General features: G+C 72.1%; 837 protein-coding genes, 1 tRNA gene, 3 rRNA genes, 6 pseudogenes and 6 riboswitches (2 of these 853 only partly in view). Of the genes and pseudogenes, 451 read left to right on the top strand and 396 right to left on the bottom strand.

Annotation, left to right across the window (positions count from 1 at the left end):
• Window positions 1-11, top strand: the 3' end of a protein-coding gene (locus OG406_RS32595) for an ROK family transcriptional regulator (RefSeq protein WP_266612041.1). The gene continues 1225 nt to the left of window position 1, outside the view; 11 of the gene's 1236 nt are visible here — the last part of the coding sequence; the start codon falls outside the window, past its left edge; the stop codon is at window positions 9-11.
• Window positions 12-32: 21 nt separating this feature from the next.
• Here the strand turns inward: OG406_RS32595 and OG406_RS32600 are convergent, their stop codons facing one another.
• Together OG406_RS32600 and sigJ (OG406_RS32605) are read right to left on the bottom strand one after the other, a co-directional pair.
• Window positions 33-782: an SDR family oxidoreductase gene (locus tag OG406_RS32600; protein ID WP_329189148.1), complete on the bottom strand. Its 750-nt coding sequence runs from the start codon at window positions 780-782 to the stop codon at window positions 33-35.
• A 191-nt stretch (window positions 783-973) separates the two neighbouring features.
• Window positions 974-1915, bottom strand: coding sequence for an RNA polymerase sigma factor SigJ (gene sigJ, locus OG406_RS32605; protein WP_329189150.1), 942 nt, complete (start codon window positions 1913-1915; stop codon window positions 974-976).
• Between the two features lie 406 nt (window positions 1916-2321).
• Window positions 2322-2452: riboswitch (FMN riboswitch) on the top strand.
• A 155-nt stretch (window positions 2453-2607) separates the two neighbouring features.
• Here sigJ (OG406_RS32605) and OG406_RS32610 point away from each other — a divergent pair.
• The 9 genes from OG406_RS32610 (at window position 2608) to OG406_RS32650 (ending at window position 10142) form a co-directional block, all read left to right on the top strand.
• Entirely contained in the window at window positions 2608-3243 is a 636-nt protein-coding gene (locus tag OG406_RS32610; protein WP_329189152.1) for a riboflavin synthase, read from the top strand.
• Window positions 3240-3878 (top strand): nicotinamide mononucleotide transporter family protein, encoded by a 639-nt coding sequence (locus tag OG406_RS32615; RefSeq protein ID WP_164370013.1) that lies wholly within the window; start codon window positions 3240-3242, stop codon window positions 3876-3878. Before OG406_RS32610 ends, OG406_RS32615 begins: the two co-directional genes overlap by 4 nt.
• The gene (locus OG406_RS32620; RefSeq protein ID WP_329189154.1) at window positions 3875-5212 is read left to right on the top strand and encodes a bifunctional 3,4-dihydroxy-2-butanone-4-phosphate synthase/GTP cyclohydrolase II; all 1338 of its coding nucleotides are present in this window, start codon (window positions 3875-3877) and stop codon (window positions 5210-5212) included. The genes OG406_RS32615 and OG406_RS32620 overlap by 4 nt, the downstream gene beginning before the upstream one ends.
• A gap of 82 nt (window positions 5213-5294) precedes the next feature.
• On the top strand, window positions 5295-5780 hold the full coding sequence (gene ribH / locus OG406_RS32625) for a 6,7-dimethyl-8-ribityllumazine synthase (RefSeq protein ID WP_081223299.1): 486 nt from the start codon (window positions 5295-5297) through the stop codon (window positions 5778-5780).
• 34 nt (window positions 5781-5814) lie between these two features.
• Window positions 5815-6087, top strand: a complete 273-nt coding sequence (locus OG406_RS32630) for a phosphoribosyl-ATP diphosphatase (protein WP_081223298.1) — start codon at window positions 5815-5817, stop codon at window positions 6085-6087.
• Between the two features lie 86 nt (window positions 6088-6173).
• On the top strand, window positions 6174-7031 hold the full coding sequence (gene hisG / locus OG406_RS32635; protein ID WP_081223297.1) for an ATP phosphoribosyltransferase: 858 nt from the start codon (window positions 6174-6176) through the stop codon (window positions 7029-7031).
• A gap of 14 nt (window positions 7032-7045) precedes the next feature.
• Entirely contained in the window at window positions 7046-7513 is a 468-nt protein-coding gene (locus OG406_RS32640; RefSeq protein ID WP_164370015.1) for a PH domain-containing protein, read from the top strand.
• 197 nt (window positions 7514-7710) lie between these two features.
• Window positions 7711-9042 carry a hemolysin family protein gene (locus OG406_RS32645; protein WP_081223295.1) on the top strand — a complete coding sequence of 444 codons (1332 nt, stop codon included), beginning with the start codon at window positions 7711-7713 and terminating at the stop codon, window positions 9040-9042.
• Window positions 9039-10142 carry a hemolysin family protein gene (locus OG406_RS32650; RefSeq protein WP_329189159.1) on the top strand — a complete coding sequence of 368 codons (1104 nt, stop codon included), beginning with the start codon at window positions 9039-9041 and terminating at the stop codon, window positions 10140-10142. Before OG406_RS32645 ends, OG406_RS32650 begins: the two co-directional genes overlap by 4 nt.
• A 79-nt stretch (window positions 10143-10221) precedes the next feature.
• Here OG406_RS32650 and OG406_RS32655 read toward each other — a convergent pair whose 3' ends face one another.
• Window positions 10222-12084: an AAA family ATPase gene (locus tag OG406_RS32655; RefSeq protein ID WP_081223293.1), complete on the bottom strand. Its 1863-nt coding sequence runs from the start codon at window positions 12082-12084 to the stop codon at window positions 10222-10224.
• A 469-nt stretch (window positions 12085-12553) separates the two neighbouring features.
• The gene (locus OG406_RS32660; protein ID WP_267050240.1) at window positions 12554-13123 is read right to left on the bottom strand and encodes a uridine kinase family protein; all 570 of its coding nucleotides are present in this window, start codon (window positions 13121-13123) and stop codon (window positions 12554-12556) included.
• A gap of 350 nt (window positions 13124-13473) precedes the next feature.
• Here OG406_RS32660 and OG406_RS32665 point away from each other — a divergent pair, with 350 nt between their 5' ends.
• The 3 genes from OG406_RS32665 (at window position 13474) to OG406_RS32675 (ending at window position 17631) form a co-directional block, all read left to right on the top strand.
• Window positions 13474-14430 carry a hypothetical protein gene (locus OG406_RS32665; protein WP_179165488.1) on the top strand — a complete coding sequence of 319 codons (957 nt, stop codon included), beginning with the start codon at window positions 13474-13476 and terminating at the stop codon, window positions 14428-14430.
• A 115-nt stretch (window positions 14431-14545) separates the two neighbouring features.
• The gene (locus OG406_RS32670) at window positions 14546-16087 is read left to right on the top strand and encodes an amino acid permease (protein WP_267050239.1); all 1542 of its coding nucleotides are present in this window, start codon (window positions 14546-14548) and stop codon (window positions 16085-16087) included.
• A 188-nt stretch (window positions 16088-16275) separates the two neighbouring features.
• Window positions 16276-17631 carry a peptidase C39 family protein gene (locus OG406_RS32675; protein ID WP_267050238.1) on the top strand — a complete coding sequence of 452 codons (1356 nt, stop codon included), beginning with the start codon at window positions 16276-16278 and terminating at the stop codon, window positions 17629-17631.
• Window positions 17632-17674: 43 nt separating this feature from the next.
• Here OG406_RS32675 and OG406_RS32680 read toward each other — a convergent pair whose 3' ends face one another.
• Entirely contained in the window at window positions 17675-19165 is a 1491-nt protein-coding gene (locus OG406_RS32680; RefSeq protein WP_329189164.1) for a M1 family metallopeptidase, read from the bottom strand.
• 213 nt (window positions 19166-19378) lie between these two features.
• On the opposite strand from OG406_RS32680, the gene OG406_RS32685 reads away from it, so the two are divergent.
• Both OG406_RS32685 and OG406_RS32690 read left to right on the top strand, forming a co-directional pair.
• On the top strand, window positions 19379-19525 hold the full coding sequence (locus OG406_RS32685; protein ID WP_164370020.1) for an SCO1431 family membrane protein: 147 nt from the start codon (window positions 19379-19381) through the stop codon (window positions 19523-19525).
• 218 nt (window positions 19526-19743) lie between these two features.
• A complete protein-coding gene (locus OG406_RS32690; protein WP_329189165.1) occupies window positions 19744-20403 on the top strand; it encodes a TetR/AcrR family transcriptional regulator in 660 nt (219 codons plus the stop codon).
• A 92-nt stretch (window positions 20404-20495) separates the two neighbouring features.
• On the opposite strand, the gene OG406_RS32695 is transcribed toward OG406_RS32690, so the two are convergent.
• Together OG406_RS32695 and OG406_RS39485 are read right to left on the bottom strand one after the other, a co-directional pair.
• A complete protein-coding gene (locus OG406_RS32695) occupies window positions 20496-21806 on the bottom strand; it encodes a glycoside hydrolase family 18 protein (RefSeq protein ID WP_266612012.1) in 1311 nt (436 codons plus the stop codon).
• Window positions 21807-22349: 543 nt separating this feature from the next.
• Entirely contained in the window at window positions 22350-22715 is a 366-nt protein-coding gene (locus OG406_RS39485; RefSeq protein WP_443067121.1) for a hypothetical protein, read from the bottom strand.
• 298 nt (window positions 22716-23013) lie between these two features.
• Between OG406_RS39485 and OG406_RS32705 the strand changes: the two genes are divergently transcribed.
• Complete coding sequence (locus tag OG406_RS32705; RefSeq protein WP_329189166.1) at window positions 23014-24126, top strand: hypothetical protein; 1113 nt, start codon at window positions 23014-23016, stop codon at window positions 24124-24126.
• Window positions 24127-24139: 13 nt separating this feature from the next.
• Complete coding sequence (locus tag OG406_RS32710) at window positions 24140-25252, top strand: phosphotransferase family protein (protein WP_329189167.1); 1113 nt, start codon at window positions 24140-24142, stop codon at window positions 25250-25252.
• 13 nt (window positions 25253-25265) lie between these two features.
• Here OG406_RS32710 and OG406_RS32715 read toward each other — a convergent pair whose 3' ends face one another.
• A complete protein-coding gene (locus OG406_RS32715) occupies window positions 25266-25706 on the bottom strand; it encodes a hypothetical protein (protein ID WP_329189170.1) in 441 nt (146 codons plus the stop codon).
• A 265-nt stretch (window positions 25707-25971) separates the two neighbouring features.
• Between OG406_RS32715 and OG406_RS32720 the strand changes: the two genes are divergently transcribed.
• The 4 genes from OG406_RS32720 to fxsA all read left to right on the top strand — a co-directional run bounded on the left by OG406_RS32720 (window position 25972) and on the right by fxsA (window position 30324).
• A complete protein-coding gene (locus OG406_RS32720; RefSeq protein WP_081223282.1) occupies window positions 25972-26412 on the top strand; it encodes an Lrp/AsnC family transcriptional regulator in 441 nt (146 codons plus the stop codon).
• Between the two features lie 319 nt (window positions 26413-26731).
• Window positions 26732-28348 carry an amidohydrolase gene (locus OG406_RS32725; protein ID WP_329189173.1) on the top strand — a complete coding sequence of 539 codons (1617 nt, stop codon included), beginning with the start codon at window positions 26732-26734 and terminating at the stop codon, window positions 28346-28348.
• 536 nt (window positions 28349-28884) lie between these two features.
• Window positions 28885-29676, top strand: coding sequence for a polyprenol monophosphomannose synthase (locus OG406_RS32730; RefSeq protein ID WP_164370027.1), 792 nt, complete (start codon window positions 28885-28887; stop codon window positions 29674-29676).
• Window positions 29677-29754: 78 nt separating this feature from the next.
• A complete protein-coding gene (gene fxsA, locus OG406_RS32735; protein ID WP_329189175.1) occupies window positions 29755-30324 on the top strand; it encodes an FxsA family membrane protein in 570 nt (189 codons plus the stop codon).
• 248 nt (window positions 30325-30572) lie between these two features.
• On the opposite strand, the gene OG406_RS32740 is transcribed toward fxsA, so the two are convergent.
• The 4 genes from OG406_RS32740 to yczE form a co-directional block, all read right to left on the bottom strand.
• The gene (locus OG406_RS32740; RefSeq protein WP_081223278.1) at window positions 30573-30947 is read right to left on the bottom strand and encodes an RNA polymerase-binding protein RbpA; all 375 of its coding nucleotides are present in this window, start codon (window positions 30945-30947) and stop codon (window positions 30573-30575) included.
• 255 nt (window positions 30948-31202) lie between these two features.
• Window positions 31203-32558: an MFS transporter gene (locus OG406_RS32745; RefSeq protein WP_329189176.1), complete on the bottom strand. Its 1356-nt coding sequence runs from the start codon at window positions 32556-32558 to the stop codon at window positions 31203-31205.
• A gap of 41 nt (window positions 32559-32599) precedes the next feature.
• On the bottom strand, window positions 32600-33367 hold the full coding sequence (locus OG406_RS32750; protein WP_329189177.1) for a glycerophosphodiester phosphodiesterase: 768 nt from the start codon (window positions 33365-33367) through the stop codon (window positions 32600-32602).
• Window positions 33364-34074 carry a membrane protein YczE gene (yczE, locus tag OG406_RS32755; protein WP_443067122.1) on the bottom strand — a complete coding sequence of 237 codons (711 nt, stop codon included), beginning with the start codon at window positions 34072-34074 and terminating at the stop codon, window positions 33364-33366. Before yczE ends, OG406_RS32750 begins: the two co-directional genes overlap by 4 nt.
• A 99-nt stretch (window positions 34075-34173) precedes the next feature.
• On the opposite strand from yczE, the gene OG406_RS32760 reads away from it, so the two are divergent.
• Complete coding sequence (locus tag OG406_RS32760) at window positions 34174-35673, top strand: SCO1417 family MocR-like transcription factor (RefSeq protein WP_164370031.1); 1500 nt, start codon at window positions 34174-34176, stop codon at window positions 35671-35673.
• A gap of 179 nt (window positions 35674-35852) precedes the next feature.
• On the opposite strand, the gene OG406_RS32765 is transcribed toward OG406_RS32760, so the two are convergent.
• A complete protein-coding gene (locus OG406_RS32765) occupies window positions 35853-37421 on the bottom strand; it encodes an ATP-binding protein (RefSeq protein ID WP_329189181.1) in 1569 nt (522 codons plus the stop codon).
• Between the two features lie 40 nt (window positions 37422-37461).
• Window positions 37462-37656, bottom strand: a complete 195-nt coding sequence (locus tag OG406_RS32770) for a hypothetical protein (protein ID WP_037621052.1) — start codon at window positions 37654-37656, stop codon at window positions 37462-37464.
• 261 nt (window positions 37657-37917) lie between these two features.
• Between OG406_RS32770 and OG406_RS32775 the strand changes: the two genes are divergently transcribed.
• From OG406_RS32775 to OG406_RS32795, 5 genes are all read left to right on the top strand, one after another.
• On the top strand, window positions 37918-38310 hold the full coding sequence (locus OG406_RS32775) for an ankyrin repeat domain-containing protein (protein WP_164370033.1): 393 nt from the start codon (window positions 37918-37920) through the stop codon (window positions 38308-38310).
• A 300-nt stretch (window positions 38311-38610) separates the two neighbouring features.
• Window positions 38611-40029 carry a HEAT repeat domain-containing protein gene (locus OG406_RS32780; RefSeq protein WP_329189186.1) on the top strand — a complete coding sequence of 473 codons (1419 nt, stop codon included), beginning with the start codon at window positions 38611-38613 and terminating at the stop codon, window positions 40027-40029.
• A gap of 139 nt (window positions 40030-40168) precedes the next feature.
• Window positions 40169-41293 (top strand): glycosyltransferase family 4 protein, encoded by a 1125-nt coding sequence (locus tag OG406_RS32785; protein WP_329189188.1) that lies wholly within the window; start codon window positions 40169-40171, stop codon window positions 41291-41293.
• Window positions 41290-42450, top strand: a complete 1161-nt coding sequence (locus OG406_RS32790) for a glycosyltransferase (protein WP_329189189.1) — start codon at window positions 41290-41292, stop codon at window positions 42448-42450. The genes OG406_RS32785 and OG406_RS32790 overlap by 4 nt, the downstream gene beginning before the upstream one ends.
• Window positions 42447-43301 carry an SGNH/GDSL hydrolase family protein gene (locus OG406_RS32795; protein WP_329189192.1) on the top strand — a complete coding sequence of 285 codons (855 nt, stop codon included), beginning with the start codon at window positions 42447-42449 and terminating at the stop codon, window positions 43299-43301. The genes OG406_RS32790 and OG406_RS32795 overlap by 4 nt, the downstream gene beginning before the upstream one ends.
• Window positions 43302-43380: 79 nt before the next feature.
• Here the strand turns inward: OG406_RS32795 and OG406_RS32800 are convergent, their stop codons facing one another.
• The 5 genes from OG406_RS32800 to OG406_RS32820 form a co-directional block, all read right to left on the bottom strand.
• The gene (locus OG406_RS32800; protein WP_327410275.1) at window positions 43381-44250 is read right to left on the bottom strand and encodes a biotin-dependent carboxyltransferase family protein; all 870 of its coding nucleotides are present in this window, start codon (window positions 44248-44250) and stop codon (window positions 43381-43383) included.
• Window positions 44247-45008, bottom strand: a complete 762-nt coding sequence (locus tag OG406_RS32805; protein WP_329189194.1) for a 5-oxoprolinase subunit B family protein — start codon at window positions 45006-45008, stop codon at window positions 44247-44249. The genes OG406_RS32800 and OG406_RS32805 overlap by 4 nt, the downstream gene beginning before the upstream one ends.
• A complete protein-coding gene (locus tag OG406_RS32810) occupies window positions 45005-45763 on the bottom strand; it encodes a LamB/YcsF family protein (protein WP_326843616.1) in 759 nt (252 codons plus the stop codon). The genes OG406_RS32805 and OG406_RS32810 overlap by 4 nt, the downstream gene beginning before the upstream one ends.
• Window positions 45764-45792: 29 nt before the next feature.
• On the bottom strand, window positions 45793-46590 hold the full coding sequence (locus OG406_RS32815; RefSeq protein WP_329191053.1) for a putative hydro-lyase: 798 nt from the start codon (window positions 46588-46590) through the stop codon (window positions 45793-45795).
• Between the two features lie 71 nt (window positions 46591-46661).
• Window positions 46662-47981, bottom strand: a complete 1320-nt coding sequence (locus OG406_RS32820) for an MFS transporter (RefSeq protein WP_164370042.1) — start codon at window positions 47979-47981, stop codon at window positions 46662-46664.
• Window positions 47982-48178: 197 nt separating this feature from the next.
• Between OG406_RS32820 and OG406_RS32825 the strand changes: the two genes are divergently transcribed.
• The 4 genes from OG406_RS32825 to OG406_RS32840 all read left to right on the top strand — a co-directional run bounded on the left by OG406_RS32825 (window position 48179) and on the right by OG406_RS32840 (window position 56633).
• A complete protein-coding gene (locus OG406_RS32825) occupies window positions 48179-48883 on the top strand; it encodes a GntR family transcriptional regulator (protein ID WP_329189196.1) in 705 nt (234 codons plus the stop codon).
• 510 nt (window positions 48884-49393) lie between these two features.
• A complete protein-coding gene (locus OG406_RS32830) occupies window positions 49394-50911 on the top strand; it encodes a hypothetical protein (RefSeq protein ID WP_164370044.1) in 1518 nt (505 codons plus the stop codon).
• Between the two features lie 142 nt (window positions 50912-51053).
• Window positions 51054-51932: a hypothetical protein gene (locus tag OG406_RS32835; RefSeq protein ID WP_164370045.1), complete on the top strand. Its 879-nt coding sequence runs from the start codon at window positions 51054-51056 to the stop codon at window positions 51930-51932.
• Between the two features lie 63 nt (window positions 51933-51995).
• Window positions 51996-56633, top strand: coding sequence for a hypothetical protein (locus tag OG406_RS32840; RefSeq protein WP_329189198.1), 4638 nt, complete (start codon window positions 51996-51998; stop codon window positions 56631-56633).
• Window positions 56634-56707: 74 nt separating this feature from the next.
• Here the strand turns inward: OG406_RS32840 and OG406_RS32845 are convergent, their stop codons facing one another.
• From OG406_RS32845 to OG406_RS32880, 8 genes are all read right to left on the bottom strand, one after another.
• Window positions 56708-58270 carry a GMC family oxidoreductase gene (locus OG406_RS32845; protein WP_329189199.1) on the bottom strand — a complete coding sequence of 521 codons (1563 nt, stop codon included), beginning with the start codon at window positions 58268-58270 and terminating at the stop codon, window positions 56708-56710.
• A 16-nt stretch (window positions 58271-58286) separates the two neighbouring features.
• A complete protein-coding gene (locus OG406_RS32850) occupies window positions 58287-59846 on the bottom strand; it encodes an APC family permease (RefSeq protein WP_329189201.1) in 1560 nt (519 codons plus the stop codon).
• 138 nt (window positions 59847-59984) lie between these two features.
• Window positions 59985-61451, bottom strand: coding sequence for an aldehyde dehydrogenase family protein (locus OG406_RS32855; protein ID WP_329189203.1), 1467 nt, complete (start codon window positions 61449-61451; stop codon window positions 59985-59987).
• Window positions 61444-62589 (bottom strand): aromatic ring-hydroxylating oxygenase subunit alpha, encoded by a 1146-nt coding sequence (locus OG406_RS32860; protein WP_329189204.1) that lies wholly within the window; start codon window positions 62587-62589, stop codon window positions 61444-61446. Before OG406_RS32860 ends, OG406_RS32855 begins: the two co-directional genes overlap by 8 nt.
• 9 nt (window positions 62590-62598) lie before the next feature.
• Window positions 62599-63756, bottom strand: coding sequence for an N-methyl-L-tryptophan oxidase (gene solA / locus OG406_RS32865; protein ID WP_164369463.1), 1158 nt, complete (start codon window positions 63754-63756; stop codon window positions 62599-62601).
• A gap of 46 nt (window positions 63757-63802) precedes the next feature.
• Window positions 63803-66259 carry a GcvT family protein gene (locus OG406_RS32870; protein WP_329189206.1) on the bottom strand — a complete coding sequence of 819 codons (2457 nt, stop codon included), beginning with the start codon at window positions 66257-66259 and terminating at the stop codon, window positions 63803-63805.
• A gap of 115 nt (window positions 66260-66374) precedes the next feature.
• Entirely contained in the window at window positions 66375-67460 is a 1086-nt protein-coding gene (locus tag OG406_RS32875) for an S-(hydroxymethyl)mycothiol dehydrogenase (RefSeq protein ID WP_329189208.1), read from the bottom strand.
• Between the two features lie 318 nt (window positions 67461-67778).
• Entirely contained in the window at window positions 67779-68600 is an 822-nt protein-coding gene (locus OG406_RS32880) for an IclR family transcriptional regulator (RefSeq protein WP_266611941.1), read from the bottom strand.
• Window positions 68601-68814: 214 nt separating this feature from the next.
• Between OG406_RS32880 and OG406_RS32885 the strand changes: the two genes are divergently transcribed.
• Window positions 68815-69135, top strand: a complete 321-nt coding sequence (locus OG406_RS32885; protein ID WP_164369460.1) for a bifunctional 3-phenylpropionate/cinnamic acid dioxygenase ferredoxin subunit — start codon at window positions 68815-68817, stop codon at window positions 69133-69135.
• Window positions 69136-69277: 142 nt separating this feature from the next.
• Window positions 69278-70474 carry an NAD(P)/FAD-dependent oxidoreductase gene (locus tag OG406_RS32890; protein WP_329189210.1) on the top strand — a complete coding sequence of 399 codons (1197 nt, stop codon included), beginning with the start codon at window positions 69278-69280 and terminating at the stop codon, window positions 70472-70474.
• Window positions 70475-70492: 18 nt separating this feature from the next.
• Here the strand turns inward: OG406_RS32890 and OG406_RS32895 are convergent, their stop codons facing one another.
• A complete protein-coding gene (locus OG406_RS32895; protein WP_329189212.1) occupies window positions 70493-71137 on the bottom strand; it encodes a hypothetical protein in 645 nt (214 codons plus the stop codon).
• A 424-nt stretch (window positions 71138-71561) separates the two neighbouring features.
• Between OG406_RS32895 and OG406_RS32900 the strand changes: the two genes are divergently transcribed.
• From OG406_RS32900 to OG406_RS32920, 5 genes are read left to right on the top strand one after another with little or no spacing between them, the layout of a single operon-like run.
• A complete protein-coding gene (locus OG406_RS32900) occupies window positions 71562-74513 on the top strand; it encodes a nitrate- and nitrite sensing domain-containing protein (RefSeq protein ID WP_329189213.1) in 2952 nt (983 codons plus the stop codon).
• Window positions 74510-74950 carry a roadblock/LC7 domain-containing protein gene (locus OG406_RS32905; RefSeq protein ID WP_081223250.1) on the top strand — a complete coding sequence of 147 codons (441 nt, stop codon included), beginning with the start codon at window positions 74510-74512 and terminating at the stop codon, window positions 74948-74950. Before OG406_RS32900 ends, OG406_RS32905 begins: the two co-directional genes overlap by 4 nt.
• A 9-nt stretch (window positions 74951-74959) precedes the next feature.
• The gene (locus OG406_RS32910) at window positions 74960-75367 is read left to right on the top strand and encodes a DUF742 domain-containing protein (protein WP_081223249.1); all 408 of its coding nucleotides are present in this window, start codon (window positions 74960-74962) and stop codon (window positions 75365-75367) included.
• A gap of 24 nt (window positions 75368-75391) precedes the next feature.
• Window positions 75392-79048, top strand: a complete 3657-nt coding sequence (locus OG406_RS32915) for a hydantoinase B/oxoprolinase family protein (protein ID WP_329189216.1) — start codon at window positions 75392-75394, stop codon at window positions 79046-79048.
• A complete protein-coding gene (locus OG406_RS32920; RefSeq protein ID WP_266611929.1) occupies window positions 79029-79634 on the top strand; it encodes a GTP-binding protein in 606 nt (201 codons plus the stop codon). The genes OG406_RS32915 and OG406_RS32920 overlap by 20 nt, the downstream gene beginning before the upstream one ends.
• 154 nt (window positions 79635-79788) lie before the next feature.
• Here OG406_RS32920 and glpK (OG406_RS32925) read toward each other — a convergent pair whose 3' ends face one another.
• The 5 genes from glpK (OG406_RS32925) to OG406_RS32945 all read right to left on the bottom strand — a co-directional run bounded on the left by glpK (OG406_RS32925) (window position 79789) and on the right by OG406_RS32945 (window position 86082).
• Entirely contained in the window at window positions 79789-81309 is a 1521-nt protein-coding gene (gene glpK / locus OG406_RS32925; protein ID WP_329189217.1) for a glycerol kinase GlpK, read from the bottom strand.
• 41 nt (window positions 81310-81350) lie between these two features.
• The gene (locus tag OG406_RS32930) at window positions 81351-82091 is read right to left on the bottom strand and encodes an MIP/aquaporin family protein (RefSeq protein WP_329189218.1); all 741 of its coding nucleotides are present in this window, start codon (window positions 82089-82091) and stop codon (window positions 81351-81353) included.
• 516 nt (window positions 82092-82607) lie between these two features.
• Window positions 82608-84251 carry a GGDEF domain-containing protein gene (locus OG406_RS32935; protein WP_329189220.1) on the bottom strand — a complete coding sequence of 548 codons (1644 nt, stop codon included), beginning with the start codon at window positions 84249-84251 and terminating at the stop codon, window positions 82608-82610.
• 186 nt (window positions 84252-84437) lie between these two features.
• Entirely contained in the window at window positions 84438-85628 is a 1191-nt protein-coding gene (locus OG406_RS32940; RefSeq protein ID WP_329189222.1) for a lipid-transfer protein, read from the bottom strand.
• Between the two features lie 28 nt (window positions 85629-85656).
• On the bottom strand, window positions 85657-86082 hold the full coding sequence (locus OG406_RS32945) for a Zn-ribbon domain-containing OB-fold protein (RefSeq protein ID WP_329191056.1): 426 nt from the start codon (window positions 86080-86082) through the stop codon (window positions 85657-85659).
• Window positions 86083-86313: 231 nt separating this feature from the next.
• Between OG406_RS32945 and OG406_RS32950 the strand changes: the two genes are divergently transcribed.
• Window positions 86314-86850, top strand: a complete 537-nt coding sequence (locus OG406_RS32950) for an NUDIX domain-containing protein (RefSeq protein WP_329189224.1) — start codon at window positions 86314-86316, stop codon at window positions 86848-86850.
• 3 nt (window positions 86851-86853) lie between these two features.
• On the opposite strand, the gene OG406_RS32955 is transcribed toward OG406_RS32950, so the two are convergent.
• Window positions 86854-89223 (bottom strand): glycoside hydrolase family 31 protein, encoded by a 2370-nt coding sequence (locus OG406_RS32955; RefSeq protein WP_329189225.1) that lies wholly within the window; start codon window positions 89221-89223, stop codon window positions 86854-86856.
• Between the two features lie 213 nt (window positions 89224-89436).
• Between OG406_RS32955 and OG406_RS32960 the strand changes: the two genes are divergently transcribed.
• A complete protein-coding gene (locus OG406_RS32960) occupies window positions 89437-91404 on the top strand; it encodes an acetoacetate--CoA ligase (protein WP_266854307.1) in 1968 nt (655 codons plus the stop codon).
• A gap of 266 nt (window positions 91405-91670) precedes the next feature.
• Window positions 91671-92564, top strand: coding sequence for a hypothetical protein (locus OG406_RS32965; protein WP_329189228.1), 894 nt, complete (start codon window positions 91671-91673; stop codon window positions 92562-92564).
• A gap of 81 nt (window positions 92565-92645) precedes the next feature.
• On the opposite strand, the gene ptsP is transcribed toward OG406_RS32965, so the two are convergent.
• Both ptsP and OG406_RS32975 read right to left on the bottom strand, forming a co-directional pair.
• The gene (gene ptsP / locus OG406_RS32970) at window positions 92646-94316 is read right to left on the bottom strand and encodes a phosphoenolpyruvate--protein phosphotransferase (protein WP_329189230.1); all 1671 of its coding nucleotides are present in this window, start codon (window positions 94314-94316) and stop codon (window positions 92646-92648) included.
• 78 nt (window positions 94317-94394) lie between these two features.
• A complete protein-coding gene (locus tag OG406_RS32975) occupies window positions 94395-94844 on the bottom strand; it encodes a PTS sugar transporter subunit IIA (protein WP_164369446.1) in 450 nt (149 codons plus the stop codon).
• A gap of 666 nt (window positions 94845-95510) precedes the next feature.
• Between OG406_RS32975 and OG406_RS32980 the strand changes: the two genes are divergently transcribed.
• The 13 genes from OG406_RS32980 (at window position 95511) to OG406_RS33040 (ending at window position 111147) form a co-directional block, all read left to right on the top strand.
• Window positions 95511-97036 (top strand): 16S ribosomal RNA (locus OG406_RS32980).
• A 311-nt stretch (window positions 97037-97347) separates the two neighbouring features.
• Window positions 97348-100468, top strand: a 23S ribosomal RNA gene (locus OG406_RS32985).
• An 86-nt stretch (window positions 100469-100554) separates the two neighbouring features.
• Window positions 100555-100671, top strand: a 5S ribosomal RNA gene (gene rrf / locus OG406_RS32990).
• The 16S, 23S and 5S rRNA genes sit together here, the layout of an rRNA operon.
• 164 nt (window positions 100672-100835) lie before the next feature.
• Window positions 100836-101444: a CDP-alcohol phosphatidyltransferase family protein gene (locus tag OG406_RS32995; RefSeq protein ID WP_164374838.1), complete on the top strand. Its 609-nt coding sequence runs from the start codon at window positions 100836-100838 to the stop codon at window positions 101442-101444.
• A gap of 121 nt (window positions 101445-101565) precedes the next feature.
• On the top strand, window positions 101566-104061 hold the full coding sequence (locus OG406_RS33000; RefSeq protein WP_329189234.1) for a mannose-1-phosphate guanyltransferase: 2496 nt from the start codon (window positions 101566-101568) through the stop codon (window positions 104059-104061).
• 98 nt (window positions 104062-104159) lie between these two features.
• A complete protein-coding gene (locus OG406_RS33005; protein ID WP_203661379.1) occupies window positions 104160-105065 on the top strand; it encodes a DUF881 domain-containing protein in 906 nt (301 codons plus the stop codon).
• On the top strand, window positions 105062-105394 hold the full coding sequence (locus OG406_RS33010; protein WP_003988855.1) for a small basic family protein: 333 nt from the start codon (window positions 105062-105064) through the stop codon (window positions 105392-105394). The genes OG406_RS33005 and OG406_RS33010 overlap by 4 nt, the downstream gene beginning before the upstream one ends.
• A gap of 5 nt (window positions 105395-105399) precedes the next feature.
• Window positions 105400-106239, top strand: a complete 840-nt coding sequence (locus OG406_RS33015) for a DUF881 domain-containing protein (RefSeq protein WP_081223234.1) — start codon at window positions 105400-105402, stop codon at window positions 106237-106239.
• Window positions 106240-106299: 60 nt separating this feature from the next.
• Complete coding sequence (locus OG406_RS33020) at window positions 106300-107259, top strand: FHA domain-containing protein (protein WP_164374837.1); 960 nt, start codon at window positions 106300-106302, stop codon at window positions 107257-107259.
• Between the two features lie 42 nt (window positions 107260-107301).
• Window positions 107302-108054 carry a transcriptional regulator FtsR gene (ftsR, locus tag OG406_RS33025; RefSeq protein ID WP_329189236.1) on the top strand — a complete coding sequence of 251 codons (753 nt, stop codon included), beginning with the start codon at window positions 107302-107304 and terminating at the stop codon, window positions 108052-108054.
• 85 nt (window positions 108055-108139) lie between these two features.
• A complete protein-coding gene (locus OG406_RS33030; protein WP_006123076.1) occupies window positions 108140-108613 on the top strand; it encodes a bifunctional nuclease family protein in 474 nt (157 codons plus the stop codon).
• A gap of 217 nt (window positions 108614-108830) precedes the next feature.
• Window positions 108831-109499 (top strand): MerR family transcriptional regulator, encoded by a 669-nt coding sequence (locus OG406_RS33035; RefSeq protein ID WP_267050208.1) that lies wholly within the window; start codon window positions 108831-108833, stop codon window positions 109497-109499.
• A 76-nt stretch (window positions 109500-109575) separates the two neighbouring features.
• Window positions 109576-111147: a DNA polymerase IV gene (locus OG406_RS33040; RefSeq protein ID WP_329189238.1), complete on the top strand. Its 1572-nt coding sequence runs from the start codon at window positions 109576-109578 to the stop codon at window positions 111145-111147.
• Here the strand turns inward: OG406_RS33040 and OG406_RS33045 are convergent.
• On the bottom strand, window positions 111069-111440 hold the full coding sequence (locus OG406_RS33045; RefSeq protein WP_081223231.1) for a PRC-barrel domain-containing protein: 372 nt from the start codon (window positions 111438-111440) through the stop codon (window positions 111069-111071). The genes OG406_RS33040 and OG406_RS33045 overlap by 79 nt on opposite strands.
• A gap of 130 nt (window positions 111441-111570) precedes the next feature.
• Window positions 111571-111666: riboswitch (glycine riboswitch) on the top strand.
• 177 nt (window positions 111667-111843) lie between these two features.
• Here OG406_RS33045 and gcvP point away from each other — a divergent pair.
• Window positions 111844-114729 carry an aminomethyl-transferring glycine dehydrogenase gene (gene gcvP / locus OG406_RS33050; RefSeq protein ID WP_329189241.1) on the top strand — a complete coding sequence of 962 codons (2886 nt, stop codon included), beginning with the start codon at window positions 111844-111846 and terminating at the stop codon, window positions 114727-114729.
• 135 nt (window positions 114730-114864) lie between these two features.
• On the opposite strand, the gene OG406_RS33055 is transcribed toward gcvP, so the two are convergent.
• Both OG406_RS33055 and OG406_RS33060 read right to left on the bottom strand, forming a co-directional pair.
• Window positions 114865-115071, bottom strand: coding sequence for a DUF5999 family protein (locus tag OG406_RS33055; protein WP_081223229.1), 207 nt, complete (start codon window positions 115069-115071; stop codon window positions 114865-114867).
• A 377-nt stretch (window positions 115072-115448) separates the two neighbouring features.
• Complete coding sequence (locus OG406_RS33060; protein ID WP_164374832.1) at window positions 115449-116042, bottom strand: hypothetical protein; 594 nt, start codon at window positions 116040-116042, stop codon at window positions 115449-115451.
• Between the two features lie 544 nt (window positions 116043-116586).
• Between OG406_RS33060 and OG406_RS33065 the strand changes: the two genes are divergently transcribed.
• The gene (locus tag OG406_RS33065; protein WP_329189245.1) at window positions 116587-118104 is read left to right on the top strand and encodes a glutamate-cysteine ligase family protein; all 1518 of its coding nucleotides are present in this window, start codon (window positions 116587-116589) and stop codon (window positions 118102-118104) included.
• 38 nt (window positions 118105-118142) lie between these two features.
• Here the strand turns inward: OG406_RS33065 and OG406_RS33070 are convergent, their stop codons facing one another.
• Window positions 118143-119912, bottom strand: coding sequence for a substrate-binding and VWA domain-containing protein (locus OG406_RS33070; RefSeq protein WP_329189247.1), 1770 nt, complete (start codon window positions 119910-119912; stop codon window positions 118143-118145).
• A 187-nt stretch (window positions 119913-120099) separates the two neighbouring features.
• Here OG406_RS33070 and OG406_RS33075 point away from each other — a divergent pair, with 187 nt between their 5' ends.
• Window positions 120100-120900 carry a CPBP family intramembrane glutamic endopeptidase gene (locus OG406_RS33075; protein WP_164374829.1) on the top strand — a complete coding sequence of 267 codons (801 nt, stop codon included), beginning with the start codon at window positions 120100-120102 and terminating at the stop codon, window positions 120898-120900.
• A gap of 97 nt (window positions 120901-120997) precedes the next feature.
• On the opposite strand, the gene OG406_RS33080 is transcribed toward OG406_RS33075, so the two are convergent.
• The 4 genes from OG406_RS33080 to OG406_RS33095 form a co-directional block, all read right to left on the bottom strand.
• On the bottom strand, window positions 120998-121807 hold the full coding sequence (locus OG406_RS33080; protein ID WP_329189249.1) for a PhzF family phenazine biosynthesis protein: 810 nt from the start codon (window positions 121805-121807) through the stop codon (window positions 120998-121000).
• A gap of 326 nt (window positions 121808-122133) precedes the next feature.
• On the bottom strand, window positions 122134-122553 hold the full coding sequence (locus OG406_RS33085) for a hypothetical protein (protein ID WP_329189251.1): 420 nt from the start codon (window positions 122551-122553) through the stop codon (window positions 122134-122136).
• Between the two features lie 146 nt (window positions 122554-122699).
• Window positions 122700-122924, bottom strand: coding sequence for a hypothetical protein (locus tag OG406_RS33090; RefSeq protein WP_329189253.1), 225 nt, complete (start codon window positions 122922-122924; stop codon window positions 122700-122702).
• Between the two features lie 117 nt (window positions 122925-123041).
• On the bottom strand, window positions 123042-123296 hold the full coding sequence (locus OG406_RS33095; RefSeq protein WP_329189254.1) for a hypothetical protein: 255 nt from the start codon (window positions 123294-123296) through the stop codon (window positions 123042-123044).
• Between the two features lie 209 nt (window positions 123297-123505).
• Here OG406_RS33095 and OG406_RS33100 point away from each other — a divergent pair, with 209 nt between their 5' ends.
• Window positions 123506-124159 carry a PadR family transcriptional regulator gene (locus tag OG406_RS33100; protein ID WP_329189256.1) on the top strand — a complete coding sequence of 218 codons (654 nt, stop codon included), beginning with the start codon at window positions 123506-123508 and terminating at the stop codon, window positions 124157-124159.
• A 108-nt stretch (window positions 124160-124267) separates the two neighbouring features.
• On the opposite strand, the gene OG406_RS33105 is transcribed toward OG406_RS33100, so the two are convergent.
• The gene (locus tag OG406_RS33105; RefSeq protein ID WP_164374826.1) at window positions 124268-124696 is read right to left on the bottom strand and encodes a type II toxin-antitoxin system Rv0910 family toxin; all 429 of its coding nucleotides are present in this window, start codon (window positions 124694-124696) and stop codon (window positions 124268-124270) included.
• Between the two features lie 248 nt (window positions 124697-124944).
• On the opposite strand from OG406_RS33105, the gene OG406_RS33110 reads away from it, so the two are divergent.
• From OG406_RS33110 to OG406_RS33120, 3 genes are all read left to right on the top strand, one after another.
• Window positions 124945-125502 (top strand): Clp protease N-terminal domain-containing protein, encoded by a 558-nt coding sequence (locus tag OG406_RS33110; protein WP_443067123.1) that lies wholly within the window; start codon window positions 124945-124947, stop codon window positions 125500-125502.
• 46 nt (window positions 125503-125548) lie between these two features.
• Window positions 125549-126559 (top strand): EamA family transporter, encoded by a 1011-nt coding sequence (locus OG406_RS33115; RefSeq protein WP_329189260.1) that lies wholly within the window; start codon window positions 125549-125551, stop codon window positions 126557-126559.
• A 202-nt stretch (window positions 126560-126761) separates the two neighbouring features.
• Window positions 126762-127739: a DMT family transporter gene (locus OG406_RS33120; RefSeq protein ID WP_329189261.1), complete on the top strand. Its 978-nt coding sequence runs from the start codon at window positions 126762-126764 to the stop codon at window positions 127737-127739.
• 101 nt (window positions 127740-127840) lie between these two features.
• Here OG406_RS33120 and OG406_RS33125 read toward each other — a convergent pair whose 3' ends face one another.
• Window positions 127841-128527 carry a pyridoxamine 5'-phosphate oxidase family protein gene (locus OG406_RS33125; protein ID WP_329189262.1) on the bottom strand — a complete coding sequence of 229 codons (687 nt, stop codon included), beginning with the start codon at window positions 128525-128527 and terminating at the stop codon, window positions 127841-127843.
• Between the two features lie 35 nt (window positions 128528-128562).
• Between OG406_RS33125 and OG406_RS33130 the strand changes: the two genes are divergently transcribed.
• Window positions 128563-129894, top strand: a complete 1332-nt coding sequence (locus OG406_RS33130; RefSeq protein WP_329189263.1) for an aminotransferase class I/II-fold pyridoxal phosphate-dependent enzyme — start codon at window positions 128563-128565, stop codon at window positions 129892-129894.
• Between the two features lie 60 nt (window positions 129895-129954).
• Here OG406_RS33130 and OG406_RS33135 read toward each other — a convergent pair whose 3' ends face one another.
• Complete coding sequence (locus OG406_RS33135; RefSeq protein ID WP_329189265.1) at window positions 129955-130890, bottom strand: DMT family transporter; 936 nt, start codon at window positions 130888-130890, stop codon at window positions 129955-129957.
• A gap of 74 nt (window positions 130891-130964) precedes the next feature.
• Here OG406_RS33135 and OG406_RS33140 point away from each other — a divergent pair, with 74 nt between their 5' ends.
• Window positions 130965-131867, top strand: coding sequence for a LysR family transcriptional regulator (locus OG406_RS33140; protein ID WP_164374820.1), 903 nt, complete (start codon window positions 130965-130967; stop codon window positions 131865-131867).
• A gap of 22 nt (window positions 131868-131889) precedes the next feature.
• Here OG406_RS33140 and OG406_RS33145 read toward each other — a convergent pair whose 3' ends face one another.
• Window positions 131890-132357, bottom strand: a complete 468-nt coding sequence (locus OG406_RS33145) for a pyridoxamine 5'-phosphate oxidase family protein (protein WP_081223215.1) — start codon at window positions 132355-132357, stop codon at window positions 131890-131892.
• A 145-nt stretch (window positions 132358-132502) separates the two neighbouring features.
• On the opposite strand from OG406_RS33145, the gene OG406_RS33150 reads away from it, so the two are divergent.
• A complete protein-coding gene (locus OG406_RS33150) occupies window positions 132503-133141 on the top strand; it encodes a cysteine hydrolase (protein WP_164374819.1) in 639 nt (212 codons plus the stop codon).
• 12 nt (window positions 133142-133153) lie between these two features.
• Here OG406_RS33150 and OG406_RS33155 read toward each other — a convergent pair whose 3' ends face one another.
• Window positions 133154-133624: a Rieske (2Fe-2S) protein gene (locus tag OG406_RS33155; protein WP_267050195.1), complete on the bottom strand. Its 471-nt coding sequence runs from the start codon at window positions 133622-133624 to the stop codon at window positions 133154-133156.
• 211 nt (window positions 133625-133835) lie between these two features.
• Here OG406_RS33155 and OG406_RS33160 point away from each other — a divergent pair, with 211 nt between their 5' ends.
• The 7 genes from OG406_RS33160 (at window position 133836) to OG406_RS33190 (ending at window position 140151) form a co-directional block, all read left to right on the top strand.
• Window positions 133836-134618 carry a HipA family kinase gene (locus OG406_RS33160; protein ID WP_329189270.1) on the top strand — a complete coding sequence of 261 codons (783 nt, stop codon included), beginning with the start codon at window positions 133836-133838 and terminating at the stop codon, window positions 134616-134618.
• Window positions 134615-134998, top strand: coding sequence for a DUF3037 domain-containing protein (locus OG406_RS33165; RefSeq protein WP_081223211.1), 384 nt, complete (start codon window positions 134615-134617; stop codon window positions 134996-134998). Before OG406_RS33160 ends, OG406_RS33165 begins: the two co-directional genes overlap by 4 nt.
• Window positions 134999-135202: 204 nt before the next feature.
• Window positions 135203-135964, top strand: a complete 762-nt coding sequence (gene fabG / locus OG406_RS33170) for a 3-oxoacyl-ACP reductase FabG (RefSeq protein WP_081223210.1) — start codon at window positions 135203-135205, stop codon at window positions 135962-135964.
• 17 nt (window positions 135965-135981) lie between these two features.
• Window positions 135982-136743: an SDR family oxidoreductase gene (locus tag OG406_RS33175; RefSeq protein WP_266854274.1), complete on the top strand. Its 762-nt coding sequence runs from the start codon at window positions 135982-135984 to the stop codon at window positions 136741-136743.
• 265 nt (window positions 136744-137008) lie between these two features.
• Window positions 137009-138595: an ABC transporter substrate-binding protein gene (locus OG406_RS33180; RefSeq protein WP_266611846.1), complete on the top strand. Its 1587-nt coding sequence runs from the start codon at window positions 137009-137011 to the stop codon at window positions 138593-138595.
• Window positions 138596-138762: 167 nt separating this feature from the next.
• Window positions 138763-139446, top strand: coding sequence for a uracil-DNA glycosylase (ung, locus tag OG406_RS33185; protein WP_329189276.1), 684 nt, complete (start codon window positions 138763-138765; stop codon window positions 139444-139446).
• 147 nt (window positions 139447-139593) lie between these two features.
• Window positions 139594-140151 (top strand): hypothetical protein, encoded by a 558-nt coding sequence (locus OG406_RS33190; RefSeq protein WP_329191059.1) that lies wholly within the window; start codon window positions 139594-139596, stop codon window positions 140149-140151.
• Window positions 140152-140178: 27 nt separating this feature from the next.
• Here the strand turns inward: OG406_RS33190 and OG406_RS33195 are convergent, their stop codons facing one another.
• Window positions 140179-140649 (bottom strand): hypothetical protein, encoded by a 471-nt coding sequence (locus tag OG406_RS33195; protein WP_329189278.1) that lies wholly within the window; start codon window positions 140647-140649, stop codon window positions 140179-140181.
• Window positions 140650-141093: 444 nt separating this feature from the next.
• Between OG406_RS33195 and OG406_RS33200 the strand changes: the two genes are divergently transcribed.
• Window positions 141094-142005 (top strand): Gfo/Idh/MocA family protein, encoded by a 912-nt coding sequence (locus OG406_RS33200; protein ID WP_329189280.1) that lies wholly within the window; start codon window positions 141094-141096, stop codon window positions 142003-142005.
• On the opposite strand, the gene lnt (OG406_RS33205) is transcribed toward OG406_RS33200, so the two are convergent.
• Complete coding sequence (gene lnt, locus OG406_RS33205) at window positions 141923-143509, bottom strand: apolipoprotein N-acyltransferase (protein WP_329189281.1); 1587 nt, start codon at window positions 143507-143509, stop codon at window positions 141923-141925. The two genes, OG406_RS33200 and lnt (OG406_RS33205), sit on opposite strands and share 83 nt — an antisense overlap.
• A 310-nt stretch (window positions 143510-143819) precedes the next feature.
• Entirely contained in the window at window positions 143820-144308 is a 489-nt protein-coding gene (locus OG406_RS33210) for a nuclear transport factor 2 family protein (protein ID WP_267050191.1), read from the bottom strand.
• A 228-nt stretch (window positions 144309-144536) separates the two neighbouring features.
• On the opposite strand from OG406_RS33210, the gene OG406_RS33215 reads away from it, so the two are divergent.
• Window positions 144537-145277: an SDR family NAD(P)-dependent oxidoreductase gene (locus OG406_RS33215; RefSeq protein ID WP_329189283.1), complete on the top strand. Its 741-nt coding sequence runs from the start codon at window positions 144537-144539 to the stop codon at window positions 145275-145277.
• Between the two features lie 105 nt (window positions 145278-145382).
• Here the strand turns inward: OG406_RS33215 and OG406_RS33220 are convergent, their stop codons facing one another.
• From OG406_RS33220 to OG406_RS33230, 3 genes are all read right to left on the bottom strand, one after another.
• Window positions 145383-145562 (bottom strand): hypothetical protein, encoded by a 180-nt coding sequence (locus OG406_RS33220; RefSeq protein WP_081224017.1) that lies wholly within the window; start codon window positions 145560-145562, stop codon window positions 145383-145385.
• Between the two features lie 168 nt (window positions 145563-145730).
• Window positions 145731-146606: an undecaprenyl-diphosphate phosphatase gene (locus OG406_RS33225; RefSeq protein WP_164374809.1), complete on the bottom strand. Its 876-nt coding sequence runs from the start codon at window positions 146604-146606 to the stop codon at window positions 145731-145733.
• Window positions 146607-146833: 227 nt separating this feature from the next.
• A complete protein-coding gene (locus OG406_RS33230) occupies window positions 146834-147295 on the bottom strand; it encodes a winged helix-turn-helix transcriptional regulator (RefSeq protein ID WP_164374808.1) in 462 nt (153 codons plus the stop codon).
• A gap of 210 nt (window positions 147296-147505) precedes the next feature.
• On the opposite strand from OG406_RS33230, the gene OG406_RS33235 reads away from it, so the two are divergent.
• The gene (locus OG406_RS33235) at window positions 147506-148681 is read left to right on the top strand and encodes a thiolase family protein (RefSeq protein WP_329189285.1); all 1176 of its coding nucleotides are present in this window, start codon (window positions 147506-147508) and stop codon (window positions 148679-148681) included.
• On the opposite strand, the gene OG406_RS33240 is transcribed toward OG406_RS33235, so the two are convergent.
• Window positions 148678-149502, bottom strand: coding sequence for a TVP38/TMEM64 family protein (locus OG406_RS33240; RefSeq protein WP_267050188.1), 825 nt, complete (start codon window positions 149500-149502; stop codon window positions 148678-148680). The two genes, OG406_RS33235 and OG406_RS33240, sit on opposite strands and share 4 nt — an antisense overlap.
• 49 nt (window positions 149503-149551) lie before the next feature.
• Here OG406_RS33240 and OG406_RS33245 point away from each other — a divergent pair, with 49 nt between their 5' ends.
• The 3 genes from OG406_RS33245 to OG406_RS33255 all read left to right on the top strand — a co-directional run bounded on the left by OG406_RS33245 (window position 149552) and on the right by OG406_RS33255 (window position 152904).
• Window positions 149552-150286, top strand: a complete 735-nt coding sequence (locus tag OG406_RS33245) for a DNA alkylation repair protein (protein ID WP_329189287.1) — start codon at window positions 149552-149554, stop codon at window positions 150284-150286.
• Between the two features lie 353 nt (window positions 150287-150639).
• Window positions 150640-151809: an elongation factor Tu gene (gene tuf / locus OG406_RS33250; protein ID WP_164374804.1), complete on the top strand. Its 1170-nt coding sequence runs from the start codon at window positions 150640-150642 to the stop codon at window positions 151807-151809.
• A 249-nt stretch (window positions 151810-152058) separates the two neighbouring features.
• Complete coding sequence (locus tag OG406_RS33255; RefSeq protein ID WP_266854256.1) at window positions 152059-152904, top strand: spermidine synthase; 846 nt, start codon at window positions 152059-152061, stop codon at window positions 152902-152904.
• Here the strand turns inward: OG406_RS33255 and OG406_RS33260 are convergent.
• Together OG406_RS33260 and OG406_RS33265 are read right to left on the bottom strand one after the other, a co-directional pair.
• A complete protein-coding gene (locus tag OG406_RS33260; protein ID WP_266611829.1) occupies window positions 152866-154230 on the bottom strand; it encodes an MFS transporter in 1365 nt (454 codons plus the stop codon). The two genes, OG406_RS33255 and OG406_RS33260, sit on opposite strands and share 39 nt — an antisense overlap.
• A gap of 129 nt (window positions 154231-154359) precedes the next feature.
• On the bottom strand, window positions 154360-155424 hold the full coding sequence (locus OG406_RS33265; protein ID WP_329189289.1) for a hypothetical protein: 1065 nt from the start codon (window positions 155422-155424) through the stop codon (window positions 154360-154362).
• 217 nt (window positions 155425-155641) lie between these two features.
• On the opposite strand from OG406_RS33265, the gene OG406_RS33270 reads away from it, so the two are divergent.
• On the top strand, window positions 155642-156079 hold the full coding sequence (locus OG406_RS33270; RefSeq protein ID WP_164374881.1) for a DUF4442 domain-containing protein: 438 nt from the start codon (window positions 155642-155644) through the stop codon (window positions 156077-156079).
• A gap of 109 nt (window positions 156080-156188) precedes the next feature.
• On the opposite strand, the gene OG406_RS33275 is transcribed toward OG406_RS33270, so the two are convergent.
• On the bottom strand, window positions 156189-157133 hold the full coding sequence (locus OG406_RS33275; protein WP_329189292.1) for an SDR family oxidoreductase: 945 nt from the start codon (window positions 157131-157133) through the stop codon (window positions 156189-156191).
• Window positions 157134-157239: 106 nt separating this feature from the next.
• On the opposite strand from OG406_RS33275, the gene OG406_RS33280 reads away from it, so the two are divergent.
• The 3 genes from OG406_RS33280 (at window position 157240) to OG406_RS33290 (ending at window position 161556) form a co-directional block, all read left to right on the top strand.
• A complete protein-coding gene (locus OG406_RS33280) occupies window positions 157240-157947 on the top strand; it encodes a TetR/AcrR family transcriptional regulator (RefSeq protein WP_329189294.1) in 708 nt (235 codons plus the stop codon).
• 261 nt (window positions 157948-158208) lie between these two features.
• A complete protein-coding gene (locus OG406_RS33285) occupies window positions 158209-160677 on the top strand; it encodes a beta-glucosidase family protein (protein ID WP_329189295.1) in 2469 nt (822 codons plus the stop codon).
• Between the two features lie 231 nt (window positions 160678-160908).
• Window positions 160909-161556 (top strand): DedA family protein, encoded by a 648-nt coding sequence (locus OG406_RS33290; RefSeq protein WP_164374797.1) that lies wholly within the window; start codon window positions 160909-160911, stop codon window positions 161554-161556.
• Between the two features lie 25 nt (window positions 161557-161581).
• Here OG406_RS33290 and OG406_RS33295 read toward each other — a convergent pair whose 3' ends face one another.
• Entirely contained in the window at window positions 161582-162088 is a 507-nt protein-coding gene (locus OG406_RS33295; protein WP_329191061.1) for a gamma carbonic anhydrase family protein, read from the bottom strand.
• A gap of 177 nt (window positions 162089-162265) precedes the next feature.
• Between OG406_RS33295 and OG406_RS33300 the strand changes: the two genes are divergently transcribed.
• Window positions 162266-163084, top strand: coding sequence for an acyltransferase (locus tag OG406_RS33300; RefSeq protein WP_329189298.1), 819 nt, complete (start codon window positions 162266-162268; stop codon window positions 163082-163084).
• Window positions 163085-163112: 28 nt separating this feature from the next.
• Here OG406_RS33300 and OG406_RS33305 read toward each other — a convergent pair whose 3' ends face one another.
• A complete protein-coding gene (locus OG406_RS33305; protein ID WP_329189300.1) occupies window positions 163113-163970 on the bottom strand; it encodes a DMT family transporter in 858 nt (285 codons plus the stop codon).
• Window positions 163971-164062: 92 nt separating this feature from the next.
• On the opposite strand from OG406_RS33305, the gene OG406_RS33310 reads away from it, so the two are divergent.
• Together OG406_RS33310 and OG406_RS33315 are read left to right on the top strand one after the other, a co-directional pair.
• Complete coding sequence (locus tag OG406_RS33310) at window positions 164063-164635, top strand: helix-turn-helix domain-containing protein (protein WP_081223185.1); 573 nt, start codon at window positions 164063-164065, stop codon at window positions 164633-164635.
• A 110-nt stretch (window positions 164636-164745) separates the two neighbouring features.
• Complete coding sequence (locus tag OG406_RS33315; protein ID WP_164374794.1) at window positions 164746-165303, top strand: YbaK/EbsC family protein; 558 nt, start codon at window positions 164746-164748, stop codon at window positions 165301-165303.
• Window positions 165304-165360: 57 nt separating this feature from the next.
• Here the strand turns inward: OG406_RS33315 and OG406_RS33320 are convergent, their stop codons facing one another.
• Window positions 165361-166659, bottom strand: coding sequence for a cation diffusion facilitator family transporter (locus OG406_RS33320; protein ID WP_443067124.1), 1299 nt, complete (start codon window positions 166657-166659; stop codon window positions 165361-165363).
• Window positions 166660-166676: 17 nt separating this feature from the next.
• On the opposite strand from OG406_RS33320, the gene OG406_RS33325 reads away from it, so the two are divergent.
• Complete coding sequence (locus OG406_RS33325) at window positions 166677-167036, top strand: ArsR/SmtB family transcription factor (protein ID WP_266611813.1); 360 nt, start codon at window positions 166677-166679, stop codon at window positions 167034-167036.
• Window positions 167037-167118: 82 nt separating this feature from the next.
• On the opposite strand, the gene ppk2 is transcribed toward OG406_RS33325, so the two are convergent.
• Genes ppk2 through OG406_RS33340 form a run of 3 tightly spaced genes read right to left on the bottom strand, consistent with a single transcriptional unit; the run spans window position 167119 to window position 169504 of the window.
• Window positions 167119-168024, bottom strand: a complete 906-nt coding sequence (gene ppk2 / locus OG406_RS33330) for a polyphosphate kinase 2 (protein ID WP_329189304.1) — start codon at window positions 168022-168024, stop codon at window positions 167119-167121.
• A 57-nt stretch (window positions 168025-168081) separates the two neighbouring features.
• A complete protein-coding gene (locus OG406_RS33335) occupies window positions 168082-168330 on the bottom strand; it encodes a hypothetical protein (protein WP_164374791.1) in 249 nt (82 codons plus the stop codon).
• Between the two features lie 19 nt (window positions 168331-168349).
• The gene (locus OG406_RS33340) at window positions 168350-169504 is read right to left on the bottom strand and encodes an inorganic phosphate transporter (RefSeq protein ID WP_164374790.1); all 1155 of its coding nucleotides are present in this window, start codon (window positions 169502-169504) and stop codon (window positions 168350-168352) included.
• A 179-nt stretch (window positions 169505-169683) separates the two neighbouring features.
• Here OG406_RS33340 and OG406_RS33345 point away from each other — a divergent pair, with 179 nt between their 5' ends.
• Entirely contained in the window at window positions 169684-170532 is an 849-nt protein-coding gene (locus tag OG406_RS33345) for an alpha/beta fold hydrolase (protein WP_329189307.1), read from the top strand.
• Between the two features lie 15 nt (window positions 170533-170547).
• Here the strand turns inward: OG406_RS33345 and OG406_RS33350 are convergent, their stop codons facing one another.
• Together OG406_RS33350 and OG406_RS33355 are read right to left on the bottom strand one after the other, a co-directional pair.
• Window positions 170548-171057 (bottom strand): GNAT family N-acetyltransferase, encoded by a 510-nt coding sequence (locus tag OG406_RS33350; protein WP_329189309.1) that lies wholly within the window; start codon window positions 171055-171057, stop codon window positions 170548-170550.
• Window positions 171058-171148: 91 nt separating this feature from the next.
• On the bottom strand, window positions 171149-171556 hold the full coding sequence (locus OG406_RS33355; RefSeq protein WP_179165483.1) for a CoA-binding protein: 408 nt from the start codon (window positions 171554-171556) through the stop codon (window positions 171149-171151).
• Between the two features lie 245 nt (window positions 171557-171801).
• Here OG406_RS33355 and OG406_RS33360 point away from each other — a divergent pair, with 245 nt between their 5' ends.
• The 5 genes from OG406_RS33360 (at window position 171802) to OG406_RS33380 (ending at window position 178128) form a co-directional block, all read left to right on the top strand.
• On the top strand, window positions 171802-172533 hold the full coding sequence (locus OG406_RS33360; RefSeq protein ID WP_267050177.1) for a hypothetical protein: 732 nt from the start codon (window positions 171802-171804) through the stop codon (window positions 172531-172533).
• A complete protein-coding gene (locus OG406_RS33365; RefSeq protein WP_267050176.1) occupies window positions 172530-173072 on the top strand; it encodes a SixA phosphatase family protein in 543 nt (180 codons plus the stop codon). The genes OG406_RS33360 and OG406_RS33365 overlap by 4 nt, the downstream gene beginning before the upstream one ends.
• A 100-nt stretch (window positions 173073-173172) precedes the next feature.
• On the top strand, window positions 173173-173799 hold the full coding sequence (locus OG406_RS33370) for a YigZ family protein (RefSeq protein ID WP_329189312.1): 627 nt from the start codon (window positions 173173-173175) through the stop codon (window positions 173797-173799).
• Between the two features lie 107 nt (window positions 173800-173906).
• Complete coding sequence (locus tag OG406_RS33375) at window positions 173907-175070, top strand: exonuclease SbcCD subunit D (protein WP_329189314.1); 1164 nt, start codon at window positions 173907-173909, stop codon at window positions 175068-175070.
• Window positions 175071-175125: 55 nt separating this feature from the next.
• Window positions 175126-178128, top strand: a complete 3003-nt coding sequence (locus OG406_RS33380) for an SMC family ATPase (RefSeq protein ID WP_329189316.1) — start codon at window positions 175126-175128, stop codon at window positions 178126-178128.
• Window positions 178129-178287: 159 nt separating this feature from the next.
• Here the strand turns inward: OG406_RS33380 and OG406_RS33385 are convergent, their stop codons facing one another.
• Window positions 178288-178734 (bottom strand): Lrp/AsnC family transcriptional regulator, encoded by a 447-nt coding sequence (locus OG406_RS33385; RefSeq protein ID WP_164374783.1) that lies wholly within the window; start codon window positions 178732-178734, stop codon window positions 178288-178290.
• Window positions 178735-178915: 181 nt separating this feature from the next.
• On the opposite strand from OG406_RS33385, the gene OG406_RS33390 reads away from it, so the two are divergent.
• Complete coding sequence (locus tag OG406_RS33390) at window positions 178916-179437, top strand: rhodanese-like domain-containing protein (RefSeq protein ID WP_267050173.1); 522 nt, start codon at window positions 178916-178918, stop codon at window positions 179435-179437.
• 120 nt (window positions 179438-179557) lie between these two features.
• Complete coding sequence (locus tag OG406_RS33395; RefSeq protein WP_164374781.1) at window positions 179558-180073, top strand: immunity 21 family protein; 516 nt, start codon at window positions 179558-179560, stop codon at window positions 180071-180073.
• Window positions 180074-180123: 50 nt separating this feature from the next.
• Here OG406_RS33395 and OG406_RS33400 read toward each other — a convergent pair whose 3' ends face one another.
• Window positions 180124-181815: a DUF885 domain-containing protein gene (locus OG406_RS33400; RefSeq protein WP_267050172.1), complete on the bottom strand. Its 1692-nt coding sequence runs from the start codon at window positions 181813-181815 to the stop codon at window positions 180124-180126.
• 63 nt (window positions 181816-181878) lie between these two features.
• Complete coding sequence (locus tag OG406_RS33405; protein ID WP_081223168.1) at window positions 181879-182385, bottom strand: Lrp/AsnC family transcriptional regulator; 507 nt, start codon at window positions 182383-182385, stop codon at window positions 181879-181881.
• A 60-nt stretch (window positions 182386-182445) separates the two neighbouring features.
• Here OG406_RS33405 and OG406_RS33410 point away from each other — a divergent pair, with 60 nt between their 5' ends.
• On the top strand, window positions 182446-183663 hold the full coding sequence (locus tag OG406_RS33410; protein WP_266854234.1) for a trans-sulfuration enzyme family protein: 1218 nt from the start codon (window positions 182446-182448) through the stop codon (window positions 183661-183663).
• A 143-nt stretch (window positions 183664-183806) separates the two neighbouring features.
• On the opposite strand, the gene OG406_RS33415 is transcribed toward OG406_RS33410, so the two are convergent.
• The 5 genes from OG406_RS33415 to pdxR form a co-directional block, all read right to left on the bottom strand.
• Window positions 183807-185273, bottom strand: coding sequence for a GNAT family N-acetyltransferase (locus tag OG406_RS33415; RefSeq protein WP_329189321.1), 1467 nt, complete (start codon window positions 185271-185273; stop codon window positions 183807-183809).
• A 199-nt stretch (window positions 185274-185472) separates the two neighbouring features.
• A complete protein-coding gene (locus tag OG406_RS33420; protein ID WP_329189324.1) occupies window positions 185473-188127 on the bottom strand; it encodes a DUF7825 domain-containing protein in 2655 nt (884 codons plus the stop codon).
• A complete protein-coding gene (locus OG406_RS33425) occupies window positions 188124-189572 on the bottom strand; it encodes an SWIM zinc finger family protein (RefSeq protein WP_329189326.1) in 1449 nt (482 codons plus the stop codon). The genes OG406_RS33420 and OG406_RS33425 overlap by 4 nt, the downstream gene beginning before the upstream one ends.
• A gap of 217 nt (window positions 189573-189789) precedes the next feature.
• Complete coding sequence (locus tag OG406_RS33430; protein ID WP_329189328.1) at window positions 189790-191385, bottom strand: alkaline phosphatase D family protein; 1596 nt, start codon at window positions 191383-191385, stop codon at window positions 189790-189792.
• Window positions 191386-191568: 183 nt separating this feature from the next.
• Window positions 191569-193044, bottom strand: coding sequence for a MocR-like pyridoxine biosynthesis transcription factor PdxR (gene pdxR / locus OG406_RS33435; RefSeq protein WP_329189330.1), 1476 nt, complete (start codon window positions 193042-193044; stop codon window positions 191569-191571).
• A 47-nt stretch (window positions 193045-193091) separates the two neighbouring features.
• On the opposite strand from pdxR, the pseudogene OG406_RS33440 reads away from it, so the two are divergent.
• Window positions 193092-193928: pseudogene (locus OG406_RS33440) on the top strand (EamA family transporter); the annotation flags it as partial.
• Between the two features lie 159 nt (window positions 193929-194087).
• On the opposite strand, the gene OG406_RS33445 reads toward OG406_RS33440, so the two are convergent.
• Window positions 194088-194918 (bottom strand): alpha/beta fold hydrolase, encoded by an 831-nt coding sequence (locus OG406_RS33445; protein WP_164374775.1) that lies wholly within the window; start codon window positions 194916-194918, stop codon window positions 194088-194090.
• A 183-nt stretch (window positions 194919-195101) separates the two neighbouring features.
• On the opposite strand from OG406_RS33445, the gene sigJ (OG406_RS33450) reads away from it, so the two are divergent.
• On the top strand, window positions 195102-196046 hold the full coding sequence (gene sigJ, locus OG406_RS33450) for an RNA polymerase sigma factor SigJ (RefSeq protein WP_326843664.1): 945 nt from the start codon (window positions 195102-195104) through the stop codon (window positions 196044-196046).
• A gap of 243 nt (window positions 196047-196289) precedes the next feature.
• Window positions 196290-197051: a GntR family transcriptional regulator gene (locus tag OG406_RS33455; RefSeq protein ID WP_267050166.1), complete on the top strand. Its 762-nt coding sequence runs from the start codon at window positions 196290-196292 to the stop codon at window positions 197049-197051.
• Window positions 197052-197174: 123 nt separating this feature from the next.
• On the opposite strand, the gene OG406_RS33460 is transcribed toward OG406_RS33455, so the two are convergent.
• From OG406_RS33460 to OG406_RS33470, 3 genes are all read right to left on the bottom strand, one after another.
• Complete coding sequence (locus OG406_RS33460) at window positions 197175-198332, bottom strand: ROK family protein (protein WP_081223159.1); 1158 nt, start codon at window positions 198330-198332, stop codon at window positions 197175-197177.
• A 98-nt stretch (window positions 198333-198430) separates the two neighbouring features.
• A complete protein-coding gene (locus OG406_RS33465; RefSeq protein ID WP_329189336.1) occupies window positions 198431-199093 on the bottom strand; it encodes a response regulator transcription factor in 663 nt (220 codons plus the stop codon).
• A 14-nt stretch (window positions 199094-199107) separates the two neighbouring features.
• Window positions 199108-200271, bottom strand: a complete 1164-nt coding sequence (locus OG406_RS33470) for a sensor histidine kinase (RefSeq protein WP_266854215.1) — start codon at window positions 200269-200271, stop codon at window positions 199108-199110.
• Window positions 200272-200379: 108 nt separating this feature from the next.
• Here OG406_RS33470 and OG406_RS33475 point away from each other — a divergent pair, with 108 nt between their 5' ends.
• Genes OG406_RS33475 through OG406_RS33485 form a run of 3 tightly spaced genes read left to right on the top strand, consistent with a single transcriptional unit; the run spans window position 200380 to window position 202603 of the window.
• Window positions 200380-201309, top strand: a complete 930-nt coding sequence (locus OG406_RS33475) for an ABC transporter ATP-binding protein (RefSeq protein WP_266854213.1) — start codon at window positions 200380-200382, stop codon at window positions 201307-201309.
• A 23-nt stretch (window positions 201310-201332) separates the two neighbouring features.
• Entirely contained in the window at window positions 201333-202100 is a 768-nt protein-coding gene (locus tag OG406_RS33480) for an ABC transporter permease subunit (RefSeq protein ID WP_329191062.1), read from the top strand.
• Between the two features lie 59 nt (window positions 202101-202159).
• Window positions 202160-202603, top strand: a complete 444-nt coding sequence (locus tag OG406_RS33485) for a hypothetical protein (protein ID WP_326843670.1) — start codon at window positions 202160-202162, stop codon at window positions 202601-202603.
• A gap of 1 nt (window position 202604) precedes the next feature.
• On the opposite strand, the gene mug is transcribed toward OG406_RS33485, so the two are convergent.
• The 4 genes from mug to OG406_RS33505 form a co-directional block, all read right to left on the bottom strand.
• Window positions 202605-203153 (bottom strand): G/U mismatch-specific DNA glycosylase, encoded by a 549-nt coding sequence (mug, locus tag OG406_RS33490; RefSeq protein ID WP_329191063.1) that lies wholly within the window; start codon window positions 203151-203153, stop codon window positions 202605-202607.
• Window positions 203150-204592, bottom strand: coding sequence for an adenylosuccinate lyase (purB, locus tag OG406_RS33495; RefSeq protein WP_329189340.1), 1443 nt, complete (start codon window positions 204590-204592; stop codon window positions 203150-203152). Before purB ends, mug begins: the two co-directional genes overlap by 4 nt.
• A gap of 82 nt (window positions 204593-204674) precedes the next feature.
• Window positions 204675-205250 carry a hypothetical protein gene (locus OG406_RS33500; protein WP_164374766.1) on the bottom strand — a complete coding sequence of 192 codons (576 nt, stop codon included), beginning with the start codon at window positions 205248-205250 and terminating at the stop codon, window positions 204675-204677.
• A 6-nt stretch (window positions 205251-205256) separates the two neighbouring features.
• The gene (locus OG406_RS33505; RefSeq protein ID WP_164374765.1) at window positions 205257-205733 is read right to left on the bottom strand and encodes a transcriptional regulator; all 477 of its coding nucleotides are present in this window, start codon (window positions 205731-205733) and stop codon (window positions 205257-205259) included.
• Between the two features lie 451 nt (window positions 205734-206184).
• On the opposite strand from OG406_RS33505, the gene OG406_RS33510 reads away from it, so the two are divergent.
• Both OG406_RS33510 and OG406_RS33515 read left to right on the top strand, forming a co-directional pair.
• Complete coding sequence (locus tag OG406_RS33510) at window positions 206185-206766, top strand: RNA polymerase sigma factor (protein WP_329189343.1); 582 nt, start codon at window positions 206185-206187, stop codon at window positions 206764-206766.
• Window positions 206763-208133, top strand: a complete 1371-nt coding sequence (locus OG406_RS33515; RefSeq protein ID WP_329189345.1) for a BN159_2729 family protein — start codon at window positions 206763-206765, stop codon at window positions 208131-208133. The genes OG406_RS33510 and OG406_RS33515 overlap by 4 nt, the downstream gene beginning before the upstream one ends.
• Window positions 208134-208939: 806 nt before the next feature.
• Here OG406_RS33515 and OG406_RS33520 read toward each other — a convergent pair.
• The 6 genes from OG406_RS33520 to OG406_RS33545 form a co-directional block, all read right to left on the bottom strand.
• Complete coding sequence (locus OG406_RS33520) at window positions 208940-209755, bottom strand: SGNH/GDSL hydrolase family protein (RefSeq protein WP_266611756.1); 816 nt, start codon at window positions 209753-209755, stop codon at window positions 208940-208942.
• A gap of 198 nt (window positions 209756-209953) precedes the next feature.
• Window positions 209954-210967 (bottom strand): hemolysin family protein, encoded by a 1014-nt coding sequence (locus tag OG406_RS33525; RefSeq protein WP_164374761.1) that lies wholly within the window; start codon window positions 210965-210967, stop codon window positions 209954-209956.
• Window positions 210964-212289 carry a hemolysin family protein gene (locus OG406_RS33530; protein ID WP_164374760.1) on the bottom strand — a complete coding sequence of 442 codons (1326 nt, stop codon included), beginning with the start codon at window positions 212287-212289 and terminating at the stop codon, window positions 210964-210966. Before OG406_RS33530 ends, OG406_RS33525 begins: the two co-directional genes overlap by 4 nt.
• A 257-nt stretch (window positions 212290-212546) precedes the next feature.
• Window positions 212547-212972 carry a GNAT family N-acetyltransferase gene (locus tag OG406_RS33535; RefSeq protein WP_164374759.1) on the bottom strand — a complete coding sequence of 142 codons (426 nt, stop codon included), beginning with the start codon at window positions 212970-212972 and terminating at the stop codon, window positions 212547-212549.
• Window positions 212973-213094: 122 nt separating this feature from the next.
• Window positions 213095-215662, bottom strand: coding sequence for an ABC transporter permease (locus OG406_RS33540; RefSeq protein ID WP_329189349.1), 2568 nt, complete (start codon window positions 215660-215662; stop codon window positions 213095-213097).
• A 7-nt stretch (window positions 215663-215669) separates the two neighbouring features.
• Window positions 215670-216632 (bottom strand): ABC transporter ATP-binding protein, encoded by a 963-nt coding sequence (locus tag OG406_RS33545; protein WP_329189351.1) that lies wholly within the window; start codon window positions 216630-216632, stop codon window positions 215670-215672.
• A 247-nt stretch (window positions 216633-216879) separates the two neighbouring features.
• Between OG406_RS33545 and OG406_RS33550 the strand changes: the two genes are divergently transcribed.
• Window positions 216880-217119, top strand: coding sequence for a toxin-antitoxin system, antitoxin component (locus OG406_RS33550; RefSeq protein ID WP_081223142.1), 240 nt, complete (start codon window positions 216880-216882; stop codon window positions 217117-217119).
• Window positions 217120-217123: 4 nt separating this feature from the next.
• Complete coding sequence (locus tag OG406_RS33555; protein ID WP_081224010.1) at window positions 217124-217498, top strand: fic family toxin-antitoxin system, toxin component; 375 nt, start codon at window positions 217124-217126, stop codon at window positions 217496-217498.
• Between the two features lie 23 nt (window positions 217499-217521).
• Here OG406_RS33555 and OG406_RS33560 read toward each other — a convergent pair whose 3' ends face one another.
• The 4 genes from OG406_RS33560 to bioB all read right to left on the bottom strand — a co-directional run bounded on the left by OG406_RS33560 (window position 217522) and on the right by bioB (window position 221688).
• A complete protein-coding gene (locus OG406_RS33560; RefSeq protein ID WP_266611746.1) occupies window positions 217522-218211 on the bottom strand; it encodes a class I SAM-dependent methyltransferase in 690 nt (229 codons plus the stop codon).
• Window positions 218212-218386: 175 nt separating this feature from the next.
• A complete protein-coding gene (gene bioD / locus OG406_RS33565) occupies window positions 218387-219103 on the bottom strand; it encodes a dethiobiotin synthase (RefSeq protein WP_329189357.1) in 717 nt (238 codons plus the stop codon).
• Window position 219104: 1 nt separating this feature from the next.
• Entirely contained in the window at window positions 219105-220385 is a 1281-nt protein-coding gene (locus tag OG406_RS33570; RefSeq protein ID WP_164374755.1) for an adenosylmethionine--8-amino-7-oxononanoate transaminase, read from the bottom strand.
• The gene (gene bioB, locus OG406_RS33575) at window positions 220378-221688 is read right to left on the bottom strand and encodes a biotin synthase BioB (protein WP_329189360.1); all 1311 of its coding nucleotides are present in this window, start codon (window positions 221686-221688) and stop codon (window positions 220378-220380) included. The genes OG406_RS33570 and bioB overlap by 8 nt, the downstream gene beginning before the upstream one ends.
• Window positions 221689-221848: 160 nt before the next feature.
• On the opposite strand from bioB, the gene OG406_RS33580 reads away from it, so the two are divergent.
• Window positions 221849-222973 carry an 8-amino-7-oxononanoate synthase gene (locus OG406_RS33580; protein ID WP_329189362.1) on the top strand — a complete coding sequence of 375 codons (1125 nt, stop codon included), beginning with the start codon at window positions 221849-221851 and terminating at the stop codon, window positions 222971-222973.
• A gap of 12 nt (window positions 222974-222985) precedes the next feature.
• Here OG406_RS33580 and OG406_RS33585 read toward each other — a convergent pair whose 3' ends face one another.
• Both OG406_RS33585 and OG406_RS33590 read right to left on the bottom strand, forming a co-directional pair.
• Window positions 222986-223210, bottom strand: coding sequence for a DUF397 domain-containing protein (locus OG406_RS33585; protein WP_081223136.1), 225 nt, complete (start codon window positions 223208-223210; stop codon window positions 222986-222988).
• A gap of 13 nt (window positions 223211-223223) precedes the next feature.
• The gene (locus tag OG406_RS33590; protein WP_164374752.1) at window positions 223224-224081 is read right to left on the bottom strand and encodes a helix-turn-helix domain-containing protein; all 858 of its coding nucleotides are present in this window, start codon (window positions 224079-224081) and stop codon (window positions 223224-223226) included.
• Between the two features lie 211 nt (window positions 224082-224292).
• Between OG406_RS33590 and OG406_RS33595 the strand changes: the two genes are divergently transcribed.
• A complete protein-coding gene (locus OG406_RS33595; protein WP_266611735.1) occupies window positions 224293-224751 on the top strand; it encodes an ATP-binding protein in 459 nt (152 codons plus the stop codon).
• 119 nt (window positions 224752-224870) lie between these two features.
• On the opposite strand, the gene OG406_RS33600 is transcribed toward OG406_RS33595, so the two are convergent.
• Complete coding sequence (locus OG406_RS33600; RefSeq protein WP_267050152.1) at window positions 224871-225812, bottom strand: LysR family transcriptional regulator; 942 nt, start codon at window positions 225810-225812, stop codon at window positions 224871-224873.
• A 162-nt stretch (window positions 225813-225974) separates the two neighbouring features.
• Here OG406_RS33600 and OG406_RS33605 point away from each other — a divergent pair, with 162 nt between their 5' ends.
• The gene (locus OG406_RS33605; protein WP_329189368.1) at window positions 225975-226670 is read left to right on the top strand and encodes a LysE family translocator; all 696 of its coding nucleotides are present in this window, start codon (window positions 225975-225977) and stop codon (window positions 226668-226670) included.
• Between the two features lie 136 nt (window positions 226671-226806).
• On the opposite strand, the gene OG406_RS33610 is transcribed toward OG406_RS33605, so the two are convergent.
• The 3 genes from OG406_RS33610 to OG406_RS33620 all read right to left on the bottom strand — a co-directional run bounded on the left by OG406_RS33610 (window position 226807) and on the right by OG406_RS33620 (window position 228371).
• Complete coding sequence (locus OG406_RS33610) at window positions 226807-227280, bottom strand: C40 family peptidase (protein ID WP_081223131.1); 474 nt, start codon at window positions 227278-227280, stop codon at window positions 226807-226809.
• A gap of 3 nt (window positions 227281-227283) precedes the next feature.
• Window positions 227284-227458, bottom strand: a riboswitch (cyclic di-AMP (ydaO/yuaA leader).
• Between the two features lie 360 nt (window positions 227459-227818).
• Entirely contained in the window at window positions 227819-228124 is a 306-nt protein-coding gene (locus OG406_RS33615) for a hypothetical protein (protein ID WP_329189371.1), read from the bottom strand.
• A 7-nt stretch (window positions 228125-228131) separates the two neighbouring features.
• Window positions 228132-228371, bottom strand: a complete 240-nt coding sequence (locus OG406_RS33620) for an ATP-dependent Clp protease proteolytic subunit (RefSeq protein ID WP_329189372.1) — start codon at window positions 228369-228371, stop codon at window positions 228132-228134.
• Window positions 228372-228568: 197 nt separating this feature from the next.
• Between OG406_RS33620 and OG406_RS33625 the strand changes: the two genes are divergently transcribed.
• The 8 genes from OG406_RS33625 (at window position 228569) to OG406_RS33660 (ending at window position 235802) form a co-directional block, all read left to right on the top strand.
• A complete protein-coding gene (locus OG406_RS33625) occupies window positions 228569-228847 on the top strand; it encodes a type II toxin-antitoxin system Phd/YefM family antitoxin (RefSeq protein WP_329189374.1) in 279 nt (92 codons plus the stop codon).
• 458 nt (window positions 228848-229305) lie between these two features.
• The gene (locus tag OG406_RS33630) at window positions 229306-229608 is read left to right on the top strand and encodes an urease subunit gamma (protein WP_081223127.1); all 303 of its coding nucleotides are present in this window, start codon (window positions 229306-229308) and stop codon (window positions 229606-229608) included.
• Between the two features lie 16 nt (window positions 229609-229624).
• Window positions 229625-229936: an urease subunit beta gene (locus tag OG406_RS33635; protein WP_329189376.1), complete on the top strand. Its 312-nt coding sequence runs from the start codon at window positions 229625-229627 to the stop codon at window positions 229934-229936.
• Window positions 229929-231650 (top strand): urease subunit alpha, encoded by a 1722-nt coding sequence (locus tag OG406_RS33640; RefSeq protein WP_326843677.1) that lies wholly within the window; start codon window positions 229929-229931, stop codon window positions 231648-231650. Before OG406_RS33635 ends, OG406_RS33640 begins: the two co-directional genes overlap by 8 nt.
• The gene (locus OG406_RS33645; protein ID WP_164374745.1) at window positions 231650-232324 is read left to right on the top strand and encodes an urease accessory protein UreF; all 675 of its coding nucleotides are present in this window, start codon (window positions 231650-231652) and stop codon (window positions 232322-232324) included. The genes OG406_RS33640 and OG406_RS33645 overlap by 1 nt, the downstream gene beginning before the upstream one ends.
• A gap of 266 nt (window positions 232325-232590) precedes the next feature.
• Window positions 232591-233268 carry an urease accessory protein UreG gene (gene ureG, locus OG406_RS33650; RefSeq protein WP_164374744.1) on the top strand — a complete coding sequence of 226 codons (678 nt, stop codon included), beginning with the start codon at window positions 232591-232593 and terminating at the stop codon, window positions 233266-233268.
• A complete protein-coding gene (locus tag OG406_RS33655) occupies window positions 233265-234023 on the top strand; it encodes an urease accessory protein UreD (RefSeq protein WP_326843678.1) in 759 nt (252 codons plus the stop codon). Before ureG ends, OG406_RS33655 begins: the two co-directional genes overlap by 4 nt.
• Before the next feature lie 168 nt (window positions 234024-234191).
• Entirely contained in the window at window positions 234192-235802 is a 1611-nt protein-coding gene (locus tag OG406_RS33660; protein ID WP_329189378.1) for an alpha/beta hydrolase, read from the top strand.
• A 78-nt stretch (window positions 235803-235880) separates the two neighbouring features.
• Here OG406_RS33660 and OG406_RS33665 read toward each other — a convergent pair whose 3' ends face one another.
• The 4 genes from OG406_RS33665 to OG406_RS33680 form a co-directional block, all read right to left on the bottom strand.
• Complete coding sequence (locus OG406_RS33665) at window positions 235881-236603, bottom strand: lysophospholipid acyltransferase family protein (protein WP_164374742.1); 723 nt, start codon at window positions 236601-236603, stop codon at window positions 235881-235883.
• 100 nt (window positions 236604-236703) lie between these two features.
• Window positions 236704-237954, bottom strand: coding sequence for an ornithine--oxo-acid transaminase (rocD, locus tag OG406_RS33670; protein ID WP_329189380.1), 1251 nt, complete (start codon window positions 237952-237954; stop codon window positions 236704-236706).
• On the bottom strand, window positions 237951-238763 hold the full coding sequence (gene ddaH / locus OG406_RS33675; RefSeq protein ID WP_164374740.1) for a dimethylargininase: 813 nt from the start codon (window positions 238761-238763) through the stop codon (window positions 237951-237953). The genes rocD and ddaH overlap by 4 nt, the downstream gene beginning before the upstream one ends.
• Window positions 238764-238888: 125 nt before the next feature.
• On the bottom strand, window positions 238889-239392 hold the full coding sequence (locus OG406_RS33680) for an Lrp/AsnC family transcriptional regulator (RefSeq protein WP_164374739.1): 504 nt from the start codon (window positions 239390-239392) through the stop codon (window positions 238889-238891).
• A 98-nt stretch (window positions 239393-239490) separates the two neighbouring features.
• On the opposite strand from OG406_RS33680, the gene OG406_RS33685 reads away from it, so the two are divergent.
• From OG406_RS33685 to OG406_RS33700, 4 genes are read left to right on the top strand one after another with little or no spacing between them, the layout of a single operon-like run.
• On the top strand, window positions 239491-240246 hold the full coding sequence (locus OG406_RS33685; RefSeq protein WP_164374738.1) for a LytR/AlgR family response regulator transcription factor: 756 nt from the start codon (window positions 239491-239493) through the stop codon (window positions 240244-240246).
• Between the two features lie 10 nt (window positions 240247-240256).
• The gene (locus OG406_RS33690; RefSeq protein ID WP_164374737.1) at window positions 240257-240616 is read left to right on the top strand and encodes a hypothetical protein; all 360 of its coding nucleotides are present in this window, start codon (window positions 240257-240259) and stop codon (window positions 240614-240616) included.
• Window positions 240617-240619: 3 nt separating this feature from the next.
• Entirely contained in the window at window positions 240620-242332 is a 1713-nt protein-coding gene (locus OG406_RS33695) for a sodium/solute symporter (protein ID WP_266611707.1), read from the top strand.
• Complete coding sequence (locus tag OG406_RS33700) at window positions 242329-243534, top strand: sensor histidine kinase (protein ID WP_081223114.1); 1206 nt, start codon at window positions 242329-242331, stop codon at window positions 243532-243534. The genes OG406_RS33695 and OG406_RS33700 overlap by 4 nt, the downstream gene beginning before the upstream one ends.
• A gap of 36 nt (window positions 243535-243570) precedes the next feature.
• Here the strand turns inward: OG406_RS33700 and OG406_RS33705 are convergent, their stop codons facing one another.
• The 5 genes from OG406_RS33705 to OG406_RS33725 form a co-directional block, all read right to left on the bottom strand.
• Entirely contained in the window at window positions 243571-243726 is a 156-nt protein-coding gene (locus tag OG406_RS33705) for a hypothetical protein (RefSeq protein WP_107482888.1), read from the bottom strand.
• A gap of 114 nt (window positions 243727-243840) precedes the next feature.
• Window positions 243841-244794 carry a cytochrome c oxidase assembly protein gene (locus tag OG406_RS33710; RefSeq protein WP_164374735.1) on the bottom strand — a complete coding sequence of 318 codons (954 nt, stop codon included), beginning with the start codon at window positions 244792-244794 and terminating at the stop codon, window positions 243841-243843.
• 139 nt (window positions 244795-244933) lie between these two features.
• Window positions 244934-245959, bottom strand: a complete 1026-nt coding sequence (locus tag OG406_RS33715; RefSeq protein WP_081223112.1) for a 6-phosphofructokinase — start codon at window positions 245957-245959, stop codon at window positions 244934-244936.
• 256 nt (window positions 245960-246215) lie between these two features.
• Window positions 246216-246944: a type 1 glutamine amidotransferase gene (locus OG406_RS33720; protein ID WP_081223111.1), complete on the bottom strand. Its 729-nt coding sequence runs from the start codon at window positions 246942-246944 to the stop codon at window positions 246216-246218.
• Between the two features lie 19 nt (window positions 246945-246963).
• Window positions 246964-248202 (bottom strand): MurT ligase domain-containing protein, encoded by a 1239-nt coding sequence (locus tag OG406_RS33725; protein WP_081223110.1) that lies wholly within the window; start codon window positions 248200-248202, stop codon window positions 246964-246966.
• A gap of 154 nt (window positions 248203-248356) precedes the next feature.
• Between OG406_RS33725 and def the strand changes: the two genes are divergently transcribed.
• The gene (def, locus tag OG406_RS33730; RefSeq protein WP_329189385.1) at window positions 248357-248896 is read left to right on the top strand and encodes a peptide deformylase; all 540 of its coding nucleotides are present in this window, start codon (window positions 248357-248359) and stop codon (window positions 248894-248896) included.
• A 7-nt stretch (window positions 248897-248903) separates the two neighbouring features.
• Here def and OG406_RS33735 read toward each other — a convergent pair whose 3' ends face one another.
• Window positions 248904-249548 carry a TetR family transcriptional regulator gene (locus OG406_RS33735; RefSeq protein ID WP_081223108.1) on the bottom strand — a complete coding sequence of 215 codons (645 nt, stop codon included), beginning with the start codon at window positions 249546-249548 and terminating at the stop codon, window positions 248904-248906.
• A 170-nt stretch (window positions 249549-249718) separates the two neighbouring features.
• Between OG406_RS33735 and OG406_RS33740 the strand changes: the two genes are divergently transcribed.
• Entirely contained in the window at window positions 249719-250945 is a 1227-nt protein-coding gene (locus tag OG406_RS33740; RefSeq protein WP_164374732.1) for an acyl-CoA dehydrogenase family protein, read from the top strand.
• 96 nt (window positions 250946-251041) lie between these two features.
• Here the strand turns inward: OG406_RS33740 and OG406_RS33745 are convergent, their stop codons facing one another.
• The 5 genes from OG406_RS33745 to OG406_RS33765 form a co-directional block, all read right to left on the bottom strand.
• Window positions 251042-251281, bottom strand: coding sequence for a DUF6213 family protein (locus OG406_RS33745; RefSeq protein WP_081223106.1), 240 nt, complete (start codon window positions 251279-251281; stop codon window positions 251042-251044).
• 25 nt (window positions 251282-251306) lie between these two features.
• Window positions 251307-252698 (bottom strand): NADP-dependent succinic semialdehyde dehydrogenase, encoded by a 1392-nt coding sequence (locus OG406_RS33750; RefSeq protein WP_266611689.1) that lies wholly within the window; start codon window positions 252696-252698, stop codon window positions 251307-251309.
• A 109-nt stretch (window positions 252699-252807) separates the two neighbouring features.
• Window positions 252808-253281 (bottom strand): NUDIX domain-containing protein, encoded by a 474-nt coding sequence (locus OG406_RS33755; protein ID WP_164374730.1) that lies wholly within the window; start codon window positions 253279-253281, stop codon window positions 252808-252810.
• On the bottom strand, window positions 253278-254816 hold the full coding sequence (locus tag OG406_RS33760) for an ATP-dependent DNA ligase (protein WP_329189390.1): 1539 nt from the start codon (window positions 254814-254816) through the stop codon (window positions 253278-253280). Before OG406_RS33760 ends, OG406_RS33755 begins: the two co-directional genes overlap by 4 nt.
• A 101-nt stretch (window positions 254817-254917) precedes the next feature.
• A complete protein-coding gene (locus OG406_RS33765) occupies window positions 254918-255859 on the bottom strand; it encodes an NAD(P)/FAD-dependent oxidoreductase (protein ID WP_329189391.1) in 942 nt (313 codons plus the stop codon).
• A gap of 76 nt (window positions 255860-255935) precedes the next feature.
• Between OG406_RS33765 and OG406_RS33770 the strand changes: the two genes are divergently transcribed.
• The 6 genes from OG406_RS33770 (at window position 255936) to OG406_RS33795 (ending at window position 261456) form a co-directional block, all read left to right on the top strand.
• Window positions 255936-256580 (top strand): helix-turn-helix domain-containing protein, encoded by a 645-nt coding sequence (locus OG406_RS33770; RefSeq protein WP_329189393.1) that lies wholly within the window; start codon window positions 255936-255938, stop codon window positions 256578-256580.
• Between the two features lie 124 nt (window positions 256581-256704).
• Window positions 256705-257682, top strand: coding sequence for an NADPH:quinone oxidoreductase family protein (locus tag OG406_RS33775; RefSeq protein ID WP_081223102.1), 978 nt, complete (start codon window positions 256705-256707; stop codon window positions 257680-257682).
• Window positions 257679-258881, top strand: a complete 1203-nt coding sequence (locus tag OG406_RS33780) for an acyl-CoA dehydrogenase family protein (protein ID WP_164374727.1) — start codon at window positions 257679-257681, stop codon at window positions 258879-258881. The genes OG406_RS33775 and OG406_RS33780 overlap by 4 nt, the downstream gene beginning before the upstream one ends.
• Window positions 258878-259984, top strand: coding sequence for an acyl-CoA dehydrogenase family protein (locus OG406_RS33785; RefSeq protein ID WP_329189396.1), 1107 nt, complete (start codon window positions 258878-258880; stop codon window positions 259982-259984). The genes OG406_RS33780 and OG406_RS33785 overlap by 4 nt, the downstream gene beginning before the upstream one ends.
• Window positions 259985-260296: 312 nt before the next feature.
• Window positions 260297-261160, top strand: a complete 864-nt coding sequence (locus OG406_RS33790) for a phosphatidylinositol-specific phospholipase C/glycerophosphodiester phosphodiesterase family protein (protein WP_327410341.1) — start codon at window positions 260297-260299, stop codon at window positions 261158-261160.
• 104 nt (window positions 261161-261264) lie between these two features.
• Window positions 261265-261456 (top strand): hypothetical protein, encoded by a 192-nt coding sequence (locus OG406_RS33795; protein ID WP_081223099.1) that lies wholly within the window; start codon window positions 261265-261267, stop codon window positions 261454-261456.
• Between the two features lie 54 nt (window positions 261457-261510).
• On the opposite strand, the gene OG406_RS33800 is transcribed toward OG406_RS33795, so the two are convergent.
• From OG406_RS33800 to OG406_RS33835, 8 genes are all read right to left on the bottom strand, one after another.
• A complete protein-coding gene (locus OG406_RS33800; protein ID WP_329189398.1) occupies window positions 261511-262740 on the bottom strand; it encodes a phosphodiester glycosidase family protein in 1230 nt (409 codons plus the stop codon).
• A gap of 75 nt (window positions 262741-262815) precedes the next feature.
• The gene (locus OG406_RS33805; RefSeq protein ID WP_081223097.1) at window positions 262816-263187 is read right to left on the bottom strand and encodes a DUF779 domain-containing protein; all 372 of its coding nucleotides are present in this window, start codon (window positions 263185-263187) and stop codon (window positions 262816-262818) included.
• Window positions 263188-263444: 257 nt separating this feature from the next.
• Window positions 263445-264434: a hydrogenase expression/formation protein HypE gene (gene hypE / locus OG406_RS33810; RefSeq protein ID WP_266854838.1), complete on the bottom strand. Its 990-nt coding sequence runs from the start codon at window positions 264432-264434 to the stop codon at window positions 263445-263447.
• Window positions 264435-264507: 73 nt separating this feature from the next.
• Complete coding sequence (gene hypD / locus OG406_RS33815; protein WP_164374723.1) at window positions 264508-265626, bottom strand: hydrogenase formation protein HypD; 1119 nt, start codon at window positions 265624-265626, stop codon at window positions 264508-264510.
• Entirely contained in the window at window positions 265623-265961 is a 339-nt protein-coding gene (locus tag OG406_RS33820; protein WP_267050138.1) for a HypC/HybG/HupF family hydrogenase formation chaperone, read from the bottom strand. The genes hypD and OG406_RS33820 overlap by 4 nt, the downstream gene beginning before the upstream one ends.
• Before the next feature lie 13 nt (window positions 265962-265974).
• Complete coding sequence (gene hypF / locus OG406_RS33825) at window positions 265975-268335, bottom strand: carbamoyltransferase HypF (protein ID WP_329189403.1); 2361 nt, start codon at window positions 268333-268335, stop codon at window positions 265975-265977.
• On the bottom strand, window positions 268332-269192 hold the full coding sequence (hypB, locus tag OG406_RS33830) for a hydrogenase nickel incorporation protein HypB (protein WP_329189405.1): 861 nt from the start codon (window positions 269190-269192) through the stop codon (window positions 268332-268334). The genes hypF and hypB overlap by 4 nt, the downstream gene beginning before the upstream one ends.
• Entirely contained in the window at window positions 269176-269613 is a 438-nt protein-coding gene (locus OG406_RS33835) for a hydrogenase maturation nickel metallochaperone HypA/HybF (protein WP_329189407.1), read from the bottom strand. Before OG406_RS33835 ends, hypB begins: the two co-directional genes overlap by 17 nt.
• Window positions 269614-269698: 85 nt before the next feature.
• Between OG406_RS33835 and OG406_RS33840 the strand changes: the two genes are divergently transcribed.
• Window positions 269699-270139 (top strand): helix-turn-helix transcriptional regulator, encoded by a 441-nt coding sequence (locus tag OG406_RS33840; protein WP_266853956.1) that lies wholly within the window; start codon window positions 269699-269701, stop codon window positions 270137-270139.
• Here OG406_RS33840 and OG406_RS39490 read toward each other — a convergent pair.
• The 9 genes from OG406_RS39490 to OG406_RS33880 form a co-directional block, all read right to left on the bottom strand.
• Window positions 270115-270219, bottom strand: a complete 105-nt coding sequence (locus tag OG406_RS39490; protein ID WP_382751870.1) for a DUF6893 family small protein — start codon at window positions 270217-270219, stop codon at window positions 270115-270117. The genes OG406_RS33840 and OG406_RS39490 overlap by 25 nt on opposite strands.
• A 17-nt stretch (window positions 270220-270236) precedes the next feature.
• The gene (locus OG406_RS33845) at window positions 270237-270797 is read right to left on the bottom strand and encodes a hydrogenase maturation protease (protein ID WP_266853954.1); all 561 of its coding nucleotides are present in this window, start codon (window positions 270795-270797) and stop codon (window positions 270237-270239) included.
• A complete protein-coding gene (locus OG406_RS33850) occupies window positions 270794-272242 on the bottom strand; it encodes a hypothetical protein (RefSeq protein ID WP_329189410.1) in 1449 nt (482 codons plus the stop codon). Before OG406_RS33850 ends, OG406_RS33845 begins: the two co-directional genes overlap by 4 nt.
• A 1-nt stretch (window position 272243) precedes the next feature.
• Window positions 272244-272885 (bottom strand): DUF6084 family protein, encoded by a 642-nt coding sequence (locus OG406_RS33855; protein ID WP_164374715.1) that lies wholly within the window; start codon window positions 272883-272885, stop codon window positions 272244-272246.
• Complete coding sequence (locus OG406_RS33860) at window positions 272882-273577, bottom strand: DUF5947 family protein (protein WP_266853949.1); 696 nt, start codon at window positions 273575-273577, stop codon at window positions 272882-272884. The genes OG406_RS33855 and OG406_RS33860 overlap by 4 nt, the downstream gene beginning before the upstream one ends.
• Window positions 273574-274485, bottom strand: coding sequence for a NifU family protein (locus OG406_RS33865; protein ID WP_327410351.1), 912 nt, complete (start codon window positions 274483-274485; stop codon window positions 273574-273576). Before OG406_RS33865 ends, OG406_RS33860 begins: the two co-directional genes overlap by 4 nt.
• Before the next feature lie 25 nt (window positions 274486-274510).
• Window positions 274511-276292 carry a nickel-dependent hydrogenase large subunit gene (locus OG406_RS33870; RefSeq protein WP_329189414.1) on the bottom strand — a complete coding sequence of 594 codons (1782 nt, stop codon included), beginning with the start codon at window positions 276290-276292 and terminating at the stop codon, window positions 274511-274513.
• Between the two features lie 50 nt (window positions 276293-276342).
• Window positions 276343-277431 (bottom strand): hydrogenase expression protein HypE, encoded by a 1089-nt coding sequence (locus tag OG406_RS33875; protein WP_081223086.1) that lies wholly within the window; start codon window positions 277429-277431, stop codon window positions 276343-276345.
• A gap of 330 nt (window positions 277432-277761) precedes the next feature.
• The gene (locus tag OG406_RS33880) at window positions 277762-278652 is read right to left on the bottom strand and encodes a TIGR03620 family F420-dependent LLM class oxidoreductase (protein ID WP_329189416.1); all 891 of its coding nucleotides are present in this window, start codon (window positions 278650-278652) and stop codon (window positions 277762-277764) included.
• 138 nt (window positions 278653-278790) lie between these two features.
• Here OG406_RS33880 and OG406_RS33885 point away from each other — a divergent pair, with 138 nt between their 5' ends.
• Entirely contained in the window at window positions 278791-279348 is a 558-nt protein-coding gene (locus OG406_RS33885; protein ID WP_329189417.1) for a hypothetical protein, read from the top strand.
• Window positions 279349-279415: 67 nt separating this feature from the next.
• Here the strand turns inward: OG406_RS33885 and OG406_RS33890 are convergent, their stop codons facing one another.
• On the bottom strand, window positions 279416-280108 hold the full coding sequence (locus OG406_RS33890) for a CoA transferase subunit B (protein ID WP_327410354.1): 693 nt from the start codon (window positions 280106-280108) through the stop codon (window positions 279416-279418).
• A gap of 176 nt (window positions 280109-280284) precedes the next feature.
• A pseudogene (locus OG406_RS33895) lies at window positions 280285-281043 on the bottom strand (CoA transferase subunit A); the annotation flags it as partial.
• Window positions 281044-281333: 290 nt separating this feature from the next.
• Here OG406_RS33895 and OG406_RS33900 point away from each other — a divergent pair.
• From OG406_RS33900 to OG406_RS33925, 6 genes and pseudogenes are all read left to right on the top strand, one after another.
• Window positions 281334-282569: a substrate-binding domain-containing protein gene (locus OG406_RS33900; protein WP_329189419.1), complete on the top strand. Its 1236-nt coding sequence runs from the start codon at window positions 281334-281336 to the stop codon at window positions 282567-282569.
• 4 nt (window positions 282570-282573) lie between these two features.
• On the top strand, window positions 282574-283410 hold the full coding sequence (locus OG406_RS33905; RefSeq protein WP_329189421.1) for an ABC transporter ATP-binding protein: 837 nt from the start codon (window positions 282574-282576) through the stop codon (window positions 283408-283410).
• Window positions 283407-284108, top strand: a pseudogene (locus OG406_RS33910) (ABC transporter ATP-binding protein); the annotation flags it as partial. The gene OG406_RS33905 and the pseudogene OG406_RS33910, both read left to right, overlap by 4 nt.
• Before the next feature lie 185 nt (window positions 284109-284293).
• Window positions 284294-285181 carry a branched-chain amino acid ABC transporter permease gene (locus OG406_RS33915; protein WP_267050128.1) on the top strand — a complete coding sequence of 296 codons (888 nt, stop codon included), beginning with the start codon at window positions 284294-284296 and terminating at the stop codon, window positions 285179-285181.
• On the top strand, window positions 285178-286314 hold the full coding sequence (locus OG406_RS33920) for a branched-chain amino acid ABC transporter permease (RefSeq protein ID WP_329189423.1): 1137 nt from the start codon (window positions 285178-285180) through the stop codon (window positions 286312-286314). The genes OG406_RS33915 and OG406_RS33920 overlap by 4 nt, the downstream gene beginning before the upstream one ends.
• Window positions 286311-287279: an alpha/beta hydrolase gene (locus tag OG406_RS33925; RefSeq protein WP_329189426.1), complete on the top strand. Its 969-nt coding sequence runs from the start codon at window positions 286311-286313 to the stop codon at window positions 287277-287279. Before OG406_RS33920 ends, OG406_RS33925 begins: the two co-directional genes overlap by 4 nt.
• Window positions 287280-287358: 79 nt before the next feature.
• Here the strand turns inward: OG406_RS33925 and OG406_RS33930 are convergent, their stop codons facing one another.
• From OG406_RS33930 to OG406_RS33940, 3 genes are all read right to left on the bottom strand, one after another.
• Complete coding sequence (locus OG406_RS33930; protein WP_329189427.1) at window positions 287359-289332, bottom strand: helix-turn-helix domain-containing protein; 1974 nt, start codon at window positions 289330-289332, stop codon at window positions 287359-287361.
• Between the two features lie 172 nt (window positions 289333-289504).
• Window positions 289505-290902 (bottom strand): MFS transporter, encoded by a 1398-nt coding sequence (locus OG406_RS33935; RefSeq protein WP_329189429.1) that lies wholly within the window; start codon window positions 290900-290902, stop codon window positions 289505-289507.
• A gap of 182 nt (window positions 290903-291084) precedes the next feature.
• The gene (locus tag OG406_RS33940) at window positions 291085-291912 is read right to left on the bottom strand and encodes a 3-hydroxybutyrate dehydrogenase (protein ID WP_266611645.1); all 828 of its coding nucleotides are present in this window, start codon (window positions 291910-291912) and stop codon (window positions 291085-291087) included.
• Window positions 291913-292412: 500 nt separating this feature from the next.
• On the opposite strand from OG406_RS33940, the gene OG406_RS33945 reads away from it, so the two are divergent.
• On the top strand, window positions 292413-293879 hold the full coding sequence (locus tag OG406_RS33945) for an extracellular catalytic domain type 1 short-chain-length polyhydroxyalkanoate depolymerase (RefSeq protein ID WP_329189432.1): 1467 nt from the start codon (window positions 292413-292415) through the stop codon (window positions 293877-293879).
• Window positions 293880-294012: 133 nt separating this feature from the next.
• Here the strand turns inward: OG406_RS33945 and OG406_RS33950 are convergent, their stop codons facing one another.
• Entirely contained in the window at window positions 294013-295008 is a 996-nt protein-coding gene (locus tag OG406_RS33950; RefSeq protein ID WP_329191065.1) for an SDR family NAD(P)-dependent oxidoreductase, read from the bottom strand.
• Window positions 295009-295140: 132 nt separating this feature from the next.
• Window positions 295141-295719 (bottom strand): DUF2231 domain-containing protein, encoded by a 579-nt coding sequence (locus OG406_RS33955; protein ID WP_329189434.1) that lies wholly within the window; start codon window positions 295717-295719, stop codon window positions 295141-295143.
• Between the two features lie 234 nt (window positions 295720-295953).
• Here OG406_RS33955 and OG406_RS33960 point away from each other — a divergent pair, with 234 nt between their 5' ends.
• The 10 genes from OG406_RS33960 (at window position 295954) to OG406_RS34005 (ending at window position 301649) form a co-directional block, all read left to right on the top strand.
• Window positions 295954-296274, top strand: a complete 321-nt coding sequence (locus OG406_RS33960) for a gas vesicle protein GvpO (protein ID WP_081223070.1) — start codon at window positions 295954-295956, stop codon at window positions 296272-296274.
• A gap of 31 nt (window positions 296275-296305) precedes the next feature.
• Window positions 296306-296788 carry a gas vesicle protein GvpJ gene (gene gvpJ / locus OG406_RS33965; RefSeq protein WP_164374696.1) on the top strand — a complete coding sequence of 161 codons (483 nt, stop codon included), beginning with the start codon at window positions 296306-296308 and terminating at the stop codon, window positions 296786-296788.
• 3 nt (window positions 296789-296791) lie between these two features.
• Complete coding sequence (locus tag OG406_RS33970) at window positions 296792-297544, top strand: GvpL/GvpF family gas vesicle protein (RefSeq protein WP_164374695.1); 753 nt, start codon at window positions 296792-296794, stop codon at window positions 297542-297544.
• A gap of 1 nt (window position 297545) precedes the next feature.
• Window positions 297546-297800 carry a gas vesicle protein GvpG gene (locus OG406_RS33975; protein WP_164374694.1) on the top strand — a complete coding sequence of 85 codons (255 nt, stop codon included), beginning with the start codon at window positions 297546-297548 and terminating at the stop codon, window positions 297798-297800.
• A gap of 7 nt (window positions 297801-297807) precedes the next feature.
• On the top strand, window positions 297808-298767 hold the full coding sequence (locus tag OG406_RS33980) for a histone protein (protein WP_329189438.1): 960 nt from the start codon (window positions 297808-297810) through the stop codon (window positions 298765-298767).
• Window positions 298768-298773: 6 nt separating this feature from the next.
• Window positions 298774-299880, top strand: a complete 1107-nt coding sequence (locus OG406_RS33985) for an SRPBCC family protein (RefSeq protein WP_329189440.1) — start codon at window positions 298774-298776, stop codon at window positions 299878-299880.
• Window positions 299877-300200: a gas vesicle protein gene (locus tag OG406_RS33990; RefSeq protein ID WP_329189442.1), complete on the top strand. Its 324-nt coding sequence runs from the start codon at window positions 299877-299879 to the stop codon at window positions 300198-300200. Before OG406_RS33985 ends, OG406_RS33990 begins: the two co-directional genes overlap by 4 nt.
• A 67-nt stretch (window positions 300201-300267) precedes the next feature.
• Window positions 300268-301143, top strand: a complete 876-nt coding sequence (locus tag OG406_RS33995) for a GvpL/GvpF family gas vesicle protein (RefSeq protein ID WP_329189444.1) — start codon at window positions 300268-300270, stop codon at window positions 301141-301143.
• Between the two features lie 3 nt (window positions 301144-301146).
• The gene (locus OG406_RS34000; protein WP_329189446.1) at window positions 301147-301374 is read left to right on the top strand and encodes a gas vesicle protein; all 228 of its coding nucleotides are present in this window, start codon (window positions 301147-301149) and stop codon (window positions 301372-301374) included.
• Entirely contained in the window at window positions 301371-301649 is a 279-nt protein-coding gene (locus tag OG406_RS34005) for a gas vesicle protein K (protein WP_164374688.1), read from the top strand. Before OG406_RS34000 ends, OG406_RS34005 begins: the two co-directional genes overlap by 4 nt.
• 65 nt (window positions 301650-301714) lie before the next feature.
• On the opposite strand, the gene OG406_RS34010 is transcribed toward OG406_RS34005, so the two are convergent.
• Window positions 301715-302389, bottom strand: coding sequence for a GvpL/GvpF family gas vesicle protein (locus tag OG406_RS34010; protein WP_329189449.1), 675 nt, complete (start codon window positions 302387-302389; stop codon window positions 301715-301717).
• 850 nt (window positions 302390-303239) lie between these two features.
• Here OG406_RS34010 and OG406_RS34015 point away from each other — a divergent pair.
• The gene (locus OG406_RS34015; RefSeq protein ID WP_329189450.1) at window positions 303240-304484 is read left to right on the top strand and encodes a PP2C family protein-serine/threonine phosphatase; all 1245 of its coding nucleotides are present in this window, start codon (window positions 303240-303242) and stop codon (window positions 304482-304484) included.
• 366 nt (window positions 304485-304850) lie between these two features.
• Here OG406_RS34015 and adh read toward each other — a convergent pair whose 3' ends face one another.
• The 5 genes from adh to xylB all read right to left on the bottom strand — a co-directional run bounded on the left by adh (window position 304851) and on the right by xylB (window position 311991).
• Window positions 304851-306374 carry an aldehyde dehydrogenase gene (gene adh / locus OG406_RS34020; RefSeq protein ID WP_329189451.1) on the bottom strand — a complete coding sequence of 508 codons (1524 nt, stop codon included), beginning with the start codon at window positions 306372-306374 and terminating at the stop codon, window positions 304851-304853.
• A gap of 148 nt (window positions 306375-306522) precedes the next feature.
• The gene (locus OG406_RS34025) at window positions 306523-307827 is read right to left on the bottom strand and encodes a GAF domain-containing protein (RefSeq protein WP_329189453.1); all 1305 of its coding nucleotides are present in this window, start codon (window positions 307825-307827) and stop codon (window positions 306523-306525) included.
• Between the two features lie 131 nt (window positions 307828-307958).
• Window positions 307959-308558, bottom strand: coding sequence for an N-acetylmuramoyl-L-alanine amidase (locus OG406_RS34030; protein WP_329189455.1), 600 nt, complete (start codon window positions 308556-308558; stop codon window positions 307959-307961).
• 575 nt (window positions 308559-309133) lie between these two features.
• Window positions 309134-310342, bottom strand: a complete 1209-nt coding sequence (locus tag OG406_RS34035) for an ROK family transcriptional regulator (RefSeq protein ID WP_329189456.1) — start codon at window positions 310340-310342, stop codon at window positions 309134-309136.
• 197 nt (window positions 310343-310539) lie between these two features.
• Window positions 310540-311991, bottom strand: coding sequence for a xylulokinase (gene xylB / locus OG406_RS34040; protein WP_329189457.1), 1452 nt, complete (start codon window positions 311989-311991; stop codon window positions 310540-310542).
• A gap of 196 nt (window positions 311992-312187) precedes the next feature.
• On the opposite strand from xylB, the gene xylA reads away from it, so the two are divergent.
• A complete protein-coding gene (gene xylA, locus OG406_RS34045; protein ID WP_329189459.1) occupies window positions 312188-313354 on the top strand; it encodes a xylose isomerase in 1167 nt (388 codons plus the stop codon).
• Between the two features lie 519 nt (window positions 313355-313873).
• Complete coding sequence (locus OG406_RS34050; RefSeq protein ID WP_329189461.1) at window positions 313874-314497, top strand: hypothetical protein; 624 nt, start codon at window positions 313874-313876, stop codon at window positions 314495-314497.
• A gap of 91 nt (window positions 314498-314588) precedes the next feature.
• Here OG406_RS34050 and OG406_RS34055 read toward each other — a convergent pair whose 3' ends face one another.
• The 3 genes from OG406_RS34055 to OG406_RS34065 form a co-directional block, all read right to left on the bottom strand.
• Entirely contained in the window at window positions 314589-315932 is a 1344-nt protein-coding gene (locus OG406_RS34055) for an esterase-like activity of phytase family protein (protein ID WP_329189462.1), read from the bottom strand.
• Between the two features lie 88 nt (window positions 315933-316020).
• The gene (locus OG406_RS34060) at window positions 316021-317283 is read right to left on the bottom strand and encodes an SWF or SNF family helicase (protein ID WP_267052255.1); all 1263 of its coding nucleotides are present in this window, start codon (window positions 317281-317283) and stop codon (window positions 316021-316023) included.
• A complete protein-coding gene (locus OG406_RS34065) occupies window positions 317280-320231 on the bottom strand; it encodes a DEAD/DEAH box helicase (RefSeq protein WP_329189464.1) in 2952 nt (983 codons plus the stop codon). Before OG406_RS34065 ends, OG406_RS34060 begins: the two co-directional genes overlap by 4 nt.
• A gap of 298 nt (window positions 320232-320529) precedes the next feature.
• On the opposite strand from OG406_RS34065, the gene OG406_RS34070 reads away from it, so the two are divergent.
• Both OG406_RS34070 and OG406_RS34075 read left to right on the top strand, forming a co-directional pair.
• Window positions 320530-321585 (top strand): fatty acid desaturase family protein, encoded by a 1056-nt coding sequence (locus OG406_RS34070; protein WP_329189465.1) that lies wholly within the window; start codon window positions 320530-320532, stop codon window positions 321583-321585.
• Window positions 321586-321690: 105 nt separating this feature from the next.
• Window positions 321691-321873: a hypothetical protein gene (locus OG406_RS34075; protein ID WP_081223009.1), complete on the top strand. Its 183-nt coding sequence runs from the start codon at window positions 321691-321693 to the stop codon at window positions 321871-321873.
• 104 nt (window positions 321874-321977) lie between these two features.
• Here OG406_RS34075 and OG406_RS34080 read toward each other — a convergent pair whose 3' ends face one another.
• From OG406_RS34080 to OG406_RS34090, 3 genes are all read right to left on the bottom strand, one after another.
• Window positions 321978-322886, bottom strand: coding sequence for a hypothetical protein (locus OG406_RS34080; RefSeq protein ID WP_164374534.1), 909 nt, complete (start codon window positions 322884-322886; stop codon window positions 321978-321980).
• Window positions 322887-323022: 136 nt separating this feature from the next.
• A complete protein-coding gene (locus OG406_RS34085) occupies window positions 323023-323331 on the bottom strand; it encodes a hypothetical protein (RefSeq protein ID WP_164374533.1) in 309 nt (102 codons plus the stop codon).
• A 153-nt stretch (window positions 323332-323484) separates the two neighbouring features.
• Complete coding sequence (locus OG406_RS34090) at window positions 323485-324018, bottom strand: PadR family transcriptional regulator (protein WP_164374532.1); 534 nt, start codon at window positions 324016-324018, stop codon at window positions 323485-323487.
• Between the two features lie 103 nt (window positions 324019-324121).
• Here OG406_RS34090 and OG406_RS34095 point away from each other — a divergent pair, with 103 nt between their 5' ends.
• The gene (locus OG406_RS34095) at window positions 324122-324880 is read left to right on the top strand and encodes an alpha/beta fold hydrolase (RefSeq protein ID WP_329189470.1); all 759 of its coding nucleotides are present in this window, start codon (window positions 324122-324124) and stop codon (window positions 324878-324880) included.
• A gap of 27 nt (window positions 324881-324907) precedes the next feature.
• On the opposite strand, the gene OG406_RS34100 is transcribed toward OG406_RS34095, so the two are convergent.
• On the bottom strand, window positions 324908-325507 hold the full coding sequence (locus OG406_RS34100) for a class I SAM-dependent methyltransferase (RefSeq protein ID WP_329189472.1): 600 nt from the start codon (window positions 325505-325507) through the stop codon (window positions 324908-324910).
• 152 nt (window positions 325508-325659) lie between these two features.
• Here OG406_RS34100 and OG406_RS34105 point away from each other — a divergent pair, with 152 nt between their 5' ends.
• The 5 genes from OG406_RS34105 to OG406_RS34125 are packed head-to-tail and all read left to right on the top strand — an operon-like array spanning window position 325660 to window position 330541.
• Complete coding sequence (locus OG406_RS34105) at window positions 325660-326433, top strand: MHYT domain-containing protein (RefSeq protein WP_329189474.1); 774 nt, start codon at window positions 325660-325662, stop codon at window positions 326431-326433.
• A gap of 60 nt (window positions 326434-326493) precedes the next feature.
• Window positions 326494-329016 carry a sensor histidine kinase gene (locus OG406_RS34110; RefSeq protein ID WP_329189476.1) on the top strand — a complete coding sequence of 841 codons (2523 nt, stop codon included), beginning with the start codon at window positions 326494-326496 and terminating at the stop codon, window positions 329014-329016.
• Window positions 329013-329450 carry a roadblock/LC7 domain-containing protein gene (locus OG406_RS34115; protein WP_164374527.1) on the top strand — a complete coding sequence of 146 codons (438 nt, stop codon included), beginning with the start codon at window positions 329013-329015 and terminating at the stop codon, window positions 329448-329450. Before OG406_RS34110 ends, OG406_RS34115 begins: the two co-directional genes overlap by 4 nt.
• A 16-nt stretch (window positions 329451-329466) precedes the next feature.
• Window positions 329467-329880, top strand: coding sequence for a DUF742 domain-containing protein (locus OG406_RS34120; protein WP_164374526.1), 414 nt, complete (start codon window positions 329467-329469; stop codon window positions 329878-329880).
• A 55-nt stretch (window positions 329881-329935) separates the two neighbouring features.
• Window positions 329936-330541, top strand: coding sequence for a GTP-binding protein (locus OG406_RS34125; RefSeq protein WP_081222999.1), 606 nt, complete (start codon window positions 329936-329938; stop codon window positions 330539-330541).
• A 34-nt stretch (window positions 330542-330575) separates the two neighbouring features.
• Here the strand turns inward: OG406_RS34125 and OG406_RS34130 are convergent, their stop codons facing one another.
• A complete protein-coding gene (locus OG406_RS34130; RefSeq protein ID WP_081222998.1) occupies window positions 330576-331004 on the bottom strand; it encodes a PPOX class F420-dependent oxidoreductase in 429 nt (142 codons plus the stop codon).
• A gap of 95 nt (window positions 331005-331099) precedes the next feature.
• Between OG406_RS34130 and OG406_RS34135 the strand changes: the two genes are divergently transcribed.
• Both OG406_RS34135 and OG406_RS34140 read left to right on the top strand, forming a co-directional pair.
• A complete protein-coding gene (locus tag OG406_RS34135) occupies window positions 331100-331513 on the top strand; it encodes a roadblock/LC7 domain-containing protein (protein WP_081222997.1) in 414 nt (137 codons plus the stop codon).
• A gap of 127 nt (window positions 331514-331640) precedes the next feature.
• Window positions 331641-332582 carry a DUF6397 family protein gene (locus OG406_RS34140; RefSeq protein WP_329189482.1) on the top strand — a complete coding sequence of 314 codons (942 nt, stop codon included), beginning with the start codon at window positions 331641-331643 and terminating at the stop codon, window positions 332580-332582.
• Here OG406_RS34140 and OG406_RS34145 read toward each other — a convergent pair.
• Together OG406_RS34145 and OG406_RS34150 are read right to left on the bottom strand one after the other, a co-directional pair.
• Complete coding sequence (locus OG406_RS34145) at window positions 332569-333435, bottom strand: acyl-CoA thioesterase (RefSeq protein WP_329189483.1); 867 nt, start codon at window positions 333433-333435, stop codon at window positions 332569-332571. The genes OG406_RS34140 and OG406_RS34145 overlap by 14 nt on opposite strands.
• Before the next feature lie 19 nt (window positions 333436-333454).
• Window positions 333455-335968, bottom strand: a complete 2514-nt coding sequence (locus OG406_RS34150; protein ID WP_164374523.1) for a DEAD/DEAH box helicase — start codon at window positions 335966-335968, stop codon at window positions 333455-333457.
• 145 nt (window positions 335969-336113) lie between these two features.
• On the opposite strand from OG406_RS34150, the gene OG406_RS34155 reads away from it, so the two are divergent.
• Window positions 336114-336908, top strand: a complete 795-nt coding sequence (locus tag OG406_RS34155; protein WP_164374522.1) for a metal-dependent hydrolase — start codon at window positions 336114-336116, stop codon at window positions 336906-336908.
• Window positions 336909-336937: 29 nt separating this feature from the next.
• Here the strand turns inward: OG406_RS34155 and OG406_RS34160 are convergent, their stop codons facing one another.
• From OG406_RS34160 to OG406_RS34175, 4 genes are all read right to left on the bottom strand, one after another.
• Window positions 336938-337213, bottom strand: coding sequence for a type B 50S ribosomal protein L31 (locus OG406_RS34160; protein WP_081222992.1), 276 nt, complete (start codon window positions 337211-337213; stop codon window positions 336938-336940).
• A 39-nt stretch (window positions 337214-337252) separates the two neighbouring features.
• A complete protein-coding gene (locus OG406_RS34165) occupies window positions 337253-337723 on the bottom strand; it encodes a DUF5709 domain-containing protein (protein ID WP_164374521.1) in 471 nt (156 codons plus the stop codon).
• Window positions 337724-338260: 537 nt separating this feature from the next.
• Window positions 338261-340108 (bottom strand): ABC transporter ATP-binding protein, encoded by a 1848-nt coding sequence (locus tag OG406_RS34170; RefSeq protein ID WP_329189488.1) that lies wholly within the window; start codon window positions 340106-340108, stop codon window positions 338261-338263.
• The gene (locus tag OG406_RS34175) at window positions 340105-341973 is read right to left on the bottom strand and encodes an ABC transporter ATP-binding protein (RefSeq protein WP_329189490.1); all 1869 of its coding nucleotides are present in this window, start codon (window positions 341971-341973) and stop codon (window positions 340105-340107) included. The genes OG406_RS34170 and OG406_RS34175 overlap by 4 nt, the downstream gene beginning before the upstream one ends.
• A 268-nt stretch (window positions 341974-342241) precedes the next feature.
• Between OG406_RS34175 and OG406_RS34180 the strand changes: the two genes are divergently transcribed.
• A complete protein-coding gene (locus tag OG406_RS34180; RefSeq protein WP_239155744.1) occupies window positions 342242-342991 on the top strand; it encodes a L,D-transpeptidase family protein in 750 nt (249 codons plus the stop codon).
• On the opposite strand, the gene OG406_RS34185 is transcribed toward OG406_RS34180, so the two are convergent.
• Window positions 342988-345933 carry an FAD-binding and (Fe-S)-binding domain-containing protein gene (locus tag OG406_RS34185; protein ID WP_329189493.1) on the bottom strand — a complete coding sequence of 982 codons (2946 nt, stop codon included), beginning with the start codon at window positions 345931-345933 and terminating at the stop codon, window positions 342988-342990. The two genes, OG406_RS34180 and OG406_RS34185, sit on opposite strands and share 4 nt — an antisense overlap.
• 192 nt (window positions 345934-346125) lie before the next feature.
• On the bottom strand, window positions 346126-346581 hold the full coding sequence (locus OG406_RS34190) for a MarR family winged helix-turn-helix transcriptional regulator (RefSeq protein ID WP_081222987.1): 456 nt from the start codon (window positions 346579-346581) through the stop codon (window positions 346126-346128).
• Window positions 346582-346737: 156 nt separating this feature from the next.
• Here OG406_RS34190 and OG406_RS34195 point away from each other — a divergent pair, with 156 nt between their 5' ends.
• Both OG406_RS34195 and mltG read left to right on the top strand, forming a co-directional pair.
• On the top strand, window positions 346738-348537 hold the full coding sequence (locus OG406_RS34195; RefSeq protein ID WP_267052241.1) for an ABC transporter ATP-binding protein: 1800 nt from the start codon (window positions 346738-346740) through the stop codon (window positions 348535-348537).
• Between the two features lie 44 nt (window positions 348538-348581).
• Window positions 348582-349469 carry an endolytic transglycosylase MltG gene (gene mltG / locus OG406_RS34200; RefSeq protein WP_329189497.1) on the top strand — a complete coding sequence of 296 codons (888 nt, stop codon included), beginning with the start codon at window positions 348582-348584 and terminating at the stop codon, window positions 349467-349469.
• Between the two features lie 66 nt (window positions 349470-349535).
• On the opposite strand, the gene OG406_RS34205 is transcribed toward mltG, so the two are convergent.
• From OG406_RS34205 to OG406_RS39495, 6 genes are all read right to left on the bottom strand, one after another.
• Window positions 349536-350624 carry an NAD(P)-binding domain-containing protein gene (locus OG406_RS34205; protein ID WP_329189499.1) on the bottom strand — a complete coding sequence of 363 codons (1089 nt, stop codon included), beginning with the start codon at window positions 350622-350624 and terminating at the stop codon, window positions 349536-349538.
• A 75-nt stretch (window positions 350625-350699) separates the two neighbouring features.
• The gene (locus tag OG406_RS34210; protein WP_267052238.1) at window positions 350700-351863 is read right to left on the bottom strand and encodes an LLM class flavin-dependent oxidoreductase; all 1164 of its coding nucleotides are present in this window, start codon (window positions 351861-351863) and stop codon (window positions 350700-350702) included.
• Window positions 351863-352894, bottom strand: coding sequence for an ABC transporter substrate-binding protein (locus OG406_RS34215; RefSeq protein ID WP_164374513.1), 1032 nt, complete (start codon window positions 352892-352894; stop codon window positions 351863-351865). Before OG406_RS34215 ends, OG406_RS34210 begins: the two co-directional genes overlap by 1 nt.
• Before the next feature lie 138 nt (window positions 352895-353032).
• A complete protein-coding gene (locus tag OG406_RS34220) occupies window positions 353033-353779 on the bottom strand; it encodes an ABC transporter ATP-binding protein (RefSeq protein WP_329189502.1) in 747 nt (248 codons plus the stop codon).
• Window positions 353752-354660, bottom strand: coding sequence for an ABC transporter permease (locus OG406_RS34225; protein ID WP_329189504.1), 909 nt, complete (start codon window positions 354658-354660; stop codon window positions 353752-353754). Before OG406_RS34225 ends, OG406_RS34220 begins: the two co-directional genes overlap by 28 nt.
• A gap of 146 nt (window positions 354661-354806) precedes the next feature.
• Window positions 354807-354890, bottom strand: a complete 84-nt coding sequence (locus tag OG406_RS39495; protein WP_349817350.1) for a putative leader peptide — start codon at window positions 354888-354890, stop codon at window positions 354807-354809.
• Between the two features lie 122 nt (window positions 354891-355012).
• Between OG406_RS39495 and OG406_RS34230 the strand changes: the two genes are divergently transcribed.
• A complete protein-coding gene (locus OG406_RS34230) occupies window positions 355013-355435 on the top strand; it encodes a secondary thiamine-phosphate synthase enzyme YjbQ (protein ID WP_081222979.1) in 423 nt (140 codons plus the stop codon).
• Window positions 355436-355557: 122 nt separating this feature from the next.
• Here the strand turns inward: OG406_RS34230 and OG406_RS34235 are convergent, their stop codons facing one another.
• From OG406_RS34235 to OG406_RS34250, 4 genes are all read right to left on the bottom strand, one after another.
• Complete coding sequence (locus OG406_RS34235) at window positions 355558-356718, bottom strand: MFS transporter (protein WP_384807537.1); 1161 nt, start codon at window positions 356716-356718, stop codon at window positions 355558-355560.
• 244 nt (window positions 356719-356962) lie between these two features.
• Window positions 356963-357445: a carboxymuconolactone decarboxylase family protein gene (locus OG406_RS34240; RefSeq protein WP_266853681.1), complete on the bottom strand. Its 483-nt coding sequence runs from the start codon at window positions 357443-357445 to the stop codon at window positions 356963-356965.
• A gap of 232 nt (window positions 357446-357677) precedes the next feature.
• Window positions 357678-359546, bottom strand: a complete 1869-nt coding sequence (locus OG406_RS34245) for a SpoIIE family protein phosphatase (RefSeq protein ID WP_443067125.1) — start codon at window positions 359544-359546, stop codon at window positions 357678-357680.
• 51 nt (window positions 359547-359597) lie between these two features.
• Window positions 359598-360242: a class I SAM-dependent DNA methyltransferase gene (locus OG406_RS34250; RefSeq protein ID WP_164374852.1), complete on the bottom strand. Its 645-nt coding sequence runs from the start codon at window positions 360240-360242 to the stop codon at window positions 359598-359600.
• 358 nt (window positions 360243-360600) lie between these two features.
• Here OG406_RS34250 and OG406_RS34255 point away from each other — a divergent pair, with 358 nt between their 5' ends.
• Both OG406_RS34255 and OG406_RS34260 read left to right on the top strand, forming a co-directional pair.
• Complete coding sequence (locus tag OG406_RS34255) at window positions 360601-361665, top strand: NAD(+)/NADH kinase (protein ID WP_267052232.1); 1065 nt, start codon at window positions 360601-360603, stop codon at window positions 361663-361665.
• A 157-nt stretch (window positions 361666-361822) separates the two neighbouring features.
• Window positions 361823-362452, top strand: a complete 630-nt coding sequence (locus OG406_RS34260; protein WP_164374508.1) for a dihydrofolate reductase family protein — start codon at window positions 361823-361825, stop codon at window positions 362450-362452.
• 345 nt (window positions 362453-362797) lie between these two features.
• Here OG406_RS34260 and OG406_RS34265 read toward each other — a convergent pair whose 3' ends face one another.
• Window positions 362798-363493 carry an HAD family hydrolase gene (locus tag OG406_RS34265; protein ID WP_329189513.1) on the bottom strand — a complete coding sequence of 232 codons (696 nt, stop codon included), beginning with the start codon at window positions 363491-363493 and terminating at the stop codon, window positions 362798-362800.
• A 50-nt stretch (window positions 363494-363543) separates the two neighbouring features.
• Window positions 363544-364020, bottom strand: a complete 477-nt coding sequence (locus tag OG406_RS34270) for an Lrp/AsnC family transcriptional regulator (RefSeq protein WP_266853673.1) — start codon at window positions 364018-364020, stop codon at window positions 363544-363546.
• A 242-nt stretch (window positions 364021-364262) separates the two neighbouring features.
• Here OG406_RS34270 and OG406_RS34275 point away from each other — a divergent pair, with 242 nt between their 5' ends.
• The 3 genes from OG406_RS34275 to OG406_RS34285 all read left to right on the top strand — a co-directional run bounded on the left by OG406_RS34275 (window position 364263) and on the right by OG406_RS34285 (window position 368893).
• A complete protein-coding gene (locus OG406_RS34275; protein ID WP_329189514.1) occupies window positions 364263-365750 on the top strand; it encodes an FUSC family protein in 1488 nt (495 codons plus the stop codon).
• Window positions 365751-366525: 775 nt separating this feature from the next.
• Window positions 366526-367623, top strand: a complete 1098-nt coding sequence (locus OG406_RS34280) for a nitric oxide synthase oxygenase (protein WP_267052324.1) — start codon at window positions 366526-366528, stop codon at window positions 367621-367623.
• 223 nt (window positions 367624-367846) lie between these two features.
• Complete coding sequence (locus OG406_RS34285; RefSeq protein WP_267052229.1) at window positions 367847-368893, top strand: lactonase family protein; 1047 nt, start codon at window positions 367847-367849, stop codon at window positions 368891-368893.
• A 260-nt stretch (window positions 368894-369153) separates the two neighbouring features.
• On the opposite strand, the gene OG406_RS34290 is transcribed toward OG406_RS34285, so the two are convergent.
• The 4 genes from OG406_RS34290 to OG406_RS34305 all read right to left on the bottom strand — a co-directional run bounded on the left by OG406_RS34290 (window position 369154) and on the right by OG406_RS34305 (window position 373214).
• Entirely contained in the window at window positions 369154-370074 is a 921-nt protein-coding gene (locus tag OG406_RS34290) for a sirohydrochlorin chelatase (RefSeq protein ID WP_203661323.1), read from the bottom strand.
• Window positions 370075-370203: 129 nt separating this feature from the next.
• Entirely contained in the window at window positions 370204-371301 is a 1098-nt protein-coding gene (locus OG406_RS34295; protein WP_329189518.1) for an N-acetylglucosamine kinase, read from the bottom strand.
• Window positions 371298-371975, bottom strand: a complete 678-nt coding sequence (locus tag OG406_RS34300; protein WP_164374503.1) for a uracil-DNA glycosylase — start codon at window positions 371973-371975, stop codon at window positions 371298-371300. The genes OG406_RS34295 and OG406_RS34300 overlap by 4 nt, the downstream gene beginning before the upstream one ends.
• Window positions 371976-372128: 153 nt before the next feature.
• Window positions 372129-373214, bottom strand: a complete 1086-nt coding sequence (locus OG406_RS34305; RefSeq protein ID WP_266853665.1) for a WD40/YVTN/BNR-like repeat-containing protein — start codon at window positions 373212-373214, stop codon at window positions 372129-372131.
• A 274-nt stretch (window positions 373215-373488) separates the two neighbouring features.
• Here OG406_RS34305 and OG406_RS34310 point away from each other — a divergent pair, with 274 nt between their 5' ends.
• Window positions 373489-374067 (top strand): Rv1733c family protein, encoded by a 579-nt coding sequence (locus OG406_RS34310; RefSeq protein ID WP_329189522.1) that lies wholly within the window; start codon window positions 373489-373491, stop codon window positions 374065-374067.
• A 524-nt stretch (window positions 374068-374591) separates the two neighbouring features.
• Here the strand turns inward: OG406_RS34310 and OG406_RS34315 are convergent.
• The 4 genes from OG406_RS34315 to OG406_RS34330 form a co-directional block, all read right to left on the bottom strand.
• The gene (locus tag OG406_RS34315) at window positions 374592-376667 is read right to left on the bottom strand and encodes a HEAT repeat domain-containing protein (RefSeq protein ID WP_329189523.1); all 2076 of its coding nucleotides are present in this window, start codon (window positions 376665-376667) and stop codon (window positions 374592-374594) included.
• 120 nt (window positions 376668-376787) lie between these two features.
• Window positions 376788-378593 (bottom strand): phosphatidylglycerol lysyltransferase domain-containing protein, encoded by a 1806-nt coding sequence (locus OG406_RS34320; protein ID WP_443067126.1) that lies wholly within the window; start codon window positions 378591-378593, stop codon window positions 376788-376790.
• Window positions 378594-378742: 149 nt separating this feature from the next.
• The gene (locus OG406_RS34325) at window positions 378743-379048 is read right to left on the bottom strand and encodes a hypothetical protein (protein WP_164374498.1); all 306 of its coding nucleotides are present in this window, start codon (window positions 379046-379048) and stop codon (window positions 378743-378745) included.
• A gap of 179 nt (window positions 379049-379227) precedes the next feature.
• On the bottom strand, window positions 379228-380307 hold the full coding sequence (locus OG406_RS34330) for an NADH:flavin oxidoreductase/NADH oxidase (protein WP_329189526.1): 1080 nt from the start codon (window positions 380305-380307) through the stop codon (window positions 379228-379230).
• A 150-nt stretch (window positions 380308-380457) separates the two neighbouring features.
• On the opposite strand from OG406_RS34330, the gene OG406_RS34335 reads away from it, so the two are divergent.
• A complete protein-coding gene (locus OG406_RS34335) occupies window positions 380458-380817 on the top strand; it encodes an ArsR/SmtB family transcription factor (RefSeq protein ID WP_266611283.1) in 360 nt (119 codons plus the stop codon).
• On the opposite strand, the gene OG406_RS34340 is transcribed toward OG406_RS34335, so the two are convergent.
• Together OG406_RS34340 and OG406_RS34345 are read right to left on the bottom strand one after the other, a co-directional pair.
• Window positions 380803-382158 carry a nucleobase:cation symporter-2 family protein gene (locus tag OG406_RS34340; RefSeq protein WP_267052224.1) on the bottom strand — a complete coding sequence of 452 codons (1356 nt, stop codon included), beginning with the start codon at window positions 382156-382158 and terminating at the stop codon, window positions 380803-380805. The two genes, OG406_RS34335 and OG406_RS34340, sit on opposite strands and share 15 nt — an antisense overlap.
• 198 nt (window positions 382159-382356) lie before the next feature.
• The gene (locus tag OG406_RS34345) at window positions 382357-383706 is read right to left on the bottom strand and encodes an FAD-dependent oxidoreductase (RefSeq protein ID WP_266853656.1); all 1350 of its coding nucleotides are present in this window, start codon (window positions 383704-383706) and stop codon (window positions 382357-382359) included.
• A gap of 213 nt (window positions 383707-383919) precedes the next feature.
• Between OG406_RS34345 and OG406_RS34350 the strand changes: the two genes are divergently transcribed.
• Window positions 383920-384387 carry a DUF6214 family protein gene (locus OG406_RS34350; RefSeq protein WP_266854805.1) on the top strand — a complete coding sequence of 156 codons (468 nt, stop codon included), beginning with the start codon at window positions 383920-383922 and terminating at the stop codon, window positions 384385-384387.
• A gap of 27 nt (window positions 384388-384414) precedes the next feature.
• On the opposite strand, the gene OG406_RS34355 is transcribed toward OG406_RS34350, so the two are convergent.
• A complete protein-coding gene (locus tag OG406_RS34355) occupies window positions 384415-385065 on the bottom strand; it encodes a DUF305 domain-containing protein (protein ID WP_326843790.1) in 651 nt (216 codons plus the stop codon).
• A gap of 193 nt (window positions 385066-385258) precedes the next feature.
• Between OG406_RS34355 and OG406_RS34360 the strand changes: the two genes are divergently transcribed.
• On the top strand, window positions 385259-386761 hold the full coding sequence (locus tag OG406_RS34360; RefSeq protein ID WP_329189533.1) for an LVIVD repeat-containing protein: 1503 nt from the start codon (window positions 385259-385261) through the stop codon (window positions 386759-386761).
• Here OG406_RS34360 and OG406_RS34365 read toward each other — a convergent pair.
• Together OG406_RS34365 and OG406_RS34370 are read right to left on the bottom strand one after the other, a co-directional pair.
• Complete coding sequence (locus OG406_RS34365; RefSeq protein WP_327410453.1) at window positions 386749-387426, bottom strand: TetR/AcrR family transcriptional regulator; 678 nt, start codon at window positions 387424-387426, stop codon at window positions 386749-386751. The two genes, OG406_RS34360 and OG406_RS34365, sit on opposite strands and share 13 nt — an antisense overlap.
• A 160-nt stretch (window positions 387427-387586) precedes the next feature.
• Window positions 387587-387841, bottom strand: coding sequence for a hypothetical protein (locus tag OG406_RS34370; RefSeq protein WP_329189535.1), 255 nt, complete (start codon window positions 387839-387841; stop codon window positions 387587-387589).
• Between the two features lie 249 nt (window positions 387842-388090).
• Here OG406_RS34370 and OG406_RS34375 point away from each other — a divergent pair, with 249 nt between their 5' ends.
• On the top strand, window positions 388091-388336 hold the full coding sequence (locus tag OG406_RS34375) for a DUF2630 family protein (protein WP_164374490.1): 246 nt from the start codon (window positions 388091-388093) through the stop codon (window positions 388334-388336).
• A 22-nt stretch (window positions 388337-388358) separates the two neighbouring features.
• Here the strand turns inward: OG406_RS34375 and OG406_RS34380 are convergent, their stop codons facing one another.
• From OG406_RS34380 to OG406_RS34395, 4 genes are all read right to left on the bottom strand, one after another.
• Window positions 388359-389057 (bottom strand): HAD family hydrolase, encoded by a 699-nt coding sequence (locus tag OG406_RS34380; RefSeq protein WP_267052218.1) that lies wholly within the window; start codon window positions 389055-389057, stop codon window positions 388359-388361.
• Complete coding sequence (locus tag OG406_RS34385) at window positions 389054-389755, bottom strand: phosphatase PAP2 family protein (protein WP_329189539.1); 702 nt, start codon at window positions 389753-389755, stop codon at window positions 389054-389056. The genes OG406_RS34380 and OG406_RS34385 overlap by 4 nt, the downstream gene beginning before the upstream one ends.
• A 218-nt stretch (window positions 389756-389973) precedes the next feature.
• Window positions 389974-390909 carry a M56 family metallopeptidase gene (locus OG406_RS34390; RefSeq protein ID WP_329189541.1) on the bottom strand — a complete coding sequence of 312 codons (936 nt, stop codon included), beginning with the start codon at window positions 390907-390909 and terminating at the stop codon, window positions 389974-389976.
• A gap of 106 nt (window positions 390910-391015) precedes the next feature.
• On the bottom strand, window positions 391016-391627 hold the full coding sequence (locus OG406_RS34395; protein ID WP_329189543.1) for a DUF5134 domain-containing protein: 612 nt from the start codon (window positions 391625-391627) through the stop codon (window positions 391016-391018).
• Window positions 391628-391992: 365 nt separating this feature from the next.
• Between OG406_RS34395 and OG406_RS34400 the strand changes: the two genes are divergently transcribed.
• Window positions 391993-393636 (top strand): FUSC family protein, encoded by a 1644-nt coding sequence (locus tag OG406_RS34400; protein WP_326843792.1) that lies wholly within the window; start codon window positions 391993-391995, stop codon window positions 393634-393636.
• Complete coding sequence (locus tag OG406_RS34405; RefSeq protein ID WP_382753490.1) at window positions 393519-394199, top strand: MarR family winged helix-turn-helix transcriptional regulator; 681 nt, start codon at window positions 393519-393521, stop codon at window positions 394197-394199. Before OG406_RS34400 ends, OG406_RS34405 begins: the two co-directional genes overlap by 118 nt.
• 34 nt (window positions 394200-394233) lie before the next feature.
• On the opposite strand, the gene OG406_RS34410 is transcribed toward OG406_RS34405, so the two are convergent.
• The gene (locus tag OG406_RS34410; protein WP_329189545.1) at window positions 394234-394620 is read right to left on the bottom strand and encodes a VOC family protein; all 387 of its coding nucleotides are present in this window, start codon (window positions 394618-394620) and stop codon (window positions 394234-394236) included.
• A gap of 70 nt (window positions 394621-394690) precedes the next feature.
• Between OG406_RS34410 and OG406_RS34415 the strand changes: the two genes are divergently transcribed.
• Window positions 394691-395230, top strand: coding sequence for a GNAT family N-acetyltransferase (locus OG406_RS34415; RefSeq protein WP_266611254.1), 540 nt, complete (start codon window positions 394691-394693; stop codon window positions 395228-395230).
• Between the two features lie 64 nt (window positions 395231-395294).
• On the opposite strand, the gene OG406_RS34420 is transcribed toward OG406_RS34415, so the two are convergent.
• Window positions 395295-395978, bottom strand: coding sequence for a glycerophosphodiester phosphodiesterase (locus OG406_RS34420; RefSeq protein ID WP_326843794.1), 684 nt, complete (start codon window positions 395976-395978; stop codon window positions 395295-395297).
• A 465-nt stretch (window positions 395979-396443) separates the two neighbouring features.
• Here OG406_RS34420 and OG406_RS34425 point away from each other — a divergent pair, with 465 nt between their 5' ends.
• The 5 genes from OG406_RS34425 (at window position 396444) to OG406_RS34445 (ending at window position 401082) form a co-directional block, all read left to right on the top strand.
• Window positions 396444-397841, top strand: a complete 1398-nt coding sequence (locus OG406_RS34425; protein WP_329189549.1) for a DUF6421 family protein — start codon at window positions 396444-396446, stop codon at window positions 397839-397841.
• A gap of 41 nt (window positions 397842-397882) precedes the next feature.
• On the top strand, window positions 397883-398638 hold the full coding sequence (locus OG406_RS34430) for an SDR family NAD(P)-dependent oxidoreductase (protein WP_164374846.1): 756 nt from the start codon (window positions 397883-397885) through the stop codon (window positions 398636-398638).
• The gene (locus OG406_RS34435; RefSeq protein ID WP_164374479.1) at window positions 398635-399708 is read left to right on the top strand and encodes a threonine aldolase family protein; all 1074 of its coding nucleotides are present in this window, start codon (window positions 398635-398637) and stop codon (window positions 399706-399708) included. Before OG406_RS34430 ends, OG406_RS34435 begins: the two co-directional genes overlap by 4 nt.
• Window positions 399709-399803: 95 nt before the next feature.
• Complete coding sequence (locus OG406_RS34440) at window positions 399804-400376, top strand: transglutaminase domain-containing protein (protein ID WP_329189552.1); 573 nt, start codon at window positions 399804-399806, stop codon at window positions 400374-400376.
• 13 nt (window positions 400377-400389) lie between these two features.
• Complete coding sequence (locus tag OG406_RS34445) at window positions 400390-401082, top strand: B3/B4 domain-containing protein (RefSeq protein WP_329189555.1); 693 nt, start codon at window positions 400390-400392, stop codon at window positions 401080-401082.
• A gap of 39 nt (window positions 401083-401121) precedes the next feature.
• Here OG406_RS34445 and OG406_RS34450 read toward each other — a convergent pair whose 3' ends face one another.
• On the bottom strand, window positions 401122-401850 hold the full coding sequence (locus OG406_RS34450) for a lysophospholipid acyltransferase family protein (RefSeq protein WP_081222940.1): 729 nt from the start codon (window positions 401848-401850) through the stop codon (window positions 401122-401124).
• A gap of 186 nt (window positions 401851-402036) precedes the next feature.
• Window positions 402037-402453, bottom strand: coding sequence for a DUF4395 domain-containing protein (locus OG406_RS34455; protein WP_329189558.1), 417 nt, complete (start codon window positions 402451-402453; stop codon window positions 402037-402039).
• Window positions 402454-402528: 75 nt separating this feature from the next.
• Here OG406_RS34455 and OG406_RS34460 point away from each other — a divergent pair, with 75 nt between their 5' ends.
• The 5 genes from OG406_RS34460 (at window position 402529) to OG406_RS34480 (ending at window position 407257) form a co-directional block, all read left to right on the top strand.
• Entirely contained in the window at window positions 402529-402942 is a 414-nt protein-coding gene (locus tag OG406_RS34460) for a TlpA family protein disulfide reductase (protein ID WP_266619817.1), read from the top strand.
• 242 nt (window positions 402943-403184) lie between these two features.
• On the top strand, window positions 403185-403694 hold the full coding sequence (locus tag OG406_RS34465; protein WP_164374474.1) for a flavin reductase family protein: 510 nt from the start codon (window positions 403185-403187) through the stop codon (window positions 403692-403694).
• Between the two features lie 217 nt (window positions 403695-403911).
• Window positions 403912-404697 carry an electron transfer flavoprotein subunit beta/FixA family protein gene (locus tag OG406_RS34470; RefSeq protein ID WP_266611240.1) on the top strand — a complete coding sequence of 262 codons (786 nt, stop codon included), beginning with the start codon at window positions 403912-403914 and terminating at the stop codon, window positions 404695-404697.
• 99 nt (window positions 404698-404796) lie between these two features.
• Window positions 404797-405759, top strand: coding sequence for an electron transfer flavoprotein subunit alpha/FixB family protein (locus tag OG406_RS34475; RefSeq protein WP_081222935.1), 963 nt, complete (start codon window positions 404797-404799; stop codon window positions 405757-405759).
• 193 nt (window positions 405760-405952) lie between these two features.
• The gene (locus tag OG406_RS34480; protein ID WP_329189566.1) at window positions 405953-407257 is read left to right on the top strand and encodes a DUF6986 family protein; all 1305 of its coding nucleotides are present in this window, start codon (window positions 405953-405955) and stop codon (window positions 407255-407257) included.
• Window positions 407258-407373: 116 nt separating this feature from the next.
• Here the strand turns inward: OG406_RS34480 and OG406_RS34485 are convergent, their stop codons facing one another.
• Window positions 407374-408456, bottom strand: coding sequence for a LacI family DNA-binding transcriptional regulator (locus tag OG406_RS34485; protein WP_203661319.1), 1083 nt, complete (start codon window positions 408454-408456; stop codon window positions 407374-407376).
• A gap of 243 nt (window positions 408457-408699) precedes the next feature.
• Between OG406_RS34485 and OG406_RS34490 the strand changes: the two genes are divergently transcribed.
• Window positions 408700-409653: an ROK family protein gene (locus OG406_RS34490; protein WP_266619816.1), complete on the top strand. Its 954-nt coding sequence runs from the start codon at window positions 408700-408702 to the stop codon at window positions 409651-409653.
• A gap of 73 nt (window positions 409654-409726) precedes the next feature.
• Here the strand turns inward: OG406_RS34490 and OG406_RS34495 are convergent, their stop codons facing one another.
• Window positions 409727-411826 (bottom strand): NPCBM/NEW2 domain-containing protein, encoded by a 2100-nt coding sequence (locus OG406_RS34495; RefSeq protein ID WP_443067127.1) that lies wholly within the window; start codon window positions 411824-411826, stop codon window positions 409727-409729.
• Window positions 411827-412034: 208 nt separating this feature from the next.
• Here OG406_RS34495 and OG406_RS34500 point away from each other — a divergent pair, with 208 nt between their 5' ends.
• Together OG406_RS34500 and OG406_RS34505 are read left to right on the top strand one after the other, a co-directional pair.
• Complete coding sequence (locus OG406_RS34500; RefSeq protein WP_081222930.1) at window positions 412035-412232, top strand: hypothetical protein; 198 nt, start codon at window positions 412035-412037, stop codon at window positions 412230-412232.
• A 134-nt stretch (window positions 412233-412366) separates the two neighbouring features.
• Entirely contained in the window at window positions 412367-413404 is a 1038-nt protein-coding gene (locus OG406_RS34505; RefSeq protein WP_266619812.1) for an NUDIX hydrolase, read from the top strand.
• 288 nt (window positions 413405-413692) lie between these two features.
• On the opposite strand, the gene OG406_RS34510 is transcribed toward OG406_RS34505, so the two are convergent.
• Window positions 413693-415048 (bottom strand): dipeptidase, encoded by a 1356-nt coding sequence (locus tag OG406_RS34510; RefSeq protein ID WP_329189570.1) that lies wholly within the window; start codon window positions 415046-415048, stop codon window positions 413693-413695.
• A gap of 183 nt (window positions 415049-415231) precedes the next feature.
• Between OG406_RS34510 and OG406_RS34515 the strand changes: the two genes are divergently transcribed.
• On the top strand, window positions 415232-416554 hold the full coding sequence (locus tag OG406_RS34515; RefSeq protein WP_266853624.1) for a geranylgeranyl reductase family protein: 1323 nt from the start codon (window positions 415232-415234) through the stop codon (window positions 416552-416554).
• A gap of 15 nt (window positions 416555-416569) precedes the next feature.
• On the opposite strand, the gene OG406_RS34520 is transcribed toward OG406_RS34515, so the two are convergent.
• Window positions 416570-417019 carry a nitroreductase family deazaflavin-dependent oxidoreductase gene (locus OG406_RS34520; RefSeq protein ID WP_164374470.1) on the bottom strand — a complete coding sequence of 150 codons (450 nt, stop codon included), beginning with the start codon at window positions 417017-417019 and terminating at the stop codon, window positions 416570-416572.
• A gap of 227 nt (window positions 417020-417246) precedes the next feature.
• Between OG406_RS34520 and OG406_RS34525 the strand changes: the two genes are divergently transcribed.
• From OG406_RS34525 to OG406_RS34535, 3 genes are all read left to right on the top strand, one after another.
• Window positions 417247-417957, top strand: coding sequence for a TetR/AcrR family transcriptional regulator (locus OG406_RS34525; protein ID WP_329189573.1), 711 nt, complete (start codon window positions 417247-417249; stop codon window positions 417955-417957).
• A gap of 177 nt (window positions 417958-418134) precedes the next feature.
• A complete protein-coding gene (locus OG406_RS34530; RefSeq protein WP_329189575.1) occupies window positions 418135-419370 on the top strand; it encodes a sensor histidine kinase in 1236 nt (411 codons plus the stop codon).
• Entirely contained in the window at window positions 419367-420032 is a 666-nt protein-coding gene (locus OG406_RS34535) for a response regulator (RefSeq protein ID WP_164374467.1), read from the top strand. Before OG406_RS34530 ends, OG406_RS34535 begins: the two co-directional genes overlap by 4 nt.
• On the opposite strand, the gene OG406_RS34540 is transcribed toward OG406_RS34535, so the two are convergent.
• A complete protein-coding gene (locus tag OG406_RS34540) occupies window positions 419993-420328 on the bottom strand; it encodes a DUF6332 family protein (RefSeq protein WP_267052205.1) in 336 nt (111 codons plus the stop codon). The genes OG406_RS34535 and OG406_RS34540 overlap by 40 nt on opposite strands.
• Before the next feature lie 75 nt (window positions 420329-420403).
• Window positions 420404-421885 carry an MFS transporter gene (locus OG406_RS34545; protein ID WP_266853614.1) on the bottom strand — a complete coding sequence of 494 codons (1482 nt, stop codon included), beginning with the start codon at window positions 421883-421885 and terminating at the stop codon, window positions 420404-420406.
• A gap of 86 nt (window positions 421886-421971) precedes the next feature.
• On the opposite strand from OG406_RS34545, the gene OG406_RS34550 reads away from it, so the two are divergent.
• The gene (locus OG406_RS34550; RefSeq protein WP_329189579.1) at window positions 421972-422409 is read left to right on the top strand and encodes a MarR family winged helix-turn-helix transcriptional regulator; all 438 of its coding nucleotides are present in this window, start codon (window positions 421972-421974) and stop codon (window positions 422407-422409) included.
• A gap of 132 nt (window positions 422410-422541) precedes the next feature.
• On the opposite strand, the gene OG406_RS34555 is transcribed toward OG406_RS34550, so the two are convergent.
• The 3 genes from OG406_RS34555 to OG406_RS34565 form a co-directional block, all read right to left on the bottom strand.
• A complete protein-coding gene (locus tag OG406_RS34555; protein WP_266853610.1) occupies window positions 422542-423294 on the bottom strand; it encodes a maleylpyruvate isomerase family mycothiol-dependent enzyme in 753 nt (250 codons plus the stop codon).
• Window positions 423295-423386: 92 nt separating this feature from the next.
• A complete protein-coding gene (locus OG406_RS34560; RefSeq protein ID WP_266853608.1) occupies window positions 423387-424553 on the bottom strand; it encodes an MFS transporter in 1167 nt (388 codons plus the stop codon).
• A 242-nt stretch (window positions 424554-424795) separates the two neighbouring features.
• Window positions 424796-426241, bottom strand: a complete 1446-nt coding sequence (locus OG406_RS34565) for a glyceraldehyde-3-phosphate dehydrogenase (protein WP_164374461.1) — start codon at window positions 426239-426241, stop codon at window positions 424796-424798.
• A gap of 472 nt (window positions 426242-426713) precedes the next feature.
• On the opposite strand from OG406_RS34565, the gene OG406_RS34570 reads away from it, so the two are divergent.
• Window positions 426714-427826 carry a GNAT family N-acetyltransferase gene (locus OG406_RS34570; protein WP_329189582.1) on the top strand — a complete coding sequence of 371 codons (1113 nt, stop codon included), beginning with the start codon at window positions 426714-426716 and terminating at the stop codon, window positions 427824-427826.
• Between the two features lie 170 nt (window positions 427827-427996).
• On the opposite strand, the gene OG406_RS34575 is transcribed toward OG406_RS34570, so the two are convergent.
• On the bottom strand, window positions 427997-428776 hold the full coding sequence (locus OG406_RS34575) for a DeoR/GlpR family DNA-binding transcription regulator (RefSeq protein WP_164374459.1): 780 nt from the start codon (window positions 428774-428776) through the stop codon (window positions 427997-427999).
• A 121-nt stretch (window positions 428777-428897) separates the two neighbouring features.
• Here OG406_RS34575 and OG406_RS34580 point away from each other — a divergent pair, with 121 nt between their 5' ends.
• The 3 genes from OG406_RS34580 (at window position 428898) to OG406_RS34590 (ending at window position 432383) form a co-directional block, all read left to right on the top strand.
• Window positions 428898-429779, top strand: a complete 882-nt coding sequence (locus OG406_RS34580) for an SIS domain-containing protein (RefSeq protein ID WP_267052388.1) — start codon at window positions 428898-428900, stop codon at window positions 429777-429779.
• Between the two features lie 34 nt (window positions 429780-429813).
• The gene (locus OG406_RS34585) at window positions 429814-430677 is read left to right on the top strand and encodes a class II fructose-bisphosphate aldolase (protein ID WP_329189584.1); all 864 of its coding nucleotides are present in this window, start codon (window positions 429814-429816) and stop codon (window positions 430675-430677) included.
• Between the two features lie 476 nt (window positions 430678-431153).
• Window positions 431154-432383 (top strand): MAB_1171c family putative transporter, encoded by a 1230-nt coding sequence (locus OG406_RS34590; RefSeq protein WP_329189586.1) that lies wholly within the window; start codon window positions 431154-431156, stop codon window positions 432381-432383.
• Window positions 432384-432462: 79 nt separating this feature from the next.
• Here the strand turns inward: OG406_RS34590 and OG406_RS34595 are convergent, their stop codons facing one another.
• Complete coding sequence (locus OG406_RS34595; protein WP_329189588.1) at window positions 432463-433860, bottom strand: FAD-dependent oxidoreductase; 1398 nt, start codon at window positions 433858-433860, stop codon at window positions 432463-432465.
• 244 nt (window positions 433861-434104) lie between these two features.
• On the opposite strand from OG406_RS34595, the gene OG406_RS34600 reads away from it, so the two are divergent.
• Entirely contained in the window at window positions 434105-434878 is a 774-nt protein-coding gene (locus tag OG406_RS34600) for an AraC family transcriptional regulator (RefSeq protein WP_267052391.1), read from the top strand.
• Here the strand turns inward: OG406_RS34600 and OG406_RS34605 are convergent.
• Window positions 434868-436022: a methyltransferase gene (locus OG406_RS34605; RefSeq protein ID WP_329189591.1), complete on the bottom strand. Its 1155-nt coding sequence runs from the start codon at window positions 436020-436022 to the stop codon at window positions 434868-434870. The genes OG406_RS34600 and OG406_RS34605 overlap by 11 nt on opposite strands.
• A gap of 59 nt (window positions 436023-436081) precedes the next feature.
• Between OG406_RS34605 and OG406_RS34610 the strand changes: the two genes are divergently transcribed.
• Together OG406_RS34610 and OG406_RS34615 are read left to right on the top strand one after the other, a co-directional pair.
• Window positions 436082-436735, top strand: coding sequence for an alpha-ketoglutarate-dependent dioxygenase AlkB family protein (locus tag OG406_RS34610; protein ID WP_329191072.1), 654 nt, complete (start codon window positions 436082-436084; stop codon window positions 436733-436735).
• A 152-nt stretch (window positions 436736-436887) separates the two neighbouring features.
• The gene (locus OG406_RS34615; protein WP_266611199.1) at window positions 436888-438126 is read left to right on the top strand and encodes an ROK family protein; all 1239 of its coding nucleotides are present in this window, start codon (window positions 436888-436890) and stop codon (window positions 438124-438126) included.
• A 47-nt stretch (window positions 438127-438173) separates the two neighbouring features.
• On the opposite strand, the gene OG406_RS34620 is transcribed toward OG406_RS34615, so the two are convergent.
• The 3 genes from OG406_RS34620 to OG406_RS34630 are packed head-to-tail and all read right to left on the bottom strand — an operon-like array spanning window position 438174 to window position 440282.
• Window positions 438174-439094, bottom strand: a complete 921-nt coding sequence (locus tag OG406_RS34620) for a phosphotriesterase family protein (RefSeq protein ID WP_329191074.1) — start codon at window positions 439092-439094, stop codon at window positions 438174-438176.
• Window positions 439091-439678, bottom strand: coding sequence for a DUF4865 family protein (locus OG406_RS34625; protein ID WP_329189594.1), 588 nt, complete (start codon window positions 439676-439678; stop codon window positions 439091-439093). The genes OG406_RS34620 and OG406_RS34625 overlap by 4 nt, the downstream gene beginning before the upstream one ends.
• A gap of 10 nt (window positions 439679-439688) precedes the next feature.
• Entirely contained in the window at window positions 439689-440282 is a 594-nt protein-coding gene (locus tag OG406_RS34630) for a TetR/AcrR family transcriptional regulator (protein WP_329189596.1), read from the bottom strand.
• A gap of 215 nt (window positions 440283-440497) precedes the next feature.
• Here OG406_RS34630 and OG406_RS34635 point away from each other — a divergent pair, with 215 nt between their 5' ends.
• Genes OG406_RS34635 through OG406_RS34645 form a run of 3 tightly spaced genes read left to right on the top strand, consistent with a single transcriptional unit; the run spans window position 440498 to window position 444116 of the window.
• Complete coding sequence (locus tag OG406_RS34635) at window positions 440498-440803, top strand: SHOCT domain-containing protein (RefSeq protein WP_267052395.1); 306 nt, start codon at window positions 440498-440500, stop codon at window positions 440801-440803.
• Window positions 440800-441558: an ABC transporter ATP-binding protein gene (locus tag OG406_RS34640; protein WP_329189598.1), complete on the top strand. Its 759-nt coding sequence runs from the start codon at window positions 440800-440802 to the stop codon at window positions 441556-441558. Before OG406_RS34635 ends, OG406_RS34640 begins: the two co-directional genes overlap by 4 nt.
• A complete protein-coding gene (locus tag OG406_RS34645; RefSeq protein ID WP_329189600.1) occupies window positions 441555-444116 on the top strand; it encodes an ABC transporter permease in 2562 nt (853 codons plus the stop codon). Before OG406_RS34640 ends, OG406_RS34645 begins: the two co-directional genes overlap by 4 nt.
• A 62-nt stretch (window positions 444117-444178) precedes the next feature.
• Here the strand turns inward: OG406_RS34645 and OG406_RS34650 are convergent, their stop codons facing one another.
• Entirely contained in the window at window positions 444179-444694 is a 516-nt protein-coding gene (locus OG406_RS34650; protein ID WP_164373332.1) for an ATP-binding protein, read from the bottom strand.
• A gap of 207 nt (window positions 444695-444901) precedes the next feature.
• The gene (locus tag OG406_RS34655; protein WP_081222905.1) at window positions 444902-445225 is read right to left on the bottom strand and encodes a hypothetical protein; all 324 of its coding nucleotides are present in this window, start codon (window positions 445223-445225) and stop codon (window positions 444902-444904) included.
• Window positions 445226-445539: 314 nt separating this feature from the next.
• Here OG406_RS34655 and OG406_RS34660 point away from each other — a divergent pair, with 314 nt between their 5' ends.
• Window positions 445540-446664, top strand: a complete 1125-nt coding sequence (locus OG406_RS34660) for a PLP-dependent cysteine synthase family protein (RefSeq protein WP_329189604.1) — start codon at window positions 445540-445542, stop codon at window positions 446662-446664.
• Between the two features lie 18 nt (window positions 446665-446682).
• On the opposite strand, the gene OG406_RS34665 is transcribed toward OG406_RS34660, so the two are convergent.
• Both OG406_RS34665 and OG406_RS34670 read right to left on the bottom strand, forming a co-directional pair.
• A complete protein-coding gene (locus OG406_RS34665; RefSeq protein ID WP_266610986.1) occupies window positions 446683-447162 on the bottom strand; it encodes an SRPBCC family protein in 480 nt (159 codons plus the stop codon).
• A gap of 111 nt (window positions 447163-447273) precedes the next feature.
• Entirely contained in the window at window positions 447274-448104 is an 831-nt protein-coding gene (locus OG406_RS34670) for a DeoR/GlpR family DNA-binding transcription regulator (protein ID WP_164373337.1), read from the bottom strand.
• Window positions 448105-448385: 281 nt separating this feature from the next.
• Here OG406_RS34670 and OG406_RS34675 point away from each other — a divergent pair, with 281 nt between their 5' ends.
• Complete coding sequence (locus OG406_RS34675) at window positions 448386-450785, top strand: hypothetical protein (RefSeq protein ID WP_443067128.1); 2400 nt, start codon at window positions 448386-448388, stop codon at window positions 450783-450785.
• Here the strand turns inward: OG406_RS34675 and OG406_RS34680 are convergent.
• The 4 genes from OG406_RS34680 to OG406_RS34695 all read right to left on the bottom strand — a co-directional run bounded on the left by OG406_RS34680 (window position 450755) and on the right by OG406_RS34695 (window position 455450).
• Window positions 450755-453181 carry a right-handed parallel beta-helix repeat-containing protein gene (locus OG406_RS34680; protein WP_267052398.1) on the bottom strand — a complete coding sequence of 809 codons (2427 nt, stop codon included), beginning with the start codon at window positions 453179-453181 and terminating at the stop codon, window positions 450755-450757. The two genes, OG406_RS34675 and OG406_RS34680, sit on opposite strands and share 31 nt — an antisense overlap.
• Before the next feature lie 172 nt (window positions 453182-453353).
• Window positions 453354-453959 (bottom strand): Rv1733c family protein, encoded by a 606-nt coding sequence (locus OG406_RS34685; protein ID WP_266853574.1) that lies wholly within the window; start codon window positions 453957-453959, stop codon window positions 453354-453356.
• A 186-nt stretch (window positions 453960-454145) separates the two neighbouring features.
• Window positions 454146-454970, bottom strand: coding sequence for an MOSC domain-containing protein (locus tag OG406_RS34690; protein ID WP_164373343.1), 825 nt, complete (start codon window positions 454968-454970; stop codon window positions 454146-454148).
• A gap of 45 nt (window positions 454971-455015) precedes the next feature.
• Complete coding sequence (locus OG406_RS34695) at window positions 455016-455450, bottom strand: DUF6643 family protein (RefSeq protein ID WP_081222899.1); 435 nt, start codon at window positions 455448-455450, stop codon at window positions 455016-455018.
• Between the two features lie 294 nt (window positions 455451-455744).
• Between OG406_RS34695 and OG406_RS34700 the strand changes: the two genes are divergently transcribed.
• Window positions 455745-457082, top strand: coding sequence for a TerD family protein (locus OG406_RS34700; protein WP_329189609.1), 1338 nt, complete (start codon window positions 455745-455747; stop codon window positions 457080-457082).
• Between the two features lie 27 nt (window positions 457083-457109).
• On the opposite strand, the gene OG406_RS34705 is transcribed toward OG406_RS34700, so the two are convergent.
• Window positions 457110-458273, bottom strand: a complete 1164-nt coding sequence (locus OG406_RS34705) for a glycosyltransferase (RefSeq protein WP_404125570.1) — start codon at window positions 458271-458273, stop codon at window positions 457110-457112.
• 70 nt (window positions 458274-458343) lie between these two features.
• Between OG406_RS34705 and OG406_RS34710 the strand changes: the two genes are divergently transcribed.
• The gene (locus tag OG406_RS34710) at window positions 458344-459129 is read left to right on the top strand and encodes a glutamate racemase (RefSeq protein WP_329189613.1); all 786 of its coding nucleotides are present in this window, start codon (window positions 458344-458346) and stop codon (window positions 459127-459129) included.
• Window positions 459130-459340: 211 nt separating this feature from the next.
• Window positions 459341-459886 (top strand): hypothetical protein, encoded by a 546-nt coding sequence (locus OG406_RS34715; RefSeq protein ID WP_329189615.1) that lies wholly within the window; start codon window positions 459341-459343, stop codon window positions 459884-459886.
• Between the two features lie 16 nt (window positions 459887-459902).
• Here the strand turns inward: OG406_RS34715 and OG406_RS34720 are convergent, their stop codons facing one another.
• The gene (locus OG406_RS34720; protein WP_329189617.1) at window positions 459903-460898 is read right to left on the bottom strand and encodes an O-antigen ligase family protein; all 996 of its coding nucleotides are present in this window, start codon (window positions 460896-460898) and stop codon (window positions 459903-459905) included.
• A 302-nt stretch (window positions 460899-461200) separates the two neighbouring features.
• Here OG406_RS34720 and lnt (OG406_RS34725) point away from each other — a divergent pair, with 302 nt between their 5' ends.
• From lnt (OG406_RS34725) to OG406_RS34735, 3 genes are read left to right on the top strand one after another with little or no spacing between them, the layout of a single operon-like run.
• Window positions 461201-462820: an apolipoprotein N-acyltransferase gene (lnt, locus tag OG406_RS34725; protein WP_329189618.1), complete on the top strand. Its 1620-nt coding sequence runs from the start codon at window positions 461201-461203 to the stop codon at window positions 462818-462820.
• A 48-nt stretch (window positions 462821-462868) separates the two neighbouring features.
• The gene (locus OG406_RS34730) at window positions 462869-463342 is read left to right on the top strand and encodes an NUDIX hydrolase (RefSeq protein ID WP_164373352.1); all 474 of its coding nucleotides are present in this window, start codon (window positions 462869-462871) and stop codon (window positions 463340-463342) included.
• 56 nt (window positions 463343-463398) lie between these two features.
• Entirely contained in the window at window positions 463399-463599 is a 201-nt protein-coding gene (locus OG406_RS34735) for a hypothetical protein (protein WP_329189620.1), read from the top strand.
• 86 nt (window positions 463600-463685) lie between these two features.
• Here OG406_RS34735 and OG406_RS34740 read toward each other — a convergent pair whose 3' ends face one another.
• Both OG406_RS34740 and OG406_RS34745 read right to left on the bottom strand, forming a co-directional pair.
• Entirely contained in the window at window positions 463686-464798 is a 1113-nt protein-coding gene (locus OG406_RS34740) for an aminotransferase class V-fold PLP-dependent enzyme (protein WP_329189621.1), read from the bottom strand.
• A gap of 457 nt (window positions 464799-465255) precedes the next feature.
• The gene (locus OG406_RS34745) at window positions 465256-466968 is read right to left on the bottom strand and encodes an MFS transporter (RefSeq protein ID WP_164373356.1); all 1713 of its coding nucleotides are present in this window, start codon (window positions 466966-466968) and stop codon (window positions 465256-465258) included.
• Window positions 466969-467239: 271 nt separating this feature from the next.
• On the opposite strand from OG406_RS34745, the gene OG406_RS34750 reads away from it, so the two are divergent.
• Window positions 467240-468013: a TetR/AcrR family transcriptional regulator gene (locus OG406_RS34750; protein WP_164373358.1), complete on the top strand. Its 774-nt coding sequence runs from the start codon at window positions 467240-467242 to the stop codon at window positions 468011-468013.
• A 22-nt stretch (window positions 468014-468035) separates the two neighbouring features.
• Here OG406_RS34750 and OG406_RS34755 read toward each other — a convergent pair whose 3' ends face one another.
• The 3 genes from OG406_RS34755 to OG406_RS34765 form a co-directional block, all read right to left on the bottom strand.
• A complete protein-coding gene (locus tag OG406_RS34755) occupies window positions 468036-468779 on the bottom strand; it encodes a TIGR03943 family putative permease subunit (RefSeq protein ID WP_266853553.1) in 744 nt (247 codons plus the stop codon).
• On the bottom strand, window positions 468776-469795 hold the full coding sequence (locus OG406_RS34760; protein WP_382755531.1) for a permease: 1020 nt from the start codon (window positions 469793-469795) through the stop codon (window positions 468776-468778). Before OG406_RS34760 ends, OG406_RS34755 begins: the two co-directional genes overlap by 4 nt.
• 174 nt (window positions 469796-469969) lie before the next feature.
• Window positions 469970-471235 (bottom strand): alpha-L-fucosidase, encoded by a 1266-nt coding sequence (locus OG406_RS34765; RefSeq protein ID WP_329189624.1) that lies wholly within the window; start codon window positions 471233-471235, stop codon window positions 469970-469972.
• A gap of 207 nt (window positions 471236-471442) precedes the next feature.
• On the opposite strand from OG406_RS34765, the gene OG406_RS34770 reads away from it, so the two are divergent.
• Window positions 471443-474412, top strand: a complete 2970-nt coding sequence (locus tag OG406_RS34770) for a carbohydrate binding domain-containing protein (RefSeq protein WP_329189626.1) — start codon at window positions 471443-471445, stop codon at window positions 474410-474412.
• Between the two features lie 228 nt (window positions 474413-474640).
• Window positions 474641-475063, top strand: coding sequence for an SseB family protein (locus tag OG406_RS34775; protein WP_081222885.1), 423 nt, complete (start codon window positions 474641-474643; stop codon window positions 475061-475063).
• A 45-nt stretch (window positions 475064-475108) separates the two neighbouring features.
• Here the strand turns inward: OG406_RS34775 and OG406_RS34780 are convergent, their stop codons facing one another.
• From OG406_RS34780 to OG406_RS34805, 6 genes are all read right to left on the bottom strand, one after another.
• Entirely contained in the window at window positions 475109-475501 is a 393-nt protein-coding gene (locus tag OG406_RS34780; protein ID WP_164373366.1) for a MarR family winged helix-turn-helix transcriptional regulator, read from the bottom strand.
• A gap of 143 nt (window positions 475502-475644) precedes the next feature.
• Window positions 475645-475995 (bottom strand): VOC family protein, encoded by a 351-nt coding sequence (locus tag OG406_RS34785; RefSeq protein WP_081222883.1) that lies wholly within the window; start codon window positions 475993-475995, stop codon window positions 475645-475647.
• 234 nt (window positions 475996-476229) lie between these two features.
• Window positions 476230-477261, bottom strand: coding sequence for a LacI family DNA-binding transcriptional regulator (locus OG406_RS34790; protein WP_329189630.1), 1032 nt, complete (start codon window positions 477259-477261; stop codon window positions 476230-476232).
• A complete protein-coding gene (locus OG406_RS34795; protein ID WP_329189632.1) occupies window positions 477258-478163 on the bottom strand; it encodes a carbohydrate ABC transporter permease in 906 nt (301 codons plus the stop codon). Before OG406_RS34795 ends, OG406_RS34790 begins: the two co-directional genes overlap by 4 nt.
• A complete protein-coding gene (locus OG406_RS34800; protein WP_266610948.1) occupies window positions 478160-479083 on the bottom strand; it encodes a carbohydrate ABC transporter permease in 924 nt (307 codons plus the stop codon). Before OG406_RS34800 ends, OG406_RS34795 begins: the two co-directional genes overlap by 4 nt.
• Window positions 479080-480402, bottom strand: a complete 1323-nt coding sequence (locus OG406_RS34805; RefSeq protein ID WP_164373374.1) for an extracellular solute-binding protein — start codon at window positions 480400-480402, stop codon at window positions 479080-479082. Before OG406_RS34805 ends, OG406_RS34800 begins: the two co-directional genes overlap by 4 nt.
• Window positions 480403-480611: 209 nt before the next feature.
• Here OG406_RS34805 and OG406_RS34810 point away from each other — a divergent pair, with 209 nt between their 5' ends.
• From OG406_RS34810 to OG406_RS34870, 13 genes are all read left to right on the top strand, one after another.
• Complete coding sequence (locus OG406_RS34810) at window positions 480612-482633, top strand: beta-galactosidase (RefSeq protein WP_329189636.1); 2022 nt, start codon at window positions 480612-480614, stop codon at window positions 482631-482633.
• 259 nt (window positions 482634-482892) lie between these two features.
• Window positions 482893-484452 carry a glycoside hydrolase family 53 protein gene (locus OG406_RS34815; RefSeq protein ID WP_329191078.1) on the top strand — a complete coding sequence of 520 codons (1560 nt, stop codon included), beginning with the start codon at window positions 482893-482895 and terminating at the stop codon, window positions 484450-484452.
• A gap of 141 nt (window positions 484453-484593) precedes the next feature.
• Window positions 484594-484881 carry a winged helix-turn-helix domain-containing protein gene (locus OG406_RS34820; RefSeq protein WP_081222882.1) on the top strand — a complete coding sequence of 96 codons (288 nt, stop codon included), beginning with the start codon at window positions 484594-484596 and terminating at the stop codon, window positions 484879-484881.
• Window positions 484882-484885: 4 nt separating this feature from the next.
• On the top strand, window positions 484886-485866 hold the full coding sequence (locus OG406_RS34825) for an SMP-30/gluconolactonase/LRE family protein (RefSeq protein WP_164373377.1): 981 nt from the start codon (window positions 484886-484888) through the stop codon (window positions 485864-485866).
• Between the two features lie 238 nt (window positions 485867-486104).
• Window positions 486105-486581 (top strand): fluoride efflux transporter CrcB, encoded by a 477-nt coding sequence (crcB, locus tag OG406_RS34830; protein WP_164373379.1) that lies wholly within the window; start codon window positions 486105-486107, stop codon window positions 486579-486581.
• On the top strand, window positions 486578-486982 hold the full coding sequence (locus OG406_RS34835; protein ID WP_164373381.1) for a DUF190 domain-containing protein: 405 nt from the start codon (window positions 486578-486580) through the stop codon (window positions 486980-486982). The genes crcB (OG406_RS34830) and OG406_RS34835 overlap by 4 nt, the downstream gene beginning before the upstream one ends.
• Window positions 486979-487353: a fluoride efflux transporter CrcB gene (crcB, locus tag OG406_RS34840; protein ID WP_164373383.1), complete on the top strand. Its 375-nt coding sequence runs from the start codon at window positions 486979-486981 to the stop codon at window positions 487351-487353. The genes OG406_RS34835 and crcB (OG406_RS34840) overlap by 4 nt, the downstream gene beginning before the upstream one ends.
• 83 nt (window positions 487354-487436) lie before the next feature.
• Window positions 487437-488273, top strand: coding sequence for an undecaprenyl-diphosphate phosphatase (locus OG406_RS34845; protein WP_164373385.1), 837 nt, complete (start codon window positions 487437-487439; stop codon window positions 488271-488273).
• A 151-nt stretch (window positions 488274-488424) separates the two neighbouring features.
• Window positions 488425-489156: a FadR/GntR family transcriptional regulator gene (locus OG406_RS34850; RefSeq protein ID WP_164373387.1), complete on the top strand. Its 732-nt coding sequence runs from the start codon at window positions 488425-488427 to the stop codon at window positions 489154-489156.
• A gap of 70 nt (window positions 489157-489226) precedes the next feature.
• Window positions 489227-490261, top strand: a complete 1035-nt coding sequence (locus tag OG406_RS34855) for an asparaginase (protein WP_164373388.1) — start codon at window positions 489227-489229, stop codon at window positions 490259-490261.
• Between the two features lie 108 nt (window positions 490262-490369).
• Window positions 490370-491320, top strand: coding sequence for a glutaminase (locus tag OG406_RS34860; RefSeq protein ID WP_164373390.1), 951 nt, complete (start codon window positions 490370-490372; stop codon window positions 491318-491320).
• A 151-nt stretch (window positions 491321-491471) separates the two neighbouring features.
• Window positions 491472-492878 carry a polyprenol phosphomannose-dependent alpha 1,6 mannosyltransferase MptB gene (gene mptB / locus OG406_RS34865; RefSeq protein WP_329191080.1) on the top strand — a complete coding sequence of 469 codons (1407 nt, stop codon included), beginning with the start codon at window positions 491472-491474 and terminating at the stop codon, window positions 492876-492878.
• Entirely contained in the window at window positions 492875-494302 is a 1428-nt protein-coding gene (locus tag OG406_RS34870) for a glycosyltransferase 87 family protein (protein ID WP_329189639.1), read from the top strand. The genes mptB and OG406_RS34870 overlap by 4 nt, the downstream gene beginning before the upstream one ends.
• On the opposite strand, the gene OG406_RS34875 is transcribed toward OG406_RS34870, so the two are convergent.
• Together OG406_RS34875 and rho are read right to left on the bottom strand one after the other, a co-directional pair.
• A complete protein-coding gene (locus OG406_RS34875) occupies window positions 494274-495467 on the bottom strand; it encodes a D-alanyl-D-alanine carboxypeptidase family protein (protein WP_164373394.1) in 1194 nt (397 codons plus the stop codon). The genes OG406_RS34870 and OG406_RS34875 overlap by 29 nt on opposite strands.
• A gap of 88 nt (window positions 495468-495555) precedes the next feature.
• Entirely contained in the window at window positions 495556-496695 is a 1140-nt protein-coding gene (gene rho, locus OG406_RS34880) for a transcription termination factor Rho (RefSeq protein ID WP_329189642.1), read from the bottom strand.
• A gap of 441 nt (window positions 496696-497136) precedes the next feature.
• Between rho and OG406_RS34885 the strand changes: the two genes are divergently transcribed.
• From OG406_RS34885 to OG406_RS34910, 6 genes are all read left to right on the top strand, one after another.
• Window positions 497137-497802, top strand: a complete 666-nt coding sequence (locus tag OG406_RS34885; RefSeq protein WP_329189643.1) for an SDR family NAD(P)-dependent oxidoreductase — start codon at window positions 497137-497139, stop codon at window positions 497800-497802.
• Between the two features lie 155 nt (window positions 497803-497957).
• Window positions 497958-499211, top strand: a complete 1254-nt coding sequence (locus OG406_RS34890) for a cytochrome P450 family protein (protein WP_329189645.1) — start codon at window positions 497958-497960, stop codon at window positions 499209-499211.
• Window positions 499212-499327: 116 nt separating this feature from the next.
• On the top strand, window positions 499328-500071 hold the full coding sequence (locus tag OG406_RS34895; RefSeq protein WP_164373401.1) for a nuclear transport factor 2 family protein: 744 nt from the start codon (window positions 499328-499330) through the stop codon (window positions 500069-500071).
• Window positions 500068-500409 (top strand): YciI family protein, encoded by a 342-nt coding sequence (locus tag OG406_RS34900; RefSeq protein ID WP_164373403.1) that lies wholly within the window; start codon window positions 500068-500070, stop codon window positions 500407-500409. Before OG406_RS34895 ends, OG406_RS34900 begins: the two co-directional genes overlap by 4 nt.
• Window positions 500406-501656, top strand: coding sequence for an RNA polymerase sigma factor (locus tag OG406_RS34905; protein ID WP_329189649.1), 1251 nt, complete (start codon window positions 500406-500408; stop codon window positions 501654-501656). The genes OG406_RS34900 and OG406_RS34905 overlap by 4 nt, the downstream gene beginning before the upstream one ends.
• Window positions 501657-501991: 335 nt before the next feature.
• Window positions 501992-502810 carry a class I SAM-dependent methyltransferase gene (locus OG406_RS34910; RefSeq protein ID WP_329189651.1) on the top strand — a complete coding sequence of 273 codons (819 nt, stop codon included), beginning with the start codon at window positions 501992-501994 and terminating at the stop codon, window positions 502808-502810.
• Here OG406_RS34910 and OG406_RS34915 read toward each other — a convergent pair.
• The 4 genes from OG406_RS34915 to OG406_RS34930 form a co-directional block, all read right to left on the bottom strand.
• Entirely contained in the window at window positions 502791-503513 is a 723-nt protein-coding gene (locus tag OG406_RS34915; RefSeq protein ID WP_329189653.1) for a GntR family transcriptional regulator, read from the bottom strand. The two genes, OG406_RS34910 and OG406_RS34915, sit on opposite strands and share 20 nt — an antisense overlap.
• 111 nt (window positions 503514-503624) lie before the next feature.
• Window positions 503625-504824 carry a serine hydrolase domain-containing protein gene (locus tag OG406_RS34920; RefSeq protein WP_329189655.1) on the bottom strand — a complete coding sequence of 400 codons (1200 nt, stop codon included), beginning with the start codon at window positions 504822-504824 and terminating at the stop codon, window positions 503625-503627.
• 136 nt (window positions 504825-504960) lie between these two features.
• Entirely contained in the window at window positions 504961-505926 is a 966-nt protein-coding gene (locus OG406_RS34925) for an acetylxylan esterase (RefSeq protein WP_164373415.1), read from the bottom strand.
• 133 nt (window positions 505927-506059) lie between these two features.
• Window positions 506060-506644 carry an Rv1733c family protein gene (locus tag OG406_RS34930; RefSeq protein ID WP_329189657.1) on the bottom strand — a complete coding sequence of 195 codons (585 nt, stop codon included), beginning with the start codon at window positions 506642-506644 and terminating at the stop codon, window positions 506060-506062.
• Between the two features lie 353 nt (window positions 506645-506997).
• On the opposite strand from OG406_RS34930, the gene OG406_RS34935 reads away from it, so the two are divergent.
• The 3 genes from OG406_RS34935 to OG406_RS34945 all read left to right on the top strand — a co-directional run bounded on the left by OG406_RS34935 (window position 506998) and on the right by OG406_RS34945 (window position 509756).
• A complete protein-coding gene (locus OG406_RS34935) occupies window positions 506998-507897 on the top strand; it encodes a universal stress protein (protein ID WP_329189659.1) in 900 nt (299 codons plus the stop codon).
• Window positions 507898-508125: 228 nt separating this feature from the next.
• On the top strand, window positions 508126-509046 hold the full coding sequence (locus OG406_RS34940; RefSeq protein WP_266854787.1) for an NADP-dependent oxidoreductase: 921 nt from the start codon (window positions 508126-508128) through the stop codon (window positions 509044-509046).
• Window positions 509043-509756 carry a GNAT family N-acetyltransferase gene (locus OG406_RS34945; RefSeq protein ID WP_266610895.1) on the top strand — a complete coding sequence of 238 codons (714 nt, stop codon included), beginning with the start codon at window positions 509043-509045 and terminating at the stop codon, window positions 509754-509756. Before OG406_RS34940 ends, OG406_RS34945 begins: the two co-directional genes overlap by 4 nt.
• 41 nt (window positions 509757-509797) lie before the next feature.
• Here OG406_RS34945 and OG406_RS34950 read toward each other — a convergent pair whose 3' ends face one another.
• Complete coding sequence (locus tag OG406_RS34950; RefSeq protein ID WP_081223975.1) at window positions 509798-510226, bottom strand: MarR family winged helix-turn-helix transcriptional regulator; 429 nt, start codon at window positions 510224-510226, stop codon at window positions 509798-509800.
• Between the two features lie 222 nt (window positions 510227-510448).
• On the opposite strand from OG406_RS34950, the gene OG406_RS34955 reads away from it, so the two are divergent.
• The 6 genes from OG406_RS34955 to OG406_RS34980 all read left to right on the top strand — a co-directional run bounded on the left by OG406_RS34955 (window position 510449) and on the right by OG406_RS34980 (window position 516913).
• A complete protein-coding gene (locus tag OG406_RS34955; protein ID WP_267052510.1) occupies window positions 510449-511528 on the top strand; it encodes a hypothetical protein in 1080 nt (359 codons plus the stop codon).
• A 191-nt stretch (window positions 511529-511719) separates the two neighbouring features.
• Window positions 511720-512529, top strand: coding sequence for a putative protein N(5)-glutamine methyltransferase (locus OG406_RS34960; RefSeq protein ID WP_267052421.1), 810 nt, complete (start codon window positions 511720-511722; stop codon window positions 512527-512529).
• Window positions 512530-512660: 131 nt separating this feature from the next.
• Entirely contained in the window at window positions 512661-513464 is an 804-nt protein-coding gene (locus OG406_RS34965; protein ID WP_267052422.1) for an alpha/beta fold hydrolase, read from the top strand.
• 136 nt (window positions 513465-513600) lie between these two features.
• Window positions 513601-515616 (top strand): NADPH-dependent 2,4-dienoyl-CoA reductase, encoded by a 2016-nt coding sequence (locus OG406_RS34970; protein ID WP_329189662.1) that lies wholly within the window; start codon window positions 513601-513603, stop codon window positions 515614-515616.
• A 137-nt stretch (window positions 515617-515753) separates the two neighbouring features.
• On the top strand, window positions 515754-516203 hold the full coding sequence (locus tag OG406_RS34975) for a spore-associated protein (RefSeq protein WP_164373433.1): 450 nt from the start codon (window positions 515754-515756) through the stop codon (window positions 516201-516203).
• A gap of 167 nt (window positions 516204-516370) precedes the next feature.
• Window positions 516371-516913 carry a PadR family transcriptional regulator gene (locus tag OG406_RS34980; protein ID WP_164373435.1) on the top strand — a complete coding sequence of 181 codons (543 nt, stop codon included), beginning with the start codon at window positions 516371-516373 and terminating at the stop codon, window positions 516911-516913.
• Between the two features lie 92 nt (window positions 516914-517005).
• Here the strand turns inward: OG406_RS34980 and OG406_RS34985 are convergent, their stop codons facing one another.
• Window positions 517006-517551, bottom strand: a complete 546-nt coding sequence (locus tag OG406_RS34985) for a hypothetical protein (RefSeq protein ID WP_164373437.1) — start codon at window positions 517549-517551, stop codon at window positions 517006-517008.
• 221 nt (window positions 517552-517772) lie between these two features.
• A complete protein-coding gene (locus OG406_RS34990; RefSeq protein ID WP_267052423.1) occupies window positions 517773-518756 on the bottom strand; it encodes a fibronectin type III domain-containing protein in 984 nt (327 codons plus the stop codon).
• Between the two features lie 408 nt (window positions 518757-519164).
• On the opposite strand from OG406_RS34990, the gene OG406_RS34995 reads away from it, so the two are divergent.
• On the top strand, window positions 519165-519872 hold the full coding sequence (locus OG406_RS34995) for a glycoside hydrolase family 75 protein (RefSeq protein ID WP_329189667.1): 708 nt from the start codon (window positions 519165-519167) through the stop codon (window positions 519870-519872).
• A gap of 114 nt (window positions 519873-519986) precedes the next feature.
• Here the strand turns inward: OG406_RS34995 and OG406_RS35000 are convergent, their stop codons facing one another.
• Window positions 519987-520751 (bottom strand): SDR family NAD(P)-dependent oxidoreductase, encoded by a 765-nt coding sequence (locus OG406_RS35000; protein ID WP_267052425.1) that lies wholly within the window; start codon window positions 520749-520751, stop codon window positions 519987-519989.
• A 166-nt stretch (window positions 520752-520917) separates the two neighbouring features.
• Between OG406_RS35000 and OG406_RS35005 the strand changes: the two genes are divergently transcribed.
• Window positions 520918-521580, top strand: coding sequence for a TetR/AcrR family transcriptional regulator (locus OG406_RS35005; protein WP_266610881.1), 663 nt, complete (start codon window positions 520918-520920; stop codon window positions 521578-521580).
• Between the two features lie 95 nt (window positions 521581-521675).
• On the opposite strand, the gene OG406_RS35010 is transcribed toward OG406_RS35005, so the two are convergent.
• The 4 genes from OG406_RS35010 to OG406_RS35025 all read right to left on the bottom strand — a co-directional run bounded on the left by OG406_RS35010 (window position 521676) and on the right by OG406_RS35025 (window position 525323).
• The gene (locus tag OG406_RS35010; protein WP_164373447.1) at window positions 521676-522110 is read right to left on the bottom strand and encodes a PTS-dependent dihydroxyacetone kinase phosphotransferase subunit DhaM; all 435 of its coding nucleotides are present in this window, start codon (window positions 522108-522110) and stop codon (window positions 521676-521678) included.
• Window positions 522103-522702, bottom strand: coding sequence for a dihydroxyacetone kinase subunit DhaL (gene dhaL, locus OG406_RS35015; RefSeq protein ID WP_267052427.1), 600 nt, complete (start codon window positions 522700-522702; stop codon window positions 522103-522105). The genes OG406_RS35010 and dhaL overlap by 8 nt, the downstream gene beginning before the upstream one ends.
• Window positions 522703-522784: 82 nt before the next feature.
• Window positions 522785-523777 carry a dihydroxyacetone kinase subunit DhaK gene (gene dhaK / locus OG406_RS35020; protein WP_164373450.1) on the bottom strand — a complete coding sequence of 331 codons (993 nt, stop codon included), beginning with the start codon at window positions 523775-523777 and terminating at the stop codon, window positions 522785-522787.
• A gap of 364 nt (window positions 523778-524141) precedes the next feature.
• Window positions 524142-525323 (bottom strand): acyl-CoA dehydrogenase family protein, encoded by a 1182-nt coding sequence (locus tag OG406_RS35025; RefSeq protein ID WP_326843837.1) that lies wholly within the window; start codon window positions 525321-525323, stop codon window positions 524142-524144.
• A gap of 330 nt (window positions 525324-525653) precedes the next feature.
• On the opposite strand from OG406_RS35025, the gene OG406_RS35030 reads away from it, so the two are divergent.
• Window positions 525654-526226 (top strand): TetR/AcrR family transcriptional regulator, encoded by a 573-nt coding sequence (locus OG406_RS35030; protein ID WP_164373453.1) that lies wholly within the window; start codon window positions 525654-525656, stop codon window positions 526224-526226.
• A 49-nt stretch (window positions 526227-526275) separates the two neighbouring features.
• On the opposite strand, the gene OG406_RS35035 is transcribed toward OG406_RS35030, so the two are convergent.
• From OG406_RS35035 to OG406_RS35045, 3 genes are read right to left on the bottom strand one after another with little or no spacing between them, the layout of a single operon-like run.
• Window positions 526276-527187, bottom strand: a complete 912-nt coding sequence (locus OG406_RS35035) for an ATP-binding cassette domain-containing protein (RefSeq protein WP_329189674.1) — start codon at window positions 527185-527187, stop codon at window positions 526276-526278.
• A gap of 8 nt (window positions 527188-527195) precedes the next feature.
• Window positions 527196-528269: an ABC transporter permease gene (locus OG406_RS35040; RefSeq protein WP_266610870.1), complete on the bottom strand. Its 1074-nt coding sequence runs from the start codon at window positions 528267-528269 to the stop codon at window positions 527196-527198.
• Window positions 528269-529288 carry a sugar ABC transporter substrate-binding protein gene (locus OG406_RS35045; protein ID WP_267052430.1) on the bottom strand — a complete coding sequence of 340 codons (1020 nt, stop codon included), beginning with the start codon at window positions 529286-529288 and terminating at the stop codon, window positions 528269-528271. The genes OG406_RS35040 and OG406_RS35045 overlap by 1 nt, the downstream gene beginning before the upstream one ends.
• Before the next feature lie 372 nt (window positions 529289-529660).
• On the opposite strand from OG406_RS35045, the gene OG406_RS35050 reads away from it, so the two are divergent.
• Window positions 529661-530539, top strand: coding sequence for a Cgl0159 family (beta/alpha)8-fold protein (locus OG406_RS35050; RefSeq protein WP_267052431.1), 879 nt, complete (start codon window positions 529661-529663; stop codon window positions 530537-530539).
• A 234-nt stretch (window positions 530540-530773) separates the two neighbouring features.
• Window positions 530774-531658 carry a 5-deoxy-glucuronate isomerase gene (gene iolB, locus OG406_RS35055; RefSeq protein WP_266853484.1) on the top strand — a complete coding sequence of 295 codons (885 nt, stop codon included), beginning with the start codon at window positions 530774-530776 and terminating at the stop codon, window positions 531656-531658.
• Between the two features lie 58 nt (window positions 531659-531716).
• On the opposite strand, the gene OG406_RS35060 is transcribed toward iolB, so the two are convergent.
• The 3 genes from OG406_RS35060 to OG406_RS35070 form a co-directional block, all read right to left on the bottom strand.
• Window positions 531717-532874: a Gfo/Idh/MocA family protein gene (locus tag OG406_RS35060; protein ID WP_329189680.1), complete on the bottom strand. Its 1158-nt coding sequence runs from the start codon at window positions 532872-532874 to the stop codon at window positions 531717-531719.
• 108 nt (window positions 532875-532982) lie between these two features.
• A complete protein-coding gene (locus OG406_RS35065) occupies window positions 532983-533678 on the bottom strand; it encodes a type 1 glutamine amidotransferase domain-containing protein (RefSeq protein WP_164373465.1) in 696 nt (231 codons plus the stop codon).
• Between the two features lie 177 nt (window positions 533679-533855).
• Window positions 533856-534419 carry a PadR family transcriptional regulator gene (locus OG406_RS35070; RefSeq protein WP_329189682.1) on the bottom strand — a complete coding sequence of 188 codons (564 nt, stop codon included), beginning with the start codon at window positions 534417-534419 and terminating at the stop codon, window positions 533856-533858.
• Window positions 534420-534501: 82 nt separating this feature from the next.
• On the opposite strand from OG406_RS35070, the gene OG406_RS35075 reads away from it, so the two are divergent.
• Together OG406_RS35075 and OG406_RS35080 are read left to right on the top strand one after the other, a co-directional pair.
• A complete protein-coding gene (locus OG406_RS35075; protein WP_164373469.1) occupies window positions 534502-534894 on the top strand; it encodes a nuclear transport factor 2 family protein in 393 nt (130 codons plus the stop codon).
• A 51-nt stretch (window positions 534895-534945) separates the two neighbouring features.
• Window positions 534946-535320, top strand: a complete 375-nt coding sequence (locus tag OG406_RS35080; RefSeq protein ID WP_266610860.1) for a four-helix bundle copper-binding protein — start codon at window positions 534946-534948, stop codon at window positions 535318-535320.
• 18 nt (window positions 535321-535338) lie between these two features.
• Here the strand turns inward: OG406_RS35080 and OG406_RS35085 are convergent, their stop codons facing one another.
• A complete protein-coding gene (locus OG406_RS35085; RefSeq protein ID WP_329189686.1) occupies window positions 535339-535923 on the bottom strand; it encodes a histidine phosphatase family protein in 585 nt (194 codons plus the stop codon).
• 247 nt (window positions 535924-536170) lie between these two features.
• On the opposite strand from OG406_RS35085, the gene OG406_RS35090 reads away from it, so the two are divergent.
• From OG406_RS35090 to OG406_RS35130, 9 genes are all read left to right on the top strand, one after another.
• Window positions 536171-537361, top strand: coding sequence for an acyl-CoA dehydrogenase family protein (locus OG406_RS35090; RefSeq protein ID WP_266610857.1), 1191 nt, complete (start codon window positions 536171-536173; stop codon window positions 537359-537361).
• 292 nt (window positions 537362-537653) lie between these two features.
• Window positions 537654-538493 carry a SigB/SigF/SigG family RNA polymerase sigma factor gene (locus tag OG406_RS35095; RefSeq protein WP_329189689.1) on the top strand — a complete coding sequence of 280 codons (840 nt, stop codon included), beginning with the start codon at window positions 537654-537656 and terminating at the stop codon, window positions 538491-538493.
• A gap of 35 nt (window positions 538494-538528) precedes the next feature.
• Complete coding sequence (locus OG406_RS35100; protein ID WP_329189691.1) at window positions 538529-538930, top strand: ANTAR domain-containing protein; 402 nt, start codon at window positions 538529-538531, stop codon at window positions 538928-538930.
• Complete coding sequence (locus tag OG406_RS35105) at window positions 538911-539255, top strand: hypothetical protein (RefSeq protein ID WP_329189694.1); 345 nt, start codon at window positions 538911-538913, stop codon at window positions 539253-539255. Before OG406_RS35100 ends, OG406_RS35105 begins: the two co-directional genes overlap by 20 nt.
• Window positions 539256-539769: 514 nt before the next feature.
• The gene (locus tag OG406_RS35110) at window positions 539770-540831 is read left to right on the top strand and encodes a PucR family transcriptional regulator (RefSeq protein ID WP_266853469.1); all 1062 of its coding nucleotides are present in this window, start codon (window positions 539770-539772) and stop codon (window positions 540829-540831) included.
• Between the two features lie 258 nt (window positions 540832-541089).
• Window positions 541090-542433 carry a chloride channel protein gene (locus tag OG406_RS35115; protein ID WP_329189696.1) on the top strand — a complete coding sequence of 448 codons (1344 nt, stop codon included), beginning with the start codon at window positions 541090-541092 and terminating at the stop codon, window positions 542431-542433.
• A 75-nt stretch (window positions 542434-542508) separates the two neighbouring features.
• Window positions 542509-543363 carry an oxygenase MpaB family protein gene (locus tag OG406_RS35120; protein ID WP_329189698.1) on the top strand — a complete coding sequence of 285 codons (855 nt, stop codon included), beginning with the start codon at window positions 542509-542511 and terminating at the stop codon, window positions 543361-543363.
• 86 nt (window positions 543364-543449) lie between these two features.
• The gene (locus tag OG406_RS35125) at window positions 543450-545741 is read left to right on the top strand and encodes a serine/threonine-protein kinase (RefSeq protein ID WP_329189700.1); all 2292 of its coding nucleotides are present in this window, start codon (window positions 543450-543452) and stop codon (window positions 545739-545741) included.
• A 162-nt stretch (window positions 545742-545903) separates the two neighbouring features.
• Window positions 545904-547469, top strand: coding sequence for a phytoene desaturase family protein (locus OG406_RS35130; protein WP_081222823.1), 1566 nt, complete (start codon window positions 545904-545906; stop codon window positions 547467-547469).
• Window positions 547470-547549: 80 nt separating this feature from the next.
• Here the strand turns inward: OG406_RS35130 and OG406_RS35135 are convergent, their stop codons facing one another.
• Window positions 547550-549355, bottom strand: a complete 1806-nt coding sequence (locus OG406_RS35135; protein ID WP_329189703.1) for a serine hydrolase — start codon at window positions 549353-549355, stop codon at window positions 547550-547552.
• Window positions 549356-549536: 181 nt separating this feature from the next.
• On the opposite strand from OG406_RS35135, the gene OG406_RS35140 reads away from it, so the two are divergent.
• The 3 genes from OG406_RS35140 to OG406_RS35150 all read left to right on the top strand — a co-directional run bounded on the left by OG406_RS35140 (window position 549537) and on the right by OG406_RS35150 (window position 553784).
• Window positions 549537-550649: an NAD(P)H-dependent flavin oxidoreductase gene (locus OG406_RS35140; RefSeq protein ID WP_266853457.1), complete on the top strand. Its 1113-nt coding sequence runs from the start codon at window positions 549537-549539 to the stop codon at window positions 550647-550649.
• On the top strand, window positions 550646-552196 hold the full coding sequence (locus tag OG406_RS35145; protein WP_329189706.1) for an acyl-CoA synthetase: 1551 nt from the start codon (window positions 550646-550648) through the stop codon (window positions 552194-552196). Before OG406_RS35140 ends, OG406_RS35145 begins: the two co-directional genes overlap by 4 nt.
• A gap of 91 nt (window positions 552197-552287) precedes the next feature.
• Window positions 552288-553784 carry an acyl-CoA synthetase gene (locus OG406_RS35150; RefSeq protein WP_164373505.1) on the top strand — a complete coding sequence of 499 codons (1497 nt, stop codon included), beginning with the start codon at window positions 552288-552290 and terminating at the stop codon, window positions 553782-553784.
• 38 nt (window positions 553785-553822) lie between these two features.
• On the opposite strand, the gene OG406_RS35155 is transcribed toward OG406_RS35150, so the two are convergent.
• Window positions 553823-554845: an NADP-dependent oxidoreductase gene (locus OG406_RS35155; protein ID WP_329189708.1), complete on the bottom strand. Its 1023-nt coding sequence runs from the start codon at window positions 554843-554845 to the stop codon at window positions 553823-553825.
• 99 nt (window positions 554846-554944) lie between these two features.
• Between OG406_RS35155 and OG406_RS35160 the strand changes: the two genes are divergently transcribed.
• The 4 genes from OG406_RS35160 to OG406_RS35175 all read left to right on the top strand — a co-directional run bounded on the left by OG406_RS35160 (window position 554945) and on the right by OG406_RS35175 (window position 558944).
• Window positions 554945-555904, top strand: a complete 960-nt coding sequence (locus OG406_RS35160) for a LysR family transcriptional regulator (RefSeq protein WP_329189710.1) — start codon at window positions 554945-554947, stop codon at window positions 555902-555904.
• Window positions 555905-556064: 160 nt separating this feature from the next.
• Window positions 556065-557084 carry an ArsR/SmtB family transcription factor gene (locus tag OG406_RS35165; protein WP_267052511.1) on the top strand — a complete coding sequence of 340 codons (1020 nt, stop codon included), beginning with the start codon at window positions 556065-556067 and terminating at the stop codon, window positions 557082-557084.
• Between the two features lie 256 nt (window positions 557085-557340).
• Entirely contained in the window at window positions 557341-557754 is a 414-nt protein-coding gene (locus OG406_RS35170) for a hypothetical protein (protein ID WP_164373514.1), read from the top strand.
• A 101-nt stretch (window positions 557755-557855) separates the two neighbouring features.
• The gene (locus tag OG406_RS35175; protein WP_329189713.1) at window positions 557856-558944 is read left to right on the top strand and encodes a hypothetical protein; all 1089 of its coding nucleotides are present in this window, start codon (window positions 557856-557858) and stop codon (window positions 558942-558944) included.
• A gap of 100 nt (window positions 558945-559044) precedes the next feature.
• Here the strand turns inward: OG406_RS35175 and paaK are convergent, their stop codons facing one another.
• The 3 genes from paaK to OG406_RS35190 form a co-directional block, all read right to left on the bottom strand.
• Window positions 559045-560352, bottom strand: coding sequence for a phenylacetate--CoA ligase PaaK (gene paaK, locus OG406_RS35180; RefSeq protein WP_266610832.1), 1308 nt, complete (start codon window positions 560350-560352; stop codon window positions 559045-559047).
• 143 nt (window positions 560353-560495) lie between these two features.
• Window positions 560496-561830 carry an enolase C-terminal domain-like protein gene (locus OG406_RS35185; RefSeq protein WP_164373517.1) on the bottom strand — a complete coding sequence of 445 codons (1335 nt, stop codon included), beginning with the start codon at window positions 561828-561830 and terminating at the stop codon, window positions 560496-560498.
• 99 nt (window positions 561831-561929) lie between these two features.
• Entirely contained in the window at window positions 561930-562889 is a 960-nt protein-coding gene (locus tag OG406_RS35190) for a 5-dehydro-4-deoxyglucarate dehydratase (protein ID WP_329189717.1), read from the bottom strand.
• Between the two features lie 106 nt (window positions 562890-562995).
• Between OG406_RS35190 and OG406_RS35195 the strand changes: the two genes are divergently transcribed.
• Complete coding sequence (locus OG406_RS35195; RefSeq protein ID WP_329189718.1) at window positions 562996-563784, top strand: IclR family transcriptional regulator; 789 nt, start codon at window positions 562996-562998, stop codon at window positions 563782-563784.
• Window positions 563785-563847: 63 nt separating this feature from the next.
• Here OG406_RS35195 and OG406_RS35200 read toward each other — a convergent pair whose 3' ends face one another.
• Window positions 563848-566040 (bottom strand): sulfatase, encoded by a 2193-nt coding sequence (locus OG406_RS35200; protein ID WP_329189720.1) that lies wholly within the window; start codon window positions 566038-566040, stop codon window positions 563848-563850.
• Between the two features lie 156 nt (window positions 566041-566196).
• Window positions 566197-567825 carry an acyl-CoA synthetase gene (locus OG406_RS35205; RefSeq protein ID WP_329189722.1) on the bottom strand — a complete coding sequence of 543 codons (1629 nt, stop codon included), beginning with the start codon at window positions 567823-567825 and terminating at the stop codon, window positions 566197-566199.
• A gap of 185 nt (window positions 567826-568010) precedes the next feature.
• Between OG406_RS35205 and OG406_RS35210 the strand changes: the two genes are divergently transcribed.
• The 7 genes from OG406_RS35210 (at window position 568011) to OG406_RS35240 (ending at window position 576241) form a co-directional block, all read left to right on the top strand.
• The gene (locus OG406_RS35210; protein ID WP_266853440.1) at window positions 568011-568811 is read left to right on the top strand and encodes a crotonase/enoyl-CoA hydratase family protein; all 801 of its coding nucleotides are present in this window, start codon (window positions 568011-568013) and stop codon (window positions 568809-568811) included.
• A 116-nt stretch (window positions 568812-568927) separates the two neighbouring features.
• Window positions 568928-569869, top strand: a complete 942-nt coding sequence (locus OG406_RS35215; RefSeq protein ID WP_164373527.1) for a Zn-ribbon domain-containing OB-fold protein — start codon at window positions 568928-568930, stop codon at window positions 569867-569869.
• Entirely contained in the window at window positions 569870-570925 is a 1056-nt protein-coding gene (locus tag OG406_RS35220) for a thiolase domain-containing protein (RefSeq protein WP_327410512.1), read from the top strand. It abuts the gene before it with no gap.
• Window positions 570922-572088: a thiolase domain-containing protein gene (locus OG406_RS35225; RefSeq protein ID WP_329189727.1), complete on the top strand. Its 1167-nt coding sequence runs from the start codon at window positions 570922-570924 to the stop codon at window positions 572086-572088. Before OG406_RS35220 ends, OG406_RS35225 begins: the two co-directional genes overlap by 4 nt.
• An 83-nt stretch (window positions 572089-572171) precedes the next feature.
• Complete coding sequence (locus OG406_RS35230) at window positions 572172-572414, top strand: DUF397 domain-containing protein (protein ID WP_081222806.1); 243 nt, start codon at window positions 572172-572174, stop codon at window positions 572412-572414.
• 251 nt (window positions 572415-572665) lie between these two features.
• Window positions 572666-575557: an ATP-binding protein gene (locus OG406_RS35235; RefSeq protein ID WP_329189730.1), complete on the top strand. Its 2892-nt coding sequence runs from the start codon at window positions 572666-572668 to the stop codon at window positions 575555-575557.
• 186 nt (window positions 575558-575743) lie between these two features.
• Window positions 575744-576241: a hypothetical protein gene (locus OG406_RS35240; RefSeq protein WP_164373534.1), complete on the top strand. Its 498-nt coding sequence runs from the start codon at window positions 575744-575746 to the stop codon at window positions 576239-576241.
• 21 nt (window positions 576242-576262) lie between these two features.
• Here OG406_RS35240 and OG406_RS35245 read toward each other — a convergent pair whose 3' ends face one another.
• From OG406_RS35245 to OG406_RS35255, 3 genes are all read right to left on the bottom strand, one after another.
• A complete protein-coding gene (locus tag OG406_RS35245; RefSeq protein WP_443067129.1) occupies window positions 576263-578491 on the bottom strand; it encodes a SpoIIE family protein phosphatase in 2229 nt (742 codons plus the stop codon).
• A 311-nt stretch (window positions 578492-578802) separates the two neighbouring features.
• A complete protein-coding gene (locus tag OG406_RS35250) occupies window positions 578803-580770 on the bottom strand; it encodes an N-acetylmuramoyl-L-alanine amidase (protein ID WP_329189734.1) in 1968 nt (655 codons plus the stop codon).
• A gap of 265 nt (window positions 580771-581035) precedes the next feature.
• Window positions 581036-582175 carry an aminoglycoside phosphotransferase family protein gene (locus OG406_RS35255; protein ID WP_329189736.1) on the bottom strand — a complete coding sequence of 380 codons (1140 nt, stop codon included), beginning with the start codon at window positions 582173-582175 and terminating at the stop codon, window positions 581036-581038.
• Window positions 582176-582411: 236 nt separating this feature from the next.
• On the opposite strand from OG406_RS35255, the gene OG406_RS35260 reads away from it, so the two are divergent.
• Window positions 582412-583911: a DNA-binding protein NsdB gene (locus OG406_RS35260; protein ID WP_164373542.1), complete on the top strand. Its 1500-nt coding sequence runs from the start codon at window positions 582412-582414 to the stop codon at window positions 583909-583911.
• A 118-nt stretch (window positions 583912-584029) separates the two neighbouring features.
• Here OG406_RS35260 and OG406_RS35265 read toward each other — a convergent pair whose 3' ends face one another.
• Both OG406_RS35265 and OG406_RS35270 read right to left on the bottom strand, forming a co-directional pair.
• Window positions 584030-585517, bottom strand: a complete 1488-nt coding sequence (locus OG406_RS35265) for a PP2C family protein-serine/threonine phosphatase (protein WP_329189739.1) — start codon at window positions 585515-585517, stop codon at window positions 584030-584032.
• Window positions 585518-585879: 362 nt separating this feature from the next.
• Window positions 585880-586560 carry a TetR/AcrR family transcriptional regulator gene (locus OG406_RS35270; protein ID WP_329189741.1) on the bottom strand — a complete coding sequence of 227 codons (681 nt, stop codon included), beginning with the start codon at window positions 586558-586560 and terminating at the stop codon, window positions 585880-585882.
• A gap of 219 nt (window positions 586561-586779) precedes the next feature.
• On the opposite strand from OG406_RS35270, the gene OG406_RS35275 reads away from it, so the two are divergent.
• Window positions 586780-588810 (top strand): phosphocholine-specific phospholipase C, encoded by a 2031-nt coding sequence (locus OG406_RS35275; protein WP_329189744.1) that lies wholly within the window; start codon window positions 586780-586782, stop codon window positions 588808-588810.
• 8 nt (window positions 588811-588818) lie between these two features.
• Here the strand turns inward: OG406_RS35275 and OG406_RS35280 are convergent, their stop codons facing one another.
• From OG406_RS35280 to OG406_RS35300, 5 genes are all read right to left on the bottom strand, one after another.
• A complete protein-coding gene (locus OG406_RS35280; RefSeq protein ID WP_329189746.1) occupies window positions 588819-589832 on the bottom strand; it encodes a Gfo/Idh/MocA family protein in 1014 nt (337 codons plus the stop codon).
• Between the two features lie 68 nt (window positions 589833-589900).
• Window positions 589901-590995: a baeRF3 domain-containing protein gene (locus tag OG406_RS35285; protein WP_329189748.1), complete on the bottom strand. Its 1095-nt coding sequence runs from the start codon at window positions 590993-590995 to the stop codon at window positions 589901-589903.
• Window positions 590996-591138: 143 nt separating this feature from the next.
• A complete protein-coding gene (locus OG406_RS35290) occupies window positions 591139-592707 on the bottom strand; it encodes an FMN-binding glutamate synthase family protein (protein WP_329189750.1) in 1569 nt (522 codons plus the stop codon).
• A 146-nt stretch (window positions 592708-592853) separates the two neighbouring features.
• A complete protein-coding gene (locus tag OG406_RS35295) occupies window positions 592854-593399 on the bottom strand; it encodes a DUF4232 domain-containing protein (protein WP_266853414.1) in 546 nt (181 codons plus the stop codon).
• A 308-nt stretch (window positions 593400-593707) separates the two neighbouring features.
• Window positions 593708-595348: an alpha/beta hydrolase gene (locus OG406_RS35300; RefSeq protein WP_329189752.1), complete on the bottom strand. Its 1641-nt coding sequence runs from the start codon at window positions 595346-595348 to the stop codon at window positions 593708-593710.
• Between the two features lie 289 nt (window positions 595349-595637).
• Here OG406_RS35300 and OG406_RS35305 point away from each other — a divergent pair, with 289 nt between their 5' ends.
• Both OG406_RS35305 and OG406_RS35310 read left to right on the top strand, forming a co-directional pair.
• The gene (locus tag OG406_RS35305) at window positions 595638-596387 is read left to right on the top strand and encodes a chaplin (RefSeq protein ID WP_164373559.1); all 750 of its coding nucleotides are present in this window, start codon (window positions 595638-595640) and stop codon (window positions 596385-596387) included.
• A gap of 297 nt (window positions 596388-596684) precedes the next feature.
• On the top strand, window positions 596685-597542 hold the full coding sequence (locus OG406_RS35310) for a GNAT family N-acetyltransferase (RefSeq protein ID WP_329189754.1): 858 nt from the start codon (window positions 596685-596687) through the stop codon (window positions 597540-597542).
• 53 nt (window positions 597543-597595) lie between these two features.
• Here the strand turns inward: OG406_RS35310 and OG406_RS35315 are convergent, their stop codons facing one another.
• Window positions 597596-598345: an MBL fold metallo-hydrolase gene (locus OG406_RS35315; protein WP_266610800.1), complete on the bottom strand. Its 750-nt coding sequence runs from the start codon at window positions 598343-598345 to the stop codon at window positions 597596-597598.
• A 580-nt stretch (window positions 598346-598925) separates the two neighbouring features.
• On the opposite strand from OG406_RS35315, the gene fusA reads away from it, so the two are divergent.
• Complete coding sequence (gene fusA, locus OG406_RS35320; protein ID WP_329189758.1) at window positions 598926-601031, top strand: elongation factor G; 2106 nt, start codon at window positions 598926-598928, stop codon at window positions 601029-601031.
• Window positions 601032-601166: 135 nt separating this feature from the next.
• Here fusA and OG406_RS35325 read toward each other — a convergent pair whose 3' ends face one another.
• The gene (locus OG406_RS35325) at window positions 601167-601601 is read right to left on the bottom strand and encodes a (2Fe-2S) ferredoxin domain-containing protein (protein WP_164373568.1); all 435 of its coding nucleotides are present in this window, start codon (window positions 601599-601601) and stop codon (window positions 601167-601169) included.
• Window positions 601602-602049: 448 nt separating this feature from the next.
• On the opposite strand from OG406_RS35325, the gene OG406_RS35330 reads away from it, so the two are divergent.
• The 8 genes from OG406_RS35330 to OG406_RS35365 all read left to right on the top strand — a co-directional run bounded on the left by OG406_RS35330 (window position 602050) and on the right by OG406_RS35365 (window position 610024).
• Entirely contained in the window at window positions 602050-602700 is a 651-nt protein-coding gene (locus OG406_RS35330; RefSeq protein WP_081222789.1) for a GntR family transcriptional regulator, read from the top strand.
• 76 nt (window positions 602701-602776) lie between these two features.
• Entirely contained in the window at window positions 602777-603565 is a 789-nt protein-coding gene (locus tag OG406_RS35335) for a PIG-L deacetylase family protein (protein WP_267052467.1), read from the top strand.
• On the top strand, window positions 603562-604272 hold the full coding sequence (locus OG406_RS35340) for a 4-carboxy-4-hydroxy-2-oxoadipate aldolase/oxaloacetate decarboxylase (protein ID WP_267052468.1): 711 nt from the start codon (window positions 603562-603564) through the stop codon (window positions 604270-604272). Before OG406_RS35335 ends, OG406_RS35340 begins: the two co-directional genes overlap by 4 nt.
• Window positions 604269-605354, top strand: a complete 1086-nt coding sequence (locus OG406_RS35345) for a 4-oxalomesaconate tautomerase (protein ID WP_329189761.1) — start codon at window positions 604269-604271, stop codon at window positions 605352-605354. The genes OG406_RS35340 and OG406_RS35345 overlap by 4 nt, the downstream gene beginning before the upstream one ends.
• 9 nt (window positions 605355-605363) lie before the next feature.
• Complete coding sequence (locus OG406_RS35350; RefSeq protein ID WP_267052470.1) at window positions 605364-606314, top strand: catechol 2,3-dioxygenase; 951 nt, start codon at window positions 605364-605366, stop codon at window positions 606312-606314.
• A 426-nt stretch (window positions 606315-606740) separates the two neighbouring features.
• Complete coding sequence (locus tag OG406_RS35355) at window positions 606741-608069, top strand: MFS transporter (protein WP_329189763.1); 1329 nt, start codon at window positions 606741-606743, stop codon at window positions 608067-608069.
• Window positions 608070-608263: 194 nt separating this feature from the next.
• Window positions 608264-609040 (top strand): GNAT family N-acetyltransferase, encoded by a 777-nt coding sequence (locus tag OG406_RS35360; RefSeq protein WP_326843872.1) that lies wholly within the window; start codon window positions 608264-608266, stop codon window positions 609038-609040.
• A gap of 72 nt (window positions 609041-609112) precedes the next feature.
• Window positions 609113-610024 (top strand): NAD-dependent epimerase/dehydratase family protein, encoded by a 912-nt coding sequence (locus OG406_RS35365; protein ID WP_329189766.1) that lies wholly within the window; start codon window positions 609113-609115, stop codon window positions 610022-610024.
• 86 nt (window positions 610025-610110) lie between these two features.
• On the opposite strand, the gene OG406_RS35370 is transcribed toward OG406_RS35365, so the two are convergent.
• On the bottom strand, window positions 610111-610992 hold the full coding sequence (locus OG406_RS35370) for a GNAT family N-acetyltransferase (protein ID WP_329189769.1): 882 nt from the start codon (window positions 610990-610992) through the stop codon (window positions 610111-610113).
• A gap of 162 nt (window positions 610993-611154) precedes the next feature.
• Window positions 611155-611418, bottom strand: a complete 264-nt coding sequence (locus OG406_RS35375; protein ID WP_164373584.1) for a GlsB/YeaQ/YmgE family stress response membrane protein — start codon at window positions 611416-611418, stop codon at window positions 611155-611157.
• 230 nt (window positions 611419-611648) lie between these two features.
• Between OG406_RS35375 and OG406_RS35380 the strand changes: the two genes are divergently transcribed.
• On the top strand, window positions 611649-613091 hold the full coding sequence (locus tag OG406_RS35380) for a hydrolase (RefSeq protein WP_329189770.1): 1443 nt from the start codon (window positions 611649-611651) through the stop codon (window positions 613089-613091).
• Window positions 613092-613179: 88 nt separating this feature from the next.
• On the opposite strand, the pseudogene OG406_RS35385 reads toward OG406_RS35380, so the two are convergent.
• Window positions 613180-613329: pseudogene (locus OG406_RS35385) on the bottom strand (sugar kinase); the annotation flags it as partial.
• On the opposite strand from OG406_RS35385, the pseudogene OG406_RS35390 reads away from it, so the two are divergent.
• Window positions 613323-613484 (top strand): annotated as a pseudogene (locus tag OG406_RS35390) (amino acid permease); the annotation flags it as partial. The pseudogenes OG406_RS35385 and OG406_RS35390 overlap by 7 nt on opposite strands.
• Before the next feature lie 80 nt (window positions 613485-613564).
• Here the strand turns inward: OG406_RS35390 and OG406_RS35395 are convergent.
• On the bottom strand, window positions 613565-614137 hold the full coding sequence (locus tag OG406_RS35395) for a GNAT family N-acetyltransferase (protein WP_164373588.1): 573 nt from the start codon (window positions 614135-614137) through the stop codon (window positions 613565-613567).
• Window positions 614138-614284: 147 nt separating this feature from the next.
• Here OG406_RS35395 and OG406_RS35400 point away from each other — a divergent pair, with 147 nt between their 5' ends.
• Window positions 614285-615820 (top strand): AMP-binding protein, encoded by a 1536-nt coding sequence (locus tag OG406_RS35400; protein ID WP_327410532.1) that lies wholly within the window; start codon window positions 614285-614287, stop codon window positions 615818-615820.
• A 133-nt stretch (window positions 615821-615953) separates the two neighbouring features.
• Here the strand turns inward: OG406_RS35400 and OG406_RS35405 are convergent, their stop codons facing one another.
• Window positions 615954-616391: an SPW repeat protein gene (locus OG406_RS35405; RefSeq protein WP_164373592.1), complete on the bottom strand. Its 438-nt coding sequence runs from the start codon at window positions 616389-616391 to the stop codon at window positions 615954-615956.
• A gap of 227 nt (window positions 616392-616618) precedes the next feature.
• Window positions 616619-617221, bottom strand: a complete 603-nt coding sequence (locus tag OG406_RS35410; RefSeq protein WP_267052478.1) for a TetR/AcrR family transcriptional regulator — start codon at window positions 617219-617221, stop codon at window positions 616619-616621.
• A gap of 166 nt (window positions 617222-617387) precedes the next feature.
• On the opposite strand from OG406_RS35410, the gene OG406_RS35415 reads away from it, so the two are divergent.
• The 6 genes from OG406_RS35415 to OG406_RS35440 all read left to right on the top strand — a co-directional run bounded on the left by OG406_RS35415 (window position 617388) and on the right by OG406_RS35440 (window position 623861).
• Window positions 617388-618200, top strand: coding sequence for an MBL fold metallo-hydrolase (locus tag OG406_RS35415; RefSeq protein WP_329189774.1), 813 nt, complete (start codon window positions 617388-617390; stop codon window positions 618198-618200).
• Between the two features lie 226 nt (window positions 618201-618426).
• Window positions 618427-619749: an NAD(P)/FAD-dependent oxidoreductase gene (locus tag OG406_RS35420; RefSeq protein ID WP_267052480.1), complete on the top strand. Its 1323-nt coding sequence runs from the start codon at window positions 618427-618429 to the stop codon at window positions 619747-619749.
• Window positions 619746-620477, top strand: a complete 732-nt coding sequence (locus OG406_RS35425; protein ID WP_327410535.1) for a DUF1365 domain-containing protein — start codon at window positions 619746-619748, stop codon at window positions 620475-620477. The genes OG406_RS35420 and OG406_RS35425 overlap by 4 nt, the downstream gene beginning before the upstream one ends.
• Window positions 620474-621742 carry an SAM-dependent methyltransferase gene (locus OG406_RS35430; protein ID WP_266610776.1) on the top strand — a complete coding sequence of 423 codons (1269 nt, stop codon included), beginning with the start codon at window positions 620474-620476 and terminating at the stop codon, window positions 621740-621742. The genes OG406_RS35425 and OG406_RS35430 overlap by 4 nt, the downstream gene beginning before the upstream one ends.
• Window positions 621739-623058, top strand: a complete 1320-nt coding sequence (locus tag OG406_RS35435; RefSeq protein WP_329189778.1) for a cyclopropane-fatty-acyl-phospholipid synthase family protein — start codon at window positions 621739-621741, stop codon at window positions 623056-623058. Before OG406_RS35430 ends, OG406_RS35435 begins: the two co-directional genes overlap by 4 nt.
• On the top strand, window positions 623055-623861 hold the full coding sequence (locus tag OG406_RS35440; RefSeq protein WP_266853374.1) for a DUF1295 domain-containing protein: 807 nt from the start codon (window positions 623055-623057) through the stop codon (window positions 623859-623861). The genes OG406_RS35435 and OG406_RS35440 overlap by 4 nt, the downstream gene beginning before the upstream one ends.
• Before the next feature lie 114 nt (window positions 623862-623975).
• Here the strand turns inward: OG406_RS35440 and OG406_RS35445 are convergent, their stop codons facing one another.
• From OG406_RS35445 to OG406_RS35455, 3 genes are all read right to left on the bottom strand, one after another.
• Window positions 623976-624728 carry an anti-sigma factor gene (locus OG406_RS35445; RefSeq protein WP_164373608.1) on the bottom strand — a complete coding sequence of 251 codons (753 nt, stop codon included), beginning with the start codon at window positions 624726-624728 and terminating at the stop codon, window positions 623976-623978.
• A complete protein-coding gene (locus OG406_RS35450) occupies window positions 624725-625309 on the bottom strand; it encodes a sigma-70 family RNA polymerase sigma factor (RefSeq protein WP_081222772.1) in 585 nt (194 codons plus the stop codon). The genes OG406_RS35445 and OG406_RS35450 overlap by 4 nt, the downstream gene beginning before the upstream one ends.
• A 168-nt stretch (window positions 625310-625477) precedes the next feature.
• Entirely contained in the window at window positions 625478-626080 is a 603-nt protein-coding gene (locus OG406_RS35455) for a sigma-70 family RNA polymerase sigma factor (protein ID WP_266610771.1), read from the bottom strand.
• Window positions 626081-626191: 111 nt separating this feature from the next.
• Here OG406_RS35455 and OG406_RS35460 point away from each other — a divergent pair, with 111 nt between their 5' ends.
• Window positions 626192-627202 (top strand): MerR family transcriptional regulator, encoded by a 1011-nt coding sequence (locus OG406_RS35460; protein WP_266853369.1) that lies wholly within the window; start codon window positions 626192-626194, stop codon window positions 627200-627202.
• A gap of 56 nt (window positions 627203-627258) precedes the next feature.
• On the opposite strand, the gene OG406_RS35465 is transcribed toward OG406_RS35460, so the two are convergent.
• From OG406_RS35465 to OG406_RS35475, 3 genes are all read right to left on the bottom strand, one after another.
• Window positions 627259-627996: a DUF4142 domain-containing protein gene (locus tag OG406_RS35465; RefSeq protein WP_267052484.1), complete on the bottom strand. Its 738-nt coding sequence runs from the start codon at window positions 627994-627996 to the stop codon at window positions 627259-627261.
• 301 nt (window positions 627997-628297) lie between these two features.
• The gene (locus OG406_RS35470; RefSeq protein WP_267052485.1) at window positions 628298-629674 is read right to left on the bottom strand and encodes a cryptochrome/photolyase family protein; all 1377 of its coding nucleotides are present in this window, start codon (window positions 629672-629674) and stop codon (window positions 628298-628300) included.
• Between the two features lie 76 nt (window positions 629675-629750).
• On the bottom strand, window positions 629751-631280 hold the full coding sequence (locus OG406_RS35475) for an SDR family oxidoreductase (RefSeq protein WP_267052486.1): 1530 nt from the start codon (window positions 631278-631280) through the stop codon (window positions 629751-629753).
• Window positions 631281-631429: 149 nt separating this feature from the next.
• Here OG406_RS35475 and OG406_RS35480 point away from each other — a divergent pair, with 149 nt between their 5' ends.
• From OG406_RS35480 to OG406_RS35490, 3 genes are all read left to right on the top strand, one after another.
• Window positions 631430-631951, top strand: a complete 522-nt coding sequence (locus tag OG406_RS35480) for a MarR family winged helix-turn-helix transcriptional regulator (protein ID WP_267052487.1) — start codon at window positions 631430-631432, stop codon at window positions 631949-631951.
• Between the two features lie 194 nt (window positions 631952-632145).
• Window positions 632146-634263 carry an MMPL family transporter gene (locus OG406_RS35485; RefSeq protein ID WP_267052488.1) on the top strand — a complete coding sequence of 706 codons (2118 nt, stop codon included), beginning with the start codon at window positions 632146-632148 and terminating at the stop codon, window positions 634261-634263.
• 180 nt (window positions 634264-634443) lie between these two features.
• A complete protein-coding gene (locus OG406_RS35490) occupies window positions 634444-634611 on the top strand; it encodes a hypothetical protein (protein WP_203660872.1) in 168 nt (55 codons plus the stop codon).
• A gap of 26 nt (window positions 634612-634637) precedes the next feature.
• Here OG406_RS35490 and OG406_RS35495 read toward each other — a convergent pair whose 3' ends face one another.
• The gene (locus OG406_RS35495; protein WP_329189788.1) at window positions 634638-636620 is read right to left on the bottom strand and encodes a hypothetical protein; all 1983 of its coding nucleotides are present in this window, start codon (window positions 636618-636620) and stop codon (window positions 634638-634640) included.
• Window positions 636621-637022: 402 nt separating this feature from the next.
• Here OG406_RS35495 and OG406_RS39500 point away from each other — a divergent pair, with 402 nt between their 5' ends.
• The 4 genes from OG406_RS39500 to OG406_RS35510 all read left to right on the top strand — a co-directional run bounded on the left by OG406_RS39500 (window position 637023) and on the right by OG406_RS35510 (window position 640340).
• Window positions 637023-637100, top strand: a complete 78-nt coding sequence (locus tag OG406_RS39500) for a putative leader peptide (RefSeq protein ID WP_351486924.1) — start codon at window positions 637023-637025, stop codon at window positions 637098-637100.
• Window positions 637101-637389: 289 nt separating this feature from the next.
• A complete protein-coding gene (gene ssuE / locus OG406_RS35500; RefSeq protein ID WP_164373621.1) occupies window positions 637390-637944 on the top strand; it encodes an NADPH-dependent FMN reductase in 555 nt (184 codons plus the stop codon).
• Window positions 637941-639134, top strand: a complete 1194-nt coding sequence (locus tag OG406_RS35505) for an SfnB family sulfur acquisition oxidoreductase (RefSeq protein WP_329189791.1) — start codon at window positions 637941-637943, stop codon at window positions 639132-639134. The genes ssuE and OG406_RS35505 overlap by 4 nt, the downstream gene beginning before the upstream one ends.
• A 63-nt stretch (window positions 639135-639197) precedes the next feature.
• Window positions 639198-640340, top strand: coding sequence for an LLM class flavin-dependent oxidoreductase (locus tag OG406_RS35510; protein WP_267052491.1), 1143 nt, complete (start codon window positions 639198-639200; stop codon window positions 640338-640340).
• 75 nt (window positions 640341-640415) lie between these two features.
• Here OG406_RS35510 and OG406_RS35515 read toward each other — a convergent pair whose 3' ends face one another.
• On the bottom strand, window positions 640416-641471 hold the full coding sequence (locus OG406_RS35515; RefSeq protein WP_267052492.1) for an acyl-CoA dehydrogenase family protein: 1056 nt from the start codon (window positions 641469-641471) through the stop codon (window positions 640416-640418).
• 103 nt (window positions 641472-641574) lie between these two features.
• Here OG406_RS35515 and OG406_RS35520 point away from each other — a divergent pair, with 103 nt between their 5' ends.
• A complete protein-coding gene (locus OG406_RS35520) occupies window positions 641575-641931 on the top strand; it encodes a YciI family protein (RefSeq protein ID WP_329189794.1) in 357 nt (118 codons plus the stop codon).
• The gene (locus OG406_RS35525; RefSeq protein WP_329189795.1) at window positions 641928-643127 is read left to right on the top strand and encodes an RNA polymerase sigma factor; all 1200 of its coding nucleotides are present in this window, start codon (window positions 641928-641930) and stop codon (window positions 643125-643127) included. The genes OG406_RS35520 and OG406_RS35525 overlap by 4 nt, the downstream gene beginning before the upstream one ends.
• A gap of 65 nt (window positions 643128-643192) precedes the next feature.
• Here OG406_RS35525 and urtE read toward each other — a convergent pair whose 3' ends face one another.
• The 6 genes from urtE to OG406_RS35555 all read right to left on the bottom strand — a co-directional run bounded on the left by urtE (window position 643193) and on the right by OG406_RS35555 (window position 649392).
• On the bottom strand, window positions 643193-643885 hold the full coding sequence (urtE, locus tag OG406_RS35530) for an urea ABC transporter ATP-binding subunit UrtE (protein WP_081222759.1): 693 nt from the start codon (window positions 643883-643885) through the stop codon (window positions 643193-643195).
• A complete protein-coding gene (gene urtD / locus OG406_RS35535) occupies window positions 643885-644706 on the bottom strand; it encodes an urea ABC transporter ATP-binding protein UrtD (RefSeq protein ID WP_266853346.1) in 822 nt (273 codons plus the stop codon). Before urtD ends, urtE begins: the two co-directional genes overlap by 1 nt.
• Window positions 644703-645818 carry an urea ABC transporter permease subunit UrtC gene (urtC, locus tag OG406_RS35540; protein WP_267052495.1) on the bottom strand — a complete coding sequence of 372 codons (1116 nt, stop codon included), beginning with the start codon at window positions 645816-645818 and terminating at the stop codon, window positions 644703-644705. The genes urtD and urtC overlap by 4 nt, the downstream gene beginning before the upstream one ends.
• Window positions 645815-646711: an urea ABC transporter permease subunit UrtB gene (gene urtB, locus OG406_RS35545; RefSeq protein WP_081222756.1), complete on the bottom strand. Its 897-nt coding sequence runs from the start codon at window positions 646709-646711 to the stop codon at window positions 645815-645817. The genes urtC and urtB overlap by 4 nt, the downstream gene beginning before the upstream one ends.
• A gap of 63 nt (window positions 646712-646774) precedes the next feature.
• Window positions 646775-647998: an urea ABC transporter substrate-binding protein gene (urtA, locus tag OG406_RS35550; protein ID WP_267052496.1), complete on the bottom strand. Its 1224-nt coding sequence runs from the start codon at window positions 647996-647998 to the stop codon at window positions 646775-646777.
• A gap of 281 nt (window positions 647999-648279) precedes the next feature.
• On the bottom strand, window positions 648280-649392 hold the full coding sequence (locus OG406_RS35555) for a substrate-binding domain-containing protein (protein ID WP_329189798.1): 1113 nt from the start codon (window positions 649390-649392) through the stop codon (window positions 648280-648282).
• A gap of 78 nt (window positions 649393-649470) precedes the next feature.
• Between OG406_RS35555 and OG406_RS35560 the strand changes: the two genes are divergently transcribed.
• The 4 genes from OG406_RS35560 to OG406_RS35575 all read left to right on the top strand — a co-directional run bounded on the left by OG406_RS35560 (window position 649471) and on the right by OG406_RS35575 (window position 654595).
• On the top strand, window positions 649471-649917 hold the full coding sequence (locus tag OG406_RS35560; protein WP_267052498.1) for a MarR family winged helix-turn-helix transcriptional regulator: 447 nt from the start codon (window positions 649471-649473) through the stop codon (window positions 649915-649917).
• Window positions 649918-650070: 153 nt separating this feature from the next.
• Window positions 650071-651393, top strand: a complete 1323-nt coding sequence (locus tag OG406_RS35565) for an aldehyde dehydrogenase family protein (RefSeq protein ID WP_267052499.1) — start codon at window positions 650071-650073, stop codon at window positions 651391-651393.
• A 131-nt stretch (window positions 651394-651524) separates the two neighbouring features.
• Window positions 651525-652196 (top strand): hypothetical protein, encoded by a 672-nt coding sequence (locus OG406_RS35570; RefSeq protein ID WP_267052500.1) that lies wholly within the window; start codon window positions 651525-651527, stop codon window positions 652194-652196.
• Between the two features lie 14 nt (window positions 652197-652210).
• Window positions 652211-654595, top strand: a complete 2385-nt coding sequence (locus OG406_RS35575) for a phosphoketolase family protein (protein WP_329189799.1) — start codon at window positions 652211-652213, stop codon at window positions 654593-654595.
• Between the two features lie 142 nt (window positions 654596-654737).
• On the opposite strand, the gene OG406_RS35580 is transcribed toward OG406_RS35575, so the two are convergent.
• From OG406_RS35580 to OG406_RS35600, 5 genes are all read right to left on the bottom strand, one after another.
• Window positions 654738-655331, bottom strand: coding sequence for an Rv1733c family protein (locus OG406_RS35580; protein WP_081222750.1), 594 nt, complete (start codon window positions 655329-655331; stop codon window positions 654738-654740).
• A 125-nt stretch (window positions 655332-655456) separates the two neighbouring features.
• Window positions 655457-656284 (bottom strand): CPBP family intramembrane glutamic endopeptidase, encoded by an 828-nt coding sequence (locus OG406_RS35585; RefSeq protein WP_329189802.1) that lies wholly within the window; start codon window positions 656282-656284, stop codon window positions 655457-655459.
• Window positions 656285-656582: 298 nt separating this feature from the next.
• On the bottom strand, window positions 656583-658025 hold the full coding sequence (gene gndA, locus OG406_RS35590) for an NADP-dependent phosphogluconate dehydrogenase (RefSeq protein WP_266610732.1): 1443 nt from the start codon (window positions 658023-658025) through the stop codon (window positions 656583-656585).
• A gap of 369 nt (window positions 658026-658394) precedes the next feature.
• Window positions 658395-659192 carry a bifunctional hydroxymethylpyrimidine kinase/phosphomethylpyrimidine kinase gene (gene thiD / locus OG406_RS35595; protein WP_329189805.1) on the bottom strand — a complete coding sequence of 266 codons (798 nt, stop codon included), beginning with the start codon at window positions 659190-659192 and terminating at the stop codon, window positions 658395-658397.
• Between the two features lie 84 nt (window positions 659193-659276).
• A complete protein-coding gene (locus OG406_RS35600; protein ID WP_164373656.1) occupies window positions 659277-660677 on the bottom strand; it encodes a purine-cytosine permease family protein in 1401 nt (466 codons plus the stop codon).
• Window positions 660669-660763: riboswitch (TPP riboswitch) on the bottom strand. It overlaps the preceding gene by 9 nt.
• A 329-nt stretch (window positions 660764-661092) precedes the next feature.
• Between OG406_RS35600 and OG406_RS35605 the strand changes: the two genes are divergently transcribed.
• Both OG406_RS35605 and OG406_RS35610 read left to right on the top strand, forming a co-directional pair.
• Window positions 661093-661914: an alpha/beta fold hydrolase gene (locus OG406_RS35605; RefSeq protein WP_266853326.1), complete on the top strand. Its 822-nt coding sequence runs from the start codon at window positions 661093-661095 to the stop codon at window positions 661912-661914.
• A 222-nt stretch (window positions 661915-662136) separates the two neighbouring features.
• Complete coding sequence (locus OG406_RS35610; protein WP_327410551.1) at window positions 662137-663042, top strand: aldo/keto reductase; 906 nt, start codon at window positions 662137-662139, stop codon at window positions 663040-663042.
• Window positions 663043-663128: 86 nt separating this feature from the next.
• Here the strand turns inward: OG406_RS35610 and sph are convergent, their stop codons facing one another.
• Together sph and OG406_RS35620 are read right to left on the bottom strand one after the other, a co-directional pair.
• Window positions 663129-664115, bottom strand: a complete 987-nt coding sequence (gene sph / locus OG406_RS35615; RefSeq protein WP_329189807.1) for a sphingomyelin phosphodiesterase — start codon at window positions 664113-664115, stop codon at window positions 663129-663131.
• 179 nt (window positions 664116-664294) lie between these two features.
• Window positions 664295-665002, bottom strand: a complete 708-nt coding sequence (locus tag OG406_RS35620; RefSeq protein ID WP_329189810.1) for a dienelactone hydrolase family protein — start codon at window positions 665000-665002, stop codon at window positions 664295-664297.
• A gap of 231 nt (window positions 665003-665233) precedes the next feature.
• Here OG406_RS35620 and OG406_RS35625 point away from each other — a divergent pair, with 231 nt between their 5' ends.
• Both OG406_RS35625 and OG406_RS35630 read left to right on the top strand, forming a co-directional pair.
• Complete coding sequence (locus OG406_RS35625) at window positions 665234-665626, top strand: VOC family protein (RefSeq protein ID WP_326843902.1); 393 nt, start codon at window positions 665234-665236, stop codon at window positions 665624-665626.
• A 79-nt stretch (window positions 665627-665705) separates the two neighbouring features.
• Window positions 665706-666770, top strand: coding sequence for an adenosine deaminase (locus tag OG406_RS35630; protein WP_164373710.1), 1065 nt, complete (start codon window positions 665706-665708; stop codon window positions 666768-666770).
• Here the strand turns inward: OG406_RS35630 and OG406_RS35635 are convergent.
• On the bottom strand, window positions 666758-667267 hold the full coding sequence (locus tag OG406_RS35635; RefSeq protein WP_164373711.1) for a mycothiol transferase: 510 nt from the start codon (window positions 667265-667267) through the stop codon (window positions 666758-666760). The genes OG406_RS35630 and OG406_RS35635 overlap by 13 nt on opposite strands.
• A gap of 487 nt (window positions 667268-667754) precedes the next feature.
• Window positions 667755-668648: a LysR family transcriptional regulator gene (locus OG406_RS35640; RefSeq protein WP_329189814.1), complete on the bottom strand. Its 894-nt coding sequence runs from the start codon at window positions 668646-668648 to the stop codon at window positions 667755-667757.
• A 193-nt stretch (window positions 668649-668841) separates the two neighbouring features.
• Here OG406_RS35640 and mgrA point away from each other — a divergent pair, with 193 nt between their 5' ends.
• On the top strand, window positions 668842-669834 hold the full coding sequence (mgrA, locus tag OG406_RS35645) for an L-glyceraldehyde 3-phosphate reductase (protein WP_323179436.1): 993 nt from the start codon (window positions 668842-668844) through the stop codon (window positions 669832-669834).
• Between the two features lie 75 nt (window positions 669835-669909).
• Here mgrA and OG406_RS35650 read toward each other — a convergent pair whose 3' ends face one another.
• Window positions 669910-670899 carry an oxidoreductase gene (locus tag OG406_RS35650; protein WP_329189816.1) on the bottom strand — a complete coding sequence of 330 codons (990 nt, stop codon included), beginning with the start codon at window positions 670897-670899 and terminating at the stop codon, window positions 669910-669912.
• Window positions 670900-671008: 109 nt separating this feature from the next.
• Between OG406_RS35650 and OG406_RS35655 the strand changes: the two genes are divergently transcribed.
• Complete coding sequence (locus OG406_RS35655) at window positions 671009-671968, top strand: AraC family transcriptional regulator (RefSeq protein ID WP_266610711.1); 960 nt, start codon at window positions 671009-671011, stop codon at window positions 671966-671968.
• Here the strand turns inward: OG406_RS35655 and OG406_RS35660 are convergent.
• On the bottom strand, window positions 671958-672245 hold the full coding sequence (locus OG406_RS35660) for a DUF1905 domain-containing protein (RefSeq protein WP_164373721.1): 288 nt from the start codon (window positions 672243-672245) through the stop codon (window positions 671958-671960). The genes OG406_RS35655 and OG406_RS35660 overlap by 11 nt on opposite strands.
• Window positions 672246-672360: 115 nt before the next feature.
• Window positions 672361-672738 carry a nuclear transport factor 2 family protein gene (locus tag OG406_RS35665; protein ID WP_164373723.1) on the bottom strand — a complete coding sequence of 126 codons (378 nt, stop codon included), beginning with the start codon at window positions 672736-672738 and terminating at the stop codon, window positions 672361-672363.
• 367 nt (window positions 672739-673105) lie between these two features.
• Here OG406_RS35665 and OG406_RS35670 point away from each other — a divergent pair, with 367 nt between their 5' ends.
• From OG406_RS35670 to OG406_RS35685, 4 genes are all read left to right on the top strand, one after another.
• Window positions 673106-673516, top strand: coding sequence for a hypothetical protein (locus OG406_RS35670; protein WP_329191083.1), 411 nt, complete (start codon window positions 673106-673108; stop codon window positions 673514-673516).
• 68 nt (window positions 673517-673584) lie between these two features.
• Window positions 673585-675927, top strand: a complete 2343-nt coding sequence (locus tag OG406_RS35675; RefSeq protein WP_326843905.1) for an ABC transporter ATP-binding protein/permease — start codon at window positions 673585-673587, stop codon at window positions 675925-675927.
• 6 nt (window positions 675928-675933) lie between these two features.
• On the top strand, window positions 675934-677454 hold the full coding sequence (locus tag OG406_RS39505; protein WP_443067130.1) for a hypothetical protein: 1521 nt from the start codon (window positions 675934-675936) through the stop codon (window positions 677452-677454).
• 34 nt (window positions 677455-677488) lie between these two features.
• Entirely contained in the window at window positions 677489-678496 is a 1008-nt protein-coding gene (locus OG406_RS35685; RefSeq protein ID WP_266610697.1) for a serine/threonine-protein kinase, read from the top strand.
• A gap of 92 nt (window positions 678497-678588) precedes the next feature.
• Here OG406_RS35685 and OG406_RS35690 read toward each other — a convergent pair whose 3' ends face one another.
• A complete protein-coding gene (locus tag OG406_RS35690) occupies window positions 678589-679881 on the bottom strand; it encodes a streptophobe family protein (RefSeq protein WP_164373729.1) in 1293 nt (430 codons plus the stop codon).
• Window positions 679882-680055: 174 nt separating this feature from the next.
• Between OG406_RS35690 and OG406_RS35695 the strand changes: the two genes are divergently transcribed.
• Both OG406_RS35695 and OG406_RS35700 read left to right on the top strand, forming a co-directional pair.
• Complete coding sequence (locus tag OG406_RS35695; RefSeq protein ID WP_329189824.1) at window positions 680056-681438, top strand: DUF6777 domain-containing protein; 1383 nt, start codon at window positions 680056-680058, stop codon at window positions 681436-681438.
• A 125-nt stretch (window positions 681439-681563) separates the two neighbouring features.
• Window positions 681564-682061, top strand: a complete 498-nt coding sequence (locus tag OG406_RS35700; RefSeq protein ID WP_266610693.1) for a helix-turn-helix domain-containing protein — start codon at window positions 681564-681566, stop codon at window positions 682059-682061.
• 33 nt (window positions 682062-682094) lie between these two features.
• Here OG406_RS35700 and OG406_RS35705 read toward each other — a convergent pair whose 3' ends face one another.
• From OG406_RS35705 to OG406_RS35715, 3 genes are all read right to left on the bottom strand, one after another.
• The gene (locus tag OG406_RS35705; protein WP_266610692.1) at window positions 682095-682697 is read right to left on the bottom strand and encodes a ClpP family protease; all 603 of its coding nucleotides are present in this window, start codon (window positions 682695-682697) and stop codon (window positions 682095-682097) included.
• A 1-nt stretch (window position 682698) separates the two neighbouring features.
• Complete coding sequence (locus OG406_RS35710; RefSeq protein WP_266853298.1) at window positions 682699-683352, bottom strand: ATP-dependent Clp protease proteolytic subunit; 654 nt, start codon at window positions 683350-683352, stop codon at window positions 682699-682701.
• 182 nt (window positions 683353-683534) lie between these two features.
• Entirely contained in the window at window positions 683535-684758 is a 1224-nt protein-coding gene (locus tag OG406_RS35715) for an epoxide hydrolase family protein (RefSeq protein ID WP_267051705.1), read from the bottom strand.
• 218 nt (window positions 684759-684976) lie between these two features.
• On the opposite strand from OG406_RS35715, the gene OG406_RS35720 reads away from it, so the two are divergent.
• Complete coding sequence (locus OG406_RS35720) at window positions 684977-685459, top strand: VOC family protein (protein ID WP_266610687.1); 483 nt, start codon at window positions 684977-684979, stop codon at window positions 685457-685459.
• A gap of 75 nt (window positions 685460-685534) precedes the next feature.
• Here the strand turns inward: OG406_RS35720 and OG406_RS35725 are convergent, their stop codons facing one another.
• Window positions 685535-687322, bottom strand: a complete 1788-nt coding sequence (locus OG406_RS35725) for an ABC transporter ATP-binding protein (protein WP_329189832.1) — start codon at window positions 687320-687322, stop codon at window positions 685535-685537.
• Window positions 687323-687583: 261 nt separating this feature from the next.
• On the opposite strand from OG406_RS35725, the gene OG406_RS35730 reads away from it, so the two are divergent.
• The 3 genes from OG406_RS35730 (at window position 687584) to OG406_RS35740 (ending at window position 690238) form a co-directional block, all read left to right on the top strand.
• Window positions 687584-688381: a VOC family protein gene (locus OG406_RS35730; protein WP_164375687.1), complete on the top strand. Its 798-nt coding sequence runs from the start codon at window positions 687584-687586 to the stop codon at window positions 688379-688381.
• A gap of 111 nt (window positions 688382-688492) precedes the next feature.
• Window positions 688493-689491 carry an ArsR/SmtB family transcription factor gene (locus OG406_RS35735; RefSeq protein WP_329189834.1) on the top strand — a complete coding sequence of 333 codons (999 nt, stop codon included), beginning with the start codon at window positions 688493-688495 and terminating at the stop codon, window positions 689489-689491.
• A 39-nt stretch (window positions 689492-689530) separates the two neighbouring features.
• A complete protein-coding gene (locus tag OG406_RS35740; RefSeq protein WP_326843908.1) occupies window positions 689531-690238 on the top strand; it encodes a ribonuclease H family protein in 708 nt (235 codons plus the stop codon).
• A 13-nt stretch (window positions 690239-690251) separates the two neighbouring features.
• Here the strand turns inward: OG406_RS35740 and melC2 are convergent, their stop codons facing one another.
• The gene (gene melC2, locus OG406_RS35745; protein WP_326843909.1) at window positions 690252-691076 is read right to left on the bottom strand and encodes a tyrosinase MelC2; all 825 of its coding nucleotides are present in this window, start codon (window positions 691074-691076) and stop codon (window positions 690252-690254) included.
• Between the two features lie 33 nt (window positions 691077-691109).
• On the bottom strand, window positions 691110-691499 hold the full coding sequence (gene melC1 / locus OG406_RS35750) for an apotyrosinase chaperone MelC1 (RefSeq protein ID WP_326843910.1): 390 nt from the start codon (window positions 691497-691499) through the stop codon (window positions 691110-691112).
• A 337-nt stretch (window positions 691500-691836) separates the two neighbouring features.
• Between melC1 and OG406_RS35755 the strand changes: the two genes are divergently transcribed.
• The 3 genes from OG406_RS35755 to OG406_RS35765 all read left to right on the top strand — a co-directional run bounded on the left by OG406_RS35755 (window position 691837) and on the right by OG406_RS35765 (window position 695309).
• The gene (locus OG406_RS35755; protein ID WP_329189837.1) at window positions 691837-693039 is read left to right on the top strand and encodes an FAD-dependent monooxygenase; all 1203 of its coding nucleotides are present in this window, start codon (window positions 691837-691839) and stop codon (window positions 693037-693039) included.
• Window positions 693040-693180: 141 nt separating this feature from the next.
• The gene (locus tag OG406_RS35760; RefSeq protein ID WP_266853285.1) at window positions 693181-694647 is read left to right on the top strand and encodes an MFS transporter; all 1467 of its coding nucleotides are present in this window, start codon (window positions 693181-693183) and stop codon (window positions 694645-694647) included.
• The gene (locus tag OG406_RS35765; RefSeq protein WP_382749633.1) at window positions 694644-695309 is read left to right on the top strand and encodes a TetR/AcrR family transcriptional regulator; all 666 of its coding nucleotides are present in this window, start codon (window positions 694644-694646) and stop codon (window positions 695307-695309) included. Before OG406_RS35760 ends, OG406_RS35765 begins: the two co-directional genes overlap by 4 nt.
• A gap of 25 nt (window positions 695310-695334) precedes the next feature.
• Here the strand turns inward: OG406_RS35765 and OG406_RS35770 are convergent, their stop codons facing one another.
• The gene (locus tag OG406_RS35770) at window positions 695335-695961 is read right to left on the bottom strand and encodes an alpha-ketoglutarate-dependent dioxygenase AlkB (protein ID WP_164370466.1); all 627 of its coding nucleotides are present in this window, start codon (window positions 695959-695961) and stop codon (window positions 695335-695337) included.
• A 164-nt stretch (window positions 695962-696125) separates the two neighbouring features.
• Window positions 696126-696833 carry an SDR family NAD(P)-dependent oxidoreductase gene (locus tag OG406_RS35775; protein ID WP_266610673.1) on the bottom strand — a complete coding sequence of 236 codons (708 nt, stop codon included), beginning with the start codon at window positions 696831-696833 and terminating at the stop codon, window positions 696126-696128.
• A 102-nt stretch (window positions 696834-696935) separates the two neighbouring features.
• Between OG406_RS35775 and OG406_RS35780 the strand changes: the two genes are divergently transcribed.
• Window positions 696936-697775 (top strand): helix-turn-helix transcriptional regulator, encoded by an 840-nt coding sequence (locus OG406_RS35780; protein WP_267051712.1) that lies wholly within the window; start codon window positions 696936-696938, stop codon window positions 697773-697775.
• A gap of 21 nt (window positions 697776-697796) precedes the next feature.
• Here OG406_RS35780 and OG406_RS35785 read toward each other — a convergent pair whose 3' ends face one another.
• Complete coding sequence (locus OG406_RS35785; protein ID WP_266853282.1) at window positions 697797-698693, bottom strand: aminoglycoside phosphotransferase family protein; 897 nt, start codon at window positions 698691-698693, stop codon at window positions 697797-697799.
• Between the two features lie 322 nt (window positions 698694-699015).
• On the opposite strand from OG406_RS35785, the gene OG406_RS35790 reads away from it, so the two are divergent.
• From OG406_RS35790 to OG406_RS35800, 3 genes are all read left to right on the top strand, one after another.
• The gene (locus OG406_RS35790; RefSeq protein WP_326844129.1) at window positions 699016-700071 is read left to right on the top strand and encodes a tetratricopeptide repeat protein; all 1056 of its coding nucleotides are present in this window, start codon (window positions 699016-699018) and stop codon (window positions 700069-700071) included.
• 101 nt (window positions 700072-700172) lie between these two features.
• Complete coding sequence (locus OG406_RS35795) at window positions 700173-701243, top strand: polyprenyl synthetase family protein (RefSeq protein ID WP_443067131.1); 1071 nt, start codon at window positions 700173-700175, stop codon at window positions 701241-701243.
• A gap of 304 nt (window positions 701244-701547) precedes the next feature.
• A complete protein-coding gene (locus OG406_RS35800; RefSeq protein ID WP_164370471.1) occupies window positions 701548-703323 on the top strand; it encodes a M4 family metallopeptidase in 1776 nt (591 codons plus the stop codon).
• A gap of 79 nt (window positions 703324-703402) precedes the next feature.
• On the opposite strand, the gene OG406_RS35805 is transcribed toward OG406_RS35800, so the two are convergent.
• Entirely contained in the window at window positions 703403-704080 is a 678-nt protein-coding gene (locus OG406_RS35805) for an AIM24 family protein (RefSeq protein ID WP_164370472.1), read from the bottom strand.
• A 125-nt stretch (window positions 704081-704205) separates the two neighbouring features.
• A complete protein-coding gene (locus OG406_RS35810; RefSeq protein ID WP_164370473.1) occupies window positions 704206-704769 on the bottom strand; it encodes an NADPH-dependent FMN reductase in 564 nt (187 codons plus the stop codon).
• A 125-nt stretch (window positions 704770-704894) separates the two neighbouring features.
• Here OG406_RS35810 and OG406_RS35815 point away from each other — a divergent pair, with 125 nt between their 5' ends.
• Window positions 704895-705566 carry a TetR/AcrR family transcriptional regulator gene (locus tag OG406_RS35815; protein ID WP_164370474.1) on the top strand — a complete coding sequence of 224 codons (672 nt, stop codon included), beginning with the start codon at window positions 704895-704897 and terminating at the stop codon, window positions 705564-705566.
• Between the two features lie 68 nt (window positions 705567-705634).
• Here OG406_RS35815 and OG406_RS35820 read toward each other — a convergent pair whose 3' ends face one another.
• Complete coding sequence (locus tag OG406_RS35820) at window positions 705635-706798, bottom strand: glycoside hydrolase family 64 protein (protein ID WP_266854778.1); 1164 nt, start codon at window positions 706796-706798, stop codon at window positions 705635-705637.
• A 299-nt stretch (window positions 706799-707097) separates the two neighbouring features.
• Here OG406_RS35820 and OG406_RS35825 point away from each other — a divergent pair, with 299 nt between their 5' ends.
• The 4 genes from OG406_RS35825 to OG406_RS35840 all read left to right on the top strand — a co-directional run bounded on the left by OG406_RS35825 (window position 707098) and on the right by OG406_RS35840 (window position 711771).
• Window positions 707098-707784 (top strand): FadR/GntR family transcriptional regulator, encoded by a 687-nt coding sequence (locus OG406_RS35825; protein WP_329189845.1) that lies wholly within the window; start codon window positions 707098-707100, stop codon window positions 707782-707784.
• The gene (locus OG406_RS35830) at window positions 707781-709163 is read left to right on the top strand and encodes a hypothetical protein (RefSeq protein ID WP_329189847.1); all 1383 of its coding nucleotides are present in this window, start codon (window positions 707781-707783) and stop codon (window positions 709161-709163) included. The genes OG406_RS35825 and OG406_RS35830 overlap by 4 nt, the downstream gene beginning before the upstream one ends.
• On the top strand, window positions 709160-711010 hold the full coding sequence (locus OG406_RS35835) for a GMC family oxidoreductase (RefSeq protein WP_329189849.1): 1851 nt from the start codon (window positions 709160-709162) through the stop codon (window positions 711008-711010). The genes OG406_RS35830 and OG406_RS35835 overlap by 4 nt, the downstream gene beginning before the upstream one ends.
• Window positions 711011-711147: 137 nt before the next feature.
• Window positions 711148-711771: a hypothetical protein gene (locus OG406_RS35840; RefSeq protein WP_266610657.1), complete on the top strand. Its 624-nt coding sequence runs from the start codon at window positions 711148-711150 to the stop codon at window positions 711769-711771.
• A 97-nt stretch (window positions 711772-711868) separates the two neighbouring features.
• Here OG406_RS35840 and OG406_RS35845 read toward each other — a convergent pair whose 3' ends face one another.
• Window positions 711869-713668 carry a coagulation factor 5/8 type domain-containing protein gene (locus OG406_RS35845; RefSeq protein ID WP_081222702.1) on the bottom strand — a complete coding sequence of 600 codons (1800 nt, stop codon included), beginning with the start codon at window positions 713666-713668 and terminating at the stop codon, window positions 711869-711871.
• Between the two features lie 421 nt (window positions 713669-714089).
• On the opposite strand from OG406_RS35845, the gene OG406_RS35850 reads away from it, so the two are divergent.
• The 5 genes from OG406_RS35850 (at window position 714090) to OG406_RS35870 (ending at window position 722034) form a co-directional block, all read left to right on the top strand.
• The gene (locus tag OG406_RS35850) at window positions 714090-715184 is read left to right on the top strand and encodes a DUF1996 domain-containing protein (RefSeq protein WP_267051720.1); all 1095 of its coding nucleotides are present in this window, start codon (window positions 714090-714092) and stop codon (window positions 715182-715184) included.
• Between the two features lie 100 nt (window positions 715185-715284).
• Window positions 715285-717036, top strand: coding sequence for a discoidin domain-containing protein (locus OG406_RS35855; protein ID WP_081222700.1), 1752 nt, complete (start codon window positions 715285-715287; stop codon window positions 717034-717036).
• Between the two features lie 53 nt (window positions 717037-717089).
• On the top strand, window positions 717090-719915 hold the full coding sequence (locus OG406_RS35860) for a glycoside hydrolase family 3 C-terminal domain-containing protein (RefSeq protein ID WP_329191089.1): 2826 nt from the start codon (window positions 717090-717092) through the stop codon (window positions 719913-719915).
• 62 nt (window positions 719916-719977) lie between these two features.
• Window positions 719978-721018 carry a LacI family DNA-binding transcriptional regulator gene (locus OG406_RS35865; RefSeq protein ID WP_266610652.1) on the top strand — a complete coding sequence of 347 codons (1041 nt, stop codon included), beginning with the start codon at window positions 719978-719980 and terminating at the stop codon, window positions 721016-721018.
• Window positions 721019-721161: 143 nt separating this feature from the next.
• Window positions 721162-722034, top strand: a complete 873-nt coding sequence (locus tag OG406_RS35870) for a universal stress protein (RefSeq protein WP_164370483.1) — start codon at window positions 721162-721164, stop codon at window positions 722032-722034.
• Between the two features lie 200 nt (window positions 722035-722234).
• Here OG406_RS35870 and OG406_RS35875 read toward each other — a convergent pair whose 3' ends face one another.
• A complete protein-coding gene (locus OG406_RS35875; protein WP_164370484.1) occupies window positions 722235-722588 on the bottom strand; it encodes a hypothetical protein in 354 nt (117 codons plus the stop codon).
• A gap of 107 nt (window positions 722589-722695) precedes the next feature.
• Between OG406_RS35875 and OG406_RS35880 the strand changes: the two genes are divergently transcribed.
• Both OG406_RS35880 and OG406_RS35885 read left to right on the top strand, forming a co-directional pair.
• Window positions 722696-723361 (top strand): NUDIX domain-containing protein, encoded by a 666-nt coding sequence (locus OG406_RS35880; RefSeq protein WP_266619788.1) that lies wholly within the window; start codon window positions 722696-722698, stop codon window positions 723359-723361.
• Window positions 723362-723433: 72 nt separating this feature from the next.
• The gene (locus OG406_RS35885) at window positions 723434-724420 is read left to right on the top strand and encodes an aldo/keto reductase (protein ID WP_266610647.1); all 987 of its coding nucleotides are present in this window, start codon (window positions 723434-723436) and stop codon (window positions 724418-724420) included.
• 25 nt (window positions 724421-724445) lie between these two features.
• Here the strand turns inward: OG406_RS35885 and OG406_RS35890 are convergent, their stop codons facing one another.
• Complete coding sequence (locus tag OG406_RS35890) at window positions 724446-727007, bottom strand: SpoIIE family protein phosphatase (RefSeq protein WP_329189859.1); 2562 nt, start codon at window positions 727005-727007, stop codon at window positions 724446-724448.
• Between the two features lie 189 nt (window positions 727008-727196).
• Complete coding sequence (locus OG406_RS35895) at window positions 727197-728114, bottom strand: LysR family transcriptional regulator ArgP (RefSeq protein ID WP_329189861.1); 918 nt, start codon at window positions 728112-728114, stop codon at window positions 727197-727199.
• A 66-nt stretch (window positions 728115-728180) separates the two neighbouring features.
• Here OG406_RS35895 and OG406_RS35900 point away from each other — a divergent pair, with 66 nt between their 5' ends.
• The 4 genes from OG406_RS35900 to OG406_RS35915 all read left to right on the top strand — a co-directional run bounded on the left by OG406_RS35900 (window position 728181) and on the right by OG406_RS35915 (window position 731589).
• Entirely contained in the window at window positions 728181-728792 is a 612-nt protein-coding gene (locus OG406_RS35900; protein ID WP_329189863.1) for a LysE/ArgO family amino acid transporter, read from the top strand.
• A gap of 134 nt (window positions 728793-728926) precedes the next feature.
• Window positions 728927-730264 (top strand): MFS transporter, encoded by a 1338-nt coding sequence (locus OG406_RS35905; protein WP_329189865.1) that lies wholly within the window; start codon window positions 728927-728929, stop codon window positions 730262-730264.
• A 37-nt stretch (window positions 730265-730301) separates the two neighbouring features.
• Complete coding sequence (locus tag OG406_RS35910) at window positions 730302-731120, top strand: methyltransferase domain-containing protein (RefSeq protein WP_266853263.1); 819 nt, start codon at window positions 730302-730304, stop codon at window positions 731118-731120.
• Between the two features lie 100 nt (window positions 731121-731220).
• Window positions 731221-731589 (top strand): DUF6479 family protein, encoded by a 369-nt coding sequence (locus OG406_RS35915; RefSeq protein WP_267051727.1) that lies wholly within the window; start codon window positions 731221-731223, stop codon window positions 731587-731589.
• A gap of 80 nt (window positions 731590-731669) precedes the next feature.
• On the opposite strand, the gene OG406_RS35920 is transcribed toward OG406_RS35915, so the two are convergent.
• Together OG406_RS35920 and OG406_RS35925 are read right to left on the bottom strand one after the other, a co-directional pair.
• On the bottom strand, window positions 731670-732635 hold the full coding sequence (locus OG406_RS35920; RefSeq protein ID WP_266610636.1) for an ATP-dependent DNA ligase: 966 nt from the start codon (window positions 732633-732635) through the stop codon (window positions 731670-731672).
• A gap of 92 nt (window positions 732636-732727) precedes the next feature.
• The gene (locus OG406_RS35925; protein ID WP_329189868.1) at window positions 732728-733621 is read right to left on the bottom strand and encodes a Gfo/Idh/MocA family protein; all 894 of its coding nucleotides are present in this window, start codon (window positions 733619-733621) and stop codon (window positions 732728-732730) included.
• A gap of 261 nt (window positions 733622-733882) precedes the next feature.
• Between OG406_RS35925 and OG406_RS35930 the strand changes: the two genes are divergently transcribed.
• The gene (locus OG406_RS35930; RefSeq protein ID WP_164370492.1) at window positions 733883-735310 is read left to right on the top strand and encodes a M1 family metallopeptidase; all 1428 of its coding nucleotides are present in this window, start codon (window positions 733883-733885) and stop codon (window positions 735308-735310) included.
• Window positions 735311-735344: 34 nt separating this feature from the next.
• Here the strand turns inward: OG406_RS35930 and glgB are convergent, their stop codons facing one another.
• The 5 genes and pseudogenes from glgB to OG406_RS35955 all read right to left on the bottom strand — a co-directional run.
• Window positions 735345-737582: a 1,4-alpha-glucan branching enzyme gene (gene glgB / locus OG406_RS35935; RefSeq protein ID WP_329189870.1), complete on the bottom strand. Its 2238-nt coding sequence runs from the start codon at window positions 737580-737582 to the stop codon at window positions 735345-735347.
• A 66-nt stretch (window positions 737583-737648) separates the two neighbouring features.
• The gene (locus OG406_RS35940; RefSeq protein WP_164370494.1) at window positions 737649-739025 is read right to left on the bottom strand and encodes a maltokinase N-terminal cap-like domain-containing protein; all 1377 of its coding nucleotides are present in this window, start codon (window positions 739023-739025) and stop codon (window positions 737649-737651) included.
• Window positions 739026-739071: 46 nt separating this feature from the next.
• Window positions 739072-740811, bottom strand: a complete 1740-nt coding sequence (gene treS, locus OG406_RS35945) for a maltose alpha-D-glucosyltransferase (protein ID WP_266610629.1) — start codon at window positions 740809-740811, stop codon at window positions 739072-739074.
• Complete coding sequence (locus OG406_RS35950; protein ID WP_329189873.1) at window positions 740808-742793, bottom strand: alpha-1,4-glucan--maltose-1-phosphate maltosyltransferase; 1986 nt, start codon at window positions 742791-742793, stop codon at window positions 740808-740810. Before OG406_RS35950 ends, treS begins: the two co-directional genes overlap by 4 nt.
• Before the next feature lie 106 nt (window positions 742794-742899).
• Window positions 742900-743091 (bottom strand): annotated as a pseudogene (locus OG406_RS35955) (DUF5133 domain-containing protein); the annotation flags it as partial.
• A 324-nt stretch (window positions 743092-743415) separates the two neighbouring features.
• Here OG406_RS35955 and OG406_RS35960 point away from each other — a divergent pair.
• The 5 genes from OG406_RS35960 to OG406_RS35980 all read left to right on the top strand — a co-directional run bounded on the left by OG406_RS35960 (window position 743416) and on the right by OG406_RS35980 (window position 749249).
• Window positions 743416-743931 (top strand): pep a2, encoded by a 516-nt coding sequence (locus OG406_RS35960; protein WP_081222681.1) that lies wholly within the window; start codon window positions 743416-743418, stop codon window positions 743929-743931.
• A 42-nt stretch (window positions 743932-743973) separates the two neighbouring features.
• Window positions 743974-746100, top strand: a complete 2127-nt coding sequence (gene glgX / locus OG406_RS35965; RefSeq protein WP_267051734.1) for a glycogen debranching protein GlgX — start codon at window positions 743974-743976, stop codon at window positions 746098-746100.
• A 112-nt stretch (window positions 746101-746212) separates the two neighbouring features.
• Complete coding sequence (locus tag OG406_RS35970; RefSeq protein ID WP_329189874.1) at window positions 746213-747601, top strand: FAD-binding oxidoreductase; 1389 nt, start codon at window positions 746213-746215, stop codon at window positions 747599-747601.
• Between the two features lie 188 nt (window positions 747602-747789).
• Window positions 747790-748305: a hypothetical protein gene (locus OG406_RS35975; protein WP_164370211.1), complete on the top strand. Its 516-nt coding sequence runs from the start codon at window positions 747790-747792 to the stop codon at window positions 748303-748305.
• A gap of 107 nt (window positions 748306-748412) precedes the next feature.
• Complete coding sequence (locus OG406_RS35980; protein WP_164370210.1) at window positions 748413-749249, top strand: hypothetical protein; 837 nt, start codon at window positions 748413-748415, stop codon at window positions 749247-749249.
• 27 nt (window positions 749250-749276) lie between these two features.
• Here the strand turns inward: OG406_RS35980 and OG406_RS35985 are convergent, their stop codons facing one another.
• Window positions 749277-749819 carry a hypothetical protein gene (locus tag OG406_RS35985; RefSeq protein ID WP_329189878.1) on the bottom strand — a complete coding sequence of 181 codons (543 nt, stop codon included), beginning with the start codon at window positions 749817-749819 and terminating at the stop codon, window positions 749277-749279.
• A gap of 362 nt (window positions 749820-750181) precedes the next feature.
• Here OG406_RS35985 and OG406_RS35990 point away from each other — a divergent pair, with 362 nt between their 5' ends.
• Window positions 750182-750832, top strand: a complete 651-nt coding sequence (locus tag OG406_RS35990; RefSeq protein ID WP_266610622.1) for a DUF4360 domain-containing protein — start codon at window positions 750182-750184, stop codon at window positions 750830-750832.
• 95 nt (window positions 750833-750927) lie between these two features.
• Here OG406_RS35990 and OG406_RS35995 read toward each other — a convergent pair whose 3' ends face one another.
• On the bottom strand, window positions 750928-751134 hold the full coding sequence (locus OG406_RS35995) for a hypothetical protein (protein WP_164370207.1): 207 nt from the start codon (window positions 751132-751134) through the stop codon (window positions 750928-750930).
• 196 nt (window positions 751135-751330) lie between these two features.
• Here OG406_RS35995 and OG406_RS36000 point away from each other — a divergent pair, with 196 nt between their 5' ends.
• The 5 genes from OG406_RS36000 to OG406_RS36020 all read left to right on the top strand — a co-directional run bounded on the left by OG406_RS36000 (window position 751331) and on the right by OG406_RS36020 (window position 756031).
• Window positions 751331-751570: a chaplin gene (locus OG406_RS36000; RefSeq protein WP_081222673.1), complete on the top strand. Its 240-nt coding sequence runs from the start codon at window positions 751331-751333 to the stop codon at window positions 751568-751570.
• A 208-nt stretch (window positions 751571-751778) separates the two neighbouring features.
• Entirely contained in the window at window positions 751779-752660 is an 882-nt protein-coding gene (locus OG406_RS36005; RefSeq protein ID WP_266610619.1) for a hypothetical protein, read from the top strand.
• A gap of 132 nt (window positions 752661-752792) precedes the next feature.
• Window positions 752793-753044, top strand: coding sequence for a hypothetical protein (locus tag OG406_RS36010; RefSeq protein WP_081222671.1), 252 nt, complete (start codon window positions 752793-752795; stop codon window positions 753042-753044).
• Between the two features lie 11 nt (window positions 753045-753055).
• Entirely contained in the window at window positions 753056-754234 is a 1179-nt protein-coding gene (locus OG406_RS36015) for an SPFH domain-containing protein (protein WP_329189881.1), read from the top strand.
• Window positions 754235-754567: 333 nt separating this feature from the next.
• Window positions 754568-756031 (top strand): FAD-binding protein, encoded by a 1464-nt coding sequence (locus OG406_RS36020; protein ID WP_329189883.1) that lies wholly within the window; start codon window positions 754568-754570, stop codon window positions 756029-756031.
• A 28-nt stretch (window positions 756032-756059) separates the two neighbouring features.
• On the opposite strand, the gene OG406_RS36025 is transcribed toward OG406_RS36020, so the two are convergent.
• The 3 genes from OG406_RS36025 to OG406_RS36035 all read right to left on the bottom strand — a co-directional run bounded on the left by OG406_RS36025 (window position 756060) and on the right by OG406_RS36035 (window position 758155).
• Entirely contained in the window at window positions 756060-757007 is a 948-nt protein-coding gene (locus OG406_RS36025; protein WP_329189885.1) for a TauD/TfdA dioxygenase family protein, read from the bottom strand.
• A 303-nt stretch (window positions 757008-757310) separates the two neighbouring features.
• The gene (locus OG406_RS36030) at window positions 757311-757778 is read right to left on the bottom strand and encodes a peroxiredoxin (protein ID WP_081222666.1); all 468 of its coding nucleotides are present in this window, start codon (window positions 757776-757778) and stop codon (window positions 757311-757313) included.
• A complete protein-coding gene (locus OG406_RS36035) occupies window positions 757775-758155 on the bottom strand; it encodes a DoxX family protein (protein ID WP_164370202.1) in 381 nt (126 codons plus the stop codon). The genes OG406_RS36030 and OG406_RS36035 overlap by 4 nt, the downstream gene beginning before the upstream one ends.
• 278 nt (window positions 758156-758433) lie before the next feature.
• Here OG406_RS36035 and OG406_RS36040 point away from each other — a divergent pair, with 278 nt between their 5' ends.
• Together OG406_RS36040 and OG406_RS36045 are read left to right on the top strand one after the other, a co-directional pair.
• Window positions 758434-758607 (top strand): CsbD family protein, encoded by a 174-nt coding sequence (locus OG406_RS36040; RefSeq protein ID WP_327410583.1) that lies wholly within the window; start codon window positions 758434-758436, stop codon window positions 758605-758607.
• Between the two features lie 135 nt (window positions 758608-758742).
• A complete protein-coding gene (locus tag OG406_RS36045; RefSeq protein ID WP_327411149.1) occupies window positions 758743-759147 on the top strand; it encodes an ATP-binding protein in 405 nt (134 codons plus the stop codon).
• 73 nt (window positions 759148-759220) lie between these two features.
• Here the strand turns inward: OG406_RS36045 and OG406_RS36050 are convergent, their stop codons facing one another.
• From OG406_RS36050 to OG406_RS36065, 4 genes are all read right to left on the bottom strand, one after another.
• Window positions 759221-759574 (bottom strand): hypothetical protein, encoded by a 354-nt coding sequence (locus OG406_RS36050; protein ID WP_266610608.1) that lies wholly within the window; start codon window positions 759572-759574, stop codon window positions 759221-759223.
• Between the two features lie 169 nt (window positions 759575-759743).
• Window positions 759744-760049, bottom strand: a complete 306-nt coding sequence (locus tag OG406_RS36055; protein ID WP_266610606.1) for a hypothetical protein — start codon at window positions 760047-760049, stop codon at window positions 759744-759746.
• 109 nt (window positions 760050-760158) lie between these two features.
• Window positions 760159-760593, bottom strand: a complete 435-nt coding sequence (locus OG406_RS36060) for an ATP-binding protein (RefSeq protein WP_081222661.1) — start codon at window positions 760591-760593, stop codon at window positions 760159-760161.
• Between the two features lie 114 nt (window positions 760594-760707).
• Complete coding sequence (locus OG406_RS36065) at window positions 760708-760968, bottom strand: WhiB family transcriptional regulator (RefSeq protein WP_081222660.1); 261 nt, start codon at window positions 760966-760968, stop codon at window positions 760708-760710.
• Window positions 760969-761221: 253 nt separating this feature from the next.
• Between OG406_RS36065 and OG406_RS36070 the strand changes: the two genes are divergently transcribed.
• On the top strand, window positions 761222-761941 hold the full coding sequence (locus tag OG406_RS36070) for a GAF and ANTAR domain-containing protein (protein ID WP_267051743.1): 720 nt from the start codon (window positions 761222-761224) through the stop codon (window positions 761939-761941).
• 106 nt (window positions 761942-762047) lie between these two features.
• Here the strand turns inward: OG406_RS36070 and OG406_RS36075 are convergent, their stop codons facing one another.
• Entirely contained in the window at window positions 762048-763262 is a 1215-nt protein-coding gene (locus tag OG406_RS36075; protein ID WP_329189892.1) for a phospholipase D-like domain-containing protein, read from the bottom strand.
• A gap of 450 nt (window positions 763263-763712) precedes the next feature.
• On the opposite strand from OG406_RS36075, the gene OG406_RS36080 reads away from it, so the two are divergent.
• Both OG406_RS36080 and OG406_RS36085 read left to right on the top strand, forming a co-directional pair.
• Window positions 763713-764123 (top strand): ATP-binding protein, encoded by a 411-nt coding sequence (locus tag OG406_RS36080; protein ID WP_081222657.1) that lies wholly within the window; start codon window positions 763713-763715, stop codon window positions 764121-764123.
• A 180-nt stretch (window positions 764124-764303) separates the two neighbouring features.
• Entirely contained in the window at window positions 764304-764798 is a 495-nt protein-coding gene (locus OG406_RS36085; RefSeq protein ID WP_267051745.1) for a MarR family winged helix-turn-helix transcriptional regulator, read from the top strand.
• Between the two features lie 53 nt (window positions 764799-764851).
• Here OG406_RS36085 and OG406_RS36090 read toward each other — a convergent pair whose 3' ends face one another.
• The 6 genes from OG406_RS36090 to OG406_RS36115 all read right to left on the bottom strand — a co-directional run bounded on the left by OG406_RS36090 (window position 764852) and on the right by OG406_RS36115 (window position 770769).
• Window positions 764852-766600 carry a PP2C family protein-serine/threonine phosphatase gene (locus OG406_RS36090; protein WP_329189894.1) on the bottom strand — a complete coding sequence of 583 codons (1749 nt, stop codon included), beginning with the start codon at window positions 766598-766600 and terminating at the stop codon, window positions 764852-764854.
• Complete coding sequence (locus OG406_RS36095; RefSeq protein ID WP_329189896.1) at window positions 766597-767670, bottom strand: ATP-binding SpoIIE family protein phosphatase; 1074 nt, start codon at window positions 767668-767670, stop codon at window positions 766597-766599. The genes OG406_RS36090 and OG406_RS36095 overlap by 4 nt, the downstream gene beginning before the upstream one ends.
• Window positions 767667-768062, bottom strand: a complete 396-nt coding sequence (locus OG406_RS36100) for an anti-sigma regulatory factor (RefSeq protein ID WP_329191090.1) — start codon at window positions 768060-768062, stop codon at window positions 767667-767669. The genes OG406_RS36095 and OG406_RS36100 overlap by 4 nt, the downstream gene beginning before the upstream one ends.
• A 47-nt stretch (window positions 768063-768109) precedes the next feature.
• Complete coding sequence (locus OG406_RS36105) at window positions 768110-768529, bottom strand: STAS domain-containing protein (protein WP_266610593.1); 420 nt, start codon at window positions 768527-768529, stop codon at window positions 768110-768112.
• Complete coding sequence (locus tag OG406_RS36110; protein WP_266610591.1) at window positions 768526-769425, bottom strand: STAS domain-containing protein; 900 nt, start codon at window positions 769423-769425, stop codon at window positions 768526-768528. Before OG406_RS36110 ends, OG406_RS36105 begins: the two co-directional genes overlap by 4 nt.
• Window positions 769426-769596: 171 nt before the next feature.
• Window positions 769597-770769 carry a PP2C family protein-serine/threonine phosphatase gene (locus tag OG406_RS36115; protein WP_164370191.1) on the bottom strand — a complete coding sequence of 391 codons (1173 nt, stop codon included), beginning with the start codon at window positions 770767-770769 and terminating at the stop codon, window positions 769597-769599.
• 228 nt (window positions 770770-770997) lie between these two features.
• Here OG406_RS36115 and OG406_RS36120 point away from each other — a divergent pair, with 228 nt between their 5' ends.
• Window positions 770998-771429, top strand: a complete 432-nt coding sequence (locus OG406_RS36120) for a MarR family winged helix-turn-helix transcriptional regulator (RefSeq protein ID WP_081222650.1) — start codon at window positions 770998-771000, stop codon at window positions 771427-771429.
• Window positions 771430-771700: 271 nt separating this feature from the next.
• Here OG406_RS36120 and OG406_RS36125 read toward each other — a convergent pair whose 3' ends face one another.
• Window positions 771701-772078, bottom strand: a complete 378-nt coding sequence (locus OG406_RS36125) for an STAS domain-containing protein (protein WP_107482874.1) — start codon at window positions 772076-772078, stop codon at window positions 771701-771703.
• Between the two features lie 268 nt (window positions 772079-772346).
• Between OG406_RS36125 and OG406_RS36130 the strand changes: the two genes are divergently transcribed.
• The 4 genes from OG406_RS36130 (at window position 772347) to OG406_RS36145 (ending at window position 776330) form a co-directional block, all read left to right on the top strand.
• Window positions 772347-772808 carry a MarR family winged helix-turn-helix transcriptional regulator gene (locus OG406_RS36130; protein WP_267051748.1) on the top strand — a complete coding sequence of 154 codons (462 nt, stop codon included), beginning with the start codon at window positions 772347-772349 and terminating at the stop codon, window positions 772806-772808.
• A complete protein-coding gene (locus OG406_RS36135; RefSeq protein WP_329189901.1) occupies window positions 772805-773767 on the top strand; it encodes an ABC transporter ATP-binding protein in 963 nt (320 codons plus the stop codon). Before OG406_RS36130 ends, OG406_RS36135 begins: the two co-directional genes overlap by 4 nt.
• The gene (locus OG406_RS36140) at window positions 773727-774587 is read left to right on the top strand and encodes an ABC transporter permease (protein WP_329189903.1); all 861 of its coding nucleotides are present in this window, start codon (window positions 773727-773729) and stop codon (window positions 774585-774587) included. Before OG406_RS36135 ends, OG406_RS36140 begins: the two co-directional genes overlap by 41 nt.
• 114 nt (window positions 774588-774701) lie before the next feature.
• On the top strand, window positions 774702-776330 hold the full coding sequence (locus OG406_RS36145; RefSeq protein ID WP_164370185.1) for an MFS transporter: 1629 nt from the start codon (window positions 774702-774704) through the stop codon (window positions 776328-776330).
• Between the two features lie 127 nt (window positions 776331-776457).
• Here OG406_RS36145 and OG406_RS36150 read toward each other — a convergent pair whose 3' ends face one another.
• Complete coding sequence (locus OG406_RS36150) at window positions 776458-779190, bottom strand: SpoIIE family protein phosphatase/ATP-binding protein (RefSeq protein ID WP_164370184.1); 2733 nt, start codon at window positions 779188-779190, stop codon at window positions 776458-776460.
• A gap of 188 nt (window positions 779191-779378) precedes the next feature.
• Here OG406_RS36150 and OG406_RS36155 point away from each other — a divergent pair, with 188 nt between their 5' ends.
• Window positions 779379-779615, top strand: a complete 237-nt coding sequence (locus OG406_RS36155; RefSeq protein WP_267051750.1) for a DUF6296 family protein — start codon at window positions 779379-779381, stop codon at window positions 779613-779615.
• On the opposite strand, the gene OG406_RS36160 is transcribed toward OG406_RS36155, so the two are convergent.
• From OG406_RS36160 to OG406_RS36170, 3 genes are all read right to left on the bottom strand, one after another.
• The gene (locus OG406_RS36160) at window positions 779587-780129 is read right to left on the bottom strand and encodes a GNAT family N-acetyltransferase (protein WP_267051751.1); all 543 of its coding nucleotides are present in this window, start codon (window positions 780127-780129) and stop codon (window positions 779587-779589) included. The genes OG406_RS36155 and OG406_RS36160 overlap by 29 nt on opposite strands.
• A 152-nt stretch (window positions 780130-780281) precedes the next feature.
• The gene (locus tag OG406_RS36165) at window positions 780282-781013 is read right to left on the bottom strand and encodes an AAA family ATPase (RefSeq protein ID WP_267051752.1); all 732 of its coding nucleotides are present in this window, start codon (window positions 781011-781013) and stop codon (window positions 780282-780284) included.
• A 10-nt stretch (window positions 781014-781023) separates the two neighbouring features.
• Entirely contained in the window at window positions 781024-783303 is a 2280-nt protein-coding gene (locus OG406_RS36170; protein WP_164370180.1) for an MMPL family transporter, read from the bottom strand.
• Window positions 783304-783648: 345 nt separating this feature from the next.
• On the opposite strand from OG406_RS36170, the gene OG406_RS36175 reads away from it, so the two are divergent.
• On the top strand, window positions 783649-786042 hold the full coding sequence (locus OG406_RS36175) for a M4 family metallopeptidase (RefSeq protein WP_266853206.1): 2394 nt from the start codon (window positions 783649-783651) through the stop codon (window positions 786040-786042).
• Window positions 786043-786129: 87 nt separating this feature from the next.
• Here the strand turns inward: OG406_RS36175 and OG406_RS36180 are convergent, their stop codons facing one another.
• Entirely contained in the window at window positions 786130-786750 is a 621-nt protein-coding gene (locus tag OG406_RS36180; protein WP_164370179.1) for an L-threonylcarbamoyladenylate synthase, read from the bottom strand.
• A 134-nt stretch (window positions 786751-786884) separates the two neighbouring features.
• Between OG406_RS36180 and OG406_RS36185 the strand changes: the two genes are divergently transcribed.
• Window positions 786885-787958 carry an NAD(P)H-dependent amine dehydrogenase family protein gene (locus tag OG406_RS36185; RefSeq protein WP_267051753.1) on the top strand — a complete coding sequence of 358 codons (1074 nt, stop codon included), beginning with the start codon at window positions 786885-786887 and terminating at the stop codon, window positions 787956-787958.
• Window positions 787959-787969: 11 nt separating this feature from the next.
• Window positions 787970-788449, top strand: a complete 480-nt coding sequence (locus OG406_RS36190) for a carboxymuconolactone decarboxylase family protein (protein WP_266619777.1) — start codon at window positions 787970-787972, stop codon at window positions 788447-788449.
• Between the two features lie 88 nt (window positions 788450-788537).
• On the opposite strand, the gene OG406_RS36195 is transcribed toward OG406_RS36190, so the two are convergent.
• Entirely contained in the window at window positions 788538-790181 is a 1644-nt protein-coding gene (locus tag OG406_RS36195) for a GMC oxidoreductase (RefSeq protein ID WP_164370177.1), read from the bottom strand.
• 320 nt (window positions 790182-790501) lie between these two features.
• Between OG406_RS36195 and kstD the strand changes: the two genes are divergently transcribed.
• Complete coding sequence (gene kstD, locus OG406_RS36200; RefSeq protein ID WP_329191092.1) at window positions 790502-792241, top strand: 3-oxosteroid 1-dehydrogenase; 1740 nt, start codon at window positions 790502-790504, stop codon at window positions 792239-792241.
• Between the two features lie 72 nt (window positions 792242-792313).
• On the opposite strand, the gene OG406_RS36205 is transcribed toward kstD, so the two are convergent.
• Window positions 792314-793420: a PP2C family protein-serine/threonine phosphatase gene (locus tag OG406_RS36205; protein WP_329189914.1), complete on the bottom strand. Its 1107-nt coding sequence runs from the start codon at window positions 793418-793420 to the stop codon at window positions 792314-792316.
• 374 nt (window positions 793421-793794) lie between these two features.
• On the opposite strand from OG406_RS36205, the gene OG406_RS36210 reads away from it, so the two are divergent.
• From OG406_RS36210 to OG406_RS36225, 4 genes are all read left to right on the top strand, one after another.
• A complete protein-coding gene (locus tag OG406_RS36210) occupies window positions 793795-794532 on the top strand; it encodes an anti-sigma factor (protein ID WP_329189916.1) in 738 nt (245 codons plus the stop codon).
• 135 nt (window positions 794533-794667) lie between these two features.
• Complete coding sequence (locus OG406_RS36215) at window positions 794668-796323, top strand: sulfite oxidase (RefSeq protein WP_164370173.1); 1656 nt, start codon at window positions 794668-794670, stop codon at window positions 796321-796323.
• 111 nt (window positions 796324-796434) lie between these two features.
• Window positions 796435-797145, top strand: a complete 711-nt coding sequence (locus tag OG406_RS36220) for a helix-turn-helix domain-containing protein (protein ID WP_329189918.1) — start codon at window positions 796435-796437, stop codon at window positions 797143-797145.
• 571 nt (window positions 797146-797716) lie between these two features.
• Complete coding sequence (locus tag OG406_RS36225) at window positions 797717-798574, top strand: DMT family transporter (protein ID WP_164370171.1); 858 nt, start codon at window positions 797717-797719, stop codon at window positions 798572-798574.
• Window positions 798575-798667: 93 nt separating this feature from the next.
• Here OG406_RS36225 and OG406_RS36230 read toward each other — a convergent pair whose 3' ends face one another.
• The 4 genes from OG406_RS36230 to OG406_RS36245 form a co-directional block, all read right to left on the bottom strand.
• Window positions 798668-799063, bottom strand: coding sequence for an SsgA family sporulation/cell division regulator (locus tag OG406_RS36230; RefSeq protein WP_382751670.1), 396 nt, complete (start codon window positions 799061-799063; stop codon window positions 798668-798670).
• A 282-nt stretch (window positions 799064-799345) separates the two neighbouring features.
• Window positions 799346-801790, bottom strand: coding sequence for a SpoIIE family protein phosphatase (locus OG406_RS36235; RefSeq protein WP_329191093.1), 2445 nt, complete (start codon window positions 801788-801790; stop codon window positions 799346-799348).
• A gap of 144 nt (window positions 801791-801934) precedes the next feature.
• The gene (locus OG406_RS36240) at window positions 801935-806206 is read right to left on the bottom strand and encodes a HAMP domain-containing protein (RefSeq protein WP_267051758.1); all 4272 of its coding nucleotides are present in this window, start codon (window positions 806204-806206) and stop codon (window positions 801935-801937) included.
• Between the two features lie 357 nt (window positions 806207-806563).
• Complete coding sequence (locus OG406_RS36245) at window positions 806564-807445, bottom strand: RNA polymerase sigma factor SigF (RefSeq protein ID WP_164370168.1); 882 nt, start codon at window positions 807443-807445, stop codon at window positions 806564-806566.
• A gap of 425 nt (window positions 807446-807870) precedes the next feature.
• On the opposite strand from OG406_RS36245, the gene OG406_RS36250 reads away from it, so the two are divergent.
• Window positions 807871-808806 (top strand): sensor histidine kinase, encoded by a 936-nt coding sequence (locus tag OG406_RS36250; protein WP_329189921.1) that lies wholly within the window; start codon window positions 807871-807873, stop codon window positions 808804-808806.
• A 131-nt stretch (window positions 808807-808937) separates the two neighbouring features.
• Here the strand turns inward: OG406_RS36250 and OG406_RS36255 are convergent, their stop codons facing one another.
• Window positions 808938-809495, bottom strand: a complete 558-nt coding sequence (locus OG406_RS36255; RefSeq protein ID WP_081222626.1) for a Dps family protein — start codon at window positions 809493-809495, stop codon at window positions 808938-808940.
• Window positions 809496-809802: 307 nt separating this feature from the next.
• Between OG406_RS36255 and OG406_RS36260 the strand changes: the two genes are divergently transcribed.
• Window positions 809803-810162 carry a DUF5133 domain-containing protein gene (locus tag OG406_RS36260; RefSeq protein ID WP_323179440.1) on the top strand — a complete coding sequence of 120 codons (360 nt, stop codon included), beginning with the start codon at window positions 809803-809805 and terminating at the stop codon, window positions 810160-810162.
• Between the two features lie 106 nt (window positions 810163-810268).
• On the opposite strand, the gene OG406_RS36265 is transcribed toward OG406_RS36260, so the two are convergent.
• Entirely contained in the window at window positions 810269-810670 is a 402-nt protein-coding gene (locus OG406_RS36265) for an STAS domain-containing protein (RefSeq protein ID WP_329189925.1), read from the bottom strand.
• Between the two features lie 121 nt (window positions 810671-810791).
• Complete coding sequence (locus OG406_RS36270; protein WP_266610552.1) at window positions 810792-810938, bottom strand: hypothetical protein; 147 nt, start codon at window positions 810936-810938, stop codon at window positions 810792-810794.
• Window positions 810939-811193: 255 nt separating this feature from the next.
• Here OG406_RS36270 and OG406_RS36275 point away from each other — a divergent pair, with 255 nt between their 5' ends.
• A complete protein-coding gene (locus OG406_RS36275) occupies window positions 811194-811553 on the top strand; it encodes a hypothetical protein (RefSeq protein WP_203659036.1) in 360 nt (119 codons plus the stop codon).
• A gap of 84 nt (window positions 811554-811637) precedes the next feature.
• Here OG406_RS36275 and OG406_RS36280 read toward each other — a convergent pair whose 3' ends face one another.
• Together OG406_RS36280 and OG406_RS36285 are read right to left on the bottom strand one after the other, a co-directional pair.
• Window positions 811638-812222 (bottom strand): DUF4383 domain-containing protein, encoded by a 585-nt coding sequence (locus OG406_RS36280; protein WP_164370165.1) that lies wholly within the window; start codon window positions 812220-812222, stop codon window positions 811638-811640.
• Between the two features lie 127 nt (window positions 812223-812349).
• Window positions 812350-812811: an SRPBCC family protein gene (locus OG406_RS36285; protein ID WP_164370164.1), complete on the bottom strand. Its 462-nt coding sequence runs from the start codon at window positions 812809-812811 to the stop codon at window positions 812350-812352.
• Window positions 812812-812980: 169 nt separating this feature from the next.
• Here OG406_RS36285 and OG406_RS36290 point away from each other — a divergent pair, with 169 nt between their 5' ends.
• From OG406_RS36290 to OG406_RS36325, 8 genes are all read left to right on the top strand, one after another.
• Window positions 812981-813157, top strand: a complete 177-nt coding sequence (locus OG406_RS36290) for a hypothetical protein (RefSeq protein WP_203659033.1) — start codon at window positions 812981-812983, stop codon at window positions 813155-813157.
• A gap of 179 nt (window positions 813158-813336) precedes the next feature.
• Complete coding sequence (locus OG406_RS36295; protein ID WP_329189929.1) at window positions 813337-815004, top strand: SpoIIE family protein phosphatase; 1668 nt, start codon at window positions 813337-813339, stop codon at window positions 815002-815004.
• Between the two features lie 227 nt (window positions 815005-815231).
• The gene (locus OG406_RS36300; RefSeq protein ID WP_329189932.1) at window positions 815232-815453 is read left to right on the top strand and encodes a hypothetical protein; all 222 of its coding nucleotides are present in this window, start codon (window positions 815232-815234) and stop codon (window positions 815451-815453) included.
• Window positions 815450-815833 carry an STAS domain-containing protein gene (locus OG406_RS36305; RefSeq protein ID WP_329189933.1) on the top strand — a complete coding sequence of 128 codons (384 nt, stop codon included), beginning with the start codon at window positions 815450-815452 and terminating at the stop codon, window positions 815831-815833. The genes OG406_RS36300 and OG406_RS36305 overlap by 4 nt, the downstream gene beginning before the upstream one ends.
• A 209-nt stretch (window positions 815834-816042) precedes the next feature.
• Window positions 816043-816408 carry a PRC-barrel domain-containing protein gene (locus OG406_RS36310; protein WP_266610538.1) on the top strand — a complete coding sequence of 122 codons (366 nt, stop codon included), beginning with the start codon at window positions 816043-816045 and terminating at the stop codon, window positions 816406-816408.
• Between the two features lie 156 nt (window positions 816409-816564).
• Complete coding sequence (locus OG406_RS36315; protein WP_329189935.1) at window positions 816565-816936, top strand: STAS domain-containing protein; 372 nt, start codon at window positions 816565-816567, stop codon at window positions 816934-816936.
• A complete protein-coding gene (locus OG406_RS36320; protein WP_329189936.1) occupies window positions 816933-817472 on the top strand; it encodes an ATP-binding protein in 540 nt (179 codons plus the stop codon). Before OG406_RS36315 ends, OG406_RS36320 begins: the two co-directional genes overlap by 4 nt.
• 361 nt (window positions 817473-817833) lie before the next feature.
• Complete coding sequence (locus OG406_RS36325) at window positions 817834-818493, top strand: fasciclin domain-containing protein (protein ID WP_081222615.1); 660 nt, start codon at window positions 817834-817836, stop codon at window positions 818491-818493.
• A gap of 219 nt (window positions 818494-818712) precedes the next feature.
• Here the strand turns inward: OG406_RS36325 and OG406_RS36330 are convergent, their stop codons facing one another.
• From OG406_RS36330 to OG406_RS36340, 3 genes are read right to left on the bottom strand one after another with little or no spacing between them, the layout of a single operon-like run.
• Window positions 818713-819051 (bottom strand): Asp23/Gls24 family envelope stress response protein, encoded by a 339-nt coding sequence (locus OG406_RS36330; RefSeq protein ID WP_329189939.1) that lies wholly within the window; start codon window positions 819049-819051, stop codon window positions 818713-818715.
• Entirely contained in the window at window positions 819048-819683 is a 636-nt protein-coding gene (locus OG406_RS36335) for an Asp23/Gls24 family envelope stress response protein (RefSeq protein WP_329189940.1), read from the bottom strand. Before OG406_RS36335 ends, OG406_RS36330 begins: the two co-directional genes overlap by 4 nt.
• Window positions 819680-820261, bottom strand: a complete 582-nt coding sequence (locus tag OG406_RS36340) for an RNA polymerase sigma factor (RefSeq protein WP_329189942.1) — start codon at window positions 820259-820261, stop codon at window positions 819680-819682. The genes OG406_RS36335 and OG406_RS36340 overlap by 4 nt, the downstream gene beginning before the upstream one ends.
• A gap of 217 nt (window positions 820262-820478) precedes the next feature.
• Here OG406_RS36340 and OG406_RS36345 point away from each other — a divergent pair, with 217 nt between their 5' ends.
• The 8 genes from OG406_RS36345 (at window position 820479) to OG406_RS36380 (ending at window position 826321) form a co-directional block, all read left to right on the top strand.
• Entirely contained in the window at window positions 820479-821018 is a 540-nt protein-coding gene (locus OG406_RS36345; protein WP_329189944.1) for an Asp23/Gls24 family envelope stress response protein, read from the top strand.
• A gap of 69 nt (window positions 821019-821087) precedes the next feature.
• Window positions 821088-821273, top strand: coding sequence for a hypothetical protein (locus OG406_RS36350; RefSeq protein WP_081222611.1), 186 nt, complete (start codon window positions 821088-821090; stop codon window positions 821271-821273).
• A complete protein-coding gene (locus tag OG406_RS36355) occupies window positions 821270-822388 on the top strand; it encodes a DUF6286 domain-containing Asp23/Gls24 family envelope stress response protein (RefSeq protein WP_329189947.1) in 1119 nt (372 codons plus the stop codon). Before OG406_RS36350 ends, OG406_RS36355 begins: the two co-directional genes overlap by 4 nt.
• Window positions 822388-822969 (top strand): hypothetical protein, encoded by a 582-nt coding sequence (locus tag OG406_RS36360; protein WP_329189949.1) that lies wholly within the window; start codon window positions 822388-822390, stop codon window positions 822967-822969. The genes OG406_RS36355 and OG406_RS36360 overlap by 1 nt, the downstream gene beginning before the upstream one ends.
• Window positions 822959-823873, top strand: a complete 915-nt coding sequence (locus OG406_RS36365) for a YihY/virulence factor BrkB family protein (protein WP_164370152.1) — start codon at window positions 822959-822961, stop codon at window positions 823871-823873. The genes OG406_RS36360 and OG406_RS36365 overlap by 11 nt, the downstream gene beginning before the upstream one ends.
• A gap of 77 nt (window positions 823874-823950) precedes the next feature.
• The gene (locus OG406_RS36370; RefSeq protein WP_081222608.1) at window positions 823951-824229 is read left to right on the top strand and encodes a GlsB/YeaQ/YmgE family stress response membrane protein; all 279 of its coding nucleotides are present in this window, start codon (window positions 823951-823953) and stop codon (window positions 824227-824229) included.
• Between the two features lie 229 nt (window positions 824230-824458).
• A complete protein-coding gene (locus OG406_RS36375) occupies window positions 824459-824944 on the top strand; it encodes a DUF427 domain-containing protein (RefSeq protein WP_266853160.1) in 486 nt (161 codons plus the stop codon).
• Window positions 824945-825112: 168 nt separating this feature from the next.
• The gene (locus OG406_RS36380; RefSeq protein ID WP_329189952.1) at window positions 825113-826321 is read left to right on the top strand and encodes a cysteine desulfurase-like protein; all 1209 of its coding nucleotides are present in this window, start codon (window positions 825113-825115) and stop codon (window positions 826319-826321) included.
• A gap of 68 nt (window positions 826322-826389) precedes the next feature.
• Here the strand turns inward: OG406_RS36380 and OG406_RS36385 are convergent, their stop codons facing one another.
• The 4 genes from OG406_RS36385 to OG406_RS36400 all read right to left on the bottom strand — a co-directional run bounded on the left by OG406_RS36385 (window position 826390) and on the right by OG406_RS36400 (window position 831186).
• The gene (locus OG406_RS36385; protein WP_329189954.1) at window positions 826390-827442 is read right to left on the bottom strand and encodes a MerR family transcriptional regulator; all 1053 of its coding nucleotides are present in this window, start codon (window positions 827440-827442) and stop codon (window positions 826390-826392) included.
• 392 nt (window positions 827443-827834) lie between these two features.
• Entirely contained in the window at window positions 827835-828098 is a 264-nt protein-coding gene (locus OG406_RS36390) for a DUF6480 family protein (RefSeq protein ID WP_327410609.1), read from the bottom strand.
• Between the two features lie 51 nt (window positions 828099-828149).
• Window positions 828150-830177 carry an ATP-binding protein gene (locus OG406_RS36395; protein ID WP_329189957.1) on the bottom strand — a complete coding sequence of 676 codons (2028 nt, stop codon included), beginning with the start codon at window positions 830175-830177 and terminating at the stop codon, window positions 828150-828152.
• 115 nt (window positions 830178-830292) lie between these two features.
• Window positions 830293-831186, bottom strand: coding sequence for an oxygenase MpaB family protein (locus OG406_RS36400; RefSeq protein ID WP_329189959.1), 894 nt, complete (start codon window positions 831184-831186; stop codon window positions 830293-830295).
• 278 nt (window positions 831187-831464) lie between these two features.
• Here OG406_RS36400 and OG406_RS36405 point away from each other — a divergent pair, with 278 nt between their 5' ends.
• From OG406_RS36405 to OG406_RS36425, 5 genes are all read left to right on the top strand, one after another.
• Complete coding sequence (locus OG406_RS36405) at window positions 831465-831713, top strand: WhiB family transcriptional regulator (protein WP_164370146.1); 249 nt, start codon at window positions 831465-831467, stop codon at window positions 831711-831713.
• 168 nt (window positions 831714-831881) lie between these two features.
• Window positions 831882-832016, top strand: a complete 135-nt coding sequence (locus OG406_RS36410; protein WP_329189963.1) for a hypothetical protein — start codon at window positions 831882-831884, stop codon at window positions 832014-832016.
• A 21-nt stretch (window positions 832017-832037) separates the two neighbouring features.
• Window positions 832038-832814, top strand: coding sequence for a DUF2071 domain-containing protein (locus tag OG406_RS36415; RefSeq protein WP_329189965.1), 777 nt, complete (start codon window positions 832038-832040; stop codon window positions 832812-832814).
• Between the two features lie 222 nt (window positions 832815-833036).
• Window positions 833037-833663 carry a sigma-70 family RNA polymerase sigma factor gene (locus tag OG406_RS36420; RefSeq protein WP_329189967.1) on the top strand — a complete coding sequence of 209 codons (627 nt, stop codon included), beginning with the start codon at window positions 833037-833039 and terminating at the stop codon, window positions 833661-833663.
• Between the two features lie 252 nt (window positions 833664-833915).
• Complete coding sequence (locus tag OG406_RS36425) at window positions 833916-834206, top strand: hypothetical protein (protein ID WP_329189969.1); 291 nt, start codon at window positions 833916-833918, stop codon at window positions 834204-834206.
• Window positions 834207-834297: 91 nt separating this feature from the next.
• On the opposite strand, the gene OG406_RS36430 is transcribed toward OG406_RS36425, so the two are convergent.
• Both OG406_RS36430 and OG406_RS36435 read right to left on the bottom strand, forming a co-directional pair.
• On the bottom strand, window positions 834298-835248 hold the full coding sequence (locus OG406_RS36430) for an ornithine cyclodeaminase family protein (RefSeq protein ID WP_329189971.1): 951 nt from the start codon (window positions 835246-835248) through the stop codon (window positions 834298-834300).
• Window positions 835245-836186, bottom strand: a complete 942-nt coding sequence (locus OG406_RS36435; protein WP_329189972.1) for an IclR family transcriptional regulator — start codon at window positions 836184-836186, stop codon at window positions 835245-835247. The genes OG406_RS36430 and OG406_RS36435 overlap by 4 nt, the downstream gene beginning before the upstream one ends.
• A gap of 166 nt (window positions 836187-836352) precedes the next feature.
• Here OG406_RS36435 and OG406_RS36440 point away from each other — a divergent pair, with 166 nt between their 5' ends.
• From OG406_RS36440 to OG406_RS36460, 5 genes are all read left to right on the top strand, one after another.
• Window positions 836353-837744, top strand: coding sequence for an amidohydrolase family protein (locus tag OG406_RS36440; RefSeq protein ID WP_329189973.1), 1392 nt, complete (start codon window positions 836353-836355; stop codon window positions 837742-837744).
• Entirely contained in the window at window positions 837741-838820 is a 1080-nt protein-coding gene (locus tag OG406_RS36445) for a dipeptidase (protein WP_329189975.1), read from the top strand. Before OG406_RS36440 ends, OG406_RS36445 begins: the two co-directional genes overlap by 4 nt.
• An 80-nt stretch (window positions 838821-838900) precedes the next feature.
• Window positions 838901-839896, top strand: a complete 996-nt coding sequence (locus tag OG406_RS36450; RefSeq protein ID WP_329189976.1) for an LLM class F420-dependent oxidoreductase — start codon at window positions 838901-838903, stop codon at window positions 839894-839896.
• Window positions 839897-840134: 238 nt separating this feature from the next.
• Complete coding sequence (locus tag OG406_RS36455) at window positions 840135-841484, top strand: transaminase (protein WP_267051775.1); 1350 nt, start codon at window positions 840135-840137, stop codon at window positions 841482-841484.
• A gap of 43 nt (window positions 841485-841527) precedes the next feature.
• The gene (locus tag OG406_RS36460) at window positions 841528-841968 is read left to right on the top strand and encodes an Lrp/AsnC family transcriptional regulator (protein WP_164370138.1); all 441 of its coding nucleotides are present in this window, start codon (window positions 841528-841530) and stop codon (window positions 841966-841968) included.
• An 18-nt stretch (window positions 841969-841986) separates the two neighbouring features.
• Here the strand turns inward: OG406_RS36460 and OG406_RS36465 are convergent, their stop codons facing one another.
• Window positions 841987-844185, bottom strand: a complete 2199-nt coding sequence (locus tag OG406_RS36465) for an FUSC family protein (RefSeq protein WP_329191094.1) — start codon at window positions 844183-844185, stop codon at window positions 841987-841989.
• A 271-nt stretch (window positions 844186-844456) separates the two neighbouring features.
• Window positions 844457-844792: a UBP-type zinc finger domain-containing protein gene (locus tag OG406_RS36470; RefSeq protein WP_329189980.1), complete on the bottom strand. Its 336-nt coding sequence runs from the start codon at window positions 844790-844792 to the stop codon at window positions 844457-844459.
• A gap of 484 nt (window positions 844793-845276) precedes the next feature.
• Between OG406_RS36470 and proP the strand changes: the two genes are divergently transcribed.
• Both proP and OG406_RS36480 read left to right on the top strand, forming a co-directional pair.
• On the top strand, window positions 845277-846773 hold the full coding sequence (gene proP / locus OG406_RS36475; RefSeq protein WP_329189982.1) for a glycine betaine/L-proline transporter ProP: 1497 nt from the start codon (window positions 845277-845279) through the stop codon (window positions 846771-846773).
• Between the two features lie 213 nt (window positions 846774-846986).
• Window positions 846987-847610, top strand: a complete 624-nt coding sequence (locus OG406_RS36480) for a GNAT family N-acetyltransferase (protein ID WP_203659026.1) — start codon at window positions 846987-846989, stop codon at window positions 847608-847610.
• A gap of 165 nt (window positions 847611-847775) precedes the next feature.
• On the opposite strand, the gene OG406_RS36485 is transcribed toward OG406_RS36480, so the two are convergent.
• On the bottom strand, window positions 847776-849230 hold the full coding sequence (locus OG406_RS36485) for an MFS transporter (protein WP_329189986.1): 1455 nt from the start codon (window positions 849228-849230) through the stop codon (window positions 847776-847778).
• Window positions 849231-849417: 187 nt separating this feature from the next.
• Here OG406_RS36485 and OG406_RS36490 point away from each other — a divergent pair, with 187 nt between their 5' ends.
• The 5 genes from OG406_RS36490 (at window position 849418) to OG406_RS36510 (ending at window position 852787) form a co-directional block, all read left to right on the top strand.
• Window positions 849418-849873 carry a MarR family winged helix-turn-helix transcriptional regulator gene (locus tag OG406_RS36490; RefSeq protein WP_329189988.1) on the top strand — a complete coding sequence of 152 codons (456 nt, stop codon included), beginning with the start codon at window positions 849418-849420 and terminating at the stop codon, window positions 849871-849873.
• 74 nt (window positions 849874-849947) lie between these two features.
• Window positions 849948-850514 carry a 3'-5' exonuclease gene (locus OG406_RS36495; RefSeq protein ID WP_267051779.1) on the top strand — a complete coding sequence of 189 codons (567 nt, stop codon included), beginning with the start codon at window positions 849948-849950 and terminating at the stop codon, window positions 850512-850514.
• 142 nt (window positions 850515-850656) lie between these two features.
• Window positions 850657-851355, top strand: coding sequence for a beta-glucanase (locus tag OG406_RS36500; RefSeq protein WP_329189991.1), 699 nt, complete (start codon window positions 850657-850659; stop codon window positions 851353-851355).
• A 145-nt stretch (window positions 851356-851500) separates the two neighbouring features.
• Complete coding sequence (locus tag OG406_RS36505) at window positions 851501-851674, top strand: hypothetical protein (RefSeq protein ID WP_164370131.1); 174 nt, start codon at window positions 851501-851503, stop codon at window positions 851672-851674.
• Between the two features lie 366 nt (window positions 851675-852040).
• Window positions 852041-852787 (top strand): alpha/beta hydrolase, encoded by a 747-nt coding sequence (locus OG406_RS36510; RefSeq protein WP_329189993.1) that lies wholly within the window; start codon window positions 852041-852043, stop codon window positions 852785-852787.
• Window positions 852788-852831: 44 nt separating this feature from the next.
• Here OG406_RS36510 and OG406_RS36515 read toward each other — a convergent pair whose 3' ends face one another.
• A complete protein-coding gene (locus tag OG406_RS36515) occupies window positions 852832-853056 on the bottom strand; it encodes a hypothetical protein (RefSeq protein ID WP_164370056.1) in 225 nt (74 codons plus the stop codon).
• Between the two features lie 464 nt (window positions 853057-853520).
• Window positions 853521-853691: riboswitch (cyclic di-AMP (ydaO/yuaA leader) on the top strand.
• Between the two features lie 9 nt (window positions 853692-853700).
• On the opposite strand from OG406_RS36515, the gene OG406_RS36520 reads away from it, so the two are divergent.
• Entirely contained in the window at window positions 853701-855278 is a 1578-nt protein-coding gene (locus OG406_RS36520; RefSeq protein WP_329189994.1) for a C40 family peptidase, read from the top strand.
• Window positions 855279-855359: 81 nt separating this feature from the next.
• Here the strand turns inward: OG406_RS36520 and OG406_RS36525 are convergent, their stop codons facing one another.
• Window positions 855360-855677, bottom strand: a complete 318-nt coding sequence (locus OG406_RS36525) for a hypothetical protein (protein ID WP_164370130.1) — start codon at window positions 855675-855677, stop codon at window positions 855360-855362.
• 167 nt (window positions 855678-855844) lie between these two features.
• Here OG406_RS36525 and OG406_RS36530 point away from each other — a divergent pair, with 167 nt between their 5' ends.
• The 4 genes from OG406_RS36530 (at window position 855845) to OG406_RS36545 (ending at window position 860769) form a co-directional block, all read left to right on the top strand.
• Window positions 855845-856375, top strand: coding sequence for a PadR family transcriptional regulator (locus tag OG406_RS36530; RefSeq protein WP_164370129.1), 531 nt, complete (start codon window positions 855845-855847; stop codon window positions 856373-856375).
• Window positions 856376-856460: 85 nt separating this feature from the next.
• Window positions 856461-857636 carry a DUF2306 domain-containing protein gene (locus OG406_RS36535; protein WP_329189998.1) on the top strand — a complete coding sequence of 392 codons (1176 nt, stop codon included), beginning with the start codon at window positions 856461-856463 and terminating at the stop codon, window positions 857634-857636.
• Between the two features lie 147 nt (window positions 857637-857783).
• Window positions 857784-858818, top strand: a complete 1035-nt coding sequence (locus OG406_RS36540) for a hypothetical protein (RefSeq protein WP_329190000.1) — start codon at window positions 857784-857786, stop codon at window positions 858816-858818.
• A 448-nt stretch (window positions 858819-859266) separates the two neighbouring features.
• On the top strand, window positions 859267-860769 hold the full coding sequence (locus tag OG406_RS36545; protein WP_329190002.1) for a SulP family inorganic anion transporter: 1503 nt from the start codon (window positions 859267-859269) through the stop codon (window positions 860767-860769).
• Window positions 860770-860800: 31 nt separating this feature from the next.
• On the opposite strand, the gene OG406_RS36550 is transcribed toward OG406_RS36545, so the two are convergent.
• Complete coding sequence (locus OG406_RS36550) at window positions 860801-861979, bottom strand: PP2C family protein-serine/threonine phosphatase (RefSeq protein ID WP_239154856.1); 1179 nt, start codon at window positions 861977-861979, stop codon at window positions 860801-860803.
• 416 nt (window positions 861980-862395) lie between these two features.
• Between OG406_RS36550 and OG406_RS36555 the strand changes: the two genes are divergently transcribed.
• From OG406_RS36555 to OG406_RS36570, 4 genes are all read left to right on the top strand, one after another.
• On the top strand, window positions 862396-864468 hold the full coding sequence (locus tag OG406_RS36555) for a DUF1996 domain-containing protein (RefSeq protein WP_326844403.1): 2073 nt from the start codon (window positions 862396-862398) through the stop codon (window positions 864466-864468).
• A gap of 230 nt (window positions 864469-864698) precedes the next feature.
• On the top strand, window positions 864699-865130 hold the full coding sequence (locus OG406_RS36560; RefSeq protein ID WP_081222575.1) for a hypothetical protein: 432 nt from the start codon (window positions 864699-864701) through the stop codon (window positions 865128-865130).
• A gap of 143 nt (window positions 865131-865273) precedes the next feature.
• Window positions 865274-865831, top strand: coding sequence for an AAA family ATPase (locus tag OG406_RS36565; RefSeq protein ID WP_329190008.1), 558 nt, complete (start codon window positions 865274-865276; stop codon window positions 865829-865831).
• Between the two features lie 53 nt (window positions 865832-865884).
• Window positions 865885-865958, top strand: a tRNA-Met gene (locus OG406_RS36570).
• Here the strand turns inward: OG406_RS36570 and OG406_RS36575 are convergent.
• Window positions 865956-866477 (bottom strand): hypothetical protein, encoded by a 522-nt coding sequence (locus tag OG406_RS36575; protein WP_329190009.1) that lies wholly within the window; start codon window positions 866475-866477, stop codon window positions 865956-865958. The two genes, OG406_RS36570 and OG406_RS36575, sit on opposite strands and share 3 nt — an antisense overlap.
• Before the next feature lie 318 nt (window positions 866478-866795).
• On the opposite strand from OG406_RS36575, the gene OG406_RS36580 reads away from it, so the two are divergent.
• Complete coding sequence (locus OG406_RS36580) at window positions 866796-867248, top strand: flavodoxin family protein (RefSeq protein WP_329190010.1); 453 nt, start codon at window positions 866796-866798, stop codon at window positions 867246-867248.
• Window positions 867249-867325: 77 nt separating this feature from the next.
• Here the strand turns inward: OG406_RS36580 and OG406_RS36585 are convergent, their stop codons facing one another.
• The 3 genes from OG406_RS36585 to OG406_RS36595 form a co-directional block, all read right to left on the bottom strand.
• Entirely contained in the window at window positions 867326-869023 is a 1698-nt protein-coding gene (locus OG406_RS36585; protein ID WP_329190012.1) for an FAD-dependent monooxygenase, read from the bottom strand.
• Window positions 869024-869079: 56 nt separating this feature from the next.
• Window positions 869080-870261, bottom strand: a complete 1182-nt coding sequence (locus tag OG406_RS36590) for a PP2C family protein-serine/threonine phosphatase (RefSeq protein WP_329190014.1) — start codon at window positions 870259-870261, stop codon at window positions 869080-869082.
• A gap of 168 nt (window positions 870262-870429) precedes the next feature.
• A complete protein-coding gene (locus OG406_RS36595; protein WP_329190017.1) occupies window positions 870430-870894 on the bottom strand; it encodes a hypothetical protein in 465 nt (154 codons plus the stop codon).
• 215 nt (window positions 870895-871109) lie between these two features.
• On the opposite strand from OG406_RS36595, the gene OG406_RS36600 reads away from it, so the two are divergent.
• Entirely contained in the window at window positions 871110-871760 is a 651-nt protein-coding gene (locus tag OG406_RS36600) for a TetR/AcrR family transcriptional regulator (protein ID WP_329190019.1), read from the top strand.
• 181 nt (window positions 871761-871941) lie between these two features.
• Here OG406_RS36600 and OG406_RS36605 read toward each other — a convergent pair whose 3' ends face one another.
• Window positions 871942-873516 carry an MFS transporter gene (locus tag OG406_RS36605; RefSeq protein WP_266610466.1) on the bottom strand — a complete coding sequence of 525 codons (1575 nt, stop codon included), beginning with the start codon at window positions 873514-873516 and terminating at the stop codon, window positions 871942-871944.
• 341 nt (window positions 873517-873857) lie between these two features.
• Window positions 873858-874475, bottom strand: coding sequence for a GNAT family N-acetyltransferase (locus OG406_RS36610; protein WP_329190022.1), 618 nt, complete (start codon window positions 874473-874475; stop codon window positions 873858-873860).
• Between the two features lie 103 nt (window positions 874476-874578).
• Here OG406_RS36610 and OG406_RS36615 point away from each other — a divergent pair, with 103 nt between their 5' ends.
• Window positions 874579-875337 carry a siderophore-interacting protein gene (locus OG406_RS36615; protein WP_329190023.1) on the top strand — a complete coding sequence of 253 codons (759 nt, stop codon included), beginning with the start codon at window positions 874579-874581 and terminating at the stop codon, window positions 875335-875337.
• A 73-nt stretch (window positions 875338-875410) separates the two neighbouring features.
• On the opposite strand, the gene OG406_RS36620 is transcribed toward OG406_RS36615, so the two are convergent.
• From OG406_RS36620 to katG, 4 genes are all read right to left on the bottom strand, one after another.
• On the bottom strand, window positions 875411-876130 hold the full coding sequence (locus tag OG406_RS36620) for an FAD binding domain-containing protein (protein ID WP_329190024.1): 720 nt from the start codon (window positions 876128-876130) through the stop codon (window positions 875411-875413).
• Window positions 876131-876384: 254 nt separating this feature from the next.
• The gene (locus OG406_RS36625; protein ID WP_329190025.1) at window positions 876385-877218 is read right to left on the bottom strand and encodes an ABC transporter ATP-binding protein; all 834 of its coding nucleotides are present in this window, start codon (window positions 877216-877218) and stop codon (window positions 876385-876387) included.
• A gap of 130 nt (window positions 877219-877348) precedes the next feature.
• Window positions 877349-878749: a dihydrolipoyl dehydrogenase gene (lpdA, locus tag OG406_RS36630; RefSeq protein WP_267051794.1), complete on the bottom strand. Its 1401-nt coding sequence runs from the start codon at window positions 878747-878749 to the stop codon at window positions 877349-877351.
• A gap of 212 nt (window positions 878750-878961) precedes the next feature.
• Window positions 878962-881184 carry a catalase/peroxidase HPI gene (gene katG, locus OG406_RS36635; RefSeq protein ID WP_266853087.1) on the bottom strand — a complete coding sequence of 741 codons (2223 nt, stop codon included), beginning with the start codon at window positions 881182-881184 and terminating at the stop codon, window positions 878962-878964.
• A gap of 523 nt (window positions 881185-881707) precedes the next feature.
• On the opposite strand from katG, the gene OG406_RS36640 reads away from it, so the two are divergent.
• Both OG406_RS36640 and OG406_RS36645 read left to right on the top strand, forming a co-directional pair.
• Entirely contained in the window at window positions 881708-882118 is a 411-nt protein-coding gene (locus OG406_RS36640) for a Fur family transcriptional regulator (RefSeq protein WP_164370113.1), read from the top strand.
• A 46-nt stretch (window positions 882119-882164) separates the two neighbouring features.
• Window positions 882165-882698: a GNAT family N-acetyltransferase gene (locus OG406_RS36645; protein WP_267051796.1), complete on the top strand. Its 534-nt coding sequence runs from the start codon at window positions 882165-882167 to the stop codon at window positions 882696-882698.
• A 6-nt stretch (window positions 882699-882704) separates the two neighbouring features.
• Here OG406_RS36645 and ligA read toward each other — a convergent pair whose 3' ends face one another.
• Window positions 882705-884801 (bottom strand): NAD-dependent DNA ligase LigA, encoded by a 2097-nt coding sequence (gene ligA / locus OG406_RS36650; protein ID WP_267051797.1) that lies wholly within the window; start codon window positions 884799-884801, stop codon window positions 882705-882707.
• A gap of 189 nt (window positions 884802-884990) precedes the next feature.
• Between ligA and OG406_RS36655 the strand changes: the two genes are divergently transcribed.
• Window positions 884991-885227 carry a hypothetical protein gene (locus tag OG406_RS36655; protein WP_164370110.1) on the top strand — a complete coding sequence of 79 codons (237 nt, stop codon included), beginning with the start codon at window positions 884991-884993 and terminating at the stop codon, window positions 885225-885227.
• Window positions 885227-885604 (top strand): toxin Doc, encoded by a 378-nt coding sequence (locus OG406_RS36660; protein ID WP_164370109.1) that lies wholly within the window; start codon window positions 885227-885229, stop codon window positions 885602-885604. Before OG406_RS36655 ends, OG406_RS36660 begins: the two co-directional genes overlap by 1 nt.
• Window positions 885605-885648: 44 nt before the next feature.
• On the opposite strand, the gene OG406_RS36665 is transcribed toward OG406_RS36660, so the two are convergent.
• Both OG406_RS36665 and OG406_RS36670 read right to left on the bottom strand, forming a co-directional pair.
• A complete protein-coding gene (locus OG406_RS36665; protein ID WP_266853079.1) occupies window positions 885649-886071 on the bottom strand; it encodes an ArsR/SmtB family transcription factor in 423 nt (140 codons plus the stop codon).
• A gap of 200 nt (window positions 886072-886271) precedes the next feature.
• The gene (locus OG406_RS36670) at window positions 886272-886646 is read right to left on the bottom strand and encodes a hypothetical protein (RefSeq protein WP_266610444.1); all 375 of its coding nucleotides are present in this window, start codon (window positions 886644-886646) and stop codon (window positions 886272-886274) included.
• A 308-nt stretch (window positions 886647-886954) separates the two neighbouring features.
• Here OG406_RS36670 and OG406_RS36675 point away from each other — a divergent pair, with 308 nt between their 5' ends.
• Together OG406_RS36675 and OG406_RS36680 are read left to right on the top strand one after the other, a co-directional pair.
• Window positions 886955-887266, top strand: coding sequence for a helix-turn-helix transcriptional regulator (locus tag OG406_RS36675; RefSeq protein WP_164370107.1), 312 nt, complete (start codon window positions 886955-886957; stop codon window positions 887264-887266).
• Window positions 887263-888912: a helix-turn-helix domain-containing protein gene (locus OG406_RS36680; protein WP_329190034.1), complete on the top strand. Its 1650-nt coding sequence runs from the start codon at window positions 887263-887265 to the stop codon at window positions 888910-888912. Before OG406_RS36675 ends, OG406_RS36680 begins: the two co-directional genes overlap by 4 nt.
• A gap of 36 nt (window positions 888913-888948) precedes the next feature.
• Here OG406_RS36680 and OG406_RS36685 read toward each other — a convergent pair whose 3' ends face one another.
• The 8 genes from OG406_RS36685 to sigK form a co-directional block, all read right to left on the bottom strand.
• Window positions 888949-890580, bottom strand: coding sequence for a sodium/solute symporter (locus tag OG406_RS36685; RefSeq protein WP_267051799.1), 1632 nt, complete (start codon window positions 890578-890580; stop codon window positions 888949-888951).
• Window positions 890577-891023 carry a DUF485 domain-containing protein gene (locus tag OG406_RS36690; protein ID WP_164370104.1) on the bottom strand — a complete coding sequence of 149 codons (447 nt, stop codon included), beginning with the start codon at window positions 891021-891023 and terminating at the stop codon, window positions 890577-890579. The genes OG406_RS36685 and OG406_RS36690 overlap by 4 nt, the downstream gene beginning before the upstream one ends.
• A 288-nt stretch (window positions 891024-891311) precedes the next feature.
• Entirely contained in the window at window positions 891312-891992 is a 681-nt protein-coding gene (locus tag OG406_RS36695; protein WP_267051800.1) for a hypothetical protein, read from the bottom strand.
• A gap of 278 nt (window positions 891993-892270) precedes the next feature.
• Window positions 892271-892762 (bottom strand): peptidylprolyl isomerase, encoded by a 492-nt coding sequence (locus OG406_RS36700; RefSeq protein WP_329190038.1) that lies wholly within the window; start codon window positions 892760-892762, stop codon window positions 892271-892273.
• Window positions 892763-893015: 253 nt separating this feature from the next.
• Complete coding sequence (glpK, locus tag OG406_RS36705) at window positions 893016-894533, bottom strand: glycerol kinase GlpK (protein ID WP_329190040.1); 1518 nt, start codon at window positions 894531-894533, stop codon at window positions 893016-893018.
• A gap of 24 nt (window positions 894534-894557) precedes the next feature.
• Window positions 894558-895412 (bottom strand): MIP/aquaporin family protein, encoded by an 855-nt coding sequence (locus OG406_RS36710; RefSeq protein ID WP_267051802.1) that lies wholly within the window; start codon window positions 895410-895412, stop codon window positions 894558-894560.
• Window positions 895413-895616: 204 nt separating this feature from the next.
• Entirely contained in the window at window positions 895617-896354 is a 738-nt protein-coding gene (locus OG406_RS36715; RefSeq protein ID WP_327410644.1) for an anti-sigma factor, read from the bottom strand.
• Window positions 896351-896947, bottom strand: a complete 597-nt coding sequence (sigK, locus tag OG406_RS36720; RefSeq protein ID WP_327410645.1) for an ECF RNA polymerase sigma factor SigK — start codon at window positions 896945-896947, stop codon at window positions 896351-896353. The genes OG406_RS36715 and sigK overlap by 4 nt, the downstream gene beginning before the upstream one ends.
• A gap of 366 nt (window positions 896948-897313) precedes the next feature.
• Here sigK and OG406_RS36725 point away from each other — a divergent pair, with 366 nt between their 5' ends.
• The 6 genes from OG406_RS36725 (at window position 897314) to OG406_RS36750 (ending at window position 902242) form a co-directional block, all read left to right on the top strand.
• Window positions 897314-897697, top strand: coding sequence for a hypothetical protein (locus OG406_RS36725; RefSeq protein ID WP_164370099.1), 384 nt, complete (start codon window positions 897314-897316; stop codon window positions 897695-897697).
• A gap of 137 nt (window positions 897698-897834) precedes the next feature.
• Window positions 897835-898197: a DUF6204 family protein gene (locus OG406_RS36730; protein WP_164370098.1), complete on the top strand. Its 363-nt coding sequence runs from the start codon at window positions 897835-897837 to the stop codon at window positions 898195-898197.
• Window positions 898198-898257: 60 nt separating this feature from the next.
• Entirely contained in the window at window positions 898258-898716 is a 459-nt protein-coding gene (locus tag OG406_RS36735) for a MarR family winged helix-turn-helix transcriptional regulator (RefSeq protein WP_164370097.1), read from the top strand.
• Between the two features lie 75 nt (window positions 898717-898791).
• Window positions 898792-899550 carry an IclR family transcriptional regulator gene (locus OG406_RS36740; protein WP_164370096.1) on the top strand — a complete coding sequence of 253 codons (759 nt, stop codon included), beginning with the start codon at window positions 898792-898794 and terminating at the stop codon, window positions 899548-899550.
• A 90-nt stretch (window positions 899551-899640) separates the two neighbouring features.
• Window positions 899641-900900 carry a PP2C family protein-serine/threonine phosphatase gene (locus OG406_RS36745; RefSeq protein ID WP_266853063.1) on the top strand — a complete coding sequence of 420 codons (1260 nt, stop codon included), beginning with the start codon at window positions 899641-899643 and terminating at the stop codon, window positions 900898-900900.
• 55 nt (window positions 900901-900955) lie between these two features.
• On the top strand, window positions 900956-902242 hold the full coding sequence (locus tag OG406_RS36750) for an MFS transporter (protein WP_329190046.1): 1287 nt from the start codon (window positions 900956-900958) through the stop codon (window positions 902240-902242).
• Window positions 902243-902371: 129 nt separating this feature from the next.
• Here the strand turns inward: OG406_RS36750 and OG406_RS36755 are convergent, their stop codons facing one another.
• Together OG406_RS36755 and OG406_RS36760 are read right to left on the bottom strand one after the other, a co-directional pair.
• On the bottom strand, window positions 902372-903208 hold the full coding sequence (locus tag OG406_RS36755; RefSeq protein ID WP_329190048.1) for a glutathione S-transferase C-terminal domain-containing protein: 837 nt from the start codon (window positions 903206-903208) through the stop codon (window positions 902372-902374).
• Window positions 903209-903328: 120 nt separating this feature from the next.
• Complete coding sequence (locus tag OG406_RS36760; RefSeq protein ID WP_323178258.1) at window positions 903329-903394, bottom strand: putative leader peptide; 66 nt, start codon at window positions 903392-903394, stop codon at window positions 903329-903331.
• Window positions 903395-903430: 36 nt separating this feature from the next.
• Window positions 903431-903575, bottom strand: a riboswitch (SAM riboswitch).
• A 156-nt stretch (window positions 903576-903731) separates the two neighbouring features.
• On the opposite strand from OG406_RS36760, the gene OG406_RS36765 reads away from it, so the two are divergent.
• The 10 genes from OG406_RS36765 to OG406_RS36805 form a co-directional block, all read left to right on the top strand.
• The gene (locus tag OG406_RS36765; protein ID WP_266610415.1) at window positions 903732-903866 is read left to right on the top strand and encodes a hypothetical protein; all 135 of its coding nucleotides are present in this window, start codon (window positions 903732-903734) and stop codon (window positions 903864-903866) included.
• A gap of 168 nt (window positions 903867-904034) precedes the next feature.
• A complete protein-coding gene (locus OG406_RS36770; protein ID WP_329190049.1) occupies window positions 904035-905039 on the top strand; it encodes an amino acid ABC transporter permease in 1005 nt (334 codons plus the stop codon).
• Between the two features lie 98 nt (window positions 905040-905137).
• Window positions 905138-905902, top strand: coding sequence for an amino acid ABC transporter ATP-binding protein (locus OG406_RS36775; RefSeq protein WP_267052147.1), 765 nt, complete (start codon window positions 905138-905140; stop codon window positions 905900-905902).
• 168 nt (window positions 905903-906070) lie between these two features.
• Window positions 906071-907096 carry an ABC transporter substrate-binding protein gene (locus tag OG406_RS36780; RefSeq protein ID WP_164370093.1) on the top strand — a complete coding sequence of 342 codons (1026 nt, stop codon included), beginning with the start codon at window positions 906071-906073 and terminating at the stop codon, window positions 907094-907096.
• Window positions 907097-907186: 90 nt separating this feature from the next.
• A complete protein-coding gene (locus OG406_RS36785) occupies window positions 907187-907960 on the top strand; it encodes a GNAT family N-acetyltransferase (protein ID WP_267051809.1) in 774 nt (257 codons plus the stop codon).
• Window positions 907961-908070: 110 nt separating this feature from the next.
• Window positions 908071-908187, top strand: a complete 117-nt coding sequence (locus OG406_RS39510; RefSeq protein WP_351487036.1) for a putative leader peptide — start codon at window positions 908071-908073, stop codon at window positions 908185-908187.
• A gap of 73 nt (window positions 908188-908260) precedes the next feature.
• Window positions 908261-909472, top strand: a complete 1212-nt coding sequence (locus OG406_RS36790) for an LLM class flavin-dependent oxidoreductase (protein ID WP_164370091.1) — start codon at window positions 908261-908263, stop codon at window positions 909470-909472.
• 20 nt (window positions 909473-909492) lie between these two features.
• Complete coding sequence (locus OG406_RS36795) at window positions 909493-910869, top strand: NtaA/DmoA family FMN-dependent monooxygenase (protein ID WP_329190051.1); 1377 nt, start codon at window positions 909493-909495, stop codon at window positions 910867-910869.
• Complete coding sequence (locus tag OG406_RS36800; RefSeq protein ID WP_329190053.1) at window positions 910866-911957, top strand: LLM class flavin-dependent oxidoreductase; 1092 nt, start codon at window positions 910866-910868, stop codon at window positions 911955-911957. Before OG406_RS36795 ends, OG406_RS36800 begins: the two co-directional genes overlap by 4 nt.
• A 15-nt stretch (window positions 911958-911972) precedes the next feature.
• Window positions 911973-912959, top strand: the 5' portion of a protein-coding gene (locus tag OG406_RS36805) for an LLM class flavin-dependent oxidoreductase (protein ID WP_267051813.1). It continues 138 nt past the right edge of the window; only the first 987 of its 1125 coding nucleotides appear in the window; the start codon lies at window positions 911973-911975; its stop codon lies off the right edge, out of view.

Consider the following 912959-nt stretch of genomic DNA (forward strand, 5'->3'; position numbering starts at 1 on the left):
CGGGGCGGTAGGCCCCTCCCGGACCTCCGGGTTCACCGGGCCGTCGGGTACCGCACCTTCAGGTAGTCCTCGAACGTTCCCTTGCCCACGGCGTGTTCCGGGGTGAGGTGGTGGCCGTCCCGGAAGGCGCGGTAGGCGCCGCCCCAGAGGCGTACGTCGATGACGGGACGCCGTTTTCCAGTGGCGCGGAGGTGGGCGGCGGCCAGCGAAGGGAACGTCCGCACCTCGGGCCCGCCCAGGTCCGCGACACGCCCGGCGGGCGCTCCGGCCGCCAGTTCCGCCAGCCGGTCGGCGACCTCGGTGACCTCGATCGGCTGGTCGGACGCGCCGGCCGGAAGGAACAGCAGCGGCGGCTTGGCGAGTCCGGTGAGGACCTGGTCGACCAGCTCGTGGAACTGCGTGGCGCGCAGGATCGTCCACCCGAGCCCCGACTCCTCGATCTGCCGCTCGACCGCCAGCTTGGCCTTGTAGTAACCCATCGGCACGGCGTCGACGCCGACGATCGAGATGTAGAGCAGATGAGGGACGGCGGCCCGTCGCGCCGCCGCGACGAGATGCCCGGCCGCCCGTTCGTCGCCGCCCCGCGGGCTCGACGCGCAGTGCACGATCGCGTCCACCCCGGAGACGGCGGCGTCCAGCGCGCCGCCTCCCTCCCGCAGATCGACGGCGTACGGCTGCGTGTGCCGGCTGAGCACCCGCACCGCGTGGCCGTCCGCCCGCAGCCGCTCGCAGACGTGCCGGCCCAGGGTTCCGGTCCCGCCGGTCACCAGGATCGTGGTCATGCCGTTCAGCCCCTTTCGACGCGGGACGCTCCGGTGCGGAGCCTCCTCGTCAGTTGAGACCGGACAGCCCGCCCGAATGTGACACCGAGCCGTCCCCGGTCGTCTCCGGGCACCGGCCCACGAGCACCCGTCGCGCCGACCGACACGCCCGGGCGTCAGGACGGTGACGGTGGCGGTGAGGGCCGCAGCGCTCAGGAGCCGTCCCGGACCGTTGCCAGCTGGCGCCCCACGAACTCCAGTTTGTCGGGGTTCAGGACCGCCCGCACCCCCGTGAACACGCCGTCGCGCATCTCGAACGCCACCACCCCGATGAGTGGGCCGGCCGCGGAGCCGGCCGGGGAGCCTTCGTCCGCGCCTCCGGGGCCGCGCGCGACCAGACCGGCGCCGCCGTTGACCTCGACGACCGACAGCCGGACGCCGTCCGCCGCGGACCGGCCGAGGAGACCCGCCAGGAGACGCAGCACCTTGTCGCGTCCCTCGACGGGCCGCCGCGCGGCGGAGACCTTGCCGCCGCCGTCGGACCACCAGACGACCTCGGCGGCGAACAGCCGCTCCAGACCCGCGAGGTCGCCCTCACGGGCGGCGGTGAGGAACGAGGCGACGAGCTTCGCCTGCTGATCCGGAGGCGGCTGGAAGCGGGCCTCGGGCGCGGCGATCCGCTGGACCGCCCGCCGGTACAGCTGGCGGCAGTTGGTCTCGCTCAGCTCCAGGACCCCCGCGATCTCCCGGTGGCCGTACGCGAACGCCTCACGCAGGACGTAGACGGCCCGTTCGGTGGGGGTGAGCCGTTCCAGGAGGACCAGCAGGGCCAGCGACACGGCGTCCCGCTGCTCCGCCGACTCCAGCGGCCCGAGCGTGCCGTCCGCGGTGACCACCGGCTCCGGCAGCCAGGATCCCGGGTACCGCTCCCGTCGGGCACGGGCGGAGGTGAGCCGGTTGAGACAGAGATTGGTGACGACCTTGGCGAGCCAGGCACCCGGCCGGGCGATCCCCGGCCGGTCGGCCTCGCTGAAGCGCAGATAGGCGTCCTGCACGGCGTCCTCCGCGTCGGCTGCGGACCCGAGCAGGCGGTAGGCGAGCCCGAACAGCCGGGGGCGGTGGACCTCGAACTCGTCGGCGGGGCTGGTCGTCACGCCGTCAGCCTCCCAGAGGCCGGACCGCGGCAGCGGGGGAGGTGCGGCCAGGAGTGGTGGGAAGGGGCGGTCGCGCCCGAGCCCACCGTGCCGGTTGGGGAGACCCGGCGGCGGGGCAAGGGCCTTCGTCACCGCCGCCGGGTCGATCGTGGGGGACCGGCGCTGGTTGATCACGCAGTCTTGGTCGAGGACACTAAGAGGACTAGACCATAGCGTCAATAGGTATGGACCAATACCGTGACTGCGCGCTATGCGTCCAAGGTCCGTCGCCCCGGCGGGCGTTGACCGGAGGCCGACCGGAGAAACGGTCGAGCAGAAGTCCATGGCGGCCTGCTGTGAGCCACCCCACAGAGGATCGCCCGCATGGTCGCCGAGCGGGCGTGGCACACTGGCCGTGTACCAGAAGCAGCGCACTCCGGGGTCGGTGAAATTCCGAACCGGCGGTTACAGTCCGCGACCCGGTCGCTTCCAGCGGCCGGTTGACCAGGTGAAATTCCTGGACCGACGGTTAAAGTCCGGATGGGAGGCAGTGCGCGGCGGGCGGGCCTTCGTGCGCGCTGCCGTTTGTAGTCGTTCGTCCCGCGGGACGAGTGTCCCTTTCGGCGTCGCTTCCGATGTGCCGTCGTCCGTTCGTTCTGTCGTCATCGACAGGCCCCGGAGTCCGTGCCCCATGAGGCAGGAGGACCCGGGAAGTGTTCACCGGAATCGTCGAAGAGCTGGGTGAAGTCACCGCCGTCGAGACCCTCGACGACGCCTCGCGTTTCCGTCTGCGTGGCCCCGTCGTCACGCAGGGCGCACAGCACGGGGACTCCATCGCCGTCAACGGCGTCTGTCTCACCGTCGTCGAGCACGAGGGCGACGAGTTCACCGCCGACGTCATGGCGGAAACCCTCAGCCGTTCCAGCCTCGGCGCCCTCGCCGTCGGCTCGCGCGTCAACCTCGAACGGCCCATGGCCGTGGGCGACCGCCTCGGCGGCCACATCGTGCAGGGCCACGTGGACGGCACCGGCACCGTTCTCGAACGCAAGCCGTCCGAGAACTGGGAGATCGTGAAGGTCTCGCTGCCCGCGGACCTCTCGCGCTACGTGGTCGAGAAGGGCTCCATCACGGTCGACGGCATCAGCCTGACCGTCGTGGACGCGGGCCCGGACTTCTTCACCGTCAGCCTCATCCCCACCACCCTCGACCTGACCACGCTCGGCCACAAGCAGCCCGGCGACCCGGTCAACCTCGAGGTCGACGTCATCGCCAAGTACGTCGAGCGGCTGCTCGGCGCACGCGGCGAGCAGCCCGCCGGTCTGCCCGGCGTCCAGGGGGCCGGACAGTGAACTGGCTCAACTCCGAGGCCTTCGTCCTGCTCGACCAGCACATCAAGTGGTCGGACATGATCGGCAACGTGATCGGCCTGCTCGCCCTCGCGCTCGGCTGGCGCCGCTCCCTGTGGAGCTGGCCCGCCCAGTTCGTCTCCGGCGTCATCCTCTTCGCCGCCTTCGCCACCGCCCACCTCTCCGGCAGCGCCGGCAAGCAGGTCGTCGTGATGGTCGTCGCGGTGTACGGCTGGTGGCAGTGGAACCGCGGCAAGGAGCGCGACGGATCCGTCGCCGTACGGTTCGCCACCTGGCGGGAGCGCGCCGTGATGGCCGCCGCCGCCGGACTCGGCACCGTCGCCGTCGCGGGTCTCTTCACCGCGTACCCGTCGCTGTCCTGGGACCCCTGGCCCGACGCCTACATCTTCGTCGGCACGATCGTCGCCATGTACGCCCAGGCCCGCGGCATGGTCGAGTTCTGGATCGCCTGGCTGCTCGTCGACCTGGTGGGCGTCCCGCTGAACTTCGCCAACGGATTCGCCTTCTCCGGTTTCGTCTACGTCCTGTACGGCGCGCTCGTCCTCTGGGGCCTGCGCGACTGGTGGCTGCGTTCCCGCAAGGCCGGGCAGCCCGTCCTGGAAGGAGCCCCGGCATGACAACGACGCCGGTTTGGTACAGCACCGGGCACGATCAAGACGCCTCGGACTTCGCGCTCGACCCCGTCGAGCAGGCCGTCGCCGACATCGCCGCGGGCCGCCCCGTCGTGGTCGTCGACGACGAGGACCGGGAGAACGAGGGCGACCTCGTCATCGCCGCCGAGAAGGCCACCCCCGAGATCGTCGCCTTCATGATGAGCGAGTGCCGCGGGCTGATCTGCGCCCCCATGGAGGGTGACGAACTCGACCGGCTGCGGCTGCCGCAGATGGTCGACGACAACACCGAGTCCATGAAGACGGCGTTCACGGTGTCGGTGGACGCCTCCGCCGCGCACGGCGTGACCACCGGGATCTCCGCGTCCGACCGCGCCGCCACCCTGCGGCTCCTCGCGGACGGTACGTCCGCAGCCGACGACTTCGTGCGCCCCGGCCACATCTTCCCGCTGCGCGCACGGCCCGGCGGCGTCCTGGCCCGCAACGGCCACACCGAGGCGGCCGTCGACCTGGCCCGGCTCGCCGGACTGCGCCCGGCCGGGGCGATCGTCGAGATCGCCGGCGAGGACGGCCGGATGCTCCGGCTGCCCGAGCTGATCCCCTTCGCCCGCAAGCACGGCCTGACGATCATCTCCATCGAGGACCTGATCGCCTACCGCCGTGCCGCCGAGAGCACGCCGTCCGCCGCCCACGGGGCGCCGCTCGCGGCGCCCTCCGTCCGCCGCGAGGCCGAGGTCCACCTGCCCACGGCATTCGGCGAGTTCACCGCGTACGGCTACCGCTCCACCGCCGACGGCGTCGAGCACGTCGCCCTCGTGCACGGTGAGATCGGCGACGGCGAGGACGTCCTGGTCCGCGTCCACTCCGAGTGCCTCACCGGCGACGTCTTCCACTCGCAGCGCTGCGACTGCGGCCCCCAGCTCCAGACGTCCATGGAGCGCATCCAGGCCGAGGGCCGCGGCATCGTCGTCTACCTGCGCGGCCACGAGGGGCGCGGCATCGGACTGCTCTCCAAGCTCCGCGCCTACGAACTCCAGGAGCGCGGCCGGGACACCCTGGACGCCAACCTGGAACTGGGCCTGCCCGCCGACGCCCGGGACTACGGGGCGAGCGCGCAGATCCTGGAAAACCTCGGCGTGCGCAGCCTGCGCCTGATGACCAACAACCCCGACAAGACCGACGCGCTCGTCGGACACGGCCTGCGGGTCTCCGCCCGCGAGCCGATGCCCGTCCAGGCCGGCGAGCACAACCTGCGCTACCTGCGCACCAAGCGGGACCGGATGGGACACGACCTGCCCTGGCTGGACGCGGCGACCGTGTCCGCCTGCGGGAGCCAGTGACACCGCCCGACCGGGCACCACGGCACCACCGGCAACACACCAGCACTATCGGCAACGCAGCACAGTGGGACTGAGGAGAGACGTGAGCGGCAAGGGTGCACCTGAACTGTCCGTACGCAACTGCGGCGACCTGCGGGTCGCGGTCATCGCGGCGCAGTGGCACGACAAGGTGATGGACGGACTCGTCGACGGCGCCCTGCGCGCCCTGCACGAGCTGGGGATCGACGAGCCGACCCTGCTGCGGGTCCCCGGCAGCTTCGAGCTGCCGGTCGTCGCCAAGGTCCTCGCGGGCCGCGGCTACGACGCGATCGTCGCGCTCGGCGTCGTCATCCGCGGCGGAACCCCCCACTTCGAGTACGTGTGCCAGGGCGTCACCCAGGGCCTCACGCAGGTCTCCATCGACACCGGAGTCCCCATCGGCTTCGGCGTCCTGACCTGCGACACCGAGGAGCAGGCACTGGACCGCGCCGGTCTGGAGGGCTCCAACGAGGACAAGGGGCACGAGGCGGTCACCGCCGCCGTCGCGACCGCGGCCACCCTGCGCTCAGTATCCGAACCCTGGCGCTGAGGTACGGCGGCGACCGCGTAGGCTGAGGACCACCATGTCCAAGAAGACGTTCGAGGAGCTGTTCACCGAGCTCCAGCAGAAGGCCGCCACCGGCGACCCCGCCACTTCGCGCACCGCCGAGCTGGTCGGCAAGGGCGTCCATGCCATCGGCAAGAAGGTCGTCGAAGAGGCCGCAGAGGTCTGGATGGCCGCCGAGTACGAGGGCAAGGACGCCGCCGCCGAGGAGATCTCGCAGCTGCTCTACCACGTCCAGGTGATGATGGTCGCGCGCGGGATCTCCCTCGACGACGTGTACGCGCATCTGTAGGGGCCGACCCCCGTATCGCCCCGCAGTGCCCGTCCACCCGTCCCGCCCCCAGCCCCGCACCACCTCACGCAAAGGAAGCCGACCTCATGCTGCGCATCGCCGTCCCCAACAAGGGTTCCCTCTCAGGACCTGCGGCGGACATGCTGCATGAGGCCGGCTACCAGCAGCGGCGCGAGTCCAAGGAACTGCGGATCGTCGACCCGGTCAACGAGGTCGAGTTCTTCTACCTCCGCCCCCGCGACATCGCGATCTACGTCTCCTCCGGCCGCCTCGACATCGGCGTCACCGGCCGCGACCTGCTGATCGACTCCGGGGCCAGCGCGGAGGAGATCCTCCCGCTCGGCTTCGCCCGCTCCACCTTCCGCTTCGCCTCCAAGCCCGGCACCGCGAGCGGCGTCGCCGACCTGAACGGCAAGACGGTCGCCACCTCCTACGAGGGCATCGTCGCCAAGTACCTCGCCGACAGCGGCATCGACGCCTCCGTCGTGCACCTCGACGGCGCCGTCGAGACGGCCATCGAACTCGGTGTCGCCGAGGTCATCGCGGATGTCGTCGAGACCGGCACCTCGCTGCGCAACGCGGGCCTGGAGGTGTTCGGCGACCCCATCATGAAGTCCGAGGCCGTCGTCATCCGCCGTGTCGGGGCCGACCTCACCGAGGACGCCGAGCCCAAGGTCCAGCAGTTCCTGCGCCGGCTCCAGGGCGTCCTCGTCGCACGGACGTACGTGATGATGGACTACGACTGCCGCGCCGAGCACCTGGAGAAGGCCATCGCCCTCACCCCGGGTCTGGAGTCGCCGACCATCTCCCCGCTGCACAACGAGGGCTGGGTCGCCGTCCGCGCCATGGTCCCCTCCAAGGAGGCCCAGCGGATCATGGACGACCTGTACGCCGTCGGCGCGCGGGCCATCCTGACCACGGCCATCCACGCCTGCCGGCTCTGACGGGACCCCTGGACATGTCGGACCTTCCCGCCCTTCCGGTCACCTTCCGCCCGGCCCGCACCCGCGCCGTGCTGCTCGGCGCGGGCGCCGCGATCCTGGTGGTCATCACCACGGTCGCGATGCTCCTGGAGCAGCTCGGACCGGGGGAGCGGCTCAGCTTCATCCTCACCGCCGCCCTGCTCTTCGGCGTCCTGCTGCTGCTCTCGCGGCCCAAGGTCGTCGCCGACGAGACCGGCGTCACCGTGGTCAACATCGCGGGCCGGCGCCGCCTGGACTGGGCGGAGATCCTGCGGGTCAACCTGCGCCCCGGCGACCCGTGGGTGTTCCTCGACCTCAGTGACGGCACCAGCCTGCCGGTGCTCGGCATCCAGCCGGGCATCGCCAGACGGCGTGCCATCGAGGACGCGCGGACCCTGCGTGCCCTCGTCGAAGCCCGCTCCGTCCGTGAACCGGGCGGGCGACGTGACGAACATCAGGGCTGACTCTCGCCCTTCCACCCTGCCCTGAGGGCCCATGTCTTGATTAATCTGGTGGCGGAGGCGTTTCATCGCGCCTCCGCCTCCGATGTGGCCCCCGCCCTCAGAGGCTCCCTGCTACCCGAGGAGTGACTCCCTCCAGCGATGGACGGATCGTCCTGTAGTACCTGCGCCGCCCCCTGTCGACATAGCGAGGCGGCGGCATGACCATCCCCCTGTTGCTCCTTGGCGCGGCGTTCCTGCTGATTCTCGCCAACGGATTCTTCGTGGCCGCCGAGTTCGGTCTCGTGACCGTCGAGCGCCCCGAGGCCGAGAAGGCCGCGGCCGACGGCGACAAGCGCGCCGCCACGGTCGTCGAGTCGCTCAAGGAGCTCTCGTTCCAGCTCTCCGGAACACAGCTCGGCATCACCATCACCTCCCTCGTCGTCGGCATGCTCGCCGAACCGGCGCTCGCCCGGCTGCTGCACGGCCCGTTCACCGCGATCGGCCTGCCCGAAGGGGCGGTGCCCGGCATCGCCGTGGTGGTCGGCATGCTGCTGGCCTCCGCCGTGCAGATGGTGATCGGTGAACTCGTGCCGAAGAACTGGGCGGTCTCCAAGCCGCTCCAGGTCGCCCGGTTCGTGGCCGGCCCGCAGCACGTCTTCTCCCGCCTGTTCCGGCCGGTGATCGCCGCGCTCAACACGGTCGCCAACCGGCTCGTCCGGGCCCTCGGTGTCGAACCCGCCGAGGAACTGGCCTCCGCCCGCACCCCCGGCGAACTCGTCTCCCTGGCTCGTCACTCGGCCCAGGCCGGCGCCCTGGAACAGGACACCGCGGACCTCTTCGTCCGCACCATGTCCCTCGCCGATCTCACCGCGCAGCACGTCATGACGCCGCGCGTCCGGGTCAGCGCCCTGCAGTCCTCGGCGACCGCCGAGGACGTGGTCAACCTCACCCGTGCCACCGGCCTCTCCCGCTTCCCGGTCTACCGGGAGCGGATCGACGAGATCGTGGGCATGGTGCACCTCAAGGACGCCCTCGCGATCCCCTCCCACGACCGGCTGCGCACCCCCGTCGGCCGGATCGCGCAGGCTCCGCTGCTCGTCCCGGAGACGCTGCCCGTGCAGCCGCTCCTGGAGCAGTTGCGCAGCGAGCAGCCGATCGCCGTGGTCGTCGACGAGTACGGCGGCACCGCCGGGGTGGTCACCCTGGAGGACATCGTCGAGGAACTCGTCGGCGAGGTCCGTGACGAGCACGACGACGTGCTCGGCGAACCGCCCGAGCTCGCCGCCGCCCCGCCGGAGGACGGCAGGCCCGCCTGGGACGCCGACGGCAGCTGCCGGGTGGACGTCCTGCAGCGCATAGGCCTGGACGTGCCCGAGGGACCGTACGAGACCGTGGCGGGCCTCGTCGCCGACCTTCTCGGCAGGATCCCGGCACCCGGCGACAAGGCCGAACTCCCCGGCTGGCGTCTGTCGGTCCGGCAGGTCGGCCACTACCGCGCCGAACGGGTCCGCCTGGTGCGGACCGCGCTCGCCCCGGAGGCCGTCCGATGAGCGTGCTCCAACTTCTTCTCGCCGGTCTGCTGGTCCTCGCCAACGGCTTCTTCGTCGGTGCCGAGTTCGCCCTCGTCTCGGTGCGGCGCAGCCAGATCGAGCCACTGGGCACCACCCGCTCCCGGCAGGTCCTGTACGGCCTGGAGCGGCTTCCGCAGATGATGGCGGCGGCCCAGTTCGGCATCACCGTCTGTTCGCTGACGCTCGGCGCGGTCGCCGAACCGACGGTCGCCCATCTGCTGGAACCCCTCTTCGAGGCCGTCCACCTGCCCGACGGGGTGATCCACCCCCTCGGCTACGTGATCGCGCTCGCCCTCGTCGTCTTCTTCCACCTCGTGATCGGCGAGATGGTCCCGAAGAACCTCGCGATGGCGGCGCCGGAGAAGACGGCTCTGTGGCTCAGCCCCGGTCTCGTCGCCTTCGCCCGCCTGTGCCGGCCGGTCACCCTTGCCCTCGGTGCCTGCGCCCGGCTCATCCTCAAGCTGTTCGGGGTGGAGCCCCGGGACGAGGTCGAGGCGGTCTTCACCAGCGAGCAGCTCAACCGCCTGGTGGAGGACTCGGGGCAGGCCGGCCTGCTCGACCCCGAGGAGCAGGAGCGGCTGGAGGACGCGCTGGAACTGGGCTCCCGCCCGGTCACCGACGTCCTGCTCGGCAGCGACTCGCTGATCACCGTGGACCCCTCGGTGACGCCGGGCCAGGTCGTGGCGCTCACCGCGCGCACGGGCTACTCCCGGTTCCCCGTGGTCGCGGAGAACGGCGCCTTCATGGGCTGCTACCTCCATGTGAAGGACGTCCTCGACCTGGAGGAGTCCGAGCGCGCGGTCCCGCAGCAGATGTGGCGCCCGATGACCACGCTGCGGGCCGAACTCCCGCTGGACGACGCCCTCACCGTGATGCGGCGTGCCGCCACCCACCTCGCCCAGGTCGCCGACGCGGCCGGCAAGGTCCTCGGCCTGGTGGCGCTGGAGGACGTGCTGGAGCTGCTCGTCGGCGAGGTGCGTGACCCGGCGCACCGCGACGTCACCCCGGTGCGGGTCACGGAGGTCCGCCCGAGTCAGAGTCCGGCCCCGGCCGCTTCGGAGGAGGCGCTGGCGAGCTGACCGTGCGCGTGGGCCCCGGTTCTCCACGGGCCGTGCGACCGCTCCGGCGATCGCACGGCCGACGGAGGCCGGGGCCTTCTCACATCCCCGAGGGATCGTGCGGGCCCCGGCCCGACAGAACTTCCCCGTAGGCCTGCATGAGGTCGGGCAGCCGCAGCGTCGAGAGGTCGTCGCGGGACGGCGTGGAGGTGTAGCCGGTCAGCCGCAGATCGCGATAGGCGCAGCTCTTCTCGTACAGCGTGCGGAGGAAGCGGCCGTTGCCCAGCTCGTCGATCCAGCCCTGGTCGACGACATGGCCGGCGATGGAGCGCAGTTCGTCGAGCGCCTCCTCGTCCCAGACGTCGCCGTTCTCGGCGGCCAGCACCTCGCCTATCGAGGTCAGTTCGAGGGGACGGTAGGAGGGGAAGTCCACCCGGCTGGTGAAGCGGGAGGAGAGGCCGGGGTTGGCGGCCAGCAGGCGGTCCATGCCCTCGGGATAGCCCGCCAGGATGACGACGAGATGGTCGCGGTTGTCCTCGGCCCGCTTCAGCAGGACCTGGAGTGCCTCGTCGCCGTACGCGTCGCCCTTGCCGTAGCCGGAGTTGGACAGGGAGTACGCCTCGTCCACGAAGAGGACGCCGCCGATCGCCGAGTCGATCAGCTCGTTGGCCTTGACGGCGGTCTGGCCCAGGTACTCGCCGACCAGGTCGGCCCGCTGCGCCTCCACCAGATGGTCGCCGCCGAGCAGCCCGAGCGCGTAGAAGACCCGGCCGAGGATGCGGGCCACCGTGGTCTTGCCGGTTCCGGAGGGGCCGGAGAAGACGAAGTGACGTTTGGGCGGCTGTACCGGGAGGCCCTGCCCGGCGCGCAGCCGAGCCATGTTCAACTGCGCCGACAGCGCCTTGACCTGGCGTTTCACAGGCTCCAGGCCGACCATGCGTTCCAGTTCGGCGAGCGCCTCCTCGAGTAAGGCCGGGTCGGTCGGGCCGGTCGGCAGCGGCTGCACCGGCACCATCGCCTTCTCCCGGAAGACGTCGGTGTCCGGCTGGAGGCCACCCGACGGCGGATCGGGCTCCGAGAGCTTCAGGTCCCGCCCTTCGGAGCCGAAGAGCGGATCCACGCCGTCCGGGCCCTCCAGGACGTCCTGGCCCACTCCGGCGAGGGTGATCGCCGCGAGGTCGGCCGCGGCGTCGTCGTACCCGTCGCCCTCGGAGATGGCGGCGAGGCGGGCCGAGGTGTCCATGAACGACGGGTCGACCCGGTGCACCGCCCGGTACAGCGGGAGGGCCGCCGCGGAACGGCCGGTGCCCTCGTGGGCGCGGGCCAGCCAGTAGCGCAGTTCCTTGCGCTGCGGCTGCTCGCTGCGGCAGCGCATCAGCGCCGACGACAGCAGCGGCTCGGCGTGCCCGAACATCTCCAGCCTGACCCGTGCCATGCCGCCGAACAGGCCGGCCTCTATGCCGAGCATCGGATCGTCGATCAGCGGGTCGGTGTGCCGGACCAACTGCTCCCAGTCCTTGACCAGATAGGCGCGGCACGCGTGCAGGAACCGCACCTGGTGGTCCGCGTCGACCGGCGGCAGACCGGCCAACGCCCGGTCCAGCTCCGGGACATGGCGTCCGTCGAGCCAGTGCGAGGCGTGCGCGAGCAGCAGGTCCCGCGGGCTCTCCAGCACGGGCTGCACCCACCAGCCCAGCCAGTACCAGGAGTTGATGGTGCGCCGGTGGCGGGCGCGTTGTTCGCCGAAGCGGTCCCGGTGCCGGAACATCCGCAACAGCGCGGTCGTCGTGTCCACCCGTAGCGCGTGCAGTCCGAGCCAGCCGTCCGCCATACCGGGGTCCATCCGGACCGCGGCGCGGAACTCCTCCTCCGCCTGCGGGTAGGCGCCCATCGTGTAGGCGTCCACACCTCGCAGCCAGGCGAGGTCGGCCGGGGCCTCGGGGCCCTGCGTGCCGAAGTCCATCACGTCCCCCACAAACCGTGCCCCCGATGGTCGGGAAGTGTCTCGTGGATGCGGGACACCTCCCTTGCCGCCGGGCAGGTGCCCGCCGGCATCTCTGGTCGAACGACTGTGCCGCGGACGGGAGTTGCAATGGTGCGCAAGGCAGCCGTCCGAAGGTCGCACCGAGAGGCATCGTACCTGCGGTTCATGGGCGTGCCGAAGGGTGCCGCACAGCCCGTTCCACGAGGTGGGAGCAGACGGGGCGCACAACGGATGGTGACCCTGGGTGAGCGGAACGCGGCGCAGGGCGTCCGGAAAAGGGGGGTGTGGGCAGAACGAAGCCCCCGATCACGGGGGAACAACCGGGGGCTTCGCGACTGCGGGGGCGGCTCCCGAAGGCCGCTCATTCAGAACGTAAGACCTGTACGGCCCCTCGGTCAAGGAGAGTTGAGGCACTGGGAGAACTTCTCCGGCGCCGCTCTTCACAAGTTCAGCACACTGCGGATGGTCCGTCACCGTGCGTGATGAACCCGCCCTGTCCGGGCGCCCCAGCAGGCCCCGGCAGTACCTCGTACCCCTCGGAACTCTGCCGCACCACATGCTGCGCGAAGGGCCGTGAGGGGTCCTCCGTGAAGTGCCGGCGCTCCGCGTGGACCCAGCCGGCCCAGAACTCGCTCTGCGCCGCACCGTCCCGTCGCATCCCGCGCGCCCAGGCCTCGTCGTGCGGCAACTCCATCCACAGCAGCCGCGCGAGCCACGGACGCACCGCCCGGCGCCCGGCTCCGACGCCCTCCAGAATCACCACGGGCGCGGCGGGCAGTTCACGGACCGGCCCGAACTCCCGGGCCGTCCAGTCGTACGGGGTGTACCGGCCGCTCTCGCCCCGCCGCAGCGGCTCGATCACCTGGCTCAGCAGGCGCCCGGTCCAGCCGAAGAGTTCCTCGTGGGTGGCGACGTCGTCGAGGTGCAGGACGGGTGCGCCGCCGAGGGCCGCCGCCAACTCCCCGGCGAACGTGGTCTTTCCGGAGCCCGCGTGGCCGTCGACGCCGATGAGGCGCACGGGCCCGCAGGAGGGCGGCAGCCGGCGGAGCCGGGCGGCGAGGGCGTCGATGGGGCATCCCGGGGTGAGAGGAGGGGGAGGGGGAAGGGGCGAGCTGGGGTGGGGCCGGAGCGGAGCATATTCCTGAGGAACATTCTATCGAGGGAGTGCGGGCGACGGATCCATGGGTGCTGAATGGTGTTGTGTTGAACTAGTGATTGAACTTTCCTCAAGAAATCCCGTCGCCCGCTCCAAAGGTCCAGGTCCATGCGGAAGCAGGTATTTCGGATACGGCGTTCCGGTTCTCCGGGAAGCTGAGTAGGGTGCCTGGTGCGCAAGGTGGGATGTCGCACGGGGATGGACAGGGGAAGATGGCCGCGGGGTTATTCGAGGGGCAGTACGTGTGGCATCCGGCGGCCGACGACCGCAGACTCGCGAGCGTCTGCATGGATGTCCGGGCCGGCCGTTATCTGAGCGCGCACGAGGCGCTGACCGAGACCCGCGCGGACTTCCCGCTCCGCGCCCACCGTTCCCTGGTTCTCGCCTCCGAGGCGGCCGACTCCGACCTCGCCGAGCGCTGGCTGGCCGAGGAGGGGTCGCCCGAGTCCGCGCTCCTGTGGGCCCGCGTCGCCGTCCTGCGGGCGCTGCGCGCGGCCGACGCGAAGGACGACCGGGCCGAGGCGCTGGAGCGGATAGCGCTGACCGCCTGCGACCGGGCCGCCGTCATGGACCGCGCCGATCCGACGCCCTGGGTGGCCCGGCTGTCCATGGCCCGGCTGCACGACCTGCGTGACGCCGCGCCGCACGGACTGCTCACCCAGCCGCCCGGCCCCTGGCAGCTGTTCTCGCACATCCTGCGCCTCGACCCCTGGCACCGCGAGGGCCACCACCGGTTTCTGGCCTTCTTCTTCACGCGGTACGGCGGATCGGTGAACGCGGCCTGGGACGTCGCCGCCTTCCTGAGCCAGCGCGCCCCCGCCACCTCGCCGCTGCGGCTGCTGCCCCTGGTCGCCCTGGTGGAGAGCTACGACCCCTCGCAACTGCTGGTCGACCGCACCTGGGAGCAGCCGCAGTGGCGCTCGACGGCACTCGCGATCTACCGGCACTGGCTGCCGGAGGCGTCCGGATACCGCTTCACGCCGGTGCTCGACCTGGCGTACCTGGCGCACGCGCTCTTCATGGCGCAGTGCGAGTTCGAGGCGCGCGCGGTCCTCACGGCCATGGGGCCGTACGCCAGCCGCATGCCGTGGAGCGTGTTCGGCGAACCCGAGGAGCAGCTCTCCCGGGCCCGCCGCGCCTGCGGCCTGGCCGTACCCGGAGGACCCTGACCGCCGGCGCCCCGCCGGGTGTTCCGGACGGCCCCGCGAGACCGTCCGAGCGCACCGGGGCGCCGTCCGGACCACCCCGAGAGACCCCACGACACCTCCGAGAGAAAGGTCAGTTGTGTCAGAACGGATATCGGCCCCCCACGCGCGAGCCCGTGCCGGACAGGATTCCGCCACGCTCGACGACGACGCGACCCTGCACGCGATGGGATATCCGCGAAAACTCACCCGCCGATTCAAGGCGTTCGACAATTTCGCGATCTCCTTCACGATCATCAATATCGTCTCGGGAATCTTCTCGTCCTTCGGGTTCGGGATGAACGCGGGCGGGCCCCGCATTCTCGTGTTCGGCTGGATCGGCGTCTCCGTGATGGTTCTCTTCATCGGCGCCGCCATGGGTGAGGTGGCGTCCGCCTATCCGACCAGCGGGGCCCTCTATTTCTCGGCCGGAAAGCTCGCCAAGCGGCACAAGGGTGCCTGGTCCTGGTACACGGGCTGGCTGAATTTCGTGGGTCAGGTGGGCGGCACGGCCGCGACCGGATACGCGGCCGCCACCTTCATCCAGGCCTTCGTGGCCCTGCAGTGGCACACCTACGAGCCGACCGCGCAGCAGACCGTCCTGATCACGGCGCTGATCATCGTGCTCCAGGGTCTGGCCAATACCTACACGGTCCAGCTGGTCGCCCTGCTCAACCGGATCTCCGTCTGGTGGCTGCTGATCGGGCTCGTCGTGATCGTGAGCACCCTCGTCGTCATGCCCGACGACCACCAGTCGCCCTCGTTCGTCGCGCATTTCGCGAACAACACCGGTTTCGCGAACGGGCTTTACGGCGGGATGCTCGGCCTGCTCGTCACCAGCTGGACCTTCACGGGCTTCGACGGCAGCTTCCACATGTCCGAGGAAACGGTCCGCGCGACGGTCAACGCGCCCAAGGGGATCATGCGGGCCATCGGCTATTCCGCGATCACCGGTCTCGTCCTGATGCTGGCCCTCGTCTACAGCATTCACGACTACGACAAGGTGGCCGCGTCCTCGGCGCCGCCCGTCCGGATTCTCATCGACGGGCTTGGCATGGGCATGGCTAAGATCATCCTGCTCATCGTGATCGGGGCCATGCTGTTCTGCGGACTGGCCAACCTGACCAGCAACACCCGCCAGATCTTCGCCTTCTCCCGGGACGGGGCGATGCCGGGCTCGCGCTGGTGGCACTCCGTCTCGCCCCGCACCCGGACGCCCGTCAAGGCCGTGTGGCTGGCCGTCGGCTGCTCGCTGGTGCTCGTCCTGCCCGGCTGGTGGTCGCACACCGCCTTCACCGCGATCGTCAGCGTCAACGTCGTCGGCCTCTTCCTCGCCTACGCCGTGCCGATCTTCCTGCGGCTGCGGCTCGGGGACGAGTTCCGTCCCGGCCCCTGGAACCTGGGCCGCTGGAGCAGGCCGGTCGGCTGGGTGGCCGTGATCTGGATCCTCGCCAGCAGCGTGCTGTTCATGCTGCCGCAGGGCTCGCCCATCACCGGCGCCACCTTCAACTACGCCTCGATCGCGCTCGCCGCGGTCCTGATCGTGGCCACGGTGTGGTGGTTCGCCACCGCGCGCCGCCGCTTCCAGGGGCCCGTGAGCTACGGCCGCCCCGACGAGGTCGCGGCCATGGACCTCGTCTGATCGGCCCGCGCCCCGGCCCCGGCACCCCGCCGGGGCCGGGGCGCCGCAGGTCATGCCAGTGGTCCCGACCAATATTGGTGGGCGTGGCATGGCCGAAAGTGCTGGCAGAAGTCGGCCCCCGGCGTCCATAGTTGGCCCACGACCGAGCTTGGGCCCGCCCGTTCCGGACACCTGGGGGTCAACCACCCATGAGCAGAGCCGAACAGCCGTCCCGCAGAACAGTCCTCGCCGCCGCGGTAGCCGCGGCGGCGGCGGTGGGGGCCACCGGCCCCGCGGCCGCCGCCGTCCCGGACCGCCCGGCCAGGACTCGCGGCGCACTCGTGGACAACCGCGCCTGGACCTCGTACACCGACTGGCGCAGCGGTGCCGCACGGGGTACGCGCGCCGTGCCGGGCGTGCGCCCCGGTCTGGTGATCGTCGCCCGGGCCGGCACCACGGACTACACCGACCCGCACACCGGCAGGACGGCCACCTGGGAGTACGCGACCTGGACCAGCCCGGTCCACCGGCTCGGCGTGCCCGCCACGGAGGTCATCGCCTCCTGGAACGCGCACACCCCGGCCGGCACCTGGCTCCAGGTGGAGCTGACCGGCACGTACTCCGACGGCACGGCCACCCCCTGGTACGTGATGGGCCGCTGGGCCTCCGGCGAGGAGGACATCCGGCGGACCTCCGTCGACGACCAGAGCGACGGCCGCAGCAGCATCTGGACGGACACCTTCGCCATCGACGACGCGGCCTCCGGACTGCGCCTCGTCTCGTACCGGCTGCGCCTCACCCTGTACCGCACCCCCGGCTCCCGGCTCACGCCGACCGTGTGGCGGCTCGGCGCGATGGGCTCGGACATCCCGGACCGCTTCACCGTCCCCGCCTCCACCCCGGGGCTCGCGCAGGAACTGCGGGTGCCGCGCTACTCGCAGGAGATCCACGCCGGGCAGTACCCCGAGTACGACAACGGCGGCGAGGCCTGGTGCAGTCCGACCTCCTCGCAGATGATCATCGAGTACTGGGGCCGGAAGCCCACGGCGGAGCAGCTCGCCTGGGTCGACCCGTCCTACGCCGACCCGCAGGTGTGCCTCGCGGCCCGCTCCACCTTCGACTACCAGTACGACGGATGCGGCAACTGGCCCTTCAACGCGGCCTACGCGGCCACGTACAAGGACCTCCAGGGTGTGGTGACCCGGCTCGGTTCGCTCACCGACCTGGAGACGCTGATCGCCGCCGGCATCCCGGCCATAACGTCCCAGTCGTTCCTCAAGACCGAGCTGACGGGCGCCGGGTACGGCACCTCGGGGCACCTCATGACGGTCATAGGGTTCACCGCCGACGGCGACGTGATCGCCAACGACCCGGCGTCCCCGGGCGACGACGCGGTGCGCCGGGTCTACAAGCGCGCCGAGTGGGAAAACATCTGGCTCCGGACCAAGCGCTACAACGCCTCCGGCGGTGTCTCCTCCGGGACCGGCGGGGTCTGCTACCTGTACTTCCCGGCCCACCCCTCCCCGCGCCAGCTCAAGGCGCTCGCGGCGGTGGGCATCCGCTGAGCCGACCGGCGGCCCCCGCACACCGGGGGCCGCCCCTCGGGCCTCAGCCCTGGACCGGATCGACCGTCCAGTCCGGGTGGTTCGGCATCGGCGGCGTCTTCGCGCCGTACAGCCACGGGTGCAGGAAACCGCCGAGGTCCTGGCCGGCCGTCTTCGAGGCCAGGTCGACGTAGTCGCGCGTCCGCGCGCTCCGGCCGCGGTAGGTGCTGACCCAGGCCCGTTCGATCTTCCGGAACGTGGCGTCGCCGACCTTCTCCCGCAGCGCGTACAGCACGAGCGCCGACCCGTCGTAGCGCATGCGCTTGAAGAGGTTGGGTTCGGTCGGCTCGGCCGGTGCCCCGTAGTCGTGCCGCCACTGGTCGTGGCTCGCGTACGCCGTCCTCATGGCCTCCTCGAAGCCCGCCCCGCCGTGCTCCTCGGAGTACAGGCGCTCGTAGAACCGCGCGTGGCCCTCGCTCAGCCACAGGTCGGACCAGGTGCTGATGCCGACGCTGTCGCCGGTCCACTGGTGGGCGAGTTCGTGCACCTGGTTCCGTTCGGCGCTCACCCGGTCGCCCAGCAGGTCGGCCTTCGGGACCAGCGACAGCGTCTGCGTCTCGAGCGCCACCCCGAGATCGGTGTCGCCGACGAGCAGTCCGTACCGGTCGAACGGGTACGGACCGAGCCGGTCCTCCAGCCACGCGAGGTGCTCGGCGGTGAGAGCCCGGTACGGCGCGGTCGGGGCGACCAGGTCGTCCGGGACGACGTCACGGATCGGCAGTCCGTGCGGTCCGGTGCTCTCGACGGACGTGAACCGGCCGATCGCCAGCTGGACGAGCTGGGTGGCGACGGGCTGTTCGGAGTCGTACGTCCACTTCACGCGGCCGCCGGGCAGTTCGGCGCGGTCGGTGAGCCTGCCGTTCGCCACGGCCGTGAGCCCGGCCGGGGTGGTGACGTGGAAGGTGACCGGAGCCCGCCGGCTCGGATGGTCGTTCGACGGGAAGATCATCTTGGCGCCGTCGGGCTGCGGGTAGAGCACCGTGCCGTCCGGCGTCGGGATCCACCCGTAGTCCTCGATCGCGTCGTCGCGGTGGCGTATGCCCGTCGGGTCCGCGGTGTAGGTGACCTTGACGGTGAAGGCCTTGCCGCGGGGCAGGGGAGTGCGCGGGGTGATCACCAGCTCGTCGCCCTCGCGCACGGCGGCGGCCGTCGTGCCGTTCACGGTCACGGTGTGCAGGGCGTTGCCGGCGAAATCCAGGTCGAAGCGGGAGAGGGCCTGGGTGGCGGTCGCCCTGATCGTGGTCGACGCCTCGAAGGGCGTGGAGGGAGCCTGCCAGTCGAAGTCGAGGGTGTACCGGCTCACCTCGTAGCCGCCGTTGCCGTCGAGCGGGAACACCGGGTCGCCGAGCCCCGCCGCACCGGGGGACGGGACGTCGGCACGGGGAGAGGGGGCCGGGGCCGCCTGCGAGACCGGACCCGTGAAGGCGGCCGTCGCGGCGACCGCCACGGCCAGGGCGAGACGGGCGCGGCGGCGGGGCGTCCGGAACGTGCTCATCGAGGACCTTTCGGTTGACCGAGCGCGGATGGGTGACGAGACCCACACCCTTCGCTTCCCGTCGCGGCATTCCCAGGCTTTCGACGCTGGTCGAAGCGTCGGCGTGAGCAAGCTCTCTACCGCCGGGGCCGGTTCCGGTGGCAAGGTGGTCGGGCCGGTGGGGAGCCGGCGGGGGCGGGCGATTCGACCGCACCACTACGTCAGCGAGATGCCATGACCGCGAACTCCGCCACCGCCTCCCGTCTCCGTGCCCGCACCGGCGGCCCCCGGGAGGACGGCCCGAAGATCCTCGAACACGTGCTGGGCTGGACCCTGGTGATGGTCGTGGCGATGCTGGTGACCCAGCTCGGACTGTTCTGAGCCCAGGGCGGAGGCCGCCCAGGGCGGAGGCTGCCGAGCGCGGAGGCCGTCGATGCCACCCGCGCCCCAACCGCGCCCGCGCCCGCAACCGCCCCCGCACTGTCGGCCGAGCGCCGGTCCGGGCGCCGCACGCATCGTTGATCGCGTGCGACTGAACGGTCGCCACGGTTCTGCCATACTGCGGATGTTCCGTCGGCAGTCGGAGACCAGGGCCGGAATTGAATAATAGTCAACAGCATGAGGTCGAGCGCCCCCGTGCGCGCGGCACCGACCGCTCACTGGCGCGTCGCGCCGAACTCATCGCCATCGGGCGGAGGTTGTTCGCCGACACGTCCTACGACGCACTCTCCATGGACGACATCGCACGGCAGGCACACGTCGCCAAGGGGCTGATCTACTACTACTTCAAGTCCAAGCGCGGCTACTACCTCGCCATCGTCGAGGACTCCGTCGCGGACCTCGTGTCACGCGCCGCGAGCGGCCTCGAACTCCCCCCGGTGGAGCGGGTCCACCGCACCATCGACGGCTACCTCCGCTACGCCGAGCACAACCAGGCCGCCTACCGCACCATCATCGCGGGCGGTGTCGGCTTCGATGCCGAGGTGCAGTCGATCCGGGAGGGCGTCCGCGAGGTGATCGTCGAGACGATCGCCGAAGGGGCGTACGGCCGGGGCGGGATCGGGCCGTTGCCGCGCATCGCGCTCCTCGGCTGGCTGCACGGTGTCGAGGGGGCCACCCTCGACTGGATCGGCCACCAGACGGTGTCGCGCGACATCATGCGGGAGCTGCTGGTCAAGATGCTCGGCGGCACGATGCGCGCGATCGAGGAGATCGACCCCTCGTACGCCGCGCCGCCGGACGCCCGCAGGGACGGCTGAAGCGCGCGCGACGCCCCGCGCGGCCCACGCGGTTCATGCGGAAGGGGCGGGCACCGTGACCGGCGTCCGCCCCGACTCGCTTGCTGTGAAGGCTAGTTGATCGACTTGATCAGCTCGCCGTTCGAGGTGTCACCGCTCAGCTCCCAGAAGAACGTGCCTCCCAGACCCTGCGCGTTCTTGTAGCTCATCTTGCCCGCGATGGTCGACGGGGTGTCGTAGCTCCACCAGTTGGTGCCGCACTTGGCGTACGCGGTGCCCGCCACCGTGCCGGTCGCCGGGCACTTCGTCTTGAGCACCTTGTAGTCGTCGATGCCCTGCTCGTAGGTGCCCGCCGCCGGGCCGGTCGCCGTGCCGCCCGGTGCCGCCTGGGTGACGCCGGTCCAGCCGCGTCCGTAGAAGCCGATGCCGAGCAGCAGCTTCGAGGCCGGGATGCCGAGGCCCTTGAGCTTCGCGATGGTCGCCGAGGTGTAGTAGTTCGCCTTCGGAATGCCGGTGTACGAGTTCAGCGGCGAGTGCGGGGCCGTCGGGCCGGCCGCGTCCCAGGCGCCGAAGAAGTCGTACGTCATCGGGTTGTACCAGTCGACGTACTGGGCCGCGCCCGCGTAGTCCGTGGCGTCGATCTTGCCGCCGGTGGTGGCGTCGGCCGTGATCGCCGCGGTGACCAGGTTGCCGCTGCCGAACTTCGCGCGCAGCGCGGCCATCACGTTCTTGAACGCCGCCTTGCCGCTGGTGTCGCAGGACAGGCCGCAGGAGTTGGGGTACTCCCAGTCGATGTCGATGCCGTCGAAGACGTCCGCCCACTTGGAGTTCTCGACCAGGTCGTAGCAGGACTGGGCGAACGCGGCCGGGTTCTTGGCCGCCTCCGTGAAGCCGCCCGACCAGGTCCAGCCGCCGAAGGACCAGAGGACCTTGAGGTTCGGGTGCTTCTTCTTCAGTTCGCGCAGCTGGTTGAAGTTGCCGCGCAGCGGCTGGTCCCAGGTGTCGGCGGTGCCGTCGACCGACTGGTCGGCGGTGTAGGCCTTGTCGGTCGCCGCGTAGGAGTCGCCCATGGCGCACTTGCCGCCGGTGACGTTGCCGAACGCGTAGTTGATGTGGGTCAGCTTGGCGGCCGAGCCGGACGTCTCGACGTTCTTGACGTGGTAGTTCCGGTCGTAGACGCCCCACTCGGTGAAGTAGCCGACGACCTTGGAGCCCGCTGCCGCGGCGCTCGCGGACCCTACGGTGCTCGTGGTGGTCCTGCCGGATGCGCCGGCGTCGGCCGTCGCGGTGCCGGCGCCGGCCAGCAGTCCCGCGCCGAGGACGGCGCAACACGCGGCGGAGACGAGGGCGCGGACCGATGTGCTTCTGGCGCGGAGAGAACGCCTGACGGGGGAGAGGGTGCGGGGGAGGTGCGGTCGGAGCATCGGTTCTCCTCGTGGGGGAGGGGAGCGTGGGGTGTTCGTGCCGGGACCTGCCGACGGCCGTGAGGGGCCGTCCCATGCCGATGGGCATGAACGCGGTGAGGCGTTGGGGGAACCCTAGGAGGACTAGACCACTGCGTCAATGGTTCGGACCAATTCCCCGTCGTGCAGGTCGAGGCCGCCAACTCCCCCTGTCGGACTACGGAATTGCATGCGTCGCTGCCCCAACAGGGCCGGCCCGAGGCGCGGAAGGGGAGGCCGTCCGTGGTGCCGAGCGGGTCCGTCGGGGATCGGTGGCAGGCACCGGGACGGGTTCTTGGGCGGGCGTCACGGGTGCCCCCGCTGTCGCCGCCCGGGCGGGGTCCTCCCCGTGCGCTCGGGCCGGGGAGAAGGGCTCTCGCGCGAGCTCCGGTGAGGGGATGGTCGCCCGTGATGCCGAACGGGCCGGCCTGATCCGCTCCGCGTGGTCGGCGGTCCAGCGAGCGGCGACGTCACCGACGTGCGGTCCGTGGCCCGCGGTCCATGGTCCGCGGTTCGGGCGCTCGGTCAGCGAGCGGCGCCCTGCGGGTCCCGGCCCGCGCCCGCGCCGAGATCCCCGCGCGGGCCCCGATGCGCTCCGAAACCGCCCTGCGGGTCCGGCCCCACGCCGAACTCGCCGCGCCGGTCCGGGGTCACACCGAACTCGTTGCGCGGATCCCTGGATGCGTTGAACTGCCCCTCGTTCCGCCCCTCGCGGACCGGGACGAAACGCGGTTCACCGCGCGGGTCCTGGCCTGCGCCGAAGGCGCTGTACCCGTACATCGCCGACGGTGCCGACAGGCGCACCCACTCCGGGTCGTGGCGCCCCGGGAGCGTGCGGCCGCGGTCGGCCCACGCCCGCATCAGGGCGCGGTAGATGGGCGGATCCGGCACGGGCGGAGCCTGCGGCGGGGGTGCACGGTGAACCGATTCTGCCGGAACCGGGACGAGGATCCGGCGTCGACGCCCGGTCGCAGCCTGGGTGGGGTTCATACCGGGGCAACGGTGCGGCGGGCGGACAGGTCACCCGCCCGCGGATTCGGGTGTGCGTTCGCGACGGACCCCGTGCGGGGTGCCGGCCGCGCACACGGTGTCTGGCCCCCGACCCTCATCTGACGTACCGTCAACTCTGCCGCCGGGGGCCGTACCCCTCCGGGCGACGTCAACTGCCGCGCGCCCAGGGAGGCATGCCGTGACCGACGACCGCCCCGTTCCCCTCGACGAATACCCCGTGCACCAGGTCCCGCTGTCCATGAAGCACGTGGCCGGCGGCGACCGGAACGCCTACGACCGCTGCATCTTCCACGTCCTCGACCACGCGGGCCGCGCCCTGCTCATCCTCGGCCTCGGCGTCTACCCGAACGTCGGGGTGATCGACGCCTACGCCACCCTGCGGCTCGGCGACCGCCTGCACGCCGTCCGTGCCTCGGACGCGCTCGGCGACGACCGTATGGACCTCGCCGTCGGCCCCTTCCGGATCACCGTCGAGGAGCCGCTGCGCCGGTTCCGGCTGCGGTCCGACGACGAGTCCCTCGCGTACGACCTCACCTGGACGGCCGACTTCCCCGCCCTGTGGGAGCCGCACCACGTCCAGCGCCGCGGCGGCCGGCTCACCCTGGAGGGCCGCCGCTTCGTCCAGGCGGGCGGCGTCGAGGGCGTCATCCGGGTCGACGGCGACGAGATCCCGGTCGCCGCGGGGGAGTGGACCGGCACCCGGGACCGCAGTTGGGGAGTGCGGCCGATCCCGGGCGAGGAGGGCGGCCGGCTCGCCGCCGAGAACCCGGCCGAGGGGTTCCACTGGATCTGGTGCCCGGTGCGGTTCGAGGACCGCTTCCTGATGGTCGTCGTCCAGGAGGACGCCGACGGGTACCGCACCCTAAACGACGCGACCCTCGTGCGCGACGGTCACCGGGACCGCCAACTCGGCTGGCCGCAGGCCGACATCACCTACACCTCAGGCACGCGTCGGCCCACCTCCGCGGTCCTCCACCTCACCGACCCGCGGGACCGCGAACCGCTGGAGCTGGGCGTCGAGGTGCTCTGCTCGTCGCCGCTCGCGATCGGCGCGGGATATCCGCCCGCCGACGACTGGCAGCACGGCACCTGGCGGGGCCGCGGGTGGACCGACCGGCGCGTCCACGACCTCGCCGACCCGGCCGCCCACCCCCTCGCCGGCTACGGGGTGACCGACCACGCCGCCCGCTTCACCCTCGACGGGCAGGTCGGACACGGGATCTTCGAACACGGCTCGTTCGGCCGCCACGACCCGAGCGGCTTCACCGGGTTCGACTCGGTCGCCCCCTGAGAGGAGTGGCGCGATGGCCACGGCACCCCGCCCGCGCACGACCACCCGCGACCCCGGAGAACTCGCCCGGCGCCTGACGACCTGGCTCGACGCCCGCCTCCCGGGCGCCAGAGCGGTGGACGTGCGGGTCCCCGAGTCCAACGGCATGTCCAGCGAGACCCTGCTCTTCGACATCGACCACCCCGAACCGCCCCTGAGGGCCTGCGTGTTGAGGGCCGCCGCCGACCCCGCCGCCTACAGCGTGTTCCCGGTGTACGACATGGCCCGGCAGTACCGCACGATGCGCCTGGTCGCCGAACACAGCGACCTGCCGGTCCCTCGGGTGCGCTGGCTGGAGGAGGACCCCGGCCCGCTCGGGGTGCCCTTCTTCGTGATGGAGCGCGTCCCCGGACGCGTCCCTCCGGACGTCATGCCCTACACGTACGAAGGCAACTGGCTGCACGCGGCGAGCGAGCCCGAACGCGAGCACCTGGAGGCGGCGTCCGTCGCGCTGATCGCCCGACTGCACGACCACGTCCCCGTGCGGGGAGCGGACTTCCTGAACCTGCCGGGTGACGGAAGCCCGCTGCGCCGCCATGTGACAGCCCAACGCGCCTACTACGCCTGGGTGATCCACGGACTGGCACCCTCACCGCTCGTCGAGAGCGCCTTCGATCGGATCGAGGAACTGTGGCCGCGCGACGAGGGCGAGGCGGTGCTCAACTGGGGCGACGCACGCATCGGCAACGTCATCTACGACGGGTTCGACCCGGTCGCGGTGCTGGACTGGGAGATGGCGGCGCCCGCCCCGCGCGAGGTCGACCTCGGCTGGACCGTCTACCTGCACCGCTTCTTCCAGGACCTGACCGAGGGCTTCGGGCAGCCGGGGCTGCCCGCGTTCCTGCGCCGCGACCGCGTCGAGGCCCGCTACGCCCGGCTCACCGGACACACGCCACGCGACATGGACTTCTACACGCTCTACGCCGCGCTGCGGCACGCGATCGTCATGCTGCGCATCGCCTACCGCCAGGCGCACTTCGGTGAGGTGGCCGTCCCGCGGGACCCGGACACGCTGATCCTGCACCACGACAGCCTGCGGGCCATGGTGCAGGGCAGCTACTGGAACGGGCCGGGCGTCGACCGGTGAACGAGCCTGCCGTTCAGGCGGCCTGATCCCGCATCAGCGGGACGACACGGACCGGGCGTGAGCCGGGTCCACCCACGTGGGAGAACGGCTGCGTCCGCCAGTCGAGGCCCTGAGGGAGCGTCAACAGCAGGGCCGTGTCCTGCTCCTGGGGCTCCACGGACTCGTCGGCCGGCCTCGCGTCGGCGGCCGTGCGGCCCGTGCCCGAGCAGACCGTGAGCCCGAACGGGTTCCACGGAGAGGCACACAGCGCGTGCTCCGGCAGGACCTCCTCGTCCGCCAGGAGCGCGATCGGCTGCGCGCAGTCCGGGCAGATCACCCGGTACATCTCGAAAGTGTCGTACGCGTCGAACTCGTCACCGTCCAGAGCGTCGGATTCGACACCCTCCGGCTCGGGTTCGAGTGCGGGCTCCTGCCGCTTGGGCGCGGTACGACCAGGGCGCTTAAGACTCTGCATGGGATTCTCCCCCTCGGGTGGGCCGACAAGGCGCTGCGACCTCGACCACAGCAAGCACTTCCCGTCCCGTCTCTGCGGTAATCACGAGAACATCACGGACCCGGTTGCATCCATGTGGCGTTCGTCACATGTCGCCCGCAGGTGCCTGGCCGGGCGGATCTGTCCGCCCGGTGGCGCAGACGTGACTCTAAGCCACATCACAAACCGGCTATGACCTGCGCCGCCGAGTACCCCGGGGATCAAGGGCCCTGTAGGTTCTTGCGCCATGGAGGAGCTGGACCGACAGATCGTGCAGCTGCTCGTCGCAGACGGGCGGATGAGTTACACCGACTTGGGCAAGGCCACGGGCCTGTCCACGTCCGCCGTGCACCAGCGGGTGCGCCGGCTGGAGCAGCGTGGCGTCATCCGCGGCTACGCCGCCGTCGTCGACCCGGAGTCCGTCGGGCTGCCCCTGACCGCCTTCATCTCGGTGAAGCCGTTCGACCCGAGCGCGCCGGACGACATCGCCGAACGCCTCGCGGGCGTACCGGAGATCGAGGCCTGCCACAGCGTGGCGGGCGACGAGAACTACATCCTCAAGGTGCGTGTCTCCACCCCGCACGAGCTGGAGGAACTCCTGGCGCGGCTGCGCAGCCTCGCCGGCGTGTCGACCCGCACGACGGTCGTCCTGTCGACCCCGTACGAAGCGCGCCCCCCGCGCATCTGACCCCTCACGACGGACCGGGCGTGAGCCCGGGCCGGGAGTGAGCGCCGGTATCGGTCGGCCGCGACCCTCACCCGTTCCTTTGTTTCCGCGCCTGCCCGCGTCGTGCGCCCGTGCGCGCCTGTACGCGCGCGTGCGCGTGCGGGCGCACCGCGGACCGGGCGGGGCCCCTCCCGGGCCCCTCCAGGGCCTCCGCGGGCCCCATGGGACGCACGGCGGCCCTGTGTCACCGCCGCGGCGTGACAGGCCATGAAGGGGCCGGACCGCCCGCGGGCGACCACCCGGGCGAGAGCCGGTGCCGGGGAGGCGGGAGACTGGTCCCATGAGTGAGAGCACCGCCCCGTCGGTCACCGTGCTGCTGCGCGGTGGAGAAGTCCACAGTCCCGCAGACCCCTTCGCCACCGCCATGGTCGTCGAGCGCGGCCAAGTCGCCTGGGTCGGCTCGGAGGGAGCCGCCGACGCCTTCGCCGCCGGGGTCGACGAGGTCGTGGACCTGGAAGGCGCCCTGGTGACCCCGGCGTTCACGGACGCCCACGTGCACACGACCGCCACCGGTCTCGCGCTCACCGGCCTCGACCTGTCGGACGCGCCGTCCCTCGACGCCGCGCTCGCCCGGGTCCGCGAGTTCGCCGCGGCACGTCCCGCCGACCGGGTGCTGCTCGGCCACGGCTGGGACGCGGCCCGCTGGCCCGGCGGCCGGCCCCCGACCCGCGCCGAACTCGACGAGGCCGCCGGCGGACGACCGCTCTACCTCTCCCGCATCGACGTGCACTCCGCCGTCGCCACCACCGCGCTCCTGGACCTGGTCGGCGGCGTCACGGCGAGCACCGGACACACGCCGGACGGCCCGCTGACCGGCGACGCCCACCACGTGGTGCGTGCCGCAGCCCTCGGCGCGATCGGCGGCGTCCAGCGCGCCGAGGCCCAGCGGGCCGCCCTCGCCCACGCCGCCTCGCTCGGCATCGGTTCCGTGCACGAGTGCGGCGGCCCCGAGATCTCCTCCGAGGACGACTTCACCGGCCTGCTGCGGCTCGCCGCCGAGGCGCCCGGCCCGCGCGTCGTCGGCTACTGGGCCGAGCGCGACGTCGACAAGGTGCGGGCCCTCGGCGCGGCCGGCGCGGCCGGCGACCTCTTCGTGGACGGCTCCCTCGGATCGCACACCGCCTGTCTGCACCAGCCCTACCTCGACGGGAACCACACCGGCGTCGCCCACCTCGACACGGACGCCGTCGCCGCGCACGTCGTGGCCTGCACCGAGGCGGGCCTCCAGGCGGGCTTCCACGCCATCGGGGACGCCGCCGTGGCCTCCGTGGTCGACGGCGTCCGCGCCGCCGCGGAGAAGGTCGGCCTGGCCCGCGTCCGCGCCGCACGGCACCGGATCGAACACGCCGAGATGCTCACCCCGGAGACCGTCGCGGGCTTCGCCGAACTGGGCCTCACCGCCTCCGTCCAGCCCGCCTTCGACGCGCTCTGGGGCGGCGAGGACGGCATGTACGCCCAGCGACTCGGCGCCGAACGCGCCCGCACACTCAACCCCTTCGCCTCCCTGCTCCGCGCCGGCGTACCGCTGGCCTTCGGCTCCGACAGCCCCGTCACCCCGCTCGACCCGTGGGGCACCGTCCGGGCCGCGGCCTTCCACCGCACCCCCGAGCACCGGGTTTCGGTCCGCGCCGCCTTCACGGCCCACACCCGGGGCGGCTGGCGGGCCGTCGGACGTGACGACGCCGGCGTGCTGGTGCCGGGCGCGCCCGCCGACTACGCCGTGTGGCGCACCGCCGAGCTGGTCGTGCAGGCCCCCGACGACCGGGTCGCGCGCTGGTCCACCGACCCGCGTTCGGGCACCCCGGGACTGCCCGATCTGACCCCCGGGAACGACCTGCCCGTCTGTCTGCGCACCGTGGTCGGCGGACGGACGGTATTCGTACGGCCTAACGAGTGATGTCCCGGGGCCCCGCGGTCGCGACCACCGGCCGTCACGCCGTCGCGCGACCTGCGCATCCTCCGGGCCCACCAGGGGTGCTACGGAGAACGCGCAGCTCACAGGGCGGTTGACAGCCGCCCGCAGCGTGCCGGTAGGTTCGGCCGCGTCCACCACCGGACGTCCGACCGGGGAGCTTCCGCGCTGCCTCGCAGTGCCGCTGGGTCAGGGGTGGTGCGCCGCACCGGCGCACGGCCACTGGCAGCCAGGCCCAGCGCCCGCGCAGCGAGGCGAGGGAACGTTCCGACAAGTCGGCAGGTGCGACCCGGGTGGGGCCCGGACGTTCAGTAGACAACGGCTTTCGGTCGACCCGCAGCCAGCGGGTCCCTGGTCGGCCCGAAGGGCGCCGGGCCCCGATCCGCAGACGCGATGTCGCCTCCGCGCGACCCCTCTCCTCCGGCTCACCCGGATTCGACACCCCCGGCCGAACGCTGCGTCACAGCAGTGCAGGCCGGGCGCATTATGGTGGTCCCCTGCGTACGGACGAAGGGGCAGCAGTGAACGACGGCGACGGGACCCTCGCGGCGGAAGCCCAGGGGAGGCGGTTCGGCCCGCTCGGCACGGCCTTGGTGATCATTCCGACCTACAACGAGGCGGAGAACATCAAGAAGATCGTCAGCCGGGTGCGAGCGGCCGTGCCCGAGGCGCACGTGCTGGTGGCGGACGACAACAGCCCCGACGGCACCGGCAAACTGGCCGACGAACTGGCCGCCGGGGACGAGAACGTCCAGGTGCTGCACCGCAAGGGCAAGGAGGGCCTCGGCGCCGCCTACCTCGCGGGCTTCCGCTGGGGCATCGAGCACGACTACGGCGTGCTCATCGAGATGGACGCCGACGGCTCCCACCAGCCCGAGGAGCTTCCCCGCCTGCTGACCGCCCTCAAGGGTGCCGACCTGGTGCTCGGCTCGCGCTGGGTGCCGGGCGGGCGCGTCGTGAACTGGCCGAAGTCCCGTGAGTTCATCTCGCGCGGCGGCAGCCTCTACTCCCGCGTCCTGCTCGACGTACCGATCCGCGACGTGACGGGCGGCTACCGAGCCTTCCGCCGGGAGACGCTCGAAGGACTCGGCCTCGGTGAGGTCGCCTCCCAGGGCTACTGCTTCCAGGTCGACCTGGCCCGCCGGGCGGTGAAGGCCGGCTATCACGTCGTCGAGGTCCCCATCACCTTCGTGGAGCGGGAACTCGGGGACTCCAAGATGAGCCGCGACATCCTGGTGGAGGCGTTGTGGCGCGTCACCACGTGGGGTGTGGGCGAGCGCGTCGGACGGATCACGGGCCGCAAGCAGCCCTGAGGGATCCGAACGGGTCGCACAGCCGGGATTGATCATCCGCTTATCCCGTACTGAGCCCGGCCCAGGCACACTGGGAGCATGACGACTGGCGCTCCGACCCCCACCCGCTCCGCACGACCGCGGCGCTCGCGGCTGCGTACGTTCCTGCCGCTCGGCGTCGCGGTGTGGCTGGTGCTGGAGATCTGGCTGCTGGTGATGGTCGCCCGGGCGACCAGCGGCTTCCTCGTGTTCCTGCTGCTGGTCGGCGGCATCGTGCTCGGATCCGTGGTGATCAAGCGGGCCGGCCGCCGCGCCTTCCGGAACCTCAGCCAGACCCTGCAACAGCAGCAGAGCGGTGTCGCGCCCACGACCGAGGGCGGCGGGGGCAACGGCATGATGATGCTCGGCGGCCTGCTCCTGATGATCCCGGGGCTGATCTCCGACGCGTTCGGCCTCCTCGTGCTGATCCCGCCGGTCCAGAAGCTCCTCAGCCGGTACGCGCAGCGCGCTCTCGACCGCACGATGGGCGCGGCCCCGGCCGGCACGGTGGGTGACGCCTTCCAGCAGGCCCGGATGCACCGCCCCGACGGCAAGGTGGTCCAGGGCGAGGTCATCCACCACGACGAGCCGCGCGAGCCCGGCGAGCAGTACCCGCCGCTGAACCGCTAGCGCCACCACAGAACCGCCGCTGAACCACCACCGGATGCCACTGCTGACCGGCCAGGGAGCCGTCCGCTCTCCGGCGGAGGCAGGCCCGACCCTGCGCCCGCACCGGCTCGCGGACGCGCGAGCCGCCGAGTGGGCCGTCTTCGCGGGCCGTCATCGTGCGGGCACAACGCACGAGGCCGCGGACCCCGTACATGACGTACGGTGTCCGCGGCCTCGGCGTGTGCGGTATGCCGCTCGACCCCGGGGGGTCAGGCGGACTTGCGGCTGTCGCGCGGATGCACCGCGATGTTCATCGCGCCGGAACGCAGAACGGCCAGGCGCTCCTCGAGGACCTCTTCGAGCTCCTCGCGAGTGCGCCGCTCCATCAGCATGTCCCAGTGCGTACGCGCGGGCTTGGCCTTCTTTTCCTCAGGGCCGTCGCCGTCGACCAGGAGTGCCTGGGCCCCGCAGACCTTGCACTCCCACTCCGCCGGAATTTCGGCCTCCACCGAGAAGGGCATCTCAAAACGATGTCCCTTCTCGCATGCGTACTCCACGGCCTGGCGCGGAGCCAGGTCGATGCCGCGGTCCGTCTCATAGCTGGTCACTACGAGGCGTGTGCCGCGAAGAGCTCGCTCACTCATGAATCGTGCCTCCCGGGCTTGTCGCCCACAGGACAGGTGTCGCTGTCGTCGTCATCCGGTCAACGTCCGGTCGGCGGTAAAGATTCCCGTTAAGGGTCATGCGTCGCCGTCGTAGCCGCCCCTTGTTGTACCCACCGTCGCCCGGTTTGTCACATCTGGCATCAGATGTCACCCAACGCTTCAGTATCATTGACGCGCAGTAACGGTACGCCAGGCAGGCCAAACGCGTACACTACCGCTCTTTGGGCCCGGACGCTAAATCCTCTCGGGTACGGGATTGCCCGCGTCGCGGACCGCCTGCCGCACCTGAACCCTCGCGAGCAGCACGAAGCCGATGACGAAGAAGGCCACGAGCGAGATGATCGCGTCCCGGTAGCTCCCCGTCAGCTGGTACGTCAACCCGAACAGCAGCGGGCCGAGCCAGCTCATTCCGCGGTCGCTCATCTCGTACGCGGAGAAGTACTCGGCCTCCTTGCCCCGCGGCACCAGGTGCGAGAACAGGGAGCGGGAGAGGGCCTGGCTGCCGCCCAGGACGAGACCGATGGCGGACGCGAGGACGAAGAACCACACGGGCGCGCCGGCGGGCAGGAAGTATCCGGCGCCGAGCGTGAGCGTCCAGGCGACGAGCGAGCCGAGGATGGTGCGTTTCGCGCCGTACGTGCGGGCGAGCCGGCCCATGCCCAGGGCGCCTCCCACGGCGAGCACCTGCACCAGCAGGACGGCCACGATCAGCGTCGACTGGCTGAGGCCGAGTTCCTCGGAGCCGTAGACCGAGGCCTGCGAGATGACCGTCTGGATGCCGTCGTTGTAGATGAGATAGGCGAGCAGGAACGACAGGGTCAGCGGCTTGCCGCGCATGTCGCGCACCGTGGCCGCCAGCTGCCGCCATCCGTGCGCGGACGGCTGTCCGGTCGACGCGGCCGGCGCTCGGCGGTCCCGCAGCCGTTTCAGCGGGACGAGGGTGAAGGCGCCCCACCAGACGCCGGCCGAGGCCAGGCAGATGCGGACGGCCGTCGACTCGGAGACGCCGAAGCTGTCGTGGGCCGTGAACAGGACGAGGTTCGCGATCAGGACCAGTGAGCCCGCCGCGTACCCGAAGGCCCAGCCGCGGGACGAGACGGCGTCGCGCTCCTCCGGCGGGGCGATCTGCGGCAGGTAGGAGTTGTAGAGGACCATCGACACGGCCAGCGAGGCGTTCGCGACGATCAGCAGCAGGCCGCCCAGCAGGTAGCGGTCGCCGTCCAGGAAGAACATGCCCGTGGTGGCCGCGGCGCCCAGGTAGGCCGCCGCCGCGAGCAGGGGCTTCTTGCGGCCGCTGCGGTCGGCGGCCGCCCCCGCGAGCGGCATCACGAAGATCGACACGATGACGGACGCGGAGACCGCGTAGGCGAAGAAGGAACCGGCGCGGACCGGGATCCCCAGGGGATGCACGAATCCGTCCGCGTCCGCCGCGTGCTTGGCCACCGCTGTCAGATAGGGGCCGAGGAACACGGTCAGCACGCTCGTCGAGTAGACGGAGCACGCCCAGTCGTAGAAGTACCAGCCGTGTTGTTCGCGTCGGCGTTCGACGGCCTCCCCGGCCGCCCCCGCCCGCACGGTGTCCGTGCTCACCCGTGCCCTCGTTTCCCCGTGAACGGACCGCGCGAACAGGCTCAGAACCAGCTGCCCCGGTCTTCCAGGACCTTGCGCAGTGTGTCGATGTGATCGGTCATGATGCCATCGACCCCCAGGTCCAGGAGCCGGTGCATGCGTTGCGGTTCGTTCACGGTCCAGACGTGCACCTGGAGCCCGCGCGCGTGGGCGGCGCGCACGAAGCGGCGGTCGACGACGGGCACACCGGACTGGGCCTCGGGTACCTGTGCCGCGATCGCCGAGCGGCGGACCGCGGCCGGGACGCCCCATGAGCGCAGCCGCAGGTTCAGTACCCCCCGGGTGCCGAAGGAGGTCGCGAGCCGGGGGCCCGCCAGGTGCTGGGCGCGGACGACGCGGGCCTCGGAGAACGAGCCGACGCAGACCCGGTCCCAGGCGTCCGCGCGGCCGATCAGGTCCAGCAGCGGCAGGAGGGCCGGTTCGGCCTTCACGTCGACGTTCCAGCGCACCTCGGGGAACGTCTCGAGCAGTTCCTCGAAGAGGGGCACCGGTTCGCTGCCCGCCACGCGCGCGTGGCGCACGTCCTCCCAGGGGAGGTCGGAGATCCGGCCCGCGCCGTCCGTGACCCGGTCGAGGGTCACGTCGTGGAAGGCGACCAGCCTGCCGTCCGCCGTCGCGTGCACGTCGGTCTCGATGTAGCGGTACCCGGCGTCCACCGCCCGCCGGAACTGGGTCAGCGTGTTCTCCAGACCGTCCGCCGAACCTCCCCGGTGGGCGAAGGGGATCGGGCCGGGGTGGTCGAGGTACGGGTGGCGTATGCGCGTGCTCACCCGGGCAGTATGGCGCCCTCCGGTTGACCGGTGGCAACGGAGGCGCTGCCGGCCGGTGCCGGACGGGCGGCGAACACCCGCAGGAAGAGCTGCGCGAGCGGGCCGATGGCGACGGCGTACAGGACCGTGCCGACGCCCACCGTGCCGCCCAGTGCGAAGCCGGTCGCGACGACGGCCACTTCGAGGACCGTACGGACGAGGCGCACCGAGCGGCCGGTGCGCCGGTGCAGTCCCGTCATCAGACCGTCCCGGGGCCCCGGACCGAAGGCCGCCGTGATGTAGAGGCCGGTCGCCATGCCGTTCAGCACCACACCCGCCAGCAGCAACGGGACGCGTACGGCCAGGGAGTGCGTGTCGGGGAGGAGGGCGAGTGTGCCGTCCATGGCGATGCCGACCACGAAGACGTTGGACACCGTGCCGAGCCCGGGGCGTTGGCGCAACGGGATCCACAGCAGCAGCACGGCCGCGCCCACGATGATCGACACCAGGCCGATCGTCAGACCGGTCAGCTCGGCCAGCCCCTGGTGCAGCACGTTCCACGGCTCCAGGCCCAGCCCCGCCTCCACGAGCAGGGCCGAACTCCCGCCGTACAGGGCCAGGCCGGCGTAGAGCTGGACGAGACGGCGGGGGAGTCGCCGGGGGCCGGAGGACACGGCGGGGCCGGGTGCCGAGTCCGGGACGGGTGCGGACTCGGAACGTGCGGTCATGGGATGCCCCCCGGTGGTGATAGTGGCCTGACCCATGACACTCTGTGGCGTGGGAAGTGGCCGTAACCATGGCCAATTCGGGGAAGGTGGACTGGAATCATGGCGCAGTGGACTTCGGCGGTGGGGGCCGCGCAGCTCGCCCGGCTCCTCAACTCCCAGCAGGAGCGCCCCGCGGGGCCCGGAACCCGGCGCCCGCCCGCGTACCGCGCGCTCGCCGACGGCGTCCGCCTGCTCGTGCTCGAAGGACGCGTTCCGGTCGCCGCGCGGCTGCCCGCCGAGCGTGAACTGGCGCTGGCCCTGTCCGTCAGCCGTACGACCGTCGCCGCCGCCTACGAGGCGCTGCGCGCGGAGGGCTTCCTGGAGTCCCGGCGCGGAGCCGGCAGCTGGACCGCCGTGCCCGCCGGGAACCCGCTGCCCGCCCGCGGGCTGGAACCCCTGCCGCCCGAGACTCTCGGATCGATGATCGACCTGGGCTGCGCCGCGCTGCCCGCCCCCGAGCCGTGGCTGACGCGGGCCGTGCAGGGCGCGCTGGAGGAGCTGCCGCCGTACGCGCACACGCATGGCGACTACCCCGCCGGGCTGCCCGCGCTGCGCGCCATGCTGGCCGAGCGGTACACCGCGCGCGGGATCCCGACCATGCCCGAGCAGATCATGGTGACCACCGGCGCGATGGGCGCGATGGACGCGATCTGTCATCTGTTCGCGGGCCGCGGCGAGCGCATCGCCGTCGAGTCCCCCTCCTACGCCAACATCCTCCAGCTGATGCGCGAGGCCGGGGCCCGGCTGGTGCCCGTCGCGATGGCCGAGGGGCTCTCCGGTTGGGACATGGACCGCTGGCGCCAGGTCCTGCGTGACGCGGCGCCCCGGCTCGCCTACGTGGTGGCCGACTTCCACAACCCGACCGGGGCGCTCGCGAGCGAGGAGCAGCGGCGCGGACTGGTGGACGCGGCCCGTTCGGCGGGGACCGTGCTGGTCGTCGACGAGACGATGAGCGAACTCCACCTGGACGACGATGTCGAGATGCCCCGGCCGGTGTGCGGCTTCGATCCGGCCGGTTCGACCGTGATCACCGTCGGTTCGGCGAGCAAGGCCTTCTGGGCGGGCATGCGGATCGGCTGGGTGCGGGCCGCTCCGGACGTCATCCGCTCCCTGGTCGCCGCGCGCGCGTACGCCGACCTCGGCACGCCCGTGCTGGAACAGCTGGCCGTGAACTGGCTGCTCAGCACCGGGGGCTGGGAGGAGGCGGTGGGCATTCGCCGGTCCCAGGCCCGGGAGAACCGCGACGCTCTCGTCACCGCGGTCCGCAGGGAACTGCCCGGGTGGGAGTTCTCGGTTCCGCGCGGCGGTCTGACGTTGTGGGTGCGGACGGGCGGGCTGTCCGGCTCGCGGCTCGCCGAGGTCGGCGAGCGGGTGGGCGTCCGGGTCCCCTCCGGGCCCCGCTTCGGGGTGGACGGTGCCTTCGAAGGCTATGTGCGGCTGCCCTTCACCGTGGGCGGCGCGGTCGCGGACGAGGCGGCGATGCGGCTCGCCGCGGCGGCCCGCCTCGTGGAGACGGGTGTCAGCGGGGGCGACGACAGCCCGCGCACGTTCGTCGCCTAGAAGCGTTCGTGACCCCGAAGGGGGCAAGCGGCGTGCGGCCGCCCGTTCCGGTCGGTGACAGGACGGCATGACACAGGGGCGGAGACCCGGCTCGGGTCTCCGCCCCTGTGTCATACACGGGAAGCTCTCCGGCGAGTCGTCCGCCGTGGGACGCGGCGGACGACTCGCCCGGGCAGGCTCTATCCCTCCGCGACCGCGACCCCGGCGACCTCCGAGGGGACCGGCTCCGCATCCACCGGAGTGGTCCGCTCCGGGAGGAGGTCGAGCACCGCTCGCCGTTGCGTCTCGCTCGTCGCGTCGTCGTACGGGTCGGGCGTGGCCGGCACCTGGAGGCGCAGGACGGGTCCCGTGCCCAGTCGGGCGTAGCCGCGCCCGGGCGGCACGTCGCGGGTCGGCGTGGTGTGCGGCGGCGCCCCCAGGATCATCTCCAGCTGGCCCGCGGACGCCGGTCCGAGCACCACGCGCGCGCGGGTGTGCTGCCGTACCGCGTCGCTGAGGAAGTCGAGGTGCTCGAAGTGTTCGGCCACCACGACCGTGACACCGGCCGCCCGGCCGTGCCGCAGGGGCACCTGGAGCAGCGACTGCGGGTCCGTGCGGCCGTCGGCGGTGGCCAGGTGGGCCAGCGCGGTCGGCCGGTCGACCAGGATCCACAGCGGGTTCTTGATGTCGTCCGGAGCGGGATGCCCCGACTGGAGAGCGCGGTTCGCGGCGATCAGCCGCCGCTCCGTCTCGTGCGCGGCCCACTCCAGGCTGCCGAGCGCTCCGGCCGTTCCGCACTCGACGGCCAGGACGCCGTCCCGCCCGGTCAGGCACGCGTACTCGCCGGTGCCTCCGCCGTCGACGATGACGACATCGCCGTACTGAAGCGCCTGGAGAGCGATGGAACGCAGAAGCGTGGTCGTGCCGGTGCCCGGTTCGCCCGCGACGAGCAGGTGGGGTTCCGTCGAGCGGACGCCGGTGCGCCAGACGACCGGCGGGACGTCCCGCTGCTCCTCGCCGTAGCTGAGGGGGAGCGTGCGCTGGACGTCGGTGGGATCGGTGAAGCCGAGGACCGTCTCACCGGGCGCGGTGACGAAGCGCTGGGCGGTGATGTCGGTGGGCAGCGGCGGCAGGACGGTGACCGTGAGTTCGTTGCCCTCCTCGTCCCACTCGAAGTGGTACTCGCGGCCGCGGCCCGACTTGGCGTGCAGCAGCTGTTCGATCCGCGCGCGGGCGTCCGGCTCGCCGTCGGTGAAGTACGCCGGGTAGCGGACGAGGAGACGGGAGACCCGGCCGTCGTCGTCGAAGTCGTACGAGGCGAAGGCCTTCTCCCAGTCGCCGCCGTGGGCGTAGAGGGGAGCGGGGTCCTCGGCCGCGGAGAAGTACGGCACGAGGGCCTCGTAGAGCGACTGGAGGCGTCCGGTCTGCGCCTCGTCGGGACCGGTCGGGGGCGGCGGGGTGCGTTCCCGGCCGGTCCAGGCTGCCGCCGCCATCAGGCTGATGACGGCGAGCAGCGGTCCGTACGGCACCAGAGCCACCACCAGGATCACGGAGGCCACCAGGAACAGCAGTGGTCCGCGCCGGTCCTTGGGCGTGGCGGCCCACTTGCGCCGTCCGGCGGCTGCCAGCCGGCGCAGTCCACGAGTGACCGTGATCAGTGGATGGAGGACGTCGGTGGCGCTGTCGGCTGCCGTCCGGGCCAGCTCCCGGCTCTTGGCGATCTGTGCGTTGCCGTTGACGAGGATGCGGGGGAGAGGGCGCCGAGCCACTGCTGTCTCCTGAAGGTGCGTACGAAGTGGGGGGACGTCGTCAGAACTTGATCCCGCCGAGGAGGCCCGCCAGGCTCTCCCCGCCGGCCTTGATGCTCGGTGCGATGGCCGTGCTCGCGAGGTAGAAGCCGAAGAGTGCGGCCACCAGAGCGTGCGACGCCTTCAGTCCGTCCTTCTTGAAGAACAGGAAGACGATGATGCCGAGAAGGACGACGCCTGACATGGACAGAATCATTTGAGCTCTCCTGGTTCGTGGGGACAGTCACCATGAGTTGTTCCAGGATCACAGCATGTATCCATACGATAAAAGGTGCAACTGGGTGAATTTCGGCTGTTTTCACTCGTGCGATGGAGCTCTCTTGGGCCGCCTGAGCTGGTCCGTTGCGCCTTGCGCGCCTTTTGTGATCTTTGCCGCGGGCGATGCCGGTCATGTGCCCGTGGAGCCAGTACCCTGTCGATTCACCCGAACGGTTGCACTGAGAGGCGGTCCGCCCCGATGAGTGAAGTCCCCGACCCCGAGGTCGTGGAGCTCGCGACGAAGATCTTCGATCTGGCGCGGCGCGGCGAGACGGAGACGCTCGTGGCGTACGTGGACGCGGGCGTTCCGGCGAATCTCACCAACGACCGGGGCGACTCGCTCGTGATGCTCGCGGCCTACCACGGCCACGCGGAGGCGGTCCGTGCCCTGCTGGACCGCGGTGCCGAGGCCGACCGGGTCAACGACCGCGGCCAGACCCCGCTCGCGGGGGCCGTCTTCAAGGGCGAGGACGCGGTGATCCGGGTTCTCCTGGCCGCCGGTGCCGATCCGGCCGCGGGCACGCCCTCGGCCGTCGACACGGCCCGCATGTTCGCCAAGACCGACGTGCTCGAACTGTTCGGCGCGCACTGACGTCGACGCTCTGACCAGGCGCGACGCAAGAAAAAAGGGAGGCGGAACGGGGCCGCCGGAAATACGGTCGCGGCAGGAAGAACTGCCGAGTCATCATGACGACGTGATTCACGGACGTGATGGCCGGGCAGATGTTGCCGCACCGCGCGGGCCGTGACGCGGCCCGCATGGGCCACCGACGAGAGGCAGAGGAAGATGGTCTACAGCAAGCAAGAGACGGCGGGCGCCCCGACGTGTTGTCACGCGGCCAGGTAATGCAGGATCCCGGTTGCGTCGACGCTTGATGTGAGGCTGTTTCCCATGTTCGATCCGGTCATAGCGCCCAGCGGTACGCTGCTCGGCCTGCTCCAGAGGGGCCGCGGCGACGGCACGCTGCACGCGCTCACCGCACCGCGCGCCGAAGCGCTCGCGGCGCTGAACCACTGTGTGCTGCGGGATCCCCGCCACGACTGGCAGGTGGAGAACCGCTCCCTGTACTACGCCCGTCTCTACCTCGATCTGGCCGGTGAGCTGGACGAGATCGAGCGGCACCTCTTCGACGCCGAGGACGTCCTCGACGACTGCGAGTCCCGCACGGGGCTCTCCCTCGCGGTCCTCGGACACCTCGCCTCCTACGGCCGGCAGGACGCCCTCGCGCTGCTGCGCAGGTACGCCGCCACCGGCACCAGCTGGGCCTGGGCCCTCGACGAACTCGCCCTGCGGGACGACGACGCCGGTCTGCGGGCGCTCGCCGTCCCGACCCTCGCCCGGTTCCCGGCCGACCCCGAGGGCGAGGCCGCCCTCACCGCCGCCGTGCGCGACGCGTTCGAACCACGGCCCTGGCGGCTGTGGGCCGACGACCCGCGCCCCTCCGTCGCGGCCCGCGTGCGTGCCGCCCAGGAAGCCGGGTCCTTCGACCGCTGGCAGCGCCAGATGCGCCCGTCCGGACCTCGCCCCGGCTGGAGCGTCCAGGCCGTCTTCGACTGGGCCCAGCAGGGCATCGACCGCGGAGCCGCGCTGTATGTGCCGGCCGCCCGCTGCCTGACCGCCGTCGCCGGCCCCGAGGACCGGCCCGAGATCGTCGAGGCGGCGCGCGACGGCGCCGAGGGCGCGCGCTGCACGGCATTGCGCTACCTCGCCGACGGCAACGACCCCGACGCCCTCGACCTGATCGAGGCGGCCGTGGCGAACGGCTCGACCGGTGTCACCGAGGCCGCCGTCGACGCCTTCGAGCGGATGCGCGGCGTCGCCGCGGTCGACCGGGCCCGCGGCTGGGCGCACCGGCCCGACGCCCTCGGCGCCGCCGCCGGACGCGTCCTCGCCTGCCGCGGCGGAGCACAGGACCGCGACCTCGTGCTGGGCGCCCTGCGCGAGGCCGTACGGGGCGAAGGGCCCGACGCGCCGACGCTGTGGACCCTCGTCGACGGCAGCGGACGGCTCGGCATCGCCTGCGCCGCCCCCGTGCTGCGCCACATCTACCGGGAGACCGCCTCCTCGCACCTGCGCCAGCGGGCCGCGCGGGCCCTGGCCGTCACCGATCCCTCCTTCCCCGCCGGTTTCGCCGTCGAGTGCCTGTGGGACTGCGAGGAGACCACCCGGGAGACCGCCGCACGGCACGCCGAGACCGGCGACGCGCGCGTGGTGGACCAACTGCGCCGACTGGCGGCGGATCCGGCCGAGGAGGCCGAGGTCCAGACAGCGGTCAGGAGCCGGATCGGGCCCGACATGCCCGCCGTGTGAACGGGCGGTGGCCCGTGAGCCGGAGTCGCGTGGACAGGGGCTGACCTGGACGGGTGCGGTGCGCAACGCTCACGGGACGTTCACCGTTCGCAAAGATCGACGTTGACGCGGGCACGTCCAGTACGGCGAGAACACCCGTATGCGTGTCGTCATCGTGACCGAATCCTTTCCCCCCGATGTGAACGGCGTGGCCCACTGCGCGCTCCAGACCGCCCGGCACCTCGTCGATCGCGGTCACGCTCCCCTCGTCGTCGCCCCGGCCACCTCCGCCGGGAACGGACCCGACGCCCTCGCGCCGTGTCCCGTCGTCCGTGTCCCCTCCCTCCCGCTCCCGGGCTACCCCCAGGTCCGCGTCGCCCTCCCCAGCCGACGCGTCGCCGCGGCCATCACCGAACACCGCGCGGACATCGTCCACCTGGCCAGCCCCTTCATCCTCGGCGTCCGCGGCATGGCGGCCGCCTCCCGGCTCGGCATCCCCGCCGTCGCCGTCTACCAGACCGACCTGGCCGGATACGCCCGTACGTACATCAGCGCCGGTGAGGCGACCGCGTGGCGGCGCATCCGCTCCGTGCACGCCGCCGCCGACCTGACACTCGCTCCGTCCACCGCGGCCCTGTCCGACCTGGAGACCCACGGCGTGCCCCGTGTCCGGCTCTGGGCGCGCGGCGTCGACACGGCGCGCTTCCGGCCCGCTCTCCGGGACGAGGCGCTCCGCCGCGAGCTGGCCCCGAACGGCGAGCTGATCGTCGGCTACGTCGGCCGGCTCGCCCCGGAGAAGCACGTCGAACTGCTCTCCGGGGTCTGCGGACTCGACGGCGTCCGCGTCGTCGTGGTCGGCGACGGACCCAGCGAGACCACCCTGCGGGCCACCCTCCCCGGCGCGGCCCTCCTCGGCCGACGCACCGGTGACGACCTCGCGCGGATCTTCGCCTCCCTGGACGTCTTCGCGCACACCGGCCCCTTCGAGACCTTCTGCCAGACCGTCCAGGAGGCCATGGCCAGCGGGGTGCCCGTCGTGGCGCCCGCCGCCGGCGGACCGCTCGACCTCGTGGACCACGGCCGCACCGGGCTCCTCGTCCCGCCCCGCGACCCCGACGCCGTACGGGACGCGGTGCTGACCCTGGCCGCCGACCCCGCCGCGCGGGCTGCCTACGGAGCCGCCGGTCACGCCATGGTCGAGGGCCGCACGTGGGCCGCGGTGGGCGACCAGCTCATCGGCCACTACGACGACGTCCTGTCCGCACGGAAGCTGGTGGCGGCATGAGCCTCAGGATCGTACGGCTGGCCAACTTCGTCGCCCCCGCCTCCGGCGGTCTGCGCACCGCCCTGCGGGAACTGGGCGCCGGCTACCTCGCGGCAGGCCACGACCCGGTGCTGGTCGTTCCCGGCGAGCGCGCGAGCGACCACGAGACCGAGCAGGGGCGCGTGATCACCCTGCCCGGCCCGCTGCTGCCCGGGACCGGTGGCTACCGCGTGCTGACCGACCGACGGAGAGTGGCCCGGCTCCTGGAATCGCTCGCCCCCGACCGCCTGGAGGTCTCGGACCGCACCACCCTGCGCTGGACCGGAGTCTGGGCCCGGCGCGCCCGGGTCCCCGCCGTGATGGTCTCCCACGAGACCGCCGACGGTGTCCTGCGCACCTGGGGACTGCCGGAGGCGATGGCCCGGCGGACCGCCGACGCCCTCAACGTCCGTACCGCCCACTCCTACGCGCGTGTGGTGTGCACCACCGAGTTCGCCGAGCGCGAGTTCGTCCGCATCGGCGCCCGCAACGTCGTACGCGCCCCGCTCGGCGTCGACCTGGAGAGCCGCCACCCCACCCTGCGCGACCCGGCGCTGCGGTCCCGCCACGCGCGCGCCGACCAGATCCTGCTCGTCCTGTGCTCACGGCTCTCGGTGGAGAAGCGGCCCGGCACGGCGCTCGACGCCCTGGAAGCGCTGCTGCGGCGCGGGCGGCCCGCCGTGCTCGTCGTCGCCGGGGACGGGCCGCTCAGGGCCCGGCTCGAACAGCGGGCGCGGGAACGGAGGCTGCCCGTCACCTTCCTCGGGCATGTCGCCGACCGCGCCCTGCTCGGCTCGCTCCAGGCCTCGGCCGACGTGTGCCTGGCCCCGGGGCCGGCCGAGACGTTCGGGCTCGCCGCGCTGGAGGCCATGGCCTGCGGCACCCCGGTCGTCGCCAGTTCGCTCTCCGCCCTGCCCGAGGTCCTCGGTTCCGCCGGAGCCACCGCCGCCGACAACGGGGACTCCTTCGCGGACGCGGTCGGGCTGGTGCTCGGCCGTCCCGAGAGCGAGCGTCGCGGGGCGGCACGCGCGCGTGCCGAGTGCTTCGGCTGGGACGCCGCCGTCGCGGGCTTCCTCGCCGCGCACGACGCGGTCCCGGTCCCGCCCCGGATCCAGGAAGTCCAGGAGGGCGTGGCATGAGACCGCTTCGCTTCGTGGCCCTCGGGGACTCGCTCACGGAAGGCGTGGGCGACCCCGTGGGGGACCGGTGGCGGGGATGGGCGGAACTGCTCGCCCACGGCCTCGCCCCGGTGGACGCGGCCGTGGAGTTCACCAACCTCGCGGTCAGCGGGGCGCAGACCCGGGACGTCCTGGAGCGGCAGACCCCCGAGGCGCTGGCGCTGCGGCCCGACGTCGTGTCCGTCGTCATCGGCGTCAACGACACCCTCCGGTGCACGTTCGACATCCGCTCCGTCGCCGAACGGCTGGACACCGTCTACGCCGCGTTCCGCGCGGGGGACACGCTGCTGATGACGGCCTGCCTGCCGGATCCGGGCTCGATGCTCGGACTGCCGGGGACCCTCGCCCGGCCGCTGGCCCGCAGGCAGCGCGCGGTCAACACCATCGTGCACGCGCTCTCCGAACGGCACGGGGCGCTGCATCTGCACGCCGCCGAGGAGGAGTGGCTGACCGACCGCGCCCTGTGGAGCGCCGACCGGCTGCACCCGGGGGAGCGCGGGCACCGTCAACTCGCCCTGCGTTTCCACGCCCTGCTCGCCGAACGGGGCATCGCCACCGGGGCCGCCCCGTCCGGGGAACCCGAGTGCGCCGTCCCCACCCGCTCGGCGAGCCTCTGGTGGCTCGCCACCGCGGGAACGGGCTGGGTCGCCCGCCGGTGCACGGACCTGCTGCCCCAGCTGCTCACCCTCGCCGCGTCCGAGGTGCGCCACCGGGCGCGGGGCACCAGCTCCCGCCTCGACATCGGCGCGGCGCACGCCGTCTCGGCCGCGCTCGCAGCCCTGTCCGTGGCCGAACAGCCCGACGCGGCATGACGGTCCGACGGCCGGATGCGGGACGCGCGGGCCGCCACGGTCCCGCTTCCCGCCCCGGGCCCACGGCCCGAGACGGGGCTCAGCGGCGACGGACCGCCACGAAACGGACGGGAATGCCCGGCACGGCCTGAGCGGCCGCGGGGAGGTCCGTCTCCCGGACGACCGCGATCACCGGATAGCCGCCGGTCGTCGGATGGTCGGCGAGGAACACCACCGGCCGTCCGTCGGGCGGCACCTGCACCGCGCCCAGCACCATTCCCTCACTGGGCAGTTCACCGGAAACGGCCCTCTCCAGGGCGGGTCCCTCCGTGCGCAGCCCGATCCGGTTGCTCGCCGATGACACCCGGTAGGAGCGGGTCGTCAGCGTCCGGACCGCCGATCCCGTGAACCAGTCCTCGCGCGGGCCGGGCGTCACCCGCAGGACGAGTTCGGCGGGCGGGGCGGGGTGCGGAACGACGTCCACACGCGCGTGCCCGGCACCCGGGCACCCCAGCGGAAGCACCGTTCCGTCCGCCAGCGGCGCGGGGCCCAGCCCCGACAGCAGGTCGGTGGACCGGCTGCCGAGCACCGGATCGACCGCCACACCACCGGCCACGGCCACATAGGAACGCACGCCCGCGCGAGCGGGGCCGATGTCCAGAAGAGCGCCCGCGGGCACCCGGACGGGCGCTCCCCAGGCCGCGGGCCGCCCGTCGACCGTGACCGGACAGGGCGCTCCCGTCACGACCGCGACGACCGCCGAACGAGGGCGCAGGGAACAGCCGTTGAGGGTCGTCTCCAGCACGGCCGCCCCGGTGGCGTTGCCGACGAGCCGGTTGGCCAGCGCCGCCGCGGGGGCGTCGAGCGCCCCGGAGCGCGGCACGCCCAGGTGCGCGTGGCCGGGGCGCCCCTGGTCCTGGACGGTGGTCAGGGCGCCCGCCCGCACCACCGACAGGGCCCGGTCACTCATGAGCCGCCCACCGGGACGAAGCGGACCCGTGTGCCCGGCGCCAACAGTGCGGCCGGCACGCGCGTGTGGTCCCACAGCACCGCGTCCGTGCTGCCGATCAGCTGCCAGCCGCCGGGCGAACTGCGCGGATACACCCCCGTGTACGGGCCTGCCAGTGCCACGGAGCCCGCCGGAACCGCGGTCCGGGGAGTCGCCCGGCGTGGCACGTCGTACCGTTCCGGCAGCCCGGTCAGATATCCGAAGCCGGGCGCGAACCCGCAGAACGCCACCCGGAACTCGGCCGCCGCGTGGATCGCCCGCACCTCGTGCACCGGCACTCCCCACAGGGCCGCCACGTCCGCCAGATCGGGACCGTCGTAGCGGACGGGGATCTCGACGGCCTCGTCCGCGCGCGTGCCCAGTGGAGGGATCTCCCAGCCGGGCAGCCGTTCCGCGACCCGCGCCGGGTCGTCCAGGCCGTCCAGCAGCACCGTGCGCGCCGCCGGGACGATCTCCCGCACCGTCAGTGAGCCCTCCGCGCGGCGCCGCAGCAGTACGGCGTGCAGCGCCTGGGCCGCCTCGACGGAGAAGACCTCGACGAGCAGCGCCCGGTCGCCGACGGGAAGCACCCTCGTACGGGTCGGCGTGGTCGCTGGTGTCGTGCGGTGACCCGTGGGGGTGTCGTCCCCCGAGGGCGTCCGGGCCGCCCCGTGGTCGGCCCGGACGCCGGTACCGGGGGACACCGCCGGTGTCGCGTCGCCCGTCGTGCGAGCCGTCATACGAACGCCTCCACACGCACGCCCGAGGACTCCAGCCGCTCGCGGACCCGACGGGCGAGGCCGACCGCGCCGGGAGTGTCCCCGTGTAGGCACAGGGAGCGGGCGCGGACCGGGACGCGCTCCCCGGAGCGGGCTGTGACCGTCCCGGACCGGGCCAGCCCCAGCGAGCGTTCGACGACCGCCTCGGCGTCCGTGATCACCGCGCCCTCCTCGGTGCGCGGCACGAGCGTGCCCTCCTGCGTGTAGGCGCGGTCCGCGAACGCCTCGGTGACGACGGGCAGTCCGGCCCGCTCGGCCACCTTCAGGAACCGCGAGGAGGGCAGCCCGAGGACCGGCAGACCGGCACCCGCGAGCACGACACCCTCCACGACGGCCGCGGCCTGCTCCTCGTCGTGCACGACCCGGTTGTAGAGCGCGCCGTGCGGCTTCACGTAGGCGACACGCGAGCCCGCCGCGCGCGCGAAGACCTCCAGGGCGCCGATCTGGTAGGCGACTTCGGCCGCCAGCTCGTCGGACGGCACGTCCATCGCGCGCCGCCCGAACCCCGCCAGGTCCCGGTAGGAGACCTGGGCGCCGATCCGTACCCCGCGCTCCGCGGCCAGCTCGCACACCCGCCGCATGGTGGCCGCGTCCCCGGCGTGGAAGCCGCAGGCCACGTTGGCGCTGGTGACGACGGACAGCAGCTGCTCGTCGTCCGTCAGCCGCCAGCGGCCGAAGCCTTCGCCGAGATCGGCGTTGAGATCGATCCGGGTCATGGGGTGCCGTGTCTCCTCTTCCGGCCTCTTCAGGCCACTCGGTACTGCTCGTCGCGGGCGTCCGTGAGGAACATCCGCCCCGGCGCGTGGGTGATCGCGAACGGCGGCCGGGACGCCATCACGGCCGCCTGGGGCGTCACCCCGCACGCCCAGAACACCGGGATGTCGTCCGGCGCCGCGAGCACCGGATCCCCGAAGTCCGGGCGCGAGAGGTCCTCGATGCCCAGTCCCGACGGCTCACCGCAGTGCACCGGGCTGCCGTGCACGGCCGGCAGCAGACTGCTCTCCCGGATCGCCGCCGCCAGGTGCTGCGGCGGCACCGGGCGCATGGACACCACCATCGGCCCGTGCAGCCGTCCGGCCGGACGGCACTGCCGCGCCGTCACGTACATCGAGACGTTCCGGCCCTGCTCGATGTGGCGCATCGGCACGCCCGCCGCTCCCAGCGCCCACTCGAAGGTGAAGCTGCAGCCGATCAGGAAGGACACCAGATCGGGGCGCCAGTGCTCCACCACGTCCGTGGGTTCGGCCACCAACTCGCCGTGCTCCCACACCCGGTAGCGCGGCAGGTCGGTGCGCAGGTCCGCGCCCGCGGCGAGCGGCGTGGTCCAGGAACCGGCGTCGGTCACGTCGAGGACCGGGCACGGCTTCGGGTTGCGCTGGCAGAACAGCAGCATCTCGTACGCCCAGTCGGCGGGGACCGAGACGAGGTTCGCCTGGGTGTGGCCCGCGGCGATCCCGGCTGTGGGCAGCGACAGTCCCGCGCGGAAGCGGCGGCGTGCCTCGCCGGGGCTCCACGCGTGCGCGTGAAGGTCGGCTTCCCGCACACCGTGGGAGGGGACGTGGGCTGGGGCGCTGGTCTCGGCGGGGTTCCGCGGGAGGATCCGGACGGTGTCGTTCACAGCAGCTCCTTGCCGCGCGTCTCGGGCAGTCCGAGCAGGGCCACGGCGGCGAGGGCGTAGCCGATCGCGCCGAAGACCAGCGCGCCGCCCACGCCCCAGCTGTCGGCCAGGAAGCCGACCGTGGTGGGGAAGACGGCGCCGACGGCCCGCCCCGTGTTGTACGTGAAGCCCTGTCCGGTGCCGCGTACCGCCGCCGGGTACAGCTCGCTGAGGAAGGAGCCGAAGCCGCTGAAGATGGCCGACATGCAGAAGCCGAGCGGGAAACCGAGCACCAGGAGAAGGGTGTTGGCCCCGCTCGGGATGTTCGCGTACGTGAGGATGCAGGCGGCGGAGAGGACCGCGAACAGCAGGATGTTGCGCTTGCGGCCCAGCCGGTCGGTGAGGTATCCGCCGGTCAGGTAGCCCAGGAAGGCACCCGAGATCAGGAAGGTCAGGTAGCCGCCGGTGCCGACGACGGACAGTCCGCGCTCCGACTTCAGATAGGTGGGCACCCAGGTGGCCAGCGTGTAGTAGCCGCCCTGGACACCGGTGGAGAGCAGGACCGCGAAGAAGGTGGTGCGCAGCAGACCTGGTGCCCCCGCCGTGCCGGGCTTGAAGATGGCGGTGAACGACCCCTTGTCCGCGCTCTTCTCGCGTACCGCGGTCGCCCCGGGCGCGTCCTGCACCCGCCGCCGCACCCACACCACGAGCAGCGCCGGCAGCGCCCCGGTCCAGAACATCACGCGCCAGGCGAGATCGTCGCCGAGGAACTGGAAGACCAGCGTGTAGACCACCACCGCGAGACCCCAGCCGACGGCCCACGCACTCTGGACCGCGCCGAGCGTCCGTCCCCGGTGCCGGGGGCTCGCGTACTCCGCGACGAGGATGGCGCCGACGGCCCACTCGCCGCCGAACCCGAGGCCCTGGAGGGCGCGGAACACCAGCAGCGTCTCGTAGTTGGGTGCGAAGCCGCAGGCGACCGTGAACACCGCGTACGTGACGACGGTGATCATCAGCGCTCTCACGCGGCCGATCCGGTCCGCGACCACGCCGGCGACGGCGCCGCCGATCGCGGAGACGACCAGGGTGACAGTGGTGAACAGGCCCGTCTGGCCGCTGTCGAGGCCGAAGTAGGCGGCCAGGGCGACCATGCTGAGCGGCAGGGTGAAGTAGTCGTACGAGTCGAGGCCGTAGCCGCCGAACGCGCCGCCGAAGGCACGTCGGCCGCGCGGGCCGAGGGCGCGCAGCCAGCCGAACGCGCCTTCCTGGACGGTGGGTTCACCCGCGACGGGTGGAGTGTCGGCGGTCAGGGACGGGGGCGGAGGGGTCGTGCTCATGGGCACCTCGCAGGGAGGGACGGAGGGTGCTTGAGGACTGAGCCGTGCCGTGCGGAAGCGGTGGGCGCCGGGGCGGTGCGAACGGGGCGGTCCGTGGGTCGTGTCTGCCGGCGCCTGTTCGACAAGGTAGAGGATCGTTGAACGATCCTTCAATACCCCTGTTGTTTCGTTCCCGGGTCTGCGGTTGAATTCCGGGCATGGCAGAGCTGACGGAACTGGCCGACGACCGAGCCCTGTTGGGCCGCACCAGCACCGCCGAGCGGGTCTCGGACATCCTCAGGTCCCGCATCGCCGAGGGCTTCTTCCCGCCCGGGACGCGGTTGTCCGAGGACAGCATCGGCGGCGCGCTCGGCGTCTCGCGGAACACGCTGCGGGAGGCGTTCCGGCTGCTCACGCACGAACGGCTGCTGGTGCACGAGCTCAATCGCGGGGTCTTCGTGCGGGTGCTCACCGTCGAGGACGTCGAGGACATCTACCGCACCCGGGCCCTCGTCGAGTGCGCCGTCGTCCACGGGCTCGGGGACCCCCCGTACGCCGTGGAGGGGCTCGCGGCGGCCGTCGCGGAGGGGCGGCGGGCAGCCGCTGAAAGTGACTGGAAAGGGGTGTCCACGGCCAACATCCACTTCCACCGCGCACTGGTCGCCCTGGCCGGCAGCGCCCGCACCGACGAGGTGATGCGCAGCGTCTTCGCCGAACTCCGCCTCGCCTTCCACGTCGTGGACGACCCGCGCCGGCTCCACGAGCCCTATCTGGCCCGCAACCACGAGATCCTCCGAACCCTCCAGGAGGGCGCACGAGACACCGCCGAGCACCTCCTCGCGGCCTACCTCGCCGACTCCCTGAAGGGCCTCGTCGAGGTGTACGCACGTCGGGTGGCGGACGGGGGACAGGGGACCGGCTGACCGGCGGTCCCGGGTGAGGAGCCCGGGAGCCTGCAAGCGGCTCTGCCGGGCGGGCGCCCGGAGGGCCCCTGACCTGTCGCGAGCGGCGAGGCCGCGGGCGAGCCGCGCACGGCCCTGGGAGCGCCGTCGGCCCTGGGAGGCGCGTCCGGCCCTGGGCGCGCCCCCGGCCCTGGGAGCGGCCGAGCTCGCACCGCCGTGCTCCATGGCCGGGGAGGCCGATCCGGACGAAACCGGAACCGGGGGCTCGATCCGGCAGTTCCACCGGGGCGGTCGGCCTCGATCCGGCACTCCCGCCGGGACGGTCGGACGGGCATGCCGTCCCGGTCGGGCCAGCCGGCCCTGCCGCGCCGATCAGGCCTGCCGGATCGGGCGGCCTGAGGGCGGGGGCGAACGCCGGGGTCGACGAGAACGCGGGGCGACAGGGAGGGCGAGGACAGGGGCAGGCCGGGGGCGCCGGTCGCTTCTGCGTCGTTTCGACCGTTGTCGGACCGAGGACCTAGTCTGTGCACCGTGACTTCGCCTGCAACGACGGACAGCGTTCCGCCCCAGCTCAGCGCGGGGCCGCGCCCGGCTCCGGGTCCGGCCGCCGACGAGGGCCTGGCGCGGCGGCTGCGCGCGCTCGCCTGCACCGCGCCGCTGCACGACCTGGACGTGCGCAAGGCGAACCTCGCGGGCGAGTACACGGTGTACGGCATGGCCGAGGTCGCCCTCGCCGCCATCGACCTCGTCACACTGAACATGGACTTCGACACGGGTGCCGACCACGACCAGATAGTGGCCAGGCTCATCCCGCGCATCGCCGCCCAGGCCCCCCGCCGCCCCGTCGTCGAGCACGAGCGCGTGGCCCGCTGGGTCCTGGAGAACCTGATCAACGTCGGCAGCGTCGACCGGGGCTTCCGCGCCGTGTACGGCACCTTCGCCCCGGACGGCTCGTACGTCCGGCGTGACTACGACTTCAAGCTGATCGAGGAGGTCCCCGGCTACGGGGGCAGCGTCTACCTCCGGACGACCGACGAAGCGGTCAACGTCCTGGTCGGCGCCCTCGACACGGACGTCACGAGCGCGCAGATCGCCGCCGAGGTCAAGCTGGAGGTCCTGATCAGCCGCGGCCGGCTCGCCGACGCGCAGCTCGCCGCCGAGCAGGCCCGCTACCGCACCGTGCAGTACGCGGAGACCCTCCGCAAAGCCCTCGACGCGACCCGGCGCAACGTACGGGCCGTCGACTGGCTCCAGGCCGTCCCCGACATGATCGCCGAGGCCCTGGACCACGTCGCCGACCGGTACCGCCACGAGAACGCGATCCTCACCAACATCCGCAAGGCCCGCGACGAGTCCGAGGACCCCGAGCAGAAGCGGCGCGCCGCCGAGCTGGTCGACATCGTCAAGGACTGCATCCGCCGGCACACCCAGCTCCAGTCCCGCCTCCTGGAGGCGGGACCGCTGTTCCGCGCCGAGCAGGACCGGCAGGCCTTCGGCACGCCCATGACCACCTCGGGCATCGACCTGTACGGACACCTCGTCGCGCCCGTGCTGCCCCTCCCGGTCGAGAGCGCGCTGCGCGTCACCGACGCCTTCTTCGCCCGGGGCACGGGCCTGCGCACCCCTGTCGCCGTCCGCGTCGGAGATCTCGTCGACATCCTGCTGACCCCGCCGCAGGAGCGCGAGCACCTCGGCGCGGAGATGCCCGAGCCCGACCTGATCGCCACACCGGACGACAGCCGTTTCAGCGAGCAGCAGCTGGCCTCCGCCATGGACCTGCTGAACCTCCCCGCCGACGCCCCCCGCCGGTTGTCCGGTCTGCTGGCCGACGCCCGCCGCCGCGACCCCGAACTTCCTTATCTGGTCGCCCTGTTGGCGGTGCACGCCGCGAGCCCGCCGGTCGGCACCGCCTACCGCCAGGGCGAGGAGCGCCTGCTGTTCGCCGTGGACGACGGGACCGAGCTGGACGACCCGGAGTTCGGCGGCGCCGACCTGATCGTGGGCATGGCGCTCCTCGACGCGGCAGGGATGAAGGCGGACCGCGCGTGAACGCCCCGCCGTACCACCCGGCCCCTCCCGGCCGACGAGCACTGCCGGGCGCCACGGCCCACGCCCCCGTAGCTGCCCATGGCCGGCCGAACCCCGTACCTCGCCGTCCCGACCCCGTACGTCCGAACAAGGAGTCCCAGCCGTGACCGAGCACGTCGAGTGGAGTGAACCGGAGGCCGTCGCCGCTCCGGCGAACGCCCCCGTCACCCCTGCCGACGCCGCCGACGCGGCGCGGCTCGTCGCCTTCGGACTCCAGCCCAAGCTGCAGCCCGCACGCGACCAGGAGTACGCCGAACTGCTGCGCCGCTACCGCGAGGACCCGCCGTTCGCGCGGCTCGCCGACGCGGTCGCGGCGGGCCTCGGACTCATCGTCCTGGAGGTGTCCCCGCGCGCGGGGATGGCGGTGACCGCCGCCGAGGACTCGGTCTTCGCCGTCCGCATGGGCGACTACGCGCGCCGCGCCTCGGCGGACTCCGGAGACCGCTTCCTGCACGGCCTCGCCCACCTCGCCGTCGCCGCCATGGCCTTCCCGCGCCCCGAGGACCTCGCGGACGACGGCTACATCGGGCGCGTCTCGGTCAACGGCGTCGACGCGTTCGTCCGGCAGGCCTGCCGCCGCCTGGAGGAACGGGCCGAGGAGACGGGTGAGAACACCGACCCGGCGACGGACGCGCCGGGCCTGGAGGCGGCCTGGCGGATCTGGGCCCGGCGCAGTTCCACCGGCGCCACCAAGGACGCCCGAAGACTGGCCGGCTCGACGACCGGCATCATCGCGAAGGCCGTCGCGTTCCTCACCGAATCCGGCTTCCTCCAGCGCACCGGGGACGACGCCGGCGGCACCTACCGGACGACGGCGCGCTACCAGCTCCAGGTCCGCGACATGGCGGGCACCGCCGCGATGGGCGAACTGCTGGAGCTGGGCGTCGTCCCGGTGACCGACGGCACCGCGACCCTGCTGCCCGCCGAGGACACCGACGACCTGGAGCTGGCGGCCGGCGCCGGACTGCCCTTCCACTCCTGACGCGGCCCGCCCCGGCCCCCGACCACGCCCCACCTCCCCTCACGACGACGAGAGTCCGCCGCCATGTACGAGCTGTCCCGGGTCCGCCTCTACTCCATCGGGCCTGCCGGTGCGCGCTACGCCGACACCGTGCTGGACCTGCGCGGAGTCGGCGAGCCCGTGCCCGACCCCGCGCCCACCCAGGCGGAGTTCTTCGCGGAGGAGCCGGTCGGCCCGCCGCGCCGCCCCGCCCCCGCCGGCGTGCTCTTCCTGGAGAACGGCGGCGGCAAGTCGGTCCTGCTCAAGCTGATCTTCTCGGTGATGCTGCCCGGCCACCGCAACACCCTGGGCGGCGCCAGTTCCGGTGTGCTGCGCAAGTTCCTCCTCGCCGACGACTGCGGACACGTCGCCCTGGAGTGGCAGCACACCATCACCGGCGAGTGCGTGGTCGTCGGCAAGGCGAGCGAATGGCGCGGACGCCAGGTCTCCAACGACCCGAGGAAGTTCGCCGAGGCCTGGTACTCGTTCCGGCCCGGTCCCGGACTCAGCCTCGACAACCTGCCCGTCGCCGAGGCCACCGCCGTACGGCCCCTCGCCGAGGGAGCCTCCGGCGCGCAGGGCAGGCGCCGCACCATGAAGGGCTTCCGGGACGCGATCACCGAGGCGGGCAAGGCGTACCCCCACCTGGAAGTCCACTGGGAGGAGATCCACGACCGCTGGAACGAACACCTCGGCGACCTCGGACTGGACCCCGAACTCTTCCGCTACCAGCGGGAGATGAACGCCGACGAAGGTGAGGCCGCCGGTCTCTTCGCGGTCAAGAAGGACTCCGACTTCACCGACCTGCTGCTGCGCGCCGTCACCGACACCCGCGACACCGACGGACTCGCCGACCTGGTCGGCGGCTTCGGCAACAAGCTCGGACGGCGCGCCGAACTCATCGCCGAGCGCGACTTCACCGCCGGGTCCGTCGACCTGCTGGGACGCATCGTCGACGCCGGCGAAGCACGGGCCCGCGCACGGGACATCCACTCCGGCGCGGAGCGACGGACCCGGACCCTCGCCCGCAGACTGTCGGCACGCGCCGTACAGGAACGGGTGCGCGCGGGAGAGCTCGCCCAGCGGGTCACCGCCGCCGCGTACGCCGTCACCCATGCCGAGGGCGCCCGTGAGCGCAGCGCGCTGATCGCCGCCGAACTCGCCTACCGGCACGCCTCCCTGGCCCTCGCCGGAGCGGAGAAGTCGGCCGCCGCGCAGAAGCGGGAGCTGGCCGACGCGCGCACCCTCCACTCCGCCTGGCAGGCCGCCGAAGCCGTGCTGCGGCACCGCGCCGCCGCCGACCGCTCCACCCGCGTGGCCGCCGCGATCCGCGAGGCCGAGCGGGACGCCGCACCCGCCCTCGCGGCTCGCGCCCGGGCCGCCGTCGACCTCGTACGCGCCCTGCACCGGGCCGCCGACGGCGCCGAGTCCCTGGCCAACGAGCAGGAGGAGCGGTCCGCGGGCCTCCAGGAGATCGGTGAGCGCTCGCACGCCGACGCGACGGCCGCCGCCACCGCGGCCCAGCGCGCCCGCAGCGAGGTCGGCCACCTGAAGCAACGCCTGGCCGAGGTCGAGCAGGAGACCGCCGAGGCGGTCCGCGCCGGCTGGCTGGACGACACCGCCCCCGACGCCGACCCGGCCCGCGCCGCCCTCGCCGCCAGCGACGCCGAGAAGACCGCCGTCGCCGGCTGGGGCACCGCCCGCGAGGCCTCCCGGCGCGCCGCCGACCACGCGCGCGAGGCGGCGTCCACCGAGTCCCGTGCCGAACTGACGGCCGCCCGCGCGGCGGACGCGGCGACCGCCGCCGAGGGCTCGTACGCCGCGGAGCGCCGCACGGCCGAGGCCCTCGCGGAGGAGGAGCGGCTCGTGGAGCTGCTCGGCCTGCCGGGCGCCGACACCCGCGGCGCCGGCGCCGTGCCCCGGCCCCGCCGCGACGAGGAGACCGACGGCACCGCCGCCCTCACCGACGGCGCGCCCCTGACACCCGAACAGCTCGACCGGTACGCCGACGACCTGCGCTCACTCCTCGACGACGGCGTCGCCTCCGCCGAACGCCACCTCTTCGAACTGCGCACCGCCGCGGCCGACGACGCGCGCATCCTCGGAGCACTCGGCGACGGCGGCCTGCTGCCCCCCGGCCCGGACGTCCTCGCCACCGTCGAGTACCTCGGCGAACACGGCATCCCCGCGCTCCCCGGCTGGCGCTACCTCGCCCAGGCCGTCGACCCCGTCGACCACGCGCGCGTGCTCGCCGCCCGCCCCGAACTCGTCGACGGCGTGATCATCACCGACCCGGACACCCACGCCCGGGCCCGCGAGACGCTCGGCGACGCCGCCCTGCTGCCGCGCTCGGCGGTCGCCGTCGGTACGGCCGCCGCCCTGCTCGCCCCGACCCCGGCCGACGACGCGGGAGACGCCGGCGTCTTCCTCGTACCGCCGAACCCGGCCATGCACGACGAGCACGCGGCCGACGAGGAGCGCCAGGCGCTGCGGGCCCGCGCGGGTCTGCGGGACGAGGAGATCCGGACGCTCGCCGCCCGCCTCGGCAAGGACCGGGAACTGGCGGCACGGCTCGCGTCCTGGCGCACCGGCTGTCCGGCCGGACGGCTCGTCGAACTCGCCGCGACCGCCCGGGACGCGCGGGCCTTCGCCGAGGAGGCCGAGGCCGAGCTGACGGAGGCACGCACCGTCCGGGCCGAAGCCGATGAAACCGCGGCCGACGCCGCCCACGTACGCGACGAGCGACAGGAGGCCGCGCAGAAGGCCCGGCGCGCCGCCGACGCACTCGCCGGACTCGCCTTCCGGCTCCGTGAACGCGCCGGATGGCAGGTCCGGCTCCGTGAACTCGCCGACGAGGCCGCCGAGTCCGAGGCCCGCGCCCAGGAGTGCCTGGAGCGCGCCCGCGCCGCCGACGAGGACCGCCGCGCCACCCAGCGCGCCGCCGACGACGCCCGCCGCACGGCCCGCGCCCTGCGGGCGGAGCGTGCGGAGATCGCCGGCGCACCGGACGACGTGGCGCAGGACGACACGGCCGCGCAGTCCTCGCTGCCCGCCCTGCGGGAGGCCTACCGGGCCGCGTCCCAGCTCTACGAGAAGGTCGGCGTCGGCGCCGACCTGCGGGCCGAGCAGGCACGCGCCGAGAGCGACGAGAGCGCGGCCCTCGCCGATCTCGACCGCCTCAGCAACAAGGTCCGCACCCGGGCTGCCCAGCTCCTGGAGTCGCCCGACGGATCCGACGGCCCCTCCCGGCAGGCCGCCGTCGCGCGCGCCGACGAGCTGGTGCAGCTCCTGGAGACCCGGATGTCCACCGCGAGCGAGCAGCTCGGGCGGCTGCGCGGTGAGGCGGAGCGGCACGCGCCCGAGGAGGGCGGCGCGCACACCGAGCTGGCCGATGATCTCGTGCCGCGCGACGCCGAGCACGCCCAGGCCCTGCTCCGCACCGCCACCACCGAACTCGCCACCCGGGCCGAGGCGTTGGAGCGGGCGCGGGAGTCGCACGGCGAGTTCCTCGGCGCCCACCGGTCCGCCGAGGACGCGGCCGGCGGCTTCGACGAGACGTCCGCCCTGCTCAGGGACCTGCTCCGCGAGCACTCCGACGAGGAGCAGGAGGAGCCCGAGCCGTACCCCGGGAGCCTCGAGGAGGCACGGCACTCCGCCGCCGAGAGCCGCCGCTCGCTGCGCGGCTGCGCCGCCGACCTCAGTGCGGCCGAGGGTGCCGTCCGTGAGGCCTGCGACATCCTCGTACGGCACGCCAACTCCACCCGCTACGAGCAGGTGCGGACCCCCGCGCGGCAGCAGATCCGTGAGCTGCCCGCCTCCTCGCTGCCGGAGCACGCGCACAAGTGGGCGGACGCGTTCGCGCCCCGACTGCGCGTGCTGACCGACGAGTTGGAGCAGCTGGAGCGCAACCGCGACTCGATCGTGGACCGGCTGCGGGGACTCGTGGAGTCCTCCCTCGCCACCCTGCGGTCGGCGCAGCGCCTGTCCCGGCTCCCGGAAGGCCTCGGCGAGTGGTCCGGGCAGGAGTTCCTGCGCATCCGCTTCGAGGAGCCCGACCAGGCCACCCTCACCGAGCGGCTCGGAGAGGTCGTCGACGAGGCGACCCGCGCCGCCGTCAAGAAGAACTCCGACATGCGGCGCGACGGCATGTCCCTGCTGCTGCGCGGCGTCGGCGCCGCACTCCAGCCCCGGGGCGTCGCCGTCGAGATCCTCAAGCCGGACGCCGTCCTGCGCGCCGAACGCGTCCCCGTCGGACAGATGGGCGACGTGTTCTCCGGCGGTCAGCTGCTCACCGCCGCCATCGCGCTGTACTGCACGATGGCGGCCCTGCGGAGCAACGACCGCGGCCGGGACAAGCACCGGCACGCGGGCACCCTCTTCCTCGACAACCCCATCGGCCGCGCCAACGCGACCTACCTGCTGGAGCTCCAGCGGGCCGTGTCGGACGCGCTCGGCGTCCAACTCCTCTACACCACCGGCCTGTTCGACACGACCGCGCTCGCCGAGTTCCCGCTCGTCATCCGCCTGCGCAACGACGCGGACCTGCGCGCAGGGCTGAAGTACATCAGCGTGGAGGAACACCTCCGGCCGGGACTCCCGAAGGAGGCCCCGGCCGGCGAGGCCGCGCACACCGAGATCACCGCGACACGCATGTACAAGCGCCCGGCGCCGGTCACCCCCTAGGGACCCGGCCAGGGAGCCGCGCACCGGTCACGGTCTTGCGCGCGGCTCCTCGGGCGCCCGGCGGGGCCGGGGCTTCAGGGGCCCGTCCGCGCGTCCTCCTTCACCAGGTCGGCGCACTTCTCGCCGATCATCATCGTCGTGATGCACGGGTTCACGGAGATCAGATCCGGCATCGCCGAGCCGTCCGCGACCCGCAGGCCCCCGACCCCCTTGACCCGCAGCCGGGCGTCGAGCGGGGCCGACGGGTCGTCGTCCGCGCCCATCTTCACGGTGCAGGACGGGTGGTAGACGGTGTTGTGCGTCTTGTGGATGTAGTCCAGCAGTTCGTCGTCGGAACGGACCTCGGGGCCGGGCGCCAGCTCCGCCCCCGCCCAGCCGCTCAGCGCCGGCTGCGCGGCGATCCGCCGGGCCAGCTTCAGCCCGTACGTCATGACCCGCACGTCGTGCTCGTGCGTGAAGTAGCGCGGGTCGACCATCGGCTTGTCCCGGTAGTCCCGGGTGCGCAGCCGCACCGTGCCGCGCGACTTCGCGCGCGTCACGTTCGGAGTGAGGCAGAACGCGTTCTCCGACGTGGGGAAGCCGTGCCGCGCGGTGTTCATGTCGAACGGCACCGAGCCGTAGTGGAACATCAGGTCCGGCCGGTCCAGGCCCGGCTCGGTGTCGTAAAAGATCCCCGCCTCCCACCACTGGCTGGACGTGGTGGGCATGGGCTGCCGGGCCTCCCACATGATGACGCCCTCGGGATGGTCCTGGAGGTTCTCGCCGACCCCCGCCGCGTCGACGACCACCTCCACACCGACCTCGCGGAGATGCGCCGCCGGGCCGATCCCCGACAGCATCAGCAGCTTCGGGGTGTCGACGGAACCGCAGGAGACGATCACCTCGCGACGGGCGCGGACCGTCCGGGTGTGGACGAGATCCGGGTCCAGATACTGCGCGCCCACGCACCTCCGCCCCTCCAGGACCAGCTTCTTCGCCCGCACTCCCGTCCGCACCGCAAGGTTCGGCCGCTTGCCCATGACCGGGTGGAGGTACGCCACCGATGAGGACTGCCGGATGTTGTTCTCGTCGGAGTTGATCTGGAACCAGTTGGCTCCCCGGACCACCGTCGTCCCGCTGTTGAACGGGGTCGTCGGGATGCCTTCCTGGGCGCACGCCTCCAACAGGGCCGCGCCGCACGGGTCCTCGCCCTTGAGCGTGCGCAGCTTCACCGGCCCGGTGCGGCCGTGGTGATCGCCGGGAGCGTCGTTCGACTCCAGCCTCCGGTACAGCGGGAAAAGGTCTGCGGAGCCCCAGCCCGTACAGCCGGCGGCGGCCCAGTCGTCCAGGTCCTCCGCCGGTGCCCAGAAGGCGATGCACGAGTTGTGCGACGAACAGCCGCCGAGCACCTTGGCCCGGGCGTGCCGCATGAAGCTGTTGCCGCTGGCCTGCGGCTCGACCGGATAGTCCCAGTCGTAACCGGATTCCAGCAGACCCATCCAGCGGTCCAGTCTGAGGACGTCCTCGTCACCGACGTCGCTGGGACCGGCCTCCAGGACGCACACGGTGACGGACGGATCCTCGGAGAGCCGGGCGGCGACCACGTTGCCCGCGGTGCCACCGCCCACCACGACATAGTCGAACTCATCGATGCTCATGCGCTGTTGCCCTCCATCAGTCGGCTGCCGGGGCGGTGAGCGGGGCCGTCGGGGCGGGATCCGGCCGGTGCGAGTCGAGCACACCGGTGCGGTGCCGCTGGACGAACCAGTAGTAGGCGAAGCCGCCTCCTGCGATGACCGCGACGAACAGCACCGCGCCCCAGCGCAGGTACCAGTGGAACGGCGCCGCCGCGTTGTACACCTCGGCGCGCGGCCAGATCAGGTTGACCGTCATGGCCGCGCCCCACACCACGGCCACGAGGTTCACCGGCAGACCCCACCGGCCCAGCGAGAACCTGCCCTCACCCGCCGGCTGCCACCGGCCGCGCAGCCGGGCCACCAGCATCGGCGCCGTCACCCCCAGGTAGGCGAGGTAGATCATGATGATGCCGATGCTCGTCACCACGGTGAAGATCTGCGGCTGGCGGATGTTCACGACGAGGATCGCCACCGCCAGGATCCCGATGACCACCGCGGGCAGCACCGGGGTCCGGAAGCGCGGACTGACCCGGGCCATCAGGGACGACGCGGGCAGATTGTTGTCCCGGGACATCGCGAAGGCCAGCCGGATCGCCGCCGTGTGCACCGCCAGGGCGCACACCGTGACCGCGATCAGCACGCACCACAGCATCGCCTTGCCGGCCGTCGGACCGAGCACGTCCAGCACCACGAACTGCAGCCCGTCCGTGGACAGTTTCCCGCCGTTCAGGCTGGACACGCTCATCAGCGCCAGCAGCAGGACCAGACCGCCGAGGACGAACGACGCCACGATGGCGCGGATGATGGCCCGCGGCGCGTTGCGCGAGGGATCGAGCGACTCCTCGCCGAGCGAGGCAGCCGTGTCGAACCCGTACATGACGTACGCCGAGGCCAGCGAGGCCACCAGGAACGCGCCCAGGTACCCCGTCGAATGACCGGATCCCGTGCCCGCCGTCTCCGTGACCACCTGCGGGCCCCGGGTGATGTGGACGGCGAACAGCACGATGAGGACGACGGTGGCGATCAGCTCGATGAACACGCCCGCGCTGTTGATGGTGGCCATCAGCTTCACGCCGAAGGCGTTCACCAGGGTCGTGAACAGGATGAGCACCGTGGCCAGCACCACCGCGTTGGTCGCGACGTCGTACTTGCCCGTCCCGTCCCCGACGAACTGGAAGACGTCCGAGATCTGCGGGAGCGTCAGCTGGTAGGCCAGCGCCACCGCCGAGATCGACACGATGGAGGCGACGAGCATCATCCAGCCGGCCAGCCAGCCGAGATGCGGATTGCCTATCTTCTTCGACCAGTTGTAGACGGAACCGGCGACGGGATAGCGCGCGGCCAGCTCCGCGAAGCAGAGCGCGACCATGAACTGGCCGACGAAGACCATCGGCCAGGACCACCAGTAGGCGGGACCGCCACTGCCGTAGCCGAAGTAGAAGAGCTGGAAGGTGCCGGTGAGGATGGAGATGTAGCTGATGCCGGCGGCGAAGGTGTGGAAGCTGCCGAGGGTGCGCTTCAGTTCGGGCCTGTACCCGAACTCGGCGAGTTCGGCGTCGTCGTGCTGTGGTCCTGTCGGGTGCTCGGTGGTGGACATGAGCGGACTCCAGGTGGTCCTGGGGGCGGGGTGAGGGAGCGGCCTGAGCGGGTGCCGGGTTCCTTGAGGGGCTGGTTCGCGCGGGCGCCGTGTCCGCGGGGTGCGCCGGGGCCGGCCGGGCCCGCCCCGGCGGTCGGGTCAGCCGAACCAGCCTTGCGGGGAGGGATCGGTGTTGCGCCAGATGTGCTTCGTCTCGCGGTACTCGGCCAGACCCGACGGGCCGAGTTCGCGCCCGGATCCGGACTGCTTGAACCCTCCCCATTCGGCCTGCGGGACATACGGGTGGAAGTCGTTGATCCACACCGTGCCGATCCGCAGCCGGGCCGCGACCCGCTGCGCCTTGGCCTCATCGGTGCTGAACACCGCGCCGGCGAGACCGTAGATCGTGTCGTTGGCGAGGCGTACCGCCTCGGCCTCGCCGCTGAAGCGCTCCACGGTGAGCACGGGCCCGAACGACTCCTCCCGCACCACGGACATGTCGCCGCTGCATTCGTCCAGTACCGTCGGCGGATAGTAGAAGCCGTCGTCCAGGCCGGGACCCGTCGGACGCTCGCCTCCGCAGCGCAGCACCGCTCCCTCGGCCAGCCCCCGGGCGACGTACGCCTCGACCTTCTCGCGGTGCGCCGCCGAGATCAGCGGCCCCGTCTGCGCCCGCTCGTCGAACGGCCCGCCCAGTCTGATCCGGGAGGCACGCCGGACGATCTCGTCGACGAACCGGTCGTGCAGCCCGTCCTCGACCAGCAGCCGCGCGCCGGCCGAGCACACCTGACCCGAGTGCAGGAAGACCGCCGTCAGTGCCATGTCGACGGCCGTCTCGAAGTCGGCGTCGGCGAAGACGATGTTGGGGTTCTTCCCGCCGAGTTCGAGCGCGACCTTCTTGACCGTCCCGGCCGCCGCGGCCATCAGCGCCCTCCCGGTCGCGAGGCCCCCGGTGAAGGAGACGAGGTCGACGTCCGGGTGGTCGGCGAGCGGGGCGCCCGCCTCGGGGCCCGCGCCCAGCACCAGATTGGCGACGCCCGGAGGCACCCCCGCCTCCTCCAGGAGCCGCATCAGATGGATCGCCGTGTGCGGGGTCAGTTCGCTCGGCTTGAGCACGAAGGTGTTGCCCGCGGCGAGCGCCGGAGCGACCTTCCAGGCCGTCTGCAGGAGTGGGTAGTTCCAGGGCGTGATCAGTGCGCAGACCCCGACCGGTTCGTACACAACACGGCTGTCGACACTCGGCGTGCCCGTCTCGACGACCCGGCCGGTCTCGGCGGTCGCCTGCCGGCCGAAGTAGCGGAAGCAGTTGGCGATGTCGTCGATGTCGTACTCGCTCTCGACGAGTCGCTTGCCGGTGTCCAGCGACTCGGCACGGGCGAGCGCGTCCTTGTCCCGGACGAGGAGGTCGGCCACGCGCAGCAGCAGATCCCCGCGGTCGGCCGCCGGAGTCGTCGGCCAGGGTCCCTCGTCGAAGGCGCGGCGCGCGGCGGCGATCGCCTCCACCGTGTCCTTGCCGCCCGCCTCGTCGACGACGCCGACCCGGGAGCCGTCGGCGGGGCAGCGGATCTCCCGGGTGCGCTCGTCGAGTGCGCCGCGCCAGCTTCCGTCGATGTACAGGTCAGGCACGTGGGCCTCCCAGTCGTGCGATCAACCACGCGTGGAAGATCCCGATGTGATGCTCGGTCGGGACCAGCACACCACCGTTGCGATAGGCCCGCGACGCCATCGCCGGCTGGGTCCGCTCGCACGCCGCGAAATCCTGCTCGTTCACCCGGTGGAACAGCTCCACCGACTTGGACAGGTCCGCGCCGGACGCGACGACCTCGGGGGCGTAGAGCCAGTCGCACTCGACGACCGTACGGTCCTCGGCCAGCGGGAACATGCGGTGCAGGATGACATGGTCCGGGACCAGATTGACGAAGACCGTCGGTTTCACCGTGATCGCGTAGTAGCGGCGGTCCTGCTCGTCCGCGACAGCGGGAAGTCTGGCGAACCCCTCGCTGCCGTCGACGGTGAACCCCCTGATCTCCTCCCCGAACGCGGCGCCGTGTCCCACGTAGTACTGGGCGGCGTACCCCTCGGCGAACTCCGGGAGCACCTCGGTCAGTTCCGGATGGATCGTCGCGCAGTGGTAGCACTCCATGAAGTTCTCGACGATCAGCTTCCAGTTCGCCCGCACGTCGTAGCTGACCCGCCAGCCGAGCGCGAGGTGCTCGGTGCCGTAGTGCTCGATGGCCGCCGCGGTGCCGAGGCGCTCCACGGCCGCGCCCATCACCGTCTCCTCGAAGGAGGGCGGTTCGGCGGCCAGACACACCCAGGCGTACCCCAGCCACTCGCGCAGCGCGACGCTGACCAGGCCGTACGCGACGCGGTCGACGTCCGGCATCTTCACCAGGTTCGGAGCGGCCACCAGCCGGCCGTCGAGGTCGTACGTCCAGGCGTGGTACGGACATTGGAGGTTGCGCCGCACCTCGCCCGACTCCTCGGTGCACAACCGGGCGCCGCGGTGCCGGCAGACGTTGAGGAACGCGCGCAGTTCTCCCGTGCGGGAGCGGGTCACGAGCACGCTCTCCCGGCCGATCTGCACGGTGCGGAAGGCTCCCGGCCGGGCGAGGTCCCCGGAGCGGACCGCGCAGAACCACATCGACTCGAAGAGCCGCTCCTGCTCCTGGCGGAAGATCTCCGGGTCCGTGTAGTACCGCCCGGGGAGGGTCGCGATGAGGCTGGGGGAGAGCGGGGACGGGGAGGCGGGGATCGTCGTCACGGGGGCTCCTCAGGCGGTCGCGGCGGCGAGGCGGTGGGGGTCGAACAGGCCGATGGGGTGCTCGGTCGAGCCGTCCAGGGCGAGGTCGGCGAGGATCTCGCCGACGACCGGCACGAACTTGAATCCGTGTCCGGAGAAGCCGCAGGCCACGGTGACCGACTCCGGATGCGCGGGATGACGCGCCATGACGAAGTGCTCGTCGGGGGTGTTGGAGTACATGCAGGTCGAGGCCTTGAGGAAAGTGCCGGGCAGATCGGGGATGCAGCGCGCCATCTGGTCCGCCATGGCCCGGATCTCGTCCTCGTGCACCGTCCGGTCGATGTCCTCGGGGGTGCATTCGACACCGCCCCTGCGGAAGAAGGCGACCTTGGCGCCCAGGTCCGGTCCATCGATGGCGGGGAAGCCGTACACCTGGACGCCGGCCGCGTCCTCCCAGATGTAGATCGGATGCCGCTCGGGCACGAACGGGGCGGTTCCGCCGCGCGGCTGGAACCAGTACATGATCTGCCGCTCGATCCTGAACGGCACCCCGAGATCGGTGAGCAGCTCCGGAGCCCACGCGCCGGGGCAGATGACGAGTTGCCCGGCCGTGTAGGTGTTCTCCGCCGTATGGACGCGCACGCCGTCCCGGTACGGCTCCCAGCGGGTCATCGGCTCTTCGAAGTGCAGGTCGGCGCCCTGCCGGGTGGCGAGCTGGAGGTGTGCGGCGACGGTGTTCTCGGGGCGGATCAGTCCGGCCCGGGCCTCGAACAGCGCCACCTCGTCGTCGCGTGGGTTGAGGGTGGGGAAGCGGCGCCTGATCTCCGCCGCGTCCAGCATGTCGTGGGGCAGGTCCCACTGCCGGGCCGAGAGGACGGATCCCGCGACGGTCCGCGAATCGGGCGGCCCCACCATGACGCCGCCGCAGAGGGTGGCGATGTCACGGCCGGTGGCCCGCTCCAGGTCGTCGTACAGCTCGTAGGCGCGCAGCAGCAGCGGGACGTACGCCGGGTCCTCGAAGTAGGACTGGCGGGTGACGCGCGAACCGCCGTGGCTGGAGCCCCGGTTGTGCACGGGGCCGAACTTCTCCAGCCCGAGCACGCGGGAACCGCGCGCGGAGAGGTGGTGGGCGGCGGCGCTGCCCATACCGCCGAGACCGATCACGATCACGTCGTACGTGGGGGACACGGGGCCTCCTCGATCCTTTTGTCCGGCTCTTGCCTCTTCATCGGATTCAACGGCGGATTCGGTTCATCTCCGGATCGAAGAGCGGTTCGTCGCAGACGGTGGCGGGGATCTTCTCGCCGAAGTAGTCGACGTGGACGCCCGTTCCGGCGGGGAGCACGGGCAGCCACGCGTAGGCCACGCAGCGGCCGAGCGTGTAGCCGTACGCGGCGCTGGTGACGTAGCCGGCGGGGGTGCCGTCGACGTGGACCGGTTCCTTGCCGAGGACGACGGCGGCCGGATCGTCGAGAAGGAGCGCGGTGAGCCGGCGCGCCGGTGTCCGCGCGGCCGGTCCCTGGAGGGCGTCCTGGCCGACGAAGCCGTCCTTGTCCATGCGGACGGCGAAACCGAGTCCCGCCTCGTAGGGATCGTGTTCGTCGGTCATGTCGGTGCCCCAGGACCGGTACCCCTTCTCCAGGCGGAGCGAGTTGAAGGCGGACCGTCCGGCGGCGATCACACCGTGGGCCCGGCCCGCCTCCCAGAGGGTGTCCCAGAGCCGGAGTCCCAGGTCCGCCGTGGTGTACAGCTCCCAGCCCAGCTCTCCGACATAGCTCAACCGCATGGCGGTGACGGGGACATGGCCGATGTAGGTCTCCTTCGCGCGGAAGTAGCCGAAGCCCTCGTGCGAGAAGTCGTCCCGGGTCAGCGGCTGGACGAGATCGCGGGCGAGCGGTCCCCAGAGCCCGATGCAGCAGGTGCCAGACGTGATGTCCCTGATGTGCACGTCGCGCGGGGCGTACCGCAGGAACCGGTCGAGGTCGGCGGGGGAGTTGGCGCCGACCTGGAACCGGTCGGGGGCCAGCCGCGCGACGGTGAGGTCGGAGCGCACCCCGCCCGACTCGTCGAGGAGCAGGGTGTAGGTCACCGAGCCCGGCTTCTTGCGGAGGTTGTTGGAGGTCATGCGCTGGAGGAAGGAGAGGGCACCGGCGCCGGTGACCTCGAGACGGCGCAGCGGGGTCATGTCGTAGAGGGCGACTCTCTCCCGGGTCGCCCTCGCCTCCGCCGCGACGACGGGTGACCAGTGGCGGGCCGACCAGGCGTCACGCTCGGGCAGCGGACCGAGGGAGTCGACGAGCGGGGCGTTCGCCTCGTACCAGTGCGGGCGTTCCCAGCCGCCGCCCTCCAGGAAGTAGGCGCCGAGCCGCTCCTGCCGGGCGTGGAACGGACTGACGCGCAGCGGGCGCGGGTGTTCCATCGGCTGGAGGGGATGCAGCACGTCGTACACCTCGACGAACTGCTGTGAACCGCGTTCACGGACGTACGCCGGTGAACGCTGCGCGTCCTCGAATCGCGTGAGGTCGCACTCGTGCAGGTCGACGGAGGCACGCCCGTCGACCATCCACTCGGCGACCGCCTTGGCCACCCCCGCCGAATGCGTGACCCACACGGCCTCCGCCAGCCAGAATCCGCGGAGTTGCCGTGACTCCCCGAGGACGGGCATGCCGTCCGGCGTGAAGGAGAAGACGCCGTTGAACCCTTCCTCGATCTCCGTCGCGCGCAGCGTGGGCAGCAGCCGGCGGCAGTCCTCCCAGCTCGGTGCCCAGTCCTCCTCGGTGAACGGGTACGAGGACGGCATCTCCATCCCGCGCGCGCGTGCCGCGTCGTACGGGAGCACCGCGAACGGGTCGACCGGCAGCGGCCGGTGGGCGTAGCTGCCGATGCCGATGCGGTCGTGGTGCTCGCGGAAGTAGAGGTCGCGGTCCTGGAACCGGAGGATGGGCTTCGAGGCCTCCGCGTCCGCTCCCGCCAGATCGGGGAGCGGCCGCGTCCTGGCGTACTGGTGCGCGAGCGGCTGCAGGGGCACGTCGATGCCGGCCATGCGGCCGATGACGGGGCCCCAGAAGCCGGCCGCGGACACTACGTGGTCGGCGGGGAACGTGCCCCGGTCGGTGACGACCGCGGTGACCCTGCCCTCCGCCTGCTCGATTCCGGTGACCGTGTGGCGTTCGAGGAAGCGGGCTCCTCTTCCGGTGGCGCGGTCCAGTTGGGCGCGGGCCGCGAGGACGGCTCGGGCGAGTCCGTCGTCCGGGGTGTGGAAACCGCCGAGGACGACCGACCGGTCGATGAGCGGCCAGAGTTCCTTGCACCGGTCGGCGCCGACGATCTCGCCGCGGATGCCCCAGGCGGTGGCGTAGCCGGCCCTGCGGTGCAGTTCGGCCAGGCGCTCGGGGGTCGTGGCGAGTTCGAGGCCGCCCACCTGGTCGAAGCAGGAGCCGCCGTCGACCTGGAGCGAGGAGAACTTCTCGACCGTGTACCGCGCGAACGCGGCGAGAGTCCTGGAGGGGCTGGTCTGGAACACCAGGCCCGGTGCGTGCGAGGTGGAGCCGCCCGGGGCGGGCAGCGGGCCCTGTTCGAGAACGGTGACGTCGGTCCAGCCGCGGGCGGTCAGCTCGTCCGCGAGGGAGCAGCCGACGATACCGGCGCCGATGACGACGACACGGGGACGGAGTGCGGGAGTGCTGGACATGCCCCTCCTTGCGGGGTGGGGGAGTGAGAGCGCTCAGTGGCAGGGGAGCCGAACCGCTCAGGAGCGGGGTCGGGTTCGCCGTCCACGGGCGTCGAGGGCGACCGCTCCGATCCCGTCACAGGACCACGACGGAACGGAGCACCTCACCCCGGCGCATCTTCGTGAAGGCCTCCTCGACCTGGTCGAGGGCGATCGTCTCGCTCACGAACGCGTTCAGGTCGAGCAACCCGTACAGGTACTGGTCGATGAGGAACGGGAAGTCCCGGCTCGGCAGACAGTCCCCGTACCAGGAGGACTTCAGGGCGCCGCCGCGCGAGAACAGGTCGATCAGCGGGAGGTCGACCGTCATCTCGGGGTCGGGGACGCCGACCTGGACGAGAACACCGGCGTGGTCGCGCATATAGAAGGCCTGTTTGTACGTCTCCGATCGGCCCACCGCGTCGATGGCGACGTCGACCCCGAAACCGCCGGTCAGTGCCCGGACCGCCTCGACGGGGTCGGTTCCGCGCGAGTTGACCGTGTGGGTGGCGCCGAACCGCTCCGCCAGGTCGAGCTTCCTGTCGTCGATGTCCACCGCGATGACCTTCATCGCGCCGTTCAGGCAGGCGCCGGCGATGGCCGCGTTGCCCACGCCACCGCAGCCGATGACGGCGACCGTGTCACCGCGCCCGACGTTCCCGGTGTTGACCGCGGCGCCGTATCCGGCCATCACCCCGCAGCCGATCAGCCCCGCCGCCTCGGGCCGTGCGGCCGGATCGACCTTCACCGCCTGTCCTGCGGCGACCAGCGTCTTCTCGGCGAAGGCCCCGATCCCGAGGGCGCTGCTCAGCGGGGTGCCGTCGAGGAGGGTCATCGGCTGGGTGGCGTTGCGCGAGTCGAAGCAGTACCAGGGGCGGCCGCGGCGACAGGAACGGCACGTGCCGCAGGGCGCGCGCCACGCGAGGATCACGTAGTCGCCCGGTGCGAGGTCGACGACACCCGGGCCGACCGCCGCGACGGTTCCCGCGGCCTCATGGCCCAGCAGGAACGGGAACTCGTCGTTGATCGCGCCCTCCCGGTAGTGCAGATCCGTATGGCAGACCCCGCACGCCTGGACATCGACGAGCACCTCGCCCGGCCCCGGGTCCGGAACGACGATCGTATGCACCTCGACCGGTGCGCCCTTCTTCACAGCGACTACGGCACGGACCTCGTGGGGCACGACAAGCTCCTCTGCTGTTGCGCATTGCACGATGGGTTGCGCGATGAGGAACATCTTGAGAATGCCGTCAGGGAGCCGTCAAGGGGTGGGAGTTAACCCTTGGCAAAAGGAACGGGAGCCCCGAAACGCGGTGGACACACAGCGACGCGGGGCCGGATCACCCGGCCCCGCGTCACCGACGAACGGGCCTGCTCGCGCGGGGGAGCGGACCTCGACTCCCTTGGGTGGCAGTCCTGTCGGCCGGCCGGCCGACAGGACTGCCGACGCGCACCGCACCCCACCGCACCGCCCGGCAGCGCCGGGCGGCCACTCATCGCCTCAGAAGCCGTAACCCATCCGCCGGGACAACTCGGCTCCCGCCGCCACCGTCCGCTTCGCCAGCTCCGGCAGCCGGTCCGCGTTCATCCGGTACACCGGCCCGGACACGCTGATGGCGGCGATCACCTTGCCGTCGTGCGCCCGCACCGGTGCCGCGACGGCGGCGAGCCCCAACTCCAGCTCCTCCAGAGTGAGCCCGTACCCCTGCTCGATCACGGCCTCCAACTCCCCGCGCAGCGTGGACGGCCCGGTGATCGTGCGCTCCGTGAAGCGTGGCAGGGTCCGCGCCAGCAGACCTTCCCGCAGGGTGGGCGGCATGTGCGCGAGCAGGACCTTCCCGCTGGACGTCGCGTGCAGCGGGGTGCGTCTTCCCAGCCAGTTCTGCGCGGTGACGGATGCGGTGCCGCGGGCCTGCATGATGTTGACCGCCGCGTCGTCGTCGAGCACCGCGATGTTGACGGTCTCCCCCAGCTCGTCGGCGAGTTCGCGGCAGACCGGTACCCCCTCCTGGGAGATGTCGAGGCGCACCGCCGCCGCCCCCGCGAGCCGCAGCACGGCGGCTCCCAGGTAGTACTTGCCCCGGTCCTTGGCCTGCGCGACCAGGCCGCGGTTCTCCAGGACCCCGAGCAGGCGGAAGGCCGTGGACTTGTGCACGTCCAGTTCCTCGGCGATCTCGGTGACGCCCGCCTCGCCGACCCGGGCCAGGATCTCCAGAACGCTCACGGCGCGGTCCACCGACTGGACGGCGCTGCCCGCGCCCCGGCCGCTCTGCTTCTCGGGGGTGTCCTCGGTGCGTTCAGCCTGCTTCTGCGTGCGGGTCATAGGTCAACTCTCACCACCTGACGGCCCGGTTTGGGCCGCATCTGCGGGAAGCCCTTGACGTGACGGGACACCCGCGCGGATTCTGTTGCGCATAGCGCTCCCTCGTGCGCCATGCGAAACATCATGTTACCGAAGCGTCCGGAACCGGGAAGGTTCCCGACGCCCCTGGACCTGAGAGGTCGCGGACGAACCGTCCGGACCGAGAGGGGGGCCCATGATTCCCGTCTGCCGCCTTGAAGACCTCCCCGTCGGCGAATCCGTCCGCGTCGGGACGACACCACCGGTCGCCGTGTTCAACGCCGACGGTGAGCTCTACGCCATCGACGACACCTGCACCCACCAGGACGCCTCCCTCTCGGAGGGCTGGCTGGAGGGCTGCCTCATCGAATGCCCGCTGCACGCGGCCTCGTTCGACCTCCGCACCGGTTCCCCGACGTGCCTCCCCGCGCGCCGCCCCGTCCGTACGCACCGCGTCACCGTCGACGACGGGATCATCCACGTCCACCTCGCCGCGGAGGAGGGCACCGCCGCATGAAGGCCGTATCTCCCGCCCGCGCCTGCCGCGCCCGGCCCGGGAGCGGTGCCGAAGCCGGCACTCTCCCTCCTGAGCTCCCCGGACGTGTACGGCCCGAGCATGCATCGTGCGAAGTCGAAGCACTCGAGGACAGGCGGCCCGGATGAGGACCGTGACCGTCGTGGGCGCCTCCCTCTCCGGCCTGTACGCCGCCCGAGAGCTGCGCGCTCAGGGCTTCGACGGCCGACTGGTGATCGTCGGCGCCGAACCCCACCTCCCCTACGACAGACCTCCCCTTTCCAAGGACTTCCTCACCGGCCACGCCGGCGAGGACCAACTCGCCCTCACCGACGCCGAAGAGAGCGCGCAGCTCGACGTCGCATGGCTCCTCGGCGTCGGCGCCCGCGGCCTCGACACCCGGGGCCGCGCCGTCGTCCTCGGCGACGGCCGTACTGTCCCCACGGACGGTGTGGTCGTCGCCACGGGAGCCTCCGCCCGACGCCTCCCCGGCGACGGTCTCCCCGGCGTGCACACCCTGCGGACCCTCGACGACGCCCGCGCCCTGCGTGCCGAACTCACCGCGGGGCCACGCCGTGTGGTGGTCGTCGGCGGAGGCTTCGTCGGAGCCGAGACCGCGTCCTCCTGCACAGCCCTCGGCCACGACGTCACCATCGTCGAGGTCGCCCCGCTGCCCCTCGTGCCTCAACTCGGCCCGGAGATGGCCGCCGTGTGCGCGGCACTCCACCGTCGCGCAGGCACCCGTCTCGTGACGGGAGCGGCGGTCGCCGGGTTCCGGGCGGGCGGAGCAGCCCACGGCGCCGTCACCGGAGTCGAACTCCGCGACGGACGCGTGCTGCCCGCCGACGTCGTGATCGTCGGGATCGGGGCGGTCCCGAACACCGGCTGGCTGGCCGACTCGGGGCTCCACCTCCAGGACGGAGTGGTCTGCGACGCCGGCTGTGCGACCGCTCTGCCGAACGTGGTCGCCGTGGGCGACGTCGCGCGCGTGGGCGGCATCCGTGCGGAGCACTGGACCTCCGCCACCGAACAACCCCGCGCCGCCGTCGCCAGCCTGCTCGCCGGACGCACGGTCGAGTCCGCTCGGCCACTGCCCTACTTCTGGTCCGACCAGTACGGGGCGCGCATCCAGTTCGCCGGGCGACGTCATCCGGCGGACACGGTGCGGATCGTCGAGGGCTATCTCGACGACGGCGCACCGACGGCGGACGGTGTCCTCGCCCTGTACGAGCGAGGAGACCGCACGACCGCAGTGCTCTCCGTGAACCGGCCCCGCCCTTTCCTGCGTGTCCGGCGTGAACTGGCGCGCACCGCCGACCCGGTGGAGCCGGCGCCTCTGTGAGGACCGGCCTCAGGGCCGCTACGAGTGCGACAGCTGTCCGGCCGCGCCCCGCCTGCGTATCCGCTCCTGCGCCCGCGCCGATACCCGGGCGTGACGTCGGGCCTTGCGACGCTCGCGCCGCAGCGCCCGCGCGGTGCTGCTCGGTTCCGACACCACACCGTGCCGCTGGTTCCACACCTGCCGGGTCACCCAGACGTCCAGTGCCGCCCAGGTGGCCACGACCGTGCTCGCCACACTGCTCAGAACCATCGGGAAGGCCAGCCACGACCCCGTCACCGTGCACAGGAAGGCGACGACCGCCTGGGTCAGCGTCACCGAGATGATGACCACCGCCCGCACCGCCGACGTACGCACCGGATCGGGCAACCGCCGCTTGCGCGCGGGCTCCTCGATCCACAGCGGCCGGTAGTACGCCCGTGCCTCGTCCTCTTCGTATGCGTCCGCGTCCGTGACGGTGCCCTTCTCGTCGGCCCGGCCCCGGCCTTCCCGGGCCGACCGCCGGGCTCCCGCCCGGTCGCGCTCTTCCGTTGCCGCTCGCGGCCGGTCACGCGGATCGCGCCCAGCTGCCGGTATGTCGCGATCCGGTGCCTGCGGGGCCTGTTGTGCCGCCTCGCGCGTCGCAACCCGTGCCTCGAGTGTCCCGCTCCGCTCCGCCGTGCCCATCAACTCGTCACTCCCCACCGCCCAGCAGCCATCTCGCACGAGTGTCTTGCAACACCCGCTCCCCAGTGGCTGCCCGGCTTGCGCTCTTTTACGCCGCCTGAGTGCGTCATGCGGCGCCTGTGGCCGATTCCGCCCTCAACTCCCGTACATAAAGACGAACGACCAGCGTCGAAGATTCCCGGCGAGCGAAGAATTCCGGCCAACTGACCAAGTTTATTCCTTCGTTGGGATCCGGCCCCGGAAGGCGGATTCAGGGAGGCAATCTCCCCCAATGAACGGACAACTCCCCATGTCTTGTTCCCCGTCGGGGCCGGAGTGGGTGCGGACAGGCCTTCGAGTTACCTGTGTGTCAGTAGTAGGCTCACGCCGTTTGTTGACGCACAGGTGTACCCCCCGAACCGGAGGGGTCGAGCTGGGGGAGGCCATGCGCTTTCGCGGGAAGTCCATCCGCCGGAAGATCGTGGCGCTGCTCCTCGTGCCTCTGGTGTCCTTGACCGCGATCTGGGCCTTCGCCACCGTGCTCACGGGGCGTGAGGCCAGCCGGTTGTTCAGCGTGTCCGACATCGTGAAGAAGATCGGATATCCGACCGAGGACACCGTCAGGGTCCTCCAGCAGGAACGCCGCCAGACCCTCGTCTACCTGGCCGACCCGCGAGCCTCCGACGGCCTCGCCGCGCTCAAGCGGAGCCGCGCCGCCACGGACCGCATCGTGGCCAAGGTGCGGGAGAACTCCCGCGACAAGGACGTGCGCGAGGAGATGAACGAGGGCACCACCGAGCGGCTCACGTCCATCCTCGACGCCGTCGACGGGATCGACTCGCTGCGCCGCAGCGTCGAAGAGGGCACGGTGAACCGGTCCCAGGCCCTCGACCTGTACGACCGGCTGATCGACCCCTGCTACGTCCTGATGGCCAACCTTCACGTGGTCGACGACGTGGAGGTGGACAAGGAGGGCCGTGCCCTGGTCAACGTGGCCCGGGCACGTGAACTGCTCTCCCGCGAGGACGCGCTCCTCGGCTCCGCGCTGGTCGCCGGGCGCACCACCCGCGACGAACTGCGCGACATCTCCGACCTCATCGCCCAGCGCACCCTCCTCTACGACATCAGCCTGCCGCTCCTGCCCTCCTCGGAGCGCGAACGCTACGAGCGCTACTGGAAGAACGCCGACACGGCACCCCTGCGAGTGGCCGAGCAGGCCGTCGTCACCTCCCCCGCAGGCTCCCCGCGCGGCGTCACCGCGAGGAGCTGGGACACCGCCGCGGGTCATGTGCTCGACGACCTGGGCACGCTCGACGACCGGGCCGGCGACCGCTACCAGGACCGCGTCAGGCCCGTGGCCATGACCGTCATCCTCAAGGCGGTCGTCGCCGGCGTGATCGGTCTCATCGCCCTGCTCGTCTCCCTGGTCATGTCCGTACGCATCGGCCGCAGCCTCATCCGCGACCTGCGGCGACTGCGCCTGGAGGCCCACGAGGCGTCCGGCGTCCGGCTGCCCAGCGTCATGCGCCGCCTCTCCGCGGGTGAACAGGTCGACGTCGAGACCGAAGTGCCACGACTGGAGTACGACCGCAACGAGATCGGTGACGTGGGCCAGGCCCTCAACACCCTTCAGCGCGCCGCCGTCGAGGCCGCCGTCAAACAGTCCGAACTGCGCGAGGGCGTCTCCGAGGTCTTCGTCAACCTCGCACGCCGCAGCCAGGTGCTCCTCCACAAGCAGCTCACCCTGCTCGACACCATGGAGCGCAGGACCGAGGACACCGACGAGCTGGCCGACCTGTTCCGGCTCGACCACCTGACCACCCGTATGCGCCGGCACGCCGAGGGCCTGGTCATCCTCTCCGGCGCCGCGCCTTCCCGGCAGTGGCGCAAGCCGGTCCAGCTCATGGACATCGTCCGGGCCGCCGTCGCCGAGGTGGAGGACTACGAGCGCATCGAGGTGCGCCGGCTGCCACGCGTCGCCGTCACGGGACCCGCCGTCGCCGACCTCACCCATCTCGTCGCCGAGCTGCTGGAGAACGCCACGGTGTTCTCGCCCCCGCACACGGCCGTCCAGGTCGTCGGCGAGCGCGTCGCCAACGGCTTCACCCTGGAGATCCACGACCGCGGCCTCGGTATGGCCGCCGAAGCGCTGCTCGACGCGAACCTGCGCCTCGCCGAGACCCCCGAGTTCGAGCTCTCCGACACCGACCGGCTCGGACTCTTCGTGGTGAGCCGGCTCGCCCAGCGGCAGAACGTCCGCGTCTCCCTCCAGCCGTCCCCGTACGGCGGGACCACCGCGGTCGTCTTCATCGCCGACGCCCTGCTCACCGACGACGTGCCGGACACCAACGGCATCGGATTCCGTCTCGACCGCACCCTGCCCACCAAGGAAGGCGCGACGGAGGAGAGTCGCACCGCGGCACTCTCCCAGACGCCGGTGCGACTGCCGGGACTGCCGCCCTCGATCCTGGACGGCCCGGTCGAGCTGGAGGCACCCGTCGAACTCGACGCGATCACCGGGTTCCCCGGCGCGCTCGGCGACGACGACAGCGAACGCGGCGGCCTCTTCCGCCCGCGCACCTCCATCGCCGGAGTCCCGGCCGAGCACCACCAGCAGGCCCGGGACGGCAGTGACGAGCCCGCCCGGTCCGCGGACGCCGACCGCCCGGGCGCCGGGCCGGTCCCCCTGCCGCGGCGCCGCACGCCCAAGCTCGTCAGCTCCCACGGCCGTCCCGTCTCCCCGACGCGATCGCGACGGGGCGAGACGCAGGACGAGGTGTCCGACGACATCGAGTCGGCGCAGCACCTGGAGCCCGTGCGGGGCCGCGGCACGCCCTCCGGCCAGGGAACCGGGGAGGGCGCGGATCGCCCGGAGCGCCGTACGGCGCAGTTCGAGGGAGCCAAGCCGCTGCCCCAGCGACGCGGTGAGCGTTCCGCGGGTTCCGCCCGGCGCGGCGACGACCGCTCCGGCGCCCCCGGGCTGCGCACGGCCCCCGGCTCGGGTGAGGCCTTCGAACGCGGTGCGGCCGCTTTCCGCGATGCGCCCGCACTGCCCCAGCGCACCCGCGGCGCCGCCGCGCCGACAGGCCCGGACGACACCCTCCCGCGCTCCGACAGGGACACGGGGGAGTCGGAAACGAACGCGACTCCACTGCCCCGACGGGTCCGACAGGCCAGCCTGGCACCGCAATTGAAGGACGGACCCGCGCGCCTCGCCGAACGGGACACGACCCGCGACGGTGCGGGCCCCGACCCCGCCGAACGGGACGCGGACGAAGTACGCAGCCGGATGGCCTCGCTCCAGCGCGGCTGGCAGCGCGGCCGCGAGGAGAACGCCGTGGGCGACCAGGCCCAGGACGGCTCAGCACCACGAACGACAGAGGGGGACGGTCGATGACCGCACCGAAGGCCGCAGAACCCACCGCGACCGGCAGCCGGACCGGTGATCTGAACTGGCTGCTCGACGAACTCGTCGACCGCGTCGCCAGCATCCGCAAAGCCATCGTGCTCTCCGGCGACGGCCTTCCCACCGGGGCCTCCAAGGACCTCACCCGGGAGGACAGCGAGCACCTCGCCGCCGTCGCGTCCGGCTTCCACAGCCTCGCCAAGGGGGTGGGCCGGCACTTCGAGGCGGGCAGCGTCCGGCAGACCGTCGTGGAACTCGACGAGGCGTTCCTCTTCGTCACGGCCGCCGGCGACGGCAGTTGCCTCGCCGTCCTCGCCGACGCCGACTCGGACGTGGGCCAGGTTGCCTACGAGATGACGCTCCTCGTCAAGCGGGTCGGCGCGCATCTGGCCGCCGCTCCGCGCACCGATCTGCCCGCCGGTGGGTAGTGGGATGACATGAGCGGAGACGGTCAGGGAAACGGCCAGGACGCACGCCACTGGTTCGACGACGACGCCGGACCGGTGGTCCGTCCGTACGCCATGACACGCGGCCGCACCACCAGTGCGGGCCAGCACCGCCTCGACCTGATCGCGGTGGTGGTCACCGAACAGCACGCCGACGATCCCGAGGCGGACCACTCGCTGTCCCCGGAACACGTGGACATCGTCGAACTCTGCCGCGACGCGCCCCAGTCCGTCGCCGAACTCGCCGCCGAGCTCGACCTGCCCGTCGGCGTGGTGAGGGTGCTCATCGGGGACCTCGTCGCCGACGACATGGTGCATGTGACACGCCCCGTACCCCCGGCCGAGCTGCCCGACGAGAGTATTCTGCGCGACGTGATCAGCGGCCTCCGGGCGCTCTGAGCTGGGCGGAAGCGGGGAACAGACGTGACAGGCTGGCAGTTCTGGGTCGACCGTGGAGGCACCTTCACCGACATCGTCGCGCGGCGCCCCGACGGTCGACTGCTCACCCACAAGCTCCTGTCGGACAACCCCACCCGCTACGCCGACGCGGCCGTCGCGGGCGTCCGTGAACTCCTCGGTGCCGACGGTGCCGACGGTGGCGTCGGGGTCGAGAGTGCCTCGGTCGACGCCGTCCGCATGGGTACCACCGTCGCCACCAACGCCCTGCTCGAACGCAAAGGCGAGCGCACGCTCCTCGTCACGACCAGGGGATTCCGCGACGCCCTGCGCATCGCCTACCAGAACCGGCCCCACATCTTCGCGCGGGCCATCGACCTTCCCGAACTCCTCCACGAAAGGGTCGTCGAGGTCGACGAACGGATCGCCGCCGACGGCACCGTCCTGCGCGCCCCCGACCTGGACGCGCTCGCCGGACCTCTCCAAGAGGCCTACGACGACGGGATCCGCGCCGTCGCCGTCGTCTGCATGCACAGCCACCTCCACCCGGCCCACGAAGAGGCCGTGGGCGCGCTGGCGAGCACGATCGGATTCCCACAGATCTCGCTCTCCAGTGAGGTCAGCCCCCTGATGAAGCTGGTACCGCGCGGGGACACAGCGGTCGTCGACGCCTACCTCTCGCCCGTACTCCGCCGCTACGTCCAGCAGGTCGCCGACGAACTGCGCGACGTGCGGCTGATGTTCATGCAGTCCAACGGCGGCCTCACCGAGGCTGGTCAGTTTCGTGGCAAGGACGCCATCCTGTCCGGGCCCGCCGGTGGCATCGTCGGTATGGCGCGGATGTCGCAGCTGGCCGGCTTCGACCGCGTCATCGGATTCGACATGGGCGGCACCTCCACGGACGTCTCCCACTTCGCCGGCGAGTACGAGCGGGTCTTCACCACCCGGATCGCCGGGGTCCGGCTGCGCGCTCCCATGCTGGACATCCACACCGTGGCCGCCGGCGGAGGCTCCGTGCTCCACTTCGACGGCTCCCGCTACCGCGTGGGTCCGGACTCGGCGGGCGCCGACCCGGGTCCCGCCTGCTACCGGAACGGCGGGCCACTGACCGTCACCGACGCCAACGTCGCACTCGGCCGCATCCAACCCGGCCATTTCCCCCGTGTGTTCGGCCCCGAGGGGAACCAGCCCCTGGACGCCGGAGTCGTCCGGGACCGCTTCGCCACGCTCGCGCGGGAGATCCGCGAGGCGACCGGCGACGAACGCACCCCGGAGCAGGTGGCCGAGGGCTTCCTCCGGATCGCCGTCGCCAACATCGCCAACGCCGTCAAGCGGATCTCCGTACAGAAGGGCCACGACGTCACCCGCTACACGCTGACCACCTTCGGCGGCGCCGGTGGCCAGCACGCGTGCCGGGTGGCCGACTCCCTCGGTATCCGTACGGTCCTCGTCCCGCCCCTGTCCGGCGTGCTCTCCGCCCTCGGCATCGGACTCGCCGACACGACCGCCATGCGGGAACAGTCCGTGGAAGCACCCCTGGAAGCCGCCTCCATGCCCGGCATCCTCAAGACCGCCGACGACCTGGAGAGCGCCGCCCGCGCCGAACTTCTGGCCGAGGACATCCCCGAGGACACCGTCCGGATCACCCGCAGGGCCCAGCTCCGCTACGACGGCACCGACACCGCACTGACCGTCGAGCTCACCGAGCCCGACACCATGACCCGCGCCTTCGAAGAACGTCATCGCGCCACCTACTCCTTCACCCTCGACCGTCCGGTCGTCGTCGAAGCCCTCTCCGTGGAAGCCACCGGTCTCACCGAAGCCCCCGATCTCTCCGCCCTCGCTCCCCACGAGGCCGCACCCGACTCCGGCCCGGCAGGACCGGCCACCGTCCGCCTGCACACGGACGGTGCCTGGCGTGACGTACCGCTGCACCGCCGCGAACACCTCCCGCCCGGGGAGGGCGTGACCGGACCCGCCCTGATCACCGAAGCGGGGGCGACAACCGTCGTCGACGACGGCTGGCGGGCCGCGACGACCGACGACGGGCATCTGATCATGGAACGCGCGGCGGTCACGGAGAGTTCCGACGCGAGCACGGAAGCGGACCCCGTCCTCCTCGAGGTCTTCAACAACCTCTTCATGTCCATCGCGGAACAGATGGGCGCCCGGCTGGAGTCGACCGCCCAGTCCGTCAACATCAAGGAGCGGCTGGACTTCTCCTGCGCCCTCTTCGACCCGGACGGCAACCTGGTCGCCAACGCCCCCCACATCCCCGTCCACCTGGGCTCGATGGGGACGAGCGTTCAGGAGGTCGTCCGGCGGCGCGGCGACACCATGCGCCCCGGGGACACCTACGCCGTGAACGATCCGTACCACGGTGGCACCCATCTCCCCGACGTCACCGTGATCACCCCGGTGTTCGACACGGAGGGTGACCGCATCCTGTTCTACGTCGCCTCGCGCGGCCACCACGCCGAGATCGGAGGCATCGCCCCCGGCTCCATGCCCGCCGACAGCCGGACCATCGATGAGGAGGGCATCCTCTTCGACAACTGGCTCCTCGCCGAGAACGGCCGCTTCCGTGAGGCGGAGACCCTCGCCCTGCTGACCGCTCCACCGCACCCCTCACGGAACCCGGGCACGAACCTCGCCGACCTGCGGGCCCAGATCGCCGCCAACCGGAAGGGTGTCGACGAGGTCGCCCGCATGATCGAGGACTTCGGACTCGACGTCGTCCAGGCGTACATGAAGCACGTCCAGGACAACGCCGAAGAAGCGGTGCGCCGCGTCATCGACACCCTCCAGGACGGCGAGTTCGCCTACGAGACCGACTCCGGAGCGGTCATCCGCGTCCGCGTCACCGTGGACCGCGAGGAGCGAGCCGCCACGGTCGACTTCACCGGCACCGCAGCGCAGCTCGCCACCAACTTCAACGCGCCCTTCGCCGTGGTCAACGCCGCCGTCCTGTACGTCTTCCGGACGCTGGTGGACGACGACATCCCGCTCAACGAAGGATGCCTGCGCCCGCTGCGCATCGTGGTGCCACCCGGGTCGATGCTCGCCCCCGAGCCACCTGCCGCCGTCGTCGCCGGCAACGTCGAGACCTCGCAGGCGATCACCGGAGCCCTGTACGCGGCCCTGGGAGTGCAGGCCGAGGGATCCGGCACGATGAACAACGTCACCTTCGGCAACGAGCGGAACCAGTACTACGAGACCGTGGCGTCCGGATCGGGCGCGGGGAACGGCTTCCCGGGCGCCCCCGTCGTACAGACCCACATGACCAACTCGCGGCTCACCGACCCCGAGGTCCTGGAGTGGCGACTGCCCGTCCGACTGGACGAGTTCGCGCTCAGGCACGGCAGCGGCGGAGCCGGACAGTGGCAGGGTGGCGACGGCGCCGTCCGTCGCATCCGCTTCCTCGAGACGATGACCGTCTCCACGCTCTCCCAGCACCGCAGGGTCACGCCCTACGGCATGGCGGGCGGCGAGCCGGGCGCCCTCGGCACCAACCGCGTGGAGCACGCCGACGGCACCGTCACCGACCTCGGCGGAAGCGGTTCGGCCGAGGTCGGCCCGGACGACGTCCTCGTCATCGAAACCCCCGGCGGCGGAGGCTACGGGCCACCGCCGCGCGACCACCACCAAGCAGGAGAAGAGAACGATGATCTTCGGGCGCACTGAGCGCGGCAAGCCCCCGGTCGAGCCCGTCACGCTCAAGATCCTGGTGGCCGGCGGCTTCGGCGTCGGCAAGACGACCCTCGTCGGCGCGGTCAGCGAGATCAAGCCGCTGCGTACGGAGGAGCTCCTCACCGAGGCAGGCCGGCCCGTCGACGACATCAGCGGCGTGGAGGGCAAGAACACCACCACCGTGGCCATGGACTTCGGCCGCATCACCCTCCGCGAAGACCTGGTCCTCTACCTGTTCGGGACGCCGGGTCAGGACCGCTTCTGGTTCCTCTGGGACGAGCTCGCCACCGGGGCCCTGGGAGCCGTCGTCCTGGCGGACACCCGCCGCTTGGAGGACTGCTTCGCCGCGGTCGACTACTTCGAGAGGCGCTCCATCCCCTTCGTGGTGGGGGTCAACTGCTTCGACGAAGCGGCCCGTTACCCCACCGACGCGGTCCGGCAGGCACTCGACCTCGACCCCGGCGTTCCCGTCGTCCTGTGCGACGCGCGGGACCGCGAGACCGTCAAGGAGGTCCTCATCCGGGTCGTCCAGCACGCCATGGCCCGTGCCGCCGACCGCCGCGAGGCCCTGACCACCTGACGCGTACGGCAAGGCCGCCGCACGCAGGTACGGCCCGTACCCCCGCCGACAGGGGTACGGGCCGCAGTCGTGCACGCGCGCGTGGTTCATTCGAACCGCACGCACGCGTGGAGCCCTGTTTCGCGCCGACGTCACGGAGCGGCGGGCGCCGTCCTCAGTCGATCGCGTCGTCGTGCCAGCCGAAGCTCTTCTCCACCGCCTTGCGCCAGTTCTGGTACTCGCGGTCACGCACCGACGCCTCCATGGACGGCGTCCACTCGACGTCCTTCTGCCAGTGCGACTTCAGCTCGTCGAGGTCGCCCCACACACCGGTGGCGAGTCCGGCCGCGTACGCGGCTCCCAGACAGGTCGTCTCGGACACCTTCGGGCGGATCACCGGCACCCCGAGAACGTCCGCCTGGTGCTGCATCAGCAGATTGTTCTTCGTCATGCCTCCGTCCACCTTCAGGGTGGTGATCTGCACACCGGAGTCCTGGTACATGGCGTCCACGACCTCGCGCGTCTGCCAGCTGGTGGCCTCCAGCACCGCCCGCGCGAGGTGGGCCTTCGTGACGTACCGCGTCAGCCCGGTGACCACACCCCGCGCGTCCGACCGCCAGTAGGGCGCGAACAGGCCTGAGAAGGCCGGCACGATGTACGCGCCGCCGTTGTCCTCGACGCTCGCCGCCAGAGTCTCGATCTCGTCCGCGTTGCGGATGATGCCGAGCTGGTCACGGAACCACTGGACCAGAGCGCCCGTGATCGCGATCGACCCCTCCAGGCAGTAGACCGGCGGCTCGGAGCCGATCTTGTACCCCATGGTCGTCAGCAGCCCGTTCTTCGAGGGGACGGGCCGGTTGCCGGTGTTCAGCAGCAGGAAGCTGCCCGTGCCGTACGTGTTCTTGGCCGTACCGACGTCGTAGCAGGCCTGGCCGAAGATCGCGGCCTGCTGGTCACCGAGGGCCGATGCCACGGGGACACCCGAGAGCTGGCCCACGGCTGTGCCGTACACCTCGGCGGAGGACCGGATCTCCGGGAGCACCGCTTCGGGGATGTTCATCGCGGAGAGGATCGACGGATCCCACTGGAGGGTCTCCAGATTCATCAGCATGGTCCGGCCCGCGTTGGTCACGTCGGTGACGTGCTGCCCGCCGTCGGTGCCACCCGTCAGGTTCCAGATGAGCCACGAGTCGATGGTGCCGAAGGCGATCTCACCGCGCTCGGCCCGCGTGCGCAGGCCGGGGACGTTGTCCAGCAGCCAGGCCGCCTTGGGCCCGGAGAAGTAGCTGGCCAGTGGCAGGCCGGTCTGTTCACGGAAGCGGTCCTGACCGTCCGTGCCACCCAACTCCGTGCAGAGCGCCGACGTACGGGTGTCCTGCCAGACGATCGCGTTGTGGACGGGCTTTCCGGTGGCGCGATCCCAAAGGACGGTCGTCTCGCGCTGGTTGGTGATCCCGAGAGCGCTCAACTGGTCGGCGCGCAGTCCGGCCTTGGCGATCGCTCCCGCGACCACGGCCTGGACCTTGGACCAGATCTCGGTGGCGTCGTGCTCCACCCAGCCCGGCTTCGGGAAGATCTGGCGGTGTTCCCGCTGGTCGACGGCGACGATCGCGCCGTTCCGGTCGAAGATGATGCAGCGGCTCGACGTGGTGCCCTGGTCGATTGCGGCGACGTATTTCTCGGCGTTGTCCGTCATGGCGTCCCCTTACGTGTTCTTCGTCAGGAGCTGCGTGCGGGTCAGAAGGCTGCGTTGTAGATCAGGGCACCGATCGCGGCACCGGCGATCGGGCCCACGACCGGGATCCAGGAGTAACTCCACTCCGATGTGCCCTTGTTGGGTATCGGCAGCAGTGCGTGCGTGAGGCGCGGCCCCAGGTCTCGGGCGGGGTTGATCGCGTATCCGGTCGGCCCGCCGAGCGAGAGGCCGATACCGACGACGAGGAACGAGATGAGCAGGACCGGCAGCCCCGCGTCACCGATGCCCGCGACGTGCTTGCCTCCGCCGGCCAGCGCGAGGATGGGCAGCATCAGCGCGGCGGTGCCGATGACCTCGGTGATCAGGTTCTGCACCGGATTGTTGATCTCGGGGCGTGTCGAGAAGATGCCCAGCGTCTCGATGGCCGTGTCCTCCTCGGCGTTGAGGTTGAACTGTCCGAGGTAGAGAAGCCAGCACAGGACCGCCCCGATGATCGCTCCGGCGAACTGCCCGAGGATGTAGTAGGGCACGTCCCCCCACTTCGTGGAGCCCTCGATCGCGAATCCGATCGTGACTGCCGGGTTGATCTGCCCGCCCGACAGCGGTGCCGCGGTGTACGCCCCGGCGAGCACGCCGAAGCCCCATCCGAAGGCGATGACGATCCAGCCCGCCCCCTGGGCCTTGGACTTGTTGAGGGTGACAGCGGCGCACACACCCGCGCCGAACAGAATCAGAATCGCGGTGCCGATCAACTCGCCGACAAAGATGTCCCCGTTGGTCATGGCGGCTCCTAGGCCCTCGCCCGGGGCGAACCGCTCCGGGCCACCGATCAGGGTGCGTTTCCCATGGCTACTTCAGCCGAAGGCAGGGAGGTCCCGAGCCCCGCCCGGCGTCCGTGACGAGCGTGCCGTCGTGGCGGAATCGCCCGTGGGGGACGGCCCTGGGTGCAGGTCGGAGACTCGAGCGGTGCGGTGCCCGAACGCGCTCGAATGCGGCGATGCCGACTGACACCCGGAAGTGTTCACCGGTGCCCAGGGGGCGTCAAGGTCGTGGACCGCAACGGTTCGAGGGTGCAAAGAGGACGTGGCGTGGGACCGGGGGCGGGCCAGCCGACATGCCCGAGCTGTCCGGCCTATGGTCGAACGGCGCCCTGTCGACACTCGGTCCACACGCCGCGCGGTCGAACACCGGCGACGTCGCGCGCCCGTCGACCACGGCGCCTGCCGGCGCAGTCCCCTGGCGGGTGCACCATCGCCGGTCAGCCGGTCAGCCGGTCAGCCGGTCAGCCGGTCAGCCGGTCAGCCGGTGAGTGTCTGCCCGTATGGCTCCCACGGCGTCGCCCCTGTGCCGCGGCGGATCTCGTGGCCCGGGCGCCCGGCGCGTCCCAGGATCCAGCTCGCTCCCCTCAGCGCCTTCGCGGCCTCCTTGAGAGGCGCCAGGCAGGCGGCGGCCTGGCGGTGGTCGCTGACGCTCCCGGGGGCGCACAGCACCGTGGCCAGCGACAGGGTGACGGCACGGCCGCCGACCGTCCACGGCGCGTCGAGTGCGGAGGCGGCCAGCGGGTCGAGTCCGTCCGGATCGGTGAGGACCAGGAAGTCGTCCCCGCCGATGTGTCCGACACGCGTGGCCTCGGACGCCACGACCTGCAACGCCCGTCCCACCGCCCGGATCAGCTCGTTGCCCGCCGCGAACCCGGCACTGTCGTTGACCTGCTTGAAGTGATCGATGTCCAGCCAACTCAGTGCGAACGTCCGTCCGGCCGCGATCCGGCGGTCCACCTCTCCGGTGATCGCGTCCGAACCGGGAAGCCTGGTCAACGGGTTGAGACCTGCCGCCTCCTCGACCCGGCTCTCGGACAGCGCGCGTACGAGATCCGCGAGGCGTACGACGCCCACGCACCGGCCGTACCGGTCGACGACCGCGACGTCGTCGGACGTACGGTCCCGGTCCCCGTCCGCGACGACATCGAGAACCTCCCAGGCCGTCGCGTCCCCACCGACCGTGCGCGGCGGATCACCGAGTCGGGCGGCCGGCCGGTCGGCGTACAGCGCGTGCCCGTACCGCCCGGACATCGACAGCAGGAACCGTGAGCGGTGGACCGAGCGGAGCGGAATCCCGGACGGGTCGACCAGCAGCACCCCGGACACTTCGGGCGACCCCGTGAGCAAGGCCCGTACCTGACTCGCCGACGCGGTGGCGGGGAGCAACGCGGCCGGACGTACGAACTGCCGTACGGGCGGCCCTGTCCGCGGGGCGGCACCAGCGCTCCGGGACAGCGCCGGAACGTATACGTCCGCCGAAGGAAGCCGGGAGGGCGGCGCGAACAGTTCGCCCTGCGCGAGTTGGGCCCCCGCGGACACCGCGGCGGCGCACTGCAGTTCCGTCTCGACACCCTCCACGGACAGGAGCGCGCCCAGTTGCTCGCAGAGGGTCCGCATGGCGCGCACCGCGGCGGGCCGCGACAGCAGAGACACGTCGAGCTTCATCAGTTCCGGCGCCAGGTCCGTCAGCAGGCGCAGGGGGACGTCGCCATCGCCCACACCGTCGGCGCAGATGCGGAAGCCCTCGGCGCGCACGGCGGCCACGGCGTCCAGGAGGGCGCGCTGCGGCACGTGCGTGTACGGCGGGCCGACGTCGACCATGACCTCCCAGGGGAGCCGTCCGGCCTCGCGCACCTCGCGCAGCAGCGCGGAGAGCCGTCCGAGATCCGCGAGGGTCCCGGCGAAGACGTTGACGTGCAGGGGGAGCAGCGTCTCTCTGCGCGCCGCGGCTCGGATCGCCAACGCGGCCAGCCGCCCGTCGAGTTCCGGATCGCGACGGGCCTGCGCCAGGATGTCGCCGGACTCCGGGCGGGCGAGGATCTCCAGCGCCGCGACCCCTCCGGTCGTCAGGTTGACGACCGGCTGGAAGGCGAAGCGGACAGTGTCCGTCCAGGAGGGCACAGCAGCATGATGTCGTCGGCGGCGTGCGCCGGTGGGTGATTCATGAGGTGTTCACGCAGGATTCCGGGCTCGTCACCGTGCGTGCGTGACGGCGCTCCGGAACAGACGTTCGCAGGTGGCAGGTGGCAGGTGGCCGCGGACCCGGCGCTCCGTCTCGCCTTCGTGGACCACTCGTGCCAGGCCTGGCTACCGGATCGCCACCACCGACGAGCCGTGCCCGAACAGCCCCTGGTTCGCGGTGATGCCGACGCGCGCTCCGGCGACCTGCCGGTCACCCGCGGTGCCTCGCAACTGCCACGTCAGTTCACAGACCTGAGCGATGGCCTGCGCCGGAACGGCCTCGCCGAAGGAGGCGAGCCCGCCGCTCACGTTCACGGGTATGCGTCCGCCGAGCGTCGTGGCACCTTCCCTCAGCAGCTTCGCGGCCTCGCCCTGAGCGCAGAGACCCAGGTCCTCGTACCACTGCAACTCCAGTGCGGTGGACAGGTCGTAGACCTCGGCGAGGGAGAGGTCCTCGGGTCCGATGCCCGCTTCCTCGTAGGCCGCGCGGGTGATCGACGCACGGAAGGTGTCGGCCGGCGGCTCCACGGCGACGGAGGAGTCCGTAGCGATGTCCGGCAGATCCAGCACGGTGTTGGGAAAGCGGGGCGTGACCGTGGACACCGCGCGGATACGCACCGGCGTCGACGCGCCGTGCCGGCGGGCGAACTCCATGCTGGACAGCACCACGGCCGCTCCGCCGTCCGAGGTCGCGCAGATGTCGAGCAGCCGCAGCGGATCGGCCACCACGGCGGACCCGGCGACCTCCTCGGCGGAGACGCGCTTGCGGTAGCGCGCGTTGGGATTGAGCGCCCCCACGGCCGCGTTCTTCACCTTGACCTGGGCGAAGTCGTCCAGTGTGTCGCCGTGCAGGAACATCCGGCGCCGCGCGTACAGCCCGAAGTACGTCGGGTTGGTCGCCCCGAGGGCACGGAACCGCAGCCAGTCCGGATCGTCGGGCCGGTCCCCGCCCGCGGGGCGGAAGAACCCCTTGGGTGCCGCGTCCGCGCCCACCACCAGCACCACGTCCGCCAGACCCGAGAGGATCTGGGCCCGTGCCGCGGCGAGAGCCTGCGCGCCGGACGCGCACGCCGCGTACACGCTCGCCACGCGGGCCCCCTGCCACCCGAGAGCCCTCGCGAAGGTCGCGCCCGCGACATACCCGGGATAGCCGCCGCGGACGGTGTCGGCTCCCACGATCGACCCGACGTCACGCCAGTCGATGCCCGCGTCCGCCAACGCCGCGCGCGCGGCCGCGACCCCGTACTCGACGAACCTGCGCCCCCACTTGCCCCACGGGTGCATCCCGGCGCCGAGCACCGCCACCTCGCCCGTCATGCCGCCACCTCCGTCCGCCTCTTGTTCCTCACGACGTCGCCTCCGTCGGCCGCCAGTGCCATGTCGTCCAGGTCGTCTCCGCATCCTCGTTCAGCACACCGGGGACGACCTCCACCTCCATGCCCACCGCCAGGTCGGCGACGGTGATCCCGGGAGCCGCCTGACCGAGGACCACGATGCGCTCGGATTCCAGCTCCACAGCGATCAACGCGTAGGGGCTCCAAGGGAGTTCCGGATCGCTCACATAGGGTGACGGAGGACGGTACCGACTGTCGGTGTACGACCAGACGCGGCCACGGTGGGACAACGGAACCTCGGCCAGCTCGCCTCCCGGGCAGTCCGGGTTGCGGCAGAAGGCGTCCTCGCGGGGAAAGAACACCGAGGCGCACACCGAGCAGCGGGTGCCCAGCAGACGGAAGTCGCTCCCCTCCCCGGCGAACCACCCGGCGACCACAGGTGTGCGTGTGCGCGTCAAAGTCCCTCCCGGCGCCGAAGCTGAATCTGACGGAACGTCAGAAGTGTGGCACGGGCCGCCGGAATTGGGCAGGGCGAGGGGTGAACCAGGGGGGCGCCCCGGGCGTCGGAGTACCTGTGGGGGCGGCCGGGGCCCACGGGGGTGGTTCCGGCCGCTCCCTCGCGAACCACGATGAAGACGTGTGTTCGGTGATCCGCTACAGTCCGCGTCGTGTCCGAGACCCCTCACCCGCCCGCCGATTTCGCGCCGGGCTCCCACTGTTCGAGCTGTGGTGCCCCCTACGGAGACGGCGTCTCCGACTGGCCCCGCACCTGTCCCTCCTGCGGCACGGTGGCCTACCGCAACCCGCTGCCGGTCGCCGTCGCCCTGCAGCCTGCCTACGACGACAAGGGCGCCGCGCTTGTCGTCATCACCCGGACCATCACTCCCGCGCGCGGGGGGATCGCGCTGCCCGGAGGGTTCATCGACCACCGGGAGGAATGGCGGCACGCCGTCGTGCGCGAACTCAAGGAGGAGACGGGCATCGACGCCGCGGTGAGAGACGTCCGGCTCGCCGACGTCCTGAGCTCACCGGCAGGCCATCTGCTGCTCTTCGGGCTCCTCCCGGAACGCCCCGCCGCCGAACTGCCTCCGTCCGCCCCTACGGACGAGACCGAAGGGTGGCATCTGCTGCGCCGACCGACCGAACTGGCCTTCCCGCTGCACACGCTGGTGGTCCGGGCCTGGTTCGAGGGACGGTACATCTGAGGGTCAGCTCGTTCCGAGCCCTCGTATCCGCACCGGATACGAGGGCTCGCTGAGACCCCCCTTGCCGTCGGCGCCGCGCACCACCACCTCGCCCCCGTCCCAGCGGGTCACGAAGCGTTCGATCTCCGGTTCCGCCCACCCGTCACCCGCGTCCGGCACGACGAGCCCGCTGCCACCACGCCCGCGCGCGGGCGCCCACGCCTCCAGCTCCAGCCCACCGTCGACACCCCGCACGGGAACGACCGAGCCGGCCCTCGCCAGCACCGGAATGCGCGACAAGGGAGCGTCGATCAGAACCTGCCCGGGCCCCTCGTACACCTCCTCGGTCACCGTGTCGTACCAGCGCCCGCGCGGCAGCTGCACCGCCCGCCGATCCGCCCCGTGATCGAGGACCGGGGCCACGAGCAGGCAGTCGCCGAGCAGGAAGGCGTCCTCGCAGTCGCGCAGCGCCCGGTCCTCCGGCGCGTCCCACCACACCGGCCGGACGTACGGCGCACCCGTACGGCGTGCCAGATGCGCCAGCGTCATGAAGTACGGGAGCAGGCGCCGCCGTTCGACGAGCGCCACGCGCGCGTGCTCCAGCACCTCGTCACCGAACGCCCAGGGCTCCCTGCGGCCCGCGCGCAGACTCGCATGGGTGCGGAACAGCGGGAGATAGGCGCCCAGCTGGAACCAGCGCAGGTAGAGCTCCCCTGACGGGCTGCCGTCGAATCCGCCCACGTCGGGCCCCGAGTAAGGCACCCCGCACAGCCCGAGCCCCATCACCAGGGACAGTGACGCCCGCAACCCCGGCCAGCCGGTGGCCACGTCCCCGGACCAGGTCCCTCCGTAGCGCTGCATGCCGGCCCAGCCCGAGCGCGAGATCAGGAACGGCCGCTCCTGGGGGAGGAGTTCACGAACGCCCTCGTAGCCTGCCCGTGCCATGCCCAGCGCGTACACGTTGTGCGCCTCGCGGTGGTCGCCGCCGCGTCCCTCCAGGGAGTGCCGCGCCGAGCGCGGCAGCGTCGACTCCCCGAAGGCCGTGAACGAGGTCGGCTCGTTCATGCCGTGCCAGAAGCCGGCGAACCCCTGCTCCAGCCTCTCCTCGTAGAGCCCGCCCCACCAGGCACGCGTACGGGCGCGCGTGAAGTCCGGATAGACGGACTCGCCGGGCCACACGACCCCCGGTACCAGGTGCCCCGCGGCGTCACGGACGAAGGCGTCCTCCGCGAGCCCGCTGTCGAACACCCCGTCGCCCGCCTCGTCCTTGACCGCGGCGTGGACGACCGACACCAGCCGGATCCCGTCCCGGCGCAGTTCCTCGGCCAGCACGGGAAGCTTCGGGAACCGCTCGCGGTCCACCGTGAACACGCGGTGCCCGTCGTGGTGGTCGATGTCCAGATGGACGGCGTCCAGGGGGAGACCGCGCTCCCGGTACCCCGCGACGATCCGGCGCACCTCCTGCTCGCTGCCGAGACCCCACCGCGCGTGATGGTGTCCCAGCGCCCACGCCGGCGGCAGCGCGGCGGCCCCGGTCAGTGATGCCCAGGCGGTCAGCACGCGCGCGGGGGAGCCGACGATCACCCAGCAGCGCAGCGGACCGCCGTCCATCCGCAGCTCGCACGAACCGGTCCGGTCATGCCCGGAGCCGGCGCCCTCCTCACCCTCACGAAAGGACACTGTTCCGTCCCAGGTGGTGTCGTGGAACACCAGGTGCGTGGCCGCGTCCGCGACGACCATCTGCACCGGCATGGTGATGTACAGCGGGTCGTCACCCGGCCCGAAGGGGCGCCCGGGGTCCGTGTTCCACAGCCGGTACCTGCCGTTCCGCAGCCGCGGTCCACCCGCCCGCCCGCCCAGACCGAAGAACCGGGCGTCGGCCGTCACTTCGGAGCGCTGCATCCAACGGGCCGTGCCACCGTCGACCGGCTCCCACCAGCGGGGCGGCAGATCGCGCCGCAGCATCACCCCACCAGGGGTACGCACCTCGACCGCTCCGTGCCGTGAGACGACGACCGTGACCCGCTCGGCGACGACCCGCCACCCCCCGTCCTTGTCCGGCTCCAGGACAGCCCGCGGGTCCGGCTCGGGACAGGGGCCCGCGAGCGCGTAGGACGGCTCGGGGGCCGCCCCGTCCCAACCCCAGAACACGGCGCCGCTCACCGCGACGGTGATCCGCAGCTCGGAGCGCGTGAAACGGACGACCCCGCCGCCGGGCTCCGGCTCCACGCCGAGCACGGGTCCGGGCACCCGGGCCCGCTCGGCGCCCCGCTGCGGCAGACCGATGGCGTCGGCCCGCCTCCTGCGCCACGCGGCCCGCACCGTGCGCAACCCCTGAGTGGCACCCCCCGAGCCGACCGCCTTCACCGAACGCACCAGGTCACGACCGTCCATGCTGCTCACCCTGCCACTACCGGCGCCATGCGAGTGAGTCGTTCAACTGCCGTTCACCCGCGGCGACGCCACTTCTTCACGTCGCCGACCATGTGTGGCGCGCCCTGGTGCAGAAGTCGATCACATGGCATCGTCCGTGTCAGCCGCGTGCCGCGCACACCCCTGCCCGTGCGCGACCGACGCCCACGAAGCGCACAGTCCGGGAGCCGCCCCATGTCCACCGCGAACCCCTCACCGCTCTGGCAGCCCACCGACGAGGTGGTGGCCCAGGCACAGGTCACGAAGTTCCAGGCCTGGGCGGCCGAGGAGCACGGAGCCCCGTCCGACGGCGGCTACGCGGCCCTCCACCGCTGGTCGGTCGACGAGCTGGACACCTTTTGGAGAGCCGTCACCGAATGGTTCGACGTACGGTTCCCGACCCCCTACGCGCGCGTGCTCGGCGACCGGTCGATGCCCGGTGCGCAGTGGTTCCCCGGAGCGACCGTCAACTACGCGGAGCACGCGCTGCGCGCCGCCGAGACCCGAGCGGACGAACCGGCCCTCCTGTATGTGGACGAGACGCACGAGGCCGTCCCGGTGACGTGGTCCGACCTGCGCCGACAGGTCGGTTCCCTGGCCGCGGAACTGCGAACCCTCGGCGTACGACCGGGAGACCGCGTCAGCGGCTATCTCCCGAACATCCCCCAGGCCGTCGTGGCCCTCCTGGCCACCGCCGCGGTGGGCGGGGTCTGGACGTCCTGCGCCCCCGACTTCGGAGCCCGTAGCGTCCTCGACCGGTTCCAGCAGGTCGAACCGGTCGTCCTGTTCACCGTCGACGGGTACCGCTACGGCGGCAAGGAACACGACCGCCGAGACGTCGTCGCCGAACTGCGCCGGGAACTGCCCACACTGCGTGCCGTCGTCCACATCCCCCTGCTGGGCACCGACGCTCCCGAGGGTGCCCTGGACTGGTCCTCCCTCACCTCCGCCGACGTCGAGCCCGTCTTCGAGGAGGTCCCCTTCGACCACCCTCTGTGGGTGCTCTACTCCTCCGGCACGACCGGCCTCCCCAAGGCCATCGTCCAGTCCCAGGGCGGCATCCTCGTCGAGCACCTCAAACAGCTCGGCCTGCACTGCGACCTCGGCCCCGAGGACCGCTTCTTCTGGTACACGTCCACCGGCTGGATGATGTGGAACTTCCTCGTCTCGGGCCTCCTCACGGGAACCACGATCGTCCTCTACGACGGCAGCCCCGGGTACCCCGACACGGGCGCCCAGTGGCGTATCGCCGAACGCACCGGAGCGACGCTCTACGGCACGTCCGCCGCATACGTCATGGCGTGCCGAAAGGCGGGCGTCCACCCCTCCCGCGACTTCGATCTCGCGCGCGTGCGGTGCGTCGCCACCACCGGCTCGCCCCTGCCGCCCGACGGATTCCGCTGGCTGCACGACGAGGTCCGCGACGACCTCTGGATCGCCTCCGTCAGCGGAGGCACCGACGTCTGCTCCTGCTTCGCGGGAGCCGTCCCGACACTCCCCGTGTACATCGGCGAACTCCAGGCCCCGGGCCTCGGCACCGACCTGCAGTCCTGGGACCCCAGCGGAAAGCCCCTCGTCGACGAGGTCGGCGAGCTCGTCGTCACCAACCCGATGCCCTCGATGCCGATCCGCTTCTGGAACGACCCCGACGGCAGCCGCTACCACGACAGCTACTTCGACACGTACCCCGGAGTGTGGCGACACGGCGACTGGATCACCGTCACGTCCCGGGGCTCGGTCGTCATCCACGGCCGCTCCGACTCGACGCTCAACCGACAGGGCGTCCGCATGGGTTCGGCCGACATCTACGAAGCCGTCGAGCGGCTCCCCGAGATCAGGGAATCCCTCGTCATCGGCGTCGAACAGCCCGACGGCGGCTACTGGATGCCCCTGTTCGTCCACCTCGCCCCGGGAGCCGTCCTCGACGAGGCGCTCCTGGGCCGCATCAAGCGGACGATCCGTGAGCAGCTCTCCCCTCGCCACGTCCCCGACGAGGTCATCGAGGTGCCCGGCGTCCCCCACACCCTGACCGGCAAGCGCATCGAGGTACCGGTCAAGCGCCTTCTCCAAGGCACCCCCATGGACAAGGCGGTCAACATCGGCTCCGTGGACAACGTCGAACTCCTGCGCTTCTACGAGGAGCTGGCCCGCGAACGCGGATGACCGGAACGCGTAGGCAGCCCCGGACCTCGTCGAACACGGCGCCGAGGTCCAGGGCTGCCCGCACCGCGTCGACCCGCGCGCCGAGCCACTGACCGTCACCGCACCCTCCGTCACGGCCGTGCCCGGTTGGATGCCTTCCCCTCAGAGAAGCCACCTGAACTGCAGCTTCCGCCACGAGGGCGGGCGTGAGCGGCTCTCCCCGCCAGCATTGTCAGTGCCCACGATTACTGTGAGTGAGCATTGTTCGACTGTGCACTGGGGGAGAAATGGCAGACATCCAGCACCACACCCTGCGCCGTGTCCTGCGGCGTGAGATCGCGGGCACCATCGGCCTGCTGACCGATGAACAGGACTTCCGCACGATGCGGAGCTACCGCAGCTTCGCCTTCGACGACCACACCACCTATCTCCAGCAGGTGGAATCCCTGCTGCGAAGCCTCGCGGCGCAGGGCAGCCACACCACGGTGGCCCTCTTCGACCCCGTGGAGTACGCCGAGTACTGCGCCGAGAGCGGCCTGGAACCCGACACCCCGTCCAGCCGGACCCGCTTCACCGCGCACCTGGCCGCGACCGGCCCCACCGTCCCCTACGACGGGCAGCCGCTGGCCGAACTCGTCCCGGATCTCGTCGACGAGGCCGTCCGCCAGGCCACCTGGGAGTACGCGACGACACTCCTGGCCCGCATCGGCACCTGCGCGACCTGCGGCGAGGACATCGGCCGCGCCTCCTTCATCCGGGCAGCCCACCTGCTCACCCGCGTCGTCGACACCGCCGGCCCCGGAAGCCTCCATCTGGTCTGCAGCGTCTCGACGGCACCCGACACACTCGTCGCCGTCCTCCGGGTGGAAGAGCGCACCGACGACGCGATTCGCCTGGACGAATCCGAAGCCCTCGAATTCACCACCGTGCTCGCCCTCGGCCTCGCCACCCGGAGCGCCGGCGGACTCGTCATGCGCACCACCACCCCCGACACCACCGACCGCGTCTACGGATGGCGACTGCGCGGCGAGAACCTCGACCCCCTCACCGCCTCCGAAGTGTTCGACGCCTACTGCACCGACATCGAGTCCGGCGACCTGGTCTCCCCGGAATCAGGCGTCGACTACGGCACACCCCCCGACCTCGGCGACACCGGAAAGGGGACGCACCACACGCACTGAACGCGGAAGGGGCGCCCCATCCGCCGATGGAGCGCCCCTCATCCCGCTTCTTCCGCCGCCCGGTCGGCGCCGGTGCCACGGCTACTCGCCGGACAGCACCGCCTGCGCGGCGCTGCGCGCCTCTTCCGCCGTGTCCGCCGCACGTGCGGCCGCGGCCGCACGCTCGCACTGGGCCAGCGTGTACTTCGCCAGAGTCGACCGCACGTAGGGGATCGACGCGGCACCCATCGACAAGGAGGTGACACCCAGACCGGTCAGCACACACGCGAGCAGCGGATCCGACGCGGCCTCGCCGCAGACGCCACAGCTCTTGCCCTCGGCCCTGGCCGCATCCGCGGAGAGCGCGACCAGGTCGAGGAGCGCGGGCTGCCACGGATCCTGCAGACGGGACACAGCGCCCACCTGCCGGTCGGCCGCGAACGTGTACTGCGCGAGGTCATTGGTGCCGAGCGACAGGAACTCGACCTCCTGCAGGACCGAACGGGCCCGCAGCGCGGCGGATGGAATCTCCACCATCGCGCCGAACTTCGCGTGCAGTCCGGCGGCCCGGCACGCGTCCGCGAACGCCTTGGCGTCCGTACGGTCCGCGACCATGGGGGCCATGACCTCGAGATAGACCGGCAGACCCTCCGAAGCCTTCGCGAGGGCGGTGAGCTGCGTGCGCAGCACATCGGGGTGATCGAGCAGCGAACGAAGCCCGCGCACACCGAGGGCGGGGTTCGGTTCGTCGGCCGGAGTCAGGAACTCCAGCGGCTTGTCCGCACCGGCGTCCAGCACGCGCACCACGACCCGGCCCTCCGGGAAGGCCTCCAGGACCTGCCGGTAGGCCTCGACCTGCTTTTCCTCGGACGGCGCGTTCTTGCTGTCGTCGAGGAAGAGGAACTCGGTGCGGAACAGGCCGACGCCCTCGGCACCGGCCTCCAGCGCCGCCGGTACGTCCGCGGGACCGCCGACGTTGGCCAGGAGCGGCACCTTGTGGCCGTCGGAGGTGGCACCCGGACCCGTCGAAGCGGACAGCGCGGCCTTGCGCTCGGCCGCAGAGGACTCCAGCTGCGCCTTCTTCTCGGCCGTCGGCTCCACGAAGATCTCGCCGGTGCTGCCGTCGACGGCCACCACCGTGCCTTCGGCGAGCTCGCCGGCGCCGGGAAGAGCGACGACCGCCGGCACACCCAGCGCACGCGCGAGGATGGCGCTGTGGCTGGTCGGCCCGCCTTCCTCGGTGACGAATCCGAGGACGAGCGTCGGGTCCAGCAGCGCCGTGTCGGCGGGCGCGAGGTCACGTGCGATGAGGACGTAGGGCTCGTCACTGTCGGGGACGCCGGGCATCGGCACGCCGAGGAGGCGCGCGACGATGCGGTTCCGTACGTCATCGAGGTCGGCCACGCGTCCGGCAAGATACTCACCGGCGCCCGCGAGCAGCGCCCGGTACGCGGCGAACGCGTCGTAGACCGCACGCTCGGCCGTGCTGCCGACGGCGATGCGCCGTTCCACGTCGGCCATCAGCTCGGGGTCCTGGGCCATCATGGCCTGAGCCTCGAGCACTCCTTGGGCTTCGCCTCCCGCCAGATTGCCGCGCGCAATCAGGTCGGCTGCCACAGCCTCCACGGCCTTGCGGGCACGCCCCTGTTCGCGCTCCGCGTCCTCCGCAGGGATCTGCTTGGCCGGCGGTTCGAGAACCGCCGTTCCCATGTGCCGAACCTCGCCGATCGCCACACCGTGGCTCACGCCGACGCCTCGCAGCGTTGTCTCCATCTCACCCGTCTCCGATAGTGCGGCGGGTCCCGCCGCCGCGATGGTTTGTCGAACGTGCCGTCCAGGACAGCGTTGATCTCACTGCCAGCCGAAGAGCGCGTCGCCCGCCTTCACATCGCCGTCCTCGCGGACGTCGGAGAGGGAGTCCGCCGTGGCCTCGAGAGCCACGATCGGGCACACCGGGGACTTGCCGGCGGCCTCTACGGCGGCCGGGTTCCATCGGACGACGGCCTGGCCGCGCGTCACGGTGTCCCCCTTGTTGACGAGCAGCTCGAAGCCCTCGCCGTTGAGCTGCACGGTGTCGATGCCCAGGTGGGTAAGGACGCCGTGGCCCTCGCCGTCGACGACGACGAACGCGTGCGGGTGGAGCGAGACGATCACTCCGTCCACGGGGGCGACAGCCTCCGAGGGCTCACGCACGGGGTCGATCGCCGTGCCGGGGCCGACCATGGCCCCGGAGAACACGGGGTCCGGTACTGCTGCGAGCCCGATGGCGCGTCCTGCAAGAGGGGACGTCACGGTGGTCATGGGAAGCCTCCCAGGGGTGGAGATGTATATGGGCCGTCACTGCCTGTCCCGGACGGCGCACTGTTTCAGCAGGGTATGTCATATGAAGTGCCGGTTCCGCATGAGAGGTCCCGGTTGGAGGCCGTAGAGCACGGGCGAAACGATTTGCGCCCGCTCCCGGCCCCCGTGTACTGTCGTACCCCTGCTTGAGGCTGAGCGGCGTCACCAAGCGTCGTTGCCTGGCAGCACCCAACTTGTCAGATCCTATCTCGGGGTCTCGTTCTGCATGTTTGCGGGACGGTGGTCAGAGAGACAGGAAATCGCTGATAGAGTCGGACTCGCCGGAAAGGGAAACGCGAAAGCGAAAACCTGGAAAGCGCCGAGGAAATCGGATACGGAAACGGTCTGGTAGAGTCGGAAACGCAAGACCGAAGGGAAGCGCCCGGAGGAAAGCCCGAGAGGGTGAGTACAAAGGAAGCGTCCGTTCCTTGAGAACTCAACAGCGTGCCAAAAATCAACGCCAGATTTGTTGATACCCCGTCTCCGGCCGATCGGCCGGGACGAGGTTCCTTTGAAAAAAAGTCCTGCCCCCTTGGGGTAGGCGCACAGCGAGGACGCTGTGAACGACCGGTCCTATTCCGACCGGTTGTTCCGCTCTCGTGGTGTCGTCCCGATTACGGGAAAACATTCACGGAGAGTTTGATCCTGGCTCAGGACGAACGCTGGCGGCGTGCTTAACACATGCAAGTCGAACGATGAAGCCCTTCGGGGTGGATTAGTGGCGAACGGGTGAGTAACACGTGGGCAATCTGCCCTTCACTCTGGGACAAGCCCTGGAAACGGGGTCTAATACCGGATAACACTCCTGCCTGCATGGGTGGGGGTTAAAAGCTCCGGCGGTGAAGGATGAGCCCGCGGCCTATCAGCTTGTTGGTGAGGTAGTGGCTCACCAAGGCGACGACGGGTAGCCGGCCTGAGAGGGCGACCGGCCACACTGGGACTGAGACACGGCCCAGACTCCTACGGGAGGCAGCAGTGGGGAATATTGCACAATGGGCGAAAGCCTGATGCAGCGACGCCGCGTGAGGGATGACGGCCTTCGGGTTGTAAACCTCTTTCAGCAGGGAAGAAGCGAAAGTGACGGTACCTGCAGAAGAAGCGCCGGCTAACTACGTGCCAGCAGCCGCGGTAATACGTAGGGCGCAAGCGTTGTCCGGAATTATTGGGCGTAAAGAGCTCGTAGGCGGCTTGTCACGTCGGTTGTGAAAGCCCGGGGCTTAACCCCGGGTCTGCAGTCGATACGGGCAGGCTAGAGTGTGGTAGGGGAGATCGGAATTCCTGGTGTAGCGGTGAAATGCGCAGATATCAGGAGGAACACCGGTGGCGAAGGCGGATCTCTGGGCCATTACTGACGCTGAGGAGCGAAAGCGTGGGGAGCGAACAGGATTAGATACCCTGGTAGTCCACGCCGTAAACGGTGGGAACTAGGTGTTGGCGACATTCCACGTCGTCGGTGCCGCAGCTAACGCATTAAGTTCCCCGCCTGGGGAGTACGGCCGCAAGGCTAAAACTCAAAGGAATTGACGGGGGCCCGCACAAGCAGCGGAGCATGTGGCTTAATTCGACGCAACGCGAAGAACCTTACCAAGGCTTGACATACACCGGAAAGCATTAGAGATAGTGCCCCCCTTGTGGTCGGTGTACAGGTGGTGCATGGCTGTCGTCAGCTCGTGTCGTGAGATGTTGGGTTAAGTCCCGCAACGAGCGCAACCCTTGTTCTGTGTTGCCAGCATGCCCTTCGGGGTGATGGGGACTCACAGGAGACTGCCGGGGTCAACTCGGAGGAAGGTGGGGACGACGTCAAGTCATCATGCCCCTTATGTCTTGGGCTGCACACGTGCTACAATGGCAGGTACAAAGAGCTGCGAAGCCGTGAGGCGGAGCGAATCTCAAAAAGCCTGTCTCAGTTCGGATTGGGGTCTGCAACTCGACCCCATGAAGTCGGAGTTGCTAGTAATCGCAGATCAGCATTGCTGCGGTGAATACGTTCCCGGGCCTTGTACACACCGCCCGTCACGTCACGAAAGTCGGTAACACCCGAAGCCGGTGGCCCAACCCCTTGTGGGAGGGAGCTGTCGAAGGTGGGACTGGCGATTGGGACGAAGTCGTAACAAGGTAGCCGTACCGGAAGGTGCGGCTGGATCACCTCCTTTCTAAGGAGCATCTAGGCCGCCAAGCTTGCTTGGTGGTCCAGGGCCATTACGTCGGCATACGTTCGACGGTGGTTGCTCATGGGTGGAACGTTGATTATTCGACACTCAAGTCATTTCGGGCTGCAAGTACTGTTCTTCGGAGCGTGGAAAGCTGATCACGAGTGGTGAGGGTGTCGGGCACGCTGTTGGGTGTCTGAAGGTACGGCCGAAAGGCTGCCTTCAGTGCCGGCCCCAGTGAACTCCGGTGGTAACCGGGGGTGATGGGTGGTTGGTCGTTGTTTGAGAACTGCACAGTGGACGCGAGCATCTGTGGCCAAGTTTTTAAGGGCGCACGGTGGATGCCTTGGCACCAGGAACCGATGAAGGACGTGGGAGGCCACGATAGTCCCCGGGGAGCCGTCAACCAGGCTTTGATCCGGGGGTTTCCGAATGGGGAAACCCGGCAGTCGTCATGGGCTGTCACCCACTGCTGAACACATAGGCAGTGTGGAGGGAACGCGGGGAAGTGAAACATCTCAGTACCCGCAGGAAGAGAAAACAACCGTGATTCCGGGAGTAGTGGCGAGCGAAACCGGATGAGGCCAAACCTTGTATGTGTGAGACCCGGCAGGGGTTGCATGCAAGGGGTTGTGGGATCTCTCTTTCACAGTCTGCCGGCTGTGAGGCGAGTCAGAAACCGTTGATGTAGACGAAGGACATGCGAAAGGTCCGGCGTAGAGGGTAAGACCCCCGTAGTCGAAACATCAACGGCTCGTTTGAGAGACACCCAAGTAGCACGGGGCCCGAGAAATCCCGTGTGAATCTGGCGGGACCACCCGCTAAGCCTAAATATTCCCTGGTGACCGATAGCGGATAGTACCGTGAGGGAATGGTGAAAAGTACCGCGGGAGCGGAGTGAAATAGTACCTGAAACCGTGTGCCTACAAGCCGTGGGAGCGTCGGATATGTGCTTGCACATATCTCGTGACTGCGTGCCTTTTGAAGAATGAGCCTGCGAGTTTGCGGTGTGTTGCGAGGTTAACCCGTGTGGGGAAGCCGTAGCGAAAGCGAGTCCGAATAGGGCGATTTAGTAGCGCGCTCAAGACCCGAAGCGGAGTGATCTAGCCATGGGCAGGTTGAAGCGGCTGTAAGAGGTCGTGGAGGACCGAACCCACCAGGGTTGAAAACCTGGGGGATGACCTGTGGTTAGGGGTGAAAGGCCAATCAAACTCCGTGATAGCTGGTTCTCCCCGAAATGCATTTAGGTGCAGCGTCGTGTGTTTCTTGCCGGAGGTAGAGCACTGGATAGGCGATGGGCCCTACCGGGTTACTGACCTTAGCCAAACTCCGAATGCCGGTAAGTGAGAGCACGGCAGTGAGACTGTGGGGGATAAGCTCCATGGTCGAGAGGGAAACAGCCCAGAGCATCGACTAAGGCCCCTAAGCGTACGCTAAGTGGGAAAGGATGTGGAGTCGCACAGACAACCAGGAGGTTGGCTTAGAAGCAGCCACCCTTGAAAGAGTGCGTAATAGCTCACTGGTCTAGTGATTCCGCGCCGACAATGTAGCGGGGCTCAAGCGTACCGCCGAAGTCGTGTCATTGCAGCAATAGGGCCAACGCCCGCTGTGATGGGTAGGGGAGCGTCGTGTGCCGGGTGAAGCCGCGCCGGAAGGCAGTGGTGGACGGTTCACGAGTGAGAATGCAGGCATGAGTAGCGATACACACGTGAGAAACGTGTGCGCCGATTGACTAAGGGTTCCTGGGTCAAGCTGATCTGCCCAGGGTAAGTCGGGACCTAAGGCGAGGCCGACAGGCGTAGTCGATGGATAACCGGTTGATATTCCGGTACCCGCTGTGAAGCGTCAAACATCGAGCCCATTAATGCTAAGGCCGTGAAGCCGCCCTGATCTCTTCGGAGTTGAGGGGAGTGGTGGAGCCGCCGGCCCAAGGTGGTAGTAGGTGAGTGATGGGGTGACGCAGGAAGGTAGTCCATCCCGGGCGGTGGTTGTCCCGGGGTAAGGGTGTAGGCCGTGTGATAGGTAAATCCGTCACACATTAAGGCTGAGACCTGATGCCGAGCCGATTGTGGTGAAGTGGATGATCCTATGCTGTCGAGAAAAGCCTCTAGCGAGTTTCATGGCGGCCCGTACCCTAAACCGACTCAGGTGGTCAGGTAGAGAATACCGAGGCGTTCGGGTGAACTATGGTTAAGGAACTCGGCAAAATGCCCCCGTAACTTCGGGAGAAGGGGGCCATCACTGGTGATCCGATTTACTCGGTGAGCTGGGGGTGGCCGCAGAGACCAGCGAGAAGCGACTGTTTACTAAAAACACAGGTCCGTGCGAAGCCGTAAGGCGATGTATACGGACTGACGCCTGCCCGGTGCTGGAACGTTAAGGGGACCGGTTAGTCACTCTTCGGGGTGGCGAAGCTGAGAACTTAAGCGCCAGTAAACGGCGGTGGTAACTATAACCATCCTAAGGTAGCGAAATTCCTTGTCGGGTAAGTTCCGACCTGCACGAATGGCGTAACGACTTCTCGACTGTCTCAACCATAGGCCCGGTGAAATTGCACTACGAGTAAAGATGCTCGTTTCGCGCAGCAGGACGGAAAGACCCCGGGACCTTTACTACAGTTTGATATTGGTGTTCGGTTCGGCTTGTGTAGGATAGCTGGGAGACTTTGAAGTCATGGCGCCAGCCATGGTGGAGTCGTCGTTGAAATACCAGTCTGGTCGTGCTGGATGTCTAACCTGGGTCCGTGATCCGGATCAGGGACAGTGTCTGATGGGTAGTTTAACTGGGGCGGTTGCCTCCTAAAGAGTAACGGAGGCGCCCAAAGGTTCCCTCAGCCTGGTTGGTAATCAGGTGTTGAGTGTAAGTGCACAAGGGAGCTTGACTGTGAGACCGACGGGTCGAGCAGGGACGAAAGTCGGGACTAGTGATCCGGCGGTGGCTTGTGGAAGCGCCGTCGCTCAACGGATAAAAGGTACCCCGGGGATAACAGGCTGATCTTCCCCAAGAGTCCATATCGACGGGATGGTTTGGCACCTCGATGTCGGCTCGTCGCATCCTGGGGCTGGAGTCGGTCCCAAGGGTTGGGCTGTTCGCCCATTAAAGCGGTACGCGAGCTGGGTTTAGAACGTCGTGAGACAGTTCGGTCCCTATCCGCTGTGCGCGTAGGAATATTGAGAAGGGCTGTCCCTAGTACGAGAGGACCGGGACGGACGAACCTCTGGTGTGCCAGTTGTCCTGCCAAGGGCATGGCTGGTTGGCTACGTTCGGGAGGGATAACCGCTGAAAGCATCTAAGCGGGAAGCCTGCTTCGAGATGAGTATTCCCACCCCCTTGAGGGGTTAAGGCTCCCAGTAGACGACTGGGTTGATAGGCCAGATCTGGAAGGCGGGTAACCGCTGGAGGTGACTGGTACTAATAGGCCGAGGGCTTGTCCTCAGTTGCTCGCGTCCACTGTGTTGGTTCTGAAACCACGAACAACCGTCGTAGCTATGCCACGGCTCCGGTTGACAGTTTCATAGTGTTTCGGTGGTCATAGCGTGAGGGAAACGCCCGGTTACATTCCGAACCCGGAAGCTAAGCCTCACAGCGCCGATGGTACTGCAGGGGGGACCCTGTGGGAGAGTAGGACGCCGCCGAACTAATATTAGAGCTCCGGCTTTCAGGATTTCGATCCTGAGAGCCGGAGCTTTTTTGTTTTCCGGAGGATTTATCCCTGATGCCGCGACCCCTCTGCGCCGGTGCGAGGAGCCTGCGGGTAAGGTCAGGGGGCATCGTTGGCTCGTTTCCCACAGGAGGCCCCCGGGTGGAGGTCCAGGAGACCCGCGTTCAGACGGACCGGGTCCTCACCATCCCGAACATCCTCAGCATGGCGCGTCTCGCCGGCGTCCCCATCTTCCTGTGGTTGATCCTCAGGCCGGAGTTCGGTGGCCCCAAGAGCGACGGCTGGGCCCTGCTCGTCCTCATGCTCAGCGGTATCAGCGACTACCTGGACGGAAAGCTCGCCCGGCGCTGGAACCAGATCAGCAGCCTCGGCCGGCTGTTGGACCCCGCGGCCGACCGGCTGTACATCCTGTCGACGCTCGTCGGTCTCACCTGGCGCGAGATTCTCCCGCTCTGGCTGACGGCCGCCCTGCTGGCACGTGAGCTGGTCCTGCTCGTCATGGTGGGCATCCTCCGACGCCACGGCTATCCGCCGCCGCAGGTGAACTTCCTCGGCAAGGCAGCCACCTTCAACCTGATGTACGCCTTCCCGTTGTTGCTGCTCAGCGACGCGGGCGGCTGGATCGGGACAGTCGGCGCTATTTTCGGATGGGCGTTCACCGGATGGGGTACAACCCTCTATTGGTGGGCAGGAGTCCTCTACGTGGTGCAGGTCCGCCGGCTGATCCGAGCGGACACCTTGACCGATTGAGCTCGGCCCCCGTTGGGGCGGCTTCTGAAGTGCCCCGATGGCCCCCGCTCGAGAACTGCGGGACAATCAGGACGGGTGAAGTCGGCTGTACCGTCGTCTCTTAGAGGAGGACGCTTCCGACATGAAGGCCGTCGTGATGGCCGGCGGCGAAGGCACACGCCTTCGCCCTATGACCTCAAGCATGCCCAAGCCGCTCCTGCCCGTGGTGAACCGCCCGATCATGGAGCACGTGCTCAGGCTGCTCAAAAGGCATGGGCTCAACGAGACCGTCGTCACCGTGCAGTTCCTGGCCTCTCTGGTCAAGAACTACTTCGGTGACGGTGAAGAGCTCGGCATGGAGCTGACCTATGCCAATGAGGAGAAGCCACTCGGTACTGCCGGGAGCGTCAAGAACGCCGAAGAGGCGTTGAAGGACGACGCCTTCCTCGTCATTTCCGGTGATGCACTCACCGACTTCGACCTCACCGAACTCATCGCTTTCCACAAGGAAAAGGGCGCGCTCGTCACCGTCTGTCTGACGCGCGTTCCCAATCCGCTGGAATTCGGCATCACCATCGTGGACGAGGAAGGCAAGGTCGAGCGCTTCCTGGAGAAGCCGACCTGGGGCCAGGTCTTCTCGGACACGGTCAACACCGGTATCTACGTCATGGAACCCGAAGTCTTCGACTACGTCGAGGCCGACGTGTCCGTCGACTGGTCCGGCGACGTCTTCCCCCAGCTGATGAAGGAAGGCAAGCCGATCTACGGCTATGTCGCCGAGGGCTACTGGGAGGACGTGGGCACCCACGAGAGCTATGTGAAGGCCCAGGCCGACGTCCTCGAAGGCAAGGTCGACGTCGAGATCGACGGATTCGAGATATCGCCGGGCGTCTGGGTGGCCGAGGGTGCGGACGTGCACCCCGACGCCGAGTTCCGTGGACCGCTGTACATCGGTGACTACGCCAAGGTCGAGGCCAACGCCGAGATCCGCGAGCACACGGTCATCGGCTCCAACGTCGTCGTCAAGAGCGGCGCGTTCGTGCACCGTGCCGTCGTGCACGACAACGTGTACATCGGACAGCAGAGCAATCTGCGTGGCTGCGTGATCGGCAAGAACACCGACATCATGCGTGCCGCCCGGATCGAGGACGGCGCGGTGATCGGCGACGAGTGCCTCGTCGGCGAAGAGTCGATCATCCAGGGCAACGTCCGTGTCTATCCGTTCAAGACCATCGAGGCCGGCGCGTTCGTCAACACCTCGGTGATCTGGGAGTCCCGCAGCCAGGCGAACCTGTTCGGCGCCCGCGGTGTCTCCGGCATCCTGAACGTCGAGATCACGCCCGAGCTCGCCGTGCGCCTTGCCGGCGCCTACGCCACGACCCTGAAGAAGGGGTCCACGGTCACCACGGCCCGCGACCACTCCAGAGGTGCCCGCGCCCTGAAGAGGGCGGTCATCTCCGCGCTCCAGGCCAGCGCCATCGACGTACGCGACCTGGAGAACGTACCGCTGCCGGTGGCACGGCAGCAGACGGCCCGGGGCAGTGCGGGCGGCATCATGATCAGGACGACACCTGGAGTGCCCGACTCCGTCGACATCATGTTCTTCGACGAACAGGGCGCCGACCTCTCCCAGGGCGGGCAGCGGAAGCTGGACCGGGTGTTCTCGCGCCAGGAGTACCGGCGTGCGTTCCCCGGCGAGATCGGCGACCTGCACTTCCCGGCGAGTGTCTTCGACTCGTACACGGGGTCGCTGCTGCGCAACGTCGACACCACCGGTATCCGGGAGTCCGGCCTCAAGGTCGTTGTGGACGCCTCCAACGGCAGCGCGGGACTCGTGCTGCCGAGCCTGCTGGGCAAGCTCGGTGTCGACTCGCTCACCATCAACCCCGGCCTGGACGAGTCCAGGCCGACGGAGACGGCGGAGTCGCGGCGGGCCGGTCTCGTGCGGCTCGGCGAGATCGTCGCGTCCGCGCGGGCGGCGTTCGGCATCCGCTTCGACCCGGTCGGTGAGCGGCTGTCGCTCGTCGACGAGAAGGGGCGGATCGTCGAGGACGACCGTGCCCTGCTGGTCATGCTCGACCTGGTGGCGGCGGAGCGGCGTAGTGGCCGGGTCGCGCTGCCGGTGACGACCACACGGATCGCCGAGCAGGTGGCGGCGTACCACGGCACGCAGGTCGAGTGGACGACGACGTCCCCCGACGACCTGACCCGGGTCGGTCGTGAGGAAGCCACGATCTTCGGCGGCGACGGGCGCGGCGGGTTCATCATTCCCGAGTTCAGCGGCGTCTTCGACGGCGCGGCCGCGTTCGTACGGCTCATCGGTCTCGTGGCGCGGACCCAGCTCACGCTCAGCCAGATCGACGCCCGGATTCCGCGGGCGCACGTCCTCAAGCGGGACCTCGCGACACCGTGGGCCGTCAAGGGTCTGGTCATGCGGCGGGTCGTCGAGGAGGCGGGCGACCGCTCCGTGGACACGACGGACGGCGTGCGGGTCGTGGAGGCCGACGGACGCTGGGTCATGGTGCTGCCCGACCCCGCGGAGGCGGTCACGCACCTGTGGGCCGAGGGCCCGGACGACGCCTCCGCCGAGGCTCTGCTCGACGAGTGGGCGGCCGTGGTGGACAGCGCCGGCCGCTGAAACATCCTTCACCCGTGCGTGTCGGACAAGTGCCCCCAAGGGGGCCTGTCCGGCACGCCGGTGGGGCCATTCGGAGGTAGCACCCGCGACGTGCGACGATGTGCGGCATGCCGCAGCAGCCCCCCGTTCGGAGCAGCGCTCCGCGCCCCTCGCGCCCGGACGCCTCCATGTCGCTGCTCACCAATGTCATGGACCACAGCCTCGACGACGGATACGCCGAGGCGGCCGCCCGCAAGCAGGCCGAGGGCGATGGTGGTCTGCCGAAGACGCTGCGGGCGAAGCTCGGACTCGCGGCGGGCCTGGTGCTCGCGGCGCTGGTGGTCACGGTGGGAGCGGCGAACGCGCGGATAGCGGCCCCGGTCGTCGCCAAGGAGCGTCAGGAACTCATCGACCGCATCGAGCGTGAGTCCTCGACCGCGGACAAGCTGGAGAAGAACGTCGACACGCTGCGCTCCGACGTGAGCGCGCGCCAGCGCGAGGCCCTCAAGAAGACCGGTGGCGGACAGGCCGACCTGGTCAGCATCCTGTCGGGCGCCACCGACGTCCACGGGCCGGGTGTGAAGCTCGTCGTGAACGACGCCAAGGAAGCCAGTACCGGCGGCGACGGGACCAATCCGCGCGAGACGTCGGGGTTCTCCGACACCGGACGTGTGCGGGACCGTGACATGCAGCGCGTGGTCAACGGGCTCTGGGAGTCGGGCGCCGAGGCCATCTCCGTCAACGGACAGCGGCTGACCGCCCTGTCGGCCATCCGGGCCGCCGGTGACGCGATACTGGTCGACAACAAGCCGCTCGTGCCGCCGTACACGGTGCTCGCGGTGGGGGACGGCCAGCGACTCAGCACCAGGTTCCAGGACAGCGCCGACGGGCTGTACCTGCACGCCCTGCAGGAGAACTACGGCATCCGGACCAGCATTTCCGCCGAGGACGACGTCCGGTTGTCCGCGGCACCGAGCGTGATCGTACGTACAGCAGAGCCGAGCACAGAGAAGGGCACATCGTGATCGCCGTACTGGGCCTCGTCGTGGGAGTCGTGGCTGGATTGTTGGTCCGGCCCGAGGTTCCGGCGGTTGTCGAGCCGTACCTTCCGATCGCCGTCGTCGCGGCGCTCGACGCCGTGTTCGGCGGCCTGCGCGCGATGCTCGACGGCATCTTCGACGACAAGGTCTTCGTGGTCTCGTTCCTGTCGAACGTGGTCGTCGCCGCACTGATCGTCTTCCTGGGCGACAAGTTGGGCGTGGGCGCCCAGCTCTCCACGGGTGTCGTCGTCGTCCTCGGCATCCGCATCTTCTCCAACGCCGCCGCGATCCGCCGGCACGTGTTCCGGGCGTGAGGCCGATGAGCAACGAAGACGAGACCCCCGAGAACCCGCTCCGCAGAGAGCTGCCGGACGAGGTCCCCGCCGCCGCGGAGGGCCCCGGTCCCGTGCAGCCGGAGCCGGTCGCCCGTCCGTCGTCCGCCGGTCGGCAGCGGCTGGTCAGCGGACTGTGGCCGCCGCGCGTCTCGCGCGCCCAACTCATCGTCGCCGTGCTGCTGTTCGGCCTCGGCTTCGGCCTGGCCGTCCAGGTGGCCTCCAACAGCGACGGGGACAGTGCCCTGCGTGGGGCCCGCCAGGAGGATCTCGTACGCATCCTCGATGAACTCGACAACCGCACTCAGCGTCTTGAAGACGAGAAGCAGGGACTCGAGGACCAGCGCACCGAGCTGGAGAACAGCTCGGACCAGGCCGAGGAGGCCCGCAAGCAGACGGTCGAGAAGGAGAAGCAACTCGGCATCCTCGCGGGCACCGTGGCCGCCCAGGGCCCCGGCATCACGCTGACGATCGACGACACCAAGGGGACGGTCAAGGCGGACATGCTGCTCGACGCGATCCAGGAGCTGCGCGCCGCGGGCGCGGAGGCGATCCAGGTGAACGGAGTGCGTGTGGTCGCCGGTACCTATCTGGCCGACTCCGGGAGCGGAGTGAAGGTCGACGGGAACAAGATCACCCAGCCGTATCGTTTCAAGGTCATCGGCAAGCCGCAGGATCTGGAGCCGGCGCTGAACATTCCGGGGGGTGTGGTGCAGACGCTGGAGAAGGAGCAGGCCACCGTCACGGTGGAGCGTTCGACGAAGATCGTCGTGGATGCCTTGCGACCGGCGGAGCGGCCTGACTACGCTCGGTCGTCCTCCCCGTGAGGTGGGTCGCATGAGGTCCGCCGGGCGAGGGCATGAGGTTGCGGGGGGTCGGCGCACCGAATGGGTGGTGCGTGGTGGAAACTGTCTGGTGGATACGGACGTTGTGAGGATGTCCGGGTCGACCGGTGTGTTCATTCAGTGTTCGTCCTGCCCCACGGGCGGGTCTGTTTCGGTCAAGGGGAATCGCCCGTGAAGTTGTTTGCGAAGTTGTTCGGCAAGAGCACGCGAGAGGGCAGCGGTGACAACGCGACGGCCCGCCACCGTGCACCGCGCCAGGGAGACGCGGCGGACGCCCAGAGCGGCGACCGCCCGCTGTTCCGTGACCAGGTCGGCGGTGCCGGTGGTCCCGGCGCGCCGTCTGTTGACCCTGCCCAGTCCGGCCGCATAGGTTTCGGGGAACCGTCAGCCTCAAGCTCGGGTGGAGGGTTCGCCTCCGATCCGTATGCGTCCCAAGCCCCTGGTGGGCAGCCGCGGCAGGAGGATCCGTCCATGTCGGCCCTGGTGTGTACGAGGTGCGGGAACCGGAACGCGGAGAACAGCCGGTTCTGCTCCAACTGCGGTGCCCCGCTGCGGGGCGGCGCGGAGCGCCCCTCCGAGACGACGTCCACGATCTCCATCTCGGGGATCGAGGCCTACGACGCAGAGGTGACGGGCCAGACGCCCTCGCCGATGCTCTCCCCGGAGGCGCAGGCGGCGGTCGACGCGCTGCCGCTCGGCTCGGCGCTCCTGGTGGTGCGCCGCGGCCCGAACTCGGGCAGTCGCTTCCTGCTGGACAGCGACCTGACCACGGCCGGTCGTCATCCGCAGAGCGACATTTTCCTCGACGACGTGACCGTGTCGCGCCGCCATGTGGAATTCCGTCGCGTGGCGGACGGGTCGTTCACCGTCGCCGATGTCGGCAGCCTGAACGGGACGTACGTCAACCGGGAGCGGATCGACCAGGTCGCCCTGTCGAACGGTGACGAGGTGCAGATCGGCAAGTACCGGCTGGTGTTCTACGCGAGCCAGCGGGGCGTCTGACCCTCCCCCAACTCCGTCCGGGGGGACACCGAGGGAATGTCCATGCTTCAAACACCGAGCGGCGGTGCCGGCAGCGGCACCGCCGCGGACAGTGGTCTGATGAGCATCGGCGCGGTGCTGAGCCAGCTGCGCGACGAGTTTCCCGAAGTAACCATCTCCAAGATCAGATTTCTGGAGTCGGAGGGGCTCGTCGAGCCGCGGCGGACCCCTTCGGGGTATCGCAAGTTCAGTGCGAACGACGTCGAGCGCCTCGGTCACGTCCTGCGCATGCAGCGCGACCACTATCTCCCGCTCAAGGTGATCCGCGAGCACCTGGACGCCCTGGAGCGCGGTGAGCAGGTACGTCTGCCCGCGGTGGGACGCCAGCGCGACTCCGGTGACGGAGAACCCCTCGGAGGGCTCTATGGCGAGCCCGAGGGGCCGACGGCGGCCCGAGTGGGCCGTGCGGAGCTGCTGGCCGCCGCGGAGATCGGTGAGCAGGAACTCGAGGAGTGGGAGTCGTACGGCCTGATCGGCCCCCTTCCGGGCGGTGTGTACGACGCCGAGGCGGTGACCGTCGCCGCACTCGTCGTGGAGCTGGGCCGCTTCGGGATCGAACCGCGGCATCTCCGGGCGATGAAGGCGGCGGCGGAGCGCGACGCGGGCCTGGTGGACCAGGTGGTGGCCCCGCTGCGGCGCCACCGCAACCCGCAGACCCGGGCGCACGCGGAGGCCCGGGCGAAGGAGCTGGCGGGGCTCACGGTGAAGCTCCACGCGGCCCTCGTGCAGACCGCGCTGGGCGTGCGACTTCCCTGATCGGGGCACCGGCGCCGCCGGTGGATCGGCCACCCGTTCTGTGCCCGACTACCCAAACGTCCCGAGCACGGCCTAGGGTTGCTGTGTGAACGAGCTCGATGTCGTAGGTGTCCGGGTGGAAATGCCCTCCAACCAACCGATCGTGCTTCTGCGTGAAGTGGGAGGCGACCGCTACCTCCCCATCTGGATCGGACCGGGGGAGGCGACGGCGATCGCCTTCGCCCAGCAGGGCATGGCCCCCGCACGACCGCTGACCCACGACCTGTTCAAGGACGTGCTGGAGGCTGTCGGCCAGGAGCTCACCGAAGTACGGATCACGGACCTTCGTGAGGGTGTGTTCTACGCGGAGCTCGTCTTCGCCAGCGGGGTCGAGGTCAGCGCGCGTCCCTCGGACGCCATAGCGCTCGCCCTGCGCACCGGCACGCCGATCTACGGCAGTGACGGGGTGCTGGACGACGCGGGTATCGCCATCCCGGACGAGCAGGAGGACGAGGTGGAGAAGTTCCGCGAGTTCCTCGACCAGATCTCACCCGAGGACTTCGGCACCAACAGCCAGTGAGGCCGGCGGCGCGGGAGTCACTTCGGCGGCATTTGCCCCTGGCGAGTGTGGTGTGCCGCGGCCCGCGCCGAGCGCATTCGGCTAGCCTTTCCCCGCGGTAGGACACGGCAAACCACTCCTTGGGTGATTATCACTCGGCGTGCCGAGTGTGGCGATCGTTGACGAGCCCCTGGTGACTGCCTACCGTCGTGAAGGCAGGTCTAGGACGGAGGTCGGCGTGAGAAGCAGCGGCGACGGTACGGCTGGGGGTGCTCCCGGACGCGGTCTGGGAGAGAGCGGCCCGTACCCTCCCCCAAGCTCTCGGCTCGACTCGAGCAGGGGGCAGCATGGCGGCGCGGCCGATCACGTTCCGCGGCGGCCGGCGGCAGTGTCCGACGAGGGAGGGACAGTTCCCGAGGAGGTCGGCTACCGGGGACCCACGGCGTGTGCCGCCGCGGGCATCACCTACCGCCAACTGGACTACTGGGCGCGGACCGGTCTGGTCGAGCCCAGCGTGCGTCCGGCCTACGGGTCGGGGACACAGCGGCTCTACAGCTTCCGTGACGTGGTGGTTCTGAAGATCGTCAAGCGATTCCTGGACACCGGGGTGTCGCTGCAGAACATCCGCACCACGGTTCAGCACCTGAGGGAGCGCGGTTTCCAGGACCTGGAGCGCATGACGCTGATGAGCGACGGTGCGACGGTCTACGAGTGCACCTCCCCGGACGAGGTCCACGCCCTGCTGCAGGGCGGCCAGGGCGTCTTCGGCATCGCCGTGGGCGTGGTGTGGCGGGACGTCGAGAGCGCCCTGTCGCAGCTGCACGGGGAGCGGGTGGACACCGGGGAGACGCTCCTCGCCAACAATCCCGCCGACGAGCTGGCTCGCAGACGGAACCGGGCCGTGTGACCGAAGCGCGCTTCCGATGACCTGATGCCCCGGCGTTGCCGGGGCATTGTCAGTGGCGTAGGGCAGCATCGGACATGTGAGAACCGCGCCCACGATCCTGCATCTCGACATGGATGCCTTCTTCGCCTCGGCGGAGCAGGCGTCCAAGCCGAGTCTGCGCGGGAAGGCCGTCGTCGTGGGCGGCCTCGGGCCCCGCGGGGTCGTCTCCACCGCTTCGTACGAGGCCCGGGTCTTCGGGGTGAACTCGGCGATGCCGATGGCACAGGCGCGCCGCCGGGCGCCGAACGCCGCGTATCTGGTGCCGCGCTTCGCTCTCTACAAAGAGGTCAGCGAGCAGGTGATGGGCCTGCTGCGGGCCCTGTCGCCGCTGGTGGAGCCGCTGAGCCTGGACGAGGCGTTCGTGGACCTGGAAGCGGGCGGAACGGCGTGGGACGAGCGCTCGGCACGGCTGGCCGGGGTGAAGCTGCGGGCGGACATCAGAGCTGTCACGGGGCTCACGGGATCGGTGGGGCTCGCCGCCTCCAAGATGCTGGCCAAGATCGCCTCGGAGCAGGCGAAACCCGACGGTCTGGTGCTGATCGATCCGGGCACCGAGCGCGAGCTGCTGGGGCCGATGTCCGTGCGGACCCTGCCGGGCGTCGGACCGGCGACGGGGGACCACCTGCGGCGGGCCGGGATCACCACGGTCGAGGAGATCGCCGAGGCGGGCGAGGACGAGCTCGTACGGCTGCTGGGGAAGGCCCATGGGCACGCGCTGTTCGCGATGGCGCTGGCGCGCGACGACCGGCCCGTGGTGTCCGACCGGGAGACGAAGTCGGTGTCGGTGGAGGACACGTACGACGTGGACATCCACGACCGGGTCCGGGTGGGCCTCGAGGTGGCGCGGCTCGCGGACCGCTGTGTGCGGCGGCTGCGCGGGGCGGGCCTGTCGGGCCGGACCATCGTGCTGAAGGTGCGCCGGTACGACTTCTCGACGCTGACCCGGTCCGAGACGCTGCGCGGGCCCACGGACGACCCCGGGGTCGTCCAGGAGGCCGCCGCGCGGCTGCTGGAGGGTGTGGACACGACCGGGGGCGTGCGGCTGCTCGGGGTGGGTGTCTCCGGGCTCGCCGACTACACGCAGGAGGACCTGTTCGCACAGGCGCAGGCACAGGCGCACGCGGAGGCCGTTGCCGCGGCGGAGCCGTCGGCGCAGGAGTTCGCGGAGGCGGAGCCGGACGGTCCCGAGGGCGGGAAGGAGCCGGCCGCGGAGCGACGGTGGTCCGCGGGGCACGACGTCCGGCATGCCGAGTTCGGGCACGGGTGGGTGCAGGGGAGCGGTCTGGGGCGGGTCACGGTGCGGTTCGAGACGCCGTACTCGGAGCCGGGCCGGGTGCGGACCTTCCGGACGGACGATCCTCGGCTGGAGCCGGCGGATCCGCTTCCGCTGGTGGAGCGGAGACCGGAGGAGCCGGGGCGGACGCCCGCGGACGTGGAGCCGGGGGCGTCGGGAGCCGGGGTACCGGAGGCCGACCCGACGGCCCCTGTGGTCTCAAGCCCAGGGGGCCAGGTGCCCTCGGGCTCCGTGGATCAGGTGTCCTCGGATCCCGCGAGCCGGCCGAAGTCACGGTCCGGCGGCGGCGGAGGGGCCGCCACGTCGAGTCCGTAGTGGTGGTAGAGCTGCAGTTCCTGCTCGGGGGAGAGGTGCCGGCCGACGCCGAAGTCGGGGGCGTCCTTGATCAGGGCCCGGTCGAAGGGGATGCGCAAGGTCCCCTCGACGACCTCACTGGGCTCCAGGGGGACGAACGCGTCCCGGCTGAACAGGCCGGTGCGTATGGCCGCCCATTCCGGTACCCCGGTCGCGTCGTCGAGGTAGACCTCGTCGATGGTGCCGATCTTGGTGCCCTTGCGGTCGAACGCCTTGCGGCCGATCAGGTTGCGCGGATCGATGTCGGTCTGCACGGTCCCTCCACGTGGTCGCAAACTCATCCGTAAGCAGTACATCCGTAAGCACTACAAAAGAGCACTTTCGGGCGGGCGGCCACTCGAAGGCAGGTGTCTTGTCCCCGCTGGTAGGCTGGCCAACGGCTGCTGATCCCGTGCGGGAGAGTCCTCCAGACTTCACCGGAGGCGCCGAAGGAGCAAATCCTCCCCGGAATCTCTCAGGCTCACGTACCGCACGGACGAGGTCACTCTGGAAAGCAGGGCGGGTGCCGATGGCCTCCGCCCTCACCGACGGTGAAAGCCGGGACGTCAGCGGACGGACCGGTGAAGCTCTCAGGTTGAGATGACAGAGGGGGAGGCCGTCGGGGTACCCGTGCCGGGGTACCCCTCGAAGGTCGCGTCAGACCAGGAGGCCTCCGCAATGACCGCCCCTCGCATTCCGCTCTCCGAGCTCGAACAGGGAATCCCCTTCGAGCAGCGCCACATCGGGCCCGACTCCGAAGCCCGGGCCAAGATGCTCGCGCAGGTCGGATACGGCTCGCTCGACGAGCTGACGGCCGCCGCGGTGCCGGACGTGATCAAGAACGCCGAGGCCCTGAAGCTGCCGGCCGCGCGCACCGAGGCCGACGTGCTGGCCGAGCTGCGTTCGCTCGCGGACCGCAACCAGGTGCTCGGCTCGATGATCGGCCTCGGTTACTACGGCACGTTCACGCCGCCGGTGATCCTGCGCAACGTCATGGAGAACCCGGCCTGGTACACGGCGTACACGCCGTACCAGCCGGAGATCTCGCAGGGCCGGCTCGAGGCGCTGCTGAACTTCCAGACCGTCGTCGCCGAGCTGACCGGTCTGCCCACCTCGGGCGCCTCGCTGCTCGACGAGGGCACCGCCGCCGCCGAGGCGATGGCGCTGTCCCGCCGCATGGGCAAGAACAAGAAGGGCCTCTTCCTGGTCGACGCGGACGCGCTGCCGCAGACCATCGCGGTCATCCAGACCCGCGCCGAGCCGACCGGCGTCGAGGTCGTCGTCGCCGACCTCGCCGAGGGCATCCCGGCCGACCTGGCCGGGCGCGAGATCAACGGCGTGCTCGTCCAGTACCCGGGTGCCTCCGGTGCCGTACGTGACATCAAGCCGCTCATCGAGCAGGCGCACGCGCTGGGCGCGGTCGTCACCGTCGCCGCCGACCTGCTCGCCCTCACGCTGCTCACCTCGCCCGGCGAGCTCGACGCGGACATCGCCGTCGGCACGACGCAGCGCTTCGGTGTCCCGATGGGCTTCGGCGGACCGCACGCCGGCTACATGGCGGTACGCGAGAAGTTCGCCCGCAGCCTCCCCGGCCGCCTCGTCGGTGTGTCCGTGGACGCCGACGGGCACAAGGCGTACCGCCTCGCCCTCCAGACGCGTGAGCAGCACATCCGTCGCGAGAAGGCGACCAGCAACATCTGCACGGCCCAGGTGCTCCTCGCCGTGATGGCCGGCATGTACGCCGTGTACCACGGCCCCGACGGGCTGCGGACCATCGCGCGCCGCACGCACCGCTACGCCACGGTGCTCGCCGCCGGGCTCACCGCCGGCGGAGTCGAGGTCGTGCACGGCGCGTACTTCGACACGCTCACCGTGCGGGTCCCGGGCCGCGCCGCCGCCGTCGTGGAGCGCGCCCGCGACCTCGGCGTCAACGTCCACGGGGCGGACGCCGACCATGTGTCGATCTCCTGCGACGAGACGACCACGCGCGCGCAGCTCGCCGCCGTGTGGACCGCGTTCGGCGTCGAGGGCGATGTCGAGGCGCTGGACGCGAGCGCGCAGGACACGTTGCCAGCCGCGCTGCTGCGCACCGACGACTACCTCACGCACCCGGTGTTCCACCAGCACCGCTCCGAGACCGCGATGCTGCGCTACCTGCGGAAGCTCTCCGACCGCGACTACGCGCTCGACCGCGGCATGATCCCGCTGGGCTCCTGCACGATGAAGCTCAACGCGACCACGGAGATGGAGCCGGTCACCTGGCCCGAGTTCGGGCAGATGCACCCCTTCGCGCCCGCCGAGCAGGCCCAGGGCTACCTCACGCTCATCCACGAGCTGGAGGACCAGCTCGCCGAGGTCACCGGGTACGACAAGGTGTCGCTGCAGCCCAACGCCGGTTCGCAGGGCGAGCTGGCCGGTCTGCTGGCCGTCCGCGGCTACCACCGCGCCAACGGCGACGACCAGCGCACCATCTGTCTCATCCCGTCCTCCGCCCACGGCACCAACGCCGCGAGCGCCGTGATGGCCGGAATGAAGGTCGTCGTCGTGAAGACGGCCGACGACGGCGAAATCGACGTCGAGGACCTGCGCGCCAAGATCGAGCAGTACCGCGACGAGCTGTCGGTGCTGATGATCACCTACCCCTCGACGCACGGTGTGTTCGAGGAGCACGTCGCCGACATCTGCGCCCAGGTGCACGAGGCCGGCGGCCAGGTCTACGTCGACGGCGCCAACCTGAACGCCCTGGTGGGTCTCGCCAAGCCGGGCCACTTCGGCGGCGACGTCTCGCACCTCAACCTGCACAAGACGTTCTGCATCCCGCACGGCGGCGGCGGTCCCGGCGTCGGCCCGGTCGGCGTGCGCGCGCACCTGGCGCCGTACCTGCCGAACCACCCGCTGCAGCCCGAGGCCGGCCCCGAGACGGGCGTCGGTCCGATCTCCGCCGCGCCGTGGGGTTCCGCGGGCATCCTGCCCATCTCCTGGTCGTACGTCCGGCTGATGGGCGGCGAGGGTCTCAAGCGCGCCACACAGGTGGCCGTGCTGTCCGCGAACTACGTGGCCAAGCGCCTGGAGCCGCACTACCCGGTGCTGTACACCGGCCCCGGCGGACTGGTCGCGCACGAGTGCATCATCGACCTGCGCCCGCTGACCAAGGCGACCGGCGTCAGCGTGGACGACATCGCCAAGCGCCTGATCGACTACGGCTTCCACGCGCCGACGATGTCGTTCCCGGTGGCCGGCACTCTGATGATCGAGCCGACCGAGTCCGAGGACCTCGGCGAGCTGGACCGGTTCTGCGACGCGATGATCGCGATCCGCGCGGAGATCGAGAAGGTCGGCTCCGGCGAGTGGGCCGTCGACGACAACCCGCTGCGGGGGGCGCCGCACACGGCCGCCGCGCTCGGCGGTGACTGGGAGCACGCGTACAGCCGCGAGGAGGCCGTGTTCCCCGCCGGTGTCTCGGCAGCGGACAAGTACTGGCCGCCGGTCCGCCGGATCGACCAGGCCTACGGCGACCGGAACCTCGTCTGCTCCTGCCCGCCGCTGGACGCCTACGAGGACTGATCGGCACACCGAACGCGGGTGGTCACCCGCAGTGACCACCCGCGGAGATGCGTCGGGGCCGGTTCGGAGAGTACGTCTCCGGGCCGGCCCCTCGTCTGTCTGGGCGGCCCTGTCGGGGCCGCCCGGGTGTGCGGGTCAGGCAGCGGTCATTACCGCGGCGCCGCCCAGCGGGCGGTGCGGGGCGATGATCCGGCCGTCCGGCAGGAGCTCACCGGTGTCCTCGAAGAGGAGAACGCCGTTGCACAGCAGGCTCCATCCCTGTTCCGGGTGATGCGCCACGAGACGGGCGGACTCCCGGTCGGCGGACGCGGCTGACGGGCACGGTGGCTGGTGCTGGCACATGGGTGGGATCTTTCGCTGGGTCGAGAGGTCAGTGATGGATGTGGTGTCTGTCCCGCGGCTCGAAGTACTCATGGCCGCCCCCCGTTGGTGTGTGGTCTGGAACCCAGTGTTGCCCCACGGGCGTCGATCCGCAGGGATTTGACGGCACCGCTTCTCACAGGTTGATGACGCATCACCCGTGCGGACGGTTCATCCCAACTGCAGTACCTCTTCGGGTGGTTCGAGGTGACCGAATAGGGCTAGTCCGGTCGGGTCGGGAGGGCGTCCTCCCTCGTACGAGCGTTGTGGAGCCCCGATGAGCGGGCCGGTGGTCCGGGGTCGTGACAGCGCTGTGCCCCGCGGCCGGCCGTCGGCCGCGGGGCACGGTGGTCGTCGGGTCAGGCGGGTGAGCCGAGCAGCGGTCCGGGAGTGACGGGGGTGACCCGGTGGGTGAGCACCGGGAGGAGTTCGGCGACGCGGTGCGGGCGGTGCGCGGCGATGCCGGGAGGGGCGGGGGCCAGGGGGACGAGGAGGTCGGTGGCGGCCGGATGGCCGTCGGCGCCGTCGGCCGTGATGTCGCCGTGCAGCCAGAGGGTCAGCATGTACAGCTCGGGTACGGACAACAGACGTGCCTGGTAGGGCTGGTGCATGGCTTCGGCCTGTCGCAGGGCGTGTTCCGTGGCGGCGATGTAAGGCCCCTCGAAGAAGCGCGAGAAGGCCCAGCCGTCCGGCGTCAGCATGGTGTCGGCGGCTGCCACCGCGCGGTCCCCGCTGCGGAGCAGGAACCGCCACCCCGCGAGCCGGGTGGTGGACGCGCCCGCGGGCGTGATGCGGTCCAGGACATGGACGGGCAGCGGGAGTTCGGGCGTGATCGGTCCCTGCGCCAGGCGCAGGGAGGGCGTTCGGGCTTCGCGGACGGCGGTGGGAGAACCGAGTGCCGTGAGGACGGTGCGCAGGGCGGGCGCGGGAGCCGGAGGTACGTGCAGCGGCATGGTGGGTCGCCTCTCGTTCGACAGGCACAGTGGCGCGAGGGAGGGGGCGGACGGCGCTGTCAGCTCTCGGGTCAGAGGGGCGTGGGGTCTGGATCCGCCGGCAGGAATGCCGCCTGTCGTCGTCACCGTGACGACAGGACCTAGGACCGCGAGCGCAAACTCTCTGCCTCGGTAGCGGAGTTTATACGACACGTGTTCATACAGTGTTTCGGCTAGTCGTCCCGAATATGAAGAACAAGGCACTATTCGGTCGCGAAAACGCGCGCTTCATCCCGGTTCTGCGTGGCCGCATGGCGGTGACCTCGGAATATTTCACCGGAGCGGTCGGCCGATACTCGTCGGCGTTTTTCACGAGATCTTGGCGCCGGTAAACTTGCTTATTGCCGCATGCCTCGTGAATGTGCCCGGGGAATCGGACCCCAGCGTAGCGGCCGAAGGGCGCGCGCGGGACGTTATGGATCGCGTTGCCGGGGCATCATCCTCCGTACCCGGGACACCAAGGCCGCCGGATCGTCGGCCTGCCCAGTCGAGGAAGGACATCGCGATGGGGGAGAAGGTCGTTGCAGGGCCGTTCGACCTGAGCGACCGACAGCGCCACCGCGACAAGCTCCGGCAGTGTCTGACGGTGCTGGAGAGGCTGCTGGAGGAGAAGAGGTTCGACCGGCCGAAGAACCTGATGGGCCTGGAGATCGAATTGAATCTCGCGGGGCCCGACGGCATGCCGCGCATGATGAATGCCGAAGTACTGGAGCGGATTGCGAGCAAGGATTTCCAGACAGAACTCGCCATGTTCAACCTGGAAGTCAACATAGCCCCACACCGCTTGGACGGCCGGGTATTCGACCGGCTCGCCGAGGAGTTGCGCACCTCGCTCGCGTACGCCCATCGAAAGGCGAGCGAGGTCGACGCGGGAATCGTGATGATCGGCATCCTGCCGACGCTCGGACAGGACGACCTGGTCTCCGCGAACCTGTCGGACGTCGACCGGTACGCGCTGCTCAACGACCAGATCGTCGCGGCGCGCGGCGAGGACTTCGTGCTCGACATCGACGGGGTGGAACGCCTCGTGTGCCGCTCGGGATCCATCGCGCCCGAAGCCGCCTGCACCTCCGTGCAGTTGCACCTCCAGGTCACCCCGGGCCGCTTCGCGGACGTGTGGAACGCGGCACAGGTCGTCGCCGCCCCGCAGGTCGCCGTCGGCGCCAACTCGCCCTTCCTGTTCGGTCACGAGCTGTGGCGTGAGTCGCGGCCCCCGCTCTTCCAGCAGTCCACCGACACCCGTCCGCCCGAACTGATGGAGCAGGGGGTCCGGCCCCGGACGTGGTTCGGTGAACGCTGGGTCACCTCCGCGTACGACCTCTTCGAGGAGAACCTGCGGTTCTTCCCGCCGCTGCTGCCCATCTGCGACGACGAGGACCCGCTGGAGGTGCTCAACGCCGGCGGCGTGCCGAAGCTCGCCGAACTCGTGCTGCACAACGGCACGGTGTACCGGTGGAACCGGCCCGTGTACGACATCGCCGACGGCGTTCCGCATCTGCGGGTCGAGAACCGGGTGCTGCCCGCCGGTCCGACCGTCACCGACGTCGTCGCCAACGCCGCGTTCTACTACGGGCTGGTGCGCGCGCTGGCCGAGGAGTCCCGGCCGGTGTGGACGCGGCTTCCCTTCGAGGCCGCCGCCGCCAACTTCGACGCGGCCTGCAAGCACGGCATCGAGGCGCGCCTGGAGTGGCCGCGGCGCGGACGCCACAGCGGCACCACCCAGGTGGACGCCGCGCACCTGATCCGCGACGAGCTGCTCCCGCTGGCAGCCGCCGGCCTGGACGCGTGGGGCATCGAACCCGCCGACCGGGACCTGTACCTGGGCGTGATCGAGGACCGTTGCAGGCTGCGTACGAACGGCGCGACCTGGCAGGCCGCCACCTTCCACCGGGCACTGGAGAAGGGCCTCGGGCGGGACGCCGCCCTGGCCGCGACGACCAGGCGCTACGGCGAACTCATGCACCTCGGGGACCCGGTGCACACCTGGCCGGTCGGGCTGCCGAAGCCGGCTCCGCTGGCGTGAGGTGACGGGGGCGGTGGTCGGCCCGTGCTGCCGGCGTCTCAGCCGGTGATGCCGGAGCCGGCCGCCACGATCGCCTTGAGCATGACGGCGTGGATCTGTGCCGGGTCGTTGACCTGCTGACCCGAACCACCGGTCGCCTTGGCGATCTGGTCGACCTCCTCCTTGTCGGCGTCGGGACCCACCGCGATCGCGATCAGCGGCACCGGGCGCTCCGGGTCGGTCAGCTTCTGCAGCTCGGCGACGAGACTGGAGCGGGAGATGCTGCCCGGGTCCTGGTTGGCGCCGTCCGTCAGGACGACGAGCGCGTTGAACTTGCCCTTCGCGTAGGACGCGACGGCCGCCTTGTACGCGGCGAGCGTGGTGTCGTACAGGCCGGTGGCCCCGTCGGGGACCGGCTTCAGGGAGCTGAACGCCGCCGACAGCTTCTCGCGCTGGGTTCCGGCGCCCTTCGAGTCGCCGAGCCGGGCGGTGGGCACGAGCACGCGGTAGTCCTTGTCGCCGTCGAGCTTCGTGGAGAACTTCCACAGCCCGATCTCGTCCTCGGGCGTGAAGGTGGCGAGGGCCTGGAGCAGGGACGACTTGGTGACGTCCATGCGGGACTGGTCGGTCCCGGCCACGGGTTCGCTCATGGACGCGGAGGCGTCGACGACCGTGGTGATCCGGGCGCTCTGCACCGTGATCGTCCACATGCCGAGGGCTTCCTTGACCGCGGTGGGCGACTCGGGTTCCGTGGCGGTCCGGGTGTACGGCTGCGGGGAGCTGCCGCCGGCCGCGGTGACCAGCGCCCTGGACGGGCTCTGCGCGTCCGTTCGGAAGCCGTACTTCCGCAGGATCCTCTGCGGTGCGGGCTCTCCCAGCAGGGTCATGAACCGCAGGGCGGCGCGGCTCTCGTCGGTGTTCTGCCCTGCCTCGTCGACCAGGGTGTAGGGGTAGTCGAGGAGCGGAGTGCCGTCCTTCGGGTAGAACAGGTCGAGGTCCTGCCCGCCCTCGTCCGAGGCGTTGTGCGCGAACGCCGCCTGCTCGGAGAGGATCAGCGCCTGGTTCCGCTTCGGGTTGCCCCGCTCGGTGCCGGAGTCGTCGCGGGGGAGTGTGTCGAGGACCTGGGTGTCGCTGTCCGAGGTGCGCTGTGAGAGGGCCTTGGCCATGGCGGCGGCCTGGGTGTCACCGCCCTTGACGCGGGACGCGGCCGCGCTGATCCGGGTGAGGGCGAGCAGACCCGTCGAGCTGCGCGTCGGGTCGGCCGCGCCCAGCTTGAGCTTGTCGTCCTGCATCGTCGCGCCGACCAGTTCGGTCCATGCGTAGGTCTTCTCGGGCCAGCCGAGCGTTTTCGCGGCCGCCGGGACCATGGCGACGCCGACGGGGGTGGAGGCGACGTTGCCGGCACCGGTGACCTGTGTCGCGGTGGTGGACCCGGTGACTCGCTCCACCCACAGCCCCGAGTCGGGCACCCACACCTGTATGCCGGTCGGCTTGCCGGTCTGGAGCGAGTCGGTGACCTTGTAGGACTCGCGAGCGGTCACCCGGACGTCGAGGCAGCGGCCGTCCGAGGTGATGTTCTTCTCGCGTGCGTACGCCGCGGTGGCCGTGAGGGCGGGCGTGATGTCCGGCGACGCGGCCACCGTGAGGTGCACGGCGTCGTCCTTGCAGGAGCCGCCGAAGGAGAACAGACCGCCGCGGACCGCCACGGCCGTGCCGCCGGCGACGGTGAGGACGAGCACGGTCGCGACGGCCACCGTGCGGCGGCGCGCGCGGATCCGGGGGTCGGCGGTGCCCGCCCGGCGCTCGTCGGGCAAGCTGTGACGTCCCATGACGGTGTGGTCCCTCCGCGGTGAGCCTGAGCCGTGGGACAGCCGTAAAACAGGCAAAGGGGGAAGTACACCCCGTACGGAGCCCGTGTCCCCCAACGGCCTGTCGCGCACGATCTTCGTAACTTCTTTCGAGACCCTAGCGGGGCGAAGATGGGGATGAGGCGCGATTACTCAACTGGAGGCGGGAGTGCAGGTGGAGGCGGGGTCGGTGGCCGATTCTTTTCCCGAAGCGGGGCTGACACGACGGATTTTCCGGGATGAGACGCTGCTCGTCCTGGCGCTGTCGCTCGGTGCGAGCGGAGTGTCCGCCCTGATCAGCTTTGTCGGATCGGTCACCAAACCAGGGGGCTTGAAGGATCAGGCGGCCACGCTCAACGCCTCGGCCGCACCGGGGCGTCCGTGGCTCGATCTGGCCTGGCAGCTCTTCGGTATCGCGTCCGCTCTGGTGCCGGTCGCGCTCGTCGCGCACCTGCTGATGCGCGAGGGCAAGGGCATGCGCGTGATCGGCTTCGACCGCACGCGGCCGTGGCCGGACCTCGGGCGGGGTGCCCTCGTCGCGGCCGTGATCGGCAGTACGGGGATCGCCTTCTATCTCGGGGCCCGCGCGTTCGGCGCCAACCTCACGGTGGTGCCCGAGGCGTTGCCCGACGTCTGGTGGAAGTTCCCGGTACTGATCCTCTCGGCGGTGCAGAACGCCGTACTGGAGGAGGTCATCGTCGTCGGGTACCTGCTGCGCAGGCTCGGACAGTTGGGCTGGACGCCGGGGACTGCCCTGGTGGCGAGCGCGGTGCTGCGCGGCTCGTACCACCTCTATCAGGGCATCGGCGGGTTCGTCGGCAACATGGCGATGGGCATTGTCTTCGTCTACCTGTACCGGCGTTGGGGCCGGGTCGGGCCACTCGTGGTGGCGCACTCGCTGCTCGACATCGGCGCGTTCGTCGGGTACGCCCTGCTCGCCGGCAAGGTGGGGTGGCTCCCGACGGCATGAGCACGGGGAGCGGACCGCGAAGGGGCGTACGACACCGTCGTACGCCCCTTCGCGTGCCGGGACGCGGGGTGGGGACGGCCCCGCGGCCCGGGCGGCGTCACGCCAGCAGTTCGCCGTCGACGACGGTGACCGCGTGCCCGGTGAGGAGGGTGCGCTCACCGCGCAGTTCCGTGCGGACCAGGCCGGAACGGGGTGAGGCCTGCAGCCCCGTCAGAGTCGTCCGGCCGAGGCGCTCGGACCAGAAGGGGGCGAGGGCGGTGTGCGCGCTGCCGGTGACCGGGTCCTCGTCGATGCCCACGTTGGGGAAGAAGCAGCGCGAGACGAAGTCGTAGCCACGGGAGGGGTCCTCGGCGCGAGCGGTCGTGATGATGCCGCGCTTCGAGTAGCGGGCCAGCGCGTTGTGGTCCGGGGTGAGACCGAGCACCGTCCTCTCGTCGGCGACCTCGATGAGCAGGTCCCCGGTGTTGGGGCCGGTGTCGAAGGTGGCCAGCGGTTCGGCGCCGAGGGCCTCGGCGACGCCGTTCGGGGCTGCCACCGGGGTGAGCGGAGCGGTCGGGAAGTCCAGCGTGATCGAGCCGTCGTCGCCGGGGGTCGCGACGAGAACGCCGCTGCGCGTGGTGAACCGCACCGGACCCCGATGAGCGCCCGTCGTGTGCAGGACGTGCGCGGCGGCGAGCGTCGCGTGCCCGCACAGGGCGACCTCGGTGGTGGGGGTGAACCAGCGCAGCGCCCAGTCGGCCTCACCGCCGGCGGGGAGCGGGTGGGTGAACGCCGTCTCCGCGTGGTTCACCTCCACGGCCACGTTCTGGAGCCAGGCGTCGTCCGGGAACGAGTCGAGGAGGAGGACCCCGGCCGGGTTGCCGGCGAAGGGGCGGTCGGTGAAGGCGTCGACGATACGAATGCGCATGGTCCGAAGCTAGCCGCCGGACGAAGCGGCGGGCCAAGGCCAATCCGGTGCGGCTGGACTCAAGACGGCGTCGCGGCGAACGCGCGGCGTGAACACCCGCCCGGCAGAAGGGAGATGGGGAAGCTCGCGCGAGCCGCGAGCCGCGAGCCGCGAGCCGCGAGCCGCGAGCCGCGAGCCGCGAGCCGCGAGCCGCGAGCCGCGAGCCGCGAGCCGCGAGCCGGGGCTGGGCCGCCGTCGCGCCGGAGGGGAGACCGCGCGGTCGCGGCGGGCCGGTGGCCGCGCGGCCGGCCGGTGCGAGCAACGACGGTATGGCCGAGCGGGTCCCGCTAGGACTCCGAGCCCGCGGTGCCGGCGTCCCGTGCCCGCGCCGCGGCCGCCGCGTCCAGCAGCGTCCAGCCGTCGATCTCCACCGGCCGCCGCTCCTCGGGGCGCCACCCCCGGGCCAGAGCCACGTCCAACAGGGCCCGGACCGCGCCCGGCTCGTGCAGGTTCAGGTCGGCGCCCCGGGTGAAGCCGACGTCCCCGGAGCCCAGCGGTGCCCCTCCGGGGATGTACCGGCCGGGCGCCTCGGTGAACACGACACGCAGCACGCCGCCGGTGCCGGACGGCTGCGGGGTCAAGGTGAGGGTCTGGCGGCAGTCGACCGCACGTCTGCCGGGATCCCGCCGGTGGCTGTGGCGCAGCCTCCACAGGTACACGCGCCCGTCGGCGACGAGCCGACGGGACTGGTTCGCACGGCGTGGCATGCGAGCGAGGCTACGGGGTCCCACCGACACGCCGGACGACGAACCTTCATCGCCCGCCGCCCGCCGCCCGCCGCCCGCCGCCCGCCAAGTGGTCGAGACCCGGGCCATGGCCACCTGGTCTACCGCTGCCCGGGCCGGGACGGGGGTCAGGGGCAGTCAGGTGCGGGCCCGAACAGGGGGTCAAGCGGATCGCCCTCGTATCCGATGACACGGCAGGCCTCGGCGACCGGGCCCCGGGAGAGTTCCACGAGCCGGGCCAAGGCCGTCGCCTCGGACGGCAGTCCGGCCGGAACGAGCCCGAGGGTCCGGGCCGCGTGGTCGCGTCGACGGTCGAGGTCCGGCACGTCCTCCCGGTACTGCTCGGCGACCACCTGGAGTTCTTCGGCCGTACGTCCCGGAGCATCACGCCACCACGGCGCCACCAGACACAGCCGCACCAACTCGGGCAGACCGAGCGCGAGCGGTCCGGACGCGCCGTCGAGGCTGACCTACACCACGGGGCGTTCCTCGCCGCCTGCGCCGACGAAGCAGTACGCGTCCCCCGAGCCCGCCCGCGCGAACTGCTCCAGCCGGGCCCCGGAGGCGAGCCGGATCCCGTCCTCCAACAGGTGGTCGGCCGGGTTCGTCGCGTCGAGGTCCGCGACTGCGGCGAAGAAGGCGCCGACCTCCGCGTCGGAACTCAGCAGGGGCAGCAGGGCGCCGGGGTGGGCGACCGGGTCGGTTGGTGCGTCACATCCGTTCACCCCGCCCACCGTATGCGGAGCCTCCGACAGGGCCCGAGGTGGACGTCCGGGGCCGGGGCGAAGTGCGGCGGGCCGGGGTCAAGAGCCGACGGTCGGTCGTGGGGCGGAGCCGGGACGCGGGCCTGCTCGGTGCGAGGGTTGTCTTCCGAGCGGTTCCGATATATCGTTGACGCATCGCGACCGATCAACGATGGAATGGAGTGATTGCGATGCGTTCCCGTGGAGAAGACTTCGGATACGAGCACGAACACGGACATGGACACCACGGCGGACCCGGCCATCGAGGTCGGGGCGGCCTCGAGGGGCGACGCGGGGCTTTCGGGCCCTTCGGACCGGGTGGACCCGGTGGCCCCGGCTTCGGTGGACCGGGCTTCGGCCCCGGCCCCTGGGGTGGGCGTGGCGGTCGGGGCGGACCGCGGGGGAGGGCGCGGCGCGGCGACGTGCGCGCGTCGATCCTCGCGCTGCTCAAGGACCGGCCCATGCACGGTTACGAGATGATCCAGGAGATCGCCGAGCGCAGCGGCGGGGCGTGGAAGCCCAGCCCGGGTTCGGTGTACCCGACCCTCCAGCTGCTGGAGGACGAGGGCCTGATCACCAGTGAGGCGGAGGGCGGCAAGAAGCTGTTCTCGCTCACCGAGTCCGGCCGCACCGCGGCCGACGAGGGACCCGACGCGCCCTGGGAAGAGGCCGGGCGCGGGGTCGACTGGGAGACGCTGCACGAGATCCGGCAGGCCGGATTCGGCCTCATGGAGGCCTTCGGCCAGGTCTGGAAGACCGGCAGCAAGGATCAGCGCGACAAGGCGCTGAAGGTCATCAACGAAGCCCGCAAGAAGCTGTACCTGATCCTCGCCGACGAGGACTGACGGCATGCTGTGGTACCTGCCGGCGCCCCGTGGAAGTGTTTCCGCGGGGCGCCTTTCCGCATACGGGGTGCCGGGTCCCGCCGTGCGCGATGCGGAACCGCGCGGGACTCAGGCCACCAGTCCGGACAGCTTGCGCAACGACTCGTCGAGCGCGGCCGTCGCCGAGTCCTTGAGTTTGCCGGCCATGAGGGAGACCGCGGCACCCGTGAACTCGCCGTCGATCCGTACCGACGTGGCGTCCCCGTCGGGGGTGAGCGTGTAGCGCGTGGTGACGTTCACCGCCATCGGGCCCTTGCCGCGGATGGCCAGGACGTGGCCGGGCTCCAGTTCCTCGATCGTCCAGGTGACCTCGGCCGGGAAGCCCATGAGCTTCATGTTCTCCGCGAAGGTGCCGCCGACTTGGAACTTCTCGGGTCCGCCGTTCGGGAAGTTCGTGTGCGTCGCGTTCCACTCCCCGTATCCCGACCAGTCCGTGAGCCGGTCCCAGATCTTCTCGGCGGGCGCCTCGATGCGTGCTTCCGCGCTGACTTCGGCCATGCGACCACCCCTTTGTGTCGGCGGCTGCGCCCGGCGCAGCTCCGGTGTCGCGGAACGTAGCCGCAGGCCCGGCAACATTCAATACTGATGAACCGTCAGAATTGCGGGAGGCGGCTGAGGGGCTCGGAGAGAGGGGGCAAGGCGGCGCGCCCCCCTCGGGAAGAATCGGCGCGAAGTCATCCGCAGGGAGGAGAATCCGCACAGGGTTGCCCACCCTGTGTCGGACGCCAAGATGCTGCCCGCCGGGGATGCCCCGGCTCCGCGGGGCTGATGAGGTGGGAGATGTGTCATCCCGTATCCCCCAGCAGTCCGCCGCCGCGAGCGGCCCGAATCCTCCTGACAACGATGCCGGTCTCAGCGCGGAGCTGGCCTCGGTGGTCTCCGGTGCGCGAAGACGGGCGCTGCGGGACGGCGACCGGCAGATCGACACGGCTCATCTGCTGCACTCGCTGCTGGAGTCCGACCCCGAGGTGCGCGCCGCTGTCGACGGGGGAGCGCAGCTCGCCCGGCTCCTCGGCTACCTCGTGCAGCGCAGCATCGGCTACGGACTGCGCTGGCAGGGCACCGTCGAGGATTCCGGCGCCGTCCCGGTCGTGACCGAGGCGGGCTGGTCGCCCGCGGCGGCCGGCGCGATGGAGCGGGCGCAGGAGAGCGCCCTGGTGCGCGGGGACGAACGCGCCCGAGGCCTCGACCTGCTCGCCGCGCTCGTCGCCGATCCCCGGTCGAGAGCGGTCGAGGTCCTCGCGCATGCCGGGGTCGACGTCCCGGTGCCGCCGGAAGGGGCGGCGACGGAGTCCAGTCGTTGAGACAGGTGTCATCGGGGATGACGGTCATGTCATCGCCTGTCATCATGTGCCCGTGCATACGTCTCAGGGGAGTCAGGGCAGTGGTGGCAGAGGGGTGGGCCTGGGGCTCGCGCTCGTGTCGGCGGTCGCCTTCGGCGGATCGGGTGTCGCGGCCAAGCCGCTGATCGAGGCGGGGCTCGACCCGCTCCACGTGGTGTGGCTGAGGGTCGCGGGCGCGGCGCTGATCATGCTGCCGTGGGCCGTCTGGCACCGGGCGCTGGTCAGGCGCCGCCCCGCGCTGCTCGCCGGGTTCGGGCTCCTCGGCGTGGCCGGTGTCCAGGCCTGCTACTTCGCCGCCATCTCCCGTATCCCCGTGGGTGTCGCCCTGCTCGTGGAGTACCTCGCTCCGGCGCTTGTCCTCGGCTGGGTGCGGTTCGTGCAGCGCAGGCCCGTCACCCGTGCCGCCGCGCTCGGCGTCGTCCTCGCCGCCGGCGGACTCGCCTGCGTGGTCGAGGTGTGGTCGGGGCTGAGCTTCGACCTCCTGGGGCTCCTGCTCGCGCTCGGCGCCGCCTGCTGCCAGGTCGGCTACTTCGTGCTGTCCGACCAGGGCGGCGACGCCGGGGACGAGGCACCCGAACCGCTGGGTGTCATCGCGTACGGGCTGCTCGTCGGCACGGTCGTGCTGACCGCCGTCGCCCGCCCGTGGACGATGGACTGGGCCGTCCTCGGCGGCAGCGCGGACATGAACGGCACGTCCGTCCTCGCCTCGCTGCTCCTCGGCTGGATCGTGCTGATCGCCACCGTCGTGGCCTACGTCACCGGGGTGCTCTCGGTACGCAGGCTCTCCCCGCAGGTCGCGGGCGTGGTCGCCTGTCTCGAAGCGGTGATCGCCACCGTCCTCGCCTGGGTGCTGCTCGGCGAGCATCTCTCGGCTCCGCAGATCATCGGCGGAGCGGTCGTCCTGCTCGGCGCCTTCATCGCGCAGTCGTCGGCTCCGGCGAAGCCCTCCGACGGACCGGTGGCCGGTGGGCCGGGCGACGCCGAAAGGGAGTTGTCGGCCCACGGAACCGCCGTCTAGGCTGCGGATCATGCCAGCGACGCTCGTTCTTCCGCCTCCGGCCGCCTGAGGCGGGCGTTCCGAAGACCCGCCCGGCCCGCGCCGGGCGGAACGGCGCTGCCCGCAGAAGAAGCCCGAGGACCTTTCCGTACGTCCCCGCCGCCACGGCCGGGACGACGACGTGGTCCCTTCCCGAACTTCTGCGGAACTGCGGAGAGAACACGTGTCGAACGCGAACACTTCTTCCGGCCTGCCCATCGGGCGAGGCCTGCTCTATCTGATCGTCGCCGGTGCCGCCTGGGGCACCGCGGGCGCGGCCGCGTCACTGGTCTACCGGGCCGGTGACATGGGGCCGGTCGCCCTCTCCTTCTGGCGCTGCGCGGGCGGGCTCGCCCTGCTGCTCGCCGTGCGGGTGCGTCCGGGGCGGCGCCCGGTCCGTCCCGCCCTCCGGGAGCCGCTCGGCGGCAGGGCACTGCGGATCGGTCTCACGGGGATCGGCCTCGCGGTCTTCCAGACCGCCTACTTCGCCGCTGTCGAGGCGACCGGGCTCGCGGTGGCGACCGTCGTCACGCTGGGCGCGGGGCCGGTGCTCATCGCGCTCGGCGCGCGGCTCACCCTGGGGGAGCGGCTCGGGCGCGGCGGGAGCACGGCCGTCGTCGGAGCGCTCGCCGGGCTCGGAGTGCTGGTCCTGGGTGGTGAGGGCGCGACCGTACGGCCCTGGGGCGTCCTGCTCGCCCTGCTCTCGGCGGCCGGATACTCGGCGATGACCCTGCTCACCCGCTGGTGGGGTCGCGACGGCCGGGCCGACGGGTCCGCCACGACGGTGGGGGCGTTCGCCGTCACCACCGTGTGCCTGCTGCCCCTCGCGCTCGCCGAGGGGATGACGCCGCACACCGCGCACCCGGTCCAGACGCTGGCCCTGCTCGCGTACATCGCCGCGGTTCCCACGGCGCTGGCCTACGCCCGCTTCTTCGCGGGTGCCGCCGTCGTCCGCTCGGCGACGGTGTCCGTGATCATGCTGCTGGAACCGGTCAGCGCGGCGGTACTCGCCGTCTGCCTGCTCGGCGAGCGGCTGACCCTGCCGACCGTCGTCGGCACCCTCCTCATGCTCGGCTCCGTCGGGGGACTCGCGGTGGCCGAGGCGCGCGCCGCGGGGGCCGACCGCCGTTCGACGGCGGAGCGGGAGGCGGCGCTCGTGTGAGGACGGCGGGGTCGCGGGTGCGGGCCGACCGGACCGCACCCGCAACCCCGGCTCCATGCGCCGGCCGCGCCGGCCGCAGGTCCCGCGCGACCGGCGGGCCGTCAGCCGGCCAGGTAGTCCGGAAGCTCGATGCCCGGGGCCAGGTCGTCCGCCGGGACCGGGGTGCCGTGTCCCCTGGTCACGGGGACCACACCGGTCCAGTACGGAAGACCGAGGTCCTCTTCGTCGTCGTTCGGACCGCCGGTGCGCAGCTTGGCGGAGACCTCGTTCAGGTCGAGGCTGATCACGGCGGTGGCCGCGAGTTCCTTGGCATTGGCGGGCCGGGAGTCGGCCGAACGTCCGGCGACGACGTGGTCGACCAGCGCGTCCAGGGCCAGGCGCTTCTCCTCGGGGTCCGTCACCTGGTGGGCGATGCCGTGCACCACCACGGAGCGGTAGTTGATCGAGTGGTGGAAGGCCGAGCGGGCGAGGACGAGTCCGTCCACGTGCGTCACGGTGAGGCACACGGCCAGACCGGGATCGGCCTGGCCGGTCATCCGCAGGGGGCGGGACCCGGTGGAACCGTGGACATAGAGCCGCTCACCGGCCCGCGCGTACAGCGTCGGCAGCACGACCGGGGCGCCGTCGCGGACGAAGCCGAGGTGGCAGACGTATCCCTCGTCGAGTATCGCGTGCACCATCTCGTGGTCGTACGCGGCACGCTCCCTGGAGCGGGTCGGGACGGTGCGGTCGGTCGGGGTGTAGGCAGCGGACTGCGTCGTCCTCGGCTGGGTGCTCGTCTCCGGCATTGCCTTCTCCATTGCACTAGTGCATAATCTTGTTTGTGCTAGGAGAGTATCGGATCGAAGGGCGCCGCGCAGCCGACATCGCTGCCAGTGTCGAGCGCGCGGTGGGGTCGGGGGAGCTGGAGCCGGGACAACTGCTCCCGCCGATGAGGGAGTTGGCGGAGCGGCTCGGGGTCAATCCGAACACGGTCGCGGCCGCCTATCGCACGCTGCGGGAACGCGGGGTGATCGAGACCGCGGGCCGGCGGGGCAGCCGGGTGCGGTCGAAGCCGGTCACCACGGGACGGGAGTACCTCCGGGTGGAGGTCCCCGAGGGCGTCCGGGACCTCGCCCACGGCAACCCCGACCGGACGCTGCTGCCCGGCCTCGCCGAAGCCTTCGCCGTGGCGGGCCGGGAGTCCGACCTGCACCCCGTGCAGTACGGGGAGGACCCCGTGGAGCCGGAGTTGGGGCGCGTCGCCCGCGCCGACCTCGACGCGGACGGAGTGCCCGAGGGGCCCGTGGTCGTGACCTCCGGATCGCTCGACGCCATCGAGCGGGTCCTGGCCGCGCACCTCAAGCCCGGCGACGCGGTGGCGGTCGAGGACCCCGGCTGGGGCAGTGTGTTCGACCTCGCTCCGGTCCTCGGCCTGCGGACGGTCGGGGTCGGTGTCGACGACGAGGGCCCGCTGCCCGACGACGTACGGCGCGCGCTGGCCGGCGGGGCACGGGCCCTGATCGTCACCGACCGGGCGCAGAACCCCACCGGCGCCGCGGTGACCGCCGCACGCGCGCGTGCCCTGCGCTCCGTGCTCGCCGAGTACCCCGAGACCCTGCTCGTCGAGGACGACCACGGTCACCGGATCGTCGACGTGCCCCTGCATCCACTCGCCGGGGTCACCCGCCACTGGGCGTTCGTGCGCTCCGCCGCGAAGGCCTACGGACCCGACCTGCGGCTCGCCGTGCTCACCGGGGACGCCGTCACGGTCGACCGCGTGCACGGCCGGCAGCGGCTCGGCCCCGGCTGGGTGAGCCGGCTGCTGCAGAAGGCCGTGGTCCATCTGTGGACCTCCGGCGCGGTCGACGTGGTCGCCGTGTCCGACGCCTACGGAAGGCGCCGCGACGCCCTGATCTCCGCCCTGGAAGCGCGTGGCGTCGCGGCGCACGGGCGGAGCGGCATGAACGTCTGGATCCCCGTCCCGGACGAGACCGGGGCCGTCGCCCGTCTGCTGCACGCCGGCTGGGCGGTCGCCCCCGGCGCCCGGTTCCGGATGAGCGCGCCGCCCGGCATCCGGATCACCGTCTCGCCCCTCGGGCTCGACGACATGGAACCGCTCGCGGACGCCGTGGCCGCGGCCGTGGGTCCCGGTCCCGCCCGCCGCTACGTCTGAGGTGCGCGTGGTGGCCGAGGGCGGCTCCGGTGACGCGCCGGACGCCGGTCGCCCCGCGGGTCAGCGGCGCGGCTTCGCCTGGGTCAGGGCCGCGCCCGCCAGGACGATCACCGCGCCGACCGGGGTCGACCAGGCCAGCGACTCGCCGAGGATCGCGACACCGGCGGCGGTGGCGATGACCGGGATGAAGTACGTGACCATCTGTGCCGTCGTCGGGCCGACCTCGGCGACGATGCCGTACTGCAGGAAGATCGCGAGGCCGGTGCCGAGCGCGCCCAGAGCGACGATCGCGAGCAGGGGAACCACCGGGAATCGGCTCGGCAGCGTGGTGAACAGCGGCGTGACGAAGGCGAGTTGTACGGTCGCCAGGAGCAACTGGACGCCGGTCATGGACAGGTGCGAGGCGCCGGTGCCGGCCAGGGTGCGGCGGACGTAGATCCAGCCGACCGGGTAGCTGAGCGAGGCGAGCAGGGCCATCGCGGTGCCGGTGGCGTCGAGACCGTGGAAGCCCTGCCAGACGCCGAGGACGGTCAGGACACCGAGGAAACCGATACCGAGGCCGGCGACCCTGCGCCGGGTGGGCCGGTCCTCGGAGAGGGCGACCAGGGAGAGCGCCATGCCCCACAGCGGTGACGTCGCGTTGCAGATGCCGGCGAGCGTGGACGGGATGGTCAGCTCGGAGTAGGCGAACAGGGAGAACGGCAGCGCGTTCAGCAGCAGGGCGGCGACCGCGAGATGACCCCAGGTGCGCGCCCCGCGCGGCAGCCGCTCCCGCTTCACCGCCATCGCGGCCACCAGCACCGCCGTCCCGAACAGCAGCCGGCCGAAGGTGACCTGGAAGGGCGCGTAGCCGTCCGTGCCGACCTTGATGAGCAGGAAGCTGAACCCCCAGATCAGGGACAGGACACCGAACCGGATCCGCCAGTCCAGGGCGGTACGGGGGCGGGCCGGGGTGCCGGTCGGCGATGCGGTGCGGGGTGTGGCGACGGTGGTCATGAGGCCACGATGGGGCACCGCGATGTCGTAGCACAAGCGAGAAGTTTCGAGCGGTATCTCGTAGCATCGCTTACATGTTGAATCTGGAGCGCCTGCGCACTCTCGACGCCCTCGCGCGGCACGGCTCGGTGAGCGCGGCGGCCGAGGGGCTGCACGTGACGACGTCGGCCGTCTCGCAGCAGATGTCCAAGCTGGAGCGCGAGGTGGGCCAGCAACTGCTCGCCAAGAACGGCCGGGGTGTGCGGCTCACCGACGCCGGGCGGCTGCTCGCCGAGCACGCGGCGCGCATCCTGTCCCAGGTCGAGCTGGCGCGGTCGGACCTGGAGGCGCACCGCGGGCAGGTGGTGGGCGAGCTGAGGCTGTCGGCGTTCCCGACCGCGGCGCGCGGGCTGTTCCCGGCCGCGCTCGCCGCGCTGCGCACCGAGCACCCCGGACTGCGGGTGCGCTCCAGTGAGTTGGAGCCGGAGGCCGGGGTCGCGGGAGTGGTCCGCGGCGACCTCGACCTCGCGGTGGTGCTCGACTGGTACAACAAGCCGATGCCGCTGCCCGACGGCCTGGTGAAGGCGTCGATCCTCGACGACCCCGCCGATGTGGCGATGCCCGCCGGGCACCGGCTCGCGGGCAGGGACGAGGTGGACCTCGGGGAGTTCGCGGACGACGAGTGGATCACCTGGAACGAGGGCGAGTTCTGCCACGAGTGGCTGATGTTCACCCTGCGCTCCAAGGGTGTCGAACCGCACGTCGGACATCGTGCCGCGGAGACGCACACCCAGCTCGGGCTGGTCGCCGCCGGCCTCGGCGTGTGCGTGGCCCCCCTCCTCGGACGCCATCCGATGCCCGAGGGTGTCGTCACGGTCCCCGTCCGCCAGCGGGTGCGTCGGCACGTCTACGTGGTGTGGCGGGCCGACGCCGACCGGAGGCCGTCGATCAGGGCGGCGGTGGACGCCCTGCGCAGAGCGGGAGAGGCGGTCAAGTGAGCCGCCCGGTGCGGCGGTTCGGCTACATCGGGGGCAGCTTGCGGAAGTCCCAGGAGGCGATGGCGTCCGGGGTCAGCCGCATCCAGGCGTGCCGGCCGTCGTGCGGCATCTCCTCCAGCCCGAAGTTCTTCCGCGCGAACAGGGTCTCGGGGACGTCGAGTTCGGCGCACAGCTCTCCGGTCCGAGGGAACTCGCCCACGAACTCGACGGTGCCGGACAGCTCGACACCGCGCAACTCCCCGTACTCCTCACCCGAGTCGATCACGACGGCGACGCGCGGATCGTTGCGCAGCTGCACCCAGCGCTTGCTGCGCACCACCGAGTAGAGCCACAGCGAGGTGCCGTCCCAGGTGAACCAGAGCGCGCTGACGTGCGGGACGCCGTCCTTCGACACGGACGCGACGCGGCAGGTGCGCTGGGTCGTGAGGAACTCGTCCAGTTCACCGGGAGTCATCATGATCTTCCGGCCTCGGCGCTGAGTGACGGCCATACGGTCCCCTCGTCCTGTGTCTGTGGGCCCCGCTCCCTGCGGACCGGGGTCTCTGACGTTCCGTCAGAAAAGCATGAGGTGTCTTCCGTCCTCACGCAATGGTCGTTACGCTCGCCCGCCCCGACCCACGACGACAAGGAGAGCCATGCCGTCGTCCGAGCACCTCAGTGAACTCCTCGACCCCGCCGGCACGGTCCTGCTCACCATCGAGTGCCAACAGGGTGTCGTGGGCCAGGACAGCGCGCTACCCGAACTCGCCAAGGAGGCACGCTCCTCCGGAGTGCTGGCCCGGGTGGCCCGCCTGGTCGACGCGGCGCACGAGAGCGGTGTGCAGGTCGTGCACGCCGTCGCCGAACGACGCCCGGACGGCCGCGGCGCGAACCGCAACGCCCGGCTGTTCCGCGCGGCCGAACGCCTGCCCGTGCAGCAGCTGACCGGCACCACGGCGGTGCGGGTCGCGCCGCCCATCGAGGTCGCCGAGGAGGACTTCGTCGTGCGCCGCCTGCACGGACTGTCGCCGATCGCAGGCACCGACGTCGATCCACTGCTGCGCAATCTCGGCTGCCGCACCCTCGTCGTGACGGGCGTCTCGGCCAACATCGCTGTCCCCAACGCCGTGTTCGACGCCGTGAACCGCGGCTACACCGTCGTCGTGCCGTCGGACGCCATCGCGGGGGTACCCGCCGAGTACACCCCCGCGATGATCCGGAACACCCTCGCACTGGTCGCCACCATCACGACGACCGACGACGTGCTCGCGTGCCTCAAGGGGCCACGGCGATGACGCCCGGCACGCTCACGCGAGTTTGATCGAGTCGCCCTCGACGGTGATGGTCGCGGCGGCCAGGGCGCTGGTCGCGGGCCCCTTCTTCACACTGCCGTCGGTGGCCGAGAACTGGCTGCCGTGGCAGGGGCAGGTGATCACGCCGTTGGCGATCCCCTTGACCGCGCAGCCCTGGTGGGTGCACTTCGACGAGAAGGCCTTGAAGGTACCGGCCGCGGGCTGGGTCACGACGACTCCCTGGTCGGCGAAGACCTTGCCGCCGCCCTCCGGAATGTCCGTGGTCTTCGCCAGCTCCGTGCCGCCGCCTGCCCCGCCGCCCGAACTCTTGCCGCCGCTCCCGCCGTCGCCGGAGCCCACACTGTCGGACGCCTTGTCGTCCGCACCGCACGCGGTCAGCGCCACGGCGAGTCCCGCCGCGCCGACCGCCGCCACGACGGTGCGCCGTGCCGGACCCGGCACGGGGTGAAGCGATTCGCTGGTCATGCTGACGTTCCCTTCGACGGACGGAGGTGGTTCTGATCAGAAGTACGGTCGGGCCGTCCGCCCTGTTCAGGGCATGAGGACTTCTTGACCGGATCGACAGCCGGTCGACAGGAACGGCCGCCCCGAGGGGGCGCTCCCGTCCGGCCAACCGGTTCCGGCGCGGCCCGCGGGCTGCGTCCGCCGGACGTGAACGCCCCAGTAACCTGGGGCGATGCTCAAGGAAGTCAACGCCACCCGGTACATCACGCCGTTGCGTGAGGGCGGATCGCTGCCGGGACTCGTCGAGGCCGACGACCTCGGGACGTACGTCATGAAGTTCACCGGCGCCGGCCAGGGGCGCAAGACACTCGTCGCGGAGGTCGTCTGCGGTGAGCTGGCGCGCCGGCTCGGACTGCGGGTGCCCGGCCTCGTGACCATCGGCCTCGACCCGGTCCTCGGCCTCGGCGAACCCGACCAGGAGGTCCAGGAACTGTTGAAGTCGAGCGGCGGACCGAACCTCGGGATGGACTTCCTCTCCCGCGCCCTCGGCTTCGACCCGCTGGCCTTCGAGGTCGGACCCGAGGAGGCCGGCCGGATCGTCTGGTTCGACGCCCTGGTCAACAACGTCGACCGGTCCTGGCGCAACCCCAACCTGCTGATGTGGCACGGCGAACTGTGGCTCATCGACCACGGCGCCACGATGATCTGGCACCACCACTGGCCCGGAGCCGAGACCTCCGCGGCCAAGCCGTACGACATCGCCGACCACGCTCTCGCGCCCTTCCGCCCGGACATCGCCGCCGCGGCCGCCGAGCTGGCCCCGCTGATCACCGAGGACCTGCTCGCCGAGGTCACCGCCCAGATCCCCGACGCCTGGCTGGCGGACGAACCGGGATTCGAGTCGGCCGACGCGCTGCGCCGCGCCTACGCGCGACCGCTGCTGGCCCGGGCGGGCGTCATCCACCGGCGGATCAAGGGCGCCGACGGCATCCACGGCACCGAGGGGGACATGTGAGCGAACGGGACGTCTTCGAGTACGCGCTGCTGCGGGTGGTGCCGCGCGTCGAACGCGGCGAGTGCTTCAACGCGGGTGTGCTGGTGTACTGCCGCGCCCGGACCTTCGTCGCCGCCCGGACCCATCTGGACGAGGGCAAACTGCTCGCGCTCGACCCGGGCGCGGACGTCGCGGGTGTGCGGGCCGCGCTGCGCGCCGTCGAAGGGGTCTGCGCCGGAGGGAAAGCCGCCGGTCAGGCGGCGGGGGACGATGCCGGGCGGCGTTTTCGCTGGCTGATCGCACCCCGCTCCACGGTCGTCCAGCCGGGCCCCGTGCACACCGGCCTGACCGCCGATCCGGAGGCCGAGACCGAGCGGTTGCTCCAGCTGCTGGTCAGGTAATGGATCACATGCGCGCGGTGTGCCGTTGACACCGGGTGCCAGGGCTTCTAGCGTCACGTCTGCTGAAGGTACTAAGCGGTCGCTCACCGGACGGGCGTACCGTGTGAGCCGCAGGTCCTTCGGGGCTCCCGAAGGCGCCGCAAGGTTGTCGAGACAGCTTGGCCGGGCTTGGGCCGGCTTTTCCAAGGGCGAGGAGAACCAGCAATGTCCACCACTGAGCAGCGCGTCGCCGTAGTCACCGGTGCCGCGCGCGGCATCGGCGCCGCGACCGCCGTACGTCTGGCCGCCGAGGGCCGCGCCGTCGCGGTGATCGACCTCGACGAGGCCGCGTGCAAGGACACCGTGGAGAAGATCACCGCCGCCGGCGGCAAGGCCCTCGCGGTCGGCTGCGACGTCTCCGACGAGGCCCAGGTCGAGGCCGCCGTCGCCCGCATCGCCGAGGAGCTCGGCGCGCCGACCATCCTGGTCAACAACGCGGGCGTCCTGCGCGACAACCTGCTGTTCAAGATGAGCGCGACCGACTGGGACACCGTCATGAACGTGCACCTGCGCGGTGCCTTCCTGATGGCGAAGGCCGTGCAGAAGTACATGGTGGAGGCCAAGTTCGGCCGGATCGTGAACCTGTCGTCCTCGTCGGCGTTGGGCAACCGCGGCCAGGCCAACTACTCCACGGCCAAGGCCGGTCTGCAGGGCTTCACCAAGACCCTCGCCATCGAGCTCGGCAAGTTCGGCGTCACCGCGAACGCCGTCGCGCCCGGCTTCATCGTCACCGACATGACCGCCGCCACCGCCGCCCGCGTCGGCATGGACTTCGACGACTTCCAGGCCGCGGCCGCCACCCAGATCCCCGTGCAGCGCGTCGGCAACCCCGACGACATCGCCAACAGCATCGCGTTCTTCACCGGCGAAGCCGCCGGATTCGTCTCCGGCCAGGTGCTGTACGTGGCCGGCGGACCGCTCAACTGAGGCCGGGGGAAACCGACATGACCACTCTTCCCGAACTGTCGGGCAAGGTCGCGCTCATCACGGGCGCGAGCCGCGGTATCGGCTACGGCGTCGCGGAGGCCCTGGTCGCCCGCGGTGACCGGGTCTGCATCACCGGCCGCAACGAGGACGCCCTCAAGGAGGCCGTCGAGGCACTCGGCGCCGACCGTGTCATCGGCGTCGCCGGCAAGGCGCACGACGAGGCCCACCAGGCCGTCGCCGTCGAACGCACCATGGAGGCCTTCGGCCGCGTCGACTACCTGGTCAACAACGCCGGTACGAACCCGGTGTTCGGCCCGATCGCCGAGCTCGACCTCAACGTGGCGCGCAAGGTCTTCGAGACCAACGTCGTCTCCGCGCTCGGCTTCGCCCAGCAGACCTGGAAGGCGTGGCAGAGCGAGAACGGCGGCGCCATCGTCAACATCGCCTCCGTCGCAGGCCTCGCGCCCTCGCCCTTCATCGGCGCGTACGGCATCAGCAAGGCCGCGATGATCAACCTCACCGTGCAGCTGGCGCACGAGTTCGCGCCGAAGGTACGCGTCAACGCGATCGCGCCCGCCGTCGTGAAGACGAAGTTTGCGGCCGCACTGTACGAGGGCCGTGAGGCGGAGGCCGCCGCGGCCTACCCGCTCAACCGGCTCGGCGTGCCCACCGACATCGGCGGGGCAGCCGCGTTCCTCACCTCGCAGCAGTCGGACTGGGTCACCGGTCAGACGCTCGTGGTCGACGGCGGTCTCTTCCTGAACGCCGGCGTCGCCTGAGACACCGTCGGGGAACATTCCCCGAGCCCAGGGCCGGTGGCCTCCCGCACGCGGGGGACCACCGGCCCTCGTGTTGTGGGGAGTCGACAACGCGGGTGCCCGCGCCGAGCGACGCGGAGTCCGATATCCGGAGTGCCGGACGGTCCACAGGATCCTGACAACGTAGTCACAAACATGCTGATCAAGTGCCCTGCCGCGAACACGGTTCCGATACCGGAATGCTGCGGTATGGTCTGCCGACCCTTGGTACGGCAGATCGAGGAGCGTGCGCGTGTTCAACCGGAACAGATGCCTGAGACAGCTGGCTGCGATCACGTCCATAACCCTGGTGGCCGGATGCGGCGTCTTCTCCTCGGGCTCGTCCGAAGACAAGGGGCCGATCGTGGTGGGCACCACGAGTGCCCCGAGCACGCTGGATCCCGCGGCCTCCTGGGACGGGTCCTGGGAGCTGTTCCGCAACATCTACCAGACCCTGCTGGGCTACCCGAACGGTTCGGTGAGCCCGCAGCCGGACGCGGCCGAGAAGTGCGCGTTCACAGACGGAACCAACCGCACCTACCGCTGTGAACTGCGGGCGGACCTGACGTTCTCCGACGGAGACCCGCTGGACGCCCGGGCGGTCAAGTACTCCATCGACCGCATCAGGAAGATCAACGTCCGGGGCGGCCCCGCCGGTCTGCTCGGCAGCCTCGAACGCGTCCAGGTGCTCGGCAAGCGCGAGATCGTCTTCCACCTCAACCAGCCGGACGCCACCTTCCCGTTCGTGCTGGCCACCCCGGCGATGTCGATCGTCGACCCCGAGGAGTACCCGGCCGGCTCCCTGCGCAAGGGCGACCGGATCTTCGGCTCCGGGCCCTACAGCCTGGAGTCCTACCAGGAGGGCAAGCAGGCCGAACTCGTCAGGAACAGTCACTACGAGGGCTTCGCCGAGCGCCGGAACGACGCGGTCACCATCCGCTACTTCCCGGACTCGGCCCAGATGGTGGGGGCCCTGAAGGACCGGAAGATCGACCTCACCTACCGCGGTCTCGCCGCCTCCGACATCGTCGACCTGCAGGGCGGCGGCACCGACAAGGACCTCCAGCTCGTCGAGGGCGCGGGCACCGAGATCAGCTACCTGGTCTTCAACCCCAAGGACCCCTGGGCCGGCAAGGCCGCCGTCCGCAGGGCGATCGCGCAGATCGTCGACCGGCCGGCCATCGCGCACAAGGTCTACCGGGACACCGTCGACCCGCTGTACTCCATGGTCCCGGCCGGCCTGGTCGGTCACACCACCGGCTACTTCGACGCCTACGGCAGCCCCAGCGCGTCCAAGGCCCGCAAGATCCTCCTGGACTCCGGGATCGACCGCCGTGTCCCGCTCACCCTCTGGTACACGACCGACCGCTACGGCTCCGAGACCGCTCCGGAGTTCCGCGAGCTCAAGCGGCAGCTCGACGCCTCCGGCCTGTTCACCGTCACCCTCAAGAGCCGCCCCTGGAAGACCTACGAAGCCGGCTACCGCGACGGCGAGTACCCGGTGTTCGGGCGCGGCTGGTTCCCCGACTTCCCGGACGCCGAGAACTTCATCGCCCCCTTCGTGGGCGAGCAGAACGCGCTCGGAACGCCGTACCCGGCGCCGCGCATCACCGAGCACCTGCTGCCCGACTCCCGCGGGGTGAGCAACCGCGCCGCCGTGGTCAAGGAGTTCGAGGAGGCGCAGCAGATCCTCGTCGACGACGCCCGGCTGCTGCCCCTGTGGCAGGGCAAGCAGTACGTGGCCGCGAGCGGGGAGATCTCCGGCGGCGAACGGGCCCTGGACCCGTCGACGATCATGACGATGTGGGAGCTGGACCGCAAGACCAGCTGGTAGCGGGCCCGGACCGGCGGCGGTGACGTCCGCGTGCGGTCGGGCGGCCGGGGCCTGTCGCCCGGCCGGGCTCCGCCGGACGGTGGGCGGTACGGGGCACGGAACCCGTTGTCAGTGGGCGACGGTAGGTTCTGTGGTCTGGAAGTGACCGCACATCGGAGGAAGTTGACGTGACCGATATCGCCATGCTGCCCGAGTCCTGGCGCGGAGTACTGGGCGAGGAGCTGCAGCAGCCCTACTTCAAGGAACTCGCCGAGTTCGTCGAGGAGGAGCGTGCGAAGGGCCCCGTCTACCCTCCGCGGGAGGAGGTCTTCGCCGCGCTCGACGCCACGCCGTACGAGCGCGTGAAGGTCCTCGTCCTCGGTCAGGACCCGTACCACGGCGAGGGCCAGGGACACGGCCTGTGCTTCTCGGTCCGCCCGGGAGTGAAGACCCCGCCGTCGCTGCGGAACATCTACAAGGAGATGAAGGAGGAGCTAGGCACCCCGATCCCGGACAACGGCTATCTCATGCCGTGGGCCGAACAGGGCGTCCTGCTGCTCAACGCGGTGCTGACGGTGCGTGCCGGTGAGGCCAACTCGCACAAGGGCAAGGGCTGGGAGAAGTTCACCGACGCGGTCATCCGCGCGGTGGCCGAGCGTCCCGATCCCGCGGTCTTCGTGCTCTGGGGCAACTACGCGCAGAAGAAGCTCCCGCTCATCGACGAGACACGGCACGTGGTGGTGAAGGGGGCGCACCCCTCCCCGCTGTCGGCGAAGAAGTGGTTCGGCTCACGTCCGTTCACGCAGATCGACGCGGCCGTGGCGGCGCAGGGTCACGACCCGATCGACTGGACCGTTCCGGACCTCGGCTGAGACCGGCGTCCGCCGGCGTCCGTCGGCGCCCTCCGATGGGTCAGGACCGTCACCGGCCTGGCCCATCGGTGCACGGGGGCGCCTGAGCGGGATTGTCCGTGGCTCGGGCTAGCGTCGGCGGAGACAGTGACGAGCCTGGAGGACGCGGTGGCGGAGCAACAGGAGCAGGCGGCGCCGGACGCCATGATGACCAGGATCGGACAGGCCGTCATGCTGCACCACGCCGGTGACCGCGAGGAGGCCAGGACTCGTTTCCTGGACCTGTGGGAGGAGATCGGCGAGGGCGGCGACGCCCTCCACCGCTGCACCCTGGCGCACTACATGGCCGACACCCAGGACGATCCCGCGGACGAACTCGCGTGGGACCTGCGAGCCCTGTCGGCCGCCGACGAGCTGTCGGACGGCAGGGTCGCCGAGCACCACCAGTCCCTCGCCGTACGCGCGTTCTACCCCTCGCTCCATCTGAACCTCGCGGCCGACTACGTGAAGCTCGGACGGTCCGAGGCGGCGCGCACCCATCTGGGCCACGCGCGCGGAGCGACCGGCGCGCTCGCGGACGATCGCTACGGGGACGGCGTCCGGGCCGCGATCGGCCGCCTCGAACTGCGCATCAAGGGTCCCGGCAGCTCGGTGGAGACGGACCGACCCGACCGTTTCGGCGGTCCCGGGGGAGAGACCCTGGGACCGCCGAGACAGCGTCCGTGAGAGCGGGCGGAGTGCCGAGGGCCGGGATCAGTGTCCGTAGGTCCCGGAACAGATGACCGCCTCCGGACTGTCCGCCTTCCAGCCGCCGTAGGCCCTTCCCAGGGCGCACACATCCGCGTTCTTCGGCACGTCGGGGGAGACACGCGGGGCGGCGGCGCGGGGCTCGGAGTGGTGCGGCGCGGCAGGAGGGGCCGGGCGCGGGTGACGCTGGTGGGGACGCGCGGGCGCCGCCGGTGCCGCCGCCTGCGGGGGAGCGGCCCGCTGCCGGTGTGGCGCGGCGGGCTTCGGCTTCCTGGAAGGGGCGACGCGTTCCAGGGCTTCGCGGGCCGGTGCCTGCACGATCTGCGGTTCCGCCCTGCCGCCCGGCTGCGGCACGGCGGATCCGGACGGGGCGGTCGGCGGGCCGGAGGCGGGGGGCCGCTGGACCGTCATACAGCCGGAGAGGGCGGTGACCGCCACGGTGACCAGGAGCGTCGCGGTCGTCGTCGTTCGATGCACCCCGGCAACTCTGCTGGTTCGCAACGGCTTTGGGGAGCGGGGAGACGCAGGTTGCCCCGCACGAGTGATCCTTCCGCTCCTCCGGCGGGTGTGGGACGCGGCGGGCTGACGACGGAGAAGGTCATGAGCCGGGGCGCCACGGTGACTGCGAGCCAGGTCCATCGAGGGCGTTCGCGGTCTCTGGGTCGTCGGCCCGGGAGGTGTGGCCCGGGCGGTCCGCGATCGCGACGAGCGAGTGCCACCGAACTGCCCCACACAGGGCGGCGATCGGTGCCGACCACGGCGGACCTGCGCTTTTCCCGCGCCGCGCGGACGACATCGCCGACGGACGCCCGACGCTGCGGCCGTATGCTTCCGACGGAGCACGGTCTCCGGCCCCGCCCTCGGACGGTCGCGCCGGGACAGGCGCGCGCGGACAGGCCCGGACGAACGAAGGAGATCGCTGTGAAGGTCGGCTGCATCGGACTCGGCGACATCGCGCAGAAGGCGTATCTGCCGGTGCTCGGCGTGCAGCCGGGGATCGAGCTGCACCTCCAGACACGGAACCCCGAGACGCTCACCCGGGTCGCCGACACCCTCCACCTGCCGGCGCCGCAGCGCCACACCGACCTGGACGACCTCCTGGCGCAGGGCCTCGACGCGGCGTTCGTGCACGCGGCCACGGTCGCCCACCCGGAGATCGTCACGCGCCTGCTGGAAGCGGGCGTCCCGACGTACGTCGACAAGCCGCTCGCCTACGAACTCGCCGAGTCCGAGCGGCTCGTGCGGCTCGCGGAGGAGCGGAACGTCAGCCTCGCCGTCGGCTTCAACCGCCGTCTGGCCCCCGGCTACGCGCAGTGCGTCGAGCACCCGCGCGAGCTGATCCTGATGCAGAAGAACCGCACCGGGCTGCCCGAGGCCCCTCGGACGATGGTCCTCGACGACTTCATCCATGTCGTCGACACCCTGCGGTTCCTGGTACCCGGCCCGGTCGACGACGTGACCGTCCGTGCCCGCACGGAGGGCGGCCTGCTGCACCACATCGTGCTCCAGCTCGCCGGAGACGGCTTCACCGCTCTCGGTGTGATGAACCGGATGAGCGGCTCGAACGAGGAGATCCTCGAGGTGTCGGGCCAGGACACCAAGCGGCAGGTCGTCAACCTCGCCGAGGTCGTGGACCACAAGGGACAGCCGACCGTGCGGCGGCGCGGGGACTGGGTGTCGGTGGCCCGGCAGCGGGGCATCGAGCAGGTGGTCCTGGCGTTCCTCGACGCCGTCCGCGCGGGAAAGGTGCTCAGCGCCCGGGACGCGCTGGCGACTCATGAGCTGTGCGAGCGGGTGGTCCTGGCGGTTCAGGAACGCTCCGTCGCACTCTGAGCGCCCGGGCGCCCTCCGTCAGACACAGCGCTGCCAGGACGAGCAGGGCACCGTGCACCGGCCAGTCCCCGAACCGGACGTACGGGGTGACGCCGGTGGCCAGCGGCACCTCGTACACCGCGGCCTCGCTCGCGTCCGTGCCGAGCCAGGAACCGATCCGCTCGCCGCTCGGGCCGTACACCGCGGAGACTCCGGTGAGCGTGGCGTGCACCATGGGGCGGCCGGTCTCGGCGGCCCGCAGCGCGGCGAGCGAGGCGTGCTGCTCCGGCGCCCAGCTGTGCTGGAAGCTCGACGTGGACGACTGGGCGAGCAGCACCTCGGCACCGTCCTCGGCGAGATGGCGGCTCATGTCGGGGAACGCGGACTCGAAGCACACCATGGGACCGATGCGCAGCCCGTGCCCCACGTCCATCACCACCTGCCCGGTGCCCCGCATCCGGTCCTCGCCGGCCGCCTTGCCGACGGAGGTCGCCCAGCCCAGCAGGGAACGCGCCGGCACGTACTCGCCGAACGGGACCAGCCGCATCTTGTCGTAGCGGTCGCCGGTCGGGCCCTGCGGACCCACCAGCACCGAACTCTTGTAGATCCCGGGCCGGTCGGTGCGGCGCGCGTCGACGTTCACCAGGATGTCGGCACCCACCTCGCGTGACAGTGTCGCGATGCGGTTCGCCAGGTCGGGCCGTCCGGCGAGGTCGTGCCCGACGCTGCTCTCGCCCCAGACGACCAGATCGGCTCCCCGGCCCGCGAGTTGCCGGGTGAGGACCTCCTCCCGGTCGAACCGCCTGTCACCGCCGGCGCCGCCGTCCACGACGCCGGGCTGCACGACGGCGATCCGTATGCGGCCGTCGACGTCCGGGCGCGGCGACCACATCCAGGCGGCCGAGGTCGCGGCGGCCGTCGCGACCAGTCCGGCCACGGCGGGCAGCCGGGACTCGCGCACCGCGACCAGGACGGCGATCGCGACATTGACCGCGACGAGCAGGAAGCTGAGCAGCCACACCCCGCCGACCGAGGCCAGCCGCAGCGCGGGTTCGACCTGCCACTGGCTCGAACCGAGCAGACCCCAGGGACCGCCCAGTCCCTGCCAGGAACGGACGAGTTCGACCGCCAGCCACCCCGAGGGCAGGACGAGGAGGGCGGCGCCGATCCGGCCCGCCGAGGGCACTCCTGCCAGGAACCGGCGGACGAGCCAGCCCCAAGGGGCCCACAGCGCGCCGAGCAGGGCCGCTATGAGGACCGTGAAGACATGCAGGCTCGGCAGCAGCCAGTGGTGCACGGCCAGCATGAAACCGAGCCCGCCGAGCCAGCCGTCGTACGCGGCACGCCTGCCTGTGGGCGCCGCGCGGGCCAGCAGGATCCAGGGCACCAGCGCGACGTACGCGAACCACCACCAGGACGGGGCCGGGAAGGCGAGCATGGGCAGCGCGCCGGCCAGCGCCGCCACGATGTTCCGCCTCCAGGGGGAGACGAGCCATCGGTCGAGCGGACGATCGGGCCTCTTCACAACGTGCCTCCCTCCCCGGTGGTCCCTCCAGTGTGCGCGTCCCCGACGATCTACGACAGGGGGCACGGAGAGCGGGGCGGGGCGCGCACCGGGGAAAGCGACCCAGGTCGTGACACCTGGCACGTTGGCGGGGAGGAGGGAGGGGGTAGTGCGGGCCGGTGGTGCGGTGGTGCGGTGGTGCGGTGGTGCGGTGGTGCGGTGGTGCGGTGGTGCGGTGGTGCGGTGGTGCGGTGGTGCTGAGGGGCCCAGGGGGCCGGGATGCGGAGGTGACCGGGAGATGCGGGCGCCGGGGTCGTGGGGGTCCGGTGGATCAGGATGTCGCCGGGGCGTGCCGGCGGGGTTGCGGCATCCGGCGCCACTTCTCCTCGACGACCACCTGACGCAGCCGCCAGCCGTCGTCCGTACGCAGCAGGCCGAAGGCGTAGCGTCCGCCGCACACGAAGTCGGGGGCGGTGGAGGCTCCGTCCTGGCCGGCCAGCCTCATCGGGTTGATGTAGTCCGCCTGGAGCAGGGCGGTGTCGCCCGCGTTCTGGTCCAGGAGGTCGAAGCGCACGCGCCGGTTGACGATCAGGTGCTGGCGCATCGAGAACAGCTCCAGGCTGGTGGCGAGCCACTCCGCGACCTGACCGGCGTCGCCCTCGATGCCGCCGGCCGTGCGGTAGTCGGCGCGTCCGTCCTTCGTGAACAGCCTTCGGTAGGCGTCCCAGTCGCCGTCGTCCACCGCCACCGCGTACTCGGTCACGAGTCCGTCCACGGCCAACCGGTCCATCACGGTCGCGAGTTCCACGCGCTGCGTCATCGGCTCAGTGTTGGCCACCGGGCGTGCCACGCCAAGGGGGTGGGCGGGGTTATTCGGTGTCCGGCCGCTTCGGGTTCCGTTTCCGCCCGAGTCGCCGGGACCGGGGACGGCGGGCAGGGACCGGCGACCACGGCCGGTGAGGCGTCCGCGGAACCGGTCTGCCATCGTGGGTGATCCACTTCGACCGCGGACCCGGGGTGCCGCGGTCGGCCGAACCAGGAGGTTGTCATGACACGTCCCGTCACGATCGTCACGGGCGGCAGCCGGGGCATCGGGGCCGCGACCTGTGTGCGGCTCGCGGCGGACGGGCACGACGTGGTGGTCGGCTACGTCAGCGATGCCGACGCCGCCGAGCGGACGGCGTCCGCCGTGCGTGAGACCGGTGCGCGCTGTGTCACGGTGCGTGTGGACACCTCCGACGAGACCGATGTGGAGCGGCTGTTCGCCACGGCGGAGGAGCTGCTCGGACCGGTGACGGGACTGGTGAACAACGCCGGGGTGACCGGGCCGCTCGGCCGTCTCGCGGACGCCGATCCCGCAGATCTGCGGCGGGTGCTGGAGGTCAACGTGCTGGGCACGCTGCTGTGTTCGCGTCGTGCCGCCCGCTCGATGGCGGCCCTGGGCGGTGGTGTCATCGTCAACGTGTCCTCGGCCGCGGCCACCCTGGGGAGTCCCGGCGAGTTCGTGCACTACGCGGCGAGCAAGGCGGCCGTCGACGCGCTGACCACGGGACTCGCCAAGGAACTGGGTGCCGACGGCATCCGCGTCAACGCGGTCGCTCCCGGGATGATCGACACCGAGATGCACGCGGCCATGGGCGCCCCGGACCGAGCCGAGCGCGCTGCCCCGTCGGTTCCGCTGGGCCGGGTCGGCCGGGCGGAGGAGATCGCCGCCGCCATCGCGTGGTTGATGTCAGACGACGCGTCGTACGCGACGGGAGCGGTGCTGCGGGTGTCCGGCGGGCGCTGATCCGGGAGAACAACGGGCTTTCGGCCGGCGCTGAGCCGGGGAAACCGACGTGCCTCCGGCGGACGATGACCCCGGAGGCACCTGCGGGCTTCCGGTGGGCGGACTTCAGGCCGCCTCGATGATCTCCCCGCGGATCGCCTCGGCCCACCGCACGACCAACAGCTCGTACTCCGCCCGCTCCTGCGCGGACAGGGATCCGCCCGCCCGCATCCACAGGGCACGGATCTGTTCGTTTAACGCGGCGGCCGAACGCACGGAACCAGAGGGATCGAAGTCGGGGGACATGCGCACCAGCCTAGGGGCAAGGACTGACACTGCGCTACCGGACGGCTACGCAACCCGTATGCCCTTCGTCACGACGAAACGGAACGACGTCACGCGGTGTGCCGAACTTCCTCTGTGGAGAAGCCGGTTGACCTGGCCCTCTGCGCCGTCGCGGGGTCGTATGGGAGGTCAGCCCGCCGACTCGGCCGCGTGCGGGCTCAGTGTGCCCATCGTGACCAGCGCGATGATGACGATGCCGAGGACGATCCGGTACCAGACGAACGGCATGAAGCTCTTGTGCGAGATGAACTTCATGAACCAGGCGATGACCGCGTACCCGACGCCGAAGGCGATGAGCGTGGCGAACATCGTGGGGCCCCAGGCGACATGGCCCTCCGCCGCCGCGTCCTTCAGCTCGAAGGTGCCGGAGGCGAGGACGGCCGGCATGGCGAGGAGGAAGGAGTAACGGGCCGCCGCCGCACGGGTGTACCCCATGAACAGGCCACCGCTGATCGTCGCGCCCGAGCGGGAGACGCCGGGGACCAGGGCCATCGCCTGGCAGAGGCCGTAGATCAGGCCGTCCTTGGTGTTCAGGTCCTCAAGTGCCTTGCGCTGCTTGGCCGCCCGGTGTCGGCCGCCCGTCTCGTCGCGGGCCGCCAGCCGGTCGGCGACGCCTATGACGATGCCCACCACGATCAACATGGTCGCGGTGACCCGCAGATCGCGGAAGGGCCCTTCGATCTGGTCCTTGAGCGTGACGCCGAGCACGCCGATCGGGATCGAGCCGACGATCACCAGCCAGCCCATCTGGGCGTCGTGGTCGCTGCGCATCGCCTTGTCGGTGAGCGAGCGGAACCACGCCGACAGAATGCGTCCCACGTCCTTGCGGAAGTAGATCAGCACGGCCGCCTCGGTGCCCAGTTGGGTGATCGCGGTGAAGGCCGCACCGGGGTCCTCCCAGCCCGCGAACGCGGCGGTCAGCCGCAGATGCGCGCTGGAGGAGACGGGAAGGAATTCGGTCAGCCCCTGGACGAGTCCGAGGATGAGGGATTCAAACCAAGACATGAAGTTACGTGGTCCAAGCGCTGATCGAGGGAGGGCGACGGGCACGCCGTATCGCGGTGCGAGGTGATCACGGGTGTTGAGGGCAGCGTAGCGCCCGCGTCCGAACATCCCGCCACAGGGGTTTCACCGGCTCCCCACGCGAGGTTCGCCCGGGGACACCGGTACGCCTGTGGGCCGGCCCGGCGGAACCCGGTCGTCCGACCGCCCCTGTGCCACCGCGGGCAGCCCTACGCCACCGCCGGCCCGGTCACCGTCCACCCCGGGCTCTGGGGGTGCGGCGTCAGGGTGTGGTGGTCGACCTGCTCGCCGCATTCGCGGCAGACCACCTGGGGGACCAGCTCGTGACCGCAGGTGTGCTCCAGCACCATGGGCCGCGCACCGTCCTCCTGGAGGTGGCGGTCGCCCCACGCCATGAGGGTCAGCAGGACGGGCTCCAGCTCCAGCCCGGCGGCCGTCGCCCGGTACTCGTAGCGCCTGGGCCGCTCGCTGTACTGCACCTTCTCCAGGACGCCCGCGTCGACGAGGCGCTTCAGCCGGGTGGTCAGCACATCGCGCGGGGCGCCGGTGTTGCGGACCAGCTGGTCGAAGCGGGTGGCGCCGAGCGACACCTCGCGCAGGACCAGCAGGGAGTACTTCTCGCCGACGAGGGCGAGGGTGGCGGCGATGGAACAGGGGCGCGCGTCCTTCATGGGCCCAGTCTACGGGGAGGGTTGGATGTTCCAACTCACTCGGTTACTCTTGGGTCACTTAGTGGGTTGGAAAATCAAACGCACTGAGTCGCGGTGCGTCGCCCCGGCGCATCCCGACGTGGCGCGCCGAGCGCGGCCCGTCGAACCCGCCCGGCCGCCGGTCCCCGACCTCGGAGACCTCGGAGACCTCAGAGACCTGAGAGGCATCCCATGCGTGACGCCGTGATCGTCGAAGCCGTACGCACGCCCGTGGGTAAGGGCAGGCCGAGCGGCTCGCTCGCCCACGTCCACCCCGTCGAACTCCTCGCCCACACCCTCCGCACACTGGTCGAGCGCGCCGGGATCGACCCGGCGCTGATCGACGACGTCGTCGGCGGCACGGTCGACCAGGTCGGCGAGCAGGCCATGAACACCACGCGGTACGCCGTGCTCTCCGCGGGCTTCCCGGAGAGCGTGCCCGCCACCACCGTGGACCGCCAGTGCGGTTCGTCCCAGCAGGCCGTCCACTTCGCCGCGCAGGGCGTCATGTCGGGGGCGTACGACATCGTCGTGGCCTGCGGTGTGGAGTCGATGAGCCGGGTCCCCATGTGGTCGAACGTGCCCGCGGGCACGGACCCGTTCGGGCCCGGGGTCGCCGAGCGCTACCCCGAGGGGCTGGTGCCCCAGGGCATCAGCGCCGAACTCATCGCCGCCAAGTGGGGCATCTCCCGCGAGCGGATGGACTCCTACGCCGTGCAATCGCACCGCAGGGCGGCCGAGGCATGGGACAGCGGCCTCTTCGATGCCGAGGTGGCACCGCTGGAAGGCGTCACCCGTGACGAGAGCGTCCGCCCGGGCAGTACACCCGAGACACTCGCCGGTCTGAAGCCCGCCTACTACGACGCCGGGTTCGGCGACCGCTTCCCGCAGATCGACTGGTCGGTCACGGCGGGCAACGCGAGCCCGATCAACGACGGCGCGTCGGCCGTGCTCATCATGTCCGGCGAGACCGCCGACCGTCTCGGCCTGCGGCCCCTCGCCCGGCTGCACAGCTTCGCCGTCACCGGGTCCGACCCGCTGCTCATGCTCACCGGCGTCATCCCGGCCACCGAGAAGGTGCTGCGCAGGGCCGGCCTCGACCTCGGCGACATCGACCTCTTCGAGGTGAACGAGGCCTTCGCGGCCGTCGTCCTCGCCTGGCAGCAGGAGACGGGCGCCGACCTGTCCAAGGTCAACGTGCACGGTGGCGCGATCGCGATCGGTCACCCGCTCGGCGCGAGCGGCACCCGGCTCACCACGACCCTCGTGCACGCCATGCGCGTCCGCGGAGCCCGCTACGCGCTGCAGACGATGTGCGAGGCGGGCGGCCTGGCCAACGCGATGATCCTCGAGGCCGTCCGCCCCTAGGACGCCGTGCCGCGCAGGTGGTGGCGCTTGCGCCAGGCCACCACGGCGCCGACCAGGGCCGGAACCGCGATGAACCCCATCGCGATGAGGAAGGCCGGAGAGGTCGGCGACGACGCGCGGGCGCCGGCGACCGCGTACGCGGCGGTGTTCGGGATCGAGCCGAGCGCCGTCGCGAGCAGGAAGGGCAGCCAGCCCATGCGGGAGACGGCGGCGCAGTAGTTGGCGGCCCAGAACGGCACGCCCGGGAAGAGCCGGGCCACCATCATCGAGCGGAAGCCGTGCCGGCTGAGCTGTCCGTCCGCCGCCTTCAGCCAGCGGGCCCGCAGCAGGGGGCGCAGCGCGTCCTGCCCGAGGATGCGGCCCAGCCCGAAGGAGACGCCCGCGCCGAGCACGGTGCCCGCCAGCGCCGTGGCGAGGCCCAGCTGGGAGCCGAACAGGGCGCCGGCCGCCAGGTTGAGCAGCGGTCGCGGCACGAACGCGACGGTGCACAGACCGTACGCGACGCCGAACGCGAGCGCCGCCGCCGCGCCGCCGAGCTGGGGCGGCCAGCCGTCCGCGAGCAGCCGCTGCGGTTCGAAGAGCAGCACGCTCGACGCGGCGCCGGCCAGCAGGACGAGCAACAGGGACAGGCGTGACCAGGGCGAGAGGAGCACTCTCAGGCAGCGGGCGGCGGTGCCGGTGCGTGCGCTGTCGAGGGCTGCGGGCGCTGCGCCGACGAGCTCGGCGGCGACGACCAGATCGGTGGTGACGCCGAGCTTGTCTGCGATGGCCTGGGGACTGGCCGTGGCGGTGCCCCCAGAGCGGTTGGTGGCATCGAGCATCCGGTGACACTAACCGACGCATGTGTGTGATCGCCGTATGGTTCGTCTCATGGGCGTCACAGCTTCCGGAACGTCAGGTGCTCCGTTCGAGGCGCCGAACAGCCCGCTCGCGGACACTCTGATGGAGCGGCTCACGGTCGTCTACCCGGCTGCCGCGGATCCCGAGCGTGCCGCGTCCATGCGCGCGTACATGAAGGACATCGCCCCTTTCCTCGGGCTGAGCACGCCCGATCGCCGAGCCCTCTCGCGGACCGTGCTCCTGGACACCGCCCGCCCCGACGAGAGGGACTGCACCGCCCTCGCGCTGCGCTGTTGGGAGCTGCCGGAACGCGAGTACCAGTACTTCGCCGTCGACTACCTGCGCCGTCATGTGACGCGTCTGTCCTCGGAGTTCCTGCCGGTGGCCCGGCACCTCGTCGCCACCGTCTCCTGGTGGGACACGGTCGACGCGCTCGCCGCGCACGTCGTGGGCGGTCTCGTGACCGCCGACCCCGGCCTGCGCTCCGAGATGGACGCCTGGATCGAGGACGACGACCTGTGGGTCGCCCGGACGGCGCTGCTCCATCAGCTCCGTCACAAGGAGGCCACCGACGTCGAGCGGCTGTTCGCGTACTGCGTCCGCCGGGCCGGGGACACGGACTTCTTCATCCGGAAGGCGATCGGGTGGTGTCTGCGCGAGTACGCGAAGACGGACCCGCAGGCGGTACGGGACTTCGTGGCCGCGGAACGCGAGCGGCTCGCACCGCTCTCCTTGCGTGAGGCCCTCAAGAACGTCGGCCCCTGAACCACGGGGGCGCCTTTCCGCGAACCCTCGCCTCCTGAACCCGCGTTCACGGTGCGAGGCCCCGGTGCGCGCGGAGGGAAAACCATTCGACGGGGGACGACGCGTGGGCGAGTATCAGCTCATGTTCCGGTACGCCTTCCTCTTCGCAGCATCCGCAGTCGCGGATGCGCCGAAGGCTGCCGTCCCGTTCATTGCGGCAGCCGTCGACGGCGCCCGAAGCTGACCCTTCCCGGATCGTCCGGCGGACCCCGCAGGGGGAGGGTCGGCAACTCCTGGGGGTCCCCGCTCCGGCCCGTTCGCGCCGGGGCCATCACTCGGCTTCGCCGACACCGAAGAGGCTTCGAGGTACAGCCATGCCCAAGACGGCTTACGTGCGCACCAAACCGCACCTGAACATCGGCACCATGGGTCACGTCGACCACGGCAAGACCACCCTGACCGCCGCCATCACCAAGGTTCTCGCCGAGCGCGGCTCCGGCACCTTCGTCCCGTTCGACCGCATCGACCGGGCTCCGGAGGAGGCCGCCCGCGGCATCACGATCAACATCGCGCACGTCGAGTACGAGACCGACACCCGGCACTACGCGCACGTGGACATGCCGGGCCACGCCGACTACGTCAAGAACATGGTCACGGGCGCGGCCCAGCTCGACGGGGCGATCCTCGTCGTGTCCGCGCTCGACGGGATCATGCCGCAGACCGCCGAACACGTGCTGCTCGCCCGGCAGGTGGGCGTCGACCACATCGTCGTGGCCCTCAACAAGGCCGACGCCGGGGACGAGGAGCTCACCGACCTCGTGGAGCTGGAGGTCCGCGAACTGCTCTCCGCGCAGGGGTACGGCGGCGACGCGGTACCCGTCGTACGGGTGTCCGGCCTCAAGGCCCTCGAGGGGGACCCGCGTTGGACCGCGTCGATCGACGCGCTGCTCGACGCGGTGGACACCTACGTGCCGATGCCCGAGCGCTATCTCGACGCGCCGTTCCTCATGCCCGTCGAGAACGTGCTCACCATCACCGGACGCGGAACGGTCGTCACCGGTGCCGTGGAGCGCGGCACGATCCGCGTCGGTGACCGCGTCGAGGTGCTGGGCGCCGGCGTCGACACGGTCGTCACCGGCGTGGAGACCTTCGGCAGGCCGATGGAGGAGGCGCAGGCCGGTGACAACGTGGCGCTGCTGCTGCGCGGGGTGCCCCGTGACGCGGTCCGCCGCGGGCACATCGCCGCCGCGCCCGGCAGTGTCGTCCCGAGCCGTCGCTTCACGGCGCAGGTGTACGTCCTGTCCGCCCGCGAGGGCGGCCGGACGACCGCCGTCTCCACCGGATACCGGCCGCAGTTCTACATCCGCACCGCGGACGTGGTCGGCGACGTCGACCTCGGCGAGCGGGCGGTGGCCCGGCCCGGCGACACCGTCACCATGACGGTCGAGCTCGGGCGGGACGTCCCGCTGGAGCCGGGGCTCGGCTTCGCGATCCGCGAGGGCGGCCGGACGGTCGGCGCCGGGACGGTCACGTCGATCGCCTGACCGGCTCGGCCGCCCGGCCGGGCCACCTTCGCTCCACCCGTGTCGCCGCCCGGCGGGGCGACGACACGGGTGCCCGCCTGCACGGGTGCCCCCATGCCCGTGCACGCGGGCCGCGGGCGTGTGCCGGAAGGGGGAGACCGCGGTCGGCGATCGGGCCGCGCGGCACAGGCGGGCACCGGTCCTGCTGTCCGGATCCGGCCGCCGGGCTCCCCGGGCGGCGGGACCGGCGGCAGGCCGCACAATGGAGCCGTGGACGAGCCGATACCCGTGACGCGGGCCGTGGATCACGGCACCGCGAAGCTGATGCCCGACGTGGACCGGAAGCGGGCGTGGCTGCTGACCGTGGACGGCGCACCCCAGTCGTACGTGGACCTGGATGAGCCGGCGCACCTGGAGTTCGAGTACACGCGTCGCCTCGGGCACGTCCTGGACACGGTGGCGGAGCCGGGGCGGCCACTGGACGTCCTGCACCTCGGCGGCGGGGCGCTCACCCTGCCCCGGTACGTCGCGGCCACCCGGCCCGGTTCACGGCAGGACGTGGTGGAGGCGGACCGGGGCCTGCTCGCGCTGATCGGCGAGCACCTGCCGCTGCCCCCGGGCACGGGCGTCACCCTGCACGGCGCCGACGCCCGGCACTGGCTCGAAGCCGCGGCCCCCGACTCCGCGGACATCCTGATCGCCGACGTCTTCGGCGGCTCGCGCATCCCGGCCCATCTGACGTCCACCGCCTACGCGCAGGCGGCCGAACGGGCCCTGCGTCCGGACGGCGTCTACCTCGCCAACCTCGCGGACGCGGCTCCCTTCGCCTTCCTCCGGTCCCAACTCGCCACATTCTCGACCGTGTTCGAGGAACTCGCCCTCATCGCCGAACCCGGGGTACTGCGCGGCCGGCGCTTCGGGAACGCCGTGCTCGTGGCCTCCCACCAGCCCCTCGACACGGCGGCCCTGGCCCGCCGCACCGCCGCCGACGCCTTCCCGGCGCGCGTCGAACACGGCGCCGCGCTCAGGCGTTTCGTCGCCGGGGCCGCGCCCGTCGGGGACGAGGACGCGGTCCCGTCACCCGAACCGCCCGGCGGATCCTTCGGCATCGGCTGACGCGAGCGTCCCGCCGGACACCTGGGCACCCTCCGCGCCGAGCAGCGGGACACCGTCGGCGGGGGACACCGGCGTCCGCTGCGCCACCTGCCGGGTGCGGCGCGTCAGGTTCCGTACGTCCGGCACGCACAGCACCGCCGCCGTGACCACCACGACCAGCACCGAGCAGCCCCAGAGCGCGGACGTGCGGCCGAAGGCCTGCTCGGCGGGGCCCGCGAGAGCGGTGGCCAGCGGGACCATGGCGACCGAGCCGAACCAGTCGTAGGCCGACACCCGGGAGAGCTTCTCCTCCGGGATCTCCTGGTGCAGCGCGGTCATCCACGAGACACCGAACACCTCTATCGCCAGACCACTGACGAACATCACCGCGTACAGCGGGCCCACCGGGACGGGGACCGCGAGTGCCGCGGCGGGCGCCGCGAGCGGGAAGACGCAGAGGGTGCCGGCGAGCAGCAGCCGCCGGGGCTTCCACCGGGTCATGAGCAGGGCGCCGCCGACGGTTCCGGCGCCGAACGCGCCGAGGGCCAGCCCCCAGGGCCCCGGCCCGCCGAGGCTGTCGCGGGCGACCAGCGGACCGTAGACCGCGTCCGCGGCGCCGACCACCGCGACGACGACGGAGAACTGCGCGACGATCGTCCACAGCCAGGGGCGGCCGACGAACTCGTGCCAGCCGTCGCGGAGATCGGCGAGCAGACCGCCGCCGGGTGCGCGTGGCGGTATGTGGCCGACGTCCAGGAAGGACCGCAGCCCGCCGGCGACGGCGAACGCCACCGCGTCCACGGCGAGCACCCAGCCCGGTCCGATCACGGCCACCAGCGCTCCGCCGAGGGCCGCTCCGCCGAGGCCCGCGCCCTGCATCGCCATCCGGAACACCGCGAACGCGCGGCCGGCCTGTTCACCCTCCACGGAGGACATCAGCATGCCCTCGGCGGCGGGCCCGAAGAACGCCTGTCCGGTGCCGCCGAGCGCGGACAGCAGCATCATCTGCCACAACTGCGCGTGACCGCCGAGGACCAGGAGCGCGAAGGCGCCCTGCGAGACGCAGTTGAGGACGTTGGCGGCGACCATCACCCGGTGCCGCGGCAGCCGGTCCGCGACCGCACCGCCGATGAGCAGGAACAGGACCAGCGGCACCGTCCGCGCCGCAGCGACCAGACCGACGTCGCCACCGTCGCCACCGGCGGCGAGCACCGCGAACGCCGCCGCGATGAGCGCGCCCTGGCTCCCCAGGTTGGTGACGACCGCGGCGGCGGTCAGCAGGGTGTAGTTCCGTCCCGCCCAGGAAGGGCGTCGGGTGCGGCGGGGGAGGGCGGCGGCTGAGGTCACCCCGTGACTATCGCCGCCCGCCGCTCGACTTGCCAAACCGATTGCATTCGCGTCGAGCGAACGCCCCGCCGGGCCGGCCTCCGACCCCGAGGAGCCGGACTCCGGGCCCAGGGAGCCGGACCCCGGCCCTCAGGAGCCGGTTGGCGTCCCGTGCAGCCGGACCGTGCTGAGGATCTTCCGCACGGTCGCGTCGGGGACCTCTTCCTTGACACCCTTGGCGCCGTAGAACGTCCACGAGACGAAGTCGCCCGCCGAGTTCTTGAAGGCGAACGTGGTCGCCTTGCCGTCGGAGTCGCACTTGCCCTTCTTGGGGACTCCCGTGGAGTACGTGGTCGCGACGCTGCCCTTGACGCCCGACGCCGTGGTGTACGTCTCCGACTTGCCGACCTTCAGCAGCTTCTTCGACGACTCCTTCTGGTCGGTGTACCCGCCGAAGACCCATACGGCGGCGTCGTTGCGCGCCACGTCGGCCGTGTCCTTGGCGCCGCTCTGGCCCTTGGTGCCCGCGGCGGCCAGTGACGTGTCACTGTCGTGACCGTCCTTGTCGTCGTCGGACGTGCACCACTTCTCCTTGAGGAACGCGGGCGCGGACATGCCGATGAACGGGGAGCCGTCGCCCTTCTTTTCGTCCTCGAAGCCGATGAAGGTGCCGGGCGTCTCGACCTTCCAGTCCGCCGGAACGTCGAAGGCGGTGCCCCACTTCGGGTTCACCACGACCTTCCAGCCGGCGACCGTCGCCTTCTCCTCGTCGCCGCCGCGCGGATTGTCGTCGCTTCCGCCGGCGCTCGCGCTCGGCGACGTCGAGGCGGACGCCTTGGGCGACTTGGACGCGTCACCGCCCGCGTTGTCGTCCTTGTCGCCGCCGCCCAGGACGAGGAACGCGGTGACCCCGGCGGCGATCACCACGGCGGAGGCCGCGACGATCGCGGTGACCTTGGTCTTGTTTCCGCCGCCCCCGCCCCCGCTGCCGCCGGACGGCAGGGGTCCGCCGAGCGGCTCGGTCGGAGCCCCCCACTGCGGTCCGCCCTGCGGCTGCCCGTACGGCGCGCCGGGCTGCTGGTACCCCGGCTGCTGTCCCGGCTGCTGGTAGCCGGGCTGCTGGTAGGGATTCGGCTGCTGGTACCCCGGCTGCTGGTACGGGTTCTGGTCCTGCGGGTTCTGCTCGCCCCCGGGCGGCTGCTGTCCTGGCCACATGGCCGGTAACGATAGAGGGGCCGGAGACCCGAGTGCCATGGCGGTCCCCGAAAGGAGCGGGTCGCCACCGTACTTGCCCCCTTTGGTCCCGGCTTGCGACCGGCGGCGACGTCTCCGGGGCCGGCGCACCCGGCAGGCCCGCCGGAACCGGTGACGGGCGGCGGGCTGGTCAATGTTTGCTACCCATGGGTAACATCGAGTCATGAGCGCAGACCAGATGACGATCGGCGAGATGCTCGCCGCGACCGTGCCGATGGCCCGGACCCTGAACCTCGAGTTCGTCGAGACCTCTCCGGAGAAGGCCGTCGTGGCGCTCCCGGACCAGGGCGACTTCCACAACCACGTCGGCGGCCCGCACGCGGGTGCCATGTTCACGCTGGGGGAGTCGGCCAGCGGGGCGATCGTCCTGGCCGCCTTCGGTGACCAGCTCGCGCGCGCCGTGCCGCTCGCCGTGCGCGCCGAGATCGCGTACAAGAAGCTCGCGATGGGCCCCGTCACCGCCACCGCGACGCTCGGCCGGCCCGCCGCCGAGGTCGTGGCCGAACTCGACGCCGGTCAGCGCCCCGAGTTCCCGGTCGCCATCGCGATCCAGCGCGCCGACGGCGCGGTGACCGGCGAGATGACCGTGGTGTGGACGCTCCGCCCCAACGGCTGAGCCGCACGGTGCACGCCGGGCCCTGATCGGGACGTACGAGCCGATAGGGGCCCGCGGTCGTTCCGGGCCCCCCTGCGGCTCAGGCCGTCGGCCCGGGCCCCACTGCGGCTCAGACCGCCGGCCCGGATCCGGCCGTGGCGACCGGCAGGGCGACCCCGGTGAGCCGTTCGGCCTCGCTCCACAGGCGGGTGTTGGTCCCGGGGTCGAGGGCCCGGCGGGTGACGCGTGCCGTGGCCGTCGGACCGACCAGCCCGAACCGGCCGCCCGGACCGTAGTAGCCGCCGGCCACCGCGTCGGGGCTGGTGGCGGCGTACAGGAGCGGCTCGGTGCCCTGTTCGACCTGCTGCTTCGGCAGGAAGTCCAGTGCGTTGAGCAGGGACCGCTTCGGCTTGTCCCGCCCGAGGCTCGCGCCGGCCGTCTGGAGGTTGGTGACCGTGTAGCCGGGGTGGGCGCCGGTGCTCAGCAGGTTCCAGCCGCGCTCGGCGGCGATCGCCGCGAGCTGCCGGGTCAGGATGAGGTCGGCCAGTTTCGACTGGGCGTAGGACAGGTTGGCGCTGTAGCGACGGCTCTCCCACTGGAGGTCCGCGAAGTCGATCCGGCCGTAGTTGGCGGTCCCGCTGCTCATCGTGGCGACGCGCGGGGCGCCCGCGGCGAGCAGGGCCGGCAGCAGTCGCACGGTGAGCGCGAACGGGCCGAGGAAGTTGCTGCCCATCTGGAGCTCGAACCCGTCCGCCGTGGTCATCCGGGTCGGGGGTGCCATCACGCCCGCGTTGTTGACCAGCAGGTCCAGCGGGGTGCCGTCGGCCAGGATCCCGTCCGCGAACGCCTCGACCGTCGCGAGGTCGGCGAGATCGACGTGGCGCACGTCGAGCCGGGCCTGCGGATGGCGGGCGAGGATCTCGGCGCGGGCCCGCTCGCCCTTGGCGACCGTACGGACGGCCATGATCACGTGTGCTCCGGCGGCGGCGAGCCGTCGGGTGGCCTCCTTGCCGGTGCCGCTGTTGGCTCCGGTGACCACGACGAGCTTCCCGGTCCGGTCCGGCACGGTGTACATGAGAACTCCTTCGGCAGATTCAAAAGACCAGTGGTCTCTTCTCTTCTCCGAACGTAGCAGACCGCCGGTCTGATAACAACAGACCGGGGGTCTGTAGTCTGGGGCCATGAGTACGTCCTTCCAGCGCGCCCGCAGCGAGGAACAGCGCGCCGTGCGCAAGCAGGCCATCCTGGACACCGCTGCCGCGATGCTGGCCGAGATGCCGGTCGCCCGGCTGAGCCTCAACGAGCTGAGCCGTCGCGTCGGGCTCGCGAAGTCGAACGTGCTGCGCTACTTCGAGTCCCGCGAGGCCGTGCTGCTCGAACTCCTCGACGCCGCCGAACGCGAATGGCTGGCGGGGCTGGAGGGGGAGCTCGGCGCGGCCGTCGACGACGGCGCGCCCGTGGCCGAGCGCGGCGACCGGGTGGCCGGGGTGCTCGCGGCGTCCCTCGCGGCGCGACCCGTCCTGTGCGACCTGATCAGCGCGCAGGCGGCCGTCCTCGAACGGAACGTCTCGCCCGTCGCCGCCGCCGAGTACAAGCACACCGCGATCGCCAACGTCGGACTGCTCGCCCGGCTGGTGCAGGCGCGCGTGCCCGAACTGGGCGACCGTGACGCCGGACGGTTCGCCGCCGCGACGATCATGGTCGCCGGGGCGGCCTGGACGCACTCGCAGCCCTCCGCCGCGATGCTCGCCGCCTACGAGGCCGATCCCCGACTGGCCGCTCTGCGGCTCGACTTCACGGATGTCCTGCGCGAGATGCTCGCGGTCGTCGTCGCGGGTCTGCTCGCTCGTGCGGCACGCGACGACGCCGCATCCGCGCCTGGAGCCTGAGGGTCCGGCCCCTGTCCCGCCGGGGCCGGGTGCTCTCGACGGACCGCACTCCTTCGGTACTTGTCCGACTCCGCGCTGTTTCTGTTCACTTCATTGACACGAGTCACCCCGGGTCATAGTTTTCGCGCCGTACCCACGGTGCCTGACGGACGGTCAAGTCGACTTCTACGCAACCGCGTTCAAGGAACGAACGCGAGGGTCGCCGGCACCGGTACACGCGGACCACGACGACGTGCCCGCGCACCGAAGGAGTGACGGCTCATGTCCCACACCTTTTCCCGGCGATCGGCCCTGCGACTGGTCGGCGGCGCCGTCGCGGTCGCCGCGGCCACCACCGCTCCCGGCTTCGTCCCCGGCGCCCACGCGGCACCCGGAACGGCTGCGGGCCCGCGCGTCGAGGGCCTGATCCGCAGACTCACGCTCGACGAGAAGATCTCCCTCCTGCACGGCGCGGCCGACCCGGACTCCCTCGGCCAGGCCGGCTTCGTCCCCGGCGTCCCCCGGCTCGGCATCCCCTCCCTGCGGCTCGCCGACGGCCCGGCCGGCGTCCGGGTCACCCGGCACGCGACGGCCCTGCCCGCCCCCGTGCTGCTGGCCTCCGCCTTCGATCCCGGACTGGCCCACCGCTACGGCCGGGTCATCGGACACGAAGGACGCGCACTCGGCCAGGACGTCCTGCTCTCCCCGATGGTCAACCTCATCCGGACCCCGTACGCGGGCCGCAACTTCGAGACGTTCAGCGAGGACCCGCTGCTCGCCGCGGACCTGGTCGCCGCCGAGATCCGCGGCATCCAGGGCGAGGGCCTCATCGCCACCGTCAAGCACTTCGCCCTGAACAACCAGGAGAAGGACCGCCAGTCCGTCGACGTCGTCGTGGACGAGCAGACCCTGCACGAGGTCGAGCTCCGCGGCTTCGAAGCCGCCGTCGACGCGGGCACCGGCGCCGTCATGGGCGCCTACAACAAGGTCGACGGCATCTACGCCTGCGAGAACCGGGCGCTCCTGACCGGCGTCCTGCGCGATCAGTGGGGCTTCGACGGCTGGGTGATGACCGACTGGTTCGCCGCCCACAGCACCGTCGCCGCGATCACCGCGGGCCTCGACATGGAGATGCCCGACGGCACCTACTTCGGGGCGGCTCTGCGGTCGGCGGTCCGGAACGGCACTGTCTCCGAGGCGTACGTGGACCGCGCCGTGCGCCGGATCCTCAGGGTGATGGACCGCTTCGGGCTGCTCGACGGGAGCGCTCCGGCCCGCCCCGCCCGCGACGCGAAGGCGGGCGCGGCCGTGGCCCTGGAGGTCGCGAAGGCGGGAGCCACCCTGCTCCGCAACGAGCACCACGTACTGCCCCTCACCGGCGCCGCGGCACGCGACATCGCCGTCGTCGGACCCACCGGCATGCTGCCCTTCGTCAGCGGCGGCGGCAGCGCGCACGTGGTGCCCGACCACGCCGACAGCCCCCTCGACGCCATCCGGGCCCGCGCGGGACACGGTGCCCGCGTCACCTACTCCCCGGGCGAGGACCTGTTCGGCAAGGCCGTCCCCGCGAGCGCGCTGAGCCCGGCGCTCACCACGGAGGCCCAGCAGGTCCCCGCGGGACAGGCATGGTCGTACGAGGGGACCCTCACCGTCGCCGAGCCCGACGAGTGGACCCTGGTCATCCACTATTCGGGCGAACGGCCCAAGGTCCTGCTCGACGGGCAGGACCTCTTCCCCGTGGCGCCCGGCTACGGGGAGTACTTCTCCGGCGGCCTGGTCTCCGCCGCCCCCGACGGGCTGGCGGTGCGGCGCGCGACTCTGAACCTCTCGAAGGGGGCGCACACGCTGAAGATCACCGCCAACGGCGGAAGCGCCGGACAGGTCTTCCGGCTGCGGCGCAGCACCGGCGCGACCCGCGCCCAGGACGTCACCGAGGCGGTCCGCGCGGCCCGGGCCGCGCACAGCGTCGTCCTGTTCGCCTACGAGGACGCCACCGAGGGCCTGGACCGTACGACCATCGCCCTCCCCGGGCACCAGGAACACCTCATCGAGGCGGTGTCCGCGGCGAACCCGCACACCACCGTCGTCCTCAACACCTCGTCCTCCACCTCCATGCCATGGCTGCGCCGCACCGCCGCCGTGCTCCAGATGTACTACCCGGGCCAGCAGGGCGCCGCCGCCACCACCGCCGTCCTGTTCGGCGACTGCGACCCCGGAGGCCGGCTCACCCAGTCCTTCGCCGTCGACGACGACCACCACCCCGTGGCCGGGGACCCGCGCCGCTACCCGGGCGTCGACGGCACCGAGGAGTACTCCGAAGGCATCCACGCCGGATACCGCTGGTACGACGCGGAGGGCGTGCGCCCGCTCTTCCCGTTCGGCCACGGACTCTCGTACACCTCCTTCGCCTACGACGACGTCCGCGTCCGGCAGGACCGGCGGGGGCTGCGGGTCGAGTTCACCGTGCGCAACACCGGGCGGCGCGACGGCGTCGAGGTCGCGCAGGTCTACGTCGGACCCTCGCCCCGGCTCGAACTCGACCAGGCGGTCCGGGTGCTGGGCGGCTACCAGCGGCTCGTCCTGCGCGCGGGGGAGCGGCGACGGGTCACCGTGCGGGTGTCCGCACGCACCCTCTCCTCCTGGGACACCAAGAAGCACGGCTGGGTGCTCGGAACCGGGCGCCGGACCGTCTGGGTCGGGGCCTCCTCGCGCGACCTGCGGCTCAGGACCAGCGCGGAGGTCCGTGCCTGATCCGGAGCGGGTGCGCCACGCGCCGGCCCCGCGGTCACCGCATGCCCCTCCCGTGCCGCCCCTGCCCCCGCGCCGACGGGCCGGGGGCGGCTGCCGGGCCCGCGCGACCGGACCCCGGTCCGGAGCGACCAGGTAGGCTTCCGGGCGTGCGCTCCGGGGGAAGCGCGCGCCGGGTGACCGAGCGAGACGCAGCCGCCCGGGTCAGGCACAGCTCAACGGGAGGAACCGGCGTTGCACGTCCAGGAGTGGCTAGAGACGGTGCCCGCGGTCAGTATCTACGCGCTGGTGGCCCTGGTCATCGGCGTGGAGAGCCTGGGCATCCCGTTGCCCGGGGAGATCGTGCTCGTCTCGGCGGCCCTGCTCTCCTCGCAGCACACCGGCATCAACCCCGTCATCCTCGGAGCCTGCGCCAGCCTCGGCGCGATCGTGGGCGACTCCATCGGGTACGCGATCGGCCGGAAGGGCGGCCGCCCGCTGCTCGCCTGGCTCGGCGCGAAGTTCCCCCGGCACTTCAGCGAAGGCCATGTGGCCACCGCCGAGCGGTCGTTCCAGAAGTGGGGCATGTGGGCCGTGTTCTTCGGCCGGTTCATCGCCCTGCTGCGGATCTTCGCCGGCCCGCTCGCGGGCGTCCTGCACATGCCGTACTGGAAGTTCCTGATCGCCAACGTCCTCGGCGGCATCGTCTGGGCGGGCGGCACCACCGCCGTCATCTACTACGTGGGCGTCGTCGCCGAGGCCTGGCTGAAGCGCTTCTCGTGGCTCGGCCTGGTCCTGGCGGTACTCATCGGTCTCGGCTCGATGCTGATCGTCCGCCGCCGGGCGCAGAAGTCGGCGGCGGAGCACGAGACGGCGGAGCCGGAGCCCGTCCCCGCCGACTAGCCCTCCGCCTCCCGGGTGGGACCGCTCACGCGTGGATCCCGCGGTGTGCCTTGGCCAGTTCCACGTACAGCGTGCCGTTCAGGGTGATGCCCTCGCGCTCCTCGTCGGTCAGCGAACGCCTGATCTTGGCGGGCACGCCCGCGACGAGCGACCCCGGCGGGACCTGCATGCCCTGCGGTACCAGCGCCTGCGCGGCGACCAGCGAACCGGCCCCGATCACCGCGCCGTTGAGTACCGTGGCGCCCATCCCGATCAGACAGTCGTCCTCGACGGTCGCCCCGTGCAGCACGGCGTTGTGGCCGATGGAGACCCGCTCCCCGACGGTGATGGGGAAACCGGGGTCCACGTGGAGGCTGCAGTTGTCCTGCACGTTGCTGTCCGCGCCGATGACGATCGGCCCGCAGTCGGCCCGCAGCACCGCGCCGTACCAGGCGCTCGAGCCCGCGTGCAGCGTGACGTCCCCGATGACCACCGAGGTGGGCGACACGAACGCCTCCTCGTCGACCTGCGGGTCCTTGCCGCCGATTCCCATGATCAGCGCCTGCTGAGTCGTCACCGCGTCACCGTCTCGTCGTCTCGTCGGTCGTCGTCGTGCGGCCGGTGGTACCGGCCGCACCGGCACCGTATGCCATCGCCGGCGCCCCCGGTGGGGTGAAGATCACAGCGGTACGACGGCGTCCGCGTATCCCGCGCTGAGTACCGTGAGCGGGTGCCCACGAGCAGGAACACGTTCTCATCATGGCGGCGACGTCTCGCGCAGCGCGCCGTCCATGCGGGCTGGGCCTGGGTGCAGCGCACGGGCGCGGTCACGGCCGACCATCCGGGACGGTTCCGCTTCGGCGCCATCGGGCCGAGCACCCGCCTGGCCTTCCCGCTCGGCACGGTCTTCGGGGAGCCCTGGATCCACCTCGGCTCGCACTGCATCGTCGCCGAACAGGTCACGCTGACCGCGGGTCTGATGCCCGACCTCGACCTCGGCCCCGATCCGATCCTGCGCGTCGGCGACGGCGTCGTGCTCGGCCGCGGCAGCCATGTCATCGCCGACACGACCGTCACGATCGGCAGCGACTGCTACTTCGGGCCCTACGTGTACGTCACGTCCACGAACCACTCGTACGACGATCCGCACCAGCCCATCGGCCGGCAGTGGCCCCGGATGGAGCCCGTGGAGATCGGCGCCGGCTGCTGGATCGGGACCGGGGCGGTGATCCTGCCCGGTGCGCGGATCGGCCGGAACGTCGTGGTGGCCGCCGGCGCGGTCGTACGGGGCACGGTGCCCGACCGCTGTGTGGTGGCCGGAGCCCCCGCGCGCGTCGTCCGGCGCTGGGACCCCGTGGACGGGTGGCAGCCGCCGCTGCGGACCCCGCCGCCGGTGCCGATCCCCGACGGGGTGACCCCGGACCAGTTGTCGGCGCTCTCGGGGCTCGACGAGGAGACGGCCGCGCGCCTCGCCGCACTGGACCCCGACACGCCGGACGCCTCCGCGGACGTACCGGTGCAGACCGGGGACGTCCGCGCCGAGTCCTGAACCGTTCGGTCCCCGCCCGGCCCGGCGGTCATCCCGTCGCCAGCAGCACCGTGCCGACCAGGGCGAGTCCGGCTCCGGCGGCCTGCACGGAACGCAGCCGTTCACGCAGGAGGCCGCGCGCGGCCAGGGCCGTGACCACCGGATAGAGCGAGGCGAGGACGGCGGCCACGGTGACCGGGCCGTGCTGGGCGGCCACCGAGTACGTGCCGTTGGCCGCGACGTCGGCGAGGCCGACGAAGGCGAGCGCGGGCAGGGAGGCCCAGGGGAAGCCGCCCTCGGGAAGCGCGGACGCCCCACGCCGCACGGAGACGGCCAGCGCCGCGCCGCCGGTGGCGACGTTCGTCACGCGCTGCACGAACAGGGCCAGGAACAGTCCGGTGACCGACGAGGACGCCTCCGCGATGAGCGCGAACACCGTGCCGAACCCGGCGGCCGCGATCAGCGTGAGGAGGATCGCCTGCCGCTGCACGGGCGCTCCGCGCAACTGGGGCCCGCCCGCGAGCACGACGCCGGACACGGCGACCGCGATGCCCGCGACCTGCAGCAGCCCGGGGCGCTCGCCGAGGAAGAGGCCCACGCCGATCGGGACGGCGACGGCCAGTGAGCCCAGCGGGGAGACCACGCCCATCGGGCCGAGCGCGAGCGCCTTGTAGAAGGAGAGCAGCGCGACCGGACCGACGAGGCCCGCCGCGAACGCGAACCACAGCTGCGGGCCCGCCGCGCTCCAGGCGCCGGTGACGAGCACGATCGCGCCGAGCACCACCGCGGCGATCGACTGGGAGACGACCACCACCGTGAGGGCGGGCGTGCGGCGGGTCAGCAGTCCTCCTCCGAAGTCCGCCAGACCCCACAGGAGGCTGGTGGCCAGGGCGAAGAGTGCTGTCACGGGGGCCTCGCAGTACAGTTCGGTGGACGGTCAGGTGCACCACACGATAGTTCACCTGATTGAACTCTGTCATTCACAATATTGGACGGAATGTGTCGGATCTCGACCTGCTGACTCAGTCCCTGGGGCGCAACGTCAAGCGCTGGCGCGCCGAGCGCGGCTTCACCCTGGAAGCGCTCGCCGCCCGCGCCGGAGTCAGTCGCGGCATGCTTATCCAGATCGAGCAGGCCCGCACCAACCCCAGCCTCGGCACCGTCGTCAAGATCGGCGACGCGCTCGGCGTCAGCATCACCACCCTGCTGGACTACGAACAGGGGCCCCGCGTCAGGATCGTCCCCGCCGACCAGGCCGTACGCCTGTGGCACACCGACGCGGGCAGCTACAACCGGCTGCTGGCCGGGACCGAGGCGCCCGGCCCGCTGGAGATGTGGGACTGGCGGCTCATGCCGGGCGACGGCAGCCCCTCCGACCCGCACCCCGCGGGCACCGTCGAGCTCGTGCACGTCCTCGCGGGCGAGATGACGCTGACCGTGGACGGCGTCGAACACCGCGTCCCCGAGGGCGCGAGCGCGTCCTTCGAGGCCAACACGCCGCACACCTACGCCAACAAGGGCGAGGTCCCGGTCGACATGGTGATGGCCGTGTCCGTACCGCTGGTCCACTGAGCCGCGTCCGGGCTCCCGTCCGCCCGTTGGTGCGAGGGCTCCCGGCGCCCCCCTGCTCGCGTGGCGGACGCCCCCGCCGGGCCGGTGGGCACCGCTGTTAGCGTGCGGTCATGCGCGCACCGATCGGACACTTCGACCACGCCGTCCCCGCCCCCGACTGCCTGGACGAACTCACCCGCCCCGTCGCCGACGCCGTACGCGGCTGGCGCGGGGCCACCCCCGCCGAGCAGATCGTCCACGTCGACACGAACCCCGAATGGGCCGACACCGCCACCTTCGTCGAGCACTACGGCAAGGAACTGCTCGACCGGTCCGCGAACTGCGTGGTCGTCGCCGGAAAGCGCGGCGGTGAGACGACGCTGGCCGCCTGTGTCGTCCTGTCCGCCACCCGCGTCGACGTCAACGGCGTGGTGCGCCGCCAACTCGGGGCGCGCAAGGCCTCGTTCGCCCCGATGGACACGGCGACCGGCGAGACCGGCATGGAGTACGGCGGCATCACGCCCGTCGGACTCCCCGCCGACTGGCCGGTGTTGGTGGACGCGGCCGTCGTCGCGCTGCCGTACGTGCTCGTGGGAAGCGGCCGCCGACGCGGCAAACTCCTGGTGCCGGGAGCGGCGTTCGCCGAACTGCCGAACGCGGTCGTACTGGAGGGGCTGGGCCTCGCCTGACCCCTGCGGCGGGGGAGTGGCGGCCGAGGTCGGCCCACCGCCCCCACCGGGCCTCGTTCAGACGGTGACGTGATGGGCCAGCCGCCCGTGCGGGTCCGCCTCGCCGGGCAGCGGCGCCGGGTCGGCGTGCACGAGCGCGGCGGTCAGCTTCGGGACCGCGTGCAGCAGGGCGTGCTCGGCCTCGACGGCGATGGCATGGGCCCGGCGTACGGTCACCTCGCCGTCCACCACCACGGCGACCTCCCCGCGCAGCCGGTGGCCGATCCAGCGCAACCGCAGCTCGCCCACGTCCCGCACACCCGCGACGTCCCGCAGTGCCTGCTCGGCGCGGTCCACCAACTCCGGCTCCACGGCGTCCATCACGCGCCGGAACACCTCGCGGGCCGCGTCCCGCAGCACCACCAGGATGGCCACCGTGATGGCCAACCCCACCAGCGGGTCCGCGAGTTGCCAGCCCAGGGCCGAGCCGCCCGCGCCCACGAGCACCGCGAGCGAGGTGAACGCGTCGGTGCGGGCGTGGAGTCCGTCCGCCACCAGCGCGGCGGAGCCGATCGCGCGGCCCACCCGGATCCGGTGCCGGGCGACCCACTCGTTCCCGGCGAAGCCGATGAGCGCGGCGACCGCCACCACCGGAAGATGCCGGACGGGGTGCGGATCGAGCAGGCGGCCGACCGCCGCCCAGGCCGCGAAACCGGCGGACGCGGCGATCGTCAGTACGATCACGACGCCCGCGAGATCCTCCGCCCGCCCGTAGCCGTAGGTGAAACGCCGGGTCGCCGCGCGACGGCCCAGCACGAACGCGATCCCGAGCGGTACGGCCGTCAGCGCGTCGGCCGCGTTGTGCACGGTGTCGCCGAGCAGGGCGACCGACCCCGACAGTGCCACGACGACCGCCTGGGCCAAGGCCGTTGTCCCGAGGACGGCCAGGGACACCCACAACGCGCGCATGCCCCGGGCCGACGACTCCAGCGCGGCGTCGACACGGTCGGCCGTGTCGTGGGAGTGCGGGGCGAGCCGATGGCGGAGCCGGCGGATCAGGCCGGGATGCGGGTCGCCGGCCGGGTGATGGTGGCCGGCGTGCTCGTGATCGCCGTGCGGGTGCGGGTGCGGGTGCGGGTGGGAGTGCGCGTGCGATTGGGCGGGCGGGTCGGCGTGCTCGGTCCGGCCGTGCTCACCGTGCGGAGGCCGGTGCTCGGCCCGGTCGGGCTCGCCCGGCGCGGGGCGGTGAGGGCCGGAGTTGTGCTCGTGGTGGCGATGGCCGGCGCCGTGCTCGTCGCGGTGGCCGTCCTCGTGATGGTGCCGGTCGTGCACGGGCGTCCCCTTCCGGTGCGCGGGAGTGGACGCACGGGCGCCCACGACGCCATTATGTGCGTATGAGCGCACGCATGCACCTGTCACCTGCGCACGATGCGCACCCGCGCAGCCCCGGCGAGGAACAGTTCGCGCTCGCGGCCGAACTCCTCGCCCTGCTCGGCGACCGCACCCGGCTGGCGCTGCTGCACGCGCTGACCGACGGCGAGGCGGACGTCAGCACACTGACCGAGGGCTGCGGGGCGGCCCGCCCCGCCGTCAGCCAGCACCTGGCCCGGCTCCGTCTCGCCGGGCTGGTGAACACCAGGAAGGACGGCCGCAGGGTGATCTACTCGCTCGGCGACGGCCATCTGCGCCGGGTGGTCGACGAAGCGCTGAGCCTGGCCGACCACCGGCTGTCCGACCGTCCCGCGCACGACTGAGTCCACGCGCCGGCCCGGGACTCCGGACCCCGCGGGACCTGCCGGCCGGGACTCGGCACCCGCGGAACCTGCCGAGCGGGACTCAGGACCCCGCGGGACCAGCCGGGGGCACCGTGTCGTCCTCGCCCTCCTCCATCAGGTTCGCCGCCGCGCCCACGATGCTCGGGTCGGGCAGCCCGACGACCTCCTCGTCCTTGTCCGCGTAGGCGAAGCGGGCCAGCACACTGCGCATGGCGTCGACGCGGGCCCGCTTCTTGTCGTTGCTCTTCACCACCGTCCACGGCGCCTGTTCGGTGTCCGTCTCGCGGAACATGGCGACCTTGGCCGCCGTGTAGTCGTCCCAGCGGTCCAGCGAGGCCAGGTCCATCGGGCTGAGCTTCCACTGCCGCACCGGGTCGACCTGGCGGATCGTGAAACGGGTGCGCTGCTCGCCCTGCGAGACCGAGAACCAGAACTTGATCAGGTCCACCCCGTCGTCGACGAGCATCCGCTCGAACGCGGGCGCCTGCCGCATGAAGCGCCGGTACTCGTCGTCGCCGCAGAAGCCCATCACCCTCTCCACACCGGCCCGGTTGTACCAGGACCGGTCGAACATCACGATCTCGCCCGCCGTCGGCAGATGCTCGACGTACCGCTGGAAGTACCACTGACCGCGTTCCCGCTCGGTGGGCTTCTCCAGGGCCACGACGCGGGCGCCGCGCGGATTGAGGTGCTCGGTGAAGCGTTTGATCGTGCCGCCCTTGCCGGCCGCGTCACGCCCCTCGAAGACGATGACGAGCCGCCGTCCCGTCTCCTTGATCCAGCTCTGCAGCTTCAGCAGTTCTATCTGCTGGAGCCGCTTGTGCCACTCGTACTCCTTGCGCTCCATCCGCTGTTCGTACGGGTAGTTCTCCCGCCAGGTGTCGACCGTGCTTCCGTCCGGCCGGATCAGTACCGGGTCGTCGTGGTCGGTGTAGTCGACCCGCATGCCTGCCAGCAGTTCCGTCATCCGGCCCTCCCCTTCTCGTACCGCGCGTTCCCCGTCGACCGAGTTCTTCCCGCCGAGTCAGTGGAACTGCGGCACGATCAGATAGATCCCGTACGCCACCACGGCCGCGCAGGCCAGGAAGCAGAGCCCTGCCTGGGTGATCCCCAGGACGCCGCCGCCGGAGGAGCCCGTGTCGGCGGCGCCTTCACGAGCCGCCTCGACCCGGGCGAGCCCGAGCACACCGAGGGCGAAGACGACGACCACGGCCACGGTGACTCCCGTGCTCACCGCGGCGACCTCGCCGAGTGCGGTCCAGTCGAGATGCATGTCCGGAACTCTCCCTGACTCAGGCGGCCGAGCCGACGCCGGCCGGCGCGGCCGTACGGACGGTGACCTGGTGGTCGTCGTTGACGTTCGATGCGTGCACCGGGTTGCGGCGTGAGGCGGCGACGATGAACGACGCGACGGCCACCGCGACGAGCGCGATCACCACGGTGCCGAACGTTCCGCCGTGCTTCACCACGCTCGCCGACACACCGCCGACCAGCGCGGCGGCCGGCAGGGTCACCAGCCAGGCGACGGCCATCCGGCCCGCGGTGCCCCAGCGCACCTCGGCCAGCCGCCTGCCCAGTCCGGCGCCGAGGATGCCCCCCGAGCAGACCTGTGTGGTGGACAGCGCGAAACCGAGGTGGGCCGAGGTCAGGATCACGGTCGTGGAGGCCGCCTCGGCCGCGAAGCCCTGGGGTGACTGGATGTCCGTGAGTCCCTTGCCCATCGTCCGGATGATCCGCCAGCCGCCGATGTAGGTGCCCAGACCGATCGCCAGGCCCGCCGACGCGATGACCCAGACCGGCGGGCCGGCGTCGTGGCCGAGCGCGCCCGCCGAGATCAGTGTCAGCGTGATGACGCCCATCGTCTTCTGCGCGTCGTTCGTCCCGTGCGCCAGGGACACCAGCGAGGCGGAGGCGATCTGGCCGAGCCGGAAGCCCTTCGTCACCGACTTCTCGCGGGCCCGGGCGGTGATCCGGTACGCGAGGTAGGTGGCCAGGAGCGCGGCGACGCCCGCGACGACCGGCGAGGCCACCGCCGGGATCAGGATCTTCTCCAGCACCTTGTCGAAGTGGACGCCCTTCGCGCCCGCGCCGACCCACACCGCGCCGATGAGCCCGCCGAACAGGGCGTGCGAGGAGCTGGACGGAAGCCCGAGCAGCCACGTCAGCAGGTTCCAGAGGATCGCGCCGACCAGGCCCGCGAAGATCATGCCGGGGGTCACGAGGGTGTCGTCGACGATCCCACCGGAGATCGTCTTGGCGACCTCGGTGGACAGGAACGCGCCGCCCACGTTCAGAACTCCACTGATGAGGACGGCGGTTCTGGGCTTGAGGGCGCCGGTGGCGATGGACGTGGCCATCGCGTTCGCCGTGTCATGGAACCCGTTGGTGAAATCGAAGGCCAGAGCCGTGACGATGACGACCGCCACGAGGAACGTGATGTGGTCCATCCCTCGATGAAAGCAATCGGAGGCGTACGCCGGGCGAACCGGAGGCAAAGCGCACGCATGGCCGAGTCGAGATGGACGTGTGTTCACGACGTATCGGACGGCGCCCGGCCACGCGGACATCGCTGATGATCCGTCAAACCGCTTGCCCGGCAGCGGACGCCCTGTTCAGGATGACGGCCATGCCGACCTTCGCCGCATCCGACGGAACCCGACTCGCCCACCACGGCAGGGGCGAGGTCCCGCCGCTGCTCTGTCTGCCCGGTGGGCCGATGCGCGCCTCCGCCTACCTCGGCGACCTCGGAGGGCTGGCCCGTCACCGCCGGCTGTGCCTGCTCGACCTGCGGGGCACCGGCGCCTCGGACCGTCCGGCCGACCCGGCGACGTACCGCTGCGACCGCCAGGTCGACGACGTGGAGGCGTTCCGGGCGCACCTCGGACTCGACCGGGTCGATCTGCTCGCGCACTCGGCGGGCGGCGACCTGGCCCTGCTGTACGCCGTCCGGCACCCCGAGCGCGTCCGCTCCCTCACGCTCGTCGCCGCTCGGGCGCGGGCCCTCGGTGTCGACTTCACGCCGGAGCACCGGGCGGAGGGGGCGGCGCTCCGCGCGCGGGAACCGTGGTTCGAGGGTGCGCACGCGGCGTACGGGCGGATCTGGGCCGGCACCGCGAGCGATGCCGACTTCGACGCGGCCACCCCGTTCTTCTACGGCCGTTGGGACGCGGCCGCACGCGCCCACGCGGCGACCGACCTCGACCAGACGAACGAGGAGGCCGCCGACCGCTACGCGACACCGGACGCCTTCCGGCCCGCGGCGGCCCGGGCCGTGGTGGCCGCCTGGGACGTGCGGGTGCTGCTCGTCCCGGGCGCGCTGGACAGCGGCCCGCTGCCACGCGTCGCCGCGACCGTCGCGGACCTCTTCGCGCGGGCCGAGACGGCCGTCCTGCCGGGGGCCGGGCACTTCCCGTGGCTCGACGAACCGCGACTTTTCACGGACACGGTCGAGGGTTTCCTCGGCCGTCAGGAGTGAGCGGATGGGGTCTCCTCAGGACGCTCCGGACCTGCCGGACCTGTCTGCGTGAGGAAGGGGTGGAGTGAAGGCGGGGAACGGGCCCTGGGCCAGGCGGAGATCGACCCACTCCGCCGACTCGCCAGGCAGGACGTACCGGTCGGACTCCACGAACCCGTGGTGTCGGGCGAAGCGCAGGCCCGCCTCGTTGGCCGCGAGCACCACCGTCTCGATCGTCTCGGCACCCAGCGCCCGGGCCTCGGCCAGGCCGCGGGCGTACAGCTCCTCGCCGAAGCCCTGTCCGCGGTGCTCGGCCAGCACGCGCGCGATGACGGTCGCGGTCCCGCCGTCCCCGGCCGGCGGGCGCACGGTCGTGCAGCCCACCAGGACGTCACCCACGTACGCGACCTCCAGACGGTAGCGCCGGACCCGCTCGCGCACCTCGTCGAGCGACAGGGCGGCGGGCGGCACGATCACGTTGTGGACGTGCTGCCAGTCCCTGAGACGGGCGTCGTCGGCAGGCTTCTCGATACGCAGTGTGGGCACCGGAACAGGAGACCGCCCGGGCGGCCCGCCGTCAACGGCGTTTGCGCGCAAGGCCGTCCGGACGGTGCCCGGGCGGTCGTGCTCCGCCGGTTCAGCCGAGACGCGGGATCTCGATCGCGGGGCAGCGGTCCATCACCATGTCGAGCCCGGCGGCGCGCGTCCGTTCGTAGGCGCCCTCGTCGATCACGTCCAGCTGGAACCACACGCCCTTGGCCCCGATGGTGACGGCCTCGTCCGCGACCGGACCGGCCAGCCCGCTGTTGACGAAGACGTCGACGACATCGACCTCGAAGGGGATGTCCGCCAGCGACGCGTACCCCTTCTCCCCGTGGACCGTCTCGGCCTTGGGGTGCACCGGCACGATCCGCTTGCCGAAGCGCTGGAGGACGTCGGCCACGCCGTAGGCCGCGCGGTGCTGGTTCGAGGAGAGCCCGACGATCGCCCAGGTGTCGCCCAGCTCGGTGAGGATCTTGCGGATCGTTGCCTGGTCGCCGTACACGCTCGGCCTCCTCGTGGTCCCTGACATGGATGCTCGGCCCTCCGGCCGCTCACCAGGCACAACGGCTCGCGTCACGCGGTGATTCCCGTCGGTTCCCGGCGGTTCGCCGACGTCGCCGCCGGGCGGGCGGAGAACCGGCGAAGGCGGCGCGACCCGGGCACCCTTGGGTCGCGCGGGCGGGAGTGCCCGTCCGGAATGGCGCCGACCTCCCCGCGCCCGGCCGCCCACCGGCCTAGGCTCAGCCCGTGCTCCGTATCCTCGACGCCCGTACGGGCGAACTCATCGACGCCGCCCGCGCCCGCCGCGGCCTGGTCCGGGTCCACGCGCGCGTGGACGCGTTCGACACCACGGCGCTGCGGGTGCTGGTCTGCGCCGACGTCCTGGTACGGGCCCTGGAGGTCGGCAGCAACCCCGTGTGGTCGACCCTGACGTCGGCCGAGGATCCTGCCGACGCGGACAGGCTGAGGGAGAGCGCTGCCGGACTCGGCATCCGGCCCTTCGAGGAGCATCACGACACCGGAACGGGACCGGCGGCATCCCAGACGGTCGAGGTGTGCGCCGCGGGCGGAACGGCGACGGACGCCGTCCGGTTCGAGGTGGCGCCCGTCGACACCGACGGCGGCCCGGTTCCCGCACCCGCCGACCCCACCGTCCTGCGCCTGGCGCTGCTCACACCCCCCAGGGACCGGCCCCTCCGTCTCGACGCGGCGGCCCTGGCGGACGCCGAGAGCACCCTCAAGCGCCGGCGCGCCGCCGTCGCAGCCTGGGCCACCCGGCCGTCCAAGGCCGTCCCCGACGCCGTACGCCTGCGGCTGCGCACCGCCTGGGAGGACGACCTGGACGTCCCCGCCGTCCTGGACGTGCTGGGGTGGATCGAGACGTCGGACCTCGCGGAGGGAGCGCGCTTCGAGTCCTACGCCTACGCCGACCGGCTGCTCGGCCTGGAACTCACCCGCGAGATCGGTTCGGCGTGGTGAACCGGCGCGCCCAGGCGGGCCCGCGGCGCAGACTCGTCGTGCTGCGGCACGCGAAGTCCGCCTACCCGGCCGGAGTCCCCGACCATGAGCGCCCTCTCGCGCCGCGCGGACTGCGGGACGCGCCCGCGGCCGGACGCGCGCTGGCCGAAGCCGACTGGATCCCCGACCTCGCGCTCTGCTCCACCGCCGTACGCGCCCGGCGGACCTGGGAACTCGCGGCCGACCAGTGGGGCACGCCGCCGCCGGTACGGGTCGACGAACGGCTGTACGCGGCGGACGTACCCGAGCTGCTCGAAGCGGTACGCGAAGTCCCCGAACGGGTGAGGACGTTGCTGCTGATCGGACACAACCCCGGGCTCGAGGAACTGATCCTCACACTCGCCGGTGACGGATTCGACGACACACTGGACCAGGTCAGGACGAAGTACCCGACGTCGGCCGTCGCGGTCCTCGTCTGGCACGCCGCGGGCTGGCACGAACTGGCGCCCGGCACGGCACTGCTGACGGACGTCGCCGTGCCACGCGGCAAGAAAGCCTGATCCGCGGGGCCGGCCGGTCGCCGGCCGGCCCCGACCCTCCGGTGCCGGTCGGGCGGCACCGCCGTCGGGCACGCGCGCGTACAGCGCATACGCTGGGACGATGCAGGACGAGTACCGCACCGTGGCCCGCGCGGGTGTGCACGAGACCGAGATCAACCGCTCCCGCTTCCTGTGCGCCCTCGCCCCGGCCGCCACCGAGCAGGAGGCCCAGGACTTCATCGCCGCCGTCCGCAAGCGGCACGCCGACGCGAGCCACAACTGCTCCGCCTACGTCATCGGGGCCGACGCGGCCGTGCAGAAGGCGAGCGACGACGGCGAACCGGGCGGCACCGCGGGCGTCCCCATGCTCCAGATGCTGCTGCGCCGCGACATGCGGTACGTCGTCGCCGTCGTCACCCGCTACTACGGCGGGATCAAGCTCGGCGCCGGTGGACTGATCAGGGCGTACGGCGGCTCGGTGGGCGAAGCGCTGGACGAACTGGGCACCATCACCCGGCGCCGGTTCCGGCTGGCGACCGTCACCGTCGACCACCAGCGGGCCGGCAAGGTGGAGAACGATCTCCGCTCCACCGGGCGCGAGGTGCGTGATGTTCGTTACGGCGAGGCGGTCACCATCGAGATCGGGCTGCCGGACGCCGACGTGGACGCGTTCCGCGCCTGGCTGGCCGACGCGACCGCGGGGGCGGCCGGGTTCGAGCTGGGCGGAGAGGCCTACGGAGACGTGTGACAGGCAGGGCGAACCGGACGAAACGGTCAACTCCCTTGCGTTCATGACGGGCTGATACGGGAGTAACCGCCCGTGATGTCAGACCCGGCCGTTACCCTTCGGGGATCATGAGGCTCCTGCACACTTCCGACTGGCATCTGGGCCGGGCGTTCCACCGGGTGAACATGCTCGACGCCCAGGCCGGGTTCATCGGCCATCTCGTCGGCACCGCCCGCGAGCGCGAGGCGGACGCCGTGGTCGTCTCGGGAGACGTGTACGACCGTGCCGTCCCGCCGCTCGCCGCCGTCCAGCTCTTCGACGACGCCCTGCACCGGCTGGCCGACCTCGGCGTGCCCACGATCATGATCTCCGGCAACCACGACTCCGCGCGACGCCTCGGCGTCGGTGCCGGGCTCATCGACCGGGCGGGCATCCACCTGCGGACCGACGCCACGGCCTGCGGCACGCCCGTGGTGCTCACCGACGGCCACGGCGACGTCGCCTTCTACGGCCTGCCCTACCTCGAACCGGCCCTCGTGAAGGACGAGTTCGGCGTGGACAAGCCGGGCCACGAAGCCGTGCTGGCCGCCGCCATGGACCGGGTCCGCGCCGACCTCGCCATGCGCGCGCCGGGTACCCGCTCCGTCGTCCTCGCCCACGCCTTCGTCACCGGCGGCGCGGTGAGCGACAGCGAGCGGGACATCACCGTCGGCGGGGTCGCCTCCGTGCCCGCCGGGGTCTTCGACGGCGTCGACTACACCGCCCTCGGCCATCTGCACGGCAGCCAGACCATCAGCGAGCGCGTGCGCTACTCGGGCTCCCCCCTCCCGTACTCCTTCTCGGAGGCCGACCACCGCAAGACCATGTGGCTGGTGGACCTCGGGCCCGACGGCTCCCTGGACGCGGAGCGGATCGACTGCCCCGTGCCACGCGGCCTCGCCCGCGTCCGCGGCCACCTGGAGGACCTGCTCGCCGACCCGGCCCTGGCGCGTCACGAGGACGCCTGGGTCGAGGCCACCCTCACCGACCCGGTGCGGCCCGCCGATCCCATGGCCCGGCTGACCGAGCGCTTCCCGCACACGCTCAGCCTCGTCTTCGACCCCGAGCGCGCTCCTCAGGACCCCGACGTCTCGTACGCGCGGCGCCTCGCCGGCCGCAGCGAGCAGGAGATCGCCGAGGACTTCGTCGCGCACGTGCGCGGGGCGGGCCCCGACCCGAGCGAACAGGCCGTGCTGCGGGACGCGTTCGACGCCGTCCGCGCCGACGAGACCGTACGGGAGACCGCCCGGTGACACCCCGCCCGCCGCACCCCCCTGGGACCGCACGCCCGGACATCGAGAGGACCCGATGAGGCTGCACCGCCTGGACATCACCGCCTTCGGCCCCTTCGGCGGCACCCAGCGGGTCGACTTCGACGAGCTGTCCGCCGCCGGACTCTTCCTGCTGCACGGCCCGACGGGCGCCGGCAAGACCTCCGTCCTCGACGCCGTCTGCTTCGCGCTGTACGGCGCGGTCCCCGGCGCCCGGCAGAGCGGTCAGGGCCTCGGCCTGCGCAGCGACCACGCGGCCCCCGCCACCCGCACCGAGGTCCGCCTCGAACTCACCGTCGCCGGAAGGCGCCTGGAGGTCACCCGGCAACCGCCCTGGGCGCGCCCCAAGAAGCGCGGCACCGGCACCACGACCGAGAAGGCGCAGAGCTGGCTGCGCGCCTACGACTCCGCCGCCGGCGCGTGGACGGACCTCAGCCGCTCCCACCAGGAGATCGGCGAGGAGATCACCCAACTGCTCGGCATGAGCCGTGAGCAGTTCTGCCAGGTCGTGCTGCTGCCCCAGGGAGACTTCGCGCGTTTCCTGCGCGCCGACGCCGAGGCCCGCGGCAAGCTGCTCGGCCGGCTCTTCGACACCCACCGGTTCGCGGAGGTGGAGAAGCGCCTCGCCGAGCGGCGCCGGGCCACCGAGGCCGAGGTGCGGTCCGGAGACGCCGCGCTGCTCGCCGACGCGCACCGCATGCACCAGGAGGCGGGGGACATCACCGAGGTTCCGTTCCCCGACCTGGACCCGGGGGATCCGGGTCTCGCCGAGTCCGTGCTCGCCTGGGCGGCGGTGGCCCGCAGCACCGCGCGCGAGCGGTCGACCATCGCCCACTGCGCGCGCCGGGCCGCCGAGTCGGCGCAGGCGGAGGCGGACCGTGCACTGGACGAGGTACGTGAAGTGGACCGGCTGCAGCGCCGGTTCACCGAAGCACGGGAGCGGGCCGCGCGCCTGGAGGACCGCGCCGACGCCCACCGCGACGCCCGGACGCGGATGGAGCGCGCCCGCAAGGCAGAGGCCGTCGCTCCCGCGCTCGACCTGCGCGAGGCGGCCGAGGCCGAGCACCGGCGGGCGGCCGACGCGGAGACCCGCGCGCGGGCGGAGCTGCCGGAGACGTTCGCCGGGGCCGGAGCCCCGGGGCTGGCCGCCGCCGCACGCAAGGCCGCCGAGGAGCTCGGCGGCCTCGCGTCGGCACGCCGCGCCGAGCGCCGCCTCACCGAGCTCGGCACGGAGCGCGCCGCTCTGGACCGCCAGGAGCGGGCCGACGAGGACGTCCTCCAGGACACCGAGAGCTGGCTGGCCGACTGGGAGAACCTGCGCGCGGACATCGAGGCGCGGATCGAGGCCGCGCAGGACGCCGCCTCCCGCGCGGAACAGCTCGGCGTGCAGCGCGACCCCGCGATCAAGCGGCTCGGTGCGGCCCGCGAGCGCGACGCGTTCGCCCGGGACACCGAGGACGCCCACGAGCGGACCCTCACCGCGCGCGAGACGGCCACCGAGGCCCGCACCCGGTGGCTCGACCTGAAGGAGCAGCGCCTCCAGGGCATCGCCGCCGAACTTGCGGCCGGCCTCGTCGACGGAGAGGCCTGCGCCGTCTGCGGCGCCACCGAACACCCCGCCCCCGCGCGGAAGATCGCCGGACACGTCGACCGCGAGACGGAGGAGCGTGCCCTCGCCGCCTACCAGCGCGCCGACGAGGAGCGGGCCGAGGCGGAGCGGCGCCTCGGTGTCGTCCGCGAGGCCCTGGCCGCCGCCACGGCCGAGGCCGGAGACGCACCGACCGGGCAACTCGCCGAAGAGGCAGAGGAACTGGAGCGGCTCCTCGACCAGGCACGCGGAGCGGCCTCCGGGCTGCACGCGGCTCGCGAGGCGCGCGAACAGGCCGAGCGGGAACACCGGCAGCGGCTGGCCTCCCAGCAGGAAGCCTCCCGCCGGGTCGCCTCACGCGCCTCGCTCAGGGACGCCCTCGACCGCGAGAAGGCCGCACTGGAAGAGGAGTTGGAGCAGGCGCGCGCTGCCGCCGTGAGCGTGACCGTGCGGGCCGCCCAGCTGGAGCGGCAGGCCGCGCTCCTCACCGAGGCGGCGGACTGCGCCCGCGCGTTCGAGGACACCGCGCAGCGCCTGAAGGACGCCGACGCGCGACTCGCCGACGCCGCCTTCCGCGCCGGGTTCGAGACCCCCCGGGCCGCAGCCGACGCGCTGCTCGACGACGAGGCCCACCGCGATCTCCAACGGCGGCTCGACGCGTGGCAGTTCGAGGAGTCCGCGGTCCGTGCCGTGCTCGCCGAGGCCGACACGGCGGACGCCGCCCGCCGCCCGCCGGCGGAGCTGCCCGCCGCCGAGCGGGCCGCCGAAGCCGCCGACCGGCGCCTGCGGGAGGCCGCCTCGACGCAGGACGCGGCGGCTCGCCGCTGCACGGAGCTGGACGGCCTCTCCGCCCGGGCCGTCAGGGGAGTGGTCCGGCTCGCCCCGCTGCGCGCGGAGTACGACCGGGTGGCCGGGCTGGCCGGTCTCGCCGCGGGCACGTCGGCGGACAACGAACGCAGGATGCGCCTGGAGTCGTACGTCCTCGCCGCCCGCCTGGAGCAGGTCGCCGCCGCCGCGACCGTACGGCTGCAGCGCATGTCCTCCGGGCGCTACACCCTGGTGCACTCCGACGACCGCGCCGGCCGGGGCCGCAGCGGGCTCGGGCTGCACGTCGTGGACGCGTGGACCGGACGCGAGCGCGACACGGCGACCCTGTCGGGCGGCGAGACGTTCTTCGCCTCCCTCGCCCTCGCCCTCGGTCTCGCGGACGTCGTGACCGACGAGGCCGGCGGGGTCCGGCTCGACACGCTCTTCATCGACGAGGGCTTCGGCAGCCTCGACGACCAGACCCTCGACGAGGTCCTCGACGTCCTCGACTCGCTGCGCGAGCGCGACCGCAGCGTCGGCATCGTCAGCCATGTCGCCGACCTGCGCCGTCGCATCCACGCCCAGCTGGAAGTGGTGAAGGGGAGGACGGGGTCGGTCGTGCGGCAGCGGGGCGGCGAGGGGTGAGCGGGGCGCTCACCGGGCCGTGAGGCCGGCGACGCCGGGCGGGACCTCCAGCGGGCGGCGCCGAGGCTGACACCTGCCTGCCGTCCCGGCGCCTTTCCACGCCCGTTCGCGTCAGCGGCCGACCCGGCCGACCCGGCCGTCGCGTCCACCGCGTCGGCGTCAGTGGCCCAGCGGGCGGCGGGGCAGCGGCGAGGAGTAGACGACGCTCGTCGTCACCGAGCCCAGCGTGCCGATCTTGCCCGCCACCGTCTCCAGGTGGGTCATCGAACGCGCCGCGACCTTGATGACGAAGCAGTCGTCGCCGGTCACGTGATGGGCCTCGAGAATCTCGGGCGTCGCCTCGACGAGGTCGTGGAACGGCTTGTAGTTGCCGTTCGGATACCGGAGCCGCACGAAGGCGAGGATCGGCATCCCCAGACTCTCCGGCGCGACGACGGCCGCGTACCCCTGGATGACGCCCGCCTCCTCCAGGCGCCGCACCCGCTCGGTGACGGCGCTCGCGGACATGGAGACGGCACGGGCCAGGTCGGCGAAGCTGGCTCGGCCCTCCCGCTGGAGGACGTCGAGGATGCGCCAGTCGGTGGCGTCCGGGGAATACGCGGTCACTGTTGATGCATACCAGCCGAATCCCCGGCGGATCAAGAGCGATGCCGTGGATCGTCGCTTCAGGACGGCGATCGACGACCGTAGATTTCTGGTCAGGAAGTCCCGCGGGACCGGTGCGGCACACGTACCGGGGTGGCGACGGCGGCACCGGGCCGGCGGGACACGGGTGGAAGGCCAGACCATGACTGTCACCACTGCCGGCACGGCAACCGAGACCGCTGCGACTCCGGAGGCCACACCGGCGAACCCCGTTCTGCGGGTCGCGCCCGCCTCGCCGGCCGTCGCGGCGGCCTACTTCGGGGCGAGCCTCGCCTTCCACGCGGACGTGTCCGACGTGGCGGCGGCCCTCTCCGCCGGCGGGGACCCCGGATTCGTCGTTCTCGACTCCCGCTCCACCGCGTCCTGGGACCAGGGACACGTTCCCGGCGCGGTCCACCTGCCGACCGCTCTCATCCCCGAGCAGGCCGGGCACCTGCTCGACCGGTCGGTGCCCGTCGTCACGTACTGCTGGGGCCCCGGCTGCAACGGCGGAACCCGTGCGGCGCTCGCCCTCGCCGAACTGGGCTACCAGGTCAAGGAGATGCTCGGTGGCTTCGAGTACTGGGCGCGCGAGGGCTTCGAGTTCGAGACCTGGCAGGGGCGGGAGCGCCGCGCCGCCGACCCGTTGACATCACCCGTGGACACGGACGACTGCGGTTGCTGAGTGTCCCAACAAGGGCCTGAGGGGCGCCAATTGGACGTTCAAGGCATCACCGGCGCGGTACCGGGCGGCTTCGGGGCGCCTGCCGAACGGATGCCGGCGGGCGCCGTGTAGCTTCTGCCCATGGTCAGATACGCGGAGCCCGGTGCGGTCGAGTGGGTGGAGTCGGGCGGCGGGCCGCTCATAGCGATCCCGGAAGCGGTCCTGCCGTTCTGGTCGGGGGCGGACGGCGACGAGATGTCCTCCGACTACGACCGGGCCTGCGATGTCGAGGGCTTCATCGGGCTCGTACCCGTCGGCGACTCCAGAGCCCTGGTCCTCGGCGACGAACCCGCCTCGACCTCCTACCTCCCCGAGCACGGCGTCTTCGTACGGTGGAGCGCCGCCGAGTCCGAGGACGAACTCCTCGCCGTCGTCCCGGCGGCCCTCGCGACGGCCGTGTGGGATCCGGAGGTGCAGTGGAACGTGCCCGGCCCCGTCGTCCTCTTCGACGCCGCGTGGCCCGGCCCGGCCTCCGAGCGCACCGACCACCTGAAGGTGGCCCTCGCGCCGGGCCGGTACGGGGTCCGCGCGGCCCATGTCGAGCCGGGCCCCGAGACATGGGTGGGGCTCGTCCAGCTGCGTCGGCTCGCGCACTGACGCGTGGTGCGGAGCGGCCCTCGCCGGCAGGGCCGCCCCGCACGCCGCGGTCAGAGCCGGGACAGCTCCTCCACCAGATCGTCCAGTCCGAGCGACCCCAGCGACAGGGCGGCCATGTGCCACGCCTTGGCGTCGAAGGCGTCACCGTGGCGCCGCTTCGCGTTCTCGCGGCCCAACAGCCAGGCGCGCTCGCCGATCTTGTAGCCGATGGCCTGCCCGGGCATCGTGAGGTAGCGGGTCAGCTCGCTCTCCACGAAGTCCGAGGGACGACTGCTGTGCGCACCGAAGAACTCCTGCGCCAGGTCCGGCGTCCAGCGCTCGCCCGGGTGGAACGGCGCGTCGGCCGGGATCTCCAGCCCCAGGTGCATCCCGATGTCGATGATCACGCGGGCGGCCCGCATCATCTGCGCGTCGAGGTAGCCGAGCCGCTGCTCCGCGTCCGTGAGGAACCCCAGTTCGTCCATCAGGCGCTCCGCGTACAGCGCCCAGCCCTCGCAGTTGGCGCTGACCCGGCCGACGCCGGACTGGTAGCGGGACAGGTCATCGACCACGTGCACCCACTGGGCGAGCTGCAGGTGATGGCCGGGCACGCCCTCGTGGTACCAGGTCGACACGAGATCGTAGACCGGGAAGCGGGTCGCGCCCATCGTGGGCAGCCAGGTGCGGCCCGGGCGCGAGAAGTCCTGCGAGGGGGCCGTGTAGTAGGGGGCGGCGGCGCTGCCGGGCGGGGCGATGCGCGACTCCACCCGCTTGACCTGCTCGGCCAGTTCGAAGTGGGTGCCGTCCAGGGCCGTGATCGCCTCGTCCATCAGCCCCTGGAGCCAGGCCTGGACCTCGTCGACGCCCTCGATGTGCCGGCCGTGCTCGTCGAGGTGCGCGAGCGCCACCCACGGGGTCGACGCGCCGGGCAGGATCTTCTCGGCCTCCGTCCTCATCTCGGCGAGCAGCCGGTGGTACTCGGCCCAGCCGTACGCGTACGCCTCGTCCAGGTCGAGATCCGTGCCGTTGAAGTAGCGCGCGAGCCGCGCGTACCGTTCGCGGCCCACCGTCTCGGACCCGCCCTCGATCGTCGGCGCGTACACGTCGCGCATCCAGTCCCGCAGGGAGAGCAGCGCCTCCGTCGCGGTCCGCGCCGCCGTGTCCAGCTCCTCGCGCAGCGACGCCGGGCCCGCCGAGACGAAGTCCTCGAACCAGCCGCGCCCCTGCCCGTCCGTGTCCGACCACTCGGTGAGCTGCTCGATGAACGTGGCGGCCGGGCGCGGGGCGGCGTACAGCTTGCGGTCCAGGCCGAGGGCGAGCGACTCGCGGTAGCCGGTGAGCGCGGCCGGTACCGCCCGCAGCCGCTGGGCGACGGTGGCCCAGTCCTCGTCCGTCCCGGTCGGCGTCAGCGTGAAGACCTGCCGCACCGAATGCACCGGGGTGTGCAGGTTGCCGACCGCCCGCAGGCCCTCGCCGGCGTCGTGGACCGCGAGTTCGGCGGTGAGCCGCTCCCGCAGGAGTCGGCCGCAGCGGCGCTCGATGTCACGCTCCGCTCCGGGCTGCCGCTCGGCCTCGTCGAGCCGGGCGAGCGTGACGCGCGCCAGTTCGGCGACGGCCTCCTGGCCGGCGGGCGAGGTGTCGGGGAGCCTGCCGTAGCTCTCCGGAACCCCGAGATAGGTACCGAGGACCGGATCGAGGGCGGTGAGCTCGTCGACGTACGCGTCGGCGACCTCGCGGGGCAGCGGCTTCTTCGTCTGTGACATGCGGCCATCCTCGTACGGGGACGGCCGCCGCGTCAGCCCCGGTCCGCCGGTCCGGTCACCGCATCAACCGGATTTCGCCGCCGGTGACGACCCTGCCGGGGCCGGGGGCAGCAGCGGTCCGCAGTCCCACTGCTGGAAGATCAACCGCGTCTCGACGCGAGCCACTTCGCGTTGGGAGGTGAACTCGTCGAGCACCAGCCGCTGAAGATCCGCCATGTCCGCGACCGCGACGTGGATGAGGTAGTCGTCCGGGCCGGTGAGGTGGAAGACGGTCCGGGACTCCGGCAGCAGCCTGATCCGGTCCACGAACGGGCCCACCAACTCCCGCCGGTGCGGCCGGACCTGCACGGACAGCAGGGCTTCGAGACCCCGCCCCAGCTTCGCCGGGTCCAGCCGCAGCTGATGGCCGAGAATGACCCCCGCCCGCCGCAGCCGCGTCACGCGGTCCAGACAGGTCGAGGGCGCGACACCCACCTGTGCCGCGAGATCCCGGTACGTCGTCCGGGCGTCGTTCTGCAACAGCCGCAGCAGATGAAGATCGACCGGATCGAGTACGACGGAATCGGCCATGGCGCGAACGTAACACGGGATGCGGCGCCCGAACCCCGTCGGGTGTTCAGGCTTCCTCCCATGGACTCCGTTGTGTACGACACCGCAGACGCGTACGACGCCGACGCCCGCGACGACCGGCGGGGAACCGGCGCCGCTTCCGTCGCCCGCCCCCGGGCCCTCGCCACCGAGGCCGTGCACGCCGGCCGGGAGGATCTGGCCGCCCTCGGGCTGCACGCGGCCCCGATCGACCTGTCCACCACCTATCCCTCGTACGACAGCCGCGGGGAGGCGGCCCGCATCGACGCGTTCGCCGCCGAGGGCGCCGAACCCGAGGGCCCGCCCGTCTACGGGCGCCTCGGCAACCCGACCGTGGCCCGCTTCGAGACGGCCCTCGCGCGCCTCGAAGGCACCGAGAGCGCGGTCGCCTTCGCGAGCGGCATGGCCGCACTCAGCGCCGTGCTGCTGGTACGGAACGCGATGGGCCTGCGCCATGTCGTCGCCGTCCGGCCCCTGTACGGGTGCAGCGACCACCTGCTCACGGCGGGGCTCCTCGGCTCCGAGGTCACCTGGGTCGACCCGGCCGGCATCGCCGACGCGCTGCGTCCGGACACGGGCCTCGTGATGGTCGAGTCGCCCGCCAACCCGACGCTCGCCGAACTCGACCTCCGGGCCGTCGCGCACGCCTGCGGGTCCGTCCCGCTCCTCGCCGACAACACCTTCGCCACCCCCGTGCTCCAACGCCCCGTCGAACAGGGCGCGCGGCTGGTCCTGCACAGCGCCACCAAGTACCTCGGCGGACACGGCGACGTCATGGCCGGCGTGGTGGCGTGCGACGAGGAGTTCGCGCGCGGGCTGCGCCAGGTGCGGTTCGCGACGGGCGGTGTCCTGCACCCGCTGGCCGGCTATCTGCTGCTCCGCGGCCTGTCGACCCTGCCGGTACGGGTCCGGGCCGCCTCCTCGAACGCCGCCGAACTCGCCCGCCGACTGGCCGACGACCCGCGCGTGGCCCGCGTCCACTACCCGCGCATCGGCGGCGCCATGATCGCGTTCGAGGTGCACGGCGACCCGCACGACGTCATCGCCGGGGTCCGGCTCATCACCCCGGCGGTGAGCCTCGGCAGTGTGGACAGCCTCATCCAGCACCCGGCATCCATCAGCCACCGCATCGTGCCCACCGAGGACCGCCATGACGCGGGCGTCAGCGACCGGCTGTTGCGCCTGTCGGTGGGCCTGGAGGACGTCGACGACCTGTGGTCCGACCTGGACGGCGCGCTGGGGTTCACGAGCGGCGGCTGAGGGGGGCGGGGAGCGGGTGCGGGGGAGCGCCGGGGCTCGGGTGCGGGGGACGGGCGAGGCGGTGGCGAGCCCCCCGGTGGGTGGTGCCGCCCGCCGCCTTCGCCCCGCCGGTGAACGGGCACGCCCGTTCACCGGCTCGCGGGTCAGTCCCGGACCGCTCGCGTCCCGTGCTGCTCCTGGCCCTCGCCGACACCCTGCTCGTACGGCAGCAGCGAGGTGGTCACCGGCGTCGTCTCCAGACGGGCGGTGATGACGAGGGTGCCCTCCTCGATCTGGTAGTCGAGAGGGAGTCCCAGACTGCGCATCGCGGCGACCATGCCGGTGTTGGAGGCCTGCGTGACGGCGTACACGCTCTCGCAGCCGGCCTCCACCGCCATCGTCACCAGGCGGCCGATCAGTTCGGTCCCGATGCCGCGTCGCTGCCACTCGTCCTCGACGAGGAGGGCGACCTCCGTCTCGTCGCCGTCCCAGAGGAGGTGGCCGAGTCCGACGATCCGGCCCGACGCCGTCTGCACGGCGAGGGTGCGGCCGAAGCTGGGGCTGAGCAGGTGGTTGAGATAGCGGTCGGCGTCACCGACCGGGCCGTGATACCGCATGCCCAGCGTGCGCGGCGAGCAGCGCTCGTGCATCGCCTTGGCCGCCTCGACGTCGGAGAGGTCGGCGCGCCGCACGGTGATCGCGTTGCCCTGCGGAAGCGTCAGCAGGTCCCTGCCGCCGGGGATCCGCGGACCGAGCCGCGCGTCCAGTTCCACCAGCGCCCGCGCCCGCGCGAACTCGGTGGGGGTGAAGGGCAGGTACGGCCGCTCCACCGTGATGACTCCGCCCTCGGGCGCCCGCAGCCGCATCACCGTGCCCTCCAGCGCCCCCTCGACGGGAGCTCCCTCCGCCGCCCGTCCCGAGAGGGGCGACTTGGCGGGCAGCGAGCGGATGGTGCACCGGCCGAGCAACTGCCGGAGCGCGAGGGGAAGTTCGGAGGCGTCGAGGGCGGTACGGGTGGCCAGTCCCAGCACCCGGGTCGGTGCGTCCACGAGGTCGTGGGCGTCCGCCCGCTCGATCCAGGTGGCGCTGCCGCCGGCCCGTGCCACGTCACGGGTGATCTCGGACGCGGCCAGCTCGGCGGGCGCGCGCAGCAGGAGTTCGTCCACCGTGCCGTCCGCCAGGGGGTGCGTCTGCAGGCTCAGGATGTCGACCTGCCGGTGGGCGAGGGCGGCGCACAGCCTGGCCAGCGAACCCGGGGCGTCCTCGACCGTCGTGCGCATGCGCCACAGCACGGTCTCCCCGGCCGCGGCCTCCGGCCTGCCGGGACCCGCGTGCTGCTCCTGTTCGTCGGACGGCCCGGCCGCTCGCCGTTCGGCGAGGGGCCGGGTGCCGGTATCGCCCGTCGGCGGTGCGTGACCGTGGCGGCGTGCCCACCATGTGTGGAATCCGGCCGTGGCGACCAGGAGCACCGCCGAGATCGCCAGCAGGGCGGGGCCGTCCGGCCCGTGCCCGATCAGGTTGGCCACACCGTCGGCGACCGCCACGGCCGTGAAGAGCGCGGCGAGTTCGACGACATCGCGTCGCCAGTGGTGGACGGGGCGTCCGTGCTTCGCACGCGTCACATCAGACATGTCTGGAGTCATACCGACACTGTGAAGGAACGGTGTTGCGTGATCACGAACGCTTTGTGACTGATCGGTTAAGTGTCACTCTGTCCCTTTTGTAGTTCTTTTTTGAGGATCTTTACCTCGAACGTGCGCGCGGCTGTGCGTGCCCGATCAGGGCACGCACACGGTGCGGGTGCGGATTCCGGCTCCGGGCGCCCCTCCGTCAGGCCGCGGTCTCCTGCGCCAGCGCCGTCCGCAGACGGCGCGCCTGCACGACCACTCGGGACGAGCCGCGCCGCTCGGCGGCCCGCGACAGATGGTCGAGAGCGCCGCGCGCCCCGGACCTCTCGGCGCAGTCGGCGGCGACGGCCAGCAGGTCGCCGAGCCCGCGCACCGGACCGGCGCCCGACGACGGGTCCACCGCGAGCGCGGACAGCAGGCGCGGCAGCAGGACGCGCAGCACGGACCACACGGTGGAGTACGCACCCGTGGCCGCCGCCGTCCGTATCGACTCCGCCAGCCGGGACGGCTTCACGGCCCCTCGCTCCACCAGCTCCCCGAGATCCGAGCCGAGCCGCCCCGCGTCCAGGTGTCCCCGCGCGGCGAGGACCAGTAGCGCGTCCACGGCGGCGAGCCGGTCCTCCGGATGACGCGCCGCCAGGCCGTACGCGACGGCCAGGTGCAGCGCCTCGCCGGCCGTGCCGTCGGCCTCGGCGAGGAGCGGCAGGACCGCGGCCTCACCACGGCTCTCGTCCACGGCGACGGTGCTGATGTCGTGCAGCAGGCGCGCCGCCAGAAGCTCCCGCCGCCCCGGGACGACGGCCAGCCAGTGCTGCCGGTCTCCGGTGTCCCAGTGGCGGCAGTACCAACGGTGCTTGAACAGGGCGAAGGGACGGCCCAGCAACCGGAACTCCGGAGGGAACAGGCCCTGGATCTCCTCCAGTTCACCGATCTCGACGAGGACGCGGGTGCCCGAAGTCCGCCGCCGGATCGCGGGCGGCGGGGGTGCCTCGGAAGTGAGCCACTGGGCCAGCCGGTATCCCTCCGGACTGCCGAGGGCCCGCGCCCGCGCCGCGGCTGCCGCCGTCGTCGCCGGGTCGTCGCGCCGGACGCGCAGCAGGGCCTGGGCGAAGTCGGCCGCTCCCGGCCGGGTGTCGAGCCTGCGGTACTCGGCGAGGCGGGCGACCAGCTCGTCGGCCTCCAGGAGTCCGGTGCCCCAGGTGGGAGTGGCCAGCAGGAACGGCAGGGGCTCGGTGCGGATGCGGTACGCCACCTCCCACAGGCGGGCCTCGAAGGCCGTGGCAGGGCCGCTGTGCCGGCAGTTCGCCTCCGTGCTGCCCTGCTGGACGGCGGCGTGCAGCGTGTGCATCCCGACCGCCTCGAACACCGCCGCGACGACGACGTCCAGGCCGTGCGGCGACAGGCCGAACGGTCCGTTCCCCGTGGAGTGCCACGATGCGGCGTCCTTCCACCAGCGGTGCGCGACCACCGGGTCGAGTGCCGCTTTCAGACCCTCCCGGTCGCGATGGGCGTGACGGACCAGTCCGTCCAGGGCACGCTCGAACGCGGCCACGTCGCCACCGGAGACGAGCAGCGCGCCGACCTCCTCGGCCAGTTCGGCCGCCGATTCCGGCGCCGCCGCCAGCCGTAGCCGCTCGGGAACGGCCGGCAGGATCTCGTCCTCGACAACGGACACGGAGTCCAGCGCCTCGTCGCCCAGGAGCCGCCGGGCCCGAAGGCGCAGCCCCGGGCTCAGATCGGCCGCGAGCTCGCTGAGCTGCTCGCGGGCGCCGCCTGCCGGGGGCAGGGCGGGGAGGTGGCGCTCCACCAGCTTCAGGGCGCGCTCCTGCAGGTCCGTGTCCTCGTGCCCGAACGCCTGCGCCACCGCGGGCAGCAGCACCTCCGGCGCGGTGGGATCGCGCCTGAGGACCTTTCCGAGGAGGACGAGCTGCGCCCGGACCAGCTTCTTCTCGGTCCTGAAGAGCACGCCCGAGGACAGCTCCGCCAGCTGACCGGACGTCAACTCGCCGTCCAGGGCGAGCGAGGCGAGGACCGACTGGGCGTGCCCGGCTACGGCCGAGGTGGCCCCGCAGGCCAGCGCCGTCCAGTCGGCGGTTCGCTCCCGCTCCTCGTCCCGGGTGGGAGCCAGGCACGTCAACAGGCGCAGGAACACGCGATGGTCGGCGACCGGGCCACCCCGCAGCAACCGCGCCACACAGGCGTCCACCATGACCTTCCGGTCGAGGACGCCCTCCCGCGTCACCGTCGCCAGCGCGTTGTACCAACTGCCCGGGCCGTCGCCGAACCGCCAGGCGATCTCCCCCGCCGCCTGCGGCGACTCGAAGAAGGCCGTGACCATCCTCGCCGTGTCCGGGTCCTGCCGCAGCCGCTCGGCCACGGAGCCGGTGCCCTGCCACGCGGCGCCGATGTTCTCGAACCAGCCCCGGACGTAGGCGTCGGTCGTCGGGGTCGCGCTGCCGGACAGCCTCACCAGCCCCGAGAGCAGCGCGAACGGGATCCCGGACGCCACCGGCCGGTCGGCCAGCCGCTGGGTGACGTCGGCGAGCCAGTCCGACTCCCGGTCGCCCAGCACATGCAGGAGGACACCGGGGGAGGCCTGGGACCAGCGCATGTCCGCTCCGGCGATCCAGGCGGCCGCCGCCGCTGCACCCGTGTGACAGGCCGCCCCCGCCGCGTGCAGCGCGGGATACGCCGTCCGGGATTCGGCGTTCCACGGCGCCGCCCGCAACTCCTTGCGCAGATCCTTCAAGGCGGGCAGAGCGGCCCGGCGTTCACCGTCCGTCATCCCGTCCAGAAGACCGACGGCCTGCACCGTCGCCCCCGCCCGTACCGCCTTCAGCAGTGCCTCGCCGCTCATCGTCCCTCGCCCCCGTCGACCTGGATTCCCGCGAACCCCTCGCTTCGCGCACCGGCCGGAGCCGACTCCTCCGTGCGGCCGCCCCGTGCGCCCCGCCGTACCATCCGTACGGCCAGCGCGTGCTTGCAGGGGCCGCGTCCCCCGCGATACTTCGCCCACCAGAGGCAGGAGCAGCTCAATGTCCCGGCGGTGTCGCGGACGCGGTGCACGTGCCCGTCGTCGGCGGTCACCGTGCCGAGGCCGCCGTCCAGGGCGACCGCGCCCGCGGCGACCAGCGCCCGTGCCGAGCGCAGCCGCGGGTTGTGCCGCTCCACCCGCCCCGCGTCGTACGGCAGTTCGCGGTGGAAGTAGGCCGCTTCCGCGGTGTCGTACCCGACGCGGCCCGACGTGCCCAGCCGGACCAGCGCGGCCCGCACCCGCTCGGCGGTCAGACCGGACGAGGCGGCCAGGTCGCCCACGTCGACCCGTGGCTCCCAGGCCAGCAGGACAGCGATCAACTCGGCGTCCTCGGCGGCTTCGTCGGTGGCCAGCGCGTCCAGCACCCCGCCCTCCCCGGAGAAACCGCGTGAGGCGTCCGGCGAGAGCGTGAGGGTGAGCCGCATGCCCGGCAGCACCGCTTCCCAGGCGCCCGCCGCGACGGCGTCCCCGGTGACCGGCGGGCCGTACACCCGCAGGGCCGTGGCATGGCGCAGCACCCGCTGGAGGGCGATCAGCCGCTCCGGGCCGGGCAGGCAGACGGCGCCGGGGACCGGACGGGTCGTCGGACGCAGACTCCGGCCGGCCGGCACCACCCATCGAGGTCCGCCGGAGGCCCCGCGTGCGGTGCCGCGCGGCAGGGAACGCAGGAACCGCACCGCCTCCGCGGCGGGCAGCTCGGCGCGCAGATCGAAGCCCGCCGCGATCACCTGGGCCTCGGCGAACCCCCGCAGCCAGCGGTCGGGCAGCGGCACCTTCTTCTCGACGACCGGGCCGTCCAACGTGGTCACGGCCATCTCGTCGGGGCCGACCCGGAGATGCAGCGGGTCGTCCCCGCCGATCCGGGACAGTGCCTCACGCAGCGGGTTGTTGACGTCGACGTTGGTCGTCCCGTGCCCGACCTCGCCGCCGTCCAGGCCCGTGTCCAGCACGTCCAGCCGGGCGTACACCCCGCCGCAGCCGGAGAAGGACTCGAAGCGGAGCCGGTCCCCGTTCCCCGTCACCACCGGGTCCAGTGACGCGCGCAGCTCCCGCTGGTAGTACCGGGCGGACGCGACGTCCGCCACCGACAGCAGGCCCGCGGCCGCTACCTGAGGCGACGTCAGGAAGCCGGTGAAGAACCGTGGATGGTCCTCGATCCCCGCGGGCGTCGCACCCCGCGAGGTCTCAAGTCCCAGGCGCCGCCCGCCCGGTGCGGATTCCAGCGCGGAGGGTCGGGTGTAGGCCACGGCCTGCAAAGATCGCGTCATGGAAAAACCGTAGAGGCGACCACTGACAACCGGTGCTGACCTGCGAGGACTTGACCGGTCGCGGCAGTTTCGGGGGCCTCGGGGAGCCGCGCACCGGGGGATGACTCCGGTGCGCGGCGGACCCTTCGAGGGTACGGGATCCGAACGCCCGGCGCGGTCACGGCGGGCGCGTACCGCTCGGCCCCGCGCCGTCCGGTCCCGGCGGCCTCTTGGTTCCCTACTGCCCCACGCGACCCGGCTGGAGTCGCTGCGTGAACAGCGCGGTCCCGTCCTGCTCGCGCAACCTCACCGTCAGCTCACCGCTTCCGCCGTCGATGTCCACCTCGCCGAAGAACTGGTAGCCGCCGGCGGGCGAGACGTTCGAGGCGGTCGGCGCCTTCACGAACACCCGCTCCGGTCCGAACGTGCCGTCCAGGGCGCTCGCCGGGAAGGCGCCGGCGTTGAGCGGGCCGGAGACGAACTCCCAGAACGGCTCGAAGTCGGTGAACGCGGCCCGTGAGGGCTGGTAGTGCTGGGCGGAGGTGTGGTGCACGTCGGCGGTCAGCCAGACCGTGCCCGTGATCCGCATGTGCTTGACGAACCGCAGCAGTTCCGCGATCTGCAGTTCACGCCCCAGCGGCAGGCCCGGGTCGCCCTGCGCCACGGCCTCGATGTTCGGCTTCCCCTCCGTGGTGTCGGGCACGACGAGACCGATCGGCATGTCCGCGGCGATCACCTTCCACACCGCGCGGGAACGGGACAGTTCGCGCTTCAGCCACTCCAGCTGTTCGGCGCCGAGGATGCCCTGCGGGTCCGTGGTCTGGTCGTCGGGCGAGTTCGCGTTGCGGTAGGTACGCATGTCGAGCACGAACACGTCCAGCAGCGGGCCGTGCCGCATGACCCGGTACACGCGGCCGTCACGGCGGCCCGGCGGCAGCGTCGAGACGGGGAAGTACTCGCTGAACGCCCGACGCGCCCGGCCGGCCAGCACGTCGACGCTCTTCTCGGTGTACCGCGTGTCGGTGCTCGCGATCACCTCTCCCGGGTACCAGTTGTTGCGCACCTCGTGGTCGTCCCACTGGACGATCGACGGCACCTGGGCGTTGAATCGCCGGAGGTTGTCATCCAGCAGGTTGTAGCGGAAGTTGCCGCGGAACTCCGCCAGCGACTCCGCGACCTTGGACTTCTCCTCGGTCGTGATGTTCCGCCAGGTGCTGCCGTCGGGGAGCGCGGCCGTGGCGGTGAGGGGGCCGTCCGCGTAGATGTTGTCGCCGCTGCAGAGGAAGAAGTCCGGGTCAAGTCGGGCCATCGCGTCGTAGATGCGGTAGCCGCCGATGTCGGGGTTGATGCCCCAGCCCTGCCCCGCCAGGTCCCCCGACCACAGGAAGCGGACCCCGCCGCGCCGGCCGCGCGGGGTGGTACGGAACGTTCCGGCCACCGGTTCGCCGGTGCGTCGCGGGTCGTCGGGGTCGGCGAGCAGGACGCGGTAGTGGATCTGCTCGCCGGAGGGCAGTCCCCGCAGCCGCGTGGTCCCGGTGAAGTCCGTGTCCGGCCCGAGCAACGGCCCGTGCCAACGGTGCGGGCTGCGGAACGACTCGGTGGCCGAGGTCTCGACGATCATCCGGGCCGGCCGGTCGGAGCGGACCCAGACGAGCCCGGAGTCGGCGGTCACGTCACCGGCCTGGACACCCCAGCCCGCTCTCGGCCGGCCCGACCGGGCGAAGGCCGGTGCCGAGCCGAGGGCGGTGGGCAGAGCCAGGGCCGCCGACGCGGCGAGCGAGCCGCGCAGCACGCTGCGTCGGGCGGGAAGGGAACTGAGCGGGCGGTGCGACATGAAGGCGCCTCCGGGGGACGGATTCGGCCGGTGTGGACTGCCACACCTACTGGTGCGCCGCAGCGCACACGGAAACCAGAGGTGAACAACTCTCCCTGAGAGGACGGGAAAGGGCGCGGAGGCGGACCGGCCGGCCGACCCGTACGACAGACACCTCGGGGCCCTCGGCGACGGCGCCGGTGCTCACCGCTCCGTCCCACCGCCACCCGCGTCGCCCTGGGCCTCGGCCATCAGACGGACGCCGTCGCGTATCCGCGCGGGCGGCAGATGCGCGTACCCCAGGACCAGTCGCACACCGTCGCGGACGGCCTCTCCGTAGTGGGCCGCCGGGCGGACCACCACGCCCGCCGTCGCCGCCCGCTCCAGGAAACGTTCCTGTGGTCCGTACCGGTCCGGGAGCGCGGCGACGGCGTGCAGGCCCGCCGCGATGCCGGACACCCGCGTTCCGGGGAAGTGCTCGTCCAAGGCCGTCACCAGCGCGTCCCGCCGTTCCCGGTAGGCGCGTTGGCAGCGGCGCAGCTGCCGGTCGTAGTCGCCCCGCTCGACGAACCGGGCCAGGAGCGCCTGGTCGAGGACGGGGTTGCCGAGGTCCATGGTCCGTTTCCGCTCGACGACCTCCTCCACGTGGGACGCGGGGACCAGCAGCCAGCCGAGCCGCAGCCCCGGAGCGAGCGACTTGCTGACCGAACCGGTGTACGCGACGTGCTCGGGGTCGAGTCCCTGGAGCGCGCCCACCGGGGCGCGGTCGTAGCGGAAGTCGCCGTCGTAGTCGTCCTCGATCACCAGCCCGTCCACCTGGCGGGCCCAGTCGAGGAGTTCGGCGCGGCGCCGCGCCGAGTACGCGATGCCGGTGGGGAACTGATGCGCCGGCGTCGTCACCACGGCGCGTACCCCCGAGATCCGGAGCGGATCCACGGCGAGCCCCTCGCCGTCCAGGGGCAGCGGTACGGTGTCGAGGCCGGCCGAGGCGAACAGTGCTCCGTGCTCCGGACTTCCGGGGTTCTCGACGCCGACACGACGTCCCCCGCGCGCGTGCAGGACGAATCCGAGCAGCGTCATCGCCTGCGCCACGCCGGAGACCACGACGACGCGGTCGGGATCGGCGACCACGCCCCGGCGGCGGCCGAGCAGCGCGGCGAGAGCGGTCCGCAGCGCGGGCAGGCCACGCGGATCCGGATATCCCAGTGCCTCGTGGGACAGTTCGGCCAGCACACCGCGGTGCGCGGCGGCCCACGCGGCACGCGGGAAGAGCGACAGGTCGGGCGTGCCCGCCACGAAGTCGGCCCGCACGCCCGTCGGCCGCGGGGAGTGGTCCCGCGCGCGCGGGGCGACCGCCCGCGCCGCGCCGCCGACCCAGGTGCCCGCTCCCCGGCCGCTCCGCAGATACCCCTCCGAGCCCAGCTGCTCGTACGCCTCCGTGACCAGGCCCCGGGACACCCCGAGGTCACCGGCCAGTTCACGGCTGGACGGCAGCCGGGTGTCCGGGGCGAGCCGCCCGGAGCGGACGGCCTCGCGCAGCGCTTCCTGGAGCGCGCGTCCCCGCGCGCGTGCCGGTGCGGCCGCGGCGGGCAGGAGCAGCTCCCAGGCCGCCGCCCACGGTGCCGCACCGGACGGAGCGGGTTCCGGCGGCCCGCCGTGATTGGTCCCCGATGACGTCATGGAAGTGGACCTTAAACCGGACCACGTCCCCTCATAGCGTCACCGTCATGAACGCCACCACCACCCGCGGCACCCTGCTCGTCGCCCTGGCCTGTGTCCTCGTCGGCGGTTCCTTCACCGCCAACAGCCTCCTCGGCGACTACCCGTACGCGGGCGGCCAGTTCCTCCGCTACGGCCTCGCCTGCCTCCTGCTGCTGCCCCTGCTCGGCGGGCGCGGAACCGCCCCGCTGCGCCTGCTCGGCGCCCGCCAGTGGACGCGTCTCGCGCTGGTCGCGGCCGTCGGCATGGTCGGCTTCAACCTCGCCGTGCTCGCCGCCGAGCGCACGGCGGAGCCCGCGGTCCCGGGCGTCCTCGTGGGCTGCGCCCCGGTCGTCGTGGCCGTTCTCGTGCCCCTCCAGGAGGGGCGCCGTCCGCGGCGGCGCGTGCTGTACGGAGCCTCGCTCGTCGCCCTCGGGGCCTTCGCGGTCCAGGGCTGGGGACGCACCGACGCCGCCGGGATCGCCTACTCGGCCGGCGCGCTGGCCGGTGAGGTCGGCTTCGCCGTGCTCGCCGTGCCGGTGCTGCGCCCGCTCGGGCCACGACTGCTGTCGGCCACCGTGTGCGGGGTCGCCGCCGTCGAGTCGGCGGCGGCCGGGCTGATCGCCGACGGCCGGGACTGGCTGCGGCTGCCGGACGCCACGGAGGCGACCGCGCTGGTCTGGCAGGCGGTGGTGGTCACCGTCGTCGGCTTCGTCTGCTGGTACATGGGCGTGCAGCGGATCGGTGCCGAGCGCGCCACGCTCTTCTCCGGTCTCATCCCCGTCGCGGCGGCCGCCACCGCCCCCCTCGTCGGAACCGGCTCCTACGGGTCGGCCCAGGCCGTCGGCAGCGCGCTGGTCGCCGCCGGAGTGGCCCTCGGGTCAGGGGCGTTGGGGCCACTCGCCGCCCGGCGCGTCGCACCCGCCGCCGCGCGGCGGGGCGGAGGTCCGGGGGCCAGGACGGTCGTGCGGGGCGGTGGCGGCGGGCGGCGTCAGGGTGACGGCAGGGGAGAGGAGCCGAGCACGTCAGCGGCTGCCGTCGAGCAGGACGCGGGCGACGAGCGCCGGGTCGTCGTTCATGGGGACGTGGCCGCAGCCGGGCAGCCGCACCAGCCGCGCGCGCGGAATGATCTGCTTGGCCCGGACACCCTGGCGGCGCACCAGCAGCCGGTCACGGGTGCCCCAGGCCACGGTGACGGGCAGCGCGGGGATGTCGTCGGTGAACTGGACGGTCGTCCCCGCCCGCAGGGTCTCGGTGAACGCCTCCGCATGGGCCAGCGCGAGGGTCTCGGCGACGACCGCCTCGGGTGAACGGCGGGCGGGGTGGGCGTAGATGCTGCTGGTCAGCACCGTCCGTCCGGCGGCCGAACGGGAGAGTCGCTCGATGACCGGAAGGGGCATGCGCCGTGCCGCCTGGCGCATGGCGAGCAGCACTCCGAACGCGTACCTCCGCTCGACCGGCGACCAGAAGCCTGCCGGCGAGAAGGTCGTGACAGACCGTACGAGTTTCTCGCGGCCCAGTTCCAGGGCCAGCAGCCCGCCCAGCGAGTTGCCGGCGACGTGCGGGCGCTCGATCCCCAGTGCCTCACACAGTGCGCCGAGCACCGGCACCACCGTCGACAGGTCGTGCGTGAGCCCGTCGGGAAGTGCCGGGGACGCGCCGAAACCGGGAAGGTCGACGGCGATGACGTCCCGTTCGGCCGCGATCAGCGGAATGACCGGGTCCCAGGCCTGCCGGTGGTGTCCGATCCCGTGCAGCAGGAGCAGCGGTTCACCGGTGCCCACGCGCGCGTAGGACAGCGTGACCGTCCTCGGGCCGTGCGGGGAGGGGACGCTGAAGGAGACCGTGTCGGACATGGTGCTGCTCCTCGTCTGGGACGCGGGGAAGGACTGACTCATAGACAGCTTGTCAGCAACTGCTACCGACGGGTAGCCCCCACTCGTCATCAACCGCACGAGGCCGCCACACGACCCCGCCCGGGCCGATCACGGCGGCGGTTCCGCCTGGACAGGAAGAGGAGCGTCGGGTGGGATGGACCGGTGGCAACCGACATCGCGACCGACGTGTTCGAAGAGCACCGGCCCGTCCTGACCGGCGTGGCGTACCGCATGCTCGGGCGGGTGGCCGACGCCGAGGACGTGGTCCAGGAGGCCTGGCTGCGCTGGTCCGCCGCCGACCGGTCCGACGTGCGCGAACCACGTGGCTACCTCGTCCGCGTCACCACCCGCCTCGCCATCGACCGGCTCCGCCAGATCCAGTCGCGCCACGAGGCCTACGTCGGACCGTGGCTCCCCGAGCCGTACGTCACCGACTTCGCGGCCACCGTGGAGGACAGCGCCGAACGCGCCGTCCTCGCCGACACCGTCTCGCTGGCCGTCCTCGTCGTCCTGGAGTCCCTCTCGCCCCTGGAACGCGCGGTGTTCGTCCTCCGGGAGGCGTTCGGTTACCCCTACGCCGACATCGCGGCCGTCCTCGACCGCGGTGAACCGGCGGTGCGCCAACTCGCCGGGCGGGCCCGCAAGCACGTCGAGGAGCGTCGGCCGCGCTACGAGGTCGACCCGGCCGAACGCAGGGATCTCACCGAACGGTTCCTCGCGGCGGCCGTGGAAGGCGACCTGGAGGGCCTGATGTCCCTGCTGGCGCCGGACGCGCGTCTGATCGGCGACAGCGGAGGCCTCTCCAAGGCGCCGCTGCGCGTGCTCGACACCGCCGACAAGATCAGCCGGTTCATCGTCGGCGCCGGCCGCAAGGGTGTGCCCGACCTCTCGTTCCGCTTCCTCGAACTCAACGGCGGTGTCGCGGCGATCGCGCTGTCCGCCGGGAAACCGGACACCGTCTTCCAACTGGACGTCGCCGACGGGCGCATCAGGTGCGTCTACGTCATCCGCAACCCGGAGAAACTCGTGTCGCTCCCCGGCGGACAGCCCGCCGCGAGCCCGGCCCCGTCCGCCCGCGACACCGGTTCCGCATCGCCCTCCGCTTGACCGCAGTACAGCGAAAGCCCCCGCCCACCTGGCCGGGGGCTTTCGGCGTTGTGTCGCGAACGTCGCCCAGCGCGAACGCCCCGTGAACGCTGTGCTGCAACGCGCCTGTGGGTTCCCCAAGGATCGAGGATTGGTCTTGACCAAGGGTGGGGGCGGCCCTATGGTCGCAGGGATAGTGCAGGAACCTTTAATAAACAAGGGCGCTAAAACGCCGCCGGGACACGGCGATTGCGGAGGCACAGGGTGGGGACCACGCAGTTGGAATCGGTGCCGGAACCGAAGTACTGGCATCTCAAGACCGTGCTCAGCGAGGCGCTGGACTCCGAGTTCACCGTGGGCGAGATCCTGCCCAACGAACGTGACCTCGCGGCCCGGTTCGGCGTCGCCCGGGCCACGCTGCGCCAGGCGCTCGAACAGCTCGAACTCGAAGGCCGACTGCAGCGCCGCCGGGGCGTGGGCACCACGGTCGCCCCGCCGCGCGTGGGCGTGGCCGTCGGCAACGAACAGCACGTGTGGCCGGGGGCGGCGGGGGACGCCTGGCAGGCCGCCGACTGTGTCGTCGCCGCACCGCCCGCGCCGGTGGCCGGCTTCCTGGAGGCCGCCGAGGGCGAGCTCGTGCACACGGTGCGCCGGTCCCGCGTGACGCACGGTCAGCCCGTCGCCGCCGAACTCCTCTACGTCCCGGCGTCCTCGGTGCCGGACCTGTCCGCCATCGACGCGCCCTCCGGTGCCGCCCGCGCGCGTGCGGTGCTGCGCGAACTGCAGCGTCTGGAGCTGGAGGGCCAGGACCGCGCCGTGGAGCTGGGCTCGGCCCGCGCGGACGACGCCCGCGAACTCGACCGCCTGCCCGGCGCGCCGGTCCTCGTCGTCACGACCCGCTTCTTCGCCGGCGGACGCACCGCGGCGGTCTCCGTGGCCACCTACCGTGCGGACACCTGCCGGCTCACCTTCGGCGTCTCCGGCGGCGTGGAGATCCACCACGACCCGGAACGCCGCGCCTCCTGAGCCGCCCGGCCGGGGCCTCGTGCCCCGTCGAGCCGCACCGTGTCACCCGCTCCGCGCCCCGGACTCCTCCGGGGCGCGAGCCGTTTCCCCGCCGCCGTCCGCACGAGGTGCGCGGACCCCGGGTCAGCGGCGGGCCGTCACCGTTCCCTCCACGGCGAAGAGCTGCTCCTCGACGTGGTCCAGGGCCAGGCGCAGGGCGCCGGTCGCGACGGCCGCCTCGCCCAGCAGGGAGAGGGCGACCTTGGGCGGGCGCAGACAGTAGCGCGCCAACTCGCGCCGCAGCGGCTCCAGTACGCCGTCCAGGCCCGCCGCCCAGCCGCCGATGACGACCAGCTCCGGGTCGAGGGCGAGGGCGAGCGCGGCCACGTCGTGCACGAGCCGCTGGATGAACCGTTCCATCGCGGCGCGTGCCCGCTGGTCGCCGTCCTTGGCCAGCGCGAAGACCTTGGCGACCGCCTGCTCGTCGAGCGGGTGCAGCGGCTCGTCCGTCGTCGACAGCAGGGTCTCGGGCGTGACGTCGCGGCCCAGCAGATGCAGCGCGCCGATCTCACCGGCCGCCCCGCCGTACCCCCGGTGCAGCCGCCCGCCGATCAGCGAGCCGGCGCCCGGGCTCAGCCCCGCGAGGACGAACACGACGTCGTCGGTCTCGGTCGCCACACCCTTCCAGTGCTCGGCCACCGCCGCCGCGTTGGCGTCGTTCTCCACCAGTACCGGGCATTTGAAGGAACGGCTCAGCCGTTCGCCCAGCGGCAGGCCCGTCCACTCCGGCAGCGCGGTGCCGAGCCGCACGGTGCCGTCGGCCTCCACGATGCCGGGGCTGCCCACCCCCACCGCCCGCAGGGAACTGCGGGCCACACCGGCCCGGCGCAGCAGCTCGGCGACCGCGATCCGCAGCCGTTCCAGCCGCTCGTCGGCGGACGCCGTCTCGTCCACGTCCTTGGCCATCGCGCCCATGACACGGCCGTCCAGGTCCGCGAGGAGCGCGGCGACACGGTGCGGGCCGATCTCCAGGCCCAGCAGGTGCCCCGCCTCGGCCCGGAACCGGTACCGACGCGCCGGGCGCCCCTGACGGCGCGTGGCACCTTCCTCGGCCGCCTGCTCGACGACGAGTCCGTTCTCGATGAGTCCCTCGACGACGCCCTCGACCGTGGGCCGCGACAGCCCCGTCACCCGGGTGACCTCGGTGAGGGTCGCGCAGTCCGTGGCACGCAGGGCGTGCAGCACCACCGCGGAATTGATCCGTCGCAGCAGAGAGGGATCCCCGCCGGTCAACTGCCCCAACGTCCATCCTCCCAGCTTGTGCGCGTGTTGGCCGGATCGTACTCGGCGCGGGGGACCCCGGCGAGTGCCGGGGACCATTTCGTCCTCACGAGTCCTCCTCAGCCCGGTGCCACGAAGCCCGACTCGTACGCCGCGATGACCGCCTGCGTACGGTCCCGGGCGCCCAGCTTCGCCAGTACGGCGCTGACGTGGGACTTGACCGTCTCCGTGCCCACGACGAGCCGCGCGGCGATCTCCGCGTTCGACAGACCTCCGGCCATCAGCCGCAGCACCTGGGCCTCCCGCTCGGTGAGCGCGGCCCGCTCCATGACCGCCCGCGCCGCCGGATTCCCCGCGGCGTCCCCGTAGGCGGCCGCCAACTGCCGCACGGAGGAGGGGAACAGCAGGGACTCGCCCTCGGCGACCAGCCGCACGGCGTGCACGATCTCCGCCGGGCACGCCCGCTTCAGGAGGAACCCGTCGGCGCCCGCGCGCAGCGCCTCGTAGACGTACTCGTCGTTCTCGAACGTCGTCACCACGAGGATCTTCGGCGGATCGGCGACGGTCCGCAGCACCGCGCGCGTGGCCTCGATGCCGTCGAGCAGCGGCATCCGGACGTCCATGGCGACCACGTCGGGCCGTAACCGCCGGACCAGCGGGATCACCGCGGCACCGTCGGCCGCCTCACCGACGACCTCGATGTCGGACTCCGCCTCCAGCACGGCACGCAGGCCCGCGCGTACGAGGGGTTCGTCGTCGACGAGGAGAACGGTGACCGGCATCGGGCCAGCGTAGATCAACTCACCGGCAGCTCGGCGTGCACCTGCCAGTCACCCCCGTGCGGGCCCGTTCTCGCGCGGCCGCCCAGCAGCGCGGCCCGCTCGCGCATGCCCCGCAGGCCGCTGCCCCGCGCGGGCCCGGACAGGCCGGCCGGCAGCGGGTTGCGGACCTCCAGGGCGAGCGTGCCGTCACGCACCTCTATACGGACCCGCACCGGGACACTCCCCGCGTGCCGCAGCACGTTCGTGAGCGACTCCTGGAGGATGCGGTAGCCCTCCCTCGACACCGGACCGGGCACGGTCCCCAGCGGGCCGCTCACCTCGGCGTCCACCGTCGCTCCCGAGGCCCGGGCCGACTCCAGCAGCCGGTCGGCGTCGGCCAGCGTCGGGCGACCGCTCGCCGGACGCTCCGCCTCGCGCAGCACGCCGAGGACCCGCTCCAGGTCCTCCAGGGCCGCGCGTCCCGTCTCCTCGATGGCCACCAGGGCCCGGTCGGTGAACGCGGGGTCCTTCGCCGCCCGGGCCGCGCCGGCCTGGACGACCGCGACGGTCAGGGCGTGGCCGATGGAGTCGTGGAGTTCGCGGGCGATGCGATTGCGCTCCAGGAGCTGCTCGGTGCGCTCCTCCAGGGCGGCGAGGCGCTCGGCGGGGGAGGGCCCCAGGAGTCCGCGCGCGAGGACCGTGACCAGCTCACCGAGTCCGACGACCGCGCCGTACAGCGCGAGCAGGGGCAGCGGGACCAGCAGGGCGCAGCTCCAGTGCGGGTCCAGCAGCGACACCACGGGGTCGCCGGACGGCCGGTGACCGGCCGCCGCTCTGCAGAGGTCGAACGCGAGGACGGGCAGCCAGACGGTGGCGGCGCAGGTCGACCAGCCCAGCAGGAGCCGCGCCTCCAGCCACAGCACCGTCCGCCACCGGTCCCGCGGACCGGCCGAGGGAGCCACCGAGAACGCCGGGTCCTCGCCGCCCCGCCGGCCCGGCGCCAGCATGTACCGCGCCTGCACGCCCTCGCCCCGCCGGACGGCCGGGACAAGGCCCAGCGGCACGATCAGAACCGCGGGCACCCAGGGCTTCGACACGTCGATGAAAAGCCACACGCTGACGAACAGCATCGGCACCCACAGGTGCAGCAAGCGCGTGTACGTCGTCCCCCACAGCAGCGGGCGCAGAAAGCGGGCCATGCGCACATCGTGTCAGCGGGCACCGACGACGAACCTCCCCCGCCCGGGGGAGACCGTCCCCGCCGACGGGGGAGGCGGCGGCCCGCGGGTCACCGCCACGCTGAACCCATGACCAGCATCGACGTCCACGAACTGACCAAGGAGTACGGCGGCAGGCGCGCCGTGGACCATCTGACCTTCAGCGTCCTCCCGGGGCGTGTCACCGGATTCCTCGGCCCCAACGGCGCCGGGAAGTCCACCACCATGCGGCTCGTGCTGGGCCTGGACCGGCCGACCTCCGGCACCGCCACCGTCGGCGGCCGCGTCTACGCGTCCCTCGACGAACCGCTCCGGCAGGTGGGCGCCCTGCTCGACGCAGGGGCCGCGCACGGATCGCGGACCGCCCGGGACCACCTGCGGGCGCTCGCCGCCACCAACCGCATCCCCGAACGCCGGGTGGACGACGTGCTGGAGGAGGCCGGGATCGCGTCCGTCGCCCGGCGCCGGGTGAGGACGTACTCCCTGGGGATGCGTCAGCGTCTGGGCATCGCGGCGGCGCTCCTCGGTGACCCGCCGGTGGTACTCCTCGACGAGCCGTCGAACGGTCTCGACCCGGAAGGGATCATCTGGATCCGGGAGTTGCTGCGCCGCCTGGCCGGGGAGGGGCGCACCGTCCTCGTCTCCAGCCACCTCATGAACGAGACCGCCTCCTTCGCCGACCAGTTGGTCGTCCTCGGCCGGGGACGGCTCCTCGCCCACCTGCCCATGCGGGAGTTCATCCACGCGCGCGTGCGGCCCCGGGTGCGCGTGCGCAGCACGGACGCCGCCGCCCTCGGAGACCTGCTCGCCCGGCACGGCATCGAGGCCGCCGAGGGCGAGGACGGGCTGTGGACCGCCCTGGACGTGCGGGTGGACGACATCGGACACCTCGCCTCGGCCTCCGGCCTCCCGATCCTGGAACTCGCCGCGCAGGAAGGCACCCTGGAACAGGCCTACCTCGATCTGACCGCCGCCGAGACCGAGTTCGGCACCACTCCGACGCAGCACCAGGAGGCCTGACCATGACGGACACCGCCGCGACCATGGGCCTGACCGAACCGGACGCCACCCCCGCGCGCCGTCCCGGGGGCTTCGCGCCCGCCCTCCGCGCCGAGTGGATCAAGATCCGCACCCTGCGTCCGCTCGTCCTCGCCCTGCTCGCCGTCCTCCTCACCACCGTGGCCTTCTCCGCGCTCGCCGGACTCGACGACTCCAGGGGCCCGGACTTCGACCCGCTGTTCTCGGCTCTCTTCGGAGTGAGCTTCGGACAGATCGCCGCCATCACCTTCGGCACGCAGGCGATGGCGGCCGAATACCGGGACGGAGCACTGCGGTTGTCGCTGGCTGCGGTTCCCGACCGAGGGCGCTGGTATCGCGCGAAAGCGGTGGCGATCGCCACCCCCGTCCTCGTCGTCGGCCTGGTCACCGGAGTCACCGGACTGCTCGTGGGGACGTCCGTGCTCGGTGCCCGGGCGGACGGCCTCGGTCTTGCGGAGAAGGTCCGCGCGGTCGTCGGCTGCGCGCTCTACCTGACCCTGATGGCGCTGCTCGCGGCGGGCCTGACGGCCGTACTGCGCAGCGGAGTCGCCACGTTGAGCATGCTGATCCCGTTCCTGCTGATCGTGTCCTTCGTCGTCGGCGGAGCGTCGGGAAGCGTGGCGGGCCTCCTCCCGGACAAGGCCGGCCAACTGGTCCTGCACCGGACGCAGGACGGCACGCTCGGTCCCTGGACCGGTCTCGGGGTGACCGCTCTGTGGACCGCCGCCGCGCTCGGCGCCGGAGCCCGGAGCGTCCGGCGCCGGGACGCCTGACCCCCGACGGTCCTCTGACGCCCCGCCAATTGTCAGTGCCGGGCGCTTTACTGGAGGCCATGACCATCGCACAGCATCTCGCCACGATCGACCGGCTGTGCTCCGAGGAGTTCCCCGCGGAGCACGGCCGCTCCGCCGACGGAACCGCCGGACCCGGGTACCACGTGGCCGAGTTAGTGACGAGCGAGGACTTCTGGGACACGGACGGCGCGACGCGCGCGGAGACGGAGGAGCAGTTCGAGGCCGAGCGGGACGGACTGTCGCAGCTGCTCACCGGGCGGTGGGGCCCTCCGCAATGCGTCAGCCTGGCGAGTGTCCTCGAGCGGTCGACGAGCGGTGAGGACATACCGGAGCCCTGGGGTGACCTGAGCTCTCGCGTGCCGGACCTGCACCTCTGGAGACCGGACGGCTGCGAGCGCTGGATCGCCCTCGGCATAGGGCGGTGGGGCCGCGAACTGCCGTTCCAGCTCCTGGCCCTGGTCACCGTGACGGACCCGCCGTGACTCAGGAGGCCTCGGCGGCCGACCGCAGACGGCCGTACTCCTCGGCCATCGTCGCGGCGGTCCAGTGCGCGTTGAGCCCGCTGGGGTTGGGCAGCACCCACACCCGGCTCGACCCGATGGTCCGCTCCTGAGGGCCGATGCGCGCCTTCCGGTCGTCGAAGGCCGCCCGGTACGCGGTCACACCGACCACCGCCAGCCACGTGGGGCGCAGCCGTGCCACCCGCTCGGCGAGCAGCCGGCCGCCCTCGCGGTACTCCTCGGCGCTCAGTTCGTCGGCCCGGGCGGTCGCCCGCGCCACCACATTGGTGATGCCCAGCCCGTAGGAGAGCAGTTCTTCCTGCTCGGCGGGCTTCATGAGCCGCGGTGTGAACCCGGACAGGTGCAGCACGGGCCAGAACCGGTTGCCCGGCCGGGCGAAGTGATGGCCCGTGGCAGCCGTCATCAGGCCCGGGTTGATGCCGCAGAAAAGCACCGAGAGGCCGTCCGCGACGACATCCGGCACGAGCCGGTCGCGGGCGGCCTCCAGGTCCGCGGGGGTGAGCCGCGTCAGAGGATCGCCCCCGGCGTGTAGCCGGCGGCCTCCGGGTGCTGCTTCAGGATCTCGTCGACGCGGGCCACCACGGCGGCGACCTGGTCGGCGGCGGCGCCGGTGAACGACAGCTTGTCGGCCATCAGCTCGTCCAGCTGCGCACGGTCCAGCGGGATGCGCTCGTCCGCGGCGAGCTTGTCGAGCAGTTCGTTGCGCTCCGTGCCCTGCTCGCGCATCGCGAGGGCGGAGGCGACCGCGTTCTCCTTGATCGCCTCGTGGGCGACCTCGCGGCCGACGCCGGCGCGCACCGCGCCCATCAGGACCTTGGTCGTCGCGAGGAACGGGAGGTAGCGGTCCAGCTCACGGGCGACGACGGCCGGGAACGCGCCGAACTCGTCGAGGACGGTCAGGAAGGTCTCCAGCAGACCGTCCAGCGCGAAGAACGCGTCCGGCAGCGCGACGCGGCGCACCACCGAGCACGACACGTCGCCCTCGTTCCACTGGTCGCCCGCCAGCTCGCCCGTCATCGACGCGTACCCGCGCAGGATGACCATGAGGCCGTTGACACGCTCGCAGGAGCGGGTGTTCATCTTGTGCGGCATCGCCGAGGAGCCGACCTGGCCGGGCTTGAAGCCCTCGGTGACCAGCTCGTGCCCGGCCATCAGCCGGATCGTCTTGGCGGTCGAGGACGGGGCGGCGGCCAGCTGCACCAGCGCGGTCACGACCTCGTAGTCCAGGGAGCGCGGGTAGACCTGGCCGACGGAGGTGAAGGCCTGCGAGAAGCCCAGGTGCCCGGCGATCCGCTGCTCCAGGTCCGCGAGCTTGGCCGCGTCGCCGCCGAGCAGGTCCAGCATGTCCTGCGCCGTGCCGACGGGACCCTTGATGCCGCGCAGCGGGTAGTGGCCGAGCAGCTCCTCGAGGCGGCCGTACGCGACGAGCAGCTCGTCGGCGGCCGTCGCGAAACGCTTGCCCAGGGTGGTGGCCTGCGCGGCCACGTTGTGCGAGCGGCCCGCCATGACCAGCTCGGCGTACTCGCCGGAGAGCCTGCCCAGCCGGGCGAGGACGGCGACCGTGCGGTCGCGCATCAGCTCCAGCGAGAGGCGGATCTGCAGCTGCTCGACGTTCTCCGTGAGGTCGCGGGACGTCATGCCCTTGTGGACGTGCTCGTGCCCGGCGAGGTCGTTGAACTCCTCGATGCGGGCCTTCACGTCGTGCCGGGTGACCTTCTCGCGCTCGGCGATGGAGGCGAGGTCGACCTGGTCGAGGACGCGCTCGTAGTCGGCGACGGCGGCGTCCGGCACCTCGATCCCGAGGTCCTTCTGTGCGCGCAGCACGGCGAGCCAGAGCTGACGCTCCAGCTTCACCTTCTGCTCGGGGGACCAGAGCGTGGCGAGCTCGGCGGAGGCGTAGCGTCCGGCGAGGACGTTGGGGATACGGGGCTTTGCAGGCGCGGCAGTCACGTGTACGGAGCATACCGGCTGAACAGAGCCGCTCCCGTACCGCGGGTCGGGCCTCATGATCCCTGGACGGCAACCTCCGGACTCATGATCCCGAGCGCGGTGGTCGGGTCTCGTAACCCGCTCGCGCGTGCGGGTCCGGATGGGGCTGATCACTGCCGACCACCGCGCGCAGACCCCCGTACGTCTTGGTGGTGAAACGGTCGCGGGCCAGGCTGAGTTCGGTGGTGATCAGCTGGTTCCGCTCGTCGTTGACCTCCTCGATCTCCTCCATCAGCTGCGCGTTCCTGGCGCGCAGCGCCGCGTTCTCGTTGCGCGACTGGTCGACCGCCCTGGCGTGACTCGCGAGCCGCATCGCCGTGATGGTGGTGCTGCGGGCCAGGGCCCGCTCGCGCCGGGACAGGTCCGTTTCGCGCATCTGCATGTCCAGCTCAAGACGCCTCCGGTGCTCCGCCAGCACGCCGAGGTCGCGCCGTGTGCGGGCCTCGACCTGGCTGAGCGTGTGGCGCAGCAGGGCGGCCAGCAGCCCCGCGACGCCCACGGTCAGGAGCGTGCCCCCGACGGCCGCCAGTTCCCACGTACGCTGCCAGACGCCCTCGCCCACGAATGTCCCGCCGGCTGTGCAGCTGGCGGTGGACGCGATTGCCAGTCTGTACGCCACGTTTCGTTACCCCCTTGCCGTGGCCCCCCGGTCGTCGCCTGCGTCGAGGTCTTTCTGGAGCTCGATCGCCTGGACGATGTTCCCGTTGAGCATCGTGCGGATTCTGTAATCGGTGATTCCCCACGCGTCCATGGCCTCCTCCGGCGTGAGTGACGCCGAGGCCACCCTCCGGATCGTCGGCTGAGGCCCGTGTTCCGGGGAAAGCATGCCGCTGTTGACCAACATCTCCCGTTGGTCGAGACCGAGCACCGACGCCCATGTCGTCAGTTGTGAGGGGAGGGGAAGCGTCTTCCCCTCCAGTGTTCTGCTGATCGTCGTCAGGCTCACTCCGATCGAGACGGCCAGTTGGGCCCGGCCGCCGGCTCGTGGGCGGACGTCGTACCCGGCCGCGGTCGCGGCTTTCGTGAGGTACTCGCCAACCCTCCTTGCGAGAGCTTGTCGCTCACCGCGGGACTCGTGGGGGGACTCTTCCATGCTCCGCATGCCCGGAGAGTAGCGCGCACGTATGCAACTTGCACACGACTTGCACGCGCTTATCGTCGCAGGTCAGTTGGAGCGATCTCGTCGCGACAGGCCAAGGGGCGCTGTTCGTACGCCAGTTCAGGCCAAAAAGTCGTGCGGCTGTACCGCGAAGCAACTTGCGTACGTGTACGCAAGTTGCATATGTTGCATGACTGTGAGTTAGTCGCACGTATGCAAGTCCTGGTCGTGGGGACCTCTGCGCCCCGCCTCGGCGTCCGCTCGATCACGGTGCGGACCTGCGAGGCGGCGGCGGGGGCACCGCGCGACCGCACGAACCTCGCTCACGAGGCCCGGGCCGCACACGCGCCCGGAGCCGGCCACGGCCGGAACACACCGTCACACCATCCGCCGCCCGGCAGACCGTCAGCGCACCCGCCCACCACAGTTCATCCACTCATGAACGGAGTAGGCCTTGATCGCCGAGGCTAAGGCCGCCACACCGCGGTCCAACACCAGAGAACCGGCCCTGATCGCCCGCGCCCTCGCGGGCGACCGGGACGCGTTCGGGGAGCTCTACGCACTGCACCACCCCGCGGTGCTCGCCTATGTACAGCGTCGCGTGCGCAACCGGCAGGTCGCCGAGGACATCACGGGCGAGACCTTCCTCAACGCCTGGATGAAACGAGGCACGTTCACCTACCGCGGTGTCGGGTTCGTGGGCTGGCTGATCACCATCGCGCGCAACAAGGTCATCGACCACTGCAAGAGCGCACAGCGGCGGGAGTTCGTCGTCGAGGACATGCTCGGCTTCGACGAGGATCTCACCGTCAGCACCGAGGACACCGTGCTGATCGGCCTGGACGAGGAGCTGTTGCGCCAGGCGCTCGGCCAACTCCGGCCGCCCCAGCGCGAAGTCCTCACCCGGCGCTTCCTCATGGAGCTGTCGGTCCTGGAGACCGCCCGGCACATGGCGCGGACCGAGGGCGCGGTGAAGACCCTGCAGTTCCGGGCCCTGGCCAAGCTGCGCAGCGAGTTCCTGGGTGTGGCGGCATGACCCCCGCGCCCGGGGGCCGGACGGCGGTGGAAGCGGATCTCGCCGATCAACTCGGCGCTTTCGCGCGGGAGTTCGTCGCCGAACTGGAGGCGCAGGGACGGCTCGTGGAGGTCGGGGGCGCCGGAGTCCTCGAACGGCTGCGGACCCAGGTCGAGGCCTGGCGCAACGGCCCGGAGCCCTATCGGGTGGCCGTGGACACGATCGTCGAGGACTGCGGATACCCCAGCGAGGTCGCGATGCGGATCGCCACCGCGTTGAACCGCCGGGGGCTGCTGCCGGGCGGCGAGGAACCCGAACCCCGGCACGACCGCGGCCCGGCGGCGCTGCCCCTCGTCCCGGGTGCGCGTGGCGCCATCGTCCTGCACCTCGCCGACCGCGGTGCGGGGCGTCCCTCCGCCGAGGGCGAGGCCGAGGGCGAAGGCGGGCGGGAAGGCGAACACGATCACGAGCACCGACACCGGCGCGAGTACGGCCATGAATCCGGTGTCGCGGGGGTGCCCGAGATCGGCTACGGCGGCGGGCACCGGAAGGGCCGCGAGAAATGGATCGAGAACGGGACCCGAAACGGGGTCGGCCAGGGAAGCCCCGGCGAGGACGGGGCCGAGGGCTCCGCCGGACACGAGGCCGCGCACGGATACGCGGTGGCCGCCGCACCCGAGGCGCTGCGCGGACACGAGATCGCGGCCGGCCGCGAAGAGGCCGCCGCGCTGGAGACCGCGTCCCGAGCCGACCGTGTGCACGGACTCGCTGTCGCACCGGTGCCCGAACCGGTGCCCGAACCGGTGGACGGACAGGTGCCCCGGGTGCGCCCGGCGGCAGCGCGGTCCCGCACCGCCGGATGGGACACCGCCTCCGCCCGCGCGGTCTCCGTCGCCGCGACCCTCCAGTCGGACCACCTCGCCCGCCTGGAGGCCATGCGGATCACCGCGGACGGCGAGCGCGTCACCGTGGCCATCAAGGCGACCTGTCTGGCCGACTGGGAGTACTGGCTCGACGCGATCGGCGCGGCCCGCAACGTACGCACCAGGACGGCCGGACACGCGCAGGTGGCCGCCGGGACCCTCGACGGCGTCGCGGTCCACCTCACCGCCCACGGTGTCCCCGAACTTCTCCAGGAGGCCAGCGACGCCGCAGCCGACCCCTTCTACCTCTGGGGGCGGATCTACGACCTCGGCGTGGGGCAGACCGACCGGTCCGACCGCGTCTGGCTCTCGCTCGGACGGCGACAGGACGAACGCGGCATGCCGCTGCTGGTCCTGCGCGGCACCGCCGGTCCGCCGTACCCGCTGGCCGCCATCGTCATGGCCCACGGACCGCTGGCTCCCGCCGCCCCGCCCACCGCGGGCACCGACGGGGGAGACGGGTAGCCGAGCGGCGTAAACCAGCCAGCCCAGCCGCGAGGTCTCCGCTTGGGGTGACTGTTTCTCACCTGTGCCCACCGGCACCGCTGCACCAGAGGAAGCACGGTCACGTGTCCACCTGGTCGTCGGAACGCCGTACTGCACCTGGCCCAGAACCTCCCCCGAGGGCTGTAGGCGAACGCCTTCGTCATGGCCGGTTCTCTCCCTCGGCCGCGCGGTGACGGGGTGGCGTCGGTGGGGCACATCGGCCCTGATCCGTCCACGAATGGTGCGACAGGGTGAAAAGGTACGAGTCCGTCGCTCCGCCGTTCGCCCGGGCGACCCCGCTGCGGCCCGTCGGCCCCGTGGCGCCGGGGGGCGTACTTCTCAGGTCCCCGCATGAGTGCTTGGATGCTGAACCCGGCCGGGTTCCCGGCCGGCCCGTTGCTCGCCATCCGATCCGGGTGGTGGGACGGCTCCTTTCCATGCTCCGCAAAGCTGAAGGGGTCGTCGGCTGGGCCCGGTGCTCACGCCGGGCCCAGCCGTAGTGCCCGGGAGCGCTTCCCCACGCGCCGTCGGAGGGCGTCGCGCCGTCGAGCGCCCCCCCGTGCGCCCTGTGGAGGCCACGGCGCGAGGCGGTAGCTTGCCTGTCATGCGGAGCATGGCCGCCGTGCCGCTCGACGGAGAGGCACGGCGGAAGCCGTCCGCGAACCGCGCGTGACAGGACCGGCCGTACCGTGGATGCCCCGGCAGCGGCGCCCTTCGTTCACGCGCCCGCCCGTGCCGTTCCTCCGGCCCGGTGTCCCGTGGAGCGATCCCCGGGGGGTACGGATTCAGCTCCCGTGCACGGACTCCGTGCCATGGCTTCCCGTGACAGGACCCTCGTACGGCAGCAGGTCCGGGCGCTTCGCCGGGAGGCCGTCGCCGGACGAGCGGCCCGTCAGGCGCCGGCCGATCCACGGCAGCAGATGCTGCCGGGCGAAGCGGGCGTCCGCGGTGCGGCGGGAGACGAAGCCGGGCAGGGTCGTCGGCCCCATGGGGGTGCGCCACTCCTGGTCCTCGCCGTCGTATCCGAGCGTCTGCCACACGGCCTCGGCGACCCTGCGGTGTCCCTCGGCGGTCAGGTGCAGCCGGTCCACGTCCCACATGCGCGGGTCCGCGAGCGAGGGCGCCCCGTAGAGGTCGACCACCAGCGCTCCGTGCCGCTTCGCAAGGTCGTCGACGACGACGAACAACTCCTCCATGCGCGGACGGAAGCGTTCGAGCACCGGGCCGTTGCGCGCCGGGCTGCGCATCAGGACGAGTTGTTCGCAGGCAGGGGCGAGCCGTTCCACGGCCTCCTCCAGGAGACCCCGGACGCGTCCCATGTCGACCTTGGGCCGCAGGGTGTCGTTCAGGCCGCCGACGAGCGTGATCACGTCGGGACGCATGGCGGCGGCGACATCGACCTGCTCGGCGACGATCTGCCCGATCAGCTTGCCGCGCACCGCGAGGTTGGCGTAGCGGAAACCGGGGGCGCGGGCCGCCATCCGGGCCGCGAGGAGGTCGGCCCAGCCCCGGTAGGAACCGTCGGGCAACAGGTCCGACATGCCCTCGGTGAAGGAGTCGCCGACCGCGACAAGACTGGTGTAGGTGGCATTCGTCTGCATGGCGGGAAAGATGGTAACCCGAACACATACTCAACGGTCGGTCGGGTCCACCACCGCGGGAGCCGACCCCTTGGGCCGGCCCGCCGCACACCGGTGCCCGGCGGACGACAGCCGTCCGCCGGGCACCGGCATCCGCTCCGAGACCGGAAGCGCGACTCCGAGACCGGGAGTCCGACTCCTGGACCGGAAGCGCGACTCCTAGACCGGCTGTCCGAACAGCTCCCGCAGGACGTCCTCCATGGTCACCAGGCCCGCGAGGCGTCCGTCGCTGCCCATCACCGCCGCGAGGTGCGTCCGGCTGCGGCGCATGGCCGTCAGGACGTCGTCCAGGGGAGTGCTCTCCCGGACCCGGGCGATGAGCCGCATGTCCTCCACCCGGAACGGCACGTCGCGCGGGGTGGCGTCCAGCGCGTCCTTGACGTGCAGATACCCGAGGATGCGACGGCCGTCGTCGACGACCGGGAAACGGGAGAAGCCCGATTCGGCGGACAGCCGCTCCAGCTCCTCGGGCGTGATGCCCGCATGCGCGTAGACGACCCGTTCCACCGGGAGCACGACGTCGTGCACGGGCCGACGACCCAGCTCCAGAGCGTCGTGCAGGCGCTCCTGGGCCCGGTCGTCGATGAGCCCGGCGGCGCCGGAGTCCTTCACGAGGCGGGCCAGCTCGTCGTCCGAGAAGGTCGCCACGACCTCGTCCTTGGTCTCCACCCGCAACAGCTTCAGCAGTCCGTTCGCGAAGGCGTTGACGGTGAAGATCACCGGACGCAGGGCGCGTGAGAGGGCGACCAGCGGCGGTCCGAGCAGCAGCGCCGTCCGCACCGGTTCGGCGAGCGCCACGTTCTTCGGCACCATCTCACCGAGCAGCATGTGCAGATACGTCGCCAGGCTGAGCGCGATGACGAAGGAGACGGCGTGGCCGGCGCCGGAGGGCACGCCCACTGCGTGGAACACCGGCTCCAGCAGATGCGCGATCGCGGGTTCGGCCACGATGCCGAGCACCAGGGTGCACAGCGTGATACCCAGCTGGGCCGTGGCGAGGAGCGCGGAGACGTGCTCGAGACCCCACAGCACGCTGCGTGCGCGTCGGTCGCCCTGCTCCGCGTGCGGCTCGATCTGGCTGCGGCGCACCGAGATCAGCGCGAACTCGCCGCCCACGAAGAAGCCGTTCACGACGAGCGTCGCGAGCCCGATCAGCAGTTGTACGGCGGTCATCGCGCGGTCTCCTCGGCGTCGTGCGGCGCGTGCAGCAGCACGCGGGCGGCCCGTCGTCCCGAGGCGTCCACCACGTCGAGCCGCCAGCCGGTGGCCTCGACGGCGTCCCCCTCGGCGGGGATGCGGCCCAGCTCGGCCGCGACGAAACCGGCCAGGGTCTCGTACGGACCGTCGGGCACCCGCAGTCCGACCCGGGCGAGCTGGTCCGTACGGGCGGACCCGTCGGCCGAGTACAGCGTCCGGCCGGAGTCGTCCGTGCCGACCGGCGCGATGTCGGGCGTCTCGTGCGGATCGTGCTCGTCACGGACCTCGCCGACGACCTCCTCGACGATGTCCTCCAGCGTGGCGACACCGGCGGTACCGCCGTACTCGTCGATGACCACGGCCATCGTGCGCTTGCCGGCCAGCCGGTCCAGCAGGCGGTCGACGGTCAGCGACTCCGGCACGAGCAGCGTCTCCCGCATGATCCGGGCGACGGGAGTCTGGGTCCGCTCCTCGGCGGGGACCGTGAGGACGTCCTTGATGTGGGCCACACCGACGACCTCGTCGAGGCTGTCCTGGTAGACGGGGAAGCGGGACAGGCCGGTCGCCCGGGTCGCGTTCGCCACGTCCTCGCAGGTCGCCTGCATGTCCAGGGCGATGACCTGGACGCGCGGCGTCATCACGTTCTCCGCGGTCAGGTCGGCGAGGTTCAGGGTGCGCACGAACAGCTCGGCGGTGTCCGCCTCCAGCGCGCCCTCCTTCGCGGAGTGCCGGGCGAGCGCCACCAGCTCCTGCGGCCCGCGCGCGGAGGCCAGCTCCTCGGCGGGTTCGAGGCCGAAACGCCGCACGACGTGGTTGGCCGTGTTGTTGAGGTGCGCGATGAACGGACGGAAGGCCGCGCTGAACCAGCGCTGCGGCGTCGCCACGCGCTTGGCCACGGCCAGCGGCGTGGAGATCGCCCAGTTCTTCGGCACCAGCTCGCCCACGACCATCAGGAAGAGGGTCGAGAGCGCCGTACCGATGACCAGGGCCACCGAACGCGACGCGGAGGCCGGAACGCCGATCGACTCCAGGGGGCCCGCGATCAGCTTGGCGATCGAGGACTCGGAGAGCATGCCGACGACCAGGTTGGTCACGGTGATGCCGAGCTGGGCGCCGGACAGCTGGAAGGTGAGGTTGCGTACGGCCTTGAGGGCACCCGAGGCGCCCCGCTCGCCGCGCTCCACGGCACGTTCGAGTTCGCTGCGCTCGACCGTGGTCAGCGAGAACTCCGCCGCCACGAAGGCGCCGCAGGCCAGCGAGAGCAGAACGGCCACCAGCAGCAGGAGAACTTCGGTCATCGGGTCACCTCCGTCCCATGATCGGCCAGGGTCGGGGGGATCGCGCGATGTCCGCGGCCACCGTGACGAGCACGGCGCCGGGTACTGGGAGGTTCGCCCATGGGCGGACGCTCACACCTTTCGTAGGAGGACGGAGTGTCCACCAAGGGTAAAGGAAGAGCAAAGCGTTCTCCTTGGTGGCCCCCGTACCTGACAAGGAACCAGGGGAGTGTCGCTGGGACCAGTCCGGTTCCCCCGACCGGTCCGGACGACACCCGCTACGCGCCGAGCGGCTTCACCCAGCGCCGCCAGTGCTCCTCGGGCGCGTACCCGGCGGCGCGCCAGGCGTGGTGGGCCGACTCGTTCCGCCGCAGCACCATCGCGTCCCCGCGCCGCCCGCCGAGCCGTACGAAACGTTCCTCCGCGGCGGCGAGCAGCGCCGAGCCGATGCCGAGCCGTCGCCGGTCCGGATGCACCGCCAGCCGGTACAGATGGCAGCGCCAGCCGTCGAAGCCGGCGATCACCGTGCCGGCCAGTTCCCCGTCCCGTTCCGCGAGGAGCAGGGCCCCGGGGTCCCGGGCGAGCAGCCGCTCTACGCCGTCGCGGTCGTCGCTGATGCTCGTGCCCTCGGCGGCCGTCCTCCAGAAGGCGAGCACCGTGTCCAGGTCCTCGGGCGCGGCGGCCCGTATCCGCAGGTCGGTCATGGGCCGATCCCATCACGCGGGCCGTGCCGTGGCACCGGATTCCACCATCCGGACGGCTGTCGGCCACCGGTGGGCGGCCGACCGGTGCGCGAGGAGACCCCGGTCGGCCGTCGGCACGGCGGTCACTCGTGGGCGATGGCCGCGAGGACGTTCATTCGGGACGCCCGCAGCGCCGGGAGCAGTGCGGCGACGACGCCGACGAGCGCCGAGCCGACCACGACCGCCACGATCGTCGTCCAGGGGACGGCCAGTTCCTCCATCCCCTGGAGAGCGAGCACCCGCTGGACGCACACGCCCCAGACGAGCCCCAGCGCCAGACCGAGCACGGCCCCGAACACGGCGATGACCACCGATTCCAGCCGGATCATCCGGCGCAGCTGACGGCGGCCGAGCCCGATGGCCCGCAGCAGCCCGATCTCGCGGGTCCGCTCGACCACCGACAGGGCGAGGGTGTTCACGACACCGAGCACCGCGATGACGATGGCGAGCCCGAGCAGGGCGTACACGAGGTAGAGCAGCACGGCGATCTGGTCGTGCACCAGCTTCTTGTAGTCGGCCTGGTCGCGGACCTGTACCTGGGGGTACGGGTCGAGGGTCTTCTCCAGACGTGGGCGCAACCGGTCCGCGTCGGTGCCCGGGCTCGCGTTCACGTACAGCGCGGAGTCCTGCCCGCCGGGCACGTACTTCTCGACCGTGCCGAAGCCGACGACGAGCCCGCCCTGCATACCGAACCCGCCGCTGCCCGCCTGGTCGGTGAGCGCGCCCACCGTCAGGTCGGCCCTGCGGCCGGCCGGGAACTCGACGGGAATCGTGCTGCCCACCCGGACGCCGTGGTCCTCGGCGAACGTCGCGTCCATGGCGATGCGTCCGTCCGCGAGTGCCGCCGCGGTGTCGCCCCGCGCGTACGTGATGTGGGCGACGTCGTCGAGCCGCTGGTCGTAGGCCGCAGCGGACGTCTCGATGCGCCTGCCGTCCGGCAACCGGACCGCGATCGGCGTGAACCGCTGCCGGACGACGAGCCCCACGCCCTCGGTGGCGCGCACCTTGTCCGTCAACTCCTTGGAGAACGGAACGAAGTTGTCGTTCTGCAGCACGAAGTCGGAGCCGAGCGTCTTGTCGATCTGGCTGTCGAAGGACTTGCTCATGGAGGCGCTGGCCACCGACATCCCGCCCACCAGGGCGAGCCCCACCATGAGCGCGGCGGCGGTGGCGCCGGTGCGGCGCGGATTGCGCAGGGCGTTGCGCTGGCTCATCCGGCCGACCGAGCCGAAGAGCGCCGGGAAGGCGCCTCCGAGGACCCGGATCACCGGCCGGACCAGCAGCGGCCCGGCGATCACCGTGGCGATCAGCGTCAGGACGACACCGAGTCCCAGCAGCGAGGCGGACGTCGACGTCTTCGACGCGGCCGCGCATCCGGCGAGCGCCGCCGCTCCGGCCGCCCCGACGACCAGGCCCACGACGGCCCGCGTCCGCAACGGCTTCCCGACCCCGGCGACCTCGGCGTCGGCGAGGGCCGCCATCGGCGAGACGGTCGCCGCGCGCCGGGCGGGCAGATACGCGGCGACGAACGTGACACCCACCCCGACGACGTACGCCGCCACGGGTGTCGGCCAGCCGATCACCATCTCCGTGGACTTCAGGTTCATGCCGAACGCGGTCATCAGCTTGATCAGACCGACCGCGAGCCCGATCCCCGCGGCGAGGCCGAGGGTCGAACCGACCAGGCCGAGGAGCAGCGCCTCGGTGAGCACCGACCGGCGCACCTGGCGGCGGTCCGCGCCGAGCGCCCTCAACAGGCCCAGTTCGCGGGTGCGTTGGGCGATCAGCATGGAGAACGTGTTGACGATCAGGAAGATGCCGACGAGCACGGCTATCCCGGCGAAGCCGAGCATCACGTACTTGATGATGTCCAGGAAACCGCCGAGCTGCTCGGCCGACGACTCGGCCTGCTCGTCGGCCGTCTTCACGTCGTACCTGCCGGCGCCCAGCTCGGCGGCGATCCGCTGCTTGACCGTCGCGTCGCCGACGCCCTTCGTCGCGTCCACGGAGATGCTCGTGGCGACGCCGGTGGATCCGAGGAGCTTCGTCTGCGCGGTCGCGGTGTCGAGGAAGACCAGTGCGGCACCGGGGTTCGTGGTGGTGAAGGTCGCGATCCCGACGATCCGCACCTCGAACGACCCGGGCTGCGCCTGCACGGTGAGCGTGTCCCCGATGCCGAGATGCTTCTTGTCGGCGGTGTCCGCGTCGAGCAGCGCCTCGCCGTCGCCCTGGGGCGCGTGTCCGGAGGTCAGCTTCACCGGACTGCGGTCGGTGACCTGCCAGTCCGTGACGATGGTGGGGGCGCCGGTCGTCGGGCCGACGGACCGGTGCGCGCTGTCCACGACCGGGGCGTTCTCGACCGAGGCGTCGATCCGGGCCGCGGCGACTCCCTCGACCTTCGCGATCCGGTCCGCGAGCGATGCCGGCACGGTCTCGGTGGCGCCGGTCGGCAGCTGCGCGTTCAGGTCGTTCCTCGGCTCCACGGTCACATCCGCGGAGGTGGAGGCGAAGAGCCGGTCGAACGTGCGGGTCACCGTGTCCGAGAAGATGAGGCTGCCCGCGACGAACGCCACCGACAGCACGATGGCGAGCGCAGACAGGAGCAGCCGGCCCTTGTGCGCGAGAAAGCTCCGCAGGGTCGCCTTGAGCACAGCCGCCTCAGTCCTTGTCGAGGGTCACGTCGGCGGAGCCGGCCGTGGCGGAGCCGCTGCCCGAGGCGGTCGGGGGAGGGCCCTCGGTGGTGCCGCCCGCGCGAGGCGTCCCACCGGGCCCGCCCGGGGCCGGGATGCCGCCGGACCCGCCGGCGTCCGCCGGGGTGCCCCCGGGTTCGCGGCCGTCGTAGGTCACGCGGACCGTGTCGAAGCGCTTCATCCGCTCCAGCACCGCCTCCGCGGTCGGCCGCTGCGTCTCGTCCACGATCCGCCCGTCCGCGAGGAAGAGCACCAGGTCGGAGTGGGCGGCCGCGCCCGGGTCGTGCGTGACCATGACGACGGTCTGGCCCAGTTCGTCGACGGCCTCGCGCAGGAAGCCGAGGACCTCGAGCCCGGCGCGGGAGTCCAGGTTGCCGGTCGGCTCGTCGGCGAAGATCAGCTCCGGCCGGGAGGCGAGCGCCCGCGCACAGGCCACGCGCTGCTGCTGGCCGCCGGACAGCTGGGCGGGCCGGTGCTTCAGCCGGTCCCGCAGTCCCAGCGTGTCGATGACCTGGTCCAGCCACTGCCGGTCGGGCTTCTGGCCCGCGATGTCCATGGGCAGCGTGATGTTCTCCGCCGCGTTCAGTGTCGGGATCAGGTTGAACGACTGGAACATGAAGCCGATCCGGTCCCGGCGCAGCCGTGTCAGTTCACGGTCCTTCAGCCCGGTGATCTCCGTGTCGCCCAGCCAGACCTGTCCGGCCGAGACGGTGTCGAGCCCGGCCAGGCAGTGCATGAGGGTGGACTTCCCGGAGCCCGAGGGGCCCATCACGGCGGTGAACCGGCCCCGCGCGATGTCCACGTCGACCGAGTCGAGGGCGAGCACCGCGGTCTCGCCCGAGCCGTACGCCTTCGTCAGACCGCGGGCGCGGGCGGCGATCCCGTCCCCCTCCGCGCGGCCGGGTGCCTGCTCCGCAGCAGCTGTGGACAAGGCCGCCTCCTCCGTGTTCGACGTCCCGAATCCCTCGTCGCGCCCGAGCGTAGTGTGACGGAGGGCACACCCGGTATCCCCCTGGAGTGCCGGGTGGTCTCCGCCCCAGGTCGCGTCCCGGGCACGGATGTAAGGGGCACTCTCCACCCGCGTTCGCCGGGCCGGTGGCGGCGACGGCAGCCGTCCCGGGCTTCTGGAGGGGCAGGCCCCCTTGCCGGTGCTAGCGGTTCCGCGCTAGCTTCGAAGGATGGCGAAGACTCAGCTGAACGTCCGGGTGGACGAGGGCACGGCCCGAGCCGCCCGTGAGCGAGCCCTGGAACGGGGGATGAGCGTGAACCGCTACATCGAGGAGCTGGTCCGGCAGGACACCGGGGAGGTCGGCCACACGTTCGTGGACGCCGCCGCCGATTTCATGAAGCAGTACGAGTCCGTGTTCGCCGAGGAGTTCGGCTCGGACCGTGAAGGCACCCGCGAAGGTCGTCGTTGATCCCTTGAGCAGTCTCAGAGTCGATCTTGCCTGGCTCCTCATGATCGCCGAACAGAAAACCCCCGGAGATCCCCAGGTCACCGACTGGGGAGCCCTCGTCGCCGCCGTCAGCCGGCACGAGGCGGAGATCTTCGGCATCCCCGTCTACGACAGTCCGCACACCCGCGCCGCCGCGCTCCTCCAGCTCCTGCTGCATGTCCCGGCGCTCGAGCGTTCCAACGCGATGTTCGCCTCGGCCGTCGCGTACGCCTATCTCGTCGCCAGCGGCCTGAAGGTCGTCACCTCGCCCGAACAGGTGCGGGAGCTGGCCCGCCTGGTGAAGAGCGGTGACGCCACCGTGCACGAGATCGCGCACGAGCTGCGCCGCTGGAGCCTGTAGTCGGGATACGCGTCCCCGGCCCCCTAGTCCATGGGCCGGTAGGCGGTGCCCAGGACGCAGTACGAGGTGGGCAGCCTCATCCCCTTCTCGGGCATGAACAGCCTGCGGTACGGCCCCAGCTCGAAGCCGGCGTCGCGCAGTGCGGAGACCGTGTCGCGGGACAGGTGGCAACCGCCGGCCAGCCGGGGCCACACCGTGCGGTCCAGGCCTCGCTGCGTCGACCGCATCACCGGTCCGCCGCCGCTGCCGTGCTCGAAGAACCGCACCGTGCCGCCGGGGCGCAGCACCCGCCGCACCTCGGCGAGGGTCCTCGGCACGTCCCGCACGCTGCACAGCACCAGCGACAGCACCGCCGCGTCGTACGCCTCGCTCTTCACCGGCAGGGCCTCCGCCGCACCCGGCGCCACATCGACGGGCACCTCGCAGCGCAGCGCCGCCTCCACCGCCAACTGCCGCAGCAGCCGCTCGGGTTCGATGGCCACGACCTCCGACACGGTGCCCGGATAGTGCGCGAAGTTCAGCCCGTTGCCCGCGCCGATCTCGATGACCCGGCCGGACAGCCCGGCGAGCAGCCGGTCGCGCATCCGGCCCATGCCCATCCGCGTCTCGGCGCCGACGCTGAGGCGGGCGTAGGAACGGGCGAACACCGGATGGTGCACGGCGTCCGCCGTCACCTTGCCGGAGCCGGCCGGACGCAACGGCTTGAACGGCATGACGGACCTCCCGGGAGGACGGGTCTTACCGGGATTGTCCCCCCGCAGGGTCCGCCGCACGCGCCGGACGGCCCGCCCGCTCCCACCGCGCCCGCGCGCCGGGACGCCGGCCAGGCCGGTGTCCCGGCGGAGGCGATCGCCGTGGGTGCCCGCGCGTCCCCCCGGCCGGGACGGCTCAGGCGCCGTTGGCCGCGGCGAAGACGTCCGCGTTCCACCGTCCGCCCAGTCGCGGATCCAGCCAACCCGGCGCGCCTGTACGGAAGTCGGCGGGCGCCAGGCCCCCCGCTCCCGCCGGGACCGCGCCCAGCAGCGGCGCACCGCACACCGCCGGCAGGTCGGCGAGGTTGCAGCGCATCGCCAGATCCGGCGCGTCCGGCCAGCTGCCGATGACGACACCGGCGAACTCCAGCTCGCGGCCTCGCAGTTCACGGGCCGTCAGTTCCGTCGTGTTGAGCGTGCCGAGCCCGGCCGGCGTCACGACCAGCACGGGCGCGTCGAGCATCCGGGCCGCGTCCGCCAGCGTGCCGTCCTCGTCGTCGAAGCGGACGAGGAGGCCGCCCGCGCCCTCGACGAGCACCAGGTCGTGCTCGGTGGCCAGTTTGGCGGCGGCCTCGGCGACATCCCGCGGCGGCACCGGCGTGAGGCCGGCCCGCCGGGCGGCGGTCGCCGGCGCCAACGGCTCCGGGTAGCGGCCGAGTTCGAGCGTCGTGACCGCGCCCGCGAGCCGCGCCGCCTCGTCGGCGTCGCCCCGCTCCTGCGGTGCCACACCGGTCTGTGCCGGCTTGAGCACGGCCACCGACCGTCCGGCCGTGAGCGCCGTGGCGGCGACGGCGGCCGTGACGACCGTCTTGCCGACCTCCGTGCCCGTTCCCGTGATCACCAGTACCGGCATCTCAACCCTCCCGCGCCGCCGCGCACACGGCGCGCGCGATCCGTTCGACGTCCCTGTCACCCGTGACGTACGGCGGCATCGTGTAGACGAGGTCGCGGAACGGCCGCAGCCACACGCCCTCGCGCACTGCGGCCGCCGTCGCCGCCTTCATGTCCACCTCGTGATCGAGCTGGACGACTCCGATCGCGCCGAGCACCCGCACGTCCCGCACGCCCGGCAGGGCCGCGGCCTCCGCGAGCCCGTCCCGCAGTCCCGTCCCGATCCGCTTCACCTCGGTCCGCCAGTCCTGGCCGAGCAGCAGGTCGACCGACGCGCACGCCACCGCCGCCGCCAGCGGGTTGCCCATGAACGTCGGGCCGTGGGCGAGTACCGGGACCTCGCCGCGCGAGATGCCCTCGGCCACCCGCGCGGTGCACAGCGTCGCGGCCATCGTCAGATAACCGCCGGTCAGCGCTTTGCCGACGCACATCACGTCCGGTGTCACCCCCGCGTGGTCCGCCGCGAACAGCTCGCCCGTCCGGCCGAAGCCGGTGGCGATCTCGTCGAAGACCAGCAGCACGTCGTGCGCGTCGCACGCCTCTCGCAGCACCCGCAGATACGCGGGGGAGTGGAACCGCATGCCGCCCGCGCCCTGCACCACCGGCTCGACGATCACCGCGGCCAGCTCGTCGGCGTGCGCGCCGATCAGCTCGCGCAGCCGCTCGGCGTACGACGCGTCGTACTCGGCGGGAGGCGCGTCGGCGAAGACCTGGCGGTGGAGCACGCCCTGCCACAGCTCGTGCATCCCGCCCTCGGGGTCGCACACCGACATGGGCTGCCAGGTGTCCCCGTGGTAGCCGCCGCGCCAGGTCAGCAGGCGCTGCTTGGCCGGGCGGCCGAGCGAACGCCAGTACTGGAGGCACATCTTGACGGCGACCTCGACGGACACGGAGCCGGAGTCGGCCAGGAAGACGTGTTCCAGGCCGTCCGGAGAGATGTCGACCAGCCGCTTAGCGAGCCGTACGGCGGGCTCGTGGGTGAGTCCGCCGAACATCACGTGGCTCATCCGGTCCAGCTGGCCGCGCGCCGCCTCGTCGAGGACCGGATGGCCGTAGCCGTGGATCGCCGACCACCAGGACGACATCCCGTCGATCAGCTCACCCGCACCGCCGGCCAGTCGCAGCCGGACCCCGCTCGCCGACTCCACGACCAGCGGCTCCTGGCGGCCGGGCATCGGCCCGTACGGATGCCAGACGTGCCGCCGGTCGAGGTCGAGCAGCTCCCGCACGGACAGGTCAGGCATTGGGCGCGAGGTCCGTTCCGGCACCACGGCGGCGGACGGCGACGAGGTCGGTCCTGGCACCCGCGGGCACCGCTTCCGCGCCCGGCGTCCGCGAGCCCGCCTCCTGCGCACCCGCGGCCTCCGCGCCTGCCGCCTCGACGGAGGGCGCAGGGACCGAGCCGCACGCGCCCCCGCCCTCGTGGGACCCGCAGCCGCCACCCGCGTGCGATCCACAGCCGGCCTCGGCGTGCGACCCGCACCCGGCGCCCTCGGACGCCGTGTCCCCGGCCGACGCGTGCGCACCGCAGCCGCCCGCCGCCGCACGGTGCTCCGGCAGGGTCACCTCGCCCGCGTTCTCCACCTCGAAGCCCGCGTCCGCGATCATGTCCAGGTCCGCCTTGCCCGCCTGGCCCTCGCTGGTGAGGTAGTCACCGAGGAAGATCGAGTTGGCGAGGTGCAGGGCGAGCGGCTGGAGGGTGCGCAGATGCACCTCGCGGCCGCCGGCGATCCGGACCTCGACGTCCGGGCACACGAACCGGACCATGGCGAGGATGCGCAGGCACCGCTGCGGGGTGAGGTTCCACTCCTTGGCGAGCGGGGTGCCCTCGAACGGGATCAGGAAGTTCACCGGGACGGAGTCGGGGTCGAGAGCGCGCAGCGCGAACACGACGTCGACGAGGTCCTCGTCCGCCTCGCCCATGCCCGCGATCAGACCCGAGCAGGCGGACAGCCCCGCCGCGTGCGCCTTCTGGACCGTGTCGACCCGGTCGGCGTACGTGTGCGTGGTCGTGATCTCCCCGTACGTCCCCTTGGACGTGTTCAGGTTGTGGTTGTACGCGTCCGCACCGGCCTCGCGGAGCCGCTCGGCCTGGCCGTCGGAGAGCAGACCGAGGCAGGCACACACCTCGACGCCCTCGTTCTGGTCCTTGATGGCCTTGATCGTGTCGGAGACCCGCTCCACGTCACGGTCCGTCGGCCCGCGGCCGCTGGCCACCAGGCACACCCGCTTGGCGCCCCCGGCGAGCCCCGCCGCCGCGGCCCGGGAGGCCTCGTCGGGCTTCAGCCAGCTGTACTTCAGGATCCCGGCCTGGGACCCGAGGCGCTGCGAGCAGTACGAGCAGTCCTCCGGGCACAGGCCTGACTTCAGGTTGACCAGATAGTTCAGTTTCACCCGTCGGCCGAACCAGCGGCGGCGCACCTTGCCGGCCGCGGCCACCACGTCGAGCACGTCGTCGTCGGACGTGGCCAGTACGGCCAGCGCCTCCTCGCGGGTCGGCAGCTCGCGCCGAAGCCCCTTGTCCACCAGCGTGTTCAGCAGGTCCATGAGGTCCGATCCTGGCGTATACGACCGGTCCCGGCCAAGGAGAGATCGGACAACAGAGTGGGTTCGACGTGTGGGTATTGCCACATCCTGGGCGGCTGGTCCGGCCGCTAGGGTCTGTGCACTGCCTACAAAACACCCGCCACGACGGTCCGGAGGACACATGGCGTTCGGCTGGATCGACGAGCAGGCCGCGGCGCGCCGCGCCGCCGGTCTCGTACGGACCCTGCGCCCGCGCCCCGCCGACTCGCCGCTGCTCGATCTCGCGAGCAACGACTACCTCGGTCTGGCCCGCCACCCGCGGGTCACGGCCGGTGCGGCGCAGGCGGCGCGCACCTGGGGCGGCGGCGCGACCGGTTCCCGGCTCGTCACCGGCACCACCGAACTCCACACCGAACTGGAACGCGAACTGGCCGACTTCTGCGGCTTCGAGTCCGCGCTCGTCCTCTCCTCCGGCTACGCGGCCAACCTCGCCGCCGTCACCGCCCTCGCGCCGCACGGCTCGCTCGTCGTCTCGGACGCGGGCAACCACGCCTCACTGATCGACGGCTGCCGGCTCGCCCGCGGCACCACCCAGGTGGTGGGGCACACGGATCCCGCCGGTGTGCGCAAGGCCCTCGGCACGCACGAGGGGCCGGCCGTCGCCGTCTCCGACACGGTCTTCTCGGTCGACGGGGACGCGGCACCGCTCGCCGAACTCGCCCTCGCCTGCCGGGAGTACGGGGCCGGGCTGGTCCTCGACGACGCGCACGGGCTCGGTGTCCTCGGCGACGGCGGCCGGGGTGCCCCGCACGCTGCGGGACTCGCCGGGAACCCGGACGTCGTCGTGACGGTCACGCTGTCGAAGTCGCTCGGCAGCCAGGGCGGAGCCGTCCTCGGTCCGGCGGCGGTGATCGACCATCTCGTCAACTCGGCGCGCACCTTCATCTTCGACACCGGTCTCGCGCCGGCGGCGGTGGGAGCGGCGCTGGCCGCGCTGCGACTGCTGCGCGAGGAACCGGAGCGGGCGGCGAGGGCGCGCGCGGTGGCCACGGCGCTGCACACCCGGCTGACGGCCGAGGGGCTGTCGGCGGTACGACCGGACGCCGCCGTCGTCTCCGTCAGGGCACCGTCCCCCGAACGGGCCCTGAGCTGGGCCGCCGACTGCCGCGAGGCGGGCCTCGCCGTCGGCTGCTTCCGTCCCCCGTCGGTGCCCGACGGTGTGTCGAGGCTGCGGCTGACGGCCCGCGCGGACCTCTCCGAGGAGCAGATCGAGCACGCGGTGGACGTGATCAGCCGCACCCGGTGAACCGGCCCGCGGTCAGGCCAGGCCGGTGATGAACCCCTCCCAGGCGGCAGGGGCGAACAGCAGGGCGGGGCCTGCCGGATTCTTGGAATCGCGCACCGCGACCGTCCCGGACCACGGTCCGGAGCCGGGGCGCGCCGTCTCGACGCAGTTGTTCATTCCCGTGCTGCGGCTGCTGCGCAGCCATCGCACGTCGCGCAGTGCAGTGCTGGAGGGTACGTACCGAGGCGATGCAGACAATGGGGGTGCCTCCTTACGCGCCGTCACCTATCCCGGCGATGTAGTCCAACGAGTCCTCGGGCGAAAGGGCGTGGAACTGAAGGGTGTTGAAGGCCTCCGTATAGGCCTGGAGGTCTTCTTTCCGTTCGAGGTAGAGGCTACTCGTCAAGTGGTCGAGAACAACCACATCCAGATCAGTTGTGTTCGGAAATGAGAAGATAACGAAAGGCCCGGTGATCCCGATGTGCGCTCCGGCGGCGAACGGCAGCACCTGGAGCCGGACTTGGGGGAGCGCCGCGGCCTCGCACAGCCGGTCCAGCTGGCGGGCCATCACCTCGGGACCGCCCACCTCCCGTCGCAGGACCGCCTCGTCGAGCACCGCGCACAGCTCCAGCGGGGGATCGGCGCGCAGCACGTCCTGCCGGGCCAGCCGCACCTCGACCAGGGTGTCGAGCTTGCTCTCCTCCAGACCGTCCACGGCGGCCCGCGTCACCGCGCGGGCGTAGTCGGGCGTCTGCAACAGCCCCGGTACGACGGACGTCTCCAGGGTGCGCATCCCCCTCGCGCCCGACTCCAGACTGATGAAGTCGCGGTAGGCGGGCGGCAGGACCCCCCGGTACGCGTGCCACCAGTGGTGCCGGCCGTTCCCCTCGGATCCCGCCAACACGACCAGAAGCTCGCGCAGTTCGGGATCCTGGACCGCGTAGGCGTCCAACAGGCGCTCGACGTCGGCCGGTTTCACCCCGCTGGTTCCGGTCTCGATGCGGCTCACCTTCGACTGGTGCCAGCCGAGCAGGCGGGCCGCCTGGCCGCTCGTGAGGCCCGTGCCCGCGCGCAGCGCGCGCAGTTCGGCGCCGAGCTTGCGGCGGCGTACCGCGGGACCGTGCTGCATGGCCGTTCTCCTTACTCCTTCCAAGCCGTCCGAATACGTTCTGCGGACGCAGAGTTCACCGCATCGAGCGACAGATATATGCATTACTCGGTGGATCGCACCCGCGACCGGCCCGGTAATGGCAGTCTGGCGCAAGCACCAGTCCGGGACCGTACTCGAACCATCCGCTCCGTGTCGGACTCCGGTCCCGTGGGAAAGGGACGACCTCGCCATGGCAGATCACCAGGAAGCAGCCGTCACTCTGCCGAGCGAAGCCGTCTCGGTTTCCGTGGCCCGTAAATTCGTCGCGGAAGTGCTGGCCGAATGGGGCCTGCCCGGCGACGCCGAAGTCGGTGAGACCGTCCGCCTGATCGTGTCCGAACTGGCCACCAACGCCGTTCAGCACACCTTCGGGCAGTCGCCCACCTTCACGGTCGACGTGTGTCTCGACCGGGAGGAGCGCCTGCGGATCGGCGTCACCGACAGCCATCCTCGCTTCCCGAAGCGGCTCCCCGCGGCGGTCCAGCAGGACAACGGCCGCGGCATGGTGATCATCCGCTGGCTCGCCAACGAGTGCGGCGGCAGGCTCAGCGTCCGCGCCACCCGCGAGGGAGGCAAGACGGTCTCCATCGAACTCCCCTGGACGGCACCGGTCCGGCCGATCGCGGCCGGGGCACCGCCCGAGGCGTAGCGCGCCGCGAGGATCCCATCCCCGGCCGGGCGACCGGTCGTTGGAGGAGAGGCCGCACACCGCGACGCCCAGCGCGGGCACGACACCCAGGTGCGACGGTGCGCACGGACCGCGCGGACCTACGCCTCCGGCCGGTTTCCGTAGGGGTGCCCGCGGCCGACGCGGCCGAACGCGCCGCGCAGCAGGGCGCGGAACGCGTCGGCGGCGGGCGTGGCCCCCTCGGCGCGGTGGACGACCGAGATCGTGCGCCGCAGGTCTCCCGGGTCGAGCAGCCGCGTCCCCACCGGAGTCGCGGCGGTCGACGCCACCATCTCCGGTACCACCGCGACCCCGAGCCCGGCACTGACCAGCGCGCACACCAGGGCGTAGCCCGGCGTCTCGACGAGCACGGCGGGGGTGGCTCCGGCGCGGGCGAGCGCGGCCTCCACGGCTTGCCGCGGTGGGTGGTCCGGCGCCATGCTGATCAGCGGCTGGCCCGCGAGGTCCGCGAGGGGCAATCGCCCGGAACCGGCCGCGAGCACGTGACCGGGCGCCGTCACCAGCACCAACTCCTCGACCAGCACCGCCTCCACGGCGACGGACGAGGGCAGCGGTACACGCGGTGCGGGCTCATAGGTGTGCGTGAGGGCCAGGTCCACCTCCCCGGCCGCGACCGCCGCGATCCCGTGCGGAGGCTCGTAGTCGGCGACCGCCAGCTCCACGTCCGGATGAGCCCGGCGGAACGCGCTGAGCACGGGCGGCAGCAGATGGATGCCCGCCGTCTGGAAGGTGCCGAGCCGCAGCGTCCCGCCCGACAGGCCCGCCAGCCGCGCCAGTTCGTGCCGGGCCAGCTCCATCTCGTCGAGCACCCGCCGCGCTCGCGCCACCAGCAGCTCGCCGGCGCCGGTGAGCCGCGTCCCGCGGTGCGACCGCACCAGCAGTGCCGCGCCCGCCTCCCGCTCCAGCTTCGCCACCTGCTGGGAGAGCGCGGGTGGCGTGTACCCGAGCCGTTCGGCGGCCCGGGTGATCGAGCCCGCTTCGGCGACCGCCACCAGCGCCGCCAGCCGCGTCGGGTCGTACATGTGCCGCTCCTGGGCCCAGGGACCACTTCCGGACCTTGTCGAGGGGCCGCCCCGGACGGTCCGGCCCGAGGTGACCCCTCTCCGGGGTCTAAACGAATGCTTAAGGAGAACCCAGGATATTCGACATACCTGCTGAAGGCCCCTGCGGGTGAACCTGGTGGCATGGACGCACAGCTCTTCGCCTTCACCGGGGTGGCCGCCGGCATGGTCGCCATGCCCGGAGCCGACTTCACCGTCGTCGTACGCAACGCCCTCGTCTCACGCCGGGCCGGAGTCGCGTGCGCCCTCGGCATCGCGGGCGGGCTGCTCCTGCACACGGCGCTGGCCGTCGCCGGGGTGGCCGCGGTCCTCACCGCCGTCCCCGCGCTGTTTCGGACGTTCCAGCTGCTCGGTGGCGCCTACGTGCTCTACCTGGGCCTGCGCACCGTGCGCGCGCTCGGGCGGCCGCGCCCGGCCGACGGGACCGGACCGGGGACGGTCACGGCCTCGGCCGACGACGGGAAGGGGTCCGGAAAGGAGGCGCACGGGGCGGCGGTGCCGGCCGGGACGGGCACGGCTGCCCGACCGCTGCGGCAGGGCTTCGTCACCAACGCCCTCAACCCGAAGGCGCCGATCACCTTTCTGAGCCTGCTGCCACAGTTCGTGCCGGCGGGCAGCCCCGCGATGCCGCGGACGCTGCTCCTCGCGCTGATCGTGGTCGTCCTGGCCCTGGTGTGGTTCCCCGCGGTCGCGCTGCTCGTGGACCGGCTGGGGCGGTGGCTGCGCCGGCCGCGGGCCGCACGCGCCGTGGAGGCCGTCACAGGCGGAGCGCTCACCGTGCTCGGCCTCGTGCTGCTCCTGGAGCCGCTGAGGGGCTGAGCCGGGCGCTGCCGGCGCGTGGCGGGGACGGTCGCCGTCCTTTCGGGCAACGGCCGGACGGAGGCGGCGCACCGAAAGTGGCGGCCGGACCGAGGTGGTGCCCGGGCGGCGACCCCCGCCGCCGCCCGGAGTCAGGTCAGCTGACCCGCCCGTACCAGACGCTCCGTGTCCAGATCTTCTGGAGCTTCACCACTTCCCCGGTCTTCGGGGAGTGCCAGATCTTTCCCTTCCCGGCGTAGATGCCGACGTGGTAAACACTCCGGCCCGAGTGGAAGAACACGAGGTCCCCGGCCTTGCGGTGCGAGGCGGAGACATGGTGCGTCTTGTTGTACTGCGCCGCGGCCGTTCGAGGCAGCTTCTTGCCCGCCTTCTTGAACGAGTAGAGCGTGAGCCCGGAGCAGTCGAAGCGGTGCGGTCCCGTGGCGCCGTACTTGTACGGGGCGCCGTGCTTCGAGGCCGCGACCTGGAGTGCCTTCGTCGCGGTCGTGGCCGCCTGGGCGTCGGGTGCGACACCAGGGACCACGAGGCTGCCGCCGACGGCGGCGATGGTGAGGGCCGAGGCCGTACCGGCCCTGGTCCACAGCGACGGGACACGATTGAGCGCAGTCATGCGCAACCCTTCGTCAGCCGCCTGTGAAGGATGACCTGTCGGATTCGGGCTGGCGAAGTTGCCCGGCCGCTGCTGCGGCTTCACCCCAAGGACCGCGCGGAATGCTGCTCCGGCGGACCGTCGTGCTGGGTCCTCCACTCCTGCCGATCCACTTCTGTCGACCGGGCATCCGGGCGGCGGCAGGACTCGGCGTCCGCCCGGACCGCCCCGCCGCTGTGGCGGGGGCTTGTCGTCGGAAGGGATCTTCACCCATGAACGTCCGAAAATCCGAGTGGAACCGGTGTTTTGTGGGCTTACTCACCACTCACCCGTTCGGGTGGACACCCCTCTGTTCGAGGGGGTGTTGGGGACACGGGCGACCCCCGCACCTGCACCGGAACCCCTCATTCCGCCTTTCTGTCCTTCGTGTTGCGCAAGTCGGAGGGGTCCGAGAAAGGACTGATTCCTACGCCATCAGGGGGTACACCATCTGGTGCGTTTGAGTCGCGGTGCGGACAGTCCGGTGGCGCGGTGCGCGCCGGACCCGGGCGGGGGTGCCTCAACTGCCGGACACGGGAGGGATCGTGACCCGCGTGGTGCGCCGCTCACCGTCCAGTACGCGCAGGGCCTGAGCCAGCGTCGGCGCGTGCACCTCGCTCTCGCCCCGCTGGTGCATGAGCGCGAGCGCGTCCCGCAGGGCCGTCGCCTTGGCGGCCAGTGCCTGGGCGGCGCGCAGCGCTCGGTAGGTGTCGCCGGGGTGCGCGGGATTGATCCGGCCGACGAGGTCGACCACGTCCAGATAGCGGTCGATCAGCTCGGCCTCCGCGCGGGTCAGCGCGGGCAGCGGCGGGAGGTCGGGGATCATCGGCCGCTCACCTCGCGCCGGGTGCGCCGGGCGCGTCGATGGACGGCGAGATGCCCCGGTCGGGGTCGCGGTGTTCGAGGTGCGTGAACCGCGCCGTCACGGCGTTCGCCGACGTGTCGTCGATGGGCGTCCCGAGGAGCACGATCCGCTCGTCGAGCGGCCTCGCGTACGGATCCGGCATCCGGTGTCCCGCGCCGGGGTGTTCGGTGCGGTCGGTCAGGACGTGGCGGGCGGACGGGCGCTGCATGGGCACGCCTCCTCGCGATCGATGGATCGACGTCTGTAAAAAATGTACAGGGCGTACGTCAATCGGGAAGGGGTCCCTGCCGAGAGCGAAAGGGCCTTGTCAGGCGGCGGGGCAGCCGTTCCGGGCGCGCCTCGTGCCGCCTTCCGGGCCGATCCGACGCTCCCCGGACGCCGCTGCGACCGGTCTAAGCTGGGCCCATGGCCTACGAGATTCCGGTGACCCGAGCCAGGGCCGAGCTGGCCGAACTGATCAACCGCGTCGTCTACGGCGGCGAGCGCGTCGTCGTGACACGGCACGGGAAGCCGCTCGTCGCCCTCGTCTCCGCCGCCGACCTCGAACGCCTCGAAGAACTCCACGGTTCCGCCGACGAGCCGGCGGTCGGTTCCCTGTCCGGCGCCCGTGAGGTGGCCTCCGCGTCCCGCGAGCGCCGGCGGTTCGGCATCGCCGCCGAGCACCGGGGGCCCAACGCCTCCTGACCGCACGACGGTTGGTCGACCCCGCATCGTGAGCCGGGTGCCCCGTACTTCGGTACGGGGCACCCGGCTCTGCGCGTGGCCCCCGCGGCGCCGCGTTCAGCGCCCCCGCCGTATACGGTCCGTCGCTCACGCCCTGGTGTCGTACCCCGCGCAGCCGTGGCCCGGCGGCCATGATGGCGGTGCCTGCCGTCCGATCCCTGCCCGGAGGTGACGCCGCCGAGGTGGCGTCGCGAACCGGGTATGCGGCCGCCCAGGAGCCGGTCATGAGTGGATCAAGGACTGGTTAACGTAGTTGAAACTCCGTCCAACTAACCTGCCGATCCACGCCGCCAGGGGTTCTTGTGCCCGGATTCGCCAAGAACGCGATAAGTGTCGGTGTGTTACATCTATCTCGTCGCGATGGTTGCGGCACCCCGGGCCCCGCACGGTCCGGAGCGAGGACTGTGAGGTGGGAAGCCGTGCAACTGACCCCGCACGAGCAGGAGAGGCTGCTGATCCACGTGGCCGCCGACGTCGCCGAGAAGCGCCGGGCCCGCGGAGTGAGACTGAACCATCCGGAAGCGATCGCACTGATCACGTCGCACATCCTGGAAGGCGCCCGGGACGGCCGCACCGTCGCCGAGCTGATGTCCTCCGGACGCAAGATCCTCACCCGTGACGACGTCATGGAGGGCATCCCCGAGATGATCCACGACGTCCAGGTCGAGGCGACGTTCCCCGACGGGACCAAGCTCGTCACCGTCCACGACCCGATCGTCTGACGGGGGAGCACGCGCCATGATTCCCGGAGAGATCCTCTTCGCCGACGGGCCCGTCCTCTACAACGAGGGCCGCGAGGTCACCCGCCTGACCGTCCTGAACGCCGCCGACCGCCCCGTCCAGGTCGGCTCCCACTACCACTTCGCCGAGGCCAACCCCGGACTGGACTTCGACCGCGGCGCCGCACGCGGCAAGCGGCTCAACGCCGCCGCGGGCACCGCCGTGCGCTTCGAGCCCGGAATCCCCGTCGACGTCGAACTCGTCCCGCTCGCCGGCGCCCGCGTGGTGCCCGGTCTGCGCGGCGAGACCGGAGGTGCCCTCGATGCCTGAGATCTCGCGCGCCCAGTACGCCGACCTGTTCGGCCCCACCACCGGCGACCGCATCCGCCTCGCCGACACCGATCTGCTGGTCGAGATCGAGGAGGACCGCTCGGGCGGCCCCGGACTCGCCGGCGACGAGGCGGTGTTCGGCGGCGGAAAGGTCATCCGCGAGTCCATGGGCCAGTCGCGCGCGACGCGCGCCGACGGCACCCCGGACACGGTCGTCACCGGGGTCGTGATCATCGATCACTGGGGGATCGTCAAGGCCGACGTCGGTATCCGCGACGGCCGGATCACCGGCATCGGCAAGGCGGGCAACCCCGACACCATGGACGGGGTCCACCCCGATCTGGTGATCGGCCCGGAGACCGAGATCATCGCGGGCAACGGGCGCATCCTGACCGCGGGCGCCATCGACGCGCACGTCCATCTGATCTGCCCGCAGATCGCCGACGAGGCGCTCGCCTCCGGCATCACCACCCTCGTCGGCGGCGGCACCGGACCCGCGGAGGGCTCCAAGGCCACCACCGTGACGCCCGGCCCCTGGCACCTGGCCCGGATGCTGGAGGCGATGGAGGGCTACCCCCTCAACTTCGGTCTGCTCGGCAAGGGCAACACCGTCTCGCAGGACGCGATGCTGTCGCAGATCCGGGGCGGCGCGCTCGGCCTGAAGATCCACGAGGACTGGGGCTCGACGCCCGCCGCGATCGACGCCGCCCTCACGGTGGCGGACCGCACGGGCATCCAGGTCGCCATCCACACCGACACCCTCAACGAGGCGGGGTTCGTCGCCGACACCCTCGCCGCGATCGGCGGGCGCGGCATCCACGCGTACCACACCGAGGGCGCGGGCGGCGGGCACGCGCCGGACATCATGTCCGTGGTCTCCGAGTCGTACGTGCTTCCCAGTTCGACCAACCCGACCCGGCCCTACACCGTCAACACCGCCGAGGAACACCTCGACATGCTGATGGTGTGCCACCACCTGAACCCGGCGGTGCCCGAGGACCTGGCCTTCGCCGAGTCCCGCATCCGGCCGTCGACCATCGGCGCCGAGGACATACTGCACGACCTCGGCGCCATCTCGATCATCTCCTCCGACTCCCAGGCCATGGGACGGGTCGGCGAGGTGATCATGCGGACCTGGCAGACCGCCCACGTGATGAAGCGACGCCGTGGCGCGCTGCCCGGAGACAGCGGCGCGGACAACCACCGGGTCCGTCGCTATGTCGCCAAATACACCATCAACCCGGCGCTCGCGCAGGGCCTCGCACGGGAGATCGGCTCCGTCGAGACCGGCAAGCTCGCCGACCTGGTGCTGTGGGAGCCCGCGTTCTTCGGGGTCAAGCCGCACCTCGTCATCAAGGGCGGAATGATCGCCTACGCGCAGATGGGCGACGCCAACGCGTCGATCCCGACGCCGCAGCCGATCCTGCCCCGCCCGATGTTCGGGGCGATCGGGCGGGCGCCGGCGGCGAACTCGTTCAACTTCGTGGCGCCGCTCGCCATCGAGGACGGGCTGCCGGAACGGCTCTCGCTCGGCAAGCGGTTCGTGGCCATCGACTCCACCCGGGCGGTCACCAAGGCCGACATGCGGGAGAACGATGCACGGCCACAGGTACGGATCGACCCCGACAGCTTCGCCGTGCACATCGACGGCGAACTCGTCGAGGCGACTCCGGCCGCCGAACTGCCCATGGCCCAGCGTTACTTCCTCTTCTGATGTCCCGCGCAGCACTGCTCGTCCTGGCCGACGGCCGGTTCCCCGCCGGAGGGCACGCGCACTCCGGCGGGGCCGAGGCCGCCGTGAAGGCCGGGCGGATCACCGGGGCGGCGGGCCTGGAGGAGTTCTGCCGGGGCCGGCTGCACACGACCGGACTCGTCGCGGCCTCACTGGCCGCGGCGGCCGCGCTCGGCGGTGACCCCGCGGCACTGGACGCCGCCGCCGACGCCAGAACCCCCTCCCTCGCCCTGCGAGGCGTCGCGCGCAGGCTGGGGCGGCAGCTCATGAGGGCAGCCCGCGCCACCTGGCCCTGCGCCGAACTCGACCAGCTGGCCAAGGAGTTCCCCAAGGGAGCCCACCAGCCGGTCGTCCTCGGAGTGGCGGCACGGGCGGCCGGACTCGGACCCGAGGACGCCGCGTACTGCTCCGCGTACGAGTGCGTCAGCGGGCCCGCGTCCGCGACGGTGCGGCTGCTGAGCCTCGACCCGTTCGAGGCCACGGCTGTCCTGGCCCGGCTGACACCGGAGCTGGACGTCGTCGCGCACGCGGCGGCGAGCGCGGCACGGCGGGTCCTCGACGAAGGGGTCGAGGCACTCCCCGCCGCCTCGGCACCCCTGCTGGAGATCAGCGCGGAGGCGCACGCCGCCTGGCCCGTCCGCCTCTTCGCGTCCTAGCCGAACGCGTGCCGCACGGAAGCCGCCCCGCGGAGGACGGCCGCCATCGGACACGGCCGTCCCCGTCGCCCTGCGGCGAATGGCCACCACTGGACACAGTCGTCCCCGCACCACTCCCGGAGACCCGCGCCGTCGCCGCCGACGGACCACCGCCACCGGGAGAGCCCCTCGCACCCGCACCCCGTCCCGGCCCGGACCGTCTGACCGGCCGGCGCCGGACAGACCGAACCGAACCGAAGCGGACCGGAAGAAACCGGAGACCTGACATGCATCTCGGCCACTCCCACGACGGCCCCGCCGCGATCAGCGCCGATGCCCACCGGCCCGACGGCCACCGACGTGCCCTGCGCATCGGACTCGGCGGACCCGTCGGATCGGGCAAGACCGCCACCGTCGCCGCCCTCTGCCGCGCCCTGCGCGACGAACTGTCCCTCGCCGTCGTCACCAACGACATCTACACCCGTGAGGACGCCGAGTTCCTGCTGCGCGAGGCGGTCCTGCCGCCCGAGCGCATCACCGCCGTGGAGACGGGTGCCTGCCCGCACACCGCGATCCGCGACGACATCTCCGCGAACCTCGAAGCGGTCGAGGACCTGGAGGACGAGGTCGGACCGCTGGACCTGATCCTCGTCGAGTCCGGCGGCGACAACCTCACGGCGACCTTCTCGAAGGGACTCGTCGACGCGCAGATCTTCGTCATCGACGTCGCGGGCGGGGACGACATCCCGCGCAAGGGCGGACCGGGCGTCACCACCGCCGACCTGCTCGTGGTGAACAAGACCGACCTGGCGCCCTACGTCGGCTCCGACCTCGGACGCATGGCCGCCGACGCCAAGGCCCAGCGCGACGAACTCCCCGTCGTCTTCCAGTCGTTGCGGACCGAGGCCGGCGTCGCGGACGTCGCCGGCTGGGTGCGCGGCCGGCTCGCCGCATGGACGGCATGACCACCCAGGGCGTGCGCGCCACCGCACGGATCGAGGCCCGGGCCGACGGCCGGGGCGGGACGGCACTGCCGGTGCTCGACGGCGAGGGCCCGCTCGCCCTGCGCCGCACCCGCAGCAGCGGAACCGAGGCGCGGGTGACGCTGGTCGGCGCGATGAGCGGACCGCTCGGCGGCGACCACCTCACCGTGGAGGCACGGGTGGGACCGGACGCGCACCTGCGGGTCGGGTCGGCCGCCGCCACCATCGCCCTGCCCGGACAGGCCGGGGGCGAGGCCCGCTACGACGTGCGCCTCGACGTTGCCGAGGACGGTGAACTGCACTGGCTCCCCGAGCAGTTGATCTCCGCGGGCGGCAGTGAGCTGTCCGTCGTCTCACGCATCGACCTGCGGCGCGGCGCCCGGCTCGTCTTCCGGGAGGAGCAGGTCCTCGGGCGGGTCGGCGAGGACCCGGGACGCCTCACCAGCAGGCTCACCGTGCGCCACGACGGACGGACCCTGCTGGACCAGGAACTGGCGTGCGGCCCCGGCGCGCCGGGAGGCTGGGACGGGCCCGCCGTCCTCGCGGGGCGCCGGGCTCTCGGCCAGCTCGTCGTCGTACGACCGGAGTTCGAGGAGGAACCGCCGCCCGCGCGCCTGCTGGGGGAGTACGCCGCTCTCACCCCGCTCGCCGGGCCCGCCGTGCTCGTCACCGCGCTCGCCCCCGACGCCCTGCTGCTGCGGCGGATCATGGACGAGGCGCTGCGCGACCTCACGTGACGTCAGAAACCGCTGGAGAAAGGCGGGTTCGCGCCAACCTCACCGCTCAACGGAGCACCGCGTACCGGCTATCGGAATGGTAAAGAACGCCGGTCACATCTGTTCTCAGGGACCTCACAGCAGCAAGGATCCCCGTACCAATCGCAACGATGTACGGGGAGGTCCCACTTGAGGTCCAAGAGACCGACGAAGCGGGTGACGGCGTTCGGTTCGGCCGGCGTGCTCGTCACGGCGACCCTGATAGCCGGAGCCGTGGCGGCCCCGTCGGCCACCGCCGACTCGCGTCACGGCTGGAGCCACGGGCAGAGCCGCGAGCAGCGCGGTGCCGCCGTCGCCGCGGACCGGGCCGCCAAGGCGGGGATCGACTGGCAGGACTGCCCCGCCGACTGGGGCTTGGTGAAGCCCATCCAGTGCGGCTGGGTCAGCGTGCCGCTGGACTACGCACACCCGCACGGCAAGCAGATCAAGCTCGCCGTCGACCGGATCGGCAGCACCGGGACGAAAGAGGAGCGCCAGGGCGCCCTCGTCTACAACCCGGGCGGCCCCGGCGGCTCGGGCATGCGCTTCCCGACCCGGGTCACCGGCAAGAACCCGCTCTGGGTGAACACCTCGAAGGCCTACGACTTCGTGGGCTTCGACCCCCGCGGTGTCGGCCACTCCGCCCCGATCTCCTGCATCGACCCGCAGGAGTTCGTGAAGGCGCCCAAGGCGGACCCGGTCCCGGACAGCGAGGCCGACAAGCGCGCCCAGCGCAAGCTGGCCGCCGAGTACGCCGACGGCTGCGCCGAACGCAGCGGCAAGGCCGTGCTCCAGCAGATGACCACCCCCAACACCGCCCGCGACCTGGACGTCATCCGCGCCGCGCTCGGTGAGAAGAAGCTCAACTACCTGGGCGTCTCGTACGGCACCTACCTCGGCGCCGTCTACGGCACCCTCTTCCCGGGCCACGTGCGCCGCATGGTCGTCGACAGCGTCGTCAACCCCGCGCGCGAGAACATCTGGTACGAGGCCAACCTCGGCCAGGACGTGGCCTTCGAGGGCCGCTGGAAGGACTGGGAGGACTGGGTCGCCAAGAACGACGCCGCCTTCCACCTCGGTGACACCCGCGCCAAGGTCCAGAACCAGTGGCTGAAGCTGCGCGCCGCCGCGAAGAAGAGCCCCCTGGGCGGAGTCGTCGGCCCCGCCGAGCTGATCTCCTTCTTCCAGAGCGCCCCGTACTACGACTCCTCGTGGGTACCGGTCGCCACGGTGTTCAGCAAGGTGGTCGCCGGTGACACCCAGGCGATCGTGGACGCCGCCGCGCCCGACCTGTCCGACACCGCGGGCAACGCCTCCGCGGAGAACGGCAACGCCGTCTACACGGCCGTCGAGTGCACCGACGCCAAGTGGCCGACCAGCTGGCGGAAGTGGGACCGGGACAACTCCCGGCTGCACAAGGACTACCCGTTCCTGACGTGGGCCAACGCGTGGATGAACCTGCCGTGCGCCACCTGGCCGGTCAAGCAGCAGACGCCGGTCGAGGTCACGACCGGCAAGGGCCTGCCGGCCGTCCTGATCGTGCAGTCCACGAACGACGCCGCCACGCCGTACGCGGGTGCCGTCGAACTGCACAAGCGCTTCAAGGGCTCCCGCCTCATCACGGAGAAGGGCGCCGGTTCGCACGGTGTGACCGGTCTGCTCAACCCCTGCATCAACGGACGGGTGGACTCCTACCTGCTCACCGGGAAGACGGACGCGGCCGACGTGACGTGCACGCCGCACGCCACCCCGCAGCCGTAACACCCGCGACATGAGGGGGCGGCCGGTTCCGACCGGCCGCCCCCCTTCACGTACGTCCCGGCCGATCGCCGGTGCCGCTCAACTCGACGGCGTGCGGCGGAACGGGCGCCGCGACTCCGCCTTCGCGGCCGCCTCCTTCTTGACGTCGGCCGCGTACCGGTCGACGTACTCCTGCTCGGAGAGGGTGAGGATGGCGTACATGATCTCGTCGGTGATGGCGCGCAGGACCGTCTTCTCGTTCTCCATCCCGGCGTAACGCGAGAAGTCGAGGGGCTCGCCGAAGCGGATCGCCACCGGGTGGATCCGCGGAAGCTTCCGGCCCGGGGGCTGCGCCTCGAACGTGCCGATCATCGCGCAGGGGATCACGGGTGCCTCGGCGCGCAGCGCCATCACCGCCACGCCGACCTTGCCCTTGTAGAGGCGGCCGTCGTGCGACCGGGTGCCCTCCGGGTAGATGCCGAGCAGCTCGTCCTTGGCGAGGACGCCGAGGCCCTCGCGGATCGCGGCCTGTCCGGCCTCCTTGCCGGAGCGGTCGACCGGGATCTGCCCCGCGCTGCGGAAGAACGCGGCCGTCAGCCGGCCCTTGATCCCCGGCCCCGTGAAGTACTCGGCCTTCGCGAGGAAGGTGATCCGGCGCTTCAGGATCGCCGGCATCAGGAAGTGGTCCGCGAACGACAGATGATTGCCGGCCACGATGGCCGCGCCCGACGACGGTACGTGCTCGAGGCCCTCGATCCGAGGCCGGAAGACCAGTCTCAACAGCGGACCAAGAAGAACGTACTTGAGCACGTAATAGAACACTGGAGCGCTCCTCATTTCCCCGGGGGAGCGATCAGTGTAGGCGCGGCCGTCGCCGGGCGTAACCGCTTCGGGGTCACCCTCTGTGGCCCCTTGGCCGGTATCAGACCCCTTGCGTCAGTACCTTCTCCAGGGCCCCGAGAGCCGTCCCGAGTTCGTCCTCCGTGATGGTGAGAGGCGGTGCCAGACGGATGGTCGAGCCATGGGTGTCCTTCACGAGGATCCCCTCGCCCATCAGCGCCTGGCTGATCTCACGGCCCGTGCCGATGGACGGGTCGATGTCGACGCCCGCCCACAGCCCGCGCGAGCGGAAGCCCACGACCCCCCGGCCCACCAGCGTCGTCAGACCGTCCCGCAGGAGGACGCCCAGCGCGGCCGCCCGGCGCTGGTGCGCCCCGGTCCTCAGCAGGCCGACCACCGCGGAGCCGACCGCGGCGGCGAGCGGGTTGCCGCCGAACGTGGAGCCGTGCTCGCCGGGCCGCAGCACCTCCATGACGTCCCGGCGCCCGACGACCGCGGAGACGGGCACGATGCCGCCGCCCAGGGCCTTGCCGAGCAGCACCAGGTCCGGGACGACGGACTCGTGGTCCACCGCCAGGGTGGTCCCCGTCCGGCCGAGGCCCGACTGGATCTCGTCCGCGACGAAGAGGCAGTTGGTACGGTGCGTGAGGTCGCGGACACCGGCGAGATAGCCGTCGTCCGGGATGACCACACCGGCCTCGCCCTGGATGGGTTCGATGAGGACCGCGGCCGTGGTCTCGTCGATCGCCGCCTCCAGCGCGGCCAGGTCGTTGTACGGCACGACCCGGAAACCGGGCGTGAAGGGGCCGAAGCCGGCCCGCGCCGTCTCGTCCGTCGAGAAGCTGACGATGGTGGTCGTCCGGCCGTGGAAGTTGTCCGCGGCCACCACGATCGTGGCGCGGCCGGGCTCGACACCCTTCACCTCGTACGCCCACTTGCGCGCCAGCTTGATGGCGCTCTCCACCGCCTCCGCGCCGGTGTTCATCGGCAGCACCATGTCCTGGCCGGTCAACTCGGCCAGCGACTCGGCGAATCCGGCCAGCCGGTCGTTGTGGAACGCCCGTGAGGTGAGGGTCAGCCGGTCGAGCTGGCGGTGCGCCGCCTCGATCAGCACCGGATTGCGGTGACCGAAGTTGAGGGCGGAGTAGCCGGCCAGCATGTCGAGGTAACGCCGGCCCTCGACGTCCTCGACCCAGGCCCCCTCGGCGCGCGCGACGACCACGGGCAGCGGGTGGTAGTTGTGCGCCAGGACGGGCGCCTCGGCACGCATCAGTTCGGCGGAGCCGCGCGTACCGTCGACGGCGGGGGTACTCACACGGGCGGGAGCGGTCATGAACGGATCTCCTGAGTGCAGCACTTGATGCCGCCGCCGGCCTTCTGGAACTCCGAGAGGTCGACGGGGACGGGAACGTAGCCGTGCCGGTCGAGCTGACCGGCCAGGGCCTCGGCGCGCGGGGCGATGAAGACGTGGCGGCCGTCGGACACGGAGTTGAGGCCGAAGGCGAAGGCGTCCTCGCGGGTCGCCACCACCGCGTCCGGGAACAGCCGGGCCAGCACCTCGCGGCTGCCGGGCGAGAAGGCCTCCGGGTAGTAGGCGATGTTCTCGTCGTCCAGGACGAACAGCGCGGTGTCCAGGTGGTAGAACCGCGGGTCCGTCAGACGCAGCGTGATCACCGGGACGCCGAAGAACTCCTGGACCTCGCGATGGGCCTCGGGCGTCGTACGGAAGCCGGTGCCCGCCAGGACGTAGTGGCGGGTCGGGACGAGGTCGCCCTCGCCCTCGCAGACCGCCTCGGGACGGTAGACGTCGAACCCGGCCGTCTTGAACCAGGTGTCGTAGGCGGTGGACTCGGGGCGCCGCTCCGGCGCGTGGAAGTACGAGCCGAAGACCCGGCCCGCGATGACGAGCGCGGAGTTCGCGGCGAAGACCATGTCGGGCAGGCCGACGACCGGCTCGACGGAGTCGACGGAGTGGCCGTGCGCGCGGTAGGCGCTGATCAGCGCCTTCCACTGGTCGCGCGCGAGATCCACATCCACGGGGGTGTCGGGATGCATCCAGGGATTGATCGCGTACTGAACGGCGAAGTGTCTGGGTTCGCAGACGAGAAAGCGCCGGGGGCGCGGCACACGGCTGTCGGGCACAGAGGGGTCCCTCCGCTTCCTGCGGTGTCGGCTGGGTGGATACCTCAACGGTAGGAAACGGGGGATACGGGCGACAAGCGATGAGAGCTGCGTGTACGCGCACCATCGCTGCGTGATCGACTGGGTCAGCGCACGTTTCCTGCGTCGTCCGGGGCCGCGTGGGTCGCCCCCGCCTCCGGAGCCTCGGGCAGCAGGTGGGACAGCACCATGTAGCTGATCGTCTTCCGGATGAACGGTTCCACCCGGATGCGCTCCAGCACCTCCTCGAAGTGCTCCACGTCCACCGCCCGCACGTGCAGCAGCGCGTCCGCGCCCCCGGTCACCGTCATCGCCGCGGTGATCTCCGGATGGTTGCGCACCACCTCCGCCAGCCGCCGCGGCGGGGCCGCCCCCTCGCAGTACACCTCGACGTACGCCTCCGTGCGCCAGCCGAGCGCGACCGGTTTCACCGTGGCGGTGAATCCGGTGATCACGCCCGTCTCGCGCAGCCGGTCCACGCGTCGCTTGACCGCCGTGGCGGACAGCCCGATCGCCGCGCCGATCTCCGCGAAGCTCGTCCGGGCGTTGGCCATCAGAGCGGTGATGATCTTGCGGTCGAGGTCGTCGAACATCGCGGGCTTGCTGTTCATGGCGGCACTGTATCCAGCGGCGGGCACCACCCCGCCGGGTACGACGGCCACGTCCCGCACGTGTCCAGCCGCGTGAATCGCTCCTACACTCCACTCTCATGCTGCGCGCCCTCGCCGTCGACGACGAACAACCCTCCCTGGAGGAACTCCTGTACCTCCTCAACGCCGATCCCCGGATCGGCAGCGCCGAGGGAGCCGGCGACGCGACCGAGGCACTGCGCCGCATCAACCGCGCCCTGGAGTCGGGGCCGGGCGGCCCCGAGGCGATCGACGTCGTCTTCCTCGACATCCACATGCCGGGCCTCGACGGACTCGACCTGGCCCGGCTGCTCGGCGGGTTCGCGCAACCGCCGCTCGTCGTGTTCGTCACCGCCCACGAGGGCTTCGCCGTCCAGGCCTTCGACCTCAAGGCCGTCGACTACGTCCTCAAGCCCGTACGGCGCGAACGGCTCGCCGAGGCGATCCGCCGGGCGGCCCAACTCCGCGACACCGCACCGCGGATCCCCGTCCACGAACCCGACCCCGACCACCTGTCCGTCGAACTCGGCGGCATCACCCGCTTCGTGGCCGTCGACGACATCACCCACGTCGAGGCCCACGGTGACTACGCCCGGCTGCACACCGCGCAGGGCAGCCACCTGGTGCGCATCCCGCTGTCCACCCTCGAAGAACGCTGGCGCTCCCGCGGCTTCGTCCGCATCCACCGCCGCCACCTCGTCGCCCTGCGCCACATAGCCGAACTCCGCCTGGACGCGGGCACCGTCAGCGTCCTCGTCGACTCCGTCGAACTCCAGGTCAGCCGCCGCCACGCGCGACAACTGCGCGACCTGCTGCTGCGCCGGACCACGAGCTGAGGAGGACGGCGTGCCGCAGGATCCCGCCGAACGCCGCGTGGTCGTCACCGGAGCACCCCGGCGCGCCGGCCGGACGTCCGGCTACTACCGGCCGCGGACCGAGATCGACGAACAGACCACCCTCGGCCACACCTACGTCCGATCCCTGATGCGCAGTCAACTCCGGGTAGCGCTGGCCGTGTTCGCCGTCCTGGTCCTACTCGTCGCGCCGCTGCCGCTGTTCTTCGCCGCGATGCCGGACCGCGCCGGTCTGGAGTGGGCCGTCCTCGGCTTCTGCGTCTACCCGCCGCTGGTCCTGCTCGCCCGCTGGTACGTCCGGCGGGCCGAACGCAACGAGCGCGACTTCGTGCGGCTCGTCGAGGACCGCTGACCCGTGAACCAGAACTACGCCGTCCCCGCGGTCGCCCTCGTCGTCGTCGCGACCGTCCTCGTCGGCGCCTTCGGCCTGCGCATCTCCCGGACCACCTCGGACTTCTACGTCGCCTCCCGCACCGTCGGCCCCCGCCTCAACGCCGCCGCGATCAGCGGCGAGTACCTCTCCGCCGCCTCCTTCCTCGGCATCGCCGGACTGGTCCTCGTCCAGGGACCCGACATGCTCTGGTACCCCGTCGGCTACACCGCGGGCTACCTCGTCCTGCTCCTGTTCGTCGCGGCACCGCTGCGCCGCTCCGGCGCCTACACGCTGCCGGACTTCGCGGAGGCGCGCCTCGGATCGCAGGCGGTGCGGCGGCTCGCCGGCGCGTTCGTCGTCGGCGTCGGCTGGCTGTACCTGCTGCCCCAACTCCAGGGCGCGGGGCTGACGCTGGCCGTGATGACGGACGCGCCCGACTGGTTCGGCGGCGTCCTGGTGGCCGTCGTCGTGGTCGCCACCGTCGCCGCGGGCGGTATGCGCAGCATCACCTTCGTGCAGGCCTTCCAGTACTGGCTCAAGCTCACCGCCCTGCTCGTCCCGGCGCTCTTCCTCGTCCTCGCCTGGCAGGCGCACGGCGCGCCCCGTCACGCCTTCGACGAGCCGCCGACCTTCCGTGAGCAGCGCCTCGTCCGGATCGACGACACCGTCGACCTGACCCTGTCCCGGCCGCTCACCGTCACCGCGACCGGCACCGTGGACGGCCACCGCTACGACGCCACACGCCTTCGCCTGCCGGCCGGCACCCACCACGTCGAGCGCGGCACCCGGCTGACCTTCGACCGCGGCGCCCCGGTCCCCGCGGCGGACCGCGGCAGCAACGGCGGGATGTCGACCTCGCTCGCGGCCGGACGCGAGGAACGCCCCCTCTACGCGACGTACGGACTGATCCTCGCCACCTTCCTCGGCACCATGGGCCTGCCCCACGTCGTCGTCCGCTTCTACACGAGCCCGCACGGGGTCGCCGCCCGCCGCACCACCGTCGCCGTACTCGGCCTCATCGGCGCCTTCTACCTGCTGCCGCCCGTCTACGGAGCGCTCGGCCGGCTGTACACCCCCGAACTCAGCCTCAGCGGCGACGCGGACGCCGCCGTGCTCCTGCTGCCCGACCGGATGCTCGGCGGAGCCGGCGGGAACCTGCTGGGCGCACTCGTCGCGGGCGGAGCCTTCGCCGCGTTCCTGTCCACGGCCTCCGGACTGACGATGGCGGTCGCCGGGGTGCTCACCCAGGACGTGCTGCCCTCCCGCGGCGTACGGCACTTCCGGCTGGGCACCGTCCTCGCGATGGCCGTCCCGCTCGCCGCGAGCGTGCTGGTCGGCGGGCTGCCCGTCGCCGACGCGGTCGGCCTCGCGTTCGCCGTGTCCGCGTCCTCGTTCTGCCCGCTCCTCGTCCTCGGCATCTGGTGGCGGCGGCTCACCCCGCCCGGCGCCGCCGCCGGGATGCTCGTCGGCGGCGGCGCCGCCCTCGTCGCCGTCGGCGCCACCATGGCCGGCTATCCGCGCTCCGGCTCGCTGCACGCCCTGCTCGCCTGGCCGGCCCTCTGGTCCGTGCCGCTCGGCTTCGTCACCATGGTGCTCGTGTCCCTGGCCACCGCCGCCCGCGTACCGGCGGGGACGGCCGCGATCCTCGCCCGCTTCCACCTCCCGGAGGAACTCACCGAGGCGGCGGGACGGTGAGCGGGTTCCTCGCCGGCCTCTGCGTCGCGGCGCTGCCGCTCCTGGCCGCGGGGTTCTGGCTCGGCAGACGCACCGCCCGGCCGCAGAACCTCGGCGGCCTCGGTACGCCCGTCGAGCACGCCACCTTCCAGACCCTGCACACCGCCTCGCTCGCCGCGCCGCCGCTGCGCGCCGGTCTCACGGAGGAGACGGCCCGCCGCTCCGCGCGGCGGCTGCGCACCCTGCTCGGCACCGACGCGCTCTGCCTCACCGACCAGGAGACGGTCCTCGCCTGGGACGGCGTCGGTTCCCACCACCGCGCGGAGATCATGGAACGGCTCGGCGGCCCGCTGGACACCGGCCGCGGCGAGGCCTTCCGGCTGCACTGCGAGGAACCCGCCTGCACGCTCCGCTGGGCCGTCGTCGCCCCGCTCACCGTCGAGGAACGGGTGCACGGAGCGCTCGTCGTCTGCGCGCCCCGCGAGTCGGCCGTCCTCGTGCGCGCGGCCGGCGAGGTCGCGCGCTGGGTCTCCGTCCAGCTGGAGCTGGCCGACCTCGACCAGTCCCGGACCCGGCTCATCGAGGCCGAGATCAGGGCCCTGCGCGCCCAGATATCCCCGCACTTCATCTTCAACTCGCTCGCGGTGATCGCCTCGTTCGTGCGCACCGACCCGGAGCGCGCCCGCGAGCTGCTCCTGGAGTTCGCCGACTTCACCCGCTACTCGTTCCGCCGGCACGGCGACTTCACCACGCTCGCGGACGAGCTCCACGCGATCGACCACTACCTGGCGCTCGTCCGGGCCCGCTTCGGCGAGCGGCTCTCCGTCACCCTGCAGATCGCGCCCGAGGTGCTGCCGGTGGCGCTGCCCTTCCTCTGTCTCCAGCCGCTGGTGGAGAACGCCGTCAAGCACGGTCTGGAGGGCAAGACCGACAAGAGCCACATCAGCATCACGGCCCAGGACGCGGGAGCCGAGGCCCTCGTCGTCATCGAGGACAACGGGGTCGGCATGGACCCCGACCGGTTGCGCCGCATCCTGTCCGGCGAGGTCGGGCCCTCCGGCGGGATCGGCCTCTCCAACGTCGACGAGCGGCTGCGGCAGGTCTACGGCGACGACCACGGCCTGGTCATCGAGACCGCCGAGGGCGCGGGCATGAAGATCACCGCGAGGCTGCCCAAGTACCAGCCGGGCGTCCACTCGGCGGCCCGGCGCGCCCGGCAGTGACCGGGACGCACGGGGGCCGGGTGCGCCGCGCCGGGGTCAGGCGTGGGAGACCACCATCCCCAGCGTGATCAGACCGAGCACGACCCAGCCGAACCACAGCCAGCCGTTGCTGCCCAGTGCCACCGTGTAGGCCGTCACCATGACGAGCCCGCCCACGGTGAGCACCCCCATCGTCTTCGTCGTACCGGGCATCGTGACACCCTCCTCCAGGCGGGTCCGCAGCGCGGACCGTGGCCTTCGGTGCCATTTTCACCCGGAGGGACGCGGTTCGCCAGGGGCGGGAGGCCTTCCCGCGCCCGGCGCCGGTCAGCGACTGCGTGCGTCGAGCGAGGCCAGATAGGCGTTGTACGCCTCCAGCTCCTTGTCACCGTCACGGTCCGCGGCCCGGTCCTGGCGCTTGGCCTGCCGCTGCTCGGAGCCGTACCACTGGAAGAGCAGGGCGAGCAGCACGAGCACGGAGGGGATCTCGCTGAACGCCCAGGCGATCCCGCCCGCGGCGGTCTGGTCGGCGAGCGCGTCGATACGGAGGGAGGCGGGCGGGTTCTCGTACGTCTCGACCATCGGCTGCGAGGCCATCATCAGCGCGATGCCGAAGAACGCGTGGAACGGCATGCCCGCGAACAGCTCCAGCATCCGCATCAGATAACCCGGACGGTGCGGGCCGGGGTCGACGCCCATGATCGGCCAGAAGAACACCAGCCCGACCGCGAGGAAGTGGCACATCATCGCGATGTGGCCCGTCCTGGAGCCCATCAGGAAGTCGAAGATCGGGGAGAAGTACAGCGCGTACAGGCTCGCGATGAACAGCGGGATGGTGAACGCGGGGTGGGTGATGATCCGCATGAACCGGCTGTGCAGGAACATCAGCAGCAGTTCACGCGGCCCCTTGCTGCCGCGCTTCGCCGCCACCGGCAGTGCCCGAAGGGCCAGCGTGATCGGAGCGCCGAGCAGGATCAGGATCGGCGACAGCATGCTGATGACCATGTGCTGCACCATGTGCACGCTGAACATGACCATGCCGTAGTCGTTCAGCCGGGTGCACATCATGAGCAGGACGGTCAGCACACCGATGACGAAGGAGACGGTCCGGCCCCACGACCAGCTGTCCCCGCGCCGCGCCAGTCGCACCACGCCCCAGCCGTACAGTGCGAGCCCGAGCAGACACGCGACGAGGAAGAACGGGTCCGTGGACCACGTGAGCCCCCGTCCCAGCGTGAACGGCGGCAGATCCATGGTCATGCCGTGCCCGCTGTGATCCATCCACCGGCTCCTGTTTCTGGGGGTGCCTCCCAGGGTCCTTTTACGGCACTGCGGGAGGGTTGTGCGCTGTCTGTCCGCACCAGACTAGAACTGCCCCCGGCCGCGCTCGCGACCGGGGGCAGTTCCAGATGGGTACGTCTCAGAGCACGCACTCCGCCTCGGCGTAGCGCTCGTCGGGGACCGTCTTGAGGGTCTCCACCGCCTCCGCGAGCGACACCATCACGATGTCGGTCCCGCGCAGCGCGGTCATGTTCCCGAACTCGCCGCGGTGCACGGCCTCCACCGCGTGCCAGCCGAACCGGGTCGCGAGGACGCGGTCGTAGGCCGTCGGCGTGCCGCCGCGCTGCACGTGTCCGAGGATGACCGGCCGGGCCTCCTTGCCGAGCCGCTCCTCCAGCTCGATGGAGAGCTGCCGGGCGATACCCGCGAAGCGCTCGTGGCCGTAGACGTCCTTGCCGCCCTCGTCGTACTCCATGGAGCCCTCGCGGGGCTTGGCGCCCTCGGCGGCGACGACGATGGCGAAGCGCTTGCCGGCCGCGAACCGTTCGCCGACCTTCGCGGCCAGCTCCTCGATGTCGAAGGGCCGTTCCGGTACGACGATGGCGTGCGCGCCCGCCGCCATGCCGGAGTGCAGCGCGATCCAGCCGGTGTGGCGGCCCATGACCTCCACGATCAGCACACGCTGGTGCGACTCGGCGGTGGTCTTCAGCCGGTCGAGGGCCTCGGTCGCGACACCGACGGCCGTGTCGAAGCCGAAGGTGACGTCCGTGACGGCGATGTCGTTGTCGATGGTCTTTGGTACGCCGACGATCGGCAGGCCGGCGTCCGACAGCAGCCGGGCGGCCTTGAGCGTGCCCTCGCCGCCGATCGGGATGATCGCGTCGAGCCCGAGCTCCTCGACGTGCCCGCGGGCCCGCTCCACACCGTCACGCAGATGCGCGGGCTGGACCCGGGAGGAGCCGAGCATGGTGCCGCCGCGAGCCAGGATGCCGCTCACCGCGTCGAGGTCGAGCTTGAGGTAGTCGCACTCCAGCAGTCCCTTCCAGCCGTCGCGGAAGCCGATGACCTCGTCGCCGTGGTCGACGACGGCACGGTGTACGACGGACCGGATGACGGCGTTCAGGCCGGGGCAGTCGCCGCCGGACGTGAGGACACCAATGCGCATAGCCCGAAATACCTTCTCAACGTGGTCCGGGGACCGGACCACGTTGTCCGGCAGGATTCCCGCCACCCTACCGGCGGGAGGGGGCGGAACCGCACCGTGCGTCCGCCAGCTGGACGTGCCCGCTCACCTGTGCGGGAGCCGTGTCAGACGGGCCCCGGGACGGCGCCGGCCCCACAGCCCCGGAAACGCCGAGAGGAACCGTTCCTCCACGGAACGGTTCCTCTCGGCCGGCCCGCCGTCCGGCGGGCCGGTGCGCCTAGGCGGGCTGGGTGGCCGCCGCGATGCGCTCGGAGCGCAGCGCCTCGTACCAGCGGTCGTCGATCGGCGGCAGCGCGTTCACGTCGAGCGCCAGCTTCAGCAGCAGGTCGGCGATCAGCGGATTGCGCGCGAGGACGGGCCCGTGCATGTACGTACCGAACACGGTGTCGTTGTACGCGCCCTCCGTGCCGTCCCCCGTGCCGTTGCCCTTGCCGAGCCGCACGTTCGCGAACGGGCGGGCCGTGGGGCCGAGGTGGGTGACGCCCTGGTGGTTCTCGAAGCCGGTCAGCTGGGGCAGGCCGAGCCGCGGGTCGATGTCCGCGAGCACGTCGCCGACGCACCGCTCGCCCTCGCCCCGGGTGGAGACCACGTCGAGCAGGCCGAGGCCCGGCTCGCGCTGGCCGAGGTCGTTGATGAACTCGTGCCCGAGGATCTGGTAGCCGGCGCACACCGAGAAGACGATCGCGCCGTTGCCCACCGCGCGGTGCAGACCGCCGTCGCGGCGCAGCCGCTCCGCCGCGAGCCGCTGCGGACGGTCCTCGCCGCCGCCGATGAGGTAGATGTCACCGGAGGTGGGGATCGGCTGGTCGCTGCGCACGTCGAGACGGGCCACGTCGAGGCCGCGCTGGCGGGCCCTGCGCTCCACGACGAGGGCGTTGCCCTGGTCGCCGTAGGTGCTCAGCAGGTCCGGATAGATCCACACCAGACGCAGGCTGTTGTCACTCATTCTCTTCGTCCTCCGTGGCTCAGTTGCCGACACGACGCCTCAAGTCCTGGAAAGCGGTGTAGTTGGCGATGACCTCGATGCGTCCGGGCGGAGCCATCTGCACGGCCTGGTCGAGGTTCTCGCATACCTGGAACTGCTGGTTGGCGACTTCGAGGCGTACGGCGAGGTCCAGCTTGCGGTCGCCGAGGACGAAGATCGGGTGCCCGGTCAGGCGGGTGTAGTCGACGTCCCACAGCCAGGACGTGTCCGTGCCGTCGGCGCCGCGCGCGTTCACCGACAGGATGACCGGGGTCGGCGGCGGGTCGATCAGCGAGAACGTCTCCAGCCAGCCCGCCGGGTTCTTGGCGAGCAGCAGACGCAGGTCGCGCTGCATGAACTGCACCACGTCGTAGCGTCCGGCGACGGCCTGCACCTGGTACATGCGCTCCAGGGCCACCTGCGGGGGCACCCCGAAGACGGCGGCGACGGCGGCCGACGAGGCGGCGTTCGCCTTGTTGGCACGGCCCGGCAGCTGGAGGTGGATCGGCCAGGCGGAGCCGTGCGGGTCGAGCACGTGGTCCCCGGACAGGGCCCAGGTCGGCGTCGGCCGGCGGAAACCGCAGTCCCCGCAGAACCAGTCGTCGCCGGGGCGCTGCATCACACCGCCGCAGGACGGGCAGGACCAGGCGTCGTCCTTCCACATCTGACCGGCCGCCACCCACATGACGTTCGGCGAGGAGGAGGCGGCCCAGACGACCAGCGGGTCGTCCGCGTTGGCGACCACGACGGCCTTGGAACCGGCGAGCCCCTCACGCCAGTGCTCGGCCATCATCCGGGTCTCGGCGGCCCGGTCGAGCTGGTCGCGCGAGAGGTTCAGCAGCGCGATGCACTTCGGGTCCGTGTCCCGGGCCACGCCCGAGAGGTACTTCTCGTCGACCTCGATGACCGCGAACTTGGCGTCCGAACCACCGGCGAGCGCCGAGGTGATGCCCGCGGGCATGTTGGCGCCGAGCGCGTTGGACACGACCGGGCCCGCGGCGCCCAGTGCCTCCGCGATCAGCCGGGTCGTGGTGGTCTTGCCGTTGGTCGCCGACACCAGGATCACGTCCAGGTGCGTGGCCAGCCTCGCCAGCAGGTCGGGGTCGAGCTTGAGAGCCACCCGGCCGCCGATCACCGATCCGCTGCCGCGTCCGGCGGCTCGCGAGACGGCCGCCGCCGCCTTGCCCGCCGTCACGGCCAGCTTGGCCCGCGGCGTCAGCGGGTCCGAGTTGCCTGACATCGTTTCTCGATCCTCCTTGCGTACGCGCCGCGCCCCTGCCCCCGGCACCGTGTGGGCCTCAGCCTATCGAGATCCACTCACGTGCCCGAATCGCGGCACCACCTGGGTGCCCGCGCGACATGCGCGCGCCTCCCAGGACCGTACCCTTGCCGCCATGCGACAGAGCTCCATCCCGGGCACCCACGGGCGCGTCCGGCCCCTCACTCTGCTCGGCGACCCCGTGCTGCGCACGGCCTGCGCGGAGATCACCGACTTCGGTCCCCAACTCGCGTCCCTCGTCGAGGACATGTTCGCGACGATGTACGCGGCCGAGGGCGTCGGTCTCGCCGCGAACCAGATCGGCCTGGGACTCCGCGTCTTCGTATACGACTGTCCCGACGACGACGATGTCCGCCATGTCGGGTATGTGGTGAATCCTCGGCTCGTCGCGGCGGACGGTGTGGTGCTGCGCGGGCCCGAGGGCTGCCTCTCGCTGCCGGGTCTGGAGGCCGGCACCGAGCGCTTCGACCGTGCCGTTGTCGAGGGGGTCACGCTCACCGGCGAGCCCGTGACCGTCGAGGGCACCGGCTGGTTCGCCCGCTGCCTCCAGCACGAGTGCGACCACCTCGACGGCCTGGTGTACGCCGACCGGCTCACCGGATGGCGCAGGAAGCGGATCCTGCGTCAGGTGGGCCGGGCGTCCTGGGGCGGGTGAGGCGGAGTCAGAAGCCGGGGCCGCCCACGCGGTCGCCCGCGGCGGCGAGCCGGCCCCACAGCAGGTCGGCCAGGCTGCGCACCAACTCGGCGCGCGTGCAGGGCCGTTCGCCGAGCCACCAGTCGCCGGCCGCGTGCATCATGCCGACGATCCCGTGGCCCCAGACCCGCGCGAGCTGCTGGCTGCCGGGACCGAGGTCCACCCGCTCCTCGATGACCTCGGCCAGTTCCTCGCCCATGCGGCGCAGCACCGGCGCGGAGTACTTGCCGACATCGAAGCCCGGGTCGCCCGGCTGGCCGCCCTCCGACGGATGCATGAGGAAGCGGTACACCTGGGGGCGGGCCTCGATGGCCGCCAGGTAGGTGTCGAGCGTCGCCTCGACGCGCTCACGCCGGCCGGCCGGAGCGTCCAGTGCCGCCCGCAGCGCTCCGAGGAGCGCGTCCGTGTGCCGCTTGGCGAGCGCGGCGTACAGGCCGCCCTTGTCGCCGAAGTGGCGGTACAGGATGGGCTTGGTGATGCCGGCCTCGGCGGCGATGGCGTTCATGGAGGCCCCGGGGCCGTCGCGGAGCACCACTCTGTCCGCGGCCTCCAGCAGCTCGCGCCGGCGGCGGTCCGCGGACCTCTGCTGGTCGGTCCGCTGTGTGGTGTCCATGTGCTCTCCCCACCCGTGGTGATTCGGTGACGCCTGCGCAAACTAACACTGTTCGGCGCACGGGGATCGAACGGGCTGCCGAGCCGGACCCGGGAGTTGACTTTTCCTACTGAGCGGTAACAGACTCGGAGTTACCGCAAGTAACATATCAGTGCAGCGCTGGAGGGGACATGGCCGAGTTCACCATGGAGCTCAACGACGAACAGAAGGAGGTCCGGGACTGGCTGCACGGCTTCGCCGCCGATGTCATCCGCCCCGCGGCCGCCGAATGGGACGAGCGCGAAGAGACTCCCTGGCCGGTCATCCAGGAGGCCGCGAAGGTCGGCATCTACTCCCTGGACTTCTACGCCCAGCAGTACTTCGACCCCACCGGTCTCGGCATCCCCATGGCCATGGAGGAGCTGTTCTGGGGCGACGCCGGCATCGCCCTGTCCATCGTCGGCACCGGCCTCGCCGCCGTGGGCGTCCTCGCCAACGGCACCGAGGAGCAGATCGGCACCTGGATACCCCAGATGTACGGCGACGCCAACGACGTCAAGGTCGCGGCCTTCTGCTCCTCCGAGCCCGACGCGGGCTCCGACGTCGCCTCGCTGCGCACGCGCGCCGTCTACGACGAGGCCAAGGACGAGTGGGTCCTGAACGGCACGAAGACCTGGGCGACCAACGGCGGTATCGCCAACGTCCACGTCGTCGTCGCGGCCGTCGACCCCGAGCTCGGCTCCAAGGGCCACGCCTCCTTCATCGTGCCGCCCGGCACCCCCGGCCTCTCCCAGGGCCAGAAGTTCAAGAAGCACGGCATCCGCGCCTCGCACACCGCCGAGGTCGTCCTGGAGAACGTGCGGATCCCCGGCTCCTGCCTGCTCGGCGGCAAGGACAAGCTCGACGAGCGTCTCGCCCGGGCGCGTGAGCGGGCCAGGACGGGCGGCGAGCGGGTGAAGAACGCGGCGATGGCCACCTTCGAGGCCAGCCGTCCCGCCGTCGGCGCGATGGCCGTCGGCACCGCCCGGGCCGCGTACGAGGTCGCCCTCGACTACGCCAAGACGCGCGAGCAGTTCGGCCGCCCGATCATCGACAACCAGGGCGTCGCCTTCCAGCTCGCCGACATGCGCACGTCGATCGACGCCGCGCGGCTGCTGGTGTGGCGGGCGTCCTGGATGGCGATCAACGGCAAGCGGTTCACCGCCGCCGAGGGCTCGATGTCGAAGCTGTTCGCCAGCGAGACGGCGAAGAAGGTCACCGGCCAGGCGATCCAGATCCTCGGGGGCAACGGCTACACCCGGGAGTACCCGGTGGAGCGCATGCACCGCGACGCCGCGATCTACACGATCTTCGAAGGCACCAGCGAGATCCAGCGTCTGGTGATCGCCCGGACGCTGTCGGGCATGCCGATCCGCTAGGCGGAGGCGAGGGAGGCCGGGCGGCCGGGGGCCGAGGAACGGCCCGCCCGGCGACGGTCCGGCGGGCCGCGGTGCCCGCGCCGTCCGGGCGGGCGGTCAGTCGCCGGTCGGACCGCTGCTGTGCGCGATGCAGGCGACGTCGATCCGGTCGGCCAGCTTGGCCAGCTCGATGGTGAGCGCGGCCACCGTGTCCTCGTCGAGCCCGTCCTGGCCGGCCTCCACCAGGTGCAGCCACCGGCCGCCCACCGTGCGCAGCAGCTTGCTGACGTCGGCGGCCGCCACCTGCAACGTGCCGCGGTCGTCGACGATCAGGGGGAGGGTCACTTCGCGGTTCACAGAGGGGATCGTAGCTCCGGAACGCTCACGCTCCGTGCCATACGGTGGTGATGTTGCAGAACTCGCGGATTCCGTGCTCCGACAGCTCACGTCCGTAGCCGGACCGCTTCTCCCCGCCGAAGGGGAACGCCGGGTGCGAGGCCGTCATCCCGTTGAAAAAGACGCCGCCGGCCTCGATGTCCCGCACGAACCGCTCCACCTCGGCCTCGTCACGCGTCCACACGTTCGAGCTCAGCCCGAACGGGGTGTCGTTGGCGATGGCGACCGCCTCGTCCAGGTCGGCCGCCCGGTAGAGCGTGGCGACCGGCCCGAACGTCTCCTCCTGGTGGATGCGCATCTCGGGAGTGATGTCGGTCAGCACGGTCGGCGCGTAGTACCACCCGTCCGAGAACCCGTCGGGGCGTTCGCCGCCGCACAGCACGGTCGCGCCGTTCTCCACCGCGTCGTCGACGAGCTCCTCCAGGTCGGTGCGGCCCTGCTCGGTCGAGAGCGGCCCCACCTCGGTGTCCTCTTCGAGCGGATCGCCGACCTTGAGGGCCCGCATCCCGTCGGCGAAGTGCTCCGCGAAGGTGTCGAACACGTCGGTGTGCACGATGAACCGCTTGGCGGCGATGCAGGACTGCCCGTTGTTCTGCACGCGGGCGGTCACGGCGGTCCGCGCGGCCCGCTCGACGTCGGCGGACGGCATCACGACGTACGGGTCGCTGCCGCCCAGCTCCAGCACCGTCTTCTTCACCTCGTCGCCGGCCACCGAGGCGACCGCCCGGCCCGCCGGTTCGCTGCCGGTCAGCGTGGCCGCCTTCACGCGCGGGTCGCGCAGGATGTCCTCGACCGCTCCCGAGCCGATCAGCAGCGTCTGGAAGCAGCCCTCGGGGAAGCCCGCCCTGCGGAACAGGTCCTCCAGGTAGAGCGCGGTCTGCGGCACGTTCGACGCGTGCTTGAGCAGGCCCACGTTGCCCGCCATGAGAGCGGGCGCCGCGAACCGGACCACCTGCCAGAGCGGGAAGTTCCACGGCATCACGGCGAGCACCGGGCCGAGCGGCCGGTAGCGCACGAGGACGCGGGACGCGCCGGAGTCCTTCGCGTCCGCCGCGTCCGGGTGCTCGTCGGCGAGCAGTCCCTCGGCGCGGTCGGCGTACCAGTGCATCGCCTTGGCGCACTTGGCTGCCTCCGCGCGGGCCTGCTTGACGGGCTTGCCCATCTCGACCGTCATCACCCGGCCGATCTCGTCCTGGTCCTGCTCCAGGAGTTCGGCGGCCCGGTGCATCAGCCGCGCCCGCTCGGCGAACGAGGTCGTGCGATACGAGCGGAACGTGGCCTCGGCGGCGGCGAGCCTGCGCTCGATCTCCTCGGCGCCGAGCGCGTCGTACGTCTTGAGCGTCTCGCCGTTCGCCGGGTTCACCGTCGCGATGGCCATGGGCCGACCTCCTGAGAGCGGGCTGTTGTCCGACCCTCCCGCGCGGCGGGGTCCGGCGCAACGCGGAGGGCTGCTGGGCGAGCCGGCGCACGTGGCCGAACGCCGACTCTCAGGCCGAGTGCTCCACCAGCCGGTCGAGAAACGTCGCCTGGGCGGACACGATGAGCGTCCGGGCCCGGTCCGGGGTCATCCACTCCACCCGGTCCAGTTCGGGAAACTCCTGGTGGCGGCCCGATTTCGGCGGCCATTCCATGGCGAAGGTGCCGGGCACCACGGCCGCCGGATCCAGATCCGCCTCGATCGCCCAGGCCGTGACGACCTTGCCGTTCGTCTGGGTGACCTCACCGAGCGTGACGGCCTCGCCGTCGGGCGGCGGCAGCCCCAGCTCCTCGCGGAACTCGCGGCGGGCCGCGTCCCAGGCGGTCTCGTCGGGTTCGTACTCGCCCTTGGGGACCGTCCAGGCCCCGGCGTCCCGCCGTGCGAAGAAGGGGCCGCCCATGTGGCCGAGGAGGACCTCGATGCCGTGCCCGGTGCGCCGGAACAGCAGCAGGCCCGCACTCCGCTTGGCCCTGCCGCCGCTCACGCCGTCACCTCCGGGTGGGCGGCGAGCAGGGTGTCGACCGTGTCGGCGTCGGCCGGGCGCTTGTCCTCGCGGTAGCGGACGACCCGTGCGAAGCGCAGGGTGACGCCGGCCGGATAGCGCGTGGACCGCTGCAGACCGTCGTAGGCGATCTCCACGACCAGTTCGGGCCGTACGGTCACCACGTGCCCGTCGTCCTCCACCGCCAGTTCCCGGAGCCGTTCGGTCTGCCAGGTGAGCATCGCGTCGGTCATGCCCTTGAAGGTCTTGCCGAGCATGGCGAAGGCGCCGTCGCCGGTGCGGGCGCCCAGGTGCAGGTTGGAGAGCCTGCCGGTGCGCCGGCCGTGCCCCCACTCGGCCGCGAGGACCACCAGGTCGAGGGTGTGCACGGGCTTGACCTTCAGCCAGGAGGCGCCGCGCCGGCCCGCGCTGTAGGGGGCGTCGAGCGCCTTCACCACGACCCCCTCGTGGCCGCGCGCCAGCGAGTCGGCGAGGAAGCGCTCGCCGTCGGCGGCGTCCTCCGGTCCCGCCACCGGCGTCCGCCGGACCCGCATCGGTTCCGGCACGAGACGGGCCAGCTCCGTGTGCCGTTCCGTGAACGGCAGGTCCAGCAGGTCCCGGCCGTCCACCGAGAGGGCGTCGAAGAAGACGGGGGAGACGGGCACGGCCTTCGCGGCCGTCGCCACGTCCACGCGGGACCCCACGCGTCCCGCCGTCTCCTGGAAGGAGCGCGGCCGGCCCCGCTCGTCCAGCGCGATCACCTCGCCGTCCAGGATGAACCGCTCGCCGCGCAACTCCCGTGCGGCAGCGGTCAGTTCAGGGAGTCGGTCGGTGATGTCGTCGAGCGTCCGGGTGTAGACGCGCACATCCTCGCCGTCGCGGTGCACCTGCACCCGGATGCCGTCGAGTTTCTCCTCCACCACGCAGGCGCCGAGCTTGCCGACCGCCTCGGACACCGACGCGGCGCTGTGCGCCAGCATCGGCAGCACCGGCCGGCCGACCGTGAGCCGGAACCCGGACAACGCCTCCGGACCGTCGGCGAGCAGGGCTCGCGCGACCGTCCGGAGCGAACCGGCGAGCATCACCGCGCGCCGTACGTCCCCGGCGGGTGCGCCGGTCGCCTGGGCGAGCCCCTCCACGGCGACCGCGTCCAAGGCCCCCTGGCGCACCTCCCCGGTGAGCAGCCCGAACAGGAAGCGCTGCTCCTCCTCGGTGGCCGCCCCCATCAACTCACCGACCAGTCGGGCCCGTTCGGCCTGTGAGCCGGTGCCGGACACCTGGCCGAGAGCGCTGAGGCGGGCGTCGACCTCGCGCACGGTGAGGGTGGGCTCGGTGGCCGGCGGGACCCGGTAGCTCAGCACCCTCCAGCCGATGCCGAGCCGGCCCTGCGGCAGCCGGCCCGCCAGATACGGGATCACGATCGGCACGTCGTCCGGCTCGGCGTCCCGGAACAGCTCCGCGAGCAGAGCGGTCTTCCGGGACCGCGCCGAGGTGGCGGCGACCTCCTGGGACACATGGGCGAGCCGGCTCAGCAGCATGCAGCCATGGTGCAACGCGGACGCCGGGTTCACACCCGTACGGGGGCGGGCCGGTGACCTCGCGCTGCCGCGGCCGGGCGTTGTCCGTGCGGCGCGGGCGCCTACCGCCCCCGTGCCACGGCCGCGTCCAGGTCGGTGAAGAGCAGTTCGCCGTTGAGGGTGGCCGCCGCGCGGTAGCCGCCGCTCGCCGCGTTCACGACCTGCTCGGCGAAGCCGGCGGCGTTGCCCGCGGCCCAGGCGCCGGGCACGCTCGTCAGGCCGGTCGGATCGATCACCGGATAGGAGCCGAACGGGGTCTCGGTCAGCTCGGCGCCCAGTCGTTCGAGCAGGCCGGTCCGCGGCACGGCCCGGGGAGCGACGAACAGCGCCGAGCGGGCGTGTGTGGACCCGTCGGCGAGACGGACGCCGGTGAGCCGGTCGGCGTCCACCACCAGCTCCGCGACCTCGCCCGGCACCACGGTGACCCCGGCGGCGGCCAGACGGCGCAGGTCCTCGTCGCCGAGCTCGTCCTCCGCGACGGTGTGCAGGAACAGCGTGACGTCCTTCGACCACTGGGTCACCATCAGCGCCTGGTGCACGCTCATCGGCGTCGTGGCCAGCACGCCGAAGGCCTCGTCGCGGACCTCCCAGCCGTGGCAGTAAGGGCAGTGCAGCACATCGCGCCCGAAGCGCTCGGCGACGCCGGGCACGGCGGGCAGTTCGTCGGCCAGGCCCGTGGTGACGATCAGCCGACGCGCGTGGACGGCCCGCCCGGACCCGAGCGTCACGTCGAACTCCCCGGTGCCGTCGCGGACCACGTCCACCGCGTGGTCACGGGCGATCTCCACCCCGTAGCCCTCGACCTCCCGGCGGCCCTCGGCGAGGAACGCCGCGGGCGGCATGCCGTCCCGCGTCAGATATCCCTGCAGGTGCGCGGCGGGCGCGTTGCGCGGTTCGCCCGCGTCGACGACGAGGGTGCGGCGCCGGGCCCGGCCGAGGACCAGGGCGGCCGACAGTCCGGCCGTGCCGCCGCCGACGACGACCACTTCGTATGTCTCGGTCATGGTGACCACCTCCGCCCCGAACGTCGCCGATCGTCGACGGATTGACAAATGGCTTTGCCGATTCTGCAATGTGGGGATGAGCGAGGAGACGTCCACGGGGACGAGCGACGGGATCAGGCCGGGCGCGACCGGGGACGCGGGGACGGACGAGGTACTGGCCGAGGTGGGCCCCCGGCTGCGCCGGATCCGCAAGGACCGCGGGGCCACGCTGGCCGGGCTGTCCGAGGCGACCGGCATCTCGGTGAGCACGCTGTCGCGGCTGGAGTCGGGTCTGCGCAAGCCCAGCCTGGAGCTGCTGCTGCCCATCGCGCGGGCGCACCAGGTCCCGCTCGACGAACTGGTCGGTGCCCCGCCCGTCGGCGACCCGCGGGTGCGGGCCGAGCCCATCGTGCGGGGAGGCCGCACGCACTGGCCGCTGACCCGCCAGCCCGGCGGCCTCCAGGCCTACAAGGTGCTCGAACCGCAGCGTTCCATGACCCCGGACCCGCGGACCCACGAGGGCTACGAGTGGCTGTACGTGATGTCCGGGCGGCTGCGCCTGGTGCTCGGCGAGCACGACGTGGTGCTCGGTCCCGGGGAGGCGGCAGAGTTCGACACACGGGTGCCGCACTGGTTCGGGTCGACGGGGGAGGGGCCCGTCGAGTTCCTGAGCCTGTTCGGGCCGCAGGGGGAGCGGATGCACGTGCGGGCCCGGCCGAAGGTGCGCGGCCAGGAGATCTGACCGCGGGGACTGCTCCACCTGGGAGTGGCGAAGACGACGGGCGCCCCCTGTTCCCAGGTGGGCAAGCGACCGCTTAGTATGCGATCGACCCCGGTCAGACGACGCAGTCCCCTGGAGGCCCCGCATGCAGGCATGGCAAGTGCACCAGAACGGCGAGCCCGCGGAGGCGATGCGCCTCCAGGAGGTGGACCGGCCGACGCCCGGTGACGGCCAGGTCCTGCTCACGGTCCGCGCCGCCAACATCAACTTCCCGGACGCGCTGCTGTGCCGCGGCCAGTACCAGGTCAGGCCGCCGCTGCCGTTCACGCCCGGCGTGGAGATCTGCGGCGAGACCGAGGACGGACGCCGGGTGATCGCCAACCCCGTGCTGCCGTACGGCGGCTTCGCCGAGTACGCGCTCGCGGACGCCGCGGCCCTGCTGCCGGCCCCCGACGCCCTCGACGACGCCGAGGCCGCCGCCCTGCACATCGGCTACCAGACGGGCTGGTTCGGCCTGCACCGCCGCGCCCGCCTGGAGGCCGGCGAGACGCTGCTCGTGCACGCCGCGGCCGGCGGGGTCGGCAGCGCGGCCGTACAGCTCGGCAAGGCGGCCGGCGCGACCGTCATCGGCGTCGTCGGCGGCGCCGACAAGGTCGCCGTGGCACGGGAACTGGGCTGTGACGTCGTCATCGACCGGCGCGCCGAGGACGTCATCGGCGCGGTCAAGGAGGCGACCGGCGGACGCGGCGCGGACGTGATCTACGACCCGGTCGGCGGCGACGCCTACACCCAGTCCACCAAGGTCGTCGCCTTCGAGGGCCGGATCGTCGTCGTCGGCTTCGCGAGCGGCAGCATCCCGAGCCCGGCCCTCAACCACGCCCTCGTGAAGAACTACGCGATCCTCGGCCTGCACTGGGGCCTGTACAACACCAAGAACCCGAAGCTCGTCCAGCACTGCCACGAACAGCTCACCGAGCTGGCCACCCGCGGCGCGATCAAGCCGCTGGTGAGCGAGCGGGTACCGCTGAGCGGGGCCGCCGCCGCCGTGCAGCGGGTCGCCGACGGGGTCACCACCGGACGGATCGCCGTGGTGCCCGCACTGGAGAACGGAGCCGCCGCATGACCGACGCAGCCGAACTGCGCCGCCGCACCCAGGAGTTGCTGGCCGCGCACCCGCCCGCCGAGACGGAACGTCTGGACTTCCTCAAGGCCCGCTTCGACGCCGGACTCGCCTGGGTGCACTACCCCGAGGGCCTCGGCGGACTCGGCGCACCCCGCCGCCTCCAGGCCGTGGTCGACGCCGAACTGGCCGCCGCGGGCGCGCCCGACAACGACCCCCGGCGCATCGGCATCGGCCTCGGCATGGCCGCGCCGACGATCCTCGGCTTCGGCACCGAGGAGCAGAAGCGGCGCTTCCTGCGGCCCCTGTGGGTCGGCGAGGAGGTGTGGTGCCAGCTGTTCAGCGAGCCCGGCGCCGGCTCGGACCTCGCCGCGCTCGGCACCCGCGCCGTCCGCACCGACGCCGACGCGGCCGAGGGTGGCGGCGACTGGGTGATCAACGGGCAGAAGGTGTGGACGTCCAGCGCCCACCTCGCCCGCTGGGCCATCCTCATCGCCCGCACCGACCCGGACGTGCCCAAGCACCGGGGCATCACGTACTTCATCTGCGACATGAGCGACCCCGGCGTCGAAGTGCGGCCGCTGCGCCAGATCACCGGCGAGGCCGAGTTCAACGAGGTCTTCCTCACCGACGTCCGCATCCCCGACGCGCACCGCCTCGGCGAGGTCGGCGACGGCTGGCGGGTCGCGCAGACCACGCTGATGAACGAGCGCGTGTCCATCGGCGGCATGCGCATCCCGCGCGAGGGCGGCATGATCGGCCCGGTCTCGAAGACCTGGCGCGAACGGCCCGAACTGCGCACCCACGACACGCACCAGCGCCTCCTGAAGTTGTGGGTCGAGGCCGAGGTCGCCCGGCTCTCCGGCGAACGCCTGCGCCAGCAGCTCGCCCAGGGCCAGCCGGGACACGAGGGCTCCGGCATGAAGCTCGGCTTCGCCCGGCTCAACCAGGAGATCAGCGGACTGGAGGTCGAACTCCTCGGCGAGGAAGGCCTCCTGTACGAGGACTGGACGATGCGCCGACCGGAACTGGTCGACTTCACCGGCCGGGACGCCGGATACCGCTACCTCCGCTCCAAGGGCAACAGCATCGAGGGCGGGACCAGCGAGGTCCTGCTGAACATCGTCGCCGAACGCGTCCTCGGCCTGCCGTCCGAGCCGCGCACCGACAAGGACGTCGCATGGAAGGACCTCGCCCGATGAGCCAGGTGAGCACCGAGCCCGATCTGCTCTACACGGAGGAGGAAGAGGCGCTGCGCGCCGCCGTCCGCGACCTCCTCACCGACCGCTGCGCCGCGGCCGACGTCATCACCCGCGGCGAGTCCGCCACCCCGCACGACCCCGAACTGTGGAAGGCCCTCGCCGACGGCATGGGCCTCGCCGGACTCCTGGTGCCCGAGGAGCAGGGCGGACAGGGCGCCACCCACCGCGAGGCCGCCGTGGTCCTGGAGGAACTGGGCCGCGCGGTCGCGCCCGTTCCCTATCTGACGAGCGCCGTCGTCGCCACCGAGGCGCTGCTGGCCTGCACGGGAGCCGACGCGGCCGAGCTGCTCACCGCCCTCGCCTCCGGCCGTACGGTGGGCGCCCTCGCCGTCCCGCTCAGCAGCGGGCCCGGCGCCGCCCTTCGCGCCGTCCGGCTGGAAGACGGCGCGCTGCACGGCGAGTTGACGGGCATCGCGGACGCGGCCGCCGCCCACGTCCTGCTCGTCCCGGCCGACGACGGCGGGCTGTACGCGGTCGACGCGGACGCCGTCACGGTCACCCCGCAGGTCTGCCTCGACCCGACCAGGCCGCTCGCCCGTGTCACGTTCGAGGGGGCACCGGCACGACTGCTCACCGACGACGCGCCGAGCGCGGTCCGGCGCGCGCTGCGGGCCGGTGCCGGACTGCTCGCCTCCGAGCAACTCGGCCTCGCCGACTGGTCGTTGACGGAGACCGTCCGTTACCTCAAGGAGCGCAAGCAGTTCAACCGGCCGGTGGGCGGCTTCCAGGCGCTCAAGCACCGGCTGGCCCAGGTGTGGCTGGAGGTCGTCAACACCCGTGCCGCAGCCAGGAACGCGGCCGACGCGCTGGCCACCGGAAGCTCCGACGGCGACATCGCCGTGGCCGTCGCCCAGGCCTACGCGGCCCCCGCCGCCGTCCACGCGGCGGAGGAGGCCCTCCAGCTGCACGGCGGGATCGGCATGACATGGGAGCACCCGGCGCACCTGTACCTGAAGCGCGCCAAAGCCGACTCGATCGCGTACGGCACGGCGGGCGCACACCGCGCCGCACTGGCGGAACTGGTCGACCTCCAGGCCCCCTGAACCGACCCCGCCCGACCCGGCCCTGCCCTCGGCCCGGGTGCCGGTTCCGAGAGGAATCCGAGACCAGTCCGGAGAGGCCCGCCCCCGCTCGGGGCGGGCCTCTCCCGTGCGCCCGTCCTCCGTCCGAAGGAACCGGCCGCGCCGGACGACGGGGCGTCACCGGCCGCGCGGTACGCGGCGGAACGCCCGGATCCGGTGAGGTGAACACCCCACGGCAGTCCGGCCAACTCCCGCAACGGCAGGGTTTCCTGACCACTGCCGGACCGCATACTCCCTGAGGTCCCGTACGGCACCCCTCAAGGGAGGCAGAGCATGGCCCTCACCACCCGCCGCAGAGCCCTCGGCACCCTCGGCGCCGCCCTCGCCGGCTCGGTCGCGTTACCCGCGTCCCGGGCCCTGGCCGCCGACGCGAAGCCGCGCACCCGTCCCCTGTGGCGCGCACACGCCCACAACGACTACGACCACCCACGCCCCCTCCTCGACGCCCTCGACCACCGCTTCGGCAGCGTCGAGGCCGACATCTACCTCGTCGAGGGCCAACTCCTCGTCGCCCACGACCCGGTGGACCTCGACCCCACCCGCACCCTCGAATCCCTCTACCTCGCCCCGCTGGCCGCCCGCGTCCGCGCGCAGCACGGCTCGGTCTACCGGGGACACCGCACCCCGCTGCAACTCCTCGTCGACATCAAGACCGAGGGGGCCTCGACCTACCTCGAACTCGACCGCCAACTGCGCCGCCACCGGCACCTGTTCACGACGTACGCGCACGGCCGGACGCGTCCCGGGCCCGTCACCGCCGTCGTCTCCGGGGACCGCGCCGCCCGGGGCCCCATGGAGGCGCAGACCGTCCGGCACGCGTTCTACGACGGCAGGCTCGCCGACCTCGGCAGCGCCGCGCCCGCCTCCTTCGTCCCGCTGATCAGCGACAACTGGACACTCAACTTCAGCTGGCTGGGCGCGGGACCCTTCCCGGCCGTCGAACGGGCCAAGCTGCGCACCATCACGGCCACCGCGCACCGGAACCGGCAGAAGGTCAGGTTCTGGGCGACTCCCGACGTCGCGGGCCCGGAACGCGAAGCCCTGTGGCGCGAACTGCTCGCCGCCGACGTCGACTACCTCAACACCGATGACCTGGGCGGTCTCCAGGAGTTCCTGGACGCCCACGACCGCACGTAGAAGACCACTCGTTCGGCGGACACGTCAGCCGCCCGGACGAACTCCCCGCTGGGCCACACTTGCGGCCGAACGCCGCGAAGCGGACGTGGCGGAGGAGGTTGACGATGGCCATTTCCATCTCTGCGGTGCTGCTGCTCCTGGTGCTGGCGGTGATCTTCCTGCGCAACGGGCTGAAGTTCTCCCACGCACTCGTCTGCGCCCTGCTGGGGTTCCTGCTGGCCAGCACGAGCATGGCGCCGACGATCCACAGCGGACTCACCGCCACCGCGGACATCGTCGGCAGTCTCACGCCGTGACACTCCGGGGCGTGCCCTTGCGGGCCGCCCCGGAGCCACCGGCGTGACGGCGTGTCACGGGCGGGAGAACACCCCGATGCCGTTCGGTACGGGGCGCTCCGCGCCGCCGGTCGGATGGTTGAGGACACTGACGGTGTCGGAGCCCGGCTGCCGGGCGACCATCGTGGTGGACCCGCCGCCGTCCAGGCTGAAGGCGTCCTCGGATCCCACCCTGCGCATCGCGGCGGTCACTTCGGCGATGGTGAGCCCGCCGCGGAACTCCGGGGCACCGTCGAGGGCGAGGAGTTGCAGCCGGTGCCCGTGGTCGGAGAAGCCCACCGCGGTCCGTACGGCCGAGGTCCTGTCGTCCAGGCCCGGCAGGGGCACACCGCCGGTCATCATCGGATAGCCGCCCACCGCGAAGCGGTACGGCACCCGGGACGACCCGGCGACCAGCCTGTGCCGCACGAGCACGTGCTCGCCGACCGACAGCTTCCGCAACGACCGGGCGCCCGCCTCGCGCCCCACCAGGACCGTCGTGCCCGGTGCGATGCCGCCACCGCCCGGGGTGTCGGCGACGGACGCGACCCGACCGTCCCGGACCGTCACCTCGTAGGTGTCGGAGCTGCACGGCGCGGCCCGCTCGGTGTCCGTCCCGCAGGTGGCGCGCAGCCGGGAGACGGCGCCCCAGTCGGAGGTGAACGCGCCCACGGAGCCGACCGGGAGCGCGTACTGGTTGAATCCGCCGAGCGGCCAGGTGCCGTCCTCGCTGCGGACCGATCCGGCGAGATCCAGTCCGTCCAGCCGCGCCCGGCGGTCGACGCCGACCCCGAACACGTCGTTCGTGTGGGTGCCGGGCGGCAGCGCGGGCCCGAACCGCTGGCCGTCCGGGACCGCGGCCTTGAGGGCGTGACCGCTCGCGATCGCGGGCCCGACGGTCGCACCCGTGGCCTCGACACCCGGGTGCTGGGACTCCTCGATGTTGAAGAAGTCGCCGTTGACACCGGCCACCGCTCCTTGTCCGCCGGCCAGCCGGGACACGGGCTCCCGCGACGCCACGGCTCCCGGGTGCAGCAGGTCGACCCGCACATGGGGATTGCGCAGGTCGACGGTCAGGACGTGCGCGTGGGCCACACCCTTCGCGGCGGGGATGTCCAGCTCGCTGTACTCGACACCGGGCGCGATGGTCCCGGTGTCCTCCGCGCCGCTGGCCGGTGCCGCCCCCACCAGGGCTGCACCGGCCAGCGCTCCGCATGCCGTGAAGACCGTCAGTGCCGATCTGAACCGTGCGTCGCGACGCGTCACCGTGCCCCCTGATGTCTCGTCAACTTTCCCAGGACTCAGGGGGATTGCACCAGAGGACGGTGCCCGGGCCGGTGGCTAGCGGCCGACGACCCGGGAACGGATCAGAAAACGCACTCCTTCGGGTGCTTCGAGGGAGAAGCCGCTGCCCCGGCCCGGCACGACGTCGACGGTGAGGCGGGTGTGGGCCCACAGGTCGTACTGGCTCTTCGACATCCAGAACGTCACCGGTTCCTCGACGCCCTCGACCTCCAGCTCGGCCAGCAGCACGTCCGAGCCGCCGGTGCGGAACTCGCCGGCCGGGTAGCACATCGGCGCGCTGCCGTCGCAGCAGCCGCCCGACTGGTGGAACATCAGGGGCCCGTGCAGACCGTGCAGGCGTCGCAGCAGATCGGCGGCGGCGGGGGTCAGCCCCACGCGCGCGACGTCGTCGTCCTTGTCGTCGTCCATCGGTACGTCCCGTCGGGTGTCACGGCTCGGGCCTCACGGCTCTCCCGCAGGGTGCGGGACCGCGCGTCGGGCGAGCGCCGGCGCGGGGCGTCGACCAGCACACCACCCGGGACGTTGCGACGGGGTTGCACCCGGGCGCACGAAGGGCCGGCCCCGGTGCGCCCGCGCGAGGCGGTTCGTCACCGGGGCCGGTCCGGAGGTGCGCGGTCGGGGGCGTTCCGCGCGGGGACGGGGACGGGGGAGTGGGGTGTGTCCGGTCAGCAGATGCGCGGCAGTTGTTCGCCGAGCGGCATGTCGACCACGCGGGTGCCGCCCAGGCCGGTGGCCGCGACGACCATGCCGGGGTGGTCGGGAACGCACTGGCCGATCACCACGGACTCCTTGCCCAGCGGATGCGCGCGCATCGCATCGAGGACGGCGTCGGCGTGCTCGGGCGGCACGAACGCCACCAGTTTGCCCTCGTTGGCCACGTACATCGGGTCGAGGCCGAGGAAGGCGCAGGCGTTGGCGACCGTGTCCGGGATCGGCAGCGACCGTTCGTCGAGCGCGATGCCGACGCCCGACGCCGCGGCGATCTCGTTCAGGGAGGTGGCCAGACCGCCCCGGGTCGGGTCCCGCAGCACATGGAGGTCACGGCAGGCCGCCAGCATGTCCGCGACGAGCCCGGCCAGCGAGGCGGTGTCGCTCTGGATCTCGACACCGAACTCCAGCCCCTCCCGCACACTCATGATGGCCACGCCGTGCACCCCGATCGGCCCGCTGACCAGGACCACGTCACCGGGCGCCGCACGTTGCGGGCGGATGTCGACGCCGTCCTGGATCAGGCCGATCCCGGCGGTGTTGATGAAGATGCCGTCACCGTGCCCCGCGTCGACCACCTTGGTGTCGCCGGTCGCGACGACCACGCCCGCGGTGCGCGCCGCCTCGCCGAGGGCCTCGGCCACCCGGCCCACGACGGACAGCTCGATGCCCTCTTCGAGGATGAACCCGCAGGACAGATAGGCGGGCACGGCCCCCGCCATGGCCAGGTCGTTCACCGTGCCGTTCACGGCCAGGTCCCCGATGCTGCCGCCGGGGAAGAACAACGGCCGGACGACGAAGGAGTCGGTGGAGAAGGCGAGGCGGGCGCCGCCCAGGTCCAGGTGCGCCGAGTCGCCCAGCTCGGCGAGCACGTCACTGCCGAAGGCGGGCGCGAACAGGTGCTCCACCAGCTCGGCGGAGAGCGTGCCGCCCCCGCCGTGTCCCATGACGATCCTGTCGTGGTCGCGCAGCGGCGCGGGGCAGGTCCAGGACGAGAAGTCGACCGGAGCCGACGCGGAGTCAGCCAACGGAACTCGCCTCCTTGTCCGGGGTCTCCAGCCGCCGGTAGAGGTAGTACGCGGCACACGCGCCCTCACTGGAGACCATCGTCGCGCCCAGCGGATTGCGCGGCGTGCACTCCTTCCCGAACGCGGCGCACTCGTTCGGCTTGATGAATCCCTGGAGCACCTCGCCACTGCGGCAGACGGTCGACTCCTGCGTGTCGATGCCGGTCACCGAGAAGCGGTGCTCGGCGTCGTACGCGCGGTACTTGGGCGAGAGGCGCCAGCCGCTCGCCGGGATCATGCCGATCCCGCGCCAGGCCCGGTCGGTCACCTCGAACACGTCCGCCAGCATGGCCTTGGCCGCGGGACTGCCCTCCGCCTGCACGGCCCGCGGATAGGCGTTCTCCACGGTGTGCTCGCCCGCCTCCAGCTGCCGTACCGCGCGCCGGATGCCCTCCAGGATGTCGAGCGGCTCGAACCCGGTCACCACGATCGGCACCCCGTGCTCCTCGGCGAGTTCGGGGTACTCGGCCATGCCCATCACCGTGCACACGTGCCCGGCGGCGAGGAAGCCCTGGACCCGGCAGTCCGGCGAGCGCATGATCGCGTCGATGGCCGGGGGGACCCGGACGTGCGAGACCAGCAGGCTGAAGTTGGAGATGCCCAGCTTCTTCGCCTGGTAGACGGTCATCGCGTTGGGCGGCGCCGTCGTCTCGAAGCCGATGCCGAAGAACACGACCTGCCGGTCGGGGTTCTCCTGCGCGATCTTCAACGCGTCCAGCGGCGAGTAGACGACCCGTACGTCCGCGCCCTCGCTCTTGACCTTGAACAGGTCGCGTCCGCTGCCCGGCACCCGCAGCATGTCGCCGAACGAGCAGAAGATCACGTCGGGCCGGGAGGCGATCTCCAGCGCCTTGTCGATGATCTCCAGCGGGGTCACGCAGACCGGGCAGCCCGGTCCGTGGATCAGCTCGATCTCCTCGGGCAGGAGCTGGTCGATGCCGTGCCGGATGATCGAGTGCGTCTGACCGCCGCAGACCTCCATGAGCGCCCAGGGCCGCGTGGTGATGGCTCTGATGTCGTCGAAGAGCCGTTTGGCGAGGACCGGGTCGCTGAACTCGTCCAGGTACTTCATGGCCGCGCCTCCTTCTCGACGCCGTCCGTGGGCGGCAGTCCGGTTCCGGAGGGACGTTCGGCGCCCGCGTCCCGGGCCGCCTTGCCCCACGCGTCGCCGAACTCCTCCTCCAGCACCCCGAGGTTCTCGAACAGTTCCAGGGTCTGTTTCGCCGACTCCTCGTCCAGCCGCTGCAGGGCGAACCCGACGTGGACGATGGCGTAGTCCCCGACCCGCATGTCCGGCACGTACTCCAGACACACGTCCTTGACGACGCCGCCGAAGTCCACCTTGGCCATCCGCGTCGCGTCGCGTTCCTCGATCTCCAGCACTCGGCCGGGTACGGCCAGACACATGACGCGCTCCTCGCTAGTCCTGTGCTCGGGCGGCGACGATCAGCTGCCCGAGGGCAAGACCGCCGTCGTTGGGGGGAACCCTGCGGTGCCGCAGTACGGTGAAGCCGTCCCGTTCGAGGACGGCGGCACAGCCCTCGGTGAGCAGCGCGTTGCAGAACACCCCGCCGCTCAGGGCCACCGTGCGGATTCCGGTGCGGTCTCGTGCCACCGCGCACACCTCCTGGACCAGGGCGATCACCGCCCGGTGGAACCGGCGGGCCACCGGCCCGGCCGTCACACCGCCGAGGACGTCCGCCGCGGCGGCGGCCAGAACCGGTCCCGGATCGGCGATCAGAGGCGCCGCGGGGTCCTGGCGGCTCGTTCTCAGGATGAACCGGTACGCGTCGTCGCGCTCGTCGTCGGCGAGCGGGCCGGTCAGGTCGCCCAGCGCCGCGTTCTCCAGCTCCATCGCCGCCTGCGCCTCGTACTCGACCCGGTGGCAGACCCCGGCGAGCGAGGACACCGCGTCGAACAGGCGGCCCATGCTGGAGGTGGGCACACAGTTGAGCTCACGCTCCAGCTGCCGTGCGAGCAGCCGGCGCTCCTCGGGCGTCGCGGCGGCGGCGCACGGCAGCTCCTCCGTCCAGGGCAGGTCGGCCGCCCGCAGATGGGACAGCGTCATCCGGTACGGATTGCGCACCGCCGCGTCGCCGCCCGGCAGCGGCACGTATCCCAGATGGGCGAACCGCCGGTATCCGTCGTAGTCGGCGAGCAGCACCTCACCGCCCCACACCGTGCCGTCGTCCCCGTAACCCGTCCCGTCGAAGGCCACGCCGATCACCGGCGCCGAGCCGTCGAGGCCGTGTTCGGCCATGCAGGAGGCGACATGCGCGTGGTGGTGCTGCACGCGGCGCAGCGGCAGCCCGCGTGCCGCGGCGGTGCGCACCGCCCACTGCGCGGAGCGGTATCCGGGATGCCGGTCGGCTACCAGCAGCCGCGGTGCGACGCCGGTGAGGTCCGTCAGGTGCCCCGTTGCCCGTTCGAAGGCGGTCAGCGTGGCGAGGTCGTCCATGTCCCCGACGTGCGCGGACAGCCAGGCGTAGCGGCCGTCGCCGGCGCAGAAGGTGTTCTTCAGGTCGCCGCCCACGGCCAGCGCGGGCAGCACCGGGACCGGCAGCGCGACCGGGAAGGGGGCGTAGCCGCGCGACCGGCGCACCGGCAGTTCGGCGCCCGCGCAGACCCGGACCACCGAGTCGTCGCAGGGCACGTGCACGGGGCGGTCGTGCGTGAGCCAGGCGTCGGCCAGCCCCGCCAGCCGGGTCAGCGCCTCCTCGTCGTCGGTCACGATGGGTTCGCCCGCGCGGTTCCCGCTGGTCATGACGAGGACGGTGGGGCCCGGTGGATCACCGGGTAGACCGAGCAGCAGCCGGTGCACCGGCGTGTACGGGAGCAGGAAGCCGAGGTCGGGGCTGCCCGGGGCGACGCCCGGCGCGACGGCCTCGGACGCGGTGTCCCGGCGCCGCAGCAGGACCACCGGTTTGCGCGGCCCGAGCAGCAGTTCCTCCTCGGCGGGGCCGAGATGGGCGAGGCGCCGCACGGTCTCCGGCGAGTCGGCGAGCACCGCGAAGGGCTTGCCGCCCCGGTTCTTGCGTTTGCGCAGGGCGCGGACGGCCGCGGGGTCGCCCGCGTCGCAGGCCAGGTGGTAGCCGCCGATCCCCTTGACCGCCAGCACGGCACCGTCGGCGAGCAGCCGACGCGCCTCCGCCAGGGCCTCGGCGTCGCGCGGCGCGCGGAGGTCGCCGGGTCCGGTGCGCAGGGTGAGCCGGGGGCCGCAGGCATGGCAGGCGATTGGCTGGGCGTGGAAGCGCCGGTCGGCCGGGTCGGCGTACTCACGGGCGCAGTCCGCGCACATCGGGAAGTCCGCCATGGTGGTGTTGGCCCGGTCGTACGGCAGCGCCGTCACGACGGTGAAGCGGGGGCCGCAGTGCGTGCAGGTGATGAACGGGTGACGGTGACGCCGGTCGGCGGGGTCGGCCAGCTCGCTCATGCAGGCGTCGCAGGTGGCGGTGTCGGGGGAGACCAGCGTGCGGCCCGGGCCGCCGGAGGAGGGGCGGATGGTGAACACGGAGCCGTCGTTCTCCAGGGGCAGGGCACGTTCCTCGACGGACTCGACCACCGCGAGCGGCGGCGGCCGGGTCCCGATCCGGGCGCAGAACGCGGCCACGGCGGCCGCCGGGCCCTCCACCTCGGCCTCGACACCGGCCGCGTTGTTGGTGACCCAGCCGGACAGGCCGTACTCCTCGGCGAGGGTGTAGACGAACGGCCGGAAGCCCACGCCCTGCACGACGCCCTTCACGGTGACGTGCCGGCGCTCGCGTCCCGGGATCCCCGTCACGGCGCGTTTCCCCCTGTCTCGGCCGGGACGGGTGCCGCCCCGGGTACGTCGTCGTGCCGGCCTCGCCCGCCGGACGAGGGTCCCCGCCCGTCGCCGTGACCGTGATCGCCGTCGTGGACGTGCGGGCCGGTTCCGTCGCCGTGGTCGTGACTGTCCAGGTACCGCTCGTGCTCCCGGGCCAGGACGGGCACGTGCGCCTCCTCGCCGTCCGCGGCGCGCAGGACGTGGGCCAGCAGCGCGTCCACACCCACACCGGTACGGGCCGAGGTCTCCAGGACCGGCACTCCGGGGTTGACCTGCTCGACCCCGCGCAGGAACGCCTCCCGGTCGAAGCCGACGGCGTCCGCGATGTCCGTCTTGGTGATCACCACCAGCTGGGCGAGGCCGAAGGCCGTCGGGTACTTCACCGGCTTGTCCTCGCCCTCGGTCACCGACGCGAGCGCGATGCGCAGCGTCTCGCCGAGGTCGTAGGAGGCGGGGCACACGAGGTTGCCGACGTTCTCGACGAACAGCAGCCGGGTGCCCTCGGGCATCCAGCCCTCCAGCCGCCGCCGGAGCATGCCCGCCTCCAGGTGGCACAGCCCGTCGGTGAGGATCTGCCGGACCGGGGCGCCCGATCGGGCCAGCCGGGTCGCGTCGTTCTCCGTCGCCAGGTCGGCGGTCACGGCCGCGGCCGGGACACCGGCCGCCACCGCCCGCGCCAGCAGCTGTTCGAGCAGCGCCGTCTTGCCGCTGCCCGGACTGGAGAGCAGATTGACCGCGACCGTGCCACGGTCACCCAGGTAGCCCCGCAGCGCCAGCGCGTTCTCGTCGTTCCTCGCCAGCACGGCCTGATGCAGATCAACGGTGCGGCACATGGCCCGCCTCCTCGTCGCGTGTCGGCAGCCCGGCCACCGCGGGCCGCGGCCCGTCCTCCGCGCTCTCGGCGCCCGGCGGCCCGTCGGCGAGCACCACCCGGACGATCTCCAGTTCCCGGCCACCGAGCAGGGTCAGCGTCGCCCCGCACCCGGTGCACCAGAGCACCGGCGGCATCCCGGTCGGTGCCTCGCGGCCGCAGCCCTCGCACCGCCCCCGACCCTCGACCGTGTCGATCAGCAGCCGGGCCCCCGCCAGCACGGTCCCCTCCGTCGCCAGGGCGAACGCGAAGTCCAGTGCCTCGGGCACCACCCCGGCGAGCTCGCCGATCCGCAGGGTCAGGGACGCCACCGCACGTCCCTGGTCCCGCACGGCCTCCTCGACCTGCTCGACGACGGCCACGGCAATCGACAGCTCATGCACGGCCGTCACCCCCTGTGACCGACGGCCCCCCGAGTGCCGCTCCCGGGTGGGTGGCGAGCGCACCGCTGGCTACTCTGAGAAGACGATGACTGGCCACGAGGTCGAGCGACGCGCCCTGCTGACCCCGGTGCTGCTCCTGCTGCTGGCCGAACGCCAAGGCCACGGTTACGAGCTCGTTCAGCGCCTGGGCGCCTTCGGCTGCGCCGAGGCCGACCCGGCCCACGTGTACCGGCTGCTGCGGGGCATGGAGAGCAGCGGTGAGGTCACCTCGCACTGGCACGCCTCGGAGAGCGGTCCCGCCCGCCGGGTCTACGCGATCACCCAGCAGGGCGCCATGAACCTCGCGCTGTGGTTCGTCCGCCTCGGTGACCTCCACGGCACCCTGCACCTCTTCCTGGAGCGGTACGTGCAGCTCGACGGCGTCGCCGGCCGGCCGGGCCGCGGGGGCCAGGGCCCGGGTGCCGCCGGCGGCGGTTCGCCCGATCACGCGCGCACGCCGGATCACATGCGCCGCATGCGCAAGTAGCGGCGGATGTCCGACAGGTTCCGGGCGAGCCCGTAGGCCACCACCAGTCCCGCGGCCACGCCGACCCATTGCCATTCCATGCCTGCCTCCATCGTCGTCAGCCTCTCTGCGGTACGGCGCTGTCGCGGCGCACCAGGTCCAGCACCAGGTCGGCGGCGGCGTCCACGACCGCGGCGACCGGGGGCGTCAGACCCATGCCCTCGTCCGTCGCGCCGGGCTCGCAGCCGATGACGTACACCTCGTCGGGAAGGGTGCCGCCCGCCCCGGCGTGCAGGTCGTGCAGCAGCGCCAGCACGGTGGCCGGGTCCATCGCGTGGGTGTCGAGCGGGCCCGGTGCGGGCCGCTCCGCGGGCGGCTCCGGGCCGACGTCGATCGTGTAGAGCGTGCCCGGTGTGCCGCCCCGGCCGACGAGGTCCACCAGGACGAGGGTGCGGTAGCCCTCCAGCAGCCGGTAGGCGAGGTGCACCCCGCGGATGCCGACGTCCATCAGCTCGACGCCGGGCGGGAGTTCGGGCATGCGGGCGGAGAGGCGCCGTACGGTCTCGACGCCGAAACCGTCGTCCTGGAGGAACACGTTGCCCACCCCGGCCACCAGGACCTGCCCGGTGTCGTCGGGCGCGGCCGCGCCGTGCGGTTCCGTGGATCCGGTGCCGCTCATGGCGCCGCCTCCTTCCCGTCCCGCGGCCGGTCCCCGAGGGGAGCCACCTCGTCGGGCTTGAAGTAGAGGAAGCGGCCCTGGGCGCGCCGCAGGTCGGTGCCGGGGTCGTCGTCCACGACGACGGCGAGGTGGGTCTCGCCGTCGAGGTCGCCGACCACGGCCTCGACCGTGGCGTGCCGGCCGACGAGGAAGGAGTCCTGGGCGTCGGAGCGGCGGGCGCCGGGTGTGAGCCGGACCCGGCTGCCGGCCCGTACCGTCGCGCCGTCGATGACCACGCCGTCCGGGACCTCCGGGCCGTCGGGGTCCCGCGTCGGGTCCCACCAGGGGTGCCCGGGGCCCTCCGGCAGGGTCAGCCCGCTGTCCGCCCCGGCCGGCGGCTCGCCCGGAGGGTCTTCTCCGGTGATGTCGCGCAGGCCCCGGATCGCCCCGTGCAGGCGTTCCCGGACGGCCTCCGGCATGTCGTCGACGAGGTCGATGACCTCCGCGGCGCGTGCGTCCGTGCCGCGGGCCTCGCGCTTCTCCCGCTCGGTGAGGGCGGCCGTGCGCAGGGAGAGGATCTCGTCGATCTCGGTGGCGTCGTAGAGGGGGCCCGGGCTCTCGTCGGCGACGGCGGGGTGGTCCTCCAGGATGATCGGCGAGGAGAGCAGGACGTCCTCGGTGCCGGGCGGTCCCGCGAGCACCGGCCAGGTGTGGTCGTTCGAGCAGCCCGCGACGAGCGGCCGGGCCCACTCGGGCGGATCGGTCAGTGACAGGAACCGTCCGCCGGGCACACCGAGCAGCAGATGGGCGCCGATCATGCTGTGGGTGAGGGCCGTCTCCCGGTCGCTCCCGGCGTCCTCGTCCGCGGCGGTGGTGTTGTGCACGCTCACCGTCAGCCGCAGCACCCGGTAGGGGCCGGGCAACTCCTCGGTCCGCGGCCGCAGTTCACCGGTCAGCCGCTGTCGGTGCCGCACCAGCCGGCCGACCGTCCGGCCCTCGGCGTCGGTCACCGGTTCGTGCTCGACGGCGGCCGGCAGGTCGAACCGCACGGCGTGCGCGGCGGCCTGATCTCCCGTCAGTTCGGCAAAGGTCTCGTGGACCAGGACGCGCTCCTCGTGTCCTTCGTCCCAGGGGACCAACACCCGGTCGGGCAGCTCCAGTTCCGGCACCTCGGTGTAGCCGCCGTCCGGGTCGAGCCGTTCGACCGTGCGCCGCCGGACGTGCAGGAAGCGCAGTTCGGCGTGGAGCCGGTCGCCGTCGCGTGGCTCCAGCAGGCATTCGGTGCGCTGGACGGCGTGTTCCCCGGTGGTGGCAGTCCAGGCCGGCGGCACCAGGACGCCGAACTGCCAGCGCAGTTGGTTCTTCGCGGCCGACGCGCGGTACGGGTAGAGGACGTACCCCTCGAACAGCACCGCGTCCGCCACCGCGCGGGCCTGCTCGAAGCCGTACTCCAGCGGGTTCCTCATCTCACTCGACCCCCTTCGCCTCGGTGCTCGCGAGGAGTTCCTCGAAGACCCGCTCCCAGGAGGGCAGCGCCCGCGAGGACCGGTAGCGCCGCAGCGCGTCCAGTACGTCGAGCCGGACGCGCAGCCAGCCCGAGTTGGGGAAGTACTGCTCGATCATGTTCCGCCACACGTCCACCGGCATCCGGTACGCGGTCTCCTTGTGCCAGGGCACCGGCTCGGCCCGGAATCCGTCGCGGCCGGTGAACACCGTGCCGGAGAAGAGCAGCAGCAGGGGGATCTCCCCGCGGGACAGCGCCCGGAAGTACGAGGCCGAGGCAACCTCCGTGTCATAGGTGCACGGCACCGGGAGGTCGACTTCCGTCGCGCCGGTGAACCCCGGCACGGTGATGGAGGCGTGGGCGAACTGGAGGGGCTTGAGGGTGCTGCTCCAGCGGTCCGGCTCGCCGAACAGATCGCCCAGCATGCCGACTTCGTCCGGGTCGTACGCGCGTCCCGCCGGCTCGATACGGATCTGGCAGCGCAGCGCGACGGCGTGCACCGGCTGGTGGTCGGCCTCCTCGATGCGCAGCCCGAAGAGCAGCGTGGGCCCGGCGCCGAAGGGTTCGGGGCGCACACCCGTGCAGGTGAAGCGGAGATCGGTCACGGAGTCCCCCCGGAGGGCGTGCCCGTGGTCCCGGACTCCGCCGGGGAGGGCGATCCGGAACCGGCGGCCGTCGAGCGGTCCGGCTCCAGGGGCCGGGCGGCCGCCGTGATCCGATCGAAGAACTCCGCGATGTCGGCGCGTGCCTCCGCACCGCCGTCGAAGCCCTTCCAGTGCAGGCGCATCCGTCCGACGAGTTCGTAGCAGACGTCGACCGGAACGAGCGTGCACGTCACCGGGGTGCCGCGCTCGTGGTGCAGCAGCAGTGCCTCCACGTCCGGTTCGAGGAGGTCGGCGAGCCGGCTGCGCCCGAGGACCGCGTCCCAGGTCCGCGGGTCCAGTTCGCTCTCGGTGGCGCCCGCCGGACTGGGGTAGAAGGCCGCGAGCCGGTCGAGGCCGGAGTTGCGGAAGAAGAAGGCGAGCGCGACGGGGATCTGCAACCGGTTCCAGTCCGTCTCCTCCAGTTCGAACCCGGGATCGGTGAGGTACCGGGCGGGGACGGCCCGGAAGCGGCCCTGCCCCGCCCCGGGCCGGGTGAACAGCAGGTGGCAGGGCGGACAGGCGCACTTCAGGGACCGCCGCGTGGTGTCGACGAGATGCCGGTGCTCGGCCGGCAGCGGCTCACCGCACAGGTCGCAGCGCTCACCGGCCGGGGGCGGCCGGCGGGTGAACTGCTTCAGCACGTCGGCGGTCACGGTCCCGCCCCCAGCAGCTCGCCGGGCAACGCCACCCGTACCTCGCCGTCCTCCTCCAGCAGCGGCACGGGCTCCAGGTGGGCCCGGTCGCCCCGTCCCGCCCGGTGCACGTCGAACGTGGCGGCGCACTCCGCGCAGCGCAGCGACTCGCCGTCGAGCACCGCGGGGGCGAGGCTCGCGGCACACACCGGGCAGCGGTCGCGGTAGGCGAGCAACCGGCCCGGCAGCCGGACCAGGAGCAGGGCGCGGCCGGACACCTCGGTGACGCCGGTGGACGGTTCGCCCGAGGGCAGTGCGCCGGGACCCAGGAGGTACCAGTGGGCCTCGCCGTCCGCACGCTCCGGTGGGCCCGCGGCGGCCGGCGCGTCGTCCGGGGGATGCGGGAGGATCTGGAGCAGGGCCGGCTGCGCCTCCTCCTCGGTCACGCCCTCGACCTCGATGTGCGCGACCTCGGGGGCGATCCGGGCGACCGCCTCCTCGATGGTCCAGCGCACGGTCTGGGTGGAGGAGGGACAGCCGTCGCAGCTGCCGCGCAGTCTCAGCCGCAGCGTCGGGCCGTCCGCGGCCTCCAGGTCGAGCCCGGCCACCTCGACGTCGCCCGCGTGCGAGCCGAGATAGGGCCGGACCTTGTCGAGGGCCCGGCCCACCCGGGTCGCGGTGTCCTCGGGATGCAGGTCGTGCAGGATCAGCAGGTCGCTGACCAGTTCGTCGGCGGTGAGCACGGCGAGCGGGTCCGCGCCGTGCGGCGCGGCGCCCAGCAGCCGTACCGCACGTTCCAGGCCCTCGCCGTAGAACTCCACCAGAGAGCGCACCAGTTCGTCCGCGGTGTCGCGTGCCTCCGGTCCCGCCTGCTGTGCCAGTTCGTCGAGCAGCGCCTCGATGCGCGCACCCGTCTCCTGTCCGGCCATCGGCAAGCACCTCTCCTGAGGAAGGTCAGACCGCCAGTCCGCTCAGCCCGGTCGGCATGTGCGTCTCCTCGACGGTCCGCCCGCCGCCGACGTACATGTGCACGCCGCACGGCAGACAGGGGTCGAAGCTGCGGACGGCCCGCATGATGTCGATGCCCTTGAAGGTCTCGGGCGGGTTCTCCTCGAAGATGGGGGTGTTCTGCACCGCGTCCTCGTACGGACCCGGTGTTCCGTAGCTGTCGCGCACGCTGCCGTTCCACGGCGTCGGCGGATACGGGTGGTAGTTGGCGATCTTGCCGTCCCTGATCACCATGTGGTGGGACAGCACGCCCCGCACGGCCTCGGTGAAGCCGCAGCCGATCGACTCGTCCGGCACGTCGAACTTCTCCCAGGTCTGGGTGCGGCCGGCGCGGATCTCCTCCATCGCCTGCTCGGCGAAGTAGAGGGCGGCCGCGGCGGCGTACGCCTGGAAGTAGGTGCGGGCCCTGTTGCGTTCCAGGGCGTTGCTCCACTGCGGGATCTTCCACTCCAGGGCCATCTCCGGCTTGGTCATGGTGCGCGGCAGGTTGATCTGCACGCTGTGCCCGGTGGCCTTGATGTAGCCGATGTCGACGAGCCCGGACAGGGCCGTGGACCACAGCCGGGCGATCGGGCCGCCGCCGGTGTCCAGGGCGAGGTGGTCCTTGCCGTCGAACCAGCGCGGTGACATGACCCAGCTGTACTTGTCGTCGAAGTCGCGCTTCTGCGGCGCCGGGATGGTGTGCTGGTTCCACGGGTGCCGCTCGTCCACAGGGTTGCCCAGCGGGTCCCGCTCGACGAACTTCCCCATGCCCGCCCAGTCCTCGTAGTACGAGCTGCCGAGCAGGATGCGGATGCCGAGGTTGATGTCCACCAGGCTGTTGGTGACGAGCTTGCCGTCGACGATGACTCCCGGGGTGACGAACATCCGCCGGCCCCAGTCCTCCATGTGCGCGTACTGGAAGTCGCAGTGCTCCGGGTCGTTGAGCGCGCCCCAGCAGCCGAGCAGCACCCGGCGCCGGCCGACCTCCTCGTAGCCGGGCAGTGCCTCGTAGAAGAAGTCGAAGAGGTCGTCGTGGAGCGGGACGACGCGCTTCATGAACTCCACGTAGCGGGTGAGCCGGGTCAGGTAGTCGGTGAAGAGCTGGATCGTCGCGACCGTGCCGACCCCGCCCGGGTAGAGCGTGGAGGGGTGCACGTGGCGGCCCTCCATCAGGCAGAACATCTCCCGTGTGTAGCGGCTGACTTGAAGGGCCTCGCGGTAGAACTCGCCCTCCAGCGGGTTGAGCGAGCGCATGATGTCGGCGATCGTCCGGTAGCCGTGGTCGGCGGCGTGCGGGGCTTCGGTGCGCTCGGCGAGTTCGAGCACGCCGGGGTTGGTCTCGCGGACCATCCGCTCGCAGTAGTCCACGCCGACCAGGTTCTCCTGGAAGATGTTGTGGTCGAACATGTACTCCGCGGCCTCACCGAGGTTGATGATCCACTCGCCGAGGGCCGGGGGCGCCACCCCGTACGCCATGTTCTGCGCGTACACCGAGCAGGTGGCGTGGTTGTCGCCGCAGATCCCGCAGATCCGGCTGGTGATGAAGTGCGCGTCGCGCGGGTCCTTGCCGCGCATGAACACGCTGTACCCACGGAAGACCGACGAGGTGCTGTAGCACTCCGCGACCCGCTTCGCCTTGAAGTCGATCTTGGTGTGGATGCCGAGACTGCCCACGATGCGGGTGATCGGGTCCCACGACATCTCCGTGAGGCCGTCACCGGCCGGCTTGTTCGTCGCCGTCGCCATGGTGCCGCGCCGCCTTCCTGTCGGGTGTCCTGCTCAGCGGATGACCGCGGTCACCACGGGGCCTTGTAGCCGGTCGTGAGCTTCTCGCCCTTCCCACGCCACTTGGGTTCCTTCTCGACGGTCTTCTCGGTGATGTGCCGCAGCCGCCGCACGACCGAGCCGTAGATACCGCTCGCCGTCGCGGACACGTGGCCGCCCGGCGGTTCGTCCATGAACGGCATGAACTTGTCGGGGAAGCCCGGCATGGTGCAGGCGATGCAGATCCCGCCGACGTTCGGGCAGCCGCCCACGCCGTTGATCCAGCCGCGCTTGGGCACGTTGCACTTCACCACGGGACCCCAGCAGCCGAGCTTGACCAGGCACTCGGGGGATCCGTACTCGGTGGCGAACTGTCCCTGCTCGTAGTAGCCGGCGCGGTCGCAGCCCTCGTGCACCGTGGCACCGAAGAGCCAGGTCGGGCGCAGTTCCTCGTCCAGCGGGATCATGGGCGCCGCGCCCGCCGCCTGGTAGAGCAGATAGAGCAGGGTCTCCGAGGCGTTGTCCGGGTGCACCGGGCAGCCCGGGATGCAGACGATGGGGATGCCCGCCTTCGACTTCCACTCCCAGCCCAGGTAGTCCGGCACGCCCATCGCCCCGGTCGGGTTGCCGGCCATCGCGTGGATCCCGCCGTACGTCGCGCAGGTGCCGATGGCCACGACGGCGAGCGCCTTCGGTGTGAGCCGGTCCAGCCACTCACTGGTGGTGATCGGCTGACCCGTCTCCGGGTCGTCCCCGAAGCCGCACCAGTAGCCCTCGGGCTTGACCCGCTCGTTCGGGATGGACCCCTCGACGACCAGCACGAAGGGCTCCAGCTCCCCGCGGTCGGCCTTGAAGAACCACTCGACGAAATTGTCGGCGCCCTCCACGGGGCCGCACTCGAAGTCGATCAGCGGCCAGTGCACCGCCACCTTGGGCAGTCCCGGCAGGGCGCCGAGCGCCAGCTCCTCGATGCTCGGCTGGGTCGCGGCGGTCAGTGACACGGAGTCCCCGTCGCAGCTCAGCCCGGCGTTGATCCAGAGGATGTGAACGGTGGGGTCGGTCGGGTCCTGCGCGTCGTCCTGGGCGACGGGATCGGTCGTCGTCGCGGTCGGGGCGTCCATGAGCCCTCCTGGGAAAGGGGCTGAATCCGGCCAAAAGGTGGCCAAACTGCCTCTCCCATGGTGACCGCCGCGGAGCCCGCAGGTAAGTGCGAACGGGCCCTATCGTCTCCGCGCACCGGCCGGGGCAGGCGCGGCGGGCGGGCCCGCGACCGCATGACGCGACCGCCCGACGCGACCGCGTGAGGGGGTGCGGGCGCCGGGTGAAGAGAATTCCACCCGTCGCCCGTCGCCCGTCGCCCGCACCCGTCTCCCGACATCCGTCACTGCGGGCTGCGGGCTGCGGGCTGCGGGCTGCGGGCGGTGCCGGCGTGGCGTCCGCCGGACGACCCGCTAGAGCCGGTCGGCGAAGACCGAGGCCAGCTCGCGCCAGGCCGCCCGGGGCAGGCCGGCGCGCCCCTCGCTCGCGGTCAGCGCCTGGAACGCGATGTGATCGGCGCCGGCGTCGAAGTACTCCTGGGCGCGGGCCCCCACCCGCTCGGCGTCGCCGAGGGCGAAGAGCGCGTCGAGGAGGCGAGCGCTGCCGCCGTCCTCGAAGTCGCTCTCCGTGAAGCCCAGACGCAGCAGGTTGTTGGTGTAGTTGGGCAGTTGGAGGTACGTCTCCAGCATGCCCCGTGCGGTCGTGCGCGCCCGGTCGAGGTCGGGGTCGAGGACGACGGACAGCTCGGGCGCGAGCAGTGCGTCGGGCCCGAGCGCCTCGCGCGCCTCCGCCGTGTGCTCGGCGGTGACGAGATACGGGTGGGCTCCCAGCGACCGATCGGCCGCGAGCCGCAGCATCTTCGGGCCGAGGGCCGCGAGAACCCGGTGTCCACCGTCCACGGGCTGCGCCGCCTCGTCGAGGGCGTCGAGATAGTCCACCATCGCGCTGTACGGCTTCGCGTACTGCGGGGCCAACTTGTCGTGGCTGACGCCGAGGCCGAGGACGAAACGCCCCCGCGCGCTCGCGTCGATCGCCGCGACACGGGCCGCCACCTCCTCGGCTCCGTGTTCCCAGATGCTCAGGATGCCGGTGGCCACGGTGACCCTGCGGGTGGCGGCGACGAGGGCCGCCGCGTCCTCGGGGGAGGGGCTGCCTCCCATCCACAGCGTGCCGTACCCCAGGTCTTCGAGCTCGGCGACGGCTTCGACGATCGCCGCCCTGCCCGCCTCGTCCACCCGCGACGCGTGCAGGGCGCCGCTCCAGATGCCGATCCGTCCGAATGCCTCGCGTGTCTCGGAAGTCATACTGTGATCAACTGCGGCCCCGAGGCCGTTGTTCCCCCGCGGCCGAGGATGCGCTCGATCGGCCGACCGGGCCACGTACGAACCGGGGAAAGCGGCCGACCGCCGTTGTGCCGCGGGCCGTTGATCACAGAGGAAGACATGTTCAAGCGACTTGTGACGGCCGCGGTGGTGGCGGTTCTGATATCCGGCCTCGGCGCGTGCGGCAGCGGCAGTGACGCCCGCGACCAGGGTACGGACCGCCCGGCCGGCGTCGACCAGGGCAGCGGGAGCGGCGCCGAGAAGTCCCGGCCGGACCCGGCGACCACCACGGACGCGATCGTCTTCGGCCTCCGTGACGAGATCCGCCACCTCGCCGCGAAGACGACCCGGGCCACCCGGCCGCACATGACCAGGAAGTGCACCACGGCCACGCGGCGGGTCAAGCACACGAAGAGTTCCGGGTCGGGCACCAAGCGGCGCACCCGTACCTGGTACTCCACCGAGCGGTCCAAGACCTGCAGGCAGGTCCGCAGCGGCACCGAGACCTACACGCGCGTGCTCCGGCCGGAGCGGTGGTGTGTGAGCCTGGACGATCTCGGCGGCCACGCGAAGCAGGACGACGTCTGGTACCAGGTCAGCAGGGCCACCTACGACGCCGCCATCGGCACGGACAAGTCGGTCCGCATGGAGTTCACCCCCAAACGCAGCGGGTGCTGACCCGAAGCATCGGAGCCGGCCGTGGCGCGGGCCGGGGTTCCGGACGCCGTCCCTCGGCCGGATCGGCTCAGGCGGGTGCGGGTGCGGGTGCAGGGGCCGCGGGCGCGGGTGCGGGATCTTCCAGGCCCTCATCGACCAGGAGCGTGGCGTCGGTCGCCGCCAGGACCTCCCGCACGGTGACACCCGGAGCGGTCTCGACCAGTCGCAGCCCCTCGGACGTGATGTCGATGACGGCCAGATCGGTGATGACCCGGTCCACCACCCGACGCCCCGTGGCCGGAAGGCTCAACTCCTCGACCACCTTGGGACTGCCGTCCTTGGCGGTGTGCTCCATCACGACCAGCAACCGGCGAGCACCGTGGACGAGGTCCATCGCACCGCCCATGCCCTTGACCATCTTCCCCGGGATCATCCAGTTGGCGAGGTCGCCGCGGGCCGACACCTGCATCGCCCCGAGCACGGAGACGTCGATCCGGCCGGCCCGGATCATGCCGAAGGAGAGGGCCGAATCGAAATAGGCGGTACCGGGGAGGGTGGTCACCGTCTCCTTGCCGGCGTTGATCAGATCGGGGTGCTCCTCGCCGTCGTACGGGTAGGGACCCACGCCGAGAATGCCGTTCTCCGAGTGCAGCACCACGTGTACCCCGGCCGGCAGGTGACTGGGGATCAGGGTGGGCAGGCCGATGCCCAGGTTGACGTACTGGCCGTCGCGCAACTCCCGGGCTGCGCGGGCGGCGAGCTGGTCGCGGTCGAGCGGCATGGTCACTTCTCCTCGGAGTCGGCGGGCGGGACAACGGCCTCGGCGCCCCGGTTGTCTGCTTCGGCGGGCGGGACGACGGCCTGGGCGCCCCGTTCGTCTGCTTCGGTGCGTGAGGTGACTGCCCCGGCGCCCCGGTCGTCTGCTCCGTCGGGGGGTACGGCCGCTTCCGCGCGACCGCGCGCAGGGCGCACCGTGCGGCGCTCGACGCGCTTGTCCAGCGAGGCGTCGACGGCGACGACCCGGTCCACGTACACGCCGGGCAGATGGACGGCGTCCGGCGGCAGTGCACCGGCCTCGACGATGCGTTCGGCCTCCACGACGGTCACCCGTCCCGCCATCGCGCACAGCGGGTTGAAGTTGCGGGCCGCCGCGTGGAAGACGCAGTTTCCGTGCCGGTCGGCGACCTCCGCCCGTACCAGCGCGAAGTCGGTGCTGATGGCCTCCTCCAGCAGATAGCGGCGGCCACCGAACTCCCGTGTCTCCTTGGGCGGAGAGGCCAGCGCGACGCCGCCGTCCGGGGTGTGCCGCCACGGCAGGCCGCCCTCCTCGACCTGGGTCCCCACGCCGGCCGGGGTGTAGAACGCGGGCACTCCGGTACCGCCGGCCCGCAGCCGTTCGGCGAGAGTGCCCTGCGGTGTCAGCTCCACCTCCAGTTCACCGGACAGGTACTGACGGGCGAACTCCTTGTTCTCCCCCACGTAGGAGGAGGTCATCCGGGCGATACGGCCGGCCCGCAGGAGCAGACCGAGTCCCCAGTCGTCCACACCGCAGTTGTTGGACACGATCCGCAGGCCGGACACGCTCGTGGCGGAGAGCGCCGCGATCAGCGTCGACGGGATGCCGCACAGGCCGAAACCGCCGACCGCGAGGGTCGCCCCGTCGGGGATGTCCGCCACTGCCCGCGCGGCAGCGGTCACCACTTTGTCCATGCCGATTCCTTCCTCACAGGGGTCCGTTCCGTTCGTCGGCCCGCCCCGCCCACGACAACGCGGCCGGGACGGGGTGCTCCTCAGCTTTGCCCGCACCGTCGGTCCCGGGCCATGTGGGCCGGTGCCATGACGGGGCGGCAAAGAGCGGTGACGGACGACATGCCGCCCGTCGTACGGCGCTCCTAGGGTTCCGGCCATCACGCAGCACGCCCGTCGTCGTGGACCGGTCTGCCGCCCTGGACAAGGCCGGCGGAACCCCCGCGGAGGCGGCGACATCCCGTCAGGAGCCGATCGTCATGCGTTCCAGCCTCACGGACACCTTCAGCAGCAGATCCCTGCGCGCACTCGCCCTCCTCGCCGTCGGCGCCCTGGCCGCGGGGTGCTCCTCGGCCGGCACCGCCGGTACCGCGTCCGCCGGCTCGGGCGGCAAGGCCGCCGCCGTGAAGGTGGGGCTCGTCTACTCACGCAGTGGTCTCCTGGCCGCCTACGGCAAGCAGTACGAGGAGGGCTTCAAGGCGGGGCTGGCCTACGCCACGCACGGGACGAACAAGGCCGGCGGCCATCCCATCGAGGTCACCGAACGGGACGACGCGGGCGACCCGGCGAAGGCCGTCGCCGCGGCCAAGTCCCTGGTCGGCAAGGGGTACAAGGTCCTCGCCGGAACCACCGACTCGGGTGTGGCGCTGCAGGTGGCGCCGTTGGCCGCACAGAACAAGGTGCTCTACCTCAGCGGTCCGGCCGCCACCGACGCGGTCACCGGCGTCAACGCCTACACCTTCCGCTCGGGCCGGCAGTCGTACCAGGACATCCTCACCGCCGGCACCCTGCTCGGCGACGCCCGGGGCAAGAAGGTCACCGTGCTCGCGCAGAACTCGGCGTTCGGGCAGGCCAACGTGGCCGCGGTGAAGGCCGTCCTCGGCAGGAAGGGCGCGCATGTCGGTTCGGTGCTGGCCCCGCCGAGCGCCACCGACCTGACACCCTTCGCCCGCCGGACCGGAGCAGGGAAGCCCGACCTGGTGTTCGTCGCCTGGGCGGGCTCCAACGCCCCCGCCCTGTGGACCGCGCTGAGCCAGCAGGGTGTGCTCGACGCGAGCAAGGTCGTCACCGGCCTCGCGGGCACCGCCTCCTACCCGGTCTTCGGATCGGCCGGCTCCAAGGTCGCCTTCCTCGCGCACTACTTCCCGGGCGCCGGAGGCGGCAACCCGGTCGAGAAGGCCATGCTCGACGGCATCACGAAGGCGGGCGGCACCCCCGACCTGTTCAGCCCGGACGGCTTCACGGCCGCCCAGATGATCGTCCACGCGATCGAGTCCGGCAGCGCCACCGACACCGCGGCCATGGCCAGGGCGCTGGAGGGCTGGAGTTTCGACGGGCCCAAGGGCAGGGAGCAGGTCCGCGCCGAGGACCACGCCCTGCTGCAGCCGATGTTCACCGCCCGGCTCAAGGGCCACGGCAGCGCCGTCCGGCCCGAACTGACCGACAGCATCCCGGGCACCGAGGTCGCACCCCCGGCCGCCGGCACGGCGGGCTGAGCGGATGTCCTCCTCGAACACGACATCGGCGGGCGCCGCCGACGCCCCGGGCGGCCGGGCGGCCCCCACCGTCGCGGCCCCGGAGGCCCCCACCGTCGCGGCGCCGGTGCTCCGGCTGCGCGACATCGGCTGGACGGTCGGCGGAGCGACGATCGTCGACTCCGTCTCCTTCGACGTCCGACCGGGCGAGTTCCTCGCCTTCATCGGGCCCAACGGCGCCGGCAAGACGTCCCTGTTCAACCTGATCAGCGGGATCGGCCCGGTCTCCCGGGGCACGATCGAACTGGACGGCCGCGACGTCACCACGGAAGCCGCCTACGCCCGGGCCCGGCGCGGTCTCGGGCGCACCTTCCAGACCTCCAGCCTGTGGCCGGGGATGACGGTCGCCGACCACGTGCGGCTCGCGGCCCAGGCCGCCGAGGGCCGTTCGTACCGTGTCTGGCGCCGTGCCGGCACCTACCCGGAACTGGTCGACCGGGTCCTCGCCCGCACCCAGCTCGCCCACCGCGCCGAGTCCTGCGCCGAGGCTCTCTCGCACGGCGAGAAACGCAAGCTCGAACTCGCGGTCCTGCTCGTCGGCGAGCCCCGGCTGATGCTGCTGGACGAACCGATGGCGGGCGTGAGTGCCGAGGAGGTTCCCGCGCTGACTGCGCTCATCCGCTCGCTGCACAAGGAGGAGGGACGCACCGTGCTCATGGTCGAGCACCACATGGACGTCCTGCTGGAACTGGCCGACCGGGTGGCCGTGATGCACCACGGCACGCTCCTCGCGCTGGACACGCCGCAGGCCGTCATGGCCGACCCCACCGTCCAACAGGCCTACCTCGGGGAGGGGTTGTGACCCCGGCGCCCCTGCTGGCCGTACGTGGCCTGCGGGTCGTGATCGGTGGCGGGCACATCCTGCACGGCGTCGACCTGGAGGTCGCCGCCACGGGCACCACGGCGCTGCTGGGCCGCAACGGAGCCGGCAAGACGACCACGGTGCGCGGCATTCTCGGCCTCGTTCCGCGCACCGGAAGCGTGCTGCTGGCCGGGGAGGAGACCGTGCGCCTGGCCACACACGCCCTGGTGCGCCGGGGCGTCGGTTACGCGCCCGAGGACCGCGGAGTCTTCGCCGCTCTCACCGTGGCCGAGAACCTGCGCCTCGCCGAGCGGTCCGGTGCGGGCGAACCGGACTACGACCTGGTGCACGAACTGTTCCCCGAGCTGAGGCGCCGTGCGCGGCAGGCCGCCGGCACGCTGTCCGGCGGACAGCAGCAGATGGTCGCCATCGCCCGGACCCTGCTCAACGGCAACCGGCTGATCATCGCCGACGAACCCACCAAGGGGCTGGCGCCCAAGGTGGTCACCGAGGTCGCCCAGGCGATCGAGCGCGCAGCCGAGGCGGTGCCCGTGCTGCTCGTGGAACAGAACCTCGCCGTGGTGCGCCGCCTCGCCCGCACCTGCGTCGTCCTCGCCGACGGGCGCACGGCGCACCGGGGCTCCACCGACGACCTCCTCGCCGACGCCGAGGCGGCCCGTCGGCTGCTCGGTGTCGGCAGCGCGGGCCCCGGCGGCATCGCCGACCATGACGGTCACGGCCATCATGGCGGTCACGGCCACCATGGCGGTCACGGCGACTCCAGCGACCGCGGCGGTCACGGCGGCACCGTGAAGGTGCCCGTCCGTCCGTCCTTTCACAGCGCGGCGCGTCCCGCCGCCGGACTCCCGGAGGCGGACGCCTGATGCCCACGGTCGTACTGCTCACCTTCACCGGCCTCGGCCTGGGCGCCCTGTACTTCCTGGTCGCCTCCGGACTGTCGCTGATCTTCGGTCTGATGGACGTGCTCAACTTCGCCCACGGCGCCCTGCTGTCCGTCGGCGCCTACGGCACCTGGTGGGCCGCGTCCGGCCACCTGCCCGGAGCCGGACCGGGCGGGGCCGGGTTCGCGCTCGCCGTCGCCTTCGGCACCGCGGTGGGCACCGTCGCCGCCGTCCTGCTCGAACTCGCCGTGATCCGCCCGCTGTACACGCGACCGCGCGAACAGATCCTCGCGACGGTGGGCGTGGGTCTGGCCGTCCCGGCGCTGCTGTCCGCGATCTGGGGGTCCGACGCCCGGCCCTTCCCCGGACCGGAGGCACTCTCCGGCACCTTCGGCCTGCTCGGCGCCGAAGTACCGCTCAACCGCCTGGTACTGATCGCCGCCGCGCTGCTGGTGCTGACCGCGCTCCGGCTGTTCCTCGGCCGCACCCGGCACGGACTCGTCGTCCGCGCGGGAGTGGAGGACCGGGCGATGGTCACCGCACTCGGTATCGACGTGCGGCGCGCCTTCTCCCTGGTCTTCGCCATCGGCGGAGGGGCGGCGGCCCTCGGGGGTGCCCTCGGCGGCCTCTACTTCGGCTCCGTGGACCCCGAACAAGGCACCTCCCTGCTGATCTTCGCCTTCGTGGTCGTCGTGACCGGCGGCATGGGCTCGCTCACCGGCGCCGCACTCGCCTCGGTGGCCGTGGGCCTCGTCCAGCAGTTCGCCAACTACTACACCACCGCCGGACTCGGCGACCTCGCCGTCGTCGTCCTGCTCGCCGCCCTGCTGCTCGTCCGGCCGCGAGGGCTCACCGGGAGGCTCGCATGACCATCGTCACCCAGCCCCGTGGCCGACGGGCCCGCGCGGAGGACGGAAGCGGTACCGCCGGAGCCGCCCGACTACGGCGTGCCGTCCGCTGGTGGCCCGCCCTGCTGCTGGCGATCCTCCTGACCGTCCCCTTCAGCGCGCTGCCTCTGCCGGTCCTGCTCGAAGGTCCGATCGGCAGCCCCGGCAACCTTCAACTGCTGGCTCTGTGCCTGGTGTTCGGCGCGCTGGCCACCGGGTACGACCTGCTGCTCGGGCGTACTGGTCTGCTCTCCTTCGGGCACGCGCTGTACTTCGCCGCCGGCATGTACGTCACCGACATCGTGATGCTCGAAGCGGGCCTGCCGTTCGCCGTGTCCGCGCTGCTGGGACTCCTCGCGGGTGCGGCCCTTTCCGTCCTGCTGGGCGCGGTCGGTCTCAGGGTCGGCGGCATCGCGTTCTCCATGGTGACCCTGGCCTTCGCCCAGGCCGGCTCGATTCTCGTGCAGCGCGACCCCGGCGGCTTCACCGGCGGTGAGGAGGGCAGGGCGGCGCCCGCCGACGGGCTGCCCGCCTCGCTGGTGGGCATCCAGCACACCGCCGGCCTGTACTGGATCGCCCTGGCCTACCTCGTCCTCGTGCTGGCCGTCGTGCAGTGGGCGGTCCGCTCGCCCGTCGGCAGGGTCTGGGAGGGCATCAAGGAGAACGAACGCCGGGTGGAGGTACTGGGCCTGCGTCCGTACGGCTTCAAGCTGGCCGCCTTCGTCCTGGCCGGCACCCTGGCCGCGCTCGGCGGCATCGTGTACCTGCTGCTGACAGGCGGCGCCACTCCGCAGACGACCACCTCCGACTTCACCCTCTCCCTGCTGGTGATGGTGGTGCTCGGCGGTTCGGGAACCCGATGGGGTCCCATGATCGGCGGCATCCTCTACACCTGGGCCGACCATCGGCTCGGCGACCTGGCCGGCTCGGACACGGTCACCGCCCTGCCCGCCGTGGTGCGGGCGCCGCTCTCACAGCCGCTGTTCCTGCTCGGGGCGCTGTTCGTCGCGGCGATCTACCTGTTGCCCGGCGGCGTGGTGCGACTGCCGGCGCGGCTGCGTGCGGCCCGTACGACCCGTGCCCCCTCCGGCTCGGAGGAGGCGGTCACGGCATGAGCGACGCTCCCCGGGACGACGCCGTCGTCCGGAAGGACGGGGACGCACCGGCACGCGAGGAACTGCGGGTGCCGGTGCGCGGCGGCGAACTGGCCGTGTCGCGTTGGCCCGCCGGCGATCCCGCAGCGCCGGTGGCTCTCGCGCTGCACGGCATCACGGCCAACGGCCTGAGCTGGGCGCGCGTCGCCCACCATCTGGCCGGACGGATGACCCTGGTGGCGCCGGACCTGCGGGGGCGGGGTCGCAGCGGGCGCTTGCCCGGCCCGTACGGCATCGCCGCGCACGCCGACGACATGGCCGCTGTGGTGGACGAACTGGGCCTGGGAAAGGTCGTGTTGACCGGCCACTCGATGGGAGCCTTCACCGCGGCCCTGACCGCGGTGCGGCACCCGCACCTGACGACGGCCCTGCTGCTGGTGGACGGCGGGGTGGGCTTCCCCGTCCCGGCCGGGCTGAACCCCGACGAGCTGCTCACCGCGGTGATCGGCCCTGCCATGCGGAGGCTGTCGGCGACGTTCCCGGACCGCGAGGCCTACCGCGCCTTCTGGCGGCGGCATCCCGCCTTCGCCGACTGCTGGTCGCCGTGGGTGGACGCCTACGTCCAGCGCGATCTCGTGGGGGAGGAGCCCGAACTGCGCTCCGCCTGCAGCCTGGAGGCGGTCCGCGTCGACGGCGTCGACCAGTTCCGCGAGGAGGTGTCGGGCGCGGTGCGCCGGCTACCCCGGCCCGCGGTACTGCTGTGGGCCGAGCGCGGACTGATGGACGAGCCGCAGGGACTGTACGACGAGCGGCGGCTCGCCGCGGCGGGCCTCGACCCCGAACGGGTCCGCCCGCGCCTCGTCACCGGGACCAACCACTACACGATCCTCATCGGCGACGAAGGCGCCCGGGTCGTGGCACAGCACCTGCTGGACGCGGCCGCCGACCCGGGAACGGACGGGCGGGTCGACATGTCGTCAAGGTGACCGTGCGGCTACCGTCCGCGCGGTGCACGGGGGAGTGGTGGGGTCGACCCACGGCCGCTCCGGAGTGTGCCGCCGGCCGTCAGGCGCCGGACAGGAGGTGCAGACGCAGGGCGAGTTGGAGTTCCAGTGCTTGTTCGGGAGTGTTCCAGCCGGGGCCGAGGAGTGCCTGGACCCGGTCCAGACGCTGCACGACCGTGTTCACGTGCACGTGCAGGTCCTCCTTGGCCCGGGTCAGGCTTCCGCCGCAGTCGAAGTAGGCGCGCAGCGTGCGCACCAGCTGGGTCCCGCGCTGGGCGTCGTACTCCAGCAGCGGTCCGAGGGCCGTGGTGACGAAGCCGTCCACGTCATGATGGTCGCCCAACAGCACGCCGAGGAAGCCGAGTTCGGCGACGCTCGCCCCCTGCCCCGCACGGCCGAGCACGCGCAGGGCACGCAGACAGCGCACGCCTTCCGTGTGCGCGTCGGCGATCGCCCGCGGCCCGGCCGCCGGTCCGGCGCCGGCCACCGTGACCGGTGAGCCCACCAGTTGGCCGAGCTGCCCGGCGGCGAGGCGGGCCGCCTCCCCCGGACCAGCGCCACCGGGGGGAAGCAGCAGCACCACGGCCTCCTCGTGCTCCGCGCTGACACCTCCGCCCCCGAAGAGGTACTGCACGGCCGCGTCGGCGAGCCGGTCCCGTGCCTCACCGCCGGTCCGGGCGGCCAGCAGGATGTGCGGACGGTCGAGGTCGAAGCCGAGGCGCCGACCCCGGGCCACCAGGCCGGCCGGGTCACGATCGGGCGCGGTGAGCAGATCGGTGATCAGGTCTCCCCGGACCCGGTTCTCGGTCTCCGCGACCGACCGCCTCAGCAGGAGCAACAGGGAGGTCACGACGCTGCTCCGCTCGAAGAGACGCTGGTCGGGGCCGTCGAGATCCGGACGCCCGTACAGGACCAGACAGCCCAGCAGTTCCTGCCCCGCCAGCATCGCGCAGACCCACCGCCCGTCACGGAACACCGCGCGGGCCGCTGCGCGTGAGCTCTTCGCCGCCGCGACCAGGTCCGCCGCCTCCGCCGCGCCACCGCCGTCCTCCCCGCCCCCGGGCGCGCCACCCCCGTCGCCGGACGCGGCGCCGCCGTGCGCGCCGACCGCCGTGAGCGGCCGGCCGGAACCGTCGTGGACCGCGACGTCCCCCTTCAGCAGGCCGGCCACGGCGTCGGCCACGTCGGCCACGTCGCCGCCCCGCAGGACGAGATCGGTGAGCCGGTCATGGGACTCCTCGGCACGCTGGATGGCGGCGGAGTGCTCGCCGATCACGGCGTTGGCCTCGGCCAGTTCGGCCAGCGCGATCCGTGCGTCGGCCATGGCCTTGGCGGTGTCGATGGCGATGGCGGCGTGGTCGGCCAGCGAGCAGAGCAGCGCGACCTCGTCCGGTGCGAAGGTGCGGGGCGTGCGGTCCGCCGCGAAGAGCGCCCCGATGACCTGGCCGCCGCTTCCCGACCCCAGCAGCAGCGGCACGCCGAGGATCGCGACCAGGCCTTCGTCCAGGACTCCGGCGTCGATGCTGCCGGTGTGCAGGAAGCGGTCGTCGGTGCGGTAGTCCGGAGTGGCGTAGGGGCGGGCGGTCTGCGCGACCAGACCGCCGAGCCCCTCGCCCAGTTGCAGGCGGAGGTTCTGGAAGAGTTCGGACACCGAGCCGTCGGTGACCCGCATGAAGGTGTCTCCGGCCTCCTCGTCGGGCAGCGTGAGGTAGGCCGTGTCGGTGCCCAGCAGCATCCGGGCCCGCCGGACGATGGAGCGCAGCACCGCGTCGAGGTCGCGCAGGGCCGCCAGGTCACCGGCGGTGTCGAAGAGCGCGGTCAACTCGGCTTCCCGGCGCCGGTGTTGCCTCAGCGTGCTGTGCACGCGCAGCGCCGCTTCGGTGGCCTGCTCCACCTCCGCGAGATCCTCGGCCGTGGCACCGTTGCGGCGCGCCTCGGCGGCGACGGTCCCGAGTTCTTCGGCGGGGGCGCCCGCGGCGAGGAGTTCGAGCAGCCGGCGCAGATGACGGGCGGGGGACTGGGGCGTGTGCGACATGGGCGGGCAACCGTTGCGAGTCGGTGGGAGGAGTGAGGAGTGAGGTGGTCGGTGATGGGTGGAGTCGGTGGACGGTGGAGTCGGGTTACGGCCCGGGAGGGAACGCCCGGCGAGGGCCAGTGTCCCCCGGCGGGAGGACACCGACCCTCGTCGGGTGAGCGGTGCCGGACGGTCAGGCGGACGCGGCCGGCTGCTGTTCCGGGACGGGCCGCGCCACGGTGTCGTCCGGCTCGATGGCCGAGAGATCCCTGCCGCGGGTCTCCCGGGCGGCCACGACGGCGATCACCGTGACCACCGCGGCCAGACCGACGTACACCGAGATCGGGGTGGCGTTGCCGTAGGAGCTCAGCAGCGCGGTCGCGATCAGCGGGGCGGGTGCGCCGGCCGCGACGGAGGACAGCTGCGCCCCGATCGAGGCGCCCGTGTAGCGCATCCGGGTGGCGAACAGCTCCGAGAAGAACGCCGCCTGAGGTGCGTACATGGCGCTGTGGAAGACCAGTCCGACGGTGACGGCCAGCACGAGCGCGGGGAAGGACCGGGTGTCCAGCAGGGCGAAGAAGGCCCACGACCACAGGCCCACGCCGACCGCCCCCACCAGGTACACCGGCTTCCGGCCGATCCGGTCCGAGAGCGCGCCGAACAGCGGGATCAGGCAGAACTGCACGGCCGAGCCGATCAGCACGGCGTTGAGCGACGTCTGCTTGTCGATCTCGAGATGGCTGACGCAGTAGGTCAGGACGAACGCGGTGATCACGTAGTACGAGATGTTCTCGGCCATCCGCGCGCCCATCGCGACCAGGATGTCCCGCCAGTGGTGGCGCACGACCGCGACGAACGGCGGCTGCTCGGACCGCTGTTCCGCCTTGCGCCGCTCCGACTTCGCGAGGGCCTCCTTGAACAGCGGGGACTCGTCGACGGACAGCCGGATCCACAGACCGATCATGACGAGGACGGCCGAGAGCAGGAACGGCACGCGCCAGCCCCAGGAGTTGAACGCCTCGTCGCTCAGCACGGTGGTCATCAGGGAGAGCACTCCGACGGCGATCAGGTTGCCTGCCGGTGCGCCGGCCTGCGGCCACGATGCCCAGAAACCGCGCCTGTTGGCGTCCCCGTGCTCGGAGACCAGCAGCACGGCGCCACCCCACTCGCCACCGAGGGCGAAGCCCTGGACCAGCCGCAGGGTGGTCAGCAGCAGGGGAGCCGCGACGCCGATGGTGTCGTAGCCGGGGACACAGCCGATCAGCGCGGTGGACAGGCCCATCATCAGCAGGCTGACGACCAGGAGCTTCTTGCGTCCGAGGCGGTCGCCGAAGTGACCGAAGACCACGGCGCCGATCGGGCGGGCGGCGAAACCGATGGCGTAGGTGAGGAAGGACAGCAGGGTGCCGGTCAGCGGGTCCGACTCCGGGAAGAACACCCGGCCGAAGACCAGGGCGGCGGCCGAACCGTACAGGAAGTAGTCGTACCACTCGATGGTGGTGCCGATCAGGCTGGCCGCGACGATCTTGCGCAGACCGCCTGGCGTCGCGGATGTGCCTGGGTCGTTCACGGCGTTGTGAGCGCTGGGCATGGTTGTCACCGTTTTCGGGATGGGGAGGGGAGCGGAACCACCGGGCCCGGTCGACGCTGGGGACGAAGGGAACGGGCCCGGGGAGTCTGTTCGGTGCGAGGCGACGGCGAGGGAAGTGCCGTTCGGACCGCCGCCGCGGCGGGAACCGTCATCGGCCGCGGGTGAGCCGATGTGGTGCGCGGTCAGTGGGCCGTCCAGCCGCCGTCCAGGGGGATCGACGTGCCGGTGATGTAGGCGCTGCGTTCGGTGCACAGCCACAGGGCCGCCTCGGCGACCTCGGGCGGTTCGATGAGACGCTTGATCGCGGTGCGGTCCAGGAAGACCTGGTCCACCACGTCCGCGGCCGGAATGCCGTGGGCGAGCGCCTGTTGGGCGATCTGCTCCTCGACCAGCGGGGTACGGACGTAACCCGGACTGATGCAGTTGCTGGTCACGCCGTGCGGGGCGCCTTCCAGGGCCACCACCTTGCTCAGGCCCTCCAGCGCGTGCTTCGCCGTGACGTACGCCGACTTGTAGGCGCTGGCCCGAAGGCCGTGCACGGACGAGATGTTGACGACCCTGCCCCACCCCCGCGCGTACATGTGGGGCAGCGTGCGGCGCAGGATGCGGAACGGCGCTTCCACCATGACCCGCTGGATCAGCGCGAAGCGCTCGGGGGGGAACTCGTGCAGAGGGGCGACATGCTGCAGGCCCGCGTTGTTGACCACGATGTCGGCGTCGTCCGGCAGCGCGTCCACGGCCTCGGCCTCGGAGAGGTCGGCCACGACGGCCGTGCCACCGATCGCCTCCGCCACCTCCTTGGCCGCCTCGCCGGCCCGGTCCACCACGTAGACCTCGGCGCCGGCCGCGGCGAAGCCGTCGGCGCAGGCCCGGCCGATCCCGCTGGCGGCACCGGTGACCAGCACTTTGCGGCCGGTGAGGAAGCCGGTCGACGCCAGACCGGACGCGGCGGTGTCACCGGGCCCGTGATGCTGAGGTGAGCCCTCGTCGGAGCTCTTGGTGCTGTCCATGGCGGACCACGGTAGGGAGGAACCACGCCGCCAGACATGTGGGTCGCCGACATACTTTCGCGCCGGGGAATGGACCCCAACACCACGTGATGACGGCGGGCCGTGCCCGGACATCGTCCACCCGCCCGTCTGAGCGCCCGCCCGTCTGAACCACCGCACGGGCGCGGTTGCTCCGGCCGGTTCGTCCCGCCCGGCCCGGGTCATGTCACAGCGTCACCGCCGACACCATGGGTGGACGAGCCACGCCGGGTAGCGCGGTCCTGGCTGTCCCTCACATGTCGCGGCGCCGTGCGCCGGTCGTACGGTCCGCTTCCAGCACGTCGGTACGACAGCGGGCCGGCCGCGGACACGTGCCGCGGAGACCGGCCGAAGGAACGGGTGCGGGGCGCGACCCGGCGGGGTGGGACCACCGGCACCGCGCCGCGTCCCCGCCCCCACTCACCCCAAATCACCCCACCCCACCCGACCCCACCCTCCCCATCACTCATCGGAGCCGCATCATGCTTCACTCCACCTGGCGTGGATTCCTCCGGCGCTGCGCGTCGGCCGCAGCACTGGGCGCCGTCGTCGCCGGCCTGGGCGTCGTCGGCCCTGCCGCGTCGAGCGCGGCCGCCGCGGGCACCCTCCAGCAGGTCACCGCCTTCGGCTCGAACCCCGGCAACCTGGCGATGTACGAGTACGCCCCGTCCACCCTTCCCGCCGACGCACCGCTGGTGGTCGCCCTGCACGGCTGCACCCAGTCCGCGAGCGACTACCACGCCCACTCCGGCTGGCAGAAGTACGCCGACCTGTGGGGCTTCGCCGTGGTGTACCCGCAGACCGGCTCGGCCAACAACAGCCTGTCCTGCTTCAGTTGGTTCGACGCGGCCAAGGACACCCGGGCCAAGGGCGAGGCGGCCTCGATCAAGCAGATGGTGGACACCGCCGCGGCACAGTACGGATCGGACCGCAGCCGCGTCTTCGTCACCGGGCTGTCCGCCGGCGGCGGGATGACCGCGGACCTCCTCGCCGACTACCCGGACGTGTTCGCCGGCGGATCGGTCGACTCCGGTCTCCCCGCGCAGTGCGCCACCACGCAGGCCGCCGCCTCGGGCTGCCAGTACAGCGACCAGAACCTCACCCCGAAGCAATGGGGTGACAAGGTCCGCACCTCCTACCCGGGCTATACGGGCCCCTGGCCGCGGGTCGCCATCTGGCAGGGCTCCTCCGACACCACCGTCGCCCCCGTCAACGGCACCGAACTGCGCGACCAGTGGACCGACGTCTGGGGCATCGGGCAGACCGCGTCCAGTACCCGGAACCTGACCGGCGGCACCACCGAGAGCATCTACGACGACAGCACCGGCAAGCCCGCCGTCGCCCTGTTCTCCGTCTCCGGTATGACGCACGGCCTCGCCGTGAACCCCGGCTCGGGAGCCGACCAGTGCGGCAGCACGGGGACGTACTACCTCAACTCCATCTGCTCCAGCTACCACACGGCGAAGTTCTGGGGCCTCGACGGCAGCGGTGACCAGGGAGGCACCGGTTCGCTGCCCGCCCCGTCCGGCCTCAAGGTGACCGGCACCACGGACACGGCCGCCTCGCTGTCGTGGACCTCCGTGAGCGGCGCCACCACCTACAACGTCTACCGCGGCGGCACCAAGGTGGCCTCCACCACGGGGACCACCTACACCGACGACGGCCTCTCGGCCGGGACCTCCTACGGGTACACCGTCGCCGCCGTCGATTCCTCCGGGGCCGTCGGCGCGACCTCAGGGTCCGTCACGGCGACGACGACAGGCTCCGTACCCAGGTGCTACACCGGCAACAACTACCAGCAGGTGCAGGCCGGCCGCGCCCACCAGAGCGGCGGCTACACCTACGCCAACGGCTCCGCCCAGAACATGGGCCTGTACAACGTCGCCGTCACCCACACCCTGAAGGAGACCTCCCCGGGCTACTTCGTCATCGCGGACGCGGGCTGCTGACGCGGTTGAGCGAAACGGTGGGCGTCAAGGGCACCTGACAGAGAACCACCGGGTCAGGTCCCTTTGCCGCTGCATGGAAGCAGGTTGTTCGCGGTGTCCGCGACACGGCTGACCGGCCGACGGCGTCACGTCGTCATGCGCTGGTGGGCGGCCCCGGAATCCGTTGGTTGTAGCGGCGTGCCGCCCGGTCGTTGAGGCCGCTGCCCAGCCGACGGGCCTTTTCCGTCCACGAGGTGGCCGGGCGATCGATGGCGTGCCCTTGCGCCATTCCGTCGTCCGCGGACTCGCCGACGGTGCCGTCCGCCGACGGGGACCGAGGGAGAAGCCGGGCAGCGAGTCCGCTGAGCCGGGTGACCGTGACCGGCGCCACGCCGTGCGCCACCGACGCGACCCGTGCCGCAGGGGTGAGCACCACGCGGGTCCGGCGCTTCTCCAGGGCCTGGACGATGCGCTCCGCCGCGCGTTCGGCGTCCATGGAGATCACGGGTGCTCCGGACAGAGCGGAGAACCAGGCGAACTCCTTGGACGACCGGCCGCCGAATTCGGCCTGGAGATGCGAGCCGGTGCGCATCAGGCCGGGATGGACCGTCGTCACGCTGAGGCCCTGGCCGGCCGTCTCGGCGCGCAGTCCCTCGCCCAGTGCACCGACGGCGGCCTTGGCGCATGAGTAGGGGAGCAGGTGCGGAACCGCGAGCAGCCCGCCGACGGAACCGATGAGGCACAGGCGGCCTCCTGCCTCGCTCATGCGCAGGTGCGGAAGGGCCGCCATGGCCGTGTTCACGGTGCCACCGAAGATGCTGGCCATGGCGTCTTCGAAAGCCTCGTTGTCGAGCGATTCGACCGGAGCGACCTGGATGACCCCCGCATTGGCGACGACGACGTCCAGCCTGCCGCGCCGCGCCTCGGCCTGCCGGACCATCGACTCCACCGCGTTCCGGTCACGGACGTCGCACACCGCCGTGGAGACGCTTCTCCCGGTCTTCTCTGCGACCCATTCGGCGCCGCGTCGCAGTTCGTCCTCGTCGCGAGCCGCCACGGTGACCTGGCAGCTGCGCTGTGCCAGACGTGCGGCCAACAGCAGTCCCAGCCCTCTGGACCCACCGGTGACCAGTGCGGACAGGCCATCCAGGTTCGATCGGCTTGACGTGTGTGTCACGTGTTCTCACCTCGCTCGTCGAAGGAGCCTCGAGTACCCGCATCGCGTGCGCGCAGACGAGGTGACCCTGCACTCCGGCGCGGCGCCTGGATCCAGGGCGCTTCGCTAGGCCCCGCCGATGGCCCTCCGGTAGGCGACGTGCCCGCCCAAGGCGCCGCTGACGGCGATCGCTGTCAGGCCGGCCAGCGACCACAGCTTCCCCTTCGCGGAGCGGCCACGTAGCCGGGCAGCCAGGGATCCGGTGTAGAGGGCCACCGCCGCCACGTTGGTGACCGCGTGGGCCAGTCCGACCCGGGCCTGTTCGGGCGGCAGATCGGCCCAGTCGGTCCAGCCGGAGACGGCGGCGGGGGCGATGCCGGCGAGGCCGACGGCCGTGAGGATGGTGGGCGCGCTCCGGACGGCAGGCTTCGGCACGACGTCGAGCACGGCGGCCGACAGCCAGCAACCGATCGGTACCTGCACCAGGACGGGATGCACCGGGTGCCCCAGCGGCCTGCCGCGCAGGAGATCGCGTACGTCGCCCAGAGGAAGAGAGCGGATTCCGCGCTGAAGAGCCCGGATGGCCGGGTCCGCCACGGTCGAGCGCTCGATACGGCCCAAGGCGGTCAGCCACGCCTCTGACGGCGGGGACGGGCTGAAGGGGCTTCTGGATTCATCCGAGATGGGGGAGAGAGGTGGGTTCATGGAGAACGCGTACCCGTCATGACAGCTCCGTCCCACCGCGGTGCAGGCCGATCTCCCAGCCGCCCGGACATCGGCCGGCCGCCCGACTGCGGCATGCGTCCGCTCTCAGCCCCTCGATGGCCGGGCGGCCCGACCTCTGTGTGCACGACGAGATGCGGGTATCGCCTGCCTCCGCCGATGCCTGATGGCCCTTCCCGAGGTGCGGTATGTCGGATATGCACAAGACTTAACCCCATGGCAGAAGAGCGTCGCCCTCGCGCAAAGAAATCCTCGACGGCCACCGCGCGCCGCCCACGGGCCGTGAAAGGAGCCGAATCCGCTGCTCGTGCTGCCTCCCGGAGCCTCGAGGGCCTGATCGGCCACCCGACCGAGGGCGTCACGGCCGTCGGACGGGAGGACGACGGCTGGCGTGTCGTCGTGGACGTGCTGGAGCTGCCGCGCATCCCGGACACGACGAGCCTGCTGGCCTCGTACGAAGTCCGGATCGACCAGGACGGCGAACTCGTGGAGTACCACCGGGTCCGCCGCTACCGGCGGGGATCCGCCGACGACTGACCCAGTCTCCCGACGACCGGAAGGACGTTCCATGTCCGCGACCACCTACTCCGACGAGGTAGTGGCTTGCCCACCTCGCGCGGGCACGTTGTACGACGTGCTCGAGCTCATCCTTGACCGGGGCATGGTGATCGACGTGTTCGTCCGGGTCTCCCTGGTCGGCATCGAGATCCTCAAGATCGACGCACGCATCGTGGTGGCGAGTGTCGACACCTATCTGCGTTTCGCCGAGGCATGCAACCGCCTCGACCTGGAGCGGGACTCCGGCAGCACGACCATCCCGGAACTGCTGGGCGGGGGTGCGGCAGGCGCCGCCAAGTCCATGGGCAAACGCAAGGTGCGCGAGGCCGCACACAGTGTCGGCGACACGGTCCTCAAGGCCGTCGGAGGCAGGGACGACGACGCCGACGAGCCCGACGAGGACGAGGAGGAACACCGGGAGCACCCGAGGAAGCGTCGCCCTCCGGTCCGCAGCAGCAGTGCCGGCCGCCGCCGACGCTCCGCGGAGGCGTGAGTCGTGAGCGACGACGCCGGTCTCTACGTCTACGCCATCACTCGCGCGGGAAGGCCGCTGCCGTCCGGTACGTCGGGCGTCGGCAGCCCCGCGGCGCCCGTACGGTCGATCCGGCAGGGACGGGTGGCGGCGGTCATCAGTGACGCCCCGTCCAAGTTGCGCGCCAGGCGCCGTGACCTGCTGGCCCACCAGGACCTTCTGCTGCGGCTCTCGGCCCGGGGTCCGGTCCTTCCGATGCGCTTCGGAATGGTTGCCTCGGACGAAGAGACGATCCGCAGCCAGCTGGCGGCCCGCGAGGCGGACCACCTGGTGGTGCTGGAGCGCCTCGCGAACGCGATCGAGGTGAACGTCAAGGTGCTGCCCGCGCAGGACGCGCTGGCGAGCGTCGTCACCGAGGACAAGAACGTACGCCGCCTGCGGGACAGTCTGCGTCGGCAGCCGGGGTACGAAGCCAGCCTGCGGCTGGGGGAAGCCGTCGCGGCGGCCCTGGACAGCCGGGCCCTCGACGCGGGTCGGCACGTTCTGCAGGAGCTCGCCCCCCGGGCGAGAGCGGTGGCCCAGGGCCCCGACGTCCAGGGTTGCGTTCTGAACACCTCGTTCCTCGTGCCCCGAGCAGACAGCGAAGCCTTCCTGACGCTGGCGCGAAACATGGCCCACGAACACCGGAACCGGCTGCAACTGCGCCTTTCGGGGCCACTGCCCTGCTACAGCTTCGTCTCCGCGGACCGTGTCCCCGTCCGAACGGCTGGAGTCTGAGATGGGCCTCATCAGTGGACTCCTCACCCTGCCCATCGCACCCGTCCGGGGCGTCGTCTGGGTGGCGGAGAAGCTCAATGACGCAGCGGAGCGTGAGCTGCACGATCCAGGAGTGCTCCGTACGCAGCTGGCCGTCCTGAACCAGGAACTTGAGGACGGCGCCATCAGCCTGGAGGAGTTCGAACGAGAAGAGGAACGGCTGCTCGACCGGCTCCATGCCGCCCGACTCCGTTCCACACCGACGGATCGAAGGTGACGCACTCATGGACGAGAAGGACAAGGTGGCTCTTGCCGCCGCTGTAGTGGGCGGTTACGTGCTGGGCCGTACCAAGAAGGGCCGGATGGCCCTCTCCATCGCTACCTACCTGGCCGGCCGTCGATTCGGCCTGGAGCCGCGTCAGTTGGCGGCCGAAGGCATGCGCCGTCTGACAGAGATCCCGCAGGTGGCCGAGTTGCAGGAGCAGTTGCGCGGAGAGGTGCTGGAGGCGGGCCGCAAGGCCATGGCCGCCGCGGCCGAACGCAGCATGGGGACGCTTGCCGGTGCCATCAGTGAGCGCACGGCGCTGATCGGCGCGAAGCCGGACGAGGAAGAGGACGAAGAGGAGTACCCGGAGGACGAGGACGCCGAGTACGACGAGGAGGAAGAGGAGGACGAGGAAGAGGAGGACGGCGAACCGGAGGGGGAGTACGAGGACGAGGAAGAAGAGGAAGAGGAGGAGGACGAGGAGGACGAGGAGCCGGAGGGCGAGTACGAGGAAGAGGAGGAGCCTGAGGAAGAGGAAGAGGAAGAGGACGAAGAGGACGAGGACGAGGAAGAAGAGGAAGAAGAGCCGGAGGAGGAGCCAGAGCCCAAGCCGCGTCGGCGGAGGGCTGCTCCCCAGCGCGAAGAGAGCGACTCCGGGTCGCAGGGGAAGGCCGCAGGCCGCAAGTCGGCGCCGGCGAAGAAGTCGGCGGCGAAGAAGACCGCTCCTGCCAAGAAGACCGCTCCTGCCAAGAAGGCTGCTCCTGCCAAGAAGGCTGCTCCTGCCAAGAAGGCGGCTGCGAAGAAGGCGCCGGCCAAGAAGGCGGCCGCGAAGAAGGCGCCGGCCAAGAAGACACCCGCCAAGAAGGCGCCGGCGAAGAAGACGGCGGCGAAGAAGACCGCTCCCGCGAAGAAGACAGCAGCCAAGAAGACGGCGGCGTCCAAGCGGACCGCATCCAAGAGCGCCAGTCGTCGGAGGTAGACCGCTATGGCCAAGACGGAAAGCGACCAGCCCGCCGAGGCATCGGGTGTGGACCAGATTCGCGAAGAGCTGACGAAGTTCCTGTCCAAGCAAGTGGAGCACCTTGCCGAGAAGGCCGGGGGGAAACTGACCGACCTCACCGGACAACTGACGGACGCAGCCGACAACGGAGGCTCCCTTCCCGCGATCGGATCACGCATCCTTCAGGGTGACTCGCCGGTGAAAGCCTTTGTCTCGGAGAAGGCCAAGGGCGTCAAGGACAACGTGGTCGACAAGGCGAAAAGCGCCTTCGGGGGAGGTGGTGGCAAGGGGAAACGGAAGTCCAGCGGCGGCAAGGTCATGAACATCGACGAGGTTCTCGACATCGGAGTACCTCTGCGGGACGCCTACGACTACTGGACGCAGTACGACCAGTTCAGCAGCTTCGCGAAAGGCGTCCAGGACGTCTCGAAGGGCGACGAGCTCGAGAGTGACTGGAAGGTGAAGGTCGGACCGTCGACACGCAGCTTCAAGGCGTCTGTCCAGGAGCAGATCCCCGACGACCGCATCGTGTGGACCTCCGAAGGCGCCAAGGGCACCACCCGCGGGGCGGTCAGCTTCCACGAACTGACCCCCACGCTGACGCGCGTCGTCCTGGTCATGGAGTACTACCCGGCCGGGTTCTTCGAGAAGACCGGCAACCTCTGGCGTGCTCAAGGCCGCCGCGTACGCCTCGACTTCAAGAACTTCCAGCGGTACGTCACGCTCGCCACCGAGGAACCCGAAGGCTGGCGAGGCGAGATCCGCGACGGGGAAGTCGTGGTCTCGCATGAGGACGCCGTGGAGGAAGAAGAGGCGCAGCAGGAGGAGTCGGAGGGCGACGAGCCCGAGGACGAGTCCGAGGAGAGCGCCGACGACGCTTACGAGGACGAGGACGAGGACGAGGACGAGCCCGAGGACGGAGAAGAGCCGGAGGACGAAGAGGAAGAGGAAGAGGACGAGGAAGCGGAGGAGGCCTACGACGGCGAGGACGAGCCCGAGGAAGAAGAGGAAGAAGAGGAAGAAGAGGAAGAAGCCGAGGATGAGGACGAGGACGCAGCGCCGCCGAAGCGCGGACGGAGGCGACGTCAGTGACTGATGTCGACTTTCGGCAGGAGCAGTATCCCGCCTCCGGGCCTCAGGCGAACAACCTCGCCGACATCCTCGAACGCGTCCTGGACAAGGGCATCGTGATCGCCGGAGACATCAAGATCGACCTCCTCGACATCGAACTGCTCACCATTCGGCTCCGCCTGTTCGTGGCATCCGTCGATACGGCGAAGAAGGCCGGAATCGACTGGTGGGAGTCCGATCCTGCCCTCAGCTCCCGTGCTTCTCGCGACGCCCTGCACGAGGAGAACCGCGAACTGCGTGAGCGTCTCCGGGCGCTCGAGTCCGGGACGGCGGAGGAGTAGGGACGCCGCCGGACGGTGTGCACCGTCTGAAAGATCAACCAGCGACGATCGAGGAGAGCCGACGTACATGAGGCAGCACGACGCTGAGGGTCCCGACGCCAACGCCACCTATGTGTTCGCCGTCTGCCGCGACCCGGACCCGTCGTCCTGCGCCGGCCTGCCCGGAGTGACGCACGAGGCGCCTGTCAGGCTGCTGGCGCTGGACTCCTTCACAGCGATCGTCCAGACCGTCCGAGCCCGTGACTTCACCGACGAAGCCTGGCAGAGCCGTCTGTCGGACCAGCGGGAACTCGAACGATACGCACGCGCGCACCATGACGTCGTCTCGGCGGTCGCGGCTGCCTGCCCCACCGTTCCGCTGCCGATGGCGACGGTCTATCACGCGGATGAACGGGTCCGGGAGGCTCTGGCGAAGGAGACGGATCGGTTCCGCGCCGCGCTGAAACGGATCGCTCACCACGCCGAATGGGGTGTGAAGGTGTACGCACCCCCGGCTGCTACGGCTGCTACGGCTGCTACGGCTGCTACGGCTGCTACGGCTGCTACGGCTGCTACGGCTGCCACGGACGACGCGGACCGGCGCACCGGTCGGCCGGTCGTCCCAACGGACCGAGCGCGCCCGGCGGCAGGAGCGGGCCTCGCGTACCTGGAGCGCAAGCGCGGTGCGCAAAGGCTTCGTGAGCGGAGTCAGGAAGATGCTCTGAGGACGGCCGAGACGGTGGATGAGCAGGTCGGGCGGCTCGCCACCGTGTCCCGCAGGCTTCGACCGCACCCTCAGCCGTCGACGGACCGGAGGGTCCAGATCCTCAACGCCACCTATCTCGTGGCGGAACACCGCTCCGAAGAGCTCGCGCTGCTGACCCGAACACTGCGGGAACGTACCGGCGCGGAGATCGAGCTGTCCGGACCCTGGGTGCCCTACTCCTTCGTCGGCGAGGTGTAGGCCGTGACGCACAACCCGGTTTCCTGGGACAGCCCAGGTCCATTGAACGGGCCCATCGGCGTGCCGCTCGTCGACCTCCTGGATCGTGTTCTGGCAACAGGCGTGGTGGTCAGTGGGGACCTGGTCATCGCCATTGCCGACGTGCCGTTGGTACGGATTTCGCTCCACGCCCTGCTGTCATCCGTCAACGAACGTGTCCCGGCCCCCTGGGCAGACAGCGGGCCGCTGTGACGACCCCGCGACTGGACCTCGACCGTGACCAGATGGGACGCGATCTGGTGGCGCTGGTGCTCACCGTGGTCGAGCTGCTCCGGCAGCTGATGGAACGGCAGGCGATCCGCCGAATCGAGCAGGGTGACCTGAGCGATGAGCAGGCCGACGAGATCGGGACGACGCTGATGCTGCTCGATCAACGCATGACCGAGCTCTGCGCACAGCACGGTGTGAACCCCGAGGATCTCAATCTCGACCTCGGCCCGCTGGGAACGCTTCTGCCCCGAACCTGACGGTGTCCCGAAGGGCGGCTCCGCGCGTTTGCCCGCGGGGCCGCGTCCCGCGTGATGCGCCGGCCCTAGGCGAAGCTGTACGGCGGAAGCGGGCCGTGCAGCCGGAAGTCGAAGTCCTCGCCCATCTGGTGGGCGAGGCTCATCTCGGAGGCGATGAAGAGTTCGTCCTGGTCGCTCGACACAAGAAACGAGACGTTGAGGAAGTCCTCGCCGCTCGGTGCGCCGGGCTTGACCTCCCGGGTGAACGGGCGGAACGCCTCGGTCACGCCGGACGCCAGTGCCTGCAGGCGGGGCCGCGCGTCCGGCACGCCCAACTCGCCCGGCCGGGAACCCGCTTCGGAGTCGGCTTCGCCGTCCCGGATGTGATCATGGGGCTGCCTGGCTTCCTGTGCCGCCTTGAGGCTGTACTCGACACACCCGTCCAGTCGGCGCAGCCTCTCCGCGTAGTCATCCGCGTGTTCCTCCAAGGCGGAGCGGACGGCGTCGTCGTCGTCCAGGGCTGTGGCGCCGAAGCGGAGGGGGAGGACGACACCGCTCTCCATCAAACGTTGCTGGACGTCGTGATGGGCGCCGATGTCCCGTTCCGTGGGATGCGGTTCCTCGGAGACGTCACTCACCACGGCGCAGAGAGGGCCGGCGAGCACCGTGCGCAGGGGGGTCGGTGGGGCACCCACGCCGCTGAGGCCGTCGAGCCGCAGTGGATGGTCCCTGAGCGTCAGGGCGTACGTGTAGACGGTCACCCCGCGGTCTGCGGAGTCCTCCTCGCGAGAAACGGTTCGCAAGGCGCGTCGCGCGGGGTGCCGACGCGGTCGGATGGCCGCAGCTCCCGCCTTGTCCCTTTCCGAGGCGTCGCTTTCGCCGTCCTTCCGGGTGTTCGTCTGGTCCCGGGTGAACGCGTCGATGACAAGTCCGCGGTCGAGAATGAGTTCCAGAACGTCGCAGAGGCCGCCCGATCCACTACGACGGGCAACGCCGTGTTCGCTCTGTGGCATCGCACTCACGATGCTTCCTTTCACTGACAGTGAGGCCGGCGCCGCTTTCGCCGCGCGTGGAGCGCCGCTTTCGTCCCCGGCGCCTGGCCACCCTGCGCATGGAGCGCTACTCGGTAGGTGATCGCCGCACTGGTGGCTTCCGATATGCCGTGAAACTCGAGTACCTCTGCCTCCGTCTCTCAATCGTCGTCCATCTGGTTGCGATAGCGAAAGCGGATGGACGCCCGCTGTGTACCGATGAGAGCTGCACCGGTCGAAGACTTCGTGGGTCTGCAGAAACTGTTGGTCGGTAGGGGAGAGACGCCTGTACCGACACAACGGGACGCGAGCAGGCGTTGTTCTGCTCCTCACGGACGCCGGGCTCGCCACTCGACCGCAAGGACCGGCGACCTCGACGCGCGCATACTGGGAGAGGGAGCGGGCCCGGTCGTCCCGTGTCGACACGGTGGAAGACGACGCGTCCGGAACCCGGTTTGTGCGACATCGTTCATCCCGTCTCACCGTCGTCGAGCAGTGAGGGACCGTGGTGACCGCAAGACGGCCGAACGCAGATCAGATTTCTGGTCCTCCCCAGGGCGACAGGGGCCAGGTCAGGGCGATGAGTTTGGCGGGGACGCTGGAGGCGGCGGAGGCCGCCGCGCCGGTGGAGTCGCTCGACGTGGTCGCGCGGATGCTCAGGGAGAACCTCGGGGCCGCGTCGGTGTCCTTCCTCATGACCGACTTCACCGGCAGCTCGGTCGTGCGCCTGGGGACGGCGGGCAGCGTCGATACCGATGAACCCGCCCGGCGTATCCCGTTGCGGGGAACCCCGTACGACGACGTGATCCGCACCCAGCGGCCGAGCGTGGAGAGCGTGAGTCAGGGCCAGGCTTCCCTGGTGCGAGTCGTCGCGCCGGTGACCAACCGTGGGGACGCCATCGGTCTGCTCGAACTGTTTCTGCCTGGGGCACCCGACGCGGAGATGATGCGGGAGATCGGCGAGACGGCCCACGCGTTGGCGTACATCGTCATCGCCAACCGGTCCTTCACCGACGTCTACCAGTGGGGCCGCCGTACCACGCCGTTGAGCTTGGCCGCGGAGATCCAGCACCGGCTGCTCCCGGCGTCGCTGGCGTGTGAGGCGGCGCAGTTCGCCGTGGCGGGGGCGCTGGAGCCGGCGGACCATGTCGGGGGTGACACCTTCGACTACGTGATCGACCGGGACACCGTCCAGCTCTCGGTCACCGACGCGATGGGTCACGATGTCGACGCCGCGCTGCTGGCCACCCTCCTGGTGGGCGCCCTGCGCCGGGCGCGGCGGGCCGGCGCCGATCTCGCCGAACAGGCCCGCCAGGCCGACCAGGCCATGCACGACCACGGCCACAAGGGTTACGCCACCGGCCAGCTCCTGCGCATCAGCCTGCTCGACGGCACGACCGAGTTCGTCAACGCCGGCCACCCCTGGCCCCTGCGTATGCGGGACGGTCGGGTGGAGGAAGTCACGCCGAAGGTCGATACACCGTTCGGCTTCCCCGGCCCGCGTACCTACCGCGTACAGTCGCTCGACCTGCGGCCTGGTGACCGGCTGGTGATGCTCACCGACGGCATGCTGGAGCGCAACGCGCACAGTGTCGATCTGTCCGAGCTGATGGTGCGGACCCGCGTGCTGCATCCCCGCGAGGCCGCTCGCACCCTCATCGCCGCGATCGTCGATGCCAACGACGGCCACCTGCAGGACGACGCGACCGTCATGTGCTTGGACTGGCACGGTGTCACCCACTCCCGGCGTGACGCGGCCACCGGAGCCGACCTCGCCGACGCCTCACGACCGTCACGGACGGGACCCACCCGTGCCGCCCCATGACCGCGCACCGAGGGCGCTTCGCGTGGGGTCACGGAGGCGTCAGCGAGCTGATCAACGACGGGCGAGAAGAAGCTCGGCGGTCCGAAACAGCCATGGCCATCCCGTCAGGCCCGAGTCAGGCCCGATTCACACGGGGGCAGCAGAGCCACGCCCAAACGTCGGCGTCGACGTCGCTGGTCGGGCATGGTGCCGCCTACGGCAGCACCTGGGTGCGGGCGTTCGTGACCGGTCTGGAAGCACTGGTCAGGAGGGGCGCAATCGTACGAGGAAGGGGAGTTGGTGCCCAAGCCGGGCTCGATGGAGAGCGGGCTCAGCGAAGGACGCCTGACGGGTGACAGCCCAGGTCAGGCGCCCTGTCGCTCGTGTCTAGAAGAAGCCCAGCTTCTTCGGCGAGTACGACACCAGCAGGTTTTTCGTCTGCTGGTAGTGCTCCAGCATCATCTTGTGGTTCTCGCGGCCGATGCCCGACTGCTTGTAGCCGCCGAAGGCCGCGTGTGCCGGGTAGGCGTGGTAGCAGTTCGTCCAGACGCGGCCGGCCTGGATGGAACGGCCCGCGCGGTAGGCGGTGTTGATGTCCCGGGTCCACACGCCGGCCCCGAGGCCGTAGAGCGTGTCGTTCGCGAGCTTGATGGCGTCGTCGAAGTCGTCGAACGACGTCACCGACACGACCGGACCGAAGATCTCCTCCTGGAAGATCCGCATGCGGTTGTCGCCCTCGAAGATCGTCGGCTGGACGTAGTAACCGCCCTTCAACTCGCCGTCGTGCTCGATGCGCTCCCCGCCGGTGAGCACCTTCGCGCCCTCCTGACGGCCGATGTCCAGGTAGGAGAGGATCTTCTCCAACTGGTCGTTGGACGCCTGGGCGCCGATCATCGTGTCCGTGTCGAGCGGGTTGCCCGGCTTGATGAGTTCGGTGCGGGCGACCGCCGCCTCCATGAACTCCCGGTAGTGGCCGCGCTGGATGAGAGCCCGCGAGGGACAGGTGCAGACCTCGCCCTGGTTGAGCGCGAACATGGTGAAGCCCTCAAGGGCCTTGTCGCGGAAGTCGTCGTTCTCCGCCCAGACGTCGTCGAAGAAGATGTTCGGGGACTTGCCGCCGAGCTCCAGCGTGACCGGCTTGATGTTCTCCGAGGCGTACTGCATGATCAGCCGCCCCGTCGTGGTCTCGCCCGTGAACGCGACCTTCGCCACGCGAGGGCTGGACGCGAGCGGCTTGCCGGCCTCCACGCCGAAGCCGTTCACGATGTTGACCACGCCTGGCGGGAGGAGGTCCGAGATGAGGCTCATCCAGTAGTGGATGGATGCCGGCGTCTGTTCGGCAGGCTTGATGACCACCGCGTTGCCCGCCGCCAGCGCCGGAGCGAGCTTCCACACCGCCATCAGGATGGGGAAGTTCCACGGGATGATCTGCGCGACCACACCGAGCGGCTCATGGAAGTGGTACGCGACGGTGTCCTCGTCGATCTCGCCGACGGAGCCCTCCTGGGCCCGGGCCGCCCCCGCGAAGTAGCGGAAGTGGTCGATCGCGAGCGGGATGTCGGCCGCCAGGGTCTCGCGGACCGGCTTGCCGTTCTCCCAGCTCTCGGCGACGGCCAGCTTCTCCAGGTTCGCCTCCATCCGGTCGGCGATCTTGAGCAGGATGTCGGCGCGCGCTGTCACCGAGGTGCGGCCCCAGGCGGGGGCTGCCGCGTGTGCCGCGTCCAGCGCGCGTTCCACGTCCTCCGCCGTCCCTCGGGCGACCTCGGTGAACGGCTGCCCGTTCAGCGGACTCGGGTTCTCGAAGTACTGCCCGCGAGCCGGCGGAACGTACTCCCCGCCGATGAAGTGGTCATACCGCGCCTCGTAGGAGACGATCGCGCCTTCGCTGCCGGGCGCCGCGTAACGGGTCATGCTGGTCTGCCTCCCGGAGAAGCGCTGCCCGCCGTTGGGCAGCTCTCGCCGCGAGGCTAGAAACCCCGACGTTGCAACGACGTTGCGCGGTCCCGAGAGCCCTCCTCGCCCCGCACGTGGACCCGCAGGTGGGGAGGCGGCCGGCCCGTCAGCGCGGCTCCGGTCGCATACGGCCGCCCCGGCGCTGCCGTGCCCAGCCCACGGGTACGGCCTGCTCCGACTCCAACTCCTCCAGCCGCGACCGTACGGCCGGCGCCGGCCGTACCGACGACAGTGCCCGCCAGACGTCGAGGTCGTCCTCCCCCCACGGCGAACGGGCCCAGTCGGCCAGCAGATCCGGGTCCCGCCGGGCGATGAGCGCCGTCCGCAGCCCGTCGGCCAGTCTGCGCCGCAGCCGCACGACCGCCGGTGCCGTGGACCCCGGCAGCAACGGACCGGCGTACGCCGCGACGGCTGCCGTGACCGCCCCCGTCCCGAGCCGCCGCTCCACCACCGTCACGTCGGACTCGACCGGGCGGGTCAGCCGGTAGGGCCGGGATTCCAGCAGACCCGGACCGAGGAGGCGGCGCAGCCGGGCCAGCTCCGCGCGCAGTGTCACCGGCGTCACCGACTCGTCCTCGTACAGCCCGCACAGCAGCTCGTCGCCGGTGAGGCCCTCCGGATGCCGGGCCAGCAGCACGAGGATCTCGCTGTGTCTGCGGCTCAGCCTGGTCTTGCGTCCGTCCACGACGAGTTGGGCCTCGTCCCGTCCCAGAACGGTCAGTTCGAGAGGGCCGTCCGTCACGGTCCGCGGCGGTGAGAGGAGGGCCAGATGGGACTCCGCGGCGCGCGCCACCGCCTGTACGAAGGCGAGGCTGTGCGGGTGCGCCAGCTCGTCCCCGCCGGTGATGTCGACCGCGCCGATGACCCGCCCGGTCCGCGGATCGTGCACCGGAGCGGCCGCGCACGTCCATGGCTGGACCCGCCGGATGAAGTGCTCCGCCGCGAAGACCTGCACGGGGTGGTCGACGGCGACCGCCGTACCGGGCGCGTTCGTCCCCGCGGCCGCCTCCGACCAGAGGGCGCCCGGCACGAAGTTCATCCGGCCGGCCTGCTTGCGTGTTCCCGGGTGGCCCTCGACCCACAGGAGCCGGCCCTGCGCGTCGCACACCGCGAGCAGGTGCTCCCCGTCCGACGCGAACGTGCCCATCAGTTCACGGAACAGCGGCATCACCCGGGCCAGCGGGTGCTCGGCCCGGTAGGAACCGAGATCCCCGTCCGTCAGCTCGACGCTCGCCGTGCCGTCCGGGACGACGCCGGCCCGCGCCGACCGACGCCACGAGTCCGCCACCACGGACCGCACGGGCCGCGGCACCGTTCCCGCCTCGGTGAAGGACTCGTAGGCGCGGCGCAGTGACCGAACCCGCTCGACGGGGTCGGCTCCCGGTTCCAGGGCCACCCAAGGATCGATCAACTCGGCCTCCCGGAAGGCGATGCGGCTGGGTCCATCGTCACTCCCCGTGCGGGCATCGACAACCCGTGTGACGTTCCGCTTCCGCCCGCGGCCGCATGGAGTCTCCGCGACGGGACTCCGCAGGGCCCCGATCAGGCGAAGTTGACGAGCCTGATGTAGCGCGTCCAGTCCCAGTTGGGCCCCGGGTCGGTGTGGTCGGAACCCGGCACCTGGTAGTGGCCGAGGATGTGGGCTCGGTCCTTCGGGATGCCGTACTGGTCGCAGATCGCGGCGGTCAGCTTGGCCGACTCCTCGTAGAGCGCGTTCGTGAAGTAGGCGGGCTTGTCCACCCAGCCCTCGTGCTCGATACCGATGCTTCTGGTGTTGTAGTCCCAGTTCCCCGCGTGCCAGGCGACGTTGTGTTCCCGGACGCACTGGGCGACATGGCCGTCGGCGGAGCGCACGACGTAGTGCGCGGACACCTTCTTCGCGGGATTCCGGAAGATCGACAGGGTGTCGGCGTACGTCGCCTGCGTCACGTGGATGATCACGTAGTCGAGGTCGTAGGTGTTCGGTCGGTCGGACGCCGTGTAATTGGAGGAGGTCGCCGCAGCCCACTCCGCACCCGGATAGTCGACGGCCGCGGTCTGGGCCGTCGCCCTGGCCTCGGGGAGTAACGCGTAAGGGAGGGCGGCGAGGGCTGCGCCCTTGAGCAGCCGCCGCCGGCTCGGGAACGACCGTGCTCTCTCCATGGAGTACTGGCCTTTCGTCGCTGGGGTGTCCGGGGTGTCCGGGGTGCCGGTGGTCCGAGGCCGCTGCCGGGGTCGGCCGGTCGAGGTGGAAGCGGGCGGCCTCGGCCGTTCGCCTGGCGTGACGGCGCGGCAGGAAGATCAGTATCACGACACGCACGGCCCGCCGGGCATGCGCGACCCAACGGGTCCGGACACGTCGCCTCTGTGCCGCAGGAGGTGGTCCGAACGGACCGATCGCTTCGTTCCGCGGCTCTGCATTCCTCGCCGGCGTCATGTGAATCCCCCGATTCGCTCCGGTCCCGAGGCGTCGGCCGGATGGCTGCGCCTCGCGTGAATCACCGTACGACGCTTGCCGGTTGGGCAGGAGGACCGTGGCGTGACTCGGTGGACAACCCGAGAACTGTGGATACGACGATCACTCGTAGGAGGGAACGGAATCCGCGCGGTGGTCCGCGACGATGCGGACGGGGAACGGGGACCGTCCGGTGGCCCGCTGTACCGCCGCGTGCCGAAGCGGGTCTGCTGCGAGAGCCCGACCGCTCCCGCGGGTTGTCGAGTGTGCCGGAGCCGGCCCGCTACGCGCGCCCGACCGCTCCCGCCGGATCGTCGAGCACGGCCCGCACCACGGAATGCGCGGCGCCCAGCAGGGGTCCCTCGGATCCCAGCCGGGACACGGACACGGGGCAGGCCGGTCCCGCGGTGCGCCGTGCCAACTCGCTCCGCAGCGAGGGGAGCAGCCAAGGCGCGAGGCCGGCGAGCGCGCCGCCCAGCACGACCGTCTGCGGGTCCAGCAGGTTCACCGCCCCGGTCAGGGCGATCCCGAGAGCGGTCCCGGCGTCGCTCAGAGCGCGTCGTACGTCCGCATCGCCGGAGGCGGCACGGTCGGACAGGAGCCCGACCTGGTCCTCGCCCGGTTCCAGGCCGGCGGCGCGCAGGACGGCCTCCTCGCCGGCGTACTGTTCGAGGCACCCGCGCCCGCCGCACGGACACTCGGGCCCCTCCGGGCGCACCGGTACGTGCCCCAGTTCCCCCGCGAACCCGCGGGTCCCGCGCAGCAGCCGCCCGTCCACGAGTACCGCCGCACCGATGCCGATCTCCGCCGACACGTGCAGGAAGTCGCGCGGGGTCGCGTCACCGAGCCAGAGTTCCGCGAGACCGCCGAAGTTCGCCTCGTTGTCGACCGTCAGGGGCATGTCGAAAGGGAGCAGGGCGCCGAGGTCCGTGTCGTGCCAGTCCAGGTTGGGGGCGCGGACCACGGTCCGTCCGTCCCGTGCCACGAGTCCGGGGACGGCGACGGCGAGGCCCGCCGCCCACAGCCCGTCCTGTTCGGCCTCGGTGACGACCTGGCGGACCAGCTTCGTCAGCTCTCGGGTCACCTGCTCGGCGGCCCGGCCACGGTTCGGTCCGTGGCGCACCGCACGTGCCCGGACGGCGCCGCGCAGGTCGACCGCGCACACGGCGAGGTGGTCGACGCCGACCTCTGCGCCGATTCCGGCCGGGCCGTGCCCGCTGACGGCGAGCGCGGATCCGGGGCGCCCCACCCTGCCGGGCCGTTCGGGGCCCAGTTCCTCGAGGAGCCCGGCCCGGATCAGTTCGTCGACCAGCGTCGACACGGCTGCCCGGGTCAGACCGATGTGCGAGGCCACAGCGGCGCGCGACAGCGGCCCCTCGGTGCTGACGGTGTACATGACCCGGGAGAGGTTGCGGCGGCGCATGCCCTGCTGGGTGTCGGGCAGGCGTCGGCCGGAACCGTTCGGACTGGCCTCGTGCAGCGGTGCGGTCATGCCTCCGTCAATCCTCGTCCGACCGGTCCTGCCGGCCCCTGTCGGTGCCCGCCCACTGGGGCGCCCTCTCGCCGTACCGGTCATCGGGCGACGTAGCGGTCGGCGGGTTCCCGGCCGGCGCCCGGCCGGGTGTGCGCTCTCCGAGAGACGCGCACGTGAGAGCGGGTTTTGGCGCGGGCGGCTCGCGTCGGTTCCGGTCAGTTTCCGTTTCCGTTCGGCCCCCGTTCGAACAGTGGGGCCGCGTCGGAGAGTACCCCGGTGATCCTCGCGAGCGTGTCCTCGTCCCGCTCCATGGCGTCGAGGACGGGTCCCCGGTCGGTGCCCCAGCGCCGCGCGACCGCCGCCGGGTCCTCGCCCGTGAGCAGGCCGGCCGCCTGTGCGGCGGCGCCCAGCGCGACCAGTTCCCTCGCCTCGGGGACCTGCACCGGGCGGCCGGACAGCCGTCGTACGGTCTGCTGCCAGGCCGTCCCCCGTGCTCCGCCGCCGATCAGCAGCAAGGGCGCCGAACGATCGGCGTCGGCGTCCAGAACCAGGTCCAGGGCGTCCAGCAGGGAGTGCACCGCTCCGTCGTACGCGGCCTGGAGCAGTTGGCCGCCCGTCGTGTCGTGCCGGAGGCCGTGCAGCAGGCCCGAGGCGTTCGGCAGATTGGGTGTGCGCTCGCCGTCCAGATAGGGCAGCAGTGTGACCGTGCCACCCGGTTCGACCGCCTCGCGGTCGAGGCCGAGCAGAGCGGCGATCCGGTCGACGGCCAGGGTGCAGTTGAGTGTGCAGGCCAACGGGAGCCAGTCGCCGCGGGCGTCCGCGAACCCTGCCACCGTGCCCGTCGGATCGGAGGGCCGGCGGGTCGAGACGGCGTACACCGTGCCCGAGGTGCCGAGGCTCACCACCGGCGCCCCGGGACGCAGGCCCAGGCCGAGGGCCGCTGCCGCGTTGTCGCCGGTCCCGGCGGCCACGAGGGTCCCCCTGGAGAAGGGGAGATCACCTCCGGCGTGCACCGTGCCGGCGACCTCGCCGGGCCGGACGACGCGGGGGAGCAGAGCCGGGTCGAGTCCGATGTGGGCGAGGACCTCCTCGTCGTACGCCTCGCTGCCCGAGGACCACCAGCCCGTGCCCGACGCGTCACCGCGATCGGTGGTGCCCTCGCCCGTGAGGCGCTCGGTGAGGTAGTCGTGCGGCAGACGGACGGCCGTCGTCGCCCGGACGGCCTCCGGCTCGTGCTCGGCGAGCCAGGCCCACTTGGTGGCGGTGAAGGACGCGGCGGGCACACTGCCCGTGCGTTCGGCCCAGGACTTCGGGCCGCCGAGCTCCTCGACGAGCCGGCGTGCCTGCGGCGCGGAGCGTACGTCGTTCCAGAGAAGTGCGGGGCGTACCGGTTCGCCGTGGGCGTCGAGGGTCACGAGGCCGTGCTGCTGGCCACCGATCGACACCGCGGCGGCCTCGTGCGCAGCGGTACCGCACTGGTGCAGAGCCGCACGCAGAGCGTCCCACCACTGACGGGGGTCGCTCTCGCGTCCCGCCCCGGTGGACACGGTGTGCGGCGCCTGTCCGCTCGCCACCACCTGTCCGGTCGACGCGTCCACGACCAGGGCCTTGGTGGACTGGGTGGACGTGTCCACCCCGACGACGAGCGGACCCTCGGCTGCTGACATCGGGCTCTCCCTCTTCCGCTGCTCTGCGGGATCTGTCCTGGTTGCGGGGTTGCCCGGGCCGGCGCGGCCCGGTTTCGCACGGTGTCCCGGCCCGCCACGACCAGGTTTCGTACGTCGTCTCTTCCCAGAGATGCGTTCGCATACTAATTTGTAAACCGCCATGACGAAATAGTCGGAGCTAACAAGGAGCCGCGACATGAACTACCAGCCCACCCCCGAGGACAGGTTCACCTTCGGCCTGTGGACCGTCGGCTGGCAGGGAAGGGACCCGTTCGGCGACGCCACCCGGCGCGCCCTCGACCCGGTCGAGTCGGTGCAGCGCCTGGCCGAGCTCGGCGCCTACGGAGTGACCTTCCACGACGACGACCTGATCCCCTTCGGATCCTCGGACAGCGAGCGCGAGTCGCACATCAAGCGCTTCAGGCAGACCCTGGACGCCACCGGCCTCAAGGTCCCGATGGCCACGACCAACCTGTTCACCCACCCCGTCTTCAAGGACGGCGCGTTCACCGCGAACGATCGTGACGTGCGTCGCTACGCCCTGCGCAAGACCATCCGCAACGTCGACCTGGCGGTCGAACTCGGCGCCGAGACGTACGTCGCCTGGGGCGGCCGGGAGGGGGCGGAGTCCGGTGCGGCCAAGGACGTACGTGTGGCGCTCGACCGCATGAAGGAGGCTTTCGACCTCCTCGGCGAGTACGTGATCTCCCAGGGCTACGACATCAAGTTCGCGATCGAGCCCAAGCCGAACGAGCCGCGCGGCGACATCCTGCTGCCCACCGTCGGACACGCCCTGGCGTTCATCGAGCGCCTGGAGCGACCCGAGCTGTACGGCGTGAACCCGGAGGTCGGACACGAGCAGATGGCCGGACTGAACTTCCCGCACGGCATCGCGCAGGCCCTGTGGGCGGGCAAGCTCTTCCACATCGACCTGAACGGTCAGACGGGCATCAAGTACGACCAGGACCTGCGGTTCGGAGCGGGTGACCTGCGATCCGCCTTCTGGCTGGTCGACCTGCTGGAGAGCGCCGGTTACGCCGGTCCGAAGCACTTCGACTTCAAGCCCCCGCGGACCGAGGACCTCGAAGGGGTCTGGGCGTCGGCGGCCGGCTGTATGCGCAACTACCTGATCCTGCGGGAGCGTTCGGCTGCCTTCCGTGCCGACCCCGAGGTCCGGGCGGCGCTGCGTGCCTCGCGCCTGGACGAACTGGCGCAGCCCACCGCGGCGGACGGTCTGCAGGCGCTGCTCGCCGACCGTGGGGCGTTCGAGGACTTCGACGTCGAGGCGGCGGCCGTGCGTGGGATGGCGTTCGAGCAGCTGGACCAGCTCGCCATGGACCATCTCCTCGGCGCGCGGGCCTGACCGGAGTTCCGAAGGGCACGGGTCCAAGTCCGGTGGACCCGTGCCGGGACGGCGGAGGCGAGCCGGCCGCCGTCCTCGAATACGCCGGAATGATGCGGTCCATGGCATGAGTCCGTATCAACTTCCGCGCAGGGGTCGCGCGGTGACCGGTTCGCGGCGACTCTTGACGGTATGGCCATGCCGCCCTTACCCTCTCAGCCCCCACGGTCGCCCGGCGCTGCTCCTCACGGGAGTGATGGCCCGGGCGCGCCGCCAGGGGGCTACGGGCCCCCGGTCTCCGGAGGCTACGGGCCACCCTCCTCGGGCGGATACGGACCACCCTCCTCGGGCGGATACGGACCGCCTTCCGGCGGCCACGGATCTTCCCCCGGCAGCGGTGGCGGACCTCCTTCGGGAGGCTTCGGACCACCGTCCCAGGGTGACTGGCCGCCGGGGCAGGGAGGCGGGAGCTGGCCGCCACCACCGCCGGGACCGCCCGGCGGCCCCGGAGGCCACCGGGGAGGGCGGCGGCGCAACACGGTGCTCATCGTCATCGCGGTGATCGTCGTCGTCGGGGTCGTCGTCGCTGTTGCCGTGGCCGCCGGCGGTGGCGGTGGGGACGACAAGAAGGCGCCGACCGAGAGCACGGCGAGTTCACCTAGTCCGTCCCTGAGCCTTCCGTCCGGGCTGCCCTCGCTCCCCACGAACCTGCCCACAACCCTGCCCAGCGTCGTGCCGTCGCTTCCCACCGATCTGCCCACGGACCTCGTCCCCAGTGGCCTCGAGTCGCTCGTTCCGACCCTCGCGGCCGACGAAGTGCCGTACTACATGCTGCGGAAGGGCGACTGTTTCGACACGGACGCCGCCCTTCCCGGCCAGGCGGCGAAACGCTCGTGTACCGAGCCGCACGACGCCGAAGTGGTGAAGATCGCCGAACTCAACGGCACCTATACGACGGACGCCGCGCTCAAGAAGGCCGCGTCGGCCCTCTGCAAGGCGCCGCTGGAGCGCAAGGCGGCGGCTCAGGCGGCGGGCACGGTGCGCAACACACTCGTGCAGTACCCCGACATCGGCAGCTACAAGATCGGTATCGACAACGTCGCCTGCAGCCTGGCCGCGACCGTCGGCAAGGGGCCCGGCAGACTCACCGCGCGGCTCAAGTGAGGACCGTCACCGCGCCGTTCGGGCGAACGGCACGCGCGCGTGGTCGCTGTCCATCGTCCACGCGCGCGTACCGAGATCGAATGACACGCGATCAGATGCGGCGGGGCAGCCGCACGTAGGTGACCGTCGTCTCGATACCGCTGTCCACGAGCCGGCCCTGCCCGTCGAACGCGCCCGACCCGTCCGTCATCCCGAAGTCGTTGTCGTTGATGAGGGCGAGCGTGTCGCGGTCCACGCGCGCGACGCCCTCGATCTTGCCGGGAACCCCAGCAACCGTTCCCAGGTCGACGATCAGACGCTTGCCCAGCACCGGAACACCGGCGGCGGCCGGATCGTCGAGCTGCTCCAGCGACGGAGACGTGGTGTCGCGGTCGTACGGGCCGCCCAGGATGTCCGCACGACGTGTCAGCCGCACCTCGTGCAGGCGAGCGGACTTGTCGGTGCGCTCCTCGACGAGCAGCCGGTCGGGGCCGACCGCCACCACGGAGGAGATCTTCAGCTCGGACGTGTCGTCCTCGCTCGGGTCCACCACGTTCACCGGATCGAAGCGGTACGCGTACTCGGCCGTCACGGAGCGCTTCCCGGGCGAGAAGCGCAGCAGCCGGGTCGTGCGGGACGTGTCGCCCGCGTCGCCGTCCGGCAGCGAGAGCGGGCTCTGCAGCGCCATCACCAGGTCGCCGCCCGGGAGTTGCGTGAGCCCTTCGAGACCGCGGTTGATCTTCCGGTGCAGCAGAATCGCGGGCAGCGCCTCCACCACGGGGTAGTCCGTGCCGGTCAGGTGCAGTCCCTTGGGGACGTAACGCGTGAGCACCTTCCCGCGCGCGGAGACGTGGAGCAGCGACGGACCGTACTCGTCGACGAGCCAGAACGACCCGTCCGCCGCCCGTACGATGCCCTCGGTGTCCACGCCGTTCGGGTTGTACGGCAGCGGGGTCTGCGCGTCGAAGGAGTACGGCGCCTCGTCGCGTCCCGCCTGGTTGGAGAGCCCGGTGACCGGCTTGCCGGACGACGTGGTGATCGGGATCGCGTCGATCACCTTCACCGCCCCGCCGGTCACCCGGATCCTCACGATCGCCGGGTCGAAGCCCGGCACCGGGAACGTCCGGCGCTTGGCGCCGTCCACCTTGATCTGGCCGTTGGGCCCACGGTCGGTGACCGTCCAGAACTCGCCCTTGCGGCCGGTCGGGTAGATGTCGCTGCCGATGCCGCCGAGGTCGACGCCCCGGTCGTTGTCCACCGTCCCGGGCAGCAGCCCGTTGCTGAACGTCCCCAGAGGGAGGTCGCCGAGGGCCGCGGTGTGCGTCACCCTCGGCTGCGCCGGCCCCGACGTCGCGTTCGCCCTGCCGGCCACCGCGAAGGCCGCCAGCAGAGCGAGCGGCACGCCGGCGGCGACGGACCGGTGGATGGGGCGTCTGCCGGCAGCGCGCGGGGACATGGAGCCTCCTGGGAAACAGGTTCGTTGACAGCGGCCAGAGTCGGCCCCGGCGTCTAACGAAGTCCGACAGCGAGGTGAACGGCGGCCGTCAACCAGTCGTCGGGTCTTCCTCGGCGATCGCGAGCGCGGTGGCCGGGTCGGGCGTGGCCGGCCCCGCCGGAGCCCAATGGCCCCGTTCCTTGCGGTAGGGCCACCATCTGCCGTCCCGGCCGAGACGGAGCTGCGTGCCTCTGGCGACCGCGGTCCAGCGATTGCGGTCCGCCCGCAGCCGGGGCCGCTCGTCCTCGTCCCAGGCGGTGTGCAGAGCCGCACGCGCGCGTGACAGGGACTCCGCCTCGACGTCCCACGCGTCGTCCAGGACCGAGAGCGCGCAGACACCGCCGTACCGCCAGGCCCTTACCGCGAGAGCCAGTTCCTCGCGTTCCCGACACGAGCCACCGGCCAGCCGCTCCGCGACCCCCTCCGGCGGGTCGCACGCCGCCAGCCGAACGGCATCCTGGACGAGGGACAACGCCTCCGGTGCGGTGCTGCGCCCCCCGGGTGCGCGGCCGAACGCCTCGGCGAGCAGCAGGTGCGCCTCCTGAGCCGCCGCGCGAGCGATGAACTCCAGGGCGACGGGGTCGACTCCGGCAGTCGGTGTGCCCTCGGTCTCCAGGGACGGCGGAGTCCCGGGCTGTTCGGGCCACTCCGGGTCGGTCGGAAGAGGCGGAAGGATGTCGCCCGCCGCATAGGCCTCCAGGGCGTCCACCCCTCCCTCCGTGTCGCCAGGATCGTCCGAGGGCTGCGCCACGCGTCCCTGGAGGGCTTCCAGGAGCGCGCGCTCACCCCGCCCCCGCAACAGCAGCAGGACGAACGGGTCCTCGTCGAGCAGCAACGCCACCTGGTAGCAGAGGGCGGCGGTGTGGCCGCAGTGGTCCCAGGCGCCGCACTCGCACTCCGCGTCCAGATCGCCGAGCCCCGGCAGGAGTTCGACGCCCGCGGCCGCCGCGTCCTCGACGAGGTGGGGAGGCATGTCGCGGTCGAGCAGCGCGGCGACGTGTCCGGACCGCTCGGCGGCCATGTCCAGGAAGAGATCCCAGTGCTCCTGCGACAGTTCGTGCAGCAGAACGTCCGCCCGGTGAGCGGTTCCGTCGCGGTCCTCGACGACCGCCGTGACGCGTCCGGGCCGTACGGAGACCGCGCCCACCGCTCCCGCGCGTGCCAGCCTGCGGCCCGTCTTCACCTGCCCGGAGTCCAACGCCGCGTCCTCCAGGGCACGCAGCCAGGCCCGGCCCCACCACGTCTGTGCGAAGCTCCGCCCGCGCGTGGGCGGCAGCGCTCCGAACGTGCGCTCCTCGTCCCGATCCGTCATCGTGCGCCCCCTCGCAACTCCACCAGGTCGGCCAGTTCCGCGTCGGTCAGCTCGGTGAGCGCTCCTTCACCCGCGCTCAGGACGGCGTCCGCCAACCGCTGTTTGCGACGCAGCATGTCGGCGATGCGGTCCTCGATGGTCCCCTCGGTGATGATGCGGTGCACCTGCACGGGCCGGTTCTGGCCGATGCGGTACGCGCGGTCCGTGGCCTGTGCCTCGACGGCGGGGTTCCACCAGCGGTCGTAGTGCACGACGTGCTCCGCGCGCGTCAGGTTGAGCCCGGTGCCGGCGGCCTTCAACGACAGCAGGAAGACCGGGATCCCGCCCTCCTGGAAGCGTTCCACCATCGCCTCGCGTTGCGGGACGGGCGTTCCGCCGTGGAGGAACTGCGTCGTCACCCCGCGCTCCGCCAGATGGCGCTCGATGAGGCGTGCCATCCGCACGTACTGGGTGAAGACCAGCACGCTCGCCCCCTCCGAGAGGATGGTGTCGAGGAGTTCGTCCAGCAGTTCCAACTTGCCCGACCGGCCGGGAATCCTGGGCCGCCCCTCCTTGAGGAACTGGGCGGGGTGGTTGCAGATCTGCTTGAGCCCGGTGAGCAGCTTCACGATCAGACCGCGCCGGGCCATGCTGTCGGCGGCGGCGATCTCCGCGAGGGTCTCGCGGACCACGGCCTCGTACAGGCCGGCCTGTTCCGGGGTGAGGGACACGGCGCGGTCGGTCTCGGTCTTCGGCGGCAGCTCGGGTGCGATGCCCGGGTCCGACTTGCGACGGCGCAGCAGGAACGGCCGGACCAGCCGGGCGAGCCGGTCGGCGGCCCCGGGGTCCTGACCGCCCTCGACAGCCTGCGCGTAACGGCTGCGGAAGGTGCCGAGCCGGCCGAGCAGACCCGGTGTCGTCCAGTCCAGGATCGCCCACAGCTCGGAGAGGTTGTTCTCGACGGGAGTGCCGGTGAGCGCCACGCGTGCGCGCGCGCCGATGGTGCGCAGCGCCCGTGCGGTCGCCGAGTAGGGGTTCTTGACGTGCTGGGCCTCGTCCGCCACCACCAGACCCCAGGGCACCTGGCCGAGCCGGGGCGCGTCGAGCCGCATCGTGCCGTACGTCGTGAGGACGAACTCGCCTTCGGACAGGCCTTCCAGGCTCCGCCGGGCACCATGGAAGCGGCGTACCGGAGTGCCGGGGGCGAAGCGTTCGATCTCCCGCTGCCAGTTGCCCAGCAGGGAGGCCGGACAGACCACCAGTGTGGGGCCCGCGGCCGACGCGTCCGCCTGCCGGTGGAGGTGCAGGGCGATCAGGGTGATCGTCTTGCCGAGACCCATGTCGTCGGCCAGGCAGCCGCCCAGTCCCAGAGAGGTCATCCGGGCCAGCCAGTTGAGGCCGCGCGACTGGTAGTCGCGCAGCGTGGCACGCAGCTCCGCGGGCTGCCCGACCGGCTGCTGCGCCTCGGGGTCGGTCAGCCGCTCCCGCAGGGTCGCCAGCCATCCCGTGGGCTCCACGTCGACCCGGTGGCCGTCCACCTCGGCGGAGCCCGTCAGAGCGGCGCTCAGCGCCTCGACCGGCGTGACCTTGCGGTCCCGGCGTTCCCGCGCCCGGCGGACCTCCTCGGGGTCGACGAGAACCCACTGGTCGCGCAGCCGCACCATGGGCCGCTTCGCCTCGGCCAGCCGGTCCAGTTCCTGTCGTGTGAGCTGCTGGTCGCCGAGCGCGAACCGCCAGTCGAACGAGAGCAACGCGTCCGCCGACAGGAAGGACGGCACGTCCGAGACCGTCCTGTCGCGTGATCCCTCGTCGCCGGCCGGCCCCTCGTGCGGGCCGTCCGCGAGGGCGTGAGGGCCGACGATCGCGCGGGCGGTCACCTTCCGCACCAGTTCCTTGGGCCAGTGCACGTCGACACCGGCGAGCGCCAGAAGCCGCCCGCCCGCTCCGAGGAGTTCGCCGACCTCCTCGTCGGCGAGTTCGACCGCGTCCGGAACCGCGGCCGACAGCAGCGGAGCCAGCGGCGGCCAGCTCTTCGCGGCACGGCGGAGGGCGAGCAGGGCGGTCATCCGCGCGCGTGGGCCGAACGGTGAGGAACCCGCCCACACGCTTGCGGCGTCCGCCACGAGGGCGGGGTCGTGCGCGCTGTGCAGCTGGACCACGGCCCGGAAGACCGGCGAAGGATCTTCCGGCCCGGTCGACGCGAGGGTCGGTGCCTCGACGCGCAGTGAGATACGCACGTCGGCCTCGTGCGTCTCCGCGACCTCCGCGGTCCAGGCACGATGCTGCGGCACTGGCCGGGGTTCCGGCGCCGCGAACGCCGGGCCGCCCGCTGCCAGTGCCGCCGCAGGGGAGCGCGGCAGGGCATCGGCGACGGCGTCCAGGAAGGCCCGAACGAGCCCTTCGGGATCGGCCAGTCGCGAGGGTGCCACGATGCCGTCCCCCGGACGGCCGGGAGTGTCCGTGGTTTCCGGGTCCTCGTCCGCCACCCTGGAAAGGGCCCGCGTCGGCACGGCGTGTGCCTCCGGGGGCATCGCCGCGGCCAGTTCACGGACGCGCTCCAGGTCCCGTGCGCTCAGCGGGCCGGCGCGCCAGGCGTCGTGGTCGTCGGCCGTCACTCCCGGCAGCAGGAGCCCGCGCGCGGCGAACTGGAGGGCGAGCACACCGGCAGCACCCCAGAACGCAATCGACCGGTGCGCCTGCGCCGCGGCACGCGCGCGCGTGAGGACCGGCAGGGCGGCCCGCACCGGCAGCAGCACCGCGGGCACCGAGACGGTCTCGACTTCATCCCCCATGGGCAGGGCAACCGTCAGGTCGCCGACCGAGCCGGAGGTCACCGACGGGGGCGACTCGCCGTCCGGGCACCAGAACGCGACGCTGCCCGAGCGCGGCGGATCGGCGGGTACGAACACGGCGCAGCAGCGGGCCAGTTCGGAGATCTCGGCGGCGTCGACCGCGGGAATCCTCTGCACAGCGATGACGTATCCCTCGGATTCATCAAATTTGACTACTGAGTCGAGTCGCCGAGAGTACAGCACGACGGGTGCGGACGGGCACGGCCTGACCGCGCGAGACCGCGGCCCCGCGAAGAGTGATGCCCCGAGTTCCCGAGAGGGGTGCCACCCCCCTGGGAGGCCGGGGGAAAGCCCCGCACGGAACGGGGTGGTCGCGCCATGGCCGCCGGAGGCCACCGATTCGTACGTTTCATCAGGTCAGCCCACTTCCTGAGAGATCAGGTCGGCCCGCTCCCCGAGAGACCGGAGACCCGCCATGGCCCAGACCGCCGCCGTCCTCGCAGAACCCGCCCCGAGGGAGAGCGCGAGGGCTGCACCCGGCAGCGATTTCGCACCCCTCCTGCGCGAGGTCAAGGAACGTGGACTGCTGGACCGGCGTCATGGCTGGTACGCACGCGAGATCGTCGTGAACCTGCTGAGCCTGGCCGCCGTGGTCACCGGCGTCGCCCTCATCGGAGACTCCTGGTGGACCCTGCTCCTCGCGCCGTTGCTCGCCGTCCTGGGTGCCCGGACGGCGTTCATAGGCCACGACGCGGGCCACTCCCAGATCACCGGTGACAAAGCGGTCGGCCGCGCCATCGGCCTGGTCCACGGCAACCTGCTCCTCGGTATGAGCTACGCCTGGTGGAACGACAAACACAACCGGCACCACGCCAACCCCAACCACGTCGACAAGGACCCCGACGTCCTCGCAGACGTCCTGGTCTTCACCAGCGGCCAGGCACACGAGCGGACCGGATTCCGGCGCTGGCTCACCCGTAACCAGGCCTGGCTATTCTTCCCGCTGACCCTCCTCGAAGGCATCGCCCTGAAGATCCACGGATTCCAGGACCTTCGCCGGCAGCCGCCACGCGAGCGTGCCGTGGAGGCCCTGCTGCTCGTCACGCATGTCGTCGCCTACGCGGCACTGCTGTTCACCGTCCTGTCCCCGGGCAAGGCGCTGGCCTTCGCGGCCCTTCACCAGGCACTGTTCGGGCTGCACCTGGGGATGTCCTTCGCGCCCAACCACAAGGGCATGGAGATGCCCGACCCGGACGGCGAGCGTTGGGGGCATCTGCGCCGACAGGTCCTCACCTCGCGCAACGTCCGGGGCGGCGTCCTCACGGACTGGTTCCTCGGCGGTCTCAACTACCAGATCGAGCACCATCTGTTCCCCAGCATGCCCCGCCCGCACCTGCGCCGAGCCCAGCCTCTGGTGCGCGCGTACTGCGCCGAGGTGGGTATTCCCTACGCTGAGACCGGGCTCGTCGACTCCTACCGGCAGGCCCTGCGCCACATGTACGAGGTCGGGGAGCCCCTCAGGGTCGAGTAAGGGGCGTACCTCAGGGACGTATCAGGGTCGCGGTCCGGAACCGTGGGACGCAGGGACCCGTTCTCACGACAGAGAGCGGCAGCAGCCGCGGAGGAGGCGACAGACATGTCGAAGAACGCGAAGATCGCCGCAGGGGGTGTGGCGGTCGGCCTGATCCTGTTGATCTGGCTGCCCTGGTGGGCCGCCTTCCTGATCGTGCTGGGCGTTCCGGCGGCCGCGTACCTGGCCCTGGACCCCTCGCAGCGGCGCAGGCTGCGCCGCGTCACGCGCAAGGAGATCGGCCGCTGAGGGGCGCCGGGCCTCCGTTCGCCGGCACTGGCGAGGGTCGGCGGACCGGGGCGGCGGAGGACTGACGAGGACGGCGTCACCAGGTCTCCTGGTGGCGCCGTCGCTCAGCTCGGGCGTACCGCCATCTTGTCGAGGGCCTCAAGGAGGCCGGGCAGCTCCGGGCCGCGCCCCACGGGCAGGACCTCGCCCGGCTCGTCGTCGAGGAGGACGAACGCGATGTCGTCCGTCCTGGCGACCAGTGACCAGCCCGGACCGTCGGCGCGCAGGGTCCGGGCGTCTCCCGTGGCGAACGACGAGCGCACGCGGCCCAACGGGGGAGGGGCGTCCACGTAGGAGCGCGCCTCGGCCAGGACGCGGCGGACCGCCGTGCGTTCCTCGCCGTCACCGAGCTTCTCCGGCCCGGCCGGATCACCTTCGGCGTCTCCGGTGGCCTCGGTCTGCATCTCGTCGTCGCCGGACTGTTCCGCGCCATCCGTGGACGCGAATTCGCCGTCGTCGATCTGGTCCCGCCACATCGCCCACTGGAGAGCGATCTCGTCGGCGCCCAGACGCCGCTGCGCGGGCCCCCAGGTGGTGGTGTCCGGAGGGGTCAGCGGAGGGCGTTCCGTGGGGTCGGTCGACGGATCGTGCGGGGCCGGGATGCCCGGGGCCGCGACAGCCACTTCGAGGGGCCAGCCGGGCAGCGCGGCGACCACCGTCCGCTCGTCCGGCGACAGCTCGTGCTCCATCCCGCAGTCCCAGGAGGCAATGGCCACGGCGACCAGGGACACGTCGTCGATGACGACGGTCCACCGCGCGCCCTCCCCGTCCTGGCCGAGCACCAGGCCGTATCCCTCGGCGAGTGGCGCGAGGCCGAGTGTCGCACAGGCCTCGGGATAGTCGTCCCCCAGCACGCTGGGGAACTTCGCCGGTGTCAGCAGCACCGCCGTCAGTACATACAGCGCGTCGTCGTCCACGGTGGCGACGGCTTCCTCGTCCACGGTGGTGACGGCTTCTTCGTCCGTCCCGGCCATCCCAGCCTCCCGATCGGTCCATCTGTCGGCGCACCCTAATGCGACCGGAAGGCGCTTGTCACGGGCCTGAAACACATGCGGAGCTGCAGTTATCCGTCTGGACAGGGGCGAAACGCCCCCGGCGCGGCCGGCCGTGTCAGGCGGCGGGGAGTCCGAGCAGCGAGCGTGTGACCGTCCCGGGCGACTCGTCGCGTTCCCGGGCGAGGGCGATGACCGCCCGGCAGGCCAGTTCGGTCACCCCGAAGGAGAGCGCCTCGGGCGACACCCAGGAGGCCGCCTCGTCGATCCGCTCCTGATCGTCCTCGGCGCACGCGGAGACGTACGCCGAGGCCGCTTCGAAAAGGTTGTGGCCGCGCTTGCCGCCCTCGCGGGCCGCAGCGGGACCGACCCCACCGCGCTGTTCCTGCGTCTTCCTGCCTGCCATCGTGCGGATCCTGTCGAACATGCCTGACATCCAGCCGCCTTCCCGTGCTCGATCGTCGTCGCCAAGCGTTCATCTGCCACTACTCAACGTAGAGTTGGAGGCGCGGTGACAGAAGGGGGCGCGGCCCGGTGAAGCGGGACCTGCCCGGTTCCGGGTGTGCGCGCCTGCCCGGTCTCACCCGCCCGCGGCGTCCAGTGAGTCGAGGGTGGCCCGCAGCCACGCCAGTTCGGCATCGCTGGTGGCCCGAGCGATGGTGAGGATGCCTCGCCGGAAAGGGTCGTCCAACTCTTCGGCCCGCACCGGTCGCTCACCGTCGTAGAAGAAGCTCGCCGGCTCCTCCAGGAACGCGAGCCGGCGGCGCAGCACCGTCGCCTGCGCCGACGGGTCCTCCAGATGCCTCAGGAAGGCAAGCACCGAGAACCACCTGTTCTCGTCACTGATGTCCCGCCCGGCCGGTTCCGCGAGCCGGCGGCGCAGCTCGCGACCACCCTCCTCGGTGAGCGTCAGGACGTGACGAGGCGCGGCCACGGAACCGGGCTGCGTGGTGCGTTCCAGCAGGCCCGCGTTCTCCAGTCGCTTGATGGCGGGATACAGCGTGCTCTCCGCCACTGGCTTCACGTGCCCCGTCAGGGCGGTGATGCGCTTGCGCAGCTCATAGCCGTGCAGCGGGGTGTCGCAGAGAAATCCGAGGATGGCCAGCTCCAGCATGACCTCATCCTCCCGCACCCTCGTGGTACATCGCTTCATTGATACATCGGATCCGAGGTATGCTCCGAACGGAAGAGCGACAAGCAGTGACGGGGAGGGTCCGATGAGGCAGGCCGAGTTCGACAGCGAGGGAAGCCTGATCCGGTGGATCGAGGCGCCGGGGACGGGGCCCGCACGCGTGTATGTGCACGGTCTGGGGGCGGCCTCGACGGTCTACTACGCCCACATCGCCGCCCGACCCGAACTCGCGGGCCGCAGAACGTTGTTCGTCGACCTGCCGGGACACGGCGTCAGTGACCGGCCGGCGGGGTTCGGCTACACGTTGGAGGATCACGCGGCTGCTCTCGCCGCGGCCTTGGACGGCGCCGACGTCAGCGGGGCGGAACTCGTCGCGCACAGCATGGGGGGCGCGGTCGCCGTCGTGCTCGCACACCGGCGGCCCGACCTCGTCTCACGGCTCGTCCTCGTCGAGGCCAACCTCGACCCGTACCCGCCGGGCACGACGGGCGACAGCGGTATCGCCGCGTACGAGGAGGACGACTTCGTGGAGAACGGCGGCCACGCGCGCGTGCTCGAGAAGGTGGGGGCCTCCTGGGCCGCGACCATGCGCCTCGCCGACCCGCGTGCCCTGCACCGCACCGCGCTGGCACTCCAGCACGGCACGGTCCCGACGATGCGTCGGATGCTCACCGGGCTGGCCGTCGACCGCGTCTACCTTCAGGGCGAACTCAGCGGCGAACTCCCCGGCGCACAGGCACTGGAGGAGGCGGGCGTGCGGGTCGTGGCCGTGCCGGGCGCGGGTCACAACATCATGTTCGACAACCCCGACGTCTTCGCCGCCGTTCTCGCCGGTACGCACTGACCGCCGGCTGCGGATCCAGAGCGCCGCTCAGCCCCTGCGCACGGCGAGCGCCAGGAAGCGGGCGTCCTCGTCGGCGTACGAGGTCATGTCCCAGCCCGAATCGGCGAGCAGGGGGCCAAGGTTGGACTCCGCACGCAGGTCCTCCGGGGTGAGCTGCCGAACCTGGCGCGCCGCGAGGGCTGCCCGCCCGATCGGATGGAACAGCGCCAGCCTGCCGCCGGGTCGCACCACGCGCGCCAACTCCCTCAGATTCTCGGCAGGGTTCGGCAGGTGAGCCACGAGACCGGCCGCGAACACCGCGTCCAGTGACTCCGAACGCAGCGGCAGGGCGGCGACATCGGTCAGCAGCAGGCGTCCGTCGCGGTCGCGTCCGGCCCGCACGGCGGCCTCCAGCATGGCCCAGGTCAGATCGGCCCCGACAACCACGCCGGAGGCGCCCACGACGGCCTTCAGCGGCGGCAGCGCGCGTCCGGTTCCGCAGCCCGCGTCGAGCACCCGGTCACCCGGGCGCAGCCCCATGTCGGACACCGCCGCCTCGTACGCGGGGCCGTCGTCGGGGAACCGCGTGTCCCAGTCGGCCGCGCGGGCGCCGAAGAACTCCTGGACGTGTGTGTGGTCGTCGCTCATGTGCCGCATGATCCCTCACCGACACGAAGGACGACGCGGTGCACACGTTCGAACTCGACGCGATCGCTGAGGCGCACGCCTTCGCCATATTGCAGCAGCTTTCGAAATGCGCCCCCTTTGTGTCCCTGCGCGCCGACTAGCGTCCCTGGGCCATGGGACACCTGGACCACGCCGCCTTCGGCTGGCTGACCCCCGTGCTGTCGTACGTGATGGCCTCCATCGGCGCCGCCCTCGGCCTGCGCTGCGCGGTCCGCGCGCTCGGATCCACCGGCTCGTCGCGCCGCAACTGGCTCCTCGCCGCCGCATCCGCGATCGGCAGCGGCATCTGGACGATGCACTTCGTGGCGATGCTCGGCTTCGGCGTCACCGGCACGGAGATCCGCTACAACGTGCCGTTGACCGTCCTGAGCCTGCTCGTCGCGATGGCGTTCGTGAGCGCCGGACTCTTCGCCGTCGGCTACGGACGCGACCGGCGCCGTGCGTTCGTCATCGGCGGGCTCACCACCGGGCTCGGCGTCGCGAGCATGCACTACCTCGGTATGGCGGCCCTGCGCCTCCACGGCCAGGTGCACTACGACCCCGCAATCGTCGGACTCTCCGTCGTACTGGCGGTCCTGGCGGCGACCGCCGCCCTGTGGGCGGCGCTCTCCACCAGGTCGCCCGTCGCGGTCACCGTCGCCTCCCTCGTCATGGGCGGAGCGGTGAGCAGCATGCACTACACCGGGATGACGGCGGTGAGCGTGAGCGTCCACCCTGCCGCGGGCACCCTGCCCGGGGCCACGGCGATGCAGTTCATCTTCCCCCTCGCCGTCGGCCTCGGGTCCTACCTCTTCCTCACCGCGGCATTCGTCGCGCTCTCCCCGATGTCCGAACGCCCCGAGGCGTCCGCGTCGATCCGGCGACGGGTCGAGAGCATCGCCCGCTGACGGTGGGCCCGGCAGCATCCGGCCGTGAAGGGCCGCCCCGACTCTCCGATCGAGGAGGCCATGCGTACATCCCGCAGATCCACCACAGCCGGTGCCCAGCCGCCACCACGGGCCCGCGGCCGCCGGGCCCACGCGGGCCCGCCGGCGGACGAGCGCCCCGAGTTCGACGTGTCCGCCGCCGACGCTGTGGCGCCGACCCGCCTTCCCCTTGAGGGATGGCACCTTCGGCCCCGCACCGTGCGGGCCAAAGTCGTCAGCCTGTTGATGGTGCCGGTCGTCTCGCTGCTCGCGTTGTGGGCGTTCGCCACAGTCGGCACCGCTCAGGACGTCGCACGGCTGCGTCAACTGCAACGCGTGGACACCACCGTGCGCGCTCCCGTCGACGCCGCTGTCGCCGCGCTCCAGGCGGAACGTGCGGCCGCGGTCGGCTACGCGACCGACCCCGCCGCGGCGCGGTCGACCGAGTTCAGGAACCTCTCCCGGCAGACCGACCGCGCCGTCGGGAAACTCCGCCTCGGCGACGACCACACCGTCGCCGACGGCGCCGACCTCCCCGCGGCGGCCACCCAACGGCTCGACGCCTTCGTCACCGACGCGGGGAGTCTGACCTCGCTCCGCACGTCCGTACTGGACCGGCGCACCGGCTGGGACGAGGCGTACGACCGCTACACGAAGGCCATTGCGACCGCCTTCGGGGTCGAGGGCGCGCTTTCCGGCGTCGACGAAGCGGGAATGAGTTCCGACGCGCGCGTGCTGCTCGAGTTCGCCCGGGCCGGTGAAGCCCTCGCCCAGGAGGACGCCGTCCTCGGCGGGGCCCGGCTCGCCGGAACCCTCGACGGTGAGCGGCTCCGCCTCTTCACGGGCGCGGTCGACACACGCCGCGCTCTGACGGATGCCGCCATGGTGGATCTACGAGGACCCGAACGCGGGGCTTGGACGGACCTGGCCCGGGGGGCCGCCTACCTGGACGTGAGCACGGTCGAGGACAAGGTGCTGGCCGCCCGCCCGGGCACCAAGGCCGTCGAGGCAGCGCCGGAATCGGCCTGGGACATCGCGCACGCACGGGTGCAGGACGGTATGCGGACGATCGCGACCGAAGCGGCCGTCGCGGACCGGGCGGACCCGTTCGGGCGGGCACTGTTCACGCCCGCGGGCGCGGCGGTCCTCTTCGGACTCGCCGCGGGGATCGCCTCCCTGATCATCTCCGTGCGCATCGGCCGCGACCTCGTCGTCGAACTGGTCAGCCTCCGCGACAGCGCCCTGGACATCGCGCGCAGGAAACTTCCCGAGGCCATGCGCCGGCTCCGGGCCGGTGAAGCGGTCGACGTGCGTGCCGAAGCGCCCCTCGGAAAGCCCTCGGACGACGAGACGGGCCAGGTCGCGGAAGCGCTCAACACCGTGCACCGAGCCGCTCTGCACGCCGCCGTCGAACGCGCGGAACTGGCCGGCGGGATCTCCGGAGTCTTCGTCAACCTCGCCCGGCGCAGCCAGGTACTCGTGCACCGTCAGCTGAACCTCCTGGACACCATGGAGCGCAGGTCGGACGACCCCGACGAGCTGAGCGACCTGTTCCGCCTCGACCACCTCACCACCAGGATGAGACGTCACGCGGAGAGCCTGATCATCCTCTCCGGAGCCGCACCCGGCCGCGCCTGGCGGATGCCGGTCTCGCTGACCGACGTGGTCCGGGCGGCCGTCTCGGAAGTCGAGGACTACGCGCGCGTGGAGGTGCGCCAGCTTCCCGACGCTGCCGTGATCGGGACCGCGGTCGCCGACCTGACCCACCTCCTCGCGGAGGTCGTGGAGAACGCCGCCCAGTTCTCGCCGCCCCACACTCGCGTCCGGATCACCGGCGAACCCGTCGGCAACGGCTACGTGATCGAGGTCGAGGACCGGGGCCTCGGCATGGGCAAGGAGACACTCGCCCAGGCCAATCACCGCATCGAGCAGTCCGAGGCGCTCGATCTGTTCGACAGCGACCGGCTCGGCCTCTTCGTGGTCAGCAGACTCTCCGCCCGGCACAACATCAAGGTGCAGCTGCGGACCTCGCCCTACGGAGGCACCACCGCGGTGGTTCTGCTGCCCACCACCCTCCTGGACGGCGGCCCGAGGGAACGATCGACCGCCCAAGCCGAAACCGGCAGGCCGGTGGAAAGGGAGTACGCGCGCGTGGCGTCCGTCCCGGAGCAGGACGCCGTCCGAACAGCCGGCGAACGCCCCGCACTGGTACCGCCGGTGGCAGCGGCGCCCCAAGGCCCCGTGACCGGCTCACGCGAGACCCCACCGCCCAAGGTCGCGACACTCCGCCTGCACCGCCCGGCCGACGAGACCGAGACCTCCGAGGAACTCCCACGGCGGGTACGCCAGGCACACCTGGCACCTCAACTGCGCGGACAGCGCGCTTCGGAGACGGCCGAGCCACCGCCGTCCGCGACGGACGACGAACGCACACCCGAACGCGTACGCGCGCGGATGACCGCCTACCGGGACGGCTGGATACGAGGCGGCGGCACGTCACCCGGCGTCCCCGCGCCCCCCGATGCCGCAGCGGGCCGCGACAGCAGCGAAGGAGACTCCGCATGATCCAGGATCCGAGCACGAGACCCACCCAGCCCTCCGGCGAGCTCGACTGGCTGCTGGACGACATGGTGCTGCGTGCGGCCGACGTGCGACACGCCGTGGTGCTGTCGAACGACGGCCTGGCGGTGGGCGCGTCCACCGGTCTGCGGCGCGAGGACGCCGAACACCTCGCCGCCGTCGCCTCCGGATTCCACAGCCTGGCGAAGGGAGCGGGGCGCCACTTCGGGGTCGGCGGGGTGCGCCAGACGATGGTGGAGATGGACGACGGCTTCCTCTTCGTTGCCGCGGCGGGAGACGGGTCGTGCCTCGCCGTCCTGACCGCGGTCACCGCGGACATCGGCCTCGTGGCCTACGAGATGGCACTCCTGGTCAAGCGGGTCGGCGAGCACCTCCGCACGCCCGCGCGCGCCGCCGCACAGCCGCCCGTCGCGGGCTGACCGAGGACGGCAGCAGATGACCGACGACACGCCGAGCGCCCCGACACAGCCCGAGAGCCAGTGGTACGACCAGGAGGCGGGGCCTCTCGTCCGTCCCTACGCGATGACGGGCGGCCGCACCCAGTCGGGCCCCACCGGGGTGCACTTCGATCTGATCGCCCTGGTCTCGCTCGACGAGGGCGCCCCCGGGGCCGACGACGACACCTCCTTGGGACCGGAACACCGGACCCTGATCGAACTGTGCCGTACCGAAACCCAGTCCGTCGCCGAACTGGCCGCCGACGCCGATCTTCCGCTGGGCGTGGTCAGGGTGCTGCTGGGAGACCTGCTGGACCGCGGCTGCGTCACCGTCAGCCGCCCCGTACCGCCCGCACAACTACCCGACGAGCGCATCCTCCGCGAGGTGATCGAGGGACTGAGGGCGCTCTAGATGACCCAGAGGTACCGACGTCGACGGTGGTCGACACTCCCGAGAGAAGTGATCGATGGTCTCCGAGAACTCCGACGCCTCGGGTGGCGACACCTCCGCCCTGGCGTTGAAGATACTGGTCGCCGGCGGATTCGGCGTGGGAAAGACCACCCTGGTGGGCGCCGTCAGCGAGATCCGGCCGCTGCGAACCGAGGAACTGCTGAGCGAGGCCGGCCAGTCGGTGGACGACACCGGCGGAGTGGACCAGAAGGTCACCACCACCGTCGCCATGGACTTCGGGCGCATCACCATCAGGTCGGGCCTCTCGCTCTACCTGTTCGGGACGCCGGGCCAGGACCGCTTCTGGTTCCTGTGGGACGAGTTGTCGACGGGCGCCCTGGGCGCGGTCGTCCTCGCGGACACCCGACGGCTGGAGGACTGCTTCCCGGCAGTCGACTACTTCGAGCACCGGCACATCCCGTTCGTGGTGGCCGTCAACTGCTTCGCCGACGCACGCGCATACGGCGCTCAGGACGTCTCTCGCGCCCTCGACCTCGACCGGGGCACGCCGGTCGTGCTCTGCGACGCCCGCGATCGCGACTCCGGCAAGGAGGTGCTGATCCGGCTCGTCGAGTATGCCGGGCGGGTCCACACCGCCCGGCTCCTCGACTCGGTCGGCTGAGGCCGGCCGCTCCTGTTGTCCGGGTCGTGACCGCTCAGTCGGCCACGGCGGCGAAGGCCAGGACCTTCTCGATCCGCAGGCGGACGAGCAGTTCACCGGGTACGCCGTTGCGCCTGCCGAACTCCTCGGCGCGGTCCTCGCCCATGTAGCGGCCGCCGATCCGGGCGGCCCAGTGCCGCAGATCGTCGACATCCTCCGACAACACGGCCCGGCCCTCCAGCACCACGAAGGCGAAGGGCGGCCGGTCGTCGTCCACGCACAGGGCGACCCGGCCGTCCCGCGCCAGGTTCTTTCCCTTCACGCTGTCCTTCGCGGTGTTGAACACCAGGTCCTCGCCGTCCAGCACGAACCAGATCGGTGCCACGTGCGGACTGCCGTCGGCCCGGACGGTGGACAACTTCCCCGTGCGGGTTCCCTGCGAGACGAACGCTCGCCACTGCTCGTCGGTCATCTTCTCTGCCATGCCGCCCATCCTCCTTGCCCGGAGGGCGGCAGTGGGGAAGGCTTGCTGGGCGAATCCTCCGGTCGGGGGGAAACGACACACGGGGAGACCGGATCATGGCACAGAACACGGGACTTGGCTGGCTGCTGGACGACCTCACCCAGCGGGTCGAGCACGTCCGGCACGCCCTCGTGCTCTCGAACGACGGGCTGGTGACCGGCGCGAGTACGGGGCTGCGACGCGAGGACGCCGAACACCTCGCCGCCGTCTCGTCGGGACTGCACAGCCTCGCCAAGGGCTCCGGACGCCACTTCGGCGCCGGGCACGTACGGCAGACGATGGTCGAGTTCGACGACGCCGTGCTCTTCGTCACCGCGGCCGGCGCGGGCAGCTGTCTGTGCGTCCTCAGCGGTGCCGAGGCGGACATCGGCCAGGTCGCGTACGAGATGACGTTGCTGGTGAACCGGGTCGGCGAGCACCTCGGCGTGGACGCGCGACTGCCGGGCAGCAGGCCCGCCACAGACCTCTGACCTGCTGCTACGTCGTCGCGGTCAGAGTTTTCCACAGGCTCGACGCGATGTCCGTCCGGCCGGATACGGTTTTTTCCGAGGCGAGCGCACACGGCGCGAGCATCCGACTCCACGGGGGAGAACCGTCATGACCGCCGGCAGCACCATCACCCAGTCCGCCACCACGTCGCTCGGCCGCGCCGCGCGAGAACTGGAGCTCAGGCGCGGAGAGTTCGACCTGGCCGTGCACCTCGGCTGCGTGCGTACCCTCCCCGACGAGGGAGGTGGGGGACGCAGGGTCGCCCGCGCCGAGATCGACCGCCTGCGTTCCGAGGCCGGATTCCCCGAGACCCTGCACGAGCGGGTGAAGGCGGTCGGCACCACGGAGGGCGCCGCGCTCATGGGTATGACGACCACCCGGTTCACCCGCCTCGCACGCCTGGGCCTCGTGGTGCCCGTCAAGTTCTATCTGAACCGATACAGGGCGATCGTCTGGCTGTATCTCGCCGAAGAATTGCGGCAGTTCGCCGCCGACGAGAAGCACGCCCCGTTGATGAAGGGCCGGACGCCCGAAGGACTCCGCGGTCAGCTCGAAGAAGGCGTCGATCTCCGGCCCCGCAACTGGCGCGGACGCCACCTGGGTTTCCAGCTCCGGCAGTCCGAGGACCCCTGGGCTCGTGCCGCCGTCGTGGCGTCGTTGCTCGACCCCGCTGCGGTCGCCGAGGTCGCACGGGACCCCCACGAGCGTGCCTACCTCAACCGTCTCCGGCCCGACCGGGCTTCCAGCGCGGCTCCGGACTCGCCCTCGGCACTGATCGCCGAGCGCATCATGACGGCGGACGATCCCGACGAGATCGGGTGGCTCCGGGCCGACCTGCGCCAGACCCTCTCCGAGGCACGGGAGGACCGGCCCGCGCCCCGGCCCAGCGTGTCCTCGGTCCCGCCGATGCCGGCCACTCCCCGGAACCGGCCACCGGCACCCGCCCGTACGACCGACGCCACCGACGCGCCGGACGTCGCCCGCTCGCGGAGGCTCCTCGGGTGGCTGCGCCGCAGGAACGCGGACGCGGACCTGCCTACAGCGCCCTGAACAGGCCTTCCTGTACGACCGAGACGAGCAGGTGCCCCTCCTGGTCGTAGATGCGGCCGCGGGCCAGCCCGCGTCCGCCCGTCGCGATGGGGGACTCCTGGTCGTAGAGGAACCACTCGTCCGCACGGAACGGCCGGTGGAACCACATGGCGTGATCCAGCGACGCCATGTCGAAGCCACGCGGACCCCACAGCGGTTCCACCGGGATCCGGACGGCGTCCAGGAGCGTCATGTCGCTCGCGTAGGTGAGAGCACAGGTGTGCACGAGCGGGTCGTCGCCCAGCGGGCCGACGGCACGCATCCACACCGCGCTGCGCGGCTCGGCGTCCTTCGTCTCCTCGGGCGTCCAACGCAGCCGGTCCACATAGCGGATGTCGAACGGCTGACGCCGCGCCATGCGCTCCAACGCTTCGGGCAGAGCCCCCAGATGCTCCTTGATCTCCTGCGACACCGTCGGCAGGGACTCGGGGTCCGGGACCTCACGGGCCGGCGGCAGCTGGTGCTCGAAGCTCCCTTCCTCAGGCTTGTGAAAGGAGGCGGTGAGATTGAAGATCGTGCGGCCCTGCTGCACCGCGGTGACCCGGCGCGTGGTGAACGACCGCCCGTCCCGCACCCGTTCGACCTGGTACACGATCGGCACACCCGGTCGGCCCGGGCGCAGGAAGTACGCGTGCAGCGAGTGCACCGGCCGGTCGCCCTCGGTCGTGCGGCCGGCGGCCACCAGCGCCTGGCCCGCCACCTGTCCGCCGAAGACCCGCTGGAGGGACTCCTGCGGGCTCCGGCCCCGGAAGATGTTGACCTCGATCTGCTCCAGGTCGAGCAGGTCGACGAGTCTCTCGGCAGGATTCGTCATCCGTGGTTCTCTCCCGTGCTCACAGCTGGCCGACGTCGGTGACCTTGACGATGGCACGGCCTTCCGCGTCGGAGGCCACCAGGTCGACCTCCGCACTGATGCCCCAGTCGTGATCGCCGTTCGGATCGGCGAAGGTCTGCCGGACACGCCACAGACCGTTCTGCGGCTCCTCGACGATCGACAGCAGCTTCGGGCCGCGAGCGTCGGGACCGGTGCCGAGGTCCTCGTACTCGTCCCAGTACTTGTCCATCGCGTCGCCCCACGCGTCGGCGTCCCAGCCGGCGTCGGCGTCCAGCTCGCCGAGTTCGTGGACGTGGTCGAGCGCCGCCAGTTCCACCCTGCGGAACATCGCGTTGCGGACGAGGACACGGAAAGCGCGGGCGTTCGCCGTGACCGGCTTGACCTGGTCGGCCTTCTCCTGCGCCTCCTCCGCCGTCATCACCTCGGGATTGGCGAGCTGCTCCCACTCGTCGAGAAGGCTGGAGTCGACCTGGCGCACCATCTCGCCCAGCCAGGCGATCAGGTCCTCCAGATCCTCGGACTTCAGGTCGTCCGGGACGGTGTGCTCGAGCGCCTTGTAGGCACTCGCCAGGTAGCGCAGCACGATGCCCTCGGTGCGGGCGAGTTCGTAGAAGGACACGAACTCCGTGAAGGTCATGGCCCGTTCGTACATGTCGCGGATGATGGACTTCGGCGACAGAGGATGGTCACCGACCCACGGGTGGCTCTTGCGGTACACGTTGTACGCGTGGAAGAGCAGCTCCTCCATGGGCTTGGGGTACGACACGTCCTGGAGCCGCTCCATGCGCTCCTCGTACTCCACACCGTCGGCCTTCATCGCGGCCACGGCCTCGCCACGGGCCTTGTTCTGCTGCGCCGCGAGGATCTGTCGCGGATCGTCCAGCGTGGACTCCACGACCGAGACCATGTCGAGGGCGTAGGACGGCGATTCGGGCTCCAGAAGGTCGAACGCGGCGAGCGCGAACGTCGACAGGGGCTGGTTGAGCGCGAAGTCCTGCTGAAGGTCGACGGTGAGGCGCACGATGCGGCCGGTCGGGTCGGGCTCGTCGAGCTTCTCGACGATGCCGCCGTCGAGGAGCGAGCGGTAGATCGCGATCGCCCGCCGGATGTGCCGGAGCTGCTGCTTGCGCGGCTCGTGGTTGTCCTCGAGGAGATGGCGCATCGCGTCGAAGGCGTTGCCGGGCCGTGCGATCACCGACAGCAGCATCGTGTGCGTGACCCGGAAGCGCGAGGTCAGCGGCTCGGGATCGGCGGCGATGAGCTTCTCGAAGGTGCTGTCCGTCCACCCGACGAAGCCCTCGGGAGCCTTCTTGCGCACCACCTTGCGGCGCTTCTTCGGGTCGTCGCCCGCCTTCGCGAGCGACTTCTCGTTCTCGATGACGTGCTCCGGCGCCTGCGCGACGACGTAGCCCGCCGTGTCGAAGCCCGCACGCCCGGCGCGTCCGGCGATCTGGTGGAACTCGCGCGCCCGCAGCGTCCGGACCCGGGTGCCGTCGTACTTCGTGAGCGCGGTGAACAGCACGGTGCGGATGGGGACGTTGACGCCCACCCCGAGCGTGTCCGTGCCACAGATGACCTTCAGAAGACCGGCCTGGGCCAGCTTCTCCACCAGGCGCCGGTACTTGGGCAGCATGCCGGCGTGGTGCACACCGATGCCGTGCCGGACGTAACGCGAGAGGTTCTGGCCGAACTTGGTGGTGAAGCGGAAGTTGCCGATCAGTGCGGCGATCTGGTCCTTCTCCTCACGCGTGCACATGTTGATGCTCATCAGCGCCTGCGCCCGCTCCACGGCCTGCGCCTGAGTGAAGTGCACGATGTAGACCGGGGCCTGCTTCGTGGCGAGCAGCTCGGTGAGCGTCTCCGTCAGCGGAGTGAGGACGTACTCGTAGGAGAGCGGGACCGGCCGGGTCGCGGACCGGACCACCGAGGTGGGACGCCCGGTGCGGCGCGTGAGGTCCTTCTCGAACATCGAGACGTCACCGAGCGTCGCCGACATCAGGATGAACTGCGCCTGGGGGAGTTCCAGGATCGGGATCTGCCAGGCCCAGCCGCGGTCGCCCTCGGCGTAGAAATGGAACTCGTCCATGACGACCTGGCCCACATCGGCCTGCTTGCCGTCCCGCAGCGCGATGGAGGCGAGCACCTCGGCCGTGCAGCAGATGACCGGGGCGTCGGCGTTCACGGACGCGTCACCGGTGAGCATGCCGACGTTCTCGGTGCCGAACATCTTGCACAGCTCGAAGAACTTCTCCGAGACCAGCGCCTTGATGGGCGCGGTGTAGAAGGTGACCTCGTCCCGGGCGAGCGCGGCGAAGTGGGCGCCCGCGGCGATCATGCTCTTGCCCGAGCCGGTGGGCGTGGAGACGATCACATTCGCCCCCGAGACCACCTCGATCAGCGCCTCCTCCTGGTGGGGGTAGAGCGTGAGACCGCGTTCCCCGGCCCACGACTCGAAGGCTTCGTAAAGGGCGTCGGGGTCTGCGGTCTGCGGCAGCTGATCGATGAGGGTCACGCACCCATCTTGCCTGCCGACGCACGCTATGGGGGAATCGGATGCCGGTCCGATGATCACGAACGCTACGCTGTGTCGCCGACGACGCGTCAGCGCGCACGGGCAACTGGGCAGCGGCACAAGAGGAATGGGGCGGGGAACGGCCATGATGGGACCAGCACACTCACTGTCGGGAGCCGCGGCCTGGCTCGGCGTCGGAGCGGCCGCCGCCGCGGCCGGTCACACCATGCCCTGGCCGGTCCTCCTGGTCGGCGCGCTGATCTGCGCCGGTGCCGCGCTCGCCCCGGACCTCGACCACAAGGCGGCCACCATCTCGCGCGCCTTCGGACCCGTATCGAGGGGCCTGTGCGAGATTGTCGACAAGCTGTCGTACGCCGTCTACAAGGGCACCAGGAAGCAGGGCGACCCCCGACGCTCCGGCGGCCACCGCACACTGACGCACACCTGGCTGTGGGCCGTGCTCATAGGCGCCGGCGCCTCAGTGCTGGCGATCACCGGCGGCCGCTGGGCCGTCCTCGCCCTCCTCTTCGTCCACATGGTCCTCGCCATCGAGGGCCTGCTGTGGCGGGCCGCCCGCGGGTCCAGCAGCGACGTGCTGGTCTGGCTCCTCGCCGCGACGAGCGCCTGGATCCTCGCCGGAATTCTGGACAAGCCGGGCAACGGCTCGGACTGGCTGTTCACCTCGCCCGGCCAGGAGTACCTGTGGCTCGGCCTGCCGATCGTCCTCGGCGCGCTCGTTCACGACATCGGGGACGCGCTCACGGTGTCCGGCTGCCCGATCCTGTGGCCCATCCCGGTCGGTCGCAAGCGGTGGTACCCGATCGGGCCGCCCAAGGTGATGCGGTTCCGCGCCGGCAGCTGGGTCGAGCTCAAGGTGCTGATGCCCGCCTTCATGCTGCTGGGCGGCGTGGGCTGCGCGGCCGCGATGAACTTCATCTGAGCCGGACTCCCTCGGGAGGCCGGCACGGCTCAGGCGTTCCCGGCTCCGTCGGAACCCTGTCCGCCGCCTCCGTACCGACGCTCGAACTGGGCGACGCGGCCCTCGGAGTCCACGGTGCGGGCCTTACCCGTGTAGAACGGGTGGCTCTCCGAGGAGATCTCCACGTCCACGACCGGATAGGTCTCCCCGTCGTCCCACTCGATGGTGCGCTCGCTCGTGGCGGTGGACCGGGTGAGGAAGGCGTAGCCGGCGCTGCGGTCGCGGAAGACCACGGCGTGGTAGTCGGGCTGCTTGTCCTGCTGCATGGATGCTCCTTCGGGGCAGTGACCTGGGCCGGGCGTCGGTCAGCCGGACACGGAGTCCTCGTCGACGATGTGCATGGCGGCCTCCTCGGCCGAGGCCGCGGCGCCGTCGATACCGATGTCCGTCGCGATGAGCCCGCTCTCCTCATCCTCGTGCGCCCCCTCGTCCGGTGCCACCAGACGGCCCGAGCGACGGTCGCCGACCTCGTCGTCGAGGGGCTCGCCGTCGGTGTCCTCGCAGTCACCGATGCCGTCGCCGTCCGACGCGGCGACGTCGGGCAGCTCCTCGGCGAGGCGCTCGTCAAGGGTCTCGCCGGCGACGGCCTCCGACGCGGTCACGCCCTGGTGCTCCACCGCCCAGGGCCGCTCGGGCGGGGACCAGCCGCGGTCCAGGGGATCGTCGACGCCGTCGGTGGTGAGAGTGTCCTCCGCGTCGAGCAGCCCCGCGTCGTCCTGTACCTCGGATCCGTCGGGCTGGTAGACCTCGTCTCCCCAACCGTCGGCGCTGTCCACGAGTACCTCCAGGGGGTGCGGACGGGACCGGCGCCGCCGAAACCGACGACGGGCACTCGGGCCACGGGACACGGCTGTCGCCCCACGCGAACCGGGTGGTTCCCGGGGGTCCCCCGAGCGGGTGTCCACATCCAGCCTTCCACCCCCCTTCGGCACCGCGCAACGCCACAGGGGCGGACCTGGGGTGCAACGGGGGCCGTCGACGGGGTCAGCCACAGGTCGCAGCAGGCCTTCGAAGGCAGGTGGGGTCCCGCTCCCGCCCCGAATCGGGACGCCGGGTGCCCGGGCGGCCGACGCCGGGAGGATCGCCCCGGTCCGTGGCGCCCGGGCCGTTCACTTCCGTGCCGCGCGTCCCGTCCGTGCCGCACGCGGGTGAGGCAGGCCCACCCCGGCGTGGCCCGCTCCGCCGGGCCACGACCTGCCGACGCCGGAGCGCCCGCAGCCACCCCGGGGCGGGCCGCTGCCCAACCCCGCGGGCTGCCCGCGCCCGACTCACTCACCCCCGACTGGCCGGCCCCCCACTCGCCAGCCCCCGACTCACCCGTGCCAGGACCGCCACAGGGCCGCGTAGGCGCCGTCGGCGGCGACCAGCTGGTCGTGGCTGCCCAGCTCGCTGATCCGGCCGTTCTCGACGACGGCGATGACATCCGCGTCATGGGCCGTGTGCAGCCGGTGTGCGATCGCGATGACGGTGCGGCCGTCCAGGACCCGGGCCAGGGAACGTTCCAGATGGCGCGCCGCACGAGGGTCCAGCAGCGAGGTCGCCTCGTCCAGGACCAGCGTGTGCGGGTCCGCGAGCACCAGCCGGGCGAGGGCGATCTGCTGGGCCTGCGCGGGTGTGAGCGCGAACCCGCCCGACCCCACCTCGGTGTCCAGGCCGTCGTCCAGCGCCCGGGCCCAGCCGTCGGCGTCCACCGCTCCGAGGGCCGCCCACAAACGGGCCTCGACGGAGGCGTCGACGTCGGCGGAGTCGACAGGAGCGGCCGCGGGCGTGCCCGCGGCCGGACCCTGCCGGGCGCGCGGGACGGCCAGCAGCAGGTTGTCGCGCAGGGAACCCACGAAGACGTGGTGCTCCTGGTTGACGAGGGCCACGTGGGAGCGGACCTCTTCGGCGGGCATCCGGGACAGTTCCGCGCCGCCGAGGGTGATCCGGCCTTCCCGGGGTGCGTAGATCCCGGCGAGCAGCCGGCCCAGCGTGGACTTGCCCGCGCCGGACGGGCCGACGAGCGCGACCCGGGTCCCGGGCGGGACGGCCAGGGTGACGTCACGGAGCACGTCGACGCCGGCCCGGTAGCCGAAGTGGACCCCGTCCGCGTGGACGTCACGCCCGTCCGGTGCCACGCCGGGATCGCTCGCGGCGGGCTCGATGTCCCGGACACCGACGAGACGGGCCAGCGAGACCTGGGCGACCTGCAGCTCGTCGTACCAGCGCAGGACCAGTCCCACCGGGTCGACGAGCATCTGCGCGATGAGCGCGCCCGTCGTCAGCTGGCCCACCCCGATCCAGCCGTGGAGGGCGAAGACCCCGCCGACCATCAGGACCGAGCAGAGCACCGTCACATGGGTGATGTTGACGACGGGGAAGAGCACGGACCGCAGCCAGAGCGTGTACCGCTCCCACGCCGTCCATTCCTTCACGCGGCGGTCCGAGAGGTCGATGCGACGCCTGCCCAGCCGGTGGGACTCGACCGTGCGTCCGGCGTCGACGGTCTCGGCGAGGACGGCGGCGACGGCCGCGTAGCCCGCGGCCTCCGACCGGTAGGCGGCCGGTGCCCGCTTGAAGTACCAGCGGCAGCCCACGACCAGCAGCGGGACGGCGATCAGGACCGCGGGTGCGAGCGCCGGTGCCGTGACGGTGAGTCCGCCGAGCAGCAGTGCCGCCCACACCACACCGATGGCCAGCTGCGGAACGGCCTCCCGCATGGCATTGGCGAGCCGGTCGATGTCGGTGGTGATGCGCGACAGCAGATCGCCCGTCCCGGCGCGTTCCAGTACGCCGGGCGGCAGCCCGACCGACCGTACGAGGAAGTCCTCGCGCAGGTCGGCCAGCATGCGCTCGCCCAGCACGGCACCGCGCAGACGCACCTGCCGCACGAACACGGCCTGGACGACGAGCGCGACGACGAACAGGGCGGCGGTGCGCCCCAGATGGAGGTCACGCGTGTGGTCCGTCACCCGTTCGACGACCGCGCCCAGCAGATAGGGCCCGGCCATCGAGGCCACGACGGCCACGGTGTTGACGCCGACCAGCAGGAGGAACGCCGTGCGGTGACGTCGGAACAGGTCGGTCACGTAGGCGCGTACGGTGGCGGGCGCGCCGACGGGCAGGGTGGTCGCCGTCGTCGGGGCGGCCGGGTCGTACGCCGGGGGCGCCACGCCAATCATGCGGTCTCCTCGATTTCTTCCAGTACGCCGTTCAGCACGGCTTCGTCGTCGGGGGTCACATCGCCCAGGGAGGTCCGTGCGGCGGCCTCGGTGGCGGCCTCCTCCTCCGTCTCCCGCGTCACCACGGCCCGGTACAGCGGCTCGTCGCGCACCAGTCGGCGGTGCGCTCCGACCGCGGCGACCCGGCCCTCGTGGACGAGGACCACCCGGTCCGCGTGGTCGAGGAGCAGCGGCGAGGAGGTGAACACGACCGTCGTCCGCCCGGCCCGCAGGGACCGCAGCCCCTCGGCGATCCGGGCCTCGGTGTGTGAGTCGACCGCGGACGTCGGTTCGTCCAGGACGAGCACCTCCGGGTCGGTGATCAGCGACCGGGCCAGCGCGAGTCGCTGGCGCTGGCCGCCCGACAGGGACCGTCCGCGCTCGGTGATGCGTGCGTCCATCGGGTCCTCGGCATCCAGCGAACCCTGGGTGAGGGCGTCCAGCACGTCACCGCACTGCGCGGCCTCCAGCGCCGAGGCGGCACTGACGAGCCCCGAGGCAGGCACGTCGAGCAGTTCCCGCAGGGAGCCGGACAGCAGCACCGGGTCCTTGTCCTGGACGAGGACGGCGGTGCGTGCGGAGTCGAGGGGCAGCTCGTCCAGCGGCACGTTCCCGAGGAGTACCGAGCCGCCTGACGCGACCCCCTCGACGCCGGCCTCGGCGGTCCGCTCGGACGGATGGCCGCCGAGGCGCTCGGCGAGCAGGCCCGCCACGTCCGGGTCGCCGCACACCACGGCGGTCAGCCGGCCGGCCGGAGCGAGCAGACCGGTCGCCGGGTCGTACAGATCACCGGACGGCGTCTGCGCGGCGCGTGAGCCGTCACTGTCCATGGCGCGGTCGAGGGCCAGGACGCGTGCGGCCCGTTTGGCGGACGGGCGCGAGAACGACCAGGCCATCGCGATCTCCTCGAAGTGCCGCAGAGGATAGGTGAGCAGCATGACGGCGCTGTACACGGTGACGAGTTCACCGACCTCGATCCGTCCGTCGCGGGCCAGCAGCACGCCGCGCCAGACGACGGCGATCATCAGCAGACCCGGCAGCAGTACCTGGATCGCGGCGATCAGGGACCACATGCGGGCGCTGCGTACGGCGGCGTGGCGGACTTCCTGGGAGGCGCGGCGGTAGCGGTCGAGGAAGAGTTCCTCGCCGCCGATGCCGCGCAGGACCCGCAGGCCCGCGACGGTGTCGGAGGCCAGTTCGGTGGCGCGCCCCGCCTTCTCCCGCTGGACGTCGGCCCGTCCGGTGGCGCGGGGCAGGAGGGGCAGCACGGCGAGGGCGAGGACCGGCACGCCGACGGCGACGATGACGCCGAGCGCCGGCTGGTAGACGACCAGGCCGACGCAGACCAGCACCACCGTCAGGGCGGCCGCCGTGAACCGGGACACCGCCTCGACGAACCAGCCGATCTTCTCGACGTCGCCGGTCGACACGGCGACCACCTCGCCCGCCGCGACGCGCCGTGTCAACGCCGAGCCCAGCAGGGCGGTCCTGCGGGCCAGCAGTTGCTGGACGCGCGCGGCCGCGGTGATCCAGTTGGTGACCGCGGTGCGGTGCAGCATGGTCTCGCCGAGGGCGATGCCGGCGCCGCACAGCGCCATGAGCCCACCGGTCAGGGCGAGCCGGGTGCCGGAGCGGTCGATGACCGCCTGGACGGCCATACCCACACAGAACGGCAGGGCGGAGACAGCCACGAAGTGCAGCAGGCCCCACGCCAGCGCCTTGAACTGTCCGCCCAGCTGATTCCGGCCGAGCCACCACAGGAATCGGGGACCCGAGCGGGCGTCCGGCACACCCGGGTCGGGATACGGAAGGTCTTGGATCTGCATGACGTCCCAGTGGCTCGTGTCAGGCGGGCGAGGAGGAGCCGCCGATCTCCGGCAACCCGCCGGTCGTGGAGAGCGGCGCACCCCGGTCGTGGAGACCGGTGGCATTCGGTCGCGGAGACCGGCAACAAACCGTGAAAGGTTCGCGTCGTAACGTGGTGGAAGGCAAACGATTTTCCGGCCGGGAGCATGGATCCGGCCTGATCGGCCGCGACTGGCCGGGGAGCGGGAGAGGACGATTCGTCAGCTACGTGGTGCGAGGATGGACGGCATGCGAATGAACGGTGCGATGCGTACGGGGCTCGCCGCAGTGACCTGCGGGACCCTCGCCGTCGGTCTCGCGGCCTGTGGTGGCTCGGCGGACGGCGGGGCGAAGGACGTGAAGGGGAACGCGGGATCGGCCGGACAGGCGGCCCGCACCAGCGCTCCCCCCGCGGACCCGACCCGCATCCCGGACGTGGGTGACCGGCTCCAGAACAAGATCCCGTCCGACTCCGGGCAGGTGCTGGCGGTCTACGGCGAGGGCAAGGACTCGGCGACCTCCACCGCCGTGCTGTACACGAAGTCCGGCAAGAACTGGAAGAAGACCATCAGCTGGGCCGCGCACAACGGCAAGAAGGGCTGGACGACCGACCACCACGAGGACGACAAGCGCAGTCCCGTGGGTGTGTACACGCTCAGCGACGCGGGCGGCGTGCTCGACGACCCGGGCGCCCGGCTGCCGTACACGCAGTCGGAGGACTTCCAGGCACCGCACTACTGGGCGAAGTCGCACTGGCACGACTTCGACTACGTCATCGCCATCGACTACAACCGCCTCAAGGGCAATCCGCCGGACGACGGCACCCGCCCCTGGGGTGACGAGAAGGGCGGCGGCATCTGGCTCCACCTGGACCACGGGAGCGGCACCTCGGCCTGCGTGAGCCTGCCCAAGTCCGGTATGGAATACCTGCTGCGCACGCTCGACCCCGATCAGCACCCGGTCGTGGTCATGGGCGACAAGGCGGACCTCAAGGCCTAGCGGGCCGACGCGCCGCCGTCGGCGGGGTCACGGGTCGCGCGCTCCAGTTCCAGCAGCGCGGAGTAGTATCCGCGGCCCGTCGTGTGGTCCATCCCCACCTCGCACATGCGGTTCGCCGACAGATGCGCGTCGAAGGTGCGGGAGGCCACGAACGCCGCCTCCTCGTGGGTGGCCGACTCGGTGAGTTCCCGGTGGAGCATGCCGCGGTCGCCCGCGAAGGCGCAGCACCCGGCGTCGTCCGGTACGACCACCTCCGCGGCGCAGGCCTCGGCCACCGCACGCAGTTGTTCCTCGTCGCCCAAGTGCCGCATGGAGCAGGTCGGATGGAGCACCGCGGAGCCGACGGTGCGGCGCACGGTGAGGTGGGGGAGCAGTTCCTCCGCCGCCCACACCAGGGAGTCGACCACCGTCAGTGCGGCGTGCAACTCCCTGTTGTCGGGGGTCAGGTGAGGCACGACCTCGCGCGCGATGCCGAGCGTGCAGGACGAGGCGTCCACGACGAGCGGCAGCCGCCCGCCCGCGGTCCAGCCCCAGGCGGCCTCGACGATCCGGTTGGCCATGACGGCGTTGCCCGCGTCGTACCCCTTGGAGTGCCAGATCGTCGCGCAGCACGTGCCCTTCACGTCGTCCGGGATCCAGACCGGTCGGCCCGCGCGCTCGGAGACCGCGACGACGGCCTGCGCGAGCGACACGTCTCCGGGGCTGCCGAAGATGCGGTTGACGCAGGCCGGGTAGTAGACGGCGACGGCCCCCACCCGCGCGGTGTCCGGCAGGGACGCGGGCGCCGCCCCGGGCATCCGGGGCAGCCACTCGGGCACGAGGTCCGGCCGTACGGCCTTGCGCGCCATCCGTGTCGCGGCGCCCACCCGCCGGTCGCCGACCCGGTCCGCGATGGCGACGGCCAGCCGCGCCGAGGCTTCGAGCGCCCGGAAGTTCCGCGCGGCCAGCGCCGCCACGCGCTCCTCGCGCGGCGAGTGACGCGCGCGCCGGAAGTCCTTCATCAGGGCGCCCGTGTCGATGCCGAGGGGACAGGCGAGTCCGCAGGTCGAGTCGCCGGCGCAGGTGTCCACGGCGTCGTACCCGTAGGCGTCCAGGAGACTGTCCTCGACCGGTGAGCCGTCGGGCTGGCGCATCATCTCCCGGCGCAGCACGATCCGTTGGCGCGGTGTGGTCGTCAGGTCCTGGCTGGGACAGGTCGGTTCGCAGAAGCCGCACTCGATGCACGGGTCGGCGATGGCCTCGATGCGCGGGATGGTCTTCAGTCCCCGCAGGTGCGCCCGCGGATCACGGTCGAGGACGACGCGGGGCGCGAGCACCCCGTCCGGATCGATCAGTTGCTTCGTCCGCCACATCAAGTCCGTCGCCACCGGCCCCCATTCGAGCTCCAGGAAGGGCGCGATGTTGCGGCCGGTGGCGTGTTCGGCCTTCAGTGAGCCGTCGAAACGCTCGACGGTGAGCCGGCAGAACGCGTCCATGAACGCGGCGTACCGCTCCACGTCGTCCTCGCGGGACGCGTCGAAGGCCAGCAGGAAGTGCAGGTTGCCGTGCGCGGCGTGGCCCGCGACCGCCGCGTCGAAACCGTGCCGGGTCTGGAGGTCGAGGAGTGCCTCGCAGGCCTCCGCGAGCCGCTCCGGCGGCACCGCGAAGTCCTCCGTGATCAGGGTCGTACCGGACGGCCGCGCCCCGCCGACCGCCGTGACGAACGCCTTGCGCGCCTTCCAGTACCCGGCGACGGTCGTCCGGTCGCGGGTGAGGGAGTTCGTCACCGACGCCACCGGGGAGACCGTCGTCAGTCCCTCCAGCACCGCGCGCGCCTTCTCCTCGTACGCCTCCTGCGCGGCCTCGTCCGCGGCGCGGAACTCGACGAGCAGCGCGGTCGTCGGCCCGGGCAGGTCCGCCCAGTCGCCGGGCACGCCCTCGACGCTCACCGAGGCACGCAGGGTGTTGCCGTCCATCAGCTCGACGGCCGAGGCGCCCGCGGCGGTGAACAGGGGAACGGCGGCGGCCGCGGCGGTCAGCGAGCCGAAGAAGAACAGCCCCGCCGTGACCCGCTGCTCCAGGGGCAGGGTGTCGAGGACGACTTCCGAGATGAAGCCGAACGTGCCCTGCGAGCCGACCATCAGGCCCCGCAGGATCTCGACCGGTGTGGAGCCGTCGAGGAAGGCGTCGAGGCGGTAGCCGTTGGTGTTCTTGATCGCGTACTTGGCGCGGATGCGGGCCGTCAGGGCCGCGTCGGACTCGATCTCCGCCTTGAGACGCAGGAGCCCGGCGCACAGGTCCGGTTCGGCGTGCGCGAGCTGCTCGTCCGCATCGGGCTGGGCCGTGTCCACGACGGTGCCCGACGGCAGGACGAACGTGAGCGAGGCAAGGGTGCGGTAGGAGTTGCGATGGATCCCCGCCGTCATGCCGGAGGCGTTGTTCGCGACCACCCCGCCGACCGTGCAGGCGACCGCGCTCGCCGGATCGGGGCCGAGCACGCGCCCGTGGCGGGCGAGCGCCGCGTTGACGCGGGCGATCGTCGTACCCGGTGCGATGCGGGCCCGCGCGCCGCCGTCGAGGACCTCGACGCCGGTCCAGTGGCGGCGCACGTCGACGAGGATGTCCTCGCCCTGCGCCTGGCCGTTGAGCGAGGTGCCCGCCGCACGGAACACGACCTCGCGGCCCTTGCCGTGCGCGTACGAGAGGACGGCCGAGACGTCGTCGATGTCCTCGGGGACCACGACGACCCGGGGCAGGAAGCGGTACGGGCTGGCGTCGGAGGCGTAGCGCACCAGGTCGGATATCCCGGTGAGCACCTTGTCGGCGCCTAGCAGGGCGATCAGCTCGCCGCGAAGGGGCTCGGGGGTGCCTCCGGCGCGGTCCTCGGGGACCCGGTCGGGCGCGGGCGCCCCGGGACGCGCGTCGGGGCGCAGGGCCTCGGGGTCGGGCTCCAGCAGGGGCATCGCGCACCACTCCTCACGGGCTCACCGGACGACCGGGTGAGGGCGCCCGTGACGGACTCGCGGCGCCACCGACGTCAGTGTTTCCGCCGGACCGCTCCGCCGGACCTCCCGGCGGCGCCGCCGCGGCCGAACCGTCCCGGCACCGCACCCGTGCCCGACAACTCCGGCGCCGACCTCGGGCGCCGAGCCGCGTCAGCAGGGATGCTCGGCCCTCGGCACTCCGTCCACCAAGGTGTCCAGCAGTCCGCCGAGCACCTCACGCTGCTCGTCCGTCAATGGAGCCAGGATCTCCTCCGCGGCGCCACGGCGCGCGGCACGCAGCTCCCGCAGGGCGGAGCGGCCCTCGTCCGTGACCTCGATGCGGATCACGCGCCGGTTGGTGGGATCCGGGACCCGGCGCACCTTCCCACCGGACTCCAGGGCGTCCACCAGGGTGGTCACGGCCCGCGGCACCACTTCGAGGCGCTCGGCGAGATCGGCCATCCGAGGCGGTGAGCTGTAGTGCGCGAGGGTGCGCAGCAGGCGCGACTGGGCCGGTGTGATGCCCAGCTCGCGCTGCTCCAGATGGCGCTTCTGGATGCGGTGCACGCGCCGCGTGAGGCGCAGCAACTGCTCGGCGAGCAGGCCGTCGGCATCGGGGGTGGTCATGCGGGAACAATATCAGGATGCGGTTCATTGTGAGTATAGGTAACAATGAGCTAGGCTCCGTCAATCGCCGGATCCTCACGGTGCGCCCGTGGTCCTCGCGTGCAGCATGGACCCGTGGTCCCGTGCTTCCCACAGTCCCGTTTCCCTAGGAGTCCATTGCCTCCCGAACACATCACGTGGAGCCCGCCACCTGCCGACAAGGAACAGCCCCGGCAGGTGCGGCGCATCCTGAGCCTCTTCCGCCCCTACCGGGGCCGCCTCGCGATCGTCGGCCTGCTGGTCGGCGCCGCGTCCCTCGTGTCCGTGGCCACGCCCTTCCTGCTGAAGGCGATCCTGGACACCGCCATCCCGCAGGGCCGCACGGGCCTGCTGAGCCTTCTCGCGCTCGGCATGATCCTCAGCGCCGTCCTGAGCGGTGTCTTCGGCGTCCTGCAGACCCTGATCTCCACGACCGTCGGCCAGCGCGTGATGCACGACCTGCGCACCGCCGTCTACGGCCGGCTCCAGCGCATGTCGCTGGCCTTCTTCACCAGGACGCGCACGGGCGAGGTCCAGTCCCGCATCGCCAACGACATCGGCGGCATGCAGGCCACCGTCACCTCCACCGCGACCTCCCTGGTCTCGAACCTCACCAGCGTGATCGCGACCATCGTCGCCATGGTCGCCCTGGACTGGCGCCTGACCGTGGTCTCGCTGCTCCTGCTCCCGGTCTTCGTCTGGATCAGCCGCCGTGTCGGCAACGAACGCAAGCGGATCACCACCCAGCGGCAGAAGCAGATGGCCGCGATGGCCGCCACCGTCACCGAGTCGCTCTCCGTCAGCGGCATCCTCCTCGGCCGCACCATGGGCCGGTCGGACTCGCTGACGAAGTCCTTCGCCGACGAGTCCGAGGGGCTGGTCGACCTCGAAGTGCGGTCGAACATGGCGGGACGCTGGCGCATGTCCGTCATCGGCATCGTCATGGCCGCCATGCCCGCCTTCATCTACTGGACCGCGGGCGTCGCCCTCCAGCTCGGCGGGCCGACCATCTCGATCGGCACCCTCGTCGCCTTCGTCTCCCTCCAGCAGGGCCTGTTCCGGCCGACGGTCAGCCTGCTGTCCACCGGTGTGCAGATCCAGACCTCCCTGGCGCTCTTCCAGCGCATCTTCGAGTATCTCGACCTGCCGATCGACATCACGGAGCCCGAGCGTCCGGTCCACCTCGACCAGGTCAAGGGGGAGATCCGCTTCGAGGACGTCGAGTTCCGCTACGACGACAAGGGCGCCCCGATCCTCGACGCCATCGACGTCACCGTCCCGGCCGGCGGCAGCCTCGCCGTCGTCGGGCCGACCGGCTCCGGCAAGTCCACGCTCAGTTACCTGGTGCCGCGCCTGTACGACGTCACCGGCGGCCGCGTGACCCTGGACGGGGTGGACGTGCGCGACCTCGACTTCGACACCCTGGCCCGCGCGGTCGGCGTCGTCTCGCAGGAGACCTACCTCTTCCATGCCTCGGTCGCGGAGAACCTGAGGTTCGCCAAGCCCGACGCCACCGACGAGGAGCTGCACACGGCGGCGCGCGCGGCCCAGATCCACGACCACATCGCCGCACTGCCCGACGGGTACGACACGGTCGTCGGCGAACGGGGCCACCGATTCTCCGGCGGCGAGAAGCAGCGCCTCGCCATCGCCCGCACCATCCTGCGCGACCCGCCCGTGCTCGTTCTCGACGAGGCGACCAGTGCGCTGGACACCCGTACGGAGCACGCCGTGCAGGAGGCCATCGACTCCCTGTCGGCCAACCGCACCACGATCACCATCGCCCACCGGCTGTCCACGATCCGTGGCGCCGATCAGATCGTGGTCCTCGACTCCGGCCGCGCGGTCGAGCGCGGAACGCACGAGGAACTCCTGGAGCAGGGCGGCCGCTACGCCGCCCTCGTGGACCGGGACGCCCAACTGGAGCCGACAAGATGACGATATGCCGGGTTTGTGTGCATTAGCGGGTTAACGTGCCCGTCATGCAGATGAACACTCCGCCACGGAGCACGATTCGACTGACGCGCCGGGGCCGGGTCGCCCTCATCGCGACCGGAGCCGTCGTGGCGGCCACCGCCGTGGCGGTGCCGCTGCTCAGCATGGGAAGGGACCAGGACGAGGCCCCCAAGGCCCTGGTCATCCCGGAGGGCTGGCGCTCCGGCCAGGTCTACACAGCCGTCGACAAGGCCCTGCGGATGCCCGCGGGCACCACGAAGAAGTCCCTCGCCAAGGCGAACCTGAAGCTTCCCAACGACGCCGAGGGCAATCCCGAGGGCTATCTCTTCCCGGCGACGTATCCGCTCGGCAAGAAGTCGACGCCCGAGTCGCTGCTCACCTTCATGGTCGACACCGCGAACAAGAAGTTCAACGGAGCGCCGGTCGCCGCGGGAGCCCAGCGCAACGCGATGAACGTCTACCAGGCCGTCACCATCGCGAGCATCGTCCAGTCGGAGGCGGCGACCCCCGCGGACATGGGCAAGGTGGCCCGGGTCATCTTCAACCGCCTGGAACGCGGCATGCCGCTGCAGATGGACTCCACGATCAACTACGCGATGAACCGCTCCACGCTGAACACCACGCAGAAGGACACCCGGCTCAACAGCCCCTACAACTCCTACCAGCGCATGGGGCTGCCGCCCACGCCGATCGCCAACCCCGGCGAGGAGGCGATGCGCGTCGCGATCAACCCGCCCGCCGGCGACTGGCTGTACTTCGTCACGGTCAAGCCGGGCGACACCCGCTTCACGGCCAGCTACGAGGAGCACCAGCGCAACGTCGCCGAGTTCAACCGGAACCAGAGCCGCAAGAGCGCCTCCCCGGCCGCCTCAGCCTCCCCGGCAGCCTCCGCCTCCGCGTCGGCCGCCCGCTGACCCGCACGCCGAGCGCCGCGGGGACCGGCGCGTCGCACCGGGCCACGCGGACCGCCGCACGGGACATCACACGGGGGCCGCCGAGGCCGCCGTCAGCCTCCTGATGTCCCGCACCGCGGCCCGCCCGGCCCGGTTGGCGCCGATCGTGCTCGCGGACGGCCCGTAGCCGACCAGATGGATGCGCGGATCGGCGACCACCCGGGTCCCCTCGACGCGGATGCCGCCGCCCGGCTCCCTCAGGCGCAGCGGAGCCAGATGGTCGATGGCGGCCCGGAAACCGGTCGCCCAGAGGATCACGTCGGCCTCCACCCGCTGTCCGTCCGCCCACTCCACCCCGTCCGGGGTGATCCGGTCGAACATCGGACGCCGGTCGAGCACTCCGTCGGCCAGACCCTGCCGGATCGCGTCGTTCAGCGGCAGCCCGGTCACGGAGACCACGCTGCGGGGCGGAAGCCCCTGCCGTACGCGTTCGTCCACCAGCGCGACCGCGGCCCGCCCGAACTCCTCCGTGAAGGGACCCTCCCGGAAGACCGGAGGGCGCCGGGTCACCCACGTGGTCGCGGCGGCGTACGCCGCGATCTCCATCAGATGCTGAGTGCCCGACGCACCACCGCCCACGACCACCACGTGCCGCTGGGCGAACTCCTCCGGGCCCGGGTACTGCGCCGTGTGCAACTGCCGTCCGCGGAAGGTCTCCTGGCCCGGATAGCGCGGCCAGAACGGCCGGTCCCAGGTGCCGGTCGCGTTGATCAGAGCCCGCGCGGACCACGCCCCGTCGTCCGTCTCCACGAGCAGCCGGCCGGCGGACCCCTCCCGGACCGCCGTGACGTCCACGGGGCGCCGCACCCGCAGGTCGAAGGCGCGTTCGTAGGCGTCGAAGCACTCCCCGACGACCTCCGCCGAGGGGCGGTCCGGGTCGGCGTCCGTGAGCTCCATCCCCGGCAGCTCGTGCATCCCGTGCACCTTGCCGAACGTCAGCGACGGCCACCGGAACTGCCAGGCGCCACCCGGGCGCGGCGCGTGGTCGAGGACGACGAAGTCGCGCTCGGGCTCGTAGCCGCTACGCCGCAGGTGGTAGGCGCTGGACAGGCCGGCCTGGCCCGCGCCGACCACGACCACATCGACCTCACGCGCGCGTACCCCTGTGTCGTTCACGCTTCTACCAACCGGGCCGGGCTCCGGGATCTTCCCGCCGGGCGGCCCGGTGTGAGCCACCCGACGGGGCCGGTGTCACCGGCCGCCGGCCACGAGCAGCGGCGCACCACCGCCTGGGCCGGCCTCCGTCGCGGCCGACAGCAGCCCCCGCGTCGCCAGCTCGGGGATCACGCCTTCCCCGAACCAGTACGCCTCCTCCAGGTGCGGATATCCCGAGAGCACGAAGTGCTCGACACCCAGCGCGTGGTACTCCTCGATCCGGTCGGCGACCTCGGCGTGGCTGCCCACCAGGGCCGTGCCCGCGCCGCCGCGCACCAGGCCGACGCCCGCCCACAGATTCGGCGAGATCTCCAGGCCGTCGCGGGAACCGCCGTGCAGCGCCAGCATCCGCTGCTGGCCCACCGACTCGCTCCGCCCGAGCGCCGCCTGCGCGGCCGCGACGGTGTCCCCGTCGAGATCGTCGAGCAGCCGGTTCGCGGTCGCCCACGCCTCGGCCGACGAGTCCCGCGAGATCGTGTGCAGCCGGATGCCGAACCGGACCGTGCGCCCCTCGCGCTCGGCGAGACCGCGGATCCAGTCCGTCTTCTCCTTCACCTGGGCCGGGGTCTCGCCCCACGTGAGGTAGACGTCCGCGTGCCGGGCCGCGACCGGCCCCGCCGCGGCCGAGGAGCCGCCGAAGAAGACCTCCGGGAGCGGGTCGGGCGGCAGCGCCGTCAGACCGCCCTCGACCTGGTAGTGAACGCCGTCGAAGTCGTACGGCTGCCCGCTCCACACCCCGCGGACGACCGAGAGGAACTCGTCCGTCCGGGCGTACCGCTGGTCGTGCCCGAGGTGGTCCCCGAAACGCCGCTGTTCGGCCGAGTCGCCGCCGGTGACGACGTTCAGGAGCAGCCGCCCGCGCGTCACCCGCTGGTACGTGGCCGCCATCTGGGCCGCGAGCGTCGGCGAGATGACACCCGGCCGGAACGCCACCAGGAACTTCAGCCGCTCGGTGTGCTGGGCGAGCGCCACCGTCGTCAGCCAGGCGTCCTCGCACCAGGTGCCGGTCGGGGTGAGCACCGCCTCGAAGCCCAACTGCTCGGCCGCCTTGGCGATCTGGGCCAGGTACTCGATGTCCGGCGCGCGCACACCGCTCGGCCGGCGTGACCGGTCGAGGGTGTTGCCGGTGTAGGCGTGCCGGTCCACCAGGGTCCGGCCGTCGCCGCCCGTCGGCAGGAACCAGTGCAGGTGAACGGTCATCAGGACTCCTTGAAGACACGGGGAGCGGTGGTCGACGCCGGCAGGTCACCGTTGAACCGGGGGTCCACGAAACCACTGAAGTCGACCTTGCCCGGCAGCAGTTTCAGACCGGTGAAGGTGTCGGCGATGGCCTGTTCGGAGGCGATCAGCGGCTTGTCGACCGCGACCGCGATGCGGCTCGCGTTGGTCCGCTTCACCGACGCGAGCGCCACCTCGTACGGCAGGCCGGTGTCCTTCGCCCACACCTTCGCCCACGCGTCCGGGTGCTCGTAGACCCAGTCCTGGGCGCGGCGCAGCCGCTCCAGATAGTCCCTGACGGCCGCCGTCTTCTTCTTGTCCCGCAGCGCGCCGGGCGCCGCGACCTGGAAACTGAGCCCGTTGACGACCCCCTCGCCGTCGGCCAGGATCCGCCCCTGCTTCGCCTGCAACACCTGCGAGGTGTACGGGTCCCACACCGCCCACGCGTCCACCCTGCCGCTGGTGAACGCGGCCAGCGCGTCGGCCGGCTGCAGGTACTTCACCTTGACGTCGGCCGGAGTGAGCCCGGCCTTCTTGAGCGAGGCGATCAGCTGGTAGTGCGCGGACGAACCCTGCGCCACGGCGATGGACTTGCCCTTCAGCTCCTCGGGCTTCCGCAGCGTCGAGCCCTTCGGTACGAGGATGGCCTCGCCCTGGGAGTTGCCGTGCCAGGCGGCCACCACTGAGATCTTCGAGTGCGCCCCGGCCGCGAAGACGGGCGGCGTGTTGCCGACGCCGCCGATGTCGACGGCCTTGGCGTTGACGGCCTCCAGGAGCGGTGGGCCGGAGGTGAACGTCGACCATTTGATCGTGTAGTCGAGGTCCTTGAGCTCACCGGCGGCCCGGAGAACCGCCTCGGAACCGCCCTTCTGGTCACCGACGTTGAGCGTGAGGGAGCCCTTGCCGTCGGTTCCGGAACCCGTGCTGGTCTCGGCCGCGGAGTTTCCGCCGCAGGCCGCGAGCAGCAGGGTCAGGGGCAGCAGCAGGGCGGCGGGGACGGGACGTCGTCGCATGAGGTTCCGTTCGTGGAGGTGGGTGAACCGAAGTGAGGTGAGCGAGGTGAAGCGAGGTGTGGTGAAGCGAGGTGCGGTGAACGGGCGTGCCGGCCGGTGGGGCGAAATGAGGTGGACCGGCGGGCGGGACGGCCGGATTCAGGCGGCCTCGGCGGCGGTGTCGACGCCGAGCCGTTCCAGCAGCCCGGCCCGGAGTGCGGCGAACCGGGGATCGGCGATGTCGCGGGGGCGTTCCAGGTCGACGCGGGTCTCGTAGGCGATGACGCCGTCGTCCATCACCAGGACACGGTCGGCCAGCAGCACGGCCTCCTCGACGTCATGGGTCACCAACAGGACGGCGCAGCCCCTGCGTTGCCACAGCTCGCCGACGAGCCGCTGCGCCTTGATGCGGGTCAGGGCGTCGAGTGCGCCGAACGGCTCGTCGAGCAGCAGCAGGTCGGGTTCGCGGACCAGGGCCCGGGCCAGCGACGCGCGCTGCGCCTCACCGCCGGACAGTGTCTTGGGCCAGGCGTCCGAGCGGTGGGTGAGACCGACCTCGGTCAGCGCACGCTCGGCCTGTGCGCGGCCGGGCTTCCCGGGCAGCCCGAGCAGCACGTTGCGCCACACCTTCTTCCACGGCATCAGCCGGGGCGACTGGAACGCCACCGCCTTGCGGCGCGGAACCAGGACAGTGCCCTCGATGTCGCGGTCGAGTCCGGCGAGGATGCGCAGCAGCGTCGACTTGCCGCAGCCACTGCGTCCGAGGAGGGCCACGAACTCGCCCGGCCGCACGTCGAGTCGGAGGTGATCGATGACGGCCCGGCCGTCGAAGGAGCGGGTGAGGCCCTCGACCCGTACAGCCGGGGTCGCCTCGGGGCTCACCGGCCCGTGAACGTCGGTCGCCATTGCAGCAACAGCCTTTCGAGGGTACGGACGACGAAGTCGGCGAGCAGGCCGAGGAAGGCGTAGACGATCAGGCAGACCACGATCACGTCGGTCCGCAGGAAGTCGCGCGCCTGGACCATCAGGAAGCCGATACCGGCGTCGGCGTTGATCTGCTCAGCGAAGACCAGTGCGAGCCAGGCGATGCCGAGCGAGTAGCGCAGTCCCGTCATCGCGCCGGGCAGCGCACCCGGCAGGATCACGTGCCGCACGAGTCCCCACCGGGACAGGCCGAGGGACTCACCCGCCTCGATGAGCTGGGAGTCGACGCCGCGGATGCCGGCGTAGACGTTCAGATACAGCGGGAACGACACCCCGAGGGTGATGATCGCGACCTTCGGGGTCTCGCCGATGCCGAACCAGATGATGAACAGCGGGATGAGGCCGACGAAGGGCACCGTCCGCAGCATCTGCACGGAGGCGTCCACCAGGTCCTCGCCGATGCGGAACAGCCCCGAGACCAGGGCGAGTCCGGTGCCGACGAGGGTGCCGAGGAGGAGGCCGACGGCGACGCGTTGCAGGGAGACGCCCATCGCCCCGGGCAGCGAACCGTCCGTGATCAGGTCTCGGCCGACCCGGGCGATGGTGCCCGGAGACGCGAGGACGTCGGGGGTCAACACCCCTGTGCTGCTCAGGAGTTGCCACAGGGCGAGCAGCAGGAGAGGTCCGGAGGTGCGACGCAGCCAGCGCGGCACGCGGGCGCGCCGGGTGGAGGCGGGAACGATGGGTTCGAGCTCGGGTGCCGCGTGGGCCGGTCCGTTCGCGGCTTGGTCCGAGGGGCCGTCCTTGGATATGGGCGACATATCCGGCCCGGACGAGCCGGGCGGGGCGTGACTGATGCTCATGAAGGCTCCACGGGAGGAGGAGAGCGTCCGGAAGGGGGTACGCCGGAACCCCGACACGTCGGCGGCTCGGCGTGCGGACACGGGAGAGCCGGACGTGCGGGTGGGGCGGGGCGCGAGAGCGCTGCGGTGCTAGAGAGGCAAGGTCGTCAGCAGCCGCGGCGACACGCGGCGGAGGCCACCCGCAGCAGGTCGATGTGACCGCGCGTGGTGAGCAGGGCTGAACGCAACATGCGGCAGAAACTAGCCAGCTTGTTGGTGCGCGGTCAACGGTGTCTCGCGGAATGGACCCCGCGTATCACTGCGCGGGCGGTCGGTCGGGTGCGGAATCCGGCGTATGGGAGAGGATTGGAACATGTCCGATGCCTTCACCACGCACGTCCTGAACGTCTCCTCCGGATCGTCCGAGACGGTCGTCGACCTGACCCGCGACTGCGAGGCCTTCCTCCGTGAGGTCGCGGCGGGCCGCGACGGTCTCCTGAACATCTTCGTGCCCCACGCCACCGCCGGGATCGCCGTCATCGAGACCGGCGCGGGCAGCGACGACGACCTCCTTGCCGCGCTGCACACCCTGCTCCCCGCCGACGACCGCTGGCAGCACCGCCACGGCAGCCCCGGCCACGGCCGGGACCACGTCCTTCCGGCGATCGTCCCGCCGCACGCCACCCTGCCGGTGGTGGACGGGAGTCTGGAGCTGGGCACATGGCAGTCGGTGTGTCTCGTCGACACGAACAAGGACAACCCGAACCGTCAGGTCCGGCTGAGTTTCCTCGGCTGAGACGGCACGAGACGGCACCGGCCCGTTCCTCCTCACCGGCACGCGTGGAGCCGACGGCCCTCAGGGACCGTCGGCTCCAACGCGTCCGTACGCGACCTCATATGACGCCACGTCATGCCTGCTCAACTCGTCGTGCGGTGGCCGCGCTCCGTGGTCCAGTAGAGGAGCGCCAGCAGAGGAAGCGCAGCGCCCAGGAGTGTCAGGGCCGTCCAGCCGCCGGCGTGGTAGACGACCGATCCGAGCTGCGAACCGAGCGCGCCGCCCACGAAGAACGTGGCGATGAAAGCGCTGTTGAGCCGGGCCCGCGCGCCCGCGTCGAGCTGGTAGATCGTGTGCTGGCCGAGGATCAGCGTGGTCTGCACGGCCATGTCGATCAGGATCGCCGCCACGGCGATCAGGACGACGCTGTGCCCGCCGAAGCCCGCGACCGCGAAGGCCAGCGCGGCGGCCACGAACGCGGCGCCCGTCATCGGACGGACCAGGCCTCGGTCGGCCCACCGGCCCGCGAAGGGGGCGACCGCCGCGCCCGCGGCACCGACCAGGGCGAACACACCCACCCCGACAGGGGAGTAGTGGAAGCGGGGACCGGTCAGCACGAAGGAGACCGTCGTCCAGAAGGCGCTGAACGCTCCGAACATCGCCGCCTGGTAGAGCCCCCGGCGCAGCAGCACCGGGTGGGTGCGCACCAGACGGAGCGTGGAGCGCAGAACGTGGTGGTAGGGGATCGTCGTGGTGGGGGCGTGCTCGGGCAGGGCCACCCGCAGTGCCACGGCCAGGAGTGCCATCAAACCGGCGGAGCCGAGGAAGACGACCCGCCAGCCGGCCACGTCGGAGACGAGGCTGCTCAGGGTGCGGGAGAGCAGGATGCCGGTGAGCAGACCGCTCATCACGCGGCCGACGACGCGGCCGCGGGCATGGTCGGGCGCGAGGCTCGCGGCGAACGGCACCAGGATCTGGGCGACGACCGAGGTGGCTCCGGCGACCAGTGAGGCGATCAGCAGCATGGGGAAGCTGGTCGCGAGACCCGCCGCCACCAGTGCCAGCGTGGTGACCGTGAGCAGAGCGGTGATCAGGTTCCGCTTCTCCAGGCGGTCGCCGAGCGGGACCAGGAACAGCATGCCGAGGACGTAGCCGACCTGCGTGAGCGTGATGAGCGCTCCGGCCGTCGAGGTGCCGATGTGGAAGACGTCGCTCAGCGAGGAGAGCAGGGGCTGGGCGTAGTAGAGGTTGGCGACCGTCATCCCGGAGGCGACGGCCAGCAGCGCGACCAGCCGGCCGGGCACGCCGGAGGCGGCCTGCGCCGGTGCGGAGCGGCGGGAGGTCCGGACGTCGGACGATGCGGACATGTGCACCTTCTCGAAAGGTGGGCCGGGAAGCCCGGCTCGGGTGGGAACGCCGTGCGGTGACGGCATCCCCTTCGAAGCCGTCACAGGGCACAAGCGCCCGGCCGCGCCTCGATCTTCCTCACCGGATGCGATGGTTCGGGATGTCAGTCATCTCGAACGGAGATGAGCGTGCCGCGTGTGGTCAAGGCGTGGGGCGCACCGGGTGCCGACTCAGCACGGAGACCCTGTTGAAGGCGTTGATGGTGATCGCCACCCAGATCACCGCGGAGATCTCGTCGTCCGACAGGACCCGTCGCGCCGCGGCGTAGGCGGTGTCCTGCGCGCCGCCGTTCGCGGGCTCGGTGGTCGCCTCGGCGAGGGCCAGCGCCGCACGCTCCCGGTCCGTGAACAGCTCGGTCTCGCGCCACGCGGCCAGGACACCGAGCCGCCGGGCGGAGTCACCGGCCCGCAGCGCCGCCCTGGTGTGCACGTCCAGGCAGAAGGCGCAGCCGTTGATCTGGGACACCCGCAGGTTGACCAGCTCCACCAGCACCCGGTCCAGGCCCGCTTCGGCGGCGACGGCCCGCACGGCCTCGGACGTCTCGACCAGCGCGTGATAGGCCTTCGGACTCTGCTTGTCGACGAAGACCCGCCGGTCCGTCGCTTCGGCTGCCGTGTCGCTCACCCTCGACTCCTTCGTGGACCGTGCCCGGCCCCGCTGGGCTCCACCGGCACGCTGGTGATCATTGTCCTACGATCCCCGTACGACGATCCGGCGGCCCCCGACGAGCCGGCCGCGCGGGGACCCGGGAAGGACACGCGGACGCTCCGGTGACGACGTCGGGCGGCGGCGGGACGAGCCGTGGCCGGAACCGGTGATGGTTTGCCCACTCCCGTGAACACGCGGGCGCACGCGGCTACTTCGCGGGGATCTTCTGCTCGAACCAGACGACCTTGCCGCTGCTCACCCTCGTCGCACCCCACCGCAGGGCGAGCTGGTCGACCAGGAACAGACCGCGGCCGCACTCGTCGCCCGGCGCGGCCTCCCGCATCCGGGGCACCAGCGGCGAGTCGTCGGTCACCTCGCAGCGCAGCACCTCGGTGCGCAGCAGCCGCAGCGAGATCGGCCGCGAGGCGAAGCGCACGGCGTTCGTCACCACCTCGCTGACCATCAGCTCCGTCGTGTCGAGCAGGGCGTCCAGACCCCAGCGCCGCAGGGCCCTGCGGATCAGCCGGCGCGCCTGGCCCGCGGTCATCGGATGAGGGGCCAGGTACCAGTAGGCGACGCTGTCCGGCGGGAAGCCCTCGAACCGGGCGGTGAGCAGGGCGATGTCGTCGTCCCGGGTGCCCGGGCCGAGCGTCCCGAGGACGTGGTCGCACAGTGTCTCCAGCGAGGCGGGCCCGGTGGCGGTGGTCTGCAGGCGGAGCCGCAGCTCCTCCACGCCGCTCCCCACGTCGGTGGTGCGCGACTCGACCAGCCCGTCCGTGTACAGCACCAGGGTCGCCCCGGTGGGCGCGGCCATCTCCACCGACTCGAAGACGACACCTCCGACACCGATCGGGGCGCCGGGCGGGACGTCCAGCACCTCGGCACGGCCGTCCTCGTGCAGCAGCACGGCGGGCGGATGTCCGGCGTTGGCCATCAGCAGGCGATGCGATATCGGGTCGTAGATGGCGTAGAGACAGGTCGCCATGTGATCGCTGCCGAGCCGCTGGGCCTGCTCGTCGAGATGGTGCAGCACCTCGTGGGGCGGCAGGTCGAGGCCGGCGAGGGTCTGCACGATGGTGCGGAGCTGGCCCATGATCGCGGCGGACGTCATGGAGTGCCCCATGACGTCGCCGACGACGAGCGCGACCCGGTTGCCGGGCAGCGGGATCGCGTCGTACCAGTCGCCGCCGACCTGGGCGGTCTTCGAGGCGGGCAGATAGCGGCTGGCCAGCCGTACGCCGGTGGGTTCGGGCAGCGACGACGGGAGCATGGTGTGCTGCAGCGTGTCCGCCACGGCGGCCTCGTGGCCGTACATCACCGCCTTCTGCACCCCGAGCGCGGTGTGGGTGGCCAGTTGCGAGGCGACGAGCAGGTCGTCCCCGGTGAACGCCGGGCGGTCGGCGCACCGGAGCAGCACGACCGTGCCCATGACGTGATGGCTGCCGTGCAGCGGGGCGATGATCAGGCGGTGGCCCGGCGCCAGCGGGCCGGGCGGGTGACCGCCGGATGCGAGCAGTTCGTCGACGGCGGACGCGTTCCCGGGTGCGTCCCCGAAGGCGGGACGTCCGTCCAGCAGCAGTTCCGCGAGACGCCCGCCGCCGGCCGGCTCCACTCGCTCGGCGACCTCCGGGAGGACGGGTGCCGAAGGGCCGTCGACGGGCGGAGCCCCCGGCGCGTTCCCGGTGGCCGGCGGGCCGGGGACCTCGCCGCCGTGCAGGCGCAGCACGACGGGTGCGGCCGGCCGTTCCGCCCCCACCGGCAGCGGGTCGTCGAGATGGATGTGGATGGCGTCGGCGAACGCGGGGACGGCGGCCCGTCGCAGCTCCCGGAGCGTCTCGTCGAGGTCCATCCCGCGGGCGATCCGCCGTGTCGCCACGTCGAGGTACCGCAGACGGTCCGTCTGCGGCAGGCCGTCCTCGGTCACCGTGGCCACCGGGCCGGTCGTCACGCCGGGCGGACCCGTCGGGGCGACGGGCGTCCCGGCCGCCGCCACGGCAGGTGCGACGGACACCGCGGCGGACGAGGGAAGGCCGTGCGGCAGGGGAGTGCCCTCATGGGCGATGTGGTGCTCGGTCACGCGATCTGTCCCGTCCGGTGGGTGCGCGGTCCGCGGCTCGGACCGGCCTCCTCAGTCGCTCCGCCGGCAGCAGAGGAAGACCTGCTCCTCCGGCGGGACGTCGGCCACCGAGGGGGCGTACGTGTACGAGGTCTCGTCGACGATCTCGAAACCGGCCGCCTCGACGACCTTGTGCAGGTCCTCCCGCAGATAGCCGGACACCCTGATCGTGTTCCCCAGGAACGGGATGGCGAAGTTGTCCACGTCGGCCTCGACCATCGACAGGGCGAACAGGCCCCCGGGGACGAGCAGATGACGGATCGTCCGCAGCGCGAGAGGAATCTCGGCGCGGGGCAGCATCAGCAGCGAGAAGAAGGCGGCGACCGCGTCGAAGCGGCCGAGGTCGCGGGGGCCGCCCGGCCGCAGGTCCGCGATGTCGGCCTGGTGGAACGTGCCCTCGGGGACGGACTCGCCGGCGAGCTTCACCATGCCGGGCGACAGGTCGATGCCCGTGACCTCCAGGCCGGCGTCCGCCAGCTGGCGCGCGGTCGGTACCCCCGTTCCGCACCCCAGGTCCAGCACGCGCGACCCGGCGGCGAGCGACTCGACCAGCCAGGTGCCGGCCGCGACCTGGCCCTCCTTGTGCGGGAAGGCCTCGTCGTAGCGGTCGCCGATGGAGTCGAAGGCGTTCGCCTGACCGGTGCGATCGAGCCGCATGCTCTCGTAATCAGTCCCGTGATTGCTGTTGATCACGAAAGTACCTTCCAAGGGGTCGATCGAGTGATTGCGCTATCCGACCGAAAATGGCCGTGACGAGATCTCCGAGCCGAAACAGTCGCTCAGGAGACGTCAATTCGGAACGATAGTCGTTCAATGTTCGGTCGGATGCCAGAGTGGCTGAAGTTGACTCACGGTCAACGAAGTTGAGGGCCGAGCGCACGGTCAGCCGCGTCTCCACTCGTCTTCGGGTGCCGCATTCCGTCCCGGGCCCCGGAATCCCCCGAGCGCCGCCTCCCCGTACCGGAATGCGTAATTCGTGGAAGGATCGTGTTCAGTCCCGGACCCGGAGGTTGTCGTGGCCGTACGCCGTGTCGGACTGGTCGTCCACCAGGGACGGACGGAGGCCGACGACGCCGCCCGCGCCGTGCACGACTGGTGCGCGGCGCGCGGCATCCGGTGCACCGAGATCGACGTGTGGGCCAAGGACCACCAGCGCCGAGGCGGCCGGGCGGAGGCCGAAGCGGCCGGAAACCCGGACCTCGTCGTCACGCTCGGCGGCGACGGCACCTTCCTCCGTGGCGCCCGCATCGCCCTCAAGAGCGACGCCAGTGTGCTGGGCGTCGACCTCGGCAAGGTCGGCTTCCTCACCGAGGTGCCCGCGGCCGAGGTGACCGAGGCGCTCGACTCCGTCCACGACGGCCACGCGGTGGTCGAGGAGCGCATGACCCTCACCATGCGCGCGTCCCGGGCCCTGGAGATCCCCGCGGGCATGGAGGCCCTGCTCCACTACGGGCGTGGCCCCGCGCTGCCGCCGCCCCTGGTCCGGCCCGAGACGACCGAGGGGGACGGCTGGGGGGTCGCCCTGGACGTCATGGCCCTGAACGACGTCGTCCTCGAGAAGCTGGCCCGGGACCGCCAGGTCAGCGTCGGCGTCTACATCGCCGGACGGCGACTGGCCTCCTACTCCGCGGACGCCTTCGCCGTCGCCACGCCCACCGGATCGACGGCGTACAGCTTCGCCGCCGGCGGTCCCGTGCTCTCCCCGCACATGGACGCGGTGGTGTTCACGCCGATCGCCCCCCACATGACCTTCAACCGCAGCGTGGTGGCCGCGCCGGACGAGCCCGTCGCCCTGCGGGTGCTGCCCCACTCGGGTCAGGCCGCCGTCAGCATCGACGGCCAACTGCGCGGCGTCGTCGATCCGGGCGACTGGATCGGGGTCTTCCGGGCCCCGCAGCGGGTCCGCCTCATCCGGCTGCGACCGACCGACTTCTACGGCCGGCTGCGGGAGCGGTTCCGGCTGACCGACGCGCCGGCCACCGCCGCCGACGCGGAAGCCGCTCCGTTCTTCCGCCCCGACAGCCCCATCCCGCCGGACCTCGCCGGGCTGCGCCTGCCGCCGCCCTCGGCGGCGCGCTGACGGAAGCCGCGCACCACCGGGCCCGGCCCGGTGATCGCCCCGCGCACGGCGGGCCGGGCGCCATCGATTGCGAACTTTCCGCATCCGGCTGTCGATCCGGCCCCCTCCCGTTCGACGCCCGGGTGAGAGCGGAGAACGACGACCTCGGGAGCACGCCATGGCGAAGCTGCGCGTACACGACATCACCGTCTCGCTGGACGGCTACGCCGCCGGTCCCCACCAGCGGCTGGAGCACCCGCTCGGCGAGGGCTTCGACGGGATGCACGATTGGATGTTCGCCGCGCTGCGCGATCTGGCGGACGGCAAGGGCGGCGTCGACGTCGAGTACGTGGCACGCGGCGAGGAGAACATCGGCGCGACGATCATGGGCCGCAACATGTTCGGGCCCCGGCGCGGACCCTGGGAGGACGAGTCCTGGACGGGCTGGTGGGGGGCCGACCCGCCCTTCCACCACGACGTGTTCGTGCACACGCACCACCTGCGGCCCTCCGTCACGATGGAGGGCGGGACGACCTTCCACTTCACCGACGAGCCCGTCGAGACGGTCCTCGCCCGCGCCGTCGAGGCGGCGGCGGGCAAGGACGTCCGGATCGGCGGCGGCCCGTCCACCGTCCAGCAGTACCTGCGCGCCGGTCTCGTCGACGAGATGCACCTCGCCGTCCTCCCGCGGCTGCTGGGTCGCGGCGAGCGCCTGTTCGACAACCTCGGCGACGGGATCGACGGCTACCGGGTCGCCGAACTCGTCGGTTCGCCCACCGCCACCCACGCCGTGCTCGTCCGCCGCTGACCCGTCCAGCGGGCGGACGTGCCGGCCCTGGCCCGACGGGGAGGCGGGGCGGACCCGGCGGACGCACATCCTGCGGGCGCCGACCGGTAGACGGCGCCGACCGTGCGCGCATGGACCGACAGCGGGCGCCGCCCGTGCGTGTGCCGGTCCCGGCCGGCGCCCGTCAGGCGGGCACCGACTCTGCGCGAGTGCCGACGGACAAGGGCTGGAAGATCCCCTCGCGGCGACCTCGGAGGGGCCGCCGTCCCAGGACCGTGCGCCGTCGGACGGGCCGCCTGCTCAGGGCCGCGTGCCGTCGGACGGGCCGCCTGCTCAGGACCGTGCGCCGTCGGACGGCCCGCCCGCTCAGGACCGTGCGACCTCGGCCGCGAGCCAGTCGTACGCGGCGCGTGCCGTGAACGCGCTCTGGCCGCCCCGGAAGAGGAGGTCGGCCTCGGCGAAGGCGGGGTCGCCGGCCTGCGCGGCGACGTAGGGAACGGCGACGCAGCGCATGCCGGCCGCGCGTGCCGCGGTCGCCCCCGGTGCGGCGTCCTCCAGGACCACGCAGCCGGACGGATCGGCGCCGAGCCGGCGTGCCGCCTCCAGGAAGACGTCGGGGGCGGGCTTGCCGTGCGCGACCTCGTCGGCCGAGACGGCGGTCGTCACGAGAGCGGCCAGCCCCGTCCCGGTGAGGATCGCCGCGATCGCCTCGGGAGAGGAACCCGAGGCCACGGCCATCGGGACGCCCTCGGCGGCCAGCAGTTCCACGAACCCGCGCATCTCTGGATAGACGTGTGTGGAGGCGCGGGCCAGCTCCAGATAGCGGCGGTTCTTCTCGGCCAGCAGGTCGTCGAGCGGTGCCGTCAGTCCGTAGCGCTCCCTCCAGAGCGCCAGGGTCTCCCGGGTGCTGACACCGACGTACCGCTCGTGGTCGGCCCAGGTGAAGTCCGTGACCCCCTGCCCGGCGAGGGTCTGACGTCCGGCTTCGAAGTAGTTCGGTTCGCTGTCCACGAGCGTTCCGTCGAGATCGAAGATGACCGAGATCCTGCCGAGAGCGCTCATGCGGTCCAGGATGCCAACCGCCTCCCGGCCGTCGTGGCCCCCCTCACGCCTCAGCCCTCGGCTTCCCGCCCGATCGACTCGACCAGCGGCAGCAGCCGGTGCGGGACGCGCTCGCGCAGCGTCACCTCGGTACGGGTGCGCACCACGCCGGGCAGGCTGATCAGGGACTGGATCACGTCCTCCAGGTGGGCGTTGTCGCGGGCGGCGACGCGGGTGATCAGATCACCGCCACCGGTGATCGAGAACGCCTCGATGATCTCCGGCACGGTGGCGAGGGCGTCACCCACGTCGTCGAGATGGCCCTGCGTGACTTCGATGTGCACGAAGGCGAGCACCGGGTGCCCGAGGGCCGCGGGGGAGAGCGCCGGTGCGGTCCCGGTGATCACTCCGTCCCGCTCCAGCCGGTCCAGGCGGGCCTGGAGCGTGCCGCGGGCGACGCCGAGGATGCGGGCGTACTCGCGCACGCTGGTGCGTGGCTGCTCCAGCAGCAGGCGCAGGATGCGGGTGTCCAGCTTGTCCACGGCCATGGTCCGTTGGCCTCTCTGTGGCCGACAACGATCGTGCGCCACTGTACCAATGGTCCAGTCATGGGCGAGCCGGTTGAGCCAGGCGCACGCTCCTGCTTACCTTGTGCGTATTCATGGCGCTGCGCAGCGCCGGACGGCAAGGTCGCCGTACCGGACCCGCGGCGCCTTTCGTATGCGCGGACGTGCCTGTCGAACCGGTGCGGAAGGGCGAAGTGGGGGGCGGGCGGCCGACGGTGAAGAAGATGTTCATGGCTCCGGATCCGGGACTGTTCCGGCTGCGGGTCTCGCTCCGGGCGGTCCTCGGGATCGGCCTGGCGGTGACCCTGTGCGAGCTGGCCGGGCTCTCGCTCCCCGCGTCCGTCACCGGCGGACTCGCGGCGCTCCTCGCCCTGTTCACCGTCGGTGACCCGACGGTCCGCGGGCAGGCCGGCACGACCGCTCTGCTCCCGGTCGTCGGCCTGCCGGTCCTGGCGCTCGCCACCGCGCTGCAGGGCACGCCGACGCTGCGCGACGCGAGCTGGCTCGCCGTCGTCTTCGCCGGGGTCCACGCCCGCCGCTGGGGACCGCGCGGACACGCGCTCGGCATCTTCGCGTTCATGATGTTCTTCGCCACGCAGTTCCTGCACGCCGTCCCGGGCCAGCTCCCGCAGCTGTACGCGGCCGTCGCGCTGTCGCTCGCGGCGTCCTCGGCGGTGCGCTTCGGCGCCTGGTGCGTGGAGCGGCGCACCCCCCTGCCCGCGGCGCCGGTACCGCTGGACGGACGCGGCCTCGCCCGCCCCGCCACCCGTCAGGCCTTCCAGGCGACGGCGGCCTGCGCCTTCGCGCTCGTCGCCGGTCAGTTGCTCTCGCACGACCGCTGGTACTGGGCCGTCGGCACCGCCTGGTGGATCTTCGTGAACACGGCCTCGCGCGGCGAGACCCTGGTCCGCGGCTTCCGGCGGGTCGTCGGCACGGTCGCCGGGATCGGGGCGGGGCTCCTGGTCGCCGTACCGCTGCACGGCGCGCCGGCGCCCACCGCCGCGCTCGTCGCCGTGTGCGTCTTCGGGATCTTCTACACGGCGGCTCTCTCGTACAGCTGGATGATGTTCTTCGTCACCGTCATGGCCGGTCTGCTGTACGGACTGCTCGGTGTGCTGCACCCGGGTCTGCTCGGGCTCCGGTTCGCCGAGACCGCCGTCGGCGCGCTCGGCGCGGCCCTCGCGGTGGCCTTCGTCCTGCCGATCACGACCCATGCCGTGACCGACCGGTGGATCGAGCGGGCCCTGCACGCCGTGCACGGGTGCACCGCGGCGGCGGCCCGGCGCCTCGCGGGCGACGCCCAGGCGGACCCCGCGCCGCGTGCGGGGGAGCTCGAAGCACTCCTGGGGCGCGTACGGCTGTCCCTCGCGCCCCTCGTTCACCCGCTCAACCCCATGCGCGAACGCCGGGCACGAGCCCGTGCGGTCCTCGCCCTGCTCGACGACTGCGCCCGCGAGGTACGCGGTCTCGCCGCCGTCGCCGCCGATCCGGACGCCTCCCACGACGCCCGCCTCACGGCGGCCTGCCGACGGGTCGAGACCGCGATGGAAGCCCTGGTCGGCGCCGTGCCGGGCGGCGCGCTGGACGCTCACCACGGCGCTACCGGACACCATCCCGGGGCCGAGCAGGCGCTCGCCCATCTCCATGGCCTGGAGCGGGCACTCGTCGACCTGGCGACGCCGTTGCGCGGCTCCCGGCTCGTCGGCGCCTGACGCCCCCTCGCCCGTCGCCGTCCCGCGTTCTGTCCCGTTTCGGTGGACACCGATGCCCGGAATGGGGCAGATTTACCGGCCACGTACAGGGTGGATCAACACTCCCGCCGGGTAACTCCGCGGCCATCGGACGCACGGACACCGCGGGCCGTGCCGGAGTGGCCCCGCGGGCGGATCTCTTGGGGGCGGCACCATGCGCGACTTCCCGCGCGGGACCAGACACGAAGAGCGCGGCGCGGACGGCCCGATCGACGGGGGCACCGGCGGGGCGGACGGCCGGAGGGTTACGGACACCGGTGGCGCGGACGGCCCGAGGGGAACGGACGCGGGCACCGGAGGCGCGGCGGCTGCCGGGGACGTCACGGACGGGCTGCCCCCGACCGGTGGCGGCGAGGGGCCGGGCGGCTGGCTGGAACGCCTCAGATACGCCGACGACCCGGGAGTCCCCGTCGACGCGCCACGGACGGAGGGTGCCTCCGTGTCGGTCGTCCCGCTGGACGCCCGCCACCCCGGCGCGGCCACCGGCACCCGCACCCTGCACGCGCGGCTCGACGCCGTGGCGCGGCTGCTGACCGGCCCGGGCGCCGTGCCGCCTCCGCCGCTCCCCGGGCTCCGGGGTCGCCTGGTCCCCGGTGCCCCCGCGCACGACGACCGGAGCTGTCCCGTCGCCGGGGACGGCCGGACCGCCCCGGGAGCGCGCACGGGCACGCACCGCGCCGATCCGGCTCCCGGTCCGGCTCCCGTTCCGGAGCGGCCGGACCCCGGCTTCCACGAACTGCTCCGCGCCGCCGGTGAGTTCGTGGTCCTGCACCACACCGAGGAGCGTCTCGGCGATCCGGCCGGCCGTCTCGCCGCCGTGCGTGCGGAGATCGCGGACACGGGGACCTACCGGCACACCACGGGCGAACTGGTCTTCGGCGCGCGGGTCGCCTGGCGCAACGCCAACCGCTGCATCGGCCGGCTGTACTGGAACTCGCTGACGGTGCGCGACCGCAGGGACGTGCGGGACGCACAGGGGGTCGCGGAGGAGTGCGCGGAGCACCTGCGCGAAGCCACCCGTGACGGCCGCATCCGGGCCCTCATCACCGTCTTCGCGCCCGACGCGCCGGACCGGCCGGCCCCCAGGATCTGGAACGAACAGCTCGTCCGGTACGCCGGGTACCCGCGTCCCGACGGCGGCGTGACCGGCGACCCGCGCAACACCGGCCTCACCGACGCCGCCCGCCGGCTCGGCTGGCCCGGCGGCCCCGGCACCCCCTTCGACGTCCTGCCGCTGCTGGTCCAGGACGCCGGTGCCCGGCCGCGCTGGTTCGAGCTGCCCGAGGACGCGGTCCTCGAAGTCGATCTCACGCACCCGGAGCACGCCTGGTGGCCCTCCCTCGGCCTGCGCTGGCACGCGGTGCCCGCCCTCTCCGACATGTGCCTGGAGATCGGCGGCATCTGCTACCCCGCCGCGCCGTTCAACGGCTGGTACATGGGCACCGAGATCGGCGCCCGCAACCTCGCCGACACCGACCGCTACGACCTGCTGCCCGTCGTCGCCGAACGCCTCGGCCTCGACACCCGTACCGACCGCTCCCTGTGGAAGGACCGCGCCCTGGTCGAGCTGAACCGTTCCGTCCTGCACTCCTTCGACAGCGCCGGGGTCACGGTCACCGACCACCACACCGAGTCCCGGCGCTTCCTCACGCACCTGGGCCGCGAGGAACGGAAGGGCCGCCGGGTGGGCGCCGAGTGGTCGTGGATCGTGCCGCCGATCTCCGCCAGTGCCACGCCGGTCTTCCATCGCACCTATGAGACCGTCGAACGGAACCCGGCCTACGTGCACCACCCGGAGGCACTCGAACGAGCCCGGGGCGCGGGCGACTTGTGACGCGGGACGTCCGAAGCGCCTCGGCCTCCGGGTGCCCGGACACGGCCGGACCACGCGGAGGCGAAGGACACCGCCCCCGCGGAGGCGCGGGCCGACGCGTTCGTGCACGCGGCCGGCGTGAGGCCTGGCGGCCATCGGTGCCCGTACACCGGCCCTGGTCTAGACCGCAGGACCCCGGCTGCTACCGTCGCCCCCGAGCAGGCGGGACCGAGAGGGGACAGCTGTGACAGGCGGCGGCAGGCGGCAACAGAGGGCGTACATCGGCTCGTTCACGGCGGCGGGAGGTCGCGGTGTCCTCACCGCGGCCGTGGACCCGGACAATGGCGCGCTGACCGTCCTGAGCGCGGTCGACGGAGTCCCCGACCCCTCGTACCTGGCCCTGTCTCCTGCCGGGGACCACCTCTACGCCGTCAGCGAGACGGCCGACGGTGCCGTGGCCGCCTACCGCGTGCACGCCGACAAACCGGAACTGACCGGCCCGCCGACCCGGATCGGCGGCAGTGGCCCCACGCACCTGAGCGTCTTCGACGGACACGTGCTGACCGCCAACTACGGCTCCGGCAGCGTCTCCGTCCTGCCCGTGCGTCCCGGCGGCGGTCTCGCCGGGGCCGCGTCCAGCGTGCTCCGCCACACCGGTTCGGGACCGCACACGCCCCGCCAACAGGGCCCGCACGCCCACCAGGTGCAGCCCGACCCCACCGGCCGCTGGGCGGTCAGCGTGGACCTCGGCACGGACTCCGTCCGTGTCTGCGCCCTCGACGGCGGCGAACTCACCGTGCACCGCGAGATCGCCCTGCGCCCCGGTTCCGGGCCGCGCCACCTCGCCTTCCACCCCGGCGGCGAACACGCCTACGTCCTCAACGAACTCGCCCCGACCGTCACGGTCTGCCGCTGGGATGCCGCCGAGGGCTCGCTGCGGCCGGTCGGCGAGACGCCGGTGCTGACCGGTGTCCCGGACGGTGACGCGTTCCCGTCGGGCATCGCCGTCTCGCCCGACGGCCGCTTCGTGTGGACCGCCACACGTGGCCAGGACGTCGTCTCCGTCCTCACGCCCGACGCGGTGGGCGAGGGACTCCGACTGGTCGCCACGGTGCCCTGTGGCGGCGTCTGGCCCCGCGCGCTGACCGTCGATCCCTCGGGCCGCTTCCTGTACGCCGCCAACGAGCGCTCCGGCGACGTGACCTGGTTCGTCGTGGACCCGGACACGGGCGTGCCGCGCCGCGGTGGGTCGGTCGAGGCGCCCGCCGCGTCCTGCGTGGTGTTCGGCTGAGCGACCGCGTCGCCGCGGCTCCCGTGGGTGCCGGGCCTAGGCACCGACAGCGCCACGGTCACGGCCCTTCGTGCGGGACGACGGCGACCGTCTCGCCTGAGTGCGCCTACCGGGCGCGCAGAGCACCGACGGCATCCGGCGTCGGACGACGCCAGGCGCCCCGCACACGGAAAGGGCCCGCTCCTGTCACAGGAGCGGGCCCTTTCCGTACGACCCGGACGCGCCGTCCGGGTCGGGGGCCCACGGTCGGGGCGCCCTGGTCAGCGGACCGGCGCACCCTGGGTCTGCGGCGGGGCGATGCCCAGCGCCGACGTGTACTGGGCCAGCGCGAGCTTGCCGATCGCCGGGTACGGGCCGAGGGCCTCGGCGGCGTGGCAGCCGGCCTCCTTGGCCGCCGCTTCGAGCAGACCGGAGTCCAGCTCCGGGCCGATCAGGTACGGGGCCAGCGCGAGCTGCTGCGAACCGGAGTTGCGCAGTTCCTCGGCGACGGCCGCGATCGAGCCCTCCTCGTCGAGGGCCGCCGCCATCACGGGCACCGCGAGCCGCGCGGCGAGCAGCATGCCGGTGATGCCGGCTGCCTGAACGGCCTCCTCGCCGCCCACCGCGGCGAGCACGATACCGTCCGCGGCGGTCGCCACGGTGAACAGGCGCGCGCGGTCGGCGCGGGCCAGACCGGCCTCGGAGAGCCGCACGTGCAGCGCCTCGGCGAGCAGCGGGTGCGGGCCGAGGACATCGGTCAGTTCGGCCGCGACACGGCTCTCCATGACCGCCTGGCGGACGCGGCGCAGCAGCGCGTTGTCCGGACCGGCGAGCAGCGGCACGACGATGGCGACCGGGCCGTCGGGCTCGGCCACGTCGGAACCGGCGGCACGGGCCTGCTCGAAGCGCGCGGCGCGCTCCTCGGAGGCGTGGACCAGCGCGGACTGCAGCGTGGGGAACTCGTCGTCCCCGTCCAGGTACCCGATACGGGCGTCGAGGCCGGGGAGCTCGGAGCGCGCGATGCTCACGACCTCCTCGGCGAGGCTGCGCGTGGCGGCGCTGGGGGTGCCCGGCACCGCGAGGAGGAGCGCGGGCGCGCCCTCGGGAGCCGCCAGGGGCTCCGGACGGCGGTGCCGTCCGGGCTGGCGGGGTCGCGGCATTCGTACTGGCAGGCCGGACGCGGGCCCAGTGGGGGAGCTCATGGCGCCGCATGTTACTGGCTTCTCGGGTTCCCCTGTTCGGGGAGGGTGCAGGTGAGCGGTATCCGTCCGCTTTTGTCTGATGAGTTACGTACCGATCAGAAGTGATCGGTACTCATCGCCTTGTCGGTCCTACGCCGAATTCAGAGCATCGATTTCCGGATAGGGCTTTTCAGCCACCACGTACAACATCCGGTCGTCCTGGGGGAGTGTGAGCCTGCCGTCCGCCAGGGCGACGGCGATCCGCAGCGCCCCGTCGAGCGGGTCCCCCGCGGCGGCCACCAGCCGCGCGTGCGGCACCCGCGCGGCCAACTCCTCGCGCAGCGGCGCGAGAAGCGGCTCGCCCATCCTGAACAGACCTCCGGTGAGCGCGAGGAGCGGCTCGCCGTCGGGCGGGCAGGCGGCCGCCGCCGACTCGGCCATGTGCCGTGCGGCGGACCGCAGGATGTCCGCGGCCACCGGGTCGCTCCCGGCGCGGGCGGCGACCTGCGGGGCGAAGGAGGCGAGCACGGCCGGCCGGTCGGTACGCGGGTACAGACGGCCCGGCAGCTCGGACATCGGCCCGAACACCTCCTCGGCCCCGGCCAGCAGCTCCGGCGAACCGCCCTGCCGCCCGTCGAAGGCCCGCAGAGCAGCCTCCAGGCCCGCTCGCCCGATCCAGGCGCCCCCGCCGCAGTCGCCGAGCAGATGGCCCCAGCCGTCGGCCCTGCGCCACGACGTGAGGTCGGTCCCGATCGCGATCATGCCGGTGCCCGCGGCGATCACCGCACCGGCCCGCGGGCCGAGAGCGCCGGTGTACGCGGTCACCGCGTCGGCCACCAACGCGAGCCGCCGTACGCCGAGTTCACGCTCCAGAGCGGCGGGAAGCTCGTCCCGCAGCTCGTCACCGAGCGTCGCCAGGCCCGCCGCGCCGACGGCCACCGCCCCGAGCCGCACGGCGCCGGCGTCGTCCATCAGCCGGCCCGCCATCGGCAGCAGTTGCTCCAGCAGATGGGCGGCCGAGATGCCCCGCGGCCCGGTGCGGACCGGTTCCCCGGAGGTCAGGGGGTCACTCAGCGCGATCGGTTCGGCGGCCGTCAGCCCTTCTCGACCTGCGGTGGTCCCGGCGTCGTACGCCGTCCCGTGCGCCGCGAGGACCGCGCGCAGCCCGGAACCGCCCGAGTCCACCGCCAGCACGACGGAGGGGCCCGGAGCGTCCTGGCGCGTCTCGCCTCCGGCGCCGGGGGTCACGGCAGACGCCAGTCCACCGGCTGGGCGCCCTGCCTGACCAGCAGGTCGTTGGCGCGGCTGAAGGGGCGGGACCCGAAGAAGCCGCGGTCGGCCGACATGGGGGAGGGGTGCGAGGACTCCACCGACGGCAGATCACCCAGCAGAGGGCGGAGGTTGCGGGCGTCGCGGCCCCACAGGACGGACACCAGCGGGCGCCCGCGGGCGGCCAGCGCCCGGATCGCCTGCTCGGTGACCTCCTCCCAGCCCTTGCCGCGGTGGGCGGCCGGGCTGCGGGGAGCCGTGGTGAGCGCCCTGTTGAGCAACAGCACGCCCTGCCGCGTCCACGGGGTGAGGTCGCCGTCGGACGGCTGCGGCAGCCCCAGGTCGGTGGTCAGCTCGCGGTAGATGTTGATCAGGCTCGGCGGCAGCGGACGCACGTCCGGGGCCACCGAGAACGACAGGCCCACCGCGTGTCCCGGTGTCGGGTACGGGTCCTGCCCGACGATGAGGACGCGCACCTCGTCGAAGGGCTGCTGGAACGCCCGCAGGACGTTCGCGCCGGCCGGTAGATAGGTGCGTCCCGCGGCGATCTCCGCGCGCAGGAAGTCGCCCATCTCGGCGATCCGTCCGGCGACGGGTTCGAGGGCTTTCGCCCAGCCCGGTTCGACGATTTCATGCAACGGTCGTGGTGCCACGGCGTCACCCTACTGCCGCACCCACGACGGAGATCAACCGGTGCCGTCCGCCGATCACGGATGACCGTTTCACCGGCACATCGGGCCTTCGCCGGACAAGATGCCTCTGCCCGTGGGGCGTTGAGGTCTCCCGGAACCGCGGACGGCCCGACGTCAGGCCAGGACCGCCGCGCGGACGCACAGGACGTCCGGCAGGTGCGAGGCGAGCTGCGCCCAGGAGTCGCCGTCGTCCGCGGACGCGTAGACCTCGCCGTTGCGATTGCCGAAGTACACACCGGCCGGGTCGGCGTCGTCCGTGCACAGGGCGTCGCGCAGCACCGTGCCGTAGTGGTCCCCCGTGGGCAGGCCCGCCGTGAGCGGCTCCCAGCTCCGTCCCGCGTCCGAGGTCCGGAAGACGCGGCATCTCCGGCCGGCCGGCACCCGGTCGGCGTCCGCGTTGATGGGGAAGACGTACGCCGTGTCGCCCCGGTGCGGATGGGTCGCCGCGGCGAATCCGAACGTCGACGGCAGGCCGGCGCCGATGTCGGTCCACCGTCCGCCCGCGTCGTCACTGCGGTACACACCCCAGTGGTTCTGGAGGTAGAGGCGGTCGGGGTCCGCGGCGTCGCGCGCGACCTTGTGCACGCACTGCCCGAACTCCGGATCGGGGTCCGGCAGGAAGACCGCGGAGACACCGGAGTTGGCGGGCTCCCAGCTCGCGCCGCCGTCGCCGGTGCGGAACACGCCTGCCGTCGAGACGGCGACCGTGATCGCCTTCGGGTCGCGCTCGTCGGTCAGGATCGTGTGCAGCCCCTCACCGCCGCCGCCGGGCACCCACCGGGAACGGGTCGGGTGCTCCCAGAGGGGACGGACGAGTTCGAAGGACTCGCCCCGGTCCGTGGACCGGTACAGCGCGGCCGGCTCCGTCCCCGCGTACACCACGTCGGGCTCGGCCGCCGCCGGATGCAGCTGCCAGACGCGCTCCAGGGACGCGCCCGTCTCCTTGGGGAACCGCACCGCCGGACGGGCCGGTTCGGTCCAGCTCCGGCCGAGGTCGTCCGAGTGGAACACGGAGGGACCCCAGTGGGCGCTGTCCCCGCCCGCCAGCAGCCGCGGCCGATTCCCCCGGGTGTCGATCGCGACCGAGTACACGGCCTGCGCGTTGAAGTACGGACTCTCGTCGAACGCCCAGACACCGGAGTGCCGGCGGCCGATGAAGAGGCCCTTGCGTGTGCCCACGGTGAGAAGCACGTCGACCATGTCCGGTCACCTCCGCGACCTTGTCGTCTGCGTCACCGGCCAGTCTGCACCGCGGCACTGACAACGACCGGCGACTCGCTGGTTCGCGCTGGTCGGACGGGGCGCGTCGGCGTCACCGCTGAGGACCCCGGAGGCCGGTCCGGAGAAGGCTCTCCGTGCGGCCTGGCGGTCCCGGGACCGACGAGCGGGCCCGAACACGTGAGCACCGTGGGGAGCGGGCGCGTAAGGGAGGGAGATGTGGCGGGTCGGCACGGCGGTGAGGAGGATGCCCTTGATGGCGGCGTTCCGTGGTCCGAAGAGGTGGCTGTGGCGGTGGCGAGGCAACCCGCTGCGGCGGCGCAGCGATGCCCTGGAGGGCTGGGTCCTCCTGGCCGCCTGGGTGTTCACCGTGTTCGGCGGCGTGGTCACCGGTCTCGCGGCCACCCAGGCGGTCGAGGACGGTCTGGCCCGGCAGCGGGCGGCCTGGCACTCCGCGACCGCCCGGCTCACCGAGGACGTACCACCGGCGAGCGCGACCAGGTCAGGCGCCCGTGTCGTGTGGGCGAAGGCCCGCTGGACCACGGAGGACGGCGCGCCCCGCTCCGGACAGGTCCGCGTCCCGGCGGGCAGCGCGGCGGGCACCCCGGTGGCCGTGTGGACCGATCCTGAGGGCCGTCTGGTCGGCCGACCTGCCACCGTCGCCCAGGCCCGCGTCCGGGCGTCCCTGGTCGGCGCCCTCGTCGGCGTCAGCGCGGCGGGCATCCCCTTCGTCACCGGCCGGCTCGTCCGCGCCCGCCTGGAACGGCGCCGCATGGAGCAGTGGGACGCCGAATGGCAACGGATCGGCCCGCTCTGGGGCCGCATGACCAGCTGACCGGGACGGTCGCGTCGTCCCAGGCCCCGCATCTCGCAGGTTCTGCGGCGCCACTCCATGGACAGGGTCTGCCCTCTCCGTCCCGCGGTGCCCAGCACGCCGTCGAACCCCGCGCGCACGGCCGCTCCTGGCGTCGGGCCCCGGCGTGCCGCCAACCCGACTGCGGGCTGCCGACCCCGGCTCACGACGGCCACGGCACCCGCTTCTCTCACCCCAGCGGTCGCCGCACCCCCGACGGCCGCTCACCTGGGCCGGCCGGAGGGCACCCCCCTGCCCAAAGGGCCGACGGCCCGCCGGTCTCTCCGCGACGACCCCAGGCGCGCCGTCGACGCCTGCTCAGCAGGGCTGTCGCAGCCGCCGGCCCGTACGCGGTCCGTCGGGCAGCGCGCCCCGCCCGCAGAGGCGGCCACGCCCCCGGTCGGCCCTTGTGGGCTGCCACCCACCCGCCCCCGTCCGCACGGTCACCGAGGCGGCGCCCCCCCGTCCGCACAGTGACTGCGCCGGCGCACCAAGCCCGCTGCGGCCTACGCGCCCTCCAGCACCCTGCGACAGTCCCGCAGCAAGGTCTCGTCCTCCAGGACGTCATGGCTGCCGTAGCCGCCGGAGCGGGCCCGGTGGCGGCGTGGGGCGGCCAGTTCCGTGGCGACCAGGTCGTGGGCCGGGCTGCCGGCGTCACCCATGCGGACGAGGCAGGCGGTGATGGTGCCACGGGCGTACGGGTTCTGCCGCCAGGCGTCGCGGAACACGGGCAGGACCGGCTCCGGGTCGGCGCCGATGTCCCAGACGGCACAGGCCGCCGCCGTCCGCTCCCACAGGTCGGCGGAGTCCGTCAGGCTCCGCAGCCGGGGAAGAGCGACGCCGGCGCTGGAGCCCATGCGGGCCAGGGCCGAGACGGCCGGCCGGGAGCCACCCGCGGATCCCGGCGGGCCCAGCGCTCGCAGCAGCGGAGGGAGGACGGCCTCCGCGTCACCCTCGACGGACCAGAGCGCGGCGGCGGCGGCCACCGCGCTCTCGCCGCTCAGCAGCCCCCGCAGCGCGGGGATCGCCTCCCGGGCGGCCGGCCCGAACGCGACGAGCGCCTCGGTCAGGGCCTCCACGAGGGAGTCCCGCAGGCGCAGATCGCGGGGTGCGCCCTGCAACAGCCGCAGCACCTCCGGGACGGCGGCGGCGTACCGCAGGGCACCGAGGGCGGACAGCAGGGGGGCGGCCCGGCCGAACGTGTCGGCGTCGTCCAGGGGCACGTCGGCCAGTCGCTCCCGCAGCAGCGGTGCCAGGGGGAGGGCGGCCGGGCCGAGGTGCCGGACGGTGTAACCGGTCTCGTTCGGAACGACTCGGTGCCGCAGGACCTCGGTGAGCGGCGGGACCGCGCGCGGGTCCCCCGTCCGGGCGAGCGCCCGGAGCGGACCGCCCAGCGTGGCCCTGCCGCGCCCCCAGGAGTCCTGGTCCGACGCCACGAGGGCGGCGAGACGGTCGGCCGCCGGTTCCGCCAGGCCGAAGAGGAACTCCAGGACGGACACGGCGGCCTGCCGCAACCGCTCCTCGTCCGAGTCCAGTTGCTCACCGATCAGGGCGACCGGCTCCGCGTAGGCGGCCCGCCATTCGCGGAACAGTCCCGCCGACATCCAGACGGCGTTGCACCGGTCGGCCGTGTCCGCGCTACTCAACTGCCCCTCGAGCAGGGCGATCCGGTCGCCGGTGCGGGCCCCCAGTGCGCTGTGCAGCGTCCGGAGCAGCTGGGCGCCCTGCTCGTCCGCGGGACGCATGCGACGCAGCCGGCCGAGGAGCGTGTCCGTGGACGTCCGGGTGGGTTCCCCGGACGGCCGGAAGTGCCGCGACCTCGTGTGGAGGAGTTCCACGACCGTGCTCACGAGGTCGGCCGGCAGCCGGTCGGGGGCGCACAGGGCCAGCTGCCCGAGCGCGGCGAGCCGCAGCCCCGGTTCGTGCGGTGGGGCGCAGAGCGTCGCCAGCAGGTCGACGGCCGGGGCGGAGAGGCCGGGGTGCAGCCGGGCGAACAGTCCGAGGCCCTCGACCAGAGCGAGGCGGACGCCCTCGTCGTGCTCGTCCGTCAACTGCCGTATCAGCAGCGGCAGTACACGGCCCGGTGCCTCGGAGAACCGTACGAGCGGCGTCGGTACGGCGCGGCGCACCTCGGGGTCCGCGTCCGTCACGAGGTCGAGGAAGACCGCCGCACCCGACCGGACCGCGGTCCGCGCCACGGTGTAGTTGTCGTCCGCCCGATCCTCCGTGTCCGAGCCGCCCGGGTGCTCGTCGCCACCGGGACGGCCGGACCCCTCGCCGTCGGGCTCCGCGGGCGCGTCGTCGACGTCCCCGCCGCCGATGCTGGCGAGCAGCTCCACGATGCCGCCACGGTCCGGAAGCCCGGGGTGCCGGACGAGGCCGAAGAGGAAGGGGACGCACGCGAGCGTCGAGTCGTACACATCGCCCTGGTGGTGCACCGCCCCGTACATCCCGTCGAGCGCCGCCTCCCGCTCATGGGGGTGCCGCGAGGCCAGGCCCCGCAGCAGCTCCGGCACGTCCGCGGCGCTTCCGTAGGCATGCTCCATCGAGGCCCAGTCGACCTCGTCGATCCCCCTGAACACGGCGTCCTCCCCAGGCGTACGGCCAATGATCGCGAGTGTGCACCACGGCACTGACAGTGACGCCCGGGCGCCGCCACGTCGACCGTGACAACCCGGCCAACTCCCGCGATAAAGGCCGCTTTACGACGGTCGGCCGGGGCGTTCCGTCCGTCGCGCGGGGAACCGGGGGAGCGCGGGCGGAGCGAGGAAGCCCTCGGCGCGCGCCGCGGCGATGCCGATCCGGGGGAGATCGGCGCTCTTCTCGAAGAGCAGATAGCGGGGTTCCCAGACCGGCCGGTACTTGGCGTTGGCCCGGTAGAGGGACTCGAGCTGCCACCAGCGCGAGAGGAACGTCAGCACCGAGCACCACAGCCGCAGCACGGGTCCCGCGCCCAGCCGTGTCCCGCGCTCGAAGACGGACCGGAACATCGCGAAGTTCAGGGACACCCGGTCGACCCCGATCTCCTCGGCCCGCCGCAGGAGTTCGATCACCATGAACTCCATCAGCCCGTTGTCGGAGTTCCGGTCGCGGCGCATCAGGTCGAGGGACAGCCCTCGTACGCCCCAGGGCACGAAGCTCAGAACGGCCCGGGGCACCCCGTCCCCGTCCCGGCACTCCAGCATCACGCACCGTCCGTCGGCGGCGTCCCCCAGCCGGCCGAGCGCCATCGAGAAGCCGCGCTCGGTCTCCCCATCGCGCCACTGGTCCGCCAGGTCGGTCAGGGCGGCCATCTCGGCGTCGGGGATGTCCTCGTGCCGCCGGACCCGGACCGTGTGTCCCGCCCGCCGGACCCGGTTGTGCGCCTGCCGGACGCCCCGCATCGCGCGGCCCTCCAGGGTGAAGTCGGCGCGGTCCACGACGGCTTCGTCCCCGAGCTCCAGCGCGTCCAGGCCGTGCCGGGCGTACACGGTCCCGGCCTCCTCGCTCGCGCCCATCACCGCGGGCGTCCACGCGTGCCGCCGCGCCTCCCTGAGCCATGCCTCGATCGCGCCGGGCCACGCCTCCGGGTCGCCGATCGGATCGCCGGAGGCGAGGGTCACGCCGCCGACGACGCCGTACGCGATCGCCGCCTTGCCGCTCGGCGACCAGATGACCGCCTTGCCGCGCCGCAGCGCGAAGTAGCCGAGCGAATCCCGCTCCCCGTGCCGTGCCAGCAGGTCCCGCAGACGCGTCTCGTCCTGTTCACCGAGGAGTTCGAGCCCGCGCGGGGAGCGGAAGCAGGCGTAGAGCACCAGCAGGAAGGTGCCGGCCATGAGGGCGTTGACGAGGACGTCAGCCCAGCCCGGGGCCGCGACGGTGTCGAAGCGGTCGGCGAGCGGGCCGACGCTGACGCCGCGGAGCAGGGTGTACGCGATGCGGTCGCTCAGCGGCGTACCCGTCACACGGTTGGTGGCGCTCACGAGCGCGGTGCCGAGTGCGGCACTGACGAGGAGCCCACCGGCGCCGACGGCCAGGGCGAGGCGCGGGTTCGAACGGTCCCCCACGGCGTGGAACTCCCTGCGGCCCAGCACCAGGGCGCCGACGAAGAGGGCGGTGAGCAGCACCGAGAGCCAGTTGAACCAGTGCTGCCGGTAGCGCTCCTGGCTCAGGGCCACCCCGTAGAGCACGAGGAGGGGTCCCGCCAACAGCATGTTGAAGATCCACGCGGCGCGTTTGCGGCGCCGCATCACGAGCGCGAGGAAGAGGGCGAGCGCCGCCGAGACGAGACCGGCGGTGGCCAGGTACGGAGTGAAGAACTCGCCCGCGTTGTGCTCGTGGACCTCCTCACCGAACGGCAGCGAGACCACCGCGAACACGTTGAGCAGCGCGAGCAGCCTCAGATACCAGACGGTGGAGGCGGCGGCCCGGCGCCGGAGCCCGGCGCCCGTCCGTTCAGGCGGCGCCACCCCCTGACGCGCGCCGGAGGTCCGCTGTTCCTTGACGGGCACTGACTGTTGTACGGACACCGTGGAGCATCACCTTGGGGAGCGGCCGGGCGAACCGGTGCGAGCAGAGGGCGGAACACTACATGGTGTAGGGAAGAGGAAGGTTGTCGCCACGTAGGAGGGGCCCGAGGTGGTAAGGGAGTGGTGTGAATCGCCCCGCCCGTCGTCCGTCAGTTGCGCCCCGTGTTCTTCAACTGCCCGCCCGGGCACGGGTCCCCGCCCTCGCCGAGGGCCGGACGGCCGCGGGTGGTGGCCCACCACACGAGGTCGCCGAGCGCCGCACCCGCCGCGACGAGGGCCGTGATCACCCCGGCCATGGTGAGGCCGTCGCCGAGGTGAGGGCGTCCGTGCAGGGCGTGCAGGTCGAATCCGCACAGGTGGTACACGCCCACCGCGGCGATCCCCAGACTCGGCACGAGCAGTGCCAGCACGGACGCCGGACCACGTCCCGTGCGTCCGGCGTCACGTTCCCTCACAGGTTCCCCCTGACGTACGACGCTTTCCCCGGGGGAACCTACAGCACGTAGGGTCGCCCCGGCGTGGCCTTGTTCCCATTGTGTTCCGCCGGGTACCCGGGGTCGCGCCCGTCACGCACCGGCGTGTCGGGCGCGATGCCAACAGGAGCCACGGCAGAGGGAGTTCGCGGCCGGCGGTGTCACACGGAGCGGTGGTACTGCTCCGGCACGTGCACCTCCGCGCCGAGTTCGCGTGCGGCGAGCCGCGCGAAGGACGGGTTGCGCAGCAGCTCGCGACCCAGCAGCACCGCGTCGGCCTCGCCGTTGGCGACGATCTTCTCGGCCTGCTCGACCCCGGTGATGAGGCCGACCGCCGCGACGGCGAGCGGCGTCTCCTTCTTCACCCGGGCGGCGAAAGGCACTTGGTAGCCCGGACCGACGGGGATGCGGACACCCGGCGCGTTCCCGCCCGTCGAGACGTCGAGCAGATCCACCCCGTGCTCGTGCAGGGTGCGTGCGAAGCGAACGGTGTCGTCCGCGCTCCAGCCGGTGTCCTCCAGCCAGTCCGTCGCCGAGACGCGGAAGAACAGCGGCTTGCCGTCGGGCCAGACCTCCCGCACCGCGTCCACGACCTCGAGCGCGAACCGGGTCCGGTTCTCGTACGAGCCGCCGTACGCGTCGGTGCGGTGGTTGGAGTGCGGGGAGAGGAACTCGTTGACGAGGTAGCCGTGGGCGCCGTGGATCTCGACGATCTCGAAACCGGCCGCGAGCGCGCGCCGTGCCGCGTCCGCGAACTGCCCGACGATCTCGTGGATCCCCGCGACCGTCAGCTCGTCCGGGACCGGATGCCCCTCGTCGAAGGGAAGGGGGCTCGGTGCGAGCGCCGTCCAGCCGTGCGCGTCCGGACCGACCGGCGCGCCGCCCTTCCAGGGCCGGTCGGTCGAGGCCTTGCGCCCGCCGTGTCCGAGCTGGATCGCGGGGACCGTGCCCTGGGCCGCGAGGAACCCCGTGATCCGGCGGAACGCCTCGACCTGGGTGTCGTTCCAGATGCCCAGGTCGTACGGGGAGATCCGGCCCTCGGGCGAGACGGCCGTCGCCTCGACGACGATCAGTCCCGTTCCGCCGGTGGCGCGTGCCGCGTAGTGGGCGAAGTGCCAGTCGTTCGGGGCGCCCGCGGAGGGGCCTTCCGGGGCCGCCGAGTACTGGCACATCGGCGGCATCCAGACCCGGTTGGGGAGGGTGACGTCGCGCAGGGTGTAGGGCTCGAAGAGCGCGTTCACGGCGGACTCCATTCGTCGCGGGGCCGGGGTACGGCTCGCACGATAGGCCGCGTAGTACGGCGAGTGTCAAACTACGACGACTCTCGTACTATGAGGCTCCGGGAACGGAACCCGTACCCGGCCCGAGTCCCCGGACGATGTGGAGCCGCCGTGACGACCGCCGCCCCCGCCCCCAGCGGCCGCGATCTGCCGCATCCCGCGTGCGAGCAGATCCGGCTGGAGTCCGTGCTGCACGCACTCTCGGACCCGATGCGGCTCCAGGTCGTGCGGGAGCTCGCCGCCGACGGCGGCGAGCTCTCCTGTTCGCACTTCGTGCTGCCGGTCACCAAGTCCACGACCACGCATCACTTCCGGGTCCTCCGGGAGAGCGGCGTGATCCGGCAGGTCTATCGCGGCACGGCGAAGATGAACGGGCTGCGCGCGGACGACCTGGAGGCCCTGTTCCCCGGACTCCTCGGCCGCGTCCTGGAGGCGGCGGCCCGCCAGTCGGATCGGCTAGGCGGGCGCTGAGGCCGCCTCCGGCTCCGCTTCCGTCGCCGGCCGACTCTCCCTGCCGGGAAGGTGGTTGAACAGCAGGTTCAGGGCGATCGCCGTGAGGCAGCCCGCGCTGATGCCGCTGTTCATGACCGTCTGGAACCAGTCGGGGAACCGGGCGTAGACCCCGGGCACACCGACCGGCAGCACGCCGATCGCGACCGAGACGGCCACCACGGTCAGGTTGTGGTTGTCCTTGAAGTCCACCGCCGCGAGCGTACGCAGTCCGCTCGCGGCGACCGTCCCGAACATCACCAGACCCGCCCCGCCGAGCAGGGGCGCCGGTATCGCGGCGACCACGGCACCCAGCTTCGGCAGCAGGCCGAGCACGACGAGGATGCCGCCCGCCGCGGCGACCACCCACCGGCTGCGCACCCGCGTCATGCCCACCAGGCCCACGTTCTGTGCGAACGCCGTGTAGGGGAACGTGTTGAAGACACCGCCGAGGACCGTGGACAGGCCGTCGGCCCGGAGGCCGTCCGCGAGGGTGCGCGGCTCGATGGGCCGTTCGGTCATCTCGCCCACCGCGATGAAGTCACCGGTGGTCTCGGTCATCGTCACCAGCGCCACGACCAGCATCGACACGATCGCCGAGGCGTGGAACGACGGCGCCCCGAAGTGGAACGGTGTGCTGATGCCCACCCAGTCGGCGTCCCCGACCCCGCCGAAGTCCGTGAACCCGAACGGCACCGCCACCGCGAGGCCCACGGCGATGCCGACGAGGACGGCGATCCGGCTCAGGAACGCGGGCGCGAACCGCTGAACGCCGAGGACCACGGCCAGGACGAACCCGGCGAGGGCGAGGTTCTTCGGCTCCCCGAAGTCCTTCGCGCCGGCACCGCCCGCGGCCCAGTTGCCCGCGACCGGCAGCAGCGAGACGCCGATGATCAGGATGACCGTGCCGGTGACGAGCGGCGGGAAGAAGCGCAACAGTCGTCCGAAGACCGGGGCGAGCAGGACGATCGCGAGGCCCGCCACGATCACCGACCCGTAGATCGCCGGCAGCCCGCCGCCCGTCGTCCCGATGAGCACCATCGGCGAGACGGCGGCGAAGGTGCAGCCCTGCATGATGGGCAGCCGCACCCCGAAGCGCCAGAAGCCCACGCACTGGATCAGCGTCGCGATACCGCACACGAGCAGGTCCGCGGTGATCAGATACGCCAGGTCGGCGGGCGACAGCTTCATCGCGCCGCCCACGATCAGCGGCACGGCCACCGCGCCCGCGTACATCGCGAGCACGTGCTGGAGCCCGAAGGCGGCCAACTGGCGGACGGGTGGGACCTCGTCGACGGGATGCACGGGAGCGGTGGTTGCCATGGGCACTCCAGAAGCTGCGGGGAGAGGGGGCGTCCGCACGACACGCGCACGCCCGGACAGCACGAGACCGTAGGCGCCTTGAACAGTTTGTTGATTTCCGGTCTGTTGCCGGTGTGTGTCATGGGTCGCGAACCGGCCGAGACCCGGGCCGGTACGGCCCCCGCGCGGTTCGCGGACCCCGGAGCGGCGCGCGGCCCGTCAGATGCTCGCGGCCCGCGCCGCCGCCCACAGCGCGTCCCAGTCGGGCAGTTTCACCACGCCCCGGCCGAGCCGCGCGCCGAGCTCTGCCTCGGCCCGCTCGATCGCCTGCCACCCCGCCCACTCCACCGGCCGTACGCCCGCCGCCCGCAGGGCTTCGAGGGGGTCCTCCGCGACCTTCCGCCGGACGAGAACGGGGGCGTCCTCCAGCAGTGAGGTCACCGTCTCCTTGGCACAGGGCCGGTTCGTTCCGATGACGCCCGTCGGGCCGCGCTTGATCCAGCCCGCCACGTACTCACCCGGAACGACCGCACCGTCCCGTAGGACCCTTCCGGCCAGGTTCGGCACCGTACCGAGCAGGGGGTCGAAGGGCAGGCCGTCGAGGGGAACGCCCCGGTAGCCCACCGAACGCAGCACCAACTGCGCCTCGATCTCCTCGAACCGGCCGGTTCCGGTGACCCCGCCCGACCCGTCCGGCACCGTCCGTTCGAAGCGCACCGCTCCCACGCGCCCGCCGTCCGCGAGGAGTTCGACGGGACGCAGGAAGAACCGCGGGCGGATGCGACGGGGCCGGCCGAGCGGCGCCGCCTCCGCCCAGCCCCGCAGCACCTCCACGTTGCGCCGCTGTGCCGCGGGCAGGCCGGACGGGTCGAGGTAGGCCGGGTCCAGCGCCAACTCCGCCGGATCCACGACCACGTCGGCATCGGGCAGGGTCCCCAGCTCGCGCAGCTCCTTGGTCGTGAACCGGGCCTGCGACGGGCCGCGTCGCCCGACCATGCTGATGTCCGTGACCGCGCCGGCCGCCAGCGCGGCGAGCGCCGCCTCCGGGATGTCCGTGCGGCTCAGTTCGGGTGCGCCGCGCGCCAGGATCCGGGTCACGTCCACGGCGACGTTCCCGACGCCGATGACCACGGCCGAGCGCACGTCCCGGACGAATCCCTCGACCGCCGCGTCCGGGTGCGCGCTGTACCAGGACACGAACTCGGTGGCCGACCGACTGCCGGGAAGATCCTCGCCGGGCACGCCGAGACGCCGGTCGGTGGCGGCGCCCACGCAGTACACGACGGCGTGGTAGAGCTCCCGCAGCCGTGACACGGGGATCCCGCCCGGGCCGATCCGGACACCGCCGAGGAACCGCACCCGCTCGTCCTCCAGGACGCCCCGCAGGTTGTTCTGCAGCGACTTGATCTTCTCGTGGTCGGGGGCGACCCCGTAGCGCACCAGGCCGTACGGACAGGGCAGCCGGTCCAGGACGTCGACCCGGACGTCGGGCGGACCGCTCCGTCGGACAAGGCCTTGCGCGCTGTAGACCCCGCTGGGTCCCGAGCCGACGACGGCGACATGGAGCACGGCGGAACTCCTCACCCGAGGGATCAGGAAGATCGCGGACGTGAGAGCGCTGGTCCTTCCAGGATCGCACCGCCGGTGCTCCGCTGACAGGGTGCTGCGCGGGGCAGAGGCGCGCGTGTCCGTTCGTATGGAATGTGATGATGCGGTTACGTTCCGTATGTGCTAGAAGCATCGTTCCTTAATCTGTCCGACCGGTGCCGCGCGGACAGCGCCGTGTCGGTGTGGCCCGCCTGGGAGGTCCGGGAGGGCGAGACCGCCACCTCCTGGTTCCACGTCCGGCTGGCGTTCGCCGACGGTGCCGCCGTCGACCTGCTCGCCGTGCTGGCGGAGGGGGGACTTTCGGTCGAGGACGTACGGGCCGAGCCGCCCCTCTCCCTCGACGACCTCGCGACGGTCGCCGACTGGATCGAGGAGCCGCTGTTCGAGGCCTGCGGAAGCAGGCTCGGCGCCGACGGCGATCCGGGGGAGGAGGGGCAGGCGCGCAGGGCACGGCCGGCCTGGCCGCGTGGCGCCGAGGGCCGTCAGCTGATCGCCGACGCGTACCGCGCCGCCCAGGAGGAGGGTGTGGACCCGGTGCTCGCGGTGATGGACGCCACCGGTCACAGTCGCCGCAAGTCCCTGCGCCTGATCGCCGGGGCACGGGACGCGGGGCTGCTGACGCCGCGCCACATCCGCCGCTGACACCGGCGGAGCGCAGGGGCGCGGCGATCAGGACATCGCGCGCATCCGGCTGATCTCGCTCGTCTGCTGCGCGATCACGTCGTCGGCCATCTCCTCGATCTGGATGTTGTTGCCCTGTGCCTTCACGTCCGTGGCCATGGTGATCGCGCCGTCGTGATGGCTGATCATCAGCCGGAGGAAGAGCCGGTCGAAAGCGCGGCCGTCGGCCGCGCGCAATTCCGCGAGCTGCGCCTTCGTCGCCATGCCGGGCATGTCCGCGTGATCGTGTCCCGGGCCCGCGCCGGCTCCGTCGTGCGCCTTCAGCCAGCTCTTCATGGTGGCGATCTCCGGGCCCTGCGCGGCGGCGATCCGCCCGGCGATCCGCCGCACGGCGCCCGACTCGGCCCTGTCCGGGGCGAGTTCGGTCATCCGCAGGGCCTGGGTGTGGTGGGTGATCATCATCCGCGCGTAGGCGAGGTCGGCGGCGTTGGGGGTGTCGTCGTCGGAGCGCCGTTCGTCCGCCTCCTTCGCGGACAGGGTCTCCGCCGCCTCACCCGGCTTGCCGGGCGCGATCACCGAAGGCCCGCCCGCCGAGGCGGACTTGGTGTCGGAGCCGGAGTCGCAGCCCGCGAGCGCGAGTGCGGCGACGGCCAGTGAAGCCACGACCAGGGACGTACGGGGCGCATGACCAGCGAGCACGGCGACCTCCTGCGGCACACGAATCGGCGGACATCTCACGGGTGTTGATGACCGTCCTCACACGCTTCCGAACGTGACTGATCAAAAACGTTCATGACGAGTACGTTGCCATCTGTTGATCTGTACATGGTGAGGACGATACTTCAGGGGTCCGTGAACCGTTCGACTGCGAACGGCTACAAGGGAGAACACAGTGACCCTGTTGAACCACCCCCGAACGCGGCGCAGAAAACTGGGAGTCGCCGTGGCTGCGGCCGGACTCCTGGCCGCGTTGTTCACAGCAGTCCCGGCGTCCGCCACCCCCGACCCCGGGGACACCCCCACCACGCGGGAGCAGGTTTCCGGCAGCGAAGCCGCCGCGGCGCGAGCGGCGATCGCGAGCGGCGAGATACCCGGCACCGACGAGGTCGTCCACTCCGACAACATCGAACATCTCGCCAACGTCCCCAAGGAGGCCTTCACCGGCCTCAACTCGGACCTGGCCTTCCAGGGCACGTACGCCTTCGCCGGCAACTACGACGGGTTCCGCGTCTTCGACATCAGCGACCCGAAGGCGCCGAAGACCGTCGCTCAGGTCCTCTGCCCCGGCTCGCAGAACGACGTGTCCGTCTCGGGTGACCTGCTCTTCCTGTCCACCGACTCCTCGCGCAGCGACAACTCGTGTGCCAGCACGACACAGCCCGCGACCGAGAAGTCGTCGTGGGAGGGCATGAAGATCTTCGACATCAGCGACAAGGCGAACCCCAAGTACGTCGCCGCCGTCGAGACCGCCTGCGGCTCGCACACCCACTCGCTGGTGCCCGAGCGCAAGAACGTCTACGTCTACGTCTCGTCGTACTCGCCGAGCGCCACCTTCCCCGACTGCCAACCGCCGCACGACGGCATCTCGGTCATCAAGGTCCCGCGCCAGGCACCCGAGAAGGCGGCCGTGGTGAACTTCCCCGTGCTCTTCCCGGGCGAGGGACCCGACGGAGGCGGCAACCCGGGCTCGCCCACCAACCCGGGTGTCTCCAAGACGACCGGCTGCCACGACATCACGGTCCTGCCGTCGAAGGACCTGGCCGCCGGCGCGTGCATGGGCGACGGCATCCTGTTCTCCATCGAGGACCCGGAGCACCCGAAGGTCATCGACCGGGTCCAGGACAACGTGAACTTCGCGTTCTGGCACTCGGCGACCTTCAACCAGAAGGCCGACAAGGTCGTGTTCACCGACGAGCTGGGCGGCGGCGGAGCGGCCACCTGCAACGAGGCGACCGGCCCCGACCGCGGCGCCGACGGCATCTACGACATCGTCGGCAGGGGGGACCACCGCAAGCTCGTCTTCCGGAGCTACTACAAGATCCCCCGCCACCAGGCCGACACCGAGAACTGCGTGGCCCACAACGGCTCGCTGATCCCGGTCAAGGGCAAGGACCTCATGGTCCAGGCGTGGTACCAGGGAGGCGTCTCCGTCTGGGACTTCACGAACTCGGCGAAGCCGAAGGAGATCGCCTACTTCGAGCGCGGCCCGCTGTCCACCGACACCCTGCAGGTCGGCGGCTCCTGGTCCGCGTACTACTACAACGGCTACATCTACTCGAACGACATCGCCAAAGGCTTCGACGTGCTGAAGCTGAGCGACCGACGGACGGACGCGGCCCGACGGGTCCACCTGCGCGAGCTCAACGTCCAGACGCAGCCGGACTACTTCGACTGATCGTCCTCCGGCTCCGGACCCGTCTCGAAGAAGCGTGACAGATCCGTCCCGGGGGTTCCGCCCGATGTCTCGGCGTCGGGCGGAACCCCCAACTCCCACTCCAGCCGGTACCGTTTGAACAACTCCGCCCGCAGCACCGGGACCTGCATCGGCACGCCCGGCACCAGCGCCGCGTAGACCGCACCCATGAGCAGCGCCCGCAGCATCGGGTAGTCCGCCGTGACCTGCGTCGAGCCGTACGCGGCGACGGTCTCCCCGAGCAGTTCGGAGAGCCGGCGCTGCTCCGGGCACTGGACGAACCCCTCGGCGTGGAGCAGTCCGGCCATGTGCTGGCGCATGAGGACCGGCTGGTCACGGGTGAGGCCGAGGATCGCGTCGATGGCCCGCGCCATCCGCTCCCGGCCGTCCTCGCTGCGCGGCTCCCGCTCGAGTGCCTCCTCCAGCGTGCGGTGCATCAGCCGGTGCACGGCCGACTGGAGGAGCTGTCGCTTGCCGGGGAAGTAGTACGACACCAGTCCGCGGGCCGATCCCGCCCGGTCGGCGATGTCCCCGAGCGTCGTCGCGTCGTAGCCGCGCTCGCTGACCAGCTCCACGGCGGCCTGGAGCAGCCGCTCCCGGGAACGCCGCCGCAACTCTTCATTGACCGAGGCGCTTCGCGGGGACATGCTGTAACTCCTGCGTTGACTGGCTGCCAGCCAACTATACTCAACGCGTCCGGACCGAGGCCCTCCGCGGGTCGCTTCCGGGCTGTCGCCGACCTGGGGCGACGCGGGGGATCGCCTCAGGTCGGACGCGGCAGCGAACCGCGCCGTGCCGTCGGTGCCCTCATGAACCGACCTCCTGCATCGCGGGAGCGGTCTGCGCCGGGACGGGGGTCGCCTCCTCCTCGGCGGGCCCGGCGCCGCGCGTGGCGCGGAGTACCCGCCGCCAACTGCCGACCATGTACCAGCCCATGGACAGGCTCAGCAGCACATTGCCGACGAGGGATTCCCTGTCACGGCTGAGGGCGGTGTTGTACAGAGCGGCGCCGGTGACGTACGTGAGCAGCCCGGCGAGGAGGATCCAGAGTGCTGTCTTCAAAGGGACCTCATGAGAGTGCGGTGGAGGCGCCAACCTAGCCACGTCTCCCGCATTTAGGGTCATTTGACCCGTGTTGGCGCAAGCTTGACCATCGCTGGCCGATCAAGCCCGAGAGTGATCCATTGCGCGGCGGATCGCCCCAGGTCGGACGCGTGCCGCCCGTGAAGGTCGCCCGGGGCCACTTCTATCGCTCGCCGAGCCCGCGCGTCCTCCATAGAGTGGCCTGGAGCCCTGAGGAGGCGTACGGACATGGACCAAGAGCAGATCCTGAGCAGGATCACGGCGATGGTGGACGACGAGCGACGGCTGCGCGACGCCGTGGCCGCGGGCGAGATCGACAGCTCCACGGAGCACGCGCGCCTCTCGGACCTGGAGCGCGAGCTCGACCAGTGCTGGGACCTGCTGCGCCAGCGGCGCGCCAAGTCCGAGTTCGGCGAGAACCCGGACGAAGCACAGTCGAGGCCGTCGTCGCAGGTCGAGGGCTATCTGGGCTGAGCCCGGGTTCCCGCGTGGCCCGTCAGTGCGCCGGGCCGAGCACCGCCCGGAGCCCGTCCGGGCGGTCCGCGACGGGCAGGTGGTCGACGAAGCGCACGGCGCAGCCCAGCGCCGCCGCACCGCCGTCGGCCCGCCGGTCGTCGCCGACCATCAGGGTGTCCTCGGGGGCGACGCCGAGCGCGGAGCAGGCGACCGCGAAGAGCCGGGGATCCGGCTTCTGGATGCCGTGCTCGTACGACAGCGCATAGGCCCCCACGTACGGGTCGAGGCCGTGCGCGCGGAACACGGGGCGCAGATCCCAGCCGATGTTGCTGACCACGCCCACCGCGACACCTCGCTCGCGCAGCGTGCCCAGCACGTCCGCCGCGTCCGCGTAGGGGGTCCAGGCGGCGGGCGCCATGTGACGTTCGTACAGGGCGTCGTGCAGATCGCGCCCGGGCAGGGGCACCAGCCGGGAGAGACCGGTGAAAGCCGCCCTGTGCTCGGCGGCGCTCCGGTCGCGGGCGGCCCACACGGCGTCGAGGTGGGCCGGCACCGGCACGGTCGGCCTGGCGCCACCGGGGAGCGCGCCCGCCGACTCCAGTTCCCGTGCGGTGCGCGCCAGTTCCTCCTCGGACAGTTCGTGCCCGGCCTCAGCGAGGGCCGCACGCAGCCAGGAGGCCGCGGACTCGATACGGAAGAGGGTCCCGGAGAAGTCGAACAGCACACCCTTGAAGGTCATGGGGGGAATCCTTCGGGGCGCCGTCCCCACCGGTCAAGGGGCCCCCGGTCGCCCCACCGCCCGTAGGCGGTCACGGCAAGGGCCACGACGAGGGCTCCGACGAGCCAGCCGCCCACCACGTCGGAGGGCCAGTGCACCCCGAGCCAGACACGGGTCAGGCCGACCCCCACGACACTGACGACGGCCAGGGCCAGTGCGGTGCGCCGCACGGCGCGTCCGGCGTCGTAGCGGTTGAGCAGCCACAGCAGCAGGCCGCACACGACGGTGGCTGTCAGGGCGTGCCCGGAGGGGAAGGCGGCGTAGTGGGCGGAGTCGACCGGGTCGGGCCAGACGGGCCGGGGGCGTCCGACCGCCCACTTCAGCCCCTGCTGCAACAGCGTGCCGAGCGCGCACGTGGCCACCAGCCACAGCGCGAGCCCCCAGGCCGCGTGGCGCCGGACCAGCCGGACCACGGCCACCGCGCACAGCGCCCGCATGGCCCAGGGGTCCCACACCCAGTCCGTCAGGATCCGGCACGCGTGCGTGACGCCCGGTGACTCGACCGCCCACCTGTGGGTGGTGCGGGCGATGTTCTCGTCCAGGGTCATGAGGGGCCTCCACGAGAGGGCGACCAGGAGGAGCAGGGCCACCGCGGGTGGGGTCAGTGCTGCCGCCGTGATCAGTGCTGTGCGGGTCGGGGGGCCGGGCGGGAGGGGCATGTGCCGATCCTCGCCGACGGACGCCGCTCGGCCCTCGCCTCGACGCGCGGCGTCGGGCGGAGCCACTCTGCTCCGGGATCACCGCGCACCCTCGGCCGGCCACCCCCAGCCCTTCCTGTGCCCCCTCAGCCCCGACCCTTCCCGTCCCCGGGGCTCCGTCCCGGACCCCGCTCCTCAAACGCCGGGGGGACTGAGTCCTCCGAGTGCGGGAGGGCGGACTACCCCAGCGCCCGAAGCCCCGGGACGAACGCCACCAGCACCGGAATCACCGGCACCAACGCGGCGGCCGCCGTCAGCTGGAGGCGACGGGTCGCCGTGAGCCGGTGACGCGGCGTGAGGAGGCGGTCCACGCGCTGGGGGACATGCGCCCCGGGGGTCGGGCACGGCCCGAACACCCCGCGGTCCTCGTTGAGTTCGACCAGGGCGAGCGCGATCGTCAGGCGCCCGAAGCGGCGCGACGCGACATCGTCCGCGGCGAGCTCCACCAGCCGGTGCATCTCGTCGCGGAACGCCGCGAACACCGGCACCTGCGGGAACCCGTTCGCCAACGCCCCCGAACAGTGCAGCAACCAGTCGTGGCGAGCCCGTGCGTGCCCCTGCTCGTGAGCCAGCACGGCGTCCAGCTGACGCCCCTTCAGGCGACGCAACGCGGCCGTGGTGATGACCAGTTGAGGGGCGGTACCGGGCAGCCACCAGGCATCGGGACGCTCCCCCTCCAGCACGACGAGACGATCCGCACCGGGCTCCTCTCCGGGCAACAGCGGCGCCCGCACGAGGAGTTGACGTCGGCTCTGCCGGCGCCTGTGCCGAGCCCGGAAGATCTCCCGAGCCAGCATCGCCGCGGTCCAGGCGCCACCGCAGGCGAGGGCCACCGCGGTCGTCGCGGCCCAGGGGCTGCCCGCGCCGAGTGCGTAGGCGTCCACGACAGGGGCCGGTGCGCCGTCGAAGACGTGCCCGCGCACTGCGGCCCAGGCGGCGGCCGCGGAGAGGGTCATCGACAGGACGCAGCACAGCAGGACCGCCGCCACCACGCACTGCCAGACCCACAGGGCGACCACCGGTTCTCGGTCCGGCCAGTCCGCCCGGGCAAGCAGTCGCGGAGCGACCACGGCGACCAGGGCGCCGAGCAGCAACAGTGCCGCGGGGACCATCATGGGCCGAAGCCTATGAGCGGGGCGTTGCCGCTGGATACGGTCGGCGACGGCAAGTGACGTACGCCACGGTTTCGTGCGGCCCCGGACCGCCCCCAGGACCCGCCGCTCAGAGCGTGACCAGCATCGCCAGCATCGCGATGCCCATCGACAGACGGCAGGCCTGCGAGAGCTCGGGCCGGTCCCCCCACCGGACGGCACGCCGCGCGCCCCACGCCTCGGCACCCGAACCGCTCCGGGGGCCGCCGATGCCGGGACCGGCACCCCCACCACCGGCGGCCGTCAGGGGCAGAAGACGGACACCCGACCGGAGGACGTAGCCGGTGAAGTAGAGGAGAAGCGCTCCGGTGAGGAGCGGGACACCCGCGCCGCCGTGGCCGTGCGCGTGGTGGGCCGGCGCGAAGGTCATCACGGCGGCCATGTAGACCATGGCGACCGCGCCCATCAGATGGTGCAGCTGATGCGGGCTGCTCCGCGCGGTCCAGAGGCCCCGCAGGGCGGCGGCACCGAACACGGTCACGTAGACGAGCCAGGCCCAGCGCGGCGGGGCCACCACCGCGGCCGGTACGGCCATCGCGGCCATGCCGAACCCCATGAGCGCCTCGGCGCCGGCGGTGTGCCGCTGTTCCTCGACGGGGCTGCGCATCCGCAGCAGGCAGTACGCCCCGGTGGCCGCGCACAGGGCGACGAGCAGCCAGCCGGGCGAAGCCGGTTCGTACACCGTGGAGCCTCCCCGCTCGGCGATGCCGACACGCGACGGACGAAGGACACCCGATGCCGGGCGGCGCGACGGCGGACATCGCGGCACAGCGTCGGATGGATGGATGGATGGGTGTGGGGGTGGGGGTGGAGGGACGGTCGGTCGGCTGGGCGCTTGGTCGGTCAGGGCATGCCCAGGCCGGTCGGGGCGCAAGCAAGCGCAAGGGTGTACGAGGGGGAGCGCGCAGGGGGTGCACCGGCCTGCCCCGATCGCCTCGGCGCGGCCCGGGGCACCGGACGGACCCGGTGAGACCGGCGTCGGGAGAAAAGAGGACGGCGGTCGTCCGCCAAATGATTTACAAGTAAAACACCTGTTAAGGTTATGGGATGAGCAGTGCACCCCGCCCCACCCCGTCGCGCGTCCCCCGCCTTCCGCTCGCCGGTGTCCTGCGTCTCGGCAGGCCCTCGGACATCTGGTTCAAGCCCGCCCTCAGCGTCGTCGTCGCGGTCGCTCCGCCGAACCTCACGCTCTTGGCCCTCGGGCGCCTGGATCTCGCGATGTACACGATGGCCGGGTCCCTGTGCGCGCTCTACGCCCACAACCGCCCGTACGCCGCCCGGGCCCGCGTCCTCGCGTGGGTGGTGCTCGGAATGCTCGGCGGGCTGGGAGTCGCGCTCGTCACGGCCTCGCTCACCACGAACACCGCCGTGCTGGTGACCGTCGGCGCGCTGCTGGCCGCCACCCAGAAGACGCTGTGCGACGCGACCCGCGTCGGCCCGCCCGGGCACGTGGTCCTCGCGTTCATCTCCTCGGCCTCCCTGTTCGTGCCCCAGCACCTCGGTCAGGTGCCCGGGCACCTCGCGCTGGGCGCGGCCGCGGGAGTCTGGGCCTGGATCGTCGGCATGGCCCCCGGACTCGTCCGCCCGCACGGTCCCGAACGGCGTGCCACGGCGCACGCGCTGAACGCGGCGGCGGCATACGCCCAGAGCCCCGGCGACGCCCGGGCCCGCGCCGCCGGTGCCGCCGCCGTGCACGCGGCGTGGCAGTCGCTGCTGTCGACCGGGGCGCGCTCGGCACCCCGCCGTGCCCTCGAACGGCTCGTCGTCCGCGCCGAGGTCGCGCTCGCCGCTCCCGCCGACACCGACTCCGAGCGGTTGCGCGGCCTCGCCCGCGACCTGTCCGGCACCGGTCCGGTGCCGCGCACGGACGGCCTCGGAGACGCGGCCGACGAACTCCTCGGCGTGGAAGCGGCCCTCGCCTTCGGGGAACGCCCGCTGCGCGACCGCCTCGGCCCGCTCGCCCCGATCGCCCTGCGCACGGCCGTCGGCTGCGCCCTCGCCGGCTACGTCTCGCTCGCCCTCGGTGTCGGCCGCCCCTACTGGGCGCTGGTCACCGCAGCCTCGCTCTACCAGGCCAACGTCACCCTGACCTGGAGCCGGGGTGTGCAGCGCGTGGTCGGCAACCTCGTCGGCGTGCTCGCCTTCGCCGCCCTCGTCCCGCTCGCCCACGTCGGCGGGGCGGCCCTGGTGCTGTGCTGTCTCGCGCTGAACTTCGGCGCGGAGGCGGTCATCGGCCGGAACTACTGGCTGGGCAGCGTCTGCGTGACGCCCATGGCCCTGTTGATCACCGAGTTCGCCCGCGCGCAGCAGCCCGCCGAGCTGATGACCGACCGGGTCGTGGACACCCTCGTCGGCGCGCTGGTCGGCCTCGTCGCCGCGATCGCCGTCACCAACCGGCGGGCCGGTGACCGGATCGAGGACGCCCTCTCGGCCGTGGAGCGCGCCCGGGAACACGCCGACGGACTGGTGGCCGCTGAGCGCCCCGGCCCCGGGGCCCTGGAGTCGGCCCGCCGCGGTCTCGCCTCCGCCGTGGTGGACCTGCGGGCCGCGGCCGACGCGGCGGCCGGCGAGTGGTGGCAGCGCGCCCTGCCCGAGGAGCGCGTGATGCGGGCCGAACAGGCCGGACACCGTACGCTCGCCGCGACGGTACGACGCCAGGGACTGCACGGCCGGGAGGGCGCACAGGCATGACGACAGCGGACGGACGGAGCACGGCGGACGGTGATCCGGTGGCCGGGCCGCCGCCGGTACCCGTCGACACGGTGGCCGCCGTCGTGCGCCAGTGGCAGACGGTGCGGCCGGAGCTCGACACGGGCCCCATGGAGGTCATCGGGCGCGTCAACCGCTGTGCGGCGCTCCTCCAGCAGGCCGAGGACGCGCCGCTGCGCCGGGCGGGGCTCACCCGCCCCGAGTTCGACGTGCTCGGCACACTGCGCCGCACCGGGCACGAGCTGACCCCCGGCGACATCGCCCGCGAGACGTTCTCCTCGGGCGCCGCCGTCACCAAGCGGCTCAAGGCGCTGAGCGAGCGCGGACTGGTCGAGCGCCGCGGCGACACCCGGGACCGCCGGGTCGCGCACGTCCGGCTGACGGACGCGGGGCGCGACCTCGTCGACGGCGTCCTCCCCGACCAGCTCGCCTACGAGACCACGGTCCTGTCCGGCATCGACGCCGAACGCCAACGTGAACTGGCCGGACTCCTCGGGGAGTTGCTCGGTCAGCTCGAAGGGCGCCTGGGTCTGCCGCGCGCCTGACGCCGCCGCGCGACGGCAGTCACCCCCGCGGGCCTCAGGGGCGGTACCGGAGCGGATGGTCGGCCGGCGTCTCGACGAGCACGATCTCCGTTCCGTCCGGATCCGCGATCCACATCTCGATCAGCCCCCACGGCTCGCGCACCGGAGGCCGCACCACCTCGACGCCGGCGGCCACCAGCTCCTCGTGGGCCGCCGCCGCGTCGGCGACCTGGAGCCACAGTTTCAGCGCGGGGGAGGGCGGTGTCTCGGACCGCCCGGCGACCTCCAGGAAGCCGCCGCCGAGGAAGTAGACGGTCCCGCGCTCGGGTCCCGTACCGAACTCGCGGTAGAGGGCCAGCCCGAGACGTTCGCCGTAGAAGGCGCGTGAGCGCTCGGGGTCGGTGGGGCGCAGAAGGACGCGGCTGCTCAGTACGTGCACCATGCAGCGGGATCATAGGGGCGGGTTACGCTCAGGTGTGCTCGAACCGCGCCACCGAACGGAGAACCACTCCATGGAAACCGTCTCCACCGACCTGACCTTCCGCGACGCCACGGACGGGGACGTGGACGTCCTGGTCGCGCTGATCGAATCGGCCTACCGGGGGGACTCCAGTAGGGCCGGCTGGACCACGGAGGCCGACATCCTGGAGGGGCAGCGCATCGACCCCGAGGGTGTCCTCGGCGTCATCAAGTCGCCCGACAGCCGGCTCCTGACGGTCGAGCGGGACGGCACGGTCGTCGCCTGCTGCCAGTTGCAGCACCGCGGTGACCACGCCTACTTCGGCATGTTCGCGGTCAGCCCGGCGCTCCAGGGCGGCGGCCTCGGCAAGGTGATCATCGCCGAGGCGGAGCGCACGGCCCGCGAGAACTGGGGCGTCACCGAGATGCACATGACGGTGATCTCCGTGCGCGAGGACCTCATCGCCTGGTACGAGCGGCGCGGCTACCGCCGTACGGGACGGATGACCCCGTTCCCGTACGGCGATGAGCGCTTCGGTGTCCCGAAGCGTGACGACCTGCGCTTCGAACTGCTGGTCAAGCCCCTCGCCTAGGGCGATGCCGTCCGGCTCGGGCGGACCCCGGAGGCCGTCCGACGGCGGGTCCGCGGCCCGTGCCTCACGCGGTGAAGCGGCCGGTGCGTTTGATCTCGGGGTAGTCGGTGGTCGCGCCGTCCAGCTCCAGGGCGCGCACCAGCCGCAGGTGGTCCTGGGTGTTGACCACCCAGCCGATGATCCGCAGCTCGGCCTCGCGGGCCCTCTCGACGACCTCCAGACTCAGCCTGCGGATGTTGAGGCAGACAGTCTCGGAGCCGACCTCCACGGCGCGGTCCACCACGTCGACGCCGAAGCGGCTGGCGATCAGCGCCGTGCGGACGCCCGGCACGAGCCGGGTGATCTCGGCGACCGCCTCGTCGTGGAACGACGACACCTCCACCCGGCCGACCAGGTCGCGCCGCTGCATGACCTCGGCCAGCGCCCGAGCCGCCGCGACATCCTTGATCTCGGCCTGCAACGGCGAGCTGACGGCGTCCAGCACCTCTTCGAAGACCGGAACGCGCTCGCCGTGCCCGGCGTCCAGCGCGCGCAGCTCCGCGAGGGTCTTCTCGGCGATCGGCCCCGAGCCGTCGGTCGTACGGTCCACGTCGGCATCGTGCATGACGACGAGGGCGCCGTCCTTGCTCAGGTGCAGATCGAGTTCGATCAGGTCGAGGCCGGCGTTCTGCGCGGCGGTGAAGGAACGGAGAGTGTTCTCGGGTTCGACGCCCATCACTCCGCGGTGACCGATGGTGAGGAAGTTCAAGATGCGACTCGCTTCCGTCGACGGCGGCTCGGCTCGCGCGTGGTTCCGACGGGGACGCCCACGCGGCAAGGCCGCAGCCTAATGGCCTGACTGTGCGATGTACCCGTTCCTGCGCCGGGCAATGAGGGTGTCGGACGGGGAGACCCTGCCCCGATCCGCGGACGGCTCACCGGAGCACCGGTCACGTCCTGCCGCGGCCGGCCCCGCGCGCCCCCGGGAGGCCCACCCCACGCCCCCCGACTCCCTTGCCCCGCCGGAGAGTTCGGCTCGGCGCGCGGTGTCCGGCCGAGGCCCGCGCAGCCGCCGGAAGGCCGAGGCGCATGCGGCCGTCTTTGTCGTGTCGGACAGGAAAAAGAGCGGTGAAGGTAGAGCTGCGCAGGATAATCTCTCGGATTCCCCCTTGCGGGAAGGAACCTCGTATACATACGGTGTCCATACGCGAGGTTCTCCTGTGGAGGGTGGGACATGACGGAAATGCTTGTGCAGGTGGGTGTGGAGGATCGGGTTCCTCCCGTCGCCAGGGTGGTGGAGCACCCGGCATGGCCCGTGCTCAAGGATGCCGTCGAGGAGATCCGGCCCTGGCAGTCGAAGGACGGCTCCATCGACTTCGACGCGGACGACGCGCCCGACGCCTCGGACGTCGACCTGGCCGTCCGCCGCGCGATAGACGCGATCGAGCGGCTCTCTCCGCTGCTGCCGCACGACGTGGCGTACCACGAGGCCCTCGTGAAGGACCTGCGCCGCTGGGCCGACGCCGGGTTCCACGTGCCCGACTTCCTGGACTCGCTGCTGGCCTTCCAGCCCGCCGCGGCCCGCGAGGACGGTCTGCAGCACATGGTCGTCTTCCCCATGTACACGCAGAACGGCAACCCGGACCGCAACTTCGAGGCGGTCGTCCTGCGCATGGTGTGGCCGGACTGGCTGGCCGAGCTGGAGCGCACGCGCTACGACAACCCGCTGTTCTGCGGCATCACCTTCGAGGACTTCACCGCGGGGTACGACACGAACTCCGCGGTGCTCTTCCCGGAGACCATCGCGGTCCGTGAGGCGCCCGAGCGCTTCTCCTGGGGCGGCATCTTCTGCGACCGCGAGGCCGCCCGCTTCCGCGCCGTCACCGACGCCGCCGTCGACCTCCTGAGCCTCGAGCTGCCCGAGGACATCGCGGCCATGGTGGACGACCAGGAGCGCTGCGAGCAGGCCTTCGTCCTGTGGGACATGGTCCACGACCGCACCCACAGCCACGGCGACCTGCCCTTCGACCCCTTCATGATCAAGCAGCGCCAGCCGTTCTGGATGTACGGCCTGGAGGAGCTGCGCTGCGACCTCACCGCCTTCAAGGAGGCCGTGAAGCTGGAGGCCGAGGGCAACCAGCACGGCCGTGACGTGCAGTACGCCGTCCTCTTCGACCGGATGTTCCGCTTCCCGGTCACCGGCGACCGCGTCCGCAACTACGACGGGCTCGGCGGCCAGCTCCTCTTCGCCTACCTGCACAAGCACGACGTCGTCCGCTGGACCGACAACAAGCTGCACATCGACTGGCAGCGCGCCCCGCAGGTCACCAACGAGCTGTGCGGCGAGATCGAGGACCTCTACCGGGCCGGCATCGACCGCCCGAAGCTCGTCCACTGGTTCAAGGCCTACGAGCTGGTCTCCACGTACCTCGCACCGCACCCCGGCTCCCGCTGGGCCAAGGGTCCGGACGCCCTGGACCTGTCCCAGCCGCCGCGCAAGCTGGTGGACGACGTGCTTCCGGACGAGTTTCCCCTGAGCATGTTCTATGAGGCGCTCGCCAAGAAGCTGAAGAACGTGATCGCCTCGACCAAGGGCATCACGGCGGCAGACTCCGAGCGGATCGCCGCGTGACCGACCGCGGTACCGAGATCATTGCTCAGGAGGCGAAGACCATGGGGAACGGGGCTCTCAGCGGTGCGGTGATCGCGGTGGCCGGAGCGGGTGGACCCGCCGGCCGGGCGGCACTGCTCCGGCTCGCCGAGGCCGGCGCGACCGTCATCGGCGCGGACAACGACGCGGAGCGGCTGGCCGAGGCCGTCGACGCCGCCAGCTACGCCCACGGCGGCTCCACCGTCGTCGGGGACACCGTGGATCTGCTGGAACTGCAGTCGACCCGTGACTGGGCCACCCGCATCCAGAAGGACTTCGGCCGGGTGGACGGCCTCGTCCACCTCGTCGGTGGCTGGCGGGGCAGCGAGACCTTCACCAAGACGGTCCTCGACGACTGGGACCTGCTCGAACTGCTGCTCATCCGTACCGTGCAGCACACCACCCTCGCCTTCCACGAGGCCCTGCAGAGCAGCGAGCGCGGCCGGTACGTCCTGATCAGCGCCGCCGGCGCGAGCAACCCCACCGCGGGGAACGCCGCGTACTCCGCGGCCAAGGCCGCCGCCGAGGCGTGGACGCTCGCCATGGCGGACTACTTCCGCAAGGCCGGAATCGCCGAGGGCGCCGAGGGCGCGACGTCCGCTGCTGCCATCCTGGTGGTGAAGGCGTTGGTGCACGACGCGATGCGCGCCGAGCGACCGAACGCGAAGTTCGCGGGCTTCACGGACGTCAAGGACCTGGCCGAGTCCATCGTCGACGTCTGGAGCCGGCCCGCCGCCGAAGTGAACGGAAACCGTCTGTGGCTGACCGAGAAGCCGTGAACCCTCCGAAGACCGACGCCCGGCGTCATCACGACCCGGCCGTCCGCGGTTTCGCCAGTGACAACTACGCGGGGGCCCACCCCGAGGTGCTCGCCGCGCTCGCCGTGGCCAACGGCGGGCACCAGGTCGCGTACGGCGAGGACGACTACACGGAGCACTTCCAGGGCATCATCCGCAGCCACTTCGGTGCCGGCGCGGAGGCCTTCCCGGTCTTCAACGGCACCGGGGCCAACGTGGTCGCCCTCCAGGCGGTCACCGATCGCTGGGGTGCGGTGATCTGCGCGGAGAGCGCGCACATCAACGTCGACGAGGGCGGCGCCCCCGAGCGCATGGGCGGCCTCAAGCTGCTCACGGTGCCCACGCCCGACGGCAAGCTCACCCCCGAACTGATCGACCGGCAGGCGTACGGCTGGGACGACGAGCACCGCGCGATGCCGCAGGTCGTCTCGATCACCCAGAGCACCGAACTGGGCACGCTGTACACGCCAGAGGAGATCCGGGCGATCTGCGACCACGCCCACGCGCACGGCATGCGGGTGCACCTGGACGGTTCCCGGATATCCAACGCGGCGGCCTCCCTGGACGTCCCCATGCGGACGTTCACCAACGCGGTCGGCGTCGACATCCTCTCGCTCGGCGGCACCAAGAACGGCGCGCTGTTCGGCGAGGCGGTGGTCGTCATCAACCACGACTCCGTCCGCCACATGAAGCACCTGCGCAAGCTGTCGATGCAGCTCGCCTCCAAGATGCGGTTCGTCTCCGTGCAGTTGGAGGCGCTGCTCGCCAAGGACCTGTGGCTGCGCAACGCCCGGCACGCCAACGAGATGGCCCAGCGACTCGCCGAGGGCGTCCGCGCGGTGCACGGGGTGGAGATCCTCCACCCGGTGCAGGCCAACGCGGTCTTCGCCCGCCTGCCGCACGAGGTGACCGAGCGTCTCCAGAAGCGCTTCCGCTTCTACTTCTGGGACGAGGCGGCCGGCGACGTCCGCTGGATGTGCGCCTTCGACACCACCGAGGACGACGTCGACGGCTTCGTCGCCGCGCTCAAGGAGGAGATGGCCCAGCGCTAGCCGGGCCGATCCCACGCTCTTTCGAACTGCATAGGTATGCGGTCATCCGGAAATGCATTGACTCCCGGGTGATCGCTTTCCTATGCTCTGCGGCTATGGAGCTGATCCAGGAAACCAGCGACCTGTCCGCGTATCTGGCCGCTGACGAGGTCGTCGACCATCATCATCCGCTCGTCCGCGCGACGGCGGCGCGACTCGCCGCCGGAGCGGACGACTCGTATGCCTATGCGCGTTCGGCGTTCGAGTTCGTGCGCGACACCATCCCGCACTCGCAGGACGCGGGCGATACGCGGGTCACCTGGCGCGCCTCCGACGTCCTGGAGCGGCGCACCGGCATCTGCTACGCCAAGGCTTACGCGCTGGCGGCCCTGCTGCGCGCCGAGGACATCCCGACGGCGTTCTGCTACCAGCGGCTCGGCGAGGTGCACGGACTCGTCGCCGTCCGCTTCCACGGCGCCTGGCACCGCCAGGACCCCCGCGGCAACAAGCCCGGCGTGGACGCCCGCTTCTCCCTGGACGGCGAACGGCTGGCCTTCACGCCCGATCCCGAGTCCAATGAGCTGGACTATCCGGTGTTGTACGCTGAACCTCACCCGGCCGTGCTCGGCGTCCTGAAGGCCGCCCCGGACCGGCCGTCCCTGTGGCGGACCCTTCCCACCGCACTCTGAGGCAAGGCCGACGATGACTCTCACGCTCACCGTGTCCGACGAGGTGCGCGCGCTCGCGCCCGGATTCACCCACGTCGTCGTGGAGGCGGACGGCCTGGTGAACGGCCCGAGCACGGACGCCACTTCGGCGCTGCTCGACGACGCCGCTCGTCGGCTGGCCGAGCGTCTGGGGGGACGGCCTCCGCACGAGGACGCGCACATGGCCGCCTGGCGGGAGACGTACACGGCGTTCGGCTCCAAGCCCTCCCGTACCCGCAACTCCGCCGAGGCGCTGGCCAAACGCGCCCTCTCGGACGCCGGCCTCCCGCGGATCAACGTCCTCGTGGACGTCTACAACGCGATCAGCGTGGCCCACCTGATCCCGGTCGGCGGTGAGGACACCGACCACATCCGGGGTGCGATGCGCCTCGTGCGGGCCACCGGCGACGAGGACTTCGTGACCGTCGCGGGAGGCGAGGAGACCGTCGAGCACCCCGACGCGGGCGAAGTGGTCTGGCGCGACGACACCGGCGTCACCTGCCGCCGCTGGAACTGGCGCCAGGGACCGCGCACCCGGCTCACCGAGCAGTCGGCCTCGGCCGTCTTCCTGCTGGAGAGCCTGGCTCCGATGCCCGTCGCGGACGTCGAGAGCGCGGGTGCGGAACTCGCCGAGCTGCTGGCGAAGTTCAGCCCCGGGGCGCGGATCACCGTCCACGCCCCGGAGTGACGCCTCGGCGCGCGGCGGGCGCGCCGGGCGGGAGAACCGTCAGCGGGCCTCGGCCGCGCGCACCTCTTCGGGGGTCGGCGCGGTCCCGCCGAGATGGGCGGGCATCCACCAGGTGTCGTCCGGCCCCTTGGGGCGTACGGGATAGGCGCGCTGCGCCGCTTCGAGCAACTCCTGGACCCGCTCGCGCAGTCGCCGGGTGATGGCGCCCGCGTACTGGTCCTGCGGGGCTTCCACCGGCTCGCCGACCCGGATGGTGATCGGGGTGTGGCTGCGCTTGAAGTTGCGCGGGTGCCCCTTGGTCCACAGCCGCTGCGTGCCCCACAGAGCCATGGGAATGAGGGGGACGCCGGCCTCCTGGGCCATGCGCGCGGCACCCGACTTGAAGCTCTTCAGAGTGAAGGACTGCGAGATGGTCGCCTCGGGGAAGACGCCGATGATCTCACCGGCGCGCAGCGACTCCAGCGCGTGCTGGTAGGCCGTCTCGCCCTTCTCGCGGTCCACGGGGATGTGCTTCATGCCCCGCATCAGCGGCCCGGAGATCCTGTGCCGGAACACCGACTCCTTGGCCATGAAGCGCACCAGGCGCTTCTGCGGCAGGGCGGCCAGCCCGTCGAAGATGAAGTCCAGGTAGCTGATGTGGTTGCTGACCAGCACGGCGCCGCCCGAGCGCGGAATGTTCTCCGATCCCTGGCAGTCGATCTTGAGGTCCCAGGCCTTGAACAGCGTCTGGGCGAAGGCGACGACGGGACGGTAGACAAGCTCTGCCATGGACGGGGTGGACCCTTCTCTCTGCCTGGGAAGGGGTCTCCCGGCGGGAAAGTTACGCAGCCGTAGGTTTACGGCATTGCGCAGATCGTGCCCGAAGAACGGACGGGTGGCCAGTCCTGGTGCCGGAGAACCGCGAGATCCTTGTCACGTCGCGCACTTGATCCACCTCGGGGTTTTAACCTGCCTTTACTCCGCGCGTACCCTCACGCGCCGTACGAGCAGGTACATCTCGCACCCCAGGCAGTACCCGAACGCCGCATTGAGAAACGCCGCCGCGAGCGCGCACCCGGTCGCGGCGAGACCGAGCCACTGCGGGCCGGCGGTGAAGCCGATCAGTCCGACCACCGAGAAGACGAGTCCGACCGCCTGCGCGAACTGCGGCGGCTCCGGCGCCTCGAACTCTTTCGGCGGTCCGAGTCGCGGCCGCACCACCTTCCGGAAGAGCCAGCCGTACGGCGAGCGCGCCACGCCGCCCGAGGCGCCCAGCGCGAACGCCAGCGTCTGCCACGCCAGCAGCCAGGTGCTCCCGGTGATGAGCGTGGCTGCCAGGACGACCGTCGTCACGACCGCGCCGAAACGCGGTCCCCTCACATCAATGTCCATGATTCAAGGATTCCGTATGCCGGGCAGTGCTCGACGCCGGGAATCAATGCGGTCTCATGAATGCTTGTGCATGTGATGACCGGACTTGTGGTGTGCCTGGCGGTGCTCGCGCTGGCGAGCGTGTACGGAGTGCTGCATCGGCGGCGGAGCGGGAGGGTGACAGTGCGCGGGCGCGACGACGGAAAGCAGCTCGGCGCGGCGGAGTTGGGGGAGGGGCTCGGCGAACGGGCCACGCTCGTGCAGTTCTCCAGCGCCTTCTGCTCCCCCTGCCGGGCGACCCGGCGGGTCCTCGGCGAGGTGGCCGACATGGTCCCCGGCGTGTCGCACGTGGAGATCGACGCCGAGGACCACCTCGACCTCGTACGCGATCTCGGCATCCTCAAGACGCCCACCGTGCTCGTCCTCGACGCGGACGGCCGGATCGTGCGGCGCGCGACGGGACAGCCGCGCAAGGCGGACGTCATCGCCGCGCTGGGAGAGGCTGTCTGAACGGTGGCGATCATGGTGAGGCATCTCGCAGATACCCGTGCGCACTTGACTGCACGCACCACCTATCGTCAGCCTGACCGTATGCCCCCGGAACTCCTTCTCCACGAGCGCCTCCCAGTGGATCCGGCCCGCACCGCGAGTGGGCGCTGTCCGGGCTGTTGAGCAGCCAAGGACCCCTCCCCGCACCCGGCTCCGCCCGGGCGGTGGGATTTCCACGTCAGCCCTCGCAGAAGGACAACTCCATGTCGGCCACGCCCGGCCTCGGCACCGCCCGCCTCGCCTCCCCGGATCTGCTCCGCTCCGTCTTCCGCCGGCACGCCGCCGGAGTGGCGGTGATCACCGCCACCGGTCCGCGGGGCCCCGTCGGCTTCACGGCCACCTCGCTCACCTCTGTCTCCGCCGAACCCCCGGTGGTCTCCTTCGGCATCGGCACCGGCGCCTCCAGCTGGCCCGCGGTCGCGGAGTCCGAGCATGTCGGCGTCCACATACTCGGCGAGCACCAGCAGGACCTCGCCGCGACCTTCGCGCTGAGCGGGGCCGACCGGTTCGGCGCGCCCACCCGTTGGCGTAAGGGCCCCGAGGAAGTTCCCGTCCTCGACGACGTGCTGGCCTGGCTGGTATGCCGGGTCGTGGCGCGGGTGCCTGCCGGGGACCACCGGATCGTGCTGGCGGAGGTCGTGCTCGGCGACGCCTCCGGCGAGGGCGGCCCGCTCCTGTACCACCAGGGTCGTTTCAACGGCCTGCGCGACTGAGGCGGGGCCGGGGCTACTCGCCGGTACTCCTCATCGGTTACACAGCGTTGCGAAGGTCACAGTTCAAAGCGCTTGCTTAGTGGGCACCCAATGGATGTACTGGCGAGTAATATTTCGTTCGGAGCGCGGGCCGCCCCGACCGGGATCGCCCGCTTCAGGCGCCTATGCTGCCTGAAAGAAGGCAGCCCAGAAATGACGATGCAGTAGGAGAGCCGGCGTGAGCTTGAGGATCGTTGTCACTGTGAAGTACGTGCCCGACGCCACTGGCGACCGGCACTTCGCCGATGACCTGACCGTCGACCGTGACGACGTGGACGGCCTGCTGTCCGAACTCGACGAGTACGCCGTCGAGCAGGCGCTGCAGATCGCCGACGACGCGGACGACGCCGAGATCACCGTGCTGACCGTCGGCCCCGAGGATGCCAAGGACGCCCTGCGCAAGGCGCTGTCCATGGGTGCCGACAAGGCCATCCACGTGGAGGACGACGACCTGCACGGCACCGACGCCGTCGGCACCTCCCTGGTGCTGGCCAAGGCCATCGAGAAGGCCGGCTACGACCTGGTCATCTCCGGCATGGCGTCCACCGACGGCACGATGGGCATCGTGCCGGCGCTGCTGGCCGAGCGTCTCGGTGTCCCGCAGGTCACGCTGCTCTCCGAGGTGTCGGTCGAGGACGGCGTGGTCAAGGGCCGCCGTGACGGCGACACCGCCTCCGAGTCGCTGGAGGCCTCCCTCCCCGCGGTCGTGTCGGTGACCGACCAGTCGGGCGAGGCGCGTTACCCGTCCTTCAAGGGCATCATGGCCGCGAAGAAGAAGCCGGTGGAGTCCTGGGACCTGTCGGACCTGGAGCTCGAGGCGGACGAGGTCGGTCTCGAAGGCGCCTGGACCAAGGTCGACAGCGCCACCGCTCGCCCCGCGCGCACCGCGGGCACGATCGTCAAGGACGAGGGCGAGGGCGGCAAGCAGCTCGCCGAGTTCCTCGCGGGCCAGAAGTTCATCTAGTCGCCGTGGGTCCGGGGCGCGTCCCCGGACCGGCACAACGGCCGAGGCCCACCCCGCTTACCGCCCCTCAGACTTCGTAATCCGCAGGAGAGCATCCCCATGGCTGAAGTTCTCGTCTATGTCGACCACGTGGACGGTGCCGTCCGCAAGCCCACCCTGGAACTGCTGACGCTGGCCCGCCGCATCGGCGAACCCGTCGCCGTCGCCCTCGGCTCCGGTGCCGAGAACACCGCCGCCGCGCTCGCCGAGCACGGCGCGGTGAAGGTCCTCACGCACGACGCCGCCGAGTACGCCGACTACCTCGTCGTACCGAAGGTCGACGCGCTCCAGGCCGCGTACGAGGCCGTTTCCCCGGCCGCCGTGCTCGTCCCGTCCTCCGCCGAGGGCAAGGAGATCGCGGCCCGCCTCGCGGTCCGCATCGGTTCCGGCATCATCACGGACGCCGTCGACCTGGAGGCCGGCGCCGAGGGCCCGGTCGCCACGCAGTCGGCGTTCGCCGCCTCGTACACCACCAAGTCCCGCATCTCCAAGGGCACTCCGGTCATCACGGTCAAGCCGAACTCGGCCGCCGTGGAGGCCGCCCCGGCCGCCGGCACCGTCGAGGCCCTCGCGGTCTCGTTCTCCGACAAGGCCACCGGCACCAAGGTCACCTCGCGCACCCCGCGCGAGTCGACCGGCCGTCCCGAGCTGACCGAGGCCGCGATCGTCGTCTCCGGCGGCCGTGGCGTCAACGGCGCGGAGAACTTCTCGGTCATCGAGGGCCTCGCCGACTCGCTCGGTGCCGCCGTGGGCGCCTCGCGTGCCGCGGTCGACGCCGGCTGGTACCCGCACACCAACCAGGTGGGCCAGACCGGCAAGTCCGTCTCGCCGCAGCTGTACATCGCCTCCGGCATCTCCGGCGCGATCCAGCACCGCGCGGGCATGCAGACGTCGAAGACGATCGTCGCGATCAACAAGGACGCCGAGGCGCCGATCTTCGACCTCGTCGACTACGGCGTCGTCGGTGACCTCTTCGAGGTCGTCCCGCAGCTCACCGAGGAGATCAAGTCCCGCAAGGGCTGATCGCTCCGTGCTCCACGAGGCCCCCGTGACCGCGCGCCGGTCCCGGGGGCCTCGGTGCATCCTGGGGAGGCCGGGTACGCGGGCCGCGGCCGTGTCCCAGGATCCAAGAGGGTGTTGACCCGCGAGAAGCTCGCCGGATAACTTCGCTCTACGGATTGTTGATTCCGTAGTGCGGAAAACAGGAGGGTGTGGAATGGGTCAGGGCCAGCAGGAGAAGGTGACGACGAGCCTCGCGGGAGCCGTCAGCGAGGAGATCAGCGCCTCCCTCGCCCCGGTCGACGCCGAACTGGAGCGCCGCTACCCCGGGGACCCCGGCACCCGCCAGCCCGTCCACACCGTGTACGTCCCCGGCGACGCGTTCGCCGCCGACACCCTGCGCACCTGGGGCGACCGCGCCCTCGCGGCGCTCGACGAACACGCCCCCGACGCCGCCTCCTTCGCCGCGGTCCTCGGCCTGTCCGACGAACTCGCCGGGCCCGTGTACGACCGCGTCCGCGCCAAGCTGGAGCGCGAACCCGTCGAGGACCTGCGCGTCGACTTCGAGGACGGCTACGGACCGCGCCCGGACGCCGAGGAGGACGCCACGGCGGCCCGCGCCGCCCGGCTGATCGCCGAGGCCTACGAGAACGGCACCGCCGCCCCCTACATGGGCATCCGCATGAAGTGCATGGAGGCGCCGGTCCGCGACCGGGGCATCCGCACCCTCGACATCTTCCTGACGGGCCTGATGGAGGCCGGCGGCCTGCCCGAGGGACTGGTCCTCACCCTGCCCAAGGTGACGTACCCCGAGCAGGTCACCGCGATGGTCCGGCTCCTGGAGCAGTTCGAGAAGGCGCGCGGCCTGGAGCCCGGCCGGATCGGCTTCGAGATCCAGATCGAGACCAGCCAGTCCATCCTCGCCACCGACGGCACCGCGACCGTCGCCCGGATGATCCAGGCCGCCGAGGGCCGCGCCACGGGCCTGCACTACGGCACCTTCGACTACAGCGCCTGCCTCGGCGTCTCCGCCGCCTACCAGGCCAGCGACCACCCGGCCGCCGACCACGCCAAGGCGATCATGCAGGTCGCCGCAGCGGGCACCGGCGTCCGCGTCTCCGACGGCTCCACCAACGTGCTGCCCGTCGGCACCACCCAGAAGGTGCACGACGCCTGGCGCCTGCACTACGGCCTCACCCGTCGCGCCCTGGCCCGCGCCTACTACCAGGGCTGGGACATGCACCCCGGCCACATCCCCACCCGCTACGCCGCCGTGTTCGCCTTCTACCGGGAGGGCTTCGAACAGGCCGCCGGTCGCCTGGCCCGCTACGCCAACCACGCGGAGGGCGACGTGATGGACGAGCCCGCCACCGCCAAGGCCCTCAGCGGCTACCTGCTGCGCGGCCTCGACTGCGGCGCCCTCGACATCGCCGAGGTGGCCCGCGCGACCGGCCAGACCCGGGCCGACCTGGAGGCCTTCGCGTCACCGCGGCGGGGGGACCTGACGATCTCGGGCCAGTAGGCGACGGGCCCCGGTGCACGGGGTCGGCCGCCCACCTGAGGGCTGTTCACACCGAAGGCGCGCCACCTCCCGGGAGGTGGCGCGCCTTCGGTGTGCCCGGTTCCGCGCCGTCGTCCTCAGCGCGCGGGCCGCAGTTCGCCCGAGCCGCGGGTGATGAGGCGGGTCGGGAGTTCGATGCGCTCCGGGGCGAGCAGGGTGCCGTCGAGCTGGCGGAAGAGGCGTTCCGCCGCGGTGCGGCCGAGGGCGGCGGCGTCCTGGGCGACGACCGTGACGCCCGGTTCCAGGAGGTCGGCGAGCTCGATGTCGTCGAAACCGACGAGCGCCACGGGACGGCCGCGTTCGGCGATCACGCGGACGACGGTCACGGTGACACGGTTGTTGCCGGCGAAGACGGCGGTGACGGGGGAGGGGCCGGAGAGCATCGTCTCGGCCGCCTCGCGCACCCGCTGCGGGTCGGTGACGCCGAGGGACATCCAGTCGTCCTCGACGACTATCCCGGCGTCCTCCATGGCGGCCCGGTAGCCCCGCAGACGCTCGGCGGCCGTGTGGATGCGCGGCATGTCGCCGATGAAGCCGATGCTGCGGTGTCCGTGCGCGATGAGGTGGGCGACGCCGTCCCGTGCGCCGCCGAAGCTGTCGGACAGGACGACGTCGGCGTCGATCCTCCCGGCGGGGCGGTCCACGAAGACCGTGGCGACGCCCGCCTTTATCTCCGGCTCCAGATAGCGGTGGTCGTCACCGGCCGGGATGACGACCAGCCCGTCCACGCGTCGCGCGCACAGGGCGAGGACCAGTTCCTGCTCGCGGTCCGGGTCCTCGGCGCTGGAACCGTTGATCAGCAGGGCGCCGTGGGCCCGGGCCACCTCCTCGACCGCGCGGCTCAGCGGCCCGTAGAAGGGGTCGGCGAGGTCCTCCAGGACGAGACCGATGCTGGCGGTGCGGCCCTTGCGGAGCACCCGGGCGCTGTCGTTGCGCCGGAAGCCCAGGGCGTCGATGGCCTCCTGGACGCGCCGCTCGGTGTCGGGGGTGACGCCGGGCTCGCCGTTCACCACGCGGGAGACCGTCTTCAGGCCGACTCCCGCACGCGCCGCCACGTCCTTCATGGTCGGACGATTGCCGTAGCGGTTCTCGGATCGGCGGGCGGTCTCGGCCACGATGTGCTGTCCTGTCCTGTCGTCCACGGGGATGCGTAGGTCCATGGGGTTGTATGAGGATGTGGCGTCGAGCATAGAGCCTGGACAACGTTGTCAGATGCGGGAGACACTGTCCACCGCAATCTCCGGCCTGCGTCTTCCCCAGGGCGCACGGTTCCCGTCGTCCGCGGACGCCTGCCGCGCGGCGTACGACGGGGCCCGATCCTGCTCCGTTTTCGGCCGGAAACAGGCACCCGGACCCGCGGCGCGGCGGGCCCGTCACGACACCCCATGGGAGATCTGACTCTGATGCACACCGACCTCGTGGCCGCGCTCGACATCGGCGGCACCAAGATCGCCGGAGCGCTGGTGGACGGCCACGGCCGGATCCTGGTGCGCGCGCAGCGCGCGACGCCCGCGCAGGAGGACGGCGACACCGTGATGCGTGCCGTCGAGGACGTGATCGGCGAGCTGTCCGACTCCCCGCTGTGGAGCAGGGCCGGCGCCCTCGGTATCGGCAGCGCGGGCCCGGTCGACGCCTCGGCCGGCACGGTGAGCCCCGTGAACGTCCCGGGCTGGCGCGGCTACCCGCTGGTCGAGCGGGCCGCCAAGGCCGCCGGAGGGCTGCCCGTCGAGCTGATCGGCGACGGCGTCGCCATCACCGCGGCCGAGCACTGGCAGGGCGCCGCCCGCGGTCACGACAACGCGTTGTGCATGGTGGTGTCCACCGGCGTGGGCGGCGGCCTCGTGCTGAACGGCCGGCTGCACCCCGGTCCCACCGGCAACGCCGGCCACATCGGGCATATCAGCGTCGACCTGGACGGCGATCTCTGCCCCTGCGGCTCGCGCGGCTGCGTCGAGCGCATCGCGAGCGGCCCGAACATCGCCCGCCGCGCGATGGAGGGCGGCTGGCAGCCCGGACCCGACGGTGACACCTCGGCCGCGGCGGTGGCCGAGGCGGCCCGTGCGGGCGACCCGGTGGCCGTGGCGTCCTTCGAGCGGGCCGCCCAGGCCCTCGCCGCGGGCATCGCGGCGACCGCGACCCTCGTGGAGATCGACATCGCGGTGATCGGCGGCGGCGTCGGCAAGGCCGGCGACGTGCTGTTCACCCCGCTGCGCAGGGCGCTGGCCGACTACGCGACGCTCTCCTTCGTCCAGCGGCTGACCGTGGCGCCCGCGCTCATGGGCACGGACGCCGGTCTGGTCGGCGCCGCCTCGGCCGCGCTCACCCGGAAGGCGAGCGCGGCCGAGGCCCGCGTCTGACCGTCGTGGTCCCGGTGACCGGGACCACGACACCCGTCCCGCAAGGGAGTCGGACCGGACAGGGCGACGGGCGTCAGCAACTGAGCTTCGCGTCGGCCCAGTCCGCGTGGTCCGAGTCGATGCCGTCACCGCCGTCCGTGACGACCAGGCGGACCACCTGGGCGCCGGTCACGTCGGCGGTGAGGGCCTGTGCCGGCATCGCGTTGGTCAGGACGCCGGTGGAAGCGACCTTCGTCCCGTCCGCCCAGATCTCGAAGGCGACCGTGCCCTTGGCGCCCTTCTCGTCGTCGAGCCCGACATCGGCGGTGACGCGCTCGCAGGCCGTGCCGGTGTAGTACTCGACCGTGCTCCCGGCGTGCACGCCCAGTCCTCGGGCGTACGGCACGCCGCCGATGGTGAGGGTCCCCCCGTCGCCCGAGCCCTCCTCACCGTTGCTCGTGTCGCGCTCGACCGGCCCCCAGCCGTTGGTCGTCGAGAGCCAGGGCAGGTCCCCGAGCGGGGACGTGCCCGCCGGGGGAGCCACCACCACGGAGGCCCGCACCGGAAGTTCGGCGTCGGCGGTGATCCCGGTCGGCGAGCGGTAGACGGCCTTCAGCGCGAGGTCGTACGATCCGGCGGCCGTCCCCGCGGGCGCGGTCACCCGCCACGTCGTCCGCAGGGAGCGCCCGGTGGGGAGCGAGGCCGCGGTCGTCGGTCCCGTCGCGGCGACCGTCCAGCCGGCCGGGCCGCGCAGCGTCACCGCCACCCGGGTGGCGGAGGTGCGCCCGAGGTCGGTCACCGCGGACGTCAGTGTGGCCGTCCTGCCCGCCTCGACCAACGGGCTTCCCTCCAGGCCCAGTTCGACGGCGGGCGGGTTCTTGGCCCACGCGGGGTCCGCGGAGACCCGGACGAGGACGGTGCCGTGCGCCGGGACGGTGGCCGCGATCGTGCCCGCCGTGTTGGAACTGCGGTGCCGCCACAGATCGCGCAGTGTGTAGGCGTCCGCGCCGGGCAGGCCGACGGCGGCCGCGGTCGTCGCGATGCGCTGCGCGGTGCCCGACTCGTTGAACAGCGCCACCGTGCGGCTGCCGTCCCGCATCTCCTTGGCGACGACCCAGCGCCCGTCCGTCGAGGAGACGACCGACCCCTGCTTGCCCAGCGGGTCCTGGTCGACCGCGACGACCTCCTTGTTGCCGAGGATGTCGAAGGTCGCGGCGGAGGCGGTGCGCAGGTCGGAGCCGATGAGCAGGGGCGCCGCCATGACCGACCACATCGAGAAGTGCGATCGGTACTCCGTGTCCGTCATCCCGCCGTTGCCGACCTCCAGCATGTCCGGGTCGTTCCAGTGCCCCGGTCCGGCGTACGGGGCGAGCGGCAGGTTCTGCTTGAGGATCGAGAGCATCGAGCCCCAGCTGTCGCTGATGTCGCCGGTCGTGCGCCACAGATGCCCGACGTCGGAGGCCCACTCCCAGGGCTTGTTCTCGCCCCATTCGCAGATGCTGTAGACGATGGGCCGGCCCGTGGCCCGCAGTGCGTCCCGCATGGTCGTGTACCGCGATCGCGCGTCCACGCCCTGGTTGTTGCAGTTGTCGTACTTGAGGTAGTCGACGCCCCAGTCCGCGAACTGCCGCGCGTCGCTGTACTCGTGGCCGAGGGCGCCGGGAAACCCGACGCTGTCGCAGGTCTTGGTGCCGGCGCTGGTGTAGATGCCCAGCTTGAGGCCCTTGGAGTGCACGTAGTCGGCGACGGCCTTGATCCCGCCCGGGAACCGCTCGGGGTCCGGGACGAGCTTGCCGTCCGCGTCCCGGGACGGCAGCGCCCAGCAGTCGTCGAGGTTGACGTACTGGTAGCCCGCGTCCTTGAGCCCCTTCTCCACGAAGAGGTCGGCGATGCCCTCGACCATGTCCTGGTCGAACTCGGCCCGGCAGTGCGTGGAGTTCCAGTTGTTGAAGCCCATCGGCGGGGTGAGGGCGAGCCCGTCCGCGGAGGTGGGGGAGACGGTACGCACGGCGGGGACCGCCGCGGTGGCGCCGCCCGGCGCGGCGAGCGCGGGCGTGGTGAGGCCGGCCGCGCACAACAGGCCTGCGGCCAGTGCTCCGGCCACTCTGGTACGGCCCGGGTGCGGCGCACGTACGGTGCGGGCCGTGCCGGTTCCGGGGGGTGTGGGGGTGGTGCGGGTGTGAAGGTGACGCATCGTTACGTTCCTCCGAACTCGCGACAGATGGGGTGTCTTCATGTCCGCGACAATGGTGCGCGTTTACGGTAGGACCTGTCGGACTCTGTTGGAAGGTGTGTGATCGCATCACTCGATGAGCCGAGGGCGCGCACCGATCGCCACCGGGTCGGGACGAGGAAGGTGATCCACCCGTGACCCCCTCCCCGCCTTCGGAGTTGAACCGGGCATGAAGAAGCGCAGCATGCTCGCCATCGCCTCCCTCGCCACCGGGTTCGTCGTCGCGGCGATCACCCCGTCGCACGCCGTGGACGCGGACGCCCTGAGCGACCTCAACGTCAACGACACGCTCAGCGCCGTCGACCACACCGTCGGCAGCGACAGCCTGGCGGTCGACGAAGGGGCCCTGGGCGGCACGAACAGCTGAACACCCCGACCCCAGGCGCCGGTGTCCCCAGCACGGGGACACCGGCGCCACGCCGTAGGTGCCCCCTCATCAGCGGCTGGTTTCCGTGGCAGGGTGGAGCGGGCAAGCCTCAGGGGGCCAACAGAAGAGGGGGAATCGTGATCGTCTGGATCAACGGTGCGTTCGGTGCGGGAAAGACCGCCACCGCACGGGAACTGATCGAGCTGATCCCGAACAGCACGCTCTTCGACCCCGAGGTCGTCGGGGGCGCACTCACGCACCTGCTCCCCGCCAAACACCTCGCCGAGGTCGGCGACTTCCAGGACCTGCCGATCTGGCGCCGGCTCGTGGTCGACACGGCCGCCGCGATGCTCGCCGAGCTGGGAGGTGTCCTCGTCGTCCCCATGACCCTGCTCCGCCAGGAGTACCGGGACGAGATCTTCGGCGGACTCGCCGCCCGCCGCATTCCGGTGCACCACGTGCTCCTCGCCCCGGCGGAAACGATCCTGCGCGAGCGAATAGCCGGGCGCGAGGTGTCCCCGGAGCCCGACGGCGAGACGCGTGTGCGGCAGTGGTCCTACGACCACATCGAGCCCTACCGGGCCGCGCTCGGCTGGCTCACCGCCGACGCCCACCCCGTGGACACCAGCGCGCTCACCCCGTACGACACCGCCGTCCGCATCGCCGACGCCGTCCGCGGCGGGGACGCGCCCGTGTGCGACATCGTGCAGACCCCGGAACCCACCGCCGAGACGGTCGCCGCCGGAGTGCTCCTCTTCGACGAGCACGACCGCTTCCTGCTCGTCGATCCCACGTACAAGGCCGGCTGGGAGTTCCCCGGCGGGGTCGTCGAGGCCGGAGAGGCCCCGGCACGCGCCGGGATGCGCGAGGTCACCGAGGAGACCGGCCTCGTCCTGGACGAGGTACCCACGCTCCTCGTCATCGACTGGGAATCCCCCGCACCCCCCGGCTACGGCGGCCTGCGGCTCCTCTTCGACGGTGGCCGCCTCGACGAACAGGCCGCGCGGGGGCTGCTGTTGCCGGGCCCCGAACTCCGCGAGTGGCGCTTCGTCACCGAACAGGAGGCCGCCGACCTCCTGCCGCCCGTCCGCTACGAACGGCTCCGCTGGGCCCTGCGCGCCCGCGAACGCGGCGCCGCGCTCTACCTGGAGGCCGGCATCCCCCTCGGCTGACACCGCCGCACCGACGGCCCCGGCCCGACACCCCGGCCGGGCTGCCATGAGCGTCCCGCCCTGCCGCAGACCGACGGCGGAGCGGCGGAGGCGGCTCGTCCGGGTGCCGAGCGGTGCCGCGACACCGTCGGACACCCGGCAACGGCGGCTCGTCCGAGGCCGGTCGGCGTGGTGCGCCGGTCCGGTTCCGGTCGGGCGACGGGCCGAGGAGACCGAGAGGGCCCGCACCGTGCGGTGCGGGCCCTCCGTCTCGGCGCGTGCTCGGCTGCGCCGCGCAGTTCGTGTGGCTCAGCTCGCCGCGTAGTTCTGCAGGAACAGCGCCTCGGAGACCGACAGGCGCTCCAGCTCGTCCGGGGAGACGCTCTCGTTCACCGCGTGGATCTGCGCCTCCGGCTCGCTCAGGCCGATGAGCAGGATCTCCGTCTCCGGATACAGCGAGGCGAGGGTGTTGCACAGCGGGATCGAGCCGCCCATGCCCGAGGACTGCATCTCCTGGCCCGGATAGGCGACGGCCATGGCCGCGGCCATCGACGCGTACGCCGGGCTGGAGGTGTCGGCCCGGAACGCCTGGCCCTGGCCGATCTGCTCCGTGGTGACGCGCGCGCCCCACGGCGTGTGCGCCTCGATGTGCGCCTGGAGCAGCTTCGTCGCCTCGCCGGCGTCCACGCCCGGCGGCACCCGCAGGCTGACCAGCGCCCTGGCACCCGCCTGCACGGAGGGCGTCGCGCCCACGACCGGCGGGCAGTCGATCCCGAGGACGGTCACGCTCGGACGCGCCCAGAGGCGGTCGGCGACGGTGCCGGAGCCGATCAGCTCCACCCCGTCGAGCACCTTGGCGTCCTCACGGAACGCCTGGTCCTCGTACTGCAGGCCGTCCCACACGGACGCGGCGTCCAGACCGTCGACGGTCGTCGAGCCGTCCCGGTCCCGCAGCGAGTCCAGCAGCCGGATCAGCGCGGCCAGCGCGTCGGGTGCCGCACCGCCGAACTGTCCCGAGTGCAGGTTCCCTTCCAGGGTGTCCACCTGAACCCGTACGAGGGTCATGCCGCGCAGCGTCGCCGTGACCGTCGGGAGACCCGCCCGGAAGTTGCCCGCGTCGCCGATGACGATGGTGTCGGCGGTGAGCAGCTCCGGGTGCTCCTCGGCGTACCGCTCCAGACCGCCGGTGCCCTGCTCCTCGGAACCCTCGACGATCACCTTGACGTGCACCGGCACGCCGCCGTTCGCCTTCAGCGCGCGCAGCGCCAGCAGGTGCATGATGACCCCGCCCTTGCAGTCGGCGCTGCCCCGCCCGTACCAACGGCCGTCACGTTCCACCAGGTCGAACGGCGGGGTCGCCCAGGCCGCTTCGTCCAGCGGCGGCTGCACGTCGTAGTGCGCGTACAGCAGAACCGTTTTGGCGCCGTCGGGGCCCGGCAGGAAGCCGTACACGGACTGGGTGCCGTCCGGGGTGTCCAGCAGCGCCACGTCCTCGAAGCCCTCGGAACGCAGCGCGTCGGCGATCCAGTTCGCCGCTCCCTCGCTCTCGCTCCTCGGATACTGGTCGAAGTCCGCCACCGACTTGAAGGCCACCAGCTCGGTGAGCTCCGCCTTCGCCCGGGGCATGAGCGAGGCGACGGTCTCGGCGACCGGATTCGACGACATGGGCACGCTCCTCGTAGGTGCGACGTTGTACTTCTGTGTACAAGTGATCGGTGATGCGTGCACACGTCCCGGTGTGCGGGACGGGTGCGCTGCCGATCCTCCCACAGTGGCCTGCGGCGATGCCCGCCGTAGGATGCGGGGGACAGGTGCGGCAGACGGCTGGACTGGGAGCAGTAGACCAACGTGAGCAGCGAGAACTCTTCGGCGGACGACGTGCGGCGTGCGGCGGACGACGGGCAGCAGGTGTGGGACGTCGTAGTCGTCGGCGCGGGGCCCGCGGGCGCTTCGGCCGCCTACGCGGCAGCGGTCGCGGGACGCAGCGTCCTGCTCCTGGAGAAAGCCGAACTGCCCCGCTACAAAACATGCGGCGGCGGCATCATCGGTCCTTCCCGGGACGCCCTGCCACCCGGCTTCGAGCTGCCGTTCAAGGACCGGGTGCACGCGGTCACCTTCTCGATGGACGGCAGGTTCGCCCGTACGCGGCGATCCCGGCAGATGCTGTTCGGGCTGATCAACCGGCCCGAGTTCGACCAGCAACTCGTCGAGTACGCCCAGAAGGCGGGCGCCGAACTGCGCACCGGGGCCACGGTGTCCCGCGTCGAGCAGCACGGCTCGGCCGTGCCGGACCGGCGCACCGTCGCCGTGGTCCTGCAGGGCGGCGAGACCGTCCTGGCGCGCGCGGTGGTCGGCGCCGACGGAAGCGCCAGCCGCATAGGGGCACACGTAGGGGTGAAGCTCGATCAGGTCGACCTCGGCCTGGAGGCCGAGATCCCGGTGCCGGAGACGGTCGCCGAGGACTGGAGGGGCCGCGTCCTGATCGACTGGGGCCCCATGCCCGGAAGCTACGGATGGGTCTTCCCGAAGGGGGACACCCTCACCGTCGGCGTCATCTCCGCCCGCGGTGAAGGAGCGGCCACCAAGCGGTACTTGGAGGACTTCATCGCCCGGCTCGGCCTCGCCGGGTTCGAACCGTCCATCTCCTCCGGTCACTTGACGCGCTGCCGCGCCGACGACTCGCCGCTGTCGCGCGGCCGGGTGCTCGTCTGCGGCGACGCGGCGGGACTGCTCGAACCGTGGACCCGTGAGGGCATCTCGTTCGCGCTGCGCTCCGGCCGGCTCGCGGGGGAGTGGGCGGTGCGGATCGCCGAGGCGCACGACGCCGTCGACGCCCGGCGCCAGGCCCTGAACTACGCGTTCGCGATCAAGGCGGGTCTCGGCGTCGAGATGAGCGTCGGCAAGCGTCTGCTCGCCGCCTTCGAGCGCCGTCCCGGCGTGTTCCACGCGGGTCTCACCGGGATCCGCCCGGTGTGGAAGGCCTTCACGGGGATCACCCGCGGCTCCACGACGCTGGGCGAGATCGTGCGGTCGCGCCCCATGGTCGGGCGTGCCCTGACCGCTCTCGACCGGGCGCCGCAGATCGCGGAGGCCAAGGACGCGGACCCCAAGGACGCCGACGGCCAGGACGGCGAACCGCAGGGCGTGGAGCCCAAGGGCGCGGAGGGATAGGCGCGTCGGCCGGCGTCAGCTCCCGACCGCGATCCGGAAGACGGGGTGGTCGGGGGCGATGCGGCGCAGCTCCTCGTCGGACGAGTCGGGACCGACGCCGCCGAAGAACACCCCGACCTCGGCCTTCCAGCGCTTGAGGTAGGCGCGCAGCAGCGGGACCTTGTCGTCGTCGGCGACCTCGACGGCGGTGAAGGCCTCCACCTTCTTGCCGAGGCGCAGCTCGCCGCCGCCGGCCGCCCGCATGTTGTGCGTCCACTGGACGTGACCGCGGGGGGCCACGAGGTACTGCTTCCCGTCCACGGTGAGCAGGTTGACCGGCGTCGTGCGCCACTCGCCGCTCTTGCGGCCCCGGACGGCCAGCACCCGCGAACCCCAGACGCTGAGGCCCCGCCTGGTCGTCCAGGCCACGGTGCGGTTGAGGATGTTGACGGTGAACCAGCCGGGCTTCTGGACATGTGTCGACACGGTGACCCCTTGAGATCCGTGGTGGGAGCGCCGCTCTCTTTTGTGAGCACTGCTCTCGCTTGAGGTAAGTCTGCCGGAGATGGGTGCCCAAAAGCAAGAGCACTGCTCTCGTATTTGTTCACCGCTCTCGTTTTGGAGCACCTGTTCCGATCGGGAGCGTCGCTCTCATCGCGGAGCGCTGCTCTCGTTTGTGTGCACTGCTCTGAAAACGTGGGAGACTGCCCCTCATGAGTACCGCACGAGGGGCACGCGCCCGAGCCAGGATCGAGGTCACGGCGGCCATCAAGGACGAGGCGCGCAGACAGCTCGCCGCGGACGGCGCCGCGAAGCTCTCCCTGCGGGCCGTGGCCCGCGAACTCGGGATGGTCTCCTCGGCGCTCTACCGCTACTTCCCCAGCCGCGACGACCTGCTCACGGCCCTCATCATCGACGCCTACAACTCCCTCGGCGAGGCCGCCGAGTCCGCGCACGCCGCCGTCGCCGAGGCCGGACCCCGGGCCCGCTGGATCGCCGTGTGTCTGGCGGCCCGCCGGTGGGCGCTGGCGCATCCGCACGAGTACGCGCTCATCTACGGCTCGCCCGTCCCCGGCTACGTCGCGCCGCAGGAGACCGTGCCGGCCGCAGCCCGGGTCGGGCTGCTGCTGATCGGCGTGGTGCGGGACGCGTACCGCGGCAAGGGCGTGGCGCGGTCCGCGCTGGCCGCGGACCTGACGGCCGAGGCGCGGCGGATGTCGGCGGATCTCGCGCCCGACCTGCCGCCCGATGTGATCGTGCCGCTGGTGGCCGCTTGGGCGCAGCTCTACGGGTTGATCGGGTTCGAGCTGTTCGGCCAGTTCAACCGTGTCGTCGAGGACCGCGAGCCGTTCTTCCGGCAGGCGGTGGGGAGGCTCGCGCACGACGTGGGGCTCGTCCATCCGGAGCCGGGCAGCGCCGTCTGAACCGCCCGGCACGGCGGAACGGGCGGTCCAGGCCGTACCCGACACCGGCCCGGCGCCCGCCGGGGTGCGCGCCCACCGCGCTCCCGTCGGGTTCCGTGTCGTACTCCCGGGGGAGTACGGGTGATCACCTCGCCCGGCGGACGCCGGGCGCGTGCCCGGCCGTCTAGCGTGACGGTCATGGAAGAGCAGCGCACGCCCGTGGCCCCGACGGGGGGCGGTCCGCCGTGGCGGCGGTACGGGCCGCCCGGCTGGGACCGCTGGAGCGAGGAGGAGCACGGCACGCGGTGGCCGTGGCGCTCCACGCTGCTGCTGACCGCCTTCGTGCTGCTCGGTTCGACCTTCGCCGCCCACGCCCAGCACGGCGACCGGCTCGGACTCGACGTCTTCGCGCGGGTGCTGCTGCTGACGGGTTCGGGGCTGCTGCTCTGGCGGCAGCGGTACCCGGTGGCGGTCGCGTTCGGCACGGCCACGGTCGCCTTGGTCTACGTCGCCGCGGGCTACCCCTACGGGCCGGTCTTCCTGCCGGTCGCCGTGGGCTGCTTCAGCGCGGTCGTCGCGGGTCACCGACGGGCCGCCTGGACCGCGATCGGGCTGCTCTGGGCGGGGCATCTGCTGGTGTCCCACTGGCTCTACCGCTGGTTGCCGCCGACGGGTGACCGTCCGCCGTCCTGGATGCAGGAGGTCGGCGTAGCGACCTGGGTAGTGGCGGTCGTCGCGCTGTCGGAACTGGTCCGGGTACGCCGTGAGCAGTGGTCCCGTGAACGGGCCGAACGGGCGCAGGCCGCCCGGCGCCGCGCGGACGAGGAGCGGCTGCGGATCGCCCGGGAACTGCATGACGTCCTCGCCCACAGCATCTCGGTCATCAACGTCCAGGCCGGCGTGGGTCTCGCCCTCCTCGACTCCGACCCCGAGCAGGCGCGGACCGCGCTCACCACCATCAAGGCGGCCAGCAAGGAGGCCCTCGGCGAGGTGCGTCAAGTGCTCGACACCCTGCGCGCGCCGGGTGAGGCACCGCGCACCCCGGCGCCCGGACTCGACCGGCTGCCCGAACTGGTCGAGCAGGCGGCGCGCGCCGGGCTGACGGTCGAGGTCCGGGGGGAGGCCCCCGCGTCGGCCCCCGGTACCGACCTGGCCGCGTTCCGCATCGTCCAGGAGGCGCTCACCAACGTCGTACGGCACTCGGGGTCGCGCCGCGCGCGTGTCCGGCTCGATCACGCCGGGGGCCTGCTGCGGCTCCTGATCGACGACGACGGGCCGGCCACCGGCGTGGACGCGGGCGGCAGCGGCAACGGGCTCGCCGGGATGCGGGAGCGGGCGGCGGCGCTCGGTGGCACGATCGAGGCGGGACCGCGCGACGACGGAGGGTTCCGTGTGCTGGCGGTGCTGCCGTGGAAGGCCAAGGAGGACCGGTGATCCGCGTACTGCTCGCCGACGACCAGTCGTTGGTCCGGGCCGGGTTCAAGGCGCTGCTCGACGCGCAACCGGACATCGAGGTGGCCGGGGAGGCCGCCGACGGTGCGGAGGCGGTGCGCTCCGTGCGTGAACTGCGCCCCGACGTCGTCCTGATGGACATCCGGATGCCCGTCCTGGACGGCCTCGCCGCGACCCGTCGCATCACCGGTGACGCCGGCCTGGGGGACGTGAAGGTGGTCATGCTCACCACCTTCGAACTCGACGAGTACGTCTTCGAGGCGATCCGTTCCGGCGCCTCCGGCTTCCTCGTCAAGGACACCGAGCCCGAGGAACTCCTGCGCGCCGTACGGGCGGTGGTCGGCGGCGACGCCCTGCTGTCGCCGGGAGTGACGCGGCGGCTGATCGCCGAGTTCGCGGCCCGCTCGAAGGAACCCGAGTCGGCCGCCTCGCTCGCCGAACTCACCGACCGGGAAAGGGAGGTGATGGCGCTCGTGGGCATCGGCCTCTCGAACGACGAGATCGCGCGGCGCCTGGTCGTCAGCCCCCTCACGGCCAAGACCCACGTCAGCCGCACGATGGTGAAGCTGGGCGCCCGCGACCGCGCCCAACTGGTCGTCCTCGCCTACGAGTCGGGCCTGGTGCGCCCGGGCTGGCTCGGCTGAGCGGCCGGGTTCCCGCCGTTGAAGCGGAACAGCACCGTGGCCACCCGGAGGGCGAAGACGGCGGCGGCCAGGCCGCCGCCCGCGGTCACGAGCATGCGGACGGTGTCCCGCGACAGGTCCAGGAAGAGGGCGGGTCCGGCGACGACCCCGAAGGCGACGGCGGCGACGAACGCTGCGCTGGCCAGGGCGTATCCGATCTCGACGGTGACGGCGTCCCGCTCGGCCTGACCGCGCCGCCCGCCCGTGCCGTCCCTGGCGCCGCGGTCGTGGTCCCTGGGATTCCCGTCGTTGTCCATCTCCTGAGTCAACCGTGCGGTGCCCGGTGGGGCAAGGCTCCACCGGGCACCGCGGGTCGGACGGTCTCGCTCGTCCTAGTCGCGGACGGGCACGCGCTCCTGCTCCGTCGTGCTCGGCAGGGAGCGGGCGACGACGACGGACTCCCGCGGACGCCGGGTGCGCAGGCCCGGCAGGGTGATCAGCAGCCCCGCGAGAGCGATGCCGGTCACCACCATCAGGCCGGGACGGTAGCTGTCCAGGACCGCCTGGGGCGATGACCCCTCCGAGGAGTTCGCGGTGACGGCCGCCGTGACGACGGCGAGGAAGATCGCGCCGCCGACCTGCACGGAGGTGTTCAGGAGACCAGAGACCATGCCCTGCTCGTGGTCGTCGACCCCGTTGGTCGCCTGGATGTTGAGGGACGGGAAGACCAGGGCGCAGGCGGCGCCGATCAGCAGCATGGTCGGCAGGATGACCGCCGCGTAGACGGGGTGGAGGTCGACGCGGAGGAACAGCGCGTAGCCCGCGACCATCAGGGCGAAGCCCGTCGCGATGAGGCGGGGAGTGCCGAACCGGTCGACGACCGCGCCCACCTTGGTGGAGGACAGCGCCACCAGAGCCCCGGCCGGCAGGAACGCCAGCGCGGTGTGCAGGGCCGACCAGCCGAGCAGCGACTGCATGTACAGGGTCACCAGGAACTGGAAGCCGACGTACGAGCCGAAGAACGCCATCGCGCCGAGCTGGGCCCGGACCTGGCTGCCGGAACGCAGCACGCCCAGCCGGATCAGCGGGCTCGGGCTGCGCCGCTCGACGCCGACGAAGGCGCTGAGCAGAACGGCGACGGCGGCGAAGGAGAGCAGCGTGCGGGCCGATCCCCAGCCGGCCTCGGGGGCCTGGACGACGGTGAAGACGAGCAGCAGCATCGAGGCCGTGCCGAGGACGGCGCCCGGGATGTCGTAGCCGCCGTGGTTCTTCTCGCGGTCGCTGCGCGGGATGAGCTTCAGGCCCACGAACAGGGCGACGAGGGCGATCGGCGCGGGCAGCAGCATGGTCAGCCGCCAGCTCGCCTCGGTGAGCAGGCCGGACAGGACGAGGCCCATGGAGAAGCCGGTGGCCGCGCAGGTGGTGTAGATGGACAGCGCGCGGTTGCGCAGCGGGCCCTCGGCGAAGGTCGTGGTGATGATCGACAGCCCCGCGGGAGCGGTGAAAGCGGCGCTCAGGCCCTTGATGAAGCGGCTGGCGATGAGCAGCGGTCCCGAGTCGACGAGTCCGCCGAGCACCGACGCGAGCGCGAAGACGGCCAGGGCCACCAGGAAGACCTGGCGGCGGCCGAGCAGGTCGGCGGCGCGTCCGCCGAGGAGGAGCAGTCCGCCGTATCCCAGGATGTAGCCGCTGACGATCCACTGGAGCGTCGAGGTGGAGAGGTGCAGTTCCGAACCGATGGACGGCAGGGCGACGCCGACCATCGACACGTCGAGGGCGTCCAGGAACATCGCCGCGCAGAGCACGAGCAGGGTTCCCCACAGCCGGGGAGTCCAGCGGTCCTGGGGTGTGGGACGGGTGAGCGGAGAGGTCATGAGGTCAGAGATTACATGCACGCGCATTCAATGCAAATGCATTTAATGACGATGCAACAAAGTGGATCGTTTGCTACGGTGCGGCCATGGCGGCGACGAATGCCGAGCAAGGGCTCGTGGACCAGTGGCGCGACATCCTCGCGGTGCATGCCCGCACGCTGTGCGAGCTCGACCGCGAACTGCACCGGCACGGTCTGGGTGCCAGTGACTTCGAGGTCCTCGACGTCCTGGCCGGGTGCGCCGCGTCGGACGGCGGTTCCTCCTACCGCGTCCAGGAGATCTCCGAGCGGGTCCACCTGAGCCAGAGCGCGCTGTCGCGCCTGATCGGACGTCTGGAGAAGGACGGCCTCGTGACGCGGGGGATGTGCGCGGAGGACAGGCGGGGCGTGCGCGTCTGCCTCACCGCCCGAGGGCGCCAACTCCACGGTGACGTGCTTCCGTTGCAGCGTGCCGTCCTCACGCGCATGCTGGCCGCCGGCCCTGCGGCCCCTGCGGCTGCCGCGCGGACCCGTCTCTGCCCCTGAAGTCGGCTCGGTACCGATCGCCCGGAGCCGGAGCCGGAGCCGGAATTGGCGCCGGAATTGGGATCGGAACCGGAGCGCGGAACCGGGGCATCGCCGGACGCCCGGTCCCTGAGCGGCCTCGTACCGGCGTCGTCAGTTCCAGGTGATCCCGGACGTCTCCCGCCAGAGCGCGGCGACTGAGGTATCGCCGGTCACGTGCGGGAACGGCGCGCGGTTCCACAGGGCGAGATAGAGGAGGTCGGCCGGTCCCGCCACCTCGCAGTCGGCGGGCGGTGCGTCCGCCGCGGACTCGGCACGGTCGTTCACCGGTGCCTGATCCGACAGCCGTACGGTCCACACGGCTCCCGGCATGTCGGTGGCCGTCACGCGCAGCACCCGTGGCTCCTCGCTGCGCACCCTGCTCGTCGGGCGCCCGTGAAAGCCGCGCAGCAGCTCGTCGATGCCGTCGACCGCGAACTCCGCCGCGACCGGCTCCCGTTCACCGCTCCGGGCCGACTCGGCGTCGATCCGGTGCACGGTGGTCTCGTGCGCCTGACGGCGGGCCCAGAAGGCGGGACCGGAGGGTGCCGGCAGAAAGCTCCAGCACCTGAGGTCCGGTGAGGCCCCGGCCAGTGTCTCCACGAGGCGGCCGTGTCCCTCGCGGAACCAGGCCAGGAGATCGTCGCCGTCCAGTTCCGGCAGGCCGCCGTCGGGCCGGTACGAGGTGTGGCCCTCGGCGACGAACGCGGTGGCCCAGCGGTGGACCATGCCGGTGTGCCGCACCAGATCCCTGATCCGCCACCCGGGGCAGGTCACCACCTCCGCGTCGACGCCCGCCGCCTCGGCGGCGGCGCGCAGCAACCGGCCCTCCCGGTCCAGGGTTTCCACGTGCTCGGCAGTCTTCATGCGGCGAGTCTGCACGATCGACCGCGGCCGGGGGAGGCGGTGGAGGACATGCGGCGGGGTGCCGCGTCGGGAAGGCCCGGCTGCGGGGGTGTTCACCCCGTGGCGGCCCGGCGCGTGGCGAATCCGATCAGCGCGGCCACCGCGGCGAGCACGGCGACACTGGTCAGCGCCGTCGGCAGGGAGTACCAGTCGGCCATGAATCCGATCGCGGGCGGTCCGAGCAGCATGCCCCCGTAGCCGAGGGTGGAGGCGACGGCGATACCGCTCGCCCCGGCGAGGGCGCCGGCCCGTTCGATCGCGACGGGGAAGATGTTGGCGAGGCCCAGGCCGGTGACGGCGAAGCCGAGCAGCGCCACCCCTACGGAGGGGGCGAGCGCGCCGAGCAGCATGCCGAGCGCGGCCGTCGTGCCGCCCGCCACGAGCGTGCGGGTGCGGCCGAGCCGTTCGAGCAGCGTCGTCCCGCTCAGCCGGCCGATCGTCATGGCGAGGGCGAAGCAGGAGTAGCCGGCGGCCGCGATCCCCGGGTGGGCCTCCAGGTCCTGCTCCAGGTGGAGCGCGCCCCAGTCCGCGAGCGCGCCCTCGCCGTACGCCGTGCACAGGGCGATGAGGCCGAACACGACGACGAGGCCCCGGGTGCGGCCTTCCAGGCGCCGGGGGGCCGCCCTGTCGTCGCTCCGGGGCCGGTCCGGAGGGACGGGCATGTCGTGGCGCAGCAGGGCGGGCCCGGCGAGGGCGATCACGAGCAGGCCGATGAGGGCGAGGGCCAGCAGGTGGCGCGTCGGGGACAGATGGGCGGCGACCAGCCCGCCGAGTCCCGCCCCGATCATGCCGCCCAGGCTGAACGCGGCGTGGAAGCTGGGCATCACCGGGCGCCGCAGCGCCGCCACGAGATCGACGGCCGCGCTGTTCATGGCGACGTTGATCCCGCCGTAGGCCATGCCGAACACGAGGAGCACGGCGGCCAGTGCGGCCGCCGAGTGGGTCAGCGGCGGCAGGACGACGCTGAGGCAGAGCAGGACGGCGCAGGCGAGGGTGACGGGGCGGCTGCCGTAACGCCGGCAGAGCTGCCCGGTGAAGACCATCGTCACGACGGCCCCGGCGGAGACACCGAGCAGGGCGAGGCCGAGCGCACTGGCCGAGGCGCCGGTCTGCTCCTTCACGGCGGGAATCCGTACGACCCATCCGGCGAAGACGAATCCGTCGAGGGCGAAGAACGTGGTGATCGCGACGCGGAGGCCGGTGAGGGTGGGATCCGGCACGACACTGTGCGGACGGGTTTTGTTTATTAGCGGCACAAACTCACGTTAGGCCGGTGCTCCGCCGAGAGCAAGGGAAGAAGAGGGGCGGCGACGGAGACGGCACTCCGTGCCGCGGTCCGCGGACGCCGTTCCGCGGATCAGGGGGCCTTGGACGGAGCACGGGCTCCCGCTCCCCGCGCCCGGAAGTCCGCGGTTCGCCGTCCCACCTGTCCGGACGGCGAACCGCGGTCCCGCCGGCGGGGTCAGGCCGCCGGAGCCGGGTACGTCGGGTACTCCACCCCGGACACGTGCTGCACCACGCGGATGACCTGGCAGGAGTAGCCGAACTCGTTGTCGTACCAGAGGTAGAGGATCGCGTTGTCGCCGTCCACCTTGGTGGCGCCCGCGTCGACGATCGAGGCGTGACGCGAGCCGATGAAGTCGCTCGACACCGCGTCGGGCGCGTTGGTGAAGTCGATCTGGCGCTTGAGCGGCGAGGTCAGCGAGACGTCACGGAGGTGGTCGAGGACCTCCTCGCGGGTCGTCTCGCGGCCCAGGCGCAGGCTCAGGATCGCGATCGACACGTCCGGAACCGGCACGCGGATCGAGCTGCCGGTGATCGGGGCGTCGAGGTCGGGCAGTGCCTTGGCGACCGCCGAGGCGGCGCCGGTCTCCGTGATGACCATGTTGAGCGGCGCGGAGCGGCCCCGTCGGTCCGAGCTGTGGTAATTGTCCAGCAGGTTCTGGTCGTTGGTGAACGAGTGGACCGTCTCCACGTGGCCGCGCAGGACGCCGTACTCGTCCGCCATCGCCTTCAGCGGCGGCACGATCGCGTTGGTCGTGCAGGAGGCGCAGGACAGGATCTGCTCGTCCGGCTTGATCATGTCGTGGTTGACGCCGTGCACGATGTTCGGGACGTCGCCCTTGCCGGGCGCGGTCAGCACGACCTTGTCGATGCCGGGACGCAGGTGGTTCGAGAGGCCCTCGCGGTCGCGCCACTTGCCGGTGTTGTCGATCAGGATGGCGTCGCGGATGCCGTACGCCGTGTAGTCCACCTGGGACGGGTCGTCGGCGTAGATGACCTTGATCTCGTTGCCGTTGGCGATGATCGTGCTGTTCGCCTCGTCGACGGTGATCGTGCCCTGGAACTGGCCGTGGATGGAGTCGCGGCGCAGCAGCGAGGCGCGCTTGACGATGTCCTGGGCGCCGCCGCGGCGCACGACGACGGCACGCAGCCGCAGCCCGTTGCCGGAGCCGGTCTTCTCGATGAGCAGGCGGGCGAGGAGCCGGCCGATCCGGCCGAAGCCGTAGAGGACGACGTCGCGGCCCTCGCGGCGCTCGATCTTGTTGTCGCCCGTGGCGCCGGAGACCGCCTCGGCGGTGAACTCCTCGACGGACAGGCCGCGCTCGTCCGCCCGGTAGGTCGCCGCGAGCATCCCGAGGTCGATCTGCGAGGGGCCGAGGTCGAGCGTGCTGAGCGTCCGCAGGAACGGCAGCGTGTCGGTGACCGAGAGCTCCTCCCCGGCGATCTGCCGGGCGAAGCGGTGGGTCTTGAGGATGCTGACCACTGACTTGTTCACCAGGGAGCGGCTGTGCAGGAGGATCGTGACGTCCTGCTCCCGGTGCAGCCGGCCGATGATCGGGATCATCGACTCCGCTATCTCTTCGCGAGTCTTCCAGTTGGTGAACGCGTCGTCGTTGACAGTCACAGAATCATCTTTCGAGCTAGGTGGCGCTCATATGCTAACCCGCCCCCTCGGGGTGATCGTTCACGCGGTGTCCACCCGGGCGGAACCCGGGACTCCGGCCGGCGTTCGTGAACCCGCCGGCCGGCGCTCCGGCGGCCCGCCGGTGTACCCGTGACGTCGGGTCGCCGGGTGCGGAAGGTCCTCGCCTTCCGTCCTGGACCCTTTCGTTGTGGTAGGCACCCTTGACAGCGTGCGTACTGTTTCGCGACGTTTGAGCCCTGCCGATCGCATTCGGATCTCGGCGCTCGACCGGGGGGCGAGGCGCAGTGCGGCGCGGATCGGCGGACATCGGAAAAGTGGCAGGACGCGGACAGCGCGTCATGGGGGGAGCTGTCGCCCATGCGATCCATCAACGAAGATCCACACGCCCCGACGGCCTGTGTTGTGACCGGCACGTCTCTCGCAGCACCCACGGAAGGGCGGTTGATCTGAGGTGGAGATCACGAACCACAGACTCGACGGCCTGAGCGTCCCGCTGCGCGAGGCCTGGCACCGGGCGATGGACGAGTCGCCCGAGTACGCGAATCCTTTCCTGGCACCGGAGTTCGCGACCGGGGTCGGCAGGTTCCGGAAGGGCGCCCAGGTCGCCGTCCTGCACGAGGGAGGGGAGCCCGTCGGCTTCCTGCCCTACGAGCGCAACGTCCTCGGCGCCGGCAGAGCCGTCGGCCTCGGACTCTCCGACTGCCAGGCCCTGGTGCACCGACCGGGGATCACGTGGGACGTCCAGGAGGTGCTGCGCGCCTGCGGGTTGTCCGTCTTCGAGTTCGATCATCTCGTCGAGGAGCAGAAGCCGTTCGGCCGGTTCGTCACGGGAACGTTCGCCTCCCCGGTCGTCGATCTGAAGCCGGGGGACAGCGGCTATCCGGAGTGGCTGCGCAGCGCGTACCCGGGCCAGGCCAAGACGACCTTGAAGAAGGAACGGCGGCTCGCCCGCGACGTGGGCGAGGTGCGGTTCGTCTTCGACGAGCGCGACCCCCGGATGCTGCGCACGCTCATGCGCTGGAAGTCCGCCCAGTACCGCAGGACCGGACGGATGGACCGGTTCGCACGCCCCTGGATCGTGGACCTGGTGGACCATCTCTTCGACGTCCGCGAGGAGCACTTCACCGGTGTGCTGTCCGTCCTCTACGCCGGGGACCGGCCGGTCGCCGCCCACTTCGGACCGAGGTCCCGCAGTGTCCTCGCGGCCTGGTTCACGGCGTACGACCCCGAGTTCCACCGCTATTCGCCCGGCCTGATGATGCACCTGCGGACCGCCGAGGCGGCCGGCCGGAACGGCGTCAGCGTCCTGGACCTGGGGCGCGGGGACAAGGAGTACAAGGACTGGCTGAAGACCCGCGAGCTGCGCGTGGCCGAGGGCTTCGCCCACCGCCCCCACCCGGTGGCGGCGGCGCACCGGCTGTGGCGCCGGCCCGTGCGGGGCCTGCGGAACACGGTTCTCGCCCATCCCGAGCTGCGCGACCCGGCCGACCGGCTGCTCAAGACGGTGGGCAACCTGCGCGCCTCGGGGCGCGCCCGGCCCGGCGCCGGCCCCCCGGCGGACTGACCAGGCGGCCCGGGAACAGGACCATCGGAGCGGGGGCGCCGAGGCCTTCGTGCCGAGGCTGCCTCCGCACGCGGGCGCGGCGCGGACCGTCCGGGTGCGCGTCCCGCGTCTCCGGAGTGCCGGCGGAGGCCGGGGCGTCGGGTCGGGCGAGGCGGTGGCGGTCCCGTACGTCAGACCGTGACGACCTCGACGCCCGCCTCCTCGAACTGGCGCACCGTCGCCGGAGCCACCGAGGCGTCGGTGACCAGCGTGCCCACCGCCTCGGCCGCGCAGATGCGGGCGAACGCGCGCCGGCCGAGCTTGCTGGAGTCGGCGGCGACGATCACGCGCTCCGCGCGTTCGCACAGCAGGCGGTTGATCGCGGCCTCGGCCTCGTCGTGCGCGGCGGCACCGTGGACGGCGTCGAAGGCGACCACGCCGAGCACCGCGACATCGAGGGTGATCTGCCCGAGCACACCGTCGGCGAGAGGCCCGATGAGTTCGTAGGACTGGGGTCTGGCCACACCGCCCGTGACCACGATCTTGAACTGGGGGCGCACCGCCAGTTCGTTCGCGATGTTCAGGGCGTTCGTGACGACGGTGAGCGCGGGGGAGCCCGACGCCAGATCCGGACGTACCGCCAGGGCGCGGGCCACCTCGGTCGTGGTCGTGCCGCCGGTCAGCCCGACGGCCTCGCCCGGAGCGACGAGGCCGGCCACCGCCTTGGCGACACGCTCCTTCTCGGAGGCGTGCCGGGCCGTCTTGTAGCGCAGGGGCAGTTCGTACGAGACCCCGTGGACGACCGCGCCGCCCCGGGTGCGTACGAGCATCTGCTGTTCCGCGAGCTGGTCGAAGTCGCGCCGGATGGTCGCCGCCGACACCTCCAGCCGGGTCGCGGCCTCCTCGACGTCGAGGCGGCCCCGCTCCACCAGCAGGTCCAGCAGCGTCTTCCAACGGGCGTCGCGCGACATCCGCCTCTCCCTTGCTCGTTCCTCCGCGACCCTAGCGCACCCCACCTCACCTCGAATGCTTGATTGTGCTCGAAAACTCGCTATATCTTGCAAGAACAAGCATCTGTGGGAGGGGTACCGCATGACCCATGTCGAGGACGAGCTGAGCAGTCAGCCCGAGTGCTGGATCCGCGCCGCCGAAGAGGCCGCCGGACACGGGGCCGCGCTGCCCGCGGCGGGGGAGCGGGTCGCCATCGTGGGCTGCGGCACCTCCTTCTTCATGGCGCAGGCCGTGGCCGCGCTGCGCGAAGGGTCCGGGCAGGGCGAGACGGACGCCTTCGCCGCCTCGGAGTACCCGCAGGGCCGCTCGTACGACCGCGTGGTCGCCCTCACCCGTTCCGGGACGACCACCGAGGTGCTGGAGCTCCTCGGACGCCTGCGCGGACACACCCGGACGACGGCCGTCACCGCCGACCCGCACACCCCGGTGATGGAGGCGGCCGACGACATCGTCGTGCTCGACTTCGCCGACGAGCGGTCCGTCGTGCAGACACGGTTCGCCACGACCGCGCTCACCCTGCTCCGGGCCCACCTCGGTCTGCACACGGACGCCGTCGTGGCCGACGCGCGCACCGCGCTGGAGACGCCGTTGCCCGAAGGGCTCGTCGACTGCGCCCAGTTCACCTTCCTCGGCCGCGGCTGGACCGTGGGCCTCGCGAACGAGGCCGGGCTCAAGATGCGGGAGGCGTCCCTCGCCTGGACCGAGGCCTACCCGGCCATGGAGTACCGCCACGGCCCCATCAGCGTCACCACCCGCGGCACCGCCACCTGGATGTTCGGCGAGGCCCCCGACGGGCTGGCCGAACAGGTCCGCGAGACCGGCGCGCTGTGGGTCGGCGGTGGACTCGACCCGCTCGCCGAACTCGTCCGCGCCCAGCGCCTCGCCGTGGCCGTCGCCGCCGCCAAGGGCCTCGACCCCGACCAGCCGCGCCACCTCACCCGCTCGGTGATCCTCAGCAACTGACGCCCGCTCACCCATCCATAGAGAAGGAGGAGTTGTGCCCCTCGCAGCTACCGGTGAGCTGGTCGCCCGGGCCGCGGCGGCGCGGACCGCCGTCGCCGCGTTCAACGTCATCACCCTGGAACACGTCGAGGCCGTCATCGCGGGAGCCGAGTCGGCCGGCGCGCCCGTCGTCCTCCAGGTCAGCGAGAACGTCGTCACCTACCGCTACGGCCGGCTGCTCCCACTGGCCCGGGCGGCCAGCGCCGCCGCCGAACGCGCCGCGGTTCCGGTCGCGTTGCACCTCGACCACGTGCAGAGCGACGACCTGTTGCGGCAGGCGGCCGGCGCGGGATTCAGCTCCGTGATGTACGACGCCTCCCGCCTGCCGTACGAGGAGAACCTCACCGCGACCCGCGCCGCCGCCGACTGGGCCCACGCCCAAGGGCTGTGGATCGAGGCCGAGTTGGGTGAGGTCGGCGGAAAGAACGGTGAACCGCCGCGCGACGCTCACGCGCCCGGCGCCCGTACGGAGCCCGGCGAGGCCCGCGCCTTCGTCGGCGACTCGGGGGTGGACGCCCTCGCGGTGGCCATCGGCAGTTCGCACGCGATGACCACCCGCACGGCCGCTCTCGACCACGGCCTGCTCAAGCGGTTGAGCGCGTCGCTTGGCGTCCCGCTCGTCCTGCACGGATCGTCGGGGGTGCCGGACGGTGAACTGCGGGCGGCCGTCGAGGGCGGCATCGCCAAGGTCAACGTCGGCACCGCCCTGAACATCGCGATGACCGCCGCCGTCCGGGAGTTCCTCGCCGCGCATCCCGAGGCCGTGGACTCGCGGAAGTACCTCAGTGTGGGGCGGGAGGCCATGGCGCGGACGGTGGCCGGACTCATCGGCGTGCTGCGAGGTGCCACCGATCGGTAGCCGAAGCACGTCGTCCTGACGGGCGACGACCGCGAAGCAGGGCCTCCCGCCGCTCGGGTGACGATCACCACGAGCCGCGCGGGAGGCCCTTTCCCGTCCCCGGGCCGGACCGAGTTCCGCAGGCGACCGTTCGCACGGGTGACAACGTGGCTAGTGTGAACAAGTATGAGAGAAGGCCGAAAGGGCACGGCAGGCTCGCGCGTGAGGCACCCTTCCGGAGGCCTTCCGGGCAGGCGTCCCGATGCCCCGTTGACGCGAGGAGCAGGAGTTGGCGGTGATTCGTAGAGGTCCGAGCCGACACCGGGCCCGGCGCGTGACCGCGGCGTCGAACGGCGGGCGCGTGGCTGGTTTCCGCACCTCGGAGCGGTGCGCGGGACGCCCGTGCGCCGGTGGCGGCGGTGAACCGGCCCCGGCCGGGTGTGCGTTGGATCGCGGGGCGCGCGAAGGTTCCGCACGGCCAGGGTCTGTGGGCTGACGTGAGCGGACTGATCTACTACTTCGCCGCCGCCGTCCTCTGGACGGGACTGGCGGCTCAACTGCCCGACCTGTGGCGTCACAGGGGAGACCCTCTCAAGCAGTCCTTCTGCGCCGTCATCTTCCTGTCGGGACTCTGCTTCGTGCTCGGCGCGCCGCCCACCGTGGCCCTGGTCAACGGGCTGACGGGGATACCCAACGTCGCCGCGCCGCTTGCCTATGCGACGGTGACCGCCTTCAGCGCGGCGTCCCTCATCCTCATCGTGCACTGGCGGGGTACCGACCCGGTCCGCGTCCGTCGCACCGCCCGGGCCTGGCTGTTCAGTTATCTGGGGGTGATCGCGGCCCAGGGCGTGCTGTTCGCGCTGGGCGACACCCCCGTCGAGCGCCGCGCGGACTTCGACACCTACTACGCCGCGACGCCGTTCATCCGCGAGATGATCGTGCTCTACCTGGCGGCCCATCTGGTGGCCGCAGTGACGACGACCGTGCTGTGCTGGCGCTGGACCCGGCAGGTCAGACGGTGGGCCCGCAGGTCGTTGGCCCTGCTCGTCGTGGGCTGGCTCTTCACCAGTGCCTACGGTGTCGTCAAGTTCGTGGCGCTGACGGCTCATTGGCTCGGACACCGTTGGGACGGACTCAGCACCAGCGTCGCACCCCTGGTCGCGGTCGGCGCGTGCCTGGTGTCGGCCGGCTACATCCTGCCCGTCGTCGGACCGCGCGTCGACTCGGCCATCACCTTCGTACGACTGCGCCCGCTGTTCCGGCTGCTGGCCGGACCCACCGGTGGCCGGCGCTTTGTCGCGCCCCTGTCGTGGCGGACCGTCGGCGACGTCGATCTGCGGCTCACCGCCCGGGAGACGGCCATCCGGGACGGTCTCAAGCGGCTCGCCGGTCAACTCGACGACCAGGTCAGGCGGCGGGCCTACCGGGAGGCGCTCGCCGCCGGACTCCGTGCCGCCGACGCCGAGGTCATCGGCATGGCCGCGATGGTCGCCGTCGCCGCGCTGGCCGAGGCCCCGTCGCGCGCCGCGGAGACCGGCACGGTCGGCATCACGGTCGGCGACATCGACGTGGTGGTGTCCGTGAGCGCCTTCATGAGGCCGTCCGGCGCGGGGACGGGGGCCCTGGACACGGGGCAGCCGTCGTTGCTGAGCCTGTCCAGGGCGGTGCGCACCCCCATCGTCGACGCGGCGGTCCAGTCACGCAGGACCGCGGTGCGGCAGCCCTGAACCGGCCCGGTCCGACCGGCGGTTCGCAGGGGTCCGGGCGGGAGGCGCCGCGTCGGGAACCCGGCACGGCGCCTCGCCGTCAGGCGCCGGAGGTGTCGGCGCCGTCGAGGAAGGCGCTCTCCTCGGGCGTCAGCGGCGGTCCCGACAGAGGCTCCAGGACCGGTCCCTTGAGGGTGGCGAGCAGAAGACGCGGATGGACGAGACGGCTCGCGTCGGCCTGCAGCGTGGTGACCGCGCACATGGCGGCGGACACCTCGTACGAGGTGGTGGCCACGCGCGCCATCCGCCCCATGTAGCGGCTGAGGATCCGGTCCACGAACGTCGGAGCCTTGCCCACGACGTCCGGGAACCACTGGTCCTGCGAGGTGCTCAACGCGTAGGCGGCCCCGACGGACCGGGCGGCGTCGCGCTGGACTCCGCGGGCGAACCCGGGCGCGGTGACGTCGCCGTCCCGCAGCCGGTGACTCAGGGCCAGCGCGCCGAGCGCGGCGACGGACATGCCCTGTCCGTAGACGGGGTTGTACGTCGCGACGGCATCGCCGAGAACGACCAGACCCTCGGGCAGCGCAGCCTTCTCGAAGCTACGGCGCCGGTTGCGGGTACTGCGGCTGAGGGACACCTCGCCCAGGGGTTCGGCGCGCGAGATGAGCTGCCCGATGAGCGGATGCCGCAGCTCCAGGGCGAAGCGCGTGAACTCCTCGGGATCCGTGGTCGGTTCGCCGCCCCGGGTGCCTCCGAGACTGACCAGCCAGCGGTTGTCCTCGATCGGCACGAGGTTCCCCGAGCGTCCCGGCAGGTTGTCGACGGGGTCGGCTCCGACCTGCGTCAACGGGATGGTCTCCGCACCCGGCGGGATACGGAAGACACGGCTGGCGTAGACGAGACCCGAGTCGACGTCGTCGCTGGGTGTGCCCGTCACCCCGAGCGTCTCGAGCCACTGCTCGGCCCGTGATCCCCGGCCGCTCGCGTCGACGACGAGGTCGGCGTCGAGGTCCTCCTCGCCGGCGCCCGCCACCACGCGTATCCCCGTGACGCGCCCGGCGTCGCCCAGCAGCGCCACCGCTTCGCCTTGGCGCACCGTGACCCCGGTGGTGCTCAGAACGGCGTCGCGGACCGTCCAGTCGAGCAGGTCGCGGCTGCAGCAGGTCAACAGCAGCTCGTCGGTCACCTGCGGCCAGCGCCGGAACCAGCCCTGCGGGCCGAGGCCCAGCATGCCGGTGAGGGACTGCTCGCGGGCGCCCGCCGCGAGCAGCCTCTTGCGGATGTCGGCTCCGGGAAGGAGTTCCTCGATGGCCGCGCGGCCGCTGGGCAGCAGAATGTGCGCGTGCCGGGCCTGCGGGAGTCGCCTGCGCGGCCGTGGCCCGTCCGGGAGTTCGTCCCGGTCGACGACGATCACCTCGTCCACGGACCTGGACAGGGCCGCGGCGGCGAGCATCCCGGCCACGCTCCCCCCGATGACGACAGCACGGCGTGACATGATTCCCCTAGTTGTCATGGACTTTGCAATGAGTGGGCGAACTCACCCTATGTTCGCGCGAGTCCATGTTCACCGGAGATCGGAAAGTGCACCGGTTCGGTCGGAGAGGAACAGCGTCGACTGCCATCGCACGATGCGTGATCGCCCCTTACGCGGTGAAACGGGCGACCGTCGGGCGGTGCGGGTGAGGTCCACGCCCGACACCGCCCCGGGCGGTCCGGACCACCCCTGGTACTTTTCCCCCGTGCGCGAGACGGAGCTGTACCTCCGTGAGCCGCCCGGTGTGGCCGGTGTCGGCGTCGGCGTGCATGGTGTCGCGAGTGCCACGGACGTGTTCCGGCTGCCGGAGCTGTGGCAGCTGCACCTCTACCAGTACGAGGCCGAGCTGACCGTCGACGGCACGGCGCACGTCGTCCGGCCCGGCCGGGTCAGCCTCGTGCCGCCCGGCGCCACGGTCCGGTTCCGCTACCGGGGCCGCTCCGAGCACCTCTACGCGCACCTGCGCATCACCCCCACCGGCCCGCCCCGGACCGTTCCCGTCGTGCAGGACGCCGGCCCCGAACTTCCGCTGCTGTCGGCGTTGTTGCTGAGCGCGGTCGCGGCCGCCCCGGCGCAGCCCGACCGGTCCCGGGCGGAGATCTGGGCCGCACTGTGGCGCGTCGCCGACCTCGCGCCCGCCGCTGCGGCACGACCCGGGCCGCACCCCGCCGTCGGCACCGCCATCGCCCACATCGAGGCCCGTCTCGCTGCCCCGCTGACCATCCCGGAGGTCGCGCGCGCGGCGGGGGTCTCCCACAACCACCTCACCCGGCTGTTCCGCGCCGAGACCGGCGGCACCGTCGTCGCGTACATCCGCCGCCGCAGACTCGAGCGGGCCCACCACCTGCTGCGCGCCTCGACCCTCTCCATCCCGGCCGTGGCCGCCGCCGTCGGCATCCCCGACCTCCAGGCGTTCAACAAGGCGTGCAGGCGCGAACTGGGCGCCCCGCCCCGGGTCCTGCGCGGCGCTACCGGCTGACGTCCTTCCTGACGGCCCGCAGGATCACGAACTTCGCGTCCCCGGCGACCAGTTCGCTGTTGCCGAAGAGCCGTCGCAGCTTCAGGTGGTAGTCGAGGTGGCGGTTGCCGACCACCCACAGCTCGCCGCCGGGCCGCAGCGCGTCGCGGGCGTCCGAGAACATCCGCCGGGCGGTCGTGTCCGTCGTCGCCTGGTGGGAGTGGAACGGCGGGTTGTTCACGACGAGATCGACGCTCCCGGCGGGGACGCCCGCCAGACCGTCGGCGACACGGAACTCGGCGGTACCGCCCGCGTTCGCCCGGTACGTCGCCTCCGCCGACGCGACCGCCTGGTACGACTCGTCGACGAAGAGCACGTCGGCTTCCGGGTTCGCCAGCGCCAGCGCCGTACCGACCACCCCGTTCCCGCAGCCCAGGTCGACGACCCGCTCCGGGCCCCGGCTGCGCGGCAGGTGCTGGAGCAGGAAGCGGGTGCCGATGTCGAGACGGTCGGCGCAGAACACGCCCGCGTGATTGACGACCGTGCGTCCCGAGACGATCCCGATGTCCTCGGGGAGCCGGTAGCTCAACGGCCAGGGGTTCGCCTCCCGGGCGATCCCCGGCAGCGGGGTGCAGAAGATGAGCCGGGCCTTCTTCTCGGCCAGCGAGGTGCGGGTGGGGCCGAGGATCCGCTCGAACAGCCGGAGCGTGGAGGTGTGGATCTCCTTGACCATCCCGGTGCCGACCACGACGGTCCCTTCGTGCACCGCGGGCGCCAGCCGGTTCAGCTGGTCCTCCAGCAGGGCGAGGCTCTTCGGCACCCGGACCAGCAGCACGTCGATCCGCCCCGGAGGCGGGTCCTGGGTGGTGAGCAGCCGGACCGGCGACGCGTCGGCACCGGCCCGCGCCAGGTTCGCCCTGGTCGCCTGGTGCGCCAGGTGGGAGTCGGTGATCTGCGTCGGCCCGGCGTCGGACAGCGCGGTGGTGAGCGCGCCCCACCGGTCGCCGACGATCACGACCGAACCCGTCAGGTCGGTCCCGCTCTCCGCGAGGTGCCGGAGCAGATAGGTGTCGGCGGCGTCCCACGCGCGCAGGGGATCGCGGGGGTCCTCGGGAAAGCGGGCGAGCTCGTGGTCGCCCCAGGGGGTGGTCATACGGTCGGTCATCGTGGGTCAAGGCTAAGCGACACAGGTCGACGGGGGTGCGCGAGGATGGAGGCATGTCGATGGACGCGGAGCTCTTCCCCCGCAGCCGTCGGGAGATCGCGCCCGGCGCGGTCCACCTCCCGGACTGGCTGGACGCGGACCGTCAGCGCCGGCTCCTGGAGGACTGCCGCGCCTGGGCACGGCCACCCGCCGGCCTGCGCAGGGTCCGGACCCCCGGGGGCGGCATGATGACCTCCCGGCAGGTCTGCCTCGGCTGGCACTGGTACCCGTACGGGTACGCCCGCACGGTCGTCGACGGTGACGGCTCCCCGGTGAAGCCGTTCCCCGACGAACTCGGCGAGCTGGCCCGCGCGGCGGCCCTGGACGCCCTCGGCGGCGATCCCGGCGCCGGCGGGGCCGCGTACGACATCGCGCTGATCAACTTCTACGACGCCGACGCCCGTATGGGCATGCACCAGGACGGCGACGAGTCGTCCGACGCCCCGGTGGTCTCCCTCAGTCTCGGTGACACCTGCGTCTTCCGGTTCGGGAACACGGAGTCCCGGACGCGGCCCTACACGGACGTCGAGCTGCGCAGCGGTGACCTGTTCGTGTTCGGTGGCCCGTCACGGCTCGCGTTCCACGGTGTGCCACGGGTGTACGGCGGCACGGCGCCGCCCGAGTTGGGGCTGACCGGACGGCTGAACGTCACGCTCCGGGCCGGCGGGTTCTGAGCGGTACTCGCGCCGTGGCGCCGGCCACCTGGCGGACGGGCGGCGCGGCGCGGAGCGGACGCGACGTCCGGCGCGGTCCGGTCCCGCGCCCCGCACGGGCCGACCCGACCGGCCGGGCCACCGCGGGAGCGGATCATGGGAGACTCACCCTCATGAACGGCAAGGCGGGCCCCCGGACGGCGGGGGACGGGAACACGCGGACACGGCTCGACCGGGGGCGCGGGGCGCTCGGACCGGCCCTGGAGCTCGTGCACACCGGGCGTGCGCCGACGCGTGCCGTGCTCACCGCCGAACTCGGCGTCACGAGGGCGACCGCGGGCGCGGTGGCCGCCGAACTGGAGGCGCTGGGGCTCATCCGCGTCGACGCCCGGCCCGGTGCCGCCGCCGGCTCCCAGGGACGCCCCTCGCACCGCCTGGAGGTCGCCGAGGACGGGCCCGTCGCGCTCGCCGCCCAGGTGCACGCCGACGGGTTCCGCGCCGCGCTGGTCGGCCTCGGCGGCCGGATCGTCGCCACCGCGCCCGGCTGCGAGGCCGTCGACGCCGACCCGGCGAAGGTGCTCGGCTCGGTCGTCGAGGCCGGCGCCGACCTGCTCCGGGCGACCGGCCGCCGCTGCGTCGGCGCGGGACTCGCGGTGCCCTCCGCCGTCGCCGAACCCGAGGGACTCGCCCTCAACCCGCTGCACCTCGCGTGGCCCGCCGGAGCCCCGGTCCGGCAGATCTTCGCCGAGCGGGTGCGCGCGGCGGGCATCGAGGGACCCGCGTTCGCCGCCAACGACGTCAACCTCGCCGCGCTCGCCGAACACCGGCACGGAGCGGGCCGCGGCGCCCGCGACCTGCTGTGCGTGGCCACCGGACACCGCGGCGTCGGCGGCGCGCTCGTGCTCGACGGCCGCCTGCACACCGGCAGTTCGGGGCTCGCCCTCGAAGTGGGTCACCTCACCGTGAATCCCGAGGGGCGCCCCTGCTACTGCGGAAGCCGCGGCTGCCTCGACGTCGAGGCCGACCCACTGGCCTTCCTCACCGCCGCGGGACGTGCACCCGGCCCCGAGGTGTCGCTGCTCCAGCAGTCCAACGAACTGATCCGCGACGAGTACGCCGATCCGTCCGTGCGCCGTGCGACCGAGGCGCTCATCGACCGGCTCGGCCTCGGGCTCGCGGGCCTCGTCAACATCCTCAACCCGGACCGCATCATCCTCGGCGGACTCCACCGCAGCCTGCTGGACGCCGACCCCGACCGGCTGCGTGCCGTCGTCGCCGACCGCAGCCTGTGGGGCCGCAGCGGTGTGGTGCCGATCCTGGCCTGCACCCTGGACCACAACAGCCTGGTGGGCGCGGCCGAGCTGGCGTGGCAGCCCGTCCTGGACGACCCGCTGACCGCTCCGGCCGCCTGACCGCTCCGACCGCTCCGTCCGCCTGACGGCCCGGACGCCGTCCCGTCTCAGGAACGCCAGGCCACGCCGAAGGCGCGGGCCGGATTGCCGGTGAGGATCCGGTCCACCAGGTCCTTCCCCAGGGCGTGTTCGAGCCGGGGGCGGACGCGGCGCAGCAGATACGGCAGTCCCGGGCCGCCGTTCACCGACCGGGCTGCCGCGGTCGTGGTGTCGCCCCCGAGCAACAGGCGTTCCCCGAACCCGGCGTCGGCCAAGGCCCGTACGGCGTCCGGCATGCGCCAGTCGGTGGCGTGGTTGGCGCGGGAGGGACCGTCGAACGCCAGGAAGGCGCCCGCCCCGGCGGCCTCGCGCTGGACCACGAGGTCCGGGGATCGGTTCAGATGTCCCAGGATCACCCGGTCCGGCGGCACCGTCAATTCCCCGCACAGCAGGTCGAGTACGTCGAGGGCGGCGGTCCCCAGCTCCAGGTGGACCGCGATCGGCGCACCGGTCGCGTGGTGGGCCTCGGCCGCCGCCGTCATCGTCCACCGGGCGTGCGCGTCCACCGCGTGGAAGGCGCCCGCCACCTTGATCAGCCCGGCGCGGACACCGGACGTGCCGATGCCCGCGGTGAGTTCGGAGACGAAGAGGGCCGCAGGGTCGCGGCGCAGTCGCCGCAGCAACTCCGTCTCGTAGTGGGCGGCTTGGTGGAGTCCGGTCGCCGCCACGACGTGCACCCCGGTGTCGCGCGAGATCAGCGGCAGATCGGCGGCGCGCCTGCCCAGCCCGTACGGCGTCCACTGGACCACGGCCGCGCCGCCCTGTTCGCGGAACGCGGCCAGCTCGGCGCGGGCGGCGGACGCGTCCCGCAGTTCCTGGCCCGGCAGCCGAGGGCTGCCGAAGAAGAGGTGGTCGTGGGCGTCGCACACCCCGAGGGCCTCGGGCGGCAGGTCCCCGAGCACCGTACGGACGGTGGCGGCCGGGCTCACCACTGCCGGCCCCGGGGGAGCGACTCCCGCTCCGGCCGGGAGAGATGAAGCACCTGGAAGACCTCACCGGCCGCCCTGGGGGAGGCGCCGGCGGCCCAGAGCGAGAAGTGGACGATCTCCCAGTGCCGCGGATCGACGGCGGCCGCCGCGCTCACCACCCCGTCCAGGGACGCGAGCCTCGTGGTCTCGCGCACCGCCTCCGCCATCACCTCCGACAGGTCCGTCCCCTCGGCCACGGGCCGACGGCTCCGGACCGCGGCCACGGGCGCCGAGCCGGCGGCGCCGCCCTCCTCGTGGGCGAGGCCGGTCCAGTGCTGGACGACAGGGCGCCCGAAATCGTTCACCAAGCCCTGGAACGCGCCACCCCAGAGGAAGGAGTTCATGCCCTCGGTGGTGTTCCACAGGTAGAACGGCGCGTACTGGTTCACCGGGGAGCCGCCGACCCCGCGTTCGCGCATCAGATACGCCTTGAACCCGAGGCCGTCCCAGGCGTCGAGCAGATGGCCGACCCGGGCGACGCGGTCGCGGACGACCGTCATGTCGTAGTCCGCGGGAAGCGTGATCTCGTACTGCATCGCGTGCATGGCGGAGTTCCTATCCGTGCGCGGAACCGGAGGCGGCCGGGGCCAGCAGAGCGAGCAGCCCGCGCACCCCGGCGTCGAAGGCGGCCGGGGAACCCGAGGCGCGGGCCAGCACATAGCCGCCCTGGACGGTCGCGAGGATCGTCGCGGCGATGTCACCGGCGTCGAGCCCTGGCGCGAACTGCCCCTGCTCCTTGCCCTCTTCGACGAGCGCGGCCAGCCGCCCGCGCAGCCAGTCGAGCGTCTCGTCGACCGGTGCGCGCAGCGCGGCGTCGGCCATCACGTCCGGATCCATCGTGAGCCGTCCCACGGGACAGCCGCGCAGCACGTCGCGTTCACGCCGCAGATAGGCCTCGACGCGCTCGTACGGGGAGCCGGGCGGGGCGAGCACGGTCTCGGCGGCGGCCCGCATCTCGGCCGCCGTGCGGCGGATCGCCGCGAGCGCCAGGTCGGGCTTGCCGCGGAAGTGGTGGTACATGCTGCCCTGCCCGGCCCCGGCGCGCTCCAGGATCGCCTTGGGGCTGGTGCCCACGTAACCGCGCTCCCACAGCAACTCGCGCGTGGACTCGATCAAACGGTCCGCAGTGTCCATGCCGTCACTGTACATACCAGTAGGTACAGAGGTCGAGAGCGGAGGGTGAACCCGCCGGTCCCGGCCCGGGCGGCAGCCCTGCGGAGCAGCGGCCGGCGCCGCGCGTACTCCCGGGGAGGTACGCGGACGGCCGCTGGCCGTACGACGACCCGGACCCCCTCGGGGAGCGAGTCTCGAAGCATCAGCAGATCCCGCGTGACAGCGCGGTCCCACCGAGGAGATGACCAAAGATGCAGACCCTGGCGAACTGGGACGGCGGACCCGGCCCGTGGATCCTGTTCTTCCCGCTGATCTGGGCGGCCGTCGTGATCGGCGCCGTGACCGTCCTGCGACGCACCGCCTGGCGTGGCCGCCGTGGACCGTGGCGGGCCATGGGCGGCTTCGGCCCCGGTGATCCCCGCCCGACGGGCGACGCACCGATCGCCGTGCTCGGCCGGCGCTTCGCGTCCGGGGAGATCGACGAGGACGAGTACTGGCGCCGGCTGTCCGTCCTCGACGAGCAGTTCGGCCGCACCGGCAAGGGCGGTGCGGCATGACCGCCGGCTCCACCGCCCGCGACGCGGCCCGGGTCACCGAGGCCGTGAAGGTCTACGGCAGCGGGGACACGGCCGTACGGGCCCTCGACGGGGTGAGCGTCGGCTTCCCGGCCGGCCGCTTCACCGCGATCATGGGCCCGTCCGGGTCCGGCAAGTCCACCCTCATGCACTGCGCCGCGGGCCTCGACACGCTCACCTCCGGAACCGCCCACATCGGCGACACCGAGATCGGCACCCTCGACGACCGCCGCCTGACCTTGCTGCGCCGCGACCGCGTCGGATTCGTCTTCCAGGCCTTCAACCTGATCCCGACCCTCACCGTCGCGGAGAACATCACCCTGCCCCTGGACCTCGCGGGCACCGGCGGCTCCCGCGAGTGGATCGACTCGCTCGTCGACGTCGTCGGCCTCCGCGACCGGCTGCACCACCGCCCGAGCCAGCTCTCCGGCGGACAGCAGCAACGGGTGGCCGTGGCGCGGGCGTTCGCCGGCCGGCCCGATGTCGTCTTCGCCGACGAACCCACCGGCAACCTCGACTCCCGCTCCGGCGGCGAGGTCCTGAACCTCCTCGGCCGGACGGTGCGCCGGACCGGCCGCACGGTCGTCATGGTCACCCACGACCCGGTCGCCGCCGCGCACGCCGACGAGGTGGTCTTCCTCGCCGACGGACGCCTGGTCGACCGGATGGAGAACCCGACGGCCGACCGGGTCCTCGACCGTATGAAGGCCCTCGACGGAACGGCGGCGTCGGTATGAACGCCGCCCTGCGCCTCAGCGTCTCGTCACTGCGCGCCCACCGGCGTCGCTTCGCCGGCACGTTCTTCGCGGTGTTCCTGGGCGTCGCGTTCCTGGCCGGCACGCTCGTCATGGGCGACACCCTGCGCGCCGGGTTCGACACGATGTTCGGCAACGCGACCCGGGGCACCGACGCCGTCGTCCGCAGCGCCGGGACCATCACCGCGCCGGGGGAGAACCAGGGCGTGCGCAGTCCCGTCGGCACCGACCTGGTGCGGACGATCGAGCGGGTTCCCGGCGTCGCCGCCGCGGTGCCCGACATCCAGGGCGCGGGTCAACTGGTGGGCGCCGACGGCAAGCCCATCGGCGGGCAGGGTCCGCCGACCCTCGCGGGCAACTGGATCGACGACCCGCGACTCAACGCCTACCGGCTCGCCGAGGGACGGGCGCCCGCGCGGACCGGCGAGGTCGTCGTCAACCGGGGCGCCGCGAAGAAGGGCGGTCTGCGGATCGGCGACACGACGGTCCTGCGCACCCCCGACCCCGTCCGCGTGACCGTCGTGGGCCTCGCGACCTTCGGCGGCGAGGACGGCATGGCGCAGGTGACGTTCACCGGCATGACGCGGGCCGACGCCGAGAAGTACCTCACCCCGAAGCCGGGCCAGGCCGCGAGCATCCGCGTGCGGGCCGGCCCGGGAGTCGGCCAGGGCGAACTCGTCTCCGCCCTGACTCCCGTGCTGCCCAAGGGAGTCGAGGCCATCACCGGACAGGAGTCCGCGCAGGAGAACACCGAGATGATCTCCAGCCGGTTCCTGACGATCTTCACCACGCTGCTGCTCGTCTTCTCCGGGATCGCGCTCCTCGTGGCGACCTTCTCCATCCACAACACCTTCGCCATCGTCGTCGCCCAACGCATCCGCGAGAACGCGCTGTTGCGTGCCCTCGGCGCCTCGCGCCGACAGGTCACCGCCTCGACCCTGGCCGAGGCGACCGTCGTCGCCGTGACGGCCTCCGCCGTCGGACTCGCCGGTGGCGTCGGGATCGCGGCCGGACTCCAGGCGCTGTTCCCGGCCATCGGATTCCCCTTCCCGGAGGGCGACTTGGTGGTCAGCGGCCTGTCCATGCTGCTGCCCCTCGTCGTCGGCGTCGTCGTCTGCCTCGTCTCCGCGCTGCTGCCCGCCGCCCGGGCCGGACGCACCGCGCCGCTCGCCGCCCTGCGGGAGACCGCCGTCGACGAGTCCGGCGCCTCCCGCGCACGCGCGATCACCGGCGGGGGACTGGCGGCCCTCGCCGTGGCCGTCACCCTGACCGGCGTCCTGCTGACCCCGTCCCTCTGGCTCGCCGGCCTCGGCGCGCTGCTCGCCCTCGCCGCCTTCGTGGTCCTCGGACCCGTCGCGTCCGCCACCGCGGTGCGCGTCCTCGGCGCACCCGTCGCCCGGCTGCGCGGTGTCACCGGTGGACTCGCCCGGCGCAACGCGCTGCGCAGCCCCCGCCGCACGGCGGCCACGGCCGGCGCCCTGATGATCGGCGTCGCCGTCGTCTCGCTGTTCACCGTGTTCGGCGCCTCGCTCAAGGCCACCATGGACCGGACGGTGTCCCGTTCCTTCGCGGGCGACATCGCCGTCAGCGCGCCCTCGTTCGGCGCCGGAGGCAGCGGGCTGAGCCCCCGGCTGGCCCCCGCCGTGGCGCGGGTACCGGTGGTCAAGGACGCCGTCGGGCTCGGGAAGGGCGTCGCCGAAGTCAACGGCAGCGGACAGGCGTTGACGGTGACGGATCCGGTCACGCTCGGCAGGGTCTTCGATCTCGGCCATGTGCAGGGCTCGTTGAGCGCGCTCGGCGCCGACGGCATCGCCATCACCCGTAAGGAGGCCGACCGGCAGCATCTGGTGACCGGCGACACGGCCCGGCTCACCTTCACCGACGGCCGCAGCCAGGACTTCACCGTCCGCGCCGTCTACGGACAGTCGGAACTCGCGGGCGAGTACGTCATCACCCGCGCGGCCTGGGCCCCGCACCGCACGCAGGACTCCGACAGGCTCGTGGCCGTCTCCCTGAAGGACGGAGTGAGCACGGCGCAGGGCAGGGCCGCCGTACGACAGGTCGCCGAGCGCTACGGCAACCCCGAGGTGCAGACCCGCGACGCCTACGCGCAGTCCTCCGCGGGCGGCATCGACATGATGCTCACCCTGGTCTACGCGCTGCTCGCCCTCGCGGTCCTCATCGCCCTGCTGGGCATCGCCAACACGCTGACGCTCGCGATGCACGAGCGCACCCGGGAGATCGGACTGCTGCGGGCCGTCGGGCAGACCCGGGCGCAGCTTCGCGCCATGGTCCGCTGGGAGTCGGTCCTCGTCGCCGCGTTCGGCACGGCGGGCGGTATCGCCCTCGGCGCCTTCCTGGGCTGGGTGCTGGTCGAGGCCTCCGAGGGGGCGTCCGACACCGCGTTCGCCTTCGCGGTACCGCCGCTCCGGCTCGTGGTGGTGGCCCTGGTGGGCCTCGGCGCCGGGGGCCTCGCGGGCCTGCGTCCGGCTCGGCGGGCGGCGCGACTGGACGTACTGCGCGCCATCGCCACCGAGTGAGCCCTCCGGACCCGTACGACGCCCTCGGGGGAGCGGCGTACGCGACGGGGGTCACCGCCCGGTCAGCCGGCAACGGCCGACCGGGCGGGAGCGTGTTCCGGCCGAAGCACGTCGACGGTCTGCCGCAGCGGGGCCTCGCGGGAGATCTCGTACGGCGAGCGGAGCGTGGACGCCACCACGGGCGCCTTCGCCGGAAGCGTGAACCAGACGACCTTGCCCGACTCGCCGTCGGGCCGCGCGCCCCAGTTCTCGCTGACCGCGGCGACCATGGCGAGGCCGCGTCCGCAGGTGGCGCCGGTGTCCGCCTCCCGCACCTCGGGAAGCCGCGGGTCGTGGTCGCGGACCGAGACCGTGAGCGTGTCGAGCAGCAGCTCGATCTCCACGGTGCACTCTTTGTCGGGTTGGGCGTGCAGGTGCACGTTGGTGAGCAGCTCGGTGACTCCGAGCGCGGCCCGGTCTATCAAGGGGTCCAGATGCCAGTAACGCAACTGTGCAGAGACGATTCTGCGGACCTGGCCGATCCGCGACGGCAGGGCTTGGAGCTCCACCGTGCAATGCCTGCTTGGCTGGCTGATCACGGCTGCGACTCCCCGAATTGAGGTCCGGAAGAAGACGGAGATCGGATCCAGCGGGGCGGCTGAGTGGAACGGCCGCCCGCTGTGGTGACCGGCGGGCTGGTTCGCAGCGTTATCGCCGGTTGACCCAGAGTAGTGAAGTGACATCAGAGTGACCCAGGGGGCGCCGTCCTGCAACTCGCGGTGCCTTCCGAGCCGTCGTGGACCGCCTCAGCGGCCGTGTCCCGCCGCCCTGCGGACCGCTTCGATGAAGCGGCGCGCCGAAGGCGGCCCCGGCTTTCCAGGGGCGGGATCGTGCTCGCCGAGGGTGAGCGAATAGCGGGTGCCGTTGACGTCCGCCGACGCCCGGTCCTCGTGTGCGAACCAGGGCTTCGACGCGCGCACCGCCTGCACGGGGGCACTGTCGATCTCACTGCCGTAGCTGGTGAGCAACTGCAGCCGGCCGTCGCTGATCCGGACCTGTCCGGCCCGGGTGAGCGAACGCAGCCGCTTCCCGATCCGTACGCCCGTGGCCGTGAACTCCGGCTCCCCCATGCTGCTCCGCCCCCTTGTGCGCCGCGGCTGTGCCTGTCGTGATTCCCGCTGTCCGTCCGCCGGGGGCGATCGCCCCGTGGGGCAGTCTGCCCGCAGGCGGCGCCCAGCACCAGTGCGCATGGCGAGGCGGTCGGGGCGCCGGGCGCAAAGGCCGGTATGCGCCCCCCTCACCGGCGCCCGCGCGCCGTACCCAGGGGTGCCTTTGGGGCGCCCAAAGGTGTGTTTATGCAGGTGAGAAGCGTGCGGAAGGTGTTTATGATCGAAGAGTCCGACCAGTTCAAGCGGCGTCGGCACCAGGCGTGAGGAGCCCTGCCGTGAGCACACCCCAGCAGATCCGGACCGGTGAGACCCTCGACGTCGACCGTACCGACGAGGGGTACCGGAGCTGGCTCAAAGAGGCCGTCCGCAAGGTCCAGGCCGACGCCAACCGCTCGGCGGACACCCACCTGCTCCGCTTCCCGCTGCCCGAGGCGTGGGGCATCGACCTGTACCTGAAGGACGAGTCGACCCACCCCACCGGCAGCCTCAAGCACCGCCTCGCCCGCTCCCTGTTCCTGTACGGCCTGTGCAACGGATGGATCCGCCCGGACCGCCCGGTGATCGAGGCGTCCAGCGGTTCCACCGCCGTCTCCGAGGCCTACTTCGCGGGGCTCATCGGCGTGCCCTTCATCGCCGTCATGCCCCGCACCACGAGCCCCGAGAAGTGCCGCCTCATCGAGTTCCACGGCGGCCGGTGCCACTTCGTGGACGACTCGCGCCGGATGTACGAGGAGGCAGCCGCCCTCGCGGTCGAGACCGGCGGTCACTACATGGACCAGTTCACCTACGCGGAACGCGCCACGGACTGGCGCGGCAACAACAACATCGCCGAATCCATCTTCCGCCAGCTGGAGTTGGAGCGGTTCCCCGAACCCGCGTGGATCGTCGCCACGGCCGGCACCGGTGGCACCTCGGCCACCCTCGCGCGCTACGTCCACTACATGCAGGCGGACACCCGCATCTGCGTCGCCGACCCCGAGAACTCCTGTTTCTTCGAGGGCTGGACCACCGGCGACCCGGACGTCACCTGCGACTGCGGCTCACGCATCGAGGGCATCGGCCGGCCGCGCATGGAACCGAGCTTCGTGCCGGGTGCCGTCGACCGCATGATGAAGGTCCCCGACGCCGCCAGCGTCGCCGCCGTGCGCGCGCTGGAACAGGCCATCGGCCGCAAGGCGGGAGGTTCGACCGGAACCGGCCTGTGGAGCGCCCTGAAGATCGTCGCCGAGATGGTGGCGGCGGGGCGCAGGGGCAGCGTGGTGACCCTGCTCTGCGACCCGGGCGACCGCTACCTCGACAAGTACTACTCGGACACGTGGCTGGAGGAGCAGGGCCTGGACATCGCCCCGTACACCGAGGCGATCAGCAGCCTGCTGCGCACCGGCGTCTGGCCGGACTGACCCGCGCGGGGCCGGAGTTCAGGCGGGGGCCGGCGCCAGACGCCGGTCCAGGGCCGTCACCGCGCCGCGGAAGGCACGGCCCAGACCGGCCCGCCCCACGGTGAGGCCCCCACGGAACAGCGCCGACCCGTCGGCGGCGAAGGTCCACTGCACACACGTGCCCCGGCCGGCGGGCGTCAGCCGCCACTCCTCGACGAGCGCCCGCATCCCCGGCGCGTTCGTGACATCCACCCGGTACGCGTATATCCGGGGCGCCTCGGCGACCAGGACCGTCTCCTCGAACCGCGTGCCGCCCCGCAGCCGCACCTCGCGGCCCGTGCCGTCGGCGGTGGGCCGGGCCAGCGTCACCGACGAGAACCATTCGCTCCAGCCGGAGACGTCCTCGGCGAGCGCCCGGAAGACCGCCTCCGGGGCGGCGGCCACCTCCCGGGCGAACACCAGACGCACCGGAGCGGTCTCGACGAAGTCGGCTCCTACCGGACGCAGACGGCGTGCCATGAGCGAACCCCCAGCGGGAACCAGTCCCGGTCGGCAGCGATCGATGACCTCGGCGCCCGGCACCGCGACAGCTCCGGCGGCGCGGGCAGCGCCACCCTAGCTGGCGGCCCGTCAGATGTCTGTATCGTCCTCGGGCTCACCGGCCACGACCAGCCGCCGCAGATGCTCCGCTATCTCCGACCGGGCGCCGGCCGGAAGACCCCCGTCGGTGACGAGCGTGTCGACCTGCTCCAGGGCGGCGAACGAACTCAGGCCCACCGTGCCCCACTTGGTGTGGTCGGCGACCACGACGACCCGCCGCGCGGACTGCACCAGCCGCCGGTTGGTCTCCGCCTCCGCGAGGTTCGGCGTCGACAGACCCGCCTCCAGCGATATGCCGTGCACCCCGAGGAAGAGGACGTCGAAGTGCAGGGTCGCGATGGCCTGATCGGCCACCGGCCCGACGAGCGAGTCGGACGGCGTGCGGACCCCGCCCGTGAGGACCACCGTGGCGCCGCCCTGCCGCTGGCCCGACGTGCGCTGCGCCGAGTGGAACACGTCCGCCACCCGCACCGAGTTGGTGACCACCGTCAGGTCCGGGACGTCCAGGAGCCGATGGGCCAGCGCGTACGTCGTCGTACCGCCGGAGAGCGCGATCGCCGACCCGGGCGCGACCAGGTCCGCCGCCGCCCGCGCGATGTCCTCCTTCGCGGTCAGCTCCAGACCCGACTTGGCCTCGAAACCCGGCTCGTGCGTGCTCGCCTCGGCCACCGGGACCGCGCCGCCGTGCACCTTCTCGACGGCACCCTGACGGGCCAGCGCGTCGAGATCGCGGCGGACCGTCATGTCGGACACACCGAGCTTGCGCGTCAGTTCGTTCACACGGACGCCGCCGCGGCGGCGCACCTCGTCGAGGATCAGGGCGCGACGCTGCTCCGCGAGGAGGTTCTGATTCTCACTCACGACCGCTTCGGTCCTTTCGCCGCTGCCTGCCCGACACTCCGTCCGAACCCACTCCCACGTGGACATTCTCCTTGTCCGAGGTCTGGAGGAGGTCCCATCCTCGCACGGGACACCGTCAGTCGCGCCACTGCCCGCACGCCCGTTCCGGCCCTCCTGAGCCGTCGCTTTCACACGTATCGGGGAGATTCCGCGCGTTCGGCTGTGCCCGGCGCCGCCCAGCCGCGATCCTTGTGCCTGAACATGACAGATGTGGCACACGTTGCCCGGGGGAGTGCGGAACAGTGGAACACGCGCCGGAACAGACCGCCGACGGGGAGAACGGACGGGCGTTACCCCGGCCCGACGCGGACGGCATGGCGCTGGAACTCCTCGTCCACGGCGTGGGGGGCGCCACCCCCGAGGACATGCTGGACGATCCGCGGACCGTCCGCGTCACCGGCGACGCGACCGCCGCCGTCTTCCGCCGCGCGGACGACGCCGACGCCGAGGAACACCCGGAGACCCACCGCGGCGGCCCCGTGCGCGAGGCGTACGTGTGGTGCAACCTCACCTCCGGCAACGGCGCCCGCGCCCTGTGGCTTTTGCTGCTCCCGTTCATGGTGGTCAACCTCGCGCACTGGATGCGCCCGGCCTCCCACCACCGCCCGCGCACGGTGCGCCTGTACGGCCTGCTCGTCCGGCTCGCCGGGCTCACCCTCACCGTCCTACTGGTCGCCGCCGCCTGCGAGGTGGCCCTCGACCTGGCCGCCTGGCAGTGCGCCGGCACCCGCGCCTGCGTCCGCAACCACTCCTGGCTTGGATTCCTCTCACCGGACCGCCCCGACGCCGGCTGGTGGAGCCAGCCGGGCCGCCGCCTCGCCCTGGCCGCCCTCGTCCCCGCCGCGCTCACCGCGGTCCTCTGGTACCTCTCCCACCGCACCTGGAGCGCGTACGAGTCCCAGCAGCCGATGTCCCGCCAGGCCGAACCCGACGAGGAGACCGACGGCACCGGACTCGGCCGCCCCGGCTTCTGGTACGGGCGCCGCCTGGTGGCCCGGCTGCGCGCCGCGCACACCGCAGCCGGATTCCTCACCGTCGCCGCGGCCGTGACCGCCTCCGCCTCACGCCACGACCGCGGACCGGGCGGACCCGGCGCACTGAACGTGCTGGGCACCCTCCTGAACACAACCCTCGTGCTGGCGGCGGCCGTTGTGCTCTGGGTGGTCTGCCGCCGGGGCCGCAGCGAGAACCGCATCGACCGGGGGCGCGACCGGACACTGGTCCGCCTGCTGCCCCAGGGCGCGATCCTGCTGCTCGCCCTCGCCCTGGTCTACGCCGGCTGGTCACGCCCCGAGTGGCACGCGACCGGACGCCTCCCCGGCGACGCCACGTTCGGCGGCCTCGCCCTCGTCCAGGGTCTGCTCGTCATCGGGCTCGGCCTCGTGGCCCACTTCCTGTACCGCACGAACCCCGCGACCTGGGGCACCCCGGGCAGGCCGGACGCCCCGGTCGACACCCGCACCGCGATGCACGGCTTCGCCGGACCCGCCGTCGCCATGCTCGCCTGCGCCCTGGGCGGTGTGATGTCCGGAGGCGTCTCCCAGCGCGTCGCCGACTGGCTCGACGGAACCCGGCACTCGATCCCCGGCCCGCCCGTCCTGCTCACCTGGCAGGCCTCCGCGATCCCGCCGCTCCTCCTCGTCCTGTTCGCCGTCGTCGCCCGCCTCGGCCGCCGCACCTGGATGCTGCGGCGCCGCGAGATGAACGCCGTCGAACGCGACTACCCGGGGGAACCCAAGGACACCACCCGCACCCGCCGCATCGCGAGCACCCGCGCGATGGCCGGCCTCACCGACCGCGCGCCGTTGATGGTCGGCGTCGTCTCCTTCGCGACGCTCCTGCTCGGAGCGGGCGCCGTGGCCGGCGCGTTCGCCACCGGCGACGCCCCGAGCGAGGCCGCGCGAGGGACGTACGGCGTCGTCCACGGCGCGGCCGAGACCGCCCAGGCACTCGGTTCCTGGCTGATCGGGCTCGGCTTCATACTCTTCGTCACCTGGGGCCGCCGCGCCTACAAGGACCCCGCCGCCCGCCGCACCATCGGCATCCTCTGGGACGTCGGCACCTTCTGGCCGCGCGCCGCCCACCCCTTCGCGCCACCCTGCTACGCCGAGCGCGCCGTGCCCGACCTCACCTGGCGCATGGCCACCTGGACCCGCGCCACCGGCGGCCGGCTCGTGCTCTCCGGACACTCCCAGGGCAGTGTGCTGGCCGCCGCAGCGGCCTGGCAACTGCGGCCCGCGACCCGTCGGCGGATCGCCCTGCTCACCTACGGCTCCCCGCTGGAGCGCCTCTACGGGCGCTGGTTCCCGGCCCACTTCGGGCCCTCCGCCCTCGCCTCACTGCACCGCGAGGTCGCCTGCTGGCGCAATCTGTACCGCCCGACCGACCCGATCGGCGGACCCGTCCGGCTGCCCGGCGACTGCGGCCCCGAGGTCGACCACGAACCCCTGAAGGACCCGCTCGCCTACGGCCGCACGGCACGGCAGCCGCTGCCCGCACCGATCCTCGGCCACTCCGACTATCAGGCGGACCCGGCCTTCGCCGCCGAGCGCGAACTGCTGCTCGCGCGGCTGCGGACCGAGGTCCCCGGCCAGCGCCCGCACGGGATCGCTCAGGACAGCTCCGGCAGATCCTCGGAGTAGAGCAGTGTCAGATCGTCCGTGCTCGGCTCGTCCAGCTGGGCGACCCGGCCCGCGTGCCGCTCCACCATCGCCTCGAACGTCTGCCGGGCCGTGCGGCCGTTGCCGAACGCCGCGCCCTTGGGAATCGCCGTGAAGTACTTCAGGAGCGCCTCGGCCGCACCCGGGCCGAGCCGGTACTCGTGCTCCTCGGCCTGCTGCTCCACGATGCGCAACAGCTCGTCGGGGAGATAGTCGTTGAAGGTGATGGTCCGTGAGAAGCGCGACGCCACACCGGGGTTGACCGACAGGAACCGCTCCATCTCGACGGTGTACCCCGCGACGATCACCACCACCGCCTCCCGGTGGTCCTCCATCAGCTTCACCAGGGTGTCGATCGCCTCACGCCCGAAGTCGCGGCCCGAGTCCTCCGGCGACAGCGCGTACGCCTCGTCGATGAACAGCACGCCGCCGCGCGCCCGGTCGAACGCCTCCTGGGTACGGATCGCGGTCGACCCGATGTGCTCGCCGACGAGGTCCACCCGGGACACCTCGACGAGATGTCCCTTCTCCAGCACACCCAGCGAGGCGAGGATCTCGCCGTACAGCCGGGCCACGGTCGTCTTGCCGGTACCGGGGGAGCCGGTGAAGACGAGATGCCGGCGGGCGGACGCCGCCTTCAGCCCCGCCTGCTGCCGGCGCCGGCCCACCTCGATCATGTCGGTGAGCGCCCGCACCTCGCGCTTGACGTTCTCCAGGCCGACCAGCGCGTCGAGTTCACCGAGGACCGCCTTCGAGGCGCGGGCCTGCGGGGTGGCCTCGGTCTCGGTGGCCGGCGGCTCCCGCTCGGTGGTGCGCTGGCCGGGGATCGCCCCGCTCAGACTGGTCGACGGGCGCGACGTCTCGACGGCGGTCTCGTGCGCCGGGGCACGCAGGCCGGTGCTCTCGTCGCTCGTGCAGTCCTCGACGACCGGGCCCGAGCCGGCTGCGCCGCCTTCCGCGAACTCGTAACCTCCGCGCGCGCAGCGCTCCGTGCGGCACTTGCGCAGGGTCGCACGGCAGCCGTCGATCACATGGAAGCCGTAGCCCCCGCTGTCCGCCACACGGCAGTTGAGGAAACTGCCCCGGCCGTCGGCCGACACGTAGAAGCCGGCCTCGGCGGGCGAGGTCACCGTGCAGCGCTCGATCGTCGGATCGGCGCCCTTGGTGACGATCACGCCGGTCTGGGTGCCGTCCACCGTGCAGCCGGAGAGCGTGCCGCCGCTGCCGTGGTCACGGAACCAGGCCCCTGTCGCGGCGTCCCTGATACGGCAGTCGTCGAGCTGCGCCGTGGCGCCGTCGCTCACCGACACCGCCGTGTTGCGCACCTGTGAGATGTCGCTGTCGACGACGTCCGCGCGCGAACCGCGGTCGAGGACGAACAACGCGTCCGGCACGTCGTGCACCCGGCACGAGTCGAGCACCGCCGTCGCACCGTCGCTCACCCACACCGCGGGGTAGTCGCCGGTGCTGTCGAAGATCTCGCACTGGTTGGCGTCGACACGGGTGCCCGGGTCCCAGACCGACAGGCCGTTGCGCCCGAACTGCCGCACGGTGGTGCGCGTCAGGGTCAGCACGGAGCGGGACCGCAGGTCGACCGCGTTCTCCGGGATGTCGTGGATGCGGCAGTCGGCGAGGGTGAGGACCGCGTCCGTGTCCAGGGTGACGCCGTCCGCGGTGGTCCGGTGCACATCGCAGTCCGTGAGGTGGGCCGTGGCCCGGGCGGTGACCTGCACGCCGGAGCCCTTGACCTCGTACACCTCGCAACCCACCGCCTCCAGCGACGAGTTCTCGCCCGTCACCGACAGACCGGCACCGGAGGTGTGGTGCACCCGGCAGCGCTCGAGGCGCGGATGCGCGCCCCCGCGGACCAGGACGCCCGACTGACCGGCCGCGACGACCTCGCACTCCTCGAACACCCCGCCGCCGCCGTCCAGTACGGCGATGCCGACGCCTCCGGGATTGTCGACGGTGCAGCGGCGCACGGTCGGGCGGGCACCGCCGCGCACCTCGATCCCGGCCGCGGAGCGCGTGACGATCCGCACGTCGAGCAGCTCGGGCGTGCCCTCCTCGACGAGCAGCGCGGGCGCCGCCGAGTCCTGGCCCTCCACGTGCAGGTCCTGCACCACGGCGGAGGCGCGGACGGTCAGCGGCACGCCGTCGACCGGGGCGATGCGCACCGAGCCGGGCGATCCCTCGGGGCCGCGGAGCGTCACCGCCCGCTCCACCACCAGGTTCTCGCGGTAGGTGCCGGGAGCGACGGTGAGCACGTCGCCGTCGGCCGCGGCTTCCAGGGCGGCGGCCAGCGATGCGTACTCACCCGTGCGGCGCCGCCACCGCGAGGTTCCGGTGTGCGTCACCTGGACCGTGCCCTGTGCCATGGCGCTGTCGTGCCCCCACCTCGTCGTACGCGGGTCCTGCGAGGCCGTGCTGATACCCCGTCGGCGGGGATTCCGGCTCCTGCCGGACAGCCTCTCATGACGGTGCGGGTCAGCGCGGCCGGTCCACCGTAGCGTGCGCGGACAGGGGCGGTTGACCGCTGACGGCGGGCCGTCAGCTGCCGGTGTCCGCCTTGCCCCAGTCGGGACCGGCCTTGTCCCAGGCCCGGTCCCAGTGCGCGTACCGCCGGCGGACCAGGTGCCAGACGATCATCCGTCTGCCGCACTCCACGCATCCCGCCGTCAGGACGGCCGCGCCGAAACCGGCCAGGACGGCGTGCGTCGTGGCGGTGGCACCGTCCAGCGGGCGGCCCACCAGGCGGCCGTGCCGGTCGGTCCAGAGCGCGAAGTGGGCGCCCGCACGGGGTGACTTGAGAAGGGTGATCACGACACCGCGCTGCCGTGTGCCGTCCGGCGCCGTCCAGGAGGCCATCACCCGGGTGCGGACGTCCCGCGCCGTCGACGTCTCGGGGTCGGACTGCAGGGGTCCCCGGGAGAGTGTCCTGACGACGGTGGCCGCCACCACGTGGCGGTCGGCGCGCTGATGCCGGACGGCCTGCTGCAGCGCGTGCTCCGCCGAGGCGCCGACGGCCGCTCCGGCGAAGGGCGCTCCGACGACGAGGATCACCAGGGTGGCCAGGGCGAGCCAGGCCTCGACGAGATCCGTCGTGCGGCGCAGCGGGTTGTGCCGCCAGCGCCAGAGTCCGATGAGTGAACGCACCGTCCCGCACCCCCTTCCGCGTCCGTGATAACCCCCCGCGGAGCCGTTCACGCCCACGGCCGGGGAAGAGAGAGTGACATCACCTCTCCGCCGAGGCCTCCGTGACCGTCCCGCATGCCTTCAACGATCCTGCCCGCGCCCGGGGTTCCCCGTGCGCCCGGCCTCCGGGCAACGGGCCCGCGCGGGCTATTCGAGGATCGTGACCGGGTCGCCGACGTGCAGTGTTCCGCGGGACTCGGGCACCAGATTCTGCCCGAAGACCAGCTTGCCCGCGAAACGCCGGTGGCGCGCGAGTGTGCGCAGGGGCTCCTTGCCGCGCACGGCGGTGTCCTGGTCGGTCGTGGTCACGACGCATCTCCCGCACGGTTTGGCGACGCGGAAGGTGACGTCCCCGATGGCGATACGGGACCAGTCGTCCTCGGCCCAGGCGTCGGTGCCCGAGACGACGGCGTTCGGCCGGAAGCGGGTCATCGGGAGGGGGCCCTCGTCGGGGTGGTCGCCCCGCGCGATCAACGCGTTGAGGGCGTCGAGCGAGCCCAGCGTGGTGACGAGGAGCGGATAGCCGTCGGCGAAGCTGACCGTCTCGCCCGGCCGCGCGAACAGCGGGTCCACGGGGCGGCGGACGGCGGGGTCGTCCATGTGGGCCAGACGCACGTCGGCGCCGAGACGGGCACTGCACCAGGCGTGGGCGGCGGCATCGGCGAGCACCGCCTCCACCTTGGCGCCGAAGATCTCGACGGTCGTCGTGCCCACGGGGTCGGGCACGGGAACGGTCACCGGAGCGCTGCCCTCGGCGGACAGACGAAGACCGCCGTCCGAGAGGATCTCGGCGGCGGCCAGCGCCATACGCGGCTGCTCGCGCTGTGTGACGACCTTTCCCCCGGCGTCGATCAGGACCCAGCGTCGGTCTCCGGCCAGCCCCCAGGGCTCCACCAGGGCCTCCCTGGGCGACCGGGCCCGGAACGCCTTGACCGGATGGACGTGAATCGAGTGCAGTACCGCGTTCCCCATGACCGCCATGGTGCCAGGAGGCACCGACCATCCGGCGCGAAGGGGTCAGTAGCCGCGGTACTGCTGACCGTTGTTGTACGGGTCCTGGTACGGGGTCGGCGCGGGGCGCGGAGCGGCGGGCCGCATCGCCTCGTAACCGGTGTTGCCCGACATGGGACGCGGCTGCTGCGGCTGCTGGCCGGGGTAGCCGCGCGGGGCGCCCGCCTGCTGCGGGATGTACGGAGCGGGGGCCTGGTGCAGCGGAGCGGGCTGCTGGGCCTGCTGGTATCCGTACGAGGAGGCCTGGTGCGAGGGACCGGCCGGCAGTGCGGGCAGAGCGGACGGCAGTGCGGGGAGGTGGCTGCCCGAGTCGTACGCGGAGGGAACGCGGATCGGGGCGATCTGAGGGGTACCCCGCTCGGCGACGAGGGAGTCGTAGATCGGGGTGTCCTGGAAGGCGGAGTAGTAACCGCCGCCATAGGTGGAGCGGGGGGAGGTCATGGCACATAAGTTAAGCCCACGATGTGCTGGTTGGGGAGACCGATAAGCGGGTTGTTTTCCGTGTGCGCGGTGACGCGGGATCCCCAATGCGAGCGAACTCGGCAAAAAAGGACGCCAAAGAGGGTTCAGATCGTGTAAAGGGCGAGTTCCTTGCGGGTTACCGCCGGTCGGCCGGGGATCTTCCGGTCCGAGTCGGGGGAGTTCGGCGGGCCGGGGGATTAGGTTGGGCGGGAACGGAGCCGGGGGGCCGTGCGGGCCTCGGACCCGGTGCGGAGACACGCGATGGGGGCGCACATGAGCATGTCCAAGGGATCCAATGTTCCTGTCCCGACGAGCACGCTGCGGGTGGAGCTGGGCTGGCGACCGGGCCCCGGGGTGCCCGACGCGGACGCCTCCGCGCTGCTGCTGGTGAACGGCAAGGTCCGCTCGGACGGCGACTTCGTCTTCTACAACCAGCCCGCGCACACCTCGGGCGCCGTGCGCCACGAGGGCAAGCGGACCGCTGAGGGCCAGGTGACCGACGCTCTGCTCGTCGACCTGCCGCGGCTGGAGCCGGTGATCGAGAAGGTGGTCCTGGCCGCCTCCGCGGACGGCGGCTCCTTCGGACGCGTCCCCGGCCTGTACATCCGGGTGCTCGACGCGCGCGACGGCACGGAGGTCGCCCGTTTCGACAGTGCCGACGCGACCGTGGAGACCGCCTTCGTGCTCGGTGAGTTCTACCGCCGCCAGGGCGCCTGGAAGTTCCGTGCCGTCGGACAGGGCTACGGCAGCGGTCTCGAAGGACTGGCCACCGACTACGGCATCACCGTGGACGAGCCGCAGCACGCCGCCCCGGCACCCGCCCCGCCCTCGCCCGCCACCCGGGTGCAGGGACCGCCGCCTCCCGTGGCTCCGCCGGTCACCGTGCCTCCCCCGGTCGCCCCGCCCGTGACCATGCCCCCACCGCAGGCACCGCCCGCGAACCCGTGGCAGCCCGCGGCCCCTCCGGCGCCGGTCCGTCTCACCAAGGTGACGCTGACCAAGGAGGCGCCCTCCGTCTCGCTCAGCAAGCAGGGCGGCACGTCCGGCGCCCTGCGCGTGAACCTCAACTGGCAGGTGCGCAAGCAGTTCTCGGGGTGGGGCAGCAAGCGCGGCCGGGCCGTCGCCATGCACGCGGACCTCGACCTCGACCTGTGCGCCCTCTACGAACTGAGCGACGGACGCAAGGGAGTCGTCCAGGCCCTGGGCAACGCCTTCGGCGCACTCCACCAGCCGCCGTACATCCACCTCGACGGCGACGACCGCACCGGAGCCGTGGACACCGGCGAGAACCTCAGCATCAACCTCGACCACAAGCAGGACTTCCGCCGCATCCTCATCTTCGTGACCATCTACGAGGGCGCCCGCTCCTTCGCCGACCTGCACGCCACGGTGACGCTCCAGCCGCTGAACGGCGCCCCGATCGACTTCTCCCTCGACGAGTGCACGGTCCCCTCCACCGTCTGCGCGCTCGCCCTCATCTCCAGCAACGGCAGCGACCTGGTCGTCCAGCGCGAGGCCCGGTACCTGGTCCCCGAGCGCGGTGTCAGCCCGCAGCGCACCATCGACCACGTCTACGGCTGGGGCATGAACTGGACACCCGGCCGGAAGTGAACGCCCGCGGCGCCGTCCGGACGTCCGTCAGCCCTCGTCGAGGGCGGTGTCGGGCCGCGCGTAGGTGCGGCCCTTCCAGGCGGCCCCGCGTCCCCTGTAGTGCTGCACCGCCGAGTCGACCGTCATCAGGAGATAGAGGAACGCCGTCACCGGCAGCAGCGGAGCGAGCCACGGGGACTGCCGGTAGTAGCGGAGCATCGGCAGGTATGTCGCCGCCATCAGGGCCCAGGCGAGCCCTCCGGCCGCCGCGGCCCGGTCGACGCCCGTGACGAGTCCCGCCAGCAGGGCGACCGGCGGCACGAGGTACACCAGCGCCAGTCCGGCGACCGTACCGGCGAGCAGCGTCGGACTGTGCCGCAGCTGCGCGTACGCGCTGCGCGAGACCATGCGCCACAGATCGCGCAGCCGCGGGTACGGGCGCACGCTGTCCACCCGGTCGGCGAGGCCGAGCCAGATCCGGCCGCCGCCGCGCTTGACCGCCTTGGCGAGTGCCACGTCGTCGATGACGGCGTGCCGGATCGCGTCCGGGATCCGCGCCCGTTCGGCGGCGTCCGCGCGCAGCAGCACGCAGCCGCCCGCCGCGGCCGCCGTCCGCGACCCGTCCACGGCGATCCGGCGGAACGGATAGAGCTGAGCGAAGAAGTAGACGAACGCCGGCACCACGAGGCGTTCCCCCACGCTCTCCACGCGCAGCCGGGCCATGAGCGAGACCAGGTCGAAGCCCCCGGTGCGGGCGGCCGCCACCAACTCCCGCAGGCTTCCCGGTTCGTGCGCGATGTCCGCGTCCGTCAGCAGGAGGTACTCGGGACCCCGCGCGCGGGCCAGGCCGATGCCGTGGCGCACGGCCCACAGCTTGCCGGTCCAGCCCGCCGGAGGTTCGCCCGGCGAGCCGACGGTGAGCGGCAGGCCGCCGTGCCGCCGCGCCAGTTCGAGGGCCAGCTCTCCGGTGCCGTCCGAACTGCCGTCGTCGACGAGGAACACCTCGGCCCGTCCCGGATAGTCCTGGGCGAGGAGCGAGGGCAGGCTCTCGGGCAGCACGCCGCCCTCGTCCCGGGCCGGCACCACGACACAGACGAAGGGCCACTCGGCCGGCGCCTCGCGCGCCGGCAGCCGGACGTCCGTACGCCAGAAGAAGCCCTGGCCGAGCAGCAGCCACAGCCACGCGAACAGCGATCCGACGGCGATCCACACGAGGGCGTCCACCCGCCGCAGTCTGCCCCACGGCGGAAGGCGTCCGGGGCGGATCGTCTATGGTGACCGGGTGAAGATCGCGCTCATGGACTCCGGAATCGGCCTGCTCGCTGCTGCCGCGGCGGTGCGTCGACTGCGGCCCGACGCCGATCTCGTCCTCTCCTCGGACCCCGGCAGCATGCCGTGGGGACCGCGCACCCCGGAGGACGTCACCGCCCGCGCCCTGGCCGTCGCCGAGGCCGCCGCACTGCACCGGCCCGCCGCCCTGATCGTCGCCTGCAACACCGCCTCGGTCCGCGCCCTGCCGGCGTTGCGCGCCCGACTGGAGCCGGACGTGCCCGTCATCGGCACCGTCCCCGCGATCAAGCCCGCCGCCGCGGGCGGCGGACCCGTCGCGATCTGGGCCACGCCCGCCACCACCGGCAGCCCCTACCAGCGCGGACTCATCGAGGAGTTCGCCGGGGACGTCGAGGTCACCGAGGTCGCCTGCCCCGGACTCGCGGACGCGGTGGAGCACGCCGACGAAGCGGCCGTCGACGCGGCGATCGCCGCCGCGGCGGCGCGCACCCCCGAGGACGTGCGAGCCGTCGTCCTCGGCTGCACCCACTACGAACTGGTCGCCGAACGCATCCGCGCGGCCCTGCAGCGCCCGGACCTCCCGCCCCTCGTCCTGCACGGCTCGGCCGGCGCAGTCGCCGCGCAGGCGCTGCGCCGGATCGGCGCCCGGCCCGACCCCGCGGCGCCCGCCCGCTCCACGGTCACGGTGCTGCTGTCCGGCCAGGAGGGCGCCCTGCCCGCGACCGCCCTCGCCTATGAGGAAGGCCGCATCCTCGCGGAAGTCAGCCCGGCACACTGAGTGACGGCTGCCGCGCCGGGTCCGCGCGCACATCTATGCCGCGGACCTGATGGGCACACGCCCCGGACACCGGTGGTGCCCGGGTGCACACCCCCGGTACCGGCACGCGCCGTCACCATGACGAAGCCGTCGACGGGCGGATCGCCCACCCGGGGGAGTAACGCTCCGCGACCCGGTGCCCGCTCAGCGGAACCTGAGTAGTCTCATACGTATGAGGGACCACCCCCACGGCAAAACCATCCCGCTGCCGGAGCTCTGGACCGGTCGCGCGAGGAACCGCGTCCAGTTGCTGCCCGCCCTCGGCGGTGTGGCCTGTCTGGCTCTCGGGATCGAGCTGGCGGTCGACTCCGGCTGGACCTCGGGCACCGCCCCGCTGATCATGTCCGTGGTCGGCTGCATCGCAGCCGGACTGCTCATCCTGTTCGGCACGCTTGCGTTCGTGCATGTCGCCGTGAAGGTGGACAAGGACTGCCTGGAAGTCCGGTGCGGTCACATAGGGCTCCCGCGGCGCCGCATCCCCCTGTCGACCGTGGTCGGCGCCGACTTCGCTCCCCAGGTCACCCCGCGCCAGTGGGGCGGCTGGGGCTACCGATGGCGACCCGAGCAGGGAACCGCCGTCATCGTCCGCCGCGGCGAGGGCGTCGTGCTGCGCCTGGGCGACGGCCACACCTTCACCATCACCGTGGACAACGCGGAAGCGGCGGTTCGGATCATCCGCGACCACCTGAGGCCCGGCGCACCCGGCGCGGTGCGCTGACGCCCTGCCGAGGTGCTCAGGGTTCCGGCGCATCCGCCGGACACGGGATCGCGCCGACGGAGTCGTCCGGTTCCTGGGAGCCGAGCGGGCGGGCGGTGGCGAGGCCCGCGAGCAGTCCGGCCCCGGCCGTGACCGTCATGAAACTGAGCGCGTTGCCGATCGACGCGATCACCGCCAGTGCCATTAGCGCCGCGCCCGCCGTGAGTGCGATGGGCGTGGAGCGCGGGCTGCGCAGGAGCGCGTAGAGCATCCAGCAGAACGCCGCCGCGAGCAGGGCCGCGCCGATCAGCCCCTGCTCCGCCGCCTGCTGGAGGGGGGCGGAGTGGGCTTTGCCGTCCGGCAGCAGCGAGCGGGCGACCGTGGGACTGAGATCGCCGTACCGCCCCGGTCCGACGCCCAGCACGGGATCGGCCCGGACCATGCGCAGCGCGTCCTGCCAGAGCAGCATCCGGTGGCCGGTGAGCCGGCCCTGGAGCGCGGCCGTCGGCCCTTCGGGCAGCGCGTCCTCGCCGATCGCCCAGGCGGCCCCGGTCACCACCACGGCCGCGGCCGCGAACCCCCCGAGGCCGACCGCGCGACGGCGTACCCGTGCGGCGGCGAGCGAGCACAGCAGGACCCCGGTACAGGTGACGAGACCGGTGATCGAACCGAGCAGTGCCGCCGTCACCGCGATCACCGCCGCCAGCAGGTGGAGCACGAGCCGCAGGACGGGCGGGCGGGCCGCCCAGGCGGCGCAGCAGGCGGCACCGGAGGAGAGGGTCAGCAGCGCGGCGGTCGCTCCGCTGTGACCGAGGTGCAGGCTGATCTGCGGGCCGGGTGTGGCGATGGCGAGGCCGAGACCGGTGAGCGCTCCCGCGCAGGGCGCGGCGACCGGCAGGAGCACGCCGAGGATCCGTCCCGAGGCGTAGCCCGCGGTCACGGCGAGCACCGCGAGCAGCACACCCTCGGGCCGGCCGTCGTGCGCGGCGGCCGTGATGAGCGACCAGGCCGCACAGGCCGCGAGAACGGCCATGCCCGCCGCGTCGGACCCGCTGCGTCTCTCACCCGTGGCCGAGGCGTCCGTCGCGGACGCCGTCCCCGTGGAACCCACCCCGTCGCCCCCCGGCGTCGTCGGACCTCGGGCGCCGTCACCGGGACAGGCCGCACGTCAGAGGCTCGGGCACACCGTAACGGGTGATGTGCCGCTTTGGGGAGAAGTTGTGCAGGAACGTTGCTGCACCCGACGGCGCGGCCGTCCGCGGAGCGCTGTCCCACCCCCTGGGCCCCGGCGGACCGAGCTGTCGGCCCCCAGGTCAGCCGCCGTACACTCCCGGAGTGACCGCCACCGCAACCACCGTAGACGAGCCGGAACAGCTCGAACCCCAGGCCGCGCCCGCCTCGCGCGGGGCCGCTCTGGTCCGCCGTCTCGTCCCGGCCGCCGCCGCGGCGCTCTCCGGAGTACTGCTGTACGTCAGCTTCCCGCCACGGACGCTGTGGTGGCTGGCCCTGCCCGCCTTCGCGGTCTTCGGCTGGACCCTGCGCGGCCGCTCCTGGAAGGCCTCTCTCGGCCTCGGCTACCTGTTCGGCCTCGGATTCCTGCTGCCCCTGCTGGTGTGGACGGGCGTCGAGGTCGGTCCCGGCCCGTGGATCGCGCTCGTCGTGGTGGAGGCGGTGTACGTCGCGCTCGTCGGCGCCGGCATCGGCCTTGTCTCCCGGCTGCCCGGGTGGCCGGTGTGGGCCGCGGCCGTCTGGATCGCCGGGGAGGCGGCACGCGCGCGTGCTCCCTTCGGCGGGTTCCCCTGGGGGAAGATCGCGTTCGGCCAGGCCGACGGCGTCTTCCTGCCCCTCGCCGCGCTCGGCGGCACCCCGGTCCTCGGCTTCGCCGTCGTGCTCTGCGGATTCGGCCTCTACGAACTCGTCCGGCTCGCCGTCGAGGCCCGCGGCACCCGGGTCCTGCGCCGGGGCGCGGCGGCCGCGGCCCTGCTGAGCGTCGCCGTCCCCGTCGTCGGAGCGCTGGCCGCGCGCACCCTGGTCAGCGACAAGGCCGAGGACGGCACCGCGACCGTCGCGCTCATCCAGGGCAACGTCCCGCGCGCCGGGCTGGACTTCAACTCCCAGCGGCGGGCGGTCCTCGACCACCACGTGCGGGAGACGGAGCGGCTGGCCGCCGAGGTCAAGGCGGGCAAGGTCGCCCGGCCCCAACTGGTCCTGTGGCCCGAGAACTCCTCCGACATCGACCCCTTCGCCAACGCCGACGCCCGCGCCGTGATCGACGAGGCGGCCCGCGCGATCGGCGCCCCCATCTCGGTCGGCGGGGTCGTCGAACGCGACGGCAAGCTCTACAACGAGCAGATCCTCTGGGACCCGGTCAAGGGTCCGCAGGACACGTACGACAAGCGGCAGATCCAGCCCTTCGGCGAGTACCTGCCGATGCGGTCGCTGCTCGGCGCCATCAACAAGGACTGGACGACCATGGTCCGCCAGGACTTCAGCCGGGGCACCGAGGCGGGCGTCTTCACCATGAACGGCACCCGCGTCGGCCTGGTCACCTGCTACGAGGCGGCCTTCGACTGGGCCGTGCGCAGCACCGTGACCGACGGCGCCCAGATCATCTCGGTGCCCAGCAACAACGCCACCTTCGACCGCAGCGAGATGACCTACCAGCAGCTCGCCATGTCCCGTGTCCGGGCCGTCGAGCACAGCCGTACCGTCACCGTGCCCGTCACGAGCGGCGTCAGCGCCGTGATCATGCCGGACGGGCGGATCACCCAGAAGACCGGCATGTTCGTCGCCGACTCCCTGGTCCAGAAGGTGCCGCTGCGCTCCTCCCAGACCCCGGCCACGAAGCTCGGGATCGTCCCGGAGATGCTCCTGGTGCTGGTCGCCGCCGGCGGTCTCGGATGGGGCGCCGCGACGGTGCTGCGCGCCCGGCGGAACACCGCCGCGCAGCGCTGATCCGGGGCGCCTCCGGGAGAGCCCGGGAGCGCGGTTAGGGTCGGGGCCATGGCTACTCCCGACTTCATCCTCGCGATCCGGGCCTCCGCCGGCCACCAGCTCCTCTGGCTCCCCGGCGTGAGCACCGTCGTCTTCGACGACGAGGGCAGAGTGCTGCTCGGGCAGCGTTCCGACAACGGCCGGTGGGCCCTCATCTCCGGTATGCCGGAGCCGGGTGAGCAGCCCGCCGCGTGCGCCGTGCGCGAGGTGTACGAGGAGACGGCCGTGCACATCGAGGTCGAGCGCGTCGTCCTGGTCCAGGCGGGCGAGCAGATCACCTTCGACAACGGCGACGTCTGCCAGTTCATGGACACCACCTTCCGCTGCCGCGCCGTCGGCGGTGAGGCCCGCGTCAATGACGACGAGTCGCTCCAGGTCGGCTGGTTCGCCGTGGACTCCCTGCCGGAGCTGAACGAGCACGCCCTCCTCAGGATCAAGCAGGCCCTGCTCGACGGGCCGACCTGGTTCGAGCCCGCGACCTGACGCCGGCCCGTCCGCCGCCGTCGGCAGCCGGGGCCGACTCGGCGCAGTGGGCCGTCGTGTCCGCGACGGAACGGCTGGGTCCGCAGCCGCACCACGTCCTGCCCGGCCGGCTCACGGTGCGCCAGGGCGAAGCGTTGGCGCTGCTGGGCGACGCCGGGCGCGTCACGGGAGTACGCGTCGTGGCGGGCGCCCACGAGGAGGACCTGGATGCCGACCTCGTCGTCGACGCGAGCGGCCGGGGATCACGGGCCGAGTAGCGGCTCGAGTCTATGCACGGAACGGAGGCGACCGTACTGATTCTCGCCCCGCCGGGCGATCCGTTCCGGTCACGGGCCCGCCGCGTTCAGTCGCGCAGCGACGCCAGGGCGGCGGCCACCCGTGCGCGGGCCTCCGGCGGTGTCGAGGCGTGCGGGGAGAACCGGAGGGAGTCGGCGCGCACCGTCGGCGTGACACCCTCCGCGTGCAGCGCCTTCGCGACGACGGCGGGATCGTGGTCCGGCATCGTGAAGGTGAGGACGCCCGCACGCCGTGCCGGGTCGGCGGGGGAGAGGACGCGACCGCCGTGCTCCTCGACGGCCTCGGCCAACTCGGCGACCCGCAGGGCGATCGCGGCCTCGATCGCCGCGACCGTGTACCGCTCGACGAGGCCGAGAGCGGTCGCGAAGGCGGCGGCCGTCACCGGGCTGAGGTTGGTGATCGACCACCGGCGCGCGTCCCCGGCGGGCACGTGCTCCGTCCCGTCGAAGACGCCGACGTCCTCGACTCCCGTCCAGCCGGTGAGCACCGGCTCCAGGGACTCCAGCGCGCGATCGGACAGCGCGGCGAAACCGGTGGCCCAGCCCGCGCGCAGCCACTTCTGGCCGCCCGCGACCACGACATCGGCGGCGTCCCACGCCATCCGCGCCACCCCGAACGCCTGGATGGCGTCCACGATGAGCAGCCGGTCCGGTCCGATCGCCTCGCGCAGCGCCGCGAGGTCGGCACGGAAGCCGGTACGGAAGTCGACGGCGCTGACGGACAGGGCGACGACGTCGTCGGTCAGCGCGGCCCGGACCAGGTCGGGGGTGACACCCCCGCCGTTCGCGGGATCGAGCCAACGCGGCGTCGCCCGGCCCAGGTCGGCGCTGCGCCGCCACGGATAGTGGTTGGCGGGGAAGTCGGAGCGCGGGGTGAGGACCACGCCCTCGCGGATCCCGAGAGCGGCGTGGAACAGCCCGGTGGAGGCGTTCGGCAGGAGCACCGTGTGCCGGCCGTCGGTCCCGGCGAGCCGGGCGGCCGTGTCCCGCGCGACCACCTCCGCGCGCATCAGGCCGTCCACGGTGGTGTGGTCGGCGCGGGCGGACTCCTCCATCGCCCGGGCGGTCGCGGCGACGACGTCACGCGAGGGCGGCCCGAACCGTGCGAAGTCGAGATATCCGGCAGGCGTGTCGAAGTGGTCCGCGTACGACGTGAGCAAGGGGCTCGTCCTTCCGGGAGGGTGCGGGTCGGGTGACGGCAGGTGCGTCCGGGCGGGGTGCCGAGCGGCCGGCGGTGCGTGGTCCCGCTGGCGGGCTCCCGCCCGCGCCGTTCTGCCTGCTCGAACGCTACGCGGCGCATCCAGCCCGGACCTGACCGGGGTGAACGGTGTCGGACGCCGGAAGCCGGGGGGCAGTGCCGCGCACCCACCGTGCGTCGCGGGAACGGGACGCGCGAGGGGCGCGGCGGCCCCGGCCCCGGAGTCCGGGCGATGGGGCCGGCGGGAGGGCACGCGCTCGGCGTCGCAAGCGAGGAGGGCCCGGTCGTGCCCTGCGGGCGGCGGGCCGGTGCGCGGCCGGGACATCCGGACCGCGTGCCGCACGACCACAGCGGACGGGACGGACGCAGCCCTCCGAAGAGGTCTCCGTCCGTCCCGTCCGTCCTGCCGTCCGGTCGGTTCAGTGACCGGCGGACTCCTCGGGGCGGGCACGGCGCGGCAGGAGGAACGCGAGCAGGAACGTCAGGGCGAGCATGCCGTCGACGATCCAGAGCACCGTCTGCATGACCGAGCCGAAGCCGCTGCGGAAGGCCGACGACGCGGTCGCCTCCAGCGCGGCGGGCACACGGGCGCCCGCCTCGGACGAGGTCACCGCGGACCGGGTCTCCTTCGTCAGGAGGGCGCAGGACGCCGGAGTCGCGGACGGGTCCTTGGCGGTGGCCCGGTCGGCGGCGCAGCGGCGCAGGTCTGCCACGATGCGGTCCTGCGCGGCGGGCGCGACGTGCGCCGCGGTGAGCCGGCCACGAAGGTCGTCCGAGCGGTGGTCGACGGCGGTGGCGATCCCGCCGCCCAGCAGGCCGAAGAACACGGTGCCGAGGATGGCCACGCCGAAGGCGCCGCCGAGTTGCTGCACCGCGGTCATCGTGCCGGACGCCGAACCCGTCTCGTGCTGCTCGACGCTGGCGAGGACGATGTCGAAGAACGGCGCCATGAGCAGGCCCATCCCGATGCCGGTGACGAGCAGCGACGGCAGCAGCTGCCAGGGGCCGACGCCGGATCCCGCCTGGTCGAGGGTCAGCCAGACGCCGAACACGCCGAGCGCCATGACCAGCGCGCCCGCCTGCAGCACGGCCCGTCCGAACCGGACGACGCCCTGCGCGAGTCCGAAGCCGACGATCATGCCGCCCGACCAGGGCACCATCACCAGGCCGGCCTTGAGCGGCGAGTAGCCGAGGCCGATCTGGGTGTACAGGTTGAACACCAGCATGAAGCCCTGCATCGTCGAGAAGAAGACGAGCCCGAGGATCATGCCGCCGCTGAAGCCGCGCTTGCGGAAGAGGCTGGGGACGACGAGCGGGTCCTGTCCGGAGCTGCTGCGGTGCGACTCGTACCGGGCGAAGACCGCGAAGACGACGACGGAGGCGGCCATCATCGCGAACGTCCACAGGGGCCAGTCGTACTCACGGCCCTGGACCAGCGGGAAGATGATGAGCAGCGCGCCCAGGGAGACCAGGAGCATGCCGGGGATGTCGAGGCGCGGTTTGGTCTCGGAACGGCCCTTCGGCAGGTAGCGCAGGGCGCCGGCGATCGCGGCGGCACCCAGCGGAAGGTTGATCAGGAAGATCATGCGCCAGCCGGTGCCGAAGTAGTCGGCGTCGACCAGCCAGCCCGCCAGGATCGGCCCGCACACCGCGGACAGACCCATGACCGGACCGAACAGGCCGAAGGCCTTCTGCGACTCCTTCGGCGGGAACATCTCCTTGATCATGCCGAGGCCCTGAGGCAGCATCACCGCGCCGAACAGGCCCTGCACGACGCGCGCGCCGATCAGCATCTCCGGAGACACGGATATGGCGCAGAGCAGCGAACCCAGCGTGAACCCGGCGGCTCCCACCAGGAACATCCGACGGCGCCCGTGGATGTCGCCGAGCCGTCCGCCGGTGACCAGCCCGACCGCCATCGACAGGGTGTACGCGGCGGCCAGCCACTGCAGTGTGGAGGCTCCGCCTCCGAGATCGGCCCGCATGGAGGGGCCCGCGATGTTCGTGACGACGGCGTCGAGGAGGTCCATCACCTCGGCCGCGAGGATCACGAAGAGCGCAGCCCAGCGCCAACGGTAGGGCGCTGGTGAGTCGATGGGCGTCTCGGCGGACGCGACACCGGTGGTGGACATCGGAACTCCTCGAAGAGGGACCGCGCGGAGACGATCGGCGCGCGCGGCGGGGCGGACGGAAGGCGACTCCCTGGCTCCCTGGCGGGCGCGGGGAAGGGCGACCGGACACCGGAGAACACTGTTCACCTTAGCAGAACGGTGCTCACCGAGAGAACGGCGTTCATTAAGATATAGCGCAACTGGAAAGCGTGGACAAGATATATCGCGTATCTCCGGGAGAACACTGCTCACCCGGAGAGAACACCGCTCTCCCGGCGCCTAGACTGTCCTCATGAGCGACGCGGCCGCCGGCACCCCCGAACAGCCCCCGCCGTCCCCCTGGGAGCGCGAGCGCCCGGCCCGTGCCCGCGTCACCCCCGCGCGCACACCGCTGTCACGCGAGCGCGTCGTCGAAGCCGCCTTCACCGTGCTGGACCGCCAGGGGCTCGACGGCCTGTCGATGCGCCAGGTGGCCGCCGAGCTGGGGGTCACGGTCTCCGCCCTCTACGCCCACGTCAGTTCCAAGGACGACCTCCTGGAGCTCATGTACACCCGGCTCTTCGACGGCTTCGAGCCGCCCGAGGCCGATCCGGAACGCTGGCAGGAGGAGGTACGGGAGTACGCCCGCGCGGGGCGCCGACGCCTGCTGTCGCACCGGGACATGGCGAGGATCTCCATGGCCCACGTGCCCTTCACCGCCGAACTGCTCCCGCACGTCGAGGCGTTGCTCGCCGTGTTCCGTACCGCCGGACTGCCCGACCGCATCGCGGCGGAGGCCGGTGACCTCATCTCGACGTACATCGACGGGTTCGTGCTGGAGGAGGGCATGTGGCGGGACCGGGCCGCGCAGCAGAGCGCCGGCACCTCCTCCCCGGCCCGGCCCGACTGGCGTGAGATGGCCGACGAGATGCAGAACTACTTCGCGTCCCTGCCCGCCGCCGACTTCCCCCATCTGCGCGCTCTGGCCGGGGTCATGGTGACGGACTCCTCCGACGAGCGCTTCGACATCGGCCTGGAGATCATCCTGCGCGGCCTGGCGAGCTATCTGCCGGATCCGGCGGCCTGAGCGAACAGGCGGGGGAGCGGGGTCAGTTGTTCCAGCTCTCGTCGTACGGATCACGCGGCGCCGGGACCGGTCGCGCGGTGCTCACGTCGAGGAACGGGATGATGCCGCCGTTCACGGGATCCTTCGTCCGCCTGCCGCTGTAGGTGCCGGTCACCTCCAGCCAGGCGTCGGGCTGGAGCACGGGCGGGATCCGTCCGGACAGCCCGATCTTGACCGGCTGGGCGTCGGCGGCACAGCAGTTGAGGGCCATGCGGACGAGATACGGGGTGCCCGCGTGGTCGAGGGCGACGAACCCGGTGATCCTGACCCGCCGGTCGCCGAGCGTGTGCCCGTGCCCGTACGCCGCCCGGCCCGCGTAATCGACCAGGCCCAGCGGCACCGGGTCGCCCGCGGGCAGCGCGGGGTATCCGAAGGGCGCCTGCAGCGCCGTGCCCGTACGCATCGCGCTGTACGAGCCGAGCGCGGGCGGGGCGACGAGGATGAGTGCCAGCAGCGGCAGGACCAGGAGCCAGGAGATGCGCGGCTCGCGATGCGGATGCGCGTGACCGTCTCCCCCCGCGCTCCCGGACGTCCCGGACGCGGTCCGCCGCTCGCGCACCTCGTACCCGACCGTGGCGAGCGCCGTGACGATCAGCACCACGCCGGCCGCGAGCAGCAACGGCCGCAACCCCGCCTTGACGTACCGGAGATAGAGATCCGTCGCGCCGGCGTGCAGCACCGCCGCGCCGACCAGGAACAGCACCGCGGCCTGCGCCTGCCGGTTCACAGCAGCACCGCCCCGACCAGTACGGACACGAGGATCGCGAGGGCGAAGGTGGTGGGCGCGAACCGGGTCGCGAAGCCGCGCCCGAAGGTTCCCACCTGCATCGCGAACAGCTTCAGGTCGATCATCGGCCCGACCACGAGGAACGCCAGCTTCGCGGTGAAGGAGAACTGCGTCAGGGAGGCCACCACGAAGGCGTCGGCCTCCGAGCAGATCGACAGGAGGACGGCCAGGACCGCGAGGGCGAGCACCGACACCACCGGATTCCCGGCCGCGGCGTGCAGCCAGCTCGCCGGTACGACGGACTTGAGTGTCGCGGCGGCCATCGCGCCGAGCACGAGGAAGCCGCCCGCGTGCATCACGTCGTGCCGGACCGACCCCCAGAACGCGGCTCCTCTGCCGAGGCCTTCGTGCGCGGGCCGCTCCGGCGGGCGCAACCAGTCGGCGCGACCGAGCCGCTGCCACAGCCAGCCCATGGCGCAGGCCACGAGCAGACTGGCCACGAAGCGGGCGAGGACCATCTCCGGGTCGCGGGGGAAGGCGACGGCGGTGGCCGTCAGGACGATCGGGTTGATCGCCGGCGCGGACAGCAGGAACGCGAGAGCCGCCGCCGGGGTGACCCCGCGCCGCACCAGCGCGCCGGCCACCGGGACGGAGGCGCACTCGCAGCCCGGCAGCACCGCCCCGGCCAGCCCGGCGACCGGGACCGCGAGCGCCGGACGCTTCGGCAGTGCCCGGGCGAAGAACGACGGCGGGACGAACACCGCGATGACCGCCGACAGCAGCACACCGAGGACCAGGAACGGGAGCGCCTGGACGACCACGGCCACGAACACCGTCATCCAGCTCTGCATGACCGGCGCGGACAGCGCCCGCCGGACCGGTCCCTGCGCCGCGACGACCAGCAGCAGGAGCATGGTCAGGGCCAGGGGGGAACTGACGTGCCAGCCCTGCCGGGGCGACTGCTCCGGGTCGTCGTGCGGATGCACCGGCGGCGGGGCAGGTCGGGTGATGGTCACGCGTGCGCTACCTCCGGTCGGGAGGGGCCCGCCGGCTGCGCTCGCCCCTCCACCGTGAATACGCCGGTCGGGCCCGCGCGTCTCACCGGGGCCGTCGACATGGCCCGTACCAGGGGAAATCTTGACCTTGCGGTGAGGCGCCGGGACGCCGCGGCCTCGTACGCCTCCCCGTCGTCAGCCGCGTCCCGAGCCCCGGTAGAGGTCCAGCTCGCCGTCCAACTCGACGGCCAGCACCGTCGCGTGGGTGTCCAGGTCCTCCGCGGCGGGAGCGTCGATCCAGGTCACACCGGGGACCGCGTGCAGGCCACCGGTCACGCGATGGCCGAGTTCGCCGCCGGTGCCGAGGACGGTCACCCGGCGCACCGCGTTCCGCAGGCCGCGGACCGACACCGCCTCCCGGGGCGCGTCGAAACACACGAGGTACAGGGTGCGGCGGTCGGCGGAGAGGGTGCTCGGACCGTAGTGGTGCCCGGCGGGCAGTCCGGCGACGGTGCCGTAGACGGCTTCGGCGTGCCGCGCGATCCACGCGCCGAGCCCCTCCAGACGCTCGGTCTGTTCCGGGGGGATCGTCCCGTCCTCGCGGGGGCCGACGGCGAGCAGCAGGTTGCCGCCCAGCCCGATGGTCTCCGTGAAGTACCGCACCAACTGGCCGACGGACTTGAAGTCGCGGTCGTCCGGCCGGTGTCCCCAGGAGCCGTTGACGGTCAGGCACAGCTCCCACGGTCCGTCGGGCGCCCGGAGCGGGACCCCCTGTTCCGGAGTGGCGTAGTCGCCGTGGCTGAGCATCCGGGCGTTGAGGACGGTGTCCGGGTTGCCCGCGACGATCAGGTCGGCGAGTTCGCGCATCCGCCACTGCTCCTCGGTGCGCTCCCACTCGCCGTCGAACCACAGCAGGTCGGGGCGGAAGCGGTCGACGAGTTCGCCGACCTGGCCGTCGCGGTAGGCCAGGTAGCGCTCCCAGGCCGCCGGGTCCTCCGCACCGGGTTCGGCGTGTGAGAAGCGGCTGGGCGGCACGTCGCCCGGCTGTACGGGCCGCAGGCTCGGGTAGTCGGGGTGGTTCCAGTCGGAGTGCGAGTAGTAGAGGCCCACCTTGAGGTCGCGGGCGCGCAGGGCGTCCGCGAAACCGCCGATCAGGTCACGTCCGGCGGGGGTGTCCCGTGCGACGTCCAGGTTGTGGTGGGCGGTGTCCCACAGGGCGACACCGTCGTGGTGCCGGGCGGTGAGCACGGCGTAGCGGGCGCCGGCGCGGGCGAAGAGGTCCGCCCAGGCCCGCGGGTCGTAGTGCGAAGCGGTGAAGCCGTCGAGCTGTTTCATGTACCGCTCGTGGGTGACCTCGCCCGTGTAGAAGGACCAGGACTCGGCCACGCCGTCCACGGCGTAGATCCCGTAGTGGAGGAAGATGCCCAGCTTGGCGTCGGTGAACCAGGGTTGCATCGGCATGCGCACACGCTAGGCGCGACGCCCCGGCGGGCGCGTGGGCGTCGGTCACCATCACTGGTCCGTTTTCACCCTGCGTTCCGGACGCTGTGCGATGTCTTTACGTCGCTGTCATGTCCCTGTAGCTTCCGCCCGCAAGGCCTTTCAGGAACTTGCCGGTTGTTCTTGCAATGCAACTCCTCGCCCCCGGCCCGCATTGGAGACCGCCCCATGAGACGCAGACACCGACACCGCCTGCTGCGACCGCTGGTGGCGTTCGCCGCCGTGACCGGGATCTTCGCGACCGCCACACCGGACGCGGACTCCACCCCCCTGGAGGGGACGTCCGCCGCCTCGGCCACGACGACGGTCTTCTACTACACGAAGACCAAGAACTGGCCCGCCACCTATCTGCACTACGCCCCCGACGGCGGCTCGTGGACCACCGCGCCCGGCGTCCGGATGGAGACGGCCTGCACGGACTGGGTGAAGGAGACCGTCGACCTCGGCTCGGCCGCCGGGCTGCAGGCCACCTTCAACAACGGAAGCGGGACCTGGGACAACAACGGCGGCACCAACTACGCGCTGGGCACCGGGACCGTCACCGTCAAGGACGGCGTGGTCGCCCACAGCGATCCGTGCGCCGACACCGGGACCGGCACCGGCAACCAGGCCACCGTCTACTACTCGACCGCCACGTCCGGCTGGAGCACGGCCAACCTCCACTACGCGCCCACCGGCGGCTCCTGGACCACGGTTCCCGGCGTCGGCATGGAGTCCGCCTGTACCGGCTGGTGGAAGAGGACCGTCGACCTCGGCACGGCCACCACGCTCAAGGCGGCCTTCAACAACGGCAACGGCGTCTGGGACAACAACAACGGCGGCGACTACGCGCTCGGTTCGGGCACCACGACGGTGAAAGACCGGACCGTCACGGCCGGAGCCGCCGATCCGTGCGCGGCCCAGGCGCCCGACACCCAGGCACCGACCACGCCCACCGGGGTCACGGCGAGCGCCACCGGCACCTCGGTCGTGGTGAGCTGGAAGCCCGCCACCGACGACACCGCCGTGACGAAGTACCAGCTCACGCGGACCGGCGGCACCGAGGGAACCGTCGTCACCGACGTCGGCTCGACGGTCTGGTCCGACACGGGACTGGCGGAGAAGACCACCTACACCTACACGGTGAAGGCCGTCGACGCCGCGGGGAACACCTCGCCCGCCTCCTCCGCGGCCCCCGTCACGACGGGTGAGAAGGCTCCCGCGCCGGCCGCGGGAACCCCGCTCGGCACCGACCCGCGCAAGGACCCGATCTACTTCGTGCTCACGGCCCGCTTCTACGACGGCGACACGTCCAACGACCGCGGCGGCAGCCAGGACGTCACGTCGGGCAACGCGGCGAACAACGACCCCATGTTCCGCGGCGACTTCAAGGGCCTCGTCGACAAACTCGACTACATCAAGGCGCTCGGCTTCTCCGCCGTCTGGATCACGCCGGTCGTACTCAACCGCTCGGACTACGACTACCACGGCTATCACGGCTACGACTTCTACAAGGTCGATCCCCGCCTGGAGTCCGCCGGCGCCTCCTACCAGGACCTGATCAACGCGGCCCACGCCAAGGGTATGAAGATCTACCAGGACGTGGTCTACAACCACAGCTCGCGCTGGGGCGCCAAGGGCCTGTTCACGCCGACCGTCTACGGCGTGCGCGACACGCAGTGGAGCTGGTACTACGACGAGAAGAACGCGGGATTCGACTACGACGGCCTGACCGTCGAGCCCAAGTCCGGGAAGTCGTACTACAACGGCGACCTGTGGTCGACCGCCGAGCCCTCCGGCAACACCTGCCTCAACTGGGGCAAACCCACCGGAGGCAAGAGCCCCGAGGGGTACACGCTCTACAACTGCCAGTGGCCGAGCCCCACGTCGGGCATGTTCCCCAAGGCGTACTACCACCAGTGCTGGATCGGCAACTGGGAGGGAGAGGACTCCCGTTCGTGCTGGCTGCACGAGGACCTCGCCGACTTCAACACCGAGAACGCCACCGTCCAGAACTATCTGATCGGCGCCTACGACAAGTACATCGACATGGGCGTCGACGGCTTCCGCGTCGACACGGCCGTCCACATTCCGCGCGTCACCTGGAACCGCCGCTTCCTCCCGGCCATCCACGACCGGGTCACCCAGCGGTTCGGCGCGGACGCGGCGAAGAACTTCTTCGTCTTCGGTGAGGTGGGCGCCTTCGTCAACGACAAGTGGAACCGCGGCTCGGTGAACCACTCCGCGCAGTTCTTCACCTGGAAGGAACGCAAGGAGTACAGCGCCGACGACGAGAAGGCGGCGATCGAGCAGTACGACTACGAGGAGCAGCTCGGCACCGGGAACCAGCCGACCTCCGCCAACGCCTTCCTGAACGGGAACAGTTACCACACTCCGGACCGCAGCCAGTTCTCCGGGATGAACATCATTGACATGCGCATGCACATGAACTTCGGTGACGCGCAGAACGCCTACAACAACGGCAAGGACTCCGACGACTCCGTCAACGACGCCACGTACAACGTCGTGTACGTCGACAGCCACGACTACGGGCCGAACAAGTCGAGCACCCGCTACAGCGGCGGCACCGACGCCTGGGCCGAGAACATGGCCCTGATGTGGACCTTCCGAGGCATCCCCACGCTGTACTACGGATCGGAGATCGAGTTCCAGAAGGGCAAGCAGATCGACTGCGGGCCGACCTGCCCGCTGGCCGGCACCGGACGCGCCTACTACGGGGACCACCTCGCGGGCGGTGTGACGGCCTCCGACTTCGGGACGGTCGCCTCCGCGAGCGGTGAGGTCGCCACCACGCTCGCCCAGCCGCTGGTCAAGCACCTCCAGCGGCTCAACCGGATCCGCCGGGCGATCCCGGCCCTCCAGTCGGGTCAGTACTCCACCGACGGGATCACCGGATCGATGGCCTTCAAGCGGCGCTACACCAGCGGTTCGACCGACAGCTTCGCCCTGGTCACGGTCACCGGCGGGGCCACCTACACCGGCATACCGAACGGCACGTACACGGACGCCGTCACCGGGGACGTGAAGACCGTCTCCGGCGGCACCCTGTCCGTGGCGGCGCCCGGCAAGGGGAACCTGCGGGTGTACGTCCTGAACGGTCCCGGCAAGATCGGCGCCGACGGGCCCTATCTGAAGTAGCCCGCACTCCGGACCGGTGGACGGTCCGTGGGGCTGCGGCCGTGGTCACCCCGGGTGTCGGACGCCCGGGGCGACCACGAGACCGGCCTGATCGGCGCACCCGATTCCGGATGGGTCGGGGCCAGGATGAATGGCGTGGTGTGCGATGGGTACGCGACGGTCGTTGCACCCGGGAAGACCGCGACCCGCCCGGGTGGCCACCCACCGACCACGAACGAGGGATCTTCCATGGACACCCCCCAGAACAACCACCACCCCACCGCGGCCGAGGCGACCCCCGCCCAGGAGGCACTGAACACGCTCGCCGAGAACACCCAGGACACCGCGGCGCTGAACACCCTCGCCGGCAGTGACGTACTGGTCCCCGTCCCGGACGACGTCACGGACGCGGACGTCGCCGACCCGACGGCCGTCGCGCTGCCCGTCCTGGACCAGCCGGGCGGCGAACAGGTGGTGCCGGTCTTCACCTCCGAACTGGAGATGGCCGAGCTGCTTCCGTCGGTCTCCCGCTACCGCCTCGTGCCGCTCGGCGCCCTCGCCTCGCAGTGGCCGACGGGCGATCTCGCCCTGACGATCGACGCCAGCTCGCCGCACGGTCTGACCCTCAGCTCGGAGGGCGTCCGCACACTGCTGGCCCGCCCGCTCGGCTGAACGCCGGGATCCTGCGGCCACCCGGCGACACCGGGGTGGAGCGGGTCAGTCCCGCAGCATGCGGGCGAGCACGGACCGCTGCAGGGGGAGCACCTCGGCGTGCAGGTCACGGCCCTTCCCGGTGAGGGCGACCCAGACCCCGCGGCGGTCCTCCTCGCAGACGGTGCGCTCGACCAGGCCGTCCTTCTCCAGACGTCCGATGAGCCGCGACAGCGCGCTCTGGCTGAGATGGACCCGGCCCGCGATGTTCTGCACCCGGCAGTGCTCGCCGGGCTCCGACACGGCGCCCGAGGCGAGGATGTCCAGGACCTCGAAGTCACTGGCTCCGAGGCCGTGCGGGTGCAGGGCGCGGTCGATCTCGCACATCGTGCGGGCGTGCACCGAGAGGATGTCCCGCCACTGGTCCTCCAGCCGGGCATCGGGCGTCTGCGTTGCCATAACCGAATGGTACTGGAGATCGGACCATTCATTGACTGTGCAACTAGTGCATTCGCATCCAGTTCGGCCGTGGCCCGGGACCCGTGCGCCGGCGGCCGCGAGCCCGGGGGCGGTTCGCACGCCCCGGGCCCGCACGGCGGTGGCTACGCGGCGGTGTCCTGGATCAGCCCGACCTGGTTGCCCTCCGCGTCCTTGACCGACGCGATGAGCCGGCCGCCGCCCACGTCCTGGACGTCCTGGAGCGTCTCGGCGCCGGCCGAGAGCAGGTCCGACAGCGTCTTCTTGATGTCGTCGACGTGCCAGTACGGCACCGGCCCGGTCATCCCCTTGGAGTGGCCGCTCGGGTCCAGGCCGACGTCCTGGCCGGCGTCCTTGAATCCGACGTAGTACGGCTCGTCGACGTACGGCTCCACCCCGAGCAGCGCGGTGAACAGCGCCTTCGCCTTCGCGATGTCCTTGACGGGGTAGATGACGGTCTTGAGTCCGGCGGTCATGGCGAGTCCTCCGTGTGCGTGGCGGCCGGGTCGGCCGGTCCCGTCGGCTGTTCCGGCGGTCCCTTCACGCTAGGCCGGGGGGCCGGCCGATGGCTTCTCGAATCCTGACCGGTACCGCCGCCCGGGAGAAAAGACACCGGAGCGGCGGGGGGAGGGACCCGGGCGGGGGCCGGGAGATCCGGAGTGACGGACCGCCCCACGGCTCGCCCCAGGCGGGCTCCCGAACACCCCGCCTCAGGCGGACTCCCGCCGGATCAGCTCCGTCGGGAGGATCACCGCCGCGGGATCCTCGCCGCCGATCTGCGCGAGCAGCACGCGCACCATCTCGGCGCTGATGCGGTCCCACGGCTGGCGGATCGTCGTGAGGGCCGGGGTGGCGGCCGTCGCGGCGAGGGAGTCGTCGAAGCCGCCGACCGACACGTCCTCGGGGACCCGGCGGCCGGCCTTGTGCAGCGCGGCCAGCACCCCCTGGGCCATCAGGTCGGAGGCGACGAACACGGCGTCCACGTCCGGTGCGCGCTCCAGGAGCCGAACGGCTCCCGCCTCGCCGCTCGCCCGGCTGTAGTCGCCGGAGGCGATCAGCCGGTCGTCGGCCTCGACGCCCGCCTCGGCCAGCACCTCCCGGTAGCCGGCCAGGCGCTCCACGCCGCCCGGCGTGTCCAGGGGCCCGGTGACCATGCCGATCCGGCGCCGCCCGAGGGAGAGCAGGTGCCGGACCATGTCCCGGGCGCCGTCCCGGTCGTCCGCGGCGACGTAACTCACCTTGGAGCCCATGCCGATGGGCTTGCCGCACGCGACCAGTGGTACGCCCGCCTCACGCAGTTCCTCGGCGACCGGGTCCCCGGAGTGGCTGGAGACCAGCAGCACCCCGTCGACGTGGCCCGCGGTGATGTAGCGCGTGATGCGCCGTCGCTCGTCCTCGGTGCCGGCGAGCATCAGCAGGAGCGGGACGTCGTGCGCGGCGAGCGCGTGGGTGCAGCCGCGCAGCAGGACGTTGAAGTTCGGGTCCTCGAAGAAGCGCTCCTGCGGCTCGGTCAGCAGGAAACCGACCGAGTCCGAACGGCCGGTGATCAGCGAGCGGGCATGCCGGTTCACGACGTAGCCCGTCCTGCGGATGGCGGCGTTGACCGCCTCCTGCGCCGCCGGACTCACGTAGTGGCCGCCGTTGAGCACGCGCGAGACGGTGCCCCGTGACACACCGGCCTCGCGGGCGACGTCGTGGATCGTCGGCGGCCGGCGCCGGCCCCCCGTGTTGCTCATGGTCATGACTTTACGGCTCCGGACAGCAGGTCGAGGCTCCAGAAGCGCTGGATCACCAGGAACAGGGCGACCAGCGGGACGATCGCGAGCAGGGCGCCGGTGATCACCAGGGTGTACAGCGCCGGGGTGTTGGAGCCCTGTTCGAGGAGGGTGAACAGGCCGAGCGTGATCGGGAACTTCTCGTCGTCGCTGAGCATGATGTACGGGAGCAGGAAGTTGTTCCACACGGCGACGAACTGGAACAGGAACACGGTCACGAGCCCGGGCACCATCATCGGCAGGGCGACCCGGACGAAGATGCGCCATTCGCCGGCCCCGTCCATCCGGCCGGCCTCCACCACGTCACCGGGCACGGCCGCCGAGGCGTAGATCCTGGCCAGGTACACGCCGTACGGGGAGAGGACGAGGGGGAGCAGCACGGAGGCGTACGAGTCGGTCAGGTCGGCCTTGGCCATCAGCAGGTACTGGGGGATCGCGAGGATCACCGGGGGCATCAGCACGCCGGCCATCAGCACGCTGAAGATGGTCTCCCGGCCGCGGAAGCGGTAGATCGCGAGGGCGTAGCCGCTGACCGCCGAGACGGCCGTGGACAGGAGGGCGCCGAGACCGGCGTACAGGGCGGAGTTGCCCATCCACGTCCAGTAGATGCCGTCGCGGTAGGCGTTGAGGTCCGTGACGTTCTGCGTGAAGCCGGTGCCGGGCAGGAACGTGAACGTCGAGAACAGTTCACGGCCCGACTTGGTGGCCGCGATCAGGACCCAGGCGACGGGGAGCAGGCAGTAGAGGGCGCCGAGCAGCAGGGTGAGGGTCGGGACCAGGGCGATCCGGCCGCGCCGGGGCGGTCCCTGGGCGGTGCCGGGGGTCGTCCCCGCGGCCGGCGCGGCCTTGCGGACGGCGAGCGTGCTCATCGTGCTTCCTCCTGCTGGGTACGGGAGTTCGCGGCGCGCAGGAAGCCGAAGGACAGCACCAGTGTCACCACCGCGATGATCACCGCCTCGGCGGCGGCCGCGTAGATGTCGCCCGCGCCGAAGGCGTCCCGGTAGACCTTCATCAGCGGACTCCACGTCGTGGAGACGGAGTTGGTGAGGGGCTTGAGCGTGGTCGGCTCGCTGAACACCTGGAGGGTGGCGATGATCGAGAAGAAGAAGGTGAGCACCAGGGAGGGGGCCACCATCGGGATCTTGATCCGCCACGCGATCTGCAGGGGTGTCGCGCCGTCCAGCCGGGCCGCCTCGTGCACCTCGACGGGGATGGCCTGGAGCGCGGTGTAGATGACGATCATGTTGAAGCCGGTGCCGCCCCAGACCGCGATGTTCGACAGCGCCACGTACAGCGGACCGCCGTCCAGCAGGTTCGGCTGCGGCATCCCCAGCTTGTCGAGGACGAAGTAGAAGGGGCTGACGTCGGGGAGGTACAGGAACCCCCAGAGCAGCGCGGCGACGACGCCCGGGATGGCGTACGGCAGGAAGATCGCGAGCCGGGTGAACGGGGCGAGCCGGACCTTGTCGGCGTCGAGCATCAGCGCGAAGAGCAGCGCGAGGCCGAGCATCACCGGGACCACGATGGCTCCGTAGCCGGCCACGCGCAGCGCGCCGTGGAGCAGTTCGCTGTCGGTGAGGGCGTCCGTGTAGTTGCGCAGGCCCGCCCACACCTCCTTGCGGGCGCCGGAGCCGAGGCCGAGGCCCTTGACCTCGACCTTGTGCAGGCTCAGCCAGAGGGCGTAGCCGATGGGCAGCGCGAAGAACAGGACGAAGAGGACGGCGGCGGGGAGGAGAAAACCGTACGGGGCCCCCTTGACCCCGTACGGCCTCCGGCGTGCGGTGGTCACGGAGCGACCCCGAAGCCCTGCTTCTTCAGGTCGGCCACCGTGGTGTCCTGCATGGTCTTCAGGGCGTCCCCGAAGTCGGACCTGTTCTTCGCGGCGGCGCCGAACGCGTCGTTGAAGGACGTGTAGGCGACGTTCACGTTCGGGCCCCACGCGGACGGAGCGGTGTTCTTCGCGATCTCCGCGGCCTTGGTGTAGAAGTCCGGCTGGTTGGAGAAGAACGCCGGCGGCTGGGCGAACGCGTCCCCGGTCTGGGCGCTCGTCGAGGCCGGGTAGATACCGCTCTCCTTGGCCAGCGCCGCCACCGCCTTCGGGTCCGTGTTCAGCCAGGCGGCGAACGTCGCGGCGGCCGTCCGGTGCGGCGAGTCCGTGGTGACGGCGGTGGAGGAGCCGCCCCAACTGCCCGTGGTGTTCCCGCCGTCCGTCCACTGCGGCAGCGGGGCCATCGCCCACTTGCCCTTGGTGTCCGGGGCGGCGGTGGTCAGCGTGCCGGGCGCCCACACCGCGCTCACCCAGGCGATCTGCTTGCCGGTGTTGAGCGCCTTGTTCCAGGCCGGCTGGTACATCGGCTGGTTGTCGATCGCGCCCTCCTTGACGAGGCCGCCCCAGAAGTCGGCGACCTTCTCGGTGGCCGCGTCGTCGATCCCGACCTTCCACTTGTCGCCGGAGGTGGTCCACCACTTGGCGCCCGCCTGCTGGGCGAGACCCGCGAAGAGACCGGAGTCGTTGGCGGAGAACGTGGTGAGGGCCTTGTCCGGTGCCTTCTTCTTCAGGGCGCGGGCGGTCTCGGCGAACTGCTCCCAGGTGGCCGGGACGGTCAGCCCGTACTTCTTGAAGAGGTCGGCGCGGTAGTAGAACATCATCGGGCCGATGTCCTGCGGGATCGCGTAGACCGCGTCCGTCCCGAGCGTCGTCTGCTGCCAGACACCCTCGGCGAACTTGTCCTTGGCGTCCTTCGCGTCGCCCGCTATGTCGGCGAGCGCGTCATTGCTGACCAGCGTCGGCAGCGCCTGGTACTCGGCCTGGACGAGGTCCGGCGCCTTCTTCGCCTTGTGCGCCGTGAGGATCTTGGTGACGAGCGTGTCGCCCGACGCCTGCTTCTTCACGGTGACGGAGATCCGCTGCTGCTTGCCGGGCCCCTTGTTCCAGAGGTCGACGACCTTGTCCATGCCCGGCGCCCACGTCCAGTACGTCAGCGACACGGGACCGGACGAATCTGCGCTCTTGTCGTCGTCGGACGAGCCGCAGGCGGTGAGCGAGGCGGCGCCGAGGACGACGGCGACGGTGCCGGCCGCGAGGCGGCTGTGCTTCGTGATGGGCATGGATCGTTCTCCCCTGACCTGGGCCTCCGCCTGCCGCGAAGGCCTGCCCTGTTGGTGCGCGGTATGCGCTCCGTGCTTCTGTGAGCGTTCACAGTAGAGAAACATCCCGGACACTTGTCAATGGTTGTTGCTGTGCGGTTATGTTGGCCTCACGCTCCTGATGGCGTGTGTGCACGTTCCCAAATGATCGATTAAACGGGAGAGATCCGATGCCGGAGACCAACCCCCTGAGCCGCACCGGGCTCGCCTTCGGTGGGGACTACAACCCCGAGCAGTGGCCGGAGGCCGTCTGGTCCGAGGACGTCCGGCTGATGCGCGAGGCGGGCGTCACGATGGTGAGCGTCGGGATCTTCTCCTGGGCGCTGCTCGAACCGGCCCCGGGCACCTACGAGTTCGGCTGGCTCGACCGCGTGCTCGACCTGCTGCACGAGAACGGCGTACGGGTGGACCTCGGCACCCCCACCGTCGCGCCGCCCGCCTGGTTCTACCGCGAGCACCCCGAGGCGCTGCCGGTCACCGCCGACGGCACCCGCCACGCCTTCGGCTCACGCGGCGCCATCTGCCACAGCAACACCCATTACCGTGCCGCCGCCGCCTCCATCACGACACAGCTCGCCACCCGGTACGCCGACCACCCCGCGCTCGCCCTGTGGCACGTCCACAACGAGTACGGCGTCCCCGTCTCGGCCTGCTACTGCGCCTCCTGCGCCGCGCACTTCCGTCGCTGGCTCGCGGACACCCACGGCACCGTCGACGCCCTCAACGAGGCCTGGGGAACCGCCTTCTGGGGCCAGCGCTACACCGGCTTCGACCAGGTCGACCCGCCGCGCGTGACCCCGACCGTGGGCAATCCGGCCCAGGCCCTGGACTACCGCCGGTTCGCCGACGCCACCATGCGCGAGAACTTCGTCGCCGAGCGGGACATCCTGCACCGTCTCGCCCCGGGCGTCCCCGTCACCACCAACTTCATGACGGCTCTCAGCCAGTGCGACTCCGTCGACTACTGGGCGTGGGGCCGCGAGGTCGACCTCGTCACCAACGACCACTACCTGATGACCGACGGCCGCCGCACCCACGTCAACCTCGCGATGGCCGCGGACCTCACCCGCTCCGTCGCGGGCGGCGCCCCCTGGCTCCTCCTCGAACACTCGACCTCGGGTGTCAACTGGCAGCCCCGCAACCCCGCCAAGGCGCCCGGCCAGATGGCCCGCAACTCCCTGTCCCACGTGGCCCGCGGCTCCGAAGGGGCCCTGTTCTTCCAGTGGCGGCAGTCCCGGCGCGGCGCCGAGAAGTTCCACTCCTCGATGCTCCCGCATGCCGGCACCGACTCCCGGGTCTGGCGCGAGGTCGTCGAACTCGGCTCGTCCGTCGGCGCGTTGGCCCCCGTGGCGGGGACGCGGACGGTCGCCGACGTGGCCGTGCTGTGGGACTGGCACTCCTGGTGGGCGCAGAACCTCCAGTGGCGGCCCAGCGAGGACCACGACGCCCGCGAACGCGCCGACACGTTCTACGAGGCCCTCTACGACCGGCACCTCACCGTCGACTTCGCCCACCCGGAAAGCGACTTGTCGGCCTATCCCCTTGTCGTCGTCCCCGCTCTCTACCTCATGACCGAGGCCGCGGGGGAGAACGTCCGCAGGTACGTCGAGAGCGGCGGCACCCTGCTCGTCTCCTACTTCTCCGGCATCGTCGACGAGCACGACGCCGTGCACGCCGGCCCGTGCCCCGGAGCCCTGCGGGACGTACTCGGCCTGACCGTGGAGGAGTTCTCCCCGCTGCTCGGGGGCGACCGGGTCCGCATCACCGGTCCCGACGGCCGCGAACTCACCGGCGACGTGTGGACCGAGTTCGTGGTGCCGCGCGGCGCGGAGACCGTCTGGACGTACGCCGACGGCCTCACCGCCGGGCACCCCGCCGTGACCCGTCACGCCCTCGGCGCCGGCTCCGCCTGGTACGTGTCGACACGCCTCGGAGCCGAGGGCCTGGACACGTTCATCGCCTCCGCCGCCGACGACGCGCGCATCGCACCGCGCGCCGACCTGCCCCGCGACGTCGAAGTGGTGCGCCGTACCGGTGAGTCGGGCACGTTCGTCTTCGCCGTCAACCACACCGGCTCCGACGCCAAGGTCACGCTGGACGCGCACGGCACCGAACTCCTCACGGGCGAACGCGCCGCCGGCCGCCTCGCCGTCCCGGCGGGCACGGTACGGGTCGTACGGCTCGACGCCTGAGCCGGTCGGCGACCGGCCCGGGCCGCTCGCCCGCACCGCTCGGCGCGATCCCCGCGCAGGCCCCGCCCGGGCCGTCGGCGGAGACGCGTTCACCGCCGACGACGGCCGACCGCCGACCGCCGACCCGCGCCGTCCGGCCAGGAGCCCGACGGCCCACCGATCCCCTCCGCCCGCGCGAGCCACCAAGCCGCGGGCGGAGGGAACGGCCCCCAGGCAGGGGGCATCTCTCCCCACCACGTCGAAGGGACGACGGACGATGATGTTCCATCCCAGACGCACCCTCAGAGCCCTGCTGATACCGCTCGCGGCCGGACTCGCGCTCACCGCCCTCCCCGCGCAGTCCGCGCACGCGGCGAGCACCCTGACCAACGCCGGATTCGAGGCGGACGGAGCCGGCGCGGCGACACCGAACGGCTGGTCGGAGTACGGCGACACCGGCGCCTCCTACGTCGAAGCCGGGGGACACGGCGGGAGTTACCGCCTCACCCACTACTCCGCCGCCGCGTACAAGGTCGAGACCTACCAGTACCTCTCGGGACTCACCAACGGGAACTACCGGCTCACCGCCTGGGTGCGCTCGGGAGGCGGGCAGAACTCCGCCTACCTCGCCCTCAGGAACTGCGGCGCCAGCGAACGGCGCACCGACCTGCCGGTCTCCGCCGGCGGATGGATCCACCTGGTCGTGCCCGTCGCCGTGACCGGCGGCCAGTGCACGATCAGCGTGGTCTCCGACGCCAACGCCGGAAACTGGATCAACGTCGACGACCTGACCTTCACCGCCGGCACCGCCGGACTGTCCGTCAAGGGCTCCGACATCTCCTCCCTCGCCAAGAGCGAGGCCCTCGGCGGGATCTACCGCACCGGATCCGGCACGGCCGGGGACGCGCTCGCCATCCTCAGCTCCTCGGGAATGAACTACGCCCGCCTCAAGGTCTGGGTGAACCCGGCCGACGGCTACAACAACAAGGCACGCGTCCTCGCCATGGCCAAGCGCGTCAAGGCGCGGGGCATGAAACTTCTGGTCGACTTCCACTACTCGGACACGTGGGCGGACCCCGGCAAGCAGACCAAACCGGCCGCCTGGGCGGGGCATTCGTACGGCCAGCTCAAGACGGACGTCTACAACCACACGTACGACGTGCTCAACTCCCTGAAGGCGCAGGGCACCACGGCCGACATGGTGCAGATCGGCAACGAGATCAACGGCGGCATGCTCTGGTCCGAGGGCTCCACGGACAACTGGCCGCAGCTCGCCGGCCTCCTCAACTCCGGCTACTCCGCGGCCAAGGCGGTCAGCGCCTCCACCGTCGTGGGCCTCCACCTCGCCCAGGGCGGCGATCTCACCGGAACCCGCTGGTGGTTCGACAACGCGGTGTCCAACGGCGTGAAGTTCGACGCCATCGGCCTCTCCTACTACGGCTACTGGCACGGCTCGCTCGACGCCTTCCAGACGACCCTGGACGACGCCGCCGCCCGCTACGCCAAGCCGGTGTTCCTCGCCGAGACGGCCTACCCGTTCCGGCTGGACAGCGACGACGCGCTCGTCAACCAGATCGACACGACCGGTGAACTGGTCGCCGGCTATCCGGCCACGACCGCCGGGCAGTCCGCCTGGCTGCGCGACGTCATGAACATCGTGGAGGCCGTTCCGAACGGCCGCGGCCTCGGCGTCTTCTACTGGGAGGCCACCTGGACGGCGGTCGCCGGGAACGGCTGGGACCCGGCCGACCCCGCCTCCGGCAACGGCTGGGAGAACCAGGCCCTGTTCGGCTTCGACGACAAGGCCCTTCCGGCCATGTCCCTCTTCGGCCACCGCTGAACGCGAGGGTCCGGCCGCCGGTGCGGCCGGACCCCGTGCGTTCCGCCGCCGTGCGGGTCCGGCCAGGCTCGCCGAAGGCCGTGCGGGCCGCTCCGGGCTGCGGGAGAGTAGCGGGAGACCGTCACGACGGAGGGGGACGAGATGCTGAAGGTTCCCGACAACGGGCATCGGCTGGACATCCTGGAATGGCTGCGCGACCCCGCGGAGCACTTCCCGCGGCAGCGGCACGGCGACCTCGTCGAGGACGGCGTGAGCCCCGAGTCCCTCGCCCACAAGCTGGGCGTCAGCCGGGCCGTGGCGCGCACCCACCTCGACCTCCTCACCGGGGTCGGTCTGCTGCGCGCCAAGAAGGTCAGACGGCGGACCTACTACCGGCGCGACGAGTACCGCATCGCCGAGGTCAGCCACTTCTTCGAGAAAGGCTGGTAGCCGCGTGGACCGGACGTCCGCCGCCGCACGCCCCACCGCCCTCGTGCCCCGGCGTCTCGTGCCGCTCGGCGGCCGCGGCCCCGAGGACGTGGTGGCCGACCACCGCGGCGGGGTGCTGACCGGCCTGGAGGACGGCCGCATCGTCCGGGTGGAGCGGCCCGGCGACGCCGACCGCGCCGGAGTCCGCGTCCTCGCCGAGACCGGCGGCAGACCGCTGGGCCTCGAACTCCTCCCGGACAACGCCCTGCTGGTGTGCGACGCCGAACGAGGACTGCTGCGGATCGGGCTCGACGACGGAGTGGTCCGCGTCCTCGCCGACACCGTCGCGGGCAGGCCGCTGCGCTTCTGCAGCAACGTGGTCGCCCTCGCCGACGGCACCGTCCTCTTCACCGTCTCCAGCCGGAACTACCCCCTCGCGCACTGGATCGGCGACCTCGTCGAGCACACCGGAACCGGCCGCCTGCTGCGCCTCGCGCCGGGCGAGAAGGAACCCGAAGTGCTGCTGGACGGGCTGCAGTTCGCGAACGGCCTCGCCGTCGCCGGTGACGAGTCCTTCCTCGTCGTCGCGGAGACGGGCGCGTGCCGTCTCACCCGCTACTGGCTCACCGGGCCACGGCAGGGGCGCGGCGAGACCTTCCTCGACGACCTGCCCGGTCAGCCGGACAACCTCTGGCGCGCCCCCGGCGGCCCGATCTGGGTGGCACTCGCCGGACCCCGCGTCGGCGCCCTGGAACTCCTGCACCGCCGGGGTCCCGCCGTGCGCCGCACCGCCGCCCGGATCGCCGTCCGCGCTCCGTTCCGGCCGCCCCGTACGACCGGCGTCCTGGCCGTCGACGACGAGGGCCGTGTCCTGCACCACCTGGAGGGCCGCCGCTCCCGGTTCCGCATGGTGACCAGTGCCTGCGAGTCCGACGGCCGGCTGGTCCTCGGCAGCATCTGGGAGCCCGGTCTCGCGGTCTGCGACCTGCCCGGTACCCCGGGCTGAACCCGGTACGGACCGGTCGGCGAGCCCGGCCCGGCCGCGCGAGAGCCGACCGGGCCGGGGGCGAGGCGCGCGTGCGCCGTCCGCGCGCACGGCGGTACGCTTTTCACCGGCCGCGATCTTGTGTCGCGGCGCGGCGGTGGGGCCCGCCGTACCCGAACCGCGGCAGTCGCGCCGCCGACGGTCCCTGCTTGCGATGCCGTGCGCCCGCACCGGCCCGGCGAGTAGGAGCACGAGGAACATGACGGTCCCGCACCCCGACCGCGTCGACGAGTCCGGCAGCCCGGTCCGCGCCCCCGCGCGCAGCGCCTCCCCCTGGCGCGGCCAGGGATCCGTCGTCGCGGTGGTCGCCCTCGGCGGCGCCGTCGGCGCCACCGCCCGCTACGGCGCGGGCGAGCTGTGGCCCACGCCCGCCGGCACCTTCCCCTGGACCACCTTCACCGTCAATGTCGTCGGCTGCGCGGTGATCGGCGTCTTCATGGTGCTGATCACCGACGTGTGGGCGGCGCACCGCCTCGTCCGCCCCTTCTTCGGCACCGGCGTGCTCGGCGGCTTCACCACCTTCTCGACCTATGCCGTCGACATCCAGAAACTGGTCGACGACGGCCGTCCCGGCGTCGGTCTCGGCTATCTCGCCGCGACCCTGTTCGCGGCGCTCACGGCGGTGTGGCTGGCCGTGACGGCGACCCGGCGCGCCCTGGCACGGAGGCAGCGATGACGAGGCTGACAGGCAGCGCCCTGCGGGTGACGATCTTCATCGGCGAGAACGACACCTGGCACCGCAAGCCGCTCTACGCGGAGATCGTGCACCGGGCCCACGCGGCGGGGCTCGCGGGCGCCAGCGTCTTCCGGGGCATCGAGGGTTTCGGCGCCTCCTCCCTGATCCACACCTCACGGCTGCTGTCGATGAGCGAGGACCTCCCGGTCGCGGTGATCGTCGTGGACACCGAGGAACGCGTCCGGGCCTTCCTGCCCCAACTCGACGAACTCGTCACCGAGGGACTCGTGATCCTCGACGCCTGCGAGGTCATCCGGTACGCGGGACGGGGCGGCACACCCGGACAGGAGCACCCGGAAACCGGTGGCGGCGCGGCTGACGAAGGTGAGAACTGGTTGTGAACTGGCTGCTGGTGGTCCTCGGCGCGGCGGTCGGCGCACCCCTGCGCTATCTGACCGACCGCGCGGTGCAGGTGAGACACGACACCCTGTTCCCCTGGGGCACCCTCGTCGTCAATGTGGCGGGCTGCCTGGTGCTCGGCCTGCTGACCGGCGCCGCCTCGGCCGGACACGCCTCGGACCACCTGCAACTCCTGGTCGGCACAGGCCTGTGCGGGGCCCTGACCACGTACTCGACGTTCTCCTACGAGACGCTGAGGCTGACTGAGACAGGGGCCGCGTTCTACGCCGCCGCCAACGTGATCGTCAGCGTGACGGCGGGCCTCGGCGCCGCGTTCGCCGGGGTCGCGTTCGCGCACGCGGTGTGGACGTAGGTACCGTGCTGCGCCGTGCGTAGGCAACACTGTCTCCTGCGCTGTCTACAGCACTGTCGTCCATCTCCTCAGAACTGGATCCCATGAGCGTCATCAACGTCGGTCAGGCCGTCGTCCTCGGAGTCGTCGAGGGGGTGACCGAATTCCTCCCCGTCTCCTCGACCGGCCACCTCAAGATCACCGAGGGCCTGATGGGGATCCCCGTCGACGACGATGCCGTCGTCGGATTCTCCGCGGTCATCCAGGTCGGCGCGATCGCGGCCGTGCTCGTGTACTTCTTCAAGGACATCGTCCGGATCGTCTCCGCCTGGGGCCGCGGGCTGCGGGACAAGGAGCAGCGGACCAGCCACGACTACAAGTTCGCCTGGTGGGTGATCTACGCGACCATCCCGATCGTGATCGTGGGTCTCGCGGCCAAGCCCCTGATCGAGGGCCCGCTCGCCTCGTTGTGGGTGGTCGCGGGATCGCTGATCGCCGGCAGTGGCGTGATGTGGGCGGCGGACCAGATGGGCCGCCACAAGCGCGGTGAGGACGACACCTCGTTCAAGGACGCCATGCTGGTGGGCAGCTCGCAGATCCTCGCCCTGCTCTTCCCCGGCTTCTCGCGCTCCGGCGCCACCATGTCGACCGCGCTCATCCTCGACCTGGACCGCGTCGCCGCCACCCGGCTCTCCTTCTTCCTCGGCATCCCGGCCCTCACCGGCGCCGGTCTCTACGAGCTGAAGGACGCCCTCGGCACCGGGGTGGGCGCCGCCCCGCTCGTCGCCGGCACCGTCGTGTCGTTCGTGGTCGCCTACGGCTCCATCGCCTGGCTCCTGAAGTTCGTCGCCAAGCACTCCTTCAACGCCTTCGTGATCTACCGGATCATCATCGGCGTGGCGCTCCTCGGCCTGCTGGGCGCCGGAGTCCTCGACAGCTGAGACCACCACCCGGGGCGCCGCGCGAAGCGCCGTCCCAGGGCATGCAGGAGCCGCTCCCAGGGGGCGCGAGGCCGAGCAGAGGGCCGCGCGCCCCCTGGTGCGTGCCGTGCCCGGTTTGACACGTGCCTCACCCATCCGGAGGATCATCCGCGTGAACCTGTCAGACAGCCAGACAGGTGGTCCGGTGCCGCGGCGCGTCAGCGCGATGGAAGCGGTGCTCACCCACCTCCGCGACGCCATCGAGCGCGGCGACCACGCCGTCGGCGACAAGCTCCCCTCCGAGGCGGAGCTCTGCCGCCGCCTCGAAGTGAGCCGCCCGGTGCTCCGCGAGGCGCTGCGGGCCCTCCAGGCGATGGGCCTGACCGTGTCCCGTACCGGCAAGGGCACCTTCGTCGTCGCCGCCACGGTCCAGGACCCCACCTTCGGCGACTACACGGCGGGCGACCTGCTGGAGGTGCGCCGCCACGTCGAACTCCCCGTCGCCGGCTACGCCGCCCTGCGCCGCACCCCGGAGGACCTCGACCGGCTCACGCGGCTGCTCGACCGGATGGAGCGCGAGACCGACACCACGGCCTGGGTCGCCATGGACACCGTCTTCCACATCACCGTCGCCGAGGCCTCGCAGAACCCCGTCTTCCGCCGCGTCATCGAGGAGATCCGGGACGCGCTCGCACGGCAGTCGGCGTTCCTGGACGAACTGGGCGGCCGGCGCGAACAGTCCGACCGCGAACACCGGGCGATCCTCGAAGCGCTCGCCGCCGGCAGCGAACACGACGCCGTCGACGCGATGGCCCACCACCTGGACCGCGTGGAGACCACCCTCGCCTCCATCGTGCGCCCCGAGCGCGCGGACACCCCCACGAAAGGCCGCCCCGAGTCATGAGCGAGCACACCCGAAACCAGGACGGCCCCGCGCGCACCCCGCGCACCCGGATACGGAACGGGGCCCAGGCGTGAACCCGGCCCTGGCCTACGGCGGCCCGCGCTCCGCGGCGGCGCCCGTCATCCGCGAGCCCCTGCACGCACCCGTCGCCCAGCTCGTCCGCGGCGGCGTCATCGAGGGCATCCACTACGGCTCGGTCGTCGTCCTGGCCGCCGACGGCGGCGTGGACCTCCAGCTCGGCGACATCGAGGCCGCCTTCTACCCGCGCTCCGCGCTCAAGCCCGTACAGGCCGTCGCCATGCTGCGCGCCGGGCTGCCGCTCGACGGTGAACTGCTCGCCCTGGCCGCCGCGAGCCACTCCGGGGAGGAGCGGCACCTCGCCGGAGCCCGCCGCATCCTGGAGCGGGCCGGACTGACCGAGGACCGGCTGCGCAACACCCCCGACCTGCCCTACGGCCCCGCCGTCCGGGAGGCCTGGACCCGAGCCGGGCGGCCCGCCTCCCGGCTCGCCCAGAACTGCTCCGGCAAGCACGCGGCCATGCTGTACACCGCCCGCCTGAACGACTGGACGCTCGACGACTACCTCGACCCGGAGCACCCGCTCCAGCGGGCCGTCGCCGAGACCGTCGAGGACCTCACCGGTCAGGCCGTCGCCCAGGTCACCGTCGACGGCTGCGGCGCGCCCCTGTTCTCCGTCTCGCTGCACGGCCTCGCCCGCGCCGTCGTCCGGATCGCGGGAGCCGCGCCGGGCACCCCCGAGGCACGGGTGGCCCGCGCGATGCGCGAGCACGCCGAGATGGTCTCGGGGGAGGGCCGCGACGTGGCGGCCCTCATGCGCGCCGTCCCGGGACTCGTCGCCAAGGACGGGTTCGAGGGCGTGCAGGTCGCGGCGCTGCCGGACGGCCGCGCCGTCGCCGTGAAGATCGCCGACGGCGCCGACCGGGCACGCGTCCCGGTGGCCGCCGCGGCGCTCGCCCGGGCCGGGGTCGACCCGGCGGCCCTGACCGCCTTCGCCGGGGCGCCGCTCCTCGGCGGCGGCGCGGTGGTCGGGCACATCCGTCCCGTCCGGGCCCTCGACCCGCTGGGCGCGGTGGCCCACGTCTGAGGAGGGCGGGCCGGGGCGTCCGGCCCCGCCCCGCCAGGTCCCGTCCGGTCCCGCCCCGGAGGAAGACATCGGTTCCGGGACGAGCCGCACGACCGGGAGGGCCGCACAATGGTGATCATGCCTGGGGAATCGTCGTATCCGTCGTCGCTGACGTTCCAGCCCGTGCTGGAGCGGATCGCCACCGAGGTCGCCCAGACGCCCGGACGCGGCCGGCCCGCCGACTACATCCCGGCGCTGGCCGCCTGCGACCCGCGCCGCTTCGGCATGGCCGTCGCCGAACTCGACGGCACGGTGTACGGCGTGGGGGACTGGCGGGAGCCGTTCTCCACGCAGTCCATCACCAAGGTCTTCACCCTCGCCCTCGACCTGGCACGTGAGGGCGACGCTCTGTGGGACCACGTCGGGCGCGAACCCTCCGGCAACCCGTTCAACTCCCTCGTCCAGCTGGAGTACGAGAACGGCATCCCCCGCAACCCCTTCATCAACGCGGGCGCCCTCGTCGTCACCGACCGGCTGCAGACCCGGACCGGCGACGCGGCCGGCGCGCTGCTGGAGTTCCTGCAAGCCGAGAGCGGCAACCCCGGTCTCGCCTTCGACCAGGACATCGCCGCGTCCGAGGCCGCGAACGGCGACCGCAACGCCGCACTCGGCCACTTCATGGCGTCGTACGGCAACATCGACAACCAGGTCCCGGTGCTCCTGGAGCAGTACTTCCTCCAGTGCTCGATCGCCGCGTCCTGTGCCGACCTCGCCCTGGCCACCGGTTTCCTCGCCCGGCACGGCATCCGTGCCGACGGCAGCCGGCTGCTCACCCAGAGCCAGGCCAAGCAGATCAACGCGATCATGCTGACCTGCGGGACGTACGACGCGGCGGGCGACTTCGCGTACCGGGTGGGGCTGCCCGGCAAGAGCGGGGTGGGCGGCGGGATCATCGCCGTGGTGCCGGGCCGCTGCACGCTCTGCGTCTGGAGCCCGGGACTCGACGAACGCGGCAACTCGGTCGCGGGCGTGGCAGCCCTGGACCGCTTCACCACCCTCACCGGAGTGTCGGTGTTCTAGACGTGCTCCGGGCGCCGGCCCCGACCCCGGCGTCCGTCCAGTGCCCCGGCCGCGACGCCGGGCACAGGGAGGTCACGCGTCCGACCCCGTCAGGAGAGCGCCGCGTCGCCTTCCGGCCACTCGGCGTTGACACGCTGACCGAGTGTTGGCCATGGGTTTCCCCGTCGATCTCCGTCGCTGTCAGGCACTCGGCCTGGCCGGTACCGCCTTCCTCGCGCTGGGCGGCGAGACCGCCGGGGCGCTGCCCGCCCACGACTTCCTCGCCCCCGGCTCGGTGCAGGCCGTACTGGGCCTCGTCGGCGTGTACTTCGGCGTCGTCCTGCTGATAGCGGCCTGGGTGCTGCTCGGCGGAGTCGTCCGCGGGCCCGAACCGCCCACCCCGCGTTCCCTGTTGCTCGTCCTCGCCGTCTGGGCGGCACCGCTGCTGCTCGCGCCACCCCTGTTCAGCCGGGACGTCTACAGCTACCTCGCGCAGGGCGCGATGGTCGACGCCCACATCGACGTGTACGCGTACGGGCCCGCGCAGCTCGGCGGACCGCTCGCCGACGAGGTGGCGCCCGTCTGGCAGCAGACGGCGACGCCGTACGGACCGGTCTTCCTCGTCGTCGCCTCCGTCCTGTCGGCCCTGACCCGCGGTCAGCTGCCGGCGGGACTGCTCGGCATGCGCCTGATCGCGCTGCTCGGCGTCGCCCTGATGGCGGCGGCGCTGCCCCGCCTCGCCCGGCACAGCGGCGCCGATCCGGCCGCCGCGCTGTGGCTCGGCGCCCTCAACCCGCTGGTCCTCCTGCATCTGGTGGCCGGCGCGCACAACGACGCCATCATGCTCGGCCTCCTCGGCGTCGGTCTGGTGGCCGCGCGCGGCCGGTGGCCCGTCCTCGGGGTCGTCCTGATCACGCTCGCCGCCCTGGTCAAGGCGCCCGCGGCGCTCGGCCTGGTGGCAGTCGTCGCCCTGCGCTCGCGCGGGCGGGGACCCCGGGCGGTGCTGCGGTACACCGTGACCACCGCGACGGCGGCCGCCGCCACGACCGTGGCCGCGACGGCGGCCGCGGGGACCGGGTACGGCTGGATCGCCGCCCTGAAGACCCCCGTCTCCCCGCACAACTGGTCGCCCACCAGCCTCCTGGGCCGCGTCACCGGCGCCGCCCTCGACCAACTGGGCAGCGGGCTCGCACCGTTCGCCCTGCCCGCCTGGCACGCCGCCGGACTCCTCGTCACCGCAGCCCTGCTGCTGTTCATATGGCTGCGGCTGCGGCCGGGGCCCGTCTACGCGCTCGGCCTCAGCCTGGCCGCCGTCGCGGTGTTCGGACCGGCGGTCCGGCCCTGGTACGCGCTGTGGGGCCTGTTCCTGATCGCCGCGGCGGCGCCCACCGGATCGGTGCGGACCCGGGTCGCCGCCGCCAGCGCCGTGCTCGCCCTCACGGTGCTGCCGAGCGGCGCCCCGGCCGACGTGGAACAGGTGATCCTCGCCGTCTCCGGGGGCGTCCTCGCCCTCGTCGTCCTCTGCCAGGCCCACCAGGCGGCCCGGCCGCAGTCACCGGTACGGGAGCGAACGGCATGACCGCCGACGGCACGACGAAGTCCCCGCGCGGCGGAACGGTCCGAAGCAGGGTGCGAGGGCGGTACGCGGCGCGCGGGCACACCGGCGAAGCGCGGGGCGCCGACGGCGCGACGGCGCTGCCGAGCACCGACCGCCGACGGCTCGTCCTCGTGCTCCTCCTGGCGGTGACGGTCGGGGTGTTCACGGCCACGGTGCCGCTGCTGCGCGACTGGTTCGACCTGCGTGTCTACTACGGCACGGTCGACGCCTGGATCCACCACGGCGGCCGGATCTACGACTACCGGGTGCCGGGCACGACGTACGGCTTCACCTATCCGCCGTTCGCGGCCCTCGGCATGCTGCCCATGGCGCTGGTCGGACTGCGCACCGCGATCGTCCTCGCGCTGCTGCTCAACCTGGCGGCCCTCGCGGTCGTGGTCGGATTCCTGGTCGGGCCCGCGCTGCGCCGCCACGGCTGGTTCGGGCTCGCCCTGACGGCCTGTCTGCTGCCCCTGTTCGAGCCGCTCCGCGACACGTTCAGCTTCGGGCAGGTCAACCTGGTGCTGCTGGCCCTCGTGCTCGCCGACGCGCGGCTGCTGGCGCGTGGGCACGGTCGCTGGGCCGGTGTCGGCATCGGCCTCGCCGCCGCGATCAAGCTCACCCCCGCGCTGTTCATCGCGCTGCTGCTGCTCGGCCGCCGCCGGCGCGCCGCCGGGGTCGCCACGGCCGTCGCCGGGGCGGCCACCGGCCTGGCCGCCTGGGCGGCACCGGACGCCTCGCGCTTCTACTGGACCGACGCCCTGTGGGACACGGGCCGGGTCGGCCGACTCGCCTATGTCTCCAACCAGTCGGTGCAGGGTGTGCTGGCGCGGCTCGCCGCACCGGGGGAACCGAGCCGGGCCCTCTGGGCGACGGCCGTCCTGCTGGTCCTGTGCGTGTGGGCGTGGCGGACCTCGCGCGCCCTGGCGGCCGACGACTGGGCCGCCGCGTTCGCCCTCACCGGCCTCGCCGCCTGCCTGGTCAGCCCGATCACGTGGGTGCACCACCTGGTCTGGCTGCTGCCGTCCTTCGCCGTGCTGCTGCGCCACCGCAGGCTCCGGATCGCGGCGGCCCTGTACGGGGTGCTGTGCAGCAGCGTCGTCTGGCTGTGGTTCGACGACGCGTCCGGGCTCGACGGCTTCCTCGGCAGCAACATCTATACGTGGATCACGCTGGGGCTGCTGGCGTGGTTGCCGGTGGGGGAGGCCGTTCGGACCGGTACTGGCCGGGCAGCCGCCCTCGTTCCTCCGGCCGTGGGGGCACGTCGTCCGGCGGAGCGTCTCCCGGGCGGACGACGTGCTCGGGTGACGCGGCGGCACCGTGAGGCGGCGGACCCCGCGTCCCCGAGCGGAGCCGACCCGAACGACGTGCCCCAGGTCAGGCGCGCGGCCCCCGGGCCGCCTTGAGCCGCAGGGCGAGGGCGACACTCACGGCGCCCAGGACGGCGGCGCCGGCGATGCCCGCGGCCCCCGGCCACCCGAGCCCCTCGTCGTCCGGGACCGCGGCGGCCACGGGACGCGCCGCGGGACCGGCCGCCGGCACGGACCGGGTGTCGAGCAGGGTGCCCACGGGATCGACGTGGCCGGCGGCCGCGAAGCCCCAGTCGAGCAGCGAGCGCGCCTCCTCGTACACGGTGAACCCGCCGCCCGCCTGAGGGTTCATCACGGTGACCACGAGGGTGCGCCCGCCGTGCCGCGCGGCGGCGACGAGGGTGTTGCCCGCGTTGGTGGTGTAGCCGTTCTTGATGCCGATCATGCCCGGGTAGCGCGCCACACCGTCGGCGCCGGTCAGCAGCCTGTTGGTGTTCTGGATCCCGTACGGGGAGCCGTTGCCCGGGAACATGGAGTCGACCGTCGCGCAGTACCGGGCGAAGTCGGCGTTGCGCAGCCCGGCGCGGCCGAAGACCGCCAGGTCGTATGCCGACGACACCTGCCCCGGCGTGTCGTAGCCGTCGGGCGACACCACGTGGGTGTCGCGGGCGCCGAGGGCGCGGGCCTTCGCCTGCATCTGGGTGGCCGTGCTCGTCCAGCCGCCGTTCATCGAGGCGAGGACGTGGACGGCGTCGTTGCCGGAGTTGAGGAAGACCCCGCGCCACAGGTCCGCGACGCGGTAGGTGTTTCCCTCGGCGACACCGACCATACTGCTGCCCGGGCCGATGCCCTCCAGCTCGCGCTCGGTGACGGTGTGCCGGATGCCTCCGGGCAGGCTCGGGAGGACGGTGAGCGCGAAGAGCGTCTTGAGGGTGCTGGCCGGCGGCAGCGCCCGGTGGGCGTCGTGGGCGGCGAGCACGTCCCCGGTACGGGCGTCGGCGACCAGCCAGGACAGCGCGGAGATGTCCTCGGGAACGGCGGGGGCGCCGGTCCTCAGCCGTGCCTGGGTCCCCTCCTGGTAGAGCGACGAGGGCGGGGCGACCGTGGGTCGCGGTGTCCCCGGGTCCGCACCGGACAGGGCGGCGGCCTGCCCCGGCGTGACGGCCAGCGCGCCGGCCACGCAGAGGGCGGAACAGCGGGCGGCGACGCGGGAGACCGCGGAACGAGAGGCGGCAGTCCGGAATGAGAATCCGATGGTCATACCGCAAACGTAGGAACGGAGGCACGACACGCCGGGCTGCCCGGGCCGAGCGACGGCGCCGAGCACCCGGATGCCGCAACGGGAGAGGTCAGGAGCGCAGGGTGGGCTGCACGTGTCGCAGGAAGGCCGCGTTGTCGGGCGTGGCACGCAGGCGCTCCAGGAGGGTCTCCAGGGAGGTCTGGCCGTCCCGGGTCTGCAGGGCGCGGCGCAGTCCGCGTACGGTGTGCAACTCGGCGGCGGGAAGGAGCAGTTCCTCGCGGCGGGTGCCGGACGGGTTGATGTCGACGGCGGGGAAGACGCGGCGGGAGGCCAGGGTCCGGTCGAGCCGGAGCTCCATGTTGCCGGTGCCCTTCAGCTCTTCGAAGAAGTACTCGTCGGCGCGGGAGCCGGTCTCGACCAGGGCGGTGGCGAGGATGGTGAGGGAGCCGCCCTCCTCGGCGAGGCGTGCGGCGCCGAACAGCCGCTTGGGGCCCTGGAGCGCGGCGGCGTCGACACCGCCGCTGAGGGTGCGGCCGCCGGCGGAGGCCGCGTTGTTGTGGGCGCGGCACAGCCGGGTGAGGGAGTCGAGCAGGATCACGACGTCCTGGCCCGCCTCGACGAGCCGCTTGGCCCGTTCGACGACGAGTTCGGCGAGCGCGATGTGCTGCCGGGGCGTCTGGTCGAAGGTGGAGGCGAAGACCTCGCCGCGCACGGAACGCCGCATGTCGGTGACCTCCTCGGGCCGCTCGTCGAGCAGCACCACCATCAGGTGGCATTCGGGGTGGTTGCCGGCGACGGCGGCGGCGATCTGCTGGAGCAGGACCGTCTTGCCCGTCCTGGGCGGCGCGACGATCAGGCCGCGCTGGCCCTTGCCGACGGGGGCGAACAGATCGACGACCCGTCCGGCGGCTCCGCTCGCCGGGTGTTCGAGGCGCAGCCGGTCACGCGGGTGGAGCGGGGTGAGGTCGCGGAAGTGCGGGCGGTGGCGCAGCTCTTCGGGGGAGCGGCCGTTCACGCGCTGGATCTCGGTGAGGGTGCGGGGCCCGCCGCGTACGCCTTCGACGGTGTCGCCCTTGCGCAGGCCGTGTCGGCGGACGAGCGCGGGGGAGACCTGGAGGTCGGCGGACGAGGGCAGGCAGTCGGCGGAGCGCAGGTGCCCCTTCCCGTTGCCGTCGATGTCGAGGACACCGGTGGCGGTCTGGGTCCGGGGCTGCTCCTGTACAGGGGGGCGTTCGAGTGTGGTGGTCATGGGGTGTCCTCTCGGGGACGGGACGCATGGGACATGCGGAAGGAAGGGGGGAGAAGCCGCGGAAGGGAGGGCGCGGGGCGCGCCTCGGGGCGGCGGGAGCATCACCTCGGGTACGACGGGAACGCGTCCCAGGTCGTGCACGGGAGGTGGTGCGAGAAGCTGGTCCGCGGTCGGAATCGACGGCGTGTCAGCGAGAAGGAAATGAACCGGCACCGGCGCCTTGACGAAGAGGCTTACACAAGTGCTGGGGCTACCGTACCACCGGTGTGGCGGGCCCGACAGTGACCGCCTCTCGGCGGGCGGCGTTCAAAGGTATCAACGCGCCGGTGGTTCCACCTATTCCGCGGTGTCGGTCCGGCGCCGGCGCACCTACGCTGAACTGGCCACCTTCGAGCAACCCGCCGCCCCCTTCGATCCGCACAGATCACCCGAGGTGAGGACATGACCACGATCGCCGTCATCGGAGCAGGCCCCGGACTCGGCACGGCCGTCGCCCGGCGGTTCGGCCGCGAGGGCTTCGGCATCGCCCTCGTCTCGCGCGACCAGGAGCGGGTGGACGCACTGGCCGCCGAGCTCGCGGACGCGGGCCTCACGGCGCGGGGCTTCGCCGCCGACGTACGCGACCCGAAGGCGCTCGCCGCGGCGCTGGACGCCGTGCCCGAGGCGCTGGGACCCGTCGAGGTACTGCAGTACAGCCCGATTCCGCACCCCGACTTCATGCGGCCGGTCCTGGAGACCCGCCCCGACGACCTCGTCGGACCGATCGAGTTCTCCCTCTACGGGCCCGTGACCGCCGTACGCCAGGTGCTGCCCGGGATGCGCTCCCTCGGCCGCGGCACCGTCCTGTTCGTCAACGGCGGCAGCGCGGTGATCCCGCACCCCGAGCGCGCGGGCACGTCGATCGCGTTCGCCGCGGAGAGCGCGTACGGCCATCTGCTGCACGACACCCTCGCCCCCGACGGCATCCACGTCGGACAGCTGATCATCCCCGGCGCCATCAGCCCCGGACACCCCCGCAAGGACCCGGACGCGCTCGCGGAGACCCTCTGGGGCATGCACCGGGACCGGCACGGTTTCCGGCACTTCGCCGACGACCTCGACAGCTGACCCTTTCCGGCCGAATCCCGGACGCGGGTTCCCCGCGCGCCCGAAAGCCTTCCCGGAGGTGCTGCGCGCGCTGCTCCGAGCGGACACAATCGGTCCTCGCAGGACGCCGACGGTGTCGTGCGACCGTCAACTCGGCCCGCAGCAAGGAGAACCCGGTGGACAACCCGGCCCGCACGCCGCACCGCCCGGACCCCGCCGGCGGCTGTCCGCACGCCGACAACGCGCGGCTGCTCGCGCGCGGCGCCGTCGCGACGGTGCTGCTGCCCGGCGAGGTGGAGGGCGCGGCGGTGCTCGGACACGAAGCGCTGCGTGAGTTCCTCGCCCACCCCGATGTCGCCAAGGGGGCCGAGCACTTCACCGCGCTGCGCGAAGGACACGTCACCGCCGGGTGGCCGCTGCTGACCTTCGCCACCGTGCAGGGAATGACGACGGCGGACGGTGACGACCACCGGCGGCTGCGCTCCCTGGTCAGCAAGGCCTTCACCACCCGTCGGGTGGAACAACTGCGGCCCCGGATCGTGGACCTGACGGACGGTCTGCTCGACGACCTGGACGCGGCGGCCCGGGACGGCGGGGGAGTGGCCGACCTGCGCCGGCACTTCGCGCTGCCGCTGCCGATGGGCGTCATCGGTGAACTCCTCGGAGTGGAGGCCGCGTACCTCGACCGGCTCCACCACCTGTCCAACCAGGTCGTCGCCACCGACATCGGCCCCGAGCAGGTCGTCGCCGCGAACCGCGAACTCGTCGCCGTGCTCGCCGCGGTGGCGGCCGCACGTGCCGAGAACCCCGGCGACGACCTCACCAGCGCGCTGATCGCCGCCCGGGACGAGGACGGCGACCGGCTCAGCCAGCAGGAACTCATCGGCACCCTCGTCCTCATGATCATCGCCGGGCACGAGACCACCCTGAACCTGATCACCAACGCAGTACGGGCGCTCTGCGGGCACCGGGACCAGCTGGAGTCGGTGCTGCGGGGCGAGGCGGACTGGGCGGACGTCGTCGAGGAGACGCTGCGCTGGGACGCGCCGGTGAGCTACTTCCCGTTCCGCTACCCCGTACGGGACCTGACCCTCGACGGCACCGTCATCCCCCGGGGCACCCCGGTCCTCGCCGGATACTCGGCCGCCGGACGCGACCCGGCCGCGCACGGAGCGGACGCCGACCGCTTCGACGTCACCCGCGCCCGCCGGACCGGCGCCGTGCGCCACCTCTCCCTCGGGCACGGCGCCCACTACTGCCTCGGCGCCCCGCTCGCCCGGATGGAGGCCACCATCGCCCTGCGTCGGCTCTTCACCCGCTTCCCGGACCTCGACCTCGCCGTGCCCGAGGGGGACCTGACCCGGCACGCCAGCTTCGTGGGGAACAGCGTCCGTGCCCTTCCGGTCCGGCCGGGCGTCGCCTGCCCCTGACCTGCGGCTTCGCCGGTCCGTCGGTGGGGGAGGAAAAAACTTCGCGGCCCCTGTCGATTCGCCGTGACCCCGTTCGTCGGTGGGGTGTAGGAAGCCCCTGAGCACCTGGAGGAACCATGAAGTACATGCTGCTCGTCTGCGGCGACGACACCGCCGACTGGTCGGGCACGGCGCCCGTCGAACCCTGGGTGGAGGAACTGAGCGTCGAGCACGAGGTACGGCTGCACGGCCACCGGCTGCGGCCGCCGGCCGACGCGGTCACCGTCCGCGTCCGCGACGGCGAAGTACTGCGCACCGACGGCCCGTTCGCCGAGACCAAGGAGTACATCGCCGGCTTCGACGTCCTCGACTGCGCCACCCTGGAGGAGGCCGTCGCGGCCGCCGCGAAGCACCCGGTCGCGTCCGTCGGCGCCATGGAGGTCCGCGCGTTCTGGGACGAGGAGGAGGCCGAGACCGCGATCCGCCGCCTCGAGGCGGAGCTGACCGAGGCCGCCCGCGAGCGCGACGTCGAGCGCGCGATGGCCTGCTACGCCCCGGACGTCGACGTCTTCCACCCCGAGAGCGGCCAGGAACAGAGCGGGATCGACGCCCTCCGCAAGGCCGAGGAACTCCGGTTCTCGACGATCACCGGGCCCGTCGAGCGCGAGGTGTCCGACTACCGCCTCCGCGTCGACGAGAGCATCGCCTTCAGCCACGCGCTGGTGCGGACGCGCGCCACGCTCGCCGACGGCGGGACACTGGACACCACGGAACGCGTCACCACGGGCTACCGGGAGGCCGGCGACCGCTGGCAGATCGTCCACCAGCACAGGTCGGTACCGGCCGGCACCGCCCGCGGAGCCGAGGAGGACCGGTCATGAAGTACGCCCTGTTCATCTGCACGCCCGTCGGCGGCGAGGAGCTCAGCCCCGAGGAGCTCGCCGAAGACCCCCGCTTCCTGTCGTACATCGACGAGGTCCGCACCCGCGACATCGTCAAGGGCGGCGCCCGGCTGCGGCCGGCCGCGGACGCCACCACGGTCCGCGTCCAGGGCGACGAAGTCCTGCTCAGCGACGGGCCGTTCGTCGAATCGAAGGAGTACGTCGCGGGCATCGACATCATCGACGTCGCCGACCTCGACGAGGCCATCTCCCTCGCCTCCCGCCATCCGGCCGCGCTCGGCGGCGGATCGGTGGAGGTACGGCCGGTCTGGGAGTGAACGAGGACGTCGAGAAGGCGGTCGCCGCCGCCTTCCACGAGGAATGGGGCCAGGTCGTCGCCACCCTCATCCGGGTGACCGGCGACTGGGACCTCGCGGAGGAGTGCGCTCAGGACGCCTTCGCCCAGGCCCTCGACCGGTGGCGGCGCGACGGGGTGCCGCGCCGCCCCGGCGCCTGGCTGACCACGACCGCGCGCCACCGTGCCCTGGACGTACTGCGCCGGGAGGCCGTCGGCGCGCAGAAACTGCGGGAGGTGGCGGTGCTGGCACGCGACGACGGACCCCGCGACCCGGAGTCCGAGGACGACAGCGGAGTCCAGGACGACCGGCTCCGGCTGATCTTCACCTGCTGCCACCCGGCGCTGCCCATCGAGGCCCGGGTGGCGCTCACCCTGCGCACCCTGGCCGGGCTGACCACACCCGAGATCGCGCGGGCCTTCCTCGTCCCCGAGGCGACCATGGCCCAGCGGCTGGTGCGCGCCAAACGCAAGATCCGCAACGCGGGCATCCCGTACCGCGTACCGCCCGCGCATCTGCTGCCCGAGCGCACCACCGGCGTCCTCGGCGTGGTGTACCTGCTGTTCAACGAGGGGTACGCGGCCAGCACCGGCGCCGACCTGGTCCGCGCCGGCCTGTGCGCCGAGGCGATCCGGCTCGCCCGCGTCCTGGCCCGGCTGATGCCCGACGAGCCCGAAGTCCTCGGCCTGCTCGCCCTGTTGCTGCTGCACGACGCCCGGCGCGACACGCGCGTCGACGCGGCGGGCGACCTCGTCACCCTGGAGGACCAGGACCGCGCCGCCTGGGACCGGGCCGAGATCGACGAGGGCGCGGCCCTCCTGGAGGCCGTCCTGCGCCGGGGGCGCCCCGGCCCGTACCAGATCCAGGCCGCCATCGCCGCCTGTCACACCACCGCCGCGGCGGCCGGCGACACCGACTGGGCCGACATCGCGGCCCTGTACGGCGAACTCCGGCGCTTCGTCCCCTCCGCCGTCGTCCGGCTCAACCGCGCCGTCGCCGTGGGCATGGCCGACGGAGCCGACGCCGGACTCGCGCTGGTCGCCGAACTGGAGGAGGAGGGCGAGCTGGCCGACTACCACCTCCTTCCCGCCACCCGCGCGGACCTGCTGCGCCGCGACGGGCGGACGAAGGAGGCCCTCACGGCCTACGAGCGGGCGCTGGACCTCGTGGAGAACGCGGCCGAGCGACGCTTCCTGGAGAAACGGCTCGCCGAGTGTCGATCCGCCTAGGGCCCCTTCGTCGGTGGGGTGAGGACACCTCGCGCGCTGTCGGCCGGGAGGTGTCGGCACCGACCACCCGACGCCCCAGGAGGACCCGATGACCACATCGCCGACCACCACCCCACCGACCGGACCGCGCCCCGACGGCCGGATCAGCCTCCGCGCGCGGTTCGCACGCCGCGACCGGCTTCGCGCCGGTGCCACCCTCCCGTCTGACCCGGCCGGGGAGCCGGGGCGCCCTGATCCCGGGGTCCCGGACGTCTGGCTCGCCGGACTGCGCCTCGGGGGCTGACCCTGTCCGACGAGCGCCGCGCCCCGGCCCCGGTGGCTCTATGCTCGGCGAGATGTTCTCCCCGCAAGGTCCCACCCTCCGTGAACTGACCGTGCAGGCCCTCTCGTCCGTCGAGCACGGCTACGACCTGCTGGCGCCCACGTTCGACCACACACCGTTCCGGACGCCGGACACGATCCTCGACGCGGTGGGGCGGGCGCTGGAACCGCTGGGGCCGTTCGCCGCGGGACTCGACCTGTGCTGCGGAACCGGGGCGGGCATGGAGGTCCTGCGGGAGCTGTGCCGTGACCGCGTGGCCGGCGTCGACATCAGCGCCGGGATGCTCACGGTCGGACGCCGACGGCTCGCCGCCGAGGCCCCTCCGTCCGGGGCGGCACCGGGCGCCGGTTCGCCCGCGGTCTCCTGGGTGCGCGGTGACGCCCGCGCCCTGCCCTTCGGGTCCGCGTTCGACCTGGTCGTGAGCTTCGGGGCGTTCGGACACTTCCTTCCGCACGAACTGCCGGACCTGTTCGCCGGGGTCCATACGGCGCTGCGCCCCGGCGGACGCTTCGCCTTCCCGGTCGCCGCGCCGCCGCGGATCGGCTCGCCCTGGTACTGGGCACTGCTCGGCTTCGACTCGGTGATGCGGGTGCGCAACGCCGTCCTGCGTCCCCCGTTCGTCATGTACTACCGGGAGTTCCGGCTCGCGGACGTGCGGCGCGAGCTGGCGCGGGCCGGGTTCCGGACGGAACTGCACGCGCTGCCCGAGTTCGGCCGCCGGAAGGACGGCGCCCCGCGGGCCCGGATGGTCGTGGCCACCCGGCCCGGCGCGACGGGTCCCCGGGGCGAGGGCCCCGGGAACCCGCGGTCCATCAGGCGGCCGGCAGCGTGAACTCGTAGACGAGGGCGTCCTGTTGGGCGTCCACGGTGAGGTCGGTGATCTCCAGCGGGCGGTCGTACTGGTCGTGCACCTGCCGGGTGACCCGGACGGACTGGGGGAGGCGGGTGATGGCGTCCCGGTGGTGCAGGGTCAGGCCCGCCTTGCGCATCCAGTCGTAGGCGCGCGACAGCTGGGCCGAGGCGTGGCCGTCCGCGCGGTCGCGGTAGCGGGCCAGCTCCTCGACCTCGGACACGGCGATCGCGGAGAAGGACGTGACGGCCGTCCGCAGCCCGCTGCCGTCCGGGGCGGCCGACTCGTAGCGGTGGACCAACGTGGCGCGCCGCGGGGCGAGTCCGAGGGCCTTGGCGTGCTCGGGCGGGGGAGCCTCCCAGGTCACCGAGGTCCGGCGGCGCGCGCAGGGCTGACCGGTGTGCGCTCCGACAGGGAAATCGAGGGACGGTACGGGTTCGGCGGGCCCCCCGGACAGGGTCGCGTGGCTGCCGCGCCGGTCGGTGGAGACCTGGCCGCTGCGCCGCAGCAACTGCAGGGCCTGCCGTACGGTCTCCCGGCTGACGCCGAACCGGTTGGCCAACTCCCGCTCCGCCGGGAGGCGTTCGCCGGGCGGAACGGACCCGTCGCGCAGCTCGCCGAGCAACTGCGTGGCGACGCGTGCGTAGAGCGGTTCGTGGTCGGACGTGTGGGTGGTGCGGGCCATGTCCGCGCCTCCTGTGTGGTGACTCGACGTAGCCGTACGGGCTCATTGCGCCACCACATCTAGCATTGGTCTAAACCACTTGGAAAGGGCGGCCGGAGACTTCGGCCGGTTTCAGTCCGCGTCGCCGGACCGCTCGGGAGACCCTCCGAGCGCGTTGTACAGCGCGTCGACAAGGGCGGACTTCCTTGGGTCGTCTGCGATGTGCGGGCCCATGCGGTTCATCACGTACCCCAGGGACACCCCCGCCTCCGGGTCGGCGAGCCCGCAGGAGCCCCCGAACCCGTCGTGTCCGAAAGCCCTCGGGTTCGGACCGTACGAGCCGTTGGCCCCGCTCAGCCACAGCCCGAGCCCCACCTCCGTCTCGTGCGCGAACCCGGCGCCCAGCACCAGGTCGACGCAGCCGCCCTGTCCCTCGCGCACCCGCTCGGCCGTCGCCGGGGTCAGCACCTGCCGGGAGCCGTGGGCGCCCTGTGACGCGAAGATCCCGTACAGCGCGGCGACCGCCCGGGCCGTGCCGTGGCCGTTGGCGGCCGGTATCTCGGCCGCCCGCCAGCGCGCGGTGTTCGCCTCGGCGGCGCCGACCGCCGGGTTGGTGAGGGCCGCCAGCGCAGCGGGCGCCAACTGGGAGAGAACCGCGGCCTGTTCACTGCCGGAGGCGGCCCGCGGATGCACCAGCTCCGCCGCTCGCCCGGCCTCCTTCTCGGGCAGCCCGATCGTGAAGTCGATCCCGAGCGGCCCCGTCACCTCCCGCTCCAGGAACGCGCCGGGCAGCAGCCCCGACACCCGCCGTACCACCTCGCCGACCAGGAACCCGAACGTCAGCGCGTGATAGCCGGACCGGGTCCCGGGCTCCCACCACGGTTCCTGCGCGGCGAGCCGCCCCACCGTCAGCTCCCAGTCGCAGAGCTGCGCGAACGAGTGCGGCTCGCGCAGCCCCGACAGCCCGGCCCGGTGCGACAGCAGATGCCGTACGAGGACGTCCTGCTTGCCCGCCGCCGCGAACTCCGGCCAGTACGCGGCCACCGGGGCGTCGAGGTCCAGGAGTCCCCGGTCGGCGAGGAGGTGGGCGCACAGCGCGGTCGGCCCCTTCGAGGTCGACCAGACGTTGACCAGCGTCTCCCGCTCCCACGCGCGGGTGCGGGCCGCGTCGGCCCAGCCGCCCCACAGGTCCACCACGGTCTCCCCGCCGAGCCTCACGGACACGGCGGCGCCCAGCTCGTCGCGGTCGCGGAAGTTCTCCTCGAACGCGGTCCGTACCGCCGAGAAGCGGGGATCGCAGTGGCCGTCGATCGGGGGGACCGGCTGGGGCATGAGTTCTCCGAGGGGTGTCCGCGGGTCAACCGGGAAGAGGTCAGGGCCCGTTGAACGTACCGACTGGTCGGACTGGAGGGAAGACGCGCGACGGACGGACGCCGCCCCGGCCGCGGCGTCCGTCCCCGCGCCCGGTTCAGATGTGTGCGGGGAGCCAGTCGAGCTGGGCCGCCTGCTGGTAGGGGCCGCCGCCCTCGTGGTCGTTGAAGTCGTACACCTCGATCCGCTTCTCGCCGGCCGCCCAGGAGTTGTACGCGGCGAAGACCGTCGACGGCGGGCAGGTCTGGTCCTCCAGGGCCACCGAGAACAGCGCGGGCGCCCGGCCGCGTGCGGCGAAGTGCACCCCGTCGAAGTACGACAGCGTGCGCAACACCTGCCCGGTGCGCCCGCGATGGGTCTTCAGGTAGTTGCCGATCTCCCGGTACGGCGAGCGGTCCGTGACCACCGTGGCCCGCGGGAAGTCGCACAGGAACGGCACGTCGGGCAGCACCGCGGCGAGGTCCGGCACGAGCCCCCCGGCCGCGATCGCGATGCCACCGCCCTGGCTGCCGCCGAGCGCCGCGACCCGCGCCCGGTCGACCAGCGGATGCGAACGGGCCGCCTCCACGGCCCGCACCGCGTCGGTGAACAGGCGGCGGTAGTAGTACGTCTCGGGGTCCTCGACCCCGCGTGTCATGAAGCCCGGGAAGGCGGGAGCACTGCCCACCGGGTCCGGAGTCCCGCCGCCGCCCCAGGCGCTGGCCTGGCCCCGGGTGTCCATCACGAAGTGCGCGTATCCGGCCGAGGCCCACAGCAGGTGGGTGTGCGCGAGCCCGCGCCCGCCGCCGTACCCGACGAACTCGACGACCGTCGGCAGCGGTGCGTCCGCCCGGGACGGCACGGTCAGCCAGCCCTTGACCGGATGCCCGCCGAACCCGGCGAACGTGACGTCGAAGGTCCGCACGGTCGTGAGCGGGGTCTCCACCGGCTCGAAACGCGCGGCGAGTTCGTGCTCCCTCGCCTCCTGGAGCGTCCTGGCCCAGAAGGCGTCGAAGTCCTCGGGCTCCACGGACGCGCTGCGGTAGGAGCGGAGTTCGTCGAGGGGGAGGTCGAACAAGGCCATCGAGGACCACCTTTCGCCGTACGGGGTGCGGGTGATCACACCGTACGTGCGGCCTCCAGGGCCCGCCACGGCTTCTCCCGGGAGGCGGCACTCCTGCCGGTCCTGCCCGGCTCGGGCCTCCGGGAGCCACAGGTCAGGCCGTGCGCCGCGTCCACCCGGGTTCGGTCAGTGCCCAGTCGCGCGCCCACTGGTCGAGCCGTCGGCGATCGACGGACCGGCGCACGCAGAGCCGGGTGACAAGGAGGGCGAGGACCGTACCCAGGGCGGTGAACAGGCCTACGGCCAGGGCACGTTGCCAGATCACGGACGTACTCGACGGCGCGCGCACGATCCGGCCCCGGGTGTCCGTCCAGACGTCGATGCGCGCACCGCCCCGCACGCCCGAGGGCACCCGCACGAGGTCCGTCCGCACCTGTCCGTCCGTCGCGGTCCAGCGGACCAGGGCGGGGAAGGAACGCTGGATGCCCCCCGGCGTCGCGGGCACCGCCGCCGGTGTGTCGTCCACGAGGACGGCCCGGACCCGGTGCAGCGTGGCGCGCTGCGCGGTCGCCTCGGCGTGGGCCACGTCGTACGTCCACCATCCCGCCGCCGCCCCGGCCAGCGGCGCGCCGACCAGCAGCAGGACGCCGACGACCAGCACGCACCATGCCTCGACGACGTCGGACCGGCGCCTCAGGGAGTTGCGCCGCCAGCGCCAGCCGAGCACCCGGGTTCGCATGTCCCCTCCTCACTGCCGTGCGCCGCCACGGACGCCGGCCGAACAGATCCCGCACCGCGCCGGAAGGCCTCTCCCGGCCTATCGCGCCCGGTGCCGGAAGTCCATCGCCGCGCCGATTTCCGGCGCCGTACGACTGATCCGCGCCCGCCGTGGAACCCGCATACCACTGCGTCGGCGAACAGGAGCCCCGATGACGTGACTCCGGCCGCCTCCGCCGAGACACCCGGTGCAACCCGGCTGCCCCGCCGTCGGCCGGATACACCTGCCCGTCGGCGGGCCGGGTCATGCGCCCAACTCCGGTGCGAGGGCCGCCGACCGGCCACCTCGAACGACGAGAGACGAGAGGCAGCAGAATGAACCCCGGCACCCGCACCATCACCGTGGGGATCGACGGATCGCGAGCCAGTCTGGACGCGGCCGACTGGGCGGCCCGCGAAGCCGGACGCCGCCGGCTCCCGCTGCGCCTGCTGCACGCGAGTCCACGGCCGCACGTGCCCGTGCGCGTCCCGGACGTCGACGTGCCGGCCGGCCGGACGAGGTCCCCGCTCGACCGCGCGGCCATCCAGCTCTCCTACGCCCACCCGGCGTTGGACATCGTCGCGCGGGGCGCCGAGAGGGCGGCCGTCCCCGCGCTCATCGAGGCGGCCGCCGTGTCGCAGACGCTCGTGCTCGGCTCCCGCGGCCACACCGACCACACGGGCGCCGCCGGCTTCCCGGCCGGCTCCGTCGCCCTGGCCGTCGCCGCGGGCGCCGAACGCCCGGTGGTCCTCGTGCCCGCGGGTGAACTCCCCGGGGACGAACGGGTTCCCGTCCCCGCGGGTGCCTCCCCGAGCGCCGCGGCCTACCGTCCCGTGGTCCTCGGCCTCGGCCTGGAGCGCCCCGCCGACCAGTTGATCGGCCACGCCTTCGACACCGCGGCCGTCCGCGGGGCTCCCCTGCACGTGGTGCACGCCTGGACGCCGCTCACGCGGGACGACGCCACGAGCGCCGGTCCGCCCGGTGACGCGCCCGACGAGGAGGACGCCCGGCGGCACACCCTGGCCGGCGTCCTGCGGCCGTGGCGCCGCCGGTTCCCGGACACGCCGGTCGCGGAGCAGGTCGTCCACGGACGCCCCGGCCACCACCTCCTGAGCGCCTGCGCCGGGGCCGGGCTGCTGGTGGTCGGCCACCGCGCGGGCAAGCGCCTGGGCCACGCCGTACAGACCCTGATCCACCACGTCACCTGCCCGGTCGTGATCGTTCCGCACGCCTGAAGCCCTCGCCGGCGCCCGCTCGGGACGTGAGCGGGCCCGCCGCCCCTCCTCGCGGCGCGTCCCGGCGGCGTGCTGATCATTGCGGCCGTATGAACTCTCCCGGCGGCCGGGAATAGCCGCGCCGCGATCATCCTTGCTGCTGAAGCCGACTCCGGTGGCCCGTACACCCACACCGGGTGAGCGGACCGCGGCGACCGGTGACGACAGCGAGGGAGAGTGAGGGAGCAGATGCCCAAGGCGTACGTCTTCACCCGCTACGGGGGCCCGGAGGCCGAGGCCCTGGTGGAGCGGGACCGGCCGAGCCCCGGACCCGGCGAGGTCCTCGTCGCGGTGCGCGCCGCCGGCGTGAACCCCGTCGACTGGAAGCAGCGCACCGGTCACCGCCGCCCCGGCGGCGAGCCGCGCCCGCTGCCCGCCGTCTTCGGCAACGAGGCCGCGGGAGTCGTCGTGGAGACCGGCGCCGGCGTGACCGGGTTCGCCGTCGGGGACGAGGTCTTCGGCAACCCGGTGGACGGCGGATACGCCGAGTACGCCCTGCTGCCCGTCGCCGTCACCGCCCGCAAGCCCGCCGGCCTGTCGTTCACGGACGCGGCGGCGCTGCCCGTCGCGGCGGCGACCGCGTACGACGGCATCCGTCAGCTCGGCCTTCCCGAGGGCGCCACCCTGCTGATCACCGGAGCGGGCGGTGGAGTGGGGGTGGCCGCTGTGCAGATCGCGCGGGACGCGGGGCTGCGTGTCGTCGGGGTCGCGAGCGCGGGCAAGAAGGACTTCGTCGAGTCGCTCGGCGCGGCGCACGTCCCGTCGGGGCCCGGCCTCGCGGAGCGGCTGCGCGCCGCGGAGCCGGACGGCGTGGACGGCGTGTTCGACCTCGTCGGGGGAGAGACGCTGGAAGAGGCGGCGTCCGTGCTGGACGACGTCACGAAACTGATCACCGGCGCCGACCGGGAGACGGTCGCGAAGTTGGGCGGCACCGGAGTCGAACGGGCGCGTACGGCGGCCGTGCTCGACGAGGTGGGCCGGCTCGCCGCCGACGGCACGTTGCGGCCCTTCGTCACCCGGACGTTCCCGCTCGACCGCGCCGGCGAGGCACTGCGCGCCGTCGAGGACGGGCACGCCCGCGGCAAGATCGTGATCGAGGTGGCCGCGTGAGCACGCACCCCCTCGACAACCCGGCGCTCGGCTCCCTCACCGGCCCGCACGCCCACTTCGCCGAACGGCGCGGCCGCGTCCTGCGGTACCCGGTGGACGTGTCGCCCTGGCTGGCCCTCCCGGACGAACCCGATGCCGACGACTGGGCGGACCTGGCGGCCCTGGTGGGCCCGGGAGGTGAGGCCCCCCTCGCCGGTTACGTCGGAGCGACGCCGGAGGGCTGGGAGGTGACGTTCAGCATCGAGGGCGTCCAGCTCGTCGACGACGGGCTCGCGGCGGCGCCGGACCCCGAGGCGGTGCTCCTCGGCCCCGCCGACGTCCCCGAGATGCTCGACCTGGTGGAGCGCACCCGGCCCGGCCCGTTCCTGCCCCGCACCGTCGAACTCGGCACCTACCTCGGCATTCGCCACGAGGGTGCCCTGGTCGCGATGGCGGGGGAGCGGCTGCATCCGCCGGGCTGGACCGAGATCAGCGCGGTCTGCACCGACCCCGCCCACCGGGGCAGGGGTCTGGCGGGGCGGCTGATCCTGGCCGTCGCGCACGGCATCCGCGAGCGCGGCGAGACGCCCTTCCTGCACACCGGCGCGGGCAACACCAACGCCATCCGGCTCTACGAGTCCCTGGGCTTCCGGCTCCGCCGTCCGACCCGGTTCCTGGCCGCACGCGTGCCCGAGCACCTGGACGACGGGCGGACCGTGGGCGTGGGGTGACCCTCGGCCTTTGAACCAGGACCGGCCGCGCGGCCGTCGGCTCAGCGGCCGGGCGGCCCGCCGGCCGGTCCGCCCGGTGCGGCCAGGTCCGTGCCCGTGGCGTTGTAACGCAGCAGATAGGCGGCGAAGCGGGCGAGGTCCTCCTCGGGCCAGCCCGTCAGCCGCTCCCGGAACGCGACCCGGCGGCTGCGGGTGACCTGCGCGAGGATCTCGGTGCCCGTGCCGGTCAGATGCAGCACCTGGACACGGTGGTCCTCGGGGTCCGTGCGCCGCTCGATGAGCCCGGCCCGCTCCAGCGCCGCCACCTGCCGGCTCACCGTCGACTTGTCGAGCGCGTAGTGCGCGGCGAGGTCGGTGGCCCGGCAGCCGCCGACCTCCTCCAGATGCCCGAGCAGGGTGTACGAGACCAGGGACAGCTCGGGGTGCATGCGGCCCGCCGAGGCGCGGGCCCGCCGGGCGAACACGGTCATCTCGCGCTGGATGGTCTCGACCGCCGCGTCGGCCGTCGTGCCGCCCGCCGCCGGGCCGTCCTGTGCCCCGCCGTCCGTCGTGGACGGCGTCCCGGTGGTGACAACGCTCTCATCGGAGGCTTCGGATGCCATCGCGGGACCTCCCTTCCCAGTCCTGGTTGTATAGTACAACTGGATAGAGAGTTGTATATGCCAACCAAAGGAGTGCGCGTGCTCACCGAACTGCGCTCACCGGCCCTGCGCCATGTGCTCACGCACCTGGTCACCCCGTTGCTGATGTGTCTCGGCATGGGGCTGGCCTACATGGGTGCGTTCGTGACGCCGGAGCCCCACCACCTTCCCGTCGCCGTGGTCGGCAGCGGGCCCGAGACCAAGGCCTTCGCGCAGACGGTCAAGGACCGGGCCGGCGACAAGCTCGACGTCCGCACCGTCACCGACCGCGACCGGGCCGTGGACCTCCTCAGGTCCCGTGACATCACGGGCGCGTACGTGCCGAGCGCCAAGGCGCCCGAACTGGTCGTCGCCACGGCCGCCTCCGACATGGGTGCCACCGCCGTCGAGCAGGTCTTCACGCCGGTCGCCGCGCAGCAGGGGCTGCCCCTGAAGGTCACCGACGTCGCCGCACCCGTCGACGACGACCCCACCGGGCAGGGCCTGTTCTTCCTGCTGATCGCGCTCAGCATCGGCTCCTACGCCTCCGTCGCCGCGCTCGGCGCCGCGGGCACCGGACTGGCCCTGCGCGTACGGGTGTTGCTCGCCGTCGGGGTCTCCGCCGTGGTGAGCGGCATCGGCGCGGCGCTCGCCGGTCCGGTCTTCCACCTCGCGCACCACGACCTCACCGCCGTCTGGGCGATGAGCTGGCTCTACTCCGCCGGCATCCTCTTCGTCGGCGTCGGACTCCACACCTTCCTCAAGCGGTGGACCACGCTCGCGATGATGGTGCTGTTCGTGATGCTCAACTTCACCAGCTCCGGCGGCCTGTTCCGGCCGGAGCTCCAGAACGGCTTCTTCGGCACCCTGCATTCCTTCTGGAACGGCGCCGGCTTCGTCGAGGGCGTGCGCAGTCTCCTCTACTTCGACGGCGACGGGCTCTCCGGCAACGTGGGGACGCTCGTGGGCTGGCTGTCGGCCGGCCTGGTGGTGACAGCCGTCGCCGGTGTCGTCGAGCGGTCGCGCGGCCGGCATGCCGCACAGGGCCCCGTCGTACCGGAGCGGACGCAGCGGCCGGAGCCGTCGGCGCCCCGCACGGCGGACAGCCAGGAGGAGGAGTTGGAGGAGCTGGAGGAGTCGGTCGGCGTCTGATCGTTCGCGTGCCGATCGCTCCTGTAAGGTGGCCGTCCCGGCCGCGGACCGTCGCCGCCGGACGAGTTGCCGAGGAGGTGAGACCCATTACCGCTGTGTCAGGTCGGGTGCTCTCCTCCGTGAGCGACCGGGTCACCGTCTCCAGGTGACCGCGAGAGCGCCCTTCGGTTCGTCGAAAGGCCCTCGGCTTCATGCCTCTGTCTCCTGATGGTCCCGGTTCCGCGCCCTCGTCCCACGCCACGGACTCCGTGGTCGCCGCTCTCCGCTCCGCCGGCTGTGTCTTCGCCGAGGACGAGGCGGAGCTGATTCTCACCACCGCCCGTACACCGGCCGAGGCCGTCGCGATGGTGGACCGCCGCGTTGCCGGACTTCCCCTCGAACACGTCCTCGGCTGGGCGGAGTTCCGCGGCCTGCGCATCACGCTCGAACCCGGTGTCTTCGTACCCCGCCGCCGCACCGAGTTCCTCGTCGAGCAGGCGGTGGCGCTCGCGCCCGGCGCCTCGGTCGTGGTGGACCTGTGCTGCGGTTCGGGTGCGGTCGGCGCCGCGCTGGCCGCGTCCCTCGACGAGCTCGAACTGCACGCCTCCGACATCGATCCGGCCGCCGTCCACTGCGCCCGCCGCAATGTCGCGCCGTTCGCCGGCCGGGTGCACGAGGGCGACCTGTTCTCGGCCCTGCCCGACACCCTGCGCGGGCGCGTCGACGTCCTGGCCGCCAACGTGCCGTACGTGCCCACCGACGAGGTGGGGCTGCTCCCGGCGGAGGCCCGGGACCACGAACCCCTGGTCGCGCTCGACGGAGGAGCGGACGGACTCGACCTCGTGCGCCGCGTCGCCGAGGGCGCGCCGCGCTGGCTCGCCCCTGGCGGGTGTCTCCTGGTCGAGACGAGTGAACGCCAGGCCGCCACCGCCGTGGAGGCCTTCGCCCGCGCCGGCCTGATCGCCCGGCTCGCCGTGTCGGAGGAGGGCTGGGCCCACGTCGTGATCGGTGTGAAGCCCTGACGGTCGAGCCTGAAGCCCTGACCGTCGGGGGAGCGGCGCGCGACATGCCGCGTTCGGACCCTGATCGGCCGTTCGGGCCGCCTCACGCGCCACACTCCCTCTGACCGTGGAGGCCAGAGGGAGGACCGGACATGAGCAGTGCCCCCGAGCGGTTCGACGCATGGGAGATCGAGGAGTCCGGGCCGGCCGACGCGCCCACCCGGGTGCTGCTGCTGGCCGGCGCGCTGTGCAGCGCCGCGTTCTACGACGACCTCATGGCCGCGCCTCCGCTCGCCTCCGCGCCGGTGCGGCTGCTGGCGGCGACCCTCCCCGGCCACGCGGGCACCACCCCGCCTGCGGACCTCTCGATGGAGAACTACGCGGCGCTGGCGGGCACCCTGGCCGCCGAGCGTGGCTGCGACGTCGTCGTCGGCCACAGCCTCGGTGCCAACATCGCCCTGGAGATGGCGGCCGGCGGGCACTTCGCCGGCCCCGTCGTCCTGCTGTCCCCGGCCTTCTCGGCGTCCGACGAGGACAAGGCGCTGGCGATCGCCGACACCCTCGGACGGGTTCCCGGCGTCGGTGCGCTGACCTGGTCGGGGCTCCTGAAACTGACGCCCCGTGCGATGGCCGGCCATCTGCCGGAGGAGCGCCGTGAGGCGCTCACCGCCGAGTTCGAGAGGAACGATCCCACCTTCTGCCGCAAGGCGGTCCGGCACTACTTCGCGTATCTCGACCGGCACGGCTCCCTCGTCGACCGGCTCCGTGACTCCGGGGTGCCCGCCTGGGTCGTGCGCGGCGACCACGACGACGTGGACCTCGCGCCGGCGGAGCGGGCCGGGCTCGAAGCCAGTCCCGCGGTGTCGCTCGTCGACGTCCCCGACGCCGGCCACCTGGTGATGATCGACCGGCCCGAGGTGGTCGCGGACCTCGTGGCCCGGGTCGCCCTGGGCTGAACGAACCGCCCGAAGCGCTCCCCGGCCAGGTCCCGACCGTCCGGCGGCCGAGTGACCCTCCTCATTGTGCAACTAGTTGCACAATGCGTGTCGCGTCGTCTACAACAGACGTACGACACCGCCCACGGAGGGGCCCATGAGCCGTTACCCGCACCTGCTGAACCCGCTCGACCTGGGCTTCACCACCCTGCCCAACCGCGTGCTCATGGGCTCCATGCATGTGGGCCTGGAGGAGGCCGAGCGCGGCTTCGAACGCATGGCGGAGTTCTACGCCGCCCGCGCGCGCGGAGGTGTCGGCCTGATCGTCACCGGCGGCATCGCCCCGAACGACGCGGGCCGGCCGTACGAGGGCGGCGCCAAGCTGACCACCGAGGCCGAGGCGGAGCAGCACGCCGGGATCACCGCCGCGGTGCACCGCGAGGGCGGGAAGATCGCGATGCAGATCCTGCACTTCGGGCGCTACGCCTACCACCAGGACCTGGTCGCCCCGAGCCCCCTCCAGGCCCCGATCAGCCCGTTCCCGCCGAACGAACTCAACGACGCGGACATCGAGCGGACCATCGACGACTACGCGCGCGCCGCCCGCCTCGCCCGCCGCGCGGGCTACGACGGCGTCGAGATCATGGGCTCCGAGGGCTACCTCATCAACGAGTTCATCGCGCTGCAGACCAACCGGCGCGAGGACCGCTGGGGCGGCTCGTACGAGAACCGGATGCGCTTCCCGGTCGAGATCGTCCGCCGCGTGCGCGAGGCCGTCGGCGACGACTTCATCATCATCTACCGTCTGTCGATGCTCGACCTTGTGCCCGGCGGTTCCACGCTCGACGAGGTCATCACCCTCGCCCGCGCCGTCGAGGCCGCCGGAGCGACGATCATCAACACCGGCGTCGGCTGGCACGAGGCCCGCATCCCCACCATCGCGACCTCGGTGCCGCGCGGCGCGTACGCCTGGGTGACCAAGAAGGTCATGGGTTCCGTCGGGATCCCCCTCGTCACCACCAACCGCATCAACACACCCGAGATCGCCGAGCAGTTGCTCGCCGACGGGCACGCCGACATGGTCTCGCTGGCCCGTCCGATGCTCGCGGACCCCGACTTCGTCGCCAAGGCCGAGGCGGGGCGCCCGGACGCCATCAACACCTGCATCGGGTGCAACCAGGCCTGCCTCGACCACACCTTCAGCGGCAAGATCACCTCCTGCCTGGTCAACCCGCGCGCCTGCCACGAGACGGAACTCGTCCTCGCGCCGACCCGGCTGCGCAAGCGCGTCGCCGTCGTCGGCGCCGGACCCGCCGGCCTCGCCTGCGCCGTCAGCGCCGCCGAACGCGGCCACGACGTCACCCTGTTCGACGCGGCGGCCGAGATCGGCGGTCAGCTCAACGTGGCCCGCAAGGTCCCCGGCAAGCAGGAGTTCGACGAGACGATCCGCTACTTCCGCACCCAGCTCGAACTGCACGGCGTGGACGTCCGGTTGAACACCCGGGCCACCGCCGACACCCTGGAGCCCTACGATGAGGTCGTCGTCGCCACCGGCGTCAGCCCGCGCACTCCCGAGATCCCGGGCGTCGATCACCCGAGCGTCGTCGGCTACCTCGACGTGCTGCGCGACGACGTCCACGTCGGCGACCGCGTCGCGATCCTCGGCGCCGGCGGCATCGGTTTCGACGTCGCCGAATACCTCACCGACAGCGGCGACAAGGCGAGCGAGGACCCGGCGACGTACTTCCGCAGCTGGGGCGTCGACATGGACTACCGGGCGGCCGGCGGCCTCACCGCCCCCGAGCGGCCCGCCCCGCCGCGCACCGTCCACCTCCTCCAGCGCAAGGCCACCAAGGTCGGGGCGGGACTCGGCAAGACCACCGGCTGGATCCACCGCACCGAACTGAAGCACCGGGGCGTCACCATGGTCCCGGGTGTCCGGTACGACCGGATCGACGACGCAGGACTGCACGTCACCGTCGACGGACACAGCCAGGTCCTGGAGGTCGACACCATCGTGCTGTGCACCGGGCAGGACCCGCGCCGCGACCTCTACGAGGAGCTGCGCGCCACCGGCCGGGGCGTGCACCTCATCGGTGGCGCCGACGTGGCCGCCGAACTGGACGCGAAGCGCGCCATCAAGCAGGGCACGGAACTGGCGGCGGCACTGTAGTCGCCCTCGCGTTCCGGGGCTCTTCCAGCAGACGGGGTTCCGTTCGCGCCTCTTTCGTGGAGACGCACAACTGTTTTGGAGTGCCACGGGTCACACCAGGCAGGAGCAAACGCCTCCAAAGATCACAAGGGGGAAATATGCGATTCAACCGTTCCGTCCTGGTGGCCGGTGCCTCGGCCGCGCTGCTGATGGGGGCCTCGACCGCACTGGCGGCGCCCGCCTCGGCCGCGCCCAACACCACACCGCAGAAGGTCTGTGGCAGCGCGTACAAGACGGTGAACTCGGCCGCCATCGGGTCCCAGGGCACCGTCTACCTGACGTACAACGCGTCCAACGGCAAGAACTGCGTCACGACCATCCGCAACAGCCCCGGCACCGCCGTGGACATGTCCGCGTGGGTCTACGTCTCCGACACGGGCGTGGGCGACGACGACTACGGGCAGTTCACGTCGTACGCCGGACCGACGTACGTGTACGGCAAGGGTCACTGCATCGACTGGGGCGGTCAGATCAAGAACGTGTACACCCAGATCTCCGGCTCCAACTGCGGCGCCTTCAAGGAGCAGCGCGTCACCTTCACGCGCTGACCCGCGGCTTCGCGCGGCCACCGCGGACATCCCGGTGGCCGCGCGGGGACGCCCGGACTCGCCCCGGCGGACTCACCGAGTTCCGCCGGGGCGAGTCCCTTGCGCGGTGTGCCGCGGCGCACGGCCGGCCGTCGGGCGGTGTCCCGGGCGCTCCCTAGGATGACCCCATGTCACTCCCGCACGCGATCCTCACCGCCCTGCTCGAGAAGCCCTCGTCGGGCCTCGGGCTGACCCGGCGGTTCGACAGGTCGATCGGCTACTTCTGGTCGGCGACGCACCAGCAGATCTATCGCGAGCTGGGAAAGCTGGAGGCGGAGGGCTACATCCGGGAGCTGCCCTCGGAACAGCCGGCCCGGGGCCAGAAGAAGAGCTACGAGGTCCTGCCCGCGGGCCGCGCCGAACTCGCCCGGTGGACGGCCGTCTCGCAGGACCCCAAACCGCTGCGCGACACCATGCTGCTGCGGCTGCGCGCCGCGGCCGTCGTCGGCACCGAGGGCGTCGAGGCGGACCTGCGCCGCCATCTCGCCCTGCACCGGACCCAGTTGGCCGAGTACGAGGAGATCCAGGAGCGGGACTTCCCGCCGGGAAAGGACACTCCCGAGGACCGGCTGCGCCACCTCGTCCTGCGCGCGGGCATCGACCTGGAGACCTTCTGGACCCAGTGGCTGACCCACGCGATCGAGGAGTTCGCCGAGCTGGACGGGGCCTGAGGCCCGCCGTCCGGGCGACGGCAGGCCCGGACGACCGCCGGCGACGTGAGCCGGCGGGGCGGTCGCCCGGTGCCGTGGACCTCGGAGTCCGGTCAGAGGCGGTGGGGCTTGGAGCGGCGGCGCAGGAACCAGGCCGCCGCCACCGTGCCGGTCACGACCAGGGCCGCGCCTCCGGCGACGGTGACCGTGCCGTAGTCCTTCACGGCACCGCCGAGACCGCCCATGACGCCGCGTGACGGCGAGGCCGAGGCGGTCGCCGAGATCGTGGGGGTCGAGGGGGCCGAGACGATGATGGACTGGGTGCCCGCCGTCGAGCCGTCCCCGCACACCACGATGACCGTGTACGTGCCGGCGCCCACGCCCGTCCAGGACGCGGACTGACTGGTGCTGGTGCCCGTGAGCGACATCTGCCGCCCCTGCGCGAAGTTGGCCTGTCCGCTGGAGAGCAGCGACGCGTTGCCGAAGCTGCTGCCGTTGCTCGGACAGGCGCTGGTGGTGACCGAGACCGAGGTACCGCTGGTGCTCACCGAGATCCCGGAACCCCATGCGACGGCCGCAGGAGCGGCCAGGGTGAGCGGAAGCGCAGCGGCGGCGGCCACGGTCAGGCCCGAACGGAGAAGTGTCTGAGTGGTACGCATAGGAACTGCCCTCCAGCGGCACGGTTGGCGGTACTTCCCATGCGCCGCCGAGGATCGGAAGGCCCGTGCTGCCTCAGGGAGAGCAAAAGCGCCCCGGGCCCGGCCCGCACGCGGGCGGGGACCGGGCAGGTGACGGATTCCATCGTCCGGCGGACCGCGGAGGGTGTTTCCGCCCCGGCCGCCCGGCGAAGATCCGCACCCGCCGGGGTGGTGCGCGGGTCTCAGCTCCCGGTCGTCACGGAGCGCTCCGCGGAGAAGCCGCCCCAGGTGCCGTCGGGCAGCTTCGCCCTGAGGCGGACCCGGTGGGCCGCGCCGGCCTCCCGGCCCACGTAGAAGCTGTAGGTGGCGGTGCCGTGGGGCGGGTTGCCACCCCAGACGAGCGAGGTCGCGGCGTGCCCGTCGAGATGGATCTGGTACTCGCTGATCACCCCGTCCACCGCGGGCGCGATCCAGGCCAGGTCGATGTAGTACGCCCCGTCCGCCCGGTGGGTCGTCGCGCGGAAGGCGCTCGGCGCCGTGCTCCTGCCGTCGTCGGAACCCGGCGCGGTGGTGAGCCGGACGGTCTCGCTCGCCGGCGAGGTGTTGTCCGCCGCGTCGCGGGCGCGCACGGTGAAGGCGTAGGCCGTGCCGGGCCGCAGTCCCGTGACCACGGTCGCCGTCTGCGCGCCGCCGACGCTGTGGATCTTCGACGTGCCCTGGTAGACGTCGTACGAGGCCACGCCGCCCTTGTCCGTCGACCGGGTCCACGACAGCTGGACCGCCCGGCTGCCGACCGCCTTGCCGTGCGGCCCGCCGGGGCGGGTGGGCGGCGTGCGGTCGGCCGCGACCGCGGCCGGGGTGGTGGCCCGCACCCGTTTGCTCGCCGGCCCGAGGGCCCCCGCGGCGTTCCGCGCCCGGACCGTGAAGACGTAGGCGGTGGACGGTTCGAGCCGGGTGACGTCCACCATGTGCTCCGAGCCGGGGACCTCGTCGACCACGGTGTTGCCGCGGTACACCGCGTAGTGGGTGACGGGCGGGTCCTCGGTGGCCAGGTTCCACATGACGTGCACGCTGGTCGCGCTGCCCGCCGCGGCGGTCACGCCGAGCGGCGCCGCGGGCAGCCGCTCGCCCTGCTCCGCCGACGGCGCGCCCCATCCGCAGGAGGAGAGCACGAACAGCGCGCCGCACACCAGCACGCGCAGGACGGTGGGGGGAACGCCTCGCACGGGGTCGCCTTCCCTCGACGGGATTGGTCTGTACCTATAAGACACGGCTGACGCGGCCACATCAAGAGGGGTGACGGGTCGATGGCCGGAGCGTGGCGGAGGTACGTATGCTGATCCTTGACGCGGCCTGAACTCGCCCCGCTATCAGGGGAGTTCCTGCCCACGGCGCGGACCCGCTGTCGTCGCTGATCCCGCGCCGGCGCGTGCGGTCGAGTGGCCGGAGCCCTCTGCGGCTCGGGCCCTCGGCCGTGCGGCTCCCGCCGGGAACCTGCCGCCACGCCCCTGATCCGCCACCTCGGATCCGAGGGCGCGCGTGCATCGTCCGGCCCCCCTCCGGTGGACGCACCGTCAGAGGCCCACCACATTGGGGCAGGTGACTCCGTGTCCCCCAGGAGAGGGTCTCCCATCGTGCGTGTCCAGTCGCTGACGCTGGCCGCGGCCGCCGCCGCCCTGCTCGCCTCCGCCCCGGCGGCGCTGCCCTCGGCCCCCGCGGCCGGCCCCTCCGGCAGCCGAGCCCCCGCGGTCCGGGAGGGCGCCGTCGGGGCCGCCGACCTGCTGGCGAAGACGCGCGACTGCGCCGCCGTCTCCAGGGGGCGCTACCGCACGGACGACGGCACCCCCGCCGAGATCCCGGTCTGCGGCACCGGGAGCGCCGTCTTCTGGAAGGCCGACATGGACATCGACTGCGACGGCAGGCCGGGCGGCCTGTGCAACGACCGCACCGACCCGCTCTTCTCCGACAGCACGGCCTTCCAGCAGTCCGACGGCCGCTACCTGAGCGCCGAGACCCTGCCCTACATCGTCGTCCCGGCGGCCAGCGGCATCTGGAACCACCGGGACCACGGCATCGGAGCCGGCTCGGTCGCCGCCGTGATCTACCGCGACCGCGTCCAGTACGCCGTCGTCGGCGACACCGGCCCGAGCGACATCATCGGTGAGGCCTCGTACGCGACGGCCAAGGCCCTCGGGATCCGCCCCGACCCGCGCGGTGGCGGCACCCCGTCCGGTGTCACCTACATCGTCTTCAAGAACTCCCGGGTCTCACCCATCGAGGACCACGCCGCGGCGGTGACGGCGGGGGAGCGGCTGGCCCGGACGTTCGTGAGCGGCGGCTGAGTTCACCAGTGCATCCCAACCGGCAGCTTGGTGAGAGGTGTTGATCCTCATGACGTCGCTCCTCGCGGCGATGGGCTCGTCGGTCGGTGGGCGGTGTCCGGGGCGGACGGGTCGTCAGACGGCGGCCCAGCCGTTGTCCACGGGGAGGATCACGCCGTTGATGTTGCTCGCGGCGTCCGAGGCCAGGAACACGATGGCGGCCGCCTGCTCCTCGGCCTCGGCGGCCCTGCCGACGTTGCCCATGTACGGGGCGAGGGCGGCCGGCCCGTGGGCGCCCGCCTCGACGTCCACGGTGATCGCGGTCCTGGTGCCGCCCGGGGCGACCGCGTTGGTGCGGATGCCCTGGTCCCGGTACATCACGGCCAGCGACTTGGTGAGCCCCACGACGCCGTGCTTCGAGGCGGTGTAAGCGGCTCCGGCGGCGCTCCCGCGCAGGCTCGCCTCGGAGGCGGTGTTCACGATGGCACCCCGGCCCGCGGCCAGCATGTGCGGCAGTACGGAGCGGGCCAGCAGGAAGGGGGCCGTCAGGTTGACCCGGATCACCCGCTCCCACTCCGCGTCGCTCACCTCGGCCACCGCCGACATGCGGTCCATGATCCCGGCGTTGTTCACCAGCACGTCGACGCCCCCGAACCGCTCCACCGCCGTGGCCGTCACGCGGTCGACGACGGCCTGTTCACTCAGGTCGCCCGTGACCGGCACGGCGGTGCCGCCCGCCGCCTCGATCTCCGCCACGACGGCCGCGGCACCCTCGGGGTTCAGATCGGCCACGACCACACGCGCCCCGTGGGCCGCGAACGCGAGCGCGGCGGCACGGCCGATGCCCGAGCCCGCGCCCGTGACGATGACGCTGCGGCCGTCCGGTCCCGTGGTGGTCATGACGTTCTCCCTGAGGTACGTACGAGGGTGCGGCGGAGGTGCCGCGCGGTAACAGTACGACTTAATGTCGCTGAATGACAGAAAGTCCGGGAGGCGGCGGGGAGATCGCTAGACTCGGGCCCCGCTCCCGGCCCCGGGCGGCGGACGCGGATCCGAGGAGTCAGCGGTGTCGGACGGTTCGAACGGCGAACACGCGGGACGGGGGCGCGGCCGCACCGGCCGGCCACCGCTCACCGACGAGCGCAGGGCCGCGTTCCGCCAGGAGATCGCCCGTGCGGCGGTGGAACTCTTCGTCGACCAGGGCGTCACCGCCACCACCGGGGAGCAGATCGCCCAGGCCGTCGGCGTCTCGTCGCGGACCCTGTGGCGCTACTTCCCGAGCAAGGAGAGCTGCGTCAGCCCGCTGTTCGCCGCCGGGATCGACGCGATCGCCGCGGCCCTGCGGGCCTGGCCCGAGGGCGGCCCGCTGGAGGACGCACTGGAACGCGCCACGAGCGGCGAGGGCCTGATGCCGCTCCCGCAGTTGCCGAGGGTCCGCGCACTGCTGCGGCTCACCCGCACCGAACCCGGACTGCGGGCCGTCTGGCTCCAGGCCCACGACGACGCCGAACCGGCATTCGCCCGCGCCCTCGCCGACCGGGCCGGGCTCACCGCCGTGGACCTGCGCTCGGAGATCCAGGCGGCCATGCTCAACGCGGCGCTGCGCGCGGCGGTGGAACACGACGCCTGGCGCACCGACGCCGACGGGTCCAGCCTCGCGAGCACGCACTCCGAGGTGACCGCGACCGTCCGGTCGGCCCTCGGCGTGGTGGCGCGAGGGATCTCCTGACCCGGGGCGCCGAATCGCCGGACACGGCGACAGTCGCGACGGTGGGCTCCGTCGCGGCTGCCGGGACACCTCGGACTCTCCGGGGCGAGCCGTCCTCACTCCTTGCGGTAGCCGTACGCCTCCGCTGCCGCCGCCTCCACCGCGGCGAGGTCGCCGCCCGCCGACGCCGTGACCACAGCCGCCACCGCGCCCTCGACGAACGGGGCGTCCACCAGGCGGGTGTTGTCGGGGAGTTCGTCGCCTTCGGCGAGCAGCGCCTTGACCGTCAGCACGGCGCTGCCCAGGTCCATGAGCACGGCCACGCCGGCGCCCCCGTCCACGGAGGCGGCCGCCGCGGCGATGAGTTCCGAACTGGTGCCGAGACCGCCGTCCGTCGTGCCGCCCGCCGCGGCGACGGGAGCAGTCGTGCCGCCACCGGCCAGGCCCGTCGCCAGTTCGGCGACGGACGACGCGACGGCGGCACTGTGCGAGACCAGCACGATGCCCACGAGCGATCCCGTGGTCCCGGAGGTGTTCGCGGTGTCACTCACCGGCCGCCTCCACGAGTGCTCCGATCAGGAGCGACGAGGACGTCGCGCCCGGGTCCTGATGGCCGATGCTGCGCTCGCCCAGGTAGCTCGCCCGGCCCTTGCGGGCCTGGAGCGGCGTCGTCGCCACCGCACCCTCCTCGGCCGCCGTCTTCGCCGCCCCGAACGACTCGCCCAGCGCGTCGACCGCGGGAACGAGGGCGTCGATCATGGTCTTGTCGCCGGGCGCGGCTCCGCCCAGCGCCATGACCGCGTCGACGCCCGCGCGCAACGCGTCCGCGAGCTGTTCCTCGCTGACCTCGCCGGCGTCACCCAGCGCCTTGCCGGTCCGGCGCAGCAGCGTTCCGTACAGCGGCCCGGACGCGCCGCCGACCGTCGAGATCAGCTGCCTGCCGGCCAGTGTGAGCACTCCGCCGGGGGTGTCCGGGGCCTCCTTCTCCAGCGTGGCCACCACGGCGACGAACCCGCGCTGCAGGTTGCTGCCGTGGTCGGCGTCACCGATCGGCGAGTCCAGGTCGGTGAGCCGCTCTGCCTCGCGGTCCACGGACGCGGCGGTCGCCGTCATCCAACGGCGGAAGAAATCGGCGTCGAGCACGGAATCTCCTTGCGTGGTACGGAAAGTGACCTGGAGCCGGCCGGTTGACCTCCGGTGACGGCCGACTGCGTGTTGACCGCGTTCACACGCCCCAGCGCAGGCCCGGCGTCTTCACCGGTGCGTCCCACAGGCGCAGCAGCTCCTCGTCGACCTGGCACAGCGTCACCGAGGCACCGGCCATGTCCAGCGAGGTCACGTAGTTGCCGACCAGCGTGCGGGCCACCGCGACGCCGCGCTCCGTCAGGACGCGCTGCACCTCGGCGTTGAAGCCGTACAGCTCCAGCAGGGGAGTGGCGCCCATGCCGTTCACCAGGACCAGCACCGGGTTGCGCGGCGTGAGGTCCTCCAGGATCGCCTGCACGGAGAAGTCGGCGATCTCCCGCGAGGTCATCATCGCGCGCCGTTCCCGTCCCGGCTCGCCGTGGATGCCGACGCCGAGCTCCAGCTCCCCGGCCGGCAGGTCGAAGGTCGGGCTGCCCTTGGCCGGGGTCGTGCAGGCGGCGAGGGCGACGCCGAAACTGCGCGAGTTCTCGTTGACCTGCGTGGCCAGTGCCTGGACGCGGTCGAGAGGGGCGCCCTCCTCGGCGGCGGCGCCGGCGATCTTCTCGACGAACAGGGTGGCGCCCGTGCCGCGACGGCCGGCCGTGTACAGGCTGTCGGTGACCGCCACGTCGTCGTTGACGAGCACCTTGGCGATCTGGATGCCCTCGTCCTCGGCCAGCTCGGCCGCCATGTCGAAGTTCAGGACGTCACCGGTGTAGTTCTTCACGATGAAGAGCACTCCGGCGCCGCTGTTCACGGCCGCCGCGGCCCGCAGCATCTGGTCCGGCACCGGTGACGTGAAGACCTCGCCGGGACAGGCCGCGGACAGCATGCCGGGTCCCACGAACCCCCCGTGCAGCGGCTCGTGCCCGGAACCGCCGCCGGAGACGAGGCCCACCTTTCCCGCGACCGGGGCGTCCCGGCGGACGATCACGCGGTTCTCTACGTCCACCGTCAGCTCGGGATGGGCGGCCGCCATGCCCCGCAGCGCGTCCGCGACCACCGTCTCCGCCACGTTGATGAGCATCTTCATGGGAACCTCCTGGTGAGAAGAGTCGCTGGGCTCCTTCTCCCATAATGCCCACGTTTGGGGCGGGTCCGTCGGTCGGCGGCCGCGGCGCGGCCCCGCTCGGGCCGACGCGGGCCGGAGACGACCGGCCCCGCCCGCCGCGAACGCGCCCGACCGGCCGGTCGTCCCGGCCGGCGAGCGGATCGGCGGTGCGAGGAGCTCACCCTCGGAAGTATCGGCGCTCGGGCGGCGATGGTCACGTGCGCGGACGTCCTTCGGTGCACGCGGCGCACCCCGGCATCGGTCCGGCACGCTTCCGGTGCCCCGTCTTCGCATCCGGCGCGTGAGACGCGTCCGGCGCGCGCGGGCCAGTCGTCCGGACCGGTCCCTACTTCGTCGCGTTGCGCACCTGGAGGGTGCCGCGTTCGCTCTCCTTCAGGCCGCGGCCGATGATCAGGCGCTGGATCTGGTTGGTGCCCTCGAAGATCTGCATCACCTTGGCCTCGCGCATGTAGCGCTCGACCGGGAAGTCGCGGGTGTAGCCCGCGCCGCCCAGCACCTGGACCGCGTCGGTGGTGACCTTCATGGCGTTGTCCGTCGCGATGAGCTTGGCGATCGAGGCCTCGGACTGGAAGGGCAGGCCCTCGTCCTTGAGCCGGGCGGCCGCCAGCGTGGTGGCCCGGGAGGCCTGGACCGCCGCGGCCATGTCGGCGAGGACGAAGGCGAGGCCCTGGTGCTCGATGATCGGCCGGCCGAAGGTCTCCCGCTCCCGCGAGTAGCGCAGGGCGTGGTCGAGCGCGCCCTGGGAGAGACCCGTGGCCACCGCGGCGATGCCGAGCCGTCCGCAGTCCAGTCCGGCGAAGGCGATCCGCAGGCCCTCGCCCTCCTCGCCGAGCCGGCGGCTCGCGGGGACCCGGGCGTTCTCGAAGCGGACCGTGGCGGTCGCGGACCCGGTCAGGCCCATCTTCTGCTCCGGGGGATCGGCCACCACGCCCGGTGTGTCGGCGGGGACGAGGAAGCACGAGATGGCGTGCGAGCCGGAGTCCGACGTACGCGCCATGACCGTGTAGAAGTCCGCGTGGCCGCCGTGGGTCGTCCACGCCTTGGCGCCGTTCAGCACGTAGGCGTCGCCGTCCCGTACGGCGCGCGTGCGCATCGCTCCCGGGTCGGAGCCTGCGTGGGCCTCGGACAGGCAGTAGGCGCCGAGCAGCTCGCCGCCGAGCATGTCGGGCAGCCACTCCTTCTTCTGCTCCTCGGTGCCGAACGCGGCCAGCGCGTAGCAGGACAGCGCGTGCACCGAGATGCCGACGGCCACGCTCGCCCACACGGCGGCGATCTCCTCCAGCACCTGGAGGTAGACCTCGTACGGCTGGTCGCCGCCGCCGTGCTCCTCGGGGTACGGCAGGCTCAGCAGTCCGGCCTGTCCGAGCGTGCGGAAGACGTCACGGGGGAAGCGTGCCTCGGCCTCCGCCTCGGCGACACGCGGGGCCAGCTCCTTCTCGGCGAGCTCGCGCGTCAGGGCGATCAGGTCGACGGCTTCCGGTGAGGGGAGCGTGCGGGTCGCGGGCATGGGACGTCCTCGGGGGGTGCGGTCCCGCGCTGCGGGATTTTGATACTCCAGGCGATACAAGAGTATCGTTTTTGGTACCGCTCGGCCATGGGTGACCGCGCCCGCGTGTCGGGAGGCGGATTCCGTGCGGTGGGCGCCGAGGGTCGGGGTGGACGGGTGCGTCCCGCCTCGATCCCGTCGTCACCGGATCGCGGAGGCTCCTCGCCGGGTCCGCCGGGTCCGCCGGGTCCGCCGGGTCCGCCGGGTCCGCCGGGTCGGCGCATGCCGTGCCCGGTCGTCCCCGCTCAGGGGTGACGGTTGCCCTCGGGGTGGAGCGGTTAGGCTGAGATCATGCCGTCCCCTCGCCGCACCGCGCGTCAGACCGACCTGTTGGAACGGCTCGTCGCGCTGCTGGTGGCGGAGGGGTTCGCGGCCTTCACGCTCGACGAGCTGACCGAGCGGCTGCGCTGCTCGAAGACCACGCTGTACCAACTGGCGGGCAGTAAGCAGGAGTTGGTGCGCGAGGCCGTGAAGCACTACTTCCGCGAGGCCGCCCAGTCCGTCGAGAAGCAGGTCGCCGACACCTCCGCGCCCTCCGAGCGCGTGGTGGTGTACCTCAGCGCGGTCGCGCAGCAGCTGAGGCCGCTGTCCCGGCAGTTCCTCGACGACATGGCCGGATTCCAGCCGGCGCGCGAGGTCTACGAGGCCAACACGCGCCTCGCCGCGGCCAGGATCCGGCAGCTGATCGCGGACGGCGTCACCGCCGGAGCCTTCCGCGACGTCCACGCCGCCTTCGTCGGCGAGGTCGTCGCCGCGACCATGCAGGAGATCCAGCGCGGCGAGGTGGCCGCGCGCACGGGACTGAACGACGCCGAGGCCTACGCCGAGCTGGCGTCCCTGATCGTCCACGCCGTCTCCCCCTGACGGGCGCCCCCCCAGCCCGGGGACGGGGGCGCCCGTGTCTCAGGCGGGTTCAGGCGGGTTCGTCCGGCGCGGCGGACGGCGTGCGCAGGTCGTCGGCCTCCGGCAGCCCCGCCACGTCGACCCCGCGCACTTGTGCCAACTCGTGCTTGAGGGCCGCGAGTTCGCTGCCTCCCGCCATGTGGTGGGTGAGGTCCTCCAGGCTCACCTCGCTGCGGGCCGCGCTGAGTTCGAGGGTGCCGAGGCGCAGAACGCTGAAATGGTCGCCGACCATGTAGGCGTGGTGCGGGTTGTGCGTGATGAAGATGACGCCGAGGCCCCGCTCCCGGGCCGCCGCGATGTACTTCAGGACGACACCGGACTGCTTGACCCCGAGCGCGGCGGTCGGCTCGTCGAGGATGAGGACGCGTGCGCCGAAGTGGACCGCCCGCGCGATCGCCACGGACTGGCGCTGGCCGCCGGAGAGCGTGCCGATCGGCTGGTCGAGATCGTCGAGATCGATCCCCATGGTGCGCAGTTCCTCGTCCGCGGTCCGCTTCATCCGCGCGATGTCGAGACGCCGCACGGGCCACGGGCCCTTCGTCAGCTCGGAGCCGAGGAAGAAGTTCCGCCACACCGGCATCAACGGAACCGTCGCCAGGTCCTGGTAGACGGTCGCGATGCCCTTGGCGAGCGCCTCGCGCGGGGTGCCGAAGCGCACCGCCGTGCCGTCCACGAGGAACTCGCCCTCCGTGTGCCGGTGCAGTCCGGAGACGATCTTGATGAGGGTGGACTTGCCGGCGCCGTTGTCTCCGAGGACGCAGGTCACCCGGCCGGGGTGGACGGTCAGGGAAACCCCGTGCAGGGCACGGATGTTGCCGTACGACTTGCCGGCTCCGCGCAGTTCGACGATCGCGCCGGCGCCGTCCTTCCTCGGGGTCTTCGGGAGGACCGTGCCCGGTGCCTCTGGTCCGTCGGCTGTCATGGGCCGCTTCACCTCCGGGTCGCCGTGCGGCGGACCAGCAGATTGACGAGCGTGGCGCCGAGCAGCATCACGCCGAGGAAGGCCTTGAACCAGTCGGGGTTCCAACCGGCGTACACGATGCCCTGGTTCACCATGCCGAACATGAAGGCGCCGAAGACCGGCCCGATCGCCGAGCCGTAGCCGCCGGTGAGCAGGCACCCGCCGATCACGGCGGCGGCGATGTAGATCAGTTCCTGGCCGACGCCCTCGCCGGACTGCACGGTGTTGAAGGAGAACAGCTGGTGCATGCCGACGAACCAGGCGCCGAACCCGACGGTCATGAAGAGTGTGATCTTGGTGAAGGTCACCGGGACGCCGACCGCGCGGGCACTGTCCTGGTCGCCGCCGACCGCGAAGACCCAGTTGCCGTACTTGGTGCGCAGCAGTACCCAGGTGGCCAGCGCGGCGAAGACCAGCCACCAGACGACGGTGATCTTCACCTGTACGCCGCCGACGTCGAAGGACGAGGCGAAGATCCTCCTGGCCTGGCCGAAGCCGTCCATGGTGCTGATGTCGTCGGTCGCGACGTTGCCGGTGACCAGCTTGGTGACGGCGAGGTTCACCCCCTGAAGGATGAGGAACGTGCCGAGCGTGACGAGGAAGCTCGGCAGTCCGGTGCGGACCATCATCCAGCCGTTGAACGCCCCGATCGCGAGCGAGGCGACGAGCGCGACGATCACACCCACCCATATGTTCATGGTGAGTTGATAGCTGAGCATGCTCGCGGTCAGCGCCGAGGTGATCACCGCGACGCCGGACGACAGGTCGAACTCGCCGCCGATCATCAGCAGGGCGACGGGCAGGGCCATGATGCCGATCGTCGACGACTGGTAGAGCACGGTCGCCATCGAGGCGCCCGAGCGCACCGGCGGCGCCGCGATCAGGAAGAAGACGAACACCGCCGCCGCGCCGAGGAAGACCCCGACCTCGGGCCGGGCGAGCAGCCGCAGGGTGAGGGGGCGTGGTGCTCCTCGTCCCGCGGTCCGCGGGGGGCCGGGATCCGGCGGCGCGCTCACCACCGGTTCGGCCTGCCGGGCGCTCATCACCTGGTGCCCTTCGTGGCGAACCTGGCCACGGAGTCGGCGTTGTTCTTGTCGACGAAGGCCGGACCGGTCAGGGTCGGCTGCTCCCCGCCACCGCTGTAGTTGCCGTTGTTCTTGTAGAGCCACAGCGAGTCCACCGCCAAGTAGCCCTGCAGATAGGGCTGCTGGTCGACGGCGAACTGGATGGTGCCCTTGCTGATGGCGCCGGTGAGTTCCTTGTTGAGGTCGAAGGTGGCGATCTTCGCCTTGCTGCCGGCGTCACCGACCGACTGCACGGCGGTCAGGGCGTAGGGGGCGCCGAGTGTGACGACGTAGTCGATCGCCGTGTCCTGCTTGAGCTTGGCCGTGATGGTCGACTTCACGGACGGCATGTCGGTGCCGTTGACGTAGAGCGTCTCGGTCTTCCCGCCGAACGTCTTCTTCATGCCGTCGCAGCGCTGGGTGAGCCCGACGTTGCCCTGCTCGTGGACCACGCAGACGGCCTTCTTGGCGCCCTCGGAGTTCAGCCGCTTGCCGAGTGCCTCGCCCGCGACGGTCTCGTCCTGGCCGAAGAACTCCATCAGCCCGAGCTGCTTCCAGTCGCTGACACCGGAGTTGAGTCCCACGACCGGTATGCCGGCCGATGTCGCCTTGCCCACCACGGACTTCATGGCGCCCGGCTTGGCGAGGGTGATCGCGATGCCGTCGACCTTCTGGTCGATCGCGTTCTGGACGAGGTTCGCCTGGCTGCCGGCGTTCGGGTCGGCGGAGTAGACGAGCTTGATGTTGTCCTTGGCGGCGGCGGCCTCCGCCCCCTTGCGGACGATGTCCCAGAACGTGTCCCCTGGTCCCTGATGGGTGATCAGAGCCACTTTCATCGCAGGGGTGTTGGCCTTCCCCGCGGCGGCACCGTCCGCGCTCTCCTCGGCCTTCTTGCCCCCCGAACCGCTGGAGCAGCCGGCGGCCAGCAGGGCGGACGCGGCGGCCAGGGCCACGAGGGGGGCGATTCTCCGTGAACGGGGGTGGGGCGTGCGATCCATCTTTCCAGCACCTCACTGTGCGGCCGGGGAAAGGGAACGGGGCGGCGCCGGGAGCGGGGCCCGTACGGGACCCGGACGGCGAGGTCCGGGCGTGAGCCGGTGGAGCGGCGGTTCGTTGGGACGGGATACAAGCCCCTGGAGCACCCGGCTGTCAAGACTTTGTTAAGACATCATTTCAGAAGCAGGTCCGAATGTCCGTACAAAGTCTTGACAGTGGGGAGCCACGGGTCCTAGACCTGGATCCACCGGGCGCCCCGTTGCCCGCGCCCTCACATCGGGAGCGTCACGACGGCCCGGGCCGGCCCTGCCCCGGACCGGTGCCGAGGGGCGTGCGAACGGGCTGACCGACGCCCACCCCGAACGGAGCCCGACGTGAGCATCACCATCCCCGACCTCGTCAGGGTGCGCGCCCGCCACCCCGAGGCCATCGCCGAAGCGGCAGCCCGCCGGACCCGCCGCCCCCTCGTCGGACCCACCGGGCGTCTGATGATCGTGGCCGCCGACCACCCGGCACGCGGCGCCCTCGGCGTCGGAGACCGCCGGCTCGCCATGGCCAACCGTGCCGACCTCCTCGAACGGCTCTGCGTCGCGCTGTCCCGGCCCGGCGTCGACGGCGTGCTCGCCACCGCCGACATCCTGGAGGACCTGCTGCTGCTCGGCGTCCTGGAGGACAGGGTCGTGATGGGTTCCCTGAACCGGGGCGGACTCGCCGGAGCCTCCTTCGAGATGGACGACCGCTTCACCGGCCACCGCCCCGAGGACATCGAACGGCTCCGTTTCGACGCCGGCAAGCTCCTGCTGCGTATCGACTACGACGACGCCGGCTCACTGCGGACCCTGGGCACCGCCGCCGGCGCCGTCGACGCCATGGCGTCGCGCCGACTGCCGCTGTTCGTCGAGCCGTTCATATCCCGCCGGGAGCCGGGCGGATTCCGCAACGACCTCGGCGCGGAGGCCGTGACCCGCTCCATCGCCATCGCGTCGGGGCTCGGCGGCACCTCCGCGTACACCTGGCTCAAACTGCCGGTCACCCGCGACCCCGACGCCATGGCCCAGGTCCTCGAGACCTCCACCCTGCCCGCCGTCCTGCTCGGTGGCGAGGTCGGCCGGGACCAGGAGGGGGCCTACGAGAGATGGCGCAAGGCGCTGCGGCTCCCCACCGTCCAGGGCATGGTCGTCGGCCGCTCGCTGCTCTACCCGGCCGAGGGCGACGTGGAGACGGCGGTCGACACCGCGGTCGGCCTGCTCTGAACGTCCCGGTCGGTCCGCTCCGCACGCCGGTACGTCCTTCACGCCCGTACGCCCTTCGCGTGAAAGCGGGTACGGGTATCCCGGGCGCCGCACCGATCCGCACCGGATCCGCCCCGCCCGCGGAGCCCCGCGAACGCCCCCACCCCGGGAGGGAGTCACCGTCCACCGCGTCCCGACCGAGCCGCAGCACACCCGTCCACGACCCGGCGCGCACACCCGTACAGGAGCCACCCGATGACCACCACGCACCATCTGCCCGCCGGGACGACCGGCACCGACGTCCACGCCGTCGACGTCTCGCCCGCGTCGGCCGGCTGGGCCCACTCGTCGCTGCGGGTGCTGGAGCTGCCGCCCGGCGGCCGGCACACGTTCGCCACCGGCGACAGCGAATGGATCGTCCTGCCGCTCGCGGGCGGCTGCACCGTCGTCGTGGAGGGCGAGACCTTCCCGCTGGCCGGGCGGACCGGTGTGTTCGAGGGCGTGACCGACTTCGCGTACGTTCCGCGCGACGCCGAGGTCGTGGTCGCCTCCCGTGACGGCGGCCGGTTCGCGCTCACCGGCGCCCGCTGCGACCGCCGGCTGCCCGCCCGCCACGTGCCCGCGTCCTCCGTCCCGGTCGAGCTGCGCGGCACCGGCAACTGCTCGCGGCAGGTCAACAACTTCGGCGCGGCGGGGGTCCTCGACTGCGACCGGCTCATCGCCGTCGAGGTGATCACACCGGGCGGCAACTGGTCGTCCTTCCCGCCGCACAAGCACGACGAGCACCGGCCCGGCGAGGAGTCCGAGCTGGAGGAGATCTACTACTTCGAGTTCGCCCCGCACGAGGGCGTCCCCGGCCTCGGCTACCAGCGGGTCTCGCCCTCCGGCCACGGCACCGGGACCGACGTCCTCGCCGAGGTGCGCGACGGCGACGTGGTGCTCATCCCGGACGGCTGGCACGGCCCGTCGATGGCCGTGCCGGGCCACCACATGTACTACCTCAACGTCATGGCGGGCCCCGATCCCGACCGTGCCTGGCTGATCCGCGACCACCCCGACCACGCCTGGATCCGCGCCACCTGGCCCGAACAGCCCGTCGACCCCCGCCTGCCCCTCTACACCGCTCCCGAAAGGTCGTGATGAGCACGGCCACGCGCCGGCTGACGACGCCCCAGGCGCTCCGACTGCCCGCGCGCCTTCACCCGCCGACCGCGACCCAGCCGCCCGACGCCGCGGACCGTGCCATCGCGTCGAGCGCCGTCGCGCTGCGGACGGCGTCGTCCGGCGTGGCGCCGTGGGACACGCCGTCCGCGATGGACCGCAGGAAGGTGTACGCCTCGATGACCTTGAGGTCGTCGTAGCCCATGCTGTTCGCCGCGCCCGGCTGGAAGGCGCCGTACTCCCCGGCACCAGGACCGACGTACACGGTGTCGACCGGCTGGTCCTGGTAGCCGGTTCCGCGGCCGACCCCCAGTTCGCCCATGCGGCGGAAGTCCCAGAACACCGCGCCCTTCGTGCCGTGCACCTCGAAGCCGTAGTTGTTCTGCTCGCCCACCGAGACCCGGCACGCCTCCAGGACACCGCGCGCCCCGGAGGCGAAACGCAGCAGGCAGTTGACGTAGTCCTCGTTCTCCACCGGCCCGAGGTCACCGCCCGCCGCGCGGGTGTGGCCCGCCGTGGCCCCGGCGGGACGGGGCCGCCGCGGCACGAACACCGCGGTGTCCGCCACCAGTGCCTCGATCTCGCCGAGCAGGAAACGGGCCAGGTCGACACCGTGCGACGCCAGGTCGCCGAGGACCCCGCTGCCGCCCCGCTCCCGTTCGAAGCGCCAGGTGAGCGCCGACTCCGGATGCGCCGCGTAGTCGCTGAGGAGCCGCACGCGCGCGTGCGTGACGTCGCCGAGCTCGCCGGAGGCGATCAGCTCACGGGCCGCCACCACGGCGGGCGCGCAACGGTAGTTGAAGCCGACCGCGCCCCGGACCCCGGCCGCCGCGACCGCGTCGGCGACCGCCCGGGCGTCGTCGGCGTCCCGTCCCACCGGCTTCTCGATCCAGAGGTGCCGGCCGGCCTCCGCCACCGCCGTGCCGATCTCGCGGTGCAGGAAGTTCGGCGCGGTCACGCTCACGGCCTCGACCCGGGGGTCGGCGAGGAGCTCGCGCCAGTCGCGGGCGACGGTGGCGAAGCCGTAGCGCTCCGCCGCCTCCTCGGCCCGGCCGGGCACCTCGTCGGCCACGGCCACCAGCGTGGGCCGCAGGGCGAGATCGGGGAAATGGTGCGGCACGCGCGCGTAGGCCCGGGTGTGCACCCGGCCCATCCAGCCGAACCCCACGACGGCGACACCGAGCGTACGCATCACGCCTGCCCCTTCCTCGGACCGGTCCGGCACCCGTGGCGCACGGCCGCGCCGTCCAGGGTGTGTCAGCGGTCGCCGAGGGTCTTCCACGACCGGCCGGCCGTCATGCGCTCAGCCCAGCTTCTTCAGCAGCTCCGTGGCGAGCGGGGCGGCGGAGGCGGGGTTCTGGCCGGTCACGAGATTCCGGTCGACGACGACCTTCGGGGCCCACGCCTCGCCCTCCTGGAAGTCGACGCCGGCGTCGACGAGCCGGTCCTGGAGCAGCCACGCGGCCTTGTCCGCGAAACCCGCCTGGGTCTCCTCGGCGTTGGTGAACGCCGTGACCCGGTAGCCCGCGAACGCGTTGGAGCCGTCGTCCCGGGTCGCGGCCAGCAGGGCCGCCGGACCGTGGCACACGACGCCGAGCGGCTTGCCCGACTCCAGCGCCGCGGTGAGCAGCCCGCCCGATTCGGCGTCGACCGACAGGTCCTCCATCGGACCGTGGCCGCCCGGGTAGAACACGGCGGCGTAGTCGTCGAGATCCACGTCGGACAGCTTGACCGGGTGCTTGAGTTCGCTCATGGACGCGACGGTGCGCGCGACCCGGTCGGAGCCCTCCTGGCCGCCGTTGAACTCGGGCGCCAGGCTGCCCTGGTCCATCGTCGGCTCGACCCCGCCCGGCGTGGCGACGACGACGTCGTGACCGGCGGCCCTGAAGGCCTCGTACGGAGCCGCGGCCTCCTCGGCCCAGAAACCGGTGGGGTGCCGGGTGCCGTCGGCGAGCGTCCAGTGATCGGCGCCGGTCATCACAAAAAGGATCTTCGACATGGTGCGTCCTTCCGGGTGTGCGGACCCTGTCGGGCCGGGGTTCCGGCTACCCGTCCAGGTGCTCCGCACACGGATCGTCGGGGGGCGGTTGCCTCCTCGACCGTAGGCGGGCCGGACGCGGGAGACCAACCGGGGTGCAGCCGGCCGTACCGCGTGTCCCGCCCCGGTACGGCCGGCCTACCGCGGCACGGGCGTGCGGTGTTCCAGGACCAGCAGCGCCTGTTCCGCCCAGGCGATGTTCGCCTGCTCGAAGGCGCGTCCCCCCTGGAGAGTGAGGTACGGGCCGACGCGTTCGGCGGTGGCCAGATACGCCTCCTCGGTCCGCCCGTCGAGCAGGCGGTCGCCGATCCGGTCGTAGTGCGCCAGCTTGGCCCGGGCCCCCTCCAGCCGCTCGGCGATCGCCGTCCGTACGGCGTCGGCGTCCCCCTCGTCGAGGGCGTACACCTTGACCATCAGCTCGTCGCGCAGGGCGGTGGGCCGCGCGGGCGCCGCGGTGAAGGCGGCCAGCGTGTCCAGGCCCGTCGCGGTCAGGGAGAACACCCGCTTGTTGGGCCGGCGCTCCTGGCGCACCAGCCGGGCCTCGATGAGCCCGTCGGACTCCATGCGGTCCAGCTCGCGGTACAGCTGCTGCGGGGTCGCCATCCAGAAGTTGGCCACCGAGGCGTCGAATCCCTTGGCCAGGTCGTACCCCGACGCCTCACCCTCCAGGAGCGCGGCCAGTACCGCGTGTCGCAATGCCATCCCCCAAGGCTAGACGGCATACACCGGCACGACTAATCTTATGCGCACCTATTCAATTAGTTGCGTATGAGAGGTGGGCGTGATGAACGCGTTCCGCAAGGCCGTGGAGGCCGGGGACCTCGCCGCTGTCGAGGAGCTGCTGGCCGACGACGTCGTGTTCACCAGCCCCGTCGCCTTCAAGCCCTACCCGGGCAAGCCGATCACCGCGGCCATCCTCCGAGGCGTCTGGCGCGTCTTCAGCGACTTCCGCTACGTCCGGGAGATCGCCGGGGCCGACGGCCGTGACCACGCGCTCGTCTTCACCGCCAAGGTGGGCGACAAGGAGATCAACGGCTGCGACTTCCTGCACTTCGACGAGGACGGCCGGATCGACGAACTCATGGTCATGGTGCGGCCGTTGTCGGCGGCTCAGGCGCTCTCCGCCGCGATGGGCGCGGAGTTCGAGCAGATCTCACGGGAGGCGGCCGGCGCGTGAGGCGTCCCTCCCGCGCCGTTTGAACCGACTCCCGGCGGCTACACGGTAGTTGTGACTTCCACTACATCCCAGCAGGAGCTCTTCCGCTTCCTGGAGGACCGCTTCGTCTGCGCCCAGGCCTGCAGCCAGTGCGCCCGGGCCTGCGCGCTGCGCGCGAGCCTCATGAATCCGGACGGGCCCGAGGAGCAGGCTCTGGTGCGGCGCAAGGGCGTGCTGTGCGCGGAGGTCTGCGAGGCGACCTGCCACATGCTGTCCCGGCAGGTCGGACAGGACGAGCGGGACGTCCGGGCCCAGCTGGAGTGGTGCCGTGACGTCTGCCTGGAGTGCGCGGAGGTCTTCGACGGGTTCCCCGGCGCGGAGGGCTCGGCCAAGACCTGCCGCGAGTGCGCGCAGGCCTGCGCGGACTTCCTCGCCACCCTGAGCTGACCGCGCGGCCGCGCCGGCTCAGGCCCGTTCCTCCAGCGGGCGCCCCGCACGGACGTTCCAGCGGCCGGCCCGCCCGCTGAACTCCGTGGCGGTGAGCGGCGCCACGTCCACTCGCCAGAACGCCGCCTCCGGCGCGCCCAACGCCCGTACCAACAGGGCCCGTACGACCTCCGGCTCCACCACCGCGACGATCCTGCCGTCCTGCTCGGCGGCCCGCTCCAGGCACCAGGCCACCCGGTCGCAGAACGCCCGCACCGACTCCCCGCCGTGCGGCGCCGACGCCGGATCCGCGAGCCAGCGCGCGACCGCCTCCGGCTCCGCCGCGCTCACCTCGCCCAGCGTCGCCCCGCGCCAGCGGCCCACCTCCAGCCCGGCCAGCTCCGGCACGTCGACGGCGTCGTCGAGACCGAGCGCCCCCGCGGTCTGCCGGCAGCGCACGCTGGGGGAGACCCACAGCCGGTCCCCGGCCGGCACGGCACCCGCGTCGGCCACCGCTCCCGCCGCCCGCAGACCCGAGGCGTCCACCGGACTCCCGTCGTCGAAGCGGGCCTCGCGCAGCGCCTCACTGATCGCCGCTGAGATCAGCGTCACTCGGCTCGTCATGCCATCACTCTCACGCGTCCTCGGACCCCTGCGGACGCAAGAGCCCTGTCCTGTACGGGAATCGCCCCCGGCCTGCCGACGGGCCCGCCGCACCCGGTCGCGCCACCCTAAGGCCCACCGCCCCGAACCCGCCGCGCGCTCCCCCTCGCCCCCGGACCAGGTGCCCGCGTCATCACCATTCCCCATTTGTGGAACACGTTCTACCGTGTGCGCCGTCAGGTCGGGCCCGGGAAGGCAAGGAGGCACCGTGCATCTCGAATACACGCCGGAGCAGCAGCGGTTGCGGACCGAACTGCGGGACTACTTCGCCGAACTGGTGCCGGACAACGCCTACGCGCGCTACGGCGATCCGGCGGCCCAGAAACGCTTCTACCGCGAGACCGTCCGGCGGCTCGGCACGGACGGCTGGCTGGGCGTCGGCTGGCCCGAGGAGTACGGCGGGCGCGGCCTGAGCCCGATGGAACAGTTCATCTTCTTCGACGAGGCCGCCCAGGCGGGCGTACCGCTGCCGCTGATGGCCCTGAACACCGTCGGACCCACGATCATGCAGTTCGGCACCGACGAGCAGAAGGCCTACTTCCTGCCGCGCATCCTCTCCGGCGAACTCGACTTCGCGATCGGCTACAGCGAACCCGACGCCGGAACCGACCTCGCCGCGCTCAGGACCAAGGCCGTCCGGGAGGGCGACGAGGAGACCGGCCACTACACCGTCGACGGCCAGAAGATCTGGACCACCAACGGAGACACCGCCGACTGGGTGTGGCTCGCCGTCCGCACCGACCCCGACGCCCCGCCCCACAAGGGCATCACCATGCTCCTCGTCCCGACCTCCGACCCCGGCTACTCCTGCACACTCATCAACACGCTCGCCTCGCACGACACCACCGCGAGCTACTACGAGAACATCCGCGTCCCCGCCACGCGCCGGGTCGGCCGGGAGAACCAGGGCTGGCGGCTGATCACCAACCAGCTCAACCACGAGCGCGTCACCCTCGCCGCGCACGGCACCATGGCCATCCGCGCCCTGCACGACGTCCAGCGCTGGGCCATGGAGACCAAGCTCGGTGACGGCCGCCGCGTCGTCGACCTCCCCTGGGTGCGCCGCGGCCTCGCCCGCACGCACACGCGCCTCGACGCCATGAAGCTCATGAACTGGCAGATGGTGAACGCCGTCCAGCACGGCACCCTCACCCCGCAGGACGCCTCCGCCGTCAAGGTCTACGGCTCGGAGGCCCGCCGGGACGCCTACGCCGCGCTCATGGAGATCGTCGCCGTGCCCGGCGTCCTCAAGGAGGGCTCGGCCGGAGCCGTCCTGCACGGCGAACTCGAACGCGGCTACCGCTCCGCGGTGATCTTCACCTTCGGCGGCGGGAACAACGAGATCCAGCGGGAGATCATCGCCTGGATCGGACTGGGGATGCCCCGGGTGCGGCGCTAGCGGATCGGCCGACGCCCTCGGACGGCACCGGGTGCTGATGGAGAGTCTGGTGTCCAGCCGGCCCACGGCGTGGCCCTTCGGCCGGGCGTGGTTGTTTGCGGGAGTGGGCACGGGGCAGGCGGGGTTGTGTGCTTCGGACCGGAGGCGCGTGCCGAGCGGAGGAGACCCGCGGCCGCGATGTCCTTCGCCGGTCCGCGCAGCTCCCTCCGTGCGGTGGCCCATCACTCTCGTCCGGGCCCGCGCTCGTTGATCCTGCGGATCGCCCGGACATGCTGTTCAGGAGGGATCCCGCGTGCCGACCGAAAGCACCGCAGACCACCCGCACACCGACGCCGTTTCTGTACCCCGGACCGCCGAATCCGTTTCCGCCGACCGCGGTTACGACGACTCGCCAGAGACCGACGCGCTCTTCGCCCGGCTGGTGGAGCTGGACGACGGGCCGGAGCGGGACACGGTGCGCGACGAACTGGTGCGTCTCTGGCTGCCCATGGCACACCGGCTTGCCGGCCGGTTCCGTGACCGCGGGGAAGCCATCGACGACCTGCGTCAGGTCGCCGCCCTGGGTCTGGTGAAGGCCGTCGACCGTTTCGATCCGGTCCGGGGCGCCTTCGAGAGCTATGCGATCCCGACGATCACCGGCGAGGTGAAACGTCACTTCCGTGACCGGATGTGGGCCGTACGTGTCCCGCGCCGCGTCCAGGACCTGCGCAACCGCGTACGGCTGGCACGCCGGGAGCTGAGCCAGCGGCCCGGCGCCGCCGAGCCGACCTCCGCGGAGATCGCCGCTCACACCCGCCTGACGGAAGAAGAGGTCCACGACGGGCTGGAGGCCATGGAGAGCTTCAGCACCCTCTCGCTGGACGCCGAGACAGGGGCCGCCGACGACGGTTACAGCCTCGGCGACACCCTGGGCAGTACCGACTCCTCCTTCGACACCATCGTCGACCGTGAGGCGGCGGCCAAGGAACTGCGCCGGCTTCCCGAGCGGGAGCGGGCCGTCCTCTACATGCGCTTCTTCGAGGACATGACGCAAAGCCGCATCGGCGAGAAGCTCGGCATCTCCCAGATGCACGTCTCCCGCCTCATCTCCCGCAGCTGCGCCCGCGTCCGCAAGGGGGCCCTGGCCCAGTGACGCGGGAAAAGAGGCAGTCAAGGAGACAGGCCCAGATGAGTCAGCTGTTGACCCTCGGTCACGGCGAACAGCCCACGGGCCGCCCGGAGAATGGGCAGATCCCGCAGCCGGGACAGCCGCTGCGACAGGGGACACAGCAGGCCGTGGTCGAGCGGGCCACGGGTGTGGTGATGGCCTTGGGACGGCTCGATGCGGGACAGGCCGGGACCGTCCTGTCCGAGGTTTCCCGGCGCACGGGCATCGCGCAGGACCGTCTTGCCGAACTGCTCACGGTCTGGGCCCCCACCGGCGACCTGAACCTGGGACTTCGGATCGCCCTGGAAGAGGCGATCCGCGACCAGCACCGTGCCGGCCCGCCGAGGGCGGAGCCGGTGCGGGGACACCCGGGTGACCGGACGGTTCGGGAGGGAGGGGACCATGTTGTCTCACGCCCTTGAGAGCGGTGTGCTCGTCCTCACCGTGGAGGACGACTCCGGTCCCCGGGACGAGGATCTGGCGGCCCTGATCAGCGACCTGATCCACGTGCACGCTCCCAACCCCGCGGTCGTCGTCCTGGGCCGTACCGTGACCGGTGCGGTGATCGAAGCCGTCGCGGAAGCCCATCATCGGTGCAGGCACCTGCGGACCTTGATGTCGGTGGCGACACCCAGCGCTCCCGCCCGTCGGGCCCTGCAGGGTCGGGCCACCGCTGATGGTGGTGGCCTGGTGGTCCACGCCCGCGCCGATACCGCCATCGCCACGGCGTGTGCCACCGCGGCCTGACCGCCACCGCCACGACGCCGGTCGAGGCGTCGGCCGGCTGTCGCAGCGGGCGCAGACCGTAAAGGGGTCCTGAAGGCACCCGGCACGCCCGGCCCGGCTGAAAGGGGATCAGAAGGTGGGCACCGCAACCGTCTCGGGGTTGACCGCGGCACCCACCCCTGCCGTCACCGTCGTCCGGAGGATGGACACACGGGTACGTGCTGGTGCGCCTGCCCGTCCGTGCCACGGGCAGGCTCGGCCGACCGAGTGATCCACCGGGCGGGTGTCGCCGGGCGGGCCGGGGCACAGCGCCGCACGCCGCGCGGTCCGGCGGCGCACCGCTCCTTCCGGATCCCGTGCCGGACACCATCTGCCGGTGTCCGGCATCGGAACCCTCCGCAGTGCTCCCCGGACGTCATGGTGCACGGCGGATGCGACTGCGCGCATTGCCGATTCCCGGCAGCGTTCATTAAGGTCTCCATGCCGGTGAGGCGTCAAGAATCCGTCATCGGCGCGTCAAGATGCGGGGGACGACGTGACCGAGCGGGGAAATCCCGTGCATCATCTGCACGGCTATGCCGAGATCCTGGCCGACGTCTCCGTCACCGGGCGACGTCTCACCCGCGACGAGATCGAGTCCCGGCGCGCCCTCGGGGAGCAGGCCGCGGACGCCGGCCACGGGTTGCGCAGTCTCATCAGCGAACACCTGACCGCCGCTCGTGCCGCCTGGCCTCAGACGAACGGCGGCTCAACCGACACCGCGCTCGGAGCGGTGCAGCAGGTGATAGACGCCTTCGCCGAGGGCTACGAACGCGCCCAGCGCCAGGCCGTACGCCAGGAAGAGGCGGCCCGCCGCGAGTTCATCGACGATCTCCTCTACGGACGCAGCGACCTGGGCCGCCTCGCCGAACGTGCCGTGCGCTTCGGGCTGCGGCTCGCGCACGCGCACGCCGTCGCCGTCGCCGAAGGGCCGGCCGCCTACGACGAGGGCGACGCGGTGGCGCAGCAGGTCGAACGCGCGCTCATCGGCCGGTTCGGCGACCGCGACATCCTCCTCACCACCAAGGACGGGCGGCTGCTGTGCATCGCCCCCGGCCACCAGGACGACGTCCTCGCCTATTTCGCCAAGCAGGCGCACGGGGCCACCGACGGCGGCCGTGTCGCCATCGGCCGGCCGCAGCCCGGCCCCGGCGGCGTCGTCCAGTCCTACGAGGAAGCCCTCAACGCCCTCGAACTGGCGGAGCGGCTCGGCCTCGACGATCCGGTTCTGCGCGCCGCGGACCTGCTGGTCTATCCGGTCCTGACCCGCGACCGCCAGGCCATGGCCGACCTCGTGCTCGACGCGCTCGGACCGCTCAGGACCGCCCGCGGCGGCGCACAGGTTCTCCTGGACACCCTGACCGCGTACTTCGAGTGCGGCTGCGTCGCCGCGGAGGCCGCCCGGCGTCTGACGCTGAGTGTGCGCGCCCTGACCTACCGCCTGGAACGCATCCACAAGCTCACCGGCGCCAACCCGGCCGACCCCGCCCACCGCTACATGCTGCAGACCGCGGTGATCGGAGCGCGGCTGCTGGACTGGCCGGCCCGGGAGCTCTGAACCCCGCCGTCGGCCGAGCCGACGAAGCACGGAGCACCCGCATCCCCCCAGGCCCACCGGCACACGCCGAGGGGTGGTCCGTGCTGCCGAGGAGCGGTGACCGCGGGGGCCGGGCTGGGCCGTCGGAACGGCATTCGGGGAATCGCCGGGCGGCCACGGACCCGGCGCGGCCGGCACGCGGCGACGCGGTGGTAAGAACGCCTGAGGCCTGTCGGCCGACGTGACCGGACGGCTTCCGACGCTGAGGAGACCATGAGGATGTCGGCCACTCCCGTCGGATCGCCGGGCACGACACCACCGGATCCGTTCGCCCTGGTCCGCAGCCGCAAGTACGCGGTCCTGCTCGTCATCGCGGCGCTCCTCGGCATCCCGATCTCCGCCGCGGCCTTCGGGTTCCTCGCACTCGTCTCCGAGCTCCAGTCGCTCACCTACACCGATCTGCCGCGCGGCCTGGGCTTCGACGGGACCCCCTCGTGGTGGCCGATCCCGCTGCTCGCCCTGGCCGGACTCCTGGTGGCGCTGAGCATCCGCTACCTGCCGGGGGAGGGGGGACACAAACCGGCCGAGGGCCTCGTGGCCAAAGGAGCGCCTTCAGCGGCCGAACTTCCCTCGGTCGCACTCGCCGCGGTGGCGTCCTTGAGCGCCGGAGTGGTCCTCGGGCCCGAGGCGCCGCTCATCGCCCTCGGCGGTGGCCTGGCCGTGCTCTCGATCCGGGCCCTGAAACGAGACGTGCAGCCGAACGCGATCGCCGTGCTGGGCGCGGCGGGGAGTTTCGCGGCGGTGAGCACCTTGCTCGGCTCCCCCTTGCTCGGCGCGTTCCTCCTGATGGAGGCCGCGGGCATCGGCGGCGTGATGATGGGGGTCGTCCTGGTCCCCGGGCTGCTCGCGGCCGGGGTCGGCGCACTGATCTTCACCGGACTGGGGTCCTGGACAGGTCTGGGGACGTACTCCCTGGTCATCGCCCACGTGCCGGCGGCCGGCCGCCCCGACGTCGCCGGCTTCGGCTGGGCGGTCGCCATCGGCGTGGCCGCCGCCCTGCTCGGCGCCGCCATCCGCCGGCCCGCGCTCCTCCTGCAGGCCCACGTCGATCGCCGACGCGTTCCGCTCACCGTCCTGGCCGGCGTGCTGGTGGGCGTGGTGGCCTTGGTCTACGCGGAGTGGACCGGCAGGGCGGCGTCCGGAGTGATGTACTCCGGACAGAGCGCGCTGGGCCCGCTGCTGGCGGACCAGGCCGGCTACACGGCGGGCACCCTGGTGATCCTCGTGGTCTGCAAGGCGCTCGCCTACAGCCTCTCCCTCGGCGCCTTCCGCGGCGGACCGGTCTTCCCGTCCATGTTCGTGGGCGCCGCCGGCGGCCTGGCCATGGCCCATCTCCCCGGCCTGGACGTGACGTCCGGCTTCGCGATGGGCGTCGGAGCGATGTGCGTCGCGATGCTGAAACTGCCGATGACGGCCGTCCTCCTGGCCACGCTGCTGCTCGGCACGCAGGGCATCACCGTGATGCCGCTCGTGATCGTCTCGGTGGTGGTCTCCTACGTGCTGTCCCTGCGACTCACCCCGGCACCCCCGCCGTCACCGGTCCCGGACGCGGGACCCCGGTGAGAGCCGGTCGGCCATCACCGCAGGTCGGGGATGCCTCGTGTGTGCCGCCCGTGGATCCTGGGCACACCTGACCCGATGGAGCCCGACGGACGCGGCGACCCCGGCCTCTTCGGACCCGGCTCGGTCACCTGGCAGCTGCACGGCGACCCCATGATGTGGGTCGCCGGGATCCGTGCGCTCTACCTCCAGGCGCTGCACCCCCGCGCCGTACGGGGCGTCTTCCAGAATTCGGACTTCCGGCGCGACGCCTGGGGCCGCCTGATGCGCACCGCCCACTTCGTCGGGACGACCACGTACGGCACGACCGCCGCAGCGGAGAAGGCCGGCGCCCGGGTGCGCGGGATCCATCGCAGGCTGACCGTCACCGACCCGGAGACCGGTGAGCCGTACCGGGTCGACGAGCCGGAGCTGCTGCTGTGGGTGCACTGCGCCGAGATCGACTCCTACCTCCATGTGCTGCGCCGCTCCGGATTCCGCCTCACGGACGCCCAGGCCGACCGGTACGTCGCGGAGAACCGCGTCGGAGCCCGCCTCGTCGGGCTCGACCCCGCAGGAGTCCCGGCGGACCAGGCAGAACTGGCCGCCTACTTCGAGAAGACGCTCCCCGAACTGGCCGCGGGCACGGAGGCCCGTGACGTGGACGACTTCCTCACGCGTCCCCCCGTCCACCCGCTGCTCGTGCCGGCGCGCGCCCTGCTGTGGCGGCGCGTGGCGCGGCTCGCGTACGGCGCGCTGCCGCCGTACGCCCACGCGCTGTACGGCCGGCCGGCCCCGCCGCCCGCCGCGGGCACCAGGAGCCTGCGCACCACGGGCACCACACTGCGCCTCGTTCCCGCGACGCTGCGCTGGCAACTCCCGCCCAAGCACATTCTCTCGGCCGTGTCACGGCTCGGCCCCGGCTCCCGCCCTGCCGCGTACAAAGTCGGCTGACGGCTCGCCATACTGGACGGGGCCCGGGGGAGGGCCCGGGGGAGGGCCCGGGGTCGAGCAGTGAGTGACGGGGGCGATCACACGCGATGGCGGAGAGCAGGCTGATCCAGGGCCGGTACCGGCTGCTGGATCTCATCGGGCGCGGCGGCATGGGCGAGGTGTGGCGGGCGCGCGACGAGTCGCTGGGACGCCACGTGGCCGTCAAGTGCCTCAAACCGCTCGGCCCGCACCACGACCAGGCCTTCACCGGCGTGCTGCGGGAGCGGTTCCGGCGCGAGGCGCGGGTGGCGGCCGCCCTCCAGCACCGCGGGGTGACCGTAGTCCACGACTTCGGTGAGGCCGACGGCCTGCTGTATCTGGTGATGGAACTGCTGGAGGGACTCAACCTCGGCCAGGCACTGGAGGAGAACGAGCACCGCCCCCTCGCCGTCGACGAGGTGATCGACATCGCCGGACAGGTGACCGCCGCGCTCGACTACACCCACCGGCAGGGCATCGTGCACCGGGATCTGAAGCCGGCGAACATCATGCGGCTGAACGACGGCACCGTGAAGATCTGCGACTTCGGTATCGCCCGGCTCGGGCACGACATCGGGTTCACCTCACGGCTCACCGGCACCGGCATCGCGATGGGCACCCCGCACTACATGTCACCGGAGCAGATCAGCGGTTCGGAGGTCGACGAGCGCAGCGACCTCTACTCGTTCGGCTGCGTGCTCTACGAAATAGCCACCGGGGCACCGCCGTTCGACCTGGAGGACGCCTGGTCCATCCTGGTCGGCCACCGCGACACCGTGCCCGAGCCACCCCGCCGCCACCGCGCGGAACTGCCGGAGTACCTGGAGCTGATCATCCTCGACCTGCTCGCGAAGGAGCCCGGGCAGCGCCCGCGGGACGCCCGGGAACTCGCCCACCGGATCGACGCCGGGCGCGGCACACCCCGGTACGTGCCGACGGTCGTCACCCCCGCCGTCGGGCCGTCCTCCTCGGCACAGCGGTCGTTCCGTTCCGCCACCCCGTCGGGCGAGGAGCAGTCCTCGCACGCGTCACGGCTGCCGTCCTGGACCGAGGGCATGACGACCGGCCACAAGGCCACCGGCGCGGGACTGCGCACCACTCCGCCGGACCCCTCGGCCGGACTGACCGGCGAGTGGATCGCCCGCCCCTCGACCACCGTGACATCGCGGCGGTCCGCCGCCGAACGACCCGCACCGTCGAAGGAGTCGCTCACCGCCCTCGCCGGGCGGCACGACTCCGGACTGAGCCTCGGACGGCGCGGCCGGTGGGCCGAGGCGGGCGAGGTCCACCGCTCCGTCGCCGCCGAACGCGAGCACCTCCTGGGGCCCGACCACCCCGACACGCTCACCAGCCACTACGAGGTCGGCTTCACCCTCAGCCGCACCGGCCGCCCCGCCGAGGCGCTCGGCGAGTACGCCCGGGTCGCGCAGTCCCGCGAGCGCGTGCTCGGCGCCGATCATCCCGACACCCTCGCCGCCCGGCAGGAAATGGCTTACGTGCTGGGCCAGTTGGGCCGCCACTTCGAGGCCCACCAGGCGTACACGTCGGTGCTCGCCGTCCGCGAACGCGTCATGGGCGCCGACCATCCGGACACCCTGCGCTGCCGCCACAACCTCGCCTTCAACCTCAGCCGGCTCGGACGCCTGGAGGACTCGTACCGCATGGCCGGCGAGGTCGCCGCCGCCCGGGGCCGCGTGCTCGGCGCGACGCATCCCGACACGCTCGTCACCCGCTTCGAAGTCGGCTACGCACTCGGCCAGTTGGGACGCTGGACCGAGGCGCTGCAGACCTACCGGGAGGTCGCGGAGAGCCGCTCCCGGGCGCTCGGCCCAGACCACCCGGACACCCTCGCCGCCCGCTACGAGGTCGGTATCAGCCTCGGCCGGCTCGGCCGCAGCGCCCAGGCCCTCGACCTCTACAGAGCGCTCGTCGACGACCGCACCCGTGCGCACGGCCCCGACCACCCCGAGACCCTGCGCGCCCGCCACGGCCTCGGCGTGAACCTCGGCCGCATGGCCCGCTGGGAGGAGGCGCTCGCCGAGTCCCGCGACGTGTGCGCGCTGCGCGAGCGGGTCCTCGGCGCGGACCACCCCGACACCCTCGTCAGCCGCCGCGAGGTCGCCGTCGGCCTCGGCTGGCTCGGCCGCTGGGCCGACGCCCTCACCGAGTACCGTCGCGTCGCGACCGCCCGCGAGCAGGTGCTGGGCCCCGACCACCCCGACACCCTGGCCAGCCGCAACGACGAGGCGCACTGCCTGGAGCAGTTGGGCCACCGCCAGGAGGCCGCGGAGCTGTACCGACGCGTGGCCGTGCTGCGGCAGCAGCGGGCGGCCGCAGGACACCGCAGCGGCCTCTCCTGACGGTCCGGTCGTGTCCGGGGCGTGCCCTCCACGCCTCCGGGCCCGGACCCGGTCCGGACCTGCGGGAGCGCACCCCAGGGGCGCCCCTGCCCGCTCGACCGGCCGCCCGCCGCCTGCCGCGTACCCCTGGCCGACGTAGATCATCACGTGCTACGAAGAACCATGCCTGCACACGAGGGATACGACACCGTGATCGTCGGCGGGGGCCACAACGGACTCGTCGCCGCCGCCTACCTGGCCCGGGCCGGACAGTCCGTGCTGGTGCTGGAGCGGCTGGGGAACACCGGCGGCGCCGCCGTGTCCACCCGGCCGTTCGCCGGAGTCGACGCGCGTCTTTCGCGCTACTCGTACCTGGTGAGCCTGCTGCCCCGGAAGATCGTGCGGGACCTCGGCCTCGACTTCCGCGTCCGCGGCCGCACGGTCTCCTCGTACACGCCCGTCGAACGGGACGGACGGCCCACGGGACTGCTCGTCGGCGGGGGCGAGCGCCGTACCCGCGAGGCCTTCGCCCGACTGACCGGTTCGAACCGCGAGTACGAGGCGTGGCAGCGCTTCTACGCGCTGACCGGACGGGTCGCCCGGAACGTGTTCCCCACCCTCACCGAGCCCCTGCCGACCCGGGAGGAGCTGCGGGCCCGCGTCGACGACGAGGAGGCCTGGCGCATCCTCTTCGAGGAGCCCGTCGGCGCCGCCGTCGAGGAGTACTTCACCGACGACCTCGTCCGCGGCGTCGTCCTGACCGACGCGCTCATCGGCACCTTCGCCGACGCCCACGATCCGTCGCTGCGCCAGAACCGCTGCTTCCTCTACCACGTGATCGGCGGCGGGACCGGCGCCTGGGACGTACCCGTCGGGGGCATGGGCGCGCTCACCGACGCGATCGCCGGCGCGGCCCGCGGCGCCGGCGCGGTGATCGCCACCGGGCACGAGGTGCTGCGCATCGACACCGACGGCCGGTCCGCCGAGATCGGCTACCGCACGGCCGACGGAGAGGGCGTCGTCGCGGCCCGCCACGTCCTGGTGAACGCCTCGCCGCAGGAGCTCGCGCGGCTCACCGGCGACGAACCGCCGGCCCCCGCCGAGGGCGCGCAGCTCAAGGTGAACATGCTGCTGAAGCGACTGCCGCGGCTGCGAGACACCTCCGTCGACCCGCGCGAGGCGTTCTCCGGGACCTTCCACATCGCCGAGGGGTACGAACAGCTCGCCGCCGCGCACGCGCAGGCCGCGTCCGGCGAACTGCCCGCCGCGCCGCCCTCGGAGATCTACTGCCACTCGCTCACCGACCCGAGCATCCTCGGCCGGGACCTGGCCGAGCAGGGGTACCAGACGCTCACCCTCTTCGGACTGCACACGCCGGCCCGGCTCTTCGAGCGCGACAACGACGGCGTACGGGACGAGCTGCTGAAGTCGACGCTGGCACAGCTGGAGACGCACCTCGCCGAGCCGCTCGCGGACTGTCTGGCCACCGACGCGGACGGCAGGCCGTGCATCGAGGCGAAGACGCCGCTGGACCTGGAGCGCGACCTGCGCCTGCCGGGCGGCAACATCTTCCACCGTGACCTCGCCTTCCCGTACGCGCAGGAGGGCACCGGCCGTTGGGGCGTCGAGACGCGGCACGCCAACGTGATGCTGTGCGGGGCGGGCGCGGTGCGGGGCGGCGGGGTGAGCGGGGTGCCGGGCCACAACGCCGCGAAGGCCGTGCTGGAGGCCCTGGGCGCGGCCGGTTAGCCGGCGGCCGGCCGGTTCCGTCCTCCGCCCTCCCGCAGGCCGGGCGGGGGCGGAACCGGCGTCGACCGGTGGAGCACGTGTCAGTCCCGGGAGGCCACCCAGCCCGCCGGTGTGATGCGCGCGGCGTCGGCGGGGCGGCTCTCGTCGAAGACGACGCGCCTGCCCGAGACCACCCGCAGGGCGTCGACGTAGACGCCCCGGCCGACGTACAGCGTGTCCGTCGTGTACCGCCAGCGCAGGGCGAGCGCGGGGTCGGCCGGCAGCTCCGCGCCGAGCCGGTGCCACACCCGCCCCGACCAGCCGGTGGCCGTGCCCGCCGGATGCTCCCGCGGGTCCTCGGAGCCGTGCCGGGTCGTGAACGGGACGGGCCTCCAGCTCACGCCGCCGTCGGTGGACGCCTCGAGGACGAGCGGGTCGGAGCCGGGCTCCGTGTCCCACCACAGGGCGCAGCCGAGGCGGGCGGGACCGCCGGTGGTGTCGAGCGGGGGCAGCGTCAGGGTCGCCGTCGTGGCGCTCGCGGTCCCGGCGAACCAGGACGTACGGCCGGACGCGGGACGCACCGCGACGGCACGCGCCATGTCGGTGCCGGCGGCGACCCGGGGAGCGGAGCCGGACCGCCAGGTGCGCACGGGGTGGACGGAGTTGCCGAGCACGATCAGGAACGAGTCGGTCGTCGGGTCGAGCACGATCGAGGTTCCCGTGAAGCCGGTGTGGCCCGCCGTGCGCGGCGTCGCCATCGCGCCCATGTACCAGTGCTGGTAGAGCTCGAAGCCCAGGCCGTGTTCGTCGCCCGGGAAGGCGGTGTTGAAGTCGGTGAACATCAGGTCCACCGTCTCCGGGCGCAGGATGCGGGCCCTGCCGTAGGCGCCTCCGTTGAGCAGGGTCCGGCCGAGGACCGCCAGGTCCCAGGCGCAGGAGAAGACACCGGCGTGACCGGCGACTCCGCCGAGGGAGTACGCGTTCTCGTCGTGGACCTCGCCCCACACCAGCCCGCGGTCCAGTCCCGACCAGGGCAGCCGGGCGTCCTCGGTGGCCGCGATCCGGGGCTTCCAGGAGGCGGGCGGGTTGTAGCGCGTGCGGTCCATGCCGAGCGGGCCGGTGATCTCGTCGCGCAGGAGGACGTCGAGAGTCCGGCCGGTCAGCTTCTCCAGGACCAGCTGGAGCGAGATGAGGTTCAGGTCGGAGTAGAGGTAGGCCGTGCCGGGCGGGTTGAGGAGCGCCTCGTCCCAGACGAGCTGGAGCTTCCCCTCCCGGGTCGGCGCGTTGTAGAGGGGGATCCAGGAGCGGAACCCCGAGGTGTGCGTCAGGAGTTGACGAATCGTCACGTCCTGCTTGCCGCCGCCCGCGAACTGCGGGAGGTACGAGGCGACGGTGGCCTCCAGCTCCAGGGTGCCCCGTTCGATCTGCTGCACGGCGAGGATCGACGTGAAGAGCTTGGAGACCGACGCGAGGTCGTAGACCGTGTCGCGGGTCGCCGCGATCTGCTCGTCGGCGGGGAACTCCACGCCGGAGTCGGTGCTCTCGTCGTAGCCCGCGTACCGCACGGCCTTGCCGATCGGCTGGTGCAGGGCCACGGTGGAGCCGCGCCCGGCGAGCAGGACGGCACCGGCGAACCACGGGTGCCGGGGCGAGGGTCCGAGGAACGCCTCGGCGTCCGTGACCAGTTGGCGCAGGGGGCCGGCGAGCAGGCCGGCCTGTTCCGGGGTGCCGTGCCGCAGGGTCCGTCTGCCGTCAGCCGTCGCGGCCGCCGCGGGCCCCGCCGGGAACGGGCCGAGAGCCAGCGCACCGCCCACCGCCAGGACACCCGCGCCCCATTGACGACGTGTCAGTCCGCCGCCGGTTCTGTAGCGTGCCTGTGCCGGTCCGTTCTTCGCGCCTTCGGTCATCGGGGATCCTCCCGCTCGGGCCGCCTGAAAGTATCTTTCTGGATCTGCCGTGCCGAGTGAAAGTTTCCCGTCAGGTGCCGGTGTGTCAACCCCGCCGCGACGGGAGCGTCCAGGTCCGAAAATCTGACGGGGCATCAGAAAAACTCTTCCTTCGGCCGGAGGTCTGCGGCATCCTGCGGCCATGCAGACGGAGCTGAGCAAGAGACTGGGAATCGAGCACGCCATCTTCGGCTTCACGCCGTTCCCCGCCGTCGCCGCGGCCATCAGCCGCGCCGGCGGACTCGGCGTGCTCGGCGCGGTCCGCTACACCGCCCCGGACGAACTCGAACGCGACCTCGACTGGATCGAGGCGCACATCGACGGCAGGCCCTACGGACTCGACGTCGTCATGCCCGCGAAGAAGGTCGAGGGGGTCAGCGAGGCCGAGGTCGAGGCGATGATCCCCGAGGGACACCGCCAGTACGTCAAGGACACCCTCGCCAAGTACGGCGTGCCCGAACTCGCCGAAGGCGAGGTGTCCGGCTGGCGCATCACCGGGTGGATGGAAGAGGTCGCCCGGGGCCAGCTCGACGTCGCCTTCGAGCACCCCATCAGACTGCTGGCCAACGCGCTCGGCTCACCGCCCGCCGACGTCATCGAGCGGGCGCACGCCCAGGGAGTCCTCGTCGCGGCCCTCGCCGGCAGCGCCCGGCACGCCCGCAAGCACGCCGAGGCCGGCATCGACATCGTCGTCGCGCAGGGCTACGAGGCGGGCGGGCACACCGGGGAGATCGCCTCGATGGTGCTCACGCCCGAAGTCGTCGACGCCGTCGACCCGTTGCCCGTCCTCGCCGCCGGCGGCATCGGCAGCGGACAACAGGTGGCCGCCGCGCTCAGTCTCGGTGCCCAGGGTGTCTGGCTCGGCTCGATCTGGCTGACCGTCACCGAGGCCGACCTGCACGCGCCCGGCGTCACCCGCAAGCTCCTCGCTGCCGGATCCGGGGACACCGTGCGCTCGCGGGCCCTGACCGGAAAGCCGGCGCGCCAGCTGCGCACCGAATGGACCGACGCCTGGGACGACCCGAACGGCCCCGGCACGCTGCCCATGCCGCTCCAGGGACTCCTGGTCGCCGACGCGGTCTCGCGCATCCAGAAGTACGAGGTGGAGCCGCTGCTCGGCACACCGGTCGGGCAGATCGTCGGCCGCATGAACAGCGAACGCGCCGTCCAGGAGGTCTTCGACGACCTGACCCGCGGCTTCGAGCGCGCCGTGGACCGCATCAACCGCATCGCCGGCAGGGAGGACCACGCATGAGCACCGCCCCCAACGGTTTCTGGGCCCAGGCCGCGGCCGACCCCGACCGCGTCGTCCTCGTCACCCCCACCGGCGAGGAGTGGACCGCGGGACGCCTGCACGCCGCCTCCAACCGGCTCGTCCACGGACTGCGCGCCGCGGGTCTCACTCGCGGCGACGCGTTCGCGGTCGTCCTCCCGAACGGCGTCGAGTTCTTCGTCGCCTACCTCGCCGCCTCGCAGGGCGGCCTCTACCTCGTGCCCGTCAACCACCACCTCGTCGGCCCGGAGATCGCCTGGATCGTCTCCGACTCCGGCGCCAAGGTCCTCATCGCCCACGAACGGTTCGCCGACGCGGCCCGGCACGCGGCCGACGAGGCGAAGCTGCCCGGTGACCGGCGCTACGCCGTCGGCGCGATCGACGGCTTCCGCCCCTACGCCGAACTCCTCGACGGGCAGCCGGAGTCGGCACCGGACGACCGCACGCTCGGCTGGGTCATGAACTACACCTCCGGGACCACCGGCCGCCCGCGCGGCATCCGGCGCCCGCTGCCCGGCAAGCTCCCCGAGGAGTCCTACCTCGGCGGCTTCCTGGCGATCTTCGGCATCCGCCCCTTCGACGACAACGTGCACCTCGTCTGTTCGCCGCTGTACCACACCGCGGTGCTCCAGTTCGCGGGCGCGTCCCTGCACATCGGACACCGGCTGGTCCTGATGGACAAGTGGACGCCGGAGGAGATGCTGCGGGTCATCGACGTACACCGGTGCACCCACACCCATATGGTGCCGACCCAGTTCCACCGGCTGCTGGCCCTCCCCGAGGAGGCCCGGGCACGTTACGACGTCTCCTCGATGCGGCACGCCATCCACGGGGCGGCCCCCTGCCCCGACCATGTGAAGCGCGCCATGATCGAATGGTGGGGCCGGAGCGTGGAGGAGTACTACGCGGCCAGCGAGGGCGGCGGCGCCTTCGCGACGGCCGAGGACTGGCTGAAGAAGCCCGGCACCGTCGGCAAGGCGTGGCCCATCAGCGAGCTCGCCGTCTTCGACGACGACGGGAACCGGCTGCCGCCCGGTGAACTCGGCACCGTCTACCTGAAGATGAGCACCGGCGGGTTCTCCTACCACAAGGACGAGGGCAAGACGCGGAAGAACCGGATCGGTGACTTCTTCACCGTGGGGGACCTGGGCTACCTCGACGAGGACGGCTATCTCTTCCTGCGCGACCGCAAGATCGACATGATCATCTCGGGCGGCGTGAACATCTACCCGGCCGAGATCGAGTCCGCCCTGCTCGCCCACCCCGCGGTGGCCGACGCCGCGGCCTTCGGCATCCCGCACGACGAGTGGGGCGAGGAGGTCAAGGCCGTGATCGAACCCGCCCCCGGCCACGAACCCGGCCCCGCCCTCGCCGAGGCCGTCCTCACCCACTGCGCGACCCTCCTCGCCGGCTACAAACGCCCCAAGAGCGTCGACTTCGTCGAAACGATGCCCCGCGACCCCAACGGAAAGCTCTACAAACGACGCCTGCGGGAGCCGTACTGGGAGGGCAGGACACGGGCGTTGTGAGGAGAGCGGGACGGTCGCGCGCCGCGGCCGGCCCCCGCCGGGGCGTTCCGGTACTTGACCTCCCCGTTGTGTGGATCGAGGATCACGTGTCATGACGCCTGGACACGGCAGTACGGTGGACGGGGTGCTGCGGCGCAGTGCCCGGCGGACTCCGGCGCGACGCGCGGTCGACTACCGCGAGCGCTCCTGGACGTACGCGGAACTCGACGAGGCCGTCTCCCGCGCGGCGACCGTGCTGCTCGGCGAGGGGCTGGCCCCCGGCGACCGGGTCGGCGCCTACGGGCACAACTCGGACGCCTACCTCATCGGTTTCCTCGCCTGCGCCCGCGCCGGCCTCGTGCACGTGCCGGTGAACCAGAACCTGACCGGCGACGACCTCGCCTACATCGTCGGGCAGTCGGGCAGCGCCCTTGTGCTGACCGACCCCGACCTCGCCGGGCGACTGCCCGACGGCGTACGGACCCTGCCGCTGCGCGACGCCGACGACTCGCTCCTCGCCCGCCTGGACACCGCCCCGCCGTACGACGGGGACGAGCCGCGCGGGGACACGCTCGTGCAGCTGCTCTACACCTCGGGCACCACCGCGCTGCCCAAGGGCGCGATGATGACGCACCGGGCCCTCGTCCACGAGTACCTGAGCGCGATCACCGCCCTCGACCTGAGCGCCGGGGACCTCCCCGTCCACGCGCTGCCGCTGTACCACTCGGCGCAGATGCACGTGTTCCTGCTGCCGTACCTCGCGATCGGCGCGACGAACACCATCCTCGACGCGCCGGACCCCGGGCAGCTCTTCGACCTGATCGAGGCGGGCCGCGCCGACAGCCTGTTCGCCCCGCCCACCGTGTGGATCGGCCTGTCCAACCGCCCCGACTTCGCCGACCGCGACCTGAGCGGACTGCGCAAGGCGTACTACGGCGCCTCGATCATGCCGGTGCCCGTCCTGGAGCGGCTGCGCGAGCGGCTGCCGAAGCTCGCCTTCTACAACTGCTTCGGGCAGAGCGAGATCGGCCCCCTCGCCACCGTCCTCGCCCCCGACGAGCACAAGGGCCGCATGGATTCCTGCGGACGTCCGGTCCTCTTCGTGGACGCACGGGTGGTCGACGAGGACGGCAAGGACGTACCGGACGGGACACCCGGTGAAGTCGTCTACCGTTCACCGCAGTTGTGCGACGGCTACTGGGACAAGCCCGAGGAGACGGCGGACGCGTTCCGTGACGGCTGGTTCCACTCGGGCGACCTCGCCGTGCGGGACGCCGACGGCTACTTCACCGTCGTGGACCGGGTGAAGGACGTCATCAACTCCGGTGGCGTACTGGTCGCCTCACGCCAGGTCGAGGACGCCCTCTACACCCACGAGCAGGTCGCCGAGGTCGCGGTGATCGGGCTCCCCGACGAGCGCTGGATCGAGGCCGTCACCGCGGTCGTCGTGCGGCGCGGCGACGTCTCCGAGGCCGAACTCGTCGCCCACGCGCGGGAGAAGCTCCCTCACTTCAAGGCGCCCAAGCGGGTCCTCTTCGTGGACGAACTGCCCCGCAACGCCAGCGGGAAGATCCTCAAGCGCGAACTGCGCGACCGCTGGGGGTCCTGACCCGGCACCGGGGATCCACGGCACCGCGAGCCGGGGGGTCAGTTCGGGGACGGGACCTGCGTGCGGTCCCGCACGATGATCTTGCCGGTGTTCTCCCCGCGCAGCATGCCCAGGAACGCCTCCACGATGTGCTCGAACCCGTCGACGACCGTCTCGTCCGGAACGAGTCGGCCGCTCTGCAGATGCGGCACCGCGAACGCGTACAACTCCTCCTGCAGATCCAGGTGGTTGCTGACCAGGAAGCCCTCCATGCGGATGCTCTTCTCCACGATGTCCGCGTAGTCGAAGCGCGGGGGCGGCGCGTCGGGGGTGTTGTACTGGCTGATCGTGCCGACGCGGACGACGCGCCCGAACGTGCGCAGCACGCCCACGGCAGCGGCCAGTTGCTCGCCGCCGACGTTGTCGACGAACACGTCGATGCCGTCCGCCGCGGCCTCGCCGAGCAGGACGGCCGCGGGCCCGTCGTGATAGTCGAAGGCCGCGTCGAAGCCCACCTCCTTCATCAGGTGGGCGGCCTTCGCGGCCGAGCCCGCGCTGCCCACGAGCCGTCCGGCGCCCAGCAGCCGGGCGAACCGTCCGCTCGCCGTGCCGACCCCGCCCGCGGCGGCCGACACGAACAGGTCCTCTCCTTCCCGCAGCCGCGCGATCCGGGTCAGGCCCACGTAGGCGGTCAGGCCGGTGCCGCCGAGGACGCTCAGGTACGCGGTCGGCGGGACCCCGTCGAAGCGGGGCAGCCGTCGGACCTCCTCGGGGGTGACGACCGCGTGGGTGCGCCAGCCCCGCCGGTGGAACACGATCTCGCCCTCGGTCAGCAGGGGAGTGCGCGAGGCGATCACCCGTCCGATGGAGCGGCCCTCCAGCGGTACGCCGAGCGCGAAGCCGCCGGGCACGTCGTCCATCATCTCGCGGTGGTACGGGTCGACGGACCAGTAGAGGTTCTCCACGAGCGCGCTGCCGGCCGCGGGGGCCGGAAACGGGGACGCGACGAAGGCGAAGTGCCCGGCGGTGGGAAAGCCGTGGGGGCGGGCGGTCTGGTGCACGGTGAGCGCGGTCTCGTTCATGCCCGGACCGTAGGGCGGGAATGCCCCTCGCGGGCAGCCCGTTGGCCTCATGCGACGCACCGATCCATGAGCAGTTCTCATACATGAGGTGAGCGCCCCGTGGCCCGCACGACCGACTCCGATCTCCTCCCGCAGGAACTGCGCGTCCTGGTGGCGGTCGCGGACACCGGCGCCTTCTCGGCCGCCGCCGGCACACTCGGCACGACCCAGTCCGCCGTCTCCCACTCGGTGCGTGGCAGCGAACGCAAGATCGGTGCCGTCCTCTTCGAACGCGGCCGCGCCGGAGCCCGCCCCACCCCCGCCGGCGAGCGGGCCGTCGCCCACGCCCGCCGCGTCCTGCGCCTGCTGGACGTCCTGACCGCCGAGGCACGCGACGCGGCCCGGCCCGACACCGCGCGGGGGGAACTGCGGATCGCGGCGTTCCGCAGCGCGGCACTCCACCTCCTGCCGGACGTCCTCGGGAGACTGCGCGCCCGACACCCCGGGATCGAGCCACGGGTGCGGATCGTCCGCGAGCTGGGGCGCGGCACCGCGGGCGAAGTCGTCGACGGGAAGGCCGACTTGGCCATCGCCACACTGGGCGGCTCCGTCCCGCTTCCACCGGGCCTGGTCACCAGGGAACTCCTCGAAGAGCCGTATGCCCTCGTGCACGCGACGGGCCACCGGTCCCCGCGCGCCCTGCCGCTGGTCGACTGGGCCGAGAACTGCGGCTCGGGAACCCGCGACTGGTGGGCCGCGCAGGACTGGATCCCGAAGGCGACCGTCGAGGCCGAGGACGACGGTGCGGTGCTCTCCCTGGTGAGCGGGGGGCACGGTATGGCGATCATGCCCGCGCTCTCCCTGGTCGGAGCACCGGACTCCGTCGCGATCACCGATCTGGGCCCGCGGCGTCCGACACGCCGGATCGGCTACGTCACCACCACCGAACTGGCCGCATCCGCCGTCGTGCGCGCCCTGGTGAGAGAGCTGCGAGCCGCCGCCCCGGTCGTGCGAGCCTCCCCGGCGGTGGGCCCCGACCTCCTCGTCGGCGGTAAGTGGCATACGGTGCAAGGGAGTTAGGGGCACGGAAGTCCGTACAACCCTCTCGCCGTCGGATGGGTCGCAGGGGGCATCGGGGCTTCCGAGGGGGATCCGGGTGGACGGCAGGTTCCGATCCCTCCGGCGGATGACGCCCATGTCGCCCCCGAGCCGGACCACAGTCGAATCGGGGGCGGATTCCGTGCTGCGCATCCACTTCACGCACGAGGACTTCACCCGCCTCCGGGTGGCGGGCACACCCGACCCGCTCTGGGAGATCGCCTGCAGCCTGCACCGCCTCCAGACCACCCGCGGACGCTGGGCGTACGCGGACTGGTACCGCACCACCCGGGACACCCTCGCGGGCACCGGACTCGGCGCGGCGGTCCGGCGCCTTCTCATCCCGGTCCTGCCCCGCGCGTCGTACTTCCCCGACTGCCTCACCCCGTACGAGGCGGTCGACGGGCTGGACAGGGGACTTGCCGCGATCGTCGACACGCCGCCCGCCCGCGTCGCCCGGGAGGTGAGCAGACTCGACCGGCTGGGCGCGGCCCCGCCGTGGGCTCCCCGGCTGGTGGAGCGCGGCACCCGTGAAGAGCTCGTCAGGGCCATGCGCGCGTACCACGAAGCGGTCATCGCACCTCACCACGACCGCGTCTGCGCCGCGATCGCCGGGGAGCGCGCCCTGTGGGCACGGCGGACCCTCGACTCGGGCATCGACGGGCTGCTCGCCGGGCTGTCGCCGGTCATGCGCTGGCACTCCCCGGTGCTGCACGTCGACTACGTGGAGGACCGCGACCTGTATCTCGACGGTCGCGGACTGCGCCTCGTCCCGTCCTACTTCTGCTGGCAGTTACCGATCTCGATGGCCGACGGCGCCCTGCCTCCGGTGCTCGTCTACCCCCTCGCCGACTCCCGGCCACCCGCCGCCGCCCCGCCCGCGGACGCCCCGCTCGCCGCGCTGCTGGGCGGGACCCGGGCCGCCGCCCTGCGGTCCCTGGCCGTCGGCGCCACCACCTCGGAACTGGCACGTTTCCTCGGGGTCTCGCCCTCCACCGCCACGCACCACACCACCGTGCTGCGCGACGCGGGTCTGATCACCAGTCGGCGGTGGCACAACATCGTGCTCCACACGCTCACGCCGCTGGGTGCGGCGGTGCTCCGCCGGACAACGGCGGCACCGGGAGGCTCGTCGGCCACAAGCGTCGACTTTCGGTCATGACAGCGTCCGCGGCAGGCGCAGCGTGTCCCGGCGGCCCCACCGGACCCACCGTTCGCTCGGGCACCGCTGGAGCAAGGGAGTCCGCCGCCTGGCCGGGCACTTTCGAGGACGGTCGAACGCCGTGGTCCGCAGGGGCCCGCTCTGCGAGCGTCTGCGGCGTGCACCCCGGACGCGGCGCCACCGCCCGTCCGGAACCGCGGTCCCGTCCACGCGTGTGTGGGCTCGGCCGAAGACCGGAAGACCGAAAAGGGGAAGCATGACCAGAGCCATCGCCGCCGGCGCGTTCGCACTCGTCTCCGCAGCGACCTGTCTGACGTTCGCTCCCGCGGCCTCCGCCGCTCCGCAGGCCTGCGTGACCTCGACGCTCACCACCGGGGCCAACCAGGGCGTCGGAACCGTCCGCAACAAGTCGGCCACGAGCAGCTGTGGCGACCTCAACCTCACCTACTCCGACGACTCGACCTCCCCGTACGGGGACTACTACGCCGGCCGGCTGCGCAACTCCAGCGGTGTCTGGCACACCTGCAGCAAGGGCTACGTCTGGGCCTCCGACGGCAGTCACAGCGTCAACGACTCCACGTACTGGCTGTGCACCGACGTCTCGGACAACACACCGTTCACGGTGGCGAGCCAGCTCGACGGCGGCGACTCCGTCAAGATCACGCACTGACCGGGGGCCGATCGTCCGCCGCCCGGTTCCACGCGCCACGGGGGTGCCGTCGGCTCACGCCGATGGCACCCCCGCCCGGGGCGGACCAGGGGGAGGGGCGAGTGGAGAGAGATGGGGGAGTGATGCGGATGGTCCACCCGGCCGACCAGCACCGGTTCCCGGCCCGACACCGGGACCGGCCCCGTACCGGGGCGCGGTGGCAGATCCCGAGCCCCCTCCGGCGCCCGGCCACGCTGCGCGTCACCTTCGCAGCCATCGCCGCCCTGGTCACCGCGGCCTGTGCGGCGGACCCCGCCCCGACCGCGGACCCCACCCCGCCCGCACCGGTGTCCGCCGCCCGTCTCAGCGCCGCACTGCCGGACGACCCGGTCCGCATGGTGCTGCCCGCCACCGGCGCCGAGACCCGCTGGACCCAGGGCCTCGACGTCTTCGTCCGGCAGGAGGCCCGCGCCGTCGCGGCGTCGTGCGCCCACGATCACGGGACCGAGCCCCCGACGCAGGATCCGGTCACGTTCATCCGGTACTACGAACTCCCCGACCTGGACTTCGTCACCCGGCACGGAATGAGCGGGAGCGCCGCGGTGCCCGTCGTCACGCCCGGCCCCGTGCGGACCGACACCGGGGCGCGGTCCGGGAAGGGGAGCGAGCGTCTCATCGGACGGGGGAGCGACGACGGGAAGGAGAAGGGGAGCGGAGCCGGGAGGGGGAAGAGGGGCGGCGCCGGTGATGCCGGCGACACCGCCGTCGTGCGCCGCTGCGTGACCGAGGGGACGGCGGCCGCCACCGCGCTGCGCGACACCTACGCCGCCCTCCAGGGCCAGTGGTTCGGCACCCTCGTCCCCCTGCGCCACGACCCCGCCGTGCTGCGCGCCCTGCGCACCCTGCCGGGCTGCCTCGCCCGACGCGGGATCCGGGTCCGCGACGAGAACGGTTTCTTCGCCCTCGCCGACGCGCGGCAACAGACCACCCCCGCCGACCGGCTGCCCTCCGTCGAACGCGCCCTCGGCAGCGCCTACGCGGACTGCATGCGCCCCGTCGAGGCCGTCCGCGAACCGGCCCGCCTGCGGCTGCGTGCCCGCTTCCTCGCCGACCACGCCGCCGAGGTCCGCACCCTGCGCGCGAACCTGCTCCCGGCCCTCCGCCGGGCCGCGAAGGCGCACGGTCTGCGCCTCGTCTTCCCTGCTCCGTAGCCGTACCGGCAGGATCAGGGGCCCATCGGACCCGCGAGCGGGCTTCGTCTCCGGCGGGGAGCGGCGGGCGATCAGCGGTCCGCCGGAGCGCCGAGCCCTCTCACGGACGCCGGCGCAGGTCGACGATCCGCTTCAGCTTGCCCACCGACCGTTCCAGCGACTCCGGTTCGACGATCTCCACGTCCGCGGAGACGCCGATGCCGTCCTTGATGGCCCTGCCGATCGTCCGGGCGGCGGCCTCGCGCTGTTCGGGGGTCGCGCCGGAGCGGGCCTCCGCGCGCACGGTCAGCGCGTCCATGCGGCCCTCGCGGGTCAGCCGGAGCTGGAAGTGCGGGGCGACCCCCGGTGTCCGCAGCACGATCTCCTCGATCTGCGTCGGGAACAGATTGACCCCGCGCAGGATCACCATGTCGTCGCTGCGGCCGGTGATCTTCTCCATCCGGCGGAAGACCCGGGCCGTGCCCGGCAGCAGCCGGGTCAGGTCCCGCGTCCGGTAACGGATCACCGGCATGGCCTCCTTGGTCAGCGAGGTGAACACCAGCTCGCCCTCCGCGCCGTCGGGGAGCAGCTCTCCGGTGATCGGGTCGACGACCTCCGGGTAGAAGTGGTCCTCCCAGACGTGCAGACCGTCCTTGGTCTCCACGCACTCCTGGGCGACGCCGGGACCGATCACCTCGGAGAGGCCGTAGATGTCCACCGCGTCGATCGCGAACCGCTCCTCGATCTCGCGCCGCATCTCCTCGGTCCACGGCTCGGCCCCGAAGATCCCGACCCGCAGCGAGGTGCTCCGCGGGTCCACGCCCTGCCGTTCGAACTCGTCGAGGAGGGTCAGCATGTACGACGGCGTCACCATGATGATCCGGGGCTTCAGGTCCTGGATCAGCTGGACCTGACGTGCCGTCATGCCGCCGGACGCGGGGATCACCGTGCAGCCGAGGCGTTCGGCGCCGTAGTGCGCGCCGAGTCCGCCGGTGAACAGGCCGTACCCGTAGGCGACATGGACGATGTCGCCGGGACGCCCGCCCGCCGCGCGGATCGAACGCGCCACCATGTCCGACCACATGGACAGGTCGTTCTCCGTGTACCCCACGACGGTGGGCCGACCGGTCGTCCCGCTCGACGCGTGCAGCCGACGGATGCGGTCCTGCGGCACGGCGAACATCCCGTACGGGTAGTTCGCGCGCAGGTCCGCCTTGACCGTGAAGGGGAAGCGGGACAGGTCGGCCAGCGAGCGGCAGTCGTCGGGGCGCAGGCCCGCCTTGTCGAACGACTCCCGGTAGAAGGGCACGTTCTCGTACGCGTGCCGCAGTGACGCGCGCAGCCGCTCCAGCTGGAGCGAGCGCAGTCCCTCCGCGTCGAGCCGCTCGCCCGCGTCGAGCAGGCCCTTCGGATCCGTGGAGTCCGTCATCGCCACTTCTCCCTCACCAACCATGCCATTCCGGACGACCGATCATTCGGTCGTGCTGTTCCGGATCAGTAATTCAGGTGGAGCCGCGTCCGTGCAAGGGGTCCGTCGGCGGTTTTTCCCGGAGCGGGGTGGTGAGGAGGCCCTCAACGCACCAGGCAGGGGCGTTTCGGGTCGAACTCCCAGCCGGGGACGAGATGACGCATGCCGACGGCGTCGTCACGCGCCCCGAGCGCCTTCGTCCGGTACAGCTCGTGCGCCGCCAGCAGCCGGTCCATGTCGAGCCGGAGGCCCAGCCCGGGGGCGTCGGGCACCGCGATCTCGCCGTCGACGATCCGCGGCGGCGCGACCGTGAGCCGCTCCAGGCCCTCCTGCCAGATCCAGTGCGTGTCGAGGGCGTTGTACGGGCCGGGGGCGGCGGCGCCGCAGTGGGTGACCATGGCGAGTGAGATGTCGAAGTGGTTGTTGGAGTGGCAGCCCCAGGTCAGCCCCATCGCGTTGCACAGCTGGGCGACGCGCACCGAGCCCCGCATCGTCCAGAAGTGCGGGTCGGCCAGCGGGATGGAGACCGACTGGAGGGCCAGGGCGTGGGTCAGCTGCCGCCAGTCCGTGGCGATCATGTTGGTCGCCGTGGGCAGCCCCGTGGCCCGGCGGAACTCGGCCAGGACCTCCCGGCCGGAATAGCCGTCCTCGGCGCCGCAGGGGTCCTCCGCGTAGGCGAGCGTGCCGACGAGGGGCGCGCACAGCTCGACCGCCTCGCGCAGCGACCAGGCGCCGTTCGGGTCGAGCGTGATCCGGGCCTCGGGGAAGCGGTCCTTGAGCGCGCGGACGGCCCGGACCTCCTCCCCACCCTCCAGGACGCCGCCCTTGAGCTTGAAGTCGCGGAAGCCGTACAGCTCGTGGGCCGCCTCTGCCTGCCGGACGACGGCCTCCGGGGTGAGCGCCTCCTCGTGCCGCAGGCGGTACCAGTCCACGTCCGCGTCGGGCTCCCGCACGTACTCCAGGTCCGTGCGATCGGCATCCCCGACGTAGAAGAGATAGCCCAGCACCCTGACGGAAGAGCGTTGTTGGCCGTCGCCGAGCAGGGCGGCCACCGGCACGTCGAGATGCTGGCCGAGCAGGTCGAGCAGCGCCGACTCGACGGCGGTGACGGCGTGCACCGTCGTCCGCAGGTCGAAGGTCTGGGCACCGCGCCCGCCGGCGTCCCGGTCGCCGAACCGGTCCCCGATGGCACGCAGCACCCGCTGGAAGTCGCCCACCTTCGCACCGAGCACGAGGGGCTCGGCGTCGCGGAGCGTCCGGGTGATCCGCTCCCCGCCGGGCACCTCGCCGAGTCCGGTCCGCCCCTCGGAGTCCTTGAGCACGACCACGTTGCGGGTGAAATAGGGCCCGTGGGCACCCGAGAGGTTCAGCTCCATGCAGTCCCGCCCCGCGACGGGATAGACGGAGAACTCGGTGACGGTCGGCTGCTGACTGCTCATCAAAGTCCTTGTGTACGAGGGGGACCGCGACCGGCGACCCCGGGGGAGGGCGTCGAGGCCCACTCGACCACGAGGGCGCCGACCGGGCGGTGCGACGCGTCAGGCGGCCCGGCGTACCGCTCCCACGAGCGCCAGGCCGGTGTCGAGGACGTGCTCCAGTTCGGCGAGGTCCGCCGGTCCCGGGTCGGTGAGGGGTGCGCGCACCGGGCCGACCGGCAGACCGCGCAGCCGGGCCGCGGCCTTGACCAGCGAGACCGCGTACCCGGGCACCCGGTCGCGCAGGGCGACGAACGGGACGTAGAAGTCGCGCAGCAGTTTGTTCACCGTCGCGTCGTCGCCCGCGCGCAGGGCGGCGAAGCAGGCGTCGGCGATCTCGGGGGCGAAGGCGTGCACGGCCGACGAGTAGGCGGGGACGCCGACGGTGGCGTAGGCGCGGGCCTGGATCTCGGCGGTGGCCGCCCCGTTGAAGAAGAGGAATCCGTCGGGCGCGGCGAGGGTGAGGCGCTGGAGCCGGTCGAGGTCGCTGTGCCCGTCCTTGAGCCCGACGACAGTGGGGATCTCCGCGATGGCGCGCAGACCCCCGGGGGTGAAGGCGACCGGCCCGCGCTGGTACGCGATCAGGGGCAGTCGGGTGCCCGCGGCGATCCGGCGCAGCTGCTCGACCAGCCCCTCCTCGGGCGCCTCGACGAGATAGTGCGGCAGCACCAGCAGGGCGTCCGCGCCGGCCTCCTCGGCGATCCGGGCGAACCGCAGCGCCTGCGCCCAGCCGTATCCGACGCCGGCGACCACCGGCAGCCGGCCGTCCGCGACCGCGACCGTGTCGGTGACCACCGAGCGGTACTCGTCCTCGTCCAGCGCGCTGAACTCGCCGGTCCCGCAGGCGGGGAACACGGCGCCGGGTCCGGTGGCCAACTGGCGTGCCAGATAAGCCCGGTAGGACTCCGGGTCCAGATCGCCGTCGCCGGTGAAGCTGGTGAGCGGGAACGACAGCACGCCGTGCGCCATGCCCTCCCGCAGCCGCTGGACCACGTGCTCCGTCCGCGCGTCGAACCCTGCCATGATGCTCATCCCCGTATGCAGATGACGTCTATGTATGAGAACAGAGATTAGGTTCGTGAATCGCTCCGGTCAATATGGGAGGCGGCACGGATTTACGATGGGCGCCATGCCGGAGAGCCCAGGAGTGCGCGGAGTGAAGTCGGCGGCCCGCACCGTCGCGCTGCTGGAACTGCTCGCCGACCGCGGCGACCGGCCGGCGCGTCTCGACGAACTGGCCGGGGCGCTCGACGTGCCGCGCAGCAGCATGTACCAACTGCTGCAGACCCTCGTCGACTGCGGCTGGGTGCGCTCCGACACCACCGGCTCGCTGTACGGCATCGGCATCCGTGCCCTGCTCACGGGCACCAGCTACCTGGACAGCGACCGCCGGGTCCGCGCGGCCCGCCCCCACCTCGACGAGGCCTCCGAGGCACTCGGCGAGACCCTCCACCTCGGCCGGCTCGACGGTGGCGACGTCGTCTACCTCGCCACCCGGGAATCGCACGAGTACGCGCGCACCATCAACCGCGTCGGCCGCCGCGTCCCGGCGCACGCCACCGCGCTCGGCAAGGCCCTGCTCGCCGAGCGCCCCGACGGTGACCTGCCCCTGCCCGCCGAGCCGCTGGCCGCCCTCACGGCCGGCACCCACACACTCCGCGCCGACCTGCTCGCCGATCTGGCCGGCGTGCGGGAGCGCGGCTACTCCGTCGACCGCGAGGAGACGGTGACCGGCATCGTGGGCTTCGGTTTCGCCCTGCGCTACGACACACCGGCCGCCGACGCCATCAGCTGCTCGGTCCCGGTGGCCCGGCTCACCGCGGAGCACGAGGCCCGCGTCGTCGCCGTCATGCGGGAGACGCGGGCCGCCATCGAGACCCTCCGGTCACCCGCCGCGGGCACACCGGACTGGCGCTGACCTCGGCGCACACGCGCAGGACCGCGCCGGGGCGGGGGACGGCCACCGGCGCGGTCAAGGGGGTCAGGGCTTCGACGCCGTGGCGGCGGAGCCCTCCGGGTGCGGGCCGAACGCCGTGAGGAAGCGGTCCCGGAACGTGTCCATGCGCCACTCCGGCGCGTTGTCGGCCGGCTTCAGGCCGTCCGTCCAGCCCCAGTCGGAGACCCGGTCCAGCACCTTCGGGTCGTGCGCGACGATCGTCACGGGGACGTCGCGGCTGGTGCTGCCCGCGGTGACCGTCGGGACGGGCTGGTGGTCGCCGAGGAACACGAGCACGGTGTTCTTGTCGCCGTACTTCTCGACGTACTCGGTGAGGCTGTGCAGCGAGTACTCGATGGCCCGCCGGTACTCCGTGCGAACGCTCTCCGGGTTCTTCCAGACCTCCTTGGGGTCCTTGCCCTCCTTCTTGACCTTCTCGAACACCGACCCGTCGCCGAGGTCGTTCCAGTCGATCATGTGGGCGACGGGCGCCCAGGGGTTGTGACTCGAGGCCAGGATGATCTCCGCCATCATCGGCCCGCGGTCCTTCTTGCCGTGCTCCAGCCGCTCGAAAGCCTCCAGGCTGAACTGGTCGGGCACGGGCGTCCAGCTGAAGTACGGGCCCTTGTAGCCGAGGTGCTCGGAGTCGTAGATGTGGTCGAGGCCGAAGAACCTGCCCTCGGGCCACGCCCGTCGGACACCCGGCACGATGCCGACGGTGCGCCAGGCGCCCGTCTTGCGGAAGTAGCTGGTGAGGGTGGAGCGGTCGCTGGTGGTCAGACTCCGGTACCGCTGCTGGTTCTTGATCCACAGACCGGACAGGAAGGTGGAGTGGGCCAGCCAGCTGCCGGCGCCCGTGACGGGAGAGCGCAGCCAGCCGCTGCGCGAGGAGAACCCGGCCGACTTCAGCCGGTCGTTCCCCTGGGTGAGGGCGGTGTCGATCTGCCGGGACATCGCCGGGTCGTCGATCGCCGTCCGGCCGTAGCTCTCGATGAACGTGAACAGGACGTCCTTGCCGCGCAGTCCGGTCAGCAACTGGTCGGGCGGGGTGTCGGCGAACGCGTCGACCGAGGCCTGCCGTTCGAAGACCTCGCCGTCGTGCAGGCCCGCCTGCACCTGACGCACCCGGTTCTGGACGATCCTCGCGTCGATCTGCGAGGCGACGGGGACGCCGGTGAACTGCACGCCGAGCGTCACGCAGGTGATCCAGGCGGTACCGAGGACGAGGACCGTTCGGCCGGCGACGGGCCGGTTGCGGACCATGACGTCGGTGAGCCGGGCGACGGCGAGGGTCATCAGCACGAGCAGCGCGACGACGAGCGCGACGACCGCGATCAGCGCCACCACCTCGCCGGTCCGGCCGAACGACTCCCGCACCCAGTCCGCCGCGTTGCCGAACAGGCTCCAGTCCAGCACCAGGTCGAACGGCCGGACCAGGACGGAGTAGAAGCCCATGTCCACGAGCTTGAGGACGGTCAGCAGACCGAGCAGGGCGCCCACGACGTAGGACACGATCCGCCGCGGCCTCGGCGGGAGTGCCAGCAGCAGCGCCGCGAGGAGCACCCCTTCCGCAGGGATCCGCAGGAAGGCGGCGACACTGAGGCGGTCGAGCCGGTTCGGCACGACGAGGGCGAAGAGCACGAGGACGCCGGCGAGAACGGTCGTCCCGACGGTCACCCCTCGCGCCACGCGGGGGTGGGACACCCGCCAGCCACCCCGGCCGCTTCGTGCGGGCGGCGCGGGCGGTCCGGCGACGGCACCGGCCTCCTCCGGAGCGACGGCCTCTTCTGGAGTGACGGCCCCCTCTGGAGTGACAGTCTCCTGTGGAGTGACAGCCTCTTCCGGGGCGGCGGCCTCTGCCTCCGGGGTGGCGGACGGTTCCCGGTTCTTCGGCTCCGTGTCCGTCTCGGTGTCCCCGCCGTGGTCCGGCCGCGGTGTGGCGTCCGGGCTCTCGACGGCATCCGCGTCCTGACCGGGTGCGCCCTCCTGGTCCGGGGCCCTGTCCTCGTCATCGCCCGGGCGCGCGGGACCGTCGGATACGGAGTCCGCCGCGGCGTCCTCGGAGGCGTCGACGTCCGGTACGTCCGGGTCGGTCGGAGGCGTGTCCGTGTCGGCGGGGGTGTCCGGGGCAGCGCCCGCGGGTGTTCCGCCCGCCCCGCCGGACTCCGGGCCGGGGCCCGCGTCCTGGTCCGGCCGGGGTTGCTCCGGGAGTCGACTGGAGCGCGTGGTGTGCGACACGCCGATGGTCCTTCCGTACGGGCCCCGTGATGACACGACCGACCACGCCCCGGGGCAGGGCAGGGGTGCCATCATCCGTACGGCTGATCTTCACCCACCGTTCAACCTGCGGCGTCCGTGCCGGGCAAAGAGTTCGCCAGGTCTCCGGGGGTCCGGTCAGTGGGCCGCGTCGGCGGCGACCGACCGGGCCCAGCGGTAGTCCGCCTTGCCGCTGGGGGAGCGCTGGATCGAGTCGGCGATCACGAGCTGGCGCGGGATCTTGTAGCCCGCGAGGTGGCCACGGCAGTGGGCCTGGATGTCGTCGAGCGAGGGGAGCGGCGCGCCCGTGCGCAGCTGCACGACCGCCGCCACGTGGTTGCCCCACCGAGGGTCGGGCACTCCGGCGACCAGGGCGTCGTACACGTCCGGATGCGACTTGAGGGCCTGCTCGACCTCTTCGGGATACACCTTCTCGCCCCCGGTGTTGATGCACTGCGAGCCGCGGCCGAGCACGGTGACGATGCCCTCCTCGTCGACGGTGGCCATGTCACCGAGCAGCACCCACCGTTCCTCGCCCCGCCGGAAGAAGGTCTCGGCGGTCTTGCCGGGGTCGTTGTAGTAGCCGAGCGGCACATGGCCGCGCTGGGCGACCCGGCCCGGCTCGCCCACCGCGACAGGCTCGTACGTCGCCGGGTCGACCACCTGCGTACGGGAGTTGACGCGGATCCGGAAGCCGCGCTCCGGGCCGGAGTCCGGTGTCGCGGTGCCGTTGAAACCCGACTCGGACGACCCGAAGTTGTTGAGCAGCATCACGTTCGGCACGAGGGACTGGAACTGCTCGCGCACCGTGTCCGACATGATCGCCCCGGACGAGGACACGCTGAACAGGGAGGAGCAGTCCGTGCCCTTCAGAGGACCGCTCAGCGCGTCGATCAGCGGGCGCAGCATCGCGTCGCCGACCAGGGACACACTGGTGACCTTCTCCCGCTCGATGGTGCGCAGGACCTCCTCGGGCGCGAACTTGCGGTGGATCACCACGCGTTGGCCGAAGTTGAAGGCGATGAACGCCGTGAGCGTCGACGTGCCGTGCATCAGCGGGGGAGTGGGGAAGAACGTGATGCCCGCGCCGCCCGCCGCCACACGCTCGGCGAGTTCCTCCGGCCGGGCGACCGGCTCGCCGGTCGGCGCGCCTCCGCCGAGCCCCGCGAAGAACAGGTCCTCCTGCCGCCACATCACCCCCTTCGGCATGCCCGTCGTGCCGCCGGTGTAGATGATGAACTGGTCGTCCGCCGACCGGGCGGGGAAGCCGCGCTCCGATGATCCGGCCGCCGCCGCGGCGGCGAACTCCACCACGTCCGGCGTGCTCGCCCCGTCGGGCCCCCCGGCGGGAGCGCCCACCCGGACGAGGTGCCGCAGCCGCGCGGCACGCGGCCGCGCCGCCGCCACCCGGTCGGTGAACTCCGCGTCGAAGACCAGCGCCACGAGATCCGCGTCCTGGTACAGGTAGGCCAGCTCCTCCTCCACGTAGCGGTAGTTGACGTTGACCGGCACCACCCTCGCCTTCAGGCAGGCCAGGACGGTCTGGAGGTATTCGACGCCGTTGTAGAGGTGGAGGCCGAGGTGTTCCCCGGGGCGGATACCGCTGTCGATCAGATGGTGCGCGAGACGGTTCGCCGCCGCGTCCAGCTCGGCGTACGTCAGGCGCCGTTCCGCGCCCGTGCCGGGATGGTCGACGTACACGAGCGCCTCGCGGTCCGGGACCACGTCGACGACCGACTCGAACAGGTCGGCAAGGTTGTACTCCACCGTTCCTCCTGACCGTGTACGTCCGTCCGTCACTGGGCGGGCCTCGGCCCGACGGTCATCAGAGCAAAGCCCGACCGAACTGTGAAGGGCCGCGGCAGAAGAAATCTGACTGAGTGTCAGAAAACCCTTGTACTGGTCGCACGCCTCCTGCAACCTGTTCTCGCATCCGAGACGGGAGGACGGCTATGGGTGGGACGGAACACCTCACCGTGCAGCGCGAAGGCGCCACACTGGTGCTCACGCTCAACAGGCCCGAGGCCAAGAACGCGCTCTCACTGCCGATGCTGGTCGGCCTGTACGACGGCTGGGTCGAGGCCGACGAGGACGACACGGTCCGCTCGATCGTGCTCACCGGCGCCGGGGGCACCTTCTGCGCCGGGATGGACCTCAAGGCACTGGCCGGGAAGGGCATGGAGGGCGAGCAGTACCGGGACCGGCTCAAGGCCGATCCCGACCTCCACTGGAAGGCCATGCTGCGCCATCACCGCCCCCGGAAACCGGTGATCGCCGCCGTCGAGGGGTACTGCGTCGCGGGCGGCACCGAGATCCTCCAGGGCACCGACATCCGGGTGGCCGGCGCCTCCGCGACCTTCGGGCTCTTCGAGGTCAGGCGCGGCCTGTTCCCGATCGGCGGCTCGACCGTCCGGCTGCCACGCCAGATCCCGCGCACCCACGCCCTCGAAATGCTCCTCACCGGGCGCGCCTACTCCGCGCGGGAAGCGGCCGACATCGGGCTCGTCGGCCGGGTCGTGCCCGAGGGAACCGCCCTCACCGAGGCCCTCGCCGTCGCCGAACAGATCAACGCCTGCGGCCCGCTCGCCGTCGAGGCCGTCAAGGCGTCCGTGTACGAGGCCGCCGAACTCACCGAGTCCGACGGCCTCGCCGCCGAACTGCGGCGCGGCTGGCCGGTCTTCGACACCGCCGACGCCAAGGAGGGCTCCCGGGCCTTCGCCGAGAAGCGCCCGCCCGTCTACCGGCGCGCCTAGGGGGTGCCGATCGGATCAGTCCGGGGCCGCGGCGCCTGGCACGGCGCCCCGGCCCGCCTCCCGCGCCGAGCCGCTCGCGGACGCGGCGCGTCCGACCTCCGAAGGAGAGATCCGGGATGCCCGAAGTCCTCAAAGCCCCCCTCGTCGTCGAGTTCCCCTTCACCCGCTCGCTCGGCCCCGTGCAGAGCGCCTTCCTCACCGGCCTGCGCGAACGCGTCGTCCTCGGGGTACGGACCACCGACGGACGCACCCTCGTCCCGCCCGTCGAGTACGACCCGGTCACCGCCGAGGAGATACGCGACCTCGTCGAGGTCGCCCCCACCGGCACGGTCACCACCTGGGCCTGGAACCACGAACCCCGCCGCGGCCAGCCCCTGGACACCCCGTTCGCCTGGGTCCTCGTCCGGCTGGACGGCGCCGACACCGCCCTGCTGCACGCCCTCGACGCCCCCGGCCCCGACGCCGTCCGCACCGGGATGCGCGTCCGCGTCCGCTGGGCCCCCGAACGCTCCGGCGCCATCACCGACATCGCCTGCTTCGAACCGTACGACGGCGGGCCCGGTGAACCCACCGGCCACGACGGCCGGTTCGAGAACCCGGTGACCGGAATCGTCGCGGCCGCCCGCCTCGACTACGTCTACTCCCCGGGCCGCGCCCAGACCGCCTACATCGAGAACCTCTCCGAACGGCGCACCGTCGGCGAACGCTGCCCGTCCTGCCACAAGGTGTACGTCCCGCCCCGGGGCGCCTGCCCCACCTGCGGCCTGGCCACCTCCGAACAGGTCGAGGTCGGCCCGCGCGGCACCGTCACCACGTACTGCATCGTCAACATCAAGGCGAAGAACCTCGACATCGAAGTGCCCTACGTCTACGCGCACATCGCCCTCGACGGGGCCGGACTCGCACTGCACGGCCGGATCGGCGGCATCCCCTACGACGAGGTGCGGATGGGGCTGCGGGTCGAACCCGTGTGGGCGGAGGGCGGCCGCCACCCCGACCACTACCGGCCCACCGGCGAACCCGACGCGGACTACGAGACGTACAAGGAGATGCTGTAGATGCGGCCCACCAGGGACATCGCCGTCGTCGCCTTCGGGCAGACCGACCACCGGCGCACCTCCGACGAGCACTCCGAGGTGGAGATGCTCCTCCCGGTGCTGCACGACGTCCTCGACCGGACGGGCCTGCGCACCGCGGACATCGGCTTCACCTGCTCCGGCTCCAGCGACTACCTCGCCGGCCGCGCCTTCTCCTTCACCATGGCGCTCGACGGGGTGGGGGCCTGGCCGCCGATCTCCGAGTCGCACGTGGAGATGGACGGCGCCTGGGCCCTGTACGAGGCGTGGACGAAACTGCTCACCGGCGACGCCGACACCGCGCTCGTGTACGCCTACGGCAAGTCCTCGCCCGGCTCCGTGCGCGACGTCCTGACCCGGCAGCTCGACCCGTACTACGTGGCCCCGCTGTGGCCCGACTCCGTCGCGCTCGCCGCGCTCCAGGCACAGGCGCTCATCGACGCGGGCGAGACCGACGAGCCCGCGCTCGCCGGCGTCGCCGCCCGCAGCCGCGCCGACGCGCGCACCAACGCCCACGCCCAGCTGCGCGGTCCGGTCCCGCAGGGCGACTACCTCGTCCGGCCGCTGCGCACCGGGGACTGCCCGCCCATCGGCGACGGAGCCGCGGCCGTGATCCTCGCCGCCGGCGAACGGGCCCGTGACCTGTGCGAACGACCCGCCTGGATCCGGGGCATCGACCACCGTGTCGAGGCGCACTCGCTCGGCGTGCGCGACCTGACCGACTCCCCGTCCACCCGGCTCGCGGCGGAACGCGCCGGAGCCTTCGAACGGCCCGTCGACACCGCCGAGTTGCACGCACCCTTCACCTCCCAGGAGGTGGTGCTGCGCAAGGCGCTGCGGCTCGGCGACAGCGTGTGCGTCAACCCGTCGGGGGGTCCGCTCGCCGCCAACCCCGTCATGGCGGCCGGGCTGATCCGCATCGGCGAGGCCGCCGCGCGCGTCCATCGCGGGGAGTCCGACCGGGCACTCGCCCACGCCACCTCCGGCCCCTGCCTCCAGCAGAACCTGGTCGCCGTACTCGAAGGGGACGTCCGATGAGCAAGGAGCCCGTGGCCGTCGTAGGCATCGGCCAGACCAAGCACGTGGCGGCGCGCCAGGACGTGTCCATCGCGGGCCTCGTCCGCGAGGCCGCCCGACGCGCCCTCGACGACGCCGAGCTGACCTGGGTCGACATCGACGCCGTGGTGATCGGGAAGGCACCCGACTTCTTCGAGGGCGTCATGATGCCCGAGCTCTACCTCGCCGACGCCCTCGGCGCGGTGGGCAAACCGATGCTGCGGGTGCACACCGCCGGGTCCGTCGGCGGGTCGACCGCCCTCGTCGCCGCCAACCTCGTCGCCGCCCGCGTCCACGGCACCGTCCTCACCCTCGCCTTCGAAAAGCAGTCCGAGTCGAACGCCATGTGGGGCCTGTCCCTCCCCGTCCCCTTCCAGCAGCCCCTCCTCGCCGGCGCCGGCGGCTTCTTCGCCCCGCACGTGCGCGCCTACATGCGGCGCACCGGAGCCCCCGACACGGTCGGCTCGCTCGTCGCCTACAAGGACCGCCGCAACGCCCTGAAGAACCCGTACGCGCACCTCCACGAGCACGACATCACCCTGGAGAAGGTCCAGGCGTCACCGATGCTCTGGGACCCGATCCGCTACTCGGAGACCTGCCCGTCCTCCGACGGCGCGTGCGCCATGATCCTCACCGACCGCGCCGGAGCGGCCCGTTCGCCCCGGCCGCCCGCCTGGATGCACGGCGGCGCGATGCGCAGCGAACCCACCCTCTTCGCCGGCAAGGACTTCGTGTCCCCGCAGGCCGGCAAGGACTGCGCGGCCGACGTGTACCGGCAGGCCGGGATAGCGGACCCCCGCCGGGACATCGACGCCGTCGAGATGTACGTGCCGTTCTCCTGGTACGAACCCATGTGGCTGGAGAACCTCGGCTTCGCCGACGAGGGCGAGGGATGGAAACTCACCGAATCGGGGGTGACCGAACTGGAGGGCGATCTCCCCGTCAACATGTCGGGCGGCGTCCTGTCCACCAACCCCATCGGCGCCTCCGGCATGATCCGCTTCGCCGAAGCGGCACTTCAGGTCCGTGGCCAGGCAGGAGAGCACCAGGTCGACGGGGCACGACGGGTCCTCGGGCACGCCTACGGAGGCGGATCACAGTTCTTCTCCATGTGGCTGGTCGGCGCCGCGCCGCCCGCATCCTGAAACCGTCCCCCTCACGTGGCCTGTCCGCCACCCGGACCGATCGCTAGGCTGGCCGCGGACGACGAACCGGGAGGAGCACGGACGTGGCCGAGAGCACCATCGAGCAACACCCGCTCGCGGGCTGGGACAAGCCGGAGCTGGACCTCAGCAAGGCCGAGTGGCAGTCCAGCAGCCGAGGGCGGGGAGATGTCCAGATCGCCTTCGTCGAGGGCTTCATCGCGATGCGCAACAGCGGCCGCCCGCAGAGCCCTTCCCTGATCTTCACCCCCGCCGAGTGGGGGGCGTTCGTGTCGGGCGCCCGTGAGGGCGAGTTCGACCTCACCTGAACCGACACCGCCGGACCCTGTCCTCCCCGTCCCCGGACCCCGGCGGGGAGAGGCGGAGGACGCTCCCGCCGCGCCCGCACCCGGCCGCGCGTCTCCCTCGCGCCGCCCGCGTGCGACCGCGGAAAGGTTCCCTGAGCAGGAGCGCTCGAACAGGCTGCCCCACCGATGATCCCGGCGTACGCTGAGGTGCCTGGAGGTCACGGTACGCATCCGCATCGCCGCGCGGGCGCGACCGTGATCAGGGGGTGATCATGGGGCAGCGCAGCCTGCGTGGCCGTCGTACGCTCTTCGAGCGCGAGAGCGAACTGTCCGCCGTGGACGAGGCGTTGAGCGACCTCGCCGGGCCGCACAGGAACACCGGGGAGCCGCCCGGCCGTTCCCGCGGGGCGCTGCTGTCCTTCGCGGGCCACGCCGGCATCGGCAAGACGACCCTCCTCACCGAGGTGCGCCGCCGCTCCGCCGCCAAGGGATGCACCGTCCTGAGCGCGCGCGGCGGCGAGCAGGAGCAGCGCGTCGCCTTCCACGTCGCCCGCCAGCTCCTCCAGCCGGAGTTCGCCGGCCTTTCCGACGCCGAACTCCGCGCGACACTGGGCAGTTGGTACGCGATCGTGGGCCCCGCACTCGGCCTCTGCGCCCCCTCCGAAGGCGCCCCGCCCGACCAGCAGGGACTGCGCGCGGGCCTCGACTGGGTCCTCACCCACCTCGCCGTGCAGCGCGCCCCGATGGTGCTCGTCCTGGACGACGCGCACTGGGCCGACGCCGAATCCCTCAGCTGGCTCGCCGCGTTCGCACCCCGCGCCGACCAACTCCCGCTGCTCGTCGTCGTCGCCTACCGGCCCGACGAACTGCCCGAACACGCCGAGGCGTTCAGGAGCCTGCCCGGCCGTGCCGGCCAGCGGCCCATCGGGCTCGAACCGCTCAGCGCGGCGGCCGTCGCCCGGCTCGTCCGCGAGGACCTCGGCATCCAGGCCGACGACGCGTTCTGCCGCGAGTGCTGGGCGGTCACCGCGGGCAACCCCTTCGAGGCCGTCGAGCTGACCGCCAAGGTCCGCGACCGGGGACTGAACCCGACCGAGGACGGCGCGCACCTGCTGCGGGACCTCGCCGCCGCCGTCAAGGGCAGCGGCCTCATCGCCCGCCTCGAACGCCTCGGCACCGCGACCGTCCGCTTCGCCTGGGCCTGCGCCGTCCTCGGCACGGAGATCCGGCCCGCGCTCGCCGCCGCCGTCGCCGGACTCGGTTCCGAGGAGGCCGCCGACGCGGCGGACGCCCTGCGCACCGCCCGCATCCTCACCGGCGCCGACCCCCTGGAGTTCGTCCACCCGCTCATCGCCACCGCCGTCTACCGCGACATCCCCGGCGCCGTGCGCGTCGCCCTGCACGGCCAGGCCGCCTGGTGCGTGATCGACGAAGGACTCGGCCCGGCCGCCGCCGCGCGCCACCTCATGGAGACCCACCCCGACGGCGACACCTGGATCGTCCAGCAGCTGCGCGCCGCGGCCCGCGAGACCCAGCGCGCCGGAGCCCCCGACGCCGCCCGCCGCTGTCTCGCCCGCGCCCTGCGCGAACCGCCGCCCCCCGCCGAGCGGGCCGCCGTCCTGTACGAACTGGGCTGCGCCTCCCTGCTCACCGAGCCGGCGAACACGGTCAACCACCTGCGCGCGGCACTCGAAGAACCCATCGCCGACCCCGAACTGCGCCACAACATCGTCTACCGCCTCTCCCAGGTCCTCGCGCACAGCGACCGGCTCGCCGAGGCATCCGAGACCCTCGACGGCCAGATCCACGTCACCGGCGACGCCCGGGTACGGCTGCGCATGCAGTCCGAGCAGTTCATGTGGGACGCCTTCCGCGCCGACGAGCCCGACTCGCCCGCCCGCTCCCGCCGGCTGGCCCGGCTCGCCGACCGGCTCACCGGCCGTGACCTCACCGAGCGCTACGTCATCGGGCTGCGCGCCTGGGACGCCACCCTGCGCGGCGAACCCGCCCCGGTCGCCCTCCACCACGCCGAACGAGCCCTCGCCGGCGGCCTGGGCTGGGCCGAGGCCGACCGCGGTTTCGAGGTCCCGGTGCTGGTCGCGATGACTTTCATGTACGCCGACCGGCCGGGCCGCACGGAGGAGCTCTTCGCCACCGGCATCGCCGACTTCGAGACCCAGGGCTGGCACGGCGCCCATCTCTCCTTCGGCTACACGATCCTCGGCTACGTCCGCTTCCGCCGCGGCCGCCTCGCCGAGGCGGAGGACTTCGTCCGCGCCGGCCTCCGGCTCGCCGAACGCGTCGGGCCCGGGACCCCCGTCCACTGGTACGCGGTGGGCACGCTCGTCCAGGTCCTGCTGGCCCGCGGCCGGGTCGACGAGGCCACCCGCGCCGGCGAGCACTACGCGCTGCGCGCGCCCTTCCCGGCCGCCGTCACCTTCCCGGACGCCCAGACCGTGTACGGCGAACTCCTGCTCGCCCGCGGCCTCGCCAAGGAGGCGGCCGTCGAGCTCGCCTCCGCGGGCAGCCGGCTCGACGAACGCGGCATGCGCAACCCCTCCTGGTGTCCCTGGCAGCTCCACCTCGCCCGCGCCGAGAGCCATGCCGCCCCCGAGCGTGCCGTCGCCACGGCCCTCGACGCGGTGCAGCGGGCCCGTCAGTACGGCGCGTCCTCGGCGATCGGCCAGGCGCTGCGCGCGGCAGCGGAGGTCTCCCCGGTTCCGGACCGTGTCGGCCTGCTCGAAGAGTCGGTCGGCCACCTGGAGCGCTCCCCGGCCGCGTACGAACTGGCCCGCGCGCTGGTCGACCTCGGGACCGAACTGCGTCGCGCGGGACGCCCCAGGGAAGCCGCCGAGCACCTCTACCGAGGCCTTGACGCGGCCGTCCAGTGCGGTGCCGACGGGCTGGTCGGCGCGGCCCGTGAGGAGCTGGCGAACGCGGGACTGCGACCCCGCCGCCTGCACAGCACCGAGACGGACACCCTGACCGCCCGCGAGCGTGCCGCCGCCGCACTGACCGCGACGGATCGGACCCCGGCCCAGGTCGCGAAGGAACTGCGCATCGACGAGCAGGCCGTCGTCCGGCTGCTGTCGGCCGTCTACCGCAAGGTCGGAACGGACCGCACGGGGCTCGCCGCCGCCCTCCGGGAGCAGGCCACGTCCTGACGCGCACGGCGGGCGGGGGGACCGGCCGCGACCCGAGGCGGCGGCGTCCGGTGGGAGCTCCCGCGCGGCGCCGTGCGGTGCCGCCGGAAACCGCGGTCCGCCCGGCGACGGGAGGCGTCCCTCCCGGGTCCGAGCGGGCGGCGCCCACGGGACCCGGTGCGCCCCCCGGGCACGTACCATTGCGGCATGTCCTTCCTCCGCCGCCGCAGCGCCACGCCCGCCGGGCCCGACTTCGACGTTCTGGCCATGGACCCGGGCGACTGGCCGGGCAACCTCGGCGCGGGCCTGCTGCCCGCTCCCGACGGCAGCTGCCAGGGCGTCTTCCTGCGGTACGACCTCTTCGGCGGCCGCGGCCCCGCGATGATCATCGGCAACCTTCCGGAGGGCTCCCCGGCCCGCGACGTCGCCGAGGGCGAGGTCCCCTTTGAGGTGGCCCAGCTGTTGATCGCGCTGGAGAACGACGAGGAGGTCACCGTCACCGGCGCCGAGGACATGCCGGTGATGCAGGGCGACAACCTGCTCATCGTGCGCCGGCTGAAGCTCTCCGAGACGCGTATCTCCTGCGTCCAGTTCGACCGCAGCGACAACGTCCTGGTGACCATCGCGGCCTGGGACCGCCCGATCACCGACGACCTCTACGCGCTGCTCAAGCCGCTGCCCGCGGAGCTCTTCCAGCAGGGCTGAGGCCGAACACCCCCTCCGGCGTCACAGCTTGAGGGTGAACCACGTCGTCTTGCCCGCCTCCGTCGGCCGTACGCCCCAGTCGTCGGCGAGTGCGCGCACCAGGATCAGCCCCCGTCCCGACTCCTCGTCCTCCGTGGCCGCCCGGGGCCGCGGAAGGTGGGTGCTGTGGTCGCTGATCTCCACGGTCAGCTCCGTGGTGGTGCGGCACACGTGCAGGCCGATGGGCCCGTGCGCGTGCTGGACGGCGTTGGTGAGGATCTCCGACAGCAGCAGCCGGGCGTCGTCCGCGGTCGGCGCGCAGTCCCACGAGGTCAGTGCCTTGCTGAGGAAGGCGCGGCCCTCCGGCACGGACTCGGGCACGGGCGGCAGGTCGATGGCGGCCGTGGCCAGGGGCGCGTCGGGCAGCCGGGTGAGGAGCAGGGTCACGTCGTCGTTGTGCCCCTCCGCGTCCGGCAGCAGCGCCGCCAGCACCCGGTCCGCCGTCACCTCCAGATCGGGCGCGCCGGCGAACAGGTCCGCCAGGGTCGCGGTCAGCCGGCCGAGCTGGTCCTCGATGTCGGTGCCGGGCGTCTCGATGAGACCGTCGGTGTACAGGACGAGCGTGGCCCCCGGAGGTATCACCGCGGTGGCCTGCTCGTAGAGGACGTCACCGACGCCGAGGGGCGCGTTCACCGGGGCCTCCAGCTGGTGGGCGCCGCTGCCCGGCAAGGCCACCAGGGTCGGCAGATGGCCCGCCGAGCAGACCGTCACCTCTCCGGCGTCCGCCGAGATCACCACGTAGCAGCAGGTCACCAGCTGGTCGGGCACGTCAAGATCGCCGACGACCGTCTCCAGGGACTGCATCAGCTGCCGCGGCTGCATCCCCGTCTTGGCGAGCGCGTGCGCCGCAGACCGCAACTGCCCCATCACCGCGGCGGCCTCCAGGCCGCGGCCCATCACGTCGCCGATCAGCACACCGACCCGGCCGGCGCCCAGCGGGATCAGGTCGAACCAGTCGCCGCCCACCCCCGCCCCCTGCGTGGCGGGCCGGTAGCGGCTCGCGGTGGTCAGCCCCGGGATCGCGGGCGGCGTGCCCATGAGGCTGCGCTGGAGCGTCAGCGCGATGTGCCGCTGCTGCTCGTAGAGGAACGTCAGTTCCTCCTCCGCCTTCTTGCGGTCGCTGATGTCCCGGACGATGGCACACGCGCCGACGACCGAGCCGTCCGGGGCGCGCGTCGGCCACAGCGTGATGTCGACGTCCAGCAGGTCGCCCGAGCGGGTCAGCCGCAGCGTCTCGAAGTGCTCGACCTTCTCGCCGCGGCGCAACCGGTCCAGCAACGTGTCGATCTCCTCCCGTCGTTCGGTGGTGGCCAGCAGCGACACGTGCCGGCCCATCACCTCGGCCCGTGTGTAGCCGTAGAGCCGCTGGGCCGCCGCGTTCCAGTAGGTGATCTCGCCGTCGAGGGTCTTGGCGAGGATCGCGTCCTGCGACGACTCCACCAGGCCGGCCAGTTCGTTGATCCGGGCCTCGGCGCGCTTGCGGTCGCTGACGTCGCGGACGGCGGCGGAGACGAGGAGGCCGTCGGCGGTTTCGAGGGGGCTGAGGCTGATCTCGACGGGGAACTCGGTGCCGTTCTTGCGGAGGCCGTGGAGTTCGAGTTCGGCGCCCATGGGGCGGACCTGTCGGTTGGCGGCGTATCCGTCGCGGTGCAGGGTGTGGTGGGCGCGGAAGCGGCCGGGGACGAGGAGTTCGACGGGGTGGCCGAGGAGTTCCTCGCGTCGGTAGCCGAAGAGGGCTTCGGTCTGGGCGTTGACGAGGCGGATGGTGCCGGTGTCGTCGACGATGACCATCGCGTCCGGCGCCGCCTCCAGCAGTCCACGGAACCGTTCCTCCGCGGCCTTGCGGTCGCTGACGTCGCGGACGGCGGCGGAGACGAGGAGGCCGTCGGCGGTTTCGAGGGGGCTGAGGCTGATCTCGACGGGGAACTCGGTGCCGTTCTTGCGGAGGCCGTGGAGTTCGAGTTCGGCGCCCATGGGGCGGACCTGTCGGTTGGCGGCGTATCCGTCGCGGTGCAGGGTGTGGTGGGCGCGGAAGCGGCCGGGGACGAGGAGTTCGACGGGGTGGCCGAGGAGTTCCTCGCGTCGGTAGCCGAAGAGGGCTTCGGTCTGGGCGTTGACGAGGCGGATGGTGCCGGTGTCGTCGACGATGACCATCGCGTCCGGCGCCGCCTCCAGGAGCCCACGGAACCGTTCCTCCGCACCGGCCGGCACGGTGCCGGGCGGATCGCCGCCGCACTGGCACCGCCCCGGGTCCGCCGTATCGGCGGGACGCGTTGAAGTCCCTTTGACGAAGTCGCCCATGTCCGCCCCAGATGTGCCGCTTGGTGTGATTCGGCCCATCCCAGCGCACGCGGACCCCCGAGGGGGCGACATGTCGTTTACTGGCCCGAGCCCGGCCGAACCTGACCTCGCGGGCACATTCCCTGGTCGGTTGCCCCGGTCATCACCGTCGGGAGAACACCGGGGCCGGGCCCGCACGCGCGGACCCGGCCCCGGAAGGATGGACAGAACGACGGATACGGCTACCGGATCAGGTCGACGTCCGCGGCCCGCACGAACTCCACCCGGTGTCCGTACTGGATCTCGTAGTACATGTCCTTGCCGATCACGACCTTGTGCCCCGTCGTGTCGAAGGTCGGGGAGAAGAAGTACTCGCCCGGCACCTTGTCACCGGCCGCGTACCGCTGGCCCGCGAGGATCTTGTAGGGCAGCGGTGAGACCGCCTGGACGGGAACGCCCGCCGGGTAGGCCGCCGCCTCCGGGTACGCCCTCCCGTACACCGGGACCTCGGTGAGACCCGCCTTGGGCGTCACGACCGGGCCCGACGCCGTCACCGCGGTCGGCTGCTTCTTCGGGTTCTTGAACCAGGCCTTCTGTCCCAGGTACCAGATCGCCGTCCAGTCACCGGCACGCTCGGCCACCGCGTAGCGCTGTCCGGTGGAGACGCGCGAGGCCAGGTCGTTCACGTCGATCGTCGAGGCCGCACCGCTCGGATAGAGGCCGACGTCCTTGATCAGCGGTGAGGTCTCGTCCGGCTGGGAGTAGAGCCGCACCTCGCTGGAGCCGTGCGTGGCACAGGGCACGTCCTTCGTGACGCAGCCCGTGTACACCGGCTGGTTCTTCGCGAAGTCGGGCAGCACCGTCACCAGCGAGCCGCTCTTCGCGAGCGTGCGGTGGAAGGGGTGCCCGAGCAGGGTGAAGTAGTGCTGCCAGTCCCAGTACGGGCCCGGGTCCGTGTGCATGCCCGGGATCGTCGACGTGGTCGGTCCCGGCACGTTGTCGTGACCGAGGACGTGCTGCCGGTCCAGCGGGATCGCGTACTTCGCGGACAGGTACCGCACGAGGCGCGCCGAGGCCCGGTACATCTCCTCGGTGTACCAGGCGTCCGGCGAGGTGAGGAAGCCCTCGTGCTCCAGACCGATCGACTTCGCGTTCACGTACCAGTTGCCCGCGTGCCAGGCCACGTCCTTGGCCTTCACATGCTGGGCGATGTGACCGTCGGTCGAGCGCAGCGTGTAGTTCCACGACACGTAGGTCGGGTCCTGGACGAGGTTCAGCACCCCGTCCCAGGTCCCCTCCGTGTCGTGGATGACGATGTACTTGATGCTCTCCGACGCCGGCCGGTCGCCCAGGTCGTGGTTGCCGTAGTCGCCGTCCCCGAACTCCTCGTACGGAGCCGGGATCCACTCGCACGACACCGTCCTCGGGCACTCGGTGCCGTCGGCGGAGGCCGTCCGCAGCCCGGCGCCGCGCAGCTGCGCCGTGTCCGGGCTCAGCTTCGGCTGCGCCGCGAGCGCGACCCGCTGACCGGAGTCCGTCGTGCGCGACTCACCGCTCCGCAGCACCGCGTACACGTCGTCGGCGTACGTCGCCGCCGTGGAGCTGTCGTCGGCCCCCGAGAAGCGCGCGACCGCGCCGTACCAGTCGGCCGGGTCCGCGCTCAGCGGCCGGCCCAGGCCCTGCTGTGCGGCGGCGAGCAGGGCGGCGCCGCCCTCGACGTTCGCCGCCGCGTCCGAGCGCAGTCGCTCCGCGGAGAGCCCGGTGAGACCGGCCGCCTTCGTCAACGTCTTGAGCCGTGCCGGGAGTTCGGCGTCCGTGGGTACCTTCGTGTCCGGCAGCAGCGCCGGACGCGAGCTGTCGCCGCGGGCGTCCTCCGTGCCGTCGCTGTGGTGCGGCGACCCGGCGATCGCCGTCCGGGCGTCGGTCAGGTGCATGGGGCCGTAGCCGCCGCTGACGCTCGGGGCACCGGAGTGCGTGTCCCAGCGGGACTGCAGATAGGACACGGCGAGCAGCACGCTCTGCGGTACGTGGTACTCGCCGGCCGCGGTGGCGAAGGCCCGCTGCAGCCCTGCGGCCTCGGGCACCTCGGCGGCGGAACTCGCGGGAGCGGCGCCCAGCAACGGCAGCAGCAGCGCCGCCGAGGCGACGGTCCCCGCTGTCCTTCGGGCGCGTCTGTGTCCGGCGTTGGGGTCGGTGGCGGACCGGTGCAATGCAGCCTCCTGGGACGGTCGAGCGCGGTGGGGCGTGCGGGCCGAACGCGTCAGTGCTACCGGCTTCCGGACGATCCGTCAATCATGCGCAGGACGAGGCGATTTCCCATGTCAGCGCCGAGCGAGGAGGTTTCCGCGGCGGTGGCCCTCTCGCCTGCACGGCATCAGTGGCGTGGACCAATGACCCGAACAGCGGCAGGCCCGGACATGCCGAGGGCCCGCGGTGCGCCACCTTGCGGTGCGCTCCGCGGGCCCTCGTCCCCGGTCAGCGAGTGCCGACCGCCGCGCGTACGGCCCGACGGGCCATCTGGCAGTCGTCGTGCAGCCGCCTGAGCAGCAGCCGCTGTTCCTCGCCGGACGGCGCGGCGGCCGGCGGGGTCTGGCCCGGTGCGGCCGGGGCCGGGTCGTGCAGGGAACGCTGCACGGCCGTCTCGTAGGTACGGATCTCACGGGTCAGGACGAGCATCAGGTTGACCAGGAACGCGTCCCGGGCCGCCGGTCCCGCCGACTGGGCGAGCTGGCTGATCTGACGGCGCGCCACGGGGGCGTCGCCGAGGACGGCCCACAGGGTCGCCAGGTCGTAGCCCGGCAGATACCAGCCCGCTTGCTCCCAGTCCACCAGCACTGGACCGGCCGGTGAGAGCAGGACGTTCGACAGGAGGGCGTCGCCGTGGCAGAACTGGCCCATGCCCTGGCGCCCCGAGGAGGCGGCGATGCCGTGCACGAGCTTCTGGAGGTCTCCCATGTCCCGGTCCGTGAGCAGGCCCAGTTCGTGGAAGCGGGAGATCCGCTCCGCGTAGTCCAGCGGGGCGTTGAACGTACCGGCCGGCGGCCGCCAGGCGTTCAGCCGGCAGATGGCGCCCAGCGCCGCCCGGATGTCCGCGCGGGGCGGGGCCTCGACCGGGTGCCGCTGGAGCGCCGCGACCCGGCCGGGCATCCGCTCGATCACCAGGGTGCAGTTCTCCGGGTCCGCCGCGATCAGCCGGGGCACCCGCACGGGCGGGCGGTGCCGGACGAACGAGCGGTAAGCAGCTATTTCGTGCCGGATCCGCTCGGCCCAGACGGGGGAGTGGTCCAGTAAACACTTGGCGACGGCCGTGCTGCGTCCCGTCGTACCGACGAGGAGCACGGAGCGTCCGCTGCGCCTGAGCACCTGGACCGGAGCGAACTCCGGACAGATCCGGTGCACCGACGCGATGGCCGCGCGCAACTGGACGCCCTGAGGGCCGGACAAGTCGAGTCTCCCGCTGAGCGGTTGGGTGCCGAGCCCCGGCACGCGCCGCGCCCGGCCGGCCCCGAGTACGGGAGCCGCCTGACGCGCGGGGTCGAGGTAAGGGCCGCTGCCCACCGGGCGGGAGTGCAACGACCGGGGCGGAGCGGACACGGAGGACGATGCTGTGTACATGGGCGAAACAGATCCCTTCGTGTGCCTGCAAGTTGCTGCGCTCCCCGCCCGGTCGTCCCTGGGGTTCATCCTGGGGAATGGCCCTGCGGCAACCGGGTCGGGGTGGCGCATTCCTACCTGACACCCGACGTCCACTGGCACACCATCTGGCGCACCCTGGCGAACCCTGGCGAATAGTCGCTCAGCAACTGACAGGCGGTTACTGTCGAAATCAGCCGAGAACCTGGGGGCTTGACGTGAACGGACAACCCAACACCCGCCTCGCGGACCTGTTCGGCCTGGCCGGCTGGTCCAAGGGCGAACTCGCGAGAATGGTCAACCGGCAGGCGGCGGCCATGGGCCACCCCCAGCTGTCGACCGACACCTCGCGGGTGCGGCGGTGGATCGACATGGGAGAGATCCCGCGCGATCCGGTGCCGCGGGTGCTGGCGGCTCTGTTCACCGAGCGTCTCGGCCGTGTCGTGACCATCGAGGACCTCGGTCTGGTCAGGCACGGGCGCGCGGGGAAACGGCAGGGCGGCGGGAGTGTGGAACATCCCGACGGAATGCCATGGGCGCCCGAGCGAACCGCCGCGGTCCTCACCGAATTCACGGGAATGGACCTCATGCTCAACCGACGCGGCTTGGTGGGCGCGGGTGCCGCGCTCGCCGCGGGATCAGTACTCAGCTCCGCCATGCACGACTGGCTTCGCACCGATCCGGCCCTCACGGCCGACGCTCCGCAGTTCGACGATCCTCTGCACGCCGACCCCGCTGGGTTCGACCGCTACGAGGCCGCCCCCATCGGGTCGCAGGAGATCGAGGAACTGGAGCGCTCCGTCGAGGTGTTCCGGGCCTGGGACGCCTCCCGCGGTGGCGGGCTGCAACGCAAGGCCGTCGTGGGCCAGCTCAACGAGGTGGGAGGCATGCTCTCCTACCGTCACCCCGACCATCTCCAGCGGCGCCTGTGGGGCGTCGCCGCCAACCTCGCCGTCCTCGCGGGCTGGATGTCGCACGACGTCGGTCTGGAACCCACGGCCCAGAAGTACTTCATCATCGCCACGCACGCGGCCAGGGAGGGCGGTGACCGGCCCCGGGCCGGCGAGGCGCTCTCGCGGGCGGCCCGCCAGATGGTGCACCTGGGCCGGCCGGACGACGCCCTGGACCTGATGAAGCTCGCCAAGTCCGGTTGGGGCGACGAGGTCCTGCCGCGCACCCGGGCCATGCTCCACACCATCGAGGCCTGGGCACAGGCGTCGATGGGCAAGGGCCAGGCGATGCGGCGCACCCTCGGCGTGGCGGAGGAGCTGTTCGTCTCCGACCGCGGTGACGTGCCTCCGCCGAGCTGGATGCAGTTGTTCGACGAGGCCGACATGCACGGCATGCAGGCGCTCGCCTACCGCACCCTCGCCGAGCACGAGCCGGCGGCGGCGGCGACGGCGCAGCGGCACGCCAAGGAGGCCTTGAAACTGCGGGAGTCGGGGCGGGACCGGTCGAAGATCTTCGACCACATCTCGCTGGCGTCGGCCTGCTTCATCGCCGACGACCCCGAACAGGCAGACCGGTACGCGCGACTGGCCCTGACGTCGATGGGATCCAACTCCTCCCACCGCACCTGGGACCGGTTGCGCGAGATGTACCGGCTCACCGGGCAGTACTCCAGCTATCCGAAGATCAGTGACCTGCGTGAGGAGATCAAGCTCGCGCTGCCCAAGATGGCGTCGAAGCCCCGGGGCGGCAACAGCGCGCGGGCCTGAGGAGCAGGGCCCGGCCGGAGAATCCGGGTCGCGCCGGCCGTCACCCGTGATGAGGGCGTGACGAGGAGCCGACACGCGGGAACTCGGGGCAGCCACGGGCGGGCAGGGGACCGACGGGTCAGGAATCGGCCGGTCGGGAACCGATTCCGACGACGAGTACGCGGGCGTCGTCCGTGCGCGCGCTCTCGCCGAACTCCTCGATGACCAGCCGTACACAGTCCTGGGCCGTGGGGGCCCTGTCGAAGTCCGGGGCCAGGCCGAGCAGGCGTCGGACGGCCTCCGATCCGGCCTCGCTCCCGGTGGCGCCGGGGCGGGAGGACTCCGGTCGTCGTGGGACCAGTGCGCCGGTGTGCAGGACCAGTACGTCGCCCTGCTGGAGGGTCTCCTCGGCCTGCCCGTAGGGGGCGCCGGGGGTGGCGCCGAGCAGGACGCCCTCCGGCGGGGTCAGCGCGCGCCCCGTCCCGTCGCGGAACAGCAGGGGGGCGGGATGTCCGGCCTGTGCCCAGGTGAGGGTGCGGGTCTCGGGCCGGTAGCGGCAGCAGAGGGCGCTGCCGAGGACCGGCTGGACGGTGGGGTCGATCAGGTGGTCGAGCCAGGAGAGGAGCTGACCGGGCTGGGTGCCCGCCACGGCCATGCCGCGCAGGGCTCCCAGCATCATCGCCATGCCCGAGGTCGCCGCCACCCCGTGACCGGAGAGGTCGCCGACACTCAACAGTGTGTCGCCGTCGGGCAGTTCGAGTGCGTCGTACCAGTCGCCGCCGGTCGGGGCGCCGGGTGAGGCGGGGAGACGGTGGGCGGCGAGGTCGAGCGTCCGGGGGCCCCGGCGCGGGAACCGCAACGATCCGCGCCAGGGGGGCGGTACGGCCTCCTGCAGATCGGCCGCGAGCCGGTGCTCGGCCTCGGCGGCCTGTTGTTCCCGTTCCAGCGAGTCACGGGTCTCGGTCACGGTCCGCTGGCTGCTGCGCAGTTCGCTGACGTCACGCAGCACGGCCCACATCGCGGCGGTGCTGCCGTCGGCGCCCAGCACGGGCTCACCCATCATGTGCACCGTGCGCAGGCCGCCGTCGGGCCGGACGATGCGGAACTCCCCGTCGATGGGTTTGGCGTCGATGAGGCAGTCCGTGACCATCGTCGTCAGCATCGGCCGGTCCTCGTCGAAGACCAGGGACGGCAGTTCGTCGAGGGTGAGCGGGGGAGCCGCGGCGTCTCGTCCGAGGATCTGGTAGAGCTCCCCGGACCAACTCGCTTCGTCCGTCAGCAGGTTCCACTCGGCGCTGCCGACCCGGCTCAGCAGCGAGCCGCGCCGGGGAGGTGCCGGAGCGGCCGGTGGCGCGGAGGCGGCGAGGGCGGGAGGCCGGGCCGGCGCCGCCGGTGGTCCTTCCCGGAGCTGCGCCAAGTGCTCGTCCAGGTCGTTCAGTTGGTGCAGTGCCAGCGTGCACAGCGCGCGCTGCCAGCGTCCCTGTACGTCCTCGCCGTCGGCGGGTGCCTCACGCCGGACGGCGTCCACCTCACCGCGCAGGCGACGCGTCTGCGAGATGAGCGCGTCGACCGAGCCGGGCTGCGGTGGCTGGGCGGCTGGGCGGTCCGCAGAGAGATGGGGAGGCATGACGTACTCCGATGCGGGGACGGTACAACCTGGCCTGACGGAAGGACCGTTACGACTGTCGCACAGCCCGCGACGCGCTGTAAGGGATTTGGCAACACCCGATACGGTGGTGCTTCTGGTATATGCCGCAGTCCTCCCGGAGCGGGCGACCGGTCCCGATGCGGTAGCCACTCGACAGGCCAAGTCGTAGACAGAGTACGCGACTTGAGCCCAGACCGGTGGACCCGAACGGGTTTCTCAATCGCCTGTTCGAGGGTCGTTTGTGCGAGTCCCGTACGTCACGTGTTCGCCTGCCGCATCACGCGTTCCGGACGGGCCCGTCGTGTGCCCGCGCGAGGGTCCGTCGCCTGTGCGCGACCGACTCAGAGCGAACGCAGGAAGTCGGTCACCGCGGTCTCGTAGAGAAAGGAGGGATCGATCCCCATCGAGGTGAAGTTGTCCTCGATCTCCAGGCCGACCAGACCGTGCAGCTGTGCCCAGAGCATGGTGGACCGCATGGCCACGGCCTCCGGCACGTCCTCGAAGGTGTGCCGCTCCATCCAGGCCCTGAACTCGGCCGCCGGGCCCCGCGGCACCTCGGTCCCGGACTCCGCCAGCGCGCCCACGGCCTCCAGGAGCACGGTCATGGCGGGCTGGGCGGCCTCGACGAGGCGGGACGACTGGGCGTCGTAGCCCTGGAGAGGGGCCCGGAACAGCAGGCGGTAGCGGTGCGGCTGGGCCAGCGCCCAGGCGCGGTACGCCCGGACCAGCTCCTCGATGCGGGTGGCCGCGTCGCCCCGGGCCGACTCGGCCGCGCCGGCGAGGGCCGAGGTCAGGTCGGCGTAGGCGTCGATGACCAACTCGGTCAGGAGGCTGTCGCGATTGGTGAAGTAACGGTAGAGCGCGGGGCCCGTCATGCCCAGCTGCTTGGCGATCGCGTTGAGCGACAGGGCCTCCGGGCCGCCCTCGGCCAGCTGGCGCAGTGCCGCGGTCTTCACCTCCTGCCGCACCTGTGCGCGGAACCGGTCGCGCGGGCCCGTCCCGGTCCGGGTGTCTGCGGCCATGTCATCGCCTCTTCGTCTCGGGTGGGCAGGTGTGTTAGATGTTATCACGCATGCAATAAGGGATAACAGAGTCCTGGCTCGGTCCGGGGGATCCACGCACAGCTTCCGCCGCTGTTCACCCACCTCTCACCGCACCGCCATGGCCTTCGACGATCACCCGGTGCACGCTTGCGCGCGGTGTGCCACAGGGGCACTCCACTCAGTGACGAGGGCGGGCGAATGACACCGATCAGCCGAAGAGGCTTGGTGGGGCTCGGCGCATCCGTGGCGGCCGGGACCACGATGGCCGTCGGAGCACGACCCGCGGCGGCCGCGACCACCGCGGCGACCGCCACCGGCACCATCACGGACGTACGGCACGTCGTCGTCCTCATGCAGGAGAACCGCAGCTTCGACCACTACTTCGGACGCCTCAGGGGCGTCCGCGGCTTCGACGACCGCAGCGGCATCACCCTGTCCGGCGGACACCCGGTCTTCGAGCAGCCGAACGGCACCGGCCGGCAGTACCCCTGGAAGCTCAGCTCCACACCGGCGGCCGGTGGCGCCGACGGCGCGACCCTCGCCCAGTGCAACGGCGACCTCCCGCACTCCTGGACCTCCCAGCACTCCGCCTGGAACAAGGGGCGGCTCGACAACTGGGTCTCGGGAGTCGGCAACGTCCGCTCGCTCGGCTACCTGGACCGCACCGACATCCCCTTCCAGTACGCCCTCGCCGACGCCTACACGATCTGCGACGCCTACTTCTGCTCCACGCTCAGCGCCACCGGCCCCAACCGCACCTACCTGTGGAGCGGCAAGGTCGACGGCTCCAGCTACGACGGCGGCGACGAGTCCGGACTCACCTGGCAGAACTACGCCGAGGCGTTGCAAGCGGCGGGAGTGACCTGGAAGGTCTACCAGAACGCCCAGGACAACTACGGCGACAACGGCTGCGCCTACTTCAAGAAGTTCGCCGCGGCCAAGGCCGGCGACCCCCTGTACGGCCGCGGCATGGCGTCCGTCCCGAGGGTCACCGGCTCCACGCCCGACGACATCGCCGCGGCCATCAAGGCCGACGTGCTCGCCGGCACCCTGCCGCAGGTGTCCTGGGTCGTCGCCAACCAGGCCTTCTCGGAGCACCCCTACGCCCCGCCCGGCGACGGCGCCCACTTCGTCGACCTGGTGTACAAGGCCCTCGCCGCGGACTCCGACGTCTTCGACTCCACCGTCCTGTTCCTCAACTACGACGAGAACGACGGCTTCTTCGACCACGTGCCGCCGCCCGCGCCGCCCGCCGGCACCGCGGGGGAGTTCCTCAACGGTGTCCCGTACGGTCTCGGTTTCCGCGTTCCGCTGCTCGTCGTCTCGCCCTGGACCCGCGGCGGCTGGGTCTCCTCCGAGGTCTTCGACCACACCTCGGTGCTGCGTTTCCTGGAGACCTGGACCGGCGCGCTCGGCAAGCCGGCGGCCTGCCCCAACATCAGTGCCTGGCGGCGCAGGGTCACCGGCGACCTGACCGGCGTCTTCGACTTCGCGAACCCCGTCCACGGCACCCCCGCGCTGCCCGCCACGAGCGTCATCGGCATGGCCACCTGCGGCCCGCTGCCCAACCCGGTGCCCGCCACCAACGCGATGCCCGTCCAGGAGTCCGGCACCCGGCCCGCCCGCGCCCTGCCCTACCAGCCCAACGGCTATCTGGACCACCTGGAGTTCGGGGCCGCGGGCAAGATCCTCGCCTGGTTCACGATGGCCAACCAGGGCACTCCCGCCAAGCGGGCCGCGCACTTCTCGCTCCACCCGAACGCCTACCGCGACACCACGCCCTGGCAGTACACCGTGGACGCGGGCGGGACCGCCGCCGACTCCTTCAACATCGGCACCGGGTACGGCGACGGCACGTACGACTTCTCGATGGTCGGCCCCAACCGCTTCCTGCGCCGCTTCAAGGGAGACGCCACGAAGGCGGGCAAGTCCGCCGAGGTCACCTCCCGGTACGCGACCGAGCCCGGCACCGGGAAGACGGCCCTCTACCTCAGGATGGCCAACTCCTCCGCCGCGTCGGTGAAGTTCACCGTGACCTCCACCCACTACCGCGGCGACGGCCCCTGGACGTACACCGTCGCCGCGGGCGCCTCGGCGGAGGACTTCTTCAACGCGGTCGCCTACCAGAACGGCTGGTACGACTTCACCGTGACGCTCGACTCCGACACGACGTGGTCGCGCCGGTTCACCGGGCACATCGAGACCGGCGCCGCGAGCGTCAGCGGCTGATCAGTCCGTCACGCGTACAGCTCCGGGCGCGGAGCGAGGTCGACGGCCACCCGGCCGCCGTGCTCCAGCGCCCGGACTCCCGCCTCGGCGACGGCGGACGCCGCGTACCCGTCCCAGACGCCGGGCCCGGTGACCCGGCCGGCCCGGGTGGCGTCCACCCACGCCCGCACCTCGCGGTCGTAGGCGTCGGCGAAGCGCACGAGGTAGTCCCGGGCCACCTCCTCGGACCGGCCTGCGGCCGTGGTCACGGACATCGTGCGCTCGTCGCCGACGCGGGCGCTCCCCGCCTCGCAGACCGCCTCGCACGCCACCTGGTAGCCGAACCCCGAGTTCACGAAGATCTCCACGTCGACCAGCGCGCCGCCGGAGGTCTCGAACACCACGAACTGCGGGTCGAGCAGCCCCTCGGGGGCGTTCGACGTGGGCCGGGGACGGAGCACGGTCACCGCCGTCAGCTCCTGGCCGAGCAGCCAGCGCGCCACGTCGATCTCGTGCGAGACGGAACTGTTGACCAGCATCGCCGAGGTGAAAGGGGGCGGTGAGGCGACGTTGCGGTGCGTGCAGTGGAGCATCAGCGGACGGCCGAGCCGCCCGCTGTCCAGCAGCGACTTGAGGCGCTCGTACTCGGCGTCGTACCGGCGCATGAACCCGACCTGCGCCAGCCGCCGCCCGAGCCGGAGTTCCGCCTCCACCACCCGCAGGGCGCCCGCGGAGTCCGGCACCAGCGGCTTCTCGCAGAGCACCGGCAGTCCGCGCGCGAACGCCGCGAGCAGTGCCTCCTCGTGCGCGGGACCGGGGGAGGCGATCAGTACGGCGTCGACACCCGGCGCGTCGAGGGCAGCCTCCGCCTCGGCGTGCACCGACACCCCGTCGACGCCCGCCACGGCCTCGTCGGCCCGTGCCGTGTCGGGATCCGCCACGGCGGCCACCCGGGCGCCGCTCACGGCCCGGTCGAGTCGACGAATGTGGTCGGCTCCCATGTGTCCGGCACCCAGTACCGCCACACCCAACAGCTCACTCACGCGTTGCGCACCTCTCCGACGACTGCTCGGATCGTTTCTCCCCGCGATCCGATTGTCGGCCGGAGAGATCAATAACGCAGCACCCCGGCGACGCCTTTCGCGTCACCCAGGCCCCCGTCGGGGACGAACCGGACATCGGCGCCCGTCTCCAGGCAGCGTTCGACGATCTCGTCGACGATGTCGTCCCGCGCGTCGAGGTCACCGCCCGCGGCCGGGACCAGATGGTCCCCGTCGTCGCGGACCGTGGCGCGGAAGTTCTCCTCGACGGCGAGCAGCCTGATCCGGCCGTCGGCCGCGTGCTGCCACACCTCGTCGACCCCGGCGGCGAACTCCTTGCGGCCGCGCGCCGAGTCCAGTTCCCTCGCGACCTCGTCGGCGGACTTCCGTGCCTGCGCGGCGATCATCGGACGGACCGCCTGCCACACGGCGTCCGGCGACCCGTTCGCCAGACCGCCGTGCGCGATGTGCGCGCCCTCCTTGGTGACCGTGCCGATCTCGTCGAGCAGCGACAGCGCGGGGATGTCACCGGTCACGTACAGCGGCCGCGGGTGCTCGCGCAGGACCTCGCTCATCGCCGTGTCCGCGTCCCGCAGGAACTGCCGGGTGTGCTCGTCGCGGAAGGTGCTCGGCAGATCGCCGATCCGCTCCTTGCGCTCGGCGTCCGGGTCCTCCAGGCTCCGCGTCAGCGGGAAACCTCCGCGGTGCTCCTCGGAGACCCGGTCGGCTCCGCCGTTCCAGAGGGTGACGCGGTCGGCGGAGACCGAGAGCACCCAGAAGGGACGCTCCGCCGCCTGCGCCGCGACGAGATTGCGGGTCAGGAAGGTGTCCGACAGGACGACCCGCTCGGGCACGGAGCGGGCCAGCGACCACACCTGGTGCTCACCGGGCGCCGCGAAGATCACCAGACCGTCCTCGGCGTGGGACAGGTCGATCTCGGCGACGGCCCGGTCCAACTGCCCGACGACGTCCGCCCGCAGTTCGCGGGTGACCGCCGGGTCGGCCTCCAGCTGTTTCCTCGCCTCGGCCACGACATTGCGCAGCCGCACCGGGTCCTGGGCGTTGTCGGGCTCGCGGCGGTGGGTCGGTGTCAGCACCGACACCGCCGGATAGGGCCGCGGACGGCGCAGCTCGGTCAGGGCGGCAGGGCTCAGTGCGTGCTCCATACGAGCACCATAGGACCGATCAGCGGATCGGGCATTTGGTGCATCCGGTCGTACGTCCCGTACGAGAGGCCGGACGCCGCCGCCGAGGTCGCCCCGCGTCGCCGAACGGTGGACGACGGTGTCCGCAGGCCGGACGGACGACGTCAGAAGGCGTCCGGGTCGGCGGCCGCCCAGTCCGCGTCCCACGACAGCGGAGGCTCGGCCAGCAGGACCCCGGGCGCCAGCCACTCGTACAGCTCCGCGTAGGTCCGTACGGTCGTCGGTCCGATGCGGCGGAGCAGGTGGTGGGGTGTCAGCTCGCCCGGATCACGGACGCCCATCGCGGCCATGATCTGGCTCGCGCTGCGCACGGTGGCACGCTGGTAGCGGTGCACCCGCTCGGACTTGTCGGCCACGTCCAGCGCGCGCACCCGGCGCGGGTCCTGGGTCGCCACCCCGACGGGACAGGTGTTGGTGTGGCACCGCTGGGCCTGGAGGCAGCCGACCGCGAACATCATGGCGCGGGCCGCGTTCGTGTAGTCGGCGCCCTGCAGGAGACGCTTGACGATGTCCGACCCGGTGGCGACCTTCCCGCTCGCGCCGATCCGGATCCGGTCGCGCAGGCCGGTGCCGACCAGCGCGTTGTGCACCGTGATCAGCCCTTCGGTCAGCGGCGTGCCGATGTTGTCGGCGAACTCCAGGGGCGCCGCCCCCGTGCCGCCCTCCGAGCCGTCCACGACGATGAAGTCGGGCGTCACCCCCTCGGCGAGCATCGCCTTGCAGACGGCCAGGAACTGCCGCCTGGATCCGACGCAGAGCTTGAAGCCGGTCGGCTTGCCGCCGGCGAGCTCCCGCATCCGCGCGATGAACCGCACCAGCTCACGGGGCGTCGAGAAGACCCGGTGGTACGGCGGCGACACCACGGTCCCGCCCTCGGGGACACCGCGCGCCCGCGCGATCTCCGCGTTCACCTTCGCCCCGGGCAGCACACCGCCGATCCCCGGCTTCGCCCCCTGGGAGAGCTTCAGCGACACGCACTTCACCTCGGGCAGCGCGGCCTTGTCCGCGAACTCCCGCGCCTCGAAGTCCCCTTCGGCCGTACGGCACCCGAAGTACCCGGTGCCGATCTCCCAGACGAGGTCGCCGCCGCCCCGCAGATGGTGGTCGGACAGACCGCCCTCGCCCGTGTCGTGCGCGAAACCCCCCAGCGCCGCGCCCCTGTTGAGGGCCAGGATCGCGTTCGCCGAGAGGGCGCCGAAGCTCATCGCGGAGACGTTGAGCAGGGCCATGTCGTAGGGCTGCGTGCAGTCTGGGCCGCCGACCCGGACGACGGGCGGCTCCTCGGGCACCTCGACCGGGCGCATCGACGGCTCCAGGAACTCGTAGCCGTCCTCGTACACGTCACGCTCCGTGCCGAACGGCTCCTCGGCCTCGGCCCCCTTGGCCCGCTCGTAGACGATGGTGCGGACCTCACGGTCGTAGGGCCGCCCGTCGAAGTTCCGCTCGACGAAGTACTGCTGGAGTTCGGGGCGCAGCGCCTCCAGGAGGAAGCGCAGATGGCCGAGCAGCGGATAGTTGCGCAGCACGGAGTGACGGCGCTGCGTCAGGTCCCAGCCGCCGAGCGCGGTCAGTGCCAGCAGCGGGACCGCCGCGCACCACCACCACGCCGAGACGGCGCCCACCAGGAGCAGCGCCCCGGCCGCACCGAGGGCGACGAGGAGCAGAGAGAGCATCCGGCGCACCCCCCGAGTCAAACCCATGGGGGCGAAAGCCGCCGACCGAGGAGACCCGCCGATCACGCGGGTGCCGGGGCCGACGGCCACGGACGGACGCGTCCTTCAGCCGTGCGCGGGCGCCCGCGCACGGCCGGCCCGTCGGGTCAGCGGAGTCCGAGTGCCCTGTCTGCGGCGGCCGCGGACGGCTTCCACCACGTCGTCACGGGCTCCCACACCCGGACGGTGGCACCGGCGCCCAGCTCACGTGCCGTGAAGGACCGGCCGGCGAGCGAGGGGTCGGCCGAGACGGTGACCGAACGGACCCGGCGCGCCTCCGGATCGGCACGGTCGGCGATCGTCAGCACGGACGCGTAGGCGCTCCGGCCCCCGGCGAGCCGGTACGGACCGCTCTCCCCGGCGGGCTTCGGCAGGGCGGCGCCGTCGAGATCGCCGAAGGTGACGGTGGGGATGCGGTCGACCGTGCACGCGCGGGCCGAACGGTTGGTGACGCGGACGTGCAGGACACGCGGGTCCGCCGACTGCTCCGCCCGCAGGCGGAGGGCTTTCGCCGCGCATGTCGCGGGCGCGGCGGCCTTCTGTGAGGGGATGCCGGCCGGGCCGGAGGGCGCGGCCGTCGCGCTGGTTCCGGAGGCTGCGAGAAGCAGCGCGGCGGCGATGCCGGGTACGGCGAGGGCGGGTCGGATACGCATCGGTGGTGTTCCCCCTGTTGTGGTCACGTGCGGGTGCGGCGCGTCCGGCAGTCGGGCCGGTCAGGCCGGTGCCTGCCCAGTGTGACCTTCGGCGGGTACGAGAGGTTGTACCCGACTTGTTCCCCGTGCGTGTCCGCGTGTGTCGCCGTGTGTCGGCGTGTGACCGCTCCCCGGTCCCGCGTCCGTGCCCGTGCCCGGCGTCCGAGCCGGGCACGGGCAGGAAGCCGGGGGTGCCTGGGCCGTTCGGGGTGCGGCCGGCCCGCACGGCACCGCCGGCGCCCTGCCTGCCCGCGGGCCGCCGCCGGGCGTCAGTCGTCCGTGTCCTCCGGGCCGCAGGAGCTGCCGCTGTCCGGCAGGGAGCCGTACAGCAGGTAGTCGTCGACCTTCTGGTGCACGCACTTCGAGGAGGCGTATCCGGTGTGCCCCTCGCCCTTGTTGTCCAGCACGACCGCCGCGGAGCCGAGCCGCTTGGCGGTCTCCTCCGTCCAGCGGTACGGGGTCGCCGGGTCCCCGCGGGTGCCGACGAGCAGCATCTTCGAGGTGTTCACGTCGCGGACGTCGTCGCGGATGTAGTCGGTGCCCCTGGCCCGGCCGTAGCACATCAGCACCTGGGTGAGCCGGTACTGACCGAAGACCGGGGACGCCTCCTCGTACGCCGCGCGCAGCTTGCCCATGTCCCGGGTGATCTCGTCGGCGCTGGGACGGTCGGGGTCGTCGGCGCAGTTGATCGCCATCAGGGCGGCCGGCAGGTTGTCGAGCGGGACTTCCTCGTCGTCCACGAGTCCGCCGTGCTTCTGCTGGTCCCGCGCGTTCTCCCGGCCGCCGTCCTTCTCCTTCTCCGGCCTGCCGTCCTTGTTCCGGACCGGCGCCGACACGTCGGGCAGCGAGGCGCCGCCGGAGAGCTGGGTGAGGCCGTGGGTGTCGCCGTCCTGCACCAGCAGGCCCAGCGCCTGTTCGAGGGAGGGCCACATCTCCTTGCTGTACAGGGCCTGGCTGATCGACCCCACCAGGTCCTGCCCGGAGAACTCCTGGCCGTAGTCCGACGGCACGGGCTCGTCGTCGAGCGAGTCGACGAGCTGGACGACCTGCTCGCGGGCGCTGCGCGCGTCCTGCCCGAACGGACAGGCCATGTTCTGTGTGCACCATGTGATGAAGTCGTCGAGCGCCGTCTGCTGTCCCTCGGCGCCGGCCAGGCCCTGTTCGGCGACCGGCTCGGTGAGGGTGTCGACGCCGTCGAGCACCATCCGGCCCGTCTTCTTGGGGAACTGGGCCGCGTACACCGCGCCGAGCCGGGTCCCGTACGAGAAGCCGAGGTAGTTGAGCTTCTTGTCGCCGAGGGCCTGCCGCATGATGTCCATGTCGCGGGAGGCGTTGACCGTGCCGATGTGGGGGAGGACGGCACCCGAGTGCTGTGCGCACTCCTCGGCGGCCTTCTTCACCGCTTTGAGCGCCGACCGCACCGAGGCGCTGTCGGTGCCCTCCGCACTGTCGTCCGTGGCCTGGGATATGTCGTCGACGCCCTCGCCGCAGCTCACCGGCGAGGAGCGCCCGACCCCGCGCGGGTCGAAGGTCACCACGTCGTAGCCGTTGGTCAGGCCCATGAACTCTTTCCCGCCCAAGGCGAGTTGGGGTATCCCGGCCCCACCGGGCCCGCCGAAGTTCAGCAGCACCGAGCCGCGAGAGGAACCCGTCGCCCGGTAGCGGGCCAGGGCCAGGTCCAGGGTGCCGCCGTCCGGCTTCTCGTAGTCGAGGGGCACGGTGACCTTGCCGCACTGCAGATCCTTGGGCATCCCCTCGCCCTCGCAGGCCGCCCAGGTGACCTTCTGCCGGTAGAACCGGGACAGGTCGGGATCCTCGGCGGTCGCCGTCGTCGGCAGACCCGCCGCCAGCAGCGTCAGCGTCGCGGTCGCGGTTCCCACGACCGCGCAGCGTTGGTGCATGGACAGCATGCAAGCCTCCAGGGTCGCCCTGCGGTGGACCGGCGTACCCCCCGGATCACGATAGGCGCGGCCGTGGAGGCACGCCTCCGGGCGGACTCGTCCGGCCCGCCGGGCGCGCGGGACCACTCGGCGTGCCCTACTCTGCGTCACCCCCTCCCTCGTTCGGGTCACCATGGCAGTTCGATATGTCTGACACTCGATGAGGTGAAAGACCGTTTAGCCATAACTCGGATGGGTCTTGTGCGTTTTAGGCAGTGCGGGTGAGTGCCCGTGACCTTGTCTGGAAGGCAGTGAACCTATGAAACGGGTGACCCGAAATGGTTTGATCGCCGCGGCCGCCGCCTCGGGGGCGCTGGCCGCGGCCATGCCGGCCCACGCCGACGCGGGCGCGGACGGTGCCTCGGCCGGATCGCCCGGGGCGATCTCCGGCAACACCGTCCAGCTCCCGGTGCACGTTCCGGTGAACGTGTGCGGGAACACGGTGAACGTCGTCGGCCTGCTCAACCCGGCCGCCGGCAACCGCTGTGCCAACCAGAGCGACGGCAGCGGTGCCGCCACTCGTTCCTCCGGCAGCCGGCGGAGCGTCCCCCCGGTCGCGCAGGGTGACACGGGCGGCCGCCACGCGGGCGGGGCCGTCGGAGGGAACAGGGGTGGCGCGGTCGCGCACGGAGGCGCGGAGGGCTCGCCGGGCCTGCTTTCCGGCAACGGTCTGCAGCTGCCGGTGCAGCTCCCCGTGAACGTGAGCGGCAACTCCGTAAACGTGGTCGGCCTCGGCAACGCCTCCGTCGGGAACGAGTCCACCAACACCTCGGGCGAGCGGCCCGAGCCCTCGCGGCCCGTGAACCCGGCTCCGAGGCCGTCCGTCGCCCCGCCCGTCGAGCACCCCGAGCCCGCCGTGCCGGGCGAGCTGCGGACCATGGGTGACTCCGAGGCCACCCTCGCCCACACCGGTGCGGACGGGACGCTGCCCGCCGTCGTGGCGAGCGCGGCCATGCTGCTCGGCGGCGCGGTCATGTTCCGCCGGTTCCGCCCCGCCGCGGTGCGCTGACCCGACCGACCGCGGACAGGAGGCCCCACCGGACGGGTGACCGGCGGGGCCTCCCGCTTGTCTCCGCCCTGGCCCGGCGTGCCTCCGAGCCTGGTCCGGGTACGCGTCGTACTCGCCACGTGCCCCTTCCCGGAGCGCCGCTCCGCCGGCGCACCGCCGTGCCGGCCGTCCGGAACGCTGGCCGAATCCCGTCGCGTCCGGGGGGCTCGTCGCTGCCGTCGGCACGGAGATCGGCAAGGATGCAGCGCGTGCGTCCGGCGGGCGCACTCCGTGACCCCCACGCATTGGAGCGCCTCCATGACCTCTCCGGGACCCGACGGCCTCGTCGTCGCCCAGGCCTCGCCCGCCGACTGGACGGTGGTCACCGGCTGGGCGGCGGACGAGGGATGGAATCCGGGGCTGTCCGACAGCGCGAGCTTCTTCGCCCAGGACCCCGACGGGTTCTTCGTCGGGCGGGTCGACGGGGAGCCGGTCTCGGCCATCTCGGTGGTCAACTACGGTGCGGACTACGCCTTCCTGGGCTTCTACCTCGTCCGCCCCGATCTACGAGGCCACGGCTACGGCCTCGCCACCTGGAAGGCCGCGCTCGCCCACGCGGGAGGCCGCACCGTCGGCCTCGACGGAGTGGTCGCGCAGCAGGACAACTACCGCAAGTCGGGGTTCGAACTCGCCCACCGCACCGTCCGGTTCGGCGGCGTGGTGCTCCCCGGGGAGAAGTCACCGGGAGTACGACAGGCCGGGCCCGCCGACCACACCGCGATCATCGCGTACGACGGGTCGTGCACCCCCGCGGACCGGCCGGCGTTCCTGACCTCATGGCTGACCACCCCCGGCCACCGCACCTTCGTACGGCACGCCGACGACGGCCGGCCGACCGGCTACGCCGTGCTCAGGCCGGCACGTGAGGCGCTGCGCGTCGGCCCCCTGTTCGCGGACACCGCCGACGACGCCCGGGCCCTCTTCGCCGCCCTGGCCGCCGAGGCCGACGGGAGAGCGCTCGCCGTCGACGTACCGGAGACCAACGCCCCGGCGGTCGCCCTCGTCGAGAAGCTGGGCCTCACGCCTTCGTTCGAGACGGCCCGCATGTACACCGGCCCGGTCCGGCCCTTCGCGGTGGACCGCGTCCACGGCGTCACCACGTTGGAACTCGGCTAGCTCCCGCCGCCCGGAGCGGCCCCCGGCGGCAGGGTGTCGGGGGCCCGCGCCGGTCAGCCGGCGAGTTCCCGTGCGCGCCGGGCCGCCTCACCGACCGGGCCGTGGTGCACGGGACCGTGCCCCGGCAGCAGGACGTCGGCCTCCAGCCGCTCGATGTGACGCAGCGAGTCGAGGGCGGTGGCGCGTTCGGTGTCGAACATCTCGTGCAGCAGCTGCGGGCCGCGGGCCCGCGACGTCGGATGACCGCTGACCAGCGCGTCGCCGGAGATCAGGACACCCGCGTCCGGCAGGTGGTAGACGCAGTGGCCCGGAGTGTGACCGGGCGTGTGCACGGGAACGGGGCGGCCGGGCAGATCGAGCGGGCCCGCCCCGGGGAACGCCTCCGGCTTCGCCATGCGGACGTCCGCCTTTCCGCCGGAGCGCAGTGCGCGCACCGCCCAGGGCAGCACACCGGGACGCCACGCCTGGCGCATCACCTCGCCGATGCTCACCTGGTGGAGGAACTCGCGCCGCGCGTGCGGCACTTCGTCCTCGTGCAGCAGAACGGGCGTCCCGAACGAGCCGCTCAGGAACTCGGCGGAACCGAGGTGATCGGTGTGCGCGTGCGTGACGAGGACGGCGGTCACGGCCTCGGGCCGGTGGCCGAGGGCCGCCAGCGACGCCAGCAGATCCTGGCGGTCGCCGGGATACCCCGTGTCGATCAGGGTGACCGCGTCGCCCTCGCTCAGCACCACCCAGTTCGTGTCGCTGCCGTGCACCAGATGGACTCCGGCGGCTGCCTCGACGATCGCTTCCTCGCGCATGACCATCCCGATGTTGACGACGTGCCGCCCGACCGGAGGGCCGGGACGGGTCGAACGTATCGCGAGGCCCCGGACCCGGGTGGACCCGGCCCGACGGGGGGCGCCGAACGAGCGTCCCGCGCGCGGCACTTGAGGCGGCACGCCGGAATCCGGTGACGGCGGACCGCGTCCCCCGGCGGACGGCTGGGCAGGACCGCGATCGGGACCGGACGGGGCGGTAGGGCGAAAAGGCGGTGCGCCGCCGGGGCCCGACTCCCTACACTCGCCACGGAATCACGCGCCGCCCTCCTGGCGCCGCGTGTCGTGACCGACGAGGGGAGACGGGTCATGCGTCACCGCACCGCTGTCGTCGTTCCCCGGTCACAGTTCGAGGTGATCCTCGTGTCTCCGGGAGCCCGGAACCGGCCGCGCGGCCGGAACCGGACGCCCGTGACGACTCCCTGACCTCCGCCCCGCACGGCGGCGACCGCACACCCGGTCGCCGCGTCCCTGCGGGCAGGAGCTCTCAACCGCCTGTTCACCGGCATGTCGTACGGGAATCGCGCCGACCCGCTCCGGATCGTCCGAAAGGCCAAGGGCCGTGCGTACCCACCTGCACCGACACCTCACCGACTCCCTGACCGCCGTCCGCAACCTGGGCATCCTCGCCCACGTCGACGCCGGGAAGACCACCGTCACCGAACGGATCCTCTATGCCACCGGTACGACCCACCGACGCGGCGAGGTCCACGACGGCACCACCGTCACCGACTTCGACCCCCAGGAACGCGACCGCGGCATCACCATCTTCGCCGCCGCCGTCAGCTGCGCCTGGGACGGCCACCGCATCAACCTGATCGACACCCCGGGCCACGTCGACTTCTCCGACGAGGTGGAGCGCTCGCTCCGCGTGCTCGACGGCGCCGTCGCGGTGTTCGACGCCGTCGCCGGCGTGGAGCCGCAGAGCGAGTCGGTGTGGCGACGGGCCGACCGGCACAACGTTCCGAGGATCGCCTTCGTGAACAAGCTGGACCGGGCCGGCGCCGACCTCGACGCGGCGGTCGCGTCGATCCGCGAACGGCTCCATCCGGCGCCCCTGGTCGTCCAGTTGCCGATCGGCACCGAGGACGGCTTCACCGGTGTGGTCGACCTGCTCCGGATGCGCGCCCACGTGTGGGCCGACGACGCCGGGTCGGCCGAGGAGGGGCCGGTGCCCGAGGCGCTGACCGAGGAGGCACACCGACGCCGCCGGCTCCTGGAGGAAGCGGTGGCGGATCTCCACCCGGCGGCTCTGGAGGAGTTCTGCACCCGGTCCACGGTCTCCGCCGAGACCCTGGCCACCGCCCTGCGCGACCTGACCCGGACCGGCGAGGGTGTCGTCGTGCTGTGCGGCTCGGCCTACCGCAACCGGGGGATCGAACCCCTGCTGGACGCGGTGGTGGCTTATCTGCCCTCGCCGCTCGACGTGCCCGCCGTACGCGGCACGCGCGGCGGTGTGGAGGAGGAACGGGCGGCCGACCCCGAAGCCCCGTTCGCCGGGCTGGTGTTCAAGGTGAACGCCACGGCGACCGGACGGATGACGTACCTGCGGGTCTACGCGGGCACGCTGGAGAAAGGACAGGCGGTGACCGACGTGGGTACGGGACGCACCGAGCGCGTCGGACGGATCCTGCGGGTCCGCGCCGACCGCCACGCGGAACTGGAGAGCGCGGTGGCCGGTGACATCGTCGCGGTGATCGGGCCGAAGTCCGCCCGCGCCGGGGCGACCCTCTGCGACCCGGCGGCGCCGCTGCTCCTCGAACCGCCCGTGGTCGCGGATCCCGTCGTGTCCGTCGCGGTCGAGGCGCGCACGAACACCGGGACCGGCCGCCTGGTGTCGGCCCTGACCCGGCTGGTCGAGGAGGACCCCTCGCTGGTCGTCCGTACCGACGCGGAGACCGGGCAGACACTGCTGTCCGGTATGGGAGAACTGCATCTGGAGGTCGCGGTGGAGAAGGTCCGGCGCGCTCACGGGCTGGACGTCGTCGTCGGGCGGCCGCGCGTCGCCTACCGCGAGACGGTGGCGCGCGGGGTGTCCGGTCTGGTGTACCGGCACGTCAAACAGGACGGCGGCGCGGGGCAGTTCGCCCATGTCGTGCTCGATGTCGAGCCGCTCGGCACCCCTGCCGTGGACTGCGCCGAGGGGAGCGCGGCGGGCTTCGTGTTCCGGTCGGCCGTGGTCGGCGGACGGGTGCCGCAGGAGTTCGTCCGTGCCGTGGAGGCCGGCTGCCGGGACGCGCTCGCCGAGGGTCCCCTCGGCGGTCACCCGGTGACCGGGCTGCGGGTCACGCTCACCGACGGGTCGACCCATGCCAAGGACTCGTCGGAGATGGCGTTCCGCGCGGCGGGCCGGCTGGGCCTCCGCGCGGCACTGCGCGCCTGCGCCATGCGGTTGCTGGAACCGGTCGTCGAGGTCACGGTGACCGTGCCCGAGGACGCGGTCGGCGGAGTGCTCGGCGACCTCGCGGCCCGGCGCGGCCGGGTCACGGGGTCCCTCACCCGCGGCGGCACGGCGGTGCTCACCGCCACCGTGCCGTTGGCCGAACTCTTCGGCTACGCGACCCGGTTGCGCAGCCGGACCCAGGGCCGGGGTGTCTTCTCGACCCGGCCCACCGGGCTGGCACCGGCGCCGGGCCCGCTGCCCTCCACGGGGGTCGCGGCCCGGTGAGTGAAGGCGGGGGCGTCGCTCCGGCGACGCCCCCGTCCCGAGAAGCGGTTCACGCCTGGCGCCGACGTCAACCGGCCCGTGGTCGGACGGAGTCGAGAAGCGAACCCGGGCGGACCCGCGCGGGCCGGTGTCCGTTCAACGCCGCCCCCGGGTCCGTTCGGCACGTGGTGGGTCGACGAACTGCAGCTCCAGGGCGGCCGGCGGCGGGGCTGTCCCTGGTCCGCCCGCGGCGGCCCAGGCCAGCAGGTCGTCCGTGCAGCCGTCGTCCGTGGCGAAGCCCACCCAGGTCGGCCGGCCGCCGCTTCGCCGTCCCGCCGCCGAGGGTTGCACCACGACGACGTTCGCCTGGTCGCAGGGGCCCAGGCAGTCCGTCGTCCGCACGGTGAACCGCCCGCCGGACGCCTCCGCCCCGGCGCGCAGCCGCGCGAGCTGCCGGACGTGGTCGATGTCCGGGAACTTGCCCGGGTCGCCGCAGCAGCACCCCCGGCAGACGACGAGGGCGCACGGCCGCGATCGGGCGGCACCGACCGTCGTCGTACGAGGGAGACCGCGCGGGGAGTCGACCGGCACGAGGGGGAGGCCTTTCGCGAGGAGGGCGAGCGGTCCCGCCCGTGATCTCTCGCGGGCGGGTGTGCGGCGGCCGTCGGACGCGTCGCCCCAGGCCGCCGAGAGTCACCGTACGAGACGTTTCCGCTGCTCAACAGACCGGGTCCGCACGGGGAACCTGGGGCCACCCGGGCGGCTCGGGCCGCCAACCGGCCGGGTCGCCGCTGGAGTTGGGGCGTCCTCGCGCTGCGGGGTGCCGTGCGGCGGGACGTGGAACGCGTCGACGACGGGCGGCCCCCTGCCGAGGCCGCGTCCTTCGTGGTCGTTCCCCGAGCGTTCCTGGGGTCGCGCTTCGGGTCGTTCCTGGGAACGCGGGGTCGGCGAGACGTGTCGGCAAGATGCCGAACAAAATTGTTGACAATCTTGTTGGTCTAGATTTACGTTCGACAGGCACTCACTCAGGGAGGGCGCAATGCAGAAGGAAGCCCGTCCAGGCACCGGCGAGCAGGCCAAGCAGCACGCGTTGGTGCAGTTGCGGCAGGCGATTCTGCGCGGAGAGATGGCACCGGCCCAGCGGCTGGTGGAGAACGAACTCGCCGAGCAGTTCGGAGTCACCCGGGCCAGTACCCGGGCGGCGCTGATCGAGCTGGAGACGGAGGGGCTGGTCGAGCGCATCCGCAACCGCGGATCGCGGGTCCGGGTCGTGACCGTCGAGGAGGCGGTCGCCATCACCGAATGCCGGATGGCACTCGAAGGACTCTGCGCGGCCAAGGCGGCCGTCGCGGCGACCGACGACCAGCTGGCCGAACTGGCCGAACTGGGAGCGGCGATGTCCAAGGCGGTCGCCGACGGCGAGCCCGTGACCTACTCCGAGCTGAACCACGAAGTACACGCCCGGATCAGGGAGTTCTCCGGCCAGCGGACGGCCGTCGAGCTCCTGGAACGGCTCAATGCACAACTGGTGCGCCATCGCTTCCAGTTGGCCCTGCGTCCCGGTCGTGCGCAGCAGTCCCTGAGTGAACACCTGGCCATGATCGAGGCGATCGGCGCCAGGAACCCGCAGGCGGCCGAAGCGGCCGTCCGCGCCCACCTCGGCAGCGTGATCCAAGCGCTGCGCGACTGACGTCCCGCGCGCCGACGCGCGGGCACGACGGACATCCGAGGCGGGCACGCACCTGTCCACCAAGGAGATCTCTGCCATGACCCACGGCGACGCGCCCGCCTCCCCCGAACCCTCGGCACCCCCCGGGCCGAGCACACCCCCCGCCCGGTCGACCCTGGTCGTCACCGCGCACGCCGGAGACTTCGTGTGGCGGGCCGGCGGCGCCATCGCCCTGGCCACCTCCCGGAGCGAGAAAGTCACCATCGCCTGCCTCACCTTCGGCGAGCGCGGTGAGTCCGCCAAGGCCTGGCGCGCCGGCCGGAACCTCGACGAGATCAAGGCGATACGCCGCGAGGAGGCGGAGAAGGCCGCCGCCACCCTCGGGGCCGAGGTCCAGTTCTTCGACGCGGGCGACTACCCGCTGACCCCCACCGCCGAACTCACCGACCGGCTGGTGGCGGTCTACCGCGCGACCCAGCCCGACGTCGTCCTCACCCACCCCGCCGAGGACCCGTACAACGGTGACCACCCGGCGGCCCACCGCATGGCACTGGAGGCCCGCGTCCTCGCCCAGGCCATCGGCTACCCCGGCGAGGGCGAGATCATCGGAGCCCCGCCCGTCTTCTACTTCGAACCGCACCAGCCCGAGATGAGCGGCTTCCGGCCCGAAGTGCTGCTCGACATCACCGAGGTGTGGGAGACCAAACGCCGGGCGATGGAGTGCCTCGGCGCCCAGCAGCACCTGTGGGACTACTACACCGACCTCGCCGTACGCCGCGGGGTGCAGCTCAAGCGCAACGCCGGCCCCAACCTGGGCCTCGCCCACCGGACCATGGCCGAGGCGTTCATGCGCCCCTATCCGCAGATCGCGAAGGAGCTGGCATGAGCGGCGTGATCGTCACCGGCCCGCCGAAGGCGGACCCGAAGGACGTCGAGGCGATCGCCGCGTACGGCACCGCCACCGTGCACGAGGCGATGGGCCGAACCGGCCTGCTCGGCACCCGGCTGCGCCCCGTCCAGCAGGGCATCCGCGTCGCCGGCACCGCGGTCACGGTCCTCTCCTGGCCCGGCGACAACCTCATGATCCACGCCGCGGTGGAGCAGTGCGGTGACGGGGACGTCCTCGTGGTCACCACCACGTCCCCGTCCACGGACGGCATGTTCGGCGAACTGTTCGCCACCGCGCTCCAACGGCGCGGCGTGCGCGGCCTGGTCATCGACGCCGGCGTCCGCGACACCGCCGAACTGCGCGCGATGGGCTTCCCCGCCTGGGCCGCCGCGGTCAGCCCGCAGGGCACGGTGAAGGCGACCGGCGGCTCCGTCAACGTCCCCGTCGTCCTCGGCGGCCAGATCGTCCGGCCCGGCGACGTCATCCTCGCCGACGACGACGGCGTGGTGTGCGTACCCCGCGCGGACGCCCGCCGCACCGCCGAGGCGTCCGAGGCCCGCGAGCGCAAGGAGGCACTGGCCCGTGCCGCCTTCCAGGAAGGCGAACTCGGTCTGGACCGCTACGGATTGCGCGACACCCTGGCCCGCCTCGGCGTCACCTACACGCCCTACGACGCGCACGTCCGGGATGGAGCCGCGCCGTGAGCGGACCCGAGGAACTGCGCTGCATGCTCCTGCGCGGCGGCACCTCCAAGGGCGCCTACTTCGTGGCCGGGGACCTCCCCGCGGAACCGGCCGAGCGCGACGACCTGCTGCTGCGCGTGATGGGCAGCCCCGACCCGCGCCAGATCGACGGCCTCGGCGGCGCGCACCCGCTGACCAGCAAGGTGGCCGTCGTCTCGGTGTCCGAGGACCCCGCAGCGGACATCGACTACCTGTTCCTCCAAGTAGGCGTCGAACGGGCCGAGGTGTCGGACCGTCAGAACTGCGGCAACCTCCTCGCCGGCGTCGGCCCGTTCGCCGTCGAGCGCGGACTCGTCGAACCGGGCCGGGAGCGCACCTCGGTACGGATCCGCATGCTCAACTCCGGGGACCTGGCCGTCGTGAGCTTTCCCACCGAGGGCGGACGCGTCGTCTACACGGGCTCGGCGGAGATCTCCGGGGTGCCGGGGACCGCCGCCCCGGTGGTCGTCGAGTTCCCGCGGCGGAGCGGCCCGTTGCTGCCCACCGGACACGCCCGCGACACCGTCGCCGGCACCGCCGTGACGTGCGTGGACAACGGGATGCCCACCGTGCTCGTCGCCGCGTCCGCGCTGGACGTCACCGGGTACGAGACCCCCGGGGACCTGGAGGAGGATCTCGCCCTGGCCGACCGGGTCCGCGCGATCCGCCTGGAGGCGGGCAGGCTGATGGGCCTCGGGGACGTCGAGAACGCCTCCGTGCCCAAGGTGACGCTCCTGGCGCCGCCGCGTGCCGGGGGAGTGGTGAGCACCCGCACGTTCATCCCGGTGCGCTGCCACACCTCCATCGGTGTCCTCGGCGCCGCGAGCGTCGCCGCGGGGCTGCGCGTGGAGGGCGGCGTCGGCCGAACCGTGGCACGGCTGCCCGAGCGCGGGGACCGGCTGCGGATCGAGCACCCGACCGGATTCCTCGACATCGAGTCCGGACTCGCGTACGGCCCCGGAGGCGTCCCCGAGGCCCGGCGCACCGCGGTCGTCCGCACCGCACGCAAGATCTTCGACGGCACGGTCTTCCCCCGGCCGGCCGGAGCCGCACACCAACCCTGAGGAGGCCCCATGGCCCCGCCGCTCGGCGACATCGCCCACCTCGGGCACGTCGAACTGCTCACCCCCGACCTGGACGCGAGCGTCCGGTTCTTCACGGACTACCTCGGCCTGACCGAGAACGGCCGCTCCGGCGACTCCGTCTACCTGCGGACCTGGGACGACTACGAGCACCACAGCCTGACCCTCACCGCCCACTCCACCTCGGGCATCCGCCGCACCGCCCTGCGTGCCTCCAGCGAGGAGGCCCTCCTGCGCCGGGTCAAGGAGATCGAGAGCACCGGGCGCGAGGGCCGCTGGACCGACGACGAGCCGGGCATCGGTCCCGTCTTCGTCACCACCGACCCCGACGGCCACGAAGTCGCCCTGTACTGGGAGAGCGAGTGGTATCGCGCGCCGGACCATCTGAAGCCGGGCCTGAAGAACCAGCCCCAGGCCAAGCCGGGGCACGGCGTCGGAGTGCGACGCCTGGACCACGTCAACTTCCTCGCCGCCGACGTGGCGGCCTGCGGCGACTTCGTGCGGGACGCGCTCGGGGCCCGGCCGACCGAGCAGATCCAGCTCGACAGCGGCAGGATCGCCGCGCAGTGGCTGACCTTCAACAGCAAGTCGTACGACGTGGTCTACACGGAGGACTGGACGGGGTCGAACGGACGGCTGCACCACATCGCCTTCGCCACCGACACCCGTGAGGACATCCTCCGCGCCGCCGATCTCGCCCTGGACACCGGCGTGTTCATCGAGACGGGCCCGCACAAGCACGCCATCCAGCAGACGTTCTTCCTCTACGTCTACGAACCCGGCGGCAATCGCGTCGAGTTGTGCAACCCGCTCACCCGGCTCGTCCTCGCCCCCGACTGGCCTCTGGTGACCTGGACCGAGAACGAGCGGAAGAAGGGGCAGGCCTGGGGGCTGAAGACCATCGAGTCCTTCCACACCCACGGAACCCCGCCCATCGACTGACCCGGACCCGGAGCCGGAGCCGGAGCCGGAACCCGAGCCGGCCCGGACCGGCCGTCGGCCACGACCAGGGGTCCGCCGTCGGGCACGACCAGGGGGTCCTCCCCGTCGGCCGTCGGCCGTCGTGCGCGGACCGCCGGGGCAGCCATGCGTTGATCGAAACTTAGAGCGAGCAGAACCGGCCAGTGCAGGTGTACGGGCGGCACCGAACTGTGTGCCGCCCGTGCCCGTTTCACCTGCCTCTCAGCTCTTCATGACACGGTCGCGACGGTGGCCTGATTCCCCTCAGGATTGTTGACAAAAACGTTGACACTCGGGGGTTCACTCCTTAGCGTCTAGCGCATCGCCGGGTCAGCCGCACGAGCCGCGCCGACCCGCATCCCCGATCCCCTTCCAGGGCCCACACCTCCTGGACGAGAGGAAACAACGATGTCCTCCTCCCTCGCCCTGCCCGCGCGCGGCGGCAGCAGAATGGCCGCACTGGTCGTCGGCCTCTGCTGGCTGGTCGTCCTCTTCGACGGCCTCGACATGTTCATCTACGGTTCCGTGCTGCCGCACATGCTGGAGGCGAAGGCGCTCGGCATCGACCCCGGCAAAGCCGGCGACGTCGGTTCCTACGCCACCTTCGGCATGCTGATCGGGGCCCTGTCCTCCGGAACCGTCAGCGACTGGGTCGGACGCAAGAAGACGATCGTCGCGTCGACCGCGGTGTTCTCCCTGGCCTCCGCCGTCTGTGCCTCGGCGGGCGGCCTGGGCGTCTTCAGCCTCGGGCGCTTCCTCGCGGGCCTCGGTCTCGGCGGCCTGCTGCCCAGCGCGATCACGATGGTCACCGAGTACGCCCCGCGAGGTCACCGCGCCCTGATCGTGGGCTCCCTGATGACGGCCCACCAGGCAGGCGGCATCGTCGCCGGATTCGTCGCGCTCGGGACGGGCGACTGGCGGGTCTCGTTCTGGATCTGCGTGATACCGCTGTTCGTCGGCGTTCCGCTGGCCGTCAGGTTCCTGCCCGAGTCGATGGCCTTCCTCCAGGCCAAGGGCCGCACCGAGGAGGCCCGCGCCCTCGCCGACCGCTACGGCGTCGACCTCGCCGTCCGGGACAGGGAACGCCAGGCCGCCGCCGATCGCTTCGGCGCCCTCACCGCCCTCTTCCGCGGCGGCCAGTGGATCGAGACCCTGTTCTTCTGGCTCGCCTCCTTCGGCGGCCTCCTCCTCGTCTACGGCGTCTCGCAGTGGCTGCCCTCGCTGATGAAGGCCAACGGCTACAACCTCGGTTCCTCCATCGGCTTCGTCATCGTCATCAACCTCGGCGGCATCGTCGGCATGCTGATCGGCGGCCGGCTCACCGACCGGTTCGGCGGCTCACTCATCTCCGCCGTCTGGTTCGGCGCCACCGCCGTCGGCATCTACTCCCTGAGCTTCAGGATGCCGCTGCCGCTCACCTACACCGTCGTCTTCCTGACCGGCCTGTTCCTCTTCAGCGCCCAGGCGATGATCTACGCGACGGTGGCGCACCGCTCCGAGGACGACAACCGTGCCACCGCGGTCGGCTGGACCTCCGGCATGGGCCGCTTCGGCGCCGTCTTCGGCCCCTGGCTCGGCGGGCAGCTCCTCGCCACCGGCTCGACCACCGCCGGCTTCACCGCCTTCGCCGCCGCCGGTGTCTTCTCGCTGGTGTTCGTCAGCCTGACCGGCCTGCGCCGCGTCAGGACGACGCCGCCCAGCACCGCACCGCACCAGGAACTGACCGCCACCGGCTGACCGCGGCCCATGCGGGCAAGCACCTGCTGGCCGCGGCCCACGGGGGCAAGGTGCCCGGGCGGAACCCGAGGAGGGGTCCGCCCGGGCACCGGCGTCCTCCGGCCGGGGCCGCACGGGAGCTCAGGGCCTCTCCGTCAGGGCCGCCGCCCACAATCTCCGTTGCCCCGGACGACCCGGGGTGCTGGAGTGAGTCCATGGATCACGTAGCGGTACTTGCCCTGTTCGACCGGGACATGCGGGAGACGGCACGCCCCGACGCGCCGGGCGCCCGGATCGAGCGGGCCGGGCGGGTGGTGCGCCAGATCGGGGCCGAGGGCGGCTGGAACGGGGTGATCTGGTCCGACCTCGACGGGACGAACGCCGACGCGGCCGTCGCCGAGCAGATACGCCACTTCACCGGCCTCGGCCTGGAGTTCGAGTGGAAGCTGTACGGGCACGACCGGCCCGAGGACCTCGGTAGGCGGCTGCAGGCCGCGGGCTTCACCGCGCAGCCCGAGGAGACGCTGATGATCGCCGAGCTGGGCGATCTGACCCTCGACGCCGAACCGCCTGAGGGTGTACGCCTGTTGCCCGTCACCGACCGCGCCGGGGTGGAACTCGTGGCCGAGGTCCACCAGCAGGCCTTCGGGACGGACGGCACCCGCCTGCGGCACCAACTGCTCGCCCAGCTCACCGGCGACGCGGACACCGTGGTCGCCGTCGTGGCGCTCGCCGGGGACGTCCCCGTCAGCGCCGCCCGCATGGAACTCCTGCCCGGAGCGCGGTTCGCCGGACTGTGGGGCGGCGGCACCGTCGAGGCCTGGCGCGGCCGCGGCATCTACCGCGCCCTGGTCGCCCACCGCGCCCGCGTCGCGGCGGACCGCGGCTACCGCTACGTCCAGGTCGACGCCTCCAGCCAGAGCCGGCCCATTCTCGCCCGACTCGGCTTCCAGCCGCTCACCACGACGACACCGTACGTGTACGAGGGGTGACACCCGGCGCGGTGCGCGGGAGCGGCGGGGCGCCGATGTCACATCCCGGCCCCCGCGGTCCGTCGCACCGGCATGACCACGCACCAGAACATCCTCCTGGCCGGCGCGAGCGGCGTCCTCGGCCGGCACATCACCCGCGGCCTGACCGAGGCGGGCCACACGGTCACCGGCCTCGGCCGGGGCCCGGCCAACGACGTCCGCGCCGACGTCCTGGACCGCGAGGCGACGCTGCGCGCCGTCGACGGACGGCACTACGACACGGTGATCCTGGCCGCGACCGCCCTCGGCAAGCCGCCCCTGCGCCACCGTGACATGCGAGCCACCGACGCCCTCCGGGTCGACGGCACCGCCCACCTCGTCGAGGCCGCCCGAGCCACCGGCGCCCGCCGGATCATCGCCGAGTCGATGGTCTTCGGCTACGGATGCGGCGATCACGGAGCCCACGTCCTCACCGAGGACGATCCCTTCGGCCCTCCGGGCACCACCGCCGCGCTGGAACAGCACATCGCCGCCATGCGCATCAAGGAACAACTCACCTTCGGCGCGTCCGACATGGAGGGGATCGCCCTCCGCTTCGGCCTCTTCTACGGCGCCGGCGGCACGGACGCCCTGCTCCCCATGCTGCGCCGGCGGCAGCTCCCCGTGGCCGACGACCACGGCCGGGTGCTGCCGTGGGTCGACCTGGCCGACGCGGCACGAGCGGTGGCCGCCGCCGTGGACCGCGGCCGCCCGGGGGAGGCGTACAACGTCACCGACCGGACCCCGTTCGGCTTCGCCGCCCATGTCCGGGCCGTGGCCGAGGAGTTCGGCCTGCCGAAGCCGCTGACCGTACCGGTGTGGACGATGCGGCCCCTGTCGTACGCGCACGTGACGATGCGGACGACGCTGCGGGTGTCCTCGGCGAAGGCGGAGCGCGAGCTGGCCTGGACGCCCCGGCACGCGTCGAGCAGGGACGGCCTCGCCGCGCTCAGGGCGGCGGCCTGAACCGGGCCGGCCTCCGCGCAGGCCGGCGTCGCCCACCTCGCCGGGACCCGGCTTCGGGTGACTGGCGCGGTCGGCCCGGGGGCACGTCAGAGATCCCGCTGATACTCCACGGCGCGGTGCGTCGGCCGGTAGCCGAGGGCGTCGTTGATCGCGAGCATCGGCGCGTTGCTGTCGGCCGTGTCCGTGAGCAGGCCGGAGAGTTCCGGATGGCGCTCACGGGCCAGCCGGATCGACTGCGCCTTCATCCACCGACCGAGACCGCGGCCCCGGTGCTCGGGCAGGACGCCCGTCCCGTAGTGCTGAGCGTCGCCCCGGCCGTCGCCGGGCACCACGAGCTCCGAGAACCCGACGACCGAACCGTCCGCGCGGTCCAGCACCGCCACCGTCTGCAGGGCCTCCCCGCGCCGGAGGACGGCCTCGGCCACGGCCACGACCCGGTCCACGTCCCAGGCGACGGTCCCGTAGTCGGTCTCCTCCATCGGCATGTCGTCCATCGCCCGCCGCGACACGGCGAAGCCGGCCGCGAGCTCCGGCGGAACCACCCCGTCCCAGTGCGTCAACTCGTAACCCGGATGCGGGCGTTCGACGATCCCGTCGATCCGCGTGAGGTCGAGCTCCGGCAGCGGGAGCCGCGCGTACGTCAGCGCCAGCACCCTGCGGAAGCCCTGTGCGGCGAGGAAGAGGTCACCGGGGGAGCCGGTCGTGGCCTGGGCGACCAGTGACCTGCGCCCGTCGGCCCGTGCCGCCGCCGTCGCGGCTTCCAGGAGGGCGCCGCCCACGCCGTGGCGCCGCTCGGCGGGGTGCACGGTGATCTCCAGCTCGGCGAGGTGCCGCTGACCCTCTGTGTCGAACAGCCGGACGAACGCCGAGCCCAGCGGCGCTCCTTCGGCGTCCGAGGCCAGCCAGGCGAGCCGACGGCTCGACGCCGTGTCTTCGGGATCGGTCAACGGGGTGATGCGTGGCGGCAAGGTCGCTCCGGGTGTCGGGCGTGCGGGTGGGAAGCCCGCAGAACGTAGCCGCACGGCGGAGCGCTCCGCAACGGAATTGACGGGAGCCCGCACGGGCGCCCCGGCGGGCGATGGCCGGTCCGCCGGGACCGCGCGGGCTCCCGCCGCGACGGTGGGGTCCGCTCAGCGGCGCGACCTCGTCCGGTCCAGGGCCGCGACACCGACGGCCGCGAGGCCGATCTGGATGAGCCACTCGATCCAGTCGACGCCCTTGGTGTCGGCGACACCGAACGCGGCGGCCACGCCCGACCCGATGAACGCGGCCACGATGCCGACCACGATGGTCAGCAGGATGCCGATGCGCTGTCGGCCCGGCACGACGAGCCGGCCCAGTATTCCGATGATGATGCCGATGACGATGGCACTGATGATGCCTGAGATCTCCATCTCCGCCCTCCCGGTCGGTCGCCCGCACTCATGTATCTGCCCTCCGCGGGTGGGAGCCAGTCCGCTCCGGGCCGGGTGCCGTGTCACAGTGCCGCCGACGCTCCCGGCGACCCAACAGGTAGTCATGTACCGTTCAAACGCCTGCCGTGCCGGTGACGGTCAACTACCGTTCTACGCGCGCAGACTTGGCGCCCGCACGGCCTCTCCCCACCCCGACGGAGGTTTGCAGGATGCTCGGACTCGGAAGATCCCCCCGCATCACCACGGCACTCGCCGTGTTCGGACTGCTCGTCACGGGTGTCGCCGTCCAGGCGGCGGCCGGCACCCCCGCCCACGCGGCCACCCCGCACCGCGTCCTCTTCGACAACGGCCATGCCGAGACCGCGGGCAACGCCGACTGGATCATCTCCACCAGCCAGCCCGACCCCCTCGGCCAGGACTCCACCCCGTCCGCCGAGACCGACTGGACCGGGGCCCTGTCCTCGTGGGGCGTCGCCCTGCAGAAGACGGGCGACTACAGCCTCAGGACGCTGCCTTCGGGATCGAGCCTCACCTACGGCGGCACGGCCGCGAACGACCTGTCGAACGTCGACGAACTGGTCCTGCCCGAACCCAACACGCTCTTCACCACCGCCGAGAAGACCGCCATCATGACCTTCGTCAAGAACGGCGGCGGCCTGTTCATGATCTCCGACCACACCGGGGCCGACCGCAACAACGACGGCTACGACGCGGTCGAGGTCCTCAACGACCTGATGAGCAACAACAGTGTCGACAGCACCGATCCGTTCGGCTTCTCCATCGACTCGCTGAGCATCTCCTCGGACCACCCCGCCGCGACAAGCGACAGCACCAACCCGATCCTGCACGGCGCGCACGGCACCGTCACCAAGAGCCTCATCGCGAGCGGGACGACGGTCACCCTCAAGCCCGCCGACAACGCGGCCGTCAAGGGCCTGCTGTACCGCACCGGATACTCAGGAAACACCGGCGCGTTCTTCGCGACCAGCACCTTCGGCAGCGGCAAGGTCGCGTTCTGGGGCGACAGTTCACCGATCGACGACGGCACCGGACAGTCCGGCAACACGCTCTACGACGGCTGGAACGACACCGGCGCCACCAACGCCGCGCTCGCCCTCAACGCCACCGACTGGCTCGCCGGGACCGGCAGCGGCGGCGGGGGAGGAGGCGGCGGGACCTGCACGGCCGCCCAACTGCTGGCCAACCAGGGCTTCGAGTCCGGCGCGACGTCCTGGACCGCGACCAGTGGCGTGATCACCGACAGCTCCGGCGAGGCGGCCCGTACGGGCTCCTACAAGGCCTGGCTGAACGGCTACGGCTCGGCCAACACCGACACGCTCTCCCAGTCGGTCACGATCCCGTCCGGCTGCTCCGCCACGCTGAGCTTCTACCTCCACGTCGACACGGCCGAGACCACCACGAGCACCGCGTACGACACCCTCAAGGCCCAGGTCGTCAACAGCTCCGGCACCGTGCTGGCGACCCTCGCCACGTACTCGAACCTGAACGCGGCCTCGGGCTTCACCCAGCGGACCTTCAGCCTCGGTACCCCGTACGCCGGACAGACGGTCGGCGTCAGGTTCACCGGGACGGAGGGCTCCACGCTGCAGACGTCGTTCGTCCTCGACGACACGGTACTCACCGTGAGTTGAGCGGACACCGGCACGTCCTGGGGCCGGGTCCGGCACCGGACCCGACCCCAGGGCCGATCGGCGCCCGGCCCCTCGCTCAGGCCGGCCCTCAGGGGGTCGAACGGCGCTCGAACACGACATCGCGGGCCGTGCCCAGCGCCATGGCCACCGCCCCCAGCAGGACCGCGTCCTCGCCGAGCCGCCCCGGTACGAGCTTCGGGCGCAGCGGCGTCAGGGCGCGCAGAGTCTCGCCTCCAGGGGCTCGCCCAGATCGTCGCCCTGTCGGTGCTGTGCCGGCGGCAGCCGGGACTGCGGCGTCCGTACCGGATGTCGCTCCACCCGCTGCCGAGCCTCATCGCCCTCGTCGGCCGGCTCACCATCTACGGCTACGCCGACAAGAACTCCCCGGGCCGCTTGTCGGGCCGGCACGAGCAGCTGAGGCTCCGCGTCCGGCCTGGGCCCGAGCTCGGCGGGACCGCCGTCCCCGCGGACCGTCACCCGAACGGACCCTCGCCGTCGCCGGAACGGCTCCAGGTACGCAGGACGACATCGCGTCCCTTCGCCGTACGGACCACCGGGTCGTCGTCGGCCAGGACGAACCCCGCCGACCGGGCGACCCCTTCGCTCGCCGCGTTTCCGTCCTCGATGCACAGAACGACGCGGCGGCCGCCGACGTGCCGGTGCGCGAAGTCCACGGCCAGCCGGACCGCGCGGGTCGCGAGCCCCCGGCCCCGGTGGGCTGCCCCCACCCCGTACGCGAGCTCGACGTCACGATCGTCGCCCGAACCGGGGAACAGCAGGATCTCCCCCCGGGGCAGCTCCCCGTCCGTGGTGATGGCCAGCTGTACGGCCCGCCCCTCGGCGCTCTTCTGCTCGGCGGCCGCGAGATAGGCGAGCGCCGCGGCGGTGTCGAAGGGCGAGGCGACCGGAGTCCACCGGTCGATCTCGGGATCGTCGTAGAGGGCGACGAGATCCGCCACGTCGTCGTCGGACCATTCGCGGAGCAGCAGTCCCAGGCCGTCGATGCGCAGCGGTCCGGGGAAGTGGAACGTCGGTCGGCTGTTCATCGGACGATCCTTACGCGTCGGGCGGTGGCGGCCAAGGGTGCCTCGCGCCGCACGGCACCGGGACCGGGAGCCGCCCGGGGCTGTCCGGATGCGGGGAGGCATGGCCAGGATGGACCCTGGACTTGTTCGGATCGTCGGGAGGCCGTGATGTTCGTCCCTTTGGGGGCCCGTGATTTCCTGGACCGCGCCGTCACCGTGTACGGCGACCGTGTCGGCGTCGTCGACGAACCCGACCAGCCGGCCGAGGTCTGGGAGGGACTGACGTACCGCCGTGTCGGGGAGCTGGCCCGAGCGCAGGCGGCCGGGCTCGACGCGCTCGGCGTCCCGCACGGCGCGCGCGTCGCCGTCGTCTCGCCCAACAGCGCCCGGCTCCTCACCTCGTTCTTCGGCGTCAGCGGCCACGGCCGGGTCCTCGTGCCGGTCAACTTCCGTCTGACGGCGGACGAGGTGAGCTACGTCGTCGAGCACTCGGGGGCGAGCGTCCTGCTCGTCGACCCCGAACTCGCCGACCGTTTCGAGGGCGTCGCCTGCAAGCACCGGTTCACCCTCGGTGCCGCGGCGGACGCCGAGCTGTACCGCTTCGGCACGGAACCGGCACCGTGGGAGGCCGACGAGAACGCCACCGCGACGATCAACTACACCAGCGGCACGACCGCCCGGCCCAAGGGCGTCCAGATCACCCACCGCAACATCTGGATCAACGCCACGACCTTCGCCCTGCACGCCGGTGTCACCGACCGTGACGTGTATCTGCACACCCTGCCGATGTTCCACGCGAACGGGTGGGGGATGCCCTTCGCGATGGCGGGCCTGGGCGTTCCCCAGGTCGTCCTGCGCAAGGTCGACGGGGCGGAGATCCTGCGCCGGGTGGCGGAGCACGGCGTGACCGTGATGTGCGCCGCGCCCGCCGTCGTCAACGCGGTGCTGGCCGCCGCCGGTTCCTGGGAGGGAGAGATCCCCGGCCGCGACCGGGTCCGCATCATCGTCGCCGGGGCTCCGCCGCCCACGAAGACCGTCGCCCGCGTCGAGTCCGAACTGGGCTGGGAATTCATCCAGATCTACGGCCTCACCGAGACCTCGCCGCTGCTCACCGTCAACCGTGCGCGGTCCGAGTGGGACGAACTCCCCCCGCAGGCGCGGGCGGAGAAGCTGGTGCGAGCCGGTGCCCCGGCCCTGGGCGTCACCCTGCGCACCTCCGCGGACGACGAGATCCTCGCGCGCTCGAACGTCGTCCTGGAGGGCTACTGGGAGCAGCCCGAGGAGACCGAACGGGCCCTGGCCGACGGCTGGTTCCACACCGGGGACGGTGGATCGATCGGCGAGGACGGCTATCTCACGATCAGTGACCGCAAGAAGGACGTGATCATCACCGGGGGTGAGAACGTCTCCTCCATCGAGGTGGAGGACACGCTCTTCAGCCATCCCGCCGTCGCCGAGGTCGCGGTGATCGGCGTACCCCACGAGAAGTGGGGCGAGACCGTCATGGCCCTGGTGGTGCTCGCGCCCGACGCGGCGGCGACCGAGGACGAGCTGATCCAGTACTGCAAGGAGCGTCTCGCCGGGTTCAAGGCGCCGACCTCGGTCGAGTTCCGGGACAGGCTGGCGCGGACCGCCACCGGAAAACTCCAGAAGTACAAGCTGCGCCGGCCGTATTGGGAGGGGCACGACCGGGGTGTCAACTGACCTCGCCCGCGGCACCGGCAGGCCCGCACGGGTCCGGCGGGGACGGGTGCGGGCGCGACGGCCGGCCCGCGCTTCGGCGGGCCGGCAGGACGGACTCTCCCTTCCTGGTTCCGTCTCGTGAGCCGGGGGAGTGCTACCTCCGGGCGCCTCTGGTCGCCGTCAGCGCGCAGACCGCTCCGAGGGCGACGGCGATCGCGCCGACGATGATGCTGTTGACCACCACACCGGTGTCCGGGCTGGTGCCGACGATCCACGGCGAGATGATCATCCACGCGCCCATCGCGCAGATCGCCCAGCTCAGGCCGTACATCCGCTCGGGTGTGACGGTGAACCCGAGCGCGAGTACCGCGATGGCGATGCCCATGATCAGGTTGTGCGTCGCCAGCGCGGGCTGGCTCGACGTGTAGTGCAGGATCCACGGTGACACGGCGCAGTACAGGCCGAGCAGGAACACCGGCCCGTCCACCAGCGCGACGTCGCGGCCGCCCATCACGCGGTCGTACCGGGCACGCATCTCCGATGCGTCGGGGTGGCCGGTGATGTCGCCGGTGTGATGCGAGACGTTGGCCATGACTCGTCTCCTCCGATCTGGTCCGATCCGATCTCCACGGCCCGACCGTGCCCGAGGGGCGAGCGGTCAGGACCGCATACCCGCCAGTCTGCTCTTATTTCTCCCTTATGTGTAGGGATGTCGGCTACGAAAGGAGAAAGAGACCGGACCGGGCGCACGTCGCCTCCGCCGGACCGCCCCGTTCGACGCGTCCCGGGTCCTCGCGCGTGGCCTCCCCATGGGCGCCGTCAGACGGCGATGAGCAGACGGGCGATCGCGCGACGCGCGCGGGTCGGTGCTTGAGGGTCGCGGTGCAGCTGGATCGCCTGATCGGCCGCCAGGATCGCTCCGCCCAGCTCGAAGACGAGCTGGTCCACATCGGTCCGCTCGGGCAGCTGTCCGGTCCTGATGGCGGTGTCCAGTTCCGCCGTGACGTACGCCGTCCACGCGGTCAGCGCGGCGAGGACCGCGTCCCGGACCGGCCCGGGTCGGCCGTCGAACTCGCTCGCCACCGAGGTCAGGAAGCAGCCCCCGTGGCCCTCGTCCTCGGCCATGTAGGAGATCCACTCGTCGAAGGCGCGCGCGAGCCGCTCCGTGCCGGGCCGCGCGCCGACGGCCCGCCCCGGCACCCGCAGCCGGAACCGCTCGACCGCCGTGTCCAGCGTGGCGAGCTGGAGCGCCTCCTTGCTGCCGAAGTGGCCGATCACCCCGGCCTTGCTCATGCCCAGGCCGGTGGCGAGACGTCCGATCGTGAGGCCTTCGAGGCCCTCGACCGAGGCCAGGGCCAAGGCGCTCCCGAGGATCCGGTCGCGGGTGGCGGCGGTTTCGGCGACGGACTTGCGGGGGCTCATGCGGACAGCTTAACCTCACGACCGTTCGCTTTTAGCTAACGAACGTTCGTCATCTATATCGGATCGGCGATGGGCCGGCCCGCGGGCTCCTCGCCCGGTGATCCTGCCGGGCCCTGCCACCCGCCCCGCTCCGCCGACGGCATCCGCGACCCCGAAGGGACTCATCGTGAAGATCCACCATCTCAACTGCGGCTCCCTGCGCACGATCGACCGTGCGGAGGGGAGCCTGCCCGCCGTCTGCCACTGCCTGCTGGTCGAGACCGACCGCGACGGGCTCGTCCTCGTCGAGAGCGGGATCGGCACGGCCGACGTGGCGCGCCCCGAGGAGAACCTCGGGGCGGACTTCCTCAGCCGCGCCCGACCGGTCCTGGACCCCACCGAGACCGCTCTGCACCAGGTCACCGCCCTGGGCTTCCGCCCGGAGGACGTCCGGCACATCGTGCTGAGCCATCTCGACCTCGACCACGCCGGCGGACTCGCCGACTTCCCCTGGGCCAAGGTCCACCTGAGCGAGGCGGAGCACCACGCGGCGATGGGGGCACCCGGGGCCCACCCCGAGGACCGTGTCCGCTACCGCCCGGTCCAGTGGGCCCACCGCCCGCACTGGGTCACGTACGCGCGGCCCGCGGGGGACCCCTGGTTCGGATTCGACGCGGTCCGTCCGCTGGAGGGGATGGACGCCGAGATCCTGCTCGTGCCGCTCGGCGGGCACACCCGCGGCCACAGCGCGATAGCCGTCCAGGACGGCGGGCGCCGGCTCCTGCACTGCGGAGACGCCTACTACTTCCATGGCGAGATCGACCCCGACCGTCCCGAGGGCCATCCCGGAACGGACCTCCTCCAGCAGATCACCGAAGTGGACCGGCCCCTGCGGCTCGGCAACCACGCCCGGTTGCGGGAACTCGTGCGGCTGCACGCCGGCGAGGTCGAGGTCTTCAGCGCCCACGACCCCTGGGAGCTGGCCAGGTACACCGGCTGAACCGGATCCGCGGCGCGTCGGCGCGGGTGGGATCCGCCGTCGGAGCCGTCCCGGAGCCGGTCCCGCGGGCGGGCCTCCCCACCCGGCTCCGACGCCCTCCCGTACCGCCTTCCGGCATCCGCTCACCCGATTTTTGGAAGATCGCGCCCGAGGCAATCCGTGGAGGGCCCAGCTTCGGAATACCACCGAGAGCTCTGACGAGGGAGCCGGGTGGGAGGAAACGACGATGGACAGGTCCGCAGACGCTTCTGGCGGCGACGCGGGGCGCGCCGGACGGCGAGAGGCGGGACGCACGGCCGTGATCGGCGGGGGAGTGGCCGGCCTCACCGCCGCGCACGTGCTGAGCCGGACGCGGTCCGTGGCGGTCTACGAGGCGGACGACCGGCTCGGCGGCCACGCGCACACCCACGACCTCGCCTCCTCCGACGGCCGGGTGCACCGCGTCGACTCCGGGTTCATCGTGCACAACCACCGCACCTACCCCAACCTCCTGCGGCTGTTCGCCGAACTGGGCGTCGCCACCCAGGAGTCCGAGATGAGCATGTCCGTACGGTGCGAGGGCTGCGGCCTGGAGTACGCGGGCGCGCGCGGCCCCGCCGGACTCTTCCCCCGGCCCGGCAACGCGCTCCGCGGTCCCTACCTGCGCATGCTCACCGAGGTGCCGGCCTTCCACCGCGCCGCCCGCCGGCTGCTCGCCGAGGGCACCGAGGACGGCGAGGACACCCTCACCCTGGGCGAGTTCCTGGTCCGGCACCGCTTCTCCGCCTACTTCACCCGGCACTTCATGACCCCGCTGGTCTCCGCGGTCTGGTCCTGCGACGCCGCCACCGCCCGCCGCTACCCCGCCGCCTACCTGTTCCGCTTCATGGACCACCACGGCATGCTCTCGGTGCGCGACTCACCGGTCTGGCGCACGGTGACCGGCGGCTCCCGCTCCTACGTCGACCGGCTCGCCAAGCAGCTCGACGCCGTGCACACCTCCGCCCCCGTCCGGGCCGTCCGCCGGCACGCCGACGGAGTCGACATCACCACCGAGGACGGCACCACCGCCTCGTACGACTCCGTCGTCATCGCCGTCCACCCCGACCAGGCACTGCGGCTGCTCGCCGACCCCAGCGAGGCGGAGCGCGAGGTGCTCGGCGCGTTCCGCTACTCGCGCAACGCCACCCTCCTGCACACCGACACCACCCTGCTGCCGCGCGCCCGCGGAGCACGCGCCTCCTGGAACTACCTGATGCCCGACTGCGACGCCGGAGCGGACCGCGTCCGGGTGAGCTACGACATGAACCGCCTCCAGCGGCTCGACGCACCCGAGACGTACGTCGTCACCCTGGGCGGCGGCGACCGGGTCGACCCGACCCGGGTGCTGGCCCGCATGGAGTACGAACACCCCGTGTACACCCCCGAGTCGGTCGCGGCACAGCGCCGGCTCCCGGGCCTCAACAGCCACGTGACCGCCTACGCCGGGGCCTACCACGGCTGGGGCTTCCACGAGGACGGCTGCCGCTCCGGAGTCGAGGCGGCCGCCGCACTGGGGGTGACCTGGTGACCGCGGCCCCCGCCCTCTACCCCTGCACGGTCGCCCACATACGGACCGCGCCCCGCCGGTACGCGCTGCGCCACCGCACCTACATGTGGCTGACCGACCCCGACCGTCCGCCGGAACTCCCCCTGCTGCTCAGGCCGTTGGCCCGGTTCGACGCCCGTGACCACTTCGACGGGGACCAGCCGACCATCCGCGCCGGCCTGGACCGGTACCTCGCGTCGCACGGCATCGACCTGCTCGGCGGCGACGTGACGATGCTCGCCCACGCCCGCGTCCTCGGCCACGTCTTCAACCCGCTGACCCTGTACTGGTGCCACGACCCGGACGGCACCCAGCGCTGTGTCGTCGCCGAGGTCCACAACACGTACGGCGAACGGCACACCTACCTGCTCCACCCCGACGGCAGCGACACCGCACGGACCCGCAAGGAGTTCTACGTCTCGCCGTTCTTCCCCGTCGACGGCGCGTACCGGATGCGGCTGCCCGAACCCGACAACCGGCTGAACCTGACGGTACATCTGGAACGCGAGGGAACCCGCCCCTTCACCGCGACCGTACGCGGAACGCGCCGGGCGGCCACCGTCGGCGCGCTGCTGCGTCAGGCGCTGCGCCACCCCTGGTCCACCGTCGCCGTGTCCGCCGCCATCCGGCTGCACGGCGTCCGCCTCTATCTGCGGGGACTGCCCGTGCAGCCCCGCACCCCTCGTCGAACCCAGGAGAACGTGAAATGAGGACAGCCGAGTCCTGCCCCGTCGAGACGCCACGACAGGACACCGACCCGGTCAGCTGGCCGGACGTGGTGACGCGACCGGACGCCTCGCGCGCCCGCACCGCCGTCACCCGCGCCGTCCTGCGCCGAGCATTCGAACGCCTGCCCCTGCAGGCCCGGTTCGCCGACGGAACCCGCGTCGGCCTCGGCGGCCCGGTCATCGACATCCACGACCCGGCCGCCTTCCACGCCCGGATCGGAACCCAGGGACTCATCGGCTTCGGCGAGTCCTACATGGCGGGGGAGTGGGACGCGCCCGACCTGGTCGCCGCGCTCACCGTGCTCGCCGGGAACGCGGCCGGACTGATCCCGGCCCCCCTCCAGAAGCTGCGGGGACTCTGGGCGCTGCGCCGGCCCGACGTCCAGCGCAACACCCCCACCGGCGCCCGCGACAACATCAGCCGCCACTACGACCTGTCCAACGAGCTGTTCGCGCTCTTCCTGGACGACACCCTCAGCTACTCCGCCGCGCTCTTCCGCGGCTTCCCCGCCACCTGGGACCTCCTCCCCGCCGCCCAGCACCGCAAGATCGACCGACTGCTCGACCTCGCCGAGGTCGGACCCGGCACCCGCCTCCTCGAAATCGGCACGGGGTGGGGCGAGTTGGCCATCCGAGCCGCCGGACGCGGAGCCCACGTCACCTCGCTCACCCTGTCCCGCGAACAACGCGACCTGGCCCGGCAACGCGTCCGCGAGGCCGGGCTCGACGACCGCGTCGCCATCGAACTGTGCGACTACCGCGAGGCCGTGGGGACCTACGACGCCGTGGTCAGCGTCGAGATGATCGAGGCCGTGGGCGAGGAGTTCTGGCCCACCTACTTCGCCGCCCTCGACACCCTGCTCGTCCCCGGCGGCCGCGTCGCCCTCCAGGCGATCACCATGCCGCACGACCGGATGCGCGCCTCCCGCGACACCTTCACCTGGATCCAGAAGTACATCTTCCCCGGCGGGCTGCTGCCCTCCGTGGAAGCCGTGGAGGACGTGACCCGCGAGCACACCACCCTGCGCACCACCCGCAGGGACGCCTTCGGAGCCCACTACGCGGAGACCCTGCGCCTGTGGCGCGAGCGGTTCACGGAGCGGGCCGACGAGGTCGCCGCCCTCGGCTTCGACGAGACCTTCCGCCGCATGTGGACCTTCTACCTCGCCTACTCCGAGGCCGGGTTCCGCTCCGGCTATCTCGACGTCCAGCAGTACCTGTTCACCAAGGAGGTCCCCACCCCATGAGCACCGCGCCCGCCGCCCGCGCCGTCCGCCGCGGCGCCGCCCAACGGCTCGCCGCCCTGGCCGAGGAGGCGCTCGGCGGCCCCCTCCCGCTGCGGGTGCGCGCCTGGGACGGCAGCGAGGCCGGCCCGCCGGACACCCCCGTCGTCGTGGTGCGCTCGCGACGCGCCCTGCGGCGGCTGCTCTGGCAGCCCGGCGAACTCGGCCTCGCGCAGGCCTACGTCACCCGCGAACTCGACGTCGACGGCGACCTCGCCGTGGCGCTGCGCGTGATGTGGGCGGCCGCCCGCGAACGCGGCCTGCACGCCCCCCGGATCGGCCTCGCCGACCGGGTCCAGGCCGTCGGCGCCGCCGTACGCCTCGGAGCCGTCGGCCCCCGGCCGCCCACGCCCGCCTCCCAGGCCCGCCTGCGCGGCGGCCTGCACAGCAGGTCCCGCGACCGGGCCGCCGTCAGCCACCACTACGACCTGTCGAACGCGTTCTACCGCCTCCTCCTCGACGAGACCATGGCCTACTCCAGCGGCTACTGGACGAGCGAGGACCCCGGCTTCGGGCCCGCCGACGCCCAGCGCGCCAAGCTGGAACTGATCTGCCGCAAGCTCGCCCTCGTGCCGGGAGCCCGGCTCCTCGACATCGGGTGCGGCTGGGGATCCCTCACGCTCTACGCGGCCGAGGAGTACAAGACCCAGGTCACCGCCGTCACACTGGCCGCCGAGCAGGCCGCGTACGTCCGCGAGCAGGTCCGCGAGCGCGGGCTGGAGCACCTCGTCGACGTGGTGTGCCAGGACTACCGGGACATCGAGGGCGGCGCCTACGACGCGGTCGCCACGGTCGAGATGGGCGAGCACGTCGGCGACGCCGAGTACCCCGCCTTCGCCGCCGCCCTGCGCCGTCTGGTCCGTCCCCAGGGGCGGGTCCTCGTGCAGCAGATGTCCCGGGGATCGGTCGCCCCGGGCGGCGGCGCGTTCATCGAGGCGTACATCGCCCCCGACATGCACATGCGGCCGCTCGGGGAGACCGTCGGACTCCTGGAGGGCGCCGGACTCGAAGTGCGCTCCGTGGAATCGCTGCGCGAGCACTACGTGCGCACCGTCGCCGCCTGGCACCGCACCCTGGAGGAGCGGTGGGACGACTTCGTGCGGCTCGTCGGTGAGGAGACCGCCCGCGTGTGGCGGCTGTACCTCGTCGGCGGGGCGCTCGCCTTCGAGGAGCGCCGCATGGGCGTGGACCAGATCCTCAGCGTGCGGCCCACACCCGACGGGGCGGCCGGGATGCCGGCCGTCCCGCACACCTGGTACGCGGAGACGGACGAGCGATGAGCGGCTTCCCCTGGGCGGCGTTCGCCCAGAACCTCGGGTTCGCGGCCGGCGCCGCGTTCGCCGTCATGCTGGTCACGTTCGCGGTCGCCGTACGCAAGGGCCTGCACCGCATCGTGGACGTCGCCTGGGGGATCGGGTTCACCGCGGTGGCCCTGGTCTCCTTCGCGGCGTCCGCGGGTGAGGGCGACGACGTACGACGTGTGCTGGTCACGGCCCTCACCGCGGTGTGGGGGCTGCGACTGGCCGCGCACATCGCGCGCCGCGGACGGGGACACGGCGAGGATCCGCGCTACGACGCGATGCTCGCCAAGGCCCCCGGCAACCGTGACCTCTACGCCCTGCGCATGGTGTACCTCCTGCAGGGCGCCCTGGTGTGGCTGGTGTCGCTGCCCGTCCAGGCGGCGCAGTACGTACCGGGGCCCGTGACGGGATTCGCCTGGGCGGGCGTGGCGCTCTGGGTGTGCGGTCTGTTCTTCGAGGCGGTGGGCGACGCCCAGCTCGCCCGGTTCAAGCGGGACCCGGCCAACAAGGGCAAGGTCATGGACCGTGGCCTGTGGAGCTGGACCCGGCACCCCAACTACTTCGGCGACTTCTGCGTCTGGTGGGGCCTGTTCCTGTTCACCTGCGACAGCGGCGCCGCCGCGGCCGTGTCCGTGGTGTCCCCGCTGGTGATGAGCTACCTGCTCACCAAGGGCAGCGGCAAGCCCATGCTGGAACGGCACATGGCGCAGCGTCCCGGCTTCGCCGAGTACGTGGCCCGGACCAGCGGCTTCTTCCCTCTGCCGCCGAAGCCGCGCCGCTGACCCCCTGCGGGAAACACGTCTGCGGGAAACGCGTCGCCCCGCCGGGTTGGACCCGGCGGGGCGACGCGTCTCAGCCGTTCGTCCCCTCCCCCGAAAGCCTGGGGGGACGACCGCTCAGGCGGGGAAGTTCAGCAGGGCGACGGGATCGGAGGTGGGCTCGGCGGACCCACCGGCCGGTTCCACGGTGATCCCCATCCCGGACGCGTCGTCCACGGAGCCCTTCATCAGCACCGCCTCCGTCGTACGGGCCGGGTCCATCAGACCGGCGGACCGCATGGTCCCCCCGTCGTTGAACCACAGCTGGTAGACCTTGCCGGTCGGCGGCTTCGCCATCCCCGCGGCGACGAACACCGCCTGGTCCCGGCTCTGCGACACCACGACCGTGCCCCGCGCCCCGTCGGCCAGCGTCGCCGTACGCGACTTCGCGTCGGGCGCGGCGATCACCGCGGCCACGTCGTTCGTCCGCCGCTCGGCCTGCCGCGCCTGCTGCCGCGCGTCCTCCGCGCGGTCGTGCTGCCACACCGCCGTACCGCCGAGCCCGGCCGCCGCGGCCAGGCAGGCGGCGAGCGCCCACCGTGCGGGACGGCGTCCACGGCCGGCCGTCCGCCGGGGAGCGGCGACCGGAACGGTACGCGGCGCCTCCTGCCGGACGGTGGTGATGCGCCGCATCACGGTCTCCTTGAGCGCCGGAGCGGGCGTCTCGGTGACCGCCATGCCCAGCCGCGCGGCGGCGGCCGTCAGCTCACGGACCTCCAGGGCGCAGGATTCGCAGTCCTCGGCGTGCCGCTCGAACAGTTCGCGCTCGTCGTCGGCCAGGGCGTGCAGCGCGTACGCGCCGGTCAGTGTGTGCAGGTCGACCGTGGTCACGCCGTCACCCCCAGGCAGTCACGCAGTCGGATCAGACCGTCGCGCAGGCGCGTCTTGACGGTGCCGAGGGGGAGCGCCAGCAGCTCCGCCACCTCCCGGTAGGTCAGCCCGCGGTAGTAGGCCAGGGTCACCGACTGGCGCTGCAACTCGGTGAGCGTGCGCAGACAGCGCCGGACCTGCTCCCGTTCGAGACGGGCCTCGACCTGTTCGGTGACCTCGTCGTACTCGGGCGTCCTGTCGAGCAGCGCGGCCTTGTGCTCGCGGGCCGCCGACGCCTCGACCGACCGGACCCGGTCCACGGCCCGCTGGTGGGCGAGGGTGAGGACCCAGTTCATCACCGAGCCCCGTTCGGGCCGGTAGCGGGCGGCCGTGCGCCACGCCTCCACCAGGACCTCCTGGGCGACCTCCTCGGACTGGGCCCGGTCGCGCAGCACCCGGCGCACGATGCCGAGGACGGGGCCCGCCACGACGTCGTACAGCGAGGCGAAGGCCTGCTGGTCGCCCCGGGCGACCCGGGCCATCAGTTCCGGCAGATCCGGCTCCGCAGACGGGTTTCTCCCGATCTCCACGGCTTCCTTCACGGTGTGGTCCTCCAGGACGCGCTGTTGATTCGCAGGTGATCCGAAGCCGGTCGGCCCACGGATTGCCCCCCGGCCGGGAAAGTTCCGGACGGGTCGGCGGCCGGCGCGACGCCGAGCGGCCGGCCCGCGGGACCACGGGCCGGAGCAACCGTCGCACGAGCCCGGTGGTCAGACCTCCGCCGGCGACGGCAGGCAGTGCCGCAGCTGGTGCAGACCGCGGCGCGCGTGGCTCTTGACCGTGCCCAGGGGCCAGCCGGTCCGCCGGGCGATCTGCGTCTGTGTGAGGTCCTCGTAGAACGCGAGGTGCAGCACTTCGCGCTGGGCAGGGGGCAGCTTGGACAGTTCGTGCCGCACGAGCACACGGTCCAGTACCGCCTCGGGACGGGATCGCCCCTCGTCGGACAGGGCCAGCAGGGCACCGGCCGCGCCGACCAGCTCCGTGCGGCGGGTCCGCGCGGACAGGGCGTCGGCGATCTTCCGCCGGGTGATGCCCACGAGCCAGCCGGCCAGCGTTCCACGGTCCGGACGAAAGCCCCGGCCGCCCCGCCACACGGCGAGGAACACCTGCTGCGTGACGTCCTCCGCCTCGCGCGTGTCGCCCAGCGAGCGCCGGGCGAGGGTGTGCACCAGGGGCGACCAGCGCCGGTAGACGGCGGCGAGAGCGGTCTCGTCGCCCTCGACGACGGCGCGCGCCAGGTCCGCGTCCGTGCCCGGGCCGGCAGGCCCGGCAGGCCCGGCAGACCACTGTGCGGCGGTCGCATCTGCGCTCATGGCACGCTCCTCGCTCCGGGCACCTCCTGCTCCGGGCCCCGACACCCCATCGTGTGAACCGTTGGACAGAAGCGACAACTCGCATCGTTTCTGCGTCGTATAGTCGGCCGTATGGGTGAGAGCCGGTCGGATCAGGAACGGGGAGCGGGCGCCGTGTCCGCCGACGCGGGCGTCACCACGGGCGCGCTGGCGCGCCGGCTCGGCGTGTCACCCACCACCCTGCGCTCCTGGGACCGCCGCTACGGCGTGGGACCCGCGGTCCGCTCCGACGGACGGCACCGCCGCTGGACACCGCAGGACGTCGCGATGCTGGAGGAGATGTGCCGGCTGACCTCCGCCGGCGTGCCGCCCGCCGAGGCGGCCAGGGCCGCGAAGGAGGGTGCCGACCCGACTCCGGCCGAGGCGAAGCCGCCGACGGACGAGTACCGGCCCCGCTCGAAGGCGGCCGGCCCGCTGCCGCTCGGTGACGCCCGGCAGGAGTGCAAAGGGCTGGCGCGCGCTGCCGTACGCCTCGACGCGCCCTCCGTGGACGACCAGCTGACCGCGCTCGTCGAGCGGCACGGCGTGGTCGTCGGCTGGGAGGAGGTGATGGTGCCGACCCTGCACGCGGTCGGACGCAAGTGGGAGTCCGCCGGCGACCGTTACGTCGAGGTGGAGCACCTGCTGTCCTGGCACATCTCCCGGGTGCTGCACCGCGCGACCGGCCCGTCGGGCCCGACGGACCCGCCCGGTCCGGACAGGTCCGCGGCCGGACCGGTCGTGCTGGCGTGCGTCCCCGGTGAGCAGCACTGTCTGCCGCTGGAGGCACTCCACGCCGGACTGGTCGAACAGGGCCTGCCCACCCGGATGTTCGGTCCGGCGGTGCCCCCGGAGGCGTTGACCGCCGCCGTACGCAGGCTGGGCCCGCTGGCCGTCGTGCTGTGGTCGCAGACGCGCTCCACCGCCGACCGCCCACTGGCCCGGCACATCGCAGCCACCAGCTGGGGCGTCAAGGGCGCCCGCCGCAACCCCGTCGTCCTCCTGGGCGGGCCCGGCTGGGCCGGGCGGCAGGAGCAGGGGATGCTCCGGCCCCCGGGACTGCGTGACGCGCTCACCACGCTGGCGAGTCTGGCCGCGGGCTGAGCCCGCCGGTCACCGGCGCGTGCGAGGTCCCCAAGGGCGCCCGCGCACGCCTCGATTCATCCCACCGTCGGCGTCGGCGACGGCTTCGCCCCGCCCGAGGACCCGCCCGGCGGAGGTGTCAGCACGACCGTCGGCTCGCCGGGCTGCGGCGGGGGAGGCGTCAGGTTGTTCTTCGGCAGCTTCGGGTCGGTCGTCTCCTGGACGATCACCTGCTCGAAGTTCACCAGACCGGTCTTCTCCATCACCGTGATGTGGTCCAGCACCGTGGAGTTGGCCTGGTTGGCGAGCTGGCGCACCAGCGTGTTCTCGGTCGTGGCGCGGACCTTCGCGATGACCGAGAAGATCTGACCGTGCGTCACCCGCAGGATGTTGGCGAGGTCGCTGTCGAACTTCTTGCCGCTGTCCCCGCTCAACGTCGCGACGAATCCCTGTTGTTGGGGCGACGGCTTGTTGGGCAGCGTGATGCCCAGCTGCTGGGCGATCCTGCGACAGGCCGCGTCGAGCCCCGCGTGGCCCGCGACGAGATGCCGGCCCGCCGTGCGCACCGACGGAATGGTCCCTTTCTCCAGGGCCAGTTGACCCACGGGATACTCCCACAGGCCGGCCGCGCGCACCTTGACGACGAAGTCGCGGTCGGCCTCGGTCAGCGGACCCGACGGCGGGTTCGCGATGATCCGTGTCGAGGCGCTGGACGTGGTCTGCACGCCCAGCATGGCCGGGTAGGCGAGCGCGGCGAGGGTCAGGGTCAACGCGCCGGTCACGAAGAGTGTTCCCGCGTTCCGGGCGATGCGCATGGAGCCTCCTGGCGGCCGGGGCGGCGTCCGGAGCGGCGTGCTCCGGCCCGCCGCGCGATGGATCCGGTGCTGACGGATCCGGTACGAGTGGTTCGGACGCCCACCAGTACGGCCGCACACCCGGCAGAAATCTCTACGGAGAGTAAAGGATCCCCGGCCCCTGCGCGCCCCGCCGTCATGCCGCCCCGGGGCCGACCGCGCGCCGCACGCGTGTCGTCCGGCGCGTCGTCCGGTGGGCACCCGCTCGCGACCGGGGCCGGGTCCGCGCGTCGACGCCGCGAGGAGCCGACGGCCCGGGCCCTCAGTCCGTCAGGCCGCGGCCTTCCCTGAACCGGGCCAGCCCCTCGGGCAGTTCGACGATCGGGTCCGGATAGTCGAAGGCCGCCCGGTCCAGGCCCTGGAGCTTCCACGGCTCGTGCACGGCACGCCCCTCCAGGCCCGCCAACTCCGGCACCCAGCGCCGCACGTAGTCGCCGTCCGGGTCGTAGCGCTTGGCCTGGGTCACCGGGTTCAGCACGCGGTTGGGCCGGCTGTCCGTGCCCGTGCCCGCCATCCACTGCCAGTTGAGCTGGTTGTTGGCGACGTCACCGTCCACCAGCAGACTCAGGAAGTGCCGGGCGCCGATACGCCAGTCCACGTACAGCGTCTTGACGAGAAAGCTCGCGGTGAGCAGCCTGGCCCGGTTGTGCATCCAGCCCTCCTGGCGCAGTTGGCGCATCCCCGCGTCCACCACCGGATATCCGGTGCGGCCCTCCCGCCACGCCTCGATGTCGTCGTGCGCCGCGTCCTCCGAACGCCAACGGTCGTGCTTGGTGCGGTAGTCGGTGGCCGACGCGTCGGGCCGTACGGCCAGCACCTGGTGGTGGAAGTCGCGCCAGGCGAGCTGCCGTACGAACGCCTCGGCGCCCGGGCCGCCCGCCGCGGCCGACCGATGCACCAGCTCGACCGGCGAGAGGGCGCCGAAGTGGACGAAGGGGGAGAGCCGGGATGTCGCGTCGCCGGGCATGTCGTCGTGACGGTCCTCGTAGGCCCCGATCCCGTTCCGCAGCCAGGCCGAGACGCGCTTCCTGCCCTCCGTCTCCCCACCGGCCGCGAGCGAGGGGGACACTCCGGACACGCCGGAGCGGGCCGGGATCTCCTCCGAGCCGACGCCGTCCGGCACCCGGACGTCCCGGGGAGCGGCGACCGCGTCCCGGAGCGGCTGCCGCGCCCACTGCCGGTGGTACGGCGTGAAGACGGCGAAGTGGTCCGAGGACGCCGGAGTGACCGCGCCGGGCGCGACCGCGGTGATCACCGTCTCGTGGACGTGCAGACGGCAGCCCTCGGCCTCCAGCGCCGCACGCAGCCGTTCCTCCCGGCGGTGCGCGTAGCCGCTGACGCCCGCCGCCATGTGCACCTCGTCCGCGTCGGCCTCGGCGACCACCTTGCACACCTCGGCCACCACGTCACCGGAGCGCACCACCAGCCGTCCGCCGCGCTCGCGCAGCCCCGCGTCCAGATCGGTCAGGCAGTCGGCGAGGAACGCCATCCGGTTGGGGGCGGTGAACCCGGCGTCCGCCACGGCCTCGTCACGCACGAACAGCGGTACCACCGCGTCGGAACCGTCGAGCGCCGCCCGCAGCGGCGGGTGGTCGTGCAGGCGCAGGTCCGAGGTGAACAGGACGATCGAGAGGGTCATGGCGTTGCTCCGGTGCAGGGCTGCGAGGGGACGGCGTCGATCTGCTTCTGCTCGGCCGGCTCCGCCGGATGCGTGCTCAGCGGGTGAAGGCGGGTTCCTTCACCCCCCTGGGCGCGTTCTTGGCGGCGGCCTTGGCGATGTTGCGGGCCATGCCGCCGAACACGACGGAGTGGAAGGGCGAGACGCTCCACCAGTACAGGTGGCCGAGCAGACCGTGCGGATGGAACAGGGCCCGCTGCCGGTAGCGGGTGCGCCCGGCGTCGTCCTTCTCCGCGTACATCTCCAGCCAGGCGAGGCCCGGCAGCCTCATCTCGGCGCGCAGCCGCAGCAGATGGCCGGGCTCGATCTCCTCGACCCGCCAGAAGTCGAGCGAGTCGCCCACCCGCAGCCGGTTCGCGTCCCGGCGGCCGCGGCGCAGGCCCACCCCGCCCACGGCCCGGTCGAGCCAGCCGCGCACGGCCCAGGCGAGCGGGAAGGAGTACCAGCCGTTGTCACCGCCGATGCCCTCGATCACCCGCCACAGTGCCTCCGGCGAGGCGTCGACGGTCATCTCCCTGCGGTCGGTGTACAGACTGCCGCCGGCCCAGTCCGGGTCGGTGGGCAGCGGGTCGCTGGACGTGCCGGGGTAGGAGGCCGACGACCAGCGCGTGGTGACCTGCGCGTCCCGTACCCGCTGGAGTGCGAGGGCCACCGACGCGTCGAAGCCGATCGGCCGGCCGGGCGGATCGGGCACGTAGCGGGCGATGTCGTGCTCGTGGCACACGACCTCGTGGCGCAGCGACTCGGTGAGCGGCTTCGCGATGGACGCGGGCACCGGGGTGACCAGGCCGACCCAGTGGCTGGACAGCCGCGGAGTGAGCACCGGTACCGGGAAGATGAGCCTGCGGGGCAACCGGGCGATCGTCGCGTACCGGCGCATCATCTCCAGGTACGTCAGGACGTCGGGGCCCCCGATGTCGAACGCGCGGTTGACCTCGGCGGGCATCGTGGCGCTGCCGACCAGGGTGCGCAGCACGTCGCGCACGCCCATCGGCTGGATCCGGGTGCTGACCCAGCTCGGCGTCACCATCACCGGCAGCCGCTCGGTGAGGTAGCGCAGCATCTCGAACGAGACGGAGCCGGAGCCGATGATCACCGCGGCGCGCAGCACCGTGGTCGGGACACCCGAGTTCAGCAGGATGCGGCCGACCTCCGCGCGCGACCTGAGGTGCGGTGACAGTTCCTCCTCCGGCACGCCCACAGGGGTGAGGCCGCCCAGGTAGACGATGCGCCGGACGCCCGCCGCCTTGGCCTGCTCGCCGAAGATCCGGGCCGCTCGGCGGTCGGTCTCCTCGAAGTCGCGGCCCGAGCCGAGCGCGTGCACGAGGTAGTAGGCGACGTCGATCTCCCGCATCGCGTCGCCGACGGACTCGGCGTCCGTGACGTCCCCGCGCACCACCTCGGCCTCGCCCGCCCAGGGGTAGTCGCGGAGCTTGTCGGGGGAGCGGGCCAGACAGCGCACCTGGTGCCCTTCGGCCAGCAGCTCCGGGACCAGCCGTCCGCCGATGTAGCCGGTGGCACCGGTCACCAGACACCGCAGTCCGGTGCGGGTGTCGTCCTCGCTCATGGATCCTCCGTCGCTCGCCGCCGTCGCCCTGTCCGTTCCCCCCTCCTGATCCCTTCCACGCGGACCCCGCCCCCGGATGCGCCGGACGGGCCCTCCCGGCAGGGGCGGCCGTACGAGGGACGCACCGCCGGCCTCTATAGGCTGACCATGTGCCCAGACCAGACGACTCCGACGACCGGACGGGTGAGCCGGACCCCGCCGGGGGACCGCAGGGCGAGCGCGCGGCGCCGGCGGACCTCCAGGCCTTCGCCGTGCAGCTCCGCCGGATGAACGGCGAGGTCAACCGCGTCGTGCACGGCTTCGCCGGCGAACACGGACTGCACGCCACGGACGTCCAGGCGCTCGCCGCGATCCTCGACGCCCCCGAACCGCTCACGCCCGGCCGGCTCAGGGAGCACCTCGGGCTCACCTCGGGTGCCGTCACGGCGTGCCTGGACCGGCTCGAACGGGCGGGCCACATCCGGCGCGTCAGGGAGAGCGCGGACCGCAGAGTGGTCCACCTGCACTGGGTCCCCGACGCCAAGTCGGCCGCCCGCGCCCACTTCCGGCCGCTCGCCGAGGTCACCGCGAGCGTCCGGTCGGGCTTCAGCGAGGACGAACTGTCGGTGGTCCTGCGGTTCCTGACGGCCATGAACGAACAGCTCTCCGGCGTGCGGTCCCCCGGGCGCTGACGCCGGCCGGGCCGGTCACGCCGACGGGTGGGAACTGCCGGACGCCCGCCGCATCCGGACGGGCGCCGTCCCCGGAAGCACAGCCGTGGTCTACGATCTGGCCCCGAGATAGCTCAATGATTGAGATTGTTTGTCGTTGAGATACCTGGACACCTGTACGCCGACCGCCGTGCTGCCGTGACACCTGGAGAACGATGTCCATCACCCCACGACGGGCCCTGTGGCTGATCCCCGTCGTCCTGCTCGTCGCCTGGCTCGGAATCGGAGGCACCCTCGGCCCCTACGCCGGGAAGCTGGGCGAGGTCGCCACCAACGACCAGGCCGCCTTCCTGCCGCGCAGCGCCGAGTCCACCAAGGTGGTCTCCGAGCAGCGGGCCTTCCAGCAGGACGAGACCCTGCCCGCGATCGTCGTGTGGACGGTGGACGGCGCGGGGTCGGTCCGGGGCGAGCGCCAGGCCGCCGCCACCCGCGCGCTCGCCTCCCTCGCCGGCACGCCCGGCGTCGTCGGCCAGGTGTCTCCCGCGCTGCCGTCGGGCGACGGCAAGGCGCTGGAGGGCGTCGTCCAGCTCCGGCCGGATCTCGGCGACAAACTGCCCGACACCCTCGACCGCGTCCGGACCGCCACCGACCGCGTCCCGGGAACGACGGCACGCATCGCCGGGCCCGCCGCCAGCCAGGCCGACCTCTCCGACGCCTTCGCCGGCATCGACGGCCTGCTGCTCGGCGTGGCCCTCGCGACCGTGCTGGTCATCCTGCTGCTCGTGTACCGCAGCGTGCTGCTGCCGTTCGTCATCATCCTCGGCGCGGTGTTCGCGCTCGGTCTGGCGTGCGCCGTCGTCTACGTCCTCGCCGACCACGACGTCGTCCGGGTCGACGGTCAGGTGCAGGGCATCCTCTCCATCCTCGTGATCGGCGCGGCGACCGACTACGCGCTCCTGTTCACCGCCCGCTTCCGCGAGGAACTGGCCCTGCACGACGACCGGTTCACCGCCGTCCGGGCGGCGTTGCGGCAGTCGTGGGGCGCGATCGTCGCGAGCGCGGGGACGGTCGCCCTCGGCCTGCTGGCCCTGCTGCTCAGCGACCTGACGAACAACCGGGCGCTCGGCCCGGTCGGCGCCATCGGCGTCGTCTGCGCCGTGCTCAGCACCCTCACCTTCCTGCCGGCCGTCCTGGTCCTCCTCGGCCGCGCCGCCTACTGGCCGGCCCGTCCCCGCCCGACCGGGGACGCCGGGGCGGGCAGCGGAGTCTGGCGCCGGGTCGCCGACCTGGTGGACCGCGCACCCCGCAAGGTCTGGGCGATCGCCCTCGCGGGCCTCCTCGCCTGCGCGGCCTTCGCCCCCACCCTCACCGCGAAGGGCGTTCCCCTCGACGAGATCTTCGTCGACGACGCGCCGTCCGTCTCCGCCCAGCGGACGCTCTCGGAGCACTTCCCCGGCGGCTCGGGGAACCCCGCCGTGATCATCGCCGGCGCGGACCGCCTCTCCCAGGTGATCACCGCGGCGCGCGGCACGGACGGCGTCGCCTCGGCCGCCGCGGTGACGGAGTCCGGACGGCCCGGCGGGGGAGACCCCAAGGTCGTCGACGGCCGGGTGCGGGTCGACGTCACCCTGCGGGCCGCCGCCGACAGCGACGCGGCCAAGAGCACCGTCGCCCGGCTGCGGGACGCCGTCCACGCCGTTCCGGACGCCGACGCGCTCGTGGGCGGATACACGGCCCAGCAGTACGACACCCGGCAGACCGCCGAACGGGACCGCACCCTCATCGTGCCCGTGGTCCTCGCCATCATCCTGGTGATTCTGGCGGGCCTGCTGCGCTCCCTGCTGATGCCGCTCCTGCTGGTGGCCACGGTGGCGCTCAACTTCGCCGCGACACTGGGTATTTCGTCGCTCGTGTTCCGGCACGTCTTCGGGTTCAGCGGCACCGACGCCTCCGTACCGCTGTACGGCTTCGTGTTCCTCGTCGCCCTCGGTGTGGACTACAACATCTTCCTGATGTCCCGGGTCCGCGAGGAGTCGCTGCGGCACGGAGTGCGCCAGGGAGTGCTGCGCGGGCTCGTCGCCACCGGTGGGGTGATCACCTCGGCGGGTGTCGTCCTCGCCGCGACCTTCGCGGCCCTCGGCGTCATCCCGCTGGCCTTCCTCGTGCAGATCGCCTTCATCGTCGCGTTCGGCGTCCTGCTCGACACCCTGGTGGTGCGCTCGCTGCTGGTGCCCGCGCTCGTCCGCGACATCGGCCGCCGTGCGTGGTGGCCGGGGACGCTGAGCCGCGAACCGGCGCCGGTGCCCGACCAGGGCGAGCACGTCCGGGTGTGACCCGGGCCCGCCCCGCGCCGACCGCGCGGGGCGGGCAGATCCCGTGTTCGACCGAGCATCTGATCGACGTCCGCCTCCGGCGGTGAACAGACATGACATGTCTCGGAGAAACGCGGGCAAGCGCATTCCACGGGACCCGTCGCTCCGGGTCCGAGGTCAGAGGTGGAGGTGCCTGCCGCTATGGGGACAAAGGTGCTGGAACGATTTCCCGCGGGGGCTCCTCGCGGATCGTGGTCGGCTGAGGAGTACGCGGCCCGGCGCCGCACCGAAGGACTGCCGGCGACGGTCGTGATGGACCTGAACTCGGACGCCTTCCTCGTGGTCGTCCCGCTCGGGGAAGAGGACTGAACCCCGCCGCGCGGGGCCGGGCCTGGTCAACGGCTCGCCCCGTCACCGACCGGCGTCAGTGAGGAGCCGTTCTCCAGACGGGCGGTCAGGCCGGGACGCGCGCCCTCCGGAGCCCGCACCGCGAGCGTGCGGCCGTCCTGCCGGGCCCTGACCGCACCGGTCACCTCGATCCCGGTGACGGCCCGGCTGCCCGCGGCGAGCAGGTACCAGTGACCCGCGCTCGAACGCCAGTGGGCGTCCGCCACCACGTGCTGGCCGAACCGGCTGCAGGCCGCGGTGGACCGGGCCCGCGCGACCTCCCGGGCCGGAGCGGACGGTGAGGACGACGGCAGCCGCAGCAGCACCCGCACGTCCCCGGGACCGCGCCAGGTGCCGGCCCGCGCACAGGCCCACACCGCGTGCCCGCCGTTCTCCGGCAGATCCTGCTCGGCGAAGTCCCAGGCGTTGACCTCGCGGACCCCGCTGCCCCGCAGCTTCTCCAGCCCGCACGCCATGTGCGCCCATGCGATCAGCGCCGGGGTGCCCGTCGCCTCCCGGGGCTGACGCGCCGGAGGCGTTCCGTGACCGGGCAGCGGTGTGTACGTCAGATGCACGGGCGACAGCTCGCCCAGGTCGGTCAGCAGGAACGCGTGCTTCTCCACGATGCGCTCGGAGGACCGCAGTTGGAGCACCGGCCGCCGGTCGCAGGCCGCGCCCCCCGACGGGGCGGACAGAGGCTCGGTCACCCCGTCCCGAGCGACGTCCACCGGGCGGGCGGGGGAGTCGGGACGCATCAGGTCGCGGGTCTGCGCCTCGGCGATCCAGGGAGCCAGCAGGAACCGGGTCCCCCGTGGACCGCGCCCGACGACCAGGGCGGCGGCCGTCGTCACGTCCGCGTCGTCGGTCCGCGCGAGAGCCAGCGTGTCGCGCCCGCGGCCTTCGACGGGCTCGCTGTACCGCACCACCCGCTGTCCGTCGTGCAGCAGCACCACGGCGTCGCCGTCCACGTTCCCCGCGTACAGGAGCCGGGGTGCCTGTGGCGGCGGGTCCATGGACGTGGTCGCCGTCGTCGAGACCCGCACGGCCCGGCCGGGCCGGCCCCAGGCCGACAACGCCCGGCGCAGCAGATCCTGGTCGTCGGCGCGCGCCCCGCGGGCGGGCCACGCGGTGAAGTCCACCCGGGAGGTGTCGGCCCAGGAGTCCGACGGCGTACGGACGAGGTCCGCCGGGCCGGGCAGCGACACGCCCGCCGGGACGCGCCCGCCGGACGACGGGCCGGAGCCGGGCAGCGAGACCACCAGCAGCACCCCGGAGAGCACGACGACGGACAGGGCGCCCCACAGGACGCGGAAGCGGCGCCGGCGGCGGAGCAGGTCGGTGGGAGCGGTCTGCACGGTGCAGGCGTCGAACTCCCGCGACCTGAGCAGCGTCCGCGCGGCCTTGCCGGCCGTGTCACCGAGCCGTGCGGCGGACCGCAGGGCTCCCTCGGGATCGGCGACACCGGCGGCCCGCAGCAGGGTCCGGATCGCCGATTCGGTCCGTCCGTCCACGCTGCGCAGGACGAAGGCGGCCCGCCCGGCGGCCGTCGAGCCCGACAGGGCCTGGCCCAGCGCGATCTCCTCCGCACCGCCCGCGCGGGGGAACAGCCGCAGCCCCCACACGACCGGCAGAGCGGGGAGCAGCGTGCGGGGCGGCGGCAGACGGCGGGGCCAGCCGCGCGGTGAACGCCCGTACGCGATCGCCGAGCGCAGGACCGCGGCGCGCAGCCGGTCGTTCTCCGCGACGGACCGGCGGGCCGTGCCGCGGGGCGTCGGCACGTGCGGCCCGGGGAACCGTTCCCGGGGACCCGGCAGCGAGCGCTGCACCAGCGAGTGGGCGACGAGGATGCGGCGATGTCTGTTCAGCGAGGGAGGCAGCGTCAGGTACGCGAGGCGCACCAGGTCGCTGTAGTCCTCGACGAGGGCGGTCTCGGCCCGGTCGAGTGCTGTCCTGCCGCGGAGGACCGCACGCGGTAGCGAGGGGATGGGCATGGAACGAATGCCTTCCGAAGGAGCTGACGTCGTGTCACGCCGCTCCGTCAAACGAGTGACTCTTCGGATGGTCACAGGACGGCGGTCCGGAGCCGGTGTCCGGACCTGCTCCCGGAGGGATGCCGGAGCCTCAGGCCGGGAGGCCGGGCAGGGCGGTCGACGACCGGTCCGAGGGGGGAGGCGCCGACGGGGAGAGCAGTGAGGGGGAGCCGCCCTCCGGTATCGCCGGCGACCCCCGTGACGCGACGCGGCCCGTCCCGTCCCGTCGTCCGGGTCGGCGCAGCTCACGCGGCATGGCGGCCGGACGGCTCGTGGTCCCCGCGGAACCGGTCCGCGATGCGAGACCTGCCCGCCGTTCCTTGACTGCCCCGAGCGGAGGCTGCGACGATCGGCGTCATGATGATGCGACTGGACCTCACGCGGCGACGCCATGTCGACCTTGCGCGTGTCTCCAGCTCCTTCTGTCGTCGCGACGTCTGACGGTCCCGACAGCAGGATCCCCTTCGCACGGACCGTCCTCCCCGCGCCGGCCCTCCCTCCGCGCCCCGGGACATCCCCTGCCCGTCCCCGCCGTGCCCCGACCGTCCTTCCGCCGAACTCCCCGGCCCTTCCTCCAGCATGCCCCGGTCACGCCGGACCGGTGGCCCAACGATGCGGCCGGACAACGGAGTTCGCCGTCCGTCCGGCGGCGCACGCACGGCCCGTGCCCGCCCCCTGCCCGTCGCTCCCGGTCGCCCGCCACCGCGAACTCCCCTTGGAATGAGGACCCATGGCCACCGTCCTGTCCGTCTCCGGCAGTCCCTCCGCCTCGTCCCGCACCGCCAAGCTCCTGCGTCACCTCGACGCCCGCCTCACCGCACAGGGGCACGAGGTGATCCCCCTCGACGTCCGCACGATCCCGGCCGAGGCCCTGCTCGGAGCGGACTTCCGGCACCCCGCCGTCGTGGAGGCGGCCGCGCTGTTCGACCGTGCCGACGGCGTGGTCATCGGCACCCCCGTCTACAAGGCCGCCTACTCCGGCGTCCTCAAGGCCCTGCTCGACCTCCTGCCGCAGTACGCCCTCGCCGGCAAGACTGTCCTGCCGCTGGTCACCGGCGGCAGCACGGCCCACGTGCTCGCCCTGGACTACGCGCTGCGCCCGGTCCTCAACTCCATGGGCGCGACCCACATCGTCCAGGGCTGGTTCACGCTCGACAAGGACATCACCACGGCACCGGACGGGACCGTCACCGTGGCGCCCGGCACCGCCGAGGCGCTGGCGCAGGTGGTGGACCAGTTCTCGGTGGCCCTCGGCCGCACCCCGCTGCTCGCCGCGGCCGGATGACGTCCGTGACCGCCCACGTGATCGCCGACGACGCCGAAGCCCTCGCCGTCGCCGCGGGACTCGCGGAGGCGTTCCGGACCGAAGCCCCGCTGCGCGACGCCGAACGGCGCCTGCCGTACGCCGAGTTGGAACAGCTCTCCGCCTCCGGTCTGCTCGGCGTCACCGTGCCCGCGGACCACGGCGGAGCGGACGTCCGGCAGGAGACCCTCGCCGAGGTCTTCCGGCTGCTGGCCTCGGCCGACGCCAGCCTCGCCCAGATCCCGCAGAACCACTTCGTGTACGTGAACGTGCTGCGCCGGCAGGGCACCACCGAGCAGCGGAAGTTCTTCTTCGGCGAGGTCCTGGAGGGCCGGCGCTTCGGCAACGCGCAGTCCGAGGCCGGTACCCGGCACGTCCAGGACATCCGCACGCGGCTGCTGCCGCTCCCGGACGGCTCCCACGAACTGACCGGCGTCAAGCACTACTCGACCGGAGCGCTGTTCGCCGACTGGATCCCCGTGCTGGCCCGCGCCGAGGACGGCAACCTGTACGTCGCCTACGTCCCCCGGGACGCCGACGGGCTCACCGTCGTCGACGACTGGGACGGCATGGGGCAGCGCACCACGGCCAGCGGCACCGTCCGCCTCGACGCCGTGACCGTCCCCGCCGACCGCGTGGTGCCCCACCACCTCACCTTCCAGGGGCCGCAACTGCACGGCGCGGTAGCCCAGTTGCTGCACGCGGCCATCGACGCGGGGATCGCCGGGGGCGCCCTCGCCGAGGCCGCGGAGTTCGTGCGCACGAAGAGCCGACCGTGGTTCGAGAGCGGCGTCGACACGGCCGCCGAGGACCCGCTGCTCATCCAGCGCTTCGGCGAACTCGATCTCCAGGTAAGGGCGTCGGAGGCACTGCTCGGTGTCGCGGCCCGCGCGGTCGACGCGGCCCGCGACGAGCTGACGGATGCCTCGGCCGCCGAGGCGTCCCTCGCCGTGGCCGCCGCGAAGGCCCACACCACGGCCACCGCCGTCCTGGTGGCCGACGCGCTCTTCGAGGTCGCCGGCACCCGCGCCGCCCTCGACTCCCTCAACCTGCACCGGTACTGGCGCGACGCCCGCACCCACACGCTCCACGACCCCGCCCGCTGGAAGATCCAGCACCTCGGTCGCCACGTCCTGAACGGCACCAGGCCTCCGCGGCACGGCCTGCTCTGACCCGACCCACCCCGCCCCGCGGCACCGCCGCCCGCCCCCCCCCACGATCGGAGAACACCCGCCGTGTCCCTCACCTTCCACTGGTTCCTGCCCACCAACGGAGACAGCCGCCATGTCGTCGGCGGCGGCCACGGCACGCCCGCCACCGTCTCCGGACAGGACCGCCCGCCGACGGTGGCCTATCTCAGCCAGATCGCCCGCGCCGCCGAGGACCTGGGGTTCACCGGCGCCCTCACACCGACCGGGGCCTGGTGCGAGGACGCCTGGCTCACCACCGCGATGGTCAGCCAGAACACGGAGCGCCTGAAGTTCCTCGTGGCGTTCCGGCCGGGCTTCGTGTCGCCCACGCTCGCCGCGCAGATGGCCTCCACCTACCAGCGCCAGACCGGCGGACGGCTGCTGCTGAACGTGGTCACCGGCGGAGAGAGCCACGAACAGCGTGCCTACGGCGACTTCCTCGACAAGGACGCCCGCTACCGCCGTACCGGCGAGTTCCTCTCGATCGTCCGGGACCTGTGGGACGGCAAGACCGTCGACCTGGCCGGCGAGCACCTCCGCGTCGAGGACGCACGGCTCGCCCGGGTCCCCGACCCCGTGCCCGAGGTCTACTTCGGCGGTTCCTCACCCGCCGCCGGCGAGGTCGCCGCCCGGTACGCGGACGTCTACCTCACCTGGGGCGAACCGCCCGCGCAGGTCGCCGAGAAGATCGCCTGGATCCGCGGGCTCGCCGAACGGGAGGGGCGGACCCTGCGCTTCGGCATCCGCCTGCACGTGATCACCCGCGACACCTCCGAACAGGCGTGGGCGGAGGCGGGACGGCTCCTCGACGGCTTCGACCCCGCGACGGTGAAGTCCGTCCAGGAGGGGCTGGCCCGCAGCGAGTCGGAGGGCCAGCGGCGCATGCTCGCGCTGCACGGCGGCGGCCGCGACGGCCTGGAGATCCACCCCAACCTGTGGGCCGGCATCGGCCTGGTGCGCGGCGGTGCCGGCACCGCCCTGGTCGGCAGCCACGACGAGGTCGCCGACCGCATCGAGGAGTACCACGCCCTGGGCATCGACGAGTTCGTGCTCTCCGGCTACCCGCACCTCGAGGAGGCCTACTGGTTCGGCGAGGGCGTACTGCCCCGCCTCGCCGCGCGGGGCCGCTGGCACCATCCGTTCGCGACCGGCCCGGCCCCGTCCGCACAGGTGCCCTTCACGAGCTGAGCCCATCGGGACAACCGGCAGAACAGGTCGAGCCGGCAGCACAGGTCGAGCCGGGAGCACCGGGGGCCCGGGCGATCAGGGCGTTCCCAGCGCGTCGAGGTGTGCCGTGCGCACCTCGGCCGTCTGCCCCTGCACCAGCAGGAACATCCCCTCGCGTGCCAGCCGCTGTGCGGGGCTGCTTAGGTCCATCGCCCGCCCGCCGCCGGCCACGACCGCCGCCGTGGTCGCCGCCCGCATCACGTCGTACGCCCGTGTCTTGCACACCAGCCGCTCGTCGATCCGTTCCGTCGGCACCGGGTGGTCGGCGAGCGCGTACGCCTGCCGCCGCACCTCCTCCAGACGTGCCCGCAGCACCTCCGCGGTCCCCTTGGCCGCGGGGTCGCCCTCCAGCAGGCCGATCGCCGCCGACGTCACCCCGAACACGGCCGGCGAGGCGTTCGTGTTCTTCGGCCGGTCGCCGGCCGCCCAGGACGCGTACGGGACGCGCAGCGCCACCGCCTCCTCGGGCACCCACAGCCCGTCCAGCTCCAGGGAGACGGTGCGGGACGCGGAGAGCGCGGCGAGCCGCATCGGGGCGGACGCCCGCAGTCCCGGCTGCTCGCGCGCCTCGGTGAACGCGAACAGGGCTTCGTCGGCGTCGGTCACCCCGGCGAGCAGCATGACGTCGTTGAGCCCCCAGCCCGAGTACCAGGGGACCGTCCCGTGGAAGCGCAGGCCACCGCGCTCCGCGGTGACCCGTACCGGCACCCGCGGATGGGCGCGGAGCTGCGCGTACGCCACTCCGGACAGCAGCTCGCCGCGCGCGAGCGGACCGAGCAGCCGCTCCCGTACGGGCAGGCCGAGGTCGGCCTGCGCCAGGGTCGCCACCGGCGTGTGGTGCTGGGTCTGCACGAACCACGTCGAGCAGCACGCCCCGGCCAGGATCTCCGCGGTCTCCCGCACCACAGCGGGAGGCGCCGCCGACCCGCCGTACGCCACGGGGGCGCTCACCCCGAGAAGCCCGGACGCCTTGACCGCCTCGACACTGCTCACGGGCACGCCGTCCTGGTCCACCCGCTCCGCGCGGGGCACCAGCACGTCGGCCGCGAGTCTGCGGGCGGCGGTGACGAGCGGATGCGGTGTGGCGGTCATCGAAGAAATCTCCCGCTGTCGTCGTGGCGTGTGTCGATCCGGCGCCCTCCCGTTCGTGTAGTCAGTGAGACACCGACCGAGTGAGCATCGAGGAGGACACATCATGAAGTACTACCTGCTGAGCGTGATGCAGCCGCAGGGCGAGCCGCCCGCGCCCGAGATCATGCAGGAGATCATGCACAACCTGGAGGTGTTCCACACGGAGCTGCGCGAGGCCGGGGCCTGGGTGTTCGCCGGGGGGCTGAACGGCCCGGAGACCGCGACCGTGCTGCGCGCCCGGGACGGCGACGTGCTGGTCACCGACGGGCCGTACACCGAGAGCAAGGAGTACCTGGGCGGCATCTGTCTGATCAAGGCGCCGGACCTGGACGCGGCGCTCACCTGGGGCCGCAAGGCGACCCTCGCGACCACCCTGCCCATCGAGGTCCGCCCGTTCATGCACGAGGCCGACGACCGATGACCACCGACGCCGCCGGGATCGAGGCCGTCTTCCGCGCCGAGTACGGCCGGGCGGTCTCCGTCCTCATCCGCCTCCTCGGGGACATCGACCTCGCCGAGGAGGCGGTCCAGGACGCCTTCACCACGGCGGTCGCGAAGTGGCCGGAGACCGGCACACCGCCGAGCCCGGCCGGCTGGATCATCACCACCGCGCGCAACCGCGCCGTCGACCGGCTCCGCCGCGAGTCCTCACGAGAGGCCCGGCACGCCGAGGCGGTCCGGCTGCACGCACCGGACGAACCCGCGGAGGAGGGTCCCGTGCGCGACGACCGGCTCCGTCTGATCTTCACCTGCTGCCACCCGGCGCTCGCCCCCCAGGCCCAGGTGGCCCTCACCCTGCGGCTCCTGGGCGGCCTCACCACGCCGCAGATCGCGCGCGCCTTCCTCGTCCCCGAAGCCACGATGGCCCAGCGGATCGTCCGCGCCAAGGCCAAGATCCGCGACGCGGGCATCCCCTACCGCATCCCCCGCGACGCCGACCTTCCGGACCGGGTCGACGGGGTCCTCGCCGTCGTCTACCTCGTCTTCAACGAGGGGTACGGCGGCCGCGCCGACCTCTGCACGGAGGCGGTGCGGCTCGGACGCCTCCTCGTCGAGCTCATGCCGGACGAGCCGGAGGCACTCGGCCTGCTGGCCCTGATGCTGCTCATCGAGGCCCGGCGGCCCGCCCGCACGAGCGGCGACGGCGACCTGGTCCTCCTCGCCGACCAGGACCGCTCCCGCTGGGACCGTGGCCTGATCGCCGAGGGACAGGACCTGGTGCGCCGCTGTCTGCGCCGCAACCGGCCCGGGCCCTATCAGATCCAGGCCGCCGTCAACGCCGTGCACAGCGACGCGCCGACCGCGGCCGCCACCGACTGGGACCAGATCCGCCGCCTCTACGACCAGCTCATGGCCCTCGCCCCCAGCCCCGTCGTCGCCCTCAACCGCGCCGTCGCCGTGGCCGAGACCGAGGGACCCGGGACCGCCCTCGCCCTCGTCGAGGACCTCGACCTCGCCGGCTACCCCGCCTTCCACGCCGTACGAGCGGATCTGCTGCGCCGGCTCGGCCGCACCGGCGAGGCCGTCGAGGCGTACGACGCCGCCGTCGCGCTGACCGAGAGCGCGCCGGAGCGCGCGCACCTCGAACGGGTCCGGGCCGCCCTCGCGAAGAGCTGACCGCGGGGGCACGCGTTGACCGGCGGCGCCGCAGCGGGCGCCTCTCGCACGGGCGGCCCCGACGCTCACACGCTGAGCGCCTCCCGCACCGACCGCTCCGCGTCCCGGCCGCCTTCTCCGGACGAGGTCACCCGGCCCGCCTCCAGGACGTAGTAGCGCTGCGCGGCCCGCATCGCGAAACCCACGTGCTGCTCGACCAGCAGCACCGACAGACCGCCCCGGGCCGCCAAGGAGAGGATCGTCTGCTCGATCTCGGTGACCACCGAGGGCTGGATGCCCTCGGTCGGCTCGTCGAGGAGCAGGACCCGAGGCTCCGTCACCAGGGCACGGGCGATGGCCAGTTGCTGTCGCTGGCCGCCGGACAGCAGCCCCGCGCGGCGGCCCGAGAGCGTGCGCAGCGCGGGGAACAGGTCCAGGGCCTCGGCGACGGCCTCCCTGCCGCGCCGCCGTCCGTCCGCGACGAGCTGGAGGTTCTCCGCGGTGGTGAGGTGCGGGAAGACCTGCTGGCCCTGGGGGACGTACGCCATCCCGCGCGCCACCCGCTCGTGCGGCGTACGGCGGGTGATGTCCTCGCCGTCGAGGCGGACCGTGCCGCTCTGCGGGCCCAGCAGTCCGACGGCGGCCCGCAGCAGCGTGCTCTTGCCGGCCCCGTTGTGGCCGAGCACGGCGGCCACCCCGTTGCGCGGCACCTCGACGGAGACGCCGTGCAGCACGAGACTGCGGTGGTATCCGACGTGGACGGTGTCGATCTCCAGCATCACGCCTCCTGTACGGCACTCGGTGCGGACACGGTCGCGGCGGGAGCCTCCGCCGCCGGGGCGGGTCCGGCGGCCGGGTGTCCGAGGTAGACCTCCTGCACCCTCGGGTCCGCCTGGACCTGGGCCACGGTTCCCTCGCTCAGCACCCGGCCCGCGTGCAGCACGCTGACGCTGCGCGCGAAGGAGCGCATGAAGTCCATGTCGTGCTCGATGACGACGACGGTGCGTTCCTCGCTGATGCGCCGCAACAGCTCGCCGGTGGCCTGCCGTTCGTCGTGGCTCATGCCCGCGACGGGTTCGTCCAGCAGCAACAGCCGGACGTCCTGCACCAGCAGCATGCCGATCTCCAGCCACTGCTTCTGACCGTGCGCGAGCGTCCCCGCCGTACTGTCGGCGAGACCGCTCAGGCCCACCGTCTCCAGCGCGCGGGCCACCGGCTCCGGCACCCCCCTGCGGCGACGCAGCATGGTCAGGGCGCCCCGGCCCGCGCCCGCCGCGATGTCCAGGTTCTGCAGCACGGTCAGTTCCTCGAACACGGTGGCCGTCTGGAAAGTGCGGCCGATGCCCGAGCGGGCGATCCGGTGCACGCTGCGCCCGAGGATGTCGGTGCCCCCGAAGCGCACCGAGCCCGAGGCGCGCACCAGTCCCGTGACCGCGTCGACCAGAGTCGTCTTGCCGGCGCCGTTCGGCCCGATCAGGAAGCGCAGATCGCCGGGCCGGACGTCCAGATCCACTCCGTCGACGGCGGTGAACCCGTCGAAGCTCACGCGCAGTTGCCGGATCTCCAGCCCCGCCGGCTCGTTGCCCCTGATGTCGGTCATGCCGTGTCTCCAGCGAGTCGTCGGCCCGCGCGGCCCCGCTTGACGACCGCGGCCAGCGAGGCGAGGCCGCCCGGCAGGAACGCCAGGGCGACGATGAACAGCAGTCCCTGGAAGTAGGTCCAGCCCGCGGGGAACTCCTCCGACAGGGCCGTCTTCGCCCAGGCGACACCGATCGCGCCGAGGACCGCGCCCGTGAGGCTGGCCCGCCCGCCGACCGCCGCGCCGATGACCAGCTCGATGGACGGCACGATGCCGACGAGGGCGGGGGAGATGATGCCGACGGCGGGTACGAACAGCGCGCCCGCGAGACCGGCCATGCCCGCGGCGACGACGTACGCCACGAGTTTGACGTTGGCCGGGTCGTAGCCGAGGAAGCGCACCCGCTCCTCCGAGTCCCGTACGGCGACCAGGAGTTCGCCGTAGCGGCTGTGCAACAGCTGGCGGGCCAGGGCGATCAGCAGGAGCAGCACGGCGGCGATGACGAAGTACACCATCCGCTGGTTGACCGGGTCGTCGAGGTCGTAGCCGAAGAAGCCCTGGATGTCGGTCAGTCCGTTGGTGCCTCCGGTCGTGGCCTGCTGGCCGACCAGCCAGATCGCGAACGCCGCGGCGAGCGCCTGGCTGAGGATCGCGAAGTAGGCCCCCTTGACGCGGCGCCGGAAGATGAACGAGCCGAGGATCGCCGCGACCGCCATGGGCAGCAGCACCGTCGCCGCGACGGCGAACACCGGGTTCGCGAACGGCCGCCACCACCAGGGGAGTTCGGTGGCGCTGCCGTACAGCTGCATGAAGTCGGGGAGGTTGCCGGGGCCGGCGTCCGCGATCTTCAGGTGCATGGCCATGGCGTAGCCGCCCAGCCCGAAGAAGACCCCCTGGCCGAGCGTCAGCAGACCGCCGCGCCCCCAGGCCAGACAGATGCCGACCGCGACCATCGCGGTGCACAGGTACTTGGCGAGCAGCCCGAGCCGGAAGTCGGACAGCGCGAGCGGGGCGCCGGCGAAGAGCACCAGGGCCGCCACGGCGAACCCCGCCGCCGGACGGGCGGCGGCGAAACGGCGCCGGACGGCCGGCGGTCGTTCCGTCTTCGGGGGGAGGGGAGTGGTGGTGGTCATACGAGACTCCTCGTGCGCAGCGTGTACAGGCCCTGCGGCCGCCACTGGAGGAACGCGACGATGGCCACGAGGACCAGCACCTTCGCGACGCTCACGGTCGTCGAGTACTCCAGGACCGACTGCAGCGCGCCCAGTACGAAGGCGACGATCACGCTGCCCCGCAGCTGCCCGATGCCGCCGACCACGATCACCAGGAAGGCGTCGATGATGACGTTGGTGCCCATCGTCGGCCCAATCGGACCGACCAGGGTCAGCGCGACCCCGGCGACCCCCGCGAGGCCCGAGCCGATGAAGAAGGCGGTGCGGTCCACCCGCGCCGTGGAGATGCCGGACACCTCCGCCAGGTCCCGGTTCTGCACCACCGCGCGGATCCGCCGCCCGAGCGGGGTCAGCCGCAGGGTCAGGGACAGCGCCACGACGGCCGCCACCGCCAGCGCGAGGATGAACAGCCGGCTGTTGGCGAAGGTGAGCGGGTCGTCGCCGCCGACGACCGTGATGTTCCCGGTGAGCACGTCGGGCGCCCGGGTCTGCACATTGGGCGCCCCGAAAATGTCACGGGCGAGTTGCTGGAGCATCAGGGAGACACCCCAGGTGACGAGAAGCGTGTCGAGGGGGCGCAGATAGAGGCGGCGGATCAGTAGCCATTCCAGCAGCGCCCCGAGTGCGCCCGACACGACAAAGGCGACGGGCAGCGCGACGAGGAGCGACATTCCCGCGCTCGAAATGGACTTCTGCAGGACATACGTGGTGTAGGCGCCGGCCATGATGAACTCGCCGTGGGCCATGTTGATGACATTCATCTGGCCGAAGGTGAGTGAGAGGCCGAGCGCGATGAGGAGCAGGACGGCACCGATGCTGACGCCGGTGAACAACTGCCCGAGGATCACGGTCATACGGCGGCTCCGGGGAGTCGGGACGCGGGGGCCTCGGCGCCGAGGCCCCCGCGCGACGGGTGGTCAGGAGAGGCCGGAGGCCCAGTCGTACCCCTTCAGGTAGGGGTCCGGCTTGATCGGCTTGCCGGAGTCCCAGACCTGCTCGATCAGCCCGTCGGAGCCGATCCTGCCGATGCGGGCCGTCTTGTAGATGTGCTGGGTGGCGCCGTCGACGGTGACCTTGCCCTCGGGCGCGTCGAAGGTGATGCCGTCGGAGGCGGCCTTCACCTTCTCGGGGTCGAAGGACTGCGCCTTCTCGACCATCGCCTTCCACAGGTAGACCGAGGTGTAGGCGGCCTCCATCGGGTCGCTGGTCGGCTTGTCCTTGCCGTACCTGGCCTTGTACGCCTTGACGAACTTGGTGTTCGCCGCCCCCGCGGTCGTCTGGTAGTAGTTCCAGGCCGTCAGCTGGCCCGCCAGATACTGCGCGCCGATCGACTTGACCTCCTCCTCGGCGATCGACACCGAGACGACCGGCATGCCCTTGGCCGTCAGACCGGCGGACTTGTACTCCTTGAAGAAGGCCACGTTCGAGTCGCCGTTCAGGGTGTTGAAGACCGCGTCCGCCTTCGACGCCTTCACCTTGTTGGCGATCGTGCTGAACTCGGTGGAGCCGAGCGGCGCGTAGTCCTCACCGAGCACCGTCATGCCGTTGGCCTTCGCGTACGCCTTGATCTCCTTGTTGGCGGTACGCGGGAAGACGTAGTCGCTGCCCACCAGGTAGATCCGCTTCTTGCCCTGGGACTTGAGGTAGTCGAGGGCCGGCACGATCTGCTGGTTGGTGGTCGCGCCCGTGTAGAAGATGTACGGCGACTGTTCGAGCCCCTCGTACTGCACGGGGTAGAAGAGCAGCGACTTGTTCTTCTCGAAGACCGGCTTGACCGCCTTGCGGCTCGCGGAGGTCCAGCAGCCGAAGGTGGCCGCGACCCGGTCCTCCCTGATCAGCTTGCTGGCCTTCTCGGCGAAGGTCGGCCAGTCCGAGGCGCCGTCCTCGCTGATCGGCCTGATCTTCTTGCCGAGCACCCCGCCCGAGGCGTTGATCTCGTCGATGGCCAGCTTCAGCGAGTCGCGGACGGTCACCTCACTGATCGCCATCGTGCCCGACAGCGAGTTGAGCAGGCCCACCTTGACGGTGTCGCCCCCGACGTCCGCCTGCGCGGCCTTGTCGGACGTGCCGCCCGCGTCGGTCTTGGCGCCGCAGGCGGAGAGCGCGACGACGGCCGCGAGTGCGGCGGCGCCGGCTGCCATCCGACGTCGCAGAATACGGGTACCGCTGGACAATAGAACCCCCTCGGGCTGTGGAGGAGACAACCTCCTGAAGTGCGGTCCACAGCCTCAAGTCACCCTGTTTCCAAGGTGTTTCACCGTACTTTCCCGGCCGTATCTTCCCGCTCTCAGACAGGGTTCGGCGAGGAACGCCCGGGACAACAGAAAATGCCCCGGGCGGAATTCGGCAGCCGAATTCATGATGTGCCCAAGGCATTCTGATTAGTTCCTGCGGGAAGTATCTTGGCGGAGGTGACGGGCTGTCAAGAGCGGGGCCCGTGGACGTCGAGCTCGGCGACCACGTCGAAGTCCAGCCCCTCCGCCCGCGCCAGATAGATCCGTTGGCGTACGTGACCGTCCCTCAGATGCAGCAGTCCGCGCGGTCCCTCGTACGACACGTTCTCGGCCGCGGCGCCGATCGCGGACACGTCGAGGGAGCGCGCCCGGCCGATCAGCGCGGCCAGCAACAGCACGCCCTCGTAACAGGATTCGCCGAGACTGCCGAGGGCCGGCGCCTCGCTCCCGAACCGGTCGGCGTACTGCCCGTGGAAGTCGAGGGTGTCCCGGTTGGCCAGCGAGGCGAAGAACCCGGCCGTGCTGTAGAGGTCGGAGGTCGCCGAAGGTCCGCTGGCCATCAGCATGTTCTCGTCCATCAGTGTGCTCAGCCTGACGCAGCGCGCGTCGAGTCCCGCGGCGGCGAACGCCCGGTTGAAGCGCACCGCGTCACTCCCGACCAGCAGCACGACGACACCGTCCGCCTCCGTGTGCTCGATGCGGCGCAGGACCGCCCCGAAGTCGTGCGTGCCCAGCGGCAGATACACCTCGCCTCGCACGCTGCCCCCGGACTCGCGGGCGTACCCGTGGGCGGCCCGGGCCGTACGGCGCGGCCACACATAGTCGTTGCCCACCACGAACCAGCGGCGCAGTCCCCGTTCGCGTGCCAGCAGGCGCATGGCCGGGCGGAGTTGGTCGCGCGGTGTCTCACTGGTGAGGAAGACGCCGGCCGTCCGCTCGCCGCCCTCGTACAGCGCGGTGTACACGTAGGGGACGCGGTGCGCGATCCTGGGCGCGAGCGCCTGGCGCACCGACGAGATGTGCCAGCCGGTCACGCCCTGGACCGCTCCCACGTCCACCAACGCCTCGACGTGGTCGGCGACTTCACGCGGGGGGCCGCCGCCGTCCACCGGCAGCAGGCGCAGCTCCCTGCCGAGCACCCCGCCCGCCCTGTTGACCTCCTCCGCCGCCAGTTGCGCGCACGACTCGCAGGTGGGCCCGAACATGCCCGCGGGTCCATGCAACGGGAGGACGAGTGCCACCCCGAACACGGAGTCGTCTGCCGTGAACCACTCGGGCACGGGTGAGGTGGGCCGGAACATGGCGTCATGATTCCGGCTCCTCGCGGTGAACTCCAATCCGTCTCGTAGCATGTACACCCCACGGGAGCGAGGAGCAGGATGCCGACCCCATCGCCGCGTCAGCCCCAGGACCTGATGCACCTGCTGACGCGCGCCGAGCGCCTCGCCGCGCGGCGCCTGCGGTCCGTCCTGGACGAGGACGGCTGCTCCCTCGACGCCTGGCGGGTGCTCGTCCTGCTCTCCGACGGCGCGGGCCACCCCATGACCGCCGTCGCCGAGGCCGTCTTCCTGCCCCCGGCCACCCTCACCAAGCTGATCGACCATCTCGTCGACCAGAACCTCGTCTACCGGCGGATCGATCCGCACGACCGCCGCCGCGTGCTCGCCCACCTCACCCCGCGAGGCGTGACGTACTGGCGGCGCGTCGACCGCGAGGTCCGGGCGCGATGGCCGGTGCTGGACGACGGGGACGACGCGCTGCTGCGCTCCCTGCTGGAGCGGCTGGCGCGGACGCTCGACGCGACGGGCGCCCGCAGCACGCTCTGAAGCGGATCGTCGCGGAAAGTAGTGGTGGGAGCCCGGAATGCGCACGCTCCGTGAAAGGTTGGCATATACATCCAGCTGTGGTCGGTGTTCCCCGCCGGCTGCGGAGCACCGGCGCGTCCGGCCCCCGGGCCGCGCCCCGACCAGCGAGGCACCGTGAACCACTCGACCACCGAAGAGCCCGCCGCCACCGTCGCCCGGCTGCGCGCCACCTTCCGCTCCGGCCGCACCCAGCCGATCGCCTGGCGCACGGAGCAGCTGGGCCGGCTGCGCGAGCTGCTCACCGCGCACGGCGAGGAGCTGGCCGCCGCGCTCCACGAGGACCTCGGCAAGAGCTCCGCGGAGGCCTTCCGTACCGAGATCGACTTCACCGTCCGCGAGATCGACCACACCCTGGAGCACCTCGACGGCTGGCTGCTGCCCGAACCGGCGCCCGTCCCCGCGCACCTCGGCGCGGACGCCACGGCCTGGACGCGGTACGACCCGCTGGGAGTCGTCCTCGTGATCGCCCCCTGGAACTATCCGGTCCAGCTCCTGCTCACCCCGGTGCTCGGAGCGCTGGCCGCGGGCAACGCGGTGGTCGCCAAGCCCAGCGAACTCGCGCCGGCCACCTCCACGGCCCTCGCCCGGCTCCTCCCGCAGTACCTCGACACCGACGCGGTGGCCGTCGTCGAGGGCGGCGTCCCCGAGACGACGGCCCTGCTGGCCGAGCGTTTCGACCAGATCTTCTACACCGGCAACGGCACGGTCGGACGCATCGTCATGCGTGCCGCCGCCGAGCACCTCACCCCGGTCGCCCTCGAACTCGGCGGCAAGTCACCGGCGTTCGTCGACCGCGACACCGACCTGGCCGTCGTCGCCGACCGGCTCGTGCGCGGCAAGTTCCTCAACGCCGGGCAGACCTGCGTGGCGCCCGACTACGTCCTCACCGACCCGGAGACCGCCCGCGCGCTGGAGCCGAGGCTCGCCGAGGCCGTGACGACGCTCTTCGGCCCGGAGCCGAAGGAGTCCGCCGCGTTCGGGCGGATCGTCAACGAGCGGCACTTCGACCGGCTCACCGGACTGCTCGGCTCCGGCCGCACCGTCACCGGCGGCGCCAGCGACCGCGCCGCGAAGTACATCGCGCCGACCGTCCTCGCCGACGTCGACCCGAAGTCCCCCGTCATGGGGGAGGAGATCTTCGGCCCCATCCTGCCCGTCGTGACCGTGGCGGACCTCGACGAGGCCATCGGCTTCATCAACGACCGCGACAAGCCGCTCGCCCTGTACGTGTTCACCGAGTCGGACACCACACGGGAGCGGATCGCCGCCGAGACCTCCTCCGGCGGCCTCGGCTTCGGACTGCCGCTCGCCCACCTGACCGTCTCCGACCTCCCGTTCGGGGGCGTCGGCGAGAGCGGCATGGGCAGCTACCACGGCCGGTACTCGATCGACACGTTCAGCCACCGCAAGGCCGTACTGGAGAAGCCGCTGGTCTGAGCGGCCACCGCTCCCTCCACCGCAGGGCCCGCCCGGGATCGGGCGGGCCCTGTTCGGCGGTATCGCGCTGCGGATCGCCGCCGTTGCGGGCACCGTGTTGAGGGGACCGGCGCGCGCGAGGAGAGGCTTCGATGAAGGCAGCAGTCGTCCGGGCGTCCGGTGAACCGCCGGTCATCGTGGACCGCCTCACCATCGACCCCGACTCCCACCCTGACCCCGATATCGGCGCCGTCGCCTTCGCCGAGCCGGGTCCGCGTCAGGTCCGCGTCCGGGTGGACGCCTTCCAACCGTGCCCCACCGACCTGCCCGCCACGCGCCGCGACCGGCCGGTCGGGCCGAGTCCGGCGTTCGTGCCGCACGAGGACCGTGTCCCCGGCCGGGCGCTCCGACGCGATGGCGCGGCACTCGCCGGGCCGTCGCTCACGGTGAACGGGGCGGCCCCTTCGGCGGTCTGCCCCGGGTCGCGGCAGGGCGGTAGGGTCGAGTTCGTCGCCGTGGCGGCGCACGGCACGATCCCGGCCCCGATCGTCGACGCCGTCCCGAACCGCACCCGTGTGACCGGTTCCTCCGTGGGAACCCGGCAGGACCTGGCCGAGGTGGTCACCGTGCGCACCGCCGACGGGCCGCACCCCGGGGTTCCCCACGTCCCGTGCCCCGACCGGGTCGGCGAGTCGACCGACGGCTTCCGCTCACCCGAACCGACCGGTGCCGGCACCGCCCGCTCCACCCGCCCGCGTACGCCCGTGCCGCCCCGCCCGCCGACGTGCACCCCCGATGACCTGCTCGCCGCCCCAGCCCGATGACGTACGGAGTCACGATGCCCGAGGCCGAACACCAGGACAGCACCGCACCGACCGACGACGAACTCCGCATCCTCGACGCCCACTGGCGGGCCGCCAACTACCTTGCCGTGGGCCAGATCTACCTGCTCGCGAACCCGCTCCTCACCGAGCCCCTCACCCCCGACCACATCAAGCCCCGCCTCCTCGGCCACTGGGGTACGTCCCCCGGCCTGAACCTGGTCCACACCCACCTCAACCGGGTGATCAAGGCACGGGGGATCGACGCGCTGTGCGTGTGGGGGCCGGGTCACGGGGGGCCGGCCGTGCTGGCGAACTCCTGGCTGGAAGGCACCTACAGCCAGACGTACCCCTCCGTGTCCCGCGACGCCGAGGGCATGGGGAAGCTCTTCCGGCAGTTCTCGTTCCCCGGCGGCGTGCCGAGCCATGTCGCGCCGGAGACACCGGGTTCGATCCACGAGGGCGGCGAGCTGGGCTACTCCTTGGCCCACGCCTACGGTGCCGCCTTCGACAACCCGGATCTGCTGGTCACCTGTGTCATCGGTGACGGTGAGGCGGAGACCGGGCCCTTGGCGGCGGCCTGGCACTCCAACAAGTTCCTCGACCCGGTCAACGACGGCGCGGTCCTGCCGGTCCTGCACCTCAACGGCTACAAGATCGCCAACCCGACCGTGCTCGCCCGGCTCCCCGAGGAGGAGCTCGACGAGCTGCTGCGCGGATACGGCCACGACCCGATCCACGTCACGGGCGACGACCCCGCCGAGGTGCACCGCGCCATGGCCGGGGCGTTCGACCGGGCCCTCGACCGGATCGCCGTCCTCCAGCGCACGGCCCGCGAGGAGGGCGTGACCGAGCGGGCCCGCTGGCCCATGATCGTGCTCCGCACCCCGAAGGGCTGGACCGGCCCCGCCGTGGTCGACGGCGAACCCGTCGAGGGCACCTGGCGCGCCCACCAGGTCCCCCTCTCCGCGGTGCGTGAGAACCCGGAACATCTGCGGCAGTTGGAGGAGTGGCTGCGTTCCTACCGGCCCGAGGAACTGTTCGATGACGAGGGGCGTCCGGTCGCCGACGTGCTGGCCTGCGTGCCCGAGGGCGACCGGCGGCTCGGCGCCACCCCGCACGCCAACGGCGGCCTCCTCGTCCGCGATCTGCCGCTGCCGCCCCTGGAGCGCTTCGCCGTTCCCGTCGACAAGCCGGGTGTCACGCTGCACGAGCCGACCCGGGTGCTCGGCGACCTCCTCGAACACGTCATGCGGGAGACCACGGACCGCCGCGACTTCCGCCTGGTGGGTCCCGACGAGACCGCCTCCAACCGCCTGGACGCCGTCTACGCGGCCAGCGGCAAGGCCTGGCAGGCCGAGACCCTCCCGGTGGACGAGCACCTCGACCGCCACGGCCGGGTCATGGAGATCCTCTCGGAGCACACCTGCCAGGGCTGGCTGGAGGGTTACCTCCTCACGGGCCGGCACGGGCTGTTCTCCTGCTACGAGGCGTTCGTGCACATCGTCGACTCGATGGTCAACCAGCACATCAAGTGGCTGAAGACATCGCGTGAGTTGGCCTGGCGCCGTCCCATCGCCTCCCTCAACTACCTGCTGACGTCGCACGTCTGGCGCCAGGACCACAACGGCTTCTCGCACCAGGACCCCGGGTTCGTCGACCACGTCCTGAACAAGAGCCCGGAGGTCGTGCGCGTCTACCTGCCGCCGGACGCCAACACCCTGCTGTCCGTGGCGGACCATGTGCTGCGCAGCCGCGACTACGTGAACGTCGTCGTCGCGGGGAAGCAGCCCTGCTTCGACTGGCTGTCCATGGACCAGGCCCGCGACCACTGCGCGCGGGGCGCCGGTATCTGGGAGTGGGCGGGCTCACCCGGTGTCGAGCGCGAACCGGAGGTCGTCCTCGCCTGCGCGGGAGACGTCCCCACCCAGGAGGTCCTGGCAGCCGCCGACCTGCTCCGGCGCCATCTGCCCGAGGTCTCCTTCCGGGTCGTCAACGTCGTGGACATGACCCGGTTGCTGCCGCGTGAGGAACACCCGCACGGCATGAGCGACTTCGAGTACGACGGGCTGTTCACCGCGGACAAGCCGGTGATCTTCGCGTACCACGGCTATCCCTGGCTCATCCACCGTCTCGCCTACCGGCGCAGCGGCCACGCGAACCTTCATGTGCGCGGCTACAAGGAGATGGGCACCACGACGACGCCGTTCGACATGGTCGTGCGCAACGACCTGGACCGCTACCGGCTCGTCATGGACGTCATCGACCGTGTGCCCGGTCTCGGGGTCCGCGCCGCCACCGTGCGCCAGCGGATGGAGGACGCCCGCTCCCGCCACCACGTCTGGATCCGTGAGCACGGCACCGACCTGCCCGAGGTCGCGGACTGGACCTGGAGCGGCTGAGCGGAAGCAGCGGAACGAGCGGAACCTCGGAACGCGGCCAGGGGGCCGGCCGGAGCGGAGAGGCGGCAGGCGCGCGCAGCTCAGGAGATGCAGGAGGTGGGGGAGGGGAGAGGGTCGGCGGTGGGGTGCGGCCGGACATCCGTCACGGTGTCTTGTGTCCCCACTGCGGCCCGAGCCGCTCCCACTCGCGTGCCCACCGGTCGTAGCGCCGCTGGTCGAGCCGCCAGCGGGCGAATCCGCCGGCGGCGAGCGCCACGCCGCCGAGCGCCACCGCCGCGCCCGCGCCCAGCAGGCCCGCCTCGGTGGCCGCGGCGCTGGTGGTGGGCGGGGCACCGGTGAGCTGTCCCTTGCCGTTCATCCAGATCACGACGTTCGAGCCGGCTTTGTGCCCGGCGTCCACCAGGGCACGGCCGGTCCGGGGCGTGCCGTCGGGAGCGGTCCACCGGACCCCGGCCCGGACCTGTTCGTAGCCCGAGCCCTCACCGGACGCCACGTTCGAGCCGGTGCTGTCCACCAGCACGGCCGGGACGGGATGCCGGTCGTTGCGCAGGCGGTCGAAGGACTCGCCGGCGGCGCGGGCCGTCATCAGGCCGGCCAGCGCGCCACCCAGCACGATCACCGTCCAGACGATCAGCACGATCCACGCCTCGACGAGGTCGTCCCGGCGCCGCAACGGATTCCTCCGCCAGCGCCAGCACCACTGCCTTGCACCCTGTGCTCCCTGTGCTCCGCGCATGGCACCGCACCTCCTAGCTACACCCCCAACAGTGCAAGCGGATCGGTGCGGGCGCGAGCGGGGACGGGGGACGCCCGGCCCGCGAAGGCGGACCGGGCGGCCGGGCGCGGCGGCATCGGGCCCGGTCAGGCCCCGGTTGCGGGCGTCTCGGCGGGCGGCACGGGGTTCCCGGACGCGGGCTCGACGCTCCGGCGCCTGACGGCCAGGACGACGATCAGGACGACCTGGAGGACGATGACGAGGACCATGCCCAGGGACGCCTGAGGGCTGTCGCCCACCAGGTTCGAGATCAGGCTGGTGTCCCACAGGCCGTGCACGAGCATGGGCAGCAGCAGGGTGCCGCGGACGCGCAGGCACAGGTAGAAGAAGTAGCCCGACGTGGAGACGACGAGAGCCTGCACGAGGGCCTGTGCTCCTTCGCCGAAGGCGTTGCTGATGTGCACCAGGCCGAAGACGACCGACGAGTAGAGGGCGATCTTGCCCTCGGAGAATCCGGCGCGGCTGAAGACGTGGACGCCGATGCCACGGAACATGAGCTCCTCGCCGACGCCGACGAACACGCCGAGCACCAGCAGGCAGACCACGAGGGAGGCGCTCTGGTCGGCGAGGTGCGCGTAGTTCACACCGATCAGCGCGACGGCGATCATGGAGATCGGCACCCAGCGCACCCAGCGCCGCACCGGCACACGGTAGTGGAGGACCTCGCGCCACCAGCCCAGCCAGGTGACGACGCCGGCGGCGAAGACGATCGACGCCCCGATGGGGATCAGCGCGTTGCGGACGATGGACTCGGCGGTGGGGAACTGGCTGTCGGAGCCGCTGGTGTCCACGCCGACGAGCTGCCCCAGGCCTTGGATGACGCCCGCGTAGACGATCACCACGACCAGGAACCACGGCCAGGACAGATCCCGGCCGGGGTGGTCCCGCGGTGTCGTCTCGACCTTGTCGCTCACGATGTCGCCCTCTCGCCCGGAGACGGTGATCCTCGTCCCGCCGGACACGGTGCGGGGTCGCCGTCTTCACCGGTCACGTTCTCACGGGGCCGCCGCTCCGTCCTCGCGGACCGCCCGCGGCCGAGGGCCCGGGGCACCGTACGAGTGCCTCGCCGCCCGAGTCCGAGTCCGCCGCCCGAGCCCGTGGTCGCGGGAGGGGCGGCGCGCGAACTGGCGCCGGGACGCGCACGGCGCAGCCGGCCGGACGCCCCGGTGAAGGGGTCCGGCCGACTGCGTACCGGCACGTCGGCGGCCGGGTTCAGAGCACCTCGGTCTCTCCCCGCGAGCTCTCCCCCCACAGTGTGTGGAAGCTGCCCTCGCGGTCGGTGCGCCGGTAGGTGTGGGCGCCGAAGAAGTCGCGCTGGCCCTGGGTGAGCGCGGCGGGCAGCCGGTCGGCGCGCAGGGTGTCGTAGTACGACAGGGCGGCGGAGAAGGCGGGCACCGGGACGCCCCTGCGGGTGGCCGTGGCGACGACCTCGCGCCACGGCACCTGCGCGTCCTTGATCTCGGTGGCGAAACCCGCGTCCGAGAGCAGGCTGACCAGGCCCGGATCGACGGCGTAGGCGGCCCGGATCCGGTCGAGGAACGCGGCCCGGACGATGCATCCGCCGCGCCAGATCTTCGCCACCTCACCGAGGTCGATGTCCCAGCCGTACTCCGCGGCGGCGTCCAGGATCATCTTCCAGCCCTGGTCGTAGGCGATCAACTTCGAGGCGTACAGGGCGTGTTCGACCTGGCTGGTGAACCGCTCCGCCTCCGTCGCCGACAGGTCCCAGTGGGTGCCGCCGGGCAGGTCGCGGTAGGCGGCGCGCAGCCCGGCCTGGCTGGAGGCGGCCCGCGCGAAGGTCGCCTGGGCGATGGCGGTGACCGGCGAGCCGAGGTCCAGGGCGGTCTGCACCGTCCAGCGGCCGGTGCCCTTCTGCCCCGCGGCGTCGACCACGACGTCCACGAACGGCTCCCCGGTGGCGGCGTCCTTGTGCGCGAGGACCTCGGCGGTGATCTCGATCAGGTACGAGTCGAGGCGGCCCCTGTTCCAGCGCCGGAAGATCTCCGCGATCTGCGCCGGCGTGTAACCGCCCACCCGGCGGAGCAGGTCGTAGGCCTCGCCGATCAGCTGCATGTCGGCGTACTCGATACCGTTGTGGACCATCTTCACGAAGTGGCCGGCACCGTCCGTGCCGATGTGGGTGGCACAGGGTTCACCGTCCACCTTGGCGCTGATCGTCTCGAACATCGGGCCGAGCGAGGCGTACGACTCCGGTGAACCGCCGGGCATGATGCTCGGCCCGTGCAGGGCACCCTCCTCGCCGCCGGACACCCCGGCGCCGACGAAGTGGATGCCGCGCTCGCGCAGCGACTGCTCACGGCGACGGGTGTCGGTGAAGTGCGCGTTGCCGCCGTCGATGATCATGTCGCCGTCCTCGAGGAGCGGCGCGAACTCGTCGATGACGGCGTCGGTGGCCGCACCCGCCTGCACCATGATCATCAGGCGGCGGGGGCGTTCCAGCGCCGCGACGAACTCCTCGGCCGACTCGGCGGGCACGAAGGCCCCCTCGTGCCCGAACTCCTCGATCAACGCCTTGGTCCGGGCGGGCGTGCGGTTGTGGACGGCGACGGTGTAGCCGTTCCGGGCGAAGTTGCGGGCCAGGTTGCGGCCCATCACGGCGAGCCCTGTGACGCCGATCTGCGCGGTCGCCTTCATGGTGTGCTCCTTGGATCCGGATCTGCGTCCCCGCGTACCTGACGGGCGAGCAGACGACTGTCGCTGTGCCGATCAGTACGCACGGCGGGGGCCGTGATGTTCACCGCGGGGCCCGGCCGGTACAGGACGCCGAGAGTCCGGTACGGGGGTGCGGCCCGACGACCCGTCGCGCGCGGGGGAGCCCGGCTCACTCCCTGCGCGGGGAAGAGACCGGGTTCGAGCGCCCCCGACGGGCGCCCAACACGCGCCAGGCACGCGGGTGTTCACCGTCGGCCCGGGGCGCACGTCACGTCGGAGCCGCTGCCGTCCGGCCGGGTCAGGACCGGTACCGGCGGCCGGTCGGCGAGCCTCACGCGCGGAGGACGCCCGTCACGCGTCCCCGCGCAGCGCCCATCCGTGGTCCACCGGTCCGATGCCCGACCCGAGCGGGAATCCCGCCTCGATCGCCGCGGTCACGTAGTCCTTGGCCCGCCGCACGGCGTCCGGAACCGCCAGACCCTCGGCCAGGCCGACCGCGACGGCCGACGCGAGGGTGCAACCGGTGCCGTGCGTATGCCGGTTGTCGTGGCGGGGCGCGTGCAGCCAGTGCTCCGCCGTCCCGTCGGTGAGCAGGTCGACGGCCTCCCCCGGCAGATGACCGCCCTTCACCAGCACCCAGCGCGGGCCGTACGCGAGGAGGCGGTCGGCGGCCCGCCGCATACCCTCCTCGTCCGTCACCTTCAGACCGGTGAGCTGGGCCACCTCGTCGAGGTTCGGGGTGGCCACCGTCGCGCGCGGCAACAGCCGGTTCCGTACGGCGTCGAGCGCGTCGTCGGCCAGCAGCCGGTGCCCGTGCTTGGAGACACTCACCGGGTCGACGACGACCGGCACTCCCACGTCCGCCAGGAGTTCGGCCACCGTCGTGACGAGGCCGGGCGACGACAGCATGCCCGTCTTGACGGCCTGCACGCCGATGTCGTCGACGACGCTGCGGTACTGGGCGCGCACCGCGTCCTCGGACAACTCCCAAGCCCCCTGCACACCGACGGAGTTCTGCGCGGTCACCGCCGTGAGCACACTCATCCCGTGGGCGCCGAGCGCCAGCATCGTCTTCAGGTCGGCCTGGATTCCGGCGCCTCCACCGGAGTCGGATCCGGCGATCGTCAGAACGCGGGGCGGCGTGGTCATACGAGGTTCCTCTCGGGGTACGGCAAGGAGCGCTACGACCTGCGGGACACCCGGTTCGACGGCCCGAGGTCCTCTGGACACGCCCTAGGCGCGGCGGCGCAGTCGCAGGGGTGTGTAGAGGGCGAGGGCGACGAGGAAGGCCACGTAGTAGGAGAGGTCGGCGCCGTGCAGCGCGTCGGCCACCGGACCCACGTACAGGCCGGTGTCCATGAACGGAACGGCCGCGCCGAACGCGGCGACGAAGGCCAGCAGGGACGGCCACGCGGGGAACCGGCGGGCGGTCTCGACGGCGAGGTCGACGGGGGCACCGGCACGCTCGCGTGCCCGGGCGATCCAGTCGACGACGACGATCGCGACGAACCCGGGGATCCAGTAGCCCACGAACAGCAGGACGTTCTGGAAGCGGGCGGTGGTGTCCGCCGCGTGCATCCACAGCACGAGCGGGAACCCGAGCGCCGCTGCCAGCGCGGCCGCCACCGGCCGCGGGATCCGTACCCCCAGGGTCTGCAGGGCGAGTGAACCGCTGTAGTCGTTCATCGCGTTGCTGCACACCGCCGCCAGCGCGACGGCGAGCAGCCCGAACGCGCCCGCCACCCCGCCGCCCAGCAACTCCTCGACACCCGCGGCCGTCTGGTCGGTCAGCACGGACGCGCCCCACAGACCGAGGGCCTGCACGGCGACGAAGGACACGACGAGTCCGAGCAGAGTGCACCAGAACATCCGCGGCCGGGAGGTGGTGCGCGGCAGATAACGGCTGAAGTCACTGGCGTACGGGGCCCAGGACAGCGACAGGCTGAGCGCGATGGTGCTGGTGAGCACGAACGCCCCCATGTGGTCCGCGCCGGTCGCGGAGCCGGTCGCGGCGGGATGGACCCCGTCCAGCATCCGCCACGCGATCACGGCGAACGCGACCGCGAGGACGAACGTCATGACGATCTGCAGGCGGTGGATGGCCTCGTAGCCGAGGACACCGAGAGCCCCCTGCGCCGCCATCATCACGAGCACGCCGACCCAGAACGGCCAGCCGCACAACCGTGCCAGCGCGTCCCCGCCGAACAGCCCGATCAGCGCGTCCCAGGCCACCGAGGACAGCCACTGGAGCAGCCCGGGGAGCACCACCGCCCGGCCGAACGCGAGCCGTGCGAGCGGGAGTTGACCGGTTCCGGTGAGACCGCCCCAGGTGCTCAGGTAGGCGGTGGGCAGCGCCCCGACCACGGTCCCGAGGACGACGGCCGCGAGGGCGGTGCGGAAGTCCAGACCGAGCGCGATGCCGATGGTGCCGGTGAACACGCCCGTCATCGTCAGGTTGGGGGCGAACCACACGGTGAACAGGCGCCAGGGCCCGCCGTACCGGTTGCTCTCGGGGACCGGCTCGATGCCGTGTCCCTCCACCCGCAGGTCGCCGGGGGCCGCGGGCATCGACCCGTCGAAGACGGCCGGCCGGCTGTCGGCGGGCAGCCCGCCGGAAACATGCGCCAATGGCATGAAAGACATCCCTCCGCCAGTACGAACTGGTTCAGGTTCGACGGGTGTGATCTCAGCCCTCGGACGGGGCACCCCGTGTCCGGTACGACGGACACACTAACCCCATCCCCGCGCTCCTGTGTATGGCGGACCTGCGCTCCTTCCCCCGGCGCCGTTCCCGACAGCTCCGACAACCCCGACAGCCCGGACAGCGCGGACAGCACCGGGCGACCGGCCGACGGATGCCCCGCTCGCGCGCGACGGCCGGGCGGCGCGGGAACCGCCCGTGCCCGCGCCCGCCGCTCCTCCGGCCCCCGGTCGGGCCACCCGCAGCGCGCCGGGCGCCTCCCGTCGGTACTGTCGGAGGTGATCGCCGCCCGCTCTCCGTTCCCGGGTTCCCGGACCCGGGTGGCCGGGCGGAAGGAGGCAGCGCGCCGTGACCGTGATCTCCCTGAAGTCCGCGCAGGTGAACGAGGGACTGACCCTTCCGTACGCCGAAGCCGGGTACCCCAGCGGTACGCCCGTCGTCTTCGTGCACGGTCTCGGCGACTCCTGGTGGTCCTTCGAGCCCCTCCTGCGGCGGCTGCCGCCGTCCTTGCACGGGTACGCGCCCACGCAGCGGGGCCACGGCGACGCCGGCCGCCCGGCCGACGGCTACACTCCCGACGACTTCGCGGCCGACCTGGTGGCCTTCCTCGACGCCGCCGACATCCCGCGCGCCGTACTCGTGGCGGCGTCCACCGGCGGCATACCCGCGCGGATCGTCGCCGGCAGCCATCCCGACCGTATCGCCGGACTCGTCCTGCTCGGTGTCCCCGGGACCCTCGCGGACCACCCCGCGGCCGACGCGTGGCGCAAGAGTCTGGACGGGCTCGCGGACCCCGTGCCCCGCGCGTTCGTCGAGGAGTTCGTCACCGGCGCGACCGCGGCACCGCTCGCCCGCGGATTCGTCGAGACGATGATCGAGGAGGGCCTCAAGCTCCCGGCCCACGTCTGGCAGGAGACCGGGCGCGGTCTCCTCGACGCCGATCTCGGCGCGACCCTCGCGGGCATCCTGGTGCCCACCCTCGTCATCTGGGGCGAACAGGACCGCTTCCTGACCCGCGACGACCAGCGGATCATCCTGGACGCCGTCCACGGAGCCGAGTTCCTCCCGTACGAGAACACGGGCCACGCCGTCCACTGGGAACAGCCGGAACGCGTGGTCGCCGACATCGCGGGCTTCGCCGCACGAATCACCCGCCCCGGTACCACCTGAGGCCCGGTACCATCTGAACCCGGGTCACCCGGGTCACCCGAACTCGCGCCCACCGGAGGCCACTTCGGGGGCGTCGCTGTCCCGGGCGTGCGTGCGGGTACGGGCGCCGGCGGGCACCGCCCGAGTCGGCCGGAGCCGCACCGGCCCGCCCCCGCCGTGTGTGCCCTGAGCAGTGAACCCTTCCCGAACGGGCCCCTCCAGGGCGTGTGCGAGACTGCCGCGATGACCGCAGAAACGATCACCGCGTCCGCCGCGGGCACCTGGACACTGGGCGACCTCACCGTCCACCGCATCGGCTTCGGCGCGATGCGACTGACGGGCAGCGCGGCCTTCCACCACGGGACGCCGAGCGACCGCGACCGCTCGATCGCCGTGCTGCGGCAGGCGGTCGACATGGGCGTGAACCACATCGACACCGCCGCCTTCTACTTCTCCTCGCTGCGCTCCGCGAACGAGCTGATCAACAGCGCGCTGTCGCCGTACGCCGACGACCTGGTCGTCGCCACCAAGGTCGGGCCCTTCCGGGACTACGCGGGGGAGTGGGGCACCTCGGCCCGCCCCGACCAACTCCGCGCCCACGTCGAGGAGAACCTGCGGCAGCTCGGCCGCGACCACCTGGACCTGGTGTACCTCCGCCGCATGCGACAGGACTCCATCGCCGAGCACTTCGGGGCGCTCGCCGAACTGCGCGACGCCGGGATGATCCGACACCTCGGCATCTCCGACGTCGGCGTCGCCCACCTCGACGAGGCCCGCGCCATCGCCCCCGTGGTGTCCGTGCAGAACCGGTACGGACTCGGCGGCACCTCGCCGGAGAACGACGCCCTCCTGCGGGCCTGCGGCGAACTCGGCATCGCCTTCGTCCCGTTCTACGCCATCGCGGGCAAGGGCGGCGAGCTGGGCCGGAAGGCCGACGCGACGGACGCCGAGGTGCGCGCCGTCGCCGCGGCGCACGACGCAACCCCCGCACAGATCCGCATCGCCTGGACCCTCCGGCAGGGACCGAACGTGCTCGCCATCCCCGGCACGGGCAATCCGGACCACCTGGCCGAGAACATCGCGGCGGGCGCGCTGCGCCTGACGGACGCGGAACTCGCCCGTCTCGACGCGTCGCAGGCCGAGGCCTGAGGCCGGGCTCCTGTCCCCGCCCCCGCACACGGACGCGGGGACGAGGACGCTGGGGCGGCGCCCGAAGGCTCGCGGAGTCGGTCGACTCAGCCGGCGGAGGCCCTCAGGGGATTGTGGTCCGAGAGGTTCGTGTACGTGGAGTCGGTGCCCCAACTGGACACCGTCCAGGGCGCGCACTGCTCCTTGACGACCTCGTTCGCCCATCCGGCGGGGCGTGCGTGCCCCGTGCGGTGGAGGACGTAGTCCAGGTCCTCGCGGGGGTCGTCCGGGTACCGGTCGAGGGCGATCGAGTTCTGCAGGGTGTCGAAGGAGTACGGGTGGCCGGTCCGCGCGTCCGCGCCCACCAGGTCCGCGTCCGCGAGCATCGAGGCGTACTCGGGACTCCGTGAGTCGACGTTCATGTCGCCCGCCACCAGCACCTGTTCGTCCGCCGGAATGTTCTTGGCGTCCAGGAAGGCGTCGATCGCCTTGAACTGGCGGCTGCGCATCGACGCCGCCTCCCCCGCGGCGCATCCGGAGTCCGTCGACTGCGCGTGCGTGCCGATCACGTGCACCTTGGTCCCGTTCACGTTCAACACCACATAGGCGAAGCCCTTGTTGGACCACCAGTCGGAGCCGCACGCGTCCTTGTAGACGTACTGCTCCTTGCGCAGCACCGGCCACTTGCTCAGCACGGTGACCCCGCCGTCCTCGGGCGTCGTGGCGGAGTACGCCCCGCCGGTCGCGTCCCAGCCGCTCCTGCTCCGGCCCACCACGGGGGTCTGGTACGGGTACTCGGCAGCCGCCGCGCTCTTCAGCGCGTCCGACGCCGAGTTGTCGAAGGCCTCCTCCAGCACCACGACGTCGTTCCCGCGGAAGAACGAGGTCTTCGGGATCTCGGCGGCCCGGTGGTCCTGGCCCCAGTTGGGGTAGAGGTTCTTGCTCATGAGGAAGACGTTGTACGTGAGCACCTTCATCGAGGGCGTCGGGGCCCCGGCCGCCGACGCGGGCGAGGCCCCGGCGAGGCCCGCGGCGGTCAGCGACAGAACGAGGGTGGCTGCGCACTGCGCACGGCGCAGTGAGAAGTGCGGCACTGGGTCTCCCTGAGGGTGAGGGGGGCTTGAGTGGCGCCGCACATCAAATCATCGGCGATTACTGTCAGGTAACTCCCGTGCACGGAAAGGATGTCGCCGAGAAGTACGTCCGGAGCCCGCACCCGCGCGGGGGCCTTCGCGCGGGGCCCGGCTCGGGGTGCGGGGCGCCGTCCCGGCTGTTAGCCCAGCCGCTCGTGCAGGAAGGCCAGCGTGCTCGTCCACGCCTGCTCCGCCGACTTCGCGTCGTGGCTCGGCCGGCGGTCGTTGAAGAAGGCGTGCCCGGCCGGGTAGACGCGCAGGTCGGGGACGATGCCCGACTGGGCCTCGATCGCCTCGCGGAGCCGGTCCAGGTTCTCCAGGGGGATGGAGTTGTCCTCTTCGCCGTAGTGGCCGAGGATCCGCGCCGTGAGGCCTGAGAAGTCGGGCAACTCGCCCTGGATCACGCCGTAGAACGGCACGGCCGCGCTCACCCGGGGGTCCGCCGCCGCCTGTTGCAGGACGAAGCCGCCGCCCATGCAGAAGCCCACCGAGGCCACGGTGTCCGAGGTGACCTCGGGCAGTCCCAGCAGATGGTCGACCGCCCCGGAGAGCAGCTCCACACCGCGTGCGACGGGCAGCTCCTGCATCATCCGGAACGCCTCCTCGCTGTCGTGCGCGACGTTGCCGCCGTACAGGTCCGGGGCGAGCGCCACGAAGCCCTCGGCCGCCAGCCGGTCGGTCACGTCGGCGATGTGGTCGGTCAGACCCCACCACTCCTGGATCACGATCACGCCCGGGCCGCTCCCCGACGGGGGCAGCGCCAGGTAACCGTGCGCGGTGCCTCCCGCGCTGGGGAACGTCACGTTCTGGTGGGCCGGGGATCCGGTCGGCTGCGGCAGCTCGGACATGTCACTCAACTCCCGTGGGGGGACGGCGTCGGGCGGGGCACGGCGGACCGGCCCCGAGTCGATCACCACCCTGCCATGCGCGTCCACGCCACCCGCCCCCGCCCCGCACGGGAGGGCCGGCGCGGGGCGGCGCGCCGCGTCCCGGAGAAGGGTGGTCCGCAGCAACCGGGCTCCGGTGTGCTTGACGGGATGCCGTACGCTACGTGTTACGTATAACCCTGGAGAGGTCCCATGCGACGCATCGCCCTGGTCACCCTCGTCGTCGACGACTACGACGAGGCGATCCGCCACTACACCGAAGCCCTCGGTTTCCGCCTGGCCGAGGACAGCCCGCGGCCGGACGGATCCCGCTGGGTCGTCGTCGAACCCGGGACCGACGCCGGAGGCACCGGGCTGCTGCTGGCCCGCGCCAAGAACGAGGCGCAGCGCGGCCGGGTTGGCGACCAGACGGGCGGCCGCGTCGGCTTCTTCCTGCACACCGACGACTTCGCCCGGGACCACGCCCGGATGCTCGCCGCCGGGGTGACCTTCCTGGAGGAACCCCGCCACGAGCCGTACGGGTCGGTGGCCGTCTTCCAGGACCTGTACGGCAATCGCTGGGACCTGCTCCAGCCCGCCGGCTGACTCGCTTCCGGCGCGTCCCCGGCCCTCCCGTACCTCTCGCACCCTTCCGCTCCGAACGACCTTCCGAGGAACACCGCACATGACCGCGCCCCGCATCGACATCGACACCATCCGCAGGCTGCCCAAGGCGGTGCTGCACGACCACCTCGACGGCGGTCTGCGCCCGGCCACCCTGGTCGAGCTCGCGGAGACCGTCGGGCACACCCTGCCGACCACGGACCCGCAGGAACTGGCCGACTGGTACTACGAGGCCGCCAACTCCGGCGACCTGGTGCGCTACATAGCCACCTTCGAGCACACCCTCGCAGTGATGCAGTCCCGCGAGGGGCTGCTGCGCACGGCCGAGGAGTACGTCCTCGACCTCGCCGAGGACGGCGTCGTCTACGGAGAGGTGCGCTACGCGCCCGAGCTGATGGTGAACGGCGGGCTGACCCTGCCCGAGGTCGTCGAGACCGTGCAGGAGGGCCTCGCGGCCGGTATGGCCAAGGCCGCGGCGGCCGGCACCCCGGTCCGGGTCGGCACGCTGCTGTGCGGCATGCGGATGTTCGACCGCACGCGGGAGATCGCCGACCTCGCCGTGGCGTTCCGGGACGCCGGGGTCGTCGGCTTCGACATCGCGGGCGCCGAGGACGGCTTCCCGCCGGCCGACCACCTCGCCGCGTTCGAGCACCTGCGGGGCGAGAGCGTCCCGTTCACCATCCACGCCGGTGAGGCGCACGGCCTGCCGAGCATCCATCAGGCGCTCCAGGTGTGCGGCGCCCAGCGCATCGGCCACGGCGTGCGCATCACCGAGGACATCGTGGACGGCAAGCTCGGCCGGCTCGCCGGCTGGGTCCGCGACCGCCGTGTCGCCCTGGAGATGTGCCCCACCTCCAACCTCCAGACGGGCGCGGCCCGTTCCATCGCCGAGCACCCCATCACCGCGCTGCGCGACCTGGGCTTCCGGGTCACCCTCAACACCGACAACCGTCTGGTGTCGGGCACGACGATGACGCGCGAGATGGCGCTGCTCGTCGCGGAGGCGGGCTGGGGCATCGACGACCTGCGCACGGTCACGGTGAACGCGGTCAAGAGCGCCTTCATCCCGTACGACGAGCGCAGGGCGCTCATCGAGGACGTCGTGCTCCCGGGCTACGCCCGCTGAACCAGACCGCGGACGTAGGCGGCCTGTCCGACGTGCTGGAGATCGTCGGACAGGACGCTGACCAGGCGCACGCCCAGGGTGACCGCCGGGTCCCAGCGCTCGTCCACGACGCGCTCCAGGTCCTTGGCGGCCAGGCCGCCGATGAACTCCAGGGTCCGCTCGTGGACGGCGTCGTGGTAGCCGGTCAGCAGGTCGCCCGACTCCACCCGGACCCGGGCGACCTTCGCGGCGGTGTGACCGTATCCGGTGTCCCCGCGGGGCAGGTCGAGCCCGAACCGCTTCGACCAGTCCCCGGTCAGCCAGACCTGCTCGGTTCCGGCGGCGTCGGCGACATGGTCGTCCTGGACGCGGGTGAGATGCCAGACCAGCCAGGAGATCGAGTTGGCCGTCTCGCCGGGACGGGCGTTGAGGTCCTCCGGCTGGAGGCCCTCGACGGTGGCGTGGACTTCTTCCTGGATGCGGCCGAACGCGTCGATGAGGATGTCCTTTGCATGCATGGCTCCACCATCGCGCATCGGGCCCGCCTCTGCGCCCGGAAGAGCGGGAGCCGTGGATCCGTGGGGCGCCCGGCCCTCCCGCCGTTCACGCGTCCGGGATACGGCTCCCGTGGAAGCCCGGCTGCACACGGCTCCGCGCGTCATGCCGGCGGTCGCCGCGGTGCGGGCGTACCGGTGCCGCCGGGACGCCAATTCCGCGTGCGGGCAGGGGAATTCCCGAGGCCGGTCATCGAGGACACGGGTGCGGTCCCGGTCGTGGGCGGGGTCGGTCGTCCTCCGTTCGCCGACGTGGTGCCCGTGTCGTAGGGCCCGCCGGAGCCGCGGCCCGCGAGGAGGAGTGCCGGTCGTTCCCGACGTACCCGCACTCCTGTCAGGCAGTTCGTCGAGGTCGTCCACGGGACTGCTGCGGCGACAGCGGCGGCCGTCCACGGGACCGCTGCGGCGACAGCGGCGGGTCAGGAGTGCCGGGGCCCGGACCCGGGTGGGGTCAGGCCCCCTGCCCGGCGGTGTCGAGAAGTGCCATGAGGGCGCGGGCGGCGGGGCTGGTCGCCTCCGGCGGCGGCAGCATGGCGACCGTCTCGTACGACGTCTCCAAGGTGCCCTTGAACGGCAGGGCGGTGAGGCCCTCGGCCTCGCGCTTGAGGCCGAAGTGGCGTGGTACGACGGCGATGCCGAGGCCCTCGTGGACGAGCTCCAGGAGGCTGTGCACGTCGTTGACCTCCAGGGCCACCGTCCGCTGCACACCGGCCGCCGCGAACGCCGCGTCCGTGGTGCGCCGCGGACCCCAGTCGGGATGGAAGTCGACGAAGTCCTCCCCGCCCAGTTCCTCGGGCGTCACCACGGCGGCCGTCGCGAGGCCGTGCTCCGGGTGGCACAGCACGGTCATCGGCTCGCTCGTCAGCGGCACGGACCGCAACTGGTCGGAGTCGGCCCGGGTCCGCACCGCGAACGCCAGGTCGAGACGGCCCGCCGCGACCTCCTCGGCCAGCGCCTCGGAACCCGCCTGACGGAGCCGGATCTCGACGTCCGGGTGCCGCCGCCGGAAGGCGGCGAGCAGGGTGGCGCAGTGCACGCCCGCGATGCACTGCTCGGTACCCAGCGAGAGCGTGCCGCGCAGGACACCCTGTACGGCGGCCACCGCGTCGTGCGCCGAGCGGACCTGGGCGAGGATCCGCTCCGCCTCGACGAGCAGCGCACGCCCGGCCTCCGTGAGGGTGACCCGGCGGGTGGTGCGGACGAAGAGGGGTGCCTGGAGCTCGCGCTCCAGCGCGCGGATCGACGACGACAGACCCGACTGCGACACCATCAGCCGCTCGGCCGCCCGGGTGAAGTGCTGGTCCTCGGCGACGGCGACGAAGTGCTGTAGGTGACGCAGTTCCATGGGGCACAAGGGTAGACGGCCCGGAGGGTCGCTCCCGGACCGCTCCCGGACCGCTGCGGACCGACCCTCCGGGCCGCGGGCCGGCGCGATTGAGCGACCGGAGCGGTCAATCCCATCCGATCCTCCTGTTGGACCGATGCCCGGGGAGCGCGCGAGAGTGGAGGCCTGTTTCCCCGGCCCCCAGGAGTGCGCGTTGTACACCCCCGACCCCGACCGCTACGCGGACATGCCCTACCGGCGCACCGGACGCAGTGGTCTGAAGCTGCCCGCGCTGTCGCTCGGCCTGTGGCACAACTTCGGCCCGGACCGGCCGGCGGAGACCCAGCGCGCGATCCTGCGCCGGGCCTTCGACCTGGGCGTCACCCACTTCGACCTGGCCAACAACTACGGGCCGCCGCCCGGGGCCGCCGAGTCCGCCCTCGGTGACGCCCTCAAGGCCGACTTCACGCACCACCGCGACGAGCTGATCGTCTCCACGAAGGCCGGCTACCTGATGTGGCCGGGCCCGTACGGCGAATGGGGCTCCCGCAAGTACCTGCTGTCGTCCCTCGACCAGAGCCTCGGCCGCCTCGGCCTGGACTACGTCGACATCTTCTACTCGCACCGCCCCGACCCGGAGACTCCCCTGGAGGAGACGATGGGCGCGCTGCACTCGGCGGTCCAGCAGGGCAAGGCGCTGTACGTCGGGGTCTCCAACTACTCGGCCGAGCAGACCCGGGAGGCCGCCCGCATCCTGGCCGAGCTGGGCACCCCGCTGCTCATCCACCAGCCGCGCTACTCGATGCTCGACCGGCGTCCCGAGGACGAGGGCCTGCTCGACACCCTCGACGAGCTGCGGGTGGGTTCCATCGCCTACTCGCCGCTGGAGCAGGGGCTGCTCACCGGCCGCTACCTGGACGGCATCCCGGAGGACTCGCGGGCCGCGAGCGACAGCCCGTTCCTGAGCGCGGACACGGTCACCGAGGAGCTCGTGGGCCGGCTGCGCACCCTGAACGAGATCGCCGCCTCGCGCGGCCAGTCGCTGGCCCAGCTGGCCCTCGCCTGGGTGCTGCGCGGCGGCCGGGTGACCTCGGCCCTGATCGGCGCGAGCAGCCCGCGGCAGCTGGAGGACAGTGTCGCGGCCATCGGCAACCTGGAGTTCGGCGAGGACGAGCTGGCCCGGATCGACGAGGTGGTCAAGCAGTAGCACCCGGAGCCGGGAGAGGCGGCCGCACGGCCGGCCCGCGGTCCGGCTGGGGCCGGGCCATCCGGCCCTCGGCGTTCAGCGGGCCGTCAAGCGCTCGCTGAGCTCCCAGAGCCGGGCGGCCTGCTCCGGGTCGACGGCGTACGCGAGGACGCCGGCCGGCGCCTTCTCGTCGCGCAGCCAGGCCTCGCGGTCCGCCTCGGGCACGAGCGGGCTGATGTCGCAGTTCTCGCAGTAGACCCCGCCCAGACCCTCCAGTGCGGGACTGGTCGCGCACCACACGGTGGTCGCCGCGCCCTGCGGGACGGTCTTCAGCTGGCGGGCGCTGTCCCGTACGGGCGTGCCGTCCTCCTCGACGGCACCGGCGGCCCGGAGCGCGTCCTCGGAGAGGTGCTTCGCCAGCCCGGTGTCGACGATGGTGCCGGGGTGCACGGCGAAGGCCCGCACGCCGTCCGCCCGGCCGCGCCGGTCCAGCTCGACGGCGAACAGGGCGTTGGCGGACTTCGACCTCCCGTACGCGACGAACGGCTCGTAGGGGGTGTGCTCGAAGTTCGGGTCGTCGAGGTCGACGGGGGAGAAGCGGTGGCCGCGCGAGGACACCACGACCACGCGGGAGCCGCCGGCCGCGCGCAGGGCGGGCCGCACCCGGGACACCAGCTGGAAGTGGCCCAGGTGGTTGGTCGCGAACTGCGCCTCGTACCCCCGCGCGTCCCGGGTCAACGGCGTCGCCATGATCCCGGCGCTCGCCACGAGCAGGTGCAGGGGCCGCCCGGAGGCGAGGAACCCGTCGGCGAAGGCGTCCACCGACACCGGGTCGATCAGGTCCATCGCCGCGACCTCGACCCCGTCGATCCCCTCCAGCGCGGCGGCGGCCCGCGCGGTGTCCCGGGCCGGTACGACGACCTCGGCCCCGGCCGCACGCAGGACGCGGACCGTCTCCAGGCCGATGCCGGAGTAGCCACCGGTGACGATCGCGACCCGGCCGGTCAGATCGACGCCCGCGGCGACCTCCTCCGCGGTGGACGCGGGGCCGAAGCCGGAGTGCAGGGGCTGTTGTGCGGTGGTCATGGGACGTCTCCTCGCATGGGCGTTCTCCGAGCTGTCCCGTCCACCGTAGATCCGCCGATCGGGACGATGAATACTTGAGAGTCCGCAATACTTGCGCGATAGTTCCGTCATGTCTGCCGATCCCCTCTCCGACGCCCTGGCGGTGGCCGACGCCCGCTGTGTCTTCTCCGGTGGCTTCACGGCCGGAGGCGACTGGTCCGTCCGGCTGAGGGGACGGGACAAGCTCAAGATCAACGCGGTCGTCCGGGGCAGCTGTCTGCTGGTCACCGAGGACGACGGAGAGGTCCTGCGGATCGAGGCGGGCGACGTCGTCGTCACCGACGGACGGCGCTCGTACGTCCTGTGCAGCGATCCCGGACTGGAGCCGGTGCGCGCGGCCGACGTGACCGTGGATCCCGGCAGCCGCATGGCGCAGCTCGGTGACGGGGACGACTTCGTGGCCGTCTCCGGCCACATCGACCTGAGCCGGGACAGCGGCGACCTGCTGCGCTCGGCCCTGCCGCCGCTGCTGCGGCTGCGCGCCTCGGCGGCCGAGGCGCCGGTCCTGAGCTGGCTCGTCGGGCAGCTCCTCGCGGAGATGACCGCGCACCGGGCGGGCGCCGACTTCGCCGCGGACCAGCTGGCCCAGCTCGTCCTCGTCCAGGTGTTGCGGGTCTGCCTCGACGGCACGCCCGGCCTGCCGGCGGGCTGGCTGCGCGGGCTGGCCGACGACGGCCTCGCCCCGGCCCTGCGTCTCCTGCACGCCGATCCGGGACGCCCGTGGCAGCTGGAGGAACTCGCCCGGGCGGCGGCGATGTCCCGGACCACGTTCGCCGTCCGCTTCAAGGCGGCCGTCGGGGTACCGCCCCTGACCTACCTGCTGAACTGGCGGATGACTCTCGCCGCACGCGCCCTGCGGGAAGGCGGCACCCCCGTCGGGACGCTCGCGCAGCAGGTCGGCTACACCTCCGAGAGCGCGTTCAGCAACGCCTTCAAACGCACCACCGGCGTCGCCCCCCGGCGGTACCGGGACGCCGCCCGCGCCGGTACCGCAGGTGCGGACACCGTGGTCCCTGCCCCTACGCGGTGAGCCGCTCCTCCAGGCGCACGGTCACGGTGTCGCCCTCCTCCTTCCCGATCGCCTTGCGCACGTCGGCCCTGACCGGCAGCTTGTGGGTGCCGTCGCCGAGCGCCATGAACGAACTGCGGAACGGCGTGCCGTCGATCGTGCCGCCGACCTTGACCAGTCCGCGGGTCCCGAAGAACGCCACGGACTCGGGCCAGACGACATAGGTCCAGCCGCCCTTCTCGGGGCTCTTCCGCAACACCGCCGTGAACTCCGCGTCGACCTTGCTCACCGTGCTCATGGGTCCTCCCGGTCCGATGGTCCTCTCCTCAAGGGACCACCGGACCGGCGAAAACTCATCGCGGGAGGCCGCAGGGTCGCTCTCCGCGCCCGCGGCCACGCCGTCGTGCGGCGGCTCAGGCCGGTACGCGGTCCAGGAAACCGTGCACACTGCGGATCCGGTCCTCCTCGTCCAGGACGACGACGTCGAAGCCGGCGACGGGCGCGGAACCGTCGGCCTCGGCGACCAGCTCCCAGCCGAAGCGCGCCGTGTCGTGGTGCCCGTCGACCGTGCCGAGCAGCCGGAACGCGAATCCGGGGAACTGCTCGTGCGCCGCGGCGATCACGGCCGCGATCTGCTCCCGCCCGCCGACGTCCGCGAGCGGGTCGGTGTAGCGGCCGTCCGCGGTCCAGGCGGCGGCGACCGCCTTGGCCAGCGCCTCGGGCTCGCGGGTGTTCCAGGCCTCCAGGTAGCGGGTGACGGCGGTCTCGTAGCGGTCGGAGTTCGCGGACATGATGAACCAGCCTCCATCGAGGAACGTATGCATGGTCGGGATCCGCTGCCCGGGCCTTCGTGCCGCTCCGGGACGCGTTGCGACCACCCTGGCCGGTGCCGCCGGGGGCGTCGATTACCTCGCGGGTCATGGCCCGCCCGCAGGCCGCCGCACCGGCCGCAGGAGCGCGGTGCCGTTTCGGCCAAGAGCTGCGCTGAATATGCCAAGAGACTGGCTGGAATCACATGGTGACAGAGTGTCAGTAGTGGCGATACTCAAGTAACAGGGCGATTCAGCCACGCCCTCGCACCCTCACGGTGCACTGCACATGAGCCGCACTGAAAGCGAGGCCGGACCGGCGACGAGCGACGCCTATGGGGGAACGATCGTGCACGACGAATTCCTGTGCCACGTCACCGCGTACGGAGTATGCGGAGGTCAGCGCGTCGGTGTACCCCTCGGCACGTATCGCGCCCCCACGCTGGCCCTCGCCCTGTGGTGGATGCGGGACCGGGCGGCCTGGATGGCCGAACGGCTCGACCCGCAGCCCGAGGATCCCACGTTCCCGCCCAACTCGATCGCGCCCGTGGGCGACAGCGTTCCGGACGTCCCCACCATGCTCCGCGCCTGGTGCGGTGACACGTCCCAACAGGAGCTGGTGGCAGAGGAGTTGGCGGCCGGGAAACTCGTCCGCGTCTTCACCAGCGACGACACCACCGAGTACGAACTGCTCGCCGAGTCGGTGGACGCGCTGCGCATGCACCGCACCGCCGCCGCGCTCGGCGTCTCCGCCGCCTGACCCTCCGTGCGGTCCCGCCGGCCCGCACAGAGCAGGCGCACACGGGGGCGAATCGCTAGAATTCAGACATGGCAACGAGGTCCGTCGCGGCGACCGCTCCCGAACTCGTCCTCGAAACCGAGACGGGCTCGACGGTCATGAGCCCGGGCCACGACTACCACGTCGGCCGTGACCCCCTCTGCGACGTCGTGATCGACGACGTCCGCGTCTCGTGGCACCACGCCGTACTGCGCCCCGACTCCGGCCACTGGACGCTGGAGGACGAGAACAGCACGAACGGCACGTACGCCGACGGCCGGCGCATCCACGAATGGGGCGTCGGGCCCGGCAGCGTGATCCGTTTCGGCAGTCCCGCCGACGGTCCGCGGGCCGTCCTCGTGGGCCGCCCGCCGCCCGTGGAGGAACGCCCCTCCGTCGTGTCCGCACCCGCTGCCACCGGCACCTTCCGGCAGCCCACGACCGTGCGCCCGCTGCCGTCCCGCACCGTCCGGATCGGCCGCGGCGGCGACAACGACCTCGTCGTCGACGACCTCATCGTCTCCCGGAACCACGCCGAACTGCTGGCCCGCCCCGACGGCACGTACGAGATCGTCGACCTCGGCAGCCACAACGGCACGTTCCTCAACGGACAGCCCGTCGCCCGCGCTCCGGTCACTCCGGGTGACATCGTGGGTATAGGTCACTCCGCCTTCTGTCTCGTCGGCGACGAACTCCAGGAGTACGTCGACAGCGGCGAAGTCTCCCTCGACGTGCAGGACCTCACCGTCGAGGTCGACCGGGGCCGCAAGACGCTTCTCGACGATGTGTCGTTTCCCGTCGGCGAGAAATGCCTCCTTGCGGTCGTCGGCCCGAGCGGTGCGGGCAAGTCGACCCTCCTGAACGCGCTGACCGGACAGCGGCCCGCCGACCACGGCACCGTCCTCTACGACGGGCGCGACCTCTACCGCGACTACGCCGAACTGCGCCAGCGCATCGGCCTCGTCCCGCAGGACGACATCCTGCACGCCCAGCTCACCGTCCGCCGGGCTCTCGGGTACGCCGCCGAACTGCGCTTCCCGCAGGACACCGCGAAGGCCGAACGCCGCGCACGGGTCGACGAGGTGATCGGCGAACTGGGCCTGGAACAACGCGCCGACCAGCCCATCCACAGCCTGTCCGGCGGCCAGCGCAAGCGGGTCAGCGTCGCCCTGGAACTGCTGACGAAGCCGTCCCTGCTCTTCCTCGACGAGCCCACCTCCGGCCTCGACCCCGGCATGGACCGCTCGGTGATGCACATGCTGCGCGGGCTCGCGGACGACGGCCGCACGGTCATCGTCGTCACCCACAGCGTGCTCAGCCTCGACGTCTGCGACCGTCTCCTGGTGCTCGCGCCCGGCGGCAAGGTCGCCTACTACGGGCCGCCGGACGACACCCTCGCCTTCTTCGGCTACCGGCAGTGGCCCGAGGCCTTCGAGGCCTTCGAGCGCGACACGGACCGGGACTGGGCGACGGAGTACCGTGACTCGCCGTTCCACCGCCAGTACATCGACAACTCCAGCTCACAGCCGCGCCGCGCGGAGGACACCGGTGGCGCCGTGGTCGGGCCGCCGCCCAAGGCCCAGAGCTGGGGCTCCCAACTGCGCACCCTGGTCCGCCGTTACGCCGCGGCGCTCGGCGCCGACCGCACGTTCCTCGCCATCATGATCGCGCTTCCCTTCGTGATGGGCGCGATGGCCCGAGCCCTGGCCGGCGGCAAGCTGACGCAGGAGACGGCGATGAACGCGCTGCTCATCCTGTGCGTCGGCGGAGTCCTGACCGGCGCGGCCAACGCGGTCCGCGAACTGGTCAAGGAACGCGTCATCTACCAGCGGGAACGGGCCGTCGGCCTGTCCAGATCGGCGTACCTGATGTCCAAGGTCGTCGTGCTCGGCACCATCACCGTGCTCCAGGCCGTCGTGCTCACGCTCGTCGCCCTGTTCGGCGTCGACCTCAACGCGCCCGGTGGTGAAGGGGTCCTGATGCCCCCGCTCGTGGAGATCACCCTGGCGGTGGCCCTGCTCGCCTTCACCGCGATGATGCTGGGCCTCCTCGTCTCCGCCCTGGTGCGCAAGGAGGAGGTGACGATGCCGCTGCTGGTGCTGCTCGCCATCGTCCAGGTGGTGTTCTGCGGGGCGCTCCTGAAGCTGCACGGCGTCCCCGGCATCGAGCAGTTGGCCTGGCTGGTGCCCTCGCGATGGGCCCTGGGCGCGATGGCGGGGACCATCGGCCTCTCCCGGATCGTCCCCGGCGAGCTGACCGGCGACCCCCTGTTCAAGCACTCGACGGGCGTCTGGCTGCTCAACATGGGCATGCTCGTCGTGCTCTCCGTCCTCTTCGGCTACCTGGTGGCCCGACTGCTGCGGCGGCACGAACCCGCCGTCATGCGGAAGTAGGCGCCGATGACGAGCCCCGCCTTCCGCCCCACGCATGTCGTGCCGCAGGACGGGCTGCCCGCCTGGGAGACACCGGACCCCTCCCGGCCCACCGTCGCGCTCGACGCCCTGCTCCCCGTCCAGCTCGTCGACCGGCTCGGCGACTGGGGGCGGGTGGTCTGCGCCAACGGGTGGTCCGCCTGGGTCGACGGACGGTTGCTCATCGGCGTACCCCAGGTGCCGCCCGACGCGAGCGGGCCGCCGGCGCGGACCGCCGATCCGCGCCCGCTGCTGGCGCGGATGGAGGAAGCGCTCACGGAGTACCGCAGGGCCGCCGAGGAACTGGCCGCCGGACAGACCGACGGGGAGGCCTTCCGCGCCCGGACGCAGGGGCGGCGGATCGGTGTCGTCGTCGACGGAGAGTCGATGTGGCTGTACGACGGCGCACACGAGCGGTGGGTGTACTGCGACGGGGCACGGCTCAGCACGTTCGCTGCCGAGCGCACCCCGACCACGTCCCCGCCGATCCCACCCGAGCCGGCCCCCGAGCCCCGGCCGGCGAATCCGGGCCGGGGCGACCCGCCGAGCACCGGGCCGCGAGCCGGCCATCGGACACCCGGCGGCGAACGGGACCAGGGACGGGACGCCGACCCCGAACGGGCCGCTGCCGCCCGACGTGAGCCGGACCGGAACCAGAGCCGGGAGCCCGAGGCCACGCGGCTCGTGGGCGAGGAGCCTGAGCCGACGCGGCTCGTGGGCCATGAGCCTGAGCCCGCGCCGGACGGGCACCGGGACCGCGAGCAAGGCCGGGAGCCCGAGTCGACGCGGCTCGTGGGGCAGGAAGCTGAGCCCGCGCCGGACGGGCACCGGGACGGCGAGCCGGACCGGAACCAGGACCGGGAGCCCGAGGCCACGCGGCTCGTGGGCCAGGAGCCTGAGCCCACGTCGGGCGAGCACCGGGACCGCGAGCCGGACCGGGAGCCCGAGCCGACGCGGCTCGTGGGCCGGGGACCCGGGGCCGACCGCAGTCAAGACCGAGAGCCGGAGGCCACGCGGCTCGTGGGCGAGGAGCCTGAGCCCGCGCCGGACGGGCACCGGGACGGCGAGCCGGACCGGAACCAGGACCGGGAGCCCGAGGCCACGCGGCTCGTGGGCCAGGAGCCTGAGCCCACGTCGGGCGAGCACCGGGACCGCGAGCCGGACCGGGAGCCCGAGCCGACGCGGCTCGTGGGCCGGGACGAGCTGGATCAGGGGCAAGACCGGGAGCCGGAGGCCACGCGGCTCGTGGGGCAGGAAGCTGAGCCCGCGCCGGATGAGTACCGGGGCCCGGACCCTGCGCCCACGCGGCGCGCGGACCGGGGCGGGGAGCCCGAGCGCGCGCGGGGCGATGACCACGGTGCCGGCCGCGTACGTACCGCGGACCAGGAGCGTGAGCGGCGGATCCGGGAGCGTGAGGAGGAGGAGACCAGAGCCGTGCCGGATGCGGCGCCCGGCGGGCACGAACCCACCCGCGTGGTCACCTTCGACGACGACGGCGGCCGGCCCTGATGGCCGGCGGACGGCGCGCGGGCGGTGACGGCTGATGGACGACGAGGGGTCCCGCCGCGAGACCAGCCCGTTCGCGGGAAGGCCGTCCGACCTGATCGGGCGGCGGATCGCGGACTACCGCATCGAGCGGGAGATCGGCCGAGGCGGGATGGCCGTCGTGTACCAGGCCAAGGACCTGCGCCTGGACCGCACGGTCGCCCTCAAGCTCCTCGCCCCCGAACTCGCCCGCAACGACACCTTCCGCGGCCGGTTCACCCACGAGTCGCGCGTGGCCGCGGCGATCGACCATCCGCACATCGTGCCGGTCTTCGAGGCGGGCGAGACCGACGGCGTCCTCTACATCGCCATGCGCTACGTCGCCGGCCGCGACCTGCGTCATCTCCTCGACCGCGAGGGGCCGTTGTCCGTGACGGTGGCCGCCCGGATCGGGCTCCAGGTGGCCTCGGCGCTCGACGCGGCACACGACCACGGACTCGTCCACCGGGACGTGAAACCCGGCAACATCCTGGTCGCGCAGGGCACCGACAGCGACCACCCGGAGCACGTCTACCTCACGGACTTCGGGCTGACGAAGAAGTCGTTGTCGCTGACCGGGTTCACGAGCGTGGGGCAGTTCGTCGGCACCCTCGACTACGTGGCGCCGGAACAGATCTCCGGCAAGCCCGTCGACGGACGCTGCGACGTGTACAGCCTCGGGTGCGTCGTCTACGAGACGATGGCCGGCCGCCCGCCGTTCCAGCGCGACGACGACATGGCGCTGCTGTGGGCCCACCAGTACGACGAGCCGCCGGCCCTGACCACGAAGCGGCCCGACATCCCGGTCGGCGTCGACGCCGTCCTCGCGAAGGCGCTGGCCAAGAGCCCCGACGACCGCTACGACTCCTGTCTCACCTTCGTGAGCGCGCTGCGGATCGCCGCTCACGGCGGGCCGACCGGTGACGATGCGAGGCCGCGTGCCCACGCCGGGGCTCCCTCCACGGGCGGCCCACCCGGGCCGCCTCCGGAACCGCCGGAGTGGGCGAGGCCGGTGTTCCGCTCCTGACCCATCCGCCGGCAACCGTCGGCCGGCAACCGGCCGTCGCCCAAGGCCCGCCACCCGTCCGGCGGTATGGAACCTGCGCATCCGCGACGGTGTCAGCGGGGTGCGACCTCACCCCTGCGGCGGACCCGCTTGGCCAGGAGCGCGCCGAGGAGACCGGCGACGAGCCCCCACAGCACGGCGAACCCGAGGGCGCCCCACACCTGCGGCTTGAGGAAGATCTCCCCGTTCAGACCGCCGCCGATGTCACCGAGACCGAGGATCGACAGGCCGTAATGCGCCGAGAGCCGCCCGACGAGACAGATCATGAGGACGGTGAGCGCCAGCGCGACCGCCATGTGCACCGCGTGCTGCCAGGCCCGCATCCGGGCCGGTGAGCGGGCCGCCATCAGGAACGCCGCGCCGAGCAGCAGCACCGCGTCGACCACGACCAGCCACCAGACGCGGCCGTCGTGCTCGGCCAGGCTGTGCAGGTTGAGCGTCGAGACGTCCGGGGTGCGCAGCACCTCGTCGAGCAACCGCGGCATCGGCAGGCCGAACGGTCCGTCCACGCGCCCGTTCCAGGTGGCGCCCAGCCCGATGGTGAACGCGAGCCAGACGAGGTTCGGCAGTCCGAGGAGCAGCACGGCGAAGGTCTCGGACACATGCCCGCGCGTCGCCGCGACCACCAAGCCGACGACCACGCCGATACCGACGCAGGTGAGCAGCAGGACCACCATGGCGTACGCGGCCGGGCGCACGGACTCCTGGAAACGCAGCAGGCGGGCGGGCAGCGGAGCGCCGCGCGAGACGAGGAGGGCGATCACGAACACGCCCACCAGCCACAGCAGCCCGAACCCGATGGTCGGGCCCGTCTCCGCCTCGAAGCCGACCTTCGGTGTCGCGCCGAACAGGTCGCCGATCGCCCCGATGGTGCCGTCGCCGAGGGACACGGTGAAGTCCTGGCGGGCCGCGAGGGCGAGACCCACCAGGGCGAGTACCCACAGAAGGGCGATCCGTCCGGCCCAACCGGCCAGTTCCGTCGTCCCGGCGACGGCGCGGTGCCGCAGCGGCCGCAGGAACCCCGCCGCGAGGACGAGTGCTCCGACCAGGGTCACCGACAGCGGAATCACCGTCAGGCCGGCCTTGGTGTCGGCGATCGCCCCGGCGTCCCCGGTGAACGTGATCGTGCCACCGACCGCGGTCACGACCGTCGCGGCGATCACCCGCGGATAGGCGTTGTCGGGAAGGTCGGTGGCGCCGGAGGCCCACAGGCCGAGCGCGGCGACCACCCCCATGGCGATCACACCCGCCAGCACGGCCACGAGCGCCTGCAGCCATCCGTGTCGGGCGGCCGGACGCGCGGCTCTGCGGTCGACTGGCTGGTCGGACGGCGTCTGGTGGCTCACGGTGCCACGCTAAGCAGCGGTGGCGCGCTCCGCCCCTCGGGAGGGCCGACCGCGTCGGCTTGCGGGCGCCGCGGGACCGGAGCACACAATGGGTTCGTCGTGGAACAAGCAGGTGCACAACGGCACATATCAGCTGGGTGTCGTGGCGCCCCCTCCACCCGGGAAGAGGAGCTCGTGAGCGTCGAACCGCCGTCCTCCGGCCGCCCCACCGGTCCTCCCTCGGGGCCGCTGTCGGGCCCCTCGCAGCCAGGTCCCTCCGAGCCGACCCCCACGCAGCCCAGCGACACCCCGCCGTCCGGCCCGCCCAGCGGCGCCTCCGGATCCGGCGGTGGAGCGGGCGGTCCGGGATCGGGCGGGCACGGACCGGGCGACTCGGGAGCCGGCGGTGCGAGCGGTCCGTCCGGACCGGGCGACGGCACTCCCGGGCCGGACGGCAGCGGCAAGGGCGGCGGACCCGACCGGCCCTGGTGGAAGTCGGCACCGCGCATCGCGCTCATCACCGGGGTCGTCGCGGCGGCGGTGATCCTCGGCATCGTCTTCACCGGCAGTGACGGCGGCAGCGGCGGCGGGGGAACGGGCAAGACCCAGAACGCCGGCAGCGAGGTCTTCCTCCAGGCCGCCGACAAGACGGGGCCCGACCCGTTCACCGAGTCGACCGCGCAGGACAGTTCCACCGAACCGCAGACACCGACCGCCTCGGGCTCTTCGGAACCCGCGAACGTGACCCGCGCGGTGAGCGGCTCCGCGCCCGGCCTCTACGGCGGTACCCGGAACGTCGCCAGTTGCGACGTGGAGAAGCAGATCAGCGCCCTCGACGCGGACCCGGCGAAGAACAAGGCGTTCGCCTCCGTGGAGGGCATCCAGCCGTCCGCGGTCCCCGCCTATCTGCGCTCCCTGACGCCCGTACAGCTGCGCATGGACACCCGCGTCACCAACCACGGCTACCGGGCCGGCGCCCCCACCGCCTACCAGGCCGTCCTCCAGGCCGGGACGGCCGTCCTGGTGGACGCGCACGGGGTGCCCCGGGTGCGCTGCGCCTGCGGCAACCCGCTGCTCGCGCCCGTTCCGCAGAAGGGCACGCCGAAGCCGACCGGTGACAGCTGGCCGGGCTACCGGCCGCAGAACGTCGTGGTCGTCGCGCCCTCGAAGACGGTCATCGACGTGTTCGTCATCTTCGACCCCGACAGCAACGAGTGGATCGCCCGGCACAAGGGCGCCGACACCCACCGCGACGAGAAGACCCGCCCGCCGGAGAGTCCCTCGCCGTCGGTGAGCGAGTCGACGTCCGCGTCCCCGTGCGGCCCGGGGGACTCGTGCCCGCCGTCGTCCGCCTCACCGGGCAGTTCGTCACCCTCGACGCCCTCGTCGTCCCCGTCCTCCGAGGCGCCGAAGACCCCGTCCAGCGAGCCCCCGTCCACGGCGACGCAGTCCGCACCGGCCTCCGGCTCGGCCTCCGACGACCTGACCACCCACTCCTCGTCGGCCTCCTCCGGCCTCTCGTCGTCCACCACGACAGGCGGGGCGCCGAGGGCATCGGGCGGCTTCCCGGAGCTGTGAGAGGTGGCCCGCCCCGGCGCCCGGAGCGGCTCGCCGGGTACCGAAAGGCCCGACGGAGCACCGGATTCACCGAGAGCGCAACGCCTAGCCCTTCCCCTGCGGGCCGGCACTCCTAGGCTGGAGGGGTGAGCGACCACGTGCCGAACGAAGCCCGCGTCATCCCGCTGCGTCCGGCTGCGGCCAGGACCCCGAACGGCGCCGGAGCCACGGGGCCTTCCCGGACCCCGGCCACGGCCGACGCCCCGGTCAGGACACCCCGGGAGCCCTGGCCGCTCCACGCGCCGCGGCCCGTCCCGTCGGGGCCGCCGGCCAAGGAGCCGCTCTGGCGCGACCTCGTCGGCGACGTCCTGCGCCGCGAGCGACTGGCGCAGGAGCGCACGCTCAAGGACGTGGCCGACGCGGCCCGTATCTCCATGCCCTATCTCTCGGAGCTGGAGCGCGGCCGCAAGGAGGCGTCCTCCGAGGTCCTCGCGGCCGCGGCGCGCGCCCTCGGCCTCGGCCTCACCGATCTGCTGTCGCTGGCCCAGCGGGAGTTGACCCGCCTCCCGGCTCCCGGGGCCGTGTCCGGCCGGGGCCGCTCCGCCCCGACCTCCCGACACGACGGCATGTGCATCGCCGCCTGACGTCCGGGGCCCGGGCCCCGGGGCGTCCCGGGGTCAGACCAGGGCGAGCCGGCGGCTCAGCACCTCGTCCGCGAGCCCGTACTCCACCGCCTCGAACGCGGTGAAGAACTTGTCGCGGTCCATGTCCGCCCGCAGTGTGGCGGGGTCGTGGTGCGTGTGGCGCGCCAGGACCTCCTCGACCTGCGAGCGGATCCGGAGCATCTCCTTGGCCTGGAGACTGAGGTCGGACACCGTGCCCTGGCGCCCGCCGCTCGCCGGCTGACCGAGCAGGACGCGCGCGTGCTCCAGCACGAACCGCCGTCCGGGATCGCCCCCGGCCAGCAGCACCGCGGCCGTCGAGGCGGCCTGCCCGACACAGAACGTGGAGATCGGCGCCTGCACGAACGTCATCGTGTCGTAGATCGCCATGAGCGAAGTGAACGATCCACCCGGCGAGTTGATGTAGATGGCGATCTCGCTCTCCGGGCTCGCCGACTCCAGATGGAGGAGTTGCGCGATGACGACGTTGGCGACCCCGTCGTCGATCTCCGTGCCGAGAAAGATGATCCGCTCGGACAGCAGCCGGCTGAACACGTCGTACGACCGCTCGCCCTGCGGGGTCCGCTCGACGACGTTCGGAATCGTGTACGTCCCCATGTCAGAGCCCCATCCGTCGTCGCGACGCGGCCGGGCGGACGTCCTCGAGGGACTCCACCACCCGGTCCACCATGCCGTACTCCCTGGCCTGTTCGGCCGTGAACCAGCGGTCGCGGTCGCCGTCCCGCGAGATCGTCTCCTCGCTCTGGCCGGTGTGCTCCGCGGTGATCCGCTCGATCGCCTGCTTCGTGAACTCCAGGTTCTGCGCCTGGATCTCGATGTCGGCGGTGGTGCCGCCGATGCCCGCGGAGGGCTGGTGCATCATGATCCGCGCGTTCGGCAGCGCGAACCGCTTGCCGTGCGTCCCCACGCTGAGCAGGAACTGCCCCATGCTTGCCGCGAATCCCATGACGAGGGTCGAGACGTCGTTCGGGATGAGCCGCATGGTGTCGTAGATGGCGAGCCCCGCTGTCACCGAACCACCCGGGCTGTTGATGTACAGGGCGATGTCGGTGCGGGCGTCCTCCGCGGACAGCAGGAGCAGCTGGGCGCAGACCCGGTTCGCGGAGACCTCGTCGACCTGGGTGCCGAGGAAGACGATCCGCTGACCCAACAACTGCGCGGCCAGATGGTCGTCGAAGCGGGTGGCGGGGGTGTCGCCCTCCTCGGCCCGCGGGGCGAGGGCCGGGGACCGGCCGGTGACGAGTGGCGTCATGGTTCCTCCTGGTCGTGCTGGTCGTGACGCGACGCGCTTCGCCGCTCACTCCACTCTTGACCCGCCCGCGCCCCCGGAGCCCGTTTCTCGGCCCACGGCAGATTCGCCGAGGGCAGAGCCGCACGGCACGGCCCACGCGTCAGCCGGTCAGGGCCCCGTCCGGGCGGCCGGGCACCCGCCGATCAGGAGGTCGCGCGCAGCGCGCGGAAGAACGCCCGGACGTCCGCGACGAGGAGGTCCGGCTCCTCCATCGCGGCGAAGTGGCCGCCCCGGTCGAACTCGGTCCAGCGGACGATCCGGTCCGTCCGCTCGGCGACATGCCGCAGCGGGACGAAGTTCTCCTCGGGGAAGACGGCGAGGGCGGTCGGTGCGACCGACGGCTCGGGCGGCCTGCCCCAGTAGTCCGCGTGGGCCCGCTCGTAGTAGATCCGCGCGGACGAACCGGCCGTGCCGGTCAGCCAGTACAGCATCACGTCGGTGAGCAGCAGGTCCCGGTCCACTGCGTCCTCCGGGCGGTCGCCCGAGTCCGTCCACTGCCGGAACTTCTCGGCGATCCAGGCGAGTTGGCCGACCGGCGAGTCGGTGAGGGCGTAGGCGAGCGTCTGGGGCCGGGTCGCCTGGATCGCCGCGTAGCCGCCCTCCTCGCGGTTCCAGTCCTGGCCCCGACGCCAGGACGCGCGTGTGCGCTCGCGTTCCTCGGGGCTGAGCGCGGCGAGTTCCCCGGGGGTCGGTTCCGTCGTGGCGGACGAGCCGGGCAGCAGGTTGAGGTGGACGCCGATCAGCCGATCGGGGTGGGCCCGCCCCAGCTCGCGTGAGACGGCCCCGCCCCAGTCGCCGCCCTGCGCGCCGTAGCGCCGGTAGCCCAGGCGTTCCATGAGGGTGGCGAAGGCGGCGGCGACCCGGGTGAACTCCCAGCCGGTGTCGCGGGTCGGCCCGGAGAGCCCGAATCCGGGGATGCTCGGCAGCACCAGGTGGAAGGCGTCGGCCGGATCGCCGCCGTGTGCGCGGGGATCGGTCAACGGCCCGACGATGTCCGTGAATTCGACGATCGATCCGGGCCAGCCGTGCGTGATGATCAAGGGTGTCGCGTCGGCCTCCGGTGACCGGATGTGCGCGAAGTGCAGGCGGGCCCCGTCGATCTCGGTGGTGAACTGGGGCCATGCGTTGAGACGGGCCTCGGCCGCCCGCCAGTCGTAGTCGTGCCGCCAGTACCGGACGAGTTCCCGGAGATAGTCCCGGGGAACTCCGTAGGCCCAGCCGACCCCGGGGAGTTCGTCGGGCCAGCGGGTGCGGTCGAGGCGCTGGTGCAGGTCGTCCAGGTCGCTCTGCGGGATGTCGAGGCGGAAGGGACGGAGCGCGGGGAGCGCGGGGAGGCCGGGGTCGCCGGGGGTGTCGGTGAGGTTCATGTCCGCGGATGCTAACGCCGGCCGAGACCCGTCCGGCAAGAGGTTTTCCCACGTCGGGCTCCGATGGCGCACCGCCTGCGGCCGTGACGGGCGGTGGCGGCCGGTGGGCGAGGCGCCCGTTCGTGTCCCGGGTGAACGCGTGGCCGCGCGGCAGATGAGTTTTCGGACGCGGACCGGTCGACAGTGGTGACGACGTTTTCCCGCCCGAGGAGGTACGCATGCCCGCCGACGGTTTCACCACGAGTCTGTGGTTCGACGGCCAGGCCGAGGAGGCCGCCCATTACTACGTCTCGGTGTTCAAGAACTCCGAACTCGGCAGGATCGGCCGCTACACCGAGGCGGGGCCCGGTCCCGCTGGGTCCGTGCTGGCCGCCGAGTTCGTGGCCAACGGCCAGAAGTTCGTCGCGATCAACGGCGGACCCCAGTTCACGTTCGACGAGGCGATCTCCTTCCAGATCCACTGCGCCGACCAGGAGGAGGTCGACCACTACTGGAACAGGTTCGTCGGCGACGGCGGCGAGGCGGGCCCCTGCGGCTGGGTCAAGGACAAGTACGGCCTGTCCTGGCAGGTCGTCCCCGCCCGGCTCATCGACCTCATCGCCGACCCGGACCCGCAGAAGGCCACCCGCACGACCCGGGCGATGCTCCAGATGTCCAAGCTCGACCTCGCGGCCCTGGAGAAGGCCTACGCGGGGGAGTAGCCGCGGCCCGGGAACCCCGGCAGCCGCCGCGTCGGCCCGGACCGGGGGCGCCGGCGGACGGCGCCCCCGCGCGGGTCAGGCGAGTTGTCCCGAGTGCAGCGCCGTGTACGCGCCACCCCGTCGGATCAGCTCCTCGTGCGAACCGATCTCCCGGATCGCCCCGTCGTCCATGACCACGATGCGGTCGGCGCCCTGGACGGTGGACAGGCGGTGCGCCACGACGAACGTGGTGCGGCCCCGCAGCAGCCGCGCCAGCGCCTGCTGGACGAGCGCCTCGGAACGGGTGTCGAGCGCGGAGGTCGCCTCGTTCAGGATGAGGACCCGGGGATCGCGGATCAGCGCCCGCGCGATGGCCAGCCGCTGCCGCTGGCCCCCGGACAGCCGGGCCCCGTGCTCGCCCACCAGGGTGTCGAGGCCCTGCGGCAGCCGGTCCACGAACTCCAGCGCGTTGGCGTCGCGCAGAGCCGTGCGCACCGCGTCGTCACCGGCGTCGTCCATGCCGTAGGCGACGTTCTCGCGGACCGTCCCGTCGAAGAGGATCGACTCCTGCGGCACGACCGACACGAACCGCCGGTAGGTGCGCAGGTCCAGGCCGGCCATGTCGGTGCCGTCGAGCAGCAGCCGGCCCGAGGTGGGACGGATGAACCCGATGGCCAGGTTGAGCACCGTGGACTTGCCCGCGCCCGAGGCGCCCACCAGCGCGACGGTCTCCCCGGGAGCGACCCTGAGGGTGAAGTCCCGTACGGCGGGCCGCCCTTCCTCGTGCTCGCGTCCCGGACCCTCCGCATAGGTGTGGCCCACCCCCTCGAACGCCACCTCACCGCGCACCGAGCCGACCTCCGACTTGCCCTCGTTGTCCTCCAGTTCGGGCGCCTGGAGCACCTCGCCGACCGAACGCACCGACTCCAGGCCCTTGGTGATGACCGGCGCGAGCCCCGCGAGGGTCGTCGTGGACGTGGTGAGCGTGGTCAGGAAGGCGCTGAGCATCACCACGTCGCCGGGCGTCACACTCCCGTACCCGTAGTACGACACCAGCGCCGCGCCCGTCAGGAAGAGGACCCCGACAGCGTTCAGGAACACCCAGGCCAGGGACGCGAACCGGCCGTTGAGCAGGTCGAGGCGCAGCCCGGAACTGAGCACCTGGCGCAGCGTGCCGTCCACCCGGCGCAGCGCCTTCCCCTCCAGACCGTGGGCCCGGGTGACCGGTATCAGCCGGGTCATCTCCGTCACGCGCGACGACAGATGCTCGACCTCGTGCCGGAAGTGCTCGTTCTGGGTGCGCAGCCGCGTCCGCAGCCGGGCCACGAGCAGGGCGGCGACCGGCACCACGCACAGGAAGACCGGCACGAACTCCGGTGTGCGCACGGCGATCACGACGAGCCCGCCCGTGAGGACGGTGAGCGCGCCGAGCCCCGTCTCGGCGGTCTGCTGCACCATCTGCTCCACGGTCTCCACGTCGCGGATCACCTTGGCCTGCAGGACGCCCGCGCTGACCCGCGAGTGGTAGCCGATGGACAACTGCTGCATCCGGGTGCACAGCGCCGAGCGCAGGTCCGTTCCCATGCGGCGCACGCTGCCGTAGAGCAGCCGTACGTACAGCAGGTGCATCGGGATGTTGACCAGGAGGATGAACAGGATGCCCCCGGCGCTCGCCCAGATCCGGGTGACCGGCTCGTGCTGCACGACGGTGTCGATGATGGTCGCGGTGATCAGCGGCAGCAGCCACAGCGGGCTGTGCTTGACGGTGAAGACGAGGAACGCCGCCGCGAGCCGGCCACGGTCGGCGCGGAACAGATAGGCGAGGGTGCGGATCGGATGCTCGTCCCGGTAACGGTGGTCGAGCGGTTTCTCGGACGACGCCATCGGCGGTGGTCCCCTCCAGTGGCCGAGTAGGGAGCAAGCGCTCTCTCCCCAGGCCGGCCGGCGGGTACACCCGCGTCCGGGACCCGGCTCCGGCGCGGACCGCCCGGGCCGGGTGCCGCCGCCGCACACCGGCGGCGCCGCGCCGCGCCCGCCCGCCCGGCCGAAGGGCGTGGCGGCACCCGTCGCTCGGCGCGCGACCCGCGCGAAGCCTGGCTAGCGTGAACAACGGAACCGTTCACCGAACCGGAGAAGGTACTGGTCATGGCCGTACAGCCTGAAGGAACGCCCTGTTGGGCGGACGCGATGTTCAGCGATGTCGAGGGGGCCAAGAGTTTCTACGGTGATGTGCTCGGCTGGACGTTCGGCGAGGCGTCCTCGGAGTACGGCAACTACACGCAGGCCTTCTCCGACGGCAAGGCGGTGGCCGCCGTCGTGCCGCCGATGCCCGGGCAGGAGGGCCAGTCCGCCTGGTGCCTGTACCTCGCCTCCCCGGACGCGGCCGCGACCGCCGAGAAGATCAAGGCCAACGGCGGCGAGGTGCTCATGGAGCCGATGCAGGTCGGCGACTTCGGCACCATGACGCTGGCCCGCGACCCCAGCGGTGCGGTCTTCGGCGTCTGGCAGGGGGGCGTCCACGAGGGCTTCGAGAAGATCGGCGAGCCGGGCGCGTACGCCTGGGCCGAGGTCTTCACCCGCGACCCCGGCAAGTCCGACCCGTTCTTCCCCGCCGTCTTCCCCTTCGCCGCCCAGCAGGTGGAGGACGACAACGTCGACTTCCGCGTCTTCAGCCTGGAGGGCAACCCCGTCCTCGGACGGATGAAGATGACGGACGACTTCCCGCCCGAGGTGCCGCCGTACGTCAACGTGTACTTCGGCGTCGACGACTGCGACGAGGCGGTGGCCCGGGCGACCGCGCGCGGCGGTGTCCTGCGGTTCGGTCCCATGGACAGTCCCTTCGGCCGGTTCGCGGCGATCAGCGACCCGCAGGGCGCGTCGTTCTCCGTGATCGACATGTCCACGACCCAGGGTGAGATGCCCGGGATGACGGACGTGTCCTGACGCTTTCGTCCGCGTGGGCAACCACACGCATGCGGTAATCGTCCCTCCTTGTGACCGTGCCGCCTCCGGGCGGCCGGACCCCCCACCAGGACGGCGAGCGAAAGAGTCCGCATGCTGCGCATCCACTTCACCTCACAGGACCTGCAGAACGTACGCGTCGCCCGGCAGCCCGATCCCTTGTGGGAACTGGTCTGCAGCGTCTGCCGACTGGAGACCGGAGAAGGACCGCTGGACTTCGGGCACTGGCGGCGCGCGGCCCGCGACCGCCTCGCCACGGACGCGCTCGCGGGCCGCGCGCTGCGTCCCTTACGGGCCCTGATCCCGTCGGCCGGATACATCCCGGACTTCCTCACCCCGCCGGTCACCGGCGGGGGACTGCAGGCCGGCCTCGACGCGTTGCACGGAACCCCGCGCCACCGGCTGACCCGCGACCTGACCCGGCTCGCCGACTCCCGCCCGCTGCCGTCCTGGACGACCTCGCTCGGCCGTCCCGGCGGTGACACCCGCACGTCTCTGACAGCGGCGCTCTCCGCCTACTTCCGGACCCTCCTCCAGCCGTACTGGACGCACATCCGCACCGCCGTCGGCAACGATGTCGACGCGCGTTCCCGGACCGTCCTGGACGGCGGCACACAGGCACTCCTGGAGGGACTCCGCCCGATGGCCCACTGGCGGGCCCCGGTCCTCGAAGTGGACTATCCCACCGAGCGCGACCTGTACCTGGAGGGACGCGGACTGCTCCTCGTCCCCTCGTTCTTCTGCTGGCGCCGCCCGACCGCGCTGGCCGACCCCGGCCTCGATCCCGTGCTGGTCTACCCGGTGGAGAAGGTGCCGCTGACCATGGCGCGGAACGCGGAGGGCGGTGTCGAACGCCTGCTGGGCCGCACCCGGACCGCCGTCCTCACCGAGGTCGCCTTCGGCGGGTCCCGCACCACCTCCGACGTCGCCCAGGCCATCGGCATCGCGATGCCCAGCGTCAGCTACCAGATCGGTGTCCTGCGCGACGGAGGGCTCGTGGCCAGCCACCGCGACGGGAAGTACGTGCTGCACGCGGCCACGCCGCTCGGCCTGCGCCTGCTGGCCGGCGCTGGCCACCCGGCGCTGCCTTGAGCCCGCTGCCCGTGCGCGGGGGCACCGCCCGGGCGTGGCATGATCGGGGCCATGCCTGAACGTGTTGTGGCCGCCTGTGACGGGGCCTCGAAGGGAAACCCGGGCCCTGCCGCATGGGCCTGGGTCGTCGCCGACGGGGACGAGACCCCGACCCGCTGGGAGGCGGGCCCGCTCGGCACGGCCACCAACAACGTCGCCGAACTGACGGCGTTGGAACGCCTGTTGACGGCGGTCGCGCCCGATGTCCCGCTGGAGATCCGGATGGACTCCCAGTACGCGATGAAGGCGGTCACGACCTGGCTGCCCGGCTGGAAGCGCAAGGGCTGGAAGACGGCGGCCGGCAAGCCCGTCGCCAACCAGGAACTCGTCGCCCGCATCGACGAACTGCTCACCGGCCGCAGCGTGGAGTTCCGCTACGTCCCCGCCCACCAGGTCGACGGCGACCGGCTGAACGACTTCGCCGACCGTGCCGCCAGCCAGGCCGCCGTCGTGCAGCAGCCCGCGGGAAGCGACCTCGGCTCCGCGGAGCCGCCGGCGTCGCCCGACACCCCCGTCTCCTCCGCGCCGGCCCGCCGTCGGCCCGCCGCCAAGACGCCCCGGCAGGGCGCGTCGGCCCGCACCCTCAAGGCGAAGTTCCCCGGCCGCTGCCTCTGCGGGCGTTCCTACGCCGCGGGCGAGACCATCGCGAAGAACGACCAGGGCTGGGGCCACCCGGAGTGCCGCGCCGAGGCGGCCGGCAACGCCTGACGGCGGCCCGGCGTCAGTCCGTGTCGAACGTGTAGAACGCCGTGTGGTCCAGCAGGTCCGAGGGCCGCACGTCGTTCCACGGCTTCATCGTCTCGTTCAGGTCGACGACGTTCGGCGTGCCCGCGACCGGTACGTACCCGGAGTCCGGGTGCAGGCGCTGCCACCGCGCCCACAGTTTGTCGATGTAGGCGTGGTGGAGCCAGAACACCGGGTCGTTCGGGGAGACGCCGGTGCCCATCTGCCCGCCCACCCAGACGTGCACCCGGTTGTGCAGATTGACGCCCCGCCACCCCTCCAGGTGGTTGCGGAAACCGTCCGAGGCACTGTTCCAGGGCGCCATGTCGTACGTCGCCATCGACAGCACCGACTCGACCTCGGCGCGGGTGGGCAGCTCACGCACCCCGGTCCCCAGCGACCTGCGCAGATAGGTCCGGGTGTCCACGCGTACGGAGACCGGCCAGTTGCCCGCCGCGGCGGCGAACGGGCCGTCCATCACCCGGCCGTCGAGGCTGCGCCCGGTGCCCCCGAGGAAGTCGGGCGCCCACAGTGAGGAGCGCGTGGTGCGGTCGGCGGTCCAGTCCCAGTACGGCAGCGCCACCGAGGCGTCCACGGACTGCAGGGCCCGCTCGAACTCCAGCAGGAATCTGCGGTGCCAGGGCAGGAACGACGGTGAACGGTGGCCGGTGCGCTCGCCGTTGTCGGTGTCGCCGAGGATGAAGGCGTTGTGCGTCGTGACGAAGGCGTCGTACCGGCCACTGCGTTTGAGCTGGACCAGCGCGTCGACGAGACGCCGCTTCTCGTCCGTGGTCAGGCTCGCCTGGTTCTTTCGTACGGTCATGTGCGGAACTCCACGATCTGCTTGCTGGGTGGTTCAGTTGGCGGCGAAGGGCACGAGCGGTGCCCCCTGCAGCTCGACGACGGCGGCGCGGGCTGCGGCATGCGGGGTCGGCACGGGGTCGTAGTGACTGACGACGCTGATCCAGCTGCCGTCGGCGTTGCTCATCACGTGCAGTTCCACGCCGTCGATGAACACGGCGTATCCGCCGCCGTGGTGGTGGCCGCCCCCGGTGACCGGACGGCCTTCTATCCGGCGCCCCCGGAAGACCTCGTCGAAGACCTCGGGTCCGCCGTGGTGGTGCTCGTCGGCCGTCGTCCTCGTGGGGGACGCGGACGCCGGCGAGGCGGTGAGGGCCTGGGCCCCGGCGGCCGTGGCGAGGGCGGCGGCCGCCCCGAGGGCGCGGCGGCGGGTGAGTTCCGGCATGCGGACTCCTCCTGGAATGGGCTGAGTTGCTGACCCGGTATGCCTATCGGATCGTCAAACAGCGGGAGAAATCGCCGAATGTCGGTTGGCTGCGATCCGGACATTCATGTACATGTCGTGCAAGATTGAACGAAGATGATCTTGCTGTCGCGGGAGCTCGCGACGCGGCGTCGACGCAAATCCTGCGGCGGACCGGCCCGTTGTCGGTGATCTTGCTGTCGCGGGCGGCGCCGAGTGGCGGCGATCACCCCCGTGAACTGGCGTGAACTCCCGGTGCGCCGAGCCCTGCTACTCTTCGTGATCAATTGACCGCTTTGTGCAACATAGGGGAGTGCGCGTGAAGATCGCGTGCGTCGGTGGCGGACCCGCAAGCCTGTACTTCTCGATCCTGATGAAGCTCCAGGATCCGTCCCATGACATCACCGTCCATGAGCGGAACCCGGCCGGATCCACGTACGGCTGGGGCGTGACCTACTGGGCGGGCCTGCTCGACAAACTGCGCGAGGGCGACCCCGTGTCCGCCCTCGCCGTCCGCGAGAACTCGGTCTGCTGGAACGACGGAGTCGCCCACGTCGGCGACCGGACGACCGTGCACCCCGGCGACGAGGGATTCGGCATCGGCCGCCGCCGGATGCTCGACCTGCTCGCCGAGCGAGCCCGATCGCTCGGCGTGCGCGTCGAGTACGAACGGGAGATCACCCCCGACGAGCTGCCCGACGCCGACCTCGTCGTCGCCGGGGACGGCGTCAACAGTGCCCTGCGCGAGCGCCATGCCGATCACTTCGGCACGGAGACCGCCGTCGGGAGCAACTACTACGTCTGGCTCGGCACCACCCGGGTCTTCGACTCCTTCACCTTCTCCTTCGTGGAGACGGACCACGGCTGGGTGTGGTGCTACGCCTACCGGTTCGGCGACGACCACAGCACGCTCGTCGTCGAATGCTCCTCGGAGACCTGGACCGGCCTCGGGCTCGACGCGGCGAGCGAGGCCGACGGTCTCGCCCTCCTGGAGAAACTCTTCGCCGACCTGCTCGACGGGCACGGACTGATCGGCCGGGCGCAGCCGGACGGCGCCGCCCAGTGGCTCACCTTCCGGACCCTGACGAACCGCACCTGGCACCGCGGCAACCTCGTCCTGCTCGGCGACGCCGCGCACACCACCCACTACTCCATCGGCGCGGGCACCACCCTCGCCCTGGAGGACGCCATCGCGCTGGCCCGCGCGCTGAAGGGGCACGCGGACCTGGAGACCGCCCTCGACGCCTACGGGCGTGAGCGCAGGGCGGAACTCCTGCCGGTGCAGAGCGCCGCCCGGCACAGCGCCCAGTGGTACGAGAACCTGCCGCGCTACATCCGTCTGCCACCGGCCCAGATGTTCGCGCTGCTCGGCCAGCGGCACTCGCCGCTGCTGCCTTACATCCCTCCGCAGCTGTACTACCGGATCGACCGCGCGGCCGGACGGCTGGAGGCGCTGCGCCGCTTCAAGCGCTGGCTCGGGCCCAAGGTGGCGCGGAGCGTGCAGGCCCGCTCGCACCGATAGGGCGGCGCGGGGGCCGGCGCGGCGGCCGAGGAGGAGGGCCGTCCCGGCAGGGACGGCCCTCCTTTCGCTGTGTAAGGGACGGCACGGCTTGGGGTGAATGACAATTCACCGGTAAGGTGAATTGTCATTCACCCCTTTTTCATGCCTACTCCTGGAGTGTTCATGGCGGCTCTGCGCGAGCGGCTCGCGATTCCCGTCCTCGCGTTCGGCGGGATCCTGATGGCCGTCATGCAGACGGTGGTCGTCCCGCTGCTGCCCGACCTTCCCCGGCTCACCGGCGCCTCCGCGGGCGCGGTCTCCTGGATGGTCACCGCGACCCTCCTCTCCGGAGCGGTACTGACCCCCGTCCTCGGCCGCGCCGGTGACATGTACGGCAAGCGGCGCGTCCTGCTGATGGCCCTCGGGCTGATGACGGTCGGCTCGCTGATGTGCGCGCTCACCTCGGACATCGGCATCCTGATCGTGGCGCGGGCGCTCCAGGGCGCGGCGGCGGCCGTCGTACCCCTGTCGATCAGCATCCTGCGGGACGAACTGCCGCCCGAGCGCACCGGTTCCGCCGTCGCCCTGATGAGCTCCACGGTCGGCATCGGCGCGGCACTCGGTCTCCCGCTCGCCGCCCTCATCGTCCAGTACGCGAACTGGCACGTGATGTTCTGGGCCACGACCGCCCTCGGCGTCGTCGGACTCACGCTCGCCTGGTGGGCGGTGCGCGAGTCCCCGGTGCGCGAGCCCGGCCGTTTCGACACCCTGGGCGCGATGGGTCTGGCCGCCGGTCTGGTGTGCCTGCTCCTCGCCGTGTCGCAGGGCGGCACCTGGGGCTGGACCAGTCCGAGCATCCTCGGACTGTTCGCCGCCTGTGCCGTGATCCTCACCGTGTGGGTGCGGCAGCAGCTGCGGGCCGTGAGCCCCCTCGTCGACCTGAGGCTGGCCGCCCGTCCGCGCGTCGCCCTGCCCCACATCGCCGCCCTGCTCACCGGGTTCGCCTTCTACGGCAACTCCCTGGTCACGGCCCAGCTCGTGCAGGCACCCGAGGCCACCGGCTACGGACTGGGGCTGTCCATCGTGGCGACCGGCCTGTGCCTGCTGCCCGGCGGAGTGACCATGCTCTTCCTGTCGCCCGTCTCGGCACGCATCTCGGCGGCCCGCGGCCCACGCGTCACGCTGGCCCTCGGCACCGCGATCATCGCCTCCGGCTACGCGATACGCATCCTGGACAGCCGCGACCTGTGGATGATCATCATCGGAGCCACGGTCTGCGCGATCGGCACCACGTTCGCGTACTCCGCCCTGCCGACCCTCATCCTGCGCGCCGTTCCGGCGGGCCAGACCGCGTCCGCCAACGGCGTCAACGTCCTGATGCGCACGATCGGGCAGGCGGTGTGCAGCGCCGCGGTGGCCGCCGTACTGGTCCACCACACGAGCCTCGTCGCCGGTGCCCCGATACCGACGCTGCACGGCTATCTGCTGGCCTTCGTCATGGCGGGTACGGTCGCACTGGTGGCCTGCGCGGCCGCCCTGTCGATCCCCACCGACCCCGCCTCGCGCGTGACCCCGCGTACCGGCAGCCGTACCGGCGCGTCCCGCGACGAGGCCCTCGAAGGAGCCTGAGCACCGTGACCACGCCCCCCACCGGTCTCACCGCGCCCGCGACCGTCCCGGGCGGCCCCGGCGACCAGCCGGCCGCCGGGACGCCGGCCGGGGACGCGGTCGCCGCCCCCGCGGCGCCCCGCCGTGACGCCGAGGCCAGCAGGGCGGCCATCCTGCGCGCGGCCCGGTATCTGCTCGCCCGGCACGCCCACGCGGACATCACGCTCAAGGCGGTCGCCGACCGGGCCGGGGTGAGCGCGCCGCTGATCCTGAAGTACTTCGGCAACAAGGACGCGCTGTTCGCCCGCGTGATGTCCTTCGAGTCCGACGCCGACGCCCTGCTCGACGCCCCCCTGGAGGAGCTGGGCCGGCACATGGTCCGCCACCTCCTCGAAGGCCAGACGCAACGGGGCGCCGACCCCGTCCTGCGGATCGTCTTCGCCCCGCTCCAGGGGGAGCAGGGCGACATACTGCGCGCCAACTTCCGTACCCAGGTCAGTGAGCGTCTCGCGGAGCGGCTGAGCGGACCGGGCGCCGGCCTGCGCGCCGAACTCGCCGTGAGCACCCTGCTCGGCCTCGGCGTGATGTACGGCATCGCGCGCGGCACCCATCTGCGGGCCACCTCCGTCGACGCCATCGTCGACCGGTACGCGCCGGCGGTGCAGGCCCAGCTCGCCCCCTGAGGGACCGGGCCCGGGCGGCGCCGGGTCAGTTCACGCCGGTGGGCCGGAACTGGATGCTGATGCGGGGGCCGGTCGCGCGCGCCGACTTGGGGATCGCGTGCTCCCAGGTGCGCTGGCAGGAACCGCCCATCACGACGAGGTCGCCGTGGCCCAGCGGCCGCCGCACGGTCCCGCCGCCGCCCCGGGGCCTCAGCAGCAGGTCGCGCGGTGCGCCCACGGAGAGGATGGCGACCATCGTGTCCTCCCGCGCGCCCCGGCCGATCCGGTCCCCGTGCCAGGCCACGCTGTCGCGGCCGTCCCGGTAGTAGCAGAGGCCCGCCGTGGTGAAGGGCTCGCCGAGTTCTCCGGCGTAGTGGGCGGACAGCGCGTCGCGTGCCTCGTCGAGGACCGGATGCGGCAGCGCGTCGCCCGCCCGGTAGTACGAGAGCAGCCGGGGGACGTCGACCACCTGCTCGTACATCTGGCGGCGTTCGGCCCGCCACGGCACCTCGGCGGAGAGCCGGGCGAACAACTCGTCCGCCCCGCCGAGCCAGCCCGGCAGCAGGTCGATCCAGGCGCCGGCACCCAGCGTGGTGCGGCGCGTCCCGTTCAGCGGACCCAGGTGCAGCTCGTCCGTCTGGTCGAAGAGCGAGCCCTGGAGGTGCGTGGCCATACGGCCAGCGTACCCCTGTATTCGAATACGTGTTCCATTGAGGTGGTGGGGCCCGGCGGTGCCGGCCGTGACAGCGCGTGGATCACGCGGGATCCGCAGCCGCCTCGGCCGCCGCGGACCCCGGTGGTCCGGGTGCCCGCGGCGGCCCGTCGGAGGTGCGAATGTCACCAGGGGAGCGGGCCCTGCGCGTCGAAGTAGCCGCCGGTCGGGCCGTCCTGGCCGAGGCGTGCCATACGGACGATGATCTCGGCGCCCTGCTGCACGGTCTGGACCCCGGTGTTGCCGTTCAGGTCGGTGGCCGTGAAGCCGGGTTCCACGGCGTTGATCCGGATGTCGGGGAACGCCTTCGCGTACTGCACGGTGATCATGTTGACGCTCGTCTTGGACGCCGGGTACGCGATGCCCGGGTAGAAGTGGCCCGGCGAGGCGGCGTCGCTCATCCCCGTCAGCGAGGCCAGGCCACTGCTGACGTTCACCATGACGGGGGCGGCGGACCGCCGGAGGAGCGGCAGGAAGGCGTGGGTGACGCGGACCAGACCGAAGACGTTCGTCTCGAACAGCTCGCGCATCGTGTCCGCGGTCGTGTCGGCGGCACCGATCACGCCGTTGCCCTCGCCGCGCCCCTCGATACCGGCGTTGTTGATCAGGACGTCCAGGCCGCCCTCGGCCTCGACGGTCTTCGCCGCCGCGGCGACGGACGCGTCGTCGGTGATGTCGATGAGGAGGGGACGCGCCCCCAGTTCCCCGGCGGCGCGGCGCCCCCGCTCCGCGTCGCGGCTGCCCACGTAGACGGTGTGGCCCGCCGCGACGAGTCGGCGGGCGGTCTCGAAGCCGAGACCCTTGTTCGCTCCGGTGATCAATGTGGTGGTCATGGATCCAGCATCGGTCGGCGTGGTGCGGACAGCCAGGCGTCCCGCCTTCCTGGGACTCCCAGTACCAGGCACCCGACCGCGCCGGGGTGCACAGTTGAGGGCATGGCGAGCACCGAGTTCGGGCGGACGGTACGGCTCTGGCGCGACCGGGTCTCCCCGGAGGCGGCGGGGCTGCCGGGCGGCGGCCACCGGCGCGCCGCGGGCCTGCGCCGCGAGGAGCTGGCCCTCCTCGCGGGGATCTCGGTCGACTACATCACCCGGCTGGAACAGGGCCGGGCCGCCAACCCCTCGGAGCAGGTCGTCGAAGCCCTCGGGCGGGCGCTGCGGGTGTCCGCGACGGAGCGCGAGCACCTCTTCCAGGTGGCGGGACTCGTCCCGCCGGGCCGCGGCATGGTGCCCACCCACATCACACCGGGCGTCCACCGGATGCTGGACCGGCTGGCGGGGACACCCGTCGCGGTGTACGACGCGGCGTGGAACCTGCTGCTGGCCAACCCGCTCTACGCCGCCCTGCTGGGCGACCCCTCGGGGTGGCGCGGGAACGAACGCAACGGCGTCTGGCGCAACTTCGTCGGCCCCGGCAGCCGCGTCCGCCACACGCCGGAGGAACGGCGGACCTTCGAGGCGACGCTCGCGGCGGATCTGCGCGTGACGGTGAGCCGCTATCCGGCGGACCAGGGCCTGCGCCGGCTGATCGCCGACCTGCGGGCGTCCAGCGACCGGTTCGCGGAGCTGTGGGACTCCGGTGCCGTCGCCCACCACGAGGCCGCGCGCAAGACCGTCGACCATCCGCAGGTGGGGGCGGTGACGCTGGACTGCGACGTGCTGGGCGTCGCCGGCAACGACCTGCGGATCATGGTCTACACGGTCGAGCCCGGCACGCGGGACGCCGAACGCGTCGCCCTCCTCGGCGTCCTCGGGACCCAGGCTCTGGTGGACTGAGCGGGAACCGGACGGCACCCGCTAGCCGGACCGGCGCTCCGTCAGCACCGCCCGGATCACGTGCTCGGCGTTGGCCGCCATCACCGGGTTCGTCGTGCGGTAGTACGGCAGTTGGATCAGGGCCATGGACAGGGCCCAGCCGCGGCCCCGCGCCCACAGGGCGTCGTCGGCGCCCGCAGTGTCCCGGAAGACGCTCCGCGCTTCCGGGGGAAGCAGATTCCAGGCCGGGACGAGGTCACAGGCGGGATCGCCGGTGCCGAGCGTGCCGAAGTCGATGACGGCCGCGAGGCGGCCCGCGCGGGTCAGGAGGTTCATCGGCATCAGGTCCGAGTGGAGCCAGACGGGCGGCCCCGTCCACACCGGTGCCGCGAGGGCTTCCTCCCAGGCCGCCGTCGCCTCGCCGGTGTCGATCGCCCCCCGCAACTCCTCGATCGCCGAGCGCGTCTCGGCGTCCACGGTCTTCAAGGGGTCACCGCGGTAGGCGGGTGGGCCGTCCGGAAGACCGGCCCGGCGCAGCGCGGCGACGAAGGCGCCGAGGTCGGCCGCCAGGCCCCGCGCGTCGGACAGGGCGCCCGCGACGGGCAGTTCGCCGTCGATCCACCGCAACACGCTCCACTGCCACGGGTAGCCCTCGGCCGCGGTACCGAGACCGATGATCTCCGGTACGGGGACGGGGAGGAGCGGAGCGAGCCGGGGCAGCCAGGTCGCCTCCTTGGCCACGTCCTCGGCACCGCCCGGCACGCGGGGGAGCCGCACGGCCAGGTCGTCGCCGAGCCGGTAGAGGGCGTTGACGGTTCCGGCCGACTCGACGCGCCTGAGCGGCAGTCGGGCCCACCGCGGGAACTGAGCGGCCAGCAGCCGCCGTACGAGCGGACCGTCGATCGGTGCCTCGTCGGCGTGCATCGGGCCTGCGGACATCCGTGCCTGCTTTCCGTCGCGAGGAGGTGGACCGCCGTCATCCTGCGGCCCGTTCGGGCTCCCTCGCAACGTGATTCGGGTCGGGAGGCAACCCCGCGAACCCGTTCGTCGTCTTGATCGGCAACGAGCGGCGGACACCGCCATCACCATCGAGCGGGAATTCACGCATGGAAACCGGACGAACTATACACCTTGCGTATACATGCCGTGTGTACGTCGAGGATCCGGGATGTTCCAACGTCAGCGCCGCACGACAGCCAGCTACAGCACACCTCCGGGCCGCACCGACCGCGGCCGGACGGTGGCAGACGGAAAGGCATTCATGTACGGCAAGGCCTTCGCCCCGGAGTACCAGGGCGCTCTGACCACCCTGTCCGTGAACTCCTCACTGACCGACGTCCTCGCGGCGGGGACCGAGCAACTGCGCGCCGCCGAGCGCGCGGGGGAGCGCACCGAGGCCGCCCGATCGGGGCTCGCGGTCGCCGAGGCGCACCGCAGGCTCGGGCAGGTGGCGGACGCGGACCGCGCGTGGAAGGCGAGTTACCGCACGGCGCGTGACGCCGGCGACGGTGCCGCGATGGCGTGGGCGCTGTGGAGCGGCGGAACGCTGGCCCGGCAGCGCGGCGCGTTCCCGCTGGCGTGGCGGCTGCTGCGGCTCGCCGCCGAACTCGGCGGCACGTCCGGGGACATCGTGGTGCGCGGCTACTCCCTGGCCGGCATGGCCGAGACCGGCCGCATCCAGGGCGACTACGAGGCGGTGACCACCCTCCACGAACAGCTCCTGGCCGAGGCCCGCAAGCGCGGCGAGGCCCGCCACACGGTGTGGGCCCTGGAGGGCATCGCCCAGATCCACCGCAACACCGGCGCGTACGACACCGCGTACGCCCTCTTCGAGGAGGCGGCCGGCATAGCCGCCGGCGCCGAGGACCGGCGCGGCCACGCCTGGGCACTGCGCGGCCTCGCGGACATCGTCTCCGTGCGCGACGGAGACACCGAACGCGCCCTGGAGCTGCTGACCGAGGCGGAGGCGTCCTGCCGCGCCATGAAGCTCTCCGGCGCCCTCGCCTACAACCACAAGATGCGCGGCAACGTCCTCTACCGTGCGGGCCGTTACACCGAGGCCCGCGACCTCTACGCCCAGGCGCTCGCCGAGTTCGAGGAGATGAGCGAGCCACGCGGACGGGCGCTGTCCCGGCTGGGCCTCGCCAAGTCGCTGGCCCGACTGGGCCGGGACCGCGACGAAACCGCCGCCGAACTCGCCGAGTTGGCCGACGTCCTGGACGGCATCGGTCTGCGGCACGCCCGGCAGATGGTCGAACGGGCCCGCACGGAACTCGGGTTGGCACCGGAGCGCGCCGGAGCGGAGGCGGCACGATGACACCGATGGCCCTGCGCCGGCCCACGACGGCCACCGCGACTCCGGCCGTGCCAACGGCAACGACACCGGCTGTGCCGGTGACAGCGCCCGGGACCCCGGCCGTGACAGCCACCGCGTCACCGGCCGCGGCCGGGCCCCGCACCGGTACGGCATCACCCGACGCCCCGTCCATCCTGCGTCGCTGCCGCGACCTCACCGCGCCCGCCCTGACGGACGCGATCGACGGACTGCACCCCTGGGTCGCGGAGATGGCCCGCTACACGCTGGGCCTCCGCGAGGCCGACGGCGCGGCCGCCGGCCCCGGCCGGGGCAAGGGGATCCGACAGGCGCTGGCGGTGCTCGGTGCCGAGGCGGTGTCCGGGCCGGGGTCGGCGGGCGTGCCGGGAGCCGTGGCGGTGGAGCTCGTCCACACGTTCTCGCTGCTCCACGACGACATCATGGACGGCGACGCGCTGCGCCGCGGCCGCCCCGCGCTCTGGAAGGCATACGGCACCGGGCCCGCCGTGCTCGCGGGCGACGCGCTGTTCGCCCTGGGCATCGAGACCCTCGCCGTCACGCCCCACGCGGGCCCTGCCGTACGGCAGTTGACCACCGCCCTCGGCGACCTGGTCGGCGGCCAGGCCGACGACCTGCTCTTCGCGCAGCGACCCTGGACCGGGCCGGAGGCGGTCCGCGCGGGGGAGTACGTGACGATGGCCGAGCGCAAGACGGGTGCGCTGCTCGGCTGCGCGCTCGCGCTCGGCGCGCGGCTGGCGGGTGCTCCCGACCACACGGCAAATGAACTCGACCTCATCGGACGGCACTTGGGCGTCGCGTTCCAGATCGCGGACGACGTGCTGGGCATCTGGGGCGAGCCGGAGCGCACCGGCAAGCCGGTCCATGGCGATCTGCGCCAGGGGAAGAAGACGCTGCCGGTCCTGGCCGCCCTCGGCGCGGCGCCGGGAGGCGGCGAACTCGCCGAACTCCTCACCGCCCCGGGCGCCCTCGACAGCGACGGCGCTCGTCGCGCGGCGGCCCTCGTCGAGCGGGCCGGGGGACGCACCCGGGCCGAACACGAGACCCGACGCCACCTCGCCGAAGCGCGGACGCGTCTGACGGCCCTGCGACTCGCACCCGGCCCCGTCGGCGAACTGGGCACCCTGCTCTCGGCGTTGGCCGGGCGGACGGTCTGAGGACTCGGGCGGCTCCGGAGCCATCGATAGCTGAGCACGCCGTCCGTACCTGCCCGACCGGCCGGGCCCTCGGCCGTGCCGTGCTGTGCCGTGTGTCTCGTCCCCCGTGCGACATGGGTCACATCAGCCGTCCGGCAGGTCCCGGCAGGCAACCGGTTCCTGGTCGGTCACATCTGTCCGGTCGACGCACCGGCGGGCACGTCGGCCGGTGGTCACTCGGGGCCCGACAGGCCCCCGCGGCGCCGAACGGCGCCGTGTCACCGGGCGGTTGGCGTCGCCGGCCGCCCCGTACCGAAGGAACTCAGTGCGTAGACCCCACATACGCCGCGTGGCCATAGCCGTCGCCGTGACGACGGCCGCCACGCTTCCGGGCCCCGCCCTCGCGGCCGTGCCCGACGCTCCCGCCCGCGCGGCGGCCGCGTCCTCGTCGCCGGTGGCGGCGGCCAGGGCGGCCGCCTTCGCCCACGCGGACGACACCGGGGTGGCCCAGGGCGACACCCTGCGGGCCAAGGACGTGATGACGGACCCCGACGGCAAGCAGCACGTGCGGTTCGTCCGCGCCCACCAGGGCCTGCCGGTCCTCGGCGGCGACCTGGTCGTGCACCTCGGGGACCGGTCGCAGTACCTGGGCGTGACCCGGGCCGCCGGTCATCCGGTCGAGCCCGCCACCGTACGGGCGGAACTGACGCCCCAGCAGGCGGAGCGGAAGGCGGCCGACGAGGCCCGGGGCGACGCGGGTGCCGCCCGACTCGTCGTGGACGCCCGCGAGGGCGCCGCCGCCCTCGCCTACCAGGTGACCGTGACGGACAGCGGCACCACGGAGGCCGGCGGCTCCCGCACGGTCGTCGTGGACGCCCACACCGGCAGGATCCGCAGCAGCATCCCGGACAACGACGAGTTCATCTCGCCTTCCCTGGCCGACACCCTGCGCGAACGGGGCGGCAGCGCCACCCCGCAGACCGGTCTCGCCGCCGGACTCCCGGGCCTCACGAGCGCCGCGCGAGCGGGCCACTACCCGGCGACGGCGACCGGAAGCGGCGCCTCGCTCTTCGCCGGGAAGGTGGCGCTGACCACCACCCGGACCGCCCGGACCAGCTATGTCCTCAAGGACCCGACCCGGTGGAACACCGAGACCCGGGACGCCAGGGGACAGGAACTGGAGTCCTTCGCGCGGGGCAAGAAGATCACCGACGGCGACAACAAGTGGGGCACCGGCACCACCGCCTCCCGGGCCAGCGCCGCGGTGGACGCGCAGTACGGCATCACCAAGACCCTGGACTTCTACAAGAAGACCTTCGGCCGCAAGGGCATCAAGAACAACAGCGCCGGCGCCCGCGGGATGGTCCACTTCGGCAACAAGGTCGGCAACGCGTTCTGGGACTCGACCTGCGGCTGCATGCTGTACGGCGACGGCGACGGCCAGTTCTTCAAGAAGCCGCTCGTCGTCCTCGACGTCACCGGCCACGAGCTGACCCACGGAGTCGTCGACGCGACCGCGGCGCTCGAACCCACCCGCGTGGACGACGAGGGCAACCAGTACGGCGAGGCGGGCTCCCTCAACGAGTCGCTGGCCGACATCTTCGGCTCGAACGTCGAGTTCGCGGCCAAGAACCCGAAGAACCCGCCGAACTACCTGGTGGGCGAGAAACTGGGCCTCGCGCAGAAGTTCCTGCGCCGCCTGGACCACCCGTCCCTGGATCTGCTGGAGGAGGCCGTCGACTACTGGTCGCCCGCCGCCTACGACACCGAGGTGCACGCCGGTTCCGGTGTCTCCTCGCACGCGTACTACCTGCTCGCCGAGGGCAGCGGACGCAAGACGATCGGCGGCGTGACCTACGACTCGCCGACGTACGACGGTTCCCGCGTGACCGGCATCGGCCGGACCAAGGCGACGGCCGTCTTCTACCGGGCGCTGACCCGCTACATGGTCTCGACGACCGACTTCCATGACGCGCGCAAGGCCACGCTCAAGGCCGCCGCGGACCTGTACGGGTCGACCGGCACCGAGTACAAGGCGGTGGGCAGGGCCTGGGCGGCGGTGAACGTCACCGCGGCCAACACCCCCGCCGCGAAGCACTGACGGGACGGGCCCACGGGCCGGGGGTGCCACGCCGACACGGCGTGACACCCCCGACTCCCGCTTCCCGGACCGCTGTCGGTCAGTGTTGCTGCTGCTTCTGGGGAGTCACCTCACTGGGCCGGACGACCACATAGCCCTCGCCCTCCAGCTTCAGCTGCACCGCCTCGCCGGATCCCCCGCGGATCATCGAGCCGATGGACTGCGACCGGTGCAGGGAGGTCCGCAGGTGAGCGGTCCAGCCGACGACGGCGTCCGTGTCGACGAACACCGGCTGCTGCTGCGTGACGGGAATGACCAGAGGGTTGCCCTCGCATATCAGGCCCAGGTCGCCGTGGCCGGTGAAGACACTGTTGAACAGGCCACCGCCGGTGATGCCCGCACCCTTCACGGTCTTGATGTCGTACGACAGCGTGGCGTCGAAACACAAAACGTTGCGGCCGTTGACCGTGAAGACGTCGCCCGGCTCGATGCCCACGATGAAACAGTTCTGCGCCTCGTGCGCGAACCAGGCCTCGCCCTGCCCGCGGACGGCCATCAGCGGAAGCCCCTCACCGGTGACGGCACGCTTGAGCATGCCGCCCACGCCCTGGCCCTTGCGCTCGAACTGGAGGCTGCCCCGGTAGGCGACCATCGCGCCCTGGCGCGCGAACATCTCCCCCTGGACGGCGTACTTGATGGATTTGGCGTTCTGCAGCGTCATGCCCGCCGCGACGGCGGGCTGCACCATGTGGTCACTGGAAAAGAGATCACTCTTCATGCGGGCATCCTGTCGCGGAGGCCGCCGCTCCGCCAGGGTCGTGGCGATCTTGGGACGCGTGGTGACCGAGCCGCGACATGCCGAGGGCCGGCCCGGATCAACCGGACCGGCCCACCAGCGAGTTGTCAGGCGACCTCGACCGCGCCGACGTGGCTGTGCAGACGGTTCACGACCTCGGCGATCTGGGCGGCGACCTCCGCGTCGTCGGCCGGGTGCGTCTCCGCGAAGCGGACCACGGAGCCGGGGACGGAGAGCTTGACGTCCTCGAGGACGGTGCCGCCGGCGATGCCCACGGCCTTGCGGGCCTCGTCCTGCGCCCACACGCCGCCGAACTGGCCGTACGCGGTGCCGACCACGACGACCGGCTTGCCGGTGAAGGCGCCGGCGCCGTAGGGACGGGACAGCCAGTCGATGGCGTTCTTCAGCACGGCCGGGATGGTGCCGTTGTACTCGGGGGAGAAGAGCAGGAAGGCGTCGGCGGAGCCGGCCACCTCACGCAGCCGGGCCGCGGCGGGGGGAACATCGCCCTCGACGTCGATGTCCTCGTTGTAGAAGGGGATCTCGGCGAGGCCCTCGAAGAGGTCGACCTCGGCACCCTCCGGGGCGAGCTTCACGGCCGCCTCGGCGAGCTGACGGTTGTGGGAACCGGCGCGCAGGCTGCCGACGAGCGCGAGGATGCGAACGGACATGGATATCTCCCGATACTGGAAACGCTGAAACACTGCGGCAACAAACCGGACCGAGGTCCGCTTACAGGTCTATCACCGAAGCGGACCGCAGTCCAGTTGGCCCCGATTGCCGTTACGCTGGGTTCATGTCCACGCCACTCCCACCGTTCCCGAAGCGACAGGACCCGTCCGACGAGCCCGTTCTGATGGAGCTGACCGCCCCCGGCGCCGCCCCGCTGCGCGCCGACGCGGCCCGCAACCGCGCGCGGCTCCTGGAGGCCGCCGCCCGCCTGGTCGAGGAGCAGGGAGTGGACCGGCTCACGATGGAGGCCGTCGCCACCGCGGCGGCGGTGGGCAAGGGGACCGTCTTCCGGCGCTTCGGCGACCGCACCGGCCTGCTGATGGCCCTGCTCGACCACACCGAGCAGCGCTTCCAGGCCGCCTTCATGACCGGCCCGGCGCCCCTGGGGCCCGGTGCCTCACCGGCGGAGCGGCTGCGCGCCTTCGGCTGCCGCACCCTGCGCCAGACCTCCGAGCAGCTCGACCTGTACCTCGCCGCCGAGCCCGACGCGAGCCGCCGTTTCACGTCCGCGCCGTACCGGGTGCGGCTGATGCACGTCTGCATGCTGCTGCGCCAGGCGGGCTCGGGCGCGGATGTCGAACTGGTCGCCCAGACTCTGATGGGCTACCTGGACCCGGTGCTCGTCAGCCATCTCACCCGGCAGCGCGGAATGCCTCTGGAGCGCCTGGAGTCCGGCTGGCGCGACCTGGTGGACCGCAGTCTCGCTCCCCGGCCGGCCCGGCCCGGCGGTGAGTAGGGGCGGCACGGGGAGACGGGGCGGGTGCCCTGTCCCGGCACCCGCCCCGTCCCGCCCCCGTGCGTCGGTCAGCTGAAGGGGTCCAGCGTCACGTAGGCCTGCTGCGGGTTGCCGTCGTGGACGAGGGACTCGTAGTTGCCGACGTCGTCGAAGGCGAACGCGTAGGCCTTGCCGTCGGCCATCTGCGCGTGGATCTTGCGGGCGTACTGGTTGGTCACCGAGTCCGCGTAGAAGTTCGCGGAGTTGGCGTCCGGCTGGTTGGGATTGGTCAGCAGCGTCGAGCGGTTGAAGCCCGCGCACAGGGTGCGGGAAATGGGGCCCCGCACCAGGTCGTTGGGTGCGTCGAGCTTCTTGTAGCAGCCGAAGATGCTGTCCGAGTCGGGCTTCTGGAAGCTGGTGACGACGGCGCCGGAGCTGTTGGTGAAGTTCATGACGTTGCCGGAGACCCGGCCGAAGTACTTCGTGTTCGGCTGGTCGCCGAACGGTGTCACCGTCAGCGTCGAGGAGCTGTACTTCTGCCACACGCGGTTGACGTAGTCGTCCATCACGGTGGCCGGAAGCGCGCCCCCCTCGATGCCGTGCCCCGGGGCGAGCGCCCGCAGCACGGTGCCGTCGGACCGGGTCTGGATCAGGTTCGCCCAGCCGCCCGGCTGGCTCCGCAGCGCGTTGAAGAAGCCGGTGTATCCGCCCGCCTTGAGGTGCCCGGTGGTCTTCGTGGTCCCGTCGGCCGCCTTGACGCCGACGGCGTACGGGGCGGAGAACATGTCGACCTGGGTGCTGTTGATCCACAGGCCGGAGTCGTTGAGCGTGTACTCGGACCAGTTGAAGAGGATGTTGTGGTTCGGGTCGCTCGGATTCTGCACGGCCGGCTGCACGAGACCGCCGGTGGTCACGCGGAAGTCGAGCTTCTGCCCGAACGAGAAGTAGAGCCGCCCGGAGAACTTGGGCAACTGGATCGTCTTCGTCTGCCCGTTGGCCGGGCCCACGATCGACGCGTCGGGCGCGGGGGTCGGCGGGTTGCCGCCCGCCGGCCAGGCGTGGAAAGCGCCGCCGGCGTCGGCCCAGCCCTGCTGTCCCGTCGAGAGCTGGGTGCCGAGGTCGTAGATGTAGACGGGTTCGTTGCGGCCCGAGTTGTTCGTGAACGTGAGGGGGATGGTCGCGGGGACCGCCGCCTCGGCACGGGAGGGTGTGCCGAAGGTGAGCAGGGTCGTCGTGAGCGTGGCAGCGGCCAGGGCCCAGGTCGTCCATCTGGATGTCGCGCGCACTCTCTGCCTCCTTGATGTGGGGGTTCAGCGAGGTGGATGTCGGCGGACGCGGCTCGTCCGTATCCGTTTGAGAGCGCTCTCAGAATTGCGCCGGACGGCGTACATGTCAACGATTCACACAAAGTTGGTCCGGTCCAACCCGCCACACAGCCACCGGAGTTCGCGTACGGACCGGGCAAGTGGGTTCCTCACGCGTGGGGTTGACCTTGCGGGCGGTCCACTGGTTCAGTGGCTCATCCACTCAGCCACTGCCCGAAGGGGGAATCGTGGAGGCTCTGCCCCGCGAGACGATCGTCGACGTCCTGGAGGACCGACTGCGCACGGACATCCTCGACGGCCGCCACCCGGCCGGGAGTTACCTGCCCCCGGAGCGACGGCTCGCCGACGGGTACGGCGTCACGCGCACCACGCTCAAGCACGCCTTCGGCCGGCTCGTCCAGGCCGGGCTGCTGGAGACCAGACACGGCGTCGGGACCCGGGTGCGGGACTACGCCCGGCTCGGTGGGGCGGATCTGCTGCCGATGCTGGTCCGGCACGACGCCGGATGGGTGCGCGAGGTCTTCGAGGTCCGTCGCGGCATCGGCGCCTTGATAGCCGAGCGGGCCGCCGTCCGGGGCACCCGCGCCCAGCGCGCCGAACTGACCGCACTGCTCGACGCCGTCCGCGGGGCCGACGGCGCCGACGCGGTACAGCTCGCCGACATCGAGGTGCACCGGGCCCTGGCCCGGGCCACCGGCAACCGTGTCTACGTCCTGCTGACCAACACCCTCTTCAACGCCTACCTGCCCGTCCGCTCGCTCCTGAAGGGCCCCTTCACCGATCCCCGGGCGGCGCACGACCGCCTGGTGCCGGTGGTCGAGGCGGTCACCGGCGGGGACGCCACCCGGGCCCACGCGGCGGCCGCCGCCTATCTGCGGGAGACCGAGCGCATCATGCTGGACGGCCTCGCGTGAGGGGCACCGTGTTCACCGAGACCATGCTCGGCACGGTCCGCCTCGACGGCGACCCCGGCGAGCGGCGCATGCGCCTCGACCTGCGGGCCGACGCCGACCGGGTCCTCCTCCCGCACCGGACGACGAACGCCCGGCTCACCGGCCGCGTCCGGGTCGTCGGACACACCGACGACCCGGGCGCCACGGGCGAGTTGGAGATCTCACCGATCGCCCGCCGACGCATCCGCTACCGGCTCGCGTTCACCCTCGACGGCCGCCGTCTCACCCTGGACGGCTGGAAGTCCGTGACCCCGCGCCACCCGTTCACCTCGATGACGGTGCTGCCCTTCACGCTGTACGACGGCGACGCGCGAGCAGGCGAAGGAGTCCTGCGCTTCCCCGCCGCCACCGGCCTCGCCCCGTTCCTGCTCGGCTTCCGCTTCCCCCGTTGCGAGCGCCCCGAGCGGCACACGGCCCCCCGCTGGAACGGAACTCCGGGCCGCACCGAGGTCTGGTACACCACCCTCACCGACCCCGACACCGGCACCGGCGTGTGGGTGCACCACGAACTCACCGCACCCACGGACGGATCCGCACCCGTCGCGCACGGCTGGGTCGCCGCCTTCCCCCGCGCCGGCGAGGTCACGCACGCCCGCTTCGGACCCGTCCCCTGGACCCGGCCGACGGACGGCTTCGCCGCCGACGGGGTGAGCAGCACGGCGGGACGCCTGAGCGGCACCGCCGGCGACTTCCACTGGAATCTCGACGAACGACCGCAGGCGGCAGCGCTGTTCACCTTCCCCCGCTGGTCCTGGAACCGGCCCCTGCTCCCCGCGGCCCAGATGCTCCCGGCCGCCCGCGCCACCTACGACGGCACGTTCACGTACGGCGGCACGACCCTCACCCTGCGCGGCGCGCCCGGAGCGTCGGCCCGGATCTACGGGCACGGCAACGCCCACCGGTGGACCTGGCTGCACGCCGACCTCGGCGACGGCGACGTGCTGGAGATCGTCGCGGCCGTGTCCACCCGGCCCGCCCTGCGCCGGCTGCCCCCGCTCGTCTTCCTGCGGCTGCGCCGGCACGGCCGGACCTGGCCCCGGCGCCCCGAACGCTCCGCCGTCGGCTGGCTCGGCCTCGGACGCTTCCGCGCCGCGTTCGGCCTGCCCGCGTGGACGGTCACCGGACGAACGGCCCTGCGCCGCATCCGCGTTCAGGTGGAACAGCCCCCCGAGCGGACCCTCACCCTCACCTACCGCGACCCGGACGGAGCCCCCGCGGTGTGCCGCAACAGCGAGTCGGCCGACGCCCGTATCGTGCTGGAACGCTGGTGGGGGCGCTGGCGGCCCGAGGCGACCTGGGAACTCGACGGCACCGCGCACGCCGAGGCGGGCGACCGATGACCGCCGAGGGACTCGTCGCCGCGCTCCTCGCCGACACGGGCGACGCCGACTGGCCCGCCCGCGTACCGAACCGCCTCGACTCGGTCCTCGCCGGCCTGCCCCGGCCCGCCCGCGCCGGCGTCCGCACCGCCGTCGCCGCCCTGGAGACCTACACCGTCCTGCGCACCGGCAGACGCCTCACCGCCCTCGCGCCCGGTGAACGCGAGGACCTCCTCGGCTCCCTCGCCGCGCACCCCCGGCTCGCCCCGCTCCTCGACGTCCTCAAGGTTCCCGTACTGCTCGCCGCCGGCACCGAACGGATGATGGCCGGCCCCGCGCCCACGCCACCCGCGGCGCCGCCGGACCCGCCGCTCGACTGCACCCCGGCCGGTGACTGGCCCGCCCGGAGCACCGCCGACGTGATCGTCGTCGGCTCCGGCGCGGGCGGCGCCATGGCCGCCCGGACCCTCGCCCGCGCCGGACTCGACGTGGTGGTCCTGGAGGAGGGCGAGCACCACTCCACGGCCTCCTTCGGACGCCGGGCACCCCTCGACCGGTTCGCCGAGCTGTACCGGGACGGCGGCGCCACCGTCGCCCTCGGCAACCCGCCGCTGCTGCTGCCGGTCGGCCGCGCGGTCGGCGGCACCACCGTCGTCAACTCCGGTACCTGCTACCGGACTCCGGACCACGTCCTGGCCCGCTGGAGCGGCACGTTCGGCTTCGCGCTCGCCGACGGGTTCGGGCCCCTCCTCGACGAGGTGGAACACACCCTCCGGGTGGCGCCGCAACCCCTCGACGTCCTCGGCACCAACGGCCTGCTCGCCCTCGCCGGCGCCGAACGACTCGGCTGGCGGGCCGCGCCCCTGCGCCGCAACGCGCCCGGCTGCAAAGGCTCGTGCCAGTGCGTGGTGGGCTGCCCGACCGGCGCGAAACAGAGCGTCCAGCTCTCCGTCCTGCCCGACGCCTGCGCCGCGGGCGCCCGGATCGTCACCGGGGTGCGCGCCCACCGCGTCCTGCTGGACCGCGACGTGCCGGGCGGACCCCGCGCCGCGGGGGTGCTGGCCCGCCGGGCCGACGGCAGCGAACTGGAGATCCTCGCGCCCCTCGTCGTGGCCGCGGCCGGGACACTCCACACGCCGGCGCTGCTGCGCCGCTCCGGTCTCGGCGGGCACCCCCGCCTCGGCCGCAACCTCAGCGTCCACCCGGCCACCAGCGTCGCCGGACGCTTCGCCGAACCCGTCACGGCCTCGCGCGGCGTCCTGCAGAGCGTCGGCGTCGAGGAACTCCACGACCGCGGTGTCCTCGTCGAGGCGACCGCGAGCCCGCCGGGCATGGGCAGCTTCGTCCTGCCGGGCCTCGGCCGCGAACTGCGGCGCGAACTGGAGGGCGCCGACCACCTCGCGACCCTCGGCGCCATGATCGCCGACCGCCCCTCCGGCCGGGTCATGGGCCGCGACCGCACCGTGGTCGGCTACGCCCTCGACCCGCGCGACGCGGACCGGCTGATGACAGCCGTCCGCGCCATGGGCCGTCTGCTGTTCGCCGCGGGCGCCGAGGAGGTCCTCACCGGTGTCGCGAGCGCGCCCCGGGCCCGCTCGCTAGACGCGCTCGACGACCTCCTCGCGGGCGTGGGGCCCCGCGATCTGCGCCTGTCGGCGTTCCACCCGACCGGCACCGTGGCCGCGGGCGCCGACCCCGGGCGCGCTCCCGCCGACCCCGAGGGGCGGCTGCGCGGTGTCCACGGCGTACTCGTCGCGGACGGCTCGGTCCTGCCGGCCTGCCCGGAGGTCAACCCGCAGCTGAGCATCATGGCGGCGGCCCTGGCGGTGTCGCAGGCGTGGCTCGACCGCACGGGACACGGCCGCTGAGATCCCCGCGCCACCCCAATGGGCGCCCGTGGTTCGCCGCCACCGCGCACGGCACGGAGCATGAGGGAGTCCGTACGAACGGAAGTGGACGAGCCGACGAGCCCCCGTGCCCCGTACGGCAGGAAGAGGCGAACCCCATGAGCAGACGCGCAACCCCCGGCCGAGGCGGACCACGGCGTATCGCTGCCCTGCTGGCCGCGATCGCGTGCGGGTCCCTCCTGGTCTCGTGCAGTTCGGACAGCGACAACGACAGCGGGGCAGCCTCGGCCAATCCCACCCCGCCGAACGCCTCCGACTTCACGGGGACACCGCCCTCCGCGATCGCCTCCGCCGCCTCCTCGATCATCGAGTCCGCGAGCGGCCGGGCGTCGTCCGCGGCCGCCTCCGTGTCGGCCCGGGCCTCGGAGTTCGCCGCGTCGGTCAACGCCGACACCGAGCGCGCCGCGGTCACCGCCCAGAAGCAGCTGAAGGACGTCAAGGGCGCCGGCAACGCGACCTCCGACGTCAGCATGACCGGCCTGCCCACCGGGGAGACCGGCGGTCTGCGCGCCGTGGTCGTCACCATCACCAACACGACCGGCCAGAAGGCGTCGTACGCCGTCCAGGTCGACTTCAAGAACCCCGACGGGAAAGTCGTGGAGACCCGCTACGTCGGCAAGGAGAACCTCGAACCGGGCAAGCGCGCGCAGCCGGTCGTGGTCAGCCGGCAGCCCGCGGAGCCCCAGCTCACCCCCGTGCTCGCGAAGGCCCAGCGCTACTGAACCCGCGGCGGCCGCACCACGGCCGGCCGTCCACCGCCGGGACCCGTCCTCCTCAGCGGGAGGACGGGTCCCGGCGGTGCGCCGCGGGCGGGAACCGTCAGGGGTAGGAGACCACCGTGGACGGCACGGTGGAGGTGCCCGACGTGGGTGCCCCCGTGTCGTTGATGACCCGCTCGTACTGTCCGGCCCCGCCCAGCGAGACGACCAGCAGGTCGTGGAACTTCACGCCCGGCTTGTTCGGCGCCGCGAAGCCGTGGTGCTGCACGATCGTCGGGTCGACGTTGTAGTAGCAGTAGCTGCCCAGACCCCAGCCCTCGTGCGTGGTCACGGAGTCGGCCACCTTGTAGGCCGCGTACCCCTTGATGCTGCCGTTCTGGATGGCCGCCTGGTTCGGGGCGTCGTAGGCCTTCTCGTTCTGGAAGAAGATGGTGCGGCCCCGCTCACCGAACCACTGGACGTCGTACTTGTTGAAGTGTTCGACGAACAGCCCGGTGGCGAGGACGTCGGAGCCGTTGACGCGGATGCCGTAGTCGGCCCGGTTGGTGTCCCAGCCGACGCCGGTGCCGTGGTCGGCCCGCCACACCCAGGTGTGGTCGATGATCGTGTGGCGGCTGTTGATGACCATGCTGGTCGTCGCCTTGCCCGCGCCGGCCCCGCCGATGCGCACGAACACGTCCTGCACGGTGGTCGGGTTGGCCGAGTGGTCCGCCGAGGCGCCCGTCGGGCCCACTTCCAGGAGCGTGTTGGAGTTGACGGGCCCGGCGTCGATCAGGAATCCGGCGAGCCGGACACCGTCGACGTCGGCCGTCCGCAGGGCGGTGACGCCGTTGTCCGGGATGAGCGTGGCGTAGCCGAGCCCGAGGACCACGGTGCCCGCGCGGTTGACCTGGATCGGCTGGTCCAGGTGGTAGATGCCCGGGGTCAGCAGAAGGTGGAGCCCCTGGGTGAGCGCCGCGTTCAGGGTGGCGGCGGTGACGCCGGGCTTGGCCACGTAGAACTGGCTGAGCGGCAGCGACGTGCCGCGCGGCGTGCCGCTGCCCCAGGTGACGCCGCGCGCGTTGGTGCGCTTCTCCGGCAGGAACACCCGGTACTCGCTGCCGTTGAGGTACAGGAACGGCTTCTCCCGGGAGACCGGGGTGGTGTCGAGCGTGGTGTACGGCGGGTTCGGGAAGGACTGCGCGGGCGCGCCCTGGACACCGGAGAACACCATGTTCCAGACGGCGTTGGACCAGCCGCCCACCGAACTGTCACGGGTGTACCACTGCTGCTGCGAGTAGGGGCCGACCGAACCGTCGATCCTGCTGTCGGCGATGTAGCCGCCGCTGGCCCATCCGTAGCCGTTCGGGGCGAGGTTGAGGCCGCCCCGCACGTGCATCCGGCGGAACGGCGCCGCCTGCGCGACCGCCCAGCGGTTGGTGCCGTTGACCGGGGTGAGGGCGAGGTTCTCCGCCGAACGCCAGAAGTTCTGGGTGGCGTTGCCGTTGAACCAGCCGGCGTCGACGGTCACGTCGCCGTTGATCGACGTGTCGTCCGGGGACAGACCGAGGCCCGCGATCGAGGTGTAGAAGCCGAGCTGGGCGTTGAGCCCGTTGTACGTACCCGGCTTGAACAGGAGCGCGTAGCGGCCCGTGCCGAACTGGGCGGTCTCCTGCTGCTTGAAGATCTGGTCGAGCCTGGCCTGGATGCCCGCCGTCGACGGGTCGAAGACGATGACGTTGGGGCCGAGGTCACCGCCGCCGGGCAGGGCGGCCGCCTGCGGGGCCGGCGCGGCGGACGCGGGGGAGGACAGGGCGAGGATCCCGGGCGTCGCCGCGGCGGCGGCCATCGCTCCGAGAACGGTGCGGCGCGCGACGGAGGAGCGGCCGGAGTCCGGGGTGTCCGTGGGGGTGTGCGACATGGGGGGCGACTCTCCTGGTTCAGGAAGTGAACGGTGGGAGGTTGGGGGAGCGCTCTCTTGCCGATGCATGCTTCATCCAGGTGAACGACGCGTCAAGAGTTGTGACCGGAGTACCGCATGTTGTTGCCGACTGGACCGTCAACTCGGCCTGAATTTGCCACACTTGATGAGTCTTTAAGGGGACTTGGGGGCGGTTTCCCGGCGTCCTGGTGCGTTCAAGAGATGCGTGCATCGCACGCAGTGATTCTCCGTCAGCTCCCTTGACACCCTTGCGCAACCGCCACAACACTCCTCGACGGGAGAGCGCTCTCCCAGTTTCCTCGGCACATGTGATGGACCGTCACGCGGGCGGCCCCGGACCGCACTTCGTCCGCGGGTCGCCCGGCCCCCACCGTCCCCATCGACGTGGCAGGAGGTCTCCATGGCACGGAGATCGAAGATCGTCTCAGGAATCCTGATGTCCAGCGCACTGGTCCTCACCACGCTCGGCCTGGCCGGCGTGGCGATGAGCGCCGACCCGGCATCGGGCGCGGCAACCTCGGTGGCCGGTTCGGCCACCGTCCACACCGGGCACGCGATGCCCGCCTCGACGCTCGCCTCGCCCGAGGACCCGGACGGCGACGGATACATCCCGGCGAACCCGCCGGTGACCGGGGTCGTCCCCTCCAAGGCGGAGCCGACGCACCGGTACTTCCACGAGTTCCAGGCGAACTGTTCGGTGTCCCACACCCGGCCGGACGACCCGATCGTCTACCCCGGCCAGCCGGGCAAGTCGCACGACCACACCTTCATGGGCAACACCACCACGAACGCGGCCAGCACCACCGCCTCGCTCGACTCCGGCGGGACCACCTGCAAGGCCCCCGGTGACAAGTCGGCCTACTGGATGCCGACCCTGCTCAACGGCAGCACACCCGTGCTTCCGGTGGGCCCCCAGGTCATCTACTACAAGGCCGGGGTCACCGACTACACCAGCGTGCGGCCCTTCCCGAAGGGACTGCGCTTCGTCGTCGGCAGCCCCCTGCAGTCGGCGGCCGACTTCCGCAACCACCGCGGTTTCGTGGAGGGCTGGGAGTGCGGCGACAGCTTCTTCAACGTCGACTTCCCCGCGCAGTGCCCGAACAGGGCCGACGTCCAGCTCAACATCCGCTTCCAGGCGCCCAGTTGCTGGGACGGCAAGTACCTGGACACTCCCAACCACCAGAGCCACATGGCGTATCCGGTGGTCAACCCCGGCACGAACAACAACATCTGCCCGGACGACCACCCCGTCGCCCTGCCCATGATCGAGTTCAAGATGGCCTTCCCGGTCAACGGCGACATGTCCAAGGTGAAACTGGCGAGCGGCGCCGGCTACTCCTTCCACTACGACTTCTTCAACGCCTGGGACGCGCCGACGCTCAAGGCGCTCGTCGACCACTGTGTCGTCGGCGGCCTCCAGTGCGACGCCCGCGGCTACGACCAGACCCACCCCGAGGCGGGCGCGGCGCTCGACGCGAACTACCGGCTTCCCTGACGCCGGCACTCCCGCCGGCCGGTACATGGCCCCGGCCGGCGGGACCCCACCGCCCGACCCCCTGCTCCTCCCCCCTCACCCGCACACCGGACGGACACTCATGACCGCATCCCGTACCACCCGGCGCCGCGTCACGGCGCCCCTCACCGCGGGCCTGCTCGCCGCGGGAGCTCTCGTCGCGCTGCCCTCCCAGCCCGCGCACGCCGCCGGCAGCGTCGTCAAGGTCACCGGCTCGCAGGGCAACTGGCAACTGACCGTCGACGGCAGCCCGTACCAGATCAAGGGCCTCACCTGGGGGCCGTCCGTCAGCGACGCCCCGCGCTACATGCCCGACCTGAAGTCCATGGGCGTCAACACCATCCGCACCTGGGGCACCGACGCGTCCAGCAAGCCGCTCTTCGACGCGGCCGCCGCCCAGGGCATCAAGGTGATCGCCGGCTTCTGGCTGCAGCCCGGCGGCGGGCCCGGCAGCGGCGGCTGCGTCAACTACCTGACGGACACGGCCTACAAGAACCAGGTCCTCAGCGAGTTCCCGCAGTGGGCGGCCACCTACAAGGACAACCCCGGTGTCCTGATGTGGAACGTCGGCAACGAATCCGTGCTCGGCCTGCAGAACTGCTACAGCGGTGACGAGCTGGAGCGCCAGCGCAACGCGTACACGACTCTCGTCAACGACATCACGAAGAAGATCCACGCCGTCGACCCCAACCACCCGGTCACCTCGACCGACGCGTGGGTCGGCGCCTGGCCGTACTACAAGAAGAACGCCCCCGACCTCGACCTCTACGCCGTGAACGCCTACAACGCGGTCTGTGACGTCAAGGCGGCCTGGCAGCAGGGCGGTTACACGAAGCCCTACATCGTCACCGAGACCGGTCCCGCGGGCGAGTGGGAGGTGCCGGACGACGCGAACGGCGTCCCCGCCGAGCCCACCGACCGGGCCAAGGCCGACGGATACACCCGGGCGTGGAACTGCATCACCGGACACAAGGGCGTCGCGCTCGGCGCCACGATGTTCCACTACGGCACGGAGTACGACTTCGGCGGCATCTGGTTCAACCTGCTCCCCGCGGGTGAGAAGCGGCTGTCGTACTACGCCGTGAAGAAGGCGTACGGGGCGGACACCTCCCACGACAACACCCCGCCGGTCATCTCCGACCTGACCGTCGAGGGCGATGCCGCCAAGGTGCCCGCCGGGGGCGACCTCACCCTCGCGGTGAAGGCCACCGACCCCGACGGCGACCCGATCACGTACGAGGTGCAGGACAACAGCAACTACATCGACCAGAGCAAGCAGCTCGTCACGCTGCCCGCCACCAACCTCGGCGGCGGCCGGCTCAGGGTGACCGCGCCGGACAAGCCCGGCGTCTGGAAGATCTACGTCAAGGCCAAGGACGGCAAGGGCAACGTCGGCGTCGAGACCCGCTCCTTCCGTGTCGTACCGCCCGTCCCGAGCGGTACGAACATCGCCCGCGGCAAGCCGGCCACGGCCTCCTCGGCGCAGGCGGGCGGCGGTGACTGCCCCTGCACCGCCGCGGGCGCCGTCGACGGCAACCTCACCACCCGCTGGGCCAGTGACTGGAGCGACCCCCAGTGGCTCCGCGTCGACCTCGGCAGCCGCACCTCGTTCCGGCACGTCCAACTCGTCTGGGAGACCTCGTACGCCAAGGCGTACACCGTCCAGACCTCGGACGACGGGCAGAACTGGACCACCGTCCGCAGCGTCACCGACGGCAACGGCGGCGTCGACGACCTCGACGTCTCCGGCACCGGACGCTACGTCCGGGTCAACGGAACGGCGCGAGGCACCGGATGGGGCTATTCGCTGTACGAGTTCGGCGTCTACAACTGAGTCGGACACCAACGGGAGAGCGCTCTCTCAGGAATGAGGCCGGACACATGGAGATGACGGACGACGAGGCGGAACGCGAACGGCTCCTCGGCAAACTGACCCTCCGCGAGAAGGTCCGGCTGCTGACCGGCGCGACCACCTGGCGCACCCGGGCCGAACCGGCCCTGGGACTGCGGGAGATGGTCCTGTCGGACGGCCCCGCCGGTGTGCGGGGACAGTCCTGGGACGAGCGCGATCCCTCCTTGCTGCTGCCCTCGGCATCGGCACTCGGAGCACTGTGGGACGAACGGTTCGTGGAACGCCTCGGCGGCCTGCTCGCCGCCGAGGCGCGCCGCAAGGACGTCGACGTGGTCCTGGCGCCGACCCTCAACCTGCACCGCACCCCGCTGGGGGGACGGCACTTCGAATGCTTCTCCGAGGACCCCGAACTCACCGGCCGCACCGGCGCCGCGCTCGTCCGCGGCATCCAGGCGCACGGGGTGGCCGCCACGGCCAAGCACTACGTGGCCAACGACTCCGAGACCGACCGGCTGACCGTCGACGTCCGCGTGTCCGAGCGGGTGCTGCGGGAGGTCTACCTGGCGCCGTTCGAGGCGGCCGTCGAGGCCGGCGTCCGGGTCGTCATGGCCGGGTACAACGGCGTCAACGGCACCACGATGAACGCCAGTCCGCTGCTCACCGACCCCCTGAAGCGGGAATGGGGGTTCGCCGGCGTGGTGGTCTCCGACTGGGGTGCGCTGCGCGACGGCGACCCGGCCGGCCGCGCCGGCCTCGACCTTGCCATGCCGGGACCCGACAGTCCCTGGGGAGCCGCGCTGGTGCGGGCCGTGGAGGACGGACGCGTCCCGGTGTCGGCCGTCGACGACAAGGTGCGCCGGCTGCTGACGCTCGCGGCGGCGTGCGGGGCGCTCGGGGAACCGCCGGAGCGCGCGGCGGCCCGTGCCGACACCTCCGTCGGCGCCGACGCCCGCGTGGACGCCTCGGAGGAGGCCGCCCGCCCAGAAGATGCCGACACCCACTCCCACTCCCACACCGACACAGACGCCGACGCCCTGGCTCGGGGCGGACCCGGGACTCTCGGACCCGCAGGTGCTCACAGCGCTTCCGGGGTGCCCGCTGGTGCTGGTGCTGGTGCCTATGCCGACGCCGGAACGCGGACCGCCACCGGGTCCGGTCCTAGGGGCGGAGCCCCGGATCGCGTCCTGGGGACGTCCGGCCCGCGCGCACGGGCGGGCGTTGCGGAGGGCGCCGAGGCTCCCACCCGTCATGGTGCCGCCTTCACTGGCGGTGGCGATGTCGATGCCGAAACGGCGGGCGCGGCCGAGGGGTTCGACCGGGACGCCCGGGACCTGCTGCGCCGGGCCGTCGCCGCGAGCGCCGTCCTGCTGCACAACCGCTACGTCCTCCCGCTCGACCCCGCCCGGCTGCGCACGGTCGCCGTGATCGGTGCGCACGCGGCGCTGCCCCGTACGCAGGGCGGCGGGAGCGCCGGCGTCTTCCCGCGGCATGTCGTCACCCCGCTCGACGGGATCAGGGCGGCCCTGGGCGACGGCACCCGCGTCGTCCACGTACCCGGCCCGTCGACCGACGCACCGGCGCCGCCCCTCGCCCCCGACCTGTGCTCCGATCCCACGACGGACACCCCCGGAGTGCGACTCCGCCTGCTGGACGCCTCGGGGAACGAACTGCACTCCGAACACCGGCTCAGCGGACGCCAGTTGGAACCCCCCGAGCTCCCGGGTGCGCGCACCGTCGAGATCACCGCCCTGCTGCTCCCGGGAACGACGGGGCCGTGGACGATCGGCGTCGGCGGATTCGGCCGGATGAGCGTGACCGTCGACGAACACGTCGTCCTGGACGGGGAGTTCGCGAGGGAGACGGACGACCCCGCCGTCGTCCACGTGAACCCGCCCGTCCACTGCGTGCGCGTCCCCCTCACCTCCGGACATGCGGTGCGGGTGACGGCGCGCCGCGAACTCGCCCCCGGCACCGGCCGGGCCACCGTGGTGACCGCGGCCCCACCGCGCCCCGACGACCGGGCGGCGCTGGCCGAGGCCGCGGTGGCCGCCCGGCGCGCGGACGCCGCGATCGTGGTCGTCGGCACCACCGAGCACGGCGAGTCCGAGGGGTACGACCGGACCGACCTCGGGCTCGGCGGCCGACAGGACGACCTGGTGCGGGCGGTGACCGCCGCGAACCCGCACACGGTCGTCGTCGTCAACAGCGGGGGCCCCGTCGAACTCCCCTGGCGCGCGCAGGCCGGTGCCGTCCTGCTGACCTGGTTCCCCGGACAGGAGGGCGGCGCCGGGCTGGCCGACGTGCTGTTCGGGCACGCCGAACCCGGTGGCCGGCTGCCCACCACCTGGGCGGCCACGCTCGCCGACGCCCCGGTCACCCGTACCGAACCCGCCGACGGCCGCCTCGACTACGACGAGGGCCTGCACATCGGCTACCGCGCCTGGGCCCGCCACCACCGCACCCCCGCCTACTGGTTCGGACACGGGCTCGGCTACACGACGTGGGCGTACGAGGCGCTCGACGTCCCCGACGACCTGGTGGCCGGCGAGTCCTTCACCGTGCGGATCGGGCTGCGCAACACGGGCGGGCGTCCCGGACGCGAGGTCGTCCAGGTCTACCTCGCCGGCCCCCCCGGCCCCCTGGAGCGCCCGGAACGCTGGCTCGCGGGCTACACGGCCGTCCACGCCGCACCGGGGGAGCGGACGACGGCGGTGGTGCGGATCCCGGGCCGCGCACTGCGGCACTGGGACGAGGACGAGCACGCCTGGCGCACCCGGCCGGGGCCCTACCGGGTGCTGGCGGGCCGCTCCGCCGGATCGCTCCCGCTGACCGCCGTCACCCTGGTCCGGGCCTCGGGCTGAGCCCCCGGCGGTCGCGGAGAGCGCTCTATCCCGAGGCGGGGCCGGACGGTTAGGGTGCCGCCATGAGCAGACAGGCTCCCACGCTGGAGGATGTCGCGCGGGAGGCCGGAGTCTCCCGCGCGACCGTTTCCCGGGTCATCAACGGTGTCCGCAACGTCGACCCCGGAATTCAGGAAGTGGTGCGCGAGGCCATCGAGCGGACCGGCTACGCGCCCAACCGGGCCGCCAGATCGCTCGTGACCCGCCGCAGCCAGACGGTGGCCCTGATCGTGTCCGGCGCCGGTGACACCCCGGGGGAGGAGCAGAACGCCTTCGCCGCACGGGTGTTCGCGGACCCCTTCTTCGGACGGGTCGTCAGCGGTGTCGTGGGATACCTGCGTCCGCGGTCGATGCATCCCCTGCTGATGTTCGCCGAGTCCGCGGAGACCAGGAACCAGGTGCTGACCGACCTGCGGCAGGGGAGTGCCGACGGCGCGCTCGTCGTCTCCACCCACGCCGACGACCCGCTGCCCGCGCTGCTCGCCGGTGCGGGTCTGCCCGCCGTCCTCTTCGCCCGCCCCACCCGGCCCGTTCCGCTCAGCTATGTCGACCTCGCCCACCGGGACGGCGCGCGCCTCGCCGCCGAACACCTGCTGAACCGGGGCTGCCGCCGGATCGTCACCGTCACCGGGCCCCTCGGGGTGGCCGCGAGCCAGGACCGGCTCGCCGGGTTCCGCGACACCATGGCCCGCCGGGGTCACCCGTACGTCCCCGTCGCGGAGGGCGGGTTCACGCTGGACAGCGGAATGGCCGCCATGTCCGGGCTGCTGTCCGAACACCCGGACGTGGACGGGGTGTTCGCCGCGAACGACCTGATGGCGCAGGGCGTGTGCCAGGTGCTGCGGGAACAGGGCCGGCAGGTGCCGGACGACGTGGCGGTCGTGGGGTTCGACGACTCCAGCGTGGCGGTGACCTGCCGGCCGCCGCTGACCACCGTGCGCCAGCCGGTGGAGGAGATGGCGGCGGCCATGGCCCGGCTGCTCGACGAGCACATCCGGGGCGTACGCACCGAGCCCACGTCGCTGATCTTCGACCCGGAGATCGTGGTCCGCGCCTCGGCCTGAGACCCGCCGGGCCGGAGCGCGGTACCGCCGTGCCACGCGGGGCCGCCTCACCCCGGTCTGCCGGGGTGGGTGCCGGACACTGGTCCGGTCAGGACGAAAGAGCCACCGGCCGCGCGCGCGGGCCGGCGACGGAAGGCAGGCGTATGACCGACCCGATCACCGTGGGCGTGGACGGATCCCCCGAGAGCCGGGCGGCGCTGGGCTGGGCGGCCAGGGAGGCGGTCCGCCGGGATCTGCCCCTGAGGGTCGTGTACGCCTGGCACTGGCCGCCGCACGACATGGTCGGCGGGGGCGACCGCGAGGACCAGGAGCGCTGGGCGCGCGGCATGGTCGAGGACGCGGCCCGCACGGTGACCGACCGGCACGAGGGTCTGCGGGTGACGGCCGAGGTGCTCGATGGCGAGGCTGTGGAGGCGCTCCTGCGCGTCGCCGGCCCGGAGGGTGTCCTGGTCCTCGGCTCGCGCGGATACGGCGCGTTCGTCGGTTTCCTGCTCGGCTCCGTCGGCCAGCAGGTGATCGCACGGTCGCCCGGGCCGGTGGTGCTCGTGCGCACGGAGGACCGCCCGGAAGGTGAGGCCGGGGGCCGGGAGATCGTCGTGGGCCAGCAGGGCGGCCCCGACGACAGCGCGCCGGGGCTCCGGTTCGCGTTCGAGACCGCGGCGGCCCGGGGAGCCGCGGTGCGGGCCGTACGGGCGTGGAGCCTGCCTCCGGTGTTCGCCTACAGCCCCGCCTCGCTGCGGCTGCTCGACGAGGCCGGCGGACTGGAACCGTACGAGCGCAAGGCCCTCGACGAGGCACTCCAGCCCTGGCGGGAGCGCTATCCCGACGTGGCCGTCACCGAGCACGTGGAGATGGGCAGCGCGGGCCAGGTGCTGCTGTCCCTCTCCGACCGGGCCCAGCTGATGGTCGTCGGGCGCCGCGCCGAGAGGTCCCCGGTGGGCGGGCGCATCGGTTCCGTGGCCCACGCGGTGATGCACCACGCGCCGTGTCCCGTGGCGGTGGTTCCGCACTCCTGACGGTATGTCAGGAACGGCTCCGGTCCGCCGGAGCCGGAGCCGGAGTCACCGCGCCGCGCCGAGCCGGACGTCGTTCCTGCGCGGGCCGGCACCTCAGGCCCGGTTCGTCCCGCCCTGGCGCCCTCGTTCCGACCCGGCACCCTCGTCCCGCCCTCGCACCCTCGGCCCGTGGGAGACGGCGCGACGGCCGGGCGCGCCGGCTACTCGTTCCCGGCCCGGGACATCCGTAGCGCCAGATCCTGGAGCAGATCGGCCGTGCTGACCTCGGTCCTGCCGGAGTCGTGGAGGTCGGCGAGTTCGGAGAAGAGGAACGCGAAGGCCCCCACCAGCGAGATGGCGGCGGGGAGATAGGCGTCCGCGACCGCCTGCCCGGCCTCCGCCGGGCCGGCGTCGCCGGGCACCTCGACCCGGGGGAACACCTCGGTGACGAGCGCGCCCAGGTTGTTCTCCGCCCCCTCGACGCCGGCCTCCTCGTCCTGGGCGATCCTGCGCACCATGGCGTTGGTCTCGGTGAGCACGCCGATGGCGCGCAGGATGATCTCCGTCTGTTCCATGCCGTGAGCCTAAACGGGCGAGGCCCGACTGGGGCAGGGATCTTGCTGTCGGGATGGTAGACAGGCCCCATGAACGACATCTCCCGCTCCCACCGGGCCGGCGCGCGATGACCGCGGGCATCGACACCCCGGACCGCAGGGGCCGCACCGGACTCGACCAGGTGGGCCGCGACCTGACCGGCAACCCCCGGGTCAAGATCCGCGACGTGCAACTCCTGTCCTGCCACTGGTACGTGGAGCGCAGCACCACCTTCGACCTCCAGCTCGCCGACGGGACCTGGAGCACCCAGGAGCGCGAGACCCACGACCGGGGCAACGGCGCCACCCTGCTGCTCTTCGACGCCGACCGCGAAACCGTGCTGCTGACCCGGCAGTTCCGCTACCCCGTCTATGTCAACGGGCATCCGGACGGCATGCTGATCGAGACCCCGGGCGGCCTCCTCGACGAGGCGGACGAGCACCCCGAACAGGCCGTGCGCCGCGAGGTCGTCGAGGAGACCGGGCACACCGTCGGCACGGTCGAGCACGTCTTCGACGTCTACATGAGCCCCGGCTCGGTCACCGAACGGGTGAGCTTCTACGCCGCCTCCTACGGCCCGTCCACCCGCACCCACGAGGGCGGGGGCCTCGACGAGGAGGGCGAGGACATCGAGACGGTCGAACTGCCCTTCCGCGAGGCACTGTCCATGGTCCGCACCGGAGAGATCGCCGACGCCAAGACGATCATGCTGTTGCAGTGGGCCGCTCTGGAGGGCCCGTTCAAGAGGGCTTGACCTGAAGAGCACTCCAAGCCCCAGACTCCCGTTCGGGCCCGAGGACTTCGGGCCCGAACGGGAGGGGAACCCATGCGGTACCGCACCATCGGCAGCGACCCCGCGACCCGTCGCGAGGTGAGCGTGCTCGCACTCGGCGCGATGCTCTTCGGCTCGCTGACCGACGAGAAGACGTCCTTCGCCGTACTCGACCGGTACGTCGAGGCCGGCGGCACCTTCATCGACACGTCCGACAACTACGCCTACTGGACCGACGGAGGACAGGGCGGCCAGAGCGAGGAACTCCTCGGCCGCTGGCGGCGCAGCCGCGGCATCGGCGACGAGATCGTCCTCGCCACCAAACTCGGCGCGCGCCCCCTGGCCCCCGGAACCGGCTTCGTCGACAACCCCGAGGGACTCTCTGCCGCGGTGATCCGCGAGGCGGCCGAGCGGAGCAGGGAACGCCTCGGCGTCGACAGGATCGACCTGCTCTACGCGCACATCGAGGACCGCGGGGTCGAACCCCGGGAGACGGTCGAGGCGTTCGCCGGGCTCGTCGCCGAGGGAAGCGTCGGACTGCTCGGGGTGAGCAACCACGCGGTGTGGCGCGTGGAACGGGCCCGTGCCCTCGCCACGGCGGCCGGACTGCCCGGCTACGAGGTTCTCCAGTACCACCACAGCCTGCTCCGCCCCCGCTCCGACGTGCCCAGCGGACTCTTCCCCGAGGGTGGCCTCGGCGCCGCGACCGGTGAACTCCTCAGCTATCTCGGCGCCGAACCCGGCCTGACCCTCGTCGCGTACTCGCCCCTGCTCGGCGGAGCGTACGGCCGGCCGGACAAGCCCCTGCCCTCCGACTACGACCACCCCGGCACGGCCGCCCGGCTGGCGGTGCTGCGCGAGGTGGCCAAGGAGGCGGACGCGACCCTCAACCAAGTGGTGCTGGCCTGGCAGATCGGCGCCGAACTGCCCGTGATCCCGCTGGCGGGTGCCTCCTCGGTGGCCCAGCTGGAGGAGAACCTCGCGGCGGTGGACCTGGAACTGACCCCGGACCAGCGGGCTCGCCTGGACGAGGCCCACTGACCGGAGCCGCCGTGCCCGGGCGCTGCTACACGAAGCCCGGACCGTCGCCGTCGCGGGGTGCGCGGCGGGTGGTGAGGAGCAGGGCGATGTCGTCGGGGCGGGCGTGCGCCCGCCGGGCCTCGGCGGTGAGCAGGTCGGCGGCGTGCGACAGCGAGTGGCCGCCGGGGCGGAACCGCTGCGGCGAGCCCGCCCCGGCGAGCGTCGCGCGCAGCGCCTCGACACCGTCGTCGATGTCCGCGCCCGGCTGCTCGACCAGACCGTCCGTGTACAGGGCCAGCACCGCCTCGGGTTCCAGCATCAGCTCCGTCACGGGGTACACGGCCCGCGGATCGACGCCGAGAACCACCCCGCCCGGCAGGTCGAGGACCTCGGTGCGCCCGTCGGGATGGCGCAGCAGCGGCTGCGGATGCCCGGCGCGCGCCGCGCGGGCGACACCGGTGAGCGGGTCGACCCGGACGTAGCAGCAACTCGCGAACTGGCCCGGGTCGAGGTCGATGAGCAGCCGGTTGGTGCCGCTCATCACCTCGTCCGGGGCATGGTCCCCGAGCGCGAACGCCCTGACGGCGCTGCGGAGTTGGCCCATGGTGGCGGCCGCCTGGACGCCGTGGCCCTGTACGTCGCCGATGACCAGCGCGAGACCGTCGCCGGCCTCCACGACGTCGTACCAGTCGCCGCCCACCTCCATGCCGACCGTGCCGGGCAGATACCGGCCGGCCGTCTGCACCATCGGGTGCGCCGACAACCGGTGCGGCAGCAGGGCCTCCTGGAGTCCGCGCGCGAGTGCCGCCTCGGTGTCGTAGCGCCGCGCCCGCTCCAGGGACTGCGCGATCAGACCGGCGAGCGCGGTCAGGACCGTCCGTTCCTCGGTACTGAAGTCGCGGGGCCGGTCGAAGCCGAGGATGCAGGAGCCGACCGGACGCCCGGAGGCGATCAGTGGCAGGAACGCCCGGGCACCGACCTTGGCGTCGAGGGCGATGCCCGGATAGGCGGCGGCCATCTGCTGCATCGACTCGAAGAAGAGCGGACGGCCACTGGTGAGCGTCTCGACGCCGGGCAGCCGGGCGTCCAGGCCGACACCGTCGAAGGGAGCGAGGAACCCCTGCGGGAAGCCCGTCTCCCAGGCCAGGTAGAGACGCCGGTCCTGGAGCAGGTAGATCGCCAGACGGCGGCTGCCGAACGCCGGGAGCAGCTCACGCATCACGACCTCGGACACCTGGCGCGCGGTGACCGCCTCCGCCAGGGCGATGGCGAGGACGATGGGCCTGTACAACGGCGCCGTGGCCGCGGTGCCGGACTCGTGCTCGTCGGGGGCGGGCGGCGCCGAGCGCGGGTGCTCGGTCCCGAACGGGGAGTTGCCGGTGGTCTCCGCGGCCCGGCCGAGCGGCACCACCTTGCAGGTCAGACCGCGGGGACCGGGATAGAGGGACAGGCTCAGCCAGGTCTCGCCGCCCGTGATGCCCGGAGCGCTCCCGGCGTCGTTGGTCAGCGGGCCGCGGGCGCGGAAGTGCACCGGGTCCGCGGAGAGCAGCGCGCCCCGCAGGTGATCCTCGTACGCGGGGCGGGCCATCCACGGCACCGCGTCCCACAGCGGCCGCCCCACCAGTTCGGCGCGCGGACGGCCGAGCAGTTCCGCGGCGCGCGGATTGGCGTAGGTGATCAGCCCGAGCCGGTCCACGGAGAAGACCCCCTCCGGGAGCTCGTCGGCCGCCCCGCCCGCGGCGGGTCCCGGACCCGGGTCGACGAGTACACCGCTGACGCGGTACGGCGTCCCGCCCGTCCCGCCCGACGGCCACAGGTCGAGCAGCCGCAGCCCGCCGCTGCCGGTGCGTACGGGCAGCGGGTGGGGCGGCGGGCGGCCCGCCGCCGTCTCGCGCAGCGCGGCCAGCAGCAGCCGGGGTTCGTCGTGGGCGACCGCGTCCGCGAGCGCCTCGGGCGTGCCGGGGAACGCTTCGTGCCGGGTCCCGAGCAGCGCCCACAGGGCGTCGTCGGCGATCACCCTGTTGGTGCCCGGGTCCCAGGTGAAGCCGCCGACGGTCCGGGAGGAGGGGCCCTCGGCCGGTGGGCGCGCGCACAGAGGCTCGGCGTCCCACATCACCGGATGCCCGTCCTTGGCCAGCACCGCCAGCGCCGCTCCCAGTTCCTCCGCGACGGCCGTCATCCGGTCCCGGTCCGGCAGGACCTCGGTGGCGTCCGAGGCCGGGGGGCGCAGGCAGGTGAGGACGCCGTAGGGGGTCGTGCCGCCCACCACCGGGACGTACAGCGATCCGAACCGGAACGGCAGGCCCGCCGCGAGCTGCGGGTAGCGGCGCATCGTCTCCGTCGGGTCCGCGAGCAGGACCTCCACCCCGAGCCGGTGGGCGTCGGCGACCGGGAAGGGCCGTTCCACGTGCATGCGCCACCAGGGCCGGAAGAGCGGCCCCGGCAGTCCGGCGAGCACCGCGAGACGCAGCAGGCCGGGGGTATTGGACCGCAGGTAGACGCCGCCGGCGAAGCCGCGCGCCGCGCGGATCGCGTCCGTGACCGCGTCACCGAGCAGGCTGGCCAGGGCGTCAGGAGCCCGGTCCTCGCGTTCGGCGCTCCCTGTCATCGATCTGCCCTCGTCCGCCCGCCACCAGGTGGGTAACACAGCAAGAATGCGCCTCCCAGGTCCCTGACCGCACCTCGGTGCCGCCCGCGGCACCGGGCCGGGACCCGCGCATTCCGGTCGTGCCCGGATGTGCTCAGCGCGAAGATACCGGGTCGCGCGCGGTCCGGAACCCGTTCGGAAGCCGGTGATTCATCCGGGCGGAGCCTGCTCCAGCGTCTCGGCGGCGACGGCCGCCACGGCCTCGGCCATCGCGCCGAGCGCGGGGAAGTCGAGCTTCCACTGCTGCCAGAACAGTGGCACGTCCACGCTCCGCCCCGGCAGCAGGTGGATCAGCCGTCCGTCGGCCAGCAGCGGCCGCGCCTGGACCTCCGGCACCATGCCCCAGCCCATCCCGGCCGCCACGGACGCGACGAACCCCTCAGAGGTGGGGACGAAGTGGCGCAGCGTCCCCGCCCCGCCGCCGGTGAGGGAGCGGACGAAGTCGTCCTGGAAGTCGTCGTTCCGGTCGAAGGCCACCACCGGGGCCGCGGCGATCCCCTCGTGCAGCGGCGTGCCGGCCCGGGTGCCGAGCCACTCCTCGGCGTACGCGGGGGCCGCCACCGGCAGATACCGCAGCCGCCCCAGCGCGCGGACCGAGCAGCCCGCCACCGGGTCGGGCGACGACGTCACGGCCGCCATCACCGCTCCTTCGCGCAGCAGCGCGGCCGTGTGGTCCTCGTCCTCGCGGCGCAGCTCGAAGCAGAGCCGCAGCCCGTGCGGCAGGCGGGTGAGCGCCGGCAGGAACCAGGTCGCCAGCGAGTCGGCGTTCACCGCGATCGACAGCCGGGTGGGCTCCCCGGAGCCCGGCATGCCCAGCTCGGCCTGCGCCCGGCCCTCCAGCCGGGCCAGTTGACGGGCGAACCGGACGACGATCTCGCCGGACTCCGTCGGCCGCACCGGCTTCGTCCGCATGAGCAGCACCCGGCCGGTGCGCTGTTCGAGTGACTTGACGCGCTGGCTCACCGCCGAGGGCGTCACATGGAGCGCTGCCGCCGCCGCGTCGAAGGTGCCCTCGTCGATCACGGCGAGAAGGGTGCGGACATGGTCCAGCGGCAGTTCCGTCATCACGAGCGCTAATGATACGTAAGAATCTTTAGCTGTACTCCCGACGATCTGCTTTCTAGCGTCGACGGCATGACAGACGCCCTCACCGCAGCGGTCGCCGGATTCGGCTCCGGTCTCTCCCTCATCGTCGCCATCGGCGCGCAGAACGCCTTAGTCCTGCGCCAGGGCATCCGCCGGGACGCGGTCCTCGCGGTGGTGGGCATCTGCGCCGTGTCCGACGCGGCCCTCATCGCCCTCGGTGTCGGCGGTGTCGGCGCGCTGGTGGTGGCCTGGCCCGCCGCGCTCACCGTGGTCGGCCTGGTCGGCGGCGGCTTCCTCGTCGTCTACGGAGTCCTTGCCGCCCGGCGGGTCCTGCGGCCCTCGGCACTGCGCGCAGCGACCGGATCCGCGCCCTCGTGGCGTCGCGCCGTCCTCACCTGCCTCGCCCTGACCTGGCTGAACCCGCACGTGTACCTGGACACGGTGTTCCTGCTCGGCTCGCTGGCCGCCGACCGCGGTCAGCTGCGCTGGACGTTCGCTCTGGGAGCGGCGTTCGCGAGCCTGTGCTGGTTCGCCGCCCTCGGGTTCGGCGCCCGGCTGCTCAGCCGCCCGCTGGCCCGGCCCACGGCCTGGCGGGTGCTGGACGGCCTGGTCGCCGTCACGATGATCGCGATGGGCGCCACGCTGCTCGCCGGCGCCTGAACAGCCGTACGCCGTCGCCGTCCGGCCCGCCCCCGGCTGTTCGATTCAGACCTTTGGGGACCTTGCGCACCAATCCGGTCCCCCGGGGGACACGCGGTGCTCGCGCTCGGCCATAGTGATCCCTGAATCGAAAGATGTATCAAGCAACCAGGACGAGCGTGGACACGAGCAAGAGCAACACGGACAGCGCCGCCGCGCCGCAGGACGCCGAGGCCGGGACCACGGAGCAGCCGGGGCGGACCGGATGGCGCCGGTGGGCCATGGACACCCGGCCGCTGCGGCGCCCCGCCTACCGCCGGCTGTGGTCGTCGACCGCCGTCACCGCCGTCGGCAGCCAGCTCACCGCGGTCGCCGTGCCCAAGCAGATCTACGACATCACCGGCTCCTCGGCGTGGGTGGGGTACGCGAGCCTCGCCGGACTGCTGCCGCTGGTGTTCTTCGCCCTGTGGGGCGGCGCCGTCGCCGACAGCATGGACCGCCGCAAGCTCCTGCTCATCACCAACTGCGGCATAGCCGTCACGTCGCTGCTCTTCTGGGTCCAGGCCGTCACCGGCCTGGAGTCGGTACCCGTCCTGATGGTCCTGCTCGCCCTCCAGCAGGCTTTCTTCGGGCTCAACTCCCCGGCGCGCAGCGCCTCCATCGCCCGGCTCGTGCCCGCGGACGAACTCCCCGCCGCCAACGCGCTCGGATCGACCGTCATGCAGACCGGCTCGGTGGCCGGCCCGATGCTGGCGGGTGCCCTCATCCCGCTCATCGGGCTGCCCGAGCTGTATCTGATCGACGCCCTCGCCCTGTGCGTCACCGTGTGGGCGGTCGCCAGACTGCCCGCCCTGCCCCCGCTCACCGGCGCCGGCTCACGACGGGCCGGCTGGCGCGAGGTCGCCGCCGGCTTCCGTTACATCGCCCTGCACAAGGTGCTGCTGCTGTCCTTCCTCGCCGACATCATCGCCATGGTCCTCGGCATGCCCCGCGCCCTGTTCCCGCAGCTCGCCGCCGAGACGTACGCCCCGTACGGCGAGGGACTGGCACTCGGCCTGCTGTTCGCGGCGGTCCCCATCGGCGCGGTCCTCGGCGGACTGCTGTCCGGCACGTTCTCCCGCGCCCGGCGGCACGGCCTGATGGTCATCGCCTCCGTCGCCGCCTGGGGAGCGGCCATCGCCGGGTTCGGGCTCAGCGACAGCCTCTGGTTCGCGGTGGTCTTCCTCGCCCTGGCCGGTGTGGCGGACATGGTCTCGATGGTCTTCCGCGGGGCGATCCTGCTGTCCGCCGCCACCGACGAGATGCGCGGCCGGCTCCAGGGCGTCTTCACCGTCGTCGTCGTGGGCGGCCCGCGCGTCGCCGACGTCCTGCACGGCACGGCCGGATCACTGTTCGGCGCGCAGGCCGCGGTCGCGGGAGGCGGCGCCCTGGTGGTCGTCGCGGTGCTCGTCCTGGCCTTCGTGACCCCGGCCTTGAGGCGTTACACAATCTGAATACGGAAACGACCAAGGTGGTTCTAGAGTGACCGCCATGCGGGACACGCGACCCACTTCGGAATTCCACGCGCCCAACATCAGCGTGGACAGCACGGCCCGTCTGGTCGGTGCCCTGGATGCCCAGGACGTCAACAACGGCGTGCACAGGCTGCGCTCCTGGGCCCACTCGGCCCTGGCCGTCCGCCCCGGTGAGCGGGCCCTCGACATCGGCGCCGGGACCGGCTCGCAGACCCGGAACCTCGCGGCCGCGGTCGGTCCCCAGGGCAGGGTCCTCGGCCTCGAACCGAACCCCGGACTGCGGGCCGTCGCCGAGCAGCGGGCAGCCGAGGCCGGCAGCTCGGCACGCTTCGCCGACGGGGACGCCCTGTCCCTGCCGCTGCCCGACTCCACCGTCGACGTCGTGTGGTGCGAGCGGGTGCTCCAGCACCTCGCCGAGCCGGAGAAGGCCGTCGTCGAGATCGCCCGCGTGCTGCGTCCCGGCGGTCGTGTCGCCCTGCTGGACACCGACTGGGCCACCACGATCCTGCACCCCGGCGACCCCGAGACGGTCGCCGCGCTCACCTCCGGCGCGCTGTCCGCGGCGGCCGACCCGTACTCGGGACGCAAGCTGGTGGGCCGGCTGACGGCCGCCGGACTGGTGATCGACGACCGGGGCTCGCAGGCGCTGCTCCAGGACCACACCTCCGTGGCGTGGCCGCTGATCCGGATGATGGCCGAGTCCGCGATACGCCGCGGCCTGCTCGGCGAGGCTCAGCGGGACGGCCTCTACGAGGAGCTCGCGGAGGCGGCCCGGAAGGGCGGCCTGCACATGTCGGTGACGATGTTCGGGGCTGTGGCGCACCGTCCCGCGTGAACGGGTGGCGGTGCCCGAAATGATCCGGAATATAATGGGATGGCCGTCGCTGACGGATCAGTACGCAGATTTCCCCTTGCATTGGGGGTACGCGACCATCATGTACATCGCGAGCCAAGAAGTGATCCTGGCGAATTCGACGACCAACGTGGTCGCCGCCTTCGTCGGTGGCCTGGTCATCGTGGCCGCCCTCGTCTGGGCGGTCCGGATGGGCATCAGGGTGCGGGGCCAGGAATCGGCCCCACCGACCGCCGAGGAGCAGCCCCACCTGCCCGAGGGTGGAGCGGTCCACGAGGAGCGGGAGATGAGGGAACCCGACGAGGTCCCGCACGCGGCCGACGAGAGTGAACGGCTGATGCCCTACAACATGCACTCCTCCAGCACCAAGCACGCCGACGACCAGCATCGCAAGCGCTGGCAACCGGGATCGAGCGGATCCTTCGGCAGCGGCGGGCCCGGCAGAACCTGAGCCGGGACACTCGAGGAGCCGACCGCCTGCGAGCGGCCGGCTCCTTCGTGCGCCGTGAACCGGCGGGACCGGTGCGCCGCCTACGGCAGATCCGCCGCCGACTCCTCGGGAGTGAGGTCGGGGCGCAGCCGCAACCAGGACGGCTGGCGCAGCAGGCCCGCGCGGGTACGGGTGCTGTAGCGGACCTCGCCCACCAGCCGCGGCAGCACCCAGCGTGCCTCGGCCGCGCGCGGGACCGTGTCGAAAGGGCAGCGGTCCGTCCCCGAGGCCCCCAGCAGCCGGGCCAGTTCGGTGCGCTCCGCCGCGTTCCAGCCGGTGCCCACGCTTCCGACGTAGCGCAGCCTCCCGGCGGCGCGCTGCCCCACGAGCACCGCGCCGGGCAGCCCCGACAGACGGCCCCGTCCGGGAACCCAGCCGCCCACGACGACATCGGCCGTGCGCATGTTGCGGATCTTGATCCAGGACCGTGAACGTGTCCCCGGCTCGTACACGGAGTCCAGCCGCTTGCAGACCAGCCCCTCCAGACCGTTCTCCCGCGTCGCCCGGAGCGCCAGTTCGCCGTGGCCCACCAGCGCCGCCGGCGTCGACCAGAACGGCCCCTCCAGCGCCAGCTCCTCCAGCGTCCGCCGCCGCACCTCGTAGCGCAGCCCCGTCCGATCGTCCCCGAGCCGGAGCACGTCGAACACGACCAGATGGGCGGGCGCCCGTTCCGCGAGCCGGAGCGCCTTTCCCGGCGACCCGGCGAGGCCCATCCGGGACTGCAGCAACTGGAAGTCGCCGCGGCCCTGTTCGTCCAGGACCAGCACCTCACCGTCCAGGACGGCCGGCGTCGTGCCGAGGACACCGCCGAGGGCGCGCAGTTCCGGGTAGGCCGCGGTGATGTCCTCGCCCGACCGGGCCCGCAACCGCACACTGCCGTCGCCGGGCAGATACACCACCGCGCGCTGGCCGTCGTGCTTCGTCTCGTAGGCCCAGCGCATGTCCTGTCCCTGGGACGGCAGCGTTCCGGGGGTCGCGAGCATGGGGGCGATCAGCGGCAGGTTCACAGCTGTTGTGTCGACACACCGCCGGCCGCACACGCCGGCCCGTCGCCCCTTTCCCCTGAACGGCCCCGCCCCGCACCCGTCCCCCGGGGGCCTCAGCCCTCCAGTGCCTGGGTGATCAGCGTCTGCAGCCGCAGCCCCCGGTGGGCGTCGAGTTCGCCGGACCGCCCCGACCGCACCGCCGTGGCGAACTCGCGGCGCAGCACGGGCCAGGACTCCTCGTGGTCGAGCGCCCCACCGTCGAAGACCAGTTCCGGATGCCGGCCGAACAGTTCGATCCGGGTGATGCCGCGCTCGACCTCGACCGACCCCGACAGCGAGGCCTGGCTGACCGCGCCACCCTCGTGCTCGCAGGTCAGCTCGACCCAGCGGCGCGGATCACCCACGCCGCGGACCCGGACGACCGGCCCGAGCGCTGCGTCCAGCAGATCGAGCAGATGCGGCCCGATGTCGAGCAGCGCGCCGTGCTCCAGGCGCCACGGCGTCGCGAAGTCACCGCCCAGGAAGGCGCCGCCCAGCATGCAGGACCGGGCCCCCGACACGTCGAGGGCCCGCGCCTCGTCGAGGAACCGCCGTGTGGCCGGGTGGTAGCGGTTGGTCAGGACGAGCTGGGAGACGACGCCCGCCGCGTCGATGGCGTCCACGAGCCGCCGCGCCGACGGCAGATCGAGCGCCAGGGGCTTCTCCAGGAGGAGAGCCTTGCCCGCCTCCGCGGCCCGCAGGGCGAGTTCGGCCTGAACGGCGGGCGGCACTGAGAAGGCGACCGCCTCGCAGCTGTCGAGCAGGTCCTCGAAGGACGCGGCCACCGCGGCACCGTACGGCTCGGCCGTCTCCCGGGCGGCCTCCGGCCGGCGCGCCCACACCGACGTCAGCCGCGTCTCCGGCCCGGCGGCGAGCACCCGGGCGTGCACGGCCCGCGCCCAGGGCCCCGCGCCGACGAGCCCCACCCTCACGGGGGCCTGGGTCCAGGTGGACGACGTACCGCTCACGAGCATCTCCTCTGCGGTGTACCGGGCCTGACATGCCGTCGGCCTACGGCGGCGCCGACGGAGCGGGTGCCCGGCCGTGACGGCGGCCGGGCACCGGATCTTCGGACGCGTGGACCGACTTCATCACGCCGGCCCGCCGTCCGGCCAGGGGGACGGCCGGGACGGGTCGGTCGGACGCGACTTGACCCGATCGAAAGGTGCAGCGGCCGCGGAGACTCATAGGCTGTGCGCGATGATCACCGTCGAACCGGAGGAGCGCACGTGAGACCACGCCCGCAGCAGCCCGCACGACGTACGACCGTCCTGCGCCGCGAAGCCGTCGTCGCGGCCGTCCCCGTCGCGCTCGCCGCACTGCTCACCGCCGCCGGACCCGCCACGGCGGCCGGGACCGCGGGCTCCGCGGGCGCGGGCGACCCGTACTTCCCCCTCTCGGGCAACGGCGGCTACGACGTCCGCCACTACGGCCTGACCCTCGGCTACGACCCGGCGACCCGGCACCTCGACGGCACGGCGGTCGTCACCGCCCGTGCCACGCAGCGGCTGACCCGCTTCGACCTCGACCTCAGCGGCCTGAAGGTCACCGGTGTCACCGTCGACCGCACGCGGGCGTCCTTCCGGCGTACCGGACAGGAACTCGTCGTCACCCCGCGCAAGGCCCTCCACGCGGGCCAGGAGTTCCGCGTCACCGTCACCTACGCCGGCACGCCCCGGCCCGTCACGGACCCGGACGGCTCGCCCGACGGCTGGATCCCCACGGACGACGGCGCCTTCGTGGCGGGCGAACCGCAGGGCGCGATGACGTGGTTCCCCGCGAACAGCCACCCCACCGACAAGGCCTCCTACGACTTCACCCTGACGGTTCCGCAGGGCCGGACCGCCGTCGCCAACGGGGTGCTGCTCGGACAGCGGACCAGCCACGGTCGGACCACCTTCCGCTGGCGGCAGTCCGAGCCGATGGCGGCCTACCTCGCCACGGCGACCGTCGGCACGTTCAAGGTCGAGCAGTACACCACCCGGGACGGCCTCAAGGTCTACAACGCCGTCGACCCCCGGGAGGCGGCCGACGCCGCGCCGGTCCTGAAGAAGCTGCCGTCCGTCCTCGCCTGGGAGAGCAAGCTCTTCGGCCCCTACCCGTTCCGGGCCGCCGGCGCCATCGTCGACCGGGCCCCACAGGTCGGCTACGCCCTGGAGACCCAGACACGGCCCGTCTACGACGCGGCGCCCGATCTCGGCACCCTCGTCCACGAGAGCGCCCACCAGTGGTTCGGCGACTCCGTCTCCCTGACGAAGTGGAAGGACATCTGGCTCAACGAGGGCTTCGCCACGTACGCGGAGTGGCTCTACACCGAGCAGCACGGCGGCAAGAGCGCCCAGCAGACCTTTGACGCGCTGTACGCCACCCCGGCGGACAAGGACCTGTGGGCGTTCCCGCCCGCCGACCCCGGCAGCGGCGAGCACATCTTCGAGACGCCCGTCTACGCCCGCGGTGCCATGGCCCTGCACGCGCTGCGCACCGCCGTCGGCGACCGCGCGTTCTTCCGCATCCTGCGCTGCTGGGCCACCGGTCACCGTGATGGGCACGGCACGACGGCCCAGTTCGTCCGGCTGTCCGAGCGGGAGTCCGGCAAGGACCTCTCGGGCCTCTTCCACACCTGGCTCCACACATCGGGAAAGCCCGCCTCTTCCTGAGAGACGGGCTTCCCGGGGCGTCGCCGCGGTCGGCTCAGGCCGGCCGCAGCCACACCGTCGCCAGCGGCGGCAGCGTCAGTTCGATGCTCGTCGGACGGCCGTGCATGCCGATCGCCTCGGCCTTCACCGGCTCGGGGTTGGTGACGTCGCTGCCGCCGTAGCGCAGGGCGTCGGTGTTGAGGACCTCGTGCCAGGCGGGGATGTCCTCGGGGACGCCGAGGCGGTAGTTGTGGCGTACGGCGGGGGAGAGGTGCGAGACGGCGAGGAGGGGCGTGCCGTCGGCGGCGTGCCGCAGGAACGCGAACACGTTGTCGTCGGCCGCGTCCCCCATCACCCACCTGAACCCCGAAGGATCGGTGTCGCGCTCCCACAGGGCCGGGTCGGCGCGGTACTCCTTGTTCAGGTCGCGGACGAGATCCTGCACGCCCCGGTGGTCGGCCTCGGCGCCGTAGGCGGGGTCGAGGAGCCACCAGTTCGGCCCCTCGGCCTCCTTCCATTCGCCGCCCTGCGCGAACTCCTGCCCCATGAAGAGGAGTTGCTTGCCGGGGTGGGCCCACATGAAGGCCAGGTAGGCGCGCAGGTTGGCGCGCTGCTGCCACCAGTCGCCGGGCATCTTGGAGACGAGTGACTGCTTGCCGTGGACGACCTCGTCGTGAGAGATCGGCAGCACGTAGTTCTCGCTGTAGGCGTACACCATCGAGAACGTCATCTCGTTGTGGTGGTACTTCCGGTGGATCGGCTCGTGCTGGATGTACTCCAGCGAGTCGTGCATCCAGCCCATGTTCCATTTCAGCCCGAAACCGAGCCCGCCCTCGGAGGTCGGGCGGGTGACCCCGTCCCAGGCCGTCGACTCCTCCGCCATGGTGACGACGCCGGGGTTGCGGCGGTAGACGGTGGCGTTCATCTCCTGGAGGAACGCCACCGCGTCGGGATTGTCCCGGCCGCCGAACTCGTTGGGGCTCCACTGCCCGTCCTCGCGGGAGTAGTCGAGGTAGAGCATGGAGGCCACCGCGTCGACGCGGAGGCCGTCGATGTGGAACTCCTCGCACCAGTAGGTGGCGTTGGCGACGAGGAAGTTGCGGACCTCGCGGCGGCCGTAGTCGAACTCCAGGGTTCCCCAGTCGGGGTGGTCGGCGCGCTGCGGGTCCGGGTGCTCGTACAGCGGGCGTCCGTCGAAGGCGGCGAGCGCCCAGTTGTCGCGCGGGAAGTGCGCAGGCACCCAGTCCATCAGCACACCGATGCCGGCCTGGTGGAGCGCGTCGACCAGGTACTTGAAGTCGTCGGGGGAGCCCAGCCGCGCGGTCGGCGCGTAGAAGCCGGTGATCTGGTAGCCCCACGAGCCGCCGAAGGGATGCTCGGCGACCGGCATCAGCTCGACGTGCGTGAAGCCCAGGTCCGTCACATAGGCCGGAAGCTGCTCGGCGAGCTGGCGGTAGGTCAACCCCGGCCGCCAGGACGCCAGATGCACCTCGTAGACCGAGAACGGCGCCTCGTGCAGCGGACGGCGCTTCGCCCGGGCGTCCATCCACGCGGAGTCCTGCCACGTGTGCGTCGACCGGGTCACGATCGAGGACGTCGCCGGCGGAACCTCCGTCCGGCGGGCCATCGGGTCGGCGCGCAGCGTGCGGGACCCGTCCGGGCGCGTGATGTCGTACTTGTACAGCTCGCCCTCGCCGATCCCGGGCAGGAACACCTCCCACACGCCGGACGAACCGAGCGAGCGCATCGGGAATCCCGAGGCACCGTCCCAGTGGCAGAAGTTCCCGCAGACCCGCACCCCCTGCGCGTTCGGCGCCCACACCGTGAACCGTGTTCCGGCGACGCCCTCGTGGGTCATCGGCTCCGCGCCGAGCGCCTTCCACAGCTCCTCGTGCCGGCCCTCACCGATCAGGTGCAGGTCCATCTCCCCGAGAGCGGGCAGGAACCGGTAGGGGTCCTCGGTCTCGAACTCGGTGTCCCCGTACGTCACCACCAGCGTGTACGCGGGAATCGCGTCGAGCCGCAGCACCGCCCCGAACAGCCCGTCACCCAGGTCGTCGAGCGCGGTACGGCGCCCGTCCACCACGACCGACACACCCTGGGCGTACGGCCGCAGGGCACGGAACAGCACACCGCCCGTTACGGGATGGGCCCCGAGCAGCGCGTGCGGATCGTGATGGGAGCCGGACAGCAGCCGTCCCCGGTCCGTGGGGTCCAGCGCGGCGCTGGGCTGCGCCGGCGGGGCGGCGGGCTTGGCGGGCCGTACGCGGGGGGTTGCGGAGCGGACTGTCACGGCTCGGGCCTCTCGGAGTGGGGGGTGAGGGGGATCGGTTCTCGGAAGGGGGCTCGGGGGTGGTGGTCAGGAACGGGCGGTGGCGAGTCGTCCGACCGCCGCCATCGGGACGGCCAGCCAGTCGGGACGGTGGCGGGCTTCGTAGAGCACCTCGTACACGGCGCGGTCCGTCTCGTACGCGCGGAGCAGTTCGGGTTCCTCCCGCGGGTCCCAGGCCGCGGCGACGGCGTAGCCCGCGCAGAAGGCCTCCCGGCAGCGGTCCGCCCACTCGGGGCGCCACGGCTGACGGGAACGGGCCGCGTAGTCGAAGGAGCGCAGCATGCCCGCCACATCGCGGACGGGGGACTGGACACGCCGGCGTTCGCTGATCGGACGGGCGGGTTCACCCTCGAAGTCGATCACCGACCACCGCTGTCCGGCCCGCAGGACCTGGCCGAGGTGGAGGTCGCCGTGGATGCGCTGGGCGGGGCGGACGGCGGAGTCCAGACCGGCGAGGGCGTCGAAGGCGGACCGCAGCCCTTCGGCATGGGGCTGGAGTTCGGACACGGACCGGACCGCCGCGTCGAGCCGCTCGTGCATCGCGTCCGCGAGCCGCTTGTTGCCGCCCGGGCTCGGCGGGTCGAGGGGGAACGCCGTGGCCAGCGCGAGATGCACCTCCGCGGTCGCCCGTCCCAGTTCGTACGCCTCCTCGGTGAAGTCGTTCTCCGAGGTGAGCGAGGCGAGGGCGAGCGTCCAGCCGTCGGCGGCGTCGCGCAGGTAGGGCTGGAGGACACCGAGGGTGGCGTCCTGCGGCTCCGAGGTACGGAACCAGGCCGCGGGCGGGGGGACCCGGGTGCAACCCTGGCGGGCCAGCGCCCGCGGCACCTCCAGGTCCGGGTTGATGCCGGGCTGGACGCGCCGGAAGACCTTCAGTATGAACGCGTCCCCGTACACCAGAGAGGAGTTGGACTGCTCCGCGTCGAGCAGCCGCGGTGCGAGACCGCCCGGCACCGTGACGCGCGGATCGCGCTCGAAGCACAGCGGGCCCGCCGAGCCCGGGACGCGCAGGCGCTCCAGCAGGAGCCCCGCCGCCTTGGGGTCGTGGAAGGCGTCGTACACGGTCAGTTCGGCCAGCGGACCGGTGCTCGCCCGGCCGATGAAGGCGTGCGCGAGCTGCGGGGGCAGGACCTTCCGTACGCCGAGGAGCAGTTGGTAGCAGTCCTCGGCCGGGGGAGTGCCGGCACCGCTGTGGGCGGGCGACCCCAGGTGTTCGGTGCGGACGAGCAGATGCAGGCACCCCGGGTACAGCTCGGTCGACGACACCAGCGTCAGGTCCGTGACGGGTCTGCCCTTGCCGGCGAACCAGCGCTGCCGCGGCAGCCAGGCGCGCAGCATCTCGGCGAGCGAGGTGAGCAGCGGAGCGGGACCGAGGCCGCTCGGACGGTGCAGAGCGGTCTTCGCCATGGCGACACGTCCTTTCAGGTGCGGGCGGGCTGTGGGCTGCACGGCTTCACGAGCGCTTCGCGCCGACGGGGGCGGCCCCGTTGCGCAGCCGGAACCAGTAGAAGCCGTGTCCGGCGAGGGTGAGCAGGTAGGGGAGTTCGCCGATGGCGGGGAAGCGGACGCCGCCGATGAGTTCGACGGGGTGGCGGCCGGTGAACTCGCGGAGGTCGAGTTCGGTGGGCTGGGCGAAGCGGGAGAAGTTGTGGACGCACAGGACGAGGTCGTCCGTTCCGTCCTCGTTGGAGGGGGCCTCGCGCAGGAAGGCGAACACGGCGGGGTTCGAGGACTGGAGTTCGGTGTAGGAGCCGAGTCCGAAGGCGGGGTTCTGTTTGCGGATCTCGATCATGCGGCGGGTCCAGTGCAGCAGCGAGGAGGGCGAGGACATCGACGCTTCGACGTTGGTGACCTGGTAGCCGTAGACGGGGTCCATGATCGTGGGCAGGAACAGGCGGCCGGGGTCGCTGGAGGAGAATCCGGCGTTGCGGTCGGGGGTCCACTGCATGGGGGTGCGCACGGCGTCGCGGTCGCCGAGCCAGATGTTGTCGCCCATGCCGATCTCGTCCCCGTAGTAGAGGATCGGGCTGCCGGGCAGGGAGAGCAGCAGGGCGGTGAAGAGTTCGATCTGGTTGCGGTCGTTGTCGAGCAGCGGGGCCAGGCGGCGGCGGATGCCGATGTTGGCCCGCATGCGCGGGTCCTTGGCGTATTCGGCGTACATGTAGTCGCGTTCTTCGTCCGTGACCATTTCGAGGGTGAGCTCGTCGTGGTTGCGCAGGAAGATGCCCCACTGGCAGTTGCTCGGGATCGCGGGTGTCTTGGCGAGGATCTCCGAGACGGGGTAGCGGGACTCACGCCGCACGGCCATGAAGATGCGGGGCATGACGGGGAAGTGGAACGCCATGTGGCACTCGTCGCCGCCGGAGGGGAAGTCGCCGAGGTAGTCGACGACGTCCTCGGGCCACTGGTTCGCCTCCGCCAGCAGCACCGTGTCCGGATAGTGCGTGTCGATGTCGGTCCTGACCCGCTTGAGGAACTGGTGCGTGGCCGGCAGGTTCTCGCAGTTCGTGCCCTCCTGCTGGTACAGGTACGGCACGGCGTCCAGCCGGAACCCGTCGATCCCCAGATCGAGCCAGAACCGCAGGGCCGCCAGGATGTCCTCCTGGACCTTCGGGTTCTCGTAGTTGAGGTCGGGCTGGTGGGAGAAGAAGCGGTGCCAGTAGTACTGCTTGCGGACCGGGTCGAAGGTCCAGTTGGAGGCTTCGGTGTCGACGAAGATGATCCGGGCGTCCTGGTACTGCTTGTCGTCGTCGGCCCAGACGTAGTAGTCGCCGTAGGGGCCGTCGGGGTTGGCGCGGGACTCCTGGAACCACGGGTGCTGGTCGCTGGTGTGGTTCATGACGAAGTCGATGATGACGCGCATGCCGCGTTGGTGGGCGGCGTCGACGAACTCCACGAAGTCGGCGAGGTCGCCGAACTCGGGCAGGACGGCGGTGTAGTCGGAGACGTCGTAGCCGCCGTCGCGCAGGGGGGACTTGAAGAAGGGGGGCAGCCACAGGCAGTCGACGCCCAGCCATTGCAGGTAGTCGAGTTTGGCGGTGAGGCCTTTGAGGTCTCCGACGCCGTCGCCGTTGCTGTCCTGGAACGAGCGCACCAGGACCTCGTAGAAGACGGCGCGCTTGAACCACTCGGGATCGCGGTCCTTGGCCGGGGTGTCCTCGAACGTATCCGGGACGGGCTCATTGACCATCATGCGGGGGACCCTCCGATCCGCGGTGCCGGGCCGACAGTGAAGACGTGTGCGCCGCCCGGACCCAGGCGCACAAAGTTGGACCTGCCCCAGTTGTAGGTCTCGCCGGTGAGCTCGTCGCGCACCGGCACGCGCGCGTCCCGGCTCAGACCGAGGCGCGGCATGTCCAAGGACACTGTCGCCTGCCGGGTGTGGTGGGGGTCCAGGTTCGCCACGACGACCACCGTGTCGTCACCCGAACGCTTGCTGTACGCGATCAGGGAGTCGTTGTCGGCTTCGTGGAAGTGGAGGTTCCGCAGTGCGCGCAGGGCCGGGTGATCGCGCCGGATCCGGTTGAGCCGCGTGATGAGGGGGGCGATGGTGCGGCCGTCGCGGTCGGCGGCGGTCCAGTCGCGCGGGCGCAGTTGGTACTTCTCCGAGTGGAGGTAGTCCTCGCCGCCCTCCCGGGCCACGGCGTTCTCGCACAGCTCGTACCCCGCGTACACGCCCCACGTCGGCGAGAGGGTCGCGGCGAGCACGGCCCGGACCTCGAAGGCCGGCCGGCCGCCGTGCTGGAGATAGCCGGGCAGGATGTCGGGGGTGTTGGCGAAGAAGTTGGGCCGCATGTGCGCGGCCGCCTCACCGGACAGCTCCGTGAGGTACTCCGTCAGTTCCTGCTTGGTGTTGCGCCAGGTGAAGTAGGTGTACGACTGCTGGAAGCCGACCTCGGCGAGGCGCCGCATGACCGCGGGCCGGGTGAACGCCTCGGCGAGGAAGATCACGTCGGGGTCGGTCGCGTTGATCTCCGCGATGATCCGCTCCCAGAAGACGACGGGCTTGGTGTGCGGGTTGTCGACGCGGAAGATGCGGACGCCGTGGTCCATCCAGTGCCGCAGCACCCGGACCGTCTCGGTGACCAGGCCCGGCATGTCCTTGTCGAAGGCGATCGGGTAGATGTCCTGGTACTTCTTCGGCGGGTTCTCCGCGTAGGCGATCGTGCCGTCGGAGCGGTGGTGGAACCACTCCGGGTGCTTCTCCACCCACGGGTGGTCCGGCGAGCACTGGAGCGCGAAGTCGAGCGCGATCTCCAGGTTCAGCGAGGCGGCCCGGGCCACGAAGGCGTCGAAGTCCTCCAGGGTGCCCAGGTCGGGGTGGATCGCGTCGTGGCCGCCCTCGGGGGAGCCGATCGCCCAGGGCACGCCGACGTCCTCGGGGGCGGCGGACAGGGTGTTGTCGGGACCCTTGCGGAAGGTGGTGCCGATGGGATGGATCGGCGGGAGGTAGACGACGTCGAAGCCCATCTCCGCGATGGCGGGCAGCCGTTCGGCCGCGGTGCGGAACGTGCCGTGCACCGGCGGATCCAACTGCCCGGACTCCGAGCGCGGGAAGAACTCGTACCAGGAGCCGTACAACGCCCGCTCCCGCTCCACCAGCAACGGCAACGGGAGCGAACGGGTGAGCCGTTCGCGCAGCGGGTGGCCGGCGAGAGCGGCGTCCACCTCCGGGCGGAGAGCCGCCGCGAGCCGGTCGGCGGGCGTGCGGGAGTCGTCGCGCAAGGCGTCGGCGGCGGCCCGCACGCTGTCCCGGCCCGCGCCCTCGGGGATCCCGGCGGCGGCCCGCTCGTACAGCGCGGCGCCCTCCTCCAGGACGAGACCGACGTCGAGCCCGGCGGGAACCTTGATCTCCGCGGCGCGCCGCCACCCGGTCACCGGGTCGCTCCACGCCTCCACCTGATACGTCCAGCGGCCGGTGGCCGTCGGGGTGACGTCGGCGCCCCAGCGGTCGGTGCCGGGGGCCAGTTCGCGCATCGGGGTCCACGGGCCCGGGCGGCCTTCGGGATCGCACAGGACGACATCGGCGCCGACCACGTCATGACCCTCGCCGAAGAGCGTGGCGGTGACCTGGAACGTCTCACCGGCGACGGCCTTGGCGGGCCGCCTGCCGCAATCGACGACCGGCCGCACGTCCACGACGGGGATACGGCCGGTGTCCGTGTGCGCGTCCATGGGTCTCGCCTCCGCGGTTTCTGGGCCCGACGCGTCACGCTCGCCGCCGAGGATCCCTGTCGTGTGCGGTCCTTGTGACCGTCCTTCAGATCCGTGCCGGAACGTCCTGGATGTAGACCTCGGCGGCGTCCGCCGCCTCGCGCGCGCAGCGCTTCCCCATCAGGACGCACAGGGTGTAGCCGGTGTTCTCGAAATTCCCCCGCACCACGTGGTCGGCGGGGGTCGCCAGATGCAGACGTTCCCAGGCCCGGTACCGCTCCAGATGCCGGGCGACCTCGGATTTGGCAGGCAGCAGCATCACGCTGGTCACCTTCCCGATCTCTCGACCGCGCACGGCTCGCCCGGGAGGCGAGTGAGGGCCGCACGCGAAGGGGAGCCGGTCCGTCACGCACCGACACCCTCACTCATGGTGCCTGTACGGGCACCGAGCGTCTTGTTGGTTCTTCAACTACGGCGGCGCCGCGCGCGACGGTCCCGGCCGCTCTCGAGTTGCACGTATGGAGTAGCACTCCCACTCTGGGAGTGACTCAGGAGCGATCACTGCTCACGCTTCGTGTTCGGGGCCCGGTCCCACAGGGATCCGGGAAGGGGCGAGAGCCTCGCCGGTGAGGAGCAAACGACGATGAAAGCCGCAGTTCCCTGCTACTACCACCTCGACGTGGAGCTCAGCCCCGAAAGGGTCGGACAGGTCAAGCGCATTCTGGCCGCACACCTCCGGTACTGGAACCTGGAGAATCTCGTCGAGTCCGTCTGCCACTGTGCCGAAGCGCTGCTTCGCACGATCGAGCAGCACGCCACGGACAAGAACACGACCATCGAGATGTGGTGGAACGGCCAGCGACTCATCGCCGCCGTCTCGGACAACAGTCAGGACATCCGTCCGCACAACGCGCCCCAGGGATGTCTTGCCCAGATCGCCGCGCTGAGCGACGGCTGGGGCGGCTGTGCCACCGACGTCGGCGGCAAGATCATCTGGTTCTCGTGGCGTGCCCGCGCGGCCGAACACGCCCCGCTGGACCCGCCGCTGCCGGCCCCCAGCCTGCGCGAGGCGCGGCGGACGCCCCGGTACCTCGTGCTGCCGGAGACCGCCCTGTCCACCGCCCGCGACGACAGCGAGGCGGTCGCCGCCCGCGGATGAACCCGCCAGGACAGGCGGTCGTGCCCACCGTACGGTGATCACGTGCTCACCACCTGGAACGGGCGCCCCTACCCGCTGGGGGCGACATACGACGGCGAAGGAACCAACTTCGCCCTGTTCACCGAAGTCGCCGAGCGCGTCGATCTCGTCCTGATCGACGCGCTCGACGACGTCCGGACGGTCCCGCTCACCGAGGTCGACGGCTTCGTGTGGCATGCCTACCTCCCGGGCGTCGGCCCCGGGCAGCGTTACGCCTATCGGGTGCACGGCCCCTGGGACCCGGCCGCGGGCCACCGGTGCAACCCGGCGAAGCTGCTGCTCGACCCGTACGCCAAGGCGGTCGACGGGCAGGCCGACAACGATCCCTCCCTCTTCGAGCACGATCCCGGCGGCCCGTCCTCCGCCGACAGCGCGGGCCACACCCTGCTCGGCGTGGTCACCGACAGCGCCTTCGACTGGGGCGACGACCGGCCACCGCTGCGCCCCTACGCCGAGACGGTGATCTACGAGGCCCATGTGCGCGGCCTGACCCGGACGCACCCCGGGGTGCCCGAGGAACTCCGCGGTACCTACGCGGGCCTGGCCCACCCCGCCGCCATCGAGCACCTGACCTCGCTCGGGGTGACGGCGGTCGAGCTGATGCCGGTGCACCAGTTCGCCCAGGACGGTTTCCTGCGCGACCGCGGCCTGTCGAACCACTGGGGGTACAACACGATCGGCTTCTTCGCGCCGCACAACGCGTATGCGGCCCACGGCACCCGGGGCGAGCAGGTCGCCGAGTTCAAGTCGATGGTCAAGGCACTGCACGCGGCCGGCCTCGAAGTGATCCTCGACGTCGTCTACAACCACACCGCCGAAGGCAACGAGAACGGCCCCACCCTCTCCTTCCGCGGCATCGACAACGCCGCCTACTACCGCCTGGTGGAGGGCGACCGGGCGCACTACTACGACACCACCGGCACCGGGAACAGCCTGCTGATGCGGCACCCCAACGTGCTCCAGCTGATCATGGACTCGCTGCGCTACTGGGTCACCGAGATGCACGTGGACGGCTTCCGCTTCGACCTGGCGGCCACCCTGGCCCGGCAGTTCCACGAGGTGGACCGGCTCTCGGCGTTCTTCGACCTGATCCAGCAGGACCCGGTGGTCGGCCGCGTGAAACTCATCGCCGAGCCCTGGGACGTGGGCGACGGCGGCTACCAGGTCGGGAACTTCCCGCCCCTGTGGTCGGAGTGGAACGGCAAGTACCGTGACTGCGTGCGGGACTTCTGGCGTTCCGGCGACCACACCCTCGGCGAGTTCGCCTCCCGGCTGACCGGATCCTCCGACCTCTACCGGCACGACCGCCGACGGCCGCGCGCCGGCATCAACTTCGTCACCGCGCACGACGGGTTCACCCTGCGCGACCTGGTCTCCTTCAACGACAAGCACAACGACGCCAACGGCGAGGGCAACCGCGACGGCGACAACGACAACCGGTCCTGGAACTGCGGCGCGGAGGGCCCCACCGACGACGAGGGCGTCCTCGAACTGCGCGGCCGGCAGCAGCGCAACCTCCTCGCCACCCTGCTGCTCTCCCAGGGCGTCCCGATGATCTCCCACGGCGACGAACTCGGCCGCACCCAGCGCGGCAACAACAACGCCTACTGCCAGGACAACGAGATCTCCTGGATCGACTGGAGCCTCACCGACGAGCAGCGGGACCTCATGGAGTTCACCCGGCGTGCCATCGCCCTGCGCGCCGCCCATCCCGTCCTGCGCCGCCGCCGGTTCTTCCTCGGGGACACGGTGACGCACGAGGGCCAGCCGCTGCCCGACCTGATGTGGCTGCGCCCCGACGCCCGCGAGATGACCGACGAGGACTGGACCCGCTCCGACGCCCACGCCGTCGCGGCCTTCCTCAACGGCGACGCGATCGCCGAGACCGACCCGCGCGGCGGCCGGGTGGTCGACGACTCCTTCCTGCTCCTGCTGAACAGCCACTGGGAGCCCGTCGTCTTCCGCCTGCCCGACGCCACGTACGGCGAGCGGTGGGCGGCGCGGATCGACACCGCCGACCCCCTGGGCGTGCCGGACGAGTCGGAACGCAAGGCGGGCACCGACGTCCGGGTCGAGGCCCGCGGTCTCGTGCTGCTGTCCCGACCGCCCAGGACCGGAGGTCGGGCGTAGGCTGGTCGTGAATCGGGCTGGAACGGGCGCATCGGACCCATCGGCGGGACCGGCGACGGGCCCAGGGACCGGCACCGCAACCCCGAGCGGTCCCCGGATGCGGTGAACCCACATGGCCATGACGCCGGCAGAAGCGGCGCGCAAGGAACTCTCCGGTTTCGAGGGGCAGCTGATCGGTCCCGACGACTCCGGTTACGACGAGGCCCGTGCCGTCTACAACGGGATGATCGACCGGCGGCCCGCCCTGGTGGCGCGCTGCACCGGTCCCGAGGACGTCGCCCGGGTGATCGGCTTCGCCCGGGACCACGCGCTCCCGCTCGCGGTCCGGGGCGGCGGCCACCACGGCGCGGGCCTCGGCACCTGTGACGACGGGGTGGTGCTCGACCTCTCCCCGCTCAAGGACATCGAGGTCGACCCGGCCGCACGGACGGTGCGCGTCGGCGGCGGCTGTGTCTGGGGCGAGGTCGACCGGGCCACCAACGAACACGGGCTGGCCACACCGAGCGGCATCATCTCCACCACGGGCGTCGCCGGCATCACGCTCGGCGGCGGCCTCGGCCACCTCAGCCGCAAATACGGCCTGACCATCGACAACCTGCTGGAGGCCGACCTCGTCCTCGCGAGCGGCGAGCATGTCCGGGCGAGCGCCGACGAGAACGCCGACCTCTTCTGGGCGATCCGGGGCGGTGGCGGCAACTTCGGCGTCGTGACCTCCTTCCTGTTCCGGCTGCACGAGGTGGACACGGTCGTCGCCGGGCCCACCTTCTGGCCGGCCGAACTCGGCGCCGAGGTCCTCACCGCGTACCGCGACTTCCTCCCCGACGCCCCGCGCGAGCTGGGCGCCTTCTTCCTGTTCGGCTCGGTCCCGCCGGGACCGCCGTTCCCGGAGGAGACCCATCTGCGGAAGGTCTGCGGCGTGGTCTGGTGCCACCTCGGCGAGGACACCGACGCGGCCGCCCGGGCGATGGCGCCCCTGCTCGACGCGCTGCCCGCGCCCCTGCTGCACGGCCCGGCCCCGATGCCGTTCCCCGCGCTGCAGTCCGCGTTCGACGGCGTCTACCCGCCAGGCGACCAGTGGTACTGGCGCGCCGACTTCGTCGACGAGATCCCCGACGAGGCCGTCACCGTGCACGCGCGGTTCGGCTCCGAACCGCCGACCTGGAAGTCGACCATGCACCTCTACCCGATCGACGGCGCCGTCCACGACCACGCCGCCGAGGACACCGCCTGGAGCTACCGCGACAGCCGCTGGGCCTCGGTCTTCGCGGGGGTGGACTCCGACCCGGCCAACGCCGGTCTCGTCGAACGGTGGAGCGTCGAGTACTCCGACGCGCTCCACCCGTACTCCGCGGGCGGCGCGTACGTGAACATGATGATGAACGAGGGGCAGGAGAGGGTGCGGGCCGCCTACCGCGGCAACTACGACCGGCTGGCCCGGGTGAAGGCCGACCGGGATCCCCACAACCTGTTCCGCCTCAACCAGAACATCGAGCCGGCGTGACGCCCGGGAAACGTGATGTGCAGCACGCGCGGAATTAGCCCTCCCGGGTGACGCGGAAACGTTCTGGCTGGGCACGGCTTGATCGCTGATCAAGGAAAGCGAAATACCTGGCCACAGGGTGTCCGGCTCATTTGACACGTCGTTGAGGGCACAGATAGGAACAACTCTCTGAAGTGGAGAGGTGAACTGTGCGCGAGCCGAACGTGGTCGGGGACTGGCAGGAGTACGACGAGCATGCCGGCCTGCGTGTCCGCGTCCACGGGGTGGAGAAGGCGGAGCCCCCGCGGGGGCGGGACGACGCCGCCGACGACCTCACCTACTTCCGGTTCCGGGTGACCGTCGAGAACCGCACCACCGAGCATTTCGGCATCCACCTCGAAGACGGCCAGATCGACATCCGCGTCGGCCCCGACGGTGAGAGCGCCTTCCTCGACTGGCGGAACTCGCAGTTCATCGAGGGCTTCGACGTCTATCCGCTGCGGCGGGCCACGGCGGTCCTCTTCGCCGCGGGACCCGACACCGCGCTGCACCGCGTGGACATCCAGGTGGCGCTCAAGGTGGACGACGAGTGGGCCGAGCGCTTCCTGTGGGCCGGCGGCGTCGAGAACGACGAGGTCCTCGAAGGGGACACCCGCCCCGACACGGCCCGGGACAGCCTGGCCTGTCAGGTGAGCAACTTCCTCCGGCGCGAAGCGGAGTCCTGAAGCAGCCCCTGACGGCTCGGCTCCGGTCACCTCGGCCGACGCGGCCCACCCGGCGACACGATGCCGGGCGACCGGTGTGCTCCGATCTGCCCGGCTAGGGTCGGCTGATGAGCCGAACCGAAGCGCGCTCCGAAGGGGCGGGGCCGTTCACCACCCGGCTGACCTGGCGTCTCATGGACGGGCGGACGGCCGTCTGGGAGTCGCGGCGGGCGCGCAAGCGGGGCCTGCTCAGCGTCCGTGAACCGGGAGAGACGGCGGCCCGTTCCCGGCGGGCGGACACCGTGTCGATCGGCCGGCTGCGCAGACTGAACACTGTCGCGGCCACCGCGTTCACGGTCGGCGGTGCCCTGTTCGCCCTCGGCGCCGGAGTGGCCCAGTACGGATCGCACGGCTCCTCGGGCGCCTGGATCTACTTCGTCGGCGGCCTCTTCTTCAACACCGGCGGCTACGCCTCCCTGCTGCAGGCGGTCAACGCCCCACGCCAGGACAGCACGGCGGGTGTCCTCGCCGGGCGCCGCTGGAGATGGTGGAGCTACGAGCCCGGACGGATCGACTGGCTGAGCACCTTCGTGCTGTTCGTCGGAACACTCGTGTTCGGCGTCAACCTGCTGGACTCGCTGCTGCAGGGCCTGTCGGTACAGCAGGTGAACCGGCTGATCTGGGCCCCCGACCTCGTCGGCTGTGCGCTGTTCCTGGTCTCCGGGCACCTCGCGCTGGTGGAGGTCTGTCACGGCCGTCCGCGTGTGCTCGCCCACGAGGTGGGCTGGTGGATCGTCGCGATCAACCAGCTGGGCTCGGTGCTCTTCCTCGTCTCGGCGCTGGCCGCCTTCACCCGCCCCGAGACGGGCAGCCTCGTGAACATCGACATCGCCAACTGGGGGACCCTCGCCGGAGCGCTCTGCTTCTCGGCCGGGGGAGTGATCCAGTTCTTCGAGCGTCCCTGAGATCGTGCGCGGCGGGCGCGCGGACGGTCAGCGGTCGCCGGCCGGGTTGCCCTCGACCCACTGGATGAGCAGCTTCCGTACGTACGGGTTGCCCTCCTGGGCGGCGTGCGCCAGTCGCTCCGCGCTCGCCCGTGCCGTCCGCCAGCCCGCGGGACCGTCCTCGTCGTGGGCCCGGTCCGCGGCGGACAGGGCGTCGGCCGCGAGAAGGCGCAGCTCCTCCGCCAGGTCGTCGTCCGCGGCGGCCCGGTACGCCTCCAGGCGCAGCGCGGCAAGGTCCGCGGGGGAGGGGGCGGGCCGCACGGGCGGCTGCGCGTAACCGCTCACCGCTATCACCACGCAGAAGGTGGCGACGTCCCGCCGGCTCTCCGACTGGCCCTTCGCGACGGCGGGCGCCAGCCAGCTGGAGGCCCGACGGTGCGAGACCGCCGTGGCCGCGACGAGGGCGACGGCAAGGATCGTGAACGGGACCCAGCCACCGAGGAACCAGCCGATCGGCCCGAGCACCAGAAAGCAGACGGCACTGCTCATCCATATGCGACGGCGGCCCAGTCTCAGGTGTCGTGGATCCATGGGCCTCAGTGTCGCAGGGGCGTGCGCGGCGCGAGGAGGGGGCGGGCGATTCGCACGGGCCCGTCGTCTTTCGGCCCCCGTCGCGCCAGGTGTGAACGGCGGGTGCCGAATGGCCGGAGTTCGTCCTGTCCGCCCCGGCCCGCCCTCCATACGATTCGGTCGCTCCCCGGGCTTCACGGCTCCTTCACAATCGGGGGCGGGCTGCGCATGCCGTCATGTCATGTGCATGCTCAAAGGAGCCGGACGTGTCCAGCGCAACGGTCCGCGACGGTCCCCCCTACGTACGGGGGACCGCACCCCCCTTTCACCGCGGCGCACCTCCGTGCCGCCGCCGGAACACCGACGCAACGGATTGGAACACCATGGCTGGTGGGCTTTTTCTGGGTGGCGCGATCGCCGCCCTGTTCGCCGCGGCGCTCCCCCTGTCGGACCCGTCCTCCGGGATCGTCGACCCGCCCCCGGACAAGATCGTCATCAAGGTCGCCACGGTGAACGGCTCGGGCTGCCCCCAGGGCACCGCCGCCGTCGCTGTCTCTCCCGACAACACCGCTTTCACGGTGACCTACAGCGAGTACCTCGCCCAGGTCGGGGGCAACGCCGACCCGACCGCGTTCCGCAGGAACTGTCAGCTCAACCTGATCGTCCACGTCCCCCAGGGCTTCACCTACGCCGTCGCCAGCGCCGACTACCGCGGGTTCGCCTCGCTGCAGCGCGGCGCCGCCAGTACGGAGAAGGCCTCGTACTACTTCCAGGGGTCCTCCAGCACGGCCGCCATCACCCACCCCTTCCGTGGCCCCTACGACGACAACTGGCAGACCACGGACACCACGGAGTGGTCCCAACTGGTCTGGGCCCCCTGCGGAGTTCAGCGCAACTTCAACATCAACACGGAACTGCGTGTCAACGCGGGCACCTCGACGCCCGGCAGCAGCAGTTTCATGACCATGGACTCGACGGACGGTGACATCAGCACCGTCTACCACCTCGCCTGGAAGGAGTGCCCCGCCTCCTGACCCGTCGGCCCGACGGGCAGCGGCTCGGCCGGCTCCCTCGCAGGGGAGCCGGCCGAGCCGTCACGCGCACACCGGCGGCGCCGCCGGACGGGTGCCTAGGGCAGCAGCTTGTCGAGCGCCGCCGGACCCTCCTTCTCGAGCTTGCGCTCCGCCCAGGCGAGGTTCTCGGGCGTGACGTCGCGGCCGGCGGCGAGCACCAGATCCTCGGCCGTCACGGGCCCCTCGGTCCCGGTGTGCAGCAGCGCGTCGGGGGTCGCCCGGTCCTCGGGGGGTACGGACGCGTCGGGCTGGCTCGTTGACATGGTCTCTCCCTGTTCCGCCTGATCTGTCTCTCACGCTACGGGCATTCCGTACACCCCGCGCGACGCGCCCGTGGCCCTCCCGGCCCGCGGGCGGCCGTGACGGAGCTGCCCCCCGTTCGGCCGAACTGCGATGTCCCTCGCCGCTTCCGGAGGTGATGGTGGAGGAGCTCGCACCCCCACACCGAAGGAGCTTGGAATGCGTATTCGTCTGATGGCAGCCGCCGGACTCGCCAGTGCCGCCCTGCTGGCCACCGCCGGGACCGCCGCCGCCGACCCCGGTCCCGACGCGGTCGGTGTCGCGGCGAACAGCCCCGGCGTCCTGTCCGGCAATGTCGTCCAGATCCCCGTGGACCTCGACCTCAACGTCTGTGGCAACACGGTGAACGTGGTGGGGCTGCTGAACCCGGCGCTCGGCAACTACTGCGAGAACGACTGACGATCGCGGTCCGCCGGGCAGGGTCCGTCCCTGCCCGGCGCACGGCAGGAGCCGGCGGGTGTCTCCCGTCGGCTCCTCGTCGTTCCCGGTGAACTCCTCCCGTGCGGTCAGTCGTTGCCCGACGTCCATCACCTTGGTCTGTACATGCCTATCCCGGCGGGGTCAGACTGTGCGCCGACCAGTCACCCCCCACCGAGGAGCAGACCTGATGCGCACGACCGCACGGCAACGTTGTCACCCGGTCCTGGCCGGTCTCGTCACACTCGCCACGGCCGCCGTCCTCTCCGTCGTCACCGGCGCGCCCGCGACGGCCGCCGACACCTGGAACGAGGTGGGATCGGACCGCGCCGACCCGCTGACCGAGAGCCAGGGTCTCGCCTCCGTCGAGGTGCCCGCGAACAGCCCCAACCGCTACACCGGCATCGGCACGATCCCCGTCGGGGTGAGCAGCCGCGGCTGGAACCACGTCGGCGACCCCGACACCTCCTCCGACGGGCATTACATCGAGCCCTACCAGAGCGACTCCGGCACTTCCAAGATGTTCCGGGTGCAGGCACCGGGCGGCGCCTGGTCGGAGTACGTGCACGCGCTCGGCGCGGGCGAGGCGCCGAACAACTCGTTCGTCGCCGTCACGCCGGGCGGATCGTGGATGGTCTCCGGCGAGTACGGCACGATGGACCGGCTGCTGGTGTTCCCCACCCCCGGGGTCAACCCGGCCACCTCGCCCGGGGCGAACCTCCCGCAGGCCTCCACCGTCCACCTCGACCACGGCGTACGGGACGTACAGGGCTGCGACTTCGTCACGTCCACCCGGCTGCTGTGCTCGTCCGACGACCCGGCCGGCACCCTCTTCGGCATCACCAAACCGCTCCTCCAGATCGACCTGACCGCCGAGCCGAACGGCACCGCGGACGTGACGGGCCATGTCACCGCGCTGCGCCAACTGCCGCTGCGCAGCTCCTGCTCGGGCACCTTCGAGGCCGAGGGCATCGACTACGACCGGCGGACCGCCACCCTGCGCGTGATCGTCGTGTCACCGGGCTTCTGTGTTCTGACCGACAGCAAGACCTACCGCTTCACCAGGAGTTGAGCCCACACTTCGGTGACGGAGCGGGCGCGTACCCCCTCGGGCCTCCTCCGGGGGCGAAGGGGGGCGTACGCGCCCGAACGGGGTAGGTCTATCGTCAGAGGCAGATTCAGAGTGATGGGGGGGTGGCCGGCTGTGGTGCAGGACGAAGCCGTGATCGGCTGCACGGGGGAACTGCTCATCGGCACACGTGGATCCGCCGGTCCCGGCGAGATCCTGGTGCGAGTGAGAGGCGGATCCGAGACCTTCCTCGCCTGGTCTCGGGAGCCCCTTCCGATCGGGGCGACCGTGCTCGTGATCGAGTCCCGAGGATGCCGTGAGGTCGACGTCATCCGGTGGACGGATCCGCTGGACGCGCTCGACGGCGACGCCGTCGGCGCAGGCTGAGGAGGAGAAGTATGTTCGGTTATCGCGTTCCCGCTCCCGATGAGGCGATGTTGATCTCGGGTGGCAGGCGGGGACTGGGGGGCGCGCCGTTCCGCGTGGTGACGGGGCACGGCAAGTTCGTGCTGCCGGTCTTCCGCAAGACCCGCTTCCTGACGCTGTCGATGTGCGAGTCCGAGGTCACCGAGACCTGTGTGACCAGGCAGGGCATCTCGCTGCACGTCCGTGCCGTGATCGCGTTCAAGGTCGGCAACGACACCGAGAGCATCATCAACGCCGGGCAGCGGTTCCTGTCCGACCAGGACCAGATGTCGATCCTGACGGGCCGCATCTTCGCGGGGCATCTGCGGTCCATCATCGGCTCGATGACGGTCGAGGAGATCGTCACCGAGCGGCAGAAGCTCGCCGCCGAGGTCCTGGACACCTCGAAGCTGGAGATGGCGAAGATCGGCCTGATCGTCGACTCGCTCCAGATCCAGTCGATCGACGACGGTGACACCGGCTACATCGACGCGATGTCGGCGCCCCACAAGGCCGCCATCCAGCGCCAGGCCCAGATCGCCCAGGCGCAGGCCACGCAGGCCTCCGTCGAGGCCCAGCAGGTCGCGGCGCGCAACCAGGCCGAGTACGCCCGGCAGACCGCGATCGTGCAGGCCGAGTACTCGGCGGAGGTGGACCGGGCGCAGGCGCAGGCCGCTCAGGCCGGCCCGCTCGCCCAGGCCCACGCCCAGCAGGAGGTGCTCGCGGCGCAGACCGAACTCGCCGAGCGCGCCGCCCAGTTGCGCCAGCAGCAGCTGGTCGCCGAGATCGTCCGGCCGGCCGAGGCCGAGGCCGAGCGCATCAAGGTGCTCGCCATCGCCGACGCCGAGCGCATGAAGATCCAGGCCGAGGCGGCCGCCTCGCACGACCGGGTCGCGCTCGACCGGATGCTGATCGACCAGCTCCCCCTCATCGTGAAGGAGGCGGCGGGCGGTCTCGCCGGAGCGAACGTCAACGTCCTCAACGGCGCCGACGGCCTCGGCGAGATAGCGGCCGGCCTGGTGGCGCAGGGCCTGACGATCCTCGACTCGGTCCGCCAGAACCTGAGCGGCCAGAACGGCCAGGGCGCCGAGCAGTCGAGCGGCCGGCTCGAACTCCCGGGCTTCTCCCGCCCGGAGAAGGAGGACGGCACGGAGGGCGGTTCGTCCTCCTGACCTGAAGTCCGCGTTCCGCCACGGCGGCCACCGCCGTGTCACGGCCCTCCGAGCGTTGCGGGGACGACCGCGACTCCCGCTTCGACGGGGACGGTCGTGATCGGCGCGTCGGACGTGATCCGCGGGCCCACCGCCTGACAGCGGCCGCCGTCCCTCCCGGGGCGGCGGCCGCGTCGTTCCCCGCCCGGTACGCGCGTACCCCACGCACCTCACGCACCTCGCCGTACTCGGCACCCCAAGGACCTCGATCGAAACAACAGGCTCCTGAGTCGCCCAAGTCCCCTACACTCTGCGCAAGTTGATCGTCAGACGCGGCCGCCCCAGGAGGAGCGCATGCCCCGGAAACCCTCGCGACGTACCGCACTGCACGGCCTCGCCGCCGGCGCCGCCGTCATCGGGTTCGATCCCTTCACCCGGAGCTGGGCGGCCACCGACACCGGCCGCCCGCTCGCCCGCCTGCCCCGGCTCGACGGGAGCGTGCGCACCGACGACGCGTCCCTCGCCTCCGCCTCCGACGACTTCGGCCACATCGTCCACCGGCGCCCGCTCGCGGTGCTCCGGCCGGGTTCGGTCCAGGACATCGTCGCGATGGTCCGTTTCTGCAACCAGCACAAGCTGTCCGTCGCCCCGCGCGGCCAGGGGCACGCCACGCAGGGGCAGGCCCAGGTCGACGGCGGTCTGGTCATCGAGACGAGCCCGCTCGCGGACATCGGTCCGGTCGGGCGCGGCAGCAAGGCCGTGACCGTCGGCGCGGGCGCCAAGTGGAGCGACGTCGTCAAGGCCACGCTGGCCCACGGGCTGACCCCGCCCACCTTCACCGACTACCTCGAACTCTCCGTCGGCGGAACGCTGTCGGTCGGCGGCGTCGGCGGCCAGACCCACCAGCAGGGCGCCCAGGTCGACAACGTGCGCGAGCTCCAGGTCGTCACCGGCGCCGGAGACCTCGTCCGCTGCTCACCGACCGAACGCCGGGACCTGTTCCTCGCCGTGCTCGGCGGACTCGGCCAGTGCGCGATCATCGTCGGCGCCACGCTGCGCCTGGTGCCCGCGCCCCGGGCCGTACGCCACTACCTGCTCCCGTACACGGACCTGCGCACCTTCCTCGACGACCAGCGGCTGTTGGTCCAGGAGGGCCGGTTCGACTACGTCGAGGGCCAGGTGACCCCCGACGCCGACGGCGCCTTCAACGGCTACCTCATCGAAGCCGTCGCCTACGGCCCGCCCGTCGGACCCGCCCCCGACGACACGGTGCTGCTGCGCGGACTGCGCCACGACCCGGCCGGGGTCCAGACGAGCGACCTCCCCTACTACGACTTCCTCGACCGGCTCGCGGCGAGCGTCGCCGCCCTCAAGGAGGCCGGCCTCTGGGCGTTCGCCCACCCCTGGCTGAACCTGTGGCTGCCGGGCCGCTCGGCCGCCACGCTTACCGCGTCCCTGCTGGAGGACCTCACCCCGGCGGACCTCGGACCCGGTGTCGTCCTGCTGTACCCGGTGCTGCGGAAGAACCTGCACACCTCGCTGCTGCGCACGCCCGACGACCCGGTGCCCTATCTGCTGGCCGTCCTGCGCACCACCCCGCCCGACGACACCACGACCGTCGACCGGCTCCTCGCCGCCAACCGCGCCGCGTACGAGACGGTCCACGCGGCCGGCGGCACCCACTACCCGGTCGGTTCCGTCCCCTTCGGCACCGCGGACTGGCGCGAGCACTTCGGACCCGAATGGCGCCGGCTCGCCACCGCCCGCCACACCTACGACCCGCGCGGAGTCCTGGTCCCCGGACAGGGCGTCTTCTGACGCTCCGCCGTCGCCGGCCGGCCCGGGCTCACCAGCGCCCGGGCTCGCTGCCGGTGATCGGCACCGACGGCTTCCCATCGACCCCCTCCGGGACGTCACCGGCCAGCATCACCCGGTGCATGACCCGGGGGTGGTCGACGTGGGCGGTGTCGCTCGGCGCCAGATGGATGGTCGCCCGGTTGTCCCAGAAGGCCACACTTCCCGGCTCCCACCGGAAGCGCACCGTGTACTCGGGCCGGACGGCCTGCTCCAGCAGCATGTCCAGGATCGCCCGGCTCTCCGGCCGGGACACGTCCAGGATCTGCTCGACGTAGTAGCCGTTCACGAACAGGACCCGCTCACCCGTCTCGGGGTGCACCCGTACCAGCGGATGCTCGGTGGCGACCTGCCGGTCGAGCAGATGACGCGCGTACGCGTCCTCGCCGGGGCGCGTCTGGTATCCGACGCCCAGCCGGTGCTCGGCGCGCAACCCGTCCACGAAGGCACGGACGGGGGCGGACAGACCCGCGTACGCGGCGGCCAGATTCGACCAGGTCGTGTCACCGCCGTACGGCGGTACGGTCTCGGCCCGCAGGATCGTCGCGGCCGGCGGGTCGACCCGGGCGCCGTGGTCGCAGTGCCAGCCGCGCAGCAGCGAGTGGCGGCGGCGCCGCAGCCATTCCTCGTGGTCCATGCCGTACCGCCCGCCCAGTTCGAGGCGGTCGGCCGTCGTCTCGACCTCGGGGAAGTCCTTCGGGGAGGCGCTGCCACGGGAACGCAGGCGGACCGGCTCGCCGAAGCGCCGGGCGAACGCGACCTGAGTGGTGTGGTCGAGCCGCTGGCCGCGGAAGAACACCACCTTCCAGCGCAGCACGGCCGCCCGGATCGCGGCGACCACCTCGTCCGGCAACTCCTCCGCCAGGTCGACTCCCGTGATCTCGGCGCCGATGTGTCCCGCCGCCGGCTTCACTTCGAGACGTGTGACCTGGTCCGTCATGGTGGCTCCGTTGATCGTCCTGTCCGTGTCGGGTCCAGCATGACCGGTGGCCCGGGCACCCGACAGGGCGCCTCGAACGGAAGGCGGCCGCCGCACACGGGAGGCGCGCCGCACACACGGGGTGTGCGCCGTGTCGCGCAGCCGACGCGTCGCACTCCCTGGTGGCGGAGCGTGCCGGGTGTCCAGAATGAGGCACAGTGAACGGGCCCCACCCTCCATCCGCATAGGGGCGGGGTCCGTTCACACGTCACGACACGCCAAACCTGGACCGGCAGTTCGCCGACCCGCGCCGTGGGCCGGGGCTCAGCCCTTGTGGTCGCGCAGAGCCGCGAGAGCGCGGTCGGCGTGGGCGCTCATGCGCAGTTCGCTGCGGACCACCTCCAGGACGGTGCGGTCCTGCGCGATGACGAAGGTGACCCGCTTCGTCGGGGCCAGCGAGAAACCGCGCTTCACCCCGAACCGCTCCCGTACGGTGCCGTCGACGTCCGACAGCAGCGGGAAGCCGAGCGTGTGACGGTCGGTGAACTCCTTCTGCCGGTCCACCGCGTCGCCGCTGATGCCGACCGGCCTGGCGCCCGCGCCGGTGAACTCCGTGGCCAGGTCCCGGAAGTGGCAGGCCTCGGCGGTGCAGCCGCTGGTGAGGGCGGCGGGGTAGAAGAACAGCACCACGGGGCCCTCGCCCAGCAGTTCGGACAGGCTCCGGTTCGTGCCGGTCTCGTCCGGCAGCGTGAAGTCCTCGACGGTGTCGCCCACGTTCACCCGTGTCGTCATGACCGTCCCTCCCCGGCGCGCGCGACGCCACGCGCCCACATCACCAGCGGCACCTGGAGCGGGAGCCGCGCGAGGGCGGCCGCCTTGAGCGGCGCCGGACGGTTCCGCCAGTCCACGGCCATCTGCACGTTCGCGGGAAAGACCCCGACGAAGAAGGCGGCGGTGGCCAGGGCCGCGACCCGGCGGGTGCGCGGCAGCGCCACCCCGGCCGCGAGGGCGAACTCGACCACTCCGCTCACCCGCGTCCAGGTCCGCGCCGCTCCTGGCAGAACGCGCGGGACGGTGGCGTCGAACTGCCGGGGCACGGCGAAGTGGGCGACGCCCGCGGAGGCCAAGAGGCCTGCGAGCAACAAGGGTGAGCGTTCGGACCGTGGCACGGTTCCTCCTCAGGGGGCCTGTCGCGCGATATTACTGGAGGGTAAGTGGCCATGGTGCGGGCGGGAAGCGTCGATTGCGTGCCACTTGGCCGTGGAGTCGGTCAGCGACGTGATTCCCGCGGTGTCCGAAGAAGGAGCACGGCCCGCGCCCAGGGAGGGCGTCGGTCCCCCGGCCGGGCGAAGTCCGCGGAATGCGGAGGTCTCCGGGTTTGGGTCATCGATTCACGGTCAGCCGTAGTAATGAATCGCATTGTCGAGCAGTGAGGACGTGAACTGCCATGGCCGAGAGCGACAGGACCCGCGCCAGGATCGAAAAGGCGAAGGGCAAGGCCAAGGAGACCGTCGGACGTGCGGTCGGCAATGAACGCATGACCGCCGAGGGCAGGATCGAACAGTCCAAGGGCGACGCCCGGCAGGCCAAGGAAAAGGCCAAGGACGCATTTCGGCACTGATGACGGCCAATTCGACAGGGCCCGTCGTGTGTATTGCGCGACGGGCCCTGAGTATTTCCGGCAGGAGAGGTGGAGCGAAGAATGTGCGGGGAGTACCAGAGGTCGTCCACCGACACGGTGGCTGTGGCGCGGCACATGACCTCGACGGGGCCCGAGAGCCCGGCCGACGCGCGGCAGGCGGTCCGGCGCGCCCTCGCGGCGCGGTCCGGGGATCCCTCGTGGGCCGACGAGGACGCCGTCGGTGACGCGCTGCTCGTCGCCTCGGAACTGGTCAGCAACGCGATGCTGCACGGCGGCGGTGTCACCGGGTTCGAGGTGACGCCGACCGAGCGGGAGGTGCGGCTGTCGGTGAGCGACCGCAGCGATCGACGCCCCGCGTCGGCCGGGCGGTTCGACGACACGGGACGGCTGCGGGTGGGCGGGCACGGCTGGATGATCGTCTGCAGGCTCGCCAGCGACGTGGCCGTCGCGCCGCTGCGGGCGGGAGGCAAGCGGATCACCGCAGTGGTGCCGCTCGCACCGTCCGCTGTGAGGGTCTGAACTCGGGTGGGCCCCGGAACGACGGGCCGTCGGAAGGACAGGCCGTCGCAAGGAGGGCCGCGGTGTCGACGGCTCAGGCCGTCAGGGCGTGGGAGGACGCGGAGGACCTCCGCGGCGCGCTCGTGACCGTGGCCGAGGGGCGGGCCGCCGCCTGGACCTGGTAGGTGGTCTTGGCGGGGTCGACCAGCGCGTCCCCCAGCACGATCCGGCCCGCCGCGTGCAGCGCGTCGCACTCGCCGGTGGGCAGGGCGACGTAGCAGCCGCCGCGTCCCGTGCGGGGATCGAGGGGCATCCAGTAGCCGTACCGGCGACGGCCGTTCGCGTGCACGGTGAGGCGGACCGCGAACCGCCGCTCGGTTATCAGACGCAGCACCTCGGCCCCGCCGGCGCTGAGCGGGGTACGGGTCCGGGGGAGCGGCCGCAGCATGGTCACCATCCTCCGATCGGGCCTCGCGGCGCGGTACGGGGGTGCGGGGTGAGCGTCATGAAGATGCGGCCTTTCGACGGACGGGTCGGATCACGCATCGCCCGGGGCGGTGACGTTCTCGCTGCTCGGCATTGTTCCGCAGCGCACTGACAACGCGGGCGGAGCTGGTTCAGCGGCGTCGCGCGGCTGCCTGCGCGCGGTTGGCCCGGGCGGTGAGCTGCCCCTGGACGAAGGGGTCCGTGGCGGGGTCGTACGACCCGGCGTGGTCGGAGAGCGTGTCGGTGATCCGCTCCCACTCGTCCAGTTCCGCCCGCGCCGCGAGCGACTGCCGCTCGTCGGCCGTACCGTCCTCGGCCGCCCGTTCGGCCTCTTCGCAGGCCGCCTTCGCCTGGTGGTGGTTCATCCCCGTGGCGGCGTCGCGGACCCGCTCCCAGGCCGCGTGCTCCTGTCCGGACGGCTCGTGTTCCGTGCTCAATGCGTCACCTTGATCGTGTGGGGGGACCGGTTCCTTCACCGGACCCGTGTGCCCTGTTCGAGGGAAAGGACACCTCCGAGTCCGTCGACGGTTCCCTCCACGGCCTTTCTCACCAGGGCAGGAAGGCGTGGATGTCCTTGCCGTCGGGCCGCACGATCACACTGACCTGGTCGCACAGGGCGTTGACGAGATGCCACCCGATGCCGCCCCCACCCTCCGAGGGGCGGAAGCGGCGGGGGGCGGGCCGGGTGGTGCTGCCGTCGCGCACGGTCACGTGCACACCGTCGAAGGTGGGGCGCATGAGCAGCTCGAAGGGGCCGGGAGCGTACTGGATCGTGTTGGCGGCCAGCTCGGTGACCACCAGCAGGATGTCGTCCCAGTGCTCCTCCGCCGAGGGTGGCGCCGTCCGGGCCAGGGCGCGCAGATAGCCGTCCGCGGCCAGCCGCGCGTCGGTCACGTTGCGCAGCTCGCCGCCGAACGCGGTGGTGAGCGTCCCGAACTCCTCGTATGACGGCTTCTTGTTCCCGCTCGGATCGATTTCCATCGCGCCCTTCGTTCGGATCTCGTCGGCGGTACGTCTTGCGCTCTGTCGCGACCGGGCCACCTGGATCCGTACCCGGTCCTGTTCCGAGGACCCGGTCTCTCCCCGCTGTTCCGGCTAGGCCGAGGCGTCCTGCGTACGGCGGCGTGCCCGGCGGCGAGCCAGCGAACGCCGCTCGGTCTCGCTCGTACCGCCCCAGACACCCACGCTCTGGCCCGACTCCAGCGCCCAGTCCAGGCACGCCTCGCGGACCGGGCAGCCCTCGCACACGGCCTTCGCCTCCTGGATCTGCAGCACGGCGGGGCCGGTGTTGCCGATCGGGAAGAACAGGTCGGGGTCGACGCTGCGGCAAGCCGCGGAATCACGCCAGTTGTCCATTGCGGGCCTCCTGTGGCTGTAGCGGATGCGTTCTCCGGTGTTCGGTCCTCTCTCGGGTCACCAGTGATCGCCCCTGTGAAACGGGCCGGGCGTGCAAAGATCCCGTGGATGCCGAAAAAGTCCGGCCCCGGCTGCGGCGCTCAGGCCCGCGGGAAAGCCGCACGCGGCCCGTCCTCTTGCACCCGACCGGCGCGGGGGGCGCGCCGGGGTGGCAAGATGGAACCCCGGGTGAACGGCGGTTGCGATTCGACGAATGAGCAGGTGGCCCATGGTGCAGGAGTCCGGCGACGTCTGGGAGAAGTTTGCCGTCGCCTTGGCGGACATGGCACGCGACCTGCTCGCACAGGACTCCGTCAAGGGCACCCTGGACCGGATCGTGGAGCACGCGAGCGTGCTGATCAACGGCTGCGACGAGGCGGGCATCCTCACCGTCCGGCGCGGCGAGGTCAGCGCACTGGCCGCGACCAGCGACGTCGTCCGCATGGCGGACCGGATCCAGCAGGACCTGCGGGAGGGGCCGTGCTTCGACGCGGTCACCGAGCGGCAGCAGCTGTACGCCATCGAGGACCTGCGGCAGCCGCACGAGAAGTGGTCCCGCTTCGCCCCCGAGCTGAGGAAGCTCGGCATGGGCAGCATGATGGGCTTCCTGCTGTTCACCGAGGACGACGAGCTCGGCGCCCTCAACGTGTACTCGCACCGGCCGAACATGTTCGACGAGACGGCCCAGCGCGCCGGCTGGATACTCGCCTCGCACGCGGCGGTGGCCCTGTCCGCGGCCCGGACGCACCAGCAGCTCTCGCACGCGCTGGAGACCCGCCACGAGATCGGTGAGGCGATGGGCATCCTCATGGAACGCCACGGCCTCAGCGAGGACAACGCCTTCAACGTCCTGAAGAAGGCGTCCCAGGACCACAACATCAAGCTCCGCGAGATCGCCCGCAAGGTCTGCGAGACCGGCGAGCGTCCCACCTGACCCGTACGGCCCGGCAGCACTGCCGGGCCGTACGGCCGCGACGGTCCCGTACGTACCCCTTCCGGATCGCCGACCGGGGCGGCGCGGCTCCATCGGCGGAGAGCGGCTAGAGGAAGCGGCGCAGGGGGGCGACCGCCAGCTCCTTGGCCCGCTGGAGCGGGGACCGGCGCCGCCAGCGGCCCGGCTCGATCGTCACGGCCTGCTCCCGGTCCTCGTCGAAGTCAGCGTCGAGGGCCGCGGTGAACGACTCGTCCAGCACCGCGAGCATGACCTCCTCGTCGTGTTCCATCGACCGGCGGTTGAAGTTGGTGGACCCGATCAGGGACGCCACCCCGTCCACGGTCATGATCTTGGTGTGCAGCATCGTCGGCTGGTACTGGCGGATCTCCACACCGGCGGCCAGCAGCGCGTCGTAGTAGTGCTGGCCGGCGAGCTGGCAGGCGCGCTGGTCGGTGTGCGGACCCGGCAGCAGGATCTCCACCCGCACCCCGCGGCGCGCGGTCGCGCACAACAGGTCCACGAAGTACGCGTCGGGTGCGAAGTAGGCCGTGGACAGCCGGAACCGCTCCTCGGCGGAGTCGAGCACCACGCGGATGAGGGTCTGCATGTCCTGCCAGCCGAAACTGGCCGACCCGCGCACCACCTGGACGGTCGCGGTGCCCGGCTGGGCCTGCTCGGTGAACCGGTCACGGTCGTCGAACAGCTCGTCGTGGCACTCCGCCCAGTTCTGCGCGAACGCGGCGGCGATGCCGTCCACCGCCGGCCCTCGCACCTGGACGTGCGTGTCCCGCCACTCGGACGGTCCGCGCGCGTCCCCGCACCACTCCTCGGCGATCCCCACGCCTCCGGTGAACGCGACGTGTTCGTCGATGACCAGCGCCTTGCGGTGACAGCGGTGGTTCTGCTTGAGCGGCGAGAGCCACAGCGGCTTGCGGAACCACGCCACCTGCACACCGGCGGAGGTCATGGACTCCAGCAGCTCCCCCTCGATCCGCTTCGCCCCGAAGCCGTCGAGCAGCAGCCGTACGCGCACCCCCGCGCGGGCCTGGTCGGCGAGCGCGGCCGCGAAGTCGCGGGCTATCTGCCCCCGCCAGTAGACGAAGGTCATCATGTCGATGGTGTGCTCCGCGGACCGCACCGCGTCGAGCATCGCGGCGAAGATCCGGTCGCCGTTGCGCAGCGGCAGGAGTTCGTTCCCCTCGGTCGCGGCGATGCCGATGAGCCGCTCCAGTCGTCTTCGGAGCCGCTGCTTGCGCCGCACCGCCTCCGCCGGATCCACCGGCCCGTTCCCCTCGACGCGTGCCGTGATGGTCTGGGACATCCACCGTCTCCTGTTGTCCGTGCCGTGTACCGCCTCCTCACCCCGGGCGGTGTGAAGAGGTGTGGGGGAGTGGTGACCCTGTCCGGGACCTGCCCGCACGGGCCACCACCCCTCCCGCTCGACCGTGTCGGTCTTCGGGGTCGCCCGGCCCCTTCGCCCGCCACGGGAGCGACGTCGCGGGACGCCCTTGGGCGTTCGCGACGCGATCACAGGTGCCCCCGAAACGCCGCGCCACTCCTCGGCGGCCCCCGCGTGTCCGGTCCGGCACGCGCTGTCCCGGCAGCCCGCCGGCCTGTTACCTGTGATCGCGTTGTGAAGGTGCGTGAAGCCGTGACATGGCATCGGGGGGTTCGGGAATAAGGGGGACAGCCCGCCCCACACCCCGGTCCGAAACGGAGTGGCGCCGCGTCCTCGGCGTACGGACGGGAAGCACGTCAAGGGAGCTGATGGATGACCACCGTAGAACAGCCCTCCGACGTCTGTTCCGTGTCCGGTGCGAGCCTGGAGAGAAGCCCGGAGGCCGCCGTGCACGCCAGGGGGATGGCCCGGGCGTTTCTCGGCAGCCTGCCCCGGCAGGTGCCGCGCGAGGCCGCCGAGGCCGTCAGCCTCGTGGTCTCGGAACTGGTGACGAACGTGGTGCGCCACGCACGCGGGCGGAACTGCAGCGTGGACCTGCGGGACATGGGCCACGGCGTCGGGATCTCCGTCTCCGACGACGACCCCGAGCCGCCGCGTCAGCGCCGGTTCGATCTCAGCGGAAAGGGCGGCTTCGGCTGGCCGCTCGTGCGCCGCCTCTGCTCCGAGCTGACCGTTCTCTCCCGCCCGGACGGCAAGACCGTGCACGCCGTCGTGCAATTCTGACGATTCCGAGGAACGAGCATCATCCGCGATCCAGCGCCGACCGTCGCCCGCGACCGAGTTCGCCCCGCCGGCGGCAGAGCTCCCCATCCGTGGGGCGAGCGATCACGTGCAGACGAGATCGCCGACCGTCCGTGCGGTGCGCCGGCCGCGCCCGGGTTCGCGGGGAGCACGTGATGACCCGTGGTGGATGACGGGGACCTGAACCGCGCGGCGGCGCCCGGCCACCGTCCCGAGGCGGTCGCCGGACGGACGGCCGACGCCGTCGAGGAACTGGTGGAGCTGTGGATCTCGGCCGGGCAGACGGTCGTCCCCCGGCTCTCCGCGCACCAGCTGAAAGCCCTCAGGGCCGTGGGGCAGCGGCACGAACTCACCCTCACCGGCCTGGCCGAGCGCGTGGGCATCGCGCTTCCCGCCGCCAGCCGCCTCTGCGACCGGCTGGAGGCCGCGGGCCTGCTGCGCCGCGTGCCGCATCCGGGCAACCGGCGTGCCCTGCACCTGCTGCTCACACCGCTGGGCAGCACGGTCCTCACGGAGATCGGCGAACGGCGGGCCCAGATCCTCGCGGCCGTCCTCGCGGGCATGACCCCGCTCCAGCGGAGGTCGTTCGAGGAGGGACTGCGGGCCTTCCAGGGGGCACGCCGGACGTCCTCCGCCGAGTTCCCGCCCGGCGCGTAGCGCGAAAACGCGCCCCGGGTCCCCGCCCGGTGCCCCGTCGCGGGCGCGGGACGTCAGGCGGTCGATCGCCCGGGACCCGGGTGCGCCCCGGTGTCACCGACGTGGCACAGGAGCAGACAGACGTCGTCGTCCCGCTGCGAGTCACGGAGCATCGGGTCCAGGATCCGGTCGGCGGCGCCCTCCAGATCGCGGTCCAGGTCCGCCGCGCGCTGCGCGCCGAGCGCCTCCGCCAGCCGTCGGATGCCCGGGTCGATGCCTTCGGCCCGCCGCTCCACCAGACCGTCGGTGTAGAGAGCGAGGGTGGAACCCGGCGGGAGCTCGGCCGTGTGGTCGCGGATCTCCTGATGCAGCGGGATGCCGAGCATCGCGCCGGGTTTGGCGTCCAGGACGCGCACACCCCCGCCGGGAGTGCGCAGCACGGGCGGCGGGTGCCCCGCGGCGGCCCAGGTGACGGTGGACTCGTCCGGGTGGAAGCGGGCGATGACGGCCGTGGCGTACAGGTCGGGCTGGAGATGGTGCAGGAACACGTGCAGCCGGGTGAGGAGCTGACCCGGCGTGCCGCCGTCCACCGCGTACGCCCGCAGGGCGGTGCGCAGCTGGCTCATCATGACGGCGGCCCGCAGTCCGTGGCCCGTCACGTCGCCCATGACGGCGACCAGGCCCCCGTCCGGCTGCTTGAAGGCGTCGTACCAGTCGCCGCCGATGTTCAGCCCGTGGGTGGCCGGCAGGTAGCGGGCGGCCAGACCGAGGCCCGGTGTCGTGGGCAGGTCGGTGAGCAGCGCGCGCTGCAGGGTCTCGGCGATGTCGCGATTGTGCTCGAACCGCTGGGCGTGGTCGATCGCGGTGCCGGCTCTGCGGGCGAGTTCGACGAGCATGACGGCGTCGTCCGGCCCCCACGGATCCTCGGGCGGTGTCAGCGTCAGCACCCCCAGCGGGGCGTGCCGGGTCGGCAGCGGGATGCACAGCAGCGGCTGGTCGGGGCGGAGCGCCGAGGGCGGCAGGTCGTCGACCCCGGGCAGACCGCCCGGACGGTCCGCGGCGTACTGCGGACGGCCGGTGCGGGCCGCGGCGACGGCGGCGGCCGGGCGGGGGGACCGCTTGCGGACGTCGTCGTCGAGCAGCCATACCTCGACGCTCCGGGCGTAGCCGGGGACGAGCAGCTGGGGCAGCCGGTCGAGGATCTCCTCGTGGTTGAGCGAGGCCGTCAGGGCCGCGCTGGCGTCGGCGAGGAACGTCAGCCGGCGCCGGGCGCTCTCCGCCTCCGTGCGGGCGGCGCGCTCGGCGGCGAACAGCTCGCGCTGCACCAGGCCGGCCGCGTCGAGTTCCGCGTGCAGCGCGAGAACACCCTGGTTGGTCTGGTGCAGCTCCTCCCGGTGGAAGGAGACCAGTTGCTCCTGCTCGCTGAGCCTGTCCAGGATCCGTGAGGTGTCCTCGTCCGCGCTGAGCAGGGCGTCGGCGAACGCCTTGCGGTCCCGCGGCACCCGCGCCGCGCTCTCGCCGCGCCCGGGCTCCTCCACGGCGACGCTCGCCTGCCAACTCGGCTTGCCCGCCGAGCCGTTGGCCACAGCGGCGAGGGCGACGGTGATCCTGCCGGGACCGCCGTCCGCCGAGGGGGGCGTGCCGTGCAGGGTCATGACCCAGCTGCCGCCCTTGACCAGGGACTGCCGCAGCTGGGCGCTCAGGGCGGTGACCAGACGGGTGCGCTCCACCGTGGACACGCCGTGCGCCGCCGCGAGCCGTGCGGCGGCGATACGGGCGCGCGCGGCGTCGTCGACCGTGGCGATCTTCCAGGTGTCGGTCATGGGCGGCGATCCTGCGGGGTCGGGGTCAGCACGGCCACGGTGGTGTCGTCCCGCACCGGACGGGCGGCACTGCTGGAGTCCCGCACGATCACCGCGGCGGTGACCGCGGGGTCCCAGGCGGTCGGCGGACCCACGGCGGGCGGGGCCCAGCGGCTGGGCAGCCCGTCGCTGTGCAGGACGAGGAGGCTGTCGGACGTCCACGGCACCCGGCACTGCGGCAGCCGCGCCGGCCGGTGCGCGCCCACGATGCCCGGGTGGGACAGCAGCGGCCGCCAGGTGTCCCCGGTCAGCAGGCGGGCCCCGATGTTGCCGATCCCCGCGAAGTCGAGGTGGCCGGTGGCCAGGTCGAGCCGCGCCACCGCGACCGCCGCTCCCCGGGTGTCGCGCAGCCCCGTGTGCAGTTGCCCGAGCAGTTCCGCCGGAGGCAGGTGGGCGAACAGGTGCAGGTGCTCCACGGCCGCCCCGGACGCCTTCGCGGCGGCCTCGCCGTGGCCGAGCCCGTCCGCGAGGAGCAGCGTGACGTGGTCGCCGGCGCGGACGCAGGCCCAGGCGTCGCCGGAGTGGTCGGCGGCGGCCAGCGGGATGTTGATCCCGCCGGCCCGCACCGCGGCGCCGGCCTCCGGGACGCGGTGTCCCGCCCGGTCCCTGCGCGCGGCGTGCACCCGCGCCAGGGCGACGGTGCCCTGCCCGGGCACGGAGTGCACCTCGAAGTGGTCGGCGATACGGCGGCAGGTGCCGAGCCCCGCGCCGAGCGAGGCGGTCGTCGAGAAACCGTCGCGCGAGGCGGAGGTGAGGTCGGCGATGCCCGGCCCGTGGTCGATCGCGGCGATCTGGAGGGCCGGGCCGCGGCCCGTTCCGGGCAGCGCGAGGTCGGCGTCCACCATGTCGATCAGTATCTGCCCGCCGCCCCCGTGCTTGAGCAGGTTGGTCGCCAGTTCCGTCGCGACGAGCGCGGCGACGGCCGTACGGTCGCGGCTGAGCCCGGTGTGCTCGGCGGCCGCCTCGGCGGCCACCCGGACGTCCCGGACCCGGGTGGAGTCGTGGACGGGAACGTCCCAGACACGCGTCATCGGCTCTCCCGGCGGGGCGGTGGGGGACCGGCGGTCCAGCAGATAACGGTCACCGCGGTGCCCTCTCCCGGACGGCTGTCGATGGAGAACTCGTGCACCAGCCGGCGCGCTCCGCCGAGACCGAGGCCGAGGCCGCCGCCCGAGGTGTAACCGTCGCCGAGCGCGCGCTCGATGTCGGTGATGCCGGGCCCCTGGTCGGCGAAGGTCAGGCGCAGTCCCCGTGCCGCCCCGGTCTGCAGGACGGTGGACTCGACCTGACCGCCTCCGCCGTGGACCAGCGTGTTGCGGGCGAGTTCACTGGCGGCGGTCACGAGCTTGGTCTGGTCCACGAGTCCGAAACCGAGTTCTGCGGCCGCCTGACGCACGTGCTGGCGCACCCACGCGAGATCCATGTCGGTCCGGATCGGCAGGCAGGCGGTGACGCGGCCGGAAGTCTCCGTCACGGGCGCTCCTGGCGTGCTGGACCGTGGTGAAGGGCCGTCGGCGCCGCGGTGAGCAGGCGCATGGCCTCCTCGGCATCGAGCGCGGTGCGCAACCCGGGCAGGGTGAGGCCCAGTTCCACCAGGGTGATGGCGACGGCGGGCCGCATGCCCGCGACGACGGTCTGCGCCGCGAGCAGTCTGGCGTGCGCCGCGACCTCCGCGAACACCCGCCCCAGGAAGGAGTCGACGATCTCCACCCCGGAGATGTCGATGACGACACCGGTGACCGAACTGGCGGCGATGGCCTCGCCTATGTCCCGCTGCAGCCGCTCGGCCGCCTCGTCGTGCAGATCGCCCTGCAACGTCACCAGGAGGACGTCACCGAGCTTCAGTACGGGGACGTGGGCGCCCGCGGGCCCGGCGATCGGGCCGTTCACCGCGCGCTCGGGCCGGTGCGGTCCTGGTCGACGATCGCGATGCCCTGGCGATTGAGGGCGTACGCGAGAGCGTCGGCGAGGCTGGCGCGGGTGACGACCTCGCCCAGGTCGATGCCGAGGTGGACGATGGTCTGCGCGATCGCGGGCCGGATGCCCGAGACGATGCACTCGGCGCCCATCAGGCGGGCGGCGGCGACGGTCTTCATGAGGTGCTGGGCCACCAGCGAGTCCACGGTCGGCACGCCCGTGATGTCCAGGATGGCGAAGCGGGCCTGCTGGGCGACGACCGCGTCGAGCAGGCTCTCCATCACGACCTGGCTGCGGGCGCTGTCGAGGGTCCCGATGAGGGGGACGGCGACCACGCCGGTCCACAGCTTGATCACGGGCGTGGCCACCTCCAGCAACTGGAGGCGCTGGCGGTCGATGAGCTCCTGCCCGGCACTGAGGGTGGTCTCCAGCACGACCAGGCGGAGGGTGCCCAGGAGCGCGGTGAGGGTGACCGCGCACACCTCGGCCCGCTCCCGGGAGCCGTCGGCGAGATCCGCGCTCAGCAGCTCGGACGCGGCGGGCCGCAGTGCCGCCACCTCGTCGGCGATCTGTGCGGACGTGGCGCCGGTCCGCGCCCGGGAGGCGGCCATGCGCCCCAACTGGTCGCGCACGGTGGCGAACCCGCCGGCCCCGAGGTCCTCGACGCGGCCCGCGGCGGCGACCGCGGCGAGCGCTTCCACGACGGACCGGCCGGCCTCCACCGCCTCGTCCCGCGAGACGGTGAAGACGGTGCGGAACAGCGCCTCGTCGGCCCAGCGCTGGGCGATCTGCTCACGGCGCCTGCGCAGGAACTCACCGACCTCCTGAGCCGCCGACTCCTGCTGCACCGCCGCCTGATGGTCCGCCACGTGTTCGTCTCCTTCGTCCGTGCGCCGCGCCGACGAGCGTGTTCCCGCCCGGGCATGATCTCTTGTCGTACGGCAACTGTAGCGATGGCCCGATCGCGGCCGACACCCGCTCGACGTCAGCGGCCCACCGGGCGGGCGCCCGACCGCTCGGCCGGCGCGAGGCCCGCGGCCCTACTCCGCCGCCTGCGGCCCGTGCCAGTCGAGGCACACCACGAGGGCGTCGTCCTCCGGCTTGGGCCTGCCACGGTGTCCGGTGAGCTCGCGGAGCACGGCACGGGGCACCTCCGTCGCGGGCAGCAGCTGGGTGGAGGTGATCGCCATCGCGAGGGCCTTCTCCCCGTACGCCTCCCCGCCAGGGCCGGCGACGGCGTGCACGCCGTCACTGACGAACAGGAGCCGGTCGCCGGGCTCCACCTGGAACTCCTGCACGAAGTAGTCGGTCTCCTCGAACATCCCGAGGGGCAGCTGGGCCTCGAAGCCGATCCGCTCGACCGACCTGCCCCGCAGCCGCAGCATCTGCGGCGAGCCCGCGTCGATCACCCGCAGCCGGCCGGTCGACAGCTCGAAGTCGAGCATCAGCACGGACAGGTGCGAGGTGCCCCGGTACTGGGCGTAGATCGCCTGGTCGGCGAGGGCCGCCTGATCCTGCAGGGAGATCCCCGCACGGCGCGCGTTGCGCAGCGCGTTGATCCCGAGGTTCGTGAGCAGCGAGGCCTCGATCCCCTCGCCCATGCCGTTGGTGATGTACAGGAGCAGCCGGTCGGCGCTCGCCGACCAGTCGAAGTTGTCGCCGAAGATCGCGTAGGCGGGCTCCAGCTGCGCGCCGAGCTCGTACTCGGGCCGGGCGCAGGAGCGGCCCGGCAGCAGCTGCCACTGCATCTCGGCGGCGAGTGTCAGCCGGTCCTTGCGGCGCGCCTGCAGATACAGGTCGGTGTCCCGCTCGGCCACGAGCACCTCGTGGGCCAGGACCTCCGCGACTTCGGACAGCTCGGCGAGCGTCTCCTCGTCACACGCCTCGGAGGGCAGCGTGACGGACAGGACGCCGAGCCGGTCGCCGCGCACCGTCACCGGGAGGTGCGCGCGTACCCGCCGGCCGGTGCGCTCCTCGACGAAGGGCTCCTGGGCCCCGAAGGCCCGCCCCTCGGGGCTGCTGTGCACCGGGATCGGTTCCAGGGTGTGCGGAAGCACCGACACGGGCTGGAGGACGGTCAGACCGTAGTCCGCCATGAAGAGCTCGACGGATTCGGCCGTGTACCGATCGCACAGGACGGCACGGACGGCGTCGAGGAGTTGGTGGGGAGCCGCGGTGCGCAAGGCCCGCTCCGCGGCCACGAATCTGTTCACGATGTCGGATACGCCATTCTTCGACTAGTACGATGCCGGGTCCGAGCTCCGGGAAGCCGGACCGGCATACGAGGGACCCGGTATTTACTGCTTTGTTCCTGTCCCAGCCCCTGACAGGTGTTTTGCTCCTGTCCTTGCCCCCGACAGGCTGACAGTGCCCGAGAAGACTGGGAGAGTGAAACCGTGACTTCCTCCGGCCCGCGTCCACAGCCCGGTGAGGTGGCTCGCGTGACCTCCGAGGCCGCCGAGCTGCTGGAGATCCTGTGGGGGAGGGCCTCGACGGCTCCGGTCTCCGCCTCCCAGCTGCGCGTGCTGTTCATCCTGGAGCACGACGAAGGCATCAACCTGCGGACGCTCGCCGACGCGCTCGGCTCCACGCCGCCCTCGACGAGCCGACTCTGCGACCGCCTCCAGGCCGTGGGGTTCATCGAGCGGGCGCCGAGCGCCACCAGCCGCCGGGAGCTGCGTCTGTTCCTGAGCGCACGCGGGCGGATCTTCCTCACGGAGCTGCGCGCGCGGCGCGAGCGCGCCGTGGAGGCGGTGCTCGCCCAGATGCCGGCCGCGCAGCGGACCGCGCTCGCGGAGGGCCTCGCGGCCTTCTGCGCGACGGCGGCCGCCCAGCTCCACGAGGACGACGCGCCGGCCGTCCGTACGGCCTGAGCCGCGGGCCGGGCCGGGCCGGGGGCCGACGGCCGCGGGCTCGCGCGATGCGCGAGCCGCCCGGGCTCCGCATCGCTCACGCACTGCGCCATCTCGGCTCCTCTCCGCTCTTCGGGGGCGCTCACTTTGTTGCCTCACGTCCATAGTTGTCAAATGGCAACTATCGCTCGCACGATCTCGGTCTCACGTCCTTCTTCGCAGGTCGACGGGGTCGGTGCGGGGTACGGGTGCGAGGTCCGCGACCGCACGGGGTTCGGGCGAACCGACAGGCCTAGTGGGGCGAGGTCCCCTCGCCCACGTGCGCGAGTGCCGCTTCGACGCCGTCCAGCGACGCGATCGTGAGGCTGACACCGGTGAGATCCAGGACGCGGCGGACCATCGGGGCGGGCGACACGAGGCACACGCTCCCGCCGGCGCGGCCGGCCTCGTCGTGCGCCTTCAGGAGCGCGTTGATGCCGGAGGAGTCCATGAAGGGGACCTCGGACAGGTCGAGCAGCAGATGCCGGCGGCCCGCCCGTATCTGGTCGGCCAGCCGGTTCCGCAGCTCGGGAGCCGTCTCGACGTCCAGCTCCCCGGCGACGGTGACCAGGGCGATGCCGTCGCCGTACGGGGTCACCTCGATGGACACAGGAGCTGGTTCGGCCGGCACGTCTACCTCCAAAGGACACTGATCCGTCGGGAATCGTCCGGCGTCGGTGACGCCGGTGAGCAGGTCAACGGTTACCCCCCGAATCGGGCTGCACACCTTCGGCTTCGGCGCCGGGCGCCCTTCCGGACGCAGTGTTCCGGGTCACGCGGCGCGCGCTCCCGGGGCGCGGCGCCCGCTCCGGCGCACGGGACGGCTGGTGTCCACTGCTTGCCGCCTCTTGACCCTCCCTTTCCCGAAATGCCTCTGACACAGAGCTAATCTCGAAGACGTGGAACAGGAGCCGGAGAATTTCCCCGAGGCACTGTCGGACGCCCTGGCCGGACTGCAGCGGCTGATCAGACGGCGGCTGCGCGGCGGCACGGACGGGCCGCAGCTGCGCGGCGCCGAGATCGACCTGCTGCGGCTGGTCGCCGAGCGGCCCGGTCTCGGCGTGTCCGAGGCGGCCAAAGAGCTGTACCTGGCGGGCAACTCGGTCTCGACGCTGGTCAACCAGCTGGTCCGGGACGGCTATCTGATCCGGGAGACCGATCCGGCCGACCGACGGGCCGCCCGGCTGCTGACCACCCCCGCCGCCGACACCCGGCTGCGTGACTGGCGGCAGCGGCGCGCGGTGCTGGTGCGCCGCCAGGTCGACCGGCTCGACCCCGCCGAGCGCGCGGCCCTGGAAGCCGCCCTGCCGGCCCTGCACCAGCTGGCGGCGAACCTGCACGAGGAGGCCGAGGAGTCATGACACGGTACGAGAGCGGACCGGCGGAGCCCGCACGGCGGGACGGCAGGGCGGCCGCCGGGGAAGCGGCACCTGCCGAGGCCGAGGCCGCGGGCACGGCGCCGGCGACCGGGGCGGCCGACGGGACGACCGCCGCGCCGAACGCCGTGTCGTGCTCCGGGCTCGTCTACGCCTTCGGCGAGACCACCGCGGTCGACGGCCTCGATCTCGACGTGCGCGACGGCGAGGTGTTCGGCCTGCTCGGACCCAACGGCGCGGGCAAGACGACCGCCATCCGCTGCATCACCACCCTCCTGCCCGTCCCGGCCGGCAGGGTCCGCGTCTTCGGGCACGACGCCACGCGGGAACAGATGTCCGTACGTCGCCTGTTGGGCTACGTCCCGCAGCAGTTGTCCGCCGACTCCGGGCTCACCGGCAGGGAGAACGTCGAACTGTTCGCCCGTGTCTTCGACGTCTCCCGCCGTGAGCGCGCCGCCCGGGTCGAGCAGGCGCTCACCGCGGTCGACCTCACCGATGCCGCCGACCGGCTCGCCAAGACGTACTCCGGAGGCATGGTCCGCCGTCTGGAGCTGGCCCAGGCGCTGGTCAGCGCACCCCGGCTGCTGATCCTCGACGAGCCGACCATCGGTCTCGACCCGATCGCCCGCACCAGCGTGTGGGAGCACATCAACGCCGTGCGCGCCGCCACCGGCATGACCGTCCTCGTGACGACCCACTACATGGACGAGGCCGACCAGTACTGCGACCGGGTCGCGCTGATGCACCGCGGACGCGTCCGCGCCCTCGGCACCCCGGAACAGCTCAGGAAGGGCCTCGGCGAACGCCGCGGAACCACCGGGGACGGCGAACTGCCCACGCTGGAGGACGTGTTCCGGGACATCGCCGGCAGTGGACTCGACGACCGTTCAGGAGAATTCAGGGATGTCCGAAGCACCCGCCGCACCGCTTCCCGTGTCGGCTGAAGCGCCCCCGCTCACGAACCTCGACCTGCTCGTGGTCCCGCCCCGGGCCCGTACGGGCTGGCGGGTGCTGCCCGCCCGGGTCGCCGCGATGTGCGCGGTCGAACTCCAGAAGCTCCGGCACGACCGGACCGAGCTGTACACGCGGGCGATCCAGCCCGCCCTGTGGCTGCTCATCTTCGGGGAGACCTTCACCCGCATCCACGCCATCCCCACCGGCGGCATCCCCTACCTCGACTACCTGGCGCCCGGGATCATCGCCCAGTCCGCGATGTTCATCGCCATCTTCTACGGCATCATGATCATTTGGGAGCGGGACGCCGGCATCCTCACCAAGCTCCTCGTCACGCCCACGCCCCGCTCCGCGCTCATCACCGGCAAGGCGTTCGCCGCCGGGGTGAAGGCGCTCATCCAGGCCGTGGTCGTCGTGGTGATCGCCGCGCTGCTCGGCGTGGCCCTGACCTGGAACCCGCTGCGGCTGCTCGGGGTGGCGGTGGCCGTCATCCTCGGCTCGGCGTTCTTCTCATGCCTCTCGATGACGATCGCCGGCATCGTTCTCACCCGCGACCGGCTCATGGGCATCGGACAGGCCATCACGATGCCGCTGTTCTTCGGCTCCAACGCGCTCTACCCCGTGGCGGTCATGCCGGGCTGGCTCCAGGTCATCAGCAAGGTCAACCCGCTCAGCTATCAGGTCGACGCGCTGCGCGGGCTGCTGCTCGGCACCCACGCGCACCTGGCACTCGACTACGGCGTCCTCGTCCTGGCCGCGGCCCTCGGCATCCTGTCCGCCTCCTCCCTGCTGGGGCGACTGGCCAGGTGAGACGGGGTCTCCGGGCGGATACGAAGATCGATTGGTGGGGTCGGGCGGTCGGGCATAACGTCGGTTGGGTGACCATGCACGTTCGTCGCCGACCCTAGATGCGGGGCCCTCTCCATGACGGCCGATCACGTGACATCCTCCGAGTCCGCCGACTCTCCGCAGCGGGGCAGAGGAAGCGGCATCGCCCTTCTCGTCATCGCCTCGTGCCAGTTGATGGTGGTCCTCGACATCACCATCGTGAACATCGCGCTGCCGCACATCCAGACGGCCCTCGGGTTCTCCACCGAGAACCTGTCCTGGGTCATCAACGCGTACACGCTGACCTTCGGCGGTCTGCTGCTGCTCGGCGGGCGGTCCGGGGACATCCTCGGACGCCGCCGCATGTTCATGTTCGGCGTCCTGCTCTTCGTGTTCGCGTCCCTGCTCGGCGGACTCTCCCAGGACTCCTGGCAGTTGCTCGCCGCACGCTCGCTCCAGGGCGTCGGAGGAGCCATCGCCTCGCCGACCGCGCTGTCCCTCATCACCACGACCTTCCGCGAAGGGCCCGAACGCAACCGGGCGTTCGGGGTGTTCGCCGCCGTGTCCGCGGGCGGCAGCGCGATCGGGCTGCTCGCGGGCGGCATCCTCGTCGAATGGCTCGACTGGCGATGGGTCTTCTTCGTCAACATCCCCATCGGCCTGCTGATCGTGCTCGCCACCCCCCGCTTCATCAGGGAGTCCGAGCGCCACCCGGGCCACTTCGACCTCCTCGGCGCCCTCACGTCGACGCTGGGCATGGTGCTACTGGTCTACGGCTTCATCCGGGCCTCGGAGGAGGGCTGGAGCGACCCCATCACGCTCGGCGCCTTCGGCGCGGCCGTGGTGTTCCTGATCGCGTTCATCGCCGTCGAACGCCGGTCGAGACAGCCCATCACGCCGCTGTGGATGTTCCGCGACCGCAACAGAGCGGGCGTCTACGCGATGATGCTGAGCCTCTCCGCGGCCATCTTCGGGATGTTCTTCTTCCTGACCCTCTTCGTGCAGAACATCCTCGGATTCAGCCCGCTCAAGGCCGGCTTCGCCTTCCTGCCGGTGAGCGTGGTCATCGCGATCGGCGCGGGCTTCGCCTCCAACCTGCTGCCCCGCTGGGGACCCAAACCCTTCATGGCCGTGGGCGCGATCCTGGCCGCCGCGGGCCTCGGCTGGCTGACGCTCACCGACGTCAACAGCACCTATCTCGGCAGCATCCTCGGCCCCACGATCGTCTTCGGCTTCGGCATGGGCCTCCAGTTCGTGTCGCTGACGCTGATGGCGGTGTCCGGAGTGGCACCGAAGGACGCGGGCGCCGCCTCCGGCATCCTCAACGCCACCCAGCAGGTGGGCGGCTCCCTCGGCCTGTCGGTGCTGGTCACCGTCTTCGGCACGGCGAGCCGCAACGAGGCCACGGACCAGGTCAAGAAGTTCCTTTCGACCGCGAACCCGGCGCAGCGGCTGGAGTTCCGCAGAACGGGACAGCTCCCGAAGCCGTTCAGCGACCAGGTGCTGACCTCCGGCATCTCGGGTTCCTTCGTCGCCGCGGCCGCCTTCGCCGTCTTCGCGGCCCTCGTCGCCCTGATCGTCATCCAGGTGCGCCCCTCCGACCTGGAGCGCCTCCAGGGCGGCGCGGCCTCCCTCGTGCCGGCCGAGGGTTCCGGCGCCGGCGAGGGCGTGAGCGGTACGGCGCACACACGGGACTCCGGTGAGGGGCCGGGGCCACCCGGCTGACGCGCAGCCGTTCCCGGCCGGGCCCGGTCATCCGGGCCCGGCCCTTTCGCGCGCCGCTCCGGTGGCGTCCGGCCGGCTCACCGGCCGTCCTCACCAGCAGTCCTCCTCGCCGCCCCGACGGCCGCCGTCAGGGCAGGGGCTGCTCCGCCCAGATCACCTTGCCCTCGGGGGTGTAGCGGGTGCCCCAGCGGTCGGCCATCTGGGAGACCAGGAACAGGCCGCGCCCGCCCTCGTCCGTCGAGGCCGCGTACCGCAGGTGCGGCGAGGTGCTGCTGCCGTCGAGGACCTCGCAGATCAGGGTGCGGTCGTACAGCACGCGGACCCCGATGTGACCGTTGCCGTAGCGGATGGCGTTGGTCACCAGCTCGCTCAGGATCAGCTCCGTGGTGAAGGCCATCTCGTCCAGTCCCCACTCCGTCAGGCGCCGGGTGACGGCGGCACGCACCTCACCGACGGCGGCGGGCTCGGACGGCACGTGCCACTCCGCGATCCGGTCGGGACCCAGCGCGTGGGTACGGGCGACGATCACAGCGATGTCGTCGCTCGGACGGGCCGGCAGCATGGCCTCCAGCACGGCCTGACAGGTGTCCTCCGGGGAACGGTCGGCGCCGGTCAGCGCGGTGCGCAGCATTTCGAGACCGACGTCGATGTCGCGCTCCCGGTCCTCGACCAGGCCGTCCGTGTAGAGCACGAGCCGGCTGCCCTCCGCCAGCTCCAGCTCCGCCGTCTCGAACGGCAGTCCGCCGAGACCGAGGGGCGGCCCCGCGGGCACGTCGGCGAACTCCACGCTGCCGTCGGGACGGACCACCGCGGGCGGCGGATGCCCGGCCCGGGCGAACGTGCAGCGGCGGGTCGTGGGGTCGTAGACGGCGTAGAGGCAGGTGGCTCCGGTGACCGCGGCCGTACCGCCCTCGGGCAGCTCGTCCTGGTCGATACGGCCGACCAGCTCGTCCAGGAGGCCCAGCAGCTCGTCGGGCGGCAGGTCGAGCGAGGAGAAGTTGTGGACCGCCGTGCGCAGTCGCCCCATCGTCGCCGCGGCGAGCAGTCCGTGCCCCACGACGTCCCCCACGACCAGGGCGACCCGCGCGCCGGGCAGCGGCAGCACGTCGAACCAGTCACCGCCGACGCCCGCCTGCGCGGGCAGATAGCGGTAGGCGAGGTCGAGGGCGCTCTGCTCCGGCAGGCTGCGCGGCAGCAGACTCCGCTGGAGCGTCACGGCCATCGTGTGCTCGCGGGTGTAACGCCGTGCGTTGTCGATGGACACCGCGGCGCGGGCCACCAGTTCCTCGGCGAGGGTGACGTCCTCGGCGTCGAAGGGCTCCGGCTTCTCGGAGCGCCAGAAGTTCACCACTCCCATGACCATCGGCCCCACCCGCAGCGGGACGGTGATCAGGGAGTGAATCCCGTACTCCAGGATCTGCGCCGTGCGCGCGCGGTCCTGGTCCAGCCACCCGGGGGCGCCCCCGAGGGCGGGCTCCACGACGGCCTCGCCGGTGCGCAGGCTGTGGGCCTGCGGCGAGGAGGGGATGAACCCGATGTGCTCGCCGACCGGGTACAGCGGCGCGTCCTTGCGGATGCCGCCGGAGGCCGTGCGGCGCAGACCGGTGCCCGTGTCCGGGTCCTGTCCGCTCAGCACCGCGTCGGCCAGGTCCACGGTGACGAAGTCCGCGAACCGCGGAACGGCGACCTCCGCCAGTTCCTCGGCCGTGCGCGTGACGTCCAGGCCGGTCCCGATGCCGACTCCGGCGTCGTAGAGGAGTTTGAGGCGTTCGCGGGCCGTCTCGGCGCGGCCGGAGAGCGCGCGCAGTTCGGTCGAGTCACGCAGTGTGGCGACGCTGCCCGCCGGGCCGCCCCGCAGATCGGTCGGCCGCTGGTTGATGGCCAGCAGACGGTCGCCGACCAGGTGCACCTCGTCCGTCGCGACGCGTCCGGAGGCGAGCAGCTCCGCGGTGTCCGCGTCGAGGCCGAGTTCCTCGACACTCCGCGCCTCGGCGTCCGGGGGCAGGTCGAGCAGGCGGTTCGCCTCGTCGTTGGCGAGCAGCAGCTGCCCCTCGCCGCCGACGATGATCACCCCCTCCCGTACGGAGTGCAGCACCGCGTCGTGGTGTTCGTACATCCGGGTCATCTCGTACGGGCCGAGGCCGTGGGTCTGGCGCAGCAGCCGCCGGGTCACGAGCGCCGTGCTCGCGGTGGCCAGCGCGAGCGCCACCCCGGCGGCGCCCAGCACGAGGGGCAGCTGGCGGTCGGCGGCGCCGCCGACGTTCGCCGTGGTGATGCCCGCCGACACCATGCCGACGACCTTGCCGTCGGGTGCCTTGATGGGGACGGTGGCCTGGACGAGCGGTCCGATGGTCCCGTTGACCTGTTCGGTGATGGAGTGCCCGGCGAGGACGGGTGCGGTCGTCCCGACGAACTTCTTCCCGATCCGGTCCGGCTTGGGATGGGTGTAGCGGATCGCGTCGGTGTTCAGGACGACGATGAAGTCGACCTTCGACGCCTTGCGGGCCGCCTCGGCGCTGGGCTGCAGCAGCGCGGTCGGGTTCGGGGCGCTGAGCGCCGCGCGGGTGCCCGGAGCGTTGGCGAAGGTCTCGGCCACGGCGAGTGACCGGCCGCGGGCCTCCTGCGTGCTGTCGTGCCGCACCTGGAGCACGAGGGCGACCACCGCGGCGACGACCAGGAGCAGCACGATGACCACTTGCAGCACGAAGACCTGTCCGGCGACGCTGCGCCCGCCGAGTGCGGAGCGGAGCCCGCTGGACGGGCCGCGTCGGTGCTTGCCTTCGTGTGACCCACGCTGTCGGTGCGCTGTGCTGTGGCGGCGGGTCGACTGAGCCCGGGTTCGACCCAATAGTCCGACCATGTGCTATGTCTACACTGCCCGGCGGCTGGTGGCGAGGGGCGTCACCCACAGTGAGCACCCGGCGTTGCGGCCGGACGGACGTCCCGGAGCCCGGTCGGCGGGAGCGGCGCTGCTCTCGCGGACATCTGGCGGCATCATGGACACGTATCCCTTTTGTCTACTTTGCCGCTTCGGCGCGGGAGGCCTGCATGAAGACCGTGGACCGCTACCGGCTGACCTTCACCCATCCCGGACCGGACGCGCGCATGGTCACGGACCAGGTGATCGTCGAACGGACGGAGGCCAAGGGTCCGGGCGGCCATCCCGTGTACAGCGATCCCACCGGCATCCTGCGCGCCGAGATCAGCCCGGTGGGCGAGGTGCGCATGCTGGCCAGCGGTGCCTACCAGACACCGATCAACCCGGCCGCCGAACCGATGGCCTGATCCCGTCCTCCCCGGGGGCCGCGCGGCCCGCCGACGGGAGGGCGAGCGTGAAGCGGAGTGCCGGACGGCCGTTGAGGACGAGGTCACCGGCGGGCAGGAAGCCCGTGCGGGCCAGCACGGCCAGGGAGGCCGCGTTGTCGACGGTCGCGGCGGCCCGCAGGGTGCGCAGTCCGTACGCGGTCGCGGCCAGCCGGCAGACCTCCCGCACCGCGGCCGTGGCGAGTCCGCGCCCGGCCGCCCGTTCGGCGACCCGGTATCCGAGGTCCGCCGAGCCCTCCGCCACGTCGACCAGGTTCACACGGCCCAGCACCGCGCCCGTGTCGTCCACCACGAGGTGGAAGAAGCACAGGCCGGCCGCCTGTTCGGCCAGCCGCTCACGGTGAAGGGCGTCGAAGCCGGCGAAGAAGGCGTCGCCGCGGTCGGGGATCGACGCCGCGAAGTAGGCGCGGTTCTCCCGCTCGAAGGCGAGCAGTGCGGCGGCGTGGTCCGGGCGGAGCGGTTCGAGGTGGGTCACCGGACCATGCTAGGGATGCGTCCGGTACGCGGCACCAGGATTTTCCGCGCCCGCCGTCCGCCGCCCCCGCCCGCCTTCCGCCGCCCGCGCCCTCCGTCCGCGCCCCCGTCGTCCCGGTGGACGGCCCGGCCGACGGCGGGACGGGGCCGCCGTCAGGGTTCGACGATGTGCCGCAGATAGGCCCGTGGGTCGGCGAGATAGTGGCGCCAGTGGTTCACGAGGTCCAGTTCTGCCCAGTCGACCCCGCGCATGCCGTGGTCCCCGACCTCGACGATGTCCGCGCCCGGCAGCGCCGTCAGGAGAGGGGAGTGGGTGGCGCAGACGACCTGGCCGCCCTCCTTCGCCAGCCGGTCGATGTGCCCGACGAGTTCGAGGCACGAGGAGAAGGAGAGCGCGGCCTCCGGCTCGTCCAGGACGTAGAGCCCCGCCTGCGTGAACTTCCCCCGGAACGCGGCGAGGAAGCCCTCTCCGTGGCTGACCGACTCGGGCGCGAGTCCTTCCCTGCCGAGCGCGTCCAGCGCGGTCTCGGCTCTCAGGAAGAAGCCCTTGCGGGCCGCCCAGCTCGTGGCCATGCGCCGGCCTCGGGGCGCCGCGTCGAACCGGATGCGCTCGCCGAGCGCCGACTTCTCGCGGGCGGAGGCGTAGCGCCAGTCGTGCGAACCGCCGTAGGAGTCGAGGCCGAACCCCTCCGCGAGCGCCTCGACCAGCGTCGACTTCCCGGACCCGTTCTCCCCGACCAGGAAGGTCACCGGCGCCGTGAACCGCAGGCCCTCGTCGAGCAGTTGCCGGACACACGGCACCGACCAGGGCCAGCCGGTCCGGTCGACGCCGTCCTGCGGGCCGGGCCCGGCGGGGAGATGGGCGTACGCGCGCTCGACGATCACGCGACCGGTGTCACCCGTCGGCCGGTGGACGTGCCCGATCCGCGGCGTGCGGTGCGGGTTCGCCCTCGGTGTCGATGTGCGGCAGGATCCGGTCGAGCCACCGGGGCGTCCACCAGGCGTGGGCGCCGAGCAGTGTCATCACGGCCGGAACGAGCAGCAGTCGTACGACGGTCGCGTCGATCAGCACGCTCACGGCGAGTCCGAGTCCGAGCATCTTGACGACGATGTTGTCGCTCAGGATGAAGGCGGCGAAGACGCTGACCATGATGAGGGCGGCGCAGGTGATCACCCGTGCGGTGATCTCCAGGGCGTGCGCGACGCTCGCCTTGGCGTCACCGGTGCGCAGCCAGGCCTCGCGGACCCGCGACAGCAGGAAGATCTCGTAGTCCATGCTGAGCCCGAAGATGATCGCGAACATCATCATCGGCACGTAGCTCTCGATGGGCACCTTGCCCGCCACCCCGAGCGACGGCCCGCCCCAGCCCCACTGGAAGACGGCGACGACGACCCCGTAGGAGGCGGCGATGGACAGGACGTTGAGCACCGCCGCCTTGAGCGCGACGAGCAGTCCGCGGAAGACGATCAGGATGATGATGAAGGCGAGGGCGACGACCACGGCGATGATCAGCGGCAGTCTGCTCGCGACGATGTCACGGAAGTCGACCTGGGCCGCCGTGGTCCCGGTGACATAGCCCTTGGCGACGGTGCCGGACACGGCCTGCGGGAGGGTGTCGTCGACCAGGTGGTTCGTCAGGTCGGTGGTCACCTGGTCCTGCGGGGACTGCTTGGAGAAGACGGTGCCCACCAGGACGTCGCCGTCCTGGGTGGCGGTGAGCGGGGTGACGGTGGCCGCGCCGGGCACGCCGGTGAGGGCCTTCTTCGCGTTCGACGCCAGCGCCGAACGCTGGTCGGACGGCACGTCGGTCTGGTCGATGACCACGGTCAGCGGCCCGTTGGAGCCGGGTCCGAAGGCGTTCGACATGATGTCGTACGCCCGCCGGTCGGTGAAGGACGTCGGGTCCGCGCCGTCCCCGATGTGCCCGAGCTGGATGGAGAACAGCGGAATGGCCAGCACCACGACCGTGATCACACCGCCGGTGAGGAACCACCAGGGGCGTCGCTCCACCCGCTGGGCGTAGCGGTGCCAGGTGCCGTGTGCGGGCTGACCGGGATCGGCGTCCGTCTCCGCGACGGGCCTGCGCAGGTGGTAGCGGTCCATGTGCCGGCCGATGAGGCCGAGCAGGGCCGGGACGATGGTGAGCGCGCCGGCCACGGCCGAGACGACCGTGACGGCCGCCGCGAGGCCCAGCTTGCTGATGAAGGAGACGCCGGAGACGGACAGCCCGGCCAGGGCGATGATGACGGTGCACCCCGAGACGAGGACCGCCCGGCCGCTGGTCGCGGTCGCCCGTCCCGCCGCGTGCACGGGATCGATGCCGTCGATGAGGTTCTGCCGGTGACGTGTGATCAGGAACAGGGCGTAGTCGATGCCGACGCCGAGTCCGATCATGGTGGCGAGGGTCGGTGACACGGTCGCGAAGGTGAACGCGGCGGCCAGCAGGCCCAGACAGGCCAGACCGCCGACCACGCTGATCAGCGCGGTCACCAGCGGCAGACCGGCGGCGATCACACTGCCGAAGCCGACGAGCAGGACGACGATCGCCACCGCGAAGCCGATCGCCTCGCTGATCCGGTCGTTGGCCGCGGGGCGGGCCAGCTCACCCAGCGGACCGCCGTACTCGACGTCGACACCGGCCGACCGAAGCGGCTTCACGGCGCTGTCGACGCCGTGGAGGTAATCGTCGCCGAGCGTCGAGGGCTGCACGTCGAAGCGGACGGTGATGTACGCCGTCTTCCCGTCGTCGGACAGCGGTCCGACGTTCGGCTGCTGGGACTGACCCGACGACTGCGAGCCCGGCGGCGGCAGCGGGTTCTGCGCCGCCAGCACGTGCGGCAGCTTCTGCAGATCGCCGACCGTCTGGTTCATCTGGGAACTGAGCGACGTCAGCGGCTTCTGCGTGTCCCGCAGCACGACCTGGCTGCTGTAGCCGCCGGCTGCCGGGTCGTGCTCCTTGAGGACGTCCACGCCCTTCGTGGACTGCACTCCGGGGAGGGTGAAGTTGTCCGAGTACTCTCCGCCGAACGAGCGGTTCAGCACCTGCAGCACGGCCAGGACGACCAGCCAGGCCACGATCACGATCACGAAGTGGCGGGCACACCACTCTCCCAGCCGCCGTAGCGTTCCGGGCTTGTCCTGCCCGCCCCCTGAAGTGGCCTGCGTCGCCGACATGCGTTGCTCCCGGGGGAAGAGGACCCTCCGACGCCCTCATTAAACGACGGGACGATCATCGCGGCCCGGCGGGACGCGGGGCGCGAGGACGCCGGTGACGTGCGGCGGCACGGCGGCCGGCAGGGTGTTCCCTCACCGCGGCGTAGGGATAACCCTCGATCGGTGGCGAGGCGATGTCATGCATCGGTCAACAGTGCAATCCTTCCCCCACCTGTACGGCAGGTCGCGTCCGACCTGCCCACGGTCGCGTTCCCGCACGCCCCTGCTCAGCTCGTCCCGGACAGCACACCCGTCTGCCCGGTCTGTCACCGGCCGCCGACCGCGGCCGAAGCAGTAGGAGTACGAGTGAGACGTATCCCCCGTCAGGCGACCGCGGCCGGAGCCCTGGTGGCCACCGCCGCTTTCCTGGCCGTCGGCATACAGACGGTCCCGGCAGCCGCCGACCCCGCCCCCCACACCACCCCCCTGCGCACCGGGGGGCTGGAAGCGAAGCTTTCCCCCGCCCAGCACACCGCCCTGCTGACGAAGGCGTCGCAGCGGACGACGGACACCGCCGGTCTCCTCGGTCTCGGCCCGAAGGAGAAGCTGGTCGTCAAGGACGTCGTCAAGGACAACGACGGCACCCTGCACACCCGTTACGAGCGCACCTACGCCGGACTCCCGGTGCTCGGCGGCGACGTGGTCGTCCACACCCCGCCCGCCTCCCGGGCCACCGGAACGGTCGGCACGACCTTCAACAACAAGCACACCATCAAGGTCGCCACCACCACCGCGTCGTTCACCAGGACCGCCGCGGGCGCCCAGGCCCTGAAGGCCGCCAAGGCGCTCAAGGCGCAGAAGCCCGCGGCCGACAGCGCCCGCAAGGTGATCTGGGCCGGCACCGGCACCCCGCGCCTCGCCTGGGAGACCGTGGTCAGCGGGCTCCAGGACGACGGCACGCCCAGCAAGCTGCACGTCGTCACGGACGCGACCACCGGCAAGGAACTCAGCCGGTACGAAGGCGTCCAGACCGGCACCGGCAACACCCAGTACAGCGGCACCGTGACGCTGAACACCACGCTGTCCGGCTCGACCTACCAGCTGACCGACAGCACGCGTGGCGGCCACAAGACCTACAGCCTCAACAACGCCACCTCCGGGACCGGCACCCTGATGACGGACGCCGACGACACCTGGGGAACCGGCGCCGGCTCCAACACCCAGACCGCCGGCGCCGACGCGGCCTACGGCGCCCAGATGACCTGGGACTTCTACAAGAACACCTTCGGGCGCAGCGGCATCAAGAACAACGGCGTCGCGGCCTACTCCCGCGTCCACTACAGCTCGGCGTACGTCAACGCCTTCTGGGACGACAGCTGCTTCTGCATGACCTACGGCGACGGCTCCGGCGGCACCCACGCGCTGACCTCGCTGGACGTGGCAGGCCACGAGATGAGCCACGGTGTCACCTCCAACACCGCCGGCCTGGAGTACTCCGGTGAGTCCGGCGGGCTCAACGAGGCGACCTCCGACATCTTCGGCACGGGCGTCGAGTTCTACGCGGCGAACTCCTCCGACGTGGGCGACTACCTCATCGGCGAGAAGATCAACATCAACGGCGACGGCACGCCGCTGCGCTACATGGACAAGCCCAGCAAGGACGGCGGCTCGGCGGACAGCTGGTACTCCGGCGTCGGCAACCTGGACGTCCACTACTCCTCGGGCCCCGCGAACCACATGTTCTACCTCCTCTCCGAGGGCAGCGGCACCAAGGTCATCAACGGTGTCACCTACAACAGCCCGACCTCCGACGGTGTCGCCGTCGCCGGCATCGGCCGGGCCGCGGCCCTCCAGATCTGGTACAAGGCGCTGACGACGTACATGACGTCCAGCACCAACTACGCCAGTGCCCGCACCGCCGCGCTGAACGCCGCGACCGCGCTCTACGGCTCCGGCTCGGCCCAGTACGCCGGGGTGGCCAACGCCTTCGCCGGCATCAACGTGGGCAGCCACGTCACCCCGCCCACGAGCGGAGTGACCGTCACCAACCCGGGCAGCCAGTCGGCCACCGTCGGCACCGCGGTGAGCCTGCAGATCGCGGCGAGCAGCACCAACAGCGGCTCTCTCACCTACGCGGCGTCCGGTCTGCCGGCCGGTCTGTCGATCAACGGCTCGACGGGCGCCGTGACCGGCACGCCGACGACCGCGGGGACGTACAGCACCACCGTCACCGTCACGGACAGCACCGGTGCCACCGGCACCGCGACGTTCACCTGGACGGTGAGTTCGTCGGGCGGCGGAGGCACCTGCACCGCCAAGCAGCTGCTCGGCAACCCCGGCTTCGAGTCCGGCAACACCACCTGGACCGCCAGCAGCGGAGTCATCACGACCGACACCGGCCAGGCGGCACACGGCGGTTCCTACAAGGCCTGGCTGGACGGCTACGGCTCGACCCACACCGACACGCTGTCCCAGTCGGTGGCCGTGCCGAGCGGCTGCAAGGCGACGCTCACCTTCTACCTGCACATCGACACGGCCGAGACGACCACCAGCACCGCGTACGACAAGCTCACCGTCACGGCCGGCTCCACCACGCTGGCGACCTACTCGAACCTCAACAAGGCCACCGGCTACGTCCAGAAGACCTTCGACCTGTCCTCCTTCGCCGGCTCCACCGTCGCGCTGAAGTTCAGCGGCGTCGAGGACTCCTCGCTCCAGACCAGCTTCGTCGTGGACGACACCGCCCTGACGACCAGCTGACCGGCACCACCGGCACCGCCTGAACGACGGCGACCGCGCCGTGGGTCCTCCGCGAGGACGACCCACGGCGCGGATCCGTTTCCCCGCCTACTCGAACCGTGACGGGTCGCCCGCGCCCAGCCGTACGATCTCGGGCTCCCCGGAGGAGAAGTCGACGACGGTCGTCGGCTCCGTACCGCAGTCGCCGGAGTCGATCACGGCGTCCACCACGTGATCGAGCCGGTCCTTGATCTCCCAGCCCTGGGTGAGCGGCTTGTCCTCCTCCGGCAGGAGCAGCGTGCTCGACAGCAGCGGCTCACCGAGCTCGGCGAGGATCGCCTGCGCGACGACGTGGTCGGGGATGCGCACGCCGACCGTCTTCTTCTTCGGGTGCAGCAGCCGGCGCGGGGCCTCCTTCGTCGCGGGCAGGATGAACGTGTAGCTGCCGGGCGTCGCCGCCTTGACCGTCCGGAAGACCGCGTTGTCGATCCGTACGAAGTGCCCGAGCTGCGCGAAGTCCTCGCACATCAGCGTGAAGTGGTGCCGCTCGTCGAGCTGGCGGATCGAACGGATGCGGTCGATGCCGTCCTTGTTGCCGAGCGCGCAGCCGAGCGCGAAGCACGAGTCCGTCGGGTAGACGATCAGTCCACCGCTGCGGACGATCTCCACCGCCTGGCTGATGATGCGGCGCTGCGGGTTGTCCGGGTGCACGTCGAAGTACTTGGCCATGCACCCGAGCTTAGGTCCTGTCGCCCCGGCCGGTCCGGGCCCGCCCGGCCCCCGGGGCGTGCCCGTCCGGGGCCGGAATCTTTTCCCCGGTCACGGCTATGGGAACCTCGCGGTCGGCTCGCTACCCTCCGCGCATGATTTCCACGGTGGTCTGGGGTACCGGCAATGTCGGCCGCGCGGCCATCCGCGCCGTCGAGGCCCACCCGAAGCTGAAACTCGCGGCGGTGCTCGTCCACGATCCCGGGAAGGTCGGCCGCGACGCGGGCGACCTCGCCGGGCTCGACCACGGCCTCGGCCTCGCCGCGACCGACGACATCGACGCCGCCCTCACCCAGGGCCCGGGAGCCGTGGTCTACGCGGCATCCGGCGACATCCGGCCCGACGAGGCGCTCGCCGACATCGCCCGGGCGATCCGGGCCGGCGCGGTCGTCGTCACCCCCGCTCTCTATCCGCTCTACGACCAGCGCAACGCGCCGCCGGAGTTCCGGGAGCCGATGCTCGCCGCCATCGCGGACGGCGGCGGCTCCCTGTTCGTCTCCGGTGTCGACCCCGGCTGGGGCAACGACGTGCTGCCCCTGCTGATCAGCGGCCTCGGCACGACGATCGACGCCATCCGCTGCCAGGAGATCTTCGACTACTCCACCTATGAACAGGAGGAGTCCGTCCGCCACCTGGTCGGTATGGGACAGCCGATGGACTACGAGCCGCTGATGCTCGCCCCGTCGATCCCGACGATGGTGTGGGGCGGCCAGATACGGCTGATGGCGCGCGCCCTCGGCGTCGAACTCGACGAGATCCGCGAGACGTTGGAACGTCGTCCGCTGGCGACGACGGTGACCACCCGCACGATGGGGGAGTTCGCGGCCGGCACGCAGGGCGCCGTGCGCTTCGAGGTGCAGGGGATCGTCGACGGCGAGCCCCTCATCGTCATCGAGCACGTCACCCGCATCCACGCGTCCTGCGCGCCGGACTGGCCGACGCCGCCCGACGGCGACGGGGCCCACCGCGTGATCATCGAGGGCCGCCCGCGGATCGAGGTCACCGTCGAGGCGACCGACGAGGGCGAGAACCGTTCCGCGGGCGGGAACGCCACCGCCGTCGGCCGGCTGGTCGGCGCCGTCGACTGGCTCGTGGACGCGGAGCCCGGCCTCTACGACGCACTCGACGTCCCGCTGCGACCGGCAGTCGGCCGACTCGGAAGGAAGTGACGACCATGACCATGCACATCGACATCCCCGAGGGGCAGGAGCCGATCGGGTACGTGTGGGGGGACATGGTCCCCGGTATCGGTATGGCGGCTGCGAACTTCTCGCTGTCGGTGTACGCCCACACGACGCTGGGGCTGCGCGAGTTCGAGGCGGCGCGGCTGCGCGTCGCGCAGATCAACGGCTGCATGTTCTGCCTCGACTGGCGCACCGAGCGGGACGGCCTGAAGGTCGAGGAGGAGTTCGCGGACGCCGTGACCGGGTGGCGTACCACCGACGCGTTCGACGAGCGGACCAGGCTGGCCGCCGAGTACGCCGAGCGGTACGCCCTGGACCACCACGGTCTGGACGAGGAGTTCTGGGGCCGGATGACCGCGTGCTACAGCCAGCGGGAGATCGTGGAGCTGAGCATGAGCATCGGCTCGTGGCTGGCGTTCGGCCGGCTCAACCACGTGCTGGGCCTCGACAGCGTGTGCGTGCTGCCGACGCACTGAGGCGGCCGACGCACGGAGGAGACCCGGGCCGCTCGGGCGGCCCGGACCGTCTCGGGCGGATGTCGGCCGGTCCCAGGGCGTGGAGGCCCTAGAGGTCGGTGGCGATGATCTTCTCGATGTTGCGTTCGGCGAGCGCGGTGATGGTGACGAACGGGTTGACGCTGGTGTTGCCCGGGATGAGCGCGCCGTCGATCACGTACAGGCCCGCATAGCCCTGGAGGCGGCCGTAGTTGTCGGTCGCCTTGTTGAGGACGGCACCACCGAGCGGGTGGTACGTGAGGTGGTCGCCCCAGATCTTGTACGTGCCGAAGAGGTCGGTCCGGTAGATCGTGCCCTCCTTCTTGTTGATCTTGTCGAAGATGGACTTCGCCATGTCGATGGCGGGCTGCTTCCAGGCGGTCTGCCAGTTCAGGTCGACGTTGCCCGTGGCCGCGTTCCAGCTGAACTGGGCGCGGTTGGGGTTCTTGGTGATGGACAGGTAGAACGACGCGAAGGTCTCGATGCCGGTGGGCAGGGGCGCGACCTCGGCGAACGCGCCGCCCGCGGCCCAGTTGTCGATGCCGCCGCAGGGGATGCTCGACTGGAGCGAACCGGTCGGGTCCCAGATGTGGTTGGCCCGGCCGCACATGACGTTGCCGTTGTCGCCCCAGCCCTGCCCGATCTCGCCGTTGAGGGAGGGCAGTGCCCCGGTCGCCTTCAGCTTGACCAGGAGCTTGCTGGTGCCGACGCTTCCGGCGGCGAAGAACACCCGGTCCGCGGTGACCGTCTTGGAGGCCGTCGCGTCACCGTTGGTGTTGAGCTCGTCGATCAGGACGGTGTAACCGCCGCCCGCCGCGGGGGAGACCGAAGTGACCTTGTGCAGCGGGGAGATGGTGACCTTTCCGGTCGCCCTGGCCTGGGCGAGATAGGTCTTCTGCAGGGACTTCTTGCCGTAGTTGTTGCCGTAGAGGATCTCCGCCGCGAGCGCCGACTTGGGCGCGGTGCCGGCGGCCTCCTGCTTCATGTAGTCCCAGTCGTACACGTCGGGCACGAACACGAACGGGAAGCCCGAACGCTGGGCCTGCTTACGGCCGACCCGGGCGTACTGGTAGCAGTCGGTCGTGTCGAACCACGCCGGGTCCACCAGTCCCACACCGAGGTTCGCGTTGGCGCGGGGGTAGTACGTCGAGTACATCTCGTCGGCGTTCACGGACGGCAGGACGGCGCCGAAGTTCTCCCGCTTGGGGGTGACCGCCATACCGCCGTTGACCAGCGAGCCGCCGCCCACGCCGCGGCCCTGGTACACGATGATCTGCCCCATCTCCTCGGCGTCCAGGATTCCCGTGTAGCGGGGGATGGACCGGTCGATGGGGAAGCCGAGGAAGTTGCTCAGGGGCTGTTTGGTCTTGGTGCGCAGCCAGTACGAACGGTAGTCCGGGCTGGTCGTGTTGGCGAAGATCTTGCCGTCCGAGCCGGGGGTGTCCCAGGCCATGCCCATCTCGACCATCTGCACGTCGACGCCCGCCTGGGCGAGCCTCAGGGCGGCGACGGAGCCGCCGTATCCGGTGCCGATCACCAGGACGGGGACGTGTGCTCCGGAGGGGATGGAGGCGGCGGCCGTGACGGTCGGCGCCGGGGCCGCGACGGCGCGTCCGGCGAGGCTCACGGCCCCAAGAATAGAACCTGTTCCAGCAATGAATCGTCGGCGCGAGACACCTCTGGAATCCTTGCTGGGCTGGTTGATGTCACTCATGTGACGCTCCTCACTCTGGGATGAGTGGGAACACGTTCTACTGTTACTGGCTTGTTAAGTCACTACATACCAGTTGGTAACTTGTGTCCGATCTTGGGTGGTCCGCCGGGGCCCGGTCCGTTCGCTCTTGACTTCACAAGACCCTTGCGCGAAATTCCTGACGCTGCATCAGAACCGGTACGGCGGGGGCTTGTCGGCCTCCGGAACACGCAACACCCCCACCTTCCCCCGCCCTGCTGGAGCGACCTGCCATGTCCTCGCACACCTACCCCGCCAGACCTGCCGACCCCGCCCCCGTGTCTCGCCCGTCACGGCGCCGTGTGCTCGGCGCGGCCACGGGAACCGGACTCGCGCTCGCCACCGGACTCGCCACGGCCACCGGCGCCACGGCGGCCGACCTGCCCGCCCTCGGCACCTACGACGTCGTCGTGGTCGGATCCGGAGCTGCGGGCATGACGGCCGCGCTGACCGCCGCGAAACAGGGTCTGAGCTGCGTCGTCGTGGAGAAGGCGGCCACCTTCGGAGGCTCGGCCGCCCGCTCGGGCGCGGGCATCTGGATCCCCAACAACCAGGTGATCCTCGCCGCCGGGGTCCCCGACACCCCGGCCAAGGCCGCCGCCTACCTCGCGGCCGTCGTCGGACCGGACGTCTCCGCCGACCGGCAGGCGGCCTTCCTCGGCCAGGGGCCCGCCATGATCTCGTTCGTCATGGCCAACAGCCCGCTGCGCTTCCGCTGGATGGAGGGGTACAGCGACTACTACCCCGAGCTGCCGGGCGGCCTTCCGGCCGGCCGCTCCATGGAACCCGACCAGCTCGACGGGAACATCCTCGGCGCCGAACTCGCCCGGCTGAACCCGGCGTACATGGCCGTCCCGGCCGGCATGGTCGTCTTCAGCGCCGACTACAAGTGGCTCACCCTCGCCGCCGTGAGCGCGAAGGGCGCGGCCGTCGCCACGACGTGCCTCGCCCGAGGGACCAAGGCCGCGCTGCTCGGCCAGAAACCGCTCACGATGGGCCAGTCCCTGGCGGCCGGCCTGCGCGCCGGACTGCTCGCCGCCCAGGTTCCGGTGTGGCTCAACACCCCGCTGTCCGACCTGTTCATCGAGAACGGCGCCGTCACCGGCGCCGTCGTCACCCGGGACGGCGCGGCCGGCCTCGTACGGGCCAGGCGCGCCGTCGTCGTCGGATCGGGCGGCTTCGAGCACAACGCCGCGATGCGCGCCCAGTACCAGCGGCAGCCCATCGGGACCGACTGGACGGTGGGGGCCAAGGAGAACACCGGTGACGGCATCCAGGCGGGGCGGCGAGCCGGAGCAGCCCTCGACCTCATGGACGACGCGTGGTGGGGACCCGCGATCCCGCTCCCCGGTGAGCCCTACTTCTGCCTCGCCGAACGCACCCTGCCCGGCGGCCTGCTGGTGAACGCGGCAGGAGCGCGCTTCGTCAACGAGGCCGGGCCCTACAGCGACGTCGTGCACACCATGTACGAGCGGAACGCGAGCGCGCCGGACATCCCGGCCTGGCTGGTCGTCGACCAGAACTACCGCAACCGCTACCTGTTCAAGGACGTCGCGCCCACGTTCCCGTTCCCCGACTCCTGGTACACCTCCGGTGCCGCGTACAAGGAGTGGACCCTCGACGCGCTCGCCGGCCGGATCGGCGTCCCCGCCGCCGCCCTCCGCGCCACGGTCAACCGCTTCAACAGCCAGGCCCTGAACGGCAGGGACCCCGACTTCCACCGGGGCGACAGCGCCTACGACCACTACTACACCGACCCCGCCGTCCACCCCAGCTCCTGCCTCGCCCCGCTGTGGCTGCCCCCGTTCCACGCCTTCAGGATCGTCCCGGGCGACCTCGGCACCAAGGGCGGCCTGCGCACGGACGCCCGCGCCCGCGTCCTGCGCCCCGACGGCACACCGATCCCCGGCCTGTACGCGGCGGGCAACGCCAGCGCCGCCGTCATGGGCCACAGCTACGCGGGCGCGGGCTCCACGATCGGCCCGGCGATGACGTTCGGCTACATCGCCGCACGCGACATCGCGGCGAACGCGGCACGCTGAGCGGGAGCGGGAGCGGGAGCGGGCGGGGGTCGGGAGCGGTTCGGCCCGGCCGGCAGGAGGGCCGTCGTCCCGTCACACGCCCTCGCCCGGCACCGGTGCCAGGACCAGCATCGTCACGTCGTCGCGGATCGAGGGGCAGAAGGCGGTGAGGTCCTTCCACACGCGCTCGGGGAGGGCGTCCGCGGGCTCGTCGGCGAAGGTCGTGAGGCGGTCCGGCAAGGGGTAGAAGGCACCGGACCGATCGCGGCTCTCGCTGACACCGTCCGACGCCAGGAACAGCCGGTCGCCGGGCTCCAGCTCGACGGTGCGGCACTCGGGAGGGGACAGCTCGAAGAAGCCCGTGCCGACCGGCGGCCCCGGCTCGCTGTCGAGTTCCAGGGCCTTCGCGCCGCGCAGCAGCAGCGGACGCGGATGTCCGCAGGACACCAGCCGCACCCTGTCCGCCGAGGGCGAGAACTCCAGCAGCAGCACGGTCGCGAACATCTCCGCGTGCTCGGACCCCGACGAGTCCACCACCAGTCGGCGGTCGAGCCGGGCCGCGGCCTCGACGAGGTCGCGCCGGTCGAGGACGGTCTCCCGGAACGCCCCGAGGAGCGACGCGACCGTCCCCACCGCGGACAGCCCGTGCCCCTGTACGTCACCCATCACGGCCCGGACCCCGAAGGGGCCGTCGCGCACGTCGAAGAAGTCGCCGCCGACCAGCGTCTCCCGCTGCGCCGGCCGGTACAGCCCCACACAGCGCACCCGTCCGACCCGGTCGGGCAGCGGGGGCAGCACGGCGAGCTGGGCGGCCTCCGCCACCGACCGCACGGTGACGAGGTGCTGTTCCCTGCGACTGCGGACCAGGGCCACGAGCACGCTGAGCAACGCGATGAAGACGATGGTCACGAGGTCGGTGTTGCCGGGACGGTTGAGCTGGATGGCGGGGATGTTCAGCAGGATCACGACGATCACGCCGAACGCCGCGGTCCCCACCGGACCGTAGGACAGGACGGCGAGCGAGGGGATGGCGCCGAGCAGGAACCCGATGTCCAACTCGTGACTGGTGGTGAGTTCGGCGACGCAGACGCCGACCAGCAGGGCGATCGGAAGCAGCCGTACCCAGCGCGGAGGGGGTGAGCCGCGCAGCCAGCTCCGGTCCGTAGCGTCCCGTTCACCGGGCGCGGCCTTCGTGGCCATGGCACTCCTCCTTATGCCACCACGCTCCTCCATTCCGGACGGCCGCGCATTCCGGTCGGCCGCACGGTCCGCTCGGGCGGTCCGGGTGGACACGTCCACCGGGAGGGCGCGCGAAGCCCCGCCACCACGGGGATGGGGGTGACGGGGCTCCACCCCTCGGGTGCCCGGCGCGGGGAGCTTCACCCGGACGGTGAGGAATCGCACACCAATCCGCGGACGCCTCGGCTGCGGATTACCGGCGATGGGCTGTGTGCCGGGAAAGGACTCCGAATGTCGCGTGGAATTCTCGCAGGTGCATTCCCGGCCGGAACGGAGCCCGATCGCCCCGCGTTCGCCGGGCGTCTCCGTTTCGCCGTCCTCTCCCGGACGTCGTCATGAGAAACGACCCGCATCTGCTGATGGGGGCCTACGCGCTCGACGCCCTGGACCCCGCCGAACGAACCGCGTTCGAGCGGCACCTGGGCTCCTGCGCGATCTGCACGACTGAGGCGGAGGAGCTCCGGGAGACCGCGGCCCGTCTCGCCGCGGCCGCGACGGTGCGCCCGCGGGGGCAGTTCAGACAGGACGTGCTGACGCGTGTCGAAGGAACACGACAGGTCCCGGGCCATGTGCTGCGGACGAGGATCCCGGCCCTCACCGGACGCTCGCACCGCGCCGCGCGATGGACCCTCGCGGCCTGTGTCGCCGCCGCCCTCGCGTTCGGCGGCGGGAGCGTCCTGCAGAACCGGCGCGCCGGTACCGAACAGGCCCGGGCCGAACACCGACTGGCCCTCGTCACCGCCCTGTTGGCCGCCCCGGACGCGCAGACCCAGTCCCTGCCGCTGACCGGTGACGCGACCGCCCGCGTGGTCGTCTCGCACCAGGTGGACCGGGCCCTGCTCACCGCCGACACGGTCCCCTCACCGGGGCGGGGACGTGTGTACGAACTCTGGTTCAACGACGCCGGGGTGATGCGGCCCGCCGGCCTCGTCCACGCCTCCCGCGACCCCGTCACCGTGGTCCTCGACGGAGACATCGGCGCGGCCTCGGGAATGGGCGTCAGCGTCGAACCCGCCGGGGGTTCGCGCCACCCCACCTCGACGCCCGTGGCGCTGCTGGGCTTTCGCGCGTGAGAGGCCGGACCGGGCCGGTGCGGCCGTCCGGACGCAGGGGCGCCCTCGCCGACGGGCCCAGGGGAAATGGTCGTACGAGGTGAATTTCCCGTCCGGACCAATCCGCGGGGCCGCCGGAATCGGATTCCTCTCGTGATGACAGGACAGAAGGACCGGAATGCGCGGAAGAATTGGGTGCGCTACCCGCTCGGTGCGCTGAGCGGATTTCTCGCCGGATTCGCCGCCCTCGCCATGGCCGAACTGGTTTCCGCGCTCGTGCGGCCGGAAGCGGGTCCGATCGTCGCCGTGGGGGGCGCGGCCATCGACCGCACGCCGCCCGCGGTGAAGGACTGGGCGATCCGGCATTTCGGCACGAACGACAAGCTCGTCCTCCAGCTCGGCATCCTGGTCGTCCTCGCCCTGTTCGCGGGCGTGCTCGGTGCTTTCGCCGTCCGTCATCGCCGCGCCGGAGCGGCGGGCGTGCTCCTCTTCGGTGTCATCGGCGGTGCCGCCGCGCTCAGCCGCCCCGACTCCACGAGCTGGACCGACGCGCTGCCGTCGGTGGTCGGGGCACTGTGTGGCGCCGCCCTCCTGTACGTGCTGGTCGGACGGCTCTCCGTCGCCCGGCCGGCACCCTCCGCGCCGGACCCCCAGCCGGACGAGAACCACTCCACGACGACCGGCGGAGCTGCCGCCCCGGCCGTCGCGTCGAGGGAGTCCGGCTGGGACCGGCGCGGATTCATCATCGCGGCCACCGCGGCGGCCGCGGCCTCGGCCGGAGCGGGAGCCTTGGGCCGTTCGCTGAACGGCAACCGCGGCCAGGACGCGGTCGCCTCGCGCGACAAACTGGTGCTGCCGGCCGCGTCCTCCCGGGCCAGGCCCATCCCCGGGGGCGCGCAGCTCCGCGTCCCCGGGATCAGCCCCTTCGTGACACCGAACGGCGACTTCTACCGCGTCGACACGGCCCTGGTGGTCCCCAAGGTCGACGCGAACGCCTGGCGGCTGAGGATCCACGGCAAGGGCGTCACCCGCCCGACGACCTTCACGTTCGACGACCTGCTCCGGCGCGAGCTGATCGAGCGGAACATCACGCTGACCTGCGTCTCCAACGAGGTCGGCGGCCCCTACGTCGGAAACGCCCGCTGGATCGGAGTGCGGCTCGCCGACCTCCTCGCCGAATGCGGTGTCCGGCCGCCGTCCAAGGGCGGTCCCGCCGATCAGCTGGTGGCCCGCTCGGTGGACGGCATGACGATCGGCAGTCCCGTGGACGACGTGATGGACGGCCGGGACGCGATGCTCGCCGTGGGCATGAACGGGCAGCCGCTGCCCTTTGAGCACGGCTTCCCGGTACGGATGCTCGTCCCGGGCCTCTACGGCTACGTGTCGGCGTGCAAGTGGATCAAGGACATCGAGCTGACCACCTTCGACGCCTACGACCCGTACTGGGTGAAGCGGAAGTGGGCGCGCAGGGCACCGATCAAGACCGAGTCGCGCATCGACACGCCGAAGCCCTTCGCGCGGCCGAAGGCGGGCACCGTCATGGTCGCCGGGGTCGCCTGGGCGCAGCACCGGGGGATCGACAAGGTCGAGGTGCGGGTCGACGACGGAGCGTGGCAGGAGGCGCGCCTGGCGTCCGAGGACACCGTCGACACCTGGCGGCAGTGGTCGTTCCCCTGGCAGGCCACGAGCGGTGGCCACACCCTCACCGTGCGGGCCACCGACCGTACGGGCCGGGTGCAGACGGCGAAGCGCACCCAGACGATTCCGGACGGCGCCAGCGGCCGGCACTCCGTGGTCGTCACCGTCGACTGACGACTCGGCGCCGGAGTGGACCACAGGGGGCCACCCTCCGCCGGCTACTGCGGACGGGTGGACCGCGCGAACAGACAGTCACATGACCTGGAGTGCGGTTGTCCTACGGTCATGACGACCGACCTCCTCGCGCACCCGTCGCATCCCATGCCGTCCCACCCGCGCCGCCGCGACGGGATGTCCCCTCTCCCGGCGCCCGAGGCCAGGGCCCGGCTGCGGCGCTCCTGGCACCTGTCCGAACGGCAGGTGGCGACCGCGTTCGGGGTGACTCCGGCGACGGTCCGTTCCTGGGAGGCGGGCCGCACCACGCCCACGGGCCGGCGCCGGGCCGCCTACGCGGCGTTCCTCAGCGGCCTGGCCCAGGGTCTCGCCCCCGCGGCGCTCGCGGACCCGGCCCCGCAGAAGAAGCGAACCCCGGCTCCGCCGAGGAAGAGAGCCTCGGCCCCGCCGAAGGAGGGGACCCCGGTCGCCCCGGCCCCGGCCCCGTCACCGGTGAGGGCGCTCACTCCGCCGCCACGCAACGCGTCGGCGTCCCGCCCGGCGACTCCACCGCCCGCGACCGTGATCCTGTCGACCCCGCCGCTCACGGAGCCGGCCAGGAGGCCGGCGGGCCTGCCGGTCGCAGGCGGACCCGACCCGGTGTCGGCGGCCCGCCGACGCAGGCTCCGCCTCGCGGCCGTCGCGGCCGGTGTGTGGCTGACCTTCGTCCACCTCATGGTCACCACGGGCCCGCCGCGGACGGCGTACGCCGACGGCGGGGACCACGGGAGGGCGGCGACCGGGCGGGTCGCCTGCTCCTGCGCCGGTTCAGCCCGGCCCTGATCCCTCCCGGCGGGTGACACGCCGTCCCGAGGCCACCGCTCAGCGCTGAGCGGTGGCCGCCGTGTGCAGATGGGCCAGCGCGTCGAGGACGACGGTCCGCCGGTGCCGGGAGAGCCATCGGCCCACCATGACGCCACTGGTCTCCAGCGCCCGGAGCTGGGCCGGGCTGAAGCCGGGCAGCGGCCGCTCGTGGTGCGAGGAGGACGGCGGAGTCGGCCTCCGGCTCCGGGGCGCTCCCGGCGGCGACCGGGAACTCTGCCTCCTCGCTCATGGTGAACGGCGTCCTCACTGACGACATCGGTTCCGGTCGACAGCCCGCGCGGTCGGGGAAGACAGCGCGAACCGTCATCGCCCGGCCGGGGCGTGCGCGGCCCGCGGACACGAAGCGGTGCGTGCCTGCTTCCCCAGCACATCCCGCCGGCCCTGTCCCCGGCCCGTATCCGCTCCGCAAGAGGTCCCGGGGGGGGCGCCGGGGAGCGCCTGGTGAGCGCACGGGGAGCTTTCGGTGGGCGGCCGTCCGACCGGCGTGCCCGGGATGCCACGGTCCGCCGTCCCGGGGCATGGTGGAGGGGTGATAGCGCTGGCCGTACTGTTCGCCCTGCTGGGAGCCGCCAGCAACGCCATGGGAACGGCGTTCCAGCGCAAGGCGGCCGCCCGTGTCCCCGAGGGCGGTGGACTGCGGCTCATCCTGGAACTCGCCCGGCAGCCCGCCTGGCTGATCGGCATCGCCGGCGTGGCCGGAGCGGCGCTCTTCCAGGCCCTCGCGCTGGTGAACGGACCCCTGTCCCTGGTCCAGCCCCTGTTCATCCTGGAGCTTCCGTTCGCCCTGATGATCGCCATTCCGCTGCTGCACCGCAGCCTTCCGCGCGCGGGCTGGTGGGCTGTCGCGGGAGTGGTGGCCGGTCTCGGTGTGGTCCTCGTCGCCGCCGACCCGTCGGGAGCGGACACCTCCGCCCCCATGGCCCGCTGGATCCCGATGCTGATCCTGTGCCTCTCGGCGGTCGCCGTCGCCGTCGCGGTCTCACGCCCCGGACGACCGCCGCTGTTCCGCGCCGCCGTGCTGGGATCGGCCTCGGCCATCAGTAACGCCCTGACCGCCGCGCTCCTGAAGTCGGCCGTCGGCACGCTGGAGGACGACGGCTTCGTCGCCTTCCTGAGCGTGTGGCAGACGTACGGATTCGTCGTCACCGGAATCGGCGCCGTGCTGCTGCTGGAGAACGCGCTCCAGGCGGGCCCGTTGGCCGCCTCGCAGCCCGCCCTCACGATCGGCGACGCGACGGTGAGTCTGTTCCTCGGCGTCTTCCTCTTCGGCGAGACCATCCGCACCGGTTGGTGGCTGCTGCCCGAACTGGCCGGAGCCGGGCTCGTCCTGTGGGGTGTCCTGCGGCTGACCCGCGTGGTGCCGCACGTGGGGGAACTCGCCCACTGACCGGTCGTCGCGCCGCCGCCCACGGCGCTCCGGCGGTCGCGGCGCCGGGAGGCCGACGGGGACCACGCTCCGGCAGGCGGCCCCCGGATCGCCTCAGCTGCCGGCGATGACCTCCGCGAGGAACCCGTCGAGGGAGACGCGTTCCTCGCCGGGTGCGACGATCCGGTGGGTCTCGTCCAGGAACGACAGGACCGCGGGGGCCCACCCGACGACCACCGCGTGCTGCCGCCCGCCGTCGGAGTGGGGGCGGCCGAAGAACTCCAGCCGCACCTCCCGCCAGATGCCGGTGGCCCGCGGACCGATGCGCACGTCCCCCTCGCCGACCGGACGCTCGATCCCCTCGGCCAGCATCTCGCGGTCGAGCCGCCACCGGGCGAGCACCAGGCCGTCGTGACTGAAGGTCATGGTGACGGCGAACGGGTCGTCGGCGCGATACGCGAGGTGAGCCATGACGGGGGAACGCCCGGTGGTCTCGGTGACGAGCTGCATGACGAGCGTTCGGCGCACGGATGTGATCAAGACAGGCCCCTGGGGAAGGACGGACGGAGACCTCCCTAGTACCCGCACCGGCCGCGCCATGCTGCTCCATCCGGGGGAAAGAAGCGCGGAAACTCGTGTGCATACAGCGCTGAGAGCGGGGCACCAGCATCCTGAGACAGCTTGAGGACGCCATCCCCCCTGGCGGACCCGAGCTTCGCGGCCCCGCAGGCAGTCACCCCCCCCCGGCTGTCGGCGGGGCCGCCTCTCTTCTCCGGTCCCGGACGGCGCCCGTCAGCCGACGGCACCTCCGGACCCGTCGGCCTCGTCCCCCGGCTTCTCCGCGCCGTCCCCGGGGTCTGTCCCCTCCACCTGGATTCCGACGATGCACGTGTCGTCGTCCGTGTCGGACCTGCTGTACGTCAGCAGCCGGTCGAGCTGGTGGTCCAGGGTCCGGGAGGTCGTCCGCGCGGCCTGCAGCAGTTGGCGCAGCGACACCTCCACCGAGCGGTCGCGCCGCTCGATCAGACCGTCCGTGAACATCAACAGCGTGTCGTGGACGGCGAGTTGCACCTCGTCCTCCTCGAACGTCGCCTCGGGCACGGCACCGAGCAGGATGCCCTTGATCAGCGGGAGCGGGGACGCGTCCGCGTCACGGACCAGCACCGGCGGCAGATGCCCCGCCCGGGCCCAGCGCAGCACACGGCGGCGCGGATCGTAGATGCCGCACACCGCCGTGGCGGTGACCCCGCCGGTCAGATGGTGCGCCACGGCGTTGAGCCACGACAGCAGCTGGCCCGGTCCGGCACCCGTCACGGCCAGTCCGCGCAGTGCGTTGCGCAGCACCACCATGCTGGTGGCGGCCTCTATGCCGTGTCCCGCGACGTCCCCGACGCACAGCAGGACGAGACCGGAGGGCAGGACGACGGCGTCGTACCAGTCGCCGCCGACGAGCTGCTCGGTCTCCGCGGGGCGGTAGCGGACCGCCACGCGGAGCCCCGGCGCCCGCAGCGGAGCCTGGGTGGGCGGCATGATCGCGTGCTGCAGCTGGAGGGTCAGCCGGTTGCGTTCGTGGGCCTGCTGCTCGGTGTGGGCGAGCTGGTCGCGGGTGACGGCCAGGGCGACCTCGGTCCAGTGCTGGGCCGAGATGTCCTGGTAGGCGCCGCGGACGACGAACAGCCGGTCCTCGGCGTCGAGCACCGGCTCGGCCACCATCCGGATGTGCCGGGTGACCCCGTCGGGCCGCTGCAGCCGGAACGCGGCCGACGCGGGCCGCCTGTGGTGCAGGACCGTCCGCAGGAAACGGCCGATGGTCACGGCGTCGTCCGGATGCGTGTGCGTGGACAGCTCCTCCAACGGCACCGGCCCGGCCGAGGGGGAGCGGCCGTACAGGTCGAAGAGGGTGTCGTTCCAGATGGTCTCGCCGGTCAGCAGGTTCTCCTCGAACCCGCCGATCCTGCCGAGCCGTTGGGCGTGCTGGAGCAGGCTCGCCAGCCGCGCAGCCTCGTCCTCGATACGCCAGATGAACAGCAGTGCCCCGCCGTGCCGGCTGACGCTGATGTCGGCCACCGACGACAGCGGCACCTGGTCGACCAGCGCCGTGAGGTCCATCCGGCGGGCCCGGAACGGCTCCCCGGTGGCATGCACCCGCTCGATGCACTGGAACAGCTCGCTGTCCCCGGCCGCCATCGGGTAGGCCTCCAGCAGCAGCGCGCCCTGGACACTTCCCCGGGGCCGGCCCGCCGGGTCGAGGAACCGGCTGTTCACATGACGGATACGGAAGTCGGCCAGCCGCCCCCGGTCGTCCAGGTACGGCACCAGCACGAGAGCGGGATCGTGCAACCCGTCGACCAGGTCGACCAGTTCGGCGACCTCGGTCGTTCCGCGCGCCTCGCGGTCCTCGCCCGGCGGCACGTGCGTCTCCAGCGTGTGCGAGCACAGCTCCGCCAGCGCCTCGACCTGCCGCACGACCTGCGGGGGCTGAGGTGCCAGCGGGGAGGGCCAGGCGATTTCGAGCACGCCGTGGACCCGGCCCCCGGAACCGGCGGGGACGGCCACCCGTCCGCCGTCCGGACGGTCCGCGTGCCCGATGGAGGGCAGTCCGGTGCCGGACAGCGCGGTGGCCCACTGGGTGGACCGCTCGGTCAGCGCCCGGCGCGCCATCGTCGCCACGCCCGGTGGCACATAGCGCCAGCGTCCGGCCTCGTCGGCCGGGAACCCCGCGCTGCCCGCCAGGGACAGTGAACCGTCCGCGGCGGCCGCCCAGATGGCGACGGCGACGGCCCCGAGCGGGGCCAGCGCGTGCTGGAGCAGGGAGTCGGCGACGGCCTGGGTGTCGTTCGCGGCCAGGGCGCCGCTCTCCGCCGCGCGCAGCCGCACCGCGGGGGAGTCGTCGTCGGACGCGCGCGCGGCCGTGACGGCGAGGAAGGTGCTGGTCACCTCGGAGAGCCGGTCGTGCGCGGCCTGGTTGATGATCTCGACGGCGAGCTGGAGCTGCGGCACCCTCGCCTGCCCGGCCAACTCGGCCAGCTGACGGGCCGCCTGGGCGGGGCCGCAGCCCAACCGCTCGACCAGGATGCCCTTGGCCAGCTCGATCAGCGCCCGTCCGTCGGCCTCCAGGTGGGCCGCCCGCACCTCATGGCGCAGCCGCTCGACCGTGGCCGCCAGCCTGCCGACGGGCGAGGGACTGCCCGTGTCCGCCGGGTCCTGCGCCCGTTCTGTCTCCGATGTGCCGGACACTTCGTCGACGTCGGCGCCGGTCGGTTCAGGACTGTTCACCGTGCGACTGCTCCTCGGCGGGGACGCCCGAGGGCGCGGGGGAGGGGCGCCGGCGCGGGGGGTTCCCCCGCCGACCGGCAGCGGCTGTCGGTGCCGGACGCCATGTCACTCTCCGAGCCAGCGGTGGACACAGGCGATGAGGTCATCGGTGTCGACCGGCTTGGTGACATGGTCGCTGGCCCCCGACAGGAGGCTCTTCTCGCGGTCTCCCGGCATGGCCTTCGCGGTCACCGCGATGATCGGCAGGCCGGCGTAGCGCGGCATCTTCCGGATCTCGGCCGTCGCCGCGTACCCGTCCATCTCGGGCATCATCACGTCCATCAGGATCAACGCGATCTCGGGCCGGGCCAGCAGCGTCTCGATGCCCTTCCTGCCGTTCTCCGCGTGCAGCACCTGGAAGCCGTGCAGCTCCAGAATGCCGCTGAGCGCGAAGAGGTTGCGGGCGTCGTCGTCGACGACCAGCACCGTACGGCCGCGGAACGCGTCGTCGATCGGCTGCGCGGGCTGCCGCCGTGCCTCCTCGGCGCGCACCAGCGGCACCACGTCGCCCGGCTGTTCGGCGGACAGGTGCAGGGCGATGCGTTCGCGCAACTCGTCCAGGCTGGACAGGAACTCCAGGGACCGGGCGCCGGAGCGGGACTGCAGCGCCTGTTCCTGCGCGAGGTCCACCCGGCTGCCGTTGTGGACGAGGACCGGTACCGTCGCGAGAGCGGAGTCGCCCTCGACGGCTTCGAGGAAGCGGGCCGTCTCCCCGCCCGGCGGGCCGAGTTCGAGGACGACGCAGTGCCACGGCTCGGCGGCCAGCGCGCTCGCTGCCTCCTGTGCCCCGACGACGGTGACGACGTCGACGGACTCGCGTGCGGCGCCCTCGTCACGGCTGCGCGCCACGTCCCCGACCGCGCTCTCCGCGACCAGCGTCAGCAGCCCCCGCGGCCGGTCCTCGACGACCAGCAGACGGCGCCTGCGGGAACGGGCCGGGCCGGCCGAACCGGCGATCGCGTGCCGGGTCTCCGCGGGCGCCAAGGCGTCGGGTCCCCCCTCGGGCTTCCGGCCGCCGGCCAGCAGCGCCTCGAACTCGGGCCGGGCGACCGGCAGGAAGAGGGTGAACGTGCTGCCCTGCCCCGGCACGCTGTCGACGGTGACCGCGCCGCCCAGCAGATGGGCGATCTCCCGGGTGATGGACAGCCCCAGCCCGGTCCCGCCGTACTTGCGGCTGGTCGTGCCGTCGGCCTGCTGGAAGGCGCCGAAGATCGTCTCCAGCTGCTGCTCGGGGATGCCGATGCCGGTGTCCTTGACGCGGAAGGCGGCCACGGTCCCGCCGTGCCGGACGCCCGGCGGGATCTCCTGGTCCGCCGCGGGTTCGATCCGCAGCTCGACGCGCCCGCGCTCGGTGAACTTCACCGCGTTCGACAGCAGGTTGCGCAGCACCTGACGCAGCCGGGAGTCGTCGGTGAGGAGGTCGACGGGGGCGCCGGGCGCGGTGCTGACCGTGAAGTCCAGGCTCTTCTGCGACGTCATGGGCCGGAAGGTGGCCTCGACGTACTCCAGGAGCTGGCGCAGCGGGACCCGTTCGGGGGTGACGTCCATCTTTCCCGCCTCGACCTTGGACAGGTCGAGGATGTCGTTGATCAGCTGGAGCAGGTCGGAGCCCGCGGAGTGGATGATCCCGGCGTACTCGACCTGCTTCGGTGTGAGGTTGCGCGAGGGGTTCTGCGCCAGCAACTGGGCGAGGATGAGCAGGCTGTTGAGCGGGGTCCGCAGTTCGTGGCTCATGTTCGCGAGGAACTCGGACTTGTACTTCGAGGCCAGGGACAGCTGTTGCGCCCGCGCCTCCAGTTCCTGCCGCGCCTGCTCGATCTGCAGGTTCTTCGCCTCGATGTCGCGGTTCTGGGTCGCCAGCAGGGAGGCCTTGTCCTCCAGCTCCGCGTTGGACCGCTGGAGTTCGTCCTGCTGGACCTGCAACTCCTCGGAGCGGGCCTGCAGTTCGGCGGTCAGCCGCTGCGACTCGCCGAGCAGCTCGTCGGTGCGGGCGTTGGCGACGATCGTACTGACGTTGACGCCGATGGTCTCCATCAGCTGTTCCAGGAAGGTCCGGTGCCCCTGCGTGAAGCGCGTCACCGAGGCCAGCTCGATGACGCCGAGCACCTGCTCCTCGACGACGATGGGAAGCACCACGAGAGCGGTCGGTGCCGTCCGTCCGAGGCCGGAGGAGATGGTGACGTAGCCCGGCGGCACGTCGTCGACGGTGATGGCGCGGCGGCTGCGCGCGGCCTGGCCGACGAGGGAACGGCCGAGCGGGATCCGGGTGGGCCGCCCGTCCTCGTCGGGATAGCCGTACGAGCCGACGAGCCGCAGCTCCGTGCCCTTGGCCGTCTCCTCGGCCAGGTAGAACGCGCCGTACTGCGCGGCGACCAGCGGGGTGAGTTCGTCCATGATGAGGTCGGCGACGACGTCCAGGTCGCGATAGCCCTGCATCAAGCCGGAGATCCGCGCCAGGTTCGTCTTGAGCCAGTCCTGCTCCTGGTTGGCGCGCGTGGTCTCACGCAGCGACTCCACCATGGAGTTGATGTTGTCCTTCAGATCGGCGACCTCGCCCGAGGCCTCGACGGTGATGGACCGGGTCAGGTCGCCCTCGGCGACGGCGCTGGTGACCTCGGCGATCGCGCGGACCTGCCGCGTGAGGTTGCCGGCGAGCTCGTTCACGTTCTCGGTCAGCCGCTTCCACGTGCCCGAGACGCCCTCCACCTCCGCCTGGCCGCCGAGCCGGCCCTCGCTGCCGACCTCGCGGGCCACTCGGGTGACCTCCGCCGCGAACGCGGAGAGCTGGTCCACCATCGTGTTGATGGTCGTCTTGAGTTCGAGGATCTCGCCGCGCGCGTCGACGTCGATCTTCTTGGACAGGTCGCCCTTGGCCACGGCCGTCGTCACCAGGGCGATGTTGCGCACCTGGCCGGTGAGGTTGTTGGCCATCGAGTTGACGTTGTCGGTGAGGTCCTTCCAGGTGCCCGCCACGTTCGGTACGTGCGCCTGGCCGCCGAGGCGCCCCTCGGTGCCGACCTCACGGGCGACGCGGGTCACCTCGTCGGCGAACGCGGACAGGGTGTCGACCATCGTGTTGATGACGTCGGCGAGGGCGGCGACCTCGCCCTTCGCCTCCACGGTGATCTTCTGCGACAGGTCGCCGCGGGCCACGGCGGTGGCCACCTGCGCGATGGAGCGGACCTGACCGGTCAGGTTCGACGCCATCACGTTGACGTTGTCGGTGAGGTCCTTCCACGTGCCGGAGACGCCCCGCACGGTGGCCTGGCCGCCCAGGTTGCCGGCCGTGCCGACCTCACGGGCCACCCGGGTCACCTCGTCGGCGAACGCCGAGAGCTGCTCGACCATCGTGTTGATGGTCTCCTTGAGTTCGAGGATCTCGCCGCGGGCGTCGACGGTGATCTTCTGCGACAGGTCGCCCTTGGCCACGGCGGTGGCCACCTGGGCGATCGAGCGGACCTGGGCGGTGAGGTTGCCGGCCATGAAGTTGACGGAGTCGGTGAGGTCCCGCCAGGTGCCCTTGACCCCCTTGACGTCGGCCTGGCCGCCGAGGCGTCCGTCGGTGCCGACCTCACGGGCGACGCGGGTGACCTCGTCGGCGAACGCGGAGAGCTGGTCGACCATCGTGTTGATGGTGTTCTTGAGTTCGAGGATCTCGCCGCGGGCGTCGACGGTGATCTTCTGCGACAGGTCGCCCTGCGCCACCGCCGTCGTGACCTGCGCGACGTTGCGGACCTGGGCGGTGAGGTTGCCGGCCATGAAGTTGACGGAGTCGGTGAGGTCGCGCCAGACACCTCCGACGCCGGGCACCTGGGCCTGGCCGCCGAGACGTCCGTCGGTGCCGACCTCACGGGCGACGCGGGTCACCTCGTCGGCGAACGCGGAGAGCTGGTCGACCATCGTGTTGACGGTCTCCTTCAGCTGGAGGATCTCGCCGCGCGCCGGAACGTCGATCTTCTGCGACAGGTCGCCCTTGGCGACCGCCGTGGCCACCTGGGCGATGTCACGGACCTGGGTGGTGAGGTTGCCCGCCATGGCGTTGACGGAGTCGGTGAGATCGGCCCACGTACCGGAGACACCCGGCACCTCCGCCTGCCCGCCGAGTGTGCCCTCGGTACCCACCTCCCGGGCCACCCGGGTGACTTCCGAGGTGAACACCGACAGCTGGTCGACCATGCCGTTGAACACGGTCGCGATGTCCCCGAGGAGGCCGCCGGCCTCGTCGGGGAGCCGGGTGCCGAAGTCGCCGTCGCGCACGGCGGTGAGGCCGGCCAGCAACTGGCGCAACTCCTGCTCGCCCGGGGTCCGTACGGACGTCCCGCTCGCTGCCCTGGTCATGCCCACCCTCGTTCCGCTCCCCTGGAGTCCCGCGTCACGGAACTCGGAACCACGCCGGGCCCACGGCGGCCCCACACCTGTCCGTGGAAATTCCGGCGGATCGCGGGTCGTCCCGCCAAGAAAATACGCCGCAGGCTAACCCAGAACGCAGGTCGTGAACAAAGCGTGAGAGATAACTCTTCGGCAGCCGGAAAATGTTGCCGGGAGCAGGAATAGGAGCGCGCGAAGGGGACACACAGGACCCTCTCCGTCCGGAGAGGCGGACCCGCACACGGCGAGGTCCCGCCGCCCCACACCGGACCGGAGTCCTGGCGGGGAACGACGGGACCGTCGAACCGGGTGTGAAGAGGGGGAGGGTCAGGCGATCGAGGGGTCCAGCAGGCCCGTGCGGAGCCGCTTGATGATGCGGGTGATCAGCCGGGAGACGTGCATCTGCGAGATGCCGAGCTCCTCACCGATCTGGGCCTGGGTGCGCTCCTCGACGAAACGCATGTGGATGATGCGGCGCTGGCGGTCGTCCAGCTCGGCGATGAGCGGGGCCAGCGAGTTGAAGTCCTCGACCAGCTCCAGCGACGGGTCGTCCTCACCGAGGAAGTCCGCGAGCACGGCCTCGCCGTCGGCGCCGCCGTCGGCGGTCAGCGCGGCGTCGAGCGAGGAGGAGTTGTAGCCGTTCGACGCCTTGCGGGCCTCGATGACCTCTTCCTCGGACAGGGACATCAGCTCGGAGAGCTCGCGCGTGGTGGGGGTGCGGCCGAGGCGGGTGCGCAGCTCCTCCGTCGCCTTGGCGAGCTCGACGCGGGCCTCCTGAAGACGGCGCGGCACGTGCACGGCCCAGCTGGTGTCACGGAAGAAGCGCTTGATCTCACCGACGATGTAGGGCACGGCGAAGGAGGTGAACTCGACCTCGCGGGTCAGCTCGAACCGGTCGATGGCCTTGATGAGCCCGATCGTGCCGACCTGGACGATGTCCTCCATCTCGCCCTGGCTGCGACTACGGAAGCGCGCCGCCGCGTACCGGACGAGGGAGAGGTTCATCTCGATGAGGGTGTTGCGCGCGTACTGGTATTCGTGGGTGCCCTCTTCGAGCACCGTGAGGCGGTCGAAGAACTGACGGGACAGTTCACGCGCGTCCTTCGGGCTGACCTTCAGCGGCTCGGCGATCTGCGGGAGCGTGCTCTCCACCGTCGTCGCTGCCAGCTGCGCCGTGTGCGTTGCCTTCGCTGCCGTCACGGCTGTCATGCCGCCCACCCCAAATCGTTCGAAGGAATTGATGCCAGGGCCCGTCTGCCCTGCATCACACCACTCATGCCCCCCGACTCGAAACTTTCTTCAGATCCGTGTCCGGGGCATCCCGACCGGCCCCGGGGCGGGACATCTTCGGGCCGGTGGAACCGTTCGGATGCACTCCGGCGTATCACTGCTCGAACGGAGGCCCGGAAGGTTCCGGCGGGCAAAGCGGGGCAAGTGAGGATCAGGCGCGGCCGAGACGGCCCGGGCCACGCGGCGCTACCCGGGTCGGCCGGGACGGTCACGCAGAACGGTCGGCGAGGTGAGTCGGTGGAGAACGAGTGGCAACGGGACGGCGGACGGACGGGATCCGCCGCGGCGCGCCGAAGGACCGGACCGGCCCGGCGCGCAACCGACGGGGGCCCGGAGGCCGGGTCGTGACGCCGACGGCGCCGTGCGACGAATCCTTCGTCCACCCGGCACTCCTCTATCGCGGTGACCGTGAATACGTGGAGGCGACGACGCGCTTCGTCGCGGAGGGCGTAGCGGCCGCGGAACCGGTGGCGGTGGCCGTGCCGACCCGCCGGCTGGACCTGATCCGACGTGCGCTCGGACCGGTGGGCGACGACGTCCGCTGGATCGACATGACCCGGGACGGCCGGAACCCCGGCCGCATCATCCCCTCCGTGCTGCGGCGGTTCACCGACACCCACCGGGGGCGGCGGGTCCGGATCATCGGCGAACCCGTGTGGCACGGGCGTACGGCCGCGGAGTACCCGGCCTGCCTCCAGCACGAGGCTCTGATCAACCGCGCGTTCGACGGACATGACGTAACGATTCTCTGCCCGTACGACGCGCGGGCCCTCTCCGCCGAGGTGATCGCCGACGCGCACGCCACCCACCCCGTCGTCATCAGCGACGGACAGGAGCGTGTCAGCCCCGCCTTCGATCCGGACGCGGTGCTGGAGCGCTGCAACGAGACGCTGCGCCATCCGCCGGGAGCGGCCACCGTCCGGTTCGACGCGGCAGGCCTGCCGGCCGTCCGTGATGTCGCGACGAGCGCGGCCCGGGAACTCGGTATGACATCGGCCCGCCTCCAGGACCTGAATCTCGTCGTCGCGGAACTCACGACCAACAGCGTCGTGCACGGCGGCGGTTCGGGCACCCTGCGGATCTGGGCCGAGAGCGAGCAGATCGTGTGCGAGGTCCAGGACGGGGGACGGCTGAACGATCCGCTGGCCGGCCGCCGCCCCCTGCGTCCCGAGCAGATCGGCGGACGCGGCCTGTTCCTCGTGCACGTCGTCTCGGACCTCGTCCGTGTCCACACGGGGGCCTCCGGCACGACCGTACGAAGCTGCATCGCGCGCGGCTGAGCGGTCGCACGAAAGTAGGTCGCACGGGAGGAGGTCGCACGAGAGAACGTCGCAGGAGAGAAAGAAGGGCCCGGACCGTTCTCGGTCCGGGCCCTTCTCGGGTCGCGGCGCGCCGCCGCTCGCTCCCGCCGTTACCGGGCGGCCGATCGCGCGGCGTCCTGCTCCGTGTGGGCGTCGCGCTGGGACAGGGACCCGCCGGAGCTCTCCAGGTGCGCGCGGACGAACCACTGGAACTGTTCGAGCGAACGCAGCTGTTCGATGAGCAGGTCCTCGGTGACCGGGTCGATCTTGCCGACCTCGGAGACGGCCGCACGGTGGTCCTCGACGATGCCCGTGTAGACGAGGTCGAGGGCACCGAGATGGGCGATGGCGTCGGCGCGGCCCACGCTGTAGTCGTCCCAGGTCCGTTCGGCGACGAGGGCGCCCGGCGTACCGTGCGGCACGCCGCCCAGCGCCGAGATCCGCTCGGCGGCGTCGTCGGCCATCTCACGGACGCGGTCCACCTGGGGATCGAGCATTTCGTGAACGGCGATGAAATGCGGACCCACCACATTCCAGTGAATGTGCTTCAGGGTCAGCGAAAGGTCGTTGAGAGCGTGCAGGCGCCTGCCCAGCACGTCGATGATCCGGCCGCCGTCGTGCGTGCTGATGCCGGGGACGGTGTACTTCGGTGTCGTGGACGTCGCCATGTTCCATTCCTTCCGCACAGGTTTCTCGCGGGTTCTTCGCGTGGTTCTCGGGGGCGCAGGGGTCCGCCGGCCTGGCGGTTCCGGTGCGACTGCCTGCGGACCGGTGGCCACGAGGGCCACGGGACGTGCCCGGACTGTCGAGTGCCCGAGTTCCTCCAGGTCACACCTGCGCCCTACACGTATCCCTTGTGACGGGATACGGCCACGGAGAAAGCGTTGGGCCAAAGAGGTTGTGAGGGGCCCCTGTTGTGAATGAATCGGCCCTCACCGGGCACACGGTCGGAAAATAGAGAGAGGAGCCCTCGCTGTGCTCGTGCCCGACCCGAAGGTTGTCCGGAGACTGCTGACGCGTTACGCGGCTCTGAAGATCGCCTATGCCGAGAAGGAGACGCTGGAGACGGCGCGTCGGCTGGAGGACGTCACGTACACCCTCTGCGTGATGACGGGGAAGACCGGTGTCCATGACGCCGTCGTCGCGGCCGACGCCATGCTCGCGGCCGGAGGCAACCGGCGGGAGACCGACAAGAGCGCGCTGGTGGCGAGCGGTGGTCCGACCGCCGTCGCGACGAACGGCAGGACGACGGTCCCCGCGCCGATGGCACGGACGCACACGGAGGCAGGAGCGTTGACCGGCCAGGGGACGGCCGTGCCCGGTCCGCGCGGCTGAGAAGCGGCGACAACGAAAACGACGACGCGGTGGGGCGGACCCGAAAGGGTCCGCCCCACCGCGTCGTCGTCGGGTCGAACAGTTCGGCCGAAGGGGACCGGCCGGATCAGGGCGCCGGCGTTCCCGTCCGCTCTTCCTCCTCCTGCAACGAGTCCACCAGCGTCAGCGCCTCGTCTAGGGTCTCCGACACCGACACCGTAAGGCTGACTCCGGTGAGGTCGAGAACCCGCCGTACCGCGGGCGTCGGCGCGATGACGTGCACGCTGCCCGACACGTTGCGCGCCTCCTGGTAACTCCGCAGCAGGACGTTCATGCCGGAGGAGTCCATGAACGGGACCGCGGACAGGTCGATCAGGAACCGGCGGCGTCCGTGATGGAACTGGTTCGCCAGGTGATGCTGCAGCTCCGTGGCCGTGTCGATGTCCAGCGAACCCTCGACGGTCAACAGCACGGCGTCTTCACGGGGCAGCGTCACATCGATGGACAGCGGTTCCAGCTCTGCGGACACGGTTACCTCCTACGTAAGAACATGGGTATAGGAGGCCTGGCTACCCCGGATGCTCGATTCGACGCACCTCGAACCCCGATCGTCGCAAAGACCGGGGTTCGGCGCGGCCGTGCCGCCGGTGTCAGTGACGGCCGCGCAGCTTGCCGAAGAGCCGCTGTGCCTGGGCCCGACGCCGGGGATCCGCCGCGGCACGCCGAATCTCCTCGGCCGTACGTCGTCCCTGGGGACTCCTGGCGAACTCCTTGAGACGCTGCACCATTCCTGGCATGGCATTCCTTCCGGTGCGGGGGTCGGGCTTCTGCAGGCCCGCTTACCCCGTCGTCGCCGGGTCAGGCCGGGCGATGTCCGCGCGGCCCTGTCCTTCGAACGGCTGAACTACCTTGTCGGGTCCCGCTCGTTCTCCTCCTGTGAGCATCGTCGAGGCGGAGATGAGGAATCGATGAGCCGACACCGCAAGGGCCGTAGGCACCGCAAGGTGAACATGACGCCGCGTCCGGTCGGACCGAGGAGATCACCGCGCGCAGTGCAGGAGCAGGCCGCCCCCCGCAACGCCGGGGCGGCACGGGCCAGTGCTCCGATCCCCGGGCAGGACAGCACCGGCGAGAGGGCCGGCGTCGTGTCGCGGAGGGTCAGCGAGAGCGGCCTGAGCCGGCACGCCGTGCGGACCTGGGAGCGGCTGGCCGAAGCCGGTACGGGCGGAGCCGAGGTGGGTGAACTGAGCGCGACCGTGGGCTTCCAGCGTTCCACCGTGCTCGGCCACCTGAAGGGCCTGGCCGAACTCGGACTGGCCGAGGGCGACGAGAGCGTGTGGCGGGCGACCGGTCCGGTGGAAGGCACGGTGACGCGTGACGGCGTACGGGCCTCCGCCGGGGCCGCTTCCTAGAGCGGGCGCCTGAGAGGGGCGCTCCCCCGGATTTCCGTCCGGGGGAGCGCCCCTTCGTGTCGTGTTGCTCGGCCGCCGAGCGGTTCAGCCCGTGCCGTGCCGACCGGGTGCGCCGGTCCGTCCGTCGAGGGCCGGCCGCGAGCCGCCCGCGGGAAGGGAGCCGGCCCCGGCGGGCTGCCTGCGCCGGGCCAGGGACTCCCGCGCGGCCTCGCGCGGATGGCGCCGCTGCCAGTACGGGTTGTCGTGCGGCAGCTTGCTCGACACGCGCCCGTACATGCCGAACGTCAGGATCACCAGCCCCATCACGAAGCTGAAGATGACGTTGGTCATGCCGAAACCGAGGACGTTGGCGGGCCGGTCGAGGATGAAGATGTGCACGAATCCGCTGAGCAGGAACAGCGTTCCGACCACCATGTTGAGGCCGGAGGCGACGTTCCCGCCGATGAAGCCGCCGGCGATCAGCGCGACGCCGACCAGGACGGAGATCAGGCTGAGCGCGCCGTTGCTGGAGAGGCCCGCGACGGTGTTCCCGTCCGTGGTGAACGGGCTGAGTTCGTCGGCGAAGCCGAGGCTGCCGAACACGAGCAGCACCACACCGCAGAAGGCCGCACCCCAGCGGTACACGGCACCGAGCTGGTGATCGACCGGCAGTTCGTCCTGGAGCTTCATGTGACGTCCCTTCGCGTACCGGGAGAGGGCATGCGCGCGATGCCCGTAACCTGAGCTTTGCCCCTTTATTCCGATGGAGGCGGCCGGTCGGTTGCACCGGCGGTACGGGAAAACGGCGAACGGGTGATCAACGGGCCGGCCGCCCCTCGGCGCCGAGGTGACCGTCCACGGCCTCCGGCATCCGCCGGACCACCTCGTCCCCCAGCCGCTCGAACTCCTTGCGGAGGAACGGGGACGCCAGCCGGGCCACTCCACGGAACTCGATACGGGCCCGGTAGGTGAGGCGGGTCCCGCCGTCCTCCTCGCCGAAGGTCATGTCGTCCGTCGAGGTGGCCGTCCGGTTCCGCCCGACGAAGGTCAGCCGCCGGTCCTCGAAACGGACCAGCCGGTAGAGGAGTTCGGTGCGCCGCCCGCGGAACTCCGAGACGTTCTGCCACTCCGATCCCTTGGCGACGGCGGCACCCGCCCGGGCCGGACGGCAGCTCACCGTTCCCGGGTCCCACTCCTCCGTGTGCGCGAAATCCGCCAGGTACGCCACCACGTCGGGCAGGGGGTGCTGCAGCGTGAGTGTGCGCTCGACCTCGATCATCGGAACTCCCTTGCGCGGTCGTCGGAGGGCATGTTGTACGGAATGCGGCGGGTCCTCCTGTCTTCCGGGCGGGGCGGCCCGGCGGATGCAGCGGAATCGGCACCCGACAGAGTGTCGAGTCGCATCCGCTGGGCATCCGGTCTCCACCACTTCGACACAGGGAGACCTCATGCTCGGCATCGTTGCCGCCGTACTGTTTTTCATTTCGTTCCTCATCAACGCGGCGGACATATCGACGAACGACGTGTTCACCTCGACGAACGTCATGCTCATCGGTCTCGCTCTGCTGGCCCTGCACGTCGCCGGCGTGGGCAGCGGCTGGGCCACGCGCAGCCGCCGCCGGTGACGCCCCTCGGGCGGGGTTCCGTCGACGCCGACGCGACGGAACCCCGGCCCGGGTGTCCCCTGTTCGTGTGACATCGCCCGAGCGGCTTGCCGTGCACGGAGCGGCCGCGAGATGGTTGTCGGACGGAAACAATCTGTCGTCCGGAAAGGTGGTGGGCCCGCAGACGCGAGCCCTTGCTTGTGGACACTTCCCAGCAGCCTCCTGCCAACCCGCGGAGCGTCGGCCTCGGCGCCACGTGGGGCTCCGCCCCCTACCCCGTGGTGGTCGCGGACCCATCCGGCACAGTGATCGACCTGAACGTCGCGGCGGCCGCCCTCTTCCCGGGTGCCGTCACCGGAGCGCCGCTGCGGGACGTCGTCCCCGAATGGCTGGCCGACGCGCAGACCCGGCTGCGGACCGACATCCCCGGCCCCCGGCGCACCGGTCCCGCTCCCGCCGCGAGCGGTGGTGTCGGCGACCGTACGTTCGAGGCGCACCCCACCTGCACCGAGGACGGCGACGTCATGTGGTGGCTGGTCGACGACACCGACCGGCGCCTCGCCGAGGACGCCCTCAGGAGCGAGCGCGAACGCACCGCCTTCCTGGCCGGCGCCTCCAGCGCCCTCCTCTCCTCGCTGAACGTCGAGCGGTGCATGGAGGTCACGGCCCGCCTGGCCGCCGAACACCTCGCCGACGCCGCCGTGATCGTCGCCCCCTCGCGCGGACGCAAGGTGCCCCTCACCTTCTGCGGGCCGGACGGCGCCGTGGAGCACCGCACGGTGCAGGAGGACCTCGGCCAACTGCCCGGTCTCAGTGACGCCCTGCGCGGATTCCCGCCCGTGCCCTCCCGCTGGATCGACCCGGCCGGAGTCCCCGGATGGATCGTCCCCGACAGTTTCACCGAACCGGTCGGCTCCGCCGTCGTGACACCGCTGCCCGGCCACGGGGCGCCGGCGGGCGCGCTGATCCTGCTCCGCTCCAGCCACCACGCCGCGTTCACGGAGAGCGAGGAGATCTTCGCCCGACTCTTCGCCGCACGCGCGGGCGCCGCCATGTCGGCGGCCCGTATGTACGCCGAGCAGGCGGCCATCACCACGACCCTCATGCGCGAACTGCTGCCGCCCCAACTGCACGGCGTGCACGGTGTGCAGTTCGCCGGGACGTACCGTCCGGCGGGCCAGACCGAGCGTGTCGGCGGCGACTTCTACGACGTGCACCCCGGTACCGACGAAGGGCAGGAGTCCCTCGTCGTCCTCGGCGACGTGTGCGGCAAGGGCCTGGAAGCCGCCGTACTGACGGGCAAGATCCGCAACACCGTGCAGGCGCTCCTGCCGCTGGCCGCGGACCATCAGCGGCTGCTCGGCCTGCTCAACGGCGCGTTGATGAACTCCCACCACACCCGCTTCGCCACCCTCGCCATCGCCTCCGTCGTCCGCCGCGGCGGTACGGTCCACCTGCGCGTCACCAGCGCGGGCCACCCGCCGCCGCTGATCGTGCGTGCCGACGGCCTGGTCGAGCAGGCGAGGACCCGGGGGACACTGGTTGGCGCGTTCTGGGAGATCAGCTCCACCACGGCCCACGTCGAACTGGCGCCCGGCGAGACCTGCCTGTTCTTCACGGACGGCATCACCGAGGCGAGGGGAGGACCGTTGGGAGACGAACTCTTCGGCGTCCAGCGCCTGGAGAACGTGCTCACCCAGTGCGCGGGCATGCCGGCCGAGGCCGTGGTCGAACACGTCCAGCTGTTCGCCGCGCAGTGGGTCGGCCGCGGGCTCCACGACGACATGGCGGCCGTCGCGGTCACCGCCCCCCACCACGCGCACCTGAGTGCGGTGAACGGCCACACCAGGGGCAGGTACACCGCGTGACCGCTGCGTCCCGACCCGATGGCGGCACACCAGACGGTGGACGGCCTGCCGCACCTGGCCGACCAGGAGTACATGGTGGTCGTCCGGTCGGCGCACCAGCTCGTCAAGACGACCCTCACGGAGCTGGAGATCCGCTTCCCGCCGATGCGCCGCTACACCGAGGAGCACCACCGGCGTACCGCCGAGGACCTTCGCACATCGTCGATTTCCTGGGGACGTCCCTCTCCATGGCCGACGATGACCTGTTCGCCGGGTTCATCGTGTGGACCGGCGCGAGCCTCGCCGCGCGCCGTGTGCCCGCCCGGAGCCTCGACCCCGCGCTCGACCTGCTGGCCCTCCAGCTCAAGGATTTCCCGCGCGCCTGCCGCACGCCGGCCCGCGCCCGGGAGGCGCTCCGTACCCGAAGAGCGCCGGCCCTCACGATCCCCGGCCCCGGAAAGCCCGCATGACGACTTCGTATCCACGCTCCTTCACTCTCACCGTCGAGGCCGAGACCACCGATCTGGTGGTCCACGTCCGCGGAGACCTCGACCATGAGACCTGCGACGAGCTGATGAGCACCGTCGACCAGAACCTCACCGTCCGGAACACCCCCGAGGGGCGCGTCCTCGACCTGCGCCTCGTTTTCGCCGGGCTCCACGGGATCGACTCGATGGGACTGTCGGCGCTGTTGATGATCCGGCGTCGTACCGACGCCGCCCACGTGCGCCTCCACCTGGACGAGCGCCCTCCGCATCTGGAACGGCTGCTCGAGATCACCGGGACCCTCGACTACCTCACGGCACCCTGCGACGTGCGGAACGGCGAGCAACACCCCGGAACGGGCTGAAGACCGCGGCGCCGCCGGCCCTCGGGGGCATGCGACGCCAAGAGCCGCGATTCGCAAAGAAATTCCACCGAATGCAGACCGGATAGCAGGGTATTTGCAGTTCAGAGGGCGGCACGGAGGCGGATGCCCGCCTTCTGGGCTGCTCCCTGCCGCGTACGCCCCTGAGTGCGTGGACGGCAGGGCGGACCGGCGAGCTGAAGGAGGACGACATGACCGTCGACAGAATCTGGTCGTACGCACCGGAGTTCAACCACCCCGAGGTGCATGAACTTGCGGGCTACAGCGTCGAGGCCACCGACGGGACCGTAGGGCATGTGGACCGGCAGGTGGACGACGCCGGGATGCGGCACCTTGTCGTCGACACCGGGGTGTGGGTGTTCGGGAAGAGCGTGCTGGTTCCCGTGGGCGTGGTCGCCGGCATCGACACCGAGTCGCAGAAGATCACCGTGGCGTGCAGCCGCGAGGAGATCAAGTCGGCGCCGATTTTCAAGACCGACCGGGAGACGCTCGACCCGACCTACCTCTCCAGCGTCGGTAGCTACTACCGGAGTCTGCCGCCGAGGCAGCCCGCGTGAGTCGCCGTCAGACGACGGCCGAGGGTGCGAGGGCCGGGGTCCGCGGCCCCGCATCCATGAGCGGCCCCCGTGCCGAAAGGCACGGGGGACCGGCGCGGACCGTGACGTCCGGCCCGAGGGGCGCCCTTGCAAGAGCAGACGAGAAAGAGTGTTCAGATGCCCGACGGGTTGGAGGCCACCGTGACGCACGGGGCGGCCCAAGACGCCTTCGTCGTGCGCGTGGGTGGCGACATCGACTACGAGACCGCGTGCCAACTCGAGGAGGCGCTCGATCTCGCGGAGCGTGTCGGCTCGGCCCGCACGGTGGTCGACCTCTCCGGGACGGCCTTCGCGGACTCGTCGATCCTGCACGTGCTCCTCGAAGCACAGCGCGCCCACCGGGCCTCGGGCACACTCATGGTGGTCTGCGGGCCGTTCAGTGACATCGTTCGGAGGCTGTTCGACGTGACAGGGACCGAGGGCTTCTTCGTCCTCGCCGGCAGTGTCCAGGAAGCGCTGGAGCTCCCGGACACGGCGAGCGAGCGATGACCCCGGCCAACCGCCCTCCCGCGGCCGACGGGAGCGTGGGAGCAGGTGGTCCGGGGGAGTCCGGGTTCCCGGACAGCGGCACGACGCATCCGGACGAGGCCTCACAACGCGTCTCCCTCGCCGAGCCGACCGCTCGTCCGCCCGCGGCCGAACCCGCCGTCACCAGCGCCGCGACCGCGCGCCGTCATGTTCAGACGGTCCTGCACGAACACCGGGGAGGCCCGGCGGGCGGCGTGAAACAGGAAGCGGTCATCGACCTGTTGCTCGTCGTCTCGGAACTGGTTACGAACGCGATCCGGCACGGTGACGGGCTCGCCGGGTTCGAGGCGGCCCTGAGCGACGGCGGTGTGCGGCTGGAGGTGCGTGACCGCAGCGACGTCGTCCCCATCCACGCCTACGGCACCGGGGAGATCCCGCAGCACCGCCAGGCGAACGGGTACGGATGGCCTCTGATCATCCGGCTCTCCCGCGACATCACCATCGAACCCTGCCCGGGCGGCGGGAAGTCGATCCGGGTGTTCGTCCCCCTCGGCTGAACCGATTCCGTCCCCTGTCCTGGAGCCGCGGCCATCGTGCCGCGGCTTCGATGCGTTGGGGCCCGGCCGCCCAAGTGAGGTGTGTGGGCGCCTTGTCCGAAGCTGCTCGCGTTCCGGATTGGTCCCGTAATGAATTTCCCTCGAATCGGTGATTGAGCGAACTCCGACCAATCCAAGGCCGCCCCGGCGCCGGATTCCCCGTGTGAGCCGAGAAACGAGGAGTTCGACAACCGCCCCCGGGCGCGCGGCAGGTGCCTCTCCGAGGACCGCCCTTTCGTTCTCCACCGTATTTCCGCTCGAAAACCACGGCATTTGCAGGCCGACGCCGCGAATGCTGCTTTCGTTCCGACAGGAGAACCTCATGAGCATGCGTATCCGTCACGTCGCGGTGGCCTTCGCCACTGCCGCTGTACTGCCGATCGCCCTGACGGCCTGTTCCAGCGACAGCAAGGACAGCGACGCGTCGAGTTCGGCGAAGGCCTCGGCCTCCGCGCCGGCCTCGGACGACGCCTCCACCGGTTCGTCGGGCATGGCGGGCAGCTCGGACCAGCCGTTCGGCCCGGGGTGCGCCTCGGTCCCGAAGAACGGCGCGGGATCCTTCGACGGCATGGCCAAGGACCCGGTGGCGACCGCCGCTTCGAACAACCCGGCGCTGTCGACGCTGGTGACGGCCGTGAAGAAGGCCGGTCTGGTGGACACGCTGAACAACGCGGAGAACATCACCGTGTTCGCACCCACGAACGACGCGTTCGCGAAGATTCCGAAGGCGACCCTCGACAAGGTTCTGGCCGACAAGGCCCAGCTGACGAAGATTCTGACCTACCACGTCGTGGGCCAGAAGCTGGCGCCGAAGGATCTGGAGAAGGGTTCCTTCGACACGCTGGAGAAGAGCAAGCTGACGACCAGCGGTTCGGGGGAGTCGTACACCGTGAACGATTCCGCCAAGGTGGTGTGCGGCAATGTGAAGACCGCCAATGCCAACGTGTACATCATCGACACGGTCCTGATGCCCAAGAGCTGACGCGGCGCATCGCCGGCCCCGCGGGAGACGGCCGCGGGGCCGCCAGGGGTTTCCTGTGGCGGGCAGGAAAGGGGAGTGACCGGGACACGCGTCCGTCCCGGTCACTCCCTGTCCCCGTGTCTCGACGTCGCGATGTCTCCAATTTGCGATGTCCCCATGCGCCATGTCCCGGCATTCCGGGGGCTCTTGCACCTGCCCGGGTGGGACAGGCCGGCACCGCTACACGAGTCCGGTGACGGTGACCCGTACCGAGGCCTTGCTGTCCGGGAGCAGCGTCGCCAGTGACTCCTCCAGCGCCCGGCGAGTGGCGCGGGCGACGTCCACGGTGCGGCGCTCCTTGCGCGCCACGATCCGGACGTCCACCTCCCACGGCTCGGACTCGTCGCGGCGGGTGACCCGGACCCCCGCCGTGTGCCCGGCGGAACGACCGGCCCCCGCACCCGTGCGTGAGCGCAGCAGATCGCCGAGGCCCGGCTTGAGGAAGGCGACCCCCGAGACCTCCAGGACCGTCCGCGCCAGTGCCTCCGTCAACGTGTCGTGCACGGCGTACCGCGTCATCGGTCCTGGCCTTCCTCGACGTCGGCCACGGGGCCCGTCAGATCGGTGATACGGATGTCCACGGCCGTCACGTCCATCCCCAGGCGGCCGCGCGCCACGTCGAGCACCCGCTCCCTCACCCGCTCGGCGAGGTGCTCCAGCGCGGCGTCCACCGGGGCGACGATGTCCAGCCGCACGTCCACCCCGGCCGAACCGCCCGGCGTCGACGGGGTGCGGGGCACGATCCGGCACGAGCCCGCGCGGACCCCGGCCACCGTCTCCCCCGCGGTGCGGAGCGTGCGGGCCGCGACCGCTTCCATGATCCAGAGGTCCTCGGCGGGATCACCCAGCGGGAGGGGCCTGCCGGGCCGCAGCTCGACCCGGACCACGTCCATCACCCGGCGCGTCAGCGGCGTGGCGTCGTACGAGGCGACGGTGTCCGTCTCGTCGCGGAGACCGCCGACGAGGGACTCCAGCCGCGTCCACTCGTCGAGGGCCCGGCCGCAGTGCGGGCACCCCTCCCCGTGGGCGTCGGCACGGGTGGGATCCTCCGCGATCTCCCAGACCTCGGCGAGCGGACGGCCGCAGGGCAGCAGTTCGTCGTCCTCGTCGGATCCGAGCCGGCGTTCCGGCGGACCGGAGTGGTGGGTCATCGCCACGCCCCCATCGCTTGTGTCAGTCGGTGTCGTGCGCGGAAGACACGGGCGCGGACCGCCTGTTGGCTGATCCCGACGGTGTCCGCGATGAACTCGTAGGACCGGCCGTCCAGTTCGCGCAGCACCCAGCAGGTGCGCTGCTCCGCCGACAGGTCCGCGAGCGCGGTCTGCAGCTCGCCCAGCGCCGCCCGGGACTCCGCCAGCCGGGCCGGCGAGGCGACGTGCTCGGGAGCGGCGACCTCCGCGACCGTGTCGAGGCCGCTCTCCTGCCGCCGGGCGCGCAGCACGTTGAGGCAGCGGTGGGTGACGATCCGGTACATCCAGGTGCCGAAGGAGGAGCGGCCCTGGAACTCGGGCAGCTTGCGCCACGCGTTGACGAAGGCGTCCTGCACGGCGTCCTCGGCCTCCGAACGGCTGCCCAGCAGCCGCGCCGCCAGCCCCACCAGCCGCGGGGCATGGCGGCGTACGAGCGACTCGAACGCCTCCTCGTCGCCCTCGGCCGCCCGTGTGGCCAGCAGGGCGTCGTCGGCCGCGACGTCCTCCGGCTGGGTGATCTGACTCTGGGCCCCCGGCACTCGGTGGCTCCTCTCGCTTGCCTCTGCGGGTTGGACACGCCTGCGCGGTTCCCTGTTACGCACCCGCGGCGCGCGCGGATGCACCCGTTCCGTCCTCCTCTCCTGCGGAGGAGGACGTACTCCGGAAAAAGAACGTGGTCGGGCCGCGTAACAGAACGGCCCGGGGCGGGTCTGTCGTGGAGAAGGCAGTTCACCCCGAGTGAAATGGGAGATCGTCATGACGACCCAGCAGGCGGGACCCGAGTCCCGCCGCGAGACCGTCCCCTCCCGTCCCGAACCGGCGCCGTCGGCGCGTGTGGCGGGCGGTGCCGGGGCCACCGGATCCACCACCCTGAGCGGTGGCCAGTCCGGCGCGGGCACACCGGCCGACAGCCGGGGCAAGACGTCCATCGCCGATGTCGTCGTCGTGAAGATCGCCGGGATCGCCGCGCGTGAGATCCCCGGTGTGTACGACATGGGCGGCGGGCTGTCCCGCACGATCGGTGCGGTACGCGACCGTGTGCCCGGCGGACGCCCGAACGTCGGCCGCGGGGTGAAGGTCGAGGTCGGCGAGCGCCAGACCGCGATCGACCTCGACCTGGTGGTCGAGTACGGGGTGCCCATCACCGACGTCGCGCGGGACGTGCGCGAGAACGTCGTCGCCGCCGTGGAGCGCATCACCGGCCTGGAGGTCGTGGAGGTGAACGTCACGGTCAACGACGTGCATCTTCCGGAGGACGACGGTGAGGAGGCGTACGGGGACTCGCGCGTGGAATGAGAGCCCCGATCGGCCCGTGACGAACGCGCGGCCGAGGACGCCGGCCAGACCGGCGGTGAGAGGTGAGGAATGAGCAGAGCAATCGTCGGCATGTTCGTGGGAATGGCCCTGGCGTACGCCGGCTACTTCGGCGGCTTCGGCGCGTTCCTGCTGGTGGCGGCACTCGGCGCGGTCGGATACGGCGTGGGCCGCTATCTGGAGGGCGGGGTCCGTCGTGAGGACCTCCGGGACCTCTTCGAGCGGAGGAACCGATGACGGACGCGGCGGTGCGCGGCACCACCACCGTCTCGGAGAAGGCCGTACGCAAGATCGCCGAGCGCGCGGCCGCCGAGGCCCTCCCGGGCTTCGCGCGTCCGTCGGCGCGCGGCTCCGCCTCCGTACGGGGGCGGCGGGCCGTGGTCTCCCTCGGCGTCACCCTCCCTTACCCGGTGCCGCTCGCGTCGACCGCCGAGCGCGTCGAGCGGCACGTGACGGACCGGACCGGCCGGCTCACCGGACTGCGTCTCGAGCCCGCGCGGGTCACCGTGACCGGACTCACCGGTCCGGCCCGACCGTCCGCGCCCACGCTCGCGAAGCCCCCCGCCTCCGGCCGCGCACCGCGGCGCCCGTGGTCGGCGCGGCGCGTCCCGGTCGTGGGACTCGCTCTCGCGGCGGCCCTCGTCTGCGGCGCCGCCGCGGTCGACGTGCTGCGGGTCCATGCCGCCGGGCACCCGGCCGCCGCCTGGCGGACAGACCTGCTGGACACGCTGGAACGGCGCGGTCCCGCGGACCTGCCGGTCGCCTTCGGTATCGTCCTCGCGGCCGCCGGCCTCTGGCTGTGCGTGCTCGCTCTGACACCGGGCCGACGAGGCCTGCTGGGCGCCGACTCGCCCGGCCTGCACGCCGCGGTGGACCGCACGGCGGTGGCCTCGGTGATCCGTGACGCCGTCGCGGACGTGCCCGGGGCCGGCACGGTCCGGGTACGCGTCGGACGCAGGCGCGCCCGAGTCCGGGTCGCACTGGCCTTCGGCGAACGGGACGCCACGACCGAGGCAGCCGTGGCCGTGGCCCACCGGGCCATGGACGCCTGCGCGTTGCGCCGGGCTCCCCGCCTGCGCGTGACGGTGCGGCCGGCTCCGACCTGGCAGCCACCCGGTTCCGGACCCGGGTCGCCGGAATCCCGGCCGACGGGATCTCGGCCCGATGAATCCCGGACGGGTGCACCCGGGCCGCACGCACCGCGGTCCCCGGCACCCACGACCGGGGGACCCACGCTTGCGGGACCGCGATCCGTGGAACACCCCTCAGCGGAGCCGCGGCTCGACGGGCTCGGGCCGGCGGACCCGCCGGCCCGCTCCGAGACCGCCCGGCCCGCCGGAAGCGAGGCGTGATGGAACACCCGTCCGGCACGGTCAACCGTGCCGCACTGGCCGCGGCGGGACTCGTCCTGCTGTCGGCCGGCATCTGGTCGGCGACCGCCGGCGCGTCCGTGGCGGACCGGATGCCGGGGTGGTGGCCGAGGACGGACACCGACACCGTGTGGGTCTCCGCCCGGCAGGTGGCCGAACTGCGCGACCACACCTGGTGGGTTCCCGCCCTCGTCGCCGTGACGGCCCCCGCCTCCCTCCTCTGCCTCCTGTGGGCGGCGAGCCGGATCAGCGGCGGGACCCGCCCGCGCCTGACCCTCACCTCGCGCGGCGCCGTCCTGCGCACCCGCGCGCTCGCCGACCTGCTCACCCGGCGCACGTCCGCCGTCCCCGGCGTCGCCCACAGCCGCGTCGCCGTCCGTGCCGGCCGCGGACGGCTGTACGTACGCGCCCACGTCCGGCTCGCCCCGGACACCGCACCGAACGGAGTTCTCTTGACCCTGGCCGCGCTCATCGAGGAAGCACGGGCCGCGGCCGCACCGTGCCGGGTCCTCACCCACGTACGGATCAGCAGCCGATCCCACCGGACCGCGCATGTCCGCTGAGTCAGGGCCCAACAGCGCCATCGACACCGTGCGGCCCGCTCGGCTGCCTCGCCCCCGTCCCGGCCTGTGGTGGCCGGCGCTGCGCCGCACCCCGGTGTCGATGTGGAACGACGACGTCTCGGACTGGGCCGCCGCCCTGACGTACTACGCGATCCTGGCCGTCCTGCCCGCGATGCTCGTCATGGTCGTGGCCTTCGGTCTGATCAGTCCCGACACCGCGGAGCAGTTCATCGCCCACGTCACGGCGTACGCGCCCGCCCAGTCGGGTGCGGAACTGCACCAGGCGCTGGGGGAGATGCTGCGGCAGCGGTCGGCGGCCTGGACCCTGCTCGTCGCGGGGTCGGCCAGCGCGCTCTGGTCGGCTTCCAGCTACCTCGCCGTGTTCCGCCGCGCCCTGCACCGGATGCACGACGTGGCGGACCGCCGTTCGGTCTGGCGCACCGCGCACCGCCTGGTGCTGACCGCGCTGGCGCTGCTCGGTCTCCTCGTCGTGAGCGCGCTCGTGCTGCTGCTGACGGGCCCGGTGGCCGAGGCCACGGGCCGGGTGTTCGGCCTCGACGGACAGGTGGCCGTGGCCTGGGGCGTGCTCCGCTGGCCCCTGTTGCTGTGCCTGGTCGCCCTGTTGGTCGTCGTCGTCTTCCACACGGGCCCGGTGGTGGCCCGTCGACGCCGCTACAGCCTGCCCGGCGGCATGCTGGCGGCGTTCCTGTGGCTGGTCGTCTCCGCCGGATTCGCCGTGTACGCCTCCGTGTTCGGCACCTACAGCAGGCTCTACGGCTCGCTCGCGGGACTCGTCGTCTTCCTGGTCTGGTTGTGGCTGTCCAACCTCGCGCTGCTGGCCGGCGCTCAGTTCGCGGCCGAACTGAGCGAGGCCGCGACAGCCGACCAGAAGGCAACAGTTTGAGTTTCGAAGGTTTGTGTCGGCCCGTTCGGCGCACACGGACTGAGGACATCACATCCTGTACGGACGGTGGAGGAACTGTGGGCATCATCGCTTGGATTCTGATCGGGTTGCTTGCCGGTGCCATCGCCAAGCTGCTCCTGCCGGGCAAGGACCCGGGCGGCATCATCATCACCATGCTGATCGGTATCGCCGGTGGCCTGCTGGGCGGCTGGCTGGGCAAGGTCATCTTCAACGTCGACTCGGTCGACGGCTTCTTCGAGGTGTCGACGTGGATCGCCGCCATCGTCGGCTCGCTGATCCTGCTGATTCTGTACCGGGTGCTGACGGGCAACCGTCGTTCGCACCGACACGCCTGAGGAGCCCGTACTCCCGCAGCGCACCGACGACTCACGGCTCGGGGCCGGCACCGGACCATCCGGACGCCGGCCCCGAGCCGTTCGTCGTGCTGCGGCAGGCCGCGCGGCCCGGCTCCCGCCGGGCCGCGCATCCGCGGTCACGGTGATCCCCGAAGTCCTCATGAATGCCGACCGGCCGGACAGGACGGGTGCGGCGATCCGCCTCGCACAGGATCGGACAGGAGTGGTCATGGCACCGCACGGACACCGGAGCCCCGAATCGGTGTGGGACTATCCGCGTCCCCCGGCGACGGAACGGGACGAACGCCTGGTCGTCGTCGAGTGGGCGGGAACGCGGATCGCGGAGACCACCCGAGCCCTGCGGGTCCTGGAGACCAGCCATCCTCCGGTCTTCTACCTGCCCCCGGACGACGTGCGCACCGACCTGCTCCGACCCACCACGGAACGCAGTTGGTGCGAGTGGAAGGGGCCCGCGGTGTACTGGGACCTCGCCGTCGGCACCGACGTGAGCCCGGGCGCCGCGTGGAGCTACCCCGAGCCGGTGCCGGCGTACGCCTCGCTCGCCGGGCACGTCGCCTTCTACCCCACGCGCGTCGACCGGTGCACGGTCGACGGCGAGCCGGTCACGGCACAGGAGGGCGACTTCTACGGCGGGTGGATCACCGCGGAGATCCGCGGACCGTTCAAGGGCGGCCCGGGCACGCGTGGTTGGTGAACGTCTCGGCACGCCCGTCCCCGCGGCGGAGGCGCCCTCCCCGTCCGCGGCCCGTCCTGCGATGATCGTCGGACACCGTGTGCCCCGTCCGGACACCGGACCGGCCCGCCCGAGCAAGGCCCGGGTCCGGCCGGCCGCGGGGCGCGACGCCGACCGTGAGGAGCCCGAGTGACCTTCGACGTCGGCGCGCTGCGCGCCGAGATCCCCGCCCTGCAGTCGGGCATCGCCCACTTCGACGGCCCGGGCGGAACGCAGACCCCCGCCCGGGTCGCCCGGGCGATCTCCGACGCGCTCACGGGCCCGCTCTCGATCAGGGGCCGGCTGACGCCCGGAGAGGCGAACGCGGAGACCTGTGTGCGCGCGTTCCGGGAGGCGATGGCCGACCTGGTGGGCGGCGACCCCTCCGGCGTCGTCTTCGGGCGCAGCGCCACCCAGCTCACGTACGACTTCGCGCACACTCTCGCGAAGGACTGGGCGCCCGGAGACGAGGTCGTGGTCAGCCGGCTCGACCACGACGCGAACATCCGGCCCTGGATCCAGGCGGCGGAGCGGGCCGGGGCCGAGGTGCGCTGGGCGGACTTCGATCCGGCGACGGGCGAACTCCCGCCCGCGGCCGTGGGCGAGCTGCTGACCGACCGCACCCGGCTCGTCGCCGTGACCGCCGCGTCGAACCTGATCGGCACGGTCCCCGACGTCGCCGCGATCGCCGAGCTCGTCCACCGCCGCCCGCGGGCCCTGCTCCACGTGGACGGAGTGCACTACGCCGCCCACGCGTTCGTGGACCTCGAACGGCTCGGCGCCGACCTCTTCGTCTGCTCGCCCTACAAGTTCCTCGGCCCGCACCACGGTGTCCTGGCCGCCTCCCCCCGCCTGCTGGAGGGGCTGCGCCCGGACAAGCTGCTGCCGTCCACCGACGCCGTGCCCGAGCGCTTCGAACTCGGCACGCTGCCCTACGAGGTCCTGGCGGGCACCACGGCCGCCGTCGACCTCCTCGCCGGTCTCGCACCGGAGACGACGGGGGGACGCAGGGACCGCCTCCGGTCCGCCTTCGCGGCCGTCGGACGCCACGAGGACGCGCTGCGCGAGGAGGTGGAGGCGGGGCTGGACGCGCTGCCCGGCGTGATCGTCCACTCCCGCGCCGCCGACCGCACGCCCACGCTGCTGCTGACGTTCGAGGACCGGGACACGGCCGACGCCTACCGGTTCCTGGCGGACCGGGGTGTGCACGCGCCCGCGGGATCGTTCTACGCGCTGGAGGCGTCGCGGCACCTCGGGCTCGGTGACACGGGCGGACTGCGTGTCGGCCTGTCGCCGTACAACGACAAGGACGACGTGGCACGGCTGTTGGAGGGCCTCGCCGCGTTCCTGGGGTCGTAGCGCGGCGCGGGACAAGTGCTGCCGCCGAGGGGGGCGCAGCGGCGCGGACCGTGGTGCCCCGGGCCGGGTCAGTGCTCCGGGGCGCCGATCAGGCGCAGCGCGTCGGCCAGGTGGCGGGGGCGGAGGAGGCCCGGACCCGACTGCCTGCCCCAGCCGGGTCCGCTCAGCAGGACCTGGCTCTGGGTCCGCGCACCGCGGACGCCCCAGCGGGTGGCGGCGATGTGCCGGGCCAGCGGCAGGTTGGCCGTGCCCGACGACTGCGACCACAGGACCACCGCCGAGGGACCGACGCGGTGGAACGCCGTCATCAGTGCCTCCGGCGGCACGGCACCGCCGAGCATGAGGACCGGGATCCCGCGTTCCGCCAGCGCCGCGTTGAGCGCCTCCAGCGGCAGGGTGTGCGGCTCGCCGGGAAGACAGGCGAGCAGCACGGGCGAGGTGGCGTCGTCGCGTCCGTGGCCCGCCGCGGCCACGTACACGTGCCGCAGGGTGGCGGAGACGTGCCAGGACAGGAGGTGTTCGACCTCGACGTACTGGTCGCCCGACGACTCCCACTTGCGGCCCACCGCGCGCAGCGTGGGCACCATGACCTCCTCCCACGCCTTGGCCAGACCGTGCGCTCGCACCGCCGCCGTCAACTGCTCCTGGATGGCGGAGGCGTCCAGGCGCACGGCGGCGCGTGCGAGTCCCCGGCATTCCTGGCGCACGTCGCCTAGCGGCAGTCCGGAGGGGGACCGCGAGGCCTTGGGCCGCTCCCGCGGGGGTGTCGCCGACGGCCGTTCCGGGAAGCGGACGCCGGCCGGTGGCCGCGCGAGCGCGACGGGGGAGCCGGGGGCCCCGCCCCGGGCCGTCTCCTTCGCGGTGCGCGCGGCCTCGGCGGGGGGCAGACCGACCGCCGTGAGCCGGCACATCTCCTGGACCATGGCGACGTCGTCGGGGGACCAGCGCCGATGCCGCCCGTCGGGGCGCACGGCGGGACCCAGCCCGTACCGACGGTCCCAGGACCGCAGGGTGGTCGGTGACACCCCGAGCTTCCTGGCCAGGAAGCCGGTGGTCACTCCCGCGTCGGCGCCTTCGCCGCTCTCGGTGTCCGCGTCGTCCGCGCGGGCGCTCAGCTCCATGCGCCGACCCCCTGGACCATGTCGGGCTCGACGGGCGCGCGGCGGTTCACGGGTGCGGCCCGGTTCGGGCCGGCGGGCTCCGGCGCACGGCGGCAGCGGGTCATGACAGGGGCTCGCCTCGCTTCCGAAGCCGTCAGGGACCGGCTGGTCCGCCGGGCTCACCCCTCCTTCCCTCCGAGGACGCGGGACGGATGCAGCGACGGGCACCGGTGTGCGGCGAGGGACGCGTCGACGGGGAGACCGGCCCGACCGGCGGCCGGGGTACGTGTCGTGCACGGTGGGAGTCCGGCCCGGGCCTGCGGGTGCGCCGGGACCGCCGCACCCGCCCCGGTACGGCAGAACGTCCTCCCCGCGGAGCGCGAGGGCTCCGCGGGGAGGACGTGTGCGCCGGGTCAGAGGCCGCTGATCCTGGCCACGAAGAAGGCGGCGACGATCAGTGAGCCGATGACGATCAGCCCGAGCCAGAAATAGGGGTGTTCCCAGATCCCGCCGTCCGGCCGCTCCTGGTGCGCCTCCGCGATGGAGCCCTCGGCGGGCGGGGTCTCTCCTGGTGGTACGAGTGGATGTGCCATCTCTCCACCGTCCGCCCGAACGGGTGAGGGCGCATCTTCGCGGCGGCGGGGCTCCCCGTGTCCGGGGTGGCGCACGGGCCGCACGGATTCGCCCCGGGCAGGCGCCGGAGCCGCTCGCCGGACGGCGGCCCGCCCTCAGGACCCCCGGCCGGAACTGTCGAGCAGGTGGCGCAGCACCGCTTCGGGGTCGGAGAGCGCGGAGCGCAGCAGCGCCTCCTCGTACCCGTCGTCGCCCAGCAGGGCACGGGCCGTGTGCTCGTAGCGTTCGCGGACCGGCCCGAGTTCGGGCGTGCCGCGCTGCGGATGGCCCACCGCGCTCCAGTACGTCTCACCGGCACCGAACGCGGCGACCGCCCACTCTCCCGCGCCCTGCGCCGCCAGTGCGGAGGCCAGCAGGTCCAGGCCCAGCGCCAGGCCGAAGCTGTCCCCGATCCGGCGCTTGCCGTCCAGCATCGACAGGGCGTGGGCGGAGGCGTCCTCGGCGCGGTCGGCGAAGAGGGAGATGAGCGCCAACTGGTAGTCGGCGTACGAGCGGGTCCACCACTCGCCGCGCCGCACGCAGCCGCTCCGCAGTTCCTCCGCCTCCCGGCGCGCGTCGTCGAGCAGCCCCTCGGCCGTCAGGGCGAAGACCCGCACCAGGTGACACAGGAGATGTCCCGCCGAGGTGAACGCGGTTCCGCCGGCGCCCCGCAGAGCGCCGTCCACGTGATGTCTGGCCGTCATGGGCCGGCCCTGGAGGAGGTGGGCCAGGCCCAGCAGATACGTGGCGTGCAGCGTCCCCTCGACATCGTCCTGGAGGTCCGCGCGCCGTTGGCAGAACTCGGCGAGCCGGCGGGCCGCCTCGTGCTCGCCGCGCAGTGCACGGTTCACGCCCAGCGCCCACAGGGCCCGTGTTCGTTCCGGGCCGGAGGCGTCGGACAGGGCCAGGGCGTCCTCCAGATAGGCGGAGGCCTCCCGCAGATGGCCGCAGCAGCTCCACGGGAAGCCGAGCAGTCCGATCAGGTCGAGGGCCGTGTCGGGCCGGTCGTCGAGGAGGTGGTCGAGCGCCGCGCACAGATCGGTGTGCGCCGCGTCCAGGCGGGCGTACCAGTGGGCCTGCCGTTCGCCCAGCCAGTTGTCGTGGGACGCGCGGGCCATCGTCAGGAAGTGGTCCGCGTGCCGTCGCGCCAACTCGGTGCTCTCGCCGAGGTGTTCGAGCCACATGGTGCCGTACTCCCGGACGGTGTCGAGCATCCGGTGGGTGTCGCCGAGGCGTGTCAGGACCGATTTCCTCAGCAGGCCCTCAAGGGCCCGGTCGACGTCCTCCGCCGCGAGTGGGCCACCGGCGCACACGGTGCGTGCCGTGTCCGCGTCGACGCCGTCCCGGAACACCGACATCCGGGCCCACAACAGACGTTCGGCGGGCGTGCACAGCTCGTGGCTCCAGCCGATCGTGGTGCGCACGGCGCGATGCCGCGGGGGCCCGGTGAGGACGGTGTCGGCGGCGATGTCCAGTCGCAGGCCCAGTTCCAGGTCGACCTCCGCGACCGTGCGCTGCGTCAGCTGACCCGCGATCAGTTCCAGGGCCAGGGGCATCCCTTCGAGCCGCTGGCACAGCCGGGCGACGGTCACCATGTCCGCCGGGGCCGACACCGGGGTGCCCGCGGCCGCGGCCCGTCGGCAGAACATCTCGACGGCGTCCGTCGAGGGCGGCAACGGGTCGACGGCGACGACGTGTTCACCGGGCACGCCGAGCGGTTCCCTGCTGGTCGCGAGGACGGTCAGCCGGGGGCAGGAGAGCACCAGGCGGGCCACCATGCGTCGGCACGGGCCGACCAGGTGCTCGCAGGAGTCCAGTACGAGCAGGACGTCCTTGCCGGCCAGCCAGTCGGCCAGGGAGTCCATCGCCATGTTCGTGGTGTGGTCGGAGAAGTCCACCGCGTCGGCCACGGTGGCGACGAGCAGACGGTCGTCCTGCAGGGGCCAGAGGTCGGCCCAGGCGGCCCCGCCCCCGCTGGAGCCGAGGTGCTGGTCCGCCGCGTGAAGGGCCAGACGGCTCTTGCCCACGCCGCCGGCCCCGGTCAGGGTGACGACGCGGTGTTCGTGCAACGCCTTGGCGAGATGGGCGAGTTCGGCCCCCCGTCCGACGAAGTCGGGCGGGACGGACGGCAGGTTTCTCAACACGCGGACAGTCTTTCGGCCTTGGGTCCTCCACGGCACGGACTTCGCCGACTCGGTCCCCGGGTTCGGTACGGGAGGGAACGGTGGGCCCGGGCGGGCACACCGTCACGGTCGCGGTTCACGCGGCGGACGCCGGGGCGGACCCGGCCGGGCGCGACGGCGCCATCGCCCAGCGGACGACCGAGGTGACGGCGCAGCCGAGCGGACGGACGCACACCGTGTCGACCAACGGCAGCCGGGGCAGCCGCAGTTCGGCGGCGGCCCAGGAGGGCAGCAGGGACACCGCGTTCGCCGCGAGGACCCCGTACGGGAGGCGTACGGCCAGCGGCACCGGCGGGTTCAGCAGGAGGAACCGGGCGGCCTCCCGGGCCTCCGGGGTGGCACGCACCTCGCCGCGGTAGGAGTCCAGCCGCTCGGCGAGTTCGGCGCGGTTCGTCGGTGGGTCCGCCACGCCCAGCGCGGTGGCGACGCGTGCGGTGTCGGCGACGTAGCCGTCGCATCCCTCATCGGTCAACGGGCGTACGCCGTACCGCTGGTGTGCGCGCAGAAAGCTGTCGACCTCCGCGACGTGCACCCAGGCGAGCAGATGGGGATCCGCCGCGTGGTACGGCGTGCCCTCCGAGGTCGTGCCGCGGACCCGCTCGTGGACGGCGCGCACCCGCTCGCACGCCTCCTGGGCGCTCTCCGCGGTCCCGTACGTCGTCGTGGCGAGGAAGGTGCTCGTGCGCTGGAGGCGTCCCCACGGGTCTCCGCGGAATCCCGAGTGGGCGGACACGGCGGCCATGGCGAGGGGGTGGAGCGACTGGAGCAGCAGGGCGGAGAGGCCGCCGATGAACATGGACGCGTCCCCGTGCACCGTGCGGATGGGCCGGTCCGGGCCGAACCAGCGGGGTCCTGGCGTGTCGTGGATCCGGGCGCGGTTCTTCGGCCCCTCGGGACCCGCGACGCGGGCGAAGAGCGCGCTGCCCAGCCGCTCCCGTACTCCGGCGGTGTCCGGTCCGGTGACTCTCATGGGACGGGCGGCCTCCCTCCGTGTCGTCCTCCGGGCGGCCCGCGTCGCGCGGCGGACCCACCCCCGGTGCATTCGCCGGGGCGCGACCGGTCGGATGCAGCCCGTGACGGCGAGTTCCGGCCCGTCACGGGAACCGGCCGAGGCACTCCCCAGCATGGCCGAATTCGCCGGGAAAGCCTAGATTGATGCCTACCTCTGCCGGGTCCGGCGGTGCCAGGAGCACCGCGGAGACGACCTGCCCGCGAGCGCGCGGCGACCGGCGGAGGACCGGATGAGTCATGAACTGGCGTGAATCGGCGGCCTGTCGCACCGAGGATCCGGAACTCTTCTTCCCCCTCGGTGAGGACGGCCTGTCCAGAGGACAGATCGAGCAGGCCCGCGCGGTCTGCCACCGCTGCCCGGTGCTCAGCGCCTGCGCGAGCTGGGCCCTGCTGAACGCCGAGTACGACGGGGTCTGGGGCGGCACGACGGCGGCCGAGCGCCGTGCCCTGAGACTCCGCGCCGCCTCGGGGCGTCACGACCCCTGACGGGCGCGGTCACCACCGACCTGCGCCCGCGCATGCGGCGAGCCCACGGCTGCCCCGCCCGTCCGCGGAGGGCGCCCCTCACCGCCGCATCCGGGCGTCGATCACGGGCCGAATAGGCAGACGAACTGGACCGCCCGGAGAACCGAACCGGGCCGCGGGAGGTACGGCATGCGGATCTGGGGTGCGCGGATGCTGGTGGCCGGATTGCTCGGAGCGACCGGGGCGACCGGGGCGACCGGCGTGCTCGGCGGTGCCCGGTCGGGGTGGCCGAGCGGTGGCGCGACCTCCGGCACGGCCCGGTAGCCGGGGCGGACGGGGAGTCACGTGTCCACCCGTGGAGTGTCCCGACAGCACCACCGGACCGCGCGTCCCGTGGAGCCGGTCACGCCGCTCGCGCCGAGACAGGTACGGCGGACGCTGTTCCGGCAGAACTGGCGCGACCTGGTGTTCCTGCACTGGCCGGCGGACCCCTTCCAGGTGGCCGGGCTGCTGCCGCCCGGAACCGTCCCCGACCTGCTCAACGGCCGTACGTACGTCGGGCTGGTCTTCTTCCGGTTGCGTGATCTCGCCGTCGGCGGCACCCCGGCCGTCCCGTATGTGGGCTCCTTCGACGAGATCAACGTCCGGCTCTACAGCAGGGACGCCCAGGGGCGCCGCGGTGTGGTGTTCCGTTCACTGGAGTGCGACCGGCTGCTGCCCGTACTGGCGGCCGACGCGTCGTTCCGGCTTCCCTACCGGTGGTCGCGCATCCGCAGCCAGTGGTTCGACACCCGCCTGCTGTACCGCACCAGCCGCCGCGGGGCGCCCGAGGCCCGGGCGCGGGTGTGGCTCGACGTCGGCACCGACCCCGTCGCCCCCGACCCGGTCGAGGAGTTCCTGACCAACCGCTGGGGACTGCACGGACGGGCCTTCGGGAGGTCGTACTACCTGCCGAACACCCATCCGGCGTGGACGTTCCGCCGCTGCGCCCTGCTCGACTGGGAGGACTCGCTCATCGCGGCGGCCGGCCTGTCCGAGCCGTGCGAGGAGCCGTTCAGTGTGCTGTACGCCCCCGGTGTGCCGGTGCGGTTCGGTACCCCGACGGTCCTTCCCGGGACGTGAGGCGCGGACGGTGCGAAGGCCGGAAGGCCTGCGCAGAGCAATGCGATGCAGAGTCGATGCAAGTTGCCCGAGTGCATCGATATTGCGGATGGTGGCAGAGCCGGAACCGCGGATTCACGCCGCGCGACCGGTACGCCCGACGCCTTCGGGACGGTGCTGCCACGAGGAACGGCCGCAGGACCGGAGGCGGGACGCCGCCACACGGTCCGAGGAGCAGTCGCCATGACCGCACAGCAGACCACCGAGCAGCCGCCGTACGGCTCTCCCTGGACGCCTCCGGTACAGGAGTCGCTCGACGACGAGGAACTCGCCGCCGCGTTCGTCCGCGGCGACGAGCTGGCGCTCGCCGCCGCCTACCACCGCTGGGGCCGGCTGGTGTACACCCTGGCCCGGCGGTCCCTGGGAGACGCGGCCGAGGCGGAGGACGTCAGCCAGGTGGTGTTCCTGGCCGCCTGGCGGGGGAGGGCCGGGTACGCGCCCGAGCGCGGTGCCCTCGCGGCCTGGTTCGTCGGGATCACCCGGCGCAAGATCGCGGACGCGCTGTCGGCCCGCACCCGTCGCGCCGACCTGGTGGCGGCCGCCGGTGCCGTGATGGCGCTGCGCACCCATGACCGGTCGGGCGAGCCGGACGCGGTCCTGGACCGGGTGCTGGTCGGCCACGAGCTGTCGAAGCTCCCCCCGGCGCAGCGGCGGGTGCTCAGCCTCGCCTTCTACGACGACCTCACCCAGACCCAGATCGCCCAGGTCACCGGCCTGCCGCTGGGAACGGTCAAGAGTCACGCCCGCCGCGGGCTGCACGGCCTGAGCCGCTGCCTCCAGGACGCCCGGGAGGACGGGTTGCGCGGGTGAGGTGGCGCCGGCCCGCGTCACCGTCCCGCCCGAGGTCCTGCTGTCCGTGAATCCGGGAGCGGAGCACGTGCGGCGGTGCGCAGGATGAACGTCGTGCAGGGTCGGTGCATCCGACGGGACGGCGGGCCCCGAAGCAGGGGCGAAGGACGGATGTCACGGTCCGGGTTTCCGGCCGCGAGCCGCTTCTCGCGCCAGGGGACCCAGGTGCCGGCGACGTCCGCGCGGCGGATCCAGCAGGTGAAGAGGTGGCACATGAGCGGCGCCGGGCTGTCGGGCCATCTCCCGCCCGCGGACCTCGCCCAGCACGTTCTCGACGGGGCGCGCACACCGTGGCCGCCCGGGATGCTGGACCACCTCCACCGGTGCGCCTCCTGCCGCGACCGCGTCCGGGCCTTCGAGCGCGTCGACGCGGCGGCCCGCGGCGGCCTTCCCCCCGAACCTCTGGTGAGCCCTCCCGCACGGGTGTGGGAGGCGATCCTCGCCGAGGTGCGCGCCGAGCGGACCGGCCCCGCACCGGACACCCGTCGCCGCCGGGCCGGTTGAACATCCCGCTGCACCAGGCCCTGTCGACCGCCCGCACAGCGTGCGTCGGTTTGCACACACACCCTCGGACGCCGCCCCCTGCGTCAGGCGCCTACAGGCTGAGCCGGGTGCCCCACCCCTCCGCGACCGCGACGGCGTGCGCGACGTGGGCCGCCGCGACATCGAGCGCGGCGTGCCCGGTCGACTTGAAGAGCGTGAGCTCGACGTCGTCGCGGCGGCCGGGGAGGTCACCGGCGAGGACCGCGCCGAGCGGTGTCACCGGCCGCTCGGCCGGAAGGCCCTGCAACTCGTGTGCGCCGGACGGCGGTCGCGTCGTGGCGGCTCCGGACCATTCCGCGAAGAGCGTGGCGTCGCGGACGGTCGCCGCGTCCAGTTCCGGACCGTGGGAGCCGCCCACCGAGCTGATGTGCGCGCCGACGGCGAGCCAGTCCCGGTCGACCACCGGTCGCACGGCTCCGGTACAGCAGAACACCGTTCCGGCCCCGCGGACGGCGTCCTCGATACTCCGCGCGGCCCGGCCCGCGGGGTGCAGCGCCGCCGCGCTCGCCACCCGCTCGGGGTCACGGCCGGCCACCCGCACGGGGGTCTTCGGGTCGAGCGCCGCGAGCAGGGTCACCTGGGCCCGTGCCTGGGCGCCGGTTCCGACGACGGCCACCGGGCTCCCGTCCGGGCGGGCCAGGGCGCGGGCGCTGATCGTCGCGCTCGCCGCGGTGCGGATCTCGGTGAGGGGTTCGGCGTCCATCAGGGCCAGCGGGCGGCCGTCCACCGCGTCGAACAGCGCGACGACGCCGAGGTGACTGCTGCGCCCGGGGCGCTCGGGGTCGGCGAACACGGAGACGAGTTTGGCGGCGAGCCCGAGGCCGGGCACGTGACCGGGCATGGCGCCGAGCAGACCGCCCGGAGCGTGCGCCGCGATCCGTGGCGGCGCGGAGACCTCGTCCCGGCCGACGGCGATCAAGGCCGTCGCCACGGCGTCCATCACCCGCCGAGGATCGAGCGCGGCCCGTGTCTGCGCGCCGTCCAGGAACCGGATCTCGCTCATGACTGGCCTTCAGGGGAGGGAGAGGAGGAGGGGGACGGTGTCGCGGTCGCCGACTCGGTCGGGTCGGTGACGTGCAGGCCGCCGGCACGGTGTTCTCCGGCCGTCGGACTCTCGGAGGCGGCACGCGCCGCGTCGATCGAGGGTGGCGCGGAAGCCGTGGGCACAGCGGCGGACGGTGAGGACGGAGCGGGTGATCCGGGACCGGAGAGGATCCGGCCCAGTTCGTCCGTCGCCTCGCGCAGCAACTCCTGGAGCAGGCAAAGACGGTTCTCGTCGATCTCCGCGCCCAGACCGACCAGGGTCACGGCGCAGACCGGCGCGCCCGGACGCGTGACGACCGCGCGGCCGAGCGAGGCGACGGGCTGTTCGTTGCGCCCGTACTCGACGGCGAACCCTGTGCGTGCGGTCCGTTCGACGTCGGCCAGCAGCCCGTCGGGCCCGTCCAGCGGGTGACCGTCCGCTTCGGCGGTCCGCAGATAGGGGGCGCGGTCGGCCGGTTCGAGGGCGGCGACCAGGGCGAGCGGGCCGGCGAACCGGTGCACGGGCAGGGCCTCGCCCATCAGCCGGCTGATCATCGCCAGGCGGTCGGGGCGTACGACGTCGATCACACGGGACCGGTCGGCCTCCGGCACCTGGAGGTTGACCATCATGCCGGTGCGCTCGGACAGCCTGTCGAGCACCGGCCGGGCGAGCGCGCCGAGCGAGTTCCTGGCGGCCGAGGACGACAACCGCAGGACGGCCGTGCCGGGCAGATAGCGGTCGCCCGCCCGCAGCACCCAGCCGCGCCGGACCAGGTCGACGAGCACCCGGTAGGCCGTCGCCCGGTGCAGACCGACCTCCTCGGCCAGGTCGGTGAGGCGCGGCGGCCGGTCCGCGCGCGCCACGGCCTCGACGAGGTCGAGGGCCTTGTCCACCGCGGTCCGTGTCTCTGCGGGCAATTCCGGCCCCTCCTTGTGATGCCGTCGGATGCGAGCGTACGGTAACGCATGTTGCGGAAGACGATACGCCTGTTACGCACACCGTAACAAGATCCGGACGGGTGTCGACCGGCTGGACGGGAGTCCGGCCGCGACGCGGTTCAGGCACAGCTATGACGAGGTGAAGATGACGGACGAGGTTCCGGGCGCACCGGCCCCGCACGCGCCCGCGGTGGAGGGAACCGTCGCGGTGTACCGCGGCGCGACGCTGTTCGACGGGACCGGGCGTCCCGCGCGGCCCGGCACGTCGATCGTGGTCGACGGCCAGGTCGTCCGCGCGGTCGGCGACGACGCCGCGATCGCGGCCGAACTGCCCGCCGACGCGCGGGTCTTCGACCTCGACGGCGGCTTCGTGGTGCCCGGACTGATCGACGCGCACCAGCACATCGCGACGCCGCCCGACCGCCCCGCGGCGGAGGCCGTGCTGCGTCGGCTCGTGTACAGCGGCGTCACCGCCATCCGTGACATGGCCGACGACCTGCGCCAGGTCGGTGACCTGGCGCGGGCGACGCTCGTCGGCGAGATCCCCGGTCCCGACATCCGGTACGCCGCGCTCATGGCGGGCCCCGGCTTCTTCGACGACCCGCGCACCCACCAGGTGTCCCAGGGCGAGACGCCCGGCGCCGTGCCGTGGATGCAGGCGATCACGAAGGACACCGATCTGCCCCTGGCGGTCGCTCTGGCCCGCGGCACCCACGCCGTCGCGATCAAGGTGTACGCGGACCTCGACCACACCACCGTCGCCGCCATCACCGCCGAGGCGCACCGGCAGGGCGTTCCCGTCTGGGCCCACGCGACCGTCTTCCCGGCCTCGCCCGGCGAGATCGTCGAAGCCGGCGCGGACAGCGTCTCGCACGTCACCCTGCTCGCCTTCGAGGGCACGGACGAACCCCTCACGAGCTACAAGCACAAACCCCGTGTCGCGTACGAGAGGTTCGCCGCCGGCGACGACCCGCGCATCGAGGAACTGTTCGCCCTGATGCGGCGGCGCGGGACCGTCCTCGACGCCACCGCCGGCATGTGGGCGAGCGAGGCCCTCGCGGGCGACGGCCCCGCGGACGCCGAGCGGGCCGCGGCCAACACCGAACTCGCCGCCGTCCTCACCGCGCAGGCCCACCGGGCCGGCGTCGACATCGCGACCGGCACGGACTACGAGACCGACCCCGAGGAGCCCTTCCCGGCGCTCTTCGAGGAGCTGTCCTTCCTCGTGCGCCGCTGCGGCATGACACCCGCCGAGGTGCTCCGCTCGGCCACACTCATCGGTGCCCGCAGCGCGGGAGCCGAGGACGTCATGGGCAGCGTCGAAGCGGGAAAGCTCGCCAACTTCGTTGTCCTGGCGGCCGATCCGCTGCGGGACATCGAGAACCTGCGGAGCGTCACGCTGACCGTCAAACGCGGCCACCGCTTCGAGCGCCGTGCCTTCGACGGCACCGACTCCGGCGCGCGGCGGACCGCCGCCGTCCCGTCCCCCGAGGCCGAAGAGCCCGGACCGACCCACCGCGCCGAGGAGACCCGATGACCACCCTTCCCCTGATCGTCAACGCGCTCGGACAGCTCGACAACCCGAACGCTCCCGGGTCGGCCGAGGCGGCAGCCGAGTTGAACCCGTCCAGCGAGCAACTGACCATCGACGCGCGCACCCTGGCCGACGCCCACGCCTCGGGTCTCACCGCCGTCAACATCACCCTCGGCTACACCATGGGGGACCTGCCCCCGTACGAGCACACGCTGCACGAGATCGACGTCTGGGACGGGATCATCCGCGACCATGCGGCGGACCTCCTCAAGGTCCGTACGGTCGCCGACGTCCACCGCGCCCGGCGGGAAGGGCGGGTCGGTGTCATCTACGGTTTCCAGAACGCGGTCGCCGTCGGGAACGACACGAGCCGCGTCGCCACCTTCGCCGAGCGCGGCGTACGGGTCGTCCAGCTCACGTACAACCAGGCCAACCACATCGGCGACGGCTCGATGGCTCCCGAGAACCGGGGCCTGACCGACTTCGGCCGCGGTCTCGTCGAGGCCCTCGACGAGTACCACCTCATGGTGGACCTCTCCCACAGCGGTGAACGCACCTGCCTGGAGGCCGCCAAGACCGCCCGGCTCCCCGTGTCGATCAACCACACCGGCTGCCGCGCCCTCGCCGACCTGCCCCGCAACAAGACGGACGAGGAACTGCGCCTGGTGGCCTCGCGCGGCGGCTTCGTGGGCATCTACTTCATGCCGTTCCTGAACCCGTCCGGCCACGCGAGCGCCGCCGACGTCGTCGAGCACATCGTCCACGCGGTGAACGTGTGCGGTGAGGACCACGTCGGCATCGGCACCGACGGCACGGTCACCTCCATCGACGACCTCGACGCCTACCGCGCGCACCTCGCCGAACACGTGGCCCTGCGGCGCGAGGCCGGCGTCGGCGCGGCGGGAGAGCGGGACGACACGCTGCCGTTCGTGCTCGACCTCCGCGGAGTCGACCAGTTCCGCGACCTGATCCGCCTCCTGGAGCAGCGGGGTTACAGTTCCGGGCGCATCGAGAAGATCCTCGGCACGAACTTCCTCGACTACGCGGACCGGGTGTGGGCGCCGGAGGCCTCGCGGTAGCCCACGCGCGTTCCGCCCGCACAAGTCCGCTCGCGGGGTGCCCTGTTGTCCTCGCTCCGGGCCTGACTACGGTGACCGGCATGAAGATCAGCGTGGTCGCCGCAGCGCGAGAGGACGACAGCCCGGTGGAGGAACCCCTGAGGGTCGCGACGGTCGCCGACCGGCTCGGGTACGACGAGGTGTGGGCGGGGGAGGGGCCCACCTGGGACTCGTTCGTACTCGCCGCAGCCGTCGGACACGTCACGGAGCGCGTCTCCGTGACGGCCGGACCCGTGCCGGTCTCGGTCCGGGACCCCCTCACCATCGCCCGGGGCGCCGCGTCGGCCGCGGCCGTGATCGGCCGCCCGGTCGGCGTCGCCCTCGGGACCTCCAGCAAGCGGGTCGTCGAAGGGGTGCACGGCAGGCCCCGGACCCGGCCGGCCGCCGAACTCGCCCGGTCCGCGGAAGCTGTCCGCGCCCTTCTGCACGGTGAGCCCGGCGAGCCGATCATGCCCGGCAGCTCCTTCCGCCGCCGGCAGCGGCCGCCGGGCGGCCCGCTCACCGTGGCCGCCTTCGGCGACCGGGCGATCGCGGCGGCCGCCGAACACGCGGACCGGATGCTCCTCGACGTCGTCTCACCCGAGCAGGTCGCCGCACTGCGCGCCAAGCTCGCCGCCGCCGAGCGCGTCGGCCGGACACCGCCACGGCTCGCCGCGTGGCTGCCCGCGGCGGTCGACCCCGAGCCGGAGTCGGTCCGCCAGATCCTGGGCAGCGTCGTCGGCTACCTGACGGTGCCGGGCTACAGCGACATGTTCACCACGGCAGGCTTCGGCGAGTCGGTCGAACAGGCGCGGTCCGGCGCCGACCGGGAGGCACTGCTCGCCAAGCTCCCGCGGGAGGCCGCGACCACGGTCGGCCTGGTGGGCGACCTCGCCGCCGTCGAGGCCCGGATCGCCGCCTACGCCGCTGCGGGTCTGGACGAGATCGCCCTCGTCCCCGCCACCGACGGCGATCCGGCAGGCGAACGCACGCTGACCGCGCTGGCGCCGGGCGCGCGCGAGGGCACACCGTCCGCCACGCGGCGGAACACCACCTGAGGAACGGCTCCACCGGGAACGGGCACGGGTGACGGGGCGCGGGTGGTCGCGTGCCCTGCGCCCGTCACCCGTGCCCATTCGGCTGCCCCGAGCACGAGGGATCGGACGGACCTGCGTGGGTCCGTGCGACGATCGATTCGCGTGCAGTCGCAATCGAATCCGTCGTCGGGCCTTGATCCGGTGGCGTATCCCTTCGTAGCATCGCCGTATTCGTTCACCGGACCGAAGGAGCCCCTCGATGGACCGCACCCGTCTGCAGCAGCTCCTGGCCCGGGAGAGCGCCGAGGCCGAGCGCCGCAACCCGCGCTCCAAGGCCGCCTACGAACGGGCCGAGCATCTGTTCGGCAGGGTCCCGATGACCTGGATGAACAAGACGGCGGGAGCCTTTCCGCGGTACCTGGACACGGCACGCGGCGCCCGCGTCACGGACATCGACGGTCACGAGTACGTCGACTTCTGCCTCGGCGACACCGGCGCGATGGCCGGACACTCCCCGGCCGTGGTGGCCGAGGCCGTGCAGCGCCGCTTCGCCGAGAGCGGTGGCGCGACCGCGATGCTGCCCACCGAGGAGGCGGAGTGGGTCGGCGCCGAGCTGACCCGCCGCTTCGGACTCGCCCGCTGGAGTTTCGCGCTCACCGCGACCGACGCCAACCGCTGGTCGATACGGCTCGCGCGGGCCGTCACCGGACGCCCCAAGATCCTCGTGAACAGCTACAGCTACCACGGCAGTGTCGACGAATCGCTGATCGTGGTCGGCCCCGACGGACAGGGCACCGCCCGCCCCGGCAACGTCGGCGCACCCTGCGACGTCACCCTCACCAGCCGCGTCGCCGAGTTCAACGACCTCGCCCAGCTGGAGCGCGAACTCGCCCACGGAGACGTCGCCGCCGTCCTCATGGAGCCCGCGCTCACCAACATCGGCATCGTCCTGCCCGAACCGGGCTACCTGGAGGGGGTCCGCGAGCTCACCCGCCGCTACGGCACCCTCCTCATCAACGACGAGACGCACACCTTCTCCGCCGGACCGGGCGGCTGCACCGCGGCCTGGGACCTGGAGCCGGACATCCTCACCATCGGCAAGGCGATCGGCGGGGGCATCCCGGCCGGGGCCTACGGCCTCTCGGCCGACCTCGCCGAACAACTGCTGGGCCGCGCCGACCTCGACCTGATCGACATGGGCGGGGTCGGCGGCACCCTCGCCGGGAACGCCCTCTCCGTCGCCGCGATGCGGGCCACCCTCGAACACGTCCTCACCGACGGGGCGTTCGCCGCCATGGCGACGCTCTCCGAGCGGTTCGAGGCCGGGGTGCGCGCGGGTATCGAGCGGTGGGAGCTCCCGTGGTCGGTGAGCCGCCTCGGCGCCCGTACCGAGTACCGGTTCGCCGACCCCGCGCCGCGCACCGGCACCGCGTCGGCGGCCGCCGCCGACACGGAACTCGAGGACTTCCTCCACCTGTACCTCGCCAACCGGGGCATCCTCCTCACCCCCTTCCACAACATGGCGCTGATGTGCCCCGACACCACCGAGCGGGACGTCGACCTGCACACCGAGGTCTTCGCCGGCGCGCTCGCCGAACTGGCCGGCTGAACGCCGCCGTTCACCCCCTGCGAGCCGGACGGAAAGGAACCGCGTGGACGAGATCGACAAGGCCATCCTGCGCGAACTGCAGATCGACGGCCGTATCGCCTACGCCGAACTCGGCCCGAAGGTCGGCCTGTCGGCGTCCGCCGCCCGCCAGCGGCTGCAACGCCTGCTCGACTCCCAGGCGGTGCAGGTTGTCGGCGTCACCGACCCGATGGGCATGGGCGGTCAGGCGATGGCTCTGCTCGGCATCGGCGTCGACGGGGATCCACGAGCCGTCGCCGACACGCTCGCCGAACGGACCGAGGTGGTCTACTCGGTGCTGACCTCGGGCGGCTTCGACCTGTTCGCCGAGGTCGTCTGCGCGGGCCCGCGCGAGCTGCTGGACTTCGTCAACGACGTCGTGCGGCCGGTCGAAGGGGTCCGCCAGGTGCAGTCGTTCCCGTACTTCGGGATCCACACGCACCGGTTCCTCTGGAACGTCGGCTGAACGGACGCCCCGCGGGGGCTACGGCGCGGTACTGCGCGGCGACGTCTTCTCGGGCGTGGCGACCTGCACGCCGAGCGGGCGGGCCAGACCGATCACCCCCTCGTCCAGACGCTGGAGATGGCGCAGGACCCGGCCGGTGACACGGTCGTGGCGCGGGAGACCCGGCGCGTCCGGCTCCAGCATCGAGGCGAGACTCGCACCCGTCTCCGCGACCCCGTCGGCGCTCTCGTCCTCGACCCGCGCGACGAGGACGTCGATGTTGTGGCTGATGCGCCGGCCGGCGAGCTTGAGCCGCGGGTCGGCCGCCACCGTCCGGCTGTAGGGCAGGAGTTCGGCCGTCGCCGCCAGCGACCGGGCGTGGTACGCGCAGGTCTCCAGCAGGGCGACGAGATAGCGGGCGGTCTGGCGACGGGCCCGGAGCGGGGTGATCGGGTGCGTCAACGGCTGCGTGGAGGACCGCAGATCCTCCAGCGCCGTGTCGAGGTCACGCGCCTTGTCGAGCAGATCGAGCGCCACCCCACCGCTCAACTGGTCGACCGCCGCGCTGCTCACGTCCCCGAGCCGGGTCAGCACGGTGGCGAGGAGCTCGTCGGTACGCCGGTCCGTGGGCACCGGCAGCACCAGGGCCGCCGCGACCACCCCGCAGGCGGCGCCGAGCGCCGTCTCCTCGATCCGCAGGAAGAGCACCGAGGCGCTGTAGGTGTTGAGCAGCGTGTACAGCAGTCCCAGCATCGCCGTCACGAAGAACGACATCAGGGCGTACGACAGCGGGGCGGTGAAGAACATCGCGAAGATGAACAGCAGCACCAGCGTGAACGCGATCCAGGTGTGGTCACCCACCACACCGGCCAGTCCGACACCCGCGACCACGCCGAGTACGGTCCCGAGCAGCCGGCGGTAGCCCTTGACCAGGATCTCCCCGGTCGACGACGTGTTGAGGAAGACGACCCAGCAGGTCAGCACCGCCCAGTACCAGCGCTGGCTGGACAGGAACTCCCCGCCGACGATGGCGAGCGCCGAACCGACCGAGACCTGCACCGCCGCGCGCGTCGTCGGCCGCTGCAGACCCTTGCGCGCCGACTCGTCCTCCTCGGCCTCCTCGGCGCCCGCGATGGCGACTTCCTCGGCGTCCAGCTCCTCGCGCGAACGTGTCGTCTCCGGCGAGTCGTCCGACTCGTCCTGGGGCCCGTCGAGCGCCAGCCGCAGACCGAGCACGGAGCGCGCCGCCTCGCCGATACCGCGGAACACGTCCTGCACGGCGGCCGAGGCGCGCGGCAGGTTCTCCTCGTCCCGGTAGCCGAGCAGGCGGTTGCGGACCTGGGCCACACCGGTGCCGCGCTCACCGGAGACCGGTCGGGCGACGAGCATCCGGAGCGCGTCGAGGTCGCGCCGCAGGACCGCGGTCGTGTCGTGCTGCGGCAGCAGCCGGTCGCCCGGCGCGGGCAGCGGCGCGTCCGGCAGGTGCAGGGTGAGGGTGTCGGCCCGCTCGGCGCTGCGCGCGGTGAGGATGAGGACACCGAGCCGCTCAGCGGAGATCTCCGCGTCGGCAACCCGGCGCTGGAGCAGCGAGGCGACGGTGCTGTCGCTCGTGCCCTCCTCCAGACGGCCCTGGATCATCATCGCGCTCTCGTGCAGCCGCGCGGTGTTCTGCCGCACGTCCTCCAGCGCCTTCTCGGCCCGGTCGGGAGTGGCGTCGAGGAGGTCGATCTGCGCGGACACCAGTTGGGCGAGTCGCGCCCGGAACGCCTCGCGCAGCCGCAGCAGGACGCGTTCGGGTGTCTCGACGACGAGCCCGAAGCGGACGACGGCACTGCAGACGAAGGCGACGGCGAGCGTCGCGACCAGTCCGGGGAGCGTGGAGAAGGTGACGCCGACGAACAGCGAGACGAAGTAGATCTGGAACCCGATGAGCCCGAGCGCCCACCCGCGGTCGCCGAACCGGCGACTGTAGACCGCCGTGAAGATGAGTGCGACGAAGAAGAGGTCACCCGCGACGACATGGTGGTTCAGCCACGCGCCGAGCGTCATCGCGACGATGGCGACGGGCAGCCCGAGGAGGAGGGTGCGGGCCTGGTCGCCGCGCTGCTTCTCCTTGATCGCGAACGTGCCGACCATCGCGGTCATCGCACCGGCCACCATGTGAGTGACATCGGCGCCGAGCAGGCTCAGGACGGCGAGCGCCAACGCGATGGCACCGACGGTCCGGAGGCCGGCCATCAGCCGCAGCAACCCCGGGTCGGAGGCCGCGTACCGGTCCCAGATCCCCGCCCGACTCGGCTTGGTCACTGTCCTCACGCTGCGCTTTTCCCCGCTCCCGCGTCATGATCCGGAACTCCAGCATGGCATGCGCGGGTCGCACGGTCCGCGTTGCCCCACCGACCCTCCGCGCCGGCCGTGGGACACGGCCGACCGAGTTCCGTCCGGCGGAGGCCGATCGCGCGCCGCCGGGATCCGGGGGCGGCGGCGGTCGGCAGCGCACGGGGACTCCTCACGGCCTGGGCCGCAGGAAGACCTCGTCCTCGTAGCACCACGCCCAGGTCTCGCCCGGCTCCACCGACCGGACGAGCGGGTGGCCGGACCGCTCGTGGTGGGCGTGGGCGTGCTGCCCCCGCGAACTGTCGCAGCAGCCGACATGGCCGCAGGTCAGACAGGCGCGCAGATGGACCCAGGTGCCGCCCCGGGCGAGGCACTCCGCGCACCCTTCCGTGCCCGGGAGGCCTGTCCCGGGCACGGCCTGCTCCCGGTGGGAGCAGCTCCGTCCTTGCGGTCGTCCGCCGTCGGGCGCCACCACCCAGCCCTGTGCCGTCGCGTCGTCCGGTGTCATACGTCGAGTCTCCCCGCCCGACACGGGCCACGCAGTCCGTCCGGAGGCCGGATCGCCGAGAAGCGCGATGAGGGTGCCGAAAGGGCGCCGGTCAGAAGATCACGGTGCACCATCGGTTGGCGGCAGCGGCGGCGGCGCCGGCGGACCGGTCCGGGGCAGGCGGCGCTCCGGGGCCCTCGGACCGTCGGACGACCGGTGCCGCGGAGGCGTCGGGGCGGTGCCGGTCCCGGCCGGTCGGAACCGCCGTGTGCTGGGGACCGACGGCTTTCGGCCCGTTGATCGGATCAGCTGGTGACATGGCCGGTGAACGAGCGAGCGCCCGGCGAGGACACGGCGAGGACACGGCGCCGGACCCCGGGCCGGCGCGTGACGAAGATCATCCTTGTCATGAATCTGTTTGCATCTGCCACGAACGAGTAAACGAGCCTCTGGACATCTCCTGGGCTCAGAGCAGAGAAGACACAGAAGGCAGAGAGGACGCTTCATGGCGGTCACCGAGACGAACCCTGTCGATCCGGAGGCGGTCAAGCGTCATCGCACGCTGTTCAGAGCCGTACGGAGGCGCAGGAATCCCCCGCTGCGGCGGACCGACATCACGGTCACGGACGAGGCGGCGGTCAAGCGCGCGGTGAAGGCGGCGTCGCTCGGCAACGCCATGGAGTGGTTCGACTTCGGCATCTACAGCTACCTCGCCGTCACCATCGGACACGTCTTCTTCCCGTCCGGGAACGGCACCGTCCAGCTGCTGTCGTCGTTCGCGACCTTTGCCGTGTCCTTCCTGGTCCGCCCGCTCGGCGGCATGGTCTTCGGGCCCATGGGCGACCGGATCGGCCGCAAGAAGGTACTGGCCGTCACCATGATCATGATGGCGGTCGGCACCTTCGCCATCGGGCTGATCCCCTCGTACGCCACCATCGGTTTCTGGGCCCCGGTCCTGCTGATCCTGTTCCGTCTCGTGCAGGGCTTCTCCACGGGCGGCGAGTACGGCGGTGCCTCCACGTTCATCGCCGAGTACGCGCCGGACCGGCGCCGCGGCTTCTTCGGCAGCTTCCTGGAGCTGGGCACGCTCGCCGGGTACGTGGGCGCGGCCGGCCTGGTCACGGTGCTGACCTCCGCGCTGGGCAGCGACGGCATGGAGTCCTGGGGCTGGCGCGTGCCGTTCCTGGTGGCGGGGCCGATCGGTCTCGTCGGTCTCTATCTGCGACTGCGCCTCGACGAGACGCCCGCGTTCCGGAAACTGGAGGGCGAGTCCGCGCACAAGGCCTCCGACGCCGCCTCCGCCGTGGAGACGACCGCCAAGGGAGACCTCGCGAAGATCTTCCGCGACTACTGGCCGACGCTCATCCTGTGCATCTGTCTGGTCGGCGCCTACAACATCACCGACTACATGCTGCTGTCGTACATGCCGACCTACCTGTCCGACGAGATGGGCTACAGCGAGACGCACGGGCTGCTCATCCTGATCGCCACCATGGTGGTGCTCATGCTGATCATCAGCCAGGTCGGCAAGCTCTCCGACCGCTTCGGCCGCAAGCCGCTGCTCATGGCCGGCATGCTCGGCTTCCTGGTCCTGTCCGTCCCGGCCTTCCTGCTGGTCCAGCAGGGCAGCCTGGTGGCGGTGTCGGTCGGCATGCTGATGCTGGGGCTCTCGCTGGTCTGCATGCTCGGCACGATGTCGGCGGCCCTGCCCGCGCTGTTCCCGACCCAGGTCCGCTACGGCTCCCTCTCGGTCGGCTACAACCTCTCGGCCTCCCTCTTCGGCGGGACGACCCCGCTGGTGATCACCGCGCTCATCTCGGTGACGGGAAGCGAACTGATGCCCGCCTACTACGCGATGGGGGCGGCCCTCGTCGGCATCGTCGCGGTGGCCTGCATGAAGGAGACTGCTCGGCAGCCGCTGGCCGGATCGCCGCCCGCCGTGGGCACTCCGGAGGAGGCCGCCGAACTGGTGGAGAGCCAGGCACCGGTCCTGCGGTTCTGAGGTCCTGGGCTCGCGTCCGGCCGGAGACGACCGGACGTGTCCGGCGCGCGGCAGCCGTCGTCGCACGGCTGCCGCGCGTCCGTCGCGTCCGTCGCGTCCGCTGCGTCCGCGGAGGAGCGGCCGCCGTACATCCGAGCGGGTGGCGGCCGTAGGTCCGGGCGGGCGGTGTCCCGCCTCTTGTGGGAGCGCTCCCAAGGCGCCACCATGCCGTGCATGAGCGCATCGCCGAGCATTCGTCCCTACCGGCCCGCCGACCGGTCCGCCGTCGCCGACGTCTGTGTGAGCACCGCGGACGAGGGAGGGGACTCACGTGCCCTGTTCCCGGACGAGGGGCTGATGCCGGCGATCTTCGCGGAGCCCTACTGCCATCTGGAGCCCGACCTCGCCTTCGTCCTCGACGACGGCGGCGGACGGGCGGTGGGCTACGTCATCGGTACGGCGGACACCGCGGCGTTCGTCGCGCGGTTCCGGGAGTCCTGGATCCCGCGGGTCACGCATCGCTATCCGCCGCTCACGGGGGTGCCGCGCTCGCCCGCCGAGGAGATGGTCGGGCTGCTGCACACCCCCGAACGCATGGTCCTTGCCGAACTGGCCGCGTATCCCGCGCACCTGCACATCGACCTGCTGCCGGAGTATCAACGCCGCGGTCATGGAAGGGCGTTGATGCACACCCTGCTGACCGCGCTGCACGACCGCGGGGTGCCCGCCGTCCATCTCGGCATGGTCACCGCGAACAAGGCGGCCCGGGCGTTCTACGACCGGCTCGACTTCCACGAGATACCCGTCGCAGACCCGGGACCGCTCACGTATCTCGGCAGGTCCACGGTGGTCGCGTAGGGGCGTGCGCCGAAAGGGAGTTGACGGACGCGAGCGCCGTACGGCCTTCCGTCGGTCTCCGGGAAGGACGTACGGCGCTCGCGTCCGGGAACACCGGTTCGGGCGAGGCGGTCGGGCGACGGCCGCCCGCCGAGACAGGTGCGGACCGCCTGTCGGTCCGCGGTGTCAGCGCGCGGCGGCGGTCACCTCGGGCGCGGCCGTCGGGTCCGCCGTGTCGGTACCGGCCGTGGCACGGACCGCCGGGATGACGGCCGCGATCGCCGCGGCGACCAGGGCGACGCAGCCGCCGACGACGAGCCCGGTGCGGAAACCGTTCTCGGAGGTGAAGGTGTAGCCGCCCGCGGTGGTCGTCATCTGCGCGAGGACGACGCCGACGACCGCCGAGCCGACCGAGGTGCCGAGCGAGCGCATGAGGGTGTTGAAGCCGTTGGCCGCGGCGGTCTCGGAGAGGGGCACGGAACTCATGATGAGCGCGGGCATGGAGCCGTAGGCGAGTCCGACCCCGCTGCTGACGACCATGCCGACGAGCATGAGACCCCAGGCCGTGCTCATCAGGGCCAGCGACAGGCCGTAGCCGAGGGCGATGATCAGGACACCGCAGACCAGGGTGAACTTCGGGCCGCGGGCGTCGGTGAGCTTCCCGCCGAAGGGGGAGACGATCATCATCATGATGCCGCCCGGCGCCATCCACAGGCCGGCCGCGAGCATCGACTGCCCGAGGCCGTAGCCGGTGGCCTCGGGGAACTGGAGCAGCTGCGGGATGATCAGCATGCTGGCGTACATGCCGAACCCGACGAAGATCGAGGCGACGTTGGTCAGCAGGACGCGGGGGCGGCCCGTCGTGCGCAGGTCGACCAGCGGGTCCCGGGTGCGCAGTTCCCAGGCGCCCCAGGCGACCAGGACCACGACGGCGCCGACGAGGAGTCCGAGCGTCGTGGCGGATCCCCAGCCCCAGTCGGCGCCCTTGGAGACGCCGAGGAGCAGGCACACCAGGCCGACGCCCAGCCCGAGCGCCCCGAGGGCGTCGAAGCGCTGACCCTTGGCACTGGCCGGCACGTCGGGGATGAGGAACCAGATCAGTGTCCCGATGACGACGGCGAGAACCGCGGAACCCCAGAAGAGCACACGCCAGTTCGCGTACTGCGCGACCGCGGCGGAGATGGGCAGGCCCAGGCCGCCGCCGATGCCCATCGAGGCGCTGACCAGCGCGATCGACGAGCTCAGCTTCTCCGCGGGTACGACGTCGCGCAGCAGGGCGATGCCCAGCGGCACCATGCCCATGCCCATGCCCTGCAGGCCGCGCCCGACGATCATCGGCGTGACGGACGAGGACAGGGCGCAGACGACCGAGCCGACCACGAGCGGGACGGAACAGGCGAGCAGCATCCGCCGCTTGCCGAGCAGGTCGCCCAGCCGGCCGGAGACCGGGACGCAGACGGCGGCGACGAGCAGCGTCACGGTGATCACCCAGGCGCTGTTCGCGGGGGTGGTGTGCAGGATCTGCGGCAGCTCGGCGATGAGCGGAGTGACCAGCGTCTGCATGATCGCCGCCACGGTGCCGGCGAAGGCGAGTGTGGCGATCACACCGCTCGCTCGGGCGGTGGGCTGGGGGGCGTCCATGAGGGACTCCTCGGGTGTCTCGGTGTGTCTCGGGGTGACTGCCTGCGGGGCAAGGGATGTGCATCGTACACGTCGTATGTATTGCGCATGTGATGTGGCTCATGCATGCAGATGTGGGACCATGGTCGCGGGCCGTGCCTATACGTGTGACGCGCGGTCCGTGCGACAGCCGGAGGCGACAGGCGCGATGGTCAGGCCCACCCACGAGGTCGAGTACGAGCAGATGCTGCTGAGCCGTCACGGCCTGATGCACCAGAAGGGCGGCCGGACCAAGGACGGTGTCCTGGAGCGCAGCGCGTACGTCCTGCTCAGCCGCATCCGGGTCCAGGGGCCCATGTCGATCGGTGAACTGAGCGACGCCTTCGGGCTCGACGCCTCCACCCTCAACCGGCAGACCGCGGCCGCGATGCGGGCCGGGCTCGTCGACCGCATCCCCGACCCCGACGGCGGCATGGCCCGCAAGTTCCGCATCACGGAGGAGGGTTCACGCCTCCTGGACCAGGAGCGGCAGCAGCTCATCAGCTCCCTGGACCGTGTCATGGCCGACTGGCCGGAGTCGGACATCGCCGCCTTCGCGTCCTACCTGCGCCGCTTCAACGCCGACATCGAGCGCATCGGCGGACGGCCCTGGCCGCGTCCCTGACCCGTCCGTCGGCCGGCCGCGGGCCATCCGAAAACCCGGTGACCCGCCGACCGGCACCCCCTAGCCTCACCTGCATGGACATGACCGGGGGACTGTTGAACGTCGTCGACGTCGAGGCGACCTGCTGGGAGGGGCAGCCACCGCCCGGCGCCGTGAGCGAGATCATCGAGATCGGTCTGACGGTCGTCGATCTGGAGCAGGGCGTACGACGCGAGAAGCACCGACTGCTGGTGCGGCCCGCCCGGTCCACCGTCAGCGCCTTCTGCACGGAGCTGACGGGGCTGACCCAGGACGAGGTCGACCAGGGGGTCGGATTCGCCGACGCCTGCCGTGAGTTGGCCGCGCTGCACCGCGCGGGGGAGCGGCCCTGGGCGAGTTGGGGCGACTACGACCGCCACCAGTTCACCCGCCAGTGCGCCGCCACCGGCACGCGCTACCCGTTCGGCCACCGGCACACGAACGCCAAGGCCGCCTTCACCGCCGCCCACCGACTGCGCAAACGGCCGGGCATGGCGCAGGCACTGCGGATCGCCGAACTGCCCCTGGAGGGACGGCATCACCGGGGTGAGGACGACGCCTGGAACATCGCCGCCCTGATCCTCCGGCTCGCCGAGCGCGACGCCTGGCCGGACACGCCTTAGGGCCCGCGACGCTATGGAGGGGGCCGTTGTCGTTCACTCCCAAGGGTTGTTTGCCGGCAAGGTCCACGCGAACGGCGTGTGAGCCGGGGCTCCCGGGGGAGAACCTGGCTCGAACACGAACGCTGTCGCCGAGGAGCCCCGGGTGTCCGATGTCGTCTTCACCGCGGATTTCGCCTCCACCCGCCAATGGGTCGCCGGCCGCTCGTGGGCCTATCCCGACGGTGGCCCGGTCAACCCGGGCGACGACAAGCTCGACCACCTCGTGACCGACCCGGCCTACTGCCGTACGGGAGTCTTCCGCGCGACCCGACGCTCCGACGGTGCGTGGGACGCGGGGCTGCTCACCACCGAGGGCAGCGAGGACGCGTTCATGGTCCGCACGGGGGACGTGCTGGAGGCCCGGATCAGGCTGCCCACGGCGCTCGGTGCGTGGCCGGCCATCTGGACGTGGCGGGACGGCGGACAGGAGATCGACGTCTTCGAGTACCACCCGGACAACCCCGACCTGCTCGAACTCTCCAACCACGTCCGGAGCGCCCATCACTACTACCGGGACGAGGCGGTCCGGCCCGGTGCCCGGGTGGACCTCGTGGTCGAGTTCGGCGCCCACCGGGTCGTGTGGTGGGTGAACGGCGTCCGCGCCTTCGCCGACCGGCGCGGGGTGGGCCGACACTGGGAGGCCTATCTCATCGTCAACCTGTCGGTGTGCGGCGGGCGTTACCACCCGCCGCCCGCTCCCGACGTCGCGGAGATGGACTTCGCGGTGGACGGCCTGCTCGTCCGCAGACCCGCGTCCGACGAGCCGGACGGCGTGGCGGTGGACGTCGGCCTGTTCGACTGAACCGGCGGGCGCACCGGCCGAAGTCGGGCCGGACAGAACGACATTGGGCCCCGGCGGGTGCATCCGCCGGGCGATCCGGCACGGAAGTACGGCATCAGTAGCGACGTCGCGTTCGTGCACGTCGCACCGACAGGTGCCGAGGGCCATGACGAATCCGCAACCGGGGCGAGAGAGTCCCGAGGCCGCGTACATCGGCCATGTGGGCAACTGCCGCACGTGTCTGCGCGAATCGGGCCGCTGCCCGCGCGCCGAGCGCCTGTGGCGGCTCTACCAGGAGTGGCGCAGCGGCTACGGCGGCCGCCCCGGCGGAGCCGAGTGAGACCGCACCGACGACCCGCCTCGAAGGCCCACGGGAGTCCCGGTCCGGTCGCCGTACCCGGTCCGGACGATGTGAGGAAGGCGTAGGTCCACCGACCGCCCGCCTCCGGTCGAGCTGGACAGGGACGACCGGGGGCGGGTTCATGCGGTGGCACGCGCCTGACCGCGACCGGCCGGAGCCCCTGATCCGGCTGCGGGACGGAAGAGGCACGTGCCCCTTCCCGGGATGGCGCCTCGCGCGGGCCCGGCGGGCGGCGGCTCCACCAAACCGTCCGCGCGTCGGCTCCGGATATCCAGTGACCGGCGGCACGATCCCTCGTCGGCCTAGGGTGGGGCGTCGAGAACGCTCCGACGGTGAAGAGGTGTCATGCGAGGCTCTGCGCGGATGTCCGCCCGCGACGGACTGCGTCCCGGGGCGGCCCGGACGCTGACGGCGCTGGTGCCGCACCGGCTCACGGGCGGGGACGCGGGTCCGGCACGGGCCGCGGTGCTGATCCTGCACGGCGGCAGGGCGGACAGTCGGGCGCCCTCCCGGCCCTGGCACGTCTCGGGGCTGCGGATGCGGCCCTTCGTGCGCGCCGTCACCCGGGCCGTGCCGGACGAGGACGTCTTCGTCGGGCAGGTGCGCTACCGCGTACGCGGCTGGAACGGAGCAGCCGCCGATCCGGTCGCCGACGTCCACCGGGCCCTCGCCGAACTCACCGATCTGGTGGGGGACGTGCCGGTGGTGCTGGTCGGTCACTCGATGGGAGGCCGCGCAGCCCTGCGCGCCGCCGCCGCGCCCCAGGTGAGGGCCGTGGTCGCCCTGGCGCCCTGGTGTCCGACGGGCGAGCCGGTGGCCCATCTGCGGGACAAGCGGGTGATCGTGCTGCACGGCGACCGGGACCGGATCACCGAGCCCGCGTCGTCCTTCGCCCTGGTGCGCCGGGCCGCGAAGGAAGGATCCTCCGCGAGCGCCGTACGGGTCGCGGGCGGTGACCACGCGATGCTGCGGCGCGCGCGGACCTGGCACGAGGCCACGGGCTCGGCGGTCGCCGGTCTGGTGTCCCGCGCCGACGGCCCGGACGAGCGGCTTCCCGCCGAGGGGCCGAACGGCGAACCCGGCGTCCTCTAGACCCGCGCCCGACCGGGCGGGAGGCGGCTTTCACCGGGCATGAACTAGGCGGAATCCAGCCGGTCCGCGGGATCCGGACCGGGGGCGAAGGAGCGACGCGAGCCGGCCGTGACGCGCGGGGCGGACCCGGGAAGCGGACCGCCCGTGGACGGATCCCAGCTGAGGATCCACTCGAAGTCGCGCTGCAGCCGCCGGGCTTCGCTCCGGACGAGCGTCGGTATGTCGCCGCGTTCGGAGATCAGTTGGGCATAGATCGGTGCATCGTGCACGTGGGGATCCTCGACTCGCTCTCAGGGCCTTCCGCGGGCCTTCCTTGCCTCGACGGTAGGGCCGCGCCGCCGACGCGGTGGTGATCCGGCCGGGTCGGCCAGAACCGGTCACGGCATGACCAACGACAGCCGACGATGTCGAACGAGCCGTCAGGGAACGCCAGTTCTTTTCGTACCTCGAACGGCCTGCTCGCGCCGACCGGAAGTCCCGGCCCACCGTGGAGATGTGATGGAGGGAGCGGGGGCGGACGCGAACTCGCGACGGGCCCGCACCGCCGAACGCGGTCTTCCCGACGGCCTGTTCGCGCACGGGGTGTGCTCCCGTGGTCGCACAGCGGGGCGATGCGACGAAGGTCACGAAAATGTATCGGACATCTGGGACGTGGATCTTCACACGGAGGTCACAACCTCGCTAGGTTGACGACCAGGCCGCCCGACTCCCTCCGGCGAACGCTCGCCGGGCGGTGCGGCCTCCGCCGAGTCCGGCCCGTCCTCGTGGCAGCCGGAGCCGGGGACCCACCGAACCTGGGGTGAATCGGCCAACTGCCTTACGGGGCAAGGGCCGTAGGGCATACCTTCCGGAACCGTCCGCCCGAACCCGACAGCTAACCCGGTAGGCGGACGACGGAAGGAGTGCCATCCCCATGGCGCCGGAACGCACCGAGCCCAGCGGCGACGAAGTCCGCCGACGGCTCGCATCCCTCTACGACCGGGCCGAGGACGACACCGGCAACTTCAACGCCACCCGCGCCCTGGCCGGCCTCTCCTCCCGGCAGGGCGACCGGCGCGCCGTGGCCCGACGGCTCACCGACCAGGGCCCGGCCGTGGAACAGCGCGGGGGTGTCGATGCCGCCCAGAGCGATCTCATGCGCCAGTGGTTCGACGGCGCGCGTTCCCGGCTGGGACCCACGGTCGCGGCCGTACTGCCCGTGGACCGGCAGCCCGACCGAGGGCGCGGGACCGCCCGGTCCGGCGGGGGCGCCGGACGCCCCATGGAGCTTCCCGCCCAAGACGTCCGCGCTGTAGCCGAGTTGACGGCTGCTCCCGTACGGGAACTGACGGCCGGCCCTGTCGCGGCGCCGGTCGCGGAACTCACCGCCCGTCCCGTCCTCGAACTGACCGCCGGCCCGGTGTCCGGGCCGACGACCGGGCGCGCCCTCGCGGTGCCGGACGGCGGCGCCCCGGCCACCGGGCCCCTTCCGGTGGTGAGCGGACCCACGCCCGCCGCCGACACGTCCTCCCCGCGGTTCCGCAAGGACCGCGCCCGGCGCAAACTGGCCGCCGCGCAGGACCTGCTGACCCGGCACAACGCGCGGCGGAGCGTGGCGGCGCCGGTCGCGTACCCGCCCCTTGCACTGCCGCCCGCGGAGACGGCCGCCCCCGCGGACCCGTACTGGCCGGCCCGGAACGCGCAGGTACCGGCCGCGACGGCCGCGTACCCGTCCGTGGCCGGTGCCGCGTGGCCGGCGGTCGAGGCCGGGTACTCGCAGGTCGAGAATGCCCCGCTGCCGGTTGCGGCCGTCGAGTACCTGCCGCCGCAGGAGATGTGGTCCGCCCCGGCCCAGCCGGTGGCCCCGGCCGTCGACGACAGCCGGTACCCGTCGTGGCCGGAACCCGTGAACCAGCCGGCGCCCGGCGCCCCCTGGTCCGCCGATCCGAACCCCGGGTACGACACCGGAAGCATCCCCGCCCTCGCGGTGCCGCCGGTCACCGGGTACGACACGGGGAGCATGGCCGCTGTCGCGGTGCCGCCGGTCGCCGAGTACGACACGGGGAGCATGGCCGCTGTCGCGGTGCCGCCGGTCGCCGGGTACGACACGGGGAGCATGGCTGCGGTCGCGGTGCCGTCGGTCGCCGGGTACGACACCCGGGCCGCCGAGGCCGTCGCGTTCGCCCGCGCCCAGGTCGGCAGACCGTGCGTGTGGGGAGCGTCCGGGCCCGGCTCGTACGACCCCTCCGGCCTGACCCAGGCCGCCTGGCGCAGCGCCGGCGTGCTGCTGCCGCGGTCGACGTCCGACCAGGCGCGGATCGGACCGGCCGTCGCCCTGGCCGGGGTCCAGCCGGGCGACCTGATCTTCTTCCACGGGGACCTGAGCCACGTGGGCCTCTACGTCGGCGACGGCATGATGGTCCACGCGCCCAGCCCCGGAGGGCGGATCACCGAGGAATCCGTCCAGCACGCAGGGCAGGCGGCGATCCACAGCGTCGTACGGCCGGTCTGAGTGACGGCGGGACCGGCGGCCACGGTGATGCCGTGGCCGCCGGTCCCGCCGACGTTCCGGGCCTCTCCGGCCCCGTCGGAGTCAGAACTCGCTGTCGATTCCCGTGACGGCGGCCGGCCCCAGCGGAGCGTCGTTCTCGGAGAGGCCGCTCTCGCGCAGCGCCCCGGAGACGAGGCGTACCGCCTCCGCCTCGGCGGTGCGCCGGTCCGCGGCCTCGACCTCCAGCCGGACCGAGAACGTGTGGTTCTCGTCCACGGTCAGCAGGCTCAGTTCCTCCGTCTCGCCCAGGTCCGTGTTCTGCGGGTCCTGGGGGCGCAGCCTGCGTTCCACGTCTGCGCGGGAGGAGTCCGAGACGCCGTGGACGAACGTCCCGGGAACGGTGATGACGTAGGTGGTCACAAGAACTCCTAGCGTGCGTGCCCCGCGGGCCTGAGTGCGGTCGGCAGTGTGATCGCCCGTATACCCCGCATTGTGACGGTCACCCGCGCGTTCTTCGCGTCGGGCGCCCTCCGCGGCGTCCTCACGGGTGTGCCGCGCGGTGTTCGGGTGGCGATACGGTCGGGCCCATGGCTGATGCTCGGTTGACCACCGCCTCGTTCCTCGTGCTCGGCGTCATCGACAAGCTCGGCGAGGCCAGCGCGTACGACGTCAAGGGTGAGGCGGCGCGCACGGTGGCGCCCTTCTGGTCCGTTCCGCACGCCCAGGTGTACGCGCAGTGCGACCGCCTCCTGGAGGCAGGCCTTCTCGCACAGGTGCGCCAGGAGAGCGGCCGCAACCGCCGGGTGCTCACGCTGACCGACGAGGGCAGGGCCGCGCTGCGGGACTGGCTGGACGACACCGCCTTCGTCCCGGTCGAGGCCCGGGAGCGCGGCATCCTCAAGCTCTGGTTCGGCGGCCGGCCGGACCTGCTCGGGCCAGTTCAGCTGGACGAGCACGTCCGGACGCTCGGCGACTACGAGGTGCTGGCGGAGAGCGTCGGGGAGCTGCTGACCCGGGGGCAGCGCGACGCTCTGGAATTCGGCATCCGGTACGAGCGCATGATGGTCGACTTCTGGCAATGGGTGCAGCGGCGGGACGAGGACGCGACAGACCGTTGACCCCGGCGCCCGGGCGGCCCTACCGTCTCGATAGTCCAAACGAGACTATCGATGGTCGGTCCGCGACCACGAGCAGGGAGTCGCCGTGCGTCGTCCGACGGGCACCACCTGGCGCCGTGCAGCCGTCATCGCCGTCTCGGCGGTGTGCGTGGGCTACGCGCCCATCGCGATGACCGAGCTGTGGCCGTACGCGCGACCCGGCGCACCGGCGTTCGGCGAGTGGATCCTCGGGCGCGTGGTCTCGCCCCGCTACGTGGCGGACGCCCTCGCCACCCGGATCGAGCCGTACCGCCACAGCCTCCTGCCGCTGATCGTGCACTCCGTCCTCGGCGGCCTCCTCATGCTCCTCGGGCCGTTGCAGGTGCTCACCGCCGTGCGGCGGCGGACCCGGCTGCACCGCGTCCTCGGGGTGGTCTTCGCCGTCACCGTTTACGCGTCGATGGCCGGCGCCGCGCTGTACCTGGCGCGGACCGCGCCCGAGGACGCGTTCAGCGGGGCCGCCTTCTGGATCGTGCTCGCCACCATCCTGGTGGGCACCGTCCTGAGCGTGACGTTCGGCGTGCTCTCCGCCGTCGCCGGCTATCCGGACCTGCACCAGCGCTGGATGCTGCTCTGCTACGGCTTCCTGCTGACGGCGCCCCTGCTGCGGTTCGAGTGGGGCGGCCTGCCCATGATCATGCCCGGCCTCTCCATGGTGGAGATCAACCGCGCGGCCACCATGCACCTCGGCTCGGTGGTCGCCTTCGGCGCCCTCATCGCCTCGCGCTCCCTGGACCGGCGCCGGAAGATCTCCGGCATGTCCCGGTCCTGGGCCCCGCTGCCCGTCCTGGCCGTCGCCCACCTCGCCGGAGCGGTCGCCCTCACCTGGATCGTCCGCGCCGGCCTGGACTTCGGAACCCCCGGACGCCGGCTGCTGCTCGCGTATCTCCTGCCGTACGCCGTCACCTACGCGGTCATGGCCTCCTGCGCCCTGCGCACCGGCCGTGAGGGCCGCCCCTGGGCCCGGGAGGAGTGGCGGCTGCACTGGACGGCCCTGTGCCTGGCACCGGTGCTGTCGGCGGCCGCCGCACCGCTCTTCGAACGGACGCTGGGCCTCGACCGGCTCACGGCCGTCTCGGCGGGAGCGGCGATCGGCTGCGGCGCGCTGGCGACCACGGCGACCCTCGTGGTCAGCCTCCGCGTCATGTACGCCCGGGAGGTCCTCAAGCGGGCCGCGCCCGCGCGCGCCACGGCGCCCCGCCTCTCGTCGCCCGTCTCCTAGCGGCAAGCGGTACGCAGGCCCGTACGCGCCCGGAACCGGCGCCGCACGCCGGTCGTACCCGACCTCGCCCCGGACCTGCCCCGTACCCGACGCCGGTCCGCCCCGGCCCGACCCCGTCCTCATCGACCCGTCCGGAAACGGAACCCCATGGCCAACGCATCAGATCTGCCCCGCCACGACGACACCGAGGAGGATCCGCGAAACCCACGGTCCGCAGCGGACCCGACGGGCGCGACCGGTGAGACGGGGGCGGAACCGGCCGTCGCCAAGTCCCCGCATCCCGCGGTCGCACGGGGCGAGGTTCCGGACAGCGCCGGGGAGAGCGCCCCCGCTTCTCCGGCCGGGGGCGGACGGCCGCTCACCGCGGGGGTGGCGATGCTGGCCACCACCGTGGCCGTGGTGAGCGTCCTCGTCGGCGGGCTCCTCATGGCCGTCGGCCTCACCGGACACGTCTTCGGCGCCTGGAGTTCGCCCGAGTCGCTCACGCCGGGACTGATCGGCGCGGCGATGCTCGGCACCGCGCCGGGACTGTTCGCCGTGAGCCGGGCCCGGGCCTGGCACGAGGTCCGCACGCTCGTCCTGCCGCTGGCGATCGTCCTCGTGGGCCTCTTCTCGGTGAGCCTGCTCGACGCCGGGCACCTCTACATCGCACGCGGCGGTTCCGTCGTGCCCGTCCTGTTCAGCCTGGGCTGGCTGTTCGTCCTCGGCGTGCTCAGTGTGTTCGCCCTCGTCGCCCTGGCGTGGCAGTACCTCGCCCCCGCCCGGCCGATCGGACCGAGTACGGCGCCCCTCCCCGGATGGTCGAAACCGGCCCTGGCCGTGCTCGGGTCGGCCTGGCTAGGCATCGGCGCGGGGCTGCTGACCCGGCCGGGCTTCTGGGGCGGATTCGTGCCCTGGGCCACCAACCGTGCGGACGCCCAGGCACTCGGCGTGTGGGCGCTCGCCCTCGGAGTCGGTGTCCTCGGTGCCCTCGCCGAGGACGACCTCACCCGCACCGGAGCCGCGTTGATCGCGCTGCCGTGCACCGCCGTCACCGTGACCGTCGTCCTCGCCTGCCGCGCCTCGGCCGTCGACTGGCACTCCGGGCCGGCCCTCTCACTGGTCTGCATGGTGGCGGGTCTGCTGTTCGCGGGCGCGAGCGGCCGCGTCCTCCTCACCAGGACCTCACCGGCGCGGCCGTAGCGGCACCCGGGGTCCGGGCCGCCGGTCCCACGACGCCGGCGCGGGTCCGTCGGGCCCGCGCCGTCACGAAGGCATGGACGCCCCGGGGACGGTCGGCGACCGGCAGTTCAGGGTCGAGCCGACCCGTACGCAAAGGGAGTTCGGGCGCCGCCGGAGCCGCGGCACGCCGTCGCCCGCGTCAGGCTAGAGTCTTCGCGTGCCGGACGCGCCGCTCGGCGTGCGCGGCGGTCGGCCCGACGGTCCGGGTGCCTCCGGCCGGCGACGGCACGGACTTCGGGCAACGACGCCCGGCAGGCGTCCCGTCGCCCCACCTCCCGGCAGCCACTGCGCCGGTGTGGAACGCACCGAGGACGCCACGTCCCCCGGAGACCGAGCGCGACGGGACGATGAGCACGACGCGCGGTGTGTCCAGGGTCTGGGCGCGGGCGCCCGACACGGAAACGGTTGCATGTTCTCACCGCTGTCCGCGGCCTCCCGGCTGCGCCCGCCCGCCCCCGCCTGGCTCTCCGATCCGAAGGTCTGGCGCACCGAGGTGCTGGCCGGTCTGGTCGTCGGGCTCGCGCTCATCCCCGAGGCGATCTCGTTCTCGATCATCGCCGGGGTCGACCCGGCCGTCGGCCTGTTCGCCTCGTTCACCATGGCCGTGACGATCTCCGTCGTCGGCGGACGCCGGGCGATGATCTCGGCGGCGACGGGCGCGGTCGCCCTGGTCATCGCTCCGCTGAACCGGGAGCACGGCTTCGGGTACCTCGTCGCCGCCGTGATCCTCGCCGGTGTCCTCCAGATCGTGCTGGGCGCGCTCGGAGTCGCCAAGCTGATGCGGTTCGTCCCGCGCAGCGTGATGGTCGGCTTCGTCAACTCCCTCGCGATCCTCATCTTCCTGGCGCAGGTGCCGGAGCTGACGGACGTGCCCTGGGCGGTCTACCCGCTGGCCGCCGCCGGCCTCGCGCTGATGGTCCTCTTCCCGAGGATCACGAAGGTGGTCCCGGCGCCGCTGGTCTCCATCGTCGTGCTGACGGTGATCACGCTCGCGGCCGGCATCGCGGTGCCCACCGTCGGCGACCGCGGCGACCTGCCCTCCTCGCTTCCGGTCCCCGGCCTGCCGGACGTGCCCTTCACGCTCGACACCCTCACGACGATCGCGCCCTACGCCCTCGCCATGGCGCTGGTCGGCCTGATGGAGTCGCTCATGACGGCCCAGCTCGTCGACGAGATCACCGACACGCGGTCCGACAAGACCCGGGAGTCCGTGGGCCAGGGCATCGCCAACATCGTCACCGGGTTCTTCGGCGGCATGGGCGGCTGCGCGATGATCGGCCAGACGATGATCAACGTCAAGGTCTCCGGCGCCCGCACCCGCTTGTCCACGTTCCTGGCCGGAACGTTCCTGATGGTGCTCTGCGTCGTCTTCGGCCCCGTCGTCTCCGACATCCCGATGGCCGCGCTGGTCGCCGTCATGGTCATGGTGTCGGTCGCCACCTTCGACTGGCACTCCGTCGCGCCGAGGACGTTGAAGCGGATGCCGGCGGGGGAGATCACCGTCATGGCCGTCACGGTCGTCTGCGTGGTGGCCACCCACAACCTCGCCATCGGGGTGGTCGTCGGTTCCGTCACCGCCGTGGTGATCTTCGCCAAGCGGGTCGCCCACGTCGCCGACGTCACCTCGGTCACCGACCCCGACGGCACGAGCGTCGTCTACCGGGTCACCGGCGAACTCTTCTTCGCCTCCGCCAACGAACTCGTCACCCGCTTCGACTACGCGAACGACCCCGGCGAGGTCGTGATCGACCTGTCCGCCACCCACGTCTGGGACGCCTCCTCGGTCGCGGCCCTGGACACGATCGAGGCCAAGTACGCCCAGCGCGGGAAGAACGTCCGGATCACCGGCCTGAACGAGCACAGCGCCCGCATCCACGGCACGCTGAGCGGCGAACTCACCGGCAGCCACTGAGCCCCGTCGCCCGATCTCCCCGGCGGCCCGCTCAGAGGCGCAGGATCACCAGGGCGGTGTCGTCCGTGGCACCGCCGGGCGGAAGCAGCTCCGACAGCAGCGCGTCGGCGAGCACCTCGGGTTCGTCGGCCCGGTGGTCGGACAGGGAGGCGGCGAGACGCCCGAGCCCCACGTCGATGTCCTCCCCGCGGCGCTCGACCAGACCGTCGGTGTACAGGACCAGCGTGTCGCCCTCGGCGAAGTCGGTGGTGGCCTCGGGCCGCGCCACGTGGTCCGGCCGGGCCCCGAGCGGCGGATCGGTCGCCCGGTCCAGGAACTCCACCCGTCCGTCGCCGCGCAGCAGGAGCGGCGGGAGATGCCCGGCGCTGCTGTAGGTGAGGGAGTGGCTCTCCCAGTCGGCGCGGACGGTCACCGCCGTGGTGGACTCGGCGCCCTGCACGGAACGCGCGTACAGGCCGAGCACTTCAAGGGCCCGGGCGGGGCTGCTCGAAGCGCGTGACGCGGCACTGAGGGCGCTGCGCAGCTGGCCCATGACGCAGGCGGCCGACAGTCCGTGGCCGACGACGTCGCCCACGGCGATCGCCATCCGGCCGTCGGTGAGGTCCACCAGGTCGTACCAGTCGCCGCACACGTTGAGAGCGCTGGTGGCCGGCCGGTAGCGCACGGCGGCCCGGTGCGGGCCCATGTAGTGCGCGGCCGGCAGCAGCGCGTCCTGGAGGGCGAGGGCGACCTCGCGCTCGCGGGCGTGGGCCCGCCGCAGACGCTCGTTGATCTCCTGGAGTTCCCGGGCGCGGCTGAACAGCTCGGCCTCCAGGAAACGTCCCCGGTCGGCATCGGTCCGCCTGCCCCGGGCCCGGATCAGCTCGGTGACCTCCTCCACCCGGTGGACGAGCAGCACCACGGTGCCGTCCTCGTCGAGCAGGGGAGCGTTGACCGGACTCCAGTACCGCTCCTGCCAGACACCCGGCCGCTCCAGGGACTCCACGTCGTAGCGCTGGAGGGCCATCGTGTCGCGCTGCCCGGTCTCCACCACGCGGCGCAGCGACGCCTCGAGGTTGCGGACCCCGTCGGACGCCGGATCGTCCGGCCGGTCGGGGAACACGTCGAACAGATACCGCCCCACCAACTGCTCACGGGAACGGCCGGAACTGTTCAGATAGTCGTCGTTGGCGTCGACGTAGACCAGTTCGGGGGTGAGCAGGGCGACCATGCCGGGCAGCGCGTGGAACACGCCCGCGTAGTCGTGCGCGACTCCCGCCACCTGCTTCACCCGCCTCCTGCCGTGGCCCTGGTCGTGCCCACGGTGGAGACGGCGGAGCATGCGACCCTGTCCCACCGGCTCGGCCTCGGCCACGACCCAGGGGTGGTGCAGTGTTCCCATCAGGCCATTGCTCGGCGGCCGGTGCAAGCGCGGAGCGTCCACGGGCGGTTCGCGGGCGGCCGTCGGGCGGGTGCGGTACGCCCGGTGGGCGCCTCCCCGGGGGGTGATCGCGGCGACGTCTCGGACCGTTGCTCCGTACGGGGTTGCTGTGAATTCGCGGGACGGCTGAACACATCGCCGCCCCCTCGCGTATAGGGCTGGGGGATTTTCAGGCGGGGCCGACCACGACGCGTAGGAGCATTTCCTTGGGACGCAACAGGCGCAGACGCCCCACGGGCGCACGACGCGCAACCTCTGCAGCAGTCGCGCTGATTCTGGGCGGGGGCGGGCTCGTCGCCGTCAACGTCTACGCCTCGGCCACCGAGAGCGGCGGGGGTGGAGGCGCGCAGGGCGCCGGCAGTCATGTCCTGTCGGCCGGAGCGGCCACCATCGACTGCCCCGACGTCGGCGACAAGTTGACGACCGTCCCCGACGCGGCGAAGGGCGACGTCGACAAGGAACTCGCCACGCTGGACCAGCAGATCGCCGAGGCCTATCAGCAACTCCGCTCCGACGGAGCGCAGATGGAGCAGAACGGCGACAACGGCGCCGACGCGGTCATGAACCCGTTGAAGGAGAAGCGGTCCGAGTCGATCGGCCGCATCGTCACCGCCGTCGACGCCGCGGGCGACCGCCCCGAGGGACTCGACGACCTGGCCGCCTGCACCCTTCGCTCCAGCGGCGACCAGAGCGGCGCGGACGAGAACGGTGACCAGAGCGGCGGGCAGGACCAGGGACAGGAAGGGCAGGCCGGGCAGGACCAGGGCGCCCAGGGTCAGGACGGTCAGCAGGGCGGCGGCGACGCGCCGGCCGGGAACGGCCCCGTGGTCGCGGACTTCGCCGACATCAACTCCGTCCAGCCCGCCGCGCAGACCCCGCGGGCCCAGAACGGCGCCTCCACCGGCGAGTTCGTCACGAGCTGCGGTGTGAACGCGAACGGGCTGTTCAACTCGGACAACGTGATCGTGGCTCCCGGCGTCACCAACGGCGCCCACCACTTCCACGACTACGTCGGCAACCAGTCCAACAACGCCTTCGCCAGTGACGACGACCTGGCCAAGGCCGACACCACCTGCCAGGACAAGGGCGACAAGTCCACCTACTACTGGCCGGTGGTGCGTCTCCAGAACGGCACCCGCGAACGCGACGCCGACGCGGCGGGCGGCGGCACGGAGGGCAACGCCGGTGAGATCGTCACGCCCAAGCAGGTCACGCTGACCTTCGTGGGCAACGCGCGCGGCAAGGTCACCGCCATGCCGCGGCTGCTGCGCATCATCACCGGTGACGCCAAGGCCTTCGTCAACGGCACCGCGAACGCCAACGCCTCCTGGAGCTGCACCGGCTTCGAGGACCGGCAGTTGAAGGACAAGTACCCGGTCTGCCCCCAGGGCAGCGACGTGGTCCGCACGTTCAGGTTCCAGAGCTGCTGGGACGGCGCGAACATCGACAGCGCCAACCACCGCACCCACGTGGCGTTCCAGGACGCCGAGGGCAACTGCCCCGGCGGATTCAAGGCCATCCCGCAACTGGTGCAGCGCATCGTCTACGACGTGGACGCGCCGAGCCTGAAGGACGGTGGCCGTACGTCGCCGCTGTTCGCGGTGGACTCCTTCCCGGAGCAGCTGCACAAGCCGGTCACCGACCACGGCGACTTCATCAACGTCTTCGACGACGGCCTGATGAAGGACGCGGTCGACTGCATCAACCAGGGCCGGAAGTGCGGGGTCGGCGCGGGTGACGACAACTCCCAGGACCCCGAGGAGACGGGCAAGCCGCAGGAGCCGTCGAAGAGCGCCGAGCCCCCGAACCCCTCGGAGAGCGCGGAGCCCCCGAACGCCTCCGAGGAGCCCTCGGAGCAGCCGGCACCCACCGCCGACGACCCGTCCGACGACAACGGCGGCCAGGCCCCCGGTGACGACGACGGCGGTCAGACCGCGGAGCCCCCGGCCGGCACCCAGGGCACCGAGCCGGCCGGCGACGACAACGCGTCGCCGATCGACGCGGAACCCAAGGCCGATGTCACCTCGTCGGGTCACGCCGCCGGGGCCGGTGGCTCGCACGACGACTCGGACGACGGCTCGGGCGACGTGGGGACGGCCGCGTCGACCGCACCGGTTGCCGGATCCGCTCCGTCGGCAGCCTCGCAGACCGAACCGCAGGCCGTCGCGGGCGGCGGGCTCGCCGACACCGGTGCGCAGCTGTGGCCGGCCGCGATCGGCGGGATCTTCGTGATCGCCGGATTCGTCCTGCTCCGCAGGATCAGGCGGGGCGCCCTCTGACACCGACGTCCGGCGAGAACGACGGACGAGTCCTGACGGAAGCGGCCTGAGATACACCGGACGCCCGGTCGTACGAATGAGTCCTGAGGGGGCTTGTGCCCGGCCCACGCTGGGAACAAGCCCCCTCAGAAGTGCCCCGGGAGGCGATCTCGACCAGCGGTGTGCGCCGATTCACAGCATCCTGGGGTGAGACGCGATCATGTCGTCCACATTGGGGAAGGCGAAGCTCCATGGACGCATCAGAGCAGGCACCGGATGACCGGCCCCTCGACCTGTACCTCGAAATGCTCCGCCTGCGCATGGCTCCGGCGGACTACGCGCTCTTGCTGCGCATGGTCGAGCCCGTACTCGAAGCGATCAGGGAGGAGAGGGCTGGAGCGATCGAACTGAACCTGGACGGCGAAGACGCCGACGACGTCCCGCAGGAGGTCCGTGACGAGGCCTCCCTCGTGGTCGCGGTGGCTGTGACGGGCCGCCTGGACAACCGGATCGTCGAGCTGGAGACCGAGGAGATCGGTGTCGTCCGGGTCGTGACGGACTCGGGTACGGCCGACGATCCCGAGCGGTGCAAGGAGATCGCCGACTTCATCGGTGAGCGCCACCGCCAGGACGAGGAACTGCGCGGCATCGCCGAGGTGAGCGGTCTGCCCACCGATGTGTGAGACGTGGTGGAGCGCCCCGGCCTGTGCCGGCCCGCCGTAGAGACGGCTGGGCGGTGCGGGCCGTGGTGCTTGTCGCTGCCTCCGGGGATCTTGCCCGGCACCGACCTGTGCGGTGAAGATCGAGTATGCGAAGAATCCTGGTCGTGGGAAGTACCGGCGCCGGCAAGACGACCTTGGCGCGGGCCGTCTCCGGACGGCTGGGCATTCCGTTCCACGAGATGGACGCCCTGGCCATCACGGGGCCCGGCTGGCAGGAGAACCCCCGCCTGGCCGACGACGTGTCGCGCCTCAGCGAGGGGCCGGCCTGGGTGATCGACTCTATCGGCCACCCGAGCGTGCGCGACCTGCTGTGGGAACGTGCCGACACCGTCGTCTGGCTGGACCATCCCCGTACGGTGGTCATGCGACGGGTGCTGCGCAGGTCGGCGGCCCGCACCCTGCTCCGGCGCCGGGTCTTCGGCGGCAACGTGGAGACGTTCGGCTCGTGGTTCGATGCCGAGCACCCGGTGTGGTGGGCCTGGTCGCAGTACGCGACCCGCAGATCCGACATCGCTGCCCGCTGCGAGGCGCCCCGCCCGACCCCTCTGAAGGTCGTCCACCTCCGCACACCCCGGGCCACCAGAACCTGGCTGACCCGCCTGACCGAACCCTCGGCCCGCCCGCGCACGGAAGCACCGCCCACGCCCACTCCCCGAGCCTGAGATCGATCATGGTCTTGAAGCCGCGAAACATGGCGTAGGGTTGAGTTCAACGACGCGGGGTGGAGCAGCTCGGTAGCTCGCTGGGCTCATAACCCAGAGGTCGCAGGTTCAAATCCTGTCCCCGCTACTCGAAGACAGAGGGTCCGGCACCATTGGTGCGGGGCCCTCTGTCGTGTGTGGCCACACGCGACAGTCGTGTCCTCGCCGCCGCACGCACCCGGCGCGTCCGTCCGCGTTCGGCCAGCAGGCGGAGGGCCTCGGGCGGGACCGCGGTCGGCGTGTCCACGACGGCGCGCTGCAACCAGTCGGAGCCGGTGGTCAGTTCCTCGGCGGTCCACGCCTGGTCGAGCACGACGGTCCTGAGCCGGGTCCATTCGTCCAGTCGGCGACGGAGGAAGGGCTGTTCGTCTGTGAGACCGGTCATGAAATGCACCCAGGCGGCGAACCGGTCACCGGTCAGCAACGCGGCGGCACGCCGGTCCAGATGACGGACCACGGCGCTACTCGCCATCCGGGCATCCGTGTCGCGCAACACCTCGACGATCAGCCGGGCTTCTTCGTTCTCCGGGACGGTCTCAAGTGCGCTGAGGTACCGCGCGAAGCGCAGATGCTCGGGTGGTTCTCCGGCGGCGGGGGAGGCGGTCACGCCCTCATGCTCGCCGAGCCGCGGGTCGGAAGGGAATCGACTTTCCCGGCACCCGTTCGCGCCGGCCCCCGACGCGCATGCAAGAACACCGCCCCCGGAGAACCGAGGGCGGTGTGTGGGGAGCGCCGGGCAGGCCTTGCACCTGCATTTCCCCGCAGGAAGCGGGGCGTCTTTCCTTGGACCACCAACGCCGGGCCCTGCACCGGATGTTCGGTGTGGGCTCGGTGTTCAGCGTAGCAGGCGGTCTGTGTCGGTCCGGCGGGGCCAGGTGTCCCGGTGGTGCTTGCGGTGGGGAGGGCGGGGCGGCAAGGTGCGGGGGTGGCTACCTTGTTGATCGTCCATCACACCCCCTCGCCCAACTGCCAGGTCCTGTTCGAAGCCGTGGTCTCCGGGGCGACCGCTCCCGAGATCGAGGGTGTACGGGTGGTGCGGCGAGCCGCGCTGAGTGCGACCGCCTCGGATGTGCTCGACGCCGACGCCTGCCTCCTCGGCACCCCGGCGAACCTCGGCTACATGTCGGGTGCGCTGAAGCACTTCTTCGACCAGGTCTACTACCCGTGTCTGGACACGACGGCCGGGCGGCCCTTCGGGTACTACGTGCACGGCGGCAACGACGTCACCGGCGCGGTGCGCGGCATCGAGACGATCACCACGGGCCTCGGCTGGCGGCGTGCCGCCGACGCCGTGACGGTGACCGGCGAACCGGGCAAGGCCGACATCGAGGCCTGCTGGGAACTCGGAGCGACCCTCGCGGCCCGGTTGACGGAGTGACGGGGCCCGTCCGCGTTCGCCCGACCGGGCCCCCGGGTCGCTGCTGTTGATGCGGCTCCGAACGGACCGCGTCCGCGCTACGCGTGGCCCGGCGGGGCGAAGGGGCGCGCCAGGGCCGCCGTAAGCCCGGACACCGTGGGTGGGCAGAGGCGGGCGGCGAGATAGCCGTCCGGGCGGATCAGGAACGCCGTCGCCCGGTCCGGCACCGCGTAGAGGCGGGCGAACTCGCCGAGTGTGTCGACGTAGACGGGCGGGCCCCCGGCGTCGGGCCGGGCCTCGGACGGGAGGATGACGCAGACGTCGACGCGGTCGCGGGTGAGATCGCGGGCGAGATCGACGAGTTGGCCGACACCGTCGCCGTCCCGGTCCGTGTCGCCGTACAGGAGCAGCACGTGCTCGCGGTCGCGCAGAACGTCGTACAGGCGCAGCGGATAGGTCGCGACGGGTGCCGCGAGACCGGCGCAGTCGGGCGCGCGGTCGCCCGGCTGCGGGGCGGGACCCGGGGACTCCGGGTCGACGATCGGGCTGCCGCGGTAGCCGACGAGGAGCTGGGCCTCGCGCAGCATCAGGGTGGCCGGGTCGCTCGGGTCGGCCTGGATGCCCTGGCCCGCGTGCCGGACCGTGCGCTCCACGACCTCCTCGCCGACCGGCCGCCGCTCGGCGTCGTAACTCGCGGCGAGCAGGCTGGAATGCGTGCCGCCCTCGATCGCGAGGGCGAGTTTCCAGGCCAGGTTCCAGGCGTCCTGGATACCGGTGTTCATGCCCTGGGCGCCGGTCGGCGGGTGGATGTGCGCCGCGTCGCCCGCCACGAAGACGCGCCCGTCGCCGTACCGGTCGACGATCCGATGGCTGATGCGGAACACGGAGGACCAGCGCAGTGCGGACGCGGTGGTGGGCCGGGGGGAGAGCCGGTCCAGGACGGCCTGGATGTCGGAGAGGGCCGGACCCGTGCCGCCCTCCAGCCCGTGGGCGATGTCGTCGGACGGTTCCGACTGCCTTGCCGCGGCGGAGAGTTCGGGCGGCACCCTCATCGACATCCGGTAACGGCCCCGGCCCGGCAGCGGGATGCAGACCAGCAGATCGTCCACGGCGCCGGCGGCGTCGTGGTGCATGGCGCGCACGCCGTACCCCTGCGGGAGGTCCCAGTCGACCTCCACGTCGCCGAGCATGTACTCCTCCGGGAAGGCGCTGCCCTCGAACGTGAGCCCCAACTGCTTGCGGACGGTGCTGTGCGCGCCGTCGCAGCCCACCAGGTACCGCGCCCTGACCTCCTCCTCGACGCCGGACGCCGACCGCAGCGCGACCGTCACCCCGTCGAGGTCCTGGTCGAACGAGACCAGTCCGGTGCCGCGCTCGACCGTCGTCCCGAACCGCTGGAGGAACTCGTCGAGGATGCGTTCCGTCTCGTACTGCGGCAGCGCGGCGAATCCGTACGGCACCTCGGGCGGGAGCACGAGGTCGATCCGGGGCTGCTCGACTCCGTCGACGTACGCGAGCTGCCCGTACATGGGCACCGCCGCTTCGAGAACCGTGCGGGCGAGCCCGATGTGGTCCCAGATCTCCAGGGTGCGGGGCTGGATGCCCACGGCCTTCGCGTACGGCCGGCGGGCCGGCAGCGGGTCGACGATCCGGCAGCGCACACCGCGCCGGCGCAGTTCCACGGCCGCGGTGAGGCCCACCGGGCCGGCGCCCGCGACGAGCACGTCGGTTCCGAAGATGTGCGCCACGGGCGCCTCCCGTCGTTCGTCCCCGCCGCCGAGCAGCTCTTCCTCCATCGTGGCCCCGCGGCGTCCGGCCCCGCCACTCGACCCGAGTCGCCCGGTCTGCTCGGTCAGGACGTGTCGTCGGACCGCGGCGGCGATCCTTCCGCGTGCTGCCCGCGATGGGGGAGCCGCAGGTGGTGGGCGGTGGTGCGTTCGATGACGAGGAGGGCGGCGTCGTCGGCCGGCTCGTCGCCGATGTGGCGGACCAGGTCGTCGTGGATGCGCCGCAGCAGGGTGTCGGGACCGGAGGCGGGGAACGACGCGAGCCGCTCGGCCAGGGGGTAGAAGGCGCCGCTCGGTGACCGGGCCTCGATCACGCCGTCGGTGTAGAGCAGCAGCAGGTCACCGGCTTCGAAGGTGAACGGATCGGTGTGATGGCTCGCGGCGGGCAGCTCGCACATGCCCAGCGGCGGGACCGGGTGCTGGGCGTTCAGGACCGTGACCTCGCGGTCGCGCAGGAGCAGCGGCGGGGGATGGCCGCAGTTGATCATCCCGACCTCGGCGTCGGTGTCGGGGATGTCGAGGACGAGGGCGGTGGTGAAGTGCTCGCCGGGATCGTGCTCGGTGTCGGCCACCTCGTCCAGGTCACGGCACACGCTCACCTCCAGGGCCGCCGTCAGTTCCGGCAGGGTCGCGTACCGGTGGGCCCCCTCGCGGAAAGCGCCCAGCACCACCGAGGCCTCGCCGATGGCGGCCAGCCCTTTGCCCCGCACGTCACCGATGATCACGCGGGTGGACGCGCCGGCGGCCCGGGTGACGGCGAACAGGTCGCCGCCGATCTGTGTGTCGTCCTCGGCCGCCAGATACAGCCAGGTCGTGCGCAGCGGGCCGATCCGGCGTGGGGGCGGCCGCAGCAGGACGCGCTGGGCCGTCTCGGCCACCGACCGGGCCCGCACCAGCTCACGCGCCCGCCGCTCCCGTACGTGGCACACGAACACCACCAGCGCGGAGAGCACGATCAGCGCGATGATCTGCGCCATGTGGTTGGTGGTGGTCAGGCCGCCGTGGAACACGGCGATGACGACCTGGGCGACCACGGCCAGGAGCCCGACCAGCGCCGTCAGGAGAGGGCCGGCGAACGACGCCGTGAGCGTGGGCGCGATGACCAGCAACGGGCCGAGATGCACGTCGGCGGGCGAGCGGATGTCCACGACCGCGATCACGACGATCAACGCCAGCGGGATCGCCACCAGGCCGCGGCCCGTCGGTTGCTCCACGAGGCTGCCCACTGACATGCGCCGGTTGCCCACGCGTCCAGTTTGCCCTGATTTTCGGGTCACGGGCTTCGGGTGGGGCCGGGACCGCCGCTGTGTCCGGCCCGTCGGCCGTCCTCGGAGGCGATCCCGGCGGGTCCACGAGCCCGCGGTCGGAGCGTCGCGCGGGTGGCCGGGCGGCGGGCCGACGTCAGTTCCGCGACGTCAGTTCCAGAGCGGATAACTGACCGTGCGGTCGAATCCCGCGGGGCGGTCGTGGGTGTACACCAGCGTCATCTGCGTGTAGTGCCGCTGGTGCGGGTTCTTCTTCCACGACTGCGGATGATCCAGCTTCACGACGACGGGGTACGAGTGGAACCTGCCCGCCGCGCAGTACGGCTTGCAGTCGTTCACCACATTGACGCCCCGGGCCTCCGCCGAACTCTGGTTCCAGTGCGACCAGTGCAGCGAGACGAGCCGGCTGTTCCCGTCGCCGCAGGCCAGGATGAAGTTCGTCGGGCGGACGTCCGGCTTCCAGAGGCAGTCGACGAGGACGGGCGCCGACCGCTTCGGCTGCGGAGCCCGTACGGCCCCGGGGGCCTGCGGAGCTGCCGAGGCGGTACCCATGACCGCGGCGAGCGAGGCGGCCGCGCAGAGGGTGATTGCTGTTCTCGCTGTGCTGCTGCGCATATGTGTGCTCCGTGCGGGACGACTGTCGTTCGGTCGCCGGCAGGTGATCACCGGCTTCCGTCTCTGCCCCGACGCTACGGCCCCGATGTGTGATGCACCACTCATATGGATGAACGACATCATTTCGTGAGAATCGTTCCGGAGAGCTTCACACCGGTCGAATCCGCTGCTTGACCGGCGTATCGGGGCAGCGGCACGGACCCTAGAATTCATCCGTGACGAATGGATCCGGGCCGCAGCGTGGACGCAGGCCGGGCAGCCCGGACACCCGGGCGGTGATCCTCGACGTCGCACGGCGACGCTTCCTGGAGGACGGCTATCACGCGGTCACGCTGCGCTCCGTCGCCGGTGAGGCCGGGGTCGATCTCGCCCTGATCAGCTACTACTTCGGCTCCAAGAAGGGCCTGTTCGGAGCCGCCTTGGCCCTCGGCGCGAACCCGGCCGAGATCCTCGCGCAGGTCGCCGAGGACGGGGACCTGAGCACGTTTCCCGAACGGGTCCTGCACCAGGTCCTCGCCGTCTGGGACGACCCGGTGTCGGGGCCGCCGCTGCTCGCGATGCTGAAGAGCGCGATCGACGACGACGGCTTCGGTGAGCTGGTCAAGGAAGCCGTCGAGCGGGAGATCGTGGAACGCATCGCGGGTCTCGTGCCCGGCCGGGACGCCCGGCAGCGCGCCGCCTCGTTCACCGCGGTGATCGGCGGGCTCATCGCCACGCGCTATCTGCTGCGCCTGGAGCCGATCGTGTCCATGAGCGTCGAAGAGGTCGTCCGATTCGTGAGCCCGCAGCTGCGCCAGGCGCTGCGCGGCCCCGGTCGCCAGGCGCCCCGCAGCCGTCCGGCCCGGCCACCGGCGGCCCGCCCCTGACCCGCCTGGTCGCGCGCCCGTCGTACGCGCCGCTCCGACGCGCACGCGACCGGTCGAGGCTCTCGAAGGACGGGTGAGCGTGGGCGCGTACACGACGGAACCGGCGCCCCGCTCGATGCGGGGCGCCGGTCCGGGCGTCTGTCCCGGGGTGCGGAGACCTCCCGGCCCCGACCCGTGGGATTCACCGGTACGCGGGCTGCTCCTGCTCCTCGGTGTCGGCCGGACCCGTCACGTCGGTCACCTCGTCGTCGTCGAACGGCTTCTGGAGCGGGGCGGAACGGAGCAGCAGTGCGACGGTGACCGCGGCCAGCACCGCCGCGGCGGCGGCGCCCAGGAGCGCGACGTGCATGCCGTCGACGAAGGCGGTCGTCGCGTGGTCGGAGACCGGGCCGCCGATGGCGTGGGCGGCCGCGAGGGAGGAGCGGGCCGCGTCCGCCACGTGGTCCGGCAGGCCCGGCAGGCTCAGGTGGTCACGGTAGGCGGCGCTCAGCAGGCTGCCGAGGACGGCGATCCCGAGGGCCCCGCCCAGCTCACGCGCCAGGTCGTTCATCGCGGACCCGACGTTCTGCAGGGAGCGCGGCAGGGCGTCCGTGATGGACGTCGTGGCCGGGGTCATGGCCAGCCCCATTCCGGCGCCCAGCGGCACGAGACCGGTCGCGATGAGCCAGTACGGGCTGGACGCGTCGAGCAGGGAGAGCACGCCCATCCCGCCGGCGACGCCCACCAGGCCTGCCACCCACGGCCTGCGGAAACCGAACCGGGCCACCAGCCGCGGCGTCGCACGCGAGACCGGCACCATCGTCAGGGCCATCGGCAGCATCGAGGTCGCGGCCATCAACGCGCTGTCCCCGCGGACCAGTTGGAGGTACTGCATCATCACGAAGATGAAGCCGAAGAAGACGAAGAACTGAAGCATGATCGACAGCGAACCGGCGGCGAAGTGGTGGTTGCGGAACAGCCGGGGGTCCAGCAGCGGGTTGGCGCGGCGCAGCTCGAAGAGCACGAAGCCGGCCAGTACCACCAGACCGAGGCCGATGCCGCCGAGCGTGACCGGGTCGGCCCATCCGCGGGTCGGCGCCTCGATCACCGAGTAGACGAGCGCGACCAGACCGGCGACGGCGAGGAGGGCACCCCCGATGTCGAGGCGGGGCTGCTGCGGCTCCGCGGACTCGGGTACGAAGAGCAGGGTCCCGATCAGCGCGACCAGGGCCAGGGCCACGTTCAGCAGGAACACCGAGCGCCACGACCAGCCCTCCAGCAGGGCGCCGGTGGCGAACAGTCCGACCAGCGCGCTGGCGCCGGCGACCGCCGCCCAGACGCTGACCGCCTGTGCCCGCTGGGCGCGGGGGAACGTGCTGGTGATGGTGGAGAGCGTGGCCGGCATGACCAGGGCCGCACCCACGCCCAGCACCCCGCGCAGGGCGATCAGCGTCGAGGGGTCGGTGGTGAGGGACGCCGCTGCCGATCCCGCTCCGAAGAGGGTGAGCCCCGCGAGGAGGGCCCGCCTGCGGCCGAAACGGTCTCCGAGCGCGCCGGCCGGAAGCAGCAGCGAGGCGAAGACGAGGCTGTAGGAGTCGATGATCCAGGACAACTGCGTCTGCGTGGCGTGGGTCTCGCGGGCGAGGTCGGGCAGGGCCACGTTCAGCGAGGCCATGGCGGCGACCACCGTGCCGAGGGCCAGGCAGGTGACCACCAGGACCAGATGGTGGCGTGCGGCCGGCGCCGGGCCGGCGGTTTGGGCGCGCGTGGAGGGCATGGCCTCTGTCCTTCGTCCGAGCGGTCCGGGCGGATCCCGGTGCCTGGAACCAGACTCGGCAGCCGGCGCGCAGATTTCCACGCCGATGAATTCCGCCGGGCCACGGCGGTCGATGTGAAGACGGTGTCGCCCGGCGGCGCACCCGTGAGTGATACGCCGCGAATACACAGGTCAGCACCTCGGTGAGGATGCGGCGCGGATCCTTCCCCGACGGGCCCGCCGGTACCCGCGCCCGCCGATCCGTGCGAGACGGTGAGCCCTGTTGAATTCCCTGCGCGGGCGCTGCGGCGCCACGGGTGGCGGGCCGGTGCGACTCCCGAGCCGACGGGTCGGCCCGTGCCTCAGGAACCGTCGGGGAAGACGAACTCGCGCGGCAGGAAGGCCAACTGGGCGTGCTTCTCGGGGAGATGAACCTCCGGCAGGTCGACCTCGGGCAGGACGACCACGGGCCCGATCGCGAACCCCTGTCTGAGCAGTCTGCTGATGGCCTTCTGGTTGCGGACGTCGGGATCGGTGACGACGCGCCGCCGGTCGAGCCCGCGCAGCACGAACGCGGCGATCACGGCGGACAGCGATGCCGTCCAGCCCGCGTGACTTCCCTCCGGGCCCGCGGGCGCCAGCAGCAGGTGGATGCCGATGTCCCCGGGGCGGGCCTCGTAGCACTCGCCGACGCGGTCCGCCTCCGGGTCGTAGGTCTGCAGCAGGGCGACCGGCTCACCGTCTTTCTCCACCATGAAGGCGTGGTGGGTCGTCAGCTCTTCCAACTCGCCGTAGATCGCGGTGATCTGGTCCACCGTCAACTCGTTCATGCCCCAGAACGCGGCACGCTCCTGGCTCGCCCACGCGTGGATCGTCGCGCAGTCGGCGGTGGGGTCGAGGGGCAGGACGCGGAAGACGCCGGCGCCGGGGACGTGCTCCTCGTGCACGAACGGCCGGATGGGGGCGCATATGTCAGACATGGATCTCCTTGTGCGGGCCGGTCCGTCGTGACCGGGGGCAGCTCATATTAGGTTAGGCTTGCCTAATATCGCCAAGAGATCGTTTTCGGAGGGGAGAGGGTGGATGGGACAGCGACGTGGTTGGGAGGGTGCGGTCCTCAAACTGCTGAGGGCCAGGGACTTCGTCCTCACAGTGACGGACGTGGAGGAGGTGGCACCGCTCTACCGGCGCCTGCGGGTCGCCGACGGGGGGCTGCTCGCCGCGACCGGCGTCCACCCGACCATGTGGGTCCGCCTGTGGTTCGCCGATGCGGGCCGGCCTCATCAGCGGGCGTACACGCTGGTCTCCCCGGACCCGGTGACGGGCACCTTCGCTCTCGAGTTCGCGCTGCACGAAGGGCGCGCCAGCGACTGGGCGCGCGGCGCGCGCCCCGGGGACACGATCGAGGCCACGGTCCAGGGAACGGACTTCGAGGAACCCGCGCCCGCGCCGTCCCACCTCTTCGCCGTCGTCGACCCGGCCGCGCTGCCCGCCCTCAACTCCCTGCTCGGTGCGCTGGGTTCGGCGCCCGCCACGATCTGGTTCGAGGGGGACCCCGGCGGTCTCCCGTGTGCAGTGGACCCGGTCCGGCACGAGCTGCGTCCGGTGCCCCGCCTCGACGACGGCGCACACCTCGTCGAGCGGGTGAAGGCCGAGCTTCCCGACCTCCTCCGCGACGAACCCGACCCGTATGTCTGGATCACCTGCGACACCACGACCACGCGCAACCTCGCCGCCCACGTCCGCAAGGAGCTGAACGTGCCCCGCCGCCGGGTGCACGCTCTCGGCTACTGGCGCGCGGCCCCGGTTCCCGCCACGGTCGGCGGCCCGGCAGGGGAGTAGCCCACGATCGTGACGGCCCGGCCGGAACGCCGTCCCCGGACGCGACGCCCGCCGGGCCTTCCTCGTCGACCCGTCACTCCGCGCCGCGGGCCAGCAGGTCGGTGGTCTGCCGCCTCATGATGTCCCAGGCGTCGGACGGCAGTTGGCCCAGATCGCCGTTGCGCAGTGTGCCGAGGACGGAGTCCGCGTCCGTGTCGCACAGGATGCTGTCGCCGAGCACCTCGTACCCGTCGCGCACGGCGACGCGCAGGAGGCGCCGTCCGTCGGCTGCGGGGTGCAGGGCGGCGGCCACGACGAGGGGCGGTGCCCCGCCCGCCGCGCCCTCCGACTTGTGGTAGCTGCTGGCCGTCGAAGCGCTCCAGCGCAGGCCGAGCAGGAGGTGGCGCTTGGCGATGACCTCCGCCAGATCGGTCTCGCGGACCCCGTCCTGCTCCAGAATGACCGCGCGCGCGTCCAGGACGAGCGCCCCGGGCAGCAGGCAGCGCAACGAGCTGCCGACGAGATTGCCGCCGACGGTGGCCGTCCTGCGTACCGCCCCGGTGCCGACGGTGGCCGCGGCCCGGCGCAGCACCTCCGGCAGGCGGTCGTCGATCCGGTGCAGCACCACGGCCGCACCCAGCGTCCCGTCCCCGATCGTGTTGGCCTCCGGGAGATCGCGCAGCGACATCGCCAGCTCGGGGAAACCGTCCCGTTGCCAGCCGGCCCACACCAGCGTCGCGCCGCCTATCGGCACCGCCCCCTCGGCCATGCACTCCTGTGCTTCGGACACGGACGTGGGCAGTCGCAACAGCACGGCAGCCGACCTGCTTTCCTGGTGACTTGGCGGCGGGGTGGGCGATGTCTCGGCCACATGACCCTCGACAGGCGCATTTTCGCCGCACGGCAGGGGGCGCGTACAGGGCTCACCCCGGTTCTTGATGCGCCCCCATTCGCACACACGCGCACGCGGGAGCCCTCGTCCGATCATGCCCATGAGCGCCGTCGCCACACACCGGCGGGACGATCCGCCGCGGCGACCGTCCCCGGCCGCGCGATCCCGACGGTCCGTCAGCGGCCGCCGGGGCGACCGGAGTAGGCCGCCCACCGACCGTCGTGCCGGGCCACCGTGATGGGGCGGCCGAAGCAGCTGGTCAGCCAGCTGTCGGTCAGGGTCTCGTCCACGGAACCGCGGGCGAGGACGCGCCCCTCCCGCAGCAGCAGGGTGTGACTGACGGCCGGGGAGAGCTCCTCGAGATGGTGGGTCACCGTCACCGTCGCGAGGCCCGGACGGCTCTCGGCCAGCCGCTGCATCGCGTCCACGAGATCCTCGCGGGACGGCAGGTCCAGTGCGTTGAACGGCTCGTCGAGAAGCAGCAGGGACGGGTCGGCCATCAGTGCCCTGGCGATCAGGACACGGGCCCGCTGCCCACCCGAGCAGACACCGTACGGCCGGTCGGCCAGCTCCTTGATGTCCAGCTCGGCCAGCAGCTCGTCGGCACGCCGGCGCACCGTGTCGTCGTACTTCCGCCACAGCGGCTGCACCGTGCCGGTGTGACCCGTCAGCACGACCGTGTGGGCGGTGACGTCCTGCGGCACCCGCGGCGCCGTGCTCACATGGCCGATGCGGGCGCGCAGCTCCCGCACATCGACACGGCCCAGCCGGAACCCGAGCACCTCGACGGTCCCGGTCGTCGGGTGCATCAGGGCGCCGAGGAGCCGCAGCAGCGTCGTCTTGCCCGCGCCGTTGGCCCCGAGCAGCGCCCAGTGCTCACCGGACCGCACCGTCCAGTCGATCTCCGAAAGGATCACCTGGCCCGTCGTGTGACGGTGCACGCTCACCTCGCGGAGCGCGACGACCGCCTCTCGGAGACCGGCTGGTTCCTCGGTCGGCACCTCACCCATCACCGGGCTCTCCTCTGCGGTCGGCGTACCCCGCACACTAGATGCACCCGACACCTTGTTGTTCGCGCCATCCGCCTCGTGGACAGGCGGCACGCGCCGGGGAGAGCGCCCGGGGAACGGGCGGCAGTCCTCACATGTTGATCATGTGCCCGGCGAGTCCGTGCACGGCCTCCTTGACCGCCTCGCCGAGCGTCGGGTGCCCGTGCACATTGCGGGCGACCTCGTGAACGGTGAGGTCCCACTGCTGGGCCAGCGTCAACTCCGGCAGCAGCTCGGTGACTTCGGGGCCGATCAGGTGGGCGCCGAGGAGCTCCCCGTACCGTGCGTCGGAGAGGATCTTGACGAAGCCCGCGGTCTCGCCGAGGCCGTGCGCCTTGCCGTTCGCCGTGAACGGGAACTTCGCCACCTGGACGTCGAAGCCCCGCTCGCGGGCCTGCGCCTCGGTCCAGCCGAAGCTGGCGATCTGCGGCTGGCAGTAGGTGGCCCGCGGGATCATCACGTAGTCGAGTTCCATCGTCTCCGCGTCGGCGATCGTCTCGGCCGCCACGATGCCCATCGACTCGGCCGCGTGCGCGAGCATCAGCTTCGCCGTCACGTCCCCGATCGCGAAGATGTGCGGCACGTTCGTGCGGCCCCTGCCGTCGATGTCGATCGCGCCGCGCTCGGTCAGCTCGACCCCGGTGTTCTCCAGGCCGTAGCCCTCCACCCGGGGCTGGAACCCGATCGCCTGGAGCACCTTGCCGGCCTCCAGCGTCTGCCGCTGGCCGCCGGTGGTCACCATGACCTTGACCGCGTCACCGGAGTCGTCGATGGCCTCCACCCGGGTGGACGTCAGCACGTTGATGCCGAGCCGCTTGTAGCGCCGGGCCAGTTCGGCGGAGACCTCCTCGTCCTCCAGCGGAACGATCCGGTCGAGGAACTCGACGAGGGTGACCTCGACGCCGTAGTTGTGCAGCACGTACGCGAACTCGACGCCGATGGCGCCCGCCCCGGCGATGATGATGCTCTCCGGGAGGGTCTCCGACAGGATCTGCTCCTCGTACGTCACCACGCGCTCGCTCAGTGACGTTCCCGGGAGCAGCCGGGTGGTGGCGCCCGCGGCGATGACGCAGTGGTCGAACGTGACCGTCTCCGTGCCGCCGTCGGTGAGGGCGACCTGGAGGGTGCGGTCGTCCGAGAAGGTGCCGCGCCCGTCGAACTGGGTGATCTTGTTCTTCTTCATCAGGTAGTGGACGCCCTTGACGCGGCCGTCCGCCACCTTGCGGCTACGGGTGAAGGCGGGGCCGTAGTCGAAGGTCACCTCGCCGTCCACACGGATGCCGAACGTCTTGGCCTCCTGGGTGAAGATGTGGGCCAGTTCCGCGTTGCGCAGCAGCGCCTTCGACGGGATGCACCCCACGTTCAGGCACACACCGCCCCAGTACTTCTCCTCGACGACCGCCGTACTGAGTCCGAGCTGGGCCGCCCGGATCGCCGCGACATATCCACCCGGGCCGGCGCCCAGGACCACCACGTCAAAGTGTGCGCTCATGACGGCCAGCCTAGGGGGTGCCCCGCGACCGGCGCCTGAGCGGCGGCTCCGCGACCCCGCAGCCGCCGGCCTCCTTCGGGGGCCGGGCACACGTCAGGGCCGGCCCCCGAAGGAGGCCGGCCCTGACGGCGGTCGTCGGACGGCGGTCATCGGTGCTCAGACCGCGGACCCCGGACGTTCAGCCGCGGACGGCAGACGTTCTACCGCGGTCGTCAGACCAGGTCGAACCGGTCGAGGTTCATGACCTTGTCCCACGCGGAGACGAAGTCCTTCACGAACTTCTCCTTCGCGTCGTCGCTCGCGTAGACCTCGGCGAGCGCGCGCAGCTCGGAGTTCGAGCCGAAGACCAGGTCGGCGCGCGTACCGGTCCACTTGACCTGGCCCGAGGCGTCGCGGGCCTCGAAGGTGGTCGCGTCCTCGGACGTCGCCGTCCAGGTCGTGCCCAGGTCGAGCAGGTTGACGAAGAAGTCGTTCGTCAGCCTGCCCGGGGTCTCGGTGAGGACACCGTGCGCCGACTGTCCCTGCGTGGCACCGAGGGCGCGCAGGCCACCGACGAGGACCGTCAGCTCCGGGGCGCTCAGGGTCAGCAGGTTCGCGCGGTCGAGCAGCAGGTACTCGGCCGGCAGGCGGTTGCCCTTGCCGAGGTAGTTGCGGAAACCGTCGGCGGCCGGCTCCAGCGCGGCGAACGACTCCGCGTCGGTGTGCTCGTCCGTCGCGTCGACCCGGCCCGGCGTGAAGGGCACCTGGACGTCGTGACCGGCGTCCTTGGCGGCCTTCTCGACGGCCGCGACGCCGCCGAGGACGATCAGGTCGGCCAGCGAGACGTGCTTGCCGCCGGCGTTGAACTCACGCTGGACGCCCTCCAGGGTGCGCAGCACCGAGGCCAGCTGGTCGGGGTCGTTGGCCGCCCAGCCGCGCTGCGGCTCCAGACGGATGCGCGCGCCGTTGGCGCCGCCGCGCTTGTCGCTGCCGCGGTACGTCGAGGCCGACGCCCACGCGGTGGAGACCAGCTCCGCCACGGTCAGGCCGGAGTCGAGGAGCTTCGCCTTGAGAGCGGTGACGTCCTCGGCGCCGATGGCCGCACCCTCCGCCGCGGGCAGCGGGTCCTGCCACAGCAGCGTCTCCTGCGGCACCTCGGCGCCGAGGTAGAGGGACTTCGGGCCCATGTCGCGGTGGGTCAGCTTGTACCAGGCGCGGGCGAAGGCGTCCGCGAACTCCGCGGGGTTCTCGTGGAAGCGCCGCGAGATGGGCTCGTAGATCGGGTCGAAGCGCAGCGACAGGTCCGTCGTGAGCATCGACGGGGCGATCTTCTTCGACGCGTCATGGGCGTCCGGGACGGTGCCCTCGCCCGCGCCGTCCTTCGGCTTCCACTGGTTGGCGCCGGCGGGGCTCTGGGTCAGCTCCCACTCGTAGCCGAAGAGGTTGTCGAAGAAGCCGTTGCTCCACTGCGTGGGCGTGGTGGTCCAGGTGACCTCCAGGCCGGAGGTGATCGCGTCCGCGCCCTTGCCGGTGCGGTAGCTGCTCTTCCAGCCGAGGCCCTGCGCCTCGATGGGGGCGGCCTCGGGGTCGTCGCCGACGTTGTCCGCCGGGCCGGCGCCGTGGGTCTTGCCGAAGGTGTGACCGCCCGCGATCAGGGCGACCGTCTCCTCGTCGTTCATCGCCATGCGGCGGAACGTCTCACGGATGTCGCGGGCCGCGGCGAGCGGGTCCGGGTTGCCGTTGGGGCCCTCGGGGTTGACGTAGATGAGGCCCATCTGGACGGCGCCGAGCGGGTTCTCCAGCTCGCGGTCGCCCGTGTAGCGCTCGTCGCCGAGCCAGGTGGTCTCCGGGCCCCAGTACACGTCCTCCTCGGACTCCCAGACGTCCTCGCGGCCGCCGGCGAAGCCGAAGGTGTCGAAGCCCATCTGCTCCAGGGCGACGTTGCCGGTGAGGATCATGAGGTCGGCCCAGGAGAGGCTCTGGCCGTACTTCTTCTTCACGGGCCACAGCAGACGGCGGGCCTTGTCGAGGTTGCCGTTGTCCGGCCAGCTGTTGAGCGGGGCGAAGCGCTGCTGGCCGGCACCGGCACCGCCGCGGCCGTCGCTGATGCGGTAGGTGCCCGCGCTGTGCCACGCCATACGGATCATGAAGGGGCCGTAGTGGCCGAAGTCGGCGGGCCACCAGTCCTGCGAGGTGGTGAGCACCTCGGCGATGTCCTGCTTCACGGCCGCCAGGTCGAGGCCCTGGAACGCGGCGGCGTAGTCGAACCGCTCACCCAGCGGGTTCGCCACGGCGGGGTTCTTCGCAAGGATCTTCAGGTTGAGGCGCTCCGGCCACCACTGACGGTTGCCGCCGCCCTGGGTCGGGTGCGCGGCGCGGCCGTGCGCGACGGGGCAGCCACCTCCGGCCTCTTCCGATTTCGGGTCTGTGACGATCGCATCGTGGTTCTCAGACATGGGAATCCTTCCGGACGGGGCGGATCTCGGTGCTCAGGAACTGAGGGGGGTGAAGCGTTGAGGGCGGCGGCCAGGGGAGGCGCGCCCGGAACCGTCGATGGGGCCGACGGGCAGGGCGTGCGGGTGGGACGGAGACGGACAGGGGGCCTCGCCGACCGCACGGCCGACGGGCGGGACGCGGCACACCCCGGGCGGCGGGCCGGCGGAACCGGTCCGGTGCGGGGCACGCGTCCTGCCGCGGTGAGCGGACGGAGGGCCGTGTGCGACGTGGGGCGGAGTGCGGCTTCGCGCCCTGGGCGGTCGTCACGTGCAGACCCGCGCCGCGCAGTCCCGCGACGGTGGTCCCGGCATGTCTGTCTCTCCTGCCCGTACTGGAGTCGTCCTGTCCCTTGGCTGGCGCCGAAACCGATCCTACGATGGACAGAGTCCAAGTCAAGAAGGACGCCAATCCCATATTCGATCGGATCCCGGATCCGCACCGATAAACTGCGGCATCCCACCGAACCCGAAAAGGTGAACCGACATGAGTGACCTGCTGGAGCGACTGCGCGGGCGTGGCTGGCGGATGACCTCGCAGCGGCGCGTCGTCGCCGAGGTCCTCGACGGCGATCATGTGCATCTCACGGCCGACGAGGTGCACGCGCGTGCGGCGGAGCGGCTGCCCGAGATCTCCCGCGCGACCGTCTACAACGCGCTGGGGGAGCTGGTCTCCCTGGGAGAGGTCATCGAGGTCTCCACCGACGGCCGGGCCAAGCGCTACGACCCGAACGCGCACCACCCGCACCAGCACCTCGTGTGCTCCGGCTGCGGCACCGTCCGCGACGTCCACCCGACCGGGAACCCGCTGTCCGACCTTCCGGCGACGGAGCGCTTCGGCTTCGCGGTGGCCGCCGTCGAGGTCACCTACCGGGGGTTGTGCCCTTCGTGCGCCTGAGGGCCGCCTCTCGTGCCCGAGGCGACGGTTGCCTAGGCTTTCGCCCGTGAACGACAGCACGCACGACCTACGGATCCGGCCGGGCGGCCCGGACGACGCGCCGGTCATCCTGGACATGCTCGACGCCGCGGTGGCCTGGATGAACAGCCGCGGGAACACCGAGCAGTGGGGCACCGTCCCGTACTCGCGCACGTCGGGCGGTGTGGAGCGGGTACGGCGGTACACCACCGAGTACGCCCCCTACATCGCGGAGCTGGACGGCACCCCGGTCGGAACCCTGGTGCTGGACTCCGGGCCCAGTCCGCAGATGCCGATGATCAAGCCCGCGGACGAGCCCGAGCGGTATGTGCGCCTGCTCGTCTCCGACCGCCGGAACGCCGGCCGGGGCATCGGGGCGGCGCTCCTGTCCCATGCCGTCGAGGAGACCCGGCGGGCGGGCGTCTCCCTGCTCCGGGTCGACTGCTGGGCGGGCGGCGGAGGTGACCTGGTCGCCTACTACGAGCGCAACGGGTTCACCCCCACCGACAGCTTCCTCTCCGGGACCTGGCCGGGACAGGTGCTGGAACGACGGATCGGCTGACGGCCGCTACGCGTCGTCCCGGCTCAGGTAGTCGGCGACCAGCGTCGCGAACTCCTCCGGGCCGGCGAGTCTGATCCCGAGGGTCTCGGCCTTGGCGCGCTTGGAACCCGCGCCCTCCCCGGCGACGACCAGGCTGGTCTTCTTCGAGACGCTGGAGGAGGAACGGCCGCCCGCGCGCTCGACGAGTTCGTTCATCTGGTTGCGGCTGAGCTTTTCCAGCGCGCCGGTCATCGCCCCCGTGACCACCACGGTCATCCCCGCCAGTGGTCCTCCGGCCTGCTCGGCGCCCTCCGCGCCCGGTTCCGTCTCGTCCGCCGCGACGGGCGGGGTGGCGCCGGGTTCGGTCATGTTGACCCCGGCGGCGGCGAGCTTGTCGATGAGCCGCGCCAGCTCGGCGAGTTCGGCGACGATGGACGGCGCCTTCTCCGTGCCGATGCCGTCCACCCGCTGCATCGCCTCCGCGTCGGCGGCACGGACGTGATCCATGGTGGCGAAGTACCGGGCGATCCGACGGGACATGGAGCGGCCCGTGCCCCGGACGCCGAGCGCGCACAGCACCCGCGACAACGGCCGGCCCTTGGCCGTCCCGATCGCCGCGAGGAGGTTGTCCGTGCTGGTCTCGCCCATGCGCTCCAGACCGAGGAGCTGCTCACGGGTCAGGGTGAACAGGTCCGCCAGATCGCCGACCAGACCCGCGTCGACGAGCTGGACGACCCGGGTGTGGCCGAGCCCTTCGATGTCGAGCTGGTCGCGTCCCGCGGCGTACGAGAGGGCGGCGACCAGATGGCACATGCGGCCCTGCTCGCAACGCCAGCGCTGCTCGCTGGTGTCGATGGCGGAGCCGCAGCGCGGGCACACCTCGGGGAAGACGATCGGCTGTTCCTCGCCCGTGCGCAGGTGGGCGACGGGCGCCTCGATGCGCGGGATGACGTCGCCCGCGCGGTGCACCATGACGTGGTCGCCCAGCCGCAGGTCGCGGCGGGTGATGTCCGCCGGGTTGTGCAGCGTGGCGTAGGTGATGGTCGAGCCGTCGATCTCGACCGGCTCCAGGACGGCGCGCGGGGCGATGATGCCGGTGCGGCCCACGTTCCACTCCACCTCCAGCAGGCGGGTGATCTTCTCGACGGCCGGCAGTTTGTAGGCGATCGCCCAGCGCGGTGCGCGGGTGCCCGATCCGGCGGCCCGCTGGTCCGCGGCCAGGTCCGCCTTGATGACGATCCCGTCGATTCCGAACGGCAGTTCAGCGCGCAGCGCCGCGATCTCCTGGACGCGGGCCAGGACCTCATCGGCCGTCGCGGCGGTGATCCCCGGGACGGCCGTGCCCGCCGTGGTGTTCACGCCGAGCTCGGCGGCCCGCCGCATCAGGTCGCTGTGCCTGAGGTCCTCCAGCTCCCCGGCCGTCGGGGCCTGCGTCGCGGCCGTCGGCAGCAGGCCGTACCCGAAGAACGTCATCGGGACGGTGTAGGCGCGGTCCTTGGCACGCAGGGTGCCCGCCGCGGCGTTGCGCGGGTTCGCGAACGGCTGCCCGCCGTGGGCGGTGCGCACCTCGTTGGCGTGCTCGAACTGGGCAGTGGTCATGAGGACTTCGCCCCGCACCTCCACCGTGACCGGTTCGGTGAGCGCGTCCGGCAGGCCTTCGACGGTGCCGATCGCGTGCGAGACGTCCTCCCCGGCCGTCCCGTCCCCGCGGGTGATCAGCCGGGTGAGCCGGCCCTGCTCGTAGCGCGCCGCGATCGCGAGACCGTCCAGCTTGGGTTCGACGCTGAACGCCTCCGCCTCGTGACCGATCCGACGGGTCAACGACGCGGTCCAGGCGGTGAACTCCTCCGGCGAGAACACGTTGTCCAGGCTCAGCATCGCGACCGTGTGCGGGACGTCCCCCTCGACGGCCCCGCCGGCCACCTTTCCGGTCGGCGAGTCCGGGAGAACCGCCTCCGGATGCTCCGCCTCCCAGGCGGCGATCCCCCGCACCAGCCGGTCGTAGGCGTCGTCGTCCAGCACGGACGTGCCCCCCTCGTAGTAGGCGGCCGAGGCCTTGGTGGCGTCCTCGACGGCCTGCGCGTAGGCGACGGCGTCCACGATCACTGCAACAGGAGTTGTCATGCAGGTCATCCTGCCTGCCGCCACTGACAACGCCCCCTCGCGGAGCCCCCGTCCCGACTCCCGAACCGACTCCCGTCCCGGCGTCCGCAACCCGCCCGGCGGTCGCCCGGCGGCCCTCGCGCGTGCCGCTCCGGCCTCCCCGGGACACCGGCTCTCGCCCTCCAGGCACCTACTAGGTACCATCGGGTCATGCCGTCACTGAATGTGTCCTTCACCGAGGCCGAGCTCGAAGGCGTGCGGGCGGCCGCAGCGGCCGAGGGCAAGAGCCTGAAGCAGTACCTGCACGACCTCGGGGTGCGTGAGATGCAGCGCCGTCAGTTCGTCTCCGGTGCCGCCGCGTGGGCCGACCGGCTGCGCGAGGAGTTCGACGAGGCGTTCCCCGACGAGGTGCCACCGGCCGAGCGCGACGGGGCCGCGGCCGCCTGATGCATCTCTACGTCGACGTCGCGTGGCTGCTCGACGTCCAGGAAGCCGCCCTCGACGACGAGGACATGTCCGTCTCGGACTATTCGGCGCTCGTCGCGGCCGTGGCCCGTCACCGGACCAAGCTGCCGACCCTCGCCTCGGCCGACCCGGACGCCGCCTGGCGCGCGGCCGCGCTGATGCACACCGTCGTCCGGCTGGAGCCGCTCCCGCACCGCAACAGCCTGTTCGCGGCGTTCGTCGCCGCCCAGTACATGGACCAGTCGGGCGAGGGCATCGACCCGCCGTACGGCGCGCTGTCCGACCTCGTGCGCAAGATCCGCGACACGCGCCTGTCCATCGGCACGGTCGCCGATCAGCTGCGGTCCTGGAAGGTTTGATGCCCGCACCGGGCGCCGTCACCGGCGCGTCCGGTGGATACCCGTCAGTGTCCGCGCACCGCGGGGGCGGGGCGGGGTGACGGACTGGGCACCAGCGCCGTCGGGAGCGGCCCGGCCGGCAGTCCGGGGTCGCGGTCGGCCTGACGCAACTCGGCCAGCAACTCGGTCTGCCCTGACAGCAGTTCGGTGAGGATGCGACGGGCGGCGCGCAGCAGCTCGGCGACGTCTCCGCCGGCCAGCGCGTAACTCACGGTCGAGCCCTCACGGATGGAGACCACGATCCCCGAGCGGCGCAGTACGGCCAACTGCTGGGACAGGTTGGACGGTTCGATCTCTATCTCGCTCAGCAGGTCGCGCACCGAGACGGGACCACTCTGCAGCAGCTCCAGCACCCGGATGCGCACGGGGTGCCCGAGCATGCGGAAGAACTCGGCCTTGGCCTGGTAGAGGGGAACCTGCCTGGTCAATCGTTCGCTCCCTGCCGCCTCGGACGGGTTGCTTCTCCCGTTGGCGCGGCGGCTGTTCACGCGCCGCCACGCGCGGTGACGTACGGACCGATCCTCGCGGCTCCGCCTCCGCACACCCAGGGGATTGACCTGATCTGGATGTACCCAATTGAAGAAGTCTTCAAGTCGTGGGCGTGCGGAGGTGCGGAGAGGTCCGCCGGCTAGACCTCCAGCTCCGCCTCGATGCGTGCGAGCTTGTGGCGGGCCATGGCGAGGTTGGAGGTCGCCTTGTTGAGCACCAGGTACAGGAACAGGCCATTGCCCTCACGGCCCTTGACCGGCCGGATCACGTGGTACTGGTTCTCCAGCGTGATCAGTACGTCCTCGATCTCGCTCTTGAGGCCGAGGTGCTCCATCGTCCGCATCTTCGCCCGGATCACGTCGGTGTTGCCCGCCGCCGCGATGTTCAGGTCGAGGTCGTTGCCGCCCCCCAGCGTGCCCAGCGCCATACCGCTCGTGTAGTCGACGAGAGCGGCGCCCAGCGCGCCTTCGATCGACGTCATCGTCTCCTTGAGGGAGACCTCCACATTCGCCATCCCGATGTCCCCTCCTGGTCACCGCGCGGCCGGGGGATTTCCGGCCCGTCGGTGCTCCGGACCCTACGGACCGTCTCCGGTGGCCAGCCGAGTTCTTTCGGGACTGGCGGAAGGAGCACCGAAACGACTTTCCCCGCACCCTCTGTTGATCGAATGTGACCGACGAGTGAGCGCTGATGGTCGAGTGCGGGGAGGGAGTCGGACGCGAGCGGGCTGCGCGCGGATGGGTGCCGGGTTCCTCTCGGTCTCTTGATCCAGACATGCTCATTACGTATAGAGCATGGGATCCGAGTGTTAGATTCCACGGTATGCGGATGACCTTGGCGGAGCGGGTCCGGTCGGCGGTGGCCACGCTCCTGCACGCGACCGGTGAGTCGCAGACCGACCTCGCCACGGCGCTGGGCGTGAGCCAGGCCCAGGTGAGCCGCCGTCAGTCCGGCGCGGCCGCGTGGAGCCTGGACGACTGCGACGCCGTGGCCGCCCACTTCGGCATCGACGTGCTGGACCTGCTGTCCGGACCGACGCGGGCCTCCGAGGCGCTGCCCGAGGGCCGACGCCGGTCCCCGGGCCGGCGTCCCGCCGTGGTCCGCCCCCTGGCGCGGGAGGAATCGACGCGATGACGGATTTCGAGACGATCGACGCCCTGCTCGCCGCCGCCCGGCAGGAGGTACCGCTGCCCGGCACCGAGGAGCGCAGGGCCCTGCGGGAGGGCGTGAACCTCTCCCGTGCCCAGGTGGCCAGGGCGCTCGGGGTCGGCCCGTCCACGGTCGGCGGCTGGGAGGCCGGACGGGACCCGAGCGGCGAGGTCCGCGAGAAGTACGCGTACTTCCTCGAGGGAGCGCGCGCCAAACTCCTGGACCGGGCCGCGCAGGACGAGGAAGCCGACGACGTGGCGGGCCGGGGCACGGAGACCGGCCCCGGCGACTCGCGGGACGACCACGACGGCGGCGGCACCGGAGACGACGGAGGCGTGGAGCAAGGGGCGGCCGACGATCCCGCCGACGATGTCGAGGCACTCCCGCAGCCGCGTCCCTGCGTGCTCTGCGGGCAGCCGGCCGGACACCAGGTCGCCGGATTCCCCCAGCACCTCGACCCCGCCCAGTGCGGGGCGCCCGCACCGTCACCGCAGCCGCAGCCGCAGCCGCAGCCGCAGCCGCAGCCGCAGCCGCAGTCCCGTCCCGTCACGGCGGAACGGACGGCCGCGCGGACGCCGCGCGAACAGCCGGCCGGCCGGAGCGTCCCCGGGCGTCCGGTGAGGCCGACCAGGGTGGTGCCGGTCGGCCGACGCGCGCAGGCCGCCGACGCACCCGACGTGATCGGCAGGACCGTGGCGGCCGAACTCGCCGCCGCGACCGGCGATGTGGAGGCGGCCACCGCCGCGCTGGTGAAGCGGGCCATCCCGGACGCGATGGCGCTGCTCGACGAGACGCGCAAGGGCGGCCGCTACGACGTGGTGGCCCACCCCTGGATCCCCGACGTCCTGCGCAAGCAGAGCGCTCGGGGCGCCGACCACATCTGGGAGGCCCGGCCCAAGTGGACCCGGGGTGAACTCCCGGCCGGGGCGCACGAGGTCACCGCGCTCGACGTCAACGGCGCCTATCTGTCGGCGCTCAAGACCCATCTCCCGATCGGACAGTTGGAGCACTCGACGTCACCGGAGCACGACCGTCGGCGCGCCGGCGTGCATCTGATCACACCTCCCGCCTGGGCCCACGACGCGGTCCTGCCGAACCCGCTCGGCAACCGCGACGAACCGGGCCCGCTGTGGGTCACCGAACCCACGCTGCGCCTGCTGCTGCGTCTCTCGGGACCGGCGTACGGCCTGTGCGATCCCCCCGAGATCCACGAGTCGTTCACCTCGGGCGCGACCGAGGGCCTGCTGGAGAAGTTCCGCGTCGCGCTCAAGGACGCCCGGGACCGGGCGATCGCCGACGACGACGGGGTGACGCTGGAGTACGTGAAGGCGATGTACTCCAAGTTCGTCTCCACGATGGGGGAGTCGAACTACAACCGGGAGCTCTACCGGCCCGACTGGATGCACCTCATCCGCTCGCAGGCCTTCGCGAACCTCTGGATGAAGGCGTACCGGGCCTACGACGAGGGCCTCATGGTGGTCCGCGCGATGGGCACCGACGAACTGCACGTGATCGGCGACTGGCGTGCGGTGTTCCCCGAGGGCCGCGGCGTCGCGGAGGTGAAGGTCAAGGACACCTACGCGATCGGCGGGGACGGGGACCCGGACGGGCTGCCGGACCGGGACGTCTGAGGTTCCCGGTCCCCGTCGGCCGTCCCGTCACGCCGGTCACCCGCCGTCCGCCCGCGTGGGCGCCGCCTTCCGCCGGGGGCCCGCGAGGATCAGGCTCTCGACCCCCTCGTACACCTGGCGTTCCCGGTCCGCGGCGCGGCGGCCGGAGAGCATGCTGCCCAGCCAGCCGAAGGCGAAGCCCAGCGGGATGGACACCAGGCCGGTCGTGGTGAAGGGGAACCAGTTGAAGTCCGCCGTGGGAAAGGCGGCCGTGGGGGAGCCCGACACCAGGCGGGTGCCCGGCATCAGGACCAGAACGGCGAGCGTGCCGCCGATGAGCGTGCTGAGCAGACCGGCGCGGGTGAAGCGGCGCCAGAAGAGGCTGTAGACGAGGGCGGGGGCGATCGCCGAGGCGCCCACGCAGAACGACATGGTGGCGAGCGGCTGCAGGCTCCGGTGCTGGACGAGGACCGCGAGCGCGATCACCGGTGCGCCGACGACCAGGGCGGAGCCGCGGGCGAACGCCGTCTCGCGCTGCGGGGACAGCGCGGCCTTCCGCCCCGCGAAGACGTCGTGGGCCAGTGAGTTGGCACAGGCGAGCGTCATCCCGGCGACGGACGCGAGCAGGGTGAGGAAGATCGCCGTCGTGACGGTCGTGAACACCAGGGTCTCGGCCCGGGACACCACGGGGCCGAACGCGGCGCGGGAACCCAGGAGATACGCCGTGTGCCCCCGCGGGTCCGCGGCGGCGATGTGGGACCGGCCGATCAGAGCCGTCGCACCGATGCCGATGACACTGGCGACCATCACGAACAGGGCGACCGACGACACCGCCCACGACATCGAACGCCGCACCTGCCGGGCGCTGTTCGCGGTGAACATGCGCATCGTCACGTGCGGCAGGCAGGCACCGCCCAGGACGATGGCGAACTGCGTACTGATCATGTCGAGCCGGGGATGGGGGCCACCGGCGAACTGGAGCCCGCCGTGCAGGAACGCGTGGGGCGCCCCGCTGCGCTTCGCCGCCGCGTTGAACAACGCGCCCGGATCCCAGTGGAACTGACCGAGCATCAGGACGGCGACGACGATCCCGGAGCCGAGGAGCACGACCATCTTCAGCAGTTGTATCAACGCCGTGCCGCGCATCCCGCCGATCGCCGCGTAGGTGATCATCAGGGTGCCGACGCCCACGATGCAGCCGGTCTTCATGGAGCTGTCGGAGAAGCCCAGGATGAAGGCCAGCAACTGCCCCGTGCTGGCGAGCTGGACGAGCATCATCGGGACGAGGGCGGCGATCGTGACGGCGCACGCCGTGATGCGCACGGCCCGCCCGGGCATGCGCCGCGCGAGCACGTCTCCCATCGTGAACTTGCCCGTGTTCCGCAGGGGTTCGGCCAGCAGGAACATCAGCACCAGCAGGGACAGCAGCGTGCTGAGGGCGAGGACGACACCGTCGTAGCCGCACAGGGCGATCACTCCGCCCACGGTCAGCACGGTCGCGGCCGAGATGTAGTCGCCGGCGATGGCGAGACCGTTGCGCAGCGGGGACAGCGAGCGGTATCCGGTGTAGAACTCGGCGAGGTCGTCGCTGTCGGGGCCGGTGAGCACGCACAGCAGCAGGGTCACCGTGACGGCGATGCTGAAGGCGACGAGGGACCAGGACTGGGTGGCGCCCGTGAAGGGGCTCATCGCTCCCGCTCCTGCTCGCCGCCGGCCCAGGGGACACTGCGGTTCACACGGCGGGCGAGCGGGTCGACGTAGCGGCGGGCGGTGCCCTCGTAGAGCAGCACGGCGAGCCAGGTCGCGGGTATCTGGGAGAGGGCGAGGAGCAGGCCCACGGAGAGACCGCCGACGGCCGGCCGTTCCATGAGGCCGGGGGCTCCCGCGGAGAGCCCGAGGAACAGGGTGAAGTAGCCGAGCACCGCGAACGTGGTCACCCGCCGCTGCCTGCGGTAGGCGCGCCGCAGGATGCGCAGATCGCGGTGGTGCCCGGTCCAGGCCCGGGGTAACGCCGCGTCGCGCAGGGGCTGTTCACCGGTGTCCGGGACGAGACGGACGGGGAGGGTGGCGTCGTCGTCGTGCTGTCCGTGGAGCTGTCGCGCGGGGCGGGCGGCGGAACTGTCGTACGACATGCCGGTCTCCTCGTGGGGGTGCGGGCCCGGCGTACATGGACCGCGGGACGGGTGGGCGCGGCTCGGGTCCTCGCACGCTATTCGGCCCGTCGGCCAGTGCGAAGGGCTTTCCTTCAAGTACCTGGTCGGACTACGTCCATGCCGCTGACCTCGGATGTCGTCGATGAAACCGCTGTGGTCCGAGGGCCGTGAGTGAGTGCTGGGGCGTCCCGGCGGATGCCTTCCGCGGCGGCGGAGCGTGGGCCGGGGGAGGGGCCCGCGGGAGGCGGCGGGGATGCGGACGCGCCCTCACGGGGACTCGCCCAGTTCGTGCAACGGGGTGCCGTGGGCCCACCGTGTGAGACAGGAACCGTCGATGAGACGAACACCGCCCTGCCGGCGTGCCCACTGGACGTCCCGGCGGCTGAAGGCGCCGCGGTGCACCACGAGCCGGAGCGGGGCGCCGGCCAGGTCCCTGCGCCCGGGACGGGCGGACGCGGGTGGGTCCTCGTCGGGCAGCGGCTCGGCCACGGGCCGGAACGCCACCTCGACACGCTGCCCCAGGCCGTCCCGCGCGCGGACATGCGGACGGTCCTGGACCCGTGGCGCGGGGAGCACCCGCCAGCCGTCGCGGCGCAGCATCCGCGACACGGCCAGGGCCAGCCCCTGGGCGTCCAGCTCCGCCAGCTCCTCGGCGGTGTAGAAACCGAGCCGCCGCCGGGCCAGTGGCCGGTGCCGGCGCACCAGGGCCGGGCCGAGAACGGCGAGGAGGGCCAGGGCGCCGAGGGGTACGGCAGCGCCGGCCACGCGGTACCCCACGGCCAGTCCGGCCGCGACCGCGCAGAGGACGACGACGACTCCGGCCAGCGCCGGCAGCACCTCGCGCAGCCCGGGACCGTATCGCCCCTCCGCCCGCAGCCGCCGGATCGTCGAGCGTCGCCGTGCCCGTCCCGACAGGCCCTTCCCGGGTGTTCTCCCCCTCGATGTCACTCGGGCCAGCTCCCCCCAACCCTCGCGCGCCTCGGCGTCTGGCTAGGGCTACCCACCGGAGGGGGTCCGACCGTGCGGAGGACGAGATCCGGCCACCAATCAGGCCGAACTCTTTCCAGCCGGGGAGCTCAGGGGATGGGGACCGTCACCTGAGGCGTGCGTGGTGCCCGGGGTGCCGGCCGCGGAACTTCCGGGCCGAGGACGCCCGAAGGGGGCGGTGGTGGTACCACCGCCCCCTTCGGCACTCGTCCGTGGGTGACCCCAGGTCGCCGGACCGCTCAGACGGTGCCGGAGTCGGAGATGACGAGCTTCTTCTTCGTGTCTCCGGACCTGCTGCCGAGCGCCTCGATCGCCTTGACGACGTCCATGCCCTCGACGACCTCGCCGAAGACGACGTGCTTGTTGTCCAGCCAGTCGGTGACGATCGTGGTGATGAAGAACTGCGAGCCGTTGGTGTTCGGACCCGCGTTGGCCATCGACAGCTGGCCCGGCTTGGTGTGCTTCAGCGTGAAGTTCTCGTCGGCGAACTTCTCACCGTAGATGCTCTTGCCGCCGGTGCCGTTCTGGCGGGTGAAGTCGCCGCCCTGGAGCATGAAGTCCGGGATGACCCGGTGGAACGGCGAGCCCTTGTAGCCGTAGCCGTGCACGCCGGTGGCCAGCTCACGGAAGTTCTGGGCCGTCTTCGGGACGACGTCGTCGAAGAGTTTGAACTCGATACGGCCCATCGGCTCGCCGTCGGCCGTGACCTCGAAAAAGACGTTCTCGCTCATTGCTCTGCTCCTCTGAATTTCAAATGGTCGTCCCCGAGCATAGAGAGCCCGCGGCGGTGGGGGCGTGACCGGGGGTGATCATTCGGTACGTGGTCCGTCCTCGCCGGGCGTCCCGCCGCGCGGGGACCGGGCGCCGGACGGCGCCGGGAATTCCCGGTGGGGCAGGCCCGGCGCAGCGTTCAGCCCCTGACGTGGAACGCGTCAGGGGCTGAACCTCGCGACCCTGCATGAGGTGCGGGACCGGCCGGCGGGTCTATTCGACCTTCGCCCAGTCGAGTGTGCGCTCCACCGCCTTCTTCCAGCCCGCGTACCCTTCCTGGCGCTGGTCCTCCGACCACTGGGGCTCCCAGCGCTTGGACTCCTGCCAGTGGGTGCGCAGCTCGTCCGTGTCGGACCAGAACCCGGTGGCCAGGCCCGCCGCGTACGCGGCGCCGAGCGCGGTGGTCTCCGCGACCACGGGCCGGCTGACCGGTACGCCGAGCACGTCGGCCTGGATCTGCATGCACAGGTCGTTGGCGGTAACGCCGCCGTCGACCTTCAGCACGTCGAGGTGCACCCCGGAGTCCTGCTCCATCGCCTCGACGACGTCGCGGCTCTGGTAGCAGATGGCTTCCAGGGTCGCCCGGGCCAGGTGGCCGCTGTCGTTGTAGCGGGCGAGGCCCACGATCGCTCCCCGGGCGTCGGAGCGCCAGTAGGGGGCGAACAGGCCCGAGAACGCCGGGACGAAGTACATCCCGCCGTTGTCCTCGACGGTGCGGGCGAGCGTCTCGCTCTCGGCCGCGTCGCTGATGATCTTCATCTGGTCGCGCAGCCACTGCACGGCCGAGCCGGTGACCGCGATCGACCCCTCCAGGGCGTAGACCGCGGGGCTGTCACCGAACTGGTAGGCCACGGTGGTCAGCAGGCCGTGCTCCGAACGGACCAGCTCCGTCCCGGTGTTGAGGACCAGGAAGTTGCCGGTGCCGTAGGTGTTCTTGGCCTCGCCGGGGGCGTAGCAGACCTGTCCGACGGTGGCCGCCTGCTGGTCGCCGAGCACGCCCGCGATGGGGATGGACGCCCGCAGGGGCCGGGAGGTCCGCGTCGTGCCGTAGGCCTCGGCGGAGGAGGACGGGTTGATGCTGGGCAGCATGGCCCGCGGGATCCCGAAGAACCCCAGCAACTCGTCGTCCCAGTCCAGCGTTTCCAGGTCCATGAGCATGGTGCGGCTGGCGTTGGTCACGTCGGTGGCGTGGATGCCGCCGTCGGGGCCGCCCGTCAGGTTCCACAGGACCCAGGCGTCGGTGTTGCCGAAGATGGCGTTGCCCTGCTCCGCCGCCTCGCGGACGCCGTCGACGTTCTCCAGGATCCACTGGATCTTGCCGCCGGAGAAGTACGTCGCCGGAGGCAGGCCCGCCTTGCGCCGGATGACGTCGCCCTTGCCGGAGCGGTCGAGGCCGGCGGCTATGGAGTCGGTGCGGGTGTCCTGCCAGACGATGGCGTTGTAGTAGGGACGTCCGTTGCGCGGGTCCCACACGACGGTGGTCTCGCGCTGGTTGGTGATGCCGATCGCCGCCAGGTCCTCGGCGGACAGGCCGCCGTGCCGCAGGGCGTTCTGGATCACCGAGTTGGTGCGTTCCCAGATCTCCACCGGGTCGTGCTCGACCCATCCGGAGCGCGGGAGGATCTGTGCGTGTTCCAGCTGATGCTTCGCCACCTCGTTGCCGGCGTGGTCGAAGATCATGAATCGGGTGCTGGTGGTGCCTTGGTCCACCGCGCCCACGAAGTCAGCCATGGAGTGCCGCCTCAGTTCTGGGTGTCAGGGCTTGGGCTGCTCGGAGACCGGGATACGTCCCGCGGGCTCGGGCTCCGCCGACGGCAGGAACCTGCCGATGAAGAGCTTGTACATGCCCGCGCCGACCAGTCCACCGATCAGGGGGCCGATGATCGGCACCCAGAAGTAGATGTTCCCGTACTGATCTCGCCAGGCTCCCCCGTATCCCGTGATGAAGCTCGCGAGACGGGGACCGAAGTCACGTGCCGGGTTGATCGCGTAGCCCGCGAGGGTGCCCCAGGCCATACCGATGCCCACCACGAGCAGACCGGTGATGAACGGGCCCAGGTTCGCCCCGGGAGGCGTGTTGAGCAGGTCCGTGATGGCCAGGATCACCAGCAGCAGAATGGCCGTGCCGATGATCTGGTCGCGGAACGCGCCCCACTCGTGGACCGGCAGGTTCGGGTTGCCGTTGGCCGGCAGGGTCGAGAACACGCCCTGGGTCTTGATGGTGTGTCCGGGGTCCGCCTTCGCCAGCGCGTCCGTGTAGTTCCAGCGCACGATGAGGGCCGCCACGAAGGCGCCGATCGTCTGCGCCACCATGTAGGGCGCCACCTTCTTCCAGGGGAACCCCTTGAAGGTGGCCAGCGCGAGAGTCACCGCGGGGTTGAGGTGCGCGCCACTGATACGTGCCGCGACGTAGACACCCATGGTGACGCCGATGCCCCAGGCCCAGGCGATGCTGTCGTGGTCGCCCAGACCGCCCGGTGGCGTGGTGAGCGCGCCGCCGGCGACCACTTGGGCCACCACGCCGCACCCGAAGAGGATGAGAATCATCGTGCCGAGGAACTCGGCCGACATCTCGCCGATTATCCCCAGCCTTTTAAACCGCTCAGCCATGGAAGCCCGCTTCCCGCCGGTTCAGGACCGGCCGACTACTGCCACCAGAGCCCTCCCTCACATCAGCATAGGATGATCAAGAGCTAACCGCATCAAAAGGGAAATATCGCGTTCTGATGCTCCGTGTGATGCGCGAAGTGCGCCCAGGTCGGGGCGTCGAGCGGCCGCTCGAGCCGCCGTCGGACGCGCGGTGGAAGGGGTGGGTCAGGCGGGCACCGTGACGATGCCGAGCGGCTCGCTGGTCGGCTGTTCCGATCCGCCCGCGGGCTCGGCCGTGATCCCCACGGCCGCGACGTCCTCCAGGGAGCCGCGGAGCACCTGGGCGTGGCCGCCGCCCGAACCGGGCAGCAGGCCCGCCGGGCGCAGGTCGCCGGTCTTCGCCGCGTACCAGAGTTCGTAGACCCTGTCCTTCCCGAGGTGCGGAAGGTCCGCGGCGACGACCGCCGCGCGGCCCTGCGTCCGGGAGGCCACGACGCTGATGTCGCCGCCGTCGTCCAGCTTCTGCGTCGTGATCGTGGCGTCCCCGGCGGTGACGATGTCGGTGACGGCGGCCGTCCTCGCCTGCTCGCGCGACGCCGCCGTCCGGGCCTCGTCGGCCTGCTGGTGCTGCCACACGGCGACGCCGCCGAGCGCGGCGGCGACGGCGAGGCACGCGGCGAGCGCCACCCGCAGGACCCGGCCGCGACGGCCGTTCGGGCCGGGGGCCGCGATGTGCTCCTGCCGGGTCCGGGTGATCCGGTCGAGGACGCGCCCGCGCAACTCGGGGGAGGGTTCCGCCTCGTGACCCGAGGCGAGTTCGAGGGTGACGGCCGACAGTTCCGCCACCTCCTCCCGGCAGGCCGCGCAGTCGGCGAGGTGGTTGTCGAACGCCGCCTCCTCGTCCGGCGGCAGGGCGTGCAGGACGTACGCGCCGACGAGCTGGTGCTGGTCCTCGGCGGTCATGACCTGGCCTCCAGACACTTGCGGAGCTGCCGCAGCCCGGAACGCATCCGGGACTTCACGGTGCCGGCCGGGGTGGCCAGACACGCGGCCACCTCCAGGTACGTCATGCCCTGGTAGTAGGCGAGCACCAGCGGCACGCGTTGATGCCGTTCCAGGGCGGCGAGGCAGTGCCGGACGTGCCGGCGGTCCTCGTGCCGCTCGACCGTCTCGGCGACCTCGTCGAAGGGGCGGTCCTCGGCCAGCAGTGCGCTGCGCTGCTCGCGGGCCGTGCTGGCCTGCGCGTGCCGGACCCGGTCCACGGCCCGCCGGTGGGCCAGGGCGAGGACCCAGGCGCGGGCGGCTCCGAGTTCGGGGCGGTAACGGTCGGCCGTCCGCCAGATCTCCACCATCACGTCCTGCGTCACCTCCTCCGCCTGCGCCTCGTCCCGCAGTACACGGCAGATCAGACCCTTCACCGGGCGGGCGAGCGTGTCGTAGACGTCGGCGAAGGCGTCGTGATCACCCGTCGCGGCCCGCTTGAGCCGGGCGTCGAGCCATGCCTCGGCCGACGATCGCCGCGGCGCACCGTGTCCGTCCTGGCCGCTCTTCGACATCGCTCCCAGATTCCGTCCGTAGCTTCCTTCTCGTCGGTCCGACTCTCCGGCCCGGAGACCGTTTCCGCAGCCCGAGGGCCGCTGGGCCGGTGTCCGTCGCCACCCTCTATTCGTAGCCGCGCCGCCCCGCGTATGACCGTCGCGCTCTCCGGTACGGCCCCGGGGCGGCGGTCGTCCCGGGGTGGCGACCCTGGGGCCGCCCGGAAACTTCTACGGGTCTATCCTCATACATACCTTTTACGGCTCCGAATACCTCATGTCCCGCACATCGTGAGCCGCGGGTCGCATCGCTCCGCAGGGTGTGAACGCCCGTGACGTCGGCTCGCGTTGTGCACGCCGATGACGCTTACGAGGGAGGTGAGTCCGATGACCGCACGCATCAGCACCCGGCGCCTGCTGGCCGGTGCCGCCGCGACAGGCCTGCTGGCCGGTGGTGCCGCGCTCGGCATGTCCGGTGTCGCCGCCGCAGCTCCGACACCGACGTCCGCGCCTTCAGTGGTCACCGGTGACCACCACGGCCACCACGACCGCTGCGAGTGGAAGAAGGGCCACTGGGAGAAGAAGTGGGTTCCTGGTCACTGGGTCAAGAAGTGGGTCAACCACGACACCTGGCACCAGGGCTACCGTGACAGCCACGGCGGCTGGCACCAGGGACATCACAGTCACGACTGGAAGAACCAGTGGGTCTACGTCCCCGGTCACTGGGACCACCAGTGGGTCAAGGCCCACTGGGACTGCCACCACCGCTGAGCACGCCTGACCACGGGTGAGGACCGGGGCGACCCCTCTCCGGTCCCCGCCTGTGCGGTGGGGGTGGGGGCCGAGGCGGTCCGGCGGCGCCGCAAACCCGGTGGAGTCGGCCGGACCCCGCTCGTTAGGCTGCGCGGATGACCACACGTACCTTCCGGATCACCGTTCGCGGAGTCTTCGACGGACTCAGCGCCGAGCAACGCGCCGAACTCCTCGCCGAGGCGGCGCAGCACGACGTCCTCCAGGCGGCCTTCACCGCCGAGGGGCACCTCAGCTACGACCTGGCCGCCCGCCCGGCGTTCACCTTTCGCTTCCTGGACGGGGGAGAGGCCGAGGAGGACATCCTGGACGCCGTCGAACGGGCCGAGACCGCCGCGACGGCCTGGCTCACCGGCCGCGGCTACGGTTTCAAGCGCCTCAAGGCCCAGGGCGAGGACCTCTCCCAGGCCCCCCTCGGCAAGCGGCAGCGACGGGAGATCGCCCGGAACACCACCCCCTGATCCCTGCACCTCCCCGACGCTTTCGCGCATAGCTATGCTTGAGTAGTCAAGGAGGTGTCAATGAGTACCGGACTGGACGCGGCCCTGCGCCTGATGCGGGCGCAGGCCGCCCTGGTGAAGCGGTTCGACGCGCGTCTGAGCGGGCTGCACGGTGTGAGCCTCGCCGATTTCACGCTCCTGCTGCGGCTGTCCCAGGCGCCGGGCGACCGGATGCGCCGGGTGGATCTGGCCGAGGCGCTGGGCCTGACCGCCTCCGGTGTCACCCGGGGGCTCGTGCCCCTGGAGCGCATCGGACTCGTACGACGCGACGCCGACGCGCGGGACGCCCGCGTCGCCTACGCGGCGCTGACCGACACCGGCCGGGAACGGCTGGCGGAGATGCGCGCCACCGCCGATCACGTGGCCCACGACGTCTTCGCCGGACCCGCCTGGACCGAGGACGACACGGGGCGGCTCGCCGACCTGCTCACCCGCCTCGGCGGCACCGGACTGGCCCCCGGAGGGGCGGCCCGCCCCTGAGTCCGCGAGGCCCACCGGGACCGTGCTCCGGCCCCGCGCCTTGCCGGTCCCGTGACCTCGGCGCACCCTGGTCACATGGGAGCTCGCGACGGGCCGACGCTCATCACCTCCGTCCAGCGGGCCTTCCGCCTCATGGAGGCGGTGAGCGCGCACGAGAACGGCGCGCCCGCGAAACAGCTGGCGCGCGAGACCGGTCTGCCGCTGGCCACCGCCTACCACCTGCTGCGGACGCTGGTCCACGACGGATACGTCCGCAAACTCGACGACGGCGGGTTCATCCTCGGCGACAAGGTGCGCACGCTGCACACCAGAGGCCGCGGACAGGAACTTCTCGGCCGGGTCCGCCCCACGCTCGCCGCGCTGCGCGACGAGCTCGCGAGCGCCGCCTACCTCACCTTCTACGAGGACGGTGAGATCCGGGTCGCGGAGATCGTCGACGGTCCCCGGGCGCCCCGGGTGGACCTCTGGGTCGGTTTCGAGGACGCGGGACACGCCACCGCGCTCGGCAAGTCCGTCCTGCGCGAGATGGACGAGGAGACCCGTAACGACTACCTCGCCCGGCACACCCTCGCGGACCTCACCCCCCGCACCATCACCAGCCGGCCGGAGCTGCTGCGCCGGCTCGCCTCGTCGCCCGTGGCCCCCGCGGTCACGGACCTGGAGGAGTACGCCCTCGGTACCGTGTGTGTCGCCGTGCCCGTCTACAGCGGGGACACACTCGGCTCGCTCGGCGTCTCGCTTCCGGCGGATCGGCTGCCCCGGATCCGGGAGGTGCTGACGCGGCTCGTCCCCACGGCGAACCGGGTGACGCGAGGACTGTCGCTCACTATCTGAAATCCCGCTCCTTGCGGTGCTTACCTCGAACGTATTTCCTAGATGAAACGGACATTTCAGGAAGAATCTAGGTGAGGACTGCGCCCGGATATGAGTCAGGACCGAGAGTACGTCGGCGAACACGGACGGAAACGTACGCGCAGGAACCACATTCTCGGTACCGGAGCGGCGGCGGGCGGTCAGCGCGCCGCCGCCCGTGTCGCCCTCGGCACCCCCACGCTTCCCCTGCTCGTGGTCGTCACCGTGGCGCTCGTCGACCTGACCGCCGGCACGAGCGTGGTCTGGCTCTCTCTGTTGGCCGCGGGTCCCGCGCTGGCCGCCGCCACCAGCCGGCCGCGCGGTGTCCTCTGCGTCGGTCTCCTCGCGGGGACCCTCGCCGCACTGCTGGGCCTCCAGGGCGGGGTCCACGGTGTCGAGCAGGCGGCGGTCCTCTCCGCCCTGGCCGCCGTCACCGTCGCGAGCGCCCTGACCAGCGCCCTCCGGTGGCGCCGCGAGCGGGTGCTCGCGGCGGTCCGTTCGGTCGCCGAGGCCGCGCAGCACGCAGTCCTCGCACCCATCCCGTCGAACGTCGGGCCTTTCCAGGTGGCCGTCCGCTACAGTGCCGCCGCGGCCGAGGCCCGGATCGGCGGAGACCTCTACGCGCTCGTCCCCACGCCCTACGGCGTCCGGATGATCATCGGCGATGTCCGGGGAAAGGGGCTGCCCGCCGTGGGCACCGCGGCGCTGGTGCTCGGCATCTTCCGCGAGGCCGCCTACGACGAACCCGACCTCCTCGCCGTGGTCGGCCGGATCGAGCGGAGCCTGGCCCGCAACCTCGGGTACGACGACTTCGTCACCGCCGTCGTCGCCGGCTACCCGGAATCGGGCCGGCTGGAGGTCGTCAACTGCGGACACGCGCCGCCGCTGCACGTCCGGGCCTCCGGACACGTGTCGTCCGTCGAGCCCACGAACCCGGCGCCGCCGCTCGGACTGCGGGGACTGACGGGCGAGACGCCCAGCCTCCAGGTGCTCCCCCTGGCCGACGGGGACCAGCTCCTCCTCTACACCGACGGGGTCACCGAAGCCCGTGACCACGGCCGGGCGTTCTATCCCCTCGCCGAAGGCCTCGCCCGGCACGTCTGCGACGAGCCGGCGGCCACCCTCGACGCCCTCGACGCCGAACTGCAGGCGCACGTCGGGGGACGGCTCCACGACGACGCGGCCCTGCTGCTGCTCCGCAAGCCCACGGTTCAGGACCCGGTGGACCCGGCACCCGCCCCCCTCGCGGGCGCCGGCGCCCTGACGACCGCCGCCCGGAGCGGCCCCGTGAGCCCGGGGTCCGGACTGGGCTGCGGCATGGTCGCGGAATAGCGCGACTGGCCGGATCACGTCGCTCCGCGGCCGGGGGGCTCTAGGGTGCCTGGCCGTGACGGTCTCTCTTGGTGCATCGACGGTGTGGCGCGACCGGCGGTTCCTCCTGCTCGCCTCCGCACGGGTGGTCTCCGTGCTCGGCAACGGCTTCGCGCGCGTGGCGCTCGCGTTCGCGGTGCTGGCGCTGCCCGGAGCGAGCCCGGGGCGGCTGTCGCTGGTCCTCGCGTGCCAGGCCGTGCCCCAACTGGCGTTCATCCTCATGGGCGGAGTGATCGCGGACCGGATGTCGCGCTCGCGGCTGATGGTCCTCGCGGACGCCGTCGGCGCGGGGGCCTACGCCGGACTCGCGGCGATGGTGCTCACCGGACACGCGCCCCTGACGGCCATGTGTCTGCTGGCGGTGGCCGCCGGAACCGCGTCGGCGCTGTTCGCGCCGGCGATGGACGGCATGGTGCCGCTCGTCGTCCCGCGGGACCGGCTGCAACGGGCCAACGGACTGCTGCGGGTGGCCACCAACAGCTCCCTGCTGCTGGGCCTCGCCCTGTCGGGGGTGACGGTCGCGCTGGTCGGCCCGGGGTGGGCGCTCGCGCTCAACGCCGCGTCGTTCGTCGTCAGCGCGCTGCTGACCGCCCGGCTGCGGGTGACCGTGAGGCCACGCGGCCGGACGTCGGGATGGGCCGATCTGCGGGAGGGCTGGCGGGAGTTCTCGTCCCGGCAGTGGCTGTGGGCCGTGGTGGCGCAGTACGCGGTGGTCGTCGCGGCACTCAACGCCAACGTCGGTGTCCTCGGCCCGCTGACGGCCGAGCGGCACTTCGGCGGAGCGAGGGGCTGGTCGGTCATCGTGGCGGCGCAGGCCGTCGGCACCGTCGCCGGCGCGGGACTCGCCGCCCGGGTCCGCGTGCGCCGCCCCCTCCTGGTGGCCGTCCTGTGCACCTTTCCGGCCGCCGTGCCGATCGCCCTGCTCAGCGTGGCGGCGCCGGTCTGGCTGATCGCCGGGGCCATGTTCGGCACCGGCGTCACGTCGGACGTCTTCGGCGTCCTGTGGGCCACCACCATCCAGCGGGAGATCCCGGAGCAGGTGCTCTCCCGCGTCAGCTCCTACGACTGGTTCGGCTCCCTGGCTCTCGCACCGCTCGGACTGCTCGTGGCCGGGCCCGTCGCCACCGCCGTGGGGACGGACAGGGCCCTGGCGGGGTGTGCCGTCCTGATCGTCCTGGCCACGGCGGCCACCCTGCTGTCGCCGCAGGTACGCACCCTCCGCGCCCCCGTCGACCCACCCCGGGCGCCGCTGCCCGCGCCCCGGGCCGCGGAGTGCGAGACGGACGAGGAGACGGCCGGCTGACGCGTGGGGCGGCTGCTGCCGTTACCGCGGGCCCGCGTGGCGAGGTGCGCGGGCCCGCGGGATGCCGTGCGCGGCGGTCGTCGGCGGGAGCCGTGCGCACGTCGGCCCGTTCCCCCGCGGGGCCGGGGCTCAGGCCGCGGCGCTCACCCCGTCGTGCCCGGTCCGGAAGGCGGGCAGCTCGCCGAGACGGTGGACGTAGTCGCGCAGGCGCGGGTGTGCGCACAGGGCCCCGGCCGGGGAGAGCTGGGAGAGAGCCACCCACGCATCCACGTCGGCGGCCGTCAGGCTGTCGCCCAACACATAGGTGGCATGGGTGAGTTGGCAGTCCAGGAGGTCCAGTGCCGCCGCGCGGTCCGCGGGGCGCGCGGACGGCGTGACGTCCCGGTCGAGAAGATCCCGAAGGGCCTCGATGTCGGCGCTCAGGGACGGCGGGAGCAGGGTGGGTGCGTGGCCCGCCGCGTGTCCGGACGGCAGGCCCGTGAGATCGCGGAGGATGTCGGAGGTGTCGTTGCTGACGATGCGTCCGGTCCAGCGGTCGCAGAGCGCGGGTGCCGTGAACGGTCCGTCGTAGTGGTGCTCGGTGGCCTCGTAGGCGCGGCGCAGCGAGGCGAAGGCGTCGGGTGTTCCGGCGGGGTGGGTGAGCAGCGTCGTGGCGACCGAGTTCGTCAGTCCCAGCAGGCCGAGGGTGATGGAGATGCGCAGCGAGCGCGGACAACTCGCCGCCAGATACACCTCGTAGCGGTGCGGCGCCGGGTAGAAACCGCCGGCCAGACCGACTCCGATGCGGCTGTGGGCGGCGCGGGGGAGGGGCGGTGCGGACGCCTGGGAGCGGGCGGCCGAAGGCGACGGACCCCGGCCGCCGGCCGGGGCGAAGGGGTCGTCTCCATCACCGGTGCGGGTGGTCGTACTCTGGCCGCAGGGACGGGATCCGGCTGTGCTGGAACCGCGCGAAGCTGTCTCGGGCATGACTCTCCCTAGGGGGAACGAGGAAGCCATCGCCGCCTTGTGGGCATGGGCGATGAGCGGCTGAAGGCGAAGCGACCGCGCCGAGCGCGCGGGCCAGGACCGAAACGGGCCGGCAGCGGATCAGTAGGCGCTGGAGACGCGCAACAGATCGATGTGCAGGCGCCTCGTCAGGTCGTTCCTCGGCATTCTCACCGGTCCCACCTCCGGGGCTCGCGGAACGCGAGACCACGCTTGCCCCACCGCACCGGCGGGACCCGGTCGTCACCCGGGGCACCCCGTCGCGGTGGAAGGGTTGCCTGTCAGCGAGCCGGGGCCGATGACCACAGGAGCGGGCGAACCCGCGCCGTGGGCGCTGACAATCGTGACCGTCCATGCCAGTCTCGATGCGCCCCGCGGCGCCGTCAAGAAGGCGGGTGACGCGGTCTCACCTGGTGGGCACCCGCATTGACATTCTTTTCCGGCCGGGCCTAACGTGCGGCCCACAACGAGATGCCCCAGGGCCGGAGAAGTGATGGTGACGGCGATGTACGCAGCTGACGGGACGGCCGCATGGCGGCGCCTCGGCCGCGACGTGCTGTGCGCGGACCGCTCCGTCGACCTGCTGCGCGTCAACAGCGCACTGTGTACGGGCATGTGTCGCACCCTCCGCCAAGGCTGACGGTTCTTCTTCCGCGTCTCTGACGACCACCGCTGTCGCGGTGTCCCCCTCTCCGTCCAGCCCCCGTTCCCCGTGCGCCCGTGTCCCGTCATGTGCTGAGCCCTCACGGCTCCACATCACGCTGCCGCTCGCCGTGGTCCGGGGTGTCCGAATCCGCTGGAGCTCTCCATGAGTGAATCTCCGAGCATAGCTGTGTCCTCCGGATCAGCGCCGCCCGCCGAGGTGATCCCCCGTTCCGACGTCCCCGCCGCGCCGAAGCCCCTGACGGCTCAGCGCGTCCTACCGCTCCGGCGTCCCGGCCGCTGGATCATCACGGCCGTCGTGCTCGTCCTGGTGGCCCAGGCCGCCCACGGCCTGGTGACCAACCCCTTCTACCAGTGGGACCGCTTCCAGTACTGGTTCCTGCGCCCGACGATCCTCGACGGTCTGCTCATCACTCTCGAAGTCGCCGTGTACAGCGCGGTGTTGGGCCTGCTGGGCGGCATCCTGCTGGCGCTCGCCCGGCTCTCGCCGAGTCCGGTGCTCCGCGCCGTGAGCTGGGTCTACACCTGGCTCTTCCGCTCGGTGCCGCTCATCGTCGTCCTGCTGTTCCTGTACAACTTCAGCGCCCTGTACAAGACGCTGAGTGTCGGAGTGCCGTTCGGGCCGGCCTTCTTCTCCTTCGACGAGTCCCGGCTCGCCACCGACATGGCCGTCGCCGTCATCGGCCTCAGCCTCAACGAAGCGGCGTACGCCTCCGAAGTGGTACGCGGCGGCCTCCTCTCGGTCGACCAGGGCCAGCACGAGGCGGCCTCCGCGCTGGGCCTGCCGAAGCGGTACCAGTTCGCGAGGATCGTCTTCCCGCAGGCACTGCGCTCCATCACCCCCAACTACGTCAACCAGCTGATCGGCCTGATCAAGGGCACCTCCCTGGTCTTCTACGTCTCCCTGCTGGACCTCTTCGGTTCCGTGCAGAGCATGGGCAGCACCTATCCCGGCGACATCGTGCCGCTGCTCCTGGTCGCCACCGCCTGGTACCTGATCCTGACCAGCGTCGTGTCCGTCATCCAGTTCTACGTCGAGCGGCACTACTCGAGGGGCGCGCTGCGCACCCTGCCGCCGACCCCGCTGCAGAAGGTACGGAACGGCCTGCGTGACACGCGGGCCCGACTCCGCAGGGAGACGGCGACATGAGCGGCGAAGCGCGTACGACGACGGTGAGGACGACGACGGCCGCTCAGGACGCGGCGGCGGAAGCGGCCTCGACCGCAGAGGCGATCGGAGCGTTGGAGATCCGGCCCGCCGCGGTCGAGGTGCACGACGTGCACAAGTGGTACGGCGCCCACCAGGTCCTGGACGGAGTGGAGTTGACCGTTCGGCCCGGCGAGGTCACGGTCATCCTCGGACCCTCGGGGTCGGGCAAGTCGACGCTCCTGCGGGTCATCAACCACCTGGAGAAGCCGGAAGCCGGTCATGTCAGCCTGAACGGCGAGCTCATCGGGGTCCGCCGGCACGGCGAGCGTCTCAAGGAACTGAGCGAGCGCGTCATTCTCGGCCAGCGCAGCCGTATCGGGTTCGTCTTCCAGAACTTCAACCTCTTCCCGCACCTGACCGTGCTGGACAACGTGGCCGCCGCACCGGTGGCGACCGGCAAGCTGTCCAAGCCCGAGGCCCAGCAGCTGGCCCGCGAGCTGCTCGCCCGCGTGGGACTGGCGGACAAGTCCGGCGCGTACCCGAGGCAGTTGTCGGGCGGGCAGCAGCAGCGGGTGGCCATCGCCCGGGCGCTCGCCCTGCGGCCCGGGGTCATCCTCTTCGACGAGCCGACGTCCGCGCTCGACCCCGAACTGGTCGGCGAGGTGCTCGCCGTCATCAAGGATCTGGCCAGGAGCGGCACCACCCTCGTCATCGTCACCCACGAGATCGGCTTCGCCCGCGAGATCGCCGACCGCGTCGTCTTCATGGACGGCGGACGCATCGTCGAACAGGGGCCGCCCGCACAGGTGCTGGACCGCCCTCGGCAGGAACGCACCAGGGACTTCCTGAGCAAGGTCCTCTGACAGGCCCACGCGACCCCGCCCGTGCCCCGACGCCGGTCACCGGGCGACCACCTGTCGGCGCGAGCCCCCGCAGGGCCCGCCGGTCCGAACGACACGCCCACCTCATGCCGCGGACCCGCCGGGACCGCGCCCCCACACCCTCACCGCACCCACCCGACAAGGACAGTCATGCGCACCCTCCCCTCGAACAGCAGAGTTCTTCGCGGCGTCACCGCCACCGCGGCCGTCGCCTCCCTCGCCGCCGGGCTCGCCGCGTGCGGGGGTGACAGCGACGCGGCGACCCGGACCCAGGGCGCCTCGGCCGGATCGGTCACCGTCGGCGCGCTCTCCAACGGCGCCGCCAAGGAGACGAAGTTGAAGGTGTCCGAGGTGAAGTCGATCAGCGCGGAACTGCCCAAGTCTGTCGCCAAGAGCGGCACGTTGAGGATCGGCGTCGGCGCGCTGCCCGCCGGATTCGCGCCGCTCGCCTACGTGGGCGGGGACCAGAAGACCCTCACCGGCGCCGAACCCGACCTCGGCCGGCTGGTCGCCGCGGTCCTCGGACTCGAACCGGAGGTGAAGAACTCGACGTGGGAGAACCTCTTCGTCGGGATCGACAGCGGCAAGGTCGACGTCGCCTTCTCCAACGTCACCGACACCGAGGAGCGCAAGAAGAAGTACGAGTTCGCCTCCTACCGGCAGGACAACCTCGGCTTCGAGGTCCAGAAGAAGAGCACCTGGAACTTCGGCGGCGACTACCGGAACCTGGCGGGCAAGACCGTCGCGGTGAGCGCCGGCACCAACCAGGAGAAGATCCTCCTCGAATGGAAGGCGAAGCTCGCCAAGGAGGGCAAGAAGCTCAACGTCAAGTACTACCAGGACAACAACGCCACCGCCCTGGCCCTGTCCAGCGGAAAGATCGACGTGTCCTTCGGCCCCAACCCCGGCATCGCCTACCACGTCACCCAGACCGCCAAGACGCCCAACCCGACACGCAACGCGGGCACGTTCTCCGGTGCGGGGGAGTCCCTCCAGGGTCTGATCGCGGCCACCGCCAAGAAGGACAGCGGGCTCGCCAAGCCGCTCGCCGACGCCATCAACCACCTCGTCAAGAACGGCCAGTACGCCAAGTGGCTGGCCGCCTGGAACCTCTCCAACGAGGCCGTGGACACCTCCCAGGTCAACCCGCCCGGTCTGCCCCTCAGCAACTCCTGAACCACCGCCCACCTCAGGGGACTCCGCCGCCACGCGGCGGGGTCCCGGGGCGCGTCCGGCCGCTTTCCCGATACGGAGACCCGCACCGTCATGTCCACCAGCGTCCACCCCGCCCCCTCCCCGAGCCCGACCGCACCGCACATCCTGGACAACGCGGCCTGGGCCGCGCTGACCGGTCCGCACGCACACCTCGCCGAACGCCTGGGCCGAGCCGCCCGCTATCCCGTCGACGTGTCCCCGTTCACCGCCCTCGCCGATCCCGGCGACCCCCGCTCCTGGGACGATCTCGCCGAACTCGTCGGCCCCGGCACGGTCACCCCGGTCACCGCGGTCCAGACCGTGCCCGACGGCTGGACGACCGAACAGAGCGGCTACGGGGTCCAGTTGATCGCGACCGGACTGGACACCGCGCCCGCTCCGGAAGCGGTACGGCTGGGACCCGCGGACGTGCCCGAGATGCTCGGCCTCATCGCCCTCACCCGGCCCGGCCCCTTCCTGCCCCGCACCGTCGAACTCGGCACCTACCTCGGCATCCGGAAGGAAGGACGCCTGATCGCCCTGGCCGGCGAACGCCTGCGCCCGCCGGGCTGGACCGAGATCAGCGCGGTGTGCACGCATCCCGACCACCGCGGACAGGGTCTCGCGACCCGCCTGGTCCGCGCGGTCGCGGCCGGCATCAGGGACCGCGGCGACATCCCCTTCCTGCACGCCGCCGCCGACAACACGAACGCCATCCGCCTCTACGAGTCGATCGGTTTCACCCTGCGCCGCCGGACACGGTTCGTCCTCGTGCGCTCGCCCGGCGCCCCTCGGAAGACCCGGAACGGGCACGAAGGCCCCGGGCAGCCGGAAGAAAAGGCATAGCCGTGCGGTTGTGCTTGTCCAGGACCACGTGGCGCCCCACCCGGGACCCGCGAGGGCCGGGCGGACCAGGTGTCCCGGAGCACCGGGGCGGGAGGGCGGAGGTGAGGCGGGTGCGTCGCCTGAGCCACCGCCGCGCGCCGAGACCGCTCACGCCCCGCCGCCTGCACCTGTACGGCCGGCCGCACATCGATCTGCTGCGGGTCGCCGGCGCGCTCTGTCGCCCCTGACCCGTTCCCCCGCAGCCACGTCCCGCTCCGCCGGGACGGGCTTCCTCGTACGGTCGATCAGGAAGGCACCCCCGTGTCCCCGTCACCCACTCCTCTGCACCTCGCCGTCGCGCTGGACGGCGCGGGCTGGCATCCGGCCGCCTGGCGCGAGCCGGTCGCCCGCCCCCGCGAACTGCTCACCGCCGCCTACTGGACCGACCTGGTCACCGAGGCCGAGCGCGGCCTCCTCGACTTCGTGACCATCGAGGACGGCCTCGGCCTCCAGTCCTCCTCGCCCACCGAACCGGACGGCCGCACCGACCAGGTCCGCGGCCGCCTCGACGCCGTCCTCATCGCGTCGCGCATCGCGCCCCTGACCCACCACATAGGCGTCGTACCGACCGTCGTCGCCACCCACACGGAGCCCTTCCACATCTCCAAGGCGATCGCCACCCTCGACTACGTGAGCACCGGCCGCGCCGGTCTCCGCGTCCAGGTCAGCGCCCGCCAGAACGAGGCCGCCCACTTCGGCCGCCGCACGATCCCCGCGATCCGGTTCGAGGAGTACGACACCCCCGCCGTGCAGGAGGTGGTGACCGACCTCTTCGACGAGGCCGCCGACCACGTCGAGGCCGTCCGCAGGCTGTGGGACAGCTGGGAGGACGACGCCGAGATCCGCGACGTGGCCACCGGCCGCTTCATCGACCGCGACAAGCTGCACTACATCGACTTCGAGGGCCGGCACTTCAGCGTCAAGGGCCCCTCGATCACCCCCCGCCCGCCCCAGGGCCAGCCGGTCGTCACCGCCCTGGCCCACGCGACGGTCCCGTACCGGCTGGTCGCGAGGTCCGCGGACATCGGCTACGTCACCCCGCACGACGCCGGCCAGGCCCGCGCCATCGTCCAGGAGATCCGCGCCGAACAGGCCGCGGCCGGCCGCGCCGACGACACCGTGCACGTCTTCGGCGACCTGGTGGTCTTCCTCGACGACGATCCGGGCGCCGCCCAGGCCCGCCGGGAACGGCTGGACGCGTCGGCGGGGGAGCCGTACACCAGCGACGCCCGGATCTTCGCCGGGACACCCGCCCAGCTCGCCGACCTCCTCCAGGAGCTGGCCGCCGCGGGGCTCTCCGGCTTCCGGCTGCGCCCCGCCGTCCTGGGACACGACCTCCCCGCGATCACCCGCGGCCTCGTGCCCGAACTCCAGCGCCGGGGAGTCTTCCGGACCGCCTACGAAGCCGACACCCTGCGCGGACTGCTCGGGCTCGCCCGCCCCGCGAACCGCTTCGCCGCCACCACCGCCTGAGCCGGAAGGACCCCCCGACCATGAGCAAGCCGCTCAAGCAGATCCACCTCGCGGCGCACTTCCCCGGCGTCAACAACACCACCGTGTGGAGCGACCCCGAGGCCGGCAGCCACATCGAGTTCAGCTCGTTCGCCCAGTTCGCGCGGACCGCCGAGCGCGCCAAGTTCGACTTCCTGTTCCTCGCCGAAGGTCTGCGCCTGCGGGAACAGGGCGGCAAGATCTACGACCTGGACGTCGTCGGACGCCCCGACACCTTCGCCATCCTGACCGCGCTCGCGGCCGTCACCGAACACCTCGGCCTGACCGGCACCATCAACTCCACCTTCAACGAGCCCTACGAGGTGGCCCGCCAGTTCGCCAGCCTCGACCACCTCTCCGACGGCCGGGCCGCCTGGAACGTCGTCACCTCCTGGGACGCCTTCACCGGCGAGAACTTCCGCCGCGGTGGCTTCCTGCCCCAGGACGAGCGGTACTCCCGCGCCAAGGAGTTCCTGGCCACGGCGAACGAACTCTTCGACTCCTGGCACGGCGACGAGATCGTCGCCGACCAGGAGAGCGGCACCTTCCTCGACGACGCCAAGGCCGGAGCCTTCGTCCACCAGGGCCGGCACTTCGACATCGAGGGCCAGTTCAACGTCCCGCGCTCCCCGCAGGGCCGCCCGGTGATCTTCCAGGCAGGGGACTCCGAGGAGGGCCGCGAGTTCGCCGCCGCCGGCGCCGACGCCATCTTCAGCCGCTACGCCACCCTCAAGGAGGGCCAGGCCTTCTACACCGACGTCAAGGGACGCCTCGCGCGGTACGGGCGACGCCACGACGAGCTGCTGATCCTGCCCGCCGCGACCTTCGTCCTCGGGGACACCGACGCCGAGGCCGAGGAGCACGCCCGTGAGATACGGCGCGCGCAGGTCAGCGGCGCCACCGCCATCAAGCACCTCGAGTTCGTCTGGAACCGCGACCTGTCCTCGTACGACCCGGACGGTCCGCTGCCCGACATCGACCCGGACCTCGGCGAACACACCATCGCCCGGGGCCGCGCGCAGGTCCGGATGTACCGTGACCCGCTGGCCACCGCCCGTGAGTGGCGTGAGCGGGCGGCCGCCAACAACTGGTCCATCCGCGACCTCGTCATCGAGACCGGAAACCGGCAGGCGTTCGTCGGCACCCCGGCCACCGTCGCCGAGACCATCAACGACTTCGTCCAGGCCGACGCCTCCGACGGCTTCATCCTCGTCCCGCACATCACACCCGGCGGCCTGGACTCCTTCGCGGACAGCGTCGTCCCGCTCCTCCAGGAACGCGGCGTCTACCGCACCGCGTACGAGGGCCGCACCCTGCGGGACCACCTCGGCCTCGCCCACCCCGACGCCGGGGCGCGGACCGACCGGGCCGCGTCATGAAGTTCCTGGCGATCACCCTGATCGTGCACGCTCCGCATCCCGTGACCGGCGTCAAGAAGCCGACCAACGACCGCTTCCGCGAGGTGATCGACAACGCGCTGCTCGCCGAGGAACTGGGATTCGACGGGTTCGGAGTGGGGGAGCGCCACGAGCGTCCGTTCATCTCGTCCTCCCCGCCGGTGGTGCTGAGCCACATCGCCGCGCTCACCTCGCGCATCCGGCTGTTCACGGCGGTCACCACCCTCAGCCTCCTCGACCCGGTCCGCGCGTACGAGGACTACGCGACGCTGGACCATCTGTCGGGCGGGCGCCTGGAGCTGATCGTCGGAAAGGGGAACGGCGCGGCGCAGCGGGAGCTGTTCCGGGTCACGACCGACGACCAGTGGGACCGCAACGCCGAGAGCTACGAGGTGTTCCGGCGCATCTGGCGGCAGGACAAGGTCACCGCGGCGACCCGCTTCCGCCCGGAGCTCCACGAGGCCGAGGTGTGGCCGCGACCGCTCCAGCAGCCCGTCCGCGTCTGGCACGGCAGCGCCACCAGCAAGGAGTCGGTCGACCTGGCCGCCCGGTACGGCGACCCGCTCTTCTCCGCCAACGTCACCAACACCATCGAGCCCTACGCCGAGTTGATCCGCCACTACCGCGAACGCTGGGTGCACTACGGCCACGACCCGGCCGCCATCGCGGTTGGCGCCGGCACCGCGGGCTTCTACGCGGCGCGGACCTCCCAGGAGGCACTCGCCGACTACCGGCCCGTGTTCGAAGGCAACCTCGCGTTCCAGCGACGTCTGGGTCTGGAGCCCGTGTTCCCCACCCTGGAGGACTTCGTGGAGCGCAGCTCGGCGCTGATCGGCAGTCCCCAGCAGATCATCGAGAAGGTGCACCGCTACCACGAGCAGTTCGGGCACAGCGTGCTGCATCTGCACGCCGACGCGGGTGGACTGACGAATCGTCAGCATCGCACGGCGCTGGAACTCTTCCAGTCGGACGTGGCACCGGTGCTGCGCCGCGAGATCCCCGATCCCCCGTTCACCTGGGGACCGGTCCTCGCGCCGCCCACCCGCCACCCTGTGCCCGCCGACCACTGAGGAGCCCGAACCGTCATGTCCGACATCCCTCTCGGCGTCCTCGACCTGGTCCCGATCCCGTCCGGCTCCACCGCCACCGAGGCGCTCCGCAACTCCGTCGACCTGGCCCGCCGGGCCGAGGAACTCGGGTACGCCCGCTACTGGTTCGCCGAGCACCATCTCAACCCGGGCGTCGCCGGCACGTCGCCCGCGGTCCTCCTCGCCCTGACGGCGTCGGCGACCTCGACCATCAGACTCGGTTCCGGAGCCGTCCAGCTCGGCCACCGCACCGCCCTGTCCACGGTCGAGGACTTCGGCCTGATCGACGCGTTGCATCCCGGGCGTCTCGACCTGGGGCTCGGCCGCTCGGGCGGGGCCCCTCCGGGTGGCGCCGCCGCCCGGCCGACCACCACGCCCGTCGTCGACGGGCTCACTCCCAACGGGCTGCGCATCCCGCCCCGTTTCTCGTTCGAGCACCTTCTCGGATCACCGCGGGTGGCCCTGCAGCGCACCCTGCTGCAGCAGCCGAAAGCGGTGTCGCAGGAGTACGGCGAGCAGATCGACGACGTCCTCGCCCTCCTCGCCGGCACCTACCGGTCGGCCGACGGTGCCGAGGCGCACGTCGTCCCGGGCGAGGGCGCGGATCTGCAGCTGTGGATCCTGGGCAGCAGCGGCGGCGTGAGCGCCGAGGTCGCCGGCCGCAACGGCCTCCGGTTCGCGGCGAACTACCACGTCAGCCCGGCGACCGTGCTGGAGGCGGCCGAGGGCTACCGCGCCGCGTTCCGGCCGTCCGACGTCCTCGACAAGCCGTACGTCAGCGTGTCCGCGGACGTGGTGGTCGCCGAGGACGACGCGCGAGCCCGTGAGCTCGCCACCGGCTACGGCCTCTGGGTCCGCAGCATCCGCAACGCCGAGGGGGCCATCCCGTTCCCCACCCCGGACGAGGCGCGCGCCCACGTCTGGTCCGCAGCCGACCGCGCGCTGGTCCAGGACCGCCTCGACACCCAGTTCGTCGGATCCCCG

Origin of the sequence: Streptomyces sp. NBC_01428 (assembly GCF_036231965.1) — a bacterium.
Classification (GTDB): Bacteria; Actinomycetota; Actinomycetes; order Streptomycetales; family Streptomycetaceae; genus Streptomyces.

Excerpts from the sequence above, each read along its gene's own strand:
- OG406_RS32850 (WP_329189201.1), bottom strand. The coding sequence starts at position 59,846 with ATGTCCACCACCGAGCACCCGACAGGACCACAGCACGACGACGCCGAA.
- OG406_RS32630 (WP_081223298.1), top strand. The coding sequence starts at position 5,815 with ATGTCCAAGAAGACGTTCGAGGAGCTGTTCACCGAGCTCCAGCAGAAG.
- OG406_RS36685 (WP_267051799.1), bottom strand. The coding sequence starts at position 890,580 with ATGAGCCCCTTCACGGGCGCCACCCAGTCCTGGTCCCTCGTCGCCTTC.
- OG406_RS33175 (WP_266854274.1), top strand. The coding sequence starts at position 135,982 with ATGACCACTCTTCCCGAACTGTCGGGCAAGGTCGCGCTCATCACGGGC.
- OG406_RS33720 (WP_081223111.1), bottom strand. The coding sequence starts at position 246,944 with ATGAGTGACAACAGCCTGCGTCTGGTGTGGATCTATCCGGACCTGCTG.
- OG406_RS35560 (WP_267052498.1), top strand. The coding sequence starts at position 649,471 with ATGCCGACCCCATCGCCGCGTCAGCCCCAGGACCTGATGCACCTGCTG.
- OG406_RS33405 (WP_081223168.1), bottom strand. The coding sequence starts at position 182,385 with ATGGCCGATTCCGTCGTACTCGATCCGGTCGATCTTCATCTGCTGCGG.
- OG406_RS32620 (WP_329189154.1), top strand. The coding sequence starts at position 3,875 with ATGACAACGACGCCGGTTTGGTACAGCACCGGGCACGATCAAGACGCC.
- OG406_RS35130 (WP_081222823.1), top strand. The coding sequence starts at position 545,904 with ATGCCTGCACACGAGGGATACGACACCGTGATCGTCGGCGGGGGCCAC.
- OG406_RS36315 (WP_329189935.1), top strand. The coding sequence starts at position 816,565 with ATGCCCGACGGGTTGGAGGCCACCGTGACGCACGGGGCGGCCCAAGAC.
- OG406_RS33325 (WP_266611813.1), top strand. The coding sequence starts at position 166,677 with ATGAGCGCACGCATGCACCTGTCACCTGCGCACGATGCGCACCCGCGC.
- OG406_RS34550 (WP_329189579.1), top strand. The coding sequence starts at position 421,972 with ATGGCGGCGACGAATGCCGAGCAAGGGCTCGTGGACCAGTGGCGCGAC.
- OG406_RS35950 (WP_329189873.1), bottom strand. The coding sequence starts at position 742,793 with ATGGACGCGCACACGGACACCGGCCGTATCCCCGTCGTGGACGTGCGG.
- OG406_RS35170 (WP_164373514.1), top strand. The coding sequence starts at position 557,341 with ATGACCAGAGCCATCGCCGCCGGCGCGTTCGCACTCGTCTCCGCAGCG.
- OG406_RS33055 (WP_081223229.1), bottom strand. The coding sequence starts at position 115,071 with ATGTGCCAGCACCAGCCACCGTGCCCGTCAGCCGCGTCCGCCGACCGG.
- OG406_RS32870 (WP_329189206.1), bottom strand. The coding sequence starts at position 66,259 with ATGTCCAGCACTCCCGCACTCCGTCCCCGTGTCGTCGTCATCGGCGCC.
- OG406_RS36000 (WP_081222673.1), top strand. The coding sequence starts at position 751,331 with ATGCGTATTCGTCTGATGGCAGCCGCCGGACTCGCCAGTGCCGCCCTG.
- OG406_RS36520 (WP_329189994.1), top strand. The coding sequence starts at position 853,701 with ATGGCGCCGGAACGCACCGAGCCCAGCGGCGACGAAGTCCGCCGACGG.
- OG406_RS33595 (WP_266611735.1), top strand. The coding sequence starts at position 224,293 with ATGGCAGATCACCAGGAAGCAGCCGTCACTCTGCCGAGCGAAGCCGTC.
- OG406_RS34870 (WP_329189639.1), top strand. The coding sequence starts at position 492,875 with ATGACCGCCGACGGCACGACGAAGTCCCCGCGCGGCGGAACGGTCCGA.
- OG406_RS33865 (WP_327410351.1), bottom strand. The coding sequence starts at position 274,485 with ATGGCCGGACAGGAGACGGGTGCGCGCATCGAGGCGCTGCTCGACGAA.
- OG406_RS33570 (WP_164374755.1), bottom strand. The coding sequence starts at position 220,385 with ATGCCTGACCTGTCCGTGCGGGAGCTGCTCGACCTCGACCGGCGGCAC.
- OG406_RS35470 (WP_267052485.1), bottom strand. The coding sequence starts at position 629,674 with ATGACCCTCTCGATCGTCCTGTTCACCTCGGACCTGCGCCTGCACGAC.
- OG406_RS33425 (WP_329189326.1), bottom strand. The coding sequence starts at position 189,572 with ATGACGCGATCTTTGCAGGCCGTGGCCTACACCCGACCCTCCGCGCTG.
- OG406_RS34700 (WP_329189609.1), top strand. The coding sequence starts at position 455,745 with ATGAGCATGTCCAAGGGATCCAATGTTCCTGTCCCGACGAGCACGCTG.
- OG406_RS35360 (WP_326843872.1), top strand. The coding sequence starts at position 608,264 with ATGGATCACGTAGCGGTACTTGCCCTGTTCGACCGGGACATGCGGGAG.
- OG406_RS35995 (WP_164370207.1), bottom strand. The coding sequence starts at position 751,134 with ATGTCAACGAGCCAGCCCGACGCGTCCGTACCCCCCGAGGACCGGGCG.
- OG406_RS32960 (WP_266854307.1), top strand. The coding sequence starts at position 89,437 with ATGTCCACCGCGAACCCCTCACCGCTCTGGCAGCCCACCGACGAGGTG.
- OG406_RS33980 (WP_329189438.1), top strand. The coding sequence starts at position 297,808 with ATGGACGAGAAGGACAAGGTGGCTCTTGCCGCCGCTGTAGTGGGCGGT.
- ppk2 (WP_329189304.1), bottom strand. The coding sequence starts at position 168,024 with ATGACGGAACTGCTGGCAGGCATGCGGGTCGACTACACCGACCACGAC.
- OG406_RS36680 (WP_329190034.1), top strand. The coding sequence starts at position 887,263 with ATGACGGATTTCGAGACGATCGACGCCCTGCTCGCCGCCGCCCGGCAG.
- OG406_RS35940 (WP_164370494.1), bottom strand. The coding sequence starts at position 739,025 with ATGGCGAAGACCGCTCTGCACCGTCCGAGCGGCCTCGGTCCCGCTCCG.
- OG406_RS36195 (WP_164370177.1), bottom strand. The coding sequence starts at position 790,181 with ATGAGTGACATCAACCAGCCCAGCAAGGATTCCAGAGGTGTCTCGCGC.
- OG406_RS34715 (WP_329189615.1), top strand. The coding sequence starts at position 459,341 with ATGAGGGACCACCCCCACGGCAAAACCATCCCGCTGCCGGAGCTCTGG.
- OG406_RS35655 (WP_266610711.1), top strand. The coding sequence starts at position 671,009 with ATGTCTGCCGATCCCCTCTCCGACGCCCTGGCGGTGGCCGACGCCCGC.
- OG406_RS32780 (WP_329189186.1), top strand. The coding sequence starts at position 38,611 with ATGTTCGATCCGGTCATAGCGCCCAGCGGTACGCTGCTCGGCCTGCTC.
- OG406_RS34940 (WP_266854787.1), top strand. The coding sequence starts at position 508,126 with ATGCCCAAGGCGTACGTCTTCACCCGCTACGGGGGCCCGGAGGCCGAG.
- OG406_RS35625 (WP_326843902.1), top strand. The coding sequence starts at position 665,234 with ATGCGACGCATCGCCCTGGTCACCCTCGTCGTCGACGACTACGACGAG.
- OG406_RS32940 (WP_329189222.1), bottom strand. The coding sequence starts at position 85,628 with ATGACGGGCGAGGTGGCGGTGCTCGGCGCCGGGATGCACCCGTGGGGC.
- OG406_RS33935 (WP_329189429.1), bottom strand. The coding sequence starts at position 290,902 with ATGCCCAGCGCTCACAACGCCGTGAACGACCCAGGCACATCCGCGACG.
- OG406_RS35155 (WP_329189708.1), bottom strand. The coding sequence starts at position 554,845 with ATGAACGAGACCGCGCTCACCGTGCACCAGACCGCCCGCCCCCACGGC.
- OG406_RS33335 (WP_164374791.1), bottom strand. The coding sequence starts at position 168,330 with ATGCATCTCGACTGGACCGCACTCGGCGAGGTCGCCGCGGTGAGCACG.
- OG406_RS35720 (WP_266610687.1), top strand. The coding sequence starts at position 684,977 with ATGCCCGCCGACGGTTTCACCACGAGTCTGTGGTTCGACGGCCAGGCC.
- OG406_RS35515 (WP_267052492.1), bottom strand. The coding sequence starts at position 641,471 with ATGACCGCCACACCGCATCCGCTCGTCACCGCCGCCCGCAGACTCGCG.
- OG406_RS34290 (WP_203661323.1), bottom strand. The coding sequence starts at position 370,074 with ATGAGCTCCCCCACTGGGCCCGCGTCCGGCCTGCCAGTACGAATGCCG.
- OG406_RS36205 (WP_329189914.1), bottom strand. The coding sequence starts at position 793,420 with ATGGCCACGAAGGCCGCGCCCGGTGAACGGGACGCTACGGACCGGAGC.
- OG406_RS32955 (WP_329189225.1), bottom strand. The coding sequence starts at position 89,223 with ATGGACGGTCGTGACCTGGTGCGTTCGGTGAAGGCGGTCGGCTCGGGG.
- OG406_RS34610 (WP_329191072.1), top strand. The coding sequence starts at position 436,082 with ATGGACGCGGAGCTCTTCCCCCGCAGCCGTCGGGAGATCGCGCCCGGC.
- OG406_RS34225 (WP_329189504.1), bottom strand. The coding sequence starts at position 354,660 with ATGAGCATCAGTCACGCCCCGCCCGGCTCGTCCGGGCCGGATATGTCG.
- OG406_RS36400 (WP_329189959.1), bottom strand. The coding sequence starts at position 831,186 with ATGAGAGTCACCGGACCGGACACCGCCGGAGTACGGGAGCGGCTGGGC.
- dhaK (WP_164373450.1), bottom strand. The coding sequence starts at position 523,777 with ATGAAGATGCTCATCAACGTGGCGGAGACGGTGGTCGCGGACGCGCTG.
- OG406_RS35620 (WP_329189810.1), bottom strand. The coding sequence starts at position 665,002 with ATGTCCGAGCTGCCGCAGCCGACCGGATCCCCGGCCCACCAGAACGTG.
- OG406_RS33975 (WP_164374694.1), top strand. The coding sequence starts at position 297,546 with ATGGGCCTCATCAGTGGACTCCTCACCCTGCCCATCGCACCCGTCCGG.
- OG406_RS33615 (WP_329189371.1), bottom strand. The coding sequence starts at position 228,124 with ATGATCCCCGACCTCCCGCCGCTGCCCGCGCTGACCCGCGCGGAGGCC.
- OG406_RS33410 (WP_266854234.1), top strand. The coding sequence starts at position 182,446 with ATGGACTCCGTTGTGTACGACACCGCAGACGCGTACGACGCCGACGCC.
- OG406_RS36470 (WP_329189980.1), bottom strand. The coding sequence starts at position 844,792 with ATGACACCGGACGACGCGACGGCACAGGGCTGGGTGGTGGCGCCCGAC.
- OG406_RS35485 (WP_267052488.1), top strand. The coding sequence starts at position 632,146 with ATGTCCATCACCCCACGACGGGCCCTGTGGCTGATCCCCGTCGTCCTG.
- hypB (WP_329189405.1), bottom strand. The coding sequence starts at position 269,192 with ATGTGCCGCACCGTTGATCTGCATCAGGCCGTGCTGGCGAGGAACGAC.
- OG406_RS33750 (WP_266611689.1), bottom strand. The coding sequence starts at position 252,698 with ATGGCCATCGCGACGGTGAACCCGGCGAACGGCGAGACGCTCAAGACG.
- OG406_RS34985 (WP_164373437.1), bottom strand. The coding sequence starts at position 517,551 with ATGCGTACCACTCAGACACTTCTCCGTTCGGGCCTGACCGTGGCCGCC.
- OG406_RS32965 (WP_329189228.1), top strand. The coding sequence starts at position 91,671 with ATGGCAGACATCCAGCACCACACCCTGCGCCGTGTCCTGCGGCGTGAG.
- OG406_RS32825 (WP_329189196.1), top strand. The coding sequence starts at position 48,179 with ATGGCAGAGCTGACGGAACTGGCCGACGACCGAGCCCTGTTGGGCCGC.
- OG406_RS39495 (WP_349817350.1), bottom strand. The coding sequence starts at position 354,890 with ATGTTGCGTTCAGCCCTGCTCACCACGCGCGGTCACATCGACCTGCTG.
- OG406_RS35380 (WP_329189770.1), top strand. The coding sequence starts at position 611,649 with ATGCTCGGACTCGGAAGATCCCCCCGCATCACCACGGCACTCGCCGTG.
- OG406_RS34120 (WP_164374526.1), top strand. The coding sequence starts at position 329,467 with ATGACCGACGACACGCCGAGCGCCCCGACACAGCCCGAGAGCCAGTGG.
- OG406_RS35610 (WP_327410551.1), top strand. The coding sequence starts at position 662,137 with ATGACCGCAGAAACGATCACCGCGTCCGCCGCGGGCACCTGGACACTG.
- OG406_RS33275 (WP_329189292.1), bottom strand. The coding sequence starts at position 157,133 with ATGTACACCGTGCCGGACCGGACCGGGAAGCTCGTCGTGGTCACCGGA.
- OG406_RS35650 (WP_329189816.1), bottom strand. The coding sequence starts at position 670,899 with ATGACCACCGCACAACAGCCCCTGCACTCCGGCTTCGGCCCCGCGTCC.
- OG406_RS33960 (WP_081223070.1), top strand. The coding sequence starts at position 295,954 with ATGGCAGAAGAGCGTCGCCCTCGCGCAAAGAAATCCTCGACGGCCACC.
- OG406_RS34115 (WP_164374527.1), top strand. The coding sequence starts at position 329,013 with ATGATCCAGGATCCGAGCACGAGACCCACCCAGCCCTCCGGCGAGCTC.
- OG406_RS35970 (WP_329189874.1), top strand. The coding sequence starts at position 746,213 with ATGGCCATGACGCCGGCAGAAGCGGCGCGCAAGGAACTCTCCGGTTTC.
- OG406_RS33925 (WP_329189426.1), top strand. The coding sequence starts at position 286,311 with ATGAGCGACGCTCCCCGGGACGACGCCGTCGTCCGGAAGGACGGGGAC.
- OG406_RS34970 (WP_329189662.1), top strand. The coding sequence starts at position 513,601 with ATGAGCCGTTACCCGCACCTGCTGAACCCGCTCGACCTGGGCTTCACC.
- OG406_RS34415 (WP_266611254.1), top strand. The coding sequence starts at position 394,691 with ATGGAAACCGTCTCCACCGACCTGACCTTCCGCGACGCCACGGACGGG.
- OG406_RS35355 (WP_329189763.1), top strand. The coding sequence starts at position 606,741 with ATGTCCTCCTCCCTCGCCCTGCCCGCGCGCGGCGGCAGCAGAATGGCC.
- OG406_RS33760 (WP_329189390.1), bottom strand. The coding sequence starts at position 254,816 with ATGCTGCTGAGCCGGCTCGCCCATGTGTCCCAGGAGGTCGCCGCCACC.
- OG406_RS35115 (WP_329189696.1), top strand. The coding sequence starts at position 541,090 with ATGTCGGCCACTCCCGTCGGATCGCCGGGCACGACACCACCGGATCCG.
- OG406_RS35350 (WP_267052470.1), top strand. The coding sequence starts at position 605,364 with ATGGCCCCGCCGCTCGGCGACATCGCCCACCTCGGGCACGTCGAACTG.
- OG406_RS34275 (WP_329189514.1), top strand. The coding sequence starts at position 364,263 with ATGTTCATGGCTCCGGATCCGGGACTGTTCCGGCTGCGGGTCTCGCTC.
- OG406_RS36785 (WP_267051809.1), top strand. The coding sequence starts at position 907,187 with ATGTCCACCAGCGTCCACCCCGCCCCCTCCCCGAGCCCGACCGCACCG.
- OG406_RS34460 (WP_266619817.1), top strand. The coding sequence starts at position 402,529 with ATGACCGGACTTGTGGTGTGCCTGGCGGTGCTCGCGCTGGCGAGCGTG.
- OG406_RS35040 (WP_266610870.1), bottom strand. The coding sequence starts at position 528,269 with ATGAGCGCCCGGCAGGCCGAACCGGTGGTGAGCGCGCCGCCGGATCCC.
- OG406_RS36715 (WP_327410644.1), bottom strand. The coding sequence starts at position 896,354 with ATGACCGCCGAGGACCAGCACCAGCTCGTCGGCGCGTACGTCCTGCAC.
- OG406_RS36320 (WP_329189936.1), top strand. The coding sequence starts at position 816,933 with ATGACCCCGGCCAACCGCCCTCCCGCGGCCGACGGGAGCGTGGGAGCA.
- OG406_RS32650 (WP_329189159.1), top strand. The coding sequence starts at position 9,039 with ATGAGCGTGCTCCAACTTCTTCTCGCCGGTCTGCTGGTCCTCGCCAAC.
- OG406_RS35475 (WP_267052486.1), bottom strand. The coding sequence starts at position 631,280 with ATGAGCGAGGACGACACCCGCACCGGACTGCGGTGTCTGGTGACCGGT.
- OG406_RS34085 (WP_164374533.1), bottom strand. The coding sequence starts at position 323,331 with ATGTTCGACAGGATCCGCACGATGGCAGGCAGGAAGACGCAGGAACAG.
- OG406_RS35460 (WP_266853369.1), top strand. The coding sequence starts at position 626,192 with ATGGGTGAGAGCCGGTCGGATCAGGAACGGGGAGCGGGCGCCGTGTCC.
- OG406_RS32895 (WP_329189212.1), bottom strand. The coding sequence starts at position 71,137 with ATGGGCACGGCGGAGCGGAGCGGGACACTCGAGGCACGGGTTGCGACG.
- OG406_RS35275 (WP_329189744.1), top strand. The coding sequence starts at position 586,780 with ATGACACCGATCAGCCGAAGAGGCTTGGTGGGGCTCGGCGCATCCGTG.
- OG406_RS33725 (WP_081223110.1), bottom strand. The coding sequence starts at position 248,202 with ATGTCAGGCAACTCGGACCCGCTGACGCCGCGGGCCAAGCTGGCCGTG.
- OG406_RS32910 (WP_081223249.1), top strand. The coding sequence starts at position 74,960 with ATGAGCGGAGACGGTCAGGGAAACGGCCAGGACGCACGCCACTGGTTC.
- OG406_RS34920 (WP_329189655.1), bottom strand. The coding sequence starts at position 504,824 with ATGCCCCAGCCGGTCCCCCCGATCGACGGCCACTGCGATCCCCGCTTC.
- rocD (WP_329189380.1), bottom strand. The coding sequence starts at position 237,954 with ATGACCGCTCCCGCCCGTGTGAGTACCCCCGCCGTCGACGGTACGCGC.
- OG406_RS36410 (WP_329189963.1), top strand. The coding sequence starts at position 831,882 with ATGCGGATCTGGGGTGCGCGGATGCTGGTGGCCGGATTGCTCGGAGCG.
- gndA (WP_266610732.1), bottom strand. The coding sequence starts at position 658,025 with ATGAAGGCGACCGCGCAGATCGGCGTCACAGGGCTCGCCGTGATGGGC.
- OG406_RS33535 (WP_164374759.1), bottom strand. The coding sequence starts at position 212,972 with ATGACCGACCTGCGGATACGGGCCGCCGCGCCCGAGGACCTGGACACG.
- OG406_RS32920 (WP_266611929.1), top strand. The coding sequence starts at position 79,029 with ATGATCTTCGGGCGCACTGAGCGCGGCAAGCCCCCGGTCGAGCCCGTC.
- OG406_RS35400 (WP_327410532.1), top strand. The coding sequence starts at position 614,285 with ATGTTCGTCCCTTTGGGGGCCCGTGATTTCCTGGACCGCGCCGTCACC.
- glpK (WP_329189217.1), bottom strand. The coding sequence starts at position 81,309 with ATGACGGACAACGCCGAGAAATACGTCGCCGCAATCGACCAGGGCACC.
- OG406_RS34365 (WP_327410453.1), bottom strand. The coding sequence starts at position 387,426 with ATGTCCCCGCGAAGCGCCTCGGTCAATGAAGAGTTGCGGCGGCGTTCC.
- OG406_RS33625 (WP_329189374.1), top strand. The coding sequence starts at position 228,569 with ATGGCCTACGAGATTCCGGTGACCCGAGCCAGGGCCGAGCTGGCCGAA.
- OG406_RS35035 (WP_329189674.1), bottom strand. The coding sequence starts at position 527,187 with ATGACAGCCGACGGACCAGAGGCACCGGGCACGGTCCTCCCGAAGACC.
- OG406_RS34900 (WP_164373403.1), top strand. The coding sequence starts at position 500,068 with ATGAAGTACGCCCTGTTCATCTGCACGCCCGTCGGCGGCGAGGAGCTC.
- OG406_RS36360 (WP_329189949.1), top strand. The coding sequence starts at position 822,388 with ATGGAACACCCGTCCGGCACGGTCAACCGTGCCGCACTGGCCGCGGCG.
- OG406_RS32710 (WP_329189167.1), top strand. The coding sequence starts at position 24,140 with ATGGCCACGGCACCCCGCCCGCGCACGACCACCCGCGACCCCGGAGAA.
- OG406_RS33000 (WP_329189234.1), top strand. The coding sequence starts at position 101,566 with ATGAAGGCCGTCGTGATGGCCGGCGGCGAAGGCACACGCCTTCGCCCT.
- OG406_RS33220 (WP_081224017.1), bottom strand. The coding sequence starts at position 145,562 with ATGTCCCCCGACTTCGATCCCTCTGGTTCCGTGCGTTCGGCCGCCGCG.
- OG406_RS33940 (WP_266611645.1), bottom strand. The coding sequence starts at position 291,912 with ATGGACAGCACCAAGAGCTCCGACGAGGGCTCACCTCAGCATCACGGG.
- OG406_RS34105 (WP_329189474.1), top strand. The coding sequence starts at position 325,660 with ATGGGACACCTGGACCACGCCGCCTTCGGCTGGCTGACCCCCGTGCTG.
- OG406_RS33945 (WP_329189432.1), top strand. The coding sequence starts at position 292,413 with ATGCTTCACTCCACCTGGCGTGGATTCCTCCGGCGCTGCGCGTCGGCC.
- OG406_RS33480 (WP_329191062.1), top strand. The coding sequence starts at position 201,333 with ATGGGCCTGACCGAACCGGACGCCACCCCCGCGCGCCGTCCCGGGGGC.
- OG406_RS36170 (WP_164370180.1), bottom strand. The coding sequence starts at position 783,303 with ATGTCGGCGACGCAGGCCACTTCAGGGGGCGGGCAGGACAAGCCCGGA.
- OG406_RS34400 (WP_326843792.1), top strand. The coding sequence starts at position 391,993 with ATGAGCAGTGCACCCCGCCCCACCCCGTCGCGCGTCCCCCGCCTTCCG.
- OG406_RS34340 (WP_267052224.1), bottom strand. The coding sequence starts at position 382,158 with ATGGCAACCACCGCTCCCGTGCATCCCGTCGACGAGGTCCCACCCGTC.
- melC1 (WP_326843910.1), bottom strand. The coding sequence starts at position 691,499 with ATGCCGGAACTCACCCGCCGCCGCGCCCTCGGGGCGGCCGCCGCCCTC.
- OG406_RS35815 (WP_164370474.1), top strand. The coding sequence starts at position 704,895 with ATGTCCACGCCACTCCCACCGTTCCCGAAGCGACAGGACCCGTCCGAC.
- OG406_RS35065 (WP_164373465.1), bottom strand. The coding sequence starts at position 533,678 with ATGTCGAAGATCCTTTTTGTGATGACCGGCGCCGATCACTGGACGCTC.
- OG406_RS36530 (WP_164370129.1), top strand. The coding sequence starts at position 855,845 with ATGGCTGATGCTCGGTTGACCACCGCCTCGTTCCTCGTGCTCGGCGTC.
- OG406_RS34495 (WP_443067127.1), bottom strand. The coding sequence starts at position 411,826 with ATGCGTCACCTTCACACCCGCACCACCCCCACACCCCCCGGAACCGGC.
- xylB (WP_329189457.1), bottom strand. The coding sequence starts at position 311,991 with ATGTCAGCAGCCGAGGGTCCGCTCGTCGTCGGGGTGGACACGTCCACC.
- OG406_RS34835 (WP_164373381.1), top strand. The coding sequence starts at position 486,578 with ATGACGAGGCTGACAGGCAGCGCCCTGCGGGTGACGATCTTCATCGGC.
- OG406_RS34980 (WP_164373435.1), top strand. The coding sequence starts at position 516,371 with ATGTCACTCCCGCACGCGATCCTCACCGCCCTGCTCGAGAAGCCCTCG.
- OG406_RS33850 (WP_329189410.1), bottom strand. The coding sequence starts at position 272,242 with ATGAGGAACCCGCTGGAGTACGGCTTCGAGCAGGCCCGCGCGGTGGCG.
- OG406_RS34625 (WP_329189594.1), bottom strand. The coding sequence starts at position 439,678 with ATGCACGCGATGCAGTACGAGATCACGCTTCCCGCGGACTACGACATG.
- OG406_RS32685 (WP_164370020.1), top strand. The coding sequence starts at position 19,379 with ATGACCGCGAACTCCGCCACCGCCTCCCGTCTCCGTGCCCGCACCGGC.
- OG406_RS32900 (WP_329189213.1), top strand. The coding sequence starts at position 71,562 with ATGCGCTTTCGCGGGAAGTCCATCCGCCGGAAGATCGTGGCGCTGCTC.
- OG406_RS33875 (WP_081223086.1), bottom strand. The coding sequence starts at position 277,431 with ATGGACGCCCCGACCGCGACGACGACCGATCCCGTCGCCCAGGACGAC.
- OG406_RS36355 (WP_329189947.1), top strand. The coding sequence starts at position 821,270 with ATGACGGACGCGGCGGTGCGCGGCACCACCACCGTCTCGGAGAAGGCC.
- OG406_RS32810 (WP_326843616.1), bottom strand. The coding sequence starts at position 45,763 with ATGACCCGGATCGATCTCAACGCCGATCTCGGCGAAGGCTTCGGCCGC.
- OG406_RS35725 (WP_329189832.1), bottom strand. The coding sequence starts at position 687,322 with ATGGCGTCGTCCGAGAAACCGCTCGACCACCGTTACCGGGACGAGCAT.
- OG406_RS35685 (WP_266610697.1), top strand. The coding sequence starts at position 677,489 with ATGGACGACGAGGGGTCCCGCCGCGAGACCAGCCCGTTCGCGGGAAGG.
- OG406_RS36290 (WP_203659033.1), top strand. The coding sequence starts at position 812,981 with ATGCTCGGCATCGTTGCCGCCGTACTGTTTTTCATTTCGTTCCTCATC.
- OG406_RS34035 (WP_329189456.1), bottom strand. The coding sequence starts at position 310,342 with ATGACCGCACCGCTGCACGAGGCCAGTCCGAACGGTTCCGGCCGACGC.
- OG406_RS35735 (WP_329189834.1), top strand. The coding sequence starts at position 688,493 with ATGCTGCGCATCCACTTCACCTCACAGGACCTGCAGAACGTACGCGTC.
- OG406_RS36020 (WP_329189883.1), top strand. The coding sequence starts at position 754,568 with ATGCCCCGGAAACCCTCGCGACGTACCGCACTGCACGGCCTCGCCGCC.
- OG406_RS36180 (WP_164370179.1), bottom strand. The coding sequence starts at position 786,750 with ATGGCCAAGTACTTCGACGTGCACCCGGACAACCCGCAGCGCCGCATC.
- OG406_RS32930 (WP_329189218.1), bottom strand. The coding sequence starts at position 82,091 with ATGACCAACGGGGACATCTTTGTCGGCGAGTTGATCGGCACCGCGATT.
- OG406_RS35405 (WP_164373592.1), bottom strand. The coding sequence starts at position 616,391 with ATGGCCAACGTCTCGCATCACACCGGCGACATCACCGGCCACCCCGAC.
- OG406_RS35790 (WP_326844129.1), top strand. The coding sequence starts at position 699,016 with ATGTACGGCAAGGCCTTCGCCCCGGAGTACCAGGGCGCTCTGACCACC.
- OG406_RS36185 (WP_267051753.1), top strand. The coding sequence starts at position 786,885 with ATGATTTCCACGGTGGTCTGGGGTACCGGCAATGTCGGCCGCGCGGCC.
- OG406_RS36765 (WP_266610415.1), top strand. The coding sequence starts at position 903,732 with ATGTACGCAGCTGACGGGACGGCCGCATGGCGGCGCCTCGGCCGCGAC.
- OG406_RS34215 (WP_164374513.1), bottom strand. The coding sequence starts at position 352,894 with ATGCGACGACGTCCCGTCCCCGCCGCCCTGCTGCTGCCCCTGACCCTG.
- OG406_RS34770 (WP_329189626.1), top strand. The coding sequence starts at position 471,443 with ATGAGACGCAGACACCGACACCGCCTGCTGCGACCGCTGGTGGCGTTC.
- proP (WP_329189982.1), top strand. The coding sequence starts at position 845,277 with ATGGCGGTCACCGAGACGAACCCTGTCGATCCGGAGGCGGTCAAGCGT.
- OG406_RS35570 (WP_267052500.1), top strand. The coding sequence starts at position 651,525 with ATGAAGGCAGCAGTCGTCCGGGCGTCCGGTGAACCGCCGGTCATCGTG.
- OG406_RS34135 (WP_081222997.1), top strand. The coding sequence starts at position 331,100 with ATGGCACAGAACACGGGACTTGGCTGGCTGCTGGACGACCTCACCCAG.
- OG406_RS36480 (WP_203659026.1), top strand. The coding sequence starts at position 846,987 with ATGAGCGCATCGCCGAGCATTCGTCCCTACCGGCCCGCCGACCGGTCC.
- OG406_RS34875 (WP_164373394.1), bottom strand. The coding sequence starts at position 495,467 with ATGACCATCGGATTCTCATTCCGGACTGCCGCCTCTCGTTCCGCGGTC.
- OG406_RS36640 (WP_164370113.1), top strand. The coding sequence starts at position 881,708 with ATGAGTGACCTGCTGGAGCGACTGCGCGGGCGTGGCTGGCGGATGACC.
- urtB (WP_081222756.1), bottom strand. The coding sequence starts at position 646,711 with ATGACCGTGATCCTCGGGCAGTTGTTCACCGGCGTCAGCATCGGTGCC.
- OG406_RS32820 (WP_164370042.1), bottom strand. The coding sequence starts at position 47,981 with ATGAGCACGACCCCTCCGCCCCCGTCCCTGACCGCCGACACTCCACCC.
- OG406_RS35255 (WP_329189736.1), bottom strand. The coding sequence starts at position 582,175 with ATGTACACAGCATCGTCCTCCGTGTCCGCTCCGCCCCGGTCGTTGCAC.
- OG406_RS35185 (WP_164373517.1), bottom strand. The coding sequence starts at position 561,830 with ATGAGCAGTCAGCAGCCGACCGTCACCGAGTTCTCCGTCTATCCCGTC.
- OG406_RS35835 (WP_329189849.1), top strand. The coding sequence starts at position 709,160 with ATGACCGCCGAGGGACTCGTCGCCGCGCTCCTCGCCGACACGGGCGAC.
- OG406_RS36450 (WP_329189976.1), top strand. The coding sequence starts at position 838,901 with ATGAAGATCAGCGTGGTCGCCGCAGCGCGAGAGGACGACAGCCCGGTG.
- OG406_RS34630 (WP_329189596.1), bottom strand. The coding sequence starts at position 440,282 with ATGTACAGTGACGGCATGGACACTGCGGACCGTTTGATCGAGTCCACG.
- OG406_RS32905 (WP_081223250.1), top strand. The coding sequence starts at position 74,510 with ATGACCGCACCGAAGGCCGCAGAACCCACCGCGACCGGCAGCCGGACC.
- OG406_RS34080 (WP_164374534.1), bottom strand. The coding sequence starts at position 322,886 with ATGGCCGGGACGGACGAAGAAGCCGTCACCACCGTGGACGAGGAAGCC.
- OG406_RS35140 (WP_266853457.1), top strand. The coding sequence starts at position 549,537 with ATGCAGACGGAGCTGAGCAAGAGACTGGGAATCGAGCACGCCATCTTC.
- OG406_RS34655 (WP_081222905.1), bottom strand. The coding sequence starts at position 445,225 with ATGGGGGAGCCGGAGTTCACGGCCACGGGCGTACGGATCGGGAAGCGG.
- OG406_RS35865 (WP_266610652.1), top strand. The coding sequence starts at position 719,978 with ATGAGCAGACAGGCTCCCACGCTGGAGGATGTCGCGCGGGAGGCCGGA.
- OG406_RS33600 (WP_267050152.1), bottom strand. The coding sequence starts at position 225,812 with ATGTACGACCCGACGCGGCTGGCGGCGCTGGTGGCGGTCGCCGAAGCG.
- OG406_RS33470 (WP_266854215.1), bottom strand. The coding sequence starts at position 200,271 with ATGGCCCGCTTTCTGCGCCCGCTGCTGTGGGGGACGACGTACACGCGC.
- OG406_RS36310 (WP_266610538.1), top strand. The coding sequence starts at position 816,043 with ATGACCGTCGACAGAATCTGGTCGTACGCACCGGAGTTCAACCACCCC.
- OG406_RS36560 (WP_081222575.1), top strand. The coding sequence starts at position 864,699 with ATGGACGCATCAGAGCAGGCACCGGATGACCGGCCCCTCGACCTGTAC.
- OG406_RS32790 (WP_329189189.1), top strand. The coding sequence starts at position 41,290 with ATGAGCCTCAGGATCGTACGGCTGGCCAACTTCGTCGCCCCCGCCTCC.
- OG406_RS34640 (WP_329189598.1), top strand. The coding sequence starts at position 440,800 with ATGACCGCCGGCTCCACCGCCCGCGACGCGGCCCGGGTCACCGAGGCC.
- OG406_RS35675 (WP_326843905.1), top strand. The coding sequence starts at position 673,585 with ATGGCAACGAGGTCCGTCGCGGCGACCGCTCCCGAACTCGTCCTCGAA.
- OG406_RS35810 (WP_164370473.1), bottom strand. The coding sequence starts at position 704,769 with ATGTCCGTTCGCATCCTCGCGCTCGTCGGCAGCCTGCGCGCCGGTTCC.
- OG406_RS36140 (WP_329189903.1), top strand. The coding sequence starts at position 773,727 with ATGTCCGAAGCACCCGCCGCACCGCTTCCCGTGTCGGCTGAAGCGCCC.
- OG406_RS32785 (WP_329189188.1), top strand. The coding sequence starts at position 40,169 with ATGCGTGTCGTCATCGTGACCGAATCCTTTCCCCCCGATGTGAACGGC.
- OG406_RS34190 (WP_081222987.1), bottom strand. The coding sequence starts at position 346,581 with ATGACCACCCCCGATGCCGACGGCCTGCTCGCCGAGCAGTTGCTGCGC.
- OG406_RS36710 (WP_267051802.1), bottom strand. The coding sequence starts at position 895,412 with ATGGCTGAGCGGTTTAAAAGGCTGGGGATAATCGGCGAGATGTCGGCC.
- OG406_RS34430 (WP_164374846.1), top strand. The coding sequence starts at position 397,883 with ATGGGGAACGGGGCTCTCAGCGGTGCGGTGATCGCGGTGGCCGGAGCG.
- OG406_RS34885 (WP_329189643.1), top strand. The coding sequence starts at position 497,137 with ATGACCACGATCGCCGTCATCGGAGCAGGCCCCGGACTCGGCACGGCC.
- OG406_RS33225 (WP_164374809.1), bottom strand. The coding sequence starts at position 146,606 with ATGTCTTGGTTTGAATCCCTCATCCTCGGACTCGTCCAGGGGCTGACC.
- OG406_RS33605 (WP_329189368.1), top strand. The coding sequence starts at position 225,975 with ATGGACGCACAGCTCTTCGCCTTCACCGGGGTGGCCGCCGGCATGGTC.
- OG406_RS33890 (WP_327410354.1), bottom strand. The coding sequence starts at position 280,108 with ATGCCGCTCGACCGCGACCAGCTCGCCGCCCGCGCAGCCCGGGAGTTG.
- OG406_RS33820 (WP_267050138.1), bottom strand. The coding sequence starts at position 265,961 with ATGTGTCTGGCCGTACCCGGCCGAGTGCTGGAGATCGAGGAACGCGAC.
- OG406_RS34265 (WP_329189513.1), bottom strand. The coding sequence starts at position 363,493 with ATGAGCGCTCTCGGCAGGATCTCGGTCATCTTCGATCTCGACGGAACG.
- OG406_RS33765 (WP_329189391.1), bottom strand. The coding sequence starts at position 255,859 with ATGACCGAGACATACGAAGTGGTCGTCGTCGGCGGCGGCACGGCCGGA.
- OG406_RS33070 (WP_329189247.1), bottom strand. The coding sequence starts at position 119,912 with ATGGGACGTCACAGCTTGCCCGACGAGCGCCGGGCGGGCACCGCCGAC.
- OG406_RS34100 (WP_329189472.1), bottom strand. The coding sequence starts at position 325,507 with ATGAGCGACGACCACACACACGTCCAGGAGTTCTTCGGCGCCCGCGCG.
- OG406_RS35915 (WP_267051727.1), top strand. The coding sequence starts at position 731,221 with ATGTACATCGCGAGCCAAGAAGTGATCCTGGCGAATTCGACGACCAAC.
- OG406_RS36440 (WP_329189973.1), top strand. The coding sequence starts at position 836,353 with ATGACGGACGAGGTTCCGGGCGCACCGGCCCCGCACGCGCCCGCGGTG.
- OG406_RS34950 (WP_081223975.1), bottom strand. The coding sequence starts at position 510,226 with ATGACCGTGTTCGCCCGGCGGGCCCGCGCCTCGGCGGGCCGCATGCAC.
- OG406_RS35635 (WP_164373711.1), bottom strand. The coding sequence starts at position 667,267 with ATGCATGCAAAGGACATCCTCATCGACGCGTTCGGCCGCATCCAGGAA.
- OG406_RS35840 (WP_266610657.1), top strand. The coding sequence starts at position 711,148 with ATGAGCAGACGCGCAACCCCCGGCCGAGGCGGACCACGGCGTATCGCT.
- OG406_RS33735 (WP_081223108.1), bottom strand. The coding sequence starts at position 249,548 with ATGGACACCACACAGCGGACCGACCAGCAGAGGTCCGCGGACCGCCGC.
- OG406_RS33160 (WP_329189270.1), top strand. The coding sequence starts at position 133,836 with ATGCTCAAGGAAGTCAACGCCACCCGGTACATCACGCCGTTGCGTGAG.
- OG406_RS36040 (WP_327410583.1), top strand. The coding sequence starts at position 758,434 with ATGGCCGAGAGCGACAGGACCCGCGCCAGGATCGAAAAGGCGAAGGGC.
- OG406_RS32680 (WP_329189164.1), bottom strand. The coding sequence starts at position 19,165 with ATGAGCACGTTCCGGACGCCCCGCCGCCGCGCCCGTCTCGCCCTGGCC.
- OG406_RS36740 (WP_164370096.1), top strand. The coding sequence starts at position 898,792 with ATGGGAGCTCGCGACGGGCCGACGCTCATCACCTCCGTCCAGCGGGCC.
- OG406_RS35330 (WP_081222789.1), top strand. The coding sequence starts at position 602,050 with ATGCAGAAGGAAGCCCGTCCAGGCACCGGCGAGCAGGCCAAGCAGCAC.
- OG406_RS36270 (WP_266610552.1), bottom strand. The coding sequence starts at position 810,938 with ATGCCAGGAATGGTGCAGCGTCTCAAGGAGTTCGCCAGGAGTCCCCAG.
- OG406_RS35030 (WP_164373453.1), top strand. The coding sequence starts at position 525,654 with ATGCCGTCCCCTCGCCGCACCGCGCGTCAGACCGACCTGTTGGAACGG.
- OG406_RS36510 (WP_329189993.1), top strand. The coding sequence starts at position 852,041 with ATGCGAGGCTCTGCGCGGATGTCCGCCCGCGACGGACTGCGTCCCGGG.
- OG406_RS36220 (WP_329189918.1), top strand. The coding sequence starts at position 796,435 with ATGACGACCGACCTCCTCGCGCACCCGTCGCATCCCATGCCGTCCCAC.
- OG406_RS33295 (WP_329191061.1), bottom strand. The coding sequence starts at position 162,088 with ATGGGAATCGGCGGCAAGGACCCGCAGGTCGACGAGGAGGCGTTCGTG.
- fxsA (WP_329189175.1), top strand. The coding sequence starts at position 29,755 with ATGACGACTGGCGCTCCGACCCCCACCCGCTCCGCACGACCGCGGCGC.
- OG406_RS33930 (WP_329189427.1), bottom strand. The coding sequence starts at position 289,332 with ATGTCGCACACGCCCCAGTCCCCCGCCCGTCATCTGCGCCGGCTGCTC.
- OG406_RS32890 (WP_329189210.1), top strand. The coding sequence starts at position 69,278 with ATGAGGACCGTGACCGTCGTGGGCGCCTCCCTCTCCGGCCTGTACGCC.
- OG406_RS36405 (WP_164370146.1), top strand. The coding sequence starts at position 831,465 with ATGAACTGGCGTGAATCGGCGGCCTGTCGCACCGAGGATCCGGAACTC.
- OG406_RS33270 (WP_164374881.1), top strand. The coding sequence starts at position 155,642 with ATGACGATCGGCGAGATGCTCGCCGCGACCGTGCCGATGGCCCGGACC.
- OG406_RS33710 (WP_164374735.1), bottom strand. The coding sequence starts at position 244,794 with ATGGATCACAGCGGGCACGGCATGACCATGGATCTGCCGCCGTTCACG.
- OG406_RS34425 (WP_329189549.1), top strand. The coding sequence starts at position 396,444 with ATGACGGAAATGCTTGTGCAGGTGGGTGTGGAGGATCGGGTTCCTCCC.
- OG406_RS33215 (WP_329189283.1), top strand. The coding sequence starts at position 144,537 with ATGACACGTCCCGTCACGATCGTCACGGGCGGCAGCCGGGGCATCGGG.
- ligA (WP_267051797.1), bottom strand. The coding sequence starts at position 884,801 with ATGACAACTCCTGTTGCAGTGATCGTGGACGCCGTCGCCTACGCGCAG.
- OG406_RS35075 (WP_164373469.1), top strand. The coding sequence starts at position 534,502 with ATGAACGCGTTCCGCAAGGCCGTGGAGGCCGGGGACCTCGCCGCTGTC.
- OG406_RS36050 (WP_266610608.1), bottom strand. The coding sequence starts at position 759,574 with ATGCTGCGGCCGCTCCCCCGGACCCGTACCCCGCTCAGCGCCGGCGGG.
- OG406_RS32665 (WP_179165488.1), top strand. The coding sequence starts at position 13,474 with ATGGCCGCGGGGTTATTCGAGGGGCAGTACGTGTGGCATCCGGCGGCC.
- urtD (WP_266853346.1), bottom strand. The coding sequence starts at position 644,706 with ATGACCGACATCAGGGGCAACGAGCCGGCGGGGCTGGAGATCCGGCAA.
- OG406_RS32800 (WP_327410275.1), bottom strand. The coding sequence starts at position 44,250 with ATGAGTGACCGGGCCCTGTCGGTGGTGCGGGCGGGCGCCCTGACCACC.
- tuf (WP_164374804.1), top strand. The coding sequence starts at position 150,640 with ATGCCCAAGACGGCTTACGTGCGCACCAAACCGCACCTGAACATCGGC.
- OG406_RS34580 (WP_267052388.1), top strand. The coding sequence starts at position 428,898 with ATGACCCATGTCGAGGACGAGCTGAGCAGTCAGCCCGAGTGCTGGATC.
- OG406_RS35300 (WP_329189752.1), bottom strand. The coding sequence starts at position 595,348 with ATGCTGTCCATGCACCAACGCTGCGCGGTCGTGGGAACCGCGACCGCG.
- OG406_RS35630 (WP_164373710.1), top strand. The coding sequence starts at position 665,706 with ATGACCGCGCCCCGCATCGACATCGACACCATCCGCAGGCTGCCCAAG.
- OG406_RS35430 (WP_266610776.1), top strand. The coding sequence starts at position 620,474 with ATGAGGACAGCCGAGTCCTGCCCCGTCGAGACGCCACGACAGGACACC.
- OG406_RS36445 (WP_329189975.1), top strand. The coding sequence starts at position 837,741 with ATGACCACCCTTCCCCTGATCGTCAACGCGCTCGGACAGCTCGACAAC.
- OG406_RS34765 (WP_329189624.1), bottom strand. The coding sequence starts at position 471,235 with ATGCCGATGCAACCCTGGTTCACCGACGCCAAGCTGGGCATCTTCCTC.
- OG406_RS33315 (WP_164374794.1), top strand. The coding sequence starts at position 164,746 with ATGCGCGCACCGATCGGACACTTCGACCACGCCGTCCCCGCCCCCGAC.
- OG406_RS36770 (WP_329190049.1), top strand. The coding sequence starts at position 904,035 with ATGAGTGAATCTCCGAGCATAGCTGTGTCCTCCGGATCAGCGCCGCCC.
- OG406_RS36325 (WP_081222615.1), top strand. The coding sequence starts at position 817,834 with ATGAGCATGCGTATCCGTCACGTCGCGGTGGCCTTCGCCACTGCCGCT.
- OG406_RS34525 (WP_329189573.1), top strand. The coding sequence starts at position 417,247 with ATGAGTACCGCACGAGGGGCACGCGCCCGAGCCAGGATCGAGGTCACG.
- adh (WP_329189451.1), bottom strand. The coding sequence starts at position 306,374 with ATGACCCGTTACGCGGCGCCCGGCAGCGAAGGCGCGATCGTCTCCTAC.
- OG406_RS34145 (WP_329189483.1), bottom strand. The coding sequence starts at position 333,435 with ATGACGAATCCTGCCGAGAGACTCGTCGACCTGCTCGACCTGGAGCAG.
- OG406_RS36425 (WP_329189969.1), top strand. The coding sequence starts at position 833,916 with ATGAGCGGCGCCGGGCTGTCGGGCCATCTCCCGCCCGCGGACCTCGCC.
- OG406_RS35120 (WP_329189698.1), top strand. The coding sequence starts at position 542,509 with ATGGAGCCCGACGGACGCGGCGACCCCGGCCTCTTCGGACCCGGCTCG.
- OG406_RS34805 (WP_164373374.1), bottom strand. The coding sequence starts at position 480,402 with ATGCCCATCACGAAGCACAGCCGCCTCGCGGCCGGCACCGTCGCCGTC.
- OG406_RS34910 (WP_329189651.1), top strand. The coding sequence starts at position 501,992 with ATGTTCTCCCCGCAAGGTCCCACCCTCCGTGAACTGACCGTGCAGGCC.
- OG406_RS34095 (WP_329189470.1), top strand. The coding sequence starts at position 324,122 with ATGAGGCAGGCCGAGTTCGACAGCGAGGGAAGCCTGATCCGGTGGATC.
- OG406_RS33235 (WP_329189285.1), top strand. The coding sequence starts at position 147,506 with ATGCGTGACGCCGTGATCGTCGAAGCCGTACGCACGCCCGTGGGTAAG.
- OG406_RS34260 (WP_164374508.1), top strand. The coding sequence starts at position 361,823 with ATGGCGAAGCTGCGCGTACACGACATCACCGTCTCGCTGGACGGCTAC.
- OG406_RS36135 (WP_329189901.1), top strand. The coding sequence starts at position 772,805 with ATGACACGGTACGAGAGCGGACCGGCGGAGCCCGCACGGCGGGACGGC.
- OG406_RS33955 (WP_329189434.1), bottom strand. The coding sequence starts at position 295,719 with ATGAACCCACCTCTCTCCCCCATCTCGGATGAATCCAGAAGCCCCTTC.
- OG406_RS35435 (WP_329189778.1), top strand. The coding sequence starts at position 621,739 with ATGAGCACCGCGCCCGCCGCCCGCGCCGTCCGCCGCGGCGCCGCCCAA.
- OG406_RS35890 (WP_329189859.1), bottom strand. The coding sequence starts at position 727,007 with ATGACAGGGAGCGCCGAACGCGAGGACCGGGCTCCTGACGCCCTGGCC.
- OG406_RS36005 (WP_266610619.1), top strand. The coding sequence starts at position 751,779 with ATGCGCACGACCGCACGGCAACGTTGTCACCCGGTCCTGGCCGGTCTC.
- OG406_RS35045 (WP_267052430.1), bottom strand. The coding sequence starts at position 529,288 with ATGGATCGCACGCCCCACCCCCGTTCACGGAGAATCGCCCCCCTCGTG.
- OG406_RS35440 (WP_266853374.1), top strand. The coding sequence starts at position 623,055 with ATGAGCGGCTTCCCCTGGGCGGCGTTCGCCCAGAACCTCGGGTTCGCG.
- OG406_RS35710 (WP_266853298.1), bottom strand. The coding sequence starts at position 683,352 with ATGACGCCACTCGTCACCGGCCGGTCCCCGGCCCTCGCCCCGCGGGCC.
- OG406_RS35235 (WP_329189730.1), top strand. The coding sequence starts at position 572,666 with ATGGGGCAGCGCAGCCTGCGTGGCCGTCGTACGCTCTTCGAGCGCGAG.
- OG406_RS35265 (WP_329189739.1), bottom strand. The coding sequence starts at position 585,517 with ATGCCTCCCCATCTCTCTGCGGACCGCCCAGCCGCCCAGCCACCGCAG.
- OG406_RS36045 (WP_327411149.1), top strand. The coding sequence starts at position 758,743 with ATGACCTCGACGGGGCCCGAGAGCCCGGCCGACGCGCGGCAGGCGGTC.
- OG406_RS36150 (WP_164370184.1), bottom strand. The coding sequence starts at position 779,190 with ATGGTCGGACTATTGGGTCGAACCCGGGCTCAGTCGACCCGCCGCCAC.
- OG406_RS34030 (WP_329189455.1), bottom strand. The coding sequence starts at position 308,558 with ATGGAGAGAGCACGGTCGTTCCCGAGCCGGCGGCGGCTGCTCAAGGGC.
- OG406_RS35505 (WP_329189791.1), top strand. The coding sequence starts at position 637,941 with ATGACGTCCGTGACCGCCCACGTGATCGCCGACGACGCCGAAGCCCTC.
- OG406_RS34500 (WP_081222930.1), top strand. The coding sequence starts at position 412,035 with ATGAAGAAGCGCAGCATGCTCGCCATCGCCTCCCTCGCCACCGGGTTC.
- OG406_RS35000 (WP_267052425.1), bottom strand. The coding sequence starts at position 520,751 with ATGACCACCACGGGACCGGACGGCCGCAGCGTCATCGTCACGGGCGCG.
- hypD (WP_164374723.1), bottom strand. The coding sequence starts at position 265,626 with ATGAAGTACCTGGACGAGTTCAGCGACCCGGTCCTCGCCAAACGGCTC.
- OG406_RS35665 (WP_164373723.1), bottom strand. The coding sequence starts at position 672,738 with ATGTCCGCGAACTCCGACCGCTACGAGACCGCCGTCACCCGCTACCTG.
- OG406_RS36595 (WP_329190017.1), bottom strand. The coding sequence starts at position 870,894 with ATGCGCAGCAGCACAGCGAGAACAGCAATCACCCTCTGCGCGGCCGCC.
- OG406_RS34175 (WP_329189490.1), bottom strand. The coding sequence starts at position 341,973 with ATGCAGATCCAAGACCTTCCGTATCCCGACCCGGGTGTGCCGGACGCC.
- OG406_RS34180 (WP_239155744.1), top strand. The coding sequence starts at position 342,242 with ATGCGAATGAACGGTGCGATGCGTACGGGGCTCGCCGCAGTGACCTGC.
- OG406_RS36485 (WP_329189986.1), bottom strand. The coding sequence starts at position 849,230 with ATGGACGCCCCCCAGCCCACCGCCCGAGCGAGCGGTGTGATCGCCACA.
- OG406_RS34130 (WP_081222998.1), bottom strand. The coding sequence starts at position 331,004 with ATGGCAGAGAAGATGACCGACGAGCAGTGGCGAGCGTTCGTCTCGCAG.
- OG406_RS34915 (WP_329189653.1), bottom strand. The coding sequence starts at position 503,513 with ATGGCCCGCACCACCCACACGTCCGACCACGAACCGCTCTACGCACGC.
- OG406_RS35870 (WP_164370483.1), top strand. The coding sequence starts at position 721,162 with ATGACCGACCCGATCACCGTGGGCGTGGACGGATCCCCCGAGAGCCGG.
- OG406_RS36615 (WP_329190023.1), top strand. The coding sequence starts at position 874,579 with ATGGGACAGCGACGTGGTTGGGAGGGTGCGGTCCTCAAACTGCTGAGG.
- melC2 (WP_326843909.1), bottom strand. The coding sequence starts at position 691,076 with ATGACCGTACGAAAGAACCAGGCGAGCCTGACCACGGACGAGAAGCGG.
- OG406_RS36700 (WP_329190038.1), bottom strand. The coding sequence starts at position 892,762 with ATGAGCGAGAACGTCTTTTTCGAGGTCACGGCCGACGGCGAGCCGATG.
- OG406_RS33100 (WP_329189256.1), top strand. The coding sequence starts at position 123,506 with ATGCGTTCCCGTGGAGAAGACTTCGGATACGAGCACGAACACGGACAT.
- OG406_RS36430 (WP_329189971.1), bottom strand. The coding sequence starts at position 835,248 with ATGAGCGAGATCCGGTTCCTGGACGGCGCGCAGACACGGGCCGCGCTC.
- ssuE (WP_164373621.1), top strand. The coding sequence starts at position 637,390 with ATGGCCACCGTCCTGTCCGTCTCCGGCAGTCCCTCCGCCTCGTCCCGC.
- OG406_RS36505 (WP_164370131.1), top strand. The coding sequence starts at position 851,501 with ATGACGAATCCGCAACCGGGGCGAGAGAGTCCCGAGGCCGCGTACATC.
- OG406_RS36155 (WP_267051750.1), top strand. The coding sequence starts at position 779,379 with ATGAAGACCGTGGACCGCTACCGGCTGACCTTCACCCATCCCGGACCG.
- OG406_RS36350 (WP_081222611.1), top strand. The coding sequence starts at position 821,088 with ATGAGCAGAGCAATCGTCGGCATGTTCGTGGGAATGGCCCTGGCGTAC.
- OG406_RS36800 (WP_329190053.1), top strand. The coding sequence starts at position 910,866 with ATGAAGTTCCTGGCGATCACCCTGATCGTGCACGCTCCGCATCCCGTG.
- OG406_RS33145 (WP_081223215.1), bottom strand. The coding sequence starts at position 132,357 with ATGGCCGTCACTCAGCGCCGAGGCCGGAAGATCATGATGACTCCCGGT.
- OG406_RS33705 (WP_107482888.1), bottom strand. The coding sequence starts at position 243,726 with ATGCCCGGTACGACGAAGACGATGGGGGTGCTCACCGTGGGCGGGCTC.
- OG406_RS36075 (WP_329189892.1), bottom strand. The coding sequence starts at position 763,262 with ATGTCCCAGACCATCACGGCACGCGTCGAGGGGAACGGGCCGGTGGAT.
- OG406_RS35210 (WP_266853440.1), top strand. The coding sequence starts at position 568,011 with ATGGGTGGGACGGAACACCTCACCGTGCAGCGCGAAGGCGCCACACTG.
- OG406_RS35315 (WP_266610800.1), bottom strand. The coding sequence starts at position 598,345 with ATGCGCGAGGAAGCGATCGTCGAGGCAGCCGCCGGAGTCCATCTGGTG.
- OG406_RS35190 (WP_329189717.1), bottom strand. The coding sequence starts at position 562,889 with ATGGCAGGGTTCGACGCGCGGACGGAGCACGTGGTCCAGCGGCTGCGG.
- OG406_RS36280 (WP_164370165.1), bottom strand. The coding sequence starts at position 812,222 with ATGAAGCTCCAGGACGAACTGCCGGTCGATCACCAGCTCGGTGCCGTG.
- OG406_RS33060 (WP_164374832.1), bottom strand. The coding sequence starts at position 116,042 with ATGCCGCTGCACGTACCTCCGGCTCCCGCGCCCGCCCTGCGCACCGTC.
- lpdA (WP_267051794.1), bottom strand. The coding sequence starts at position 878,749 with ATGAGCGCACACTTTGACGTGGTGGTCCTGGGCGCCGGCCCGGGTGGA.
- OG406_RS34820 (WP_081222882.1), top strand. The coding sequence starts at position 484,594 with ATGCTGAAGGTTCCCGACAACGGGCATCGGCTGGACATCCTGGAATGG.
- OG406_RS33680 (WP_164374739.1), bottom strand. The coding sequence starts at position 239,392 with ATGAACAGCAAGCCCGCGATGTTCGACGACCTCGACCGCAAGATCATC.
- OG406_RS34815 (WP_329191078.1), top strand. The coding sequence starts at position 482,893 with ATGTTCCATCCCAGACGCACCCTCAGAGCCCTGCTGATACCGCTCGCG.
- OG406_RS35805 (WP_164370472.1), bottom strand. The coding sequence starts at position 704,080 with ATGAAGAGTGATCTCTTTTCCAGTGACCACATGGTGCAGCCCGCCGTC.
- OG406_RS33105 (WP_164374826.1), bottom strand. The coding sequence starts at position 124,696 with ATGGCCGAAGTCAGCGCGGAAGCACGCATCGAGGCGCCCGCCGAGAAG.
- OG406_RS34490 (WP_266619816.1), top strand. The coding sequence starts at position 408,700 with ATGCACACCGACCTCGTGGCCGCGCTCGACATCGGCGGCACCAAGATC.
- OG406_RS33110 (WP_443067123.1), top strand. The coding sequence starts at position 124,945 with ATGCCCCGGCTCCGCGGGGCTGATGAGGTGGGAGATGTGTCATCCCGT.
- OG406_RS32640 (WP_164370015.1), top strand. The coding sequence starts at position 7,046 with ATGTCGGACCTTCCCGCCCTTCCGGTCACCTTCCGCCCGGCCCGCACC.
- OG406_RS32775 (WP_164370033.1), top strand. The coding sequence starts at position 37,918 with ATGAGTGAAGTCCCCGACCCCGAGGTCGTGGAGCTCGCGACGAAGATC.
- OG406_RS35135 (WP_329189703.1), bottom strand. The coding sequence starts at position 549,355 with ATGACCGAAGGCGCGAAGAACGGACCGGCACAGGCACGCTACAGAACC.
- OG406_RS33080 (WP_329189249.1), bottom strand. The coding sequence starts at position 121,807 with ATGCGCATTCGTATCGTCGACGCCTTCACCGACCGCCCCTTCGCCGGC.
- OG406_RS35215 (WP_164373527.1), top strand. The coding sequence starts at position 568,928 with ATGCCCGAAGTCCTCAAAGCCCCCCTCGTCGTCGAGTTCCCCTTCACC.
- OG406_RS33140 (WP_164374820.1), top strand. The coding sequence starts at position 130,965 with ATGTTGAATCTGGAGCGCCTGCGCACTCTCGACGCCCTCGCGCGGCAC.
- OG406_RS36605 (WP_266610466.1), bottom strand. The coding sequence starts at position 873,516 with ATGCCCTCCACGCGCGCCCAAACCGCCGGCCCGGCGCCGGCCGCACGC.
- OG406_RS35520 (WP_329189794.1), top strand. The coding sequence starts at position 641,575 with ATGAAGTACTACCTGCTGAGCGTGATGCAGCCGCAGGGCGAGCCGCCC.
- ptsP (WP_329189230.1), bottom strand. The coding sequence starts at position 94,316 with ATGGAGACAACGCTGCGAGGCGTCGGCGTGAGCCACGGTGTGGCGATC.
- thiD (WP_329189805.1), bottom strand. The coding sequence starts at position 659,192 with ATGACCACGCCGCCCCGCGTTCTGACGATCGCCGGATCCGACTCCGGT.
- OG406_RS33870 (WP_329189414.1), bottom strand. The coding sequence starts at position 276,292 with ATGGCGACGGCGACGAACAAGCCGGCCGGTGACGGCCTCACGGAGATG.
- OG406_RS34070 (WP_329189465.1), top strand. The coding sequence starts at position 320,530 with ATGGCCCAGACCGCCGCCGTCCTCGCAGAACCCGCCCCGAGGGAGAGC.
- OG406_RS34530 (WP_329189575.1), top strand. The coding sequence starts at position 418,135 with ATGGAAGAGCAGCGCACGCCCGTGGCCCCGACGGGGGGCGGTCCGCCG.
- def (WP_329189385.1), top strand. The coding sequence starts at position 248,357 with ATGCGACAGAGCTCCATCCCGGGCACCCACGGGCGCGTCCGGCCCCTC.
- gvpJ (WP_164374696.1), top strand. The coding sequence starts at position 296,306 with ATGTCCGCGACCACCTACTCCGACGAGGTAGTGGCTTGCCCACCTCGC.
- OG406_RS34695 (WP_081222899.1), bottom strand. The coding sequence starts at position 455,450 with ATGACCTCCCCCCGCTCCACCTATGGCGGCGGTTACTACTCCGCCTTC.
- OG406_RS35715 (WP_267051705.1), bottom strand. The coding sequence starts at position 684,758 with ATGAACCTCACCGACACCCCCGGCGACCCCGGCCTCCCCGCGCTCCCC.
- OG406_RS33780 (WP_164374727.1), top strand. The coding sequence starts at position 257,679 with ATGACCGACGCAGCCGAACTGCGCCGCCGCACCCAGGAGTTGCTGGCC.
- OG406_RS33620 (WP_329189372.1), bottom strand. The coding sequence starts at position 228,371 with ATGCAGCGCCCGTCCGCCCGCCACGTCCTGACCGACCGCACCGAACAC.
- OG406_RS36675 (WP_164370107.1), top strand. The coding sequence starts at position 886,955 with ATGCGGATGACCTTGGCGGAGCGGGTCCGGTCGGCGGTGGCCACGCTC.
- OG406_RS34930 (WP_329189657.1), bottom strand. The coding sequence starts at position 506,644 with ATGCGAACCCGGGTGCTCGGCTGGCGCTGGCGGCGCAACTCCCTGAGG.
- OG406_RS34305 (WP_266853665.1), bottom strand. The coding sequence starts at position 373,214 with ATGGTCGACGTGCTTCTCACCGTGGGCACACGCAAGGGCCTCTTCATC.
- OG406_RS36385 (WP_329189954.1), bottom strand. The coding sequence starts at position 827,442 with ATGGAGCTGAGCGCCCGCGCGGACGACGCGGACACCGAGAGCGGCGAA.
- OG406_RS33915 (WP_267050128.1), top strand. The coding sequence starts at position 284,294 with ATGCCCACGGTCGTACTGCTCACCTTCACCGGCCTCGGCCTGGGCGCC.
- OG406_RS33370 (WP_329189312.1), top strand. The coding sequence starts at position 173,173 with ATGCAGGACGAGTACCGCACCGTGGCCCGCGCGGGTGTGCACGAGACC.
- OG406_RS35905 (WP_329189865.1), top strand. The coding sequence starts at position 728,927 with ATGTATCAAGCAACCAGGACGAGCGTGGACACGAGCAAGAGCAACACG.
- OG406_RS35310 (WP_329189754.1), top strand. The coding sequence starts at position 596,685 with ATGACCTCTCCGGGACCCGACGGCCTCGTCGTCGCCCAGGCCTCGCCC.
- OG406_RS33340 (WP_164374790.1), bottom strand. The coding sequence starts at position 169,504 with ATGGACCACATCACGTTCCTCGTGGCGGTCGTCATCGTCACGGCTCTG.
- OG406_RS36080 (WP_081222657.1), top strand. The coding sequence starts at position 763,713 with ATGACCACCGTAGAACAGCCCTCCGACGTCTGTTCCGTGTCCGGTGCG.
- OG406_RS33135 (WP_329189265.1), bottom strand. The coding sequence starts at position 130,890 with ATGACCACCGTCGCCACACCCCGCACCGCATCGCCGACCGGCACCCCG.
- OG406_RS33900 (WP_329189419.1), top strand. The coding sequence starts at position 281,334 with ATGCGTTCCAGCCTCACGGACACCTTCAGCAGCAGATCCCTGCGCGCA.
- OG406_RS33515 (WP_329189345.1), top strand. The coding sequence starts at position 206,763 with ATGACCCCCGCGCCCGGGGGCCGGACGGCGGTGGAAGCGGATCTCGCC.
- mptB (WP_329191080.1), top strand. The coding sequence starts at position 491,472 with ATGGGTTTCCCCGTCGATCTCCGTCGCTGTCAGGCACTCGGCCTGGCC.
- OG406_RS34730 (WP_164373352.1), top strand. The coding sequence starts at position 462,869 with ATGGCTACTCCCGACTTCATCCTCGCGATCCGGGCCTCCGCCGGCCAC.
- OG406_RS34155 (WP_164374522.1), top strand. The coding sequence starts at position 336,114 with ATGATGGGACCAGCACACTCACTGTCGGGAGCCGCGGCCTGGCTCGGC.
- OG406_RS39490 (WP_382751870.1), bottom strand. The coding sequence starts at position 270,219 with ATGGAATGGCAATGGGTCGGCGTGGCCGCGGGACTGGTGGTGGCCTAC.
- OG406_RS34745 (WP_164373356.1), bottom strand. The coding sequence starts at position 466,968 with ATGTCCACCACCGGTGTCGCGTCCGCCGAGACGCCCATCGACTCACCA.
- ureG (WP_164374744.1), top strand. The coding sequence starts at position 232,591 with ATGCATCTCGGCCACTCCCACGACGGCCCCGCCGCGATCAGCGCCGAT.
- OG406_RS35490 (WP_203660872.1), top strand. The coding sequence starts at position 634,444 with ATGGGGACAAAGGTGCTGGAACGATTTCCCGCGGGGGCTCCTCGCGGA.
- OG406_RS35125 (WP_329189700.1), top strand. The coding sequence starts at position 543,450 with ATGGCGGAGAGCAGGCTGATCCAGGGCCGGTACCGGCTGCTGGATCTC.
- OG406_RS34895 (WP_164373401.1), top strand. The coding sequence starts at position 499,328 with ATGAAGTACATGCTGCTCGTCTGCGGCGACGACACCGCCGACTGGTCG.
- OG406_RS36490 (WP_329189988.1), top strand. The coding sequence starts at position 849,418 with ATGGTCAGGCCCACCCACGAGGTCGAGTACGAGCAGATGCTGCTGAGC.
- OG406_RS36745 (WP_266853063.1), top strand. The coding sequence starts at position 899,641 with ATGAGTCAGGACCGAGAGTACGTCGGCGAACACGGACGGAAACGTACG.
- OG406_RS34160 (WP_081222992.1), bottom strand. The coding sequence starts at position 337,213 with ATGCAGCAGGACAAGCAGCCCGACTACCACGCCGTGGTCTTCCGCGAC.
- pdxR (WP_329189330.1), bottom strand. The coding sequence starts at position 193,044 with ATGACGTCATCGGGGACCAATCACGGCGGGCCGCCGGAACCCGCTCCG.
- OG406_RS36550 (WP_239154856.1), bottom strand. The coding sequence starts at position 861,979 with ATGGTCGCCCTGCTCACCCCCGAACTGGTCTACGTCGACGCCAACGAC.
- OG406_RS32645 (WP_081223295.1), top strand. The coding sequence starts at position 7,711 with ATGACCATCCCCCTGTTGCTCCTTGGCGCGGCGTTCCTGCTGATTCTC.
- hisG (WP_081223297.1), top strand. The coding sequence starts at position 6,174 with ATGCTGCGCATCGCCGTCCCCAACAAGGGTTCCCTCTCAGGACCTGCG.
- OG406_RS33430 (WP_329189328.1), bottom strand. The coding sequence starts at position 191,385 with ATGTCGCACCGCCCGCTCAGTTCCCTTCCCGCCCGACGCAGCGTGCTG.
- OG406_RS34090 (WP_164374532.1), bottom strand. The coding sequence starts at position 324,018 with ATGCTGGAGCTGGCCATCCTCGGATTTCTCTGCGACACCCCGCTGCAC.
- OG406_RS36690 (WP_164370104.1), bottom strand. The coding sequence starts at position 891,023 with ATGTCGTACGACAGTTCCGCCGCCCGCCCCGCGCGACAGCTCCACGGA.
- OG406_RS33640 (WP_326843677.1), top strand. The coding sequence starts at position 229,929 with ATGCCTGAGATCTCGCGCGCCCAGTACGCCGACCTGTTCGGCCCCACC.
- OG406_RS33610 (WP_081223131.1), bottom strand. The coding sequence starts at position 227,280 with ATGACTGCGCTCAATCGTGTCCCGTCGCTGTGGACCAGGGCCGGTACG.
- OG406_RS34510 (WP_329189570.1), bottom strand. The coding sequence starts at position 415,048 with ATGTCGTCGAATCCGGTCGCCGAGACCGTCGCCTCGCTCATGCCCCGG.
- OG406_RS36365 (WP_164370152.1), top strand. The coding sequence starts at position 822,959 with ATGTCCGCTGAGTCAGGGCCCAACAGCGCCATCGACACCGTGCGGCCC.
- OG406_RS32770 (WP_037621052.1), bottom strand. The coding sequence starts at position 37,656 with ATGATTCTGTCCATGTCAGGCGTCGTCCTTCTCGGCATCATCGTCTTC.
- OG406_RS34445 (WP_329189555.1), top strand. The coding sequence starts at position 400,390 with ATGACTCTCACGCTCACCGTGTCCGACGAGGTGCGCGCGCTCGCGCCC.
- OG406_RS34390 (WP_329189541.1), bottom strand. The coding sequence starts at position 390,909 with ATGATGGTCCCCGCGGCACTGTTGCTGCTCGGCGCCCTGGTCGCCGTG.
- OG406_RS34925 (WP_164373415.1), bottom strand. The coding sequence starts at position 505,926 with ATGGCCTTGTTCGACCTCCCCCTCGACGAACTCCGCTCCTACCGCAGC.
- OG406_RS36455 (WP_267051775.1), top strand. The coding sequence starts at position 840,135 with ATGGACCGCACCCGTCTGCAGCAGCTCCTGGCCCGGGAGAGCGCCGAG.
- OG406_RS34545 (WP_266853614.1), bottom strand. The coding sequence starts at position 421,885 with ATGACCTCTCCGCTCACCCGTCCCACACCCCAGGACCGCTGGACTCCC.
- OG406_RS33465 (WP_329189336.1), bottom strand. The coding sequence starts at position 199,093 with ATGCCGGTCACCGTTCTCCTCGTCGACGACGAACCCCTCGTACGCGCG.
- OG406_RS34965 (WP_267052422.1), top strand. The coding sequence starts at position 512,661 with ATGAGCAGTGCCCCCGAGCGGTTCGACGCATGGGAGATCGAGGAGTCC.
- OG406_RS33265 (WP_329189289.1), bottom strand. The coding sequence starts at position 155,424 with ATGTGGCCAGGACAGCAGCCGCCCGGGGGCGAGCAGAACCCGCAGGAC.
- OG406_RS35465 (WP_267052484.1), bottom strand. The coding sequence starts at position 627,996 with ATGCGCATCGCCCGGAACGCGGGAACACTCTTCGTGACCGGCGCGTTG.
- OG406_RS34690 (WP_164373343.1), bottom strand. The coding sequence starts at position 454,970 with ATGGGGAACGCGGTACTGCACTCGATTCACGTCCATCCGGTCAAGGCG.
- OG406_RS33415 (WP_329189321.1), bottom strand. The coding sequence starts at position 185,273 with ATGTCTGATGTGACGCGTGCGAAGCACGGACGCCCCGTCCACCACTGG.
- OG406_RS36420 (WP_329189967.1), top strand. The coding sequence starts at position 833,037 with ATGACCGCACAGCAGACCACCGAGCAGCCGCCGTACGGCTCTCCCTGG.
- OG406_RS36545 (WP_329190002.1), top strand. The coding sequence starts at position 859,267 with ATGTTCTCACCGCTGTCCGCGGCCTCCCGGCTGCGCCCGCCCGCCCCC.
- OG406_RS34860 (WP_164373390.1), top strand. The coding sequence starts at position 490,370 with ATGGTGATCATGCCTGGGGAATCGTCGTATCCGTCGTCGCTGACGTTC.
- OG406_RS33685 (WP_164374738.1), top strand. The coding sequence starts at position 239,491 with ATGCTGCGCGCCCTCGCCGTCGACGACGAACAACCCTCCCTGGAGGAA.
- OG406_RS36255 (WP_081222626.1), bottom strand. The coding sequence starts at position 809,495 with ATGGCGACGTCCACGACACCGAAGTACACCGTCCCCGGCATCAGCACG.
- yczE (WP_443067122.1), bottom strand. The coding sequence starts at position 34,074 with ATGACCGCACGTTCCGAGTCCGCACCCGTCCCGGACTCGGCACCCGGC.
- OG406_RS36015 (WP_329189881.1), top strand. The coding sequence starts at position 753,056 with ATGTTCGGTTATCGCGTTCCCGCTCCCGATGAGGCGATGTTGATCTCG.
- OG406_RS34775 (WP_081222885.1), top strand. The coding sequence starts at position 474,641 with ATGGACACCCCCCAGAACAACCACCACCCCACCGCGGCCGAGGCGACC.
- OG406_RS34575 (WP_164374459.1), bottom strand. The coding sequence starts at position 428,776 with ATGTCGCGCGACGCCCGTTGGAAGACGCTGCTGGACCTGCTGGTGGAG.
- OG406_RS34210 (WP_267052238.1), bottom strand. The coding sequence starts at position 351,863 with ATGACCGTTCACCTGCACTGGTTCCTGCCGACGGGCGGCGACGGCCGG.
- OG406_RS33530 (WP_164374760.1), bottom strand. The coding sequence starts at position 212,289 with ATGACCGAAGTTCTCCTGCTGCTGGTGGCCGTTCTGCTCTCGCTGGCC.
- OG406_RS34310 (WP_329189522.1), top strand. The coding sequence starts at position 373,489 with ATGGCGGCGTTCCGTGGTCCGAAGAGGTGGCTGTGGCGGTGGCGAGGC.
- OG406_RS35580 (WP_081222750.1), bottom strand. The coding sequence starts at position 655,331 with ATGCGCGGAGCACAGGGAGCACAGGGTGCAAGGCAGTGGTGCTGGCGC.
- OG406_RS33475 (WP_266854213.1), top strand. The coding sequence starts at position 200,380 with ATGACCAGCATCGACGTCCACGAACTGACCAAGGAGTACGGCGGCAGG.
- OG406_RS36060 (WP_081222661.1), bottom strand. The coding sequence starts at position 760,593 with ATGGAAATCGATCCGAGCGGGAACAAGAAGCCGTCATACGAGGAGTTC.
- OG406_RS35225 (WP_329189727.1), top strand. The coding sequence starts at position 570,922 with ATGAGCAAGGAGCCCGTGGCCGTCGTAGGCATCGGCCAGACCAAGCAC.
- OG406_RS33375 (WP_329189314.1), top strand. The coding sequence starts at position 173,907 with ATGAGGCTCCTGCACACTTCCGACTGGCATCTGGGCCGGGCGTTCCAC.
- OG406_RS36735 (WP_164370097.1), top strand. The coding sequence starts at position 898,258 with ATGAGTACCGGACTGGACGCGGCCCTGCGCCTGATGCGGGCGCAGGCC.
- sigK (WP_327410645.1), bottom strand. The coding sequence starts at position 896,947 with ATGTCGAAGAGCGGCCAGGACGGACACGGTGCGCCGCGGCGATCGTCG.
- OG406_RS34230 (WP_081222979.1), top strand. The coding sequence starts at position 355,013 with ATGTCCGATGCCTTCACCACGCACGTCCTGAACGTCTCCTCCGGATCG.
- OG406_RS35395 (WP_164373588.1), bottom strand. The coding sequence starts at position 614,137 with ATGAACAGCCGACCGACGTTCCACTTCCCCGGACCGCTGCGCATCGAC.
- OG406_RS34055 (WP_329189462.1), bottom strand. The coding sequence starts at position 315,932 with ATGTCCCCGCGCGCTGCCGGCAGACGCCCCATCCACCGGTCCGTCGCC.
- OG406_RS35880 (WP_266619788.1), top strand. The coding sequence starts at position 722,696 with ATGACCGCGGGCATCGACACCCCGGACCGCAGGGGCCGCACCGGACTC.
- OG406_RS34075 (WP_081223009.1), top strand. The coding sequence starts at position 321,691 with ATGTCGAAGAACGCGAAGATCGCCGCAGGGGGTGTGGCGGTCGGCCTG.
- OG406_RS35295 (WP_266853414.1), bottom strand. The coding sequence starts at position 593,399 with ATGCGTATCCGACCCGCCCTCGCCGTACCCGGCATCGCCGCCGCGCTG.
- OG406_RS33840 (WP_266853956.1), top strand. The coding sequence starts at position 269,699 with ATGACTGGCCACGAGGTCGAGCGACGCGCCCTGCTGACCCCGGTGCTG.
- OG406_RS35705 (WP_266610692.1), bottom strand. The coding sequence starts at position 682,697 with ATGGGGACGTACACGATTCCGAACGTCGTCGAGCGGACCCCGCAGGGC.
- OG406_RS36100 (WP_329191090.1), bottom strand. The coding sequence starts at position 768,062 with ATGGATCTCGCGTGGGTGCGCCAGCACGTGCGTCAGGCGGCCGCAGAA.
- bioD (WP_329189357.1), bottom strand. The coding sequence starts at position 219,103 with ATGCCGGTACTGGTGATCACGGGAACGGGCACGGAGGTCGGCAAGACG.
- OG406_RS34960 (WP_267052421.1), top strand. The coding sequence starts at position 511,720 with ATGCCTCTGTCTCCTGATGGTCCCGGTTCCGCGCCCTCGTCCCACGCC.
- OG406_RS34375 (WP_164374490.1), top strand. The coding sequence starts at position 388,091 with ATGGACCAAGAGCAGATCCTGAGCAGGATCACGGCGATGGTGGACGAC.
- OG406_RS34110 (WP_329189476.1), top strand. The coding sequence starts at position 326,494 with ATGCGTACATCCCGCAGATCCACCACAGCCGGTGCCCAGCCGCCACCA.
- OG406_RS36795 (WP_329190051.1), top strand. The coding sequence starts at position 909,493 with ATGAGCAAGCCGCTCAAGCAGATCCACCTCGCGGCGCACTTCCCCGGC.
- OG406_RS39500 (WP_351486924.1), top strand. The coding sequence starts at position 637,023 with ATGCGACTGGACCTCACGCGGCGACGCCATGTCGACCTTGCGCGTGTC.
- OG406_RS35420 (WP_267052480.1), top strand. The coding sequence starts at position 618,427 with ATGGACAGGTCCGCAGACGCTTCTGGCGGCGACGCGGGGCGCGCCGGA.
- OG406_RS34645 (WP_329189600.1), top strand. The coding sequence starts at position 441,555 with ATGAACGCCGCCCTGCGCCTCAGCGTCTCGTCACTGCGCGCCCACCGG.
- OG406_RS36375 (WP_266853160.1), top strand. The coding sequence starts at position 824,459 with ATGGCACCGCACGGACACCGGAGCCCCGAATCGGTGTGGGACTATCCG.
- OG406_RS36730 (WP_164370098.1), top strand. The coding sequence starts at position 897,835 with ATGACCACACGTACCTTCCGGATCACCGTTCGCGGAGTCTTCGACGGA.
- OG406_RS36465 (WP_329191094.1), bottom strand. The coding sequence starts at position 844,185 with ATGGCCGGCCTCCGGACCGTCGGTGCCATCGCGTTGGCGCTCGCCGTC.
- OG406_RS35105 (WP_329189694.1), top strand. The coding sequence starts at position 538,911 with ATGTTGTCTCACGCCCTTGAGAGCGGTGTGCTCGTCCTCACCGTGGAG.
- OG406_RS35660 (WP_164373721.1), bottom strand. The coding sequence starts at position 672,245 with ATGAGCACGGTGAGCAAGGTCGACGCGGAGTTCACGGCGGTGTTGCGG.
- OG406_RS36025 (WP_329189885.1), bottom strand. The coding sequence starts at position 757,007 with ATGACGGACCAGGTCACACGTCTCGAAGTGAAGCCGGCGGCGGGACAC.
- OG406_RS35335 (WP_267052467.1), top strand. The coding sequence starts at position 602,777 with ATGACCCACGGCGACGCGCCCGCCTCCCCCGAACCCTCGGCACCCCCC.
- OG406_RS32845 (WP_329189199.1), bottom strand. The coding sequence starts at position 58,270 with ATGAGCATCGATGAGTTCGACTATGTCGTGGTGGGCGGTGGCACCGCG.
- OG406_RS35980 (WP_164370210.1), top strand. The coding sequence starts at position 748,413 with ATGAGCCGAACCGAAGCGCGCTCCGAAGGGGCGGGGCCGTTCACCACC.
- OG406_RS33520 (WP_266611756.1), bottom strand. The coding sequence starts at position 209,755 with ATGCAGACGAATGCCACCTACACCAGTCTTGTCGCGGTCGGCGACTCC.
- crcB (WP_164373379.1), top strand. The coding sequence starts at position 486,105 with ATGACGGTCCCGCACCCCGACCGCGTCGACGAGTCCGGCAGCCCGGTC.
- OG406_RS34450 (WP_081222940.1), bottom strand. The coding sequence starts at position 401,850 with ATGGCAGAGCTTGTCTACCGTCCCGTCGTCGCCTTCGCCCAGACGCTG.
- mltG (WP_329189497.1), top strand. The coding sequence starts at position 348,582 with ATGCAGATGAACACTCCGCCACGGAGCACGATTCGACTGACGCGCCGG.
- OG406_RS33345 (WP_329189307.1), top strand. The coding sequence starts at position 169,684 with ATGCCGACCTTCGCCGCATCCGACGGAACCCGACTCGCCCACCACGGC.
- OG406_RS35760 (WP_266853285.1), top strand. The coding sequence starts at position 693,181 with ATGCCTACTCCTGGAGTGTTCATGGCGGCTCTGCGCGAGCGGCTCGCG.
- OG406_RS33880 (WP_329189416.1), bottom strand. The coding sequence starts at position 278,652 with ATGACTTCCGAGACACGCGAGGCATTCGGACGGATCGGCATCTGGAGC.
- OG406_RS36655 (WP_164370110.1), top strand. The coding sequence starts at position 884,991 with ATGCCGTCACTGAATGTGTCCTTCACCGAGGCCGAGCTCGAAGGCGTG.
- OG406_RS33995 (WP_329189444.1), top strand. The coding sequence starts at position 300,268 with ATGAGGCAGCACGACGCTGAGGGTCCCGACGCCAACGCCACCTATGTG.
- OG406_RS35410 (WP_267052478.1), bottom strand. The coding sequence starts at position 617,221 with ATGAGCCCCCGCAAGTCCGTCGCCGAAACCGCCGCCACCCGCGACCGG.
- rho (WP_329189642.1), bottom strand. The coding sequence starts at position 496,695 with ATGACCACCACACTCGAACGCCCCCCTGTACAGGAGCAGCCCCGGACC.
- OG406_RS33845 (WP_266853954.1), bottom strand. The coding sequence starts at position 270,797 with ATGAGCGGCACCGGATCCACGGAACCGCACGGCGCGGCCGCGCCCGAC.
- OG406_RS34015 (WP_329189450.1), top strand. The coding sequence starts at position 303,240 with ATGAGTTTGGCGGGGACGCTGGAGGCGGCGGAGGCCGCCGCGCCGGTG.
- OG406_RS35085 (WP_329189686.1), bottom strand. The coding sequence starts at position 535,923 with ATGACGAGCCGAGTGACGCTGATCTCAGCGGCGATCAGTGAGGCGCTG.
- OG406_RS33590 (WP_164374752.1), bottom strand. The coding sequence starts at position 224,081 with ATGCAGCACGGTCCCGCGGTACGCCGCCGCAAGCTCGGCGCCGAACTG.
- OG406_RS33150 (WP_164374819.1), top strand. The coding sequence starts at position 132,503 with ATGCCGTCGTCCGAGCACCTCAGTGAACTCCTCGACCCCGCCGGCACG.
- OG406_RS36755 (WP_329190048.1), bottom strand. The coding sequence starts at position 903,208 with ATGCCCGAGACAGCTTCGCGCGGTTCCAGCACAGCCGGATCCCGTCCC.
- OG406_RS35640 (WP_329189814.1), bottom strand. The coding sequence starts at position 668,648 with ATGGAACTGCGTCACCTACAGCACTTCGTCGCCGTCGCCGAGGACCAG.
- iolB (WP_266853484.1), top strand. The coding sequence starts at position 530,774 with ATGACCACCACGCACCATCTGCCCGCCGGGACGACCGGCACCGACGTC.
- OG406_RS36215 (WP_164370173.1), top strand. The coding sequence starts at position 794,668 with ATGACAGGACAGAAGGACCGGAATGCGCGGAAGAATTGGGTGCGCTAC.
- OG406_RS33795 (WP_081223099.1), top strand. The coding sequence starts at position 261,265 with ATGGCCATTTCCATCTCTGCGGTGCTGCTGCTCCTGGTGCTGGCGGTG.
- OG406_RS33770 (WP_329189393.1), top strand. The coding sequence starts at position 255,936 with ATGAGCGAGGAGACGTCCACGGGGACGAGCGACGGGATCAGGCCGGGC.
- OG406_RS36285 (WP_164370164.1), bottom strand. The coding sequence starts at position 812,811 with ATGATCGAGGTCGAGCGCACACTCACGCTGCAGCACCCCCTGCCCGAC.
- OG406_RS35770 (WP_164370466.1), bottom strand. The coding sequence starts at position 695,961 with ATGGCCACGCACCTCCAGGGCTCGCTCTTCGACCAGACGGACGAGCTG.
- OG406_RS36670 (WP_266610444.1), bottom strand. The coding sequence starts at position 886,646 with ATGGCGAATGTGGAGGTCTCCCTCAAGGAGACGATGACGTCGATCGAA.
- OG406_RS32795 (WP_329189192.1), top strand. The coding sequence starts at position 42,447 with ATGAGACCGCTTCGCTTCGTGGCCCTCGGGGACTCGCTCACGGAAGGC.
- OG406_RS33240 (WP_267050188.1), bottom strand. The coding sequence starts at position 149,502 with ATGCTCGATGCCACCAACCGCTCTGGGGGCACCGCCACGGCCAGTCCC.
- OG406_RS32885 (WP_164369460.1), top strand. The coding sequence starts at position 68,815 with ATGATTCCCGTCTGCCGCCTTGAAGACCTCCCCGTCGGCGAATCCGTC.
- OG406_RS34555 (WP_266853610.1), bottom strand. The coding sequence starts at position 423,294 with ATGAAGACTGCCGAGCACGTGGAAACCCTGGACCGGGAGGGCCGGTTG.
- OG406_RS35270 (WP_329189741.1), bottom strand. The coding sequence starts at position 586,560 with ATGGCCGCAGACACCCGGACCGGGACGGGCCCGCGCGACCGGTTCCGC.
- OG406_RS36625 (WP_329190025.1), bottom strand. The coding sequence starts at position 877,218 with ATGGGTGAGGTGCCGACCGAGGAACCAGCCGGTCTCCGAGAGGCGGTC.
- OG406_RS32600 (WP_329189148.1), bottom strand. The coding sequence starts at position 782 with ATGACCACGATCCTGGTGACCGGCGGGACCGGAACCCTGGGCCGGCAC.
- OG406_RS33065 (WP_329189245.1), top strand. The coding sequence starts at position 116,587 with ATGGGGGAGAAGGTCGTTGCAGGGCCGTTCGACCTGAGCGACCGACAG.
- OG406_RS36495 (WP_267051779.1), top strand. The coding sequence starts at position 849,948 with ATGGACATGACCGGGGGACTGTTGAACGTCGTCGACGTCGAGGCGACC.
- OG406_RS35740 (WP_326843908.1), top strand. The coding sequence starts at position 689,531 with ATGATCGGGGCCATGCCTGAACGTGTTGTGGCCGCCTGTGACGGGGCC.
- OG406_RS33985 (WP_329189440.1), top strand. The coding sequence starts at position 298,774 with ATGGCCAAGACGGAAAGCGACCAGCCCGCCGAGGCATCGGGTGTGGAC.
- OG406_RS36240 (WP_267051758.1), bottom strand. The coding sequence starts at position 806,206 with ATGACCAGGGCAGCGAGCGGGACGTCCGTACGGACCCCGGGCGAGCAG.
- OG406_RS34250 (WP_164374852.1), bottom strand. The coding sequence starts at position 360,242 with ATGCGGCTCGATCGCACCGGTCAGGCGAACGCCTTCGACTCCATCGGC.
- OG406_RS34845 (WP_164373385.1), top strand. The coding sequence starts at position 487,437 with ATGAGCGTCATCAACGTCGGTCAGGCCGTCGTCCTCGGAGTCGTCGAG.
- urtA (WP_267052496.1), bottom strand. The coding sequence starts at position 647,998 with ATGGCAGCCGGCGCCGCCGCACTCGCGGCCGTCGTCGCGCTCTCCGCC.
- OG406_RS35290 (WP_329189750.1), bottom strand. The coding sequence starts at position 592,707 with ATGCTCTCTCTGCTCCTCGTCGCCCTCGGTGCGGCCGGGGCGCTGCTC.
- OG406_RS35100 (WP_329189691.1), top strand. The coding sequence starts at position 538,529 with ATGAGTCAGCTGTTGACCCTCGGTCACGGCGAACAGCCCACGGGCCGC.
- OG406_RS35990 (WP_266610622.1), top strand. The coding sequence starts at position 750,182 with ATGGCTGGTGGGCTTTTTCTGGGTGGCGCGATCGCCGCCCTGTTCGCC.
- gcvP (WP_329189241.1), top strand. The coding sequence starts at position 111,844 with ATGACCGCCCCTCGCATTCCGCTCTCCGAGCTCGAACAGGGAATCCCC.
- OG406_RS33390 (WP_267050173.1), top strand. The coding sequence starts at position 178,916 with ATGACTGTCACCACTGCCGGCACGGCAACCGAGACCGCTGCGACTCCG.
- OG406_RS33560 (WP_266611746.1), bottom strand. The coding sequence starts at position 218,211 with ATGCCGTTCAAGCCGTTGCGTCCGGCCGGCTCCGGCAAGGTGACGGCG.
- OG406_RS35285 (WP_329189748.1), bottom strand. The coding sequence starts at position 590,995 with ATGGAGCACGCACTGAGCCCTGCCGCCCTGACCGAGCTGCGCCGTCCG.
- OG406_RS32695 (WP_266612012.1), bottom strand. The coding sequence starts at position 21,806 with ATGCTCCGACCGCACCTCCCCCGCACCCTCTCCCCCGTCAGGCGTTCT.
- OG406_RS35555 (WP_329189798.1), bottom strand. The coding sequence starts at position 649,392 with ATGTTCCGGCCCACCTCACCCGTGCCCGAGTGGTTCACGGCAGACGAC.
- OG406_RS33645 (WP_164374745.1), top strand. The coding sequence starts at position 231,650 with ATGTCCCGCGCAGCACTGCTCGTCCTGGCCGACGGCCGGTTCCCCGCC.
- OG406_RS36090 (WP_329189894.1), bottom strand. The coding sequence starts at position 766,600 with ATGACCGACACCTGGAAGATCGCCACGGTCGACGACGCCGCGCGCGCC.
- OG406_RS35240 (WP_164373534.1), top strand. The coding sequence starts at position 575,744 with ATGTCCTTCCTCCGCCGCCGCAGCGCCACGCCCGCCGGGCCCGACTTC.
- OG406_RS35775 (WP_266610673.1), bottom strand. The coding sequence starts at position 696,833 with ATGACCACCACATTGATCACCGGAGCGAACAAGGGTCTCGGCTTCGAG.
- OG406_RS34465 (WP_164374474.1), top strand. The coding sequence starts at position 403,185 with ATGTCGGCCACGCCCGGCCTCGGCACCGCCCGCCTCGCCTCCCCGGAT.
- OG406_RS35600 (WP_164373656.1), bottom strand. The coding sequence starts at position 660,677 with ATGCCATTGGCGCATGTTTCCGGCGGGCTGCCCGCCGACAGCCGGCCG.
- OG406_RS33885 (WP_329189417.1), top strand. The coding sequence starts at position 278,791 with ATGTTCAAGCGACTTGTGACGGCCGCGGTGGTGGCGGTTCTGATATCC.
- OG406_RS33790 (WP_327410341.1), top strand. The coding sequence starts at position 260,297 with ATGGCCCTCACCACCCGCCGCAGAGCCCTCGGCACCCTCGGCGCCGCC.
- OG406_RS33525 (WP_164374761.1), bottom strand. The coding sequence starts at position 210,967 with ATGACCGCCGTACAACTGCTGATCGGGCTCGCGACGCTCGTCGTGAAC.
- ftsR (WP_329189236.1), top strand. The coding sequence starts at position 107,302 with ATGCTTCAAACACCGAGCGGCGGTGCCGGCAGCGGCACCGCCGCGGAC.
- OG406_RS33210 (WP_267050191.1), bottom strand. The coding sequence starts at position 144,308 with ATGACGCAGCGCGTGGAACTCGCGACCGTGATGGACCGGTTGGCCGTG.
- xylA (WP_329189459.1), top strand. The coding sequence starts at position 312,188 with ATGAACTACCAGCCCACCCCCGAGGACAGGTTCACCTTCGGCCTGTGG.
- katG (WP_266853087.1), bottom strand. The coding sequence starts at position 881,184 with ATGTCTGAGAACCACGATGCGATCGTCACAGACCCGAAATCGGAAGAG.
- OG406_RS34385 (WP_329189539.1), bottom strand. The coding sequence starts at position 389,755 with ATGCCCCTCCCGCCCGGCCCCCCGACCCGCACAGCACTGATCACGGCG.
- OG406_RS36345 (WP_329189944.1), top strand. The coding sequence starts at position 820,479 with ATGACGACCCAGCAGGCGGGACCCGAGTCCCGCCGCGAGACCGTCCCC.
- OG406_RS33550 (WP_081223142.1), top strand. The coding sequence starts at position 216,880 with ATGGCGAAGACTCAGCTGAACGTCCGGGTGGACGAGGGCACGGCCCGA.
- OG406_RS35910 (WP_266853263.1), top strand. The coding sequence starts at position 730,302 with ATGCGGGACACGCGACCCACTTCGGAATTCCACGCGCCCAACATCAGC.
- OG406_RS36330 (WP_329189939.1), bottom strand. The coding sequence starts at position 819,051 with ATGACGCGGTACGCCGTGCACGACACGTTGACGGAGGCACTGGCGCGG.
- OG406_RS35985 (WP_329189878.1), bottom strand. The coding sequence starts at position 749,819 with ATGGATCCACGACACCTGAGACTGGGCCGCCGTCGCATATGGATGAGC.
- OG406_RS35150 (WP_164373505.1), top strand. The coding sequence starts at position 552,288 with ATGACGCCTGGACACGGCAGTACGGTGGACGGGGTGCTGCGGCGCAGT.
- OG406_RS32655 (WP_081223293.1), bottom strand. The coding sequence starts at position 12,084 with ATGGACTTCGGCACGCAGGGCCCCGAGGCCCCGGCCGACCTCGCCTGG.
- OG406_RS34410 (WP_329189545.1), bottom strand. The coding sequence starts at position 394,620 with ATGGTGCACGTACTGAGCAGCCGCGTCCTTCTGCGCCCCACCGACCCC.
- OG406_RS34595 (WP_329189588.1), bottom strand. The coding sequence starts at position 433,860 with ATGTCACGCCGTGCTGTCGTCATCGGGGGGAGCGTGGCCGGGATGCTC.
- OG406_RS33285 (WP_329189295.1), top strand. The coding sequence starts at position 158,209 with ATGTCCCACACCTTTTCCCGGCGATCGGCCCTGCGACTGGTCGGCGGC.
- OG406_RS34975 (WP_164373433.1), top strand. The coding sequence starts at position 515,754 with ATGCGATTCAACCGTTCCGTCCTGGTGGCCGGTGCCTCGGCCGCGCTG.
- OG406_RS33400 (WP_267050172.1), bottom strand. The coding sequence starts at position 181,815 with ATGTCACAGACGAAGAAGCCGCTGCCCCGCGAGGTCGCCGACGCGTAC.
- OG406_RS32725 (WP_329189173.1), top strand. The coding sequence starts at position 26,732 with ATGAGTGAGAGCACCGCCCCGTCGGTCACCGTGCTGCTGCGCGGTGGA.
- glpK (WP_329190040.1), bottom strand. The coding sequence starts at position 894,533 with ATGGCTGACTTCGTGGGCGCGGTGGACCAAGGCACCACCAGCACCCGA.
- OG406_RS36610 (WP_329190022.1), bottom strand. The coding sequence starts at position 874,475 with ATGTCTGACATATGCGCCCCCATCCGGCCGTTCGTGCACGAGGAGCAC.
- OG406_RS34665 (WP_266610986.1), bottom strand. The coding sequence starts at position 447,162 with ATGGCACGCCGTCTGCGTCCGGTAGGAGCCGACTTCGTCGAGACCGCT.
- paaK (WP_266610832.1), bottom strand. The coding sequence starts at position 560,352 with ATGACGGACTCCACGGATCCGAAGGGCCTGCTCGACGCGGGCGAGCGG.
- OG406_RS34790 (WP_329189630.1), bottom strand. The coding sequence starts at position 477,261 with ATGACCATGAGCAACACGGGGGGCCGGCGCCGGCCGCCGACGATCCAC.
- OG406_RS36190 (WP_266619777.1), top strand. The coding sequence starts at position 787,970 with ATGCACATCGACATCCCCGAGGGGCAGGAGCCGATCGGGTACGTGTGG.
- OG406_RS36335 (WP_329189940.1), bottom strand. The coding sequence starts at position 819,683 with ATGACCCACCACTCCGGTCCGCCGGAACGCCGGCTCGGATCCGACGAG.
- OG406_RS33420 (WP_329189324.1), bottom strand. The coding sequence starts at position 188,127 with ATGAGCGGCGAGGCACTGCTGAAGGCGGTACGGGCGGGGGCGACGGTG.
- OG406_RS34140 (WP_329189482.1), top strand. The coding sequence starts at position 331,641 with ATGACCGCCGGCAGCACCATCACCCAGTCCGCCACCACGTCGCTCGGC.
- OG406_RS34635 (WP_267052395.1), top strand. The coding sequence starts at position 440,498 with ATGCAGACCCTGGCGAACTGGGACGGCGGACCCGGCCCGTGGATCCTG.
- OG406_RS36540 (WP_329190000.1), top strand. The coding sequence starts at position 857,784 with ATGGCCAACGCATCAGATCTGCCCCGCCACGACGACACCGAGGAGGAT.
- OG406_RS36030 (WP_081222666.1), bottom strand. The coding sequence starts at position 757,778 with ATGACGACACGGGTGAACGTGGGCGACACCGTCGAGGACTTCACGCTG.
- OG406_RS36300 (WP_329189932.1), top strand. The coding sequence starts at position 815,232 with ATGGCCGACGATGACCTGTTCGCCGGGTTCATCGTGTGGACCGGCGCG.
- urtE (WP_081222759.1), bottom strand. The coding sequence starts at position 643,885 with ATGCTGGAGATCGACACCGTCCACGTCGGATACCACCGCAGTCTCGTG.
- OG406_RS32720 (WP_081223282.1), top strand. The coding sequence starts at position 25,972 with ATGGAGGAGCTGGACCGACAGATCGTGCAGCTGCTCGTCGCAGACGGG.
- OG406_RS35495 (WP_329189788.1), bottom strand. The coding sequence starts at position 636,620 with ATGCCCATCCCCTCGCTACCGCGTGCGGTCCTCCGCGGCAGGACAGCA.
- OG406_RS34125 (WP_081222999.1), top strand. The coding sequence starts at position 329,936 with ATGGTCTCCGAGAACTCCGACGCCTCGGGTGGCGACACCTCCGCCCTG.
- OG406_RS34475 (WP_081222935.1), top strand. The coding sequence starts at position 404,797 with ATGGCTGAAGTTCTCGTCTATGTCGACCACGTGGACGGTGCCGTCCGC.
- OG406_RS34605 (WP_329189591.1), bottom strand. The coding sequence starts at position 436,022 with ATGACCGACCGTATGACCACCCCCTGGGGCGACCACGAGCTCGCCCGC.
- fabG (WP_081223210.1), top strand. The coding sequence starts at position 135,203 with ATGTCCACCACTGAGCAGCGCGTCGCCGTAGTCACCGGTGCCGCGCGC.
- OG406_RS36210 (WP_329189916.1), top strand. The coding sequence starts at position 793,795 with ATGAGAAACGACCCGCATCTGCTGATGGGGGCCTACGCGCTCGACGCC.
- OG406_RS36585 (WP_329190012.1), bottom strand. The coding sequence starts at position 869,023 with ATGGAGGAAGAGCTGCTCGGCGGCGGGGACGAACGACGGGAGGCGCCC.
- OG406_RS33920 (WP_329189423.1), top strand. The coding sequence starts at position 285,178 with ATGACCATCGTCACCCAGCCCCGTGGCCGACGGGCCCGCGCGGAGGAC.
- OG406_RS36780 (WP_164370093.1), top strand. The coding sequence starts at position 906,071 with ATGCGCACCCTCCCCTCGAACAGCAGAGTTCTTCGCGGCGTCACCGCC.
- treS (WP_266610629.1), bottom strand. The coding sequence starts at position 740,811 with ATGATGGTCAATGAGCCCGTCCCGGATACGTTCGAGGACACCCCGGCC.
- OG406_RS35785 (WP_266853282.1), bottom strand. The coding sequence starts at position 698,693 with ATGTCCGCAGGCCCGATGCACGCCGACGAGGCACCGATCGACGGTCCG.
- OG406_RS34720 (WP_329189617.1), bottom strand. The coding sequence starts at position 460,898 with ATGGCCGTTCTCGCGGCCTGTGCGGCCTGGTCGCTCATCACGGCCGCC.
- OG406_RS36095 (WP_329189896.1), bottom strand. The coding sequence starts at position 767,670 with ATGACGCGTGTCTGGGACGTTCCCGTCCACGACTCCACCCGGGTCCGG.
- OG406_RS39505 (WP_443067130.1), top strand. The coding sequence starts at position 675,934 with ATGACGAGCCCCGCCTTCCGCCCCACGCATGTCGTGCCGCAGGACGGG.
- OG406_RS35025 (WP_326843837.1), bottom strand. The coding sequence starts at position 525,323 with ATGCCCGCGACCCGCACGCTCCCCTCACCGGAAGCCGTCGACCTGATC.
- hypE (WP_266854838.1), bottom strand. The coding sequence starts at position 264,434 with ATGGGACACGGCGGGGGCGGCACGCTCTCCGCCGAGCTGGTGGAGCAC.
- OG406_RS35780 (WP_267051712.1), top strand. The coding sequence starts at position 696,936 with ATGGCGAGCACCGAGTTCGGGCGGACGGTACGGCTCTGGCGCGACCGG.
- OG406_RS34480 (WP_329189566.1), top strand. The coding sequence starts at position 405,953 with ATGGGTCAGGGCCAGCAGGAGAAGGTGACGACGAGCCTCGCGGGAGCC.
- OG406_RS32840 (WP_329189198.1), top strand. The coding sequence starts at position 51,996 with ATGTACGAGCTGTCCCGGGTCCGCCTCTACTCCATCGGGCCTGCCGGT.
- OG406_RS36305 (WP_329189933.1), top strand. The coding sequence starts at position 815,450 with ATGACGACTTCGTATCCACGCTCCTTCACTCTCACCGTCGAGGCCGAG.
- OG406_RS34750 (WP_164373358.1), top strand. The coding sequence starts at position 467,240 with ATGAGCGACGCGGCCGCCGGCACCCCCGAACAGCCCCCGCCGTCCCCC.
- OG406_RS36230 (WP_382751670.1), bottom strand. The coding sequence starts at position 799,063 with ATGCAGCTCGTCACCGAGACCACCGGGCGTTCCCCCGTCATGGCTCAC.
- OG406_RS33445 (WP_164374775.1), bottom strand. The coding sequence starts at position 194,918 with ATGTCCGACACGGTCTCCTTCAGCGTCCCCTCCCCGCACGGCCCGAGG.
- OG406_RS35855 (WP_081222700.1), top strand. The coding sequence starts at position 715,285 with ATGACCGCATCCCGTACCACCCGGCGCCGCGTCACGGCGCCCCTCACC.
- OG406_RS34170 (WP_329189488.1), bottom strand. The coding sequence starts at position 340,108 with ATGATTGGCGTGGCGCCCCCGGCGTACGACCCGGCCGCCCCGACGACG.
- OG406_RS33280 (WP_329189294.1), top strand. The coding sequence starts at position 157,240 with ATGAGTACGTCCTTCCAGCGCGCCCGCAGCGAGGAACAGCGCGCCGTG.
- OG406_RS33485 (WP_326843670.1), top strand. The coding sequence starts at position 202,160 with ATGACCATCGCACAGCATCTCGCCACGATCGACCGGCTGTGCTCCGAG.
- OG406_RS35900 (WP_329189863.1), top strand. The coding sequence starts at position 728,181 with ATGACAGACGCCCTCACCGCAGCGGTCGCCGGATTCGGCTCCGGTCTC.
- OG406_RS35850 (WP_267051720.1), top strand. The coding sequence starts at position 714,090 with ATGGCACGGAGATCGAAGATCGTCTCAGGAATCCTGATGTCCAGCGCA.
- OG406_RS33805 (WP_081223097.1), bottom strand. The coding sequence starts at position 263,187 with ATGGACGACGACAAGGACGACGACGTCGCGCGCGTGGGGCTGACCCCC.
- OG406_RS36660 (WP_164370109.1), top strand. The coding sequence starts at position 885,227 with ATGCATCTCTACGTCGACGTCGCGTGGCTGCTCGACGTCCAGGAAGCC.
- OG406_RS35875 (WP_164370484.1), bottom strand. The coding sequence starts at position 722,588 with ATGGAACAGACGGAGATCATCCTGCGCGCCATCGGCGTGCTCACCGAG.
- OG406_RS32715 (WP_329189170.1), bottom strand. The coding sequence starts at position 25,706 with ATGCAGAGTCTTAAGCGCCCTGGTCGTACCGCGCCCAAGCGGCAGGAG.
- OG406_RS34060 (WP_267052255.1), bottom strand. The coding sequence starts at position 317,283 with ATGACGGATCGGGACGAGGAGCGCACGTTCGGAGCGCTGCCGCCCACG.
- OG406_RS33230 (WP_164374808.1), bottom strand. The coding sequence starts at position 147,295 with ATGAAGGACGCGCGCCCCTGTTCCATCGCCGCCACCCTCGCCCTCGTC.
- OG406_RS33085 (WP_329189251.1), bottom strand. The coding sequence starts at position 122,553 with ATGCCACGCCGTGCGAACCAGTCCCGTCGGCTCGTCGCCGACGGGCGC.
- OG406_RS34185 (WP_329189493.1), bottom strand. The coding sequence starts at position 345,933 with ATGCCCCTGCTGGAGCCCGACCCCGAGGCCCTGCGCCCCGACGCGCGT.
- OG406_RS35960 (WP_081222681.1), top strand. The coding sequence starts at position 743,416 with ATGAAAGCCGCAGTTCCCTGCTACTACCACCTCGACGTGGAGCTCAGC.
- OG406_RS35730 (WP_164375687.1), top strand. The coding sequence starts at position 687,584 with ATGGCCGTACAGCCTGAAGGAACGCCCTGTTGGGCGGACGCGATGTTC.
- OG406_RS35845 (WP_081222702.1), bottom strand. The coding sequence starts at position 713,668 with ATGTCGCACACCCCCACGGACACCCCGGACTCCGGCCGCTCCTCCGTC.
- OG406_RS36065 (WP_081222660.1), bottom strand. The coding sequence starts at position 760,968 with ATGGACAACTGGCGTGATTCCGCGGCTTGCCGCAGCGTCGACCCCGAC.
- OG406_RS34540 (WP_267052205.1), bottom strand. The coding sequence starts at position 420,328 with ATGGACAACGACGGGAATCCCAGGGACCACGACCGCGGCGCCAGGGAC.
- OG406_RS33245 (WP_329189287.1), top strand. The coding sequence starts at position 149,552 with ATGGGCGTCACAGCTTCCGGAACGTCAGGTGCTCCGTTCGAGGCGCCG.
- OG406_RS34220 (WP_329189502.1), bottom strand. The coding sequence starts at position 353,779 with ATGGCGACCGACGTTCACGGGCCGGTGAGCCCCGAGGCGACCCCGGCT.
- OG406_RS35375 (WP_164373584.1), bottom strand. The coding sequence starts at position 611,418 with ATGGAGATCTCAGGCATCATCAGTGCCATCGTCATCGGCATCATCATC.
- OG406_RS34680 (WP_267052398.1), bottom strand. The coding sequence starts at position 453,181 with ATGGCACAGGGCACGGTCCAGGTGACGCACACCGGAACCTCGCGGTGG.
- OG406_RS33125 (WP_329189262.1), bottom strand. The coding sequence starts at position 128,527 with ATGCCGGAGACGAGCACCCAGCCGAGGACGACGCAGTCCGCTGCCTAC.
- OG406_RS33580 (WP_329189362.1), top strand. The coding sequence starts at position 221,849 with ATGGCGTTCGGCTGGATCGACGAGCAGGCCGCGGCGCGCCGCGCCGCC.
- OG406_RS33380 (WP_329189316.1), top strand. The coding sequence starts at position 175,126 with ATGAGGCTGCACCGCCTGGACATCACCGCCTTCGGCCCCTTCGGCGGC.
- OG406_RS35220 (WP_327410512.1), top strand. The coding sequence starts at position 569,870 with ATGCGGCCCACCAGGGACATCGCCGTCGTCGCCTTCGGGCAGACCGAC.
- OG406_RS33635 (WP_329189376.1), top strand. The coding sequence starts at position 229,625 with ATGATTCCCGGAGAGATCCTCTTCGCCGACGGGCCCGTCCTCTACAAC.
- OG406_RS34795 (WP_329189632.1), bottom strand. The coding sequence starts at position 478,163 with ATGAGCACGCTCGCCGTCCGCAAGGCCGCGCCGGCCGCGGGGACGACC.
- OG406_RS32805 (WP_329189194.1), bottom strand. The coding sequence starts at position 45,008 with ATGACGGCTCGCACGACGGGCGACGCGACACCGGCGGTGTCCCCCGGT.
- OG406_RS35340 (WP_267052468.1), top strand. The coding sequence starts at position 603,562 with ATGAGCGGCGTGATCGTCACCGGCCCGCCGAAGGCGGACCCGAAGGAC.
- OG406_RS35365 (WP_329189766.1), top strand. The coding sequence starts at position 609,113 with ATGACCACGCACCAGAACATCCTCCTGGCCGGCGCGAGCGGCGTCCTC.
- OG406_RS35525 (WP_329189795.1), top strand. The coding sequence starts at position 641,928 with ATGACCACCGACGCCGCCGGGATCGAGGCCGTCTTCCGCGCCGAGTAC.
- OG406_RS33905 (WP_329189421.1), top strand. The coding sequence starts at position 282,574 with ATGTCCTCCTCGAACACGACATCGGCGGGCGCCGCCGACGCCCCGGGC.
- OG406_RS35145 (WP_329189706.1), top strand. The coding sequence starts at position 550,646 with ATGAGCACCGCCCCCAACGGTTTCTGGGCCCAGGCCGCGGCCGACCCC.
- OG406_RS33395 (WP_164374781.1), top strand. The coding sequence starts at position 179,558 with ATGGTCAGATACGCGGAGCCCGGTGCGGTCGAGTGGGTGGAGTCGGGC.
- OG406_RS32975 (WP_164369446.1), bottom strand. The coding sequence starts at position 94,844 with ATGACCACCGTGACGTCCCCTCTTGCAGGACGCGCCATCGGGCTCGCA.
- OG406_RS36145 (WP_164370185.1), top strand. The coding sequence starts at position 774,702 with ATGACGGCCGATCACGTGACATCCTCCGAGTCCGCCGACTCTCCGCAG.
- OG406_RS35860 (WP_329191089.1), top strand. The coding sequence starts at position 717,090 with ATGACGGACGACGAGGCGGAACGCGAACGGCTCCTCGGCAAACTGACC.
- OG406_RS32760 (WP_164370031.1), top strand. The coding sequence starts at position 34,174 with ATGGCGCAGTGGACTTCGGCGGTGGGGGCCGCGCAGCTCGCCCGGCTC.
- OG406_RS33785 (WP_329189396.1), top strand. The coding sequence starts at position 258,878 with ATGAGCCAGGTGAGCACCGAGCCCGATCTGCTCTACACGGAGGAGGAA.
- OG406_RS33715 (WP_081223112.1), bottom strand. The coding sequence starts at position 245,959 with ATGCGCATTGGTGTCCTCACGTCCGGCGGCGACTGCCCCGGCCTGAAC.
- OG406_RS32675 (WP_267050238.1), top strand. The coding sequence starts at position 16,276 with ATGAGCAGAGCCGAACAGCCGTCCCGCAGAACAGTCCTCGCCGCCGCG.
- OG406_RS34615 (WP_266611199.1), top strand. The coding sequence starts at position 436,888 with ATGAACGGCAAGGCGGGCCCCCGGACGGCGGGGGACGGGAACACGCGG.
- OG406_RS34270 (WP_266853673.1), bottom strand. The coding sequence starts at position 364,020 with ATGGCCGTGGACAAGCTGGACACCCGCATCCTGCGCCTGCTGCTGGAG.
- OG406_RS35885 (WP_266610647.1), top strand. The coding sequence starts at position 723,434 with ATGCGGTACCGCACCATCGGCAGCGACCCCGCGACCCGTCGCGAGGTG.
- OG406_RS36070 (WP_267051743.1), top strand. The coding sequence starts at position 761,222 with ATGAGCAGGTGGCCCATGGTGCAGGAGTCCGGCGACGTCTGGGAGAAG.
- OG406_RS33655 (WP_326843678.1), top strand. The coding sequence starts at position 233,265 with ATGACCACCCAGGGCGTGCGCGCCACCGCACGGATCGAGGCCCGGGCC.
- OG406_RS34935 (WP_329189659.1), top strand. The coding sequence starts at position 506,998 with ATGAACCCCGGCACCCGCACCATCACCGTGGGGATCGACGGATCGCGA.
- OG406_RS34780 (WP_164373366.1), bottom strand. The coding sequence starts at position 475,501 with ATGGCAACGCAGACGCCCGATGCCCGGCTGGAGGACCAGTGGCGGGAC.
- OG406_RS35195 (WP_329189718.1), top strand. The coding sequence starts at position 562,996 with ATGCCGGAGAGCCCAGGAGTGCGCGGAGTGAAGTCGGCGGCCCGCACC.
- bioB (WP_329189360.1), bottom strand. The coding sequence starts at position 221,688 with ATGGACCTGCTGAACACGCTGGTGGACAAGGGGCTTCGGCGCGAGCTG.
- OG406_RS34380 (WP_267052218.1), bottom strand. The coding sequence starts at position 389,057 with ATGACCTTCAAGGGTGTGCTGTTCGACTTCTCCGGGACCCTCTTCCGT.
- OG406_RS35305 (WP_164373559.1), top strand. The coding sequence starts at position 595,638 with ATGAAACGGGTGACCCGAAATGGTTTGATCGCCGCGGCCGCCGCCTCG.
- OG406_RS33775 (WP_081223102.1), top strand. The coding sequence starts at position 256,705 with ATGCAGGCATGGCAAGTGCACCAGAACGGCGAGCCCGCGGAGGCGATG.
- OG406_RS33005 (WP_203661379.1), top strand. The coding sequence starts at position 104,160 with ATGTGCGGCATGCCGCAGCAGCCCCCCGTTCGGAGCAGCGCTCCGCGC.
- OG406_RS34785 (WP_081222883.1), bottom strand. The coding sequence starts at position 475,995 with ATGACCGCCGGACTCAAGACCGTCATCTACCCCGTCAAGGACATCGCG.
- OG406_RS35575 (WP_329189799.1), top strand. The coding sequence starts at position 652,211 with ATGCCCGAGGCCGAACACCAGGACAGCACCGCACCGACCGACGACGAA.
- OG406_RS36725 (WP_164370099.1), top strand. The coding sequence starts at position 897,314 with ATGACCGCACGCATCAGCACCCGGCGCCTGCTGGCCGGTGCCGCCGCG.
- OG406_RS33740 (WP_164374732.1), top strand. The coding sequence starts at position 249,719 with ATGGCCGAGTTCACCATGGAGCTCAACGACGAACAGAAGGAGGTCCGG.
- OG406_RS33155 (WP_267050195.1), bottom strand. The coding sequence starts at position 133,624 with ATGACCAGCGAATCGCTTCACCCCGTGCCGGGTCCGGCACGGCGCACC.
- OG406_RS36245 (WP_164370168.1), bottom strand. The coding sequence starts at position 807,445 with ATGACAGCCGTGACGGCAGCGAAGGCAACGCACACGGCGCAGCTGGCA.
- OG406_RS34810 (WP_329189636.1), top strand. The coding sequence starts at position 480,612 with ATGCCGGAGACCAACCCCCTGAGCCGCACCGGGCTCGCCTTCGGTGGG.
- OG406_RS33505 (WP_164374765.1), bottom strand. The coding sequence starts at position 205,733 with ATGCGGAGCATGGAAGAGTCCCCCCACGAGTCCCGCGGTGAGCGACAA.
- OG406_RS34440 (WP_329189552.1), top strand. The coding sequence starts at position 399,804 with ATGGAGCTGATCCAGGAAACCAGCGACCTGTCCGCGTATCTGGCCGCT.
- OG406_RS34455 (WP_329189558.1), bottom strand. The coding sequence starts at position 402,453 with ATGGACATTGATGTGAGGGGACCGCGTTTCGGCGCGGTCGTGACGACG.
- OG406_RS35455 (WP_266610771.1), bottom strand. The coding sequence starts at position 626,080 with ATGAGCGCAGATGCGACCGCCGCACAGTGGTCTGCCGGGCCTGCCGGG.
- OG406_RS35070 (WP_329189682.1), bottom strand. The coding sequence starts at position 534,419 with ATGGCATTGCGACACGCGGTACTGGCCGCGCTCCTGGAGGGTGAGGCG.
- OG406_RS32740 (WP_081223278.1), bottom strand. The coding sequence starts at position 30,947 with ATGAGTGAGCGAGCTCTTCGCGGCACACGCCTCGTAGTGACCAGCTAT.
- OG406_RS33020 (WP_164374837.1), top strand. The coding sequence starts at position 106,300 with ATGGGTGGTGCGTGGTGGAAACTGTCTGGTGGATACGGACGTTGTGAG.
- OG406_RS34485 (WP_203661319.1), bottom strand. The coding sequence starts at position 408,456 with ATGGACCTACGCATCCCCGTGGACGACAGGACAGGACAGCACATCGTG.
- urtC (WP_267052495.1), bottom strand. The coding sequence starts at position 645,818 with ATGACCACCACCACTCCCCTCCCCCCGAAGACGGAACGACCGCCGGCC.
- OG406_RS33015 (WP_081223234.1), top strand. The coding sequence starts at position 105,400 with ATGAGCAACGAAGACGAGACCCCCGAGAACCCGCTCCGCAGAGAGCTG.
- OG406_RS32880 (WP_266611941.1), bottom strand. The coding sequence starts at position 68,600 with ATGACCCGCACGCAGAAGCAGGCTGAACGCACCGAGGACACCCCCGAG.